This window comes from Paenarthrobacter sp. TRD_SC_7 (assembly GCF_056156245.1).
This window is the reverse complement of sequence record NZ_CM149587.1, coordinates 612,267-1,521,780: the sequence shown is the minus strand read 5'-3', so window position 1 is coordinate 1,521,780 and position 909,514 is coordinate 612,267. Positions and strand designations below refer to the sequence as shown.

General features: G+C 62.3%; 869 protein-coding genes, 2 tRNA genes, 6 rRNA genes, 14 pseudogenes and 4 riboswitches (2 of these 895 only partly in view). Of the genes and pseudogenes, 414 read left to right on the top strand and 477 right to left on the bottom strand.

Annotated elements, in window-relative coordinates:
- A protein-coding gene (locus tag AC0J5Z_RS07515; RefSeq protein WP_475038518.1) for an LCP family protein crosses the window boundary here: on the top strand, positions 1-631 show its 3' portion. Its footprint begins 362 nt before the window's first position; the window shows 631 of its 993 coding nt (coding positions 363-993); its start codon lies beyond the left edge, outside the window; its stop codon occupies positions 629-631.
- A 143-nt stretch (positions 632-774) separates the two neighbouring features.
- On the top strand, positions 775-1,473 hold the full coding sequence (locus AC0J5Z_RS07510) for a DUF6270 domain-containing protein (protein WP_475038517.1): 699 nt from the start codon (positions 775-777) through the stop codon (positions 1,471-1,473).
- A 74-nt stretch (positions 1,474-1,547) separates the two neighbouring features.
- Here AC0J5Z_RS07510 and AC0J5Z_RS07505 read toward each other — a convergent pair whose 3' ends face one another.
- The 3 genes from AC0J5Z_RS07505 to AC0J5Z_RS07495 all read right to left on the bottom strand — a co-directional run bounded on the left by AC0J5Z_RS07505 (position 1,548) and on the right by AC0J5Z_RS07495 (position 4,771).
- Entirely contained in the window at positions 1,548-2,330 is a 783-nt protein-coding gene (locus tag AC0J5Z_RS07505; RefSeq protein ID WP_475038516.1) for an alpha/beta fold hydrolase, read from the bottom strand.
- Between the two features lie 91 nt (positions 2,331-2,421).
- On the bottom strand, positions 2,422-3,342 hold the full coding sequence (locus AC0J5Z_RS07500) for an alpha/beta hydrolase (RefSeq protein WP_475038515.1): 921 nt from the start codon (positions 3,340-3,342) through the stop codon (positions 2,422-2,424).
- Between the two features lie 181 nt (positions 3,343-3,523).
- The gene (locus tag AC0J5Z_RS07495) at positions 3,524-4,771 is read right to left on the bottom strand and encodes an FG-GAP repeat domain-containing protein (protein ID WP_475038514.1); all 1,248 of its coding nucleotides are present in this window, start codon (positions 4,769-4,771) and stop codon (positions 3,524-3,526) included.
- A 429-nt stretch (positions 4,772-5,200) separates the two neighbouring features.
- Between AC0J5Z_RS07495 and AC0J5Z_RS07490 the strand changes: the two genes are divergently transcribed.
- On the top strand, positions 5,201-5,380 hold the full coding sequence (locus AC0J5Z_RS07490; RefSeq protein WP_475038513.1) for a hypothetical protein: 180 nt from the start codon (positions 5,201-5,203) through the stop codon (positions 5,378-5,380).
- A 43-nt stretch (positions 5,381-5,423) separates the two neighbouring features.
- Here AC0J5Z_RS07490 and AC0J5Z_RS07485 read toward each other — a convergent pair whose 3' ends face one another.
- Positions 5,424-6,806, bottom strand: coding sequence for a TrkH family potassium uptake protein (locus tag AC0J5Z_RS07485; RefSeq protein ID WP_475038512.1), 1,383 nt, complete (start codon positions 6,804-6,806; stop codon positions 5,424-5,426).
- 420 nt (positions 6,807-7,226) lie between these two features.
- On the opposite strand from AC0J5Z_RS07485, the gene AC0J5Z_RS07480 reads away from it, so the two are divergent.
- The 6 genes from AC0J5Z_RS07480 to AC0J5Z_RS07455 are packed head-to-tail and all read left to right on the top strand — an operon-like array spanning position 7,227 to position 15,059.
- A complete protein-coding gene (locus AC0J5Z_RS07480; RefSeq protein WP_475038511.1) occupies positions 7,227-7,325 on the top strand; it encodes a potassium-transporting ATPase subunit F in 99 nt (32 codons plus the stop codon).
- A gap of 6 nt (positions 7,326-7,331) precedes the next feature.
- Entirely contained in the window at positions 7,332-8,999 is a 1,668-nt protein-coding gene (kdpA, locus tag AC0J5Z_RS07475) for a potassium-transporting ATPase subunit KdpA (protein WP_475038510.1), read from the top strand.
- Positions 8,996-11,128, top strand: coding sequence for a potassium-transporting ATPase subunit KdpB (gene kdpB, locus AC0J5Z_RS07470; RefSeq protein ID WP_475038509.1), 2,133 nt, complete (start codon positions 8,996-8,998; stop codon positions 11,126-11,128). The genes kdpA and kdpB overlap by 4 nt, the downstream gene beginning before the upstream one ends.
- Positions 11,129-11,137: 9 nt before the next feature.
- Positions 11,138-11,752 carry a potassium-transporting ATPase subunit C gene (locus tag AC0J5Z_RS07465; protein WP_475038508.1) on the top strand — a complete coding sequence of 205 codons (615 nt, stop codon included), beginning with the start codon at positions 11,138-11,140 and terminating at the stop codon, positions 11,750-11,752.
- Between the two features lie 29 nt (positions 11,753-11,781).
- Positions 11,782-14,382, top strand: a complete 2,601-nt coding sequence (locus tag AC0J5Z_RS07460; RefSeq protein ID WP_475038507.1) for a DUF4118 domain-containing protein — start codon at positions 11,782-11,784, stop codon at positions 14,380-14,382.
- Positions 14,382-15,059, top strand: a complete 678-nt coding sequence (locus tag AC0J5Z_RS07455; protein ID WP_475038506.1) for a response regulator — start codon at positions 14,382-14,384, stop codon at positions 15,057-15,059. The genes AC0J5Z_RS07460 and AC0J5Z_RS07455 overlap by 1 nt, the downstream gene beginning before the upstream one ends.
- A 68-nt stretch (positions 15,060-15,127) precedes the next feature.
- Here AC0J5Z_RS07455 and AC0J5Z_RS07450 read toward each other — a convergent pair whose 3' ends face one another.
- Together AC0J5Z_RS07450 and AC0J5Z_RS07445 are read right to left on the bottom strand one after the other, a co-directional pair.
- Positions 15,128-15,745 carry a hypothetical protein gene (locus tag AC0J5Z_RS07450; protein ID WP_475038505.1) on the bottom strand — a complete coding sequence of 206 codons (618 nt, stop codon included), beginning with the start codon at positions 15,743-15,745 and terminating at the stop codon, positions 15,128-15,130.
- 242 nt (positions 15,746-15,987) lie between these two features.
- On the bottom strand, positions 15,988-16,416 hold the full coding sequence (locus AC0J5Z_RS07445) for a hypothetical protein (RefSeq protein WP_475038504.1): 429 nt from the start codon (positions 16,414-16,416) through the stop codon (positions 15,988-15,990).
- 58 nt (positions 16,417-16,474) lie between these two features.
- Here AC0J5Z_RS07445 and AC0J5Z_RS07440 point away from each other — a divergent pair, with 58 nt between their 5' ends.
- On the top strand, positions 16,475-16,858 hold the full coding sequence (locus AC0J5Z_RS07440; protein WP_475038503.1) for a hypothetical protein: 384 nt from the start codon (positions 16,475-16,477) through the stop codon (positions 16,856-16,858).
- On the opposite strand, the gene AC0J5Z_RS07435 is transcribed toward AC0J5Z_RS07440, so the two are convergent.
- A complete protein-coding gene (locus tag AC0J5Z_RS07435) occupies positions 16,815-17,174 on the bottom strand; it encodes an iron chaperone (RefSeq protein WP_475038502.1) in 360 nt (119 codons plus the stop codon). The genes AC0J5Z_RS07440 and AC0J5Z_RS07435 overlap by 44 nt on opposite strands.
- A 380-nt stretch (positions 17,175-17,554) precedes the next feature.
- On the opposite strand from AC0J5Z_RS07435, the gene AC0J5Z_RS07430 reads away from it, so the two are divergent.
- The 6 genes from AC0J5Z_RS07430 (at position 17,555) to AC0J5Z_RS07405 (ending at position 21,170) form a co-directional block, all read left to right on the top strand.
- Positions 17,555-17,935, top strand: a complete 381-nt coding sequence (locus AC0J5Z_RS07430; RefSeq protein ID WP_475038501.1) for a cupredoxin domain-containing protein — start codon at positions 17,555-17,557, stop codon at positions 17,933-17,935.
- Positions 17,932-18,417 (top strand): hypothetical protein, encoded by a 486-nt coding sequence (locus AC0J5Z_RS07425; RefSeq protein WP_475038500.1) that lies wholly within the window; start codon positions 17,932-17,934, stop codon positions 18,415-18,417. Before AC0J5Z_RS07430 ends, AC0J5Z_RS07425 begins: the two co-directional genes overlap by 4 nt.
- 119 nt (positions 18,418-18,536) lie before the next feature.
- Positions 18,537-19,310: a hypothetical protein gene (locus AC0J5Z_RS07420; protein ID WP_475038499.1), complete on the top strand. Its 774-nt coding sequence runs from the start codon at positions 18,537-18,539 to the stop codon at positions 19,308-19,310.
- 133 nt (positions 19,311-19,443) lie between these two features.
- On the top strand, positions 19,444-20,013 hold the full coding sequence (locus AC0J5Z_RS07415; RefSeq protein ID WP_475038498.1) for a sortase domain-containing protein: 570 nt from the start codon (positions 19,444-19,446) through the stop codon (positions 20,011-20,013).
- Positions 20,014-20,056: 43 nt separating this feature from the next.
- Complete coding sequence (locus AC0J5Z_RS07410; RefSeq protein ID WP_475038497.1) at positions 20,057-20,683, top strand: hypothetical protein; 627 nt, start codon at positions 20,057-20,059, stop codon at positions 20,681-20,683.
- Between the two features lie 43 nt (positions 20,684-20,726).
- Positions 20,727-21,170 carry a cupredoxin domain-containing protein gene (locus AC0J5Z_RS07405; protein ID WP_475038496.1) on the top strand — a complete coding sequence of 148 codons (444 nt, stop codon included), beginning with the start codon at positions 20,727-20,729 and terminating at the stop codon, positions 21,168-21,170.
- A 166-nt stretch (positions 21,171-21,336) separates the two neighbouring features.
- Here AC0J5Z_RS07405 and AC0J5Z_RS07400 read toward each other — a convergent pair whose 3' ends face one another.
- Positions 21,337-21,804 carry a DUF4383 domain-containing protein gene (locus tag AC0J5Z_RS07400; protein WP_475038495.1) on the bottom strand — a complete coding sequence of 156 codons (468 nt, stop codon included), beginning with the start codon at positions 21,802-21,804 and terminating at the stop codon, positions 21,337-21,339.
- A 435-nt stretch (positions 21,805-22,239) separates the two neighbouring features.
- Here AC0J5Z_RS07400 and AC0J5Z_RS07395 point away from each other — a divergent pair, with 435 nt between their 5' ends.
- The 3 genes from AC0J5Z_RS07395 (at position 22,240) to AC0J5Z_RS07385 (ending at position 24,057) form a co-directional block, all read left to right on the top strand.
- A complete protein-coding gene (locus AC0J5Z_RS07395) occupies positions 22,240-22,821 on the top strand; it encodes a DUF1349 domain-containing protein (RefSeq protein WP_475038494.1) in 582 nt (193 codons plus the stop codon).
- A 127-nt stretch (positions 22,822-22,948) separates the two neighbouring features.
- Positions 22,949-23,461 (top strand): hypothetical protein, encoded by a 513-nt coding sequence (locus tag AC0J5Z_RS07390; RefSeq protein ID WP_475038493.1) that lies wholly within the window; start codon positions 22,949-22,951, stop codon positions 23,459-23,461.
- 188 nt (positions 23,462-23,649) lie between these two features.
- Positions 23,650-24,057, top strand: coding sequence for a MarR family winged helix-turn-helix transcriptional regulator (locus tag AC0J5Z_RS07385; protein ID WP_475038492.1), 408 nt, complete (start codon positions 23,650-23,652; stop codon positions 24,055-24,057).
- Positions 24,058-24,444: 387 nt separating this feature from the next.
- Here the strand turns inward: AC0J5Z_RS07385 and AC0J5Z_RS07380 are convergent, their stop codons facing one another.
- The gene (locus tag AC0J5Z_RS07380; RefSeq protein ID WP_475038491.1) at positions 24,445-25,908 is read right to left on the bottom strand and encodes a protein adenylyltransferase SelO; all 1,464 of its coding nucleotides are present in this window, start codon (positions 25,906-25,908) and stop codon (positions 24,445-24,447) included.
- A gap of 195 nt (positions 25,909-26,103) precedes the next feature.
- Here AC0J5Z_RS07380 and AC0J5Z_RS07375 point away from each other — a divergent pair, with 195 nt between their 5' ends.
- Positions 26,104-27,213 (top strand): hypothetical protein, encoded by a 1,110-nt coding sequence (locus tag AC0J5Z_RS07375; RefSeq protein WP_475038490.1) that lies wholly within the window; start codon positions 26,104-26,106, stop codon positions 27,211-27,213.
- Positions 27,214-28,204: 991 nt separating this feature from the next.
- A complete protein-coding gene (locus AC0J5Z_RS07370; RefSeq protein ID WP_475039858.1) occupies positions 28,205-28,432 on the top strand; it encodes a hypothetical protein in 228 nt (75 codons plus the stop codon).
- A gap of 80 nt (positions 28,433-28,512) precedes the next feature.
- Here AC0J5Z_RS07370 and AC0J5Z_RS07365 read toward each other — a convergent pair.
- The 4 genes and pseudogenes from AC0J5Z_RS07365 to AC0J5Z_RS07350 form a co-directional block, all read right to left on the bottom strand.
- Positions 28,513-29,034: pseudogene (locus tag AC0J5Z_RS07365) on the bottom strand (RNA polymerase sigma factor); the annotation flags it as partial.
- A 377-nt stretch (positions 29,035-29,411) separates the two neighbouring features.
- On the bottom strand, positions 29,412-30,341 hold the full coding sequence (locus AC0J5Z_RS07360; RefSeq protein WP_475038489.1) for a class C sortase: 930 nt from the start codon (positions 30,339-30,341) through the stop codon (positions 29,412-29,414).
- 112 nt (positions 30,342-30,453) lie between these two features.
- On the bottom strand, positions 30,454-31,935 hold the full coding sequence (locus AC0J5Z_RS07355; RefSeq protein ID WP_475038488.1) for a SpaH/EbpB family LPXTG-anchored major pilin: 1,482 nt from the start codon (positions 31,933-31,935) through the stop codon (positions 30,454-30,456).
- Between the two features lie 88 nt (positions 31,936-32,023).
- On the bottom strand, positions 32,024-34,606 hold the full coding sequence (locus AC0J5Z_RS07350) for a DUF7507 domain-containing protein (protein WP_475038487.1): 2,583 nt from the start codon (positions 34,604-34,606) through the stop codon (positions 32,024-32,026).
- A gap of 326 nt (positions 34,607-34,932) precedes the next feature.
- On the opposite strand from AC0J5Z_RS07350, the gene AC0J5Z_RS07345 reads away from it, so the two are divergent.
- The 4 genes from AC0J5Z_RS07345 to AC0J5Z_RS07330 all read left to right on the top strand — a co-directional run bounded on the left by AC0J5Z_RS07345 (position 34,933) and on the right by AC0J5Z_RS07330 (position 36,842).
- Positions 34,933-35,691 (top strand): hypothetical protein, encoded by a 759-nt coding sequence (locus AC0J5Z_RS07345; protein WP_475038486.1) that lies wholly within the window; start codon positions 34,933-34,935, stop codon positions 35,689-35,691.
- Positions 35,692-35,785: 94 nt separating this feature from the next.
- Positions 35,786-36,097, top strand: a complete 312-nt coding sequence (locus tag AC0J5Z_RS07340; RefSeq protein ID WP_475038485.1) for a hypothetical protein — start codon at positions 35,786-35,788, stop codon at positions 36,095-36,097.
- A gap of 104 nt (positions 36,098-36,201) precedes the next feature.
- The gene (locus tag AC0J5Z_RS07335) at positions 36,202-36,528 is read left to right on the top strand and encodes a hypothetical protein (RefSeq protein ID WP_475038484.1); all 327 of its coding nucleotides are present in this window, start codon (positions 36,202-36,204) and stop codon (positions 36,526-36,528) included.
- Between the two features lie 131 nt (positions 36,529-36,659).
- Positions 36,660-36,842: a hypothetical protein gene (locus AC0J5Z_RS07330; protein ID WP_475038483.1), complete on the top strand. Its 183-nt coding sequence runs from the start codon at positions 36,660-36,662 to the stop codon at positions 36,840-36,842.
- A 35-nt stretch (positions 36,843-36,877) separates the two neighbouring features.
- Here AC0J5Z_RS07330 and AC0J5Z_RS07325 read toward each other — a convergent pair whose 3' ends face one another.
- From AC0J5Z_RS07325 to AC0J5Z_RS07315, 3 genes are all read right to left on the bottom strand, one after another.
- The gene (locus AC0J5Z_RS07325) at positions 36,878-37,255 is read right to left on the bottom strand and encodes a hypothetical protein (RefSeq protein ID WP_475038482.1); all 378 of its coding nucleotides are present in this window, start codon (positions 37,253-37,255) and stop codon (positions 36,878-36,880) included.
- Positions 37,256-37,362: 107 nt separating this feature from the next.
- A complete protein-coding gene (locus AC0J5Z_RS07320) occupies positions 37,363-37,548 on the bottom strand; it encodes a hypothetical protein (protein WP_475038481.1) in 186 nt (61 codons plus the stop codon).
- Positions 37,549-37,559: 11 nt separating this feature from the next.
- Complete coding sequence (locus AC0J5Z_RS07315; protein WP_475038480.1) at positions 37,560-37,976, bottom strand: TM2 domain-containing protein; 417 nt, start codon at positions 37,974-37,976, stop codon at positions 37,560-37,562.
- A 217-nt stretch (positions 37,977-38,193) separates the two neighbouring features.
- Between AC0J5Z_RS07315 and AC0J5Z_RS07310 the strand changes: the two genes are divergently transcribed.
- Complete coding sequence (locus AC0J5Z_RS07310) at positions 38,194-39,702, top strand: GmrSD restriction endonuclease domain-containing protein (RefSeq protein ID WP_475038479.1); 1,509 nt, start codon at positions 38,194-38,196, stop codon at positions 39,700-39,702.
- Positions 39,703-39,986: 284 nt separating this feature from the next.
- On the opposite strand, the gene AC0J5Z_RS07305 is transcribed toward AC0J5Z_RS07310, so the two are convergent.
- The 8 genes from AC0J5Z_RS07305 to AC0J5Z_RS07270 are packed head-to-tail and all read right to left on the bottom strand — an operon-like array spanning position 39,987 to position 47,840.
- Complete coding sequence (locus tag AC0J5Z_RS07305; protein WP_475038478.1) at positions 39,987-41,441, bottom strand: phosphodiester glycosidase family protein; 1,455 nt, start codon at positions 41,439-41,441, stop codon at positions 39,987-39,989.
- Between the two features lie 41 nt (positions 41,442-41,482).
- The gene (locus tag AC0J5Z_RS07300) at positions 41,483-41,971 is read right to left on the bottom strand and encodes an NUDIX hydrolase (protein ID WP_475038477.1); all 489 of its coding nucleotides are present in this window, start codon (positions 41,969-41,971) and stop codon (positions 41,483-41,485) included.
- A complete protein-coding gene (locus AC0J5Z_RS07295) occupies positions 41,964-42,899 on the bottom strand; it encodes a hypothetical protein (protein ID WP_475038476.1) in 936 nt (311 codons plus the stop codon). Before AC0J5Z_RS07295 ends, AC0J5Z_RS07300 begins: the two co-directional genes overlap by 8 nt.
- Before the next feature lie 47 nt (positions 42,900-42,946).
- Positions 42,947-43,852, bottom strand: a complete 906-nt coding sequence (locus tag AC0J5Z_RS07290) for a class I SAM-dependent methyltransferase (RefSeq protein ID WP_475038475.1) — start codon at positions 43,850-43,852, stop codon at positions 42,947-42,949.
- Positions 43,833-44,396, bottom strand: coding sequence for a dCTP deaminase (locus AC0J5Z_RS07285; protein ID WP_475038474.1), 564 nt, complete (start codon positions 44,394-44,396; stop codon positions 43,833-43,835). Before AC0J5Z_RS07285 ends, AC0J5Z_RS07290 begins: the two co-directional genes overlap by 20 nt.
- Positions 44,393-44,923, bottom strand: a complete 531-nt coding sequence (locus AC0J5Z_RS07280; protein ID WP_475038473.1) for a dCTP deaminase — start codon at positions 44,921-44,923, stop codon at positions 44,393-44,395. The genes AC0J5Z_RS07285 and AC0J5Z_RS07280 overlap by 4 nt, the downstream gene beginning before the upstream one ends.
- The gene (locus AC0J5Z_RS07275) at positions 44,920-46,176 is read right to left on the bottom strand and encodes a hypothetical protein (RefSeq protein WP_475038472.1); all 1,257 of its coding nucleotides are present in this window, start codon (positions 46,174-46,176) and stop codon (positions 44,920-44,922) included. Before AC0J5Z_RS07275 ends, AC0J5Z_RS07280 begins: the two co-directional genes overlap by 4 nt.
- Positions 46,173-47,840 (bottom strand): 4-alpha-glucanotransferase, encoded by a 1,668-nt coding sequence (locus tag AC0J5Z_RS07270; RefSeq protein WP_475038471.1) that lies wholly within the window; start codon positions 47,838-47,840, stop codon positions 46,173-46,175. Before AC0J5Z_RS07270 ends, AC0J5Z_RS07275 begins: the two co-directional genes overlap by 4 nt.
- Positions 47,841-48,121: 281 nt before the next feature.
- Here AC0J5Z_RS07270 and AC0J5Z_RS07265 point away from each other — a divergent pair.
- Positions 48,122-48,223: pseudogene (locus tag AC0J5Z_RS07265) on the top strand (OpcA/G6PD domain-containing protein); the annotation flags it as partial.
- On the opposite strand, the gene AC0J5Z_RS07260 reads toward AC0J5Z_RS07265, so the two are convergent.
- The gene (locus tag AC0J5Z_RS07260) at positions 48,220-49,017 is read right to left on the bottom strand and encodes an aspartate dehydrogenase domain-containing protein (protein ID WP_475038470.1); all 798 of its coding nucleotides are present in this window, start codon (positions 49,015-49,017) and stop codon (positions 48,220-48,222) included. The pseudogene AC0J5Z_RS07265 and the gene AC0J5Z_RS07260 sit on opposite strands and share 4 nt — an antisense overlap.
- A gap of 46 nt (positions 49,018-49,063) precedes the next feature.
- Positions 49,064-49,621: a MarR family winged helix-turn-helix transcriptional regulator gene (locus tag AC0J5Z_RS07255; protein WP_475038469.1), complete on the bottom strand. Its 558-nt coding sequence runs from the start codon at positions 49,619-49,621 to the stop codon at positions 49,064-49,066.
- Positions 49,622-49,817: 196 nt separating this feature from the next.
- Between AC0J5Z_RS07255 and AC0J5Z_RS07250 the strand changes: the two genes are divergently transcribed.
- A complete protein-coding gene (locus AC0J5Z_RS07250) occupies positions 49,818-50,336 on the top strand; it encodes a cupin domain-containing protein (RefSeq protein ID WP_475038468.1) in 519 nt (172 codons plus the stop codon).
- Positions 50,337-50,461: 125 nt separating this feature from the next.
- On the opposite strand, the gene AC0J5Z_RS07245 is transcribed toward AC0J5Z_RS07250, so the two are convergent.
- The 18 genes from AC0J5Z_RS07245 to AC0J5Z_RS07160 all read right to left on the bottom strand — a co-directional run bounded on the left by AC0J5Z_RS07245 (position 50,462) and on the right by AC0J5Z_RS07160 (position 69,295).
- Positions 50,462-51,568, bottom strand: coding sequence for a Rieske 2Fe-2S domain-containing protein (locus tag AC0J5Z_RS07245; protein WP_475038467.1), 1,107 nt, complete (start codon positions 51,566-51,568; stop codon positions 50,462-50,464).
- Positions 51,569-51,571: 3 nt separating this feature from the next.
- Complete coding sequence (locus AC0J5Z_RS07240) at positions 51,572-51,790, bottom strand: recombinase-like helix-turn-helix domain-containing protein (RefSeq protein WP_475038466.1); 219 nt, start codon at positions 51,788-51,790, stop codon at positions 51,572-51,574.
- A complete protein-coding gene (locus tag AC0J5Z_RS07235; RefSeq protein ID WP_475038465.1) occupies positions 51,783-52,409 on the bottom strand; it encodes an alpha/beta fold hydrolase in 627 nt (208 codons plus the stop codon). Before AC0J5Z_RS07235 ends, AC0J5Z_RS07240 begins: the two co-directional genes overlap by 8 nt.
- 16 nt (positions 52,410-52,425) lie before the next feature.
- Entirely contained in the window at positions 52,426-54,096 is a 1,671-nt protein-coding gene (locus AC0J5Z_RS07230; protein ID WP_475038464.1) for a thiamine pyrophosphate-binding protein, read from the bottom strand.
- A 33-nt stretch (positions 54,097-54,129) separates the two neighbouring features.
- Positions 54,130-54,918, bottom strand: coding sequence for an SDR family oxidoreductase (locus AC0J5Z_RS07225; RefSeq protein ID WP_475038463.1), 789 nt, complete (start codon positions 54,916-54,918; stop codon positions 54,130-54,132).
- Between the two features lie 85 nt (positions 54,919-55,003).
- Positions 55,004-55,747 carry a 3-oxoacyl-ACP reductase family protein gene (locus AC0J5Z_RS07220; RefSeq protein ID WP_475038462.1) on the bottom strand — a complete coding sequence of 248 codons (744 nt, stop codon included), beginning with the start codon at positions 55,745-55,747 and terminating at the stop codon, positions 55,004-55,006.
- Positions 55,744-56,568 carry an alpha/beta fold hydrolase gene (locus AC0J5Z_RS07215; RefSeq protein ID WP_475038461.1) on the bottom strand — a complete coding sequence of 275 codons (825 nt, stop codon included), beginning with the start codon at positions 56,566-56,568 and terminating at the stop codon, positions 55,744-55,746. The genes AC0J5Z_RS07220 and AC0J5Z_RS07215 overlap by 4 nt, the downstream gene beginning before the upstream one ends.
- The gene (locus AC0J5Z_RS07210) at positions 56,561-57,553 is read right to left on the bottom strand and encodes a VOC family protein (RefSeq protein ID WP_475038460.1); all 993 of its coding nucleotides are present in this window, start codon (positions 57,551-57,553) and stop codon (positions 56,561-56,563) included. Before AC0J5Z_RS07210 ends, AC0J5Z_RS07215 begins: the two co-directional genes overlap by 8 nt.
- 32 nt (positions 57,554-57,585) lie before the next feature.
- On the bottom strand, positions 57,586-58,587 hold the full coding sequence (locus AC0J5Z_RS07205) for a PDR/VanB family oxidoreductase (RefSeq protein ID WP_475038459.1): 1,002 nt from the start codon (positions 58,585-58,587) through the stop codon (positions 57,586-57,588).
- A gap of 6 nt (positions 58,588-58,593) precedes the next feature.
- A complete protein-coding gene (locus AC0J5Z_RS07200) occupies positions 58,594-58,938 on the bottom strand; it encodes a RidA family protein (RefSeq protein ID WP_475038458.1) in 345 nt (114 codons plus the stop codon).
- Between the two features lie 42 nt (positions 58,939-58,980).
- Complete coding sequence (locus AC0J5Z_RS07195) at positions 58,981-60,468, bottom strand: aldehyde dehydrogenase (protein ID WP_475038457.1); 1,488 nt, start codon at positions 60,466-60,468, stop codon at positions 58,981-58,983.
- A gap of 148 nt (positions 60,469-60,616) precedes the next feature.
- Positions 60,617-61,777: an XdhC family protein gene (locus AC0J5Z_RS07190; protein ID WP_475038456.1), complete on the bottom strand. Its 1,161-nt coding sequence runs from the start codon at positions 61,775-61,777 to the stop codon at positions 60,617-60,619.
- Complete coding sequence (locus AC0J5Z_RS07185; RefSeq protein WP_475038455.1) at positions 61,764-64,103, bottom strand: xanthine dehydrogenase family protein molybdopterin-binding subunit; 2,340 nt, start codon at positions 64,101-64,103, stop codon at positions 61,764-61,766. Before AC0J5Z_RS07185 ends, AC0J5Z_RS07190 begins: the two co-directional genes overlap by 14 nt.
- Entirely contained in the window at positions 64,100-64,633 is a 534-nt protein-coding gene (locus AC0J5Z_RS07180) for a (2Fe-2S)-binding protein (RefSeq protein ID WP_475038454.1), read from the bottom strand. The genes AC0J5Z_RS07185 and AC0J5Z_RS07180 overlap by 4 nt, the downstream gene beginning before the upstream one ends.
- 6 nt (positions 64,634-64,639) lie before the next feature.
- Complete coding sequence (locus AC0J5Z_RS07175) at positions 64,640-65,509, bottom strand: FAD binding domain-containing protein (RefSeq protein ID WP_475038453.1); 870 nt, start codon at positions 65,507-65,509, stop codon at positions 64,640-64,642.
- Between the two features lie 130 nt (positions 65,510-65,639).
- Positions 65,640-66,494 carry a TauD/TfdA dioxygenase family protein gene (locus tag AC0J5Z_RS07170; RefSeq protein ID WP_475038452.1) on the bottom strand — a complete coding sequence of 285 codons (855 nt, stop codon included), beginning with the start codon at positions 66,492-66,494 and terminating at the stop codon, positions 65,640-65,642.
- Between the two features lie 47 nt (positions 66,495-66,541).
- A complete protein-coding gene (locus AC0J5Z_RS07165; protein ID WP_475038451.1) occupies positions 66,542-67,897 on the bottom strand; it encodes an MFS transporter in 1,356 nt (451 codons plus the stop codon).
- A 222-nt stretch (positions 67,898-68,119) separates the two neighbouring features.
- Positions 68,120-69,295: a TetR/AcrR family transcriptional regulator gene (locus AC0J5Z_RS07160; RefSeq protein ID WP_475038450.1), complete on the bottom strand. Its 1,176-nt coding sequence runs from the start codon at positions 69,293-69,295 to the stop codon at positions 68,120-68,122.
- A gap of 376 nt (positions 69,296-69,671) precedes the next feature.
- Here AC0J5Z_RS07160 and AC0J5Z_RS07155 point away from each other — a divergent pair, with 376 nt between their 5' ends.
- From AC0J5Z_RS07155 to AC0J5Z_RS07120, 8 genes are all read left to right on the top strand, one after another.
- Positions 69,672-70,775: an ABC transporter substrate-binding protein gene (locus AC0J5Z_RS07155; RefSeq protein ID WP_475038449.1), complete on the top strand. Its 1,104-nt coding sequence runs from the start codon at positions 69,672-69,674 to the stop codon at positions 70,773-70,775.
- Positions 70,772-72,526, top strand: coding sequence for an ABC transporter permease (locus tag AC0J5Z_RS07150; RefSeq protein ID WP_475038448.1), 1,755 nt, complete (start codon positions 70,772-70,774; stop codon positions 72,524-72,526). Before AC0J5Z_RS07155 ends, AC0J5Z_RS07150 begins: the two co-directional genes overlap by 4 nt.
- Positions 72,519-73,622: an ABC transporter ATP-binding protein gene (locus tag AC0J5Z_RS07145; protein ID WP_475038447.1), complete on the top strand. Its 1,104-nt coding sequence runs from the start codon at positions 72,519-72,521 to the stop codon at positions 73,620-73,622. The genes AC0J5Z_RS07150 and AC0J5Z_RS07145 overlap by 8 nt, the downstream gene beginning before the upstream one ends.
- Positions 73,619-74,713 (top strand): threonine aldolase family protein, encoded by a 1,095-nt coding sequence (locus AC0J5Z_RS07140; RefSeq protein WP_475038446.1) that lies wholly within the window; start codon positions 73,619-73,621, stop codon positions 74,711-74,713. Before AC0J5Z_RS07145 ends, AC0J5Z_RS07140 begins: the two co-directional genes overlap by 4 nt.
- A gap of 1 nt (position 74,714) precedes the next feature.
- On the top strand, positions 74,715-75,995 hold the full coding sequence (locus AC0J5Z_RS07135) for an amidohydrolase family protein (protein ID WP_475038445.1): 1,281 nt from the start codon (positions 74,715-74,717) through the stop codon (positions 75,993-75,995).
- Positions 75,996-76,040: 45 nt separating this feature from the next.
- Positions 76,041-78,392 (top strand): transketolase-like TK C-terminal-containing protein, encoded by a 2,352-nt coding sequence (locus tag AC0J5Z_RS07130; protein WP_475038444.1) that lies wholly within the window; start codon positions 76,041-76,043, stop codon positions 78,390-78,392.
- Positions 78,389-80,056 carry an RNA polymerase sigma factor gene (locus AC0J5Z_RS07125; protein WP_475038443.1) on the top strand — a complete coding sequence of 556 codons (1,668 nt, stop codon included), beginning with the start codon at positions 78,389-78,391 and terminating at the stop codon, positions 80,054-80,056. The genes AC0J5Z_RS07130 and AC0J5Z_RS07125 overlap by 4 nt, the downstream gene beginning before the upstream one ends.
- A 439-nt stretch (positions 80,057-80,495) precedes the next feature.
- Positions 80,496-82,046 (top strand): hypothetical protein, encoded by a 1,551-nt coding sequence (locus AC0J5Z_RS07120; protein WP_475038442.1) that lies wholly within the window; start codon positions 80,496-80,498, stop codon positions 82,044-82,046.
- A 22-nt stretch (positions 82,047-82,068) separates the two neighbouring features.
- Here the strand turns inward: AC0J5Z_RS07120 and AC0J5Z_RS07115 are convergent, their stop codons facing one another.
- From AC0J5Z_RS07115 to paaA, 6 genes are read right to left on the bottom strand one after another with little or no spacing between them, the layout of a single operon-like run.
- The gene (locus AC0J5Z_RS07115) at positions 82,069-82,848 is read right to left on the bottom strand and encodes an enoyl-CoA hydratase/isomerase family protein (RefSeq protein WP_475038441.1); all 780 of its coding nucleotides are present in this window, start codon (positions 82,846-82,848) and stop codon (positions 82,069-82,071) included.
- 10 nt (positions 82,849-82,858) lie between these two features.
- Positions 82,859-84,064 (bottom strand): 1,2-phenylacetyl-CoA epoxidase subunit PaaE, encoded by a 1,206-nt coding sequence (paaE, locus tag AC0J5Z_RS07110; RefSeq protein WP_475038440.1) that lies wholly within the window; start codon positions 84,062-84,064, stop codon positions 82,859-82,861.
- An 8-nt stretch (positions 84,065-84,072) separates the two neighbouring features.
- Positions 84,073-84,612: a 1,2-phenylacetyl-CoA epoxidase subunit PaaD gene (gene paaD / locus AC0J5Z_RS07105; RefSeq protein ID WP_475038439.1), complete on the bottom strand. Its 540-nt coding sequence runs from the start codon at positions 84,610-84,612 to the stop codon at positions 84,073-84,075.
- 5 nt (positions 84,613-84,617) lie between these two features.
- Positions 84,618-85,535: a 1,2-phenylacetyl-CoA epoxidase subunit PaaC gene (paaC, locus tag AC0J5Z_RS07100; protein WP_475038438.1), complete on the bottom strand. Its 918-nt coding sequence runs from the start codon at positions 85,533-85,535 to the stop codon at positions 84,618-84,620.
- Complete coding sequence (gene paaB, locus AC0J5Z_RS07095; RefSeq protein ID WP_475038437.1) at positions 85,532-85,960, bottom strand: 1,2-phenylacetyl-CoA epoxidase subunit PaaB; 429 nt, start codon at positions 85,958-85,960, stop codon at positions 85,532-85,534. The genes paaC and paaB overlap by 4 nt, the downstream gene beginning before the upstream one ends.
- Entirely contained in the window at positions 85,960-86,955 is a 996-nt protein-coding gene (gene paaA / locus AC0J5Z_RS07090) for a 1,2-phenylacetyl-CoA epoxidase subunit PaaA (RefSeq protein ID WP_475038436.1), read from the bottom strand. The genes paaB and paaA overlap by 1 nt, the downstream gene beginning before the upstream one ends.
- Positions 86,956-87,069: 114 nt before the next feature.
- Here paaA and AC0J5Z_RS07085 point away from each other — a divergent pair, with 114 nt between their 5' ends.
- The 3 genes from AC0J5Z_RS07085 (at position 87,070) to AC0J5Z_RS07075 (ending at position 93,241) form a co-directional block, all read left to right on the top strand.
- On the top strand, positions 87,070-88,749 hold the full coding sequence (locus AC0J5Z_RS07085; protein WP_475038435.1) for an alkaline phosphatase D family protein: 1,680 nt from the start codon (positions 87,070-87,072) through the stop codon (positions 88,747-88,749).
- 80 nt (positions 88,750-88,829) lie between these two features.
- Positions 88,830-92,336 (top strand): hybrid sensor histidine kinase/response regulator, encoded by a 3,507-nt coding sequence (locus AC0J5Z_RS07080; RefSeq protein ID WP_475038434.1) that lies wholly within the window; start codon positions 88,830-88,832, stop codon positions 92,334-92,336.
- Positions 92,333-93,241 carry a GGDEF domain-containing response regulator gene (locus tag AC0J5Z_RS07075; protein WP_475038433.1) on the top strand — a complete coding sequence of 303 codons (909 nt, stop codon included), beginning with the start codon at positions 92,333-92,335 and terminating at the stop codon, positions 93,239-93,241. Before AC0J5Z_RS07080 ends, AC0J5Z_RS07075 begins: the two co-directional genes overlap by 4 nt.
- Before the next feature lie 133 nt (positions 93,242-93,374).
- On the opposite strand, the gene AC0J5Z_RS07070 is transcribed toward AC0J5Z_RS07075, so the two are convergent.
- The 6 genes from AC0J5Z_RS07070 to AC0J5Z_RS07045 form a co-directional block, all read right to left on the bottom strand.
- Positions 93,375-94,523: a glycoside hydrolase family protein gene (locus AC0J5Z_RS07070; protein ID WP_475038432.1), complete on the bottom strand. Its 1,149-nt coding sequence runs from the start codon at positions 94,521-94,523 to the stop codon at positions 93,375-93,377.
- Between the two features lie 189 nt (positions 94,524-94,712).
- Positions 94,713-95,525 carry a PIG-L deacetylase family protein gene (locus AC0J5Z_RS07065; protein WP_475038431.1) on the bottom strand — a complete coding sequence of 271 codons (813 nt, stop codon included), beginning with the start codon at positions 95,523-95,525 and terminating at the stop codon, positions 94,713-94,715.
- A complete protein-coding gene (locus tag AC0J5Z_RS07060) occupies positions 95,526-96,671 on the bottom strand; it encodes a glycosyltransferase family 4 protein (RefSeq protein ID WP_475038430.1) in 1,146 nt (381 codons plus the stop codon).
- A 2-nt stretch (positions 96,672-96,673) separates the two neighbouring features.
- Entirely contained in the window at positions 96,674-99,718 is a 3,045-nt protein-coding gene (locus AC0J5Z_RS07055) for an oligosaccharide flippase family protein (protein WP_475038429.1), read from the bottom strand.
- 34 nt (positions 99,719-99,752) lie between these two features.
- The gene (locus AC0J5Z_RS07050) at positions 99,753-101,210 is read right to left on the bottom strand and encodes a glycosyltransferase family 4 protein (RefSeq protein WP_475038428.1); all 1,458 of its coding nucleotides are present in this window, start codon (positions 101,208-101,210) and stop codon (positions 99,753-99,755) included.
- A complete protein-coding gene (locus tag AC0J5Z_RS07045) occupies positions 101,207-101,929 on the bottom strand; it encodes a glycosyltransferase (RefSeq protein WP_475038427.1) in 723 nt (240 codons plus the stop codon). The genes AC0J5Z_RS07050 and AC0J5Z_RS07045 overlap by 4 nt, the downstream gene beginning before the upstream one ends.
- Positions 101,930-102,195: 266 nt before the next feature.
- Here AC0J5Z_RS07045 and AC0J5Z_RS07040 point away from each other — a divergent pair, with 266 nt between their 5' ends.
- The gene (locus tag AC0J5Z_RS07040) at positions 102,196-104,415 is read left to right on the top strand and encodes a S9 family peptidase (RefSeq protein WP_475038426.1); all 2,220 of its coding nucleotides are present in this window, start codon (positions 102,196-102,198) and stop codon (positions 104,413-104,415) included.
- Between the two features lie 5 nt (positions 104,416-104,420).
- Here the strand turns inward: AC0J5Z_RS07040 and AC0J5Z_RS07035 are convergent, their stop codons facing one another.
- Together AC0J5Z_RS07035 and AC0J5Z_RS07030 are read right to left on the bottom strand one after the other, a co-directional pair.
- Entirely contained in the window at positions 104,421-105,224 is an 804-nt protein-coding gene (locus AC0J5Z_RS07035; RefSeq protein WP_475038425.1) for a class I SAM-dependent methyltransferase, read from the bottom strand.
- Positions 105,225-105,243: 19 nt separating this feature from the next.
- On the bottom strand, positions 105,244-105,627 hold the full coding sequence (locus AC0J5Z_RS07030) for a DUF7793 family protein (RefSeq protein ID WP_475038424.1): 384 nt from the start codon (positions 105,625-105,627) through the stop codon (positions 105,244-105,246).
- Positions 105,628-105,847: 220 nt separating this feature from the next.
- Between AC0J5Z_RS07030 and AC0J5Z_RS07025 the strand changes: the two genes are divergently transcribed.
- Positions 105,848-107,491 carry an ATP-binding protein gene (locus AC0J5Z_RS07025; RefSeq protein WP_475038423.1) on the top strand — a complete coding sequence of 548 codons (1,644 nt, stop codon included), beginning with the start codon at positions 105,848-105,850 and terminating at the stop codon, positions 107,489-107,491.
- Positions 107,492-107,648: 157 nt separating this feature from the next.
- Here AC0J5Z_RS07025 and AC0J5Z_RS07020 read toward each other — a convergent pair whose 3' ends face one another.
- Positions 107,649-107,819 (bottom strand): hypothetical protein, encoded by a 171-nt coding sequence (locus AC0J5Z_RS07020; protein WP_475038422.1) that lies wholly within the window; start codon positions 107,817-107,819, stop codon positions 107,649-107,651.
- A 107-nt stretch (positions 107,820-107,926) separates the two neighbouring features.
- Here AC0J5Z_RS07020 and AC0J5Z_RS07015 point away from each other — a divergent pair, with 107 nt between their 5' ends.
- Both AC0J5Z_RS07015 and AC0J5Z_RS07010 read left to right on the top strand, forming a co-directional pair.
- Positions 107,927-108,979, top strand: a complete 1,053-nt coding sequence (locus AC0J5Z_RS07015) for a hypothetical protein (protein ID WP_475038421.1) — start codon at positions 107,927-107,929, stop codon at positions 108,977-108,979.
- Positions 108,980-108,981: 2 nt separating this feature from the next.
- Positions 108,982-110,535, top strand: a complete 1,554-nt coding sequence (locus tag AC0J5Z_RS07010) for a putative bifunctional diguanylate cyclase/phosphodiesterase (RefSeq protein ID WP_475038420.1) — start codon at positions 108,982-108,984, stop codon at positions 110,533-110,535.
- On the opposite strand, the gene AC0J5Z_RS07005 is transcribed toward AC0J5Z_RS07010, so the two are convergent.
- Positions 110,528-111,106, bottom strand: a complete 579-nt coding sequence (locus AC0J5Z_RS07005) for a GNAT family N-acetyltransferase (RefSeq protein WP_475038419.1) — start codon at positions 111,104-111,106, stop codon at positions 110,528-110,530. The genes AC0J5Z_RS07010 and AC0J5Z_RS07005 overlap by 8 nt on opposite strands.
- Positions 111,107-111,214: 108 nt before the next feature.
- On the opposite strand from AC0J5Z_RS07005, the gene AC0J5Z_RS07000 reads away from it, so the two are divergent.
- The 4 genes and pseudogenes from AC0J5Z_RS07000 to AC0J5Z_RS06985 all read left to right on the top strand — a co-directional run bounded on the left by AC0J5Z_RS07000 (position 111,215) and on the right by AC0J5Z_RS06985 (position 115,170).
- A complete protein-coding gene (locus AC0J5Z_RS07000) occupies positions 111,215-111,685 on the top strand; it encodes a hotdog fold thioesterase (RefSeq protein ID WP_475038418.1) in 471 nt (156 codons plus the stop codon).
- Positions 111,686-111,692: 7 nt separating this feature from the next.
- The gene (paaK, locus tag AC0J5Z_RS06995) at positions 111,693-113,039 is read left to right on the top strand and encodes a phenylacetate--CoA ligase PaaK (protein ID WP_475038417.1); all 1,347 of its coding nucleotides are present in this window, start codon (positions 111,693-111,695) and stop codon (positions 113,037-113,039) included.
- Between the two features lie 36 nt (positions 113,040-113,075).
- Entirely contained in the window at positions 113,076-113,678 is a 603-nt protein-coding gene (locus tag AC0J5Z_RS06990) for a TetR/AcrR family transcriptional regulator (RefSeq protein ID WP_475038416.1), read from the top strand.
- Positions 113,679-113,941: 263 nt separating this feature from the next.
- Positions 113,942-115,170 (top strand): annotated as a pseudogene (locus AC0J5Z_RS06985) (IS110 family RNA-guided transposase).
- 222 nt (positions 115,171-115,392) lie between these two features.
- On the opposite strand, the gene paaZ reads toward AC0J5Z_RS06985, so the two are convergent.
- The 4 genes from paaZ to AC0J5Z_RS06965 form a co-directional block, all read right to left on the bottom strand.
- Positions 115,393-117,492, bottom strand: coding sequence for a phenylacetic acid degradation bifunctional protein PaaZ (gene paaZ / locus AC0J5Z_RS06980; protein WP_475038415.1), 2,100 nt, complete (start codon positions 117,490-117,492; stop codon positions 115,393-115,395).
- 216 nt (positions 117,493-117,708) lie between these two features.
- Entirely contained in the window at positions 117,709-119,901 is a 2,193-nt protein-coding gene (locus AC0J5Z_RS06975; protein ID WP_475038414.1) for an S-layer homology domain-containing protein, read from the bottom strand.
- A gap of 125 nt (positions 119,902-120,026) precedes the next feature.
- Entirely contained in the window at positions 120,027-121,010 is a 984-nt protein-coding gene (locus tag AC0J5Z_RS06970) for a glycosyltransferase family 2 protein (RefSeq protein WP_475038413.1), read from the bottom strand.
- Between the two features lie 26 nt (positions 121,011-121,036).
- Positions 121,037-121,771, bottom strand: coding sequence for a tyrosine-protein phosphatase (locus AC0J5Z_RS06965; RefSeq protein WP_475038412.1), 735 nt, complete (start codon positions 121,769-121,771; stop codon positions 121,037-121,039).
- A 143-nt stretch (positions 121,772-121,914) separates the two neighbouring features.
- On the opposite strand from AC0J5Z_RS06965, the gene AC0J5Z_RS06960 reads away from it, so the two are divergent.
- The 6 genes from AC0J5Z_RS06960 to AC0J5Z_RS06935 all read left to right on the top strand — a co-directional run bounded on the left by AC0J5Z_RS06960 (position 121,915) and on the right by AC0J5Z_RS06935 (position 128,064).
- On the top strand, positions 121,915-122,937 hold the full coding sequence (locus AC0J5Z_RS06960) for a LacI family DNA-binding transcriptional regulator (RefSeq protein ID WP_475038411.1): 1,023 nt from the start codon (positions 121,915-121,917) through the stop codon (positions 122,935-122,937).
- Between the two features lie 100 nt (positions 122,938-123,037).
- On the top strand, positions 123,038-124,273 hold the full coding sequence (locus AC0J5Z_RS06955) for a sugar ABC transporter substrate-binding protein (RefSeq protein WP_475038410.1): 1,236 nt from the start codon (positions 123,038-123,040) through the stop codon (positions 124,271-124,273).
- A gap of 10 nt (positions 124,274-124,283) precedes the next feature.
- Positions 124,284-125,273, top strand: a complete 990-nt coding sequence (locus AC0J5Z_RS06950) for a carbohydrate ABC transporter permease (RefSeq protein ID WP_475038409.1) — start codon at positions 124,284-124,286, stop codon at positions 125,271-125,273.
- Positions 125,274-125,280: 7 nt separating this feature from the next.
- Positions 125,281-126,138, top strand: a complete 858-nt coding sequence (locus AC0J5Z_RS06945) for a carbohydrate ABC transporter permease (protein WP_475038408.1) — start codon at positions 125,281-125,283, stop codon at positions 126,136-126,138.
- A 28-nt stretch (positions 126,139-126,166) separates the two neighbouring features.
- Complete coding sequence (locus AC0J5Z_RS06940) at positions 126,167-126,940, top strand: ThuA domain-containing protein (RefSeq protein WP_475038407.1); 774 nt, start codon at positions 126,167-126,169, stop codon at positions 126,938-126,940.
- Positions 126,937-128,064, top strand: a complete 1,128-nt coding sequence (locus AC0J5Z_RS06935) for a Gfo/Idh/MocA family protein (RefSeq protein WP_475038406.1) — start codon at positions 126,937-126,939, stop codon at positions 128,062-128,064. Before AC0J5Z_RS06940 ends, AC0J5Z_RS06935 begins: the two co-directional genes overlap by 4 nt.
- An 89-nt stretch (positions 128,065-128,153) precedes the next feature.
- Here the strand turns inward: AC0J5Z_RS06935 and AC0J5Z_RS06930 are convergent, their stop codons facing one another.
- The 13 genes from AC0J5Z_RS06930 to AC0J5Z_RS06870 all read right to left on the bottom strand — a co-directional run bounded on the left by AC0J5Z_RS06930 (position 128,154) and on the right by AC0J5Z_RS06870 (position 141,729).
- A complete protein-coding gene (locus AC0J5Z_RS06930) occupies positions 128,154-129,059 on the bottom strand; it encodes an SGNH/GDSL hydrolase family protein (RefSeq protein ID WP_475038405.1) in 906 nt (301 codons plus the stop codon).
- Positions 129,060-129,208: 149 nt separating this feature from the next.
- Positions 129,209-129,664 (bottom strand): DUF3592 domain-containing protein, encoded by a 456-nt coding sequence (locus tag AC0J5Z_RS06925; RefSeq protein WP_475038404.1) that lies wholly within the window; start codon positions 129,662-129,664, stop codon positions 129,209-129,211.
- A gap of 11 nt (positions 129,665-129,675) precedes the next feature.
- Positions 129,676-130,272 carry a GNAT family N-acetyltransferase gene (locus AC0J5Z_RS06920; RefSeq protein WP_475038403.1) on the bottom strand — a complete coding sequence of 199 codons (597 nt, stop codon included), beginning with the start codon at positions 130,270-130,272 and terminating at the stop codon, positions 129,676-129,678.
- Between the two features lie 26 nt (positions 130,273-130,298).
- Positions 130,299-131,162, bottom strand: coding sequence for a 3-hydroxyacyl-CoA dehydrogenase family protein (locus tag AC0J5Z_RS06915; RefSeq protein ID WP_475038402.1), 864 nt, complete (start codon positions 131,160-131,162; stop codon positions 130,299-130,301).
- Positions 131,159-131,977: an enoyl-CoA hydratase/isomerase family protein gene (locus AC0J5Z_RS06910; protein ID WP_475038401.1), complete on the bottom strand. Its 819-nt coding sequence runs from the start codon at positions 131,975-131,977 to the stop codon at positions 131,159-131,161. The genes AC0J5Z_RS06915 and AC0J5Z_RS06910 overlap by 4 nt, the downstream gene beginning before the upstream one ends.
- Positions 131,977-133,203, bottom strand: coding sequence for a thiolase family protein (locus AC0J5Z_RS06905; protein WP_475038400.1), 1,227 nt, complete (start codon positions 133,201-133,203; stop codon positions 131,977-131,979). The genes AC0J5Z_RS06910 and AC0J5Z_RS06905 overlap by 1 nt, the downstream gene beginning before the upstream one ends.
- A 142-nt stretch (positions 133,204-133,345) precedes the next feature.
- Complete coding sequence (locus AC0J5Z_RS06900; RefSeq protein ID WP_475038399.1) at positions 133,346-134,002, bottom strand: pentapeptide repeat-containing protein; 657 nt, start codon at positions 134,000-134,002, stop codon at positions 133,346-133,348.
- The gene (locus tag AC0J5Z_RS06895) at positions 134,002-134,460 is read right to left on the bottom strand and encodes an SRPBCC family protein (protein ID WP_475038398.1); all 459 of its coding nucleotides are present in this window, start codon (positions 134,458-134,460) and stop codon (positions 134,002-134,004) included. The genes AC0J5Z_RS06900 and AC0J5Z_RS06895 overlap by 1 nt, the downstream gene beginning before the upstream one ends.
- Positions 134,461-135,067: 607 nt before the next feature.
- On the bottom strand, positions 135,068-136,531 hold the full coding sequence (locus AC0J5Z_RS06890; protein WP_475038397.1) for an amino acid permease: 1,464 nt from the start codon (positions 136,529-136,531) through the stop codon (positions 135,068-135,070).
- A gap of 215 nt (positions 136,532-136,746) precedes the next feature.
- Positions 136,747-137,082, bottom strand: a complete 336-nt coding sequence (locus AC0J5Z_RS06885; protein WP_475038396.1) for a Rieske (2Fe-2S) protein — start codon at positions 137,080-137,082, stop codon at positions 136,747-136,749.
- Positions 137,079-139,559, bottom strand: a complete 2,481-nt coding sequence (gene nirB / locus AC0J5Z_RS06880) for a nitrite reductase large subunit NirB (RefSeq protein ID WP_475038395.1) — start codon at positions 139,557-139,559, stop codon at positions 137,079-137,081. The genes AC0J5Z_RS06885 and nirB overlap by 4 nt, the downstream gene beginning before the upstream one ends.
- Complete coding sequence (locus tag AC0J5Z_RS06875) at positions 139,559-139,906, bottom strand: molybdopterin oxidoreductase (RefSeq protein ID WP_475038394.1); 348 nt, start codon at positions 139,904-139,906, stop codon at positions 139,559-139,561. The genes nirB and AC0J5Z_RS06875 overlap by 1 nt, the downstream gene beginning before the upstream one ends.
- Positions 139,907-140,046: 140 nt before the next feature.
- Positions 140,047-141,729 (bottom strand): ABC-F family ATP-binding cassette domain-containing protein, encoded by a 1,683-nt coding sequence (locus tag AC0J5Z_RS06870; protein ID WP_475038393.1) that lies wholly within the window; start codon positions 141,727-141,729, stop codon positions 140,047-140,049.
- Positions 141,730-141,931: 202 nt separating this feature from the next.
- On the opposite strand from AC0J5Z_RS06870, the gene AC0J5Z_RS06865 reads away from it, so the two are divergent.
- Together AC0J5Z_RS06865 and AC0J5Z_RS06860 are read left to right on the top strand one after the other, a co-directional pair.
- Positions 141,932-142,444, top strand: a complete 513-nt coding sequence (locus AC0J5Z_RS06865; RefSeq protein ID WP_475038392.1) for a histidine kinase — start codon at positions 141,932-141,934, stop codon at positions 142,442-142,444.
- Positions 142,444-143,307, top strand: coding sequence for a DUF4097 family beta strand repeat-containing protein (locus tag AC0J5Z_RS06860; RefSeq protein ID WP_475038391.1), 864 nt, complete (start codon positions 142,444-142,446; stop codon positions 143,305-143,307). The genes AC0J5Z_RS06865 and AC0J5Z_RS06860 overlap by 1 nt, the downstream gene beginning before the upstream one ends.
- A 6-nt stretch (positions 143,308-143,313) precedes the next feature.
- On the opposite strand, the gene AC0J5Z_RS06855 is transcribed toward AC0J5Z_RS06860, so the two are convergent.
- The 3 genes from AC0J5Z_RS06855 to AC0J5Z_RS06845 are packed head-to-tail and all read right to left on the bottom strand — an operon-like array spanning position 143,314 to position 145,855.
- Entirely contained in the window at positions 143,314-144,177 is an 864-nt protein-coding gene (locus AC0J5Z_RS06855) for a metal ABC transporter permease (protein WP_475038389.1), read from the bottom strand.
- 2 nt (positions 144,178-144,179) lie between these two features.
- Positions 144,180-144,914 (bottom strand): metal ABC transporter ATP-binding protein, encoded by a 735-nt coding sequence (locus AC0J5Z_RS06850; RefSeq protein ID WP_475038388.1) that lies wholly within the window; start codon positions 144,912-144,914, stop codon positions 144,180-144,182.
- Positions 144,911-145,855: a metal ABC transporter substrate-binding protein gene (locus AC0J5Z_RS06845; RefSeq protein ID WP_475038386.1), complete on the bottom strand. Its 945-nt coding sequence runs from the start codon at positions 145,853-145,855 to the stop codon at positions 144,911-144,913. Before AC0J5Z_RS06845 ends, AC0J5Z_RS06850 begins: the two co-directional genes overlap by 4 nt.
- Positions 145,856-145,906: 51 nt before the next feature.
- On the opposite strand from AC0J5Z_RS06845, the gene AC0J5Z_RS06840 reads away from it, so the two are divergent.
- From AC0J5Z_RS06840 to AC0J5Z_RS06820, 5 genes are all read left to right on the top strand, one after another.
- Positions 145,907-146,635 (top strand): lysostaphin resistance A-like protein, encoded by a 729-nt coding sequence (locus tag AC0J5Z_RS06840; protein WP_475038385.1) that lies wholly within the window; start codon positions 145,907-145,909, stop codon positions 146,633-146,635.
- Between the two features lie 124 nt (positions 146,636-146,759).
- On the top strand, positions 146,760-147,197 hold the full coding sequence (locus AC0J5Z_RS06835; RefSeq protein WP_475038382.1) for a VOC family protein: 438 nt from the start codon (positions 146,760-146,762) through the stop codon (positions 147,195-147,197).
- A gap of 21 nt (positions 147,198-147,218) precedes the next feature.
- Positions 147,219-148,169, top strand: a complete 951-nt coding sequence (locus AC0J5Z_RS06830; protein WP_475038381.1) for a 1,4-dihydroxy-2-naphthoyl-CoA synthase — start codon at positions 147,219-147,221, stop codon at positions 148,167-148,169.
- Between the two features lie 7 nt (positions 148,170-148,176).
- Entirely contained in the window at positions 148,177-149,316 is a 1,140-nt protein-coding gene (locus tag AC0J5Z_RS06825) for an AMP-binding protein (RefSeq protein ID WP_475038379.1), read from the top strand.
- Positions 149,317-149,377: 61 nt separating this feature from the next.
- Positions 149,378-150,259 carry a 1,4-dihydroxy-2-naphthoate polyprenyltransferase gene (locus AC0J5Z_RS06820; RefSeq protein WP_475038378.1) on the top strand — a complete coding sequence of 294 codons (882 nt, stop codon included), beginning with the start codon at positions 149,378-149,380 and terminating at the stop codon, positions 150,257-150,259.
- A gap of 74 nt (positions 150,260-150,333) precedes the next feature.
- Here AC0J5Z_RS06820 and AC0J5Z_RS06815 read toward each other — a convergent pair whose 3' ends face one another.
- A complete protein-coding gene (locus tag AC0J5Z_RS06815) occupies positions 150,334-150,645 on the bottom strand; it encodes a DUF4229 domain-containing protein (RefSeq protein WP_475038377.1) in 312 nt (103 codons plus the stop codon).
- A gap of 87 nt (positions 150,646-150,732) precedes the next feature.
- On the opposite strand from AC0J5Z_RS06815, the gene AC0J5Z_RS06810 reads away from it, so the two are divergent.
- Together AC0J5Z_RS06810 and AC0J5Z_RS06805 are read left to right on the top strand one after the other, a co-directional pair.
- A complete protein-coding gene (locus tag AC0J5Z_RS06810; RefSeq protein WP_475038376.1) occupies positions 150,733-151,173 on the top strand; it encodes a PLD nuclease N-terminal domain-containing protein in 441 nt (146 codons plus the stop codon).
- A gap of 6 nt (positions 151,174-151,179) precedes the next feature.
- Complete coding sequence (locus AC0J5Z_RS06805; RefSeq protein ID WP_475038375.1) at positions 151,180-151,785, top strand: hypothetical protein; 606 nt, start codon at positions 151,180-151,182, stop codon at positions 151,783-151,785.
- Here the strand turns inward: AC0J5Z_RS06805 and AC0J5Z_RS06800 are convergent.
- From AC0J5Z_RS06800 to AC0J5Z_RS06775, 6 genes and pseudogenes are all read right to left on the bottom strand, one after another.
- Positions 151,785-152,201, bottom strand: a pseudogene (locus AC0J5Z_RS06800) (Hsp70 family protein); the annotation flags it as partial. The gene AC0J5Z_RS06805 and the pseudogene AC0J5Z_RS06800 sit on opposite strands and share 1 nt — an antisense overlap.
- A 175-nt stretch (positions 152,202-152,376) precedes the next feature.
- The gene (gene ccsB / locus AC0J5Z_RS06795; protein ID WP_475038373.1) at positions 152,377-153,444 is read right to left on the bottom strand and encodes a c-type cytochrome biogenesis protein CcsB; all 1,068 of its coding nucleotides are present in this window, start codon (positions 153,442-153,444) and stop codon (positions 152,377-152,379) included.
- Positions 153,444-155,147 carry a cytochrome c biogenesis protein ResB gene (gene resB, locus AC0J5Z_RS06790; RefSeq protein ID WP_475038371.1) on the bottom strand — a complete coding sequence of 568 codons (1,704 nt, stop codon included), beginning with the start codon at positions 155,145-155,147 and terminating at the stop codon, positions 153,444-153,446. Before resB ends, ccsB begins: the two co-directional genes overlap by 1 nt.
- The gene (locus AC0J5Z_RS06785) at positions 155,147-155,902 is read right to left on the bottom strand and encodes a cytochrome c biogenesis CcdA family protein (RefSeq protein WP_475038369.1); all 756 of its coding nucleotides are present in this window, start codon (positions 155,900-155,902) and stop codon (positions 155,147-155,149) included. The genes resB and AC0J5Z_RS06785 overlap by 1 nt, the downstream gene beginning before the upstream one ends.
- 5 nt (positions 155,903-155,907) lie before the next feature.
- A complete protein-coding gene (locus tag AC0J5Z_RS06780; protein ID WP_475038367.1) occupies positions 155,908-156,513 on the bottom strand; it encodes a TlpA family protein disulfide reductase in 606 nt (201 codons plus the stop codon).
- Between the two features lie 4 nt (positions 156,514-156,517).
- Entirely contained in the window at positions 156,518-157,183 is a 666-nt protein-coding gene (locus AC0J5Z_RS06775) for a histidine phosphatase family protein (protein ID WP_475038366.1), read from the bottom strand.
- A 207-nt stretch (positions 157,184-157,390) separates the two neighbouring features.
- Here AC0J5Z_RS06775 and AC0J5Z_RS06770 point away from each other — a divergent pair, with 207 nt between their 5' ends.
- The 3 genes from AC0J5Z_RS06770 (at position 157,391) to AC0J5Z_RS06760 (ending at position 159,863) form a co-directional block, all read left to right on the top strand.
- Positions 157,391-157,942, top strand: a complete 552-nt coding sequence (locus AC0J5Z_RS06770; protein ID WP_144650915.1) for a YceI family protein — start codon at positions 157,391-157,393, stop codon at positions 157,940-157,942.
- 165 nt (positions 157,943-158,107) lie between these two features.
- Complete coding sequence (locus AC0J5Z_RS06765) at positions 158,108-158,806, top strand: hypothetical protein (protein WP_475038363.1); 699 nt, start codon at positions 158,108-158,110, stop codon at positions 158,804-158,806.
- A gap of 262 nt (positions 158,807-159,068) precedes the next feature.
- Complete coding sequence (locus AC0J5Z_RS06760) at positions 159,069-159,863, top strand: hypothetical protein (protein WP_475038361.1); 795 nt, start codon at positions 159,069-159,071, stop codon at positions 159,861-159,863.
- Between the two features lie 48 nt (positions 159,864-159,911).
- On the opposite strand, the gene AC0J5Z_RS06755 is transcribed toward AC0J5Z_RS06760, so the two are convergent.
- Both AC0J5Z_RS06755 and AC0J5Z_RS06750 read right to left on the bottom strand, forming a co-directional pair.
- The gene (locus AC0J5Z_RS06755; RefSeq protein WP_011775918.1) at positions 159,912-160,619 is read right to left on the bottom strand and encodes a redox-sensing transcriptional repressor Rex; all 708 of its coding nucleotides are present in this window, start codon (positions 160,617-160,619) and stop codon (positions 159,912-159,914) included.
- 72 nt (positions 160,620-160,691) lie between these two features.
- On the bottom strand, positions 160,692-160,946 hold the full coding sequence (locus AC0J5Z_RS06750; protein WP_475038358.1) for a glutaredoxin family protein: 255 nt from the start codon (positions 160,944-160,946) through the stop codon (positions 160,692-160,694).
- A 104-nt stretch (positions 160,947-161,050) separates the two neighbouring features.
- Here AC0J5Z_RS06750 and AC0J5Z_RS06745 point away from each other — a divergent pair, with 104 nt between their 5' ends.
- From AC0J5Z_RS06745 to AC0J5Z_RS06735, 3 genes and pseudogenes are all read left to right on the top strand, one after another.
- On the top strand, positions 161,051-161,899 hold the full coding sequence (locus AC0J5Z_RS06745) for an HAD family hydrolase (protein WP_475038357.1): 849 nt from the start codon (positions 161,051-161,053) through the stop codon (positions 161,897-161,899).
- Between the two features lie 218 nt (positions 161,900-162,117).
- Positions 162,118-163,346 (top strand): annotated as a pseudogene (locus AC0J5Z_RS06740) (IS110 family RNA-guided transposase).
- Between the two features lie 224 nt (positions 163,347-163,570).
- Positions 163,571-164,533, top strand: coding sequence for a DUF559 domain-containing protein (locus tag AC0J5Z_RS06735; protein WP_475039611.1), 963 nt, complete (start codon positions 163,571-163,573; stop codon positions 164,531-164,533).
- A gap of 134 nt (positions 164,534-164,667) precedes the next feature.
- Here AC0J5Z_RS06735 and AC0J5Z_RS06730 read toward each other — a convergent pair whose 3' ends face one another.
- The 4 genes from AC0J5Z_RS06730 to AC0J5Z_RS06715 form a co-directional block, all read right to left on the bottom strand.
- The gene (locus tag AC0J5Z_RS06730; protein WP_003792170.1) at positions 164,668-164,766 is read right to left on the bottom strand and encodes a 30S ribosomal protein bS22; all 99 of its coding nucleotides are present in this window, start codon (positions 164,764-164,766) and stop codon (positions 164,668-164,670) included.
- Between the two features lie 164 nt (positions 164,767-164,930).
- Positions 164,931-165,143 (bottom strand): helix-turn-helix domain-containing protein, encoded by a 213-nt coding sequence (locus AC0J5Z_RS06725; RefSeq protein WP_017199160.1) that lies wholly within the window; start codon positions 165,141-165,143, stop codon positions 164,931-164,933.
- A gap of 162 nt (positions 165,144-165,305) precedes the next feature.
- Positions 165,306-166,454, bottom strand: a complete 1,149-nt coding sequence (locus AC0J5Z_RS06720; protein WP_475038355.1) for a 3-deoxy-7-phosphoheptulonate synthase — start codon at positions 166,452-166,454, stop codon at positions 165,306-165,308.
- Between the two features lie 220 nt (positions 166,455-166,674).
- Positions 166,675-167,694 carry an acetylxylan esterase gene (locus AC0J5Z_RS06715; RefSeq protein ID WP_475038353.1) on the bottom strand — a complete coding sequence of 340 codons (1,020 nt, stop codon included), beginning with the start codon at positions 167,692-167,694 and terminating at the stop codon, positions 166,675-166,677.
- 267 nt (positions 167,695-167,961) lie between these two features.
- Between AC0J5Z_RS06715 and AC0J5Z_RS06710 the strand changes: the two genes are divergently transcribed.
- Positions 167,962-170,076, top strand: a complete 2,115-nt coding sequence (locus tag AC0J5Z_RS06710; RefSeq protein ID WP_475038351.1) for a DUF6807 family protein — start codon at positions 167,962-167,964, stop codon at positions 170,074-170,076.
- Positions 170,077-170,165: 89 nt separating this feature from the next.
- Here the strand turns inward: AC0J5Z_RS06710 and AC0J5Z_RS06705 are convergent, their stop codons facing one another.
- The 5 genes from AC0J5Z_RS06705 to AC0J5Z_RS06685 are packed head-to-tail and all read right to left on the bottom strand — an operon-like array spanning position 170,166 to position 175,346.
- Entirely contained in the window at positions 170,166-171,455 is a 1,290-nt protein-coding gene (locus AC0J5Z_RS06705) for an MFS transporter (RefSeq protein ID WP_475038349.1), read from the bottom strand.
- A gap of 37 nt (positions 171,456-171,492) precedes the next feature.
- Positions 171,493-172,134 carry a Poxvirus protein I5 gene (locus AC0J5Z_RS06700; RefSeq protein ID WP_475039609.1) on the bottom strand — a complete coding sequence of 214 codons (642 nt, stop codon included), beginning with the start codon at positions 172,132-172,134 and terminating at the stop codon, positions 171,493-171,495.
- Positions 172,135-172,155: 21 nt separating this feature from the next.
- Positions 172,156-173,079 carry a carbohydrate ABC transporter permease gene (locus AC0J5Z_RS06695; RefSeq protein WP_475038347.1) on the bottom strand — a complete coding sequence of 308 codons (924 nt, stop codon included), beginning with the start codon at positions 173,077-173,079 and terminating at the stop codon, positions 172,156-172,158.
- Complete coding sequence (locus tag AC0J5Z_RS06690) at positions 173,076-174,029, bottom strand: carbohydrate ABC transporter permease (RefSeq protein WP_475038345.1); 954 nt, start codon at positions 174,027-174,029, stop codon at positions 173,076-173,078. Before AC0J5Z_RS06690 ends, AC0J5Z_RS06695 begins: the two co-directional genes overlap by 4 nt.
- A 30-nt stretch (positions 174,030-174,059) precedes the next feature.
- On the bottom strand, positions 174,060-175,346 hold the full coding sequence (locus tag AC0J5Z_RS06685; RefSeq protein WP_475038343.1) for an ABC transporter substrate-binding protein: 1,287 nt from the start codon (positions 175,344-175,346) through the stop codon (positions 174,060-174,062).
- Positions 175,347-175,553: 207 nt separating this feature from the next.
- Between AC0J5Z_RS06685 and AC0J5Z_RS06680 the strand changes: the two genes are divergently transcribed.
- Positions 175,554-177,572: a beta-galactosidase gene (locus AC0J5Z_RS06680; protein WP_475038341.1), complete on the top strand. Its 2,019-nt coding sequence runs from the start codon at positions 175,554-175,556 to the stop codon at positions 177,570-177,572.
- Positions 177,573-177,728: 156 nt separating this feature from the next.
- On the opposite strand, the gene AC0J5Z_RS06675 is transcribed toward AC0J5Z_RS06680, so the two are convergent.
- The 3 genes from AC0J5Z_RS06675 to AC0J5Z_RS06665 all read right to left on the bottom strand — a co-directional run bounded on the left by AC0J5Z_RS06675 (position 177,729) and on the right by AC0J5Z_RS06665 (position 181,081).
- A complete protein-coding gene (locus AC0J5Z_RS06675) occupies positions 177,729-179,099 on the bottom strand; it encodes an ABC transporter substrate-binding protein (RefSeq protein ID WP_475038339.1) in 1,371 nt (456 codons plus the stop codon).
- Between the two features lie 112 nt (positions 179,100-179,211).
- The gene (locus tag AC0J5Z_RS06670; protein ID WP_475038337.1) at positions 179,212-180,144 is read right to left on the bottom strand and encodes a carbohydrate ABC transporter permease; all 933 of its coding nucleotides are present in this window, start codon (positions 180,142-180,144) and stop codon (positions 179,212-179,214) included.
- Positions 180,137-181,081, bottom strand: coding sequence for a carbohydrate ABC transporter permease (locus AC0J5Z_RS06665; protein ID WP_091470463.1), 945 nt, complete (start codon positions 181,079-181,081; stop codon positions 180,137-180,139). The genes AC0J5Z_RS06670 and AC0J5Z_RS06665 overlap by 8 nt, the downstream gene beginning before the upstream one ends.
- 374 nt (positions 181,082-181,455) lie before the next feature.
- Between AC0J5Z_RS06665 and AC0J5Z_RS06660 the strand changes: the two genes are divergently transcribed.
- The 3 genes from AC0J5Z_RS06660 to AC0J5Z_RS06650 are packed head-to-tail and all read left to right on the top strand — an operon-like array spanning position 181,456 to position 185,869.
- Positions 181,456-182,700 carry a dienelactone hydrolase family protein gene (locus AC0J5Z_RS06660; protein ID WP_475038333.1) on the top strand — a complete coding sequence of 415 codons (1,245 nt, stop codon included), beginning with the start codon at positions 181,456-181,458 and terminating at the stop codon, positions 182,698-182,700.
- Complete coding sequence (locus tag AC0J5Z_RS06655; RefSeq protein WP_475038330.1) at positions 182,697-184,763, top strand: DUF6807 family protein; 2,067 nt, start codon at positions 182,697-182,699, stop codon at positions 184,761-184,763. Before AC0J5Z_RS06660 ends, AC0J5Z_RS06655 begins: the two co-directional genes overlap by 4 nt.
- On the top strand, positions 184,760-185,869 hold the full coding sequence (locus AC0J5Z_RS06650; protein WP_475038329.1) for a M24 family metallopeptidase: 1,110 nt from the start codon (positions 184,760-184,762) through the stop codon (positions 185,867-185,869). The genes AC0J5Z_RS06655 and AC0J5Z_RS06650 overlap by 4 nt, the downstream gene beginning before the upstream one ends.
- 136 nt (positions 185,870-186,005) lie before the next feature.
- Here the strand turns inward: AC0J5Z_RS06650 and AC0J5Z_RS06645 are convergent, their stop codons facing one another.
- The 5 genes from AC0J5Z_RS06645 to AC0J5Z_RS06625 are packed head-to-tail and all read right to left on the bottom strand — an operon-like array spanning position 186,006 to position 191,964.
- The gene (locus tag AC0J5Z_RS06645; RefSeq protein ID WP_475038327.1) at positions 186,006-187,457 is read right to left on the bottom strand and encodes an aldehyde dehydrogenase (NADP(+)); all 1,452 of its coding nucleotides are present in this window, start codon (positions 187,455-187,457) and stop codon (positions 186,006-186,008) included.
- Positions 187,438-188,622: a mandelate racemase/muconate lactonizing enzyme family protein gene (locus AC0J5Z_RS06640; protein WP_475038325.1), complete on the bottom strand. Its 1,185-nt coding sequence runs from the start codon at positions 188,620-188,622 to the stop codon at positions 187,438-187,440. The genes AC0J5Z_RS06645 and AC0J5Z_RS06640 overlap by 20 nt, the downstream gene beginning before the upstream one ends.
- A complete protein-coding gene (locus tag AC0J5Z_RS06635; RefSeq protein ID WP_475038323.1) occupies positions 188,622-189,527 on the bottom strand; it encodes a 5-dehydro-4-deoxyglucarate dehydratase in 906 nt (301 codons plus the stop codon). Before AC0J5Z_RS06635 ends, AC0J5Z_RS06640 begins: the two co-directional genes overlap by 1 nt.
- The gene (locus AC0J5Z_RS06630; RefSeq protein WP_475038322.1) at positions 189,524-190,522 is read right to left on the bottom strand and encodes an NAD-dependent epimerase/dehydratase family protein; all 999 of its coding nucleotides are present in this window, start codon (positions 190,520-190,522) and stop codon (positions 189,524-189,526) included. The genes AC0J5Z_RS06635 and AC0J5Z_RS06630 overlap by 4 nt, the downstream gene beginning before the upstream one ends.
- Before the next feature lie 29 nt (positions 190,523-190,551).
- Complete coding sequence (locus tag AC0J5Z_RS06625) at positions 190,552-191,964, bottom strand: Gfo/Idh/MocA family protein (RefSeq protein WP_475038320.1); 1,413 nt, start codon at positions 191,962-191,964, stop codon at positions 190,552-190,554.
- Between the two features lie 180 nt (positions 191,965-192,144).
- On the opposite strand from AC0J5Z_RS06625, the gene AC0J5Z_RS06620 reads away from it, so the two are divergent.
- Positions 192,145-193,176 (top strand): LacI family DNA-binding transcriptional regulator, encoded by a 1,032-nt coding sequence (locus tag AC0J5Z_RS06620; protein WP_475038319.1) that lies wholly within the window; start codon positions 192,145-192,147, stop codon positions 193,174-193,176.
- 41 nt (positions 193,177-193,217) lie between these two features.
- Here AC0J5Z_RS06620 and AC0J5Z_RS06615 read toward each other — a convergent pair whose 3' ends face one another.
- A complete protein-coding gene (locus AC0J5Z_RS06615; RefSeq protein WP_475038318.1) occupies positions 193,218-193,916 on the bottom strand; it encodes a FadR/GntR family transcriptional regulator in 699 nt (232 codons plus the stop codon).
- 76 nt (positions 193,917-193,992) lie between these two features.
- Here AC0J5Z_RS06615 and AC0J5Z_RS06610 point away from each other — a divergent pair, with 76 nt between their 5' ends.
- Entirely contained in the window at positions 193,993-195,339 is a 1,347-nt protein-coding gene (locus tag AC0J5Z_RS06610) for an alpha-hydroxy acid oxidase (RefSeq protein ID WP_475038317.1), read from the top strand.
- Positions 195,340-195,419: 80 nt separating this feature from the next.
- On the opposite strand, the gene gdhA is transcribed toward AC0J5Z_RS06610, so the two are convergent.
- The 3 genes from gdhA to AC0J5Z_RS06595 all read right to left on the bottom strand — a co-directional run bounded on the left by gdhA (position 195,420) and on the right by AC0J5Z_RS06595 (position 198,798).
- On the bottom strand, positions 195,420-196,757 hold the full coding sequence (gdhA, locus tag AC0J5Z_RS06605; RefSeq protein ID WP_475038316.1) for an NADP-specific glutamate dehydrogenase: 1,338 nt from the start codon (positions 196,755-196,757) through the stop codon (positions 195,420-195,422).
- Between the two features lie 207 nt (positions 196,758-196,964).
- Positions 196,965-197,504, bottom strand: coding sequence for an ArsR/SmtB family transcription factor (locus tag AC0J5Z_RS06600; protein WP_475038315.1), 540 nt, complete (start codon positions 197,502-197,504; stop codon positions 196,965-196,967).
- Positions 197,505-197,571: 67 nt separating this feature from the next.
- Positions 197,572-198,798, bottom strand: a complete 1,227-nt coding sequence (locus tag AC0J5Z_RS06595; protein WP_475038312.1) for an acetoin utilization protein AcuC — start codon at positions 198,796-198,798, stop codon at positions 197,572-197,574.
- Between the two features lie 102 nt (positions 198,799-198,900).
- Between AC0J5Z_RS06595 and AC0J5Z_RS06590 the strand changes: the two genes are divergently transcribed.
- Positions 198,901-200,334 (top strand): TrkH family potassium uptake protein, encoded by a 1,434-nt coding sequence (locus AC0J5Z_RS06590; protein ID WP_475038310.1) that lies wholly within the window; start codon positions 198,901-198,903, stop codon positions 200,332-200,334.
- A 40-nt stretch (positions 200,335-200,374) separates the two neighbouring features.
- Positions 200,375-201,013 carry a potassium channel family protein gene (locus tag AC0J5Z_RS06585; RefSeq protein WP_011775951.1) on the top strand — a complete coding sequence of 213 codons (639 nt, stop codon included), beginning with the start codon at positions 200,375-200,377 and terminating at the stop codon, positions 201,011-201,013.
- Positions 201,014-201,044: 31 nt separating this feature from the next.
- Here AC0J5Z_RS06585 and proC read toward each other — a convergent pair whose 3' ends face one another.
- The 7 genes from proC to AC0J5Z_RS06550 all read right to left on the bottom strand — a co-directional run bounded on the left by proC (position 201,045) and on the right by AC0J5Z_RS06550 (position 209,901).
- Positions 201,045-201,875, bottom strand: coding sequence for a pyrroline-5-carboxylate reductase (proC, locus tag AC0J5Z_RS06580; RefSeq protein WP_475038308.1), 831 nt, complete (start codon positions 201,873-201,875; stop codon positions 201,045-201,047).
- Between the two features lie 273 nt (positions 201,876-202,148).
- Positions 202,149-202,982, bottom strand: a complete 834-nt coding sequence (locus tag AC0J5Z_RS06575; protein WP_402935199.1) for a sugar phosphate isomerase/epimerase family protein — start codon at positions 202,980-202,982, stop codon at positions 202,149-202,151.
- A gap of 1 nt (position 202,983) precedes the next feature.
- On the bottom strand, positions 202,984-204,105 hold the full coding sequence (locus tag AC0J5Z_RS06570) for a Ppx/GppA phosphatase family protein (RefSeq protein WP_475038307.1): 1,122 nt from the start codon (positions 204,103-204,105) through the stop codon (positions 202,984-202,986).
- Between the two features lie 89 nt (positions 204,106-204,194).
- Positions 204,195-204,629, bottom strand: a complete 435-nt coding sequence (locus AC0J5Z_RS06565; RefSeq protein ID WP_475038306.1) for an SseB family protein — start codon at positions 204,627-204,629, stop codon at positions 204,195-204,197.
- Positions 204,630-204,695: 66 nt separating this feature from the next.
- Positions 204,696-207,419 carry a type I DNA topoisomerase gene (topA, locus tag AC0J5Z_RS06560; protein ID WP_475038305.1) on the bottom strand — a complete coding sequence of 908 codons (2,724 nt, stop codon included), beginning with the start codon at positions 207,417-207,419 and terminating at the stop codon, positions 204,696-204,698.
- 125 nt (positions 207,420-207,544) lie between these two features.
- Complete coding sequence (locus AC0J5Z_RS06555; RefSeq protein ID WP_475038304.1) at positions 207,545-208,255, bottom strand: ArsR/SmtB family transcription factor; 711 nt, start codon at positions 208,253-208,255, stop codon at positions 207,545-207,547.
- Positions 208,252-209,901, bottom strand: coding sequence for a DUF7059 domain-containing protein (locus tag AC0J5Z_RS06550; protein WP_475038303.1), 1,650 nt, complete (start codon positions 209,899-209,901; stop codon positions 208,252-208,254). The genes AC0J5Z_RS06555 and AC0J5Z_RS06550 overlap by 4 nt, the downstream gene beginning before the upstream one ends.
- 128 nt (positions 209,902-210,029) lie before the next feature.
- Between AC0J5Z_RS06550 and AC0J5Z_RS06545 the strand changes: the two genes are divergently transcribed.
- Both AC0J5Z_RS06545 and AC0J5Z_RS06540 read left to right on the top strand, forming a co-directional pair.
- A complete protein-coding gene (locus AC0J5Z_RS06545; protein WP_475038302.1) occupies positions 210,030-210,473 on the top strand; it encodes a hypothetical protein in 444 nt (147 codons plus the stop codon).
- A gap of 63 nt (positions 210,474-210,536) precedes the next feature.
- Positions 210,537-211,067 (top strand): hypothetical protein, encoded by a 531-nt coding sequence (locus tag AC0J5Z_RS06540; RefSeq protein ID WP_475038301.1) that lies wholly within the window; start codon positions 210,537-210,539, stop codon positions 211,065-211,067.
- An 8-nt stretch (positions 211,068-211,075) separates the two neighbouring features.
- On the opposite strand, the gene trhO is transcribed toward AC0J5Z_RS06540, so the two are convergent.
- On the bottom strand, positions 211,076-211,972 hold the full coding sequence (trhO, locus tag AC0J5Z_RS06535; RefSeq protein ID WP_475038299.1) for an oxygen-dependent tRNA uridine(34) hydroxylase TrhO: 897 nt from the start codon (positions 211,970-211,972) through the stop codon (positions 211,076-211,078).
- A gap of 149 nt (positions 211,973-212,121) precedes the next feature.
- On the opposite strand from trhO, the gene AC0J5Z_RS06530 reads away from it, so the two are divergent.
- Both AC0J5Z_RS06530 and AC0J5Z_RS06525 read left to right on the top strand, forming a co-directional pair.
- Positions 212,122-212,814: a GNAT family N-acetyltransferase gene (locus AC0J5Z_RS06530; RefSeq protein WP_475038298.1), complete on the top strand. Its 693-nt coding sequence runs from the start codon at positions 212,122-212,124 to the stop codon at positions 212,812-212,814.
- An 83-nt stretch (positions 212,815-212,897) separates the two neighbouring features.
- Positions 212,898-215,240, top strand: a complete 2,343-nt coding sequence (locus AC0J5Z_RS06525) for a DEAD/DEAH box helicase (protein ID WP_475038297.1) — start codon at positions 212,898-212,900, stop codon at positions 215,238-215,240.
- Between the two features lie 51 nt (positions 215,241-215,291).
- On the opposite strand, the gene AC0J5Z_RS06520 is transcribed toward AC0J5Z_RS06525, so the two are convergent.
- The 7 genes from AC0J5Z_RS06520 to ssd all read right to left on the bottom strand — a co-directional run bounded on the left by AC0J5Z_RS06520 (position 215,292) and on the right by ssd (position 220,521).
- Positions 215,292-215,576 (bottom strand): Rv3654c family TadE-like protein, encoded by a 285-nt coding sequence (locus AC0J5Z_RS06520; RefSeq protein WP_475039607.1) that lies wholly within the window; start codon positions 215,574-215,576, stop codon positions 215,292-215,294.
- A 74-nt stretch (positions 215,577-215,650) separates the two neighbouring features.
- On the bottom strand, positions 215,651-216,037 hold the full coding sequence (locus AC0J5Z_RS06515) for a TadE family type IV pilus minor pilin (protein WP_475038296.1): 387 nt from the start codon (positions 216,035-216,037) through the stop codon (positions 215,651-215,653).
- Entirely contained in the window at positions 216,034-216,444 is a 411-nt protein-coding gene (locus AC0J5Z_RS06510; protein WP_475038294.1) for a DUF4244 domain-containing protein, read from the bottom strand. Before AC0J5Z_RS06510 ends, AC0J5Z_RS06515 begins: the two co-directional genes overlap by 4 nt.
- 237 nt (positions 216,445-216,681) lie before the next feature.
- Positions 216,682-217,287, bottom strand: coding sequence for a type II secretion system F family protein (locus AC0J5Z_RS06505; RefSeq protein ID WP_475038293.1), 606 nt, complete (start codon positions 217,285-217,287; stop codon positions 216,682-216,684).
- The gene (locus tag AC0J5Z_RS06500) at positions 217,287-218,084 is read right to left on the bottom strand and encodes a type II secretion system F family protein (RefSeq protein ID WP_475038292.1); all 798 of its coding nucleotides are present in this window, start codon (positions 218,082-218,084) and stop codon (positions 217,287-217,289) included. The genes AC0J5Z_RS06505 and AC0J5Z_RS06500 overlap by 1 nt, the downstream gene beginning before the upstream one ends.
- Positions 218,081-219,406, bottom strand: a complete 1,326-nt coding sequence (locus AC0J5Z_RS06495; protein WP_475038291.1) for a TadA family conjugal transfer-associated ATPase — start codon at positions 219,404-219,406, stop codon at positions 218,081-218,083. The genes AC0J5Z_RS06500 and AC0J5Z_RS06495 overlap by 4 nt, the downstream gene beginning before the upstream one ends.
- On the bottom strand, positions 219,403-220,521 hold the full coding sequence (gene ssd / locus AC0J5Z_RS06490; protein ID WP_475038289.1) for a septum site-determining protein Ssd: 1,119 nt from the start codon (positions 220,519-220,521) through the stop codon (positions 219,403-219,405). The genes AC0J5Z_RS06495 and ssd overlap by 4 nt, the downstream gene beginning before the upstream one ends.
- Positions 220,522-220,695: 174 nt before the next feature.
- On the opposite strand from ssd, the gene AC0J5Z_RS06485 reads away from it, so the two are divergent.
- Both AC0J5Z_RS06485 and AC0J5Z_RS06480 read left to right on the top strand, forming a co-directional pair.
- A complete protein-coding gene (locus AC0J5Z_RS06485; protein WP_475039605.1) occupies positions 220,696-222,387 on the top strand; it encodes a bifunctional 3'-5' exonuclease/DNA polymerase in 1,692 nt (563 codons plus the stop codon).
- A gap of 188 nt (positions 222,388-222,575) precedes the next feature.
- Positions 222,576-222,776 carry a YegP family protein gene (locus AC0J5Z_RS06480; protein WP_475038288.1) on the top strand — a complete coding sequence of 67 codons (201 nt, stop codon included), beginning with the start codon at positions 222,576-222,578 and terminating at the stop codon, positions 222,774-222,776.
- A 38-nt stretch (positions 222,777-222,814) separates the two neighbouring features.
- Here AC0J5Z_RS06480 and AC0J5Z_RS06475 read toward each other — a convergent pair whose 3' ends face one another.
- Genes AC0J5Z_RS06475 through AC0J5Z_RS06465 form a run of 3 tightly spaced genes read right to left on the bottom strand, consistent with a single transcriptional unit; the run spans position 222,815 to position 225,761 of the window.
- Entirely contained in the window at positions 222,815-223,492 is a 678-nt protein-coding gene (locus tag AC0J5Z_RS06475) for an NUDIX hydrolase (RefSeq protein WP_475038287.1), read from the bottom strand.
- Positions 223,489-224,283 carry an endonuclease III gene (gene nth, locus AC0J5Z_RS06470; protein ID WP_475038284.1) on the bottom strand — a complete coding sequence of 265 codons (795 nt, stop codon included), beginning with the start codon at positions 224,281-224,283 and terminating at the stop codon, positions 223,489-223,491. Before nth ends, AC0J5Z_RS06475 begins: the two co-directional genes overlap by 4 nt.
- Before the next feature lie 11 nt (positions 224,284-224,294).
- Positions 224,295-225,761, bottom strand: a complete 1,467-nt coding sequence (locus tag AC0J5Z_RS06465; RefSeq protein WP_475038282.1) for a hypothetical protein — start codon at positions 225,759-225,761, stop codon at positions 224,295-224,297.
- Positions 225,762-226,233: 472 nt separating this feature from the next.
- Between AC0J5Z_RS06465 and acs the strand changes: the two genes are divergently transcribed.
- From acs to AC0J5Z_RS06445, 4 genes are all read left to right on the top strand, one after another.
- A complete protein-coding gene (gene acs, locus AC0J5Z_RS06460) occupies positions 226,234-228,279 on the top strand; it encodes an acetate--CoA ligase (RefSeq protein WP_475039603.1) in 2,046 nt (681 codons plus the stop codon).
- A 177-nt stretch (positions 228,280-228,456) separates the two neighbouring features.
- Positions 228,457-229,254, top strand: coding sequence for a DeoR/GlpR family DNA-binding transcription regulator (locus tag AC0J5Z_RS06455; RefSeq protein WP_475038279.1), 798 nt, complete (start codon positions 228,457-228,459; stop codon positions 229,252-229,254).
- 142 nt (positions 229,255-229,396) lie between these two features.
- Positions 229,397-230,146 carry an ABC transporter ATP-binding protein gene (locus AC0J5Z_RS06450; protein ID WP_475038277.1) on the top strand — a complete coding sequence of 250 codons (750 nt, stop codon included), beginning with the start codon at positions 229,397-229,399 and terminating at the stop codon, positions 230,144-230,146.
- Positions 230,147-230,153: 7 nt separating this feature from the next.
- Complete coding sequence (locus tag AC0J5Z_RS06445) at positions 230,154-231,509, top strand: FtsX-like permease family protein (protein ID WP_475039598.1); 1,356 nt, start codon at positions 230,154-230,156, stop codon at positions 231,507-231,509.
- Positions 231,510-231,589: 80 nt separating this feature from the next.
- Here the strand turns inward: AC0J5Z_RS06445 and AC0J5Z_RS06440 are convergent, their stop codons facing one another.
- The gene (locus AC0J5Z_RS06440) at positions 231,590-232,609 is read right to left on the bottom strand and encodes a LacI family DNA-binding transcriptional regulator (protein ID WP_475038275.1); all 1,020 of its coding nucleotides are present in this window, start codon (positions 232,607-232,609) and stop codon (positions 231,590-231,592) included.
- Between the two features lie 14 nt (positions 232,610-232,623).
- On the bottom strand, positions 232,624-233,823 hold the full coding sequence (locus AC0J5Z_RS06435; RefSeq protein WP_475038273.1) for a Gfo/Idh/MocA family protein: 1,200 nt from the start codon (positions 233,821-233,823) through the stop codon (positions 232,624-232,626).
- A gap of 214 nt (positions 233,824-234,037) precedes the next feature.
- Between AC0J5Z_RS06435 and AC0J5Z_RS06430 the strand changes: the two genes are divergently transcribed.
- The 4 genes from AC0J5Z_RS06430 (at position 234,038) to AC0J5Z_RS06415 (ending at position 239,627) form a co-directional block, all read left to right on the top strand.
- A complete protein-coding gene (locus AC0J5Z_RS06430; RefSeq protein ID WP_475038271.1) occupies positions 234,038-234,997 on the top strand; it encodes a carbohydrate ABC transporter permease in 960 nt (319 codons plus the stop codon).
- Between the two features lie 9 nt (positions 234,998-235,006).
- Positions 235,007-235,933: a carbohydrate ABC transporter permease gene (locus AC0J5Z_RS06425; RefSeq protein ID WP_475038270.1), complete on the top strand. Its 927-nt coding sequence runs from the start codon at positions 235,007-235,009 to the stop codon at positions 235,931-235,933.
- Between the two features lie 65 nt (positions 235,934-235,998).
- Positions 235,999-237,363: an ABC transporter substrate-binding protein gene (locus AC0J5Z_RS06420; RefSeq protein WP_475038269.1), complete on the top strand. Its 1,365-nt coding sequence runs from the start codon at positions 235,999-236,001 to the stop codon at positions 237,361-237,363.
- 104 nt (positions 237,364-237,467) lie between these two features.
- Positions 237,468-239,627: an alpha-galactosidase gene (locus tag AC0J5Z_RS06415; protein WP_475038267.1), complete on the top strand. Its 2,160-nt coding sequence runs from the start codon at positions 237,468-237,470 to the stop codon at positions 239,625-239,627.
- Between the two features lie 131 nt (positions 239,628-239,758).
- Here AC0J5Z_RS06415 and AC0J5Z_RS06410 read toward each other — a convergent pair whose 3' ends face one another.
- Positions 239,759-240,436 carry a Crp/Fnr family transcriptional regulator gene (locus tag AC0J5Z_RS06410; RefSeq protein WP_011775987.1) on the bottom strand — a complete coding sequence of 226 codons (678 nt, stop codon included), beginning with the start codon at positions 240,434-240,436 and terminating at the stop codon, positions 239,759-239,761.
- A 235-nt stretch (positions 240,437-240,671) separates the two neighbouring features.
- Between AC0J5Z_RS06410 and AC0J5Z_RS06405 the strand changes: the two genes are divergently transcribed.
- Entirely contained in the window at positions 240,672-241,856 is a 1,185-nt protein-coding gene (locus tag AC0J5Z_RS06405) for a MarP family serine protease (RefSeq protein WP_475038266.1), read from the top strand.
- Positions 241,857-241,947: 91 nt separating this feature from the next.
- Entirely contained in the window at positions 241,948-242,412 is a 465-nt protein-coding gene (aroQ, locus tag AC0J5Z_RS06400) for a type II 3-dehydroquinate dehydratase (RefSeq protein WP_475038263.1), read from the top strand.
- Positions 242,413-242,500: 88 nt separating this feature from the next.
- On the opposite strand, the gene AC0J5Z_RS06395 is transcribed toward aroQ, so the two are convergent.
- Genes AC0J5Z_RS06395 through AC0J5Z_RS06385 form a run of 3 tightly spaced genes read right to left on the bottom strand, consistent with a single transcriptional unit; the run spans position 242,501 to position 244,124 of the window.
- Positions 242,501-243,412, bottom strand: coding sequence for an NUDIX hydrolase (locus AC0J5Z_RS06395; RefSeq protein WP_475038261.1), 912 nt, complete (start codon positions 243,410-243,412; stop codon positions 242,501-242,503).
- A gap of 17 nt (positions 243,413-243,429) precedes the next feature.
- The gene (locus AC0J5Z_RS06390) at positions 243,430-243,966 is read right to left on the bottom strand and encodes a RidA family protein (RefSeq protein WP_091470391.1); all 537 of its coding nucleotides are present in this window, start codon (positions 243,964-243,966) and stop codon (positions 243,430-243,432) included.
- A gap of 2 nt (positions 243,967-243,968) precedes the next feature.
- Positions 243,969-244,124, bottom strand: coding sequence for a DUF4177 domain-containing protein (locus tag AC0J5Z_RS06385; protein ID WP_011775990.1), 156 nt, complete (start codon positions 244,122-244,124; stop codon positions 243,969-243,971).
- Between AC0J5Z_RS06385 and AC0J5Z_RS06380 the strand changes: the two genes are divergently transcribed.
- The 6 genes from AC0J5Z_RS06380 to AC0J5Z_RS06355 all read left to right on the top strand — a co-directional run bounded on the left by AC0J5Z_RS06380 (position 244,123) and on the right by AC0J5Z_RS06355 (position 252,395).
- Positions 244,123-246,459, top strand: coding sequence for a transglycosylase domain-containing protein (locus AC0J5Z_RS06380; RefSeq protein ID WP_475038258.1), 2,337 nt, complete (start codon positions 244,123-244,125; stop codon positions 246,457-246,459). The two genes, AC0J5Z_RS06385 and AC0J5Z_RS06380, sit on opposite strands and share 2 nt — an antisense overlap.
- A gap of 2 nt (positions 246,460-246,461) precedes the next feature.
- On the top strand, positions 246,462-247,409 hold the full coding sequence (locus tag AC0J5Z_RS06375) for a metallophosphoesterase (RefSeq protein WP_475038256.1): 948 nt from the start codon (positions 246,462-246,464) through the stop codon (positions 247,407-247,409).
- Positions 247,410-247,561: 152 nt separating this feature from the next.
- Positions 247,562-249,361: an ABC transporter ATP-binding protein gene (locus AC0J5Z_RS06370; protein WP_475038253.1), complete on the top strand. Its 1,800-nt coding sequence runs from the start codon at positions 247,562-247,564 to the stop codon at positions 249,359-249,361.
- Positions 249,358-251,190, top strand: a complete 1,833-nt coding sequence (locus AC0J5Z_RS06365) for an ABC transporter ATP-binding protein (protein ID WP_475038250.1) — start codon at positions 249,358-249,360, stop codon at positions 251,188-251,190. The genes AC0J5Z_RS06370 and AC0J5Z_RS06365 overlap by 4 nt, the downstream gene beginning before the upstream one ends.
- 98 nt (positions 251,191-251,288) lie before the next feature.
- Positions 251,289-251,365: transfer RNA gene (locus AC0J5Z_RS06360), tRNA-Pro, on the top strand.
- Positions 251,366-251,627: 262 nt separating this feature from the next.
- Positions 251,628-252,395, top strand: coding sequence for a hypothetical protein (locus AC0J5Z_RS06355; RefSeq protein ID WP_475038246.1), 768 nt, complete (start codon positions 251,628-251,630; stop codon positions 252,393-252,395).
- On the opposite strand, the pseudogene AC0J5Z_RS06350 reads toward AC0J5Z_RS06355, so the two are convergent.
- Positions 252,312-253,121 (bottom strand): annotated as a pseudogene (locus AC0J5Z_RS06350) (recombinase family protein); the annotation flags it as partial. The gene AC0J5Z_RS06355 and the pseudogene AC0J5Z_RS06350 sit on opposite strands and share 84 nt — an antisense overlap.
- 2 nt (positions 253,122-253,123) lie before the next feature.
- Positions 253,124-253,771, bottom strand: coding sequence for an ImmA/IrrE family metallo-endopeptidase (locus AC0J5Z_RS06345; protein ID WP_475038244.1), 648 nt, complete (start codon positions 253,769-253,771; stop codon positions 253,124-253,126).
- Between the two features lie 311 nt (positions 253,772-254,082).
- On the opposite strand from AC0J5Z_RS06345, the gene AC0J5Z_RS06340 reads away from it, so the two are divergent.
- The gene (locus tag AC0J5Z_RS06340; protein WP_475038528.1) at positions 254,083-255,372 is read left to right on the top strand and encodes an ISL3 family transposase; all 1,290 of its coding nucleotides are present in this window, start codon (positions 254,083-254,085) and stop codon (positions 255,370-255,372) included.
- Positions 255,373-255,393: 21 nt separating this feature from the next.
- Here AC0J5Z_RS06340 and AC0J5Z_RS06335 read toward each other — a convergent pair whose 3' ends face one another.
- The 6 genes from AC0J5Z_RS06335 to AC0J5Z_RS06310 form a co-directional block, all read right to left on the bottom strand.
- Positions 255,394-255,639, bottom strand: a complete 246-nt coding sequence (locus AC0J5Z_RS06335) for a helix-turn-helix domain-containing protein (protein WP_475038241.1) — start codon at positions 255,637-255,639, stop codon at positions 255,394-255,396.
- A 202-nt stretch (positions 255,640-255,841) separates the two neighbouring features.
- Entirely contained in the window at positions 255,842-257,392 is a 1,551-nt protein-coding gene (locus AC0J5Z_RS06330; RefSeq protein ID WP_475038238.1) for a type IV secretory system conjugative DNA transfer family protein, read from the bottom strand.
- A gap of 151 nt (positions 257,393-257,543) precedes the next feature.
- Positions 257,544-258,071 (bottom strand): hypothetical protein, encoded by a 528-nt coding sequence (locus AC0J5Z_RS06325; RefSeq protein WP_475038235.1) that lies wholly within the window; start codon positions 258,069-258,071, stop codon positions 257,544-257,546.
- 62 nt (positions 258,072-258,133) lie between these two features.
- The gene (locus AC0J5Z_RS06320) at positions 258,134-258,337 is read right to left on the bottom strand and encodes a hypothetical protein (protein WP_475038232.1); all 204 of its coding nucleotides are present in this window, start codon (positions 258,335-258,337) and stop codon (positions 258,134-258,136) included.
- A gap of 27 nt (positions 258,338-258,364) precedes the next feature.
- Positions 258,365-258,562, bottom strand: coding sequence for a hypothetical protein (locus AC0J5Z_RS06315; RefSeq protein WP_475038231.1), 198 nt, complete (start codon positions 258,560-258,562; stop codon positions 258,365-258,367).
- 11 nt (positions 258,563-258,573) lie between these two features.
- On the bottom strand, positions 258,574-258,882 hold the full coding sequence (locus tag AC0J5Z_RS06310) for a hypothetical protein (protein WP_475038230.1): 309 nt from the start codon (positions 258,880-258,882) through the stop codon (positions 258,574-258,576).
- Between the two features lie 160 nt (positions 258,883-259,042).
- Between AC0J5Z_RS06310 and AC0J5Z_RS06305 the strand changes: the two genes are divergently transcribed.
- From AC0J5Z_RS06305 to AC0J5Z_RS06275, 7 genes are all read left to right on the top strand, one after another.
- Positions 259,043-259,825, top strand: a complete 783-nt coding sequence (locus AC0J5Z_RS06305; RefSeq protein WP_475038229.1) for a hypothetical protein — start codon at positions 259,043-259,045, stop codon at positions 259,823-259,825.
- Positions 259,826-260,061: 236 nt separating this feature from the next.
- Positions 260,062-261,630: a type I restriction-modification system subunit M gene (locus AC0J5Z_RS06300; protein ID WP_475038226.1), complete on the top strand. Its 1,569-nt coding sequence runs from the start codon at positions 260,062-260,064 to the stop codon at positions 261,628-261,630.
- The gene (locus AC0J5Z_RS06295) at positions 261,627-262,859 is read left to right on the top strand and encodes a restriction endonuclease subunit S (RefSeq protein ID WP_475038223.1); all 1,233 of its coding nucleotides are present in this window, start codon (positions 261,627-261,629) and stop codon (positions 262,857-262,859) included. The genes AC0J5Z_RS06300 and AC0J5Z_RS06295 overlap by 4 nt, the downstream gene beginning before the upstream one ends.
- Positions 262,856-265,900 (top strand): type I restriction endonuclease subunit R, encoded by a 3,045-nt coding sequence (locus tag AC0J5Z_RS06290; RefSeq protein ID WP_475038222.1) that lies wholly within the window; start codon positions 262,856-262,858, stop codon positions 265,898-265,900. Before AC0J5Z_RS06295 ends, AC0J5Z_RS06290 begins: the two co-directional genes overlap by 4 nt.
- Complete coding sequence (locus AC0J5Z_RS06285; RefSeq protein ID WP_475038221.1) at positions 265,900-267,348, top strand: RNA-binding domain-containing protein; 1,449 nt, start codon at positions 265,900-265,902, stop codon at positions 267,346-267,348. The genes AC0J5Z_RS06290 and AC0J5Z_RS06285 overlap by 1 nt, the downstream gene beginning before the upstream one ends.
- A 167-nt stretch (positions 267,349-267,515) precedes the next feature.
- Positions 267,516-268,235, top strand: coding sequence for a nucleotidyltransferase-like protein (locus AC0J5Z_RS06280; RefSeq protein WP_475038218.1), 720 nt, complete (start codon positions 267,516-267,518; stop codon positions 268,233-268,235).
- Complete coding sequence (locus tag AC0J5Z_RS06275) at positions 268,232-268,846, top strand: Cap15 family cyclic dinucleotide receptor domain-containing protein (RefSeq protein ID WP_475038217.1); 615 nt, start codon at positions 268,232-268,234, stop codon at positions 268,844-268,846. The genes AC0J5Z_RS06280 and AC0J5Z_RS06275 overlap by 4 nt, the downstream gene beginning before the upstream one ends.
- On the opposite strand, the gene AC0J5Z_RS06270 is transcribed toward AC0J5Z_RS06275, so the two are convergent.
- Both AC0J5Z_RS06270 and AC0J5Z_RS06265 read right to left on the bottom strand, forming a co-directional pair.
- Positions 268,835-269,218 (bottom strand): helix-turn-helix domain-containing protein, encoded by a 384-nt coding sequence (locus AC0J5Z_RS06270; protein ID WP_475038215.1) that lies wholly within the window; start codon positions 269,216-269,218, stop codon positions 268,835-268,837. The genes AC0J5Z_RS06275 and AC0J5Z_RS06270 overlap by 12 nt on opposite strands.
- A gap of 301 nt (positions 269,219-269,519) precedes the next feature.
- Entirely contained in the window at positions 269,520-269,744 is a 225-nt protein-coding gene (locus AC0J5Z_RS06265) for a hypothetical protein (RefSeq protein ID WP_475038213.1), read from the bottom strand.
- 128 nt (positions 269,745-269,872) lie between these two features.
- Here AC0J5Z_RS06265 and AC0J5Z_RS06260 point away from each other — a divergent pair, with 128 nt between their 5' ends.
- On the top strand, positions 269,873-271,138 hold the full coding sequence (locus tag AC0J5Z_RS06260) for a helix-turn-helix domain-containing protein (RefSeq protein ID WP_475038210.1): 1,266 nt from the start codon (positions 269,873-269,875) through the stop codon (positions 271,136-271,138).
- Between the two features lie 73 nt (positions 271,139-271,211).
- Here AC0J5Z_RS06260 and AC0J5Z_RS06255 read toward each other — a convergent pair whose 3' ends face one another.
- Both AC0J5Z_RS06255 and purD read right to left on the bottom strand, forming a co-directional pair.
- Entirely contained in the window at positions 271,212-272,150 is a 939-nt protein-coding gene (locus AC0J5Z_RS06255) for a phosphoribosylaminoimidazolesuccinocarboxamide synthase (RefSeq protein WP_475038208.1), read from the bottom strand.
- A gap of 2 nt (positions 272,151-272,152) precedes the next feature.
- Positions 272,153-273,463: a phosphoribosylamine--glycine ligase gene (gene purD, locus AC0J5Z_RS06250; protein WP_475039596.1), complete on the bottom strand. Its 1,311-nt coding sequence runs from the start codon at positions 273,461-273,463 to the stop codon at positions 272,153-272,155.
- A gap of 117 nt (positions 273,464-273,580) precedes the next feature.
- Between purD and AC0J5Z_RS06245 the strand changes: the two genes are divergently transcribed.
- Together AC0J5Z_RS06245 and AC0J5Z_RS06240 are read left to right on the top strand one after the other, a co-directional pair.
- Positions 273,581-274,597 (top strand): asparaginase, encoded by a 1,017-nt coding sequence (locus tag AC0J5Z_RS06245; RefSeq protein WP_475038205.1) that lies wholly within the window; start codon positions 273,581-273,583, stop codon positions 274,595-274,597.
- 21 nt (positions 274,598-274,618) lie between these two features.
- The gene (locus AC0J5Z_RS06240; protein ID WP_475038203.1) at positions 274,619-275,029 is read left to right on the top strand and encodes a sterol carrier family protein; all 411 of its coding nucleotides are present in this window, start codon (positions 274,619-274,621) and stop codon (positions 275,027-275,029) included.
- Between the two features lie 71 nt (positions 275,030-275,100).
- Here AC0J5Z_RS06240 and AC0J5Z_RS06235 read toward each other — a convergent pair whose 3' ends face one another.
- From AC0J5Z_RS06235 to AC0J5Z_RS06220, 4 genes are all read right to left on the bottom strand, one after another.
- On the bottom strand, positions 275,101-276,588 hold the full coding sequence (locus tag AC0J5Z_RS06235; protein ID WP_475038200.1) for a cation:dicarboxylate symporter family transporter: 1,488 nt from the start codon (positions 276,586-276,588) through the stop codon (positions 275,101-275,103).
- Positions 276,589-276,854: 266 nt separating this feature from the next.
- Positions 276,855-277,622 (bottom strand): SDR family oxidoreductase, encoded by a 768-nt coding sequence (locus AC0J5Z_RS06230; protein ID WP_475038198.1) that lies wholly within the window; start codon positions 277,620-277,622, stop codon positions 276,855-276,857.
- A 31-nt stretch (positions 277,623-277,653) separates the two neighbouring features.
- On the bottom strand, positions 277,654-278,400 hold the full coding sequence (locus AC0J5Z_RS06225) for an aspartate/glutamate racemase family protein (RefSeq protein ID WP_475038197.1): 747 nt from the start codon (positions 278,398-278,400) through the stop codon (positions 277,654-277,656).
- Between the two features lie 78 nt (positions 278,401-278,478).
- Positions 278,479-280,044: an NCS1 family nucleobase:cation symporter-1 gene (locus AC0J5Z_RS06220; RefSeq protein ID WP_475038196.1), complete on the bottom strand. Its 1,566-nt coding sequence runs from the start codon at positions 280,042-280,044 to the stop codon at positions 278,479-278,481.
- Between the two features lie 290 nt (positions 280,045-280,334).
- On the opposite strand from AC0J5Z_RS06220, the gene aceE reads away from it, so the two are divergent.
- On the top strand, positions 280,335-283,097 hold the full coding sequence (gene aceE, locus AC0J5Z_RS06215) for a pyruvate dehydrogenase (acetyl-transferring), homodimeric type (RefSeq protein ID WP_475038194.1): 2,763 nt from the start codon (positions 280,335-280,337) through the stop codon (positions 283,095-283,097).
- 87 nt (positions 283,098-283,184) lie between these two features.
- On the opposite strand, the gene AC0J5Z_RS06210 is transcribed toward aceE, so the two are convergent.
- Positions 283,185-283,376 carry a YegP family protein gene (locus AC0J5Z_RS06210; RefSeq protein ID WP_475038193.1) on the bottom strand — a complete coding sequence of 64 codons (192 nt, stop codon included), beginning with the start codon at positions 283,374-283,376 and terminating at the stop codon, positions 283,185-283,187.
- Between the two features lie 162 nt (positions 283,377-283,538).
- Here AC0J5Z_RS06210 and nboR point away from each other — a divergent pair, with 162 nt between their 5' ends.
- Both nboR and AC0J5Z_RS06200 read left to right on the top strand, forming a co-directional pair.
- A complete protein-coding gene (gene nboR / locus AC0J5Z_RS06205; RefSeq protein WP_475038192.1) occupies positions 283,539-284,177 on the top strand; it encodes a nicotine blue oxidoreductase in 639 nt (212 codons plus the stop codon).
- Positions 284,178-284,204: 27 nt separating this feature from the next.
- On the top strand, positions 284,205-284,672 hold the full coding sequence (locus AC0J5Z_RS06200) for a GNAT family N-acetyltransferase (protein ID WP_475038189.1): 468 nt from the start codon (positions 284,205-284,207) through the stop codon (positions 284,670-284,672).
- A 65-nt stretch (positions 284,673-284,737) separates the two neighbouring features.
- On the opposite strand, the gene AC0J5Z_RS06195 is transcribed toward AC0J5Z_RS06200, so the two are convergent.
- From AC0J5Z_RS06195 to AC0J5Z_RS06175, 5 genes are all read right to left on the bottom strand, one after another.
- Positions 284,738-287,563 carry a molybdopterin-dependent oxidoreductase gene (locus AC0J5Z_RS06195; RefSeq protein ID WP_475038187.1) on the bottom strand — a complete coding sequence of 942 codons (2,826 nt, stop codon included), beginning with the start codon at positions 287,561-287,563 and terminating at the stop codon, positions 284,738-284,740.
- Complete coding sequence (locus AC0J5Z_RS06190; protein ID WP_475038185.1) at positions 287,553-288,491, bottom strand: FAD binding domain-containing protein; 939 nt, start codon at positions 288,489-288,491, stop codon at positions 287,553-287,555. The genes AC0J5Z_RS06195 and AC0J5Z_RS06190 overlap by 11 nt, the downstream gene beginning before the upstream one ends.
- Positions 288,482-289,729, bottom strand: coding sequence for an XdhC family protein (locus AC0J5Z_RS06185; protein WP_475038184.1), 1,248 nt, complete (start codon positions 289,727-289,729; stop codon positions 288,482-288,484). The genes AC0J5Z_RS06190 and AC0J5Z_RS06185 overlap by 10 nt, the downstream gene beginning before the upstream one ends.
- A gap of 361 nt (positions 289,730-290,090) precedes the next feature.
- Positions 290,091-291,665: an NCS2 family permease gene (locus AC0J5Z_RS06180; RefSeq protein ID WP_475038183.1), complete on the bottom strand. Its 1,575-nt coding sequence runs from the start codon at positions 291,663-291,665 to the stop codon at positions 290,091-290,093.
- A gap of 6 nt (positions 291,666-291,671) precedes the next feature.
- Entirely contained in the window at positions 291,672-292,166 is a 495-nt protein-coding gene (locus tag AC0J5Z_RS06175) for a nucleoside deaminase (protein WP_017200639.1), read from the bottom strand.
- A gap of 413 nt (positions 292,167-292,579) precedes the next feature.
- Between AC0J5Z_RS06175 and AC0J5Z_RS06170 the strand changes: the two genes are divergently transcribed.
- Together AC0J5Z_RS06170 and AC0J5Z_RS06165 are read left to right on the top strand one after the other, a co-directional pair.
- A complete protein-coding gene (locus tag AC0J5Z_RS06170; RefSeq protein ID WP_475038182.1) occupies positions 292,580-293,935 on the top strand; it encodes an 8-oxoguanine deaminase in 1,356 nt (451 codons plus the stop codon).
- A gap of 150 nt (positions 293,936-294,085) precedes the next feature.
- Positions 294,086-295,021, top strand: coding sequence for a type IV toxin-antitoxin system AbiEi family antitoxin domain-containing protein (locus AC0J5Z_RS06165; RefSeq protein WP_475038181.1), 936 nt, complete (start codon positions 294,086-294,088; stop codon positions 295,019-295,021).
- A gap of 187 nt (positions 295,022-295,208) precedes the next feature.
- Here the strand turns inward: AC0J5Z_RS06165 and AC0J5Z_RS06160 are convergent, their stop codons facing one another.
- Positions 295,209-295,385: a hypothetical protein gene (locus tag AC0J5Z_RS06160; RefSeq protein ID WP_014922716.1), complete on the bottom strand. Its 177-nt coding sequence runs from the start codon at positions 295,383-295,385 to the stop codon at positions 295,209-295,211.
- Positions 295,386-295,755: 370 nt separating this feature from the next.
- Between AC0J5Z_RS06160 and pucL the strand changes: the two genes are divergently transcribed.
- The 3 genes from pucL to AC0J5Z_RS06145 all read left to right on the top strand — a co-directional run bounded on the left by pucL (position 295,756) and on the right by AC0J5Z_RS06145 (position 298,972).
- Complete coding sequence (pucL, locus tag AC0J5Z_RS06155; RefSeq protein ID WP_187697099.1) at positions 295,756-296,670, top strand: factor-independent urate hydroxylase; 915 nt, start codon at positions 295,756-295,758, stop codon at positions 296,668-296,670.
- A gap of 165 nt (positions 296,671-296,835) precedes the next feature.
- Positions 296,836-298,344 carry a nucleobase:cation symporter-2 family protein gene (locus AC0J5Z_RS06150; protein ID WP_475038179.1) on the top strand — a complete coding sequence of 503 codons (1,509 nt, stop codon included), beginning with the start codon at positions 296,836-296,838 and terminating at the stop codon, positions 298,342-298,344.
- Positions 298,345-298,489: 145 nt separating this feature from the next.
- Positions 298,490-298,972: a DUF2867 domain-containing protein gene (locus AC0J5Z_RS06145; RefSeq protein ID WP_475038177.1), complete on the top strand. Its 483-nt coding sequence runs from the start codon at positions 298,490-298,492 to the stop codon at positions 298,970-298,972.
- Positions 298,973-299,024: 52 nt separating this feature from the next.
- On the opposite strand, the gene AC0J5Z_RS06140 is transcribed toward AC0J5Z_RS06145, so the two are convergent.
- Positions 299,025-299,780: an IclR family transcriptional regulator gene (locus AC0J5Z_RS06140; protein WP_011776026.1), complete on the bottom strand. Its 756-nt coding sequence runs from the start codon at positions 299,778-299,780 to the stop codon at positions 299,025-299,027.
- A gap of 221 nt (positions 299,781-300,001) precedes the next feature.
- On the opposite strand from AC0J5Z_RS06140, the gene AC0J5Z_RS06135 reads away from it, so the two are divergent.
- Genes AC0J5Z_RS06135 through AC0J5Z_RS06120 form a run of 4 tightly spaced genes read left to right on the top strand, consistent with a single transcriptional unit; the run spans position 300,002 to position 305,110 of the window.
- Positions 300,002-301,402 carry an NAD-dependent malic enzyme gene (locus AC0J5Z_RS06135; protein WP_475038174.1) on the top strand — a complete coding sequence of 467 codons (1,401 nt, stop codon included), beginning with the start codon at positions 300,002-300,004 and terminating at the stop codon, positions 301,400-301,402.
- An 18-nt stretch (positions 301,403-301,420) separates the two neighbouring features.
- Positions 301,421-303,019, top strand: coding sequence for a malate synthase A (gene aceB / locus AC0J5Z_RS06130; RefSeq protein WP_475038172.1), 1,599 nt, complete (start codon positions 301,421-301,423; stop codon positions 303,017-303,019).
- 1 nt (position 303,020) lies between these two features.
- Positions 303,021-304,283, top strand: coding sequence for a DUF6986 family protein (locus AC0J5Z_RS06125; protein ID WP_475039593.1), 1,263 nt, complete (start codon positions 303,021-303,023; stop codon positions 304,281-304,283).
- A 14-nt stretch (positions 304,284-304,297) separates the two neighbouring features.
- Complete coding sequence (locus tag AC0J5Z_RS06120) at positions 304,298-305,110, top strand: bifunctional allantoicase/(S)-ureidoglycine aminohydrolase (RefSeq protein WP_475038170.1); 813 nt, start codon at positions 304,298-304,300, stop codon at positions 305,108-305,110.
- An 83-nt stretch (positions 305,111-305,193) separates the two neighbouring features.
- Here AC0J5Z_RS06120 and AC0J5Z_RS06115 read toward each other — a convergent pair whose 3' ends face one another.
- Entirely contained in the window at positions 305,194-305,490 is a 297-nt protein-coding gene (locus AC0J5Z_RS06115; protein WP_475038169.1) for a hypothetical protein, read from the bottom strand.
- 84 nt (positions 305,491-305,574) lie between these two features.
- Positions 305,575-305,895 carry an MmcQ/YjbR family DNA-binding protein gene (locus tag AC0J5Z_RS06110; protein ID WP_475038167.1) on the bottom strand — a complete coding sequence of 107 codons (321 nt, stop codon included), beginning with the start codon at positions 305,893-305,895 and terminating at the stop codon, positions 305,575-305,577.
- Positions 305,896-305,986: 91 nt separating this feature from the next.
- Here AC0J5Z_RS06110 and AC0J5Z_RS06105 point away from each other — a divergent pair, with 91 nt between their 5' ends.
- The 6 genes from AC0J5Z_RS06105 to AC0J5Z_RS06080 all read left to right on the top strand — a co-directional run bounded on the left by AC0J5Z_RS06105 (position 305,987) and on the right by AC0J5Z_RS06080 (position 312,126).
- The gene (locus tag AC0J5Z_RS06105) at positions 305,987-306,574 is read left to right on the top strand and encodes a DinB family protein (RefSeq protein WP_475038166.1); all 588 of its coding nucleotides are present in this window, start codon (positions 305,987-305,989) and stop codon (positions 306,572-306,574) included.
- A 410-nt stretch (positions 306,575-306,984) separates the two neighbouring features.
- On the top strand, positions 306,985-308,139 hold the full coding sequence (locus tag AC0J5Z_RS06100) for an MFS transporter (protein WP_475038165.1): 1,155 nt from the start codon (positions 306,985-306,987) through the stop codon (positions 308,137-308,139).
- Positions 308,046-308,423: an MFS transporter gene (locus tag AC0J5Z_RS06095; RefSeq protein ID WP_475039591.1), complete on the top strand. Its 378-nt coding sequence runs from the start codon at positions 308,046-308,048 to the stop codon at positions 308,421-308,423. The genes AC0J5Z_RS06100 and AC0J5Z_RS06095 overlap by 94 nt, the downstream gene beginning before the upstream one ends.
- Positions 308,413-309,120 (top strand): aspartate/glutamate racemase family protein, encoded by a 708-nt coding sequence (locus tag AC0J5Z_RS06090; RefSeq protein WP_475038164.1) that lies wholly within the window; start codon positions 308,413-308,415, stop codon positions 309,118-309,120. The genes AC0J5Z_RS06095 and AC0J5Z_RS06090 overlap by 11 nt, the downstream gene beginning before the upstream one ends.
- A 208-nt stretch (positions 309,121-309,328) precedes the next feature.
- On the top strand, positions 309,329-309,829 hold the full coding sequence (locus AC0J5Z_RS06085) for a sensor histidine kinase (protein ID WP_475038163.1): 501 nt from the start codon (positions 309,329-309,331) through the stop codon (positions 309,827-309,829).
- Between the two features lie 107 nt (positions 309,830-309,936).
- Positions 309,937-312,126, top strand: coding sequence for a transglycosylase domain-containing protein (locus AC0J5Z_RS06080; protein ID WP_475038162.1), 2,190 nt, complete (start codon positions 309,937-309,939; stop codon positions 312,124-312,126).
- 149 nt (positions 312,127-312,275) lie between these two features.
- Here the strand turns inward: AC0J5Z_RS06080 and AC0J5Z_RS06075 are convergent, their stop codons facing one another.
- Positions 312,276-313,007, bottom strand: a complete 732-nt coding sequence (locus AC0J5Z_RS06075) for a glutamine amidotransferase (protein ID WP_475038161.1) — start codon at positions 313,005-313,007, stop codon at positions 312,276-312,278.
- Positions 313,008-313,172: 165 nt separating this feature from the next.
- Between AC0J5Z_RS06075 and AC0J5Z_RS06070 the strand changes: the two genes are divergently transcribed.
- Together AC0J5Z_RS06070 and AC0J5Z_RS06065 are read left to right on the top strand one after the other, a co-directional pair.
- Positions 313,173-314,399 carry an MFS transporter gene (locus AC0J5Z_RS06070; protein ID WP_475039589.1) on the top strand — a complete coding sequence of 409 codons (1,227 nt, stop codon included), beginning with the start codon at positions 313,173-313,175 and terminating at the stop codon, positions 314,397-314,399.
- Positions 314,400-314,573: 174 nt separating this feature from the next.
- Positions 314,574-315,899, top strand: coding sequence for an ammonium transporter (locus AC0J5Z_RS06065; RefSeq protein ID WP_475038160.1), 1,326 nt, complete (start codon positions 314,574-314,576; stop codon positions 315,897-315,899).
- 140 nt (positions 315,900-316,039) lie between these two features.
- Here AC0J5Z_RS06065 and AC0J5Z_RS06060 read toward each other — a convergent pair whose 3' ends face one another.
- Both AC0J5Z_RS06060 and AC0J5Z_RS06055 read right to left on the bottom strand, forming a co-directional pair.
- A complete protein-coding gene (locus AC0J5Z_RS06060; RefSeq protein WP_475038159.1) occupies positions 316,040-316,636 on the bottom strand; it encodes a DnaJ family domain-containing protein in 597 nt (198 codons plus the stop codon).
- Positions 316,637-316,878: 242 nt separating this feature from the next.
- Entirely contained in the window at positions 316,879-319,155 is a 2,277-nt protein-coding gene (locus AC0J5Z_RS06055) for a SulP family inorganic anion transporter (RefSeq protein WP_475038158.1), read from the bottom strand.
- Between the two features lie 200 nt (positions 319,156-319,355).
- On the opposite strand from AC0J5Z_RS06055, the gene AC0J5Z_RS06050 reads away from it, so the two are divergent.
- From AC0J5Z_RS06050 to AC0J5Z_RS06040, 3 genes are read left to right on the top strand one after another with little or no spacing between them, the layout of a single operon-like run.
- Positions 319,356-320,459: an acyl-CoA dehydrogenase family protein gene (locus AC0J5Z_RS06050; RefSeq protein ID WP_475038157.1), complete on the top strand. Its 1,104-nt coding sequence runs from the start codon at positions 319,356-319,358 to the stop codon at positions 320,457-320,459.
- Complete coding sequence (locus tag AC0J5Z_RS06045; protein WP_475038155.1) at positions 320,453-321,817, top strand: PIG-L family deacetylase; 1,365 nt, start codon at positions 320,453-320,455, stop codon at positions 321,815-321,817. The genes AC0J5Z_RS06050 and AC0J5Z_RS06045 overlap by 7 nt, the downstream gene beginning before the upstream one ends.
- 2 nt (positions 321,818-321,819) lie before the next feature.
- Positions 321,820-322,578, top strand: coding sequence for a glycosyltransferase family 2 protein (locus tag AC0J5Z_RS06040; protein WP_475038154.1), 759 nt, complete (start codon positions 321,820-321,822; stop codon positions 322,576-322,578).
- On the opposite strand, the gene AC0J5Z_RS06035 is transcribed toward AC0J5Z_RS06040, so the two are convergent.
- The 3 genes from AC0J5Z_RS06035 to AC0J5Z_RS06025 form a co-directional block, all read right to left on the bottom strand.
- Positions 322,575-323,153 (bottom strand): adenylate kinase, encoded by a 579-nt coding sequence (locus AC0J5Z_RS06035; RefSeq protein WP_475038153.1) that lies wholly within the window; start codon positions 323,151-323,153, stop codon positions 322,575-322,577. The two genes, AC0J5Z_RS06040 and AC0J5Z_RS06035, sit on opposite strands and share 4 nt — an antisense overlap.
- A gap of 91 nt (positions 323,154-323,244) precedes the next feature.
- Positions 323,245-323,742 (bottom strand): SRPBCC family protein, encoded by a 498-nt coding sequence (locus AC0J5Z_RS06030; protein ID WP_475038152.1) that lies wholly within the window; start codon positions 323,740-323,742, stop codon positions 323,245-323,247.
- Positions 323,739-324,101: an ArsR/SmtB family transcription factor gene (locus tag AC0J5Z_RS06025; RefSeq protein WP_475038151.1), complete on the bottom strand. Its 363-nt coding sequence runs from the start codon at positions 324,099-324,101 to the stop codon at positions 323,739-323,741. Before AC0J5Z_RS06025 ends, AC0J5Z_RS06030 begins: the two co-directional genes overlap by 4 nt.
- A 216-nt stretch (positions 324,102-324,317) precedes the next feature.
- Here AC0J5Z_RS06025 and AC0J5Z_RS06020 point away from each other — a divergent pair, with 216 nt between their 5' ends.
- Positions 324,318-325,037 carry an SRPBCC family protein gene (locus AC0J5Z_RS06020; protein ID WP_475038150.1) on the top strand — a complete coding sequence of 240 codons (720 nt, stop codon included), beginning with the start codon at positions 324,318-324,320 and terminating at the stop codon, positions 325,035-325,037.
- 98 nt (positions 325,038-325,135) lie between these two features.
- Here AC0J5Z_RS06020 and AC0J5Z_RS06015 read toward each other — a convergent pair whose 3' ends face one another.
- Positions 325,136-327,163 carry a rhamnogalacturonan lyase gene (locus tag AC0J5Z_RS06015; RefSeq protein ID WP_475038149.1) on the bottom strand — a complete coding sequence of 676 codons (2,028 nt, stop codon included), beginning with the start codon at positions 327,161-327,163 and terminating at the stop codon, positions 325,136-325,138.
- Between the two features lie 454 nt (positions 327,164-327,617).
- Between AC0J5Z_RS06015 and AC0J5Z_RS06010 the strand changes: the two genes are divergently transcribed.
- The 3 genes from AC0J5Z_RS06010 (at position 327,618) to AC0J5Z_RS06000 (ending at position 329,292) form a co-directional block, all read left to right on the top strand.
- Positions 327,618-327,788: a hypothetical protein gene (locus AC0J5Z_RS06010; RefSeq protein WP_475038148.1), complete on the top strand. Its 171-nt coding sequence runs from the start codon at positions 327,618-327,620 to the stop codon at positions 327,786-327,788.
- Between the two features lie 219 nt (positions 327,789-328,007).
- Positions 328,008-329,114 carry a glycosyltransferase family 2 protein gene (locus tag AC0J5Z_RS06005; RefSeq protein WP_475038146.1) on the top strand — a complete coding sequence of 369 codons (1,107 nt, stop codon included), beginning with the start codon at positions 328,008-328,010 and terminating at the stop codon, positions 329,112-329,114.
- A 7-nt stretch (positions 329,115-329,121) separates the two neighbouring features.
- Entirely contained in the window at positions 329,122-329,292 is a 171-nt protein-coding gene (locus AC0J5Z_RS06000; RefSeq protein WP_475038145.1) for a hypothetical protein, read from the top strand.
- 81 nt (positions 329,293-329,373) lie between these two features.
- Here the strand turns inward: AC0J5Z_RS06000 and AC0J5Z_RS05995 are convergent, their stop codons facing one another.
- Positions 329,374-330,744 carry a hypothetical protein gene (locus AC0J5Z_RS05995; protein ID WP_475038144.1) on the bottom strand — a complete coding sequence of 457 codons (1,371 nt, stop codon included), beginning with the start codon at positions 330,742-330,744 and terminating at the stop codon, positions 329,374-329,376.
- Positions 330,745-330,983: 239 nt separating this feature from the next.
- Here AC0J5Z_RS05995 and AC0J5Z_RS05990 point away from each other — a divergent pair, with 239 nt between their 5' ends.
- Entirely contained in the window at positions 330,984-331,472 is a 489-nt protein-coding gene (locus tag AC0J5Z_RS05990) for an NUDIX hydrolase (RefSeq protein WP_475039586.1), read from the top strand.
- 120 nt (positions 331,473-331,592) lie between these two features.
- Here AC0J5Z_RS05990 and AC0J5Z_RS05985 read toward each other — a convergent pair whose 3' ends face one another.
- Together AC0J5Z_RS05985 and AC0J5Z_RS05980 are read right to left on the bottom strand one after the other, a co-directional pair.
- Positions 331,593-331,784, bottom strand: coding sequence for a helix-turn-helix transcriptional regulator (locus tag AC0J5Z_RS05985; RefSeq protein ID WP_475038142.1), 192 nt, complete (start codon positions 331,782-331,784; stop codon positions 331,593-331,595).
- Positions 331,781-332,218 (bottom strand): hypothetical protein, encoded by a 438-nt coding sequence (locus AC0J5Z_RS05980; protein WP_475038141.1) that lies wholly within the window; start codon positions 332,216-332,218, stop codon positions 331,781-331,783. The genes AC0J5Z_RS05985 and AC0J5Z_RS05980 overlap by 4 nt, the downstream gene beginning before the upstream one ends.
- 76 nt (positions 332,219-332,294) lie before the next feature.
- Here AC0J5Z_RS05980 and AC0J5Z_RS05975 point away from each other — a divergent pair, with 76 nt between their 5' ends.
- The gene (locus AC0J5Z_RS05975; RefSeq protein ID WP_475038140.1) at positions 332,295-332,867 is read left to right on the top strand and encodes an MOSC domain-containing protein; all 573 of its coding nucleotides are present in this window, start codon (positions 332,295-332,297) and stop codon (positions 332,865-332,867) included.
- 94 nt (positions 332,868-332,961) lie between these two features.
- Positions 332,962-333,651: a hypothetical protein gene (locus tag AC0J5Z_RS05970; RefSeq protein ID WP_475038138.1), complete on the top strand. Its 690-nt coding sequence runs from the start codon at positions 332,962-332,964 to the stop codon at positions 333,649-333,651.
- Between the two features lie 107 nt (positions 333,652-333,758).
- Here the strand turns inward: AC0J5Z_RS05970 and AC0J5Z_RS05965 are convergent, their stop codons facing one another.
- On the bottom strand, positions 333,759-335,729 hold the full coding sequence (locus tag AC0J5Z_RS05965; RefSeq protein ID WP_475038137.1) for an ABC transporter ATP-binding protein: 1,971 nt from the start codon (positions 335,727-335,729) through the stop codon (positions 333,759-333,761).
- Positions 335,726-337,459: an ABC transporter ATP-binding protein gene (locus tag AC0J5Z_RS05960; RefSeq protein ID WP_475038136.1), complete on the bottom strand. Its 1,734-nt coding sequence runs from the start codon at positions 337,457-337,459 to the stop codon at positions 335,726-335,728. Before AC0J5Z_RS05960 ends, AC0J5Z_RS05965 begins: the two co-directional genes overlap by 4 nt.
- 161 nt (positions 337,460-337,620) lie before the next feature.
- Here AC0J5Z_RS05960 and AC0J5Z_RS05955 point away from each other — a divergent pair, with 161 nt between their 5' ends.
- Entirely contained in the window at positions 337,621-338,619 is a 999-nt protein-coding gene (locus AC0J5Z_RS05955) for an aldo/keto reductase (RefSeq protein WP_475038135.1), read from the top strand.
- Positions 338,620-338,625: 6 nt separating this feature from the next.
- Here the strand turns inward: AC0J5Z_RS05955 and AC0J5Z_RS05950 are convergent, their stop codons facing one another.
- From AC0J5Z_RS05950 to AC0J5Z_RS05940, 3 genes are all read right to left on the bottom strand, one after another.
- On the bottom strand, positions 338,626-339,534 hold the full coding sequence (locus tag AC0J5Z_RS05950; RefSeq protein ID WP_475038134.1) for a helix-turn-helix transcriptional regulator: 909 nt from the start codon (positions 339,532-339,534) through the stop codon (positions 338,626-338,628).
- A gap of 94 nt (positions 339,535-339,628) precedes the next feature.
- Complete coding sequence (locus AC0J5Z_RS05945) at positions 339,629-340,333, bottom strand: AAA family ATPase (protein ID WP_475038133.1); 705 nt, start codon at positions 340,331-340,333, stop codon at positions 339,629-339,631.
- Positions 340,334-340,343: 10 nt separating this feature from the next.
- Positions 340,344-341,021, bottom strand: a complete 678-nt coding sequence (locus AC0J5Z_RS05940; RefSeq protein ID WP_475038132.1) for an FMN-dependent NADH-azoreductase — start codon at positions 341,019-341,021, stop codon at positions 340,344-340,346.
- A 166-nt stretch (positions 341,022-341,187) separates the two neighbouring features.
- On the opposite strand from AC0J5Z_RS05940, the gene AC0J5Z_RS05935 reads away from it, so the two are divergent.
- The 3 genes from AC0J5Z_RS05935 to AC0J5Z_RS05925 all read left to right on the top strand — a co-directional run bounded on the left by AC0J5Z_RS05935 (position 341,188) and on the right by AC0J5Z_RS05925 (position 342,974).
- Entirely contained in the window at positions 341,188-341,841 is a 654-nt protein-coding gene (locus tag AC0J5Z_RS05935; protein ID WP_475038131.1) for an HAD family hydrolase, read from the top strand.
- 85 nt (positions 341,842-341,926) lie between these two features.
- A complete protein-coding gene (locus AC0J5Z_RS05930; protein ID WP_475038130.1) occupies positions 341,927-342,334 on the top strand; it encodes a winged helix-turn-helix transcriptional regulator in 408 nt (135 codons plus the stop codon).
- A 16-nt stretch (positions 342,335-342,350) separates the two neighbouring features.
- Positions 342,351-342,974 (top strand): thioesterase II family protein, encoded by a 624-nt coding sequence (locus AC0J5Z_RS05925; RefSeq protein ID WP_475038129.1) that lies wholly within the window; start codon positions 342,351-342,353, stop codon positions 342,972-342,974.
- Positions 342,975-343,078: 104 nt separating this feature from the next.
- Here the strand turns inward: AC0J5Z_RS05925 and AC0J5Z_RS05920 are convergent, their stop codons facing one another.
- The 4 genes from AC0J5Z_RS05920 to AC0J5Z_RS05905 form a co-directional block, all read right to left on the bottom strand.
- A complete protein-coding gene (locus AC0J5Z_RS05920; protein WP_475038127.1) occupies positions 343,079-343,705 on the bottom strand; it encodes a flavodoxin family protein in 627 nt (208 codons plus the stop codon).
- A 64-nt stretch (positions 343,706-343,769) separates the two neighbouring features.
- Positions 343,770-344,015, bottom strand: a complete 246-nt coding sequence (locus tag AC0J5Z_RS05915; RefSeq protein WP_475038124.1) for an acyl carrier protein — start codon at positions 344,013-344,015, stop codon at positions 343,770-343,772.
- A gap of 87 nt (positions 344,016-344,102) precedes the next feature.
- Positions 344,103-345,077, bottom strand: coding sequence for a beta-ketoacyl-ACP synthase III (locus AC0J5Z_RS05910; RefSeq protein WP_475038122.1), 975 nt, complete (start codon positions 345,075-345,077; stop codon positions 344,103-344,105).
- A complete protein-coding gene (locus tag AC0J5Z_RS05905) occupies positions 345,074-346,084 on the bottom strand; it encodes an AvrD family protein (protein ID WP_475038121.1) in 1,011 nt (336 codons plus the stop codon). Before AC0J5Z_RS05905 ends, AC0J5Z_RS05910 begins: the two co-directional genes overlap by 4 nt.
- A gap of 179 nt (positions 346,085-346,263) precedes the next feature.
- On the opposite strand from AC0J5Z_RS05905, the gene AC0J5Z_RS05900 reads away from it, so the two are divergent.
- On the top strand, positions 346,264-347,100 hold the full coding sequence (locus tag AC0J5Z_RS05900; protein ID WP_475039584.1) for an alpha/beta fold hydrolase: 837 nt from the start codon (positions 346,264-346,266) through the stop codon (positions 347,098-347,100).
- A gap of 67 nt (positions 347,101-347,167) precedes the next feature.
- Here the strand turns inward: AC0J5Z_RS05900 and AC0J5Z_RS05895 are convergent, their stop codons facing one another.
- From AC0J5Z_RS05895 to AC0J5Z_RS05870, 6 genes are all read right to left on the bottom strand, one after another.
- Positions 347,168-348,691 (bottom strand): CYTH and CHAD domain-containing protein, encoded by a 1,524-nt coding sequence (locus tag AC0J5Z_RS05895; RefSeq protein ID WP_475038120.1) that lies wholly within the window; start codon positions 348,689-348,691, stop codon positions 347,168-347,170.
- A 154-nt stretch (positions 348,692-348,845) separates the two neighbouring features.
- A complete protein-coding gene (locus AC0J5Z_RS05890) occupies positions 348,846-349,460 on the bottom strand; it encodes an SRPBCC family protein (protein ID WP_475038118.1) in 615 nt (204 codons plus the stop codon).
- Positions 349,461-349,574: 114 nt separating this feature from the next.
- A complete protein-coding gene (locus AC0J5Z_RS05885) occupies positions 349,575-350,030 on the bottom strand; it encodes a hypothetical protein (RefSeq protein WP_475038117.1) in 456 nt (151 codons plus the stop codon).
- 408 nt (positions 350,031-350,438) lie between these two features.
- On the bottom strand, positions 350,439-350,702 hold the full coding sequence (locus tag AC0J5Z_RS05880; protein ID WP_475038116.1) for a hypothetical protein: 264 nt from the start codon (positions 350,700-350,702) through the stop codon (positions 350,439-350,441).
- Positions 350,699-350,857, bottom strand: a complete 159-nt coding sequence (locus tag AC0J5Z_RS05875; RefSeq protein ID WP_167532113.1) for a hypothetical protein — start codon at positions 350,855-350,857, stop codon at positions 350,699-350,701. The genes AC0J5Z_RS05880 and AC0J5Z_RS05875 overlap by 4 nt, the downstream gene beginning before the upstream one ends.
- A 231-nt stretch (positions 350,858-351,088) precedes the next feature.
- Positions 351,089-351,853, bottom strand: coding sequence for an IclR family transcriptional regulator (locus AC0J5Z_RS05870; protein WP_475038115.1), 765 nt, complete (start codon positions 351,851-351,853; stop codon positions 351,089-351,091).
- A gap of 112 nt (positions 351,854-351,965) precedes the next feature.
- Between AC0J5Z_RS05870 and AC0J5Z_RS05865 the strand changes: the two genes are divergently transcribed.
- The 4 genes from AC0J5Z_RS05865 to AC0J5Z_RS05850 all read left to right on the top strand — a co-directional run bounded on the left by AC0J5Z_RS05865 (position 351,966) and on the right by AC0J5Z_RS05850 (position 356,091).
- On the top strand, positions 351,966-353,348 hold the full coding sequence (locus AC0J5Z_RS05865) for an SLC13 family permease (RefSeq protein WP_475038114.1): 1,383 nt from the start codon (positions 351,966-351,968) through the stop codon (positions 353,346-353,348).
- Between the two features lie 27 nt (positions 353,349-353,375).
- Complete coding sequence (locus tag AC0J5Z_RS05860; protein ID WP_475038113.1) at positions 353,376-354,593, top strand: CaiB/BaiF CoA transferase family protein; 1,218 nt, start codon at positions 353,376-353,378, stop codon at positions 354,591-354,593.
- Complete coding sequence (locus AC0J5Z_RS05855) at positions 354,590-355,408, top strand: enoyl-CoA hydratase/isomerase family protein (RefSeq protein ID WP_475038111.1); 819 nt, start codon at positions 354,590-354,592, stop codon at positions 355,406-355,408. Before AC0J5Z_RS05860 ends, AC0J5Z_RS05855 begins: the two co-directional genes overlap by 4 nt.
- A 101-nt stretch (positions 355,409-355,509) precedes the next feature.
- Entirely contained in the window at positions 355,510-356,091 is a 582-nt protein-coding gene (locus AC0J5Z_RS05850) for a dTMP kinase (protein ID WP_475038110.1), read from the top strand.
- A gap of 99 nt (positions 356,092-356,190) precedes the next feature.
- Here the strand turns inward: AC0J5Z_RS05850 and AC0J5Z_RS05845 are convergent, their stop codons facing one another.
- Complete coding sequence (locus tag AC0J5Z_RS05845; RefSeq protein ID WP_475038108.1) at positions 356,191-356,952, bottom strand: NUDIX hydrolase; 762 nt, start codon at positions 356,950-356,952, stop codon at positions 356,191-356,193.
- Positions 356,953-357,030: 78 nt separating this feature from the next.
- Here AC0J5Z_RS05845 and AC0J5Z_RS05840 point away from each other — a divergent pair, with 78 nt between their 5' ends.
- The 3 genes from AC0J5Z_RS05840 to AC0J5Z_RS05830 all read left to right on the top strand — a co-directional run bounded on the left by AC0J5Z_RS05840 (position 357,031) and on the right by AC0J5Z_RS05830 (position 360,176).
- Positions 357,031-358,050 carry an SPFH domain-containing protein gene (locus AC0J5Z_RS05840; protein ID WP_475039582.1) on the top strand — a complete coding sequence of 340 codons (1,020 nt, stop codon included), beginning with the start codon at positions 357,031-357,033 and terminating at the stop codon, positions 358,048-358,050.
- Positions 358,051-358,059: 9 nt separating this feature from the next.
- A complete protein-coding gene (locus AC0J5Z_RS05835) occupies positions 358,060-358,962 on the top strand; it encodes a diacylglycerol kinase catalytic domain-containing protein (RefSeq protein ID WP_475038107.1) in 903 nt (300 codons plus the stop codon).
- Between the two features lie 125 nt (positions 358,963-359,087).
- Entirely contained in the window at positions 359,088-360,176 is a 1,089-nt protein-coding gene (locus AC0J5Z_RS05830; RefSeq protein WP_475038106.1) for a type I restriction endonuclease, read from the top strand.
- Between the two features lie 641 nt (positions 360,177-360,817).
- On the opposite strand, the gene AC0J5Z_RS05825 is transcribed toward AC0J5Z_RS05830, so the two are convergent.
- Both AC0J5Z_RS05825 and AC0J5Z_RS05820 read right to left on the bottom strand, forming a co-directional pair.
- A complete protein-coding gene (locus AC0J5Z_RS05825; protein WP_475038105.1) occupies positions 360,818-361,273 on the bottom strand; it encodes an AAA family ATPase in 456 nt (151 codons plus the stop codon).
- Positions 361,274-361,320: 47 nt separating this feature from the next.
- Positions 361,321-361,833, bottom strand: coding sequence for an N-acetyltransferase family protein (locus AC0J5Z_RS05820; RefSeq protein WP_475038103.1), 513 nt, complete (start codon positions 361,831-361,833; stop codon positions 361,321-361,323).
- 207 nt (positions 361,834-362,040) lie between these two features.
- Here AC0J5Z_RS05820 and ggt point away from each other — a divergent pair, with 207 nt between their 5' ends.
- Positions 362,041-363,876, top strand: a complete 1,836-nt coding sequence (gene ggt / locus AC0J5Z_RS05815; RefSeq protein ID WP_475038101.1) for a gamma-glutamyltransferase — start codon at positions 362,041-362,043, stop codon at positions 363,874-363,876.
- A gap of 45 nt (positions 363,877-363,921) precedes the next feature.
- Here the strand turns inward: ggt and AC0J5Z_RS05810 are convergent, their stop codons facing one another.
- From AC0J5Z_RS05810 to mpaB, 13 genes are all read right to left on the bottom strand, one after another.
- The gene (locus AC0J5Z_RS05810; protein WP_475038099.1) at positions 363,922-364,110 is read right to left on the bottom strand and encodes a hypothetical protein; all 189 of its coding nucleotides are present in this window, start codon (positions 364,108-364,110) and stop codon (positions 363,922-363,924) included.
- Positions 364,111-364,140: 30 nt separating this feature from the next.
- Entirely contained in the window at positions 364,141-364,845 is a 705-nt protein-coding gene (locus AC0J5Z_RS05805; protein WP_475038097.1) for a hypothetical protein, read from the bottom strand.
- On the bottom strand, positions 364,846-365,613 hold the full coding sequence (locus AC0J5Z_RS05800; protein WP_475038095.1) for a hypothetical protein: 768 nt from the start codon (positions 365,611-365,613) through the stop codon (positions 364,846-364,848).
- Positions 365,610-366,320 (bottom strand): ABC transporter ATP-binding protein, encoded by a 711-nt coding sequence (locus AC0J5Z_RS05795; RefSeq protein ID WP_475038093.1) that lies wholly within the window; start codon positions 366,318-366,320, stop codon positions 365,610-365,612. The genes AC0J5Z_RS05800 and AC0J5Z_RS05795 overlap by 4 nt, the downstream gene beginning before the upstream one ends.
- Positions 366,317-368,035 carry a daptide biosynthesis intramembrane metalloprotease gene (gene mpaP / locus AC0J5Z_RS05790; RefSeq protein WP_475038091.1) on the bottom strand — a complete coding sequence of 573 codons (1,719 nt, stop codon included), beginning with the start codon at positions 368,033-368,035 and terminating at the stop codon, positions 366,317-366,319. The genes AC0J5Z_RS05795 and mpaP overlap by 4 nt, the downstream gene beginning before the upstream one ends.
- Positions 368,032-369,270: a YcaO-like family protein gene (locus AC0J5Z_RS05785; RefSeq protein ID WP_475038089.1), complete on the bottom strand. Its 1,239-nt coding sequence runs from the start codon at positions 369,268-369,270 to the stop codon at positions 368,032-368,034. Before AC0J5Z_RS05785 ends, mpaP begins: the two co-directional genes overlap by 4 nt.
- On the bottom strand, positions 369,258-370,076 hold the full coding sequence (mpaM, locus tag AC0J5Z_RS05780; RefSeq protein WP_475038087.1) for a daptide-type RiPP biosynthesis methyltransferase: 819 nt from the start codon (positions 370,074-370,076) through the stop codon (positions 369,258-369,260). The genes AC0J5Z_RS05785 and mpaM overlap by 13 nt, the downstream gene beginning before the upstream one ends.
- Before the next feature lie 85 nt (positions 370,077-370,161).
- On the bottom strand, positions 370,162-370,299 hold the full coding sequence (locus AC0J5Z_RS05775; protein ID WP_166660325.1) for a daptide-type RiPP: 138 nt from the start codon (positions 370,297-370,299) through the stop codon (positions 370,162-370,164).
- Between the two features lie 44 nt (positions 370,300-370,343).
- Positions 370,344-370,469, bottom strand: a complete 126-nt coding sequence (locus tag AC0J5Z_RS05770) for a daptide-type RiPP (RefSeq protein WP_256870618.1) — start codon at positions 370,467-370,469, stop codon at positions 370,344-370,346.
- Between the two features lie 49 nt (positions 370,470-370,518).
- Positions 370,519-370,662 (bottom strand): daptide-type RiPP, encoded by a 144-nt coding sequence (locus tag AC0J5Z_RS05765; RefSeq protein ID WP_475038085.1) that lies wholly within the window; start codon positions 370,660-370,662, stop codon positions 370,519-370,521.
- Positions 370,663-370,666: 4 nt separating this feature from the next.
- On the bottom strand, positions 370,667-371,881 hold the full coding sequence (mpaC, locus tag AC0J5Z_RS05760; protein ID WP_475038083.1) for a daptide-type RiPP biosynthesis dehydogenase: 1,215 nt from the start codon (positions 371,879-371,881) through the stop codon (positions 370,667-370,669).
- Entirely contained in the window at positions 371,878-373,167 is a 1,290-nt protein-coding gene (gene mpaD / locus AC0J5Z_RS05755; protein ID WP_475038081.1) for a daptide-type RiPP biosynthesis aminotransferase, read from the bottom strand. The genes mpaC and mpaD overlap by 4 nt, the downstream gene beginning before the upstream one ends.
- Positions 373,167-374,189 carry a daptide biosynthesis RiPP recognition protein gene (gene mpaB, locus AC0J5Z_RS05750; RefSeq protein WP_475038079.1) on the bottom strand — a complete coding sequence of 341 codons (1,023 nt, stop codon included), beginning with the start codon at positions 374,187-374,189 and terminating at the stop codon, positions 373,167-373,169. Before mpaB ends, mpaD begins: the two co-directional genes overlap by 1 nt.
- 283 nt (positions 374,190-374,472) lie before the next feature.
- Between mpaB and AC0J5Z_RS05745 the strand changes: the two genes are divergently transcribed.
- Complete coding sequence (locus AC0J5Z_RS05745) at positions 374,473-375,060, top strand: hypothetical protein (protein ID WP_475038077.1); 588 nt, start codon at positions 374,473-374,475, stop codon at positions 375,058-375,060.
- Positions 375,061-375,317: 257 nt separating this feature from the next.
- Here AC0J5Z_RS05745 and AC0J5Z_RS05740 read toward each other — a convergent pair whose 3' ends face one another.
- From AC0J5Z_RS05740 to AC0J5Z_RS05725, 4 genes are all read right to left on the bottom strand, one after another.
- Positions 375,318-375,581: a hypothetical protein gene (locus AC0J5Z_RS05740; protein ID WP_475038075.1), complete on the bottom strand. Its 264-nt coding sequence runs from the start codon at positions 375,579-375,581 to the stop codon at positions 375,318-375,320.
- Between the two features lie 80 nt (positions 375,582-375,661).
- A complete protein-coding gene (locus tag AC0J5Z_RS05735) occupies positions 375,662-376,216 on the bottom strand; it encodes a DUF4145 domain-containing protein (protein WP_475038073.1) in 555 nt (184 codons plus the stop codon).
- 692 nt (positions 376,217-376,908) lie between these two features.
- A complete protein-coding gene (locus AC0J5Z_RS05730) occupies positions 376,909-378,120 on the bottom strand; it encodes a hypothetical protein (protein ID WP_475038069.1) in 1,212 nt (403 codons plus the stop codon).
- A 31-nt stretch (positions 378,121-378,151) separates the two neighbouring features.
- Positions 378,152-381,970, bottom strand: coding sequence for a putative toxin (locus AC0J5Z_RS05725; protein WP_475038065.1), 3,819 nt, complete (start codon positions 381,968-381,970; stop codon positions 378,152-378,154).
- A gap of 363 nt (positions 381,971-382,333) precedes the next feature.
- Here AC0J5Z_RS05725 and AC0J5Z_RS05720 point away from each other — a divergent pair, with 363 nt between their 5' ends.
- The 3 genes from AC0J5Z_RS05720 (at position 382,334) to AC0J5Z_RS05710 (ending at position 385,810) form a co-directional block, all read left to right on the top strand.
- Positions 382,334-382,903, top strand: coding sequence for a hypothetical protein (locus AC0J5Z_RS05720; protein ID WP_475036742.1), 570 nt, complete (start codon positions 382,334-382,336; stop codon positions 382,901-382,903).
- Positions 382,900-384,828 carry a trypsin-like serine protease gene (locus AC0J5Z_RS05715; RefSeq protein ID WP_475036741.1) on the top strand — a complete coding sequence of 643 codons (1,929 nt, stop codon included), beginning with the start codon at positions 382,900-382,902 and terminating at the stop codon, positions 384,826-384,828. The genes AC0J5Z_RS05720 and AC0J5Z_RS05715 overlap by 4 nt, the downstream gene beginning before the upstream one ends.
- Positions 384,829-384,910: 82 nt before the next feature.
- Positions 384,911-385,810: a hypothetical protein gene (locus tag AC0J5Z_RS05710; RefSeq protein WP_475038062.1), complete on the top strand. Its 900-nt coding sequence runs from the start codon at positions 384,911-384,913 to the stop codon at positions 385,808-385,810.
- On the opposite strand, the gene AC0J5Z_RS05705 is transcribed toward AC0J5Z_RS05710, so the two are convergent.
- Positions 385,775-386,215, bottom strand: a complete 441-nt coding sequence (locus AC0J5Z_RS05705) for an IS3 family transposase (RefSeq protein WP_475038060.1) — start codon at positions 386,213-386,215, stop codon at positions 385,775-385,777. The two genes, AC0J5Z_RS05710 and AC0J5Z_RS05705, sit on opposite strands and share 36 nt — an antisense overlap.
- Complete coding sequence (locus AC0J5Z_RS05700; RefSeq protein WP_475039577.1) at positions 386,178-386,519, bottom strand: transposase; 342 nt, start codon at positions 386,517-386,519, stop codon at positions 386,178-386,180. Before AC0J5Z_RS05700 ends, AC0J5Z_RS05705 begins: the two co-directional genes overlap by 38 nt.
- 170 nt (positions 386,520-386,689) lie before the next feature.
- Between AC0J5Z_RS05700 and AC0J5Z_RS05695 the strand changes: the two are divergent.
- Positions 386,690-386,848: pseudogene (locus AC0J5Z_RS05695) on the top strand (IS30 family transposase); the annotation flags it as partial.
- Between the two features lie 29 nt (positions 386,849-386,877).
- Here AC0J5Z_RS05695 and AC0J5Z_RS05690 read toward each other — a convergent pair.
- Complete coding sequence (locus AC0J5Z_RS05690; protein WP_475038056.1) at positions 386,878-387,294, bottom strand: hypothetical protein; 417 nt, start codon at positions 387,292-387,294, stop codon at positions 386,878-386,880.
- A 95-nt stretch (positions 387,295-387,389) separates the two neighbouring features.
- The gene (locus AC0J5Z_RS05685) at positions 387,390-387,803 is read right to left on the bottom strand and encodes a hypothetical protein (protein WP_475038054.1); all 414 of its coding nucleotides are present in this window, start codon (positions 387,801-387,803) and stop codon (positions 387,390-387,392) included.
- A gap of 251 nt (positions 387,804-388,054) precedes the next feature.
- Here AC0J5Z_RS05685 and AC0J5Z_RS05680 point away from each other — a divergent pair, with 251 nt between their 5' ends.
- Positions 388,055-388,387 (top strand): hypothetical protein, encoded by a 333-nt coding sequence (locus AC0J5Z_RS05680; protein ID WP_475038050.1) that lies wholly within the window; start codon positions 388,055-388,057, stop codon positions 388,385-388,387.
- Here the strand turns inward: AC0J5Z_RS05680 and AC0J5Z_RS05675 are convergent, their stop codons facing one another.
- The 10 genes from AC0J5Z_RS05675 to AC0J5Z_RS05630 form a co-directional block, all read right to left on the bottom strand.
- Positions 388,388-389,587 carry a Gfo/Idh/MocA family protein gene (locus AC0J5Z_RS05675; protein ID WP_475038046.1) on the bottom strand — a complete coding sequence of 400 codons (1,200 nt, stop codon included), beginning with the start codon at positions 389,585-389,587 and terminating at the stop codon, positions 388,388-388,390.
- A 4-nt stretch (positions 389,588-389,591) separates the two neighbouring features.
- A complete protein-coding gene (locus tag AC0J5Z_RS05670) occupies positions 389,592-390,341 on the bottom strand; it encodes a ThuA domain-containing protein (protein WP_475038042.1) in 750 nt (249 codons plus the stop codon).
- A complete protein-coding gene (locus AC0J5Z_RS05665; RefSeq protein WP_475038039.1) occupies positions 390,341-391,444 on the bottom strand; it encodes a Gfo/Idh/MocA family protein in 1,104 nt (367 codons plus the stop codon). Before AC0J5Z_RS05665 ends, AC0J5Z_RS05670 begins: the two co-directional genes overlap by 1 nt.
- A gap of 47 nt (positions 391,445-391,491) precedes the next feature.
- Complete coding sequence (locus AC0J5Z_RS05660) at positions 391,492-392,391, bottom strand: carbohydrate ABC transporter permease (protein ID WP_475038035.1); 900 nt, start codon at positions 392,389-392,391, stop codon at positions 391,492-391,494.
- Positions 392,388-393,341, bottom strand: coding sequence for a carbohydrate ABC transporter permease (locus AC0J5Z_RS05655; RefSeq protein ID WP_475038032.1), 954 nt, complete (start codon positions 393,339-393,341; stop codon positions 392,388-392,390). The genes AC0J5Z_RS05660 and AC0J5Z_RS05655 overlap by 4 nt, the downstream gene beginning before the upstream one ends.
- A gap of 2 nt (positions 393,342-393,343) precedes the next feature.
- Positions 393,344-394,651 (bottom strand): ABC transporter substrate-binding protein, encoded by a 1,308-nt coding sequence (locus AC0J5Z_RS05650; protein WP_475038029.1) that lies wholly within the window; start codon positions 394,649-394,651, stop codon positions 393,344-393,346.
- Positions 394,652-394,851: 200 nt separating this feature from the next.
- The gene (locus AC0J5Z_RS05645; protein WP_475038026.1) at positions 394,852-395,847 is read right to left on the bottom strand and encodes a LacI family DNA-binding transcriptional regulator; all 996 of its coding nucleotides are present in this window, start codon (positions 395,845-395,847) and stop codon (positions 394,852-394,854) included.
- 296 nt (positions 395,848-396,143) lie between these two features.
- Complete coding sequence (locus AC0J5Z_RS05640) at positions 396,144-397,106, bottom strand: hypothetical protein (protein ID WP_475038025.1); 963 nt, start codon at positions 397,104-397,106, stop codon at positions 396,144-396,146.
- Between the two features lie 118 nt (positions 397,107-397,224).
- Positions 397,225-399,795, bottom strand: coding sequence for a S8 family peptidase (locus tag AC0J5Z_RS05635; protein ID WP_475038024.1), 2,571 nt, complete (start codon positions 399,793-399,795; stop codon positions 397,225-397,227).
- 4 nt (positions 399,796-399,799) lie between these two features.
- The gene (locus AC0J5Z_RS05630; protein ID WP_475038023.1) at positions 399,800-400,798 is read right to left on the bottom strand and encodes an AAA family ATPase; all 999 of its coding nucleotides are present in this window, start codon (positions 400,796-400,798) and stop codon (positions 399,800-399,802) included.
- Positions 400,799-401,080: 282 nt separating this feature from the next.
- On the opposite strand from AC0J5Z_RS05630, the gene AC0J5Z_RS05625 reads away from it, so the two are divergent.
- The 8 genes and pseudogenes from AC0J5Z_RS05625 to AC0J5Z_RS05590 all read left to right on the top strand — a co-directional run bounded on the left by AC0J5Z_RS05625 (position 401,081) and on the right by AC0J5Z_RS05590 (position 410,013).
- Complete coding sequence (locus AC0J5Z_RS05625; RefSeq protein ID WP_475038022.1) at positions 401,081-401,884, top strand: hydroxypyruvate isomerase family protein; 804 nt, start codon at positions 401,081-401,083, stop codon at positions 401,882-401,884.
- A gap of 134 nt (positions 401,885-402,018) precedes the next feature.
- Positions 402,019-402,924 (top strand): annotated as a pseudogene (locus tag AC0J5Z_RS05620) (2-hydroxy-3-oxopropionate reductase); the annotation flags it as partial.
- 131 nt (positions 402,925-403,055) lie between these two features.
- Entirely contained in the window at positions 403,056-404,831 is a 1,776-nt protein-coding gene (gcl, locus tag AC0J5Z_RS05615; RefSeq protein ID WP_475038021.1) for a glyoxylate carboligase, read from the top strand.
- 28 nt (positions 404,832-404,859) lie between these two features.
- A complete protein-coding gene (locus tag AC0J5Z_RS05610; RefSeq protein ID WP_475038019.1) occupies positions 404,860-406,029 on the top strand; it encodes a glycerate kinase in 1,170 nt (389 codons plus the stop codon).
- A complete protein-coding gene (gene allB / locus AC0J5Z_RS05605; protein WP_011776129.1) occupies positions 406,022-407,371 on the top strand; it encodes an allantoinase AllB in 1,350 nt (449 codons plus the stop codon). Before AC0J5Z_RS05610 ends, allB begins: the two co-directional genes overlap by 8 nt.
- A 10-nt stretch (positions 407,372-407,381) precedes the next feature.
- The gene (locus AC0J5Z_RS05600) at positions 407,382-408,170 is read left to right on the top strand and encodes a winged helix-turn-helix domain-containing protein (protein WP_475038018.1); all 789 of its coding nucleotides are present in this window, start codon (positions 407,382-407,384) and stop codon (positions 408,168-408,170) included.
- Positions 408,171-408,250: 80 nt separating this feature from the next.
- Positions 408,251-408,718 (top strand): thioredoxin-dependent thiol peroxidase, encoded by a 468-nt coding sequence (gene bcp / locus AC0J5Z_RS05595; protein ID WP_475038017.1) that lies wholly within the window; start codon positions 408,251-408,253, stop codon positions 408,716-408,718.
- Positions 408,719-409,203: 485 nt separating this feature from the next.
- On the top strand, positions 409,204-410,013 hold the full coding sequence (locus AC0J5Z_RS05590; RefSeq protein ID WP_475038016.1) for a class I SAM-dependent methyltransferase: 810 nt from the start codon (positions 409,204-409,206) through the stop codon (positions 410,011-410,013).
- A gap of 146 nt (positions 410,014-410,159) precedes the next feature.
- Here the strand turns inward: AC0J5Z_RS05590 and AC0J5Z_RS05585 are convergent, their stop codons facing one another.
- Together AC0J5Z_RS05585 and AC0J5Z_RS05580 are read right to left on the bottom strand one after the other, a co-directional pair.
- A complete protein-coding gene (locus tag AC0J5Z_RS05585; RefSeq protein ID WP_475038015.1) occupies positions 410,160-411,074 on the bottom strand; it encodes a serine hydrolase in 915 nt (304 codons plus the stop codon).
- Entirely contained in the window at positions 411,071-411,955 is an 885-nt protein-coding gene (locus AC0J5Z_RS05580; protein WP_475039574.1) for a LysR family transcriptional regulator, read from the bottom strand. Before AC0J5Z_RS05580 ends, AC0J5Z_RS05585 begins: the two co-directional genes overlap by 4 nt.
- Before the next feature lie 80 nt (positions 411,956-412,035).
- Here AC0J5Z_RS05580 and bla point away from each other — a divergent pair, with 80 nt between their 5' ends.
- From bla to AC0J5Z_RS05555, 5 genes are all read left to right on the top strand, one after another.
- Positions 412,036-412,983 (top strand): class A beta-lactamase, encoded by a 948-nt coding sequence (gene bla / locus AC0J5Z_RS05575; protein WP_475038014.1) that lies wholly within the window; start codon positions 412,036-412,038, stop codon positions 412,981-412,983.
- A 129-nt stretch (positions 412,984-413,112) separates the two neighbouring features.
- Positions 413,113-414,231, top strand: a complete 1,119-nt coding sequence (locus tag AC0J5Z_RS05570) for a PP2C family protein-serine/threonine phosphatase (RefSeq protein WP_475038013.1) — start codon at positions 413,113-413,115, stop codon at positions 414,229-414,231.
- Between the two features lie 19 nt (positions 414,232-414,250).
- On the top strand, positions 414,251-416,212 hold the full coding sequence (locus tag AC0J5Z_RS05565) for a glycosyltransferase family 2 protein (protein WP_475038011.1): 1,962 nt from the start codon (positions 414,251-414,253) through the stop codon (positions 416,210-416,212).
- Positions 416,202-416,534, top strand: coding sequence for an STAS domain-containing protein (locus AC0J5Z_RS05560; RefSeq protein WP_475039571.1), 333 nt, complete (start codon positions 416,202-416,204; stop codon positions 416,532-416,534). Before AC0J5Z_RS05565 ends, AC0J5Z_RS05560 begins: the two co-directional genes overlap by 11 nt.
- Positions 416,527-416,946, top strand: a complete 420-nt coding sequence (locus AC0J5Z_RS05555; RefSeq protein ID WP_475038009.1) for an ATP-binding protein — start codon at positions 416,527-416,529, stop codon at positions 416,944-416,946. The genes AC0J5Z_RS05560 and AC0J5Z_RS05555 overlap by 8 nt, the downstream gene beginning before the upstream one ends.
- Before the next feature lie 116 nt (positions 416,947-417,062).
- Here AC0J5Z_RS05555 and AC0J5Z_RS05550 read toward each other — a convergent pair.
- Positions 417,063-418,282, bottom strand: a protein-coding gene (locus AC0J5Z_RS05550; RefSeq protein ID WP_475038008.1) for an IS3 family transposase whose coding sequence is annotated in 2 segments (ribosomal slippage) — positions 417,063-418,015 and positions 418,015-418,282 — 1,221 coding nt in all. Because the reading frame shifts where the segments join, the coding sequence is not laid out codon by codon here.
- 145 nt (positions 418,283-418,427) lie between these two features.
- On the opposite strand from AC0J5Z_RS05550, the gene AC0J5Z_RS05545 reads away from it, so the two are divergent.
- The gene (locus AC0J5Z_RS05545; RefSeq protein ID WP_475038006.1) at positions 418,428-418,976 is read left to right on the top strand and encodes a hypothetical protein; all 549 of its coding nucleotides are present in this window, start codon (positions 418,428-418,430) and stop codon (positions 418,974-418,976) included.
- Positions 418,977-419,099: 123 nt separating this feature from the next.
- Here the strand turns inward: AC0J5Z_RS05545 and AC0J5Z_RS05540 are convergent, their stop codons facing one another.
- Positions 419,100-420,194 carry a pyridoxal-phosphate-dependent aminotransferase family protein gene (locus tag AC0J5Z_RS05540; RefSeq protein ID WP_475038005.1) on the bottom strand — a complete coding sequence of 365 codons (1,095 nt, stop codon included), beginning with the start codon at positions 420,192-420,194 and terminating at the stop codon, positions 419,100-419,102.
- Between the two features lie 26 nt (positions 420,195-420,220).
- Positions 420,221-421,462, bottom strand: coding sequence for an MFS transporter (locus tag AC0J5Z_RS05535; RefSeq protein ID WP_475038002.1), 1,242 nt, complete (start codon positions 421,460-421,462; stop codon positions 420,221-420,223).
- Positions 421,463-421,526: 64 nt separating this feature from the next.
- On the opposite strand from AC0J5Z_RS05535, the gene AC0J5Z_RS05530 reads away from it, so the two are divergent.
- The 7 genes from AC0J5Z_RS05530 (at position 421,527) to purM (ending at position 427,251) form a co-directional block, all read left to right on the top strand.
- The gene (locus tag AC0J5Z_RS05530; RefSeq protein WP_475037997.1) at positions 421,527-421,988 is read left to right on the top strand and encodes a winged helix-turn-helix transcriptional regulator; all 462 of its coding nucleotides are present in this window, start codon (positions 421,527-421,529) and stop codon (positions 421,986-421,988) included.
- A 93-nt stretch (positions 421,989-422,081) separates the two neighbouring features.
- On the top strand, positions 422,082-422,912 hold the full coding sequence (locus tag AC0J5Z_RS05525) for a phosphatase PAP2 family protein (protein ID WP_475037996.1): 831 nt from the start codon (positions 422,082-422,084) through the stop codon (positions 422,910-422,912).
- Between the two features lie 155 nt (positions 422,913-423,067).
- Positions 423,068-423,577 (top strand): 2-oxo-4-hydroxy-4-carboxy-5-ureidoimidazoline decarboxylase, encoded by a 510-nt coding sequence (gene uraD, locus AC0J5Z_RS05520; RefSeq protein ID WP_475037994.1) that lies wholly within the window; start codon positions 423,068-423,070, stop codon positions 423,575-423,577.
- On the top strand, positions 423,574-423,915 hold the full coding sequence (gene uraH / locus AC0J5Z_RS05515; RefSeq protein ID WP_017199951.1) for a hydroxyisourate hydrolase: 342 nt from the start codon (positions 423,574-423,576) through the stop codon (positions 423,913-423,915). Before uraD ends, uraH begins: the two co-directional genes overlap by 4 nt.
- Before the next feature lie 91 nt (positions 423,916-424,006).
- Positions 424,007-424,339, top strand: a complete 333-nt coding sequence (locus tag AC0J5Z_RS05510) for a hypothetical protein (RefSeq protein WP_475037993.1) — start codon at positions 424,007-424,009, stop codon at positions 424,337-424,339.
- A 135-nt stretch (positions 424,340-424,474) separates the two neighbouring features.
- Positions 424,475-426,106: an amidophosphoribosyltransferase gene (gene purF, locus AC0J5Z_RS05505; protein ID WP_475037992.1), complete on the top strand. Its 1,632-nt coding sequence runs from the start codon at positions 424,475-424,477 to the stop codon at positions 426,104-426,106.
- The gene (gene purM, locus AC0J5Z_RS05500) at positions 426,103-427,251 is read left to right on the top strand and encodes a phosphoribosylformylglycinamidine cyclo-ligase (RefSeq protein ID WP_475037991.1); all 1,149 of its coding nucleotides are present in this window, start codon (positions 426,103-426,105) and stop codon (positions 427,249-427,251) included. The genes purF and purM overlap by 4 nt, the downstream gene beginning before the upstream one ends.
- A 68-nt stretch (positions 427,252-427,319) precedes the next feature.
- Here the strand turns inward: purM and AC0J5Z_RS05495 are convergent, their stop codons facing one another.
- The 3 genes from AC0J5Z_RS05495 to AC0J5Z_RS05485 all read right to left on the bottom strand — a co-directional run bounded on the left by AC0J5Z_RS05495 (position 427,320) and on the right by AC0J5Z_RS05485 (position 429,279).
- Positions 427,320-428,090, bottom strand: a complete 771-nt coding sequence (locus AC0J5Z_RS05495) for a VOC family protein (protein ID WP_475037990.1) — start codon at positions 428,088-428,090, stop codon at positions 427,320-427,322.
- Positions 428,087-428,869, bottom strand: a complete 783-nt coding sequence (locus tag AC0J5Z_RS05490; RefSeq protein WP_475037988.1) for a VOC family protein — start codon at positions 428,867-428,869, stop codon at positions 428,087-428,089. Before AC0J5Z_RS05490 ends, AC0J5Z_RS05495 begins: the two co-directional genes overlap by 4 nt.
- Positions 428,870-429,054: 185 nt before the next feature.
- Positions 429,055-429,279, bottom strand: a complete 225-nt coding sequence (locus AC0J5Z_RS05485; RefSeq protein WP_011776148.1) for a DUF3073 domain-containing protein — start codon at positions 429,277-429,279, stop codon at positions 429,055-429,057.
- A gap of 243 nt (positions 429,280-429,522) precedes the next feature.
- On the opposite strand from AC0J5Z_RS05485, the gene AC0J5Z_RS05480 reads away from it, so the two are divergent.
- Entirely contained in the window at positions 429,523-430,392 is an 870-nt protein-coding gene (locus AC0J5Z_RS05480; RefSeq protein WP_475037986.1) for a septum formation family protein, read from the top strand.
- A 9-nt stretch (positions 430,393-430,401) separates the two neighbouring features.
- Here the strand turns inward: AC0J5Z_RS05480 and clpB are convergent, their stop codons facing one another.
- Complete coding sequence (gene clpB, locus AC0J5Z_RS05475; protein ID WP_475037985.1) at positions 430,402-433,059, bottom strand: ATP-dependent chaperone ClpB; 2,658 nt, start codon at positions 433,057-433,059, stop codon at positions 430,402-430,404.
- Positions 433,060-433,275: 216 nt separating this feature from the next.
- Between clpB and AC0J5Z_RS05470 the strand changes: the two genes are divergently transcribed.
- Positions 433,276-433,611: a YciI family protein gene (locus AC0J5Z_RS05470; RefSeq protein WP_475037984.1), complete on the top strand. Its 336-nt coding sequence runs from the start codon at positions 433,276-433,278 to the stop codon at positions 433,609-433,611.
- Between the two features lie 27 nt (positions 433,612-433,638).
- Here AC0J5Z_RS05470 and AC0J5Z_RS05465 read toward each other — a convergent pair whose 3' ends face one another.
- The 4 genes from AC0J5Z_RS05465 to AC0J5Z_RS05450 are packed head-to-tail and all read right to left on the bottom strand — an operon-like array spanning position 433,639 to position 436,748.
- Complete coding sequence (locus AC0J5Z_RS05465; RefSeq protein ID WP_475037983.1) at positions 433,639-434,712, bottom strand: sulfate/molybdate ABC transporter ATP-binding protein; 1,074 nt, start codon at positions 434,710-434,712, stop codon at positions 433,639-433,641.
- On the bottom strand, positions 434,709-435,521 hold the full coding sequence (locus tag AC0J5Z_RS05460; RefSeq protein WP_475037982.1) for an ABC transporter permease: 813 nt from the start codon (positions 435,519-435,521) through the stop codon (positions 434,709-434,711). Before AC0J5Z_RS05460 ends, AC0J5Z_RS05465 begins: the two co-directional genes overlap by 4 nt.
- A gap of 16 nt (positions 435,522-435,537) precedes the next feature.
- Positions 435,538-436,341 carry a molybdate ABC transporter substrate-binding protein gene (modA, locus tag AC0J5Z_RS05455; protein ID WP_475037981.1) on the bottom strand — a complete coding sequence of 268 codons (804 nt, stop codon included), beginning with the start codon at positions 436,339-436,341 and terminating at the stop codon, positions 435,538-435,540.
- On the bottom strand, positions 436,338-436,748 hold the full coding sequence (locus tag AC0J5Z_RS05450; RefSeq protein ID WP_475037980.1) for a TOBE domain-containing protein: 411 nt from the start codon (positions 436,746-436,748) through the stop codon (positions 436,338-436,340). The genes modA and AC0J5Z_RS05450 overlap by 4 nt, the downstream gene beginning before the upstream one ends.
- 210 nt (positions 436,749-436,958) lie before the next feature.
- Here AC0J5Z_RS05450 and AC0J5Z_RS05445 point away from each other — a divergent pair, with 210 nt between their 5' ends.
- From AC0J5Z_RS05445 to AC0J5Z_RS05435, 3 genes are all read left to right on the top strand, one after another.
- Positions 436,959-438,293 carry an FAD-binding oxidoreductase gene (locus AC0J5Z_RS05445; protein WP_475037978.1) on the top strand — a complete coding sequence of 445 codons (1,335 nt, stop codon included), beginning with the start codon at positions 436,959-436,961 and terminating at the stop codon, positions 438,291-438,293.
- Between the two features lie 131 nt (positions 438,294-438,424).
- Positions 438,425-439,294 carry a DUF4031 domain-containing protein gene (locus AC0J5Z_RS05440; RefSeq protein ID WP_475037977.1) on the top strand — a complete coding sequence of 290 codons (870 nt, stop codon included), beginning with the start codon at positions 438,425-438,427 and terminating at the stop codon, positions 439,292-439,294.
- A complete protein-coding gene (locus AC0J5Z_RS05435) occupies positions 439,291-440,094 on the top strand; it encodes a 2-phosphosulfolactate phosphatase (RefSeq protein ID WP_475037975.1) in 804 nt (267 codons plus the stop codon). Before AC0J5Z_RS05440 ends, AC0J5Z_RS05435 begins: the two co-directional genes overlap by 4 nt.
- A 45-nt stretch (positions 440,095-440,139) precedes the next feature.
- Here the strand turns inward: AC0J5Z_RS05435 and AC0J5Z_RS05430 are convergent, their stop codons facing one another.
- The 3 genes from AC0J5Z_RS05430 to AC0J5Z_RS05420 form a co-directional block, all read right to left on the bottom strand.
- Complete coding sequence (locus tag AC0J5Z_RS05430) at positions 440,140-440,541, bottom strand: YccF domain-containing protein (protein ID WP_475037973.1); 402 nt, start codon at positions 440,539-440,541, stop codon at positions 440,140-440,142.
- Between the two features lie 88 nt (positions 440,542-440,629).
- Positions 440,630-441,079, bottom strand: a complete 450-nt coding sequence (locus AC0J5Z_RS05425; RefSeq protein ID WP_475037972.1) for an SRPBCC family protein — start codon at positions 441,077-441,079, stop codon at positions 440,630-440,632.
- A 125-nt stretch (positions 441,080-441,204) separates the two neighbouring features.
- Positions 441,205-441,801, bottom strand: coding sequence for a phosphoribosylanthranilate isomerase (locus AC0J5Z_RS05420; RefSeq protein ID WP_475037971.1), 597 nt, complete (start codon positions 441,799-441,801; stop codon positions 441,205-441,207).
- A gap of 97 nt (positions 441,802-441,898) precedes the next feature.
- Here AC0J5Z_RS05420 and AC0J5Z_RS05415 point away from each other — a divergent pair, with 97 nt between their 5' ends.
- The 5 genes from AC0J5Z_RS05415 to AC0J5Z_RS05395 all read left to right on the top strand — a co-directional run bounded on the left by AC0J5Z_RS05415 (position 441,899) and on the right by AC0J5Z_RS05395 (position 445,254).
- Positions 441,899-442,528, top strand: a complete 630-nt coding sequence (locus tag AC0J5Z_RS05415) for a HutD/Ves family protein (RefSeq protein ID WP_475037970.1) — start codon at positions 441,899-441,901, stop codon at positions 442,526-442,528.
- A 57-nt stretch (positions 442,529-442,585) separates the two neighbouring features.
- Positions 442,586-442,651: riboswitch (guanidine-III (ykkC-III) riboswitch) on the top strand.
- A gap of 9 nt (positions 442,652-442,660) precedes the next feature.
- On the top strand, positions 442,661-442,975 hold the full coding sequence (locus AC0J5Z_RS05410; RefSeq protein WP_011776163.1) for a DMT family transporter: 315 nt from the start codon (positions 442,661-442,663) through the stop codon (positions 442,973-442,975).
- A gap of 2 nt (positions 442,976-442,977) precedes the next feature.
- Positions 442,978-443,346 (top strand): DMT family transporter, encoded by a 369-nt coding sequence (locus AC0J5Z_RS05405; RefSeq protein WP_475037969.1) that lies wholly within the window; start codon positions 442,978-442,980, stop codon positions 443,344-443,346.
- Between the two features lie 240 nt (positions 443,347-443,586).
- The gene (locus tag AC0J5Z_RS05400) at positions 443,587-444,594 is read left to right on the top strand and encodes an aldo/keto reductase (RefSeq protein ID WP_475037967.1); all 1,008 of its coding nucleotides are present in this window, start codon (positions 443,587-443,589) and stop codon (positions 444,592-444,594) included.
- Positions 444,595-444,603: 9 nt separating this feature from the next.
- Positions 444,604-445,254, top strand: coding sequence for an MBL fold metallo-hydrolase (locus AC0J5Z_RS05395; protein WP_475037965.1), 651 nt, complete (start codon positions 444,604-444,606; stop codon positions 445,252-445,254).
- A gap of 141 nt (positions 445,255-445,395) precedes the next feature.
- Here AC0J5Z_RS05395 and AC0J5Z_RS05390 read toward each other — a convergent pair whose 3' ends face one another.
- Both AC0J5Z_RS05390 and AC0J5Z_RS05385 read right to left on the bottom strand, forming a co-directional pair.
- The gene (locus AC0J5Z_RS05390; protein WP_475037964.1) at positions 445,396-447,117 is read right to left on the bottom strand and encodes a DEAD/DEAH box helicase; all 1,722 of its coding nucleotides are present in this window, start codon (positions 447,115-447,117) and stop codon (positions 445,396-445,398) included.
- 498 nt (positions 447,118-447,615) lie between these two features.
- Positions 447,616-449,049 (bottom strand): MFS transporter, encoded by a 1,434-nt coding sequence (locus AC0J5Z_RS05385; RefSeq protein ID WP_475037963.1) that lies wholly within the window; start codon positions 449,047-449,049, stop codon positions 447,616-447,618.
- Between AC0J5Z_RS05385 and soxR the strand changes: the two genes are divergently transcribed.
- Both soxR and AC0J5Z_RS05375 read left to right on the top strand, forming a co-directional pair.
- A complete protein-coding gene (soxR, locus tag AC0J5Z_RS05380; RefSeq protein ID WP_475037962.1) occupies positions 449,048-449,572 on the top strand; it encodes a redox-sensitive transcriptional activator SoxR in 525 nt (174 codons plus the stop codon). The genes AC0J5Z_RS05385 and soxR overlap by 2 nt on opposite strands.
- Before the next feature lie 45 nt (positions 449,573-449,617).
- Positions 449,618-450,331 carry an SAM-dependent methyltransferase gene (locus AC0J5Z_RS05375; protein WP_475037961.1) on the top strand — a complete coding sequence of 238 codons (714 nt, stop codon included), beginning with the start codon at positions 449,618-449,620 and terminating at the stop codon, positions 450,329-450,331.
- Positions 450,332-450,345: 14 nt separating this feature from the next.
- Here the strand turns inward: AC0J5Z_RS05375 and AC0J5Z_RS05370 are convergent, their stop codons facing one another.
- Entirely contained in the window at positions 450,346-451,383 is a 1,038-nt protein-coding gene (locus AC0J5Z_RS05370; protein WP_475037959.1) for an Lrp/AsnC family transcriptional regulator, read from the bottom strand.
- Between the two features lie 141 nt (positions 451,384-451,524).
- On the opposite strand from AC0J5Z_RS05370, the gene AC0J5Z_RS05365 reads away from it, so the two are divergent.
- Both AC0J5Z_RS05365 and AC0J5Z_RS05360 read left to right on the top strand, forming a co-directional pair.
- Positions 451,525-452,742, top strand: coding sequence for a M20 metallopeptidase family protein (locus AC0J5Z_RS05365; RefSeq protein WP_475037958.1), 1,218 nt, complete (start codon positions 451,525-451,527; stop codon positions 452,740-452,742).
- Positions 452,743-452,772: 30 nt separating this feature from the next.
- On the top strand, positions 452,773-454,065 hold the full coding sequence (locus tag AC0J5Z_RS05360; protein WP_475037957.1) for an MFS transporter: 1,293 nt from the start codon (positions 452,773-452,775) through the stop codon (positions 454,063-454,065).
- A 76-nt stretch (positions 454,066-454,141) separates the two neighbouring features.
- Here AC0J5Z_RS05360 and AC0J5Z_RS05355 read toward each other — a convergent pair whose 3' ends face one another.
- The 10 genes and pseudogenes from AC0J5Z_RS05355 to AC0J5Z_RS05310 form a co-directional block, all read right to left on the bottom strand.
- Positions 454,142-455,419, bottom strand: a complete 1,278-nt coding sequence (locus AC0J5Z_RS05355; protein WP_475037956.1) for a CynX/NimT family MFS transporter — start codon at positions 455,417-455,419, stop codon at positions 454,142-454,144.
- A gap of 249 nt (positions 455,420-455,668) precedes the next feature.
- On the bottom strand, positions 455,669-455,845 hold the full coding sequence (locus AC0J5Z_RS05350; RefSeq protein ID WP_475039566.1) for a hypothetical protein: 177 nt from the start codon (positions 455,843-455,845) through the stop codon (positions 455,669-455,671).
- Between the two features lie 278 nt (positions 455,846-456,123).
- Positions 456,124-457,410: an MFS transporter gene (locus tag AC0J5Z_RS05345; protein ID WP_475037955.1), complete on the bottom strand. Its 1,287-nt coding sequence runs from the start codon at positions 457,408-457,410 to the stop codon at positions 456,124-456,126.
- A 106-nt stretch (positions 457,411-457,516) separates the two neighbouring features.
- Positions 457,517-458,926 carry an MBL fold metallo-hydrolase gene (locus tag AC0J5Z_RS05340; protein WP_475037954.1) on the bottom strand — a complete coding sequence of 470 codons (1,410 nt, stop codon included), beginning with the start codon at positions 458,924-458,926 and terminating at the stop codon, positions 457,517-457,519.
- A 150-nt stretch (positions 458,927-459,076) separates the two neighbouring features.
- Positions 459,077-459,427 (bottom strand): rhodanese-like domain-containing protein, encoded by a 351-nt coding sequence (locus tag AC0J5Z_RS05335; protein ID WP_475037950.1) that lies wholly within the window; start codon positions 459,425-459,427, stop codon positions 459,077-459,079.
- A 4-nt stretch (positions 459,428-459,431) separates the two neighbouring features.
- Positions 459,432-459,794: pseudogene (locus AC0J5Z_RS05330) on the bottom strand (thioredoxin family protein).
- A gap of 67 nt (positions 459,795-459,861) precedes the next feature.
- Positions 459,862-460,158 (bottom strand): rhodanese-like domain-containing protein, encoded by a 297-nt coding sequence (locus tag AC0J5Z_RS05325; RefSeq protein WP_475037947.1) that lies wholly within the window; start codon positions 460,156-460,158, stop codon positions 459,862-459,864.
- 30 nt (positions 460,159-460,188) lie between these two features.
- Positions 460,189-460,530 (bottom strand): rhodanese-like domain-containing protein, encoded by a 342-nt coding sequence (locus tag AC0J5Z_RS05320; protein ID WP_475039562.1) that lies wholly within the window; start codon positions 460,528-460,530, stop codon positions 460,189-460,191.
- 25 nt (positions 460,531-460,555) lie between these two features.
- Entirely contained in the window at positions 460,556-461,452 is an 897-nt protein-coding gene (locus AC0J5Z_RS05315) for a sulfite exporter TauE/SafE family protein (RefSeq protein ID WP_475037943.1), read from the bottom strand.
- A complete protein-coding gene (locus tag AC0J5Z_RS05310) occupies positions 461,452-462,072 on the bottom strand; it encodes a rhodanese-like domain-containing protein (protein ID WP_475037941.1) in 621 nt (206 codons plus the stop codon). Before AC0J5Z_RS05310 ends, AC0J5Z_RS05315 begins: the two co-directional genes overlap by 1 nt.
- Positions 462,073-462,194: 122 nt before the next feature.
- Between AC0J5Z_RS05310 and AC0J5Z_RS05305 the strand changes: the two genes are divergently transcribed.
- Positions 462,195-462,452, top strand: coding sequence for a metal-sensitive transcriptional regulator (locus tag AC0J5Z_RS05305; RefSeq protein ID WP_475037939.1), 258 nt, complete (start codon positions 462,195-462,197; stop codon positions 462,450-462,452).
- A 125-nt stretch (positions 462,453-462,577) separates the two neighbouring features.
- Here the strand turns inward: AC0J5Z_RS05305 and AC0J5Z_RS05300 are convergent, their stop codons facing one another.
- The 3 genes from AC0J5Z_RS05300 to AC0J5Z_RS05290 all read right to left on the bottom strand — a co-directional run bounded on the left by AC0J5Z_RS05300 (position 462,578) and on the right by AC0J5Z_RS05290 (position 463,559).
- Entirely contained in the window at positions 462,578-463,141 is a 564-nt protein-coding gene (locus tag AC0J5Z_RS05300) for a hypothetical protein (protein WP_475037938.1), read from the bottom strand.
- On the bottom strand, positions 463,138-463,266 hold the full coding sequence (locus AC0J5Z_RS05295; protein ID WP_475037937.1) for a hypothetical protein: 129 nt from the start codon (positions 463,264-463,266) through the stop codon (positions 463,138-463,140). Before AC0J5Z_RS05295 ends, AC0J5Z_RS05300 begins: the two co-directional genes overlap by 4 nt.
- Positions 463,267-463,337: 71 nt before the next feature.
- Positions 463,338-463,559 carry a hypothetical protein gene (locus AC0J5Z_RS05290; protein WP_475037936.1) on the bottom strand — a complete coding sequence of 74 codons (222 nt, stop codon included), beginning with the start codon at positions 463,557-463,559 and terminating at the stop codon, positions 463,338-463,340.
- 618 nt (positions 463,560-464,177) lie between these two features.
- Between AC0J5Z_RS05290 and trmB the strand changes: the two genes are divergently transcribed.
- From trmB to AC0J5Z_RS05275, 3 genes are read left to right on the top strand one after another with little or no spacing between them, the layout of a single operon-like run.
- Entirely contained in the window at positions 464,178-465,083 is a 906-nt protein-coding gene (gene trmB, locus AC0J5Z_RS05285) for a tRNA (guanosine(46)-N7)-methyltransferase TrmB (protein ID WP_475037934.1), read from the top strand.
- Positions 465,084-465,104: 21 nt separating this feature from the next.
- Entirely contained in the window at positions 465,105-465,494 is a 390-nt protein-coding gene (locus AC0J5Z_RS05280; protein WP_475037932.1) for a hypothetical protein, read from the top strand.
- Positions 465,494-465,988, top strand: a complete 495-nt coding sequence (locus AC0J5Z_RS05275; protein ID WP_475037929.1) for a type II toxin-antitoxin system RatA family toxin — start codon at positions 465,494-465,496, stop codon at positions 465,986-465,988. The genes AC0J5Z_RS05280 and AC0J5Z_RS05275 overlap by 1 nt, the downstream gene beginning before the upstream one ends.
- 3 nt (positions 465,989-465,991) lie before the next feature.
- Here AC0J5Z_RS05275 and AC0J5Z_RS05270 read toward each other — a convergent pair whose 3' ends face one another.
- On the bottom strand, positions 465,992-466,666 hold the full coding sequence (locus tag AC0J5Z_RS05270; protein WP_475037927.1) for an anti-sigma factor family protein: 675 nt from the start codon (positions 466,664-466,666) through the stop codon (positions 465,992-465,994).
- Complete coding sequence (locus AC0J5Z_RS05265) at positions 466,663-467,160, bottom strand: sigma-70 family RNA polymerase sigma factor (protein ID WP_178995943.1); 498 nt, start codon at positions 467,158-467,160, stop codon at positions 466,663-466,665. The genes AC0J5Z_RS05270 and AC0J5Z_RS05265 overlap by 4 nt, the downstream gene beginning before the upstream one ends.
- 145 nt (positions 467,161-467,305) lie before the next feature.
- Between AC0J5Z_RS05265 and AC0J5Z_RS05260 the strand changes: the two genes are divergently transcribed.
- Positions 467,306-467,845, top strand: coding sequence for a COG4315 family predicted lipoprotein (locus tag AC0J5Z_RS05260; RefSeq protein ID WP_475037925.1), 540 nt, complete (start codon positions 467,306-467,308; stop codon positions 467,843-467,845).
- A gap of 92 nt (positions 467,846-467,937) precedes the next feature.
- Here the strand turns inward: AC0J5Z_RS05260 and AC0J5Z_RS05255 are convergent, their stop codons facing one another.
- A complete protein-coding gene (locus AC0J5Z_RS05255) occupies positions 467,938-468,885 on the bottom strand; it encodes a type IV toxin-antitoxin system AbiEi family antitoxin domain-containing protein (RefSeq protein WP_475037923.1) in 948 nt (315 codons plus the stop codon).
- A 164-nt stretch (positions 468,886-469,049) separates the two neighbouring features.
- On the opposite strand from AC0J5Z_RS05255, the gene AC0J5Z_RS05250 reads away from it, so the two are divergent.
- The 4 genes from AC0J5Z_RS05250 to AC0J5Z_RS05235 all read left to right on the top strand — a co-directional run bounded on the left by AC0J5Z_RS05250 (position 469,050) and on the right by AC0J5Z_RS05235 (position 472,182).
- Positions 469,050-469,334: a hypothetical protein gene (locus AC0J5Z_RS05250; RefSeq protein WP_475037921.1), complete on the top strand. Its 285-nt coding sequence runs from the start codon at positions 469,050-469,052 to the stop codon at positions 469,332-469,334.
- Between the two features lie 163 nt (positions 469,335-469,497).
- Positions 469,498-470,106, top strand: a complete 609-nt coding sequence (locus AC0J5Z_RS05245) for a hypothetical protein (protein ID WP_475037920.1) — start codon at positions 469,498-469,500, stop codon at positions 470,104-470,106.
- Between the two features lie 615 nt (positions 470,107-470,721).
- Positions 470,722-471,135 carry a hypothetical protein gene (locus AC0J5Z_RS05240; RefSeq protein WP_475037918.1) on the top strand — a complete coding sequence of 138 codons (414 nt, stop codon included), beginning with the start codon at positions 470,722-470,724 and terminating at the stop codon, positions 471,133-471,135.
- Between the two features lie 261 nt (positions 471,136-471,396).
- Positions 471,397-472,182, top strand: coding sequence for a hypothetical protein (locus AC0J5Z_RS05235; protein WP_475037917.1), 786 nt, complete (start codon positions 471,397-471,399; stop codon positions 472,180-472,182).
- On the opposite strand, the gene AC0J5Z_RS05230 is transcribed toward AC0J5Z_RS05235, so the two are convergent.
- Positions 472,179-472,622 carry a hypothetical protein gene (locus AC0J5Z_RS05230; RefSeq protein ID WP_475037916.1) on the bottom strand — a complete coding sequence of 148 codons (444 nt, stop codon included), beginning with the start codon at positions 472,620-472,622 and terminating at the stop codon, positions 472,179-472,181. The two genes, AC0J5Z_RS05235 and AC0J5Z_RS05230, sit on opposite strands and share 4 nt — an antisense overlap.
- 126 nt (positions 472,623-472,748) lie before the next feature.
- Between AC0J5Z_RS05230 and AC0J5Z_RS05225 the strand changes: the two genes are divergently transcribed.
- From AC0J5Z_RS05225 to AC0J5Z_RS05215, 3 genes are all read left to right on the top strand, one after another.
- The gene (locus tag AC0J5Z_RS05225; protein ID WP_475037914.1) at positions 472,749-473,204 is read left to right on the top strand and encodes a helix-turn-helix domain-containing protein; all 456 of its coding nucleotides are present in this window, start codon (positions 472,749-472,751) and stop codon (positions 473,202-473,204) included.
- 361 nt (positions 473,205-473,565) lie between these two features.
- Entirely contained in the window at positions 473,566-474,306 is a 741-nt protein-coding gene (locus tag AC0J5Z_RS05220; RefSeq protein WP_475037913.1) for a hypothetical protein, read from the top strand.
- A gap of 70 nt (positions 474,307-474,376) precedes the next feature.
- On the top strand, positions 474,377-475,162 hold the full coding sequence (locus AC0J5Z_RS05215) for an HNH endonuclease (protein WP_475037912.1): 786 nt from the start codon (positions 474,377-474,379) through the stop codon (positions 475,160-475,162).
- 122 nt (positions 475,163-475,284) lie between these two features.
- Here AC0J5Z_RS05215 and AC0J5Z_RS05210 read toward each other — a convergent pair whose 3' ends face one another.
- Positions 475,285-475,872 carry a hypothetical protein gene (locus tag AC0J5Z_RS05210; RefSeq protein ID WP_475037911.1) on the bottom strand — a complete coding sequence of 196 codons (588 nt, stop codon included), beginning with the start codon at positions 475,870-475,872 and terminating at the stop codon, positions 475,285-475,287.
- 16 nt (positions 475,873-475,888) lie between these two features.
- Complete coding sequence (locus AC0J5Z_RS05205) at positions 475,889-476,407, bottom strand: hypothetical protein (RefSeq protein ID WP_475037910.1); 519 nt, start codon at positions 476,405-476,407, stop codon at positions 475,889-475,891.
- A gap of 357 nt (positions 476,408-476,764) precedes the next feature.
- Between AC0J5Z_RS05205 and AC0J5Z_RS05200 the strand changes: the two genes are divergently transcribed.
- Complete coding sequence (locus AC0J5Z_RS05200; RefSeq protein ID WP_475037909.1) at positions 476,765-477,457, top strand: recombinase family protein; 693 nt, start codon at positions 476,765-476,767, stop codon at positions 477,455-477,457.
- Between the two features lie 225 nt (positions 477,458-477,682).
- Here the strand turns inward: AC0J5Z_RS05200 and AC0J5Z_RS05195 are convergent, their stop codons facing one another.
- Positions 477,683-477,925 (bottom strand): hypothetical protein, encoded by a 243-nt coding sequence (locus AC0J5Z_RS05195; protein ID WP_475037908.1) that lies wholly within the window; start codon positions 477,923-477,925, stop codon positions 477,683-477,685.
- A 247-nt stretch (positions 477,926-478,172) separates the two neighbouring features.
- Here AC0J5Z_RS05195 and AC0J5Z_RS05190 point away from each other — a divergent pair, with 247 nt between their 5' ends.
- On the top strand, positions 478,173-478,454 hold the full coding sequence (locus AC0J5Z_RS05190) for a helix-turn-helix domain-containing protein (RefSeq protein ID WP_475037905.1): 282 nt from the start codon (positions 478,173-478,175) through the stop codon (positions 478,452-478,454).
- Here the strand turns inward: AC0J5Z_RS05190 and AC0J5Z_RS05185 are convergent.
- The gene (locus tag AC0J5Z_RS05185; protein ID WP_475037904.1) at positions 478,451-480,181 is read right to left on the bottom strand and encodes a recombinase family protein; all 1,731 of its coding nucleotides are present in this window, start codon (positions 480,179-480,181) and stop codon (positions 478,451-478,453) included. The two genes, AC0J5Z_RS05190 and AC0J5Z_RS05185, sit on opposite strands and share 4 nt — an antisense overlap.
- A 31-nt stretch (positions 480,182-480,212) precedes the next feature.
- Here AC0J5Z_RS05185 and AC0J5Z_RS05180 point away from each other — a divergent pair, with 31 nt between their 5' ends.
- Complete coding sequence (locus AC0J5Z_RS05180; RefSeq protein ID WP_475037903.1) at positions 480,213-480,590, top strand: DUF5655 domain-containing protein; 378 nt, start codon at positions 480,213-480,215, stop codon at positions 480,588-480,590.
- A 132-nt stretch (positions 480,591-480,722) separates the two neighbouring features.
- Here AC0J5Z_RS05180 and AC0J5Z_RS05175 read toward each other — a convergent pair whose 3' ends face one another.
- From AC0J5Z_RS05175 to AC0J5Z_RS05160, 4 genes are all read right to left on the bottom strand, one after another.
- Complete coding sequence (locus AC0J5Z_RS05175; RefSeq protein WP_475037901.1) at positions 480,723-481,700, bottom strand: ABC transporter ATP-binding protein; 978 nt, start codon at positions 481,698-481,700, stop codon at positions 480,723-480,725.
- 1 nt (position 481,701) lies between these two features.
- Entirely contained in the window at positions 481,702-482,394 is a 693-nt protein-coding gene (locus tag AC0J5Z_RS05170) for an ABC transporter permease (protein ID WP_475037900.1), read from the bottom strand.
- 154 nt (positions 482,395-482,548) lie between these two features.
- Positions 482,549-483,343 carry an ABC transporter permease gene (locus tag AC0J5Z_RS05165; protein WP_475037899.1) on the bottom strand — a complete coding sequence of 265 codons (795 nt, stop codon included), beginning with the start codon at positions 483,341-483,343 and terminating at the stop codon, positions 482,549-482,551.
- Positions 483,344-483,448: 105 nt separating this feature from the next.
- A complete protein-coding gene (locus AC0J5Z_RS05160) occupies positions 483,449-484,297 on the bottom strand; it encodes a DMP19 family protein (protein WP_475037897.1) in 849 nt (282 codons plus the stop codon).
- A gap of 165 nt (positions 484,298-484,462) precedes the next feature.
- Between AC0J5Z_RS05160 and AC0J5Z_RS05155 the strand changes: the two genes are divergently transcribed.
- The gene (locus tag AC0J5Z_RS05155; RefSeq protein WP_475037896.1) at positions 484,463-487,906 is read left to right on the top strand and encodes a DEAD/DEAH box helicase; all 3,444 of its coding nucleotides are present in this window, start codon (positions 484,463-484,465) and stop codon (positions 487,904-487,906) included.
- Here AC0J5Z_RS05155 and AC0J5Z_RS05150 read toward each other — a convergent pair.
- Both AC0J5Z_RS05150 and AC0J5Z_RS05145 read right to left on the bottom strand, forming a co-directional pair.
- Positions 487,907-489,084, bottom strand: a pseudogene (locus AC0J5Z_RS05150) (MFS transporter). It abuts the gene before it with no gap.
- On the bottom strand, positions 489,081-489,746 hold the full coding sequence (locus AC0J5Z_RS05145; protein ID WP_475037894.1) for a GntR family transcriptional regulator: 666 nt from the start codon (positions 489,744-489,746) through the stop codon (positions 489,081-489,083). Before AC0J5Z_RS05145 ends, AC0J5Z_RS05150 begins: the two are co-directional and overlap by 4 nt.
- Positions 489,747-490,059: 313 nt before the next feature.
- Between AC0J5Z_RS05145 and AC0J5Z_RS05140 the strand changes: the two genes are divergently transcribed.
- Complete coding sequence (locus tag AC0J5Z_RS05140; protein ID WP_475037892.1) at positions 490,060-491,094, top strand: Fic family protein; 1,035 nt, start codon at positions 490,060-490,062, stop codon at positions 491,092-491,094.
- Between the two features lie 5 nt (positions 491,095-491,099).
- Here the strand turns inward: AC0J5Z_RS05140 and AC0J5Z_RS05135 are convergent.
- The 4 genes and pseudogenes from AC0J5Z_RS05135 to AC0J5Z_RS05120 all read right to left on the bottom strand — a co-directional run bounded on the left by AC0J5Z_RS05135 (position 491,100) and on the right by AC0J5Z_RS05120 (position 495,345).
- Positions 491,100-491,899 (bottom strand): annotated as a pseudogene (locus AC0J5Z_RS05135) (GNAT family N-acetyltransferase).
- Between the two features lie 229 nt (positions 491,900-492,128).
- The gene (locus tag AC0J5Z_RS05130; RefSeq protein ID WP_475037891.1) at positions 492,129-492,467 is read right to left on the bottom strand and encodes a hypothetical protein; all 339 of its coding nucleotides are present in this window, start codon (positions 492,465-492,467) and stop codon (positions 492,129-492,131) included.
- Positions 492,468-492,568: 101 nt separating this feature from the next.
- The gene (locus AC0J5Z_RS05125) at positions 492,569-494,287 is read right to left on the bottom strand and encodes an amidase (protein WP_475037890.1); all 1,719 of its coding nucleotides are present in this window, start codon (positions 494,285-494,287) and stop codon (positions 492,569-492,571) included.
- Positions 494,287-495,345, bottom strand: a complete 1,059-nt coding sequence (locus AC0J5Z_RS05120) for an agmatine deiminase family protein (protein WP_475037889.1) — start codon at positions 495,343-495,345, stop codon at positions 494,287-494,289. Before AC0J5Z_RS05120 ends, AC0J5Z_RS05125 begins: the two co-directional genes overlap by 1 nt.
- An 82-nt stretch (positions 495,346-495,427) precedes the next feature.
- Between AC0J5Z_RS05120 and AC0J5Z_RS05115 the strand changes: the two genes are divergently transcribed.
- The 3 genes from AC0J5Z_RS05115 (at position 495,428) to AC0J5Z_RS05105 (ending at position 497,280) form a co-directional block, all read left to right on the top strand.
- Complete coding sequence (locus AC0J5Z_RS05115) at positions 495,428-496,057, top strand: TetR/AcrR family transcriptional regulator (RefSeq protein WP_475037887.1); 630 nt, start codon at positions 495,428-495,430, stop codon at positions 496,055-496,057.
- A 69-nt stretch (positions 496,058-496,126) separates the two neighbouring features.
- Positions 496,127-496,777: a CG0192-related protein gene (locus tag AC0J5Z_RS05110; RefSeq protein WP_475037886.1), complete on the top strand. Its 651-nt coding sequence runs from the start codon at positions 496,127-496,129 to the stop codon at positions 496,775-496,777.
- Positions 496,778-496,857: 80 nt separating this feature from the next.
- A complete protein-coding gene (locus AC0J5Z_RS05105; protein ID WP_475037885.1) occupies positions 496,858-497,280 on the top strand; it encodes a hypothetical protein in 423 nt (140 codons plus the stop codon).
- A gap of 43 nt (positions 497,281-497,323) precedes the next feature.
- Here the strand turns inward: AC0J5Z_RS05105 and AC0J5Z_RS05100 are convergent, their stop codons facing one another.
- Positions 497,324-497,626 carry a DUF3040 domain-containing protein gene (locus AC0J5Z_RS05100; RefSeq protein ID WP_475037884.1) on the bottom strand — a complete coding sequence of 101 codons (303 nt, stop codon included), beginning with the start codon at positions 497,624-497,626 and terminating at the stop codon, positions 497,324-497,326.
- A 264-nt stretch (positions 497,627-497,890) separates the two neighbouring features.
- Between AC0J5Z_RS05100 and AC0J5Z_RS05095 the strand changes: the two genes are divergently transcribed.
- Positions 497,891-498,367, top strand: coding sequence for a hypothetical protein (locus AC0J5Z_RS05095; protein WP_475037882.1), 477 nt, complete (start codon positions 497,891-497,893; stop codon positions 498,365-498,367).
- A gap of 8 nt (positions 498,368-498,375) precedes the next feature.
- Here the strand turns inward: AC0J5Z_RS05095 and AC0J5Z_RS05090 are convergent, their stop codons facing one another.
- The 7 genes from AC0J5Z_RS05090 to AC0J5Z_RS05060 form a co-directional block, all read right to left on the bottom strand.
- Positions 498,376-498,804 (bottom strand): heat shock protein transcriptional repressor HspR, encoded by a 429-nt coding sequence (locus AC0J5Z_RS05090; protein WP_475037881.1) that lies wholly within the window; start codon positions 498,802-498,804, stop codon positions 498,376-498,378.
- Positions 498,805-498,814: 10 nt separating this feature from the next.
- A complete protein-coding gene (locus tag AC0J5Z_RS05085; RefSeq protein ID WP_475037879.1) occupies positions 498,815-499,795 on the bottom strand; it encodes a DnaJ C-terminal domain-containing protein in 981 nt (326 codons plus the stop codon).
- Between the two features lie 88 nt (positions 499,796-499,883).
- On the bottom strand, positions 499,884-500,543 hold the full coding sequence (locus AC0J5Z_RS05080; protein ID WP_144649263.1) for a nucleotide exchange factor GrpE: 660 nt from the start codon (positions 500,541-500,543) through the stop codon (positions 499,884-499,886).
- Between the two features lie 2 nt (positions 500,544-500,545).
- Positions 500,546-502,408 carry a molecular chaperone DnaK gene (gene dnaK / locus AC0J5Z_RS05075; protein WP_475037877.1) on the bottom strand — a complete coding sequence of 621 codons (1,863 nt, stop codon included), beginning with the start codon at positions 502,406-502,408 and terminating at the stop codon, positions 500,546-500,548.
- A gap of 529 nt (positions 502,409-502,937) precedes the next feature.
- The gene (locus tag AC0J5Z_RS05070; protein ID WP_475039558.1) at positions 502,938-503,858 is read right to left on the bottom strand and encodes a DUF817 domain-containing protein; all 921 of its coding nucleotides are present in this window, start codon (positions 503,856-503,858) and stop codon (positions 502,938-502,940) included.
- Entirely contained in the window at positions 503,851-504,642 is a 792-nt protein-coding gene (locus tag AC0J5Z_RS05065; RefSeq protein ID WP_475037876.1) for an oxygenase MpaB family protein, read from the bottom strand. Before AC0J5Z_RS05065 ends, AC0J5Z_RS05070 begins: the two co-directional genes overlap by 8 nt.
- A gap of 17 nt (positions 504,643-504,659) precedes the next feature.
- A complete protein-coding gene (locus AC0J5Z_RS05060) occupies positions 504,660-505,391 on the bottom strand; it encodes a TetR/AcrR family transcriptional regulator (RefSeq protein ID WP_475037874.1) in 732 nt (243 codons plus the stop codon).
- A gap of 144 nt (positions 505,392-505,535) precedes the next feature.
- Between AC0J5Z_RS05060 and AC0J5Z_RS05055 the strand changes: the two genes are divergently transcribed.
- Positions 505,536-506,468 (top strand): NAD-dependent epimerase/dehydratase family protein, encoded by a 933-nt coding sequence (locus AC0J5Z_RS05055; protein WP_475037873.1) that lies wholly within the window; start codon positions 505,536-505,538, stop codon positions 506,466-506,468.
- Between the two features lie 19 nt (positions 506,469-506,487).
- On the opposite strand, the gene AC0J5Z_RS05050 is transcribed toward AC0J5Z_RS05055, so the two are convergent.
- The 4 genes from AC0J5Z_RS05050 to AC0J5Z_RS05035 all read right to left on the bottom strand — a co-directional run bounded on the left by AC0J5Z_RS05050 (position 506,488) and on the right by AC0J5Z_RS05035 (position 509,160).
- Entirely contained in the window at positions 506,488-506,667 is a 180-nt protein-coding gene (locus AC0J5Z_RS05050) for a hypothetical protein (protein ID WP_475037872.1), read from the bottom strand.
- Positions 506,668-506,674: 7 nt separating this feature from the next.
- Positions 506,675-507,508: an alpha/beta fold hydrolase gene (locus AC0J5Z_RS05045; protein WP_475037871.1), complete on the bottom strand. Its 834-nt coding sequence runs from the start codon at positions 507,506-507,508 to the stop codon at positions 506,675-506,677.
- A gap of 261 nt (positions 507,509-507,769) precedes the next feature.
- Positions 507,770-508,822 carry a PDDEXK nuclease domain-containing protein gene (locus tag AC0J5Z_RS05040; RefSeq protein ID WP_475037870.1) on the bottom strand — a complete coding sequence of 351 codons (1,053 nt, stop codon included), beginning with the start codon at positions 508,820-508,822 and terminating at the stop codon, positions 507,770-507,772.
- A gap of 47 nt (positions 508,823-508,869) precedes the next feature.
- Positions 508,870-509,160: a substrate-binding domain-containing protein gene (locus tag AC0J5Z_RS05035; protein ID WP_475037869.1), complete on the bottom strand. Its 291-nt coding sequence runs from the start codon at positions 509,158-509,160 to the stop codon at positions 508,870-508,872.
- Between the two features lie 282 nt (positions 509,161-509,442).
- Between AC0J5Z_RS05035 and AC0J5Z_RS05030 the strand changes: the two genes are divergently transcribed.
- Positions 509,443-509,571, top strand: coding sequence for a hypothetical protein (locus AC0J5Z_RS05030; RefSeq protein ID WP_475037867.1), 129 nt, complete (start codon positions 509,443-509,445; stop codon positions 509,569-509,571).
- Between the two features lie 79 nt (positions 509,572-509,650).
- Positions 509,651-512,080, top strand: coding sequence for an HAD-IC family P-type ATPase (locus tag AC0J5Z_RS05025; protein ID WP_475037865.1), 2,430 nt, complete (start codon positions 509,651-509,653; stop codon positions 512,078-512,080).
- On the opposite strand, the gene AC0J5Z_RS05020 is transcribed toward AC0J5Z_RS05025, so the two are convergent.
- Entirely contained in the window at positions 512,062-512,472 is a 411-nt protein-coding gene (locus AC0J5Z_RS05020; protein WP_475037863.1) for a hypothetical protein, read from the bottom strand. The two genes, AC0J5Z_RS05025 and AC0J5Z_RS05020, sit on opposite strands and share 19 nt — an antisense overlap.
- Positions 512,473-512,593: 121 nt before the next feature.
- Here AC0J5Z_RS05020 and AC0J5Z_RS05015 point away from each other — a divergent pair, with 121 nt between their 5' ends.
- The 3 genes from AC0J5Z_RS05015 to AC0J5Z_RS05005 all read left to right on the top strand — a co-directional run bounded on the left by AC0J5Z_RS05015 (position 512,594) and on the right by AC0J5Z_RS05005 (position 516,222).
- A complete protein-coding gene (locus AC0J5Z_RS05015) occupies positions 512,594-514,150 on the top strand; it encodes an NUDIX hydrolase (protein WP_475037861.1) in 1,557 nt (518 codons plus the stop codon).
- A gap of 106 nt (positions 514,151-514,256) precedes the next feature.
- Positions 514,257-514,937, top strand: coding sequence for a hypothetical protein (locus tag AC0J5Z_RS05010; RefSeq protein ID WP_475037860.1), 681 nt, complete (start codon positions 514,257-514,259; stop codon positions 514,935-514,937).
- A 49-nt stretch (positions 514,938-514,986) separates the two neighbouring features.
- Positions 514,987-516,222, top strand: a complete 1,236-nt coding sequence (locus AC0J5Z_RS05005) for a pyridoxal phosphate-dependent aminotransferase (protein ID WP_475037859.1) — start codon at positions 514,987-514,989, stop codon at positions 516,220-516,222.
- A 71-nt stretch (positions 516,223-516,293) separates the two neighbouring features.
- Here the strand turns inward: AC0J5Z_RS05005 and AC0J5Z_RS05000 are convergent, their stop codons facing one another.
- Entirely contained in the window at positions 516,294-517,331 is a 1,038-nt protein-coding gene (locus AC0J5Z_RS05000; protein WP_475037858.1) for a zinc-binding dehydrogenase, read from the bottom strand.
- A gap of 93 nt (positions 517,332-517,424) precedes the next feature.
- Between AC0J5Z_RS05000 and AC0J5Z_RS04995 the strand changes: the two genes are divergently transcribed.
- A complete protein-coding gene (locus AC0J5Z_RS04995; RefSeq protein ID WP_475037856.1) occupies positions 517,425-517,883 on the top strand; it encodes a carboxymuconolactone decarboxylase family protein in 459 nt (152 codons plus the stop codon).
- Between the two features lie 17 nt (positions 517,884-517,900).
- Entirely contained in the window at positions 517,901-518,800 is a 900-nt protein-coding gene (locus AC0J5Z_RS04990; protein ID WP_475037854.1) for a sigma-70 family RNA polymerase sigma factor, read from the top strand.
- A 13-nt stretch (positions 518,801-518,813) separates the two neighbouring features.
- Here the strand turns inward: AC0J5Z_RS04990 and AC0J5Z_RS04985 are convergent, their stop codons facing one another.
- The gene (locus AC0J5Z_RS04985) at positions 518,814-519,251 is read right to left on the bottom strand and encodes a hypothetical protein (protein WP_475037852.1); all 438 of its coding nucleotides are present in this window, start codon (positions 519,249-519,251) and stop codon (positions 518,814-518,816) included.
- Positions 519,252-519,271: 20 nt separating this feature from the next.
- Complete coding sequence (locus tag AC0J5Z_RS04980; RefSeq protein ID WP_475037850.1) at positions 519,272-521,248, bottom strand: primary-amine oxidase; 1,977 nt, start codon at positions 521,246-521,248, stop codon at positions 519,272-519,274.
- A 122-nt stretch (positions 521,249-521,370) separates the two neighbouring features.
- Here AC0J5Z_RS04980 and AC0J5Z_RS04975 point away from each other — a divergent pair, with 122 nt between their 5' ends.
- The gene (locus AC0J5Z_RS04975; protein WP_475037848.1) at positions 521,371-521,961 is read left to right on the top strand and encodes a TetR/AcrR family transcriptional regulator; all 591 of its coding nucleotides are present in this window, start codon (positions 521,371-521,373) and stop codon (positions 521,959-521,961) included.
- On the opposite strand, the gene AC0J5Z_RS04970 is transcribed toward AC0J5Z_RS04975, so the two are convergent.
- A complete protein-coding gene (locus AC0J5Z_RS04970; RefSeq protein ID WP_475037846.1) occupies positions 521,958-522,110 on the bottom strand; it encodes a hypothetical protein in 153 nt (50 codons plus the stop codon). The genes AC0J5Z_RS04975 and AC0J5Z_RS04970 overlap by 4 nt on opposite strands.
- 140 nt (positions 522,111-522,250) lie before the next feature.
- Here AC0J5Z_RS04970 and AC0J5Z_RS04965 point away from each other — a divergent pair, with 140 nt between their 5' ends.
- Positions 522,251-522,934, top strand: a complete 684-nt coding sequence (locus AC0J5Z_RS04965) for a helix-turn-helix domain-containing protein (protein ID WP_475037844.1) — start codon at positions 522,251-522,253, stop codon at positions 522,932-522,934.
- Positions 522,924-523,655 (top strand): hypothetical protein, encoded by a 732-nt coding sequence (locus tag AC0J5Z_RS04960; RefSeq protein ID WP_475037842.1) that lies wholly within the window; start codon positions 522,924-522,926, stop codon positions 523,653-523,655. Before AC0J5Z_RS04965 ends, AC0J5Z_RS04960 begins: the two co-directional genes overlap by 11 nt.
- On the opposite strand, the gene AC0J5Z_RS04955 is transcribed toward AC0J5Z_RS04960, so the two are convergent.
- Together AC0J5Z_RS04955 and AC0J5Z_RS04950 are read right to left on the bottom strand one after the other, a co-directional pair.
- Positions 523,652-523,975, bottom strand: coding sequence for a LysE family translocator (locus AC0J5Z_RS04955; RefSeq protein ID WP_475037840.1), 324 nt, complete (start codon positions 523,973-523,975; stop codon positions 523,652-523,654). The two genes, AC0J5Z_RS04960 and AC0J5Z_RS04955, sit on opposite strands and share 4 nt — an antisense overlap.
- A 91-nt stretch (positions 523,976-524,066) precedes the next feature.
- Positions 524,067-524,405, bottom strand: a pseudogene (locus tag AC0J5Z_RS04950) (LysE family transporter); the annotation flags it as partial.
- Between the two features lie 50 nt (positions 524,406-524,455).
- Between AC0J5Z_RS04950 and AC0J5Z_RS04945 the strand changes: the two are divergent.
- Complete coding sequence (locus AC0J5Z_RS04945; RefSeq protein WP_475039553.1) at positions 524,456-525,868, top strand: aldehyde dehydrogenase family protein; 1,413 nt, start codon at positions 524,456-524,458, stop codon at positions 525,866-525,868.
- 53 nt (positions 525,869-525,921) lie between these two features.
- Here AC0J5Z_RS04945 and AC0J5Z_RS04940 read toward each other — a convergent pair whose 3' ends face one another.
- On the bottom strand, positions 525,922-526,449 hold the full coding sequence (locus AC0J5Z_RS04940; protein WP_475037838.1) for a hypothetical protein: 528 nt from the start codon (positions 526,447-526,449) through the stop codon (positions 525,922-525,924).
- Between the two features lie 109 nt (positions 526,450-526,558).
- Here AC0J5Z_RS04940 and AC0J5Z_RS04935 point away from each other — a divergent pair, with 109 nt between their 5' ends.
- A complete protein-coding gene (locus AC0J5Z_RS04935) occupies positions 526,559-527,416 on the top strand; it encodes a prephenate dehydratase (protein WP_043806369.1) in 858 nt (285 codons plus the stop codon).
- On the opposite strand, the gene AC0J5Z_RS04930 is transcribed toward AC0J5Z_RS04935, so the two are convergent.
- From AC0J5Z_RS04930 to AC0J5Z_RS04905, 6 genes are all read right to left on the bottom strand, one after another.
- On the bottom strand, positions 527,417-527,839 hold the full coding sequence (locus tag AC0J5Z_RS04930; protein ID WP_475037837.1) for an arsenate-mycothiol transferase ArsC: 423 nt from the start codon (positions 527,837-527,839) through the stop codon (positions 527,417-527,419). It lies immediately after the preceding gene.
- Positions 527,839-528,495, bottom strand: coding sequence for an arsenate reductase ArsC (locus AC0J5Z_RS04925; protein ID WP_475037835.1), 657 nt, complete (start codon positions 528,493-528,495; stop codon positions 527,839-527,841). Before AC0J5Z_RS04925 ends, AC0J5Z_RS04930 begins: the two co-directional genes overlap by 1 nt.
- A 38-nt stretch (positions 528,496-528,533) precedes the next feature.
- A complete protein-coding gene (locus tag AC0J5Z_RS04920; RefSeq protein WP_475037833.1) occupies positions 528,534-529,910 on the bottom strand; it encodes an NAD(P)-binding domain-containing protein in 1,377 nt (458 codons plus the stop codon).
- Between the two features lie 29 nt (positions 529,911-529,939).
- Complete coding sequence (trxB, locus tag AC0J5Z_RS04915; protein WP_475037831.1) at positions 529,940-530,917, bottom strand: thioredoxin-disulfide reductase; 978 nt, start codon at positions 530,915-530,917, stop codon at positions 529,940-529,942.
- Between the two features lie 24 nt (positions 530,918-530,941).
- Complete coding sequence (locus AC0J5Z_RS04910) at positions 530,942-531,364, bottom strand: arsenate reductase ArsC (protein ID WP_475037829.1); 423 nt, start codon at positions 531,362-531,364, stop codon at positions 530,942-530,944.
- Positions 531,365-531,500: 136 nt separating this feature from the next.
- Positions 531,501-532,175, bottom strand: coding sequence for an arsenate reductase/protein-tyrosine-phosphatase family protein (locus tag AC0J5Z_RS04905; RefSeq protein ID WP_475037827.1), 675 nt, complete (start codon positions 532,173-532,175; stop codon positions 531,501-531,503).
- 45 nt (positions 532,176-532,220) lie between these two features.
- On the opposite strand from AC0J5Z_RS04905, the gene AC0J5Z_RS04900 reads away from it, so the two are divergent.
- Complete coding sequence (locus AC0J5Z_RS04900; protein ID WP_475037825.1) at positions 532,221-532,958, top strand: aquaporin; 738 nt, start codon at positions 532,221-532,223, stop codon at positions 532,956-532,958.
- Positions 532,959-532,988: 30 nt separating this feature from the next.
- Positions 532,989-533,801 (top strand): hypothetical protein, encoded by an 813-nt coding sequence (locus AC0J5Z_RS04895; protein ID WP_475037823.1) that lies wholly within the window; start codon positions 532,989-532,991, stop codon positions 533,799-533,801.
- Positions 533,802-533,803: 2 nt separating this feature from the next.
- Here AC0J5Z_RS04895 and AC0J5Z_RS04890 read toward each other — a convergent pair whose 3' ends face one another.
- The gene (locus tag AC0J5Z_RS04890; protein WP_475037821.1) at positions 533,804-534,382 is read right to left on the bottom strand and encodes a pyridoxamine 5'-phosphate oxidase family protein; all 579 of its coding nucleotides are present in this window, start codon (positions 534,380-534,382) and stop codon (positions 533,804-533,806) included.
- A gap of 131 nt (positions 534,383-534,513) precedes the next feature.
- Here AC0J5Z_RS04890 and AC0J5Z_RS04885 point away from each other — a divergent pair, with 131 nt between their 5' ends.
- Genes AC0J5Z_RS04885 through AC0J5Z_RS04865 form a run of 5 tightly spaced genes read left to right on the top strand, consistent with a single transcriptional unit; the run spans position 534,514 to position 537,416 of the window.
- Complete coding sequence (locus AC0J5Z_RS04885) at positions 534,514-535,119, top strand: RNA polymerase sigma factor (protein WP_475037820.1); 606 nt, start codon at positions 534,514-534,516, stop codon at positions 535,117-535,119.
- Positions 535,116-535,775: a hypothetical protein gene (locus tag AC0J5Z_RS04880; protein ID WP_475037819.1), complete on the top strand. Its 660-nt coding sequence runs from the start codon at positions 535,116-535,118 to the stop codon at positions 535,773-535,775. The genes AC0J5Z_RS04885 and AC0J5Z_RS04880 overlap by 4 nt, the downstream gene beginning before the upstream one ends.
- Before the next feature lie 28 nt (positions 535,776-535,803).
- Entirely contained in the window at positions 535,804-536,505 is a 702-nt protein-coding gene (locus AC0J5Z_RS04875) for a hypothetical protein (protein WP_475037818.1), read from the top strand.
- Between the two features lie 54 nt (positions 536,506-536,559).
- Complete coding sequence (locus tag AC0J5Z_RS04870; RefSeq protein WP_475037816.1) at positions 536,560-536,910, top strand: ArsR/SmtB family transcription factor; 351 nt, start codon at positions 536,560-536,562, stop codon at positions 536,908-536,910.
- On the top strand, positions 536,907-537,416 hold the full coding sequence (locus AC0J5Z_RS04865; protein ID WP_475037815.1) for an N-acetyltransferase family protein: 510 nt from the start codon (positions 536,907-536,909) through the stop codon (positions 537,414-537,416). The genes AC0J5Z_RS04870 and AC0J5Z_RS04865 overlap by 4 nt, the downstream gene beginning before the upstream one ends.
- 3 nt (positions 537,417-537,419) lie before the next feature.
- Here AC0J5Z_RS04865 and AC0J5Z_RS04860 read toward each other — a convergent pair whose 3' ends face one another.
- Positions 537,420-539,594 carry an MMPL family transporter gene (locus AC0J5Z_RS04860; protein WP_475037813.1) on the bottom strand — a complete coding sequence of 725 codons (2,175 nt, stop codon included), beginning with the start codon at positions 539,592-539,594 and terminating at the stop codon, positions 537,420-537,422.
- Positions 539,595-539,759: 165 nt separating this feature from the next.
- Between AC0J5Z_RS04860 and AC0J5Z_RS04855 the strand changes: the two genes are divergently transcribed.
- From AC0J5Z_RS04855 to AC0J5Z_RS04835, 5 genes are all read left to right on the top strand, one after another.
- Positions 539,760-540,287, top strand: a complete 528-nt coding sequence (locus AC0J5Z_RS04855; protein ID WP_475037811.1) for a MarR family winged helix-turn-helix transcriptional regulator — start codon at positions 539,760-539,762, stop codon at positions 540,285-540,287.
- Positions 540,288-540,356: 69 nt separating this feature from the next.
- On the top strand, positions 540,357-541,202 hold the full coding sequence (locus AC0J5Z_RS04850; protein WP_475037809.1) for a methyltransferase domain-containing protein: 846 nt from the start codon (positions 540,357-540,359) through the stop codon (positions 541,200-541,202).
- Positions 541,203-541,272: 70 nt separating this feature from the next.
- A complete protein-coding gene (locus AC0J5Z_RS04845; protein ID WP_475037807.1) occupies positions 541,273-541,647 on the top strand; it encodes a YciI family protein in 375 nt (124 codons plus the stop codon).
- Positions 541,648-542,865 (top strand): RNA polymerase sigma factor, encoded by a 1,218-nt coding sequence (locus tag AC0J5Z_RS04840; RefSeq protein ID WP_475039548.1) that lies wholly within the window; start codon positions 541,648-541,650, stop codon positions 542,863-542,865.
- A gap of 18 nt (positions 542,866-542,883) precedes the next feature.
- Positions 542,884-543,867, top strand: a complete 984-nt coding sequence (locus tag AC0J5Z_RS04835) for an aldo/keto reductase (protein ID WP_475037805.1) — start codon at positions 542,884-542,886, stop codon at positions 543,865-543,867.
- A 29-nt stretch (positions 543,868-543,896) separates the two neighbouring features.
- Here the strand turns inward: AC0J5Z_RS04835 and AC0J5Z_RS04830 are convergent, their stop codons facing one another.
- Positions 543,897-544,970: a DNA polymerase IV gene (locus AC0J5Z_RS04830; protein ID WP_475037803.1), complete on the bottom strand. Its 1,074-nt coding sequence runs from the start codon at positions 544,968-544,970 to the stop codon at positions 543,897-543,899.
- Positions 544,971-545,140: 170 nt separating this feature from the next.
- Here AC0J5Z_RS04830 and AC0J5Z_RS04825 point away from each other — a divergent pair, with 170 nt between their 5' ends.
- Complete coding sequence (locus tag AC0J5Z_RS04825; RefSeq protein WP_475037801.1) at positions 545,141-545,764, top strand: LysE family transporter; 624 nt, start codon at positions 545,141-545,143, stop codon at positions 545,762-545,764.
- Between the two features lie 29 nt (positions 545,765-545,793).
- On the top strand, positions 545,794-546,147 hold the full coding sequence (locus AC0J5Z_RS04820; protein WP_475037799.1) for a hypothetical protein: 354 nt from the start codon (positions 545,794-545,796) through the stop codon (positions 546,145-546,147).
- Here AC0J5Z_RS04820 and AC0J5Z_RS04815 read toward each other — a convergent pair.
- Positions 546,144-547,187, bottom strand: coding sequence for a LacI family DNA-binding transcriptional regulator (locus AC0J5Z_RS04815; RefSeq protein WP_475037798.1), 1,044 nt, complete (start codon positions 547,185-547,187; stop codon positions 546,144-546,146). The genes AC0J5Z_RS04820 and AC0J5Z_RS04815 overlap by 4 nt on opposite strands.
- Positions 547,188-547,376: 189 nt before the next feature.
- Here AC0J5Z_RS04815 and uriH point away from each other — a divergent pair, with 189 nt between their 5' ends.
- The 3 genes from uriH to AC0J5Z_RS04800 are packed head-to-tail and all read left to right on the top strand — an operon-like array spanning position 547,377 to position 550,821.
- Complete coding sequence (gene uriH / locus AC0J5Z_RS04810; RefSeq protein ID WP_475039544.1) at positions 547,377-548,423, top strand: uridine-preferring nucleoside hydrolase UriH; 1,047 nt, start codon at positions 547,377-547,379, stop codon at positions 548,421-548,423.
- Complete coding sequence (gene uriT, locus AC0J5Z_RS04805) at positions 548,423-549,868, top strand: uridine transporter UriT (RefSeq protein ID WP_475037797.1); 1,446 nt, start codon at positions 548,423-548,425, stop codon at positions 549,866-549,868. The genes uriH and uriT overlap by 1 nt, the downstream gene beginning before the upstream one ends.
- Entirely contained in the window at positions 549,865-550,821 is a 957-nt protein-coding gene (locus tag AC0J5Z_RS04800) for a ribokinase (protein ID WP_475037796.1), read from the top strand. Before uriT ends, AC0J5Z_RS04800 begins: the two co-directional genes overlap by 4 nt.
- Positions 550,822-550,901: 80 nt before the next feature.
- Here AC0J5Z_RS04800 and AC0J5Z_RS04795 read toward each other — a convergent pair whose 3' ends face one another.
- Positions 550,902-551,219, bottom strand: coding sequence for a hypothetical protein (locus AC0J5Z_RS04795; protein ID WP_475037794.1), 318 nt, complete (start codon positions 551,217-551,219; stop codon positions 550,902-550,904).
- 99 nt (positions 551,220-551,318) lie between these two features.
- Here AC0J5Z_RS04795 and AC0J5Z_RS04790 point away from each other — a divergent pair, with 99 nt between their 5' ends.
- On the top strand, positions 551,319-551,939 hold the full coding sequence (locus AC0J5Z_RS04790) for a TetR/AcrR family transcriptional regulator (protein ID WP_475037793.1): 621 nt from the start codon (positions 551,319-551,321) through the stop codon (positions 551,937-551,939).
- Between the two features lie 3 nt (positions 551,940-551,942).
- Here AC0J5Z_RS04790 and AC0J5Z_RS04785 read toward each other — a convergent pair whose 3' ends face one another.
- Positions 551,943-553,439 (bottom strand): M60 family metallopeptidase, encoded by a 1,497-nt coding sequence (locus AC0J5Z_RS04785; RefSeq protein WP_475037791.1) that lies wholly within the window; start codon positions 553,437-553,439, stop codon positions 551,943-551,945.
- A 241-nt stretch (positions 553,440-553,680) separates the two neighbouring features.
- Between AC0J5Z_RS04785 and AC0J5Z_RS04780 the strand changes: the two genes are divergently transcribed.
- Together AC0J5Z_RS04780 and pabB are read left to right on the top strand one after the other, a co-directional pair.
- Complete coding sequence (locus tag AC0J5Z_RS04780; RefSeq protein ID WP_475037790.1) at positions 553,681-554,241, top strand: low molecular weight protein-tyrosine-phosphatase; 561 nt, start codon at positions 553,681-553,683, stop codon at positions 554,239-554,241.
- The gene (pabB, locus tag AC0J5Z_RS04775; protein WP_475037788.1) at positions 554,238-556,277 is read left to right on the top strand and encodes an aminodeoxychorismate synthase component I; all 2,040 of its coding nucleotides are present in this window, start codon (positions 554,238-554,240) and stop codon (positions 556,275-556,277) included. Before AC0J5Z_RS04780 ends, pabB begins: the two co-directional genes overlap by 4 nt.
- A 4-nt stretch (positions 556,278-556,281) precedes the next feature.
- On the opposite strand, the gene cls is transcribed toward pabB, so the two are convergent.
- Positions 556,282-557,754 (bottom strand): cardiolipin synthase, encoded by a 1,473-nt coding sequence (cls, locus tag AC0J5Z_RS04770; RefSeq protein WP_475037786.1) that lies wholly within the window; start codon positions 557,752-557,754, stop codon positions 556,282-556,284.
- An 86-nt stretch (positions 557,755-557,840) separates the two neighbouring features.
- On the opposite strand from cls, the gene AC0J5Z_RS04765 reads away from it, so the two are divergent.
- The gene (locus AC0J5Z_RS04765; RefSeq protein ID WP_475037785.1) at positions 557,841-558,782 is read left to right on the top strand and encodes an aminodeoxychorismate lyase; all 942 of its coding nucleotides are present in this window, start codon (positions 557,841-557,843) and stop codon (positions 558,780-558,782) included.
- A 254-nt stretch (positions 558,783-559,036) separates the two neighbouring features.
- Positions 559,037-560,491, top strand: coding sequence for an amino acid permease (locus AC0J5Z_RS04760; protein WP_475037783.1), 1,455 nt, complete (start codon positions 559,037-559,039; stop codon positions 560,489-560,491).
- Between the two features lie 222 nt (positions 560,492-560,713).
- Here AC0J5Z_RS04760 and AC0J5Z_RS04755 read toward each other — a convergent pair whose 3' ends face one another.
- The 4 genes from AC0J5Z_RS04755 to AC0J5Z_RS04740 form a co-directional block, all read right to left on the bottom strand.
- Positions 560,714-561,196, bottom strand: a complete 483-nt coding sequence (locus AC0J5Z_RS04755) for a carboxymuconolactone decarboxylase family protein (protein ID WP_475037782.1) — start codon at positions 561,194-561,196, stop codon at positions 560,714-560,716.
- A 138-nt stretch (positions 561,197-561,334) separates the two neighbouring features.
- Positions 561,335-562,399 (bottom strand): PLP-dependent cysteine synthase family protein, encoded by a 1,065-nt coding sequence (locus AC0J5Z_RS04750; protein WP_475037780.1) that lies wholly within the window; start codon positions 562,397-562,399, stop codon positions 561,335-561,337.
- Positions 562,393-563,958, bottom strand: coding sequence for an aromatic amino acid ammonia-lyase (locus tag AC0J5Z_RS04745; protein ID WP_475037778.1), 1,566 nt, complete (start codon positions 563,956-563,958; stop codon positions 562,393-562,395). The genes AC0J5Z_RS04750 and AC0J5Z_RS04745 overlap by 7 nt, the downstream gene beginning before the upstream one ends.
- A complete protein-coding gene (locus AC0J5Z_RS04740; protein ID WP_475039542.1) occupies positions 563,958-565,286 on the bottom strand; it encodes an NtaA/DmoA family FMN-dependent monooxygenase in 1,329 nt (442 codons plus the stop codon). Before AC0J5Z_RS04740 ends, AC0J5Z_RS04745 begins: the two co-directional genes overlap by 1 nt.
- Positions 565,287-565,439: 153 nt before the next feature.
- Between AC0J5Z_RS04740 and AC0J5Z_RS04735 the strand changes: the two genes are divergently transcribed.
- From AC0J5Z_RS04735 to AC0J5Z_RS04715, 5 genes are all read left to right on the top strand, one after another.
- Positions 565,440-567,140, top strand: a complete 1,701-nt coding sequence (locus AC0J5Z_RS04735; RefSeq protein WP_475037776.1) for a SulP family inorganic anion transporter — start codon at positions 565,440-565,442, stop codon at positions 567,138-567,140.
- An 87-nt stretch (positions 567,141-567,227) separates the two neighbouring features.
- Positions 567,228-567,339: riboswitch (SAM riboswitch) on the top strand.
- 13 nt (positions 567,340-567,352) lie between these two features.
- Entirely contained in the window at positions 567,353-567,619 is a 267-nt protein-coding gene (locus tag AC0J5Z_RS04730) for a DUF1737 domain-containing protein (protein WP_475037775.1), read from the top strand.
- A complete protein-coding gene (locus tag AC0J5Z_RS04725; RefSeq protein WP_159708158.1) occupies positions 567,616-568,026 on the top strand; it encodes a rhodanese-like domain-containing protein in 411 nt (136 codons plus the stop codon). The genes AC0J5Z_RS04730 and AC0J5Z_RS04725 overlap by 4 nt, the downstream gene beginning before the upstream one ends.
- Entirely contained in the window at positions 568,027-569,235 is a 1,209-nt protein-coding gene (locus AC0J5Z_RS04720) for an O-succinylhomoserine sulfhydrylase (RefSeq protein ID WP_475037773.1), read from the top strand. It abuts the gene before it with no gap.
- A 10-nt stretch (positions 569,236-569,245) separates the two neighbouring features.
- The gene (locus AC0J5Z_RS04715) at positions 569,246-569,857 is read left to right on the top strand and encodes a hypothetical protein (protein WP_475037771.1); all 612 of its coding nucleotides are present in this window, start codon (positions 569,246-569,248) and stop codon (positions 569,855-569,857) included.
- Here AC0J5Z_RS04715 and AC0J5Z_RS04710 read toward each other — a convergent pair.
- Together AC0J5Z_RS04710 and AC0J5Z_RS04705 are read right to left on the bottom strand one after the other, a co-directional pair.
- On the bottom strand, positions 569,844-571,040 hold the full coding sequence (locus AC0J5Z_RS04710) for a glutamate--cysteine ligase 2 (protein WP_475037768.1): 1,197 nt from the start codon (positions 571,038-571,040) through the stop codon (positions 569,844-569,846). The genes AC0J5Z_RS04715 and AC0J5Z_RS04710 overlap by 14 nt on opposite strands.
- Before the next feature lie 77 nt (positions 571,041-571,117).
- Positions 571,118-572,641, bottom strand: coding sequence for a UDP-N-acetylglucosamine 1-carboxyvinyltransferase (locus tag AC0J5Z_RS04705; RefSeq protein WP_475037767.1), 1,524 nt, complete (start codon positions 572,639-572,641; stop codon positions 571,118-571,120).
- 213 nt (positions 572,642-572,854) lie between these two features.
- On the opposite strand from AC0J5Z_RS04705, the gene AC0J5Z_RS04700 reads away from it, so the two are divergent.
- Both AC0J5Z_RS04700 and AC0J5Z_RS04695 read left to right on the top strand, forming a co-directional pair.
- A complete protein-coding gene (locus AC0J5Z_RS04700) occupies positions 572,855-573,808 on the top strand; it encodes a WXG100 family type VII secretion target (protein WP_475037766.1) in 954 nt (317 codons plus the stop codon).
- 125 nt (positions 573,809-573,933) lie between these two features.
- Positions 573,934-574,284, top strand: a complete 351-nt coding sequence (locus AC0J5Z_RS04695; protein WP_475037764.1) for a hypothetical protein — start codon at positions 573,934-573,936, stop codon at positions 574,282-574,284.
- Between the two features lie 16 nt (positions 574,285-574,300).
- On the opposite strand, the gene AC0J5Z_RS04690 is transcribed toward AC0J5Z_RS04695, so the two are convergent.
- Entirely contained in the window at positions 574,301-575,035 is a 735-nt protein-coding gene (locus AC0J5Z_RS04690; protein WP_475037763.1) for a siderophore-interacting protein, read from the bottom strand.
- Positions 575,036-575,136: 101 nt separating this feature from the next.
- Between AC0J5Z_RS04690 and AC0J5Z_RS04685 the strand changes: the two genes are divergently transcribed.
- On the top strand, positions 575,137-577,257 hold the full coding sequence (locus AC0J5Z_RS04685; RefSeq protein ID WP_475037762.1) for a penicillin acylase family protein: 2,121 nt from the start codon (positions 575,137-575,139) through the stop codon (positions 577,255-577,257).
- Between the two features lie 60 nt (positions 577,258-577,317).
- Positions 577,318-577,917 carry a GNAT family N-acetyltransferase gene (locus tag AC0J5Z_RS04680; RefSeq protein ID WP_475037761.1) on the top strand — a complete coding sequence of 200 codons (600 nt, stop codon included), beginning with the start codon at positions 577,318-577,320 and terminating at the stop codon, positions 577,915-577,917.
- Here AC0J5Z_RS04680 and AC0J5Z_RS04675 read toward each other — a convergent pair.
- Genes AC0J5Z_RS04675 through AC0J5Z_RS04665 form a run of 3 tightly spaced genes read right to left on the bottom strand, consistent with a single transcriptional unit; the run spans position 577,914 to position 580,917 of the window.
- A complete protein-coding gene (locus AC0J5Z_RS04675; RefSeq protein ID WP_475037760.1) occupies positions 577,914-578,708 on the bottom strand; it encodes an energy-coupling factor transporter transmembrane component T family protein in 795 nt (264 codons plus the stop codon). The two genes, AC0J5Z_RS04680 and AC0J5Z_RS04675, sit on opposite strands and share 4 nt — an antisense overlap.
- Entirely contained in the window at positions 578,705-580,297 is a 1,593-nt protein-coding gene (locus AC0J5Z_RS04670) for an ABC transporter ATP-binding protein (protein WP_475037759.1), read from the bottom strand. The genes AC0J5Z_RS04675 and AC0J5Z_RS04670 overlap by 4 nt, the downstream gene beginning before the upstream one ends.
- Positions 580,297-580,917 (bottom strand): ECF transporter S component, encoded by a 621-nt coding sequence (locus AC0J5Z_RS04665; RefSeq protein WP_475037758.1) that lies wholly within the window; start codon positions 580,915-580,917, stop codon positions 580,297-580,299. Before AC0J5Z_RS04665 ends, AC0J5Z_RS04670 begins: the two co-directional genes overlap by 1 nt.
- Positions 580,918-580,994: 77 nt before the next feature.
- Positions 580,995-581,131: riboswitch (TPP riboswitch) on the bottom strand.
- A 291-nt stretch (positions 581,132-581,422) separates the two neighbouring features.
- Here AC0J5Z_RS04665 and AC0J5Z_RS04660 point away from each other — a divergent pair.
- Together AC0J5Z_RS04660 and AC0J5Z_RS04655 are read left to right on the top strand one after the other, a co-directional pair.
- Positions 581,423-582,112: an NUDIX hydrolase gene (locus tag AC0J5Z_RS04660; protein WP_475037756.1), complete on the top strand. Its 690-nt coding sequence runs from the start codon at positions 581,423-581,425 to the stop codon at positions 582,110-582,112.
- Positions 582,113-582,148: 36 nt separating this feature from the next.
- A complete protein-coding gene (locus tag AC0J5Z_RS04655; RefSeq protein WP_475037754.1) occupies positions 582,149-582,409 on the top strand; it encodes a DUF4235 domain-containing protein in 261 nt (86 codons plus the stop codon).
- A 70-nt stretch (positions 582,410-582,479) separates the two neighbouring features.
- On the opposite strand, the gene mnhG is transcribed toward AC0J5Z_RS04655, so the two are convergent.
- Genes mnhG through AC0J5Z_RS04625 form a run of 6 tightly spaced genes read right to left on the bottom strand, consistent with a single transcriptional unit; the run spans position 582,480 to position 588,794 of the window.
- Entirely contained in the window at positions 582,480-582,872 is a 393-nt protein-coding gene (gene mnhG, locus AC0J5Z_RS04650) for a monovalent cation/H(+) antiporter subunit G (protein ID WP_475037752.1), read from the bottom strand.
- Complete coding sequence (locus AC0J5Z_RS04645) at positions 582,862-583,140, bottom strand: MrpF/PhaF family protein (RefSeq protein WP_475037750.1); 279 nt, start codon at positions 583,138-583,140, stop codon at positions 582,862-582,864. Before AC0J5Z_RS04645 ends, mnhG begins: the two co-directional genes overlap by 11 nt.
- Entirely contained in the window at positions 583,137-583,703 is a 567-nt protein-coding gene (locus AC0J5Z_RS04640; RefSeq protein ID WP_475037748.1) for a Na+/H+ antiporter subunit E, read from the bottom strand. Before AC0J5Z_RS04640 ends, AC0J5Z_RS04645 begins: the two co-directional genes overlap by 4 nt.
- Positions 583,700-585,283 (bottom strand): Na+/H+ antiporter subunit D, encoded by a 1,584-nt coding sequence (locus AC0J5Z_RS04635; protein WP_475037747.1) that lies wholly within the window; start codon positions 585,281-585,283, stop codon positions 583,700-583,702. The genes AC0J5Z_RS04640 and AC0J5Z_RS04635 overlap by 4 nt, the downstream gene beginning before the upstream one ends.
- Complete coding sequence (locus tag AC0J5Z_RS04630; RefSeq protein WP_475037745.1) at positions 585,280-585,780, bottom strand: Na(+)/H(+) antiporter subunit C; 501 nt, start codon at positions 585,778-585,780, stop codon at positions 585,280-585,282. Before AC0J5Z_RS04630 ends, AC0J5Z_RS04635 begins: the two co-directional genes overlap by 4 nt.
- A complete protein-coding gene (locus AC0J5Z_RS04625; protein WP_475037743.1) occupies positions 585,777-588,794 on the bottom strand; it encodes a Na+/H+ antiporter subunit A in 3,018 nt (1,005 codons plus the stop codon). The genes AC0J5Z_RS04630 and AC0J5Z_RS04625 overlap by 4 nt, the downstream gene beginning before the upstream one ends.
- 202 nt (positions 588,795-588,996) lie before the next feature.
- On the opposite strand from AC0J5Z_RS04625, the gene AC0J5Z_RS04620 reads away from it, so the two are divergent.
- From AC0J5Z_RS04620 to AC0J5Z_RS04610, 3 genes are all read left to right on the top strand, one after another.
- Positions 588,997-590,400 carry an MFS transporter gene (locus AC0J5Z_RS04620; RefSeq protein ID WP_475037741.1) on the top strand — a complete coding sequence of 468 codons (1,404 nt, stop codon included), beginning with the start codon at positions 588,997-588,999 and terminating at the stop codon, positions 590,398-590,400.
- Between the two features lie 65 nt (positions 590,401-590,465).
- Complete coding sequence (locus tag AC0J5Z_RS04615) at positions 590,466-590,948, top strand: cation:proton antiporter regulatory subunit (RefSeq protein WP_475037739.1); 483 nt, start codon at positions 590,466-590,468, stop codon at positions 590,946-590,948.
- A gap of 5 nt (positions 590,949-590,953) precedes the next feature.
- Positions 590,954-592,153, top strand: a complete 1,200-nt coding sequence (locus AC0J5Z_RS04610) for a cation:proton antiporter (protein ID WP_475037737.1) — start codon at positions 590,954-590,956, stop codon at positions 592,151-592,153.
- A gap of 71 nt (positions 592,154-592,224) precedes the next feature.
- Here AC0J5Z_RS04610 and AC0J5Z_RS04605 read toward each other — a convergent pair whose 3' ends face one another.
- Complete coding sequence (locus AC0J5Z_RS04605; RefSeq protein WP_475037736.1) at positions 592,225-592,488, bottom strand: DUF559 domain-containing protein; 264 nt, start codon at positions 592,486-592,488, stop codon at positions 592,225-592,227.
- 34 nt (positions 592,489-592,522) lie between these two features.
- Positions 592,523-593,098 (bottom strand): dCTP deaminase, encoded by a 576-nt coding sequence (gene dcd, locus AC0J5Z_RS04600; RefSeq protein ID WP_475037734.1) that lies wholly within the window; start codon positions 593,096-593,098, stop codon positions 592,523-592,525.
- Between the two features lie 134 nt (positions 593,099-593,232).
- Here dcd and AC0J5Z_RS04595 point away from each other — a divergent pair, with 134 nt between their 5' ends.
- The gene (locus AC0J5Z_RS04595; RefSeq protein WP_475037733.1) at positions 593,233-595,200 is read left to right on the top strand and encodes a CAP domain-containing protein; all 1,968 of its coding nucleotides are present in this window, start codon (positions 593,233-593,235) and stop codon (positions 595,198-595,200) included.
- A gap of 54 nt (positions 595,201-595,254) precedes the next feature.
- Here the strand turns inward: AC0J5Z_RS04595 and AC0J5Z_RS04590 are convergent, their stop codons facing one another.
- On the bottom strand, positions 595,255-595,698 hold the full coding sequence (locus AC0J5Z_RS04590) for an SRPBCC family protein (protein WP_475037732.1): 444 nt from the start codon (positions 595,696-595,698) through the stop codon (positions 595,255-595,257).
- Positions 595,699-596,026: 328 nt separating this feature from the next.
- Between AC0J5Z_RS04590 and AC0J5Z_RS04585 the strand changes: the two genes are divergently transcribed.
- The 5 genes from AC0J5Z_RS04585 (at position 596,027) to AC0J5Z_RS04565 (ending at position 599,625) form a co-directional block, all read left to right on the top strand.
- Positions 596,027-597,436 carry a M15 family metallopeptidase gene (locus AC0J5Z_RS04585; protein WP_475037731.1) on the top strand — a complete coding sequence of 470 codons (1,410 nt, stop codon included), beginning with the start codon at positions 596,027-596,029 and terminating at the stop codon, positions 597,434-597,436.
- Between the two features lie 79 nt (positions 597,437-597,515).
- Positions 597,516-597,589: transfer RNA gene (locus tag AC0J5Z_RS04580), tRNA-Gly, on the top strand.
- Positions 597,590-597,743: 154 nt separating this feature from the next.
- A complete protein-coding gene (locus AC0J5Z_RS04575) occupies positions 597,744-598,205 on the top strand; it encodes a nuclear transport factor 2 family protein (protein ID WP_475037729.1) in 462 nt (153 codons plus the stop codon).
- Positions 598,206-598,336: 131 nt separating this feature from the next.
- Positions 598,337-598,471, top strand: a complete 135-nt coding sequence (locus AC0J5Z_RS04570) for a hypothetical protein (protein WP_011776304.1) — start codon at positions 598,337-598,339, stop codon at positions 598,469-598,471.
- Entirely contained in the window at positions 598,468-599,625 is a 1,158-nt protein-coding gene (locus tag AC0J5Z_RS04565; RefSeq protein WP_475037727.1) for a N(5)-(carboxyethyl)ornithine synthase, read from the top strand. The genes AC0J5Z_RS04570 and AC0J5Z_RS04565 overlap by 4 nt, the downstream gene beginning before the upstream one ends.
- Before the next feature lie 50 nt (positions 599,626-599,675).
- Here the strand turns inward: AC0J5Z_RS04565 and AC0J5Z_RS04560 are convergent, their stop codons facing one another.
- Positions 599,676-601,061: an MFS transporter gene (locus AC0J5Z_RS04560; protein WP_475037726.1), complete on the bottom strand. Its 1,386-nt coding sequence runs from the start codon at positions 601,059-601,061 to the stop codon at positions 599,676-599,678.
- 177 nt (positions 601,062-601,238) lie between these two features.
- Between AC0J5Z_RS04560 and AC0J5Z_RS04555 the strand changes: the two genes are divergently transcribed.
- Together AC0J5Z_RS04555 and AC0J5Z_RS04550 are read left to right on the top strand one after the other, a co-directional pair.
- Positions 601,239-602,093 carry a LysR substrate-binding domain-containing protein gene (locus AC0J5Z_RS04555; RefSeq protein ID WP_475037725.1) on the top strand — a complete coding sequence of 285 codons (855 nt, stop codon included), beginning with the start codon at positions 601,239-601,241 and terminating at the stop codon, positions 602,091-602,093.
- Positions 602,094-602,213: 120 nt separating this feature from the next.
- The gene (locus AC0J5Z_RS04550; protein ID WP_475037724.1) at positions 602,214-602,753 is read left to right on the top strand and encodes an NUDIX domain-containing protein; all 540 of its coding nucleotides are present in this window, start codon (positions 602,214-602,216) and stop codon (positions 602,751-602,753) included.
- A 3-nt stretch (positions 602,754-602,756) separates the two neighbouring features.
- On the opposite strand, the gene AC0J5Z_RS04545 is transcribed toward AC0J5Z_RS04550, so the two are convergent.
- The 7 genes from AC0J5Z_RS04545 to asnB all read right to left on the bottom strand — a co-directional run bounded on the left by AC0J5Z_RS04545 (position 602,757) and on the right by asnB (position 610,155).
- On the bottom strand, positions 602,757-603,857 hold the full coding sequence (locus AC0J5Z_RS04545; protein WP_475037721.1) for a hypothetical protein: 1,101 nt from the start codon (positions 603,855-603,857) through the stop codon (positions 602,757-602,759).
- A complete protein-coding gene (locus AC0J5Z_RS04540; RefSeq protein ID WP_475037718.1) occupies positions 603,857-604,396 on the bottom strand; it encodes a hypothetical protein in 540 nt (179 codons plus the stop codon). The genes AC0J5Z_RS04545 and AC0J5Z_RS04540 overlap by 1 nt, the downstream gene beginning before the upstream one ends.
- A 200-nt stretch (positions 604,397-604,596) precedes the next feature.
- Positions 604,597-605,856, bottom strand: coding sequence for an MFS transporter (locus tag AC0J5Z_RS04535; protein ID WP_475037716.1), 1,260 nt, complete (start codon positions 605,854-605,856; stop codon positions 604,597-604,599).
- A 32-nt stretch (positions 605,857-605,888) separates the two neighbouring features.
- Positions 605,889-606,728: a diiron oxygenase gene (locus tag AC0J5Z_RS04530; RefSeq protein ID WP_475037715.1), complete on the bottom strand. Its 840-nt coding sequence runs from the start codon at positions 606,726-606,728 to the stop codon at positions 605,889-605,891.
- 196 nt (positions 606,729-606,924) lie between these two features.
- Complete coding sequence (locus tag AC0J5Z_RS04525; protein WP_475037714.1) at positions 606,925-607,200, bottom strand: PqqD family protein; 276 nt, start codon at positions 607,198-607,200, stop codon at positions 606,925-606,927.
- A gap of 10 nt (positions 607,201-607,210) precedes the next feature.
- Positions 607,211-608,023, bottom strand: a complete 813-nt coding sequence (locus AC0J5Z_RS04520) for a hypothetical protein (protein WP_475037713.1) — start codon at positions 608,021-608,023, stop codon at positions 607,211-607,213.
- The gene (gene asnB, locus AC0J5Z_RS04515; protein WP_475037711.1) at positions 608,020-610,155 is read right to left on the bottom strand and encodes an asparagine synthase (glutamine-hydrolyzing); all 2,136 of its coding nucleotides are present in this window, start codon (positions 610,153-610,155) and stop codon (positions 608,020-608,022) included. Before asnB ends, AC0J5Z_RS04520 begins: the two co-directional genes overlap by 4 nt.
- 312 nt (positions 610,156-610,467) lie before the next feature.
- On the opposite strand from asnB, the gene AC0J5Z_RS04510 reads away from it, so the two are divergent.
- Positions 610,468-611,034, top strand: a complete 567-nt coding sequence (locus AC0J5Z_RS04510; RefSeq protein ID WP_475037710.1) for a GNAT family N-acetyltransferase — start codon at positions 610,468-610,470, stop codon at positions 611,032-611,034.
- 293 nt (positions 611,035-611,327) lie between these two features.
- On the top strand, positions 611,328-612,101 hold the full coding sequence (locus AC0J5Z_RS04505) for a sugar phosphate isomerase/epimerase family protein (RefSeq protein WP_475037709.1): 774 nt from the start codon (positions 611,328-611,330) through the stop codon (positions 612,099-612,101).
- Between the two features lie 114 nt (positions 612,102-612,215).
- Here the strand turns inward: AC0J5Z_RS04505 and AC0J5Z_RS04500 are convergent, their stop codons facing one another.
- Entirely contained in the window at positions 612,216-613,253 is a 1,038-nt protein-coding gene (locus tag AC0J5Z_RS04500; protein WP_475037708.1) for a LacI family DNA-binding transcriptional regulator, read from the bottom strand.
- A 197-nt stretch (positions 613,254-613,450) separates the two neighbouring features.
- Here AC0J5Z_RS04500 and AC0J5Z_RS04495 point away from each other — a divergent pair, with 197 nt between their 5' ends.
- The 4 genes from AC0J5Z_RS04495 (at position 613,451) to AC0J5Z_RS04480 (ending at position 617,264) form a co-directional block, all read left to right on the top strand.
- Complete coding sequence (locus AC0J5Z_RS04495) at positions 613,451-614,620, top strand: Gfo/Idh/MocA family protein (RefSeq protein WP_475039539.1); 1,170 nt, start codon at positions 613,451-613,453, stop codon at positions 614,618-614,620.
- Positions 614,620-615,834 carry a dihydrodipicolinate synthase family protein gene (locus AC0J5Z_RS04490; RefSeq protein ID WP_475037707.1) on the top strand — a complete coding sequence of 405 codons (1,215 nt, stop codon included), beginning with the start codon at positions 614,620-614,622 and terminating at the stop codon, positions 615,832-615,834. Before AC0J5Z_RS04495 ends, AC0J5Z_RS04490 begins: the two co-directional genes overlap by 1 nt.
- Positions 615,831-616,673: a sugar phosphate isomerase/epimerase family protein gene (locus AC0J5Z_RS04485; protein ID WP_475037706.1), complete on the top strand. Its 843-nt coding sequence runs from the start codon at positions 615,831-615,833 to the stop codon at positions 616,671-616,673. Before AC0J5Z_RS04490 ends, AC0J5Z_RS04485 begins: the two co-directional genes overlap by 4 nt.
- Before the next feature lie 417 nt (positions 616,674-617,090).
- Positions 617,091-617,264: a hypothetical protein gene (locus AC0J5Z_RS04480; protein WP_475037705.1), complete on the top strand. Its 174-nt coding sequence runs from the start codon at positions 617,091-617,093 to the stop codon at positions 617,262-617,264.
- 61 nt (positions 617,265-617,325) lie between these two features.
- Here AC0J5Z_RS04480 and AC0J5Z_RS04475 read toward each other — a convergent pair whose 3' ends face one another.
- The 4 genes from AC0J5Z_RS04475 to AC0J5Z_RS04460 form a co-directional block, all read right to left on the bottom strand.
- Positions 617,326-617,535 carry a hypothetical protein gene (locus tag AC0J5Z_RS04475; protein ID WP_475037703.1) on the bottom strand — a complete coding sequence of 70 codons (210 nt, stop codon included), beginning with the start codon at positions 617,533-617,535 and terminating at the stop codon, positions 617,326-617,328.
- A 20-nt stretch (positions 617,536-617,555) separates the two neighbouring features.
- Positions 617,556-618,635, bottom strand: coding sequence for a YihY/virulence factor BrkB family protein (locus AC0J5Z_RS04470; protein WP_475037700.1), 1,080 nt, complete (start codon positions 618,633-618,635; stop codon positions 617,556-617,558).
- 91 nt (positions 618,636-618,726) lie between these two features.
- Entirely contained in the window at positions 618,727-619,488 is a 762-nt protein-coding gene (locus tag AC0J5Z_RS04465) for an ABC transporter permease (protein ID WP_475039537.1), read from the bottom strand.
- Positions 619,488-620,444 (bottom strand): ATP-binding cassette domain-containing protein, encoded by a 957-nt coding sequence (locus tag AC0J5Z_RS04460; RefSeq protein WP_475037699.1) that lies wholly within the window; start codon positions 620,442-620,444, stop codon positions 619,488-619,490. The genes AC0J5Z_RS04465 and AC0J5Z_RS04460 overlap by 1 nt, the downstream gene beginning before the upstream one ends.
- A gap of 97 nt (positions 620,445-620,541) precedes the next feature.
- Between AC0J5Z_RS04460 and AC0J5Z_RS04455 the strand changes: the two genes are divergently transcribed.
- Positions 620,542-621,318, top strand: a complete 777-nt coding sequence (locus tag AC0J5Z_RS04455) for a TetR/AcrR family transcriptional regulator (protein ID WP_475037697.1) — start codon at positions 620,542-620,544, stop codon at positions 621,316-621,318.
- Between the two features lie 21 nt (positions 621,319-621,339).
- On the opposite strand, the gene AC0J5Z_RS04450 is transcribed toward AC0J5Z_RS04455, so the two are convergent.
- Entirely contained in the window at positions 621,340-622,545 is a 1,206-nt protein-coding gene (locus tag AC0J5Z_RS04450; RefSeq protein WP_475037695.1) for an ROK family transcriptional regulator, read from the bottom strand.
- 144 nt (positions 622,546-622,689) lie between these two features.
- Between AC0J5Z_RS04450 and xylA the strand changes: the two genes are divergently transcribed.
- The 3 genes from xylA to AC0J5Z_RS04435 all read left to right on the top strand — a co-directional run bounded on the left by xylA (position 622,690) and on the right by AC0J5Z_RS04435 (position 626,463).
- A complete protein-coding gene (gene xylA, locus AC0J5Z_RS04445; protein WP_475037693.1) occupies positions 622,690-623,877 on the top strand; it encodes a xylose isomerase in 1,188 nt (395 codons plus the stop codon).
- 102 nt (positions 623,878-623,979) lie between these two features.
- The gene (locus AC0J5Z_RS04440) at positions 623,980-625,410 is read left to right on the top strand and encodes a xylulokinase (protein WP_475037692.1); all 1,431 of its coding nucleotides are present in this window, start codon (positions 623,980-623,982) and stop codon (positions 625,408-625,410) included.
- Positions 625,411-625,479: 69 nt separating this feature from the next.
- Entirely contained in the window at positions 625,480-626,463 is a 984-nt protein-coding gene (locus AC0J5Z_RS04435) for a LacI family DNA-binding transcriptional regulator (protein WP_475039535.1), read from the top strand.
- A 66-nt stretch (positions 626,464-626,529) separates the two neighbouring features.
- Here AC0J5Z_RS04435 and AC0J5Z_RS04430 read toward each other — a convergent pair whose 3' ends face one another.
- The gene (locus AC0J5Z_RS04430) at positions 626,530-626,661 is read right to left on the bottom strand and encodes a hypothetical protein (RefSeq protein ID WP_475035766.1); all 132 of its coding nucleotides are present in this window, start codon (positions 626,659-626,661) and stop codon (positions 626,530-626,532) included.
- An 81-nt stretch (positions 626,662-626,742) separates the two neighbouring features.
- Between AC0J5Z_RS04430 and AC0J5Z_RS04425 the strand changes: the two genes are divergently transcribed.
- From AC0J5Z_RS04425 to AC0J5Z_RS04405, 5 genes are all read left to right on the top strand, one after another.
- The gene (locus AC0J5Z_RS04425) at positions 626,743-627,981 is read left to right on the top strand and encodes an IS110 family RNA-guided transposase (protein WP_475035764.1); all 1,239 of its coding nucleotides are present in this window, start codon (positions 626,743-626,745) and stop codon (positions 627,979-627,981) included.
- Positions 627,982-628,213: 232 nt separating this feature from the next.
- Positions 628,214-629,950, top strand: coding sequence for a ribulokinase (gene araB, locus AC0J5Z_RS04420; RefSeq protein ID WP_475037691.1), 1,737 nt, complete (start codon positions 628,214-628,216; stop codon positions 629,948-629,950).
- Positions 629,947-630,654 (top strand): L-ribulose-5-phosphate 4-epimerase, encoded by a 708-nt coding sequence (locus tag AC0J5Z_RS04415; RefSeq protein ID WP_475037690.1) that lies wholly within the window; start codon positions 629,947-629,949, stop codon positions 630,652-630,654. The genes araB and AC0J5Z_RS04415 overlap by 4 nt, the downstream gene beginning before the upstream one ends.
- Positions 630,655-630,729: 75 nt before the next feature.
- Positions 630,730-632,265: an L-arabinose isomerase gene (gene araA / locus AC0J5Z_RS04410; RefSeq protein ID WP_475037688.1), complete on the top strand. Its 1,536-nt coding sequence runs from the start codon at positions 630,730-630,732 to the stop codon at positions 632,263-632,265.
- Complete coding sequence (locus tag AC0J5Z_RS04405; RefSeq protein ID WP_475037687.1) at positions 632,262-633,158, top strand: aldose 1-epimerase family protein; 897 nt, start codon at positions 632,262-632,264, stop codon at positions 633,156-633,158. The genes araA and AC0J5Z_RS04405 overlap by 4 nt, the downstream gene beginning before the upstream one ends.
- 82 nt (positions 633,159-633,240) lie before the next feature.
- On the opposite strand, the gene AC0J5Z_RS04400 is transcribed toward AC0J5Z_RS04405, so the two are convergent.
- Entirely contained in the window at positions 633,241-634,479 is a 1,239-nt protein-coding gene (locus AC0J5Z_RS04400; RefSeq protein ID WP_475035764.1) for an IS110 family RNA-guided transposase, read from the bottom strand.
- Positions 634,480-634,560: 81 nt separating this feature from the next.
- Between AC0J5Z_RS04400 and AC0J5Z_RS04395 the strand changes: the two genes are divergently transcribed.
- Positions 634,561-634,692 (top strand): hypothetical protein, encoded by a 132-nt coding sequence (locus AC0J5Z_RS04395; protein ID WP_475035766.1) that lies wholly within the window; start codon positions 634,561-634,563, stop codon positions 634,690-634,692.
- Positions 634,693-634,777: 85 nt separating this feature from the next.
- Here the strand turns inward: AC0J5Z_RS04395 and AC0J5Z_RS04390 are convergent, their stop codons facing one another.
- Positions 634,778-635,794 carry a LacI family DNA-binding transcriptional regulator gene (locus tag AC0J5Z_RS04390; RefSeq protein WP_475037686.1) on the bottom strand — a complete coding sequence of 339 codons (1,017 nt, stop codon included), beginning with the start codon at positions 635,792-635,794 and terminating at the stop codon, positions 634,778-634,780.
- A gap of 126 nt (positions 635,795-635,920) precedes the next feature.
- Between AC0J5Z_RS04390 and AC0J5Z_RS04385 the strand changes: the two genes are divergently transcribed.
- From AC0J5Z_RS04385 to AC0J5Z_RS04360, 6 genes are all read left to right on the top strand, one after another.
- On the top strand, positions 635,921-636,328 hold the full coding sequence (locus AC0J5Z_RS04385; RefSeq protein WP_475037684.1) for an L-rhamnose mutarotase: 408 nt from the start codon (positions 635,921-635,923) through the stop codon (positions 636,326-636,328).
- Positions 636,325-637,491 carry an L-rhamnose isomerase gene (rhaI, locus tag AC0J5Z_RS04380; protein WP_475037683.1) on the top strand — a complete coding sequence of 389 codons (1,167 nt, stop codon included), beginning with the start codon at positions 636,325-636,327 and terminating at the stop codon, positions 637,489-637,491. The genes AC0J5Z_RS04385 and rhaI overlap by 4 nt, the downstream gene beginning before the upstream one ends.
- Positions 637,492-637,495: 4 nt before the next feature.
- A complete protein-coding gene (locus AC0J5Z_RS04375) occupies positions 637,496-639,526 on the top strand; it encodes a bifunctional aldolase/short-chain dehydrogenase (RefSeq protein WP_475037681.1) in 2,031 nt (676 codons plus the stop codon).
- An 8-nt stretch (positions 639,527-639,534) separates the two neighbouring features.
- Positions 639,535-641,037, top strand: a complete 1,503-nt coding sequence (locus AC0J5Z_RS04370) for a rhamnulokinase (protein WP_475037680.1) — start codon at positions 639,535-639,537, stop codon at positions 641,035-641,037.
- A 26-nt stretch (positions 641,038-641,063) separates the two neighbouring features.
- Positions 641,064-641,495: an aspartate 1-decarboxylase gene (gene panD / locus AC0J5Z_RS04365; RefSeq protein WP_178995752.1), complete on the top strand. Its 432-nt coding sequence runs from the start codon at positions 641,064-641,066 to the stop codon at positions 641,493-641,495.
- A 160-nt stretch (positions 641,496-641,655) separates the two neighbouring features.
- Positions 641,656-642,582, top strand: coding sequence for an AEC family transporter (locus AC0J5Z_RS04360; RefSeq protein WP_475037678.1), 927 nt, complete (start codon positions 641,656-641,658; stop codon positions 642,580-642,582).
- 78 nt (positions 642,583-642,660) lie between these two features.
- Here the strand turns inward: AC0J5Z_RS04360 and AC0J5Z_RS04355 are convergent, their stop codons facing one another.
- The 3 genes from AC0J5Z_RS04355 to AC0J5Z_RS04345 form a co-directional block, all read right to left on the bottom strand.
- Positions 642,661-645,297, bottom strand: a complete 2,637-nt coding sequence (locus tag AC0J5Z_RS04355; protein WP_475037677.1) for a trehalase-like domain-containing protein — start codon at positions 645,295-645,297, stop codon at positions 642,661-642,663.
- Between the two features lie 154 nt (positions 645,298-645,451).
- Entirely contained in the window at positions 645,452-646,813 is a 1,362-nt protein-coding gene (locus AC0J5Z_RS04350; protein WP_475037676.1) for an aminotransferase class III-fold pyridoxal phosphate-dependent enzyme, read from the bottom strand.
- 26 nt (positions 646,814-646,839) lie between these two features.
- Positions 646,840-648,327, bottom strand: coding sequence for a CoA-acylating methylmalonate-semialdehyde dehydrogenase (locus AC0J5Z_RS04345; protein WP_475037675.1), 1,488 nt, complete (start codon positions 648,325-648,327; stop codon positions 646,840-646,842).
- A gap of 118 nt (positions 648,328-648,445) precedes the next feature.
- Between AC0J5Z_RS04345 and AC0J5Z_RS04340 the strand changes: the two genes are divergently transcribed.
- From AC0J5Z_RS04340 to AC0J5Z_RS04315, 6 genes are all read left to right on the top strand, one after another.
- Positions 648,446-650,098 (top strand): PucR family transcriptional regulator, encoded by a 1,653-nt coding sequence (locus AC0J5Z_RS04340; RefSeq protein WP_475037674.1) that lies wholly within the window; start codon positions 648,446-648,448, stop codon positions 650,096-650,098.
- Between the two features lie 29 nt (positions 650,099-650,127).
- A complete protein-coding gene (locus tag AC0J5Z_RS04335; RefSeq protein ID WP_091469746.1) occupies positions 650,128-651,045 on the top strand; it encodes a LysR family transcriptional regulator in 918 nt (305 codons plus the stop codon).
- Positions 651,046-651,240: 195 nt separating this feature from the next.
- The gene (locus AC0J5Z_RS04330; RefSeq protein WP_475037672.1) at positions 651,241-651,390 is read left to right on the top strand and encodes a hypothetical protein; all 150 of its coding nucleotides are present in this window, start codon (positions 651,241-651,243) and stop codon (positions 651,388-651,390) included.
- Positions 651,387-652,748: an MFS transporter gene (locus AC0J5Z_RS04325; protein WP_475037671.1), complete on the top strand. Its 1,362-nt coding sequence runs from the start codon at positions 651,387-651,389 to the stop codon at positions 652,746-652,748. The genes AC0J5Z_RS04330 and AC0J5Z_RS04325 overlap by 4 nt, the downstream gene beginning before the upstream one ends.
- 45 nt (positions 652,749-652,793) lie before the next feature.
- A complete protein-coding gene (locus tag AC0J5Z_RS04320) occupies positions 652,794-654,026 on the top strand; it encodes a M20 family metallo-hydrolase (RefSeq protein WP_475037670.1) in 1,233 nt (410 codons plus the stop codon).
- Complete coding sequence (locus AC0J5Z_RS04315) at positions 654,023-655,459, top strand: amidase (protein WP_475037669.1); 1,437 nt, start codon at positions 654,023-654,025, stop codon at positions 655,457-655,459. The genes AC0J5Z_RS04320 and AC0J5Z_RS04315 overlap by 4 nt, the downstream gene beginning before the upstream one ends.
- A 12-nt stretch (positions 655,460-655,471) precedes the next feature.
- Here the strand turns inward: AC0J5Z_RS04315 and AC0J5Z_RS04310 are convergent, their stop codons facing one another.
- Complete coding sequence (locus AC0J5Z_RS04310; protein ID WP_475037668.1) at positions 655,472-656,461, bottom strand: LLM class flavin-dependent oxidoreductase; 990 nt, start codon at positions 656,459-656,461, stop codon at positions 655,472-655,474.
- Between the two features lie 291 nt (positions 656,462-656,752).
- Between AC0J5Z_RS04310 and AC0J5Z_RS04305 the strand changes: the two genes are divergently transcribed.
- Complete coding sequence (locus AC0J5Z_RS04305; RefSeq protein ID WP_475037667.1) at positions 656,753-657,745, top strand: ABC transporter substrate-binding protein; 993 nt, start codon at positions 656,753-656,755, stop codon at positions 657,743-657,745.
- Positions 657,746-657,828: 83 nt separating this feature from the next.
- On the opposite strand, the gene AC0J5Z_RS04300 is transcribed toward AC0J5Z_RS04305, so the two are convergent.
- The gene (locus tag AC0J5Z_RS04300) at positions 657,829-657,960 is read right to left on the bottom strand and encodes a hypothetical protein (protein ID WP_475035766.1); all 132 of its coding nucleotides are present in this window, start codon (positions 657,958-657,960) and stop codon (positions 657,829-657,831) included.
- 81 nt (positions 657,961-658,041) lie between these two features.
- Between AC0J5Z_RS04300 and AC0J5Z_RS04295 the strand changes: the two genes are divergently transcribed.
- On the top strand, positions 658,042-659,280 hold the full coding sequence (locus AC0J5Z_RS04295; RefSeq protein ID WP_475035764.1) for an IS110 family RNA-guided transposase: 1,239 nt from the start codon (positions 658,042-658,044) through the stop codon (positions 659,278-659,280).
- 84 nt (positions 659,281-659,364) lie between these two features.
- Here AC0J5Z_RS04295 and AC0J5Z_RS04290 read toward each other — a convergent pair whose 3' ends face one another.
- Positions 659,365-660,294, bottom strand: a complete 930-nt coding sequence (locus tag AC0J5Z_RS04290) for a threonine/serine dehydratase (protein ID WP_475037666.1) — start codon at positions 660,292-660,294, stop codon at positions 659,365-659,367.
- A gap of 192 nt (positions 660,295-660,486) precedes the next feature.
- Here AC0J5Z_RS04290 and AC0J5Z_RS04285 point away from each other — a divergent pair, with 192 nt between their 5' ends.
- Positions 660,487-660,672, top strand: coding sequence for a hypothetical protein (locus AC0J5Z_RS04285; protein WP_475037664.1), 186 nt, complete (start codon positions 660,487-660,489; stop codon positions 660,670-660,672).
- A gap of 68 nt (positions 660,673-660,740) precedes the next feature.
- Here the strand turns inward: AC0J5Z_RS04285 and AC0J5Z_RS04280 are convergent, their stop codons facing one another.
- Together AC0J5Z_RS04280 and AC0J5Z_RS04275 are read right to left on the bottom strand one after the other, a co-directional pair.
- The gene (locus AC0J5Z_RS04280; protein ID WP_475037662.1) at positions 660,741-662,258 is read right to left on the bottom strand and encodes an MFS transporter; all 1,518 of its coding nucleotides are present in this window, start codon (positions 662,256-662,258) and stop codon (positions 660,741-660,743) included.
- A gap of 29 nt (positions 662,259-662,287) precedes the next feature.
- Entirely contained in the window at positions 662,288-663,007 is a 720-nt protein-coding gene (locus AC0J5Z_RS04275) for an LppX_LprAFG lipoprotein (RefSeq protein ID WP_475037660.1), read from the bottom strand.
- 157 nt (positions 663,008-663,164) lie between these two features.
- On the opposite strand from AC0J5Z_RS04275, the gene AC0J5Z_RS04270 reads away from it, so the two are divergent.
- The 3 genes from AC0J5Z_RS04270 (at position 663,165) to AC0J5Z_RS04260 (ending at position 666,105) form a co-directional block, all read left to right on the top strand.
- Positions 663,165-663,608, top strand: a complete 444-nt coding sequence (locus tag AC0J5Z_RS04270; protein WP_475037659.1) for a GNAT family N-acetyltransferase — start codon at positions 663,165-663,167, stop codon at positions 663,606-663,608.
- A 75-nt stretch (positions 663,609-663,683) separates the two neighbouring features.
- Positions 663,684-664,889: an FG-GAP repeat domain-containing protein gene (locus tag AC0J5Z_RS04265; RefSeq protein WP_475037658.1), complete on the top strand. Its 1,206-nt coding sequence runs from the start codon at positions 663,684-663,686 to the stop codon at positions 664,887-664,889.
- A 19-nt stretch (positions 664,890-664,908) separates the two neighbouring features.
- Complete coding sequence (locus AC0J5Z_RS04260) at positions 664,909-666,105, top strand: FG-GAP-like repeat-containing protein (RefSeq protein WP_475037657.1); 1,197 nt, start codon at positions 664,909-664,911, stop codon at positions 666,103-666,105.
- A gap of 14 nt (positions 666,106-666,119) precedes the next feature.
- On the opposite strand, the gene AC0J5Z_RS04255 is transcribed toward AC0J5Z_RS04260, so the two are convergent.
- Genes AC0J5Z_RS04255 through AC0J5Z_RS04220 form a run of 8 tightly spaced genes read right to left on the bottom strand, consistent with a single transcriptional unit; the run spans position 666,120 to position 673,523 of the window.
- Positions 666,120-666,281, bottom strand: coding sequence for a hypothetical protein (locus tag AC0J5Z_RS04255; protein WP_475037655.1), 162 nt, complete (start codon positions 666,279-666,281; stop codon positions 666,120-666,122).
- Positions 666,281-667,633, bottom strand: coding sequence for an NtaA/DmoA family FMN-dependent monooxygenase (locus AC0J5Z_RS04250; protein ID WP_475037654.1), 1,353 nt, complete (start codon positions 667,631-667,633; stop codon positions 666,281-666,283). The genes AC0J5Z_RS04255 and AC0J5Z_RS04250 overlap by 1 nt, the downstream gene beginning before the upstream one ends.
- A 10-nt stretch (positions 667,634-667,643) precedes the next feature.
- Positions 667,644-668,711 carry an LLM class flavin-dependent oxidoreductase gene (locus AC0J5Z_RS04245; protein WP_475037653.1) on the bottom strand — a complete coding sequence of 356 codons (1,068 nt, stop codon included), beginning with the start codon at positions 668,709-668,711 and terminating at the stop codon, positions 667,644-667,646.
- A complete protein-coding gene (locus tag AC0J5Z_RS04240) occupies positions 668,708-669,541 on the bottom strand; it encodes a DUF1684 domain-containing protein (protein WP_475037651.1) in 834 nt (277 codons plus the stop codon). Before AC0J5Z_RS04240 ends, AC0J5Z_RS04245 begins: the two co-directional genes overlap by 4 nt.
- On the bottom strand, positions 669,525-670,688 hold the full coding sequence (locus AC0J5Z_RS04235; protein WP_475037650.1) for an LLM class flavin-dependent oxidoreductase: 1,164 nt from the start codon (positions 670,686-670,688) through the stop codon (positions 669,525-669,527). Before AC0J5Z_RS04235 ends, AC0J5Z_RS04240 begins: the two co-directional genes overlap by 17 nt.
- Complete coding sequence (locus tag AC0J5Z_RS04230; protein ID WP_475037648.1) at positions 670,685-671,665, bottom strand: ABC transporter substrate-binding protein; 981 nt, start codon at positions 671,663-671,665, stop codon at positions 670,685-670,687. Before AC0J5Z_RS04230 ends, AC0J5Z_RS04235 begins: the two co-directional genes overlap by 4 nt.
- 8 nt (positions 671,666-671,673) lie before the next feature.
- Positions 671,674-672,561 carry an amino acid ABC transporter ATP-binding protein gene (locus AC0J5Z_RS04225; RefSeq protein ID WP_475037646.1) on the bottom strand — a complete coding sequence of 296 codons (888 nt, stop codon included), beginning with the start codon at positions 672,559-672,561 and terminating at the stop codon, positions 671,674-671,676.
- Entirely contained in the window at positions 672,558-673,523 is a 966-nt protein-coding gene (locus AC0J5Z_RS04220) for an amino acid ABC transporter permease (RefSeq protein ID WP_475037643.1), read from the bottom strand. Before AC0J5Z_RS04220 ends, AC0J5Z_RS04225 begins: the two co-directional genes overlap by 4 nt.
- Positions 673,524-673,811: 288 nt before the next feature.
- Between AC0J5Z_RS04220 and AC0J5Z_RS04215 the strand changes: the two genes are divergently transcribed.
- The 4 genes from AC0J5Z_RS04215 to AC0J5Z_RS04200 all read left to right on the top strand — a co-directional run bounded on the left by AC0J5Z_RS04215 (position 673,812) and on the right by AC0J5Z_RS04200 (position 679,221).
- Entirely contained in the window at positions 673,812-675,767 is a 1,956-nt protein-coding gene (locus tag AC0J5Z_RS04215) for an FAD/NAD(P)-binding protein (RefSeq protein ID WP_475037641.1), read from the top strand.
- Between the two features lie 57 nt (positions 675,768-675,824).
- Entirely contained in the window at positions 675,825-676,343 is a 519-nt protein-coding gene (locus tag AC0J5Z_RS04210) for a GNAT family N-acetyltransferase (protein ID WP_475037637.1), read from the top strand.
- Positions 676,344-676,346: 3 nt separating this feature from the next.
- Positions 676,347-678,077: a helicase HerA-like domain-containing protein gene (locus AC0J5Z_RS04205; protein WP_475037635.1), complete on the top strand. Its 1,731-nt coding sequence runs from the start codon at positions 676,347-676,349 to the stop codon at positions 678,075-678,077.
- A 115-nt stretch (positions 678,078-678,192) separates the two neighbouring features.
- Positions 678,193-679,221, top strand: coding sequence for a hypothetical protein (locus AC0J5Z_RS04200; RefSeq protein WP_475037633.1), 1,029 nt, complete (start codon positions 678,193-678,195; stop codon positions 679,219-679,221).
- Here AC0J5Z_RS04200 and AC0J5Z_RS04195 read toward each other — a convergent pair.
- The 5 genes from AC0J5Z_RS04195 to AC0J5Z_RS04175 form a co-directional block, all read right to left on the bottom strand.
- Positions 679,207-679,890, bottom strand: coding sequence for an endonuclease domain-containing protein (locus AC0J5Z_RS04195; protein WP_475037631.1), 684 nt, complete (start codon positions 679,888-679,890; stop codon positions 679,207-679,209). The two genes, AC0J5Z_RS04200 and AC0J5Z_RS04195, sit on opposite strands and share 15 nt — an antisense overlap.
- A 197-nt stretch (positions 679,891-680,087) precedes the next feature.
- Positions 680,088-682,058, bottom strand: coding sequence for an NHL domain-containing thioredoxin family protein (locus tag AC0J5Z_RS04190; protein ID WP_475037629.1), 1,971 nt, complete (start codon positions 682,056-682,058; stop codon positions 680,088-680,090).
- On the bottom strand, positions 682,058-684,313 hold the full coding sequence (locus AC0J5Z_RS04185; RefSeq protein WP_475037627.1) for a bifunctional copper resistance protein CopD/cytochrome c oxidase assembly protein: 2,256 nt from the start codon (positions 684,311-684,313) through the stop codon (positions 682,058-682,060). Before AC0J5Z_RS04185 ends, AC0J5Z_RS04190 begins: the two co-directional genes overlap by 1 nt.
- A gap of 134 nt (positions 684,314-684,447) precedes the next feature.
- A complete protein-coding gene (locus AC0J5Z_RS04180; RefSeq protein WP_011776355.1) occupies positions 684,448-684,735 on the bottom strand; it encodes an HU family DNA-binding protein in 288 nt (95 codons plus the stop codon).
- A 229-nt stretch (positions 684,736-684,964) separates the two neighbouring features.
- Positions 684,965-685,528, bottom strand: coding sequence for a GNAT family N-acetyltransferase (locus AC0J5Z_RS04175; RefSeq protein WP_475037625.1), 564 nt, complete (start codon positions 685,526-685,528; stop codon positions 684,965-684,967).
- Between the two features lie 204 nt (positions 685,529-685,732).
- Between AC0J5Z_RS04175 and AC0J5Z_RS04170 the strand changes: the two genes are divergently transcribed.
- Positions 685,733-686,704 (top strand): patatin-like phospholipase family protein, encoded by a 972-nt coding sequence (locus tag AC0J5Z_RS04170; RefSeq protein ID WP_475037623.1) that lies wholly within the window; start codon positions 685,733-685,735, stop codon positions 686,702-686,704.
- A gap of 123 nt (positions 686,705-686,827) precedes the next feature.
- On the opposite strand, the gene rrf (AC0J5Z_RS04165) is transcribed toward AC0J5Z_RS04170, so the two are convergent.
- From rrf (AC0J5Z_RS04165) to AC0J5Z_RS04150, 4 genes are all read right to left on the bottom strand, one after another.
- Positions 686,828-686,944: ribosomal RNA gene (gene rrf, locus AC0J5Z_RS04165) — 5S ribosomal RNA — on the bottom strand.
- Positions 686,945-687,085: 141 nt separating this feature from the next.
- A 23S ribosomal RNA gene (locus AC0J5Z_RS04160) occupies positions 687,086-690,241 on the bottom strand.
- Between the two features lie 560 nt (positions 690,242-690,801).
- Positions 690,802-692,324 (bottom strand): 16S ribosomal RNA (locus tag AC0J5Z_RS04155).
- Together the 16S, 23S and 5S rRNA genes form the textbook arrangement of a ribosomal RNA operon.
- Before the next feature lie 426 nt (positions 692,325-692,750).
- On the bottom strand, positions 692,751-693,632 hold the full coding sequence (locus tag AC0J5Z_RS04150; RefSeq protein WP_475037621.1) for an alpha/beta fold hydrolase: 882 nt from the start codon (positions 693,630-693,632) through the stop codon (positions 692,751-692,753).
- 121 nt (positions 693,633-693,753) lie between these two features.
- On the opposite strand from AC0J5Z_RS04150, the gene AC0J5Z_RS04145 reads away from it, so the two are divergent.
- A complete protein-coding gene (locus AC0J5Z_RS04145; protein WP_475037619.1) occupies positions 693,754-695,655 on the top strand; it encodes an AfsR/SARP family transcriptional regulator in 1,902 nt (633 codons plus the stop codon).
- Positions 695,656-695,743: 88 nt separating this feature from the next.
- Here the strand turns inward: AC0J5Z_RS04145 and rrf (AC0J5Z_RS04140) are convergent.
- The 8 genes from rrf (AC0J5Z_RS04140) to AC0J5Z_RS04105 form a co-directional block, all read right to left on the bottom strand.
- Positions 695,744-695,860: ribosomal RNA gene (gene rrf, locus AC0J5Z_RS04140) — 5S ribosomal RNA — on the bottom strand.
- 142 nt (positions 695,861-696,002) lie between these two features.
- Positions 696,003-699,158: ribosomal RNA gene (locus tag AC0J5Z_RS04135) — 23S ribosomal RNA — on the bottom strand.
- 560 nt (positions 699,159-699,718) lie between these two features.
- Positions 699,719-701,241 (bottom strand): 16S ribosomal RNA (locus AC0J5Z_RS04130).
- An 863-nt stretch (positions 701,242-702,104) separates the two neighbouring features.
- Complete coding sequence (gene rpsN / locus AC0J5Z_RS04125) at positions 702,105-702,410, bottom strand: 30S ribosomal protein S14 (protein ID WP_011776360.1); 306 nt, start codon at positions 702,408-702,410, stop codon at positions 702,105-702,107.
- A gap of 4 nt (positions 702,411-702,414) precedes the next feature.
- Positions 702,415-702,582, bottom strand: coding sequence for a 50S ribosomal protein L33 (gene rpmG / locus AC0J5Z_RS04120; RefSeq protein WP_003798558.1), 168 nt, complete (start codon positions 702,580-702,582; stop codon positions 702,415-702,417).
- On the bottom strand, positions 702,582-702,818 hold the full coding sequence (gene rpmB / locus AC0J5Z_RS04115) for a 50S ribosomal protein L28 (RefSeq protein WP_011776361.1): 237 nt from the start codon (positions 702,816-702,818) through the stop codon (positions 702,582-702,584). Before rpmB ends, rpmG begins: the two co-directional genes overlap by 1 nt.
- A gap of 391 nt (positions 702,819-703,209) precedes the next feature.
- Entirely contained in the window at positions 703,210-703,974 is a 765-nt protein-coding gene (locus tag AC0J5Z_RS04110; RefSeq protein WP_475037616.1) for an SGNH/GDSL hydrolase family protein, read from the bottom strand.
- A gap of 43 nt (positions 703,975-704,017) precedes the next feature.
- Positions 704,018-704,497 carry a MarR family winged helix-turn-helix transcriptional regulator gene (locus tag AC0J5Z_RS04105; RefSeq protein WP_091463442.1) on the bottom strand — a complete coding sequence of 160 codons (480 nt, stop codon included), beginning with the start codon at positions 704,495-704,497 and terminating at the stop codon, positions 704,018-704,020.
- Positions 704,498-704,565: 68 nt separating this feature from the next.
- Between AC0J5Z_RS04105 and AC0J5Z_RS04100 the strand changes: the two genes are divergently transcribed.
- Positions 704,566-704,853: a YciI family protein gene (locus AC0J5Z_RS04100; protein ID WP_475037613.1), complete on the top strand. Its 288-nt coding sequence runs from the start codon at positions 704,566-704,568 to the stop codon at positions 704,851-704,853.
- Here AC0J5Z_RS04100 and AC0J5Z_RS04095 read toward each other — a convergent pair.
- The 7 genes from AC0J5Z_RS04095 to AC0J5Z_RS04065 all read right to left on the bottom strand — a co-directional run bounded on the left by AC0J5Z_RS04095 (position 704,829) and on the right by AC0J5Z_RS04065 (position 711,803).
- Positions 704,829-705,650 (bottom strand): SGNH/GDSL hydrolase family protein, encoded by an 822-nt coding sequence (locus tag AC0J5Z_RS04095; protein ID WP_475037611.1) that lies wholly within the window; start codon positions 705,648-705,650, stop codon positions 704,829-704,831. The two genes, AC0J5Z_RS04100 and AC0J5Z_RS04095, sit on opposite strands and share 25 nt — an antisense overlap.
- Complete coding sequence (locus tag AC0J5Z_RS04090) at positions 705,647-706,483, bottom strand: SGNH/GDSL hydrolase family protein (protein WP_475037609.1); 837 nt, start codon at positions 706,481-706,483, stop codon at positions 705,647-705,649. Before AC0J5Z_RS04090 ends, AC0J5Z_RS04095 begins: the two co-directional genes overlap by 4 nt.
- 156 nt (positions 706,484-706,639) lie before the next feature.
- On the bottom strand, positions 706,640-707,695 hold the full coding sequence (locus tag AC0J5Z_RS04085; RefSeq protein WP_475037607.1) for a siderophore-interacting protein: 1,056 nt from the start codon (positions 707,693-707,695) through the stop codon (positions 706,640-706,642).
- Positions 707,692-708,516, bottom strand: a complete 825-nt coding sequence (locus tag AC0J5Z_RS04080; protein ID WP_475037605.1) for an ABC transporter ATP-binding protein — start codon at positions 708,514-708,516, stop codon at positions 707,692-707,694. The genes AC0J5Z_RS04085 and AC0J5Z_RS04080 overlap by 4 nt, the downstream gene beginning before the upstream one ends.
- A 1-nt stretch (position 708,517) precedes the next feature.
- Entirely contained in the window at positions 708,518-709,498 is a 981-nt protein-coding gene (locus AC0J5Z_RS04075) for a FecCD family ABC transporter permease (protein ID WP_475039532.1), read from the bottom strand.
- Positions 709,499-709,611: 113 nt separating this feature from the next.
- Positions 709,612-710,727, bottom strand: a complete 1,116-nt coding sequence (locus AC0J5Z_RS04070) for a FecCD family ABC transporter permease (protein WP_475037603.1) — start codon at positions 710,725-710,727, stop codon at positions 709,612-709,614.
- Between the two features lie 5 nt (positions 710,728-710,732).
- The gene (locus AC0J5Z_RS04065; RefSeq protein WP_475037601.1) at positions 710,733-711,803 is read right to left on the bottom strand and encodes an iron-siderophore ABC transporter substrate-binding protein; all 1,071 of its coding nucleotides are present in this window, start codon (positions 711,801-711,803) and stop codon (positions 710,733-710,735) included.
- A 460-nt stretch (positions 711,804-712,263) separates the two neighbouring features.
- Here AC0J5Z_RS04065 and AC0J5Z_RS04060 point away from each other — a divergent pair, with 460 nt between their 5' ends.
- Positions 712,264-712,758 carry an FBP domain-containing protein gene (locus tag AC0J5Z_RS04060; RefSeq protein WP_475037599.1) on the top strand — a complete coding sequence of 165 codons (495 nt, stop codon included), beginning with the start codon at positions 712,264-712,266 and terminating at the stop codon, positions 712,756-712,758.
- Between the two features lie 100 nt (positions 712,759-712,858).
- Here AC0J5Z_RS04060 and AC0J5Z_RS04055 read toward each other — a convergent pair whose 3' ends face one another.
- From AC0J5Z_RS04055 to AC0J5Z_RS04045, 3 genes and pseudogenes are all read right to left on the bottom strand, one after another.
- On the bottom strand, positions 712,859-716,326 hold the full coding sequence (locus tag AC0J5Z_RS04055; RefSeq protein ID WP_475037597.1) for an ATP-binding protein: 3,468 nt from the start codon (positions 716,324-716,326) through the stop codon (positions 712,859-712,861).
- A 188-nt stretch (positions 716,327-716,514) separates the two neighbouring features.
- Positions 716,515-717,387: pseudogene (locus AC0J5Z_RS04050) on the bottom strand (DUF4194 domain-containing protein); the annotation flags it as partial.
- A complete protein-coding gene (locus tag AC0J5Z_RS04045; protein WP_475037596.1) occupies positions 717,380-718,837 on the bottom strand; it encodes a DUF3375 family protein in 1,458 nt (485 codons plus the stop codon). The gene AC0J5Z_RS04045 and the pseudogene AC0J5Z_RS04050, both read right to left, overlap by 8 nt.
- Positions 718,838-719,128: 291 nt before the next feature.
- Between AC0J5Z_RS04045 and AC0J5Z_RS04040 the strand changes: the two genes are divergently transcribed.
- A complete protein-coding gene (locus AC0J5Z_RS04040; RefSeq protein WP_475037595.1) occupies positions 719,129-719,431 on the top strand; it encodes a hypothetical protein in 303 nt (100 codons plus the stop codon).
- A 61-nt stretch (positions 719,432-719,492) separates the two neighbouring features.
- Positions 719,493-721,457 carry an acyl-CoA dehydrogenase family protein gene (locus AC0J5Z_RS04035; protein WP_475037594.1) on the top strand — a complete coding sequence of 655 codons (1,965 nt, stop codon included), beginning with the start codon at positions 719,493-719,495 and terminating at the stop codon, positions 721,455-721,457.
- 3 nt (positions 721,458-721,460) lie between these two features.
- On the opposite strand, the gene AC0J5Z_RS04030 is transcribed toward AC0J5Z_RS04035, so the two are convergent.
- Positions 721,461-721,865 carry a YchJ family protein gene (locus AC0J5Z_RS04030; RefSeq protein ID WP_475037593.1) on the bottom strand — a complete coding sequence of 135 codons (405 nt, stop codon included), beginning with the start codon at positions 721,863-721,865 and terminating at the stop codon, positions 721,461-721,463.
- 187 nt (positions 721,866-722,052) lie between these two features.
- Here AC0J5Z_RS04030 and AC0J5Z_RS04025 point away from each other — a divergent pair, with 187 nt between their 5' ends.
- Positions 722,053-722,502: a hypothetical protein gene (locus AC0J5Z_RS04025; RefSeq protein WP_475037592.1), complete on the top strand. Its 450-nt coding sequence runs from the start codon at positions 722,053-722,055 to the stop codon at positions 722,500-722,502.
- A 38-nt stretch (positions 722,503-722,540) separates the two neighbouring features.
- Positions 722,541-722,930: a hypothetical protein gene (locus tag AC0J5Z_RS04020; protein ID WP_475037591.1), complete on the top strand. Its 390-nt coding sequence runs from the start codon at positions 722,541-722,543 to the stop codon at positions 722,928-722,930.
- Between the two features lie 25 nt (positions 722,931-722,955).
- On the opposite strand, the gene AC0J5Z_RS04015 is transcribed toward AC0J5Z_RS04020, so the two are convergent.
- Positions 722,956-723,447, bottom strand: coding sequence for a flavin reductase family protein (locus AC0J5Z_RS04015; RefSeq protein WP_475037590.1), 492 nt, complete (start codon positions 723,445-723,447; stop codon positions 722,956-722,958).
- 280 nt (positions 723,448-723,727) lie between these two features.
- On the opposite strand from AC0J5Z_RS04015, the gene AC0J5Z_RS04010 reads away from it, so the two are divergent.
- The 5 genes from AC0J5Z_RS04010 to AC0J5Z_RS03990 all read left to right on the top strand — a co-directional run bounded on the left by AC0J5Z_RS04010 (position 723,728) and on the right by AC0J5Z_RS03990 (position 728,310).
- Positions 723,728-724,762, top strand: coding sequence for an aldo/keto reductase (locus AC0J5Z_RS04010; protein WP_475039530.1), 1,035 nt, complete (start codon positions 723,728-723,730; stop codon positions 724,760-724,762).
- Positions 724,763-724,925: 163 nt separating this feature from the next.
- The gene (locus tag AC0J5Z_RS04005; RefSeq protein ID WP_475037588.1) at positions 724,926-726,029 is read left to right on the top strand and encodes a sulfite oxidase; all 1,104 of its coding nucleotides are present in this window, start codon (positions 724,926-724,928) and stop codon (positions 726,027-726,029) included.
- A 156-nt stretch (positions 726,030-726,185) separates the two neighbouring features.
- The gene (locus AC0J5Z_RS04000; RefSeq protein ID WP_018779945.1) at positions 726,186-726,563 is read left to right on the top strand and encodes an RNA-binding S4 domain-containing protein; all 378 of its coding nucleotides are present in this window, start codon (positions 726,186-726,188) and stop codon (positions 726,561-726,563) included.
- Between the two features lie 362 nt (positions 726,564-726,925).
- The gene (locus AC0J5Z_RS03995) at positions 726,926-727,357 is read left to right on the top strand and encodes a DUF6318 family protein (protein WP_475037586.1); all 432 of its coding nucleotides are present in this window, start codon (positions 726,926-726,928) and stop codon (positions 727,355-727,357) included.
- Positions 727,358-727,359: 2 nt separating this feature from the next.
- The gene (locus AC0J5Z_RS03990; RefSeq protein WP_475037584.1) at positions 727,360-728,310 is read left to right on the top strand and encodes a PKD domain-containing protein; all 951 of its coding nucleotides are present in this window, start codon (positions 727,360-727,362) and stop codon (positions 728,308-728,310) included.
- A gap of 21 nt (positions 728,311-728,331) precedes the next feature.
- On the opposite strand, the gene AC0J5Z_RS03985 is transcribed toward AC0J5Z_RS03990, so the two are convergent.
- From AC0J5Z_RS03985 to AC0J5Z_RS03975, 3 genes are all read right to left on the bottom strand, one after another.
- A complete protein-coding gene (locus AC0J5Z_RS03985) occupies positions 728,332-728,793 on the bottom strand; it encodes a DUF3817 domain-containing protein (RefSeq protein ID WP_475037583.1) in 462 nt (153 codons plus the stop codon).
- 81 nt (positions 728,794-728,874) lie between these two features.
- Positions 728,875-729,483, bottom strand: a complete 609-nt coding sequence (locus tag AC0J5Z_RS03980) for a hypothetical protein (RefSeq protein ID WP_475037582.1) — start codon at positions 729,481-729,483, stop codon at positions 728,875-728,877.
- A gap of 78 nt (positions 729,484-729,561) precedes the next feature.
- Complete coding sequence (locus AC0J5Z_RS03975; RefSeq protein WP_475037581.1) at positions 729,562-730,068, bottom strand: hypothetical protein; 507 nt, start codon at positions 730,066-730,068, stop codon at positions 729,562-729,564.
- Between the two features lie 104 nt (positions 730,069-730,172).
- Here AC0J5Z_RS03975 and AC0J5Z_RS03970 point away from each other — a divergent pair, with 104 nt between their 5' ends.
- The 5 genes from AC0J5Z_RS03970 to AC0J5Z_RS03950 all read left to right on the top strand — a co-directional run bounded on the left by AC0J5Z_RS03970 (position 730,173) and on the right by AC0J5Z_RS03950 (position 735,869).
- Positions 730,173-730,892: a FadR/GntR family transcriptional regulator gene (locus AC0J5Z_RS03970; RefSeq protein WP_475037580.1), complete on the top strand. Its 720-nt coding sequence runs from the start codon at positions 730,173-730,175 to the stop codon at positions 730,890-730,892.
- Positions 730,889-731,917, top strand: coding sequence for an asparaginase (locus tag AC0J5Z_RS03965; RefSeq protein ID WP_475037579.1), 1,029 nt, complete (start codon positions 730,889-730,891; stop codon positions 731,915-731,917). Before AC0J5Z_RS03970 ends, AC0J5Z_RS03965 begins: the two co-directional genes overlap by 4 nt.
- A 13-nt stretch (positions 731,918-731,930) precedes the next feature.
- On the top strand, positions 731,931-733,346 hold the full coding sequence (gene aspA, locus AC0J5Z_RS03960) for an aspartate ammonia-lyase (RefSeq protein WP_091463509.1): 1,416 nt from the start codon (positions 731,931-731,933) through the stop codon (positions 733,344-733,346).
- Positions 733,347-733,483: 137 nt separating this feature from the next.
- The gene (locus AC0J5Z_RS03955; protein ID WP_091463511.1) at positions 733,484-734,992 is read left to right on the top strand and encodes an amino acid permease; all 1,509 of its coding nucleotides are present in this window, start codon (positions 733,484-733,486) and stop codon (positions 734,990-734,992) included.
- A 205-nt stretch (positions 734,993-735,197) separates the two neighbouring features.
- A complete protein-coding gene (locus AC0J5Z_RS03950; RefSeq protein ID WP_475037578.1) occupies positions 735,198-735,869 on the top strand; it encodes a FadR/GntR family transcriptional regulator in 672 nt (223 codons plus the stop codon).
- Here the strand turns inward: AC0J5Z_RS03950 and AC0J5Z_RS03945 are convergent.
- The 5 genes from AC0J5Z_RS03945 to AC0J5Z_RS03925 are packed head-to-tail and all read right to left on the bottom strand — an operon-like array spanning position 735,866 to position 740,563.
- Complete coding sequence (locus AC0J5Z_RS03945; RefSeq protein WP_475037576.1) at positions 735,866-736,735, bottom strand: amidohydrolase family protein; 870 nt, start codon at positions 736,733-736,735, stop codon at positions 735,866-735,868. The genes AC0J5Z_RS03950 and AC0J5Z_RS03945 overlap by 4 nt on opposite strands.
- Positions 736,728-737,666 carry an aldo/keto reductase gene (locus tag AC0J5Z_RS03940; RefSeq protein WP_475037575.1) on the bottom strand — a complete coding sequence of 313 codons (939 nt, stop codon included), beginning with the start codon at positions 737,664-737,666 and terminating at the stop codon, positions 736,728-736,730. The genes AC0J5Z_RS03945 and AC0J5Z_RS03940 overlap by 8 nt, the downstream gene beginning before the upstream one ends.
- The gene (locus AC0J5Z_RS03935; RefSeq protein WP_475037573.1) at positions 737,663-737,977 is read right to left on the bottom strand and encodes an L-rhamnose mutarotase; all 315 of its coding nucleotides are present in this window, start codon (positions 737,975-737,977) and stop codon (positions 737,663-737,665) included. Before AC0J5Z_RS03935 ends, AC0J5Z_RS03940 begins: the two co-directional genes overlap by 4 nt.
- Positions 737,970-739,262, bottom strand: a complete 1,293-nt coding sequence (locus tag AC0J5Z_RS03930) for an alpha-L-fucosidase (RefSeq protein WP_475037572.1) — start codon at positions 739,260-739,262, stop codon at positions 737,970-737,972. Before AC0J5Z_RS03930 ends, AC0J5Z_RS03935 begins: the two co-directional genes overlap by 8 nt.
- Positions 739,259-740,563 (bottom strand): L-fuconate dehydratase, encoded by a 1,305-nt coding sequence (locus tag AC0J5Z_RS03925; protein WP_475037571.1) that lies wholly within the window; start codon positions 740,561-740,563, stop codon positions 739,259-739,261. The genes AC0J5Z_RS03930 and AC0J5Z_RS03925 overlap by 4 nt, the downstream gene beginning before the upstream one ends.
- Positions 740,564-740,703: 140 nt before the next feature.
- On the opposite strand from AC0J5Z_RS03925, the gene AC0J5Z_RS03920 reads away from it, so the two are divergent.
- The 4 genes from AC0J5Z_RS03920 (at position 740,704) to AC0J5Z_RS03905 (ending at position 745,149) form a co-directional block, all read left to right on the top strand.
- Positions 740,704-741,618, top strand: a complete 915-nt coding sequence (locus AC0J5Z_RS03920) for a fumarylacetoacetate hydrolase family protein (RefSeq protein ID WP_475037570.1) — start codon at positions 740,704-740,706, stop codon at positions 741,616-741,618.
- Positions 741,619-741,622: 4 nt separating this feature from the next.
- The gene (locus AC0J5Z_RS03915) at positions 741,623-742,384 is read left to right on the top strand and encodes an SDR family NAD(P)-dependent oxidoreductase (protein ID WP_475037568.1); all 762 of its coding nucleotides are present in this window, start codon (positions 741,623-741,625) and stop codon (positions 742,382-742,384) included.
- Positions 742,385-742,490: 106 nt separating this feature from the next.
- Positions 742,491-743,786: an ATP-binding protein gene (locus AC0J5Z_RS03910; protein ID WP_475037566.1), complete on the top strand. Its 1,296-nt coding sequence runs from the start codon at positions 742,491-742,493 to the stop codon at positions 743,784-743,786.
- A gap of 118 nt (positions 743,787-743,904) precedes the next feature.
- Positions 743,905-745,149, top strand: coding sequence for a low temperature requirement protein A (locus AC0J5Z_RS03905; protein WP_475037565.1), 1,245 nt, complete (start codon positions 743,905-743,907; stop codon positions 745,147-745,149).
- A gap of 85 nt (positions 745,150-745,234) precedes the next feature.
- Here the strand turns inward: AC0J5Z_RS03905 and AC0J5Z_RS03900 are convergent, their stop codons facing one another.
- Both AC0J5Z_RS03900 and AC0J5Z_RS03895 read right to left on the bottom strand, forming a co-directional pair.
- On the bottom strand, positions 745,235-745,771 hold the full coding sequence (locus AC0J5Z_RS03900; protein ID WP_475037563.1) for an HD domain-containing protein: 537 nt from the start codon (positions 745,769-745,771) through the stop codon (positions 745,235-745,237).
- 84 nt (positions 745,772-745,855) lie between these two features.
- Positions 745,856-746,647, bottom strand: a complete 792-nt coding sequence (locus AC0J5Z_RS03895) for an SDR family NAD(P)-dependent oxidoreductase (protein WP_475037562.1) — start codon at positions 746,645-746,647, stop codon at positions 745,856-745,858.
- A 102-nt stretch (positions 746,648-746,749) separates the two neighbouring features.
- Between AC0J5Z_RS03895 and AC0J5Z_RS03890 the strand changes: the two genes are divergently transcribed.
- The gene (locus AC0J5Z_RS03890; protein WP_475037561.1) at positions 746,750-747,361 is read left to right on the top strand and encodes a TetR/AcrR family transcriptional regulator; all 612 of its coding nucleotides are present in this window, start codon (positions 746,750-746,752) and stop codon (positions 747,359-747,361) included.
- A gap of 27 nt (positions 747,362-747,388) precedes the next feature.
- Here AC0J5Z_RS03890 and gluQRS read toward each other — a convergent pair whose 3' ends face one another.
- Entirely contained in the window at positions 747,389-748,276 is an 888-nt protein-coding gene (gene gluQRS / locus AC0J5Z_RS03885; RefSeq protein WP_475037560.1) for a tRNA glutamyl-Q(34) synthetase GluQRS, read from the bottom strand.
- 347 nt (positions 748,277-748,623) lie between these two features.
- Between gluQRS and AC0J5Z_RS03880 the strand changes: the two genes are divergently transcribed.
- Positions 748,624-749,082, top strand: a complete 459-nt coding sequence (locus tag AC0J5Z_RS03880) for an Lrp/AsnC family transcriptional regulator (RefSeq protein ID WP_475039528.1) — start codon at positions 748,624-748,626, stop codon at positions 749,080-749,082.
- Between the two features lie 6 nt (positions 749,083-749,088).
- Here the strand turns inward: AC0J5Z_RS03880 and AC0J5Z_RS03875 are convergent, their stop codons facing one another.
- Positions 749,089-749,544 carry an Lrp/AsnC family transcriptional regulator gene (locus AC0J5Z_RS03875; protein WP_475037559.1) on the bottom strand — a complete coding sequence of 152 codons (456 nt, stop codon included), beginning with the start codon at positions 749,542-749,544 and terminating at the stop codon, positions 749,089-749,091.
- A gap of 101 nt (positions 749,545-749,645) precedes the next feature.
- On the opposite strand from AC0J5Z_RS03875, the gene AC0J5Z_RS03870 reads away from it, so the two are divergent.
- Positions 749,646-750,287: a LysE family translocator gene (locus tag AC0J5Z_RS03870; protein ID WP_475037558.1), complete on the top strand. Its 642-nt coding sequence runs from the start codon at positions 749,646-749,648 to the stop codon at positions 750,285-750,287.
- Between the two features lie 11 nt (positions 750,288-750,298).
- On the opposite strand, the gene AC0J5Z_RS03865 is transcribed toward AC0J5Z_RS03870, so the two are convergent.
- The 3 genes from AC0J5Z_RS03865 to AC0J5Z_RS03855 form a co-directional block, all read right to left on the bottom strand.
- On the bottom strand, positions 750,299-750,766 hold the full coding sequence (locus tag AC0J5Z_RS03865) for an SRPBCC family protein (protein ID WP_475037557.1): 468 nt from the start codon (positions 750,764-750,766) through the stop codon (positions 750,299-750,301).
- The gene (locus AC0J5Z_RS03860) at positions 750,763-751,104 is read right to left on the bottom strand and encodes an ArsR/SmtB family transcription factor (RefSeq protein ID WP_475039526.1); all 342 of its coding nucleotides are present in this window, start codon (positions 751,102-751,104) and stop codon (positions 750,763-750,765) included. The genes AC0J5Z_RS03865 and AC0J5Z_RS03860 overlap by 4 nt, the downstream gene beginning before the upstream one ends.
- A 140-nt stretch (positions 751,105-751,244) precedes the next feature.
- Entirely contained in the window at positions 751,245-752,216 is a 972-nt protein-coding gene (locus AC0J5Z_RS03855; protein WP_475037556.1) for a hypothetical protein, read from the bottom strand.
- A 155-nt stretch (positions 752,217-752,371) separates the two neighbouring features.
- Between AC0J5Z_RS03855 and AC0J5Z_RS03850 the strand changes: the two genes are divergently transcribed.
- Entirely contained in the window at positions 752,372-752,851 is a 480-nt protein-coding gene (locus AC0J5Z_RS03850) for a DUF4383 domain-containing protein (protein WP_475037555.1), read from the top strand.
- A gap of 148 nt (positions 752,852-752,999) precedes the next feature.
- Here AC0J5Z_RS03850 and AC0J5Z_RS03845 read toward each other — a convergent pair whose 3' ends face one another.
- Both AC0J5Z_RS03845 and AC0J5Z_RS03840 read right to left on the bottom strand, forming a co-directional pair.
- Positions 753,000-753,416, bottom strand: a complete 417-nt coding sequence (locus tag AC0J5Z_RS03845) for a LuxR C-terminal-related transcriptional regulator (protein WP_475037554.1) — start codon at positions 753,414-753,416, stop codon at positions 753,000-753,002.
- 392 nt (positions 753,417-753,808) lie between these two features.
- On the bottom strand, positions 753,809-754,480 hold the full coding sequence (locus AC0J5Z_RS03840; protein WP_475037553.1) for a GntR family transcriptional regulator: 672 nt from the start codon (positions 754,478-754,480) through the stop codon (positions 753,809-753,811).
- 149 nt (positions 754,481-754,629) lie between these two features.
- Between AC0J5Z_RS03840 and glyA the strand changes: the two genes are divergently transcribed.
- The 7 genes and pseudogenes from glyA (at position 754,630) to purU (ending at position 763,571) form a co-directional block, all read left to right on the top strand.
- The gene (glyA, locus tag AC0J5Z_RS03835) at positions 754,630-756,003 is read left to right on the top strand and encodes a serine hydroxymethyltransferase (protein ID WP_475037552.1); all 1,374 of its coding nucleotides are present in this window, start codon (positions 754,630-754,632) and stop codon (positions 756,001-756,003) included.
- A complete protein-coding gene (locus tag AC0J5Z_RS03830) occupies positions 756,000-757,220 on the top strand; it encodes a sarcosine oxidase subunit beta family protein (protein WP_475037551.1) in 1,221 nt (406 codons plus the stop codon). Before glyA ends, AC0J5Z_RS03830 begins: the two co-directional genes overlap by 4 nt.
- A gap of 21 nt (positions 757,221-757,241) precedes the next feature.
- Positions 757,242-757,678, top strand: a pseudogene (locus AC0J5Z_RS03825) (sarcosine oxidase subunit delta).
- Between the two features lie 2 nt (positions 757,679-757,680).
- Positions 757,681-760,626: a sarcosine oxidase subunit alpha family protein gene (locus tag AC0J5Z_RS03820; protein WP_475037550.1), complete on the top strand. Its 2,946-nt coding sequence runs from the start codon at positions 757,681-757,683 to the stop codon at positions 760,624-760,626.
- The gene (locus AC0J5Z_RS03815) at positions 760,619-761,278 is read left to right on the top strand and encodes a sarcosine oxidase subunit gamma (protein WP_475037549.1); all 660 of its coding nucleotides are present in this window, start codon (positions 760,619-760,621) and stop codon (positions 761,276-761,278) included. Before AC0J5Z_RS03820 ends, AC0J5Z_RS03815 begins: the two co-directional genes overlap by 8 nt.
- Positions 761,278-762,669, top strand: a complete 1,392-nt coding sequence (locus AC0J5Z_RS03810; protein WP_475037548.1) for an L-serine ammonia-lyase — start codon at positions 761,278-761,280, stop codon at positions 762,667-762,669. The genes AC0J5Z_RS03815 and AC0J5Z_RS03810 overlap by 1 nt, the downstream gene beginning before the upstream one ends.
- 2 nt (positions 762,670-762,671) lie before the next feature.
- Positions 762,672-763,571: a formyltetrahydrofolate deformylase gene (purU, locus tag AC0J5Z_RS03805; RefSeq protein ID WP_475037547.1), complete on the top strand. Its 900-nt coding sequence runs from the start codon at positions 762,672-762,674 to the stop codon at positions 763,569-763,571.
- A gap of 79 nt (positions 763,572-763,650) precedes the next feature.
- On the opposite strand, the gene AC0J5Z_RS03800 is transcribed toward purU, so the two are convergent.
- The 3 genes from AC0J5Z_RS03800 to AC0J5Z_RS03790 all read right to left on the bottom strand — a co-directional run bounded on the left by AC0J5Z_RS03800 (position 763,651) and on the right by AC0J5Z_RS03790 (position 766,355).
- Positions 763,651-764,154, bottom strand: a complete 504-nt coding sequence (locus AC0J5Z_RS03800) for a DUF456 domain-containing protein (protein WP_475037546.1) — start codon at positions 764,152-764,154, stop codon at positions 763,651-763,653.
- Between the two features lie 122 nt (positions 764,155-764,276).
- Positions 764,277-765,467 (bottom strand): NAD(P)-dependent malic enzyme, encoded by a 1,191-nt coding sequence (locus AC0J5Z_RS03795; RefSeq protein WP_475037544.1) that lies wholly within the window; start codon positions 765,465-765,467, stop codon positions 764,277-764,279.
- 276 nt (positions 765,468-765,743) lie between these two features.
- Positions 765,744-766,355, bottom strand: a complete 612-nt coding sequence (locus AC0J5Z_RS03790) for a TetR/AcrR family transcriptional regulator (RefSeq protein ID WP_475037542.1) — start codon at positions 766,353-766,355, stop codon at positions 765,744-765,746.
- A gap of 205 nt (positions 766,356-766,560) precedes the next feature.
- On the opposite strand from AC0J5Z_RS03790, the gene AC0J5Z_RS03785 reads away from it, so the two are divergent.
- Both AC0J5Z_RS03785 and AC0J5Z_RS03780 read left to right on the top strand, forming a co-directional pair.
- On the top strand, positions 766,561-767,688 hold the full coding sequence (locus AC0J5Z_RS03785; RefSeq protein WP_475037541.1) for an FG-GAP repeat domain-containing protein: 1,128 nt from the start codon (positions 766,561-766,563) through the stop codon (positions 767,686-767,688).
- Positions 767,689-767,739: 51 nt separating this feature from the next.
- Positions 767,740-768,885, top strand: coding sequence for an FG-GAP-like repeat-containing protein (locus AC0J5Z_RS03780; RefSeq protein WP_475037539.1), 1,146 nt, complete (start codon positions 767,740-767,742; stop codon positions 768,883-768,885).
- 2 nt (positions 768,886-768,887) lie between these two features.
- Here AC0J5Z_RS03780 and AC0J5Z_RS03775 read toward each other — a convergent pair whose 3' ends face one another.
- Complete coding sequence (locus AC0J5Z_RS03775) at positions 768,888-770,192, bottom strand: MFS transporter (protein WP_475037536.1); 1,305 nt, start codon at positions 770,190-770,192, stop codon at positions 768,888-768,890.
- Positions 770,193-770,350: 158 nt separating this feature from the next.
- Here AC0J5Z_RS03775 and rraA point away from each other — a divergent pair, with 158 nt between their 5' ends.
- Together rraA and AC0J5Z_RS03765 are read left to right on the top strand one after the other, a co-directional pair.
- Positions 770,351-770,824: a ribonuclease E activity regulator RraA gene (gene rraA / locus AC0J5Z_RS03770; RefSeq protein WP_475037534.1), complete on the top strand. Its 474-nt coding sequence runs from the start codon at positions 770,351-770,353 to the stop codon at positions 770,822-770,824.
- 133 nt (positions 770,825-770,957) lie between these two features.
- A complete protein-coding gene (locus tag AC0J5Z_RS03765; RefSeq protein ID WP_475037532.1) occupies positions 770,958-772,610 on the top strand; it encodes an MDR family MFS transporter in 1,653 nt (550 codons plus the stop codon).
- Between the two features lie 83 nt (positions 772,611-772,693).
- Here AC0J5Z_RS03765 and AC0J5Z_RS03760 read toward each other — a convergent pair whose 3' ends face one another.
- The 7 genes from AC0J5Z_RS03760 to AC0J5Z_RS03730 form a co-directional block, all read right to left on the bottom strand.
- Positions 772,694-774,142 (bottom strand): aromatic amino acid lyase, encoded by a 1,449-nt coding sequence (locus AC0J5Z_RS03760; protein WP_475037529.1) that lies wholly within the window; start codon positions 774,140-774,142, stop codon positions 772,694-772,696.
- 494 nt (positions 774,143-774,636) lie between these two features.
- Positions 774,637-776,373, bottom strand: coding sequence for a urocanate hydratase (locus tag AC0J5Z_RS03755; protein ID WP_475037527.1), 1,737 nt, complete (start codon positions 776,371-776,373; stop codon positions 774,637-774,639).
- A 45-nt stretch (positions 776,374-776,418) separates the two neighbouring features.
- Positions 776,419-777,333, bottom strand: coding sequence for an ABC transporter substrate-binding protein (locus tag AC0J5Z_RS03750; RefSeq protein WP_475037524.1), 915 nt, complete (start codon positions 777,331-777,333; stop codon positions 776,419-776,421).
- 98 nt (positions 777,334-777,431) lie between these two features.
- The gene (locus AC0J5Z_RS03745) at positions 777,432-778,184 is read right to left on the bottom strand and encodes an ABC transporter permease (RefSeq protein ID WP_475037523.1); all 753 of its coding nucleotides are present in this window, start codon (positions 778,182-778,184) and stop codon (positions 777,432-777,434) included.
- Entirely contained in the window at positions 778,145-778,795 is a 651-nt protein-coding gene (locus tag AC0J5Z_RS03740) for an ABC transporter permease (RefSeq protein WP_014923069.1), read from the bottom strand. The genes AC0J5Z_RS03745 and AC0J5Z_RS03740 overlap by 40 nt, the downstream gene beginning before the upstream one ends.
- Complete coding sequence (locus tag AC0J5Z_RS03735; protein WP_475037520.1) at positions 778,795-779,898, bottom strand: ABC transporter ATP-binding protein; 1,104 nt, start codon at positions 779,896-779,898, stop codon at positions 778,795-778,797. Before AC0J5Z_RS03735 ends, AC0J5Z_RS03740 begins: the two co-directional genes overlap by 1 nt.
- On the bottom strand, positions 779,898-780,626 hold the full coding sequence (locus AC0J5Z_RS03730; protein WP_475037518.1) for an IclR family transcriptional regulator: 729 nt from the start codon (positions 780,624-780,626) through the stop codon (positions 779,898-779,900). The genes AC0J5Z_RS03735 and AC0J5Z_RS03730 overlap by 1 nt, the downstream gene beginning before the upstream one ends.
- Positions 780,627-780,809: 183 nt before the next feature.
- Here AC0J5Z_RS03730 and AC0J5Z_RS03725 point away from each other — a divergent pair, with 183 nt between their 5' ends.
- The 3 genes from AC0J5Z_RS03725 (at position 780,810) to AC0J5Z_RS03715 (ending at position 785,179) form a co-directional block, all read left to right on the top strand.
- On the top strand, positions 780,810-782,009 hold the full coding sequence (locus AC0J5Z_RS03725; protein WP_475037517.1) for an allantoate amidohydrolase: 1,200 nt from the start codon (positions 780,810-780,812) through the stop codon (positions 782,007-782,009).
- Positions 782,006-783,376, top strand: coding sequence for a formimidoylglutamate deiminase (locus tag AC0J5Z_RS03720; RefSeq protein ID WP_475037516.1), 1,371 nt, complete (start codon positions 782,006-782,008; stop codon positions 783,374-783,376). The genes AC0J5Z_RS03725 and AC0J5Z_RS03720 overlap by 4 nt, the downstream gene beginning before the upstream one ends.
- Positions 783,377-783,709: 333 nt before the next feature.
- Positions 783,710-785,179, top strand: a complete 1,470-nt coding sequence (locus AC0J5Z_RS03715; RefSeq protein WP_475037515.1) for a sugar porter family MFS transporter — start codon at positions 783,710-783,712, stop codon at positions 785,177-785,179.
- A gap of 49 nt (positions 785,180-785,228) precedes the next feature.
- On the opposite strand, the gene AC0J5Z_RS03710 is transcribed toward AC0J5Z_RS03715, so the two are convergent.
- The 4 genes from AC0J5Z_RS03710 to AC0J5Z_RS03695 all read right to left on the bottom strand — a co-directional run bounded on the left by AC0J5Z_RS03710 (position 785,229) and on the right by AC0J5Z_RS03695 (position 788,964).
- Entirely contained in the window at positions 785,229-786,467 is a 1,239-nt protein-coding gene (locus AC0J5Z_RS03710; RefSeq protein ID WP_475037514.1) for an MFS transporter, read from the bottom strand.
- A 46-nt stretch (positions 786,468-786,513) separates the two neighbouring features.
- Complete coding sequence (locus AC0J5Z_RS03705; RefSeq protein ID WP_475037513.1) at positions 786,514-786,954, bottom strand: MarR family winged helix-turn-helix transcriptional regulator; 441 nt, start codon at positions 786,952-786,954, stop codon at positions 786,514-786,516.
- A 34-nt stretch (positions 786,955-786,988) separates the two neighbouring features.
- Entirely contained in the window at positions 786,989-788,416 is a 1,428-nt protein-coding gene (locus AC0J5Z_RS03700) for an HNH endonuclease (RefSeq protein WP_475037512.1), read from the bottom strand.
- Positions 788,417-788,493: 77 nt separating this feature from the next.
- The gene (locus tag AC0J5Z_RS03695) at positions 788,494-788,964 is read right to left on the bottom strand and encodes an N-acetyltransferase family protein (RefSeq protein WP_475039524.1); all 471 of its coding nucleotides are present in this window, start codon (positions 788,962-788,964) and stop codon (positions 788,494-788,496) included.
- 148 nt (positions 788,965-789,112) lie between these two features.
- On the opposite strand from AC0J5Z_RS03695, the gene AC0J5Z_RS03690 reads away from it, so the two are divergent.
- The 5 genes from AC0J5Z_RS03690 to AC0J5Z_RS03670 all read left to right on the top strand — a co-directional run bounded on the left by AC0J5Z_RS03690 (position 789,113) and on the right by AC0J5Z_RS03670 (position 792,987).
- A complete protein-coding gene (locus AC0J5Z_RS03690) occupies positions 789,113-789,442 on the top strand; it encodes a PadR family transcriptional regulator (protein ID WP_475037511.1) in 330 nt (109 codons plus the stop codon).
- A 1-nt stretch (position 789,443) separates the two neighbouring features.
- Complete coding sequence (locus AC0J5Z_RS03685; protein ID WP_475037509.1) at positions 789,444-789,809, top strand: DUF1048 domain-containing protein; 366 nt, start codon at positions 789,444-789,446, stop codon at positions 789,807-789,809.
- On the top strand, positions 789,806-790,603 hold the full coding sequence (locus AC0J5Z_RS03680) for an ABC transporter ATP-binding protein (RefSeq protein ID WP_475037508.1): 798 nt from the start codon (positions 789,806-789,808) through the stop codon (positions 790,601-790,603). The genes AC0J5Z_RS03685 and AC0J5Z_RS03680 overlap by 4 nt, the downstream gene beginning before the upstream one ends.
- Complete coding sequence (locus AC0J5Z_RS03675) at positions 790,600-791,361, top strand: ABC transporter permease (RefSeq protein ID WP_475037507.1); 762 nt, start codon at positions 790,600-790,602, stop codon at positions 791,359-791,361. The genes AC0J5Z_RS03680 and AC0J5Z_RS03675 overlap by 4 nt, the downstream gene beginning before the upstream one ends.
- A gap of 165 nt (positions 791,362-791,526) precedes the next feature.
- Positions 791,527-792,987: an amino acid permease gene (locus AC0J5Z_RS03670; RefSeq protein ID WP_475037506.1), complete on the top strand. Its 1,461-nt coding sequence runs from the start codon at positions 791,527-791,529 to the stop codon at positions 792,985-792,987.
- A 132-nt stretch (positions 792,988-793,119) separates the two neighbouring features.
- Here AC0J5Z_RS03670 and AC0J5Z_RS03665 read toward each other — a convergent pair whose 3' ends face one another.
- The 3 genes from AC0J5Z_RS03665 to AC0J5Z_RS03655 form a co-directional block, all read right to left on the bottom strand.
- Entirely contained in the window at positions 793,120-794,268 is a 1,149-nt protein-coding gene (locus AC0J5Z_RS03665) for a mannitol-1-phosphate 5-dehydrogenase (protein WP_475037505.1), read from the bottom strand.
- Complete coding sequence (locus tag AC0J5Z_RS03660; protein WP_475037504.1) at positions 794,268-796,328, bottom strand: PTS mannitol transporter subunit IICBA; 2,061 nt, start codon at positions 796,326-796,328, stop codon at positions 794,268-794,270. The genes AC0J5Z_RS03665 and AC0J5Z_RS03660 overlap by 1 nt, the downstream gene beginning before the upstream one ends.
- Before the next feature lie 66 nt (positions 796,329-796,394).
- Positions 796,395-797,114, bottom strand: coding sequence for a TetR/AcrR family transcriptional regulator (locus AC0J5Z_RS03655; RefSeq protein ID WP_475037503.1), 720 nt, complete (start codon positions 797,112-797,114; stop codon positions 796,395-796,397).
- 129 nt (positions 797,115-797,243) lie between these two features.
- On the opposite strand from AC0J5Z_RS03655, the gene ptsP reads away from it, so the two are divergent.
- Positions 797,244-798,944 (top strand): phosphoenolpyruvate--protein phosphotransferase, encoded by a 1,701-nt coding sequence (ptsP, locus tag AC0J5Z_RS03650; RefSeq protein WP_475037502.1) that lies wholly within the window; start codon positions 797,244-797,246, stop codon positions 798,942-798,944.
- 31 nt (positions 798,945-798,975) lie between these two features.
- Positions 798,976-799,254, top strand: a complete 279-nt coding sequence (locus tag AC0J5Z_RS03645; protein WP_062072658.1) for an HPr family phosphocarrier protein — start codon at positions 798,976-798,978, stop codon at positions 799,252-799,254.
- Between the two features lie 24 nt (positions 799,255-799,278).
- On the opposite strand, the gene AC0J5Z_RS03640 is transcribed toward AC0J5Z_RS03645, so the two are convergent.
- Positions 799,279-800,190 (bottom strand): MurR/RpiR family transcriptional regulator, encoded by a 912-nt coding sequence (locus AC0J5Z_RS03640; RefSeq protein WP_475037501.1) that lies wholly within the window; start codon positions 800,188-800,190, stop codon positions 799,279-799,281.
- A 179-nt stretch (positions 800,191-800,369) separates the two neighbouring features.
- Between AC0J5Z_RS03640 and AC0J5Z_RS03635 the strand changes: the two genes are divergently transcribed.
- The 7 genes from AC0J5Z_RS03635 to AC0J5Z_RS03605 all read left to right on the top strand — a co-directional run bounded on the left by AC0J5Z_RS03635 (position 800,370) and on the right by AC0J5Z_RS03605 (position 806,240).
- The gene (locus AC0J5Z_RS03635) at positions 800,370-801,350 is read left to right on the top strand and encodes an N-acetylmuramic acid 6-phosphate etherase (protein ID WP_475037500.1); all 981 of its coding nucleotides are present in this window, start codon (positions 800,370-800,372) and stop codon (positions 801,348-801,350) included.
- Positions 801,343-802,665, top strand: a complete 1,323-nt coding sequence (locus AC0J5Z_RS03630) for an MFS transporter (RefSeq protein WP_475037499.1) — start codon at positions 801,343-801,345, stop codon at positions 802,663-802,665. The genes AC0J5Z_RS03635 and AC0J5Z_RS03630 overlap by 8 nt, the downstream gene beginning before the upstream one ends.
- Positions 802,666-802,715: 50 nt before the next feature.
- Entirely contained in the window at positions 802,716-803,897 is a 1,182-nt protein-coding gene (locus AC0J5Z_RS03625) for an anhydro-N-acetylmuramic acid kinase (protein WP_475037498.1), read from the top strand.
- A gap of 45 nt (positions 803,898-803,942) precedes the next feature.
- Positions 803,943-804,362 carry a helix-turn-helix domain-containing protein gene (locus tag AC0J5Z_RS03620; RefSeq protein WP_475037497.1) on the top strand — a complete coding sequence of 140 codons (420 nt, stop codon included), beginning with the start codon at positions 803,943-803,945 and terminating at the stop codon, positions 804,360-804,362.
- Between the two features lie 18 nt (positions 804,363-804,380).
- Positions 804,381-805,046: a maleylpyruvate isomerase family mycothiol-dependent enzyme gene (locus tag AC0J5Z_RS03615; protein WP_475037495.1), complete on the top strand. Its 666-nt coding sequence runs from the start codon at positions 804,381-804,383 to the stop codon at positions 805,044-805,046.
- A 14-nt stretch (positions 805,047-805,060) separates the two neighbouring features.
- Positions 805,061-805,852, top strand: coding sequence for an alpha/beta fold hydrolase (locus tag AC0J5Z_RS03610; RefSeq protein WP_475037493.1), 792 nt, complete (start codon positions 805,061-805,063; stop codon positions 805,850-805,852).
- A 112-nt stretch (positions 805,853-805,964) separates the two neighbouring features.
- Positions 805,965-806,240, top strand: a complete 276-nt coding sequence (locus AC0J5Z_RS03605; RefSeq protein ID WP_475037492.1) for a DUF6480 family protein — start codon at positions 805,965-805,967, stop codon at positions 806,238-806,240.
- A 21-nt stretch (positions 806,241-806,261) separates the two neighbouring features.
- On the opposite strand, the gene AC0J5Z_RS03600 is transcribed toward AC0J5Z_RS03605, so the two are convergent.
- The gene (locus tag AC0J5Z_RS03600; protein WP_475037491.1) at positions 806,262-807,326 is read right to left on the bottom strand and encodes an ATP-dependent DNA ligase; all 1,065 of its coding nucleotides are present in this window, start codon (positions 807,324-807,326) and stop codon (positions 806,262-806,264) included.
- A gap of 274 nt (positions 807,327-807,600) precedes the next feature.
- Positions 807,601-807,747, top strand: a riboswitch (cyclic di-AMP (ydaO/yuaA leader).
- 2 nt (positions 807,748-807,749) lie between these two features.
- On the opposite strand from AC0J5Z_RS03600, the gene AC0J5Z_RS03595 reads away from it, so the two are divergent.
- Positions 807,750-809,114: a hypothetical protein gene (locus AC0J5Z_RS03595; protein ID WP_475037490.1), complete on the top strand. Its 1,365-nt coding sequence runs from the start codon at positions 807,750-807,752 to the stop codon at positions 809,112-809,114.
- 190 nt (positions 809,115-809,304) lie between these two features.
- Here the strand turns inward: AC0J5Z_RS03595 and AC0J5Z_RS03590 are convergent, their stop codons facing one another.
- Positions 809,305-810,519: a PucR family transcriptional regulator gene (locus AC0J5Z_RS03590; RefSeq protein ID WP_475037488.1), complete on the bottom strand. Its 1,215-nt coding sequence runs from the start codon at positions 810,517-810,519 to the stop codon at positions 809,305-809,307.
- 208 nt (positions 810,520-810,727) lie between these two features.
- Between AC0J5Z_RS03590 and ald the strand changes: the two genes are divergently transcribed.
- On the top strand, positions 810,728-811,846 hold the full coding sequence (gene ald / locus AC0J5Z_RS03585; protein WP_475037487.1) for an alanine dehydrogenase: 1,119 nt from the start codon (positions 810,728-810,730) through the stop codon (positions 811,844-811,846).
- A 121-nt stretch (positions 811,847-811,967) separates the two neighbouring features.
- Here ald and AC0J5Z_RS03580 read toward each other — a convergent pair whose 3' ends face one another.
- The 11 genes from AC0J5Z_RS03580 to AC0J5Z_RS03530 form a co-directional block, all read right to left on the bottom strand.
- Positions 811,968-812,795, bottom strand: coding sequence for a hypothetical protein (locus AC0J5Z_RS03580; protein WP_475037486.1), 828 nt, complete (start codon positions 812,793-812,795; stop codon positions 811,968-811,970).
- Positions 812,792-813,343 carry an RNA polymerase sigma factor gene (locus tag AC0J5Z_RS03575; protein WP_475037484.1) on the bottom strand — a complete coding sequence of 184 codons (552 nt, stop codon included), beginning with the start codon at positions 813,341-813,343 and terminating at the stop codon, positions 812,792-812,794. Before AC0J5Z_RS03575 ends, AC0J5Z_RS03580 begins: the two co-directional genes overlap by 4 nt.
- 89 nt (positions 813,344-813,432) lie before the next feature.
- Positions 813,433-814,134, bottom strand: coding sequence for a hypothetical protein (locus AC0J5Z_RS03570; protein WP_475037482.1), 702 nt, complete (start codon positions 814,132-814,134; stop codon positions 813,433-813,435).
- A gap of 275 nt (positions 814,135-814,409) precedes the next feature.
- Entirely contained in the window at positions 814,410-815,459 is a 1,050-nt protein-coding gene (locus AC0J5Z_RS03565) for a Gfo/Idh/MocA family protein (RefSeq protein WP_475037481.1), read from the bottom strand.
- Positions 815,460-815,473: 14 nt separating this feature from the next.
- Positions 815,474-815,731, bottom strand: coding sequence for a type II toxin-antitoxin system RelE family toxin (locus AC0J5Z_RS03560; protein ID WP_475037480.1), 258 nt, complete (start codon positions 815,729-815,731; stop codon positions 815,474-815,476).
- Complete coding sequence (locus tag AC0J5Z_RS03555; protein ID WP_475037479.1) at positions 815,728-815,997, bottom strand: type II toxin-antitoxin system Phd/YefM family antitoxin; 270 nt, start codon at positions 815,995-815,997, stop codon at positions 815,728-815,730. Before AC0J5Z_RS03555 ends, AC0J5Z_RS03560 begins: the two co-directional genes overlap by 4 nt.
- Positions 815,998-816,197: 200 nt before the next feature.
- Positions 816,198-817,925 (bottom strand): ABC transporter family substrate-binding protein, encoded by a 1,728-nt coding sequence (locus AC0J5Z_RS03550; RefSeq protein WP_475037477.1) that lies wholly within the window; start codon positions 817,923-817,925, stop codon positions 816,198-816,200.
- A 76-nt stretch (positions 817,926-818,001) separates the two neighbouring features.
- Complete coding sequence (locus AC0J5Z_RS03545; protein WP_475037476.1) at positions 818,002-820,155, bottom strand: dipeptide ABC transporter ATP-binding protein; 2,154 nt, start codon at positions 820,153-820,155, stop codon at positions 818,002-818,004.
- Entirely contained in the window at positions 820,152-821,114 is a 963-nt protein-coding gene (locus AC0J5Z_RS03540; RefSeq protein ID WP_475037474.1) for an ABC transporter permease, read from the bottom strand. Before AC0J5Z_RS03540 ends, AC0J5Z_RS03545 begins: the two co-directional genes overlap by 4 nt.
- Positions 821,114-822,097: an ABC transporter permease gene (locus tag AC0J5Z_RS03535; RefSeq protein ID WP_475037473.1), complete on the bottom strand. Its 984-nt coding sequence runs from the start codon at positions 822,095-822,097 to the stop codon at positions 821,114-821,116. The genes AC0J5Z_RS03540 and AC0J5Z_RS03535 overlap by 1 nt, the downstream gene beginning before the upstream one ends.
- A 343-nt stretch (positions 822,098-822,440) precedes the next feature.
- Positions 822,441-823,046: a TetR/AcrR family transcriptional regulator gene (locus tag AC0J5Z_RS03530; RefSeq protein WP_475037472.1), complete on the bottom strand. Its 606-nt coding sequence runs from the start codon at positions 823,044-823,046 to the stop codon at positions 822,441-822,443.
- A 125-nt stretch (positions 823,047-823,171) separates the two neighbouring features.
- Between AC0J5Z_RS03530 and AC0J5Z_RS03525 the strand changes: the two genes are divergently transcribed.
- Positions 823,172-823,735: an NAD(P)H-dependent oxidoreductase gene (locus tag AC0J5Z_RS03525; RefSeq protein WP_475037471.1), complete on the top strand. Its 564-nt coding sequence runs from the start codon at positions 823,172-823,174 to the stop codon at positions 823,733-823,735.
- A gap of 129 nt (positions 823,736-823,864) precedes the next feature.
- Here the strand turns inward: AC0J5Z_RS03525 and AC0J5Z_RS03520 are convergent, their stop codons facing one another.
- Positions 823,865-824,296 (bottom strand): hypothetical protein, encoded by a 432-nt coding sequence (locus AC0J5Z_RS03520; RefSeq protein ID WP_475037469.1) that lies wholly within the window; start codon positions 824,294-824,296, stop codon positions 823,865-823,867.
- A gap of 16 nt (positions 824,297-824,312) precedes the next feature.
- On the opposite strand from AC0J5Z_RS03520, the gene AC0J5Z_RS03515 reads away from it, so the two are divergent.
- Positions 824,313-824,726, top strand: coding sequence for a GerMN domain-containing protein (locus AC0J5Z_RS03515; RefSeq protein ID WP_475037468.1), 414 nt, complete (start codon positions 824,313-824,315; stop codon positions 824,724-824,726).
- 110 nt (positions 824,727-824,836) lie between these two features.
- Entirely contained in the window at positions 824,837-825,310 is a 474-nt protein-coding gene (locus tag AC0J5Z_RS03510; protein WP_475037467.1) for a DUF1990 family protein, read from the top strand.
- Between the two features lie 26 nt (positions 825,311-825,336).
- Here the strand turns inward: AC0J5Z_RS03510 and AC0J5Z_RS03505 are convergent, their stop codons facing one another.
- From AC0J5Z_RS03505 to AC0J5Z_RS03495, 3 genes are all read right to left on the bottom strand, one after another.
- The gene (locus tag AC0J5Z_RS03505) at positions 825,337-825,876 is read right to left on the bottom strand and encodes a hypothetical protein (protein WP_475037466.1); all 540 of its coding nucleotides are present in this window, start codon (positions 825,874-825,876) and stop codon (positions 825,337-825,339) included.
- Positions 825,857-826,909: a hypothetical protein gene (locus AC0J5Z_RS03500; protein WP_475037464.1), complete on the bottom strand. Its 1,053-nt coding sequence runs from the start codon at positions 826,907-826,909 to the stop codon at positions 825,857-825,859. Before AC0J5Z_RS03500 ends, AC0J5Z_RS03505 begins: the two co-directional genes overlap by 20 nt.
- A 101-nt stretch (positions 826,910-827,010) precedes the next feature.
- Complete coding sequence (locus tag AC0J5Z_RS03495; protein WP_475037463.1) at positions 827,011-827,859, bottom strand: isocitrate lyase/PEP mutase family protein; 849 nt, start codon at positions 827,857-827,859, stop codon at positions 827,011-827,013.
- A gap of 110 nt (positions 827,860-827,969) precedes the next feature.
- Here AC0J5Z_RS03495 and AC0J5Z_RS03490 point away from each other — a divergent pair, with 110 nt between their 5' ends.
- The 3 genes from AC0J5Z_RS03490 (at position 827,970) to AC0J5Z_RS03480 (ending at position 830,187) form a co-directional block, all read left to right on the top strand.
- Positions 827,970-829,277, top strand: a complete 1,308-nt coding sequence (locus AC0J5Z_RS03490; protein WP_475037462.1) for an aminotransferase-like domain-containing protein — start codon at positions 827,970-827,972, stop codon at positions 829,275-829,277.
- Positions 829,274-829,702: a universal stress protein gene (locus AC0J5Z_RS03485; RefSeq protein ID WP_475037461.1), complete on the top strand. Its 429-nt coding sequence runs from the start codon at positions 829,274-829,276 to the stop codon at positions 829,700-829,702. The genes AC0J5Z_RS03490 and AC0J5Z_RS03485 overlap by 4 nt, the downstream gene beginning before the upstream one ends.
- A 173-nt stretch (positions 829,703-829,875) precedes the next feature.
- Positions 829,876-830,187, top strand: coding sequence for a hypothetical protein (locus AC0J5Z_RS03480; RefSeq protein ID WP_475039522.1), 312 nt, complete (start codon positions 829,876-829,878; stop codon positions 830,185-830,187).
- A 4-nt stretch (positions 830,188-830,191) separates the two neighbouring features.
- Here AC0J5Z_RS03480 and AC0J5Z_RS03475 read toward each other — a convergent pair whose 3' ends face one another.
- From AC0J5Z_RS03475 to AC0J5Z_RS03455, 5 genes are all read right to left on the bottom strand, one after another.
- Positions 830,192-830,791 (bottom strand): phosphatase PAP2 family protein, encoded by a 600-nt coding sequence (locus AC0J5Z_RS03475; RefSeq protein ID WP_475039520.1) that lies wholly within the window; start codon positions 830,789-830,791, stop codon positions 830,192-830,194.
- Positions 830,792-830,867: 76 nt separating this feature from the next.
- Positions 830,868-832,451 (bottom strand): dihydrolipoamide acetyltransferase family protein, encoded by a 1,584-nt coding sequence (locus tag AC0J5Z_RS03470; protein ID WP_475037460.1) that lies wholly within the window; start codon positions 832,449-832,451, stop codon positions 830,868-830,870.
- A 71-nt stretch (positions 832,452-832,522) separates the two neighbouring features.
- Positions 832,523-833,503, bottom strand: coding sequence for an alpha-ketoacid dehydrogenase subunit beta (locus AC0J5Z_RS03465; RefSeq protein WP_062072602.1), 981 nt, complete (start codon positions 833,501-833,503; stop codon positions 832,523-832,525).
- Positions 833,503-834,696, bottom strand: coding sequence for a pyruvate dehydrogenase (acetyl-transferring) E1 component subunit alpha (pdhA, locus tag AC0J5Z_RS03460; RefSeq protein ID WP_475037459.1), 1,194 nt, complete (start codon positions 834,694-834,696; stop codon positions 833,503-833,505). Before pdhA ends, AC0J5Z_RS03465 begins: the two co-directional genes overlap by 1 nt.
- 152 nt (positions 834,697-834,848) lie before the next feature.
- Complete coding sequence (locus AC0J5Z_RS03455; protein ID WP_475037458.1) at positions 834,849-835,967, bottom strand: histidinol-phosphate transaminase; 1,119 nt, start codon at positions 835,965-835,967, stop codon at positions 834,849-834,851.
- Positions 835,968-836,039: 72 nt separating this feature from the next.
- Here AC0J5Z_RS03455 and AC0J5Z_RS03450 point away from each other — a divergent pair, with 72 nt between their 5' ends.
- Positions 836,040-836,468, top strand: a complete 429-nt coding sequence (locus tag AC0J5Z_RS03450; RefSeq protein WP_475037457.1) for a phage holin family protein — start codon at positions 836,040-836,042, stop codon at positions 836,466-836,468.
- A 34-nt stretch (positions 836,469-836,502) separates the two neighbouring features.
- Here AC0J5Z_RS03450 and AC0J5Z_RS03445 read toward each other — a convergent pair whose 3' ends face one another.
- Positions 836,503-837,843 (bottom strand): hypothetical protein, encoded by a 1,341-nt coding sequence (locus AC0J5Z_RS03445; protein WP_475037456.1) that lies wholly within the window; start codon positions 837,841-837,843, stop codon positions 836,503-836,505.
- A gap of 479 nt (positions 837,844-838,322) precedes the next feature.
- Here AC0J5Z_RS03445 and purB point away from each other — a divergent pair, with 479 nt between their 5' ends.
- From purB to AC0J5Z_RS03420, 5 genes are all read left to right on the top strand, one after another.
- Entirely contained in the window at positions 838,323-839,729 is a 1,407-nt protein-coding gene (gene purB, locus AC0J5Z_RS03440; protein ID WP_475037455.1) for an adenylosuccinate lyase, read from the top strand.
- Positions 839,730-839,877: 148 nt separating this feature from the next.
- The gene (locus AC0J5Z_RS03435; RefSeq protein ID WP_475037454.1) at positions 839,878-840,540 is read left to right on the top strand and encodes a histidine phosphatase family protein; all 663 of its coding nucleotides are present in this window, start codon (positions 839,878-839,880) and stop codon (positions 840,538-840,540) included.
- A 232-nt stretch (positions 840,541-840,772) separates the two neighbouring features.
- On the top strand, positions 840,773-841,276 hold the full coding sequence (locus AC0J5Z_RS03430) for a GNAT family N-acetyltransferase (protein ID WP_475037453.1): 504 nt from the start codon (positions 840,773-840,775) through the stop codon (positions 841,274-841,276).
- 53 nt (positions 841,277-841,329) lie between these two features.
- Positions 841,330-841,764 carry an acyl-CoA thioesterase gene (locus tag AC0J5Z_RS03425; protein WP_475037452.1) on the top strand — a complete coding sequence of 145 codons (435 nt, stop codon included), beginning with the start codon at positions 841,330-841,332 and terminating at the stop codon, positions 841,762-841,764.
- 125 nt (positions 841,765-841,889) lie between these two features.
- Positions 841,890-842,267 (top strand): nuclear transport factor 2 family protein, encoded by a 378-nt coding sequence (locus AC0J5Z_RS03420; protein ID WP_475037451.1) that lies wholly within the window; start codon positions 841,890-841,892, stop codon positions 842,265-842,267.
- 5 nt (positions 842,268-842,272) lie between these two features.
- Here AC0J5Z_RS03420 and AC0J5Z_RS03415 read toward each other — a convergent pair whose 3' ends face one another.
- The 6 genes from AC0J5Z_RS03415 to AC0J5Z_RS03390 form a co-directional block, all read right to left on the bottom strand.
- Positions 842,273-843,076: an HpcH/HpaI aldolase family protein gene (locus AC0J5Z_RS03415; protein WP_475037450.1), complete on the bottom strand. Its 804-nt coding sequence runs from the start codon at positions 843,074-843,076 to the stop codon at positions 842,273-842,275.
- A complete protein-coding gene (gene hpaH, locus AC0J5Z_RS03410) occupies positions 843,061-843,846 on the bottom strand; it encodes a 2-oxo-hept-4-ene-1,7-dioate hydratase (protein ID WP_475037449.1) in 786 nt (261 codons plus the stop codon). Before hpaH ends, AC0J5Z_RS03415 begins: the two co-directional genes overlap by 16 nt.
- 4 nt (positions 843,847-843,850) lie before the next feature.
- On the bottom strand, positions 843,851-844,948 hold the full coding sequence (gene hpaD, locus AC0J5Z_RS03405; RefSeq protein ID WP_475037447.1) for a 3,4-dihydroxyphenylacetate 2,3-dioxygenase: 1,098 nt from the start codon (positions 844,946-844,948) through the stop codon (positions 843,851-843,853).
- Positions 844,949-845,051: 103 nt separating this feature from the next.
- Complete coding sequence (hpaE, locus tag AC0J5Z_RS03400; RefSeq protein ID WP_475037445.1) at positions 845,052-846,563, bottom strand: 5-carboxymethyl-2-hydroxymuconate semialdehyde dehydrogenase; 1,512 nt, start codon at positions 846,561-846,563, stop codon at positions 845,052-845,054.
- Between the two features lie 54 nt (positions 846,564-846,617).
- Positions 846,618-847,304: a GntR family transcriptional regulator gene (locus tag AC0J5Z_RS03395; RefSeq protein ID WP_475037444.1), complete on the bottom strand. Its 687-nt coding sequence runs from the start codon at positions 847,302-847,304 to the stop codon at positions 846,618-846,620.
- Positions 847,297-848,754: a fumarylacetoacetate hydrolase family protein gene (locus AC0J5Z_RS03390; protein WP_475039518.1), complete on the bottom strand. Its 1,458-nt coding sequence runs from the start codon at positions 848,752-848,754 to the stop codon at positions 847,297-847,299. Before AC0J5Z_RS03390 ends, AC0J5Z_RS03395 begins: the two co-directional genes overlap by 8 nt.
- 178 nt (positions 848,755-848,932) lie before the next feature.
- On the opposite strand from AC0J5Z_RS03390, the gene AC0J5Z_RS03385 reads away from it, so the two are divergent.
- Positions 848,933-849,115, top strand: coding sequence for a YdeI/OmpD-associated family protein (locus AC0J5Z_RS03385; RefSeq protein ID WP_475039515.1), 183 nt, complete (start codon positions 848,933-848,935; stop codon positions 849,113-849,115).
- A gap of 42 nt (positions 849,116-849,157) precedes the next feature.
- A complete protein-coding gene (locus AC0J5Z_RS03380; RefSeq protein WP_475037443.1) occupies positions 849,158-849,862 on the top strand; it encodes an alpha/beta fold hydrolase in 705 nt (234 codons plus the stop codon).
- A 16-nt stretch (positions 849,863-849,878) separates the two neighbouring features.
- Here the strand turns inward: AC0J5Z_RS03380 and AC0J5Z_RS03375 are convergent, their stop codons facing one another.
- Positions 849,879-850,343: a hypothetical protein gene (locus tag AC0J5Z_RS03375; RefSeq protein WP_475037442.1), complete on the bottom strand. Its 465-nt coding sequence runs from the start codon at positions 850,341-850,343 to the stop codon at positions 849,879-849,881.
- 184 nt (positions 850,344-850,527) lie between these two features.
- On the opposite strand from AC0J5Z_RS03375, the gene AC0J5Z_RS03370 reads away from it, so the two are divergent.
- The 4 genes from AC0J5Z_RS03370 to AC0J5Z_RS03355 all read left to right on the top strand — a co-directional run bounded on the left by AC0J5Z_RS03370 (position 850,528) and on the right by AC0J5Z_RS03355 (position 852,580).
- Positions 850,528-850,725: a CsbD family protein gene (locus AC0J5Z_RS03370; RefSeq protein ID WP_475037441.1), complete on the top strand. Its 198-nt coding sequence runs from the start codon at positions 850,528-850,530 to the stop codon at positions 850,723-850,725.
- 305 nt (positions 850,726-851,030) lie between these two features.
- The gene (locus tag AC0J5Z_RS03365) at positions 851,031-851,300 is read left to right on the top strand and encodes a GlsB/YeaQ/YmgE family stress response membrane protein (RefSeq protein ID WP_475037439.1); all 270 of its coding nucleotides are present in this window, start codon (positions 851,031-851,033) and stop codon (positions 851,298-851,300) included.
- On the top strand, positions 851,293-851,553 hold the full coding sequence (locus AC0J5Z_RS03360) for a hypothetical protein (RefSeq protein WP_475037438.1): 261 nt from the start codon (positions 851,293-851,295) through the stop codon (positions 851,551-851,553). Before AC0J5Z_RS03365 ends, AC0J5Z_RS03360 begins: the two co-directional genes overlap by 8 nt.
- 163 nt (positions 851,554-851,716) lie before the next feature.
- Positions 851,717-852,580, top strand: coding sequence for an AraC family transcriptional regulator (locus AC0J5Z_RS03355; RefSeq protein ID WP_475037437.1), 864 nt, complete (start codon positions 851,717-851,719; stop codon positions 852,578-852,580).
- Here AC0J5Z_RS03355 and AC0J5Z_RS03350 read toward each other — a convergent pair.
- From AC0J5Z_RS03350 to AC0J5Z_RS03330, 5 genes are all read right to left on the bottom strand, one after another.
- Entirely contained in the window at positions 852,572-853,132 is a 561-nt protein-coding gene (locus AC0J5Z_RS03350) for a cysteine hydrolase family protein (RefSeq protein ID WP_475037434.1), read from the bottom strand. The two genes, AC0J5Z_RS03355 and AC0J5Z_RS03350, sit on opposite strands and share 9 nt — an antisense overlap.
- Positions 853,133-853,150: 18 nt before the next feature.
- Entirely contained in the window at positions 853,151-854,086 is a 936-nt protein-coding gene (locus tag AC0J5Z_RS03345) for an SDR family oxidoreductase (protein ID WP_475037433.1), read from the bottom strand.
- Positions 854,087-854,165: 79 nt separating this feature from the next.
- Positions 854,166-855,014, bottom strand: coding sequence for a DUF1206 domain-containing protein (locus AC0J5Z_RS03340; protein ID WP_475037432.1), 849 nt, complete (start codon positions 855,012-855,014; stop codon positions 854,166-854,168).
- Between the two features lie 75 nt (positions 855,015-855,089).
- Entirely contained in the window at positions 855,090-855,293 is a 204-nt protein-coding gene (locus AC0J5Z_RS03335) for a hypothetical protein (protein ID WP_475037430.1), read from the bottom strand.
- A 123-nt stretch (positions 855,294-855,416) separates the two neighbouring features.
- Positions 855,417-857,315, bottom strand: a complete 1,899-nt coding sequence (locus AC0J5Z_RS03330) for a DUF2264 domain-containing protein (protein ID WP_475037429.1) — start codon at positions 857,313-857,315, stop codon at positions 855,417-855,419.
- A gap of 180 nt (positions 857,316-857,495) precedes the next feature.
- On the opposite strand from AC0J5Z_RS03330, the gene AC0J5Z_RS03325 reads away from it, so the two are divergent.
- The 5 genes from AC0J5Z_RS03325 to AC0J5Z_RS03305 all read left to right on the top strand — a co-directional run bounded on the left by AC0J5Z_RS03325 (position 857,496) and on the right by AC0J5Z_RS03305 (position 863,038).
- A complete protein-coding gene (locus AC0J5Z_RS03325) occupies positions 857,496-858,599 on the top strand; it encodes a LacI family DNA-binding transcriptional regulator (protein ID WP_475037427.1) in 1,104 nt (367 codons plus the stop codon).
- Positions 858,600-858,794: 195 nt separating this feature from the next.
- Positions 858,795-860,108, top strand: coding sequence for an ABC transporter substrate-binding protein (locus tag AC0J5Z_RS03320; protein WP_475037425.1), 1,314 nt, complete (start codon positions 858,795-858,797; stop codon positions 860,106-860,108).
- A gap of 58 nt (positions 860,109-860,166) precedes the next feature.
- Positions 860,167-861,126, top strand: coding sequence for a carbohydrate ABC transporter permease (locus AC0J5Z_RS03315; protein WP_475037424.1), 960 nt, complete (start codon positions 860,167-860,169; stop codon positions 861,124-861,126).
- A complete protein-coding gene (locus tag AC0J5Z_RS03310; protein ID WP_475037423.1) occupies positions 861,123-862,037 on the top strand; it encodes a carbohydrate ABC transporter permease in 915 nt (304 codons plus the stop codon). Before AC0J5Z_RS03315 ends, AC0J5Z_RS03310 begins: the two co-directional genes overlap by 4 nt.
- Positions 862,034-863,038: a hydroxyacid dehydrogenase gene (locus tag AC0J5Z_RS03305; protein ID WP_475037422.1), complete on the top strand. Its 1,005-nt coding sequence runs from the start codon at positions 862,034-862,036 to the stop codon at positions 863,036-863,038. Before AC0J5Z_RS03310 ends, AC0J5Z_RS03305 begins: the two co-directional genes overlap by 4 nt.
- Positions 863,039-863,117: 79 nt before the next feature.
- Here AC0J5Z_RS03305 and AC0J5Z_RS03300 read toward each other — a convergent pair whose 3' ends face one another.
- The 3 genes from AC0J5Z_RS03300 to AC0J5Z_RS03290 are packed head-to-tail and all read right to left on the bottom strand — an operon-like array spanning position 863,118 to position 864,389.
- The gene (locus tag AC0J5Z_RS03300) at positions 863,118-863,615 is read right to left on the bottom strand and encodes a hypothetical protein (RefSeq protein ID WP_475037420.1); all 498 of its coding nucleotides are present in this window, start codon (positions 863,613-863,615) and stop codon (positions 863,118-863,120) included.
- Positions 863,616-863,662: 47 nt separating this feature from the next.
- Positions 863,663-863,887 carry a helix-turn-helix domain-containing protein gene (locus AC0J5Z_RS03295; protein WP_475037419.1) on the bottom strand — a complete coding sequence of 75 codons (225 nt, stop codon included), beginning with the start codon at positions 863,885-863,887 and terminating at the stop codon, positions 863,663-863,665.
- A complete protein-coding gene (locus AC0J5Z_RS03290; RefSeq protein ID WP_475037418.1) occupies positions 863,838-864,389 on the bottom strand; it encodes a DJ-1/PfpI family protein in 552 nt (183 codons plus the stop codon). The genes AC0J5Z_RS03295 and AC0J5Z_RS03290 overlap by 50 nt, the downstream gene beginning before the upstream one ends.
- A 158-nt stretch (positions 864,390-864,547) precedes the next feature.
- Between AC0J5Z_RS03290 and AC0J5Z_RS03285 the strand changes: the two genes are divergently transcribed.
- A complete protein-coding gene (locus tag AC0J5Z_RS03285) occupies positions 864,548-865,069 on the top strand; it encodes an isochorismatase family protein (RefSeq protein WP_475037417.1) in 522 nt (173 codons plus the stop codon).
- A 44-nt stretch (positions 865,070-865,113) separates the two neighbouring features.
- Here the strand turns inward: AC0J5Z_RS03285 and AC0J5Z_RS03280 are convergent, their stop codons facing one another.
- Entirely contained in the window at positions 865,114-866,529 is a 1,416-nt protein-coding gene (locus AC0J5Z_RS03280; RefSeq protein WP_475037416.1) for an MFS transporter, read from the bottom strand.
- A 78-nt stretch (positions 866,530-866,607) separates the two neighbouring features.
- Here AC0J5Z_RS03280 and AC0J5Z_RS03275 point away from each other — a divergent pair, with 78 nt between their 5' ends.
- Positions 866,608-867,837: a GAF domain-containing sensor histidine kinase gene (locus AC0J5Z_RS03275; RefSeq protein WP_475037415.1), complete on the top strand. Its 1,230-nt coding sequence runs from the start codon at positions 866,608-866,610 to the stop codon at positions 867,835-867,837.
- A gap of 87 nt (positions 867,838-867,924) precedes the next feature.
- Positions 867,925-869,409 (top strand): polysaccharide deacetylase family protein, encoded by a 1,485-nt coding sequence (locus AC0J5Z_RS03270; RefSeq protein WP_475037414.1) that lies wholly within the window; start codon positions 867,925-867,927, stop codon positions 869,407-869,409.
- A 64-nt stretch (positions 869,410-869,473) separates the two neighbouring features.
- Here AC0J5Z_RS03270 and AC0J5Z_RS03265 read toward each other — a convergent pair whose 3' ends face one another.
- Both AC0J5Z_RS03265 and AC0J5Z_RS03260 read right to left on the bottom strand, forming a co-directional pair.
- Positions 869,474-870,832, bottom strand: coding sequence for a serine/threonine-protein kinase (locus AC0J5Z_RS03265; RefSeq protein ID WP_475037413.1), 1,359 nt, complete (start codon positions 870,830-870,832; stop codon positions 869,474-869,476).
- A 232-nt stretch (positions 870,833-871,064) separates the two neighbouring features.
- Positions 871,065-871,706: a TetR/AcrR family transcriptional regulator gene (locus AC0J5Z_RS03260; protein WP_475037412.1), complete on the bottom strand. Its 642-nt coding sequence runs from the start codon at positions 871,704-871,706 to the stop codon at positions 871,065-871,067.
- Between the two features lie 112 nt (positions 871,707-871,818).
- Between AC0J5Z_RS03260 and AC0J5Z_RS03255 the strand changes: the two genes are divergently transcribed.
- The 4 genes from AC0J5Z_RS03255 (at position 871,819) to AC0J5Z_RS03240 (ending at position 876,854) form a co-directional block, all read left to right on the top strand.
- Positions 871,819-873,279: a purine-cytosine permease family protein gene (locus AC0J5Z_RS03255; protein ID WP_475037411.1), complete on the top strand. Its 1,461-nt coding sequence runs from the start codon at positions 871,819-871,821 to the stop codon at positions 873,277-873,279.
- On the top strand, positions 873,276-874,505 hold the full coding sequence (locus tag AC0J5Z_RS03250) for a serine hydrolase domain-containing protein (RefSeq protein ID WP_475037410.1): 1,230 nt from the start codon (positions 873,276-873,278) through the stop codon (positions 874,503-874,505). Before AC0J5Z_RS03255 ends, AC0J5Z_RS03250 begins: the two co-directional genes overlap by 4 nt.
- Entirely contained in the window at positions 874,502-876,151 is a 1,650-nt protein-coding gene (locus tag AC0J5Z_RS03245; RefSeq protein WP_475037409.1) for an amidohydrolase, read from the top strand. The genes AC0J5Z_RS03250 and AC0J5Z_RS03245 overlap by 4 nt, the downstream gene beginning before the upstream one ends.
- Positions 876,152-876,260: 109 nt before the next feature.
- Positions 876,261-876,854: a histidine phosphatase family protein gene (locus AC0J5Z_RS03240; RefSeq protein WP_475037408.1), complete on the top strand. Its 594-nt coding sequence runs from the start codon at positions 876,261-876,263 to the stop codon at positions 876,852-876,854.
- Positions 876,855-876,856: 2 nt separating this feature from the next.
- Here the strand turns inward: AC0J5Z_RS03240 and AC0J5Z_RS03235 are convergent, their stop codons facing one another.
- The 3 genes from AC0J5Z_RS03235 to AC0J5Z_RS03225 all read right to left on the bottom strand — a co-directional run bounded on the left by AC0J5Z_RS03235 (position 876,857) and on the right by AC0J5Z_RS03225 (position 878,607).
- Entirely contained in the window at positions 876,857-877,381 is a 525-nt protein-coding gene (locus AC0J5Z_RS03235; protein ID WP_475037407.1) for a hypothetical protein, read from the bottom strand.
- On the bottom strand, positions 877,378-877,941 hold the full coding sequence (locus AC0J5Z_RS03230; protein ID WP_475037405.1) for a hypothetical protein: 564 nt from the start codon (positions 877,939-877,941) through the stop codon (positions 877,378-877,380). The genes AC0J5Z_RS03235 and AC0J5Z_RS03230 overlap by 4 nt, the downstream gene beginning before the upstream one ends.
- Positions 877,942-878,034: 93 nt before the next feature.
- Positions 878,035-878,607: a TetR/AcrR family transcriptional regulator gene (locus tag AC0J5Z_RS03225; RefSeq protein ID WP_475037404.1), complete on the bottom strand. Its 573-nt coding sequence runs from the start codon at positions 878,605-878,607 to the stop codon at positions 878,035-878,037.
- A gap of 102 nt (positions 878,608-878,709) precedes the next feature.
- On the opposite strand from AC0J5Z_RS03225, the gene AC0J5Z_RS03220 reads away from it, so the two are divergent.
- Positions 878,710-879,930: an MFS transporter gene (locus AC0J5Z_RS03220; protein WP_475037403.1), complete on the top strand. Its 1,221-nt coding sequence runs from the start codon at positions 878,710-878,712 to the stop codon at positions 879,928-879,930.
- 37 nt (positions 879,931-879,967) lie between these two features.
- Here the strand turns inward: AC0J5Z_RS03220 and AC0J5Z_RS03215 are convergent, their stop codons facing one another.
- Together AC0J5Z_RS03215 and AC0J5Z_RS03210 are read right to left on the bottom strand one after the other, a co-directional pair.
- Complete coding sequence (locus AC0J5Z_RS03215; protein WP_475037402.1) at positions 879,968-880,252, bottom strand: hypothetical protein; 285 nt, start codon at positions 880,250-880,252, stop codon at positions 879,968-879,970.
- A 17-nt stretch (positions 880,253-880,269) separates the two neighbouring features.
- On the bottom strand, positions 880,270-880,914 hold the full coding sequence (locus tag AC0J5Z_RS03210) for a TetR family transcriptional regulator (RefSeq protein WP_475037401.1): 645 nt from the start codon (positions 880,912-880,914) through the stop codon (positions 880,270-880,272).
- Positions 880,915-881,019: 105 nt separating this feature from the next.
- Here AC0J5Z_RS03210 and AC0J5Z_RS03205 point away from each other — a divergent pair, with 105 nt between their 5' ends.
- The 3 genes from AC0J5Z_RS03205 (at position 881,020) to AC0J5Z_RS03195 (ending at position 884,357) form a co-directional block, all read left to right on the top strand.
- Positions 881,020-882,555 (top strand): APC family permease, encoded by a 1,536-nt coding sequence (locus AC0J5Z_RS03205; RefSeq protein WP_475037400.1) that lies wholly within the window; start codon positions 881,020-881,022, stop codon positions 882,553-882,555.
- Positions 882,556-883,455 carry a carbon-nitrogen hydrolase family protein gene (locus tag AC0J5Z_RS03200; protein ID WP_475037399.1) on the top strand — a complete coding sequence of 300 codons (900 nt, stop codon included), beginning with the start codon at positions 882,556-882,558 and terminating at the stop codon, positions 883,453-883,455.
- Positions 883,456-883,559: 104 nt separating this feature from the next.
- Positions 883,560-884,357 carry a ZIP family metal transporter gene (locus tag AC0J5Z_RS03195; protein ID WP_475037398.1) on the top strand — a complete coding sequence of 266 codons (798 nt, stop codon included), beginning with the start codon at positions 883,560-883,562 and terminating at the stop codon, positions 884,355-884,357.
- Positions 884,358-884,455: 98 nt separating this feature from the next.
- On the opposite strand, the gene AC0J5Z_RS03190 is transcribed toward AC0J5Z_RS03195, so the two are convergent.
- Together AC0J5Z_RS03190 and AC0J5Z_RS03185 are read right to left on the bottom strand one after the other, a co-directional pair.
- The gene (locus AC0J5Z_RS03190; RefSeq protein ID WP_475037397.1) at positions 884,456-884,686 is read right to left on the bottom strand and encodes a DUF6458 family protein; all 231 of its coding nucleotides are present in this window, start codon (positions 884,684-884,686) and stop codon (positions 884,456-884,458) included.
- A gap of 110 nt (positions 884,687-884,796) precedes the next feature.
- Entirely contained in the window at positions 884,797-885,693 is an 897-nt protein-coding gene (locus AC0J5Z_RS03185) for an SDR family oxidoreductase (protein WP_475037396.1), read from the bottom strand.
- 117 nt (positions 885,694-885,810) lie between these two features.
- On the opposite strand from AC0J5Z_RS03185, the gene AC0J5Z_RS03180 reads away from it, so the two are divergent.
- Together AC0J5Z_RS03180 and AC0J5Z_RS03175 are read left to right on the top strand one after the other, a co-directional pair.
- The gene (locus tag AC0J5Z_RS03180; RefSeq protein WP_475037395.1) at positions 885,811-886,401 is read left to right on the top strand and encodes a helix-turn-helix domain-containing protein; all 591 of its coding nucleotides are present in this window, start codon (positions 885,811-885,813) and stop codon (positions 886,399-886,401) included.
- A 50-nt stretch (positions 886,402-886,451) separates the two neighbouring features.
- Positions 886,452-887,324 carry an EamA family transporter gene (locus AC0J5Z_RS03175; protein ID WP_475039513.1) on the top strand — a complete coding sequence of 291 codons (873 nt, stop codon included), beginning with the start codon at positions 886,452-886,454 and terminating at the stop codon, positions 887,322-887,324.
- A 68-nt stretch (positions 887,325-887,392) separates the two neighbouring features.
- On the opposite strand, the gene AC0J5Z_RS03170 is transcribed toward AC0J5Z_RS03175, so the two are convergent.
- Entirely contained in the window at positions 887,393-888,445 is a 1,053-nt protein-coding gene (locus AC0J5Z_RS03170; protein WP_475037394.1) for an NAD(P)-dependent alcohol dehydrogenase, read from the bottom strand.
- A gap of 119 nt (positions 888,446-888,564) precedes the next feature.
- On the opposite strand from AC0J5Z_RS03170, the gene AC0J5Z_RS03165 reads away from it, so the two are divergent.
- Both AC0J5Z_RS03165 and AC0J5Z_RS03160 read left to right on the top strand, forming a co-directional pair.
- A complete protein-coding gene (locus AC0J5Z_RS03165) occupies positions 888,565-889,230 on the top strand; it encodes a TetR/AcrR family transcriptional regulator (protein ID WP_475037393.1) in 666 nt (221 codons plus the stop codon).
- Positions 889,231-889,240: 10 nt separating this feature from the next.
- Positions 889,241-891,100 carry a glycoside hydrolase family 15 protein gene (locus tag AC0J5Z_RS03160; protein ID WP_475037391.1) on the top strand — a complete coding sequence of 620 codons (1,860 nt, stop codon included), beginning with the start codon at positions 889,241-889,243 and terminating at the stop codon, positions 891,098-891,100.
- Here the strand turns inward: AC0J5Z_RS03160 and AC0J5Z_RS03155 are convergent.
- Positions 891,069-891,269, bottom strand: coding sequence for a hypothetical protein (locus AC0J5Z_RS03155; protein WP_475037389.1), 201 nt, complete (start codon positions 891,267-891,269; stop codon positions 891,069-891,071). The two genes, AC0J5Z_RS03160 and AC0J5Z_RS03155, sit on opposite strands and share 32 nt — an antisense overlap.
- Before the next feature lie 113 nt (positions 891,270-891,382).
- Positions 891,383-892,219 carry a DUF2382 domain-containing protein gene (locus AC0J5Z_RS03150; RefSeq protein ID WP_475037388.1) on the bottom strand — a complete coding sequence of 279 codons (837 nt, stop codon included), beginning with the start codon at positions 892,217-892,219 and terminating at the stop codon, positions 891,383-891,385.
- A gap of 341 nt (positions 892,220-892,560) precedes the next feature.
- On the opposite strand from AC0J5Z_RS03150, the gene AC0J5Z_RS03145 reads away from it, so the two are divergent.
- Genes AC0J5Z_RS03145 through AC0J5Z_RS03120 form a run of 6 tightly spaced genes read left to right on the top strand, consistent with a single transcriptional unit; the run spans position 892,561 to position 898,354 of the window.
- On the top strand, positions 892,561-893,913 hold the full coding sequence (locus tag AC0J5Z_RS03145) for an MFS transporter (protein ID WP_475037387.1): 1,353 nt from the start codon (positions 892,561-892,563) through the stop codon (positions 893,911-893,913).
- Positions 893,913-894,905 (top strand): C-terminal binding protein, encoded by a 993-nt coding sequence (locus AC0J5Z_RS03140; protein ID WP_475037385.1) that lies wholly within the window; start codon positions 893,913-893,915, stop codon positions 894,903-894,905. The genes AC0J5Z_RS03145 and AC0J5Z_RS03140 overlap by 1 nt, the downstream gene beginning before the upstream one ends.
- Positions 894,902-895,966, top strand: a complete 1,065-nt coding sequence (locus AC0J5Z_RS03135; protein ID WP_475037383.1) for a zinc-dependent alcohol dehydrogenase — start codon at positions 894,902-894,904, stop codon at positions 895,964-895,966. Before AC0J5Z_RS03140 ends, AC0J5Z_RS03135 begins: the two co-directional genes overlap by 4 nt.
- Entirely contained in the window at positions 895,963-896,739 is a 777-nt protein-coding gene (locus tag AC0J5Z_RS03130; protein ID WP_475037379.1) for an SDR family oxidoreductase, read from the top strand. Before AC0J5Z_RS03135 ends, AC0J5Z_RS03130 begins: the two co-directional genes overlap by 4 nt.
- A complete protein-coding gene (locus tag AC0J5Z_RS03125; protein ID WP_475037377.1) occupies positions 896,736-897,401 on the top strand; it encodes a bifunctional 4-hydroxy-2-oxoglutarate aldolase/2-dehydro-3-deoxy-phosphogluconate aldolase in 666 nt (221 codons plus the stop codon). The genes AC0J5Z_RS03130 and AC0J5Z_RS03125 overlap by 4 nt, the downstream gene beginning before the upstream one ends.
- Positions 897,398-898,354 (top strand): sugar kinase, encoded by a 957-nt coding sequence (locus AC0J5Z_RS03120; RefSeq protein WP_475037375.1) that lies wholly within the window; start codon positions 897,398-897,400, stop codon positions 898,352-898,354. The genes AC0J5Z_RS03125 and AC0J5Z_RS03120 overlap by 4 nt, the downstream gene beginning before the upstream one ends.
- 4 nt (positions 898,355-898,358) lie before the next feature.
- Here the strand turns inward: AC0J5Z_RS03120 and AC0J5Z_RS03115 are convergent, their stop codons facing one another.
- Both AC0J5Z_RS03115 and AC0J5Z_RS03110 read right to left on the bottom strand, forming a co-directional pair.
- On the bottom strand, positions 898,359-899,129 hold the full coding sequence (locus AC0J5Z_RS03115) for an IclR family transcriptional regulator (RefSeq protein ID WP_475037373.1): 771 nt from the start codon (positions 899,127-899,129) through the stop codon (positions 898,359-898,361).
- A gap of 144 nt (positions 899,130-899,273) precedes the next feature.
- The gene (locus AC0J5Z_RS03110) at positions 899,274-900,656 is read right to left on the bottom strand and encodes an MFS transporter (protein WP_475039511.1); all 1,383 of its coding nucleotides are present in this window, start codon (positions 900,654-900,656) and stop codon (positions 899,274-899,276) included.
- Between the two features lie 151 nt (positions 900,657-900,807).
- Between AC0J5Z_RS03110 and AC0J5Z_RS03105 the strand changes: the two genes are divergently transcribed.
- Positions 900,808-901,692 carry a helix-turn-helix transcriptional regulator gene (locus tag AC0J5Z_RS03105; RefSeq protein WP_475037372.1) on the top strand — a complete coding sequence of 295 codons (885 nt, stop codon included), beginning with the start codon at positions 900,808-900,810 and terminating at the stop codon, positions 901,690-901,692.
- 116 nt (positions 901,693-901,808) lie between these two features.
- Positions 901,809-902,432 carry a hypothetical protein gene (locus AC0J5Z_RS03100; protein ID WP_475037371.1) on the top strand — a complete coding sequence of 208 codons (624 nt, stop codon included), beginning with the start codon at positions 901,809-901,811 and terminating at the stop codon, positions 902,430-902,432.
- Positions 902,433-902,496: 64 nt separating this feature from the next.
- On the opposite strand, the gene AC0J5Z_RS03095 is transcribed toward AC0J5Z_RS03100, so the two are convergent.
- On the bottom strand, positions 902,497-902,955 hold the full coding sequence (locus AC0J5Z_RS03095; RefSeq protein WP_475037369.1) for a VOC family protein: 459 nt from the start codon (positions 902,953-902,955) through the stop codon (positions 902,497-902,499).
- Positions 902,956-903,394: 439 nt separating this feature from the next.
- On the opposite strand from AC0J5Z_RS03095, the gene AC0J5Z_RS03090 reads away from it, so the two are divergent.
- Complete coding sequence (locus tag AC0J5Z_RS03090; protein WP_475039509.1) at positions 903,395-905,068, top strand: HNH endonuclease signature motif containing protein; 1,674 nt, start codon at positions 903,395-903,397, stop codon at positions 905,066-905,068.
- 92 nt (positions 905,069-905,160) lie between these two features.
- Here AC0J5Z_RS03090 and AC0J5Z_RS03085 read toward each other — a convergent pair whose 3' ends face one another.
- Together AC0J5Z_RS03085 and AC0J5Z_RS03080 are read right to left on the bottom strand one after the other, a co-directional pair.
- Positions 905,161-906,348 carry a 4-hydroxybenzoate 3-monooxygenase gene (locus tag AC0J5Z_RS03085; RefSeq protein ID WP_475037368.1) on the bottom strand — a complete coding sequence of 396 codons (1,188 nt, stop codon included), beginning with the start codon at positions 906,346-906,348 and terminating at the stop codon, positions 905,161-905,163.
- A 116-nt stretch (positions 906,349-906,464) separates the two neighbouring features.
- Positions 906,465-907,205 (bottom strand): IclR family transcriptional regulator, encoded by a 741-nt coding sequence (locus tag AC0J5Z_RS03080; protein ID WP_475037366.1) that lies wholly within the window; start codon positions 907,203-907,205, stop codon positions 906,465-906,467.
- Between the two features lie 162 nt (positions 907,206-907,367).
- Here AC0J5Z_RS03080 and AC0J5Z_RS03075 point away from each other — a divergent pair, with 162 nt between their 5' ends.
- Positions 907,368-908,681: an MFS transporter gene (locus AC0J5Z_RS03075; RefSeq protein WP_475037364.1), complete on the top strand. Its 1,314-nt coding sequence runs from the start codon at positions 907,368-907,370 to the stop codon at positions 908,679-908,681.
- A gap of 19 nt (positions 908,682-908,700) precedes the next feature.
- On the opposite strand, the gene AC0J5Z_RS03070 is transcribed toward AC0J5Z_RS03075, so the two are convergent.
- Both AC0J5Z_RS03070 and AC0J5Z_RS03065 read right to left on the bottom strand, forming a co-directional pair.
- The gene (locus AC0J5Z_RS03070; RefSeq protein WP_475037362.1) at positions 908,701-909,114 is read right to left on the bottom strand and encodes an Hpt domain-containing protein; all 414 of its coding nucleotides are present in this window, start codon (positions 909,112-909,114) and stop codon (positions 908,701-908,703) included.
- Positions 909,107-909,514 carry the 3' portion of a signal peptidase I gene (locus tag AC0J5Z_RS03065; RefSeq protein WP_475037360.1) on the bottom strand. 258 nt of this gene lie beyond the right edge of the window, so the window shows 408 of its 666 coding nt (coding positions 259-666); the start codon falls outside the window, past its right edge; it ends in the stop codon at positions 909,107-909,109. Before AC0J5Z_RS03065 ends, AC0J5Z_RS03070 begins: the two co-directional genes overlap by 8 nt.

The following is a 909,514-nucleotide window of genomic DNA, read 5'->3' as shown; positions in this document are numbered from 1 at the left end:
CTCGGCCCTAGCCCTTGGCGGCGTTCCCCTGATGGTTCAAACGGTTGAGTCACTGTTCCAGCAAAGGATCGACCACGTCGCTATGGTTGATTTCGAAGGTTTCAAGGGCCTCACAGACGCGCTCGGCGGCGTGGAAGTGGATGTTAAGGTTCCGTTCGCGCCTGCAAAGGGTCCAATGAAGGGCCACTACTACGAAGCAGGCAAGCAGACTCTCAACGGTGACGAAGCGCTTGCTTTTGTCCGCGAGCGTATGTCCTTTAGCGATGGCGACTATCAGCGAGTGCGTAACCAACAGGCCTACATGAAGGCCATCATCAGCAAAACGATTGCCCGTGAAACCCTAACGAACCCTGTGACCGTCAATAGTATGGTTACCGCCGTCTCACCTTTCGTAAGCGTTGATAAGAGCTTTGACGCCGCAGCCATTGGCAGCCTCGCTCTAGGTATGAGGGATCTCCGAGCGAATGACACCGTAATGTTTACCTTGCCCACTCTTGGCACGGGGACCTCTTTGGACGGTCAATCGATTGTTGTTGCCGACGACACGGCTATCTCCGAGATTGCTGCAGCCCTTTCAAAAGACCAGTTGGGGGCTTACGTCACGGCTCATGCGCTCGAAAAGGGCAACTAGCGATCCTGGAACCCTCGTCTGACCTGGCAACTCAACTAGTCCTTACTCGACAAGGTCTTCGTCTTTCGTAATTTATATAGACGAGAGCGGGATCTCCTCGCAGGCAGAGCCCCAGCATCCCGGAGCTCGTGTAGGCTGACTCAGTGCCATCAGTCTTCATTTACGGGAGCTGCGTATCCCGGGATCCGTTTGAGAAACCAAGTGACTTCGAGCTCCAAGGTTACTTCGCTCGATCGTCCCTCGGCAGTGCCTTTAGTGAGCCTCTCGGCCCTGGCACTCCCCTTCCGGATATTGGCTCACTTAAGAGCCAGTTTCAAAGGCGAATGCTTCAGACCGACATCAACAAGTCCCTTGCTGGACTGCTCACGTCTACCCCATACGACGTCTTAGTGGTCGACTTCATTGACGAGCGAATGAGTACTATCGAGCTCGGGGGAACGACGATAACAGCGTCGGAGGAGCTCAAGGCGACGGGATACACAGTCGATCCGGCCGACGTACATGAACCTTGGAGCGACATAGGGTTTGAGAGGCGTCTTCAGGGCCTCCGAACGCTCGTTGAGACCGTTGATCCGTCCAAGATCGTCGTCAACCGCGTGTACTGGGCAACTGTGGACACAGACGGCGTGGCATTCCCTCGATCACGTTGGTTCGACCGGAACAACAGACTGCTCTACGACCTTTACAAAGAGATGGAAAAGACACCCGGGGTTAAGTTCATCGATTACCCCGGCGGTGCCCCTATGGCCGCCACCGATCACAAATGGGGCCGGCAGCCGTACCATTACACTCAGGCGGTCAACGAACACTTTCTTGCAGAGCTGGAACGACTGACCCGCTAATCGGACAAGCTAGCCCCACTCGAGGGTGCGGCTCCTTGGAAGCGCATCGAAGAGAACAGACGCGCCTACGTCGTTCAAAAGCTGCCGAGAAAGGCCACCACGTCCCCCGCCACCCGTTCCGGGCACTCCCACAGCACCAGGTGACCGGTCTCGTCGTAGATCATCAGGCGTGCGCCGGGGATGCGGCTCACGAGAGTTTCCTGGTGTTGCCGCGGCACCAGATGATCGTGGGCTCCCCAGAGGATGAGCGTGGGTGCGGAAATGTTGCCTGCTTCCGTCGGCGGGACGGCTTGGTAGTAGCCGCGCAGGGATTCCTTCCAGATGGACGCAGGCATTGTCAGACCGTCCCGTACCCGATCCTCTATGTAGGCCGCAGGCACTGTGTGCAGCAAGCGATACCAGGACAAAGAATCCCTAACCCACTCCTCTGAAATTGGATCGGTCAGGGCATCCACCTCATCCGCAAACGGCGGTCGCGTATGCAGGCTCAGTGGAGTTCCCACCAAGACCAGCGAGGCCAGCAGATCAGGACGCATGACGGCCAGTTGCTGAGCCACGTATCCCCCGCTGGAGGAACCAAGCACGTGGGCGCGTGCTAGGCCCAGAGCCTCAAGTACCGCGACAACATCCTCTGCTACTTCGGACAGCAAGTACCCGCCGCGGGGTTTATCGGCGCCGCCGTGGCCTCGAAGGTCCGGTGCCACGATAGTGAGATCGGGAAGCGAGGCAATCAGCCGCCCAAAACTCCCCCAGGATTCACTCCAGGCATGCAGCAGAAGCAGCGGCGCGCCGCCGTCGTCGGCTATCACCGGAAGGCGACCCTGCACGTAACAGGAGACACTGATCCCAGTGCTCAAGGAGAGTTTCCTGACCCCGGACTCCATGGGGCCAGAGTACGCTCAGCAGCCCGCCGGTACGAGCTTGCCTGTGCTACGCCGCAACCTCGTGCTACTGACCTACCAGCGCCTGTGCGGTCCCCCACTCCCTAACCCCATCCGCGATCTCCCCCGCGTGCGTGTGATGGAGATAGTGCTCGCCGAAGAGTGGCACCACGGTCCCATTCGTGACGCTCGCGGCCTGGCGGTGGTGCAGCTCGAGCCACTCCGGGGTGTTCTTGTTTTCCGCGACCACGAAAAGCAGCAGCGGCAGATCCTTCGGGAAGCTGGCGCCCAGCGCACGTTCGAAGTTGGTTCTGATGTGGCCCATCTCGTTGAGGTAGGTGGGTGAGAGGGAGTTCCGGTTGGTGAGCATCTGCATCTGCTCACGGGCGTGGTCGGTGTAGTTGGATGTCTCATTGGCGTAGGAGGCAGCGGTCATCAGCCGGAGCAGACCGAGACTCTTCGCCGCGGACATCAGGCCTGTGGGGAACTGGAGGTCCGTCCCCGGCTGACCGGGGACGCTTGTGTCGATGCCGACGAACGCCGTCACCTCCTCCGGGTAGCGGGCGGCGTACTCGATCCCGTAGAGGCCGGCAATGGAGTGACCCATCAACGTGTAGCGGTCAATGTCCAGCGCATCGAGGGCCTCATGGACCTCTTGCACGATGTTCTCCGTGGTCCGCTCCTTGTTCGTGCCGTCGCTCAGGCCGTAACCGAAGGGCTCCACCACAATCACCCGGTGGTCCTCGGCGAGGGCCTTGACCAGCGGCCCGAAGTCCAGGACGGGCGACGACGTGCCAAATCCGGGCAAAAGCACCACGTTCTCCTGCCCGGCACCCGTGACCAGGACGTTCATCTCGGCACCGTCTACCGACACCTTCTGCCCGTAAGATTCGATCCGGTGGCTCTCCCCCTCGCTGGCCACTGCATTCACCACTGTGGTGGTCGCCAAGCCGACCGCCAGCACCGCACCAACCGCGGTGACCCCCACGAGCAACTTCCTAACAGACCTCTTCAACCGTGCCTCTCCCAGGGCACACCATGCGCCCCTTGGCATCAAGCCTCGTCTGCCGCGGCGCCGTGCGCGTCACCCCCAGGTGTTCATTTGGGTACTACTTTCTAAGTAATTTTGAGGTGTGTGGAAATCGTCCTCACGATGAAACGTCCGGGAATCAGATCAGGTCTTTGAAAATGTCCCAGCCCGTGCCGATTTCGCCAACCTCGTAGAGGCCGGTGTCGTAGGGGTAGGCACCGCTGTACAGCCGTAGGTCGCCTTCTTGATCTATTGCGACGACGTCATTCCTCGGTCCGCGCCCGGCATTGGCGGGGTTGTAAGTGACATAGTCCCGGTCGAACACGCCGGCGCCGCTGATCTCGGTCATGGCACCCCATCCAGAACCCACTAAAGCGGGGGATCTCCAGTCGCCCCGCCCGTCTGCCGGGTACTGGTGGAGGACACCGCTGTTGTCGCGGGCGAAGATGTCCACTGCTCCGTCACCGTTGGTGTCCCCGGGGGCGCTGATTTTGTTGAAGATCTGCCAACCTGCGCCCACCTGCGAGGGTTCCAGCCAACCGCCTTGGCCGTCGCCGGCGTACAGGTGCAGGTTTCCATGGCGGTCGCGGGCGAGGACGTCGTTGTTCCCGTCCCCGTTGAAGTCCCCGGGACCCACGATGGAATCGAAGATGTTCCAGCCTGAGCCGACTTGCGAGGGCGCCAGCCAGCCGCCGTCTCCGTCGCCGGGGTAAAGGTGCAGGTTTCCATAGCGGTCACGGCCGATGGCGTCGTTGAACCCGTCACCGTCGAAGTCCCCCGGAGAGAACACAACATCGAAGGTGTCCCAGCCCGTTCCGACTACTCTCGGCTCGTCCCAGGAGCTGCTGTAATAGCGCCCCTCGAAGGACATGTCCCAGAATCTCCAAGTGGACTCATACGTCCGGGGGTACAGGACAAGGTCACCGTCGTCGGTGCGGCCCAAGAGCTCAGGGTTTCCGCGCCCTGTCCAGCCCATGGCACGGTTGGACGCGGCGATAGGCAGTGTTTCAGCGCTGTGATACACCGTTCCTTCCCTACAAGAGGATTGAGCAGTGAAGGAGATGCGGTTACCGCGATCCGCTGGAATGAGTTTCAGGAATTCGCCTTGCCTGTCGGCAGGCAGGGGCACACCGTTACTGAGCCACTCCATGGTGAACCCATGCGGGGCCTCCTCCGTCACGGGGCAGGAACGGGTGAAGAATCGGCCTATTGTCAGCTCGGATCCCACGTTGGGCATTCCATGCATCAACGGCACAAACTCGCTTGTAGATGCTGTGGACCCGCCGCCCTCTTCAGCCGTGGCCGGTGCTACGCCTGCCAGTGTGGAGCCCGCCACCAACACGGCAAGAGCCGCTGATTTCAGCGCAAATGCACGAAAAGTTCCCATGATCCCCCCAGAACTGCCCAGATACCCCAATTTGAGCTGAGCCTAACACTCGGCACGCGGACTGCGAGCGCGAGGTGCTGCTCTTGGATGATCCTGGCGTAGGAGTAGGGGCTGATTTCCGCGGGGCGATGAGTACACGCAACAGCGAGGGTTTATTAGGGCGAGGGGCCGGACAATTGTATTTGGGTACCTTGTCCGGCCCCGGCCCGCGGATCGTACAACCACCAAATATTGGGGGTTTATTGGAGGTCGTTCCTGAGCCGCTGTGTTCAGTAAAGACCGGTCTCACGCTCCGTGCACGAGTACTCGGTACTCGTCTTTTAGCCTGATCCGAGAGCCCGCTACTTGCTGTGGGGGCTCATTTCCTTGAGTTGTCGCAGCATGGATGTCGGAACCCTCTGTCGGCGCGGGTATGGATAGACTTCGCTCATGCAGGCTCTGGTTCTGATGGGCTTTGTCCTGGCTGCGGCCGTGATGTGGGTGGGAGTCATCATGACGATGCTCATTGGGCTGCACCGGGCAGAACGCCATGGTGGCCGAGAAGCCCGTGAACCCGCGCAGGAGAAGGACCCGGAGCAAAGCGAGGCACCCCCGAGGGCGCGCCTCTAATTGTGGTGCGACCTTCAGCGCTTCGTTTTTCCTCCTGAAAGTGTCATCCGATGATGGGCCGCTCTTCGGGCAGTTGGAACAACCTGGGCCGGGAGGCCAGCGCGATGGCTGAAGCCACCGTGATGGTGCCGATACGCCCGGTGAACATCAGGGCCATCAATACCCACTCGGCAGTGGGAGGCAGGTTATAGGTGATTCCTGTGCTCAGGCCGACTGTTCCGAAGGCAGAGATGGTTTCGAAGAGCACTTTTTCCAGGCTGTAGTCCGTGGACATGAGGAGCAGCAGTGTCCCCAGGATGACCGCTCCGACGCCCAGCAGGGCAACGGTGAGAGCTTGCCGTTGGGTAGAGGCACTAATGGAGCGGTGTGCAATAGTGACTTGCTCGCGGCCGCGGATCTCGTTCCAGATCGCGAAACCCAAAACCAAGAAGGTGGTGATCTTGATACCGCCGGCCGTTCCTGCGCTCCCGCCGCCGATGAACATGAGGACGTTGGTGATCATCAGTGTTTCCGGGGTGGCCACCCCGTAGTCGATGCTGTTGAAACCTGCCGTTCGCGGAAACACGCCGCCCGCCAACGAGCCCAATATCTTCCCGTCAAAGCTCAGCGGCCCAAGGGTCTCTGCACGATTCCATTCAAAGGCAGCAAACAGAACTACTCCCACTGTCAGCAGAAGCAATGAACCAAAAATGGTCAAGCGGAGGTGAATGGTCCAGTTCTTAAACTTGGGACGGTCCCTAAACAATTGGATGATTACCGGGAAACCGAGTCCTCCGGCAATGATGGCGGCGCAGATGGGGACGATGATCCAAGGGTCTTCCGCGAAGCCGATGAGATTATCGCTGTACAGGGCAAAGCCTGCGTTGTTGAACGCGGAGACGGCGTGGAATGTGCCGTGCCAGAGGGCTGTGCCGGGGTTGTCGTCGTAGGCGATCCAGAAGCGTGCGGTCAGGATGAGCGCCGTGATGGCCTCAAAGACAGCCATAATCTTCAGAACCCGGAACAGTACAGATTTAACGTCACCGAAGTTCAGCGTGTGGGTTTCGGATTGGGCCACTAGCTGGCCCCGCAGGCCGATGGTCTTGCGGACGAACAGGGCCAGCAGGGTTGCCAGGGACATGATCCCGAAGCCTCCCACTTGGATGAGAACCATGATCACCGCATGCCCGAACGGGGTCCAAAAAGTGGCAGTGTCCACGGTGATGAGACCGGTGACGCAGACAGCCGAGACAGCAGTAAAGAACGCCGTGGTGACGATCTCTTCGCCGCCGCCGGTCCGGGATATTGGCAGCATCAATATTCCCGCACCAACGATGATCACGGCCAGGAACGCCAGTGGCACCAAGCGGACCGGATGTAGCAGCGCTGTCTTCGCGCGTTCCCCTTCGTGACCAAGGGCCTTCAGCACCGAACTGCGACCGATCATGGGGCGTTCAGACGTGGGCAGTCTTTCCGGCGCCCGCGTCATCCGGGATGCACCCAAGAATGTTTGTTCACAAGATCCCCTTTCGGGCGCAGCTCATCAGCGTTACACCCCGAGCCGAAATTAGCACCGACGACCAACCACCGGTGGGGAAGCCGAGATTTCTTGACGAATCCTTAACGCCGGGCCGTTAAGAGCGCGTTAAGATTTGCTGCGTTCGCATTAAGGAACCGTAAGGAACGCCTTTCCGCCGCTTTTACAGGAGTTGACTGACATCAGCCCCGAAAAGGGGCACTGATGAAAGGACGTTCCAGTGGCCGACGTGGCTGTTGTGGTGATTCTTGTGGTGAGCATGGGAATCGTACTGTGGGTGACCCACCTTTTTGGCAAGATGGTGGACGGCGACGGCCCGGTGAGCGGGCAATGAACGTGGATGCCATCATGTGGGCGGGCTTGTTCGTTCTTGGCATGGCCGTTGCAGGATACCTGCTGGCCGTGCTGCTCAACCCGGAAAAGTGGTGACGGCGGGTGGTTTTCAGTACCGCATCCTTCGTCACCCAGGTAGCCCTACTGGTACTTGTGCTGGCACTGCTGCACAAGCCTTTGGGTTTGTATATGGCGCGGGTCTTTTCAAGTACCAAACACGCCAAACCGGAAAAGGTCATCTACCGTGTGGCCGGGGTGGACTCCGGGACTGAACAGAGCTGGTCTGTATATCTGCGCAGCGTTCTGCTCTTCTCGCTGATATCCATCTTGGTGATCTTCGCTCTTCAGCGCCTGCAGGCCGTGTTGCCCGGCAGCAACTCCCTTCCCGGCGTGGACCCATGGGTTGCGATGAACACGGCCATTTCCTTTGTCACCAACACCAACTGGCAAACATATGCACCTGAGGCCACGGTGGGCATCTTTGTCCAGATGTGCCTGCTGGCCGTGCAGAATTTCCTGTCCGCCGCCGTCGGAATCGTGGTGGTAGTAGCCCTGATTCGCGGCATTGTGCGGACCGCTACAGACCGGCTGGGCAACTTCTGGGTGGACCTTACGCGCGCCTCGTTCCGCATCCTGTTGCCCATCGCCACCGTGGCGGCTATCGCCTTGGTGATTGGCGGCGTCGTGCAGAACTTCTGGTCCACAGAGGTCGCCAACACAGCCACCGGTGCCAGCCAGCTGATTCCCGGCGGTCCTGTCGCCTCCCAGGAAGCGATCAAGGTCCTGGGTACCAATGGTGGCGGTTACTTCAACGCCAACTCTGCCCACCCCTTTGAAAACCCGAGCGTCTTCACCAGCTTGTTCCAAGTGTTCCTCATCCTCCTGATCCCGTCCGCCCTGCCCTACATGTACGGGCGGATGGTGGGTGACCAACGCCAGGGCTACACTGTGGCCGGTGTCATGGGAGCGCTGTGGCTGGCGTCCACCGTGTTGATGGCTTGGGCGGTCTCTTCCGGACAGGGAACCGCAACGGCAGCAGCCGGTGGTTTGGGAGAAGGTTTCGAGCAAAGGCTAGGGCCGGCAGCGAGCTCCATCTTCGCTGCCTCCACTACGCTCACGTCCACCGGCGCCGTCAACGTCGCCCACGATTCCCTGCCTCCTTTGGCCGGCGGCATCGCGATGCTGAACATGATGCTTGGCGAAGTAGCTCCGGGCGGAACAGGATCCGGACTTTACGGGATGCTGCTCCTTGCCATCATTGCCGTGTTCATTGCAGGGCTGATGGTGGGCCGGACCCCGGAATTCCTGGGTAAGAAGATCGGACCACGCGAAATGAAGCTCGCGGCCCTCTACATCCTGGTCACCCCAACCTTGGTGCTGGTGCTTGCTGGAATCTCGTCACTCCTCCCCGATGTGATGGCTAACGCTCCGGCGTCAGGGCCGCATCAATTCAGCGAACTGCTCTACGCGTTCACCTCCGGCGCCAACAACAACGGTTCAGCTTTCGGTGGCATCACCAGTTCCGGCCCCTACCTGTCCACGCTGCTGGGGTTGGCCATGCTTTTGGGTCGGTTCCTGCCCATCGCCTTGGTCCTTGCACTGGCCGGCTCGCTGGCGCGGCAAAGAAAAATTCCGGCCTCGTCCGGAACAGTTCCAACCCACGGCCTGTTGTTCGGCTCTTTGCTGCTGGGCGTGACAGTAATCCTGACCGCCTTGAGCTACTTCCCCGCCTTGGCCCTGGGCCCCCTCGCAGAAGGACTTATCAAATGACCAGCTCCAGCACGGCTTCGGCCGCGGAGACCCAATCGCCCGTCTACACCAGTGGCACTCCTGCCCCGGGTGAGCCCGGCCACCACAGCAAGGCGCCGGCAAAGCTCAACGCATCCACGCTCCGGGCCGCCCTTCCCGTGGCCTTCAAGAAATTGGCTCCGCGGCAAATGATCCACTCCCCCGTGATGTTCGTGGTGCTGGTGGGTGCAGCGGCGTGCACGGTGATCTGCTTCCTGAAGCCTGACGTTTTCGGCATCGCCGTGACGGCATGGCTTTGGTTGACGGTGCTGTTCGGCACCCTTTCGGAGGCTATCGCCGAAGGACGCGGCAAGGCCCAAGCAGACAGCCTCCGTGCAAGCCGCAAAGGCGTGATGGCCCGGCTTCGCCTTGAAGATGGAACCACAAAGGAAGTTGCCGGCACGGACCTGTTGCTCAACGACGTAGTCATCTGCGAGGCCGGGGATGTCATCCCCTCTGACGGCGAAATCATTGAGGGATTGGCCAGTGTGGACGAATCCACCATCACCGGCGAATCGGCGCCCGTGATCAGGGAGTCCGGAGGCGACCGGTCTTCCGTCACCGGCGGCACCAAGGTCCTCTCTGACAGGATCGTGGTGCGTATTACTGCTGAGCCTGGAGCAACCTTCATCGACAGGATGATCAAGCTGGTTGAGGGCGCCGTCCGGCAAAAGACCCCCAACGAGATCGCCCTGCATGTTCTCCTCGTCTCCCTGAGCATCGTGTTCCTGGTGGTCACCATGGCCTTGGCACCCTTCGCCTCCCTGGCGGATGCGACGCCATCTCCTATCGTGCTGGTGGCGCTGCTGGTTTGCCTGATTCCCACCACCATCGGTGCTTTGGTTCCGGCCATCGGCATAGCGGGCATGGATCGATTGGTGCAGCACAACGTCCTGGCCACCTCGGGACGGGCGGTGGAAACAGCCGGCGACATCACTACTCTGCTGTTGGATAAGACCGGCACCATCACCTACGGCAACCGCCGGGCCGTCAACTTCTTCCCGGCCAATAACGTAGAGCTGAACGAACTCATCAGCGCCGCAAGGCTCTCCAGCCTGGCGGACGAAACGCCGGAGGGTCGCTCCATTGTGGAGCTTGCCGACACCAAAGGCATCAACGGCCCCGATCTGGCCGGGCTTCGCAACGGCTACGCAGATATTGCGATTGTGGAGTTCACGGCCAGCACTCGCATGAGCGGCCTGGACCTGGACGGGCGCCTCATCCGCAAAGGTGCGGCGTCCGCCGTCGGAAATTTCGTCACCGACGCCGGCGGCCGCCTTCCAGCCGAAGTCCAGCGGCGCGTGCAGGAGATTTCTGCTCAAGGCGGCACGCCGTTGCTGGTCGCCGAGAAAACGCACGACGGCGGCGCGCGGGTTTTGGGGACCGTGCACCTGGCAGATGTGGTCAAGCCCGGTATGAAAGCGCGTTTCGCCGAGCTGCGCAAGATGGGTATCCGCACGGTGATGATCACCGGTGACAACCCGGTGACCGCTAAAGCGATCGCGGCCGAGGCCGGCGTCGACGACTTCGTTGCGGAGGCCACGCCCGAGGACAAACTGGACGTTATCCGCCGTGAACAGGGTGAAGGGCGTTTGGTGGCCATGACCGGTGACGGCACCAATGATGCCCCCGCGTTGGCAGCGGCCGACGTCGGAGTCGCCATGAATTCCGGTACACCGGCCGCCAAAGAAGCGGCGAACATGGTGGACCTCGACTCCGACCCCACCAAGCTGATCAACATTGTGGGTATTGGCAAGCAGTTGCTGATCACCCGCGGCGCCCTCACCACTTTCTCCGTTGCCAACGATGTAGCCAAGTACTTCGCGATCGTCCCGGCCCTTTTCACCGCAGCGTTCCCAGGCCTTGGGCTGCTGAACATCATGGGGTTGGCCAGTCCGGCGTCGGCCATTCTGTCTGCGGTAATCTTCAACGCCCTCATCATCATCGCCCTGGTGCCTTTGGCGCTGCGCGGCGTGAAATACCGGGCGGTTTCCGCCAACCAAGCCCTGGGCCGGAATCTGCTGCTCTACGGCCTGGGCGGGCTGATTGCGCCGTTCCTTGGCATCAAACTCATAGACCTGGTCATATCCCTCATCCCAGGCATCGGCTAGGAGCCACATATGAACACCATTTCCGGATACCTACGCCAAGCAGGCACCGCCATCCGGTTCCTGCTGCTGGCAACTATCGTCCTGGGATTGCTCTACCCCCTTGCAGTCTTCGGCGCCGGGCAGCTGGCTGCGCCTTTCCAAGCCAACGGTTCCATAATGAAGGATCCCGCCGGTCAACCAGCAGCGTCCGCGCTCATCGCACAGGCTGCCGCCGATGACTCGGGAACGCAGGACCCCCAATGGTTTCATGTCCGGCCATCCGCGGTGGGGTGGGACCCTGCGTCATCCTCCGCGAGCAACCTGGGACCCAACGACGCCAAACTTCTGGAGGCTGTGACCACCAACCGTGCAGCTGTTGCGGCTGCCGAGGGCATCAGCCCTCAGGAGGTTCCAGCGGACGCCGTGACGGCCAGCGGATCGGGGCTGGATCCGCACATTTCGGTGGACTACGCCACCATCCAAGTGCCGCGCGTTGCCCGGGCCCATGGGCTGGAAACACAAGACGTTCAGGAGTTGGTGGACAAGCAAACCAATAGTGGTCTCGAGGCGTTCTTGAGCCAGCCTTCAGTCAACGTGACATTGCTGAACCTGGACATTGCCCGCCTCGCTGCAAGCCGAGACTAGCCGCCTTTTCGGAGTGGAAGAATGAGGACATGGCGCGGGCGACACTGAGGATCTTTCTAGGGGCTGCACCGGGCGTCGGCAAAACCTACGCCATGCTCGAAGAAGCACACAGATTGCTGGGCCGGGGCGAGGACGTGGTGGTGGCGTTCGCCATGCACCACGGCCGCGCCGATACGCAAGCCCTCACTCACGGGCTGGAATTGCTGCCGCCACGGGTCATCGAGTACCGAGGAAGCACCTTCGAGGAAATGGACTTGGATGCGGTCCTTGCCCGGCGCCCGCACACAGCGATCGTGGACGAATACGCCCACACCAATATTCCCGGCAGCCGCAACCATAAACGCTGGCAGGACATAGAGGAGCTGCTGGAGGCAGGCATCAATGTCCTGTCCACGGTGAATGTGCAGCATCTGGCTTCCTTGGGCGACGTGGTCAATGCGATCACCGATGTGAAGCAAGCCGAAACAGTCCCCGACGAGGTTGTGCGCCGCGCCGATCAGATCCACCTGGTGGATATCTCACCGGAACTGCTGCGGCAGCGCCTGGGTGACGGCAAGATTTACGCTGCAGACAAGATCGATGCAGCACTGTCGAACTACTTCCGCGTAGGAAATCTGACCGCACTTCGCGAACTGGCGTTGCTCTGGCTCGCCGATCGCGTGGATGAAGGACTGGCGCGGTACCGGGCTGAGAACCAAATCGAAGAAAGCTGGCCTGCGCGGGAGCGCATCGTCATTGGTCTCACTGGCGGCGCCGAGGGCGAAGTGCTCATCAGGCGGGCAGCACGAATTCTCAAGAGGGTAAACGGCGGCGACCTTCTGGCCGTGCACGTCCGCGCTGCCGATGGTGTGGCAGCAGAATCACCGCAAGATCTGGAAGCTCAGAGAACCTTGATCAAGGACCTCGGCGGAAGTTACCACACGGTTTCCGGTGAAGACCCCGCCAAGGCGCTGCTCGACTTTGCGCGCAGCGTGAATGCTACCCAGATAGTGGTGGGCGTTTCCCGCCACAAGCTCCCAGCCAGCTTCCTGACAGGTGGGGTTGGAAGCCGGGTGGTCCGGGGCTCAGGCGATATTGATGTCCACATGGTTTCCCATCCCTTGGGAGGCCGTGGCGTGGAACGCACCAGGAAGCGCGACCTTGGGCGTCTGCGGATAGCCGTGGGATTTGCCATGGCCGTTGTGGTGCCGGTGCTGCTGCAGCTGTTGCTGGCAGCAGCGCCATCACACAACATCGCTACGGCAGTCCTCATCCAGCTCACCGGTTCCGTGGCAGTCGCCTTGGTCGGTGGCCTCTGGCCTGCACTCCTGGGCGCCCTGTTGAGCAGCCTCTTGGTGAACTACTTCTCCATTCCGCCGCTGGGGACGCTGACTATCAACGATCCCCAAAACTTGCTGGCCCTCCTTGTATTCGCGGGAGTCTCCTCCGCTGTGGCCGTGGTGGTGGACCTCTCGGCGCGGCGCTCAAAGGAAGCCGCGAGGGCGCGATCTGAAGCAGCCACGCTCGGGGATCTCACCCGCGGAGCGTCTACCGCGGAAGACCCCGTCCAAGGTCTCTTGGAACAGGCGTTGGACGTTTTCCAGGTCCACACAGCTGCTTTATACGTTTCCACCGCGGAGAGGACCGATTCTTCCTCAGGCGGCGCAGCTTGGCAGCTGGTGGCATCGGCAGGCAAGCCGCAGACTGACCCCGACGATACTGAAAACACTGAGCAAGTTGACCGCAATACCCGGCTTGTCCTCACCGGCAGGGTCCTGCCAGCCAGCGACCGCCGACTCCTGGGCGCCTTCGGAGCACACCTTTCTGCGCTGCTTGAACGCCGCCAACTGGCAGCCACCCGCCGTGAAGTCATCCGCCTGGCCGAGAGCAACACCATGCGGACATCCATCCTGCGAGCCGTCTCCCATGATCTGCGCACTCCGTTGGCCGGCATCAAACTCGCAGTGGGAGGCCTTCGTCAACCAGGTGTTAAGTACACCCAACAGGAAGAAGAGGAACTACTGGCAACCATCGACGAGTGCTCCGATCGCCTGGACGGGCTGGTAGGCAATCTGCTGGACATGTCCCGCATCACCTCGGATTCCGTGAACGCCCTCATCAAACCCACCCGCTGGTATGACGTCATTCCCGCAGCCCTGCACGGCATCACACCTGGCAGGGTCAGGGTAGACCTGCCACCGAACATGCCCACAGTGGACGCTGACGCCGGCATGCTGGAGCGGGTCATTGCCAACATCGTTGAAAATGCGGTGAAGTACGCGCCGGAATCGGACGTGGTCATTGTGGGAGCCGCCGGCGGTCTCAGCACTACGCCTTTGGCTGGCAGGCCAGCCGGTGAACTCCGCATCATCGACCACGGCCAAGGTGTACCCGCGGCCAATGTGCTCAAGATGTTCCAACCCTTCCAAAGGCTCGACGACGTACCTGCAGCCACGGGCGTAGGTTTAGGACTCGCTGTGGCGCAGGGCTTTACCGAAGCCATGGGCGGGACGCTCACCGCAGAAGAAACACCCGGCGGCGGGCTGACCATGTTGATCAGGTTGCCCCTTTCCACAGGCCCCTCCTTTGACACACCACAACGCTTCACGACTCCTGAGATTCCCGTACTGCCCGCCCCGAAAGGCAATTAGTGAACACCATCCTTGTTGTGGACGATGACCCCCACATCGTCCGGGCGCTCGCCATCACTCTGAAGGGCCAGGGGTACACGGTGGTCACGGCAACGGACGGGCAATCGGCACTTCGCTCAGCCGCCCAACGGCCCATCGCGGTGATGATCCTGGACCTGGGCCTACCGGATATGGATGGCGCCGCCGTCATTTATGCCTTGCGGGAGTGGAGCTCCCTACCCATCCTGGTACTGTCCGCCAGACATGGGTCCAGCGACAAAGTGGAGGCCCTGGACGCCGGAGCGGACGACTACATCACCAAGCCCTTCGGACTGGATGAACTCCTGGCGCGGCTCCGGGCCTTGCTGCGTCGCCGGAACGACACCGGCGAAGAAGTCACCACCGTGAAAACCAACTCGTTCACCGTGGACTTGAACAAGAGACAAATCACCAAGTCAGGGCTGGACGTTCGAATGACCCCGACGGAGTGGAACATTCTGGACATCCTGCTCAGGAATCCGGACAAGCTCATTACCCAGCAGCAACTCCTCACGGAGGTCTGGGGACCCGCCTATGCTAAGGAAGCAAATTACCTCCGCGTTTATATGGCACAGCTCAGGCGCAAGCTTGAGAAGGAGCCGGGCAACCCCCGGCATCTGATCACCGAGCCGGGCATGGGCTACAGGTTTGTTCCGTAGGGTGCTGCCATCTTCGGCAGTGAGGTGGCGGCAGCAACGCCGTCGTACGCGTTAGTCCCGGGCTCGCGCTACGGCCAGAACTTTCGCGCGCCGGCTGCGGCAGCGCTGAAGTTGCTACCGTCAATCGCGATGGAACACTCCTCGATGCCGAGCCGCTTCCACTGCGCAAGCAGCCGGATTTCTCCGTCAGCCGGCAGTGGCCACAGCCATAATTTTCCCGACGACGAGAGCTCATCGTCACCGCCGCTGCCCCCGCCACCGCGGAATGACAGCGCCGGAGCGTCTGGCTGATTGTTGGGATCCATGAAGTTGCCCATGCCAAAGACAGTTGTCCTTGCCCGGGTGCCATCGCGGAGCTCAACGCCGAACAGCAACTGCAGGGCCGCGCTGCTCGGACCCCTCACCGGTCCATGTTGAAAAACTGACGAGTGAAGGGCGGACCATTCCTCGTCGTTCTCTTCATCCCGTTGAATTATCCAAGCCACTTCGAACAAACAACCGGTACTGAAAACCTCGGCACTCTTGACCACCAAAACGAGGTGGGGGCCGCGGTGAAGAAACCGGGCGACGTTCAGGACGGTGGGAAGTTCGTCCTGTGGCGGGCCGCCCCAAGGTGGCGGTACAAATTTCACGTTCCTGGGGCGTTCCCCCGGCTCAAGCTTCGGGAAGTCATCGAAGAAGTTCATGCCGTGTCCTCAGTTCGCTGGTGCGACCGACCAGCGGAACGGCGACAACAACTCGCACGGGATCCCCCAATCCGTCCTGATCCGCACAGTCTAGCCCGATCGACCTTGTCGCTCTTCTTCTCGCCGTTCGCCACGATCTACGGACGCTCGATCGCGCCCGCGTCCTCAAGCCACTCAGTAGGTTCACTGCCAAGACATCAGCTGCGTCGTTTGGAACCATCACCTTTGCTGGTGGCAAGCGGTCAGGATTTATCGCGGCGAGGGACCGGCTGGGGCGGGACGGCAGGGTCCGATACCGGCAGGCAGAATCTCAACGAATCGCCCCACGTTCCGTTATTGATGCAGTAGAGAGGCACCTCTTCACCGCCGACGTGGAGAGCGGGCGTCCGCATGCGTTTGGATGAAGAGAAGGTCAACTCAACTGTGCCGTCAGGCGAGGTGCAGCTGTAGGCGGCGTTCCATGGACTCAAGTCTTCGCACGGATTGAGTTCCCTCGATACACCATCCCCGTCCACGTACTCCCAGGTCCTGTCCGTCTTCTCTCCGATCTGAATGACAGAGTTTGGAACGGACCGGGCGTAATCGCGGGTGAAAGGCCTTTCGTCGCAGCTCGCTGCTGTCATTGTGAGCAATGCCAGCAGGGCAAATCCAATTTTGGTTCCACGACGCATTCCTATTTCCCCCGAAGCACGCTGAATTAATCCCCTCCCCCGGTTGCCACTGCCGCTTGTGCTCAGCGTACACGGCATCGTTGTGCCGTTCCGTCGTTTCCCCAGCTACCCGCAGGTCGGCTTGTTCACGTTCCCTGACGGGCACATCTCCTTCCAACTGCCTGCTGGCTGGACCGTGCAAACCGAGGAAGAACCCATCTTCGGCCAGGAGTACTACGCGGATGATGATCACTCGGTCATTGCCAAGATCTACAACGAGACGGGCGACAACGTTGCGCGCATCGCCAGCGGTGTTTCCGGTGGGGTCGTCTCCGGTCCCGAGAACCGCACCATCCTCGACTTACAGAAGATCACCGCTTTCGAGAGCCGGCAGGCCCGTGTTTGGGTGTGCCGGGTATCTAGCCCACATCAGATGACAGCTGCTGCAGCCGCCACGCGATGATCTCCTGGAGGAGCTCGGTGGGCAGTGGGGCATCATGGCGCAGCTGGACAAGGTGCTCGGTGGTTCCATATTCGCTCAGCTGTGCCGAGAAATGCGCGATGGCATCGGGAGCCGGATAGAACCCGAGGTGTTTCTTCGTTGCGGTGAAGAAGAACAATGGCTCAGTGCCGAGTTTGAAGGTGGGCATGCGCCAGCTGATCGACTCTTCAGCTTCGTCCGGCACGGCCGACCGGATCAATTGGTACACAGTCAGCAGACGTTGCCGTACGTCGCCGTCGTACTGTTCGATGTACTCGCTGATCGATCCCGCTGTCATGTGGACTCCCCTTATCGCCGCACAGCCGATCCTATTACAGCTGCACTTCATGGGCACCGAGCGCTGCACGAGGGGGCTCCGCGTGAAGGGTCGTGAGAAGCTGAAGCTGGCTAGAGATCGGCGGCCAGCGCAAGGACATGTACATGTACTCGCGCCTTCCTGCACGCTAGGAAATCACGCTACGCGGACCTCGCTGCTCTGCTGCGGTTTTGTTATACCAGTTCCTTGGAAACTGGAATACTCCTGGGCACCCAAAGACGGGTTTAGCTATTCTTCGGCAGTCTTTCGTGACGGGGGCTCCGAATAGTGTGTGCGGGGTAGTTCCTGATGACGTGTGTCGTTCGGCTGCGTGGAGGACATCCCTTACTGGAAGGTGTGTCATGAGAACCATAAATCGGGTCTTGGTTGTTGCTGCCGCAGTGGCTTTGGCAGGGATGACCGGGTGCAGTGCCCCCAGCGGTCCTTCGTCGTCTGCTGCAACTGCTTCGGCCGCCGCGTCGGCTTCGGCGGCGTGGGAGGCAAGCATTGCCATCAAGAACTTCGGGTTTGAAGTTCCGGCTTCTGTGCGGCCGGGAGCGATGATCGCGGTGACCAACACCGACAGCGCCCCTCACACTGTCACCGCCAAGGACAAAGGCGGCTTCGATGTCGACGTGCCAGCCGGCGCCACAGTAATTTTCAAGGCCCCGGATGAGCCGGGCGAGTACGGGATCACCTGTACGTTCCATCCGCAGATGGCCGGAACGCTGGTAGTGAAATGAGACGCCTGGCGTCATCAAGGAGGGGCGCCGTTCCCCTGATGGCACTGCGGGTCAGCGTCGCCGCGGCCCTGTTCGTGAGTGCCGTGATCCACATTCAGCTCGCACCCACTTACCAGCAGGCCGCCCCCGGTGGCATCGGACAAGGGACCCTCTTCCTGGTCCAGGCCGGAGCGGCTGCCCTGACGGCGGTGTTCGTGCTGCTGAAAGGATCACGCACGTCCTTCGCAGCCGCAGCAGTGGTGGGCCTCTCGTCCCTGGCCGCCGTGATCGTGTACCGGTACATCCAGGTCCCGCCCATCGGTCCGCTGCCCTCAATGTATGAACCGGTCTGGTACACGGCCAAGGTCATCACTGCAGTAGCGGAAGCTGTCGCGGGCGGATTGTCGCTCGTCGGTTACGGCGTGGTTCGGAAGTACCGCAAGCAACCACCAGGCCGCCGCGTTTCAGCGTCCGCGCCGAAGCGCGATAGCGCCGCTGGGTAAGGCATTGTGTTTCCGGTCACTTCTGGACCCATCCTTTCTGCGGTCGGCGCCGAATGCCTTGTGACCCCTATCCTTGGGGCGCCAACATCACACCGCGCGTGTATGAGGAGATCTTTCCAATGAACAAGACACTTCGCTATATGGCAGTACCTACTCTTGCTGTGGGCGCACTGGCCCTATTCGGTTCACCGGCGATGGCCGCGGACAATTCCTACCAGGCCACCCTCGGCCAACTTAACGGCAGCACCGGTGCCGCCACCATCTCCGTTGACGTGACGGGCAACCAAGCCCATGTTGTCCTGAACGTTTCGGGCATGCCGGCGACCTTCATGGACGCCCCGTACCCGCACGTTCAGCACATCCACGGCGGCGCCATGGGCGTATGCCCGGACCCGTCAGCTGACAAAGACGGCGATCAGGTCATCTCCACCACCGAAGGCGCACCGTCCTACGGCGGCATTGTCACCACCCTCTCCACCAGCGGTGACACCAGCCCGGCAGCAGGCTTGGATTTGAAGGTCGGCGGGCAGGGAGCTGCTTACACTGTTGACCGGACGTTCGAGCTGAACGCTGAAACCAAGGCGGCACTGGAAGCCGGTACCGCTGTTGTGGTCGTGCATGGTCTTGACCCCGCGACCCTCAGCGCTGCAGGCCAGGCGGCTAAGTCAGACCTCGCCCCCACCCTTCCGCTGGCAGCAACATCACCGGCTCTGTGTGGGACGTTGACGGCAGGTCAGATGAAAATGCCGGCAGGTGGCGCAGCGACCGGCATCACCCAGGAAACAGGGAATGACGCAGGGGCCATAGCCCTCGGCGGCGGACTGGCTCTGGCAGCACTGGCCAGCGGCGCGTACGTGGTACGGCGCCAGCGCACCGCCAAGTCAGCAGCCTAGGCCCGAGCTGACCGGATCATCACTGTGACAATCACGAAATCCACCTACCGCGGACGACTCCTTGCGTCCGCGGTAGGCGGGCTTCTGCTCCTGACCAGCTGCGCACCAGCAAACCCCGCCGGCCGCTTCGGCGATGAGCGACCCGCCAACCTCTGCAGCAGCACCTGCCCCCTCAACACCTCCGCCACCCCCACTCACGGCTGCGGCCGCGCCCGCAACGCCAGCAGAGCAGTTGCCGGCGGTGCTGCCCGCCTCCGCCCCCGTGACTCTGGCCGTCCCCTCGATCGGTGTCAGTACTGAACTTCTGCATCTGGGCCTGGAAGAGAACGGTTCGCTCAAGGTTCCCCAGGACACCGGCCAGGGCGCACCTGCGAGCTGGTACATCGGCTCCCCAACCCCGGGAGAACGCGGACCAGCCGTGATGCTCGGCCACGTGAACGCCCTCGGCGGACATACCGGTGTTTTCGCCGATCTACAAAAACTGAAGACCGGCGATCAAATCAGCGTTACCCGTTCCGATGGCAGCACAGCCGCGTTCGCCGTGTACCGCGGAGCCCTGTACCGCAAGAACAGCTTCCCCACCCTCGAGGTCTATGGCAACACCTCCGGCTCGGAGCTGCGCCTGATCACCTGCGACGGCTACAACCCCACCACCGGAGAGTTCGACGACAACTACGTCATCTACGCCAAACTCATCAGTTGACCACGCCACCGCCCCCTCGGGACGGCCAACGGACGGACACGACATGAACAACCGACACCAGCTCCTGGCAGCACTGGCCTTGGCTTCTCTGCTGCTCTCCGGTTGCGCCGCCAATGCCGCCACCGACCCAGAGGCAAGTCCTGGGGCAGGTGCGCCGCCGTCCTCCACCACAGGAACAGGGCACGCCAACGGACACAGCCAAATCACACCCACACAAGACACCCCGGCTGCCGATGGGCCCAGCGAGGCGTCCCTGATGGTCTGCGGAGACCAGCCCATGGACCGGCTAACTTCCATTCTGAAACTGGACTCCAAGCCCCACATCATCAACGACTGGGCCGACAACACCTTCACCTGCACCTACCACCTGGACGAAGGCTCCCTGAAGATCTCCGTCAAGGAAGCAAAAGACAAAGCAGCTGCGTTGGAGCACTTCAACGTCGAACAAGCCCTGGCCAAAGACGCCAAACCCATCGAGGGCCTGGCAAACCTCGGCTTCCCCGCCTACGAAACCGCCAACGGATCGGCCGTTTTCCAAAAAGACAGCTTCGTCCTGCACGTGGATGCCTCAAACCTGCCCGCCGCTCTCGGGCCCGAGAACATCACCAGGAACGCCCTGGCCTATCAGCTCTCCACCACCATCCTGGCCTGCTGGATCGAACACCCCTGACCCTGTAATACCTCCGCCAGCAGTTTCACTGAAAGGTTCACCCATGAAAAAGACCGCCAGAACCGGGAGCACACTCGCACTCGCTGCAGCAGTCACGCTGGTCCTGTCCGCCTGCGGGAACACTGGCACGTCCGCCTCCGAGGCGACAGCGGCCCCCACACTGACACAAGAATTCCCATCAGCTCCCCCTGCCGCACCAGAAGGATCCCCCTCACCCTCCAGTGCGAGCCCTTCGCCAACAGCCACGGCTGAAATCCTGATCAAAGGCTTCAAATACCAAGACACGGAGCCCGTCAGCCCCGGAACCACCATCACCGTCACCAACGAAGACATCGAAGCCCATAGCCTCACCACCGACACCGGCACCGCGTTCGACCTCACCATCAAACCGGGCACCGCCACCCTCACCGCCCCCACCACACCAGGGACCTATCAGTACCACTGCATCTTCCACGCCAACATGAAAGGCACCCTCACCGTGAAATAGGCCAGCACTGTTTCAGCGTCCTGAGGACAAGATTCGCATCCTGCTGATCGTCATGGAGCGGACATAAGCACCCTGCCGGGAGAATCCCCTTAACGGGACACCGCTACAGTGCAGATCTCTTCGACAGCCTTCCCGTCACGATCCGAGGAAAAGCCCTAAGGGTGATCTACCGTCCGGTAGTAGTTCCGGAGCGGGTTGTTGCTATTTGACGGCCCAGTATGACGCCCAGTGCGATCATGCCCACGCCAAGAACGAAATGCAACCAGTTGTCGGCGTTGTTGACAGGGACGAAATTGACCGCGGAATTCTGATCGATGACCAAGCCATAAAGCCACAGCACCAGATAGACAGCCCCGCCTCCGATGAGGTAGTTGCGGGCTTGCGCTGGAGTGCGGGCCATCAGGATGCCGGCGGCACCGAACAGCAAGTGCACAATGTTGTGGAGAATGGACACCTGAAAAATCCCCAGGAGAAGGGCCTCGGAGCCGTGGCCGGCGAATGCCAGCGACCCGTAGTTGGTGGTGATTCCAGGGATGAAGCCCAAGACTCCGACGAGTAAAAAGACGGCCCCGACAATTTGAGCTGCCCGTTGGATGATTGTGCGAGTACCGGTGGGATGATTAGTGGATGTCATGGCTTCTCCTCTGTCGGCAAAGGCGGCACTGGGGTCTTAGAGGGACCCTTGTCGTCCCGAAAGTATCAGAAGCCTCGCAATTAAATAAGGCTGCTGCCTATTAAAAGGCGGTGGAATAGTCCGCTCCCCCTGAACCCTCAGCATTCTTATAGCCATTCCCTCCCGCTCCCGCGAAAATATGACCTGACGGGGACGGGGCGGTTCTCCCCCGACAACGCACACCCTGGGTGGCAATTGTGGTGCGCACATTGGCCGCCACGGCACTTACCGCCACCAGCGACCTCGGCAGCACTTCCGCATGCCCGTCATCATTCCGTGCTTGGCACTGGCCTCCAGCGTCCCTTTTGTGTTTCAGCAGGGACCTCTCTCCGCGGTGCAGAAAGAACCGCTAGAGTCCTAAAGCAACCTTGCGATTCACCAACACCAAGGAGCCCAATGCCTACTGACATTCCCTGGAACCGCGGCGAGTGGACCAACCAGCCGGCCGCCGTCGTCGAGCAGGCAGGTGACCTTCTGGTGACTGCGGCCGAAAGCAGCGACGCTTGGCGCGTGACGTCCTACGGATTCATCCACGACACCGAGCACGCGCTGCTCGTGCCCTTCCCGCAGGACAGTGCCATGGAGGTTGAGTTCACCGCCGCGTTCTCCCAACAGTTCGACCAAGCGGGCATCTTCGTCCGCATCAGCGCCGAGCATTGGATCAAGGCCGGCGTGGAATTCGCCGACGGCGCCGCTCAAGTGGGTGCGGTGGTGACGGACGGCTTCTCGGACTGGTCCTTGGCGCCAGTTCCCTTATGGAACGGCGGGCGGGTCCGCATGCGGATCAGCCGCTCGGGCGACGCCCTGACCATCCGGGCCGCTGCGGGCGGCAACAAGCTCCAGCTGGTACGAGTTGTGCCGCTCGCACCTGATTTGATCGCCGTCGCCGGGCCGTTCGCCTGTGCACCAACACGCGCAGGGCTGACAGTCCCTTTTCACTCTTGGCGCGCTACGCCCGCGGATAGCCAACTTCACTGATGCCGTCAGAGCGGAACGAGCTTGCGGGTGCCACCGTTCATGAGATTATGGAGTTTCCTGCAGCCTGACATTGAACAGCGCTGCGACTCAGCTGGCTCCATAACAAGCCTATGGGGGGCACATCACGGTGGAAGATACTGCAAGTCTTTGGCGTACTGACCCTGCGACGTTCCGCGACGTGGTGGTCGACCGCCAAGCCCTGGAAGCTGCCTTGGCGGGCGAGTGTCCTCCGGTGGAGCGCGTCCGGTACCTGGCGCTGCTGGGCCGGGACACCGAAGCCCTGGACGAAGGCTTCAAGCTGCTACCCCATACAACTGACCGCCGGGAGCTGCTGCTCGTCCTTGCCCAGATCAATCAGCGCCAATACCGCTGGCACGACGCCGCCGTGCTCCATGAAAAAGCACTCCGAACGGTCCGGACACCGGAAGAAGAGGCCTACGTTCGCCACCACATTGGCCGGCGGCTTTTCGACGAAGCCCGTTTCCGCGCGGCTGCCGATGAATTTCAGTGGGCCGCGGACCTCTACCGCGTCGCCAGCCAACCTGAACTTGCCGAAGACAACCGCCAAGCCATGCGCCATGCCCTGCAGGTGCACGGCGCCGAGCGAGGCGCGGGACGTTCGGCGTTCGAGCTGTCCTGAATCCCCAGTCCATCGCCTGTGCCGCCAAAGGCGAGATTCGCCGTCGTGCCGCCAAAGGCGAGATTCTCCGTCGTGCCCCTACTGCGAGCCGCGTCGCTGGTCGGCTGTCAGCTTGACCGATGTGGAGCTGATGTAGCCTAGTAAGGAAGCTGACTATTTGAAAGCCCGGGGGTGCCTGATTGCCTGATATGGACCGATGGCCAACCAGCCGGCTGCTGTCCACGGCGGCGCGGCTCGTGGAACTGGCTTGGAATGACAAACTGCGCCCGCTGGGACTGACGTACCCGGCGGTACTTACCCTTGACGCTGTGGCAAAGGCAGGGCCCATCACGCCGGGAAAGCTAGCCGAGAGCGTCCGTGTGCAGGCCCAAACCATGGGCCCGCTCCTGTCCAGGCTCGAATCGCGAGGCTACATCCACCGTCAGCCCAATCGATTCGACCGGCGCAGCCAGCTGGTGTCAATTACAGATTTGGGCCTGACGCTGCTGGAGCAATCCCGCCGTCAGGAGAACACCGTGCTGTCAGCCATCAACCTGGACTCCGAGGGCCTGCGGGAAGAGCTCTTGGCAATAGTGCGCCACGCAAATTTCAACTAAGCGCAAGAATTACCGCGTAGACGAAAGTCCGTCTATCAAGGCAGTATGGAGTTATCCGCTGATGAAGTCCGGCGTCCCAGGGGATGATTCTCCCCACCAACACCGGGCTACAGAGACTTATGTTGATACCCGGACGAGCAGTAAGGGCATCATGAGTCAACTTGGAATCGGCGACAGCCTGCCGGTAGAGCTTCTGAGTTTCAAGGCAACAGAATGCCTCGTATCAACAAGCACTTCTGGTTCAGAAGACGTGTGCGTACTGGATGCAGGACACACGGGTCAGCACCTGGCCGCGGGCGCAGACATGGTGGTTCGGGCCGTCTGGAGCTAGCCCACCCAAATGAAGGCTAGCGACCCGCACCGCTGGGTCGCTAGCCTTCAGCAGCATTACGTGCCGCAGAAGGTCCGATAGGGGCCGAAGCTCTCCGGCGCCGGAACGGCGTATTCTTCCAAGCCCGGCCGTTCCCTGTACGGGTCAGAAACGGCGGTCAGTAACCGCTCCGCCGGGGCTGTGTCCCCCTCAGTTGCGGCAGCGAGCGCTTCCTCCACCAGATGGTTGCGTGGGATGTAAATGGGGTTGACCCGGTCCATGGCTTCGGCATCCGGCGTGATTGCCTGCCATCGTTCCAACCAGGCGTCGAACGCGGCGAGATCCAGGATCTGGCCGCGCGCGGGTTCAACCTCACCGCGAGCTGCCTTGCCGAGGCTTCGGAAAAACGAGGTGTAGTCCGCTCGCGCCTCCTGAACCAGCTCAAGGAGGTCATCCACCAAAGGTGAGGCAACGCCGTCGTCAATTTCCTCGGGCAGCCCAAGCTTGGCTTTCATGCCGCTAAACCAGGTAGCGCTGTACTCCTGGCGGAATCCATTGAGCGCCTCAACGGCAAGGGCCACCGCCTGATCCTCATCCTCGTGAATCAGAGGCGCGATTGATTCGGCGAAACGGGCAAGATTCCACTCCGCAACCAGCGGTTGGTTACGGTAGGCGTAGCGTCCCGTTTCATCAATCGAGCTGTAAACCGCGCCGGGATCGAAACCCTCCATGAAGGCGCACGGACCGTAGTCGATGGTCTCTCCGGACACTGTCATGTTGTCCGTGTTCATGACACCGTGCACGAATCCGACGAGCATCCACTGGGCCACGAGTTTCGCCTGGACTGATATGACGCGCTTTAGGAGTGCCAGGTAACGGTTGGCTTCCGCCGCCGATGACGGGTGGTGGCGTTCGATCGCATGATCAGCAAGCCGGCGAAGCAGTTCGATGTCGTTGGTGGCCCTGGCATATTGGAAACTGCCAACGCGCAGGTGACTGCTGGCCACCCGGGTCAGAACGGCCCCCGGCAGGAGACTCTCACGCTGAACGGGACGCCCTGTGCCAACGACCGCAAGTGATCTGGTGGTGGGAATGTTCAGGGCATGCATCGATTCGCTCACGACGTACTCCCGCAGCATGGGACCAACCGCTGCCTGGCCATCCCCGTTCCGGGCAAAGGGAGTGCGCCCCGAGCCCTTGAGGTGGACGTCGCGAAGCTTCCCGTCAGCACCGGCAATCTCACCCAGCAGGAGGGCACGCCCATCCCCCAAACGGGGTGAGTACCAGCCGAACTGGTGACCAGAGTATCCCTGAGCAACTGGAGTCGCTTCCTCCGGGATCACATTACCGATCAGCAGCTTTACGCCCTCCGGCTTCCGGAGAAAATCAGGATCAAAACCAAGCTCGACGGCGAGGGGCTGGTTGAGTAGCAGAAGCTGCGGATCAGGAGCTTCCTCCGCCCGCCAAGGAATAGCCAACTCCGGGAGGTCGCGTGCGAAATGCCCTTGAAACGCGACGGTGGAATGCGCAACTTCACTCATCTCTCAAGGATATAGATGCCGTCCCCGGCGCGAAATGATGGCCCGGCCCAGCTAACATGTGAACCACTGCCTTTTGGCGGGAGATCCATTGGGGGCGGTTTCCGCCAAAAAGTTAGGCAATACGTGGGTTCATTTGCGCAATCGCGCCGATTTTCAGCAACAAACCGTTGGGCCGTTGGGTGCGCAGCTGCCTCTTTGCTCGCTTTCATCGGCGCCACCGCCCTTTTATTCAGTAACGCCTACTTCCTCCCGTGGGTAGGACCGACCCACCTCATACTGTCGGGATTCGTCGGCCCACTCGCGGCGACCATTTCCGCCGTCGTACTCCTGCTGCGAGCCGGGCGGCTGCCTGCCGGCGTCGCCCTCTTCACAGCGGTAGGCGCGGTGCCCGCATGGGCTTTGGCTGTGATCGCCGCAGCGAGTTGGTCCGTGCGCTTTGACGAAGCTGATATGAATCAGGGCTTCAGCTGGTTCGGGTCCTCGACTTTGCTGTTCATGATTCTGGGGTGGATTGCCGGGACGGCGTGCTTGGCAGTTCCGTTAGGCTCCCTGCTGGCCAGCCGGCGTTCGCTTCCCATCCGCGTCACACAGGCCGTTCTCTTGGCCGCACCCATCGCTCTTGCTCTCGGGGCACTCATGCTGATGCCACCCATGGTTGGCACGTTCGGCGCCGTCGTGCTGCTCATCGTGGCCCTACGGCGGGAACTACCGGTGCCCTCGCCGACCGCGGATCAAACTACGCGAGCGGTCCCCCGACAGGTGGTTGCACCGAACCGCCGAGCTGTGGGCGGCGCGGCGCTGGCGTTGCTCATAGTGGGGCTGGCGTGCGCCGTCTTTGCAGTCACGGGCAGTAGCTGGGCACCCATGGTCACCGACTTCACTCACGCCATGAACCTCGGCCTGGCCTTCGGCGCCTTCGCCAGTATTCTTCTGCTGGGTATTGCAGGGCGGGTACTTGCCCCGCGTCTTGGGCCAACCACGCCCTGGGCTGTCCTTCTCGGATGTGCAGCCATGGCCACCCAAGGGTTAGCGCAGCTCCTTGGGGCGGGACACCCATCTCAGTGGACTGCCACCCTGATTGCAGCAACGCTCATGGGTTTCGCCATTGCACTGCCGTTGGGGCGGTTGGTGGTTGGCAGCCGTTTCGCCCGAATCGCCGTCGTCACCTTGACGGGGCTTGCAGCCACAACGGTTGGCCTCCCGTTGGTAACGATGTCCGCATTCCTTGCCCCGATTGGTTCGGCCGCACTGCTCATCTGGTCATGGAGGGCCGGCACCGCTGGGCGGCCGCGGCTCAGTTCCTGATTCATGGTTGGAGTCCCGGGACTACCCATGCACATCAGCTCCTCATCGGCGAATGCGCGCCGCGCAGGATCAGAACCTGTTGGAGAAGGTAGTTGAAGGGAGCCCATTTCCCGTGAATCGGTAGTCGAGGGTGGTTTGTGAAGTTCCGCCTTCTCGGGAGATCCCCAGCGTGAACTGGAGGTTATCTGGGTCCACCGCCGTGCTCGTGCATACGATGTGCCTTGCGACGGTGTTCCGGGAGGTGCAGCTCCATCCATCAGGTTGGATGAGTTTTCCCGGGATCAGGCTTGCGCCTTCCTGTACCGAGAAGATGACTTCAGCGGTCTCGGGAATTGTGTTGCCGTCAATGTGGAAGGTGATAGTGACTTGGTCATCGGCTGCGGATGCGCCTGGCCCTGCGCTGAAGCTCGCCGTTATCTGTGGTGAGGTCGTTTCGCTTGGGGACGGCGTAGGACTGGGGGTCGGAGGCCCACTCGGTGTAGGACTGGGGGTCGGAGGCCCACTCGGTGTAGGGCTTGGCGTCGGAGGCCCACTCGGCGTAGGGCTTGGCGTCGGGATGGCTGGGGGCGCCTGCGTGCTCGTGCCGGGTGGCAGCTCCGAAGGAGGCCGGGTTGGCGGGCGGGTTGCCGGGCCGGTTCCCGGTGAGCTGTGTTGTTGGGTGGGCAAAGGACGTAGACGGTTCGATGGGGCCGGAAAGTTGGCCGGGCTGCGTTGCACGCTTTTAAGGGCCGGGAGTGGATACGGGTTCGCGGGGGCCTCTTCTGTGGGCTGAGTGGAAGTAGTCCTCGTTGGTTGTTCCGACGCGGCCGGGACGGACTTCGGGTTTGTCCTTTGAGATTCAGTGGCTTGTGCGCCCTGGGTGGATGCTGGTAAGTCGCCCGCTCCCGGTCTTGCGGGGATGGTGGTCCCGGTTCCGGCCAAGGCTATGGTGGCACCCACAATGACAGCTGTCCCGGTGAGAGCCACTGCTCCGGTTTTCAGCATGACTGGCATGGATTTCGAGCCGATTCCTGCGATGGCGCCAACACCCGCTGCGGTGCCCGCGACCGCAGGAAGCCCGGAGGTGAATGCCACCCCCGCGATCAGCGGGAAGATGACTGCTCTCATGGAGGACTGCACGTCGTTCAAGTCCACGAGCAATGCCGTGCATTTGGAACATGATGCGAGATGGTCGTGGACCTTGTCGTGGGCTCGTCTGCTGAGTCCATTCCGGGAGTAAGCTCCGAGCTGATCTGCGTATCCCTGGCACTCCTTGCCCGTTGACTCCTTAATGTGGTGTTGCAAATATGCCTGGCGTAGGCCTTCCCTGGCACGGATGGCCAGCGACGACACCCCATTGGGGGTTATTCCCAGTATTTTCGAGGTCTCCGCCGGTTTCATTCCCTCAATGTCGACATACCAAAGGACTTCGCGCCAGCGCTCCGGGAGCGACTTGAACGCAGCGGCCACTGCGCTTGACTCAAACCCGGCCAGTACAGGGTCTTCAAAGTTTTCAGTCTGATCCAGGAACAGACTGTCTGACGCGGGAAGGCTGCGGGCCGCCAAGCGGTTTTGAGTCTGCGCGATGCGCCGCACAACCGTAAGCAGGTAGGCCCGAAAGAAAGTATCAGGGCCCTTGCCAAGCATGAGGGCCTGGTGGATGGATGCGAACGCTTCCGAGACGATGTCCTCGATATCGGCAGTGTTGTTTACTTGCCCTGCTGCGACATATCGTGCAATGTCGCGGTGGCGATCAAAGAGACCCGCAAAGGCGTTTTGGTCCCCCGAACGAACTCTCAGGATGAGCTCAGCATCGCTTAGAGTTTCCGTCGCAGTTGCCACTGAAGTTCCTATCTCCGGTCTTATCTCTTAGCCGGCGTCAGCGGTGCTATCAGCGGCTTTTCCAGGCACCGGAGCCCGTCTCCTGCTGCTGTCCAAGCAGTAGATGACATTGTCTCGGCGAGTAGATTCACTTGTGCGGAGCGGCATCGAGAACCTGTCCACAGCAATCGAATCCACGCCGTACTTCTTTAGTGGGGCGTAGGGGCTTTTTATGTCGCGGAATGGCCAGAGATTTGAAAAAAGTTGTGAATGCTGGCGCCATGGGTCCAAACCACTGGGCAAATTTGACCGGATCGCACACCACCCGGAAGTGTTGAAGTGCCTCCGGAGGCGTGCCTGATTCTGTCGTTCATTCGGCCTGTCGATGGTGCCATCGGTTAGGCATGCAGAGTTTCAGGCTGTTGATCCACATCGGCGGCCGGAGATGATTCCCGGGGGCGGGTGATGAAGATGGCAGCCGCTGCCGCCCCGATAAGGCCCAGGACCCACCAGGGGAAACCCGGGTCTGCCGCTTGGCTAGGCATTGTTTGCGGGCTCTCGGCACTGGGGGCCTCTATACGTTCGCCGCGGACGAGCAAGCGATGACTGTTGACGCCCGTGGGTGTACAGGTGATGAGAGTTACGTAGTCCTTGCCGGGCACCTTTCGGAGTGCGTCCGTTTGATCCGGCAGAACGGTTTGGATCGAGTCCACTTTGTAGTAGATGGTCTGGTCCAGGACACTGATGCTGAAGGTTTCTCCTTCAGCGACTTTATCCAGGTCGTCGAAAAGCGTGGCATTGACGAAGCCCGAGTGCGCGCTGAGGACGCTATGAGTTCCTTCTCCCCCAACTGGCAGTGCCGAGCCGAAGAGGTGACCAGCGCCCTTGGACAGTGAGTCTTCGTCCGTGCCATGGAATATTGGCAGGTCCGAATGGATGGAGGGGATACTGATGCGGCCCATCATTCCACCAGGACCTACATCGAGCAGATTTTGGTAGGCGTCTGATCCTGCGCCAATGGTGGTCTGTTTGCCCTCGTCATTGAGGGAGTAGGGGTCTCGGAGAGGGCCGGAAGGAAGTTCCTCGTTGAAATTCCTCGCCGCGTCAAGGATGGACTCCTTGGCGGAAGGGTTTAGATTCTCGACGGTATCGACGTAGCCACTTATTTCAGTGGCGTGGACGCGGTCCGAGAACCAGGCTGCCGCTGTTGGGTAGAGCAGAATCCCTACACCCATGATGGCGATCAGGACTATGAGGATGCGTTGTTTGTTCCATGGTCCGATGACTCGGCCGAGGTCGCGTCGGGAAGGGGTTTGGGTGTGAGTCATCTGGGTCCTGTGGCGGGGGTGTGTAGTGCTGAAACTTCAAAGTGGGGAAGATCGCCAAAACGATCTTCCCCACTTTGGCTACTTGGGAGTCACGGTTGCGGCTCCCAAGGTGTTAGCTGTTGGTGGTCTTGCGGTTCCTGACGAACAGCAGGCCTGCACCAACGACCAGGAGAGCCCCGGCTGCGTAGAGCAGACCGGTTCCGACGCCACCGGTGAGGGGCAGTTCGAAGCCACCGTTGGACGGGATGTTCTTCACGCTCAGGTCAATGCCGACGCTCGTGCTGGCAGAGTTGATCAGGAAGGAAATCGGCTCGGCGAGCAGCTCGTATCCGGTCGGGGCGGTGGTCTCCACCAGGTAGTAGGTGCGGTAGTCAGCCGAACCCGGTGCAACAGCTGCGCCATCGGCCCAGTCCGAGTAGCGCAGACCGGAGATGGTCAGGGTTCCATCGGCGGCGACGGTGAAGACGCTCTGGCCGTTCAGCACGACCGGGTTGGTGCCGGCCAGTGCGTCAGCTTCGTTGGTGTAGACCGAGAAGGAAGCCCCAGCAAGGGCAGTGCCGTTCTCGTTGACCTTCTGCAGCGTCATTTCGCCCCACTTGGTAACAACCGGAGGAGTCACGATCGGGCCGCCGGGCTGGCCCGGGGTGACGGAGAAACTGGGAAGGTTCGGGTAAACGGGTGCTTCGTTTTCGATTTCACCGATGGTGTTGACGGTGGTGTTTACAACAACCTGTACGCGGGTGTCATTGTTCGCTGCCAGTACTGCGAGGCCTGCGGGGGTGAAGACGACGGAGACCGTGTTCGTTGCTGCGTCGAAGACGACGTTGTAGTGGGTGCCTTCGGCGATAACGGTGCCATCAAGCAGAGTAGCTGTGGCGCCCACGTAGGTCAGCTTGGGATCGAGTACGTCTACGATCTTGTAACCATCGATGACGGCTTCGTTAGGGATGTCACCGGTGATGGTGAAGTCAATCTGGTCGCCCAGCTTCACGTCGGGGGCGTCCGTGACGGTCTTTTCCGCACCGGCAATCGAGTTCTTCGGGTAGACGTGGACGTCGTAGATCCAGTTGTCCTGGTTATCCGGATCGGTCAACGGAACCGATACCAGGAACGGAGCTGCAGGAGTAACACCGGCGGGGTAGTTGGTCTCGGTGACCAAGTACAGGCCGACGGGGAGATTGGCGAACGATGCGCTGCCGTCAGCTGCCGTGGTCTGTGCCTGCCCTGCACCCAAGGTGTAGCCGGCCCCTGTAATGGAGCCTTCAGGATCGGCGGGGGCGAAGACGCTGCTCAGGTTATGGGCTGCGTCCCAACCGGCGTTTGTAGACAGGTCAATGGTGTTGACCTGCTGAATGGTGAATTCGATGCCGCCCAACGGCGTCAGCCCGGAGGTGTCTACCGCAGTGCCGTTGTTCGGAAGGCCCGTGGGAGTGGTGGGGCGTTCGAACTTGTGGACTGTGATGGAACCGGTTTGGTCGCCATCAACCAAAGGCGCTGCCGAGGCCGGCGCGACGGAGAAGGACATGGCCAGCACCGCCCCGGCTATGGTTGCTGCGGCGGTTTTCCACAGCCGCAAGGAGCTTGGATTACTCACTTTGTATCTTCTTTCTATTGATGGTTTGGATGCTCGGGAGTGAACATTCTGCGTTCCGGGATGGCCGTCTTAGCGGCCCCCAGGAGGTCTAAGTGCGGGTGATGTTTCGGCGGCGGGTGTTGACAACTCCCAGGCCGAGGGCCATCAGGACGAGAATCGATCCGGCTGCGGTGAAGGGCCACCAGCCGATGCCGCCAGACTCTGGCATTTCCAAGGCCGGCACATCGCGCACGGTGATGAGGAAGATCCCATCACCGTCGCTGTCACTGCTGGTCACGACGTCCGTACCGCTGCCCTGCCCAACTGTCACGGCACCGCTGGCTGCAACCGTAAATTTCACAGGCTCGGCCAACAGGTTGAATCCCTCAGGTGCAGAGGTCTCTTCGAGCCAGTAGATACCTGGCAGAATTCCGTCGAGTTGGAACAGACCTGTTTCACCTGCAACTGCGAGCGCGCTCGGGCTTGCAAGAGCAGCTCCGGGGACGCCGTTGTTGTCGGTGTAAATCATCCAGGACGAACCAGCCATTCGGACCCAGGTAGCGCCCGAAGACTCACCAACTTTTTCGATAAGGACTTTGGCGGGCGTCTGGTGTGTGGTGGTGCAGTCAGGCCCGGGACCGGAGGAGCCGGATCCGGCACAAGTTTGGGGAGGTGTGCTGCCGCTGCCGGTCACTGTGTTGACCAAAGTGGCGTTCCAGGCACCGGTCTTGACCGTGACGCTGTAGCGCAATGTCGCTGTTTGACCGGCAGGAAGAGTGAAAGCGGCCGTAGTCAATGTTGTTGAGGGGGCAACCGGGTCCGTCACCGGAACCGGGGCGCCTGTACCTATGGTGAGAGTTGCTGAGCCGGGAACGTACGTTGCATTGTCCAGAACGTCAGCGAGATTGTCCGTGAGGACCACCCCGGTGATGATGCCGCTGAGGCTGGTCGCTGTCACTGAGTAGTTAATGGTCTGGCCGGGCGTTACCGATCCGTTCGCGGGAACTGCACCGTTGACCGTCGCCGTCTTCTTGATCTTCCACGCAGGGGGTGCCTTGATTTCTGCATCGTCCGTGGCGGTGACCGGTGGTCCTATGGGCGGGTTGCCGGTGACTTTGGCGGTGTTAGTCAGAACACCGGTGGTGACATCGTTCTGGGTCACAACGTAGGTGGCCGTGGCAGTTACCGATTGCCCGGCCAGCAACACACCGGGCAATCCCGGCCATGTGTAAGTCAAAGCCGACATGGTACCTGTGCCGGAGAACTGGGTTTCGCTGATCACGACACCGGTCAAGGTGACGTTGCCGGTGTTCTTGGCCACGAAGGTATAGGTGGCCGTTTGGCCCACCACTAGCGTGGTCCTGTCCACGGTTTTGACCAACGTGATGGCCGGAACACCTGCAGGGGCGATGGTGACGATATAGTCCTCCACCTCGCCTGAATTCGAGGGTCCAATGGGCACCTGAGTCTGGGTGGTGTTGTAACCAATCCGGAAACGTGCATAGGTGGTCCCGGCAGTCATCCCCGCGGGGACAGCAGTCCAGTTGAGCGTGGCCGACGTGGCGCCCGCCGCGAAAGTGGCGCAAGCCCGCTCCGCGGTATTGTTAAAGATCCCGTCCTTGTTGACGTCGATCCACCCACACGTGATTCCGGCTTTGCTGGCACCGCTGATGGTGACGGTTCTGGAGTAGCTGGTGACCCCCGCCGTCATAGGCGCCATGACGACGCCGTCGTCCATCTGGTCCAGCGCTGCAGTGGCGCTGGCGTTGGGAGACGCCGTGCCGTTGGCAACGTTGGCGTTATCCTCGGTGATGTTGGCGCCCAGCGTAACGTCGGAGGTAACCGCCCTCGCTGCGTTGGCTTGGTCATAGGACGCCGGGGCATCCCCGAAGTCCTGCGGAACCGTTGCGGCCATGAGGAAGTTGTCTTGGTTGTGCTCATTGGCATTCGTGACGACGTTGTCCGTGTAGCCGGGCAGCGAGTTGCCGGTCGGAACGTGAACGCTGCTGACATTGAAGGTCAGGGAGGTAACTACGCCGTTGACTCTCACCGAACCGCATGCAGCTGTTGCCTGGGCATTGAGCGGAACAGGATCGCCACCTTGGGCTGTGCTGCTGCACGAAACACCGGTGTTGTCATTCACTGCCGTGATGGAGTTACCACTGACAGCGAGGTTGCTTCCGGACAGCTTACTCATGGTCAACCCCGCGGTGGCGAGGTTCAAGACGACGTGGTACTGCGACTGCCGATCAATATCGCCGTCGTTGCCCACATCGAGGGACACGTACCCGCCCATCCCTGCCAGATTCAGTATCGGGTTCCTGACAGGTTGGCTAAAAGCAACAGTGACGGTGCCCAGCCCCGAACATGTCCCACTGGCCGGGCAGTTATTCACGGCGTCCGTCCAAAACTCGACGGCGGGCGAACTATTGGGGACGCTCTGGGAATAGTCAGAGGCGACGAACCCACGGCTGTCCAGCGTCGTCCTGCCCGCCAGATAGGTCAAACCGGACTGGTCATAGGTGGTGGTCAGGTTTGATCCCGGCATAGTCAGCACGGCGGCTCCGCCAGTAACGTTTGCCGGGGCAGTTGCCACTTCGTACGCCTGCGCCGGCACACCGAATGACAGCCCTCCCAGGACCACTATCAACGCAGCAACGATGGCTGTCGCTCTCCCACGGGGAAACTTCACTGGAGGGTCCTTCCAAGAACTCTTGCGCAACCGCTCCAACTACGGAGCGAAATATGTACAGGGCAGAGCACGCCCCCTACGCAAGGGCGAGGCTCCACTAATGAAGTAGCGAAGCAACGCCGAATGTGTCGCAGATTCTTAGAAGTTTTCGATAGTCATCTATCGCAGGACCGGTAAAGCCTTGGTTTGGCGGGGATTCGGGGGCTCACTGAACGTGTGCTGTGCACTCCCGGGGCCTCAGCAGGCAGACTTTTCTGCCCTGGCATCACCCGCCCCAATTCTTGAATGTCGCGACACATTTCCCCCGCCAGCTGTACTTACTTGACATGAGTGACCAAACAGAGATTCTTAGCGGCGACCTCGTTATTACATCTTTTGGACTCCAACGGCGCTGGCAGCAAAGCAGCCTGCAAGCGGGTTGGAAGCTGCCGGGTGATTGGCTGGTACCCGAAGTAGAGGAGATTACGAGAGCGAGAACCCGGGGCGATGGACTGCAAAATGTGGTTGAACGGCTGGGTGCATCGCGCGCATACCACGGCGTGGGCATCAGGGAGACAATGTTGGACCTCTGGGCCTTCTACATGGTTGCTGAGCTCCCCGCAAATGACTATTCCATGCTGGCGCTGGTCGAGGGATGGACGGCGGAGGTGGAGCGGCCCGAACCGCTTTCCTGCACTGACGTCCACACAGGCCTTTCCACGTTTGCCCATTTCGAACGGCTTATCTATGACATCGCCCTGAGTGGGAGCAGGGCACAACAAGCCCTGACCATTGCGACGCTTCATCTTGAATGGTCCGACTACGGCCGACGTCTTGGCTGGAATCTGCTTGCGGACATCGGAAACATTTGCAGCCAGGAACTGGCTTCCATCGACGGCGCCGCCGCGTACCACCGCGGAAGCATTCACATCCTCTTAGAGCGCAACAATCAAAGCTACGAAGCTCTCTTCCGCTGTCGCGAACGCCTCGATGGGCTCACCGGGCTTTCACATCGGGGCACGACAGTTAAGTTTGAGGCTGTTCCGACCACGCATGTGGGTTTTGCGAAAACAACGGCTGCACTCCGCACCCGACGAGCGGCCTGACGGTTTTTTGTAGTCATTGCGCCCACTACGTCTCGCGATCCAACCCCCAACAGCCCATCAGGAGAGAACTGCGATGGTTTCTTATCAAGCGAACATGGCAACGACAATCGGTCTGGCGAATCCGGAAGCGTGGAATCCACACGTCGTCATCATGGGAGTCGTCCTGCTGGTAGCCGGAGTGCTGGCCTCGATCGTCGTCTTTTTCATGCTTGTGCTCTCTCCCCTGACAGCCCTGGCCTTCAAGAAAAGACGCAAGCACTTTCGTGCGCGAGACGCCCGGATGCTGAAGGCAGATGCAGGATCCAGGGCGGTGGCTGCAAATATCCCATCGGTCGAGCGCCCGTCCTCATCGGTAGGACCCCGGCATCTCCTATCAACGGACGGCAAGGCACTGCGCTGGTGGTGATTGCTCTAGGAAGTAGAGAAATTGCCCAAAGATCGGTCGTAACAGCAGACCCGGAACGTATGCTGGAAAAGCACTTCACCGCGTGGTGCGCACGATTCAAAATCATGCCCAGTGAGTCCGGGTTCACGACCGAAACAGGCCACGAGGTCTATCCCGCCCATGGAATAACCGAGGCCGATGGGACTGTTTGGCTGTCTGCCTTGGCATCCTTTGATAGATCCGGGATCCGCGGGCAGGTGGAGAACAATTCCCGTTTCCGCGACATGCTCGCCAGCGTGGGCAAAATGCCTGACAGGGCCCCTGACGGGATAGCGCTGTTGATCGGCCGAACACCGTACCAAGTGATTTTCCAGAACACAAAGGACGCCGGCGGAGACCACATTATCAACGTCGCCTTCATCAATCGCGCACCTCTGCAAGCCGGCAGCTGAGCCAGGGCACCAGAGCGCTCCGGAGCTGCTCCGAATCACCGCTGTGGCCGCCACGCGATAACCGAACAATGCGCCTCAACCCCATCTCCTCAAGCACAACAAACAGTAAAATAGGAGCTAGAGGTAATGCGATGTCTGTGGCTTTGGTTGTTGTGTTGGTCCTACTGGGTTTGGCCTCCCTCGCTGCTGCGATAGGCGCAGTGGTCTTGGTGATCCGCGACGGCCGCGGCGAAATTCCGCTGGAACCGTCCGTCCGGCCGTGGGTTGCAGGAAACCTTCCAAGTCGCCCCTACTCCACGCTCCCCCGTATTTAGCGCGCACCCACTGCGGGGCCTGCCACCGGGCCGAGTCAGGGCTGAATATGACGCCTCAAGGCATCCAGGGTAGTCTCCGGCGAGGTGTTGAAGCAGAACGGGATTCCGGGTGACTCTGCGCTACACGTGTTGACAACCCGTTCGAAGAGTTCCGTGTACTCCGGAACCATCCTGATGCCACCACCGATCATCACCAGACCGAAACGGTCACGGGCAAAGGCTTCACGGATCTCCGCTTCGGCCTCGTCTGGAGAAGTGCCGATCAGGCAGGACACGGCATCAAAACCCGCGGCGATGGTTGCGCCGAAACCAGCCTCGATCCGTTCGGTCATGGTGGCTTCATCGAGTCCGGGAGGCAGCTTGCTGTAGTCGAGCGCACTGGCGTGGATACCGATCATCAGGATTCGAGTCATGCCGCTCACTGTGCCACGCAGCAGGTGGACTGCATAGACGGGGGCTGCATCCCAACGCAACGAAGAGGGCGGCCGAACTCGCCGGCCGCCCTCCAACCTCGACAAAGTTACTTCGTGGTCAGCACGTTCCAAAGGATCAGATCGTGAGCATGCCGGGCCTTGTCGTCACCGCGGAAATCGGCTTCCTTGATGCTGCCGCCGGTATCAATGCCAATGCTCGACGTCGACGCGAACCGGCCCATCATCGATTTGTTGGACAGCATGGAGACGGACCGGATGTTCTTGTAGGGCACGGCTTCCCGCGTCAGTCGCGAAGGGGAACGCCCTTGGCGTCCCTCCGGAAGTACTCAGCACCGGCAAGGATCATGATGCCCTCGACCAGGCCCCACAGGCCCACCAATCCGAACGTGAAGATGCCCAGCACCACCGTGAGAACCAGCTGGATGACACCAATAGTGGTGTAGCCCAGGTAGAAACGGTGGATGCCGAGGCCGCCCAGGAAGATTCCCAAAAGGCCTGCAGCGATCTTCGACTTCGGCTGCGGGTAGCCGTAAGCCATGTTGGGCTGCGGCGGCTGTGGAGGCTGCGGCTGCTGGGGCACCTGCGGCTGGGCGTAGTACTGAGGCTGCGGCGGCTGTGCGGAATAGTCCGGCTGCTGCGGCGCCGGAGGCTGGTGGCCTCCCGGTGTGTCCGGATTGTTGTCGGGGTGCGGCTGTGTCATGGTGATGCCTTTCGGAGAATGTTGATCCAGCCCAAGGTGCAGGGCGACGACAATCTTCGACGAGATCCCCAACATCCATGTGCCGATCATCAGTCTGACTGACGCAGCCCCGCCACGCCACCAACAACGCATGGTTCCTTATCTGTCAGTCCCCGGCGGGTAGCATCCGAATGAATGCGCTGCTCAGAGCGCACACAATCGAATATGGGGAACCCAGATGCCCAAGGCACTTTCGTGGTTGGCGATTCTTTCGCTGACCGCGTCGGCGGCTGTCTTCACGCCGCAAACCGCAATGGCCTCAGAAACGGCCAGCGTTTCAACTCTTTTCTCGTCATTGACTGTCACGTCAGAAACGAGCAGCGGCTACGACCGCGATCTCTTTCAGCACTGGACAGATGCTGACGGCGACGGCTGCGACACCCGCTCCGAGGTGCTCCAACAGGAGTCACTGATGCCGGTGGCGTTCAGCTCGGGCTGCACCGTAGGCACAGGGCAGTGGACATCCTGGTACGACGGCGGCACCTGGACAAACGCGTCCGACGTCGACATCGACCATTTGGTCCCCCTCGCCGAAGCCTGGGGTTCCGGCGCGAGCGCCTGGACGGCCGAACAGCGGCGCGACTATGCCAACGACCTCACCTTGGACGTGGCCCTCGAAGCTGTTACAGACAACGTGAACCAGTCCAAGAGTGACCGCGATCCAGCAGAGTGGATGCCGCCACTGGCCGGAACCGCCTGCGAATACATCACAGACTGGGTGCTGGTGAAATACCGCTGGCAGTTGACCGTTGACACGGCTGAATCCGCGGCAATTTCGTCCACACTGCAGGGTGGCTGCGGAACCACCATGGTCCCCGTCCCAACCATCGCTGTTGAATCCACACCCGTTGATCCGGGCCCGATCACTTTCACAGACGTCAACGGGTCAACGAAATTCAATGTGGAAATCTCCTGGCTCGCTTCGCAGGGCATCTCCACCGGCTGGGTGGAAGCCGACGGGAGCCGGACCTACCGGCCGCTGAATGCCGTGAACCGTGACGCCATGGCGGCTTTCCTGTATCGCCTCGCCGGCAAACCTGCCTTCACGCCCCCGGCGACGTCGCCCTTCACCGACATCACGCCGTCGAGCCAGTTCTACAAGGAAATCACCTGGCTCGCAGCAAGAGGCATCTCCACGGGTTGGACAGAGCAGGACGGCTCCAAGACCTATCGTCCACTCAGCCCGGTCAACCGTGACGCCATGGCTGCCTTCCTCTACCGGTTCGGGGGCAATCCCGCGTTCTCCGCACCGGGCACTTCGCCATTCGTGGATGTCCAGGTTGGAAGCCAGTTCTACCAACAAATCACTTGGCTGGCATCGCAGGGCATCTCCACCGGTTGGGACATCGGCTACGGCTGCCGCGCCTACAACCCGGTCCAGCCAGTGGCCCGTGACGCCATGGCCGCCTTCATGTACCGGTTCGTCAACGGCGGCACTGGAGGGATCAGCGGCAGCACATGCTCGCCGCCGCCCCCGCCGGTGGTAACGCCGCCGCCAACACCCAAGCCGCCGGTGACGCCGCAGCCGCCTGCCAACCCTGGCGACAGTAAGAACTGCACGAGTTTCAGTACGTGGCAGGCCGCCCAGGCTTGGTTCGACACCTACTACCCGTGGTACGGCGACGTCGCCCGACTGGACTCGGACGGCGACCGCATCGCCTGCGAAAGCCTGCCCGGCCACCCTTAGCGGAAACTACGACGGCGGGTCCTGGCTTTTGATGCCAGGCCCCGCCGTGCCACTACACAAAGGGGCAGTACTTCCCATCCATTGATGGCAATCCAGCTGTCCGTTCAGGGAATCATGCTGGATGCATGCCCCCTTTTGAGCTTGAACCAGACTCGTGGCGGAGTCTTTGGGATCTCAGCTCTTAGCACCTGGCGGAATCACTAGGTCGCTGCAGCATCTGGTCTCTATGCAGCCATCAGCGGACCACACGGTACTCGCCAGTTGGTGCATACCCCAGCATCCAACTACCAAGCACGCGACAAGCCGGATTCGGCCGACGTCGCTAGGCGCCATGCCCCGGGGACGTAGCGCTCAAAGGGCACTCCGACCACATCGTTACGGTCAGCGGGCGGTAGGGCAAGGCGTCCAAATTGTGAGATGTTGGCCGCTCCGCCGCTGTCCAGCAAAACAGCGTCGCAACACCCCGCTTCGAGGAGTGCGGACGTCATTTCCGCCGAGGTCACGCCCAGGATGTCATATCCAAACTCCATGGAGCGAGGCTCACAGCCCTCGGCAACGAGTACGCACACGTCTCCTTCAGGAGTAAGTCCGACGGCGGCCCTGCCGCGCGGCTCGTCCACAATCTTCTCAACTGTCAGGGCTACTGGCGGTACAGCCTCTTGGCCGAACTCCTCTGTGGGGCGGTACACCTCGTGCCCGTCGGCAACCTCACTCGCGACGTCGATGGGTTCAGAGTTGCGAAGCACAGTGGGCCCCACTTGTGTACCTGACAGGGCGCGGGAACCAGCCAGTTCGATGTCATAAATCACCCAGGCACTGTCTCCAACCTCCTCCAACAGGCGCTTGGCAGATGATATTGGAACGAGGAGGACGAGCCCGTTGGCAGGGCAAGGTGTGCTCTGGCGACCAATCTGGACCACTTGGCGGCCGTACAGTGTCAGCCCGACGAAACCCGGGGGCACTGGGACGACGGCGTCTGCACCCCGTGCCCGTGTGAGTATGCGAACCTCGCCTGCGGCAGCGAGGCAGTCAACTGAACGAATACACCGGCAGACAGCCCTTTCGCCGTGGATGACAACTCCCCCGGGGAGGGTGATGGTCAGGTCACACACATCCACCTGACTTATGATCATTTTGTCCTTGCCGGAGGCGTCCAGCACCCTCAGCAGCGCCGAGCGTGAAGCCGTGGGCGGGGAAGTAATCACGCCCTCAACCACCTCCAGTCCGATCGGGTCGCCGCTACTGGCAAATCCGTCGGCGAACTCTTCCTCCAGCCAGATGTAGTAGCCGCTGTTGAAGCACAGGCTGTAGCTGGCCCCGAACTCCGAAATCCGCCCCAGCCGACTACTAACAGGCACCGCGCAGGAGACCACCGGATCCCGCCTGTCTGGACTCCGAAAATCATGGCGCCCTGATGGTACAAGCGCCCAGCGACGCTGGGCGACCAGCGATGCGGTAGCGGCAGTAATATCGGGAATGTTGCTTGTTGGTACGCCGCCATCCTCCAGGAGATCGCCTCCGGCGGCGGCCGAGAGAAGCTGTTGTCGCAGACGGACCTGGGGAGCAATCCAGGTCGAATCGTCGATTTCAACCAGGGCAGTGTCCCGTGCGCTGGTCCACCCCAACACACTACGACGCTGAGGAGCTTGCCGGCCGAAGAAAGCAAGCTCCCCAGCAATCTCTGCGGTGACACCTCGCTGCTTGGGTGACCATGCCTGCACGTACGCCAAGTCGGTCACGTCTGCTGCAGAAATACGCCCCACCCAGGCAGAACCAACCGTCATTTCGCCAAGAGCCGATGCCGAAGTGCCGCGAAGCTTAGCGCCGTAAACGTGTGAGGCTCACTCTGCATCATTGCCATCAACGCGTCCTGTTCGATCCATTGCACTTCACGAGATCCGTCTCCAGTCGATTGCGGCAACCCGGAAGCCAGGACGTCCACAATCGCCAGAAGTGAGGGATACGGCCCCTGGAGCATCTGTACCAGCTGAATCGCTTCGCTGACCTGTACCTTGTCACCCAGCAGCTCGTGGTCGGTCTGGCTGACCTGCACCTCCACCTCGCTGAGGCCGGTTTCTTCCTCCACCTCACGCTCGGCACAAGCGGCCAAAGGCTCGAAGGCACGCCACTTACCGCCCGGCAACTCCCAACGTCCGCTGTTTACCGGATCTGATTCGGGCTTCCACCGTTGCTGCAGCAAGATGCGACTTGGGTTGTGACGGTCACGAACCAGCGCATAGACATTGGTGAGTACTAGCTGTTCAACCATTTTTTCTCCATTTCGTTCCGATGTACCTGTGCAGAAGTAGGTCTTTCAGGCGGACCTGTCCAGAGGGCAACCAGACCACGGCGTCAGGCCCATATCCACAAAGCAGTTCGCGACACAGGCCGCAGGGCGGCATGATCTCCACATCGCGGCTCTCCTCCGGACGAGGATGACGGACCGTCATAATGGCGACGGGATTGGCCCCACGGGCAATGGTTTGTGCCAGTGCACCATTCTCGGCGCAAGTCGATGCACGACCCACCTCAGCCTCGACGTGAACGCCGGTGGCCAACTCTCCGTCATCGCCCAGCATCGCGCACCCGAGTTGATGCCGCGATGGCCGGTAAACACCAGTGATTGCCGCGCTCGCCTCGCTGTAGAGAGTTCGTCCGAGCTCTTTCAGCACTACAGCCCTTGCCCGCGCCGGATAAGGAATAGCGGGCAAGTCTTTCAGCAGAGCCTCGGCGCTGGCCTCCAGATCTGCGAGCGATCCAGCGGTGTCCACATAGAAGTCGGCGGTAGGTTCCTGAGCTTTGAGCTCCACACCCGCCGAGTCCGGATTCTCCGTTAGATCATTACGGGCCTGCAAGCGGGCCAGCCTAAGTTCTTCCGGCGCCCGCACCAGCACTACGGTGAAGCCGGCGTAACGCAACTCATCCAAGTCCACAGGGCGGGCATCGCTTATAACAATCGCTCGCTCGCTCGAGAGTGCCTGTAACCAATCCGCTCGTTCAATCACCCGCCGCGTCAGTGCCTGTGGGTCGCGCTGACGGATGTGCCCGCCTAGGAAGGACAGCAGCTCACCATCTTGTCCGAGCTCATGATGAGGTACGCCGATCCAATCGAAAAGCGCGGCCTGTGCGGCATAGAGCGGTCGCGCCATAGTGAGCTGCAACCAGCGACCATCCGTTGCCTTCAAAGCGGCGGCCAAAGAGGTTTTCCCCGCTCCCGGCCGCCCTACCAGCGCAACTCTTACCGTCATGAAGCCCGGGCCACAAATACAACGTTCACCTTCGACAACCGGAAGAATCCCTGCTGGCCGATAATCTCCTCGACCCGCCGTTCTACGTCGTGGAACAGTGCTGTGAATTGCTCCTCGCTGACGGCATCACCGGCAACCTTCTCCAATCCCGCATACCGGTGACCCGAAGCATAGAACTCCATGAAGGGCCGTGCTTCGTCGAAGCGTAACCAGTCCTCATAGGGGTGCTCAGTAACGTGGGGGAACTCCTGCTCCAGAATGGCCCGGCCGTTATGCGGTGACAGTGTGCCGCGTCTGCCCTTCGGTGCACGCTCGATCACGTCTGCGGGAATGCCCACCGCGTGCATCGCCTCTTCATGCAGGCGGTACATTTCGGGCATTGAGTCCAAGCCCTCAACAGTCACTACAGTCAGTCCGTCCTCCGCGGTGGCCCTACGCAACTGACTCACCATCTGACTGGGGTTATCAATGTAGTGAAAAAGGAAATTGGCCATAACGCAGTCGAACTGCGTCTCAATCAGGGTGTCCAATTGCCGAGCATCGCCGTTGATGTAATCCACAGGAACCCAAGTGAAGTTCACGTTGTCTTTAGCGACGTTAAGGATCTCTGGAGATTGGTCTATCGCAGTGATGCTACCGGGATATCGCATTCGAGAGGCGACATCCCGTAGGACAAATCCGTTGCCGCATCCGACGTCGAGGACCGCCTCAGTACCGTCGAGATCAAGACAGGCCAAGGTATGGTCCACAAGGGTGCGGGGGTTGGTTCGGTAGCGATTGTGCGTCAACTGTTGGATTGCCAGTGGTTGGTCCGTACTGAAATGGCTACGAAGGTAGTCATCTCCCAGCACAGACATCCAATAGCGCGCGCGTTCCTCATGATCAACGGTTTGATGTGTCATCAATGGTGTTCTCCTTGGTTCCTGTTGTAGTGAAATCGCGGTAGGCCTGAGAGGCCATGGGCGCCTTGGCAAGGCTGTATTTGCCGTCGTAAAGTTCGATCCTTCCTCGCGGGACCCAGTAGGTGACTTGTGCAATCCGCATCTGTGGGTAAACGCGCAGAGGCAGAACCGAGTGCAGCTGGAAGGTGGTGGGGCCGTGCGATCCTATGTCGATAAGGTCCGCTGTCACGTGGACGAACAGGCCAAGACGGGCGATGCTCGATTTTGCCCGCACTATCGGCACGAAATGGTCGCTGCCGACGTGCTCGATGCTGCCACCCAGATAGATGCGATCTGGCTGCAGGACGACACCGTCAGGGCCGATAGTGATCTTCTCCACCGGGTTATCCCGTGCAACATCGAGCAGTCGGTCGCGATACACGAGTAACTGAGGGGCCAACCTCAAGTCGTAACTGTTGGGATTGACTTGGTTCGCCGCGAAGGGCGCAATGCGAATCGTCCCGTCGCGCACTTCCTGCTCTATCGCAGGTCCTGTCAGAATCATCGTTCGATGGCCTTCCTCATAGTGGTAGCCGAGGGCACGGTTGGCGGTGACAAGGTCCCCAAAAGACCCTCGTACAGGGACACTTCTCCGAGGGGAACCCAGAAGGAGACCTGCCCACACTCCATCCCTGGGTACACACGGAGAGGTTGAACGACGGTGATCTCGAGAGTCCACTGGTGTGACGCGCCTAGGTTGCCCAGGTCCGCAGACAGCTGCAGATACATCCCAAGTCGGCCAAGACTGGATCGACCGATCAGTGAAGGGACGTAACAAGAACTCCCGATGCGTTCGACGGTGTTGCCAATGTAGAGCTGCCGCGGCTGGAGAACCAGACCCTCTGTAGGTATGACGACTTCCATTGACGACGGCGGACGCAGGGAGTCGTGAACACCCGGCGGGTAGACGCGTAAAGTCGGTCCCAGGTGGTAGTTGTAGCTGTTCGGGTTGAGCATTGCAGATTCGAAGGGGGAGATAGTGATATTGCCCCCCTCTACTTGGGCGCGGATCTCGCTGGCGGTGAGAATCATGTGGTGAGCCTCCGTCGAACGCTCCGACCAACGGCGTACATGCCCATCACAGACAGCGCTGAGGCTCCGACCACGGTGGCCACGCGTGCCGTGTCCCCCCAACCGCTGGTAAGTACGAATGCGAACAGAGATGAGATCAGAGCTCGGAGCAAGATGGCGTCGGCAACATAGCGCGTCTCCCGGCCTTCGGCTTGGTCGGCCTCGGAAGCGGCTGCCATAAGCTGACCGTAGAGCGTGGCAGAACCTAGCCCGAGCAAAAGTGCTCCCGCGACGAAAGCGATGGAGCTGCCCCCCAGCAGCCATGCCAACGCACCGAGACTGAGTACCAGGAAGGTTCCGCCAGCCCGCATCCACTCGCTTATCCGGATTGCCCAGGCGCTATCAGAGGCCAGCACAGTTGCCAGAGCGGCGGCCGCCGCCAGCGCAGCCGACGTTGAAGCCAGCGTCACCGACGCGCCCCCCGCCTCCCGCACTAATAGAGGCAAAACGGTTCTTAGTGGATCGGCAAATGCGGCTAGTACGAGCAAAGTAGGCAGCGGCAGCGACCGGACACTCGTCAGCAAACCTCCTTGGTTCGGTTTCCAGGTGTCGTCTGCCGTGGCTCTCGAGGGGCTGGCCTCGGCGCACGGCGATTCCTGTGGCAATTGGGTCGTGCTGAGGGAGTACCGTCGTGTACCCCACCCGACGACTGCCGCCGCCGCCGCATTAGTTGCCATGTTCAGGCATGGCAGCAACCAGAGGAGTGAAGCGGTGTTGATGAAGACCGAGCCGACCAGGGGCCCGACAGCCGCCGCGAACTGGAACGCCGCGCTGTCGGCCATCAGACGCCGTGATCGTCCTGCTGGGTCGCCTCCCCACCGGGCCACAACTGTGACCCAAGATGGCCCGTTCAGGCCGCCCACAAACGTGGTGATGCCGGCGAGCGCCACAATGCCGACAGCATCATGAAAGCTGGGTTCGGGCGTTGCCTGCCCGACAATCCAAACTCCAAGGCCGGCCAATCCTAGCCCCTCGAGCAGGAGCAGCAAGAGTGTGCTGCGCCGCAGTCCGAGCCAGTTGACGACCAGCGGATTGAGCCGGGTGCCGAGCATGAGCGTGGCCAGGAACACGCCTTGATTCACTCCGAGGAGGAGAGCGGGTAGTGAGGGCGTGCTCAAGAGCCAGATTGCAATAAACGTGTTCGTGCTGGTGCAGACGTTCGATGCAGCCTGCGTGATCACCAGGGGCACAAAGCCGGGGTCGCGAATCTTCATCGTTCGAGGGTGAGCAGCTGACGGGACAACTTTCCCCCTAATTGCTCTTCAATGCTCAGGGCGGGATCGCCGTAAGTGAGCAACCAGTTTGGATATTGCTCGGCGCTGGTCCCGGGTACGTTCTCGGTGCAATCAAGACCGAGAAGGTCCGGATAGTAGATGCTGACGAGGTCTGGTCGTGAGGAAAACGCGAACTTGTAGATCGAGAGCAGTGCATCCTCTAAGCGACTGGCGGGTCCGACGCCAAACTCGGCGAGGTCGGTGAGCCGCTGCTGCTCCGCCTGTGCGAGGTCCATCCCCAGCCGACCCAAGTGATCCAGAAGGACTAAATCCTCGCCGGTGATGAGACGGGCAGTGGAACTCGTGTCGTGGAAGGCCGTAAGCAACATCGATTGTTCACGGCCTTCGGTGGTTAGGCCGGTCCGCAGCGACCCGTCACTGCCGCGGGTCCACCAAAGTACGTCGGTTCCGTATACGCCACTTTCATCAAGCACCTCACGTAAACCGTCCGGAACGTTGCCGAGGTCCTCTCCCACTACCAACTTTCCCCGGTCAACAAGCGTACGTACCGTTTTCATTTGGGCATCAAGATCAAAGTGGACGTAGGTCCCGGCCCCTTCCGGCAGGCGTGCCCATAATCGTTGCATTCCCAGCACATGGTCTATGCGGACGCCCCCGACCGGCATGGCCGTGTGGGTCACGGCAAACGTTTGAGCGCAAGGCCGGTGTTGATCACCATGCGGCACGGGAAAGGCGAGTCGCCAATTCTGACCATCAGGAACGTAGTCGTCCGGTGGAGTACCGATGCTCAATGTACGGGAATAGCACCCAGTGAAAACTTCTTGGTCAATCCCGTCTTGAGAGGAACCAACCTGAAGATCGGCAACAATTCCGATATCCATGCCGGCCGCGCGGAGCTCCTCGTGAGCAGCAGAGAGCTGACCCAGGGCAACGTGCTGTAACCAAACCAGGAATTCTACGTGTTGTTTTTCGTCAAGCGTGCCGAAGTAGTGCTTGGCGACCCCCCGTTCCTGTAGGTACTGCAGGAGTGTGGAGGCCAGCACGCCCTCCCACGAGCATGGGTCACTCTTGGATACCTGGGGTTCGTAATGCGCAAAGATAAGTCGCAATGCCTCGGCTTTCAGCTTCACCACAGACAAATCATTACGGCCGTTAGCGGAGCTGGCGTTTAGTTGAGCGCCGCGTCGGTACAGCTCCTCGCGGTCAGCTGGTGGAATTGAGCTCCAGCCCGACAAGGTGGTCACGTCCACGTGCAGCAGGCTGTACAGCAGGCGACTCACCGGGGAGTAGGGAGAGGGATCAAGTCCGCCATCAGGAAGTACGGACTCCCAGTTGGTGGGGCCGATGGCCACGAAGTCAGCGCCGTAGGTGACCACCTTCTGTCCCAGACGAAGTAGGGATCCGTAGTCGCCGATTCCCCACGTGGATTCGTCAACGAGGGGAGCCAACTGCAGGTGCACGCCCCATCGTCGACGTCGTGCCAGTGGCGGATCGTCAGCTTCGGGCCCGAAGTTAAACGGCGTGGTGTCACCATCGGCATCGTTGAGCATTTGACTTACCGTGCGCTGTACTGCTACGGGTACCTCGACTTGATCACCGTAGCGGTTCTCATACTCGCTCTGCACCGCGGATTCAGGAATCATCAGTGAGTCTCCGTACACTTCGCGGTCCAGGCATGATGCCGGCGGCGTGACGAACAGTAAGTGGCGGTGTGCGAAACCACATAGACGGGCAGGACTGCCGTTGCACCATCTCTCGCTTTAAGCCGGTATGGTCCCTCACGCCCATGTCGCTCCTATCCGTTGACGAAAGTCATGAACCCTTTCGAGGAAGGCTAGGAGAGCTTTACTGGATTAGTCAATGGAATTGACTAACTTTTGATATGACACTCTCATTTCGACAAAAGCATGTACACTTCGGCTCGTCCATTACCCGCCGAAGCCTCAAAGACTGCCTCGCAGAAGAACTCCGACGCCTCGACCCTGACGAAGTCTTCGGAGAAGTGATCGGCGCGGGTCGTGCCTAGATCATTCCACCGCGTGCGCCGATGATCAGCTCCAAGGAACGGAGCACGGCGAACGGTACAACGCCGCTGGTGCGCGGGTTTTCTGGCGATACTTTATTGCAGATTTCAAAGCGGTAATTCCCGCTGTTTCCGGAAGCCTCGATCAAGTGCGTCGTAAGCACAGCCGCGGGGTCGGCTCTTACAGACACGGCCACAGCGTCCCAGTCGTCTACCGCCAGGGCGACGGCGGCTGCCACGTTAAGCGACTTTGGGAACAATTGCGTGGCCTGGGCGGCGGGACCAGAAAAGATCTCGATGGGACCGGACGTACTCCGAATGCGGTCGGCCTCAACCTCGTCCATCCACGGCTGAATCAGGGAACCCGGGAGCTTGGTTGTAGTTATCCTGACGGCGTCGTAGCCCGTTGCGCGGGCACCCGACGCCAACAGGTCCAGGCCACCAATGGAGCCCGGGGTCAGGAAAAGCCTGCCAGGGCCTGCGGCCGACAATCGCTGTGAGAGGTCTGGGTCCGCAAGCGCCCCGAGTGATGTAGCGAGCAGATCTACGCCCGCAGAAAGCACAGCCTCGCCATGCTCCACCAAGACCTCCTGTCCGGCACATTCAACCAGGAGGTCACAGCGCTCCAGCGCTTGTTCCATCTCAAGCTGGGGTGCGGGCGCGTTGCCTATGGCGCTGCGGCAAATGATTCCCTCAAGGGTGGCCCCCTCGACTTTTCCAGCGGCAATGTCAGCAGCAACACGAGCCCCAATGGCTCCATGTCCGATGATTCCGATCCTGCGGGCTCCTGGCTTCATTCGATTCCTTGCTTGATGGAGTGGATGGACGAACCCGCGCCGTGATCTAGACGTTCAGCGTAAGTTCGTCCGCGGAGGAAACCTTCGGGTCATAGGCGACGATGGAGGCTTCAGTTTTTTTCAGTAGCAGCGCCAGTTGTTCGATCTCCTTGGCGGTCAGGCCGGCGAGCATGTTGCGCTGCGTTTCCAGATGCTTTGAAATGACCTCGTCAATGAGCTCTTTGCCATGGTCCGTCATCTGGGCGTAGACCACCCGACGATCCTCCTTCGACCGAACCCGTTCAATGAGGTTTTGTTCCTCCATACGGTCCAGCCGGAAGGTGATGCCGCCCGTGGTCAGCATGGACGAGCTGGCAAGTTCACCAGCAGTCTTCCGGTGCGGAGGGCCGGAACGACGCAAGTTCGCCAGAACATCAAAGGATGCCAACGTGAGCCCATACTCCTCATAGTTCACATCCTGCACAGCTCGCTGCCGTGCCACCAGGCTCTGCAAGCGGCCAAAGACGCCGATGGTCCTGGGATCAAGGTCCGGGCGTTCGCGGTGCCAGTCCTCAATAATGGCGTCCACGGCGTCCGTGTCAGTGTTCCGCGATTCGGTGGTCATGCGCACTCTCTCCTTCATTCGGTCTAAGCATCTTAACACTGAGCTTCCCAACGAAGGCAGCAATTATGAGCACTTTCCACCGGGGTCTTGCAGCGAGTCTCACTATATCTTAGTCTTGAGATAGTTAGAGCCGAGGAGATTGAATCGTCTCGGCTTTTGCGAACTCAGGCAATTACCAATCCGAGAGAGGTCCATCATGAGCGACGTTATCGAAAGCAAGTTACCGGAACTTGAGGAGCTGATTGATTCGGCCATCGCCTCCCGTGAGAGCCGGGTTGTTGACTTCAATACCCTGAAATTCCAGACCAAAATGGGTGAAAAATTCCGACGCGGACAGGTCCGCTACATTGGTTCCGGAGCTACCGGAGACCACTCGGACGACAACAACATCCTCCAGGCGGAGCACTTCACCTTTTCCAACATGGTGCTGCCCGCCGGATGCGTAGGTCCTGAGCACACGCACCCGGACGTCGAAGAGGTCTTCTTTGTACTCGAAGGACAGGTCGAGTTCAGCGTGCACGACGTAGAAGACGGCAACAAGAAAGCGAGCCGCGTGCTGGGCTACCGCGATCTGATCCGGGTTCCGGCCGGCGTTCCCCGGAGTTTGCGCACCGTCAGTGATGAAGACGCAATTATCTGCGTAATCATCGGCGCTAAGAAGCCGGAGATCCCGTTCTATCCGCCTACCTCGGAGATGTATGGCGTGACCCGCTAGATCTCCAAGAACCCGGGTACCGGCCGATGCGGCCGGTACCCGGGTTTTGTTGTGCTGAAGTGGTTGGGACACACGACAAAAAAGAGCCTGCAGCTCGAAGAGTTACGAGCTGCAGGCTCTTTGGGCTAAACGACTCCCTCTGAGAGAATCGCGGCCTGTTTCTGGGCATCGGCATCATGGACCCGACGGATCCTGGCTACTCCAAGATCGTGCTGATACAAGTGCTCGTCCTTATCCGCATCTGCCGCCAGCGCCTCCAACAGTTCCCGGTCCTGTTCCAGGACTACCCAGTGCTTTTCTTCAAGGGTTGTCTTGTACATGAACCGCCACACGTCCCGTTCCCAGTCTGAAACGGTCCGGGTACGCCAGTGAAAAACGGCGGAGGTATGGGCATCAATAGGAGTGGACATTCCTACGATGCCGAACGAACCTCCGGGACCTGCCGAATCGGCATACGGGATCTCCAGATCCACGTAGTCCATGGCCTCACGGCAGTACTCCACCCAGTCAAAATTCTTGCCACGCTGGTCCGTTTTCTCGAAGAAGAATCCACGATCGGTCTCGCGGATGCGGAAGCGGGCACTGGTATCACCGCCAAACATGGAATGCGAGTCACGGTGGAGGAACGCGCCGTGCATCGGGTCCAGGACGTTGTCCATGTAGAAACGCCACGGACTATTCCATTCAGCGTAGTTTGAGAACCAGGAAACCTCGGGGTTGTCCAGGCGATCGGGCAGCTTGAATGCCGTCACCACGGAGTCCTCGGTCAATGGCATGAAGGCAAAGATCATGTCAGCGCCTTCCTCGACAGCCAGCGACGCGGTCACGGTCTTACCCTCAAGTGCACAGCCGGGCATCCCTGGAACCGAAACCACGGTGCCGCTGCCGTCCACCTGAACGCCGTGGTACTTGCATGCCACCCGGTCCCCCAGGTGTTGGCCCACGGACAAAGGTGCGCTGCGGTGGGGACAGCGATCCTCCAACATCCGGATTTGACCCCTGGCGTCACGGAACAGCAGCCAATCCACGCCGAGCCGTCGGACTTTAACCATGTCGCCGGGACCCACGAATCGCGACGGGTAGATGGGATACCAGCGATCCCTCAGTCCCGTCGCAGCAAGTTCTGCGGCATCGAGTTGGCGCCGGGTGCCGACGACAGTTTTGATCTTGGCCCTGCCGGCCCTGGCTCCGGCGGCGGCGCTTGCCGTTGCAGTTGCAGTTGCAGTTGTCATGTCCTACTCTCCCAGTCGTCGCATTTCGGAACGGAATCGGGTTTCGTCCCAGGGTTGACCATCCGGGGCGTTCAGGCCCAAATTGTTCAGCCCCGAGATGATGGCTGGCAGCTCGTGGCTACCACTGGCGAAAATCTCGGACAGGGCTCCGGCGAGCTTCAGCTCATAAGGATTGGCCGGACCCACCCGGGACTGGTTGGCATCAAGATATTGCTCAGGCACTGTGTTCCTCCTGTGTTTCGGTGACGGTGTGCAGACCTTCAGCGATGTTCATGAATGACCTGCTCCACTCGTTGAATGAGTGGGATCGGCTCTGGTGTGCCGGAACGGCGGTGTTGTCGATGATGACAAAAACCCCGTTCCTGATTCCCCCGGCGATGCTTTGCGGTATGGAGATATCGGCGTCCAGGTCAGGGGCGGCGGCAATGACCAAGGACGGCGCCAGCACTCTCCGGAGCGTGGGCACGAACCCCTCAACCGACGTGTCCACCAGTGGGTCACCGAGGATGAGACTCTTGACCTGTTCCGGGTGCAGGGCAGCGAGCATTATGGCCCCGTACGCAGCCGCTCCACTGGCCAGAATGTGCGCAGGACCCGACGTGCACTCGTGAAGCGCGGTGGAGGCTGCGTCTACCCACTCCTCCATTTGGCCGGGCGGGCCGGTGACGTCGAAGCTAACGCCGATTCGGGGTTCCCAGGCACGGGCCCCCAAAGCGTCAAGCTGTTGGGCAAACCATTCGCCTGCTCCCTCGCCTCCGTGCAAGCACACGACCTCGTGCTGTGGCACCACTTCGCCGGGCTCATGGCCGGGGCGCGGATCTACTTCCGTACTTGATTTCATGTGCTCTCCTGCTCCTCTACTGACGTGGGGTTGGAATATGCACCGGCGGAACAAACGCACCCGGTACGGGATCCAAAGCGGTGACATCGATCTCGATCACCGCGGGCCCCCGCACCGCGAGTGCTTCCACCAAGGCCCCATCAAAGGAACCGGGGCCGCGCACCCGCCAGAACGGCAAGTTCAGTGACTGGGCGAGCAAAGCAAAGTCGGGTGTATGCAGGTTGACTCCTGCCTCCGCAAAGCCGTTGGCCTTCTGCATGTTGCGCAGAACTCCATAGCCACCGTCATTGAACACGAGCACCACGCACCAGACTCCTGAGCCGGCAAGGGAGGCGAGTTCACCGAGATGAACGGCCAGGCCGCCGTCGCCGGCAATAACTACCGTGGGAACGTCCGGGCGGGCGCAGGCCGCCCCAATCCCCATGGCCAAACCCTGGCCTATGCCGCCTCCCAGCGGAAAGATGTTTGTTTCGCGGGAGTACATCTCCAGCAGGCGGTTACCCCACTGGCTGGAGGGGATGGTCACATCACGTGCAACAACTGATTCCCGATCCAGGCGCTCCCTGAGGCTGTGGCAGATTTCCGCATAGCCACCGATGTACTCAGTCAATGTGGCCCGTACCTCGAGGCGTACCTCGTGCACCTGCTGCCCCCACGCTGGGTCCACGGAATGACTACCCAACTGGCTGACGATCGCCTCCAGAATTGCGCGGGAGTCGCCCACCAAGCCCACAGTGGCCGGATACACCCTGCCCACGGCTTCAGGATTCAGATCCAGCTGGATGTGAGTGGTGGGCAGTTTGAGCGAATAGTGCTGCGTCTCGTTGGACCGGAAGTGCGTGCCGACACTTAGCAACACATCAGACTCTTCGATCAGCCGGACGGCGGCAGGAGTGGTAGCAAAGTTCCCGATGACCAGATGGTCATCTTCCGGAACCACGCCCCGTCCCGAGTTGCTGGTCAGGAGTCCTGCGCCGAGACCGTGGAGCAGAGCCGCAAGTTCCTTATCCGCGCCGGCCGCTCCTCCGCCAGCCCAGATCAGCGGTCGCTTGGCACCTGCCAGGAGCCGGACCGCTTCGGCAACGGAATCGGCGTCGTAATCCGGTAAAGGCTTCACCTGCGCGTCGATCGGGCGCTGATCATCCGGGTGGGCCAGGTACTGCAAATCTGTAGGCCACTCGATACTGGCCGGTGTGTGAGGCGAGGAGAGCAGGTGTGCGATTGCCTCCTCCAGGTCCGCCTCCGCATCCTTGCCATTAAAAATGGTGCGTGCATAGCCGGAGATCGCGTGGAGCATCTGCAACTGTCGTGGGACCTCATGGATCACTCCACGGTTGCTGCCCATGAATTCACTGTCGATCTGGCCGGTAATGTGCAGCACGCGGCTTCCCGCGGTGAGCGCCTCCACCATGGAACCGGCGGCGTTGCCGGCTCCTGTACCGGTGCTGGTCAGGGCAATCCCGATTTTGCCCGAGGCACGGGCATAGGCGTCAGCCGCGTTGACTGCCGCGGCCTCATGGCGAACGGCCACAAAGTTCAGCTCCCTGTCCACTGCCTCGACCAGAGGAAGATTATGGATGCTGATGACCCCGAAAGCCGTATCGATGCCGTGGCGTCGCATTACACGGACCAGGACGTCACCGCCTGTTGGTCCCCTTGGGACCGTTGCTTCTTGTGTCACTGACATATCTGGATCTCTTTCGTGATGAAGTTCCGCTGACTAGACATAGCGCCCAACGCCACCGCCGACGTCGATGGTTGCTCCTGTGGTGTATCCGCTAAGGGGCGAGAGCAGGCTGACAATATGGAAGGCCACCTCCTCAGCCGTGCCGAAACGGCCCAGCTTGATGCCGCGGTTGCTGGCGATTTCCGCGCTCCAGGCCTCGTAGTCGAGTTCCGAGTCGGCTTCCTCGAAGCGTCGCCGCCACTGGCCGGTGTCCACCAGTCCGAGCAGGACCGAATTCACCCGTGTTCCCTCTGTTGCCAGGTCTTCGGCAAGGGAATGGGTGAGGTTCAACAGCGCGGCGCGGGCAGCTGAGGTGGCAGCCAGGCGCAACTCCGGCTGCCGGGAGAGGATCGCGTTGACGTTGACCACCGAGCCGTGTGGTGATGCGTTCAAGGCAGACCTGGCGGAACGTACCATGTTCAAAACCCCGAAGATCTTCAGGCTGAACTCATCACGCAGCTGCTGGTCCGTGGTGTCCTGGAGTGTGGCCATCAAGGAACGGCCGGCGTTGCAGACCAGGCCATCAACGGCGCCAAACCGATCCAATGTGCCGCCGATAAAGCTGTTGGTGGCATCTTGATCCGTGACATCGCACGAAGCGAGGTAAATCGAGTCCTTGTCCGCCCAGGAAGACTCGTCGAATGCGGCGGACAACCGGCCGGCGTCACGTGCACAGGCAGCAACCCGGGCACCTTCGCTCAGCAAATATCGGGCAGTGGCAAGGCCGACGCCGGAACTCGCCCCGGTGACAACCACCGTGCGGTCCTTCAATTGCAGGTCCATGTGTGGGACTCCTTGTTAGTGTTTTTCCGCTGCAGGGCGGTTCGGCCCAGCGATTCAGTGGCCAGCGATTCAGTGGTCCCCGGCCTCAGTGCCCCATGACAAAGCCGCCATCCACCACGATGGTCTGGCCAGTGATGAAACCTGCGGCATCGGACAGCAGGAACTGGACGGCGCCTGATACGTCCTTGGGTTGTTGGTCCCTTGGCAGCACCCGGTTCTCTTCATAGAGGCGGTAGCGGGAGGCCGGCACTGACTCGGTGGCTTCCACGCGGGTCAGGCCCGGAGCAACGGCATTGACGCGGACTCCGGCTGGTCCTGCGTCGCGGGCCATTGTCCGGGTCATCGCCAGGACCGCGCCTTTTGATCCGACATAGTGGACCAGCCGTGGAGAGCCGTAGAGCGCCGCGTCTGAGGCGATGTTGACGATGGACCCTGCCGGGCTTTGTGCCAGCTGGGGGTAAAGATGTTTGCTGACCAGCCACGTCCCGTAGGCGTTGACGGTCATCACCCTCTGGAAGAAGTCTTCGTCCAGTTCCCAAAAAGTGTCACCACCAACGCCGTCGGCCAGTGCCGCATTGTTGACCAGTGCATCCGCGCCGCCCAGCTGCTGGACCGCTGTGGCCAGGTCTGCAACCGAGGCTTTGTCGGCGATGTCGGTGACGATTGCCGTGGCGTCGAAGCCCTGTCCGCACAATGTTGCGACAGCTTGCTCGGCGAGGTCCGGGTTCTTCTCGGCAATGACTATTCGGTCTCCGCTACCTGCCAGCCGGTGGGCGATGTCGAAGCCAAGTCCACGCCCGGATCCGGTAACTACCACGAGGCGCGTCACCGAAGGTCCTCCCAGAAAGCGAGGATGGCGGCGGACATCTCCATCGGCTTTTCCTGCACTGCGGCGTGCCCTGCACCGGGAATGATGCCCAGCGTGGCGCCGGGAATGTTCTCTGCAAGGACCCTGGATTCCGCCACGCCAGTGATCACGTCGTCCTGGCCCACTAAGACCAGCGCCGGGATCCGGAGCCGAGGCAGCAGGTCCGTGGTGTCGCACTGCGCCATCATGGTGGCGGCCGACGCGAAGCCGGACAGGCGGACGGCGGCCATGTCCGCCCGTACAGCTTCAGCCACCCATGCCGGGGCGGACGGGGAGACCAGTCTTGCCGCCCGTCGGGCCGCAAGAATTTCGGGACCGACGGCGGCCAGTTCCGGAACGCGAGCCAGCATGCGTTGCGCGGCGGTCCGGGTAATTCCCGAACCGCGGGTGCTGTCCGCCAGCACAATGGAACGCACTGCCTCAGGTGCTTGAGCGGCTATCCGGGTGGCGATCACGCCTCCCCATGACGTGCCGATCAGGTGGGCTGGGCCAACATTCAATGTGGCCAGGATGTCCAGCACCAAAGCAGGATGATCCAAGCCTTCCGGTGGAGCTGATGATTCGCCGTAACCGGGTGCATCCCAGCAAAACGTCTGATACCCGTGTGCGCTCAGCAACTGAGCCAGGGCACCACAGGAAGACGCGGCGCCTCCGATGCCGTGCATGAGGAAGACAGGAGCGCCCTCCCCGCGAATAACGAGGGAGACCCCGTGGACAGTTTTCCGGCGTTCGGCAACACTCGACGCTGTTTCGGTGGCTGGCGGCAACGAGTTGCTACGCATGGGCTTTTTCTGCGGCAGGAGTTCCCGGCATGGAGAAGTAGTCCTCACGTCCAGGGACCACCAGCGACTTGTACCCGCTATCCGGGATGCCGGCCATGGCGCTTCGGACCGCTGTAGTGGGCGGACCTGCAGTTCCCCACTGGTCGGACAGTTCCGGCGTGCGCTCCCAGGTGCGGCACAACCAACTGTCCTCGTCCACTTGGGCTACTTCGGAGGTATATTCGCAAACCAAGCCAGAGGGGTCCGTGAAATACGAAAATGTGTTGTCACCCGGACCGTGACGGCCTGGCCCCCACTGGGGCGCGATGTTGTGGCGCTTAAGGTTGCCGATCCCGCGCATGAAGTGATCAATGCTCTGCATCTCGTAGGCCACATGATTGACCGAGGTCCAGGGAGCCTGGTTGAACGCGATGGCATGGTGCTCGCTGTTGCACCGCAGGAACGCCATCTGGTGCTCGGACCAATCTGAAATCCGCATCCCCAGTACCTGCGTATAAAAGGCCGTTGCGCGGTCAATATCCACAGTATTGAGCACCACGTGGGCGATCTTGCGTGGCAGGGCCCGCCGACCTGCGGGCTCCTGGCTGACAACCGCGTGGACGTCGGCGGAAAGTTCCACCAGCCTGCCTTCGGGGTCCACCAACTGGAGACCATAGCCGCCGGCAGCATCATCCAAAGGTCCGGGTTCACGGAAGAGCGGAATCCCCAGGACGGTGAGTCTGGTGGCTGCACGGTCAACGTCCTGCGGCGTGGCCAGGGCGAAAGAGACCCCGCCCAAGGCATTCTGCTCGCCCTTTTCCAACCTCAGGATGTGATGTTCGGAACCGGTTCCGCGGAGCCAGAACTTGTCCGTGTCCTCCTCCACAGTGGAAAGGCCCCAGACTTCATGGTAGAAATCCTTGGCTGGCCGGGTATCGGGCACTTTCAGGGACACAGAACGCAGGGACCGCAGATTGCAGACAGGCTCTGCTGAGAAATAGTTCATGGGAATCAACCTTCAGTCGAGTGATGTTCGTACTAGAGATCCAAAATCAGGTCCCGGGACCGGCAACGTGAGACGCAAACAAACATTGATTTGTTCTCGGCCCGCTCGGCCGGGGAAAGCAGGAAATCACGGTGCTCAACGTCCCCGTCGATGACTCCGGTTTCACAGGTCCCGCAGATGCCTTCTGCGCATGAGCTGGGAACGTTGATACCGGCGTCGTTCAGTGCCTCAAGGACCGAAACGTCGGGCCCAACGGCGATCCGCTGACCAGTGCTGTGGCAGATGACGTCGAAACCTGTCTGGTCGAGTTCCGGTCCGGGCACGATGTCCGGTGCTTTGAACCGCTCAATTCTCAATTGCGAGTCGTCCGCCATGGCGCCGGCTACAGCCTGCATCAATGATTCCGGGCCGCAGGCATACACCAGGGCTTCAGGCGGGAGCGAGCCGACCGCTTTGGAGAGATCCGCGAATTTGCCGTCGGCTTCGTCGGCAGCGTGGATACTTATCCGGTGCCGGGGCAGGCCTGAAACCTCCGATAGGAAGGCCATGGTTGAACGTGAGCGGCCGGTATACAGCAGGGACCAGTCAGCTCCGACTGATTCCAACCGCCGAACCATGGAAATAATCGGGGTGATGCCAATACCGCCAGCTACCAGTGCATAGCGTTCGGCATGGTCAAGCTGGAAGTTGTTGCGCGGACCCTCAACCTTGATGAGCGTTCCCACGGGGAGCTCGTCGTGGATCAGCCTGCTCCCACCGCGGGAATCAGGGGTTCGCAGCACGGCCACAGTCCAGCTGGTGGAGTCTTGCGGGTCCGAACACAAGGAGTATTCGCGAATGAGCCCATTGGGCAGGTGCAGGCTCAGGTGGGCGCCGGGAAGCCACCGCGGGAGCGCCGCCCCGGCAGGATCAACAAACATCATCCGTATGACGCCGTCGGCTTCCCAGGTTTTCTGCTGCACCCTGAGTGTCAATATTTTCGGTTCGGGGACATCAAGGGTCACCGCCGCACGGTTCTGAATTTCCACGCTCATTGGTCCTCATTTCCTCCGGTGCGCGATTGCTTCGATTTCCACCGTGGCGCCATAGGGCAGGGCAGCGACCTCCACAAACGAACGTGCCGGACGCGGCTCCTCGAACAGCTGCTCATAGTGACTGTTGGCTTCGTCCCGCAGCGTCACGTCCGTGACGAAATAGGTGGTCTTGATGACGTCAGCCAAGGACATGCCGACTGATTCCAGTCGTTCGGCGAGCCTCGCGGCTGCGGCAACCAGTGCTTCAGAGCGGCCGGGTACGGCAATACCACTTTCATCCACAGACAATGCGCCGGAGATAAAGCCGAATCCCCCGGCCACAAAGGCGGGGCTGTAGGGGTGAGCATTCATTGACGTACCTTTCGAAAGCAAGATGGTGACAGCCTGTCCGGCTTAGTTGCCGGCCCATGGGATGGATGCACCCGAGAGGTCGATGTAGATGCTCTTCTGGTGCATATAGGATCGGATGCCGTCCCGGCCCTTTTCGGTGCCCAGACCGCTTTCCTTAAGCCCGCTGAACGGGGTGGAGATACTGAATTGCTTGTAGGTGTTGACCCAGACGGTGCCGGCCGAAACAGCCCTCGCTGTGCGCCAGGCCAGGCGGTAGTCAGCGGTCCAGATTCCGCAGGCCAAACCAAAGACACTGTCGTTCGCCTGAAGGATGAGATCCGCTTCATCCTCAAACGGCAGGATCACGGCCACCGGCCCGAAGATTTCCTCCTGGCAAATGACGTCCGAGTTGCTCACACCGGCAATGATGGTGGGCTCGTAAAACGCGCCGGACTGAAGCCTGGGCTCCTTGGGCACGGCGCCACCGCAGAGGATCTGCGCACCAGCCAGCCTCGCGTCTTCAACCATCCTGGCCACGGCGTCCCGGTGGGCAAGGGCAACCAATGGCCCAACTTGAGTGCTTGCGTCCGTTCCCGGTCCGATTCGCAGGGCTTCGGCACCTTTGACCAGTCTTTCGACGACGGCGTCGTAGACCGATCGCTGAATGAAGACGCGCGAGCCGGCAATGCAGCTCTGACCACTCGATGAGAAGATGCCATAAAGCACGCCGGCCACAGCCTGGTCCAGGTCAGCATCAGCAAAAATTATGGTGGGAGATTTCCCGCCCAGTTCCAAGGTAATCGGCATGATTTTCTCCGCCGCAATATGGCCCAGTTGGCGTCCCGTGGAAGTGCCACCCGTGAAGGAAATCTTGCCAATGTCAGGGTGCCGGGCAATCGCATCGCCAATGACGCGGCCGGGGCCTGGAAGGACAGAAAGCAGGCCTGCCGGAAGTCCCGCCTGCTCACAAATTCGTGCCAACAGGAGCGAAACCCAGGGAGCCCAGACGGGTGGCTTCACCAGGACTGCGTTTCCTGCGGCGAGCGCCGGAGCCACTTTTTGGGCGTCGCTGGCAATCGGCGAATTCCATGGCGTGATGGCTCCTACCACGCCTATCGCCTCGTAAGTGGACATGCTGAGGTAGTTCCCGCGAGGGGACGTCAGCGCGTCCTCCATGGTTTCCAGAGCGGAAGCGGTGAAGCGGAAGGTGGCTGCCGCGCTCATGGCGAGCGCCTTGGTTTCAACGAGGGTCTTACCTGTATCCAGCGTCTGCAGTTCGGCAATGCGGTCAGCGTTGGCCTCAATCGCCGAGCTGATGCGGTGCAGCACAGTGGCACGTTCGTGAGGGAGTTTTTTCGCCCATCCGGACTCTTCCACGGCTTTCAGGCCAGCAGCTACCGCGGCGTCCACATCCGCCGTCGTTGCTCCATGGAGGGTGGCGAATACCTCTGAGTTAGCGGGATTCACGGATTCGATCAGTGCGCCGCTGCCTCGGGTCCACACGCCGCCCACATAAATTTCATCCCGCGTATCCAGGCTGTCCGTACTCATCATCGGCTTCCGTTCATCTCTCTGTCATTCCCACGGCGTCAATTCATGCGTGCCGCCCAAGGGCGGCGTGTACCAATCCTGTGAACTACGTCATACAAAAAGAATATCAGTAGTAAGATACTTTCTGTCAAGATATTTAGGTTCAAAGTTAATTTGGTTTTGGACCTGCATGCTCCAGCGCATCTCTGTGGATCGGCTCGCTGGTGTGCGCCAAGGGCAGGCCTGAGCTCTGGTTCTTGGCAGCGATGATCTCCGCCATGATGGAAACCGCGGTTTCAGCAGGAGTGGAAGCGGAAAGGCCCAAACCGATGGGCGAGCGGAGAGGTGCCACCGACCGATCGGTGTGGCCCAAGCCAATCAGCCGCTCCCGGCGGTCACTGGCAGTTCGGCGTGAACCCATCGCGCCGATGTACGCAAAACCGTGCCTTAGGGCTACATCAAGGACCGGAACATCGAACTTGGCATCATGGGTCAACACACAGATAGCGGCATCAGGGGCGAGCCTTCCCAGAGCGATCTCTTCCCGCAGGTAGCGCGCCGGTTGATCGACCACGATCTCATGGGCTGAGGGAATTCGCTCGGCTGTCGCGAACACAGATCGGGCATCGCAAACAGTGACGTGAAAGCCAAGGAAAGCCCCCAACTCGGCCAGCGAGGCGGAGAAATCGATGGCCCCGAAGATCAGCAGCCTGCGGGCAGGACGGTAGACATCGATCAGCAAGGACAGCGGCCTTTCGGTACCCGTATCCGCCAGGAGAGTGACCGACGTCGTGGTTCCGGAGGCTATTGCCTCCCGGACTGCAACCCCGGCGGCGCGGACGGCGTCGGGAGCAAGTGCGGTTCCTTCAAACAGCTCTTCGACGTCCGCAGTTTGCAGCACCACTTCGGATCGACCCGCCAGGCCAGATACGCTGTCGAAAATGGTGACCATGGCGCAGGGCAGATTTTCACTCAGCGCCCTCTGCAGTGAAGCAAACTGTGCGCAAGAGCCCGGAGCGTACTTTTGGATGAAAATCTCAACGCTGCCACCGCACGTCAGCCCGATGCCGAAACCGTCGTCGTCTGAAATGCCAAATCGGTGAAGCTCCGGGACCCCGCTGGCGAGGACCCCGGCTGCTGCTTCGATCACACTTGCCTCAATGCATCCACCCGAAACGGAACCGACCGGCGACCCGTCTTCGGTGACAAGCATGGACGTTCCGACTGCCCGTGGCGCGGAGCCCTCCGTGCGGACCACCGTGGCCAAGGCGACATGTTGATCGCCCAGCAACAATTTCTCCAGCGTCTCCATCACCTCACGCATTTCCATCAGCCCCGCCTTGGCGCAAACGCGCGGCGCGGATGCCGTTGTAGACGCGTTCAGGCGTCATGGGCAACGATGTGAGCTGCGCCCCCGTGGCGTCAGCGATGGCTTGGGCAATCGCTGGAGCAATGGGCAGCATGCCTCCCTCGCCCATCCCCTTGGTCCCAAAGGGTCCGGCCCCATGGCCCTGTTCCTGGGTAATGGAGGAAAAGCGCCGGGGAATGTCCTCAGCCAAAGGCACCCGATAGAGGAGCGCCTCACCATTAAGCAGCTCCCCGTCGTCGTAACGCAGTTCCTCGAAGAGCGCCTGGGCCAATCCGAAGACCGCTGCGCCCTCGTCCTGGCCGCGGCAACCCAACTTGTTCACCACCTTGCCGGCGTCTCCACTGACCACCAGCTGCAAAAGCTCCACCCGGCCGGTCTCCGGATCAACCTCCACTTCGGCAGCTGCCCAACCGATCTCCCAAAAAATGCAGGGTGCTTCCAGGGGTGCGCTGCTGGAGTTACGGACCTTGTAGTAGCCGTCCGCCGTGAACTCGAATCCCGTTCCACCGAATCTGTCCATAATCAGCGGCGGGAGCTCATAGGTGATGCCTTCAGCATCGACGATGTGCCAGTTGTCCAAACGGATCGACTGCCGGTCCAGCATCAGGTGTTCGGCCGCCGTGTCCAGCACGGAACACTTCACTCGCTCTGCAGCCTGCAGGACGGCATGACCCATGACTGCGATTCCCGAAGAGGCGTTGGTGCCTTGGTCGAAGGGGGTATTGTCGGTGTCAATAGCGGCATACTTCACCCGCTTCGGATCGCATCCAAGCGTCTCCGCCACGATCTGGCACAGCGCCGAATGACCGCCCTGCCCCATTTCCACCAGGGCGCAATTCAGGAACACATCGCCGTTGGTGGTCACCTTGACCCGGGCTTGGGCAGGTTTGTTGACGCCACCACCATCTTTGATGCCGATGGCAACTCCCATGCCACGGTTACTTGAGCGCGTACGGTCGCGATAACCGATGGCGTCCGCCACCAGGTTCAGGCCATGTTTAAGGTCCGAATCGATGGGCGTTTCTCCGGGAACGAACTCCTCCCCCAATTCCTTGGCGTTCTTTAGTCGAAGCGCAAGGGGATCGAATCCCAGCCGCTCGGCGATCAGGTCAACTTGGCGCTCACTGGCCCAGGTGGCCTGGGTTGCGCCGAAACCACGGTAGGCGCCGGCAGGGACGGAGTTGGTGATCACCGCTTGGCAGACGGAATCAATACGCTTCCAGCGGTAGGCCCCGGGCATCCGATACCCCGCTTTCTCCGCCACCAGCGGACTGGCATCCGCATAAGCCCCACCGTTAAGCAGCACCCGCGACTGGCGCGCCATGAACTCACCGTCTGCCTTGAGCCCCGATTTGACCGTGAGGATGGCGTCATGCTGGCTCAGTGTCAGGAAGACTTCTTCTGTGCTCATGCAGTAACGCACCGGCCGCCCAGCCGACAACTGTGAGAGCCGGATGGCGATCGCCTCCGTTTTGGGGCCGTTCTTGGCACCAAATCCGCCGCCCAGGAGCGGGACGTTGACCCGAATGTCGTTTTCAGGGAGCCCAAAAACCCTCGCCAGTTCCTTGCGCATTGGGAAAGGGCTTTGAGTACTAGTCCACACTTCGATTTCGTTCGCTGTCGCCTCGGCAACCGTGGCAAAGGGCTCCAGGTGCATGTGGTTCATGCGGGAGAAGGTAAAGGTGTCCTCGAAGATGTAGTCGCAATCCGCCCAGACGCTCTCCTCTCCCGTTTCGTAGCGGAATTCGTAGCTCACGTTGTGGGCAGTGTGTGCCGCTCCTGAGGCTCCATCTCCGTACTCGGGATAGGCGGCGAAGGGTTGGTCGGGAAAAATGGCGGGCGCGGAAGGCTCCATCGCTGCCCTCACATCAAAGACAGCCGGCAGTTGCCCGTACTCAACACGGATCAAATCCAGTGCTGCGAAAGCGGTGCGTTCGTCCACGGCGGCCACTGCAGCGACGACGTCGCCAACATAGCGGACCGACTCTGTGGCCACAATCGGCTGGTCTTTGACGTAGGTGCCGTAGGAATGAAGTCCAGTGATTTCCTCGCGGGTGACCACGGCAGTGACTCCTGGCAGGGAGCGGGCTGCCGAAGCATCGATGCTCAGAATCCGGGCATGCGCGTGCGGGCTTCGCAAGACCTTAGCGTGAAGCATCCCGGGCTTCTCAATGTCCACCGTGTAGACGGCACGGCCGGTTACCTTCGCGGTACTGTCCAAGCGTGGACGGTCGCGTCCCACGATCGGCGCATCGTCCGGAGTGCACGGATTCACGAACCCGGTCATTCGAAAACCTGATCCTGCTGCTTGGCCGAGGCCAGTTCTGCGGCACGCTCCACGGATTCCAAGATCATCTCGTAGCCCGTACACCGGCAGGTGTTCGAACTGATCCACTCCCGGATCTGGTCCCGGTCCGGTTGCGGATTCTGCCGCAGCAGCCCCGTGGTCAACATCAGCATGCCGGACGTGCAGAAGCCGCATTGGAAGCCGCCACATTCCCTGAATGCCTGCTGCTGGGCACTCAACGTGCCGTCCTGGGCCGCCAAGCCCTCAACGGTTTCAACACGCGCACCGTAAACGTCGAAGGCAAACGTGGAACACGCAGCTACAGGAAGGTCATCAACCAAAACAGTGCAGGCACCGCAGACACTGCGCTCACACGACGCACGGACCCCCTGTTTACCGCAGCTGTTGCGGAGCAGGTCCAAGACCGTGGCACTCGTAGGGACACAATGCCGTTCCGGGCTTCCGTTCAGCTCGAACTCAACCTTGTGGGTGAATGTTTCCTCGCCTGATTCCGGTGATTCAAGGCTCATGGCTGGCTATCCTTTCCTTTGGTTACCGGTTGCTTCGGCAAGAAGCCGGCGGCAGAGAACGCCCACCAAGTGTCGGCGGTAGTCGATGGACCCCGCGTAGTCGCCCGCCTCGTCCGGGAGCTGAGCCGCCAGAACCCCGCCCACGGAGACCGGGTCAAGCTCGGTGATGTCAGTTGCCTCGGCAGTATGTGACAGGAGAAAAGGCTGCCGGTATTCACTGCCACAGACAGCAGAAACGGTGAGGCCGGCCACCGGCTCCTTTCGTACAGCGAGGGACACGGTGCTCACCGGGCGCATTGACCGCTCGTAGCCGAACCACAACAGGGACGCAGTGTCGACGGCGACGGCGGTCAGAATACCTACATTGCCAAGGTTTCGATCCCAGAGTGATGAGACGGGCAAAGATGCAACGTCACCGCCTTGAAACAGCATCTGCCCGCCCAATGCCGCCAGAATGACAGGCATTTCGTATCTATAGCGACGGGAAAGGAGATTGCCTCCGAGGGTGCCGCGATAGCGGATTCGAACTGTGGCAATTGATCCCCAGGCTGCTGCCAGGGCAGGCACAGTGGACAGTATTTCCGGGCTTCTGCTGCCTTCAGCGTGGCTCACCAAGGAACCAATGCGCAGAACCCCGGCATCAATGGATATTTCCCGCAATTCCTTGATTCGTTGCACGGAAATCAGAACCTCCGGCTCCAATCCCTCGCGGAATTGCGCCACCAGGTCCGAACAACCCGCCGCAATCACAGCCCCTGGATGCTGCCGGGTAAGAGCCACAGCTTCCGCAAGCGAATCAGGACGATGCAATCTAAAGGGTGGAAGGGCGGACTGGCTCTGGGCTATAAGCCCCGCCCCTAATTTCTGGCCTCGCATTGGTCAGCCTTCTTTCGCTTCGCCCGGTAGGGGCTTTCTGCCGCGGCACCTTCGCCTGGCAAAACCTTGAGTTCCATATCGACCAGCCGGGCGGCCCGCAACAGGCCGCCCGGCACGGTTACGGCCCGCACTATGCCGGGCGGTCGCCCTTCAGGGTGACCCGATGCATCAGTCGGTAGTGCGGGTGGTAGTCCCCCACCGCATAATGTTGGGTGGATCGGTTGTCCCAGATCACCAGGGAGTTCGGTTCCCAACGGAAACGAACCTGGTATTCCGGAGTCCTGGCGAGGTCGGTGAGCATGTTTCTCAGCGAGTCCCCCAGCTGGGTGGAAATGCCCGTGAGCCGGGTGGTGAACAACGCGTTGACGTAGACAAGCTTTCGGCCGGTTTCCGGATGCTTACGCACAACAGGGTGCGTCATGGGTGGATACTTCCGCCGGGTCTCCTCGTAGCGCGCCTCGCCGTCGGGACCTTGGCGAACAACTCCGGTGAGTTCCTTTTCCCAGTCGTGCACTCCCTCAAGCCCGTCAATGACGCTTTTCACGTTCTCCGGCAGAGCGTCGTACGCGGCGGTCATACTCGCCCAGAGCGTATCCCCGCCGCACGGCGGAATTTCCTGTGCGTGGAGGCAGGTAGCGGAATTCGGCGTTGCCTGCCAGGTCAAGTCCGAGTGCCAGACGTCCGTCCCTGCAGCCCGGCCACGCGACTCCAACACCTCAATGTGCGGATATTCGGGGAGGGAGGGGAAGAACGCACTTACTTCCTGGGGGTCGCCGAAAACCTTGGCGAATTCGATCTGATCATCCGGCGTGATGTGCTGGTCGCGGAGAAACAGTACTTGGTGTTCCAGGAAAGCTTCCCGTAATTCCTCCCGGCATTCCGGGGTGATCTCTTCACGTAGATCCAGTCCGTGGATATACGCCCCGATGGTGGGTGTTGCTCGTTCCAGCGTGAATGTTTTGACATGTTGATCGTTGCCGCTCATGGTAGTTCCTTCCTTTGTTGGCGTTTGATACAGCGGAGTGCTTTGTGTCACTCCGAATACGTGGATGCGGGGACCTCATCAACCCCGGTCGCATCGCTGCGTCTCCCAGCCCGCGATGCCTTCTTTCGTATGACCCGTCCAAGCAAAACAGCGCAAGTGATGGACACCGTTCCGGCGACGAAGACGTATAGCGAAGTTGAGACAGACGCATTAGTCGCAGCAAACAGGGCACCGGCAATAAGGGGTGCAATGGCGCTGCCGAAGAGATTGCCGAGCGTTGTAGCCAAGGACAGTCCGCTATAACGCACCTTTGCGTCAAAAGCGGTGGAGAAGTATGCCGGCGACAGCGCCCAGGGGATATAGACGGCCACCGTTGCCGCGACGTAGCACACGGCAATAAGGCCGTAAGTTCCTCCATCAAGGGCAAAGTACAGGGGGAAGGCAACGATGACGATGAGCGCAAGGCCCCACAAGTACACCCGCTGCCCGCCGAATTTGTCTGAGAGCGCACCGGCGATCGGGGTAACCACGAAGCCAATCGCAGAGGTGACGATCACCAGGACCAACATCGCCGTCGAATCCAGATCTCCGGACTTCCCTGCGTAAACAAAGTTGTACACGGTGATCAGGTAGAAGAAGATTCCCGGTGCCAGGCTGGCGCCGGCTACAAGGAACACTTGCTTGGGGTGTGTCCGAAGCACCTCGACTACAGGCAGACGCACAACGCCGTGGTCAGCCTTGACTCGATCGAACTCCGGGCTCTCCGCGACCTTCACACGAATAACCAGGCCAGTGATAACCAGTACAGCGCTGAGAAGGAACGGGACCCGCCACCCCCAGGCCATGAAGGCGTCCTCCGACATCGATTCCAGGGGTATGTACAAGGTCATGGCCAGGATCAGCCCGACTGCAACGCCTGCCTGCGGCCAGCTACCGAAGTAGCCTCGCTTGCCTTCGGGGGAATGTTCGGTAGCCATGAGCACTGCACCGCCCCACTCTCCCCCGAGTGCGAATCCTTGGGTCAGCCGCAGTACGACCAGCAGAATCGGAGCGAACACGCCTATCGAGTCGTATGTGGGCAGTAGTCCAATGGCTACAGTGGCAATGCCCATGATCAGTATGGTGAGGACCATCATCGGCTTCCGGCCTGCCCTGTCACCGAAGTGGCCGAAGACGATGGCCCCAATGGGACGGGCGACAAAACCAGCCGCGAAAGTCGAGAACGCAAGCAGGGTCCCGGTTGTCGGGTCGAAGTCAGGGAAGAAGAGCTGGTTGAAAACGAGCACCGCCGCGGTGCTGTAGATAAAGAAGTCGTACCACTCGATAGTCGTGCCGATGAGGCTCGCGAAGGCGACCTTCCTCGGAGAACTCGCGCCCGATGGTTGTGCGACCACTGCACTCATATTGTGCCTCCAGGTAATTTTGCGAACAGTCGGCCCCGCTATGCGTGGACCCTGGTGATCAGGGATGCCTAAGGCACCTGTCTCAGAATGAGCTTTGAAGTGATGCAGATTACATCAGTGGTCATTATCTTATTCCTGAGATGCTTTGTGCGCAAGATCTCATTCCTGATGGAATGTGGCGGAAAACTCAGACGGTCGGTGGACTCGAGGACGTACGATCCCTCATTGGTTCGTGGGAACCATGAGGCCTGTGGCAATCTGTTCGAGAATCCCTTGAATGCCTCGGATGTCCCGGAGGGACGGAGTGCGGACAACGCTGCTGATCACATGCAATGCCGCTTTCACCCGGGTCCTGACCACTTCCTGATCGGCCCCGGGGTAAACGTCCTGGACCAGCGAGGCGACATCGGTGACGTAGTCGCTCTGGGCCTCCAATAGGTTCCGCAACTCCCGTTCGGGAAGGTGCGGACGTTCGGACACAGCCAGTTGCAGGAATTCCGGGCTTCCCAGCGAGAAGGCAATGTATGAGGAAAGGATGCGTTCCAGCGCCTCGGCTGCATCAGCGGCTTCAGAGAGAGCCCGCGACATATCCATCCACCGCACTTCCTTGGCGCGATGCAGTGCCGCGGCAAGCATTTCCGCTTTGCTGTCGAAATGGCGGTAAATACTGGGACCCGCTACTCCAACCTCGGCGCCGATGTCGTCAAGGCTGACGGCGTCAAACCCGTACGCCGCGAACTGTCGGATTGAGGCTGCCAGCAAGGCCTCACGGCGGGTGCGCGGCAAGTCAATGGTCGCACTACGGTGATTCGTTGCCGCTTCAATCGGTGGCATGGGCATGACCAGTACTGTGCGCGCGAGCGTGGTCAGCTGGAATTCTTCGTCCGCACGCGAGAGCCGGTTGGGGTCCAGCGACACACTGATCATCGCCGCAAACATGGCCCATGCCCGCAGGTCCGCCTCGGGAGTGGGCAGCGCAGAGCTGCCGGACTGCAGTTTGCTGCTGATGGCGAACTTGATACCGCTGGCAATATCGAAGCGGGTGGCAGGCGGGAGATGGCGGGATTCACGCTCCCAGAGCACGCCGTTCTCCCGGTGTACCAGAATTGCCCGACCCAGCGCTGTGATCAACTGTTCGAGGTCGCCGTCGGGGGCCCGGGTAATGCTATCCAAAAAGGGCTGGAGGCTGGCCACCACTGCCTCGCGAAGAAGCTCGCCCTTGCCCGGAAAATGTCGGTAGAGGGCGGAGGGCTGCACTGCCATCGCCTTGGCCACATCGGTCATGCTGACCTGCGGGTATCCCTTCTCCACGAAGAGGTCACCTGCCGCAGCAAGTATCAGGGCGCGCCGGTTCCGCGGCCTGGTGCCGCGCTCCGGGGCGTTGGAGGACTTATTCATGTTCATAAGATTAGTCGCATTCACTTATTGCGCAATAGCCCGCTACGTGCCAAAGTTTAAGAACAACCTGCGGATCACTGAACTTCACTTACGCAAAAGCCATCTGACGCGAGACAGCGATGCCTCCCCCTGGTAGACACGTGAAGGTTCCTCCGCAACACAAGCAGCGGCCAAGAGTACGTCGCAGCCGATGCCGATTCACTTACGGGACACCAAGGTGGCTCGTAGACCAAGAGAAACAACGCAAGAACGAGACACCCCGATGGACAGGTTTTCCCGGGCGCTAGCGGCGCCCCTTCCGCGAATTTCCATCCCACGCGATAACTCAAAGCACCGTCCCAACCCAAAGTTCAGTGCAGTGACAAAGGAGTCCCACATGAAACGACGTGCAATAGTCGCTGTTGCCGCACTTTGCGGCTTCGCAGCTCTGACAGGCTGCAGCGGGAGTGACGCCCCCAATGCCTACGCTGTCAAGACGGACATTCCGACGGCAGCAGCAATGGACCCTGCAATCCTGGACGCCGCCGGCAAGGAAGGCTCGCTTTTGGTTTACGGCGAGGCGAATGAGGCGACCATGAAACCGGTTCTGGCTGCGTTCCAAACCCAGCACCCCGATATCAAGACCAGCTATATCAGCCTCGGCGGAACCGAGAGCTTCCAGCGCTACCTCAACGAGAAAGCCACTGGCGGAAAGACCGCGGATGTCATCGTCAGCCTGCAAGGCGCGAACTTCCTCGATCTGGTCAAGCGCGGCGACATCCAGGACTTCACACCCCCTGCCGCCGCGCCACTGCCCGACTTCGCGAAACTCGCCCCCGGGGTCTTCGCAATGGAACTCAACCCGGTCATGGCACTGATCAACACCACCCTCCTGCCCGAATCCGAACAACCCGATTCCCTTGAAGCCCTCGCCAAGATGTCGAGTGACCCCAAACTCACAGGCAGGATCGTCACCTATGACGGCACTACGGAGTTCGGTTACACGGTTAATCACGCCTACATAGCCAAGGCGGGCGAGGCCGGCTGGAACGTCCTGGATCAACTCGGAAAGAACACCAAGGTGGAAGCCAGTGCCGGGCCCATGTACAACAAACTCCTGCAGGGCGAGTACACCATGTCCTACTTCCAGTCCGGCGCTACCCGGCCGCTCCTCACCGGCGCTACCGCGAAGGTGCTGAATTACAAGTTCTTCAAGGACGGATCGCCCTTCATGCCCCGCGGTGCCGGAGCAACAACCGGGGGTAAGTCACCCAACGCGGCCAAAGTGTTCCTCAACTTCCTTATCGACAAGGCGGGCCAGACGGCCGGTTGCGCAGGCGGGTTCGCACCCTACCTGGATGGGGTGGACTGCCCGGTAAACCTCGCGAAGGTTACGGAGCAATTGGGTGCAGAGAACATCAACATCGCCACATGGGATGAGGCCTTGGTGAACGATGCACCGGCCTTCAAGAACCGCTGGAAAGAAGCATTCGGGCGATGAGCAGCTCCACCCTAACAGACCCCAAGGCCCCGCCCCCGCCGCCGGGTGTTGGAAACATCAAGCGGGCATGGTTGCCGGAGAAAGTCATCCACTACGGTGTCTGGATCTTCGCAGTCCTGCTGATCCTCGGCCCGATCGTACCGATCGTCTGGTCATCACTCTGGTCCACCCCGCTATACGAGGGCGGCGGCAGCGGTACCCTGGACAACTTCCGTAAGCTGGCGACCGATCCACTTTGGTGGTCAGCGGTCGCCAACAGCCTGCAGTTCGCCGTCTTCGCCACCATCGGCTCAGTTCTGGTTGGAACCACAGTGGCCTTGTTGGTTGCCCGCACCGACCTTCCGCTGCGGCGGCTCTATTCAGCCCTGATCGTCCTGCCCTTGGTCCTGCCTGGACTGGTGCTCATCGTCGGGTGGCAGTCAATGTGGTCGAAAAACGGATATGCCACACATCTGCTGGAACAGTACACGCCGTTCACTGTCCCCTTTGACCTCTACAGTGTTGCGGGAATGGTGGTCATGGGTACGGTCCTTGGCTCGCCTGTGGTCTACCTCTTTGCCCGGGGGACGCTGTCCTCAGGCGATTCGACACTCGAGGAAGCGGCCCGTTGCGCGGGTGCCGGCCCCCTCCGCGCCTTGCTCTCGGTGACTCTGCCGTTGCTGCGCCCGGCATTACTCAACTCCGGGCTGCTGGTCTTCGCTTTGGCGCTGGAAACACTGGGCATTCCCCTCATCCTAGGTACTTCCAAAAACATCGACATGATGTCCACCTACCTGTACCGGCAGTGGACCGGAAGCGCCGACGGCGGTGGAGGAGTCCTGCCTGCAGGAGCCGTTATGTTGTTGCTCGCCGTCACTTTGCTGCTGTTGCTGCGCAACCGCCTGGCCGGCGACCTCGCCCGCTTCACCACAACCGGCGGCAAATCATCCAGACCGGCAAACGTCGTCAAATTAGGCCCCTTCGGCTGGCTGCTGTCCGCCGGCGTCGGAATTGTTCTGGGTTGTGCAACCCTGGTGCCGCTCAGCGGCGTGGTTCTCGCCTCGTTCACCGCTGTTCTGACCCCGGCGATCAACCCGTTCAGCCTGCTCACACTTGACCATTTCTCGGCGATCTTGACCAACCCGCTCTACACCGGAGCCATTGGCAACAGCTTGCTGATTGCCACCGTCGGCGCCGCCATCGCGACCGCCTGCATCGCCGTCATCGCCTTGGTTGCCCACCGTTCCAGCTTTCGGTTCCGCGGATCCTTGGAGCACATCGTGCTTTATCCCCGGGCCGTCCCAGGCCTGATCACCGGTATGGCCTTCTTCTGGACGTTTGCAATCCTGGACCAGTCCGGAACTTTCAGAGCCACACTTTGGGCGGTGGGAATCGCTTTCGGGGTCCGGGCACTCGCCATGGGTTACGCCGCGTTCTACCCGTCACTTGCCGCGCTGGGTGCGGACCTGGACCGCGCAGCGCGCTCGGCCGGGGCAGATTGGTGGACGGCGATGCGCACCATCATCCTCAGCCTCCTGAGGCCAGCCATGGGCATCTCATACGTCCTGCTGTTTGTAGCAATGCTCAATGAAGCCGACGCCGCAGTTTTCCTGGTGACCCCTGAAACCCAGGTTTTGGGGCTGGCCATGCTTCAGATCGCGGCAAATGGCCTCGGCGGCACCGTCGCGGCCCTCGGAGTCATCCAACTCGTCATCACCGCAGCTGTCCTGGGCGCAGGACGCATTCTGTTTGGAGTTCGCCCTAATGTCTGATCTGGTCATCACCAATCTCACCAAGAAGTTTGGCCGTCTGACGGTCCTGGACAACGTTTCGGTGACAGCCACCGACGGACAGATACTGACGTTGCTTGGGCCAAGCGGCTGCGGCAAATCCACAACGCTCTGGTCCATCGCAGGACTGCTCAAGCCGGACGGCGGCAGCATTATTGTGGGCGACCAGACCTTGTTCAACCACGATTCCTCCGCCTTCCTGCCGCCGGAACGCCGCGACTGCGGCGTGGTTTTCCAGTCGTATGCCGTGTGGCCGCACATGAAGGTCCGCGACAACGTGGGCTATCCGCTGCGACTGCGACGCTACAAGCCCGAGGCACTACGCAGACGCGTCGATGAAGTGCTCGAGCTGGTTGACCTCTCTGATCAGGCAGACCGCTATCCGCATCAGCTCTCCGGCGGTCAGCAACAACGAGTGGCGCTGGCGCGAGCCTTGGCATTCCCTCCGCGCTTGCTGCTCCTGGACGAGCCGTTTTCCAATCTTGATGCCAAGCTGCGGGAACGTACCCGCGATTGGTTGCTTCAGTTGCAACGCAAGATTGGCGTCACCACCGTTTTTGTGACCCACGATCAAGACGAAGCCCTGGCAATGAGCGACAGGATTGCGGTCATGTCTGCCGGAACCGTCCGCCAGATTGGTACGCCGGAGCAGATCTACAACGATCCTGCCGATCTCTTTGTTGCTGATTTTGTTGGCACCAGCAACTTGCTGGAGGGAACAGTGATTGGCCGCTCAAAGGGGATCCTGACGATCAAGATCGACGGGTTGGACCAAGCGATCCACGTACCGTCCTCGATTGACTCCGACGGCGTGGTGGTTGCCGTACGGCCGGAAGCGCTGGCGTTGTTGCCTGACGATGCGTCGTCTGATGCCTTTGAAATGACCGTCAATGGACCCGTCCTTGAGAGGTCGTATCACGGCCATCACTTCCGGTACAGGGTGGGCGTCGGCGAGCAGTCCTTGGTGGTCGAAACCCGTGAGCGCACGGATTCCTCCCATGTGCGCGTGGGCATTCCTCGCGACGGCTACAAGTTGTTCCAGCCACGCACAGGCTCGGCACCCAAGGCCGCACAGTGATTCCCGTCGGATCAAGCTACCCCATCAGAATCGACCTGTTCAGCGACACTATTACCCGGCCAACGAAAGCTATGCGCCAAGCCATGGCCAACGCCGAAGTTGGGGACGAACAAAAGGGTGAGGACCCCTCCACCAACGAACTGGTTGCCCTGACACGGGAGCTCCTGGGCAAGGAGGAAGCTGTCTTCCTGCCATCAGGGACGATGTGCAACCAGATCTCCTATGCGCTGCACTGCCGGCCCGGCGACGCGATTCTTGTTGACGAGACCGCGCATTCGCTGTGCCATGAGGAAACCGGGGCGCCCGCCCTGGCCGGTGCACTGTACAGGCCGATCAAAGCAGACCATGGCGTGTTCTCTGCTGCCCAGCTTGAAGCGGCGCTCCGCCCTGAGGGCAGGTCATTCGCCCGAAACGCGGTGCTCTCAATAGAGCAGCCATCCAACCTCGGAGGCGGCACGTGCTGGTCGCTGGAGGGGATCACGTCAGTGACGAATGTGGCGCGGGCTCACCAGATCAAAACCCACATGGATGGCGCGCGGCTGCTCAATGCGGTGGTGTCCACGGGCGTATCTGCCCACGATTTTTGTGCCCCGTTCGACTCAGTCTGGCTGGACCTCAGCAAAGGACTGGGCGCCCCCATAGGAGCAGTGCTGGCCGGCGACGCTGATTTCATCAGTGAGGCCTGGCGGCTCAAGCAACGGTGGGGCGGCTCCATGCGTCAATCAGGCATTGTGGCGGCAGCGGGCACATTTGCTCTCCGCAACAACGTGGACAGGCTCGCAGATGACCATGGGAATGCCCGGTTGCTGGCTGAATTGCTTGCCGTCCACCCGCACATTTCGATCGATCCCCTAACAGTTCAGACAAATATTGTCCTCTTCGACCTCGTCGACTTCCCAGTTACCGCGGCGTTCCTGGTGGATCGCCTGCTGCAGAAGAGCGGCATCCGGATGGGCGCTTTTGGCCCATCCACGATTCGTGCCGTCACCCATCTGGACGTTGGCACGGAAGACGTACGCCTCGCAGCTGACGCGCTCAGGGAATTGCTGGACGAAACCTACTCGATGCACGTAAGCACAAGGAGCAACTAACATGACCATCACCTTTGATGTGACGGACCGTCCCGTACCGTACAGCGTCAGCCGCGCAGCCCGGACAGCCGACGACGTCACCGTGCTGCTCAATGCACGGGTTGTTGATCCCGAGTCGGGCACGTCCGGTTCCCTCAGCGATGTGTGGCTACAGGCAGGGCAGATCTCCCGTATTGTTCCTGCCGGCAGTGAACCGGGCACGGGCAGCGTCCTGGACCTTAAGGGCAGGTTCGTGGCTCCCGGGCTGATGGATGCCCATGTTCATCTGGCCTTCGATGGTGGTGATGACCCGAAGGGAACCTATCAGGGCAGCAGCGATGACGAAATCGTTGCGCAGGTTGTGGCGAATGCGCGGATTGCGCTTCGTGCCGGAATAACCACAGTGCGGGACTGCGGGACACCCAGGCACCTGCTTGCTCCCATGAGGGCAGCCCTGGGCATGGTGTCCGATGTCCCCACCGTGATTCATTGCGGTGCGCCGATCTGCCGCGTGGGCGGCCACGGTCACGACATGGGCGGAGAGGTACGCACCCGTGAGGACATCGAGACCATCATCGCCGAACAGCACGCGGCCGGCGCCACCTGGATCAAGCTCATGGCGAGCGGCGGCGGATTTACTCCCGGAACCAGTCCAAGCGTCTTCGAATTCGACCCCATCCTGCTCCGTGAGGCGGTGGTCATCGCCGGCTCCTACGGCATGAGGACTGCAGCCCATGCCCACGCCAGTTCTTCGATGGAAGCGTGTATCGAGGCAGGCGTGCACTCCTTGGAACATGCCTCGATGCTGGGGCCGGACGAGCAGTGCGCTCCCGATCGCGAGCTATTGCGCAGGGCGGCCGATGCCGGGATCCACATTGTGCCCACCGTCATTTCAGCGGACATCGTTTCCCGGCAGCTGCGAGAGGGCCACCCAGTACTATCCAACCCCCAGGACCGCAACGTGGTGGCCCGGTTGGAATCGCGGTTTACCAACGTGACCGAGTTCCTCCGCTCCGGTGTGTCAATCGTGGCAGGAACGGACGCAGGCCCTGCCCACGTCACCTTTGATCTCCTTGCCCGCGAGTTGGAACGCTATGTCGACGCCGGACTGGCAGCACAGCATGCGCTGAAGTCTGCCACGTGTGAAGCCGCGGACATGCTCGGGGTGGAGACGCACGTGGGTCGCATCCGTCCCGGGCTGTGGGCCGACCTCATCGTCACGGCGGCGGACCCCATGCAGGACATCAGCACTCTCGCAACGCCGGTTGGAGTCCTCAAGCGCGGACTACTGATCGCCCAATAACTACTCGCACCCCCATGACCACCAACACCCCCTTTAAGGCATCCAATGAACCTGACCCCAGTCAGCGATGACCTGGCGGCGAAAACCGCCAAGACCTCCGACGATCCCCAACTGGACGCACTTGCTATGATCGAACGCCGAGTCCTCTGGCTTGCGACATCCATCATCCACCACGCAAACAAGGTCCGGCCCAACACATCCGGCATCAAGGTGGGCGGGCACCAGGCCTCGAGTGCCTCCATTGCCACGATCATGACATCCCTCTGGTTCGGGCAGCTTCGCGCAGAGGACCGCGTCTCGGTCAAGCCTCATGCCTCGCCGGTGCTCCACAGCATCAACTATCTGTTGGGCAGCTTGGATGAAAAGTACCTCACAACGCTGCGTGAGTTCGGCGGGCTGCAGAGCTACCCCAGCCGTTCCAAGGATCCGGATCCCGTTGACTACTCCACCGGATCTGTCGGCATCGGCGCCACCGCGCCCATTTGGGGTGCCATTTCGCGGCGATACATAGAGACCGTGAGCGGCACACCGAACCGCGGTCGCCAGTACTCGCTCGTCGGCGACGCCGAACTGGACGAGGGCGCCGTCTGGGAGGCCGTGCTGGACTCGAACGTTGCGGATCTTGGCGAGATCGTCTGGATCGTAGACCTGAACAGGCAGTCCCTTGACCGGGTGGTGCCAAACATTGCCGCGGGCAAGATTGAGCGCCTCTTCGAGGCCGCTGGTTGGCAGGTGATCACCGTGCGTTTCGGCCATCTTTTGGAAAGTCTCATGGCCATGCCTGGAGGCGATGCACTCCGGAAACGCATTGTTGACATGTCAAATCCCGAATACCAGCGGCTTCTGCGCTGCTCCGCCGAGGAGCTGCGCCGCAGGCTCCCGGGTGAGGGCGCCGAGGGTGCGGCAATCGCGGAACTTATTGCCGGCGTCGAGGACCAGATCCTGACCCGGGCCATCAGGAACCTGGGCGGGCACGACCTTGCCGCGTTGCGCGAGGCCTACGCGCAGATCGATGACACCCGCCCCACCGTCATCATCGCCTACACCGTCAAGGGCAACGGGCTGCCCACCGAAGGGCACCCGCAGAACCATTCCTCGCTGCTGACCATCGATCAGTACCGCCAACTCGCCCACAAGATGGGCGAGAACCCCGACGTGCCTTGGACGCGGTTCGAGCCCGCAAGCGCCGAAGGGCAACTGGTGGGAATTACGGCCGAAACCCTTCAGCGCTCCGCGCAGCCTACTGTCGCCCCGCCCCCAGTACCGGCAGATTTCGGCAGGACGCCCTCGGGCACGGCAACCACACAGGCGGCTCTGGGCCGTACCCTGCTGGACGTTACCCGTGCGGCGCCCGAAGTGGCCCGCCGATTGGTCACCGTTAGCCCCGACGTGAGTTCCAGCACCAACCTCGCGGGCTGGCTGAACAAGGTGGGCGTCTGGTCAGTGGAAGAGCGCCAGAACTGGTTCAGCGACGATACCGAGACGGTCATGCACTGGCGTGAAAAGCCCACAGGGCAGCACATCGAACTCGGCATAGCCGAGGTCAACCTTGTCAGCCTCCTGGGCGAGCTTGGCGCAACCTGGAGCCGTTGGGGCCAGCCGTTGTTCCCGATCAGCGTGCTCTATGACCCATTCGTAGAGCGGGCCTTGGAACCATGGTCCTACGGCATCTACGCCGGCGGCCAGTCGATCCTGGTAGGCACGCCGTCGGGCGTCACGCTCGCACCCGAAGGCGGCGCACACCAGTCCATCAAGACGCCGTCCATCGGCCTGGAACAGCCCGGCTGCACCAGTTACGAACCGGCCTTCGCCATCGACGTCGAGTGGACGCTGCTCGCCTCCATGTCCCAACTCGGACGACCGGACGGAAAATCGGCCTACCTGCGGCTCTCCACAAAACCGGTCGACCAACAACTGGCCGCCGTCCCGGAAGATCCCGCCGCCCGTGAGCGTCGCCGTCGCCAAGTAGTGGCCGGCGGCTACATGCTGCGCGCGGCCGCGACACCGACCGCCACGCTCGTCGCCATGGGCGCATTGGTCCCCGAAGCGCTGGCGGCCTCCGAGCGCCTCGCCGCGCAAGGCACTCCCGTGGACGTCGTATGCGTCACCAGCCCCGGCCTGCTCTACGACGCCCTGCAAGGCCGCAACGGACAAAACTCGGACGCACCGTCCTGGATCCTGGACCAGATCCTGCCCTCCGAGCGCGCCTTCCCCATGGTCACCGTGCTGGACGGTCACCCCCACACACTCGCGTTCCTCGCCAACGTGCACCAAGTCAGAAGCCGCAATCTCGGCGTCGACACCTTCGGCCAGGCGGGCGGCATGGACGACGTCTACCGCTACCACGGAATCGACACCGACAGCATCGTCCGCGCTGTCCTGGACCTGGTCCAATGACAGCCACGGCAACGGCGACAGAGACTGTAAGTGATGCTGATCTTGTCTTAAGGGTTCGGTCGGGGGATCAGGGGGCTTTTGCGAGTCTTTTTGACCGGCACCGGGATATGGCGCGGTATGTCGCGGCCGGGCAGGTGGATAACAGGGCCGATATTGAGGACATCGTTTCGGAGGCTTTTGTTTCGATTCACCGGGCCCTGATGGGTGGCAAGGGTCCTGATACTTTCTTTCGGGCGTATCTGCTGACGGCGGTGCGGCGGATCGCGCAGGCACAGAACCGGATGGCGGCCCGTAGCCTGCCGGTTTCGGACAGTTTTGTGCTGGATCAGGTGGAGGATCCTGAGGACCCGGCCGTTGTCGGGTTTGAGTCCAGCACGGTGGCGGCCGCGTTCAAATCCCTGCCTGAGCGTTGGCAGGAAGTGCTGTGGTACGTGGACATTGAGGGAATGAAACCGGCCGCGGCATCGGGAGTATTGGGGATCACCCCGAACGGGGTGTCGTCGTTGGCGATCCGGGCCCGTGAAGGCCTGCGGCAAGCGTATTTGCAGGGCCACATCAAAGACTCAACCTCCAAGGAATGCGAAGGGTATCCGGACCAGCTGGGGGCCTTCTCGCGGAATGGACTGAGCCGGCGGGCCCACGAAAAAGTCCAGACCCATCTGGAATCCTGCTCAAAATGCACTGCCCTGCTCCTGGACCTCAATGACGTGCAGTCCGCCATGAGGGCCATCATCTTCCCCCTGATCGCGGGAGTGGCCCTGACCTCGGCTGCCCCTGGAATCGCGGGTACCACGTCGGGTGTCGGCAGCGCGCCTGCTCCCAAGTCCATTGCCGCGATGGTGAAAGTCGGGGCAGCGGGTTTAGCCGGGGCAGCCGTTATTGTGGGCGCCAGCATAGCTTTGGCAGCAACCGGAACCAACAACCCCGGCACACCGCAGGCGGGTGAGGTACCGACGTCCACCTCCACCCACAACAACCAGAACACAAAGTCCCCACTCACCGGCACCCATCCGGCCCCGACCGCACCAACGAATCAGCCTTCGAGCGCCTCCGGCCCCGGGCGAGAAGAACCTCCCGCGGTTCGTAAAGAACTGCCCGCCCAGAACGGCGTCCAACGCAGCCCCGCGGGCTTTCCCGCGCTGCCACACCGTCAGGTCGCTTTGCCTGTCCCGCCCCCGGCCGCTCCGCCAAAGACCCCGGGAGTCCTGCCACCGGTACCCGGGACGGGCACCACATCGGACCCAGCACCCCCAACACAGAGCCCCACCCCGACGCAGGGCCCCACCCCGACGCCGAGCCCGACCATAGCGCCAGAGGTCACGGCCACCGTCACCACAAGGGCGGGCTCAGGCGCAGCCGATGTCCAGGCCACGATCACCTTCACCATTTCCGGCCAAACAGCCACCGAAGCCGCTGAAGTGATCTTCTCCGTATCCGAAGGGGCAAGCCTGATCCCGGGAACACTCATCCAACCTGAAGGTTGGTCCTGCTCAGCACATAACGATGGCCCAAAAGAAGTCCGCTGCACGAGCACAGCGGTAGACCCCGGGAACCTCCACTTCACGGTGGGTATCGCCCGAAAAGACCCAACGTCCCAGACCACCCTCAACTACCGATTCATGGGGACCGGGCTCCCAGCAACTGCCTTCTCCAACACATTCTGAGCCCTCGTCAGGTGCGTGGGCGGTTTCTGTTCCGCGAATGTGGGGGGCCGAGGCGAGCCAAGGTCTGACGTGCTCAGTGCATGAAGCCGCTGCCGTCCCAGTCGCGGTCGTATTTGCCGCAGCGTGTGCAGCGCCTGTACCGGCCGCTGCCATCTTCCGCGGATTCCACGTGCCAGTGGTGATGGAGGTTCAGTTTGCACATGATCATCTGGAGCACGGCACTCTCCGTTCGAAGCACGCTGTCCCGCTAGGGCGCGTTTCATGCGTGTGGCTAAGTTTAGGCCGCACATCTTGGTGACAGGTAGTGGAATCCGGTACTGCCGGCGCTTTCATCCAGGTCCGTGAGCTGTATTCTCTATCTGAGCCACGTCTTGTTGGCCTTTTCAGGTTTGGAACTACGCCCTGCAGGTGCTGAACCATGGATGTTCCTGGGGGAACAATGAATCGATCCCGATCCGTGCGGCTCCTTGCCCGTCTGATGCCAGTGGGATTGGGGGTCACAGCCGTCGGTGCGGCGATGCTGCTGTCAGCTTGCACCATGGTTCCCCTGCCGGGAGCCCCCACTGCAACCACGCCACCTGCAAGCACGGCTCCGGTAGCGCGAAATACAGAAACCACGACGGCGGCATGGGAAGTACCGCTCGATGCCATCGGCCAACCTGTGGTGGCTGATGGCGTTGCCTTGGTCTACGCGTCGACTCCCACAGGTGTCAATGCCCATGCGTTCTCTGTTGCTGATGGGAAACAGCTCTGGACGCAGCCTGTTCACCCGGGGCTCGACGCGCCTTCTGTTCCCCTTGTACCTGTTGTCACCAGGACCGCTGCAGGGAAGAGCGCCGCCATCTTCCTGCAGGCTACGGCTCCGCCGCCCAACAACAGCGGCTACGAGTGGTGGACTGCCCCGGTGGCCTTTGACCTGAACACCGGCAAGGAGCTCTACCGCGGGAGGGCAGAACTAGTTAGTACACGTCCCTTTGCCTGCGACGGGTTGCAGGACATGTGCTTTATCGCCTTCGATGAAACGTCCGGGACAGTGGAACACTGGGTGGACTTGGAATCCGGCGACAATCTGTCCGGACTTGAAGTAAACCCGCTTACCGGCAACTTCCGGCCGGTCGGGAAAGAACTGTACTCGGTGCTAGCGGGCGGAGTTGAAACCCTGGCCCACGTCTCATACGGCGAGGTCCTGTGGGAAGTGGAAATTGAAAGCATTTTCGGGAAGGGCGCCACCACAGCCATGGGCTGGCACTTCACTTACTCGGAAAAATTGGATCTCTACGTCGGTTCCGTCGGCATTAACCCCACAAATTTTGCACCCGAGGAATTTACGGAACAAACCTTTTCACTGAACCTTCGCGAAACCACCAAAACGGTGGGTTTCCGGGCATCCAGCGGTCGGGTTCTTTGGACTGCTGATGGTTCACAGCTCGAATGCGCAAAGGCCGTGGGCACGGCTTCTTCCAAGCTGGAGGGCGGGACCGCTTTTCCTGTTCGGTGTGAGTACGTAGACGGCTCCATTGAATTTCCCGCAGGGAAATACGGGGGCGGACACTCAAAGGTGGTGGGCTACGATCCCATCACCGGCGAAGCCGCTTGGGAAAGCAAACCGGTGGAAGTTCACAGTTGGGAAACCACGGGCCTTATACCTTCAGCGGGCCACGGTGACTTTGTGATTGCTGGCACCTACTATTCGTCAGCACTGTTGGACGCCCGCACAGGCAAACCCAGTGGGGCAAGCTTCGACGATGCTTTTGTTTGCACGAAGGCCACCACCTATACCTTGCCGCCGAATGGCCCCAACAAGGATCAACCCGGCGGAGACATCGGCGCCGGCTCACTCATCGCATTTCCATGCCTCAAGAGCGGGTCCCCGGCCCCGGCATACACGTATGGTGCCCTCACTGACGTGAGCACTCCGGACCAAGATATGGCCGTCCTCTCCTTGGAAGGAAAAGTGGCCGGGTACAAGCTCCTCAAAGAATTTGTCTGATCCGGGGCGCGGACTGAGGAAGCTACCCCTTGAAAACGGGCGCCCGCTTCTCCTGGAAGGCACGGAAGCCTTCGGCGTAGTCGTCGGTCTTGCACAGCCGCGCCTGCTCCGTGTTTTCCTCCGCCATTGACGCCCAGAGGCCCAGGCGCTGGTCGCGAATGTGGGCCACGAGTTCTTTCGAAGCGTTGAAGGCACCGGTTGCACCGGAAGCAACCCGTTGCACGATCTCCCGGGTCACGGGCAGGAGGGAATCCGCCGGCATCGCACGACTGAACATCCCCTGTTCCACGGCTTCCGCGCCGGAAATGAGGTCGGCCGTGTAGATCAGGTCCAGCGTGCGGTGCATGCCCAGGCGCTCCGTGAAGTACCAGTGCCCGCCTGAGTCCAACGTGGCACCGAGCTTGGCAAAGGGTGAGCCGAACTTGGCGTTGTCCGCCACGTACACAACGTCCGTGGCCAACAGCAGCCCCAGCCCGACCCCCAAGCAAGCTCCGTGAGCGGCGGCAAACGTGGGCGCCGGGAATGCAGCCATTTTCTTCAGCAATGGCTCAACAAGTCCGCCGAGGTACGCCTGGGCATCGTCGGTTTCCGGTGTCACCCCCGAGATGTCGCGGCCCGCACAGAAGGCGCGGCCTTCTCCGCGAAGCAGCAGCGCCCGCACTTCACCGCGTGAGGCAGCGGCAGCAGCGTCGTCGTACGCTTTGTCCAGTTCGGCAAGCGCGTCCTCGTTGAGCGAGTTCAGCTTGTCCGGGTAATTGAGGACGATTTCGGCAATACCGTTGGCAATGGAGAGCTCGATCATGGGGGACTCCTTAGACGTCGAAGTCGACGGTAACTTCTTCGCTGGTGGGGTGGGACTGGCAGGTGAGGACGTAGCCCTTGTCCAGCTCGTCCTGCTCAAGGGCGTAGTTCTCATCCATGGTCACCGTACCGGTGACCAGTTTGGCGCGGCAGGTGCCGCAGACACCACCGGCGCACGCGAAGGGAACGTCCGGTCGGACGCGCAGCGCTGCGTTGAGGATGGACTCGCGTGCGTGGGTGGGGCTGGCGACGTCGCCTGTCAGACCATCGAGCGTGAAGGTGATCTTGTAGGTGTCTTGCGACTCGTCCTCCACAACGGGACGGCCGGCGTTGCCCTCGGGACGGTCCGGTCGGCCAGTAGTGAACAGCTCAAAGCGCACGTGCTCAGGCTCCACGCCGCGGGCAGCAAGGGTGTCACGGCACAGCTGGACCAGCTCGAACGGGCCGCACAGGAACCACTCGTCCACGTCCTCGGCACGGATGGCGCTGCTGAGCAGCGCCTGCAGCTTCTCCGAATCAATACGTCCGGTCATCAGCGGCGCGATCCGCTGCTCGCGGGACAACACGTGGTGCAGCGCCAGGCGCGACGGGTACTTATCCTTCAAGTCCGCCAACTCTTCCAGGAACATGACGTCCATGGCTGCTTTGTTGGCGTACACCAGGTCAAAGGTGGTCTCCGGGTTGGCGGCCAGCAGCGTGCGGGCAATCGCGATGACCGGCGTGATGCCCGAACCGGCGGCGATCGCCACGAAACTGCCGGGCTCCCCCGCCAACTCTTCCGGATGGTTCATGGAGTTCATGACGTTGTGCTGGACCGACGAGCCGTCCTTGCCGTGCCGCGAAATGAACGCACCTTGCGGGCTCATCACATCCAGGACATCCCCGACCTTCAGTTCGGCATTGGCCCACGTGGAGAACACCCCGCCCAGGTCCTTCTTGATGGCCACGCGGATCTCGCTGCTGCCGTCCTCGTAACTGCGCGGCTCTGCGCATATCGAGTAGCTGCGGCGAACCTCGTGCGGCTCACCCTTCTCATCCGGAAGCGTGGTGCGCAGAGCAACGTACTGGCCGGGCAGGTAGTCGTACTGCCCCGCCAGCTCGGCCGGAACAGCAAAGGTGACCTCAATGGCATCGTCCGTGAGGCGCCGGACTTCCGAGACGGCCAGGTTATGGAAAGACGCACGACGGCGGCTGGCCGTCTGGGTTTCGGTGGTCATGGAATTCCTTAGAGGACTTTGAAGTAGTCGAACGGTTCCTTGCAGTCCTGGCAGACGAACAACGCCTTGCAGGATGTGGAACCAAAGCGGGTGAGCTCCTTGGTGTTCAGCGACGAACACTGCGGGCATTTCACGGAGAGGCTCAGGCGGACGGGCCCGGAGTGGCCACCTGCGGCAGCCATGCCGCTTGGTGGTGCGATCCCATATTCCTCCAGCTTGGCCTTGCCGGATTCGGTCATCCAGTCGGTGGTCCACGCCGGAGACAACACCAGGTTCACGTGCACGCTCGCGTAACCCTCCTTTTCGAAGGCTGTCCGCAAGTCGTCACCAATGGCGTCCATCGCCGGGCAGCCCGAATACGTGGGCGTGATGGTGACCTCGACGGCGGCACTTGAGGCGCCGCCGTCGTGCTGGTCTGTTGATTCCATGACCCGCACCCCGCGGAGGATCCCCAGGTCCTCGATGGTGAGGACCGGGATCTCCGGGTCACACACCGTAGACGCAATGTCCCAAGCCCGCTGCTCTTCTGTCCGTGCAAGTGTTGCCATGCTGGTCACCAGCTCGCGCCCGGGTGTTCGCGGGCCAAGACCTGCATTTCAGCAAGGATGTAGCCCAGGAACTCGGAATGCTTGCCACGGCGGCCGCCGCCCAGAGCCTGCGGGACGTCGGGAATTTCCAGCTCGGCTTCGGCCATGATCTCGCCGGTGAGGCGATCGAACCCGGAGCGGAGGCTGGAAGGCTGAACGGCGACGCCGGCCTCGGCCAGACGCATGGTGAGCTCGTCGTCTTCGAAAAGTTCGTCCACATACGGCCACATGAGCTTGAAGCCATGGATGACGCGTGCCCGGGACTCATCGGTGCCGCCGGCCAAGCGAAGCACCCACTGCGCGCTGTGGTCGCGGTGGTAATCGACTTCCTTCACGGCCTTCGCGGAGATGGCCGCGACGGTGGCGTCCGTGGACTCCATGAGCTTGGTGTAGAGCTCGTACTGGTAGAAGCTCACGATGAACTGCCGGGCGATAGTCACCGCGAAGTCACCGTTGGGCTGCTCAAACAAGTGCGCGGAACGGAACTCGTGCTCGCGACGGAAGTATGCAAGGTCATCCTCGGACTTACCCCAGGCTGCGCCAGCGTAGGTCAGGAAGGAGCGCGCGTGGCCCAACTGGTCCAAGGCTATGTTGCCCAGGGCGATATCTTCCTCGAGCTCAGGAGCACGGGAAATCCAGTGGCCCAGGCGCTGTGCGAGGATCAGGCCGTCGTCGCCGATGCGCAGGGCGAACTCTGCAACATCCTCGGTGGGCTTGACCTGGCCTCTCTGGATTTCGAGGGCGATGTCCTCCGGACGCAACGCGTTGCCGGGCGTGATGCGGGTGGCGCTGGCCGAACCGTCGCCGGAAGCGCCGGCTCCGTGGACCCCAACGGAGATGTCGCCGTGGCCTTCGATGGCGAAGTCGGAATCTTTAGTATTCACAGGTGCTTCACGCCTTCGCTCTTGGTGTAGTACGTGGCGTGGCGGTAATCCTTGCCCTGCGGAGACTCGAAGAAGGAACCCTTGGAATCCGGATCGCTGGAAGAAATCGCCTCGGCCGGGACAACCCAAATGGAGACGCCTTCGTTGCGGCGGGTATACAGGTCGCGGGCGTTCCGGAGGGCCATGGCCGCATCCGGTGCGTGCAAAGAACCGGCGTGCACGTGGGACAGGCCGCGGCTCGAGCGGACGAAGACCTCCCAAAGGGACCAGGGAGTTTCTTCCTTGGCGCCATGCGAGGTGACGTCCGGGCGTGAGGCGGGAGCCGTCGTGGTGCTTTCAGCGTTGGTTGCCGCAACCTTGGGGGCCTCGCGGTTGATTTCGCTGGCTGCGCTGGCCGGTGCTTCCGGGTTGCCGTGAGGAGCCATTATGCTGCGTTCTCTTTCTGTGCTTGCTTGCGGGCGTACGCCACTGCGGCTTCGCGAACCCAGGCACCGTTTTCGTGTGCCTCGCGGCGGCGCTCGATGCGCTGCGAGTTGCAGGGACCGCGGCCGGCCAGGACTTCCTTGAACTCATTCCAGTCCAGGGGCCCGTGCTCCCACTTCTTTGTTTCTTCGTTGAAACGGATGTCCTTGTCAGGCAGCGTCAGGCCGAGGACCCGGACCTGCTCCACCATCATTCCGACGAACCGGCTGCGCAGCTCGTCATTGCTGAAACGCTTGATGTTCCAGGCCATGGACTGCTTGGAGTTGGGTGAATCGTCATCCGGCGGGCCGAACATCATCAGCGACGGCGCATACCAGCGGTTCACTGCATCCTGGGCCATCTGCTTCTGCGCAGGCGTACCGTTGGAGAGCTCCAGCAGGATCTCGAAACCCTGGCGCTGGTGGAACGATTCTTCCTTGCAGATGCGCACCATTGCGCGACCGTAAGGACCGTACGAGGCACGGCACAGGGGCACCTGGTTGCAGATGGCGGCACCATCAACAAGCCAGCCGATGGCCCCCATGTCTGCCCAGGAAATCGTGGGGTAGTTGAAGATGGATGAGTACCGGGCCTTGCCGGCAATCAGGTCTTCCATCATCTGGTCCCGGGACTGGCCCAGGGTCTCGGCGGCCGAGTAGAGGTACAGGCCGTGGCCGGCCTCGTCCTGGACCTTGGCCATGAGGATGGACTTGCGCTTCAGGCTCGGTGCCCTGGTGATCCAGTTTGCTTCCGGCTGCATGCCGATGATTTCCGAGTGTGCGTGCTGCGAGATCTGGCGCAGCAAAGTCTTGCGGTAAGCCGCCGGCATCCAGTCGCGCGGTTCGATGCGCGAGTCCTCCGAAATGATGCGATCAAAATACGCCTGTCCGGCTGCCTCCCGCTCCTGCTCTTCCGGGGACAGCTCAGCGGGCACTGACTGCAGATTCTGCGATGCCATGGTTGCTCCTAATAAATTACCGACCGTTCGTTCAGAATATGCGGAGCGGGTGATTTCAGTCAAGGTCCACCTGCGGCTCACTCGCCATTCACGGTAGCCCGGAACAGTGGAACCATGACTGACCTCTCGCGCCGCTCACTCGTCAAGACCTCCCTTGCCACCCTCGCCCTCGCCGGCGTCGCCACCGGCACCGCCGCACCCGCATCCGCTTTCCAAGCAACCGCTCCGTCCGCCATCCCGCTGGTGCGCAAGCGGCTCACGCTACCCACAGGGATCGCCACCGGCGACGTCACCACGGACTCCGCTGTCCTCTGGTCCCGTGCCTCCGGCCCGGGCCGGCTGACCGCACACTTGCAGGCCGTGGATAGCGCGGGCGAAATCCTTCGCGGACGCTACGGTTTCAGCCGCACTCTACGCGGCCCCTTGGCCACCGAGGCCAGCGACTTCACCGCCAAGATCCATGCAAAAGGCCTTCCCGCTGGCACCCGTTTCGCACTGAAACTCAATTTCGAAGACGAGAACGGCCTCGGCGAAGCCGTCACGGGAACGTTCAGCACAGCGCCCGGCGTCGGTCACGGAAAGTACGACGACGGCACTGAAGCCGCGCGCGGAGGCGGCAGTCCGTCGTCGTACTCGCAGTCCTTCGTCTGGACGGGCGACACCGCCGGCCAAGGCTGGGGCATCAACGAGGAACTCGGCGGAATGCGCGGCTACAAGGCCATGCACGCCACGAAGCCTGACTTCTTCATCCACTCCGGGGACACCATCTACGCCGATGGCCCCATCGCCGCCTCCGTGACAGAAAAGGACGGCCAGGTGTGGCGGAACATCGTCACCGAGGAAGTCACCAAAGTGGCTGAAACCCTCAAGGAATACCGCGGCCGGCACCGTTACAACTCCCTGGACGCCAACATGCGCGCCATGTTCGCGGATGTCCCCGTGATCGCGCAGTGGGACGACCATGAGACCACCAACAACTGGTACCCCGGCGAAATCCTGGACGATCCCCGGTACACCGAGCGGAACGTCAACGTCCTCGCTGCGCGCGGCCGACAGGCGTGGCAGGAGAACATGCCGATCGCCGACGCCGCGGCGCTCTGGCGTCCAGGAACATACGACGCCGGCCAGTACCAGCCCGCGCGCATCTACCGGAAGATTTCGCGCGGCCCGCAACTGGATATCTTCTGCCTGGACATGCGGACGTTCAAGTCCCCCAACACCGATGGCAAAGAGCCCTATACCACCAGCATCCTGGGCCAGGAGCAAGTGGACTGGCTGATCAAGGAAGTCCGCAAATCCAAGGCAACGTGGAAGGTAATCGCCGCGGACCTGCCGCTGGGGATCATCGTGCCCGACGGCGCCGTGAACCAGGAAAGCCTCGCCAACCGGGACCCGGGAGCGCCGCTGGGCCGTGAACTGGAGATCGCGGGCGTGCTTTCGGCGTTCAAGAAGTTTGGTGTGAAGAACACGGTGTGGCTGACGGCAGACGTCCACTACTGCGCCGCCCACCACTACTCCCCCGAGCGCGCCTCTTTCACGGACTTCGACCCGTTTTGGGAGTTCGTGGCAGGGCCCATCAACGCAGGCTCATTTGGTCCGAGCGATATGGACAAGACCTTCGGGCCGGAAGTTCTTTTTGCCAAGGCTGGTCGCTTCCCGGGCGAGTCACCGCGCGACGGCGAGAACCAGTACTTCGGGCACGTGGACCTCGCACCGGACGGCTTGTTTACGGTGAGCCTCCGGAACGCGAACGGCGCGGTGCTGTACTCGAAAGCCCTCACTCCCCAGCGCTGACCCAACTAGGGGACAGCACATGCCCTATTGAGCGCGCTCATAAATGGACGTACTGTCCCCTGGTTGGGGGTTTTCGGCGTATGCTCTCCTCAGCGCAGAGGCAAGACGCGTTGTTCGCTTTTGGTGGGGCCACGTTCGAAGACAGGGGTTCAGTGGCAGGAGTGAAGCACGGGGATCTTCCGGTGCGCTCGTCGTCGCGGCAGGGATTGCCGTTATTCCTTTTGGCTGTTGGTGTTTGTGCGGTCCTGTTGGCCGTCGGGCTGGGAAGCGGCAGTGGCACACCCACCGCCCAACTCGCAGGTGACATGGCCATCCTTGCGGCCGCACTGACCGCGCTGACCACCCACACCCTCGCTGCCCTGAAGCGGCGTGACAACACGGCAGCCCGATGGTTCGTGGTGGCAGGCCTGGCGCTCTGGTCCTTCGCCCAAGCACTCTGGACATTCAACGGAGTTGCCCGGGACCATGCCTACCCCTTCCCCTCGGCCTCGGATATCGGGTTCGTTGGCTATGCGGTGCCGGTCGCCGTCGGCCTTGTCCTGCTTCCCAGAGGCGACGGGCCGCGGATGTCACTGTGGCGGACGGTTCTGGATGTTGGAACAGTGGCCAGTGCCGTGTTGTTCATCGTCTGGGGCACGGTCCTCGGACCATTGATCGCCGCAGGCAACGTTGACACCCTCGCGTACGTGACCACACTCGCCTACCCGTTCGTCGATGTAGTGATGGTCTCCTTGGTGATCGTCCTGACCATGCGGGCCGCCCGTGGCCGCAGGCTTCCTTGGCTGTGCTTGGGCTTGGGCTTCCTGGTGCTCGCGTTGACAGACCTCACGTTCGTCAGGTTGACCAGCGAGGGTGTCACCGGGGTAACAGGGTCTCCGCTGGCCATCGGTTGGGTGCTTGCCTTCCTGCTGGTGGGACTCAGCCCCTTGGCGCCGGAGACCAGCAGCGCCCGGAAGGACGGCCGCGCCTACGCAGCAATCCTGGAACTTTTGCCCTACGTCCCAGTGTTCAGCGCCGTCTTCTTTAACCGCAGCCGCGCCATCAACATCGACGACCCGATCTTGCTCGTCACGGGCCTCGTCGTGTTGGGGTTCGTCATTGTCCGGCAGGTGGTGATTGTCGTCGAAAATGTAACGCTCACCAGCGACCTTGAGTCCAAGGTGGCCGCCCGGACGGCTGAGCTTGAGGGGCTCGGGGCAATCGTCAACTCCTCCGGCGACGCCATCATTGGCGAAACAACCGACGGCGTGATCACCAGTTGGAACCCCGGCGCGGAGCGCATCTTCGGATACCCGGCCTCGGAAGCCATCGGCAAGAAGGGCGACTTCTTCGTCCCCCGGAACTTGCTGCAAAAGGAACGCGTTGCTCTGGAAACTACAGCGCAGAGCGGCGATGTGCAGAACTACGAGTCCCAACGGCAACGTGGAGACGGCGCCACCATTCCCGTGTCCGTCACCCTCTCCCCTGTCCGGAGCGAGTCGGGCATCCGGGGTGTGGCCACTATTTCGCGGGACATCACCGGACGCAAAGCCGCCGAAGCCGAACTCCTCGCGGCGCGTGAAGCTGCATGGGAAGCAAGCCGCCTCAAGTCTGAGTTCCTGGCCACCATGAGCCACGAGATCCGGACGCCCCTCAACGCCGTGATCGGCCTGACCTCGCTCATGATGGACACGCCCCTCAGCGAGGGGCAGAGGCAATACGCCCAAGGCGTGAAGGGCGCCGGCGAGGTTCTCCTGACGCTGATCAACGACATCCTGGACTTTTCCAAACTGGAAGCCGGGAAGGTTGACCTGGATGTGCGAGCGTTCGACCCCCGGGCCCTGGTGGACGAGGTGGCCGGATTGGTTGCGGAAACTGCTCAAGGTAAGAACCTGGAACTCATCTCCTACTGCCACCCCGACGTTCCGGAACGCCTGATGGGCGACGCCGGACGGATACGGCAAATCCTGCTGAACTTGTCGTCCAACGCGGTCAAGTTCACTCCCGCAGGGGAAGTCGAAATCCAGGTCTCGGTTCTTGCCAAGGAGACGGACAACGCTTCGCTTCGGTTTGAAGTCCGGGACACTGGAATCGGCATCAACGCCGAAGACCACCACCGGCTGTTCGAATCATTCGCGCAGGCAGACGCCTCCACTACCCGCCGCTACGGAGGAACGGGCCTCGGTTTGGCCATCTCGCGGCGCCTTACGGAGGTCATGGGAGGCGAGATCGGTTTGGACAGCGAGCCGGGAAATGGCAGCAAGTTCTGGTTCGTGCTGGAACTTCCCATTGGCCCGGCCGCCTCAGACACCGGGACTCTGCCCACCACGCTGGCCGGCCGCAGGGTGCTGGTGGTGGACGACAACGCCACCAATCGCCTGGTGTTGGAAACGCAACTGGCCAGCTGGGGCATGCTGCCCGTGGCCGTTGCCGATGCCGCATCCGCACTGCACGAGTACCGGGCCGCGGTCTCGTCCAGCCACCCGTACGATATCGCCGTAGTGGATATGTGCATGCCCGGATCCGATGGGCTCCAACTTGCCCGAAACATCAAGAATGAGATCAAGGGCTCCGGCGGTCCTGGGATCATCCTGTTGACCTCCACCATGCAAGTGGAAAGGAGCGATCTTGCCTCCGCAGGAATCCGTGAATATCTCACCAAACCCGTACGCAGCTCCGAACTATATAACCGCCTATTGCGTGTGCTGGCAACCAGGACGTCGGATGTTCCTTCGCTGCCGGTGCCATCAAACGTTCTTCCTCCGACGGAGCCAGTGAAGCAGCTCGGGAAGCTTTTGGTCGCGGAAGACAACGAAGTCAACCAACTGGTGGCGCGCGGTATGGCAAACCGCCTCGGTTATGAGGTAGACATCGTGGACGACGGCGAACAAGCCGTTTCCGCTGCACTGTCCGGGAGGTACGCGGCGGTGCTCATGGACTGCCATATGCCCGTCATGGACGGCTTCGACGCAACCCGGGCCATCCGTGCCCGTAACGGTCATTCCGCCCGGATTCCCATCATCGCCATGACGGCCGGCGCCTTGGACGAGGACCGCGAGCGCTGCTTCGATGCGGGCATGGACGACTACATCAGCAAGCCCGTGGACTTGGCCAAACTAGCTGAAGTCCTCTCGCGCTGGGTACCGCAAACGTCGACGGCGGATGGCGGGTCGAATGCCGCGGCCGCGGCGGACGTGTCGCTAAAGCAGGCGGAAGCACCGGCGTCGAGCGCTGTTCTTGACCGGGAGCGTCTGCAGATCCTGCGCGAACTCGGCCCCGCCGACGGCTTGGGTCTGCTGCCTGAAGCAGTCAGGGCTTTCCGGCAGGATTCCCGGGCAGCCTTGCAATCCTTGAGGTCAGCGCTGGAGGCCGGCCAATCCGCGGCCGTGGAGGAGACTGCGCACAAACTCGCTGGCGCGGCAGCCAATATTGGAGCGGAGGGCGCGGCCGGCGTTTGCAAAGACCTGGAACGACTCGGACGCGATGCCGGACCGGAACTGGGATCTTCCGGAGCACGGCTGCTAGGCCAATTGCAGACTGAACTTGCCCGCGTGGACGAGGCACTCGAACGCACACTTACTGAAGCACACTCACCGGGAGCACTGTGAAAATCCTCATCGCTGACGACGACCAAATCTCCCGGATGATCACCAAGGCCGCCGTCGAGCAGTCCGGACACGAGTGCATTGTGGCCGTTGACGGCGACTCGGCGTGGCAGCTCTATAAGGAGCACAACCCGGAAGCTGTCGTAACCGACCTGATGATGCCCGGCCTCAACGGGTTGGATCTGTGCCGCGCCATCCGGGCGGCCGAGGAAGACCGGTACACCTACGTGATCCTGGTGACCTCCCACGGTTCGCGGAAAGACGTGCTGGCCGGAATGGAAGCCGGAGCTGATGACTATGTCACCAAGCCGTTGGACCCCTTCAGCCTGCACATCCGGCTCCTGGCTGCCCAACGCATCACCTCGTTGCATGCGGACCTGGCCCGGTACCGTTCGGCGCTGGCTGAGCAGGCGCGGACGGACCCCCTCACAAAACTGCACAACCGCCTGAAGCTGGCCGAGGACCTTGGCACACTGAAGGCTGGGCACGACTACTGCCTGGCCATGGTAGATGTGGACAATTTCAAGAGCTACAACGACATCTACGGCCATCAAGCGGGCGACGCGGCGCTGGTAGCCATAGCCTCGACGCTGGCCGGCGAGGTCCGGAAGTCCGATGCCGTCTACAGGTTCGGCGGTGAAGAGTTCTTGCTGGTTCTCCGGGATCAGCCGGCATCCAGTGCGCGGATAGCCATGGAGCGCGTCCGTACAGCAGTTCATGCCCTGCGGATTGAGCACTCCGGCGACCCCGACGGCGTCCTGACCATCAGTGCGGGCATCTCGGCCTTTACCGACGGTCACCGCGCCGGGACAGAGCAGCTTCTGCGGGAAGCCGATCTGGCCCTTTACGCTGCCAAGGCCTCCGGCCGGAACCGGGTTTCCCTGGCGAATGCCCTCCGCTCAGAGTGACCTTGCCGCGGACTGCAGCTGCTGGATGACTTCTTTGAAGTCCTCCAAAGTCGCTCGGTCCCCGGTGACCAGGGCTTCGCCGGGTAGGAATTCCCAGCCTTTCATCACCCAGGTGGGTGGTCCTGGTCCATAGTCAGCATGTTCCTGTCTGTATGGTGTTGTTCTGATTGATGTTGCCGGTGCCGGGTGCGACGTAAATATTCCCGGCGGCACACGCCCTATTGTTGGTGGCGACCACGTTTGTGATCGGACCTTGGGCGCCGAAGTCGCCGATGTGGATGGCGTCGTAACTGCCGTCGGGGAACGCGTGACCGGCTTTCAGGTCGTGGATGTAGTTACCGGTCAGGGTCACCCCGTTGACCGCCCCGGTGCCGTTGTCGTAGTAGCCGGTGCGGATACCATACGGAGCCCCATAGAACTCGTTATCGGCGATTTTCAGGTTGTAGATGGAATGGTTACCGACGGCCAGTTGCATGCTGTTGCCCCGGTGTCCGCCTCGGACCTTGTTCCCGATGTAGTTAATGTCGTGGGTGGTTCCGTTGATGGTGTGGGCTACGAGGCCGTCGTCGCCGTCGGTTCCGACACGCTGGTCGATGGTGTTACTGATGACATCCCCGAAAGATGAGTCCAGGACATGGATGCCGTCGAGTTGGTCGTATTTCCCGCTCGTCGCGACGATGGTGGTGCTGTTCTTCACGCAGAACTTAGTGGTCGCGACGGCGACGATGGAGTAGGTGAAGGGGTTCCTTACGTGTACCCCATCCACGAGGTTGTTGGAGCCGCCCCGGATGTCAACGACGTACTCGTCCAGGCGCCCGTCCATGTTGACGCTCGCTGCGAGAGTGTTGCCCGAGTGGTCCGCTGTGAGGTTCGTAATCGTGGTGTTCGTCGCGTTGTTAGTGGTGACGATTGGGTAGCCACCTGACGGTCCCGTTGTGGACAGGAAGTTGGGGCCTGCTTTGAGAATCGTGCCCGGGCCTGCCCCCTGCAGTTTGACGTTGTTCGCCATTCGGAGTTTGCCGTTGATGATGTAGGTCCCGGCTACGAGTTTGACCACGCCGCCCCCGGCTGCCCCTGCCGTGTTGATGCGGTTCTGAATGGCGCTGGTGTCGTCCCCGGCGTCGTTGACGGTGGTGGTGACAGTGTAGGCCGTGGTTGCATTACTGCCCGACGCGCCGCTCTTCGTGCAAACTGCTACCGCACTGGTTGCTGTCGGCGTCGCCGTAGCGGGAGCAGCAGGGACCCCGGCCCATGCGAGTGACGCGGCTGCTGCAGCAACCACAAAAGCTGACCACCGCCGTCGTGGTTGCGCCCAAGTGCGGTGTATCGTCAGTCCCGAATCAACGTCAACAGTTCCCACTGCACCCCCCCAGTGCCAAGACGCTGCGTCCGCGCCGTTGGCTGGAGTCTACATTTAGACACAAATACCAGGAAAACCCCGCGCGCTGGCTTGTGGATAAGGTCCGTGAAGTCACTGTGCGGCGTCCTTGGCATGTCCGGGCACAAAGTAGATTTCCGGTTTCTGTGGAATCTCTCCGCCAGGGAACAGGGCGTCCGCCTGCGTCGCATACTGCCTGATCCGCCCGGGTTTGGCGTCCAGTCCAGTGTCCCAGGTCCACGGCACAAACCCCATTTTCGACATGTGCGGTTGATCCGGAGCCGCCGCAAGGTCATAGGGGAAATCTGAGTACATCACCACGTTGTCCGGGTGCCCCTTGCCCACCTCGCGGGTAATGAGATGGTCCACGTGCTTACCCACTCCTGCAGGGCAAAACAGCAGTTCGGCTTGGGTCTCTGCCATGAGTCCGGCCACGTCGCTACGGAGTTTGCGGATGAGTGCGTGGTCGCCCTTGGCGATCCTGCCCAACGCGATGTCAAAACGGTAGGTGGGATAGCGGTGGGTCAACTCCGGAAGGAGCTTGTCCCATGCGCTGCTCCCCAACATTGGTGGCTTGCGGCGGCGTCGAAAGAGCGCGTCCACTTCACCAAGATGGATGGATTGAACTCCCAGGTCCTGCAGCACAACGCGGTCCTCAGACTGCCTGGTCTCGAAGAGTTCCCCAGCGTCCGGCACGGTGCATTGACGCATAAAGGACCGTGCCGCCCGGGTGTGGGGTGCCGCCCCTGACTCTGTGAAAAGAGTAGCGACGATGATCTCGCGTCCCTGGGCTTGGGCTTCGATGAGAGCGCCGCAGGACAACACTGCGTCGTCGAGGTGGGGTGACAAGAACAGCCAAGGGGCATCTCCTGCCATGGAACGTTCAACTCTGGATTGCAGCGGCATTCAAGCTCTTTCAGCGTGGCGGTCTTTCGTCCGCCGGGTTTGAGGATTCTTTAGTTCCGTGAGTGCAGTGTTGTAAGCCTGTGCTTGCATGTCAGCGAGCGCATCCCAGTTGTAACCGGCGGCGAACGTCCGTCCTTGCTCGGCCACTTTCTCCAGATCGTCCTGCGGGTACCGGCGTACGATCTCGTCTCCCAGCGCCTGAACGTCGAAGGCGTCAACCATCCATCCTGTACCGGGCGGAATGATCTCCCTCAGGCAGGGGATATCGAAGGCAATAACCGGAGTACCCGCTGCCAGTGCGTCGATGGCCACCAAGCCGAACGTCTCGTGCCGGGAAGGCACCACCAGAAGCCGGGCATCGCTGAGCGCTTGGACCTTCTTGTCCCCGGACAACCACCCGAGCATCTGTACGCGCTCGGAAAAACCGGCGTCCCGGATGGCCGTGCGCAACCGCTCCTCATCCGGACCGGTACCGGCGATCAGTAGGTTCCCGTCTACCCTGTTACAGGCATGCGCCCAGGCTTCCAACAGGAGATCCAAGCCCTTGTGCCCATACTCCAGGCGCCCTATGAAGAGGACATCCTTCCCCAGGCGGGGTTCGCTATTCCAGACGGCCGGACCCACACCGTTGCCGATCACCTCCACATGAAGGTTCGGGTTCAGCTCCTTCAAGCGGTCGCCGATGCCCTGCGAAACCGAAATGAGCCTTCGGTGCTTTCGGACGCCCAGCCGCTCAATCCAATGCAATGGCAGTTTGTACTGCCGTGCCTTATCCCTGGCATGAAGCCACTGCACAACTCCGATGGTGGGGCGCTTGGTCCAGAGCGGTGCGGCCATGGTGGAAAACGGAGCGAAAAAATCCTCCACCACCAACTCAGCAGTTGACCGGCGCTTGCGAACCTCCATAGGCAGCCGGGCAACATACGCCACCAATCTGGTCAAACGGTTCCTGCCCGTTCCGAACCCGATGGGCACATAGTGCACGCCGTCCTCCACCCGTTCCTGCCAGCCCGGATACCGGGTGGTCAGCACGGTGACGTGAAAGCCTTTCGCGGCCAGGCGGCGGTTGATCTCGTGGGTTCTTACAGATCCCCCGCCTGCCCCGGGCATGCGCGGATCTTCAAAGCCCAAATGCAGAACTCTCATCACTATCTTTCCGTCCCGAAGTCTTTGGAAGGCACCCCTACGCTGGCTGCGGCCGCTGCATCAAGGGCGGCGGGATCCACGTACCAGATAGTGGTTTCACCGTTGGTAGGGCCAGGCGTTGTGACCAAGGGAGTTGCGTGTTCCTTTAGCCAAGCCAGCATGGTGGGGTTGGCGTAGCCGTAGCCCTGGCTGGTGGGCTTCGACTGGGTGAGGATGTAGCTAACGCCGTTCTGCTTCATCAACGGCGCCGAAGGCCAGATCCCAAACCGGGGGTCATGCATGTAAGCAAAATGCCCGGTGCTGTTGGTAACACTGATTCTGGCGTCGGCCGGAAGGTTTGCCTGTATCCAGTCATTTGCCCGGACGAAGCCGTTGTCCACAGTTAGGGCTGTCCGAAGACCAAGTACCACGGTCAACACCACGTAGCACACGCTGACGACGGCCAGGGTTTTACGGGTCTTGGGGTACCTCTCCCGGATTTCCACCACCATCAGGACCGAGCAAATAGCTCCGGCAACCATGACGCCGTAGCCGTACTGTTCCTCGAAAGTGCCAAACAAAGCGCTATACGCCCCTGCAGCTCCGAGGGCGAAGCCGGCCAATCCAATCAGGCGCCGGCCCGCATGGTGGCTGAAGCACAACAGCAAGCCCACCACAGGGCACAGCCCCAGCAAGATGTAGCTCGTACCGAAGTGCCCGCTCTGTTCAATGAGGCGGGAGAGAATGCTGGGTGATCCCTCAGAGGTGAACCCGGTGCTCTTCTCCACGCCGGACATGCGCACCAGCCCATTGGTCTTGGCCCACACCCAGCTGGGGAAGTGACCGTGCGCAGCAACCACAGTCAGGTAGATCACGTATGGCAGGAAACCAAAGGCTGTGACCATAAGGCCCTTCCGCCATGGGAACGTCTTCTTCCACACCATGGCCGCAACCACCGGGGCCACAGTGCAGATAAAGAAAAAGTCCTTGCAGAGAATGGAATACCCCAGCAAGAGCCCTGCTGTTGCAAGCTTGAGGAAGGAATGCAGCTTGCTCTTCGGCTCCTTGGTTGACACCAGGAGCAACAATCCGGCCAGCCCCGGCACCATGGCCGAGGTCTCAAGGAATGCATGGCTGTTGTTCCGCAGGATGAACGGTTCGAATGCCAGCAGCACAGCCGTGAGCCACGCCGCGGTAGGAGTAGCCAACCTGCGAACCAGCAGGAAGCCCAGCCCAACTGTCGCTGCGCCCATCAGGGCGTTGAGCCAACGCAGTTGTAGGGTCACCTCGATGATCTCACCGGTAATTCCAAAGATGTGGACGGCTCCGGCTTCCAACAGGAAATACCCGGGCGGGTGGAGGAAGAACGGGCCATCAGGCAATGTTGGGAATTCGCCCGCCGCTACGGACTCACCCAAGCGGACATAGAGCATCTCGTCCACCCACAGCTCGAAGCCTCGCTCGAGGCCGAGTGCTCGAACGCCGAACGCGGCAGCAACCACAGCGATGAATGCGGTCAGGTTGCTCGAAAGCGCCCGGGTTACCCATATCTTCAGCGGACTGGTGGAGCGGGCTTCAAGTTGTGACCGGCGGCCGATGGTTTTGCTACGCCTGCCAACCAGCCGACGTCGGGAGATCCTGAAGTCGTTCTTGTGCGGCAACAGGCCGCGCTGGTGGGCAAGAACGGTGACACCGCTGATGCCGGCGAGAAGCAACCAGAGCAAGGGCTGCAGGTGGGCGGCGACGGCAAGGACCACGATTAAGGCGAACGCCAGGATGGCGAACCTGCCCGTCCCCTTTCCCGGGTTGGCAGACGCCAGCACGGGACGCGCCAATAGTGTCAGGACCAGGCCGGCGGTCACGGCACCGATGGCAGATCCCACGGCCATTCCCGAGACGGCGTTCAGCTGCCAGCCGATCCACAGCCCGCCAATAACCAGAAGACTGGCACAAGCGAGGCCGATTTGGCAGCGGCGGTAAGCACGCATGGCAAGGAGGACGGTGGCAAGCACCATCAGGACGGCATAGCCGAGACCGGATGCCGCCAACCATGGCAGGAGTCCAAGGGAGCCGTGATACTTGTGCGGAACAATAACGCCGGACATCAGGGGCGGTGCGGTGGCGATGATGGCGAAGGCCACCACCACCAGCTGCCCGAAGGAGGCGAAGGAAGCGCCCAGCACCTCGCTGACCTTGACTCCAGGGGTGCGCAGCAAGGGAAATGCCACCAGCGCCGTTCCTGCAGCCACGTATACGGGCCCCTTTGCAATGGTGGCGAGCGCTTGGAAACCGGCCGCCGCAACCGAGCCATTGTCCAGAAAGCCGACCACCACGACGTCGATTCCCACCAAGACGGACACGACGCACAGCACGGACGCGATATCGCTGGTTTCGGCCCATCGCCACTTCTCAAGCAACACTCGGGGACGCCAGCGGAGATCCCGATAGAACGACCACGGCACCACCAGCGGCGCTAAGCACCCCGCAACAAAACCAAGGACCGCTCCCCCGGCACCCCACGCCATCACAATCACCAGCAGGCTGAAGATCAACCGCAGGACAACCTCGCCGATGGTTGACATGGCGTACCACGTGAAGCGGAGTTCGCCTTGAAGCCACCCTGCGGGCGCGTTCACAACAAAAATGACAAAAGCTGCCAGAGCCACCGCTGCGGCCAGGGTCGGGGTGGCGAGCGCGAGGGTCACGCTGCCGGTGATGGTGGCGGCAGCAAGCCCCGCCAGGCAGGACACGAAGACCGAGAAAGCCACGCCGTTCCGCCGCTCTTCAGACCCTTCCGGATGCACAGCAACCACCTGTGACAGAGGAAGCGGAACCAGCGCATTGGCCACGATGCCCACTACGCCAAGGATCATCGCGGCGGCGGCAAATTGTGTGTAGTCCGCTGTCCCCAGCAAGTTGGCCATGAGCAGCGTGCAGGCGTAGCTCACCACGCCTACCACTCCCGCCGACACAGCAAGGAAGCCACTGTTTTGGGCTATGTTGACGTCTTGGTCCGGCGTCCTTTCCCTGCTTCCAGCTCTGGGCCTCAAGCCCACAGCTGTGGTCATGGTCTGTTCGGCTACATCCACGGATCAGCTACCGTTACTGGCCATCGTTGGCATCGGCCGGCGCAAAGACGCTTCCGGGCCCGGCAAGCAAAGTGCTGCATCCTGCGGATCGGATCTCCGCAGTGGCTACGCCGATCTTCTTCATCGCCGCAAATGCCTCGAACTCGTCACGGCCTTTCATGATGATTGATACGTGGCCGTCAGCCAGGGCATACTCGTCCGTCGGCCTCAGGGCGGCTGTGAAATCGGGGCCCTCAGGAACTTCGAACTGCGCAGGAACTTCGAACTGCACCACGGTGGACAAGTCCGAGTGGCGGGCTCGGGGATCTCCACCGTCACGGCGCATCTTCGCTTCCTCCACGAGCACCCCGGTGAGCAGCGCAGTGCTGCGGTCCCAGGTAAAGCAGCGCGCCCATTCCCGGCACTCCCCGGCGACGATGATGGCTGCCTCCGGCTCGGTCATATCGGTGATCGCATCAACCATGGCAGATCCGAAGTCCGTTGGATTGTCCACCAGCCAGCCGGTACGGCCATCAACCACTGAGTCCCTGATTCCGGGAACTCGCAGCGCCAGGCACGGCACGCCCCAGGCTGCGGCTTCAATTACTGAGCAACCCCAGCCTTCTGAAGCCGAGGTGGAAGCGGTCATCCAGGCGCGGCTCAACAGCATGTCCCGGACCTCGTTGGGTTGGTATCCGTGGAAAGTGACGGCGTGGTCCAGGCCGAGGTCCATGGCCAGTTGCTGTAGCCGCGCCCGTTCGGGGCCGTCCCCGACGATGTCCATGCGAAGGTTGGGAAGCCTCCGTGCGGCCGCGGCGAACTGGCCCAGCAGCAGGTCCAACCGCTTGTGGGGCACCAAACGGCTCACGACGGCGAGGGTCGGCTCAGCGGCCCGCGCGGCAACCGCCGGCGGAATGTCGATGGTACCGTTCGGCACCACGTGGATGGGGCCCGTGAATCCAAGCTTTCGCAATTCCCTGCGGGTGGAAGGCGATACGGCCACGATGGCGCGCTGACCGTACACCGTCTTGGCGCCACTGCTTTCGAGGAAGCGGCCCACGGCGGCCATGGGCGGGGAGAAGCGGGTGCGGAACTGCTCTTGGTGGACGTGGTGGACCAGCTGGACGATCGGGATGTCCCCGCGCAGGAACAAAGGAGAGAAGAACGGGATTCCGTTTTGGCAATCCACCACGGCATCAAACTGGCCGTTGGTGCGCAGGAGCCTAAGCGCGGCCTGTCCATAGATGGAGAGTGCTCCACCACCGCGCAGTATGCGGATGCCGTCAATGGTCTCCTCGGCTGGCTGGCCGTCGTCCCGGCCTGTAAACCATGTGACACGAACGCCGCTGTTCACCCATCTGCGGGAGATTTCATGCATGTACTGCTCGGCGCCGCCGGCTTGCGAGTGCTTGACGTCGCGCCAGTTGAGCACCAGTACGTGCTTTCCAGCGAGTTGAACCGGCGAGTTCATGTCAGTTGAGCCGTCAGTCATGATGCTGCTTTCTGAAGTTGAATCACCGAAGCAAAGCTGGCCACTCCGTCCTGGAAGGGGCGGAATGTGGACTCGGCTCCATCAGTCCAGGCCACAGGCAGTTCCACAATGGTGGCGTCGTTGTCCTGAAGCCGAAGAAGCAGCTCCACATCGAAGGCGAAACCGGTGCTGCGGCACTGCACCATGGCAGCCGTAAGGGCATCCCGTTCGAAGAATTTGAACCCGCATTGAGTGTCCTGGATGCCCTTGACCTTTGATTTGGTCAGAGCCCGGAAGGCCGTTCCGCCCATCCTGCGCCCGATGTGCTGGGGCACAACGAAGGTGGAACCTGGGGCATGGCGCGAAGCGATGACCGCTGCTGCGCCTCCTGAAAGGTGCGACATCGCCTCCGTGAGCGTTTCCAGCGGCGTGGCGAGATCTGCGTCAAAGAAGCCCGTGTATCTGGACGTTCCGCTGAGGAGGCCACGCCGGACAGCTGCACCTTTCCCACGACGGGAACACCCCACGAGGGAGATCGGCACTGCATCCCCCTTTTCCCGGGAGATCCGGCGGACAACCGCAGCGGTTTCATCAACGCTGCCGTTGTCCACCACCACAATGCGCGAAGTCCAGGGCTGGTTTGCCAGGAAATCCACTGTCTGAGACAGGGTTTTGGGAATCCTTGCTGCCTCGTTGTAGGCCGGGATGATGACTTCGAGGTCTACGTGGGAACGGCGCAAAGAGTCTGGATGTCGCCGTGCTTGAAGACGACCCCTGATGCCGACATGAACACTGTGCGCGTGAAGCGGAACCATCTGAACCTCCAATATCCGGGAACGGTACGAAATCGTGCTCGCAATATATGGAGTGGGCCCACCACGCAAGTCATGACGCCAATCCGGACGTTGTGGTCCAAGTCATGGATCACTCTCGCTACTACGGCCCATCCCGGCGCTCTGAGCGAAATTGCTGGTTCGGTGTCAGAGCGCGTCTATAGAGTGGCCACATGAGCCACACTTCTTCCGCGCCTGCCGCTGCTAAGGAACCCACCCTCCAGCCTCCTGTCGCCAAGCAGGTTCCCACCCGCCGGGAACACCACGGCGACGTTTTCGTGGACAACTACGAGTGGCTCAGGGACAAGGAATCCTCAGAGGTTGTTGACCATCTCAAGGCTGAGAACACCTACCAGGAAGCAGTGACAGCGCACCAGGAACCGTTACGCGAAGCGATGTTCCAGGAGATCAAAGGCCGCACCCAGGAAACCGATCTATCCGTGCCCAGCCGCAAGGACGGCTGGTGGTACTACAGCCGCTCTGTAGAGGGCAAGGAGTACACCATCCAATGCCGCGTCCTGGCCCAGGACACCGGCGATCTTGTGGCCGACTGGACTCCCCCGTCGGTTGAGGCAGGCGTAGAGCTACCCGGCGAGCAGGTGCTCCTGGACGGCAATACTGAAGCCGAAGACCAGCCGTTCTTCAGCGTGGGTGGCGCCGCCGTGACCGTGGATGGCAACCTCTACGCGTACGCGGTGGACAACTCCGGAGACGAACGTTTTACCCTCCGGATCAAGGACCTGCGCACAGGAGAGCTCCTCCCGGACGTCATCGAGGACATCTTCTACGGGGTGGCTTTCTCCCCGGACGGCACCCGTCTCTTCTATACCGTGGTGGATGATTCGTGGCGGCCCTACCAGGTAAAGGCGCACCTTCTGGGCACGCCCGTGGCTGAGGATGAGGTTCTCTACCAGGAGGACGACGTCGCCATGTGGCTCGGCTTCGACCTCTCCTCCGACCGTCGCCATTTGGTGCTCAGCATCGGCTGCTCCGAGTTCAGTGAAACGCGGCTGCTTCGCTTCGACGACTACGACGCCGGCCTCAGCACCGTCATCTCCCGCGACCACCACGTCCTCTACGAGGCTGAGCCCTTCCTCCTGGAGGGCAAGGAGACCCTGCTCCTGACCCACAACAAGGACGCCATCAACTCCATGGTGAGCCTGGTGGACCCGGCTGAGCTCACCAAGCCGCCCGCCGAGCAGGACTGGCGGACCGTCGTCGAGCATTCCGAGGATGTGCGCGTCAACGGTGCGGGCGTGACGTCCACGCATCTGGTCTTGTCCGTCCGCAAGGACACCATCGAGCGCGTGCAGGTCCTGCCGCTGACGGGTCTGGGTACAGCGGCCCAAGGGGCGCCCGTAGAGCCTGCCTTCGATGAAGAGCTTTACACGGCAGGTGTTTCCGGCTCAGACTACGAATCCCCGGTGATCCGCATCGGCTATACCTCGTACTTCACCCCGTCGCGCGTCTACGACTTCGTCCTTCCCACTGCTTCCGCACCCGGTGGCGAGTTGCTGCTCCGCAAAGAAAGCCCGGTCCTGGGCGGCTATTCCGCAGCTGACTACGTCGCCACCCGTGAATGGGCAACGGCCGACGACGGCACTCGGATCCCGCTGTCAGTGCTGCGTCACGCTTCTGTTCAGCAGGACGGCACAGCCGCCGGGCTGGTGTACGGCTATGGCTCGTACGAAATGAGCATGGATCCGGTCTTCGGCGTGGCTCGGTTGTCCCTAATGGACCGCGGAATCGTCATGGTGATTGCCCACATCCGTGGCGGCGGTGAACTGGGACGCAAATGGTATGAAGATGGCAAGAAGCTCACCAAGAAGAACACTTTCACTGACTTCATTGCAGCCACGGACTGGCTGGCAGGATCCGGCTGGGTAGACCCCGCCCGCATCGCTGCGATGGGTGGATCCGCAGGTGGACTGCTCATGGGCGCCGTCGCCAACATGGCCCCCGAAAAGTACGCGGCCGTAGTGGCGCAGGTGCCCTTCGTGGATGCCTTGACCACCATCCTGGACCCTGAGCTTCCGCTGTCCGCCCTGGAATGGGAGGAATGGGGCAACCCCATCACAGACCCCGAGGCCTATTCGTACATGAAGTCCTACACTCCATACGAGAATGTGGGGGCCGCGGCCTACCCCAAGATCGCTGCAGTGACCTCCTTCAACGACACCCGTGTGCTGTACGTCGAGCCGGCCAAGTGGGTCCAGGCGCTGCGCTCCGCGTCCACGGGATCCGAGCCGATCGTCATGAAGATCGAAATGGACGGCGGCCATGGCGGCGGGTCGGGCCGGTACGTGCAGTGGCGCGAACGGGCATGGGACTACGCGTTTGTGGCAGACGCCCTCGGTGCCACGGAACTTCTGCCTGGCGCCGGCCTCAGGTAGGAGTTCTAGCGGGCCCGGAGCAACGCGTAGTAGCCCGGGATGAGGCCCGGGGCCGACGGATTGCTCAACGGACGTGTCTCGATGCTCGCTGAACCTTCCTCCACAAGGTTCCAGTCCGCCGTCGGGAAGGCCTTCGCCCGTTGCGCGGCACCGAAGCGGCCGGGCATCGGCAGTCCCCGGATTGCCCCCTCAAGCGGCGCCGGGATGGAGTCTCGAGTGGCACCAAGGTGACAGACGTAGTCCACCGGCGTGCCGGGGAAGTTGGTCTCGGCCAGAAAAACGCCGCCGCGGGTCCCGACGACGGGCAGAAGGTTTGCGGCCAAAGCGGTCCGGCCGCTGCGGTCCAGTACGTGCAGAACACCTCGTATGAATATGTTCGCGTCCCCTTCCCAGCCCTCCGCTTTGAGGGCTTCCGCCACGGTCTGCGCAGCGTCAGGTGCCGTCATGTCGCATACGGCGAATGACGCCGTCATGATCCCTGCTGCCTCCTGGCGGGCGCGGTCCACGGCGTTAGCGGAGTAGTCGAGCCCCAGCGCGTGCGGGAAATGCTGCGCCAGCAGCCGGGTGAAGCTGCCGTTTCCGCACCCCACGTCCACTATCGGGAGGGTGGGGTCCAGTTGCTTCAGCGTGGGGACATAGCCATTCAGTTCGTGGGCGCTTCCCGAATCCCACAGGACGTCACCCGTGGCACCGGTTGAACGGACGTTACCCCAATACTGCTCCCAGGCCGTGAGCGGGTCCTTGGGTGCTGCCAGGGATAGCCTGATGAGGCGAGGTATCAGCAGGTACTTCCTGAGCGCGGAAAACATTCTCCAAATATATGGGGCGTTAAGCCTCCACCAGCCAATCCAACGCTTCTGTTTCGGATGTGAAGAACTTGGTGGGGCAAGGCGGCTTCATAATGCCAAGGAAGAAGTTGGCAATGACCCTGTCCACCGGGGACGAACCCCAAAGGGCGATCCGGGAAGCCTGGCAAGGTTTGGCAAACACGGATCGGGCGCCCCTGGTGACGTCGTCCGTAGTGGCCATGTCAACAATCATGGGATGCCTGTCCGAGCCGCAAAGTTCATTGACCCTGTCCATGGCCCTTTGGGCATCCGGTTCCTTGATCCTGGCGCCACGCGGCCACGTCAGGCGCAAAATCCCAGGCTCTTCGAGTTCCAGCTTAAAGGTCACCTGTTGGTGGTCTTGCGGTGTTGCTGGGTGGTCCACAATTCTCCTCGCGCATTTTCAGGACAGCTGCAGGGGAAGCTGGCATGGATCCCGCGCACCCACTCCCTCAAGGCTGTCGAATCCCGGAGCCAAAGTAAAGGTGTGTCCTACGACTCAATAAAGCCATTTCCCGTAGGGCCGCCACTGGCCGCGATGCCGCTGATAGGGTGTTGCCAAATCGGGAATTACCGTGGACGAATGTGGTAACGGAGGGGGCTCAGTGGGCGAGACCATTGCCGGTGCACAACAGGCCTCCCGTTCGGCCGTCGTAGCGGACACAGACCATGACCGTCTGACGGCCACTACGGCCGCGCTTGACTCGGCCGGCTTCCAGGTTTTCCCGGTCACGGACACCGCCTCCATGGCGTTCCACCTCCAGCATCACCGCCCCTCAGTGGTGGTTGCGCAGAACTCCCTCGCCCACGGACTTGGCAGCCGCGGAGTCCCTGTGCTGCTTCTTCTAGCTGCGCAGGAGACTGTGGACCTGGAGGAAGTGGAGTCCTGGCGCGTAGCAGACTACGTCATTAGCCCGGTGCGTGCCGGGGAACTCGTCCACCGGGTTGAGACCCTGATCGGGCGTGCAAGGGAACGCGCACGTTCCCGCGGAGAAATCGAAGCACTGCGGGAAAGCCTCCGGAACGTCTCTGCGGCAATCCGGCAGACCAATGATCCGCAGCTGATCGCCGAGCACGTGGTTCGCGGATTTGGTGAGGCCTTGGGCGTGGACCACGTTTGGTTCGCCACTTTCCGCGATGAACGGGTCCCCAGTATCCGGGCGCAGTGGAACCGTCCCGGCCTGCCGCTGCTTCCAGCAAGACTGGGCGAGAGCGAAAACGCCATCACCGAGACGGCCAACAGGCTGTGGGCCGAAGCGGACGTCCTCGCTGTAGCGGACCATCGGGAAGACCCTGGCTCAAAGATCGCCAGGGCCCTGCGAGAGTGGTCAGGCGAACTCGAACCTGTATCCACAGTGCTGCTCCCCGTTGGAGAAGGCGCCTCCGCCATGGGCATCATCCTGTTGTCCACTGTGCAGGAGCGGCACGACTGGACCCGTCCCGAGATCGCCCTGATGCAGCACGTTGCCGGGAACGTAGCCCACGGGCTCATCCAAGGCCACCTCATCAGCGCCCAGCAGCGCGTTCTGCACCAGCTGAGGCAACTGGACAAGGCCAAGACCGACTTCCTCGCCACCGTGAACCATGAGCTGCGGACGCCTCTGACTTCCATCACCGCCTACCTGGATATGATCCAGGACGGTTCCGGTGGCCCGGTTCCCGAAGGCATCCGGAAAATGCTGGACGTTATTGCCCGGAACTCGGACCGCCTGCGCAGGCTCATCGAGGATATGCTCACGGTCTCCATGCAGGACGGCAGCAACCTGGACCTCAAACCGGTTGATATCGACAAGCTCCTCCAAGTGGTGGTGGCAACGCTCCGGCCGCTGGCAGAGTCCCGCCACGTTTCGGTGTCCTTTACGGAGGCAACCGAGGACATTGAGGTCACGGCAGACGAAGCAAAGCTGGAGCAAGTGTTCACGAACATCGTGGCCAACGCCATCAAATTCACTCCCGAGGGCGGGCGCGTTGGTATCACCAGCACAATGTCAGCCTCAGAGAATGGCGGACGCGCAGCCCTTGTGCGGATCGCAGACACCGGCCTGGGTATCCCCGAGCACGATCTACCCCACATTTTGACGCGCTTCTACCGCGCATCCAATGCCACCTCAGCGGCCGTTCCCGGCAGCGGACTGGGGCTGGCGATCGCCAACGACATCATCAGCCGTCACATGGGACGCATGGTCTTCGACTCCATTCTGGGGTCCGGGACCACGGTGTCCGTGGAGTTGCCGGCCGGAGGACCGTAGGCCCATTGGGCTGTGACAGCGGTGTCAATGCCAGGCTCCGGAGATGTGATCGGCCGTCACTAATGCTCGACACCTTGCGAAATAAAACTGATGCCCCGGGCAACAGCCCGGGGCATCAATTTAGCTCATGAGGCCTTGAGAGGCGCTCCCCCAATGTTTAGTTCGGCCACCAACCGATGCTGGTGGTGTTCGTCTTACCCGTGGTGGTGCTGTTCGGCCACCAGCCGATTGCCGTACTGTCCTGCGTAGGCTCGGCATTAGCCGGAGCAGCGAATCCCGTTACTGCCAGAACCGCCGCCATGAGCAGGGTTGCCGCAAATTTTCTCATCCGCTATGCCCTTTCGTACTGATGCGAATTTGTTGTCTGTGACTTGAATAAAGTCACGGGGCAAACTATACGAGCTTTTCTTCCGCAATGACATGGATAATGGGCACATGCAAAGTCCCCACCTGGCCTCCCACCTTGTTGCCGGACTCAATGCACGCGCAAAATGGAAGGTGCGGGACTTTGACGCGGCCTTCCGGCTGGCTGCAGAAGCTGCTGAACTCGCCCTGGACTCCGGCGACGACCTCGCCTGGTGGAACATGCGCTACCTGCAGGCGGAGTGCCTCCGCGATCAAGGAAGCATCGAAGAATACCTGGCACTGGCGTCCGCCCTCAATGATCACAGCCTGACCGCTACCTCCCCCGAGCTCGGTGCCAAGGCACGAACAATGGTGGCCATAGGGCTGCAAGGCCTTGGCCGGCTCGCCGAAGCCGCCGCCATGGCAGCCGACGCCGCAAGACTTGCCGCCACGGACCCCGATCTCCTCTACGTTCAGGTCCTGGCCCAGCGTGCCCTTATCGCGGCCTTGGCTGAGAGCCGGCTCCTGGATGATGCCTGGCGGGAATGCCTTGTTTTGGAGACCCTGATTACCGATGACGTTGATGAAGACACCGCGGGCAAAGGCTACTGGGTGATCGGAAACGTTGCTTTCCTCGCGGACCGCGTTACTGATGGGGGTCGGTATCACGATCTGGCCGCCGAAAGGCTTTCACCGTCAAAGGACGTTGATTTGTGGGCGCGCTTCAACCGCGCCTCAGCGGAAATGCGCCTCCAGGCAAAACTCGGCGATCCGGCCACTCTTCGCTGCATTGAGAGGGCAGAGCTCGCTACGGACATTGTGGGAGGATCCGAGCGGGACCATTTGGAGATGTCTTTGGTCCGCGCCCATTGGAATTGCCTCATCGGTGACATGCAGGAAGCACTGGCGATCCTTGAACCGCTTTGCGCACGTTCCTCCATTCTGGCCACGCAAACGTCCGCCGAAGCGCATTTTCTTTTCGCGCGGACCTTGCTGGCATCCGAGCGAACTGAAGAAGGCCTGGCCGCTTATGAAGAAGCAGCAAAGCTCTTCGAGCAAGCGGCCTTGCCGGAGCGCAGCGCAACCGTTCGCGAGTACCTGCGGCAAAGTGTCGGGCGCCGGGGCGGGTCGCACGGGGAGTGAGCATGTCCGACGCAGAAATGTACTCCGCGAACGATCCCCGTTTGGGCCTGCTCCTGGAAGGCATCGTCAGGTTGGCGGCCGGCGACCTGAACACCAGGATCGAAGTCTCCGAAGCTCGCGATGAGATTGACGCCGTGATCATGGGCACCAACCTCCTGGCCGAAGATCTACAGATCGTCTATGAAGAGCTGGAGCAAAGGGTGCAGGCCCGGACAAAACAGCTCAATCAAGCGCACCTTGCGATGCAGCGGATGGCCATGACCGATCCCTTGACCGGCCTGAACAACCGCTCCGCATTCGCCACCGCCTTGGGCGCAGCCCAAGCGAACGGTGGGCAAGGCAACAAGCGCCCGGCGATCCTCCTGCTGGATATGGACGGTTTCAAGGCCATCAACGATTCCCTCGGCCACACCATAGGTGACAAAGTCCTGGAAACAGTCGCCAACCGTATCAGCGGGGCGGTTCGCGAACAGGACATGGTTGCCCGCATGGGCGGCGACGAGTTCGCTGTGCTGCTTGCGGAGGTGACGCCTGCTGAGGCCAGCGCCATTGGCAGCCGAATCCTCGCTGCCGTGGCGGGCGTGATGGAGATTGAGGGACAACATCTCCATTGCGGGGTCAGCATGGGCCTCCGGATGGCCGAACCCGGCCAGCGGGCGGAAGAGCTCATGATGGAAGCGGACATTGCCATGTACGAGTCCAAGGCGGACGGGCGCGGCAAGCTCAAGGTGTTCGCACCTGACATGCTGCATGCCCGGCAAATGCGGAACCAACTGGTGGGCGAGCTCAAAGAGGCGATCGCCGGTTCCCAGCTTGTGCTCTATTACCAGCCCATCATCAGGCTGGACACCCGCGAAATTGAAGGTGTGGAAGCACTGGTCCGCTGGAACCACCCCACCCGTGGAATCATCATGCCGGACGAGTTCATCCCCATCGCCGAGGAAACGGGAATGATCTCCGATCTGGGCGGCTGGGTGCTCCGCACCGCCGTCGAGCAGTTGAAGCAATGGCGCAGCGACCCCCTGACGGCGGGCCACAACTTCAGCATGCGCATCAACGTTTCGGCGGCGGACCTGCAGCGGCTGGAGTTCATTGAAGACGTCCGCGAGGCCTTGGCTTCAGTCGACCTGGACCCGTCGCTCCTGGTCCTGGAGCTGACCGAGAGCGCCGTCATCCAAGGCAACGATCTGGACCGTTACACGCTCAACAGCCTGCGCCGCCTTGGCGTGGGATTGGAGATTGACGATTTCGGCACGGGCTACTCCTCCATCAGCTACCTGCGCCAGCTGCCCGTTGACACCGTCAAGGTGGACCGGACGCTGCTTTCCGCCTTGGGCAGCGACCCCTCCCAGCCCGCCCTCTTGGCTGCTGTCCTGCAACTGATCCGCGCCTGCGGATTGGCCGCTGTGTGGGAGGGCGTGGAAAGCGCCGAACAGGCCGAGTACCTGCTGAGCATCGGTTGCACCAGCGGTCAGGGTTACTACTTCAGCCGGCCGCTGCCGGAGGCGCAGCTGACCGAACAGCTTAAGCACCACAAGACGTGGCCCGTCAGCTAATGGTCCGCGTCCACGGATGGTGCCGCGTGCGCCACTCCGAGTCCAAAATGGCATAAATATTCTCGGTGGCCCACTGGCCTTTGTAGTGCCAGTTATCCACCAAGGTTGCTTCAAGCCGCATGCCCAGGCGCTTACAGATACCGGCCGATCCGGCATTCAAGGCATCCAACTTGGCGTCGACGCGGTGGAAGGACAACTGCTCGAAAGCAAGCTTCAGCACTGCCTCGGCGGCTTCAGTTGCGATGCCGTGGCCGCGCGCCTCGGGGTGGAGGATCCAGCCGAGCTCACCCTGCCCGGTGCCCTCCAGCCACTTCAGCACTACCTCGCCCATTAGACCGGGTTGATCCTGGCGCTCGATGGCCAGGCAAACCCAATCGCCTTCATGCTTGAACTCGAAGTTCGCGTACCGGCCGAGGACCTCCATTGACTTGGTTTTGGTCAGCTCGTTGCGCAGAAGGAACCGGGCAGTTTCGGGAAGCGACTGGTAACCGTGGAACCGTTCAAGGTCCTCAGCCTCGAATCGCCGCAGGATGAGTCGATCGGTGATGATGGGAAGCTCAATTTCGGGCATGCTTCCGAGGCTACTAGGCGCGGGCGAATAGTGGTCCAGTCTTGACACGTGGCGCGATCTGGGATTACCTAATGAACATTCGGTAAATAAAGCTGGAGGCAATGACGCATGGTTGAAACGACCCTCTCCGGTGCACAGCACCATATCCTGACGAACGACTACGCGTCCGAATGGATGGGCATCGAGGTCCTCAAGCTCGACGACGGCCATGCCACCATCCGCATGCACCTCCGCCAGGAAATGCTCAACGGATTTGGCATGGCCCACGGCGGAATGATCTTCGCCTTCGGTGACACCGCATTCGCACTGGCCTGCAACCCGGCCAACCCCACGCCCAAGCAAGCCGCCAACATCACGGTGGCGTCCGGCGTCGACATCAACTTCATCAAGCCGGCGTTCCAAGGCCAGGTCATCACCGCCGTCGCAAACCGCCGCGCGAGCACCGGCCGAAGCGGCCTGTACGACATCCAGATCTACGCGGCGGCCCCGTCCCCCGCAGACGACGCCACCTCCGGCATCGAGCCCGGCGAACTCATTGCTGAGTTCCGTGGCCGCAGCCGCACCATCTCCAAGAAGTAGGAACCCCATGACCCAGAACACCGTGGCCGCACCCGCCACCACCTCCAAGGCCAGTGCCCCCGTGCTGGACCGTGAAGAAACCATCTCCCGCGACGAACTGGAAGCCCTACAGCTCACCCGCCTCCAGCACACGGTGGCCTACGCCTACGATCGCGTGCCGCTGTACAAGCGCAAGTTCGACGAAGCCGGCGTGCACCCTACGGATCTTCGCGAGTTGAGCGACCTCGGCAAGTTCCCCTACACCACCAAGGAAGACCTCCGGCTGGAGTACCCGTTCGGCATGTTCGCCGTGCCGCAGGACCAGGTAGCGCGCATCCATGCCAGTTCCGGCACCACCGGCCGCCCCACCGTGGTGGGCTACACCAAGAACGACCTCGCCAACTGGGCAACCCTCGTGGCGCGCTCCTTCCGCGCCTCCGGCGTCCGCCCCGGCATGAAGGTCCACAATGCCTACGGATACGGCCTGTTCACCGGCGGCCTCGGCGCACACGCAGGCGCTGAAGCACTCGGCTGCACCGTCATCCCCATCTCCGGAGGCCAGACCGAACGCCAGATCCAGCTCATCCAGGACTTCAAGCCGGACGCCATCCTGGCCACGCCAACTTACCTGCTCACCATCGCCGATGCCATGCAACACCAAGGCATCGACCCCACATCCACCTCACTGAAGTACGCCGTTCTGGGTGCCGAACCGTGGACTGAAGAGATGCGCCACGAGCTCGAAACCACCATGAATATCAAGGCCTCGGACATCTACGGACTCTCCGAAGTCATGGGCCCAGGCGTTGCCGGGGAAGCTGTTGAAACGCAGGACGGCTGCCATATCTGGGAGGACCACTTCCGCCCCGAAATCATTGACCCCTTTGACCACTCCACGGTCCTGGCCGACGGTGAACCCGGCGAACTCGTTTTCACGTCGTTGACGAAGGAAGCGTTGCCGATCATCCGCTACCGCACCAAGGACCTCACCCGCCTGCTCCCCGGCACCGCACGACCTGCGCATCGCCGCATGGGCCGAATCACCGGCCGCAGCGACGACATGATCATCCTCCGCGGTGTGAACCTGTTCCCGTCACAGATCGAGGAAATCGCGCTTCGAATTCCCGAACTCAGCCCCCACTTCCAGCTCGAAATCACCCGCCCGGAGGGCAAGCGCATGGACTCGCTGACTGTGAAGATTGAGCGTCGGGAGAACGTCCCGTCCGAGGCGGGCACGACGGCGGCACACACCTTGCGTGAGCAGATCAAGATTCACGTCGGGTCCTCTTGCGTGGTTGACGTTGTAGAGCCCGGTTCCCTTGAGCGGTCCAACGGCAAGCTGCGCCGGATCTACGACATGCGCCCCAAGGGCTGAGCGCCTTCCCCGTTCAGATCGTGAGAAAATGCCAGCATGCCTACTGAGACCACCACCAAGCGCGGACGGCCCGGTTATGACCAGCAGTCGGTGCTCCGCATCGCCGTCGACGTCTTCAACCGCCACGGGTACGACGCAACGTCCATGGGCATCCTGGCTGAGAACCTCGGGATCTCAAAGTCAGCCATCTACCACCACGTGCCCTCCAAGGGCGATCTCCTGAAGCTCGCCCTGGACCACGCGTTGGGTGGCCTCGAGGCCATCCTGGAAGAACCGTCTGCGACTTCCGGGCCCGCCGATGCACGGCTTGAGTTCGTGCTGCGGCAAACCATTGCCGTACTGGTGGACCGGCTGCCCTTCGTGACCCTGCTGCTGCGCTTGCGCGGCAATACTGAGATCGAGCGTGACGCCTTGGAACGCCGTCGCGCCTTCGACCACAAAGTGGCCGAGCTGATTGCCGCTGCCCGGGAAGACGGCTCCCTTCGCCAAGACATTGATCCGCGCACTGTCACGCGCCTTTTGTTCGGCACCATCAACTCGATCGTGGAGTGGTACAAACCCGGTGGCTCGCTCTCCCCCGAGAAGCTCGCCGATGACGTCATCACCATGGCCTTCGAAGGACTCCACACGGCAGCCTGACACTTCTTTCGGTCGCTCGCTCACATCCCTCGGGCTTCCGGCCATCCCTCGTTACCTTTTTCGTAGCCTGTTTCCTGGTGCAGGATATGGGTGTGCTGGTCTGCTGATCCTGGCATGGTTGAGTCCCTCTGTTGATCGATGATCTTGAGAGTGTTGTCACCGGGGTTGGTAGGTGCCGGGAGACCGCTGATAGGGGCAGGACAGTGTGATCGTCGTGCGTAACGTGGGTGCCGGGTCCTGACACCGTGGCAGGCCAGCTGGAAATGAGTCCGCTGAGTTGGAGGTGCCGAAGGTGATCAAGGACCATGACGCTGCAGAGATTTTCGTTGGCTTGGATGTGGGCAAGGGCGTCCATCACGCTGTTGCCTTGGACCGGGCCGGGAAGAAGCTGCTGGACAAGCGTTTACCGAACGATGAAGCCGGTATCCGGGACATCCTCGCCGGGTTAGCGCAGAACGGGCGGGTCCTGTTGGTCGTTGACCAGCCCGCGACGATCGGGGCGTTGCCGGTGGCTGTGGCCCAGGACGCGGGTGTGTTGGTCGGGTACCTGCCTGGGCTGGCGATGCGCCGGATCGCGGACCTGCATCCTGGAGAGGCGAAGACCGATGCCCGGGACGCGTTCATCATTGCCGAGGCCGCCAGGACGATGCCCCATACACTGCGCTCGGTCCGGTTAGCCGATGAGCAGCTCGCTGAACTGAGCATGCTTTGCGGGTTCGATGATGACTTGGCCAAACAGGCAACGGCGACCTCGAACCGGATCCGTGGGCTGCTCACCCAGATCCACCCCGCCCTGGAAAGGGTGCTGGGACCTTACATGGACCACCCCGCAGTCCATGATCTGCTGCGGACTTGGCCCACCCCCGAAGCGCTCCGCCACGCCGGCCGGCGCAAGATTGGGAACCGGCTCACTAAACTCGCGCCACGGATGGGCGAACGCCTGGCCGATGAGATCATCGAGGCCCTGGGCCAGCAAACAGTCATTGTTGTCGGCACGAACGCCGCGACCATCGTGCTGCCCCAACTCGCCACCATGCTGGCCGGTCTCCATGAAAGCCGCACCATGGTCCTGACCCAGGTCGAAGCTCTCGTGGAGGCCCACCCTCTTCACCCGGTCCTGATGTCCCTGCCGGCCGTGGGCATCAGGACCGCCGCACGAATCCTCACCGAAGTCGCCGGGAAAGACTTCCCCACCGCCGGGCACTTGGCCTCCTACGCAGGACTGGCCCCCGTGACCTGGCGATCCGGATCCTCCATCCGCGGGGACCACTCCTCCAGAAAAGGCAACAAAGTCCTCAAACGAACCCTGTTCCTCTCAGCCTTCGCAGCCCTCAAAGACCCACTCTCACGGGCCTACTACGACCGCAAACGAGCCGAAGGCAAACGCCACAACCAAGCACTCATCGCCCTCGCACGACGACGCTGCGACACCCTCTACGCAATGCTCCGCGACGGCACCCTCTACAAACCCCCGACACCCACAACCCCTTGACGAAAAACATAGGGGCACTCTCACATCCCTCGGGCTTCCGGCCGACCGTCTAAGAGCCGGATCCGCCGTCGGACACCCCCTCCCGACCATTGATGCCCAGAACGCGAAACGCCTTCCCGCTTAATGTGGGAAGGCGTTTCGTCGTAGGTGAGAGAGGGTCCCGCCCAAACCCGAGGGATCTGCGAGAGGGTCCCGCCCAAACCCGAGGGATCTGCGAGAGGGCTATTTCTCCACGAGGGTGAGGACGTCGTAGGTGGCCACGATCTCGTCGTTCTGGTTGGTCAGGACGGCATCCCAGGCCACCTCGCCGTATTCGTCGGTCTCACGAGGGGTGATCTTCTTAGCCGTGAGCGTGACCCGGATGGAGTCACCAGCTGCGACAGGGGTGATGAAGCGCAGGTTCTCCAAGCCATAGTTGGCCAGCACGGGGCCCGGAGCTGGCTCAACAAAGAGCCCGGCAGCCCAGCTCAAAAGCAAGTAACCGTGGGCCACAATACCGGGGAAGAACGGGTTGGCCTCGGCGGCTTCCTGGTTGGTGTGTGCGTAGAACGTGTCGCCCGTCGAGTTCGCGAAGGCAGTGATGTCCTCAAGCTTGACCTCGCGGAGGTCCGAGCGAACAGCGTCGCCGATGCGGAGGGTAGAGAGGTGCTTCCGGAACGGGTGCTCCCCCTCGGTTTCTACGCTGAAGTTACGGTCGGCGCCGGTGTGCCAAAGACCCGTGACGGCGGTCAGCATGTTGGGGGAACCCTGAATGGCTGTGCGCTGCATGTGGTGCAGGACGGAGCGGATGCCGCCCAATTCCTCGCCACCACCTGCGCGGCCGGGACCGCCGTGCACCAGGTGCGGGACCGGGGAACCGTGGCCGGTGGACGAGCGCGCATCTTCACGGTTGAGCATGTGAACGCGGCCGTGGTGGGCAGCGATGCCGAGCACCAACTCCTGCGCAACAGATGGATCGTTGGTGCACACCGATGCCACCAAGGAGCCGGAGCCACGGGCTGCAAGGCGGATGGCGTCGGCAAGATCCGAGTACCCGATCACCGAGGACACCGGCCCGAAAGCTTCGAGGGAGTGAACTTCTTCGGCTTCAGCGTCTGCCCAGCTTAGGAGGACCGGGGACATGAAGGCACCGTCTTCCACTACGCCCACGCCGCCGCCAACGGAGGTGACCGACGGCGAATCGAGAGATCCGTACGCAAGCTCACCGCCGGCGTCGAGCAATGATTGAACCGCCGCACGGACGTCGTCGAGCTGTTCCAGGGACGCCAACGCGCCCATGGTGACGCCATCGGCGCGCGGGTCGCCAACCACGACGCGTTCGTTGATTCGCGCACCGACGGCAGCAGCGACGTCGGACGTCAGCTCCTGCGGGACGATAACTCGGCGGATCGCGGTGCACTTTTGGCCGGCCTTGACTGTCATCTCGGTGACCACCGCTTTGATGAAAGCGTCGAACTCCGGGGTGCCGGGGACGGCGTCGGGGCCGAGGATGGCTGCGTTGAGGGAGTCGGTCTCGGAGGTGAAGCGAATGCCGCCCTGGACCACGTTCTTGTGGCCCTTGAGCGAGTTGGCAGTGGACGCCGAGCCGGTGAAGGAAACGAGGTCGCGGTAGTCGAGCTCATCAAGGATGGTCCGGGCAGAACCGGAGATCAGCTGAAGGGAGCCTGCCGGGAGAATACCCGACTCGACGATTGCCTTAACCGCCGCGGCGGCAACGTAGCCCGTGGGCGTAGCGGGCTTCACGATGGTGGGGACGCCGGCGAGGAAAGCCGGCGCGAACTTTTCCAGCATGCCCCAGACCGGGAAGTTGAACGCGTTGATCTGGACTGCGACGCCGGGAATGCGGGTGTAGATGTGCTCGGCGACGAACGATCCGTCCTTGGACAACGTCTCCATGGGACCGTCCACCACAACCTGTGAGTTGGGCAGCTCGCGGCGGCCCTTGGAGCCGAACGTGAAGAGCACACCGATGCCGCCATCGATATCGATCATGTTGTCGATCTTGGTGGCACCGCTCTGCGAAGAGGATTCGTACAACTCTTCGCGGCGCCCGTTGAGGTACATGGCCAGCTCTTTGAGTTTGAGCGCACGTTGGTGGAACGTCAGCTTCCCAAGTTCAGTTTGCCCGGTGGTGCGGCCGTAATTCACGACGGCGGCGAGGTCCAGTCCGTCGGTGCTGACGTTGGCCAGGACTTCTCCGGTGCTGGCATCGCGGACCGGGACTTTCCTGGCGTCGGGTGCCGGCGTCCACCAGGCGTCCTGAACGTAGCTGGGGACGGTTGCAACGGCTGTGGTTTCCGGGGCGACTGCGGTAGTGGTCATCGTCGACGGGTCCTTCCAAGGCACGTGAAATCGGCACGGTCCCTGCTGACTGGAGCCAACATTACTGACCGGCCGTTCGGTAATATATACAGGGTACATGAATGCCCGGTGGAGTACAGCAGGAATTTTTGCTGCTTGGCTGGAACACAACGAAGGGCCGGCCTCCCTGGTGGGAGACCGACCCTTACTTGTACAGGTTTGAGACCGGCAACTCGGTTAGATGGCGCCGAACTTTGCGTCAAACCTGAACATGAATGCTGCCATCGCATCGCGGTTCACAGGCAGCAGCGGCTTGAAGGACTTGCCACCTGCTTCGGTCCAACCCGTGGAGATGCCTTGGGCAGCGAGCCAAGTGATCTCCTTGTAGAACTGGGCTCCGACGGGAACGTCAACGAACGGCGAAGTTGCCGGTGCAGTGAATCCGGGTTGCTCAGCCAAACGGTACATGAAGGCAGCCATCGCATCGCGGTTCACAGGCTGCAGAGGCCGGTAAGTCTTGGTCTTGTCAGCCTCTTCCCAGCCCGTGGAGATGCCCTTGTCTGCCAGCCAGGTGATCTCCTTGTAGAACTTGGCGTCCGTGGGGAGGTCAGCGAAGGGTGACACAGCGGGAGGCGTGAACTCAGGCTCACCCGACAACCTGTACATGAACGCAGCCATGGCGTCACGGTTCACCGGGGTCAGGGGCTGGAAAGACCTGGACCCGTTGGCTTCCCAACCAGTGGAAATTCCTTCGTTGGCCAACCAGAGGATTTCATTCTGGAACTGGGCGCCGAGGGGAACATCGTCAAAGCCCCGGGTACCCTGCGTTGCAGTCGCGTAGCTCAGCGTGCCAAGGTCCGTGTTCTGGCCTACGAAAGAGGAAACGGACCGGGCGTTGGCCTCTGCGAGGACGTTGCCGGAGAAGATCGGACCGGACTCACCCGCAGGTTCAGCCGACACGAAGTAGAGTCCCGTGGTCAGGCCGGTGACGTTGAAGGTGCCGTCTGCTGCGGTATAGGCGAAACGGGTGACAAGTGACTCGTCCTTGGTGTAAACGTTGACCCGCACCCCGTTCAGGGGAGTTCCGGCAGATCCCAGGACCTTCCCTGTAAGGGTTCCGCCCGAACGAACGGTTGCGTTGACGCTGGAAACAGTCTGTCCGGCAGCTACAGTCACAGGTGTCGCATTAGCCGCGCCCCCGGACTCCGGGAGGTTCTTATACAGCTGCGCCTCGTATTTGGATACGAATCCCTTGGTCCGGTTGAACTGAACCTTGTACGTGCCCGGCAGCAGGTTCTTCAGCGCATAGGTGGTCTGGGAGGTTTCCATGACCGTTGACGCTGCAACGGTGCCGTCCTGGGCAATGGCAGTGATGCTCATGCCCGGACCACTCATCGTGGGGCCCGGAGCGGGCGCACCAGCAACTGAACCGGAGATGGTTGCCGCCGCAACCGCGGAATCCTGAATGCCGGTGAGCTGTTGAGCTGCGGCGACGGTTATCGAAGGCGAGGCTCCTGCGCCGGCGGCCGCGCCATGCCACATGCTGGCCCACTGCCCGCCATAAGTCCTGAAATGAAGCTTGTAAGTTCCAGCCGGAAGCCCGCCGATGGCGTAGGTCCCATCCGCGTTGATGAAAGCTGAACCGGCAAATTCATTCTTGGTGAAGTCTGGTCCTGTTTGGACTGTGGCTTCGCCGTTGTAGGAGCTCCCCGCCGGAAGGACAATCTTTCCCGCAATGGTGGCGGCCGGCTTCAATGTTTGGTTGATTCCAGTCACACCGTAACCCTCCGTGACAGGAATCAGGGTTGCCTCGTCCCGGGAAGCGTTGGGGTAGTAGGTGGCCAACACCGGCGATGGCGTCACGAAATGGACAAACCAAACCTTGTAACCGCCAGTTGCAAGGGCACTCAGCAGGTAGGTTCCGTCAGCGTTCACAGAAGTGGAATTGGTGCCACGGGGACCCTCAGCCATGACGGTGACAGAAGTGGGATTTACTCCAGCAGGGACCGTCACCTTACCGGCAATCGTCCCTCCCATGGTCATGGACTGGTTAATGCCTTTGACCGCGGCGCCGGCGGCCACTGCGACAACGGTCGACTTCTCCCGGTCAGGGCTTCCATAGAACGTAGGAAGCAACTGCGTGGGGTGCCCTGTCTCCACAAATTGCAGCGTGTACTGGCCTGCTTCCAGGGCCGGAAAGACGAATTTTCCGTCAGCATCCGCCCACACATTTTCCAGGCTGGGCCCGTCAAGGGAGGTGACCATGATCCTGGTTGGGTCCAGCCCCGCAGGCACTGTAACCGTTCCTGAGATACTGCCCGTGGCTGCTGCAAACGCCGGGGATGCGATCCCGGCCGGCAGAGTACCCAGGATGAGTGCTGCTAATAGTGTGAGTGCGAGCCGAAAACGGCCGCGAGAATAACCCCTCATGGGTCCCCCATATTTCATGCGAACGAAGGGGCCGCAAATGGCGGCCCCTCGCGATCCTAATGGAGAAAGCCAATTATTCTAAACGCCTCATTTTTGTGAAGTGAGAGAACGCTTCACGGGGCCAGCTAACCCCGCCTGAGCAGCTTCCGCACCAAGAGCATGGGCTTCTTCATGAACTCCCCCACGCTTGTCCGCACAACCACGGTCTGGTTCAGCGCCTCCAGGCGTTCCAGGATGTGGTCGAGCTTGGCTGCGGACTCGTCCAGGCGTCGCTGCTGGGCAACGATGAGTTCCTCTTGCTCAGAAAGCACGCGCGTCAGGTAAAGCATGGTGCCGAGTCCACCCTGCGCTGCTTGGTCGCGGAGATAATCATCGCGGACCAAGGCGTCATACTGTGCATGCTCAGCAACCTTCGCGAAGACGCTGTTGCTGTGGTGCCCAGCGGATTCCGGCCGCTGCGACCAGAAGGCGAGAGGTTCGCCGTCGAGGAATCCAACACGCGAATGGCTCAGCACGCGGAGGTGGAATTCCCAGTCGCCCACCACCGGCAGGTTCTCGTTGTAGTAGCCCACATGATCGTGAAGATTGCGCCGGTACAGGAAAGAAATAGGGACGGCGCGGTTGATCTTGAGCATGTCTGCCAGCGTTATCTGCCGCATGTCGGCCCAGAAGATCTCACGGCTTATGGGCTCAATCTTGTCCTCCACAAGCTCCTCGATGACGATCTCCGTCCGCACCATCACACCGCTTTCGGCAGCGTGCGCGGGATCGTCAAGGTAAGCCACTGTGCGGGCCAGGAACTCGGGGGCCCAGAAGTCGTCGTCGTCATGAATCACCACGAACTCGCCGGAACCGGCCTTGAGGCCAGCATTCGATGCCCCCTCCATGCCAGCTGATTCAGCGTGGTGAAGCGTCGTAATGCGGGACCGCTCGGCTTCGGACCGCTGGGAGGTGAGGTGTTCGACGTCGGCCGGGTTTCCACCGTCGTTGACAATCACCAGTTCGAAGTCTTGGAACGTCTGGGCAAAGATGTCGTCCAAAGCCCGTGCCAGGAAGATGGGTCGGTTCTTGGTTCGGGTCACGATGGTGACGCGGGCGCCGGAAGTCATGCGGATCCATCCATGTCAGAGATTAGTCAACTCTGTATTTTAGCAGCGCTGGCGGCCCCGAGTTTGGCCCGGAGCGCAGTCAACTCCGCACTGGAAACACCGTTGGCTGCCAGGAACCTGGGCGCGTCCAGCGACGCAAGAAACGCCCGCAGACTCGCCCGCCGCTCGGTCAAGATGGCCTCAAGAGCACTATCGGACAGATAAGGGTCATGTGCGTGCGGCGCCCCGTGGGTGCGGTGGCGCTCATTGATTCCCCGCGCGGCGAGCTCGTATCCGTGCACGATCTGCTCATCACCAACTCCCGCCAATCGCTGCAGGATCAAAGCGATCACGCCGCTACGGTCCCTTCCCGCCGAGCAGTGAACCACCACCTTGCCGGGCGACGCCGCAATGGCTTTGAAGACCGCCGCGATCTTGTCGGCGAACAGCTCAAGATAATCACCGTACTGCGCGGGGTCCTTGAGGTAGGGGCCGAAAAGCTCGCTGAAGTTCCTATGGTCCGGATCTTCCGTTGGGCAATGTACGACGTCGATGCGCGCCTTCACGTCGTCCGGCACCTCGGGATCGGTGTCGCGTTGCCGTCGCTCGCGCGAGGCGCGGAGATCGATGACGGTGCGGACGCCGTCGTCGTACATCTGCTGCCAACCGGCTTCCGTGACCCATTCGTGGCGCCCCATCCGGTACACGTCCCCGGCGATCGGCCACGCGTTGACGGCGCCGTCCCAGTGGACGCCCTGGTGAGCTGAAGTCGTCCCATCCATAGGAGCCAGCTAAGCACAAAGTTTGGGATCGAGGTCTTGCGGAGGCTGAGTGACCCATGTCATACTCATTCTCGATGCGCATCGACGATACGTATCGACAAACCATCGGAACCGTTCAGCAGAGAGCACAAGGAGGTCAGGCCATGCCCACCAGCAAGGACGTCGCCCTGGCCGCCGGAGTGGCTCAAAGCACGGTCTCCTACGTATTGAGTGGCAAGCGGCCGATCTCCGAGAAGACCCGCAAAAAGGTTGAAGACGCTATTCAGCAGTTGACGTATCAACCCAATGCTGGCGCTCGTGCCCTTGCCAGCCGCAAGACCCGGGTCATCGGCCTGGTGATCCCCTTCATACCTGAACTGCACATGGCCTCGATCATGGAGTTCGTGTCGGTGATCGCCAACACCGCCAGACTCTACGATCACGACATTCTCCTGGTCACGGAGGACGAAGGCGCACCAGGGCTGAAACGCGTGGTGGGCCAACAGATCTGCGATGGCCTGATCCTCATGCAGGTTGAAGGGGATGACGAGCGCCTCCCCGTGGTTCGCAGCCTTAACGTACCTGTGGTGCTGATCGGGATCCCGCACGACCCCTCCGGCTTGGTCTGCATCGATGCGGACTTTGAAATGGCCGGGGAACAATGCGTCCAAGATCTGGCAGCGGCCGGACACCGTGTCATTTCTGTCATCGGTTGGCAACCGGAGGTGGTGGAGCGCCACGTAAATTACGTAGAACGCTTCATGTCCGGCACCGACAAGGCGGCCCAAGATGCCGCAGTCCGTGTACTGCATCTGCCGGGCGGCACCGACCGCGATGTCATCGCCACCTCTGTTGACAAGGCTCTGGCCGAAACCCCCGGCGTTCCGGCGTTCATTGCACCGGACGGGACTGTCCAGGACGTACTCCGTCGGGTGTTGAACAACCGCGGCCTGACTCCGGGGGTGGATGTCTCCGTCATTGGCAGCGCCTCCCCCACACTGGCTGAACTCCAGCCCATTCCACTTTCCACCATTGACCTCCGTCCGGCAGAAGTTTCCCGCCGGGCGGTGAAGATTATTTGCGACCTCCTCGAAGCCGAGAACCAAGGACCACACGAATCCCTGGAACTGGTACCTACGGTCATTACGCACCGTTCAAGCACGCTCCGCCCACCCCACGGCAGCTAAGTCCCCTCGTTAGAACACCTGCACTACATCCGTTTCCGAACTCATCGATACGCATCGTCGATACGCATCGATAAATCGACCCCCGAAGAAGGAACAGACAATGAAGTCAGCACAAACGACATCCCGTCCGCTCGCATTGGCCGTGGCCGCCCTGGTCGGCCTGCCGCTGGTCATCTCCGGCTGTGGCACCTCCACCGCCGCGTCGTCCTCCGAGTCCGTCACGGAACTCTCCGTGATGGACTACTACAACAACGAGCCGGACAAGTCGTTCATCGGCGATGCCCTGACCAAATGCGGCACCCAGCTGGGCGTTACAGTCAAGCGGGAAACTGTCCCCGGAAAATCACTCATCTCCAAGGTTCTCCAGCAGTCCTCCTCCAAGACGCTTCCGGATGTACTCATGTTGGACAACCCCGACCTCCAGCAAATCGCAGCCACAGGTGCGCTGGCTCCGCTGGCCGACTTCAAGGTCAGCACAGAGAACTTCGCCGAAGGCGTGCTGAGCGCAGGCACCTACAAGGACAAGGTTTACGGTCTGGCACCCACAGTGAACACCATCGCCCTGTTCTACAACAAGGACATCCTGGCCAAGGCCGGCGTAACTCCCCCTACTACGTGGGATGAGCTCAAGGCCGCCTCCGCCAAACTCACTGCAGGAGACCAGTACGGACTCGCTTTCAACGCCAACCCCACCTATGAAGGAACGTGGCAGTTCCTTCCCGTCATGTGGTCCAACGGCGGTGATGAAAAGAAGATCGACACCAAGGAAACCGAGCAGGCTCTGGAACTTTGGACTGATCTGGTCAAGAGCGGTTCTGTCTCATCCTCGGCCCTCAACTGGACCCAGGCTGATGTGAAGGACCAGTTCCTGGCTGGCAAGGCCGCCATGATGGTCAACGGCCCATGGCAGATTCCGGCTTTGGACAAGCAACCCACGCTTCAGTACGGCGTAGTGAAGATCCCGGTGCGTGAAGCCGGGCAGACGTCCGTGGCTCCGCTCGGCGGCGAGGTATGGACCGTCCCGCAGACCGGGAACAAAGCCCGGCAAGCCAAGGCAGCAGAGATGGTTTCCTGCTTGAATAGCGACGAGAACCAGCTCGCCATGGCTACCGCCCGCAACACCATTCCCTCCAAGACCACGCTCTCGGACAAGTTCGCCAGCGACAACCCCAAGCTCGCCACGTTCACCGAGCTGATCAAAACGGCCCGCGCACGCACCGGCCAGCTCGGAGAAGAATGGCCGGCACAGGCCACCAAGATCTACACAGCCATCCAGACCTCGCTGACAGGAAACGCGTCACCGGCCGACGCCCTCAAGCAAGCCCAGGGTCAGTAGGCAGCCTGCCATGTCTCTGACAACTGACGTTTCTCACTCGGCCGGGGCGGGCACTGGCAAGGTCCCGAAAAAGCACGAATCAAGTGCCGGCCAGCAAGCACCCAAGCGCCGTACCCGCCAACGCCGCGAGCGCATCTTCCAGTGGCTCTTCCTGGTTCCCGCAGTGGTCTACATGACATTGTTCTTCGGCTATCCGGTAGTCAAGAACGTGGTCATGAGCTTCCAGGAATACACCACGTCCACGTTCTTCACCGGAGAAGCCCCCTGGGTGGGGTTCACCAACTACGTGACTGTATTGTCGTCGTCGTTGTTCTCAACCTCGCTGCTGAACACCGTCCTGTTCACCATCGGCTCCATTATCGGCCAGTTCGTGATCGGGCTGGCGCTGGCGATCTTCTTCCAGCGCAAGTTCCCGCTCAACGGAATACTGCGGTCCCTGCTTCTGCTTCCGTGGCTCTTGCCGCTGATCGTTTCCAGTGCTGTGTGGCGCTGGATCCTGGATAAGGACAGCGGCGCGCTGAACCGTTTCCTGGGTGATCTCGGCATCATCGATACCGGCATCCCGTGGCTGACCAGCACGTCCTTGGCCCTCATTGCCGTGGTGGGTGTGAACATTTGGATCGGCATCCCCTTCAACCTGACCATCCTCTATGGCGGCCTGCAGGAAATTCCGGACGAGCTCTATGAGGCCGGATCACTCGACGGTGCCACGGGCTGGAAGGCTTTCCGGCACATCACGTGGCCCATGCTTCGGCCGGTGGTCAGCGTGGTCCTGGTGCTCGGCGTCGTCTACACGCTCAAGGTGCTGGACATCATCCTGGGCCTCACCAACGGCGGGCCCGCCAATTCCACCCAGACCATCGCGACGCAGTCCTATAACCTCTCCTTCCACGAATTCAAGTTCGGTGAAGGTGCGGCCCTGGGCAACGTGCTGGTGATCATCTCCCTGGTCTTCGCGGTTCTGTACTTGCGAGCCAGCCGACGCGCAGTGGATGAGTGAGGAAATCGTGACAACCGTACTGAGAGCACCCCAACTCCGGCGCATCGGGGGAAAAGCAACGGGACGCAAGAACTGGGGCTACACGGCACTGGCCATCTTCTTCCTGGCCGTCATGCTGTTCCCCGTGTACTGGATGGTCAACGCCTCCCTCCAGCCCAATGGGACCACCTTGGAAACCTCGTGGTTCCCCGTGAAGCCCGACTTCACGGGGTACGCCACAGCGATCAACGAGCAAGCAGGCAACCTGGGAACCAGCCTCATGATTTCGCTGGGCAGCGTTGTGCTGAGCCTCGCTATTGCAGCCCCGGCCGCCTATGCGTTGGCCTACTTCAAGGTCCGCGGCGCGGGAGTGGTCCTGTTCGCGATCCTCATCAGCCAGATGATTCCGGGGATCGTGGTGGCCAATGCCCTATACACCGCCTACAACGATCTCGGCCTGCTCAATTCCATCCCGGGCTTGATCCTGGCTGACTCGGCCCACGGAATCCCTTTCGCCATCCTGATCATCCGGGCTTTCATGAACGGCATGCCGGCCTCGGTGATCGAGGCCGCCCGGGTTGACGGGGCGGGACACCTCCGGGCGTTTTGGTCGATCGTGCTTCCGCTGAGCCGGAACTCGCTGATCACCGCGGGACTCTTCACGTTCCTGTTCGCGTGGAGCGACTTCCTGTTCGCGCTGACCCTGACCACCACCGAGGCCGTCCGCCCCGTCACCCTGGGCATCTTCCAATACATCGGCGCCTACGTGAACGACTGGAGTTCCGTCATGGCGACGGCGGTACTCGCCTCCATCCCGGCCATCGTCCTTTTGGTCGCGGCCCAAAAATACATCGCCGCCGGCACTACCGGCGGTGCGGTCAAGTAGACCGCTCCCACACCTTAAAGGAGAAATCATGACTGAGAGCAAGCCCATCCGCGTCACCGTATGGTCCGAGAATCGCCACGAGAAGCGCGACGAACTGGTAGCCCGCCTTTACCCCGACGGTATGCACGGCGCCGTCAAGGCGGGCATCGAGGAGAACCTGGGTGGCGCCGTCGAGGTCCGGACCGCAACCCTGGACGAACCGGAACACGGCCTCACCGAGGAAGTCCTCGCCAACACCGACGTGCTTACTTGGTGGGGGCACATGTCCCATGCAGATGTTGAGGACGAGATCGTGGAACGCGTCCACCGGCACGTCCTGGCCGGAATGGGCCTGATCGTGCTGCACTCCGGGCACTGGTCCAAGATCTTCACCAAGCTCATGGGAACCTCGTGCACGCTACGTTGGCGTTCCGAGCAGGACCGCGAACTTGTGTGGACCGTGGACCCCACGCACCCCATCGCCAAGGGCGTTCCCCACCCCATCGAGATCCCGCAGCAGGAAATGTACGGCGAGTTCTTCGACATCCCCACGCCCGAGGAACTGGTGTTCATCAGCTCGTTCAGCGGCGGCGAAGTCTTCCGTTCGGGCTGCACGTTCCGGCGCGGTCACGGCAAGATCTTCTTCTTCAGCCCCGGCGACCAGGATTACCCCGTCTACCACCACAAGGACGTCCGTCGCGTGATCGCCAACGCCGTGGAGTGGGCCGTTACCGACCGCCCCGAACGCGCTGTTCCGGAGCTGCTTCGCTACGAGACCAATGACTTCTTCAACGGCAAGAGCTACCAGGGAGCCAACGCGTGAGCACGCCCTTCGCTACCATTCCCGACGACGGAACTCCCCTCCGCGTCGTCGTAGTCGGTGCGGGAGGCATGGGACGCGCATGGCTTCGAACGGTCGAATCGTCGCCGTTGGTTGAGCTGGCGGGCATCGTTGATCTTGACCTTACGGCTGCCGCTGAGGCGGCGGCGTCCCTGGGCCGTCCCGATCTCCCGTTCGGTGCAGGGACAGCGGCGCTGGCGTCCGACGTCGGAGCACAGGCAGTCATCAACGTGACCGTCCCTGCCGCGCATCATCCGGTGACTACCGAAGCACTTGCCGCTGGCATGCCGGTCCTCGGCGAGAAACCAGTAGCGTCGACTGTGGCGCAGGGCCTCTCGCTCGCCGCAGCCGCGGAGCATCACGGCCAGCTGTTCATGGTTAGCCAGTCCCGACGCTACAACCGGCAGCTGTTTGATGCGAAGCGATTCACATCGTCCCTTGGCGCTGTTGGCATAGTGTCGGCGGAGTTCTTCAAGGCCCCTCACTTCGGCGGTTTCCGCGACGCCATGGATCACCCGCTCCTGCTGGATATGGCCATCCACCAGTTCGACATGGCCCGCTTCCTGCTCGACGCCGATCCCGTCTCCGTATTCTGCGAGGAGTACAACCCTTCGTGGAGTTGGTATCGCGGTGATGCAGGTTCCACGGCCATCTTCGAGATGACTGGCGGCGAGCGCTTTGTGTTCACCGGCAGCTGGTGCAGCCCGGGACAGGAGACCTCTTGGAATGCGTCATGGCGGATCAGCGGTGAGCACGGAACTGTCCTGTGGGACGGTGACAATGAACCTGTGTCCTCCGTTCCTGCAGATGCCGGCCGCTCTGAGGATCCAGGGCAGGAGATTGCCGGCTCCTTGCGGGACTTCGTGTCCGCTGTTCGCACGGGAAGCACGCCCATGGGACGCGTGCACCAGAACATCATGAGCCTGGCCATGGTTGAAGCGGCCATCCTCAGCGCTTCCACCGGCACACGCGTGCCCATGGATTCTCTGCTCGAGGACTCGTACCAACAAGCCATTCTGGCTGAGCGCGACCCCGCCGTCCTGGACGTGCTCAAGTCCTGGACCTCAGTCCGGAGCGCCTTGGCTCACGAAAGCGTGGCGTTGTGACGGGCACTTAGGCGCAACCTCGCCGAGGGGTTAGCTCTCGGGGTTATGACGTCCACTTACTCCCGAGAGCCCGCCCCTCGGCGAACCGGCTATCGCTTGGCTAGCTGGGCGGGCTTCACCGTGGAGAGCAACGCTGACGCGTAGGCCTTGTGTCCGGCGTCGTTCGGATGGAAGTTTGCATCCAGAAGCGGCTGCGTGAGATCCAGGACAATCCACGGATTATCCGAGTTCACAGCGTGGCCGAGGAACCGTTTGCTCACATCGACAAACACCGCGTTCGTCCCGCTGCTTTCGACCGCTGCTGCGATGGTTGCATTGAGGGCATCAATGGCTTGATTTACGAGTATTTGGTTCTGGACGGGAACAATTGTGACCCCATTGAGCACAAGGTCGCCTTGGGACGGATCAAACAGGCGCGGATAGCCCATAACTGCGATCACTGCATCCGGGGCGTTCACCTGGATGGCTTGGTATGTGGTGGCCAGGGCAGTTTGGAGAGCTCCAGACTGCAGGTTTTGAATGATTCCAGCAACCGTGGCCGCACAAAGCTGCGTATCCGGCGTAGAGCAGGCCTGCAGAGCGAGCAAACTGCCGGCATCCACGGCACCAGCTGTGACGCTGACCAGGTCAGCACCCGCCAAAGCCTGCTGACCCGCGAAGATCTGTTGGCCGATAGTTGGCGTCACGCCGTCATAGAAGGGCCCGGCCGGGAATAACACAGCTCCGTGACATGCCAAATTAGCCACCAGTGTGACTTTGGGTGAGGCGTCCACAAGGTCGACGTAACCACCGGGGCTTTGCCAGCAAGCAACAGGCGGCCTGCTCAAATCTCCGGCACCAGTCCCTGCAGTGTACGAATCACCGAGTGCCACATAGGTGACCGGTGGGGGCGGCGCGGCGATCGCCGGACTGGCTGTGAATCCTAACGTGAGTGCCAGGGCAGCGAGCCCTCCTGCAAAAGCCAAGTGCCGACGTCGTACGTGATGAGTTGCCATGATGTTTCCCCTTCATATTGCTCTTTGGGGCTCCGGTGGTCCGACAAAAGGGATCACTTCGCGGCTCGCCCACCCGTCGGCCGCGTACGGGGCAATGTGTTGGACAGATTACGCCCGGCAGGCAACGCGGTACAGACCTTGTGGCTACCCTATTTTTGGGCTTTCACTTTCCGGCGGTAATTGATATTGGCCACCAAAGGGATAGTGCCGGCAATGAGCAAAGCCACGCCGATCAACGGCAACAGCCCTACAGCCTTCTTGGACGATCCTTCCAAAGGAATTTCCAGCGTTCCGGGGATGTCATCAGGGTGGTAGGTGACATCGATTGAATCGCCGATCCCGTAGGCGCAAGGCTCGGCGCTGGTCCCCGGAGGAGTGCGGTAGGTGGCACCATCGATCACGACATCGGCTATTGGCTCGCACAGGCCTTTGGAGCTGATTTCCTGGTCCACTACTATGGCCTGTCCGGTGACGGTCCCTTCCCTCGGCGGTGCGTTATGGAAGAGGAGAAGCCAGACAGCTCCCACGGTGAGCATAATGATGGCCGTGCGAAGACTGAATCGAGGCTTGCGTGGCGGCGTCTGCCCCGGAGACAACGATCCCATTTGGAGGGACCCTACGCGCCGTACTTCGCCAGCCGGAACTCCAGGCCGTTCCGCACCGCGGGCCATTCGTGTTCAAGGATGGAGAACACCACGGTGTCGCGGAGGGCGCCATCGGCGCTGCGTGAGTGATTACGCAGCACGCCGTCCTGCTTGGCGCCGAGCCGGGCGATAGCCTCACGGGACTGCTGGTTCATCCAGTGCGTGCGGAATTCCACGGCCGGGCACCCCAGTTCTTCGAAGGCGTGCCGCAGTAGCAGCAGTTTGGAATCCGGGTTGGTGCCCGTGCGGTGTGCCGACGCCGCGTTCCACGTCGAGCCGATCTCCACGCGGGGAGTCTCGGCGTCGATGTTCATGTACGTCGTCATGCCGATGAGCTTGCCAGTGTCGTTGGACCTCGTTGCAAAAGGCACCATGGAACCCTTTGCCTGCAGGCCCAAGCGACGATCGATCTCCGCAGCCATACCCTCCGGCGTGGGAACAGAGGTATACCAGAGCTTCCACAGCTCGCCGTCGCGGGCTGCATCCACCAGGCTGTCGTGGTGGTCCTGGCTCAACGGTTCCAGCGTCACAAATTTTCCGGTCAGTGTGATGGGCTCAAAAGAAGTCACCCGGTTAGCCTAACCGCCCGCGGGCTTCAGCCGTTCCAGTCGAAGAAACCCTTGCCCGTCTTCCGGCCAAGCTCCCCGCGCGCCACTTTATCGCGGAGGATCTGCGGAGGAGCGAAGCGGTCGCCCAGCGTGGAGTGAAGGTATTCGGCGATGCCCAGCCGGACATCCAAGCCAACGATGTCGGTGGTCTTCAGCGGACCTGTGGGGTGCTTGTAGCCGAGGACCATGGCGGCGTCGATGTCTTCCGCCGACGCCACTCCTTCCTCCACCATGCGCATCGCCTCAAGGGCAATCGCGACGCCAAGCCTAGAGGACGCAAAGCCAGGGGCGTCATTGACGACGACGGCGGTCTTGCCGAGTGCCTCAGTCCAGTTTTTCGCCGCAACAGCGAGTTCGGGAGACGTCTCCTTGGCGAGCACCACCTCAATGAGCGTGGACGCCGGTACCGGGTTGAAGAAGTGCAGCCCCACGAAGTTGGCGGGACGACGGAGTTCGTTGGCGAGCCCCGTGACCGAGAGTGAGGACGTATTCGACGCCAGGAAGGCATCGGCTGACAGGTGCTCCTCCACAGCCTTCAGCGCCGTGACTTTGAGGTCATAGTCCTCTGGCACCGCCTCCACCACGAGGCCGCAGTGAATGAACGATTCGTAGTCCGTGGAGGTGCTGAAACGGGACATGGCTGCCTCGGGGGTTTCGCTCAGTGTGCCACGCGCGGCGGACTTGGCAACGGCCTCAGCCACCCGACCCTGCGCTCCTGCTGCTGCCTCGTGATCGCGTTCCACCACGATCACTGTGGCTCCCGTGGTGAGGAAGGCGTGCGCGATGCCGGCACCCATCCGGCCACCGCCAAGGACTCCGACGACGTGCGGGATGGCGGGAGCTGCTGTCATTTCTGGGTCCTGTCTTGCGTCGGAGCGGCAGTGGCGGATGCGGCGGTGTCTTGAGAGGCTTTGGCGGACTTCTTATCGAGGAAAGCCTGCATACGATCAAACTTGGCCTGGGACTCGAAAAGGATTCCCTGGGCAAGGGTGTCGATCAGCGGGTGTGCCTCAGCCGGGGCGTGGAACACCGACTTGGTGATGCGGACCGCCAAGGGGTCCTGTCGTCCGATCCTGTCCGCCAGCCTGTGCGCCGCATCCATCAGTTCGGGTGCTTCGTGGATCTCTGTGATGAGGCTGATTCGCAGGGCTTCCTCAGCACGCAGCACGGCACCGGCCAGGAGGATCTCCTTGGCTTTCGGCTCGCCCACCAACTCCTTGAGACGCCAACTGGCACCAGCTGCAGCAAGGATTCCCAGCCCAGTCTCCGGGTTGCCGATGCGGACGCTCGGAGTACCTATGCGGAAGTCAGCGGCGTACGCGAGCTCGGCTCCCCCGCCCAAGCAGTATCCGTCCAAGGCCGCGATAACTGGCATGGGCAACTTGGCAATGCGGACAAAGATGGTGGAGTTGATCCCCTGCAAGGCATCGTCCCGCCGGCGTTCACGCAATTGGCCAATGTCCGCACCGGAGGCAAACACGCCTTCGGTCCCGGCAATGATCAGTAGCTTCGGGTTCCGCTCCAGCTCAGCGCACACCAAGTGAAGCTCGTCCACCATCTTCTGGTCGATCGCGTTACGCACCTCGGGACGGTTCAGCAAAACCGTGAGGCGGTCTTCGCGTTCCTCGAGCAGGAGGGTGGTGAAGTCTTTCGGATCCAGTGCCATTAGACGCCTTCCAGCAGCATTGCGGTGCCCTGTCCGACGCCGATGCACATCGTCGCCAAACCGAGCTTCGGCCCTGTTGCGGAGGCTAGTTCCCGCTCCATGCGACCCAGCAGCGTGATCGCAATGCGCGAGCCACTGGAACCGAGCGGGTGCCCCAAACTGATGGCGCCGCCGTCGTTGTTCACGATGTCCGGGTTCAGTCCGAGGCGGCGCATGCTGGCGAGTGACTGCGTAGCGAAAGCCTCGTTGAGCTCTACTGCTCCCAGCTGGTCCACGCTGAGGCCTGTGCGGGCAAGGATCTTCTGCGTGGCAGGTACCGGGCCTATGCCCATGATTTCCGGCTCACAGCCGGCCGACGCGCCGTCGATGATCCGGGCGCGGGGCGTCAGACCGAACTTCTTGATGGCGGCCTCGGAAGCGACGATGATGGCAGAGGCACCGTCGTTGAGCGTAGATGAGTTGCCCGCGGTAACCACTGATCCGCCGGGTACTACCGGCCGCAAACCCGCCAGGACGTCCATGGTGGTGCCTTCGCGGGGTCCTTCGTCCGTGTCCACGACTGTCTCGGACTTGCGGGTCTTGACCGTAACGGGGACGATTTCCTCCTTGAAACGACCGCCGGCAATGGCAGCCAGCGCGAGCTCGTGGGAGCGGACAGCGAAGGCGTCGGCGTCCTCGCGGGAAATGTTATCTACGCGGCCAACCTCCTCGGCCGTTTCGGGCATGGAATAGGTCATCTTGCCGTCGCGGGAGAGCTCGCCCTTGGTGAAGAGCGGGTTGGCGAAGCGCCAGCCGATGGACGTATCGAAGATCTGGCCAGGCTTGGCGAATGCTGTGGTTGGCTTCTCCTGGACCCAAGGGGCTCGGCTCATGGACTCGACACCACCGGCAACCACAATGTCCGCAGCTCCGGACTTGATCATCTGACTGGCCATGATGATCGCGCTGAGACCCGAGGCACAGAGGCGGTTTACCGTGATGCCGGGGATGTGGAGGGGAAGTCCGGCCAGAATGGTGGCCATGCGTGCGACGTTCCGATTCTCCTCGCCGGCGCCGTTGGCGTTGCCGAGGATTACCTCATCAATGGAGTCAGGATCGACGCCGGCACGCGCCACCGCTTCCCGGACCACCAATGCTGCGAGATCGTCCGGGCGGACGGAGGACAGTGCCCCACCGTAGCGACCTACAGGCGTACGTGCGCCGCCAACAAGAAAAGCCTCGACCATGAGAACATCCTTCGCGAAGTGAAAGGGACCCGTCCGGAATAATATACCGACCGTTCGTTCTATAAAGATTACACGGCGCGGCGGGCCGGTCAACAGCTGATGCCCTCAGTTGAGGATCAAAGGAGACCGGCCCAAGGCCGCATCAGACCACCCGGATTCCCAGGTGCCCGGCCAACAGCGGCGCCATGAGGCTCAGCTGATAGTCATCGATCACCACTCCTGCGAGCCCCGCCAAGCCGTTGATTCCACGGAACTCCGAGGTCCGCAGATCCACGTCTTTTAGCTTGGCCCCGGTGACATCCAGCGTGCCAATGGTGCAGTTCTTCAATGCCAGCCGGGTTCCCGTGCAGTTTCCGAGGTCGAGCTCGTTGATGATGCAGTCGGAGATCTGGACATCCATGAGCTTGGAGCCGCGCAGGTTCACATAGTCCAGCTTTCCGCCGTCGATTCGGACCGAGCGCCAGTTCCCCTCGTAAAGTTCGGCCGACCCCCACCGCGGGTTGGTGATCTCAACGTCCTGCCAGGAACTGCGCGCAGCCGTGAACACCGGAGCGTAGGGCTCTGCGAGGATGCACTCCCGGAACGTTGCACCACGAAGCTGCGCCTCATTGAAGGAGACGCCATTCAACTCGCACTCGATAAAATCGGAGCCGCTCAGCTCCTCCCCGTCAGCGGAGATCTTGGTAAACCTGATGCCGTCGTAGCGTTCGCCGCGCTGGAAGTCCGGAGCGTCGTCGTCGCGCAGTTCATCCAACCGCACCGGCGAGATTTTGGGGGCCGCAACCTTCGCTGCCGCCATCAGAGCGATTCCGCTTTAGCGGCGATCTCGGCGAGGTCCTTGCTTAAGGCCTTCCGGGTCATACTCATCCCGATTTTTCCGAAGAGAGCCATGCCCACCTTGCTGATGAGCGAGGGATTGATCATCTCGGCGCCGAATGTCAGCGTCAGATCCGTGCCGCCGTCGCGCTCCATCAAGTTGAAGCGAGTGGTGTAGTCCGCGCCTCCCTGAAGCGCCTTGACGGTGGTGCTTCGCGGAGGGTCTGTCTCGGAAACCCACATCTCAACGGTTTCCTGCCTGCCCATCATGGTGCGGGTTTCCTTCCAGCGGGTGCCCTCCCCGTATGGGCCTTCGCTGAGCATCTGGACTGAGTCGATGCCGGAGAGCGTGCCGGCCGAGCCGGGAATGTCCGAGATGACGGTCCAAACCTTCTCCGGGCTTGCGTTGACGTGCTGCGTCAGGGTGGTGGTGTGTTCCATACATCGAGCCTAGACCCGACCCCCGACACTCCCAACTGACTCCTCGTTGCAAGGCCCACTCTGCGCGACTCACCCCTCGCCAAAGGCGCACAACAGGCCCCACAACCGAAAGGCCCACCTTGCAAGGCCCACTCTGCGCGACTCACCCCCCACATGGGCCGCACAACAGGCCCCACAACCGAAAGGCCCACCTTGCAAGGCCCACTCTGCGCGACTCACCCCCCCCACACATGAGCCGCACAACAGGCCCCACAACCGAAAGACCCACCTTGCAAGGCCCACTCTGCGCGACTCACCCCCCACATAGGCCGCACAACAGGCCCCACAACCGAAAGGCCCACCTTGCAAGGCCCACTCTGCGCGACTCACCCCCCACATAGGCCGCACAACAGGCCCCACAACCGAAAGGCCCACCTTGCAAGGCCCACTCTGCGCGACAAACCCCCACATAGGCCGCACAACAGGAAGGCCCACCTTGCAAGGCCCACTCTGCGCGACTCACCCCCCACATGAGCCGCACAACAGGCCCCACAACCGGAGGCCCCACAACGCGAACGGCGGGCGCCCCCAAAGGGAAGCGCCCGCCGTCGAGTGTGTACCCGGAGACTTAGCTGAACAGCTCGCTCTTGGGTTCGTTGTTCTTGACCTTCTGCCATCCGAGCCACAGCACAAGGGCGAAGAACGGGATGGTCGCGAGGGTCCACAGGCCCAGCAGGAAGACCTCGCCGGTTTCCTTGTCCGTCATGGAATCGAAGCCGATCAGCACCGTGATGGCCAGCAAGGCGATGAGACCCAACCAGCTGGTCCACGGCGAACCGGGCATCGGCAGGCTGGAGACGTTGCCGCGCTTCTTCCGCAGTGCGATCTGGCTCGCGAAGATCGAGCCCCACGTGAAGATCACGCCGATGGATGCCGTGTTCAGCGCGAGGTCGAACGCGTGCGAGCCACCCAGCCAGATGTTGAGCAGGATACCTACGAGGTAGACACCACCGATCGCCAGGATGGCCGCGTAGGGCACGTGGCGTGTGGACATCTTGGTGAGCCACTGCGGAGCGTGTCCGTTGTTGGCCATGGTGCGGAAGATGCGGCCGATCGAGTACAAGCCCGAGTTGCAGGAGGACAGCGCAGCGGTGATGACGATCATGTTCATGACGTCGCCCATCCAGCCGAGGCCCATCTGGCCGAACACGGTAACGAACGGCGAGGTGCCGGCCACGTACTGGTCGGAGGGCAGCAGCATGGCGAGCAGGGTCACCGAACCGACGTAGAAGACAACAATACGGACCACGACGGCGCGGATCGCCTTGGGAACTTCACGTTCCGGGTTCTCCATCTCACCAGCGGTAATACCGACGAGTTCAATGGCGTTGTAAGCGAAGATCACGGCGTTCAGGACCAGGATCATCACCAGGCCGCCCTTGGGGAACATGCCGCCGTCTTCATGGAAGAGGTTGGCCACAGACGCGTTGCCGTCGCCCACCTTGGCGTTGGTGACAACCATGAACGTGCCAACGGCCAGGAAGATCACGATGGCCGCGACCTTGAGGCAGGAAGCCCAGAATTCGAACTCGCCGAACGCCTTGACGCTGAACAGGTTCACGGCCACCAACAGCACCAGCGCTGCTATGGCGGACAGTTCAATGGGCACGTTCGGGAAGAAGAACTGGAAGTACAGACCGATCGCGATGAGTTCGGCGATACCTGTCATGGCCCAGTTGATGAAGTACATCCAGCCGGACAGGAAGGCGCCCTTCTTGCCGAACATCTCGCCGGCGTAGCTCACGAACGAGCCGGAGGTCTGGCGGTACATGATGAGTTCGCCGAGAGCGCGCATCAGCAGGTAAGCGATGACGCCGGCAATGGCGTAGGAGAAGATCAGGGCCGGGCCGGTGGAGGCCAGACGGCCACCGGCGCCCATGAACAGTCCGACGCCGATGGCGCCACCCATGGCGATCATGGTGACGTGACGGCGGCTCAGGGTCTTCTGGTATCCCTCAGCACTGAGGGTTGAGCCCGCTGCGGCGGATGTGGCTTTGGGGCTCTGGAGATCTGTGGGAGTACTTTGCGGCACAGCTGTTCCTTGTGGGTTGGGGTGTTGCTGTAGGTGTTACGCCAGTGCCGGAACACAGGCGTCTTTGGCACACATAATTCGAGCTTTTCCTCGTTGGAGGGCTCAGAGTGTGACAAAGAACGCAGAACGCCGAAGCTTCGCGCAACCCGTCTATCTTACGGGATTAACCACAATGCCCGTGACGCAGACAACAACTGGCTGTTGATAAGTGCAGTTCAGGACCGTGTCAGCACGATGTTCCCGGTCTCATCTGCGAAGACCTCGTACGACCGCAAGGGCTTCGCACCCGTGGTGGAACATCCGGTTGCCAGCTCGAAGGCATGCTGATGGAGGGGACAGATGACCACGCTATGGTCGATGGTTCCGTCTGCGATCGGGCCGCCTTTGTGCGGGCACGCACCCCCGACGGCGCGCAGCGTTCCGTCCCGTAGCCGGAACACCGCCACTTGCTCGCCGTCGACTCCGAAGGCCCGGCCTTCACCGAACGGAATTTGTTCAACGGATCCTAGGTCAGTTTTCGTTTCGACGGCGGGCACGGACTGCGCGCTCATCGGACCGGCACCTGCGGCAGCACGGTCAGCGGCAGGGAGGTCCGGAACTGGCCGGGCGTGAGAGGATCATCGCGCTCGCTCCAAGGATCCACGTAGCTGTCCACGGAGGCCTGCATGGCGGCGTCCAGGCGGCTGGCGATACCCTCCGAGTCGTCCAGAATGACGCTGCGAAGGTGCTCGATGCCTACCCGGGGCACAAAGGCGTACGTCCGTTCCAGCCAGTTGGCGTTCTCCCTGTAGTACTGCATGAACCGGCCCGCAAGGAGGGTGACTTCCTCAGGTGTATCCACAGTGACCAGCAGATCTCCCTTGCGGATGTGTGCGCCGGCCGCTCCCCCGATGTAGACCTCCCAGCGGCCTCCTTCAACGGCCACCACCCCGACGTCTTTGACCAGCGACTCGGCACAGTTACGTGGGCAACCAGAGACGGCGAGCTTCAGCTTGGCAGGCGCTTCGATTCCTTGGAAACGGGACTCCAGCCCAATGCCCAAGCCAGTGGAGTCACCTGTTCCAAACCGGCAATAGTCTTTCCCGACGCAGGTTTTGACGGTGCGGAAACTCTTGCCGTAGGCATATCCGGACGGCATGTCCAGGTCAGCCCAGACCTGCGGAAGCTCCTCTTTGGGCACTCCCAGCAGGTCAATCCGCTGCCCGCCCGTCAGCTTGATCATGGGTATGTTGTGTTTCTCTGCGACGTCGGCAATCCTCCGCAGCTGATGCACAGTCGTCACCCCGCCCTTCATCTGCGGCACCACGGAGAACGTGCCGTCGCGCTGGATGTTGGCATGCACACGGTCGTTGATAAAACGGGCGTCGCGTTCGTCAATGTATTGATCAGCCAGCATCATTTTCATGAGCGAAGCCAGACCCATCTTGGACTTGGCGTCCTCAAGGCTTCCCGGGGCGAGCGCGGCAAACACCTGGGAAACGGACCGCAGCCCGCGTGCCCGTATCTCAGCCATCAGGGCAGCCTTGTCCAAGGGGATGCCCGGAACGTAGTAGCTCGCCGCCGGATCTTCTTCCACTGCGCCGCCGGCAGCCCACTCCACCACTTGCGTGACCATCAGCTTGCACGAGCCGCAGCCCTTGCCGGCGCGTGTTGCATCCACGGCCGCGGAGACCGACGCGCAGCCACCACGCACTGCGGAAACAAGCGCCGCTTTGGAAACACCGTTGCAGTTGCAAACCTGGGCCCCGTCCGCCAGCTCCGCGACGCTCTCCTCTTCACCCGGGGAGCCGAGATCGAACATCAGCGAGAGCCGCTCCTCCGGGAGGGGCAAACCCTGATCAAAAGCCTGGGTCAGGTAAGCCACCTTGCGGCTATCGCCGAGCAGGGTGGCGCCAACCATTTTGTTGTCACGGATGACGATGGACTTGAATACACCCCGGCTGGGTTCCGAGAACACGATGTGCTCATCCGTGTCACGTTCCGGGCCGGATAACCCCATGGACGCGACATCGACGCCGGCCACTTTCAGTTTGGTGGCGGTCCTGGAACCCAGATACACCGAAGAACGGTCCACTCCTGTGACCTGATCGGCCAACACGGCGGCCTGCTCCCACAGCGGCGCCACCAGCCCGTACACCTCACCGCGGTGCTGCACGCATTCACCCACCGCATAGATGTCCTCTTCATCCATGACCCGCAGGTGGTCGTCCACCACAATGCCCCGCTCCACTGCCAACCCACTGACGACGGCGACATCCACGTTAGGCCTGATGCCTGCGGTGACCACCACCATGTCGCAGTCGAGGTCGGGTTGATCGCGCAGCCGAACCCCCGTGATTCGCTCCGTACCGAGGATCGCCGTGGTCCGGCTTCCCGTGTGCACTTCGATGCCCAGCGCCTCCACGCTTCGCCGCAGTATTGCACCGCCGTCGGGCCCTAATTGGGCGTTCATGAGATGGCCGCCGGAGTGGACAACTGCGACATCCAAGCCGTAGGCCTGGAGACCGCGGGCCGCTTCCAGCCCGAGCAAGCCGCCGCCAATCACCACTGCCCGGCGGTGGTGCTCGTGTTGGGCGAACTGAATCATTTTCCGCGTATCGTCCAGGGTCCTGAAAGTGAAGACACCGTGCCTGACTGCACCACTGGGTGCGTAGGCGCCATCCATAGGCGGCAGATGTGAGAGGCTGCCGGTCGCGATGACCAGGACGTCGTACGGTTCCACGCGGCCGTCGGCGGCGATGACGTGCTTGCTGAACTTGTCGATGCGGTCCACCCGGACACCGGAATGCAGGGTGATGTTGTTCTGCTGGTACCACGGCAGCGCGTTGAGGAAAATGTCCGCATCGCTTTCCTCACCGGACAGGACATGGCTGAGCATGATCCGGTTGTAGTTTCCGTAGGGCTCGTCGCCAAACATGGTGATGTCGAAGGCGTCTGCGCCGCCCCTGGCCAGAATTTCCTCCACAGCCCGGGCACCTGCCATACCGTTGCCGATCACCACCAGCCGTTTCTTCACCAACACCGTCATCAGTGCTCCACCATCCCGAGATCCACAACTACGGAACCCCTGACGCCGGCGGGTGCCACGATGAACAGCTCAATCATCGAGCCCCCTTCAATGTCCTCCACCACCCTCAGCGGAACGTGGACATCGCCCTTGGCCCCGATGGGGAAGTAGCGCATGGGGACGCCGTCGCGCATGAGGACCACGGTGATGAGTTCGGGACTCGAGTTACCGCCGCGGAAGTACAGCGTCTGGTTCACGACGCCGTCCGGGACGAAGTGGGCCAGCTCGCTGTGCAAGGGGACCGGCTTTTCCATGCCGATGCCTTCGAACGGGTAGATGCCTTGGAGGAAGAGGTTCTTGGAGATCACGGAAGTTCCTTTCGGCCAGCTTCCTTCCATGATGCTCCGCCCGTGTTTCAGGACACTCGACGCCGTGTTTCCGCCTGCAGGACAGGGAGTAACGATCGCTTTGCGGGCGGCTCACCGGGGTGGAATCCGACCGGTACCAGCTACAGCAACTCACCGTCCTGCATCCCGTACCGGACCCAATGTCCGCCCGTCCCGACCGGACCGCGGCGGTGTTCGCCGGTGACGTCGGCGCGGGCGCATCGATCAAACCACTCCCCCAGGGCGCGGTCGTGGCTCACGATCACCAGCGTTCCGGCAAACGATGCGAGCGCAGCCTCAAGTTGCTCCACCAGCACTGGCGCCAGGTGGTTGGTTGGCTCGTCCACAATCATGGTGTCGTAGCCGCCCAGAAGGAGCCGGGCCAAGGCTAACCGACGCTGTTGACCGGCGGACAGACCTCCAACCGGCACATGGAATTCAGTGGTCCGGAAGAGTCCAAGCCGCAGCAAGCCCTCAGCATGTTCGTCGATGTTCCCGCCCAGTCCCGCGGCGAACGCCGGCAGCAGGCGAAGCCCTGGCCGGGCAGGCACCTCCAACTCCTGCTGCAAGTAACCCACCTTGCCGTTGACTGCCACGGCCCCGGCGGCTGGCTCCAGCGTCCCGGCCAGGACGGACAGCAACGTGGACTTACCCGCACCGTTGGGCCCGGTGATGAGCACTTTCTGCCCGGCCTCTACCCTGATGTCGGTGGGCAGGAGCCTACCCGGAACGCTGACACCACGGGCTTCCAGCGCGGGCTCAGCCGCGGCCACGGCCACCGACCCCAGCGGCGCCGCCAGTTTCAGCGGTACGGGCGGCCGGTCCACCGGATTGTCCTCGAGCCTGCGGAGCCGCTCCTGGGCGTTGCGGACCTTGCTGGCCGCCGCGCGCTGCCAGGTTCCCGCTTTGAAGTCGAAACCCATTTTGTCGTTGTCGCGTTTGCGGCCGTAACCCATACCGTCTGCAACGGTGGCGGCTTGGAGTCGTTCTGCGGCCATGGCATCGAGCCATTGCTCGTACTCCTGGATCCACCGAGACCGTTCAGCGGCCTTCTCCCGCAGGTAACCTTCGTAACCGTTGCCGTAGCGATTCACGGACCGACGGTCAGCGTCCACCTCGATGATGGTGGTGGCAACCTTCCGCAGCAGGACACGGTCGTGCGAGACCACCACCACCGTCCCGCAATGGGCAGCCAGCCGCGATTCGAGCCAGGCTGTGCCGTGCGCGTCCAAATGGTTGGTGGGCTCGTCCAGGAGCAAGGCTTCGGCGGGATCGGCCAGCAAGCAGGCGAGCGCTACCCGTTCCTGCTCGCCGCCGGACAAGGATCCAAGCGTTCGACGGCGGTCCAGGCCTCCCAGCCCCAGCTTGTCCAGCGCTGCTTCCACCCGGGACTCGGCGGCGTAGCCCTCACGGAGTTGGTATTCGGTTTGCAGGCTTCCGTAGAGCTCGAGTTCTTCGGAGTCGGCGTCGGCAAGGCCGGATTCGAGCTCCAGGATGCGCGCCTCCAGTGAGCGCAGCGAAGCCAGGGAAGTGTCGATTGCGTCGCCCACGGTCAGAGACTCGGAGAAACCGTGAGTCTGCGCAAGGTAACCCACGCGGTATCCGGGGTTACCGGACAAACCCGCGGTGCCGTCGTCGGGCGTTTCAACGCCCGCCATGAGCCGCAGCAGGGTGGATTTGCCGGCGCCGTTCTCGCCAACGATGGCAACGTGTTCGCCGTGGTGGATGGCGAGGTCAACGGCGTGGAAAAGTTCTCGGTCCCCGTAGCCGTGGGAAACGCCGGAAAGGTGAAGGTGGTCAGTCAAGAGGAATCCTCGCAAGTCCGCAGTGGGTGGCAGATAGCCGTGTGGGTACTGGGGATGCAGCCGGGAAGAGGGGCTGCGCTCAAGACTTCATCGCTCCAGCCTGCCCGGCATCGGGAGTTCCGTCAAGCCAAGACACCAAGGATGACACCAATAAGATCCACAATCCATTGACCTGACACCACAATGGCGTCAAAATGGTGTCATGCAGCTAAACCAGTACGTCGCCACTCTCAAGCACCAGCTGGAAACCGCGGCCGAGTCTGGCGGCCCGGAAGCGCGGGCCCTCAGTGAGCGGCTCACCGCCGGCCTCGAGTCCGCAGTCAGGCTGGTACTCCTTGAAGCCCTCTCGGATGCCGCCAGCGAGATCACACTGGAGCTCGCTCCCGGCTCCGTGGAGGTCAGGCTCCGCGGCCGCGATCCCGAATTCGTGGTGAGCAACCCGCCCAGCGACAACGACTTCGAGGCAATGATCGAACAGTCAATACGGGGCACCATAGCGTCGGAAGACTTCGACGGCGGCAGTACTTCACGGACCACGCTCCGCCTTCCGGACCAGCTCAAGCAGCAGGTCGAAGCAGCAGCGAGCCATGACGGCCTGTCCGTGAACTCCTGGCTGGTCCGGGCCGTCGCCGATGCCCTCAACGGACGCTCCTCAAGCAAACGCGCTACGCGGGGCGAACCCGGCGAGCAGAACTTCACAGGATGGGCACGCTAATGGCAACCTTCCAGACACCGCAGCCGATCGCCGTCGTCGTTGATGTTTCCGTACGTGCCGACATCTGGACAGTTGCCCGTGAAGGCAAAGACACCGTGGTCAACGTCCGGCCCCGAAAGGAAAAGCGAAGCCTGGACGTCAGGATGGCTGAGCAAACCACAGTGGACTACTCGGACGGCCGCTTGCAGGTCAGGCTTCACCCCGGCTTCCGCCACAGCTGGTTCAGCGACGGCGGCGCGGTGGAGATCACCGTGGAAGTTCCCTTTGGCAGCAGCCTGGAGCTAAAGTCCGCAATGGGGGACCTCCGCTGTGACGGCGAATTCGGCGCTGCTGACCTAAGGACCGACTTGGGCCACATAAGCATCGATCACTGCGACGAGCTGCGGGCGCACACCGACATGGGCGATGTCACCGTGGAGCGCGCCTCAGGCCGGTCAAGGATCAAGACCGGCTCAGGCAAAATTCGCATCCGGGATATCGACGGCGTTGCCACTGTAAAGAACGGCAACGGCAGCACCTACATCTCGCACGCTTCCGGCGAGCTCACCGTCAGCGCAGCCAACGGCGACGTCTCCCTGGAGCGGGCCGGCCTGTCCACTACCGTCAAAACGTCCAGCGGTGACGTCACCGTCGGAGAAGTGGCCGCCGGTAGCCTCACTGTCCAGACCGCCGCGGGCTCGCTCGTCGTCGGTGTGCGAGAAGGCACCGCCGCTTGGCTTGACCTCAACACCAAGTACGGACGCGTGCGCAATGGCCTCGAAGCCACCAGCGGACCCGGCGAAGGCACGGACAAAGTGGAGATCCGCGCGCGTAACGCCTATGGCGACATCACCGTGAAGCGCTCGCCCGCCAGAGCACGGTAGCGCGCGCTACACCGTGGCGACGGCCCGCTTCCGGCGGGCCTTCGCCAGCCGCGTCCCGATGAGCCCCTGCCGGGGACTGAACAAATACACGACGGCGAACACCACGCCTTGGGTGAGCACCACCATGGCTCCCGACGCCGTATCCAAGTAGTAACTGAGGTAGATGCCGGCCACCGAACACACCACGGAGATGACCGGAGCAATGGCCAGCATCCGGGAAAAGCGGTCGGTCAGCAGGTACGCCGTGGCACCCGGAATGATCAGCATGGCCACCACCAGCACCACACCCACGGTCTGCAGCGCCACCACCGAGGTCAGCGCGAGCAGGCCCAGGAGCAGGGCGCCGAGCCTGCGCGGCGAAAGGCCGATGGCGTGGGCATGAGTTGGGTCGAAGGCGTAGAGCGTGAGGTCGCGGCGCTTGAGGATCAGGATGGCGAAGGCCACCACGCCCAGGACCACCACTTGGATGAGGTCAGGGATGCTGACGCCCAGCAGGTTTCCGAAGATGATGTGGTTCAGGTCGGTTTGGCTCGGAGTCACGGAGATCAGCACCAGGCCGAGTGCGAACAACGAAGTGAACACGATCCCGATCGCCGCATCTTCCTTCACCCGGCTCGTATTCCGGACCACCCCGATCAACGTCACCGCGATCAGCGCGAACACCAGAGCACCCAGCGCGAACGGCGCCCCCACGATGTAGGCGAGCACGACGCCGGGAAGCACCGCGTGCGAGACGGCGTCGCCCATGAGGGACCAGCCGATGAGGACCAGCCAGCAACTCAGGACGGCGCAGACCACCGCGGCAATGGCCGTGGTGGCAAGGGCTCGAACCATGAAGTCGTAGCTGAGGGGTTCCAGCAGGAATTCCACGGCTAGCCCCTGTTCATGACGTCAAGGCCGAAAGCCATGGCCAGGTTCTCCGGTTGGAGCACGGTGTCCGGGCTTCCATGCATCAGCACCTTGCGCATCAGCAGGACGGCTTCGTCGCACAGCTGCGGGAGCGCGTGGAGGTCATGGGTGGAGATGAGGATGGTGGCGCCGTCTTCGGCCAGCTCGCGGAGGAGCCTGGTGATGGTGGCCTCGGACCGCTTATCCACGCCCGCGAACGGCTCGTCCAGCAGCATCATGGTGGCACCCTGTGCGATACCCCGGGCTACGAATGCCCGCTTTTTCTGGCCGCCGGACAACTGTCCGATTTGCCGGTCGGCATACTCGCTGAGTTCCACACGTTCCAGTGCCTGCTCGACGGCGTCCCGGTCGGCTTTGTGGGGACGGCGCGTGAATCCGAGGTGTCCGTAACGGCCCATCATCACCACATCGCGCACCGACAAGGGGAATGCCCAGTCAACGTCCTCGCTTTGGGGGACGTAGCCGATGCCGGCGTCCTTGCGCATCTTCACTGGCGGCTGCCCGTTGATGAGCACCCGGCCGGAGTCCGGCTTTACCATGCCCATGATGACCTTGAGCAGCGTGGACTTGCCTGAGCCGTTCATGCCCACCAGGCCGCAAATTCGCGAGTGCCCCAAGGCCAGGGATGCAGAGTCCAACGCCAGGACTTCACCGTAGTGGACGGTGACGTTCTCAACAGCGATCGCCGGGGTGTTCATGACGTTCCTCCTGTGAGTGCCGTGGTGATGACTTTGGCATCGTGGCGAATGAGGTCGAGGTAGGTGGGAACGGGGCCGTCTGCCTCCGACAGGGAATCGACGTAGAGCACCCCTCCGAACTTCGCATCGGTGGCTCCAACAACCTGCTGCATGGGGGCGTCCGAGAGCGTGGATTCACAGAACACCGCCGGAACCTGGTTGGCCTTCACGAACTCGATTGCCCGGGTAATCTGCTGCGGCGTTGCTTGCTGCTCAGCGTTGACTGCCCAGATGTAGACCTCCTTGAGGCCGGCATCGCGGGCCAGGTAGGAGAACGCGCCTTCGCAGGTGACCAATGCCCTCTGCTTTTCCGAAAGCACGGACAACTTGGACACCATCTCGTCCTGCACGGTTTGGAGCTGGGCGCTGTAGGCCTTGGCGTTGGCTTCAAATTCCGAAGCATGGGAGGGTGCCAGCTTGGCGAAGGCTTCAGCCATGTTGTTGGCGTAGATCTGGACGTTTTTGGGTGACATCCACGCGTGGGGGTTCGGCTTACCTTCGTAGGAATCCTCCGCGATGGGCATGACGTCCACCCCATCACTCACCACTGCGTGCGGCACGTCAAGGTCCTCCACGAACTGGGCGAACCAGGCTTCGAGATTGAGTCCATTGTCCAGGATGAGGTCGGCTTGGGCGGCCTTCCGGATGTCACCAGGCGTGGGCTCATAGCCGTGGATCTCTGCTCCGGCTTTGGTGATGGATTCTACGCGGAGCTTGTCCCCGGCAACGTTCTTGGCGACGTCTGCCAGGACCGTAAAGGTAGTGAGAACCACGGGCTTGTCGTCATTTCCCGCGGAGGAGTTCCCACCGCAGGCGGAGACTCCCAGGGCTATTGCTATGACGGTCAGGACAGCAGCGAAACGGCGGACTTCTTTGGCGCGCCGAAACGAAAAGTTAGGCATACCGAAAAGTGTAGCCAAGCATGGGCCACCCGGCAAAGCTAGGCTAGTCATATGGGCGCTCTTTCCACCAGGCCACCTCTTTACAAGTTCTCTGCCCTGGACGCTATAGCCGTAGCCGCATACGTCGGCTTCACCGCGTACTTCTTAGTGTCCGGCGCGACGCTCAACCGGCTGATGCTTCAGCTGTTTACCGACCCGGCCACAGCCTCCTACGCCGTTAACGCCGTCTTTTATGCCGGCGTCGGAATATTTGCGGTTGCGTCTGCTTGGCGCGTGGCTGGCCGCGACCTCAAAATCCTGGGAACCCGGCCTTGGTTCACGCTGGGGATGGTTCCGCTCGCCATTGTGGTGATGCTTATTCTCACAGCCATTCTCGTGGCGGCATTCGGGACCGCCCAAAGCTCCGAGAACCAATTGGGCATCCAAGGCATGCTCCAACAGGTGCCGGCATGGCTGATGGTGCCGCTGCTGGTGTTCTTGGGGCCCTTTGTGGAGGAGTACATCTTTCGGCACCTCCTGATCGGGAAGTTGTCGCGGTATCTGAACCTCTGGGTCTGCTGTGTGATCTCCGTAGTGGTCTTCTCGTCCATCCATGTAGTGGGCCGCGAAGGTTTGGCCCTGCCTGCGCTGGCTCCGTACCTGGGTATGGCCGTCGTGCTGGTGGCCGTTTATGTATGGACGGGCAAGAACCTGATGTTCTCCTACTTTGTGCACGCCGCCAAGAACCTGATGGCCGTTGTCCTCATCTACGCAGTCCCGCCCGAGCTCCTCCCCAACTAGGTCGCATTTGTGCACGTTTTGAGCCCCCAAAACGCGCTTAAATGCGACTCAGTTGGGGAACCCGGACGGAAGGTGACCGCAACTCTCTACCCAGCCACCCGCCCTCGGGAATAGCTTGTAGAGCATGACACTGAACATCCAGGTAGTAGTGGACTGCAAGAATCCGCACCAACTCGCCGACTGGTGGGCAGAGACCCTCGAATGGACCGTTGAACCTCAGGACGAGGCGTTCATCCGGTCCATGATCGAGCAGGGCTACGCAACCGAGGACCAGACCATCACACACAACGGCAAGCTGGTCTGGGCAGAGGGCTGCGCGATCGTGCCCGCCGAAGACACAGACCCCAAGACCGGCCGGCGGATCCTGTTCCAAACGGATCCCAACCAAAAGTCCGTCAAGAACCGGGTGCACTGGGACGTCCGGCTGGACGGCCAGGACAAGGATGACGTGCGGAAACAGCTCGAAGCGCGAGGTGCCAAGCACCTGTGGACGGCTAACCAGGGACCCCACGAATGGCACACCATGGCCGACCCCGAGGGCAACGAGTTCTGCATCAGCTAAGGCCATTACTAGACTCGGACTGTGAACAACCAACTCCCCGCCAAGGTTTCCGATGTCTTTGACCCCTCACGCTGGCGCACAGTTTCCGGCTTTGACGACTTCAAGGACATGACCTACCACCGGCAGGTTGAGCGTTCAACGGACGGCACTGTCAAGGACCTTCCCACGGTCCGCATCGCCTTCAACCGCCCCGAAGTCCGCAACGCGTTCCGCCCGAGTACCGTGGACGAGCTCTACCGCGCCATGGACCACGCCCGCATGACGCCGGACGTCGCCACCGTCCTGCTCACGGGCAACGGGCCGTCGGAGAAGGACGGCGGGCACTCGTTCTGTTCCGGCGGCGACCAGCGGATTCGCGGCAGGGACGGGTACCGCTATGCCGAAGGAGATACCCAGGAGACGATCGACCCCGCACGTGCCGGCCGACTCCACATCCTGGAAGTCCAGCGGCTCATGCGCACTATGCCCAAGGTGGTCATCGCCGTCGTCAACGGTTGGGCGGCGGGCGGAGGCCACTCACTGCACGTGGTCAGCGACCTCACCATCGCCTCACGCGAGCACGGCAAGTTCAAGCAGACGGACGCCACTGTAGGGAGTTTCGACGCCGGATACGGCTCTGCGCTGCTGGCCCGCCAGATCGGCCAGAAAGCCGCGCGGGAAATCTTCTTCCTGGCCCGTGAATATTCCGCGGATGACATGGTCAGGATGGGCGCCGTTAACGAAGCCGTTGACCACTCGCGGCTGGAGGAAGTCGCCCTGGAGTACGCAGCCGACATCGCCCGCCAGTCACCCCAGGCCATCCGTATGCTCAAGTTCGCCTTCAACCTGGCCGACGACGGACTGGCCGGGCAGCAGGTCTTCGCCGGAGAAGCCACCCGCCTCGCGTACATGACCGATGAGGCCGTGGAGGGCAAGGAAGCATTCCTCCAAAAGCGCGACCCCGACTGGTCCAACTTCCCCTACTACTTCTAGGACCATCATGAACATCGATCCCGTACTGAAAGCCCTGATGGCTGCCTTCCATGGCGAGGGCCCCGCCGTCGAAATCGTCCTGGATGACAATGGCGAACCGCAGGCGGTTCCGGTCGATGCCGGCGTCGAAGAGGCAGCCGTGGTGGTCCGCACCTCCGGTTCCACGGGGACCCCCAAGGCCACCGTCTTGACCATCGACGCCCTCGCAGCTTCGTCTGTATCAACTGCGGTGGCCCTGCGAGGCGAAGGCCAGTGGCTGCTGGCACTCCCGCTTCAGTATGTGGCCGGCGTGCAGGTGCTGGTCCGCTCGCTCTATGCAGGTACCCGTCCATGGGTGATGGACCAGTCGAACGGCTTCACGCCCGAGGCCTTCACCGCCGCCGCCGAGGAACTTACGGACAAGATCCGCTTCACTTCCCTGGTGCCCACGCAACTCCAGCGGCTGCTGGACTCCCCTGCGCCGGAAACTCTCGCCGTGCTGCGCCGCTTCAACGCGATCCTGCTGGGCGGAGCCCCTGCATCGGCTGATCTCTTGGCGGCCGCGCACGCCGAAGGGCTCAAGGTTGTTACCACCTACGGTTCAGCCGAGACCTGCGGCGGGTGCGTCTACGACGGCGCGCCGCTGGACGGCGTCGAGGTCCGCATCGGTGAAGGCGATCTGGAAGGACGCATCCTGCTGGGTGGCGACACCGTGGCGGCCGGATACCTGGACGCCGCCCGCGCTTCCAAGGCCGCCTTCTTCGAGGAGGATGGCGTCCGCTGGTACGTCACCGGAGATTTGGGCGAGCTGTCCGAAAACGGCAAGCTCACTGTGCTGGGCCGCGCCGACGACGTCATCATCACTGGCGGCGTCAAAGCCTCCGCCGCGTACATCCAAAGCAAGCTGGAAGAGCTCGACGGCGTCACCGCGGCTTTCGTCGCCGGCGTCCCGTCGCGCGAATGGGGCCAGGCCGTTGCGGCGTACATTGCCGTGGCCGATCCCAGCCCCGAAGGCATCAAGGGTTTCACGGCCCGCCGCGAGGCCGCACTGGGCGTCCTGGCGCCCAAGACAGTCCTCGCGGATAAGGAATTGCTCATGCTGCCCAACGGAAAACCGGACCGTATGACCATGATTGACCGGCTTTCCAAGCTGCATCAGGGACAATAGACAAGTTCTTCCCTCCCGCCCCCTGACTATGATCAACCGCGAAATACACGAGGTACTACACGTGGCGACAGCTGCACAATGGATTCAAGGAGCCCGGCTCCGCACACTGCCCGCGGCCATCGCGCCGGTTCTGATCGGTTCGGCAGCGGCGTACGAGCTCCAAGCGTTCAGGTTGCCGAACGCGATCCTGGCTGCGCTTGTTGCGCTCCTGCTCCAAATCGGAGTCAACTACGCCAACGACTACTCCGATGGCATCCGCGGCACGGACGAGGATCGCGTGGGTCCGCTGCGCCTGGTGGGTTCCGGCGCAGCGAAGCCGGAGCAGGTGAAGTGGGCTGCGTTTGCCCTGTTCGGGGCGGCCATGCTGTGCGGCCTGATCCTGGTGGTCATCACCCAGGCGTGGTGGCTGATCCTGGTAGGTATTGGGTGCGTCCTGGCGGCCTGGGGCTACACGGGCGGCAAGAACCCGTACGGCTACATGGGCCTCGGCGACGTCTTTGTCTTCGTGTTCTTTGGCCTGGTGGCCACGCTTGGCACCACTTACACGCAGGCCGGCCAAGTGAGCCTGGCAGCTGTGATTGGCGCAATCGGAACAGGCCTCATCGCCTGCGCCTTGTTGATGGCCAACAACGTCCGGGACATTCCGACGGATACGGCTGCCGGGAAGCGGACACTGGCAGTGCGGCTGGGTGACCGGCATGCCCGCGAAAGCTACGTACTGATGCTGGCCGTCGCCATTTTGCTGGTGATCGTCCTGGCACCCACCAAGCCATGGATGCTGATCGTCCTGCTGCTGATTCCGGCCTGCCTGATGCCTGCCTGGCTCATGGTGAACGGCAAGAAGCGCAAGAGCCTCATCCCTGTACTCAAGCAGACCGGCATGATCAACCTCGGCTACAGCCTGCTGTTCTCGCTGGGGCTGATCCTGAGCCGCGGCTTCTGAGTTTTTCGTACGAGTTTTTGTACAGCTGACGCCCCCAAGAAGCTTTCCTGGGGGCGTCAGCTGTACAAGAAGTTCTAGGCAGTACCCGGGCGTTTGTCGTTGTTGACGGCGATATCCGGGTTCTTCTCCACCAGGCCGTCCTCTGCAGCGGCGTCTTCAACCTCGCCCGCGGTCCGGATGGGCTTGGCCCGCCCGGAGAATCTTTCCCGCATGGCTGCGGTGGCGGCGTCACGCTGTTTCTGGAAGAACAGGTAGCTGATGGCGAAAGCAATCAACCCCGCGAAGACCACGGCCAGGATCCAGCCGACCCCCAAAAAGGCGAACAGCACGAACAACGGCACGAACAGCGCCAGACGGATGAGGGAATACTTCAGGAAAGCCACCATCCAAGTTTAGCCGCCTGGATGGTTGCACTCTGATCACAGCCGGAACAGGGCGTCCAGTGATTGGCTTCCGGCGACTAGACTTGGTGCATGCTCCGGGTTGTAGGCGTCGTTATTGTTCTTGTCATCTTTGTCTATGCCCTGGTGGACGTCATCCGTACGGACGGCCACCAAACACGAGGCATCTCCAAGCCGGCCTGGATCGTGGTCATGATCGTCCTGCCGTTGCTGGGCGCCATCCTCTGGTTCATCTTCGGCCGGCCCTACGGGAAGCCTACGGCCAAGCCCGTTCGCCGCCACCCCACAGCCCCGGACGACGACCCCGAATTCCTCCGGAACCTGGAAACCCGCCGACGTAACCAGGCAGAGGACGATCGCCTGAAGAAGCTCAAGGCAGACCTTGAGGCCAAGGAGCGCGAACTCGGCGACAAGCCATCCGATGGCAGCGGCGATACCAAAAACAATGGCCTCAAACCCGGCGATGCCAAGCGCACGGAGCCGGATCCCCATGACACCGACGAGCTGAAGTAGGGAAACATGGCCCAGCAAGCTGATGGATCACGGCAGTCACCTTCCTCCACACCATCAGTCAGCGGGCCTGCATCACCCTCCGCACCACCGCCGCCACGCCCCGGCATTTCCCTGTTCACGCCGCCGCCTATTGCCGCGGTGGACAGGCCGCCAGGTCCCGCACGCCTCTCCCGGTCCTTGTGGCTGGCGAGTTTTGTGGCCGGAATCGGCGTCGTGGCGACAGGCTTCCTCGGCCGTGATTCCCACTTCGAACGCCTGAAGGGCGTCATCGGAAGCATGGTTCCCGACGGCGACGCCGACGCGGTGGACGGGGCCACCGCCGTCGTGTTCCTTGGAAGCCTCACCATGCTTGCCCTGGTGGTGGCCATGGAAGCGGTCCTGCTGACGGTCCTCTTCAAACGCCGCATCTGGGCTCGTTGGGCGCTGGCGCCGTTGGTCCTCTTGCATGCGGTTGTCACCGTGATTACCGCCGACTTCGTGGTGGCCCCCGGGGCAGACGGAGCCTTGGCCATAATTCTCTTGGCGGCCCAGTTCATCCTGGCCGCGGCTGGCCTGATCTTGTTGTTCTTGCCGTCCACCACCGCCTGGTTGCTCAGCGAACGGCGGGAATAGAGCGCCGCAAGGACCAGCGAGATGCGGTGCTGCCCCCATGCTGCGGGGTGCGTCATGATGATCGACGAGGGAGCGCTTCCCTCGCGCTCTTCGGCCTTATCCACCACCCACCGGGCCATGGTGGCATACACGTCCTCGGGGGCAAGCCAGGCCTCACCAACAGCCAGAGGCACTGAATCGCCGATGCGTCGTTTGAATTCCCGCACCATGCGCCGGGGGTCGTCCAGGCCCCGGCGTTCGGCGGCTTCGCCTACCAGTACCCGGTGGTCCTCGGCGTAGAACAACACCGAAGGCACAGCGCTGCCATGCAATCCCAGGGCGAGGATTTCAGGGGCTGGAATCGGGCCTTGCCCAGGTTTGACAAGGGCTGCGGCGGTAAAACTTGTTCCGACGTCAATGGCGAGAACATAGCTCATGGTTACCTCGAAAAGAACACGGCGCGTCGCTAGCGGGCTGCATCACAAGCGGGTTCTGAACAAGTTAGCACCTGCCCCGGACGGGTAAAAGGCTTACTTGCTACACCGAATTGTCATTGTCGAGGCATGAGCAGGGCATGCGGAATAACTCTCCTGCTCAGGGCCGGAAGTGGAACTAGAGTCCCGAATAGGAATGGAGGCCGTTGAAAACCGTGTTCACGAGGGTGAAGTTGATAATGACGCAGGCGTAGCCAACAATCGACAACCAAGCTGCACGGGTTCCGGTCCAACCCCGTGTGGCCCGGGCGTGCAGGTAGCCTGCATAGACCACCCAGATCACGAAGGTCCAGACTTCCTTGGGATCCCAGCCCCAGAACCGGCCCCACGCCTTTTCTGCCCAGATGGCGCCAAACATAAGGGTGAACGTCCAGCCGATGAAGGCGATGGCATTAATCCGGTAGGAGAGATTCTCCAGGCTAAGCGCGTTCGGAACGAGTCGCATGAAGCCCAGGTTGTCCGCGCGGCCCGCGGCAAGATTCTTCTGGCGGTAGGACTGCAGCAACTGCAGCACAGACATTGCGAACGTCAGGGTGAAGAGAGCTGAGGACAAAACTGCGATGGAAACGTGGATGATCAACCAGTAGCTTTGCAGGGCAGGAACCAGGTGCCCCACCGGGGTCCAGAAAGCAGCCGAAGCAGCCACCAGCATGATGATGGCCAGCCCGATCACGAACGTGCCCAGGAAGCGGAGATCCCTGCGGATGAGAACTACCAGGAAGACGGCTACGGCAACAAAGGCACCCGTGGTGAGGAACTCGTACATGTTTCCCCACGGCACGCGGCCTGCGCCGAAGGCACGGGTCACCACGCCGGCGCCGTGGATGAGCACACCCAAAACGGTCAGCGCGACGGCCACACGGGCAGGTGCCCGGCGTTCGCCCGCGTACTTCATGTCGCCGGCGGCGGTGCCGCCCTCAACGGTGAGGCCCGACGTCGGACGCTCTGCCCGGCCTGCCGGCCCAGCGGCGTCGGGACCTCCCAAGCCTGCTGCGACGCGGCCTGCAGAAACCGTGACCTTCTCGCCGGCGGTGCTGGCCGCGGCTTTCAGGTCCACGGCGCGGAGCATCTTGCTGCTCTTCGCCAGGTCCCAGGCAAAGGCGATGAACGCCACGGTGTACGTGCCGGCGGCCAACAGCATGAACAGCTCGCTGTACTGGCCCAGGGTTTCGTTGATGACGGGCATTACTGGTCCTTCGAGGTTGAGGAGGATCCTGCTGTTGTTGTAGCCGTGTCCGGCGCCTCGGGGATGTTCCATTCCCGGGCAAAGATTTCGCGGAGTGCTGCGGCTTCGCCGGCCAAGCGGTGGTCTTCACCGCGTGCCAGCAGGCCGTACTCCACCATGGTGCGGCCGTCCGCGTGGGTTCCGGCGCGAACCCAGACGCGGCGGCGGTTGATGTACAGCGACATGACCAGGCCGGCGACTGCGAGGAAACCGAAGATCAGCGCGTACAGCTGTCCGGGGTTGTGGTGGATGTCCACCCCGATGTACTTCTTGACGCCATCGAACGTGATGCTGCCCTTGCCTTCGGGCAGGTCGACTGTTGCACCCGGAGACAGGGTGATGCCGCCCGCTGCGAGGTCGCGGGAGTTGAGTGGCTTCAGGTCCTTGACGTCCAGTTCGAACACATTCTGGGGCACGCCCTTGTCCAGGCCGAGGTCTCCATAGAAGGAATTCAGGCTCAGCTGCGGATTAAAGAGTTCCGGGGAAGCGCTGTACGAAGTGCCGTCCTCGGTGACGAACGCTGTGGGAAGGAAGAAGCCAACAAAGCCGAGTTGTTCCGGCTTGGCGTCCGGGACCTTGATGACCACAGAGGAGTAGTAGTTATCGCCCTGGACCTTGGCCGTTACGGGACCTTGGAAAGCGATGTTGCCCTCGCCGTCGCGGACCGTGACCATGGGGGCGTAGCCGTTTCCGGTGAGGTAGAGGCTTGTTCCTCCGAGGGAAACGGGGTCGTTGACCTTGAGGGTTTCCTTCTTGCCTGGAGAATCCGGGGTTTCCTTGGTGGTGACTTCTGCGGTGTAGTCGATGGGCTGGCCTGCTTTGCCGGGCGATTCGCGGTCGAACCTGGCCTCGAACTTATCCAGCTGCATCGAGTACGGCTGGAGCGAACTGCTCTGGAAGTTGGTGCCCGGCGTAAATTGGTCGTAGCCCACCAGGGTGTTGACGAACGTCTCGCCCTCCACCAGGATCCGCTGGCCGCTGTACCCGTAAAGCCCGCCAATGGCCACGGACACCAGTACCCCGATCAGGGAAGTGTGGAACACCAGGTTGCCCACTTCCTTCAGGAAGCCGCGCTCGGCTCCCAAGGACGGCAGGGCGCCGTCGACGTCCCTGACCTCAACGCGGTAGCCGCGCTTCTTCAGCAGCCCGGCGGCATCGTTGATGGCTTTCGACGCCGGGATCCCGGCGTCGGCAGGCACAGCCAAGGTGCCGTACTCCGGCAGGCGCGAAAGGCGCTTGGGGGTGCGCGGCGGCTGCGACTTCATTGCCTTGTAGTGGGCGATGGCGCGCGGAGTGACGCAGCCGATCAAGGAGATGAACAACAGGATGTAAATGGCCGAGAACCAGGCCGACGAGTAGACGTCGTACAGCTGCAGGGCGTCGAGAAGCTCGCCGTAGGAAGGGTTGTCCTTGATGTACTGCGTGACCACTGACGGATTCGCGGGCCGCTGCGGGAACAGGGAACCCGGCACGGCGCCAACGGCGAGCAGGAGCAGCAGGAAGAGGGCCGTGCGCATGCTGGTTAGCTGGGTCCACGCCCACCGGAGCATGCCTTTGAAACCGAGCGCGGGCAGGGCTGCCTCGGACTTGGCCTGCTGGAGTTTTCCGTCCGCTGTGCTTTCAGCGGCTGGTGACTTCTTCTTGGCTTTCACGGACTCGCTCATCAGATTGGCAACTTCACGTCGTTTTGGAACCAGTACTGCAACTCGGTCACCCAGGTTCCCCACACACCGGTGGCCATCAGGATGCCGAGCAAGATCAGGATGCCGCCGCCAATCCGCTGGATGGCCAGCCGGTGCTTGCGGAAGAAGGACATGACACCCATGCCCCGGCGGACAGCCAGCGCAATCAGGAGGAACGGAATGCCAAGGCCAAGGCTGTAAACGAACGCCAGGAGGGCTCCCTTGGCCGCAGACGAACCGCCGGACAGGCTCAGCAACTGTACCGCGGAGTACGTCGGACCAATACAGGGCGCCCAGCCCAGTCCGAACGTGAGGCCCAGGAGCGGCGCGCCCCACAGACCTGCCGGGGGTTTGGCCTGGATCTTCGCGTCACGCTGCAGCCAACCGAAGCCGCCCATGAATACCACGCCCATGATGATCACCAGGATGCCCAACAGTTGTGTGATCCAGGCGTTTTGGGGGCCGGTCAACAACGTCCCCAGCTGTCCGAAGGCACCGCCAAGGAGAACGAAAATCACCGAGAAGCCCAGGACAAACAGTCCGATGCCGGCCAACATGCGGCCCCGCCGCTGCTTCTGGAGGTCGACGCCGGTCAGTCCCGTGACGTAGCCAAGGTAACCGGGGACGAGGGGCAGCACGCACGGCGAAAGGAACGAGACCAGCCCTGCCAGCAGTGCCACTGGCACAGCCAGCAGCAGTGATCCGTTGAGGATCGTCTCGGCGAAGGGACTGTTCATGGGTGCTACTCGGCCACTGCGGAGGTGATGAGGGCCTTCAGGGTGCTCTTTTCGATTTCGCCGAGCACGCGGGAGGCAACCTTGCCTTCTTTGTCCAGGACCAAGGTGGTGGGAACTGCACCAGGAGGCACAATGCCGGATACGGACAGCAGCACTGCCCCATCCTTGTCATTGAAGCTCGGGTAGGTGATGTTGAAGGTTTTGTCGAAGGCCTCGGCGGTGGCTTGTTCGTCGCGCAGGTTGACGCCGAAGAACTGCACCCCTTGGTCCTTGAAGTCCTGGTGCAGGGCTTCAAGCTGGGGGGCTTCGATGCGGCACGGAGCACAGGCGGCAAACCAGAAGTTGAGGACAGTGACTTTGCCCTGGAGGTCCTCCGGCTTTACGGTCTGTCCATTAAAGAGAGTGCCCTTGAGCGCCACGGGGGCTGAACGGTCTGCCTTGGCGAACTCCGTCACCGAACCATCGCCGGCCACATAGTTCTTGTTGTCGCCGGCCTTGGCTTGCTTGGCAAGGGAGTCTTCCTGGGCGCACGCGGACAGGCCCATGGTCAGTCCTGCGAAAAGGACACCACCGGCGGTCAGCACGCCGCGGCGCGAAAGATTGTTGTCCATGCTTCTATGCTCCCGGGGTGCTCGCCGCGCCGGGAAGCAGGACGGCAGCAGGCTCGGTGTACTCGACGCGCACGATCTTGCCGTCGTCGTCGAGGGTCAGGGATGTCAGGGATGTCAGGGTGCACTCGCGCTTGCGGGGATCGTGCGCCAGGCGCCGGCCCTCGGCAGTCAACCGGGTGGACCAAATGGGAAGTTGATGGCTGACCAGAATGGCTTCGGCGCCGTCGCCGCCCAGTTCAATGGCCTTCACACGCGCATCTTCAACCGCAGCCAGCACGCGGGCTGCCTGCTCCTTGTACGGCTCGCCCCAGGAAGGCCGCAGTGGATTCCTGAAGTAGAACCAGTGCTTGGGCTTGAGGAACTCGCTCTTGGTGGGGTGGAGTCCTTCGAAGTGGTTCTCTGCTTCGATGATGCGCGGTTCGGTGGTGATCTCCAGGTTCAGCGCCTCGGCCGTGGGCATGGCCGTTTCCTGGGCGCGGGTCAGCGGCGACGCTACCAAATGCACGATCTTGGCGCCTCGGCTGGCGCGGGCCGCAAAGTGGTCCGCCAGCATCCGGGCCATCTCCCGGCCACGTTCGGAGAGGTGGAATTCCGGCAGTCGGCCATAGAGGACGGCGTCCGGATTGTGGACCTCGCCATGGCGAAGCAGATGGACAGTTGCTTGGGGCATGTTTACCAGTTTCTCAAAGAAGCGGGGCGATCCGAAATCTTCTACCGCTAGTAGAACTCAAAGTTTTCCCGAAATGTTCCACGGAGTTGGAATAAAAGATGCATATGCATGTTTATACTGGATACGAAGCTCGGTTGACGCTTCAAGCAATGAGCTCGACCAGGCAAGCAAGAAGTACCTACCACTCGATATAGGAGCAACACCATGATGACCCTCCCCGCTTCCGTCACCACCGGCACCTGGACCCTCGACGCCTCCCACAGCGAGATCGGCTTCACCGTCCGCCACGCAGGCATCAGCAAGGTCCGCGGCCAATTCAAAGATGCTGCTGCCACCCTGGAAGTTGGCGAAACGCTGACCGATTCCAAGGTCACCGCCACCATCCAGACCGCCAGCTTCGACTCCGGCGACGTCAACCGCGACGGCCACGTCAAGGGCGAAGACTTCTTCGACGTGGAGAAGTTCCCGGAAATCACCTTCGTGTCCCGCCACGTCAAGGCCAACGGAAACAGCTTCGACCTCGTGGGCGATCTCACAATCAAGGGAGTGACCAAGGAAGTTGCCATCGAAACCGAATTCAACGGCGTTGCCGTGGACCCCTTCGGCAACACCCGCGCCGGCGTCTCCGGCGAAACCACCATCAGCCGCAAGGAATTCGGCCTCACCTGGAACGCCGTCCTCGAAGCCGGTGGCGTACTGGTCAGCGACAAGGTTGTCATCAACCTTGAGCTTGCCTTCATCGCACCGGCTGCCGCATAGTTCCCCTGCTCTCGGAGAACGGCGCCCCGCACAGTCCACGCTGTGGGGGCGCCGTTTCGCATTTAGCGAAGTCGCCCCGCAATTGTTCGGCGAACAGCCTGTATTAGCTGCGAGTTAGCGCCGTTTTTCCTATGCATCCTTCAACCCGCGGTCTAAAGTGATGCCATGAGTACCCCAGACGAAACACCACAGCCTCAGCAGCCCGGCTCCCAGCCTCCGCAGCCCGGCAATGTTCCTCCTGCGGGTCACCAGCCTCCGCAGGGCTACCAACCGCCCCCGGGTTACCAGCCGCCGTCGCAACCGGGCCAATACTCACAGCCCGGACCGCCTCAGCCAGGACCCGGCCAGCCCGCCTCCGGGCAGCCTGGTTTCCACTTCGAGATGCCCACTGACGGACCGCGTAGTTTCAACGACGTCATGCCACAGGGCGGCTTCTCGGGAATGTTCAAAACCCAAGGCCTGCCAACGGAGCTGAAGGTTTCCTACTTCATCTGGGTGATCTCCGGACTTCTGGGCTTGCTGTTTGGCCTCATTGCGTTCTTTGCCGTGATCGCCGCCTTCGCGTTTGCTCCGGGCTTCGCTGCCATCGCACTGATCCTTCTTTTGCTCACTTTGGCCGTCGCCGCCGCGCAAGTGATCCTTGCCATGAAGATGAAGGAAGGCAAAGAGTGGGCTCGCCTGGCTTTGACCATCTTGGCCGGCGTTTCCCTGCTGCTGGCAATCTTCGGAGCGGCAAGTGGTGGTGGTTCGGGAATGGGCCTGGGCGGCAACTGGTTCGGCTTCCTGGTGAGCGCAGTCGCCGTCGTGCTGATGTGGATGCCGAATTCGCAGCTCTGGTTCAAAGCCGTGAAGGGCCACGCATAGCGCTGAGTGAACTGCCGTCGTCGTGCGTTAACGGCGGGAACGCACGATGAAGGCCGCGGGCGGATCCTCCTGGATCCTCGCGGCCTTCATCATGAAGGCGTAAGCCGACATGATGATTTTTCCTGTGAGCCTGAAATACCTGCGTGTGATCATCTGCAGCGTCGGACCCGGGAGGTACGGTGGTAGCAGAACCACGCTGGGGGCAGGGTCATTTTGCTGATCCCGGCGGCCGCACCAGCAGTCGAACAAGCAAAGGAATGCCATGAGCAACCCGCCGTACCCGCCGTCAAACCCGGGCGACGCCAACCAGCCCGAGCAGCAGGGCTCCCAGCCCTCAGCTCCCCAGCCTTCTGCACCGCAGCCCCCGGCACCCCAGTACGGTCAGCCTGCCACGCCTCAGTACGGACAGCAGTCCCCTGCTGCTCCCCAATACGGACAGCCCGCAGCGCCCCAGTACGGGCAGCAGTCCCCTGCTGCTCCGCAGTATGGCCAGCAGGCCTCTCCGTATGGTCAGGTTCCCGGTGCTCCGCAGTACGGTCAGGACACCAACTGGCCGAGCCAGCAGCCCGGCCCCACCACCATTCCGCCGATGGTTAATTACGCGTTTTGGATGATTGTTGCAGCCGGAGTGCTCTCCGCCATCAGCTCGCTGCTCTTGGCCACAACAGGAGCCGATGCCTTCATCAATGTAATGAACCAGCAGGCCGCACAGCAGGGTACCGAGTTCCCTGCGGAATCAATTGAAGGCATGCGGGGCGCCATCGCAGTCGGCGCCGTTGTCGGTGCAATCGTGTCGTTGGGCCTCTACGCCTTGGTTGCTTTCCCCGTCCGGAAGGGCAAGAACTGGGCAAGGATCCTGGGCACGGTCTTCGCTGCCATCTCTGTCCTCGGCCTCACCGGCTTGTTTCAGTTCGGTGCCACCTACGGCATCATGCAGCTCATCGTGATCCTGCTCGGAGTTGCAGCGATCGTCATGCTGTACCTGCCGGCGTCGGCTCCGTACTTCCGTAAGGCGCAGCCTTTCGGAAACCCGTACCAGAACCCTTACGGCCGCTAAACACGCACGCTTCCAAGCACTAAAACGCGGGCGCGGACCCGGCGAAGGCTAAACAGCCTGGCCCGGTGTCTGCGCCCTTTGTGCATGGTAGGCCAGAATCTGGAGCTCGGTGGCCATGTCCACCTTGCGGAGGTTCACGTGCGGCGGGACCTGCAGCAGCACTGGGGCGAAACTCAGGATGCTCCGGATCCCCGCTGCGATCACGCGGTCGCACACAGCCTGGGCAACCGTTGCAGGTAGCGCCAGCACCACCATGTTAGTGTGGGTGCGCTCCAGGACACGCTCCAGCTCGGCGGAGTCACTGACCCGCAACCAGCCCACCTCGTTGCCGATCACCATGGGGTCAGCGTCGAAGATGGCAACCACGTCGAAACCCCGGGACTCGAAGCCGCCATACCGTGCGAGGGCTTTGCCGAGGTTACCGGCACCGACAATCGCGACCTTCCAGTCGTGGGTCAGGCCAAGGGCTGCCGCGATGTGACGGCTCAAGTACTGGACTTCATAGCCCACGCCGCGGGTCCCGTAGGAGCCCACATAGGAAAGGTCCTTTCGGAGCGTGGATGAGCTGACTCCCGAGGCCTCCGCCAGGGCTTCCGAGGAAACGCGTTCAACACCTTCGGCCAAGAGAGAGTTGAGCGCGCGCAAATAGAGAGTCATCCGGGCCACAGCCGCGGGCGGGATCTGCTTGGTGGCAGGTTCGTTGTCCCCGGTTGTTGCTTCCGGGGACGGTTCCAGCGCAGTCACGGTATTCTCCATTGCGTCGCTTTGTTGTTCCACTCTATGACCCCCGGCCGGACTCAACAAAAGCCATTACCAGCGGGTAACCCCTCAGCCCTCCAGGACTTTCTTCAGGGTGCGCGTGAGCCGTTCCTCGTCGATCTTCCAAAAATCCCGTTGAATGCCATCCACCAGCACCACGGGAATCTCCTCTGCGAAGCGCTCCTGCAGTCGGGGGTCGCCGTCGATCTTCTGTTCAGTCCACTGCACGCCAAGGCTTTTCGTGACACGCTCGACGGCGGCACGCGCCTCTGTGCAGAGGTGGCAGTCAGCTTTGGTGAGGAGAACGACGTCGGGAATAGCCATGTCTCAAAGGTAACCGCCCCAACCCTCTCTCACATCCCACGCAGTGCCGCGACACCGCCCGTGCGCCCTCAACGCGGGCCCCTTCGATTGACTAGACTCAAGGCATGCCCGAGGAGAAGAACGCCGCCGTGGTCGCAGATGCCTTGGTGCAGAAGCACAGTGTGCAGAAAGACATCGTGCGGAAGCACGCTGGCGAAGCCGCCTTCTTCGACGTCGACAATACGTTGATGAAGGGTGCAAGCCTCTTCCACGTGGCGCGGAAAATGTATGAACGCAAAGCGTTCACACTTTCCCAAGCCGCCGGATTCGCCTGGAAGCAGTTTAAGTTCGTCATGCGCGGCGAAAACATGGAAGACGTCCACTCTGTACGCGACTCCGCGCTGACCCTTGCTGCAGGCATCACCGTAGATGACATCAAGGCCTTGGGCGAAGAGGTCTATGACGAGATGATCGAGTCGCGGATCTGGCCGGGAACCAAGGCGCTGGCGGAACAGCACCTTCGGGTCGGCCGGAAGGTGTGGCTTGTAACGGCCACACCCATTGAGGTCGCCACTGTCATTTCCACCCGGCTCGGGCTGACCGGTGCCTTGGGCACTGTGGGAGAGGTGGACGAAGGCGTGTACACGGGGAAGCTCGTGGGCGACATCCTCCATGGGCCTGCAAAGGCAATCGCGGTCCAACTCGTGGCCGATCGCGAGGGACTGGATCTGGACCACTGCTGGGCCTACAGCGACTCCGCCAACGACATCCCGTTGCTCGCCATGGTGGGGCATCCCGTGGTCATCAACCCGGATGCGAAGCTTCGGCGGCACGCCCGTGAGAACAACTGGCCTGTTTACGATTTCCGCTCGGGACGCCGTGCGGCAACGCTGGGTCTCAAAGCCGCGACCGTCGGTGGAGCTGTGTATGGTTTGTGGCGCGGATTCTCAAAGTTCCGCGGCCCCCGGATCTAACCCTCGTTACCTTTTTCGTAGCCTGTTTCCTGGTGCAGGATATGGGTGTGCTGGTCTGCTGATCCTGGCATGGTTGAGTCCCTCTGTTGATCGATGATCTTGAGAGTGTTGTCACCGGGGTTGGTAGGTGCCGGGAGACCGCTGATAGGGGCAGGACAGTGTGATCGTCGTGCGTAACGTGGGTGCCGGGTCCTGACACCGTGGCAGGCCAGCTGGAAATGAGTCCGCTGAGTTGGAGGTGCCGAAGGTGATCAAGGACCATGACGCTGCAGAGATTTTCGTTGGCTTGGATGTGGGCAAGGGCGTCCATCACGCTGTTGCCTTGGACCGGGCCGGGAAGAAGCTGCTGGACAAGCGTTTACCGAACGATGAAGCCGGTATCCGGGACATCCTCGCCGGGTTAGCGCAGAACGGGCGGGTCCTGTTGGTCGTTGACCAGCCCGCGACGATCGGGGCGTTGCCGGTGGCTGTGGCCCAGGACGCGGGTGTGTTGGTCGGGTACCTGCCTGGGCTGGCGATGCGCCGGATCGCGGACCTGCATCCTGGAGAGGCGAAGACCGATGCCCGGGACGCGTTCATCATTGCCGAGGCCGCCAGGACGATGCCCCATACACTGCGCTCGGTCCGGTTAGCCGATGAGCAGCTCGCTGAACTGAGCATGCTTTGCGGGTTCGATGATGACTTGGCCAAACAGGCAACGGCGACCTCGAACCGGATCCGTGGGCTGCTCACCCAGATCCACCCCGCCCTGGAAAGGGTGCTGGGACCTTACATGGACCACCCCGCAGTCCATGATCTGCTGCGGACTTGGCCCACCCCCGAAGCGCTCCGCCACGCCGGCCGGCGCAAGATTGGGAACCGGCTCACTAAACTCGCGCCACGGATGGGCGAACGCCTGGCCGATGAGATCATCGAGGCCCTGGGCCAGCAAACAGTCATTGTTGTCGGCACGAACGCCGCGACCATCGTGCTGCCCCAACTCGCCACCATGCTGGCCGGTCTCCATGAAAGCCGCACCATGGTCCTGACCCAGGTCGAAGCTCTCGTGGAGGCCCACCCTCTTCACCCGGTCCTGATGTCCCTGCCGGCCGTGGGCATCAGGACCGCCGCACGAATCCTCACCGAAGTCGCCGGGAAAGACTTCCCCACCGCCGGGCACTTGGCCTCCTACGCAGGACTGGCCCCCGTGACCTGGCGATCCGGATCCTCCATCCGCGGGGACCACTCCTCCAGAAAAGGCAACAAAGTCCTCAAACGAACCCTGTTCCTCTCAGCCTTCGCAGCCCTCAAAGACCCACTCTCACGGGCCTACTACGACCGCAAACGAGCCGAAGGCAAACGCCACAACCAAGCACTCATCGCCCTCGCACGACGACGCTGCGACACCCTCTACGCAATGCTCCGCGACGGCACCCTCTACAAACCCCCGACACCCACAACCCCTTGACGAAAAACATAGGGGCACTCTCACATCCCTCGGGCTTCCGGCCATCGCTCTCTCACATCCCTCGGGCTTCCGGCCATCGCTCTCTCACATCCCTCGGGCTTCCGGCCATCGCTCTCTCACATCCCTCGGGCTTCCGGCCATCGCTCTCTCACATCCCTCGGGGGCCTCAACGAGCCTGTGGATAACTTCCGATGACCCAAGCGTTTCTGGGTGAGAATGCCGGTATGCAGAATGCCGCTCCCCTTCCTCCCCGCCTGACCGCTGCACCGTTCACTCTCGAGGAGGCCGAGGCTTCGGGCCTTAAACGGTCGCACCTATGGAATCGTGTCAAGATCGAGGGGGTTAGCCGAGGTGTTTATCGGCCTTCCGATTGGGATTTCGAGCTGTCGGCGGCTGCAAGATCGCTGTCAGCTGTAAGTCCGGGTGCCTGGATTTCCCATGTAACAGCTGCGAGGCTCCATGGTGCATGCCTTCCACCTTGGTTGTCGGATTCCAACGAATTGCACCTCAGCAAGCCGAGGCATCTCCCGTCAGTGCGGCGCAAAGGCGTGATCGGACACACGGTAGTAGCCTCCGACGACGAGATCGAGTATGTCCAAGGCATCTGGATGAGCACACGGTCGCGGACCTGGTTGGATCTCGCACGACGCCTGCCTGTACGCGACCTCGTCTGCATGGGTGACGAGCTCATCCGCAGACCCCGGCCGGCCTTCGAAGAACGCGACGCACCGTTCACCACGCTTGAGTTCCTTCGCAATTTGGTGGGCAGACACAAGAATCTGCAAGGCGTTGTTCGGGCTAGAGAAGCACTCGACCTCATGCGTGTTGGCGCCGATTCCGTGCCCGAGTCGCTGCTCCGCTTGGCGATGCTGGACGCCGGCATTCCCGAACCGGAGCTGCAGGTGCAACTCCGGCCGAACGATCCGTTCTCACCGTCCGCGGACTTGGGCTTCCGTGATCGGCGAGTAGCGCTACAGTACGACGGCGGTCATCACCTTGAGCAGGAACAGATATTTAGCGATCGGCGACGCGACAAGGCATTCGAAGCAGCAGGCTGGACAGTCCTCAAATTCGGAAAGGATGATCTGGCGGACAACTTTTCGTCAGCCACGCAGAAGATCAAGAGCGCCCTGCGATCAGCATGGCGGGATCCCGCGGTCAGGTCAGGCTTTTCACGAGGGACCTGAGAGAGCCTTGGGCTCAAACCCGAGGGACGTGAACGAGCGTTGGGCTCAACCCCGAGGGACGTGAGAGAGCGTTGGGATGCAAAAATGCCCGCCACCTCGAGAGGCGACGGGCATTCACGCTTGATGAAGTATCTCTACTTCTTATTGCGGCGCTGGTGGCGAGTTTTGCGAAGCAGCTTGCGGTGCTTCTTCTTGGCCATACGCTTGCGGCGCTTCTTAATAACTGAACCCACGAAAGTTCCTTACAAACTAGAAGTTCCTGTCTGTTGGAACAGATCCGCGGAAGCAGACAGTACAACTGACAGATTCTTACATTGACGTAAAACGTTCCTTAACAGAGTACCGCTTCAAAGGGGCACCCCATGACCACGGTCCGCGGGACGGACTCCGGCAAGCCTCAGGCGGTCTCGGATTGCCCGTCTACCACAGCACCTTTGAGGTACTGGGCAACAGCCTCTTCAGGAACCCGGAAGGAACGGCCGAACCTTACGGCGGGCATTTCCCCTGAGTGGACCAGGCGATACACGGTCATTTTGGAAACACGCAGGACGTCGGCCACTTCGGCCACCGTCATGAAACGCGCATTCGAGAAGTTAGTCTCCGCGGACATTTCCCTTATTCCTTTGCTCTCAGACAGTAGGACACCCCCAGTAGAACGGTGTGCCGATGCTGAGCCATCAAACAACCATGTGCTAGATACTCTAGAGGCTGATGGGGCCAATGTGAAAGAGCTTCCAGTAACTTGGGGACAACCTCCCGCCCGGCTTCCGGTTTACGCCGCAACCACCGCACGACGCTTCCGGGCCGACGCTGCCAGCTGTTCCAACACCGAGGCCGTGACATCCCACTCCATGCAAGCATCTGTGACGCTCTGGCCGTAAAGGAGCTCCTGTTCCCCCGCAAGCTGCTTGGCCACATCCAGGTTCTGCGCCCCTCCCGCCAGGAAGCTCTCCAGCATGATGCCGGCGATCGGCGAAGTCTCCCCCGCTTCGAGCTGGGCACCGATTTCCAAGGCAACCTCAGCCTGACGGTGATGGCTCTTGCCGCTGTTGGCATGGCTGGCGTCCACTATCAGGCGGGGGTTCAGTCCCTTGGCAGCGAGCTTCGAGGAAGCCGCCGCAACGTCCTCCTGGGAGTAGTTGGGTCCCTTGCGTCCGCCGCGCAGGATCACGTGCGTGTCGGGGTTGCCGGACGTTGCTACGAGAGCCGCGCGGCCGTCGTCGTCGATTCCCAGGAAGGCTTGCTCCGCGGCCGATGCGCCACACGCGTCGATGGCCACCTGGAGGTCGCCGTCGGTGCCGTTCTTGAAGCCGATGGGCATGGACAGGCCGGAGGCGAGCTGCCGGTGGATCTGGCTTTCGGTGGTGCGGGCGCCGATCGCGCCCCAGGAAACGAGGTCCGCCATGTACTGCGGGCTGATCGGCTCAAGGAACTCCGTGGCGGTGGGCAGGCCCAACGCGGTGACCTGCTTCAGGAACCCGCGGGCTGCGCGCAGTCCTGCAGCGATGTCGTGGCTGCCGTCCAGGTGGGGATCGTTGATGAGACCTTTCCAGCCAACGGTGGTGCGCGGCTTCTCGAAGTAGGTCCGCATCACGATCAGGAGGTCTTCCTTGTGCTTCTCCGCCTGGCTGACCAACCGGCGGGCGTATTCAAGGCCGGCCTTGGGATCGTGGATGGAGCACGGGCCAACGATCACCAGGAGGCGATCGTCCACTCCGTCCATGATGGCGCGGACCTGGTCACGGCCACGGTCGACGACGGCAGCTGAGCGGGCGTCCAGCGGCAACTTGGCGATGAGGTCCTGCGGAGCCGGAAGCGGCTCGAATCGGGCAACCCGCAGGTTGGAGGTGGCCGGCTGAGCGGCGGCTCCGGATTCAGCGGAGTCGAGCGATTCGGTGGGTTCTGCGGCGATGCTGGTCATTTCTGGGTCCTGTTCCGGGATGCGGAGCGGGCCCCTTTTCAGAACCCGCCGGATATGGCGAAGGGCAGAGAATAATCTCTGCCCTGTTGGCTCTGAAGGAAAGTTGGATGCGTGTCAGTTAGACGCGGGCCCCTCCAGAGCCAACGAAAAATACGCATACCAACGCTTAGTCATAGCCACACCATAACCGCGGTTCTTCACAGCAGGCAAATCGCGCCCATCAAGATGACAGCAGTTTGCGCAGGAACTGCAACTGCTTGATCCAGTGGTGCTCCTGCCCGCCTTCGTGGTTGTTGAAACGGTAGACCTCAATGTCCTTTTCAGGCGCACCGCCTTGTTCTCGTGAGCCGGTGCCGTAACTGTTGAAGCTCGCGAATACCGTTGACGGAGGGCAGATATCGTCCATCTGCGCAGCGGAGAACAGCGCCGGGACCGTGGCAGCACGGCCCAGGTGGACGCCGTCGAAGTAATTTAGGACGGCCAGCACGGGCTCATACTTTTCGCGGTGCCGGCCCAGGAATTGGGCGATCTCGGGGTACGGACCACGCGGGGTGATGTCGATCGCGCGTGGGAAGTCCTGCAAAAAAGGAACGTCGGGCAGCGCGGCGATAACGCCGTCGAGCCTTCCGGCCGTCAGCCCGGCAGCAGCAACCGTGATGCCGCCGCCCTGGCTCACGCCGGTTAGAACCACTTTGGAAGGGTCGACGGCGGGATGGCTCTGTGCCGCTTCTACCGCGCGGAAGGCGTCCACGTAGACGCGACGGAAGTAGTAGTTGTCCTGGTGATCAGCGCCTCGGGTCATGAGGCCGGCGTAATTGATTCCACCGGCCGACGGGTGCGGATCCGGAGTGTCACCGGAAACGCCGCCGTAGCCCTGCCCGCGCGTGTCCATGATGAAGTGCGCATAGCCGGCTTGCGCCCAACGGGTGTTCTGGTTTACCAGACCCCTGCCGCCGGAGTAGCCGATGTACTCCACCACCACGGGAAGCTGCTCCCCCGGCTCGAGCTGTGACGGTAGGTGCAGCCAGCCCTTGATGCGGTCTCCTCCGAAGCCGGAGTAGGTGACATCGAAGGTGTTGATCACGCTGAGGTAGTTATCCACGGGCTCAAACACAGCATCAAGCGGAAGCACACGCGCTTCGGCGATGGTGCGGTCCCAGAACTCGTCAAAGTCGGCTGGTGCCGCTGCGCTGGAGGTGTAGTCACGGAGCTGATCAAGGGGAAGGTCAAAGAGGGGCATGGTCCATTCCGGTTCAGGTGGGTCTGACTGGGCTGATTCAGGCTGAGCCGCGAGCGCCAAGGTCAACCCGAGGACATCCTACGCACGGCGAATCGAAAGTTGACTCATCTTGAATCGTTACATTTTCACGCCGACCGAGCTAAACTGAACAAAATCGACCGCGGGAAAGCGTTTGCTGAGGTGTAGCCTAAACCCGCCGGAACACTTTTGTGAAGACCCAGACGACGGCGTCACGCGCCATCGTTGCCGCGCCAGCCGAGGAGAGCCATGGACACCGCTTCTACCGAGTCCGCCAGTAGCCCAGCACCCTTCAACGCTGCGCCTGCACCCGGCACTGCGCCTGCAAGGATCGCCCTGGTTGGGGTCCACGGCTTCGGCACACACCACCTCCGCAACCTTGAACGACTCAGCAGCCAAGGCCTGGTGGACCTCGTAGCCGTGGCCGACCCGAATCCACCGGCACCCGGAGATTTGCCGGAAGCCACGGCAGTGCACGCGAACCTGGATGAGCTGCTCGCCGGCCAGCACCGTCCGGATGTCATCATCGTGGCGACCCCCATTCAGACCCATGCCCCGCTGGCCCTATCCGTGCTTGCCTCGGAGGCGGATCTGTATCTGGAGAAGCCCCCGGTTGCCTCAATGGGCGATTTCCTCCGTCTCCAGGAAGCGGCGGCGGAAGCTGGCCGCAGTGTCCAGATCGGTTTCCAAAGCCTCGGTTCCCATGCCTTGGCGGCGTTGGAGAAGCTGGCCGCCGGGGAAGCTGCGGAGGAACTGCCGGGTATCGGCAATCTGAAGGGGATTTCCGCAACGGGCCGTTGGGTCCGGGATCGCGCCTATTACAAGCGGTCCCGCTGGGCAGGCAAACGCAGTCTCGACGGCGTGGATGTGGTGGATGGCGTCGCCACCAACCCGTTGGCCCATGCCATCGCCACAGCGCTCCGCATCGCCGGTGCACGAGCAGCGGAAGACCTCGCGTCGGTGGAAACAGATCTGTACCGCGCGAACGACATCGAAGCGGACGACACCTCAGTGATCCGCCTGCGCACCATCAACGGATTGCCCATCACGTGCGCCCTCACGCTCTGCGCCACCGAATCCGTGGAGCCCTACGTCACTCTCCACGGCACTGAAGGTACGGCAGTCTTCCATTACACGGAGGACCGCGTGACGGTCCGCACCGAAGCAGGCGAAACCGCCCACACTTTCGGGCGGGATGATCTCACCGAGAACCTCCTTCAGCACCTGTCTGAGGGCACGCCACTGCTGAGTCCGCTGGATCACAGCGGCGCATTCATGCGTGTCCTGGAAGCCATCCGGACAGCAGAGGCACCTGCGCTGATTCCCGCGGAATGCGTGGAATGGGTGGGAACGGGCGAGCAAGCCCATGCCGTGATCCCCAACATTGAGGACATCCTGGAACGCGCCACCCGCGCCCACGCCACGTTCTCGGAGCTGGGCGTCCCGTGGGCACGGCCAACCACCGCGGGTTCCGAAGCCCTCTTCTTCTCCGACGCCGGCGCTGCCGCCGCCGAGACTGGCGCTGCCGCCGCAAACGCCGGCGCTGCCCGGGCCAACACTGCCCCCACCGCGGTCCTCCGCTCTGGAAGCAACCTCGAGCCGGATCTCTCCCCGCGACCCTACCTTCACCCGGTGTCCACGCAAGCCGGCGTCGTGGTCACGGACCATCTGCCCTCTGATCACGTGTGGCATCTCGGCGCAGGATTCGCGCTGCAGGATGTCAACGGCAGCAACTTCTGGGGCGGCCGCAGCTACCGCAGGACCGCGGGGAGGTACGTGGATTTGAAGGACCACGGCAGGATCGAGACAGCGAGTGTCGCCCGGGGAAAAGCCGTCACCACGCTTGACCTCAACTGGCTCGCATCCGACGGCAGCCTCCTCCTCAACGAGCGACGCTCCCTGAGCCGCACGCTCCTGGATGCACGCACGTGGCGACTCGAGATCCAGACCCGGCTTACCGCCGTCGTGGATTGTTCTCTGGGCAGTCCCGGCTCCCACGGTGCTGCCGGCAGCGGCTACGGCGGCTTTTTCTGGCGGCTGCCTGTCAATGCGGCGCCGCGCGTCTTCTCCTCCACAGCCGAGGGCGAGCCTTCCGTGCACGGTTCCGTGGCGCCGTGGCTCGCTTGGACAGGAGAGTTCGACGGCGGCCCTGCCACTTTGGTGTTTGGCGCGCCTTCCGAGTCGCCGGACCCATGGTTCGTGCGGTGCAGCGACTACCCCGCGGTCGGTTCTGCACTGGCCTGGGATGCCGCGGTGGAACTGGCGGCAGGGGATTCCCTCACCCGTACCAACACTGTGTGGATCAGCGACGGAACCTTGGATGCAGCCGAGATCGAGAGGCCGGTGGCAAGCGCCCGAACATAGGCTCGCGCACTTGTCCCCTTCCGCACCGTTGAACTGCGCGGAGGTCGAACAAGGGCCGGATTCGTCGGAAGGTTGCTACAGGTGTCGGCCTAGTCGTGGCGGGGCCAGGGGCGGCGACGGGCCGAATAGCGCCAGATCAGGAAGCCAATGACGGCCGCAGACACCATCCCCAACGCTCCCGTGACCACAAGCCCGGTCCGGACGCCGAAGTCCTCCGTGAGCCACCCGGCCAGCAAGCCACCCAAAGCGTGACCGCCCAGCAGAAGCGGGAAGTACAGTGCCAGAACCCGGCCACGCACGCTGGCCCCAGCCTCAAGCTGCACAGCGGTAGCTGCGCTCGTGAGGAATACCAGAGTCATGAAGCCCACAACAATGAGCATCACCACGAACCACTCTTGCGTGGGCATCAACGCAGCGAGCGCTTGCGTCAGGCCGAAGAGCCCGGCACTGGCTACGATCCCCTTCCGTCCAAAGCGCTTGATCCGCGTTGCCACCAACGCGCCTGCAAGAGCTCCCAAAGCGCTGACGGTGTTGAAGAGCCCAAAGCCTGCGGGACCGCTATGCCACACGCGGTCCGCGAACGCCGCCAGAACCACGGGACCGTTCATGCCGAAGGCACCCAGCAATCCCGCGAGCAGCATGGTCAGCAGCAGCGGCGGACGGGCGCGGACGAAGCGGAAGCCCGCAAGGATCTGGCCTTTACGGGCGGTGGGATCGGGCGCTTCAAGAGAATGGTGCAGCTCGCCTGGCCTGATGGACGCGATCATCACCAGGACTGATACACCAACCAAAGAGTTGGCAGCGAATGCCGCCGCCGGACCTGCTTGGGCAATGACCACGCCAGCCAGTGCCGGGCCGGCCATGGCTCCCAGCTGGCCGATTGCACTGTTCAGTCCGATGGCGGCTGGCAGCCCGGCGTCGCCCACCACTTCGTTGACGAACACCTGCCGCGCCGGACCATCGATGGCACTGGTGATGCCCAGGGCAATGCACGACGCATAGACCACGCGGACGTCGGTCCCTCCCATCGCGTTCCATACAGCGAGACCGGCGGCCAGCAACGCGGCGACGGACTGGCAGACGAGGAGGATGCGGCGTTTGGGGAAAAGGTCCACCAGCACGCCGCTGATGGGGCCCACCACCAGCATGGGCAGGAACTGGAGTGCAACGGCGAGGCCTACTGCGGCCGGACTGCCCGTTAGCTGCAGCACCAGCCAGTCCTGGGCGAGCCGCTGCATCCACACGCCGCCACTCCCTACAAGGGAGAGGGTGACGAAGATCCGGTAGTTGTGGTGCCTCAGCGGGTAATGCCAGCTTTCCGTGGAACGGGCACGCGATGTAGTGGATTGAGGGCGCAGTGGGAACGGGCGCGGCGACACGGAGTGTTCTGCTCGATTCAGCGGGTTGGGTCGGATCTCAACGAACGGAGCGGATCTTGATGGCAGCCGCGGCCAGGACCAAGGTCCCGGGAACGATGACGAACAGCGCCTGCAGCATCCAAACGAAAACAACCGCCATGAAGACTGCGGCAAGCAACAGAAGCGAACCAGTCCAGTCGCGCCCGGCATCATCCTTGGCCTGCGAGTAGGCAAGGGCCCATCGCTGCGGGCCGGGAACGTCGGTGGGTTGCTGGTCAGCGTCGCCTCTCCAGTTCACGCCACCGCTCCAGTTGGCCGCGATTCGCAGAAACAGCACTGCGCCTGCTGCCGCCAAAATCAACGTGGCGGGCAGGATTACCGCCCGACCGGGCAGTTGACCTACCAGAGCGAGCAAAAGGTTAAGGACAATCACGACGGCGGCTACCGCCGTCGTGATTCCAAGCTTCCAACTGCCGGGAAGCGCGCGGCGGAAATTCCCCCACAGGCTGCGGAGGGAGTCATCCCTCCCGCTGAGGTGCCTTTCCAGGTGCGCGACGCCGGCCGCATAGGCAGCCGGCGCCGTCACCAAGGGGACGGAGAGTAGGAGCACGATGACTCCCGCCAGGATGGTCTCGGCGAAAAGGGCAAAGCGGTTGACCGGAATTCCGGGGTTCGCCGAAGACTTGCCTGTGGCTTTCATGGTGCTCATTCTGTGTTGTCCTTAGCCCTTGAGGCCCTGCGTCGAAACGCCTTCGACGATGTAGCGCTGGAAGACCAGGAAGAAGACCAGCACGGGCAGGAGCGCCAGGACGGACATGGCGATCATTGCACCGTAGTCCGAGCTTTGGGTCTGGTCGACGAAGAGCCGCAACGCGAGGGGCAGCGGGTATTTTTCGGGAGTGTTGAGGTAGAGCAACGGGCCCAGGAAGTCGTTCCAGCTCCAGATGAAGGAGAAAATGGAAGTGGAAATCAGGGCCGGCTTCATCAGCGGGAGCATGATGGATCCGAAGATCCGCACGTGACCTGCGCCGTCGATACGGGCTGCTTCGTCGAGTTCGGCCGGGAGGCCGCGCATGAACTGGACCATGAGGAACACGAAGAACGCGTCCGCGGCGAGGAACTTGCCGATCAGCAATGGCACGTACGTGTCCACCAGGCCCAGCTGCTGGAACACAATGTACTGCGGGATGATCACCACATGGAACGGCAGGAGCAAGGTGGCGATCATCATGCCGAAGAACAGGCCGCGGCCCGGGAAGTTGATCCGGGCGAAAGCATAGGCCGAGATGGACGCCGAGAGGACGGTTCCCACCACGGCACCGACGGCCAGGATCAGGGAGTTAGTGAAGAACGTCAGCGTGGAGACGCCGCCGATTCCTTCCATGGCCGTGACGAAGTTGTCGAAGCTGAAGTTATCCGACCACAACGCATTGTTGGCGCCGCCGATCTCGGAGTTCGGCTTGAAGGACGCGGAGATCATCCAAACGGCCGGGTACAGGACCATCGCCACCAGTGCCAAAGCAACGACATGGAAGATGATGCTCTTGATCCGCTTGGCCGCGGTGGACTCGGACTTCGGATTGTACACCGGTGCCGCTGATGGTTTCGTGGGAGCGGGCTGGGTGGGGGTTGCCATGGTTGTCATTTCGAATCACCGCTGTAGTGGACCCAGGACTTGGAGGTCTTGAAGAAGATCAGCGTGATGATGCCCACCACTATGACCAGGAGCCAGGCCATTGCCGAGGCGTAGCCCATCCGGAAGTCGCTGAAACCACGCAAGTAAAGGTAGAGGGTGTAGAAGAGCGTGGAGCCGGCGGGGCCGCCTTCACCGTTGGAGATGATGTAGGCCGAGGCGAAGATCTGGAATGCGTGGATGGTTTCCATCAGCAGGTTGAAGAAGATCACAGGGGAAAGCATGGGCCAGGTGATGTTCAGGAACTTGCGGACCGGGCCGGCGCCGTCCATCGAGGCCGCCTCGTAGAGGTCCGCGGGGATCTGCTTGAGGCCGGCAAGGAAGATCACCATCGGAGCGCCGAACTGCCACACCGTCAGCAGGATCATCATGGACATTGTCATGGATGGGTTGCCCACCCAACCGCCAAGGTTGATCCCGAAGAAGGACAACCCTTGATCCACAGGACCGGCGTCGCCGAACATCGCCTTCCAGACGATCGCGATGGACACGGACGCGCCAATCAGGGACGGCGCGTAGAACGCGGACCGATAGAAACCCTGGCCTTTGCGCTTGCTGTTGAGCAGCATGGCAATCGCCAACGCGGCGGCGAGTTTCAAGGGAGTACCGAAGATGACGTAGTTCAGGGTTACGCCCACCGACTGCAGGAAACGCTCATCCTGGAAGAGGGTGGTGTAGTTGTCCAAGCCGATCCATTTGGGTGCTTCGAAGAGGTTGTAGTTGGTGAAGGAGAGGTACAGCGAGGAAATCATCGGGCCCACGGTCAGGGCGATGAATCCCAGCAGCCAGGGCAACAGGAAGGTGTAGCCGGCACGGGCGTCCGCTCCCCGCCGCCGCGACTTGCGCGGCTGCGGGGAAGCGGACGGCAATGAACGCCTGCTCAGGGTTGGGCTTTGAGTCACGAGATCAGTCCGTCAGTTATGAAGCCTGAATCAGGCGTTCTGCTTGATGAGGTCTTCGGCTTCCTTGAACCATGCATCCGCTGCGCCATCCAGGCTCAGCTTGCCATAGTTCAGTTCGGAACTGACGCGCTTGAAGGAGGCTTCAAGCGTGCCGAAACCGACGATGGGGGGCTCGGGGGCGTCCTTGAGGTACTTCTCGATGGACTTCTCGTAATCCACCACCAGCTTGTCAGTACCTTCGAAGGTGGTGCCGTCGCGCTGGGTCTTCGACGCCGGGACACCGCGGGAGGTCTTGAAGATCTGGCCAACCTCGGGATCGTTGACCATGAAGTCGATAAAGCGGGCAGCGGCATCCTTGTATTTGGTCTTGGCGCTGGCCACCATGAGCATGGAGGGCTTGAGGAACAGGCCCAGGTTGTCCGGATCATCAGACGGGACCGGCACCAGCTTGAGTTCCTTGGCGCCGCTGTCGCCCAGGTAGCCGGCCATGAAGTTGTCCCACGTGACTTCACTGGCAGTGACGTTGGAGCCCATGGCGGACTTGGGGGCAAGCTGGGTGACCCGCTCTTCAGGAACTAGTGCGGGGGTGCCGCGAAGCTCGGCAGTGGTGTTCCACCACTTCTTGAGGTCGTCCTTGGAGAAGCCCAGCTTGCCGTCGGCGGTGAAGGCCTGAATGTTGTTCTGGCGCAGCCAGATGTTGAACATCCACCACACACCGGTGTAATCGGTGCCGCCGTACAACGCTCCGTTGCCCTTCTGTCCTGCCTCGAGCATGAACGCGTTGAACTCTTTGTAGGTCCACTGTCCATCCGGCTCGGCAACGCCCAGGCTCTGGAGCTTGGCGGGATCGTAGTAGACCGCGAAAGCGTTGGTGCTGGTGGGGATGCCATAGGTCTTGCCGCGGATCTGACCCGAGGGGAGGAGCGACTTATCGAAGGCGTCCGTGTTGATTTTCACGGTGCTGAGATCAAGGAGCTGATTCCGCTGGCCGTAGTCGCGCAGGTAGGAAAGGTCCCACTGCATGACGTCCGGCAAGCCGCCGCCGGCAGCTTCCGTGGCGCGCTTCTGCCAATATCCGGCGAAGTCAGTGAAGTTGCCGTTCACCTTGATGTCCGGGTTTTTGGACTCGAACAGGGCAATCGCCTTGCGGGTACGCTCCGCCCGGTCATCGTTGCCCCACCAGGTGTAGTTGATGGTGACGGGGTTCTCCGCGGAGCCCGTCTGCCCCGCGGTTGAGGACTGGCCACAAGCGGAGAGGAACGCGGCAGATGCAGTGCCGAGAGCCACCGTGGTGAGGAATTTCCTTCTATCGATCATGAGAGCCTCCTTGCTCAGTTGGTGCAAGCTTCCGAGTTCTCTACAACGTGGCAGTGATCTCGCTTACACTCGTTCTGAATCGATACAATATCCCTAATCGGGATCCTGGGCAAGCGTTTTCCAAAGATCGCATTTTCACCGGTACGCTGCACTCATACCTTCAGTAGCATCAGTACCAGCACTGCCAACCTGACGAAGGAGTCCCCTTTGACCTCCCCCGAAATCCCCCGCAGTCCGTCCGTCTGGAGTAGCCTCGACGGCCTCGCTTACGGCGGCGACTACAACCCGGAGCAGTGGCCGGAAGACATCCGGCTCGAGGACATCGAGCTCATGAAAGAGGCCGGCGTCAACTTTCTCAGCGTCGGTATTTTCTCGTGGGGCCTCCTGGAGCCCACTGAAGGACACTACGATTTCGGCTGGTTGGACGATGTCATGGACAACCTTCACGGGGCCGGCATCAAAGTGGCCCTGGCAACAGCCACTGCTTCTCCCCCTGCTTGGCTGGCCCGCAGATACCCTGAGATTCTCCCCATCACCGCGGAAGGAATCAGGCTGGAGCGGGGCTCACGACGCCACTACACGCCGTCGTCGGCTGTGTACCGCAGGTACGCCACCGCCATGACCCGCGTGCTCGCCGAACGATACAAAAATCACCCGGCCCTGGCGCTCTGGCACGTGGACAACGAACTTGGCTGCCACGTTGGCGAGTTCCATGGCGAAGAAGATGCAGCCGCTTTCCGGGCGTGGCTGGAACGACGATACGGCTCCATCGAGGCCCTCAACGAGGCCTGGGGTACGGCGTTTTGGTCGCAGCACTACGCTTCCTTCGACGAAATCATCCCACCGGGGGCCGCGCCCACCACCCTCAATCCCGGGCAGCAGCTGGACTTCGCACGCTTCAACTCCTGGGCCTTCATCGACTACTACCGCGAGCTGCTGGCCGTCATCCGCGAGGTCACCCCCAACATCCCGGCAACCACCAACTTCATGGTCTCCAGCGCCACCAAAGCCCTGGACTACTTCGACTGGTCCAAAGACATGGACGTGATCGCCAACGACCACTACCTCGTGGCTGCGGACCCGGAGCGCGAAATCGAGCTCGCTTTCAGCGCCGACCTCACCCGCGGGGTGGCGGGCGGCGAGCCGTGGATCCTCATGGAACATTCGACGTCGGCGGTGAACTGGCAGCCGCACAACCAGCCCAAGATGCCCGGCGAAATGCTCCGCAACTCCCTCACGCATGTAGCCCGCGGCGCCGACGCCGTCATGTTCTTCCAGTGGCGGCAAAGCAAGGCCGGCTCGGAGAAGTTCCACTCGGCCATGGTGCCCCACGGCGGCCGTGACACGCAGGTGTGGCGGAACGTGGTGGATCTCGGCGACGCGTTGTCCAAACTGGAACCAGTCAAGGGCTCCCGCGTGGAATCCCGGGTTGCGATCGTGTTCGATTACGAAGCCTGGTGGGCCTCGGAGTTGGATTCGCACCCGAACAACTCGCTGAAGTACCTCGATGCCATGCGCGCCTTCCACCGCTCCTTGTACCTGCGCGGGATCACTGCGGACTTCGTGCACCCGTCGTCGGACCTGTCCGGATATGACCTCATTCTGGTGTGCACTTTGTACTCCGTGACGGACACTGCGGCAGCCGCGATTGCTGCCACAGCGGAGGCCGGTGCCACGGTGCTTATCAGCTACTTCAGTGGCATCGTGGACGAGCGGGACCACGTGCGGCTCGGCGGCTACCCGGGCGCCTTCCGCGAACTATTGGGGGTGCGGAGCGAGGAATTCCACCCGCTCTTCCCCGGCACGTCGGTCACGTTGAGCGACAGAACAACGGGATCCGTGTGGAGCGAGCACGTACACGCTTCCCAGGACACGGAGGTTCTGGCAACTTTCACCGACTACCCGCTCAACGGCGTCCCGGCCCTGACCCGGCGCACCGTCGGATCAGGTTCGGCCTGGTACCTCGCCACGCTTCCCGACGCCGATGGCATCGACTCACTCACCGCGCGACTGGTGGAGGAAGCAGGGGTGACGGCCGCGACCGAGGCGTCTTCCGGCGTCGAAGTCGTCCGGCGGCGCGCTGCTGACGGCCGCAGCTTCCTGTTCGCCATCAACCACAGCCGGGAAGACGTCACTGTAAAGGCCGACGGCGGCGAGCTGCTCAGCGGCGCCCGCTTCACTGGAGTAGTCCCCGCCGGAGCCGTGGCCGTCATCGCGGAAGACTGACCCAAGTAAGTAGCAGATGATGCCGTTCTGACGCGTCAGAACGGCATCATCTGCTACCCAGTTGGGTGGGTACGCGAAATGGTGGGAACACGAAAAACCGCGCCCCGAGCGGATCACGAATGATTCGCCCGGGACGCGGTTTCCGTTTCGAAGGGGCTAGCTGATGGCGGACTTCATTTCGTCCACGGCCTTCTTGCCTGCTTCTTCCGCCGTGAGCCTGTTGAACATGACCTCGGAGGTGTAGCGCTTGATGATTTCCTGGATGGCGCCTGCGCCCTTCGGCGGGGCTGCCGGAGCCTCCCCGAGTTCTTCCTTGATGGCGCCGATGAAGTCGACCACCTTCACGTCTGCCTTGGCCAGCTTGGGAGCAATTGCCTCGCGGACTTCAGAGTTCGGGTACACGCCGCGGTCAGCAAGGAGGATCTCGCCGGCCTTGACGTTGTTGGTGAGGAAGTCGATGAACTTCGCTGTCTCTTCAGGGTGCTTGGTACGTGAGGAGGCGGACCAGAACTGCGATGCCTTGTACCAGAGCCCGGCATCTTCGGCCTTACCCGTCTTGGACGGGAAGCGGAGGATCTGCAACTCGCCGCCGGCAGCCTTTTCAAGTGCCGGAAGCTGGTTGGACCACCAGAACGCCATGCCGTTCTTACCCGTGGCGAGGCCGCTCTGATCCAGCGGGGCTGCTTCAGCTTCAACGATTTCCGAGGCGGTAGGTACCGCCTTGTTTTCGCTCATCTGCTTCAGAAGTTCCCAGTAGCCCTTGATGTCCGAGGGTTCGAAGCCAAGCTTGCCGTCCTGGGTGTAGAGCGACTTGCCGTTCTGTCGCAGCCACACGCCAAGGGAGGCCTCATCCGTTCCGTAGGCAGCCGCGCCGTACGTTCCCTTCGGGGACTTGGCGGTGACCTCGGCCGCAATGCGTTCGAAGTCCTCCCAGGTCCATGTCTTGTCGTCAGGAAGCGGGACGCCCGCGGCTTGGAAGACTGCCGGGTTGGCGAGGATGGTGGCGGCATTGATGCCCGCGGCGATGCCGGTCAGTCCGTCCTCGCCCTTGCCGGCGTTCAACGCGGCCTCATCCAGCTTGGACGTATCGATGTCGTACTTTGAGAGGTCCAGCAGTGCGCCGCGGGTGGAGTATTCCGTGATGTACTTCTCGTCCATCTGAATGATGTCCGGGGCATCGTTGGCCGCAACCTGGGTGGCCAGCTTGTCCCAGTAGCCACTCCAGTCGCCGTACTCGGGCTTGATCTTGATGTTGGGATTCTCGGCCTCGAAGGCTGCTATTGCTTCCTGCGTCAGCTGGGCGCGCTTGTCCCCACCCCACCATGAAAAGCGGAGCTCCACCTTGCCATCGGCACTCTTCGCTTCGGGCCCTCCGCCGCTACCGCAGGCGGTGAGGGCGAGGACTGCTGCAGCTGTGGCCGCAACGAGGGCGGAGGCACGAAGCCTGCGCTTGGCCTTGGGCGCTGATGGTCGGGTTTTCGAGGCAGTTGCGGGGGCGGCTGCTTCACCCTTTGGATTTACCGGCACTGTTGTCTCCGATCTTCTTTGATCTTGATGCGAACTGAGAAAGCGTTTTCCCGTTGCGATTATGATACAAGTCACAATCTTGTATTACAAGATACTGACTTGTTCTAGTTGTTTATTTGATGCCTGTGGTGGCGATGCCCTTGATGAGGAACCGCTGGCCGAAGAGGAAGACCAGGAACACCGGGAGCAGGGACACGATGGACATCGCGAAGAGCGATCCCCAGCTGGTTGCCGACTGTGAGTCGACGAACGCCCGAAGAGCAACAGGCACTGTGAACATGTCCGGGTCCGTCAGGTAGATCAACGCACCGAAGAAGTCGTTCCAGGTCCAGATGAACGTGAAGATAGTGGTGGTGGCCAGGGCCGGAACCATCAGGGGCAGTATCACGCGGAGGAAGATCCTGGGGTGGCCGGCGCCGTCAATGCGGGCCGCCTCATCAAGGTCTTTCGGAATGCCGCGAATGAACTGGACCATCAGGAACACAAAGAAAGCGTCCGTAGCAAGAAGTTTGGGCACGATGAGCGGCCAGAACGTGTTAACCCAGCCGATCTGCGAGAACAGGATGTACTGGGGCACGATCACCACGTGGAACGGAAGCATAATGGTCAGCAGCATGATGCCGAAGAAGATCTTCTTGCCGCTGAACTGCAGGCGGGCGAAGGCATAGGCGGCCATGGAGCAGGAGATCAGGTTGCCAAGGATCGAGCCGAGGACCACGATGGCCGAGTTGACCATGTAGTGCCCGAACGGGTGCGTAAGGGCAGACCAACCATCGGTGTAGTTGCTCATCTCCAGGCTCTCCAGCCACAGGCCGGGTTCGCGGAAGATGAGGTCGTTGGGTCGCAGGGAGGAAACCACCATCCACAGCAGCGGGTAGATCATCACCCCGCCCACAATGATCAGGATGGCGTGCTTGACCAGGCCCTTGATACGGGCGCTGCGACTGAAGGCCAGGCTGCCTGGAGATTCGCGGCGTCGCGGGCTCTTGCCCGGCTTGGGTGCCGGAGAACCGGAGGCGGCGGGGAGGGTCTGGAGTTTAGTCATCGTAGAACACCCAATACTTTGAAGCGATGAAGTTGATGGCGGTGAAGACGCCGATGATGACCAGCAGGAACCAGGCCATCGCTGAGGCGTAGCCCATATCAAACTGGCCGAAGCCCTTTTGGTACAGGTACAGGGTGAAGAACATGGTGGAGTCGGACGGGCCGCCGTTGCCGCCGGAGACGATGAACGCCTGCGTGAACGACTGGAACGATCCGATGATCTGAAGCACCAGGTTGAAGAAGATGATGGGGCTCAGCATCGGGAGGGTGATCCGCCAGAACTGCTGCAGCGTGGTGGCGCCGTCAACCTTGGCGGCTTCGTAATACATCACGGGAATCTGGCGAAGGCCGGCCAGGAAGATGATCATGGGGCTGCCAAAGGTCCAGACGTGCAGCAGGATGATGGAACCAAGGGCGGTATTGGGGTCAGAGATCCACCCGGGTCCCTCAATGCCAATCATCGCCAGGACCTGGTTCACCAGGCCGGTGGTGCCGAAAATCTGCTTCCAGAGGATGGCAACTGCAACCGATCCGCCCAGCAGGGACGGCAAGTAGAAAATGGAGCGGTAGAACGGCAGTCCGCGCAGTCCCTTGTCCAGGACCAGGGCAATCAGCAGGGCCACACCTAACTGGAGCGGCACACCCACCAGCACGTACGTGAACGTGACGCGGAGCGAGTTGTGAAGGCGGGCATCGCCGAACATGCGGACGAAGTTATCCAGCCCCACCCATTCCGGTGGCTGCAGAAGGTTGTAGTCCGTGAAGGACAGGTACAACGACATCAGCATAGGTCCTACGGTGATGGCGACCAGGCCGATCAACCACGGAAGGAGGAAAATGTAGGCGGCTTTGTTGTCGCGGCCGTTCGCCTTCTTCTCTTCTTTGGACATGGGACCCTTGCGCCGGGTCATCGTGGAGAGTTCGCCTATAGCGCTCATTGCTTCCCCCTCGCCGGAGCGCGAACGCCTTGCGGCGTCCCCGTGCGTAGTACAGCGGCCATGTGGTCTCCTTTGGTCATCGTGGCCATCCACGGAATACAAGTGTGGTTGGTGCTTGCCGTCCAGGACGCCGCCATTGCTATGGCGCTACCCCTTTGAAGCGCCAGGCTCCAGGTCCCGGTGTTCAGCGGCTCCGTACCAAAGTAAACGTTTTCTTGACCCATGTACAGTCTTTTGCTAATTTTTGAGAAAGCGTTTTCTTACGAAGTCGCTTGAACTTGTTTTCCACGCTGAAGAAACCCTGCGTGCGCTACCGCACACCCTTCCGCATCGATAAGGCAGGACACTATTGTTTCCCACCAACTCCGCCTGCCATGACCGCCGTTGACATGGCAGCATCCCCCACCCGCCCCAGCGCAATGGCTGGCTATGAGGATTGGCCGGCCTACGTCGCCCGGAACCGGCCCACCGCTGACTCCAAGGCAGCCGCGCAGCTCGCTGACACACTCGGCGTACCCGCCGTAACACCGGACCTTGAGTACGCAGTGCAGTCCGAATCAGAGCACGACGGCGTCATCACCTCGCGTCTGCAGTGGCAGTTGGGTTTCGGGCCAAGGACGTCCGCGTGGTTCGTGCGGCCGGCCGGCGCCACGGGGCCGCTGCCCGGGTTGCTCGCCCTGCACTGCCACGGCGGGATCAAGGCCTACGGTGCTGAGCGACTTGTGTCCCTGCCCGACGGTTTGGACAGTCCCGACAGCGGCGCGAGCTCGGGCGAGAGGCCCCGCAGTGCCCCCGGTCCTGCATTGCTTGGGTTGCCGCCCCTCGATATCAGGGCAAAGCTCTATGGCGGCCGGGCACTTGCCACGTGGTTGGCTCAACAGGGCTTCGCCGTCCTTGCCCATGACACTTTCATGTGGGGCAGTCGCCGATTCGGGCTCGATCCCCTTCCTTGGCGGACCGCCAATGCCGTCAGCGGCCAGAACGCACTCTGGCGGGAGGCCGGCGTCGAACCTTCCGCAGCGGAACGGTTCAACGCAGCGGCTGCCGCCCACGAGGAAATGGTGGCGAAGGCCGCAATGCTGATCGGCACCAGTGTCGCCGGGACCGTTGCGCACGACGACCTCGCGGCATTGGGTGTCCTCGCATCGCTTCCGGGCGTGGACATGGACCGGCTTGGCTGCGTGGGCTTCTCGGGCGGTGGCGGGCGGGCGATGGTGCTCGGTGCGCTGAGCCCGCTGATCCGCAGTTACGTGGTGACGTGCATGATGACCACGTTCGGCTCGCTCCTGCCCTCCTACCTGGACGCACACTCTTGGTTACTGCACACTCCCGGGCTGGCCAAGCTCGGGGATTGGCCGGATCTGGCAGTCCGCTCCGGTGCCACGGTCCTGGTCCAATACGGGCTGGCTGATCAGCTTTTCCCGGAACAGGGAATGCGCGATGCCCATCACCACCTCCTGAAGAACATGCCGGCCCGCTACACGGGCAGCTTTTGGCAGGAACCCCACATTTTCACGCGGGCAATGCAGGACGAGGCCGCGTCCTTCCTCACCGCAACCCTGCAGCCCGGCCAAACCACCAGTACACCCACACCTGATTCCACTAGGACATACCAATGACACAACCCCTCACCGCCACCACAGCGGGGGGCAATGCCCGGCTCCCTCGCATCGCACTCGTGGGCGTGCACGGCTTCGGCGAACGGCACCTCGGTAACCTTGCCCGCCTGGGTGCTGACCGCGCCCTCGAGCTGGTTGCCGTGGCCGATCCGCAACCCCCGGAAGAGGGAACGCTCGGCCCCGACGTCGCGGTCTTCGCTTCCCTTGACGAGCTTTTGGCTGCGGGAACCGCCCCGGATGTCGTCATCGTCTCCACACCTATCCAGACGCACGCGCCGCTTGCCCTCGCTGCCCTCCAAGCCGGGGCCAACGTCTACCTGGAGAAGCCACCGGTGGCGTCCATGGCGCAATACGACGACGTGATGGCAGCGGCCGCGGGCGCGGGCAGGCTGGTGCAGGTGGGTTTCCAGAGCCTGGGTTCAGAGGCCCTGCCTGCCATCGAAGCCCTGGTGGAATCCGGCGAAATCGGCGAAGTCCGCGGCATCAGCGCCACGGGGCAGTGGCTGCGGAGCAAGGCGTACTTTAAGCGGTCCCGATGGGCCGGGAAACGCAGCATCAACGGGACCGATGTGGTGGACGGAGTGGCCACCAACGCTTTGGCCCACGCTGTGGCTACCGGACTCCGGCTGGCTGGCGCCCGGACAGTGGCGGACGTTGAATCCGTGGATACCGACCTTTACCGGGCAAACGACACCGAAAGTGACGACACCTCCGTGGTGAAGGTCCGGATGGCGGGTGGCACTGCGTTGACGGGCGGTACTGTCCTGACCTGCGCCTTGACGCTCTGCGCTCCCGTGCAGTCCGCGCCGTCGGTCACCATTTACGGGACGCTGGGGCAGCTCACGCTTTTCTATACGGAGGACCGCTTGGAGGTCACCTCTCCACGGGGTGTCCGGACCGAAACCTTCGGACGGACCAACCTGCTGGAGAACCTGCTGGCTGCCCGCAGCGAGCAGGATCTCCTCAGCCCGCTCTCCGGGGCCGGCGCCTACATATCGGTCCTGGAGGCCATCCGAACGGCCAATGCACCCCGGGACATACCTTCGGACTTCATCACTTGGGAAGGCACCGGCGACGACGCGCACGCCGTGGTGCATGGCATCGAGTCGCTAATCCGCCGGGCAGCCTTGGGGCAGGCCACGTTTGCTGAGCTCGGCGCGCCTTGGACCTTATCCGGCGGACCCACTTTGGATATTGACGGCACGCCCGTCGCAACTTTGCAGGACGGATCCCATATCCGGCCTACTTCGTCGCCGCGGCCCTACCTGCACCCCGTGCGGACGCTCGCCGGCACCGTGGTTACAGATCACATCCCTGAGGACCACGTATGGCATCTCGGAGCAGGCGTGGCCCTCCAAGATGTGGACGGAATCAACTTCTGGGGCGGCCGCACTTACACCCGCGAGGCCGGGGCATACGTCTGGCGGAAAGACCACGGAAGTATCGTGGTTGAAGCCGCGGACCACGCTGACGGAGAGCGGCGCGAACAGTTGAGCTGGCTCGGCCCCGACGGATCACCAGTACTCCGCGAACAGCGGGAGTGGCGGTGGGCCGCCGTCGGAAATTCAGCGTGGAAACTCACGTTGGACTTCACGCTGGAATCGGCCACGGGGAGTCCGGTGCTGCTGGGCAGTCCCGGCTCCAACGGGCGGCCGCAGGGCGGTTACGGCGGTTTCTTCTGGCGGCTGCCGAAGGTTGGCGACGCCACCATCTGGACTCCTGGTTCGAGGGGCGAGGACGCCGTACACGGCAGCGTTGCGCCGTGGCTGGCTTGGTCCGGAACGTTCGACGCCGGAACCGCCGGAGCCTCGCACGTCACCGGCGATCCCGGGCTGGGCCATCCGGCCACGCTCGTGTTTCTTGCAGCGCCCCAAGCGCCTGACCCTTGGTTCGTGCGGCACTCGGGCTATCCCGGCGTCGGACTGTCCTTGGCGTGGGATGCGCCCGTATCCGCGGAACCCGGGCATCCGATCCACCGAACGGTCACAGTGATCATCGCGGACGGCTTTTTGGCAACACAAGACATTGAACAGCTCATCACTACTTTGGGGGAACCGGCATGACCACGCCTACTCAATTCACGCCATCTCTGACTGCGGTCACTGCGCCCGGCAACGTCGCCGACCGCGCAGTAAAGCGGCGGCGGGTGTTAGACATTCTGGACGCTGCGGGTCGCGACTCGCTATTGCTCACAACCAACACGGCCCTTACCTGGTACCTGGACGGCAGCCGGGTCCATATCAGCCTGGCCGGCGACCCCATCGCAGCCCTCCTGGTAGACCGCTCCGGCGACCACTTGGTCACATTCAACAATGAGGCCGGACGGATCGCTGCAGAGGAATTGCCGGACGGCGTCAGCCTGGACACAGTTCCGTGGCACGGCCAATTGCATGCGGCCGCGGCGCACCTGGCCGTTGATGGCAACCCGCTGGCGGAAGCGGCCGTGACGGCCGAGCTTCGCGCAGCCCGGCAACAACTCCTGCCCGCGGAGACAGCCCGTTACGCCTCACTTTCCGCCGACGCAGCCGCAGCCATGACGGACGTCCTCATGAATGCGACCCCGGAAACCACGGAATTCCACCTCGTCTCCGAGTTGGCCGCGAGGATCGTGGGTGTGGCCGCCGAGCCGCTTGTCCTGCTCTGCAACGGTGCTTCACGCAGCGACTTCCGCCATCCACTCGCCACGCATGCGCCCATTGGACGCCGTGCCATGGCCGTGGTGTGCGCGCGGCGGAACGGCTTGGTTGCCAACGTCACGCGTTGGGTAGCGTTCGACGCCGGCGCTCCCCGCGAGCTCGACGCCGAGGCACGCATCGCCGCTGTTGAGGCCGACATCTTCCGAGCCACTGTCCCTGGTGCCCGCCTCAACGAAATCTTGGCCGAGATCAAGTTGGCCTATGCGCGGCACGGCTTCGGCGAGGACCAGTGGACGCTTCACCACCAAGGCGGACCCGCAGGCTACGCGGGCCGCGATCCCAGGGTCACCGCTGACGTCACGGATACGGTGGTGCTCAACCAGCCCTTCACGTGGAATCCGTCCGGGCCCGGCGTGAAGATCGAGGACACGGTGCTGCTCACGGAGTCCGGCCTGCGCGTCCTGACCACCGACCAACGTTGGCCGACCACCCAAGTGGACGGCCGCCGTCGACCGCTGACGCTGCGCCCCTAACACCTGCACCCAATGCGAAAGGGGCGGGGTCACCATCGCGGTGACCCCGCCCCTTTCGTGCGCCTACCCAATTAGGTCGCAGTTAAGCGCGTTTTGAGGGCTCAAAACGCGCTTAACTGCTACTTAGTTGGGTGAGTTAGCTGAGAGTCAGCACGCCGTCCACGCGCCGGGGGATGCCCAGCGGGTTGGCTTCGTGCAGGGCCGGGTGCAGGACAGTCTCCGGAGCATCCTGGTATGCCACCGGACGCTGGAAGCGGCGCACCGCAGTAGCGCCCACTGAGGTGAACAAGGACGTCGTGGCCGGGTATGGGCCACCATGCTGCTGCGCCCAGTTCACAGCAACACCTGTGGGCCAGCCGTCGAAGAGGACCCTGCCGGCGAGACCGCTGAGTTGCTCCACAAGCGCGGAAACGTCCTCGCCCGGCTGTGCGTGCACTGTGCCGGTGAGGCTGCCCGGGACCTTCGCGAGGGCCGCGGTCAGTTCCTCCTGGTTGGCGTACTCGATGAGCAAAGTGGTGGGGCCGAAGCACTCCTCCAACAGCTCCTCGGGCCGCTCCAGCACGTTGGCCGCACTCGTGGAGAAGACCACCGGTGCGGCGCCGTCCGCCAAGCTGTCCTGCTGCACCGTGCCACTGACGACGGCGACGCCCGGCTGCTCGGCAACGTTCCGCAGCCCGTCCGGGTATGCCTCCGCGATGCGCTCGGTGAGCATGGCGGCCGTCGGCTTGTCCTTGCTCGCCTCCGCCACTTGCGACGCGAAATCCGTGCCCGCCGGGATGAACACGAGCCCCGGCTTGGTGCAGAACTGGCCTGCACCCATGGTGAAGGAACCAGCCAGGCCCGCTGCGAGCTGGTGGCCGCGTTCCGCGAGCGCGTCCGCCGTGATGACCACCGGGTTCAGGCTGCCGAGCTCGCCATAGAACGGGATCGGCTCCGGACGGGAGGAAGCGAGATCGAATAATGCGCGTCCGCCAGGGATGGATCCCGTGAACCCGACGGCTTTGATGGCGGGATCCTGCACCAGGGCTGTGCCTGCCTCGCGGCCGCTGACCAAGGCGAAGATTCCTTCGGGCGCCCCTGCCTTGGCCAAGGCTTCGCTGACGATCTCGGCAGTCCGCTCAGACAAGCGGAGGTGTCCCGAGTGAGCTTTGACGATCACCGGGCAGCCCACCGCCAGCGCGGATGCGGTGTCGCCACCGGCCACGGAGAAAGCGAACGGGAAGTTCGACGCCGAGAACACGGCTACCGGACCGATCGGACGCAGGATGCGGCGCAAGTCGGGCTTGGGCGGGGTGGAGGCAGGGTCAGCGTGGTCAATGACCGCCTCAAGGTACGAGCCCTCAGTGATCACGTTGGCGAACAACCGGAGCTGCCCGCTGGTCCGTGCTACCTCGCCCGTGAGCCGGACAGTGCCCAGGCTCGTCTCGGAATCGGCAATAGCCACCAGTTCAGTGACATTGGCGTCCAGGGCGTCGGCGACGGCGGTCAGCCAGGCTGCACGCTCCGCGTCTGTCGCTGCTGCGGTCGCCTTTGCAGCTTCGGTGGCTGCGACCGTGATGGCTGTCAGGTCAAGAGTTGCTGTACTCAATGCGGTTTCCTTTAGTCTCGGGGGCAGCGCCCTCAAGGGCGACACTCTCAGGGGCGGCGGTCTCAATTGCGGGCAGCTGTGCCGGCTGTCCTGTGAATTCGAAGCCAAGCCCGGGACAGCCTGTGCTGCTGAGCCTGCTTCTTCCGGTGCTGTTGCTGATCCGGACAGGCGAGGGCCCGGCCAGAATGCCTAGCTGCCCGAAGGAGGCGTCTTCCACGTCCTCCACGCTGACGGCTTCGGCGAGGGTGAGAGCCAGCTGCCCGGACAGTTCCGGGAGCAGGTGCGGCGCCACCCTGATGCTGTTGGCCCGGGCCAACTCAACGATCCTGCGGAACGGGGTAATGCCGCCCACGCGGACGATGTTGGGCTGGATGATGTCCACCGCTTCAGCTTCGATGAAGTCACGGAAACGGTAAACGGTGTGGACGTTCTCCCCCAGGGCAATGGGCACCGGCGACTGCTTACGCAATCGCCGGTAGGCCCAAAGGTCATCAGCGCGGATGGGTTCTTCCAGCCACTCCAGTCCGTACTCCCCCAAAACCTCCAAGGCACGGAACGTGTGGGCCAGGTCCCATCGCTGGTTGGCGTCGATCATGAGCAGCCGGTCCGGGCCTATGACCTGCCGGACAGCGGCAACGCGCTCAACGTCTTCCCGGAGCTCGGGCTTGCCCACCTTGATCTTCACGGCATTATGCCCGGCGGCCACCCATCGCTGGGCCTGCTCGACGAGCTGATCCAGCGTGTAATGGAGATTCACGCCGGAGCCGTACACCTCCACGGATTCCTGGCGTTGGCCAAGAAGCCCTGTGACGGACGTGCCCGCCTGCCGTGCTTTCAGGTCCCAAAGGGCGAGGTCCACACCCGACATCGCGATAGTGGTGAGGCCTCCCCCACCTGCTTCGTGCAGCCGCTTCCAGAGCTGGTCCCAGACTATTTCCGGGTTGGCTTCCAGACCCACGACGAACGGAGCGATGTCGTAGTCCAGGAGGGCCTTGACTGCCTGGGGACCAATGGTCGGTGTCCATGAGAAACCGTGGCCCGTGCCGCCGTCGTCCGTGGTCAGTTCGGTAACAATCACATGGTTTTCGGGCGCGTCAACACCCCAGCTGCGCAGCAGCGGGACCGTGATCAGCCTGCTGGTGAGGCCCGTAATGCGGGCCGGCATCAGCTGCCGGCCAGCTCGTGGCCCTTGGCCAGGATGGACTTGAGTTCCAGTAGTTGTTCCTCGGAGGGGTCCACCAAGGGCGGACGAACCGGGCCAACGGGAAGCCCGGCCAAGCGCAGCCCTGCCTTGATGAGGGAAACACCGAAGCCCGGAGTCTGGTCACGGAGACGGACGAGCGGAGCGTAGAAACCTTCCAGCAAGGCGTGGCGGCGCTCCTCGTCTCCAGACACGTACGCGTCGTAATAGGCCTTGGCGATTTCCGGGGCCATGGCGAACGCGGCCGAGGAGTACAGGGGAATGCCGAGGCCGCGGTAAGCACCCTGGGTCAGTTCGGCCGTCAGCAGGCCATTGAACAGGGCAAAGTCAGTGCGGCCGCTGGCGTTGATCGCGGAAACAATTTCCTGGGCCAGGCCGACGTCGCCGATTCCGTCCTTGAAGCCAACCACCTTCGGGTTGGCCGTAAGTCGGGTAATGGCTTCTGCGGTGAACTTGGCCGTGCCGCGGTGGTACACGATGACCGGCAGGCTGCTCGCGGCGGCAATGGCCTCAACGTAGGCCACAACGCCGTCGGTGGGACCGGTGACCAGGTACGGCGGGAGCACCAGGAGGGCGTCCGCACCGGCTTCCTCGGCCACCTTGGCTGCAGCAATAGCGTGCCCCAAGGGCCCACCTGCGCCGGAGACTACAGGTACGGCTCCCGCAACGGCCTCGACGGCGGCAGTCACCACAGTACGGATCTCCTCAAGTGAGAGCGCATGGAATTCGCCCGTGCCGCACGCGGGGAACACACCGCCCGGGCCGAACGGAAGCCGGGAGGTGATGTGCTCCTTCAGCAACGCCACATCCACGGTGCCGTCTTCGGCGAAGGGAGTGACGGGGAAGAACAGTACGCCGTCGAAGTTCATGGTGTCTCCTTGGTTGCTCCCGCCGGAACCAAGCCGGCGGGGATCTCGTCATTGAGTGCTGCGTGTTCGTTTGCTGCTGTGTCTTCGCCCTCGAATGGCGGCGTAAGTTCGGTGCGCCAGGTTCTCTTCGGCTCCCAGCCCAGGAGTTCCCGGGCTTTGTCGATGGAGAACGCCGGGCTGGTACCCGTCAAGTTTTCAGTCAGTGGTCCGCTGCCAGGCAGGAATCGCGGGAACAGACCAGCCAAAGGTGCTGTGGCCAAAGCATCCTTCGCGCCAACGAAGAACACCTCGCCGTTAGGGATGGCATCCATCTTGTCCAGCAGCACGTCCAGGAAGTCAGCTACGTCCCGCGCGTCCACATAGTTGAACAACGCCGGGGCCGAAAGTGCCGGATCCTGCAGCCGCTCACGGACCGTGTGCCCTTGCTGTGTCAGCGCGCCTTCCCACTCCTCCGGGGAGATGACGTAGCACGGACGGAACGCTGCGTACCTGATCTTGTTACCCTGAGCGGCAGCGAACATCTGCACGGTCTGCTCGGCGATCAGCTTGGACAGCGCGTACGCATTCCACGGCTTGGGCGGCGTCTGCTCGTTCAGAGGGAACGATGGCGGCAGCCACCCCGCCGGTGAACCATAGCCCAGGGCGGTAGGGCTGCTTGCCGTCACGATCTTGGGGACACCGGCGTCGGTGGCCGCGCTGACCACTGCATAGGCGAGCCGGGTGTTCGTGCTGAAAATGACATCCTCCGGCGCGCTGAAAGGCACGGTAATAGCAGCGAGGTGGATGACGGCGTCGGGCGCTGTTTCGCGGATGAGCCGCTCCGCCTCCCCCGGCGCCAAAAGATCTGCGGTGAACTGCTCGGCCCCGACCGGCAACTGCTCCGCCGGAATGGCGTCGCGGTCAACGGAGATCACCTTATGGCCTGCCTCCGCGAGTCCAGCCACAACGCTGCGGCCGAGCCTGCCGGAACCACCGGTGACGAAAATCCTGCTCATGGTCTTTTCCTTGCTTGGGTAGTGAACGGTCAGGCTTGGCCGCGGCTGAGATCAGCGCCGAGCCCAAGTTCACTGATGCGGACGGGAAGGTCGGTGTCCAAGGACTTGTTTCCGGCGATACCCACTGACACGGAGCGGAGGCCGTCGATGTAGCCGGAGGGGCGGCCCAGCGGGTCAACGCCCGGGCCATTGAAGAGGTCCGAAAGGAGCAGGTTGTCGCCGCCGCCGTGACCACCTTCGCCGTTGATGATCGGAACCTCGTAGGCTGCTTCCCAGTGGCGTTGAACCACCAGGCGCTCGCCGTTCCGGCGCACTGCGTCGTCTTCCTTGATGGGCGTGGCGCTCGGGTCCACTACGGTCTTCTTGTCGGTGCTGGACTCGACGGCGGCGCGTTCCACCACTTCGAGTTCGGCCCGGCCCTCGGTGCCGTTGACGGTGACGCGGTAGCCTTCCCACGGGCTGTGGGCGTTCAGGGAGTAGCTCAGCGTGGGGCCGCCTTGGTAATCCACCACGAGGGCGAGGTTGTCCTCAATGGTGATGCCCTCGGTGAAAACGTCCTGGTCACGGATGTAGCCGTCAAACTTTTCATTGTCGTAATACAGTGCCTTCAGGCGCTCGTCCTCGCGCATGTCCAAGCGGAACGGATCGTGCCCCAGGCCATCAACGGTGCCGCGCTCCGGACGGTCTCCCAAGCCTCGCTCGGCAGCATTCTTTTCGCCGTAGAAGCGCAGGCCACCCGAGGCGAACACGCGCTCCGGAACATCGTTGATCCACCAGTTGACGAGGTCGAAGTGGTGGGAGGCTTTGTGGATGAGCAGGCCACCGGAGTTCTTCTTTTCACGGTGCCAGCGGCGGAAGTAGTCAGCGCCGTGCACGGTATCCAGCACCCAGCTGAAGTCGATGGAGGTGACCTTGCCGATCACGCCGTTCTGGATGACTTCCTTGAGAGCGGTGTTGCGCGGCGAGTAGCGATAGTTGAAGGTCACCACCACGTTTTTGCCTGTCTTCGCCACGGCCTCGGTGATGCGGCGGCAGCCCTCCATATCGATGGTCAGGGGCTTTTCAACCACGACGTCGGCGCCCGCCTCAAGCGCTTCAACGATGTAGTCCGCGTGGGTGTAGTCGGGCGTCGTAACGATGACCCGCTCGATGCCATTGGACTGGATGAAGCTGGTGAGCTCGCCGGGGGCAAAGGAAGCCACCGGCTCAGTTCCGCCGAGTTCCCTGATCAGGTCCTGGTAGAAGTCCACGCGACCCTGGTTGACGTCCGAGAGCGCAATAAGTTCTGCGACATCCGCGTGCTGCCCGTAGATGGCCCGGATATACATCTCCGAGCGGCCGCCGGTTCCAATCAGGGCTATACGGGTCCGCTTGTGGGCCTGAGTCCGGGTGGTCGTTTCGGCAGATTGGGTCTTGTTTTCGGCTGAGTCGACGTTGACCATGTAGGTGCCCCTTTCAGGAAGGCAGGAGGGAACCGCTTGACGGCCCGGCTTCGTATGGGAAGAATCGTGAGAAAGCGTTTTCTCAGAGCGTTATAAGCTTTGTATCAAGACTCTGGTGGTCACGTCAACCACTGCTCCAACGACGGAGCATGCGGGAGGCGAGCAATGGGAAGGGGCCACATGGCACGCAGGAACACCAACAGGCGCGTCGGCATCGCCGATGTCGCAGAGAAGGCGGGCGTCTCGCACGCCACCGTTTCACGCGTCATGAACGGCAATGCTGCCGTGGATCCCGGTATTGCCGCCCGGGTCCGAGCCGCCGCGGTTGAACTGAAATACCAACCCAATCCAGTGGGGCGCAGCCTGGCACTCGGCAAGACAGACACCATCGGAATCGTTGTGCCGGACCTGGCCAACCCCACCTTCCAGGCCATCCTTCGCGGACTCAGTATCGCGGCGGCCCAGGACGGGTACCGCGTCCTCATTGCCGACTCATCGGAAGTCACCAGCGAGGAAGCCATCCTTGCGGGCGAGGCCCGTCGCCGCTGTGATGGCGTGGTCCTCTGCGCCCCCCGCATGAGCGATGCCGAGCTGGAGGAGTTGGCCCCCACCCTGCATCCGCTGGTGCTGATCAACCGCACCACCATTGCCACCAATACTCCGAGCCTGAGCGTGGACTACGGGCAGGGCATCCAGGAACTGGCGCAGCATTTGGTGACTTTGGGCCACCGCCGCCTGGTGTTCCTCTCCGGCCCGGAGCACAGTGCATCAAATCGCCAACGCTTGGTGGGCTTGGACCAATTCCGCAAGGAGCACCCGGACATCGAGTTGCAGATGCTCCACGGCGGATCCAACTTCGACTCGGGCCATGAGTCCACCGAGGCCATCATCGCCAGCGGCGCCACCGGCATCCTGGCATTCAACGACCTCGTAGCCATGGGGCTGCTCAGCGGGCTGCACGAACGCGGAGTGCGCGTCCCGGAAGACATCTCAGTAACCGGATTCGACGACATTCCGTTCGCCAAATACACCACTCCCCCGCTGACCACCGCCGCCGTGCCCATCAACGAGCTCGGTAGCCTGGCTTGGCGCAGGATGCGGGAACAGATCCAACAGGCCGGCGAAGCCACCACCCAGGCGCAGGACGAGTTCTCGCCCCGGGTGGAACTCCGCAAGAGCACCGCGGCACCGGCCCTCAAACCCGCGAGTTGACACTTGATGCCAATGTTCGCGCCGAACAATGGCATCAAATGTCATGTGGGCGAAGGGTTTGAGCCCACACCGGCCTCCTTGTAGAAGCCTTGAATGTGCGCGGCAACAAGCTCAGCTGCTTTGCCGCCGTCGTTATGGTTCACAGCGGCGAGGATGGCACGGTGCTCGGCCCGAAGCCTGCTGGACGTCGCATTCCAATCGGGCAGATTTCCGGTGAGCTCGCCGGCATAGTTCTCGATGGCGCCCCGGAGCGACGCCATCATGGCGCTGACCACTGAGTTGCCTGCCGCTTGGGCCAGCGCCACGTGAAAACGCGCGTCAAGGGCAAGGAATGAATCAATGTCCGGGGCACCATCCATCTGATCCAGCAGCTCCGCGGCCTCCATCAGCGCCGGAGCACCCACCTTGGCGCGTTCAGCCGCCCACGACTCCAAAAGGACCCGAGTCTCCACGATGTCCGCCACGGGAAGATGGCGCGTGGCTACATGCAGCCGAAGCGTAGAGCCGAGGGCAGAACCGGGCTCGGCGATCACCACAGTTCCAGCATCCTTGCCCGAACCTACGCCAGCGCGGACCACACCCATGGCTTCGAGGATCCTGACGGCCTCGCGCACCGAGGTCCGGGAAACCTGGAGTTGCTCGGCCATGGCACGCTCGCCCGGGAGCCGACCACCCAGGGCGAGGTCTCCATCAGACAGCTGCTTCTCGATCCATTGCAGGACCAACTCATGGGTACGCATACCGGAATACTAGTTGATGTGGTCCAACCACATGGATTACAGTGTGGTTAGACCACAGAATTCAAGGGAGAACCGCATGACCGACACCCTCGACCCCAAGATCACCGCCGCGCCCGCCAATGCCGGCAGCGACCAAAACGTGGCACGTGCACCACAGCCGCAGACCGGCGTCGTGAAGGCATCTGCCGTGCAGCCACCTGCACTGAAGCGCCGCGTACCCAAGGTTTCCGACCTGGCGCCGCTGATGCAGTTCAAGAAGCCCGAGTTCAGCAAGACCGCCCGCCTGAAGCGCGCCAGCACCATCTGGGAACTGCGGGACATCGCCAAGCGCCGCACCCCGCAAGCACCCTTCGACTACACGGACGGTGCCGCCGAGGAAGAAATCACCCTCCGCCGCGCACGCCAGGCTTTTCAGGACATCGAATTCCGCCCGGGCATCCTGCGTGACGTTTCGAGGATCGATCTCCGCACGGACATCCTGGGCAAGGAATCACGCCTCCCGTTCGGCATCGCCCCCACGGGCTTCACACGCATGATGCAGTCCGAAGGCGAGTACGCCGGCTCGCAGGCCGCGGAGGCTGCTGGCATTCCCTACACCCTGTCCACCATGGGCACCGCGTCCATCGAGGACGTCGCCACCGCCGCGCCGAACGGCCGCAACTGGTTCCAGCTGTACCTGTGGACGGACCGCGACCGTTCCCTCGAACTCATCGAGCGCGCCGCCAAAGCCGGCAACGACACCCTCATGGTCACCGTTGACACCGCAGTTGCCGGCGCCCGGCTCCGCGATGTCCGCAACGGCATGACCATCCCGCCCGCACTGACCATCAAGACCGTCCTGGACGCCTCTTACCGCCCGGCCTGGTGGTTCAATTTCCTCACTCACGAGCCCCTGACGTTTGCCTCACTCTGGCGCTACACCGGCACCGTGGCTGACCTCATCAACTCCATGTTCGACCCCACCCTGACCTACGAGGACCTCGACTGGCTCCGCGAAACCTGGAAGGGCAAGCTCGTAGTCAAGGGCATCCAGACCGTGGAAGACGCCCGCAAGGTAGTGGACCACGGCGCCGACGGCATCATCCTGTCCAACCATGGCGGCCGCCAGCTGGACCGCGCCCCCATCCCGTTCCACCTGCTCCCGGAGGTAACCTCGGCACTGAAGGCAGATAACAGCAAGGCTGCGGTCATGCTCGACACCGGCATCATGAGCGGCGCGGACATTGTTGCTGCGTTGGCCCTGGGCGCCGACTTCGCGCTGATCGGCCGCGCCTACCTCTACGGACTCATGGCTGGCGGACGCGAAGGCGTGGACCGCACCATCCAGATCCTCGAGAAGGACATGACCCGGACCATGGCACTGCTGGGTGTCAGCAAGGTGGCGGACCTCAACCCGGACCACGTGCGGCTGCTCCAGCGCTAAAACCACCCATGCAGGTAGCAGTAGAGGCCGTTTTGAACGCTCAAAACGGCCCCTACTGCTACTTAGTTGGGTAAGGGGTACTAGATCAGGCCCTGCGCCAGCATCGCATCGGCCACTTTGACGAAGCCACCGATGTTGGCCCCCACCACGTAGTTTCCGGGCGCACCGTATTCGTCGGCAGTCGCGGCGCAGCGATCGTGGATGCCCACCATGATCTCGGTGAGGCGCTGTTCCGTGTGCTCGAAAGACCAGGAGTCGCGGCTGGCGTTCTGCTGCATTTCCAGCGCGGAGGTAGCAACACCACCCGCGTTGGCGGCCTTGCCCGGTCCGAACAGGATCCCGGCTTCTTGGAAGACTGACACGGCTGAACGGGTGGAAGGCATGTTGGCACCTTCAGCCACGGCCATCAGGCCGTTGCTGACCAGCTTGGCGGCAGCCTCGCCGTCGAGTTCGTTCTGCGTGGCGCAGGGCAAGGCCACGGTGCCGTTGACATCCCACACCGAACCGTCGGAAACGTGGTTCGCTCCCGGCCGCCGTTCGGCGTACTCCGTGAGCCGCCCGCGCTCCACTTCCTTGATCCGACTCAAAAGCGCGACGTCGATCCCCGCCTCGTCCACGATGTAACCGGCGGAGTCGGAACAGGCCACCACGGTGGCACCGAGGGCCTGGGCCTTGGCGATCGCATGGATGGCGACGTTGCCCGAACCGGAGACCACAACGCGCTGTCCGTCGAAGGACTGGCCCCGGGTCTTGAGCATCTCCTGGGCGAAGATCACCGTGCCGTAACCGGTGGCCTCCGGACGAACCAGGGAGCCGCCCCACGAAATGCCCTTGCCGGTGAGGACGCCGGATTCATAGCGGTTGGTGATGCGCTTGTACTGGCCGAAGAGGTAGCCGATTTCCCTGCCGCCCACGCCGATGTCACCGGCCGGGACGTCGGTGTACTCGCCGATGTGGCGGTACAGCTCAGTCATGAAGGACTGGCAAAAGCGCATGATTTCGGCGTCGGAACGCCCGCGGGGATCGAAGTCCGAGCCACCCTTGCCGCCGCCGATCGGCATGCCGGTGAGCGCGTTCTTGAAGATCTGTTCAAAGCCGAGGAACTTCACGATTCCCAAGTACACCGAGGGGTGGAAGCGGAGTCCGCCCTTGTACGGGCCAAGTGCGGAGTTGAACTCGACACGGAAGCCACGGTTTACGTGGACGCGGCCGGCATCGTCGGTCCAGGGGACGCGGAAGATGATTTGCCGCTCGGGCTCGCACAGACGTTCAAGAACAGCGCCCTCAAGGAATTCAGGATGACGATCATGAACAGGGCCAAGGCTTTCGAAGACCTCAGTGACGGCCTGGTGGAATTCCTTCTCCCCCGGGTTCCGCGCCAACACAGTGTCGCGGACTGCTTCGAGCCTTGAATCCATGCGTCTTCCTATCCTCAGTGCGCCGGCCAGCGGCGAGACGATCAGTCCCGCTCATGGTTGCACCGAGGGATATAGGATCTCCATCCGGAGGCAATGTGACCCGGGTCAAGGAGTTAACACAACCGTAGAAAATCGTTGAAAACTCAAGGAAACAAGAGACCAACAAAAACTCACAATGTGAGAAGGATCACGTTAAGTCGTGGCAAGCTATCGCTTACGGCCGAACTTGGGCAGGTTCGGCAGATTCGGAAGATTGGCCAAAAGGTCAGCGGCCTTAGTTGCTGCCCGGCCCACGGTGCGGCCGATCTGCTGCGGCACGGTGTCGTCCGACGCCAGGTCCACAGAGACAGGGGTTCCGCTCGCGTGGACCTTCACTGCCTGACCTATGGCATCCGTGCGGGTGGTGGGGACCTCCGGGGCGAAATCAACTGCGTCCGCGGCAGCGGGGGCTGCTTCAGAAGGTGCGACGACGGCGGGCGCCGGGGTGCCGACGTCGAACGTTTCCAACCAGCTGGCCACGCCGGCGAGCGGCTTGGGATTCAGCGCGTAGAAGCGCTTCTGGCCCTGGGCGCGCATGCTGACGAGGTCCGCCTCACGGAGCACTTTCAAATGCTTGGAGATGGTGGGCTGGCTCGCAGCCAGTTCCTCCACCAATTCGCCTACAGCTTTATCCCCAGAGCGGAGGGAGACCAGGATGTCGCGCCTGGTTGCCTCAGCTATGACGGCAAATACGTCGTCAGTCACCATGCCTCCCACCCTAGCGACATATACGCCGATTGGCATCCCTGTTTCGTGGCGCTACGGACCCGAACCGTCAGTCGAACCAGGGATCCAGGCCATAGAGGGGGAAGATCTCTTTGCGCGTGGCAATGACGGTCCGGTCAACCTCGTCCGCGGGATCGTAGCCCACCTCCCAGGAGCGCCACCAGACATCCACGTCGTCACTCATCGACTCGGGGGCCCACACGCCGTACGTTTCCTTCACGTACGTCCGCCACGCTTCAGGCACGGGCGTACTGAGCGGCACCGGACGTTGCGTCACCATCCCGATCAGGTGGCTCCAAGCACGTGGCACAACACCGGTGACGTCGTAACCGCCTCCCCCGGTGGCGATCCAGCGGTTGTCGCAGTAGCGGGCAGCGAGGCCGGCGACGGCGGAAGCCGCCTCACGCTGTCCATCAACGCTGAGGTTGAGGTGCGTCAGGGGGTCGTCCCGGTGGGAGTCGCAGCCGTGCTGGCTGACAATGACTTCGGGCTGGAACGCGCCGACAAGCTGCGGGACCACCGCATGGAAAGCCCGCAGCCAGGCCGCGTCTCCGGTAAACGCGGGAAGCGCGACGTTAACCACAGTCCCCGGGGCGTTTGGTCCGCCGGTTTCATTGGCAAAGCCGGTCCCAGGGAAGAGGGTGAGGCCCGATTCGTGCAGGCTGATGGTCATGACACGGGGGTCGTTCCAGAAAATACTCTGCGTACCGTCGCCATGGTGGGCGTCGACGTCAATGCTCATGACGCGTTGCACACCGCCGTCAAGCAGCCTTTGGATGGCCATCGCAACATCGTTATAGACACAAAAGCCGCTTGCCCGTTCGCGTGCGGCATGGTGCATCCCGCCGCTGAAGTTCACAGCCCGGACTGCTTGGCCGGACAAGATGGTCTCAGCCGCCAGCAGCGAACCGCCGGCCAGGCGTGCGCTGGCCTCGTGCATCCCGGCAAACGCGGGATCGTCCTCAGTTCCCAGGCCGCGGTCCTCCTCCGGAGCCGAGGGGTCCACGCTGACGCGGCGCACGGCCTCCACGTATTCGCGGCTGTGCACGGTAAAAAGTTCGACGTCGGTTGCCACGTTTGGCGCCTCGACGGCCACATGCTTGTGGTTAAACAGGCCAAGGGATTCGGCCAGCCGCGCTGTCAGTTCAAGCCGTTGCGGAGCCATGGGATGACCCGGGCCAAAGTTGTAGGCAGTCATGGCTGGGTCCCACACCACCGTCGTTGGCAGTGCGGACCGCGTAATGCTGGAAGCCGTTGTTCCAAGCCGTGAGTTCATCCAGAACAGGCTACCTGAGCCCTGAGGACCCCACTGCCCGGTTACGCCGCGGGAATAGTGGTTTACTACTCAGGAAAGCTTGTTCAACCGAGGAAGAGCGCCATGTCTCAAAGCCAGTCGCGGCCCACGAGCCCGACCAACTGGCAACCCAACCAGCAGGAGCGGGAAGGTCTCTGGATCTTCACGCGCGTGCGCGACTTCATCGACAACATTGCCAACACCTCACCGGCACGTTTGGCGTTGACCGTCTTTGCCGTGGTGATCCTGATTTTCACCGGTTTGTTGTCCCTGCCCGCCGCTTCCTCCGCGGGCACAGTCACACCCCTGCACCAGTCCATGTTCACGGCAGTCTCCGCCGTCTGCGTGACCGGACTGACAGTAGTTTCCACGGCCACACACTGGACCTTCTTTGGTCAGCTGGTTATTTTGGTGGGCATCTTCGTCGGAGGTCTCGGCACACTAACTCTTGCCTCGCTGTTGGCCCTCATGGTCAGCAAGCGGCTGGGGGTGCGCGGCAAGCTGATCGCCCAGGAAGCCATGAACAACGCAGGCAGGCTCGGCGAGGTCGGTACGCTGCTGCGCATCGTCATAGTCACGTCCGTGGTCATTGAAGCCGCTCTGGCCATAGCCCTGATTCCCAGATTCATGGTGCTGGGCGAAGACTTCTGGCAGTCCGTGTGGCACGGCGTCTTCTACTCCATTTCAGCGTTCAATAATGCAGGTTTCACGCCACACTCCGATGGCATCGTCCCCTACGAAACGGACCTCTGGATCCTCATTCCGCTCATGTTGGGCGTCTTCCTCGGAAGCTTGGGCTTTCCTGTGGTGATGGTGCTCCAGCAAAACGGGCTGAACTGGAAAAAGTGGAATCTCCACACCAAGCTCACAATCCAGGTCTCGTTCATCCTCCTCGCGGCAGGCACGGTCCTGTGGGCCTTGATGGAGTGGGACAACGTGCGGACCATCGGCCACATGGACATGGGCGACAAAGTGATCCATTCGTTGTTCGCCTCCGTGATGACCCGCTCGGGCGGTTTCAACCTTGTGGACCAAAACCACATGGAATCCACCACCATGCTCCTCACCGACGCCCTCATGTTCGCCGGTGGCGGCTCAGCGTCCACGGCGGGCGGCATCAAGGTGACAACCATCGCGGTCATGTTCCTGGCCATCATGGCCGAAGCCCGCGGCGACGCCGACGTGAAGGTCTACGGACGCACCATTCCGCAGGGCACTATGCGGGTGGCCATCTCGGTGATCGTCGCCGGAGCCACCCTGGTGTCGGTGGCGGCATTCCTCTTGCTCTCCATCAGCGGCGCCTCACTTGACCGTGTGCTCTTCGAATCCATCTCCGCCTTCGCCACCGTGGGGCTGAGCACCAACCTCAGTGCCGAGCTGCCGCCGTCGGGCGTTTACGTGTTAACCGCACTGATGTTCGCAGGCCGTGTTGGGACCGTAACCCTCGCGGCCGGGTTGGCCCTGCGCCAACGCAGCCAGCTGTACCACTACCCGGAAGAGAGGCCAATCATTGGCTAGTACCACGGGGGCGGCCAACCGCCCCGCCCACAACGCACCAGTGCTGGTGATTGGCCTTGGCCGGTTCGGTTCTGCGACCGCTGAGCAACTGGTCAAGCAGGGCCGTGAAGTCCTGGCGATCGAACGTGACCGCACCCTCGTCCAGAAGTGGGCGCCTGTGCTCACGCACGTCGTGGAAGCCGACGCCACCAACATCGATGCCCTGCGCCAGCTCGGTGCCCAGGAATTCAGCTCAGCGGTGGTGGGTGTTGGTACGTCCATCGAGTCCTCCGTGCTCATCACCGTGAACCTGGTGGACCTGGGCATCCAGCACCTCTGGGTCAAGGCCATCACGCCCTCGCACGGCAAGATCCTCACCCGGATCGGCGCCAACCACGTGATCTATCCCGAGGCCGATGCCGGCGTCCGCGCAGCCCACCTGGTATCCGGGCGAATGCTGGACTTCATCGAGTTCGACGACGACTACGCGATCGTCAAGATGTACCCGCCCAAGGAAACCGTGGGCTTCACTTTGGAGGAATCCAAGGTGCGTTCGAAGTATGGCGTGACGATCGTCGGCGTGAAAACCCCTGGTGAGGACTTCACGTACGCCCGGCCGGAAACCAAAGTGTCCGGCCACGACATGTTGATCGTGTCCGGACACGTGGACCTGCTGGAGCGCTTCGCAGCGCGGCCGTAGGGGCGCGGCCGTAGGGGCGCGGCCGTAGGGGCTAGCCGAGCTGTTTGGTGATCTCTGCTGCCCGGGCGGCTGCCGCGCGGGCGCCGTCGGCGATGATCTTGGGGATCCCGCCGTCGTCGAAGGCCGCGATGGCCCGCTCGGTGGTGCCGTTGGGGCTGGTGACGGCGATGCGGAGGGCAGAGGGGTTTGCTCCCGGTTCGGCCAACATGAAGCCAGCACCTGCCACGGTTTCGCGGGCAAGCATCACGGACAGCTCCTCGTCCAAACCGAGCTCCACGCCAGCCGCAGCCATGGCTTCGGCGAGGTAGAACGCGTAGGCCGGGCCGGAACCGCTGATAGCGGACAGCGCGTCCACCTGTTCTTCGGGAATCTGGACCACCGTGCCGGCGCCAGCCAGCGCCTTCTTCGCCTTCTCCAGCTGCTCAGGCGTGCAATGAGTACCCGGGGAGACAGATATGACGCCGCGGCCCAATCTTGCGGGCGTGTTGGGCATGGTGCGGATCACCGGCTGGCCTTCCGGTAGCGCCGCTTCGAGCTGGGCGATGGAGACCGCCGCTGCGACACTGACAACGATCGTGTCCTTCCCCAACGCGGGGCTGATCTCCCGGGCCAGGTCCAGGATGCCCACCGGCTTGACGCCCAGGATGACCATGCTGGAGCCTTTGGTGGCCAATTTGTTGTTGTCCGGTTCCTCCTCGCCTGCGATGGCCATGACCCCATGGCGCTGTGCGAGTTCGTCCGCCCGCTCGGCACGGCGGACGGTGGCGACGATGTCGGACGGGTCCGTCCCGGCGGCAAGCAGGCCTCCCAGGATTGCCTCGTTCATGGATCCACAGCCAAGGAATGCGATTCGGTTGCTCATGGCTCCATCATTGCAGTTGGCCTTGGACGGGGTCTAACGGATTCCAGATTCCCAGCTTGCTCCCAAGGTTATTGCAGGCAGCACTCATTCTTGGTCCGTAACTTAGTAGTTACCTCATTGAGGGTGCGAGTGATGAAGGCGGGCATGGGGATGTCCGCCAGCAGCACCGGTGGCCGGGCGGGTTTTCCCCCATTTCCCGATTCGGCCGCCGGTGCTTTCGCATTTAAGCGCTGTCATCAAGGACCGGCGCTGGTGTACAGCGCACGACGTCGGTTAGTTGTCTACGCTGCGCAGCAACGGGACGCTGAGGTGCTGACGGGCGAAACGCAGGGTTTCTGCCAGCATTTCTTCGCGCTCCCCCGCTACCTTCGCCTTGCGGGTTGAAATCTCCGCCACTACGACGCCGTCGAAACCCGTGGTTGCCAAATGCTGCAAGGCATCGGCACACTGCTGCGTTCCGGTGCCGGGCACCAGGTGCTCGTCTTTGCCGGAACCCGAGCCGTCGGTGAGATGCACGTGCCTGAGCTTGTTCCCCAATGCCTTGATGGCTTCGAGACTGTTGGCCCCGGCAGTGGCGGCGTGCGAGAAGTCCCAGGTGACGTCGTCGTAATCCTGGCCCAAGGGGTCCCAGTGCGGCAGGTAGGCCACCGCCTCGCGTCCACGAACGCGCCACGGGTACATGTTCTCCACGGCAATGCGCACCCGGTACCTCGCCGCGATTTCACGAACGCCCTCCACGAAGTTCTCCGCGTAATTGGACTGCCAGCGAAACGGCGGGTGGACCACTACGGTGTCGCAACCGACGTCCGCGGCCATTTGGCAGGATTTCTCGATCTTGTTCCACGCCGTGCCCCAGACCTGTTGTGTCAATAACAAGGTGGGGGCATGGATGGAGACGATCTCCTGGTGGTACCGGTGGCTCAACTGGATCAGGGCGTCGGGGTTCTGGCTCACCGCGTTGTTGGTGACCATCACCTCAACACCCTCGTAACCCAGGTCCTGCGCCACTGCGAAGGCGTCGTGGACGCTCAGAGGGTACACGGAGGCGCTGGACAGCGCCACGGGAATCTGGCGGTCATTCACTTCAGGTTCGACGTCGTTGCTCATCTCAGGAGGCCAGCCCCCCTGCCACGGGGGCTGGGATGGGTGATGGGGACGGTGTATTCACAGGGACGGGGAATTCTTTGAACCCCGGGTGGGGCTCTTCTTTGTCCGGGATCTTGCCGGCTTCCTTGGCTGCCTTTTTCTTGGATTTGTCCTTCTTGCGCTTGCCCACGTGCGGCGCCGGATCCAGGGCTTCCTCGAACACCAGCTGGTCAAGGCGGCGCAGGATCAGGCCTTCACGAAGGGCCCAGGGACAGATTTCCATCTTGGGGAATTCAAAGAGCTCAAGGGCCGCTTCAGCAACGAGGGCGCCCGCCAACAACTGTCGGGCGCGCGCATCGGAGACGCCGGGAAGATACAACCTGTCCTCGACTGTCATGGCAGAAATCCGCTGCGCCCACAGCCCCAGGTCTGCTGCGTGGAGCTCGCGCTTCACGTACGGTCCGGCAGCGCTGGGGGCTGCACCGGCGATGCGGGCCAAAGAGCGGAACGTCTTGGAGGTGCCGGCCACCAGGTTGGCGCGGCCCAACTCATGGAAGTCTCGGACCACCGGTTTCAGAGTGGACCGAATGTAGCGGCGCAGTTCCTTCACGCTCTTAGCAGTGGGCGGATCATCGTGGAGCCAGTCCCGGGTCAAACGGCTGGCGCCCAGGGGAACGGATGTGGCGTACTCGGGGAGTTCATCAGTTCCATACGCCATTTCAAAGGAGCCGCCCCCGATGTCCAGGTCAAGGATGGGACCTGCGCCCCATCCGTACCAACGCCGTACGGCGAAGAAGGTCATTGAGGCTTCTTCGCTGCCCGTGAGTTCCTGGAGGGTCACCGTGGTTTCGTGCTTGACCCGGGCCAGAACGTCCGGACCGTTGGTTGCTTCGCGAATGGCCGAGGTACAGAACGCCAGGAGGTCCTCCGCCTTGTGGCTGGCCGCGAACTCCCAGGCTTCCAGGACGAACTCGATGAGCTCGTGCTGGCCGGCGTCGTTGATGTTGCCATCGCCGTCGAGGTACTGCACCAGCGAAAGGGGGCGCTTGTGGGAAGCAAAAGCTACCGGACGCGCGCCGGGATGAGCGTCCACCAGCAGTAGATGGACGGTATTGGACCCGATGTCGAGAACGCCAAGACGCATTCTGCCATTATTCACCGATTCGAAGCCCGTGAAGCAACTTGGCGACGACGTTTCGCTGACCGGATGGTTACCGGCAGCTTGGTCGACCGCTATTCGGCGGACTCCCCTGCTTCGTCGGCACGCTTGAAGTCGCGGCGAATGTTCGCAATGCCCTCGGGGTCGATTTCGAAGCCGAATTCGCTTCCCGGGTTGATGACCATGCCGAGTTCGTCTCCGATGTTTCCCAGGATCGCTGAACCCATGGTGCCCAGGACGTGCGGGGCTGCTTCGAGGAATCGATCATCGACGCGGCTCGGGTGGCTAAAGACGGCCAGAACGGGCTGGCCGTCGGCGTTGGAGAGCACCAAGGGCTCCACCGAGGAGTCGGGTCCGTCCACGGCTTCCGAGCTGACGAGGTAGACCTCGTTATTGAGGAAAGCGAGGATGACGTCCACCGGGTTCGCGTCCGGCTGTTCGGCCGAAGCGAGCTTCGCCTCGAGGTCGTTCAAGGGTTCGTTGTCCGGAGAAACCGTCTGTTCAGTCATGGTTCTACTCGACCACGATGCCGGCCGGGACGCAATTCGCGAGTGCTGCCCCGGCCGTCATGGTGACTACTTTTTGGCTGTGGCCTTCTTGGCCGGTGCCTTGCGGGTGGTGGTCCGCTTGACCGGCCCTTTGGCCCGCTTTTCCGCCAAAAGCTCGACGGCGCGTTCCCGGGTCAGCTCCTCAAGGGAGGTTGTGCGCGGGACGGTGATGTTGGTGACGCCGTCGGTGATGTAGGGGCCGAAGCGGCCTTCCTTCACCACAATGTTCTTTTCGGAGACGGGGTCCGGACCAAACTCGGCCAGCGGCGGTACAGAGGCGCGGGCGCCACGCTGCTTGGGCTGCGAGTAGATCTCCAGGGCCTGTTCCAGGGTGATCGTGAAGATTTCCTCTTCCGAACCGATGGAGCGGGAGTCCGTGCCCTTCTTCAGGTACGGCCCGAAGCGGCCGTTTTGCACCGTGATGGGGTTGCCATCCGCATCCTCGCCGAGGACCCGGGGCAAGCTCATGAGCGCGAGGGCTTCATCCAAGGTGACCGAATCCACGGTCATGGACTTGAACAGCGAACCGGTACGCGGCTTGGCCTTCACAGGCTTCTTGGGAGGCTTGGGCTTGCCGTTCTTGTAGTACTCCACAGGCTGGTTGGCCAGCTGTTCCTCGGTCATCTCAGGGATGATCTCGGTGACGTAGGCACCGTAGCGGCCATTCTTGGCAACAATCGTGTGGCCGGTGTGCGGATCGGCTCCCAGGACCCGTTCCTCGGGGGCTGCGGTCTCCATGAGCTCTTTGGCCTTGGCGGCCGTGAGTTCGTCCGGAGCGAGTTCCTCGGGGACGTTTGCCCGTGCGGACTCAACCACTTCGCCGGTCTTCGCATCCAGGGTGGGGATGGAGCTTTCCAGGTATGGGCCGAATTTGCCCACCCGCAGCGTGATGCCGTCGGCGATGGGCACGGAATTGATCTCGCGGGCATCGATTTCGCCGAGGTTGTTCACGATGCTCAGCAGGCCGGGGTCTGCGTCTTCACCGTAGTAGAAGTGCTTGAGCCAGGCAGCACCCACGGCTTGGCCGTTGGCGATTTTGTCCAGGTCGCCTTCCATGTCTGCCGTGAACTCGTAGTCCACGTAATCCGTGAAGTGCTGTTCCAGCAAGCGGATGACGGAGAATGCGATCCAGCTGGGAACCAGGGCAGAACCTTGCTTACGAACGTAGCCACGGTCCTGGATGGTGGAGATGGTGGATGCGTAGGTAGAGGGGCGGCCAATGCCCCGCTTTTCCAACTCGGCGGTCAGTGACGCTTCCGTGTAACGCGGCGGCGGCGAGGTTTCGTGGCCAACAGCCACGATGTCCGAAGCCGTCAGGGAATCATCCTTGGCAACGTTGGGCAGACGGCGGGCTTCATCGGATTCCTCATCACCACGGCTCTCGTCCTTGCCCTCTTCATAGGCTGCGAGGAAGCCGGGGAAGGTAATGACCGTGCCGGAAGCGGAGAACTCGGCGTCGCGACCGTCAGCAGCCACGGCACCGAGGCGGATGGTGGCCGTGGAACCCTTGGCGTCGGCCATCTGGGAGGCGACCGTGCGCTTCCAGATGAGCTCGTAGAGGCGGAACTCATCACCGCTCAACTGCTTGGCAACCTGTGCGGGAGTGCGGAAGGAGTCTCCCGCGGGACGGATGGCCTCGTGAGCTTCCTGGGCGTTGGCAGCCTTGTTGGCGTAGACACGGGGGCTCTGGGGCACGTACTCGGGACCGTAAAGCTCGGACGCTTGGCGCCGGGCTGCCGTGAGCGCTTCGTCGCTCAGGGCGGACGAGTCGGTACGCATATAAGTGATGTAGCCGTTTTCATACAGGCGCTGGGCAACCTGCATGGTGCTCTTTGACGAGAAGCGGAGCTTACGGCCGGCTTCCTGCTGCAGCGTGGACGTGGTGAACGGCGCGGCGGGGCGGCGGGTATACGGCTTGGTGTCTACAGAGCGGACGCGGAAATCAGCGTTCTCCAGACCGGTAGCCAAGGACGTGGCGAGTTCCTCGTTGAGGTGCACCACGTTTGAGGAGGTGAGCTGCCCATTGTCGTTGAAGTCCCGGCCACTGGCTACCTTGGAACCGTCCACGGCGGCAAGCTTGGCCTTGAAAGAACCCGAATCTGAACCGAACTGGCCCGTGAGGTCCCAGTAGGATGCGGCCCGGAAGGCCATGCGTTCGCGTTCCCGGTCAACCACCATGCGGGTCACCACGGACTGGACGCGGCCAGCGGACAGTCCGCGGGCAACCTTGCGCCACAACACGGGGGAAATCTCGTAGCCATAGAGGCGGTCAAGAATACGACGTGTTTCCTGGGCATCCACCAAAGCGGTATCGACATCCCGGAGGTTGTCCATGGCGCGGTGGATGGCTTCCTTGGTGATTTCACCGAAGGTCATGCGGTAGACGGGAACCTTGGGCTTCAGGACCTCCAGGAGGTGCCACGCGATGGCTTCGCCTTCGCGGTCCCCATCAGTTGCGAGGTAGAGGGCGTCAGCGTCTTTCAGCTGGGCCTTGAGCTCGGCGACCTTTTTCTTCTTGTCCGGAGAAACAACGTAGTACGGCTTGAAGTCGTTTTCGATGTCGACAGCGAACTTGCCCAACGAGGTCTTCTTCAGCTCGGCAGGGAGGTCCGACGGCTGCGGGAGGTCCCGGATGTGGCCGATCGAAGCCTCGACGATGAAGCCCTCGCCAAGATACTTGGCGATGGTCTTGCTCTTGGCGGGAGACTCCACGATCACGAGTTTCTTGCCGGTTTTTGCCTTGCTGGGCACGGTGCTCCTACAGAAAAAATGTGTAATTGGGCTGGTGCCCATATTGGCCTAGTTCACCATAGTTTGCAGAATCCTGCGTTTTGGTGCGGAAACCAGGACGGACATTCGAAGACCCTGCGGGTCTGTTACTGACCGGGCGCTACCCGGTCATCCGGGATCATCGACCACAAGGTTGCCACACGTTCAGCACCTTCCGGTATCCGGGTCGGATCCTCGAGTTCATACTCCCGCAGGACCGCGCGGATTCTGTCCAAAAGTTCCCTGCGTTGCGGGTTGGTCAAGTACAGCAGGTTGCTGGAGAGGACCACCGCTGCCGGCTCTTCACCCGTTTCGCCCCGTTGACGGCGTTCCCCGCGGGCCTTGGCGAAGGCCGAAGCCCGGCGTCGGAAGGCATCCAACTCAAGGTCGACCACCGCAATCTCAGGGCTGGCGACGCTGCCTCCCGAGATAGTGAAGTCAGTACCAGCGGCTTTCCAGCGGCGTTCCCGGGCATCGCCTGCGTTTTCCGCTGGTGCCACGATCCCCCATTTCTGCAGGGCCCTGAGGTGGTAGCTCATCGCGCTGGGCGTCAGACCGGTCCTGGCAGCGAGTTCGGTGGCTGTGTGGCTGACCTGTGTGGCATAGAGCTCAGAGATAACCTCAATCCGGGCGGCGTGCGCCAATGCACGGATAGCCTTGGGATCAGTGATCTCAACCGTCTTCTCGGCACGCTTCCGCCGAGGAACGTCGCCTGACGCCTGGGATGTTTCGTTGTTCGCAGTCACTTCATCAGTGTAGTCAGGGTCACTTCCGGGAGGTCCGGTGGTTGCTGAGCGCGGCACCCCGCCCCGGATCATGGGCTGACCCGCGTCGGGTCCGGAAGCAGGAACCCGTCCAGGACCAGGTTGGTGACGTCGCGGAAAAGCCCTTCGCGGAAGGATTCTTCGTCGAAGTCCTCACCCCCGCCCAGGAGCGATACCAAAGCCGAGACGATCTGCCGGACCGACAATTGGCCGTCGCAGGCGGAGACGAACCCGGCCAGCTCAGTACTGAGCAGATTGGTCCGGCGAAGTCCGGCCCCCTGCCTCAGGAGGATCACCCCGGGATGAAGAGCTCCGGGACGCTGGTGCCGTTCTTCGGTGACGTCCTCGGCAACCACCAAGTGCGCCTCCGTGACCGAATATGCGGCCACCCAATCAGCCCGTTCCACGGCAGCACCCAGATGCGCCCCGATCGGCTGCTCTATTGGGTATGTGATTTCCTCGAAGCGGCTGATGATGACCTCGAGGGGTGCCTCCGGGCGGCGCAGCCAAATCATGCCGAAGCCAATACCTTGGACGTTCCTGGAAGCAAAGTCGTCCAGATAGGCGGCGTACGCTTCCTGGTATTGCTGGCCCTCGCGGTTCTGGGATGCGTCCTGGAGCCAAGTCTCCGCGTATTGCTCGGGGCCCACCTGCTCCCGTTGGATGAACCAGGCGTCCAAACCTGAGTCCTGGAGCCATGCCCTCGGCCGGTCCTTCCAGTCCGTACCAGAAGTAACCTCCCAATTGCCGAGCATTTGCGCTGTTCCGCCGGGCTCGAGGACCTCGGCCAGGGACTGTACGAGGGACGCCACGATTTCGTCGCCGGGAAGGCCGCCATCGCGGTACGTGAACTGGTCCGCCGACGATTCCTCGCCCGTTCGCGGAGTGATGACGAAGGGCGGGTTTGATACCACCAGGCCGAACTGCTCCCCTGCTACCGGTTCAAGGAGCGATCCAAGCCGCAGGCTCACACGACCCTCCAAGTTGCTGGGGTCCAGCTCCAGTTCAGCCGCGTTCAGCAAAAGGTTGAAGCGGGTGAATGCGAGTGCCCTCTCAGAGATGTCCGTGGCCGTGACGTGCTCGCAGTGATGGAGCAGGTGAAACGTCTGGATACCGCAGCCGGTACCCACGTCCAGCGCACGTTTGCTGTGCTTCCTGAACGTGGTTTGGACCAGCGTTGTGGAGGCACGTCCAATTCCCAGGACATGGTCATGTCTCAACACTCCCGGCTGCTGGTGGGCTGCGAGGTCGCTGGCGACCCAGAGCTCAGCACCGCCACTGCCATCAGTGTTGGTGTCCCAGCCGTAGGGGCGCAGGTCCACCTTGGCCTTGGCCATCCCGGATTCCACGGTGATCAGCCCCAGCTCCTCAAGGCCTTGAGAACGGATGCCGGGGAGGGCGAAATCGATGTCCGCTACGGACTGCGGAACAGCGAGCAGCCAGAGACGAACAATCACTGCCTGTGCCCGGAGGTTCGGGTCCTCGGAGTCCATAAGCCGTTCACTGGCCAGGAGCGCAGGAATCAGCTGGTCCCTGCTAAGTGCCTCCGAGGCGGATGCTCCCAGGAGTTCAGCCACGCCATCCACCGTGTAGGAGATGGCCCGAAGGTCTGCGGCGAGCGCCGAAAGCAGTTCGGGGCGGTCACTGCGGGGAGCATCGGCAGTACTGCCGGAGGTAAAGGAGGAAGCTGTGTCAGTCACCTTGCAAGTGTAGGGGCGACGCACTATGCCTATTGATCCTGGACCTGCGCTATGTGGACAATCGCGATGGGTGGACAGCCGCGCCAGTTGGACAAAGGCCCCTGCTGGAACCCGGTAGCGTTGGATTCATGCTCAACTTCTCCTCCACAAGGCGCCGTGCGGGCCTTGTTGCCATCACCGCCGCGGCACTGCTGGGAGTCTGCGGCTGCCAGGCACCGGTCAACATCGAAGATGCGGACGTTCCTGCCTGGAAGGAAAAGGTCCTCCCCGCGGCGAGCGGCGTGGTGTTGGAGGACTCCGGCAAGATCCTTAACCGGAACCCGTTGGTCAAGGAATCGCCCAGCGTCCCTGCCGGAAGCTACACGCTCACCATGGCGTGCGATGGGGGCGGCAAGGCGTACTTCGCGGTTTCTTCGGGCGGCAACAAGATCGCGGACGCGGCTGCAGCATGCAATGGCAGCCTCGATGTGGTGAAGATCAAAGTGCCCGGCCCCGGTCCTCTCACCATCTCAACGAGCAGCGTCGACGCTCCGCTGATCTTCGCCTACCACGTGGTTCCTGCAGCCGCCTAGTCCGGGCGCGTACTTGCCCTGATAGCTCTTTGGCCCGTGGCTGTACGGGCGTAAAGTCAGTGCATGGGCAGCAAGGCAGCTCGCTCGGTGATTCCACATCGGCTGGCGAGAGCCGCCGTCGTAATCCTTATTGTGCTGGGCGGCAGCCTGACGGCGTGCGAATACACCTATGACGAGGACGGAAGGCCGGACGCCAGCCCCACCTCAACATCAGGCAATGTGGTTCTTCCGCCTGATCCAGCCCTGGAGGAGACTGTCACTGGCGAGGCGCTCGAAGAGTGGGCGAAGTCGGCCTTGCCCGAGTCCCAGGGGCAGTCGTTCTACTCAAGCAGCGGCTACCTCAACCCCGGCGAGTCCAGGTCTGAGCAAACAGTGCAATTGCCGGGTGGGACGTATGCGGTGACGCTGGCCTGCCGTGGCACCCGCCGGGTGACTTTTTCGGTCAAAGTGGGCGAGGCCGAACTGGTGGACCTGACTCTGGGGTGCGCCAACGCGCGTGTGAGCGTGGTCCAGCTGGAAAAGGACGCCATCCTTTCCATCACGGTCGGAGCCAGGTCGGATGCCAACTTCGCCTATCGAGTGAGCCGGCTCTGACTCAGGTATCAGGCCGCTTCGCAGCCTCCAGGGCAACGGAGCGTGTCCGGGCTGGAGGCACATTCCTCGCAGTACAAGGTCAAAGTACGGCAACTAAGGTTTGAGCAGTTCTCGAATTTGTTGGTGGGAGCAGCACAGCGGACGCACTCACCGATGGTCTTGGCGTCCTCGCTGAACTCGACGTGCATGCGCTTGTCGAAGACGTAGAGGGAGCCTTCCCAGAGGCCTTTGTCCTTGAACGTCTCGCCATAGCGGACGATCCCGCCGTCCAACTGGTACACCTCTTTGAAGCCTCTGTTGACCATCAGGCTGGACAGCACTTCGCAGCGGATTCCGCCGGTGCAGTAGGTGACAACGGGCTTGTCCTTGAGGTCGTCGTATTTGCCCGAATCGAGTTCCTTGATGAAATCGTGGGTGGTGTCCACGTCAGGAACGATCGCATCCTTGAACTTGCCGATCTGCGCTTCGAACGCGTTCCGGCCATCGAAGAACACCACGTCTTCGCCACTGGACTTCTTGGCATCCACCAGCGCGTGAAGTTCTTCAGGTTGGAGGTGCTTCCCGCCGCCCACCACGCCGTTAGCGTCGACCTTCAGCTCACCTGGCGCACCGAACGACACGATCTCATCGCGAACCTTGACGCTGAGGCGCGGGAAATCTGCGGCGCTTCCTTCGGACCACTTGAAGTCGATGTCATGAAACCCCTTGTATTCACGAGTGGTCTTCACGTACTGCTTCATGTTGTTGAGCTCGCCGCCCACCGTGGCGTTGATGCCGTCCTTTGAGATGAGGATCCTGCCGGTGAGGCCCAGCTTTTCGCACAGGGCACGCTGCCACAGACGCACGGCGTCGGGGTCGGCGATCGGGGTAAAGCCATAGAAGAGCACAATTCGGTTCAAAGCCACTGTTAAAGGGTACTTGGTGCAGTAAAATCCGTTCGCGCTGGCGTTCTTTCCGGGTGGAGCGGCCGGCGGGAAGTCACAATTCCATAAGCAACCATCCCCGGGCTGACGTGGCCCTGTTGCTTCACGGGGTGCTGGCATACTCTCTCTACATGAGTCCAGACGCCTTGGTTGAAGACATTGCGCACCTCTTGGAAGTCTGGGTAGCCGGTTGGTCCGGCTGCCGCGGCTATGAATCACGCCAAGAGGGACGCTTCCCTGCCGCACTTCGCGCCGACAAAACCGGTGATTGGGAGTATTTCGCCCATGACCCTTCCGACGAAGAGTTCGCCGCCCTGGCGGACAAGACCGCAGAATCCCCAAACCGGATCCTTACGGTCCTCACCAACGACGTCCAGCGGTACAAATATCTCGCTGAACAGCGTGGACTCACCGTGACGTCCGCGTCCCAGACCATGATGATCGTGGACATGGAAACCCAGGATTCCGAAGATCCGTGGCTCCCTGACGACGACTTGGAGCTCGCTACCTCCGAATCGAACGGCGTCCATCACGCTGTGGTCCACTCCGGCGAACGGGTTGCTGCCAGCGGCCGGGTCTACGTAGTCAATGGCACAGCCGTCTTCGACAAGATTGTCACCGAACCTGATTTTCAGCGCCGTGGACTGGGCAGCTTCATAATGAAGGCCCTCGCGGCCCAAGCTTTCGCGCACGATGTGGAAAACGGTCTGCTCCTGGCATCGCTGGACGGCCAAAAGCTCTACTCCCATCTGGGATGGGACGTGGTGTGCCATGTCCTCATGATGTCCAGTGGTGCCGAAGGATCGGATCTGTCAGGAGCGTAGAAACTCCCGATTAACAGCCAAGCCCCGCGGCGGCGCTCCAGGGTGCTGCCGTCGGCGTGCCCGCACAGTGACAGAATGATTCGGTGGCTGCACCAAATTCACTGATCTCCTTGCTGGGCCGGACGCCGGACCCGGAGCAGTTGCGCCATGTCCACACCATCCCGGCCCGAAAAGCGGTCAACGAGCCCTGGCCCAGCTGGGTCCACCCGGATGTGGTGGCAGCGTACGGCACCCTCGGCATCCACGAACCATACCGGCACCAGATCCAGGCGGCAGACCTCGCCCATTCCGGGCAGCACGTTGTCATCGCCACCGGAACTGCCTCCGGAAAGTCGCTTGCCTACCAGCTGCCCGCGTTGGACGCGATACACCGTTCCGAGCTGCGTGTCCTGTCCGATCCCGGCAAGATCCACGACGACGGCGCAGTCACGCTCTATCTGTCCCCTACCAAGGCCCTGGCAGCAGACCAGCTCGCAGCGATCCGCTCGCTGAAATTGCCTACGGTCCGTGCAGAAACTTACGACGGCGACACTGACGTCTCGTCTCGGCGCTGGATCCGTGACCACGCCAATTTCATCCTGGCCAATCCGGACATGCTGCACTTCGGTATCCTTCCCAACCACACGTGGTGGGCCCGGTTCTTCCGACGGTTGCGCTACGTCATCGTGGATGAAGCACATAGTTACCGCGGTGTCTTCGGCTCGCACGTGGCCAACTTGATGCGGCGCCTCCGCCGGATTTGCGCTTACTACGGCGCGGGGACCTCCTTCCCTGAGCCGGTATTCATTGCCGCTTCCGCCACTGCTTCCGATCCCGGGGTTTCCTTTGGGCGGCTCATCGGCGCTCCCGTGCGGGAAGTTTCCGAAGACTGCTCCCCACACGGTTCCACCACGGTGGCGTTCTGGGAGCCCGCCCTGACGGACGTCAAAGGCGAGAACGGTGCCAAACAGCGGAGGACGGCCGTAGCTGAAACTGCGGACATCCTGGCCAACCTCGTTTCCTCGCGTGTAAGGACCATCGCGTTCATCAAGTCGCGTCGCGGCGCCGAGTCCATAGCATCCATCACCAAGAGACTGCTGGACGAGGTGGATCCAAGTCTCCCCGGGCGGGTGGCCGCTTACCGGTCCGGGTATTTGCCCGAGGAACGGCGGGCCTTGGAGCAGGCTCTAAGGTCCGGCCAGCTGCTGGGGGTCTCAAGCACGTCCGCTTTGGAACTTGGAATAGACATCTCGGGACTTGATGCCGTGCTGGTGGCCGGGTGGCCTGGCACACGGGCCTCGCTCTTTCAGCAGATCGGCCGCGCGGGGCGTGCAGGGCAGGATGCCATTGCCGCTTTTGTGGCCAGCGACGATCCCCTGGATACCTATCTGGTGAACCACCCGGAAGCCATCTTTGATGTTTCCGTGGAAGCCACTGTCTTCGATCCGGGCAACCCCTACGTCCTTGGCCCACACCTGTGCGCGGCGGCAGCCGAGTTGCCGATCGGGCCAGCGGAGCTCGACCTCTTCGGCCCCACAGCCGAGGGCCTTCTTGATCGTTTGGTCATCCAGGGTTACCTCCGAAAGCGACCTGCGGGGTGGTTCTGGACCCACCCGGAGAGTGCTGCCGGGATGGTGAACCTCCGTGCAGACGGGGGTGGGCCCGTCAGCATCGTGGATGCCGAGACGGGGTCCCTCCTCGGAACCATGGACTCACCACAAACCCACTATCAAGCCCACACGGGCGCCATCTACGTCCACCAGGGCGAGAGTTACCTGGTGGAAGACCTCAACGAAGCCGATCACTGCGTCATGGTGCGTCGGGTAAACCCGGACTTCTACACCACGGCACGGGATGTGACCCAGATCGAAGTCCTTGAAACCTCGCGCTCGGTCCAGTGGGGTGATATCACCGTGCACTTCGGCGACGTCAAAGTGACCACCCAAGTGGTCTCCTTCCAGCGCAAGGCATTGATCTCAAATGAGATCCTCGGTGAGGAACCCCTCGATCTGGGAGCCCGGGACCTGTTTACCAAGGCCGTCTGGTTTGTGGTGGACAACCGTTCCCTGCACGGAGCCGGACTGGTGGAAGCGGAATTCCCCGGGGCGCTGCATGCCGCTGAACATGCTGCCATTGGGCTCCTCCCCCTGGTGGCATCCAGTGACCGCTGGGACATCGGTGGCGTCTCCACCGCCCTTCATGCCGACACCGGGGTGCCAACGATCTTCGTTTACGACGGCCATCCCGGTGGTGCCGGATTCGCTGAGCGGGGCTTTGAGAAGGCCAAGATATGGCTGACAGCCACCCGGGAGGCAATCAAGGCCTGCGAGTGTGATGCCGGCTGTCCGTCCTGTGTTCAGTCCCCTAAATGCGGCAACAAGAACAACCCGTTGGACAAGGCAGCCGCCATCACACTCCTGGGCGTCTTACTGAAGGACGCCAGCTAGGCACCGTCTGGAACCCGGCCCGTCCTGCACTAAGCCGTCCGATTTGGCCGCTTACGGAGGAGGGCCCGCACGTGCTCGGCCAGTGGCAACGCCCCACTGGAAGGGCTGCGCCAGTTCGGTGCTTACCTCGACCACGTCCCCGCCGGCTACCGTGCAGGACGTGAGCTTCGCATCGTGCTTTCCGGCCACGCCTGATGCCACAGCACAGGGTTCCCCGGAGGTAAGGCCGCGGGCAGCATCTGCTGCGGCCAGCGCTGCGAGGTCAGCCGCCGACGCGGCCCGGGATGCCATCGACCCCGCCTGCGCCAGGAGGAGCAGCCCAAGAAGCAGCGCCATCACCACCGCTCCCAATGTCAGGGCGAGCACGGTTCCAGCACCGCGTTCATGCTGGGGATCCGCCCGGACCTTCTTCACGGGGTGCCCGATTCTGCCCGCGCCGACGCCGAGGCTGTCAGTGTCCACGGGATAAGCGGGCCCAAGGTTCCGCCTACTGGTGACGAAGCTGTCACGGTCAGCCATTCGCCGTCGTCGGTCAGCGACGAGCTGACGCCGTCACCGGCGAGCCGCTTGACGATCACTGCCACTGAACCGGAGGTCTCACCCCGGGCTGATGCCCGGGCGCCCGCCCTCGCCGCTTCCTCCAGCCGGAGTTGGGTGATACCTGCGGCGCCGCCTGCCAGCAGGAATGCCAGGAGCAGCACAACGGCCGGCAAGGCGACTGCGAACTCGGCAGTGACAGCGCCCCGTTCCGTCTCGTTCCGGGACGTTCTCCCGCGAGCAGGCGGCACCTGCGTCATGGCAAGGACAAGGCCGTACGGATAAGGGTGAGCAGGAAGCCGCGGACCTCCTCGCTCCGAAGGATGACTACAAGCAGGCCCGCGAGCCCAACAGCAGCGAGGGTAGCTATGGCGTATTCGGCAGTGGCCATGCCCGCCTCAGAGCCGATCAGCCTTGTCCTTGCCCAGAAGCCATCGTCAGCGAGTTGCCTGTCCTCGAAATCCTCAAGATCGTCGAATCCCAGTTCGAACTGCCCGAGTTCGTCCTCGAGATCGAATCGCTCGAGGTCATTATGTTCAAGCTCGTACTCGGAGAGCTCGTACTGCTGGGTTGTCGCCGGTTCTCCGGAAGGAACCCTCGGGTCTTCAACAGGAGCCGGACGATCCCGGGGCAGATCACAGAAAATGTCAGGAAGGGTAGTTTTCACAGGGGGTTCCTCTCAAGAAGTGCCAGCGGAACTGCCGACAGAATCGACTCTTCCGTGGCTTGGGGTTGCCCGGAAGAAGACGATTCCTGCAAGTGGATAACCCCTCCTCTCCGGCTGGATGTGGAGGAAAGGTTGTAGCCGCGGACAACACACGGACATAAGCACGAAGCTACCCGGCACTAGGCATACCGGGCGCTTCTGAAGCGCGTTCTCCGCGTTTCAGGAACTGCTCCCCGTTCAGCCAGAGGGAAGCATGGCGATCAGAACGGGGACGATGCCGAGGCAGATAAAGGCCGGCAAGGAGCAGAGGCCCAAAGGAACCACAAGCTTTACGCCGAGAGCAGCGGCTCGCTTCTCCGCGGCCCGAAACTGCTCGCGCCGTTCCCTCGCGGCCTGTGCATAGAGGATGGAGGCAGACGGCGCACCGGTCAGGGCTGCGAATGCCAGAGCATCCTTGAGGCGGACTACTTCGGGCGCATGCCTGACGGGCGTCCGCCAGGCAGACTCCCAGTCGGCGCCAATGGCCAGTGCGGCAACAACGGGTCGGAGTGATTGTCTGACCGGGGGTGAGGCACACTGTGCGATAAGTTCCAGGGCCCGCCCAATTCCAGCTCCGGCGTCGAGCATCGAGGCCACCAGCTCAAGCATCATTGCCGTATCGCGGAGCCCGTCCGCTAGTGGGTCAACGTGGGTTGATATTGACGACTCCTGCGGCGCTTCAGAATCCCTGCCCCGAGGACTCAACTGCCGCAACTGCGTCTTTATCCGCGTTGGTGAGGCGAAGCTGAGGAATGCGGCCAGCGCCAACACAGCGATCATCAACACCAACGGAGCTCCGGACATCAGTGGCCTTCAGCCGCAGACGCGACCAGCCGCGAGGACCAAACCCGGCCGGCCGCCGTCAGGAGGAGTCCAGCCGCAAAGGTGGCAACACCCATGAAGTTGTTCAGCAAGATCCCCAATGGATCCACGCCCAATGCCATCCCCAGGACCAGTCCGAAAACCGGGAGCCACGACAACAGCCGAACGGTAGCCTTGGGCCCTGCGAGCGCCGTCTGACGTGCGGCTTCGGAGTCTTCTTCGGCTTCCAATTGGGCTGCAAAACGGGTGAGGAGGTCGGCTAGCGGACAGCCGCTGGTTTCCGCGATGTCCAGGCATGCTGCCAGTTCCATCCACACGCGGCGTTCAGGACTTCCGCGTCGCGGATATGCCTTTGCTGCGGTGCCACGGATGGCTTCAGCTGGAGAATTTCCCAGGGTGGAAGCGGCCCGCGCTGCCGCCAGAACTTCCAGCGACTCGTGGGACAGCCCGGCGTTCCCCTTCTCCGCTGCTTGGGCCGTCCCACCGTCCGCGATCTGCCGTGAACCATGGACAATCCATAGCTCTTCCCACAGCCTGGACGTACTCCGCCCACCGCGCAGGAGTGCCGCGAGCTGTTGCACCAGCACTACCAGCGACAATGGCTCAGTCCGCCTGTGCCGCCGTGGACGCCCGGGCCACAGCGCCACGCGAGCCATGGTGGCCCCCATCCGGCCTTCCGGATCCCCAAGACTCGTCCGAATTCTTCGGCTGCCGGCCCGTTGGCCCCTGAGCTGCAACCATGCCGCAAGTGCCGCAATGAGGACGAACGCCCCGATCATTGGCGGTCCCCGAAACGTTGCATCCCCGGGCGAAGTGACCCGCTTGATGTCGGATTGGTCGCCAGCGAGGCCCTGTGTTGTGGCAGATCGTCTTGTGGTGGCAGATCGGTTTGTTGTGTCAAGTCGTCCATTTCAAGCGGCGCCAGGGAAAGCCGGACGGCAAGTTCGGACCACGCTGGCCCGTGTGTCATTCCTGACGAGCTCCAGCGGAGGGCTGGCACCACTTTCTGGCCCTCCCGGGTATCGGCCACTACACCGATGGATGCCACTTTCCGTCCCGACTGGGTTCTGTCCACGTGAATCACGACGTCCAAGGCACTGGAGACCTGCAACCGGACGGCTTCGGCGTTCAAACCTGCCAAGGCGCCGAGGGCCACCAATCGTGCCGGCACGGCCTCAGCTGTGTTGGCGTGGATGGTGCCACCGCCGCCAGTGTGGCCAGTGTTGAGTGCAGTCAACAATTCGCGGACTTCAGCGCCGCGGCATTCTCCTACTATCAGTCTGTCCGGCCGCATGCGCAGTGCTTGGCGGACCAGTTCTCCGAGGTCCAGCACCCCTCCACCCTCAAGGTTTCCGTGACGCGATTCCAGCGTCACCACATGCGGGTGGACAGGGTTGAGCTCGGCGGCGTCTTCTATGAGCACCAACCGCTCCGCCGGATGACTCAGCCCGAGCATGGTGGAAAGCAGGGTTGTCTTCCCTGAGCCCGTGGCACCGCTGATGAGGAAACTTAGTTTGTGCGCCATGATGGCGCGGAGAACCGACTCGACGTGCTCCGAAAACATGCCACGTTCCCTCAACTCCGCGAGAGTAAAAACCTCTTCCCGGCGGATGCGGATGGACAACAGTGTCCCTGCTGTTGATATCGGCGCGAGGACTGCATGCACCCGATAGCCGCCATTGAGCCGAACGTCCACGCAGGGGGAACCGTCGTCCAACCGCCTGCCCCCGGCTGAAACCAAGCGGACGGCCAGCGACCTGATCTGTTGTTCCGTGTCGAAGCGAACTGATGAACGTTCCAGGCCGTTCCCTCGGTCCATCCAGACTGAGTCAGGGCCGTTGACGAAGATGTCCGTGACAGCAGGATCCTGGGCGAGTTGCTGAAGGGGTCCCAGCCCGTTCAGTTCCGCGTTGATGGACTCCGCGGCTTCCATCGCTCCGGCAGTACCCAGTAACCTGCCACTTGCCTGCACAGCTGCTGCAACCGTAGACGGTGTTACGGGCCCGTTCCCTGCGAGCACTGATTCCCTGACAGTTTCAAGAAGAACGGAGTCCAGCCTGCGGCCCTGCCGGCGGCGGGTATCCTCGGCGAAACGGCTCATTGGATGGCGCCGTTCAACTCCAGTACAGAACCGGCGAAACGGCTGACCGGCTTTCGGCGTCCGAGTTCCAGCAATCGTCCACATTCGGTGCCGGCTGCTACGCCACGCATCTCGGGGAGGACGCCCAGCAGCGGCAACCCCAGTGACTCGGCGATCAGTGGAGCGTCCACGGACGTTGCGCCTGTACCGCGGACCAGGAGTCCGGCGTCGATGGGTGGAAGCTCGTTGAGGACGCGCGCGGCCGCCACTGCGGATTTGAGGTGGGCCTTGGTCAACAGTAAGATCTTGTCGCAGTCCCACGCGAGCGTCCCGAGTCCTTCCCCACTGCGTCCGAGGTCCACCAGAATGAGTTCGAAGCTCCGGCGTGCGGCGTCAACCACGGCAGCTACAGCGCCGGCCGTGGGGACTTGGACCGGTTCCCGGGTTCCCGGCCATGACAGGTAGGCGAAGCCCCCGGCCACCGGCAGTGAGTCCCGGAACTGGGAGGGATCAATGCTACCGCGGGTTTCGGCGAAGTCCGGCCACCGCAGGCCGGGAATCTCGTCGGCCGTTACCGCCAGTTCAAGGCCTCCACCCCAGCGATCGCCATCGATGAGCACAGTGTTGACGCCATGCCCGGCCGCAGCTTGGGCAAGCCAGATTGCGGTGGTGGTAGCTCCCGCCCCGCCGCTGCCACCAATGATTCCCATGACCGTGCCTCCGGGGTCGGGAGAACCGGACATGCTGAGGTGTTCAGCCAGCCATGCGGCTGCCTCGGGAAGGACGGCGACCCGCTCAGCTCCCAGCGCAGCGGCTAAGCGCCATAGCCCGTCACCTTCAGAGGCTTTGCCGAGCAAAACTGTGGGAGCCCTTCGCCTCGGCGGCAACTCACGGATATCGCTGCCCACCAAAACGACGTCGGCGTTGTCCCACCCGTGGACGGCTTCCGTCACGTCCACAGCCGTTCTCAGACTTCCACCTGCGGCTGCGACTATCCGTTTGGCCTCTTCCTGAAGGTAGGGGTCGCCGGAAACAAGCAGGATTCCGACGGCTTCGCGCGGCACCCAGGATGCGTCCGGGTCCCCTTGCGCTGTTTGCTTGCTGGTTTGCCTGTGCCGACGATCTCGCTTGCTCATGGCATCCACACTCGTTGAATCGACCGAGCCAAATAAGGCTCGAATGCCCGTATGTGCACAACATGGCGCGCCCGTGGCTGTGGAGGAGCAGTCGCTCCACGCCAGAGCCATGCTAGAGCAACGGACCAGAGCAACGCACCACAGCACACCTCCGCGCAGGGCAGAATGGACACCATGTATTTGCTGCTTGCCGCCCACCAGGAAGGCGCAGCCATACAAAGGATCTCCCCCGCGGGGAAAGCTACCGCTGACGCGCGCGTCGTCACCCGTGGCGAGTTGCCCGGCGTCGTGCGTGAATTCGAAACCCAGCGTCCCCGCTGGGTGTGGCATCGCGCCCAGGACTGGTATCCGGAACTGCTGACCCATGGCATAGAGCTGGAGCGTTGCCATGATCTCGCGCTATGCGGGGCCATCTTGGCCCACTCGGAATTCACGGCCCAGACGGACTACGCCAAGCATGCGGTCAAGCTGACCCAGGACGACGACTCGACACCGCCGCGGGCCCTTCAGCCCCCTCCACCGCCCGCGGATCAAGGCGCGCTCTTTGAGGACCTTTCGCCGTCCAGCCCCAAAGCCGGGTTGGCTGAACTCAAGAAGGAGTTTGCAGCCCAGCAGCTCGCGGTCTCCCAGGTCTCCACTGAACACCAGCAAAGGCAACGACTTCAGCTGCTCCTCGCCGCCGAATCAGCCTGTGCCATCATCGCCGTCGAGATGCAGCACGCCGGCGTCCCTTGGCGCGAAGAGCTGCATCAGCAGATCCTCGCCGACGTCTTGGGTCCCCGGCCGCCGCTCGGGCACCGTCCGTCGGCGCTTGAGGCTCTCTGCGCCGAGCTCAGGAGCATCCTCAACTCCCCCAGCCTGAATCCTGACTCCCCGCAGGAACTCATGCGCGCCTTGCACCGGAACGGAATCGAGGTGAAAAGCACCCGGCAATGGGAGCTTCAGGAATCGAAACACCCTGCCATCCCGCCGCTGCTCGCCTACAAGAAGCTCTCCCGCCTGCACACCGCCAACGGTTGGTCCTGGCTGGACGCGTGGGTGCGTGACGGGCGGTTCCACCCTGAGTATGTGGTGGGCGGAGTCGTGTCAGGTCGCTGGGCTTCCCGGGGCGGCGGCGCACTGCAAATCCCGCGCAACATCCGGGCAGCGGTCCACGCGGATCCAGGTCACAAACTCATCGTCGCCGATGCATCACAACTGGAGCCGAGGGTCCTCGTGGCACTGGCCCAGGACACGAAAATGGCCGAGGCAGCCCGTGACAAGGACCTCTACGCCGGCATCGCAGCCCAAGGCTTTGGTGGTGACCGTGCAAAGGCGAAAATTGCGCTCTTGGGAGCCATCTACGGCGCAACTACGGGCGAGTCGGGAAGACTCATGCCCCAGCTCACACGCACCTACCCGCGTGCCGTCGGGTTCGTGGAGCAGGCTGCTCGTGAGGGCGAAGCAGGCCGGACAGTCACCACGCGGCTGGGCCGGAGCAGCCCACCACCGTCGGCTGGTTGGTTGCGGAGCCAACAATCCACCACTGCCGAGGAACAGCGCCGCGCTGACAACCTGGCCCGGTCCAGGGGCCGTTTCACCCGCAACTTCGTAGTCCAAGGCTCAGCTGCTGAATGGGCGGCGTGCTGGCTGGCGGAATTACGACGGCGGTTGAGGACTTCGCGCGCCGAAGGCTCACCTATCGGGGAACTCGTCTTCTTCCTGCACGACGAAGTGATGGTTCACGCACCCGACCACGCGGTAGACGCTTGTATCCGGGCCATCGAAGAAGCGGCAACAGCGGCGAAGGAACTCATGTTCGGGCGGATCCCTGTGGAATTTCCGGTGAGTGTCGCTGTCGTCGATTCTTACGACAAGGCGAAGTAGCCGGACCATAGCCGGAAGCCGCGGGACTATCCAGTCATATCTCGCCAGATGAGCCGGAATGACCCGACAATGACGGGTACCGCGAAGTAACTTTAGATCGTCCCCGGTTCTGGATACTTTCACTATGTGGATGGTTTTGCCGGTCCACATCTACGTGCAAGGAAGCATCTTAAGGGGGAAGCATTTCGATGGCTGGCAGGTTTGAGATTCTCAATGACAACGACGAAGGATACCGGTTCCGGCTGACAGCGGCCGACGGAACGATAGTGGCCGAATCACCCACGTTCACGCACCTCGAGGGCGTGGTTGCCGGGATCAACGCCGTGCGGGAAAACGCCGCAACCGGACTGATCGTGGACCGTTCTACAGCTGCCCGCAAGGCTGCATAGTCCACCTCCGGCAAGACCTGTTAACGGTCGTTGTCGCCTCAAAGATCGATGTCGCGCAGCTTGTCCTTGTCCCAGGGAACGGTCCAGCCCAGTTCGTCGAAGAGGCCGCTGAGGACCATCCCAGTGAAGCCCCACACCAACACCCCATTTACCGTGAATCCAGGGCTGGTGTACGTGCGGCCGAACCGCGAGATGGTGGCCGTGACGCGGTTGACGGGATCCAGGAGGTCACGCACCGGCACCCTGAAGACCTGCGCAGATTCGGCGTAGTCCACTACGCGAACGGGCGACGGCGCATCCCACCACGCCAGCACTGGCGTCACCCTGAAGTTACTCCGGATAAGGCCAAGTTCAGGGATGACTCCGAGAACCCGGACACCACTTGCGTCCAGGCCCGTCTCTTCCACAGCTTCGCGAAGCGCTGCGCCCACCACCGACTCATCCTCCGGATCCACACTGCCGCCCGGGAACGCCACTTGGCCCGGATGGTCGTCAAGGGTGTGCGCCCGTTCAAGCAACAGGACATCGAGGTCGGCCGGCGCGATAGGCCGTCCCGATTCGGCAGGAATGTTGTCCAGCACGCCGAAAAGCATCAGGACTGCCGCAGCCCGGTTGGTTTCGGGCGTGACGGGAAGCTTCTCCCAGAGGGCCGAGTGCTGTTGCTGGCCGTCTTCAAAGCGGGTGACCAGTGCGGACAGTTCCTCAAGCGCGGTCACCCGGGCCTCCTTTGCGATTCCATGCGGATCTCCGCAGCCCTGTGTGTCTCGGCCAGAAGCTTCTCCAGCAGAGCTTCGTTTCCCGGAGCGAGCTCGTACTTCAACAGTTTGGCTGCCTTGACGGGGTCCGTTTCGCCCTCGCCGTAGCTCGGGCAGAGACTCGCCACAGGGCAGGCGCCACAGGCCGGCTTCCTGGAATGGCAAACCCTCCGTCCGTGGAAGACAACACGGTGCGAGAGCATGGTCCAGTCCCGGGGTTCAAACAGTTCGGCGACATCGAACTCGATTTTCACCGGATCATCTGAGGCCGTCCACCCAAACCTGCGGGCAAGCCGACCGAAGTGTGTGTCCACCGTTATCCCGGGAACACCGAAGGCATTACCTAAAACCACGTTTGCAGTCTTGCGTCCAACGCCAGGGAGCGTCACCAGATCTTCAAGCCGTCCCGGCACGACGCCGTCGTACTCATCCACAAGCCGAGTGCTGAGCGCCAGCACGTTCCGCGCTTTCGCCCTGAAGAAGCCCGTCGGCTGAAGTATTGTCTCCAGCTCAAGGGAATCCGCCTCAGCCATTGCGCGGGCGTCCGGGTAGCGGGCAAACAGGATCTTGGTGACCTGGTTGACCAGCACATCAGTGGTTTGGGCCGAAAGGACCGTGGCCACCACCAGCTCAAAGGGGTTTCTGAAATCCAGCTCCGCATGCGCGTAGGGATACTTGTCAGCGAGAACCCTGTTGATCTTGCGTGCCCGGCGTTTGAGCGCGAGCAGCGAACCAGCTTCAGCGATGGCCACGGAGTCCCTGCTTAGCCGCGTTCGATGTTGCTGAGCTCCCGAAGAACCCCAACCTTGCCGTCGGTGTCCTGGACCAGGAATTCGTGGCCGCGGTCCTCGAGCGCCAGGACCCATCCACCGGGTTCGATGGTGAAGGCGGCTGCGCCGGTGTGTTCGTCGTAGGCAGTCCTTGGCTGGGCAACGGCGAACCAGAAGGCCTCATACTGCGGGGAATCGGAGTCGTCCGGACGGTTGGCCGGGTCCACGGTAGCGCCAATCGAATCGCTGACCCTGCGCGTATCACCGGAGACGATGGGCGTTGCCATGGTGGCAGCCCACGACTGCTGGGCCGGGGCGGCCGGTTGCGCAGCATGCTGAGTGGTGGCGGGCTGCGCGGAATGCTGGGTGGTGGCGGGCCCGGAAGTTGAACCCGGCACCGACACCGCCGGGTCCTTTGCCTCCGACTCTTTGGCGGATTCCGCCTTCTCAGGCTCAGACGTGGCGGGAGAAGCGCCTGCCCCGGACGGAGCGGGAGCGGATGCAGCACCGGTGGTCGCAGGGCCAGCGGTTGCAGAGCCAATACCGTCCGCAGGCTTGGCGTCAGCGGAATGCACGACGGCGGAGGCTTCTGTTGCCGGCGACGGCGTGGTTCCGTAGCTGGCCGGAGGAGCGAAGGGACTGGAGCCTGTAGCGGCACCCGCACCGGGAGCCCCCGCGCCTGGAACGCCAGTGGGGGCTGCTGTACCAGAAGCCTGGGACACCGGAGTCTGGTAACCGGGCGTCGATCCCTGGAATCCGGGGGTTGAACCGGCTGGGGCGGACGGCTTCGGCGGCTTGGGAGCTTTCGGCGGTTTGGGAGCAGCCGGCTTGCGAGTGGGCACGGCTGCCTCGCGGGCAACAACGTGCGCCGGTGTTTCAGTGCGGCCCTTGAAATCAGCGGAAAGCCAAGGAAGATGCGGGGCCAGGACCGTCGCTGCCAGCAGGCCTACAGAACCGATCAAACCCAGCAGAACGCTGCCATTGAACGAGTTGGCAATGGTCAGGAAGAACAAGGGGAAGGCGAAAGAGGCCGTGACGGACGCAAACTGGTCAACGGACAGCGAACCAATGCGGACGATTGTTCCCGGCTGCAGCCTGCGGGCAACGAAGAGTGCCACCACGATCAACGGCAGGATGATGCCCAGCAGCAGGAAGAACAGGTTTCCGAGGTTCCAGAGGTTGTAGCGCGCCCCGAACATCGGCAGAAGCGACGCTATGAACATCAGCAGCGTGGAGCCGAAGACAGTAAGGTCCCGGACGGTGAAAGGCCCGACGACGGCGTCATACTTTTCCGCGTCGTTCTTAACAGCCTTAGCAGCAGCGTCGTTCTTAGTAGGAACTCCGGACGTACCCGGCGCAGGATTTCCAACAGCGTTGCCACCTGCAGGGGTGGCCGTTCCAGCCGTGGTGTCCGGTCCCGTCGGCTGTGAGTCGTGCGGGCCTGGGCTCAGCTGGTTCATCTATTTCTCCTTCGTACGGCGGCGCCTTGGACGGTCCGGCCCGGTGGTTTCCGCACATTCTGCGGAAAACCGGACACGCTTGAAGATGCGTCCCAAGACTTCTTCAGCCTATGCCACCCCACTGACAGGGTTCTAGCTGAAACGGGCATACAGCTTCGCCCACAGCAAACTCCAAGGTTCCTTACAGAAAGTGGCCTACAGTTACCGCGCCGGCAGCGGCGGCGGGTAAGGGCCGCCGTCGTCGTCATGTAAACGGTTCCCCACCGCCCAGGCAGCCATTCGTCGCTAAATCCGCGCCGCTCACTGCCGCATTTGTGACGACGCACACGTAGGACTCCTCGAGGCGATAGTGTTGATGCCGGACAGCACTTTGCGGACCCATGAGGGACGCGTTCGACGCCGACGACGGCCCGGGCGGGGACCTCTCGGACAGGTTCCGCGCAGCAAAGATCGATGAATGATGAGGTTCACCATGTCCCAGGACACCACCGGATCCACGGCCACCGCTGCAGCTTCAACGGCTCACAACGGTCCGGCCCCACACGTCGAGGCGCTAGAAAATCTCCTCCACGAGAACCGCAGGTTTGCTCCGTCAGCTGAGTTCGCCGCAAACGCGATAACAAGCGCTGACGCGTACAAAGAAGCGGAGGCGGACCGTCCCGCGTTCTGGGCCAAGCAGGCCCGCGAGCTGTTGAGCTGGGACAAGGACTTTACCGAGGCATTGGACTGGTCCAACCCGCCGTTCGCCAAATGGTTCGTCGGCGGCGAAGTCAACGCGGCGTACAACGCGTTGGACCGGCACGTGGAGAACGGGCTGGGCGACCGCGTAGCCATCTACTTTGAAGGCGAACCCGGGGACACCCGCACATATACATACGCGGAGCTGACCGCAGAGGTCAAGAAGGCTGCCAACGCTTTCGAGTCCCTCGGTGTTGCCAAGGGTGACCGCGTGGCCGTATACCTGCCCATGATCCCTGAGGCCGTCATCACGCTCCTTGCCTGCGCGCGGATCGGTGCCGTGCACTCGGTGGTGTTCGGCGGCTTCTCCGCCGATGCCCTGCGCTCCCGCATTGAGGACGCCGAAGCCAAGCTCGTAGTGACCGCTGACGGCACCTACCGCCGCGGCAAGCCCAGCGCCCTGAAGCCGGCAGTGGACGAAGCCCTGTCCAAAGAGGGCCACACCGTCCAGAACGTAGTTGTGGTCAAGCGCAACGGCGAGGACGTCAACTGGGTGGAGGGCCGCGACCTCTGGTGGAGCGAGACGGTAGATAAAGCGGCAACCGAGCACACCGCCGTCGGGCATGACTCCGAACACCCGCTGTTCATCCTCTACACCTCCGGCACCACCGGCAAGCCCAAGGGCATCCTGCACACCACTGGCGGCTACCTCACGCAGGCCGCGTACACGCACAAGGCCGTGTTCGATCTCCACCCGGAAACGGATGTGTACTGGTGCACCGCCGACGTCGGATGGGTCACCGGCCACTCGTACGTCACCTACGCTCCGCTCATCAACGGCGCCACGCAGGTCATGTACGAAGGCACCCCCGATTCCCCGCACCAGGGCCGCTGGTGGGAAATCGTGGAGAAGTACAAAGTCTCCATTCTCTACACCGCGCCGACTGCGATCCGGACCTTCATGAAGTGGGGCCGGGACATCCCGGACAAGTACGACCTCTCCTCCATCCGCGTCCTGGGATCCGTGGGCGAATCCATCAACCCCGAAGCGTGGATGTGGTACCGCGACGTCATCGGCGCCAACGCCGGCAAGAACGGCGAGAAGAAGGAACACCCCGCCCCGATCGTGGATACCTGGTGGCAAACCGAAACCGGCGCGCAGATGATCGCCCCGCTGCCCGGCGTGACCGCCACCAAGCCCGGTTCCGCGCAGGTACCGCTGCCCGGCATCGCCGTGGACGTGGTGGACGAAGCCGGCCAACCGGTAGCCAACGGCGAAGGCGGCTACCTGGTGGTCCGCGAACCATGGCCGTCCATGCTCCGCGGCATCTGGGGTGACCCCGAGCGGTTCAAGGACACCTACTGGTCCCGCTTCGAGGCCATGTACTTCGCAGGCGACGGCGCCAAGAAGGACGAAGACGGCGACGTCTGGCTCCTGGGCCGCGTGGACGACGTCATGAACGTCTCCGGCCACCGCCTTTCCACCACCGAGATCGAATCCGCGCTGGTCTCGCACCCGTCCGTCGCCGAAGCGGCCGTGGTGGGTGCCGCTGACGAGACCACCGGCCAAGCCGTCGTCGCGTTCGTCATCCTCCGCGGTGACGCCGTGAACAACGGCGACGAAACCGTCCTGGAACTGCGCAACCACGTGGGCAAGGAAATCGGCCCGATCGCCAAACCCAAGCAGCTCCTCATCGTCCCGGAACTACCCAAGACGCGCTCCGGCAAGATCGTCCGGCGCCTCCTCAAGGACATCGCAGAAGGCCGCGACACCGGCGACGCCACCACACTGGCTGACCCCGGCATCATGCAGCAAATCGCGGAGTCCCTCCGCAAGTAGATAGTTCACGACGGCGCCGCTCCCCTCCCGAGGCGAGCGGCGCCGTCGTGCGTTAAGGACTTGCGCGACGCAGGGGTGACGCCGCCGCGCTTGGCCTGCCGCGCTCAGGAAGCCCGCCGTCCTAGACTGGAGCCAGATTCCGCCCCATGTTTGACGAGGTTCCCCAGAAAGGCCCTGATGCTTCAGGCAGCACGCCACTCCGCCATCATCGACGCCGTCCAGCGCGAACGCGTCGTGCGGGTCTCGGACCTCGCACAGTTACTGGGGGTCTCCCCCATGACCGTGCGCCGCGACATCGAGGCTCTTGAGGAAGCCGGCCGCGTGGAGCGCATTCACGGCGGAGCCAAGCTTCCCGGCGATGCGAGCACCCACGAGCCGGGCTTCGAGCTCAAGTCCACACAGCTGACCGCGGAGAAGCACGCCATTGCGGTGGAAGCCGCGTCCCTCGTCCAGGAAGGCATGGCGATCGGCCTTGGCGCCGGCACCACCACGTGGGCGCTGGCGAAGGAACTCGTCAACGGGCCCCGCATCACCGTCGTCACCAACTCTGTGCGCATCGCAGATCTCTTCCACCACGGCTCCTCGTCCGGCCCGGCGCGTTTCGGGTCCACCGTGATCCTGATCGGAGGCGAACGAACCCCGTCGGACGCACTGGTAGGACCGATTGCTACGTCCTCGCTGAAGCAGCTCCACTTGGACGTCCTGTTCCTGGGAGTCCACGGCATGGACGCCCACGCCGGTTTCACAACCCCAAACCTGCTCGAAGCCGAAACCAACCGCGCCTTCATGACGTCCGCGCGAAGCACCGTTGTCCTGGCAGACCACAGCAAGTGGGGCGTGGTGGGCATTGCCTCGATCGCCCAGCTGGAAGAAGCGGACGAGCTCATCACGGATTCGCTCCTGGGCGAGGATGCCCGCCGCGTGCTGGCCGAGAACGTTGCAAAACTCCGGATCGCCGAGGCCGGACCCAAGTAGGTCGCAGTTGAGCGCGTTCTGAGCACTCAAAACGCGCACAACTGCGACTTAGTTGGGTCTCATACCTTGGGTGGAGGCCGGCCCGCAGAGTTCAACCGCGGGACTGACGCCGCAGGATAGGGCCTGCAGGGATGCTGGATATATGAACGCCATCCTCCACGCCCAGCAGCTCACTAAGCACTACCCCGGCAGCATCGCTTTGGACCACGTCGACTTCACAGCAAACGCCGGCGAGTCCATTGCAATCATCGGACCCTCCGGTTCCGGTAAGACCACCCTTCTGCACTGCCTCGCCGGGATTTTGAGGCCCGACGCCGGCTCCATTACCTTGAATACTCCCTCCTCGCCGTTGCGGCTGGACACTTTGGGAGATGCTGCGCTGTCCCGCCTGCGGCGCGAGGAGTTCGGCTTCGTCTTCCAGCAAGGCATGCTCCTACCGGAACTGACTGCAGTGGAGAACGTGGCCTTGGCGCTCATGTTGAACGGCACCGACAGGGCTACTTCCGAGTCCCGGGCCGCCGAGTGGCTGGGCGCCCTGGGACTGGCAGGCATGGAACAACGCCGCCTGGGTGAGTTGTCCGGTGGACAGGTACAGCGCGTGGCTATCGCCCGCGCCCAGGTCACCGGCGCCCGTGTGGTCTTCGCCGACGAACCAACGGGCGCTTTGGATTCCGCCACCTCCAACGAAGTTTTGGATGTACTGCTTCGCAGCGTCGCAGCCAATGGTCGGACGCTACTGGTGGTCACCCACGATCCCAACGTGGCGGCCCGCTGCCAACGCGTAGTGGAGCTGCGCGATGGCCGGATCGTGGCAGATAGCGGGAGCCCTGTTTCCGCTGCCAGCCAGGCAGCCCCCGCCACCACCAACTTCAAAGGTGCGTTCAATGTCTAGCCTCAGCATGGCCCTGCGTCTCACGCCGTATCTCGCGCGAAGCAGCGGCAGCAGCCTCCGCGAGACCGGTCTTCGCGACGCCGGGCTGCCCATCCTTGCTTTCGGGACGGTCACCGCGCTGCTGCTCACCGTTGCTGGCGGCTCACAGGTTTTCTGGTCCTGGTCCGACGATATCGCCGGCACCTACCAAGCCTTGGCCGTCGTCGCGATGGTCCTGCTCATCATCCCGCTGTTGACGCTCGGCGCCTCGGCCGCGCGACTGGCCGCCCGCCGTCGTGATGACCGCTTGGCCTCCTTGCGCCTGCTGGGCGCCAACAGCGCAACAGTCGTCTGGATGACCGTCATTGAATCGACCGTTCTGGCGGCTGTCGGTGCGGTGGCGGGCGCGGGACTGTACGCCTGCATGGCACCGTTCCTGGGACTGATCCAGTTCCGAGGCCAAGCAATTGGAAGCCACGCGTGGCTGTCAGTTCCGTCCATCCTCGGCTGCGTTCTCGCGGTTTGTGTCCTCGCCGCGGCGAGCGCTGCGCTGGGGCTTCGGAAAGTTGTGGTGACACCGTTAGGCGTCCGGACCCGGCAAACGGCCGACGGCGCGCACTGGGTGCGCGGACTCATCGCGGCAGTGGTTGTGGTTGTTGGAGTGGTGGCGATGGGGATGCTCAGCAGCTTCGGTGCGTTCATTGTGATTATCGCCGTGATGGGCAGTTGCTTCGGGCTGGCGCTGTTGGCGTTGAATCTCATGGGGCCGTGGATCCTGCGCTTGCGGGCGTCCTCGCAACTCAGGCGCGCCAAACGGCCCGAGCAACTGCTGGCTGCTCGGACCGTGCTGGAGAGCCCGAAAGAATCGTGGCGGCAAGTTGGGGGCGTCGCCATGACTAGTTTTGTAGGGGTATTCGTGGGTGTCGGCATGGCAGTGGCCGACACCATGGGCACTGGTGGCGACGCCGAAGCTACGCTGCTGGTCCGGGACATCAACACCGGAGTCATGATCACCCTGCTGGGCTCGTTCCTGATGGTTGCCTGCTCTGCTGGCGTGAACCAGGCTGCAGCCGTGCTGGACCGGGCTTCGACTCTGGTGGCACTCGACCGCGTAGGGATGCCGCAGAAGCTCATGGTGGCGGCGCGAGTCAAAGCTGTGATGTCGCCGCTTTTCCTGGTTGCTGGCATCTCCGCTGCTGCAGCTGCTGTCCTGGTACTGCCGCTGACGGGCGCTGTGCTGCTGACACAGCCCGTGGTGTTCCTGACCATTGGCGGCGTGTTCGCGGCCGGGTTCCTACTGGTCCGGCTGGCTGTCGCTGCAGGCACGGCGCAGATCGGCCAAGTGCTGGCCCGCCCTGAGCGCTACGCGAGCATGGACTCGTAACCCGACTGGGCCCCTCGCGAGGTGGCAGTTGATGCCAATGTTTCCGGCAAACATTGGCATTAAGTGCCAACTCGGCGGGGCTATTTGCAGCCGCAGGACTGTCTGATGATCAGCTCGGTGGGCAGGATCTGGTGTTGCGGTTCATCGCCGCGGCCCTTGCCTACCAGTGCCTGCACGGCGGCTTCGGCCATCGCTTTGACCGGCTGAGCAACAGTAGTCAGCGCGGGCCAGCAGTATTCGGCGTCCAGCGAGCCATCGAAGGACACGAGGGCAAGGTCCTCGGGCACACGAACACCTGCCTCATGCAGCGCCCGGAGGATGCCGATGGCTTGCATGTCATTGCTCGCGAAGATCGCGGTGGGGCGATTGGCCATGGCGAGGAAGCGTTTGCCTACCTCGTAGCCGCCCGGACGGCTAAAGGGACCGTGCAGCATAGGCCCGTCCGGCAGCCCGGCGTCGCGCAAGGTTGCCAGCCAGCCCACCTCGCGCCCATCCAGTTGGTTGCCGGTATTGGTTCCGATTGCCAGGCCAATATTCGTGTGCCCGTGACCAATGAGATGTTCCACGGCGGCACGCGCTCCGGCTTGGAGATCAACACCCACGCTGCTAAGTCCCGGCGGCGACCCTGCATTGTTCAGGAGCACGGACGGAATCTCCGAAGCCTCCAGTTCCGTGACATCGGGATCGAACACACAGCTGGCCAAAAATACACCGTCCACCTGGCGGGCGGCCAACGTGCGGATGTTCTTGCGTTCGCGCGTCAGGCTTCCGTCCGAGTTGGTGAGCACCATGCCGAAGCCCAGTTCCGCTGCGGCGTCTTCCACAGCGTGGGCCAGCTGCGTGAAAAACGGGTTGGTGTTGTCCGGAACCACCACACCAATGGTTTCGCTGGATCCCAGCTTCAGGGCCCGGGCGGCGGCGTTGGGCCGGTAACCGAGAACGCGGATGGCGTCGCGAACCTTGGCTTCCGTCGCCGGGGCAACGTTCTTGGGCCCGCCGTTCACCACATAACTCACGACGGCGGTACTCACCCCGGCGTACCGGGCCACGTCTTTGCGTGTAGCCGGGCCGCGCGAGGTTTGTACCGCCGAAGTTGTCATGAGGTAAATGCTAGCTACTCCACGGGAGCATCACCGAAGTCGCGGATGGGAAGGCGCTCCCCGCCACGAAGCGCAGACTCGTGGGCTACGATTCCCGGCAACGTGAACCGGGCCGCCACCCAGGCGTTTACCGGAGGAAGGCTGCGGTTATTCACGGCCGTGACGAAGTCGTCCACCAGGAACTGGTGGCTTCCTTCGTGCCCGTTGGGAGCTCCCAGGAACTCTTGGGGAAGCCTGGACTGGTCATGTACGGGAGCCAGCCCCGAGATGAAGGCATCCCGCAGCTCCGGCGCTACGTCCGCGAGGGAGGGATCGTCGGCGGACATGGTTGGTTTTGTCTCCACCTGTTCCGACACGTCGTGCACAGAAGACTTGTCCTGCCACACCGTGGTGGTTGCGAGTTGTTCGAAGCTGGCCTCGGTTCCAAAGAAGCGAAAACGTGATTCCCGGATGTGTGATGGGTACCCGACCCGGCGCATCTCATTGGTGCGCATCGCTCCGCCGTCGTTCATTTCAAACAGCGCCGTGGCGTTCGAGAAGTCGTTGGCGAACATGCTGACGTCCTTGTCGAAGACGCCATCGCCACGCTGGTCCTTCACGCCGATGCAGCTGACGCTGACCGCATGTCCGGGGACGGCTCCGAGGACGCCGCCGATTGCGTGAGTGGGGTAGAGCATGGGCGGGTAGCTGGCGGTTTCCTTCCACCGCTCTCCGCCGCTGTACTGGTATGCCTCATAGAAACCGAGATCCATGTCGTGGACGTAGTCGCCTTCGGTGTAGAAAATCCGGCCAAACTTGCCGGCCGCATGTTGCTGCCGGGCGAAGACGGTGGCTGGGTTGTAGTAGCTGGTCTCGCCCATAGCGTAGACCAACCCGGTCTCACGCACGGCCTCGATGATCCGTTCGATTTCCCCTTCGGAGATGGCCATGGGTACGGCTGAATAGACGTGCTTTCCGGCCCGCAGGGCACGCTCGACGAGTGGCCCGTGCGTCCACCGCTGCGTGAAGATGGCGACAGCATCGACGTCGGACTCCAACAGCTCCTCAAAGCTGCCCATCACGCCATCCAGTCCCCAGCGTTCCTGCGCAGCAGCAGCCCGTTCGGGAAGCTCGTCGATCGCATAGACCGCGCTCACGCCGGGGTGGAGCTTGAACAAGTGGGCGAATTGGCTGCCGAACTGCCCGGCACCCACAACACCGATCGAAAACGTCATTGTTTACCTTCCCTGGGGCTGCCGAAGCGGCCTCCGACTATGTCCTCACGTGATTTCCCGTTGAGTCTTGCATTGGGATCTACTCGAGTCAACAGAAGCAACAAAATTGAACATTTCACACCAAAAGATTGCGGATACTCTTGCGCTACCCGAATCTACTCGTGTAGATTTCCATCCAGTTGTTACTCACATCACAGTAAGGAAAGGGTCGACGATGACCACGCTAACCAAGCAACCGGATCCGGGGCTCTCCGCCAGGGCGCCGCGGAAGTCACGGAAGCGGGGAAAACCATCCGACGGGTTCCGTGGCATCGGAGACCTGAAGGTCGCACTCTTCTTCATCGCTCCGGCGATGGTCGGATTGATCCTCTTCTACCTCGTCCCGACCATCCGAGGCATTTACCTCAGCTTCACCGAGTACAGCATCCTGGGCGACCCGGAATGGATTGGTGCACGGAACTACGAACGCATAGCCAAGGATCCGCTGTTCTGGAACGCCTTGGGCGTCACGTCGGAATACGTGGTGATCAACATTGTCCTTCAGACGGCGTTGGCCCTGGGCCTTGCAATCCTGATGCACCGTGTCGCAAAATCAACCCTCATCCGCGGCGCGCTCCTGATGCCCTATCTGATGGCAAACGTCATCGCGGCTCTGCTGTGGTTCTGGATGCTTGACTACCAGATCGGCGTCATCAACCAGATCATCGAATGGACCGGACTGCCCCGGGTGGCCTTCTTCGGTAGCGAGCAATGGGCCATCCCCACCCAGGCACTCATCAATACATGGCGGCACATGGGCTACACAGCGCTCCTGATCTTCGCCGGACTCCAGGCCATCCCGAACAGCGTCTACGAGGCCGCCAGCATCGACGGTTCCAAGGCCGTAAGCACTTTCTGGCGGATCACCCTACCGTTGCTGCGACCGGTACTGGTCCTGGTCCTCGTAGTGACCGTAATCGGTTCCTTCCAGGTCTTCGACACCGTTGCCGTTACCACGGCCGGCGGACCCGTCAACGCGACCCGTGTGCTGCAGTTCTACATCTACCAGCGCGCCTTCAACGAACAGGATTTCGGCTATGGATCCGCCCTGGCTGTCATCCTCTTCCTCATTCTCGCCATCGTCGCTTTCATCCAGATGAAATTCCTCCGCGGCAACCAGTCGGACCTGGACTAAGGACACGCCATGACCACTCTTGCATCGCCCAAGAACGGCGGCCGCCGTCGCCCGCTCAGCCGGCCCTTCAACTGGCGCCGCACCATCGCCCTGACCCTCCTCGTCCTGGCCATCGCCGTGAGCATCCTGCCCTTCTACTGGGTGCTGCGCACAGCTCTGTCCTCCAACGGCTCCCTCGCCGCGAACTCCGCCAACCTGCTGCCGGCCGACTTCAACCTTGGCGCATTCAAGCGTGTCTTCGGCCTCCAGAGTGCGTCCGAAGCCATCGCAGAAGGCGGCTCGGGCGCTTCGATCAACTTCTGGCAGTACCTTTGGAACTCGCTGCTCTTCTCCGGCATCACTACAGCCTGCGCGGTGTTCTTCAGCTCAATGGCCGCCTATGCTTTCTCCCGGCTGCGGTGGAAAGGCCGCGACGCGGTCTTCTCCCTGTTCCTTGCCACCATGCTGGTCCCGCCGATCTTCACCGCTCTGCCCAACTTCCTGCTCATCAAGAACCTGGGCCTGCTGAATTCCATGCTCGGACTCGTGCTGCCTTACCTGTTCATGACCCCGTTCGCGATCTTCTTCATGCGCCAGTTCTTCCTGAACATGTCCAGGGAAGTTGAAGAAGCTGCAATGCTCGACGGCGCCAAGCACTGGCGGATCTTCTTCCAGATCATCATGCCCAACGCCGCTGCCCCGATCGCGACCTTGGCCCTGCTGACGTTCATGGGCCAGTGGAACGAATACTTCTGGCCCCTGCTCGTCGGCACCTCCGAGGAATCCCGGGTGCTCACAGTGGGACTGGGAGTCTTCAAATCCCAGTCCCCGCAAGGGGCACCGGACTGGTCCGGGCTCATGGCCGCAACGCTCGTGTCCGCCACGCCCGTGCTGATCCTCTTCGCCATCTTCGGCAAACGAATAGTCAACTCCATCGGCTTCAACGGCACAAAATAGCTTTCTCCCCCGCGGAAACCGGCATGTGCCGGCACGCACCCCATCCCGTCCTGAAAGGACCAACCATGATGAACAAGAAGGCGTTAGGCACCGTCGCCGTCGCAGCAGCTGCTGTCCTCGCACTGTCGGCCTGCTCGGGCGGAAGCTCCGGAGGGAGTTCCGGAGGAGACGCTGCCAAGGGCGAGATCAGTTACTGGCTCTGGGACGCCAATCAGCTCCCTGCCTACCAGCAGTGCGCCACTGACTTCACCAAGGCCAACCCGGACATCACCGTCAAGATCACCCAGACCGGTTGGGACGACTACTGGTCCAAGCTCACCAACGGCATGGCCTCCGGCACCGCACCGGACGTCTTTACGGACCACCTGTCCAAGTACCCCGACTTCCTCAAGACCAAGCAGCTGGTGGCCCTTGACGACAGCATCACGGAGGACAAGGTAGACCTTTCCCAGTACAACGAAGGCCTCGCAGACCTCTGGGTGGGCCAGGACGGCAAGCGCTACGGCCTGCCCAAGGACTGGGACACCGTCGCACTGTTCTACAACCAGAAGATGGCCACCGACGCCGGCATCACCCCTGAACAGATGGGCTCCCTGACCTGGAACCCGCAGGACGGCGGAACGTACGAGAAGGCAATCGCCCGACTCACCGTGGACAAGAACGGCAAACGCGGCGACGAGGCAGGCTTCGACAAGAACAATGTTGCCGTCTACGGATTGGGCCTGCCGGGCTCCGACGCCGAGAACGCCGGCCAGACACAGTGGAGCTACCTGTCCGCCACCACCGGCTGGACCACCACAGACAAGAACCCCTGGGGCACCCATTTCAACTACGACGACAAAAAACTCCAGGACACCATCGACTGGTGGGCCTCGCTCGCCGTGAAGGGCTACATGCCCAAACTTGAAACCACCGTTGGCGCCAACGCTGCCGACAGCTTCGGCGCAGGCAAGGCCGCCATCAACAGCAATGGTTCCTGGATGATCGGCCAATACACCGGCTACAAGGGCATCAACGTCGGCATCGCCCCCACACCTCAGGGCCCCGAAGGCAAGCGCGCCTCCATGTTCAATGGCCTGGCCGATTCCGTTTGGGCCGGCACCAAGAAGAAGGACGCCGCCATCAAGTGGGTCGAATACCTCGGCTCCGCCGCCTGCCAAGATGTCGTGGCTTCCAAGGCCGTCGTGTTCCCGGCCATCACCACCTCCTCCGAGAAGGCCGCAGACGCCTTCAAGGCCAAGAACGTAGACGTCAGCGCCTTCACCCAGCATGTGAAGGACAAGACCACTTTCATGCTCCCGATCACGGACAACGCCGCCAAGGTTTCGGGAATCATGAAGCCGGCCATGGACGCGGTAATCGCTGGCAAGTCCCCGGCCAGTTCCCTGACGGCCGCCAACGAACAGGTCAATGCCCTCTTCGCGAAGTAAACCAAGCCGTTGCGGGGCCCGCTCTGCGCGCTAATTCCTTCGCGAAGCACGCAGAGCGGGCCCCACAACACCCCACACGACTCGATTTGAAAGTGACTCCATACATGCACCCGCTCCATCTCCGTTCCGCAGGTACCAGCTTGGTGATCAGCACCCACCGTGGAGAGGCTGAGATAACGCACTGGGGAGCCGATCTGGGTGACACCTTGCCGGACCTGTCCATCCTCAACGAGCCCATCCCGCCGTCGTCCATCGATGCGAACGTCCCCGCAGGGCTCGTCCCCCAGGCTTCGTCGTCATGGCAGGGGCGGCCGGGTTTTCGCGGCCACCGCTTCACAGATGGCGTACCCGGCTTTGACTTCTCGGTACGCCTTCGCGTGGTGAGCGCGACGGCGGACGCCAACTCCGCGGTAATCGTCCAAGCGGATCCCGACGCCGGCATCACGGTGACCAGCAACCTCACCTTGCACCCGGGCGGGCTTCTCGAACTGCGGCACACGGCAACGAACGACGGCACGTCGCCTTTCCAGGTGGATGAGTTGGCGACAATGCTCCCGGTGGCACCTGACGCCGTCGAACTTCTGGACCTGACCGGCCGCTGGTGCCGTGAGCGGCACCCACAACGGCGCACCATCCAACAGGGAACCTGGGTCCGCACAGGCCGGCACGGACGGACTGGACATGACTCCTCGCTCCTGCTTGCGGCCGGAACAGCCGGCTTCGGAAACCGGCACGGCAAGGTGTGGGCTACACACTTGGCATGGAGCGGGAACCACGAGCAGTTTGCGGACAACGTTGCCGATGGCCGCACCATGATGGGCGGTTCGGAACTGCTGGGGCCGGCCGAAGTAGTCCTGCAGCCCGGCGAAAGCTACACGACTCCCGCAATGTTTGCGGCTTACTCAGACCGGGGACTGGACGGGATCTCCGAGGCCTTCTACGCGTGGTTCCGTTCACGGCCGCACCATGTGAGCAAGCGGCGCCCAGTCGTCCTCAACACCTGGGAAGCGGTGTACTTCGACCACAAACTGGACACCTTGATCGAGCTGGCCGAGTCAGCTGCGGACCTCGGGGTTGAGCGTTTCGTGCTCGACGACGGTTGGTTCCGCGGGCGCCGCGACGACCACGCCGGGTTGGGCGACTGGTATGTGGACGAGACCGTTTGGCCTGGCGGACTGACGCCGTTGATTGACGCCGTGACCAGCCGCGGTATGGAGTTTGGTCTGTGGGTTGAACCGGAAATGGTCAACCTGGACTCCGACGTCGCCAGAGCTCATCCGGAATGGGTTGTGGGCCCCTCAGCAGTTTCCTATAAGGACGGCGGCCGTCTGCCCCTTGGGTGGCGGCAGCAGCACGTGATCGACCTCGTGAACCCCGACGCATGGCAGTACATCTACGATCGCATTGACGCGCTGCTGCGTGAGAACGACATCAGCTACCTCAAGTGGGACCAGAACCGCGACTTGCTGGAGCACGGACACGCGGGCCGGGCTTCGGTGCACGAGCAAACCCTGGCCGCATACCGGCTGTTCGATGCGCTCCATGCAGCCCACCCAGGGGTTGAGATCGAAAGCTGCTCCTCCGGTGGCGCCCGCGTGGACCTTGGGATCCTGGAATGGACCGACCGGATCTGGGCTTCAGACTGCAACGACGCCTTGGAACGGCAAACCATCCAACGATGGACCGGAATGGTGGTCCCGCCGGAACTGGTGGGCGGGCACATCGGCCCCACCACGTCGCACACCACCGGGCGGACGCATGACCTCTCATTCCGCGCTATCACGGCGTTGTTTGGACACTTCGGCATGGAGTGGGACGTCCGCACTGTGCAGGGTGCGGAGCGCGAGGAGCTCAAGCGCTTCATCGGGCTCTACAAGGAACACCGAGGCCTCATCCACAGTGGAGGGATGGTTCGCGCCGATGTGCCGGACGAGTCGCTGATGGTGCACGGCGTGGTGGCTGACGCTCCAACGTCCGGTGCCACGGCCGCTCTTTTCGCCGTGGTGAAGACCCGGACAGGCTTTAGCGAACTGCCCGGACGGGTGACCATTCCGGGGTTGGATCCGTCCCGGACGTACCGGGTGGAGGCGATCTTCCCTGCAGCGGGGGACGCCGACTACGGGCACACGTTCACTGAGGCAAAGCCGGCGCCGTGGGTGGCGTCCGGGGCTGAAGCGACGGGACGGTTCCTGGGCGAGGTGGGCCTTCCGATGCCGGTCCTGAACCCGGAGCACGCCATCCTGCTGCGGTTCACTGCCCTCTGACGCTCGGTCACATCCCTCGGTTTTCAGGGGAACCCTCGCTCACATCCCTCGTGCTTCAAACAAACGCTCGCTCACGGTTAACACAAAGAAGCCGCCCTGGTTCACAACCAGGGCGGCTTTTTCGTTGCTGTTTAGCGTGAGCGCTGGCGGAGGCGCTGCATGTCCAGGATCACCACGGCGCGGGCTTCCAGACGGAGCCAGCCGCGCTGAACGAACTCGGCGAGTGCCTTGTTCACGGTTTCGCGGGAAGCGCCCACCAGCTGGGCAAGTTCTTCCTGGGTGAGCTCGTGGGCAACCAGGACGCCGTCGGTGGCGGGGCGGCCAAAGCGGTCTGCCAGGTCCAGGAGGGCCTTGGCTACGCGGCCCGGGACGTCCGAGAAGACGAGGTCGGAAAGGGAGTCATTGGTGCGGCGAAGGCGGCGGGCCAAAGCCTGCAGCAGCTGTGCGGACACCTCGGGGCGCGTGCGGAGCAAGGCGTTGAGGCTCTCGTTCTTGAGACCGGCCAGGCGGGTTTCCGAGACGGCGGTGGCCGTTGCTGTACGCGGGCTGGGGTCGAACAACGCCATTTCGCCGAAGAGCTCACCCGGGCCGAGGATGGCCAGGAGCGACTCGCGGCCATCGGGGGACGTGCGGCCGAGCTTTACCTTGCCGGAAACGATGAAGTAGAGCTGGTCACCCTGGTCGCCTTCGCGGAACACCGAAGCTCCACGTGAAAGGTCCACCTCGGTGAGCTCGTCCGTCAGCAAGCGGAATGCGTCGTCGTCAAGGGTGGCGAAGAGGGGTGCGCGGCGCAATACCTCGATGTCCATGAAATCTCCTGAATATAAGTTTCGGTCGTGGCGCTCAGGCCATTGTTTCAGAATTTTTAAGCTTCTGTGACGTACTTGGCACGTGAAACGCTGAAATGGCGCGGGTTTCGGGGCATCCAGCCCCTCCTGACGCCCCTTAACGGGGGTAGAAGCGGCCCATACCGTGACCGGACTAACGGTTGGTTGTCAGGGTGGCCACCTAGAATTGGCGCTAACCCGGCTATGAGGAGCATTGGTGTTTGGCTTGACGATATTGGATTTGGCATTGATCTTGATGCTGCTGTCCTACCTGATCTATGGTCTGCGGAACGGCTTCATGGTCACGCTGGGTGGAATCGCGGGGTTCGTCGTCGGCGCCATTGCGGCCTTCATGGCAGTTCCACTCGTCAGCGGCTGGGTGACCGACAGCGGTTGGAGGCTGACCGCCACGGTGGGTGCCGCCGTCGTGCTTATCGCTTTGGGGCACGGGCTCGGCACCATGATCGGGCGTAAAGTCCGCCACGCTGTGCGGATCAAGCCGTTGCATGCTGTGGACCGATTGATCGGTGGCGTGGTGAGCGTTGTCGTGGCGGCGCTGGTGATGTCCATGCTCGCGTTCAGCATCAGTTCTCTCGGCGTGCCGTTCGTTTCGCAGCAATTGGCCGAGTCCCGTGTCATTCGTTACATCGACAATGTGACTCCTACGCCCGTCAAGAGCACCATGGCACAGCTGCGGTCCACGGTGATCGGCGACGGAATTCCCAAGCTCATTGAGGGCGTTGGCCCCGTCACACCGGTGCCCGTTCCCAACGAGTCAACCGACACTCCAGCCCTCAACCAGGCCGCCGATTCTGTCCTCAAGATCGCCGGCACCGCATTCGAATGCGGGCAGAACCAGACCGGTTCCGGATTCGTGGTCTCGCCCGGGCGCGTCGTCACCAATGCGCATGTTGTGGCGGGCGTGTCGCAGCCGGTTGTGGAAGTTCCCGACGGCGGTGCGTTGCCGGGTCGGGTGGTGTACTTCGACTCCCAGCGGGACATCGCCGTCCTGGCCGTGGATGGTCTTCAATCCGACCCGCTGCCATTGAGTGCCGATTTGGCGGCGGGCAGTCCCGCCGCTTTTGCGGGGTACCCGCACGGCGGTCCGTTCCAATCCAAGCCGGCTACGGTACAAGGCATTTCAACCATTCTGGTTCCCGATATTTACGGCAACAATCCTTCGCCGGAGCTGGTCTACAGGCTGGCGGGCGACGTCCAGCCGGGTAACTCAGGTGGTCCCCTGCTGACTATGCAGGGGCAGGTGGCCGGGCTGATCTTCGCCAAGACCACCACAGATGCCGCCCTCGGCTTCGCCCTCACCATGCAGGACCTGGAACCGGTGGCCGCGCAGGCTCCCGGCCTCAGCGACCCCGTCTCGGCAGGTCAGTGCACCCGTAAGTAGCGTTCCCGCATCGTGGGTGTTTTCGGATGCCCAGCGCTCACTGAGCGGGCACAGTTCCCGCACACTCCCGCACCGCTATAGATTGGGAGCCATGACTGAAGCCACTCCCGCCGCCGAAGCCGGTCGCGGCACCATCCTTGTGATCAACGGCCCCAACCTGAACCTCCTGGGCACCCGAGAGCCGGAGAAGTACGGAACGTCCACGCTGGCGGATGTGGAGCGACTGGCGATGACTGCGGCCGCGGCCCATGGCTTCACAGTTGATTGCGTGCAGTCGAACCATGAGGGTGACCTCCTGGACGCCATCCACGCTGCGCGAGGTAGCGCCGTCGGGATCGTGATCAACGCCGGGGCCTTCACGCATACTTCCGTGGCCCTTCGTGACGCCTTGGCCGCAGTGCAGCTACCCGCCGTCGAAGTTCACATCACCAACGTGCACCAACGTGAGGAGTTCCGCCACCACTCGTACCTCTCGGGTGTGTGCAACGCGATCATCGTTGGCGCAGGTGTGCTCGGCTACAAGCTGGCCATCGAGTACCTGGCAGACGCGGTCTAACAAAGAGGGATGTGAGCGAGCGTTCCACCCAAGCGCGAGGGATGTGAGCGAGCGTTGCACTCAAGCGCGAGGGATGTGAGAGATCGTCTTAGCGCTCCCGCTGGGGCTCCCCTGCCACGGTGCGGGCGGCTTCAACCTCGAGCATCAGGATTCCGCCCTCGTCCACCAGTTTCGCCTGGTACACATGAGCCTTCCGTTTGTAGCTCAGGTAAGCGATGCAGCCGTTGGCGTTGGCCATCTTTTCGAGCATGATTTCCGAGCCCGGTACCAGGAGCTGACCAAGCTTGAGGCCAACGGTATTTTCCTGGCCAACTTCGTCACCGAGTGCTGAGGTATCCCGCAGGGCGATGGCTTCGGCGGCGGTGACCCAGCGGCCCCACACCCCTTTACTACCAAGGATGGTGGGTTGCTGGTTCACGGGGACGGTGGCAGCGAAGTATCGGGTGTTGAAACGCGCATGCGCGAAGTCCGGGCTGAGCCAGTTCACCAGTGGCTTCAGGAGGTCCGTGCGGAGGGAGAGCCCGCGCTTGGAGAGCATCTCTGTGAAGGACTTCTCCTGGGCGGCCACAGCCTCCCGGGCGCGCATCCAGTCGACGGTGGAGTTCGCCTCGACCGTAGAGGAAGCATCAGGGCCTGCGAGCAGGACGCCTGTTTCTTCGAAGAGTTCGCGGATGGCGCCCACAACGTGACGGCGGGCGAGCCCGACGTCGTCCGTTCCCATCTGCTCAGCCCAATGCTGAGGTGAGGGGCCCAACCAACCCACGGGGTCGTCGTCGGACGGATCCAGGGATCCGCCCGGGAACGCGACAACGCCCAACGGCGAGGCTCCCGGCCTGTACCCAAGCCAGGTTTCCAAGCCGGTGGGCGAGTCGCGCAACAGCACGACGGAGGAGGCGTAGCGGGCGGCCCTTGGGGTCCGTTCGCCAAGCTCAAGCCAGTTTCGTGCTGCCCCTTCGAGTTCCGGGGGCAGTACGAACAGACGGCGGGCAAGCTGCGGCAATTGGGTGAACCGGTTCCTTAGCTGAATTCAGCAATGAGCTCGACTTCTACAGGAGAGTCGAGCGGCAGGACAGAAACGCCGACGGCGGAGCGTGCGTGCTTGCCTGCGTCACCAAATACCTGGCCGAGGAGTTCGGACGCACCGTTGATCACGCCGGGCTGGCCGGTGAAGGTGGGCTCTGAGGACACGAAGCCCACCACCTTGACTATGCGGGTGACGCGGTCCAGATCGCCGATGACGCTCTTGACTGCAGCGAGGGCGTTGATGGCGCAGAGGGCTGCGTAGCGCTTGGCGTCCTCCGGATCTACGGTGGGTTCATCGGACGCGCCCAACTCGCCGAGGGAAACCTTGCCCGTAGCTTCGAGTTTGCCGTTAATAAAGGGCAGCTGTCCTGACGTGTAAACGTAGTTGCCGGAGACGATTGCCGGCACGTAGTCGGCTACGGGTGCGGCGACCTCCGGAAGAGTGAGTCCGAGCTCGGCCAGACGCTGCTCAACAGCAGATGTGGGGGCGCCGGATTCCGCGGCAGACGTGGTTTCTGCGGGGGTTGTCATGATTACTGCTTCTCCCTCTTCAGGTATGCAACAAGGCCTTTGCCATCGGGGCCACCGACGACCTGGACGAGCTCCCAGCCGTCCTCGCCCCACTGGTCCAGGATCTGCTTCGTAGCGTGAATAATGAGCGGAATCGTGGCGTACTCCCATTTGGTCATGACAGAAAGCCTAGCCCTTGCCGGTAAAGTGGAAAACATGGTGACTCGCAAGAACCCACTATTCGACACTGCCACCACCCTCGGAAAGATTCTAGGCTTCCTTGGTGTGAGCGCGATTTGTGGCGTCCTGGTGGCGGGCCTTTTGGTCCCCGCAGCCGCCGTTTCCGGCAGTGCCGCAAGTGGTTCAATCCAGTTCTTTGACACTCTTCCGGCCGAACTGCAGGTGGATCCGCCCGCCCAGAACACCACGATTCTGGCCAAGGACGGTTCGCCGATCGCATCGATCTACGCAGAGAACCGGACCAAGGTTCCGCTGGATCAAATGAGCCCGTTCATCAAGGACGCTGTCATCGCTATCGAGGACAGCCGTTTTTATGAGCACGGCGGCATTGACACCACCGGCATCATGCGAGCCATCGTCAGCACCGCCCGCGGCAACAAGCAGGGCGCGTCCACCATCACGCAGCAGTACGTGAACAACGTCATCAACGAATCCCTCGTCGCGGCTGACCGGGAAGAGGACGTCAAGCTCAACGGTGGCGGCAAGGGCGTCGGCGACAAGCTCCGTGAAATGAAGCTCGCCATCGCGCTGGAGAAGAAGTTCTCCAAGGAGCAGATCCTTGAGGGCTACCTCAACATCGTGTTCTTCAACCGTGACGCCTACGGCATCGAAGCTGCGTCCAAGTTCTTCTTCAGTGTCTCTGCCAAAGACCTGACGCTTCCTCAAGCCGCCCTTTTGGCCGGCTTGGTCAACAGCCCGTCGGCCTTCGATCCCATCGCTAATCCGGAAAACGCCCAGAAGCGCCGCGACCTTGTGCTGAATTCCATGGTCAACCAGGGCAAGATCACGCAGGCCCAGTACCAAGAGGCTATCGCTACCCCTGTCACCACCAAGGTCACCCCGGCCCGCCAGGGTTGCGCTTATGCCACCATGGCGCCGTACTTCTGTGACTATGTGTTGCACTTGCTGCTGAACAACCCGGCCTACGGTGACACCCCGGATGATCGCGAAAAGCGGGTCATGCGTGGCGGCCTCACCATCCAGACCACTCTCGATCCGACTGCACAGACCGTCGCGCAGCAGCAGGTGGACGCAACGGCTGGCGCCAACCCGGACAAGTGGGGCGCATCGATCGTCTCCGTCCAGCCGGGCACCGGCCAGATCGTGAGCATGGCCCAGAACACTGTTTGGCTGCCTCAAGAGGGCAAGTTCGATCAGACGCAGAACTTCAACGTGGACGTTTTGGACGCCAACGGCAATGACCTCAACGGCATTGGTGGATTCCAGCCTGGTTCCACAATGAAGCCCTTCACCTTCGCCCAGTGGCTGAACGAGGGCAAGTCGATGAACCAAAACGTCAACGCTTCCCGCCGGACCTATCAGCAGAATTTCCCTTGGCGGAACACGTGCCCCACCCCGGTCAACGGTTTCTACGACAAGAGCGTGCCTGGCAGTTTCGACCTCCAGAACTCTGACGAAGGCTACTACCGGAACATGACCGTTCTCTACGGCCTCCAGAACTCCATCAACACTGCGACTTTTGCTTCCGCAGCCCAGGTGGATCTCTGTGGAATTCAGGGAATAGTCGACGCCACAGGCATTCACGGCGGTCTCCCTGCCCGGGACGACACCGGCAAGGTCACCGATCCAAACCCCAAGGTCACAATGACCACGTTGTCCAACCTGATCGGCGCTACGCAGACCGCACCGCTGACCATGGCTGCTTCGTTTGCCAGCTTCGCGGCTGACGGTAAATACTGCGAACCGATCGCTATCACTTCGGTGAAGGATCAGTCCGGAGCCGAGCTTCCCGCGCAATCTTCCAGCTGCCGTGACGCTGTAAAGCCTGAAGTAGCCCGCGGCGTTGCGTACGCCATGGGTAAGGTGCTCGACGAGGGTTCAGGTTCCTTGATCCGCCCGGCTCTTAACTCCAAGAACTTCCCGGTGGCTGCCAAGACCGGTACCAACGACTCCAACGGTTCCACCTGGGTTGTCGGCTACACTAGCGGCTTGGCGACTGCGTCTTGGTTCGGTGACCCCTTGGGTGACCAGCTTCGTCCGGGCCGCAACCTCACGGTCAACGGCAAGTTCTACCCCGCAATCGACGGCTACATGATCGCAGGCCCGCAGTTCACCAACTACATGCTGGCGGTTGCACCCGCTTACGGAACCAACCCGTTCCAGCAGCCGCCGTCGAACTTGCTCGGTGCAGCGACGCCTCAGCCGCGGAACAACGCCCCGTCCAACAACACGCCGTCCACCGCGCCCAACCCGCCGTCCAACGGGAACGGGAACAACGGCAACGGTAACAACGGCAACGGCAATAAGGACTAAGCATGTCCTTCAGCGATTCACTGGCAAACCGCGTCCGCACTGTCGGGCGCGGTTTCGCCGTCACTGCTGCCGTCGGTGCCGCAGCAGGCGCAGCAGCCGCCGCCTACGGTTGGTGGGAGAAGGACCAGTTTGAGGTCCGCCACGAAACCCTGCCCATCCTCCCGGCCGGTTCAGCCCCACTCCGTGTCCTGCACCTGAGCGACATCCATTTCGTGCCGGGCCAGGACAAAAAAGCACAATGGCTGCAGTCGCTGGCGGACCTCAAGCCTGACCTAGTGGTCAACACGGGCGACAACCTCAGTCACGCCAAGGCCGTCGATCCCCTGATCAACGCCCTGCGGCCCCTGCTGGAGTTCCCGGGCGTTTTCGTTCCGGGCTCCAACGATTACTACGCCCCGCGTATCAAAAACCCTGTGGGCTACTTCCGTGGTCCTTCCCGGATGCGCACCGATCCCATTGCCTTGGACTGGCCGAAGCTCCGCTCGGCCTTCGGCATGGGAGGCTGGATCGACCTCACCAATCGTGCCCAGTCAGTGGTGCTGAACGGGCTGCGCTTCGACTTCTCCGGAGTCGATGACCCCCACCTGAACCGCGAACGATATGCCGGCTGGCCCCGCGGAACGGTCAACCAGGATGCCCGTCCGCACCTGAAGGTGGCCGTCATTCACGCTCCTTACCAGCGAGTGCTTGACCACTTCACGGAGGCCGCGGCGGACCTGATCCTGGCCGGCCACACACACGGCGGCCAGATCTGCATCCCCGGTTACGGTGCGCTCGTCGCCAACTGCGACCTCCCCAATTGGCGTGCCAAAGGCCTCCACGATTGGGAAAGCGATAGCTTTACGGCGCCGGTGAACGTCTCCGGCGGCATTGGCACGTCCCGCTTCGCACCTGTCCGCATCGCGTGCCGCCCGGAAGCAGTGCTGCTGACGCTCACGTCCCGCAGCTAAAGTCCGAGGGATCATTACGATCCCCAATAACTGGGTCAAACATTTCACCTTCATTGCGTGGTCCTGTGAAACGAATCATGCCATGGCATAGGGTAGTTGCTACGGGAAACTACCTCCGCACCATCTGAAGATCCAGCTGTTGAGAAGCGGGCATGTCCAAGCAAACGTCATTCTTCACCTCCGTCGGCCGCCTGTACCCTCACGTGCGGCCCATCCTCCCCCGACTATTCATGGGCCTGATCTGCGCCCTGTTGGCCAGCATCGTTGCGCTGACCATCCCGCAAGTCCTGCGGGTTCTTGTCAACAACTCCCTCCAGCCCGGCGGTTCCACGGACGCCGTCTGGATTGCCGCCGTCGTAATTCTTGCTCTGGGTATTGCTGAAGCGGGGCTGGTGGCTTTGCGCCGGCAGTTCGTCATCAACCCCGCAACCACTGTCGAGACCCGGATGCGGGTGACTCTTTACGGCCACCTGCAGCAGCTCACTGTTGCTTTCCACGACCGTTGGGGTTCCGGCCAGCTGCTCTCACGCGCCATGACGGACCTGAGTTTCCTGCGTCGCTGGATGGCTTTCGGCGCGATCATGCTGGTGGTCACCACGCTGACTGTGATCATCGGCGTCGGAGTGATGTTCTCCATGAGCTGGCAGCTGGCACTCATCTTCCTTGCAGCGGCCGTTCCGATCATGATCAATTCGTTCCGCTTCCGCCGCCGCTTCAGTTTGGTCACCCGCCTTAGCCAGGACCAAGCCGGCGACCTCGCCACCACCGTGGAGGAATCCGTCCACGGCATCCGGGTCCTGAAAGCTTTCGGGCGGAGCCGCGAAGCGCTGGAGAACTTCAACGGCCAGGCAGAAGAACTGCGTCAGACCGAGATCGCCAAGGCTAAGCAGCAGGCCGGCTTCACACTGGTGGTTACGCTGCTTCCGGAGTTGGCGCTGGGCTTCGGGTTGGTGGTGGGCATCATGCTCGCCGCGAGTGGAGAGCTCAGCATTGGTGCTTTGGTGGCGTTCTTCGCAACAGCTGCCGTGGTGGCCACGCCGGTGGAATTCTCCGGCATGCTGCTGGCCATGGCTCTGACCGCCAAGACCGCCTTGGACCGTCACTTCGAGGTGATGGACACGGAAAACACCATCACCTCGCCGGATCGGGCTGCGGTTCCGGAAACCGTGAAGGGCGCATTGCGCTTTGAGCACGCAGGTTTCGGATTCGACGACGGCGGCACCCTCCTGCACGACGTCACCCTGGATGTCCGCCCAGGCGAGACCATGGCCCTTGTGGGCATCACGGGTAGCGGCAAGAGCGCCCTCCTCCAACTGGTCCCCCGCCTCTATGACGTCACCGAGGGCGCCGTGACGATTGACGGCGTGGACGTCCGCGACTACGACATCGACGAGCTGCGAAAGATCGTTGCCGTGGCGTTCGAGGACACCACGCTGTTCTCCAGTTCGGTCCGGGACAACGTCCTCCTGGGCGCTCCGGAGCCGAGCGCTGCCGCCTTGGACGAGGCCTTGGACGTGGCACAGGCGCAGTTCGCCTACTCATTGCCGGACGGCCTGGACACACTGATCGGCGAGGAAGGGCTGAGCCTGTCCGGAGGCCAGCGGCAACGTATCGCCCTGGCCCGCGCGATCGCCGCGAAGCCCAAGGTTCTGGTCCTTGACGATCCCCTGTCTGCCCTGGATGTGAATACCGAGGAACGTGTGGAGGCCAGGTTGCGAGAGGTCCTGCGCGAGACCACCACCTTAATCGTCGCGCACCGCCCCTCCACTGTGGCCTTGGCGGACCGGGTGGCGTTGCTCGAAAACGGGACCATCACCGCCGTCGGGACCCATACGGAACTGTTGGCCGAGAACGATCACTACCGCTACGTCATCGCCAGCCTGGACGCCGGCCCGAAGGACCTGGACACCGAACTGGACGAGCTCGAAGAAGCAGAGGAGGTCCGCCGGTGAGTGCCGCAACGTTTGGAACCGCCAACGAGGACAACACACTCCTCACCAAAGCAGACAGCAAAGCCGTACGACGCCGGTCGCTCACCTTGCTTGCCTCGCTCATCCGCCCTGTACGCTTGCGTTTCTGGCTGACGATCGTGATGGTGGTGGTCTCGCAGCTCACCCGCGTCGCCGGACCTGCACTGATCGCCTTTGGCATCGATAACGCCCTTCCTGCACTGCAGTCGGGCGACAACGGGCCGTTGGTGCTGGCTGGTTCTCTCTACTTGGCGGCTGCGATCGCCACGGCTGGAATGACTGCGCTGTACGTGACCTCGACTGCCCGACTCAGCCAGGCCATGCTGCTGGATCTGCGGCTGCGGGTCTTCCGGCACACCCAGCGGTTGAGCCTTGAGTTCCACGAGAAGTACACCTCTGGTCGCATCATTGCCCGGCAGACCTCGGACCTTGAGGCGCTGCGTGAACTGTTGGATTCCGGGGTGAGTTCCCTGGCGTCGGGCATGCTGTTCATGGTGTTCACCGCTGTGACTGTTTTTGCTTTGGATTGGCAAAGCGGACTGATTGTCCTCGCGGCCGGCGTGCCCATGTTCTTCCTTGCCCGTTGGTACCAGAAGCACTCGCAGATCGCGTTCCGTGAGTCGCGTGTGGTGTCTGCCCGGCTGATCGTCCACTTCGTGGAAACGATGACCGGTATCCGTGCCGTGAAGGCGTTCCGCAAGGAGCGCGAAAACGCATCCCGGTACGGCGAGCTGGCCGAGGACTACCGCAAGAACACTGTCCGCTCCATCAACTTGAACGGCATCTTCCAGCCGGGCTTGGTGCTGATCGGCAATGTTTGTGTGGCTGTGGTCCTGCTGTTTGGCGGCTTCCGGGTTCTGAGTGGCGACCTGGCTGTTGGTGTCCTGCTGGCACTGATCCTATCTACCAAGCGTTTCTTCCAGCCCGTGGACCAAATGGCTATGTTCTACAACTCCTTCCAGAGTGCACAGGCTGCCTTGGAAAAGGTGTCCGGGCTCCTCGAAGAAGTGCCAACGGTCCGACCGCCCAAGAACCCGGTAAGCCTAAAGAGCTCACGGGGCGAGATTGACTTCAAGGACGTTGAGTTTGGCTACAGCGACGGCAAGGTTGTAGTCCCAAAGCTTGACCTTCACATTCCGGCTGGCCAGACGGTTGCCCTGGTGGGCCAGACGGGTGCGGGAAAGTCGACGTTGGCCAAGCTCGTGGCACGCTTCTACGACGTAACGTCAGGCGCCATCACCCTGGATGGCGTCGATCTTCGTGACCTGCCCACCACAGACCTTCGTCGGGCTGTGGTGATGGTGACGCAGGAGGCGTTCCTGTTCAGCGGCTCCGTGGCGGACAACATAGCGCTGGGCCGGCCTGAAGCGTCCCGTCAAGAGATCGAAGCTGCTGCTGTTGCTGTGGGTGCCCACGAGTTCATCTCCAGCTTGCCCGAAGGATACGACACCGACGTCAACAAGCGGGGTGGGCGCGTGTCCTCCGGTCAGCGCCAACTGATCGGTTTCGCCCGCGCTTTCCTGGCCGCACCTGCCGTGCTGATACTGGATGAGGCGACGTCCTCCCTGGACATCCCTTCTGAGCGCATGGTCCAACAGGGGCTAGCCCATCTCTTGGAGGGAGTGGCTGGTGGCAGGGGGGCCCGCACGGCCATCATCATCGCCCACCGCCTCTCAACGGTGGAGACGGCTGACAGGGTTCTGGTGGTCCACGACGGCCGCATTGTGGAGGACGGGACACCGGCCGAGTTGATCAGCGGTGGCGGACGGTTTGCCCAGCTTCATGGGGCCTGGCGCGACTCATTGGTGTAGCTTCTCTTGGCCGGCCGCTGTGAGGAGCGACACCACCCCCTCGATTTCGCATCACGCATCGATTCAGCTATCCTTGAACAGTTGCTTTCGCAGCGGATCGGGATGTAGCGCAGCTTGGTAGCGCGCTTCGTTCGGGACGAAGAGGTCGCAGGTTCAAATCCTGTCATCCCGACCAGAGTCGCTTTATTCGAACCATGGTTTGAATAGATCGACTTTAGTTTGAACAACAGAGATGGCGTCGAGAAATCGGCGCCATTTTTGGTATCCCGGAATTGCCGGGCAAGTCCGCCTGAATCGCCCAAAAACGGCCCTGTTAGGGACGATTCGGACGATCCTGGAACAGATACCGCCTGTGGCGTTTTGGACGCCCGGAAGGCCGTCCGGGCGGCAAAGATGTCGTCAAAGGGTTCGTTGAGATCCGCGCCAACCGCGCCGTCTTGATAGACAAAGAATCGCATGAAAAAGGATTCGTTGAGGAGCCTCCGAACCTTGTCCGTCCCCTTCTCGTAGTACGCCTTCGGGTCCGGAATCTGATCAAGGGCCTTGGTCAGCAGCTGGCCACCTACGGCAATCTCTTCACCGATGTTGGCGAGACTATCTTCAATACGAGAACGCTGTACACGCAGCTCGTGCATCTTCTCGCGAACCTTCGACGCAGGCAGGATGCCGTCAGCGGCAACGTCGACGAGGCGACTCTCCTTGGCTTCGACTTCCTTCAGTTGATTGGTGTACCTCGCATACATCTCCTTGATGTCCTTCTGCTCACCCAGGAGGGCATCTTCCAGTCGCCTGCGCACATCTTGTTTGAAGTCCTCGTCGAGAACGAGCTGGCTGTAAGAGTCCGCCACGCTGTCCTCGACCAGATAAGCCGGCAGATACGGAAGGCCGCACTTGCCCTCCTGTCGAGCTCGGCAAAAGAAGTATTCGTGAATGGTGCCGCCTCTCCCCTTCGCCTCCGTGTAGATAACGCGGCTCTGTCGGCCGAGCTTGAAGCACTTGCCGCAGTAGAGCATGCCCTTGAGGAAGTGGTTGTGGATACGGTCACGCGAGCCCGCACCACTCCGGGAGCTCAAAATCTCTTGCACTTGATCGAACAGGTCTTGGCCAATGATTGGCTCATGCCGTCCGGGATAGGCATCGCCCTTGTAGACGACGTACCCGACGCAATAGGGGTCCTTCAGCATCTGATGCAGCTTGCTGGCTGAGACGGGCCCTTCGGGGAATCGTGCGGTCTGGCGATTAGTTAAGCCGAGATCCGCCATCGTCGCTTCCAGCTGCTCGATCGAATATCGCCCCGTGGCATACAGCTCGAAGGCCCTGAGGACGAGCGGTGCCCTGACCTCGTCGAGCCCAACGCTGTTGATCATGCGCCCGTCGATGTCCTTGCGGATGTTGAGATACCCGAGCCGAGCCTTGCCCAACGTGCCGCCGTTGACGGCTTTGTTTCGCATCTTGATGCGAATGTCCTCACCGCTCAGTTGGTTCTGCACTTGGTTCATGATGTCGGTGACAGCTTCCATTGCTTCGGCGTAGGTACCCTCACCAAAGTCTTCCCGAGCAGATAGCAAGCGTACGCCGAGCTTATCGAGATGACGCCGCGTGATAGCCGCATCGATGAAATTACAGAAGGCGCGCGATCGCGCGTAGACGATCACGTAATCGACGTCGCGGTTTTTTTGCAGGAACCCGAGAAGGGCTTGAAACACCGGTCGCTTCTCGATGGTCTGAGCTGATACGCCCGGCTCGACGAATTCCTCGATGATGTCCGCGTTGACAGCTTCGGCCTTCTGTTCGCAGATGTCACGCTGCGTGGCGATGGAATTGCCATCCTTATCGATATCAATGGCAGTCTGTGTTTGCTTCTTACTTGAGACGCGCAGATACAGAACTGCCTTACGCGGTCTCAGTGCTTCGACTTCTTCAATCGTCATCGTCAAACTCCTTGTATTTGGGTGCGGCGCTTCATGCGGTACTGCCATGAACGGGAGAACGGTGTGCTTTGCGGCGTGCAGCGTGGAGCAGGTCCGACGATGCCCGTCTGAAGCAGGCGTACGGTCATCGCAGCTTCGGAAACCTGGAAGTAGGCTGCGAGATCAGCCGTACGCTGCATACCGCCGTAGTATGCGCGCTTCAATAGCTTCTTGGGAACCAGCAGGCAGCCAGCAAAGTAATCTGCAGCTTGCTCGGCCTGTTCGGCTGGGGTGGCGTCACGACTGCCGATGTAGAGAGCGTCGGCGCGGTTGTGGTCGATGATGTGCTTGTACTCGTGGGCCAAAGTGAAGCGCTGGCGACAGTAGGGTTCATGCTTGTTGAGCTGAATGATCCAGCTATTGCCATTCCAGAAGCTGGCGCCCGAGACCGGGGCGTCCACGAGTTCGATCTCGATCTTAGGCAGATCGGCAATGAATTCAACTGGCACTGGGCCATTTTCGATCTGATGGAGTTCCAGCAGTCGGGTGGCTTGGTGTTCGGCAACTCGCTTGGCCTCCGCGTGCGAGCGGACTTCCCTGTTAGGAATAAGGCCTCGGAGAGTAGCCAGGACGCTCCGTTCGATATATGTAGAAATATGTTCGTTGGTCATGGCTGTCTCCTTTCTGAGAAGTCGTTTGGTTATTCGTCCTCGCCTTGGGCTGGACCTGTATTTATATCGATGCCATGCCGGGCGGCGACATCACGGAAATGGTCTTCAATTTCACGGACTGCGCTGTCGGGCATATCTTTGAACTTCGTCCGGAGATAGGGACTTAGCGTTGGTAGGTCGGAGCCGCGCAGCAGACTGGCTCTCCGTGGTTCGTGGTGAAACGGATTCCGTGTCTTGAAAGCTGAAGGGCTCGTAGCCCTGCTGTGATGGATGTTCTCTACGCATTCATCAAGAGTCAGGAGCTACGAGCCTTGATCGAGCCTACTTCCCCGCGCCCCGATGCTGCCACCGCCATTTTCAACCTGCCCGACTACCGTGTCACAGACACTGAGATCCTCACTTTCGGGCAGCGACGGGTCAGCGTCGAAGCTACTGCCGAGGCTGGCTGCCCCGCCTGTGGCGTGATCAGCACCCGCGTGCATTCCCGCCGGCCACAACGTCTGCGCGACATCCCTGTCGCCGGTCCGGTCGAAGTGATCTGGGCCAAGCGGAGATTCTTCTGCGATGAGTACCTGTGCCCGCGGCGGACATTCGCCGAGGAAACTGCCCAGGTCCCGCGCCGCGCCCGGTCCACCCGCCGGCTCCGCGACGCTCTCGTGGCCGCCGTGATCGGATCCGGAAGGGCCGCCGCGGAAGCAGCCTCTTCATTCGGTGTCTCCTGGTGGCTGGTCCAGCGGGCGCTGGACTCCGCGGCCCTGACCCTGCCGGACGTTGACGCCCTGGCACCGCGGATGCTCGGCATCGACGAACACCGCTACCGGTCCGTGCGGTTCTTCCGCGACCCAGCCACCAAGGCCTGGAAACGCTACGAACCCTGGATGACCACCATCGTCGATCTGGACACCGGACAGGTCCTCGGGATCGTTGACGGCCGCGACAGCGAAGGCGTCGGAGACTGGCTGTTCGCCCGGCCGCTCCAGTGGCGCCTGGGCGTTCAGGTCGTCGCGATCGACCCATCAGCGGCGTTCCGAAAGGCCCTGAGAATGTGGCTGCCACGCACCGCGGTCTCGGTCGACGCGTTCCACCTGGTCAAGCTCGGCAACGACATGCTCACCGAAGTCCGGCAACGGCTCACCCAACAGGTGCATGGCCGGCGGGGACGCTCCATCGACCCGGTCTGGGCCAACCGGCGCCTGCTCCTGCGGGCCGGGGACTCACTCTCTGACCGTGGACGGGACAGGCTCAGCACCGTGTTCGCCACCGACGATGCCACCGGAAAATTGCAGGCAGCCTGGCTGGTCAAAGAGCAGCTCCGGACGCTACTCGCCACCGGATCCCTCGCCGACGCAGCCGCCGCGAAAGACCGACTGCAAGGTCTGGTAGAACAAGCTGCCCAGCCGGAAAGCAACCGGCTCTGGCGCACGATCTGCCGGTGGTGGAAAGAGATCGAAGTCCTCATTGTCACCGGTGCGACAACGGCGAAAGTGGAAGCCAACAACACCGCGATCAAGCACATCAAACGGACGGGCCGGGGATTCACCAACGCACGCAACTACAAAACGCGTATCCTGTTGCGCAGTGCCGCCAGAACAGCGGCATGAACATTCACCACGGCAGAACATTCACCACGAACCGTGAAGAGCCAGCAGACTCGACTCAGCCAGGATGTCGGTGAGCGGAAGCTGGAGAACGTCGGCGATGGCACGCAGGTTATCCATGCGAGGGTTGGCGATCTGCCCCAGCTCCAGCCGCGTGATGGTGCCTTTGGCTACGCCTGCCTGACGGGCAACCTCACTGGCTGAAAGGCCAAGCTTCTGACGCTGAGTTCTGATGGTTTCAGCCAAGCCTTGTATAACTTTTTCCTGCATTTCTTCTATCTCCAATTTCTGTTTGTATTATGAATCTTCCGTTCAATTCATTCAACGATTTAAGCGAATTCCACAACAGAAATTCCGTCAAGAAAGGAAGGACTTCCTAACCGTTCCAAGGGTTCAATAGAGATGTCCGGCAAGGACAGCGGAGGCGCTCTTACGAGTGCGGCTCACGCTGCCCCTGCCTATTTTCTCGAACCTACCGTCCGCGAGCCGGGCGAGTTTTAGTCGCCTCCGGATCGCTACCAAACAACTGCGCGATCGCTTCACGGCGAGCAGCAGCTTCGCGCTCGATCTCCGCCATAGCGGATTCTGCCTGCGAGGCGAGATCGGCACTGCCCTTGATGCCATCAATGTGTGCCATCAGGGCCTTTCTGATCTCGTCAGTGATCGTGCTGTTCCGCAACTGGGCAATCAGCGTCAGTTGTGTGTGGACGTCCGGTTCGAGCCGGATGGCAAGAGTTTTGATTCCTGCCGGGTTCTGGCGATCGCCGCCCAGGCGAAGGTACTCCTGAACCTCATCGAGGTAGACCATGACCGGATGGCGATCGTTCGTCGGAAGGTTGGCGCGTTCTTGTATGGCCTGCCACAGTTCAGCAACGACCATGGCTCCCAGTAGCTGGGCGGCTTCGGGCCCCAGCATTCCCTTCTGAAGCGGTACGAGCAGAATCTTCCGTTCAGTCAGCACCTGACGGACGTTGAAGCGTGGCGTCGGCTGTGCGAGGACATGGCGTAGGTGCGGTTCTAACAGCGGGCGCAGCTTGTTCATGAGCGGCGCGGTGACTTGGCCACTTGCCTCCGGCGACAGCTGCTCATACCAGTGCCAAAACGGGCCAGCCGAGAACGGATCACCCCCAGCGATGTGCTGAATGGCTGACTGCCGGAACTTCTTGTTATTGAGCAAAATTGGCAGCATGGCTAGGCTCGCGTCCTTGCGCTGAGCCAGTGCCAGGAGCGAGTGCCGCAGGATGTCAGAGCTGCGCGGACCGAACTGATCACCGTAGAGCGCATGAAAGGTACCGAAGAGTTGATCGGCGACAAGCGCGGGGCTGCGGCCATGGCCATCAAGCGGGTTGATGCCGACCGGCTCGCTGTCGAGTGGATCGAGCACGACAACGTCGTCTTGACGCTCTGCGGGCACGTGCTTGAGGACGTCGCGAATTAAGTCCTTCGGTTCGATCACAACGCAGCTACGCCCCGCCGCCATGTCATTGATGATCAGGGACAGGAGCACGGAGCTCTTGCCCACGCCGGTCGGCCCCATGGCCCAGACATGATGGCAGCTATCGGCTGGCGACAAACCTAGCTGGACATCCTTTGCACCGGGTGCTGTCGCCGAGGCGACGATGCGATCCGTGGATGACGCCGCGAAGGAAGGTCGAACCTGTCTCGGATGAGCGGGTGGCTGGCCAGGATAGACCACGGACCCCTCACCGATTGGCCAAGCGCTGAGCATCCCGACCTCGATGGCAGAAAGGCGCTGTCCGAATGCGAAGCGCGGCCACTCAGAACTCGGGTGGTTGAGCTTCCGGATATGGTCTAAATCCACCTCGAAGCGGAGCCCTGGAGCCACCATCGAGCGAAAAGCGCTAACTACGCCACCAATAAGAGTTCGGCGGCGGTCCTCCTCTTTGGCGCTCACGCCGATGCGGACATAGCTCGCAAAGCCATGCTCACCTTGCTTGTTTTCAACGCCACGGGAAACACCACGACGCTGCTCCGGCTGGATGCCACGGCCCGCACGGCCCAAATGATCGACGCAACACCCACGCAGACGATCAGGAACGGAAGAATCGACTGCAGCACCTGCGTTGCACAGTAAAGGGCAATCACGGCCAACAGCACGGACATGCACGCTCCGATTGCTCGGTCAAACCATGACCGAGGGGTCGGATCAACGCTCACCGCTGCCGCTCCATTTCAAGGTAAATGCCAGTGTTCAGACCATGCCGTACACAGTCCAGCGCAAACTGCAGCTGGTCCCCCACGTACTGCTTGGTCACGGCGTAGAACACAACCTGGCCGACCGCATCCGCTTCAAAGAGATGCCATTCCAGATCATCGCGACTAAACCCGGCGCGCTCGAAGCGTCGCATCAGCCAGCGGGCAAGCGTGAACTCATCCGGCGACGAGAAACTGAGTCCCTGCTCAACATGGGCGACGTCATGGACGTAGCGGTACGCCATGTTGACGTCCGGTGATCCAAACACGACGCTACTGCTGTTCTCATTGGAAACGGGCAGCGGACGGCCTTCCCGATGAGAAACGGCGAACGCCTCACACAGCTCCTTATACTTCTCGGGAGCGTCGCCGGCTGGCTCCCAGCCAAAGAATAGACGCCGTTCCATCTGATGAGCCTGATCAAGGACGTAGTCACTAAGGCGCATCTGCGCATCGACGAGTTCTGTCGGAGTAAAGGTTTCGGGCATGACAAATAACCCCTTCCTGGAGGCATGTTTGAAATGGGTGAGGTTAGGACGAGCCACCCGCTCTAACGGCGGCGCATATCCTTGAGCGCTTGGTGATACAGCGCTGCGAGTCGCTGGGTGGCATCGTGGGCTTCCCTCGTGATGTCGGCAACGCGATCGCGCGAGGATGGGGACTGGTCGCGCCAGAAGTCAGCTGCTACGAGATAGGCGACGCCAATCCAAGCGGCGCAGGTGACCAGGATGGCAATCCAAAAGATCGCAGTCATGGCCGCTGTGGTTCCTTGGGCCAGGTTTCAAGTGCGGTCAGTGCCATTGCCGAGATCTGCTGTGCTATCAGGCGAAGATGCCGGGCTGTGGCTGGCTGCGCTATCGAGTTCATTCACCAGTGCTGCCGCCCGCCCGATGAACAGACGGACAGCCGCCTCATGCTGCAGAACCTGGGGCTCCGCGCGACGAGTTGGCGTCAGCAGGTTTGCAAATTCATGCTTCACGGTCCGCCTCCCTACCGCTGGAACCGGCGCACTTCCCACGCCGCATACTCAAGGAAGGAATCGGCAATGTAGTTAAGCCGCTCGGCCGCCCGCGGGTCGCCGTTCGCCTGGAACTCGGCCTCGCGGCTGAGCATGCTAGTCAGATGCATGCCAGTAGCGGCGACAAAGCCGGCAGCCTGGACACGCGCCGCTGTGACAAGCCCGTTGGCGACCTCGGCATTCTGACGGCGCTGCACCGACTTGCCCTCCGAACGGGAGAATCCTTCGGGGGCGTTGAAGGGCGTGATCTTGCCACCTGGGCGAGGAATAAGTTCAGACATCGGTATATACCTTCCTGCTCAAAAAACTCGGTTCGCCCTCTTGAGCGAAAGCCGTACATCCAGCATGGCGGGGCATAGTGGCGGCGTCACTGACACTAAACTGACACCCTATTGGGGCTGTCCACAAACAGCCGGCAAAGACGACTGCCGGAAATGACTGATGCCAGATGACCCGATACGAGAGGAGCTCCACAAGGAGCTTTGGACGTTTCGGCGCGGCTTCGGTCCGCTCGCACGGCAACGAGTGTCGGGACTCGATCAGCTGACAGACTTCGTCGGGCACGGGAGCGAGGAGCAGGCGTTCGATGTACTGCTGCACCTTGCAGCCGTCCACGACGACGGCGAAGACGGCACGATCCGCGCGTTCTTCGAGACGAGTGGACTGAATACCGTAGGAGATAACCTTGACCAGCGACTTAAGGAATGTGCCCGCAAGCACTTCGTGAATGAGCGGACAATTCTTCGTCGCAGTGATAGGGGCGCCATTCAGCTCAGCGAAATCATTCGCGACGGCTATTTATATGACCGTCCGCTCGGTAATGTGTATGCAGCCCAAGTCGAGAACAAGAGCGAAAGCCTATTTTTGGTTAGCTTCAGCATCGATGTACCGGAAGGCATAGCGTATCGCCGGCCCAAGGTTTTTATCGACGGCGCGGAGCAGGATTTTCCTTTCGTGCTCCACGACTCACACTTATCCAACATGGTGCGAGCATTAGAGTCGTTTAGCGTACCTCTCGATCTTTCCAAACCGGACGACGATGAGCCGGTCGCTACGATTGAGATTCATTGGATCATGCCCGTTTGGGTGAGTTGGATGCTCGGTGCTCACTTCACCAACCCTGGCCTATTTGCAACCATAAGCGTTGAGCGTAAAAGTGCGGCACGGATCGAAGTCCATCGCGTGGAGTTTAAAACCAAAAACACAGAGTCGGCGACGGAGTGATACGAAAGCGTATGGCGGCCGCAGCCTCAGTAAATGATTTACGAAAACGGCAATTCAGGTTAAAATCAGGACAGATGTCGTAGCCCTGTGAGAGCAAAGCTCTCGGGTATCGACGCTCCCACCTGAACAGCACACCGTGCACTGCTGCACGGATCTGTCAGTGCTCGCTGCTAAGTTGAGTACGCAGCCTCAGGGGATCACGTAAGCGCGCACGCGCAAGGAGTATAAACACAACCATGGCCGGAGTCACCAAGGAAGCGCAGCGCGCGGAGCTACACAAGACGATATGGCGTATCGCCAACGACCTGCGCGGGAGCGTTGACGGCTGGGACTTCAAGAGTTACGTACTCGGCATGCTCTTCTACCGCTTCATCTCTGAGAACCTCACGGCGTACCTCAACAAGCTCGAGCGTGCCGCAGGTGATTCGGACTTTGATTATGCCAATCTGCCTGACTCCGAAGCTGAGTTCGGACGCCTGGACACCGTTGCAGAAAAAGGCTTCTATATCCTTCCATCCGAACTGTTTGCCAACGTGCGTAAGCATGCACCGAAGGATGAAAATCTCAACGAGGCGCTCCAGAAAGTGTTCAAAAATATTGAACGCTCGGCAATCGGCACGGACTCCGAGGACGACCTAAAGGGTCTGTTTGACGATCTGGACGTGAACTCAGCCAAGCTTGGCAACACCGTCGCGAAGCGCAATGAGAAGTTGGTGAAATTACTCGACTCTATCGGCAGCCTCAACCTCGGAAACTTTTCTGACCACACAATCGACGCGTTCGGTGACGCCTATGAGTTTCTCATGCAGATGTACGCGTCGGCTGCTGGCAAGTCCGGTGGTGAGTACTACACCCCTCAAGAGGTCTCCGAGCTACTCGCTCGCATTACGGTGGTCGGCAAAACATCAGTCAACAAGGTCTACGATCCTGCGTGCGGTTCCGGCTCACTCCTGCTGAAGTTTGCAAAAGTTCTCGGCAAGGATAATGTCCGCCAGGGCTTCTACGGCCAAGAGATTAACCTGACCACGTACAACCTCGCGCGAATCAACATGTTCCTTCACGACGTGAATTACGAGCAGTTCAACCTTGCCCTCGGCGACACACTGACAGATCCAGCACATTGGGATGACGAGCCTTTTGAAGCGATCGTTTCCAATCCGCCTTATTCAATTAAGTGGGATGGCGATGCTAATCCACTACTCATCAATGACCCCCGATTCGCTCCTGCAGGCGTGCTTGCCCCCAAGTCAAAGGCAGACTTGGCATTTACAATGCACATCTTGTCCTGGCTGGCCGTGAACGGTACGGCGGCAATCGTCGAATTCCCGGGCGTGCTATATCGTGCCGGCGCTGAGCAGAAGATTCGAAAGTACCTTGTCGACAACAACTACGTCGATGCTGTCATTCAGTTGCCGCCTGACCTATTCTTCGGTACTCCGATCGGTACTTGCATCATTGTACTCAAGAAGTCGAAAAAGGATAATTCCATCCTTTTCATCGATGCAGCTGGCCAGTTTCTTCGTGTCGGTAATAAAAACAAACTTACGGATGACAATCAAAAGCAGGTCATTGATGCTTTTGCAGCCCGTCAGGACATTGAGCACTTTGCACGCATGGTCTCAAACGAAGAGATTGCTAGGCAGGGATACGACCTCGGCGTCTCCTCACACGTCGAACAGAAAGATCTTCGGGAAGCCGTCGATATAAAACAGTTGAATGCCGACATCGCCCGGATTGTGGCCTCGCAGCAAAAACTGCGCGCTGAGATTGATGAAATCGTTGCTGATCTGGAAGGTGCTTCGTGAGCAGCACCAGCCGTCTAATTGAGCAGCTTTGCCCTGAAGGGGTGCCATTTCTGCCGCTGGGCAGCGTTGGTGAGTGGTTCGGTGGCGGAACGCCGTCCAAGGCGCGTCTCGAATACTGGGAGAACGGGACCATTCCATGGCTGTCGCCAAAGGATATGGGAGCGCCCATAATCGACTCAACCCAGGACTACATCACCGAGGCTGCAGTGGAGGGATCTTCAACTAAACTCGTCCCGGCGGACTCGGTAGCCATCGTGGTTCGCTCGAGCATACTAGATCGCGTTCTACCCACCGCACTCATCCCCGTTCCGATAGCACTTAACCAAGACATGAAGGCGATCGTTCCTGGTAAGGAATTATTGCCAAAATACCTCGCTCATGTCCTACGCTCCCGCGGCCAGGAGATACTTCGATTTGCGCGAAAAAGAGGTGGTTCGGTTGCCTCGATCGACAGTACTAAGCTGTTCTCCTTCCCCATTCCGGTACCTCCTATCGTCGTGCAGCAGGAAATCATCAGGGTTTTGGACAAGTTTGCTCATTTGGAAGCGGAGCTGGAATCGGAGCTTACTGCGCGTCGGCGCCAGTATGACCTATATCGAGATTCTTTGATCACTTTCGACAAGCCAGAAGTTCCTCATCTTCCGCTTGGAAAGCTTGCAAGGATCTTGCGGGGCGCGTCGCCGCGCCCAATTCAGGCGTTCCAGACCGACGATGAGAATGGTGTCCCTTGGATAAAGATCGGCGATGTGAACGCACAGGGAAAGTACATCACTGCGACTGCTGAACGTATTACCCAAAAGGGGTCGGAGAAGTCTCGACGTGTTTATCCAGGTGATTTCGTTCTATCCAATTCAATGAGTTTCGGGCGCCCGTACCTATCAAAGATTGAAGGGTGTATTCATGACGGATGGTTGGCCATCAGTCACTTCAACGAGTCATTCATTCCCGACTTCCTCTATCATCTACTTCGCTCGTCCACGGTCCAGGCAGAGTTCGCCCGGCGAGCGGGATCTGGCACGGTACAGAATCTGAATGCCGACATCGTGAAAGCTGTCGTCGTCCCGGTGCCCAGCATGGAGGAACAAAAAGAAGTCGCTTTACTTCTCGATAAGTTTGATCTGCTTGTGAATGATCCGTCAGTCGGTCTGCCGGCTGAGCTGAATGCTCGTCGAAAGCAGCACGAACACTACCGCGACCGCCTATTGACCTTTGAGGAGGCGGCCGTATGAGCGAAGCAACAGCACGGACTTACGATCCAATCGCTATCAGCAGCGAGAGCACTGTCGTCGCTGAGTACATACCAGATGCCAACAGCGAAGCGTCATACCAATCAGAGGCGGATCTGGAGCGCGAGTTCATCAAGCTCCTAGAGTCGCAGGCTTACGACCACCTAAGCATCACGAGCGAGCCTCAGCTCATCACAAACCTCCGAGCTCAGATAGAGGCGCTGAACAGCATTAGATTCAGTGACAGCGAATGGGATCGATTTTTCACGGAACGCATTGTCGGCGCGAACGATGGGATCGCCGAAAAAACCTTGCGCATCCACGAAGACCACATCCAGCTCCTGCGGCGCGACGACGGCTCAATAAAGAACGTCATGCTCATTGATAAAGCAAACATTCACAACAACCGGCTGCAGGTCATCAACCAGTACGAGATTGGCCACGGAGAAGGTGGCGCCTCACACGCCACACGATACGACGTAACGGTCCTTGTCAACGGACTTCCGATGGTACATATAGAACTGAAGCGCCGCGGGGTTGATATCCGCGAGGCCTTCAACCAGATTGACCGCTACCAGCGCGACAGTTTCTGGGCGGGATCAGGCCTTTTTGAGTACGTACAGCTGTTCGTAATTAGCAACGGAACTCTTACGAAGTATTACTCCAACACCACACGCCGACAGCACCTAGCGGATGCTGCTGGCTTGAAGAAGGCGCGAAAGACCTCAAACTCATTCGAGTTCACATCTTGGTGGGCTGACGCACAGAACAAGCCAATCCAGGACCTGGCAGCATTTGCAAAAACCTTTTTCGCGAAGCACGCCCTCCTGAACATCCTGACCAAGTACTGCGTCCTAACTTCCGACGGAATGCTGCTCGTCATGCGGCCGTACCAAATCGTGGCTACGGAGAGGATCCTGCAAAAGATCGACATCTCGACCAATTACAAGCAGCTTGGAACTGTCGCCGCGGGCGGCTATGTGTGGCACACCACGGGCTCGGGCAAGACACTTACGAGCTTCAAGACAGCTCAGCTCGCATCTAAACTTCCGAGTGTCAATAAGGTGCTCTTCGTCGTGGACCGCAAGGACCTGGACTATCAGACGATGCGCGAGTACGACCGGTTCGAGAAGGGGGCTGCTAATTCGAACACATCGACGTCAGTACTCAAAGAGCAGCTCGAGAACCCGCAGGCACGGATCATCATCACAACGATCCAGAAACTTGCCACATTCATCAAGGCAAACGCTGGCCACGAGATCTACTCAGGTCACATTGTGATCATCTTCGATGAATGCCACAGGTCGCAGTTCGGTGACATGCATACCGCGATTACGAAGGCGTTCAAACGATACAACCTCTTCGGCTTCACTGGCACCCCAATTTTCGCCGCAAATTCTGGCGGCGGAGGCAACCCGCAGCTGAAGACTACCGAGCAGGCGTTTGGCGACAAGTTGCACACCTACACGATTGTCGACGCGATCACCGATAAGAACGTTCTGCCGTTCCGTATTGACTACGTCAACACGATCAAGCTCCCGGAGGACCTCACGGACAAACAGGTGTCCGCCATCGACACGGAGCAGGCCCTTCTTGCACCGGAACGGTTACGCCAAGTCACCGCCTACATACTGGAGCACTTCGACCAGAAGACTAAACGCGCTCAGCACTACTCGCTCGCCGGCAAGCGCATTCATGGTTTCAATTCGCTATTTGCGACCGCCTCGATTGAGGCCGCCAAGCGCTACTACAATCAGTTCTTCATACAGCAACGCGACCTTCCGCCGGCTCGCCAGCTAAAGGTTGGTCTGATCTATTCCTACGCAGCGAATGAAGCTGTAGAGGATGGCGTCCTGGAGGAGGAGGGTTTCGAAACTGCTGCACTCGATGCATCGTCGCGTGACTTCCTGGAAGACGCGATCCAGGATTACAACGACATGTTCGGCACTAGCTTTGATACGTCCGCTGACAAGTTCCAGAACTACTACAAGGACCTTTCGCTGCGTCTCAAGCAGCGCGAGATCGATATTGTCATTGTCGTCAACATGTTCCTCACCGGTTTCGACGCCACGACGCTGAACACGTTGTTCGTCGATAAGAATCTGCGGGCGCATGGTCTCATCCAGGCCTATTCGCGAACAAACCGAATCCTCAACTCAGTGAAGACCTATGGCAACATCGTCACCTTCCGCGATCTTGAGGAGGAGACCAACGACGCTATTGCGCTCTTTGGTAACAAGAACGCGCAGGGCATCGTGGTCCTCAAGCCATACGGCGAGTACTACGACGAGTACGCCAACAAAGTCACCGAGCTGGTGAATAACTTCCCACTAGGTGCACCTATCGTTGGTGAGGCGGCACAGAAGGCGTTCATTGCCCTCTTCGGCGCGGTCCTCCGGCTCCAAAACATCCTGACATCTTTTGATGATTTCGGCGGTCAGGAGATCCTGACGGAACGACAGGCTCAGGACTACCGCAGCGTCTACCTCGACCTTTACGCAGAGTTCCGCCGTGGCAAAGACTCGGACAAGGAGTCGATAAATGACGACGTTGTGTTCGAGATCGAGCTCATCAAGCAGGTTGAAATCAACGTTGATTACATCCTCATGCTCGTGCAAAAGTACCGCAACGAGCGCGGTGACGGCGACGACAAGGAAATCCGCGCTGAGATCTCACGCGCCGTCGATGCCAGCCCGAGCCTGCGCAACAAAAAGGACCTTATTGAAGCCTTCGTCGACTCTGTGTCAGCCACCGGCGAAATCGACGAAGAGTGGCGCGCTTTCATCGCCAGCCGCAAAGAGGCGGAACTCGACGCGATCATCGAGTCCGAAAGCCTGCGACCGGACGAGACCCGCGTGTTTGTTGAGACAGCATTCCGCGACGGCAGTATCCAGACAACAGGAACAGCGATCACAAAGGTACTCCCTCCAGCCTCTCGATTCTCAGCCAAGGGCGGCCATAGTGAGAAGAAGCAGCGCGTGCTTGAAAAGCTTGGCGTCTTCTTCGAGCGGTTCTTTGGCCTCAGCTCAGGCGGTGACAAGTAATGACAGAGATTGATATCTCCCGTGCTCCTCGCGGCGTCCTCACGGCTCAGAAGCTCATTGCTGCCGTAGCCGAACAGGGTGACCTTGCCGAGCGCCACTACCTCGAACTAAAGAGCACGCTAAACCTTGCCACAAAGAAGGACAAGGAGAAGATCGCAAAATTTATCCTGGGGGCTGCCAACCGTCTACCCGACATCGCAGCCACCGCCTTCGAGGGTTATGGCGTCATGATTATTGGCGTCGCCGAGGGATCGGTTGTGGGCATTCCACCCGTGGAGATGATGGAAATTTCTCGGGTGATTCAGCAGTACGTCGGCGCCGCCGGACCACGCTGGGACATCCTTTGGGCTCCCATCGAAAATAGCCCTAACCAGGTGCTGGTCATACTCGTAGACCCACCGAAGCAAGGTCAGGGTCCGTTTCCCTGCCGGGCGAATGGAGAATCTCTGACTGACGGCCGCGTCTATGTGCGTGCCGATGGTGAGACACGTGAAGCCAAGGCCGACGAACTCGACTTGTTGTTTCAACGCGGCTTTGCCGGTGCTCATGCGGCCGTGGATTTCTCAGTTGAAGTGATTGGCGAGGTTGCTCCGGCATCTATAGATGTCGCAAATACGCTCGATGAGTACATAAGTTCAGAGCGGCAGCGCCTCGAATCCGCCTTGCCCAAAAAAGAACCAAAGCAGCCCGCGGTGTCCACAATGGGGTCCAGCATTATGGACCTTTCCAGCTTCCAGTCGGCGCTCAATGCTGCCGCATCGTTTTCAAGGGCGATGACGGAGCCCGAAGAACGAACAGAACGGGACTATCTCGATTCCATCGATCGCTGGGAAGCACGCTTTCGATCTGCTTGGGATAAGGCACTCAAGAAGATGGTTGGCTGCCAGTTTCAACCAGCCATCGTGAAGATCACGAATCGTACGACCACCTTCTTCCACGATGTTGAACTGAAGTTGCATCTTGCAGGTGATATCTCGGCCGTCGAGTACGAGTCGCGCACATATGCCAAAAACTTCAAGGACTTCGGGCTTCCCCTTCCGCCACGTGAATGGGGCCCTAGGCAGCGAGCACTTGGTTTCAACACCGCCCATCTCACGGCAGCCAACCTCTACACTCCCCCGGCGAGGCCATACATCCCGCCCTCGATCAATTACAAAAACGGCGGCTCAGTAAGCCTGGAAATTACGGTCGGCGAACTGCGACCGCGAGGCAGCTTTGAGTCTGAGAATGACGAGCTAGTCCTCCTGGTGGGCGATCAGGCACTAACAACGATCAAAGGGTCCTGGGAGCTTACGGCACGGGATCACAACGATGTCTACAGCGGAGAGATCACGGTCAAGGTCGACCCGACTCACGACCTCACCGAAGCGGCAAGACAGATACTCGACCTCACCGACAGTGAGGGTGAGGCCACGCATCCACATCAAACGGGGAATCCAAAAGAATGAGTTTAGAGACGAAGTTAGCCGGCTGGACAGGCCCATCCAGCGATTCGGAGCAGGAGAAGCAGGACCGCACCGAGCGTATGATTCGTGCGGCAATACAGGAGCATCCCGGATTTAGCGACTGCACACTAAAGGTCTATGCAAAGGGATCTTACGCCAATAACACCAACGTGAAGGCCGATAGTGATGTCGACATCGTCGTTCAATGCAATGACGTCACCTATTGGGAAGAGGCAAGTCCTGGCGCTCATCCGACAACATACACTCCCTACGCCGGCCAATGGACTCCCAGTAAGCTGCGCGCCGAACTGGTCGCCGCCCTTCAGGCCAAGTTTCCTAGCCATGTCGACACTTCTGGGTCCACCGCAATACGGATAGATTCCAACACAGCGCGTGTTGAAGCCGACGTGGTTCCGGCATTCAGCTATGAGTACCACTTCGCCAACGGAACGCACCGCAAAGGCTCCCGTGTCTATAAGAAGGATGGTTCGTACCTCACCAACTACCCGGAACAGCAGTTGACTAACGGCCGGGCAAAGAACAACGCAACAGGAGCGCGATACAAGAAGGCTGTCCGCATCATGAAGCGTGTCGAAAACGCCATGGTCGAAAGCAACTACCACCGAGAAGTGCCTTCATTCTTCATGGAGTGCCTCGTCTACAACTGCCCGAACGACGTCCTGACACGGTCAACGTGGACCGAGATCATCCGAGGAGTCATAGTTCACGTCTGGGGCGAGCTCGATGGTGCTGAACCAACTGAATCGTCCAAACGCTGGCTGGAACCCAACGAATGCAAATACCTGTTCCACTCGTCTCAGCCATGGACTCGCGCAGACGGACGCGATTTCGTGAAGGCTGCGTGGAACTACCTGGGGTACACCTCATGAAAAACAGCAGCTTAGGTATCCGGATCGGGGCCTCTGTCCTCCTGGCAGTCCTTGCGATCGCCTCGTGGATTACTAGCGGTGTTCTAAATCTGGAACCAGCAAAGTACTTATCGGGAGCTGTGTTTGTCGCCACGGCGCTCTTTACATCGTGGGATCTGTGGCTTTGGAGACTTCCTTGGCTACAACTGATCCCTGGCGTACCTCTAAGCGTCAGAGGCACGTGGAAGGGCACCCTAGAGTCGTCATGGATCGATGCAAGCGGACAACAAATCGCTCCGAAGGACGCCTATCTCGTTGTACGCCAGACATTTGGCCAGGTACATGTCACACTCCTGACCAATGAGTCCAAGTCAGAGTCCTCACTGGCAGGAGTAACCAAGACAGACGGACTATCGGTGCTTCATTACCTCTTCTTCAACAAACCGAAGATGAAGCACGAAACGATCAGTCGCATGCACCACGGGTCAACGACACTGGAGATTTCCGGCAAGCCAGCTCGACGCCTGACTGGACGGTACTGGACTGATAGGGACACCAGAGGTGAGCTTGACTTCAACCAACGCAACAAGAAGATTGCCGATGACTACGACGAGGCGGTCTCACTTTTCTGATACATGCGCCGAGAGGAACATGCGAGCAGTGTCATAGCTGCACCCGACTTCCTTGGCGATGTCGCGAATGATCATCCCCTGTTTGCGGAGACGAAGAATCTGTTTCGCCTTGGCTGGCGTCAGGCCGCGAGGTCTGGAGGCGCCACCATGCTCGGCAAGCAAGCGCAAGAAGGTTGACTTGGCGATGCCGTGTTCACGCGCCAGTGCCGTGCTCATTTCGCCAGCTTGATAGCGAGCGACAAGTTGGGCCAGCTCGTCCGGAGTGAAGCGGTCGGACAGCCGGTTTCGCTGAATCTTGCGGACTGCTCGCTGCGGACGTGGTTGAATCTGACCAGCATCCATCCGTTTCAGCGCGGCCGCGACGGTCGTCATCTGCTCGATTCTGGGGCCGCTTTGGTTCGAGTAACATCCTAGGACCTCGACCAAACACGAGAATGGCGTCGAGAAATCGGCGCCATTTTTGTTTGCCCTGATCTACTCAGGCTCCCCACACGATGACACACATACCCGGGCACGCCACGCATCCCCTCCCGCGCCACGCACATCCGGGTGGCGCTGCCCCACTTCCGGTTCCTCAGCGAATTTGGGTGTCGCCAAGTGCAGCCGCAAAAGGGCAAAAAGAAACCCCGGAGCTTCTCTCGTCACGCTCCGGGGTTTCTTTACTGCAGTTGCTTTACATAGGATCGGGCCAGTTGCCGATGGACATCGTGGTGACCGTCGTTTCGGTCTTGTCCTTCGCGGGTGTCGTGGTGGTGGACCGCATGGGGTCCGGCCAGTTGCCAATGGCGCTTACTGTGCTGGAATCTGCTGCGGGAGCAGCAGAGACTACCCCGGGAGCCGCAACCGCGAGCGTCAGTGCGCCCGCCACGGCCACTGAAGCGATGATTTTCTTGAACATGATGTTGTACCCCAATGCGAGTCGGATTCGTTACGGAAATTGCACGGTCCCTGTTGACATACATTGTAAAATGTTTTCCACAGAGACTGTCAAGGTTTTGGTCAAAAAGACACCTGTAGGAGGGACCCGTGGGAAACGGATTCGGCGAGAAGCTACGTGCCGAACGGCTCGAACGTGGGTTAACGCAGGCAGAGCTCGGCAAAAACCTGTATTCACCGAGCTACATTTCGTTGCTTGAGACCGGACGGCGTGAGCCTACGGCCGAAGTCATTGAAGAGCTGGCCCGCCGGCTGGAGCTGGCACCCAAAGCACTCGAAGCGTGGAGCCAGCCGGTTTCCGTGAGCGACGCTGAATACGTCCTCGCCGGGCTGTATGCCCGGCAGGCCTGGGATCTTCGCGACTACCAACTCGCTGCAAGCCACGCCGCCACCGCCGCGCAGATTGCCCTCGAGGCCAAGAACAACAGCGCCTGGTGGAACATGACGTACATGCAGGCCGAGTGCGTGATGAAGCAAGGCCAGTTGAAGGAATGCCAGCAAATCGTTGAGCACCTCTTGGAACACCCCATGGCCACGGAATCCGCGGGCCTCGGAGTGCGCGCCTGGCAGATGCTTGCCGCGGTGTGTCACGGACAAGGACAGCTGGCCACCGCCGTCGAGCACGCCAAGCAAGCCGTAAAGCTCAGCGAGCAGCTGCCCAAGGGATCCACGCTCATCATCGGTGCGCACCGCGCGCTGATCGGAGCCCTTGCCGAGAGCGGCAAGCTGGACGAAGCCTGGCAGTACTGCCTTGCGATGATCGAGCACATGGACGAACACTCCATGTCGCAGCTGGCCGGCGAAGTCGCGTGGGTGGTTGGCAACGTCGCCTTCATGCGCCACGACTACGTAGAGGGCATTAAGCATCACGAGCGTGCAGCCAAGCTCCTCTCCCCCGCCAACGACATCGAACTGTGGGCCCGGTTCAACAAGGCGTCCGCAGCCGTTCGACTGTCCTCAGGGATTGTGGAACCGGAGACGTTGTCCGCCATTGAGCGTGCGGAACTGGCGCTGTCGATCGTTGGCGGCAACAAGACAGACCAGTTGGAGGTCGCTTTCATCCGCGCCCGCTGGCTGTACCTGACGGGGGACATCCCCGCAGCTGTGGAGAAGCTCCGCGAAATCTACGCCGACCGCAAGGTGTTGGCCCGGCACACTGCCGGCGAAGTTTCGCTGTTGCTGGGCAAGTCCTTGAAAGCAGCTGGCGAACCCACTGAGGCGCTCCAATTCCTGGAAGAGGCGCAGCACGACTTCAGTGCGGCGGGAGCTTCGGACCGGGTTCAGCAGGCCATGGATGCAGTCCTGGAGATCCGCCTAGCCGAGCGCCGGGCCGCGAAGGAACACTCGGAAGCCTGATTAACCAAGTAAGTCGCAGTTAAGCGCGTTTTGAGGGGTCAAAACGCGCTTAACTGCGACTCAGTTGGGTGCCTTAGGCGAAGGTGCGGCCCGTGAGCTTCTCGTAAGCCTCCACGTAGCGGGCGCGGGTGCGTTCCACCACCTCGGCGGGCAGGGCCGGCGGCGGGACGTCCGAGGACTTGTCCCAGCCGGACTCGGCGGAGGTCAGCCAGTCGCGGACGTACTGCTTGTCATACGAAGGCTGCGACTGACCGGGCGCATACGTGGACGCGTCCCAGAAGCGCGAGGAGTCCGGGGTCAGGACCTCGTCCCCCAGCGTGATGACACCGGTGGCCGCGTCAATGCCGAACTCCACCTTGGTGTCGGCCAGGATGATCCCGCGTTCACGGGAAATCTCCTCGGCGCGGGTATAGATCTTCAACGTGAGCTCACTGAGGCGGGCAGCGATGTCATCGCCCACCATGGCCACAACATCGTCGTAGGTGATGTTGACGTCGTGCTCGCCCACCTCTGCCTTGGCAGACGGCGTGAACAGAGCCTGGTCCAAGCGCGAACCGTCAACAAGGCCCTCGGGCAGGGGAATGTCGCAGACCGTCCCGGATTCCTTGTACTCCACCAGACCGGACCCAGTCAGGTAGCCGCGTGCAATGCACTCCACCGGGAACATGTCCAGCTTCTTGCAGATCATGGCGCGGCCCTCGACGGCAGCGGGAACTCCACCCTCAACCGTGGAAGCCAGCACGTGGTGCTCAACATCCAACTGATCGAACCACCACAGGCTCAACTGCGTGAGGACACGACCCTTGTCCGGGATTTCGCTGCTCAGGACGTGATCGTAGGCGCTGATGCGGTCGCTGGCGACAACCAGCACGCATTCCTGCCCGACCTTCTCCGTGATGGCTTCATCGGCCGGCACGTAAAGGTCGCGGACCTTGCCGGAGTAGACGTGCGTCCAACCCGGGAGTTCCAGCGTTTCGGTTTCGAAGCCGCCGGAGGGGATGCCTTCAGTCATGTTCAGGCCTGCACTTTCGGGATGGTTCCGGTGGCTGTGTACGGCACGCGGATTTCGCCTCGGGCGGCTTTGCCTCCGATGTCCGTACGGAACTGCGAGCCTTCAAGCTGAACCAGCTCAACGCCGTCGTACGCTTTTTCGCGGGCCTCCACCAGATCGGAACCGAGCGCCACTACCGCGAGGACGCGTCCGCCTGCGGAGACTACCTTGCCTGCGTCGTCCAGCTTGGTGCCGGCGTGGACCACGTGGACACCGTCCAGCTCGTCCACCTTCTTCAGGCCGCGGATACGGTCGCCCGTGCGGGGTGCGTCCGGGTAGTTCTCGGCAGCAACGACGACGGCGACTGCCGTGTCCTTGGACCAGCGCAGCTCTTCTGCGGTGTCCAGTTCGCCCTTGGCAGCTGCCAGCAGCAGCGCGCCGAGCGGTGTCTTGAGGCGAGCGAGGACGGCCTGCGTCTCGGGGTCGCCGAAGCGGACGTTGAACTCGATGACGCGCGTGCCGCGGGATGTCAGGGCGAGACCGCAGTACAGCACACCGACAAACGGGGTGCCGCGGCGGGCCATCTCGTCCACAGTGGGCTGGGCCACGCGGTCGATGACTTCCTGGACCAGGCCCTCAGGAGCCCATTCAAGCGGGGTGTACGCGCCCATGCCGCCGGTGTTGGGGCCTTCGTCGTTATCGAAGATGCGCTTGAAGTCCTGCGCCGGGGACAACGGGACGGTGTTACGGCCGTCGCAGAGGACGAACAGGGAAACCTCGGGGCCGTCAAGGAATTCCTCGATGACCACTGTTCCACCGGCGTCGAAGCACGCCTGGGCGTGTGCCAGGGCTTCAGCTCGGTCCTTGGTGACTACCACACCCTTACCTGCGGCCAGGCCGTCGTCCTTGACGACGTGCGGGGCGCCGAAAGTGTCCAGGGCGTCGGCAGCTTCCTCGGCGTTGGTGGCAACGCGGGCCATGGCCGTGGGAACGTTGGCTTCGGCCATGATCTGCTTGGCGAATGCCTTGGAAGCCTCCAGTTGGGCTGCTTCCTTGCTGGGACCGAACACCGGGATACCGGCCTCGCGGACGGCGTCGGACACACCGGCAGCCAAAGGCGCCTCGGGTCCGACGACAACCAGGTCCACGCCCAGCTTGGTGGCGAGGGCGGACACGGCTTCCGGGTTGTTCCCGTCAATCGCATGGGTGGGAACGAGTTTGCTGATGCCTGCGTTGCCCGGGGCCGCGTGGACCTCGGAAACGTTGGGATCTTCAAGCAGAGAGCGGACAATGGCGTGTTCGCGGCCGCCTGGGCCAATGACGAGTACCTTCACAGTCTTCAAGGGTACTTTGTGAAGGGCGCGCGGCCTAAGCTGTGTCACTCACCGGACCGGGCCACCCTAAGCGCGCGGGCGCGCGGATGACCCGGGAACGCGCCCTAGACTTACTTCATGCCCATGAGTTCGCATGAAACGTTCAACGTTGAGTCCGCGGTGGAACTGGCAGTGATCGAACGAAGTGGCTTTATTGAGTCCCGGCACATCGGCGCGGCCGTGGTTCTTGCCGGTGACGGCTCGGTAGTCACCCGTCTTGGTGACATCGACGCTCCCATCCTCGCCCGCTCCACCCTCAAGCCCTTCCAGGCCTTGGCTTCCATGCAGTCCGGAGTGCCGCTCCGTGGTGCCCAGGTAGCCGTGGCCTGCGGAAGCCACACCGGATCCCTGGATCACATGGACGTGGTGGAAGGGATGCTCAAAGCAGCGGGCGTGAAGGAGGAAAACCTCCAATGCCCCACCGCGTGGCCCCAGGACGAAACGGCCCGCAACTGGCTGGTCCGCTCCGAACGCGGGCAATCCAAGCTGGCCTTCAACTGCTCCGGGAAGCACGCCGCCTTCCTGTGGGCGTGCACTGAGAATGGCTGGGACCTGCGCAGCTACCTCGAACCCAATCACCCGCTCCAGCAGCGCGTACGGTCCGTCATCGAGGAATACAGCGGCGAAACGATCTCCCACTTGGGCATCGACGGCTGCGGAGCTCCCGTCGCCGCCATCTCCCTGACCGGTCTGGCACGCGCGTACTCCCGTCTGGCCAAGTCCCCCGGCGATTCCTCCTCAAATGCGCGTGCCGCCACCATCGCCACGTCCATGCTCGACTACCCCTGGGCTGTCCAAGGCAAGGGCGAATCCAACACGATTGTCATGGAAGAACTGGACGTCCTGGCCAAGATCGGCGCCGAGGGCGTCCTGGTTCTGGCGACTCCCACCGGCGCCACGGTGGCCGTGAAGATGCTGGACGGGAACCTGCGCGCCACGTCTTTGGTGGGCCTGACACTCCTGGCCGTGAGTGGCGCCGTCGACATCCCGGCAGTCTCCAGCGTCCTGGAACGAGTGGTTGAGCCCGTGCTCGGCGGCGGTCGCGCTGTGGGCAAGATCCGCCTGGGCCATGCCGTCTCGGCCCTGCTCGACTAGTAATTCTTAGGGGAGAAAGCTATGGCTGTTGCACGACGCCGCGTCGATGTTTCCGAGGGCCGCGCTGCGCTGGCAGCCTGGCAGGCCGCCGTCGAGCCTTCCAGCGCCGAAACCGCAGGTGACCCTGGCGCCGCTGCCGGGACCCCGCCGTCGCGCTCTTTAATTGCGACGGCGGTCCGCTACTCTCTGGAGGAAGTCACCGCCCGCGCGCCCGGCAATTCGGTGGAGGTGCGGGTACCGCCGTTCGGCGTCACGCAGTGCGTTGAAGGGCCTCGCCATACGCGCGGCACTCCCCCGAACGTGATCGAGTGCGACGCCGCCACCTGGCTGTCGCTGGTGACCGGCCGGATGTCATGGGCAGACGCAGTTTCGAACCATAAGCTGACTGCTTCCGGTTTGCGCGCGGACCTCTCGGAACTGCTGCCCCTTTAAACGGGTTCTTGTACAACTGATGCCCTCAAGACCACGTCTTAAGGGCATCAGTTGTACTAAAAACTCCTGAGTTAGTCCGGGCAGACCGGGGTGGATGGTTGGCCGGGCTTGCTCATCTCGAATTGCGGGATGTCGTCCGCAGCTGGGCCACCGCGGAACTTGGGTGAGGGTTCCTGACCTTCGCTGATGCGCTGGAGTTCCTGCTCCTCGAAGATCTCTTCCTTGCCGAGCATGACGGCGGAGTCGTGGTTGGTGATTTCACCGTTGAAGGCGCGGACCATGACGCTGCGGTCGAACTGGCCTTCCCACTTGGCCACCACAAACGTTGCCACGCAGTTACCGAGCAGGTTCACCACGACGCGCATGGAGTCCATGAGGCGGTCGGCTCCGAGGAGGAGCGCGACGCCGGCTACCGGGAAAATGCCCAGTGCCGCGGCCGTGGCGGAAAGTGCCAGGAAGGATGAACCCGGCACGCCCGCCATGCCCTTGGAGGTCAGGAGCAGGACGCCGAGGGCTGCCAGCTGCTGGCCTAGGTCCAGGTTGTGGCCGAAGGCCTGCGCCAGGAACAGCAGGGAGATGGACAGGTAGATCGCGGCGCCGTCCAGGTTGAAGGAGTAGCCGGTGGGAACAACCAGGCCGGTGGTGGCACGGGAGCAGCCTGCGTTGGTTAGCTTGGTCATGATGCGCGGCATGACGGCTTCCGTGGAGGCCGTGCCGAGTGCCAGCAGGAATTCTTCGCGGGTGTACTTGAGGAATGACCACAGCGGAACCCGGGCGAAGCCCCAGGCCACCAGGAACAGCAAGGCGATGAAGACAATCGCTGCGCCGTAGCAGGCGGCTATAAGGAGGGCGTAAGTACTGAGCGTGCCGAGTCCGTACTGGCCGATGATGAACGCCATGGCGCCGAATGCGCCGATGGGAGCCACTTTCATGATCCAGGACATGATCTTGAAGATCAGCTCCAGGACCGTTTCCATGAGGCTAATGACCGGGAGGCACCGTTCGCGGCCAATGACCACGATGGCTGCGCCGAAGAATACTGAGAAGAACAGCACCTGAAGAAGGCTGTTGTTGGCAAAAGCACCGATCACGCTGACGGGAATGACATCCAGGATGAACGCTGCAGCGTCCTTGGGCGGCGCGTTTCCGGTCTTGGCGTTGAGTGCGTCCTGGGAGAGCGTAGCGGGGTCGATATTAAGGCCAGCACCAGGCTGCACGATATTTCCGACGATGAGCCCGAAAACGAGGGCGAAGAGAGTGGCGCCGGTGAAGTACAGGAGCGCTTTGACCCCGACCCTTCCGACCGCCTTGACGTCGCCCACTGCCGAGATGCCTGTGACGATCACGAGGAAAATCAGCGGGGCGATGATCATTTTGATGAGTTGAATGAATCCATCACCCAGTGGCCGGAGGGCGGACCCAATGGTCGGCCAAAAATGACCGATGAGCACACCTGCGACGACGGCGATCAGGATCTGAAAAAAGAGCGACTGGTACAGCCGCTTTTTCTTCTGCGGGGCCGAACTCGCCTTCAGCGCCGCGGGGTCTGGGATCTTCATTGATCTGAACCAATCAGTTGGGAACAGCCCCACATTTTGAGGGGGTTTTTCAAATGTAAGCCTGCTCACATCATTCCGCAAGGGGAAATTCGATTTCCATATTGTGGAAAGTCATATTTGGTTTGAAGCTGGGTCGCCGCGCCTTCACCACCACCTTTGACGCAGCAATGCCCGTGACACGCCCCTCTATGGGCGTGTCACGGGCATCGGAAATTCAAAGTGGGTGGTGGCGGCACGCGCCGCCTATGCCGACGTGCGCGCGAAGGCTAGCCGCGGCCCACGAATGGCATGCCTGCGGCGGTGACCACCAAGGATCCAACACTGGCGGACGCCGGCATGTTGGCCATCATCAGCACGGCACGGGCGGCGTCATCCACGGGGAACATGGGCTCCACCTTGCGGCTGCCGTCTGCCTGCAGTGCCCCGGAGCCAACGCCGATCGTGTCCATGATTTCGGTGCGGGTATTACCGATATCGATCTGCCCGCACGTGATCCCGAACTCCCGGCCGTCGAGCTCGATGCTCTTGGTAAGGCCCGTCATCGCATGTTTGGTCACCGTATAGGCCACGGACCTGGGCCTGGGCGAATGCGCCGAAATGGAGCCATTGTTGATGATGCGCCCACCCTGCGGCGTTTGGGCTTTCATGGTCCGCACAGCTTCGGCAGCACACAGCATGGAGCCTGTGACATTGACCCGGAGGGTCGCTTCCCACTCATCCACGCTGATCTCACCCACGTCGCCGGCCGGGCCGAAGATGCCGGCGTTGTTGAACAGCACATCAATCCGACCCCAGTGTTGGCGGACCTCCGCGAAAAGGCGTGCGACGTCGTCGGGCGCTGTTATATCGCACGGAACGGCAAGGGCGTTGGGATGGTCGCCCGCGGTTTCGAGCAGCTGCGCCTCGCGGCGCCCGGCCAACGCCACCCGGTACCCATCAGCCAGCAAGAGCTTGGCAACGGCCCGCCCAATACCCGAGCCGGCCCCGGTCACGACGGCGACCCTCGAGTTTGCGGGCGGGCTGGAGTCAGTCATGTGGTTGCCTTTCGAGTGGTGCGTACGAGCGTCAGCGTGCGGCTTCTGCCGGCTGGGCTGCGGTTATCGGCCAGCCTATGACTGTCTTCGGGCGCGGCGTCGCGTAGGTTCGCACCTTGGACGTCGACAGTCCGAGCCGGACCAGTGACTCGGCGATGGTGACAGCTGCGGCCACACCATCCACTACGGGAACGCCCGTGCGCTGGCGAATCTGCTCGTCCAGGCCTGCCATGCCGCCGCAGCCAAGGACGATGACCTCGGCCTTGTCATGCTGGACCGCTTGTTCCGCCTGGCTCACGATGGCTTCAACAGCACGCTCCGGGAATTCCTCGAGTTCCAGCACGGCCATGCCGCTGGCCCTGACAGATGCGCAACGTGCTTCCAGACCGGCGAGCTTGAGCCGGTCCTCGATGAGCGGAACCGCGCGGTCCAGGGTGGTGACCACGGAGTACTTGTGGCCCAGGAACATTGCAGTGCTGGCTGCTGCCTCGGTGATATCAACCACCGGGACGTCGAGGAGCTCCTGAAGTCCTTCGCGGCCGTGCTCGCCATAGCCGGCCTGGATGACGGCGTCGAACGGCTCGGGGTAGTTGACCACCGCGTCCATGACGGCGATCGCTGCGAGGTAACTTTCAAAGTTCCCTTCACAGGAGTCCGCGCCGAAACGGGGCGTGATTCCGATGATCTCGGTGCCCGGTGCAGCTGCTGCACGCGCCTGGGCGGCGATGGAATCCGTCATGGACTGGGTGGTGTTCACGTTTGCGACAAGGATGCGCATGGGTTTCCTCTCAACGGCTGCGCCCGCCCTCTGCCCGATGAACCGGGGAGGACGGGCAAGCCCTGATCCTGGGTGATGTCAGTGGGTGCTGGCGACGGCGATCGGCTCGCCGGAGACGTCTTCGTGAACCTGCTTCTTGTCAGCCACGGCGAAGTACGTCAGGGCTGCGACGCCGGCACCGATGAACCAGGCGAAGGGGGCCGCCGCGGCCAGTCCCGGGATGAAGGCGATGGCGATGGCGAGGCCTGCTGCCGGGAGCATCGCGATGATGGCCTTCGGGTTGACGCCGCGCTTGTAGAAGTAGGCACCCTTGGGATCTTCCGTGTAGAGCTCGGGGACGTTGACTTTGCCGCGACGGACCAGCCAGTAATCGGCCATGACCACCCCGAACAGCGGGCCGAGCAAGGCACCAAGCCCACCCAGGAAGTACACGATGACAATGGGGTTGTTGTAGAGGTTCCACGGCAGGATGATCAAGCCGATGGTGCCACTGACCCAAGCCGCCTTGCGGAAGTTCAGGTGCCGCGGGAAGAGGTTTGTGAGGGCGTAAACCGGAGCCACGAAGTTGGCCATCAGGTTCACGGCGATGGTCAGGATCAGCAGGGCCAGGCACGCAAGGACCAACAGAAGCGTATTGGGGATGCTCTCCACAATGTCCGAGGGGCTCTCGATGACGGTGCCGTTGATCTTATACTGACCGCCGGCCATGACCACGACGATGGCGCCGAAGACGAGCATGTTGATGGGGATGCCCCAGAAGTTGCCCTTGACGATGGACTTCTTGGAGGCGGAGGAACGGGTGAAGTCACAGAAGTTCAAGACGAACGTTCCGTAGATCGAAACCCACAGCGCACCGCCCGCAAAGATAGTGAGCCACATTTCGGTACCCTCAAGGCCCTTGATACCGCTCCACTGGATGGCCCCACCGGCTTCGATGAAGACCCACACAGCGATCGCAGCCATGGTGACCAGGATGATGGGGCCGGCGAAGGCCTCGTACTTGCGGATCATTTCCATGCCGAAGCTGACGATGACCAACTGCACGATCCAGAGCGCCACGAACGAAAGCCAGCCCAAGGTTGAGAGGCCAAGGATGGAGTTGCTGTCCAGATCCTTCAGGCCAGGAGCCATTGCGACGAGCATGACGCGGAGAACCACAGAAGCCAAGTACGTCTGGATACCGAACCAGGCCACGGCAACAGCACCGCGGACAAGGCTGGCGATTTGCGCTCCCCTGATGCCGAAGCTAATACGGCTCATGACCGGGAAGGGGACGCCGGTCTTCTCACCCATGAACCCGGAGAAGTTCAAGAGGGCGAACAGGAGGATGGCACCGATGCCAAGGGCTACCAGGATCTGCCATCCACCCAATCCCAAGGAGAACAGGCCGATGGCAAAGGCATAGTTACCCAAGCTGTGGACGTCATTGGCCCAGAGGGTAAAGATGCTGTAGCTGGTCCACTTGCGGCCCTTGGCCTTAGTGGGCGCAAGGTCGATGTTGTAAAGGCTTGGACTGATGGTACGGCCTGCGGCTTCGGAAGCAATTGCGCAGAGGTCAGTGTTTCCCACGACCGGATGGTTGGGGCCACCTGCGTTTGCGTCTCCCGGAGTCTCAGTGACGCCGACTGATGAAGTCGTCTGCATCGTGGATCTCCACTTCGTACAGATTCCACAGTGTGGAATCTAGTTATTGAATAGTGAAAGCACTCTATGACTCAGATCACGTAACGTCAAGGGTTCCCCATGTAGGCAGGGTCACATTCGGTTGCTTGCCTGACAGTTTCCCAGTTGACTGTTTTGGTTACGCAATCCGTGTTGACGCTGCCCATCAGCAGACGTAATCTCGAATTGCAGAATTTTATTCTCACAATACGAAATTCCTTGAGCGCCCCAACAGAGCAAGCGCCCAGACATTCAATGAAGAGAGGTTGGACGTGGCTGCAGGAGAAGAGACCTCAGACATCCTCAGCGGGTTGACTGCCCAGCTGCCTGATCGTGATCCGGAAGAGACCGCGGAGTGGATTGAGTCCCTTGATGCGTTGATCGCGGAGCAGGGTACCGAGCGTGCCCAGTACATTATGCGTTCGTTGTTGCAGCGTGCTGGTGCCCGGTCGGTGGGTGTGCCGATGGTGACGACCACTGATTATGTGAACACGATCCCGGTGGACCAGGAAGCGGAGTTCCCGGGGAACGAGGAGTTCGAGCGCCGGTACCGGGCGTACATGCGCTGGAACGCCGCGGTCATGGTGCACCGTGCGCAGCGCTCGGATATTGGTGTCGGCGGGCACATCTCCACGTATGCCGGTGCGGCGACGTTGTACGAGGTGGGTTTCAACCACTTCTTCCGCGGCAAGGACCACCCCTCGGGCGGGGACCAGGTGTTCTTCCAGGGCCACGCCTCGCCGGGCATGTACGCGAGGGCGTTCATGGAAGGCCGTCTGACCGAAGAGGACCTGGACGGGTTCCGTCAGGAAAAGTCCAAGGCCGGCCATGCCCTGTCCTCCTACCCGCACCCGAGGTTGATGCCTGATTTCTGGGAGTTCCCGACCGTGTCGATGGGGATCGGCCCGATGAACGCGATCTACCAGGCCCAGTCCAACCGGTACCTGCACAACCGCGGCATCAAGGACACCTCCGACCAGCAGGTCTGGGCGTTCCTGGGCGACGGGGAAATGGACGAGCCCGAATCCCGTGGCCTGCTCCAGCTCGCCGCGAACGAGAACCTGGACAACCTGAACTTCGTGATCAACTGCAACCTCCAGCGCCTGGACGGACCGGTCCGCGGCAACGGCAAGATCATGCAGGAACTCGAAGCGTTCTTCCGCGGCGCGGGCTGGAACGTGATCAAGGTCGTCTGGGGCCGCGAATGGGACTCCCTTCTGGAAGCGGACCAGGACGGGGCGTTGGTGAAGATCATGAACGAAACCCCCGATGGTGACTACCAAACCTACAAGGCCGAGTCCGGCGGGTTCGTCCGCGAACACTTCTTCGGCAAGTCCCCGCAGACCAAGGACATGGTCGCGGACCTGGACGACGAGCAGATCTGGGGCCTCAAACGCGGCGGCCACGACTACCGCAAGGTCTACGCCGCGTACAAGGCAGCAACCGAGTTCAAGGGCAAACCCACCGTGATCCTGGCCAAAACGGTCAAGGGCTACGGCCTGGGTCCGCACTTCGAGGGCCGCAACGCGACCCACCAGATGAAGAAACTGACCATGGAAGACCTCAAAGCCTTCCGTGACCACCTGCGCATCCCCATCACCGATGACCAGCTCGACGCGGACCTCTACCGGCCCCCGTACTACCACCCCGGCATGGACGCCCCCGAAATCCGCTACCTCATGGAACGCCGCGCCGAACTCGGCGGGTTCGTGCCCGAACGCCGCCGCAAACACACCGACGTGACCCTGCCCGAGGCCAAATCCTACGAAGTGGCCAAGCGCGGGTCCGGGAAACAACAAGCCGCGACCACCATGGCCTTCGTGAGGCTCCTCAAAGACCTCATGCGGGACAAAAACTTCGGTGCCCGCTTCGTGCCCGTGGTCCCGGACGAATCCCGGACCTTCGGGATGGACGCGTTCTTCCCGACCGCGAAAATCTACAACCCCAAGGGCCAGAACTACCTCTCCGTGGACCGCGACCTCGTCCTGGCCTACAAAGAATCACCCGCCGGACAACTGATCCACCCCGGCATCAACGAAGCCGGCGCCGTCGCAGCGTTCACCGCCGCCGGAACCGCGTACGCCACCCACGGCGAACCCCTGGTCCCGATCTACGTGTTCTACTCCATGTTCGGCTTCCAACGCACCGGGGATTCCTTCTGGGCCGCCGCGGACCAAATGACCCGCGGATTCATCATCGGCGCCACCGCAGGACGAACCACCCTCACCGGCGAAGGACTCCAACACGCCGACGGGCACTCCCCCATCCTGGCCTCCACCAACCCCGCCGTCCGCACCTACGACCCCGCCTACGGCTACGAAATCGGCCACATCATCCGCCACGGCCTCGAACAAATGTACGGACCCGACAACGACGGCACCGGTGATGACCGGAACGTCATGTACTACCTCACCGTCTACAACGAACCCATCACCCAACCCGCCGAACCCGAAAACCTCGACATCGACGGACTCCTCAAAGGCATCTACCACCTCGCCCCCGCCCCCGCAGGGAACGAGAACCGGCCCACCGCGAACATCCTCGCCTCCGGCGTGTCCGTGCCCTGGGCCCTCGAAGCCCAAAGAATCCTCAACGAGGACTGGAACGTCGCCGCCGAAGTATGGTCCGTGACCTCCTGGAACGAACTCAGACGCGACGGACTCGCCGCCGAAGAACACGCCTTCCTCAACCCCGGCCAACCCGCCCGCACCCCGTTCATCACCGAACAACTCAACGGCACCACAGCACCGGTCATCGCCGTGTCCGACTACATGAAAGCCGTCCCCGACCAAATCCGCCAATTCATCCCCAACGACTTCGCCTCCCTCGGAGCAGACGGCTTCGGCTTCTCCGACACCCGCCAAGCCGCACGCCGCTACTTCAAAAACGACACCCACTCCATCGTCGCCAAAACCCTCCAGTTGCTGGCGGCGAGGGGCGAAGTGGAGGAGGGCGCGCCGTCGTACGCCATTGACCGCTACAAGCTGCTCGACGTAAACGCCGGCACCACCGGCGGAGCAGGCGGCGACGCTTAAGGAACCCGCGTAAAACACAAGTTGGCGGCAGTGTTCGAGAAGAACACTGCCGCCAACTGTCGTTCTGCTGGTTTCGTTGAACCCGGCCTAGGTGCCCAGGTTCCTCCTATCGACTACGAAGCCTGTTGCTGCGTTTTCGCGGACCGCGTTGATACCGGCCACAACGGCTTTAAGATTCGGAAATTGCGGCGACACTGCCACAACTGTGCCGTCCTCGGCCGTGAGCCGGAATCGGAATGTGTTGGATCCTGCCCTAAGGATTTCAAAACTGCCAGCCATTTTCCCCTGTTCTTTCACGCGTCGTTGCGTATCCGAGCTGACTTCATAACTCCCTCATCGACCATATCGGCCATTTCAGACCACCAAAAGGCCTACTGATCGGTAATTTACAACCGATATTGGTAGATCTCTTGGGAAAGAACCTAAGGAGCTAGAGACCGCATGGGGCCCCGCGCGTATCGTGAGGATATGACTGACACCGGCACAGCCCCCACCACGGGCGTGCTCCTCGCTGCAGGCGCCGGAACGCGCCTAGGCCGCGGCCCCAAAGCGCTGCTCCCCTTTCGAGGCAGGACCTTGGTGGAAGTACTGGCCGACACGCTGTTCGACGGCGGCTGCCGCGAGGTTGTGGTGGTGCTCGGCGCCGAGGCCGACAATGTCCGGCGAAGCACCGATTTGGGCACACACGTGGTGGTCGAGAACGAGAACTGGGCCAAGGGGATGGCCGGTTCCTTCCGCGCCGGCATAGAGGCGGCCACTGCCGGCAACAGCATCATGGTGGCCTTGGTGGATCAGCCCGGATTAACCCCGACGGCGGTGAGCAGGCTGCTGGGCAGCCATCGTCCCGGCCGGGTCACCGCTGCCGCCTACCCTGATGAGTCCGGCCGCCTGAAGCGCAGGCACCCGGTGATTTTCGACGTCGGACTCCGTGCCGAAGCGGCCGCGGCCGCTCATGGCGACACGGGCGCGCGATCATTCCTCAAAGCGCATCCCGGGCTGGTGGATCTGGTGGACTGCAGCGACCTCTGCTCCGGCGAGGACCTGGACACGAAGGACCAGCTGCACCTACTGGAGATCTGAGATTTGCCTGCGAGGTAAATTAAGGACATGATCCGCATCGAAACTGATGATCCCGCACGCCCTGATGTCCACCAGCTCCTCAGCGAGCACCTGGCCGACATGTTCGCCACCTCCCCGGCAGAAAGCGTTCATGCACTGGACCACTCGGCGTTGTCGCACGAATCGATCACGTTCTGGACAGCCCGGGAGGGTGGCGTACTGCTGGGATGCGGAGCGCTGAAGATGCTGTCCGCCGGGCATGCCGAGATCAAATCCATGCGCACCACCGCCGGTTCACGCGGGCGGGGTGTGGCCACCCTGATGCTGGAACACATCGTGGCCGAAGCGCAGGCCCGTGGCTTCCAACGCCTGAGCCTGGAGACCGGCACGGAGGAGTACTTCGCTCCCGCACGCCGGTTGTATGCCCGGCACGGATTCACGGAATGCCCGCCGTTCGGGGATTACACCCTGGACCCGAACAGTGTGTTCATGGAGCTCGCCGTCTCACCCAAGTAGGTGTTTCACCCAATTAGGTCGCAGCTGAGCGCGTTTTGACGGCTCAAAACGCGCTCAGCTGCGACTCAGTTGGGGATGAGAGTGCGGTCGCGGAGGGCCAGGTAGATCTTGTCCCGTGCGATGGGCAGCTCGCCAAAGCGGATCCCGGTGGCATTGCGGATCGCGTTGGCCAAGGCGGGAGCCACCGGGTTGAACGGGCTCTCACTCATGGACTTGGCACCGAGTGGGCCGGTGGAGTCGTTGGTGGTGGCAAAGTAGACCTCGCTCCGGGGCACGTCCGCGAACGACGGGATGTGGTACTGCCGCAGGATGTCCGTGGTGACCCGTCCGGCGTCGTCCACTTTCACTTCCTCGTACAGAACCGCACCGAGGGCCTGCGCGATGCCGCCCTCAATCTGCCCACGGCACTGCCGCGGGTTCACCACTACGCCAGCGTCCGCAGCCTGCACGCTTTGCAGGATCCGCAGCTCACCTGTTCCAGTATTAACAGCAACGCGGAAGCCATGGACGTTGAACGCCACGGAACGCGGCGTCCCTCCCCAGTTGCCGTCCGTGGCGAGCCGAACGCCTTGGAGCTGGGCAGCGTCGACAATTTCTTTCAGGGGAACGGTACGGTCGCCGCACTGAACAGCTCCGTCCACCAAACGGCAATCCGCCAAGGCAGCTCCAGTCAGCGACGCGGCAACAGTCTGGATCCGGGTGGCCAGTTCCAAGGCCGCCCCGAGCGTCGCCTTGCCGGCCACCACCGTTCCGGCTGAACCGAACGCTCCGGTGTCGTGCTCCACAAGGTCGGTATCCGATTGGCGCACGGCCACCTTGGACGCTGATGTCGCCAGCGCGGTGGCAGCCAACTGCGCATGGACAGTTGTGGTGCCGTTCCCGAATTCCGCAGTACCGACGTCGACGGCGAACCTTCCGTCCGATTCCAGGCTCACCCGGGTATGGGCGAAGTGGCCGCGGGGCGGGACGGTGTCGATCATGGAAAGAGCGGAGCCCTCGCCGACCACCCAATCCGGTCCGAGGTCATCCAGCCCAGCGGCCCGGTAGCGCTCCTTTCCACGGTCCAAAGCGTCCCGGACCAACGCCACGCACTGATCCAGGCCGTAGCTGCCGTAGTGGACGTCTTCTTCAGGTTCAGGAGTGGTGGACAGCATGTGATCTCCGGGCCGGACCATGTTCTTGAGCCGGAACTCGAGCGGATCCATGCCGATACCGACAGCCAACTCGTCAATGGCCGACTCGATCGCGAAGATCATCTGGCTCAGCCCATACCCCCGGAAAGCACCCGCGGGGACGGTGTTCGTGTACACCGCGTGCGCATCCACTTTCTTGTTCACGCACTTGTAGACGGCCAATGACTCTCCGCACCCATGGAACATCACACCGGGAGCGTGGTTTCCGTAGGCACCGGTGTTGGTGAGGACGTTCAGTTGGAGCGCAGTGAGGGCACCGTCGCGGCTGGCGCCCGCCTTGAGGTGAATGGTGAAGGGGTGCCGGGTGGTGGTGGCCGTGAACTGCTCGGTACGGGTGAATTCCAGCTGCACGGGCCTCCGCAGTGCAAGGGCTGCGAGGGCCACCAAGTCTTCAGTGAGGACTTCCTGCTTGCCACCGAATCCGCCGCCAACCCGGCCGGCCACTACCCGGATAGTCTCAGGGGGCAGGTTGAACACCCGGCTCAGCGTCCGCTTCACCAGGAAAGGTACCTGCGTGGACGATCGGATCGTCAAGCGACCATCCTCATCCAGCCAGGCAATGGACGCATGGGTCTCCATAGCCACGTGCTGGACCCGCTGCGTTTTATAGGTGTGTTCGTGGATGAAGTCCGCGGCTGCGAATCCGTCGGCCACGCTGCCCAGTTCGGCATGAACCTCGGCCACCACATTCTGGAGCGGGCGGGAAATGCGCGAGAAGACGCCGTCTTTTTCCCCATGGATTGCCGGGGCGCCGGGAAGGATGGCCTCCTGGGGCGTGAACACTGGCTCAAGGAGTTCGTACTGCACCGCCAACGCACGGGCTCCGGCCTCCGCTGCACTCACGGATTCGGCCACGACGGCGGCAACCCGCTGTCCGATAAAGCGCACCACGTTGTCCAGCACTCGGGTGTCGTCCGGGTCATCGTTGAAATTCTCGTGTTGGGCCGTGGAGAACAGCAGTTGCGGAGCATCTTCATGGGTAAAGACCGCTACGACGCCGGGAACGGCCAAGGCCGGGGCTTTGTCGATGGCTACTATCCGGGCGTGCGGATACGGTGAACGCAGGAGCTTCATGTGCAGCAGGCCCGGGAGTTGCTCGGCCGGGACATCAAGGGTGTAGCGGGCGGTTCCCGTAACCACGGCCTGGCCGGCGGGTGCGGGGACGTTGTCCCCGAGCTGACCGGGAGTAGCCTCCACGGCGGCCGGTGGTTGTACCCCGGAAACTGAGTGCGCCCCGGAAACGTCCGCTCCGGCGTCGTGCTTGTGATGGCCACCGAGACCGCAAACCGCGTCCGCAATGGAGCGGTAGCCGGTGCAGCGGCACAGGTTTCCCTTGAGGTTGCGGGGCAGGTTGGCGCGTTGCTCGTCGTCGAACGATGCGGCGGTCATCATCATGCCCGCCGTGCAGAAGCCGCATTGGAAGCCCTGGGCCTCGAGGAACTGTTCCTGCACAGGGTGCAGCCCATCAGCGGAGGCGAGGCCCTCGATGGTGGTGACCGCTTTGCCCTCGGCGCGGATTGCAGGGTAGATGCAGCTGTGGACGGGGGTGCCATCCACGTGCACGGTGCAGGCACCGCAGTCGCCACCGTCGCAGCCCTTCTTGACGCCGAAGTTGCCCTCTTCGCGGAGGAATGTGCGGAGGCATTGTCCGGGGCGGGGTGTGGCCTCCGAGGCAGCACCATTGATCTCAATTGCCATTCCGGGCCTCCTTCTGCTGGGTGCTTGGTACGGCTGGCTGGGTGGACGGTTGGGGCGAGGTGGCGTGCGGCGGCCAGAAATCCCCGGAAACGGTCATCGATTCGCCCAGCAGCTCTGCCCGGATTTCCTCGGCCAGCTTGAAGGTCATGTCACGACGCCATGCAGGTAACCCGTGGATGTCGTCGTGGTACAACGGCCAGGGAATGGAACTCCCGACGGCGTCAGCCAGCGTCCCGGCGTCGGGAACCTGCCCGGCGGGGAACCTCAGTTGTACCGGCCTTTTGGTGGACGCGGTCACGGTTATGACCAGGCCGCCGTCGGGGTCGAGCCGCCCGATCAGCAGCACGCCGGAGCGGCCCAGGTTGCTGAGCGACAAGCGCCGGAAGGCAACCCTTGCGGAGAGCGCGCTTGCGGGCACATGGATGCTGCGAAGCAACTCCCCCGGCGCCAGGACTGTCTGCATATCCCCCGTGACGACGTCGGCCACCGGAACATTGCGGCTGGTGCCGTCCGGACTGAGGATGGAGGCCACGGCGTCGAGTCCTGCGCAGAGTGATGTCATGGGCCCCGCCGGCAGGCCGGTGCAAATGTTGCCGCCCACCGTGGACATGTTCCAGATCTTGAACGAGGCCACGAATGAGTCACAGCACGGGCGTATCAGGGCCAGTCCGGGCCATTCACGGTTGGCTATTTCCGCTGACCGCGGCAGGGCGTAGAGCTCGGCGACGGTGCAAGTGGCCGCAAGTTCGAGGCCATGGTCCGTGACAGTGATGGCGGGCCAATCCGCTTGGCCGAGGTCAAGGAGGCGCTTCAGGACCGTGCTGCCGTAGGAGAAGAGGACAGTGCCTCCGGCGAGCCAGGCATCGCCGTCGCGCCATTGTGCCGGGTCCGTGGTGGGGACCACGGCCTCGATGGTGTTCATGTCCATTGGTCCTCCTGAGTGAGGTGTTGGTCTGCTGCGTGAGTCGGGGCTGAGTGAATCGGGCCGGTGCTGTCCTTGAGCGAAGGGAACCCGGGTGCTTTGGAAGTCTTTTGGCCAGTTCCACGCTCAGCGATGATTTCGGCCGTGATGGAAACTGCTACTTCGGCAGGAGTCACGGCGCCAAGGTTCAGTCCGATAGGCGAATGCAGCCGTTCCAGGGACTCCGGCGGAGTGCCTGCCTCAAGCAAGGCATCGATCCGTTGGCGGTGGCTGCGACGGGAACCCATCGCGCCGACGTACACCAGGTTCAACCGGAGGGCGCTCTCGAGCAAAGGGATGTCGAATTTGGGGTCGTGGGTCAGGACGCACACCACGGTGCGGGAGTCGATGCGTCCTGCGGCCGCCTCGGCTTCAAGATAGCGGTGCGGCCAGTCGGTGACCACTTGGTCTGCTCCTGCGAAGCGGCTTTGCGTCGCGAAGGCAGGCCGGGCGTCGCACAGGGTGACGTTGTATCCGAGGAGTTGCCCGGCAGGTAGCAACGCGGCGCCGAAGTCGTTGGCACCGAAGATCAGCATCCGTGCTGCAGGCAAACGGCTTTCCACGAACAGGGTGATGGGTTCGGGCTGGGTGTCCTCCCGCGGGGGTGCAGCCAATCTCTCAGTGGTAACCCAGCCGTCGATGCACCCCTCGGGCGGTGCCAAGCGGACCAAGCCGGCGCGACCACCTTGGAGCAGCGGCTCCACTTGGGCAGCAGCGGCGAAAAGTGTGGAGGGGTGGTCGCCCAGCAATTTGGCCAGTTCCTCGGATTCCATGGCACGGAACCGCACGGGATCGTTGACCACCATGACACCGCCCTGACCATCGAGCCGGCGGATCAGTGCCGCAGGGCGCTGAGTCTCAGCAAAAACAGACAGTTCAGGCGATCCAGCCCTGAGCGGCTGGATGTGGACTTCCAGTTCCCCTCCACAGGTGAGCCCGACGGCGAACGCGTCCTCGGCACTGTAGCCAAAAGACTCAAGGCGAGGGCCGCCGTCGCGCATTGCTTCCATGGCCGCCTCAACGACGGCACCTTCCACGCAACCACCGGACAAGCTGCCCAGGATTTCGCCGTTTTCGGAGACCATCATGGAGGTCCCCATGGGCCGCGGCACGGAGCCGCCAGTCCCTACGATCGTGGCCACAGCACACAGTTGGCCAGAGACCGCAGGCCGCCAGCTGCCCAGTGAAGGCATCAGATCCAGCATGGCAACACATCCTTATTCCAGGTGTCCCGGCCAGATGGCCCGGCCGGAGCAGTGCGCGATCTTGCCTCATATTCTCATTTCCAGAGGATGTTGAGGGCTAGTCGCGGTTAATCAGTAAGAGTTCAGTCAGTAAGAGTTCATAGGAACGGGGGCAAGGGCTTCATCTCCCTGCCCCCGTTCCCTGACGGAGCGTCGGTACCCGTCCCTGAATCACCAGGGCCGCCGCCCGCCGTCGTGCCTGTTCCGGTGGTGATGTTCCGGAAGGACGACGACGGCGGACGCCTATTCGTGCGGTGGGTTCCGACGGACCGTCGATCGGAGTGCCGGAATTGGGCCCGCCGGCGCGGGGTGGGGCTCCGGGCTAGACACCCATCAATGCGTTGATGGGTCCCCGGGCGAAGTAGATGATGAAGCCGGCCGTGACCACCCACATGAGCGGATGGACCTTCTTAGCCTTCCCCGACGCCGCGCTGATGATGGCGAAGGAGATAAAGCCGACGCCGATGCCGTTGGCGATGGAGTACGTCAGCGGCATGGTCACTATGGTGAGGAATGCAGGGAGGGCGATGGAGAACTTGGTGAACTTGATCTCGCGGATCTGCGCCATCATCATCGCTCCCACAACCACCAGTGCTGCAGCAGCCACTTCCAGCGGCACTACAGAGGTGAGCGGCGTGAAGAACATCGAGCCCAGGAACAGCACGCCGGTGACAACCGAGGCCAGACCGGTGCGTGCGCCTTCCCCGATGCCGGCTGCTGAGTCGATGTACACGGTGTTGGACGAACCGGAGGTCGCGCCACCCACTACTGCGCCCATGCCTTCAACGATGAAGGCCGACTTCAGCTTGGGGAACGTGCCGTCCTTGTGTGCCACGCCTGCGCTCTTGGCCAGGCCGGTCATGGTGCCCATGGCGTCGAAGAAGTTGGTGAACACCAGGGTGAAGACCAACATCGTCGCGGCCAAGCCACCGATTCTGGCAAATGAGCCGAAGAGATCGAATTGGCCCACCAGGCTCAGGTCCGGGACCGAAACGAGCTGGCTCGACAGGATGGGCACGTTGAGGTGCCAGCCGCCCGGGTTGTCAGCGGTGCCCGGACCGATGTGGAACACAGCCTCGGCAACTGCGGCGAGGACAGTGGTGGCGACGATGCCGATCAGCAGTCCGCCCTGGATCTTGCGTGCCACGAGGATGCCCATGGTCAGAAGTCCAATAATGAAGACAAGGGTGGGGATGGAAGTGATAGAGCCGTTGTCGCCGAGCTGGACCGGCGGGCCGCCCGTAGTTGCGCGAACGAATCCGGAATCCACGAAGCCGATGAAGGCGATGAACAGGCCGATGCCAACGGTGATGGCGGCCTTGAGTTCCTTGGGGACTGCCCTGAAGATCGCCGTCCGGGCACCTGTGGCACCGAAGATGACAATCAGGATGCCGTTGATGACCACCAGGCCCATGGCTTCTGGCCACGTGACTTCCTGGATGACTGCGACGGCAAGGAACGAGTTGATGCCCAGGCCCGCTGCGAGGCCGAAGGGGAGGTTGGCGACCAGACCAAAAACAATGGTCATGACGCCGGCGGTAAGGCCCGTAACTGCACCTACCTGGGCTGCTGAGAGCCAGCCGCCGGCGACGTCGGTGGGGGCGTTTTCTGCCGAGAAGCCACCCAGGATGAGCGGGTTGAGGATGACGATGTACGCCATGGTGAAGAAGGTGACCAGGCCGCCGCGGAATTCGCGGGCCAGCGTGGAGCCACGCTTGGAGATCTGGAAGAACTTATCCAGGAAGGAGTTCGACACCGGAGGCTTGCCGCTTCCGGTTGCCGTGTGCTTTGCCGCTGTGGGCTCCGCGCTGTTGTCTCCATTGGGGAGGAGCGCGGCCTGCTTTTCAGCTGCTGTCTGCTTTTCAGCGGAATTGTCCAGGATTGTCATGTCAGCCACCGGGCCCTAGTAATCAATCCTGGAATCAAGCGTGTTCCATGTGTTGAACGGCTGGAGGGCCGCCGGAGCCTGGGGGTCGCCCAGTTCCAGCTTGGCTACCGGCATCAGCGCGTCCCGGTTGTCGTTCTCGAAGTACTCGTAGAAGACAGCGTCGTCGAAGCCGACGGATGCGGCGTCGTGACGGTCTGCGGCAAAAAACACGCGGTCAACGCGTGCCCAGAGTGCAGAGGCCAGGCACATGGGGCACGGCTCGCAGCTGGTGTAGAGGGTTGCTCCGCTGAGGTCAAAGGTTCCCAGTTCGCGGCAAGCGTTACGGATGGCTGTGACTTCTGCGTGTGCGGTGGGATCGTTCGTCGCGGTGACGCGGTTGACGCCTTCGAAGGCTCGTCCGTCCGCGGTCACAATGACGGCGCCGAAGGGGCCCCCACTGTTAAGGACATTGGCTGTTGCCAGCTCAATGGATGTGGCCAGGAATTGCTCGGCCGTGACGGTTGTACTCATGTTGCGACTTCCTTAGTGCTGAGGAAGCCAGGTGACCTGTTTGGGGGCGCTACAGAGAGGAGCTCCAGTTAGCTTGGTTACCAGGCTTCAGCATGTGCGATGAAGGTTAAGTTGCGCCTGGTAGATAGCTTCCCGAGGTCCGGGTGCCCGCCTTTGGCAGTTAGAGCGTAGCACCAGGTTTGTGAGCCGCGCCATAGTTTTTTGAAAACTTAATTTCGTGATGCGAAATTACCTGTTCCGCGCTTCTGGTCCCCGAATGTGACCCGGACGTGCCCGCGGGCGTTGACTGCCGCCGTCGAGCATTTTACGCTTTGGGGACCGGGCCGCGCTCTAGCGGGCCCGGCAACCTGGATCAGCAGACAGGGCCTAACTGAGCTGGAACGCGTACACGCCGACCAGACAAGGAACCCGCTATGTCGCAATCCCCTTCCCGGCTTTGGATCAAGAATCCGCTGGGAATCTTCACCGCAAACGACCTCGACGCCGGCGGCGGCCTGGTGGTTTCTGACGGAAAAATCGTAGAGCTCGTGCCCACGGGCGGGCAGCCTTTGTTGCCCGCTGCCGTTTTTGACGCTTCCGCACATGTGGTTCTTCCCGGGCTCATCAACACGCATCACCACTTCTACCAGACCCTCACCCGCGCATGGGGCCCGGTAGCCAACGCGCCCTTGTTCCCCTGGTTGCAGAACTTGTACCCGGTATGGGCCCGACTGACCCCGCGGAGCCTGGAACTCGCAGTTCAGGTTGCGCTGGCCGAGTTGCTGCTTTCCGGCTGCACCACCGCAGCCGACCACCACTACCTCTTCCCCGACGGCATGGAAGACGCCATCGACATCGAGGTAGCTGCCGTGCGCGCCATGGGAATGCGGGCCACGCTGACCCGCGGGTCCATGACCTTGGGAGAGGACGACGGCGGGCTGCCGCCCAGGACCACAGTCCAGTCGCCTGAGGCGATCCTTGCGGACAGCGAGCGGCTGATTCGTGAGTACCACGAGGCCGGCGATGGGGCTTCCGTGCAGATTGCGCTTGCCCCCTGTTCGCCGTTCTCGGTAACCAAGGAGATCATGGCCGAGAGCGCAGCCATGGCCGAACGCTTCGATGTCCGGCTGCACACCCACCTTGCAGAGACCATCGATGAGGAAGACTTCTGCCGTTCCATGTTTGGACTGCGGACCGTGGATTACTTGGAGTCTGTGGGCTGGTTGGGCAACCGGACCTGGCTGGGCCACGGCATCCACTTCAACGACGAGGAGATCGCCAGGCTGGGAGCCGCGGGCACCGCCGTCGCGCATTGCCCCACCTCCAACATGCGCCTCGCATCCGGGACCGCGCGGGTCCTTGAACTTGAGGCAGCGGGCGTTCCCGTAGGACTGGGGGTTGATGGGTCGGCGTCGAACGATGCATCCAACATGATCCTCGAAGCACGACAAGCCCTGTATTTGCAGCGTCTCCGGTACGGAGCCTCAGTACCCGTCGAGCGGGCCCTGGGGTGGGCAACGCGTGGGTCCGCTGCGGTGTTGGGCCGTTCCGACATTGGGCAGCTGGCTCCGGGTCTTCAAGCGGACTTGGCCCTGTTCAAGCCCGATGAACTGCGGTTCTCCGGCAGCCACGACCCCGTCGCCGCGTTGTTGCTCTGCGGAGCCGACCGTGCGGACCGTGTCATGGTAGGCGGCTCGTGGCGGGTAGTGGATGGCGCGATTCCCGGGCTGGATGTGGCTGGGCTGATCGCTGAGCACTCGGCGGCAGCGCGGAAGTTGGTGGCCGGGTAGTTCTGTTTGCCCGGCTGGGCCCGTTTCGGGGGTTCCCTGCGCAACATGCCGTTCGCACGGCACTGTCCGCAGCGGGCCCCCGAAGCAGGCTTGTCCACATAGTCCTACGCACCCCTGCCCTTGCCCGCCGGCTCATTGAAGTCTTGACTCATGACACAGAACAACAGCAACGAGCTTCCCGCGGGGATGGATTTGTGGCGGACCGATGAGCTCCACGAAGCAGGCTTCAACCATCGGAGGATTGCCGCGCTGGTTCGCTCCGGCGCCTTAGTACGACTACGTCGCGGTTGCTATATCCGAGGCAGTACTTGGACAGCCCAAAAGCCTTGGGTTCGCAGCCTGCAATTGATTGCTGCACACGCACACGGGACACTTTCGACGTCGTCTGGCGGCTTGGTCTACAGCCACACCTCAGCGGCGCGTCTCCATGGCTTATTCCTGTGGGATGTTGGAGACAAAGTCCACATCACAACGGAAACAACAGCGTCCACCACTTCCCACGGCAAGGATGTCGTGCCGCACACCCGCCCGCTGGCGATGATGGGGGCTGTTTTCGTCAAAGGAATGCCTTGCACCACGTTGGAACAGACTGTTGTGGACTGCTGCCTCATGCTCAACTACAAACAAGCACTGGTGCTAATGGATCACGCCCTCCGAAAAGGTGCCGATGCCTCGAAACTGCGAGAGATGTGCGCATCGTTGGCCGGACGTAACGGAGTTCTCACTCTTCGCCGGGCTTTGGAGAATGCCGATGCCCGATCCGAGTCACCCGGCGAAACCCTGACCCGCGAACTGCTGCAACGGTTGAGGATACAGCTGCCCGAACTACAGCTGAAGGTGGCGTCAGCGGAAGGTCACCATCGGCTGGACTTTGCATGGAGGGAAAAGAAGGTTGCCCTGGAGTTCGACGGAAAGGTGAAGTACTTCGACTACGCACCCACCGCCGAGGTGATCTACCAGGAACGGCAGCGAGAAAAGGCCCTCACCGAGCTCGGCTGGAAGTTCATCCGGATCAAATGGCAGCAGTTGTTTCGGGAGCAGGAGTTCAAAACAACAGTGCTGAGGGTATTGCGGGGAGCAAGCTAGAGCCCGTCTCGGGGATTAGCTGCGCATTCGATGGTGCGCACGGCACGCTGCGCAGGGAACCCCCGAATCGGGCTGCGGCAACGGACGGGAGGGCCGGGCAATGGAAAGGCGGGCGACACCTCCCCAGGTGCCGCCCGCCTCTTTGGCTCTGTTGCGCAGAGTCCGTGCCCCGCAGATGCAGGAGATCTCAGGGGCGCTGCCGGCCGAATACCGGGAGCGCGCGCAGCCAACGGGAGAACCCGCCGGCTTTGCGGTCACAGTCGGCCGGAATGTAGAAGTCCGGATCTGTCGCACCGAAGGGCAGGTACAGCTCCTGACCCGGCGCCGGGAATTCCACGACGTTGTTCGTATCCTTCGAGTCCATCTGTTCCTCCTCTTTCTCATGCCTACAGTTTCCGCTCTTCGGAAAACTTTTATTGTTATGTGGAAAGTGTAGGCAGCCGGGAAACAACGCGTCAAGACCCCCACCAACGCAAAGTGAGTTGCCCCGGTCACATTTGGATGATTCATAACGATCCTTCGGAACCCGTATACACAAGACGAATTAGTGCGCTACTCTCGAATCAGTTCGTGGCGTAGGTCACGTAACCTGAGAGCAGCAGGCAGGGTCGTAATGAGCTGGCATCAATGGATGTCGGCTCTTTTTTGTTGGGTCGGCTCCACCAGAAACGCAGTGGAAACACGCGCTTAATTTCATTGATGGAACGTAGGTTCCACCTCACAGAAGTTGGGATATGACCATGAGCAACAACATCGTCCTCGGCGAAAACCAGTACGGCAAAGCAGAAGTCCGCGTCGTCAAGGTCACTCGGGATACGGACCGCCACCACATCGAAGACCTGAACGTCACCTCGCAGCTGCGCGGCGATTTCCAAGCCGCACACCTCGAAGGCGACAATGGCCACGTCGTCGCCACCGACACCCAGAAGAACACGGTCTACGCTTTCGCACGTGAAGGCATCGGCTCCCCCGAGTCCTTCCTGCTGCGCCTTGCAGATCACTTCACCGGCGGGTTCGACTGGGTCACCGGCGGCCGCTGGGAAGCCGAGGCCTACAGCTGGGACCGCATCCAGGCCCACGGCGAGGGACACGACCACAGCTTCGTCCGCAACGGACAAGAGGTGCGTACCGCCGTCGTCGTCCGTGATGGCGCAACCACGCACGTCATCAGCGGCCTCAAGGACCTGACCGTCCTGAAGACCACGCAGTCCGGTTTTGTCGGCTATCCGCGCGACAAGTACACCACCCTGCCGGAAACCACCGACCGCATCCTGGCCACCGATGTATCCGCCCGTTGGCGCTACAACACCAACCTGGACTTCGCCGGCACCGACTTCAACAAGAGCTACGAGGACATCAAGGCCCTCCTGCTTGAAGGCTTCACCGAGAACTACTCCCACGCCCTGCAGCAGACGCTGTTCGACATGGGCAAGAAGGTCCTGGAAGCACACAGCGAAGTGGACGAGATCAAGTTCTCCATGCCCAACAAGCACCACTTCCTGGTTGACCTGAGCCCGTTCGGCCTGGACAACCCCAACGAGGTCTTCTTCGCCGCGGACCGCCCGTATGGCCTCATCGAAGCAACCGTCCAGCGCGAGAACATCGAAGCTGCGCCGGTTGCATGGAGCGGCATCGCCGGCTTCTGCTAAGCCCGCACTAAAAACTCACCGATCAAGGGTTTGTGTGCAGGTCCCCCCAACGGCGCCCCGTAAAGGCCGGGCCTGCACACAGACCCAACCCCAAAACCCCAAGCTTTGTTAGCCAGACACAGTTAGCCAGACGAAGACGTCTGCCATGAACCCAGAAAGTCTGCCATGAACATCAAGAAGAAGTCCCGCCCCGCGAATACCACCTCTTCGCGGAAACATCAGCCGGAACGTCCCGAGGACCAGCGCCTTTCCATCGGAAGCACCTTCGCCTACGGCTTCCAGCACGTTCTCACTATGTACGGCGGAATCATTGCGCCCCCGCTGATCATCGGTGCGGCCGCCGGCATGTCCTCACAGGACATCGGCCTCCTCATCGCCGCCTGTTTGTTCGTTGGCGGCCTGGCCACCATCCTCCAGACTGTGGGCATCCCGTGGTTCGGTTCACAGCTGCCATTGGTGCAGGGCGTGTCCTTCGCCGGCGTTTCCACCATGGTGGCGATCGTCCAAGGTGGCGGCGGGATCCAGGCGGTGTTCGGCTCGGTCATTGTGGCCTCGCTGATTGGCCTGGCGATCACTCCCCTGTTCTCCAAGATCATCAAGTTCTTCCCGCCGGTGGTCACCGGAACCGTGATCACCACCATCGGCCTGACGCTGATGCCGGTTGCAGCAAACTGGGCCATGGGCGGCAACGCCAAGGCGGACAACTACGGCAGCATGGCCAACATCGGCCTCGCAGCAGCAACCATGGGCGTGGTCCTTCTCCTGAGCAAGGTTGGCAACGCCGCCATCTCGCGGCTCTCGATCCTGCTGGCCATGGTCATTGGCACCATCATCGCGTTCGTGGCCGGCATGGCTGACTTCTCCAAGGTGGGCCAGGGCGACATTGTCGCTTTCCCCACGCCCTTCGCTTTCGGCGCTCCGACCTTTGAAATCGCCGCCATCATCTCCATGCTCATCGTCATCCTGGTGACCCTGACCGAGACTTCGGCGGACATCATCGCAGTGGGCGAGATCGTGGACACCAAGGTTGACTCCCGCCGCATCGGCGACGGCCTCCGCGCAGACATGCTCTCCAGTGCCATCTCCCCGTTGTTCAACTCCTTCACGCAGAGCGCCTTCGCCCAGAACGTTGGCCTCGTTGCCATCACGGGCATCAAGAGTCGCTTCGTGGTCAGCGCCGGCGGCCTCATCCTGGTTATCCTGGGCCTCCTGCCAATCCTGGGCCGTGTTGTCGCAGCGGTTCCGACGCCCGTCCTGGGCGGCGCCGGCGTCGTGCTGTTCGGTACGGTGGCAGCCAGCGGTATCCGTACACTCGCCAAGGTTGAGTACAAGAACAACATGAACCTGATCATCGTGGCGGCATCGATCGGCTTCGGCATGATCCCCATCGCCGCGCCTTCCTTCTACGACGCGTTCCCGTCCTGGTTCTCCACGATCTTCCACTCCGGCATCAGCTCGGCAGCCGTCATGGCCATCCTGCTGAACATCCTCTTCAACCACTTCAAGGCCGGCAACTCGGACAACCAGTCGGTGTTCGTCGCGGGCACTGACCGCATTGTCAGCGAAGAGGACATCAAGTGCCTCAGCGAGGGCGACCGGTTCGAGAACGGCAAGCTCATCGACGCCGACGGCAAGGAAGTCCCGCTCAAGACGTCCAGCGCGTCAGAGCACTAGCTCCTGATCCGCCGAGATGCCACTTGACGCCCATGTTTGCGGAAAACATGGGCGTCAAGTGTCATCTCGCGTTGAACGTACGACGGCGGCACGCACCATCGGCGCGAACATCACCGCCGGGTGCCACTCGCCGTAGGATCGGGCCATGACCGAACAGCCCAAGATCCAACAAGCCCCCTGCTTCCGTTCACTGGCCTTTCGCGAGATCCCGAAGCCCGACTACGCGGACGTTTGCCTGGCCACACTGCCAGACGGCGCGGGTACGGATCCGGCCGAGTGGGCGGATCGACTGTTCTCCTTGGAGTCCATGCCGCGTTGGGTTGCCGCCGCAATGGGTTTGCGTCAGGCGCTTGTGCCCTTGATCGGCGTTCCGAAGGCACCGCGGGACACGTTCAAGGTGACGGACCAGGCGGGCGAAGAAGCCCTGATCTTCGTCAGGGACAAGCACCTGAATTTCGCGGCCGCCGTCGGGGTTGATCCGGTGGGCCGACTGATCAGGGTGACTACCGCCGTCGAGCTTAAAGGGTGGCGCGGGAAGCTCTACTTCGGTGTGGTGCGGCCGATCCACCCGATCGTTGTGAACGCGATGCTGAGGAAAGCCACCCGCTCAAAATCCGCGCCGAGCTGACAGATAATGCCCATGTTTTTGGAAAATATGGGCATTATCTGCTAACTCGGCGCTAGTTCTGGTTGAGCTCCGCGGAGATGGCCATGGCTGCCTCACGCAACATGGGCACGGCACGGTCGGCGAAGCTCTGGTCCACGCGGGTGATGGGCCCGGAGACGGAGATCGCCGTGGGAGTAGGTGCGTTGGGCACGGCCATGGCGAAGCAGCGCACACCGAGCTCCTGCTCTTCCTCGTCAATGGAGTAGCCACGTTCGCGGATGAGTTTCAGGTCCGCGAGCAGGGAGTCGATGTCGCCGATGCTCTTGGCCGTGGGAGTGGGCATGCCTGTGCGGGCCACGATGCCGCGGACAACCTCGTCATCCAGCTGGGCGAGGATGGCTTTGCCCACCCCGGTATCGTGCGTGTGGGCGCGGCGGCCGACTTCCGTGAACATGCGCATGGAGTGCATGGACGGGACCTGGGCAACGTAGATGACCATGTCCGAATCAAGGACAGCCATGTTGGAGGTCTCGCCGAGTCGTTCCACCAGGGTCTTCAGCTGGGGCCGGGCCACGGCACCAAGCTGCTTGCTGGCACCTTCGCCGAGCCGGATGAGCCGAGGGCCCAACGCGTAGCGGCGGTTGGGCAGCTGCCGGATGTAGCCGAGGGACACCAGCGTGCGGAGCAGGCGGTGGATGGTGGGCAGGGGGAGGTCAGTGGACGACGAAAGTTCACTCAGGGTGACGTCGCCGCCCGCATCCGTAATCAGTTCCAGCAGTTCAAAGACGCGCTCAACGGACTGCACGCCTCCGGAGGCTTTTTCAGCCATTCCCTTGTCTCCAATGACTCAGATTCCGACAACTCTTATCCGCATCGTGAAAAGAATTGCTTAGAACACCCAACATACAGCACAGCGCCCACCTGCGCGATGACACCGAACATGACCAAGCAAGGGGTTGTGTTTCCACTTTGTAGATAATAATATCCATAATACGAAAACACTCAGTTTGGAACGGCGGCCCGGGAACGGGCCTAACAGGAGGAATTTCAATGGCGAATCCGAGCCCCGGAAACTCGATCACCCTGCGCGTCGCCGCACCGTCGAGCTTCACCGCTACCAGCGAACTGGCCGCAGCCGTCGGCGCAGCCGGCGCAGCAATCACCGCGCTGGACGTCACGGAATCCCACCACGAGACGCTTGTTGTTGACGTCACCTGCAACACCACCGATGACGACCACGCAGCCCGCGTGAAGGACGCCCTGAACGCCCTCGACGGCGTCACCGTCCAGCATGTCTCGGACCGCACCTTCCTCATGCACCTTGGCGGCAAGCTCGAAGTCGTCCCTAAGGTAGCCCTGCGCAACCGCGACGATCTCTCGCGTGCCTACACTCCCGGCGTCGCCCGTGTTTGCATGGCGATCGCAGAAGACCCGGCCGCAGCCCGCAACCTGACGGTCAAGCGCAACACCATCGCCGTCCTCACCGACGGATCGGCCGTCCTGGGCCTTGGCAACATCGGCCCCGCCGCGGCCCTTCCGGTCATGGAAGGCAAGGCTGCACTGTTCAAGCAGTTCGCCAACGTTGACGCCTGGCCGGTCTGCCTGGACACCCAGGACACCGAAGAAATCATCATGATCGCCAAGGCCATGGCCCCGGTTTACGGCGGCATCAACCTCGAGGACATCGCCGCACCGCGCTGCTTCGAAATCGAGAACCGCCTCCGCGAAGAGCTGGACATCCCGGTCTTCCACGATGACCAGCACGGCACCGCGATCGTTACGCTCGCGGCTTTGGTCAACGCCCTCCGCGTTGTGGACAAGAAGCTCTCCGAGGTCAAGATCGTGGTATCGGGCGTCGGGGCTGCCGGTTCCGCCATCATCCAACTCCTCAAGGCCCAGGGCGCGCAGCACATCATCGCCGCCGGCCGTTCCGGAGCCATCCACTCGGGCGAGGAATACGGCGACGAGCACCGCAGCTGGATCGCAGCGAATACCAACGAGGAAGGCTTCTCCGGAACCTTGCACGACGCCCTCAAGGGAGCGGACGTCTTTATTGGTGTCAGCGCCCCGCACGTGATCGGCGAGGAGCAGGTTGCTTCGATGGCCGAGGACGCGATCGTGTTCGCCATGGCCAACCCGACGCCGGAAATCGACCCCGTTGTCGCGTCCAAGCACGCAGCCGTGGTTGCCACCGGTCGCAGCGATTTCCCGAACCAGATCAACAACGTGCTGGCCTTCCCGGGCTTCTTCCGGGGCCTGCTGGACGCCGGTGCCTCGGACATTACGCCGAACATGCTGGTGGCCGCCGCCGAGGCAATTGCCAACCGGGTAGCTGACGATGAGCTGAACGCGAGTTACATTATCCCCAGCGTCTTCGATCCCCATGTTGCCGCCGATGTAGCGACCGCCGTGGCCAACGCGGCGCACGCCAACGCCGCCAGCGCACTCTAGAAAAAGGAATCCGCTCACATGGCTATCACAGTCACCGATCCCCGGCCGATCGATCGCGCCGAGGAAATCCTCACCCCCAAGGCACTGGCCTTCGTCGAGGAACTGCACAAGCGCTTCGCCGGCACCCGCGAAGAGTTGTTGGAGGCCCGCAAGGTCAAGCGCCAGAAGGTTGCGGACACCAGCCGCCTGGACTTCCTCCCGGAGACCCAGGAAATTCGCGACGGCGACTGGAAGGTCGCCGAGGCACCGGCAGCTTTGCAGGACCGCCGCGTTGAGATGACCGGCCCGGCAACTCCGGCCAAGATGGCCATCAACGCCCTGAACTCCGGCGCCAAGGTATGGCTCGCGGACCTCGAAGACGCCAGCACGCCCACATGGCCCAACGTCATCGACGCTATCCTCAACCTCCGTGACGCCGCCCAGGGGACCCTGAGCTACACCTCGCCCGAGGGCAAGGAATACCGCCTCCGCACCGACGCTCCGTTGGCCGTTGTGGTGGCCCGTCCCCGCGGCTGGCACATGGAGGAACGGCACCTGCTGATCGACGGCGAACCCGCCGTGGGTGCGCTGGTGGACTTCGGCCTGCACTTCTTCCACATCGCCAAGCAGCTTCTCCTCAACGGTCAGGGTCCGTACTACTACCTGCCCAAGATGGAGAGCCACCTGGAAGCACGCCTCTGGAACGAAGTCTTCGTGTTCGCCCAGGACTTCCTCGGCATCCCGCAGGGCAGCGTCCGCGCCACCGTGCTCATCGAGACCATCCCGGCCGCGTTCGAGATGGATGAGATCCTCTACGAACTGCGCGACCACGCCTCGGGCCTGAACGCCGGCCGCTGGGACTATCTCTTCAGCATCATCAAGTACTTCCGTGATGCCGGCGAGGAGTTCGTCCTCCCGGACCGCGCCACAGTTGCCATGACCGCTCCGTTCATGCGCGCCTACACCGAACTCCTGGTCAAGACCTGCCACAAACGCGGCGCCTTCGCCATGGGCGGCATGGCCGCCGTCATTCCCAACCGCAAGCAGCCGGACGTCACCGCCGCCGCCTTCGACAAGGTCCGCGCCGACAAGACACGCGAGGCAAACGATGGCTTCGACGGCTCCTGGGTGGCACACCCGGACCTCGTCTCCACCTGCCGCGAAGTGTTCGACTCCGTGCTCGGAGACCGCCCCAACCAGCTCGATAAGCAGCGCCCCGAGGTAAGCGTCACCGCTGAGCAGCTCATCGACGTCGCCTCCGCGGGCGGAACCGTCACGGAAGCCGGCCTGCGCCTGAACCTGTACGTCGCCGTCGCCTACACGGGCGTGTGGATCTCCGGCAGCGGTGCCGTTGCCATCCACAACCTCATGGAAGATGCAGCGACGGCGGAGATCTCCCGTTCGCAGGTCTGGCAGCAGATCCGCAACAAGTCCGTCCTAGCGGACACCGGCAACACCGTGACCCGCGAACTGGTCACCCGAATCCTGGGCGAAGAGACTGAGCGCCTGCGCATCGAATTCGGCGACGAGAACTTCAAGAAGTACTACGAGCCGGCGTCCAAGCTGATCGAGGACATCTGTTTGTCCGATGACTACACAGACTTCCTCACCACGCCCGCGTATGAGCTGGTGGGCTGAGATGGGCTCATTCTCTTCATCTGATCTGGCCCACATCGAGTCGCAGCTTGCCGCGACGGACCAGTTGCTGGACCGCAACTACCCGGGTGACGACGGCTCACGCCAGCCCATCCACACCGTCTACATCCCGGCTGACCGCTTCACGCCTTCCCTTGCGGCAGAGTGGGGCGCCCAGGCACTCGCGACGGCGGAAGCTCACGGCGGCCTCGAAAAGCTCGGCCAGCTTTTGGGCCAGGAGCCTCAATTGGCTGCTGCTGTTGCCGAACGGGTTGCTGCAAAGCTCTCTGCTGAGCCGATCGAAGACCTCCGCCTGGACTTCGAAGACGGCTACGGCGACCGCGGCGATGAGGCGGAAGACGCCGACGCCGTTGCTGCCGCCAACACCGTTGCCGCTGCAGTTTCGGCCGGAACAGCTCCGCCGTTCATCGGCATCCGTTTCAAGTGCTTCGAAGCGCCCACACGCGCCCGTGGGCTGAAGACCCTGGACCTGTTCGTGTCCACGTTGTCTGAGGCCGGCGACCTCCCTTCCGGCCTGATCCTCACCCTGCCCAAGGTCACCACGGTGGCCCAGGTGCAGGCGATGGACTTCGCAGTGTCCCGCCTTGAAGAAGTCCACGGACTCCCTGCCGGCAGGCTCCGCTTTGAGGTGCAGGTGGAAACGCCGCAGCTCATCATCGGTGCTGACGGAACCTCGCCCGTGGCACAGCTCCCCCACGTCGTTCCGGGCCGCATCAGTGCCCTGCACTACGGGACCTACGACTACAGCGCTTCGCTCGGCATCTCGGCTGAATACCAGTCCATGGAGCACCCCGTGGCCGACTTCGCCAAGGAAGTCATGCAGCTCGCTGTTGCCGGCACCGGTATCCGACTCTCGGACGGATCCACCAACATCATCCCCGTGGGCGATGGCGTGGAAGATGCTTGGAAACTGCACGGCCGGTTGGTCCGCCGCTCCCTGGAAAACGGCTACTACCAAGGGTGGGACCTGCACGCAGCCCAGCTGCCCAGCCGCTTCTCGGCGTCGTACGCGTTCTACCGCGAGGGCCTGCCCGCCGCGGCGCTCCGCCTCCGCAACTACGTGGAACGCACTGAAGGCGGCGTCATGGATGAGCCCGCCACCGCCCGTGCCCTGGCAGGCTTCGTCCTCCGCGGCGTCCAGTGCGGCGCAGTGGGGACCGACGAGGTCAAGGCGCTTGCCGGCGTCGAACTTTCACAGCTGACCGCACTGGCGCACCCGCGGCTCGCGCAACCGACTTCCCACTGATAGGAGCATTTCGCATGGGCAAGTACTACTACCCTCAGGGCGGCCTGCCGCCGCAGACCCAACTCACCACGGAACGGGCGATCGTCACCGAGGCCTACACGGTGATCCCCAAGGGCGTCATGACGGACATCGTCACCAGCAACCTGCCGGGGTTCTCCAACACACGCTCGTGGATCATCGCGCGGCCAATTTCCGGCTTCGCCACCACGTTCTCCCAACTGATCGTGGAGATCGCACCGGGCGGCGGGGCACCCAAAGCCGAGTTCGAGGCCGGGGTTGAAGGCGTCATCTTTGTCACCAAGGGCCAGGTCAACCTCACTCTCGACGGCGAAGTGCACCAACTTGAAGAGGGAGGCTATGCCTACCTTGCTGCCGGCGCGGAGTGGGGCCTGGAGAATGTCTCCGACGACATCGTCTCCTTCCACTGGATCCGCAAAGCCTACGAGCGCCTTGAGGGCTTCGAAGCCAAGTCGTTCGTCACCAATGAGAAGGACGTGGAGCCCACCTCCATGCCGGACACGGACGACGTCTGGAAGACCACGCGCTTCACTGACTCCAGCGATCTGGCCCACGACATGCAGGTCAACATCGTCACTTTCCAGCCCGGCGGTGTGATCCCCTTCCCGGAGACCCACGTCATGGAGCACGGCCTGTACGTCCTGGAGGGCAAGGCCATGTACCTGCTCAACAACGACTGGGTTGAGGTTGAAGCCGGCGACTTCATGTGGCTGCGCGCGTTCTGCCCGCAGGCTTGCTATGCGGGTGGTCCGGGCGAGTTCCGTTACCTGCTGTACAAGGACATGAACCGCCAGGTTAAGCTCACGTAATTTGCTTGGCTTGCGCCGAGATCGCCGGAAAGCTGCCAGTTCGCTGAGAGCCTTCCGGCGGTTTCGGCGCGGGTCCGGCGAACTCAGCGGCGCCGGCCGATGCTGAGCCCGGCCCAGAACGCGAGGACCAGCAGGCCAAGGACGGTCACGATCAGCCCCATTTGCGTGCCTTGGCTGACCATGGCCACACCGTTCCCGAGGAAGATCGTGTCACTCAACGGCGCGTAGGCAAACCACCCGAAGTCCGTGCTTTGGTTGTTCCACGCCACGATCAGCCCCACGATCACAGCGAGCAGCCCCAGCAAAGGCACGACGACGGCAGAGACACTGCGGGCAGGCCGCGGTGTGTTGTGTTCCCCAAGTGTGTTGTGTTCCCCCATGCGACCGAGTCTAACTGCACGAGTGCACCCAACTGAGTCGCAGTTAAGCGCGTTTTGAGCTCCCTAAACGCGCTTAACTGCGACTCAGTTGGGTTTCGGTTTGCCCGGGCCGCCGGCGATTCTGTAGGACTCCTGCAGTAACTCGTCGAGCTCTTCCACGTCGATGTTCTCCAGCCGGATCAACATCAGCTTCGGGGACTGCTCGTGATGTGGGGTCCAGAAGTAGGTGTCGGGCTCCATGGCTGCGAGCGCTTCGCGTTCGTCGGTTTTCACTGTCCCGACGCCTTCTTCCCACATGCGTGCCATCAGGGACTTGGCGAACCACGCGGGCTGCCCCCAACTCGGCCGCTCAGTCACTCCGGGCATACCCAGGCAGATGCGCCGGACGTCGTCTTCTGTGGCCATGGGTTCACTGTGGCACTCGTTGTTGTTCGGCGACAAGAGATCCGGCAGCACCGACCCGATCCTGTCGGACCCCTTCTGTAGAGTGCTGACCATGGATGACAAAGCGACGTTGCTCGGTTATTTGCGGCTCCGCAGGGCGGACTTGCTCGGGAAATTGGACGGCCTCAATGAATACGATGCCCGGAGACCCATGACCCCCACGGGGACCAACTTGCTGGGTCTCGTGAAACACGTGGCCAGTGTGGAGTTGGGGTATTTTGGGGAGACCTTCGGCCGGCCCAGTGACAGGGCGCTGCCGTGGTTTGACCATGACGCCGAACCGGATTCTGACATGTGGGTGCCGGTCGGCGAGAGCCGTGAGCAAATCCTGGAACTTCACCACTTCTCCGCCAAGCACAGCGACGAGACCGTCGAGTCCCTCCCCTTGGATGCGCAAGGCGTTGTTCCGTGGTGGTCTGAAGAGAAGAAGCACGTCACTCTCCACCAGATTCTGGTCCACATGTGCGTGGAAACGTCCAGGCATGCGGGGCACGCGGACATTATCCGCGAACTCATCGACGGCTCCGCTGGCCAGCGGCCCGGCGATCCGAACATCCCTGGACGGAGCACGGAAGAATGGGCAGCCCACCGTGCCCGCATTGAGCAGGCAGCCATGGAGGTAGGCCACAGCAACCCGTAAACCTTTACAGCCCACGCATATGTTGGGCGTGACGTTCAACTCCCCGATTGAGCTCACGATGCGCGATGGCATACTACGCTGAGATCAGGGGCGCGGACGTTCAACCTGTTCTTGGTGAGCCGTCCTGGTCGTTTCACCGCGGCTCCCGACCTCTTTTGATGCAAAACAGGCCCTAAATCAACCTATTTACGCTGCATTGTCATGCATTGCCGCCCAAAACGGCTCACGACTGCCCGCGCAGCAACCCCGCATTGAGCCTCCAGTCACATTCTGTTTACACACCAACCATGGCCTTTTGGTATCCCAAAGTGTAATCTCCATCACATTCCCTCATGTGATATTTGCGTTCCACATGACGGAACATTCGCGTGGCAATGAATGAACCTTCAGAGCTCAGATAGGAGCGCACTGTGGAAAAAGACCTTGCCCAGGAGGCTGCAACACCGCGGACCGGATCCCTGGCCAAACAAATCGAAGGCGCGTATCAGCGGATTGGAGTAACCGGCGCGCATCGCCAGATCGTCTTCATGATTCTGCTGGGCGTCTTCTTCGACGCCCTCGAACAAAATGCCGTAGGCATAACCGGCCCCATCCTCCGCCAGTCGTGGGGATTGGGTGCCACCGAAATCGGCTTGCTGAACACAATGACGTTTACGGCAACCGCACTCGGACGGCTGGCGACGGGCCTCATCGTCGACAAATATGGCCGGCGGCACATGCTGGTCATCAACCTCATCATCTTTGCCGGCGGCTCACTGCTCTGCGCAATAGCCCCCAACTACCCCATCCTCGCCGCTGGTCGCTTCATTGTGGGCTTCGGACTGGGCGGCGAAATTGCCGTTGCCGTGATCATGATGGCCGAGTTCTTCGCCGCCAAGCACCGGGGCACCGCAGTAGGACTCATCAACGTGACCGCTGCCGGTCTGGGCAATATGTTGGCTCCGGCCTTCGGCATCCTCGTCTTTACGCTTTTCGACGGACCCGACAAGTGGCGCTGGGTGTTCGGGCTCCTCTTCATCCCTGCCCTGCTGGTGATGTTCTTTAGGCGGTACGTCCCGGAAACGCCGCGCTTCCTGGCTTCCCAAGGCAAGATCGATGAGGCCAACCTCGTCATAACCCGGCTTGCGCGCAACAAGCTTTCCGGCCCCATCAACGATCCCGAAACGTACATCACGGCAGTGCCCGATCCCGTGGTGGCCAAGGCTTCCGGGCATTGGAAGGATGCCCTCCGCGGGAAGCTGCTCAAGCGTACGGTGCTGCTGTGCATTGCCGTTTGCATGTCCTACGCAGCCCAGATTTCCATGCTGACGCTGATGCCAACCATCTTGGTGTCCCGCGGGTACGCCGTGAACACGAGCCTCTGGTTCACGCTGATCATGCAGTCAGGCTCCTTGCTGGGCGCCTGCACAGCCGCCTACTTGGCCAGCCGCTTGCCCAGGAAGAAAGTGCTGACAGCGGCCGCTATTCTTGGCTGCCTGTCCGGGCTGTCCATGGCCTTCCTTGCCACCGACATTGTGTTGGTAGTGGTCTTCGGGGTTCTGTTCAATTTCTCCGTCATCTCCTGAACACCACCATCTGGCTGTTCGCACCGGAGCTCTACCCAACGCGCACCCGTGGGTTCGGGACGTCCATCATCCTTGCCGCAGGCTCGCTTTCAGGTGGCCTGTTCCCGCTCATCTCGGGAGCAGTATTCGATTCCGCCGGGTTGCCGGGCATGTTCACCACCTTGGCCGTGCTGTTCGTTATCCTGGCGATCGTGGTTCAGTTCCCACCGGAAACCTTCAACAAGCCGCTGGAAGAAGACGCTGAACCAAGTGGAGACGAGGAGGCTGCGATCTATGGACACTAGAGTTCCCGAGCCCGACACAGTCCTTCTGGTCAATCCGAACACCAACAGCAACACCACTGCCATGATGGTGGACCTGGCCACGGATACTCTGGAGCCTCACGGACTCCACGTAGTAGGGATAACCGTGGCCACGGGACCAGCCATGATTGTTGATCCGATCTCCTTGACTGAATCTGGGGCACACGTCCGCGACGCGGTGCGCGGCTACCTTTCAGGGCCCGACGGGGGCAGGGTTGCCGCCGTAATCATTGCCGCGATCGGTGATCCAGGGCGGGCACAGCTGGATGACGCAGTGGACATTCCAGTGGTAGGTATCGGACAAGGCTCCCTATACGCCGCGGCCCATAGCCAGGACGGCGCACTCCGCCGCTTTGGCATGGCAACCAGCACACCGTTGCTGGTGGAGGCCCTTGCCAAACTGGTGGCAGAGCATGGGTTCCAGGAACAGTTCACGGGCGTGCGCTTGACACGGTCGGCACCGTTGGACCTGGCGGCAGACCCTGAAAGGCAGTTCCAGGAGTTGGCGCAGGCCGTCTCTCTGGCCTCGGAATCAGACGACGCCGACGCTGTGATCATTGCCGGCGGCCCACTCAGCGCCACCGCGCGGCGGCTGGCCGAGACGACCGCCGTCGACATCATTCAACCGGTCCCAAGCGCCTGCCGGTTGCTGCTCACAGCCCTGTCCCAAACGAAGTAGCCCAATTAAGCAGGGCCCGACGACGGCACGAAAGTGCCGCCGTCGGGCCCTGTTGGGCGTCCACGCACGAGATGTCCACTCCCCGCAAGCCTCCCCCGCAAACTTGATGCGAACTTGAGCCAATCGAAAAGCTTCCTTGATATAGCAGCGCCACGCTGGAAGCAGACGAAGCACCAATACCCAAGGGTTTCGGCAACGAATTTCCAGTATGAAACACGACGATGTGGGGGAAGCAATGGACCAGGCATCAGCACTAACCGAGGTGGTCGCCGTCAAGGGCATCATCCAGGACCAGCACCCCGTGGATTTCTACGCGCTGGGCGTCGCAGGATGCATCGACCGGCTGGCCGCACCGCTCCGACGCGCGGGCGTCACGGTGCACTGGCACACTCCCCATCACGGCATCGAGATCTCCTCCTCGGCAGCCGCCCTCCTCTATCATGTGGCGCAAGAGACCTTCAGCAACACCCTCAACTATGCAAACGCCAGCGAGCTCACCGTCCGGCTGAACGCTGTCTATCACGGCATCCAAATCACCATCACGGACGATGGCAGCGGCTTCGAGATCCACGCCGCGCCAAGCGGCCGGCGGCACGGTTTCGGATTGCTGCTGATGTCCATAGCAGTGCACGACGCCGGAGGGACAGTGGACATCGACTCTACGGTTGGGCGGGGCACCAGTGTGAGGGTTACGCTGCCGCTGGATTGAGTCCGATTTGGGACCATATTTGGGCGTCCAACCCATAGCCCCACAGCGTTGGCGGACGTATTCTGTAGCTACTTTTCAGCCTGGCATCCCTAGGGAGTGGCACGAAAATGGCGCGAAACAAGGGTCCAAAGATAGGTCTGGGCAAGGTCCTCTTGAGGGTCTTCGGGTTCTTCTTCGTGAGCATCCTCTGCGGGGTGCTGATCACAGGATTTCTGGCCCCCGTAGTTGCCTTCACCAGCACCACCGTGGGTGGGTCCGTAGGGTTTTATCAAAGCCTGCCGAGCGAGCTCGACGTCGATTCCCCTTCGCTTTCCAGCACGGTGGTCTCTGCGGATGGCCAACTCATAGCCACCTTCTTCGCAGAGAACCGGGTGAAGGTCCCTTTGGAGGAGATGTCCCCGTTCATCCGCGATGCGATCATCGCGATCGAGGATAGTCGCTTCTACGAGCATGCGGGTGTGGATGCCCAAGGCATTATGCGGGCGCTGAGTTCCAACCTGACCCAAGGCACCCGGCAAGGCGCCTCCACGCTGACCCAGCAGTACGTGACCAACGTGCTCAACGAGTCGCGCCTGTCCGAGGGGCGGCCAGAGGATGTGGTGCTGAGCGGCCAGAAGACCGTGGGCGACAAGTTGCGCGAAATCAAGCTTGCCCTGGAACTGGAGAAGCGCTTCAGCAAGGACCAAATCCTTGAGGGGTACCTGAACATCGTGTTCTTCAACCGGAACGCTTACGGGATCGAGGCCGCGTCCCGTTACTTCTTCAGCACCTCAGCCATGGATCTGACCCTGCCCCAAGCAGCCCTCCTGGCCGGTTTGGTCAATGGCCCGAGCATTTATGACCCCATTGCCGATCCTCCGGCTGCCCTCAACCGCCGAAACCTGGTGCTGGACCGGATGCTGGAACAGGGCAAAATCACTGCGGTGGATCACGGCGTGGCGGTTGCCACCCCCATCGAGCTGGACATCACGCCTTCCCTGCAAGGCTGTGCGGGCACATCGTTTGCCACCTACTTCTGTGACTACGTCTCCCACCTCATTCTGAACAACGAGGCCTACGGTTCAACCGTGGAGGAACGTGAGCGACTCCTCTATCGCGGCGGCCTGACCGTCACCACCACGTTGGACAGTCGGCTCCAGAACGTCGCCCAGCAACAAGTGGACGCTTCCGCCGGCCCCAACCCGGACAAGTGGGGCGCAGCGATGACCACTGTTCAGCCTGGCACCGGGAAGATCCTGGCGATGGCCCAAAACACGGTGTTCGTGCCCCAGGAAGGAAAGTACGATACGCAGCTCAATTTCAACGTGGACGCCAAAGACGAGAATGGTTACGACCTCAATGGTGCGGGCGGTTTCCAGCCAGGTTCCACCATGAAACCCTTCATTTATGCCGAATGGCTCAACGAGGGCAAGCACCCCACCGCCGTGGTTGACGCCTCCCGCAGGGTGTACCCGGTAGGTTTCGCGTGGCGTTCGAGCTGTGGCAAGGTTCTGGGCGGTTACAGCACTGCCCAGAAAGCCCAGAACCTCGGCGCTGATGACGATCTGCAAAACAACGAAGACGGCTATTACCGCCCTATGCCCATCAACTACGGCCTCTACAACTCCATCAACACCGCCACTTTCGCCACCGCAGCCCAACTGGACTTCTGCGGAATCCAGAAAATGGTGGACGCCGTGGGCCTGCACAGCGGCCTGGACAACGCCCCGGTCAACATGCACCAGATCGGCAACCTCCTCGGCTCCATCGGCGTAGCCCCGCTGGTCCTGGCGAGCGCCTACGCCACGTTCGCCAACGACGGCACCTACTGCAAACCCATCGCCATTACCGGAATCAGCGATTCCCAGGGCAGGGAGTACGAAGCCCAAACACCGGAATGCCGGGAAGCCGTGAAACCGGCCGTGGCGCGCGGCGTGAATGCCGTCCTCCAGGATGTGATGAAGGTGGGTTCCGGCGTGTGGATCGAACCTAAGGTCCACACCAAGGTCCCCGTTGCCGCCAAGACCGGCACGTCCAACAACAATGGAGCCACATGGGTGGCCGGTTACACCACGACGCTCGCAACGGCGTCGTTCTTCGGAGATACGACGGCGGGACAACAGCGTGCGGGGCAGAACGTCACCATCAACGGCAAGTTCTACAAGTCCTTGGACGGATACATGATCGCCGGTCCGCAGTGGGCCAACTACATGATGGAAGCCGTGGCACTGTACCCGAGCGGGCCGTTTGTGGCACCGGCTCCGCCTCCATCCCCGGCACCCACCGTGCCGGCGACTCCGACGCTAACGCGGCGGTGACCTTTGCGTTGCGGGGCCCGATCTGCGCGGCATTCCCCCGCGAAGGCGCGCACAGCAGGCCCCACAACGAACTGACCACGCGTTGCGGGGCCTAGTCTGCGCGGCATTCCCCCGCGAAGGCGCGCACAGCAGGCCCCACAACGATCGAGCTAGCGGGCGTACCGCTCCTTGAAGTTCCGGAGCACCCGCATGGGTTCGGTCACGGATGACTGGCGGGCCGTCTCGATGAGTTCGTCCGCTGTGTGGGGCGGGAAGTAGCCGGCATCCTTGTAGATGTTGATGCGCGTGATCAGACCGTCAGCGTCCAGTTCGGGGTGGAACTGTGTGGCATAGAGGTTGCTCTTGATCCTAAACATGTGCACCGGACAGGCCGCGGAACTGGCCAACAGCACCGCGTGTTCCGGCAGTTTGCTGCACGCTTCCTTGTGACCGACGAACGCCTCAAAGCTGTGCGGTACGCCTTGAAGCATGGGGTCGCGCTTCCCCTCGGCGGTCAGCGTGATCTCCGTGGCCCCTACGGCTTCACCAAAGCGGCGATCGATAACGGCGCCCTGATGCACCCCCAGGGTCCCGACGCCGTAGCAGGCCCCCAGGAATGGGAAGTCCTCGGCCACGATCCGGTCCAGGAGCGATGAGAGTTCCATCTCAACCCGGACCTGGTCTGCGTTCTTCTCCTCCACAGGGTCGCTGGACGTGTAAGGGCTGCCGCCAACAATCACTCCGGAATAGTCGGCCAATTCAAGGGGCGGCAAAGGAGCGGATTCCAGCCGAATACGAACCAACTCATCCGGTTTCAGGCCGCAGTAACGGAGGTAGGCCTGGTACTCGTCATCAGCTGCGGCGTCTTCGGCGCGGGTGGCCAGCAGGAGGAAGGGCTTCACAGGCCCAGTCTGCGCGAGGAATGGCCGGCGTACAAAGTGTGTTGCAAACCGGAGGGGGTTTCTGACAGAGACTCCCTCGCATCATCGTGGCTGCATAACGTTGTAGGGACCCCTATGAAATAACCATGATTCATTCCAGAGGAGCAATCTTTGAAGCAGGACCCTGTGGTCGTCGGAAAGCCCTCCCCCAAGGCGTCACGTACCGAAACGCAGCAACCGAAGAAGATCCCATGGGGCGGTCTTCTGGTCCTTGCGGCAGCAGGGTTCACAGCGGTGACCACCGAACTCCTGCCCTCGGGCCTGCTCCCCCAAATCAGCCGGGACCTCGGAGTGGACGAGTCGGCTGTCGGTTCGCTGACTGCGGTCTACGCGGCAATCATCGTCTTCACGGCCCTTCCGCTCTCCCGGTTCCTGGCTGGACGGGTTCCCCGCAAGACGCTACTCATCGCCACTGTGCTGGCGTTTGCCCTCAGCAACGTTCTGCTTGCTCTTAGCCCCGGGTTGGGTTGGGCGATCGGGGCACGGCTCCTTGGCGGCATCGCGCACGGCATGTTGTGGTCCAGCATGGCGCCCTATGTGGCCCGCATCGTTCCCGCGTACTCGGTGGGTAAAGCGATGGCTGTGGTCTTTAGCGGCAACAGCATCGCACTGGCCGTGGGAGCTCCCATTGGGACGCTGATGGGTTCACTCATGACGTGGCGGGCGTCGTTCATGGTCCTTGCCGGCGTGGGCGCGCTCCTGGCAGTTCTGGCGTTCTGGCTTCTCCCGGGAGCCCATGACCAAGCCAGCCAGAAGACTCCATCCCTCCGTGCAGCAATGAAACTTCCGGGAGTTATTGCTGTAGCCGTCGCTTGGCCGCTCTTGCTGTTGGCCCACTTTACGCTCTTCACGTACGTGGCCCCGTTCCTCCTCGCTTCCGGCCTACCGGAGTCCGCCACGAGCATCTCCCTGTCCGTGGTTGGAATCGCCAGCTTGGTGGGCATCTGGATTGCCGGCATGACCGCTGACTCCCGCCCACGCACCTCGGTGATTGCCGCCGTCGGACTCTTGACCCTTGCGTTTGCCCTGCTGCCCGCACTTGGCGGCACTTGGGTGGGTGCTTTCGGGTTGATGACGCTGTGGGGCATCGCGTTCGGCGCGGTGGGCATTTACAACCAGGCCGCGATTCTCCGTGCCGGTGGCGAGCACAAGGACGCTGCCAACGGCCTCACCGTAGTGACCATCCAACTGGGTATCGCTGTAGGGGCCGTCTACGGCGCTCTTGCCCTCACTACAGTGGGTGCCCAACTGGTGCCTCTGGCCGCCGCCCTGCCCACAGCGATCGCCTTGGTGATCATCATCGCCAGCCGACGCGGAGGCTATCCAGCCGGACCGAAAGAGAAGCGCCGGTAACATCCCCGAAACATGGCAGTGACGTGATCTTCACGAACGAGGGATTTCTGTAACTTAGCTGCAACTTAGCTCTTCTGAGTCGGAAACATAGCTCACCGAATATTGATCGGGGGGTTGGCGCGGGCCGGGAACAACGGCCCCGTTTCGGACAGGCTCAATGAGAAGGGAACGCAGGTGGAGATCTCTGCGCAACACGTCTGGATGATGTTGTCGGCGGCAATGGTGCTGTTCATGACCCCCGGCCTCGGCCTGTTTTACGGTGGCATGACCCGCGCGAAGGCCGCGCTCAACATGATCATGATGAGCTTCATCTCGGCGGGCATCGTTGGCGTGGTGTGGGTCCTGTGGGGCTACTCGATGACCACCGGCGACGGCTTCCTCGGCCTGTTCGGCAACCCCTTCGCGCACTTCGGCCTCCAGGATTTGATGGGGTCACCCGATCTCATCAAGGCCGGCTTCGCAGCCACTTTCGCCATCATCACCGTTGCCCTCATCAGCGGTGCGATCGCCGACCGCGCCAAGTTCGGCGCTTGGGCACTGTTCGTGCCGATCTGGATCACCGTGGTCTACTGCCCGCTGGCTTACATGATCTGGGGCGGTGGCCTGATGAGCGCAGGCGGTGCGCTCACGGAAATCTTCGGCCAGGTCATCGACTTCGCCGGTGGCGCCGTGGTTGAGGTCAGTTCCGGAACCGCCGCTTTCGTCCTCGCATTGATCGTGGGAAAGCGTCACGGATTCGCCAAGGACCCCAACCACCGCCCTCACAACGTCCCGTTCATCATGCTGGGCGCGGCCATTCTTTGGTTCGGCTGGTTCGGCTTCAACGGCGGCGCAGCAACCACGGCCGATCAGGCTGGCCTCATTTGGGTCAACACCTTGGTCACACCGGCAGCGGCAATGCTCAGCTGGCTCGTTGTCGAGAAGATCCGTCACGGACACCCGACGTCGCTGGGTGCGGCGTCCGGCGTCGTGGCTGGCCTGGTTGCCATCACTCCTTCCTGCGCCAACATCACCCCGCTCGCCGCACTCGGCCTGGGCTTGGTAGCCGGCGCCGCCTGCGCATGGTTCGTTGACCTGAAGTACAGGTTCGGTTTCGACGACTCCCTGGACGTGGTCGGCGTGCACTTCGGTGCCGGCGTCATCGGCACACTGTCCTTGGGCTTCATCGCCTTTCCCACGGAAGGTACGGCCGGCGGCCTCCTTTACGGTGGTGGCCTGCAGCAGCTCATTGCCCAGACGGTTGCCGTGCTGATCACGATTGCCCTGTCCGGTCTGGGCACTTTGGTAATCGGCCGGGCCATTCACAAGAGCATCGGATTCCGGGTTCCCCTGGAGCATGAAGTCACCGGTATCGACCTTACCCAGCACGCCGAATCCGCCTACGAATTCGGCCTCACCGCCCACGGCCACTTCCGCCAGCAGCAGGCGCACCTGTCGGCCCTGATCAAAGGCAAGCCGGCTGCGGCAGCTCCGGAAGCCAAGGAAGACAGCTTCGCCTAAAGGCCCCCACGCAGAACAGCAGCCGACGGCGGAACGCGGGTTTCGCCGTCGGCTGCTGTTTTGTGCCGTCCCCGCCCAACTGAGTCGCTTTTGTGCGCGTTTTGAGCGCGGAAAACGCGCACAAATGCGACTCAGTTGGGTCAGCCGGAGCCGTTCCAGATCCGTTGCCACCAGGTCCGCTTGCCGGCTGGTTCAGGCTTCGGCTCTGGAGGAGCAACCGCGGCCCTGCGCTCCCGCCATCGCTCGAGCTCGGCGTCCACATCACGGAGCTTGGTGATCACGGGAGGGCCGCCTTGCAGCTGCCGCCGGGCTTCGATCACGCGCTTGTTGAAGTCCTCGAGGATGTCCCGGACCTGTTTGTCCGTGTACTGCTGGTCCAACTTGGGATCGAGTTCGGAATCCTCGATCCGCAGCAAGATGGCGGGCGGACCGATCCCGCTCAACCGTTCGCGCTGGATGAGACCCTTGACCCACCAGTCGGGGTCGTAGTGCTCCCCCAAGCCGGGGATCGGCTTGCCGGCGTACTTCAGGTTGTCGAACTTGCCTTGGTTCATGGCGTCACGGATGAGGTACTCAACCCGGGCAGCGTCGTCTACCTTGCGCCGTTTCTCGCGTTCTTCGGCATCCGCGGCCTCGAGCTCTGCGTCTTCCACAGCATTTCCGCCCCAGGACCGCACCGCCCGCAGTTCCGCGCCCCGCTCGAGCTTCCGCCTGAAGGCGTTGTTCTCGGCGCTCACGTTCCCGCCACCTCCTCACACGGCAGCCCTCGCCTGCCGGAAATCGTGGTTCTGAATCCAGTATTCCGCACGTTGCTGTGGTTAATCCCCGTACCCCGGCGCTCGTTGATTGAAACCGGACGAACCCCTGTGCCGCTGCCACCCACTTTGAAATTGAGACAGCCCCGACACGCCGTCATTAGGGGTGTGTCGGGGCTGATCGCAACTCAAAGTGGGTGGTGGAGGCCCGCCTCCTGAGCGAGCTAGCGAACCGCCATGCTCGGATCCAGTTGTTCGATGCCCTCAGGACTCACCAGGACAACCCGGGCCGTGCAGATGTCGTAGAACAATCCCGTTGCCTGCAACTGCCCGGAAGCCAGGGCCGGGCCGGTGACAGGGTGTTCTTCCAATTTTCGGAGTTGAAGGGCCACGTTCACCATGCTCAACTGGTCGAGGCGGCTATACCCTTCAGCCGAAGCAGCCTCCGCTACAGGGTGGCCGGCAAGCAGGGCAGAGTAGCTCGGCCGCGCATGCTCCAGCCACGCGTCGAAGCCGTCGCCCATGTCAGGCGAAGCACCCTCAGCATCGGCAATGACCGCCTTCATCGCACCACAATTGGAGTGGCCGCAGACCACTATCGAGTCCACGGACAACCCCTTGACGGCGAAGGACAGTGCTGAGTCGATCGAAGCATCGCGGCCGTCATTGCACACCACGTTGCCGATGTTCCGGAGAGTGAGGAGGTCGCCCGGTCCACTGCTGGTGATGAGGTTGGGGTTCACTCGGGAGTCCACGCAGGCAACAAAGAGCGTGTCCGGGTTCTGTCCTTCCGTGAGGTCCTGCACCAGCGGACGGACCTTGTCCGCGTGCCGCCGGTGATACTTGTCGATGCCCAAGAGGATTGAGCGCAGCGGCAGCCGCCCGCCGTCGTCGTCGTCCGATGTTGAACCGTCACCGGACGGCAACCAGGACGTACGGGGTGGCAGCGGGAATTCGCGTGGATCCTGGCGCTGCGGGGTGTTGTCCTCGGCGTCGCTGAAAGCCGTGGTGCCGTGTTCTTCGAGGATCACCGACGCACTGGTGTTGCGCTGCTGCTTCTGCCAGGCGACCAATGCCTCACGGAAGGCGTGGTCGAGGTAGTCGGCGTTGAGTTCCACCACCACGTCCTGGCCTTCCGGCACGGAATGCAGGACGCGGTTGAGCCGGGGCAGCGCGAAAAAGCTGCACGAGCCGGCGATGGTGACGCGCCACGGCAGCCCTGAACCGGAGGGAGCATGTGCGTGGATCTGTGCGCGGAGTACCCGCCAGAGCACGCAGAGGGCGGCAAGCGCGAGGCCGATGATAACGCCTTCGAGCAGGTTGAGGGCCACAACGCAGACCAGCGTGACGCTGTAGACGAGGAGGTCGCCGGTTCGGAGGCTGGTGCGGATATCGGCAATTTTGATGAGCTTTGCACCAATGACCAGCAGCAGACCCGCGAGCACGGACAAAGGAATCAATTGGATGAGGCCGGCGAAGAGTGCAGAAAATACCAGGACCCACACACCGTGCAGGATGGCCGATGTGCGGCTCTTGGCCCCCGCTTCAACGTTGGTGGCGCTCCGGACAATCACGCCCGTCACCGGGAGTCCGCCGAGCATACCGGAAACGACGTTCGCCGAGCCCTGACCGACGAGTTCGCGGTTCAGGTTGGTGCGCGAGCCGCCATGCATTTTATCCACAGCGACGGCTGACAAAAGCGACTCGATGCTCGCGATCAGCGCCACGGTAATGACAGCCATGGCCGCGGCCCGCCAGTTTCCCTCGGGCAGGCTGGGAAGCGCGATGGCATCGAAGATGGACCCGCTGAAGCTGATGCGCTCCACGCTTGGTGCGACCGCCACGGAAACGGCTGTCACGGCGACGACGGCGGCAAGCGGTCCGGGGATTTTCCGCAGCGCTGCGGGGAGGAACTTCCACGTCAGCAGAATTGCGACGACGGCCAGACCCAGCAGCGCAGAGTGGAGCTCAACATTGGTGATGGCTGCTGGAAGCCCGGTGAGGTTTTCGATAGCTGAGCCCGCGGCCTGACCGCCGAGCAGTACGTGGAGCTGCTGCAGGATGATGGTGATGCCGATGCCTGCGAGCATCGCCTTGACCACCACCGGCGACACCGCCAGCGCCGCCCGGCCAATGCGGCTGACACCCATGAGCAGCTGCACGACGCCGGCAGCAGCGGTGATGGCGCACGTCACCTGCCAGCCAAACTCGTCCACCAGACCGGCCACGACGACGGTCAGTCCGGCGGCAGGGCCGCTCACCTGTAGTGGGGAGCCCCCGAGGCTGCCTGCGACGATGCCGCCGACGGCTGCGGCAATGAGGCCGGCCATGACGGGGGCACCTGAGGCTGCCGCGATGCCGAGGGAAAGGGGAAGGGCAACCAGGAAGACGACGAGCGACGCGGGAAGGTCTGCCCCGAGGTTGCTCAGGAACCCGGGCTTGGTTCGCGGCGGGCTGTGCGAGTCGGCGGGCACGGTGGCGGCTTCGTTTGATTGCGGCATTGGTTCTCCTAGCTCGGGACTGCTGACCCTTCCAAGCTACGGAATCTGTCACTGTTAATGACAACAGGATGTGACAAGCATGACAAAAGCTGTGAAGATGCGCTTCATGTTGAGACCAATGGGAACTTTCGCAGGGGGTGGGAGCGTTGGGGGTTCCGCAATGGCAAGACCCTAAGGCTCCTTAGAATAGGGTGGATCTCATGAGCGACTCCCTAGCCCAGCCCATCCGCATCAGTTCCGAGCCCGCGCAGCTGCAAGCTTTGGAACCCGTGCTCGACAAAGTGCGGGCCGCTGTGGGGGATGTGCCGGCGTTGCTGGTCATCGCGGAGGATATTGGACGGACAGCACCAAAACCGGGCGAGGGAAACACCGCCAAGCTCTGGGAGCTCCTGGCCTCCGTAACAGCTGTGGACGTTGCCGCGGGTCGAGTGCTCGAACCGCACCTCGATGCCCTGGCGATCCTCGCCCAAGCCGGAGCCGGAGCGGACGCCGGTGCCCAAGCCGACGCAGAAGACGAACGCCAAGGGGCCTGGGGAGTCTTCGCAGCGGAAGGCCCCGGAATGAAGCTTGAAGCCAAGAGCAACGCTGACGGCAACTACGTACTCAATGGATCAAAGCCGTGGTGTTCCCTGGCCGCGCAGCTGGACCATTCCGTGATCACCGCTCACGCTGAAGAGAACAGCAGGCGGGCCTTCGCCGTCAATCTGAAGGACCCCGGGGTCTCCTGCGAAACGCCTCAGTGGACCAGCCGCGGCCTGCAGGAAATCCCAAGCGGGACAGTCCACTTTGACCAGGTCGCCGCCCAGCCTTTGGGCCTCGAGGACTGGTATTTCAGGCGTCCCGGCTTCGCATGGGGTGGCATGGGCGTGGCCGCGTGCTGGCTGGGCGGCGCCGTTGCGGTGGCTCGCGATTTTGCGGCCGCCCTCAACAAAGCCGCGGAAAACGGCCGCGAACCCGATCAAATTGCGCTGGCTTCCCTAGGCGAAATTGATCGGATCATCACATCCGCCACCGGCTACCTTGCCCAGACGGCAGAACGCATCGACTCCGGCGAGTTGGAGGGCGCAGATCCTGACAGCCCGAGCACCTGGAGCGAAGCCCTCCGCATCCGCGGAACTGTTGCCGCCGCCGTCGAGCGTGTTCAAACGCTGGTGTCGCAAAACCTTGGCCCCGGGCCGCTAGCCTTCAACGAAGCATATGGAAAGCGCATGGCGGATCTGTCGCTGTACATCCGGCAGCACCACGCCATGAGGGACGATGCCCAACTGGGCGCGCTGGCTCTGAAAGGGGACCGCGAGTGGTAGCTTTCTCGCACACGGACACCGGGACGTCGGAGTCGGAATGGGCGACCAGCGGAGTCGCCGCCTTGCCGGAATTGCCGCTGGATCAGACCGAACTTGCGGCCACAGCCTTCGTGGTGCTCGCCGCGCATCCGGACGACGAGTCTCTTGGCGCCGGCGGCTTCCTCGCCAAACTTCATGGTGCCGGAGCAGCAGTGCAGATTTTGCTCTGCACGGCAGGCGAAGCGTCGCACCCAGACTCACAAACCACGACGCCGGAACAGCTTGCCGCTGTCAGGCTCACGGAGTTCGACACGGCAGTGTCCGGGCTGGCTCCCCGTGCCACCTGGCGGTTTCTGGAACTTCCCGATGGGCAACTTGCTGGCCACACGGAGGTCATCGCCCAAGCCGTCAGGGAAGCCGTCGCGTCCTTCGACCACGCCGCGGATAACGTAGTACTCGTGGCCCCATACCGCACTGATGGGCATACGGACCATGACACCCTGGGCACGGTCGCCGCGGAAGTCGCGACGCAGGGCGGCCACGGACTTCTCGAATACCCCATCTGGTACTGGTTGTGGGCTGGGCCGGAAGACTCCACTTGGGAATCGTGGGTGCGGGTGCCCCTGAGCAGTGAAGAACAGCGGGCCAAGGCAGAGGCCATGGGCGCCCATGCTTCGCAAACGGAGCCGCTCTCCGATCAGCCCGGCGATGAGACGCTCCTTTCGGACACGTTCCTGGAGCACTTCACACGGCCGTGGGAAACCTTTGCCTGGCATCCCGCCAAAGCCGGCACTAACACTGCAGCCGACGCTGAGCGGATCTTCGACGAGGTTCACTCCAGGGACGATGACCCTTGGAGCTACACCACCAGCTGGTACGAACGACGCAAAAGGGCATTGACCTTGGCCGCACTTCCGGAGGAATCCTATGAATCCGGTTTGGAGATAGGTTGCTCCATCGGCATCCTCAGTGAAGAGCTCGCCAGGCGTTGCACCCACTTTCTGGCAGTGGACGCCAGCAGCGCTGCATTGTCCCAAGCAGCAAAGCGGCTGCTGCCCCACCTTTCAGCCGAAACCCAACACCTCACAATGCCCTCTGAGTGGCCCGAGGGTACCTTCGATCTGGTGGTGTTGTCCGAGACGGGCTATTACCTTTCTCCGGAAGAGCTCGGCGAACTGCTGAACCGTATTGAAGCATCCACCCGCCCCGGCGGCACGTTGCTCCTGTGCCATTGGCGCCACCCCATCTCGGGTTGGCAACTGGATGCGGAAGCGGTCCATGCGATGGCCCGCAACCAACCCGGCTGGTCAACGCACGGACTCTACCGCGAGAAGGATTTCATGCTGGAGGTCCTGCTCGCTTCGGACGGAACGCCGTAACCATGGCCGGGCCGCTGGATATCAAGAGCATGGCAGTGGTGATGCCCGCCCACAACGAGGAGCAACACATCGGCAAAGCCCTGCTCGCGCTGAAGACCGCAGCTGATGAGTTGGAACGGCAACACCGCGCCATGGAAGCCAAGATCGTTGTGGTGTTGGATAACTGCAGTGACCGTTCGGCTGAGATCACCGCCGCGCATGTCTCCAACGACCCTCGCTTCCGCGTGGTCAACGTCAAGCTCCGGAGCACGGGGGCGAGCCGGGATTTCGGTTTCCGCACGGCATTGGAATGCCTGCCCGCGAACGGGCCGGAGGGTATCTGGTTGGCCAGCACAGACGCCGACTCTACGGTTCCGCAGCATTGGCTGACACGGCAAGTGGAACTGGCCAACGCGGGAGCGGACGCCATCCTTGGATCCGTGGAACCCGATCCGGCGGACATGGATCCCGCCATCCATCGCCGGTGGCTGGAGCTCCACCCATTCCGGGAGCACCATGAGCACATTTACGGGGCCAACTTGGGCATCCGTGCCTCGGCCTATCTCAGTGCGGGCGGTTTCCCACGGCTGCGCGCCCACGAGGACCGCGTCCTTGTGGAACGCCTCCGCCGGCACGGTTTCGCAGTCACAGCTACGGACACCATCCGCGTTTTGACCTCCGGCCGAACACACGCCCGCGCACCGGAAGGATTCGCCGCTTATTTACGCTCCCTTGCAGCGGAGCTTCCAACGGCTGCCACGGGACAGACCGCCAGCGGCTAACCCGCCAGCGCCGCTTCCAAAGCGGCGATCGCGGCCTTCGTGATCGTTTCGCGCTCGCCTGATCCATCAACAGTGAGCAGAATCCCACGGTGTGAGTAGGCGGTCAGCACAGGTTGCGTTTCGTTCCGATACAGCTCAAGCCGCCTCTGGATCACAGGTTCGGAGTCGTCGGCGCGCCCCTGTTCCTGCGCCCGTCGGAGCATTCGGGCAACCAACTCATCGTCCGATGCTGTCAGCTCAAGAACTACTTCCAGGGTCTGCTGACGGTCAGCGAGCATTTCGTCCAGCGCACCGATCTGTATGACCGTCCGCGGGTAGCCGTCCAGCAGGAAACCCCCGCTGGTGTCTTCTTCCTCGAGTCGCCGCCGGAGCATCGCGGTGGTGACATGGTCCGGCACGAATTCGCCCTGATCCATGTATCCGCGGGCTTCTACACCCAACTCGGTCTTGTCCCGGACGTGTTCGCGGAAAAGATCCCCTGTGGAGATGGCAGGGATACCGAAACGCCGTGCGATGTGCTCTGCCTGCGTGCCCTTGCCGGAACCAGGAGGGCCCATGATGATCAATCGCGCCATGTCACTGGTCCGTTTCGAGAGGCGTCCGGGACTTAAACCATACGCCGACGACGGCGGGAGGCGCCCGCCGTCGTCGCTCGTGGTTGAGCATTCAGGCGTTGGCCGGCTCCGCAAGAAGTGAGTCGATCTGGCCAATTGCCTCTCGCAGCCCCTCTTCCATGCCCATTTCAGACATCTTTTGGAGCTGTTCCTCCGATTCGAAGCTCGTGGAAATGGTCATTCGGGTGCGGTCGCCAATCGACTCAAGCTTGACGGTGGCGTGAGTGACTCCGTACTCATCCACGGGGGCACCCTGTTCGTCGGCAAATCCGTCGTCGAATTCGAGGTGGTCCGGGGCGTTGATGGTGGTGAACTGCCACCAGCCGCGGGCCTTCGTCCCGTCGGGGCCGGTCATGTAGTACGCAGCCTTCCCTCCGGCGGTGAACTCGTGGGTCTCAAACGTTGCCGGCCAAGTGGGCGGTCCCCACCAGCGTTCGAGCTGCCGGGGGTCCTCCCAGATTCTCCAGACGCGCTTCACATCGGCATCGAACTCGGCGACAACGGTGAGGCTCAGTGCCTCAACATCCTTGTCCACACTGACAACAGTCATGGCAGATCCCTTTCATCATCTTCGGCGAGTATGTCCGCAATCCGGTCGGCGCGTTGCCGCCAGATCATTTCAAGTTGATCCAGCAGATGGCGGGCTTTCTGTAATCCTTCATGGTTCCCCCGCACGATCTGCTCCCTCCCACGCTTCTCCTTGGTTACCAGGGAGGCCCGTTCCAGGACCGCAACATGCTTTTGCACGGCCGCGAAACTCATGGTGTAGAGCGCAGCCAGCCCGGAGACCGAGTACTCCCCCGCCGTCACCCGGGCCACGATGTCCCTGCGCGTGGCATCGGCCAAAGCTTGGAACAAGCGGTCGGTTTCGGTGTCGGAGAGACTTGTGCGGAGCTGATCTACAACCATTTGGTTGTACGATATCGCCGGTCCGGACGGTTGTCAACGGGTTTCGACGCGGCAACTGGCTGACGACACGGACATCCATCAGGGACGCCCGGGACCTGGGTGCGGGGTTGGACTTCCGCGGCGCCCCCAAGACCTCCGAGGCCTGTTATTACCCTCCAAAAAGCTCAATAATGTAAGCATGCTGATCAATACCGAGTCGAGCAGGAGGAGGACATCGTGACCACGAAAGTGAATAAGACAATCATGGTCAACGTTCCGGTCAGTACGGCCTACAGGCAGTGGACCAAATTCGAGGAGTTTCCGCACTTCATGGGCGGAGTAGAACGCGTAACGCGGCTCAGCGAAGACCGGCTGGAATGGGTAGCCGAAATCGCGGGCGTCCATCGCCGCTGGGAAGCCAAAATCGTTCAGCAGGACCTGGACCGGGCGGTGGCTTGGGCCGCCGTTGAAGGTGCCAAGAACGCCGGCTGGGTTGATTTCAAGGAAGCCGGCCCCAGCCAGACGTCCCTGCATCTGTCCCTGGAATACGAACCGCACGGCGTCCTCGAGTTCCTGGGTGACAAGTTGCACATTGTTGAAAGGCAGGCTGAGTCGGACTTGAAGAAGTTCAAGGAGTACATCGAGAAGCAGGCACCCGAGACTGGCACTGCGACCACGGAGCCAATCACCACGGCCGGCACCACCGCCACGGGCACAGGAGCAGCTACCGGAACAGCTGCGGCCACCGGGGCTTCCGGCCCTGCTACCTCGGATTCGCCACCGATCGTCGATCCTGCCACCCACGTCTTTGACCAAACCAACGGGCTGGTAGACCTGGAAGGCGATTCCGACGAAACCGCCGACAGCGACACCCGCAGTGCCGCAGAGCGGAAGGCGGATGAGGGCGGCGGCGAAGGCTTCATCCCGCCGCTGGGTGGGCTGCCGGGACAGCGGTAAGCCACAAAAATCGAATGCCGCCCGGGTCAACGCGACCCGGGCGGCATTCTCTTGTTGAGCACTCTCTTGTTGCAGGGACTTCCCTTACAGGGAGCCGGTTACTTCCCTGTGTAGACGACGGCGGGAATCGCCGGCGCCTGCATGCCCTCACCGATGAAGAAGCTCGGGTGCGGCGGCTGGTTGTAGGCGACGTTTTCGCGTGCCACAGCTGTGCGGTACACCGTGTCATGCATGAGGGTCCGGAGGCGAACCTCGGTGGAAGCGGTGGTGGTGTAGATCCGCAACTCGGTGCTGTCTGTGGACGGCCAGGCGATCTCTTCGCGCCAGTCACCCAGGATGTCTGCCTGGATTGACGGGTTGCCCTTGGTGGTGTTGTTGCTGCGTGCACCCTCAGCCGTCAGCAGCCGATCGCTGGACTCGGTTTCCCAGTTCCATTTGGAGATGGTGGGAACGCCGCGGGACAAGGTTGCGTCATAGTCGTGATCCACGATTTCGCGGAGCAGGTCACCGTCCCACCATGCCAGGAAGTTCGCGGCGGGGATCTTCTCGGCGATCAACTCGCCCTTGGCCGATACCAACCGGCCGACGGGTGAATCCCATGCAGCCGTACCTCCGACGGCCCATCCTTCAGCCCCGGCGTAGCGGGGATCGATGTCGCCTGCTGCACCCCGCCCGGTGTCCCTGGCGGCGGGGATGCTCCAGAGGACGTCGCCGGTGGCTGCGTCGCGGAAGGTTGCTCCGCGGTTGCCGCTCTGGCTCATGCTCTCGTGGACGGCGAACGTCTCCAGCCCGGGCCTCGACGGATCAAGGTCGCTGGTGTGGATGGCATCGCCATGGCCAAGTTTGGTGTTGTAGAGCGGCTTCCCGTCGTCGTCGATGGTCATGGAACCGAAGACGAATTCGTCCTTGCCGTCCTGGTCCACGTCAGCAACGGAGAGGTTGTGGTTGCCTTGGCCCTTGTATTCATCGCCCGCCAGGTTCGAATCGAAGGTCCAGCGCTTCACGAGCTTTCCGTTCACCAGGTCGTAGGTGACCAGGACGGTGCGCGTGTAGTAGCCACGGCTGAACATCATGGACGGATGCTCTCCGTCGAGGTACGCAACTCCGGCCAGGAAGCGGTCCACGCGGTTTCCGTAGTTGTCGCCCCAACCACTGACGGCGCCGCGCTCGGGTTCGTAAGCCACGGTGTCCATGATGGTGCCGGTCTCACCCTCGAAGACGGTGAGGAATTCAGGGCCGGACAGGACGTAACCCGCGGTGTTGCGGAAGTCGGCGTCGGCGTTTCCGATCACCGCACCCGCCGCGTCGCGAGTGCCGTCGGCCGTCTTGAGGGAAACCTCAGCCTTGCCGTCTCCGTCAAAGTCGTAGGCCAACACCTGGGTGTAGTGCGCGCCGGCGCGGATGTTGCGGCCCAGGTCGATGCGCCACAGCTTGGTGCCATCCAGCTTGTAGGCGTCCACATAGACGTTCCCCGTGTAGCCGGATTGGGAGTTGTCTTTGGCGTTGGACGGCGCCCACGTCTGGATGACCTCGTACTCACCGTCGCCGTCCAGGTCCGCGACTGTAGCGTCGTTGGCGGAGTAGGTGTACGGCCTTCCGTCAGGGCTAACTCCGTCTGCCGGCTTGTCCAGCTTGATGGCAAGGTAATTCTGCGGCAGCGGCGTCACGGCTTCGGTCAACTTGTCCTGGCCTTCGCCGTCGCCGACGGCTTTGATGACGTAGCTGGACTGCGCCGTTCCATCCGGGTCCACGAACATTGTGGCGTTTCGAATGGGTTCCGGGGTGATGTTGACGCCGTCGCGCAGAACCTGGAAGCCGATGCTGTCCTTGTCCAGGCCGAGCATACGCCAGCTCACCGTGACACCCCGGTCAGTCAGGACCGCCACCGGCGCGCGGTCCAGGTTTTCCACCCGGCGTTTGAGGGTGGATGGATCCTTCGCGGCAGGCACGACGCCGGGGAGGCCGGCTTGTGCCGCCTGCGGGACTGGGGCGGGGGCTGCTTGAGCGAACGGGACGCCCGTCAGCGCAATAGCGGCAGCGGCGAGCGAAGCAGACGCCGCCATGGGGACGGCCTTCCAAGCGCGGCCACGGGTACTGCGGTAGGAACATTTCGAGGGGTAAGCCAAAGAACATCTCCTTTGATGCCGGGCGGCAGTAGGTCTGCCACCGCAAATTTTGGAACGTTTCACCCGCGCCAAAGAGAACCACCCCCGGATTGTGTGGGCGTGAAGGGCTGGCGCAAGAAAACGCTTTCCGCCAACAAGGTTTACCAGCGCCTCAACCACTCGGTCAAGGGTTTGGCGGGAACCGACTGTGAGATTTCGGCAACGAATGTTCGGATGTGGTTGTTATTTGTCCTATCGCCGACGCAGAGAAGGTCAGGAACGGATGCGGCTGGTAATGAGCAACGTGTAATCGGTCACACTTGGCCGGATTCGCTTGTCAACTGCAGTGGGCAGCATGAACCATGAATGAGGGAATTCGTTCCCGTACAAGCTGAATCAGCAATCCTCACCGACGAGGATGCGGCCCCTGCGAAGAAGCTTGGGGCTGTCAACGGCCTGAGTGAAAGTACTGACAATGACGACACATACTGACTCCATCACGCTGAAAATCTGGGACAAGTCGGCCATCGACCACACCATCGATGCCGCCATTGAATCCCTCTCACACCGTGCCGCTGCAGAAAACTGCGGAATCGCAGTGACCCTCAGCGGACCGAAAACCTTCACGGTCAGCCTGAGCCGCTAAGTAGCTCAAAACAAACACAAGAGGACGACGCCGGGACCTCCCGGCGTCGTCCTCTTGCGTTTAATTCGTCCAAGTAGTCCCCGACCTCGAAACGTGACGCCGTCCGGACAGTCCTGAGCAAATCTTGAGACGTCCTTGACGGTTTCCCTCCCCTGATCTTGCGTTCGCGTTGGAACTCTAAGTGAGTCAACACTTCAACGCTCGAACGGAGGGATCACAATGCTCACGGAGATAACGGCTGCCAGGCCGCGGCGATCCCACCGCGCGGCAGGCGGGGTGGTCACCGTCCTGGTTCCGGCACACAACGAGTCCGCCGGCATCACCGAGACGCTCTTCTCCCTGAACAACCAAACGCGTCGCCCGGACCGCGTCATTGTGGTGGCGGACAACTGCACGGACGATACTGAAGCGCTTGCCCTGGCCCAAGGCGCCGAAGTTATCCGCACGGTGGGCAATAAGGACAAGAAGGCCGGGGCGCTGAACTTCGCCCTCAGCGAGCTCCTGCCTGATGCGGACCCCGAAGACCTGATCCTTGTGCAGGATGCCGACTCCCAGCTCTCCCTCGACTTCATCGAGAACGCCACCAACAACCTGCTCACCGACGAACTGCTCGGTGCTGTTGGCGGAGTGTTCAGCGGTGGTCCTGGAGGCGGCTTCGTGGGACATCTGCAGCGCAACGAATACGCCCGCTACGCACGGGATGTGAAGCGCCTTCACGGCAAGTGTTTGGTTGTCACCGGCACCGCGGCTCTTTTCCGCGTCAAGACATTGCGGGACGTCGTGGCCGCCCGGTTGAAGGGCACGATCCCTCCCGGCAACGGCAAGGGCGGCGTCTACGACACCTCGGTCCTGACCGAAGACAACGAACTCTCCTTTGCCCTGTTGACCCTGGGCTACCGCATCGCCTCTCCGTCCAACTGCACGCTGGTCACAGAGGTCATGCCCACGTGGCGTGAATTGTGGTCCCAGCGGCTCCGGTGGAAGCGCGGGGCGGTGGAGAACTGCGTGCAATACGGATGGACCAAAGTGACCAGGCCTTACTGGGGCCGCCAGTTCCTTTCCATGCTTGGCGTCCTGGTGACCATGGCCTATTTCGGTTCCCTCCTCTTCGCGCTCACTACCGGAATGGGCCTGCACCTCCAGCCCTTCTGGGCAGCCGTCACCTGCATCTTCGTCCTGGAGCGCATCGTTACCCTGCGGTTCCGGGGCTGGAGGCGCATGCTGCTGGCCGCCACCATGTATGAAACCGTCATTGACATCTTCCTCCAGGCTGTCCACGCAAAGGCCTACCTGGATTCAGCCCTCAACAGAAAGAAAGTTTGGTAATCGACTCATGTACAACAACCCAGTAGCCCCCCTCACAGGAGCCACAGCTGCCGGAATGGGCTCCGGAACGCTCGCATTGACCGGGGCCGGCGACCTGTTCTGGTTCGCACTGGCAGCTTTCGCCATGCTGGCCCTCGGCCTCGCCATCAAGAGGATCGTGCCGGTCCGGGCACAGTAGAACCAGCAAGCCCAACCTGCCCGCAGTTGTGTCGCTTCCCCCCCAGCGCGACACAACTGCGGGTTTGTTTGTTTCCCGCCCCTAGGCGACCGGAGCCGTGGCGGCCGACGTTTTGGCAACCGTGGTGTAGCCGGCTTTGGTACCGGTGACCTTCACGCTCATGGTGTCCGCCTGATCAGCGCTCACGAGCGTATAAGTCTTAGCGGTTGCGCCGGTGATCGCAACACCGGACCGGTACCACTGGTACGTCAGAGTGGTCCCGGAGGTCCAGGTGCCCGTGTTGGCTGTGAGCGTGGAGCCCACAGTCAACGTCCCGCTAATGGTCGGAGTGGGTGCCACCAACGTACCCGCGACCACCGTGGCAGTCGGAGCCGATTCCTTGGTGGCGGTTGCATAACCAGCCTTTGTTCCTGTGACACGAACTGTCAGTTTGGCGCCCTGATCCGCTGCCGCGAGCACCCTCGTAGCACCGGTGGCCCCGGCGATCGCCGTTCCGTTCCTGTACCACTGATAGCTCAGGGCCGTTCCAGTAGTCCACGTTCCCGGAGCTGCTGTGAGCGTAGAACCGACGGTCGCCGTTCCGGAAATTGTTGGTGTCGGCGCCGTCAGTGGAATGCCCGGGACAAAGGAGAAGTCCCGGATCGTAACCGTTTCAGGAGCGACGTGTGCTGCGTCCCCGCCGCCCCCGCCGGTCACCCAGAGGTTGAAGTGAATCTGTTCCTTTGCCGGAAGAGGCACCGTGGAACCCTGGAGGACTGTCTTCTTCAACAAAGTTCCGCTGTAACCCTCCCCTGCGAACGTCTCAAACGTCAGTTTGCCCGGTTCCCAGACCATCCGGTGGGTAAGGATTTGGGCGTTGGTGACGTCAAACGTGACGGTGTTGTTCCCCTGCCCCGGCGGCAAGGTGGCATCGAACCAGTATCCATGTCCTTGGGTCACCGGCCAGTTCTCACCGTAGGCGGCACCCCCACCCCAGGCCGACGCTTCACACAGGTCAATTTCCGTATAACCAGGCACCGCATTGGGGTCATAGGTGAACAGGCAGCCCCACACCACTTCTTTCTGGAGGGCGCTGACATCCTTTTCCACCGTGGTGCTGTACGTTCCATAGCCGAAACCTTCACGCGTGGATTGGAATTCCGCGCCCTTCGGAGCCGAGCCTGTGGGGTTGCTGATGGAGAGCTTGACGTACCCATTGGCGTCCGGGTTACTAACGTTATTGGCGTCCCAACTCGCGTTGTACATGGGTGCCCCGCCCCAAAAGCGCTTCTGCCAGTTGAACCCTTTCCACGCAAAGCTGCCCACAGGGCCAGGATCCTCTGCCATGGGTGTGGTGTCCGCAGCATGCGATGGGCCTATTCCTGTGAACATCGATAATCCAACCGCAATGACGACGGCCAACCCCATTGCTTTTCTTCCCCCACGTGGAAGGAGCCCCTCTGACAGTGCCATAGCTGTTTCCTCCTGCTGATGCGCCCAGAACCGCCAACGACTGATGCCGTTGACCGCTGCAACGTTCCACCCATCGGGGAACGTGCTGTCCTCGATTATCGAGTAGCCAGGGTCCTGCCGGAAGCGAAATGGGCAAGCAACATCGTCCACACAACATCAATTGGATAACGGCACCAACTCCACGAGTAGCCTTGACGTGTTCAAGAACTTGCGTGCAGCGCCTTAACCCAGGAGGGCACATCACAATCCGCAGCGCAGGCATCCTCCTCCACCGGCGGAATACGGCCGGACAATTGGAGCTATGGATAGCCCACATGGGCGGGCCCTTTTGGGCACGCAAAGATGAACACGCCTGGTCAATTCCCAAGGGAGAATTCCCCGAGGACGAAGACGCACTGGCTGCCGCACAGCGGGAATTCACCGAAGAAATTGGCACTCCACCGCCGGCGGCCAACTACGAATTGTTGGGCATTTTTCGGCAGCCCTCCGGCAAACTCATCACCGCGTTCGCAGCCGAAGCCAGCGACTTTCAACCTCAGCAGATTGTCAGCAACACGTTCCCCATGGAATGGCCCAAGGGCTCGGGCACCATTAAGGACTTCCCGGAGATCGACGACGCCCGATGGTTTGAGGAACCCTTAGCCAGGACCAAGCTCGTCAAAGGGCAACTCCCCATCGTGGACGCCCTGGTCCGGCACCTTGGTGGGAACACTTCACAGAACGGATGAGCCGTTCTTCCGGGCGATGAATTGCCGGATCCATTCCACCGTCCCGGGGTGGTCCTGGTGCAGGCGGTGCCCCGCATCGAATGGCCGTACGCGGGGCGCTGCGGCGTGGGACACAAGGCGTCACTCCGCCGTGAAGATGTCCTCTATGGTGCAGTTGAAGGTGCGCGCAATGAGGAACGCCAAGGGCAGGGACGGATCAAATTTCTCCCGCTCGATGGAGATCACTGTCTGCCGGGAAACTCCGAGCGCAGCTGCCAAGTCAGCCTGGGTCCAGTTGCGTCCGGCCCGGCGCTCGGCGAGATTGTTCTTCACTTAAGTGCCCGGTGACGGATTACGAGGTAACGCACTCCTGCATCCACCGCGCTCAACCCAACCAGGCCAAGAAGGATCGGAAGGGCATCCACGGCGAAACGACCGATGGCCAGCACCACAGCGGCCGCGATGGTGGCGACGAGGACGTCGAGGAAAGCCCCGGCGCCGGCTTGTCGCATCCACTGCAACTCCACACTTTGCTCGCCATGGGCGTCGCGGGAAACGGTGTGATGGGAAACAAAGACCTTAGCTCCGAGCGACATGGCCGGGTAGGCGGCGCAAAGGGCTCCAATCCCTGCAGCGAGCCAGAAGTCGTCCGGGTTCGATGCTCCAACCAGCACAGAGATCGCGATAGTCAGGATGGTTCCGAGGATGAACGCTAAGACGTAGTGCTGGAAGGGCACTCGCCTTGATGTAAAGGAAGCTTTACTCATACCAAAAGTAAAGCACCCTTTACATGGCTAGGCAATGGCCGATGCGAACCATTCAGGCTGGGGCTAGCGTTGAGGGATGACCACCGAGTACAGGTACGACGTCGAGGTGCTGCACCTTTTGGTGTCACCGGCCCATGCCTACTTTGTCCGTGCCCGGGAAGGCGCCGCGGACGTCCTTACAACCGACGCCGAGCGGGCAGAGCTGGTGGCGGGCAAAGGGATTGTTGGCGACAGGTTTTTTGGCAAGGCCGCACACATGGACGCCGCGGTGACGTTGTTCGCGGTGGAAGCGCTCGAATCGATCGCCGCCGAACTTGGGGCTCGACCTTTTGATCCCCTGTTGACCCGGCGGAATGTGGTTCTGCGAGGAGTCGAGTTGGCCCCGCTGCTTGGCCATGAGTTCACGCTTGAGTCTGGTGGAGACCTGGTGCGGCTCAAGGCCGGCAGGCCCGCCCACCCCTGCGCCTGGATGGATGAAATGCTCGCTCCAGGCGCCCACAAGGCGATGCGCGGGCGTGGTGGCGTCAGGTGCCAAGTGATCGCGGGTGGCTTGCTGCACCGAGGCTCCGCTGTACTGGTCAGTCCCGTGCCGCTCGACCCAAACAAAGCCGGAGAGGCGAACGCGCTACGGCCATCGCGGTTGCCTTAAACATCTTCATCACGCGCCATCGAAAGATGCGCGCGCGTAAGACAGGAGCCTGTCATTCGATGGTTTCGCCGCATAGGGTGATCAGGTGGATACCGTGAGCAGCAAAGTACAAGCCGTCGCAGGATCCGCCTTTGCTGCGGTGTTCCGGGCCATCAAGGTAGTGCGTCCGCATAGGCCGATCCACCCAAAGGGCATCCGGCTGGTCGGAACCTTGGAAAGGGACGCCGGTACGCGCCAGCCGTCCGGCATCCCGTGGCTGGACAGCGCCGGGAGCAACGTGGTGGATGCACGGCTCTCGCGGTCAATAGGGCTCCCGGACGCCTTCCCGGACATCATCGGGCTGGCCGTGCGTTTCACCGAGCAGGACAGGTTGTCGGACATGCTCCTCGCGACCACGGGACCAACAGGAATTGGCCGGTTCATCCTTCGGCTTCGACGGGATGCCGCGGCCGCGGTTTTCTCAAGCATGATGCCTTACGAGTCTGACTCCGGCCCCGTTTTGATAGCGGCACGGACCATTGGAGGGCCGGTGAAGCTGCCGGTGGAACCGAGCGCTTTCCGGTCACTTCTTGGCAATGATTCCTGGACGTTGGAACTCCATCACGCCAGCCCACTGGGTCCATGGACCAAATTCGGAACGTTGACCCTCAGCGTCGCCGACCATGCAGAAGATACCGCCGAGCGATTTGATCCGGTGCTGAACCCGCTTCCCACAGCCGGCACATACGGTTGGACTAAGCGCCTGCGCGAGCCCTCCTACGCGCTGGCACGCCGACGGGATTAGGGGCGTCGCTTCGTGACCTGCTTTGAAGCCGCGACTGTCCGAATTCAACCCACTTAGGTCGGACAAACGCCATCAACAATCGAAAGAAGGTCAGGAAGCCACGCGCCTCAGGGCTCAAGAGCAGCCGGCGCCGCGAACTGCGCCTCGTAGAGCCGGGAGTATGCCCCGCCAACAGCCAGAAGTTCCGAATGGGTCCCCTGCTCCACGATCTGCCCGGCCTCCATCACCAGGATGAGGTGGGCGTCGCGGATGGTGGAGAGACGGTGCGCGATCACGAAGCTTGTCCGGTCCGAGCGCAGTGCGTTCATGGCCTTCTGCACCAGCACTTCGGTGCGGGTATCCACGGAGCTCGTGGCTTCATCCAGGATCAACACTGATGGCCGGGACAGGAAAGCCCTGGCAATGGTGAGCAGCTGCTTCTCCCCTGCGGACACATTGCCGCCTTCGTCATCGAGCAATGTGTCGTAGCCTTCCGGCAGCGACTTCACGAACCGGTCCACATACGTCGCCTGCGCCGCCCCCTGTATCTCGGCCTCGGAAGCAGTTGGCCGTCCATAGGCAATGTTGTCGCGGATCGTCCCACCGAACAGCCAAGTATCTTGAAGGACCATTCCCATCCGCGAGCGCAGCTCCTGCCGCGAGAGGGAGGCGACATCCACGCCGTCGAGCGTTATCCGCCCGGCATCCAATTCGTAGAACCGCATCATGAGGTTCACCAAGGTGGTTTTTCCCGCACCGGTTGGCCCCACAATCGCGATGCTCTGCCCCGGCTCGGCAACCAAACTGAGGTCCGTGATCAGTGGCTTGTCCGGCGAGTACCGGAAGGACACGTTCTCGAACACGAGCCGCCCGCGGCCGGCACCAGCACCGGAAGGGGCAGGCTCGGCTGATTCTTCCTCCTCATCCAGCAAATCAAACACCCGCTCAGCGGACGCTACGCCGGATTGCAGCATGTTGGCCATGGATCCGAGCTGCGCCAGCGGCATGGTGAACTGCCGCGAGTACTGGATGAACGCCTGGACGTCGCCCAGCTGCATGGAACCGGAGGCCACCTGCAGGCCACCCACCACGGCTATTCCCACATACACGAGGTTCCCGATGAAGGTCATGGCCGGCATGATCAACCCGCTGACGAACTGTGCCCCGAAGCTGGCCCGGTACAGCTCCCCGTTCTTCGCATGGAACTTTTCCTGCACCTCGTTCTGCCGGCCAAAGACCTTCACCAGCGCATGGCCGGTGTAGGTCTCCTCGATCTGGCCATTGAGCTCGCCGGTGTCCTTCCACTGCGCCACAAACAGCTTCTGGGAACGCTTGGCGATCAGCAGCGTGGTCCCCAGTGTCAACGGAATCGTCACCAAAGCAATCAGTGCCAGCAGTGGCGAAAGCAGGAACATCATCACCAGCACACCCAGCACGGTCAGCAAGGATGAGACCACCTGGCTGATGGACTGCTGGAGACTTTGCGAGATGTTGTCCACATCGTTGGTCACACGGCTCAGCAGCTCACCGCGCTGAATGGAGTCGAAATAGCGCAGGGGAAGCCGGTGGATTTTCGCTTCAATCCTCTCGCGGAGGCGGTAGACGGTCCGCTGCACGACGCCGTTGAGCACGTACGCCTGCATCCAACCGAACGCTGAGGCCAGGACATACAGGGCCAGCGCCAATAGCAGCACCGAGGACAGCGCACCAAAGTCGATTCCGACGCCGGGTGTCAGGGTCATGGCGCCAAGCATGTCGGCCTTGCTGTCCTCGCCTGAGGCGCGCAGGCCCGCGATCACGTCGGATTTGGAAGCACCGGCAGGCAGCTGTTTAGAGACCACGCCGGCGAAGATCAGGTTGGTGCCTTCGCCCAGCAACCTGGGTCCGATCACGGACAAAGCAACACTGACCACGGCAAATACCAGCACCAAAATTAGCCAGAACCGCTCCGGCCGCAGCGTTCCCAACAAACGCCGGGCCGAGGCACTGAAATTTGAGGCCTTCTCGGCCGGGATGTTCATGCCAGCGAATGGCCCACCGCGGCCAGGTCCCATCGGTGGCCGCTGCGGCCCGCGCGGGCCAGCTGATACAGCGCTCATGCCGCTTCCTCCGCCGCGAGCTGGGAGGACACGATTTCCCGGTACGTTTCGGACGTCTCCAGCAGTTCATCGTGCGTTCCGCGCCCAACGATCCTGCCGTCGTCGAGCACTAAGATCTGGTCCGCGTCGGCAATGCTGGAGACCCGCTGGGCAACGATGACCAGCGTGGCCCCGTTGGTGTGCCGTTTCAGGGCCTGCCGGAGCCGGGCGTCGGTGGCGGTGTCCAAGGAAGAGAAGGAATCGTCGAAGATGTAGAGCTCCGGCTGCTTCACCAGTGCCCGGGCGATCGCGAGCCGTTGCCTCTGCCCGCCCGAAACGTTGGTCCCGCCCTGCGAGATCGCTGCGTCCAGGCCGCCTTCCATCTCCTCGACAAAATCCCGCGCCTGGGCCACTGCGAGCGCCTGCCACAGCTCATCCTCAGTGGCATCGGGCTTGCCGTATTGAAGGTTGCTGCGGACCGTCCCGGAGAAGAGATACGGCCGCTGCGGCACCAGCCCGATGTGCCCCCACAGCAGATCCGGATGCAGTTCGCGGACATCCACGGCGTCCATCCGCACAGATCCTGCCGTGGCGTCGAACAGCCGCGGCATGAGGTTCACAAGCGTCGTTTTGCCAGCGCCGGTGCTGCCGATGATAGCGGTGGTCTCCCCCGCACGCGCGGTGAAGGAAAGCCCGCTCAGTACCGGCTGTTCGGCACCCGGGTAGGCGAATCCGACGTCGCGCATTTCCAGTTCGCCGCGGCGGATGCCTCCGGTAACAGGATTCGACGGCGGCTGGACACTTGAGTCGGTCTCCAGCACCTCGCCGATGCGGTCGGCTGAAACGGAGGCGCGCGGGATCATCACCGCCATGAACGTCGCCATCATGACGGACATGAGGATCTGCATCAGGTAGCTCAGGAAAGCGATCAGGGTGCCCACCTGCATGGAGCCGTCCTCGATCCGGAACGACCCGAACCAGATGACCGCCACACTGGAAACGTTCATCACCAACATGACCACAGGGAACATGAGCGCCATCAAGCGGCCGGCCCACAGCGCAACGTCAGTGACGTCGTCGTTCGCTTTGCCGAACCGGGTGGCTTCCATGTCCTCCCGCACGAACGCCCGCACCACCCTGATGCCGGTGAGCTGCTCGCGGAGGACCCTGTTCACGGCGTCGATCCGGACCTGCATCTTGCGGAACAACGGCACCATGCGCGTCACGATCAGCCCGACCGCCACCAACAGAACCGGTACGCATACCGCGATCAGCCAGGACAACTGCGCGTCCTGGCGTACGGCCATGATCACGCCGCCAATGCTCAGCATGGGAGCCGCGACCATCAGCGTGCAGGACATGAGGACGAGCTGCTGGACCTGCTGGACGTCGTTGGTGGACCGCGTGATCAGCGACGGCGCCCCGAACCTGGTGACCTCCTGCTCAGAGAACTCCCCTACCCTGCTGAAAATCGCGTCGCGGAGGTCGCGGCCCATCCCCATGGCAGCCTTTGCCCCGAAGTACACGGCCACCACAGCACACGCGATCTGCAACAGGGTGATCAGCAGCATGAGGCCGCCCATACGCAGGATGTAGTCGGTATCCCCGGTGGCAACGCCGTTGTCGATGATGTCGGCATTGAGCGTCGGCAGGTACGGGGAGGCGATGGACTGCGCCAACTGGAAGACGACGACGGCGATCAGCAGCCGCTGATGCGGCCGCAGGAAGCGAACAAGTACCTTCCACAGCATGCGGTCTCCGAGCCAGAGCGATGTGAACCGAAGGCCAGTTTACGTCTGGTTGCTGCGGGCAACTAGAGGGAGCTGAGGGGTAATGCCAGGGACTCCCTCCCCCTGCCGCGGCCCCATAACGTCGAAGTAGCAATCAGCCCGAACAGCACAGGAGACCAACCATGGAAAAGCGCACACTCGGCACCGGCGGCCTGGAAGTTTCCGCCATTGGCATGGGATGTATGAGCATGACAGGCGGCTACAGTGAACGGCCGAACCGCGAGGAAATGATCTCGTTGATCCGCACAGGCGTGGAGCGCGGCGTGACGTTTTTCGACACCGCCGAGATTTACGGACCCTACGCCAATGAGGAACTCGTCGGCGAAGCATTGGCTCCGTTCAAGGACCAGGTGGTCATCGCCACCAAGTTCGGCTGGGACATCGACCCCGCCGCGCGGATAGCCAGCGGCAAGGTCACCAGCCGCCCCGAGGTCATCAAAGAGGTAGTGGAAGGATCACTGCAGCGGCTGGGAGTGGACGCCCTGGATCTCTACTACCAGCACCGGGTTGATCCGGACGTCCCCATCGAGGACGTGGCGGGTGCCGTCAAGGAACTCGTAGACGCTGGAAAAGTGAAGCACTTCGGCATGTCCGAGGCTGCGGCAGGCACCATCCGCCGGGCCCATGCAGTTCTTCCTGTGGCTGCCGTCCAGAGCGAGTACTCGTTGTGGTGGCGCCGTCCGGAGGAAGAAGTCCTGGACGTTTGCGAAGAACTTGGCATCGGCTTCGTTCCCTTCAGCCCACTGGGCAAAGGGTTCCTGACCGGCACCATCAACGCTTCCACCAACTTCGAATCCGGGAACGACATTCGCAGCACCATCCCCCGGTTCGCCCCAGAGGCTATACAAAACAACCAGGCCGTGGTGGACCTGCTCGCCGGAATCGCCGAACGAAAAGGCGCGACGCCGGGCCAGGTCGCCTTGGCATGGTTGCTGGCGCAGAAGCCGTGGATCGTGCCGATTCCAGGCACACGGAAACTGCACCGCCTCGAAGAAAACCTGGCCGCGGCCGACGTCGAACTCTCGCCTGCAGAGCTTGACGAAATCGAGGCGGCCGCGGCGAAAATTACAGTGGAGGGTGGCCGGTACAACGAAGCCGGTGAGCGGATGACGAACCTCTGACCCGCACTAGACAACAGCCTTCCGGCTTAGCCCCAAAAGGGCCGCCTGAGTTCCGGTTCCGCTTTTGGGCAGGTAAGTAAACAGGCGGAGAGCGGGAAACTGCGGGACACCCAGGACCATGGGTGCGAAGCTTAGCCGTCCAAGGTTTGAGTGGTCGTAGACAACGTCCACATGGTACGAGTCGCTCACCACCTGGCGCTGCCACAGCTCGTTGAAGGCCTTCGAGACCTCACAGAGGCTCCGGGCCATGGTGTCGAAACGGGGATCGTCAGGGAACTTGGCGGACTGCGCCCGAAATTGGGCAACCATGGACCGGGCCATCATCTCTTTGTGGACATGGGGCCGGGCAAGCTCCGGATCGGTGAAGAAGCGGTGGAGGCAGCTTTCGCCCACCCGGGTATCAAAGGTGTCAGCGGCGGCCGTGTTCATGGCCACCACCGTCCAGAACGGGTCTGCGATGTAGCTGGGATTTGCCATGGCATCCACCAGTTGCTGCAGAAGCGCCAGCTGGGTGTTGTCGACGTCGAAACGCTGTCCACCGTCCCCGGTCCCAGGAAAGCCATCATTGCCAGCGGTCTGTCTGTTGCCGGCGGCAGGACTGAGCCGGCGACCGGACGCAAGCCTGCGGACATAGGTCCTGTCTTCAGGGCTGAGCTGCAGGGCGTTGGCTATCGCGTCCAGGATCTCCCCGGAGGCACCGATTGCCCGCCCCTGCTCCAGCCACGTGTACCAGGAGACCCCGACGTTGGCCAGGACGGCGACCTCTTCGCGCCTGAGTCCGGGAGTCCGGCGTCGTGGGCTGACCGGTAACCCGACGTCCTCCGGACGGGTCTGTTCGCGGCGGGTACGGAAGAACTCGCCCAGGCGCGCATGGTTGGACCGCGCTTGGTGGGAATCAGAATGATGGGTGGGCATGGGTTCTCCACTAATGACGAGCGTCCGGCCGACCGCTCTGTAGCGGCCGGCCGGACGGACGGGTGAGCAGATCCGAAACCTGGGTCAGGCGGATTTACTGCAGGACGCGCTCCCGTTCGGAACGCACATCCAGTTGCGCATACTCCTCGGACGCCAACCGTACGGCGTCCTCCGGGCTCATGCGTGACTCCAAGTTGAGCAGGCAAGCGATCTGTTCAAGGCGCTCCTCCACGGAACCGGACACCACGTGGAACGGGATCCCCAGCTCATCCATGGTTTGCTGCAGGATGGCGTCCGACATGTTCCGGAACTGATCGTTCACCGGGCGGTGCCCGTCGGCGGAGAGCGGGAGCTCATTCTTCAGATGCACGAACACATCGAAGGAGTTCTGCACGTGCCTCTTGAAGCTGTTGCCAAGGCTCGTCATCACCTCTTCGAAGAAGGCGAGTTCCGGGGTCTTCTCCACGGTTTCGCCCGCAGAAAGATGCGCCGAGGCACTGGGATTCAGGCCAAGGGAAACCCGCACGGACCCATAGATCCATTCCTGCAGGGATGACCCGTCAGAAATGAAGCCTTCCGAGAGCTTGTCCTCGTAGACAGCCCGCTCAACGTGGCGGGTCACGATCATCTGGATAAGCTCCGCTGCCGTGCATTCCTCAAGGGTCTTGCCCGGCGCGGCCTCAGGCAGGATTTCACGCATGGTCCTGGCCCTGGTCCGGGGCAACCCCGTGTAGTGGGACAAGGCCATGGACGTGAACGTCTTGCCCGAGGAGTAGGTACCTGAAATGCCGATGCGCACTGCGTCCGCCTTAGTCGTTGACGAGCTGGAGGGTTCCCGCGGCGCTGAGCTTGCCGGCGAACTCGATGGCGGCGTCGCTGAGGTCAGCCTCGGCAACCTGGCGCGTGCCATCCACATCTCCGTTGAGCACCGTGGGAGCGAAGCGGACGTGCGTGGCGTCCTCGATGCCCACGAAGTTCAGCCAGTCGGCAAAGAAGGTGCTGCTGAAGTCGGAGCCGAACGCGGCCGGCACGCCGGGTGCGTAAACGCCGCTGGTGTGGATCGCCAGGGCCTGCTTGCCCTCCAGCAGGCCGCGGTAGCCCTGCTCGGGGTCGAAACCAAAGCTCCAGCCGGGCTGGGTGATGATGTCGATCCACTGCTTCAGGACGTACGGAACGCCGGAGTTCCACATGGGAATGTTGAAGACGTAGGCGTCGGCAGCTGCGAACTGGTCGAAGACCGCACGTGCAGACTCCCAGGCAGCAACCTGTTCGGGCGTCTGGTCCTGGCCGGTGAAAACAGCCATCTTCGCAGCGGCGGCGACGCGGCCGAAAACGGGCAGCGCGCCGTCGTCGAACAGGTTCAGCGTCTCCACTTCGAAACTCTCCGCACCGGCAGTCTGGACGGAATCGATGAAGTGCCGGGCCAACCGCAGTGAGTCGCTGTTGGCGTAGCGCGGAGAGGCGTTGATGTGGAGGATGGTAGGCATTGGCTTCCTTTCGAGGCTTTGCTTCGGGGACGCTTTGTGCCCCGTCATCGATCCTCACTGACAGCACAGCGCCGCGTAAGAACGCACTTTTTTGTGCCTAGGGCACCTCAAAGTGCCCTGCCCCCAGGGGCTTCCGATCGGCGTAGCAGTCCCTAGGATTCTTCCTGTGGAAGAATCCGGAAGCACTCCCAGCCAAGCTGCTTACACAGACATCGACGGCACCGTCACCGCCTACAACACCATCTTCGACTTCCTTCGCTTCGACGCCACCGAACATGCCCGTGGTGAAGAGGCCGAGGAGTTCCTTGCCGCTTTGCGGACGGCAGCGCTCCACGGAGTCCCACGGTCTGTGACAAACGCCCGCTACTTCCGCTGGTGGCACGGCCGAAGCGTCGCAGAGGTGGCGGAACTCGGCGAACGCTGGGCGGACCTGCAGGCTGAGCAGCCCTCCGACTGGCCGTTCCTGGAGCCTGTGACGTCGCTGCTGGACGCCCACCAGGAGGCCGGGCGGCAGCTGGTGGCGGTGACGGCATCGTTCGAGCCGGCCTTGGTACGGGTTCGACGGCGATGGCCCCGCCTTGAGCTGTTATGCACCCGCCCCGTGGTGGCCGATGGCAAGTACACGGGTGGGATCGAGGAAGCACTGGTGGGTGCTGCCAAAGCTCAGGCCGTCCTGGCCCACGCGTTAGGGAACAACGTGGATCTGGCGGGCAGTTTCGCTTACGGGGACCATCATTCGGACCTGCAATTCATGGCGCTGGCGGGGGAATCCCTGGTGGTTGACGCCAAGCTGAGGGTCTCCGCCACGCCGGTGAGTTAAGGTTTACGACACCGTTCCCCCAGCTGTCATGGCCCCCAAGTAAACTGTGCCCACCAGTCCACTTGATGAGGAAAGTATTGGGGATATGACTCTCACGGCTGAACAGAAACGCCAGAAAGCCCAGAAGCACTACAACGCTTCATTGGACCTATGCCCGGCCCGGCAATTGCTGGAGGCCATCAGCAGCAAGTGGGTCACGTTGGTGATGCTAGCCCTTGAGGACGGGCAGCAGCGCCACAGTGACCTCCGCAAGCTCATACCCGGGGCCAGCCAGAAGATGCTGACATCCACCCTGCGCTCCTTGGAACGCGACGGTTTGGTCCTGCGGCATGTCACGGTGTCAGTCCCCATTCGGACCGACTACGAACTTACGCCCCGTGGCCGCTCACTCTTGCGCATCATTTTCGAAATGAAGGAGTGGGCCGAGGAACACATGGATGATGTGGCTGCTTCCCGCATGGAGCACGACCGCCACCGGCTAGCGTTCAACTGACGGCCAGGACCCCGGCGTGCACCTGTTTTGCCTGCACCATGCCGGAGGAACCACGGCCAGTTTCGCAGGTTGGCGGTTCGACGGCGTAGCGGTCACCAAACTTGGTTACCGCGGCAGGGACTTCACATCCCTGGGTGCGGCTGCTGATGCCCTCGCACAACGCGTGACAACGTCCACGTACGCCCAGCTCGCCCTTTATGGCCACAGCATGGGAGCTGTCCTCGCTTTCGAGATCGCCCTCCGGCTCCAGCACACCGGCCGTGTGGCACATCTTTTCCTTGCCGCCGCGCGCCCGCCCTCGGGAATGAACGACGCCGGTGCTGCCGCAGTTACCGCTGCGGGCGCGCTGTCCCCGCGTGCCCGGGAGGTCCTTCTTGAGGACCTCGATCTTCTGGCGGGATATCCGGGAAGACCACCCAGGACACAGTTGGAAGTTCCAGTCACCGTCCTCTTTAGCGCCGACGATCCCGTAGTTCCTGTTGCCGATGCCCTGCGATGGTCAGCGTGGTGCGCGACCGAACCGCGGTTGATGAAGCTGGGCAGCGGGGGTCACCTGTTCCATGTGGGAAACCCGGCCGTGCGTTTGCTCGTGGAACAGACACTTTCCCCGGAGCCTAGTAGGGACGCACACACGGTTTAGCGCCACGAATAAGGCCTGGCGACACCCGAATATGGGTGTCACCAGGCTTTTATCCGTGGCGCTAGGCTTTATCCGTGTCCGGCCTCTCCTTCGCGCGGGGTCGTTTAAGCTCCCGCGCTGATGAGTTCCCGGTCCGTGCTCTGGTTCTCCAGGGCCGCCTTCCCGGCAGCGAAGACCGCCGTGATTTCCGCGACGCGCCGGCCCAGATGGGCGGCCGTAGCAATATCCGCGGGGTGGACGCCCTCGATGCCGACGTCGGAGAACGTTTGCGCGGCAGCACCATTGAAGTATCCGAAGCGGTTGAGGTCGTTTTCGGTGCCCTTGGTGCTCTTCCAGCCGGGGAGCAGTCCGAGGTTGATCCAGTTCATGCCGTGCTGGGCGCCGAAGGTTGCGAAGTAATCCAGGGTGGAGTTTTTGTCCCCTGCCTTGCACGCAGCGTTGGTGAAGCCCGCACCCAGTTTGTTGTGCCACTTCTGCACAGCCCAACGGCCTGCGGTCTTTTCTGCAAAGGCGTGGAATGCAGAGGGCGCGGTACCCATATACGTGGGTGCGCCGAAGATGATGGCGTCGGCCTCATCGATGAATTTCCAGGACTCTTCGGTCAGTTCATCCACGCGCAGGAGGGCTGCCTGGGCGCCCGTCGAGGCGGCAGCGGAGACCACTGCGTCCGCAAGGACCTTGGTGTGACCGGAACCTGAATAGTAAACAACTGCAATCGCCGGAGTGGCCATGGGTGTCCTCACTGTCTATCTGGGTCTATGGGATGGGAATAGGTAATTCGTTAGTGGGCTCTGGCTAGACGGCGGGCTGCAAGGCCAGCTTTTCGGTCACCAGTACAGCCGCGACGCGGGCAGTTCCTGCATCGGCGAGTTCGAATTCGTCCACGCGCACGCCGAACTTGCTGCTGAGGATGACGGCCGCTTCAACAAGCGACAGTGAATCGATGTCCAGGTCAGCGAAGGTGTCGTCCGGGCCCATGTGGCTGAGCTCGTCCATGGTGGATCGGATGGCCTCGACTACGTCCAAAGCTGTAATTTCCATTGGTTTCCCCCCTCTGTAATGTGGCCCGGGATGGCCGGGCCACGATGATCCTGCAAGGCACCGTGCCCGCAGGAATCGGTAGTGGCCCTAATGCGGGTCCACAACCGAGATCGAAGGCCAGGTCATGGCGACGGCACCCCAAGTGGTTCCCCCGCCGAAGGCCGTCAGGACCACTTTGTCCCCGGGAGACCTGTGGCCCTTGGTACCGGCGTCGGTCATGGCCAGTGGGATCGAGGCGGCGGACGTATTGCCTACCCTGTCCAGATGGACCTCGGCTTTGGAGCCGGGTATTCCGGTCACCGAGGCCACCGTGTTCAGGATCCGCAGGTTGGCTTGGTGGGCGATCAGGGAGTCGACGTCGTCGGCCGTCCAGCCAACGCTCGCCAGCACGGTTTCCACGGAGTCTGACATTGCTGCCACCGCTTGCGTGAACACTTCCTTGCCCTGCATTTCGAAGAAGGCACCCGCGTTGCGTGGTACGTGAATGAGCGTTTCCCCGTTTCCGTCCGAATGGAGCGTTGAGGCGAGGATGGCGCCGGGCTCGTCAGCCGTCCCGACGGAGAGGTACGCCGCTCCAGCTCCGTCCCCGAAGATCACGGATGTAGTCCGGTCCGTCGGATCCAGCAAGCGGGTGAACGTGTCCGCGCCGATCACCAGCGCCGAGCTCACGGAGCCTGAAGTGATGGCCCAGCTGGCCGTAGCCAGCGCGTAGACGAATCCTGAACAAACCGCGGAAATGTCGAAGGCGGCAATTCCATGGAGTCCAAGGTTCGCCGCAACCTTTGGTGCAGTGGCCGGGCAGACTTTATCCGGCGTCGAGGTCGCGACAATCAGCAGCCCAACACTAGCGACGCCGGCACTTGCCAAGGCTCGCCGCGCGGCTGTGGTGGCCAGGACGCTGGTGCTTTCGGTCTCGTCCGAGTGGCGGCGTTCAGCGATGCCGGTCCGGCGGCGGATCCACTCGTCCGAGGTGTCCATGACGGTGGACAGGTGCTCATTGGTAACCACGCGTTCGGGAAGCGCGCCGCCCAAGCCGCGGATCACGGCGGATCTCGCGCTCATTGAACAGCCCCAGCGGGCAGTTGGTGAGCGACGCTGCAAACTACTTCGCCGCCGTCGAACCTTCCCACCACGTCGGCACAGCGCCAGAACCCGCCGTCCTTCCCGATCAGCCGGCTCTTCCGGAGGCGCACCTCCAAGCCAGTTCCCGGCCCGCCCCCAATCTTCGGGCCGGGACCGGTAAAGGTGATCCGGGCTTTGCGCATCCAGAGAGTGTTGCTGTCGGAACGGTCCATGGCGTCCAAGCGGTAGAGCAGGACCTGCCCCAGTTGCAGGGTGGCCACGAAGTACTCGACGGCGGACAGCGCCTGGGGGTAGGCAGCTTCCAGTCCGCGGCGGTCACCGAGCAGGCGGCCCAACGTGGGTTGCTGACGAAATGAGAGCTGCGCGTGCGCTGTATCAAAACCCGGTTCAAGGACCACGTCCAGCAAGGAAACCTGCCGTTCTGCCCACAGCCCGCCATAGAGGCGGGTGGCGGATTCGCCCACCAATGCTTCTTCTGAGGGTGACTGGACGGACGCGAGCCCGAGTTCAGCCGGGGCGTGGGCTACTTCGAGGACCGCGGTCATGGAGGCCACCGAGCACCTCAGGACGGACCCGTTGGCGAGGTCCTGCAGCGTAGCCTTGCAGCCAAGATCACCCAACGTGCCTTCCACAGGTTCACTGCCGCCGGAAATGGTGAGGGACGTCAGGTAGGCAGCAGGCAATATCTCCGGCGAATACCTGCTGGCCAGCAGGGCTTCTGCCATTCTGGCTGCAAGGACAAGGACGTCCGTGGTGCCAAGATGCGGGGTCTGCTTCACGTTGCCTTTGATGGACCAAACTCCCTCAACACCCAAGCCGGCGCGGGCAGTCAGCGTGGACTCAGCGACGGTGTGGGAAACGCGAAGGTTCCGCAGCCGCGGGTTGGTGGCCTTGTAACCGTGGCTGAAGAAACGGCGGCGTCCGTCTCCCAGGAGGTCGTCGATGGAGGCGTAACTCTCGGTGGCGGAGTGTAGGGCAAGGGGCATGAGGGTTCCTTGGATCGTCATCGGCGGTGATCCAAGACTCCACTGCGGCAGCGCCGGCAACCAGTGTCCGTGGATGGTGGTGGTGGGAACACCACCCTGCGCTGAAGACCCTGCCCGCGTCAGCCCCGGACAGTAGGCTGGAAACGTTCGTGTTGATCCGCATCGAAGGGACCTGGGCTTTGGCTTACATCACTGTCGGAAACGAAAACAGCACTGAGATCGAGCTTTTCTACGAGGACCACGGGACCGGCCAGGCAGTTGTCCTCATCCACGGCTACCCGCTGGACGGTTCATCCTGGGAGAAGCAGACCGCCGCACTGCTCGACGCCGGTTACCGCGTCATCACCTACGACCGACGCGGGTTCGGCAAGTCCAGCCAACCGACTGAAGGCTATGACTACGACACCTTCGCCGCGGACCTGAAGGCGGTGATGGACACCCTGGACCTCAACGACGCCGTCTTGGTGGGCTTCTCCATGGGCACCGGCGAGGTTGCGCGCTACATCAGCACGTACGGTTCGGCCCGCGTTGCCAAGGCTGCGTTCCTCGGCTCGCTGGAGCCGTTCCTCCTGAAAACCGACGACAACCCGGATGGCGTTCCGCAGGATGTTTTTGATGGCCTTACCGAGTCCGTCAAAGCCGACCGCTACGCCTTCTTCACCGACTTCTTCAAGAACTTCTATAACAGTGACACCTTCCTCGGCACCGCACGCCTCAGCCAGGAATCCGTGGACGCCAGCTGGAACCTTGCCAGCAAATCCGGCGCTTTCGCATCGGTCGCCGCCCAGCCCGCATGGCTGACGGACTTCCGCGCCGATATTCCCAAGATCGATGTACCGGCCCTGATTGTCCACGGAACCGCGGATAACATCCTGCCCATCGACGCCACCGGCCGACGCTTCAAGGACGCGCTGCCCAGCGCCGAGTATCAGGAAATCGAGGGCGCACCGCACGGCATGCTCTGGACACACGGCGCGGAAATCAACGAAGCATTGCTGGCGTTCCTCAAGAAGTAGCCTTGGAGTTTGTGTACAGCCCTTGACCTCTCGAACGTGCTTGGGGGCGTTAGCTGTACACAAACTCCTACTTCTTGAGCCGCAGCTTGCGCGCCTTTGTGCCGTTTTGCAGGTACTCCTGCTCGGTGGCTTCGCCGGAGTTGCGTTCCATCGCGTGCAAAACACCGTACGTGAACGCATCGTTTCCGACGTCCGTGGCCGAGCCCAGCTTCAGCAGTTCCGCGCGCGCCATCACACTGTCCTGATGGTCGCCCAGGATCGACTGGACTTCGTGGGCCGCATCCCCCACTTTCGCCGCGCGCTTCCCATGGATGCTCTCCACGGCCGCGGCGGCGAACCGCAGCTTTTTCGCGGACTTTCGGACCTCGTGAAACGCCGTGTCGCGTTGAGGCCCGACGGCGGCACCCATCGCGGCGTCGTGGCGTTTGCCTAGCCGCTTGGCTGCTTTGTTGACGAGCTTCGCAGTGGTCTTCCTGGCCTGTGAATTCCCCTTCGGCGACACCGGCGGCGCGTCAATGAAGGCCTCCAGTTGGTCCATGAGCCGGAAGTAGCGGGGGCTGTTCAGCCGGTTCTTGATGGCCGACATTGCAGCATCCGCCCTGACTGCCATTCGCTGGTCGAGTTGGTCATGCAGCGGCCCAAGGACCAGTTTTCCCGGCAGTTCATCAAGATGGTTCCTGAGGCGTTCATGCAGGACCTCCACGTCGCGGTACCGCCCCAAGGTTTTGGCCAGCGACTTCAGCTCGGTCTCCAGGTCCCGCACAGGGGCCGTTGTGAAGAGCTTGCGGTACGTGTGCAACACCGAACGGATACGCCGTATCAGCGAACGCATCTGATGGACTGAGTCATCCCGGCCCAACCTGACGTGGGCGTCCTGAAGCAGCAGGTCTGCAATCTGGGTGTCCAAATAGTTGAGCACAGGAACCACTGCTGATCCCTTGTCGATGGAGATTTTCCGGTCAGTTCCCTTTTGCGCCGGCCAGGAATCACCCAATGCGGTGGCCAGCTTGGACGTTCGTTCGCTGAGCGTCGCTCCGGAGTCCGAGAGTTGCCGAGTGAGAGTGTCCAGAAGGGCATCGTCGGCTCCATCGGACGCAGCAAGCTCTACTTCCCATTCCCTCCACTCAAGCTCCCGGGGCCCACCGACCACCACGTCCGCGCGGACGTGGTCATCCACGAAGTCGGCCACGCGTTCGCCACCGCTGCCGTAAAGGGCGTAGCTGGTGCGTTCTGTCCTGAGGGTGGCGACTGCCGCCACGGCATGGCCGCGGGTGTACGCGAGCACACGGTCCATAAGTTCCACGGGGACAGTATCCTCAGAGCCCAGCGGTGCCTGGATTTCGGTTCGCTTGCCGGGGCTGAGCGGCAGTTTGAGGTGCCAGCCGGCGTCCGGTCCACCGGTGCGTCGGCGCAACGTGATTCCGCGGGCGGCGAGGGCCAAGTGCCGCGTATCAAAGTAGATGGCTTCCAGGCTCTGACTGGCGGGTTGGCCTACTTTTTCGATTTCGTCGATCAGGTGGAGCGCGGGTAGCGGAGTGGACGCGTCGGCATCGAATTTTCGCTCAGCCTCCACATTGCTGGACGTCGCCATGGCTGTCAGAACTCCCTCTGCAGTTTGTCTCGTTATGCCGCGAGGGCCGGCCCGTTGTGGTGGCCGGCCCTCGTTGGAGCTATCTATTGGTGCTGTATCCAGTTTGAGCCAGTCCGAAGCCTGGCGCTAGAGGCAAGGCGCCTGAGACCAGGTGCTAGAGGCCCGGAGCGCGCGGCTGAGGCGGCTCGGCAGGTCGTTCATTGGCCGCGGGCGCTGAGACATCGGCCCCGGGAGCCGCGAGGTCAGGATCGACGGGCGGGAACTCAGCCGTGGCTGCTCCGCCGCTTCCGAACGTCTCACCGGTGTCATCAACATCGCCGCCGGATACGGTGCCGCGCCAGGCGCCGGTTTCATGTCTCTGTGCCTCGATGAACTTCTTGAATTTGTCCAAATCGGCGCCCACCCGCAGGCTGTCCACGCCGAGCGCGGAGCCCGTCTTTTCCGCCAGGCCTTCCGGCTCCCACACGATCTCAACATTGACCCTTGTCCTGCTTGGATTCAGGGCTTCGAAGCTCACGGTGCCCCCATTGCGGGGACCATCGACGCTGGCCCAGCTGACAAGCGAGTCCGGGACTTGCTCGATGATTTGGGCGTTGTACTCGCGCTTCACTCCGCCAACGTTGGTTGAGAAGTGAAGTCCCGTTTCATCGATCTGCTGTACCGACTCCACACCGTTCATGAATTCGGGGAAGGTCTCGAACTGCGTCCACTGGTTGTAGGCAACAGATACAGGTACATCTACTTCAATTGACTTATTAACCGTAGCCATAGGTTTTGCTCCTTCGATCGTGTCTCGGGTGCTCATGCGGTACTGCGGGCGGCGCGCCAGCCAGCTGGCTGCTTAACCAGTGGCGCGCCAGTCAAAGCGCGCCAGCCAAAGCTCTTAGCCGGCGTCGAAACTTTCTTCGTCATCGTCGTTGGGGGACTCTTCCTGAGGAAGGTCGTTCCCGCTGCCGTCCGGCAAGTTATCGTCGCTGCCTTCCGGCTGCGTGGACTGCTCGGCGTGTGACTGCTCGTCGATTCCGCCGAATCGGCCGGCGCCAGGCTCCCCGGCGCTGTCTGAATCCTCCGGATCCAAGTGACTGAGGTTCGGTGCGCCGGTGGCGTAAGTTTCGCCGTCGGGGCTGTCCTGGCTCAGGCCGGCCTCGGTGAGGTCCTCTTCAACGCGGGGCTGTGCTTGCCCTCCGCCTGATTCCTGCTCGGCGGTAGGAGTGCCGTAGCCTCCCACTTCCTCTTCCGGTGTGGCCTCGTGCTTGTCCATGTGACCTGTCCTTTCCTCAGCGGTGAACGTGTTTATGGAACTCTTCGAACCTATAAGTGCAGCTGGCAGTATGTCCATGCTCTAACGAAAATAGACAGCAGACTTAGCAATTTGCGCTTGAAAGCGTTACTGTTCGGCTCCCCCGTCAAAGCCTCATCACGACGGTTGCGGAATTTCGCAGCCGCCTTGGGGATCCATGCCCATGTAATTCAATGGACCCGCGACCACATTCAAGGCGATCGTGGCAATCTGTGAACACTGCGCGGGCGGAGTCGTGAAGTAACCCCGCTGACCCGCCGCCACGGCTCCGATAATGAGCCACACGAGCACGAACAGCCCGATTATTGAACCTATCCGCATCACTACCCCAATCGCTGAACTGACAACCCCCAGCTATTAGTAAGCATACTGACAAAGGCGCTGAGGACCAAAAGAAACGCGGCCGCGGACCGGGATCACTCCCCTCCGCGGCCGCGTCCGCCCTGATCAATCCGTAGGGTTGGTTTCGGTTGTCAGACCACGATTGTCCGCAGTCCGTTCGTCCTTCTCTTCTGCCGGCCCGGATGGGTTGGCTGATTCGCTGGGACCAGCGTCGACGGCGTCTTCCGGACTTTCCGACGACGAATCACCCACAGGCACTTGGTTGCTCGATTCCGGCGTCCCGGGATCCCTGGGAATGGGATGTCCGGGGGTTGTTGTTCCATCGCGAACCTGCGCAAAACCGGCAACTTCGCTTGGATCAGTCGTCATGCGCGTGACCGGCCACGACCCACTACCCAGCCAATAAGGGCCAGCACCAGCAGGATGATTCCCACCCACAGCAGGAAGCTGAGGGCTTGGTTGAATCCGCCGACGAGGAGCAAGATGATCGCGATAACACCCGCAATTATCAAAAGTGTATTCATTGAGCTACGCATCCCTTCAATAACGGTTGTCTATTCAGGAAGGCGTCCGCTGGTACTCCATTTCTGAAGCGCCACCCATGCCAACGGGCACCGATCGGAGAATTACTTCTCCATATCGCTTACGTACCCCCACGGAATTAGGTTCAAACCGAACCGCGGCCCGTGAGGGGCACGTACATAGCATCATGATAGGCGCGCACTCCGCTGGGGCGAAGTATTTGGACAGGAAACTTAGTACCCCTTTGTTGAGAACGCTCCGAGAGTCCGGCTGATCTCCAAAGCTGTCCCCGCAGCGGCCTCGCCATACTCCTGATACTTCGCTGGCACAATTCTGCTTGAAGGCCCGGAAATCGAGATGGAGCCCGCAGCAGCGCCACCGGAACCCAACAGGGGTACGCCGATCGACGTGATTCCCGTACTGAGACCTTGCTCATTGATGGAATACCCACGGGCCCTGGTGTCCGCGATCATCACTCGAAGCTGGGCGGGATCTACAACAGTCTGCGGCGTCAGGGCTTCAAGCGGGCCGGCCAGATACTCATCCACGAATGCGTCATCGGCTGCCGAAAGGTAAGCCATTCCCGTGGAGGAGGCGTGCATGGGGAGCCTCGACCCCAGAGGCAGGAACGCCCGGAGGACATGAGGGGTGTCCAGGCGTTCGATGATCAGCATGTAACCGCGGTCCGGCACAGCCAGGTGCACGGTCTCGGTGGTGTCCAACTGCAGCGCGTTCAATGGCCCCATGGCGGCATCACGGATGAGCGAACCGCTGCTTCCGCGACTGGCAACGGCAAAGGCATGGTTGGTCAGGACCCACCTCCCGGCCTGAGCCTCGGACTGCGCCACCCACCCCAACTCACCCAGCGTCCGGAGCATGCGCAGGACTGTCGCCTTGGGTACATCCACCTCCCTGCTCAACTCAGAAAGGCCCGCTGGCTGATTATCGGAGACTGCCTCCAGCACCCGAATCGCTGTGACCACGCTCTGCGTACTCATCCACTCTCCCGCTTGACCGACATCACTCTGTGCCCTACATTACAGGCGACTTCCAAAAATGAACCAAGGGTTCATCCAGTGAACCGATGTAGTTTGATTGGAGAACGGGCCTATGGAATTACAGATACTCGCCCTGGCCATCTTTGTGGGCGTCTTCGTCCTGGCAACCCTGCGCAAAGTGCACATCGGAGTGCTCATGTTCGCAGCCGCAGCCGGCGTCGGCGTGTGGATGGCCGGAATGACCATCGACAAGGTGGTTGCGGGGTTTCCCGTCGGAATCCTTGTCCTGCTGGTTGGAGTGACCTACTTCTTCGCGATCGCCCAGGCCAACGGAACCATCGATCGCATCATCGAAATGGCCATCACCAAAGTGGGTGACCGCGCCTTCTTCCTACCCTTGGCCTTCCTCACGCTCACTATCGGCATCTCAGCCATGGGCTCGCCGTTGGCCGGACTGGTCATGGCACCCATCGGAATGCCATTGGCCAAGCGCTACGGTATCGACCGCATGCTCATGGGAATTGCGATCGGCTCAGGTCTTAGCGCCGGCGGATTCGCACCCACCAGCCTGTTTGGCATCGTCACTTACGGCACAGCCAGGGCCGCCGGTATTGACCTCGATCCCCTAATCCTCTTCAGCGTTGCGCTGGGCACCAACCTCCTGCTGTTGGCCGCCGCCTACATCCTGTTTGGCGGGTTCAAGTTACTCCACACGCGCACCGCCGACGGTTTTGGCAGCAACGTGCCACGCTTCAGCGCAAACCGTCCGACGCCGTCGCACCCCTTTGAGCGCGAAGGCAACATCGCGCGGGGCAAGCAAGCGGCCGAACAGTCCGTCCAGGTCCTGGACGAACCGCACGCCGCGCCCCCGCAGCCTGCACGCTTGAACCGCAACCAAATCATCACGGTGCTTTGCATGGCCGGACTGGTTGTCACCGTCATTCTCATGTCGATCCTGGGCGCCAGCCCGGACATCGGCGTCCTGTGCTTCGCGTTCGCCTCCGTCCTCACACTGTGCGACCCACAATCCGGGAAATCGGCCGTGGCTAAGATCGACTGGTCCACCGTCCTGCTGGTAGGCGGGATCATCACGTTCGTGGGCGTGCTTCAGACCATGGGAGCGGTGGCCCTGCTCGGCGAAGCAGCCGGCGCCGTCGGGACTCCCTTGCTGGCCGCGCTGGTGATTTGCGCGATCGGCGGCCTTGTCTCCGCGTTCGCCTCCACCACAGGGATGCTCGCGGCGCTGGTGCCGCTGGCCCTTCCGCTGGTGGCGTCCGGGGACATTGCAGGGTGGGCGGTTATCGCCGCACTGGGCGTGTGTTCGTCGATTGTTGATGTCTCGCCGTTCAGCACCGTTGGCGCCACCTTCGTGGCCACCGTCGACGCCTACGAACGCCCGCGAATCACCAAACACCTCACGCGCTGGGGACTGTCCATGGTGGTGGTAGGGCCTCTCGTCCTGGTGGGCGCCTTGGTGCTTCCGTCCAGTTTCTAGTCTTTTCAACGCACGAAAGGTGCCCCCATGCTCAAACCACTCCGCGGAATCACCGTCATCGACCTCAGCCGAGCCCTCGCCGGCCCCTACTGCACCGCCCTCCTGGCAGACATGGGCGCCAGGATCATCAAGGTGGAAAGCGTCAACGGGGGTGATACCGCCCGCCAGTGGCCCCCGTTCCAGGACGGTCACAGCCTCTATTTTGACTCCGTTAACCGCAACAAAGTGTCCGTGTGCCTTGACTTCTATTCAGCCGAGGGACGGGACATCCTCTCCGGCCTGATCGCTGACGCGGACGTCCTGGTGGAGAACTTCAAACCCGGCACCCTGGACATGATGGGGTTCACTGCAGCACGACTGCGGGAGCTCAACCCGGGGCTCCTGGTAGGGTCCGTCACCGGCTTCGGCAACACCGGCCCCCTCAAGGACGACGCCGGACTGGACCAGGTGATCCAGGGAATGTCCGGGCTGATGTCCGTCACGGGTCCCGGGCCAGGTTCGGCCTATCGTGTGGGTGTGCCAATCGTGGACATCACTTCCGGAATGATTTGTGCGTTCGGAATCGTTTCGTCGCTCTTGGGAGGCCGTAACGGCGAGCGCCCCGGCCGGGTTTCTACTTCCCTCCTGGAGACCGCACTGAACTTATCAGCCTTTCAAGGACAAAAGGCACTCAGCCTCGGAGAAGCACCCACGCCGCAGGGCAACAACCACCCCGTCATTGCGCCGTACGGCATGTTCGCCACGGCCACGGAGTCCCTCAACATCGCGGTGGGAAGCGACAAACAATGGCGGGCATTCTGCGGCTTACTCGGCATTCCCTCTGCCGTGGAGGACCCCCGGTTCATCACGGGCGCGGACCGTTCGGCAAACAGGGATCAGCTGACAGGACTCATCGAATCTGCGCTTAATGCGAAGCCCGCAGCCGAGTGGGTTCCGCTGATCAGCCGGGCAGGAATCCCCTGCGGCCCTATCTTCGACTACACGCAGGCACTCGCCTCGGAGCAGGTTGCCGTCTTGGGACTCGTGCAGCGCCGCCAGCGCCTGGATGGGTCCGAGCTCCCACTGCTCCGCGGCCCGCTCAGCTTGGACGGCGAAGCCAGCGAAATCCTCTCGCCCCCTCCGCTGTTGGGCGAGCACACTGCCGAAGTACTGATGGAGCGGGGAATGACGCACGACGACGTCACCCGGCTTGAGCGCGAGGGTCGCATTGTGTGCGGGCCGGCAAAGATTGGAGCACAGCGATGAGCACCGTTTCCGAAGTAGCGCGCCCCCGGGCAGGCCGTATCTCCGTCGGGATTACCGACGGCGTGGCCACCGTGGAGATCTCCAACCTTGCGCAGCGAAACGCACTGACCAAGGCCATGTGCCTGGAGATCCAGGAACTGATGCCGCGACTGGACGCCGATCGGGATGTTGCGGTGGTTGTGCTGCGCGGCGCTGGAGATACGTTCTGCGCCGGGGCATCCATCAGCGAGCTGGGCTCGGTGCTGTTGGACCCCCAGCCGGACGGTTCGTCGGTGGATCATCTCAGCAGGGCTGATTCAGCCATCGCCTCCCTGTCAAAGCCCACCGTTGCCTTGGTGGATGGAGCCTGCATGGGCGGCGGCTGGCAGATCGCATCGGCCTGCGACTTCATCATCGCCAACGAGCGTTCAGTCATAGGGCTGACACCGGCCAAGGTCGGCATCATCTATCCACGGCCCGGCATCGAACGCCTTGTCCGACTGGTGGGACATGCCAACGCGAAGTACATCCTCCTCACCGGACGAACGTTCAGCGCAACGGAAGCCAGAGCGCTCGGATTAGTGGCCGACATCGTTCCTTCCGAGTCCTTTGAGGAGAAGTGTGCAGCGCTTGTCAGTTCCTTGGTGAGCCGCTCGCGGTTCTCCATGCACTCGATGAAGCGGCTGGTGGACATGACGGATATCGAGCCTTCATCCGATATTGACTTGGAGTGGGCGGGCGCGTGGTCGGCGATGCCGGCCAGCCCGGACATGGGGATCGGGATCAGCGCTTTCCTCAACCGCGAGCAGCCTCAGTTCACGTGGCGGCCCGCGTAGTGAGTAGCTCCTAAGGCGTGATCTGCACCTCATCCGGCACAACTGAGGCCCTCCCCGCGTTGTACATAAAACGAGCTGTACAGAAGACGAAGGGAGGGCTCATGCTCATTGTTCTGACGGGAATTGACGGGTCAGGAAAAACGACGGCGGCCCGCGCCTTGGTCGATTCGGCTCGCGCTGAAGGACGAAGCGCCTTGCTGCTCAGTAATCACGCTGCACGCCGGAGGATGTCGCTCTTATCGGCGCGTTATGGCTGGAACGTGGCGCCGCGGGTCGCTGACTTCATCGAAACCGGTGTTCGCCTGTTCAACGTGCTGGTCAACCATGCGCGTGCCCAGCAGTTCGACGGCTTGGTGGTCATGGACCGCCACCTGCACTGCCAACTGGCGCTGCGTCAGGCCAGCGGATTGCAACGGGGCCTCTTGCTCCCGTGGCTGTTGGAGAAGCTCCCTGTTGCTGACTTGCATGTGCACTTCGACACGGATCCCACTATTGCCCACGAACGGGTCATGGCGCGGGGGACGGACCAGGAAACGGTTGCCGACCTGCGGGCATTCCGGGCGGCGTATCGCGCACTGCCGGAGTATGAGGACTTTGTTGTCGTAGACGCCAACGGGGAACCTGGCGACGTCCTGGCCCAGCTGAATCGCGTGATCATGGCCAAGGAACCGGCCGGCATCTAGCCCAGCCAACTCGCAGTAGTGGCTATTCTGAGCGCTGAAAGCAGCCGCTACTGCAGCCGCGGAAGCAATCCTTACCCACGTTGGCAAAAGGCGCGCCCCTTAGTCCCGTGGGCGCATCAGCGGCGGGTTCAGCACCGCGCGGGTGGGCTGGCCCGGTGTCGGACGCGCCTCGGGGGCGAGCCTGAACAGCGCAGCCGGCCGTCCGGCGTCGCCCGTTGTCATTCGGCCGGTGTCCTCCAGAAAACCTGGCGTCCCCGTGGCTTTTCTGTGGAAGTTCCGCGGGTCCAGACGCGTTCCCCACACAGCCTCATACACGGTGCGGAGTTGCGCGATGGTGAATTCCTCGCCGCAGAAGGCCGCACCCAGCGGCGAATATTCGAGCTTCGACTTTGCCCGTTCCAAGGCGTCATCGAGGATCCGTGCATGGTCGAAGGCCAGTTCAAGTTTCCCGTCGAGGACATCGCGAACTGGGTACCAGGCGGCCTGCTCCGCATCACTGCCGGCCGACAACACCGGGAAGTCCGGCGCCAGCAGCAGGTGGGCGACGGTAAGGACGTCGCCGCGGGGGTCTCGCCCCTTCGGGCCGTAACTCCCCAACTGTTCTAAATGCCCCGGAAGATGTTCGACGCCGGTCTCCTCCGCGAGCTCCCGGCCAGCCGCCTCCAGCAGGTCCTCGCCCGCCAAGACGAAGCCGCCCGGCAGCGCTGGCTTGCCGCGGAAAGGCTCGATGAGGCGCGTGATGAGGAGTACGTTCAGCTGGCCGTCGCGCACGGTGAGGGGGACGACGTCGACAGTCACCGGGAAGCGTTCGGGCGCAGGATGAGATTCAGGCATGAAGCAATCGTAGGTAATTATCGTCATGTTGACAATAAAGAGAGTAGCGCGCTAGTCTCTGGTTATCGTCAAGTTGACGAAAATTGAATGAAAGAGGCGAATATCATGGCCACCATCAAGCGATACCCCTGGATCAGCCACTTCCTCGGAAGCCCCACCGGTTACGTCGTACACCTGCAGAAGGGTGCGGTTAGGCGCCAAGGAGTGGGCCAAGCCTTCTGGTTCCGGCCTGCAAACTCCGTGCTGAGCGAGGTGCCGGTGGACGACCAGGAACTGCCCACGCTGTTCCACGCCATCACCCGCGACCACCAGGACGTGAGCGTCCAGGCCAACGTGACCTACCGCTTCATAGATCCCGTCGCGGTTTCCACGCGACTCGACTTCGGACTGCAGGCCGCGGGCAAGGCTCCGGCAACCGGACGCGAGCAAGTCTCCACGATCATCGGCCAGCTGTGCCAGAGCCACGCGATTGACCAAATCGCCACCACCACACTCGCCGAGGCGCTCGAACGCGGAGTCAGCCAGCTCCGGCTCGTCCTCACCGAAGCACTCCGGGCAGATGCCAGATTGCAGTCCACCGGCATCGAAATTCTCGGCGTGCAGGTCCTGGCCGTGCGGCCCGAATCCGATGTTGAACGCGCACTGCAGACACCGGTACGTGAACAGCTCCAAGCCGAAGCCGACCGGGCAGTGTACGAAAGGCGGGCAGTCGCCGTCGAACGTGAACGCACTATCTCCGAAAACGAGATGGCGAGCCAGATCGAACTCGCGGTTCGCCGCGAAAACCTGGTGGCGCAGGAAGGTGCCAACGCCCGACGCGCTGCGGAAGAGAAAGCAGCTGCCGGACTGATTGAGGCTCAAGGATCTGCTGAACGCAAGGGTATTGGTGCCGCCGCCGAAGCCAACCAAATCCGTTTGGTCGGCGAAGCAGCCGCAGCCCGCGAAGCCGCCACCATGGAGGTCTACCGCGGCATGGAACAGGAGACCCTCCTGGCCCTGGCGCTCAAGGACGCAGTCGGCAGCCTGCCGAACATCGGGAACCTCACCATCACTCCGGACCTGCTCAGCGGAGCACTTGCCGGGCTGTTCAAGGAACCCGCCGCCACCGCTGAAATCACCAAGTAAGGACCCGTCATGGCAACTCCGCGCATCGTCATCGTCCACCGGCGGACCGAACTGCAGGAACTCCTGGACCGGCACGCTACCCGCGGCCAGGCCGAGTTCTTCCTCCGCACCCGCGGTCGCAGCATTCAGGACGTGCAGGAGCGGCATGATCGGCTTACTTCCGCCCTCGCGACCATCAGGGCGGCAGTACCGTCCGACTGGCGGCAGGCGGAAGTGGAACGCGCGGACCTGAGCCGCTTCCTGCTCACGGCCGAGGACATCATCGCCGTGGTGGGGCAGGACGGCTTGGTGGCGAACGCTGCCAAGTACCTGAACGGCCAGCCCGTGATCGGCATCGATCCCGAGCCCGGCGCGAACCCCGGCGTCCTGGTCCGGCACACACCGGTGGCCGCCGCAGCCCTCCTGGCCACGGGCGACGTTGGGCGGCTGCGCCGCCAGGACCTCACCACTGTGACGGCAACGCTCGACGACGGCCAGCAGCTTTCGGCGCTCAATGAAGTCTTCGTCGGGCACGCTTCGCACCAATCGGCGAGGTACTCCATCGCGGCGCCCAGCTTCACTCAAGCCGGTGGGCTGACGGAACGGCAATCCTCGTCGGGCCTTATCGTTTCCACCGGTACCGGGGCCACTGGTTGGTGCGCCTCGATCGCCTTGGAACGAGGTGGCCGTGCCCTTCCGGCACCGACCGATCCGCGGCTTGCCTGGTTTGTGCGGGAAGCCTGGCCCTCCCCCGTCACGGGTGCCTCGTTGACGGAAGGTGTCCTGGAAGCCGGGGAGGTGCTGCGGATCACCGTGGCCTCCGATCAGCTGGTGGTGTTCGGCGATGGCATGGAAGATGACAGGCTGACGGCGTCATGGGGGCAAGAGATCACGGTGCAGTTGGGGCAACGGCCGCTGAGGTTGGTTGTTTGATTCGTATCTGTACGCCCACCACTTGGTGAGTACCGACAAGGAAGCACCGTGTTTGTGTCGTCTCAATAGTCGAAAGCTCGGCTAAGGTAGGCACACCTGTCGATATTGAGACCAATGGGGGTCACATGGAATTTGCAGAACGACTGTCGGCACTAGCGGCAAAAGTGCGTCAGCAGCGAGGTGTTATTGAGACGGAGGAAGCGACGAAGAACGCTTTCGTCATGCCTTTCATCTCCTCAATTCTGGGCTACGACGTTTTCAATCCGCTTGAGGTAGTTCCCGAGTTCACGGCAGATGTGGGTGTGAAGAAGGGTGAGAAGATTGATTACGCCATCGTCAAGGATGGCGAAGTGCAGATTCTCATTGAGTGCAAAAAATCGATTGAGCCCGTAAAAATCGAACACGCCTCTCAGCTGTTCCGCTACTTTGCGGTAACCAACGCCAGGATCGCAATTCTCACTAACGGTGAGACCTATCAGTTTTTCACCGACCTCGACGCCCCAAACAGGATGGACGCCAAGCCGTTCCTGGTGCTGGACCTGAACGACGTTGATGAGACCCTGTTGCCCGAGCTCCAGAAGCTTTCCAAAGACGTTTTCGACCTAGATTCCATCATCAGCGCAGCAGGCGAACTGAAATATATCGGTGAACTCAAACGGACCCTCGCTGCACAGTTCCGGGAGCCCGAAGATGAATGGGTCAAGTTCCTAACATCTCGTGTCTACACGGGCGCGTACACGCAGCGCGTCCGCGAGCAGTTCACGGCACTGGTCGCTAAGGCGACGAAGCAATTCCTGAATGATCAGGTCAACGAACGGCTTAAGAAAGCCCTCGGCGCCCAGGCATACGCGCCCAGTGACGATATAGCTGCCGCCGCAGTTTCCAGCAAGCCTGTCGCCGAGGCCGATCTGGCAGAGGCGGATGCTTTGGAGACAACTCTTGAGGAAATTGAGGGCTACCAAATCGTGCGCGCTATCGTTTGCAGCGAAGTAAAACCCAACCGAGTTGTTCAACGTGACGCAAAGTCATACTTCGCAGTGCTACTTGATGACAACAACCGGAAGCCGATCGCCCGCCTCCATTTCAACCGAACCCAGAAGTACATCGGCCTGTTCGACGCCAATAAAGAAGAGACACGCGTTCCGATAACTTCACTGGAAGAGATTTATGAGCATACAGAGGCTCTCAGGGCGAGCGTGAAGAGCTACCTCTAGCTGACGGGTGGGAGGTGACTGATCGCCTCCGATCCAATTCACCCTCAATTATTCCATTCGGCGCAGTATTCTACTGCTTACACCTCTGCCATATCCAAAGCCAGTACGAAGTGCTCACCATCCTTGCGCTCACCAGGACGGTTGGTGCAACAGCGGGACTGGCAGTGCGCATCTGGTCCCGGGCTCGACGCCGCCTGGACACTTGGTGCGCGCCGCCGACCCGCTCTTGATCCAAGTCGCGCAACGGTGCCGTCGTTCGCGGTGCTGGACGAAGGCTTGGCGGGTGGCGCGCTGTCGAGCTATTACCGCGGCGGACTACTGGCCGGAGCCATTGGCTCCATCGTCGCAGCAGTCGTCGCCCTGGGTGGTCGGCGTCATGGGGGCAAGAGATCACGGTGCAGTTGGGGCAGCTGCCGTTGAGGTTGGTTGTTTGAGATTCAACCTGCCCTCCCAGCTGTACGCCCACCACTTGGATTGATTTTGAACAAGGGCCGACACGCCCTGTTCATGGCGTGTCCCGGAGGCCACAGCGCTCGAAGTTGGTGGTGGCGGCCCGCCCACAAAGCGAGCTGGGCCGGCCTGTGGCACCGTCCATTTTCGATGTCGCTCCTGCTCCGGATATAGGAATCGTTAATCTCGAGTCAGGTCACCTTGGACGTTGCAATGAGACGCTCAACGTCATCCGCCAGTTCTGAGACCGGTCGACGACTATCGAGTTCGATGGTGGCCCCGTTCCGAAGCAGCGGTTCAACCTCGAGGGCGTATTGGCGTATCGCCGACTGGTCCGCTTCTGAATTGCCGTAGGGATTATTCGTACGAACCGATACCCGCTCGATCAGGACTTCGATGGGTGCGCTCAGGAGCACAACAGCAGCGAAACGGTCATAGAAACGTCCTTGATTTTCGACGGTTCCCGAGACAACCAGGGTCGCATCCGACGCCAAAAGGGCCGACATCCGCGGTTCATCCCATGTGCCGTCCGGAAGCACCCAGCCGTCGAGGTCAGTGTCGATCGTGCGGTAGCCTCGCCGGGACAACTCGTGCAGCACCGTTGTCTTTCCCGACCCTGACATTCCGGTGATAAGGATTCGAGACATGAGAGCCAGCGTATACCGTGCGCCCGAACGCCCTTTTTGGATACGCCCTAGCGGGCGTACGTCGCATGCATGCTGCGGACCATGCGAACGTCCCTCACGTCGTCTTCGATTTTCACTGTCCCGTCGGCTACAAATCCATTCTTCCGGTAGAACGCTTGGGCGCGCGGATTAGGGTCGGCGACCCAGAGCGTAGCAGGCGCAGTAGGGTCGATGACTGCATTGAGTAGGGCCTCACCCACCCCTGAACCGTGGAAGGCGGCATAGGCGTAAAGGACATACAACTGCCAGGTCTCTTCAGCGGAGTCCGGAATGGGACCTGACATGGCGATACCGATCAAGGTGTCTTCATGGAAAGCGACGGCGACCCTGTTCTGTTCATACCGAGAATCAGTGAGCGCTGCGGTCCAGAATTTCTCGCGCCATTCCAGGAGCCCTGGATCGTCTAATACCTCGTCGCTTATCAACCCCCGGTAGGTTTCGCGCCAAGTATCAACGTGAACCCTCGCCATGTTTGGAGCGTCTGCAGGCTCGGCACGACGCACCTCAAAGTTGATCGTCATTGCTCAAAGGTACAGGCGCAGAAGCTGGTAGTCGGGCAAATCCGGCATCGAGGAGTCAACACCTTAAGCACGCCGGCAAGGCAATTCTTTACCGTGCCTTACTCCCACTGTCCTTTACATTTCAACCGTTGTTCCTCGCCTAGCCCCGCGATAGGGTGACCGGACCGTCCACCCACATCATCGTCTGGAACAACTCTGGGAGACACCATGACACATGTGAGACGTCAACTGGCTGCGGCCACGGCAGCCTTGGCACTAACCGCGACGAGCGGCGCGATGACCAGTCCGGCTTTCGCCGATCCCCGCGAAACCGAGAAGAACGCCACAGCCACCGGTTATGGCGGTGCCGTGAGCACGGTGGATCCCGAAGCTTCCGCAGCCGCCATCGAGGTTCTGAAGAAGGGTGGAAATGCTGCCGACGCCGCCGTCGCCGCAGCTGCAACCCTGGGCGTTACCGAGCCCTACAGCGCAGGCATTGGGGGCGGCGGTTACTTCGTGTTCTATGACGCAAAGACCAAGCAAGTGGGCACCATTGATGGTCGAGAAACCGCTCCGGCGGGCATGCCGACCGATGCCTTCATAGATCCTGCTACCGGCAAACCCTACAGATTCACCCCGGAACTCGTCACCAGCGGCGTCTCCGTCGGCGTCCCCGGCACACCTGCAACATGGGAGCGGGCCCTGGAACGTTGGGGGACGTTGGATTTGGGTGAGGCACTGAAGCCGGCCATCAAGGTGGCCAACCGCGGTTTCGTTGTGGACGAGACCTTCCGGCAGCAAACCCTGGACAACGAGGTCCGATTCGACACCTTCACGTCCACGCAGGATCTGTTCCTTCCCGGCGGTGACGCTCCCGCCGTCGGAAGTGTCTTCAAGAACCACGACCTCGCGGCGACGTATCGCCTGATGGCCGAGGAGGGCATCGACGCCTTCTACGGCGGTCCGCTCGCGGAGGAAATCGTCAGGACGGTAAAGGCTCCGCCGAAGTCGGGCGATACTGACCTCCCCGTTCCCGTCGGGTTCATGACCACGCAGGACCTGGCCGACTACAAGGTGCTGAACCAGGACCCCACCAAGGTGGAGTACCGCGGCTACGAGGTCTATGGCATGGCTCCTTCCAGCAGCGGCGGCACCACTGTAGGTGAGTCGCTGAACATCCTGGAGAACTACGACCTCAAGGGAATGGAACCCGTCAAGGCCCTGCACCATTACCTTGAAGCGAGCTCCCTGGCATTCGCGGATCGTGGCGCCTATGTTGGCGATCCGGCCTTCGTGAATGTCCCCACCGCGAAACTGCTGGACGACGTCTTCGCTAAGGAACGCTCCTGCAATATCAATCCGACGGCGGCCGCTACCAAGCCTGTCGCCCCGGGGAACGTGGAAGATTACGACGGCGCCTGCCCGCCTGGCGTTGCACCGCTCGCCAACGATTCGGATACCGAGAATATCTCCACCACGAACCTGACCGTCGCCGACAAGTGGGGCAACGTCGTGGAGTACACGCTCACGATCGAGCAGACTGGTGGTTCGGGAATCGTTGTGCCGGGCCGTGGCTTCCTGCTGAACAACGAGCTGACCGACTTCAGCACCGTCTACAGTGAGACTGATCCGAACCGGATCCAGCCGGGTAAGCGTCCCCGGTCGTCGATGTCGCCGACCATCGTTTTGAAGGATGGCGATCCATTCCTGGCTCTCGGCTCCCCCGGCGGTTCAACCATCATTACTACCGTGCTGCAAACCATTCTGAACCGCATTGACCTCGGAATGGACGTCTCGGAAGCCCTCGCGGCTCCGCGGACGTCACCCCGGAATGGCCTCACAGTCACCTCTGAGCCGGCCTTCATTGAGGCTTACGGTCCCGCTTTGGAGTCCTTGGGGCATGATCTGGTTCCGGCTGGCGATGCCTTTACATCAGCGGCCGAAATCGGCGCGGCCACAGCCATCGAGTTCAACCCGGATGGATCGCTGACAGCTGCTGCCGAACCTGACCGCCGGGGTGGTGGATCAGCGATGGTGGTCAAACCAGCAAAACCGGGCAAGTAACTACGGACTCGCTTGCCGCGGACCAACCATTCCGTGGCAAGCGAGTTACTGTTCGTTTTGGCCTGCCCTGCGTCCCTGAAGATATCGCCAGAACATAACGACTGCGGCGACCACCATGATGACTCCCGAAACGGTTGACCACACTGATTCACCGCGGTTCGAGATGAAGATGGAGACAGCGTAGGCAGCGAGCGTGAGCGCCAGGAGGAGCCAGACCAGGGGTTTGGAATTCACTATTTGTTCCTTAATTTGATGATTGGACTGTCAGGCCAGGTCTCGCCTGAGAAACACCCAACTGGCTGCCGCTAATACCACTACAAGCCAGCAAAGGGCACCGGCGAAAGACGCTGATGCGGGTATGTTGACAGCCACGTTCTCCGCCCAGTTGGCGGCGAGGGTTGGAAAGAGGAGCAGTCCTGTCTCCCCCAGATATGGGGACAGGAGTTCCGGGAGCGCCAAGCTGAGAGGCACAACGAAGAGGCTCACCAAGTGGTTGCGGATAAGGGATCCCAGGGCGAAGCCCCACAACGAGCCCATACCAGCGGTCACCGCGAAGCCCAGGACGGTAGGAAGGTTGAGGCGTCCTGCACCGTCCACAAATGTTCCGGACAGGCCGAAGGCAATCCCCATCGAGGCACCGCTAAGGAGGGCTGCCAAGGTGGTTGTTGTTGCCCGGCTGGTAAAAGCAGGTCCTCGCTGAAACAGCAAAACCCGTCTGCTGAAGCTGCCAGTGCGGTAGTCCGTAGTGAAGCAGAATGAACCCACGACGGCAGCCCCCGTGAGCATAAGGGAGAGCCCGGTTTTATATAACACCCGGTCCAGACCCGGTGTTGGTGCTTGGGATTCAAGACTGGCGGCGACAATGATCAGTCCTAAGAGCCCCACCATCAACAAAGCGCCTATGGCCGAGCTTTTCCAAAGCCATGGCCGTTTCAGGTCAGAGCGGAAAGCGGGCATCACAGTGAGCACCTAAAACTCCCTTCCCTTGACCGTCCACACAGCAGCGACACCTGACGCAAGCAGCCACCCGCAAGACACAAGGAATGCTGGCGCGGGCTCGAACAACCCTTCAAACGGCAGTGAAGCGACTCCGGCCAAGGCGCCTGATGGAAGCCACCGGGCTACCTCGGAGGTGTTGGTCAACAACGGCAACTCAAGGGCGAGTGGGATCAGCAAGGTGAGTATCGTCGTCGCGTAGTACTGCCGGATGATCCAGCCGAGCGAACAACCCCAGATGGATCCCAGCGCCGATGCCATCACCACGCCGGGAACCTCCTGACACGACTCCGCAGACAAAAGCGCTCCACGAACTTCCGGCGGCAGCGAGAACGCTACGCTTCCACCCCACACCGCTATTCCTGTGATGGCAGTGGCGAGGCCGATAACCAGGGCGGCCAGGTACTTGGCCGCCATCACTTGCCGCAGCCCTGACATCACGATGCTTCGTCGAAGTGTCCCGTAGTAGGACTCCCGGGTCACAAGATAGCTCCCGGCAAACGTAGCAACGGGCGCAATGCTTGCGGCCAGGGACCAGAACGCCTGGACATTTTGGGCGGCCGAAAGCTCCCCCGAGTTGTCCGGCCATCCGAGGAAGTTGGCAACGAACCAAGGCACCAGGGCACTGAACGCCAGGATGCCCACCACGGAATACCCGCTGAAATACCTCAGTAGCTCCGATCGAAGTCCAGTGGTCAGCCAAGCCACAGGGTCCTTGGTGGCCACAACATCCCTGGTCATCGGGCACGCTCCAGAATCTTGAAGTAAGCGGACTCCAGGCTCCCGCCACCTAGAGCTTTTGCCTCCTTCAGGGTTCCCCGGAACAGCGTCCTTTGCTTGAGGATCACCACTTCGTCGGCCACCTGTTCCAGTTCCATGAGCTGATGGCTTGAGACCAATGCGCTGCCCCCGGAAGCAGCGAAGTCCCTGAGGAATTTCCGCAACCACTGGATGCCCTCCGGGTCCAAACCGTTGGCAGGCTCGTCCAGCACCAGGAGTTGGGGTCTGCCAATCAGCGCGGACGCGATCCCGAGCCGCTGCCGCATCCCCAGGGAGTAGTCGCGAACCTTCTTTCTGGCCTCTGCTGCGAGGCCAACCTGCTCAAGAATCTGATCCACGTTCTCGCGATGAGCACCGGCAGCAAGCTGGCAGATCTGAAGGTGACGGAGTCCTGTCAGCCCGGGTTCTATGTCCATTCCGTCCAAATTCACTCCTACTTTGGTGGCGGGCCTTCGCAAGGATCGGTAGTCGCTTCCAAAGACTGTTGCCCGCCCGGAGGTGGGTTCCACCAGACCAGTCAAGCCTGCGAGCGCTGTGCTCTTGCCTGCGCCGTTGGGTCCGATGAGGCCCACTACCCGGCCGGCCTGCACATCGAAGGTCAACTCTTGGACCGCAAACCGCCCGCCCCTCTTCTTACTGAACTTCTCGAAGCTGGCAGTGATTGTCATGAGTGCCCTTTCGTGGAATCTTCACTCGTGGAGTCGTTGGTGGCACTCCCGGTTTGGCCGGGCCACAGCATCGAATGGGTCAGGGAATCCCACAGCCACTCCCCTAGGTTCATGTGGCCCTGGCTGGACACTTCGGCCCGCCCGGATCCGGGCAGACGTTCCGTGGCTGCAAGCTTGGAGTCCTCAGTGAGGTGGCCTGAGTAGGCAAACACGGGAAGGCTGTTGCCTTCCAAAGCGATGGGAACGATCGTGTCCAGCGGCGCCCAGGATCTCGACGGCGGTTGGTCACCGATCGTGGCACTACCCAACTTTTCGTGGAAGATCATTCCCTGCGACTGAAGTACAACTTCATCTCCCGGCCGCAACGTCCTGCCAGCGGCTTCGGGAGGCATCACGATCTGCAGCGCACCCTCCGAATACGTGTAACCGGCCACCGTCACCGGTTTCACCGGGATGAAAGCCGTCAGGACTGTGATTGCCAGTGTTCCCAGGAGCCCTGCGAGCACTCGCCGCCACAGCGGACTTCCGTTCGCGGCAGCATTACTGAAGAACCGGACGATAGCTGTTCCCGCCATCATCAGCAGCAGGCAAAGGACTGCCGCGACAACAATGTGCCCTGCAATCCCCAATTGGAGGAAGACAGGGACAAGCCTCTGGTACCCAATCACCATGAACCCAATACCGGAGATGAAACTCGCGAGCCCGAACCAGGCCAGCCAGCCGTAGTTTCGGTAATTGGGCAGCGAACCCAGAAGGTGGGAACTCACAAAATCACCCGTGACGTTCAAGGATTTCTGCCGCAAGTGCGGAACGTCCACCGCTGACATCAACGCGACGTAGCCGTCCAGCTTGATGAACGGGAACAGGTTCAGAACTGCCACGGCGTAGCAAATGACCCCGTAAAGGAGAACTGCATCCTGCAGCCATGACGCCGGGAGGAACCCGTGGACAGATAACGCAATGCTACCGAGGCCGAGGTGAACCAGCGGACCTGCGAGCGCCACAAATACCCGCTGCTTCCGTGAACCCAACCTCCATCCATCGGTTACATCACAGAAGAAGGCCGGTGACAGGTAGAACAGCATGATCCCGATGCGTCTGGGCGTGCCGCCGCAACACGTGAGGGCAAGTCCATGCCCGAATTCATGGAGCAGTGTGGAAGCGAACATGGCCGCCGCTACAAACAGGTAGGCCTGCATTGGAAGTGGCGTTGATAAGACTCGGCCGATACTGGGTCCAGCAATGAAGACACCTGCCACGCCGCCGAGCAGGAGCAGCACGGCAGCCGCCACCGCCTTCGGTCCGGACACGGTCGTCATCAGCGGGCGGATGAACTCCAGCAGGGGTGCTGGGTTGAACAGGGTGAACTGAACGGTCAAGGGAGGCCTGAACTGGATCCTTCGGCTCCCGCCCGACTGGGTACCGGCGTCGAAAATTCCTGTCTTGGCCAGCTGCCGGACAATTCCCACGACGTCGGCGGCAGTCCAGGGGATCCCAAGGTACTGGGCCACCTGCACAGGGTTCCGGACCCCATCCAGCGCGTTCAGGACAGCGGCCACATCGGCGGAAACGCGCGCTTTGGGGACACTGGCCATAGCAACGATCCAAGGCGCACCAGCTTGCAGAGGAGCATCGATGGATGCCGAGGATGCCAGCTTTACGGGCCATTCCACTCCGGGCGCGGCTTGAGAAGAGTTCCTCCTAAAAGCCCTCATATCAACGGATGGGGTGTCGTGGACGAACCACCCGGTATCCGGGCCAGCCCCTTGGTTTCGTCCATGGTCAAGGGAATGGCGCCTGGGCAAACCGCTTTGCCTGTAACCCATCCAAGCTTCTGGATGGGTGGAGGCAGCCTATGGGTGAGGCTGACCCAATACGATTTGATGCCCCGGCTGTCCAGCCATTCCACCAATGCGTCTGCTTCGGCGGCAGCTTTTGCCGCTGGAAATTCTGAAGCCATGAAGGACCGAGCCCACTCGGACAGTTCGGCAATGGACTCCGGGCGAGTCCAATAATCGGCCCGTGATTCGTCATCAGTAACCTCTAGAGCCGGCATGATGGAAGGCGTCCGGGCAAGGAAGAGCTCGCGAATTTGCAGGCTCTCCTGAAGCGCTCCCCTCAGTGCCGTCACGGGATCCGCGGCCGCTTTGATACCCACGGCCCCAAACTGCCGCTGGTGGGCACCGCCGTCGTCAGATTTACCGATGATGATGCAAACGGCTGTGTGCAGCGGCCCCTCGTCGGACGGGATGAAGGCCAGGGTGGGCGAGATGCCGCGGGCATGGGCAGCGTAGAGGAGCCCCAAGAGGCGCTGGGTTTCCTGGGTCCCGCGCAATGGATCCGGAATCCCGCCATCATGGAATAGGTGCAGCGCCGTGCGCGTCCGCCAGGCAGCAAGAAATGCGTCACGCTCAATCACTTCGGCAACACCGGAAGCCTTGGCGAAAGCCTCGGAGGGTCCCGATGCCGCACCGTTTGGCGAGGGATCGAAGAACGCATCCCACGGGTAGAGAAGGCCACCACCGTAATCCACCATGGGAGCCGGTACGCCGGATTCTTTCCCGGTCAGCAGGTCTGTTGCCGCGTACCAGGGCAGCTCATAGGCGAGCGCCGAGGCCAGTCCCAAGCCTGGCGTCACGTAGTCAATCCGTTGACTGGCTGTGTCTGCGCCTTGGAGGTGTGCCATTAACAGGCAACCGGAGTCAGCTGCCGTCGGGACCAGCGCAAAACGTTCAACAGCTTCACCGGCCCCTCTCGTTATGGAGGCCCGTCTGTTGACGTCAAAGGCACCCACAGCACACGCGTACCCGGTTCCGCCCGTGCCGGCATTGGCCAGTAGCCCCACCGTTCGCCAGAGACCTACCTCATTCGGCAGGTATACGGAGGCCTCGGATACCAGCCCCAAGGCAGGGTCAAGGGTGCGTGCAGCATCGAGGGTCATTTGGTGCATACCCACAACTCGATGTCGTCCAAACCTGGAGTGCGGGTGGCAATCCGAACGGGCCGACGTTCCTGGATAGTGAGGCCTTCAGCAAGGATTTCTTCCTCGATCAGACTGTTGCTGACAAAGGCGATCCGGCTGGAGTAGGCGGAGGATCTGTACGTGCCGCCTTCGTTGAATCCCACCTGGATCATGGTCACGTGCCGTGCACCATTGGCAATGTCCCGGCTTTCGACCGTGATCAGGAAGGAATCGTCCCCCAGCGGCGAAACTGTTGAGCCGCCGTCGTGATGTTCCGACCCCGACGCACCGTCGGCATTCACTACCGTCAGCAGGAATCGGCCGGCCGGCGCCAAAGATTCGCGCACTCTGCGGAACAGCTCCCGCCGTCCGCGCGGGTCAAGGAGGGTAATGGAACTCGCGCCGAGCACCACGCAACCAAATTCGCCTCCTACGTCGAAGCTGGACATGTCCGCCTCCACCAACTCAACCGGCACACTGCGGGGGTTGAACGTGCGGTCTTCTGTCTTGCCCTGCAGCATCGCCAACATTTCCACCGAAGAATCGACGGCGGTCAGCGGACGCCCGAGGGCAAGGAGTGCGCGGGTGATCCGGCCGGAACCGGCGGCCAACTCCAGGATTGGTCCAGCAGTCTTGCGCGCCGCGGCGAGGATCTCGGGGAGTTCGGTGAGGTCTTTGGCAGTGATTTGGTCGTACAGACGGGATCCTGAGGCACTGTACATATCCTCCGGCGGGTCCAAGTGGCCCAAGATGCGAAGGATGGCATCAGCGGTCTTGTCAGGTGCGTTGTTCATCAGCGTGTGCTCTCCGGGAGTTTGATGGAGGTCCGGCGTACACGCGGGCGGTGACGGATTACCGTGCACCACCCGCGTGCAACGGTTATGTGGCGGCGATTCCGACGACGATGCCGGCGATGATGATGACGTCACCAACGCGGATGTACCACGGCGTATCATCCGGGGTGTCGAGGTTCTCCAGCTCTTCGATGGACAGCTGAAGGTTCGAGTTTGCGATCATGGACTCCTCCTTTCCTGAGTTGTGGGTGAGGGCTCGGCCTAGCCTTAGGTGATGCTGACGGCGATGATGCCGATGGCAACGCCCTGGGTAACACCGATGAACCAGTTGTTAAAGTCCGGCGTATCCAATGACTCGATCTCCTGGATGGAGATGTTGAGCTGGTTCTGCATGCGTTCACCTCCCTTCCTCTGCGAATTCCTTGATGGACGGGGCGGTGGATCAGGTGATCGCGACGGCGATCCCAACCAACGCCAATCCCGCGGAGATTCCCTTGATGCGTTCGTCCCAGTCGTCAGGGACGTCCATGGCTTCCAGTTCCTGGACGGTAAGGTCCAAAGCCTTGAATGCTGTGCTGCTGTTCATGTGCTCACCCCCTTTCCCTTACCGCTGCTCGTTCGCCCGGTGGGCTTGGCAAGATGTGATGCCCAACTGCTGCCGCGTTGAGGACATGCTGAATCTGGAAAGCGTCGATTCCCCGGAGCATGGGAAGTGCCCCACCCCAGTTCCGGATGGCTGCGTCAGCGGTTTGCACCACCGTTTCCCCGCTGATGTGCTTGAGCCCGGTAATGCCCCAGATCCACATCAGTTCCTTGATGCCCTGCCCTGGGTTCGGATCCACAGAGGGTTCAGCAGCGGCCACCATGGACCAGAGCTGTTGAAGGCGTCCGTGGTCACCCCAAGCGCTGGCGCCGTTTCCAATTTCTTCCCAGACGGGACTGATCACCGAAGCCGTTGCGGTCATCTTGCGTGCGCCCGTGACGTACGCGAGCTCGTTGGCGAGGTACCAGTGCTTCGCTCCATAGGGGGCGCGGCCTATCAGCGACCATCCGGTATGGGTCTCCATGCTGAGGTGCCCCGCGGCCAAGCGCAGCTCGGGCGAATCCTCGCGCGTCAGCCTCTGCCCCAACCGAACTATCCGTTGGATGAGTACGTAGCCGTCGTCGTCGAAGATGCTTTCCCTGCTGCCAATCATGGTTCCCGCCACCCTGAGGAACGCTTCGAGCAGACCTTCGAACACCAGATGCCTGGGCAGGGTGGAGAGGTGTCCGGCGTCGAGCACTGCCACGTCACCTGCCAGATGCCGCGAGGCAACCAGACGGCGTCCGACGGCGGTGTCCAGGCAAGCTACAGCGCTGACTTCAGCGCCGGTCCCCACGGTGGACGGCATCAGAATGGTTTTGGGACGCTCGTTGGGGTTTGTGAGGGGAGGCAGGACGAGCAGGCCGGAACGCTTGGCGTGGCGTTCGGCAAATATGGTCAGGCTGGGGTCTGCGGTGAAGAGTGCGGCGAGCTTCACGGCATCCAAAACTGAGCCTCCGCCGAGTCCCGCTACGGTCTGAAGTCCGTTCTCGCGGATGAAGCGGCCCACCTCCCGCAGGGTTCCCACCGTGACCGGACCCGCGTTCAGCTCAAGGACCGGCACTCCCTTGAGGTCGCCCGCCACCATTGCATCCCGGTGCTCTTCCAGCTCTTTGTCCACCACTAACCCCGTTCTGCCGCGGGTGAGTTCGCCGACGAACTTGGGGGCCAGTCCGGCGTCGAGGATGACGCAACCGGTCCTCCAGAGGCGATCAGCGATCATTCGAAGACTCCGTCACCCTGGGCTTCAGCAATGCCTGCCTCTATTGCCGCGTGGAGTTCTGCGAAGTTCTCCTCGCTGTAAATGAGTGCTGGCAGAAGTTGGATCCGGCCCGGCCCTGGCTGGACGATGGCGCCCGCTTGGTGAATGCTCCTCACCACTGCCAAGACACCTTCGGAAGAGAGCGGCATACCGTTCCTGCTGTGGAGTTTGACTGCCCTGATGCATCCACGACCCGATGAGTTGCCGACTCCGGGGATGTCTTGAAGCCTTTCGATGAGGTTGCCGAGTCCATCGGCCACCTGCTTGCTCAGCGTGTTGTGATCAAGCCTCGTCATTTCGGCGATGGTGCCAAGGATTGCGGCGCATGTTGCCGGGGTGCCGGCCTGGGTCTCTCCGTGGACAAATACAGACTCGCTTGTGTCGAAGAGCTGGGTCACTCGCTGGGCTATCAGAAGGGCGGCGCATGCGCTGGTTCCGTTGGTCAGCCCTTTGGAAGTCACGATGACATCCGGGGCTTGCGGCCACTCGTTGGAAGCGAACCAGCCGCCCACGCGGCCGAAACCCGTGGCAACCTCGTCCGCGACCAGGAGGAATCCGTGGTCTTGGCGGTGTTGTTGCAGGGAGGCGATGAAATCATCCGGCACTGCTTCTGCGCCCGAACCCAAAACCGGTTCCACGATCACCGCCGCGATCCTGTGGCCTTCCCGATGCATCAGCTGAGCCAACTCCTGGCCTTGATCCTGGAACGCTATGTGGCGAATATTGCGTCGGTCCACGCCATACACGGCTTGTCCGAGTTCATCTCCGCTGAGCGATTGACTCCCATAGGTGAGCCCGTGGTAGCTGCCTTTCAGCCCGACCACGAGTTTCCGTTCGGGTTGACCGTTCAGCGCAAAGAACTGGCGTGCCAACTTCATGACGGCGTCGTTCGCGGCTCCACCCGATGTGGAGAAGAGGACACGCTGGAAGTTGTGTGCAGGCAGTGCGAGAAGGGCTCGCGAGGCCTCGACGGCCTTACTGTGAGCCGTCCGGAAGAGTGGAAGGTAGGAAGCCGTGCGAAGTTCTCCCGTGATCGCCGCTTCTATGTGTGGGTTTCCGTAGCCCAGGTTGGTGTTCCAGAGGCCGCTCTTTGCACAGATCCGCTGCTGGCCGTCTTCAAACGTCACGTGCACGCCACTGGCACTCACTGCCGTGTGGCTTCTGTCCGCGAAGTCGTGCTGAGTAGTGAGGGGAACCCAGAGCGGGCGCTGCGTTCCGGGAGCTGAACGTACCTGAACGGTGGTCATCAGCGCTCCCCAATGACGTCGATGCCCAGCTGCTCGAAATGTGTGAGAACGGTTTGCACGGCCTCCCCGGCTACCGCTGGGGAAACCTTGATAGCGGCCGCCACCGCCTTGGCAGCTCTGGCGACGTCCCCCAAGTTGGAGAGTGCTTCCACAATGGCGGCGGCATCAGGTCCGATATTGAAGTGCCTGCCCGTTGATGTGTCCAGAAGCGTGTGCTGGCTTCCCTTTGTGAGGATGAACGGAGCACCTGCGGATGGCGGACCATCGTTCAAAGCGGAACCGTACAGGCTGACTCCGAAGCCGACCAAGCGTGTGCCGGTGCGATCTTCATGTGGAATAAATTTCCATGCGTCCAGCGCAGCCAGGTAGCGGGGAATCCACGGTGCGGCGGCAAGTAGGTTGTGAATTTCCCGTGATGGGGACACCGAGGCGACAGCAGACTCCGGACGGAGGGCAATGGACTTCGTGCGTAGGTCTGCCAGGGTGTCACCCACCTTGCCGATCCTGGTTCCGTAAGGTCCGCTCAGAACGGTTCCATCCCACGCGATGTGGAGCCTTGCCAGCGGACGATTCTCCTTGTTTTGTCCAATCAGCAATGCACGCTCAGCCAACACGGCATTGACTTCGGTGAGTTGCGGGACGAAGTGCCCCGAAGTCCAGGCCTCCCGGGCATCGTCAAAGAACGCCTGCCAGTCCTCGTCGGTAGTGATCCGGACAACGGTCACACCCACAAGGTTCACAAAAGGAATGGCTACGTAGTCCTGGATCTCCAAGCTCAGGGATCCGTCAACCAGGAGTTCCTCCCCGGCGGCGTCGAACGATCCTGAAACCGTCACGGTGCCTTCGACATCCTTATCCCCGTTGAGGACCAGAATGGTGGAGCCTTCGCTCGCGAGCGTTTTCGCGTAATCGGTGTGTTCGCGGTTCTCGACGAAGATCACATGGCCCGGGATTCGGCCCGGTATGCCGGTGATCCACTGATCCACAGCGGCGGCAGTGCTCTGTTCCTGGCTCAGCTTCAAGTCCCAACCCCATTAGTCGTCTGTGTTCCCCAAGAGCGGCCGGCAGGTTGTCCGGGGCTCGTTCTGAAAAGGACACTATGGGCGGCTTGGTGGGCCACAGGGTGGAACGGGGGAAATAGGTGGTGAATGGGCCGAAAGTAGGGGTGATTTGGGTGTACCTAGGTGGTGGCTAGGGGTTGTCTAGGTGGTGACTTCGCTCGATCAGAAATAGAACGCCCAACCGGATTGGCGAGGACGCCGGATGAATAGCCATTTGCCGCCCAACCGGCCACTACCATGCCATATGGAATCGTTTACCTGGGCGAAAGCCTCCACAAATCAACCGGATACAAACAAAGTGGCCGTTTTGCTTCCCGGTGCCGGATATCCAGTGGAAGGCCCGGTCCTTTTCTGGGTAGGCGAAATGTTGGGTGCGCTTGGATGGCATGTTCAAGCTGTCCGGTGGACTCCTGACGATTCGCCGGGTGCTGCGCCTCACGAATTTGCGGCCAATGCTGCCGAGAGAGCTTTTGCTGCCTCACCCGACGCCGATCAACGTTTGATTGTCGCCAAATCGTTCAGCACTTTGTGTATCCCGTGGACCGAAGAAGCCCGTATGCCAGGAATTTGGCTGACACCCCTGCTCACAGATGAGCGGGTCAGAAGCGCTATCGGCGCATCGTCGAAAGATGACCTGTTTATCGGCGGTTCGCAGGACAAGCTCTGGGACGGCGGACGCAAATCTGAAACTGCCGGAACGTTCATGGAGGTGCCAGGAGCCGACCATTCATTGCAGATCCCAAGTGATTGGCGGGCATCTCAACAAGCCCAAGCCGAAGTGTTCGAGCGGGTTGAGGCATTTGTCTTGGGGCTGGGTACCGTCCCTCTCTAGAGCCATCCATCTGCAATTGGGCTCTGCTACAGAAAGCCGTGCCGGCAGGAGGAACCGTTCTCTTTTGGGTCTGAACCGTACCGTTAGTGGTACGTTTATGTCCTTCTGCTCTCGGCTCGAAGACTTCTTCAGGAACGCTGCCCTGCTACCCGGGTGGGGATGGGCGCTTGGCACAAATGAGCAGCCCAAGTCTCTGGAAATCACGCTGGACCAAGGCTGGGCGTGCTCGGCGCCGATAAAGGTTTCCGCCCCTGGTGCTAGTCCAGGGAAGGTCCTTGGAGTTCGGCGAGGAAGCCCTGCTGCTCACTCCATTTCGGTGTACCAGGGTCGCAGGATCGTTTGTGGTAGAAATGAGCATCTGTCGCGGCTGGGAGACCGTTGTATGGGCCAAGGACCACGCTGCCAAGGGAAGTATCCTTGATCGGTTCATCGCATCCGTGGCAGATGATCCAGAGGTCCTTGCCAATCATTCCTTCGAAAAGCGTCGGCTTTCCGGCGTTCTCCTGAATCTGAACCTTCATTTGCCACGTCTCCTTGGTTGGGCTGGTCCTACGCTAACGCGTAGCCCCGCCAACGTGGAAGCCGGATTATAGGGGAGCTGCTACTCCGCAAGTAATCCCTGGTCCCGCAGGAGCTGCGCAGGCATTTCATATTCGTGTCGAATGAGGTGCCGTACGAACTTGCTGAGGCCTGTTGCCTCCGCTTGGGTCACGTCATCGTAATCTTCTGGGTGGGCACCCTCGTTTCCCAGTTGATTGAGATGGTCGGCCCACTCCCAGAGCGAGCGATGAAGATCGCCGTCATTCTTCATGTGCTTGAGCGCAGATTTTAGGTGCCTTTCGTCCTGGGCTTTCTCTCTGCCTTTGTCTTTGACGAACAGATGGAGGGCGGAGCGGAACATGACTGCGGCGGCTCGGTTTGCCCCCACGGCGAGGGCCCGCATACCTTCGTCGTATGCGGAGGCTACGCCCTGGTTAACTTGCGAATCCAGAATGCCCGCTCCTGGCACCGGCCACCACATAAGTCCTTGTCCGTCGTTTGCATATACGACAGCTGTACCCTCTTTGCAGCCCTGACAGTGCAGGGCTGAAACGCTTCGGTTAGGGAAGCGCAGGTTGTCGTCGCCACCGTAAGAAAGCGCTGACACTCCGCTCACATTGAAACTGGAAATCCTTCCACACCATGGGCAAGGGCCGGTAGGGTCGCTGGGAGTCGGAAGGGAGTCTGGGTTCGCTTTATCGTCAGCCATTCTCCAATGTTCGCAGACCCCACCGACACGGACGGGTCTAGCGGCGCGGTTATGGGGCCGAGTGCAACTTTGTTGTCCGAGGCGGCAGGTGCCGGTACAGGGTAGTGCGCTTTAGGCCGGTCTTTTCCGTGATTTCGCGGATGCTTTCCAACTAAAAATGGACCCTTGCGCCGGGCAGCAGACCCGAACGGTGGGGGCGGGCAGGGAATGCATAAGGATGCTCTCATGCTGTCCGACGACTAGGTGATACTGGTGCCGCACTGGCGCCCCGAGCCCTGTCGTTACTGCGCCCGACGTGCTCTGCAAGATCGATCCCTCGGTGCGCGCCCAGTCTCGCGTGAGCAGTCTCCGTGGCCGTCGGAGGCACGGCTGCAACCATCGGCTCGTCCCCCATCGCCGCCACGAGTTGATCCGTAAACCGAACGCTAACGGTGTTGGCATAGATCATCCGCCGGTAATACAGGCTTTGCCTTCGGGGTCGGGGCGTCAGCGTCGGTTGACGTGGCGTGCTCACGGCTTGGCTGTGACTGCCCCACTCAAGCGCTGCTGCACGGTCTCCGACTAACAGGGAACCGGAACGTCCGGCAGTTGGGCTGGAACTAGTCAGACCACACATGCCGTTCGACTCGCGACTCCTGAAGGCGTTGTGGAATGTTTGATGCCACAGCCAAAGGTTGGACCACGCCTTCGCGGTAGACAGGGGAGAATTCAGCGGGAATCCACGGCTGGGTCGAATTTGGAAGTAAGGCGATGAGTGCATCCCGATTGGAGGGTTTCTCAGCCCACGAGTGAAATAGACCGCCTGGATACTCCTCTAGATGGCCGGCGAGGTACGGGCGCACGACGTTTGCATAGAGGGGGCCGAACCACATCCACCACTGCGGATGGGGCTTGAGGCCTACCCAGCCGTCCGCCAACCCGAGAGAACGATATTCCTCTGCACCCGGCGACCGCACAAGCTGTTTGCGTTCAAGCGTATAGTCCCTGAGAACTTCAGCAGTTGCGTGAAATGCATGGCACTGTTGTGCAAAGCGGATGAAGAAATCCCTCGCACGCGCGCGGAACGATTCGTCGAGCAGAGCTTCGGCCGCGACCGTCATCCGCATGGTCCGAACGTCGGTCACGCTGGTCGATTTCCGCGAACTGAGTGAAACCCAAGTTACTGGGTACTTTGTCTTGAAGCTGACTGCCGATGCGGGCTCCTGCCAAGCTTGGAAAAACGCAGCCTCCCCGTCGCGGGCCAAGTCCCATTGTGGGGGATGCTGCGTCCCAAACTTCCCAGGCACTGCTTGTGGCATTAACTCGCGGACTAGAGACAAATATCGCTGCGGCAGATCATCAGGCAGCTCGTCCGCTAGGCAGTACCAGGCAAACTCCACGGCAGCAACACGAGGATGGACCTTGAATGCCGAAGTAGAACTCTTAGGGGATCTCGGCCGAGGCCATACTTCAGCGGTTTGTTCGTCAAAGACTATTCCACCCACGTTACTGGCGAGCTTTCTTGCAAACCGGACAGCGTGGGTTATCTCCGCTGAGGCTGTGCCTTCGACGAAAATTTGGAACATGCAGCGAGCCTTGGCCCCCACAGCAGAAACTTCGTCTGGGACGTCTTCAGAAGTAATCTCAAACGGTCCGTCGACCGTGAAACTCTCGGCCTGCTTGGCCCCACGGAGTACCCGGACAGAACGCAGTGGCTCCGTGCCGTCGTTCTGGGAAGTATCAAGTTGCAACGTCTTGATCTCTTCCAACAGGGACAGCACGGGATCCATAGTTTGCGCTTCGGGGCTGTAAACCGTCACATCGTAGGACAAACTCGTCTCCGTTTCACAAGTTGCTTTGGCACTACATCGTTGGACCGATCGTACCGTTCAGGGAGTACGGTATCTCTTCCCGGAGGATATCCCCGTTGTCGATCAGCTCTTGCAACTCAGCGGACAGCTTTGTGTCCCCTCGGATATACAGGATCAGCTTCCCAGCTGGCTTGCCGTCAACTGCGGTTTCGGCATATTTTCTGAAGTCCTTGAGCTGTGTGGTATTTCGAAGATATTTGACATTCTTGACCTCGATGACGTTCCCGCCTTGCATTCCGTCAGGTATACGGGGCTTGGTCATGCCTGGGATTTTGACCTTGGTTTTCGGTACCTGGTCCAAACCGAGTGCATGTTCTGCCCATTTCCCGATAAGTGAGGACTTCTGGGGCGGTTTGGCATAGGCGGGATTGATGTTGGGCATCGAGCAGGAGTTGTTGGCTGCCCGTTGCATCAACGGTTGTCCCGAGCTGGAAGTGGCGCTCTTGTACATCCCCGTGGTCACCATTAGCGATGATGAGGCCAGGGGGGCACTGACTCGCCCAGCACCTGGGAGAGCGCAGGAACCGAAATCAGCTGCTCGCTTCTCGACGACCTTGATGGCGTCTTGGTGCCGTGTGAAGAAAGCCGCAGCTTTGGGGAGGATCCGTCCGACGAGGGCGATGGCTTCGGCGGCTTTGAAGAGTTTGCCGATGGGTAGGACGCCGATGAGTGCCATGCCGCAGGCGCCGATGTCGCCTTTGGTGAAGCAGTTGATGATGTCGGTGACGCCGAAGAAGTCCAGGAGGAGCTGGCCGCCTTCTTTGATGATGAAGTCAGTGATATCACCTTCGGCGAGGGTTTCGTGTGCTTTGCGTAGTTCCTCTGCAGCCTCGGGGCCGCCGGCGGCTTCGGCGGCGGCGAGTTCGTCAGCGGTGACGTCGCCGGTGGTGTTCGCGGCCGCTTTTGCCATGTTGGCGGCGGCATCTTCCTCGCGTTGGAGGTTGGTGGCGATCGTGACGGCTTCGGTGGCTGCAGCTGCTGCGGCTTCGGCGTCCTTGCCCGCGTTGATGGCTGATTGCTGCGCGCTGGCGGCGGCTTGGCTTGCTGTGGCGGCTGCGGCGGCTGCGTTGCTCGCTGAGGTGGCCGCGTCTGCGGCATGGGCTTGTGCGGTTTTGGCGTCGGCACGGGCCTGTTCTGCTGCCTGTCGGGCGGTTGCGAGTGATTGCTCGGCTTGCGCTGCTGAGTCTTTTGCCAGGTTGGCTTGGGTCACTGCTGTGGCAGCTGAGTTCGCGGCGTTGTTTTTGTACGTGGCTGCTTGGGCCGCGTAGTTGTTGGCATCGGCGCTGGCTTGCCGGGCGACGGCTGCGACCCGGGCGGCTTCGTACGCGTCCGCTTGGGCTTTCGCGGCGAAACCAGCTGCCTTTGAGATGCTGGCGTCGATAGCGGCGACGTGAGATTTGGTTTCCAAGTCGCGGGCGGTGGCTTCTTTCAAGCGGGACTTGATGAAATACCGCATGGCCGAGACGGGCCCTTCGAGGGCTACTTCGGCTGCGACGCGAGCTTCGGGGCCACCTGTGTCCAGTATGTAGGTGGCGGCGATGCGGTCATCGAGGTCTTTCTGGGCTTGGTATTGCTCTTCAAGGAAGATCCTGACCGCGTTAGGGTCCGGGCTATCGAGGGCTTTGGCGGCTGCTGCACGGACGTGTTGGCCTCCGGTGTCCAACAGGTAGGTGGCTCGGACGCGCATTTCGCCGGCTTCGAGCTGGTACCGGGTGGTCGTGACGAATTCAGCAACGGCTTCCTCGCCACTGTCCAAGGCCTCCTGGGCGGCGATGGTGATCGCCAAGGGGGCTTTGTAGGCGTAGGTCATGGCTTCGTCGAACTGGTCTTGTTCGAGTGCGACCTGGTGGCCGGTTTTGATGTAGGCGACGATTTCGGCGTTGTCGCCGGTCAGGGCTGCTTCGGCTCCTGCTTTGACCCAGGGGCCGCCGATCTTTGCCAGACCGAGAAGTGCTTTTCGGGCTGCCGGCATGAGGGAAGCGGTATTCGCGCCGGGGGCGGTGAGCTGGGTCAGGAGCTGTTGGGTGGTTGCTGCGTCGGTTTTGGCTTGGTCTTTGGATGTTTTCTCTGCGGTGAGGCGGAGTTCTTCGACCTGTTTCGCTGCGGCGGCTTGGGCGATACCGTATTCGCGCTCAGTGGCCAGCCGTTCGGAATCAACGGCACGGGCCTGCGCTGCTGTGGTTTTGGCAAGTGTTACGGCTGCTGTGGCCGCGTTTGCCGCGCTGATGGCATTATTCGCTGCGGTGGTGGCCCGCTGAGCATTGACGTCGGCTTGCCCGGCTGCTGCTGCTGCCTGATCGGCCGCTGCCGCTGCATTGTTGGCATTGATGATGGCGGCGGCTGCTGCTGCGCTTGCATCGTTGGCTGCAGCGGTGGCTTGCGCGGCGAGGGAAGCGACCTTCCGTACGGCAGCATCGGCGCGGTTAGCCGCATTCTTGGCCCTGTCAGCGGCCGCCCGGGCTTTGGCCGCTTCCTCGGCGGACACGCCGGCTTCGCCAGCTGCTGCTGCGGCAAGGTTAGCGGCGTCGATCGCGTTTTGCTGCGCGCCGCCGGCAGCGTTCGCCGCGTTCAGGGATTCTTGGATCGCGACCCGGGATGCGTCGGCGGCGTCCTTGGCGAACTGCGCGTTCTTTGCCGCGTCGCGTGCTACTTCTGCGGCTGTGCGGGCAGCTGAGGCCATGCCGGCGTTGCTGGCCGCGGAGGACGCAGCGACAAGGGCGTTGGATGCGGCGATGTTCGCACGCGAGGTTGCCGCCGCGGCGTTGGAAGCTGCGTTGGCGGCGGCGAGCATCGCTTGGCGTGCTTCCTGGGCCGCGTTGACGGCGATATCTGCCGCGTTGGCGGCCTGTTCAGCGAGGCTGGCTGCGCGTTTGGCTGCCGACGTTGCTTTCTCTGCGTTGCGTTGTCCTTGGGCAGCTTCGGCTTTGGCCTTCTCCAGCGCTTGTTTTGCTGCCAACGAGGCCGCGACGGCCTGCTTGGAGGACTCCTGGGCCTTGAGCTTTTCGGAGCGGGCGATGTCACTGGCTGCTTTGGCCTGATCTACCAGTTGTTGGATGGAAGCTGTTTCGATATCCCTGGCGGCAGCGACGAATTGGCCGTATCGGAGGAAGTCCTCGATGACCTGGGGGGAACCGGTATCGAGGGCAGCTTGGGCGGCGAGTTTGACGCTTTTCGAGCCTGAATCAATCAGTCGGTACGTCGCGATCCGGTTATCAAGTTCCTGGGCCTTAACCTTGCCGGTGAGCAGAAAGTCCTGGATGTTCTGCTCGGTGCCGTGGTCGAGCATCTTGGAGGCGGAAGACCGGACATGCGGGGTCCCGGAGTCGAGCAGGAACGTGACCTGGGTGCGGTTGTCGCCGACCCAGGCTGCGCGCCAGCCTTGGGTGACGAAAGTGTTCATGGCGGCGTCGCCCTCGTTGAGAGCCTTGGCTGCACCGGCTCGGACGTGCTCCCCGCCGATCATGGAGAGCTTAACCACCGTCAGGCGAAGGTCCTGACGCAGGGCGACGTCTTGGGGTGCGTAGGTTTCGCCGCTGGCCACCTCGCGGAATTTCTTCATGGCCTCCGGACCGCCAAGCAACGCGGCTTCAGCGGCTTCACGTACTGTCGGGCCACCCGTTTTCCACAAGCGCAGCACTCCGGCATCATCGGTGGCCCTGGCAACAGCTGCAGGCACCGCCAGGGGCGGATCATCGGCGCGTGCAATCACCGCGGTGGAGAGTAGACCCGCAACCAGCGCCACGGTCAAGGCGGCGGCAACGAAAGCGAACATGTACGCGCGGCGCAGGCCACGCACGACGACAGAAGTCATGAAATCCCCCAAGAAGCGCGAGCGTTTCAGGCCAGAAGGCCAAAAAAGAACAACCCGGAGCCTCCCCGGAGTAGAGGAAGGTTCAACAATTGGGCTGTCGGCACGAACGCTACCCAGAGGACGCCGCGTTCGTCCATAGCTTTGATTAACTTTATGAATGTGACGCGGGCGCGGCATTGTGACAATTGAAAGTTCTCTCTCATCTGTTACGATCCGTTCGAAATGTGATGTCAAGCACTACGTACCTAACCCGCGAAACCTTTTCTTGAGGCCCTATCCCGTGGTGGGTTCACGCCTGGCGAAGCATTTCATCTCACCGCATCCGGTTGGAGCTGAAGAGCTCCAACGCAAATAAGGGGACAAATGGGTCGGAAACGTGCCGCGACAATGATCGCGGCTTTCGTGGGGGTTGCTGGTCTTACTGCAGCGTTTGCCCCTCCAGTCATGGCGGCGTGGCCGCAGAATGTACCAACAGTCACGACGCCCACGGAGGCATCTTTCACCGTGGAGAACTTCATCCACCCCGGCGCAGACGTTATCGGCCCGGACCGGAAGATCACCCTGAAGGACGGCAACGGAAACCTTCAATGGGTTCCCTGCGTAGCTGGTGACGAAACGCAGATCGAAATTGACCATTGGGTGGACTCTCCCATCGGAGAGGTGACGCAGGTCGACTGCTTCAAAATCAACGGCACACCGGCCTGGCTCAAAATGGAAATTGTGGGATCATTCGGCATTGACGCCGGAACCGGCGACACCATCGTGACCACAGAACTCGACAATAAAAAAGAAGCCCGAAGCATCGAAGCAACCTGCCGATCCACGGTGCGCGGGCAGACAGATAAATCCACCGTCGTGGAACTGAAAGTCAACTACACCGGCACCACGCAGGAAACCAACTGCGAGGCCCCTGTAAAGGTCGTCACCCCATGAAAAACGCTCACATCGTAAAAAGGGCATCATCCGTTGCCACAGCAGCCGCCCTCGCGCTGTCACTCGGACTCATGGTCCAAGCACCGGCCCAGGCCATCAGCAACAGCCCGGCCACCCCCGCGAACACGAACAACTTCGTCGTCAAGATCGACACGGGCGTGAATACCTGCACCGGCTCCCTTGTAGCGGCTCAATGGGTCGCTACCGCAGCCAGTTGCTTCCAAGCCGACCCGGCCACCTATGCCTCTCTGCCTTCGGGTGTGCCCGTGAACAAGATCAAGGTTGTCCTCGGCGCTGACACACCCCTGCGCGATGCCAATGGGCTTGGCGTGATCCATGTCGAACGCCACCCCGACCGGGACTTCGCTATGGTCAAGCTCGCCAAACCCGTCGCCGGCGTCAGCCCGGTCAAGCTTGCCAGCACCGCGCTGACGGCCAACCAGCAGCTGAGCTTCACCGGTTACGGACGTACGCATGACACCTGGATCGCGAGTAAGAAGTTCACTGGGACGTTCACCGCCGGGACGCTGACGAACACGACGACCCAGATCAGCGGCGCCCCGGGGGTTTCCTTGTGCGCAGGAGACAGCGGTGCGCCCGGTCTCCGCACCGTCGGCGGAGTCACCGAACTGGTAGCGATCAACAGCCGCAGTTGGCAGAACGGCTGCCTGTACGCACAAACGTCCAACACCGGCCCCGGTATTGGCAGCCGCGTTGACAACATCACCGGCTGGATCAACTCCCTGATCTCCCTGAACGTGGCCAACGGCTCTATCGCCCAGATCCGGGCAACCGGCGCGAACGGCAACTGTCTGTCCGTCAACAACGGGAAGACACAGACCGTAAAGTGCACTACCAGCACCACCCGGAAGTGGGAGTTCAAAGACGCCGGTGCCGCTAATACATTCACGATCAAGAACGTCTCGGCCGGCACCTGCCTGACCGGCGACACCGACGCAAGTGCCTCGCCGCAAATCGCCGTGAGCACCTGCACCAACCCTGTCAGCGCCCACCAGAAATGGGAGCTTGCGGCGCAAACCGCCGACGGCACCGTCATCATCAAGAACGTCGGCAACCAAGCGGTCGCACAGTTCGAAGGAACAGCGGACACGGCAAACGCCAAGCAAGTACCCGGCGCCACGGAACGGGTCAAGTGGAGCCTCGGAAGCGGTGACTACTTCGACCTCAGCGCCTCCGACGTCGTCGCTGTCAACCCCGACGGCGTCGCCTACAACCTCTACCAGTACGAAGCGACCAGCACCCCCGGTCTGCTTAACGGTGTTCAGATGGGCACTGGCTGGTCCGGTCTGCAGTCAGGTTTCGTCACGGACTGGAACGCTGACGGATTCCAGGACCTCGTCGTCCACTGGAGCGACGGGAAGCTGCGCCTCTACAAGGGCACCACCAGCCCCTTCGGCGCATACGAAGTCATCGGCGAAGGATGGAATGGCTGGCAATTGAGCATCGGGCGCTGGAAGACCGGTGATAGCTACCCGAGTATCATCGCCACCAGCACCGACGGGATCATGCGTCACTACCAGAACCCCAGCGGAGCCAAGATCGGTGTTTACACCCAGATCGGTCAGGGCTGGTCAGGCCTGGAAATCGTCCAAATGGACTTCGACAATGACAAGTCAACCGACATCGTCGCGAAGAACAGTGCCGGCGAGCTCAAGCTCTACCGCGGCAACGGCACGGGGGGCTTCATCAACGCAACACCCCCGGTCATCGGCGTTGGTTGGAACGTCATCACCGCCATATCCCCGACCTCCGGCTTCGCTGGCCCCGAAACCACCGGCATGCTCGCCCGCACCAGCGGCGGCGAACTAAAGTACTACCCCATCGAAGCCGGCTCCTGGGGAAACCCGAAGGTTGTTGGCTCAGGCTGGTCCCCACTGAAAATCTTCCGCTCCACCATGCCCTAGTCTGCTAACCACCCAGAGTGTTTGAAGGGCCGTCCCTGCCCGGGCGGCCCTTCAACCTTTATCAAATGAAACGAGACCAACCATGGGCCTTTTCTCCCGGAAAACCAGCACCGATCCGCACCTGCCGGAACTGACAACCAAACAAGCCAACAAACTCCGCGAACTCTGCGTCTCGGCCCTCCATAAGCAGGGAACCACCGTCACCGACGCCGGAGACCACCTCGACGCCGGAAACGGACAACGCTTCGGGCTGTTCGCCGTCGTCCGCAAAGCCGAAGCACTGCCGGAAAAGGACTGGCCCGCAATGGTCGAACAACATTTCGCAGCTGGCCTGGACACCGCTCACGCGTCCCAGGTCAGTGTCGCAGAACTACATGAACGTGTGTACCCGAAGTTCATCGCCCCGGAAACCATGGACTGGATGGAAAGCCAACACGGACCAACCATCTACTCCTACGTCCGCCCCACCGCCAGACTTCCACTGCTCATCGCGCTCGATTCCCCGGAATCCGTCTCCTACGTCACAGCAGAGCAGGCCGAGTCCGCGGGCGGAGCTGACCTCCTCTGGGAAAAGGCCTTCAGCAACCTCATCGCCGGCGGCCCAGGCCAACCAGAAGAATTTACCGACGAAGGCGGCTCCTTCCTCGTCTTCGAAACCGAATCCGTATACCAAGCGTCCTGGATCGCGTGCATGGACAAATTCGTGGAACTGCTCGGCTACAAACCAGGCCCCCTCGGCGCACTGGTTACTATCCCCGCGACCAACATCCTCTGCCTGCACCTGATCAGCGAAGCCACCAGCATCGACGACTTCAAAGCGATGCTCATGTTCGCAGGCGCCGTTCAATCCCAGCACCCATCCCCGCTGGCCCCGCTCCTCTACTGGTGGAACGGTGAGACCGTAGAACCAATCTCCGGAAGAGACGGCGACGACGTAAACCTCTACCTACCCGACGAACTCCTCAACGTACTGCAACGCTAAGGACCCCAATTCTTTTGCAGCCGTCTGATCGACCTCGCCGCGGAAGGAGTTGTACCTACGCCGGCGACGGACCGGGCTTTTCAATCCGAGCCCGCGCATGAGCTTCAGCACGGTCTTCTTCGACAGTGTCCATCCCTGTCGAAGGAGCATGGCCAGGACGCGTCGATGCCCGTAAGCGCTTCGCGCCTGCGCGAAGACCTGACGAATGGCTTCTTTGAGTTCCGGGTGCCGATCCGGCCGGGTGAGCCGGTTGCGGTGGTCGTAGAACGTGGAGCGGGGAATCTTTGCCAGGTGCAGCAACAGCGGCAACCGGTGATAGGCCTTGAGGTCATTGATCGCTTGAACTTTCAGCGTCGTTCCTGTGCCCTCAAGGCCCGCAATTTCCCAGATATGCCACCTCCGCACGCAACCGCTCGTTCTCCCTTCGGAGTTGCTCGACCTCGCTCTCGGGAACTGGATTCTCGCGATTGACCGGTGGCTGGCCTCGTTTCTTCGGGCGTAAGCCGTCTTCACCGTCACGCCGGTAAATTCTCGTCCAGTTCGTGACGGTGCCGGGAGAGGGAAGGTCGCACTCCTTGGCAAGGACGCGTCCGGACACGCCCTGAAGATGAAGTCGCACGATCAAGAGCTTGGTTTCTATGTCGTACTGCCTACGGTCTCTTGTCGTCAGCGCACTCGATCCTCGTATCTGCCATCGTTGATACAACATTTGGACAGGGTTAGGTGCTAAATCAAGAGTCAATGCGACGGACTTCGCAGTCAGCCCTTGCTCGAACAACTCGATAGCCGACACGGCATCGGATTGACTCAACATGCTGCTCAAGTACATCTGACTACTCCTAGAAGAAGGATCCTAAATTGGGTGTCCAACTTTCGGGGACCGGTCCACTGCTGCGCCAGTACTTCCCCAAAGGCACGGACCTGAGCATCCACAGCGCCGCAGACCTCGACTGGGTCGCCCAGGTCAACGACCGACCATGCAAAAGACTAGAGTTCAGAAAACCGATCGAATTGATCGAAGGACTCCTGTTGCAATAACCGCCTGAATCCGCCGTGCCCACAACGCTTCACGGTTTTCGCTCCTCTTCATTGGAATCAGGACCTTTTGATTCACCGTCCGCTTCGTGCGGAATGACGACAACTTGAACATCATCTTCATAAAGGACTTTGCCGGGATCGGTTGAATAAAAAGCACGGCACGGGACCTCATGCCGGCGCAGAAGATCGATATAGAAATCTATTTTGTTTAACAAGTGTGTGGCCCTGATTTTGAACCACGCCTGTGCGCCCGGGGCTGCGTAGATCGACGGCTCAGGCGTTACGTAAGCGGCGTCGTAAAAGTCGTTGGCGCTGCGCCAACGACCCCAATCTTCAGAGCTGAGGCTGCCCTCCTTCGCCAATCGGTTCGCCAGGGCGAAGATCCCAAGGTAACGCCCTTTGGCATCAGGTGTACTCGACTGGTAGCGCACAAACCCATGATCCATACCGAGTAGCCAACCATCAGCGCTATTGGATCACTGGGATTGACGACGAGGCGTCCGTTTTAACCTTTCCTGCTGCCGGCCGGGTCGGTACTCGACTAGCCGCCAGCCAGCCGCCCCTCCGAACGTCGTCGCAGGGACATCAAAGCGAGCGCGTACAACAGGCCGCGGGCCACACCGAATAACCATGGGAAAGGCAGGTCGAAGCCCAACCAGAACACCGCCTCCACAGGCAGGAGGGCCAGCCCAAGAACCAGCCCGGACTTGCGCCCCCTCCACGCCAGCCAAGCCGCCCACGACGCGGTCAGGACTACGGCGAGGAACACCATGAGCAAAGCCACAAAGGCCCATTTTTCCAGGCCGTCCCAGGGACCCGCGTACATCGGGAACAGGTCCATGAACATGGGCAGGTACCCATTCTGGAGGAGGTAGATGCTGACTGGAATCGCCGGGATCCCGAACGCCGCAGCGTAAATCCATGTCAGCACGGCCGCTACACGCGACTTATGCACAGCCTTCCTCGTTTCGTCCAGTCCCAGCGGTTTCGACCTCTAGTCGAGCCGGCTAAAACCAGTGTGGAGCAGGGCGTTCCTCGGTGGAAGTGGCCAGCGGTTTCGATCCTAGGAACACTCATAGCTCTAAAGGATCCCTGCAGATCAAGTTCCGGGGGCAGGAAATCCTTTACGTCCACTGATTGATGTCGGAGTATGGAGTTTCATGCCGCCCAAACTGGCTCGGAGTCGAGGAAAGGGAAAGTGCTCGCATGAAAGAAAGCCGGTCCAGCCGAGCCACCGAGGATATCGCTTTCGCACAACTAGCCGGCTCATTCGTTGCCTATGCACTTATGCTGTTGGCGTTCCTTGTCCTCCTCATATTCCGACCCAGTGCCTACGACCCCAGTAGCTACTGGGCCATAGCACTCATGGCGTTCCTCTTAGTTACCGCACTCGTCATCGTCATAGTACGAGGCGTGCGAGGCCTGAAGCGCCTCAACGCATCGGTAAAGGAGGACCGCCGACGTATCGCCGCTGATCTGCCACTAGAGCGGGAAGACCTCCAGCCACCAGAAACACCGTCCGGCCGCCGGGCGGAATAATTAAGCCAATACTCGATCCCCCGGAGTCTGTGCACGTCCATCGAAAGTCGGAACCTCAGTCACCGTGCTCCTGTTTCTGGCCGACTCTTCCACCGCCGCCAGCACCCGCTGGATCTGGAGTCCGTCGTCGAACGACGGCGACGGCTGGCTTCCGTCGCGGACGGCAAGGAGGAAGTCGCGCACCTGGTGTGTGAAGGTGTGTTCCCAACCGATGATGTGCCCCTGCGGCCACCATGCTGCAGCGTACGGATGCTCCGGCTCATTGACCAGGATCCGCCGAAATCCTTGTTCCCGCACGGGCAGCGTAGCGTCCAGAAAACCGAGCTCATTCAGGTTCTCCAGGTCGAACGTCAGCGAGCCCAGTGAGCCGTAGATTTCGATCTTGAGGGAGTTCTTCTGTCCGGTAGCAACCCGGGACGCCTCCACCGAGGCGCTGATGTTCCCCGTCATTCCAAGGGTGGCCCACGCGGCGTCGTCGACCGTCACTTTCTCCAAACCTTCGGGGCCGGGACGTTCGGCAACAAAGGTCCGCATCGTTCCGGTCACCTCGGTGACGGTTTGGCCCGTCAGATGCTGGACCTGGTCGATGGCGTGGGAGGCGATATCCCCCAGGGCTCCGGAGCCGGCGGTTTCCTTGCGGAGCCGCCAACTCATGGGGGTTTCGACGTCGGAAAGCCAGTCCTGCAGGTAGGCGGCACGGACGTGCCGCACAGTTCCGAGACGCCCTTCGGCAATCAACTCGCGGGCCAACGCCAGCGCAGGGACGCGGCGGTAGTTGAAGCCGATCATCGACTGCAAGCCCCGGGCCCGAGCCGATGCAGCCGCGTCCGCCATCAACTCAGCCTCATCCAATGTGTTCGCGAGTGGCTTCTCGACCAACACATGCTTGCCCGCTTCCAAAGCCGCGATGGCGATCTCAGCTTGCATCCAGCCCGGTGCGCAGATGTCCACAATGTCGATGTCGTCCCGCAAAATCACGGAACGCCAATCAGTGGCGGACGCGGCCCAGCCATATTTGGCGGCGGCCTCGGCCACCGCCAAGGAGTCCCGGCCAACGAGCACTTTCTGCTCGAAGGCCGGTACATCGAAGAAGCTGGCCACATTCCGCCACGCATTCGAGTGAGCCTTGCCCATGAAGGCGTAGCCAATGGCGGCCACGCCCAACGGACGGCCAGCGGGAAGATGGGAGGTGGTGGTCATCGTCCTACGCTTCCTCGAACCAGCCCCGGGCAGGGTTGGAGACCTCGGGTGCTTCCCGGAAAACGCCGGGCTGGGCAACCCAACCGACGCCGTTGGCGATGACCTTCTGGATCTGCGGCTGGTGGTACACCGGGTATTCCTGGTCGCCGGGGCTGAAGTAGAAGATCCGGCCCTTGCCGCGGGAGAACGTCACACCGGAGCGGAACACTTCGCCACCTTCAAACGAGCTGATGAAGATCAGGTCATCGGGCTCGGGGATGTCGAACAGTTCGCCGTACATTTCCTGCTTGGGAATGACGATGGGGCTTTCAATTCCGGCTGCGATCGGGTGCGAAGGCTTGACCGTCCACACAAGCTCGCGTTCGCCCTCGTTGCGCCACTTCAGCGAGCAGGTAGTCCCCAACAATCGGGTAAAGATCTTGGCGAAGTGCCCGGAGTGGAGCACCACCAAGCCCATGCCGCCAAGCACGTGGCGCTGCACGCGCTCCACCACCTCGTCGGTCACTTCCCCATGCGCAATGTGCCCCCACCACAGCAGCACGTTGGTCTGCGCGAGAACTTCTTCCGAGAGCCCGTGCTCCGGATCGGCCAAGGTGGCTGTGGAGATTCCGGCGTCCGGGTAGTAGGCCCGGAGCCCGGCGGCGATCGCTCCGTGGATCCCTTCCGGGTACATCTCGCCCATAGTTGCCGGCTCGTTGCGGGCCTCGTGGACGGCTTCGTTCCAGACGACAATCTTTAATTTCGAATCAGACATCAGAGCACCACTTCACGTTGTTCAAGGGCGGATTTGTAGCAGGCATCGAGTACCAGGGCACGGCTGAGGGCAAGGGACCCGTCATAACTTCCCCACACAGTCTCGCCACCGCGCACGGCGGCAATGAAATCGTCGACGACGGCCTGGTGGGCTCGCCCGGGTTCGGCCACCACCTCGAAGTCGGCGTTCTCGCCGTCCTTCTCAGTGAAGACGTGCACGTCCGCTACCGGGTTCTCGGAGGCGCCGACCGAGCGCAAGTCCGCTCCGCCGTCGGTCCCGTAAACGGTGAAGTCCATCAGGTCCCGCTCGTCGCGGTACGTGGCCCATCCCGCTTCCAGGATCAAAGTACCGCCGCCTTCCAGCCGGATGAACGCCGATGCGAAGTCTTCCACTTCAAACTTATGACTCGAGTTCGAAGCTGTGTAGCGGGCGTTGCCGCCGAGGCCGCGCGGGCCGAGTTCGGAATGAGTCGATGCCGAGACTGCCAGAACCTTCGGCTCCCCCAACAGATGAAGGGAGTAGTCCAGCACGTGGACGCCAATATCAGCCAGTGGACCACCACCGGCGAGTTCCGGGTTGGTGAACCAGCTGCCCAGCATCGGAATCCCCTGACGACGGAGCCATGAAGCCTTGGCGTAGTACGGGCGACCCAGCGTGCCGGCGTCGATCACTTCCTTGAGCGCCTGGATGTCGCCGCGGCGGCGGTGGTTGAACGCGACGTCCAGGACTCGGCCAGCCTTGCGGGCGGCGTCCACCATCTGTTGACCTTCGACGGCGTTGCGCGCCAACGGCTTTTCGCTCAGCACATGCAGTCCGCGCTTGAGCGAAGCAATGGCGATCGGCGCGTGCAGGAACGTGGGCACGGCGACGCTGACGGCGTCGAGACCTTCCAGCTCGATCATGTCTTCCCAGCGGGCGAAGGCGTGAGGAATGCTGTACTCCTCCTTCAGCTGGGCAAGAAGGTCAGCTTCCATACCGGCGACGGCGACAATTTCGACGCCGGGAATGGTGCTGTACGCCTTGAGGTGCTGCTGGCCGGCCCAACCGATGCCTACAACTCCCACCTTGAGGGTTGCGGACGGGGCCTGCTGCTGAATGCTCACGTTGTTCCTGTTCTTTCTGGGGTTTCTAGGTTCGGGATGAAAAGGCGCTAGCCCTTGACCGCACCGGCGGTCATGCCGGAAACGATGCGCTTCTGGCACAGGAGCACGAGGATGACGAGCGGGATGGTGATGATCACCGAGGCGGCGCTGATGGTGCCGAGTGGTTGATCGAATTCGCTGGTGCCGCTGAAGAAGGCAATCGCGACCGGGACGGGACGGGATTCCGGCGAGGTGGTCAGCGTGACGGCAAGGAGGAATTCGTTCCAGACCGAGATGAACACCAGGATCGCTGTCGTCGCCAGGCCGGGAACAGCCAGCGGCAGGATCACCTTGCGGAAGGCGACAAACGGTGTGGCGCCGTCCATGTACGCGGACTCCTCAAGTTCACGCGGGATCTCCTTGAAGAAGGACGTCAGCGTGTAGATCGCCAGCGGCAACGCGAACGTCAGCTTCGGGATGATGAGGCCGAGCAGGGTGTCGTATAGCCCGATCTCGCGCCAGATGGAGAACATCGGGGCCGCGATGGCGATGGCCGGGAACGTGGTGACCGAGAGGATCAGCGTCAGGATCATCGCCTTGCGGCGCATCTTCAACCTGGCCAGCGCATACGCGGCGAAGGACGCGAAGACCAACGCCACTGTTGTAGTCACGACGGCGATAATCACCGAATTGCGCAAGGCCAGGAGGAACTCGGGGTTCTGGAAGACCACCAGATAGTTCTCGAGCGTCGGCTGGCTCGGGAAGAGCTCGCCTTGGGACAGGCTCGCTCCCTTCTTAAGGGAGGTGTTCACCAACCAGTAGAACGGGATGAGCGAGAAGCCCATCACGGCAATGACGAACACCCACACCATGGGATGCAGTTTCGATTCCCCACGCAAGCGACGCTTCGGCAACTTGGGGCGCTTGGCGAGTTCCGCCGTCGGGCGTTCTGCAATCAGCGTGCTCATTGTTCCTCCTTCGCGACGTCGCGGATGTTGCCGCCAGCGAAGCGGACGTAGATAACCGAGACCACCATGACGGTGAGGAAGGTCAGAATGGACAGCGCCGAACCCTCGCCCACCAGCCGGTTTTCGCGCAGCTGGGTGTAGGCGAGCATGGACATGGATTCGGTGCCGTTGGCGCCGCGGGTGAGGACGAACGGCAGGTCGAAGACGCGGAGGGCGTCCATGGTGCGGAAGATCGCGGCGAGGACGATAGCCGGGCGCAGGAGCGGCAGGGTGATGTTGACGAAGGTCTGCCACTTGCTGGCGCCGTCGAGTTCCGCGGCCTCGTACGTTTCGGCGGAGATGACCTGCAGGCCGGCCAGGATGATGAGCGCCGCGAAGGGCGTGGTCTTCCAGACGTCAGCCATGACGATCACGGCCATCGCGTAGCCATGCTCACCTAGCCAGACGACGTCGCCGCCCGGCAGCCCCAGTGTGGAGAGGACGTTGGTGACCAGGCCCATGTTGGGCTGGAACATCGTTTGCCAAGTGATCGCGCTGACCACGGTGATGATCGCGTACGGCAACAGCACCACGGTGCGAAGGACCGCTCGGCCCTTGAACGCGAGGTTGAGTAGGAGCGCCATGGCGGTGCCGAGGATGAGTTCCAGGCTCACGGAGAGACCCGCGAAGAGGAAGGTTTGGCCGAACGCCGCCCACCACTCTTGGCTTGCGAGGGCGTTGATGTAGTTTTCCAGCCCGACAAAGCGGGACAGCCCGGCAGTGCGGACGCTGTACTGGTTCAGTGAGAGCCAGATTGCGTAGCCGATGGGGACCGCCGCAACCAGCGCCATGATGACCAGCGACGGCGCGGTCATGCGGAAGGCGAGCTTGCGCTCGGCGCGGTCGCGGCCGCTTGTGTTTGCCGGCGCGCCCCTTGGGCCGCGGCCCGGTAGGAGCGTCTTGATGGCCATGATCAGAAGCTCGCCTTGGCGGTGGTGATTTCCTCGGCCATCTTCTGCACGGCTTCCTCGGTGGAGGCGGTGCCGGAGAGGACGGCGTAGACGTTCTTGTAGATCGCCTGCGAGATCTGCGGGTAGACCGGGGAGATTGGGCGCGGCTTGGCACCCTTCACGGAGGCGAGGAGCTCGGTTGCGAACGGCATCTTCTGCAGTACCGCGGCGTCAGAGTAAGCAGCTTCGTTTACCGGGGCCTGTGAGTAGTCCATGGCCACGTGCTTCTGCCAGTCCGGGGTGGTGGCGAAGTCGATAAACGCGACAGCCCCGGCCTGGTTGGTGGAGTGGGCCGAGATCGCGAGGTTCCAGCCGCCGAGCACGCCGGAGGCCTTGCCGCCCTCCCAGGCCGGCAGCGGCGCGACCGCGAAGCTGGACGCCAGCGGTGTCGCGTTGAGCAGCCGGTACACGTGCGGCCAGTTGCGCTGGTATCCGAAGTCGCCGGACTCGTAGGCGAGTCGGGCGGGGTCCTCGTTGTAGGTGAGGACAGCGCGGTCGGCTGAGCCGTTCTTGAGTCCGTTGCTCATGAAGTTGAGGACGTCGCGGGTTTCCTTGGAGTCGATTGTGACGTCGCCCTGCTCGTTGAGAACTTCGCCGCCGGCGCTGTAGAGCATTTCGAGGAAGTTCACCGTGAGGCCCTCGTACTGCTTGCCCTGGTAGACGTACCCATTGCCGGGAGCTTTGGCGGCTTCTGCGTAGAGCTGCTGCCAGGACCCGGGCTTGGCTACCTTGTCCTTCTGGTAGTAGATCAACCCGGCATTGGTGAAGAACGGCGAGCCCCAGTACTTGTCCTGGTACTTGGTGGTTTCCACAGTGGAGGGAATGAGCCGGTCCTTGTTGGCCTCCACCAGCTTGGTCTGGTCCAGCAGCCAGCCTTGAGAGGCGAACTCGGAGGTCCAGATGACGTCCGTGATGAAGAGGTCGCACTCGGTGGACTTGCCCTCGAGCCGCTGCACGATCTGCGTGCGGGCTTCGTCCGTGGTGGCGCCGATCTCCGTGTACTTGGCCGTGACCTTCCCGTTCGCCTTGGTGAACGCTTCCGCCGTGCCCTTGTAGATACCGCTCGCGTCTTTCACGCCGCAGATGTTCACGGCACCGCTGGCATTAGCGCCCGACGCCGGATCGGCAGCTGCCGCTTGCTCGGCACCTTGGGGTGCGGCTCCCCCGCCGCACGCGCTGAGGAGGAAGGCTGCGGCTATTGCAGTGGCGGCTAGGGCTTTTGGTGTTGTGGCTTTGTTCTGGAGCGGAGAGGCAGGTCGGTTCAAGTCCACGAGTGGCTCCTTTGGTGGCTGTGGGTGGGTGGCGTTCAGTGCGCGTTTTGGCTGTCCCGCGTGCTGAGGGTGGCTTCTTTGCCGGTGACGCTCTTGATCAATGGAATCGATTCCAAATGTGTTCAAAAGGATCGGCCTCGCGGCCGTGGAATCGATTCCAAAGTAGTGTGACAGGGACCACTGAGGGCTGTCAACACTCTTTATTTCGTGGAGTCTCGGATGACGAGTTCGTGCGGGAGGAAGGTTCTTCCCCTGCGATGCGAGCCCTCGACTGTCATCCGCTCCAGTAGTTCAGCGAAGGCTACGCGTCCCATTTCGTAGGCCGGCTGCCGGACCGTGGTCAGCTCCGGGACGCACATTTCTGCTTGGGCTGAGTCATCGAAGCCTGCCACGGCGATGTCTTGTGGAACTCTGAGTCCGGCATCCGTAAGTTCCCGAACGCACCCGGCGGCGACGACGTCGGTTCCGCAGAAGACCGCATCCGGAAGGGCTTGTGTTTCTAGGAGCTTCTTCGTGAGGCTACGGCCAGCGTGGAAGCCGAAGTTACCTTCGCCCAAGAGGATCTGGTCCGGCTCCAGACCCGACTCAGTGAGCGCCTGGCGGAAGCCTTCTTCACGCAGCCGACCCGAGCGGGCTCCTCTGTGGGCGAGCATGGTCAGCTTCTTGGCGCCGGTGTTGATCAAGTGCTTGGTGATGTCGTAGGCGGCTTGGCTGTCGTCAATGGACACCCCGAACGCGGCCTCGGCGTCGACGATTTCACAGACCTGGATCACGCTCAGTTGCTCGGCGACTGTGTTGACTTCGTCGTCCGGCATCGTCGGCGAAAAGAGAACCAACCCGTCGACGGAGCCGTTGCGTAGCATGTCCACCAATTGTTGCTCGCGATCCAAGTCTCCATCGGTGGCCGCGATGAGGCTGACGTAGCCCGAATCTGCGGCAGCGTCGCCGACGCCACGGAACACTTCACTGATCACAAGCGAGTCCAGGTTCTTTGCCAGGGCGAGGACCCGCATCGTGCGGTCTCTTCTGAGGTCCCTCGCCGAAGCAAGAGGACGATAACTAAGCTCCCGGATGGCGGCGTTGACCTTTCCCTTGGCCGCATCACTGACAGCCGGGCTTCCATTCAAGACGCGGGAAACCGTCCCCACGGACACGCCCGCCGTCCTGGCGACGTCCTGAACTGTCGGCCGAGCCATTCATTTGTCCTTCCGCGAGCAGTGACGATGGTCCTTGCCGCCACAGCACCGCCGTGCCCACTATAGCGATCTTGTGCATGTCAGAAGTCGTCCACAGGCAAGCATCGGGTCACAAGTTCCGTTGCCGGGCAACTCTGGATGCCCAGCCCCAAGATGGCCACTTCCCGAATGCCCTCTCGTCCTGGCTCGGAGCGTGGCTAGGCAGTCAGTTGTGGCAGGCTCCGAAGTTCCTCGCTCCCCACACCCCACGCCGTTTGCCGTCGTCCCCTAAGCACTCACCACAAGCCCCAATCAAACTAGCGACACAGGTTTCGGTAGCACTCACCGCAAATGCTGATGTCATCCGTCACCTTGAAGTCACCACAGTGAGAACATTGATCAAGCTCGTCAGCCTCGTAAACTACGGAGCAAGCAAAGCACGCATGATGGATGTCGGGCCGACGAGCGAGAGCCACTCCCGAAACCAGAGCTTCTGACGCGCACTCCAGGCAGTCACGGACAGGAAAGTCGTCACCGTCCTTCATGGATCTATACCGACTAACCGATAAGATCATGGCCGCATATTGCTCCGCACACTCATTAGCAGGCGCAGAAAAGTAGCAGAATAGGCACTTTGGCGGCTCCGGCTCATCGTCAGTAAGTACCAACGCGAACTGGAAGCATGAAGGGCACTCTAGGACCACCGGCTTGGTGCTCAGAACACCCCGCAATTCCCGCATGCGCTTTTCGGCAAGATCCTGTAGATCTCCATACGCGGCATTGATTAGTTCCTGCGTAGCTTCAATGGCAGGCAATGCGGCTGGTAGGAGGTGAGGCTTGAGGTGCTCCTCAAGGAATGTAGCAACAAAGCTGAGTCCGGATGCAATTACGACTCGCGCTGAGGCCGCGGAAGATGGTGCAAAATGAATGACTCTATTTCGAAGGTCAAAGACCTTCTCCGCCGGCGCAGAATCAAAATCGATACCGACAAGGTTCTTCAGTCGATGAATAGCCTGCTTTGCTGAAACACTCTGAAACTGACCCAGGTTGAATTTGGTCGCACTCGCACTAGCTGGGTCATCGAAAACTTGAGACCAATGCTCACGAACCAAGCGCGCCTTGAACAAAATCTCAATGCCGGAAGCCATGAAAACCGCCGCATACTTATTATCACGCTCAAGGGAACTCTGCCCGGAACGCAACTCCTCAACGGCACTTCGAACAAAGTCGAGTGCATTATCAAGGAGATCTTGTTCAAGCTGCGCACTGTTAGCAATCATTCGCTAATGATAACAGCAGACGCATACTTAATACGAGAATTAAGTGATCCAGCCGAAATTGCAAAGTGATCAGCCTATCGATAACGAACTGATAGACAAACTTCGAGTCTCACAATGACTAAATTTCCACAGAAATCGCGGCTGTTATTGCACTTGATACGGGCGTCCAGAGGTCTACCTCAACTGAGGGAGATTCAATTCCTACAATAAGTGAATAATGCACACCGGCCGAGCTTTGGTCTTGACTCGGGCGGTCCTTCCACCACCCCGCAACCGGGTAGATAGCGACTGCTTCCTTGCTAGCAAGCTCCACAGCCGGCCCGGTCCAGACATCGGTGTGAAGGGAACCAGACGATTGCTGCTGATTCGTCCCAAATAGCCATCGTTTTTCTGAATCGCTACTCAAGCTCAGACGCTTCTCCCCGTCAGCGCGCGCCCGCGTGTTAATGCGCTTTCGGAAGTCGTCAATTGTCTCTTGGGGGCGACGGACGGCAAAGCGCAATCCGTGGGAAGGGTAGATGTAGCGCCCCGTCCAGCCACGGCTCGATGGGTTTGGTTCAATGAAGTACGAAAGAGTGACACGCATACGCACGTCAACTTCGCCTAGAGCCTCGAGTTCGGCCTTTGGCCAAGGAAGAGCATGTAAGTTCATTTCACGGACTTTTCCTGCGCTCGAATTCCCTTCGCGCTCGAACGGGCGAATCTGCGATTCGGCAATGAGAGTCAGAGCGTCAGCTGCGCTATACAAAGCCCGAGACATTTGCGGAACACCCATTCCGTACCTACGCAGACGGCTGACTCTCTCGGTTCGGTTCGGTGCACTCAATATTTGATCCCACATTGCAGGAGTCCACTCAGCTGAGTGGACAATCAGTGCGCGTACTGTTTCCATCCGCAATGAAGGATAATCCGCCATTATCTGAGCTGCCATGGAAGCAACCTGAGCCGTGGCCGCCGACGTATCACGGGTTGTTGTAAAGACACCCTGCGTTTGGCGCTGAAGTCGAGTTGTAAGTAACGCCAAATTCTCCGGCGTCTGCGCTGTACTCGAACCTGGCAGTACAGCCACGTTCCCTCCTTCAGCCACGACTTCCGGCTTGAAGGGCCACTTTTTGCGGTCAAACGAAACTGAGGTGCGGCTAACAGCAGCCAGTTGGCCCTTCTGGACTAGCGGCCGATACCCGGCGAAGACCGAAGGAGCTCCGGACATGTCATCTTTATCGGTGAACGCACCTACGGTTAGCGCGTTCCAGGATTGCCCAGGGTCCTCAACCGGTTCGACGTCACTTCGGGCCAAGTGATCGTCGTCTGACCCCACGTCACGTATATTGCCAGCAGATATGACAAACAGGCGTCGGCGCCCAACCTGATCACGATCGAGATACGTGAAACGCGGGTCTGAATCATCTATTGAGCGACCGTATGCCAGAGCGTCCACGGTCGCTGACCAGGACGTTGGCTTGCCATCCTCCGCCTGCGCCGAGAGTACTTCCGAGGACATGTTACCTACGTGTCTTGGGGCGGTAACAGCCAGCATAAAGACACGAAGGCGACTTGGAGCTTCGATTTCCGGTCGATCCACAGAACGAGCCGTGACCGCTCCGTACAGGTCTCGATCGTTGGACCCCTCGTCTGGAAGGAACTTCACAGATTCCAAACGATGCTTCAACCTCACGGCGTGTGCACTGACAATAGCGCCATGAAGATCGCTGTATAGAGCGAGTCCCGCCATCTCAGTCGCGTGCCCATGCGAGGGCCTGGCAGGCCACAGCGGGTTGGCAACGTGTATATCGGCCGCGTTGAGTGAATCTTGCAAGAGCGGGTGACTTTCTTGGACACCCGTGTCCAAAATACATACGGCGGGCGCATCGGGTTCCGCGGTCTGCAATCTCCCGCGTAGCTCGTCTACCCACTCGCTTTGCTCAAACGCGGACAACTCCACAAGTAAGCTCGCGACATCATGCGGGCGTCTCAGCTCAGCGATATCGTCCAAGGCTTCAAAGACACCCGTGAGATCAGCAACTGTCGCTTGAACGAGCAGAACAGTGCGGTCGCCGAAGCCAAGGTAGTGTTCGCTAGTTCTGAGGGAATTTTGTTCTGCAAACGCAGTGATTCGAGCAAGCTCGGCCCCGTCGCGATGTCTAAGCCAGACTTCCCACCAATGGCGAGTAGCATCACCAGTCGGAAACAAATGCTGCGCGTCGGTCCAGAGTTCCCTGATAGTGGCCCTCCGGATGCTGGCTATTGCATCGATCAACGCTGCATGTTTTGCCTTCTCTTGATCTGAAGACTCGACATATTTGTCCAAGCGCTTCAGAAAATACGCCTTCTTACCGTCTGGTACGAATACAGTGGCGACTTGAATGTTGCCCGCTGGCGTGTCCTGTTCAGACACCGCCACAAGTTCCGGTTGCTCTCCGCGCGCCTGTGGATCGAAGCTTTTCAACGCCAGTTCGAGACCAGGGAACGATTCAAACGTGATGTACGTCCCGGTCGTCTGCGCAGCATCAGTCCCTGCATCCGGATTATCGATTGCTTCAATAAACTCTTGCCTAAGCCTCCTGCCGTGCACCATGCGGTCTCCAGAGAACGCCTCCGGTTCAGACCCACCACCCGACGAACTCAGTGTGAATGGTTCACTCGTAGGCGGGATTGGAATGAAGAGATGCTTCTTGTCTCGAACGGCCATGCTTCTAGGTGATCTTCTCCGTCTGTGCGCGTGGCCGCATACGATCTGTCAAAGCCATAACAAGATCCCCAGTGACTATCAGCTTTCGACCGTCCAAGATCGACCTCTTTGCCGCATTTTCCGCTGCCAATGATACATCCGCATGGCTAAGGCCTGCCGATGCTTCAAAAATTTTGTTCCAACCTAAATTACTGACACGAAATCCTGCCAGACGGTTAGAAATTACCGCCTGTATCAACGCATGATCCGGAAGGGGCAATGACATGACCATATCGAAACGTCGGTAGAGTGCGCGATCGAGAAGTTGCGGATGGTTCGTCGCCGCGATCACAATGCTTTCCGAAGTATCCTCTTCCAAAAACTGGAGGAATGAATTCAGAACGCGCCGAATTTCGCCCACGTCGTTTGCGGCAGCTCGATCACCCGCCAATGCATCTATCTCATCGAAGAGATATATTCCACGTGTCTCCACAAGCGCATCAAAGATCAGTCGTAATTTTGCCGCTGTTTCGCCCATGAACTTTGTAATAATGGCGTCCAGTCGGATGGCGAATAGGGGAAGACCCAGCTCGCCTGCTATCACTCTTGCGGTTGATGTCTTGCCCGTCCCTGGGGGCCCAACAAGCAACACTCGCCTTGACGGTGCTAAGCCGTGCCGAGACAGCACCTCTCGCTGGCGTTGCTCAAGGAGGATCTGGCGCAATCGATCCGAGACTTCGGGTGTAAGCGATAAGTCGGCCAGTCTAGCCTCCGGGTACGAGACTGAAAGCAGGGAGGCCAACTCCCCCCGTGGCTGCGCAACGGGAACAATAGACGCAATCCGCGACGAAGTGACTGTGCTCCGACGAAGGCTGTCGATAAGGTCGCGCAACTCTTGTGCAAACCTATCCTGACCCGACCGGGCTGCTTTCGCTGCTACCTGCATGGCGACGGAATAGAAATGGGGATCATCGCCGTCGGCGTGACTTTTAACCAAGGCCTTGAGCTGATCGTTTGTAGCCACAGGCTGTCCTCCCATCGTCTCTCCCTACACCCAGCGACTTACAACGGCGGGACTCTGCCCCAAGTCTAACTCGGCCCGGCGACGGCGGATGAAGGCACTCCCTAACTCCTAGAGCTCGGTATCTCGCTCCCCCACACACCCCCTTGACTCCCACCCCCACCTTCCCTAAACTTTTCATAAAGCAGAATCTAAATTCCACAAAGCGGAAACGAGCCGAGAACCAGCCGGCCAAGCCAAGCAACCCGGAAGATAGATCCAAGCCCCTCCTCGGAAGGACCTACGATGACGTACACAGTGAACTGCTCCATCCTCCTGACGGAGCTGCCCTTGCTCGAGCGCCCCGCCGCCGCGAAGGCAGCCGGTTTTGACGCCGTCGAGTTCTGGTGGCCCTTCGCAACCTCCGTCCCCACCGACGCACAAGTAACCGAATTCGAGAACGCCATCAAGGACGCCGGCGTTCAGCTCACGGGCCTGAACTTCAACGCTGGCAACATGCCCGGCGGCGACCGCGGCCTGGTTTCCTGGAAGGGACGTTGCTCCGAGTTCAAGGACAACATCGACGTCGTAGCCGGCATCGGTGAGCGCCTGGGCTGCAAGGCCTTCAACGCCCTCTACGGCAGCCGCCAGGACGAGTTCACCCCTGAAGAGCAGGACGAGCTCGCCGCAAAAAACCTCGCTGCTGCAGCGGAAGGCGTCGCCCGCATCGGCGGCACCGTCCTCCTCGAACCGGTCAGCGGCGCACCCAAGTACCCGCTGCTCACCGCCGAAGACGCACTCAAGGTCATCGCCCGCGTCAAGGCAGAATCCGGCGCACAGAACATCAAGCTCCTCGCCGACTTCTACCACCTGGCAGTCAACGGCGACGACGTCGAATCCGTCATCGAGAACCACGCCAAGGACTTCGGTCACATCCAGATCGCCGACAACCCCGGCCGCGGTGCTCCCGGAACCGGCACGCTCCCCCTCGGCGAATGGATCGCCCGTAGCCGCGAACTCGGCTACGACGGCTACATCGGCCTCGAGTACAAGGAACCGCAGGAATCGGCCTTCAGCTGGGCCATCCGCCAGCGCGCCAACGCCAACTAAGCACCGTGCGCCCAACTAAGTAGCAGCAGAGCGCGTTTAGAACCCTCAAAACGCGCACTAATGCGACCTAGTTGGGTTAGCACACCCGGGTTAGCGCACTCGAGTTAAAAGACACACACAGACTTCAGACACACACAGACTTCCCCAGAAAGAGAACCACAATGAGCAACGTTGCAGTCATAGGACTCGGAATCATGGGCCTCCCCATGGCCATCAACCTCGTCAAGGCCGGCCACACGGTCACCGGTTTCAACCGCAGCCAGGACAAGATCGACAAGCTCGTCTCCGAGGGCGGCCAGGGTGCCACCAGCATCGCGGACGCAGTCAAGGACGTCGACGTCGTCATCACCATGGTCCCGGACTCCCCCGATGTTGAGGGTGTAGTCAGCGGCAAGGACGGCGTCTTCGCCAGCGCGAAGAAGGGCACCATCTGGATCGACGCATCCAGCATCCGCCCGGACGTCGCCAAGCGCCTCTCGGACGACGCCACCCAGGCAGGCATCCGCCCGCTCGACGCTCCTGTATCCGGCGGCGAACAGGGCGCCATCGACGCCGTCCTGTCCATCATGGTCGGTGGCTCCGCGGAGGACTTCGAGGCAGCACAGGATGTCCTCAACGCTGTGGGCAAGACCATCGTCCACGTCGGCCCGTCCGGCTCCGGCCAGACCGTCAAGGCAGCCAACCAGCTGATCGTGGCCGTCAACATCCAGGTTCTCGGCGAGGCCATCGCCTTCCTTGAGGCCTACGGCGTAGACACCGACGCAGCACTGAAGGTCCTCGGCGGCGGCTTGGCCGGCTCCAAGGTCCTCGACCAGAAGGGTCAGAAGATGCTCGACCGCAACTTCGACCCCGGCTTCCGCCTGGCCCTCCACCACAAGGACCTCGGCATCGTCACCTCCGCAGCCCGCGAAGCTAACGTCGCTGTCCCGCTCGGCGCAGTCGTCGCCCAGCTCGTCGCCGCAACCGTCAACCAGGGCGATGGCGGCCTCGACCACTCGGGCCTCTTCAAGCAGGTCCTCCAGCTCAGCGGCCGGAAGTAAGCACCCCGGCAAAAGCCGGACAGAAACGAAAAGCAGGGAACCCGCCGTCGTACTTAAACGACGGCGGCTCCCTCACCACACCCAAAAACACCACAGACTTCGCCCGCAAGGGCAAAAACAAGGAGTACACCATGGCAAAGATGCGTACCGTCGATGCGGCCGTAGCCATCCTGGAAAAGGAAGGCGCCACCGAAGCTTTCGGTCTGCCCGGCGCAGCGATCAACCCCTTCTACTCAGCAATGCGTGCCCACGGCGGCATCCGCCACACGCTGGCCCGCCACGTTGAAGGCGCCAGCCACATGGCTGACGGCTACAGCCGGGCAGCGGATGGCAACATCGGCATCTGCATCGGCACGTCGGGCCCCGCAGGCACGGACATGATCACTGGCTTGTACGCAGCCCAGGCCGATTCCATCCCCATGCTCTGCATCACCGGCCAGGCACCCGTGGCCAAGCTGCACAAGGAAGACTTCCAGGCTGTGGACATCGAGTCCATCGCCAAGCCGTTGACCAAGTTCGCCATGACCATCCTGGAACCGGGCCAGGTTCCCGGCGCGTTCCAGAAGGCTTTCCAGCTGATGCGCTCGGGTCGCCCGGGCCCGGTTCTGCTGGACCTGCCCATCGACGTTCAGATGGCCGAGATCGAGTTCGACATCGACGCCTACGAGCCACTGCCGGTGGAGAAGCCCAAGGCTTCCCGCAAGCAGCTCGAAAAGGCACTGGACCTGCTGACCGCAGCCAAGCACCCGCTGATCGTTGCCGGTGGCGGCATCATCAACGCCGGCGCATCGGCCCAGCTGGTTGAACTGGCCGAGATCCTGAACGTTCCTGTTATCCCCACCCTGATGGGCTGGGGCGCCATCCCGGACGACCACCAACTCATGGCCGGCATGGTTGGCCTGCAGACCTCGCACCGCTACGGCAACGAGACGTTCCTGCAGAGCGACTTCGTGATCGGCATCGGCAACCGCTGGGCCAACCGCCACACCGGCGGTCTGGACACCTACACGGCCGGCCGTAAGTTCGTGCACATCGACATCGAGCCGACGCAGATCGGTCGCGTTTTCTCGCCGGACTTGGGCATTGCGTCCGACGCCGGTGCGGCGCTGGATGGTCTGTTGGAGCTGGCTCGCGAACGTAAAGCCGCAAACGAACTGCCGGACTACTCGGGTTGGGTTGCCGAGTGCCAGGAGCGCAAGGGCTCCCTGCACCGCAAGACCAACTTCGACAACGTGCCCATCAAGCCGCAGCGCGTGTACCAGGAGATGAACAAGGCCTTCGGCCGCGACACCACCTACGTGTCCACCATTGGTCTGTCGCAGATCGCCGGCGCACAGATGCTGCACGTATTCGGTGCCCGCAAGTGGATCAACGCAGGCCAGGCCGGCCCGCTGGGTTGGACCGCTCCCGCTGCTCTGGGCGTTGTTCGTGGAACCCCGGATGCCACCGTTGTTGCCCTGTCCGGTGACTACGACTTCCAGTTCATGATCGAGGAACTGGCCGTAGGCGCGCAGTTCAACCTGCCGTACATCCATGTTGTGGTGAACAACAGCTACCTGGGCCTGATCCGTCAGAGCCAGCGCGGCTTCAACATGGAACAGAACGTTTCCCTGGCCTTCGAGAACATCAACAGCCCGGAGACCAACGGCTACGGCGTGGACCACATCAAGGTTGCCGAGGGCTTGGGCGTCAAGGCCATCCGCGTTGAGGACCCGAATGACCTGCCTGCCGCTTTCGACAAGGCCAAGGCACTGATGGGCGAGTTCAAGGTTCCCGTGGTTGTTGAAGTGATCCTGGAAAAGATCACCAACATCTCCATGGGCGTTGAGATCAACGGCGTGAACGAGTTCGAAGAGTTGGCAGAAACCGCGGCGGACGCTCCGACCGCCATCCTGACCAAAGCGTAAGTAACAGTAGAAGAAGGGAGGCACCGGAATGCGTGTTGTCATCGCCCCGGACAAATTCAAGGGCTCGCTGTCCGCGCCCGACGTCGCCAAGCACCTGGCAACAGGCCTGCTGGCGGGGTTTGGTTCCAGAGGATTTGAGGCAACACGCATTCCGGTGGCCGACGGCGGCGAAGGAACCATCGACGCCGCCATCGGCTCCGGCTTCACCCGCCGGACCACCACCGTCACCGGGCCGCTCGGCGAGCCCGTGAAGGCTGACTTCGCGGTGCGGGACCAGGAAGCAGTCATCGAAATGGCGGCAGCTTCCGGTCTCGCCCTCCTGCCGGCCGGCCCCACGTCTGAAACGGCTCGCAAAGCCACCAGCATCGGAACGGGTGAACTCATCCGCGCCGCGCTGGACCTCGGCTGCCGCAAGATCATCCTGGGTGTGGGCGGCAGCGCCAACACCGATGCCGGCGCAGGAGTCCTGCAGGGCCTCGGCGCCGTTTTCCTGGACGAGAACGGCAACGAGCTTCCCGGCGGCGGTGCCGCTCTCGCGGAAATAGACAGCATCGACTTCTCCAACTTCGACGTCCGCGTTGAGGCCACGGAGTTCGTGTTGGCGTCCGACGTCGACAATCCCCTTTTGGGGGTCAGCGGAGCCCCAGCCATCTTCGGCCCGCAGAAGGGCGCGACGCCGGACGACGTCACCGAACTGGACGCGGCGCTGAGCCACTTCGTCGATGTCCTCGCAGCAGCAACCGGGCAGCATGCCAAGTACGCAGCCAAGGCAGAAGGTGCTGGAGCAGCAGGCGGCGTTGGCTACATTGCCATCGCGGCACTGAAGGCAGAGCGGCGGCCGGGCATCGACGTCGTGCTTGAATTCACTGAACTCGAGCGCAGGCTCAAGGGAGCTGACCTGGTGATCACCGGAGAAGGCAGCCTGGATGAACAAAGCCTGCTCGGCAAGACCCCCATGGGCGTCTCGCGGGCGGCACAAAGGAACGGGGTTCCCGTGATCGCAGTGTGCGGTCGGAGTACCCTGAGCCGGGAACAACTCACGGATGCCGGCTTCCACACGGTCCACGCACTGACCGATCTGGAAAAAGATGTCCAAAAATGTATCGCTGAAGCAGGTCCGTTGCTTGAACAATTAGGTATGCACATAGGCGTGTACCTGGCGGAACGGACCGAAAACAAGGAGTACCTCAATGTCTGAAGCAATCGGCGCCTATGACCTCGTTATCCGGGGCCAGCGCATCCTGACCACCGCCGGCCTCGCAGCCCGCGAAGTTGGCATCCGCGACGGCATCATCGTCGCCATCGAACCCCTGGGCAACGGCCTGACGGGCAACGAGGTCATCGAACTCGCAGACGACGAGACCCTCATCCCCGGCCTGGTGGACACCCACGTCCACGTCAACGAGCCCGGCCGCACCGAGTGGGAAGGCTTCGCCTCCGCCACCCGTGCCGCAGCTGCCGGTGGCGTGACCACCATCATCGACATGCCGCTGAACAGCATCCCGCCCACCACCACCGTGGACGGCCTGGAGCAGAAGCGCGTGGTCGCAAAGGACCAGGCGTTCGTGGACGTCGGATTCTGGGGCGGTGCCATCCCGGGCAACAAGAGCGACCTCCGCCCGCTGCACGACGAAGGCGTCTTCGGTTTCAAGTGCTTCCTCCTCCATTCCGGCGTGGACGAGTTCCCGCACCTGGACGCGGACGAGATGGAAGAGGACATGAAGGAACTCAAGTCCTTCGACTCCCTCATGATCGTCCACGCCGAGGACTCCCACGCAATCGACCGCGCCCCGCACCCCGGCGGCGACCACTACGAAACCTTCCTGGCCTCCCGCCCCCGCGGCGCCGAGAACAAGGCAATCGCCGAGGTCATCGAACGCGCCCGCTGGACCGGCGCCCGCGCCCACATCCTGCACCTCTCCTCCTCTGACGCACTGCCGATGATTGCTTCGGCAAAGCGCGACGGCGTCAACCTCACCGTTGAGACGTGCCCGCACTACCTGACGCTCATGGCCGAAGAAATCCCCGACGGCGCCACGGCCTACAAGTGCTGCCCGCCCATCCGCGAGGCCTCCAACCGCGAGCTCCTCTGGAAGGGCCTGCAGGACGGCACCATCGACTGCATCGTTTCGGACCACTCCCCCTCCACGCTGGATTTGAAGGACCTGGAGAACGGCGACTTCGCTGTGGCCTGGGGCGGCGTTTCCTCGCTGCAGCTGGGCCTGTCCCTGATCTGGACCGAGGCCCGTCACCGCGGCATCCCGCTGGAGCAGGTCGTGTCCTGGATGGCCGAGAAGCCCGCCGCCTTGGCCCGCCTGCACAACAAGGGCCAGCTCGCCCTGGGCTACGACGCCGACTTCTCCATCTTCGCCCCGGACGAAGCCTTCGTTGTGGACGTCACCAAGCTCAAGCACAAGAACCCGATCACGCCGTACGACGGCCGTCCGCTGGCCGGCGTCGTCCGCAAGACCTACCTGCGCGGCACCCCGATCGACGGCCAGAACCCCGGCGGCAAGCTGCTCCGCCGCGGCAACGTTTAGGTCCACCGTCATGGCAGTCAATGCCTACGGGCCACCGCCGTCGCGAGGACCCGCAGCACGCGGCCTCACAGCCCGCGGGTCCTCCGCGGGGCGGCGGAGTGGCCTGAATGATCGGTCTGGCCTGACGGCACACGGTCTGGCGCTCTGGGTCAACCCGGCCGAGGGCGACGAGATCGATCCCGCAGTCTGGGAACGGGCCGCACGGCTTGTGCTGGCCCGCGCCATGAAACTTGCCCCGGAGGCGGAAGTCCGCATCTGGCCCGCCACCGGGGCAGAGCACTCCGGCGTCGGCGACACTTCCTGGGGCGGCACTCCGCAGGAAGCCGCCGACGCCGGTACCAACGGTTCGCTGTCACTTGCCGATGCCCTCGCGGAGGCCCGCTCGGTGACTCGTTCGAAAGCCGCTTCCGACGGCGGCGACCGCACCGAAGCGGGCGACAGCACCGCCGTCGAGCCCGTAACGTTGGCGAGCCGCCGCAGCCAACTTGCGGTGGACCTCGCCGCTGAAGTAGTGCTGCTGGACGGCGAGCCTGTTTCCTTTACTGGCATGGAATACAAGCTGCTGCGCTACCTCGTGGTCAACTGCTCACGGGCCATCAGTCGTGAAGAATTGCAACGTTTCCTGGAGTCATTTGACCTCCCCGGCGCGGCATTTCGCTCGATCGACGTTTATGTTGGAAGGGTGCGGCGGAAGCTAGGCTCCGCCCGACACACCGTCGCCACCGTCCGTGGTGGCGGCTACCAGTTCGTGCCAGGCCCCTATGCCACAGTGCGCGGACCTGCGGAATACAGCATCTAAGTTCGCTGTTCAGTCCAATAGACAATCCGTTTTTGTATGACCAAACGCCGGTGCACACCGGTTGAACGTAAAGGATCGCCATGACCCAGAAACTCCTCGTCGGAACGCAAGCACCTGATTTCGCGCTTCTCGACGCCGACGGCACCAAGGTCTCGCTGTCCGATTACCGCGGACGCAATGTCATTGTGTACTTCTACCCGAAGGCGGCCACCCCCGGCTGCACCACCGAGGCTTGCGACTTCCGCGACAACCTCGCCAGCCTGCAGGGCAAGGGCTATGACGTCATCGGGATCTCCCCGGACGGCCCGGAGGACCTCGCGAAGTTCACCGGCGAATTCGCCCTGACCTTCCCCCTGCTCTCCGACGAAGACCACACCGTGGCCCTCGCCTACGGCGCTTGGGGCGAGAAGCTGGTTGATGGCGAAATCGTCGAAGGCCTGGTCCGCTCCACCGTTGTCCTCGACGGCGACGGCACCGTGAAGCTCACCCAGTACCAGGTTTCCGCACAGGGCCACGTCCAGGCGCTCAAGGAAGAGCTGGGCGTCTAAGGCTCTTTCACCGACCGGCGGCGGGCTGGTGGGAAACCTTCTCTCACCGGCCGGCCGCTTGAGCCGGACGCACCCACTCTGAATTGCCGCGTTTAGGTGCCTCGTTGGTGCTCGGGGTACACCGCGGTCAGGCGCACACCGAACAGCTCCGCCGCTTCCGAGCCTGTTCGTGGATGACTTGCCCATCGATGTCTTCGCTACGGACCGCATTACCCAAGTAAGGGACGCGGCGACGGGAGAGGTCCTATACTTACGCGGTTGAATCACTGGATCGTATTCAGGCATGTCCCGACCCTTACCCTGGGTTCGTGCGGGCGGGTCTCACGGGAGTCCAGTAGCCCTGGAACGGCGGGGTCTCTGAAGAACGTTAGATGCGGCCGGTGGGGGACTGGCTTACGGGCGCTACTGGCTGGGCGCCCGCTTGGTTAGTTAGTGCTGACGAGCATTGTCAGGTTGAGTAGTTTTCGTTGCGCGATGCAAGGGGCGTGTTCGTCGAGGCACCGGGTATCGTTCAAAGCGTGACGAGTCTAAATGACCCAGACATGCAAGCCCCGCCGCTCGGGACCGGCCGCGGGAATAGTAGGCCTTGGGCCCATCTCGCACCGGACTACGAAAAGGCTCGCGCTCGAGAGGACTCGCTGGACCGCCTGGTGGAGTGGCCCGCTCAGCGGAAGATTCTAGGAGACGTTGCAGGGCAGTCAGTGCTCGACCTAGGCTGCGGCAACGGCGGAAAGCTCATTGAACTGGTTCAGGACGGAGCCGTTGCCTCGATTGGCATCGATATCAGTGGGAACTTCGTCATGGACAGGCCGCAGGGCCTTGAGCTCATCAATGGAGACTTGTCCGACTTGGGCGCGATTCCCGAACTATCGGACCGGAAGTTCGACCGAATCCTCTTCCTCCAGTCCTTCGGATACACCCCTGACCCCGTCCGTACACTCATAGAAGCCAAGTCGTTGCTGACCGATGACGGCTACATCCTGTTGACGAGAACCCAGCCGATTCGATACGCCATTGAGCGAGCGGAAGAAAACGACACGTCGTTGGGTGAGGAGTACTTCTCCGGCACCACGTTCTCTTATCGCAGCGGATGGAATGAACAGATTGCATTAACAAAGCGGGCATACACGGTTTCTGACTTGCTCAATGTTTTCAGTGCTGCCGGTCTATGGATAGAAGCCGCCGTCGAGCCGCAACTATCCGCGGACGCAGGTCGTCGCTATCCTCACAAGCTGGCGTGGATGAACAAGTACCTCGGAATTATCATTTTCAAGCTTCGTCCGCTATCACGTTGAGTGCCCGGTAAAGGATCCCTTACCGGGCGGGTGGGAACCGCCAATGCTCTTGGATAGCTATGCGGACGGCGCCGACTGCACTGGGTGCTCGTGACGAGGCCACCCGGGATTGCGGGCGCGAAGCGCCACCCACGCGGCGACCCCTACTATACGAGTGCATCGTGGAGAATGCGCGCAGCGTGGCCCATCGCCTGTTCGGCCGAAGGCTGGATGAGGGCCGGCACTCGGCTGCGGGTGAGGGCAACGATGATCAGGGTGTCCCCGCTTTTGTGTTCGACGATGCCCGCTTCGTGACGGAGGTGGACGAAGGAACCTGTTTTCGAATACCAGGCCGATGTATCTGCTGAGAAGTCTGGCGCCAAGCGGTGTCGGAAAACGTTCCCGGCGAGCATGTCTCGCAGGGGTGCTGCCACCGTCTCGTCAATGCTCCCGTCCCAGATCTTCTGCAGAAGGTCGGCCAGGCCGCGCGCGGTGCCGGCGTTAGCGCGTTCAATGTCCAGTTGCGGCAATGGTGAAGGGTGGCCGTGTTTGTCGGCAGTGACGACGAGAGAGTGGACCGTGGCAGCGTCGCTGGATACAGTTTGCGTCGCGAGCGAGGCGTAGAGTTCGCCGATTGGATGACGCAAGATGATGCCGCTCGTCCCGAGAGCATGGAGCCATTCCGTGACGGCGCCCGGGGGGACCAGACGGAAAATTGCATCTGCTGCCGTGTTGTCGCTGATCTCAATCGCAAGCCGGATGAGGTCACCTACCGCGATCGTGGCCGGGTAGGTAAATCGGGCGATCCCGGGACCACCTTGGGATCGGCTCGCGCCATCGATGCGCACCGGCGCGCTGAGGTCGAGATCACCGTGGTGCGCTGCATGGAGTGCGGCTGCCGCCAGTGGCAGCTTAGCGACAGAGGCCAGCGGAAAGGGCCGATCAGGGTCTAGCGCGATCTCGTTTCCGGTGCCGAGGTGACGCACGAGGAGAGACCCGGAGAGTCCTGCCGCCTCGAGAACGTGCGCTGCTCGACGTATAGCGCTCGTCCCCGCAGCACTGTCGTATGCAGAGTCGGTCATGGTTTCTCCTGACTGACCTCACCAAGCGCCGCAGCGATGTCACGCCGAAGAACCGTATCGAACAGCTTCCTACCGTCTGGGGTGCGGGACTCAAGCCGGTAAGCACGTGCGACAGCCAATTCGCGCACCGCAAACCATTGCAAACGCCACGCGTCAGCCTGCCCGCGGGTGCAAAGGACCCAGTCCTCACCTGCCAACGCTCCGGAGAGCGCGCCGACGACACTTGTGGACTCGTAAACCTGATGCGCCGCCAGCCCGGATTCTGCAGCCGCCTCTCTTACAGCGGACAGAACCGGGGCGGAGGCATCTTCTGCCAAAACGGCGATACGCGAAGCCGCGCGTGGCCCGAGGGCACGGGTGGGGCGCAGAACCGCAAGCGTAGGTGGCTTGAACCGTTCGGTTGCTTGGGCGAGGCCCAGCGGGACCCTCCAGTCCGCTCGTGCGGTCTCGACCGGCAGGATGGCGGCATCGGCTTCCCCTAGGCGGAACCGCATAGAACGCCTCTCCCTGTCGTTTTCCTCGATCTCAAGGTCGGTTCCTGCCCCGAGCGCTCGTAAGCGGAGCGCTGCCCACAGCGCAGGATCAAGGTCTTTTGGTACAAGAAGGCGGACTGTGCCGCGATGATGGGATGCTGCAGCGTCGAGGAGCGAACGTTCAGCACTCAGAAGCGCCTGTGCATGTCCAAGTAGTGCCGCGCCGAGGGCCGTGAGTCTCACCTGGCGTGTGCTCCGCTCGAGCAGCGCTCCCCCGAGTTTGGACTCCAGAGCGGCGACTCGTCGGCTCACTACGGACTGTGTGGTCCTCTCATCATGGGCGGCTGCCGAGAAACTTTGACGGTGCGCAACCGCTACGAAGGCGCGTACACCCCGGAGGACATCCATACCCAATTATGCATTCAATGCATCAAACTGGTCATTTGTGGCTTTGAGTGCATTGCTGATGTCCCACCAGAATGGGCGGCATGAATCCTCATAACTCATCGCAACGGCAAGACCGGCCCGTAGCCCCGAGCCGTCGCGGGATACTCGTGTTCGGCGCAGCCGGAGTATTGGCAACCTCACTGGCCGCCCCCGCAAGCGTGGCTTCTGCACAGGAGAACCCACCCCTAACGGGGAGCACCCGTCGGCGTCTCGACCGGGCAATCACGGACCTCGAATCGGTACATGGCGTCACCATCGGGGTTGCCGCTGGCCGCCTGGGCCAAGGCTCTTACGCATACCGAGGCAGGGAAACATTCCCGATGTGCTCTCTTTTCAAGACACTAGCTGTTGCCCTGCTGCTTCGCGACCACGCCTACGACGATGATTTCTGGAAGCGTCGTATTGTGTTCCGGGCCGACCAGATTGTGGAGAACTCTAAGATTTGCGCTGCCGACGAGGACCGCGACATGAGCGTGGAAGAGCTCGCGGACGCCGCGCTCCGTTTCAGCGACAATACCGCTGGTAATCTCCTGCTCGAGCTCATCGGAGGTCCAAGGCAGATAGGCACATACGCGCAAACTCTGGGAGCGCACTCCACCCGACTGGACCGCTGGGAGCCCGAACTCAACGAAGCCCTTCCCGGGGACCTCCGCGACACCAGCACACCCACGGACATCCATAAACTCTACGAGGCCCTCCTGCTCCGCGACGCGCTGAGCGCACTGGGACAGGCCCGCCTTCGTGGTTGGATGCTCCGCAACACCACTACAAGCAAGCGGTTCGGGGCGGTTGTGCCACCGGGAGCTGAACTCGCTGACAAAACCGGTGCCGGCGACTACGGAGTCGTCAATGATGCCGGCGTCGTATGGCATGGCGCCCGTCCACCGCTCACGCTCGCCGTCATGACCAGGACGAATAATTCGGACGCAGCTTACAACGACGCCGTCGTTGCGCGCGTGGGCCAACTCGTTTTCGAGGAACTCCTATAACGACGTGCGCCGAAAGCTCCCGCTTATAACTGCACATTTTCTGTAACGCCCGCTCACTGTTGTGAGCGGGCGTTACATATGTCTTGACTAAACGTGACAAAACCCCCGGCCTCAGTAGTTAATGGAGCCATGGTCTCCCCAACAACCGTGCGCCACGCTGTAGTCGTCGAAGATGACGCCGACATTCGCGGACTCCTCGTTCTTGTCCTCGAGCAGCTCGACTTCGTGGTGACCGAGGCACCTGACGGTCTCTCCGGCGTCGAGGCTGTCCGCAACACCAACGCAGAACTCGTGACGCTGGACGTAAACCTCCCGGACATCGATGGCATGGAAGTCTGCCGCCGCCTCCGTGAATTCTCGGACGCCTACATCCTGATGCTGACGGCCCGTGCCGACGAGATCGACAGGCTCAACGGCTTAGACATCGGCGCGGATGATTACATCAACAAGCCCTTCAGCCCCAAGGAACTCCAAGCACGCATCCGCGCCTTGTTCCGCCGTGCCCGCACACCTGCCGCACCCGCCGAGGACACGCGCCAGAGCGACGAACTCGCCCGGGCAGCAGTGGTGCAGCAAAGCCTCCTCCCCCGGGAGACGGTCCGCCTGGACGGTTACGACGTCGCTGGCGCCTTCCGCCCGTCCCGCAGCGTGGGTGGGGACTTCTACGACTGGTACCAGACCCGTGACGGCATGCACTTTACGTTCGCGGACGCAATGGGCAAGGGCATGGGTGCCGCACTCATCGCAGCAACAGTCCGCGCGGTGATGCGTTCAGTAGCGGACACTCCGGCCATCGATGCTGCGTTCGGTTCAGCCAGCGCTACCATTACCTCCGACCTGGACCAGTCGGGTTCCTTTGTCACCATGTTCCACGGGCGGCTGGACAGCGCGTCCGGCAAGCTCAGCTATATCGACGCCGGCCATGGCCTTGCGCTGCACGTTCCCGCCGAGGGGGCGGCACAGAGACTCGTTTCGGCGGGCCCGCCCGTCGGCATCCTGGACGAGCAGCAGTGGCCCGCTGCCGAGCTTCTCCTGGAACCCGGCGATTCCCTGGTGATCGTCAGCGACGGCGTGCTGGATGCCCACAATTCCTTGGAAGACTTCCAGTGGAACGTGGAGAAGGTGGTGCGCAGCGGGGCTACCTCGGACGATGTGTGTGCCGCCTTGCTCGAGTTGGCACCGGCGGCGACCGCTGAAGACGATGTGACCGCCGTCGTCGTACGCCGAAAACCAGACGCAGGACTGTAAACCGCAAGAGGGGGGATTTGTGACGCGTTTCTGGACTCGGCTGATCGTCGTGCTGACGGTCATTTTGGGCGTGAACTACGTCGCATGGCGCTGGCTGGCGTCGCTGAATTGGGAAGCATGGTGGATCGCCGTTCCATTGGTGATTGCCGAAACGTACAGCCTCATTGACGTGATGCTGTTCGGACTGACCGTGTGGAACCTCAAGATTCGCAAGCCACCGCCCCCGGCCCCGGACACCGCCACGGTGGACGTCTTCATCACCACCTACAACGAACCCTTGGATCTGGTGATGACCACTGCCCTCGCGGCCAAGGACATCCGCTGGCCGCACAGCACCTGGATCCTCGACGACGGCGATCGCCCCGAGATGCGCGAACTCGCCGAGTCGAACGGGATCGGCTACGTCACGCGTGGTGCGGACTGGACACCGGACATGCCGCGGCATGCCAAGGCGGGCAACCTGAACAACGCGCTCATGGTCACCTCGGGCGAGTACCTGTTGATTCTCGACGCCGACCAGATCCCCGAGCCTGACATCCTGGACAAGACGCTGGGCTACTTCAACGATAACCGCGTGGCGCTGGTCCAGACCCCGCAGTACTTCATCAATGTCCCTGAGGACGATCCCCTGGGCAGCCAGGCGCCCCTGTTTTACGGGCCCATTCAGCAGGGCAAGGACGGCTGGAACGCGGCGTTCTTCTGCGGCTCCAACGCCATCCTGCGCCGGGAAGCCCTCATGCAGCTGGGCCTGGTGGGCTACGTCAAAGCCACCGAGAAAAGTGTCCGGCGCGCCCTCGCCGCCTCGCGTACCGCCATCAAGAAAGCCAGGCACTCAGCCGAAGCCGAGAACCCATTGGTGGAGCAAATGCTCACCGAGGTGGAAGCCGCCACCGCTGCCGCCCAGCAGGAGCTCGAAGCCGGAGCGTCCCTGAGCGAGATCACTTACCGTGTGCGCCAAAACGTGGACGACGCCGTGCGCACCCTCGTGGCCGCCGATTTCTCGGCACTCCAGTCCGACCTCGAAGAGATCGCCGCCATGGAACTCGCCCACGTCGGCGAGGGTGGCGTCACAACAGTGGCGAGTGACGCCGTCGACCGCATGTCCGGACGCGACTGGTCCCCGTTGGGCGCGCTCGAGTCGGTTCACGCGGTCCTGGATGCCATCTCCGTGGAACGCACGGACGAAGCCCAGCCGATCATGCCGCTGGCCACCATCTCGGTCACCGAAGACATGGCGACGGCAATGCGGATCCACTCGCTGGGCTGGAAGAGCGTGTACCACCACGAAATCCTCGCCAACGGACTGGCGCCCGAAGACCTCAAGACCATGCTGACCCAACGCCTCCGCTGGGCCCAGGGCACCATGCAAGTCCTCCTACGCGAGAACCCGCTGCTCCAACGCCGCCTTTCGTGGGGCCAACGGCTCATGTACTTCTCCACCATGTGGAGCTACCTGAGCGGCTTCGCGGCCGTGGTGTACTTCGCCGCGCCAATCATCTACCTGACGCTCGGCATCCTCCCCGTGAGCAGCCTCAGTTTCGACTTCTTCATACGCTTCATCCCGTTCATGGTGGTCAACCAATTACTGTTCGTGGTCGCCGGGCACGGGATCCCCACGTGGCGAGGTCAGCAGTACAGCCTTGCGCTGTTCCCCACGTGGATCAAGGCCTGCACGACGGCGGCACGCAATGTTTGGTTCGGACGTCCCCTCGGTTTTGCAGTCACCCCCAAGGCCCGGCAGAGTGGCGGCCCCAGCTGGAGCCTGATCCGACCGCAGATCATTGTGGCCGTTTTGCTGGCCGTGGCGCTGGTCGTTGGCCTCATTCGGCTTCTTGCCGGAATGTCCGAGCCCCTGGGCACACTGGTGAACGTAGCGTGGGTTGCGTTCGACCTGGTGGTCCTGAGCGTGCTGGTCAAGGCAGTTTTGTACAAGGGCTTCGTCCCTGAAGTTTCCGAGGAGAGGAATGCAGATGCAGTTTAGCTACGAGGTCAACGACTCCTACGCGGAGGTGAGGAGCGTGGGCCGGCTGAACATGGTGGCCGCGCCCAAGCTGCGCGAAGTAGTGGCAGAGGTTGTGGCCGGTGGCTCCAGCCGCGTGGTGGTGAACCTGGCAGAGACAGACTTCATGGATTCCTCCGGACTGGGTGCCCTCATCGGCTGCCTGAAGGCGGCACGGCAGGCAGGCGGCGACCTCCGCATTGCCGGCGTTCAGCCGCAGGTCAAAATGGTCTTGGAACTGACCAACATGGACCGGGTGCTCACGGCTTACCCCACGGCCGAAGCTGCGTTCGGCGATGACTGACGTGATCGCCCGCCGGGGCTTCCATGGACCGTCCAACGAAGAAGCTATCGAAGCCATACACAATGAGCTGGACGCCCTGTGGGACGATGCCTCCTTCGTGCCGGACATGGATCGGATGACCTTCGCTACGGCCGTTATCGAGGCTGCAGCGAACATCGTGCAGCACGCGCTTCCGGTGGCGGAAAAGCCAGTGGAGATCGACGTCGACATCAGCGTCCGGCCCACCCGCCTGGTGGCGCGGGTCAGTGCGTTCAACGCCCGCGAGCCGTTTGCAAACGATATGCAGGCCAACATGCCGGATGAGGATGCGGAGTCCGGCCGGGGGTTGGCGCTCATCGAGGCTTTGGTGACAACGGTGACTTTCGAGCGCCAGGACGGCACCAACACGTGGATCCTGACCCGCGACACCTAACCCTCTCTCACATCCCAAGCCCTTCCAACCAAACCCTCTCTCACATCCCAAGCCCTTCAGGCGCGACGGGTTGTTCGCGCTCGTCAAGTTTTTGAGACAGGCTTCGTTGTTGTTGGTTAGGCGGCCAGTGGTTCCTGGGCGCGGGTTTGGTTGGTGGCGTGGGCTTGGGCGGGCGGGACACCGCCGGCTCGTTTGTTGGGTCGGCGGCGGTTGTACCAGCCTTCGATGTATGCCATCACTCCGGTCCGGGCAGCGATCCGGGAGGTGAAGCGTTGGTGGTGGTAGAACTCGGTTTTCAGGTGTGAGAAGAAGTTCTCGGCGACCGCGTTGTCCCAGCACACCCCGACTTTGCCCATGGATTGGGTTACCCCGTTCGTGCCGCACCAGTTCTGGAATTCGTCGGAGGTGTAGTGGGTGCCCCGGTCGGAGTGGAAAATAACTGTAGTTCCGTCGAAGCGGCCGTGGTTCCGGGCCATCTGCAGTGCGGCCGTGCACAGGCTCGCGCGCATGTGGGCGGCCATGGCCCAGCCGATGACCATGCCGGAAAACAGGTCAATGACGGTGGCCAGGTAGAGCCAGCCCTCACCGGTGCGCAGGTAGGTGATGTCACCGACCAGCCTGGTCCCGGGCACTGATGAGGTGAAGTCCCGTTTGCCCTCTGCGTCGAGCATGTGATTTTCGATGTGGCCGGTCTTGGCTTGCGGGTCCTGGACTGTGGTCGTTTTCCAGGCTTGGGTGCGCACCGCCCGCAACCCGTTCGCCCGCATGATCGCCCCAACGGTCGGGACCGAAACCTTCACGCCCTTCTCATTGAGCATCAAGGTCAGCTGGTCCCGCCCGGCACGCCCTTCCTCAACCGTGTACAAGCTGGTCACAGCGGTGACCAGCTCTTCATGCCGGACCGCCCGCGGTGACCTCACCGCCGGCCTGCGCCAGCGGTAATACGAGGCCCGGGAAATCTTCAACGCCCGGCATAGCCACACCACCGAATGGTTGGCCTTCTCTGCTTCGATGAACTCGTAGAAGTCCTCTACTTTTGCTTCGCGGCAAAGAAGGCGCTGACTTTTCCCAGGAACTCGACCTCGGCCTTCAACCTCTCGTTCTCAGCCAAAGCCTTCCGGTGTTCCTCCCACGCGACCGGCCCACGATCTTGAACCGGGACCGGGACAGGCCCGTCCGACGAACGCGCACGGGCCCGCGCGAGCCAGTTCCCCAGCGTGCTTTCCTTCACCCCGATCTCCTCAGCGACTTGCTTCACCGAACGATCAGTGGACAAAACCAGCCGCACAGCTTCCTCACGGAACGCGGCATCGTATTTTCTTCTGGGCGTGGTCATCCGAAACCAATCTCCCATCAAGCTGTCTCAGAAAACCATACGGCCGCAGTTCTGTCCCTCGCCGCGCGACAACTCCGCGTGACAGCAACCGGTGAGATCCGTCGTCGAGCGCTAAAACGAAACCGGGGACGAAATGAATTGCCGCATGCTTCGAACAGCAGCACGTGCTCTCGCGCTAGGCGTTGCCTTCGTCATGGGACCTGTTGGGGTTGCCGGATGCAGCGCCCCCGGCGAAACCAAACGGGAACCCAGCAAGGCACCTCCCATTACGTCCGAACCTGCTCCTGTGGCTGAAAGCATCGCCAAGTACGAGGCTCTGATCAAGGAACTCGTTGCCGCTTTGGAAACGAAGATGCCGGATATCACTTGGTCCATGGACGGACCGGCAAGCATGAGCGTCACCGGAGACGGCAGATGCATGCTTTCCCCGCAGAGCATGAAAAGCAGCGCGGACATCGTGAAGCCATCCAGGAACTTTGAGGACGTTTTCACTACGGCCGATCCGGTCTTGGCAAAGCACGGGTTCCCTGCCGTCGACGGCACCGATCCCGTTCCCGGCGGGTGGGTTGTAACGCGCAGCACAGATGCTGTGGGTGCCACGGTGAGCATCCGATCAAAGTTCCCGGCCTACCTCGAACTCACTGTCCCAGTGCAGTCGGATACCTGCGACCCTAAGGAGATCCCCGCGAGCTGACTCAAGCCCGAGGGATGCGAGCGAGCGTCGCCCTCAAGCCCGAGGGATGTGAGCGAGCGTCACCCGCAAGCCCGAGGGATGTGAGCGAGCGTCACCCGCAAGCCCGAGGGATGTGAGCGAGCGTCACGCGTTCGCGATCGCTTCTTTCAGGGCACCCAGCACCAAGGTCACTGAGGCACTGTTCGCGTTCGGGCCCATCATGCCGATGCGCCACACCGTGTCAGAGAATTCCCCTACGCCCGAGCCGATTTCCATACTGAAGTTCTCCAGAAGGTAAGCGCGGACGGCAGCCGAGTCGACGCCGTCGGGCACTTTCACGGTGGTGAGGCTGGGCAACCGGGCGCCTTCTGCGGCGAACAGTTCCAGCCCCATGTCCTCCAGCCCGTCCTGCAAAGCCGCGCCGGCAGCGCGGTGCCGGGCCTGCACGACGTCGAGTCCTTCGGCAAGAATGCGGTCGAGGGCAGCTTCGAGGCCGGCGATCATAGTGACTGGTGCGGTGTGGTGATATGTCCGGGCGCCGCTGGCAGCACCCACGTACCCGCCGAGCAGTCCGATATCCAGGTACCAGGAGCGTGGGTCCTTGACGCGGCGCTCGAACGCGCGGTCGGACACCGTGAACGGCGAGAGGCCCGGAGGAACGCCCAGGCACTTCTGCGTCCCGGCGTATCCGACGTCAATGCCCCAGTCGTCTGCCAACAACTCCAGTCCACCGATGGACGTGACGGCGTCGGTGATCAGCAGCGCGTCGCCCTTGCCGGCGCCGAGGGCAGCGATGTTGGAGAGCACACCGACGGACGTCTCAGCATGGACGGCGGCGATGACTTTCGGGTTGGGATGTGCCGAGAGCACGCGGTCGGCATCCACGGGCTGGCCCCATTCGTGATCCACACGCACCACAGTGGCCCCGCAGCGGCGGGCGACCTCACACATGCGCGCCCCAAAGAGTCCGTTGACGGCGATCACTGCCACGTCGCCGTCGGACACGGTGTTCACGAAAGCCGCTTCCATGCCGCCGGAACCTGTGGCGCTCAACGGGAGCGTGCGCGCATTCGACGTGCCCCAAACGGTGCGGAGTCCCTCACAGGTGTGGTCGAGGCGTTCGATGAACACAGGATCGAGGTGGCCGAGCACGGGATAGGCCAGAGCGGCCATGGCTTCGGGGTAGCAATTGCTCGGGCCGGGACCGAACAGGAACCTGGACGTCAGAATGTCTGGCATGTGCGAACTCCTTCAGCTGGTTGAGGTCATTCTGCCCCAGCGGGGTGGAGGGAGCGAACCAAATGCACCCCGGATCCCTGCCGCAGGAACCGATCCACGCCCCAAACGGCAAGCGCCAGCAGTGCAAATACCGCCCCGAGAATGCTGGCACCGGTCCAGCCCCAGGCATCGAACACCGGTGCCACAGCGGCCGCGCCCAGCGCACTGCCCACGGAGTAGAACACCATGTAGCTGCCGATGATGCTGCTGGCGGACGCTTCTGCACCGGCCACGATCATTGCCTGGCTGCTGACGTGGACAGCCTGCACTGCGGCGTCGAGCACAATGATGCCGGCAATGAACCAGAGCAGCGACCAGCTCCCGAAGGACAACGCCACCCACGAACCCAGGAGCGCCGCGAGGCTCACCCCGGTGGCGCGTTGCCCCCACCCCCGGTCCGCCGCCGCGCCTGCCCTGGACGCTGCCAGAATGCCTACGAGCCCAGCCAGCCCGAAGAGCCCGATCACACCAGGCGGAAGATTCCAGGCGGGACCGCTGAGCAGCAATGACATGCCGCTCCACAGCACTCCGAAGGACGCGAACAGCAGCATAGTGATGAGGGCCCGGGTACGGAACACGGGATTACGCCTTGTCAGGACGACGATTGACGAAACAGCCTTCCAGTAGCGCACGTCGCCCCTCGCGGCCTGCTCCCGGGGCATGGCGCCGAGAAGTGACAGCGACAGGACCACAGCAGCTGCTGCGGCCAAAACATACACCGACCTCCAGCCCCACAGGTCGGTCATACCGCCTGCCACTGTCCGCGCAAGGATGAGGCCACTCACGACGCCGGCAGTAACAGTTCCGATGCTTCCGCCCCTTTGGTCCGGGGTACTGGACGCGGCGGCATACGCGACGATGGTTTGCACCACGGAGGAGGCCAGTCCCAGGACCGCGAAAGCAACCAATAACGTAGCTTGCGACGAAGCAAGTGCCACTCCACTCGCGCCGATGGCGGTAGCCGCCACCTGAACAGCGATGAGTGTGCGCCGGTCCGCAATGTCCCCCAGCGGCACCAGGACAACCAGCCCCAGGAGATATCCGGCTTGGGAAGAGGCCACCACCCAGCCGATGCCCGCCACCGGGATTCCCAGGTCTGAGCCCATGCGTTCAAGGAGGGGCTGTCCGTAGTAAATGTTCGCCACCATAAACCCGGCCACCACAGCGAGCAACAGCACGAGGCTACGGCTAAGTCCTTGCCGGGATTTCGTCAGTTGGTCACTGCTCATGGTGCCGGCCTCCGTCAACTTGGTTTCAATATGCAACCATTTGAAGATATGCCAGAATGGTTTCATGTTGCAACCAAGTGATGCCGAATGGACGGATCCCGAATGCCCTGTAGCCCGGGCAGTCGATCTGGTGGGCGACAAATGGACCCTGCTGATCATTCGGGACTCATTGGACGGCAAGCGCCGCTTCTCGGAATTCGAGAGATCCCTTGGCGTGGCGAAGAACATCCTTTCGGACCGCCTGCGCCTCCTGGTAGACAGGGGCGTCCTGACCCGGATTCCCAATGACCGCGGCACGCGGAGCGAGTACGAGCTAACCAACGCCGGGAGGGACCTCTTCACACTGATCCTCAGCCTTCGGCAATGGGGCGAACGAAACGCCTTCGGCGCCGGCGAAGCGCACTCCACCCTGATGGAGCCCGGGACGGGCAAACCCGTCCCGCGTCTGCGCCCCCTCGGCGACGACGGCAGCGAGCTCCGGCCCGAGGACACGCTCCTCAAAAAGGTGAGCCACCCGGAAGCGTGACCCGTCGAACCACCCGGAACCACCCGGAACCATCTAGGCCAAACTGCTAAGGTTACTCACCAATACTGAGGCCGCCACGGATAGGGGACGAGAGTGACGACTGAAGGAAAAGAGGCGCCCGAGCAAGGCGTCAGCGGCGAGGTAAGCCAGGACCGGTTCGTCGCCGGGCAGGACCTGACGCGCTGGAAATCCCCCGCCGGCCGAGCACTGGCCGGAGGCGCCGAAAGAGTTACCTCCCTGCTCGGCCCTTATGCAGCACTGATCATCACCCTTGTTGCGGGACTTGCCGTAGCCCTGTCCTTGGCCTTGGTATTCGGTGAGGTCTACGAGTCCGTGACCGAAGCTGACGGCGTGGCCGGATTGGACGATCCGGTATTGGCAGCAGCCAAGTCGGTGCGCTCCCCCGCTTTGGACATGGCCGCCACCGCTTACACGAATATTGGCGGCACGGTGGGAATGCCCCTCATCGCCGTCGGCATCATGATCGGGCTCGCCACGAAAAGACGGTCATGGACTCCCGTCATCCTGATGCTCGCAGCCGGACTGGGATCCCTGATCATCACCCTCCTCGGCAAGCCGATCTTCGGCCGCACCCGCCCGGACATAGCAGACGCGATTCCGCCCTACGAACACTCGGCATCATTCCCCAGCGGCCACTCGCTCAACTCGATCGTGATCGCCGGCATCGTGGCCTACCTGATCATCCTCAGGCTCAAGACCACCAAGGCGAGGGTCATCACAGTGCTCGTGGCGGCAGCGTTCGCTTTCACCATGGGCCTGAGCCGGGTCTACCTGGGTCACCACTGGCTGACGGATGTCCTGGCCGCCTGGGCCATCGGAATCGCTTGGCTGGCGTTGGTTATCACAGCCCACCGGCTGTACCTCACGGTGCGAACAAGACGTCAGGGAGCGGTAGTCTCTTGACACCAGCCCGCCCACTCGGCTTAACTGAATTACGTATGCTGAAATAACAGTTCCATGATGCGGAAGCTTGAAGCACGGGCTTCCTCCTGCACCAGCAGGAGTTCCGCATAGCCCACACCATGGATGCCAGCATTTTGCATGAGGATGACACAAGCATGGAGCTTGCAGTATTCAACAGTGTTGACCGGGACGAGGCCATCAGGACCCTGACCCCCTGCCTGGATATCAGCCGCTGGGTCGAGGCAATCGTGGACGCGCGGCCCTACGCCAGCGTCGACGAACTGCTGGGGCAAGCCCAGCGCGCCGCCGAGCCCTTCACCGCGGCCGAGGTGGAGTCAGCCATGGCCCACCACCCCCGCATTGGCGAACGCCCCAAGGCGCAGACCACCGAGGCCGCGATGTCGCGCTCGGAGCAGGCCGGCGTGGACCCGGGCGACAACGAAACCACCGCCGCCCTCGCCGAGGGTAACCGGGACTACGAGGAGAAGTTCGGCCGGGTCTTCCTGATCCGTGCGGCTGGCCGCAGCGCGCAGGAAATGCTCGGCGCCCTCCAGGAACGCCTCACCCACACCCCCGAAGAAGAAGACACTATCGTGGCCGGCCAGCTACGCGAGATCGCACTGTTGCGCATCTCCGGACTGATCAGCGAAGGAGTCAACGCATGAGCGTTTCACAAGTAACCACACACATCCTGGACACCGGTTCCGGCCGCCCGGCGGCGGGTGTCGCCGTCGTACTTTACGTCCGCGAAGGCGACGACTGGACCTTGGTGGCGAAGGGCGAAACCGACGCCGACGGCCGCATCAAGACGCTCGGTCCGGAGCGGATCCCCGGCGGCGCCTACCGCTTGAACTTTGCCACCGGCGCCTACTACGAGGGCCTCGGCACGGAGACGTTCTTCCCGGAAGTCGACCTAAACTTCACAGTTTCCGACGCTGGCGAGCACTACCACGTGCCCCTTCTGCTGAGCCCGTTCGCGTTCTCGACGTACCGCGGCAGCTAACCCACGCCGCCGAGTTGCCAGTTAATGCCAATGTTCGCCAAGAACATTGGCATTAACTGTCACATCGGCGCGGAACGGTAGGCTTTAACGCATGGCTTCAGAGGACACCACCCCCAATTCCGCCCGTCGCGAGATCACAGTTCGCCGGGCACCCAAGTTCGTTCCCTTCATGATTTTGGGGGCCGTGGTTGGTGCGATCGTGGCCGCAATCATTGCCTACGGCCGCCAGGCAGACCCCGCCTTCGACGCCGGGACGGTGTTCGGATTCTTCCTGATCGTCTGCGCGGGCGGCGGCGTCATTCTATTCTCGATCCTCGCCCTGATCCTCGACCGCGTCAGCGTGAAGCGCTCCGAGCGGGCCGTCGTGGAGCCCGTTCCGGATTCGGTTCCGGATGAAGGTCCAGAGAACGACGACGTCCGCTAAGTCAGGCGCCCGGCCCGCCTCTTTGGAGGGGAGCCAATGTGAGACACACCGCATTTTCGCGGGAACCCGCCCGTTCCAGGGGTCACATAGGCTGCGGGGGAACGTACCACGGCCACAACATGAGACAATCGACCAGTGGCACGTGGCGACGGAAAACTTTCTCATGATCTTCTCCCCGGCGAAAAAGGCCCCCAGGACGCTTGTGGCGTCTTCGGGGTTTGGGCTCCCGGTGAAGAAGTAGCAAAACTCACCTATTACGGGCTGTATGCGCTGCAGCACCGCGGACAAGAATCGGCTGGTATAGCTACCAGTGACGGCAAGCGCATCAATGTCTATAAGGACATGGGCCTTGTGTCCCAGGTCTTCGATGAGACAACCCTGAACACCCTTACCGGGCACCTGGCCGTAGGCCACTGCCGGTACTCCACCACCGGTGCAAGCCACTGGGCCAACGCGCAGCCAACCTTGGGTGCTACGGCAACCGGGACGGTTGCCTTGGCCCACAACGGCAACCTGACCAATACCGCTGAGCTCCGGGAAATGATCCTCGAGCGCAACGATGGCCAGCTGACCGGTGAAATGAAGCAGGGCAACACCTCCGACACCGCGCTGGTGACCGCTCTCCTTGAGGGCGAAGAGGGCAAGACCCTGGAGCAGACCGCGCTGGAGCTGCTGCCCAAGATCAAGGGTGGCTTCTGCTTCGTCTTCATGGACGAAGGAACCCTCTACGCAGCCCGCGATACCTACGGCATTCGCCCGCTGTGTCTGGGCCGCTTGGAACGCGGCTGGGTTGTCGCTTCCGAGCAGGCTGGCCTGGCCACCGTCGGTGCGAGCTTCATCCGCGAGATCGAGCCCGGCGAGTTCATCGCCATCGACGAGGACGGCGTCCGTTCGCAGCGCTTCGCCGAGGCAACCCCCGCCGGCTGTGTCTTCGAGTACGTTTACCTCGCCCGCCCTGACGCTGCCATTGCCGGCCGCTCCGTGTACGAGGCCCGTGTTGAGATGGGCCGCCAGCTGGCCCGCGAAAACACCCATGAGGCAGACCTCGTGATTCCCGTCCCCGAGTCCGGTACCCCCGCGGCTGTTGGCTACGCTGAACAGTCCGGCATCCCGTTCGCACACGGCTTCGTCAAGAACGCCTACGTGGGCCGTACGTTCATCCAGCCGTCGCAGACACTGCGCCAGCTCGGTATCCGGCTCAAGCTCAACGCCTTGGAATCCGTGATCCGTGGCAAGCGCATTGTTGTGGTGGATGACTCGATCGTCCGTGGCAACACGCAGCGCGCCATCGTTCGGATGCTCCGGGAAGCCGGCGCCGCAGCGGTGCACGTCAAGATCTCCTCTCCCCCGGTCCAGTGGCCCTGCTTCTACGGCATCGACTTCGCGTCCCGCGCAGAGCTCATCGCCAACGGCGCCACCATCGAAGAAATCTCCCAGGCAATCGGCGCTGACTCGCTGGCCTACATCTCCGAGGACGGCATGATCGGCGCTACCCAGCAGCCGCGCGAACGCCTCTGCACGGCCTGTTTCACCGGCAAGTACCCCATCGAGCTGCCGCACGCGGACAAATTGGGCAAGAACCTGCTGGAGCGCACCGACCTTGGCGGCTTGCCTTCTGCCGAAGACACCTCCTCCGTGGACGACTCAGAGGACCCTGCCGAGAAGCCAGGCGCCACGGGTTGCGATCCCGGACCTGACGCCGAATTCGAAAACCTGCTTACCGACGCTGATCGTTTGACCGACGCCGACAAGAAAGAGTCTGTATGAGCTCCGCAACCCCCGCCGCTGAGAACAACTCCGGCATCACCTACGCCTCCGCGGGTGTCGACGTCGAAGCGGGCGACCGCGCAGTCGAACTCATGAAGGGCGCTATCAAGGCGACGCACAACTCTTCGGTGATTGGCGGCGTCGGCGGTTTCGCTGGCCTGTACGACGTCTCCCAGCTGCTGAGCTACAAGAAGCCGCTGCTGGCCACGTCCACCGACGGTGTGGGCACCAAGGTGGCCATCGCTCAGGCCATGGACATCCACGACACCATTGGTTTCGACTTGGTGGGCATGGTGGTGGACGACATCGTAGTGGTGGGTGCTGAGCCGCTCTACATGACCGACTACATCGCTTGCGGCAAGGTTGTCCCGGAGCGCATCGCCGACATCGTTCGCGGTATCGCAGCTGCTTGCTCCGTTGCCGGCACAGCCCTGGTCGGCGGCGAAACCGCTGAGCACCCGGGTCTCCTGGGTGAGCACGAGTACGACGTCGCAGGTGCCGCAACCGGCATCGTCGAAGCCGATGCCCTGCTCGGCCCGGATCGCGTCCGCGCCGGCGATGTTGTCATCGGCATGGCGTCCTCCGGCCTGCACTCCAACGGCTACTCCCTGGTCCGCCGCGTCATCAACCACGCCGGCTGGGCACTGGACCGCCAGGTTTCCGAACTCGGCCGCACGCTGGGTGAAGAGCTTCTGGAACCCACCCGCGTCTACGCTGCCGACTGCCTCGACCTCGCCCGCACCTTCCCGGTTACGGCAGGCGCAGCAGTTCATGGCTTCAGCCACGTCACCGGTGGTGGCCTGGCCGCCAACCTGGCACGCGTCCTCCCGCAGGGCCTCGTGGCCACGGTGGACCGCAACACCTGGGAACTCCCGGCCATCTTCAAGCTGGTCTCCGAGCTCGGCAACGTTCCGCTGGCCGACCTGGAGCGCACGCTGAACCTCGGCGTGGGCATGGTTGCCATTGTTTCCGCCGAAGCAGCCGACGCCGCAGTGGCTCGCCTCAACGACCGCGGCCTGCCGTCCTGGGTCATGGGAACCGTTGCTGCTGACAGCGACTCGATCGACAAGACCGGCCCCGACTACGTCCAGGGTGCCAAGGGCGTCGACGGCGGCGCTGTCCGTTTGGTGAACGCCTACGCCTAAGCGCGTTATCGCTTCATAAAAGGAGCGGCCGGGCAGTCCTAGACTGTCCGGCCGCTCTTTTGCTTTTCCTAGACCTGGATCAGGCTCAGGACCCCACCCTGTGGATCCTGAATGGTGGCGAGGGACCCTGTATCGGGTTTATCCTCCGGTTCCACGAGAAGCTCTCCTCCGGCGGCGGCTGCTGCTTCTACGGCTTTTCGCAGATCCGCTACGCCGAAGTAAATCTGCCAACCGGCGTCGTCGCCCTCATCGGCAGGAACGATGCCGGCCACCTCGTCGCCCTTGACCATCAGCGTGCTGTAACTGCCGCCGTCGTCCTGGGGGTATTCGGTGACCTCGTGACCGAAAAGCTGCTGGAAAAACGCGACGGCGGCTTGCGGCTCGGGTGTCAGCAGTTCGGCCCAAGCCAAAGCACCGGGCTCGTTGAACAAGTGACTCCCCACGTGAGTTCCGGCTTGCCAAATACCCGTGGTACCACCGCCCGGAGGCTCTATGAACGCCAGGACCCCCGTGTCCGCAACAGCTTCCGGCCCGAACTGAAGTTTCCCTCCCGCATGGACTGCATTCTCCGCGATTTCCTCGGTGTCAGTGGCCGAAATGTAGACGTTCCACTGGCCGTGCGTTCCGGCGGCCTCCTGCATGGGGTTCTGAGGGGCGATGACAGCCACCAGCTGATCCTTGACGAAAGCCTGCGCATAGCTGCGGCCGTCCGGTGTGGGCAGGTCCTTGAAGGTCCAGCCGAAGACCTGTCCGTAGAACACTTTTGCCGCCGCGACATCTCTGGTTTGCAGGTCGGCCCAACACGGCTCACCGCTGGCGTAGTGCTTGCGTGACGTCATGCTGCCAAGCCCGTCATGATGCTGAACGCCGCTCCGGCGGGATCCATGAGGACCGCCATTCGCCCAACCCCCGGCACATCGAAAGCCGGCGCGATGATGTGGCTGCCCAACTCGACAGCCTGCTCCACCGTGGCATCGATGTCCACAACGTTGAAGTACGTCATCCAGAACGGTGACAGTCCTTCAATGGGCAACTTGAGCGCACCCGCGATTCGTCTTCCATCCACCAGCAGGCTCGTGTACTCCTGCAGGTCACCGGCCGGCGTCGTCTCGCTGGTGCATCCCGTCACAGCCTCGTAGAACGCTACGGCCTTGTGGACGTCGTCCGTCTGCAGCTCATTCCAAATCATGGTTCCTGGCTCGTTGACCAGGCCCGAACCGGGGTGGTTGCCAGCCTCCCAGAAGCCAATCTGAGCACCGGTGGGATCTGTGGCGAAGAACATGCGTCCGCTGCCATTGGGGACCGAGTCAGGAGGGACGATCAGCGTTCCGCCAGCTGCCTCCACGCGCTGGGCGGCTTCATCGGCGGAGTCCACGGCGATGTAGTTAGCCCAGTAGGAAGGCATCCCCTCCGGCGCATCCGGCAGCTGCTGCATCATCCCGGCGACGTACCGGCCTTGGAGTTTGGCCATGTAATAGGTCATGCCATTTCCGGCGTCCATGGCATCCAGCTCCCATCCGAAGAGGTCGCTGTAGAACCTTTTTGAAACGTCAATATCGGTGGAGGACAGGTCCACCCAACACGGTGTCCCCTGCTTGTAACTCTCGACCTCCGGCATGGATTTCCCTTTCGATGCGCTCGATCTCCAGCCTACGCAAAAAAGGGCCCCCAGGGTACGCCAATGAATGGCGTGGCCTGAAGGCCCTTTTTCAAAAGATATACGGCATCCGGAAATGCGCGATGACCTTGATGTACGACGGCGGTCCGCAGCTCAGTGCCAAGGGCACCTGTTGGTTGCGACAGCTATCCGATCCGACGGGTGTCTACCTCGTCGTCGTCATCTTCCGCGTACTTGTCCTCATAAGCCGAATAGTCCGGCTCCGGGGGATCGTCGGGGAAGTGGCTCTTTACACGACTGGACGGACCCGTGAGCTCCCGCTCAAGTGCCGAATAGTCAGTGTTCGGGGAATAGTACTTAATGTCCCGAGCCTGCTTGGTAGCTTTTGCCTTTTGACGGCCGCGCCCCATGGCGTGACCCCCTTTTGTACTTGGACCGGAGGTGGTCACCTTGGCTATCGGTGAGGCCCCGGAATGTTTGGTCAATTTGTCGTATGTCTAGATTACATGCTTTCGGGGGTGCCTGCGCGCCACCACGGCCCGGCGTCCGGGCCAACTAGAGTCGAAACCACGCCGTTGCACCTCCAAGAGACGGGAAAATTGGGTAGAGTCTGCCTCAATGCGGCTCCACAGCAGGAAGGCACACCCCGGAAAATGAGCCAGGACAACACTTCACCGCGTGATGGTTCACCACGCGAACAAGGCGAGGATGGAGTGCCTCCCGCGCCCCAAACGCCGCCATCGCCGGGCCAGCAACCGCCGGCGGCTCCTGAGGGACCGCCGTCAGGTCTGCAAGCAGATCCCGCACCCGAGCTCGACCCGGATTTCGTCCCCAGCCCGGCGGACCAGCCCGATCCCGCCTTGCCACCCACGGATGCAGCGCCACCGAAAGACGCCGCTGCACCCGTTGACCCCGGGCAGCAACCGCAAGCCGGGCAGCAGCCATACCCGGGTCAGCAATGGCGGCCGGAACCGCACGGGGATACGGCTACTTACGGGCAGCCGGAGCCTCATGGGGATCCGGTCAAGCGGCAGCGATTGGTTATCGGCGGAATCGTCGTTGGCGTCCTCATACTCATTGGAGTTGTGATTTGGGTCCTGCTCAACTTGCTCGGTACACGCCCGGAAGCAGCCGTCTCCACGCCTAGTGCAGCTCCCACCGCCGGTCCCCTCCCCCGTGACGCAGAGGCCAAGGACTTCCAAGTAGGCGACTGCTTTGCCGACTTTGATCCCAACGCCTTAAAAGCCAGGGCGGTAGCATGCGACACTGAGCACTCGGCCCAACTGGGCGCCGTCCATACGTACGGTGCCGACGAGTCCTTCCCGGGAACCAATGCTTTGAGGGACAAAGGGCGCGAGGTTTGTAAGGACGTGAAGCTCAACGCGGCGTCCGACAACTACGTGCTGCTCCAGCAGAACGTATACCCGAGCACCACTAGTTGGGATCGGGGCGACCGCCGCGTTGATTGCTTCATCGTGGTGGATTCCGGCAACACCATCAAGGAAGATCTCCTCGAGAAGTAGGCTGAAGACCTACTTCCGGCGAACCGTGAGCCCCGAACTTACTGGCAAGCCGCCGTCGGGACCTGCCAGGGCCTCCAGCCCCTCAATGGTGAGCTCGCCAACGTCAGCCGAAGTGTCCACCAACACGGTGTCACCGTCCGTGATCTCGCCGGCCAGGATCTCCTTGGCCAGGCGGTCGCCGATCTCACGCTGGACGAGCCGGCGAAGTGGTCGTGCGCCATAGGCGGGATCGAAGCCGGACATGGCCAACCACGCACGTGCCCCATCAGTGACCTCGAGGCTTAGGCGGCGGTCCCGGAGTCGGTTGCTCAGCTCGGCCACGTGCAGCTCCACGATTCGGGAAAGTTCCTCTACGGACAGCGGATCGAAGAGCACGATCTCATCCAGGCGGTTCAAGAACTCGGGCTTGAACCATGCCTGAACCACGGCCATAACAGCCTCCCGCTTGGCCCTGGCATCAAGTGACTGGTCCACCAGGAACTGGCTTCCGGAGTTGGAGGTCAGTACCAGGATGGTGTTGCGGAAGTCCACGGTACGGCCCTGACCGTCCGTGAGGCGACCGTCGTCGAGAACCTGCAGGAGGATGTCGAAGACCTCGGGGTGGGCCTTCTCCACCTCGTCCAGCAGCACCACCGAGTAGGGCCTGCGACGGACAGCCTCTGTCAGTTGGCCACCTTCCTCGTAGCCCACGTATCCCGGAGGGGCACCCACCAGGCGGGCGACCGAATGTTTCTCGCTGTACTCGGACATATCGATCCGGATCATGGCGCGTTCGTCGTCAAAGAGGAAGTCTGCCAAGGCCTTGGCCAGCTCCGTTTTGCCGACGCCCGTAGGACCAAGGAACAGGAACGAACCCGTGGGGCGGTTGGGGTCGCTGATACCGGCACGGGCACGGCGCACGGCGTCGGACACTGCTTGGACAGCTTTGGTTTGACCGATGAGGCGCTTGCCGAGCTCCTCTTCCATGTGCAGCAGCTTCTGCGACTCGCCTTGGAGCATGCGGCCGGCCGGGATCCCTGTCCACGCCGAGATGACTTCAGCGATGTCGTCCGCGGTCACGTCTTCCGCGACCATGAGCTCGGGCTTTGAATCGCTCCGGGCTGATTCTTCCTCGGCAGCGGCACTGAGTTCACGTTCGAGAGCCGGCAGTTCGCCGTAGAGGATCCGCGACGCCGACTCAAGGTCACCCTCGCGCTGGGACTTGTCCGCGGCGGAGCGTAGCTCGTCGATCTTCGCTTTGAGATCGCCCACCCGGTTGAGTCCGGCTTTCTCGGCTTCCCAGCGCGCGTTCAGGGCGCTGAGCTCTTCGTTCTTATCGGCCTTGTCCGCACGGAGCGCAGCCAGCCGTTCCACCGAAGCAGGATCAGTTTCACCTTGGAGGGCCAGCTCCTCCATGGTCAAACGGTCCACGGCGCGGCGGAGCTGGTCGATTTCTTCCGGCGCGGAATCGATCTCCATGCGGAGCCGGGACGCGGCCTCGTCCACGAGGTCGATTGCCTTGTCCGGAAGCTGGCGACCCGAGATGTACCGGTTGGACAGCGTTGCGGCGGCGACCAAAGCGGAGTCGGCGATGGCCACCTTGTGGTGTGCCTCGTAACGTTCCTTGAGGCCGCGGAGGATACCGATGGTGTCCTCGACGCTGGGCTCCCCAACGTAGACCTGCTGGAAACGGCGTTCCAAGGCCGGGTCCTTTTCAATGTTCTCGCGGTACTCGTCCAGGGTGGTGGCACCAATCAGGCGCAGCTCACCGCGAGCCAACATGGGCTTGAGCATGTTGCCTGCATCCATGGCGCTTTCACCCGTGGCGCCGGCACCCACCACCGTGTGGATTTCGTCGATGAACGTGACGATTTGGCCGTTGGAGTTCTTGATCTCTTCAAGGACTGCCTTGAGGCGTTCCTCAAACTCGCCGCGGTACTTCGCGCCGGCCACCATGGACGCCAGGTCCAGTGCGATGAGCGTTTTGCCGCGCAGGCTCTCCGGGACATCCCCGGCCACCATGCGCTGGGCGAGGCCTTCGACGACGGCGGTCTTGCCAACGCCCGGCTCACCGATCAGCACGGGGTTGTTCTTGGTGCGGCGGCTCAGGACCTGGACGACGCGTCGGATCTCGCTGTCGCGACCGATGACGGGATCCAGCTTGCCCGAGCGGGCCACCGCCGTGAGATCGGTGCCGAACTTCTCCAAGGCCTGGAAGGTGTTCTCCGGATCCGGGGAGTTGACGTTCCTGTCACCCCGGACACCCGGCAGGGCGGCGAGCAGTGCCTCGTGGGAGGCCCCGGCGTCGCGCATCAACTTTCCCACCGCGTCACTTCCGGCCGAGAGTCCCAGCAGCAAGTGCTCTGTGGAGACGAAGGAATCGCCGAGCTTGTCGGCCTCATTCTGGGCGGCCTGGATGGCCTGCATGGACTGGCGGGACAACTGCGCCTGCTGGACGGAGCTGCCCGAGGAGGACGGCAGCGCCTTGATGGCGGAGCTGGCCTGCACGCTGACGGCATCAGGGTCCGCGCCGGTGGCACGCAACAATGCAACGGCAACGCCCTCGCGCTGGTCCATGAGGGCTTTCAACAGGTGGGCAGGCTCAAGCTGCGGGTTGCCGGCAGTCGAGGCGTTCATGGCGGCCGCAGAAAGGGCCTCCTGGCTTTTGGTGGTGAATTTGACGTCCAAAGAGTGCTCCCTTTCTGGAGTGATACCTATGATTACAAAGTTGAGTCTACTACGCTCAACTTTGTTTTTGGGCTCACTGGGTTCCATGTTTGCCCACAGCGAAACCACTGTCCAGACAAAACCATGGCTATGTGAATAACGGGGGTCTACTATCGGGCTGTGACCGGGCGGGGCCTCCTTCCGGCGTGCTCGCGAGAACTTCGAAAAGGACCTGACATGACCAAATATGTGGTGCTCTACACAGCTCCGCAGTCCGCGGAATCTGCCATGCAGGACGCCTCTCCCGAGTCGGCGGCAGAGGGAATGAAAGTCTGGATGGACTGGGCCGCCAAGGCTGGCGACGGCATCGTTGACCTCGGGACGCCCCTTGGCGGCGGCAAAGAGGTGGGTAGCTCGGGTGTTTCCGACGCCACCACCGGCGTGGCTGGCTACACCATCCTCCAAGCCGACAGCATGGACGGCGCACTCGCTCTCCTCGAAGGGCATCCGCACTTGATGATGCCGGGTGCTTCCATCCAGGTTTACGAGGCACTGGACATGCCGGGAATGTAGCGATGCACCGGGAGTAGCGCCTAGTATTCAGGCCGGGTAGACCGACACCAGCGCGGACTTGACCACAAACCTGACTTCCATGCCCGGCACCAGGCCAAGATCGGCCGAGGCCGAGGGCGTAATGTCGGCAGACAGGACCTGCGCCGATGGACCCGCGCTGGCACGCACCCGGATCTGGTCGCCATGCGGCTCAAGGTCCGTGATGGTCACCAGGAAGGAATTGCGGGGGCTTCCGTGCACGTCGCCCAGGAAGACGGAAACGCTCGACGGCGGGAAGGCGGCCACGCCTGCCTGGCCGGGCACTGGTGACCAGTCCGGATCATGCCGGCCCGCGAAAACCCGGCCATCCGGCGTCGTAATTCCCTCGGACCCAATGGTACCGGCGACGAGGTTGAGGCCGGCGAGGCCAGCAGCAAAGTGGCTTCGTGGTCTTTCAAGGACCTGACGAGTGGGTCCTTCTTCCGTGATGCGTCCCTTCTCCACCACGATGACGCGGTCGGCGAGCATATAGGCGTCCAGGATGTCGTGCGTGACGATGATGGCATTGCGGTCCCGCAGGACTCGTTTGAGGACGCGGCGGAGCAATGGCGCAGCGTGGATGTCCAGCGCGGCCATGGGCTCGTCAAGAAGCAACAACTCGGGCTGAGCAGCCAGGGCGCGTGCCACGGCGACGCGTTGGGCCTGCCCTCCGGACAACTGGGCGGGCTTCCGCTCGGCCAGGGGAAGGGCATCAACTTCGGCCAGCCAGTGCCGGGCACTTTCCCGCGCGGCTGCCTTCGAAGCACCCGCACTACGCGGCCCGAATGCCACGTTGTCCAAGGCATTCAGATGCGGAAACAGGAGAGCTTCCTGGGCCAGAAGCGCAGTCCCCCGCAGGTGCGGCGGGATCCAAAAGTGGGTGCCGCCGTCGAGGTTGAAGAGTTCTTTATCATCGATTCGTGCCGAGCCCGCATCCGGTCGCAGCAGACCAGCAATCACGGCCAGCAGAGTGGACTTGCCGGCGCCGTTGGGACCGAGGATGGCCACAGTTTCACCTTCAGCGAGGCTTATGGACATGTCGAAGTTCCTGGCGCGGACGCTAGCCTGCAGCTCGAAGGTCATGGCTGGACTTCCACAGGGGTGCTGCTTCGCCGGCGGCCATAGCTGAGCCCAACCACCGCAACTGCCACCGCCACCAGCACCAAGGAAAGCGCGACGGCGGCGTCCGCATCAGCTTCCCGCTGCAAGTAAATTTCGAGCGGCAAGGTGCGGGTGATGCCTTCCAAACTGCCGGCGAAGGTCAAGGTGGCGCCGAACTCGCCAAGGCTTCGCGCAAACGACAACACAGCACCGGACGCAAGCCCGGGGAGCACCAGCGGGAGCGTGACGCGACGAAGCACGGTGGTGGGCCGTGCGCCAAGGGTCGCCGCGACTACCTCATATCTGCTTCCGGCTGTTCGAAGGGCGCCTTCCAAACTGACCACCAGGAACGGCAGGGCCACGAAAGCCTGGGCCAAAACCACCGCCGAGGTGGAGAACGCGATCTGGATCCCGGCCAGTTCAAGGGACTTTCCGAGGAGCCCCTGCCGCCCGAACGTGTACAGGAGAGCAAGTCCGCCGACGACGGGTGGCAGCACCAGTGGCAGCAGGACGAAGGAGCGGAGAAGCCTTTGTCCGGGGAACTCGCCGCGGGCAAGCACCAGCGCCAACGGAACTCCCAAGACGACGCAAAGGACGGTACTGGCGGCTGACGTCCTTAGGCTCAGGCCTAAGGCGGCAAGGGACGACTCCGAGGTGATAAGTGGAATGAACTGTGGCCAGTTCACCCGCAACAGCATCGCCGCCAAGGGAAGCACCATCAGGAGTCCACCCACAGCCGCGATGACATAAATCCACCGCGGAATGCCGTGGTAGTCGCTCCGCTTCATCATGATCCAGTAGCCTCCGCTACGGCGTTCCGAAGCCGGCGTCCCTGAGCACCTTCTTACCTGCTTCACTGGTGACGTTTGCAATGAACGCAGCTGCGAGTTCCTTGTTCTTGCTGGTACCAACCGCGGCAATGGGGTAGGTGTTGACGGCGTTGTCCGATTCCGGGAAGGGTATGCCCCTGACCTTGTCGCCGGCCCCCTTGACGTCCGTTACGTAGACCAGGCCTGCGTCGGCTTCGCCCGAGGTCACTTTGCCCAGGACATCGGTCACCGACGATTCCTCGCTGACCGGGCTCAACGTGGTTCCTGTCGCCTTTTCAACGGTCTTCGTTGCAGCGCCGCAGGGAACCTGGCTGGCACAGGTCACCACTTTGACGCCGGGCTTGGCGAGGTCCGCGAAGGAAGAGATCGACGCCGGATTGCCGGGCGGAACGGCGATCTCAAGGACATTGGTGGCGAAGTTGGTTGCTGTTCCGTCCACGAGATCCGCTTCGGCGAGCTTGGCCATGTTCTTGGTATCTGCTGAAGCGAAGACGTCCGCTGGGGCACCCTGGGTGATCTGCGTGACCAGGTCAGAAGACCCTGCGAAGCTGAGAGTTACTTTGGTGCCCGGGTGCTGGACTTCGAAGTCTTTGGCCAGCTGCGTGAAGGTCGATTTCAGGGATGCCGCCGCGAAAACGGTGATCTCCCCGGACATCGTGGGCTGCACGTTGGCAGAGCCTGTGACCGCAGGCGCGGGGTTGCCGGGGGCGCAGGCCGCCAGGCTCGCCGCTATGGCACCTGCAACCAACACTGCGGCGAGAGGCTTACGTGTGATCCTCATATGACGCTCTTTCCCTGCGGTGTTTCGATGATGACGGTGGTGGCCTTCACCACGGCTGTGGCTACCGAACCGAGTTCCAGCCCGAGCTCCCGGACGGCTTCGCTGCTCATCAGCGACACAACGCGAAACGGACCACACTGAAGCTCTACCTGGGCCATGACCTTGTCCGCCGTGATGCCAGTGACCAGTCCGATGAAACGGTTCCGGGCCGAACTTCCGGAACGGGAGGGGTCGTCCGGGAGATGGGATTGGTCGCGGGCAAGCGTGGCGAGTTCCAGTCCGTCCACTGCGAGGCGCCCAGCTGCGTCCTTCCGGGCAGTCAGCGTTCCATTTTCGGTCCATCGCCTCACGGTGTCGTCGCTGACACCCAGGAAGCGCGCGGCCTCGGAAATTCGTATGTGCGGCATAACTGCATCATAGTGCCGTATTTGCGGATCAGAGCAGCCCAATCCATCGCAAACGAAATATGACTGCTGGGCTTGGCGCGTAGGTGTGAAGGTGCCTCGGCCGCGAAGGTGCGCCGCCGACGTCGTACTTCTTTGCTTTACCCATGGTCCGATGGGAGGCGCGGACGTACCCTGTTCTAGGGGAGAGTTTCCGATGCGAAGGAACGTCCCATGGAATGGATTCGTCCGGACAGCCCGGACTATGACGAAGCCCGAAAACTCTTCAATGCGATGATCGACCGCAAGCCGGCCGTCATCGCCAAATGCTCGGATCCCGGCGAGGTAGCGGAAGCGTTGAGCTATGCGCACAACCACAATTTGGACGTTGCGGTGCGCTCGGGCGGACACTCAGTGGCGGGCATGTCCACCAATGACGACGGTCTGGTGGTTGACGTCCGTCCCATGAAGTCGATCAGCGTCGACCGTGAGATGAAGACTGCCACGGCGGGCGCCGGATTGACCTGGGGCGAGTTCGACCGCGCAACGCAGCAGTACGGGCTGGCCGTTACGGGCGGACGTGCTTCCACCACGGGAGTCTCGGGCTTCACGCTGGGCGGGGGCTCGGGGTGGCTTGAGCGCTCGTACGGATTCGCGTGCGACAACCTGCTCTCCGTTGACCTGGTTACGGCGTCCGGCGAACGGGTTACCGCCAGCCCGGGCGAGAACCCCGAGCTGTTCTGGGCCCTCCACGGAGGTGGCGGGAACTTCGGCGTGGTTACCTCCTTGACGTTCAAGCTGCATGACCTCGGACCCACTGTCATGGCCGGTCTCATGCTGTTTCCCGGGGAGGACGCCACGGATTTGTCGCGCGCCTTCCGCGGGCTTGCTTTGGAGGTGCCCGACGCCGTGGGGACAGCCCTGGTGTACCTCACCGCTCCGCCGGAAGAGTTCGTCCCGGCAGAGATGGTGGGCAAGCTCGCCGTCGGGATGGCCTACATCTACGCCGGCGATGTTGAGGCCGGCGAGGAGCACGCCAAGCCGTTCAAGGAGCTCGGCCCCTCAGTGGACCTGGTCTCACCCATGGAATATGCGGACTTCCAATGCATGATCGACGACCCGCCTGACCATTTCAACTACTGGAGCGCCGACTACCATAACGAGCTCACTGACGACGCACTGGATCTTCTGGTGGACTCCGCGCAACGCCTTCCGGGACCACACTCGCAGCAGCTGGTGGCGCGTTGGGGCGGAGCAGTTTCCGGGCCTGCCGCCGCGAACACGCCGTTGCAGCATCGGGGGGCATCGTGGGTCAGCCACCCGTTCGGCCTCTCCGAAACCCGGGAGGGCGGGCAGGAGGCAAAAGCCTGGGTCAAGCAATTCCGGCAGGACATCGCTCCGCACACCACAGGCGGCGTGTGGCTGAACTTCATTGGTGACGAAGGACAGGACCGGATCATGGCGGCTTACGGCGAACAGAACTACCGGCGGCTGTCCTTGGTGAAGCACGAATTCGATCCCGACAACGTGTTCCGCGGCAACCAGAACATCCTGCCGGCCGAGCACTGAGGTTCCTTACACTCCTTCCCAGTTGCCGTGATCAGCGCGGGCAGTGACGCCCGAGTTTCCGGGACGGCAGCACGGCGGTAGACGTCCCGATGGCCGGCAACTGGGAAGGATCGCTTGGGTACACTGTGCCCATGGCCATCTATGTCGATCCCCCTCTGTGGCCAGCGCATGGAACCGTTTTTTCACACCTCGTTTCGGACACGTCGCTGGAGGAGCTGCACGAGTTCGCAGCCTCTGCCGGAGTTCCGGAGCGGGCCTTCGACGGAGACCACTACGACGTCCCCGAACGTCGATACGATGATCTCGTCACGGCGGGTGCCATCCCTGTGGAGGCCCGCATCCTGGTCCGTAAGCTCATCGCCAGCGGACTGCGCATTCCGGCTCGTGAACGGAGCAAGGCCTTGACAGTACCTTTGATGGAACGTTGGAACAGCACCTTTCCTGGCCACGAGGAGCTGGGCCTTGAGCTGCTGGAACGCTGGGGTGAGGAGGGCAGGAAGTACCACAGCCGGACACACCTGCTGGCAGTCTTTGAAGCCTTGGACGTGCTGATTGAACCGGAACAGCCTGCGCTTACAGTCACCCTGGCGGCGTGGTTTCACGACGCCGTCTACGAAGGATTGGCCGGGCAGGACGAAGAGGAGTCTGCACGCTTGGCCGAGGACCGCCTCACGGCCGCCGGTTTAGCCCCCCACGAAGTGGCCGAGGTAGCGCGCCTGGTTCGGCTCACCTCCACGCACAGTCCAAAGACGGGCGACTATGCCGGTGCGCTTCTCTGCGACGCCGACCTCTCAGTACTCGGCGGCGACCAGCAGTCCTACTCACGCTATCTGGCCGCCGTCCGCGAAGACTACGCCCACGTCAGCGACGACGACTTCGCGAAGGGGCGCGCCGCCGTCGTGCGTCGTCTCCTGAGGCTGGACCCGCTGTTCCACAGCGAACGCGCCAAGGCCCTCTGGCTCGACGCTGCCCGCCGGAACCTGGCCGGCGAACTCGCGTGAGCGGTTTCCCCAACGAACCTGGGGCGCCGCAACGGCAACTGCCGTATTCGGTGCGCTTCGAATGGGGGCTCGACGGCGCCCGTGCAGTTGCGCCTGGAGCCGACCTTGCGGTGGTGGTTGACGTCCTGTCCTTCACCACGTGCGTAAGTGTTGCGGTGGACCGTAGGGCGATGGTCTTTCCATATCCGCTGAGGGATGTCTCGGCGAGTGAATTCGCAGCCCACCATAGTGCGGCGCTGGCTGGGCCCCGGGATTCGGAAGGGCTGAGCTTGTCCCCTGCGAGTCTTCGTGGCGCGCCGGTGTTGGACCGGGTGGTGTTGCCCTCCCCCAACGGGTCGACGATCAGCCACGAGCTGGCGGCTTCGGCACATCAGGTGGTTGCCGTGTCCCTTCGCAACGCTGCTGCGACGGCTGACTGGGTGCACTCTGCACTCCCTGCTGATTCCGTGATTGCCGTCATAGCAGCGGGAGAGAAGTGGACTCATGGGGCTTTGCGGCCGGCATTGGAGGACGAGTTAGGGGCCGGAGCCTTCATCGCCGGACTGGCGGCAGCAGGGCGTCGCAACTTTTCTCCCGAGGCAGAAAATGCTGCTGCAGCCTTCGATGCCGCCGAACCCCGCCTTGCAGCCACCCTGCGGGGCTGTTCAAGTGGTCGGGAACTGATCGAGACCGGTTTCGCTGAAGATGTCAGCATCGCCGCAGAGCTGGACGGGAGTTCAGTGGTGGCTCTGCTCCGGGACGGCGCCTTTCAGGGCGTTCCTTCTCCCCGATTAGACGATTCGCTGCAGGCTAGACGGTAGGAAGTGTCTGCCACGCAGCGAGTCGTCTAAATGGACGGCGCCTTCCTAGCGGTAGTTGCTGACGAACGGCTGGTTGGTGGGCACAATCTGTTTGCCGAGTGGCATGAGCGACACCGGGATCAGTTTGAGGTTGGCGATGGCCAGCGGGATACCGATGATGGTGATGGCCATGGCAACTGCCGTGACCACGTGTCCGATGGCAATCCAGATGCCCGCAACCAAGAGCCAGATGACGTTACCGAGGAGCGCGAACACCCCAGCCCCTCCCGGCTTCTCAACCACCATTTGGCCGAAGGGCCACAGGCAGTAAGCACCGATCCGGAACGAAGCGATGCCCCAGGGGATGGTCACGATGAGCACGCAGCAAATGATGCCCGCCGCGAAGTAACCCAAGGCCAGCCAGAAACCACCGAAGACAAGCCAGATGATGTTAAGGAGCGTTTTCATAGTCTTCATTCTCCCCTGCGGCCCTGATAAATAGCCTAGGGGTCTGCCCTGAATCTTCCCTGACTTGCAGCAGCGCTACGCCACCGGGCTATGCCAGAAGCCCGTCCAGCTTGTCGAACGAGGTGCCCCAACCGTCGCGTGTCATCTCAACCCACTCTTCGGACGCAAATGGCCCCTGCGTGAGATTCATCCGGGTACGGCCGTTGAGGTCCTCGAACTCGAGGTGCATTTCCTCGTACTCATGGTCAGCGTCAGGAGCAGCTTTGGCCTGCGCGACCAAAAGAGCCGGGCTGTCCAGCTCAGTGATAGTGGCTTCGATGGGGGCCGACTGCTCGCCATTCTCGTCCGACCACACCATGACTACCTGCCAGATGCCACCAACCCGGGGTTCAACGATGATCTGGTCGCGGGGGGCCTCCACTTCTACAGGCCCGAACCACTGGGTGAGCTTGTCCGGCTCCATCCAGGCTTCAAAAACCTTCTCGCGGGGAGCATCGAATTCGCGGCTCATGGTCAGGGTGTACTGTTCCGTGCTCATTGCTTAACTCCTGGTTTCCGTGTTTCGACGTGTTTCCGTGGGGGCGCGTTAAGTGAGTGGCGCATTTCCGTGATTCGTGTCGCCGTGAGCGAGTCTATGGTGTCCCACTGACACAGTAAGCGCTTCTAGGCTTTGGCGGCTTCGACGAAGGCGCGGATCTTGGCCAGGTCCTTCACCCCGCGGGAAGCCTCGACGCCGGAGGAAACGTCCACCCCCCACGCGCCAGCTGCAGCTGCAGCGAATGCCACGTTGCCGGGCTCGAGTCCCCCTGCAAGGAGCCACTCCCGACCCTCGAGACCCTTGGTCCGGACGGACGCGTAGTCCCAGGACTCCCCGGACCCCGGCACGGCGGCGTCGATCAGGAAAATCTCTTCGCCCAGGTCCGCGAACTCGTCCTGGGAGGCACCCATGGTGACGGCCCGGATGAGCCGCATCCCGGCGTCGTGCACTGTTTTGACGTCATCGGCAGTCCGGTGGCCGTGCAATTGCACCCATTCGAGTCCGGCCGCACGAGCAGTAGCCACGGCGTCAACGGCAGCTTCATGCCGGAAAACACCCACCGAGTGAACACCCTCCGGCACCAGCGGCAGCAAAATGCGCACCTGATCCGGGCTGACTTCGCGGGGGCTGGTGGTGAGCACGAAACCGACGGCGTCTGCACCGGCGTCGGCCGCTTCGCGCACAGATTCAGGCGTGCTCAAGCCGCACACTTTGACGAACATGCCGTGCCTCCAGCTTTTAGTCGCAACGTTTTCCACATATGACGGTAGCAAGCCACAATGCCAACGCAGAAGCTGCGTCCACCACTAGGCTGGTCGAATGGAGATTATCCGCTTTGCCGACATCCATCCCGAACCTTGGCGCAACGGGGGCGGGGTGACACGCGAACTCGCCAGCCATCCGAAAGCCGCCTCCGCACAGGACGGTGCCTGGGACTGGCGAGTCAGCATCGCGGACGTCTCCAAGGCCGGCGAATTTTCCATGTTCCCGGGTATGGAGCGCGTCATCACCATCATCGATGGGGAACTGCTGCTCCTCACCGTGGACGGCTCCGAACATCCGCTGGAGAAGTACCGCCCGTTCCGTTTCTCGGGCGAGGCCGCGTCGTCGGCAGCACTCCCTACGGGCGACATACGGGATTTGAACGTCATCGCACGTGCCAGCGCTTTCAAGGGCTACACCTCCATAGTGGAGATCTCCAAGAAGCGCGCACACCCGGTCTTCGAGGGCCAGTTGGCCGTCCTGCTTGAGGGTAAGGCGACCGTTGCGCCCGGCGCCGCTGTGGAAGAAGAGTCCGACGGCGACAACCCCGCACCCAGCCTCGGCGAACCGGTTGAGTTGTCCCGATACGATGCCGTGGTCGGCTCGGATACCCGCAGCCCGGAGATCTCAGGCCGTGGCTTTGTCGCTGTGGTCTCGATCGATCACGTTGAGCCGTCGCACGCCTGAGTTGGTGACTTTAGCCACCAGAGGTGGCCACCCCGCGCGGGAGTTGCTAGCCTGAAATGAAGGTTCCCCTCTGGAACCTCCGGACGACGGTTCAGTACCCGGCACGCGACAAGACTGGCCAAAGGAAATGTCATGTCGTGGTTAATTCTCATTCTCTCCGGAGCACTCGAGGCCGTGTGGGCCGCAGCGCTCCACCGTTCCAAGGGCTTCCGCAAACCCGTCCCGACCGTTGTGTTCCTGGTGTCCGTCATCGCCAGCATGGGCGGGCTCGCCATCGCTATGCAATCCATCCCCACGGGCACGGCCTACGCGGTGTGGGTTGGCGTCGGCGTCGTACTGACAGCTACGTACGCCATGGTCACCAAGGTTGAACGTGCGACGACGGCCCGGCTGCTTTTGCTTGCTGGCATCGGCGCCTGTGTAGTCGGCCTGAAGGTGGTGGCGTAGCCATGACTGAGAATACTAAGAACACCGGAATCTTCTGGATCATCCTCCTGGCTTCAGCGCTGCTCGAAGCCGTATGGGCCACCGCGTTGGGCCTGTCCAACGGGTTTACTCAGTTGATGCCCACCCTGGTTTTCACCGTCACTGCTGTCCTGAGCATGCTCGGACTGGGCATCGCGGTGAAGCGAATCCCCCTCGGCACCGCCTATGCGGTGTGGGTGGGTATCGGTGCTGCACTGACCGTTGGCTGGGCCATGATCACCGGCGTGGAATCCGCGAGCCCGCTGAAGCTGCTGTTCATCGCGGGCATCGTGGGCTGTGCTGCCGGCTTGAAAGCCCTGCCCGCTGACAAGCCTGCAGCCAAGCCCGAGTAGCTATCATTCGCTCTCGGCGGGCTCTCTCGTGCCGCGGACGCTCCGTTTCGATGGGGCGCTGCGCATTAGACGTCTCCTACCATCGAATGCGCAGCGAGCCATCGAATCGGGCTCGGGGTGCCCCGGGATAATCACCACGCACCGGGCACCCTTCGCCCAATTCGGGCTCCCGCAGGAATACCCTCGCGAACTAGCGAGTTCACGCCTTCAAGAGCACTCAAACGCGCATTGGAGAAGTTCATGACTGCAGTTCAGCTCGGCGACGGCCTCAAGGTCAGCCCCCTCGGCTTCGGCGGAATGGCCCTCACGCCGGTCTATGGCGGAATCGACCCGGAGGAAGGCCTGCAAACGCTCAGGCATGCGGTGGAAGCTGGCATCACGTTCATCGACACCGCGGATGTGTACGGAGCGGGCAGCAATGAGGAACTCGTGGGCAGGATCTTAAAGGAGCGTCGCGGCGAAATCCAGGTAGCCACAAAGTTTGGAATTGAGGGCAACCCCGCGGACGGGTACACGGGAGTCCGCGGGGATGCGCCCTACATCAGGCAAGCCGCGGAAGCGAGCCTCCGCCGCTTGGGCACTGACGTTATTGACCTCTACTACCTGCACCGCCGGGACCTCCGCGTTCCGATAGTGGAAACCGTGGAGGCCATGGCGGAGCTGGTCCGAGAGGGCAAGGTCCGGCACCTCGGACTGTCTGAAGTGACAGCCGAGGAGCTCAGGCAGGCCAACGCTGTCCATCCCATAGCCGCGGTCCAGAGTGAATGGTCAATCTGGAGCAGGGATGTTGAGCTCAACGTTGTTCCTGCAGCCAAGGAACTTGGCGTCGGGTTCGTGCCTTATTCGCCGCTTGGCCGCGGGTTCCTTACGGGAACCGTCAGCGCGAGCGACCTTGGGGAAAATGACTTCCGGCATAAGATCCCCCGTTTTGGTGACGAGGCACTTGATGCGAACCAGGCCGTAGTGACCGCGGTCCGCGAGGTAGCCAGCGGGCTGGATGCAACTCCGGCCCAGGTAGCCCTGGCTTGGCTGTTTACCCAAGGTCAGCGCCTCGGGATTTCCGTGGTCCCCATCCCCGGCACGCGCAAAACGCACCGGATCGACGAGAACCTGGGGGCACTGTCCCTGCAACTGGGAACAGCACAACTTGAGAAGCTCGACCAAGCTGCGGCCGCCGTCGTGGGTTCACGCTCCGCAGACCCCAACTGGGTGTCGCAGGGCCGCGAAGCCAACACGGCAACTGCATAGACTGACACGATGGATTCGCTTATTCATTCACTGCGTGACGTCACTATCCGCAGCATTTCGGTCAGCGAGATGAACAACAACGTGTACCTGTTGACCTCAAAGTCCACGGGTGCGCAGTTGTTGATCGACGCCGCCGACGACCTTCCGGCCATTCAGCAGCTGCTCCAGGACAGTGCCGCAGATACTTCCGCAACGCCGAAGCTCGTCCGAATCGCCACCACCCACCAGCATTGGGACCATGTCCGGGCGCTGGCGGAACTGGTGGAAGTCACCGGGACAACCACCTCGGCTGGAGCGGACGACGCCGATGCGTTGCCGGTTCCGGTGGATGTCCGGCTTGGTCACGGCGACGTCGAGCAGTTCGATGGCTTCGAGCTCACGGCGGTCCACTTGCGTGGACACACCCCGGGCTCGATCGCTTTCGTGTACCAGGATCCGAACGGACCTGCCCACATTTTCAGTGGAGACTCGTTGTTTCCGGGCGGCGTCGGCAACACACAGAATGATCCTGCACGCTTCACTTCTCTGTTGAACGACGTGTCGGAGCGACTGTTCGACGCTTATCCGGACGAGACCCTGGTGCACCCGGGCCATGGATTGCCCACGACCCTCGGCGCCGAGCGGCCACACCTTGAGGAGTGGCGCGCCCGAGGGTGGTGATTTGCGGGGCCTGCTCTGCACGCCAAACCTAGGGAATAGGGCGCAGAGCGGGCCTCACAACGTTACGCCCACGTGTTGCGGGGCCTGCTCTGCACGCCAAACCTAGGGAATAGGGCGCAGAGCGGGCCTCACAACGGGAGACTAGCGGCCGCGACGCTCGTTCGACGCGGGTGCCGATGCACGACGGGGACCGCTGCGTGCCGGACGCCCTGCGCCGGAACCACCGCGACTGGAGTTGCCGGAGGCACCCGAACCGTAGGATCCGCCGGACGTAGCGCCCGTCGCGGAAGACCAAACGGCCTTGTTTCCGCCGGTACGGGTACTCGTGGTGGATGCCGTGCGCGGAGCCGAAGCTGAGCGCTGGCCGGTAGCCGGACGGCCACTGCGACCGTTCTGGCCCTGCGAGCCCGGAACGTCGTTGCGGTGAGTAGAACCTGCCTTGCCGCGACCGCGAGGGCTGCGGGCGACGTCGTCGTTCATTGCTGCGCGACGCTCAGCGCGGTTGACGTCCGTGCGAACCGGCTCAGCCGCGACCTTTCCGCGTCCATTGCGACCGCCACGACCACCAGCGGTGGGCGCAGCCTGCGTGGAACGGCGTGCGCGCTTGCGCTGGGCGTTGGCGCCGGTGGACGTGCCGCCACCCTGCTGGGTTTTCGCTGCGAGGAGAGCCGCACGGGTGCGGGGATCAACCTTGTCCGCGATGTCGCCCACGAGCTTTGAAACCAAGGGCGAGCTGGCCGTCACGCGTTCGAACGAAACGTCAACGCCGGCAGCCTTCATGAGCTTCTTGACGTCGCTTTGCTGTTCGGGGAGCGTCAGCGTGACCACAGTGCCGTCGGAACCTGCGCGGGCCGTACGGCCTGAGCGGTGCAGGTACGCCTTGTGCTCTGTGGGCGGATCCACGTGGATGACGAGTTCGACGTCGTCGACGTGAACGCCGCGGGCTGCGACGTCGGTGGCCACCAGGACGCGTACGTCACCGTTGGAGAACTCGGCGAGGTTACGGTCGCGGGCGTTCTGCGACAGGTTGCCGTGAAGGTCAACGGCGGGGATGCCTGCGTCAGTGAGGGTCTTGGCAAGCTTGCGGGCGTGGTGCTTGGTCCGCATGAAGAGGACGCGGCGGCCGGCACCGGAGGCAAGTTCAACGATGAGCTGCTTCTTGACGGTCTGGTCGTTGACCACAAGGACGTGGTGTTCCATGGTGGTGACAGCGGCCTGGGGATCGTCCACGGAGTGCGTCAGCGGGTTGGACAGGTAACGGTTGACCAGCTTGTCAACACCGTTGTCCAGCGTCGCGGAGAAGAGCAGGCGCTGACCCTGGGTGGGGGTCATGTCCATGAGCTTCTTGACTACCGGGAGGAAGCCGAGGTCAGCCATGTGGTCGGCCTCGTCCAGCACGGTGACCTCAACGGCTTCGAGGGTCAGGATGCGCTGGCGGATCAGGTCTTCGAGGCGGCCGGGGCAGGCGATGACGATGTCGACACCGGCGCGCAGCGCCTTTTCCTGGCGTGCCTGGGAGATGCCGCCGTAGATGACCGTGGTATTCAGGCCCATGGCCTTGGCCAGCGGCTCGATGGTTGCGTTGATCTGGGTTGCCAGTTCACGGGTCGGTGCAAGGACGAGGCCCATGGGGCGGCCCGGCTTGCGGAAGTGCTTGGCTTCGCGCTCGGCCAAGCGGGCCACGAGCGGGATAGCGAAAGCGATGGTCTTGCCGGAGCCGGTGCGGCCACGGCCCAGGACGTCGCGGCCTGCGAGCGTATCCGGAAGGGTTTTCACCTGGATGGGGAATGCCTCTTCGATGCCATCTGTGGCGAGGGATTCAGCAATGGGCTTGGGCGTGCCAAGGGCAGCAAAAGTAGTCATAAACTTCATGTCTTTCGGGCGGTGTCCAGTTGCGGACATCGGCCCCCGACGCCGGTTGGGCCAGGGGTTCGCCGAGGAAAAGTCAGGTGGTCTACCAGTTCGCTGCAACAGCGGTGGCCGGGACCAAATGGAACGCGTTCATCGACGCAGGATGTGCCTCTCACATGAAAAATGCCCCGTCGCGCAGCCTTTCAGGCCACCTGCTTCAGGGCGTCACCGCACATCAAGTGTTCCTAGCTTAGCAGTGTTTCTACGACGGCTCCGCATCGGGGCAGTTCCGGCCCCCGTTGCGAGGCCCGCTTTGCGTGCTTCCGGGCTCACATAGCGCGCAGAGCAGGCCCCACAACTCACCCACCCGGCGTTGCGAGGCCCGCTTTGCGTGCTTCCGGGCTCACATAGCGCGCAGAGCAGGCCCCACAACTCACCCACCCGGCGTTGCGAGGCCCGCTTTGCGTGCTTCCGGGCTCACATAGCGCGCAGAGCAGGCCCCACAACGAGTCAGGCGTGGCGCGAGAGCTCGGGTTGCGCGTCTGGGGCACCCGTCTGGGCACCCGCTTGGGCACCCGTCTCACCCATACCCGTCCCAACCGAGCGGGCGGCGACCCTCGGCGCGATAACGACCCCGACGACGGCGATCACCGCCGTTAGCGCGAAGACCCCCGCGAACGAGTTCGTCGTCGTAAATGCCGCGAACACGAGTCCCGTGGCAGCGAGTGAAAGCGCGCCGCCGAGGGAATCGGAGATGGACATGGCCGCGCTGTTGAAGCCCTGGTTTTCCTCAGTGGACAGCGCCAACGTCATCACGGACAGCCGCGGGTACATTAGCCCCATACCTCCACCGGCAAGGATCCAACCGGTGATGGCCACGGCCGCAGGCAGGGCGAACGCCGCAGTCACCAGCGTCGAAATCACGGCTACCAGCACCAGTGCGGCTCCGATCTTCACGGCGAGATCGTCAGCCAACCGAGCACCAAGGCGCCCCTGAATCGCCGACGCCCCGGCCCACGCCAAGGCGGCACCGGTCAGGGTCAGCCCGGCGAACGTCGGCGTGAACGCGTAGCGCTCAGTCAGCAGGTAAGGCAGGTACACCTCGGCCCCAAAGAACGCGGCCGACGCCAGCCCACGAACCAGGATCACGCTAGGCAAACCGCGCCGGGCAGTAAGGGTCCCGCGCGGAACCAGCGGCCTCACCGCGATAAGAGCAATAACAAGTGCGACGACGGCAATCACCCCGCCCACGCCCGGCACCTCTGCGGACAGGTTCAGTCCCAGGACGGCAACGGCCGCCAGAGCCGCCCACCCCATCCGACCGAAAGCCCAAGGGACGGGCGCGGCAGCGGGTTCGGAATCCATCCCACGCACGGCCGGCACCACCATCAACAAGGCTGGAACAACCAAGCCCACAACACCAAGGAACACCCAATGCCAACTGCTCAGCTGGGCCACCACGCCCGCAGCGAACGGCCCCACCAAGGAAGGAACCACCCAGGACGCGGCGAAGGCGGCAAAGATCTTGGGATGCAGTACGGGCGGGTAGACGCGGGCCACCAACACATAGAGGGCAACGGTCATCGCGCCGCCACCGAGACCTTGGACCAACCGTCCCAGCACCAGCATTTCCATGGTTCCGGCCGTACCGGCGATCAGCAAGCCAGCCACGAACAATGCCACGGAGGAGTACAGCGGCGCCGCCGGACCCCGACGGTCGGACCAGTTGCCGGCGGCCACCATACCCATCACGCCCGTCGCCAATGGGCCGGCGAAGGCCAGCGCGTAGAGGCTGGCTCCGTCCAGGTCGCGGCTCACGAGCGGCATGATGGTTGTCACCGCGAGGGATTCGAACGCGCTCAGGAACACGAGTGCGCAAGCGCCAACGGTGGCAAGCAGGTATGGACGGCGCAGTATCCCGGCCGTTGAGGTGTCAGAGGTCATGGACGCCAGCCTAGAACCTCAACTAATGTTGAGGTCAATCCACCACCCCCGCCACCGAAAGCAACCCATGCCGCCAGTCGAAACGCACCGGCCACTCACCATCGGTGAGCTGTCCGAACGAAGTGGAGTATCGGCGTCGGCCCTTCATTTCTATGAGCGCAACGGGCTCATAGAAGCGGAGCGCACGGCCGGCAACCAGCGGCGTTACCGGCGGGACACATTGCGGCGGGTCGCGTTCATCAAGACTTCCCAGCGTGTGGGATTGCCACTCAAGGACATCCGCGAGGCGCTGGACTCATTACCTGACGGCCGGACGCCCACCAAGCGCGACTGGTCCAGGTTGTCGTTGCGATGGCGCAAGGAGCTGGACGAGCGGATCGCAGCTTTGCAGCATCTGCGCAACGACCTCGATGGGTGCATCGGCTGTGGCTGCTTGAGCCTGAAATCCTGCACGTTGCAGAACCCGTCTGATGAACTCGGGGCATCCGGTGCCGGCGCCCAGCGCTGGACGTTGCCGAAATAGCAACAGGCATTGCCTTTCAACGCAGCGTCGCGGCACGCTTGAGTTATGACTGAACACATGCACGACGCCGGTACTCACCACCCCGGTCAGCACACCCACGAAGGGGCTCAGCAGAGCGGCCTGAACCTCCACGAGGACGCCGACAATGCCGTGGACATGTGGGACGGAATGTACCGCGAGCGTCCCAAGGTGTGGAGCGGAAACCCGAATCCGCAACTGGTCGCAGAGGCCAGGGACCTAAAGCCCGGCAAGGCGCTCGACTTGGGCTGCGGTGAAGGCGCGGACGCCATCTGGCTCGCCGCACAAGGCTGGAACGTCACGGCAATGGACGTGTCCGCCGTCGCGCTTGAACGGGCAGCCGCGCACGCGGCGGACAGCGGTGTTGCCGAGCGGATCACGTGGCATCAACAGGACCTCACCGAGTGGGAGCCTGAGCCGGTCTTCGATCTGGTCTCGGCCCAGTTCCTGCACTCTCCGCTCTTGCCGTGGCGGGATTCCGTGGCATCAGCAGCGGCGGCCGTGGCACCCGGTGGCACGTTGCTGGTGGTGGGGCATCATCCGCACGGACTCCCGTCGTGGAGCCACCATCACGAGTCCGGCATGTTCTTCACACCAGAGCAGCTGGCCGGCGCTTTGCGGCTGGATCGCGAGCCGTGGTTCGTGAACGTCCTGACAGACCGGGCACGTAGTGTCACGGGACCCGACGGCGAGTCCGGCACTACCTTGGACACGGTCTTGAGGGCCACCAAGCACCGCTAAATGCCGAGGCATGCCTAGACACCGGCTGGCAGCAATTCTCCGTAGGATGGCACCACGTGTCCTGTGGCGGTGGAGTCCGGATTGAGCATCCATCCCACGCGTTTGGCCGTGTTCAGCATGACCACGCTCTCCACGAGTTGGATGCCCGGAATCCGCTGCTGGATGGTGAGCTCCATTTCCATGACGTCGGCCAGCGAGCGCAACCACATGATCATGGTGAAGTTGGTGCGGCCTGTGGTGGACGCGGAGAAGCGGATGTTCCTGATGGCCCGCAACTCCATGCCGGCGGCTTCGTGCTCGCCCGCAGGAACGTTCGCGAACCATTGGACCGTGATGGGGAAGCCGGAGAATTGTTGGGCGATTTCGCAGCGGAAGGACAACATCCGGCTGCTCAGGACCCTGCCCAGTTGCCGCTGGACTGTGGCGGGGTTTCGGCCCAAGGCGCGGGCGATTTCTGCTGCTGTGGCCCGGCCGTCGCGTGCGAGGAACGGGATGAGCGCCAGATGACTCTCCGGGAGCGGGACCACGATTGCGTCCGGCACTGACGGGTTTGCCGATTCGGGTCCGGCGAGCGCCCGGAGCGCCTGCTGTTGGGCCTTGCTGAGGACGTTGAGCCGCCATGCGTAGCCACTGGTGTGGATCCGTGTGCAGAGGGCCGTGTGGTATTTGGTGATACCGCGAATTTCCTTGAGCCTCGGCAACACCTGCGTGCTGAACTGTTCCAGGTCCTGGGTAATCACAGTCAGTGTGAGGTCGCGGTTGCTGGCAGCCTCTTCCACGGTGATGACCTCGGGAAGCTGAGCGACGGCAGAGGTGACGTCCGGCCTGAGGTGCATTTCGCAGTCGATATCCACCATGGCCAAACACATGTCCTTCGGATCACCCATGAGATGGGCAGTGGTCCAGGCTGCACCGGCCGCACGGAGGCGCTCCCATCGCGCCGCCAGCGTGGTGGCGTGGACGCCCAGGACCTCTCCGGCGTCTGACCAGCTGATCCGGGGTGAGATCTGTAGCGCGTTGATCAGGCGAAGGTCTTCCTCACTGAGGTCCATGAGCCCATTCTTCCAGAAATACTCATGATTCCTGCCAAAATGAGGGTCCAAATGCATATTTACAGTTGTTTGACTCCATGTGAATCACGTCACCCCAGAATGGCATAAGGAACACGCCACCGAGACAGACCAGGAGAACAGATGACCATCGCCGCCGACGCCAAGGAACTGCAAGAGGACATCGTCCGCCTCCGCCACGACCTCCACCGCGAACCGGAGATCGGCCTGCAGCTCCCCCGCACGCAGGAGAAGGTACTCCAGGCGTTGGATGGGCTGCCTTACGAGATCACCCTTGGCAAGGAAACGACGTCGGTCACCGCGGTTCTGCGCGGCGGTGCGGCTCACGCATCAGCTGAGAAGCCCGTGGTGTTGCTGCGTGCCGACATGGATGGACTTCCCGTGCAGGAGACCACGGGTGTGGACTACACCTCCCGTGTGGATGGCGCCATGCACGCTTGTGGCCACGACCTCCACACCTCGATGCTGGCCGGTGCCGCCACGCTCCTGGCCGAGCGCCGGGATCAGTTGGCCGGCGACGTCATCCTGATGTTCCAGCCCGGCGAAGAAGGCTTCGATGGTGCAAGCTACATGATTAAGGAAGGTGTCCTGGATGCGGCTGGTCGTCGCGCGGACACCGCCTACGGAATGCACGTGTTCTCCTCACTTGAACCCCACGGCCAGTTCGTCACCAAGCCGGGCGTTATGCTCAGTTCCTCGGCAGGGCTCTTCGTCACCGTGCTTGGCGCCGGTGGCCACGGATCAGCTCCGCATTTGGCCAAGGACCCTGTCAGCGCTGCCGCAGAGATGGTCACCGCCTTGCAGGTCATGATCACGCGCCAGTTCAACATGTTCGATCCCGTTGTCCTGACTGTCGGAGTGCTGCAGGCCGGGACCAAACGCAACGTCATCCCCGAGACCGCCCGCATCGAAGCCACCATCAGGACCTTCTCCGAGGAGTCCCGTCGGAAGATGATGGAAGCAGTACCCAGGCTGCTTCGAGGCATCGCCGCAGCCCATGGACTGGAAGTGGATGTGCAGTACCAAGAGGAATACCCCCTCACCATCAATGATGAGAACGAGACCACCACTGCGGAGAAGGTCATCGCCGGAATGTTCGGCGAGTCCCGGCATACCCGGATGGCCACTCCCCTGAGCGGTTCCGAGGACTTCTCCCGGGTCCTGGCCGAAGTCCCCGGCACCTTCGTGGGACTCAGCGCAGTTGCCCCCGGCGCCGACCACACGACGTCGCCGTTCAACCACTCGCCGTACGCAATGTTCGACGACGGCGTCCTCACCGACGGTGCCGCGCTGTATGCCGAACTTGCCGTTTCCCGTATCGCCGCCCTCGCCGGCAACTAACTCCCGGCCCGCCTGAACTTGGAGAAGCACATGACCACCACCGTAGGAACGTCCCCCGACGTCAAGGCCCACAAGTCCCACATGCGCACTCTGGTCGGCACCGGCATCGGCAACGCCGTTGAATGGTACGACTGGGCGATTTACGCAACGTTCTCGCCGTTCATCGCAAGTGCCTTGTTTAGCCAAGCCGACCCCACCTCAGCCGTACTGTCCACCTTGGCGATCTTCGCCGTCGGGTTCGTTGCCCGTCCGTTCGGCGGGTTCGTGTTTGGCTGGATCGGTGACCGGATCGGGCGCAAGACATCCATGACCGTGGCCGTGGCACTGGGCGCAGTGGGCAGCCTCCTCATCGGGATCGCGCCGACGTTCGCTGCCGTTGGCGCCTTCGCTTCGGTGATGCTGCTGGTGGCCCGACTCATCCAGGGCCTTGCCCACGGTGGCGAGTTGCCGTCGTCGCAAACGTACCTGTCAGAGATGGCACCCAAGGAACACCGCGGCTTCTGGGCCACCCTCATCTACACGTCCGGCACTGCCGGCATCTTGGCCGGTACGCTGCTGGGCGCCATCCTCACCGCAACCCTCAGCAAGGAAGATATGAGCGCCTGGGGTTGGCGCATTCCGTTCCTCATCGGTGGCGCACTGGGTGTCTACGCACTGTTCATGCGGGCAAAGATGAAGGAAACCGAAGCTTTCGAGGCCGAGACACCCAACGAGAAGCGCCTGCCCATTTGGCCCCAGATCGTGAAGTACCGCAAACAGGCGCTGCAGGTTATCGGCCTCACCGTTGGCCTGACCGTTGTCTACTACATCTGGGGTGTTGTGGCTCCGAGCTACGCAGCAACGTCGTTGAAGATGGACCGCGGTGAGGCGCTCTGGGCAGGTGTGGTCGCCAACGTGGTGTTCATCGCAGCCCTGCCGTTCTGGGGCAAGCTGTCCGATCGCATCGGCCGTAAGCCTGTGATCATCGTTTCAGCTGCGGGCGCCGCCCTCCTCCACTTCCCCATGACGTGGCTGCTCAAGGACTCGCCGTGGCAGCTGGCTGTGTCCATGTCAGTGATGCTGTTCTTCATCGCAGGCAGCGCCGCGATCGTCCCGGCCGTCTACGCCGAGCTGTTCCCAACGCACATCCGCACCATCGGCGTGGGCGTTCCGTACTCCATCTGCGTCGCTGCGTTCGGCGGCACGGCTCCGTACCTGCAGACGTGGCTCGGCAGTATCGGGCAGGCCCAGTTGTTCAACGTATACGCAGTGATCCTGCTGCTGGTGGGCATCGCGTTCGCCTTCTCCATCCCGGAGACGAAGGGCAAGGACCTGACTGTCTAAGTTCTCCGGCTTTCGTTGCGAGGCCCGCTCTGCGCTCTTCCCTGGGTTTTTGGGATGCAGAGTGGGCCTCACAACGTTAAACGAAGCGGTCGCGGCCTGCCCGGTATCCGAAGAATGCCGCCAAGGAACCGACCACCAGGAACAGGATTCCGGCCGCTGCGAAACCGCCCGTAGTTTGATGGAGTTGGCCCACCAGCAGCGTGCCCACCGAACCCACTCCGTAGCCGACACCCTGCATCATTCCGGACAGGTGCGCGGCTGTATGGGCGTCGCGGGTCCGGACCATGATCATGGTGAGAGCCACCGCCGTGAGTGACCCCTGGCCCAGCCCGTTCAGCCCGGTCCACACCCAGATGAGCTCCGTGGGACCGAATATGGTGAGCGCGAATCCGCCGCCCGTCATCAGGGCCACCACCATGTTGATGATCCGCTGGTCCTTGAAACGCGTAGCCAACGCCGGGGCAAACAGGGACCCGAGCATCTGCAGCACGATGGACACCGACACGATCAGCCCGGCCGTTCCGCCGTCGATCCCCCGGTCACGCAGGATGGGCGCCATCCACGCGAACACACTGAACGACATCATCGCCTGCAACACCATGAACATGGTCACCTGCCACGCCACGGCTGACCGCCACACGTTCACGCCGCCGTGAACTGCTTGGTGTTTTACCGACGGCTGGCGGATTGCCAACGGCAGGAAGAGCAAAAGCACGACGGCGGCAGGCACCGCCCAGAACCACAGCGCCGAAGTCCAGTGGCCGGTTGCCGCAAAAACCGGATACGTGAAGCCCGCTCCGAGTGCCGCCGACGCGCAGATCGCCGTGGTGTAGAGGCCGCCCATCAGGCCCAGGCGCTGCGGGAAGTCCCGCTTGACGACTCCCGGGAGAAGGACGTTGCATAGGGCAATAGCCGCACCGCAGGCAGCGGTCCCAGCGAGAAGTGCGGGAAGATGGCCTGCGCCGGGGATGCCTACAGGCCGCAGGAGCAATCCCGCTGTGAGGACCGCCATGGCTCCGAGGAGAACCCGTTCTGCACCAAACCGGCGGGCGAGGACTGGAGCAAGGGGTGCGAAGACGCCCAGCAAGGTAACCGGCACGGTGGTGAGGACCACCAGCGCCCAGCCCGGCAGACCGGCGTCGGAAGTTATTTCCGGCAGGACCGCGGAGAAGCTTGAAAAGACCGTCCGCAGGTTCAGTCCGATCAGCACCAGGCAGATGCCCAAGTAGATGAGGCCCCGTTTGCCCCGGAGCTGCGTGGGTTCCGCGGCTGGTTCTTCGTCTATCTCTGCGTCCACCGCTATGTCAGGGAGGACGGTTTTCTCCCGGTAGCCGGGCGTCTTGGAGGAGGTCACCCGTCCTATTCTGTCAGCCGGCGGGCGCGGATTGCCTGATGAGGCGATTGCGACCAGCGCGACTTATCCATTTAGGAACTGAGGGCGTCAGCCTTCACGATTCTGAACTGCTTACTGCGGACATTGTTCACCCGGTGCTGACAATTCGGGGCGTCAGTGTTGGTTCAGGCAGGGAGTCCAGCAGGTATTGGGCGTCTGCTTAGTCGGTCAGGTCCGGATCCAGCCATTCTGCGAAATCTTTCGGGATGATCACCCGTGAGCGTCGTGAACGTGCCCAAGCGCGTCCTGGGTGGTTGTGGCCAGGACGGGCCGGGTCAGCAGCCGCCGTTCGGAATCGTCTTCGGGCAGCTCCGGACCTGGCCAGAACTCAAACAGGCCACCGAAACCCAGCAGGGACTCTTTCTCGGAGAACCGATAGCTCGGGATCTTCTTGCCATCCTCGGTCTTCTGCCATTCAAAATAACCGTTGGCGGGATTATCCGGTAGTTCAGATGATCACCAAGTATTTGCCCAGTTCAAAGCCATGAAGACGCGTCGTCAATGATCCAGCGGGCGAACGTAGATCCGGCTCGGGCCTGTCCTTCCAAAGTCACTACAGAAAACGTCCCCGATATTCACTGAGAGTCGACAACGTCAGCAGTCGGGAGTGGGTGCCGTCCCGTCAGTTTTGCATTGGGCTCAGCCGTGCGGGTTGCCACGTCGTGCTAGACCAGTTTCATCCGTGCGGGATGGTCGCTGCCGCGCATTCGAACGGCAACCACCAGGCCGGAGGCTGCTGTGAGTGCAGCGACGGTCGCGATGGCTGCGGGGATCCCATAAAGATCTGCGAGAAGACCTGACAGGAGTGCCCCTACGGCGAAGCCGCCGTCACGCCAGAGCCGGTAGACCCCGACGGAGCGTGCACGCCAGGTGGGATGGGCAACGTCCCCTATGGCGGCCAGGAGAGCGGGGTAGACCATGGCCGTTCCGAGTCCGAGGAGGACAGCGGCGATGAGCCAGGCCCCGAAGCTGTGGGAGGCGGCGACTATGGCGAGTCCCGCGGCTTGGACGATCATGCCAGCCACAATGAACCATTTGCGGCCCCACCGGTCTGAGGCGGCACCGGTGAAGGGCTGCCCGGCGCCCCAGACCGCGGGGTAAACGGCGGCCAGGATCCCTACCTGGTTCATGTTTAGCCCGGAGGTGACGAAGAGGACCGGAAAGAGGCCCCAAGCGAGGCCGTCGTTGAGGTTGTTCACCAGTCCTGCCTGGCTTGCTGCGGAGAGTGAGCGGTCTTTGAAGCTGGTGAGGGTGAAAACCTGTCCCGTGGTGAGGCAGGCGTCGGCACTCCTGTGTGCACTGACGTGCTGGGAGGCTTCCGTCTTGGCATGGTGATGGGTTTCGCGAATGGTCAGGACTGATAGGCCTAACCCGAGGGCGATGTAGGCCGCGCCGAGGAGGAACGGGCCGGGCCGGAGTCCATAAGCGGAGGCAATGTACCCGGTCGCGAGGGCAGTGACGGCGACTCCGAGGTAGCCCGCTGCTTCGTTCAGGCCCATGGCGAGGCCGCGCTGTTTCGGGCCGGTCAGGTCCATTTTCATGATGACGGCGGTGGACCAAGTCAGGCCTTGGCTGATGCCGAGGAACACGTTTGCGGCAACGATCCATTCCCATGACGGGCCATAGATGAGCATGAGCGGGACGGGGATCGCTACCAGCCATCCTGTGATGAGGACGGGTTTGCGGCCGTACCGGTCAGAGAGTGTGCCCGCGAAGTAGTTCATCGCGGCCTTGGACAGACCGAACGCGAGGATGTAGGTCAGGGCGCTTGTGTAAAGGTCCAGGTGGAAGGTCTGCGAAGCGAGAAGGGGAAGCACGGTGCGCTCTTGGCCCAGCGTTCCGCCCACCAGGGCGTTCACTGCCACCAGCAGCATGAACTGTGCCAGGTTCTGTCGCAGGCCCAGTGCGGCGCGGGTGGAGTGCATCGCACTTTCCGCCTTTGTTCTGGCCATTCCTTACTCGCTTTCGTGCCGGGAACATAAAGGTGCCCGGACGCGTGGGGGAACGCGTCCGGGCGGGCCCGGGCAGGAGGGGGGTCCTGCCCGGGCCGTCTTATGGCTACTTTGCTGAGACGGCGTTCTGTCGCGTTTGCTGTGCGGCCCAGGCAGCGTAGCTGCCGTCGAGTTCGACGACGTCGTATCCGGCCCGGCGCAGGGCGCTGGCTGCGACGGAGTTCCGGACGCCTGACTGGCAGTAGGTCACGATGGTTCCGTCCGTGGGGAGCTTGTCCAGGTGCCACATGATCCGGCCGCCGCTGAGCTGGTACGAGCCGGGGATGTTCCCGGCGGTGTGTTCGCTGCGGTTGCGGACGTCCACGACCATGGCGGCGTCAAAGCCCTGCAGCTCGTCTGGCTGGACCAGCTTCGGGGTGGTCAGGGGGAGCCCCTCGATGCTGGTGACGTAGCCGGCGACGTTGTCGATGCCGACCCGGACCAGGTGGTCCCACATATCCATGGCCTCTTCCTGTTCTGCTGCGAGCAGTACCAGAGGGTTCTTGTCGGTCTCGGGGTTTACTACCCATGCACCGTAGCTGGCCACGGACTTCCCGGCCGGTACGTTCAGGGATCGGGCTACCGTGCCTTCGTGGACTTCGCTGTTGGGGCGGGTGTCGATGAACGTGACTTTGTCCGCCGCCAGGTCCTTCGCGACGTCTGCGGTGTCCAGTTCCTCAAGCGGTGCGCGTTCTCCCATGACGGCGGGGCCTTCACGGTTTTCGCGCTTCATCCGTCCGAAGTAGGCGTGCGCGTCGGGCTGGCCGTCGAGGAGCTCATCGATGAAGCCCTGCTCGTCGTTGGCTGCGAGGTAGGGGCCCCACCAGGAGTAGAGCCGCTCGTAACCCACGGCGGAGGAGGGGATGGCACCGAGGGCTTTGCCGCAGGCACTTCCGGCGCCGTGTGCGGGGTGGACCTGGACGTAGTCCGGCAGGGTCAGGAATTTGTCCCGCAGGCTGGCGAAGAGCTGCTTTGCGCCTTCGAAGCGGGTGTCGATCCCGCCGGCTGCCTCGTCCAGCAGGTCGGGACGTCCCAGGTCGCCGGAGAAGACGAAGTCACCGGAGAGCAGGTAGCCGGGCTGGTCGCTGAACGCACCGTCGGTAACCAGAAAGGAAAGGTGCTCGGGTGTGTGGCCCGGAGTGTGCACGGCCTGGATGCTGATGTTGCCGATGGTGATCTTGTCGCCGTCGTAGAGGCGTTCGCCGTCAAATCCGTACTGCCAGTCAGGTCCGCCTTCGCCGGAGACGTAGATCTTCGCGCCGGTGGCGGCGGCGAGTTCGCGGGTGCCGGAAAGGTAGTCGGCGTGGATGTGGGTTTCGGTGACGGCGATGATCTTCATGCCGTTCTTCTCAGCGAGTTCCTGGTAGACGGCGATGTCGCGGCGGCCGTCGACCACAACGGCGGTGCCGTTGGCCTGGCAGCCGATCAGGTAGCTGGCCTGGGCGAGGTCTTCATCGTAAATGCGCTCGATAAGCATCTGGTGATCTCCTTTGGTTGAAAGGGGTTTGGGGTGTGTTCTGAACCCAGTATAGATACCCCCTGGGGTATCCTGCAACCAGGTTATGGCCTAGGCCGTCTTTCTGTGGAACAGCTTGTGCAGGAGCCTGTGCAGGCATGCTGGGGGTGGCTAGGTTGATGCCGTGACGGGTTTTCCGGAAATGGGTTGATAGGTGACAGGGTGGCCTGCCCGGTACCACTCGGTGATCCCGCCGGCCACGTTGACGGTCTGGTATCCGCGGTCGGTCAGGATCCTTGCGGCCTGGATGCTGCGCTTTCCTGACCCGCACAGCACATGGATCGTGTTGGTGGGCAGGTCGGCGAGCCGGGAGGGCACTTCATTCAGGGGGATGTTCAGGCTCCCGGGTACGTGTGCGGTGGCATGCTCTTCCCGGCTCCGCACGTCCACCAGGGTGGCGCGGGGCCACATCGTGGAGAGTTCGCCTCCCGTTACCGTGCGGTCCGCATGGCCCTCTGACATCGCATCAGGCGTTCTGGGGTCCGGCCTGGGCGCGGAGTTCATTCATGTCGACGTTTTTAACGGCCTGGATGACTTCTTCGAGGCCGGTGGCGTTGAGGGCTCCGGGCTGGGAAAAGACCAGGGTTTTGTCCTTGAAGGCCATCAGGGTGGGGATGGAAGTGATGTTCGCTGCTGCGGCGAGGGCCTGTCCGGCTTCGGTATCCACTTTGGCGAAGGTGATGTCCGGGTGCCGTTCTGCCGCGGCGCCGTAGGTGGGGGCGAACTGGCGTCACGGGCCGCACCATGCTGCCCAGAAGTCAACGAAGACGATCTCGTTGCTCTCCAGGGTCTGGGCGAAGCTCTTTTCGGTGATGTCGATGGTTACCATCGTCTTTCGTGTCCTTTTGGGCGTTGTAGGTGGAAGGCGCTTTGGGGGTGGCGGGGACCGGAGGGGGTCAGGTGGTGGGGAGGCCGGCGCGGGTCCAGGCGGTCATGCCGCCGGCCATGGTGTCGGCGGTGAAGCCGGCTCCGTTGAGGGCGTCGGCCACGCGGGCTGAACGGTTGCCGCTGCGGCAGACCGCAATGACGGGCACCGCCGGGTCCAGTTCTGACAGGCGTGCCTGCAGTTGGCCCATGGGGATGTGCAGGGCGCCGGGGATCATGCCTTCGGCGACTTCGAAGTCTTCGCGGACATCGAGGATGCGGGCGCTGGTGCGTCGCTGGTCGGTTTCGGTGATGGTGATTTCAGCCATGGGGTTCTCCTTCGAAATAGTGGGCTGTTGTTAACGGATGGGTTCGCCGGCTGCGCGCCAGGCGCTCATGCCGCCGCGCAGGGAGTAGGTCTGGTACCCCTGGGAGGCAAGGAGCCGGGCGGCCGAGGCTGAGCGGACTCCGGATGCGCAGATGGCGATCACGGGTTTGTCCTTATTGATTCCGGCGGGGCTGGTTTGCAGTCGGTCCAGGGGGATGTGCTTGGCCTGTGGAGCCCGTCCTGAGCGCCATTCTTGGGCGGAGCGGACATCGATCAGGACGGCGCCTGAGGACAGGAGGTCCTTGGCCTCAGCAACCGAGAGCGTTGTGTAGGGCTTGCTGAAGGCTTTTTTCAGGGAACTGATGAGGCCTATGGTGTTCTCCTTGGTGGTGATGAGTTCAGGCGGGTGAGGGGATTTTGCTGCGGCGGCCGGTGCGGCTGCGCAGGGGGCAGGAGCTGATGAAGAACCAGCAGATGCCCGCAGTGGCTGCGGCGAGGGCTGCGACTCCGGCGGCGATGAACCATTGCAGGTCGGCCGGGGCTTGCTGGATGAGGACGAAGGTTCCCATGGCCAGGACGAACCAGCCGAAGGCTTTGCGCAAGGCGGCTTCCGGGATGCGGCCGGCGAGCTTGGAGCCGATGAGCGAGCCAATGATGGCGGCAGCGGTCACGCCGAGGGTGAGGCCCCAGTCGAGCTGGACGGTGGTGAGGTATCCGGCGAGCCCGGCGAAGGACTTCATGGCGATGACCACCAGGGAGGTGCCCACGGCCACGGACATCGGCAGGCCGCCGAGCAGCGCCAGTGCCGGGACCACGAGGAATCCGCCGCCTGCGCCGACCATGCCGGTGATGAGCCCGACGACAGTGCCGTCCAGCAGGACCCGCCCAATGGGCAGGTCGTGCTTGACCGGCGCGCCGTCGTCGTTCTTCTTTTTCCGGCCGCGGAGCATGGCCACGGAGGTGGCCACCATCATGATGGCGAAGGCGATGAGCAGGATCTGGCCGGGGATATGCCCGCCCAGGAGGCCGCCGACGAATGCGCCGGCCATGCCGGCCGCGCCGAAGATCAGGCCGGTTCGCCACATCACCCTGCCCCCGCGGGCGTGGCTGATCACGCTCACGGCGGAGGTGACCCCGACGACGAACAGGGAGGCTGCGATCGCTTCCTTGGCTTCGAATCCGGCCACATAGACCAGGATCGGGACTGTCAGGATGGATCCGCCGCCGCCCAGGACGCCGAGCGAGAGTCCGATCACCACCGACAGGGCAAGAACCAGGAGCAGGGTGACTGTCATTAGGCTGCGGCTTCCGTGCTCTTGTTGATGACGGCGGGCAGGGCGAGGATGGCGCTTTCGCGGGTGGGTTCCTGGACGGCCTTGTTCCACGGCATGGCCGAGATGGCCTTGCCCATGGCGCAGGTGTTGGTGGCTGCGGAGAAGGTCAGGCCCGTGCCGATGACCCCGGCGATGGTCCGAATTTTCGGGGAGATGAACTTGCCGCCGGCCAGGCCCAGGACCACGAGGGAACCCGCCACAAGGCGGACCTGCCGCTCAAGGTCCCAGCGGCCCTTGCCCTTGACCACGTCACCGCCCGCAGCGGCGAAACCGGGTGCGCCGCCGGTCAGGACGTAGGCGGTGTCGATGCCGGCCTTGGCAAGACGCTGGCGGGCCTGCTCGGCTCGCACGCCGGACTGGCAGACCAGGACCACGCGGGAGCTCAGGCGGGAGGCGAGTTCGTCGGTGTGCTCGGACAAAAGTGGCAGGGGCACGTTGTAGGAGCCACGGACATGCATGGATTCGAACTCAGCGGCGGAACGCACGTCGATCACCACGAGGTCCTGGTGCTCTTTGAACCAGGACTGGAGGGTTTCAGGGGCGAGTGCAGTAACGGTCGGTGCCGCGGAAGCGGAAGTCATGGTTAGCCTCTCGGAAGGGGTCGGGTGGATACCCCACCGAGTATTGCAGATACCCCCGGGGGTAGTCAAAACACCCTAGGGGGTATAAGATTGAGGGAAGTTATCAATAGTTGGAGAAACCCGTGGAACTCAATCCCTCAGAACTGATCCCTGTCATCAACCGGCTCAAGCGAGCCCAAGGCCAGCTTTCGGCAGTCACCCGCATGCTTGAAGAAGGCCGGGACTGCAAGGACGTCGTCACCCAGCTCGCAGCTGTATCGAAGGCGCTGGACCGGGCAGGGTTCGCCATCATCGCAACGGGCCTTGAGCAGTGCATTGTCCAAAAAGACGCAACGATGGACAAGAAGGACCTGGAAAAGCTCTTCCTCTCCCTCGCCTGAGGACTGCGGTTGGGCGGTTCCCAGCAGCAAAAATGATGCCCACGCGGTCCCCGAGAAACACGCCGCTACGGCTGCTGGAAAGCAAGGACCGTTCCTAAGCATCTAATTGTCCTTCCCTTACGGGTTCACCGTTGGTACCCTTCCCGTTGCTGGTGCTGCTCGTTCAGGGTCGTTGACTGGGCTTTCGTTGCGCCGACCCACGGCGCCGCTGAACTTGGTTGTTGCGGGAATGATGCCTTCATGAGGCGTTGCATTTTCTCCAGGCGCGGGTCGATTTCGGGTTCGGATTCGGCCTGTGGTGGTGCTACCAGTTTTGATGCGTCGGCCATGAGCTGGTCGATGCGTGCCGTGTTGTCTTGGGCTGCTTGGAGGGCTGCGGAGTGCTTGAACGGTTCCGCCAACGCATTGTCTGCTTGCTCGATGCGGGTGAGCGCTTGCTGACGTCGTGTCTCGACGTCGGCGGCGAGCCGTGGCAGGGAGGACACCCTGTTTTCGAGTTGCCTGATCGTGCCCAAGTCGGCTGCCAGTAAGCCCTTACGGGATATTTGGGTAGTCGCTCGGGGCACGCCCTCGATGCGGACTTCGACGGTGGCATGGTCCAGTTCGCGGCCAGGGACCAGCTTGGCGCGCAGCTCGTGACCGCCGAGGGTGGCGATGGTGCCGAGCTCGTCATATCCGTAGAGGTTCATGAGCCGGTGTCCCTGCCTGCCTGCCCATGCCCGGAGACCTTCGGCAGCGTCGTCCTGTTGTCGAGGGTTTGGCCGCCCATGGTGGCTTTGATGGCGTCCGCGGTGGTGTCCACCGTCCGTGCCACCGCGGCGTGGATTAGAGGCAGGTCTTGGGCTGCTAGGTCAGCTGAAGCTTATTCTCCGCGTTTGGTGTGGTTCACCGCGACCAAGTTGCGGTTGCACGCCCTGTCCAGGCTGCTGAGGCGGGCAAGTTCCTGGTCCGCGACGGCTTTTCGAGGACCAGCGGGTTGTCGCTGATGATGGCTTTGGCTTGAGCGAAGTTCAGGGTGCTGTCCCCGATGTCTTCGATTTCCCTGACGTCGAGGCGGCCGCGCATGATCTGGTTGATGAACCGGGATTTCCGTTCCGTTCCTGCCATATGAAGGAATCGAAGGATTCCTTGGTCACGACTTGGGAGATACGGACCTCAGGGTTCTGGTTGCCTTGGCGCAGGGTGCGGCCGTGGCGTTGTTCGACGTCGGCCGGCCGCCATGGGGCCTCCATGTCCACCAGGTGCACGGCTCATTTCTGAATGTTCGTGCCGACACCCATTTTCGATGTGGACCCGACCAGCACCGCGATCTGCCCGGAACGGCGGCTGCAAACAGCCGCCCCTTCCCGTTATCGTTTTGGCTTTATGGATGAACCGGACCATGTGTTCGGGTACGCCCGGCGCCGGAGCTGGTCTTTGAGTTTGCCGTAGACGTTCCACCTGTCTGAGGGTGTGCCGTAGTCGCAAAAGACCAGCTATAGGCAGCGGGAACGGGCCCGGTTCCCCGGTGGAGTGGTCGATGTAGACGCGGTCTTTGTAGTGGTTCCGTGCTGAACAGTGCGGGGTCCACGAGTCGCATGTCCAGAGCAGCATTGCGGCCGTCGCATGAGACTTTGAGCATGTTGTCTTCCTCGGAAGTCACGAGACGTTGCTGAATCGCGTAACGTCCCCTGCCAAGCCCGCCTCTGCAGAGCCTCCCGCCGGAACCAAAGTATTCTGGAAAGGATGAGTGAAACCCCAGATTCCCCGCGACCAGTCACGCCCGGCAGCCAGGCCTCCTTCGGAACCTACGGTGGCCGACCGGTCAGTTTTGTGCGCCGCGGCACCCGACTGCAGGGACGCAGGCAGGCGGCGTGGGAAGAGCACGCAGAGCGCTGGGCCATTCAGGTGCCGCGCCATGTTGCCAACACTTCCGTGCACCCGGATTACACATTCGACGCCGAGGCTGTGTTTGGGCGCAAGGCACCCCTGATCGTGGAGATCGGTTCGGGCTTGGGCGATGCCGTGGTTCATGCCGCGGAACAGAACCCGGACAAAGACTTCCTTGCGGTTGAGGTCTACACCCCGGGGTTGGCCAACACCATCATCAAGATCAACAGCCGTGGGCTGACCAACGTGCGGGTGGTGGAAGCCAACGCCCCAGAGGTTCTCGAGTCGATGCTCCCGGAGGGGTCGGTCAGCGAGCTTTGGGTGTTCTTCCCGGATCCCTGGCACAAGGCACGGCACCACAAGCGACGCCTTATTCAACCTGCCTTCGCTTCAGTAGCTGCCAAGGCTCTCGCAACGGGTGGTTACTGGCGCATCGCCACAGACTGGTCCAACTATGCCGTGCACGTCCGCGAAGTGCTGGCCGGGTCCACAGAGTTCGAGAACATGCACGAAGGGGAGCGCAGCGGCGAGGAGAGCCCGCTGACGCAGGTCTGGCAGTCCGGCGTCGAGTCTGTTGTGGGTGGTGCGCCCGTCCGCGAAGGCCGCGCGCCGGTCAGCACCGAGCACACCGGTCCGAACGAGGGCGTTGATGAAGAAGGCGGCTGGGCTCCCCGGTTCGATGGCAGAATCCGGACAAGCTTTGAAAACAAAGCCCACGAGGCCGGGCGCATGATCTTTGACCTCACGTACCGCAAGCTTTAGCCAACGGACTATGGGGGAACCATGAGCTATCAGCCGCCGATCGACTACCACCAGCAGCCACGTTCCGGCACACAGGGCCTGGGCGCCGGCATCACGAGCATCGTTGCCGCTGTCCTCTCCCCGATCGCGGCCGTAGTGAGCATTCCCTTGGGCATTGCGGCTATCGCCTCGTCGATAAGCCGCTACAACCAGGGCAACGACGCTTGGTGGTTTGGTGCACTGATCTTGGCGGGAGTCGCGGTCCTGCTGGCTATCGTGGCTGTGGTCAGTGGGTTGATCGCCGTATTCCGCGCCGGGCGCATGAACGCGGGACGTATCACAGGGATCATCGGGCTGGCGATCATGGCGGTCAACGTCTTTGGTGTTGCCTTCATGGTGTTCCTGGTACTCGGCGCAGGGCAGGGATCCTAATGCCGCAGGTACGCGCCGAGCGGCTGATCCGGCTGGATCCCGAGACCGCTTTCGCCCTCTCACAGACCACGGGTGAGTTCAGGCTTAAATGGGATCCGTTCATCTCCGCTCAAGCCTTTTTGGATGGGGCCAAGGTTGCTGGCAAGGGCGTCAGGACGCGGACTGTCTCCCGCATGGGCCTGAAGATGGTCAGTGAGTACGTCTCTTACGCTCCTCCACGAAATGTGGGTATGACCATGGTGTCCGGGCCTTGGTTCTTTGAGAATTTCGGCGGCGGCTGGCGGTTCACCCCGGACGACGGCGGCACCCGGGCAGTCTGGAAGTACACCTTTTCCTGCCGCCCGGCGTTGCTGAAGCCATTGGCCGAGAGGATCGGAAGCTGGCTTCTGGGCCGGGAGATTGAGCGTCGCATCGAAGCGTTCGCCCGGGCTTGCGAAGACCGGGCCCTGGTTGCGGAACTACGCGCCCAGGGCACAGGGGTCACGGACCGCTAAGGTTTACGGCACCGAAATCGAGGCTACCGTTTTCTCTGCTTCATCACGGAGCTCAACACCGGCGATGCCAGCCAACTGCACCGGAGTGGCACCCGTGATCTTGATCCGGCCGCTCTGAGTAGCCGTCCAACCACAGGTGCGTTCTTCGGCACCGTCACGACCCTTCACCCACAGATAGAGGGTGCCTTCCAGCGGCATGGACCGGCCCTCCACAGCGAGTTCAGTGCCCCAGTTCTTTTTCACCATGCCCACAGTCAACTGCAATCCGGTTTCCGACTGGACCGAATAGCTTGCATCCGGTTTCGGGGGCTGGTTCAGCAAGGGCCCGGCGAGGAAACCAACCGCAAGGCAAGCAGCGGCAACCGCGCCCACCAAAGCCGCCCACCGCCGTCGTGATTTCCGCCTGCGGACCGACAGGTCCACCAGAACCTTCTCGGGAATCGTTGCAGGAATCGGTTCCAAGGGTGCGAGCGCATGCGCGCCGCCAGCGACAGTAAGTGCGACAGCGTCAGCCCGTGGAACCGCGTCGAGCAACGCGGGCAGGCTTTCGAGTTCCTCCAACTCGTGGCGGCATTCAAGGCATTTGGCGAGGTGATCCTCAAAGGTGCGTGCTTCGTCGGGCTCGAGCCCACCCAGCAGGTAAGCGCCCAGCAATTGGTGGACGGAGTTGCCGTTCATCGTTCCACCCCCATTTCATCAAGGATCGTTCGGAGGGCTTTCACAGCGTAGAAAGCCCGGGATTTCACGGTTCCCGCCGGGATGTTCAGCTGCAGTGCTGCCTCGCTAACGGTGAACCTTTGATAGTGGAGGGCCACCAAAACCTGGCGGTGTTCGTGACTGAGCCGGAGCAACGCTTCCTCCATGAGGACCCGGTTCAGGAGTTCGTCAACGCGTTCCGTTGCAGGATGGTCCGGCAGGTCCTGCTCGCCGGCTTCGGCGGGGCGGCGCTGCGCCTTCCTATAGTTGTCGATGATGACGTTGCGGGCCGTCCGGAAGAGGTAGCTGCGCAAGCTCCCCGTGATCTGCGGGGCATGCTGCCACACCTTGAGGATGGTCTCCTGAACAACATCGTCGGCTTGGTGGGCGTCGGACGTGCAGCTGAGAACGAAGCGCTTCAGAGCCGTGCCATGGTCGCGGTAGATCGCAGCCACCACGTCTTCATCCAACGGCATAGCCACCTCCCTCTATCAGCTGGCCCTTCGCCTATACGACGACGCACGCACCGAAAAGGTTCAGCCCCATGAACCATTCTTCCCCCGCCGGCGTCGTAGGGGTTAGCGCCGGTCTATCCCGGCCGGCTCGTCAAAGGAGCTAGAAATGAAGAAACGACTCAGTTTTGGATTCGGTGCGTTCATCCTAACCGCCGCCTTGGCCGGGTGTGGCGGGAGTCCTGGAACCACCGCTACCTCCGCACCACCTCCCGCGGCTACTTCCTCTGCAGCAGCTACCTCCGCGTCCCCGACTGTGGATTCCGGCACTGCGGCCGGCCCCGATATGAAGGTGTCGTCCTCCAGCGCAGGTCAGATCGTGACGGACAGCAAGGGCATGAGCCTCTACTTCTTCACCAAGGACGTCAAGGACTCGGGAACCAGCGCCTGCACGGAAGCCTGCCTGGACGCGTGGCCTATTTTCACTACGACGTCGGACACCCCCACCGTTGAAGGAGTCACCGGGACTGTGGGAACCATTGCGTCGCCGGACGGGAAGAAGCACGTGACCCTCAATGGGATGCCGCTGTACTACTACGCCAAGGACAAAGCTCCCGGCGACGTCACGGGCCAAGGGGTGGGCGGGGTCTGGTACTTGGTGAGCCCATCCGGGGAGATGATCAAAGGCGCTTCGGGTTCGGGCTACTGACGCGTGGCACCGAGATCGCGGGAAGCCTGCCATGTCGCCGAAAGGTTCCTCGCGAACAGGCAGGGTTCCCACGAACTCGCAGTCCGGACTGATCACCTGAGCGCCCGAAGGATGCGTTCCTTGAAGGCGCGCTCTTGAAAAAGGTCCTTCCACTCGATTCGGATAAACCGCCAGCCCTCCTCTGCCAGTGCCTTTTCCCTCCGTCGTTCTTGAAAGATGACCTCGTCCGTCGGTTTGAAGTCGAAGTATTTGGTTCGACCGTCGAACTCCAGAGCCAGTTTTTCCTCTTCCCAAGCGAAATCCATGCGATGGCGACCCAATCGGGACTGCACCTCGAATTGTGGCTGCGGGGGCTTGATGCGCAGCTTCTGCATCAACTCACGCGTCAGCGTCTCGCCGGCAGACTCGGACCGCGGGTCTGCGTTGTCCAAAGCCTTCCGCAGGGTGCGGATTCCCCGTTTTCCGTTGGCGACCGCTACCAAATCGGCAATTGCGCTGACGTCGGCGCCGACACGCAAACCATGGTCCACAATCACTAGTGCTTTGGGATAGCTAAGCATCCTGGCACTGTCAAAGATGGTGCGTTCGAGTGTGGTCGCCCGCAAACCCTGAACCTGCACTACATCGTCCTCGGTGAAGCTTGCTGTGTGTCCCCGAACATCCTTGCCCCAGCGGTCGGAGGATGGCCTGGCTTGGTGCAGGACATGCACCTTGTCATCAACACCCCACACGAAGAGACCATGGAGTCGTGCCGCCGACAAATGGCTATAGACGAACCCACCTGTTGACGTGGTCAGTGTCCCATGCGCGTGTGCCACGATCCGCTCTCTGGCCTGCCTCCTCGGACCCAGAGCGTTCCACTTGCTGGCCCTGATGTAGCAGCCATACCTCAAGCGATGCAGTTCGCCGACGTCCACTAAGGCCTTGATTTTTCTACTGTTGAGCCCGAAACGGAGTAACTCATCGGTTCTCCACATGTACCCGCGCACAGGTAGCGGGCGGACTGTCATGACGGCATTTTCAGTTGATGTTGGCTCCATCGATTCAGCATTGCGACAACACATCGAGCCGCTGAAGGGGGCTGCCCCGCTATGTGGAAATCCGAGCGCCGAGGACGCGGGAACGTTGCGAAGACGCCGAAAGTTTGCGCACGAGGGAGCACGCTTCCAGCGAAGTCAGGAGCAGGCCCGGCTACGATCGGGATATGGGCGAGACTTCTAACTTCAAGGCTGCGGCCAGGACGTGGCAAACCATGGTGGACAGCAACCAGGCGTTGCTTCTTCGCAAGTCCGGACACGACGTCCATTGGTGGGCCGAAGCGGGCCGCGCCAAGGGCCTGAAGAACGACGCCGAGCTCCGCGACTGGATGCGCGACGAACACGGCATCACGGGCTATGCGCAATACGCAGTCTCGTGGGAGATGTTCGGCTACCCCGAGAGGGGTAAGTGCCTGCGCACCACTAGCGCCGAAGGCGGTCTCAACATATGAGATATTTTCGGAGGGTGTTAGGAAACGGGAACCCTAACAGCCTCTTATCTATAGAAGATGATTCCAGCAGATAGCTTGCGTACAGGAAATCCTTGCCAAGGGCTCCCTGTACTCAAGCTCCTCTGTATTCACCGATAGTGGATCACCATGTTTTGCTATACCCATGACGGATTTTCTCGCCCTGGTCGCAATCATCGTTTCCCTGGTTGTGGGCGGAGGGGCTATCTGGGTCGCCATCCACCTGGACAGGAAGCGCAACCCAAGGCGAGAGTTCACATATTCAGTGGAGCCAGCACCCTTGGTTAATTCAAGGGCAAAGGGTCTGGATAAGCTGAGCGTCGCCTATGACGGTCGCACCGTAGCCCAGCCTTATCTCGTCACAGTCGCGATAAGTTCCACTGGACGTGCCGACATACCGTCGGCAAATTTTGACGGAGCCAAGCCGGTCCGAATCGACCTCCAAGTCCCCATCCTTGCGGAAATCGCCCAGAGCGCGAATGTAGACACCGTCGATGCCCGACTAGAAATGGCGGGGGAATCGGTCGTCGAACTGGCGCCGACGCTTCTTCCAAAGGGCTACGTCCTGCGGGCCTCATACGTCTGCGAAGGTCGGCCTCATCCGACGTTCAAGATACACCTCCACGACATCACACTCCGCATGGACTCCCGGGACAGAAAGGATTCCTACATGCTTCCCGCGAGTTCCCTGGCCTTTCTGGTGGCCGCTGCGCTGGGCACAGCTTCATTCATCATTGCCATCTGGACGCGCTAAATTCTCAGGAGGTTCTGCGAAGATCGCGTCAAGGTGTGTACTGTGCCTGAACAACTACGGAAAGCCTGAGTTTATTCAGGCACAGTGCAGTACGTATCAGATTCAGGCATAGTGCAGCACGTCTCAGCATGTGAGATTTTCATAGCGCATTAGACAGCACGCAGGTTTTCCAACCCTAAGACAAGTAGAGGTTGCTTCCATCAGAAGGAAGTTACGGGGGACCTACGGGGGGCGGCACGAGTTGCCCACTAGCTACCGCATAGCAGGAAACACGAAGTGTTTTTCTGCTTACCTGCAACAGATCGATGAATGTTGCTACCTATAACTCATTGAGAGCGAAAACAGGGCAGGCCAAGTGCCTGCCTCTGTTGTTTCCCCAGTAGTCAACCAACTTCACCCTATCTAGAGAGCGAGCGAGCCTATGCCCTGCCTTCAAGGGGAACAGCACCCCAGTCACAAACTCACGACAGAGGAGGTGCTCACCATCCGAGCCAGCTACCTGCCGGGCGTGATCACGCTGGCCGATCTGGCTAAGTGCTACCACGTCAGCAAACAGACAATCAGTGTCATCCTTCAGGGCAAGACCTGGGGATGGCTCCAAGAAGGGACATCAAAGTGAACGGCACAGTTACCAATCTCTTTAAGCACCGCTGGCTTTCTGCGGTACGCGCTGCTCCCAGCCTTTCTGAAGCTGACCGCAAAGTTGCCCAGTGGCTGGCGGACAATCTGGAGGGCAATAGCACCACCGTCTTTCGTACGTGGTGGGAGATGCGTTCGGCACTCAACCTCAACAATCATGACGCCGGCGTTTACATCGGAATGCTCACTCGCGCTGGCCTCGTGGGCCACCGCATCCGCACCGGGCCGAACGCAGGCTTCCCGCTCGAGCTGCCTCTCCCCAAGGCGAAGTCCCCTCGCTCGGTAGCCAGCCACGAGGCCCGGTCAGATATTGATGCGAGGAACACCCGCCGCGCCGCTGCCCGCCGTGCCGCCGACCTAAGGGCGGATGCTAGGTGGCTGGCCAAGTAGGAGGCACCACCTGCGAACGGGCGTTAGCCCATCTGAAATCCATTGAGCCCTTCGCCTTCGGCGGGGCTCTTTCTGCTCGTGGCCTAGCAACCACATCTTGAGGCTGACAGTCCTGTCGGCCCATCACTCCCGACACCTTGCGGTGTCGCTTGCATTGGGAGCAATCATTTCCACTTCAGTAGATCAGCAATTCCAGGGCGGCAAGGCACTTGCAGCTTGCACCCTTCACATATCGGCCAAGCGGGAGCAGGTAGCCCTCTAATGGGACAGATCGACAACCTAACCCAAGGCGCCCTCCGCGACATTCTGCGCCGCCTAAAGGCGGTTGAGTTCGCCACCAACCAGAACAGCATGGCCATCGGTCGTGGTGGCCTCTCAGTCTACGGCGGCGGCGGGATCACGATCGAGAATGGCGGCTTGGTCGTAACGGGGTCTGCCACCGTCTCAGGCTTGCTTGAGGCCAGCGGCACGATCAACATGTCAGGGTCATTCACAGCCTCGGGTGACGTGAACTTGAACGGGCCGACAGACGTTGCCGGGGACTTCTCTGTAACCGGGCCAACAAGTCTGAACGGCGTTACCACCATCGCGGGAGATACCACTGTGACAGGCGACTTTACCGTGACTGGTCCTACGGACCTGAACGGCATCACGACCATTGCCGGTGACACTACGGTGACTGGCGAATTTACCGTTACCGGCCCCACCGATTTGAACGGGCTAACAAAAATTGCTGGCGACCTTGACGTTACCGGAACGCTGGATATCAATGGCCCGGCGACGTTGAACAACGATCTGACCGTGGCCGGAGGGAAGACGATCAAGCTCGGCGGCCTGACTCTGGAGAACACCGGGAACAACGGCGGCGCTGTGAACTTCCCCAACGCGTCCGTAACCTCCAGCACAACCCTCGGCATGCTGGTAGCCAGCTCCGTAAGGATCGAACTTGCAAGCCCTTCGCTAAAGCTGAGCGGACTGCCCCAAGCTTCAGGAGTAGCCGCCAATCTCTACATCGACAGCAACGGCATTGTAAGGAAGGTCGTCTAACGGAAGTTGTTGTACTTAGTGCACAGCTCCCGGCCAGCGTAGGCGGCCACCGCGTATGCGTTGTCCCCTGCCACGCTGTCCGTGCCCGCCAGTGCGGCAATATCCTCGACCGTCTTGCCTGACTCGTATAGCCCGCAGGCTACCTCGGCGCCTTGGAGTAGATCATCGTCGGATGGAATTACACCGTCGCGCCAGGCATTGAGGGCTTTCTTGACGCCGGCCAGATAGCGGCCGCGAGCGCTCTCGTCGTAGAACTCTGGCGGCAGGCTCGCGGTAGCTGTTGCCACCGCACTCCCTGAAGGCACTGAGATCAGTGGCTTACTGTCTGACGCTGCCGCTGAAACGGTGGCCGACGGTGCAGGCGCCGCCTCGGTAGTTGGCGCTGAGCAGGCCGTCAGTCCAAGCAGGCCGATAAAGACAAGTCCCCCAATTTTGCGCATGCGCCGATCATATCGGGCAGCGTTTCAGATTAATACTCCAAGACCCCCTGAGGGTCTTTACGCCAAGGAGGCGCCATATGGCTACTGCTTCAAGGCTTCCCCCGAGCGAACGCGCGGTAACCCACCATGAACACCTATGAGCCCTTCGCCTTCGGCAGGGCTCTTTCTGCGAGCGGCCTAACAACCAAGGCCAAGATCACCGGCCACAGTCTGGCGGTGTATGCCGACGGCAGGACGGGATACTGCTACCCAACTCAGGAGCAATTAGCAGCCGCTAGTTCGCAGAGCGTGCCGACCGTTACGCGTGCGCTCGCAGAGTTGGCTGCGGCTGGCTTTATCACTGTGGCCAAGAATGAGCGCAAGCGTTGGAACCGAAACAATCAGTATTGGCTGCGCGTCCCCTTCGGGGCGCGTGCGCTTGCTGAGGCAGGCGAAGAGACAACGCCCGAGCCACCGCAATCCACGTCTGTTGATTTACGGCCGCAGTCTTCCGAGACTCAACCGGTATCGGTCAAGGAGCCGCCTGTTCCGGCGCTCACTCTAAACGCTTTCCCAACCGAACCCGCGTGGCGCCGTAGCTAGCAATTACCCCAACGTGTGATGGGTATTCTGTCGCTCAACGGTTCGAATACCCATCACACGTTGGGGTAATACCCATCAGAGGTTTGCCCTAACAACTCAATACCCAACAGATAGAAAGGCCGTGGGCGAAGCCCGTAAGGCCTTTCTCTTCTAGCTGGCGATTGATAGCTAGCGCTGAAGCCTTTGAGCTGGCGCTCACGGCTTCCACTTTTCTTGCTCATCCCCCTGCACTGGCTCCGCTGGCTACGGCCTTCGGCCTTCACCAGTCGCCAGTGGACAGCTTGCGGCTTTCATCCTCCGCACTCCTCCATTGCTGATCGCATTCCACCGTCACCGGTTACCACCTACAGAAAGACACACAATGACTTCCTCTGCTCTTACCGCCGCCAAGGCCGCTGCCACCGCTACCGCTGCTGACCTTGAAGCCATTGGCCACCGGCTTGAAGTAGCCACCGCCGCCCATGCCGAAACCTCCGCCGAACTCTCCGCCATCCTGGCAGCCGACGCGGCCGGCGAAGCCGAGGCCGTGGCGCATGACGTAGCTGTATTGCGGTCTGAGCTTGACCTCCGCGCTTCACGCGTCGCGGCCCTCAGGGCCAACCACGCGAAGGCCATCACTGCCAACACTCAGGCAGGTTTCCGCCTGCGCGCGGAAACCCTAAAGGCCAGCAAGTCCATCCTGTCCACAACCTCCGTAGATGCCCTTGTAAAGGCCGCAAGCGATGAGGTAGCGGGAATCCTCCGCACGCTCGCCGAGAAGCTCTCTGCTGGCAACGAGGCCAATTCTGCTGCCATCGGTGAAGCGCTACAGCTTAACCGCGAGGGCTTCGCTAGCGAAGGATTGCAGGTATCTGGCGCCACCCAGAATCCGAGCGTTTCAATCAACGGCTCACAGCTTGTGGACTACATCAATGTCCCGCTTCGCCTGCAGGCAGTCGGCGAGCGGGCAGCGTTTGAGGTCAAGGAAGAACTGCTCGAGCCAGCCCGCGCGGCACGCCGCGCCAAAGAAGCTGTGGACGCTGAGCGCGACGCCTCCTACAAGTCAGAACTTCGCGCGGCCATGGAGCGAAACGCAACCCGCGTGGACCTCTCCGCACTCTAAATACCCAGCCTTAGCGGAGCCCCTACGGGGGCTCCGTGCTCCACCCTCCTGCTAGCCAAGGGACTGCCCCATGAATCAACAGCCCGACTGGAACGCCACCACCTGCACCGCCGACGGATGCGACAGGGTGAGGACAGGCGTCTATCACACCCTCTGCCGCCTGCACTATGAGAAGTCGCGACAGCAACGAATTGCCGAGCTTGCCCCCTTGGGATTCGGCAAGACGTGCACTCTGCAAGATTGCAAGCGTCCGCATCACGCCACCGGGCTTTGCCGGTTGCACTACAACCGCCAGGTCACGACAGGCTCAACGGAGTTGAAGGCCAAGGCGCCCAAGGTAAAGCCGCTGTGCTCCGTCGATGGCTGCGTGCAGCAAGCCAAGTCCCTTGGCTACTGCGGGAGCCATTACACCAACCACCGCAGGCACGGCATTGCCGTCCTTCCGAACGCACGTGGCCCACGCAATGAGTCAAAGCTGGAGAAGTTCGCCCGGCACCTTAGCGCAGATGATCAGCAGGGCTGCTGGCTCTACTCCGGCATCATCAACGAGGACGGCTATGGCAAGTTCAATCTCGGCCAAGGGGCCGGCGAGGTCAAGGCGCACCGCTGGCTCTACCAGGAACTAACGGGCAAGAAGCTTCCACGCACAATCCAGCTAGACCACACGTGCGAAGTCCCCCACTGCGTGCGCCCTTCGCACCTGCTGGAGGTAAGCCAGGCTCAGCACAACGCACACACTGCGGCCCGCAAGAAGGCGCCGGCCGGCATGTTCTACAAAGCTGATGAGTCGCCCCGCTCGCTGCTTGAGGTCGGCTATGCAATCACGCACAGCTTGCCGATGATCTGGAACAGCTAGCGGACAGCAGAACCATGGAGGGCTTCGGCCCCTCCATGGTTCTAGCAACATCTGCTCACGTCTGTTTCACGAGCTTGAAAACTCGTGAGCTACCTCAGGCGTTATGACGCCCGGGCGAGGGCTCAGACACTAGCCGGGGGCTCCCCCCACCCCTCCCGTTCAGCCTCTTCCCGCGTGTAAGAGATCCAGTGACCAGCTCCGTTCTTGTCTCTCCGCAGCCCGGCGCCATAGATCCTTTCGCTGCCGATCCGCCGGCAGACTTCAATCATGCTTTTCAAGGGGACGAAGAATAGGCGATCACTGCACTCGTTCTCGGAAGCGGCGAATACGCCATCGAACAACTCTGACTCCTCGTCAGCGTTGATAGCCCACACGTAGCTATGGATGAGCTGATTGCAGTACCTTCGAAGCCCTAGCTGTGCCTTGACCCCGGCATCCAGGTCATACAGGTCCCATATCTCATGGCGGTTCCACCCATCGACGCGTTCCCCTGTTGCCGGGTGCTCGGTGACAGTGATGGGCATAGCAGCAGTTGACCGCGATACCTTGCCAGCCTCAAGAAGGCGCCGTATGGCGTAAGCGCTGGTCATAATGTCCCGCTCCACAAGGAAGCTGCTGCGTTCGGTCCACCTTCGCTGGGCGCCCTTCTGCTCCAAGCGGTCAGCAACCCTCAGGAGCTCACCCTTCCAGGGGATCGAGTCTGAAATCATCGGCGCTGCGAGCCGGTCATACCTGTGCGTCTGCTGGTGCGGCTGGCGACGGCTCGTCCTTCGGGGACGTCTTGGGAGCAGGGGCGGGGGCATATCGTCCCCGCTCCGCCCACTTGGCCGCAACTACAGTTACTGATGGCAGTTCGCGGCCATGCTCGTCCTTGTCTTCCCGCGCCCACAGGCGCGTGTTCATGCCCTGGAGATACTTCGCGAAGTCGTCACCGCCGCGCGTTGTGAGTAACAAGACGCTTGCCTTTGCCGTCTCAAACGGCTCAAGGATTTTCTGCTGCTCGTTCTCTGGCAGGAGCGTCCGACTGTTATACATGCTCGCAACCCTGTGCGTAGTCTGAACGAGTTCAAGTGCAGCAGCTTTTCTATCGGCACGTTCCTGCGCCTGGCGCTCTAGGTTCTTCGTGATCAAGAGAGTGACCCAAGGCACCAGTACTGTCGATACGACACCTACAGCCAGCGCTATGGCACTGGAGATAATGACGGTTCCAATGCCCGACCCCTGCGCTTCAGCAGCAGTGGCCACGGACAAGATGCTAAGCGCCAAGTTTCCCCATTTCGTCCAGAGCCATGCTCGGCTCAGTGAATCCACGCCGAGCCTATACAGGGCGGGGCTACCCAGCAAATGCCGGGGCATTAGTACGCCAGGCTGACAGGATGAAGATATGGACTTTGAAGGCTCAGATGAATCGAACGCGAGGGCGTCTGCCAGTTTGCGATCTGTTATCGAGCAGATTGATGCAGGCCTCTTGGAGGCTAGCCCCATTCAACGGCACTTCCTTGCAGGAGCTCTCGCTGCGGTAGAGGCCCTCAATGCCAGACCAAACTAAACCTGACACCGCTCAGTTGTGCACAAAGGGGTCGCTTTGTGCACAGTTACCTCATGACCACCAAGAAAGCAGCCGCCCGCAAGGCTCCGCTAGCGCTCGCCTACGTCCGCGTATCCACGCATGAGCAGGCCACGGAAGGCGCAAGCCTGGAGGCCCAGCGGGCGACGCTGCTGGAAGAGGCAAGCCGACGCGGATGGGATGTGGAAGTAGTTGATGGGGACGCCGGCCTGTCCGCCAAGAACCTGAAGCGCCCAGCCCTGCGAGAGGCGCTGGAGCGTCTCGACCGGGGCGAGGCCGATCACCTCATGTCCATCCGCATTGATCGCGTTAGCCGCTCAGTGAGCGACTTCGCAGGGCTCATGGACCGCGCGACCAAGCGCGACTGGGGACTGGTCATGCTCTCGCCCAACGTCGACACTTCAGACCCCGCCGGCCGCTTCACGGCTAACATCCTGGCCTCTGCCGCTCAGTATGAGCGGGAGCTGATTGGGCAACGGACGCGCGAGGGCATGGCGCAGAAGCGGGCAGAGGGCGTGCATGTTGGGCGCCGGCGCGAGCTGACAGAGGAAACAGTGCAATTGATCGTCAGCCTGAAGACGGAGAATCTCAGCCTCCGAGCTATCGCCGCAGAGCTTGAAGCTCGCGGCATCAAGCCTGCTCGCGGCGGAATTAGCTGGCAGGCCTCCAGCGTCAAGGCTGTACTAGCCTCCAACACCGCCCGAGGCGTGTACGCCGGCGGTAATTAGCTAAGCGCCCCTGAGCCGTTCTGGCGGCCTCAAAAGCAGAAAAGCCCGAGCCGATAAGGCTGGGGCTTTTTGTGGTTTAGGGGGTTAATCAGAGGCCGCCTGCCGGCGCCCTATCTGGTCGCGCCTCAATTCAGCGGCAATGGCGGCGCATTGTTCTGGTGAAAGCCGGGGCCAGGTGGCAACTACGGCGCTTGCGTGCTCGCGAATCTCATCTTCGGTCATGATCTACGCCACTTCCAGAATCGGCTGCACTTGGTGCGCAGCGGTTGGCGCCATCGTATTCCGCTGCCAAACTTCGATGATCCTCATGACGTCCTTGGCGGATCCCTCAAAGCTGGCGCGAACGCCTTGGGGTCCGTACTCAATGACGACCACGCCAGTATTAGCGCCGTCCTGCACTTCGTCCGAAACGGCATGAATGCTACTCAATGAAATGTACGTTCCGCCGAAATCTACGAGATCGATCATGACCCAGCCTCTCTGGTTCTAGTGGTGGGCGCCGGCGGAGCAACCTTCGCTGCCCCGCCAAGGGGCGCCCTAACCTAACAACAAACGGTCCAGCTTGCGCTTTCTCGTATACCGCATTCTTTTCTTCCTATTCACTTGTCTATTCAGTTGTGGCTGGCAAGGCCTTCCGGCCTTCCCTTGCTCCAGTATGCACGCTTGCGCGTGCATGGTCAAGCGTGATTCACGTGCAAGCGCTTAGCATTGTGAAATGGGAAATCAAAGGATCATCGAACTGCTTGCAGCTACAGGCATGAAGCGCAATGACCTTGCCGCCGTGCTGGGCGTGGATTCGTCAACCCTACGCAGATGGTCCTACGGCGAAACAAAGCCACCCGCTAAGAAGCTTGAGGCACTGGAGCGCCTCGCCAATGGCGGGAAGGTGGAGGCCGCTACAGCGAGAGTCCAGCCAGAAACGGACGCGCTCGCAGGTTTTTCGACGGGAGCACTTATCGAGGAGCTGGCGCGCCGTCACAGGGGCGGGATTCTCTAGCTGGAACGATGCTCCGGGCCGGCCAGTCGGATTGCTTCCGTCCCGGCGCGCCACTCTTCCATGGTCACATCGACGCTGGAGCCATCCGTCCATTCGAGAGTTATGCCAGTCCAGGGGCTCCGCTGCTTTGTGGCGGCTTCACGCATCCAAGCAATCTCCTCGGCGTCAAGCAGTTTCGGCCGCGATCCTCGCGGACGAAGCAGCACGCCGACACTCTCAGGCTCGTAAGCCCGTTTGCCCCTATTGCTGTGACTGAAGAGAACCACGTTGCTCCGCGCTCGAATGAAGTCCCTGCGGCCAGCCAAATCAAGGGCTAACCAATCGAGCATCTCTGGGGAGTCCCAATCCAATTCGGTATTGTCCGCGCCCAACTCCGGAACTTGGAGCTCACGCTCCAATGCCTCAGCCTCAACCCACAGCGCAGCCTCTTCGGCCCGTAACTTGACGTTGGCACGCTGCACAAGCTCCCGGTTTTGGATGGGATCGTCTGCCAAGAGGTCTGCCAGCGAGTCCATGCGCCGCTCTATATCTGCCTGACGTGCATCAAGCCTGACGCGCCGATCCTCTATCGTCGTCGCATCGACTGGGGTCGCGCGCTGTGCGGCGAACCAAACGCGCGCCATTCGCTCCAGCACGAGGGCATCTGCAAAAGCCACGTCACGAGCAACGTGCGTCGCTCCTGGGCGCCGTTCGCGGCACGAATAGTAGGGGACTACTTCACCGTTGGCCTTCTTGCGTGTATTCACGTAGACAGGGGCGCCGCATTGGCATTGTGCGATCCCAGAGAGCAGCCACCGGCCTTTGGTGTCGTGGCGCCGCCGGCGCTGCGGTGCTTCAAAAACTGCACAGACTGCCCGCCACATCTCCACCGATTCAATCGCAGGCATTTTGCTGACCAGGAGTTCGCCCGACTCGTCTCGCAGGAGTTCCCCATGAAGATCGACGAGGCCCGCATTCCTTGGCCTCTTGAGCATCTGGCGAAGCTTTGTCGTGTCCCACCGACCTCCGCGCGATGTCGTCACGCCTTCGGCGTTCATCCGGCTAACGAACGAGCCTAGGCTCCCGCCCTTCAGAATGTGCGCGTATGCATCACGAACTAGCTGGGCCTCCGTGGGATGCAACTCCCAGCGGCCGGCGCTGGTCTTGCGGCCATTGCCGAGCTTGGACTTTCCGCTAGCGGAGCTGTCACTGCCGGGAGTGGCATCCTCGCCTGCGGCGGCGTCTACGGGAACCTGTCGCCAGCCGAATGGGCGAGTGCCGCCTGCCCACTCGCCGCGCTCAGCAAGCTGCACCGTCTTCGCCCTAGCGCGCTCAGACCTGCGGGCCGACTCCACGTTGCCTATCAGGCCGGCAAGCCCTCCTTTGAGGAGGTCATCGACGTTCCGAAAGTCATACCGCCCACCATTGACAGATTCCAACAGCACGCCCGCATGCTTGAATCGATCGATGACTGTTGAAAGCTCGCCTAGGTCGCGCGTTAGGCGGTCCACGTTGAATACTAAGACGGCACCATCTTCGCCCAACTCCGGCAAACGCTTGAGCATGGCCTCGTACTCCGGGCGTCTGCCCGCTTTCCATGCGCTGATCGAGTTATCGGCGAACACATGGGCCACCTCAAGGCCAAGCCGCTTTGCGTGCGCCTGGCAGGCTGCGGCCTGCCGAGCCACGCCGTCGCCCTCTGTCCTGTCGTCAGAAATTCGGGTGTAGATAAACGCCGTAGCTCCCATGAAGCAAGGCTACTTCACTCATGCATTATCCATGTTCGGCTACCCCGAGTTCATGCTCCGGGACGCCGACGAACTCATCGACGGCCAGTACGCCAACCACCCCCAGCTGCGCCCCATAGCCGACGCATTGCTGGCTTGGTCCGCCGAAACCGAGGGTGTCGAGATCCAGATGCGCAAGGGCTATGTTTCGCTTCACAGCCCTCGGCGGAAGTTCGCCCAGGTAACGCGGACCAACAACACCACCGTTGACATCGCCCTGCGCTTGGACGCTCTAACCGAGGGCAGGCTCGAAGCGGTGAAAGTACGTGAGGGAGACTTCTTCGACCGCAGGGTGCGGCTGAAGTCAATCGACGACGTCGACGACGAGCTACTCGGGTACCTTGCGAAGGCGTTGGATCAGAACAGCTAGACTGCAAGCCCAGCACGCTGAGTTCATGGGAAACCTGCCACATCGCCGAAAGGTTCGGGGCGAGCACGCAGTGTTCCGGCGAACTCACGCAAGTCCGGCGAAGCGCCCGCTCCCAGCCCAGCAACTACACAATCAGCGCCTCGCACTCCCGTAGAGCTGCCGCACCAGGTGCTCGATGTCGGGCTCGTGCAAGGACAGGTCGGCAACCTCGGCTGTGCTGGATATCGCGGCAAGCACGGTGGCCGCTGAGAGCCTGCGCGGATCGAAGGAAACGCTGTGCCTGATTCCATCGGCCTCAATGCCCTCGTGCACTGCGCCGTCAGGCAGCGTAAATAGAGCAGCGGAGTGAACGGGGGCGGTGAGGTCAACCACCATGGTGCGCACGGCTCCGGCCACCTCAGCCAAACCGCTGAGCGGACCGTCGTAGGCGATTGCGCCGTCGTCGACTACCAGGACGCGCTGGCATAAACGCTGGATGTCGCTCATGTCGTGCGTGGTCAGCAGCAGCGTGGTGCCGTTCTCTCGACGCTCAGCGTCCAGGAACTGGCGCAGTTTCTCCTTGCTGATCATGTCCAAGCCAATCGTCGGCTCGTCCAGGATCACGAGCTCCGGCCGATGCAGCAGGGCAGCCGCAACCTCGCCCCGCATCCGCTGGCCGAGGGAGAGCTGCCGAACTGGCGTGGTGAGGAACTCCCCCAGATCCATCTGATCAGCCAGCTCGCGGAACCTGGGCCTCCAATCCGCCTCGGACATGCGATGCATGGCACCGAGGATCGGGTAAGAGTCCTGCAGCGGGAGGTCCCACCAAAGTTGCGAGCGCTGCCCGAACACGACGCCGATCTTCCGGGCCAACGCTTTACGCTGCGGCACCGGGTTGAACCCGCAGACGCTCACGCGTCCCGAGCTTGGCACCAGGACACCCGTCAGCATCTTGATGGTGGTGGACTTGCCCGCCCCGTTGGCTCCGATGTAGCCGACGGCCTCCCCCGGTTCCACAGTGAAGTCGATCCCACGAACCGCGTGAACCGTCTTCTTGCGTCGCCGGAACCGGCCGACCGATTCCATGACTTGGAACTCCCGGCTCAGATTTTCCACTTCGATGATGGACATGTCAGCCTCCTGCGCCGGTGTACTTTTTGATGGCCGCCCGCCAGAGGAGCAGCATGAGTCCGCTAAGGACGACGGCGGCTGGCAGTCCCAGCCAACCGGTCCAGGCCGGGATACCGGCTGGGCCGTCGAGGTCGAGGATGACCAGGCTGGGAGCGTAGGCCACCAATGTTGCGGGGATGACGAACGTGAAGAAGATTTGGATCGGGAAGAACAGCGCCGCTCCGGGCATGGAGGCCACGTACCGGCCGCCGTAGGTGAAGGCATTGGCGAATTGCCTGCCGTCGAGGATCCAGAACTGCATTGCTCCAGCGCCGAGGAACAGTGCACAGAAGATGGCGGTCCCGGCGATCGGCGTGATGAGGGCCAGCATGACCTTGGCAGGATCCCAGTCGATATCCGTGAGTAGGAGCGCTGCAGCAAGCGCAGCCAGGGCGAAGATCAGCCGCCCGACGCGTCTCAGTTGGAAATCGGAGGTGGCCAATTGGAGCAGCACAGGCAAAGGCCGGACCAGCAGCACCTCCAACTTGCCGGACCTGATGGTCTCGGACATGGAGTCGGTCTCTCCCAAAAGCAGGTCACCCAGCGCGAAGGCCACCGAGGCGAGTCCGAACACCAAGAGCGTTTGCCCAAGGGTCATGCCGCCGAACGTGGAGACATTGTGGACGATTGCGTAGAGCTCCACAAACTCGGTCAATCCCAATAGGACTTGTCCGGCGACGTCGGAAAGGAAACTGCCCCGATAGGCGAGCTGAGAGCGTAGCCGCGCCGAGACAAGGAGTTTGAGGAGGACCAGGTTAGTGACCGGGGCGTGAGGGTCCCGGGTTTCTCGCTGGGAGGTCGCGCGCGGACTAGCCACCTTGCACCACCAGCCTCCGCGAACCGAAGCGGACCATCACCTGCACGACCACCAGCAGCACGGCCAGCCAGAGGAGTTGGAGACCCACCATGGCAAGGCTTTCGGCGCCAACGGTCCTTCCCGCGAGAATGTCCACCGGGGTTTGCAGCATTGACGGGAAGGGTGTTGCCCGGGCGAGATCGAGCAGCCAGTCAGGAAACCAGGTCACGGGCACCAAGAACCCGGACAGCAGGTTCATCAGGACCATGTACAGCATCCAGAAACCGCGGATTTCGAGCACCCAGAAGGACAGGAGGTTGATGGCGAAGAAGCCCAGGAAGTTCAAGGACACAGCGGCCAGAATGGACACGAATCCCAACAGGTACGGCCCGGGAGTTCCCGGCATCGCCAACCCGGTCACCAGGGCACCAACGATGAGCGGCGGAAGCCCGCGCGGCAGGACGTCGAAGGCCGCACGTCCCAGGTCTTGAGCCCAGTAGGACGCGGTCAGGTTGACGGACCGGGAGAGGTCGACGGCGATGTCCCCCGACTTCACGCGACCGGCCAGCTCAGTGTTGCCGAAGAGCCCCAAGGGTGCCAGGAGCGCCTGGCCCAGCCACACATAAGTGGCCGCCTCCATTGCCGAGTATCCCCCGATGGCGCCACCCGCCGTCGTAATTGCGCTCAGCAGCAGCGATGCCCGGATGAGCCCGAAGACGGAGTTGGTAAAAGCGCCGGCGACGGCGGCAGTGCGGTACGTGGAATGGCGGCGGAATGATGACTTGGCCAGTTCCCAATACGCACGCACCGGACGAGTCTACTCACGGGCTTCGACCAAACGCCGGAAACGCGTCGAGATCGCCCGAACGCTACGGCGATTCCGCAGCGTTCCGGCGATCTCGGCGGCGAAAGCTTAGGCGTCGGCGAATTCCTCGGATTCTTCGAACTCTACGGCCGCGATGATTTCCTTGGTCTCCGGGTGGATCATGAAGGCCTCGTCGTCGTCTTCCACCATGATGTAGTCGCCGTGGTCGGTGGAGAAGTGCCAGGCGAGGGTTTTCACGCCGTCGTGCTCGTAGTTGGGATCTCCCATGGTGATCTTCTCCAGGGCGTAGCCGGCCACATCGCACAATTCGCGGATGATGACCTCGAACTCGGGAGCGTTGGCGAGGGCTTCTTCGTCGGCCTCGGCCTGGCGCTCGGCGAGGTCCGGGATCTGGGCGACGCGCTCGGCGATGTGCGCTTCGATTTCTTCATCGGAAAGGACAAGCAGTTCGGACTGGCCGCGGAGGTACGCAGCGTTGAGCTCGATGATGTCCTCTTCCTCCAGCAGCGCCTCAAATTCGCCGTCAAGCTCGTCCAAGGTACCAACAGCCGCAGGCGGCGTTTCGGACTCGTCCAGGTCGCCGTCGAGGTAGGCCTCGGCTTCGTCTTCGGTCAGTGCGTCGAACGCGGCGGCGGTGCGGTTGAAGAGGTCCAGGTGCCGGGTGGCGCCCATGCCTTCGAGGCCGGCGCGGACGTAGGCGTCAACTTCTTCACGCTCCGGTGCGGTGAAGACGTACTGGGCGAAGCCGCCGGCCAAGGCTTGCGTCAAGTAGAAATCCACAAAGAAGCTGTTGAGCGCAGCTGTGGCAATTTCGTCGCTGTTGAGGAGCTCCGCGTACATCTCGTTCACGACGTTGACGTTGGAATCCACTACATCCGCGTTGCCGGCTTCGAAGCTGGTCTTGTTCAGGACGACGGGGTACTCGTTGGTAGTCATGGGAAATCCTCACTGCTGAAAGCTGATGGTGCTCCGGACACTTTCAACGTACGCGTGGGAGCGGCGTGGCAATCGAGGTTGAGGTTAACGGAGGGCGAAGTTTGGGAGCCGTTTTCTGCTGACTAAGATTGAACAGATAACCTCCTGCCGAAAGTAGCCCTACGCATGCCGTCCCACACAGACGAAAACTGGGAACTGGCCATTCAGACTCCTGCCATAACGGACCGCTCGCTCGCGGCCGGACTGGCCTATGCCATGGGCAGCCGCGTGAACGGGATCTCTTTCGACGCGGCTACGGGCCTCTTGATGGGCAAGGTCCGCGGCACCGGTCCGCAGCCATATTCGACGTCGGCAAAACTGGTCCGTAAGCCCAGCGGCTGGAGCTGCACGGTGGGTATCTGCAGCTGCCCGGTCCGCAAGGACTGCAAGCATGTGGCCGCGCTGCTCTTCACTGCCGAAGACCACCCCACCATCCGTGCCCAGCTCCTTTCACAGGCGCCCGGCATCCAAACCTCGCGAGTGGGCTCGGGCCAGCAGGGCGGCTCGGCACGACCCGCGTGGGAACAAGCACTCAACAGGCTCATCGCGAAGCCAGGCACGGCTCCTAGCGCTGCGGGTATCCCCCTCGCTCTCCAGTTCGAGGTGGAGGAGCCGGCTGCCCACTTCTCCTACACAGGCCGCCGCGACCCCATGCGCAGCGTCCGCCAGCTCAAAGCCCGTCCCGTCATGATGGGCGCCAAGGGCAAGTGGATCCGCGGCGACGTCTCCTGGAACAACCTCAGCTACGTCAGTTTCCGGCGCGAATTCAGCGAGGTCCATGTCGAGTGGCTTCAGACTTTCCTCGCCGCGCACGGTTCCAGCAACGGGCGCCAGCAACCGTCCGGTGCCATGTGGTTGAGCCTTAACGACTTCGCGGCCAAGAACCTCTGGACCCTCCTCGCCGACGCCGCTAAAGCCGGCATCCCGCTCATCCATTCGGCTGGTAGCGAGCCTGTCCGCGTTGAGTCGCAAGCCGCCGTCGTTGGCCTCAGTTTGGCGCGCCTGGAAGCCAGCAAGCAGGAAGGGCCCGACGGCGGCCTGCAGCTTGCGCCGTCAGTCACCGTGGGCGGGGAGCCGGTTGATGCCGGGACTGTGGGCTTCCTGGGCAAGCCGGCCAACGGAATCTTCTTCACGCATTCCGGCGAAACCCTGCCCGGGGTGCCGCAACAGAAGAACCTCATCACGCTTGCCCCGATTGATGGTGGCATCAGCGATGAGTTGCTGGAATTCGTCATGGATGGCGACACACTTCAGATCCCGGCCGAGGATGAGAGCCGGTTCCTGACCTCGTTCTACCCGAAGCTGCGGCAGTCAACGCCCGTGCAGGCTGCGGATGAATCAGTCGAGCTGCCCACGCTGGCTGTCCCCACACTGTCCCTGCTGGCCAATTACGGCAACGACCACAAGGTCCGGCTGCACTGGGAGTGGCACTATAAGTCCGGCACATTGGTCACGGCCCAGCCACTCTGGCGGCACCCTGATGACCGTGGCTACAGGGATGATCCCGAGGAAGCCCGCATTTTGGAGTCGCTTGGGCGGCCGTGGGACGTGGTGCCTGCGCTGGCCGAATCGGCAACGGGCGGCTGGGGTGCGCCCCGCATTGCTGCCTCCGCCGAGCTCAGCGGCCTTGACACTCTGGCCTTCACCGAAGAGGTGCTGCCCGCGCTCAAGGATCTGCCCGATGTCGTGGTTGAAACCTCCGGTGACATCGCGGATTACCGCGAGGCAGCTGAAGCGCCTGTGGTGTCACTTTCCACGAAGGAGACGGCCAGCGGCGACTGGTTCGACCTCGGCATCGTGATCACGCTCGAAGGCGAACCGGTCTCCTTCGCAGCTGTGTTCTCTGCCCTCGCTGCCGGCATGAGCCGCATGCTGCTGCCCAGCGGCGCCTACTTCTCGCTGGATCTCCCCGAACTTCACCAGCTCCGCGCGCTGATCGACGAAGCCCGCTCCTTGCAGGACAACCCGGACAACAAGGACGGCACCCTGCAGATCAGCCGCTTCCAGGCCGGGCTCTGGGACGAGCTGGCGCAACTGGGAATCGTTGATGAACAGGCCGCCGCTTGGCGCGAGGCCGTTGGAGGACTGCTCGACGACGGTGTGACCGGGCTGCCACTGCCGGCAGGCCTTAACGCTGAGTTGCGTCCGTATCAGCTCGAAGGTTTCAACTGGCTCAGCTTCCTGTACAAGCACAGCCTCGGCGGCGTACTGGCGGACGACATGGGCCTGGGTAAGACTGTGCAGGCAATTGCGCTGATTTGCGCGGCGAAGGACCTGGCGGCCTCGACCGCTGCTGCCGCTCAGGGTGATGCCTCAGAGGTGGCACCGCGGGCTCCTTTCCTGGTTGTTGCACCCACGAGTGTGGTGAGCAACTGGGCGGCTGAAGCGCAGCGGTTTGCTCCGGGGCTCGTGGTGCGGACCGTCGGTGAAACCTTTGCCAAGAGCGGGCTGGCACCGGCCGAAGCGTTGGCGGGCGCCGACGTCGTCATTACCTCTTACGCACTCTTCCGCATTGATTACGATGCCTACGCTTCCTTCCAGTGGGCCGGACTGATGCTGGATGAGGCGCAGTTCGTCAAGAACCACCAGTCCAAGGCGTACCAGTGCGCGCGCAAACTGCCGGCCCGTTTCAAGCTGGCCATCACGGGCACGCCGCTGGAGAACAACCTTATGGAGTTCTGGGCCCTGACATCCATTGTGGCGCCGGGACTGTTCCCGAGCCCCAAACGGTTCGCGGAGAACTACCAAAAGCCTGTTGAAAAGAACGGTGACTCGGCGCAGCTGGGCAAGCTCCGGCGTCGTGTGCGTCCGCTCATGATGCGCCGCACCAAAGAACAGGTCATCAAGGACCTGCCGCCCAAGCAGGAGCAGATCCTGGAAGTAGTGCTGAACCCGCGCCACCAGAAGGTTTACCAGACGCACCTCCAGCGCGAACGGCAGAAGATCCTGGGACTGATCGACGACGTCAACAAGAACCGCTTCACGATCTTCCAGTCGCTGACGTTACTGCGACAGCTCAGTTTGGATGCCTCGTTGGTGGATTCGTCGCTGTCCGGCGTTCGGTCATCCAAGCTGGACGTGCTATTCGAGCAACTCGAGGACCTCATTTCCGAGGGACACCGGGCACTGATTTTCAGCCAGTTCACGGGGTTCCTGGGCAAGGTGCGGGAGCGTTTGGATGCTGAGGGCGTGGAGTATTGCTACCTCGATGGCAGCACCCGCAACCGCGGCGATGTAGTCAGCGAGTTCAAGAACGGCGCCGCTCCGGTGTTCCTGATCTCGCTGAAGGCCGGTGGCTTCGGTCTCAACCTGACCGAGGCAGATTACGTGTTCCTGCTGGATCCCTGGTGGAACCCGGCGTCTGAAGCCCAGGCCGTGGACCGTACGCACCGTATTGGACAGGCCCGGAACGTGATGGTCTACCGGTTGGTCGCGAAGGACACCATCGAAGAAAAGGTCATGGCGTTAAAGGCCAAGAAGTCACAGCTGTTCGCGGATGTGATGGAAGGCGATGCCTTGGCCGGTGGCTCGTTGACGGCGGATGACCTGGCGGCGCTGTTCGCTGAGTAGTCAATCGTCCAACCGCACCCCACGCAACAACAGCATCGTGCCGCCCACGGCAACCGCGGACGCCATGAACACCCCTGCCGCGCCCAGTCCTACGGCCACAACACCGATTGCGCTGGGCAGGATCACCTGGCCCACCCTGTTACCGGCCAAACGCAAGGCCAGCGCACGCCCGCGTTGACCTTCCGGCGCCTGGGCTGAAAGCCACGACATGGTCAGAGGTTGGCCGATTCCGAGGCCAAGGCCCAGGAAAGCCATGACGATGAACAACAGCCCCACCGGCATCGGGATGGCCGCGAGGGCCAGGGCTACCGTGGACATGGCCAGGCTGAGAACCAGCAGCTTCATCCGGCCCAACTTGCGGGACAGGCTGCCCAGACCCAGCCGGGACACCATGGAGAAGACGGCACGGACGGTCAGCATGAGACCCACGGTCGCCGCGGTCAAGCCACGTTCGGCGCCGAGTGCGGGCAGGTACACCACCGTCAGATCCACCACCGCCAGGACAGTGGCGCTGGTGGCCAAGGCCCGGACGACGCCGGGAGTCCTGAGGAGTGCGGCCGCGCTGCCTGTGCTGCCTCCCGCGGCCTTGGAGAGCGCCTTCCTTGACTCACTTTGGCGGAGATAACAAAGGTTGCCAGGAACAGAACAAGGGTCATCGCCGTCGCGAGCAGGAAGATGGCCTGCGTGTTCGGGCGAACCGAAGCACCGCCCACCACGGAAATGGCCAGCGGCCCAAGTGCCTGCCCCAGGGATGCGGCGAAGGTCAGATACCCGAAAGCAGAGTCCAACCTCGACGACGCCGCATTGTTCGCCACCACCGCTTGCTGCCCCACCACACAAGCCAGCTGGCCCGCGCCAAGAAGCGCCGTCCCGGCCACGAGCGCGGGAACCGATGTACCCCAGAAGAGCAGGAATGCAGAACAACCCAGTACGACGGCGGCCCCAATGGCCATGAGCCGACGCTCACCCAGGCGATCCACCAGTCCACCGATCGGCAGGGCAAGCAGTAAGGGAAACACGGCGTAGCTCGCGGCGAGAAGGCCCAGCGCAAACCCCGGAACATCCAGCTCCAGCGCGCGGTATGTGGTGGCGGGCCGGACCAGAAAAGTGACAGCCTGGATGAGGGCCGAGTGGATCAGGAGTGCGGTGGACGAGCGCCGTCCGAGGTCACCGATCATTCGACAACGAGGCCGGTGTTTGAGATGACTCGCAAAGTCTCATCACGCGCGCCGTTGACGTGATCGAAAGCCACCTTGGCTGCCTTCTCCGCATCCTTGGAAGCGATGGCCTCGACCAAGAGCCGGTGATTGGCGAGTGCTTCCTCACGGCGTTCGGGGGCATTGTTGGTGAAGTACCGATAGCGTTCAACCTGGCTGGCGATCTGCTGATGAAAACGGTGGGCCCACGAGTTTCCAGCGATCCTGGCGATCGCGGCGTGCAGGGCAACGCCGTACTTCATGGCTTCGTCAGCGAACTCCACCATCGCAGCGTTGCGGGCTACGATCCCTTGAAGTTCTTCAAGGTCTGCCGGGGATGCGTTGGCGCACGCTTCCCGAGCCATCAGGGACTCCAAGGCAGCCCGGACGTCATAGAGCTCTGAAATCACCTTCTCGTCCAGCGCCGGCACCATCACTCCGCCGGTGGGTTGCTGCTCGAGCAAGCTCTCTGAAATCAAGCGGCGGATCGCTTCCCTTAGCGGTGTGCGGCTGACCTGCAGCGCTGTGGCCATGGCTGGCTCGTAGATGCGCTCGCCCGGTTTGAGGTCAAGGCTGAGGATCTGGCGCTTCAGCTCGCCGTAAACAAGGTGCGCCCCTGTATTGCGTGGTTGTGGATCTGCCATGCCGTGGCCCCCTTGCGATGGAGTGTACTTGTATACATTTATACATCAGCTCAAGCGGCGAGATTTGGCGGCGGAGTACGAAATGAACACTTACATGTTCTTTACTGTTATTTAACAGCTAAAATAACACTAAGGGACACGGAACTAGGCTTTGGGGGCCCTCTTGCCAGCTTGGCCAGCGCACGGAAGCCAGGTCATGCCCTGGAAATCCTCGGGTCGTCCCCCACGGGAGGACCGCCTGTTCACCGAAGTCGAGGTTTCTCTTCCGCCTAAAATTGCTGGGCTTTGGTTCGAACCTGGGCGGGAAACTGTCGTGGCACTCGAAGAGGCCGCTGTTGCTGTCGCGTCGTTGGACGTGTGGGCCGGTTCGCGCATGGCTGCCATCAGCGCCTTTCTGCTGCGAAGTGAAGCGGTCTCCTCTTCAAAGATCGAGCACGTGGACGCCAATCGCAATGATTACGCCCGCGCCATGATCGGGCTGAAGGCCACTGATCAAGCGAGGTCGATGGTCGCAGCAGCGGAAGCCGTGCAGAGCATGATCAGCGATGCAGAGGATACTGGCGAGGTCCGTTTGGAGGCGCTCCTCAAGGCACATAAGGCCCTGATGAAAGGCGATCCAATGGATGGGCGCAACGCTGGTTCATTCCGGGATGTACAGAACTGGATCGGCGGAAGTGAGTACTCACCTCGAGGAGCAATCCACGTGCCCCCTCCTCCGGCGCTGGTGCCCGACCTCATGGACGACCTGATGGCGTTCTGTGCCCGGAAGGACCTCCCGATCATGGCGCAGGCAGCTATTGCCCACGCCCACTTCGAATCCATCCACCCTTTTACCGACGGTAATGGCCGTATAGGACGAGCTCTGATCGGTTCAATTTCGCGCCGTCGAAGACTGACCAAAAACACGGTCACGCCCATAGCCTCTGCGATGGTGGCGGACGTGGAAACCTACTTCTCCTTGCTCAACAATTACCGCAACGGTGACGTGGACCCGTTCGTCCTTTATCTGGCAAAGTCTGCAATGCGTGCCTCCAAAGCCGCCAATGAATCGGTCACGGCTCTCGATGAGCTCCCGGCTTTGTGGACCGACATACTACGCCCCAGGAAAAACTCAGCGGAAGCGAAGCTCATCCCTTGGTTGCTGGAACAGCCTGTTTTCGAAGCGCACCGGGCAGCATACGTCGCTGGCGTCGAGGAAACGTCCATTTACAAAACCCTGAACCGGATGACTGAAGCCGGCGTATTGACGCAGATCACGCAATCGCAGCGGAACCGCGCTTGGGCAGCTATGGAGGTCTTGGATGAGGTGGACCGTCTCAACCGCCGTTTGGCCGGACAAGACATCTAAGCTTCTCAGCTCCGAACCCAGCGGTACGGGGTCGTCGTCGAAACCTTGACCAAACCCGAGCGCTCCAGAATTGGGCGCGAGAATTCGGTCGAGTCGCTATGGATGAGGGTCTTGCCCAGGTCGAGTGCGGCTTGGGCGCGTCGGGACGTCAACGCCCGGTAAATCCCGCGGCCACGCCATTCCTCGCGCGTCGCTCCTCCCCAAATGCCGGCGAAGCTTGTGCCGGGGACTGGCTCCAGCCGCCCGGCACTGACAATGCGGCCTTCCGCCTCGGCCACCCACAGCTGCATGCCGTCGCCAAGGGAAAGCCGACGCATAAGGGCGTCAGCCATCTCACTTGAGACCGGCTCACCGAAGACCTCGTCCTGCATCATGCTCATCGCCCGCACGTCTAATTCGTCCGTCACCCGCCGCAGCGTCACGCCGTCGGGAAGCGGAACAGTTGTGCTCAAAGCCTTCGCTTCGCCGATCATGATCGATTCGGGATCGTCCTGGATGAAGCCATTTTCCAGCAAAGCCTCGTGCAAACCCGGGGCGTGGTCATGCCCACGGGCTTTCCATCAACGCGGTTGATACCGGGTTCAGCGATGTAGTACTCGATTGTCTCGGCAACCAGCCTGCGAATGCCGTCCCTGTCAGCATCACCAAGGTCCTGGTAAGTGACGAAGCCGCGTCCCTCCATGAAGGTCACCAAACGCAGGGGTCCGTGCCGGGCGACTTTCAGGGCGCTCGGCGTCTCAGCGTCAGCGCGGAGGTTCTCGTCGTACGCAGCGAGAAGGCGTGCTCGATCTTCGGTTTGGCTCATTCCGCGAGCCTACTGCAGATGGCAAAAGCAACCCTCTCTCACACCGCGCCCTTCCCCGCAACCCTCTCTCACTTTCCTCAGAAGAGTGAGAGAACGTTGGGGATCAAGGGACGGGAAGTGATAGAGGGATCCGGTTCAAAGGCTGGGAAGTGATAGAGCGTTTGAGGACACAAAAGGGACCGGTTCATGTGAACCGGTCCCTTTCTTGGTGTTCAGCGAGCGGGCGTCATTAGCCGCGGCAGAGTTCGCCGTACTTCGTGCCGGCTTCCTGGTAGGCGGCGGAGAGCTCGCCCAGCTTCGACTCGTCCGGGGTTTCCTTCGCCTGCTCATCCAGGAACTCCAGGATGGCGGTGACAACCGGCTTCATCTCGGTGGACGCCACCGGCTCGATGGGCCGGATCGCGTTGGCCACACGGTTTGTGGCGGTCTTGCTCGCGTTCTGGGGAATGCCGGCGGCGGCGACACCCACGCGGTCACACGTTTCAGCGGTGGTCAGCTGCGGTGCTGAACAAGCAGAGGCCGAGGCAAGCAGCCCGGCAGCGATCAGGACAGTGGTGAGTTTCTTCATGGTTCCCTCAGTGGTCGACGTCCCTTTGATTGTAATCAGAGCAGGCGCAAGGCCACGCATTAGGTCCGGCTTGCCCGCCGCCGAATCCGCCATCGAATGCGCTAGAGCGCCGGCGTCCGGGGTGGAACCGTGCGACGCGAACCCGTTGCCTCGAAGGCTGCGGCCAGCGTCAGCAACGCCGTGTCGTCATAGGCGCGGCCCGCGAAGGTGAGGCCCACGGGCATGCCGATATCTGCCATGGTCCCCATCGGTACGGTGACGGTGGGGATGCCCAGGTGCCTCGGGACGAGGTTGCCGTTGGCCACCCACACTCCGTTGCGCCAGCCAAGGTCTGCGGAGGCAGGATTGACGTCCATGTCCGCGGGTCCCACGTCGGCCGCCGCCGGGAACAGGACAGCGTCCAATCCGAGCCCGTCCATCCACTCTTCAAGGTCCACGCGCCGTGTCTCCTCGAGCCCGCGCACGCCGCTTTCCAGCTCGGGGATCTCTGTCAATTGTGAGTAGCCGTTCTCGCGGACACGTCCCGGGTACTCTGCAATGTCGTCGTCGAACCCGGCATAGCGGTCCGGCAGGGCGCCGTCAGGGTGCGGGAAGATCCTGGAACCATCCACGTCCGCCAGGTTGCTGAGCGCGGGATCACCGTTGGCCCGCAGGAAGTCGTCCCACGCCCAGGAGGAAAGGTCCACAATTTCGCGCTTCAGGTACTCCGGGGTGACAAGGCCGCGGGTGGCTATGGTGGGTGCGCCGGGGCGGTCGCCTTCATAGTTGGAGACCACCGGGAAGTCCACCAGCACAACCTCGGCACCGGCAGCTTCAAGGTCACGCTTCGCGGCCGCCCAGAGTTCAATCACGGAAGCCCGCGTTTCGATGCGGTGCCCAGTCGGCCCGCCGATCCCCGGCTTGGCGCTGGTTCCGGCCTCCGGGTCCGCGTTGATGTACATGCGCGGCACTCCGAAGCGCTTGCCCCGCAAAGCCAACCTTCCGCCGTCGAACTCTTCCGAGGACAGCGCCACGTAAGACTCCGGCCGCACCTCAGAGGACTTCGGGATCTGAACCCAAGGTTGCGCGCGCCAGAAATCACCGCGGGTCTCCGCGTCGTCGGCAACAATCGCGTCGAGCAGCTCCAGCATGTCAGCCATGGTGCGGGTGTGCGGCACCACGACGTCCATGGTGGGAACCAGCGGCCAGTTGCCGCGCACCGAGATGACGCCTCGCGAGGGCGTGTACGCGCACAAAGCATTGTTCGACGCCGGTGCGCGGCCACTGGACCAGGTCTCCTCGCCGAGGCCGAAGGCTGCGAAACTGGCCGCCGTCGCGGTGCCGGAACCGTTGGAGGAACCGGAACCGAACGCTGCCGTCAGGAAGTCTGCGTTGTAGGGGCTTTCGGCGCGTCCGTACACGCCTCGCTGCATGCCACCGTTGGCCATCGGCGGCATGTTGGTCAGACCGATCAGCACCGCCCCGGCATCGCGGAGTCTCTCGATGGTGAACGCATCGCGCTGCGCCACAAGATGCTCGAAAGCCGGCGAACCAGCCGCGGCTGTGAGGCCCTTGGCCAGATAGCTGTCCTTGGCTGTATAGGGGATGCCGTCCAGAGGGCCCCTTACTGCGCCTTGGGCCCGGCGTTCGTCCGAGGCCCGGGCATCCGCCAAGGCCTCGGGGTTCATGACCACCATCGCGTTGAGCCTGATGCCGCTGCGATCGTAGGCCTCGATGCGGTCAAGGTATGCCTGGGTGAGCTGCTCGCTGGTCACCTCCCCAGCCTCCAAAGCCGTGCGCAATTGCGCGATGGAAGCCTCTACGACGTCGAAACGAGCCATTACGCTGCACCTCCGGCGAACTGTGCTCCGCTGAGACGTGGCTGCTGCTGTGTGATGCAGTGGATGCCGCCGCCGCGGGCCAGGATGGGCCGGGCGTCCACGGTGACTACACGGCGACCAGGGTAGGCCTCGGCCAGGATTTCTGCCGCGAGCGCGTCCGCACGTTCTTCGCCGTAACCACAGGCGATGACGCCGCCGTTGACCACCAGGTGGTTGACGTAGCTCCAATCCACAAAGCCGTCTTCGTCGCGCAGCGTTTCCGGTGCGGGCAGCGGCACAATCTCGAACGGCTTCCCTGCCACATCCGTCTGGGTTTCCAGGAATGCCTGGAGCGCGCGGCTGACTTCGTAGTCCGGGTGCTCCGGGTTGGTCTGGGAGTGCAGCAGGATACGGCCGGGAATTGGGAGGGTGGCCACCATGTCGATATGACCGCGCGTGCCCATGTCCTCATAGTCGCGGGTCAGGCCACGGGGAACCCAAATGACCTTTGTGGCGCCGATGGTGCGGGCGAGTTCAGCCTCAACTGCTGCCTTGTCGGCGTAGGGGTTCCGGCTTGGATCCAACTGGACCGTTTCGGTAACCAGCACGGTGCCTTCACCGTCCACATGGATCGCGCCGCCCTCGTTGACCAGCAGTGAGCTGACCAGTTCGGCGCCCGACTGTTCCGCGACAAAGCGGGCCATTCCGGCGCTCTTCTGCCATTCGGACCACGCGGGCGCACCCCAGCCGTTGAAGATCCAGTCCACTGCGCCAAGCACCCCGGGGCGTTCGTCGTCCAGCACAAAGGTGGGTCCGACGTCGCGCATCCAAAACTCATCCAGAGGCGCCTCGAGCTGTTCGATGCCGCTGCCCAGCATGCGGGAGGCGCGCTCGCGTTCGCTGGGGTCCACCACCATGGTGACCGGCTCGAATTCGGCCACTGCATGGGCGACGGCGGTCCAGGCCGCGTAAGCCTCTTCGGCGGAGGCAGCGTCGTCGCCAAGCGTCAGGCCGGTGCGGGGAAACGCCATCCAGGTGCGCTCATGGGGTGCGGTTTCCGCCGGCATTCTCCAAGCCATGGTGACTCCTTCGTCTTCAATGAAATCTTCTTGTTGATCGCACGATCAACAATGGTGAAAAGGTAATCTAGACTGGTCTTTGATGTCAAGCACTCAACAGAAGCGCGCGGTCCGGAAGTCGCCGGCAGAGCGCGCTGCAGAAATCACCGAAGCCGCTCGCGAGATCGCTCTCGAGTCGGGTCTCACGGCTCTCACGCTGCGCAATGTTGCCGCCCGGGTAGGGGTCGCTTCGGGTCTGGTGGCGCATTATCAGCCCACCATGGACGCGCTCGTTTCAAGCACGTTCGCTACCATCGTGGCCGCGGAAACGCAGGAAGTCGCAGGCTTGTTGAGCCAGTGCCCCGGCCCCTCGGAACGGCTGGGCCTGCTGGTGAAAACCCTCTTGGACAACAGCCGGCTCGACGTTACGGCCATCTGGGTGGAAGCCTGGACGTTGGGACGCCGCAACGAAACCTTGGCCGCCTCAGTCCGCGAGCAAATGGATGCCTGGCAGAAGGTCTTCCAAGGCGTAGTGGAGGACGGCAACGCGACCGGAGCGTTCAACGTTTCCGATGCGGCCGCCGTCGCATGGCAGATCCTCGGCATGGTGGACGGCCTTAACGCGCAGGCGTTGGTCCGCTGGGACGGCGTCAACGATCGCGGTAGCCACCTCACCCGCGCAGTCGAAGGAATGGTGGGCGCCGCGCGCGGATCCCTCGAAACCAGCGCGTAAGCAGGAGCAAGGCCCGCTGCAGGGTGCTGGCCTGCGGGACACGCTGCACCCTGCCCTAGGCTGGGGAGCATGGCGATCATTCACAAGGCAACCCTGTCCCCGTCCAAGCTCGAACTCATCGCTGGCTACCTGCCCACGCAGCCCTGGTTCATCCAGGATGGTGACCCGGAACTCATCGGCGCCTACCGCTTTGACGATCCCGCCGGCCAGGTGGGCCTCGAGACACATCTTGTCACCGCCGGCGAGCGCATCTACCAGGTTCCCCTCAGCTACCGTGGCTACGAACTGGCCGGCGCTGAGGAGTGGCTCATCGGCACCATGGACCATTCCGTCCTCGGCAAGCGCTGGGTGTACGACGCCTGCGCCGATCCCGTTTACGTCAAGGCCCTCGCCACTGCCATCCTCACCGGCCAGAAAGAGGCCGAGCTGATCGTGGACGGCGAGCCGGAGCCCCGGCCCAGCACGGTCACGGTGAAGGGCAGTGGAAAGCTCGACGCCGGCGTCCCCGCCTTGAGTGCCTCGGCGCCGGTATCGGGTACCGGCGTGACCATCATTGATGCGGGCGAGCTGCGGTTGAAGGTCACCCGGGTTCTGGATGTGGCAGCCGATGTTTCGGCCAACACTGCCGCAGCACAAGAGCTTCACGGCGAGCTCACCCTCAATGGTCTGTGGGCAGGGCTGGAGGATTCGGTGGAGCTGGCGTCTGTGGTTCGGGACTGAGAGCACGCCGGGGTACCTGTTGGTAGCAGGGGCTCCGGCGTAGGCTGGCAGGGAGGCTGTCTACAACGTGAGGGTTCACCATGTACAAAGCGCAAACCATCATCCCCGCTGCTCAAGACCTTGCCCGGGAGTGGGTGGGACATGCGGCAGAGGGCTCGTCCTCACAGACGGATGCGGTGGTGAGGTGGGCTTTGGCCCGAATCAATCACGCCGATGTCCCCTCCGTGGTGCATGGCATCATGCTCACGCTGACCGGCAACAAGAAGGCTGCCAAGGAGGCTAAACGCACGGCCGCCAGAGCAGTTAAGAAGGCCACGCAGGCACTCAGCCGGAAGACCACCCAGCGCAGCTCCAGCCGTGCCGTATGGTTTACCGCGCTCGCTGCCGCCCTGATGGGGGCGGGCGCAGTGTTTGCTTGGCGCATGATGGTGCCCCCGGGTGAACCTGAGCCAGTCAAACAGCCCGAGACTCCGGTCCAACCGCCGGTGCCCCCGGTTCCCTAGCCAACACCTTCCCTAGCCAACACCGCCAAGGCGGACGGCCCCGCTAAGGGGCCGGGTCGTCGGCGTTCCGTCGCACCCGTCTCCGTAGCGAGGTACCGGCAAAAAGCCAGTAAGCCCCGGCGCTGGCCAACAGGAAACCCGCCACGCCCAGAACCACCAACTGGGTAATAATCCCGGCGATAACCATCACGAAGCCGGCCAGAACGGCCAGAGTGCCAAGAACCGTGCGCGCCAGAGCACCCCGTGGGCGACCTGACTTCAGCTCAAAGGCGAGGTCGGGATCCGTTGAAGCGAGATCCCGCTCAAGCTCTTCCAAGCTCCTGCGTTCTTCATCCGACAACGACATCGGAATTCCTCACCACACGAGCAGGGCCGCCAACCTCGCGTCGATGCTCAGAACATCAGCACGAGCGCTGCTTGCCGTGCTATGCCTACATTATCTGCCCCTTCCGGCGTTCTAGCCACAGGCAAGAATGACGGAGAACAGTTGGCGAGGAAGCAGACGGAATCGCCGCTTACCAAGGGTCCTAAGCATGCTTACGATGGAAGGGCAGGGTTTTATCGCACCACGAGCACGGACTACCCAACGCCGATTGGAAAGTTGAATCCCATGGCAAAACGAATGGCCAAGAAGGCAGACCAGCCCACGTCGCAACTCGCGGCGGGTGCACCCAGGCGGCGTGGACCGGGCCGGGCCATCTGGCTTATTGCCATGGGCCTTGTAGCTGGGGTGGCAGGCGGAGCCTTTGCCTTCCGCATGCTGGTGCCACCGGGAGAGCCTGAACCCGTCCGGAACCGTCATCACGAGCCAAAGGGAGCCTCACGGCTGGGAGCGTCGCCGTCCGACGCTTCACAACCTCATGTGGCACAGCCAGCGGAAATCCTGGTCCCTGAAGAACCAGTGGAAATCTCCACGAGGATGCGTCCGGGCGAATGGACTGAGGAGTCCTTGCTGGAACACGTCGAGGATTACAAGCAGCAGATCCGGGAAATGGGCGCGAAAGAAGCGCAGATCGTGGTCAGTATGGAGCGGACCGAAGAGGGCGCCGCCCGGGTGCAGGTCAGCTGGGACAGGACCCTGCCGTAGAGCCTGAGCTAAAGGTTCTCGCCTTGGCGCGGTCTCCACACCACAACAGCTTGAGACCGTGCCCGGGGCCGCTGCCCGCGGGCCAGGCTAACGACGTCACCAGCCGCTCCGGCCGCGAAGATACGTGCGTCCACGGGTGAGCGGCGGCGAGACAACTCTTCTGTCAGCTCAGCTACCCGATACTGCAGTGCAGCAACCTGGTTTTCAAGGTCGAGGATACGTTTGATGCCCTCAAGAGAGACGCCGGACTGCGAGAGGCGCTGGACCTCCCGCAGTTTGTTGACGTCGTTCTGTGAATAGCGGCGGGACTTGCCGGGGGCGCGGCTAGGCGAGACGATGCCCAGACGGTCGTATTGGCGCAACGTCTGCGGATGCATATCAGCAAGCTCCGCAGCGACGGAGATGACAAAGATCGGCTGGTTGACGTCGATGCCCATGACCGTCTCCTTACAACCGGGCCTTCGCGGCCAGGTCGTGACGCGGGTTGGCGTCCGTGGTGGCGGCAGCGAACGCCTTCACGGCTTCCTCCGCTTCCTTGTTCAAGTTCTGGGGAACCGCGACGTCGATAGTCACCAGCAGGTCGCCGGTCGCCTTGGACGTCTTCACGCCTCGGCCCTTGACCCGGAGCGTACGGCCCGATGGTGTCCCGGCAGGGACACGCACCTTGACGGTATCGCCGTCGAGCGTTGGCACCTCAATAGTGGCGCCGAGCGCCGCCTCAGCGAAGGTGACAGGCACGTGGATGCGGATGTTGTCGCTGTCGCGGTGGAAGAACTCGTGCGGCTTTACACTCACCGTGATGATGAGGTCGCCATTGCCCGCCGGACCAACGTTGCCCTTGCCGCGCTGACGGACTTTCTGCCCGTCCTTGATGCCGGCGGGAATCTTGACGTCGATCACGTTGCCGTTGCTCTCACGCAGGCTCACCGTGGTGCCTTTGATGGAGCCGGCAAATGAGATAGATGTGGTGGCCGTCCGGTCCGCACCCTTCTGTGGGGCCCTCTGGAAACCTGTCTGGCCAGCGCCGCCGAAGCCACCCCCAAACAGGTCAGCGAACTCTGGAGGGATGCCGCCGCCTGCAGGTTGACGAGCACCCGGCCCGCCGCCGAACAAGCCGCCGAACAGATCCTCGAACCCGCCGTTGGCCCCGGCACCACCGCGCCCAGCACCGGCACCCGGAGCAAAGCGGGCACCACCCATGGCGCGAATGGCGTCGTACTGCTGCCGGTCCTCAGGATTGGACAACACCGAGTAAGCCTCGGAAATGTCCTTGAACTTCTTCTCCGCAGCAGCATCGCCCGAGTTCGTATCAGGGTGATGCTCCCGGGCTAGCTTGCGGTAAGCCTTCTTAATATCCGCGTCGGACGCGTCCTTGGCGATACCAAGGATCGCGTAAAAATCCTTTTCAACCCAGTCCTGGCTGGCCAAGAGCGTTTCCTTTCGTTTGGGAACGAGATGGCAGTTCGCGCCGATGTTTCAGTCAATCATTGGTGCGAACTGCCATCTCGATGAGTTACTAGGCCGGGACAGCCACGATGACCTGGGCCGCACGCAGGACCCGCTCACCTGAGCGGTATCCGGAGCGCAGCACCTGGCTGACCGTGTCAACCTCGATGTCTTCGCCGGGCTGCTGGATGAGTGCTTCGTGGATGGTGGGGTCGAATTCGACGCCCGTGTCCGCGATGCGTTCCAGTCCGTACGTCTTCAGCGCGTTCTCCAGCTTGGTGGCGATGGCGGCGAAGGGGCCGTCTTCGAGGTCACCGTGCTGGCGGGCGGCGTCGACGTCGTCCAGCACCGGGAGCAGGGAGTTGAGGACGCCGATGACGGCCATCTCTCCTGCTACGGCGCGGTCGCGTTCGACGCGCTTGCGGTAGTTGACGTACTCAGCCTGAAGGCGAAGGAGGTCGTTGCGGAGCTCCGCTGCCTGGGCTTCAGCCGCGGCACCGGATGCTACCGATTCCTCGGCCGGCACCTCAACCCCGTTGAGGATTTCCTCAGCTTGGGAGAGGGCGTCGCCGTCCGTGGGAGCGGCGTTGCCTTCGGTGGGAGCTGCAGCTTCGCCTTCGGGGTGACGGGCTGCCCCGGTCTCCGGGTCAACCTTGCGGTTGTCCCGGATGACCGGCTTGCGCGGCTCGTTGCCTTCTGAGTGCTCTGCTTCGTTGCCGTGGTGAGGCATGGCTACTTCTTCGCTTCGTCTTCGTCGATGATTTCGGCGTCCACGATGTCCTCGTCAGCAGCCTTGTCACCGGCGGGAGCGCCTTCTGCACCGGCACCCGGAGCGTCAGCTGCGGCGGCCTGCGAGTAGATGGCTTCGCCGAGCTTGGTCTGGGAAGCCTGGAGCTTCTCGAACGCAGTCTTTACGGCGGCGTCATCGGTGCCTTCCAGCGCGGACTTGAGGGCGTCGACGTCGGCCTTGACCTCGGTCTTGACTTCCTCGGGCAGCTTGTCGTCGTTGTCGGCGATGAGCTTGTCCACGGAGTAGGCGAGCTGCTCTGCGGAGTTACGGGTGTCCGTCGCTTCGCGGCGGGCCTTGTCCTCAGCGGCGTGTTCTTCGGCTTCACGGACCATGCGGTCGATGTCGTCCTTGGAGAGCGCCGTGCCACCGGTGATGGTCATGGACTGTTCCTTGCCGGTGCCCTTGTCCTTTGCGGACACGTGGACGATGCCGTTGGCGTCGATGTCGAAGGTGACCTCGACCTGCGGAACACCGCGCGGTGCCGGAGCGATGCCGGTCAGTTCGAACGTGCCCAGCGGCTTGTTGTCGCGGGTGAATTCACGCTCGCCCTGGAAGACCTGGATGGCCACGGACGGCTGGTTGTCGTCAGCGGTGGTGAAGGTCTCGGAACGCTTGGTGGGGATAGCGGTGTTGCGCTCGATGAGGTGCGTCATGACGCCACCCTTGGTTTCGATGCCGAGGGACAGCGGGGTGACGTCGATGAGGAGGACGTCCTTGCGCTCGCCCTTCAGGACACCGGCCTGGAGTGCTGCACCAACGGCCACAACTTCGTCCGGGTTGACGCCCTTGTTGGGCTCCTTGCCGCCAGCGAGTTCCTTGACGAGCTCGGAGACAGCGGGCATACGGGTGGAGCCACCGACGAGCACGATGTGGTCGATGTCGGAAACCTTGATGCCGGCTTCTGCGATGACGTCCTGGAACGGCTTCTTGGTGCGGTCCAGCAGGTCCTTGGTGAGGTCCTGGAACTTGGCACGGGTCAGCTGCTCGTCCAGGTGGACCGGGCCGTCGGGGGTGACGGACAGGTACTGGAGGGAGATGTTGGTGCTGGTGGAGGAGGACAGTTCCTTCTTGGCCTGCTCTGCAGCTTCACGGAGACGCTGGAGGGCGATCTTGTCCTTGGAGAGGTCGATGCCCTTGACCTTGAGCTGGCTCAGGAGCCATTCGACGACGCGGTTGTCCCAGTCGTCGCCACCGAGGCGGTTGTCACCGGCGGTTGCGCGGACCTGGATGGTGGAGAAGTTGTCTTCGTCCTTGCCAACCTCGAGGAGGGAGACGTCGAAGGTACCGCCACCGAGGTCGAAGACCAGGATGAGTTCGTCTTCCTTGCCCTTGTCCAGGCCGTATGCCAGTGCAGCCGCCGTGGGCTCGTTGACAATGCGGAGGACGTTGAGGCCCGCGATTTCGCCGGCTTCCTTGGTGGACTGGCGCTCGGCGTCGTTGAAGTAGGCCGGAACGGTGATCACTGCGTCGGTGACCTTTTCGCCCAAGTAGCTCTCGGCGTCGTTCTTGAGCTTCATGAGGATACGCGCGGAGATTTCCTGCGGCGTGTACTTCTTGTCATCGACGGCGACGCTCCAGTCGGTGCCCATGTGGCGCTTGACGGAAGCGATGGTGCGGTCGATGTTATTGACGGCCTGGCGCTTGGCGATTTCGCCCACCAGGACTTCGCCGGACTTGGAGAACGCAACGACGGACGGCGTAGTGCGGCCGCCTTCTGCGTTGGCGATAACGGTGGGCTCGCCACCTTCGAGAACAGAGACCACGGAGTTTGTGGTTCCGAGGTCGATACCTACTGCACGTGACATATCTTGTTTCCTTTCAATGGCCGATGTTGGAGATTGCACTCGACAGCGGTCCGCTGGGCGGTTTTACTGCCGGGAGCCCACTCAACAATCGGCTAGTTGAGCGTTCTGCACTCAACTGTACTCAGGCTCAGATTTAAGTCAATCCAAACTTGAGTGAAGTACGCTCAACTTTGCCATTTGCCGGCTGAAACATGCCGGAATCACGCGGCTCAGGGACTGGTTTCGCCCACGGTGAACTGGCAGACTGACGCGATGGAGTTCACTGGATACCTGCCGCCGGACGAGTTCTGGGCGATGAATGACCGGATGGATCAGGAGGTCCGGGACAGTGCGCACCTGTTCCCGCTGTTCTCCATTGAGGACTGGGACGTCCCCCACATGCTGGGATCCTGGCAACTGGACGGCAGCGAGGGTGGAGTGGTGCATGGCGGCGCTTTTTCGCCGACGGGGCCGCTGGTGGAAGTGATCACCACAACCCAGGATCCGGTCGCTACGCGGCGAAGCCCAATGACGCGCAAAGGGATTGGCGTCACTCAGACCGGGCAGCGACTCCCATATCCGGGTGGCCCGGGCGAATTTGAGTGGCGTCAGGGGTTTGGGTGGCCTCCAGCGGCTCCGGCTTGTACACCCAGGCCACCAGCACCACCGAGATGATCATCAGCAGGAACCACGCCAAAAGCTTGTCGATGGAGACCGCCTGCCAGCCCTCCAGCTGATTCGGGTACAGCCAAGCACGCGACCACGTACCGATGTTCTCGGCGAACCAGATGAACAGCGCCACCAGCAGGAACGACACCAGGATTGGCATGCGGAAGCGACGCCGGAACACCCTGAAGTGCATGACGCACCGTCCGTAGACAATTACGACGGCGGCGAGCAGCACCCAGCGCGCGTCGAAGATGTAGTGGTGTGCGAAGAAGTTGACGTAGATCGCGCCAGCAACGACGGCCGTGATCCAGCGCCGGGGGTATCGATCGAAGCGGAGGTCGAACAGCCGGAAAACGCGGACCATATAGGAACCCACAGCGGCGTACATGAAGCCGCTGAACAACGGCACGGCCCCGATCCGCAGGACGCCTTCCGCCTCATAGGCCCAGGAACCGACGTCCGTCTTGAACAACTCCATCGCCGTCCCCACCACATGGAACAGCAGGATCACCCGCAGCTCGCGGAGCGTCTCCAGCTTGAAGCTGATCATCAGCACTTGAATAACGACGGCCGCGATGGTCAGGAAGTCGTTCCGGGCGAGGCCGGCGTTATCCGGATACCAAAGACGGGCCGCGATGATCACTGCGAGCAACGCAGCCCCGAACACACAAGCCCATGCCTGCTTCAGCCCAAAGACTACGAACTCCGTGAGCCGCCCGCGCATGCGGCCGACGCGGGGGCGGTCTAAATATCGGTGGGCGGCGTCATCAATGGACTGCTCAACCGAGGTGAAGTTACGCATTATGGTGCGTCTCACTTGGCTTGAGTTGGCCCAAGTAATAATCCCTCGGCCAGTGGCGGATCCGCTGCGGCAGTCGCGGGTAGACGCGTCCCACCAAGCGCATGGTGCGCTCGAAGCGCCGTGCATGGCCGGGACCCCAGTTGAATCCAAAACCCTCACGAACGCGCTCAGGCAACAAGCCCGCCGTGAGGAAGCGCGCCAGCGGCATGGCCAAGCGCATCATGGCCGGTCCCGCGGCCGGGTAGAGCAGGTCCCGGGCGATTTTGCGGGCCTTGTCGTCGGGCTGCAACGCTGCCACATGCGCGTCCCAATACGTGGCAAAGGCGGCACGATCAGCGGGCCACTTGTCCGGCGGAAGCTGCAGGGCCGTACCGATCCGCGCATAGTCGGCGTACATGCGGTCGGCGGTTTCGTCGTCGAGCGGTCCGTGAACCTGCTGGTAGACGGTGACTGCCGTGTCGTAAAGGGTGGCGACAACCCAAAGCTGGGAATCAGCGTCGAAGGCGTTGTAACCGGCTGAAGCCTCGTCGGCGTTCCGGCGAACCGGCGCGTGGGCACGATTGACGGCGCGGCGCACCGCAGCGACCTGTTCTTCGGTGCCGTAAACCACGGCGTAAACATAGGTCAGCGTGGCCCGGAGCCTGTCCTGCGGCCGGTGGGCAAAGTCGCTGTGGTCCGCGACTCCGTGGCCAACCCGGGGGTCGGCAATCTGAAGGAGGATCGCGCGGCCCGCACCGGCGAGAAGGACGCCCTCCGCACCAATGTCTGCAAGTCCTCGAGCCATCTGAATACTGTAGCGCCCTAGCCTTGGAGCCCCATGACACCCTGAAGGACGCTCAGCTGATGCTCGAACAGCTCCTCCCGGGCTTTGAAAGTCTCTGGGCCATACTGCCCAAACACCTCAAAACTGACCGCTCCGAATATGGACGTCCACACCAGTACGCCCCGCGCCACTGAGGTCTCCGGCACAGCGAGATTCAGTTCGGTTCGGATGCTCGCCAGGTCCTTTGCCAAGACGGGCGGAATCACGACGCCGGGAGTCGCCTCGGCGTCCAGGGCACCTGCGCGGTAGGCGGCATCGAAGATGCTCACCAGACGGTAGATGACCCGGGTTCCTGGGACGGTTGTGCGCTCGCCCGGGGCCTGATACCCGGGCACGGGGCTGCCGAAGAGCAGCGCGTAGCTTGCGGGTTCGCGGATGGCCCACGCCCGGACTGCCTTTGCGAGCGCTTTGAACCGTGAGGCGAAGTCATTCTCCGGCAGGGCGTCCACTGCTGCGTCGACTTCGTCGCCCAGCTCGTTGTAGCCGTCGATCAGCAGGAGCGTGAGGAGTTCGTCGCGATTTTCCACATACCGGTAGACCGCCGAGGAAACCACACCCAAGTCCCTTGCCACGGCGCGCAGGGAAAGGGCTGCCGCGCCATGGACAGCCAAGTGCTCGCGGCCCAGTCGAACGATGTCCGCGATGGTCTGCGTACGGGCTCGCTCACGGGGAGTCGGGGGCTTGGCCTTCGGCGATTCAGCGGTCGTCATACCCCCAAGCCTGCCATAAGAGAGAGCGCTGTCAACAAATGAGAGCAGTGCTCTTGACTTTCAACGAACACCAAGTCATCCTGAAATAAGAGAGCAGTGCTCTCGTATTCACATAAGACCTCCAGACCCAGAGGAAGGCCCACCATGTACGTCGTCACAGGAGCAGGACCGGTTGGTTACACGATCGCCGAACAGCTCGCGGAGCAAGGGCACGAGGTTCGCATCCTCACTCGCTCCGGCAGCGGCCCGGAGCATCCCTTGGTGGAGCGGAGGAGGGTGGACGCCTCCGATCCCGCACAGGTCACCCACGCACTCACCGGAGCTACCGCAGTTTTCCACTGCATCCACGGCTCCGCATATCGGGCATCAGCGTGGGCCGCCGAACTCCCCCGGGCCGAGCATGTGGTGATGGATGCAGCGGCAGCCGCGGGCGCCGTCGTCGTATTTCCGGAAAGCCTGTACTCGTACAGCGAGCCGGAAGGGGTTATGACGGAATCGAGTCCGCGCGAGGCGTCAGGCGGCAAGCGTGGGGTCCGGACGCAGTTGTTGAAGGCGCGACAAGCGCACGCGGCAGACACCGTGAGCGTTGTGGCCGGCGACTTCTTTGGGCCGCGCGTCAAGATGGCGCATGCAGGCGAGCGCATGGTGGCTCCGCTGTTGGCAGGCAAGCGGCTGCAGGTCATCGGGAGTACACACCAGCCGCACTCCTTTACTTACGTCCCGGATCTGGCCGCGGCCATGATTGCTGCGGCGCGGATGCCCGAACTACGGAACAGTGTGCTGCACGCCCCCACCGGCCCGGCCGTGACGCAAGCGGAAATAGCCGCAATCCATGCGGAGGCTGCCGGCGTTGCTTCACCGAAGGTGAGCGCCGTGCCCGGTTGGGTACTGCGGGTAGCCGGCATCTTCTCGACTGACATGCGCGAGCTGGCTGAGATGCTGTACCAGTTCGAGCGCCCCTTTGTGATGGACTCCTCCGAAAGCCAGCGGCTGCTGGGGCTTGAACCCACTCCCCTGCCGGAAGCAGCAGCGGCCACGGTTGCGTGGTGGCGGGGCGCTGCCCGGCAACCTCAGTGAGCGCGCCGGGTAGCGGCAATCAGAGGCCGTCGTTGTAGTTCCAGTGCTCCTGCCAGCGCCAATCGATCGGTTCGCTGAGACGCTGATCGCGGATATCGGTGGATAGGCGCATGGTGCCAAGGTGGTCTCTGTTGTCCAAAGCGGCATGAACAATATGTGCTGAGTGGACTACGACGTCGCCAACCTCGTAGTCGGTCACCAGCCATCTATTGGTCCTGCCACCCTGTTGGCGGTGGCGCGTCCAGGAATGTAGTCACCACATCCAAGACCAGGCTTGTCCTCGCCAGTCCGAAGAAGTGCGTCGTACCGGGGAACACAGCAAGTTGGGAGGCTGGCACGCCCTCGAAATCGCCGTTCACGTCTCCCCCGCACAACTGCAGGAACCGAACTGCGTGCTCAAGCTTCACCATGTCGCAGTCGCCCACAGTGATCAAGGTCGGTGCCTCGATGCCGCGGATCTCGTCGTCCGTCCACCCCTGTGAGCCGGCATCGTAGCCGCCGAGCTTGGTCAAGAGTCCTTGCAGATGCTCGCGGTCCGGGTGCGGAGAGACCTCCAGATACCGCTGTTCCATAGGAGTACCGGCGATCATGTCAACGGTCAATTCTGTTACAGCCTCCGCGTTTCCTCCCCGATCGCCGTCGGGGTTGAAGGAGACCGAAGAGACGATGAGCTTACGGATGAGTTCGGGGTGCTTTACCGCAAGGTGCAGTGCCACGGCCCCGCCGACGCTGAAGCCGAAGACATCAACCTCGCCGACGTTCAGATCTTCCAGAAGGCCAAGGACGTCCGAGGCCAAATCAGCGGTGTTCAGTGGACGGTCAATGTCGTTGGTTCTGCCGTGACCCTGGAAGTCCGTGGCGATAATCCTCCGTTCGTCCGAGAGACCTGGTATGAGTGCACCGAACTGCTGCTCGATGTCGAACAGCCCGCCGTGCAAGAGCAGCAACGGCGTGCCACCGGAACCGTGCAGTTCGTAGTACATCTGAAGTCCGTTGACGGATGCATAACCGGTTTCGGGTGCTGGCCTCTGCTGCTCCATACGGTTGTCCTCCGCGATCCTGTGTTCGCTCTTCGTTGCGCGTCATCCTAGCCCGGCGGCGGAGCTCGCGGGAGGGTCGCGTGGTGGGCTCAATGGGGCTAATCTGGCGCCCATGGCCAAGGCAACTTCGCCCCTGCGTGCATGGAACCGACCCTCGCCGAGACCTACGGCGAGCAATACCTCAACTACCGGCGCAACGTCCCGGGATGGTGGCCGCGGATCACGCCGTGGCGGGAGTGACCGAAACTGTTGCCGTACCGCCTAAGTGGGCTCGGCCTGTCCCTCGTCAGGCTCTGCCCATTCGAGGGCAGCGACAAGGTGGCTTTCGTTGGGCAGGGCTTGCTGTTCGGAGGCGGGGAGCTTGTCGTACGTATAGGCGGCGACTGCCATGGGTGAGGTTGACCGCCCGAGGCTGTACCTGACGCTGCGGTCGTTCTTGGTGCCGCAGATCAGGATGCCAATCGTTTCATTGTGATGTTCACGGCGAAGCATGTCATCGACAAGGGCGACGTAGAAGTTCAGTTTGCCGGCATACTCGGGCTGGAACTTTCCCGTCTTTAGCTCGATAACCACATACCGGTTCTGGTCCATATGGAAGAACAGCATGTCGATGTAGTAGTCGTCACCATCCACATCGAAGTGGACCTGCCGGCCAACGAACGAGAATCCCGGCCCGAGTTCCCTCAGGGTTTCGGCGATTCGGTTGGTCAGGGCCAGTTCCAGGTCCCGTTCGGCAACTTCCCCCGACAAGCCAAGAAATTCGAAATTGTAGGGGTCCTTGGCGACCTGCTGAGCCAGCTCGGAATCCTGTCCAACAAGCCGTTGGACAAAGTTGGACGGCGCCGCGCCGGTCCTTTCCAGGGTCTGGTTCATGATCATGTTCAGCAATACGTTGCGGGACCATCCGTACTCAACTGCGGCGCCAGCGTACCAATCTCTATGCTCTCGAGTGTTTGCCTTGTCCAAAAGAACGGTCACATGACCCCACGGCAATTGTGCAACGGCTTGTTGCACAATTGGGTCCGGCCATGCGGAGGCAAAGGCCCGCATGTAGAAGAGGTTCCGTCGAGAGAGGCCCTTCATCTCCGGGAACTCTGCACGGAGGTCCTCGGCCAGGCGTCCCATGACCCCGCTCCCCCATTGCTCCACCTGCTGGCGCTCCAGCACTGTCTTACCGATCGACCAATACAACTCGATCAACTGTGTGTTGACGGTTCTAAGGGCGGTCTGACGCGCGTGGCGCACCCGTTCCTTGAGCGCGTCCAAGAGATCTTTGTAATCTGCGGGTAAGGCCAGGGCACGCGCATCAGTCATGCACACAAACCTATTGACTGCCACTGACATCTCACAGAGCAAACCCCCTACTCCTCGTCCTCCCCTATCACCGTGGACTCCCGGATGATCAGCTGGGGCGCCAGGCTCACGCGGCGGAGTGCGGGCGACGCGGCGGAGCCAGTTTTCCCGGCAAGCCGTTCCATGCACATGGCGACGGCGGCATGGCCTACGTCCCGCTTCGGCGGCGTGATGGAGGTCAGGGGTACAGGAGTAAGATCCGCCACCTCGTCGTCGTAGGCGGCGATGGCCAGGTCCTCCGGGACGTCGACGCCGGACTCCTCGGCGAGGTTGATCAGGGTGATGCCTTGCGCCGGCAATTTTTGAGGAACTTCGCGAACTCCTTTCGGTTATTGCCGGCGCCCACCACTGAACGAACGTATTCCAAGATGGACGCATCAGTTTCGAGATGGACCTGGCGCGGGTCTACGCCGCGAGCTACGTCCCGGCCGAAACACTCGAAGTCGCCCGCATGGACGGCACCGGGCCGGCTACATCACCATCGCGCTTTTCCAGTTTGTAGGTGTTTGGAACAACTTCATGCTCCCGTTGGTTAGGCTCCAGGACCAGCAACTCCTGCCAGTCAGCTGCTCACACCACACTTGGCAGGTTCGCTGGGCCTGGAACTGGAGCGCATGGCCGTGAGCACCATCGAGGAAGCCCACCGTCTTTCCCGCGGCGAATCACTCCTCCACAGGCTTCACGCGCAGGACCTCGCCTTCACGGCATAAAACCGACGACGGCGACATAACGCGCCGCTGCTGGCATACTCAATCCCATCGCTCCACCGGCTCAACAACGGGGGCATGAGTGCCAAACGAGAAGGATCTATCCGGGACAGCCGTCAGGCTCGTAGGGTCTTCGGCGCAGGGATTGAGCACTGCCGAGGTTGCTGAGAGGGTGGCCGCGGGGCAAACAAACGCCTTTGTGCAGGACACCAGCCGCAGCGTGTGGAGCATCGTCCGCGCCAATGTGCTCACCCTGTTCAACGGCATCATCCTGGCCTGCTTCATTGTTCTGTTCGCTATCGGCCGCTGGCAGGACGCGTTGTTTGGCTTCAGTGCCGTCGCCAACGCGGTGATCGGCAGCGTCCAGGAGTACCGGGCAAAGCGGGCGTTGGACCGTCTGGCGCTCCTGAACGCCCCGCACGCCCGGGTGATGCGCGAAGGTTCAGAAGCAGAAATCGCCTTGGATGACGTGGTGCTGGACGACACCCTTGTCCTGAGGGCCGGCGATCAGGTGCCCGCTGACGGGGTGGTGACCGGCTCCCGCGGACTCCAAGTGGATGAATCCATGCTGACCGGCGAATCCGATGCCGTTGAAAAGGAAGATGGCGACCGCGTGTTGTCCGGCTCCGTGGTGGTTGCCGGCGAAGGCTCAGCGGTGGTGGATCGGGTGGGGGCCGATTCCTTTGCCAACTCACTCGCTGCGGAAGCCAAACGATTCTCGCTGGTGGCGTCAGAACTCCGCTCCTCGATTGACCGCGTCCTCAAATGGGTGACCTGGTTCGTGGGTCCCGTGGCGTTGTTGGTTCTCAATGCCCAGATGCTTGCCCAGGGCGGTTGGGCCGAAGCCTCGGCGAGTGGAGCGTGGCGGGACGCAGCGACGGCGACCATCGCCGCCGTCGTCGCCATGGTCCCCCTGGGGCTGGTGCTGATGACCAGCATTACCTTCGCCGTAGGAGCGGTGAAGCTCGCCCGGCAACAGGTCCTGGTGCAGGAGCTACCTGCCGTGGAGGGGCTGGCCCGTGTGGACATCATCTGCCTCGACAAGACCGGCACCCTCACCCAAGGCGACATCGTATTCGACGCCGCGCATCCGCTGACCGCCCGTCCCGGTTGGGAGTCCGTTCTTTCCTGGTACGGCGTGCAGAAAGATGCCAACGCAACGGCCCGCAGCCTCGCCGGACACTTCAATGAGACGCCCGGCCTCCCTCTTGATCGCGTGCCCTTCTCGTCCGCCCGCAAGTGGAGCGCGGTGATTTTCGACGACGGGATGTGGATTCTCGGCGGGCCTGAAATGGTGTTCCCCGCTCGCGACTCCGGCGATCCGTTGCTCCAGCAACTCGCCACCCAAGCCGTCGAGCTGGCAGCCACCGGCCGGCGCACGCTGGTCCTTGCCCACGGCACACCCACTGACGACGAGACTGTTCCGGGAGATGCTGTCCCCGTGGTGCTCCTGACGTTCCGCGAGAACATCCGTCCTGACGCCGCGGAGACGCTCACCTACTTCGCAGCACAGGACGTGGATGTCCGGATCATTTCCGGTGATAACCCACAAACGGTCGCCGCAATCGCTCGGGAAGTTGGCCTGGATGCACCCCACGGCTTCGATGCCCGCGAGTTGCCGAATGAAGACCACGAACTCTTGGAAGTCATCAACAACAACGTGGTCTTCGGCCGTGTGACTCCTGACCAGAAGAAGCGGATCGTCGTGGCACTAAAGGCTGCCGGCCGCACAGTCGCCATGACCGGCGACGGCGTTAACGATGCCTTGGCCATCAAGGAAGCCGACATCGGCGTGGCAATGAATTCGGGCGCGGCCGCTACGAAAGCAGTTGCCCGCCTGGTGCTCCTGGACGGCAAGTTCTCCCACCTGCCCAGCGTGGTTGCCGAAGGCCGCCAGGTCATTGCCAACATCGAGCGCGTCTCCATGCTGTTCCTCACGAAGACCGCCTACGCCACCTTCCTTGCCATCGCGTTCGGCATCCTCCTGCTGCCTTTCCCGTTCCTTCCACGGCAACTCTCGGTTACCGATGGCCTGACTATCGGCATTCCCGCGTTCTTCCTGGCCCTGCTTCCCAACGCCCAGCGCTACATCCCGGGTTTCCTGCGGCGGTCGCTCACGTTCGCCGTGCCAGCAGGCGTATCCGTGACGTTGGGGCTTGCCTCCTACGCCCGTCTTGCCGCGAACCTGCAGATTCCGGAAGCCGAGATCCGGACCGGGTCCACCCTCATCCTGACGATCATTGGCATCTGGATCCTCGTGGTGCTCTCACGCCCGGTCACCCGTTTCAAGGGCTTGGTCATCGGGGCGATGATGATTGGGCTCGTACTGGTGTACTCCGTGCCGATCGCCCGCGACTTCCTACAGTTCACCGATCCGACGCTCCCCACGGCGCTGCTGGTCTTGGTAACGTCCGTGGCGTGCATCGCGCTGATCGAGATCGTCCGCTTCGTGCACCGCCGGGTGGCGTACCGGGACGCCCAGGAGGCGCTGCATCACCGGGTTTCAAAATAGCGGCGCCCACGTCCCACCCACAGCGGCACCACCACGGCAACCGTGGCGATGGACTGGGAAATCACAGCCGACCAATCACCGTCAGCGGCAATGATGAGGTCCAGCACGGCAAAGGCCAAACCGAGCAGCATCACCGCTGTAGCACCACGACGGGCAGCTTCACTCCCCCGAGCTACCCCGGAGGCCAGTCCGATCACCAACAAGCCGAACAGGATCATGCCTGCACCGAGCAAAGTGATGGGCAGGGCAATGCCGCCGGACTGGGCCTCCGGGGTGTAGCGCAGGAAAATCGTCAGGATCCCAAGAATGATCTGGGCGATGCCACCGATGTACATCAGCACCACCGAGAACGTCACCACTCCGGGCCGTTTAAGGCTCTCCCCCGTCGTCATGAACTGAGCATAGACGAGCCAGCCCACCCGGCAAGTACAGCGGTGGGCGGCATGGAGATGAATAGGATGGTTCATTGGCAGCAATGCCGCCCACAATGAACCGATACCCCTGGGGGACGTCTTGGACAAGCTGCTGGAAATGCCGTTGTCGGACTGGTTCTCGTTCATTCCAGGCATCATTGCCGTCTGGGCGTTGGGCGCCGCATGGCGCGCGAAACCGGAACGCCTGATGAAGAGGGCCAGAATCCGCACCATGCAGAGCCTCGGAATCACTCCTCGCGACAGCAAGCTCAGGGTGAAAAGCATCGCTGAAAATGGGCCTGCCTCCGCTGCCGACGAATTGAACTGGCTTGCCACGGTTTACCGCGGCAATCCTGTTTCAGCTGCAATGACCTGCGGAATCGGGAATCCGATGCCGCTGACTTTCTCCGCATCCACAGTGGCGTTGGCTGGACTCTCCAAGGCCTACTCCCTGTACGCAGCGGAACTGCGGAAGGGTTCATTCCTGGGCACCGCCTCGGCTCCCCTCATTACCAATGAAGCACAGACCGCCATTGACACGTCCGCGGCGCTGGCATCTGCTGCGTCCGGTGGAGGCGCGGAAGTCTCCTGCCGGTGCTGGGCTGTGCACCTGAAGCTTCCCGATGAACGGACGTTTGACCTTTGGCAACTTCCCGATTTCGAATCGGGCACACTCGCCTACGACCTTTTCGTCAGCTACAGGCGCCACAGGTTGGCGCCTGACTTCCACGAGCTGGATGCCCGAGTAAGCCCCGTGGCCATCGAAGCCGAGGACCTGGAAACGGAACTGCTGCCAACCACTGCCGCCGAATCCGGAATCCTTCGGGACAAGTTCCAGAACCTGCGTACCTTTGACAGCGTCCTCCCACGGCTCATCGATTGGCGCGCCGAGCGGGACAACGGGAACGGTCGCATGAGGTTGCACCTCGCCATGGCAGAAACCACCTATGCGGCAGTTCTGACCGATCACTATCCGGCGACCTTCAGAAAACCCGGGGAGGCCGCTGGCATGCAGTCCCGGGTCGCAGCCGGAGAGAATGCGAAACTTCTCACGCTGTCTACCGTGATCATCACCGCAGACAACAAGATGCTCTTTGCAGGGCGGTCAAAACACGCTGGATCCCACGCCGAGCTCTTTGGCCCGGCAGTGAACGGCAATCTTGAACTCCGGCCCAGGGATGGCATCCTCGCTGACAGCGATCACCGGGGCATACCCGACCCCAGGCGCGCGTTGGCCCGCGAAGCCCGGGAGGAGTTGGGGCTGCACTTGGATCCTGAACACATCCGTGCCCTGGGCCTGGCCAAATTCACGGTGGACAAGGAACGCGGAACCCATGTGCTGTTGTCTACCAGCAACGTGGCCCAAACAGCCAACGAGGTCGCCGAAGGCGTCCGCTTTGCCGATCCATTGGAGGGTCGTTGGGAAGTAGGCAGTGAAATGCTGGCGGTTCCCCTTCCCCTTCCGAACAGTGACATCGACGGGCTTCTGTCGTGGTTTCTTCACAGCCCCATACTGACGCCGCATGCGGCACTTGCAGGCATAGCAACTGTCGCAAGCCACATCAGGGTCACCGCAGAGCAACTGAACCGGTTGGCGTCCTCCGGTCCAACCGGTGGTGGTCCGGATCCGTCCGAGAGAATTCCGCTCCAGAGGTAGTTGTACCCCCGCCGGCCCTGCGTTCAATCGATTGGAGTTACCTCTGAATCCCAGTGACTACGGTGAACAGCGGGAGTAGCCTAGTTCCAGTTGAATTAGTGGATCTATGTCCGGCTGGGGTTCTGCCGTGGGCCATGTGCGTTCGTCGCTGTCCGACCTCCTGGGGGTACTTTCCGACGCCGTCGCCCCTCAGCATGTCAGGTTCGACGACGGGTCCCCCACCGCCGTCGTTCCCCCACCTGACGCTCCGGTCACCGTTCGGGCGGTCACGCTCAACCGCGTCGGCAGGTCCCGGCGCGAAGGGCCGGTCCTGGACCTTGAGTTGCGGGTGGCCGTGGAGTGCCACGGTCCGGAACAGCTGGACAACATGGAGCAATTGCTGCTGGCCGTGGAACTCCACAGCCAGTACTCCGTTGTGTCCAGCGGCGAATTCCGGCCCGAGGAATACTCGGGGGCCATCCAGCAAGGGCTGGGGTTCCTGGTTCGCATCCCGGTATCCCTCCGCTTCGAGGAACCTTCAGATCTTCCCGCCCAACCTGTCACGGGCAAATCGGGTGCTGGCCGAAGGATCCGGGGACGACTGGTGGATGTACACAACAAGGGCATCCCCGACGCCTATATCCACGCCCATTCATCGGCTACGGCTGCGGTCAGTGACGCCACCGGGCACTTTGAGGTCCTGGCGTCCCCTGACGAGCTTCAACACTTCGCTGTTGCGGTGGACGGCACTGAGCGGGAAGTTTCGGCCAGCACCAAGAGACTTCCTGTCATTATTCGCTGGGTCTGATATCTGAAACCATTTACTCGGGCGGGCCGGTGCCATGAAAAGATCAACCATGCGTCCGATGCAGCACTCCAGCAAACTTCAGAATGTCCGCTACGAACTCCGTGGGCCCATCCTCCAAGCAGCCAAGGCCATGGAGGCCGAAGGCCATCGCATCCTCAAGATGAACCTTGGGGACACAGCACCGTTTGGGCTGGAGGCACCGGAGTCCGTGGTGGTGGACATGATCCATCACCTTCGCGGCGCGCAGGGTTACAGCGATTCCAAAGGCATTTTCTCTGCCCGCACCGCCATCTCGCAGTACTACCAGACCCGTGGACTGATGACCATCGGCGTCGAGGACGTCTTTATCGGCAACGGCGTCAGCGAGCTCATCTCCATGACCCTGCAGGCGTTTATGGAGAACGGCGATGAGATCCTTATCCCCGCACCGGACTACCCGCTGTGGACCGCAGCCGTGACGCTCACCGGCGGACACCCCGTGCACTACTTGTGCGATGAGGAGGAAAACTGGTGGCCGGACATGTCCGACCTCGAAGCAAAGATCACCTCCCGCACCAAAGGCATCGTGATCATCAACCCGAACAACCCCACCGGAGCCGTCTATCCCCGCCACATCCTGGAGCAGTTCGCTGCGCTCGCCAGGAAGCATGACCTCGTTCTGTTCTCCGATGAGATCTACGAGAAGATCCGCTACGTCGACGCCCCACACATCCATACCGCCGCCGTGGCCGAAGACGTGTGTGTCCTGACGTTCAGCGGCCTCTCCAAGGCTTATCGCATGCCCGGTTACCGGGCAGGTTGGGTTGCCGTCACCGGACCTAGGACCGCAACCATCGCCTACCGGGAATCCTTGGAACTGCTCGCCTCACTGCGGTTGTGCGCCAATGTTCCTGCACAGCACGCCATCCAAACCTGCCTGGGTGGATATCAGAGCATCGAAGCGCTCATCCGGCCCGGCGGCCGGCTGCGCGAGCAGCGAGACCTGGCGTGGAAGTTGTTGACGGCGATCCCGGGCGTTAGCTGTGTCCCTGCTGCGGGTGCCATGTACCTCTTCCCTCGTCTGGATCCCGGGATCTACCCGATCGAGAGCGACGAGAAGTTCGTCCTCCAGCTCCTGCAGGAACAGAAGATCCTGGTCTCGCACGGCACTGCCTTTAACTGGCCCACTCCGGACCACTTCCGCTTTGTGATTCTTCCGGCAGTGGAGGACATCGAGGAAGCAGTGCGCCGGATCGATCACTTCCTGGCCGCTTACCGGAACCGCCCTGCGGACGCACCCAACTAAGTCGCAGTTGTGCGCGTTTTGAGCGTCCAAAACGCGCACAACTGCGACCTGGTTGGGCACGCGGGAAGCTCTTAAAGGGCAGGGTCCACCATGGTCATGCCGGCGGGGTTGGCCTTGTCGAAGCCGGGCAGCAGTGCCGCAGCGTCTTCCAAGCCAATGGTGCGTTCAATCAGCAGCTGCGGCTGGAGCGCGCCCTGTTCGATGAGGGCCATCATGCCCGGATAGTCCACAGCGGCCATGCCGTGACTGCCCAAGAGGTCGAGTTCCCAGCCGATCACACGCGCCATGGGCACTTGCGGGTTGCCGTCGATGGACGGCAGCAAACCGATCTGGACATGCCGGCCGCGCCTGCGAAGGCTATGGATCGCGTCGGCGCAGGTCTGTTCACTTCCGACGGCGTCTACCGCCACATGGCTGCCTCCGCCGGAGAGGACGTTGACTGCAGCAGGGATGTCCGCGCCGTCAGCGAGCACAGTATGTTCGGCCCCCAAGCGCGCAGCCACGGCCAGTGCCTCAGGGTTCCGGTCCACGGCAATGACCCTTGCGCCCATGGCCTTTGCGATCATCACGGCGCTCAGCCCCACGCCGCCCGCGCCAACCACGGTCACCCATTCGTCGGCCTTCACCTGCGCACGGGCCGCCAACGCACGGTATGCCGTGGCGAAGCGGCAGCCGAGGCTTGCCGCCGTCGTATATTCAACACTCTCAGGGATGGCAACCAGGTTACTGTCAGCAGCGTGCAAGGCCACGAACTCGGCAAACGATCCCCAGTGGGTGAAACCGGGCTGCTGCTGGTCCGGGCAGACCTGCGCGTCCCCGGCAAGGCACCATTCGCAGGTGCCGCACCCGCAGACGAAAGGGACGGTGACGCGATCGCCGACATACCAGCGCTGGACGCCTTCCCCGACGGCGTCGATGACACCGGCGAGCTCATGTCCCGGCACATGGGGCATGGCGATGTCATCGTGCCCTGCCCAGGCGTGCCAGTCGCTGCGGCACATGCCTGTTGCAAGCACTTTCACCACCACGCCTCCAACGGGAGCCTGGGGCTTGGCTACTTCCCTGACGTCGGGCTGGGTTCGGACCTCATCAAAAACTATTGCGCGCACGGGCTGACTCTAACAATTGGCGGGCACTGTCACACTTTCAGTGCAGTATCCGACATCCCTGATGTAAGGCACCATCGCTGAAGGGAAGACAGAATGACACGCATCAACATTGGCCGCAGCAACAAGCTCGGCTACGCCGCCGTCATCGGACTCGAAGGCTATGCCCGCAAGTCGGTTGACCCCGATCTGTATGAACTCATCAAACTCCGCGCCTCCATTCTCAACGGCTGCGGATTCTGCGTGGACATGCACGCTACGGACGGCCGCAAGCGTGGGATTCCGGCCCGCAAGCTGCATGCCGTGGCGGCGTGGCAGCATTCGAAAGTGTTCTTCGATGCACGCGAACAGGCTGTTCTAGCCTTGACGGACGCGGTAACCCAGCTGGGCCCGGACACTGTTACGGACGAAATATGGAACGCAGCCGCAACGCATTTCGACGAGAGCCAAATGGGCGGCCTGATCCTGGCCATCTCCACGATCAACGTCTGGAACCGGATTGCCGTCAGCACTCAGATGGAGCCGCCTTTGGATGAGAAGAATCCGCTGGTCTGAACGGTAGCGTGGATGGCATGACTCTTGCGGTGTCGGCTACGGTGGCGTGGCAGAGCGAACGGAATCGTCTCCTGGGGATCGCGTACCGGATGTTGGGCGACTTCGGCCACGCGGAGGACGTGGTTTCTGAGGTGGCGATCGATGCTGTGCAGCGGGAGCGCAAAGCCGATGCGGACCACGTGGACTCCTGGCCCGCGTGGCTGACAACGGTGTGTGTTCGGCGCTCAGTTGACCGTGTACGCCAACTCGCCGCAGTGCGAGAGGAGTACACCGGCCCTTGGCTGCCCGAACCAGTGGATGCGTCCAAGCTTCCGGAAGAAACAGTGGCTAACCGCGAGCTCCTGTCCCTGACCTTGCTGCACTTGGCCGAGCAGCTAGCTCCTGAGGCCAGGGCCGCGCTCGTGTTGCATCGCGCTTTCGCGATGTCCGCCCCGGAAATCGCGGACATTCTGGAGAAGACCCCTGCGGCCGTGCGCCAGATGATTTCACGCGCCGAACGTCGCTTGGAGATCGATCCGGAGGCACCTGCTCCCCGGGCCAAGGATCGCGCGGCCCTGGAGAAGCTGGTCCGCGCCATCGAAGAGGGTGAGATTGACACGGTTGTAGCCATGCTCGATCGGGACGCCGTTCTATGGGCCGACGGCGGCGGCAAGGTCAAGAGCGCCATGAACCCGTTGTTCGGGGCGGCAAGGATCGCGCGCTTCTTCACGGGCATCCTGGGCAAAGCGGTGGTTTTCGACCCCGTGCAGCCGGTACGTGCATGGGTCACCGAGGTCAATGGCGCAGCGGCCTTGGTGCTCCGGCATCACGGCCGCTCGGACATCCTCGTGATCAATACAGGTCCGGACGGGAGCATCCGGGAGCTGCGCCAGCTGTCCAACCCGGACAAGCTGACCCGGATAACACTCGACGGCTAGCCGGCAAAGAGGGTCAGGACCGCACAGCTGCACGACGGCGGAGGCGCGCCACCAGCGTCGCGGCGAGCAACGCCGTCGTGATTTCCAGTCCGATCACCAGCAAAAGTCCGGCGGCGCCGGAGGTATCAACAGCGTTCGACGCCGGCCTGCCGCCGTGGGCGTGTCCGGCACCGCCGGCTCCCAGCAGCAGGACGGCGTGGAGGCCCACCATGGCAAGAGCCGAGATGGTCACTTGATGGAGAGCCTCGACGCGGCTGTGACGCCAGATGTGAACTGTGCAAGGGACGCATACGGCCGCCAAGACAATCATGAGAATGCCGAGCCAAAACTGGTGGTGCCCTGAGGCTGCGAGCCAGAGGTGCACCAGGCACGAGACTGCCGTGAGGGCCGCACAGATCCGGGGGTGCAGGACAGGCCTGGATGCCCGGACCCGTCCTGCCACGGTTGTCATATCGGTGTCCCGGCGCTGCGTTAGTGGCAGTGCCCGGCGGGCTCGCCGTGTTCGCTGTCAGCGGCGGCCTCGCTGTGGCAGCTCGAACCCGAAACGTTGGCTGGCACATCCAGGACCGGGCTTCGGTCGAAGAATCCTTCAGGACGGAGCCTAAAGCCGACGGTGTCCACGGGCATGATCGGCCAGTCCTCCACACGCGGGAAGTGCGTGAGGCCGAAGGTGTGCCAGAGGACGATGTCCTGGCCGTCGATGTCACGATCCTGTGCAACATACGCGGGGAGGCCCGCTCCTCCGGAGTGCTGGTTCACGAAGTCGCCCGTGGGGTAGCGCTCCTCGTCGGCGTACCGGGTGACCCACACGTCCTTGGTGGCGAACGCTGCGCGCTTCGCAATCGACGATCCGGGGTCGGCCAGCAGCGTGGGCTGGTTCTGGACATGGAGCTTGTAGCCAACGGGCTCGCCCAGCCGGTTACGGGACTCGGGATTGGAGATGACCCAAGTCCGGCCTGCCCGCGCGTCTGCGTCGCGGACGCCCTCGGACTCGCGGCTAAGCAGCGTGCGCTTTCGGGAGAATGCGTTGCCGCGCTCGTTGCCTTGGCCCATGGCTTGGCGGACCACGTCTTCTTCCTCCACGCGGTTGGTGAAGCCGTCAATGGCCATGTCCAGTCGTGCGCTGAAGAGGTGCTGGTGGAACGGGGCACCGAGGCCGGGAGCCAACTGCGAGATGTTGTCCGATCCGCCTTCCGGGAAGGCGCTGGTGAACACGATGCCGGTGGCTTTGGCTTCGAATTCGATGGTGCCGTCCAGATAGAGGTACCAGTAGAAGCCGTAGTCGTAGTTGCCGATGGTGGTGAAGAAGGAGATCACCAGGCGGCGGTTGCGGCGGGTGTAGTTGATGCCGGTCCAGAGGTCGGAGTGCTTGGACAGGATGCCCCAGTCTTCCTCGTGGATGCAGATCCCGTTGCGGATTTCGCGGGGGTTGCAGAAAGCGTCGCTGATGATCGGGCTGAGGTAGGTGATCTCACCCAGGCAATCGCAGCCCAGTTCCAGGGAGTTGGCGTACTGGCCTACCAGGTATTCGCCGGTATCGAAGTAGTTTTGCCAGGAACGGATGGGCGAGGGATCGCCGTAGGGCACCACCATCTCGGCGATGGAGGCACGGTTGATGATGGGGCGTTTCTTGTCGCCGTCCTGGAAAGCGAGGTTGTGGAGGACCACTCCTTCCCGGACATCGAAGCCAACGTCCACGCTCCACTTTTCCCATTCCACGTGGTTGCTGCCGGTGACGGTGAAGCTCGGACCTTCCGGCTGGGTGATGCTGATGGGCTTCTGGGTTTCGCGGAGGGGTCCGGTCAGCTCGGGATCAGTGTAGTTTCCGTGCTCCGCGGGGATGGGCATGGCTCCAAGGTCGATCACCTGGGTGACTTCCTTGTTCACCACGTCAACGTACGCCACGAGCCCATCCACAGGGTGCGCCCAAGCACTGTCTTCCGGGAAATCCTGCACGAAGGCCAGTCCGCGGAGGATGCGGCGCCCGCGTTCCTCTTCGTACTCAAAAACCCCAGCGGACAGCGGAGCAACGCGGACCTTTTCCACGTCCAGGCCCCGGGCTGCGAGCGCGGCGAGCCACCGCTCGTCCGTCGCGAGGAGCGTCTCGACAACATCGAATTCCTCCTCCAGCACGGGGAGTTCGCCTGAGACCTTGGTGTCCAGCTCTATGGCTGTCAGGATCTCGCCGCGGGTCGCGGAGACGAGGACGTCGGTAGGCGCGCCGCCCGAAATGTCGTGGATGAAGACGCGGAAGCGGCGCTCCTGCTCGGTGGCGTCGCGGGAAGGGTCCACCAACCCTAAGTAGGCAATCCGTTTCCCGGCCCCAAGATGGCCGGCGGCCTGCAGGATCGCCTGCACCTGGGAAATTTCGGCGCCCGTTGCCAGGCCGTACTGCGTTTCCTCAAGGGCGACGGCTTCAGTTGCTGTCTCAGTTGCTGTGGGCGTCATGGCTGCCTCTTGTCCGGGACCTACGATGGGTCAAAATTTATTTTCTATAGGTGTAGAGAATAACCAAAACGTAAGATGGGTCACAAGACCTGTCCGCCATTTGTTTTCCGGGAGCCCCTTCAGTGCCAAAGATTGTGGACCACGATCAACGACGCCTCGAACTGGTGGACGCAACCTGGCGCATCATCGCGAGGCTGGGCATGGAAGGCGCCACCATGCGGGAAATTGCCGAGGAAGCAGGCTTCGCCAACGGTGCACTCAAGCCCTACTTCCCCACCAAGGACCTGCTGCTGACATCGGCGTTCGGTCACGTCTTCAACCGAACCAACCAGCGCATTGCCTCGATGACCGAGGGGCTGTCAGGCGTGGCGGCCCTCCGTGCGTTCTGCGCCGAAGTCCTGCCGCTCGATGAAGAACGCGTCAACGAAGCCCGCATCGTGATTCCCTTCTGGCAGAAGGCACTCAACGACGCCGAGATGGCCGCCCTCCACAGCGAGTCCATGAGCCAGTGGCACACCACCATTACGGCCCATTGCGCAGCAGCCCGGGCGGGCGGTGAGATCGCCGCCCCCATCGGGGACGCCGCCGTCGCTGATCACCTGCTCAACATGATGCTGGGCGCGCAGATCGTGGCCGCACTGTCCCCCGATGAGCACTTCTCGCTGGACCTCGGGGGGCAGTTGGATAACTATCTGGCGTTGCTGGCTGCCTAACTGGTGGCGCCCGACGCCACTACTCCCACACCCAGCCCGGCGATCACACCGCTGCTGACACGCTCGACGACGGTGCTCACCCGTGTCAGGGGTGGCCGCCATGCCAACGCAACCGCGACGACGCCAGTAACCTCCGGGTGGATGGCCACCGCGCCACGGTCGTTCCTCTAGAAGTTTCTTGGCTCACCCTCTGATTACATATTGGTAGCGGAAACGCTAGGAATCTGCAATCTCCACCTTGGAGCATGAAACGATTACATATTCATAGCGATACCGATAGGATTATGAAATGGCTTTGAGCATCCCGGAGCTGGCCAAGCGCCTCAACGTCAACGAGAGCCGAGCACGGCAGCTCGTCCAATCCGGACGTATACGCGGCCAACGAGTCGGTGGACGCTGGATCGTTGAGGAAGCCGACGCTGCCCATTACCGGCCTGGAAAGCCTGCCGGCCGGCCGCTGTCCGAACGCAGCGCCTGGCAACTCATGTCTTGCTTCTGGGACGACAGCGCACGGCACTCTCTCCTTGATTACCTCGAACCCTCCCCGGTCGAGAAACATCGCCTGAAAGAGCGCATCAGCCGGCTGCAGGGCTCCCCCGACTTGCCAGAACTTCTCGCGTGGCTGGCCAATCGCGCCGAAAGGTTCGAGTTCTCTTCCAGTCCGTCCGACATTGCCGAACTTCGGGAGGACAAACGAATCCACCTCTCCGGAGTCTCTCACCCGCGCTCTGGGCTGTTGGCGAATTCAGAGGTTGAAGCCTACGTGCGACGCGATGAGCTCAGAGACGTCGTCAAGGACTGGTTCCTGGTTGAGCCATTCCCCGGCAAGAGGCCGAATGTAATCCTCCGCGCCGCCGAGCAAGTCCCCGACGAACTTCCCCCACTAGTGGTGGCGGCAGACTTGGCTGAACGGCCCGGTGTCCGTGAACAACAAGCCGCACGCGAAATCCTCAGGAGCGTCCATGCCCATTGAACTTCCCGCAATGCTCACCGAACAGCAGGAAGCGTGGCAGGCTGTCTTCGAAATCCATAGTGCGATGCCGCAGGGTTGGGTCTTGGTCGGTGGCCAAGCGGTCTTCCTGCACGCTGTCGAACGTGGTGGCCCGTACGTGCGACCTACCAAGGACGCTGATATGGCGTTGGACATCCGGGCATACCCCACGATGCTTCACGATTTCACTGAACTCCTCATGAAGCTCGGCTTCGAATCCGCTGGAGAATCCCCGGAGGGCTACCAGCATCGATGGGAGCGCGGGCAGGCTTTAGTGGACGTCCTCATTCCGCGCCATCTCGGTGAACGCGCCGAGAAGCGCCGGGGAGTTACCGGCGGGACAACAATCGCTGCCCCCGCCAGCCAGCAAGCTCTCGACCGCTCCGAGACCGTCGAAGTTCAAGCAGGATCAGCGTCCGGTAGCGTCAACCGGCCCACGATCCTCGGCAGCCTCATCGGGAAAGCAGGGGCGCTGACCATCATCAACGACCCACGACGGCAGCGACACATCGATGACTTCCTTATCTTGGCCTCTGTTGTCCGGGCCTCCGACCTTCGTAACGTCACTTACAAGCCCGCTGAACGGGACCACCTGGCGAACATGCTTGGTCGCCTTGCCAATGAACCGGAGCTCATGGAGCAGGTGCCGGAAGGTGCCGAGGGCGTGGAACGTCTGCGAATCTCGCTGAAACCGGCTGCCTAACTGGTGGCGCCCGACGCCACTACTCCCACACCCAGCCCGGCGATCACACCGCTGCTGACACGCTCGACGACGGTGCTCACCTTGGGGCGCTTGAGCCACCGCATCGCTTTGAACGCCACTACGGCGATCATCGAGAGGTAAGCGAAGGCAATGACGGCAACGACGACGCCCAGGATGAGCGAGGTGCCCATGGTGTCGCCGCCGTGCGGAATGAACTGCGGCACCACCGCAAGGTAGAACAGGCCAACCTTGGGGTTGAGGAGCGTGGACAGGGCTCCTGCCCCCCAGAGCCGAGAGTCGGCTGTACGGGAGAGGTGCATTGGAGCCTTCTCCTTCGGCACCTGCTTTGGCTGCCTTGCGGGACTTGATGAACGAAGAAACCCCCAAGTACAGCAAGTACAGGCCACCCGCGATCTTGACCCATCGGAAGAGTTCCGCCGACTGCTCGAGGACGGCGGCGAGGCCCATGCCCACCAGTCCAGCCCAGGCAATTGCGCCAATCGCAGACCCTGCGGCCGCAGCAATTCCAGCACTGGGACGGTTCAATGCGATGCGCAGGACCAGGAAAGTGTCCGGACCGGGCGTTACTGACAGGACAAGGCAGAGGCCAGCGAAGGCTGCGAGGGAAGCAAGAGTCACAAGCTCGATTATCAGGCACAGGGGCTCACGCGGAAAGCGTTCGCTTCCCGTCAAGGGCTGTTCGTTCAACGACAAGGCCCCATCGCGTGACGCCGACCACACTGGAAACATCGCCGCGCGCCTCACTGGCCGCCAAGACTTACTACCCGAGCGGAGTACCAATGGAGACTTACGACGCCCTGCTGGCCTCGATCACCCCGTCCCCCGGCCAAAACAGTCGCACCATCCTTGACCCCGCCACGGGCGAGGCTGTTGGCGACGCCCCGGTTCACACCGTCGAGGACCTCGAAGCCGCCATCGCAGTTGCCTCTGCTGCGCAACCTGCCTGGGCTGCCTTGGGCCACGACGCCAGGTCCGCTGCGCTCATGAAGGCCGCCGACGCCGTCGAACGCTCCGCCGAAGAACTCGCCCAACTGCTCTCCCGCGAGCAAGGCAAGCCGCTGAACGGGCCGAACGCGCGCTTCGAAGTCGGCGCCTGCGCCGCCTGGCTTCGTGCCACTGCCGCTACGCCACTGGATCCCGAAACCGTAGTGGACGACGGCGAAACCCGCGCCGAACTGCACTACCGGCCCATCGGCGTCGTCGGCGCCATCGGCCCGTGGAACTGGCCGATGATGATCACGGTGTGGCAGATCGCCCCAGCCCTGCGCATGGGCAACGCCGTGGTGGTCAAGCCCTCCGAGTACACGCCGCTGTCCGTGCTGGCGCTGGCTGCGATCATCAACCAGGAACTGCCCGAAGGATTGCTGTCCGTGGTCTCCGGTGGCCGCGACGTCGGCGAAGCGCTGGCCTCGCACGACGCCATTGGCAAGGTCATGTTCACTGGCTCCACCGCCACGGGCAAGGCGATCATTCGCTCGTCGGCCGATACCGTCAAGCGGCTCACACTGGAACTCGGCGGTAACGACGCCGGCATTGTCCTGCCCGACTCCGACCCCAAGGCGATCGCCGAGGGCCTGTTCTGGGGAGCGTTCATCAACACCGGGCAGACCTGTGCCGCCCTGAAGCGCCTCTACGTGCACGAGTCCCAGTACGAGGCTGTCTGTGCTGAACTTGTTGCTGTAGCCGCTGCGATGCCGATGGGTAACGGGCTGGATGAGAACAACGTCTTGGGCCCACTGCAGAACCGGCAGCAGTACGACATCGTGGCCCGGCTGGTTGAGGCCGCTCGCGATTCCGGAGCGAGGGTACTGCTCGGCGGCAACCCCGACGCCGACCAACCGGGCAACTTCTATCCGACCACGCTCGTGGCGGACATCGACAACGACAACCCGCTGGTGGCCGAGGAACAGTTCGGCCCCGCGTTGCCGATCATCAAGTACAGCACCGTTGACGAGGCAGTCGCCAAGGCGAACGCGCTCGACGTCGGACTGGGCGCCTCAGTCTGGTCCTCTGACGTGGGTGCCGCACGGGAAGTCGCCTCACGGATCCAAGCCGGCACCGTGTGGATCAACAAGCACGGCGCCGTGGACCCCCGCATCCCGTTCGGCGGCGCTAAGCAGTCCGGTTACGGCCTCGAGTTCGGCGCAGAGGGTCTCAAAGCCCTGGGCGTCCCCCAGGTCATCAACGGCTGACCTCCCAGGGTGTGCTTACCCAACTAGGTCGCAGTAGTGCGCGTTTTGGACCCTCAGAACGTGCTCTGCTGCGACTCAGTTGGGTTTCCCAGGCGTACGGCTAGTGCTGTCGCCAGAATGATCACGCCCGTTGCGGCTACGGCGATGGCGTCCAGGGAATGCTCGATCCGGGCGAAAATGGCTGCGCCAATGGCAAGAACTCCCGCCGCGGCCATGAGGGGTCGTCGGGTGCTGGCACCCCATGCCATGAGTGCGATTCCGAAAAATGGGCTGTACTGGAAGCCCAAAGCGATGTCTGCGAAGAAGAACACGACGGCGACGAAGCAGAGCAGCCCGGCTGCGCTGGTCCTGTGCTCCAGATGCCGGCAGTACAGGTAGACGATGAGCACTGAGAACAGGCTTAACCCGTGTGTCGCGACCTGCCATGGACCGGGCGCCAGCACGCACTCGCCCACTGCGCCAGAAAGCAGGAACGCCCACAGAAGGGTGAACACTCCGAAGACTGTAACTGCGAATCTTGCAACCCGCTGCTCGTTGACATTGTTTGCCTTGTTCCCTTGGAACGCTGCCGCAGTCGCCATCGGCTGCCCCCATCCTTGCCCTGAACCTAGAGAAGGCGGCTCCCTTTTGTCCAGTCACAGGGTGGACGCGTTTGGTTTGCCGGGTGTTCCGCGTGTAACCATGAGCACCATGGCCCAAAAGATTGCGTACCAAGGTGAGCCGGGAGCCAATTCGGATCTCGCGTGCAAGGAAATGTTCCCCGAACTCGAAAGCGTTCCGTGCGCGAGCTTTGAGGACGCGTTTGAACTGGTGTCCACTGGTGAAGTCGATTTGGCCATGATCCCGATTGAGAACTCCATCGCCGGGCGCGTTGCCGACATCCACGTCCTCCTCCCCCAGTCCAAGCTCCAGATCGTCGGCGAGTACTTCCTGCCCATCCGCTTCGACCTCCTGGGGATCCCGGGCAGCACGATTGAGGGCGCCACGGAGGTCCACAGTCACATCCACGCCCTGGGACAGTGCCGGAGGATCATCAGGGAAGCCGGCCTCAAGCCTGTCATCGCCGGTGACACCGCGGGCTCAGCACGCGAAGTCAGGGATTGGAACGATCCCCGCAAGCTGTCCCTCGCTCCCCCGCTTGCCGCGGGACTCTACGGTCTCGAAGTACTGGCTTCCGGCGTGGAAGACGACCCCACCAACACCACACGCTTTGTGGTTCTGGCACGGGAACGTGAGCTCCCGACCAAGGAAGAACTGCCCGGCCCCGCGATCACCAGCTTCGTGTTCCGAGTCCGCAACGTTCCCTCGGCTTTGTACAAGGCGCTGGGCGGCTTCGCGACCAACGGCCTCAACATGACCCGGTTGGAAAGCTACATGGTGGGCGACGAGTTCGCTGCCACCATGTTCCTCTCCGACGTCGAGGGCCACCCCGAGGATGCCCGACTCCGCCGTGCGCTGGAAGAACTGGAGTTCTTCACCACCGAGGTCCGGGTCCTCGGTGTCTACGCCGCGGACGGTTATCGCGAGCGCAACACCGTCAGCGCCTAGTTACAGGCCGCTGCCGCCGAGCTCGCCGTACAACTTCCGGACCCGTGAATTGATGTCATCCCGGACCAGGCGCATGCGTTCCATGCCTTGGATGCCACGCTCAGAGGGTTCGTCGGTCTCCCATACTTCAAACAGCTTGCCGGGAGGCGGATCGAGCTTGGCCTCCCTGCCCAAGACAATGACGGCGTCCACGAGGCTCAGGACTTCGTTGGTGACAGGCTTGGGGTACTCGCCTGTGACGTTGATGCCCAGCTCGGTGAGGGAGTCCACGGCCTGAGCGTTCAGGGAGTCGCCTGGTTTGGTGCCTGCCGAATAGACAGTGACTTTGTCCCCGGCGAGCTCACGCATCAGGCCGGCGGCGAGTTGGGATTTGCCCCCATTCTTGCTGCAGACAAAGAGGACTGCAGGGTGTTGCTGGGTCATTAGAGCGCTGCTTCTTTCGTGAGGGTCGACACCAAGGACTTGATGCGTTCATGGATCTCGTCGCGGATTTCCCGGACAGTCTCGAGGGACTGGCCCGCTGGGTCGGTGAGTTCCCAGTCTTCGTAGCGCTTGCCAGGGTAGATCGGGCAGGAGTCCCCACACCCCATGGTGATGACCACGTCCGAGGCCCGCACAACATCGTCCGTGAGGGGCTTGGGGTAGTTCCTGCCCAGATCAAGGCCCATTTCACTCATGACGGCGACCACCCTGGGGTCCATTTCCGAGGCCGGCATGGAGCCAGCCGAGCGGACCCGGATCTTTCCTTTGGCCTCGACGTTGAGCAGGGCCGCAGCCATTTGGGATCGGCCAGCGTTCTGCACGCAAACGAACAACACCTCCGGGACCTCGGAAACTACGGAGTTCTTGGACTTGGCCAAGGCTGCCAGCCTGTCGTTGGCGAAGTGTTCGGTGGTGGCGGGCAGGTAGGCGCTGATCTTCGACGTCCGGGCCAAGGCGGTGTAGGACTCGAAGACGTAGCGTTCCACGGTTTCAGGGGCGAAGATCCCACTGAAGCGGTCGGCGAGTCGGTTACTTATCCGGTGCAGGACTTCGGTATTGTCCTGCAGCCCCAGTGTTGTTTCCTGATGCTCGGTCATGGCAGTACTCCCTTGTGTGTCCGGCTGGTAGAGGTGGGTCAGTTCTCGCCTGAGCGGCCGTGAGCCAGCCCGGTCGGGATGCCGACGAGCACCGGCTCCGGAGTAGAGCAGCAACCGCTGGACTGCTCGTCGGCCAACGATGGAACCCCAGCACGAACGTCGCAGCTGGTACCGGCGTCGGATGAACAAACGCCAGTTTCCGGTAGCTCCAAGTGCACGGTGTCAGCCGCCGTCTGATCCCCGGCCAGTGCCGCGGCCACAGAGCGGACCTGCTCATAGCCGGTAGCCAAGAGAAACGTCGGAGCACGGCCGTAGGACTTCATGCCCACGATGTAGAAGTCCTTCTCCGGGTGGGCGAGAACCCTGGCGCCGTGAGGTGGGACAGTGCCGCAGGAGTGGTACTCGGGATCGATGAGCGGACCCAGTTCCGTGGGCGCTTCAACAGCAGGGTCCAGGTCAAGGCGCAGTTCCCGAAGAATGTCCAGGTCCGGGCGGAAGCCCGTACAAGGCACGACGACGTCCGTCACCACGGTGCGGCCGTCGCCGGATGTCACGGTCACGCCGCGCTCCGAATCTGTGAGCGAGCTGATGCCAAAGCTAGTGTGCAATTCGACCGTGCCGGACTCCACCAAACGGCGAAGTCGGGAGCCGAGCTGTCCGCGTGCGGGCAGGCCGTCGGCATCGCCACCCCCGTAGACCTTCTCGGCTGAGGCACCGCGTACGGCCCATAGGATCCGCGTCTCGGGCTCATCCTTGGCCAGGTCCGCGAGGTTAATCAGTGTGTTGGCTGCGGAGTGCCCCGCTCCGACGACCAGGACGCGTCGGCCGGCGAACGAGCCCCGCTCCCGCCCGGAAACATCAGGCAAGGGCGAAGAAATCCGGCCTGATGCACGGTCTTCACCGATGGCAGGCAACCCTGAAGTACCAAGGGGGTTGCGTGTTGACCATGTGCCGGAGGCGTCGATGACAGCTGACATTGTGTAATCGCGCACCACCCCGGAAGCGTGCTCAACACGGACCATGAACGGGGTGGTCTCGCGATCACGCACATGGGTTTTGTCCATGCCTATCCGGGTGACCGCGAGGACCCGGGCTCCCGTCTGGAGCCGGGAAGCGATAGCCGGGGTCGCAGCCAACGGGGCAAGATAGTTGTCGATGAGGTCTCCGCCGTATGGCAGTGCGGTTAGCCGAGGCGATTCCCAGCCCGTCGGTTCGAGCAACCGGACGGCCGCGGCGTCGAGGTTGAAACGCCATGGCGAGAACAACCGGATGTGGCGCCACTGCTCAATGGCGGCACCCGCTGTTGGCCCGGCCTCAAAGATCATCGGCTCCAGACCGCGCTCGAGCAAGTGGGCCGCTGCAGCCAAGCCGATGGGACCGGCGCCGATCACGGCGACTGGAAGGTTCTCAACCATGGGTACCTCATACCTCCGTTGGGTAAAGCTCAGAAATGGGTGGGCTCTTCGACCAGCGCCGTGGCAATGCTGTCGATGTCGTCCAGAGCGGCGAGATAGCGCTCGGCGTCCAGGGCGGCAGCGCAGCCTGTGCCGGCCGCTGTGATGGCTTGGCGATAGCGATGATCCACGGCGTCACCGCACGCGAAAACGCCGGAGAGGTTGGTCAATGTGGTGGGTGACTCCACCTTGATGTAGCCCTCGGCGTCGAGATCCACCTGCCCTTCCACCAGTTCCGTCCGCGGCAAATGACCAATGGCAACGAAGATACCCGTGGCGGCTTGCTCACGGGTTTCACCGGTACGCGTGTCCTTGAGCGTCACACCGGTGACCTTTGTGTCTCCATGAATGGCCGTAATAGCCGAGTTCCAAGCGAACGTGATTTTGGGATTGTCCTTGGCACGCTGGGCCATGATCCGGGATGCCCGCAGCTCACCCTTCCGGACCACTATTGTGACGGACTTCCCGAAGCGCGTCAGGAACGTGGCTTCCTCCATCGCCGAGTCACCGCCCCCGACAACGATGATGTCTTGCTCGCGGAAGAAGAAGCCATCGCACGTGGCACACCAGGACACTCCGTGGCCGCTGAACTTCTTTTCTTCCGGCAGGCCAAGCTCTTTGTAGGCAGAGCCTGTGGCAAGGATGACAGCAGGTGCCGCGTGAGTCTCACCGGCTCCGGTGACTACGCGCTTAAGGTGACCCTTGAGATCAACTTCGGTGACGTCGTCGAACACTATTCGCGCGCCGAACTTTTCGGCCTGCTCCTGGAGACCGTCCATGAGCTCGGGTCCCTGAATGCCGCCCGGGAAGCCAGGGAAGTTTTCCACTTCCGTGGTGTTCATGAGGGCGCCGCCAGCGGTGACGGAACCGGCCAGAACAAGGGGGTTCAAACCAGCGCGGGCCGCATAGATGGCCGCCGTGTAGCCAGCAGGTCCGGACCCGATGATGATCAGTTGTTCGTTGCTCACGGGAGTCGCTCCTGGTAGTCGGGGTTACTTGACGGCGGGGTTCAGCGAGGCGATCAGTCCCTCGATGCGGGTCTTGATCTCGTCGCGGATGGGACGCACGGCATCGACACCCTGTCCGGCGGGATCTTCAAGAACCCAGTCCTCGTAGCGCTTGCCGGGGAAGTACGGGCATTCGTCACCGCAGCCCATGGTGATGACCACGTCGGATTCCTTGACCGCCTCGGTCGTGAGGACCTTGGGGATTTCCGCCGACATGTCGATGCCAATTTCTGACATCGCTTCGACAGCGGCCGGGTTGACCTTGTCCGCAGGCTGCGAGCCTGCTGACCGGACCTCAATGGCACCTTGGGAAAGAGTGGTGAGGAACGCGGCGGCCATCTGCGAGCGCCCTGCGTTGTGAACGCAGACGAAGAGAACGGACGGCTTCTTGGCGGTTTCGGTGCTCACGGGGTTCTCCTGTGTGGGTTGAGTTGGTCTGGCTAGGGTTCGTTCCGCACCAATGCCGCGAATGATATTGATATCCATCGATGCATTGAGTATCGGCTTACAGATTGATGATTGTCAATATTTGAATCACGTTGGGCTATGCCGCACGCAGTCGGGGGGCCAGGTCATGGACGCGACGCGAGATGTTTGCGAACGCATCCTCGAACGCCTCCTCGGTGTCGAGCCGCACCGGGTCGGGAATGGACCAGTGAATGCCATGCAACCCCGGAAGTTCCTCATGGGCGTTATCACAGACGGTTATCACCAAATCTTCGTCATGCGCCACTTGATCCAACTGCCGGGGCTTGGAGCCCCCAAGGTCCAAGCCATGGCGGATCGCAACGTCCACGGCGCCTGGCGCCACACGTTCCGCGGGATGGGTTCCCGCCGACACCGATGGAATGTCACTGGCCGTTCGCCACAGCGCGGTTGCCAGTTGCGAACGGGCGCTATTGCGGGTGCACACGAATAAGACCCGACGCGCTCCATGCTGGCGGCCGGGAGTGAGGCCCTCCAGGGCGCCAGGCGCCAGGCGAACATAGCTGCGCCGCTTGTCAGCTTCCGAACGACGCCGGACCGCCAGCCCTGCGTCCTCCATGGATCGCAGATGATGAGACAACAGATTCGCCGGCATGCCCAACTCTGACTGCAACTCCGTAGGTGACAAATCCCCCAAGGTCAGCAGGTCAACGATGCGCAGCCGCGCAGGATCAGAAAGGGCCGCGTATTTGGCAGCCCTCTCCAGGAGGCTCGAATCTTGCTCAATTTTCATTGATTCAATTTTGACTGAACTACTTTCATCGGTCAAGCTGTTTGCATGACTTCACACCCGCCTCTCCTGTGGCGCCGCGCGCTCGCCGAAGCCTTGGGCACCTGCCTGCTCGTTGCCATCGTTGTCGGCTCCGGCATCGCAGCGCAGCAACTCTCCCCAAATGACGTTGGCCTGCAGTTGCTGCAGAACAGCACCGCAACTGTTCTCGGGTTGACGGTCCTGATACTGATCCTCGGACCAGTCAGCGGCGCACATTTCAACCCGGTGGTCTCTCTGGTTGACTGGATCCTGGGCAGGCGGACCGGCGGCGGGCTGTCGCTGACGGAACTTGGCACGTATATTGTGGCGCAGACCGCGGGTGCAATCGGCGGCAGTGTGCTCGCGAATGCAATGTTCGAGGCCGCCACCTCAATCTCCGGCAAGGACCGTGCGACCCCGGGCCACCTGTTGGGTGAAGTTGTGGCAACAGCCGGACTTGTTCTGCTGATATTCTCGCTCGCTGCCACCAAGCGCGGTGCCTTGGCAGCCCCTGCCGTTGGTGCCTACATCGGCGCGGCGTACTGGTTCACGTCCTCAACGTCCTTCGCAAACCCGGCTGTGACGGTAGGCCGCATCTTCAGCGACACGTTCGCCGGCATCGCCCCCAGCTCAACTCCGGGCTTTGTCCTGGCGCAGCTGATAGGTGCGGCCGTTGGACTCGGCCTTCTGCTGCTACTTTTCCCCACGGGGTCACGGGCCGCCGACGATGTCGTCGTGCCCCACGCCGTGGAAAAGCGGGGGTGACCTAGTCTGGTACCCGGGGGTATCGGCGAAGTGAAGAAGAAGTTGAACCAGTGGTCCGCGCAAATCTTCTACGGCGGGTTGATCGCGGTCATCCTGACAGTCTTTGTGTGGATGGCCCACAGCGTATTGCTTGCGGCATCGCTGTTCTTTGTTCTGGCAGCCGTCTACGCGTTCTTCCTTTTCCGCGTAGTGTCGCGCTCGACTCGCGCGTCCACGGTCATGCACTTCGCTATGGCGCTTATCCTTTACTCCTTATTTGCGGTAGAGGATGGTTTAGGCGTCCCGGCAGCTGCGTCATGGTCCTTGGGGATCTTCGCAGGAGCAGTCGCCGGTGGATACACGTGGTCAGGGAAGCGCCCCGGCTCCGAAGTTAATCAGAAGCGTGAACGCAACGGCGAGGCTTTCACAGGAGGCTGGCACATTGCGTTGATCAACGCTGCCTGCGCTATCGTCCTGGTGGGAATTGGCATCGCCCACCTCACCCTTCAAACGCCGACGGCGCCAGTCGGCGCCGTCTTAGCGGGCGCGTTGGTTGCGGGCTGGGCTTTGTTCCGCTTCCCACCATCGATCCAGACCAGGAACATGCTCCTTCTGGTCATACCCGTCGAGTTCTTTCTGCTCATTTTCGTGGGTGGCAATACCGGGCAACAGGCCCTTCCGTTTGTGTGGGCCTACGGCGCCCTCGCCGGCATCTTGCTCGGCGGGCGGTACTGGAGTGGCCCCAGATTTGGCGAACCCAGGCCACCGTTCAACGTACAAGCCAAGCGTCGGCGAAAACGCAAAAAAGTACGGCGGTCGCAGGACAAGCAGAAGCAGAAGCAGGTGCCCGCGGGGCGCCGTTGACCTCAGGTCAGGTACGTGCTTTGTTCCACAGGGTCAAAGTCGTAGGCGGCGAGGCCATCGATGCTGGTGCGGTTCTTGGTGATCCGGTAGTCGGCACTGCCGTCAGCGCCCTTGCGTTCGAAGTACGGACCCAACAAATCGCGGTGGCCCTCGAAGCTCATCAAAGGAACACCCCACCCGCAAGAATCCGAAACACGGTGGACGTCAACAACAACAACGGCCCTCGCCCCCGGTTTGGCGTCGAAGCGTTGTGCGAGTGATTTGAATTCAGCGTCGTAGCGGGTAACGACGCGCCCAGTCCCGTGGAGTCGGACGATATTTGGGCGACCTTCAAAGGCGCAGAACATGATGGTGATCCGACCGTTCTCCCTCAAGTGGGCTATCGTCTCGCTCCCACTGCCGGTGACGTCGAGCCACGCAAACGTGTGCTCATCAAGGACCCTGAAGGTGCCGGGAAGCCCTCGGGGAGATACGTTGACATGGCCATCGCTGGAGAGTGGGGCCGTCGCAACGAAAAAGACCACCTGCCGTGCGATAAATTTGCTCAACCGATCGTCGATCGTTCCATACACCTTGCCCATGGGGAACACGCTTCCATGGACACGAGCGTGGTTCAAAACCCGTCTCAGAAGCTGGTAGCGGCGAGCATATGAGCTTTGCCCCGGGTGCGGCAATGTGGGAACTATTCTGCGGGCACCGGACACTACTAGGTATGAACCATTTGGGGGAACATGATGCGGAGCTATGGAAGAGGTGCGTTGAAGGTGATGCCGACGCGCTCGGATTGCTGTTTGACCGGCACTCAGATGCGGTTTTCCGATATTGCCTGAGTCGCACGGGATCCTGGCACGATGCTGAAGAGCTCGTCTCCGTCACGTTTCTGGAAGCATGGCGGCAGCGTAAGAACTTGATCTTGCAGCGGGATTCGTTGCTGCCATGGTTGCTGGGCGTTGCTACCAACGCTGCACGAAACAACGCCCGTTCCGCTCGCAGATACGAGCAGTTCCTGGGTCGACTTCCACACACGCCCCTCGTTCCGGACCACTCCACAGCCGCCGATGAGCGAATGGACACCGAACGGCAAGTCCGGGAGCTGCTCGCTGGAACAGCAAGCCTCACCGATGGTGAGCGGGATGTGTTGCTGTTGTGCGTGATGAACGGCTACAGCTACGAAGAAACCGCCGCGTCGCTGGGCGTCCGCGTGGGCACAGTCCGCTCCAGGGTGAATCGGGCCAAGAAGAAACTTCGTTCAGCTGCCCCGCATCTTCTCGCCGGCGCCACGGAAACCCCCACAACTCTGGAATCGAGGTTGTCATGAACCTTTCAGACGTCCGCTATCCCGCTGACACCAAACAAGCTGTCCGTAACCTGCTCATCCGCGAGGCCCGCAAAGAGCCCAAACGCGTGCCGTGGTGGCGTAAACCCGCGGCGCTGACCTTCGCTGGGCTGGCCCTCGCGGGCAGCACGGCGGCAGGTGTCTACGTCGCACTGGCACCAGTGGACGACAAACGGGACATCCGCTGCTACTACCGGGCAGACCTCACCGCCACCTACCCAATTGCGGGGTCTCCGGGTGACGTCTGGCCTCCGTACATCACCACCGGGATTATGCAACGTGGGTTCGATGCAAAGACCAACCCCACGCCGGAGGATCCCAACGCGGGGATGATGCAGGTCACGGACCCCATTGCCAGCTGCGCCGCCCTCTGGGACACAAACGCCATGAACCCTGACGGCATCACTGAGGACCTGATTCCCAAGGAGTTCGTCAGGCCGATCGAGGTTCAGGCACCCCAAACATGGTCCGGGGATCTGGATGCCGAAGGCAACCCGATGATCCCCTCGGGAACGCTCGTTACTTCAGGGCATTATGTCCCCGAGCTCACCGAATGTGTCGTTGAGAACTCCGTTGCCGTCATCCCCGGGCCAGCCGAAGTATGCGCCAAACTCGGCATCCCCGCCCTCGAAAAATAGCTGAAACCTAAAGGAAAAGGGTATTGATATGAAGAAATCCACTGCAACGCTGACGCTGGCTGCCCTTGTTGCTGCTGGCGGGATTTACCTGTCTTCGGCAACTCTGAGCGGTGCCTTTGCCTCATCGGAAAGCCCAGTTGAAAGCAGTACCGCGTCCGCGGACGCGCCGACCAACCGACCCACTTTTGTTGCCATACCTCGATCGACAACACGTAACTCATCCCAGACGGCACTAGCTCCGGTCGTTGTGGAAGATAAGAGGGACATTCGCTGCTATTACAGGGCGGACCTGACCTCCGAGTACCAGATTCCAGGATCGTCAGAGTCGCCCAGGCCGCCTTACATAGGAACCGGTATTGAGGAGGTCGGGTTCGATGCGAAGACCAATCCCGCCCCCGCTGATCCCAGCTCCGGGCTCCTGCAGGTCAGCGACCCCATCAACATATGCAGCCGCGTATGGGACGGCGGCATGATCTTGGAAGGAATCAACGACGATCTGGTGCCTGAAGGCTTTATCTCCCCGCCCCCGGGCGTCCCGGCCGAACACACCTCCGTCCCTGGATCAGGGAAAGACCAGAACGGGAAACCACTTTACGAAGACCCCAATATCAGGACCTTCGGCAACTTCATTCCCTTCCTCACCGAGTGCGTCGTCGACGGCAAAGTAGCCGTCATCCCAGGCCCAGCCGACGTCTGCAGCACTCTGGGCATCCCCCTACTGGCCGGGTAATCCACCCGGCGGAACATACATTGATGAATGTCAATGTTCGGGCATAATGAATACATGACCGCACTGCCCACACTCGACCCCGCCACGGAGCAAGACTGCTGCGCCCCGACAGGCCAGTCTGCCTTGGGCGCTGAGGCGGCAAAGCAGAAGGCACTGGTCTTCAAGGCCCTCGCTGACCCCAACCGGCTACGCCTCCTCTCCATCGTCAAAGCTGAGTCCTCGGGTGAATCATGCGTCTGCGACCTCACGGAGCCATTGGGCCTTGGCCAGCCCACGGTCTCGCACCACTTGAAGATTCTGGTAGACGCAGGCCTGCTGCACAGGGAGAAGCGCGGAACGTGGGCCTACTACTCACTGGTTCCTGGCGCATTGGATGACGTAGCCGGCATCCTGGCCAAGCTGTGACGGTGATGCTCCGGGCGATGGGACCTGGAGATTGGCCTGCCGTCAGGGAGATCTTTCAGGAAGGCATCGACACCGGATTCGCCACGTTCGAAACAACGGCCCCTGAATGGGAAGCCTTTAACAACTCCAGACTTCCGGACCATCGCGTGGTAGCGGTCAACAGCCAGGACGACATCCTGGGCTGGACAGCGGTCTCCCCGGTTTCCTCGCGCCCGGCATACGCCGGCGTGGTTGAGCATTCCATCTACGTGGCCGGAGCAGCACGAGGACAAGGCATCGGCGCCCGTCTCCTGAAAGCACTGGCTGCCTCTACCGAGGCGAAGGGCATTTGGACCATCCAGTCCAGCATCTTCCCTGAAAACGAGGCCAGCATTCGCTTGCACCAGGCCCAGGGTTTTGCCATCGTCGGGCGGCGGGACCGTATTGCTCGTTTGAGCACCGGACCCGCCGCCGGACGATGGCAAGATACCCTGCTGCTGGAGCGCCGCTCGCCTGTCATTGACTGACGGTTACCGACCCACCGGCGCCTCTTCCTCCTCGCGAGGCCCAACCGGGGCCCCCGAAGACTCACGCGCCGGCTTGCCCGGCCACCAGATCTTGCTCCCGATGTCGTATGCCAGCGCGGGAACCAGCAGGGAGCGCACCAGCACGGTATCCAGCAGCACACCGAACGCCACGATGAACGCCAACTGCACCAGGAACATAATGGGAATGACACCAAGGGCTGCAAACGTAGCGGCGAGCACCACACCGGCGGAGGTGATCACACCGCCTGTAACAGCCAGCCCCCGCAGGATGCCCGGCCGCGTCTCATGCTTCAACGACTCCTCGCGGACACGGCTCATCAGGAAGATGTTGTAGTCCACGCCGAGTGCCACCAGGAACACGAATCCGAACAGTGGCACTGTGGCGTCAGCCCCAGAGAATCCGAAGACTCCATTGAAGACCCACGCAGAGACACCCATCGCGGCGCCATAGGACAGGACCACCGACAGCACCAGCAGCACCGGGGCAACCACCGAGCGCAGCAGCAGCATCAGGATGAACAGGATGACCGCCAGCACGATGGGGATGATGACCACCAAGTCGCGCTGCGCGGTGGTATTGGTGTCCAGCGCAGTCGCCGTCACTCCACCCACCAAAGCTACTGAATCAGCGTCGCGTACAGCTACCCGCAGCGACTTCACTGCTTCCTCGGCTTCGATCGAATCGGCCGCTGAGTTCAGTGTCGCGTTGATCAGGACCCTGCCGTCGCGGACAGCCGGTTCAGCAGGAGCGCCCGGAGCGCCGGTGATTGGCACATTCCCTTCAGCCAGCAGGTAGGCGTCACCTACGCCGTCGGCGGCTTTGACCTTGTCCAGGACCTGCTGCGCGGCATCTTGGGATGCGACCACGACGGCGGGGCTGCCGCTGCCGGCGTCGAAGTGGCGCGCCAGCGCGTCCTGGCCGTCAACGGCGTCGGACTGGGACAGGATGACGTCCGTTTGCGGGACACCGTTGGCCTTCAATTGCAGAATTCCGGTGGATGCGACCAACAGCAGCAGCACGGAAGCGACCCACACGACACGCGGCCGGCGCGAAACCAAGCGACCCGTGGCGCGCCAGAGACCCTTCTGCCCCTCAAGACCGGTGACAATTTGAGGTTCGCGTTCGTCGTCGGGCAGTAGCTTGGGGCGGAAGGGCCAGAAGGCGGCCCGGCCAAGCAAAGCCATCAGCGCGGGTAGTAGCGTAAGCGCGGCGAACAGCGAGCAGAGGATGCCGGCCGCCGCCACAGGACCGAGCGCCTTGTTGGAGTTCAGGTCGGAGAAGAGCAGGCAGAGCAGGGCGATGATCACCGTGGCGCCCGAGGCCAGGATCGGTTCGAACGATGCCTTCCACGCCGTGATGACGGCCCGCGTGCGGTTGGTGGTGTGGGTCAACGCCTCACGGAAACGCGCCACATACAGCAGCGCATAGTCAGTGGCCGCGCCAATCACCAAGATGGACAGGATGCCTTGGCTCTGGCCGTTCAGCTGGATCCAGCCGAACTTGGCCATACCGAACACCAGCAAAATAGCGGCGCAAAGAGCGAACACAGAGGTGAACAGCACCGCCAACGGCAGCACCACCGAGCGGTAAACCAGCAGCAGGATCACGAACACGGCGCCCAAGGCAACCAGCAGCAGGATGCCGTCGATCCCGCCGAACGCGTTGACCAAGTCGGCGGTCAGGCCAGCGGGACCAGTGACGAAGGCCTTCATTCCTTCCGGCGCGCCAGGCTGGACCACGTCGCGAAGCTCCTGGACCTTCTTGCGCAGCTCGTCGGATGAGGCCATCGGGACGATGAACTGGACGGCCTTGCCGTCTTCCGATGGGATTGGGCCGACGACGGCGCTCCCCAGCTTGAGCGCCTCAACGTCGGATTTCAGCCGGGCTGCTTCGCCGAGCTGGGCCGGGGTGAAAGCAGCGTCATTTTCCACGACGACCACGGCGGGAACCTCTTCGGAGTCCCGGAACTTGGCCTGCCAGTCGCCCGCCTCCGTGGCTTCGGCACCGGCGGGGAGGAACGAAGCCTGGTCATTGGACGAGACCTCCTCCAATCGACCAAACGTAGGGCCGCCGATGCCGGCGATACCCAGCCAAGTGATGACCAGCACCACGGGTATCAGCCAGCGCAGCCAGAACGGTACCTTCTGCGAGTTCATGAGTCCTTCTTCAGTGGGATGCTTCGGGATCTTTATTCCACCATAGATTATCTCTATCATGGAACTATTCCAAGGCCGGATCGATACAGATGCCGGATTCCCGGGCCGCTGGGAGTAATATCCGGAAGGCAGTAAATAAGAGACAACGCTGGCAGGAGGGCGGAGATGTCAGACCCATCAGTCCCGCGCCCTGAGGCGGGTCAGCACGGACCAAGCCGCCCCGGGAACGCCGCTCCCCAAGAACTGGTGCGCCTCCTCCAGGACTTCACCCTCGAAGCCAACCACTACGTGGACGCCGCTGGCGGCCGGAACCACATGCACCGGACGGACCTCAACGCCCTCGCTGTCATCATGCGCCACTCCGCAGCGGGCAAAGTGGTCACGCCAGGCGTGCTGCGAACCGAGCTGAGGCTCAGCTCCCCCGCCACCACGGCGTTGGTCGACCGCCTGCACGCTTCCGGGCACGTGGTGCGTGAACGTCTTGGCACCGACCGCAGGCAAGTCCAGTTGCAGATGACACCCAAGGCGTACCGGGACGGAAGCGCCATGTTCATGCCACTCGCAATCCGCATGGGCCAGGCAATGGCCGACTACAGCGCTGAGCAGCTGGAACTTGTCACCCGGTTCATGACTGACATGGTGGAAGCCACCTTGGCCGCCCGCGAGGAAGCCACCCAACCCGAACCCATCTGAGTCGCATTTGTGCGCGTTTTGACCGCCCAAAACGCGCACAAATGCGACCCAGTTGGGTAGCGTTTCCCTATGAACGCGCAGCAGCCTGAAGATGTCTATACCCACGGGCACCACGAGTCGGTTGTCCGGGCCCACGCCTCACGGACGGTCGAGAATTCGGCCGCGTTTGTGATTCCCCATCTCACCCCCGGAACGTCAGTGCTCGACGTCGGGTGCGGACCCGGCAGCATCACTTGCGATTTCGCTGGGCTGGTTGCGCCCGGGCAAGTGGTCGGCTTGGACCGGTCCGCCGACATCGTCGCGCAAGCCACAGAACTGGCAACCGAGCGCGGCGTGGACAACGTGACCTTCCAGACGGGCAATATTTATGATCTCGACTTTGAGGACGAGTCCTTCGACCTCGTCCACGCCCATCAGGTCCTCCAGCACCTGACTGACCCCGTCGCCGCCCTCCGCGAGATGCGCCGGGTGGCCAAGCCTGGTGCCATTGTTGCCGTCCGCGACGCCGATTTCCACGGCATGAGCTGGTACCCGGAAGTCCCCGAGTTGGACGACTGGATGGAGCTTTACCAAAGGATCGCCCGGCGCAACGGAGCAGAACCCGACGCCGGCCGTCGCCTGGTTTCCTGGGCCCAGCAGGCAGGTTTCACCCAGGTGGCTCCAACCAGCAGCAATTGGCTCTACGCCACGGCCCAGCAGCGCGCTTGGCAATCCCGCGTCTGGAGCGAGCGCGTTCTTCATTCGGCCTTTGCTGAACAGGCACTTGAATACGGTTTCGCCAACGAGGCCGACCTCGCCCGGATCGCCGCAGGCTGGCATCGTTGGGGAGCAACCGATGACGGCTTTTTCCTCATTCCCAACGGCGAGGTGATCGCTCGGGGCCTGAACTTTCAAAAAGTTTGCCGAACCATGTAGAAATGCCCACCGCAGTTCCGACCCATGAGTGAAAGCACCCACACAGGGCGCTCCTCACAAGGAGTTTGAGATGAAATACATGATCATGATGTTCGGATCGGCCGAGAGCATGATGGAAACTGCGGACCCAGCCTGGATCCAGGAAATGATCGGTTTCATGATCCAGATCGACAAGGACCTCACCGAATCCGGCGAGATGGTGTTCAACGCGGGCCTGGCCGATGGCAGCACCGCGAAGCTCGTGAAGCAGACACCCGACGGCGTCATCACCACGGACGGCCCCTACGCCGAATCCAAGGAGTCGCTGGTGGGCTACTGGGTGGTTGATGTGGCCAGCGAGGAACGTGCCGTGGAGATCTGTTCAAGCATCGTGAAGTACGCGCAGGTGGTGGAGCTACGCGAAGTTCAGCAAGCTCCACCGCAGGAAGCTCCACCGGAGGTCTGACTGGGTTCCCCGCAGGGCACACCAATCGAGGACCTGCTGCGCACGTTGGCGCCGCAGGTCCTCGGCGTGCTGGCACGTACGCACGGACAGTTCGATGCGTGTGAGGATGCCGTCCAGGAAGCACTCCTTGAGGCCGCCCTTCAGTGGCCCTCCGGGCTGCCGGACAATCCCAGGGCGTGGTTGACGGCGGTTGCGTCCCGGCGCTTGGTGGACCTTTACCGGAGTGAAAGCGCGCGTCGCTCCCGGGAGGAACGTGCCGCGGCCATGGATTTTCAGTACAGCTCCGTCTCGGAAACCGACGACACCCTCACTTTGATGTTCCTCTGCTGCCATCCCGCCTTATCGGCACCCTCGCAACTGGCCTTGACGCTTCGGGCAGTTGGAGGACTCACGACGGCGGAAATCGCCTCTGCTTTCCTGGTCCCCGAAGCGACCATGGGACAGCGCATCAGCCGTGCGAAACAGGGGATCCGGAAGGCGGGAGCAACGTTCAGCATGCCGCCTGCTTCCGAGCGCAAGGGAAGGCTCGGCGTCGTACTTCATGTCCTGTACCTGATCTTCAACGAAGGCTACGCAGCAAGCTCGGGTCCGTCGCTGCAGCGTGAGGATCTGACGACGGAGGCGATCCGGCTTGCCCGCATGGTGGTGAGCGCCGCGCCGGCTGAGCTTGAGGCGACCGGGCTGCTGGCGCTGATGCTGCTAACAGATTCCCGTCGTTCCGCCCGGGCGCTGCCGGACGGGATGCCGGTCCCGCTGGCTGAGCAGGACCGAAGGTTGTGGAACCGAAGACAGATTAGGGAGGGCATCGCGCTATTGTCGTCCGTCCTCGGACGTGGGGCCGCTGGGCCGTATCAACTTCAAGCAGCCATCGCTGCCGTTCACGCGGAGGCCGCCTCCAACGAAGACACCGACTGGCCGCAGATTCTCGCCCTGTACACCGTCCTTGAAGCCATCGCTCCCAGTCCCGTGGTCACGCTGAACCGCGCGGTTGCCGTTGCCATGGTGCACGGACCTGCCGCCGGACTTGAGTCGCTGGCCGGGCTGGATCCAGTGCTGGGGCGGTCGCACCGTTTGGACGCCGTGCGGGGGCACCTGCTGGAGATGGCGGGCTCGTACGCGGAGGCCCGCGCCGCGTACCTGGCCGCTGCGAAGAAGACGGGCAGCCTGCAGGAGCGGCGGTACTTGATGGGGAAAGTTGCCAAGCTGACTGAGCAATGACCCCATATAGTCGAACTCATGGAACAGCGCATACTTGGCAAGACCGGCCGATCCGTATCCACCGTTGGCTTGGGCACATGGCAACTCGGAGCCGATTGGGGTGACGTCACCGAAGACGACGCCTTTGCCGTGCTGGACGCATCGGTAGAAGGAGGCGTCAATTTCTTCGACACCGCCGACGTCTACGGCGACGGGCGGAGTGAGCAGTTCATAGGACGCTTCCTCCGCGCACATCCGGACCTCGACATCACGGTGGCCACCAAGATGGGGCGCCGCGTGGATCAGGTTCCGGAGAACTACACCCTGGACAACTTCCGCGCCTGGACCGACCGCTCACGCCGCAACCTGCAGCAGGACACCCTGGACCTCGTCCAGCTTCACTGCCCTCCCACCGCTGTCTACAACAACTCCGAGGTCTACGACGCACTGGATACCTTGGTCAGCGAAGGGGCCATCCGCAACTACGGCGTCAGCGTCGAACGGACCGACGAAGCCCTCGAGGCCATCAAGCGCGGGAACACTGCATCCGTACAGATCATCCTCAATGCTTTCCGCCTCAAGCCCCTCGATGAGGTTCTGCCCGCTGCGAAGGAAGCCGGTGTGGGAATCATCGCCCGCGTGCCGCTGGCGTCAGGGTTGCTGTCCGGAAAGTACACGAAGGACACGGAATTCCCCGAGGACGACCACCGGAACTACAACCGCGACGGATCGTCATTCGACGTCGGCGAGACGTTCTCAGGCGTCGACTTCGCAACCGGCGTCAAGGCCGCCCAGGAGTTCAGCGGACTAGTACCCGACGGCGTAAGTACCGTCCAAGCGGCCCTCGCCTGGGTCATCGCCCAGGACGGTGTCACATCGGTCATTCCGGGAGCACGGTCCGCGTCGCAGGCACGTTCCAACGCAGAAGCCGGGGAGCTGCAGTCCGTAGGGGCTGGATTGACTGAGGGCGTTCGGGACATCTACGACCGTTACTTCCGCGAAGCGATCCACCCCCGCTGGTAGACGCCGGGCCGCCGTCGAGCGTTATGCCGTTACCAGCCGCCGCGAGTCGGCGTGTGTCCTTTTCGGGCATCGTCCGGCATGGACATCTCTGCACGCAACCCGAGGAGCCGGATCGGACGGTCCGGTTCGATCTTTGCTGTGAGATCCAAAGCTTGCGCGAGGACTTCCTCGCGGTCGAATGACTCAGGGATCTTCCTTGCGTAAGTCTTGGTGAAGAACGGCACGTACCGGACTTTGAGCGTCAGTCCGATCACCGGACGCCCTTCGGCGGCAACGTCCTCCAGGACGCGTGCCGTCAACTCCTTGATGGCGTCGCTGACTTGGGAGGGCTCGGTCAGATCCTGCTGGTAGGTGGTCTCACGGCCATGCGCTCGGGCCACCCACGGGGTGTCATCCACCTCGCTGGAACCTTCGCCGCGTCCCAATTGCGCATACCAAGGCCCCATCTTGGGACCAAACTCCGGGACCAGTTCCTGGGGGTCGGTCGCGGCGAGCTCTGCCACCGTGGTGATGTCGTGCTTCGCCAGACGCTGCGACACTTTTGGTCCAACGCCCCACAGGTCCTTCGTTGGCCGGTGGCCCATGACTTCCAGCCAGTTCTCTTTGGTCAGCCGGAAGATGCCGGCTGGTTTGCCGAAATCCGTGGCGTTCTTTGCGCGGACCAACGTGTCGCCGATGCCCACGCTGCAGTGCAGTTGCGTCTCTTCGAGGACGGCGGCCTGTATCTGTTTGGCGTAGGCTGCCGGGTCCTCGGTCTCGACACCAACAAAGGCTTCGTCCCAGCCCAGTACCTGAACAGTGGCGCCGGGCTGTTCCCTGAGGGTGGCCATCACAACGTCCGACGCTGCGAGGTAGGCCTCTTGATCGACGGGCAGGATGACGGCATCCGGCACTTTCCGCGCTGCGATGCGCAAGGGCATTCCGGAGCCAACGCCGAAAGCCCGTGCTTCGTAGGATGCCGTGGACACCACAGCCCGCTCCGTGGGGTCTCCCCGACCACCCACGATGATCGGTTTACCTGCGAGCTCAGGCCGACGGAGTACCTCGACAGCCGCAATGAACTGGTCAAGGTCAACGTGCAGTACCCACGGGATTCCGCTCACGGCATTAGTTTGCCCTAAACCGTGGCCTTGGCTGTACCTTCACCACCTTCTTTGAATGCCGACGCGGACGAAATCAACCCATTCCGGCTGCGTTCCCGGTCTCCCTCCGCCAAAGCAGGTGGTGAAGGTACGCGTCCTGGGCACCCGCCTCACCGGCATAAGCTGAGGTGGTGCAGTTTTCACTTTGGCTGGCCCTGGTTGGCGCCGGCACCCTGATCAGTTTCACACCCGGCGCCGGTGCCATCTTCACCATGAGCAACTCGCTCAATTCCGGCTTCCGACGCTCCATCTGGGGAATCCTCGGTCAGCAGGTGGCCTTGGTCATCCATATCGTGATCGTCGCTCTGGGCGTCGGCGTGCTCGTGTCCAACTCTCCGGTGATCTTCAATGTCATCCGGTACGCCGGCGCCGCGTACCTGGTATACCTCGGTATCCGGCAGTTCCTGCACAGGCCGGACTTGGACAAGGAAGAGGTTGCGAACCAGAAGAACGAGTCCGCCCTGTCCATGTTCCAACGTGGCATTTGGGTGAACCTGCTGAATCCGAAAGCCATCGTCTTCTTCCTGGCCTTCATGCCGCAGTTCATCAGGCCGGACCAACCGCTGCTTCAGCAGTACGCAGTGTTAACAGCCACGGTCCTGGTCATCGACATCGTGGTGATGTGGTTCTTCTTCGCCTTGGCCGCACGGTCATTCCAGCGATTCACCCACGACCAGCAGGGCCAGAAGGTCCTCAACCGCGTTTTCGGCTGCCTGTTCGTCTTGGTCGGCATCCTGCTGGCGGTCATCCACTAGCCGCGGCGTGCCCTGCTACCGTCGAGGTCATGGATGCTGACTGGATCGAGCACCGACGTGCTGACGACGGCGAACACGTGGGTTGGATGAAGCCGGTAAGCGACGGATTCGTCGCTATCGACATGCTGGGACGCCCGCGCACTGACGTTGTGGATTGGTTTACCGCCGAGGAAACACTCGATGATCTCGGCCTCCGCTACCTCGCCGAACCCCACGAATTACTCCTCGACGACGGTGCTTGGCTGCGTGTTCGGATCGCCGAAGTGACACCTGATGTCGTCCGCGTGAAGAAGGAAGACTGGGGCGATATGACGGCACCCCAGATCTATTTCACGGTGTCGAACCCCATTTCGGAAGAGCAACTCCGCCCGCTGGCCCGCTAAACCGGCGCCGTAGATCCCCGCACCACCAGCGAGCTTTCAAGCGTCACATGCGCTTCCTCCAATGCCACGCCTTCCATGAGCCCGCGTAGCTGCTCCCCCGCCTTCCGCCCCAGCGGGGTGGCGGGCAGGTGCACGCTGGTAAGGCCGGGGTTGCTCGTGGCCGAGTAGGGCAGGTCGTCGAAGCCCGCAACGGCCAACTCCTCAGGGATCCGGACACCCTCAACACGGGCTTCCTGCAGCACGCCATAGGCATGCGTATCGGTACCGCACACGACGGCGGTCACCCCCTCGCGCTGCCACACCGGCCAGGCATCGGCGAAAGCGGCAGCGGCAGCACCGACGTCGATCGATGTGCTGATGACGTGCCCGTCCGCCACCGAAAGCCCACATGCGGAGGCCTCTTCCAGGAAAGCCTCCCGGCGCAGCTGGAAAGTGGTTGTACCCGTCACACCGTCCACGTAGGCGGCCCGCGTGTGGCCGGAAGCAGCTAAATGCCGAGCCAGCTCGCGTGCACCTTGGGCAACGTCGAGATTCACAGAGGGTGCGTAGGACTCAAGGCCCGGCGCGTCCAACAGCACCAGAGGCCCCGCTGCGGACAGGTCCTCCAGGAATTCTGCACTCGGAGCACCCACCAACAAGCCAGCAGGCCGGAGCGCCAGCAACTTGCGTACGTCGTCAGCCTGGGGTGATTCTCCGGCGTCAGTCACGGAGAGCAGCAGCTGGTACTCCGATCCCAGCGATTCCCGCACGCCGGCGATGACATTGGCGAAGAAGGGGTTGGACACATCCGGCGTCACCAAAATGACAATGGAGCTGACCCCGCGGGCCAGGGAACTGCCGATGCTGTCCACCACATAGCCCAGCTCGGAAATCGCCGAACGGACTCGGGAGATGTTGTCCTCCGAGACACGCCCTTGCGTCTTACCGTTGGCCACCAAGGAAACTGTCGCCGTCGACACGCCCGCGCGCGCTGCCACCATCGCAGCCGTCACGCGTGGCGAGCGGGGCGCGCGGCCATGGCGCCGATCGAGGGATTCCATGCATCGATCGTAGCGTTCATAACCCGCTCTCACCTGCGAGAAGGCATCAAGCGCTTAACGCCTCGAACGTTAAGCGTTTGACGTAGCCCACAAAGCAGTGCCAGAATTCCCCTGAATGCTTAGCGCCCTGCCCCGGGCAAGTTCCAGGCAGGCCCCAATGACGTGGAGAGAAACGTGGATCCCAACACCATGACACCGGCACGCAAGAAGATCATTCTTGACTGCGACCCTGGCCATGACGACGCAGTGGCATTGCTGCTGGCACACGGCAACCCGGACATCGAACTGCTCGCGGTCACGACGGTGGTGGGCAACCAGACCCTCGAGAAGGTCACCCGCAACGCCCTCTCAGTAGCTACGATCGCGGGCATCACAGGCGTTCCGTTCGCCGCAGGTTGCGACCGTCCCCTGGTCCGCACTATCGAAACAGCCCCCAGTATCCACGGCGACTCCGGCATGGACGGCCCGGAGCAGCCCGAGTCCGCCATCGAGTTGGACCCGCGCCACGCCGTCGACCTCATCATTGAAACGGTCATGGCGCATGAGCCGGGCACCGTCACCTTGGTCCCCACCGCAGGGCTCACCAACATCGCCATGGCCGCCCGCAAGGAACCCCGCATCGTGGACCGCGTCAAGGAAGTTGTCCTCATGGGCGGCGGCTACCACGTAGGCAACTGGAGCGCCGTGGCGGAGTTCAACATCATCATCGACCCCGAAGCCGCGCACATCGTCTTCAACGAAAAGTGGCCGGTCGTCATGGTCGGCCTCGACCTCACGCACCAGGCGCTGGCCACGGATGAGGTCGTGGACCGGATCGCAACCATAGGCACAAAGCCCGCCAAGTTCGTCCTGGAACTGATGGACTTCTTCAAGAAGACCTACAAGGACGCGCAGGGCTTTGACTTCCCGCCGGTCCACGATCCGTGCGCCGTGGCTTACGTCATCGACCCCACGGTTATGACCACCCGCAAGGTTCCCGTGGACATCGAACTCCAAGGCAAGCTCACCCTCGGCATGACAGTGGCCGACTTCCGCGCACCTGCTCCAGAGGACTGCCATACGTCCGTTGCCGTTGACCTGGACCACAAGAAGTTCTGGGATCTTGTTACCGACGCGATCGTCAGGATTGGCGAACCAACCCACGACGACGGCGCTCACGCCACCGCTGGCGCCGACGTCACCGAATCCGAAGTCAGCGCCACAGCAGGGGCCATCCTGGCAGGAGAGGCCAAGTAATGTCCTCGCTCTCATCAAAAACGAAGTCCACCCGCGGCAACGTCACTGCCCTCATGGTTGCGTTGCTGGCAGCTTGCGTGGCCTTCCAGCTCAACGCGTCCATGCTCAGCCCGGCCCTGGTCACCATGGGCAACGAACTCCAGACTGACCAGGCGACCATCGGCCTGTCACAGACGTGGTTCTTCACGGCCGCCGCGTTGTTCTCCCTCTTCCTCCCGCGCCTCAGCGACATCGTGGGCCGCAAGAAGATCCTCGTCGGCATGATGCTCCTGATGGCTGTCGGTTCCGTCATCGCCGCACTTGCCCCTGATGTCACGTGGCTCTTCGTGGGTCGCATCATCCAGGGCGTCAGTGGCCCCACGGTTCCGCTTTGCTTGATCATGCTCCGCTCCGCGGTCAGCAACCCGCGCAAGTACGGCACGCTCATGGGCCTCATTACCGCAGTCAACGGCGGCGTGGCCGGGGTGGACTCGTTCGTGGGCGGCTACTTCGCTGAAAACTTCGGCTTCCGCAGCATTTTCTGGCTAATGGTGGCCCTCGCGCTCGTGGCTACCGTGTTGATCGCCGTCCTGGCAGGCGAGAGCAAGCCCGCCGCTGGCACCACCATGGACTGGCTGGGCGTCTTCTTCATCGTGATCGCCGTGGGCGCACTCCTAACAGCCTTGAACGAGGGCGCGAAGCTCGCCGCAGCCTTCGATGCCGGAACATTGACACTCGCGATCGTGCTTACGGTGATTGCCGCCGTCGCGTTCTTTGCGTTCTGGACTGTTGAGAAGCGCGCCAAGCAACCCATGGTGGAAACCGTCCACCTGCGTCAGCGCTCCACATGGGCACCGCTGCTGACCACCACCCTCACCATGACCGGCATCTTCGCGGTCATCAACGGCATCGTCCCGGCGTACGTACAGGCCGCAGATCCGGGCTTCGCCGTGGGACCCACCGAGATGTCGCTCATCATCCTGACCCCGTATGCGCTGCTTGGCTGGCTCTTCGGACCGATCAGCGGGCGATTGGCTCCCGTCCTCGGTTACACCAAGGTCCTGCGCATCGGCCTGATCGGCAGCCTCGTGGCACTGGCCATCATCGCGTTCTTCGGCCTCAACAACCTCCCCATGATGATCGTGGGTACCGCCTTGCTGGGCATCATGTACGCCGGTACCGTCAACATCATGCTGAACGGACTCGGCGTGGTCCTCTCGCCGCAGGGGAACCCCGGATTCCTCCCGGGCATGAACGCCGGCGCTTTCAACCTCGGTGCCGGTCTCAGCTTCCTTGTCCTGCCTGCGGTCCTCGTCGCCACAGCCTCCCTGAATGACGCCAAGGCCTCCTACCTGACCGTCGTCGTGGTGGGGCTCGTCATCACGTTCGCTGCTTTCGCGGCATCGCTCCTGATTCCAAAGCCTGTCGACGCAGAAGTGACCGACAATGAAAAGGTGGCAGCATGACCAGCGCACCCAAGGCGGGAATCGTCGTCGTCGGCTCCCTCAACGCGGACCTGACTATCTACTGCGACCGCCTCCCGCAACCCGGCGAGACGGTCCATGGCAACGGTTTCGCGGTGAATCCCGGCGGTAAGAGCGCCAACCAGGCTGTGGCGGCCAGCAAGCTCGGCGGTCAAGTCAGCCTGATCGGTGCCGTGGGTGACGACCCCAACGGCACCATGCTCCTGGACTCGACGGGCAGCGCAGGAGTGGACGTTTCCCGCGTCCGACGCTCCGACGTCGCCACCGGCGTCGCAGTCATTTCCGTGGACGCCAGCGGTGAGAACAGCATCATCATCTCGGCCGGTGCCAACGGTACGCTGAGGCCGTCGGACGTTACGTCCGACACCTTCGAGGATGCGGCTGTGGTGTGCCTCTGCCTGGAGGTGGGGACCGATACCGTAATCGCCGCGGCCCAAGCAGGGCACGACGCCGGAGCAACAGTTCTACTGAACCTCTCGCCTTACGCCGAGGTTCCGGAGCGTTTGGCCGGGTTAAGCGATGTGCTGCTGGTGAACGCGCACGAAGCCTCGTTGTTCCTGGGTGCAGAAGCCGACGTACCTGACGCCGAGGCTAGTGTGGAGGCGTGGGAGCCGGTCCGGAGCCAGTTCGTCGGCCGGGGTTTGCAGCGGGTTCTGGTGACCCTCGGCGCACACGGTTCCGTGGTCCTGGATTCGCTGGCCCGCGGTACCGAGGATCAGATCACCCGTATTGCCCCTACGCGCGTGAACGCCGTGGACACCACAGGCGCCGGCGACGCCTTCACTGGTGCAGTTGCCGCGCGCCTGGCTGCCGGCGAATCCCTCGCGGATGCCGCAGCATTCGCCTCGGTGGCCGCTGCCCTGGCCGCTACGAAGAAGGGCACGCAGGCCGCGTACCCGACCATCGCCGACGTCGAGCAGCTTCGGGACGCTTAGTCCCGGCGTTGCACCCAACTGGGTCGCAATTGAGCGCGTTTTGAACCCCCAAAACGCGCTCAATTGCGACCTACTTTGGGTTAAGCGGCTTTGCGTGTTGCGCGTTCGGCCGCGCGCTCCACTGCCTTGCGGCTCAGGGCGCCGTGGCCGGCCATGAGCCGGGGGACCACTACATACACCGCGGCCGGAACCACCAGAGCGGTCAACAGGAGTGCCCTCAGGACGGGGTGCCACGGCTCCATGATCGGGCCGAGGAGCAGCATGCCAATGGACACGAGCGGGAAGATGGCGAGCCAGGTAATGAGGGCCCGGATGTGAACGGACGGCATTTTCGGATGAGCCGGGGCTACGGGTGACGCGGACTCAGCGGTGACTTTGGAGGCGGTTTGTGCGGTCATGGCATTCTCCAACTAAACGGTTGCTTTTGGCTTGGAATTACCATAACCAAGGCTGCAGATAATTACAACCACTTAGTTGGAAACTGGTAATATGACCATATGGCATGGGACACGGAGCGAACCAAAGGACTGCTGCTTCAGGCGGCCACGTCCGAGTTCTGCACGCGTGGGCTTGCGGGCGCCCGGATTGACCGGATTGCGGCAGAGGCGGGCGTCAACAAGGAGCGGATCTATCAGTACTTCGGCAATAAGAATGCGCTTTTCGACGCCGTAATCGTCGCCGCACTGAGCTCCCTTATGGATGAAGTACCCATCGAGGGCAACGGACCGGAGGCCATGGCAGACTACGCCGGCCGACTCTTCGACCACCACCAGAAAGATGCAACGGCACCACGTCTCCTGTTCTGGGAAGGGCTGGAACGTGGCACGGAGGTCGTCGGACTGCCGAAGAGGATGGCCAACTGCGCTTCGAAGGTCAACAGCACCATCGCAGCACTCCCCGGCATCTCCAGGGAAGACGCGGGCGATCTCCTCATTACCATCGTTAGCCTGTGCGACGCCGCCCCCGTCCTGCCTGCGCTCGACGGACTGATGGCGGGCGACGAGCCGGGCCGGGCCGAAAGGCGACGCGCCGCCGTCGTACGTACCGTCTATCTGGCGGCCGCAGCGCTGGCCGCCGAAGCGCAAGAACTTGGCAACGCCCCGGCGACCACCGCTTAGGTTCTACTGAACGCCGGCCTCGTCGAACTGCGAGCGCGCTGCGAGCGATTTCTGCGCCCGGATCTGCTTTGCCAGCATGAGCTGCGCTTCATCGCGGATGAGCGTAGGATCGCTCGACGGCGGCACGAGCCCTGCCGCTGCGATCTGGCCCCTCGCGTCATCGTCCACGGCAAAACCCCACTTGAGGAAGAAGTCGCTCAAGTCGGCTTTGGCCGCCTTGCTGGCCCACACAACAAAGTTACGCAGCCGGTAGACCTCATCCCAGTAATCACCCTTGGGAGGACGTTCCTCGCGGATGATCTTGTGCAACGTCGGCCAGAAGTTCTTGAAGCCCAGGCGGAGCTGTTCGAACATCACCAGGCGTTCCATGCCGTCGAATGTAGTCCCGTACACCACCCCTTCACTGCCGATCATCGGCACCGCAGACTCCCACGGCGTCAGGCCGGTGGTCCCATCCGGCACGTGCAGCCGAGGCTGCTGGCCATACTTCTTGGCGAAGCTCGCGTTCACGGCCAGTGAGTAGACGTTCACTGTCACTTCAGTAAGGGAGGTGGGCTTGTAGGTGACCTGCTGATGCTGGTGGCCGAGTTCGTGATAGATGCCCCAACCCCGCATGCGCAGCCCCTCCACCGTCAGGAGCCGATCCTGGATGGGCGGCGGATAAGACGTGTGGCTGTGGGTGGCGTAGGCGCCGACGTTGGCGATCGCAGAGGGGTACCCCACCAGATGGTACGGGTGGGCTTGGCGTGCATGAAGCGGACTGGAACCGTCGTAACCGCTGGTCACGTCCTCGATGGAGATCAGGTCCTCGAAGGTGAACATCAGCTCGGAGTGATTCTCGGAGCGATACCGCAGGGCGGACGCGCGCTCCACGGTGACAGTGGCATGCGCACTCACCAGCTCCACGAAGGGGGTTGGCCGCTCATCGAGTTGCCGCTGGAATTCGAGTTCGCTGGTGCGGCCGTACACGAAGTACGGCATGGGCTGCGCCACGGCGTCGAGGGTTGCACTAACATAGCCGCTGGTCCCGACCACTTTGTAGTAGATCACGCCGCCGCCGCCGTCGGTGATGACGTTCTTACCCCTCTTGAGCGGATAGTCGCGAGACTTCTTGAACTCAGGGCGGGCATCGGCGTCCGGGGCACCAATCACCAGCACCGCATTCGGTGCCGTCATCGCCTTCACGGTCACGGTCATTGCCGTACCGGCGGGAAGGTAAAAGCCAGTAGATTGGAGGTTCGTGTTGCACAGGGAGATTTGGAGCCTGTCCTCCTCCGAGCCGTGGGAATCCGGCATCGCGGTGACGATTTTGCTGCGTGACTGGCTGGTTCGGGTATCGGCTGCAGCGGGCCCGGCGGCCCACGGCACCATCAGGCCTCCAGCGACTACCGCCATGGCACCCAAAGCGCCGCGCCTGCTGATGGTGCTACCCCGCAAGGACAGGGGTCCTGAATTTTCGGCTTTACGTGAATCGGGGACGTGGCTATGGCTTTCACTCATGGATCATCCTTTTGTCCGGGCCGACCACTGTGACCAGCCTCACGGGGTTAAATGCAAGCGCTTACTATCCATTAAGGCAATACTTTCGGTCATTTAAATGGTTTTATGTCTACCAAAGAATAAAAATAGAAAGCGTTTACTGTCCGGCGCCAGCACTATGTGACAGATTCGACACGGAAAATGACTTTCGTGTGGAGTGGCCCTCTAGCCAAGACGGGGCGAAATGAATCATGCTTGCTGCATGTACTCAACGACGAGCCCATACCGCATCATCACGGTCTGCACTGGAAACATCTGCCGCTCACCTATGGCAGCGCTCATGCTTACCGAAGCCTTCGAAGCGGAAGGGCTCGGCAAGCTTGTAGTGGTCGACTCCGCGGGGACTACAGGGTACGAGGTGGGGCACCCCATCGACCCCCGCGCCGCCCGCGTCCTGACCGCCCAGCACTTGGCTTCCGAGGACCATGTTGCCCGGGAGTGGCGGCGGGAATGGTACGCCGAACGGGACCTGATCCTTGCCCTGGACGTTGACCATTTCGGCTGGCTCCAGGAAGGCGCCCCGGATCACGCTTCCCTCGAAAAAGTACGGATGCTGCGCAGCTTTGATCCACATATGGCAGGCCGCAGCTCCCTCGACCTGGGCATCGAGGACCCTTGGTATGGCGGCCACACGGACTTCGACAACACCTGGACGCTCATCAAAGCCGCCATTCCCGGGATTGTGCAGTACATCGAGGCAGCGATCGCCGCCCAGGATGACGCCAAAACCCACGAGCACCAGCAGGTAACCTCTATGACATGACCCCTGCACCTGTGATCATCGCTGTTGACGGCAGGTCCGGCGCAGGAAAGACCACCCTGGCCGTTGAACTGGCGGCCCGGTTGCGGCAGCACCACAAGGTTTCGCTGTTCCATCTGGAGGACATCTACCCTGGCTGGAACGGCCTCATGCCCGGCATTGAGCGATATGTCGGCACGGTCCTGAAGCCGCTGAGCTCCGGCCAGGCGGCGGAATGGACCAGTTGGGATTGGGAAAAGCATTACGACGGCGGCTTGAACGTCACGCTGCCCGCCGAAATCATCATTGTGGAAGGCGTAGGAGCGGCGGCGGACGCAGCCCGGCCCATGCTGGACGCCGTGGTGTGGGTGGAATCCCCCGGTGACGATCGCCGCCGTCGGGCCCTGACTCGTGACGGCAGCACCTACGAACCGTACTGGGACAGCTGGGCAGCCCAAGAGGATGAATGGCTTTCAAACGATGAGGTGATCAGCGCCGCCGACGTCCGGGTGCAGAACCCTGCGGACGGCAGCGCGCCGGACGATGTCCTGCAGGCCCTCATGTACCTGCCTCCGGTTGCTGCCATCTTGTCGCCTGAACTCAGCGCCCGGCGAGGACTGCAACTGCGATCCGAGCGCCTGGAGGCGACGCCCGATGCTGCGCGTCTGTTCGAGACACTGTACGGCCGGTCCGCGAACGCGGTGTGGCTGGATTCTTCCAACGCCTCCGCCGTCGTAGGCCGTTCCCAAGCGGCCGCGCGCAGCCGCTTCAGCATCTTGGCGGACGACGGCGGCACGTTCGGACAGTCTGTGCTGCACCGGTCCGGGACTACCCAAGTGACGGCCGGGACCGCTTCCGTGAGCACCTCCGGGCCGTTCTTCCGCTGGCTCGATTCCGTCTGGGGCCGCCGGGCCGTCCGAGCACCGCGCGGTTACGACGGCCAGTTCACGCTCGGCTGGCTCGGGTACCTGGGCTACGAACTCAAGCGCGAAACCGGCGGTAACGACGTCCACTCCGATACCCCGGACGCGGCCCTTCTCTTCGCCGGGCGGGCAGTGGTGCTGGATCATCGTGAGCGCACTGTGTGGCTGCTCGCCTTGGATGCGCCCGACGCCGAGGAATGGCTGCGCGAGGCCCGCAGCGCCGTCGAGACTGCTGCCGCCCCTGCTGCCGCCGTCGAGGTCCAATACGCCGCTGAGCCTGCTGGCCTGGAGTTCGTCAGCCGGGACTCTGCGACGGACTACAAGCGCAAGATCGCGGACTCCCAACACGAGATCAGCGAAGGCAACTCCTACGAAATCTGCCTGACCACCATGCTGGAAGCTCCTGCCGGCGACTTGGATCCCTGGGCGAGCTACCTAAGCCTTCGACGCCGGAACCCGGCACCCTTCGCCAGTTACCTTCGGTTCGGCGAACTGGTAGTCGCGAGTACGTCACCCGAACGATTCCTCCGCATACTGTCCGATGGCGCCATGCGCGCTGAGCCGATCAAGGGCACACGGGGGCGATCATCTGACACGTCCGAAGATGCTGCTTTGCGGCACGACCTCGAGACGTCGCTGAAGGACCGCGCGGAGAACATCATGATCGTGGACCTGTTGCGCAACGACCTCAGCCACTTCGCCATCCCGGGTTCCGTGACGGTCAGCCGCCTGTGCGCGATCGAAAGCTACGCCACCGTCCACCAAATGGTCAGCACTATTGACGCGCACCTCCGTCCGGGTGCTCCCAGGGCCGAAGCTCTGGCCGCAGCCTTCCCGGCCGGGTCCATGACAGGTGCGCCGAAGATCAGCACCATGGATATCCTCGATCAGCTCGAATCAGGGCCTCGGGGCATCTACTCCGGCGCAATCGGCTACTTCTCGTTGAACGCGGCCACCGACCTCGCCGTGGTGATCCGCACCCTGGTGGTAAACCCTGATGCCGCAGGCGGACGAACCCTGTCCCTCGGCGTGGGCGGGGCCATCACCGCGGACTCGGTGGCAGACGACGAGTACGAGGAAATCCGGACCAAGGCATTCGGGGTGCTGTCCACGCTCGGCGCTGACTTCCCCGGCTGAGTTATTACTGGAGCGTCGCCGTCAATCTCGCCACGTTATCCACATACTTGGCCAGCGGAGGTCTATCCATCCAGTCGTCCAACATAAGCTCACGGGACACCTCGCGATACGTGGACTCCACGGCTCGCATGAGGTTCACGGTTTCGGCGCCGAGGAGCATCACCGAGACCTCCATGTTCAGGGAGAAGGAGCGCATGTCCATGTTGCTGGAACCGAGAACGGCCACTTCGTCGTCGATAGTGAAGTGCTTGGCGTGGAGGACGTACGGCGCCCGATACAGGTAGATACGCACTCCGGCGCCCAGCAAGGCTTCATAGTAGGAGCGCTGGGCGTGGTGAACCAGGAATTGGTCGCCCTTCTCGGACACGAAGAGCTCCACATCAACGCCCCGCTGCGCGGCGGTGGTGATGGCGTAGAGCAAGGAGTCATCGGGGACGAAGTACGGGCTGCAGATGGAAATTCTGTGCTGCGCCGAGTAGATCAGGGTGTTGAACAGGCGAAGGTTGTTTTCGGTGGCGAACCCTGGACCGCTGGGCACCACTTGGGCGGTGACGCTGCCTGGAGCCGGTTGGGTAGGCAGGCGTAGCTGGTCCTCAAGGGATTCGTCGGTTTCGCTGAGCCAGTCCGTGGCGAACACGACGTTGAGGGTGGCCACAATCGGGCCCTCAAGCCGGGACATGAGCTCAACCCATTTGCGGCCAACCTTGTGGTGCTTGGGATTGTTGTAGGAGGGCTCGATCAGGTTCTGAGAGCCGGTGAAGGCAATCTCGCCGTCGATCACCATGATCTTGCGATGGTTCCTAAGATCCGGGCGCCGCCATTGACCATGGATGGGCAGCAGCGGAAGCATCCGCTTCCATTGGATCTTGCCTGCTTTGAGCCGGCGGATCAGGCGACGGTACCCCTTGACGCGCAGCGTTCCGATGTGGTCGAACAGCAGCCTGACGGTGACGCCCCGCTCGGCCGCGTTCTCGAGCTCAGTAAGCAATTCGTCAGTCACGGAGTCGCTGCTCATGATGTAGAACTCGGCGTTGATGTAGCTCTTGGCACCCTTGACGGCTTCTGCCATCGCTTTGATGGATTCCTGGTACCCGGGAATCAGTTCCACCTTGTTGCCGTCAACCATGGGCAGCGATCCGAGGCGATGGTTCAACTCACCAGCCGACTTCACCCACTCCGGACCGGAGTAGACGCTCACTGGATCAGCAAGGTCGGAGGTTACGGCACGAACACGGCGGTTTACTTCTTCCTGCTGCTCACGCCTGCGCTTGGACAGCTTGAAATTGCCGAAAAGGAGGAACAGGACGAACCCTACGGATGGGATGAGGAACACAGCCAAAAGCCAGGCCATGGCGGTGGTGGGCCGCCGGTTGCCCGGAATGATGCCCAGCAACACGATGCGCATGGTGACTTCCGCAATGGCCCACGCGCCCAGTAACCAGGTCCATTCCTGGCCAAGCGGAAAAGGAAAGAGCACCCGACAACCCCCACGGTCCATGAACAACAGTGACCACAGCCTATCCGGCAAAGTCGTCCGCAACGGCCTCGCACTAAGCTTGGACCATGACTTCACCTGCTCCCACGGTCCTCGTTTTCCTGGACCCCGCCTTCGAAAACGGGCGTATCGCCGACTCCAGCCAGCCCCAGCTCATGGCCACGGACCTTGGCGCCACCCGCGGCGACGGCGTCTTCGAATCACTGCTTGCCGTTCAAGGACGGGCCCGCAAGGTACAGGCTCATCTGAACCGGCTGAGCAGTTCCGCCGCAGCCTTGGACCTGGTGCTCCCGGAACAGGATGCCTGGCGCAAGGCGATCGATACCGCTATCAATGAGTTCCGCGACGTCCACCCGGCGCCCACGCCGGAGGAGGACGAAGTTGTTGTCAAACTGATCGTGACCCGCGGTGTGGAAGGCGCAGCCAGCCCCACATGTTGGGTACAGGCTTCGCCCTCGCCCGCGGGCAGCCGCCGGCAGCGCGAGACGGGCATCGACGTCGTGCTTTTGGACCGTGGCTTCGACACCGAAGCGGGCGAGCGCGCGCCGTGGCTGCTGCTGGGCGCCAAGACGCTGTCTTATGCGGTGAACATGGCGGCGCTGCGCTACGCGCATAAGCAGGGCGCAGATGACGCCATCTTCACTTCCACGGACGGCCGCGTCCTTGAGGGCCCGACGTCCACGGTGTTGCTGGCTCACTTGGAGACAGTCGACGACGGCGAAGGTTCCGTGAGGACTGTGCGTCGCCTCATCACGCCGCAACATGACAGCGGAATTCTGCCGGGCACATCCCAAGGCGCACTGTTCGCAGCCGCGAAAGCTGCGGGCTGGGAGCTCGGTTACGGCCCGCTTGTACCGCAGGACCTGTTCGATGCCGACGCCGTGTGGCTTATCTCAAGCATCCGTCTAATAGCTCCCGTGAACCACATCAACGGCAAGGAAATCGGCACACCGGCTGTTCGGAAGCAGCTCACCGCCGAATTGAATGAGCTGTTCGCGGGCATCGAGTAAATCACCGGGCTTCCACAGCATGTGCCTACGAAGCCCCGCTAGGAACATAGCAGGTCGCAAGTAGAGTAATTGCTCGCATGACTCAATGATTAGGAACTCTTGGTCTCGACCATGAGCGTTTAGCGTGTTCAATCGCGTTTCTTATCCTCCTTGAAATGGTCATTCGTCATGTGATGAATCTTGTTCTCGTGTTAGTTGGATCACGTCCAACTGGTACTACTTCAGACTTTGCTGGCTAACTTCCCGGAGGGAACATGGGACTCAGCTCCCCCACAAAAGCCGAAGCATCGGCAACCGAGGCACAGTCCCCGACTGGCGCCTCACAGACAGGACTTCGCCGGTCCATGGAGGCCCGGCACTTGGTGATGATCGCCATGGGCGGCGTTATCGGCTCTGGCCTGTTCGTTAGTTCCGGATACACCATCTCCACCGCTGGCCCCTTGGGTGCGGTGATTGCCTTCCTCATTGGCGCCGTGGTGGTCTACTTGGTCATGGCATGCCTCGGGGAGCTCGCTGTTGCGTTCCCCGTCTCGGGCGCCTTTCACATTTATGCCGCGCGGACCATCGGGCCGGCCACTGGCTTCGCCACCGCTTGGCTGTACTGGCTCTGCTGGGCAGTAGCTTTAGGGTCGGAATTCACTGCCGCGGGCTTACTCATGCAGCGCTGGTTCCCGGGCGTTGACGTCTGGATCTGGTGCTTCGTCTTCGCCACCGTTTTGTTCACCCTGAACGCAATTTCATCGCGCGTCTTTGGTGAATCGGAGTTCTGGTTCGCGCTCATCAAGGTCGCCGCCGTCGTCGGCCTGATCATCCTGGGCGGCGCCGCATTGGCTGGATTCCACCCCCTCGCCGCTGGCGGGTACCCCTCCTTTGGGGAGAACTTCGCCACGCCGGACGGGTTGTTCCCCAACGGATTCACCGGCGTATTTGTCACCTGCCTGGCGGTCTTCTATGCTTTCTCGGGCTCCGAGCTGATCGGCGTTGCCGCTGGAGAAACGGCGAACCCCGGCGCGAACATCCCCAAAGCAATGCGGACCACCGTCATCCGGCTCATGATCTTCTTCGTCGGTGCGATCGTCGTCATCGCAGCGACCATTCCGTACGAACAGGTCAGCGTGGACGAGAGCCCGTTCGTCACAGTGTTCTCCATGCTCGGCATCCCTTATGCTGCGGACATCATGAACTTTGTGATCATCACGGCGCTGCTCTCCGCCGGCAACTGCGGGCTCTTCTCCTGTGCCCGCATGCTCTTCTCACTGGCCGACGAGGGCCACGCACCCAAGGCCTTCCGTAAGTTGACCAAGCGCGGCATCCCGATGGTGGCCCTCTGCGTAAGCATGCTGGGTGGCCTGGCCTCGCTGATCAGCAGTGTTGTTGCCCCGGCCACCGTCTACTTGGTGCTCGTCTCCGTGGCCGGTTTCGCGACCGTTGGTGTGTGGATGTCCATCGTCGCTTCACACTTCATTTACCGCCGGACCTTCATCAAGAACGGTGGTGACCTGAGCACGCTGCCATACAAGGCTCCCTTGTTCCCGTTGGTTCCGATCCTCGCGTTCGCGCTCTGCTTGGTGTCGCTGATCGGCATCGCGTTCGATCCCAACCAGGTAGCGGCACTCTTGTTCGGCGTTCCGTTCGTGGGCGCCTGCTACGCCGTCTTCTACTTCAAATACGGACGACGCCGTTCGCTCAAGAAGGCAGTGGACGCTTAGCTCCTTGCAGCTTCCCGACCTTGTTTGGATGCAGATCAGCCCTTGGCCAACCTGTTGCGGTTGGCCAAGGGCTGATCTGGTGTGAAAAAGGGTCAGGACCCCACGGGCTTCGGGCCCCCACCACCCACATTGAATCCAGAAGCGCCTCGACACGCCTGCCAAGGGGTGTGTCGCCCGCTTGTAAGGGCCAAAGTAGGTGGTGGCCGCGCGCGGCTTTGTGGACTACTTCTTAGCCGGCCGCACAGGGTGCTCGCTCAAGATAGACAGCCGGTTGAAGGCGTTGATCCCAATGGCAGCCATGCAGAGGACGCTGATCTGCTCGTCGCTGTAGTGCTGCCGTGCCTGTTCGAAAAGTTCAGGGCTTGGCCGCGAGGTACTCATACGGGTGATCTGCTCAGCGACCTCCATCGCCACCACCTCAGCGGGCTCAAATAGCTGAACTTCCCTGTAGACAGCAACCAAGGACAACCGTTGTTCCGATTCCCCATATTTCAGGGCACGGCGATGGTGAAGGTCCAGGCAAAAGGCACAGCCGTTGATCTGAGAGCACAAGTAGTTGATGAGTTCAAGGGTGCGGCGCGGGATGCCAAGCCGGTCAGCTTCATCTACGAGCTGCTGTGAATAGTGGCTCAGTGTTGCGTAAAGATCCGGCTGCTGCTTGTCCAGATAGCCGGCCAGACGTGGTTTTGTTTCCTGTTCAGGCATGGTTGGAGCCTAACGCAAGGGGGTTCCTGTCCCCGCTTCAGCTCCTGAGCGCACGAGGGAAGTGAGAGAGCGCCCGCCCCAAACCCGAGGGAAGTGAGAGAGCGCCCGCCCCAAACCCGAGGGAAGTGAGAGAGCATCCTACTCCCGGGCGGCGGGGGTATCGGCGGCGAGGCGGATGCCGTGCTCTGCCAGCCACACCGGGTTGAAGGCTTTACTCAGATAGTTCGTGCCGGCGTCGGGGGCTATGGCCACCACCACCGAACCGTGGGGTGCAGCACGAGCCACCCGGACGGCGGCTGCCACTGCGAGCCCGGACGACGGCCCCAGTGCGAGCCCTTCCTCATCCAGGAGCCGATGGACCGTGGTGTAGACCTCGTCATTGGGAATCCGCAGGAAGCGGTCCACGATGGAGCGGTCGAACGCCTTGGGCCACTCTGCCTCGGGCCAGGAGTTGCCTACGCCGTCCACCAAGATCTCGCCGGGATGGCCGCCGCTGTAGGCGGAGCCATAAGGGTCGGCGCCAACAACTTCTACGTGCCCGCCCGGCCGCGAGGCAGCCACGCGTTCCTTCAAGAACCGGCCGTTCCCGCTAATGGTCCCGCCGGTGCCGATGCCCGCTACGAAGTGCGTCACCAAGCCGCCGGTCTGTTCCCAGATCTCCGGTCCAGTAGTTTCATAGTGCGCGGCGGGATTGGCAGGGTTGTCGAACTGCATGGGCCGCCACGCGCCGGGCGTCTCGGCGGTAATCCGCTCGGCCACAGCACGGGCATTCTCCGGCGACTCCGACGGCGCGTTCCAGTCGGTGAGGATCACGCGGGCGCCATAGTTGTGCAGCGCGGCGAGCTTCTCCTCGGAGATCGTGTCTCCCGTGACCACCACCACTGGGTGTCCGGTCAGGTGTCCAATGAGGGCCAGCCCAATCCCGGTATTGCCCGACGTACTCTCCACAATCGTGGCGCCCGGTCTCAGCTCCCCGGACCTTTCCGCCGCCCGAACCATACTCAGCGCGGTGCGGTCCTTGATGGAGCCGCCAGGGTTCTCGGACTCGAGTTTGACGTGGATGGTGCTGCGCAGGCCGTGGCTCAGGGCCTCCAACTTCACGAGCGGGGTGTTTCCAACTTTGTCCAAAACTGAGGCATCCAGCCCGTCCGGAACCGGGGCCGTAGCGTGCACACCATGCTTGCGGATCGCCGTACTCACCACGTCTTCTCCCCTGCCTCCGAAAATTCCCTGGCCACGGCATCCCGCAACTCCATCCGCGCCCGCTCCACCAAGTCGGGTGCCGACGGCCGGTCTGCAAGTACATCGGAGAGTCGACCCACGACGGCGCCGGTCCCCTTACCTAGCGGCTGCGCGGCTCCCGCTTCGTACAGCAGGTACGACGCCGTCAGCGCCTCGATAACCAAGAGCTTCTCCGCCGCTTCCAAGGACTTTTCAAGTTGCTGCAATGCGAGCGGGGCCAGGGTGGAATGGTCCTCGACGTCGGCCGAAAGTGTCGGGGCCCCGAGGGTAGCCGGTGCTGCCAGGAACTTGAGCTCGGCCAACAGTCCGGCGGCCGAGTACCAGAGCAGCCCGGGAAGTTCCTCCTGAGCCAAACCCTCCCCGGAGGACGCGGCCTGCAGATGCCGCGCCCGGATTGCCCGTTGCGGCGGATACAACTTGGCGATGCGCCGCTCGCTGGAAATCCCCACATGCGCCAACGCCAGCCGCAGGCCCTCGAAGGCGAGAGCCAGTTGCATCGGTTGGAAGTTCCCGCCGGACACCATGCGCCCGGATTCGACATCGACCAAGGGATTATCACCCCGGCCGTTCAGCTCCACTTCCAAGGCCAAGGCAAACTGCGCAACAAGCGAACGGAAAGCCCCGTGCGTCTGGGGCGCGGCCCGGAAGGAAAGGGCATCCTGCACCGACACCTCGGGACGAACATCTTCCAACCACCCACCGCTCAGAAGGCGGCGAACTGCAGCAGCCGACTCCCGCTGTCCGTCTACTGCCTTGGCCGCCTGGATTGCCGGCGAATACGGACTGAGGTTCCCGCCGCCGTCGTACCTTGCGATCGTCTCCAGCGAGAGGGAAAGCGCGACGTCGGCCAGTTCGGCCAGGTGCTGCAGCCGCAGCAAGGCAAGGGTCCCGGCGCCCACCGAGTACGCATTGGCGCTCACCAGAGCGAGGGCTTCTCCCGACGCGAGAACAAGGGGCTGGAGTCCGGCGTCGGCGAGCGCTTTGGCGCCTGGCACCAGGGTGCCGTCCGCGTCGAACGCTTCACCCTCCCCGATGGCCACGGCGGCGACGGCGGCAAGTTGGGTCAGGTCCGACGAGCCCACTGAGCCTTCGCGCGGGATGGCGGGATAGACTCCACGGTTGAGCATCTCGGCATAGAAACGGGCGGTCTCGGGGCGCACGCCGGAACCGCCACGACTGAAACCGATAAGCCGGGTGAGGATCACAGCTCGGGAAGCAGCGCGGTCCAGATACGAGCCCACACCACTGTTGTGATACCTGACCACCTGTACCTGATACGCCAGGAGCGACTTCTCCTCCACAGCTGTGTCCCGGCCCGATCCGAGCAAAGTGTTGAGCCCGTACACACGCTGCCCGGAGGCCGCCGTTCGTTCCACTATTTCCCGCGACTGCCCCATCAAAGACAACGCATCTGGGTTGAGTTTCACGTGAAACGAAGGATCTCCAGCGACCAACGCAACGTCCTCGGCGCGCAGCGGAGCCGCTCCAATCAGAAAGGTCAGCGGCTCACCGGACACCATCAGAAGTCCAAGAGGTTCTGCCGGAAACCACCGTTGCCGTAAGTCTTTCGCATCAGGCCACGGCGCCGCAGTTCAGGGGTGAGCCTATCCAGCACACCGTGCACAGTCACCGGGTCTACGAAGCCGGAGAAGAGAAAGCCGTCACCTCCGACGGCCGAACCCGTCTCTTCTAGATAGTCAGCGATTTCGCCCGCCGTGCCGATGATCGAGTCCCCGGCCCCGCCACTGCGTGCCTGCAGGATCTCGCGCAGCGTGGAGCCAGGAGAAGCCGCCTTGGCGAAGTGCTCAAGCGTGCCTTGGTTGCTGTTGGTGGTCAGCTCGGGCAGCGGAGCGTCAAGGTCGAACTGCTTGAAGTCGATCACGGAAAGGTAGGAGATGGAGTTGAGCTGGCTGTCGATGTCGCGCTGGGTGAGTTCCCGACGTTGCGCCCGCAGTTCCTCTGCCTCGGCAGTAGAACCCACAACGGTGGGCTTGAGGACGAAAAGCACCTTGACGTCGTCGGGGTTTCGGCCGGCTGTGGCAGCCTCGGCCCGGATCGAATCCCGGTAGGCCTTCATGCCGTCAACCCCGCGGGCCAAGGCAATGGCAACATCAGCATGCCCGCCCGCGAAAGCCTTGCCCCGCGGAGAAGCGCCGGCTTGGACCAGCACCGGTTCCTCAGGCAATGGTGCCGTGTTCAGCGGACCCCGGACCTTGAAGAAGTCGCCTTCGTGGTGGATTGGATGCACTTTGGTGTGGTCCGCGAACACCCCTGCGTCAACGTCCTCAAGCACAGCACCAGGTTCCCAACTGCGCCACAGCCGCCTGACGACGTCAACGAATTCCTCCGCTTTCTCGTACCGAAGGTCGTGTTCGATCTGCTGTTCCAGCCCGTAATTCTGCGCCGCGAGGTCGCTGCCGGACGTGACCACGTTCCAGCCAAGTTGGCCCTCGGAGAAGTGCTGCAAGGTGGCGAGAAGGCGTGCCGCGGTAAACGGCGGATAGAAGGAAGCACTGACCGTCGGGACAATCCCGAGGTGCTCTGTGGCGGAGAGAAGGTACGGGACCAGCGCCAGCGGATCATGCTTCGGAGCGAAAGACGCGTGCGCCAGGGAGACCTCAGCCGTGCCGCCGTAAGTGTCCGGGACGGTGAGGGAATCCTCGATGATGAACAGGTCCAATCCGGATTGCTCAAAGGCCCGGACAGCATCCTGGTACAGGGCGGGTTTCTTCCAGTCGTAACCCAGGCTGTAGCCGGGAGTCCCCCAGCCCTGGACTCCGAAACCGTGGCCCACAAACCATCCAAAGTGCAGCATGGGCTTGAGTGTAGAACTGCTCTGTCCGTTCACCACGACCTGATTTCATGCGAAGTTACAGGGGGTCGTACTGCGTCAATTATGCTCCCGGGGCGTCATATTTGGGCCGGACTCATGACGGTTCCGATTTCCACATACGGCGGTGGCCTTGTTCCGCAAACTCCATGGGTCGGGAATGATCGCTGTATGAGTTCACCCACCCGTTCTTCCGCCAAGAACCAGTTGTCGGGCGTCTGGGCGCTCAAAGGATACAAGCGCGAATGGCTCCGGCACGATGTCGTGGCGGGTGCTGCGCTGTTCGCCCTGCTGGTGCCTGCCGGCATGGCCTATGCGCAGGCGGCTGGCCTTCCTCCTGTCACCGGGCTCTACGCAACGGTGGTCCCGTTGCTGGTGTACGCCGTCGTGGGGCCTTCCCGAATCCTGGTCCTGGGACCCGACTCAGCCCTTGCCCCCATGATCGCTGCCGCTATTGTGCCGCTGGCAGCGGGCAGCAGCGAAAAGTCTGTGGCATTGGCCGGGTTGCTGGCGATTCTCATCGGCGCACTCATGCTGGCGGGTTCCGCCCTGAAACTGGGAGCCATCACCGGCCTACTGTCCAAGCCCATCCGGCTCGGGTACCTGAACGGAATTGCGTTGCTGGTGGCCCTGTCGCAACTGCCGGCGTTCCTGGGGATAGAGGCCGACGGCGACATCTGGCAAAAGCTCGCGAAGGTCACCACCGGGGTGCTCACCGGGGGCGTTAATCTCCCTGCGCTGCTGCTGGGCATAGGTTCGCTGGCCCTCATCTGGATCCCGCGACTTTTGAAATGGAAAGTGCCCGGCGTCCTGCTGGCGGTGGTCGGTTCATGCGTTGCAACGGCCGTTTGGAGCCTTAGCGACGACGTGAAGGTCACCGGAGTCCTGCCGCAGGGCCTCCCGATGCCCGCGCTCGGCGGTATTGGCTGGGCGGACGCCCTCGCTCTGCTTCCCGCAGCTGCTGGCATCGCCCTCATGGCCTTCGCGGACACGGGCGTGTTGTCCCAAACACTGGCGGCCAAAGAAGGAAAGAAGGTTTCCGGGAACAGGGAAATGGCAGCGCTTGGGGCGGCCAACGCTGCCACCGGCCTACTGGGGGGATTCCCGATCTCCGGCAGCACCTCAAGGACCCCGGTAGCCGTGGATGCCGGCGCAAAATCCCAGATGACCGGCGTGGTGGGTTCAGTGCTGGTGCTGGCCTTCATGCTGCTGGCTCCCGGTGTGACCGAGTACCTGCCGTCCGCCACCTTGGCCGCCGTCGTGATCGCCGCGGCGATTGCCCTCGCGGATCCGGCTGGGGTCCGGCGTCTTCTGGGACTGAGCCGTAGCGAGTCCGTGGTGATGCTCGCAGCTTTCCTGGGCGTCCTCACGGTGGGTGTCCTCCAGGGAATCGTGGTGGCCATCATCCTGGCTCTTCTGGACTTCGTTCGCCGGGCGTGGGACCCCTACCGCACCGAACTCGGCTCGCAGGATGGGCGGCCCGGCTACCACGATCTCGCCCGCCACCCTGAAGGCGAACGAATCCCGGGACTTCTGATCCTCCGCTTCGATGCGCCATTATTCTTCGGCAATGGGCAGGTTCTGGCCAGCTTCGTTCGGGAACAATTTGACGAGGCCCCGGACGAGGCCGAAGACCCCGTTACCCACGTCATCCTCGCGGCCGAGCCGATCACCGGGATCGACACCACGGCCTTGGACGACCTCGTCACGCTGGATGAATGGCTGGCCCGTCACGGCGTCGATCTGGTGTTCGCCGAGCTCAAAGGGCCGGTTAAGGACAAGCTGATCCGCCTCGGAACGGCAGCCCGATTTACGCCCGACCACTTCTTCCCCACCGTCGGCGCCGCAGTTCGCGCGCTGAGGAACCACTAGCTGAAGCAGCCGCCGATTACGCAACATGACGACGACGAAACCACCTGCAAGTGCAGCCCGACGCCCGTGGATGTTACGTTTTTCTTGAGTAATGAGTACCAGCGCAAAGCCCTGACTTGCTGGTCGGCAACCCTCTCTCCGGCGGGGTGCCTCAGGTGACTACTCGGCGTATCGACAATTCGAACTGCAAGCGTGACTGAGGAGCACCAGCAATGTCTGAACCCACTGAAGAAAAACTCTCCTACCGGCTGATTACAGGCCCGGACAACCGTGATTTCTGCGAGCGCATCCACAATTCACTCGCCGAGGGCTATGTGCTCCATGGCAGCCCGGCAGCCACCTTCAACGGCACGGACGTCATCGTTGCCCAAGCAATCGTGCTACCCGCTGCGATCGCCAACGCTGATGCCGCCGTCGCCAATGCAGTTGACCAGCTGGAGAACTACGACGACGAAGAAGCATTCGAGGGCCACGCATGAGCTATGCAGGTGACCTGACCCCGCAGGACGCGTGGGCCAAGCTTGAAGAGGGCGCCATCCTGGTGGATGTCCGTACCGAGGGCGAATGGGCCCACATCGGCATCCCCGATACCAAAGCTACCGAGAACGATCCCCTGTTCATCCAGTGGAACCTCGCCGGCGGCATCCCCAACTCCCGCTTCATCGAGGACCTGCAGCAACAGGCACCCGAGGACGACGCCGTGGAGCTCGTCTTTATCTGCCGTTCCGGCCAACGCTCCATCTCGGCCGCCATTGCGGCAACGCAGGCTGGATTCACTGCCTACAACGTCCTGGAAGGTTTCGAAGGCGAACCGGACCGCTACGGCGAGCGCACCGTAAATGGCTGGAAAAACCGTGGCCTTCCGACGAACCTGGGGACCGAGTAAGTGACTTTCAATCCCGACGCCGCTGGCTGGAGCCCGGACACCCAGGCCGTCCGCGGAGGCCTTGCCCGTACCAATTTCCAGGAAACGTCCGAGCCCGTTTTCCTGAACTCCGGCTTCGTTTACGAATCCGCTGCTGCAGCTGAACGCGCCTTCACCGGTGAGGATGAACGCTTCGTCTACTCCCGCTACGGCAACCCCTCCGTGGCAACGTTCCAGGAGCGGCTCCGCCTGCTTGAAGGAACCGAGGCATGCTTTGCGACGGCGTCCGGCATGTCCGCGGTGTTCACCGCATTGGGTGCCCTGCTGGCTGCCGGTGACCGCGTGGTTGCTGCCCGCTCGCTGTTCGGCTCATGCTTCGTGATCCTCAATGAGATCCTGCCGCGCTGGGGCGTCGAGACGGTCTTCGTGGACGGACCTGACCTGGAACAGTGGCGTGAAGCCCTGTCGGAACCCACCACTGCGGTGTTCTTCGAGTCTCCGTCCAACCCGATGCAGGAGATCGTCGATATCGCTGCCGTCAGCGAACTGGCGCACGCCGCCGGGGCAACTGTCGTCGTCGACAATGTCTTTGCCACTCCCCTGTTGCAACGCTGCGGTGAGTTGGGTGCGGACGTGATCGTGTACTCCGGCACCAAGCACATCGATGGTCAGGGACGCGTCCTTGGCGGTGCAATCCTGGGCACCAAGGAATTCATCGACGGTCCCGTCAAGCAGCTCATGCGGCACACCGGCCCTTCGCTGTCCGCGTTCAACGCTTGGGTGCTGACCAAGGGTTTGGAGACCATCGGGCTGCGCGTGAACCACAGCTCCGCGTCTGCCTTGAAGATCGCAGAGTGGCTTGAGCGGCAGCCCGCCATCAGCTGGGTCAAGTACCCGCTGCTGAAGTCCCACCCGCAGTACGAGCTCGCCGCGAAGCAGATGAAGGCCGGCGGTACCGTGCTGACGTTCGAGCTGCTCCCCTCTGCGGGACGTTCTGCTAAAGAGTCCGCGTTCGCGCTGCTCGATGGGCTGCGCGTCGTCGACATCTCCAACAACCTGGGCGACTCCAAGTCCCTCATCACTCACCCCGCAACCACCACCCACCGGGCCATGGGTCCTGAGGGTCGGGCGGCGATCGGGCTCAGCGACGGTGTAGTCCGTTTGTCTGTGGGTCTTGAAGACGTGGACGACCTCATCCTGGATCTGGAGAAGGCGCTCAAACAGGTCTAACCTTGCTGCCATGAGCGGGAACCACCCCTATCGCCGTGCCGGAGCGGTCATCGTTGCCGGCACGGTGGTGTGGTTCGTCGGCATCTCACCGGTTTCGCGGGTTTACATCACCCCCGACGACGCCGAGCGCCTCCGCATGCTGGTGGCCGGCCAGCGCGGCTGGGTCACAGGCCAGCACATTGCCGCCGCAGGGACCGTCGCAGTGCCCGTGGGCTTCGCTGCGTTCGCCCGTGCTGTTCCGGACTTGGGCACTTCGCGCCGGAAGGCGAAGAAATTGGCCTACGCCGCTGCGGCGGCGCTGCTTGCCGGCGCCCCGCTGTTCGTCTCCAGCCTCGCCCGGCGGGCTTCCGATATTGAGGGTTTCGCCTACCGCCGCGGATCCAGCGCGCCGTTCCTGGCGTATTCCGGGCTGCACGTTGTGGCGTTGGCTGCGCTCGGCGGGAGCCTGCTTACCTTGCCCACCAAGCGGTGGATCGGTGTGACTGCCGCGGCCAGCGCGCCCATTTACGGAGCCATCCTGGTGACCAGGAAGGACATCCCACCGCTCTTTTTCTACCTGGTTGAGGGCCTCGCTGGCGCTTACCTGATTGCGTGGGAGGAGCCGGACCCTACGGCCTCCTGACCCGGGTCAGCATAGGCGCAGGCTCCTTATGCGCGTCGCCAGCAGCGCCGCGCACCGTCACTTTCGCAGCATGCCCGACGACGGCGGCCAAGGCTTCGTTGGTGGGCGGACTTCCCGGCTGGGTTTGCCCGTCGCGCTGTCGTTTGTTGTAACGCACTGCGGCTTCCCGTTGCTCGTGGGCGCCATTGCCCCGATCCAGTAAGTCCGAGATCCCTGCTTTAACGAGCTCCAACTCGCCTTGGTCGTCCAAGACCGGGCTGACATAATCAACAAGCGCCCACACAACGTCCGCCGCTGGCTGCGGAAGAAAATCACCAAAGTCCAGGAGATCTCCGCGGAGCCCTGAATTGCTGGCCTGCCAGCTCGCCATCCGCAGGAGTGCCGTGGGCACTGCGGTGGGTTCAACGCCGTCGAGCATTTCCAGGGAAGCCGTCTCCACCAAAGCCCGAACCAACACTGCAATAAGGGCCGCGTCCTCGGCGCGCAGGCAAACATCGGCCACACGGACCTCCACGGTGGGGTGGTTCCTGGAGATGCGGGCGTCGAAGTAGATCATGCCCTCATCCAGGATCACGCCGGTTTCAAGGAGTCGCTTCACCATGCGTCGGTAAGCCGTGAGCGAGCCGAAAACGGCCGAAGGCCCGGATGTCGGCCAGCGGTTCCACGCCTGAGTGCGGTAGCTGTCGAAACCCGTGGGAAGCCCGCGCCAGTAGGGCGAGTTGGCGGTGAGTGCCGTGAGCACAGCGAGTTTGTCGCGGATATGGTCCAGCACCACCACACCTTCCTCGGGTGACTCCACCGACGTGTGCACATGGAAGCCGCACGTCAACTGCTCCGTGGCGATGATGCCGAAGCGATCCAGCATCACCGCGTAGCGGGGGTCCGGAGTGGTGTGGGTGTTCGAGGCCAGTGGAGAGGTGGCGATCGCAGCAACCCGTGCACCGTGCAGCCGGGCGGCTTCGTTGGCCATGGCACGGCCGCGCCGAATCTGCTGCAGGAGCTCGCCGTAGCTGTGGCACGGGCGGGTCTGGGTTTCGATCTGCTCCAGCTTGAGTTCATGGCTGAGGCTGCTGGCGGTTGTGGTCTCATCGAGTCCTGCCAGCAGCGCGTCCGCGAGGGCCAAGGGCTCGCCCGTCACAGGATCGACGATGAGCAGCTCTTCCTCAACCCCGAAAGTCCGCATGCTCCATTCTGCGTCACGGGGGCGGGTGACGACAGGGCTGAGGCTCTGTCCGCGACGTTCCGCACCCGCAGCAGGACCTAGTCCTGGAAGTACTCGATCTTCGCGCCGATGGTGTTCAAACGCTCGGCGAGGTCCTCATAACCGCGCTCGATCACGTAGATATTGCGAAGTTCGGAGGTTCCCCGGGCAGCCAACATTGCCAAAAGCAGGCAGGCTGCGGGGCGCAGGGCCGGTGGGCAGCCGATCTCCGCGGCACGCCACTTGGTGGGGCCGTTGATGTAGATCCGGTGGGGATCCAAAAGCTGCACCTGGGCGCCCAGCTTGTTGAGCTCCGTCAAGTAGATGGCGCGGTTCTCGTAGACCCAGTCGTGGATCATGGTCTGGCCTTCGGCATTGCCCGCAATCACTGCAAAGAACGGCAGATTGTCAATGTTCAGGCCCGGGAACGGCATCGGGTGGATCTTGTCCTGCGGTGCACGGAGCTCGGATGGCTTGGTGGTTACGTCCACCAGCCGGGTACGGCCGTTGCGTGCCATGTACTCGCCGGACACCTCAAGGTTCTGGCCCATCTGCTCCAAGGTGGCGAGTTCAATTTCCATGAACTCGATAGGGACGCGGCGAATAGTGACCTCGGAGTTGGTCACGATGCCCGCGGTAATGAGGCTCATTGCCTCGATGGGATCCTCGGACGGGAAGTACTCAATATCCACGTCGATGGCGGAGCGTCCGGTGATCTTCAACGTGGTTGTTCCTACACCCTCAATGTCCACGCCCAGGCCCTGCAGGTAGAAGCAGAGGTCCTGGACCATGTAGTTGGGGCTGGCATTGCGGATGATGGTGCTGCCTGCACGATGAGCTGCGGCCATGATGGCGTTCTCAGTGACGGTGTCGCCGCGTTCGGTCAGAACGAAGGAGCGGTGGAGTTCATCGGCGGGAGGTGCATTCACGGAGTAGAAGCCGGACTTCGCCTCGACATCAAGTCCGAACTGGCGAAGAGCCTGCATGTGCGGTTCCACCGTGCGCGTTCCGAGGTCGCAGCCACCTGCGTAGGGCAGCAGGTATTCATTGGTTTCATCCAGGAGCGGACCAAGCAGCATGATGACGCTGCGGGTACGCCGGGCGGCGTCCACATCCATGGACTCCAGATCCAGGACCTCGGGGCGGCGGAGACGGAGGTCGCTTCCGTTGAGCCACGTGCATTCCACTCCGATGGACGTCAAGACCTCGACGATCCTGTTGACTTCCTCGATCCGCGCCAGGCGACGCAGGGTGGTGGTTCCGCGGTTGATCAAGCTCGCACACAAGAGGGCGACGCCGGCATTCTTACTGCTGTTGACGTCCACTTCGCCGGAGAGAGTCCGGCCACCCTCCACACGGAGGTGGGTCATCTGCGGCTTGCCCACTTTGACAATGGAGCGCCCGAAAATGGCTTCGAGGCGTTCGATCATCCGGAGGCTGAGATTCTGTTTGCCTTGTTCCATCCGGGCGATTGCGCTCTGGCTGGTTCCAAGCTCAGTAGCCAGCTGCCCCTGCGTCCAGCCTTTTTCGCCACGGGCGTCGCGGAGCAGGAGGCCTACATTTTCGGCGGTAGGTTGCGTCATACCCAAAAAATATCACAAATGAGCTAGAAGGGAAGAGCAAAATGCGTATTCAGCGGCAAACATCACACGATACCCGTCCTGTGCGATATAAAGCGTGACGCTGGCGGCTCACCACGGGCGAACGCTTTCCCTCAGCTTCTTCAAGGGCAGAACTCCCCATTGTGCCTCATGGACGGATAGCGAACGATGTTACGGGAAAGCTCAGGGGGAAATATGCCTTTCTACGGCGCCGATGTCGATCAGCTCAAAGCACTCTCGAAAGCCCTTGCCAGCGGGGCATCATTGCTGACTACCCGCGCCAGGGAGCTTGACTCCTTGATCGCCCAGGGCGGCTCTTGGCAGGGCCAGGATGCCAAGCGCTTCGCTTCCGATTGGCAGGGCCACCTGCGGCCGCTGCTTGAAAGGACCTCGCGGGGGATAGAAGAAGCGTCCAAGTCCGTGCTCACCAATGCCGACGAGCAGTCCAGCGCATCCACTGAGGGTGCCGGCGGCAGCTCTGCCAGCTCCGGCAACCCGGGTATCGCCTCAACAAAGGCTGCGACCGCCACGGACCCTGCCCAGCCCACACCCCAGGAGATCCTGGACCAGTACCAAGTCAGCGACGCTGAGACCACTAACTGGCCCGGCGACTGGGATCCACTGCGATTCGTGGTGGACCAGAAGGTAGTTACAGAGAAGGAAGCGGAACTGCTGAATGGCCTCGGTCCTTTTGAGCTGAACGCCTTCAAGGGCATTCACGACGACGCCTTCAGTGCTGCCGATGAGCGCTTCCCCAGCCAAGATCGCAACGACGACCAGAACGACGCTTTCCGCCACGCGTACTGGAACGCCCTCATGGTGAAGGAGTTCGGCGCGGACTGGGCAGAGGATTACGCCACCGCCCACGAGCAGCTCCCCGGAAACCCGGCTCCCCGCGAGGCCATGGATCTGTACAACAATGAAGTTGGACGCAACGTGGCCGTCGCCAATCCGGACGCCAGCGCTGAGGAGCTTGCAGATTTGATCGAGGACGCCGTCAATAATGGAGACACCGTGGTGGTGGGACCGGACCTGTTGCCGCACCCGTCCAACCAGATCCCCGCTGACCAGACGGGCGACGCCGGCAATGCCGAGCCCGCCCCTGGCGAGGACCCGGAGTTCAACGACGAGTCCAGGACTACGTCGTGAGTCTTCCTTGCATCAAAAATCTACGACGCCGCCCTAAGACTGCAGCGCGGCGCGTCACTATTGCCGGTCTGCTCACTTTTGTTCTGTCCTGCGCCTTGGCCGCCTGTTCCCTCGGAGGATCCGTCATGCCCGAAACGAACGATCACCTCAACAATCAGGTCTTGGAGTCGGCCACGAACGGCACGGTACTCAAGCTGGCCGACGCCACGGACTTCGACTGGGACCAGGCAGGTTTTGTCACGTCGGGAACCCCGGCCAAGGACATAGAGGAAGCCTTTGGCGAGCCTCTTACCAAAGAAAGCCGCTACACCGCTTCTCCAGCGCTCTTCGTCTTCCTGAAAGACGGCAAGGTGACTAAAGCGGTCCGCATTGTCCCTGACGCCTTCTCCGGGGCTGATGCCAGGAAGAAGTTCGGCCGCGACGTGGTGCTCACTCCGCCGGAGGGGCAGAAGGGCTTCCTCAACTGGCGCGAGTAACCCGCCCGCCAAGAGGCTAGACCCGCCAGTACCCCAGCGCATCAATCCGATGCTTGTCCACACCCAGTACTTTTTTCAGGTGCTTCACGATTACCCGGGTACTTGATGCTTCGCACGCGATCCAGAAGAAGTCCTCGCCCACGGAGACAGTGTCCGCCGTGAGCGCACCGCAGACTTCCTCCACCAAAGCGGCACCGTCGCCTTTGCGCGGAATCCAGGTGACGACGTCGAACTCGGACGTCCGCACCTCAAGCGAGGGGTCGGCGTCGTGCTGGTATTCAAGCCAGGCGGTCACGGGAGCCGCCCCCGCAGCAGTAAGCTGCCGCTCGTCCAGCAAAGAATTGATGGCCGGGATGGACGCGGGATCGCCCACCACCCAGATCCGGCGCGGAGCGGGCTGCGGGAATGTGAAGGAACTGCCTTGAACGGTGGCATCGATGGTGTCACCGGGCCGCGCAGAGCGGGCCCAATCCGCGGCAACGCCGCTGTGCATCGCGAAGTCCATGCTGAAAGTTCCCCCTGAAGGATCTGCATCAACCAAGGTGTACGCGCGCTGGTGGGCCTTGCCGGAATCGTTGAACCAGAGCCGGATCCACATGGTGGGGTGGAGGCCGCTGCGCTCCAGGAGTCCGCCGTCGCGAACGTGGACGCGGAGGAAGTCCGGGGTGATCTCCTCCTGCCCTGTGACCTCCAGGGTGAAGTCCTTGGCGCCCATCACTTTGAGGACGACGCCTTCCCAATTGCGCTTCAAGCAACACTCCTTCACGAACGGCCACGATTTGTGAACCGGGCCAAAGCCATTTATCTTGAGCTTAAGTAAGCCTAACCTAAGCTCGAAAGCGGCCTGAGAATATGACGCCTGCCCCGACGCACAATTCCGCCCCGGCAGGCGGCCCCGGAAGCTACCGTGATTCATGGGGAATCCCGCACTTATGGGCCGACTCCGCCGACGAACTCGCCTTCCTCCAAGGCATGAACGCGGCCACAGACCGCTCATGGCAGATCGAGCTGGAACGGTGGCGTTCCGAAGGGCGCACGGCCGAAGTGTTGGGTCCCGATGTGGTGGTCTGGGACCGATTCGCCCGGCAAGCCCGGCTGGACGATACAGCGCGCCGCTGCTTCGAAAACCTCGACGTCGACACCCGGCGCTGGTGCGAACAGTACGTGGCCGGCGTCAACCATGCACTGGCGGACGGATTCCGCGGTGGCCCCGAGTTCGATGAATCCGGCAGCAACCCGGAGCCGTGGAATCCTTGGACCCCGCTCGGCGTCTTCCTTGTGCACCACATCCTCTTCTCCACGTTCCCCAACAAGCTTTTCCGGGCACACGTCGCGCGGACGCTCGGCGACGACGCCGTGAGCTTGTTCAGCATCGAAGCGCCCGTCTGGTCCGGTAGCAATGCCTGGGCCGCCCACGGTTCGACGACGGCCAGTGGCCTGCCGCTTATTGCCGGTGACCCCCACCGCCTCATGGAACTGCCCGGTGTCTACCAGCAAGTGCGGCTCGCCTGCCCCGAATTTGACGCGATCGGCTTCGCCTTTCCGGGCGTCCCGGGCCTCCCGCACTTCGCCCATACCGGCCAGACCGCGTGGGCCATCACCAACGCGATGGCCGACTACCAGGATCTCTTCGAGGAGGAACTGCGCCGGGTCACCGATTTCGCCGGCGAACGCATCGAGGCGCGGGGAACGGAAGGCTGGGAACCTGTCGTCGTCAGCACCGAAACCATCCGCGTCCGCGGTGGCGAGGTGGTCTCCGTTGAGATCATTGAGACTGCGCGCGGTCCGGTTATCTCTGAAACGCCCGACGGCGGCGCCCTAAGTCTGCGCTTTCCGGCCAGGGTTGAGGGGCGGCTTGGTTTCGAGGCCCTCCTACCGCTGCTGCGGAGCCGGACCGTCTCCCACGTAGAAGCCGCGTTCGATGCTTGGGTGGAGCCCGTCAACAGCGTAGTGGCCGCGGACGATTCCGGGGCCGTGCGGCATTTCATTGCCGGGCTTGTCCCGCAGCGGAATCCGGCCAACCGGCGCTTGCCCGCTCCGGCTTTCTCCGCCCGCCATGAGTGGGAGGGACAGTACGTAGTCCTGCCTCGCACCGAGGTCCAGCGGTTTGCCGTGAGCGCGAATGACCGCGCGGCGGGAGGCGGCGATGCCGTGGCCATGGAGTTCGCGCCGGCGCACCGTGCCCTGCGCATCCGGGAATTGCTGGAGCACTTTTCAAGTCCCTTGTCCGTGGACGACATGCAGGCCATCCACACTGACACTTTGTTGGGTCCGTGGCCGATGTTCCGGTCAATGCTCTCCGGCCTGGACGTCCGGGATCTCTCCAGGGAGGCGAAGGATTTGCGGGTCCTCTTGTTGAACTGGGATGGCCTGATGGAGGCCAGCAGCCAGCACGCTGCCGTATTCGCCGCCTGGCGTGGTGCGCTGGTCCAGCGCCTGGCACGGCATTCGGCGCTTGAGGCCTTGAATGAGCCCACAGGCTACTCGCCGTTATTCGGGCCGTGGCTGTCGGTGGCGTCGCGCATCGGTTTTGCCCTTGAGACTCTGCTGGTTCGTGGCTCCGAGCTTGGCATCAGCGTTGGAGTGGAAGCTGCCGCAGCGCTTGAGGACGTTGCGTTGGAAGAGTCCATGCTCAACGGCGCTGCCTGGGGTGACCGGCACCAACTCCTTGCCGTTCATGTCCTCCCCGGCGCCCTCGCGTCAGCCGCACCTACTGCCGACCTCAGCGGGGATACCGGATGCGTCCTCTGCACCGAAAGCCTTCCTGGCGTTGATGACCGAAGCTTCCGTGGGCCCGTAGCACGTTATGTCTGGGACTTGGCCGATCGGCGTAACAGCCGCTGGATCGTGCCATTCGGTGCCTCCGGCGTGCCCGGTCACCAGCACTTCGCCGACCAACTCCCGCTCTGGACAGCCGGGGAACTCGCCCCGGTCGTCACTGACTGGTCACTTCTGACCAACGACACGCCCTGACTCATTCCCGTTCCCGCATCAGTCCCGACATCAGCCTCGACCCGCAGCCCGAAGGAAGCCATGACCACCATCACCCAGGACTTCTCCGTCCGCACCACCGTCTACTCCGAAGACCTCGAAGGATGGGGTGCGCTACGCATTGTTCCGTTGGTTCCCAGCGAGGACATCGACCTCATCTTCGAATGGGTTACCCAGCCCCGTGCGAAGTTTTGGGGAATGACCGAGAACTCCCGCGAAGAAGTCCTGGGGATCTACGAGTTCCTTGACTCCTTGGACACCCACCACGCGTTTTTGGCCACCCTTGACGGGGAGCCGTTGGCCCTCTTCCAGACGTACGAGCCGCTGCACGACCCCGTCGGCGAGGCTTACCCCGCCCGCGAGGAGGACATTGGCATGCATCTGTTGCTGGCCCCGGCCACGCGGCCCATTCCGCACTTCACACCGCGGCTGGGCACGTCCCTGATCAAGTACATGTTCACCCTGCCGGGCAAGGACCGGATCGTGGTTGAGCCGGACTCCCGCAACGCCAAGGCCCTACGCCGTCTGGAAGCCACGTGCTTCGAGCTGGGACCCATCATTCAGCTGGCGGAGAAGGAGGCCCAGCTAGGGTTCCTGACGAGGGCGGGCTTTGATGAGATCCAGGAGCAACAGACCCGCTAGCGCCAGACGAAACTCCAAGTTCCCGCACCCACGGCCGCCAGCACCGCACCGGCCGCGATGACCAATCCGCCAAGGACCACCCCCACGTCCAGCAGTGAGTACGTGGATTCGCGTGCCCACGTCCGTTGCCCGCCGCCGAAGCCGCGCGCTTCCATGGTCACTGCCAGCCGGGATGCCCTCCGAACCGCCTGAACCAACAAACCGAAACTCTGGCCGAGCGTGGCCTTCAACCGCTGGAAGGGGCTGCCTTGGGAACCAACACCGCGTGCACGGCGGGCCATACCAATGGTCTGCCACTCCTCCGCCATGAGCCCTACAAGCCTCATCGCAGCCAGGGATCCGAGGACAAAGCGGTGCGGCAGCTTGGCCTTCTGCGCCAGCGCATCGGCCAGATCCGTGGGATCCGTGCATGTCATCAGCAGGATCGCCGGCAACGCGATCGCCAAACCGCGCAGCATGAAACCCAGCCCCAGCTCAAGGGAACCTTCACTGACGGACCAGAGTCCGACGTCGAGCAGTACAGCGCCGCTGTCCGCCGCCACTATTGCGGTGCTCCAGCCGCCGATCGCTGCCGCAATGATCAGGGGCCAGGCCCGCTGCCACAAAAGCCTGATGGTGAGGCCGGCAAGCGGGAAGAGAACCAGTTCCGCAAGCAGCGCCGTCGACGCAGACACCCAGTCGATGGACAAGGCCAGCACCACGGAAATCAGGAAGACCGCCATGAACTTCGCCAAAGGGTTGGCGCGAGTCAGCAGGGCGTGGTTGCCGCGGATGTTCAGTGCATCCCTCACGCTGCACCCGCTTCCTGATACGTTGCTCTGCCTTCGGTTATCGGGCCGAGCCGTAGTTCGGTTCCGCCGAGTACAGCGCTGAATTCCTGATCGTGGGTCACAGAGACCACCGCGGTTCCGGCGTCCAGCAACTCGGAAAGGAACGACGCCAGCTCGGCCCAGGTATTCGCGTCCTGGCCGAAGGTGGGCTCGTCGAGCACAAGGACTTTGGGGTGCGCGGCCAGCACCGTGGCCACCGAGAGCCGGCGCTTTTCCCCGCCGGACAGCGTATAAGGATTGGCGTCGACGAGATGTGTGAGCCGCAACCGTTCCAGCAACTCGTCCACGCGCTCCTCGCCGTGGCCCAGATGCTTCGGACCAAACATCAACTCATCCAGGACCTTGCCCGTGACGAACTGATGTTCCGGCTCCTGGAACACCGTCCCGATGCGGGAAATCAGCTGATCAGCTTTCCACTTGAACGGATCAATGCCCGCACCCTCGGAAAGTTCGACGGCGGCACTCACTTTGCCGTCCACAGGCGCCAAAAGGCCTGCCAACGTGAGCGCGAACGTGGACTTTCCGGCACCATTGGGACCCGTAATGGTCAGGGCTTGGCCTGCCCTGACCTGCGCACTGATGTCCGTTTGCACCGGAACGGGCGGGATGGTCTTGAAGCCTTTGCGCCGTGGCTTTAAGCGGGAAACAGCAAGGTCCTGGGCTGCGAGGAGAAGCTGCGCGGCGTCTGGTTCTTTATGGCGGGAGCGGGTTGCCGGAACGTACCCCGGCACCCAGACGCCAGCCGAGATCAGCAGGGTGCGGGCCTCGGAAAGGACCTGGTCGGGAGGGCCGTCCAAGAGTACGCCACCGGCAGCATTCCCGGTCCCTGCGGCCGTGCTGGATCCTGCGGCCGACCCTGGCTGCAGGACCACAATCCTGTCCACCAGGTCTTTCCACACGGACACCCGGTGTTCCACAACAACCAGCGTGGCGCCGGTCTTGTCCAGGCATCGCCCAACAGCATCACGGACCTCCAGCACGCCCGCCGGATCCAGGTTGGCCGTCGGCTCGTCCAGCAGGATCAGGCCTGGGCGCATCGCCAAAATGCCCGCAAGCGCAAGTCGTTGCTTTTGACCGCCGGAGAGTGCCGCCGTCGGGTGATCCAGTGGCAAACCGCCGCCAACAGCGGAACGCAACCCGACGTCGTCGAGCGCTTCATGGACGCGAGACCAAATCTCGTCTCGCGGCACAGCCAGGTTCTCCGCCCCGAACGCAACATCGTCACCTACCCGGGAGAGGACCACCTGGGTTTCCGGATCCTGCTGCATCAGTCCGGCGCGTCCCCGCTGCTCGCGGGGCGCAACGCCGTCGATAAGCAGTGAACCGGACTCGTCCGAGTCGTCTTCCTCATCGCCCAGCACACCGGCGAGGGCATGCAGGAGCGTGGACTTGCCCGCCCCCGAAGGACCCAGCAACAGCACCCGCTCCCCCGGTTCGATCCGAAGGTCCAGGCCTCGGATGGCAGGCTGGGAGCGGCCGGCATGCCGCCATCCCCAACCCTCGGCGGAGATGGCGGCCGGCCTCACCGTGCCGCTTTGCTTGGCGGACATCAGCTGAAGACTGGCTCCGAAGCGGCCTTGCGGGACGCGAATGAGCTCAGCACGCCCGTCTTGGCCAGGCCGCGTGTGGCAATCCAGGACAGGGCGCCCGCAATGATCGCACCGGAAATTGTGGTGAAGGCGATGTACGCCAACTTGTCCACGGCTTCGTAGGCGATGTTCCAGCCCCAAGGCAGGAAGGAGTCGTTCAGGCCGCAGAAGAGACCTGCGCCCGCGCCGGCGAGGAGGGCGGTGGGCAGGTTGAACTTCTTGTATCGGAACGCAGCGAAGATGAGTTCCGCGCCCAGGCCCTGCAGGACGCCGGAGATGAGAACGGTGGTGCCGTACTGCGAACCCATGATGAGCTCACCGGTTGCGGCGACGGTCTCGCAGAACAAGGCCGCACCGGGCTTACGGATAATGAGCATGCCCAGAACCGCGGGGATCATCCAGCCGCCGGCAATAAGGCCGGTGAGCGGCGGGTACGTCGCGTTCATGGGGATGGATACCAGTGCGGCGCCCTGGGACCATGCCCAGAAGATCACGCCGCCTGCGATGGCGATCAAAGCCGCCACAACGATGTCTACAACACGCCAGTTATAACTGGTCTTCTTCACGTTTACCGTGGTCATTTTCTGCCTCCTGAGGTTACAGGAGGGGAAAGTGCTCCCCGGATCCCGGTTTCGGCTTGCGCCGCCCGCATCCGGACACTCTGAGAAGCTCGACTCCCTTGCGCCGGTACTAACCGGATCAGGTTCGAGGGTCTGCGGCTGTCCGCACTCTCAGCGCCCTCGCGTCTCTTGCATCTCTGCAAGGTCCGACGGCGGCGCTCCCCTGTCGTTATCAAATCTGCCCTGATGGGCTGGTTCAGTTTACACCTGAGTCTGTGGCGGGTGTTGGCCTGTTGCCGGCATGCGGTCACAATCGGCCATGTCACCAGTCCGGGACGCGCGTTGCGGGGCCCGCTCTGCGCGCTCATCCCCGGTTTTGGCACGCACACCAGGCCCCACAACACGAGAGGGTCCGTTGCGGGGCCCGCTCCGCGCCCTCATCCCCCGTTTCGGCACGCACACCAGGCCCCACAACGGACCTGAGAGAATAGACCAGCAGAATCCACCGCGGCGAAGAGGCTCCTATATGACTGACCTTCCCCAGCAAGACCTCCCCCTTTCCTCCGAGGTGCCCCAACCACGCCTTGCCGCAAGCGTCATCCTGCTCCGTGACGCCTCGGGCGGACTCGAAGCCTTTGTCCAGCACAGGGTAGACACCATGGACTTCGCCGCTGGAATGGTGGTCTTTCCCGGTGGTCGGGTGGATGCGGCGGACGCGTCCGGCTGGGACTACCCGGCAGAGCTGCTTCAACGCCACGCGGAGGACTGGAATCAGAGCTCCATCGGCATGGACCCGGGCGAAGCAGCGAAGAACGCCGGGACGGTACTCACTGCAGCCATCCGCGAGGTTCAGGAAGAGGCCGGGCTCAGCATTGATGCCTCCCACCTCCGTCCGTGGGCCAACTGGATCACCCCGACGGACATGCCCAAGCGCTTCGACACCTACTTTTACGTTGCCAAGCCGTCCCCCGAGGCTGAACCCCGGCACCAGACCACGGAGGCCTGGCAATCGCTGTGGATGCCGGTGGAGGGAGTTCTGGCAGCAGAAGCCGCCGGCACCCTGAAACTGATGCCGCCCACGTATTACCTGCTCAAGGAAATCGCAGGGTTCGGTACCGTGGACGCTGTCTGGTCGGCCCAACACCCTGTCGTCCCGGTGCTTGCACCGGTTGGTTCCATGGCGGCGTTCCTCAAGGAGCGGGAAAGCCGCCGGTAACAGTGTGGGCTGGACCTTTCCAGTTAGGCTTGGGGCATGAACCTCTTCTTCAAGCTGATAGGTGCCGGAGTAAGCCTCGGGGCAGGATTTGTAGGCACCAAAATCGTCAATAAAGGGTGGGAAAAGGCCACCGGCAACAAGCCGCCCTTGGGCAATGACGACATGGAAACCAGCCTGCGTTCGGCACTGACCTTCGCGCTGATCTCAGCGTTTGTCAGCACGCTCATTCAGGTCCTGGCGAGCCGGGGCACCCAGCGTGCCATCGCGCGCTTCGCCAAGACCCACGACATCGTCTAGGCGCCCGCCAAACAACACAACGCCGGGGTCGCCCACAGGGTGACCCCGGCGTTCGTTGCAGCATCTATTGCTAGCGGTCGCTCCCGGGCTCTTGCCCCGCGGCCGCCCGCTGAACAACCGCCTCGAGTTCATCCTTGGTGAGCTTTTCGCGGTGCCCGTGCTTGGTGCGGTAGGCGGAGCGCCCCACCATGTGGGCAGAGACGGGTGCAGTGAGAAGCTGGAAAATCCACGCCACCAGCAGAACGGGCCACACCCACCATGTCCGCATCTGCAAGCCAATCGCGGCAAGCATAAGGAACAACCCCAGGACCTGCGGTTTGGTGGCTGCGTGCATGCGGCTCATGAGGTCCGGAAATCTCAACAAGCCAATGGCCGCGCCGAGCGACATCAGCGCGCCCACCACCAGGAACACTGCAGTGACAGTGTCGATCACGGCATCCACGCCTGTGGCATCAGGACTCATTGCTCTGTTCCCTCCGTTCGGCCACGAACCGGGCAACGGTCACCGAGCCAATAAACCCGATCACCGCCAGAGCCACCAACAACACCAGGTTGTTTAGGTGCTTGTTCATTGCCATGTCGATTGCCAGGGCGGCACCCAGGATTGCCAACAAGACGTCCGATGCCAGAACCCTGTCCAACAAGGACGGGCCAATCGCGATGCGGACAATTGCCCCTGCCGCGGCCAGGCTAAGGATCACAGCTGTGGCCACGAGAACGAACTCCTTCATAGCGTTGCCCCTTCCATTCCCGGGCGCTGTTCGGCATTGAGGGCTGCGACTTCTTCGCGCGTGCCCATGATGCGGATCAATCGCGCCTCGATGACTTGGGTTTCCTCGCGAATCTTGTCGATGTCCGCTTCTTCGTAGATATTGAGCGCGTGCAGGTACAGCGTGGACGTTGAGCGGTCCACTTCCACCACCAACGAGCCCGGGATCAGCGAGATGACGTGGCCGGTGGCCGTCACCATCAAGTCTGAATGGCTCCGCAAGGGAACGGCGACGACGGCGCTGCGGACCTGGGGTCCCTTGACCACTGCCAGGTACAGCACCAGGAAGCTCGCTGCCACCACTTTGGCGAGGAACATCAGGGCGAAGGGAATAGCGCGCAGAATGTTGAACCTGCCGCTGAGTTCCACCGGCGGAAGGTAAAAGAACTTGGCTACCAGTACGGCAATCAGGGCGCCGAACAGCAAGTTGCCCGGGCTGAAGTCCCGCCACAACGCACCCCAGACGATCACCAACCAGATGAGCAACGGCAGTTCTGTGCGGAACGAAATAGCTTTGCGGCTCATCTGGCATCACCCGTCTGCACTTCATCTGTTTGTGCAACCGGCGGCACTTGGACGGAGTCGCCCAGGACCGAATGGATATAGGCCGAACGGTCCAACATGATTCCTGCGGAGCCGTCGGCAACCTTGAACAAAGGACCTGCGAAGACGGTCAGTGCCACGCCGAACGCCACCAGACCCGCCGTCGACCCCACCATGGTCCGCGGCAGTACCCCCACGTTTCCAGAGGCTAGAAGCGCGGGGTCCGGGTACTCAGCGTCCTCGGGCTTACGCCAGAACGCCCTGTTCCAAACGCGGGCGATTGCCAGCAAGGTGAGCAGGCTGGTGACCACGCCTCCAACCACCAGCACAATAACCAGCGGCGTTCCCAGCTCTACACCGGCCTGCAACAACCCCAGCTTTCCAAGGAAGCCGGAGAACGGTGGAATGCCTGCCAGGTTCATCGCTGGAACAAAGAACAGCAATGCCAGCAGCGGTGAGAGCTTCGCCAGGCCGCCCAAGCGATCAATGGACGAGCTGCCACCGCGGCGCTCTATAAGACCAGTGACCAAGAACAAGCTGGTCTGCACCGTGATGTGGTGGGCAACGTAGAAGACCGCGGCGCCCAGCCCGGCCACGGAGCTCATCGCGAGGCCAAACACCATGTAGCCGATGTGGCTCACCAAAGTGAAGGACAGGAGACGTTTGATGTCGCTCTGGGCTAAGGCACCCAGAATTCCGACAATCATGGTCAGTAGCGCCACCACCATCAGTGGGACGTTCAGGGTGTCCCCTGGGAATAAGAGCGTTTCCGTGCGGACCATCGCGTAGACGCCCACTTTGGTTAGCAACCCGGCGAATACGGCAGTCACTGGAGCGGGAGCAGTTGGATAAGAGTCGGGAAGCCAGAAGGACAAGGGGAAGACGGCTGCCTTGATCCCGAACGCCACCAACAGCATCACGTGCAGGAGGTTCTGCGTGCCTTGATCCAGTTCGGCCAGCTTGATTGCCAGATCCGCCATGGTGATGGTTCCCGTGGCTCCGTAGATCATGGCGATGGCGATGAGGAACAGTACGGACGACACCACGGAAACCACAACGTAGGTCACACCCGCACGGATACGCGGCCCCGTTCCGCCCAGGGTCATGAGGACGTAACTAGCCGTCAGCAGGATCTCGAAGCCGACGTAGAGGTTGAAGAGGTCACCGGTGAGGAACGCATTGGACACGCCCGCCACCAGAATCAGATACGTGGGGTGGAAGATCGAAACGGGTGCTTCCTGGTCGCCATCGGCCATGCCCTGCCCCGTGGCGTAGATCAGCACCGCGAGGCTCACCACGGTGGAAACCACCAGCATGAGCGATGAGAACTGGTCCACTACCAGGACAACGCCCCACGGCGGCAGCCAGCCGCCCAGCGTGACCGATGTAGTGCCGCCATCCCATACAGAGATCAGGAGCAGGCATTCGAGCAACAACGTTGCACTGAGGATGCCAATGCTTACCACCCGCTGGGCGCTGTGGTACCGGATCAGAAGGAACGCCAGGGCAGCACCCAGAATTGGTAGGAGGACAGCTAGCGGCGACAGGTTCGCGAGATTCACGCGCTGCCTCCTTCCTGGGTTGTTGCCGTGTTGGGGGTCTCTGTGGCGTCCGGTTTGTCGCGATCTGCAGGCTTGGCCGGGGTGATGGCGAACTCGGAGGTTTCCAGCGGGACAATAGCGTCGTCCTCGGCATCGAAGCTCGGAGTCTTGGCCACCCGCACGTCTTCCAGGTCATCCTGAATCTCGTCCTGACGAGCCAGGACCCACGTGCGGTAAATGATGCCCAGCATGAAGGCAGTCACAGCAAACGAAATGACGATCGACGTCAGGATCAGCGCCTGGGGCAGGGGATCGTTGTACGTCTCCGGGTTCGTTTCCTTGTCAAACAGCGGTGCAAGGCCGGCGTACCCTCCCGTGCTCAGGATCAGGATGTTGGTGGCATTGGCCAACAGCATCAAACCCAAGAGCACGCGGGTCAGGCTGCGTTCCAGGATCAAGTAGATGCCGCAGGCGTACAGCACGCCCATGACTATAAGCAGGGTCAGGTTGATGCTCATGCGTTACCTTTCCCGAGCGCAGCGGATTCAGCGGCTTCGTGGGCAAGCTCAGGATGCTCAGCAGCGTCCTCCTCTGCCAGTGGCGCGCCTTTACCTTCGAAATGCTCGTCGATTTCGGCGCCGAGGCTGCGGAGGACATCGAGCGCCAGACCCACCACCACGATGTAAACGCCGATGTCGAAGATCGTGGACGTTACGAATTTGACGTCGCCGAAGACGGGCAGCCAGAACTCGATGATCGCGCTCTGGAATACCTGTCCGCCGAGGAAGAGCGGAACTAAACCGGAGGCTGCCGCCGTCGCAAGTCCTGTCCCCAAAAGCGTGCCGGCGCTTATGGTCGCTGCCTCGCTCAACTCAAACCGACCGCCTGCCAGGTAGCGGATGGTCAAAGCAAGGCCTGCGGTGAGGCCTCCCGCGAAACCGCCGCCAGGCAGGTTGTGTCCAGCGAGGAGGAGGTAGATGGAGAAGACGATCATCGAGTGGAAGATCAGCCTGGTCACCACTTCGAAGATGATCGAGCGTCGTTCCGGTGCCAGCGTACGTCCGGCCACCAGCCACGCGTCCCGGGTGACGTCGGTGAACTTCTTGGCGACAGCCAGCGTGGCCCCGTCGCGTGAATCGCGGTCGACCCCGGTGCGGCGCCCAACGCTGCCTTCCGGCACGGTCTCGGCTGTCTTGATTCGGTCGCCACGGCTGCGGACAAAGATCAGGCTGGCAACACCGGTGGCAGCAATCGCCAACACGGAAATCTCGCCGAACGTATCCCAAGCGCGTATATCCACCAGGGTCACATTGACCACGTTCAATCCCCCGCCGCCTTCATAGGCCAAGCGCGGGAAATCGAGGGAGATGGGAGTGGCCACACGGGCTCCCATGGCGTAGATGGCCACGAAGATCATGGTGATACCAAAGGCTGCGCCAATGATCACGCGGATCACCCGGAGCCTGCCGCCGGTCCTGTCCCTCAGTTCGGCGGGCAGGCTGCGCATGGCCAGCACGAAGGCCACCAGCACGATGGTTTCCACGAGCATCTGGGTCAGGGCCAGATCCGGAGCCCCTTGCAAGGCAAACATCAGCGCGATGCCGTAGCCCGTGACGGACACCATGAGCACGGCAAGGAAACGCTTATTGGCGCGAACGGCGGCCAGCGCACCCACAACGATGCCAGCCCCAGCCACCATCTGCAGCGGGGAATTCGGGTCGATGAAGTAGATGCCGTCCGGCAGGGGCTTGTTCGCCACAATCAAAGCCGTCAGCGGCACCGCGAAAGCAACCGTGAGGATCACCGCGAGGTAGAAGTACAGCGAACCACGCTGCGTGCGGCCGGTGACCCAGACTGCAACGTCGTCCAAAGCGCCGATGGTGTGCTGGTAGGCGCGGTCGCCGTCCACCCAGTCCGGGACCAGGCCCTGGGCTCGGGAGACGAGGTTGCGTCCATAAAACATCGCGGCACCAGCTGCGAAAGTTATCGCTGTCAGCCCCAAGGCAGGGGTGAGGCCGTGCCACAAAGCCAGGTGTCCGGCGTCGACGGCGTCCGGGCTGTCAGCGAACAGCGCCGCGTAGGGCTGGATCCATGTGTCCACGGGTGCTGGCCACAATCCGTAAAGGATAGTGAGCAAGCTGAGGATGGCGGGTGCTGCCAGGAACGCGGGTTTGATCGGTTTGAACGGGGTAGCTTCCACGCCGGGCTTGACGGCAAAGGCGCCCCACATGAATCGGGCGCTGTACGCGAAAGTGAGGATGGAGCCGATCACCAAGCCCACCAGAATCCAGATGCCCCAAACTGGCGCATCGTCGCCGGTACCGTAGTGGACGAAAGCCTCGAAGACCGACTCTTTGGCAACGAAGCCCGCCAACGGCGGCAGACCGGCCATGGAGGCCGCGGCAATACCGGCCACCACGCCGAGCGCCCGCGAAGACCGGAAGACACCGGATAGTTTGCGGATATCGCGTGTCCCGGATTGGTGGTCGATGATGCCCACCACCAAGAACAGCGCCGCTTTGAACAGGCCGTGGGCCAACAGCAGCCCGAGCCCCGCCAGGGCAGCATCCGGCCGCCCCAAACCCACCACCATGGTGAGGAAGCCCAGTTGGCTCACCGTGCCGTAGGCAAGGATCAGTTTGATATCAGTCTGGCGAAGGGCCCGGTACCCACCAACGAGCATGGTGGCCAAGCCCAGCCCCAGAACCACGGGGAGCCAAAACTCCGACTCGGAAAAGCCCGGCGCCAAGCGCGCCACGATGTAGATGCCGGCTTTGACCATCGCGGCAGCGTGAAGATACGCGCTCACGGGGGTGGGGGCGGCCATTGCGCCCGGCAGCCAGAAGTGGAATGGAACCAGCGCTGATTTGGTCACGGCACCTGCCAAGACCAGTACGACGGCGGCAGTCACCGCTCCCTGCATGGGACCGGTCATGAGCGCACCGGCTTGGTCCAGGATCGCCGAAATCCGGTACGTCCCGGCAGCCTGGCCCAGGATGATGAGGCCCACGAGCATCGCGAGGCCACCCGCAGTGGTGACCATGAGCGCCTGCAGAGCCGAGCGGCGTGCCGCCAAACGGGTGCGGGCATAGCCGATGAGCAGGTAGGAGAGGATGGTGGTGAGTTCCCAGAAGATGAACAACATCAGGAGGTCATCGGAGGTCACCAAACCGAACATCGCCCCGGCGAAGGCGAGAAGTTGGGCACCGAATCCGCCGAGGTCCGCGTCCTTGTTCTTGAAGTACCTGGCGCAATAAACCAGCACCAAGGATCCAACGCCGAGGATCAGGAGCGACATGACCCATGCCAAAGGATCCATGCGGAAGGCGAGTTCGAGCTTGAGACTGGGGATCCACGGCAGGATCTCTTCCATGCCTCCGCCGGAATATACGGGTCCATACTGGAAGATCAGCCAAATGAAGGCGCCTGCGGGGACCGCTGCAAGGGCGTAGAACGCGTTCCTGCCAAGCTTGCCGAAGATCAAGGGCGCCACAGTTGCCGCTACAAAGGTGATGGCGAGAACTGTGATCACTATTATCTCCGCAAAGTCAGGAACGAATTGTCAAAAGTTGGAGCAGGCGGTCATACGTTGGGTTCAGTGGGTCCAGTTTATCAAGGGGTCCGGACAGTTTTCGGCCAGCGGACCCGGCTGCGCGCAAGGCTTAAAGCCATGTTCTCCACAACGCGGTCTGTCATGTGCCCGCCGTTATCCACGCCCCTATAGCATTCAAGCTATGAACGCGGCCGCAGTCCCCGAAGCCTCCCATCCGACGTCCGAGCTTGCCTCGGGACCTGTCGCCTCAAAAAAGGGTCAAATCCTTGCTTGGGCATCCTGGGATTGGGGCTCGGCTGCCTTCCAAGCGGTCATGACCACCTTTGTCTTCACCGTTTACCTCACGTCCAACGCCTTCGGCGGAGAGGACGCGGCCTCGGCCGCTCTCGGTGCTGCGCTGGCTATAGCCGGTCTCGCCATTGCGTTGCTTGCCCCCGTCACCGGTCAGCGCTCAGACGCCGGCGGACGCCGCAAGTTGTGGCTCGGCGTCAACACCGCCGCCACGGCTGTCCTTACAGCGCTGTGCTTCTTCGTTTTCCCGCAGCCCGAGTTCCTGCTCCTCGGCGTCTGCCTGATCGCGCTCGGCAACATATTCTTCGAGTTTGCCGGCGTGAACTACAACGCCATGCTTGCCCAAATCTCCACCCCGCGGAACATTGGCAGGGTCAGTGGATTTGGCTGGGCCATGGGGTATCTCGGAGGAATCGTGGCACTCCTCATTGTCCTGCAGTTGTTTGTCCAGCCCTCCTTTGAATGGTTCGGCGCGTCCACACAGGACTCCCTCAACATTCGGCTCGTTGCCATCTTCTCTGCGCTCTGGTTCTTGATCTTTGCCCTTCCCGTGCTGTTCGCTGTGCCGGAGGTTTCCTTGAAGAGGGACACCGCCGCCATGGGATTTGTGGCCTCTTACAAGTTGCTGTTCCGCCGCATCGGCGCCATCTACCGGACCAGCCCCCACACCATCTACTTCCTGCTGTCCAGCGCTATTTTCCGCGACGGCCTCGCGGCCGTATTTACGTTCGGCGGGGTCATCGCTGCCGGCACATTTGGCTTCGAGCTCAAGGACGTCATCTTCTTCGCCATATTCGGCAACGTAGTCGCGGCCGTCGGTGCCATCATCGGAGGCTTCCTGGATGACAGGATCGGACCCAAGGCCGTCATCGTCCTCTCCTTGATCGGCCTTCTCGTCGCAGGCACAGCCATCTTGGTTCTCGGCAACGGCGATTACGTCTTCTTCGGAAATGAATGGCCCGGGACTACGACGTTCTGGGTCTTCGGCCTGCTGCTCTGCTTGTTCGTGGGTCCGGCCCAATCATCCTCCCGGGCATACCTGGCAAGGCTCGCCCCTGCTGGAGAATCGGGCGAGCTGTTCGGGCTCTACGCCACAACCGGGCGGGCCGTCAGCTTCCTCGCCCCCACACTCTTCACCCTATGCATCACCATCGCCGCGCCGCTTGTTGCAGAAGGTGACGCCCAGCGTTGGGGCATCCTCGGAATCATGGTGGTGCTGCTGGCAGGCCTGTTGGTGATCCTGCCAGTGAAACCACCGGCCAAGGTGGAAATAGCCGTGGTCCCTGAGCGTTAACTACATAGGACTGGCTGAGCATGAACGCCGTACCAGGACCCGTACAACAGAGTTAGGGTGGAGCTATGAACGTGGATGAGACTGAACTCCCGGGCCTCGGGATCCGCAAGGATTTCGTCACGGCATCGGGCCGTCGCATCGGTGTCGTGGAACTTCGTGAGGGCGAGACCGAGCTTTTCGTGTCCACCTGGGATGATCCTGACACGTGCCAGGCGTCCATTCCATTGACGGCCGATGAAGCCTCGACTCTCGGGAACCTCCTGGGCGGCCAGCACATTGCCATGCGTTTGGCAGAAGATCATCGAGAGATACCAGGCATCGTCACCCGCCAGTTCTCCATCACACCTGATTCACCCTTCGTCAACCAGCCAATGGGCAAGGCACAGATCCGCACCCGCAGCGGTGTCTCCATCGTGGCGATCATGCGTGAAGGCGAGGTCGTCCCTTCGCCGGCACCCGACGTCGTACTACACACCGGCGATTTACTCGTAGCGGTCGGCACGCAGGAAGGTCTTGACTCGGCAGCCGACATCCTCCGCAACGGCTGACCGGAATGGATCCGCTCGCCCTAGCCCTCGTTGAACTGGGGGCCGTCGTCTTCTGCCTCGGTCTCCTTGCTCGATTAGCGGGCCGGATAGGCATGTCCCCCATCCCCCTTTATTTGGTGGGTGGCTTAGCCTTCGGAGCGGGCGGCTTCGTCAGGCTGGACGGCATGAATGAGTTCGCCCACCTCTCCGGCGAAATCGGCGTCATACTTCTGCTGCTTATGCTCGGCTTGGAATATACGGCGTCCGAGCTTGTCACCGGACTTCGAAGGTCCTGGCAGGCCGGTGTCATGGACTTCGTCCTCAACTTCCTTCCGGGCGCGGGGTTGGCCGTCCTTCTGGGTTGGGGACTCGTCGGCGCCATCGTCATGGGTGGCGTTACTTATATCTCGTCGTCAGGCATCGCGGCCAAGGTGATCACAGACCTCGGGCGTATCGGTAACCGCGAGACGCCCGTGGTGCTGTCCATCTTGGTATTCGAAGATCTTGCAATGGCAATCTACCTTCCCATCCTCACCGCCATCCTTGCCGGCGTCGGGTTCCTGGGCGGATTGCAAACCGTGGGAATTGCCCTTGCAGTTGTCACGGTGGTGCTGGTCATCGCCCTCAAGCATGGCCACCGGGTCTCGCAAGCAGTGCATAGCGAGAACTCGGAGGTCTTCCTGCTGAACGTGCTCGGCCTCGCCCTTCTCGTGGCCGGCATCGCTTCTGCCCTCCAGGTGTCCGCCGCGGTGGGTGCCTTCATGTTGGGCATCGCCATCTCCGGCGCTACGGCCCACAATGCCACCCGGATTCTTGAGCCGTTGCGGGATCTCTTCGCCGCCATCTTCTTTGTGGCCTTCGGGCTTAACACGGATCCCACCTCCATACCGCCCGTCCTTGGCTGGGCTCTTGTGTTGGCAGTCATCACTGCCGCCACCAAGATGATCACGGGATTCTGGGCTGCAAAGCGCGCGGGCATCGCTGTTCCAGGCCGCTTCCGGGCAGGAGCCGCGTTGATCGCCCGTGGTGAATTCTCCATCGTCATCGCGGGCCTGGCTGTTACTTCGGGCGCCGTACCCGGCGAACTTGCCGCACTCGCCACGGCCTATGTACTCATCATGGCCATCCTCGGTCCGCTGGCTGCCCGTTTCGTGGAGCCGGTGGTCAAGGCCATCCGCAAGACGCCCGGAGCCCCGCCGCGTACGTCTGAGCGCACCCCGGCCTAGCGTGCGCCACGCCGTCCACGTCCGCCGAGGGGCGACATCTCAACCGAAAGAGACAACCAAAGTCCCGAGAGCTAACCCCTCGACACCCATCCTCCACGACCTAACGCGTCCCGGATGCGGCGAACAACCCCCTCGTAGCCTCGTTCCCGAACTTGCTCGGCCGTAATGACGATTGAGATCCAGCCGTTCGCTGCGAGCAAGGCCTCTCGACGGATGTCGGATTCCTTTTGCGCGGCAGTGAGGTGATGGCCGCCGTCGTAGTTCACCGCAACCTTGAAATCCGGGAACGCGAGATCCGGCCACACCAGCTCACGGCCCGCCGGGTCGCGCACCACATAACTCAGCACAGGTGCGAAGCACCAAGAGAGGCTAGATGGACGTCTTGTGGAAGTTCTGGTGGCTGCGGCTCGCGGTGGGTCCGCGCTGGCCTTGGTACCGGTTGCCGTATTCGCCGGAACCGTAGGGATGCTCGGCCGAGGAGGTCAGGCGGAAGAAGCACAACTGGCCGATCTTCATGCCTGGCCACAGCTTGATGGGCAAGGTTGCCACGTTGGAGAGTTCCAGCGTCACGTGACCCGAGAAGCCGGGGTCGATGAAGCCGGCCGTGGAGTGTGTCAGCAGCCCGAGGCGTCCCAAGGACGACTTCCCCTCAAGACGCGCAGCAATATCGTCTGCGAGGCTGACAGTTTCATACGTGGAGCCGAGGACGAATTCCCCGGGGTGCAGGATGAAGGGCTCGTCGCCTTCCACTTCCACCAGCCGGGTCAGTTCGGGCTGTTCCTCAGCGGGGTCGATGTGGGCGTATTTATGGTTGTCGAAGAGCCGGAAAAACCGGTCAATCCGCACGTCCACGGAAGACGGCTGGACCATCGCGGGGTCGTACGGTTCAAGAACAATCCGTTGGGAGTCTATTTCGGCACGAATATCGCGGTCAGAGATCAGCACAGCATCAAAAATACCCCATGCATCAAATACCGCATGCATTGTTCAGGCCGCCCCGTGGGACTATAGTTCCCGGACATGTAGAACCGCGCCCGTACTTGGGGGCAACGAGCATTCGCGGGGTAATTGTGAGAAAAATGGCTGCGCCTGCCGCTATCGTGCTGGCTGGCGCATTGGCTCTCGGGGTGGCCGCCTCCAGCCAGATTCTCCCGTCGACGCAGGTCGCCCTTGGTCCCGCTGCTACGCCTTCGGCCGGCTTTCCTTCAGGTTTGACGGCACCGGAAGCAACCACGACGGCGGAGCCCGCACCTTCAGCTCCCCTCCCGGTGGCAGGCAACGCGTCCGACCCCACCACGGTGCCCTCTGCCCCCGAGACGCCGGAGCCGACACCAGGCGACGGTTCGGGAACCGGTTCCCACAGCGGCCCAGTCGCAGTGGATCCGGTGTTCGAAACTCCACCTCCGGTGCCTAACATCGGGCCCTCCTGGGGTCCGGACAACCCCTCGGGCCCCGGCGCCTCCGAGCCACCTGCAACGAAGCCCACTCCACAAGAGACCGTTGGTACTGTTCCGACCGAACCGACACCGACCGCCCCGGCCGCCGGGCCCAGCCCGTCTGCGGAAACAGCGTCTCCTACGGAAACAGCGTCCCCAACAACAACGCCGGCACCGACAAAAACGGCGACACCAACAGCCACCCCCTCCCCGACGCCCACCGAAACAGCCTTACCCGCTCCGACGGCAACATCCGAACCGACAGCAACCCCGGCGCCCTCCCCCACAGCCCCCTTCCCGGGAAAGAGCCCACGCGGCAATGCGGATCCCGAAAACGGTGCCTTGGCCCTCCTTCCTGATAGCAACACGGCTGCGATCCGGACGGTGTTCAACGCGATCAACAGCTACCGCGCGTCGCTTGGCCTGGCACCGGTGAAGTACCACGCAACGGTGGCCAGCCTGGCCCAGGACTGGTCCAACAACATCGCCACGCGTGAAGTGATCCAGCACCGGGCCAACTTCTGGACAGATCCGCGAGCGCTCAATCCGAACAACGGTGCCGGAGAAGTCATCGCTGTCCGCTGGGACCGCGACGCGGCCCAGCTTGTGGAGTGGTGGAAGGGTTCTCCCGGTCACGACGCCCTTCTGCGTGATCCCCGTTTCAACGTCATGGGCATCGGCATCACGTACACGGATGGCAATTGGCAGACAACCCCGAACCGCTACACGCTTTGGGGCGTGGTCAACTTCTTCGGCTACACGTCGTTACCGGCAGGAACCACCACGAGTCCGGGCGGCACGGTCCCGCCACCAACGGACCCTGTGGGTGTCTGCGAACCGGGCAGCAAACACCAACCGCCCACCGTCAACTTGAGCGCGGCATCGATCAGCCGCGCAGCCGATCTCGTGTCAATCGCCGGCGACGGCTCGGTGGTTGCTTACCCATCATGGGGTGGCGGCAGGTACGGCGGCGGCAAGAGGATCGGCGTCGGGTTCACCGGGCTCAAGGACCTCTTCATCACGGACTGGGACCGCGACGGCGTGTTTGATCTGATCTCTCAAAGACTCGACGGCGCCCTCTTGGTGTACCCCGGTCTCCAGGCAGGCGGATTCAAGAATCCCGTTGCGCTTGGCCAGGGCTGGGGGACGCTGAACATCGCGGTGGGCACCTGGTGCGCCAACAACCGTCTTCCCCAGATAGTTGCCATGGACTCTCGCGGCAACCTGTACCTCTATAAGAACGCGGGCCTGGCCTACATTCGTGCCCAGGCGGCGATCGGTACGGGCTTCCCTGCGGTCAGGCTCAGCATGGTGGATTACAACGCCGATGGTTTCCAGGACCTGCTCAGCACCGAGGCCAACGGCACCCTCAGGCTGTATCGCGGCAGCGGGCTGGGCACGCCGAAACAGGAATCCCGTCCGGTAGTGGGTGCGGAATGGACGGATTACACGGGGTTGAGGGCGCTGCACGGGGTGACCGGGCCCGGCTCGACAGGTGTCGCCGGACTGGACCGCAATGGTGTTGTCGAGTATTGGGATCTCACCACCGGACGGCTTACTACGCCGGTGACTATCGGTATCGGGTGGGGCGGACTGAAGTTCGCCCAATAGAAAGCAGGCCCGGAAACCGGCCCGCCAACCCGACGTCGTACGCCAACCGCGCGGCTAAGCGGCCGAGCGGGACTCGATCGCAATTTTGAGCTGCTCCAGCTGTGCCACTTCGCCCTCCAGGGCTTTCTGGATTATGCCGTTCATGAGCTTTCGCAGGCCCTTGGGATGGTACTCAAGGGCGAACCGGAGCCGGGTGGTGTTCCCTTCGGTACTGAGGTAGTAACCTCCGGTGGGCCGCGCGGGTCCTGCCACGACGGCGTAGCGGACTTCGGCGCCTGGGCGGGCTTCGGTGATCTTGAAGTCGGCGGCGATTGGGCGGCCGCCGGGTCCGGAAACCGTCTGCTGGTACAGGGCGCCCTTATGGCCGCGAAGGCCGGAGCGAAGCGAAATGCTGCGCACTCCCGAACGCCAGAGCGAGTTATTCGTCCCGTCCATGAGGAATCCGTAAACGGTCATGGCGTCCCTGCAGATCACCACTTCATTGGCTGCGAATGCCACGGAAACCTCTTTCGGCTTACGGTCGAATGTCGTAGCCCGGTTCCCCATACGCTGCAGCTAACACCTTCAGAATAGTCAGGGGCGGGCCCCTGCGACACACGCCTGCCGAGCCTTGACCGAATGGTTACCTGCCAATTTATGCGGGCACCTGCTGACAGGCGCCCGCGCGCCGGGTAGAGTGCCTGCGGTTGGCTACAACTAAAGTGGGGGCGTTATGCGAGGTCAGAACCATCCGGTTTCCGTGCGGAACTTACGACGACGGCTGGCGGCCCGCGCTGCGATCCTCACTCTGTCGGTGGCTGGCGGCGTGATAGCTGGGGCGCCTGCCATGGCGACACCAACGACAGTCACTGCGGCCGCCGGCACGAACGCACCGGCCGCGGTCGCCCAAACAGCAGTACCGACCACCGCAAATCCGCTGCCGAGCGTCGATCCTGTGGGCAATCCCGCAAACCTGTCCGTTCTGGTCAACAAGTCCCGGCCCTTGAATCCCGTGAGCTACGCGCCGGGCGACCTCGTCAATGCCCGCGGTTCCGGCCAGTATTTGCGGGCCGAGGCTGCGGCATGGCTCAATGGCTTGTTCCAAGGCGCGGCCGATGCCGGCACGGGCGGGCTGGCCGTGGTCAGCGGTTACCGTTCCTACGCGCAGCAACAGCAGGTCTATTCCTATTACGTCAGCATCTACGGCCAAGCCCAGGCTGACTTGATCTCCGCACGTCCAGGGCACAGCGAGCACCAGACTGGGTTGGCCGTGGACGTCGGGAATGCCAACGGTTCCTGTGGCCTCAGCACCTGTTTTGGGGACACGGCCGCCGGCATTTGGGTGGCTGCGAATGCCCACAAATACGGCTTCATTGTCCGCTACCCCAACGGCTATACGAACATCACGGGCTACAGCTACGAGCCTTGGCACCTGCGTTACGTCGGTGTAGACCTCGCAACCGACATGAAACGCCGCGGTTTCCCCACCATGGAGCAGTATTTCGCCGGCAACCCCACTGCGTATGCGAGCATCACCTCCGGCGCGGACCTGGTGGCGGCGGACTCCTCCGGTCGTCTCCTCCGCTATCCCGCACACGGCGGTGGCGGCTATGGCATTCCCACAGTGATCGGCTCCAACTGGCGCGGTTTGAAGCAGGCCTTCGTAGTGGACTGGGACGCCGATGGCGTCTACGACATCCTGGCGCAATGGGACAGCGGCACCTTGGGACTGTTCAAGGGTTGGCCCGGCGGTGCTTTCTCCACCCAGATCGTGGTGGGAACGGGTGACTGGGACAAGATGACCATCACCGTTGGCAAATGGTCTGCGGCTCAAGGATATCCGGGCATCATTGGCTATTTCCCGGATGGCGGGCTCCGGTACTACCCCAATACCTCAGGCAGGGCATTGACTTACCGGGTGGACATTGGAAGTGGCTGGGCGGGCATGGGCCTGACCATGGCCGACTGGAATGCCGACGGCGCCAACGACATCCTGGCGACCACAACCTCCGGGCACTTACTCAGCTACCCCGGCAACGGAGGGGGTGGCTTCGCGGGCCTGCCCACCACAGTGGGTTCCGGTTGGGGAACCATGAAGGCACTTGTCCCGAGCTTCGGCTTATCCGGTCCGGGCACGCGCAGCATCACTGCCCAAACCGTGGATGGCTACCTCGTCGATTACCGCCTGGGGACCGGCGTCTGGGGCGCTCAACGCCAAGTGGGCAACGGCTGGAACGGCATGAAGCTGTTCAAGTAGGCATCCGGTGCGCCGGTCATGAGGAGTCCTGCAACTGCGCTAAGCTAGGACTCGCTCGGGGGAGTCTTTCCCGGGCAGTGCGGGCGTAGCTCAATGGTAGAGCGCTAGCTTCCCAAGCTCGATACGCGGGTTCGATTCCCGTCGCCCGCTCCAAGAAAACCCCGGATCCAACGATCCGGGGTTTCTTTGTCTCCGTTGCCTGAACGCCCGACGACGGCACTCACCAAAGAGGGCCGCTTACCCGTCGACCGGGAGGCCTCGCGAGCCTAAACTCTTACGTACATCCACCTATCCAGGAGGTCCTCCAATGACTCTCACCGACGATGGTGAGGCGGGTCCACTCGCCGTCATCAACCGCCTGCTGGAAGCCACGAACAAGCACGATCTTGAAGCCCTGGCTGAGTGTTTCGCGCCGGGCTACGTCAACGAAACGCCAGCCCACCCCACCCGGGGATTCACGGGACGGGACACTATCCGCAGCAACTGGGAGCAACTTTTCACCGGCGTACCGGACATCGCAGCCCGCATGCTGTCCCACAGTGTGAATGGGAGCAGCGTGTGGGCCGAGCTGCATTTGAAGGGCGCCCGCCGTGACGGCACGCCGCACGAGATGACCGGCGTCATTATCTTCGGCGTGGACGAGGGCATCATCAGCAGCGCCCGCTTCTATTTGGAGCCCGTGGAGCAGGTTGTGACAGTGGACGACACCGCGGATCGCGTAACACACCGCGTAACGCATGGCCGTCCGGCCGCTCAGGCGGCCCAATAGGCAGGGCCCGCCGGGGCCCATTGACCCAAGGGCCCCCGGGGCCAGCTGCGTGACTCCTGCCACAACGCCGTCCGGGGAGGTGTATCGTCAGGAGTCAGGAGCCATTTCGGCTCCGCTCTAAGGGAGCCATCATGGGCGACAAATCACCGCGCCAAACTGCATCGAAGAAATCCAGCAAATCCATCAAGGAAAAACGCGCGGATAAGCGGGCTTCCGAGTCCTCCGCCACCGAGGCGGCAAAGCCTTCTACCGGCAACAAGAAGTGACCGCGCCAACCGGCCAGCTGAGCATAGGCGTCTTGGCTTCCTCGCTGAAGCCCAATGAGCGCCGCCTGCCGATCCACCCGCAGCATCTGGAGCGCATTGCTCCGGAAGTCCGGCAACAGCTCCGCTTTGAACATGGCTACGGCGAGCGGTTCGGTGTCCCGGACAGCAAGCTTGAATCACTGGTGGGCGGGCTTGGTACACGCCAGGAGTTGATCGCCAATAACGATGTCATCCTCCTGCCCAAGCCGCAGGCCCGGGACTTGGCGGAGCTCCGTGACGGCCAAACACTGTGGGGCTGGCCGCACTGCGTGCAGGACCGGGCAATCACCCAGTTGGCGATTGACAAGAAGCTCACGCTCATCGCCTTCGAGGCCATGAACCACTGGGCCGGCGACGGTGGCTTCGGACTCCACGTCTTCCACAAGAACAACGAGCTAGCCGGGTACTGCTCCGTGCTGCATGCCCTGGCATTGACTGGTTCCACTGGGGACTACGGCCGCCGGCTCAGCGCTGTGGTGATCGGATTCGGGGCCACGGCCCGCGGTGCCGTCACTGCGCTGAATGCCCATGGCGTCCACGACGTCCAGGTCCTGACCAACCGGGGCGTCGCCGCCGTCGGCTCGCCGATCCATTCGGTACGGATCGTGCAGTTCGACCATGACAGCAAAGCACCGTTCCTTAGCGAAGTCATCACGGACAAGGGGCGCAAGCCCCTGGCGCCGTTCCTGGCCGCGGCGGACATCGTAGTCAATTGCACCCTGCAGGATCCGAACGCCCCGCTGACGTACTTGCGGACAGAGGACCTGACGGAGTTCCAACCGGACAGCTTGATCGTGGATGTTTCCTGCGACGAAGGCATGGGATTCAGCTGGGCCCGGACCACGACGTTCGACGAGCCCATGTTCCGAGTGGGCGGGCACGTTAACTACTACGCCGTGGACCACAGCCCGTCATACCTCTGGAACTCTGCCAGCTGGGAAATCAGCGAGGCGTTGCTGCCATTCCTGGAGACCGTAGTGGCCGGGCCGGGTGGGTGGGACGCCAACGAGACCATCTCCCGCGCCATCGAGATCCGTGAAGGCGTTATCCGCAATCCGGACGTCCTTGAGTTCCAGGGCCGCTCAGCGGAGTACCCACACCTACCTGCGGCCTAGCGCCACGCGGAATGAAGCGCCCCCCGGTACACCGAGGGCGCTTCAACCGTTTAAGCCCTCTGCGGCTCCTGAACAATCCGCAGCACCCGCCGCCGGTCACGCAGGTCCACCTTGATGTGCAGGGATGACTTCCGGGCCAGTACGACGGCGACTACCGCAGCCGCGATGGCCGGTACGCCGCCGGACACCAGGACGGCCAAGTGCGGACCAAGGTGCTCGGCGAGCCAGCCCATCATGGGACCGCCGATTGCCTGCCCACCGATCAGCACCACGAGGTACAGGCTCATGACGCGGCCGCGGATACTCATGTTGGAGCTGGTCTGAACCATCTGGTTGGCCGCGGTGAGGAACATGAGGCACCAGAATCCGGCGAGGACCATGGTGACGCTGAACCACACCATCGACGGCATCAGCGAGGACGCACAGAGCATGAGCCCATACAACCCCGCCGATGTCACCACCGAGCGCAACCGCAACTGGCGACGCCGCGTGGACGCTACCGCTCCCATCAGCGCACCGAGCGCAACCATGGCGTTGAGCAGGCCGTAGCCTCCGGCGCCGGCGTCGTACACGTTGTCCGCGAAGGCGGCCAGCAGCACCGGCAGGCTCATGGCGAAAACTGCCACGAAACCGGCCATCAACCATGGCCAGTAAATAGTGGGCTTGCGGAGCGCGTAGTTGAGTCCTTCGCGGAGCATTCCCTTCTTGCGAGGGGTCGGCCGGCTAATGTGCAACTGGTCCTTGCGGAGGATCAGCAGCATGGCAACCGTGGAGCAGCATGCCACCGCGTTGGCGGCGAAAGCCCATCCTGCGCCCACAGCCGTCAGCAGCACACCGGCCAGGGCGGGCCCGATCAGGCCGCCGAGCTGGAACGTAGTGGAGTTCACGCTGATGGCGTTGCGCAGGTACTTGGGCCCGACGAGCTCGTTGACGAACACCTGCCGGGCAGGCTGGTCCAAGACGGTCACGAAGCCCAAAACCAAGGCGATGACGTACACATGCCAAACTTCAACCCGCCCGCTCAAGGAGAGCACCGCCAGCGCGGCTGCCAGTACCGCTGCCGCCGATTGGCAGATGATAAGGATCTTGCGCTTGGCGAAGCGGTCGGCAATCATTCCGCCCCACGGGCCAAGGAAGAGCGAGGGCATGAACTGCAACGCCACAGTAATTCCGACGGCGGTGACGGAACCGGACAGCTGGAGCACCATCCAGTCCTGGGCGATGCGCTGCATCCAGATCGCGATCACGGCAATGAAGTGGCCGATCGCGAAGATCCTGAAGTTGGGGACCTTCAGGGAAATGAAGGTATGACGCCAGGGCAGCTTTTCACTCACGACGGCGAGTGGCTGGGTGACGGTGTCCGCGGGCGGAGGTGCGGAGAGGGAATCGATGACGGGCTGGCTGACGTTTGCCGCTGAAGGCGGTGGGGGTGCCAAAGGTAGTCCTCGGATGCAGAGTTTCGGTGGGATGCGTTTAACGCTATGGTTGCCAGCAGCAATTATGGAAGCGTATTGCGCCTATAACTAGCATTGCGGAATGCAATGACCTGCTTGCAGCACCGAGGAAAGGGCGCAGTACTCCGGCCCAGCGCTGACCTGCGCTTTAGGAGTTCCGTGTTCGAACCCGTCCAGCTCCGTTCCTTTTTGGCCGTCGCTGAAACGCTGAGTTTCACCAAGGCGGCAGATCGCCTGGGGCTCGCACAGCCCACTGTCAGCCAGCATGTCCGCAAGCTCGAGGCCGCCGCCAAGCGGGTGCTCGTTGCCCGTGATACCCGCGACGTGAGGCTCACCGACAACGGCGATGCCATGGCCGGCTTTGCCCGCAACATCCTCGCTGCCCACGACTCCGCCGCCCGCTACTTTTCCGGATCAGCCATGCGGGGGCGCCTTCGCTTTGGTACAGCAGACGACCTCGCCATTACCGGCCTCCCCCGCATCCTTCGCGAATTCCGACAGCTATATCCGCAGATCAACCTTGAGCTCACCGTCAGCCAAAGCGACCAGCTCTACAAGCGCCTGAACGCCGGGCAGTTGGACCTGGTGTTCGTAAAGTGGGTGGCCGGCGCGAAGGAAGGCACGGTGGTCCGGCACGACAACTTCGCATGGGTAGGCGTCGAACAGACCGTGCTGGAACCAGGGGCGCCGGTCCCGCTCATTGCCTATCCGGCACCCAGCCTCAGCCGGAAATTGGCGATCGATGCCTTGGAAGCCGAGGGGCGGACCTGGCGGATCACCTGTAGCACCAAGCAAATCAGTGGCGTGTTGGCGGCCGTGCGTGCGGGCATCGGAGTTGCCGTCATGCCGGCATCCTTGGTGCCCGAGGACTTGAAAGTGATCACCCAACGCTTTGGGCTGCCGCCGGTAGGGGACGTCGATTTCACGCTCATCCGGAACCCGCTGGCCAACGCTGAGGTCATCGATGCCCTCACGCAGGCCATTATGGGCAGGACGCTGAGCAAGTCGAACTGATGTTCAACCGTGTTCGACGGTTGCGCGCCGCCGGACTGGATCGTCCCTGAGCCGCGGGCGACAGTAGAGTGTTCAAAAGTATCTGTTGGACGAAGTTAGACAGAATGGCGAATCCGGGACATGTTTCTGTTCAGCAAACTGGCCGGCCCAGGAACCGACGACGTAGGTTGTCGTCTCCACGCGGCAACGCTCCAAGACATATCCCGCGCCCACATCAAAGAAGACAATGTCCTGACTTGGTTTCAAACGGTCTGGAGACAAAATCCACGCCCCTTGGCCGCCGAGGTCTGGGTATTTTCTCCGGATTTTGAGCATGTTCTCATGGTGGAGCATCGCTGGCGCGGGCTGGTTCCCCCTGGCGGGCAGGTAGACCCGGGAGAGACCCTTCGTGAGGCTGCTGCCCGGGAGCTCGCTGAAGAAACCGGACTGCGTCCCACATTGGCGGATCGTCCTGCTTTTGCTGCAGCGCGCTCCTTCAGAGCAGACTGGCTCAGTACGTTGAACGTCTCCTATTGGGCGACGGCGCGTCCGGATGCCGCTCTTGAGCCAGAGGCCAATCAGCCCGCCCGGTGGGTACGGCTCGAGCAGCTTGCGCGCACATTTCCATCCTCAAGACGAGGCTGTCATGAGGCGTTTCGGCGCGGAGCGTGCGGCCGCTGAGAATCAGCGAGCGAAGACCAACTTTGGGCTAGCGGCAAAGGAACGGACCAGAATCCGCTCAATCGACTGAAGGCATTCCCCCCGCGAAGCCTCTATTTCCCCGAAGTGCTCGTCAAACAGGCCTTGCTCATATCCACCCGCCAGGTTGTCAGACACTATGTGCAGATAGTCGAAAGTAATGCCGGAATCTTTCGCGGCGGCAGCCATCCGTCCGATCTCAGGATCCACCAATCCTGCCTGCTCCGAGAAGATACTGAGCCATTCGACAGTTTCGTCCAACGTGCTTGGTTCAGTTGCGTGGACCTGGTCTGTGAGAACTGTGATCCTGGCATCAGGCGCGTCCAGGGCGACCAGGCGGCTATCCCAGGATATTTGCGCACCTTCCACAATTGACACTGATCCAGTGGCAATTGTTCGGTTCGGTATTACATGGGAATGCAAGGCTCCGAGTTTACCCACGTAAACAACCCAATCAGTAACGCCTCTTTCAGCCAAGACCCGGACAAGTTGCCCACCGATATCTCCCCAATAGCTCAACTCGAACCCGATGAGCAGGATACTGAAGCCGTCGAGGTCGTATGTCCGGTATCCCACGCCCGTTTCTACATCCCACGAAACCTCGCCGCCGGCGAACAGGTGCTCGACGTATCCGATGACCACAGCGTTGAAGCTCCCCAGATCTTCCCGGACGAGAGAAGCCACAAAATCCAGGCCCTGTTTCGCTGTCAGCAACGGCTGCGAGAACAGCAACTCGGTTTCGTAAAATTGTGCGGCCGTCTTGAGTAGCTCTATGTAGTGATGCGTGTAGTCGAGTCCCGGCGGAATGATGCACGTCAACTGCCCATCCACATCGTGAGTAAACCGGGGACGACGCCAATTGAATCTCTTATGCGCCTTTTTCCCCACCGAGGGAAAATCGAGGATGCTCGAAGAATGGACAATTTTTATGTTACTGGCTGCCTCCAGCACACCCCGTGGGGGAACCTTTGGCAGGACGTATTTGGAGAGCAAGGGACCCATGGTATGAGTCCACTCCACATCCCGGTTGATGCCTTCGACCACTGCAACTTTCTTGTTGCTAAGACCGGTTTCCGACGTTGTCATCACAAGCTCTCAATCTTTTGGAGTTCCGATTTGATGATGCGTAGTGCCGCGTCGAGGTTTGACTGCGCATCACCCGATTCAAGAGTCCGCAGAACGGATCTTTTCGATATTTCATGACTCAACGCCTTTGAAACCCGCCCTTGATACGAGATGAACCCCTCACTGCCACCGGTGGCTGATCGGGACTCGAAGGCCCCCGACTCAGTAGGCTTCATGGCTCCGTGGAGTCTTGAAGCTGCAACTTCTGCCGATGTGTCCAAAAGGATGACAACGTCCGGAGCCGGGAGGTCGGCGAAGTAGCCTGCCGCCAACGATGCCACGCGTGCGTTGACCGAGAAGCGGGCTGCATGCTTGTAGAACCAGCCGTCGACGACGACCGTGGCTCCCTCTTCGAGTTGTGGCCGTACTTTTGCTTCAAAAAAGAGCCTGTACCAAGAGCAGATCATATGAAGCCAGTACTCCTCCGAGTACAGCCAGACTTCTTCGGTGCGAGGATAGCCCCAGGTCAGGGCGTGCATTTTTGCCAGACGATCACCCATTGCAGAACCATCCGAGACTTCCCAGTGGTCTTTCCAGAGGTGTGAAAGTCGAAGCCCAGGCAACCGGAGGGGGTTGCTGGCCAAGGCTCTGACAAGATGAGATTTCCCGGAACCGTCGATTCCTTCTACAGCGATGAATTTTCCGGAATACGCCTGACCAGGTGAAGTCACAGTGCACCCTTGATTCTCAAGAGGATTCATCATTTGGCTGCCTCCAAGGGAGAGCTTGCTGCTGGCTCTTGGGGAAAGTTGCGAAGCTTTGCAACGGGGCTGCACATGAGGACGACAATGGATGCGATGCTCACAATAGCCGCCGCGAAGAGCGTCTCACGGGATCCGAAGGCCGCTCCAAAAGCACCAGCGATGACGCTGCCGACAGGCACGGCGCCCCAGGAGATGAATCGGACACTCCCCATCACCCGGGACAGCAATTCCGGCGGTGTCACCATTTGACGATAGGTACGCGTGGTTGTGCTCGTTATTACGGTGCCGGCGGCAAAGAGAATCGACCCGATGGCGAAGGACGCGAAGCCCGCGTATCCCTGGCCCATCGGGATCAGGAATCCTCCGATGACGAGGAGGAGTGAGGCCAGCAGACATGCTTTTGCTGAGCCAATCCGTTGAGGCAATGAGGCGGACAAGGATGCTCCAATGAGGGCTCCTATCCCTTCCATAGCGAGAAGGACGCCGACCAGGTAGGAAGGTGCGTTGAGCTCCCGGACCAGGTAGATGGTAAAAAGGGCCAGCTGGGCACCACCTACAAAGTTGATGATGGTGGCGTTCCAGAGAGTCGATCGCATCACGGAGTCCGACAATGTGAATCGAAGACCTTCCTTGATCTCCAGGCGGATTGAAGATTTCGCCGGATGCGACTTTTGCTCGGCTGCAGGCATCCGTCGGAGGAGGATGGCTGACAGCAGGTAGCTCACCGCATCAGCAAGGACAGTGAGGATGGGGCCAAGCAGCTGAACCAGGATTCCTCCGAGGGACGGGCCGCCAAGCTGGGCGACAGCGTGGGTCCCGCTCATGAGACTGTTCTTTTCCTGCAACTGCTCTTTCGGAACAACCTTCGGTATGAAAGTAGCGCTGGCAACGAAGAAGATGACGTCAGCGAATGAGATGACCAATGCCACCACAATGAGTTGGGCCAAACTCAGCAAGTTCAGCCACCAGAAAAGCGGGATGGACAAAACCGCCAGGAACCGGACTACGTCCATCCACACCTGGGCATCGCGCAACGGGAGCCGCTGGACGATGGCTCCAGCCGGCAGGCCAATCACCAGCCAGGCAACATGGGCAGCCGCTGCCAGGAGCCCGGTCTGCAATTCATCGGCATGCAGTATGTGAACCGCCGTGAGAGGTAGCGCAACGGCCGTTATAGCGGTGCCAACGGTCGAAGTACTGTATGCCGTCCAGTAGGTCCAAAACCGACGGTTTGATGCGGGGGCACTTTCAGACACAATTACCTAACTTTCCGATGTCATGCTGTGTACTACACCAATCCGAGGGTTCCGAGACGATCAGTGGTCGCCGGCGACCCACAGAGGCCAATGCGCTCCATGATCTTGAGAACGGGCCGGGCCATCTTCTTCTTGTCGGCGGCTGTCTTTTCAGCGTTGAAAGTTTCCGCCAGAATTGTCGACGCCGTTCCGGCGGGGATGCCGTAGCGAGCAAACTCAGCCTCCAAGGAGGCCACGTCAGGGTGGAGGAAGCAATCAATGAGATCGGGAACCAGCGGTCCGAGGATCTGTTGCTCCTCCCCGGAAAGAGAGTGCCAGTAGATCGGAAAGTAGGCCGAGAAAAAGGCATGGTGCCTGGCTTCGTCGGCAGCGTGGTCGTGGATTGACTCTTTGATTGGAGCGGCAAATTCTTCGTACCGGGGCAGTGCTGTAAGCGTTCCTGTTATTAACAGTTCCGAGATACTTACGAACATTGTCATAAGCTGATGCCTCATGCCGGCCGGAACGGACTCTGCGATGAGGGCAATGCGCTGCAGGAAGTGCGGCCTTTCGGTGAAATCCGCAGAAATTCCCTTCTCGATCTCAAGGCGACGAAGCAGGGCGTAGGTGAAATTGGCGTGGTATGCCTCATCGACGTACATACGGAAGGCGTCTTGACGCATTTCGGGCGGGAGATCCAGGCCATCCCGTGAGCGGGCGATGTCCATGATGACCGGATTTACTGCGTCGGTTTCCAACGCAAGGGTGAACTTCAGGTAGCGCTCCAGATGGGCAAGACGGATTCGCTGCCGGAACCGTTCCCCCTCCCGGTGAAAGTAGTCGTGGCTCAGAACCGGCACAAGGTCGTCAGGGAAGAGCAGTGCTCCTCCCAAGGATGACCCCTCGATCCGGTCCGGACTGCTCCGGACCGACGATTTGCTGTCCCAGTTCTTAAATGCACTGACATACCTGACGCTGTCGCCTTGCCTGCTTTGCCCCGCCGTTCCGTGCGCTGCCTTAAGCCCGCCCATGGGGCAGGACGGAGGCGGAACTGCGCAACCCACGAATAATCCGGCGGCCCCACACATGCTAAGTTCCCCCCACGTCGTGAAGCATTTGTGTGTCCCGCATCGTCTGGACGAACTCCTCGACGTCCGGTTCGACGACTGCCGGGTCTGCGCTGTATTCGGCAGCGATCGCACCGGCTACCTCCTGGACAGTTGCCGGCACTTCGAATCCCAGCCACATCGAGGATGCAACCGGGTCCAAGTCGACGAAGGTGCCCGCGAGACCCAGGGTCATCTTTTGGCTGCTACGATCCAAGCGCGAGCGGACTCGCAGATTCCACGTGTATTTCTGTGACATGTTGTGCATTTCAGACCATGACCTTGGCGGAGATCCTGCGGCATACCTTAACCACTTGCCGGACCCACTCCCCCGGCTGTTCCGCGTCGTAGTTCCGCATTGTCTCGATCTGCCAGTACTCCTGAAAGGGAAGGACGTCGCTTTCTGCCAGCTGAACCCTTCTGGCGCGCCATTTGGGGCTTCGCCCAACGAGGCCGTTGGAGATCGCCACAGCATCAACGGCGTGGCCAAAGGCGAGCTTGGCGGAGAGGACCGAGCTTATGATGTCAGAGCTTTCCAGTTGCCCGACTGCATCTTCAAGGTAAATGTCAGACAAAAGCAGGGCTTGTTCCGTGAGCATTTCATGCCAAGTGGATTCCCGGAGCTGCCGTTGTGTCTCTGCTACTCCATCGTGCCCAAAGATCGCCCGGCCATGGCCCAATTTTTCGAGGAAATCCAACTCAAAGTAGCTGAGTCCCTCCAGAGCGCTGGACGATCGCTGGTGGTTGTCCCGCCCGACTAGACCAAGCACTTGATCTACCTGCTCAATGGTCCAGACTTCCACGTCCGCCCTCCTTCCAGGGAGTTCGATGGTTGCCACTGGAATGCCACCGGCCGCGAAACGGGTGTCGTGAAATTCTTCAAGGACGTAGTCGGGCTCGAGCACATCCACCACGAGGTAGAGATCCACGTCGCTGTCGGCGTTGCCCCACCCCTGAATCACCGACCCGGCAGCGAAACCAAAGCGAACGCTGTCACGATCGAGCTTGCAGGTCTTGAGAACTCTTTCCAGCGACTCATCGCTCAACAGCAGGTCCAGTTCGTTCGTCAATGGACTGCTCATTTGCTGACCTCCTGTATGAAACCTGCGTGAAGGAGCGTCAGTGCTGCATCGGCGACGCTCGCGGTATCGATTTTCAACTCCGTACAGATGGATTCGAGGTCGTTCACACCATTAATGGCGTCCAGAAGCTGGAAGATAGCTTCTTGCCTGTTCTCTACGACGAAGTTGATTTCGCCGCCTTGGATCAGGAGGACGCTACCGTCCTCCTCTACGTCGGCCATGATTGAATCGGGCTCCCGTTTAAGGACCATGGTGGAGATGGCAGACGAAGAACCGGAGAAAGCGAGCGGAATTGCCTCGGTGAATTCTGTGGCGCCTCCCCGAAGGCTGATGTGGGAAGTGGCTTCGTTGGACCCATAGGAGATCGAGTCAGGCTTGAGGTTATCCAGGAGGCCCAGGTTCACAAGCCGGAGAATCTTGTCTATCCGGTGCTTGGAGGGCGCTTCCAAGGATGCCTTCACCAGGGTTCGTACGGCATCGGCATCGATGTACTCCTTGCTCCGCTCGCTGTGGAACGCGCGCTCAACGAGTTCGAAGTCATTGGATGCAAGCATCTTGGCGAACATGATGTTCACGGACTCGAAACCTTGTCCATGGTAAAAGGGCACTTTCTCCCGGTACGCATAGTGGTCGGGGAGATGACGGGCTGCGGCTTCACGCAAGATTGATTTGTCGTGCAGAAAATCTGCCTGCTGATTTTTAGGGACGGCTTTGATCAGCGCTACGAGTGCGGGATCGAGGTACGGGACCCTGGCTTCGGTCCCGAAAGCGGCAGCTGTCCGGTCTTCATGCCAAAGGTTGTACTGCCTGACGTCACCGGTCTTCCACACCAAGTAGGCCTCATAGAGTTCGGAGGGCGACTTCTTTGCGCGGGGGCGAACAGGCGAGATTCCTCCCATCGCCCAGTCGCTGCTTCCTGCTGAGTCCATGCTTGAGACGACGTTAAGGAAGTCCTCCCACGATCCACCGTCGGCGAGCATCTTGGAGTAGCCCCCGTAATACTCATCTGCTGCAGCGCCCAGCAACATTCCTTTAAGTTCCGGGTAGAGCTCCCTGGCCAGTTTGTGCATGGAGTACTTGAAGTACTGCTCCGGGCTGGTCTGCGGAGACTCGACTGTCCGGACCAAGTTGACCCACTCGCCAACACTGGGAACTTTCAGCGGATCCACCACCGCTTGGTGGTGGGGCAGCCCAAGGTAATGGGCAGATTCCCATGCATGACGGGCGTCTGCGGATGCAAGTGTTCCCTCGGTCAAAATTGAGAACGTGGGCATGTCCGCTTTGCCCGCGAGGGCTGCGACCAGAACGGAGTCGACCCCTCCGCTAAGGAAGATTCCAAGTCCCACATCGGCCGTGGAGCAGGAACGAACCGAATCGGTGAGAATTTCATCAAACAGGCGAACGAAGTCTTCACGTTTGGTCAAGCCCTCGAAGCCGAAATCCCGTTTCCTGACGGCCCGGTCTGTCCAACCTTCCCGTGCCAGCTCAAAACTGCGAATGGTTCCCGCCGGGACAAGCTCAATTCCCTTGAACCACGAAGTTTGGCCCGAGGCTGTAAGGCGTGGCGTGGCTGATAGCGCCGGGTTGGACAGTGCTTCCGACCAATCGATCTCCCCTTGGACATCGGGGTGTGTCAGCAGAGTCTTGATCTCGGATCCAAAGACCAAGCCCTTCCCACCCGTGGTGTGAAAGAGTGGCTTAATCCCGAACTCATCGCGTCCCAACAGGATTTTTCCCTTGCGAAGGTCCACGACGACGCATGCAATCATCCCTTGAACGCGGTCAAGAAATCCTTCGCCATCACGTTCGTACAGGTGGAGAAGAACCTCGCAGTCAGACCGGGTCCGCAGTTTGATTCCCGGTATCTGCTGCTCCAGTTCCCGGTGATTGTAAACCTCACCATTGGCAATAACCTGGACCATTCCGTCTTCCGAAACAAATGGTTGCCGGCCATTCTCCGGAGCTGTGAGCGCAAGCCGGGTGAAGACCAGCGTGGTATTGGCCCTGTGCTCTACAACAGTCTCGTCCGGGCCCCGGTGCTCAAGCTGCTTGGCCATCGCCTGGGCAACCTGTTCTCTCTGTCCAGAGGCCATCGCTCCGAAGCGGTCAACGAATCCGCCAAGTCCACACATGCGTCATTCCTTCACTTTGGTTCAGATGCAGGTTGCCACCGCCAACGTTGTTGGCGGTGGCAACTACTGCGTGATTCTTAGGTGAGTGCCTTCAGGACCTTTGCGGTTCCGACCTTCTCTACCGTGGGCTTCTTGTATGCCTTCATTCCGTTTCCCCCCTCTCCGGATTCTGGGTGTAAGTGCTTACACCCAGAAAAGATAGCTTAAATATTTTCGCTTTAGTAATCGGCTGGTTGGGCGTGTCGGAATCAAGTTTTCTGAAACTTCACAGGTCTTGTCATGTCCATGTGTTGCTTGTAGTAAGCTCACCAAATGATTCGCACAGAGCTGCTCCCGCCATCCTCGACGTTTCGAGCCTCTTGGTTGGACAGCTATGACGAGTGGGGGACACTTGATCAAGACGGCTCGTCCGCGTTCCTGGCTGAGCGCTACAATCTGGACCTCCGCGAGGACAATGACTTCACCAGCTGGGTGAAGCTACTGATCGATTTGGCCCGGGGCGACTTCCGCCCTCCCGCAGGATTCGCTCATCAGACATCCATCTGGCTTGTCGACGGCGAAACATATCTGGGTTCCGTCAGCCTCAGGCATTCCCTGACAAATGGCTATCTGGCTGAAGTCGGGGGACACATCGGGTATGGCATCAGGCCTAGCGCCAGGGGGCGGGGACTCGCCAAGCTTGCCCTCAATGGCGCTCTTCGGGAAGGCCGCGCACTCGGGATGGAACGAGTCCTGCTGACATGCAGGGATTCAAATCTTCCGTCTGCCCGGACAATCGAGTCGTGCGGCGGCATGCTTGAGAGCATTCGCCCCTCGGAGAGTTTCGCGCCGGAGTTTGGCATCACCGAGCCTGTTCGTCGGTACTGGATCGAGCTGTAGGGCGGTTCCCGGAAAGATGAGGGCATAAATAAAGCGTCCACCGCTTCGTTGTTTATTGCCAAGTTATTGACAAGGTTGTCAGGAAACGTCTAAGTGCGCTCCTCACGTATTGTCATTTGACCCAGACCCCTAGGCAGCACGGGGCCTCGCACTGACGACCCCTGCGCCTACGCCGCCCAACCAGCCACTCGAGCCCGGCCGCATGGCCTCATGTGTCCGGCTATCGGGTATCTACTCTGTTCAACAGGCGATACGCCCTTACTGGGTAAGCGCATTCCCGATATCCTGTGATCATGATCGACCTCACCACGCTGGCTGACCTCACGCCTGGCCTTTGTTCCGTTACTCTCCGCTCCCATGGGATTGACGATGTGGTCCGGATTTCCTCGGACGCAGGCTTGGCCGGGATCGAGTGGGGCACGGATGTGCACGTCAGCGATTCCGAATCGGCCGCGCATGCCCAGGAAGCTACGGAGAAAGCCGGGCTCACTGTTCTGTCGCTTGGCTCATACTACCGATGCGGGGCGTTCGGAGACTTTGCCCGCGACCTGGACCTCGCTACCGCACTCGGCGCCCCCAGGGTTCGGGTGTGGGCCGGTGAACTCGGTTCGGATGATGCCAACGACGGGCACTGGGACGCGGTGGTCAAAGACACCCTGCGCATTGCCGATTTGGCGGCCGAACGCGGCGTCGCCATCGCTTTTGAGTACCACGGCAACACCCTCACCGACTCCCCCGCCACCACCCTCGACTTACTGAACAGGGTGAATCACGCCAACGTCGGCACCTACTGGCAGCCCGCCGTCGGGCTAACAGACAAGCAGGCACTTGAGTCCCTCCACGCAGTCTTGCCGCACCTGGTGGGCGTCCATTGTTTCTCGTGGGGACCCAAAGCACAGCGCTTTCCGCTACGGAACCGGAAGCTGCTTTGGCAGACGGTCACCGATGTCCTGCGGGGCAACGGCAAGGACATGGACATCATGCTGGAATTCGTCGAGGACGACCTGCCGCACAACGTGCTCAACGACGCCGCGTTCCTGCACACCATCACCTTGGGCGAGGACTAACCCCCGCTAAGCAGTCCAGCCCATCCGGCAGGGCCAGGCTGCGCAGGGGGTTGCTTATGGGAACGCCCGACGGCGGGAATCACCGTGAGCGCCCGGGGCACCTGCCTTGGCAGGTCATCCGTGCGATTCGGCCGGAATCTCCGTGCTGCGGCGAAGCTTGACCGCGCCACTCACGGGTGGGGCGTCAGGGTCTCCGGCGGCGAGGCGCCCAATGTCCTCCAGCGGCAAATGCACCGTGGACAAGGCCGGGCGGAAGTCGCGCAGGGTTTCGATGTCGTCAAAGCCGGCGATGGTGGCATCGCGGGGAATCCAGACCCCTTCCGGCCGTAGCGCAGCGGTGACCCCAATCGCCATGACGTCATTGACCGCGAAGATGCAAAGCCGATCCTTAAAAGCTTTGATGCGTTCCGCGAGGGCCAAACCGGCGTCGTAGCCTCCGGCACGATTGAAGCCGGTGCGAATGACCTCTGCGGCGGGCCTTCCAGCGTCGGTAAGCCCTCGCTGAAAACCGCGGACCCGGTCATCCGAGGTGTACAACCCCTCGGGACCCGCCACGATCAGGAAAGCGCCTTCGTGTGAGGCGGCCAATTCAGCAGCAAGGGCGGCAGCGAGTTCCTCGTTGGGAACTTTCACCACGTGGTAACCCTCGGAAGTGGAGGCGCCAACCACGGGGTGGCCGACCACGCCTACGTGTCCGCCGTTGCGGCAGTAGCGGTCCAGCTCGGCGGCGAGTTCGGTGTTGCCTTGTTTGTCCTCGGCACGCACGGAACGGGAACCGGCAATAACTATGGAATCTGCACGGCGGGCGGCGAAAGCCGCTACAGCCTCCTTTTCATCCAAAGGAGCTCCGGACGTGCTGGCCAACAGGACCATGCGGTTCTGTTGACGGGCCGCGTCCTGAACGCCGCGGGCGATGGCGGAGAAGTAGGGGTCGGCGATGTCGTGGACAATCAGTCCGATCAATCCGGAGCTCGACTTCGCGAGCGCTTGCGCCTGCGCATTGGGGACATATCCGAGCTTTTCGGCAGCCTCACGGACGCGCTCGGCAATCTCTTCTGCCGGCTTACGGGACGAGCCGTTCAGTACCCGGGATGCCGTGGCCAGGGAGACCCCGGCCAAACGGGCAACTTCACTCAGTGTGCTGGCGGCCACGGGGCTCTCCTTTTCTGCAACGCGTCCGGACTGGCGCTAAGGAAATTATGGCAGCCATCCACCACTTTTCGGAAAGCGCTTGCCAACCCTGCGCGCCATAGTGCATGATCGATGGCAACGGGAATGCGCTTTCCCACATGAAAACAGCAAGCACCGGCATCCGCACAGCGACCGGCACACAAGGCACTGGAGAAAACATGGGCTACGAAACAAAGACGATCCGCATCGCCATGAACGGCATCACCGGCCGCATGGGCTACCGCCAGCACTTGCTGCGGTCCATCCTGCCCATCCGCGACGCCGGCGGCTTCACCCTGGAAGACGGCACCAAGGTTCAGGTCGAGCCGATCCTCGTTGGCCGCAACGAAGCCAAGATCCGCGAGCTCGCCGAACTCCACAAGGTTTCCGAATGGACCACGGATCTGGATGCCGTCATCGCCGATCCCACCGTGGACATCATCTTTGATGCGTCCATGACCAGCCTCCGTGCCGCCACCCTGAAGAAGGCCATGCGCGCCGGCAAGCACATCTTCACCGAGAAGCCCACGGCAGAGACCCTTGAGGAAGCCATTGAACTGGCACGTATCGGCAAGGAAGCCGGCGTCACCGCTGGCGTTGTGCACGACAAGCTGTACCTGCCCGGCCTGGTGAAGCTCCGCCGCCTGGTTGACGAAGGCTTCTTCGGCCGCATCCTCTCAATCCGTGGCGAATTTGGTTACTGGGTCTTCGAAGGTGACGTTCAGGCTGCACAGCGTCCGTCCTGGAACTACCGCAAGGAAGACGGCGGCGGAATGACCACGGACATGTTCTGCCACTGGAATTACGTCCTTGAAGGCATCATCGGCAAGGTCAAGAGCGTCAACGCCAAAACCGCCACGCATATCCCCGCACGCTGGGACGAAGCTGGCAAGGAATACAAGGCCACCGCAGACGACGCCTCCTACGGCATCTTCGAACTCGAAACCCCGGGCGGTGACGACGTCATCGGCCAGATCAACTCCTCCTGGGCCGTTCGCGTTTACCGCGACGAACTGGTTGAGTTCCAGATCGACGGCACGCACGGTTCCGCCGTCGCCGGCTTGAACAAGTGCGTTGCGCAGCAGCGCGCCCACACCCCAAAGCCCGTCTGGAACCCGGACCTGCCCGTCACGGAGTCCTTCCGCAGCCAGTGGCAGGAAGTCCCCGCCAACGCTGAGCTGGACAACGGCTTCAAGCTGCAGTGGGAAGAATTCCTCCGCGACGTCGTCGCCGGCCGCGAGCACCGCTTCGGCCTGCTTTCCGCAGCACGTGGCGTCCAGCTGGCCGAGCTCGGCCTGCAGTCCTCCGCTGAGCGCCGCACCATCGACATCCCGGAGATCACCCTCTAATGACGTCACTGATTCTTCCCACCAACGACGGCGGCACCCGCGAGTACCGCCTTCAGGCAGCCACATCGTGGGCCAAGCCGACCGCTCCCTTGACGGCCCGCCGCGCCTATGCCGCAGCCCATGTCATCCCCGAGGTCGCTGCAGACAACACTCCCGGCGCACCGGCGCAGCTCGACTGGGACGCCACGCTGGCCTACCGGCACGAGTTGTGGTCCTACGGCCTGGGTGTCGCTGACGCCATGGACACCGCGCAGCGCGGCATGGGCCTGGACTGGGCAGCCACCCAGCAGCTCATCAAGCGCACCGGCGCAGAAGCCGCATCCGTTGTCGCGGCAGGCAACGCCGCCATCACCGGCAAGTCCGTCCGCGACCTCGTGTCCTGCGGCGCAGGCACCGATCAACTTGATATCACTGCACTTCCTGAGGGCGCAGCCGGAATTCAGGCCGTCATCGACGCTTACCGCGAGCAGATCGCCGTCGTCAGCGAGGCCGGCCCCAAGGTCATCCTCATGGCATCCCGCGCCCTGGCCAAGGTTGCCAACGGCGCCGACGACTACCTGCACGTCTACTCGACGCTCCTGCAGGAAGTCGATCAGCCCGTCATCCTGCACTGGCTCGGCACCATGTTCGACCCCGCACTGGCCGGATACTGGGGTTCCGACGACGTCTCCGTGGCCACCGAAACGTTCCTCAGCCTGATCCGTGAGCACGCGGACAAGGTTGACGGCGTGAAGGTTTCTCTGCTGGACGCCTCGCACGAGGTAGCCCTGCGCGCCGCACTTCCGGAAGAAGTTCGCCTCTACACCGGCGACGACTTCAACTACCCGCAGCTGATCGACGGCGACCAGACGCGCCATTCGGACGCCTTGCTGGGCATCTTCGCAGCGATCTACCCTGCTGCTTCGGTGGCCTTGCAGAAGTACGACGCCGGTCAAGGCGCAGAAGGGCGCGCGATCCTGGATTCCACCCGTGAGCTCGGAAAGCACATCTTCAGCGCACCCACGTTCTACTACAAGACCGGTATCGCCTTCATGTCCTGGCTCAACGGCAAGCAGCCCGGTTTCCAGATGGTCGGCGGCCTGCACTCGGGCCGATCGGTCCTGCATCTGGCCAAGACCTTCGAATTGGCCGACCAGGCCGGCTTGCTGAAGGATCCGTCGTTGGCCGCTTTCCGGATGTCTGACTTCCTGCGGATCAACGGGGTGGGTGCATGAGCGCGGACTTCTCCCGCCTGTCCCTCAACAGCGCCACCACCAAGAAGTGGACCCTGGCCGAGGTCGTTGATGGTTGCGCCCGCGCTGGCATCCCCGCGATCGGACCGTGGCGTGACCGGGTGGCCGAGGCTGGCTTGGAGAAGGCAGCCAAGCTCATCAAAGATGCCGGACTCCGGGTTTCGTCCCTGTGCCGCGGTGGCTTCCTCACGGCGGCCGACGCCGAGGGACAGGCCGCTGCACTGGCCGACAACTTCGAGGCCGTCCGCGAAGCAGTCACGCTGGACACCCAGGAGCTGTTCTTGGTGGTTGGCGGGCTTGCTCCCGGCGAGAAGGACGTCGTGGCTGCCCGTCAGCGCGTCGCCGACCGGCTGGAGGAACTAGTCCCGTTCGCTTCCGAGAACGGTGTACGGCTGGTGCTGGAACCCCTGCACCCGATGTACGCCGCTGACCGCGCACTGATCTCTACTCTTGGCCAAGCACTGGATCTCGCCGCGCCGTACAACGCGAAGGCTGTTGGCGTCGCCGTCGACACCTTCCACGTCTGGTGGGATCCGGAACTGAAGGCGCAGATCGAACGGGCCGGCCGCGAGAACCGCATAGCCTCCTACCAGGTGTGCGACTTCAACCTGCCGATCGCTGCGGACGCTCTGCTGTCCCGCGGCATGATGGGCGACGGCGTCATCGACTTCGCGACCATCGGCACCTGGGTCAGGGACGCCGGCTACACGGGCGACATCGAAGTTGAAATCTTCAACCAGGAAATCTGGGACGCCGATGGCGACGCCGTCCTGGAAACCATGAAACAGCGCTACGCGGAGCTCGTCCTCCCGTACGCGTAACCACGTGATCCTCCCGCGGAATGCCCTAAGCTCCGCGGGAGGATCGCTCCAATAGCCAGCGGGCTCCTGCCAAGGTCACGGCAGGGGCCCGCTTTTTGTGCGTGTGACGCCCATTTTCGTTCGGGCCGCGGCTACACGCCCACGACACCTGGATCCCGGCGTCGCCTGCCCGGTTGCGCGGCCCACAGGAATTAGCGCGGCCTCAGCAGCCCGGCAACCAGAAGAAAAGGCTCGACGACGACGCTCGGGTGAGTGCCGCAGTCGAGCCACATTTTGTGTCCGCCATGAGTCGCGGAATAGGCAGGTGAGATAAGTGGTACACAGCTGAAACATTGCGTCGACGAGAGGAAACAATGGCCACCTACGCTGGTTCTACTTGGACAAAGACGTCCACGAAACCACTGAAAGGACACCACCATGATGCTCTTGAAGACCCTGAACTTTTTCCTTGACGCCAGCGGCAACCACAGTGGCCAGGCCGGAGAATCCAGCTCCGAGCACTCCCCCGCCTTCGTTACCGAGCGCCTGACATCCAGTGCCTGGGAGGGCTGGTGGGATGACGCCGATCAAGGCTTCCCCGCTGAAGCCTGAGTCTTCAAGCCGCCACGAGTGCGGCCGGACTGTAAGTGAATCCCATGAGGAATTGCCCGGATTAGGAGGCTCGCGCAGCGAGCTGGACGCGGGACTTCGGCAGGCCGATCAAGGTGACCGATCCGCCGTCGTGCCCTTCCAGTTCCAGACTGATATTCCGTGAGCCTTCCACAGGTGCCACTGAACTGACCTGAAAAACCTCACCGCTGATCCGGACGCTGTCGCCATTCCTGATGGCTTTGAGCTTCTTTTGTTGCGTTTCAGTGCCCATGGCGAGGGTCTCCACTTCGGCTACTTGTTCTTTTTCGGCTCGTCACCGTGGTTTTCACGGATTTCTTCGCCGTCCCGAATGACTTGGTCTTCCTTTTCCTGCATCTTGTCGCTCTTTTTGGTGTCGCGCGGCGGCAATTGGATGCTCTCTTCGGCTTCAATGCCGCCCTGCAGCTGGCGTCCGCGCTCCATCTCGGCGTCGAATTCCGCACCGAACAGCAAAGACATGTTGAGGATCCAGAGCCACAGCAACATGATGATCACACCCGCCAAAGCGCCATACGTCTTGTTGTAGTTGCTGAAGTTGGCAACATAGAAGCCGAAGCCCAGCGATGCCAGGGCGAAAATCACCAGAGCGATCAGGGAGCCCATGCTCATCCAACGGAACTTGGGCTGCTTGACGTTGGGAGTGAAGTAATAAAGCACCGCAATGATGGCGACGACTACAAGAATGAGGACCGGCCACTTTGCGATGTTCCAGACTGTCAGGGCCGTCTCCGACAATCCGATGGCGCCACCGATGGCCTCAGCCACCGGCCCGCTAAGGACCAGCATGGCGGCCGATAGTGCAGCACCCACGACGGCAACGATAGTCACGGCGAGCATCGTGCCACGCAGCTTGACGAAGCCACGGCCCTCATCCACTTCGTAGACCCGATTCATGGCCCGGCTGAAGGCTGTGGTGTACCCGGAAGCGGACCAAAGCGCCACGAGAATACCGATGATCAGCGTAAAGCCGGCGGCGTTGGACTGAGTCAGCTCCTCGATGGGCTGGCGCATGGCATCTACGCCCGGTCCCGGCGCGAACTGCTGGACGATATCCAGCAGCGCGGACGTGGTTTTTCCTGCGTCACCGAAGATCCCAATCAGGGAAACCAAGGCCAAGAGCGCAGGGAAGAGTGCCAGCACGGCGTAATACGTCAGGCCAGCCGCGGCGTCCGGACATTGATCCTTGGTGAACTCCCGCAGCGTCCGCTTGGCGATATATAACCAAGTGGGCTTGGCGAGGTCGCTGGGACTGTCCGGCTTACGCGAATCTTCCGGGGAAGGAGCGGTCTGCGCCTTGGCTGTACTGGTGTGGGCTGAGTCTTGTGTAGTCATGGGGCACTCGTCCGTGGGGGTAGTTTTCGCGAACAACTGACCCATCAATAGTAAGCATGCTGATGATTAATGCGGAAGCACCCACGCCGACTTATCGCCTACGCCTCCGGAAGATTATCGCGGCACCTACCCAACCAGCGAACCCCAGACCGACGCACCACGCCACCGCGAGCCACCCCGAAGCTCCGGCATTGCCGCCCAGCAGGAAAGCCCGCAGCGCCTCAGTGACTGGCGTGAACGGCTGATGCTGGGCGAAACCCTGCAACCACGACGGCATCGTTTCCGGTTTCACGAAAGCGCTGCTGACGTAGGGAAGGAAGATCGTGATGCTCGTGAGGCCGCTGGCGGCTTCGGGACTGAGGAGCAGCCCTGCCAAGGTGGACAACCAGGTGAAGGCAAGGATGAAGGCCAAGAGCAGCGCCACCGCCGCCAGGGCACCTCCGAAAGTTGCCTGTGGCCGAAACCCCAGAACGAGGGCACAAGCCACCAGTACCGCACTCGTGGCCAGATTCCGTAGGCTGCTGGCAATTACATGGCCCGCCAGTACAGTGGAGCCCGCAATGGGCAGGGTCCTGAAGCGGTCCACTACGCCGGATTTGATGTCCTGGGCAACGCTCACAGCAGTTTGGGACGAACCGAAAGCCGCACACATGAGCAGCAGTCCCGGCATCACGTAATTCACGTAACCTCCACCGGATTGGATGGCCCCACCGAACACCCAGACGAAGGCGAACAGGATTCCCACTGGAACCATCAGCGAAATCACTATGGAATCAACAGTCCTCATGGTCCGGAAAAGTTCGCGCCTGACCATGGTTACGGTGTTGGCAACATACAGGCCTACCGCAGTCATCACTTCGCCTCCTGCTTGGCCGTCAACGCCAGGAAGACGTCATCCAGCGAGGGTTTGATGATGGAAATACTGCTGGCCGTGCAGCCCGCAGCGCTGAGGGTGGCGACCATCGACGTGATGACTGCAGCACTGTCAGCCGTTCCCATGCGGATGGTGAGCAACTCGGCATCGTGAGTGAAAGTACCGTTCGCAGTTTCAGCTCGGATCAGCGCCAGCGCCCTTCCGAAGTCCCCCGGGTCTTGGAACCCGAATTCCACGTGGCCGGCGGGAACCAACTTCTTCAACTCCTCGGCCGTTCCCTGCGCCATGATTCGCCCGTCATTCAACACCGCGATGGAATCTGCCAGCTGATCAGCTTCCTCCAGATACTGGGTGGTCAGGAACACCGTGACGCCTTGGTGCGACAACCCGCGCACCGCATTCCACACCGCCAGCCTGCTTCGTGGGTCCAACCCCGTAGTGGGCTCGTCGAGGAAGAGAACCCTGGGGCGTCGCACCAGGCTCATGGCGAGATCCAAGCGGCGGACCATACCGCCGGAGTAGGTAGATACCTTTCGACCCGCCGCCTCTTGAAGGTCGAAGTCCCGCAGCAACTCATCCGCCCGGGCGTTGGCCTTCGCGCCGGGCAGGAGGTGCAATCGGCCCATCATCCTCAGGTTTTCCCTCCCGGTCAGGAACTCATCCACCGCCGATGCCTGGCTGGTGACGCTGAGGAGGTTCCGGACAGCGGCGGCCTGGCGTTCGACGTCGAAACCTCCGACCGCGACAGTCCCGCCGTCTGCGCGCAGAAGCGTCGTGAGGATGCCAACCAGCGTGGACTTGCCTGCACCGTTTGGACCGAGCAGGGCGAAAACGCTGCCCGCAGGGACGCTCACGTCGACGCCGGCCAGCGCGGGTTTGCCTCCGTAGCTCTTGTGGAGATCTGACACGTCTATGGCTGATTCAGCATTCATCATTCATCCGATCACATGTTTACGCCGTAAACTGTTTATAGCATAAGCAGTTCTTTGTGTATACCCGAAACAGTTAGGCTGGCTGTGAAGGAAGGAAGCCATGCCGCAAAAAGAACCGACCCCCGTGGAAATGCCTCCGGGCATCGCCATCGCATGGGGACTGGAGCGCCCCTCAACCCGGGGCGCAAAAGCCGAACTCAGCGCTGCACGAATTGTGGAAGTGGCCATTCGCCTCGCTGACAAGGAAGGGCTGGCCGCGGTTTCCATGGCGAGGGTGGCCAAGGATCTGGGTTTCACTTCCATGTCGTTGTACCGACACCTGCGGTCCAAGGAAGAGCTCTTGGTCCTCATGGTGGACGAGGCTTTTGGCGAGCCGGATTTTGCCGATACTCCAGGCTCTGCAGGTCCCGGCAGCGAGCCCGACTGGCGAACCGCCACGCGAAGCTGGGCCAAAGCCATAGAGAAGCGTTATCGGCAGCATCCCTGGATACTGGACTACCCAGTCAGCGGCCCACCAGCCTCACCCCATGAGCTTCTCTGGCTCGAGCAACTTCTGAGGGCCCTCGCCCCCACACCACTCACGGCATCGGAGAAACTCAATTCCGCCCTAATGCTGGCAAATCTGGTTCGTTCGAGCACCCGAATGGAACTTGATGTGGCTGACAACGATTCCCCTGCCGCTTTCGAAGCCTACGTGGGCTTGCTCTTCCAACTCCTTGACTCCGAAAAACACCGCGAGGTTCTGGGCCTGTTCAGTGATCCCGAACTGGCCGTCATGGAACAAGCAGGCGACGAGCTCGGGTTCGCCTTGGAGCGTTACCTGGACGGCATGGAAACGCTGATGGCGCGCCGGGATTCCAGCGCGCGCCAGGACTAAGCCCCGGCTTCTGCGAGCGGGCTAGGCGAGCTTGCTCGCCAGCAGGAACTCGAACGGCGATTCGATCACGGACCGGATGACCTGGCCCGCAGCGCCGAGGAGCGTTCCTGAGTGCTCAAGAGCGGAAACTGTCAGGTTGCCCGGATCCAGCAGTCCCGGTGCGTAGCGCTCCAAACTGGTGAGCAGCGCCGGCCTGAGCCATTCCGCCAGCACAGCGAAGTGCCCGCCGAGCACTACGGCTTCAATATCCATCAACCGCGCAGAAGAGGCTAGCGCGACGCCCAGGTACCTCCCGGCGTCGTGAACTGCCTGCGTGGCCTGCGGTTCCTGAGCGCCCAAGGCCGCTAGCAGCAGTTCCGTGCGCCCGGCCAGCGAGCCCTCGGGGATGCCGGCCGCCTCGAAAATGGCTTCCTGGCCGGCAAAGGTCTCCAAGCACCCCACCCCACCGCAGGAACAAGCTGGCCCGTCCGGGTGAACCACGATGTGTCCAAGTTCGCCCGCCGATCCGCCAGGCCCGGTGTAAAGCTCCGAGCCGATAATGACGCCCCCACCAACGCCCACTTCGCCTGAAACATAGAGGAAGTCAGTCTGGCCTCCGCCATACCAGAGCTCCCCGAGTGCGGCACTGTTGGCCTCGTTGGATAACCTGACGCCAAGCGGTGCGTCATCAAGCAGAGACCGCGGGTTCAGCTCCTCGTGCTCCCAGTGCAGGTTGGGAGCGGACAACACAAGGTTGCGCTGCCCATCCACCAGGCCGGGCACCGCCAGGCCGCCACCGAGGATTGAGATGTCCGCTGCAGCAGCGGCGGCTACAGCTTCTGCAACCAGGCCACCCAAGCGCTCCATGACCTTTTCGGGCGCCATCCCCCGGTTTCTCGATTCAACGGTGGAGTGGAAGCGGAGATTTCCGCCCAGGTCCACGAGGCCAACGGCCAGGTAGTCCACGTTGATCTCCATGCCCACTACGCCACGGCGGGCACTGAGTTCCAAGCCCTGGCCAGGCCGTCCCCGCTCTCCGTCGCGGTAAAGGCCCACTTCGGAGACCAGCCCGGACTCAACGAGGTCGGCCACCAGGCTGGAAACCGCAGCCTTGGTAAGTCCGGTTCCGGCGGCCAACTGCGCGCGACTTGGCTTGGCATCACCGGTCCGGGCGATGGAGTCCATCACCAATGAAAGATTTCGACGGCGGACGTCGCCTACGCGTCCGGGCGCGGTTTGCTCATTCACTGGCGTGGGACCTCCCTGCGGATTCGAAGAATTTTTCCGACTTCCATTGACCATGATCCATCATCCCCCATATAGTTCAGATTGAAAACTAATTGGAGTGCATCTCTTCCAGTTCTTCCCCCAGTGCTTTGCAAAGGAGCAAAAATGACCCCGCAGCCCACCGCGCAGGACCGCTTCACCTTTGGCCTTTGGACCGTCGGCTGGACCGGCGCCGATCCCTTCGGCGTAGCTACTCGTCCGGCATTGGACCCGGTTGAGGCAGTCCACAAGCTCAGCGAGCTCGGCGCTTACGGCATCACGTTCCACGACAATGACTTGGTTCCGTTCGATGCCACGGCGTCCGAGCGTGACCTCATACTGAAGAACTTCAAAGCAGCCTTGGCCGAGACCGGCCTGAAGACTCCGATGGTCACCACCAATCTGTTCAGCCACCCGGTGTTTAAGGACGGCGGATTCACCTCGAACGACCGCTCCATCCGCCGCTTCGCCCTCAGCAAGATCCTCCGGAACATCGACCTCGCTGCTGAACTGGGTGCCGAGACCTTCGTGATGTGGGGCGGCCGCGAAGGCAGCGAATACGACGGCTCCAAGGACCTCTCCGCAGCGCTGGACCGCATGAAGGAAGGCGTAGACACGGCGGCCGGATACATCAAGGAGAAGGGCTACGGCCTTCGGATTGCCTTGGAACCCAAGCCAAACGAACCCCGGGGTGACATCTTCCTGCCCACCGTCGGCCATGGCCTGGCGTTCATCGCGCAGCTGGAACACGGCGACATCGTGGGCCTCAACCCGGAAACGGGCCACGAGCAGATGGCCGGACTGAACTTCACCCACGGCATCGCCCAGGCCCTGTGGGCGGGCAAGCTCTTCCACATCGACCTCAACGGCCAGCGTGGGATCAAATACGATCAGGACCTCGTCTTCGGCCACGGCGACCTCACCAGCGCTTTCTTCACGGTGGACCTGCTGGAGAACGGCTTCCCCAACGGTGGTCCGAAGTACGACGGTCCGCGCCACTTCGACTACAAGCCGTCACGCACCGATGGGTACGACGGCGTGTGGGAATCAGCTAAGTCCAACATGTCCATGTACCTCCTGCTGAAGGAACGCGCCCTTGCTTTCCGCGCCGATCCCGATGTCCAGGAGGCCTTGGCCACTTCGGGCGTGTTCGAGCTGGGCGAACCCACCCTGAACGCCGGAGAGACCACTGCGGACCTGCTGGCTGACGCCAGCGCCTTCGAAACGTTCGACGCCGATCAGGCCGCCGAACGCTCATTCGCCTTCGTCCGCCTCAACCAGTTGGCCATCGAGCACCTGCTCGGCGCCCGCTAGGTCACTCCCACACATCACATTCCCGCCGCCGGGCTCCCCAGGTTTCTCCTTTGCAGGCTTTTCCTTGCAGGCCCGGCGGCGGTCCCCCTAAGGAACAAACGCATGCCTCTCGTAGCCGGGATAGACAGCTCTACCCAGTCCTGCAAAGTGGTCATCCGGGATTCAGTCACCGGCGCCCTGGTGCGTCAGGGCCGGGCCTCCCACCCTGAGGGCACGGAAGTCCATCCGGATTATTGGTGGTCGGCCTTGCAGGAAGCAGTTGCACAAGCGGGCGGCTTGGAAGGCGTCGAGGCCGTGTCCGTCGGCGGCCAGCAGCACGGCATGGTGTGCCTGGACGAGTCAGGAAACATTGTCCGTCCGGCCCTGTTGTGGAACGACACCCGTTCGGCCCCGGACGCAGAAGAGCTGATCCTTGAGGCCGGCGATGGCGATGCCACGGCAGGAGCCGCCTACTGGGCGTCCCGCACGGGAACCGTACCGGTGGCATCGCTGACGGCAACCAAGCTCCGTTGGTTGGCACGGAACGAACCCGTCAACGCTCATCAAACGGCGGCAGTGTGCCTTCCCCACGATTGGCTGTCCTGGCGCCTGGCCGGACACGGACCCGGAAGCGGGCCTGCCTCCCTGGAACTCCTCCGCACAGACCGCTCGGATGCTTCCGGTACGGGCTACTTCTCCCCGAGCAGTGGCGGATACTTGCCGGAGGTCCTCAAGAGCACCCTCGGCCACGTCCCCGCGCTGCCCGTCGTCGTCGGGCCCCTGGAAGCTGCGGGAAAGACACCTGCCGGCGCACTGATTGGGCCGGGTGCAGGTGACAACGCGGCAGCTGGACTGGGCGTGAGTGCCACCGTCGGGGACGTCGTAATTTCGATCGGAACGTCGGGCACGGTCTTCGCGGTTTCAGATGTGCCAGCGTTGGATGCAAGCGGGCTCGTGGCAGGCTTCGCGGACGCCACCGGCAACTACCTGCCGCTCGCATGCACGCTCAATGCGACCCGGATCTTCGACGCCACGGCTGCATTACTTGGCGTGACCCTGACGGAACTCGGTGAATTGGCCCTGTCCGCTCCGGAGGGCGCTGAAGGGCTGACCCTCGTCCCGTACTTCGAGGGCGAACGGACCCCCAATCTCCCGGATGCCACGGGATCCCTCCATGGCATCACGGTTTCCAACTACACTCCTGCCAACATGGCCCGCGCCGCGGTTGAGGGCGTGCTGTGTTCTCTGGCCGACGGGCTGGCTGCCCTGCTGGCACAGGGTGTCTCCGCCCAGCGCATCATCCTGGTGGGCGGAGGTGCGCAATCGGACGCGGTCCAGCAAATCGCGGTCGCAGCCTTTGGGTTGCCCGTGTTCATACCGGAGCCCGGAGAGTACGTTGCGGACGGCGCGGCCCGGCAAGCTGCAGGCGTACTGACGGGCAAGTTGCCGGATTGGCCACTTGAAGGAATTGAGGTTGTTCACCGGAATGCCGCAGGCGTTCCGGAATTCCTGACCAGGTACCGCCACTATGCCGCCAAGGTGGCCAAGAGCTAATCAACGTCGCGGGTGCTCTATCGTGACAGGGTGAGCACTGAACAATCTGCACCGCCCCGGCCTCCCGTCATGGAGGACGTTGCCCGAGTGGCAGGTGTCTCCCACCAGACCGTCTCCCGGGTGTTGAACAACCACCCCAACGTGAGCTCCAAGACCCGCGAGCGCGTCGAGCAGGCCATCACCGAATTGGGGTATCGCCGGAACACCGCCGCCCGCAGCCTGGTCACCCGGCGATCCCAGACCATTGGGGTGCTCGGCAGCGAAATGGCGCAGTACGGGCCGTCCCACACGCTCCTCGGAGTCCAGCAGGCGGCAAGGGACGCGGGCTATTTCGTCAGTGTCGCCGGCCTGCGGGAAGTAACGCCGGACACCATCAAGGACGCCATGGCGCACTTTATGGACCAAGGCGTCGACGGCATCGTAGTAACGGTGCCCCACCCGGGCACTTTTGATGTCCTCAAAGACATCACCGTCCAAGTACCCCTGGTTGCTGTTGGGTCCATCGGCGATGAGCACCTCACGGGCGCCACTGTGGACCAGCGGCAGGGGGCGCGCCTCGCCGTCGAGCATCTCCTGGAACTCGGGCACCAGCGGATCGGGCACCTTTCCGGCCCGGCTGATTGGATTGACGCTGCTGCCCGCATCGAAGGGTGGCGGGACGCCCTGGCCGAGGCCGGGATTGAGCCGGCAACTCTTATCGAGGGCGACTGGAGCGCCGAATGCGGGTACCGCGAAGGCCTAAAGATCGCCGCCGAACGATCCGTGACGGCCCTCTTCGTCGCCAATGATCAAATGGCCCTCGGCGTCCTTCGCGCGTTCAACGAGCTTGGTGTTCAAGTGCCCGCGGACATCAGTGTGGTGGGCTTCGACGACCAACCGGAGTCGGCGTACTTCATACCCCCGTTGACCACCGTGGCCCAGGACTTCGAGGAGCTCGGCCAACGCTGCATCGGTTTGCTGCTGGACCGGCTGGAGAACGGAACCACCGGTACGCCTGCCACGGTGACGCCCCGGTTGGTTGTTCGCTCCACCACGGCTCCCGTCTCCAAGTAGCGGTCAGGCGGCGCTGCCGCACCGTGGTGTTAGAAAGTGTGTGCGGGGTGTAACACGGGTCTGTTGTTACCGGGCGGGGCGGTGGATCATGGGATTGTCTGCTGTGGTTGAGGTCGCTGTGACCTTGGTGCCTTTGTGCCCGTCAAGTAGCGTGACCCGGAGGACTCCACGGGCACCGTGGATTGTTGCTTTGAGCACGAGTGTTAGATTCCTGAATAGTTTCCCTGTCCTCCCCGTGGCAGACACCTAACTAAGGAGCTACAGGGGTAGGAGGGTGCAATGGATATCGTGCACGAGCGGGCCGCGGGGTTGGATATTTCCAAGCGGGACGCGAAGGTCTGTGTCCGGGTTCCGGGGACGCGGGCGGGGACTTACATCTCACGGGTTACGACCTGGGGTGCAACCACACAATCGATCTTGGAACTGCGGGACTTCCTGGAGCGTGAACGGGTTTCTGCCGTGGTGATGGAAGCGACCAGCGATTACTGGAAGCCCTTCTTCTATCTGTTTGAAGAGACGTTGCCGGTGATGCTGGTCAATGCCAAGGCTGCACGGAATATCCCCGGGCGCAAAACCGATGTTTCGGACGCGGCGTGGTTGGCGCAGTTGGCCGCTTACGGGTTGCTCAAGGGTTCCTTTGTTCCACCCGAGCCAATCCGTGAACTCCGGGACCTGACCCGCGCCCGTGCTATCGCCGGCAGGGACAGGACCCGAGAGATCCAGCGGCTGGAGAAATTTCTGGAGAGCTCGGGAATCAAGCTTTCCTCGGAGGTCTCGGACCTGATGGGGGTCTCGTCCAGAGAGATGCTTGAGGCCTTGATCAGCGGAGAACGTGATCCTCAGGTATTGGCAGGAATGGCTCGAGGAACCTTGCGCTCCAAAGTCCCTGCCCTTGTTGATGCCCTTACCGGCAGGTTCAAGCCTCACCACGCATTCATGGCAAGGCTGCATCTGGACCAGATCGATGCCCAGACCCGAACCATTGAGGCGCTCACCGGGCGGATCGAGGAGGCTATGGAACCCTTTCGTGAAGCCAGGCAGGCCCTGGCCACCATCCCCGGAGTATCCCTCAAAGTTGCCGAAGTGATCATCGCCGAAACCGGTGCAGACATGCGCGTCTTCGAAACGCCGGCCCGGCTCGCGTCCTGGGCCGGCGTCTGTCCCAGCGCCAATGAATCCGCCGGGAGGATCAAGTCCAGCCACATCATGCCCGGCAACAAATACCTCAAAGCCGCTCTCGGCACCTCAGCCCTATCAGCGACACGAACGCAAGGCACGTACCTCGCAGCCAGATACCACCGCATAGCAGCCCGCCGCGGACCCATGAGAGCGGTCGTAGCGATCGAGCATTCCATCCTGACAGCGGCATGGCACATGCTCGCCAACGGCGAGTGCTACACCGACCCGGGCGCAGACCACTTCACCCGCATCAACCCATCCCGCGCGAAAAACAACGCCATCAAACAACTCAACAACCTCGGCTACAACGTCACCATCAGCCCAACCACCGCAGCCTGAGTCACCACTACTTTCGTATTAGGTCGCAGCAGAGCTCGTTCTGACCGCTCAAAACGAGCTCTGCTGCGACCTACTTGGGCGCGCCACCGCCTAACCCCCGTCCTGAGCACCTGTTCAACGCGGCCCGCTCTTGACATCAAAGTTGTGAGCGCTAACAATTGCATCAGACCTTCTTCAGTTTTCCACCCCGACCCCCGGCAATGAGGCCTTGGCCAGCCGGATGGAGACCCCCATGAATACCTCTGAAAACCTCCCCCTCGACGAGCAGTTCGTCATCGGTGTGGACTATGGCACTTTGTCCGGCCGCGCCGTCGTGGTTCGTGTATCTGACGGCGCGGAGCTCGGAAACGGCGTCTTCGAATACCCGCATGCCGTCGTGACGGAAAACCTGCCCGGTAGCAGCCAGCGGTTGCCGGCCGACTGGGCGCTTCAAGTACCCAACGACTACCGCGACGTCCTGCGCAATGCCGTGCCAGCCGCCGTCGCCGATGCCGGAATCAACCCGGGCAATGTGGTGGGTATCGCCACCGACTTCACCGCCTGCACCATGGTTCCGACAACGGCAGACGGCACGCCGCTGAACGAACTGGAACGCTTCGCGGACCGGCCGCACGCCTTCGTCAAGCTGTGGCGTCACCACGCCGCGCAGCCGCAGGCTGATCGCATCAACCAGCTTGCAGAGGAACGTGGCGAATCCTGGCTGCCCCGCTACGGTGGCCTGATCTCCTCCGAGTGGGAGTTCGCCAAGGGATTGCAGCTCCTTGAGGAGGATCCGGAAGTCTACGGCGCCATGGACCACTGGGTTGAGGCAGCCGACTGGATTGTCTGGCAGCTTTGCGGAAGCTACGTCCGCAATGCCTGCACCGCCGGCTACAAGGGCATCTTCCAGGACGGAAAGTACCCGTCCCAGGACTTCCTGGCGGCTCTCAATCCTGATTTCAAGGACTTTGTCAGCAGCAAGCTGGAACACACTATTGGCCGCTTGGGCGACGCCGCCGGTTACCTCACTGAAGAAGCCGCGGCATGGACCGGGCTTCCTGCGGGAATCGCAGTGGCAGTAGGCAACGTGGACGCACACGTCAGCGCGCCGGCCGCAAACGCTGTTGAACCCGGACAACTCGTCGCGATCATGGGAACCTCCACGTGCCACGTGATGAACGGCGACGTCCTCCGTGAAGTCCCCGGCATGTGCGGAGTAGTCGACGGCGGCATCGTGGATGGGCTGTGGGGCTATGAAGCAGGCCAGTCCGGTGTGGGCGACATCTTCGGCTGGTTCACCAAGAACGGAGTACCGCCCGAATACCACCAAGCCGCCAAAGACAAAGGTCTGGGCATCCACGAATACCTCACGGAACTCGCGGAGCAGCAGGCCATCGGCGAGCACGGGCTGATTGCTTTGGACTGGCACTCAGGCAACCGCTCAGTGCTGGTTGACCACGAACTTTCCGGCGTGGTGGTGGGCCAGACCCTGGCCACCAAGCCCGAAGACACGTACCGGGCGCTGCTGGAAGCCACAGCTTTCGGAACCCGCACCATCGTGGACGCTTTCCGCGACTCCGGCGTCCCGGTCAAGGAGTTCATCGTGGCCGGCGGGCTCCTGAAGAACAAGTTCCTGATGCAGGTGTACGCCGACATTACCGGCCTGCAGCTCTCCACCATCGGATCGGAGCAGGGTCCTGCGCTGGGATCGGCAATCCACGCAGCCGTGGCCGCAGGGAAATACAAGGACATCCGTGAAGCCGCCGCCTCCATGGCTGCTGCTCCCGGCGCCGTCTACACGCCCAGCCCGGAAAACGTGGCCGCCTACGAGGTCCTCTTCCAGGAATACCGCGCCCTGCACGACTACTTCGGCCGAGGTACCAACAACGTCATGCACCGCCTCAAGGCCATCCAACGCGCCGCGATCCAAGGCTCGGCAGCCCACGGTTCAGCGAACCAGGCCAGCACCTTGGAAGGAGCCTCCGCATGAGCGCCCTGCTGGAAACCATCGCAAGGGTCCGCAAGGAAGTCTGCGAGCTGCACGCCGAGCTGACCCGTTACGAACTGGTGGTTTGGACCGCGGGCAACGTTTCGGGTCGGATCCCGGGCCATGACCTCATGGTCATCAAGCCATCGGGAGTCTCCTATGACAACCTCACGCCCGAGCTTATGGTGGTCACCGACCTCTACGGCACTCCGGTTCGAGGCATCAACACCGGAAGCGCCGGGACTGTGGACTGGGGCAACCCGGACCTCTCTCCGTCATCGGATACCGCCGCGCATGCCTACGTCTACCGGCACATGCCGGAGGTGGGTGGCGTGGTGCACACCCACTCCACCTACGCTACGGCCTGGGCTGCACGTGGCGAGGAAATCCCGTGCGTACTGACCATGATGGGCGACGAATTCGGCGGACCCATTCCAGTGGGACCGTTCGCGCTGATCGGCGACGACTCCATTGGGCAGGGCATCGTTGAGACACTCAAGAACTCCAACTCCCCCGCGGTGCTTATGCAAAACCACGGCCCCTTCACCATCGGCAAGTCCGCCCGCGAGGCGGTCAAGGCCGCCGTCATGTGCGAGGAAGTGGCCAGGACAGTCCATATTTCCCGTCAACTGGGCGAGCCGCTGCCCATCGATCAAGCCAAGATCGAGTCCCTCTACGACCGATACCAGAACGTTTACGGCCGCTAAAGCGCAACGGCTCAAAAAGCCGCCGCTTTCAGCGCCGTAGACACAACTCGGAACACCATACTTCAGGAGCACAATATGCCCAGCGCCAACAGCACTTCCGCCAACAACACGTCCCTCGAACAGTTCGAGGTCTGGTTCCTCACCGGCAGCCAGCACCTGTATGGCGAAGACGTCCTCAAGCAGGTGGCAGCGCAGTCGCAGGAGATCGCCAACGCCCTGAATGCCAGCAGCGATGTCCCCGTTAAGCTCGTGTGGAAGCCGGTCCTCACCGATTCCGGCGCCATCCGCCGCACCGCACTGGAAGCGAACTCGAACGATTCCGTGATCGGTGTGACCGCTTGGATGCACACGTTCAGCCCCGCCAAGATGTGGATCCAGGGCCTGGACGCCCTGCGTAAGCCCCTGCTTCACCTGCACACCCAGGCCAACCGGGATCTTCCGTGGGCTGATATCGACTTCGACTTCATGAACCTCAACCAGGCAGCCCACGGAGACCGCGAGTTCGGGTACATCCAGTCGCGCCTCGGCGTGCCGCGGAAGACCGTCGTCGGGCATGTCAGCAACCCTGAGGTTGCCCGCCAAGTGGGCGCCTGGCAGCGTGCCTCGGCCGGCTGGGCGGCCGTCCGCGCGCTGAAGCTGACCCGTTTCGGCGATAACATGCGCAATGTTGCCGTCACCGAAGGCGACAAGACCGAAGCCGAGCTGCGCTTCGGCGTCTCGGTGAACACCTGGTCGGTCAACGAACTCGCCGACGCAGTACACGGTGCTGCAGAGTCCGACGTCGACGCCTTGGTTGCCGAGTACGAGCGACTTTATGAGGTGGTTGACGAGCTGAAAGCAGGCGGCGACCGCCACGAGTCGCTGCGCTACAGCGCCCGCATCGAGCTGGGGCTCCGCAGCTTCCTGGAAGCCAACGGTTCTGCAGCGTTCACCACTTCTTTCGAGGACCTGGGCGCGCTGCGCCAGCTTCCCGGCATGGCCGTCCAGCGCCTCATGGCCGATGGCTACGGCTTCGGCGCCGAGGGCGACTGGAAGACCGCCATCCTGGTCCGCGCGGCCAAGGTTATGGGTGGCGACCTGCCCGGCGGCGCCTCGCTGATGGAGGACTACACCTACCACCTTGAGCCTGGCTCGGAGAAGATCCTGGGCGCGCACATGCTGGAAGTCTGCCCGTCCCTGACCGCCAAGAAGCCGCGCGTCGAGATCCACCCCTTGGGCATCGGCGGCAAGGAAGATCCCGTCCGCATGGTGTTCGACACGGACGCGGGCCCCGGCATCGTGGTGGCGCTGTCCGATATGCGCGATCGGTTCCGCCTGGTCGCGAACGTGGTGGACGTCGTCGATCTCGACCAGCCGCTGCCCAACCTGCCGGTTGCCCGCGCACTTTGGGAGCCCAAGCCCAACTTCGCCACCTCGGCAGCAGCGTGGCTCACCGCCGGCGCCGCGCACCACACGGTATTGTCCACGCAGGTGGGCCTGGACGTGTTCGAGGACTTCGCCGAAATTGCCAAGACCGAACTTCTCACCATCGATGAGGACACCACCATCAAACAGTTCAAGAAGGAACTCAACTGGAACGCCGCCTACTACAAGCTGGCCGGCGGCCTGTGAGCTCTGAATTCACGCTGAGCGCCGGCGGATACACGGCAATCGTCTCCGCCCGCGCGGCCGCGCTGCGCCTCCTGCAACACGAGGGCCGCGACCTCGTGGTCCCGTTTCCTGAGGGCGGTCCGATTCCGGATTACCGCGGCATCATCGCCGCGCCGTGGCCTAATCGGATCGCTGACGGCAAGTACAGCTTCGACGGCGTCGAGCACCAGCTTCCGGTCAACGAACCTGAGCGGGTAACAGCGCTGCACGGCCTCGCCTTCCCGCTCGATTGGGTCCTGAAAGAGTCCGACGCCGGGTCGCTCACCTTGACGTGTACGGTGGGGCCGACTGCGGGCTACCCGTTCGTTCTGGAGCTTTCGGCCAGGTTCGCATTGGACGACACCGGCCTTCACACGTCGGTCACAGCACGGAACGCTGCCGACGTCGCCGCTCCCTATGGCGTGTGCCCGCACCCGTACCTGGTGGCTGGCTCGTCACCCCTGAATGAGTGGGTCCTTGAGTTTGCTGCGGATTCCTTCCTGGAAGTCACCCCGGACAGGCTGCTGCCAGTTGGGGTTGTGGGCGTGGCGGGTCACGCTTTCGACTTCCGTACTGCCCGGCCCATCGGCAGCACCGAGATCGACCACGCCTTCACAGGCATATCGTTTGACGGCGGTCTGGCGCGGCTTTCCGTACGGGACCCGGCGGGCACCGGCGTCGGAATGTCCTGGGACGAAAGCTGCCCCTGGCTGCAGGTCCACACGGCGGACAAGCCGGCACCGGTTCCGAGCCGGATCGGCCTCGCCGTGGAACCCATGACCTGCCCGCCCGACGCCTTCAACAGCGGCACGGACCTGATCCGACTGGAACCCGGCTCCGAGCACACGGCGTCGTGGAGCATCTACGCGCTGTAGTTGCCCAACTGGGTCGCAGTAGTGCGCGTTTTGGACGTTCAAAACGCGCACTACTGCGACCTAATACGAAAGTAGTGGTGACTCAGGCTGCGGTGGTTGGGCTGATGGTGACGTTGTAGCCGAGGTTGTTGAGTTGTTTGATGGCGTTGTTTTTCGCGCGGGATGGGTTGATGCGGGTGAAGTGGTCTGCGCCCGGGTCGGTGTAGCACTCGCCGTTGGCGAGCATGTGCCATGCCGCTGTCAGGATGGAATGCTCGATCGCTACGACCGCTCTCATGGGTCCGCGGCGGGCTGCTATGCGGTGGTATCTGGCTGCGAGGTACGTGCCTTGCGTTCGTGTCGCTGATAGGGCTGAGGTGCCGAGAGCGGCTTTGAGGTATTTGTTGCCGGGCATGATGTGGCTGGACTTGATCCTCCCGGCGGATTCATTGGCGCTGGGACAGACGCCGGCCCAGGACGCGAGCCGGGCCGGCGTTTCGAAGACGCGCATGTCTGCACCGGTTTCGGCGATGATCACTTCGGCAACTTTGAGGGATACTCCGGGGATGGTGGCCAGGGCCTGCCTGGCTTCACGAAAGGGTTCCATAGCCTCCTCGATCCGCCCGGTGAGCGCCTCAATGGTTCGGGTCTGGGCATCGATCTGGTCCAGATGCAGCCTTGCCATGAATGCGTGGTGAGGCTTGAACCTGCCGGTAAGGGCATCAACAAGGGCAGGGACTTTGGAGCGCAAGGTTCCTCGAGCCATTCCTGCCAATACCTGAGGATCACGTTCTCCGCTGATCAAGGCCTCAAGCATCTCTCTGGACGAGACCCCCATCAGGTCCGAGACCTCCGAGGAAAGCTTGATTCCCGAGCTCTCCAGAAATTTCTCCAGCCGCTGGATCTCTCGGGTCCTGTCCCTGCCGGCGATAGCACGGGCGCGGGTCAGGTCCCGGAGTTCACGGATTGGCTCGGGTGGAACAAAGGAACCCTTGAGCAACCCGTAAGCGGCCAACTGCGCCAACCACGCCGCGTCCGAAACATCGGTTTTGCGCCCGGGGATATTCCGTGCAGCCTTGGCATTGACCAGCATCACCGGCAACGTCTCTTCAAACAGATAGAAGAAGGGCTTCCAGTAATCGCTGGTCGCTTCCATCACCACGGCAGAAACCCGTTCACGCTCCAGGAAGTCCCGCAGTTCCAAGATCGATTGTGTGGTTGCACCCCAGGTCGTAACCCGTGAGATGTAAGTCCCCGCCCGCGTCCCCGGAACCCGGACACAGACCTTCGCGTCCCGCTTGGAAATATCCAACCCCGCGGCCCGCTCGTGCACGATATCCATTGCACCCTCCTACCCCTGTAGCTCCTTAGTTAGGTGTCTGCCACGGGGAGGACAGGGAAACTATTCAGGAATCTAACACTCGTGCTCAAAGCAACAATCCACGGTGCCCGTGGAGTCCTCCGGGTCACGCTACTTGACGGGCACAAAGGCACCAAGGTCACAGCGACCTCAACCACAGCAGACAATCCCATGATCCACCGCCCCGCCCGGTAACAACAGACCCGTGTTACACCCCGCACACACTTTCTAACACCACGGTGCGGCAGCGCCGCCTGACCGCTACTTGGGTGCCCTGACGTTAGCTACCTGCGCCGGCCGTGCTTTGGCGGACCACCAGTTCGGGCGTGAACACCACTGCCCGGTGTTTGGTTCCGCCGCTGTCCTGTTCCTCGGCGAGCAGTTCGATTGCCGTGCGGCCCAATGCTTCGGTCGGCTGGCGGATGGAGGACAGGGGGACCACTGCGGAGATTGCGAAGTCGATGTCGTCATAGCCAATGAGGGCGATGTCCTCCGGGATACGAATGGTCCGAAGCATGGTCAGAGACTGCATGACGCCGAGGGCCAAAAGGTCGTTGGAGCAGAATACGGCCTCAGGCCGCTTCTCCGGCGAGCGTTCCACCAGCTTGTTGCCTACCTGCCGGCCGGTTAGGACTGTCTGCCCTTCGGAGTCGAGCACCTCTATGCTGGCACCGGACACTTCTCCGACAGCACGCTGCGCGCCCTTAAGTCGGCTGGCAACCTGACGGATGGACGGCGTGCCAACAAAGGCCAGACGACGACGCCCCGTGTCCAGTAGGTGCCGGGCGGCCAGATATCCGCCTTCGTCGTCGTCCACGGACACTGAGCTGCAGCGTTCGGTGTCCGCGAGTTCGTCCACCAGGACGGTGGGGACTCCCCGTTCGCGGAGCGTGTCGATCCTTTCTCCGACGTCGCCAACCGGCGAAATCAGCAGGCCTTGGACACGCTGCTCTTGGAAAAGGTCCATGTAGTGGGCTTCGCGTGAGGCATCCTGGCCGCTATCCCCCACCAGGACGACACTGCCCAAAGCCGTCGCCGCATCTTCCGCCGCACGAGCCACGGACGAGAAGAAGGGGTTTCCAACGTCGAGCACGATCAAGCCGATGGTCCGGCTCTGCCCGGCGCGTAGCTGGCGGGCGGCGTCGTTGCGGACGAAGCCAAGTTCAGCGATGGATTTCAGGACGCGTTCCTTGGTCCTCTGCGAAACCCTGTCCGGATAATTCAGCACATTGGAAACAGTTCCCACTGCTACTTGGGCGTGGGAGGCAACGTCTTTGATGCTCGTTGTCTGGGACATGCTTTCCGATCTCCGCTGGCTTACGTCAATGTGTTGGAAACGCCTTGACACCCTCCCGTTTACGAGGGTAATTTGAATCGTAACAAATGAAACGATTCAAAGACGAGTGACCCTGGAGATCCGCACATGAGGGTTTGTTTCCGCTCTTCAGTCCAGCCGGAGCTGATGGCCGAGTACAAGCAGCGCCACGCCGCCGTATGGCCGGAAATGCTGTCCGCACTGAAGAACGCCGGCTGGAACAACTACTCACTGTTCCTCGCTCGGGACGGCCAATTGATCGGCTATCTGGAGTGCGAGGACTACGAGGCAGCCCAAGCCCGCATGGCCGTGACAGAGGTTAACGCCCGCTGGCAGGCCGAGATGGCCACCCTTTTCGCCGACACCGACGTCCCTCCAGACCAGGGCTTTGAGGTCGTCGAGGAAGTTTTCAACCTCGAAGACCAGCTTGCCGCTGCTGGCTTCGTCACAGATGACACCAGCACCACACACATAGACAAAGACCAAGCCAACGAATACCAAAAGGAACAAGCATGAACACCACAGAACCGGCCCTGGGCCGTCTAGGGGAACTGGCCATTGAAGTGCCGTCCTGGGCCTACGGCAACTCCGGGACCCGGTTCAAGGTCTTCGGCACCCCGGGTACTCCGCGCACCGTCCAGGAAAAGATTGCCGACGCCGCCAAGGTCCACGAGCTCACCGGCCTGGCCCCCACCGTGGCCCTGCACATTCCGTGGGACAAGGTGGATGACTACGCAGCCCTCCGCGAATACGCCGCCGGGCTGGGCGTGGGACTGGGCACTATCAACTCCAACACCTTCCAGGATGACGAATACAAGTTCGGGTCCCTGACCTCGTCCAACGAGTCCGTGCGCCGCCGCGCGATCGACCACCATCTCGAATGCATCGAGATCATGCACGCCACCGGTTCCAAGGACCTGAAAATCTGGCTCGCCGACGGCACCAACTACCCGGGCCAGGACGACATCCGCGGACGCCAGGACCGCCTCGCGGAGAGCCTCCAAGAGATCTACGCGGGCCTCGGAGACGAGCAGCGCCTGGTCTTGGAGTACAAGTTCTTCGAGCCCGCTTTCTACCACACCGATGTTCCGGACTGGGGTACCTCGTATGCGCAGACCCTTGCCCTGGGTGAGAAGGCGTTCGTGTGTCTGGATACCGGTCACCATGCTCCGGGCACCAACATCGAGTTCATCGTGATGCAGCTCCTGCGCCTGGGAAAGCTGGGCTCCTTCGACTTCAACTCCCGCTTCTATGCGGACGATGACCTCATTGTTGGCGCGGCCGATCCCTTCCAGTTGTTCCGGATCATGCACGAGGTCATCCGGGGTGGCGGCTTCGGTAAGGACTCAGGCGTTGCCTTGATGCTGGACCAGTGCCACAACCTGGAAGAGAAGATCCCGGGCCAGATCCGCTCGGTCCTTAACGTCCAGGAAATGACGGCCCGTGCGTTGCTCGTTGACACCGCCGCACTCTCCGAGGCCCAGCGTGCCGGCGATGTCCTGGCCGCCAACGGCATCTTCAACGATGCCTTCTACACCGATGTCCGCCCGGTCCTGGCCGAGTGGCGTGAATCCCGCGGCCTGCCCGCCGACCCGATGGCCGCTTACAAGGCCAGCGGATACCAGAAGAAGATCAACGAGGACCGCGCAGGCGGCCAGCAAGCCGGATGGGGCGCATAAAGCTATGAGCACTGTTGAAGAACTGATCTCCCGTTCCAACCGCCTTGGCGCGGACAAACGGAACACCAACTTCGCCGGCGGCAACACCTCCGCGAAGGGCACCGAGAAGGACCCTGTCACGGGCCAGGACGTCGAACTCCTGTGGATCAAGGGCTCCGGCGGGGACCTCGGCACGCTGAAGGCGGAGAACCTTGCTGTGCTCCGGCTGGACCGGCTGCAGGCCCTGAAGTCCGTTTACCCCGGCGTCGAGCGTGAAGACGAAATGGTGGCCGCGTTCGATTACTGCCTGCACGGCAAGGGCGGCGCGGCTCCCTCGATCGATACCGCCATGCACGGCCTGGTGGACGCTGCACATGTTGACCACCTGCACCCGGACTCGGGCATCGCCATCGCCACCGCGGTGGACGGCGAAGCGCTGACCTCCAAGGTGTTCGGCGACAAGGTTGTCTGGGTTCCTTGGCGTCGCCCCGGTTTCCAGCTGGGCTTGGACATCGCCGCGATCAAGGAAGCAAACCCGCAGGCCATCGGCACCATCCTGGGCGGCCACGGCATCACCGCCTGGGGCGCCACCAGCGAAGAGGCCGAGGCCAACTCGCTCTGGATCATCGATCAAGCCGAAAACTACATCACGGAAAACGGCAAGTCCGAACCTTTCGGCGCCAAGCTCCCCGGCTACTCTGCGCTCCCCGTTGCCGAGCGCGAAGCCAAGGCAGCCGCCCTCGCACCCGTGATCCGCGGCCTGGCCTCCACGGATAAACCGCAGCTGGGGCACTTTAGTGATGACGCCGTCGTGCTTGAATTCCTTGCCGCGGAAGAGCACCCGCGGCTCGGCGCGCTGGGTACCTCCTGCCCGGACCACTTTCTGCGCACCAAGGTCAAGCCGCTGGTCCTGGACCTGCCCGCGGACGCCACGATCGAGGATTCCGTCACCCGGTTGAAGGAACTCCACGCCGCCTACCGTGAGGGCTACCAGGCGTACTACGACCGGCACGCTGACGAAAACAGCCCGGCCATGCGCGGCGCGGACCCGGCGATCGTGTTGGTCCCGGGCGTGGGCATGTTCTCCTTCGGCAAGGACAAGCAGACCGCCCGCGTCGCCGGCGAGTTCTACATCAACGCCATCAACGTGATGCGGGGCGCCGAGGCCATCTCCACCTACGCCCCGATCGAGGAATCCGAGAAGTTCCGCATCGAGTATTGGGCGCTGGAAGAAGCCAAGCTCGCCCGCATGCCTAAGCCCAAGTCCCATGCCACCCGCATCGCACTGGTGACCGGGGCGGCGTCGGGCATCGGCAAGGCGATCGCCACCCGTTTGGCGTCCGACGGCGCGTGCGTAGTGATTGCCGACCTGAACCTTGAGAATGCCCAGGCAGTCGCCGCGGAACTGGGCGGACCCGACGTCGCCATCGGCGTCCAGGCTGACGTGACAGACGAAGCCCAGATCGCAGCAGCGATCCAGGAGGCCGTGCTCGCGTTCGGTGGCTTGGACCTGGTGGTGAACAACGCCGGCCTGTCCATCTCCAAGCCGCTGCTGGAAACCACCGAGAAGGACTGGGACCTGCAGCACAACGTCATGGCCAAGGGTTCATTCCTGGTGTCCAAGGCCGCGGCCAAGGTGATGATCGATCAGGGCCTGGGCGGAGACATCATCTACATCTCCTCCAAGAACTCCGTGTTCGCCGGCCCCAACAACATTGCCTACTCCGCCACCAAGGCCGACCAAGCCCACCAGGTCCGCCTCCTCGCCGCCGAACTGGGCGAATACGGTGTCCGCGTCAACGGCATCAACCCCGACGGCGTGGTCCGCGGCTCCGGCATCTTCGCCGGCGGCTGGGGCGCCAAGCGCGCGGCCGTGTACGGCGTGGACGAGCAGGAACTGGGCAAATACTACGCCCAGCGCACGCTCCTCAAGCGCGAAGTCCTGCCCGAACATGTCGCCAACGCCGCGTCCGTGCTTACCAGCAACGAACTGTCCCACACCACCGGCCTCCACATCCCCGTGGACGCCGGCGTAGCGGCAGCCTTCCTGCGCTAGGACCGACAGTGACCGACGGAACCACCGCGAACACCGTCCCGGCCCACGCCGGGGCGGTGTCCTCAAACAGCGTGTTCGCCGCCATAGATATTGGGGCTTCATCCGGCCGCGTCATGCTCGGCCGCGTCTCCCCCTCCACAGGCGTTTTCCTTGAGACGATCCACCGCTTCCCCAACGGCGCAGTGGAACTCGACGGCGGCCTCCGCTGGGACTTCGACGCCCTGTTCGCGGAGGTGCTCAAGGGCCTTGCGGCCGCCGCTGACGTGGCGCATGTGAACGGCGAGCGCATCGTGAGCATCGGCATCGACACCTGGGCTGTCGACTACGGCCTGGTGAACAAGGCCGGCGAACTCACCGCGCAACCCTACAGCTACCGGGATGAGCGCAGCCGAGCCACCGTGGAGCGGGTCCATGCAGCGATTCCTCCGGAGAAACTGTACGCCACAACCGGCTTGCAGTACCTGCAGTTCAACACCCTGTATCAACTGGCTGCGGAGCCGACACTGGACGGCGTCCACCCCCTCCTCATCCCGGACCTGATCGCGTTCCTCCTCACGGGAAAACGGCGGACGGAGGCCACCAATGCCTCAACAACAGGGCTTTTCGATGCAGTGGCGGGCGAATGGGCCACGGAGTTCCTGGACGCCCTCGGCCTACCCCGGAACATCTTCCCGCCGCTCATCCAGCCCGGCCAATCCCTCGGAACACTCCTGCCGTCCATCCTTGAACAGACGGGCCTGCCCGCAGCCACCACGGTGGTTGCTGTGGGTTCGCACGACACTGCGTCAGCCGTCGCCGCCGTACCCGCGCAGGAACAGAATTTCGCCTATATCTCCTCCGGCACGTGGTCCTTGGTAGGCGTGGAACTTCCGCACCCCGTTCTCACGGAGGCGAGCCGCAATACCAACTTCACCAACGAACGCGGCGTGGACGGAACCATCCGGTACCTGCGCAACGTCGGCGGCCTCTGGCTTTTGAGTGAATGCCAGCGCTCCTGGGCCGCGCAGGGGTTCAGCCAATCGCTACCGGCCTTGCTCGACTCGGCAGCGGTACTCCCTGCTGGCGGCCCGCAGATCAATGTCGATGACCCCGCTTTTACAGCCCCGGACAACATGCCGGACCGTATCCGTGCGGCAGTGCGCAACACAGGTGCCGTGCTCCCGGACCGGCCTGCCGCCGTCGTGCGTTGCATCATGGATAGCCTCGCCGCAGGTTACGCGCGCACGCTTGCCGACGCCGAAAGGCTTACCGATCGCAGGACGGGAGTGGTGCACATCGTGGGCGGCGGTTCGCAGAACCGGCTACTGTGCCAGCTCACTGCTGACGCAACCGGCAAGCCCGTGATCGCGGGACCTGTTGAAGCGACGGCCCAGGGCAATGTCCTGGTCCAGGCACGGGCAGCCGGAGTGGTGACCGGTGGGCTGGCCGAGCTGCGTGCGCTGGTGGTGGCGGGGACCAGTCTGGAACGCTACGAGCCAGCTGAACGTCTGGTACGTCACAGCGCCGGATGAGGGTGCCGCGCTAAACTGATCGCATTATGATCCGCACAATGTTCAAGTCCAAGATCCACCGCGCAACGGTGACCCACGCCGACCTCCACTACGTCGGTTCGGTCACTGTCGACCTGGACCTCCTGGACGCGGCCGACATCCTTCCTGGCGAGCTCGTCTCCATTGTGGATGTGACCAATGGCGCCCGGCTGGAGACGTACACTATCGCCGGTGAACGCGGTTCCGGCGTGATCGGGATCAACGGCGCGGCAGCCCACATGGTCCACGTTGGTGACACCGTCATCCTCATCACCTACGCGGAGATGACCACGGAAGAGGCCCGGACATACGAGCCCCGGGTTGTCCACGTGGGCAAGGACAACAAGATCCTGCAGCTCGGCAACGACCCCGCCGAGGGCCACACGCCCGGGCTTATGCGTCCGCCGCATGCGCTCAGTAACGCAGCGCACCTCAGCTAACGCCCCACAACAACGCTCGACGTCGGCACTCAGGTGAATGCCGACGTCGAGCGCGTTACGGGTCCGTATGACGGAACTCTCCTGAGAAAACGCTTACTCAGATCTCATTTGTGGCTAAGCTGTCATTCGTGACCCAACGAATCTCTGCACTCGCAACGCCATGATCGGCGTCCTGTCCGGGTTCTTCGTGGTGTGGGCCATCATCCTGGTGGGCATGTTTGTTGGACGGCGCAACATCCTGGGCGAGAACGCCCGGTCCGTATTGAGTTCGCTGACTTTCTTCGTGGCGAGTCCGGCGCTCCTGTTCGAGACGTTGAGCAAGGCAAAGCTGCACGACGTCTTTGCCGCTCCCCTCCTCGTTACAGCGGTGGGCGCTGTCGTAACAGGCCTGCTCTTCTTCCTGATCGCGAAATTCTGGTTGAAGCGCAGTTTGCCGGAGTCGCTCATGTCATCCATGAGCGCGTCCTTGGCCAACTCAGCCAACCTCGGCATCCCGATCGCTGTGTTTGTGTTGGGCGATGCCAGCTATGTGGCCCCCCTGTTGATCTTCCAGCTGGCGTTCTTCACGCCGATGTACCTGATGGCCCTCGACGCCAGCACCAGCACGCACCGAACTACCTTTCTCCGCTTCCTGCTGATGATCGTGAAGAACCCCATGATCGTGGGCTCGGCACTGGGCCTGCTGGTTGCGGGCACCGGTTTCCAGGTCCCGAGGCTGATTTTGGAGCCCATCCACCTCATTGGCGGCGCCGCGATTCCGGCCATGCTGATGTCCTTCGGCATGAGCCTGAACGGATCCAAGCCGCTGCAAAAAGCCGCAGGGCGCAGGCTCGATACCTTGCTGGCCAGCGGGTTCAAGCTGATTGTCCACCCTCTGATCGCCTACCTGTTCGCGCGCTTCGCACTGGGCATGGACGGGCACGCGCTGTTCGCTGTGGTGGTGACGTCTGCGCTTCCCACGGCCCAGAATGTCTTCGTGGCGGCGAACCGTTACCAAGCGGGTGTCACCGTGGCCAAGGACACTGTCCTGATCACCACCATCGTGGCGGTGCCGGCAATGATCGCCGTGGCTCTGCTCCTCGCGTAGCCCCACCGCTTCCCCAACTGAGTCGCAGTTGTGCGCGTTTTCAGCGCTCAAAACGCGCTCTGCTGCGACCTAGTTGGGTTACTCCACGTCTGCGCTGGCCAGGTAGTGGTCCAGGAGCTGGGCGCAGCGGATGAAGCCCAGATGCGAGTACGCCTGCGGATGGTTGCCCAGATGCGTTTCCGTGCCGGGATCGTACTCCTCCGGCAGCAGGCCTGTGGGACCAAACAACGCCACCAACTGGTTGAACAACTCCAGCGCGTCGTCCAGCCTTCCAACGGCAAGGTAGGCCTCGATCAGCCAGGTGGTGCAAATGTGGAAGCCGCCCTCCAAACCCGGCAGTCCGTCGTCGTACCTGTAACGGAAAACGGTGGGCCCGACGCGCAACTCGCGCTCAACGGCAGTGACGGTGTCCAGGAAGCGCTGATCCCGCACGTCGAGGAGACCGGAGAGTCCGATGTGGAGGACGGCGGCGTCGAGGTCCGGGCTGTCGTATGCCACGGTGTAGGAAGCGGCGGACGAATCCCAGCCCTCGTGAAGGACTTCTTCGCGGATTGTGTGTGCGGTGGGTGCCCAGTCGGAATGAGCTTCACGCCCGTGCAGAGCGGCGGTGCGCGAGGCCCGGTCCAGCGTTACCCAACACATGACCTTGGTGTAAACGTGGTGCCGCGGCGGCTTGCGAGCTTCCCAGATCCCATGGTCAGGCTCGTGCCAACGGGCAAGCACCGCGTGCGCCATTTGCTCCATGAGGAACCAGTGTTCATCGGGCAAGAACCCACGGCGCTCGGCCAGATCGTGGATCAGTTCGGCGATAGGTCCGAACACATCCAACTGCACCTGATGGTCCGCCGCGTTGCCAATGCGCACCGGACGTGAGCCCGCATAACCGGGCAGGCTCTCCACGATTGCTTCCGTGGACAGCGGAGAGCCGGTCACGGAGTACAGGGGGTGCAGCCATTCCGGGCCGGGAGCGTTCTCAAGGATCCGACTCAACCAGCGCAGGAAGCCGTCGGCTTCCTCCATGGACCCCAACGACACCAATGCATTCACCGTCATGGACCCGTCGCGCAGCCAGCAGTACCTGTAGTCCCAGTTCCGGGTTCCGCCGATGCCCTCAGGAAGCGATGTGGTGGGCGCGGCCAGCACAGCGCCTGTGGGCTCATGGACAAGCGACTTCAGCACCAGCGCAGAGCGCCTGACCAAGGACGTTTTGATGGTGGGCAGCTGCAGCGTTTTGACCCAGTCGCGCGCTACCTGCCCGACGGCGGCACGCCGGTATGGTTCACCCGCCGGGTCTGCGGGTGGCGGCTCAGTGTCGCCGCAGCGCAGATTCAGGACCACCTGACCGTAGTGGAGGGGAATTTCGGCGGTTGCGGTGGCGTACTTACCGTCACTGGTGATGGTGAAGGGGACGCCTGGCGCGGAAAGGATGATCGGATCCGACGTTCCTATGATGTGGACTTCGTCGCCACGGATCTCCATGTTGAAGGGGGCATTGGCGTAATCGGGCCTGGGCGCAAACACCACCCGGGCTGTGCCCGTGCCGGAGAGGACTCGGACCAGGCTGGTAATACCTTCCGGTGCTGGCTCCAGGTAGTCGGTCACTGTGACATCAGCCCACCGGGTCTCCACAATCATGGTGTTGTCCACGTACCGCTGCGCCAAAACCTGCGAAGGCTTTACGGGCTCGACGCTGAAGTGGCCCGCAGGGTCGCCGCCGAGGATGTGGGCGAACAAAGAGCCCGAATCCGGCAATGGGTGGCTCATCCAGCAGACCTTCGCATCCGGTGTGAGCAATGCCGTGGAGCTCCCATTGCCGATCATCGAATGCCGTTCCAGGCCCACCGCGTCCTCGCCGAACAGCCACGCCCGCCGCAATTCGAACAACAGAGCCAGCACGCGGGCAAAGGCTTCCGGATCCGGAATGGTGTGCGCCGCCGCCGTATCCCCTGGCCCGACGTGCAATCCAAGGTCCGGTCCCCGCAGCGTGGCGATCGCCTTTTCGTCGCTCTCGGCGTCGCCCGCGTACAGCGCAGCGCTCGCGCCGAGCCGTGCGCGGAGTTGCTCAAGCGCCTGGCCCTTGGCCGGTTCTTCGACGGTGAGGTCAAGCACGGATCCATCGATGATGAAGTACAGCCCACATTCGATGGCGATCTGCTGCGCGCGGAAAATCACGCGTTCCACTACCTCCGGCGTCGCCGGCCGTGTTTGCACAGCCACGCCCACAGGCTTGCGGACGATGCTGATGCCTTTCTCAAAACCAACAGCTTCGGTGAGGGCGGTGGCAGCCTGTTGAAGCAATTGTTCCGTGGCGAGCGAGAGCGTATAGGCATATCCCATGTCGAACTCCACGCCATGGGAACCCACCAAGTGCACCTCAGCCGGAAGGCGTGACACCGCTGCGAGGTCCCGCAACGACCTGCCGGAGATGATGGCCGTGTGCGTGTTGGGTAAGGCGGCGAGCGCACGGAGTGCCACCGCCGCGCTGTCCAGCGGCAAGGTTTCCGTTGACACGCCCTCAGCGGAGCAAAGCGTTCCACCGTAGTTGCACGCCACCAGCAGGCCCGGGACGCGGGCAAGGGCCCTGAGCTCCGACAACAATTGGGGAGTGATGCCGTTCTGCGCGTCGGATTGGAGAACTGTCCGAAGGAGGCCAAGCGGGAGCGATTTCATCAGCAGCGCCGAGTCGGCCACTGCTTGGTTCAAGTGCGTAGGCATGGCGAATCCTTCCGAAGCGGATAGCTACAGTCTCCGCCCGGACGGTTTCGCTTGCCTACCTAGTAGATTGCAATTAAGTAAAGCTTTTCCTTGGATTTATGCGCGCGAGGTCCCGCACTCGCTACCGGCGCGGGGCGGGACCCGGCAATAGACGCTAAGCCGCGAACGTGTCCGCGATATCCAGGACGTCGTCCAGGATAGCCAAGCCCGTCCGGGTATCCTCGACGCTGATATTGCAGGGCGGAACCACATGGATGCGGTTGAAGTTCGCGAAGGGAATGAGCCCACGTGACTTGCAGGCCGCCACGAGTTGGTTCATCTCGGGGCTGGAAGAACCGTACGGAGCCAGCGGTTCACGCGTGGCACGGTCCTTGACCAACTCGACAGCCCAGAAAACACCCCTGCCCCGCACCTCGCCCACAGAGGGGTGACGTTCCACGAATCCGGCGAGCGCCGGGCCTATCACCTCGGCGCCGAGGCTTGCTGCGTGCTGCACAACGCCTTCACGCTCCATGGCGTTGATGGTGGCGACGGCGGCCGCGGTAGCCAATGGGTGGCCGGAGTAGGTCAGCCCGCCGGGGTAAGCGCGGGTACCAAAGGTGGCTGCGATTTCCGGACTGATAGCCACGCCGCCGAGCGGTACGTAGCCGGAGTTCACGCCCTTTGCGAAGGTCAGCAGGTCCGGAACAACGTCAAAATGCTCGACGGCGAACCACTTGCCGGTGCGTCCGAAGCCAGCCATGACCTCATCGGCGATGAGGACGATGCCATGCTTGGTGCACAACTCCCGCACCCCCTGCATGTACCCGGGCGGGGGAACGTATATTCCCGCCGTTCCAGGGATGCTCTCCAGCATGACCGCAGCGATGCTGGATGGACCTTCGAACTCGATGAGCTGTTCCAGGTGTTCCAATGCCCGCTGGGCTTCCTCCGTTTCGGTAGTGGAGTGGAAGGCTGTGCGGTAGAGGTACGGCGGGAAGAAGTGGATTGTGCCTGTCGATCCGTTGTCGCTGGCCCACCTCCGGGGGTCGCCGGTGATGTTCACGGCCAAGTGCGTTCCGCCATGGTAGGAGCGGTAGGCGGAAAGGACCTTGTGGCGGCCCGTATGCAGCCTGGCCATCCGGACGGCATGTTCATTGGCATCCGCCCCGCCGTTGGTGAAGAAGATCCGGTCCAGCTCCCCAGGGGTACGCTCGGCGATCAACCGTGCGGCCTCCGATCGGGCGTCGTTGACATAGCTGGGGGCAATCGTGCACAGCTTCGCTGCCTGTGCAGCGATCGCTGCGACTACGGCCGGGTGCTGGTGTCCGATGTTGGTGTTGACCAGCTGGGAAGAAAAGTCGAGGTACTTGTTGCCCTCACCGTCCCAGATGTGTGAGCCCTCGGCAGCGCTGACGACCATGGGATCCAAGGTGTCCTGCGCTGACCAGGAGTGGAAGACGTGCTTGCGGTCCAGTTCGTAGGCACGCTGGGCTGCCTCGCTGTCCATCTGTTCGGATTCAAGGATGGCGGTCATGATGGTTTTCCTGACGTCGTCGGAACTTAGGAGTTCTGCGGGAAGCCGAGGTTGATCCCGCCGTGGCTGGGATCCAGCCAGCGGGTGGTGACGGCCTTGCCTCGGGTGAAAAAGCCGACACCCTCAGAGCCGTGGGCATGGGTATCGCCGAACAGGGAGTTCTTCCAGCCCCCGAACGAGTAGTAGGCCATGGGCACGGGAACCGGGACGTTGATGCCCACCATCCCCACCTCAACCTCGTTCTCGAAGCGGCGGGCCGCACCGCCGTCGTTCGTGAAAATCGCAGTGCCGTTGCCGTACGGGTTGGCGTTGATGGTGGCGAGGGCCTCGTCATAGCTGTCCACCCGGACCACCGACAGCACCGGGCCGAAGATTTCGTCCTGGTAGATGGACATGTCCGTGGTGACGTGGTCGAACAGGGTGGGGCCCACGAAGAAACCGTCGCCTTCGGCGTCGGGAACGATGCCGCGACCGTCGACGACGAGCGTGGCACCTGCCGCTTCACCGGCGTCGACGTATCCCGAAACCTTGTCCCTGTGCTGGGACGTCACCAAGGGACCCATGTCGCAACCCCGCAGTCCGTCGCCGGTGCGCAGGCTTCGGGCACGATCAGCGATCTTGTCCACCAGCGCATCGGCGATCTCGCCCACAGCCAGGAGCGCCGAGACAGCCATGCAGCGTTCCCCCGCGGAACCGAAGCCGGCGTTGATGGCGGCGTCGGCGGCGAGGTCAAGGTCGGCGTCTGGCAGCACGATCATGTGGTTCTTCGCACCGCCCAGGGCTTGGACCCGCTTGCCGTGGGCGGTGGCCGTCTCGTAGACATACTTGGCGATCGGGGTTGAGCCCACGAAGGAGACGGCCTTGACGTCGGGGTGCGTCAGCAGGGTATCAACCGCCACCTTGTCCCCGTGAAGGACGTTGAAGACCCCATCGGGCAGCCCGGCTTCCTTCCAGAGTTCGGCGATCCAATTGACGGCTGTGGGATCCTTCTCGCTCGGCTTGATGATCACTGTGTTTCCGGCGGCGATCGCGATCGGGAAGAACCACATGGGCACCATCGCGGGGAAGTTGAACGGGCTGATGATTGCCACAGGGCCCAGTGCCTGCCGTATGGAGTGGATGTCCACCTTGGTAGAGGCGTTCTCCGTGTAGCTGCCCTTGAGAAGGTGCGGAATACCGCAAGCGAACTCCACTACTTCCTGTCCGCGGGTTACCTCGCCCAAGGCATCGTCCAGAACCTTGCCGTGCTCTGACGTGATAATCGCCGCGAGCTCGTCCTTGCGGGAGTTGAGGAGCTCACGGAAAGCGAAAAGAACCTGGGTACGGCGTGCCAGAGAGGTATCGCGCCATGCCGGGAAAGCTGCCTTCGCGGCGGCGACGGCGGCATTACCCTCATCGACGCCGGCCAAAGCAACCTGCCCGGTCACCTTCCCCGTGGCGGGGTTGGTGACGGACGCCGTTCGGTCTCCGGCCGGGACGTAGCGGCCGTTGATCCAGTGCTCGATGGTGTTCAAGAGTTCTCCTTGGTGCAGGGTGCCGTGATTCGAAGGTTGGAATCAGTCTGTCCGCCGTCGAATCCGCGCAGAAGAGCCCACGTGTAAAGGAATTCTCAGCGAGCCTTACACTGTGTAAATGCTGCCCACCGTTAACGCCATCCTCGATCTTCCTGTGTTGCGAGCCGCCGCCCCCAAGGTGCTTGGCGGGGGGACGGGTTTGGACACGCCCGTTCGTTGGGTGCACGTCAGCGAAATTCTCGACGTCGGCAACCTGCTGTCCGGCGGAGAACTGGTTCTGACAACGGGCCTTGAGCTTGAGAAATCCCCGGAAGAATCGGCGTCGTTCATCCGCTCATTGGAGGCAGCCGGAGCCGCAGGATTGATTGTGGAACTGGTCGGGCAACGGCAACGCAGCCGAACGGCCTTGGAGAAAGCCGCCAGTACCGCATCCATGCCGGTGGTTGTTGTGGAACATCGGGTGCGATTTGTCCAAGTCACGGAGATCGTCCACAGGATGATCGTGGCCGAACAACTGGAGCGAGTGGAACGTGCCCGGGACGTCCACGAAGCATTCACCATGCTGAGCCTGGAAAGTGCCGACACCCAACGCGTCGTGGAGCAAGCAGCCACCATGATCGGCGGCCCCGTAGTGCTGGAAGACCTCTCGCACCTGGTTCTCGCCTATGCCGGCCAGCAGGTGTCCACCACCGATCTTCTGGACGATTGGGAGCGACGATCCAGGACCACACCCTTCCCGGCGCAGACGGCACGGTCCGGTCCGGAGCAATGGCTGCAGGCCGCCGTAGGGGTACGGCAGCAAGTCTGGGGCAGGCTAGTAGTGCCGATGCCTCCCGCGGCTGTCGATGCCGATGAGGACATGGCAATTATGGTTCTGGAGCGGGCCGCCCAGACCCTGGCGATCAACCGGCTGGCTGACCGCGATCAACGCGAGCTCAGCCATCACGCCCAAGCCGGACTCCTGAGCGCTCTTCGCCAGCCCCGCGGACTCAGCGAAGCGGAGGCGCTGGCACGCGCAGGCTCCCTGGGTTTGAAACGCTCCTCTTACTACGTGCCGATCGTTTTCAGAACCTCTCTCCAAGCGTGGAGTTCCCCTGTCCTTCCCACCGACCCCTTCGCCGGGCAGCAGGACGAACGCGAACTTCTGGAGCGGCTGGCCAAGGCATTGAAGTCCAGCGCCGGCACAGCCTTGGCAGCCAGCATCCAGTCCGGCTCGGTGGGGATGGTCCTCGCCCTGCCGGCTCGGCAGCAAGAGGAGCCAACGCTGCAGATCCTGGCCGCGGCCGCCGCAGGGCCAAGGGTTGAAACGAGTTCCGCGATGCCTCCCGCGTGGATCGTCGGAGTTGGCCACATGAAGTCCACCCTCCTGGAAGCCGCTGCGGGCATCGACGAAGCGGCGCATGTAGCCGAGAGCGCCGCCACGCTTCGGGAGGCGGACAAGCCCTTCTATCGTGCTACGGACGTGCGCCTTCGGGGGCTGCTGGCCCTCTTGCGCAAAGATCCCCGCGTGCAGCAGTTCGTGGAGTCTGAGCTGTCCGCCGTCCTCCAAGCGGAGGCCGAAGGCAAAGGCGAATATCTGGAACTGCTGGGGCTTTACCTCGGATCCGGTGGCAACAAAGCCGCCATGGCACGCAGCGGCTACCTGAGCCGCCCCACGCTTTATGCGCGGCTCGCCAAGCTGGAGGAACTGCTGGCCGTAAATCTGGACGACGCCGAATCGCGAACCTCTCTGCATGTGGCGCTCCTGGCACACCTCATCCGCGGACAGTAACCGGGCGCTACAGGTGCGACCATGGACGGATGGCCAAACCCTTCACCCTCACGCAGCTGCGGTACTTCGCCGTGGTGGCGGAACTCGAGAACATGACGGCAGCGGCCCAGCGACTGATGGTGACGCAGTCTGCGCTATCCGCGGCGATGGCACAACTGGAAACGAGCTTGGCCACGCAGCTGTTCGTTCGCCACAAGTCGCGGGGCCTTCGACTGACACAGAGCGGCCGGCAATTCGCCAAGGACATCAAGTCCTTCCTTGAGCAGGCAGATTCGCTGTATGAGTCCGCGCGAGGCCTGTCCACCACGCTGGTTGGCGAGCTGAAAGTTGGCGTCTTCGCCCCGCTGGCGCCTTTCCGCCTTCCTGCCATCCTGCAGACGTTCGAAAGCCGGCATCCCGGCGTCGAGGTTTCCATTCTGGAGGCGGATCTGGCTACGTTGCAGGACGCACTGATGGATGGCCGTTGCGATGTCGCCCTCACCTACGGCCTGGGCCTTGGCAAGGGTTTCGCGTACAAGGTGGTGGAGCGGGTTCCGCCACACATCCTGGTCCACGAGGGGCATCCGGCGGCGGGCCGCCCGGAACGTGAAATCTCGCTGATGGAGCTCGACGGCGAGCCTTCTGTAGTGCTGGACCTTCCGCATAGCCGGGAGTACTACGAGCAGCTCTATGCCATGGCCGGAGTAGTCCAGAATGTCCGGCACCGATTCGCAGGTTATGAGACCGTACGCTCATTCGTTGCCAAGGGCCACGGCTATGCCATCCTCAATCAGCGGCTGCACAGTGACGTCACCTACTCAGGTGGAAAGGTAGTCCCGCTGGCATTGACGGATGCTTTCCCGCCGATCGAGGTGATGTTGGTCCGGCCGGAAGGAGTCCAGGCCACCCAACGGGTGTTGGCCTTCGAAGAGACCTGCCTGAAGTTGTACGGCGCCGTCCGGGACTAGGTCCCCACAGTGGGGTTATCGAATAAGTCGATGGCAGAATCAAAAACAATCAATTGGACAGATGTGATCCGCGTCACCGAAGGTTGAACCAGTCCAGCATCTGCACCACCGGGTAAATACCCCAAAGTGCCCGCCGTTGCAGTAAACGTCACCTCAGCTGGACCTCCGTTTGCCATCTTGATCAGAGGAGATTCGATGGTTCAGAACAGCGTAGAAAGTGTCCGCGTGGTTTCGGCCCACGGACCCATCCGCAACAACGAAGCAATATTTGCCGAAATCATTTCCCACAGCCGAAACACCGAATCGGCAGCAGGAAATCTGAGCACCCTAGCGTGGCAGTCATGACCCTCAATAAGCTCGCCGAGCAAGAATCGGCCCAGGATCCGGCACCGTCGACGCCCACCACCACCGGCAATGTCCAGCCCCACCACAAGTCCACAGTCATGCAGAAGCGTGTCCTGGCTGGCGGTAGCGTTGGCCAGTTCATCGAGTTCTACGACTTCACCCTCTACGGCCTCACGGCAGTGGTATTCTCTCAACTCTTCTTCCCGGGCAGCAACCCGCTGACGGCAATGCTGGCCACGTTCGCCACGTTCGGCGTAGCTTTCGTGGTCCGGCCCCTCGGCGGCCTGTTCTTCGGCGCACTGGGTGATCGGATCGGTCGGCGCCGGGTCCTCACCATCACGCTCATCGCGATCGGCGGAGCCACGGCCCTCATGGGGCTGCTCCCCACGTACGCCCAAATCGGGGCTTGGGCCCCGGCCCTCCTGGTACTCTGCCGGCTGATCCAAGGATTCTCCGCGGGTGGCGAATCCGTTGGTGCGCCGTCCTTCGTTTTTGAACATGCGCCCGTCAGCAAACGGGGTTTCTGGCTCAACATCACCATCGCAGCAACGGCGCTGCCATCGGTGGTGGCGGGCACCATGATCCTGATCCTCAGCCAATCCATGCCTAACTCGGCCTTCATGGAATGGGGATGGCGTTTACCGTTCCTGCTGGCCCTCCCCCTTGCCTTGTTCGGAGTGTGGATCCGCAGCCGCACCGAAGAAAGCGATGTCTTCAAGAAGGCACAGTCCGGGCAGACCAAGGAATTCAGCCCCATCCGCGAGGCCTTCCGCGAAAACAAGCTCCGGATGCTGCAAGTCATCTTCGTGATGGGCCTGACAGCCATGGGCTTCTACTTCCTGTCCGCGTACTTTGTCTCCTACGTTCAAACCACAGGAAAACTGAGCCGTGAGCAGTCGCTCATGGTCAACGCCGCGGCACTGGCACTCTATGCCGTACTCCTACCGATCGGCGGGCGACTCGGGGATCGTTTCGGTCGCAAGCCAATGTTGATCGCCGGTTCCACTGCCCTGGCTTTGCTGTCCATCCCGAGCTTCATGCTCGTAACCAGCGGCAGCTTGCCCTTGGCGCTGCTCGGCCAATCAATCTTCGTGGTGGCACTCTGCATCTACGGTGGCGGCTGCTACACCTTCTTCGTCGAGATCTTCACAACCAAGACCCGCTTCACCTCCGCAGCGGTCAGTTACAACGGCGCGTACGCGATCTTCGGCGGCACCGCCCCGCTGATCGGCACCGCACTGGTTGGAGCTACCGGGGTACCGCATGCGCCGGGCCTGTACATGGCGGCAGCTGCCGCCGTCGTACTTCTCTTGATCCTCTTCACCAAGGTGCCGGAGACCCGCGGCCGCATGGGCTAGCACCCACCGAGCCCACCACTTTTCAGAGCACTGTAAGGATTTTCCATGACCTCTTCAGCTTTTCTCCAGGACTTCCACCACGTGGCCACCATCGGCGCCACAGCCAATAACGGCGTCGACCGCCAAGCCGCGACGCCGGATGATGCAAAGACCCGCGCGTGGTTTGGACAGTGGGTTCACGACGCCGGATGGCAGCTTCAGGTGGATGGCATCGGCAATATGTTCGGGCTGCTTGAGTGGACGCCCGGGGCGCCCTTCATCCTGATCGGTTCCCATCTGGACAGCCAGCCGTTGGGTGGCCGATTCGACGGCGCCTACGGTGTGATTGCCGCCCTGCACGCGGCCAAGGCCATTGACCTCGAAGTCAGGGCGGCCGGCACTGCGCCCCGCTTCAACTTGGCCGTCGTCAACTGGTTCAACGAGGAAGGCGGCAGGTTCGCACCTTCCGTCATGGGAAGTTCCGTTTTCACGGGGCTGTTTGACCGTGAACAGATGTTGTCCGTCAAAGATCTTCAGGGGGTCTCAGTCCGTGAGGCGTTGAAAGGCATTGGTTACCTCGGCACGGACGCTGGACCGAAGGCCGCGGGCTACGCAGAAATCCATATAGAGCAGGGCCGCATCCTGGAACGGGAAGGAATCAGCATCGGATTGGTGGACAGCAGCTGGTACACGCAAAAGCTGGACATTGAAGTGCTGGGCGAACAGTCACACACCGGTGCAACCGCCATGGCAGACCGGCATGATGCCCTGGTGGCGGCGTCGAAAATCATCCTGATGGTCCACGAGGTTACCAAGGACTTCGACGAGGAGGCGCTGGTCTCTTCGGTGGGCCAGCTGACGTTGGAGCCCAACTCGCCAATCGTCGTCGCACGTCGCGTGCACCTGGTCGCGGACTTGAGGTCCGGCGACCCGGAGATCGTCAATGCAGCCCGCGCCAGGTTGCTGGCCGACATTGACGCGCTGGCCGCTGAACACGACATCAAGGTCAACGTCAAAGACTTCGATATCCGCCCCATCCGACGTTTCCCGGAAGCCGGGCTGGAACTATCAGCCAAGATCGCGGCCAACCTTGGGCTGTCTTCCCGCCGCATCCAGACCATGGCCGGGCACGATTCCGTGGCCATGAACACGGCCGTTCCGTCGGTGATGTTGTTTATCCCGAGCGTGGACGGCGTATCCCACTGCGAGCGCGAATTCACCAGCGACGAGGACATGGTGACGGGCGTGCAGATGCTGACGGGTGTTGCCCGGGAACTGGTGCAGGGAGAGCTGGCATGACCGCGTTGCACTACCTCGACGCCAGTACGGCCCTGGGTCTGTTCCGGAGCCGTGAGCTATCCCCGGTTGAACTCCTGGAAGCGCTGATCGACCGCATCGGGGAGGTAAACGGCGGCGTCAATGCGCTGACAGAGACACTCTTTGAGGAAGCCCTGCCAGCGGCACGAAAGGCAGCCACCCAGTATGCCCGCGGACGCGATATCACTCCCCTGCTGGGGTTGCCGGTGGCTGCAAAGGAAAAGCACGGGCTTAAGGGCCGCACGCTGTCCCAGGGTTTGATGGCGCGGAAGGACACCATTGCCGTGGCCGACCATCCTGTGATTGACAGGATCCGAAGGGCCGGCGGAATCATCCACGCCCGAACCACCACGCCGGAATTGAGCTGCGCCACTGTCACACACAGCCCGCTCTGGGGTGTCACCCGAAACCCGTGGAACCAGCAGTTCTCCCCCGGTGGGTCCTCGGGAGGTTCAGGTGCGGCGTTGGCTGCAGGGTTCGCGCCCTTGGCCACGGCGTCCGACATCGCTGGATCAACCCGGTTGCCGGCGTCGTTCACTGGAACAGTCGGCTACAAGGCGCCCTACGGAAGGATTCCAGGGTTAGCCCCATTGTCAGCGGACCACTACCGTGGCGATGGACCCATGGCACGTACCGTGGCAGACACGGCATTGCTGGCGAACATCATGTCCGGGCGGCACCCCGGTGATCACACCACAGTGGCCGACGCTGCGTCCATAACTCCGGATCCGGCATCGGTGGCCGGCTTGCGGATCGCGCTTTGCCTACGTTTGGGCAATTACCCTGTAGCTCCCGACGTCGAGGCCAACACCCGTAGAGTGGCGGAAGCACTGACGGCGGCTGGGGCCGTGGTGGAGGAGATCGTCCTCCCCTGGACCGTCGAGGAGATCAGCAGAACCATGTTTACGCACTTCGGATATCTGCTGGGTCCGGCCATGGAGGGCGAAACGGCCGGTAGCGAGCCACAGCTTGCCGCCTACACCAGGCGCTTCATGGCTGACGCCCGCGCGGCAGCCGAGGCCAACCGATATGTGGACGGGCTGCGGGCCGAAACCCTCCTGCAAGGGCAGCTCGCCGAGGCCATGACCGGATTTGATGCTTTGTTGTGCCCGGCATCGGCTGTGCCGGCTTTGGATGCGGACGCCGACTACCTGGACGGAATCGACGCCAATGGTCAACACCTCAGCCATTACTGGCAAGCGCATATGACAGCGCCGTTCAACATTGCCAATCGATGCCCGGTCCTGGCCGTTCCCAGCGGCATGGCAGACTGCGGTATTCCCACAGGGGTGCAGATTGTGGGTCATCCCTTCGACGACGCGACCGTATTCCACATCGGTGCGGCCGTGGAATCGGTGCTTCCGTGGGCTGATCGCCACCCCATGGCACACGAATTCGCTGGGCACTTCGGGTAGCGGAGAGCCACCCTACGCGCTTACAAGCCCCGCAACCTCGGCAACGAGCTCCACGGACCGCAAGCGCTCTTCGGTGCCGATGCTCTGGTGGGCCACGATCAGTTCGTCGGCGTCAGCGAACGCCGTGAACTCGTCGAGGTAATCGCGCACCACATCTTTGGTACCGACGGCGGAGAACTTCATCATCTGGGCGATGTGCTGGCCCTGCGGGGAATCCAGGACCATGTCTGCTTCATCGTCCGTGAACTCGCGGCCGCCACCAAAGAACAGGGAGACGCGGGCGCGCTTCACGGCGAGGTGGATGGCTTGCGCCTGAGCATTGGAGTCAGCGGCCGTAACGTTCACGCCAGCGATCACGTGCGGCTCCGACAACTGATCCGAGGGCTTGAATTCGCGGCGGTAGATGGCCACAGCATCCTGCAGCGCCGCGGGGGCAAAGTGTGAAGCGAAAGCGTAAGGAAGACCCAACTGGGCGGCCAACTGTGCGCCGAACAGCGAGGATCCCAAGATGTACAGCGGCACGTTGGTACCCTTGCCCGGCGTCGCTTCAACACCCTGGATGCGGGTGGGACCGGTGAGGTAGCCCTGCAGTTCAAGGACATCCTGCGGGAACCTGTCCGAGGACGTGTGGTCGCGGCGCAGCGCACGCATGGTGTTCTGGTCACTACCGGGGGCCCGTCCGAGGCCGAGGTCGATCCGCCCCGGATGCAGGGTCTCCAAGGTGCCGAACTGCTCCGCGATGGTCAGTGGCGAGTGATTGGGCAGCATGACACCACCGGCGCCGAGGCGGATGGTGTTGGTGTGCGCGGCTATGTGGGCGATCAGGACGCTGGTAGCCGAGGAGGCGATGGCGGACATGTTGTGGTGCTCGGCGTACCAAACACGTCGGTACCCCAGCTCTTCGGCCTTCTGCGCCATTGCCACGCTGCCCGCGAGGCTTTCCGCCGCCGTCTGGCCCTTCCCGATGGTTGCCAGGTCGAGGATGGAAAGAGGAACAGTCACAGGAAAGGCCTTTCGGTACGTTTTTTGTGCCCGCACGGTTGATTGCCGGGCACTCTAGCGACAACGACGACGACACCCGGCTTATTTCTGTGAGTTGCGTCGCGCGCTTCTTTCACAAGGTTTCGGGACAGTTTTGTGACCCCGTTCGACGCCCGATTAACCGCCGTGAACCCCTGTATCCCAGCGTTTCAGACCGCTTTGACCGTCTACCAGGGACTGCCGGATAGTTGCAGCCACAAGTACGCATCAGCCCACCCTGTCGCGATGATCAGGGGAACCCAAGGAGAAACAATGGCACGTTTTGCTCGCAAGACCGGCGCCACCGCGGCGCTGGCCGCTACGGCGTTACTGGGGCTGGCGGCCTGCTCCGATCCCGGGGCAACGGCCGCAACGGGGGCGTCAGCGCCGGCGTCGAACGCTTCTTCCAGCTCGTCCACCAAAGAGTTCAACCTGACGCCCCAGCAGGACCGCATCAAGGTGACGGTGGACTCCGCCGCGGCCGCGCTTGTGCCGGACGCCTCCAAGGCGGACGGCAAGTTGACCGTGGTGACCACCGGTGGCACTCCCCCGTTGAGCACGTTCGCCACGGACAACAAGACCCTCATTGGCAGCGAAGTGGATATTGCTTACGCGGTGGGCGAGAGCCTGGGCCTGCAGGTGGAGGTGCTGCCGGTAGCGTGGGCAGACTGGCCCCTGGGCGTCGAATCGGGCAAGTACGAGGCCGTCCTCTCCAACGTCACTGTCACCGAGGCACGCAAGGAGAAGTTCGACTTCGCCACGTACCGCAACGACCTCCTGGGCTTCTACGCAAAGACAGACTCGGACATCTCCACCATCAAGGAAGCCAAGGACGTGGCCGGGAAGCGCATCATCGTCGGCTCGGGCACCAACCAGGAAGCGATCCTGGTGCGCTGGGACGGGGAGAACAAGAAGAACGGCTTGAAGCCCGTTGAATTCCAGTATTACGACGACGACTCCGCCTCCCAGCTCGCCCTCCAGTCCGGCCGTGCTGACCTGACGTTCGGGCCCAACGCGTCCGCCGCGTACAAGGCCGCGAAAGATGGAAAGACCAAGGAAGTGGGCACGCTCGAAGGCGGCTGGCCCCTGAAGGCTGAAATTGCCTTCACCACCCAGAAGGGCAACGGCCTTGCGGTCGCCGCCCAAGCTGCGCTCAACACGCTCATCAAGGACGGCAACTACGCCAAGATCCTGGACCGCTGGGGTCTTTCATCCGAAGCCATTCCCGCGTCCGAATTGAACCCGGCAGGCCTGCCCAAGAAGTAGCTCGCTCACCCAAGTAGCGGTCAGGCGGCGCTGCCGCACCGTGGTGTTAGAAAGTGTGTGCGGGGTGTAACACGGGTCTGTTGTTACCGGGCGGGGCGGTGGATCATGGGATTGTCTGCTGTGGTTGAGGTCGCTGTGACCTTGGTGCCTTTGTGCCCGTCAAGTAGCGTGACCCGGAGGACTCCACGGGCACCGTGGATTGTTGCTTTGAGCACGAGTGTTAGATTCCTGAATAGTTTCCCTGTCCTCCCCGTGGCAGACACCTAACTAAGGAGCTACAGGGGTAGGAGGGTGCAATGGATATCGTGCACGAGCGGGCCGCGGGGTTGGATATTTCCAAGCGGGACGCGAAGGTCTGTGTCCGGGTTCCGGGGACGCGGGCGGGGACTTACATCTCACGGGTTACGACCTGGGGTGCAACCACACAATCGATCTTGGAACTGCGGGACTTCCTGGAGCGTGAACGGGTTTCTGCCGTGGTGATGGAAGCGACCAGCGATTACTGGAAGCCCTTCTTCTATCTGTTTGAAGAGACGTTGCCGGTGATGCTGGTCAATGCCAAGGCTGCACGGAATATCCCCGGGCGCAAAACCGATGTTTCGGACGCGGCGTGGTTGGCGCAGTTGGCCGCTTACGGGTTGCTCAAGGGTTCCTTTGTTCCACCCGAGCCAATCCGTGAACTCCGGGACCTGACCCGCGCCCGTGCTATCGCCGGCAGGGACAGGACCCGAGAGATCCAGCGGCTGGAGAAATTTCTGGAGAGCTCGGGAATCAAGCTTTCCTCGGAGGTCTCGGACCTGATGGGGGTCTCGTCCAGAGAGATGCTTGAGGCCTTGATCAGCGGAGAACGTGATCCTCAGGTATTGGCAGGAATGGCTCGAGGAACCTTGCGCTCCAAAGTCCCTGCCCTTGTTGATGCCCTTACCGGCAGGTTCAAGCCTCACCACGCATTCATGGCAAGGCTGCATCTGGACCAGATCGATGCCCAGACCCGAACCATTGAGGCGCTCACCGGGCGGATCGAGGAGGCTATGGAACCCTTTCGTGAAGCCAGGCAGGCCCTGGCCACCATCCCCGGAGTATCCCTCAAAGTTGCCGAAGTGATCATCGCCGAAACCGGTGCAGACATGCGCGTCTTCGAAACGCCGGCCCGGCTCGCGTCCTGGGCCGGCGTCTGTCCCAGCGCCAATGAATCCGCCGGGAGGATCAAGTCCAGCCACATCATGCCCGGCAACAAATACCTCAAAGCCGCTCTCGGCACCTCAGCCCTATCAGCGACACGAACGCAAGGCACGTACCTCGCAGCCAGATACCACCGCATAGCAGCCCGCCGCGGACCCATGAGAGCGGTCGTAGCGATCGAGCATTCCATCCTGACAGCGGCATGGCACATGCTCGCCAACGGCGAGTGCTACACCGACCCGGGCGCAGACCACTTCACCCGCATCAACCCATCCCGCGCGAAAAACAACGCCATCAAACAACTCAACAACCTCGGCTACAACGTCACCATCAGCCCAACCACCGCAGCCTGAGTCACCACTACTTTCGTATTAGGTCGCAGCTGAGCGCGTTATGAGCCCTCAAAACGCGCCCTGCTGCGACCTACTTGGGTGCGCCTAGAAGTGGGCGGGGTCCGTGTTGGCTCCGCACAGAATGACCGCCACCGTTTCGCCGTCGTGCGGCTTGTACGCTCCTGAGAGCAGCGCTGCATAGGCTGCCGCAGCGCCGTGCTCCACCACGATGCGATGCTTCTCCCACAAGCTGCGTCGTGCCCGGACAATGTCCTCGTCCGAAACCAGCACGCTTTGGACACCGGTGCGTCGGGCAACTCCGAAGCCGATCTCTCCGATCCGCCGGGCCCCGAGGGAGTCGGCTGCGATCCCGGAGACCGCAACGTCCACGGGCTCACCCTGGGCCAGCGCCGTATGCAGGGTGGGGACAGTCTCGGGTTCGACGCCCACCACGTGCGCCCTGCCTTCGGCGGCTGCGGCAATTCCACCCATCAACCCACCGCCGCCAACAGCAACGAGGATCGTGTCGACGTCGGGCAGTTCATCCAGGAGCTCAAGCCCAACGCCACCTGCGCCGGCCACGATCTCGGGCTGGTCGTAAGCGTGGCAGTAGACGGCACCTTTCTCCTCAGCGAAGCGGATCGCTGCGGCATACGCCTCTGCGTATTCGGCGCCGCCCTGGACTACCTTCGCGCCACTGGCATAGAGCTTATGGACCTTGTTTGCCGGAGCCGACTCAGGAACGAACACCGTAGCCGGGACTCCCAGTTTGGCTGCGGCGTAAGCGTTGGCAAGGCCAGCATTGCCACCGGAAGCCACCACGATGCCCACGTTCGGATCCAGTTCCCCGCTTTCCTTCGCCGTGAGCAGGCGGTTGAAGGCGCCGCGGGCCTTGAACGAGCCCGTGTGCTGCATGTACTCGCATTTGAACCACAGGTGATAAGGCTCTTGGTTGCCGCTCTCGGCCAGCGGCGTATGGCGAACCCAACCGGCTGTTCGTGAGTACGCTGCTTCTACTTCTTCGCGTGTGACCATCGTGGCTGCACCTTTCGTCCGTTTCATCCTATGGTTTGGAGATCCAGGAAATCCCGTTCCGGATCAGGAAACGGACGAGGGCTTGGCGAACGAAATTCACGAAGTCTTGCTGGTGGTGCAAGGACGAGAACGAAGAGATCACCGAATTCGAAGTTGCCCGCACAGGTATCGGTATGAACAGAACGGGATCCCATGAGCGATTTGCCGAAGTACCGTCATGGAGGCAGAGACAAGGAGAACTACGGCCCTGACCTGAACCTCCGTCGTAAACGTCGCCGGCTCGCCTTCGCCATCACCATTGGAGCCACAACGTTTCTCGCGCTGCTGTTGTGGTTCGCATGGGCGCTCCTTAGCGCCTTGACCGGACACCAGGTCTAGCCGCTGGTCCTTCCGGTGGAGGGTCGCTGGAGTTCGCGGGTCCGCTGTCGCCGGTCGAATTCACGGAGCTACTGAGGGTTTCCCGCAGCGTCTGGCTCCTCGGCGTACTCGTCGCGTGCGCTGATCAGCAGACCCAGCACGGCGCCCACCACACACACGATCGCGGTGATCGAGAAGATCTCGCCGTACTGAAGGGCGTACGCGTCGCGGACCCGGCCGGCCTCGGCTGACAATCGTTCCGCGAGGGTGTCGCCGCCCGTACTGGCGGGCAGGCTGGCCAGATGCTGGTTGAACCGGTAGAGGCCCCATGCGCTCAGCGCCGCGATGCCGAGCAGCATGCCGATCATGCGGGCGACCACGACCGCTGCCGATGCGATCCCGTGTTGGGCGGCGGGAACCACCCTAAGCGTCGCTGATGTCAGCGGGCCGATCACCAGGCCGAGACCGAGGCCGGCGATGGCCAGGTCGGTGTCCAGTGTGGGCAGGGTGAACAGTCCGAGATCGTGTCGTGCCGTCAGCACATCGACGGGCCATTTCGAGATCAACAGATAGCCCACGGCGGCGAGGAGCAGGCCGGCGAACGTGACGATCCGGTCGCCGATCCGGGTGGCCAGCCATCCGCCGAGTAGCGCCCCAACCGGCAATGCGATGAGGAAGCGCAGCAGCAGGAGGGCGGCCTGGTTCTGGTCTTGGCCCAGGACGCCCTGACCGAAAAGCTCGACGTTGACGAGGGTCACCATGAGAGCTGCCCCGGCGGCGAACGACGCGCCAAGTGCCGCTAGGAACGGTCTGAGGTGCATTCCTGTCGTTTCCAGCAAGGGGGTGCGGGCAAACCTTTCCCAGAGGAAGAACGCGACGCTCGCCACGGCCGCGGCGATCAGCATTGGCATTCCCCAGATGGGCAGCACCAGTTTGCCGTCGGGCTTGGGGTTGTAAAGCCCGATAACTGTCAGGCTCAGGGCGATGGCCAGCAGGAGACCGCCGAGCACGTCGACCTTCTGGGGATCATCGGTTCTTTGCCGGCCGGGCAGGGTGAAGTGGATCATCACCATCGCGATCACCGCAAGCGGCACGTTGACCCAGAAAACGGCCTGCCAATGCTGGAACAGACCGACCAAGGCAATGCCGTACACCGGGCCGAGCACGCTGCCAAGTTCCTGTGCGGCACCGACACTGCCGAGCACAGCTGCGCGGTTGCGCGCAGCCCACAGCTCGGCGGCCAAGGCCATCGTCACCGGCAGCAGCGCGCCACTGGCGGCGCCCTGGAGAGTGCGGCCGAGGACCAACACGGGGAGCTCGGTTGACAGTGCCGTGACCACGGATCCGAGCGCGAAGCCGGCCAAACTGACTTGGATGAGCATCTTCCGCCCAAACCGGTCCGAGGCCCGACCCAGTAGCGGCATTGCCGCGATATAGCCGAGCAGATAGCCGGTGATGATCGGGGTGACCCGTTGGAGCTGATTCACTCCGATGCCGACGTCGCGCATGATGTCGGTCATGATCGTGACGACGACGTAGGTGTCGAGCGCGCCCAGCGCTACTGCGAGACTGGCCGCGCTGATCGCGATGCGGCGGTTGGTCGACACCCGCCTGGTGGCAGGGGTCGGGGCCTGGATCACATCGCCGGTTTGTCGACGGTGACCGGTTCGCCCCACTTGGACAGGGCCATTGTGACGCTGTTACCAGGGCTGGGCTCCAACCGGGCCTGCATCAGCTCGCGGTTGCCGCCCTCAGAGATCCAGACGGTGCCAGGCACGGGGCCCGTCGCCGCGATTTGCGGGGAGATTTTGTTGACTGCGTCCGCGGTGACGTTGCCCTTGATGCGTACAGTGGCCTCGCCCTCGACGGTCTCCTGGCCGTCGATCTTGGCATCGGAGAAGTTGGCGAGCACGTTGGCCAGCCCCACGTCGGGGTCCAGGATCGTGGCGGGGTCGTAGATGTTGGATGCCGGCCCGAAGTTAGTCAGTCTGGCTCCCGGCGTGATGGCGGCCCAGAGGGCGCCGTCGGAGACTACAAACCCGACCCCTTTGAGCTGCTGGCCAAGGTGTGTCATGTCGAGTGTGCCCTTGGCGGCGACTGCGGGAGTCCGTGTGAGATCGCCCTGGATCGCCTCGACCGGCAGTCCGGCGATCTGGCCCTCAACGGAGAGTACGAGATGCGCGCTGGTCTGCCCTTTGGTGGTTTCACTCGACTCTTGCAACAGGGCAACGGGGTCGGGCGAGGCCTCCGGCGATGGGGAGGGGGATGGGGCGGTGCACCCTGCAACGAGGGCGACCACGGCGATGAGGGGCGCGAAGATCGCCACAAAGCGGCTCTGCTTGGATGCACTGTACATGGCCGAATCGTACACCTCTGCGTCACGCTGCTGAAGGCTTAATTAGCACTTTGCCTGTGAAGATTTGATCCCTGCGGGTCCTGGCCCGCTGACACAACCGTCAGGGCCTGTTTCCTTGCGTGGCCGGCCCCGGACCCAGCCGCATAGGCTTGATCTCATGTCCGTTGACTTCGTCCTCCGCCCCTCCGTAGCCTCCGACGCTGCCTGGATTGCCGAACTGCGCGCCGTGGTGATGCGGCCGGACCTCGAACGGTTGCAGCGTTTCGACCCTGTTCGTGTTCGTGAACGCTTCCTGAACGGCTTCCAGCCCGAGCACACGTACATCATCCATTCGGACGGCGTCGATGCCGGAGTGATCGCCATCAGGCCCGAGCCGGATAGCCGATGGATTGAACACTTCTATGTGGCTCCGGCACATCAGGGCAAAGGATTGGGAAGTGCTGTGCTTCGCCACGTGATGTCGGCTTCCGTGGACGAGCGCCCGTTCCGTCTGGACGTGTTGCAAGGGAGTCCTGCCCGTCGCCTCTACGAACGTCACGGCTTCGTGCTTGAGGCCGAGGACCCGATCGACGTCTTCATGGTGGCCCCCGCCAACCCCTGACCACACGGACCGAAGTGCGGTAACCTCAGCACACACCACGCGGCAACGACGCGAAACTTTCCGGGGGGGGAAAAAATGGGGATCTTTCGATCGCGCTCGTTGAGTCGCTCTGTCACGACCGTACTTGCAATGGGACTCTTGGGTTCCGGGCTGCTCGGGGTTACCCCAGCCACTGCAGCATCCCAGCCGACACCGTATATCGACGGCGTACCCTACGTCGGTTCCGAGATGAGACGACAGTACAACTACGACTATTGGGGCTGCCGGAACCCCGACGGTTCCGGGGACGGGATCACCTTGGAATGGTTGCGCGACGGCGAACCACTGCCCGCCGAGCGTCAGGGTGAAACTTTGCGGGTCCTCCCTGAGGATCAGGGCAGCCGTATCTCCTTGAGGGTTTACCCGCTCACGCCCGGCGAACCCGGCTGTCCTACCGGCACCCAGCTGAGCGCCCAAACCAAACCGATCAAGGCCTCAAGCAGGGCCATGGGCTGGACGGGCCGGGGTAACTTCGAACCCCTTGCCCGCACCCACGATGGCCGGCTCATCCTCTACCCTCGCACCTACACCTACTACAAAGGCATGTGCGAGGGCCCGTGCCCGGTCTATTTCGGCTCATGGGATGAACCCCGGCAGGTCGGGGCGGGTTGGAACATGTTCAACATCGTCTTCTCCCCCGGAGACTTTGATGGCGATGGGTTCAACGATCTCCTGGCGAGGAACGCGTCCGGCCAGTTGTTCCTGTACCCCGGTGACGGCGACGGCGGTTGGCTTCCAACCCGGCAAGTCGGCGCCGGCTGGAACGTCTTCAACTCAATCGTCGGCCCCGGGGATTTCAACGGCGACGGAACCAACGACGTCCTCGCCAGGAATGCTGCGGGCGATCTGTTCCTCTATCCCGGAAACGGCAGCGGTGGCTGGCTGGCTCCATCAAAGGTGGGATGGGGCTGGCAGGTCATGAACAAGATCATCCCTGGCGGCGACATGAACGGTGACGGCACCGTGGAGGTCTTCGGCCGGGACCACAGCGGTGGCCTTCAGCTATATTCAGCCGACGGTCAAGGCGGCTGGGGCGCCCAGGCATACATGGGTGGTGGATGGAATGACTTCAAGGATGTCGCAGGTTTGGGTAGCTACGCCCATCAGAAATACAACAACCTTGTTGCCGTCAACGCCAACGGCGACCTCGTGTTGTATTCAACTGGCGCCATGACCACCGGCCTCTACGGGCCCCAAGGTCCTGTGGGCAGCGGTTGGAACGTGTTCAGGGAACTGCTCTAACCGTCATCAGGAGGAATTTGTGGAAACCGCACTTACTTTCACAGGGAGATTCAGGGTTCCGTCTATCCTTCTGGCCGCCGTCCTGGCCTTCACCGGGAGTGTGACAGCTGCTCACGCGGCGGACACCCCGGACCAGGAGGCACAGATCGATGGTGTCCCCTATGTTGGTGCCCAGCTGAGGCTTCGGTTCTCCGCTGAGTTCCTCGAGTGCAAAAACCCGGACGGAACCACCCCTGATGGTGTCGCCTTGGAGTGGCAGCGGGACGGCATCCCCCTGCCTGAGGAGCGCCAGGGGGAAACTCTCAAGGTTGTTCCGGAGGACCGGGACCGTACCATCACCCTCAAGGTGACCCCATCGACACCCGAGGAACCGGGCTGCCCGGACGAGCCCCAGCTGACCAGCCTCACAGCCCCCATCAAGGACTCGCCCCGCGCCATGGGGTGGACCGGGCGAGGCAACTTTGAAGTCATCGGGCGAACGTATGACGGCAGGCTCGTCCTGTACCCACGAACTTATGAATACCTAAAGAACATGTGCGGCGAACTCCCCTGTCCGTGGTACCACAACACCTGGGATCAACCGTTCCAAGTCGGTGTGGGCTGGAATATCTTCGATATCGTCTTTTCACCGGGGGACTTCGACGGTGACGGGAACAACGATCTCCTGGGTCGGGATGCCGCTGGCGACCTGTTCCTCTACCCAGGCGACGGCCGCGGAGGCTGGCTTCCGCAGAGGCAAGTGGGTAATGGTTGGAACGTCTTCGACTCCATCGTCGGACCCGGTGATTTCAATGGCGATGGCAGCAACGACGTCCTTGCCAGGAACAGCGCCGGGGACCTCTTCCTCTACCCGGGAGACGGCCGGGGCGGCTGGCTCCCACCGTCCAAAGTTGGTTGGGGATGGCACGTCATGGACAAGATCATCACAGTCGGCGACATGAACTCTGACGGCGCAGTGGACATTCTCGCCCGGGATTTCGCCGGGAACCTGTATCAGTATCCCGCCAACGGGAGCGGTGGCTGGCGCGCCCGGATAAGCAAAGGCGGAAACTGGGGTGTTTTCCCTGAGATGGCGGGATTGGGCAGTGTGCGCCACGACAAAAACAACGACTTGGTTGTTGTGAATCAAGCAGGTGGCCTGTTCCCTTCGGACGTGGCCTTTGGCGGCATGTACCCCATAGGTACGGGCTGGAACATTTTCAAGGCCCTGCTCTAATTCCTCTGGACGGACTAAAGCGGTTGCCCCCACACCGTTAGCTGGAGGCTGACGGTGTGGCGGGAAGCGTCGACGACGGCGGCACTCGAGCCGCCGCCGTCGGGCGCTGTTCCATGCCGGCCCGGCTGGAAGCCGAGCCGACGAAGCCAGTTCTTCAGCACGCGTTCTACCCTCATCAGAGCTGCACGGAGGCTTCGGCCCGCGCTGGCGTCTCCAGCCCCAGGTTTTCGCGCAACGTAACGCCCCGGTACTCCGTGGGGTAAACACCGCGTTCCTGGAGCTCTGGCACCAGGTTGTTCACTATGTCGTCGAGGCCAGTGGGGATGAGCCACGGGGAAATGTTGAACCCGTCCACGGCGCCAACCCGGGCGAACTCCGCGAGGTGATCGGCCACGGCGGTGTAGGAGCCGGTGAACGTGGCATCGATGCGTGCCGTCTTCGAGGTGACGAACTGGCGGATGGAGTAGCCCTTGTCCTTGGCTTCGGCCCTCCACTGATCAGCCAGCTGACGGGCCTTGGCCCCGTGGAAGCCGCTGCCCCGGGTTTCCGAAGTCTCCTCGACCACAGGATCGATCTCCGGGAGGGGACCATCCGGATCGTAGGAAGAAAGCTCTCGGCCCCAGAACTGTTCCAAATAGGCAATGGCCTGCTGCGGACCGATCTGCAGGCTGCGGACCCACGCCTTCTTCTCCTGCGCTTCCTGGTCAGTGGCGGCAAGGATGAACTCGCTGGCAGGCATGATCTGCACGGCGTTGGCATCGCGACCGGCTGCGACTGAGCGTGCCACGATGTCGCGGCGGAACTCCACCGCGTCATCGAACTTGGGGTGGGCGGAGAAGATCACGTCTGCCTGGCGGGCTGCGAAGTCGCGTCCGTCCGGGGAGTCGCCGGCTTGGAAGAGCACGGGGCGGTACTGGGCACTGCGAGGTAGGCGCGGGGTGACGTCCACGGTGTAGTGCTGGCCCTCGTGGAGCACCCGGCGTGCCGGACCGGTGGGAGTTTCCCACGAGTCCCAGATGCGCTTGGTAGTTTCCACGAAAGCTTCGGCGTGCCTGTAACGGTCAGCATGGTCCAGGTAGCCACCGCGGCGGAAGTTCGCACCGGTCCAGGCGTTGTCCGTGGTGACGATGTTCCACGCAGCCCGGCCGCCGGAGATCAGGTCCAGGGAGGACAAGCGGTGTGCGAGGTCCGCGGGGTCGTTATACGTGGTGTTCTGCGTGGCCACCAGGCCGATGTTCTTGGTGACTGCGGCCAGTGCGGCAAGCATGGTCTGGGCGTCGGGCCGACCCACAACATCAAGCGCATGGGGACGCCCCAGGTGCTCGCGGAGGCGCAGTCCTTCGCCCAGGAAGAAGGCTGCGAACTTGCCGCGCTCGGCGGTCTGGACAATCCGCCGGAACGACTCAAAGTCTGTTTGCGAACCCGACTCTGCAGCCTTCCAGATGGTGCCGGAGTTGACCCCCTGGAAGAAGATCCCGAACTGGATCTGGCCGCTCGGTTGGAAAATAGCACGGTTGTGCTGTGTCATGGTGATCCCCCTACTTTCCGGCGGCAGCAGTAGCCGCGGCAGTGGTCGAATAGCGGCTTTCCGGGCGCTTCAGCCCGAGGACATCGCGGAATGTGCCGTCTTGGATGGGCGGCCGCAAAGCACCGCGACGGCGCAGCTCCGGGAGGACGAGTCGTGAAAGCTCATCCAGCTCCACGTCCAGGACAGCTGGGTGGAGTCGCACGCCATCGGCTTGCTGGAGAAGCGAATCGAGGAGCTCGGTGAGTTCTGCTGCGGAACCGACGAACCGCGCAAGTCTCGTTTCCTCTGCGACTCCGGAGCGCGAGGCAGCAGCCTGCCCACGCGAGTCCAGGGCGACGTCGAGCTCTGCAACAATCGCTACCGAAGAACCAAGCCGGGCACGCACGTCGCGGATCTCGGCGGCAAGCAACTCCGGAGTCGGAGCGGAAACCAGTACGGCATCCACGGCATCGGCAGACACCAAGCCGTCACCCACCAGCGACGCCGGGGCAAGCACCGGAAGCTGTCCTTGCAGTGGCCTTGGAATGATGGACGGGCCCTTCACGGAATAGCCCGGACCAGGAAAATCAGAGGGAGTTTCGAAGTCCGCATAGTGCAGCTTGTCGACGTCGATATAACGCCCGGTAGCGACGTCACGGATCACGGCGTCATCCTCCCAGGAGTCCCACAGCCGGCGGCCGACCTCTATGGACGCCGCAGCTTCCTGTGCCAGCGCGTCGCCCTGAACAAAGGAACGTCCGACGGCGGCAGCGGCCTCGGGCGACTCCGCTGCTGTCGCGATCCACCCGGCACGCCCGCCGGACACGTAGTCCAAGCTCGCAAGCTGCGTGGAGATGTGGAACGGCTCCGTATAGACGGTGTCCACCTCAGGGACCACTGCGATGGTCCGTGTTACAGGACCGGCAAACGCGGCACGCTGCAGGGCGCTGGCGCGACCGGCTTTCGGCGCGTCCTTGAAGGTTGCCACGTGGAAACCTGCGGACTCGGCGGCGAGGACAGCGCGGGCAAGGTTTTCATACCCTGCGCCGTCGAGTTCGATGGCCAGGAATCCGGCCTTACTTTCTTTGGAGGAAGTCACTGCTGGTCCTGACGTTCGTAGGGAATCTTTTCGCCGGCTTCGATGGCCACGGGAAGCCGGTTTTCGACGGGCGGCAACGGGCAGGTGGCGAGGTCGGTGTAGGCGCACGGCAGGTTCACGGCCCGGTTGAAGTCGAGCTTCACGGAGCCATCGGCTGCGGGGACCACGGACAGCGAGCGGTTGGCTGCGTAGGTGGTCTTGCCGGAGGTTTGGTCCGTGAACAGCACGGACAACGACCCCGGGGCGTGCCCATTGAAGGCGGTTAGCGCCAGTTCCTCACCAGCCAGCTTGAAGCGAATCTCGCCCGGAGCTTCGTACACGTGCTGGATACCCTCGACGGCGGCACCCACCGTGGTGGGGCGCGGAGCCTCGAACGGTACAAACGTACCCGCCACGGCAAACGCCGCGTTGGGTGTGTAGGCGGGCGTGCCCTGGTACTCCTGCAGGAGCTGATTCTGCGGGCTTCGCGGCCGCACGATGTACTCACCGCCGCGCTTGGCCACCTCGATCACCGTATCGCCGGACACCAGGTTGATCCCGCCGCGTTCCTCGATCGGACCGAACTCAAGGGCTGTGCTCGAGTCGGCGTTCAGTTCCACCCCGTCCTGCTGCAGGCTTTCGCCCGGTTCCAGGACAACGCGCACGACGTCGTCTTCCGCGCTCCAGATACCCGGCGCACCTTCCAGCCGGGTTGCGTCGCTGCTGAGCCAGTGCAGGTGGGTCACAGCGAGGAAACCGTGCGGGTGGGCGCGGTGGCGCTCATGGGCGTCGTGCCATTCCTGCCATTCCTCATCAAAGGATTCGAGTGCTGTTTCAGTGTGCGTAGACATATGTATCGCTCCTGTTGAAGGCGTGGTCTGCGGTGACGGTTGCTGCGGCGTCCGGTTCGGTGGCTCCGGCGAACTCCGGTCGGCCAGCGAAGGGATCCCCGGCTTCCCACAGCGTGGTGGGTGCCGCGGTGCGGACGGCCGGAATGACCTCGTGCGCGAAGCGCTCCAAGATCTCCAGTTGCTGTTCGAAGGGCAGCGTCGTGGGCAGTGAGATCGACTGAAGATCATGGTTGTACAGCGAGTGGTAGCTCAGGATCTTGTCGATCACTTGCTCCGGGCTGCCCACAAGTGCCGGCCCTTCGGCTACGGCGTGCTGGATGTCCCGGAACGGTGAGTTGTTGCCGGGGACGTTACGACTGGCAGTAAGGCCTTCGTACACCGGACCATACTGGCGAATGGCTTCCTTCGTGGTATCCGCGATGAACACTCCGCCCGCTCCACTGCCCGAGCCCAAGTACTGGTGCCGGGGATCGTGACCGTGACGCTCGTACTCTTCGCGGTAGTGGTCAATCAGGACTTTGTAGTTCTCCCGGGGCTGGATGGCGTTGGCCGTGAACAGCGGATCTCCCCACTTGGCGGCGAGCGCAGCAGACGTCAGGGTTGTAGCCGAGCCGTGCCAAATCCGGGGCGACCCCGCGAAGGGGCGGGGCGTCGTCGTGGTTGGTTCGGTGAGCGCCGGCCGGAAGCGACCGGACCACGTGACGCTTTCCTTGCGCCACAGCGTGCGGAGCAGCACGTACTTTTCGGCCAGGAGGTCCCATTGGTCATCCAATAACAGGCCAAACAGTGGGTACTGCAGGATCTCGTTGCCCTTGCCGATCACCAGTTCAAGGCGGCCACGGCTGAGCTGGTCGATGGTGGCGTAGTCCTCGGCCACGCGCACTGGATCCAGTACAGAAAGCACGGTGACGCCGGTCTGCAGGCGGATGCGGCTGGTGACGGCGGCTATGGCGGCGAGGATCGTCGTCGGGGATGACGAGACGAACTCGCCGGCGTGGCGTTCACCCACGGAGAAGCTGTCGAAGCCTAGTTCCTCGGCCCGGCGGGCGGTCTCCACCACTTGGTTCAGCCGGTCAGCGGTGGAGACAATCTCCCCCGTCACCGGGTTCTTCAGGTGGGGAATGATGTCCAAGACTTGGAACTTCATTTGCCGGTACCAAAGGTCGCTTCGGTGACCGTCTTGGACTCCGGGATGGCTTCCTCGGACAGGCCCCAGCGTTCCAGGACCTTGCCGTAGGAGCCGTCCTTGATGGTGGAGTTCACGGCATCGGTGATGGCCGGCGCCAGTCCGTTGTCCTTCAATGTGGTGGCAGCCACCAAGGTCTCGGCGGGCCAGCCGGCGTTGACCTTGCCTACTACTTTGAGGTCGTCGCGGGTGTTCTCGCGGTACGTCACGGATGGGTACGGAGCCAGGTTGAGATCGGTACGGCCGGAAGAGAGCGCCAGGATGGTGTCGGCGTCCGAGGAGTAGTACTGGAGTGTCGCCGGCGCTTTGCCCTTGGCCTCGAGTTCCTTGTTCCACGCCAGCAGGATCTTCTCCTGGTTGGTACCGGAGCCTACGGAGATCTTTAGGCCGGAAATATCATCCGATCCCTTGATGTCGTAACTGGAGCTCTTCTTCGCCTCGAAGCCCATGTAGGCGGCGCGGTAGGTGGAGAAGTCGAACAACTTCACGCGGGCCGCGTTGATGCCCACGTTGGAGAACACAGCTTCGAAGTCGCCGGACTGGGTCTTGAGCGGCCAGTTCTCCCACGACGTCACTTGCAGGTCGAGTTCCAAGCCGAGCTTGTCGGCCACGAGCTGGGCGATGTCCACCTCCACACCAATCGGAGTTTTGTCGTCCGTGGCGTGGAAGGACAGCGGAATGGAGCCCGCGGTGGTGGCCACGGTCAGCTTGCCGTCCTTGGCGATGGCGGCAGGGACAACGCCCGCTGCAGTGGCGTCCTTCTCGGCGCGGATCCGGTTCTGGTCCACGGACGTGTTGTAGACGATGCCATTCTTGGCAGCTTCCGATTCCGGCTTGGCTGCCGACGCTCCAGGATCGGAGCAACCTGCAAGCGCAGGAAGTACGACGGCGGGAAGTACGGCGAGCGCCAGGAGCCTGGACTTTGTAGTGCGAAGCATGGGGAGTCCTAGATGTTGAAAGCTGGTTCGATGACTTTGGAGAAAAAGCTGCGGGTGCGTTCCTCACGGGGGTTGGCGAAGATGTCCTGCGGAGTGCCGGACTCGACGATCTGGCCCTGGTCCATGAACACCACGGTGTCCGCGACGTCCCGGGCGAAGCCCATCTCGTGCGTAACCACAATCAGCGTGGTGCCGGACTTGGCGAGCTCACGGATGACGTCCAGGACCTCGTTGACGAGTTCCGGGTCCAGCGCCGAGGTGGGCTCGTCGAAGAGCAGGATCTTGGGATCGAGTGCCAGCGCGCGAGCAATCGCAACGCGCTGCTGCTGGCCCCCGGAAAGCTGGCGCGGGTGGGCATAGGCGCGATCCTTGAGGCCTACCCTGTCCAAAAGTTCGAGGCCGCGCTTCCGGGCTTCCGCTTTGGGGCGTTTCTGAGCCACGATCGGCGCCTCGATGACGTTTTCGAGTGCGGTGAGGTGTGGGAACAGGTTGAAGCTCTGGAACACCATGCCAATGTGGGTGCGCTGCTTGAGGATGTCTTTCTCACGGAGCTCATGGAGTTTGTTGCCCCGGACCTCGTAGCCCACCAGTTCACCGTCGATGGTGATGTAACCGCCGTCGACCTTTTCCAGGTGGTTGATGGTGCGCAGCAGGGTGGACTTGCCGGAGCCGGACGGACCAACGATCACGGCGACGCCGCCCGGAGGAACAGACAGGGAGACACCCTTGAGGACCTCGGTTACGCCGAAGGACTTCCGGACGTTGGTGATGTCTACTTGGCCACGGGTGGCGGCTGGCGCCGTGCCGGCCGAATCGCGAGCCTGAGCTTCAGCCTGAGTTTCGTCGGACGGCCGGGCCGCCGTCGTGGATTCTTTGCGTGCGGCGATGATGCTCATCGGGCGTCCTTCGTGGGAGAGGCAGCAACGTGGGTGGTGAAGAACTTCCGGGCCCTCTGCAGAGGCGTGAGCGGCAGGGTCCGCAGGGCGCCCTTGGAGAAGTGGCGTTCGATGTAGTACTGGAAAACGCTCAACACCGAGGTGATCACCACATACCAGAGCGTGGCGACGAGCAGCAGCGGAAGCACTTGCTGGGTCCGGTTGTAGATGACCTGAACCGTGTAGAAGAGTTCGGAGTAGGCCAGGACGTAGACAATCGAGGTGCCCTTCACCAGGCCGATGATCTCGTTGAACGCATTGGGCAGGATGGCGCGCATGGCCTGCGGCAGCACGATCCTTGTGGAGCGCTTCCACGCCGGGATGCCCAAGGCGGAGGCCGCCTCCAGTTGGCCTTGGTCCACGGAGAGAATGCCGCCGCGGATGATTTCGGCGGAGTAGGCCGCCTGGTTCAGCGTGAGTCCCAGCACGGCAGCCGCGAACTGGCTGATGAGCGTAGTGGTCTGGGCCTCGAAGAAGCGGAGGTCGGTGAACGGGATGCCCAGGCTGATCTTCTCGTAGAGGTAGCCCAAGTTGTGCCAAAGCAGGAGTTGGACCAGCAGCGGCGTGGAGCGGAAGATCCAGGAGAACGTCCAGGACACCGAGACCAACAACGGCGAGGCGGACAGGCGCATCAGGGCAAGGACGAAACCGAGGACGAAACCAAGGACGCCGGAGATCGCTGTGAGCTTGAGGGTCTCGATGAGTCCGTTGACTACCGACTGGGCGGTGAACCATTCGGCCACCACGCCCCACTCCCAGCGGGGGTTGGTGACCAGCGACCAAGCAATTGCGGCAACGCCGGCAGCTACCAGTACGGTGCCCACCCATCGCCAGGGATGCCGGGCCGGAACCAGCTTGTACTCGGAGTAGTCCGGGGTGGGCGGTGCAGTGTCCGCCGTGGCAGGCGGTGCGATTGCACTCATGCGCCACCTCATTTCAGATCGATTGTTGTCTATCGGATGGCTGCCAATCTAGGGGTGCGTGAAACCCCGCAGCAAGGCGGGAATTTGCACTTCTTCACTGGACTTCGCGGGGCTTCTTGGGGGTTCGCAGGGCGTCACAATCTCCGTCATCAGGCGTCCCATGAGACGTGCTTTTGCTTCTTTTGACGTGGCGTGACGCGTGGTGAACGGCGGTTACCGCCGCCTCGACCGGTATGCCCTCGCATCCCTAGATTGGGCTGCACCAACCACTGTTCTTCAGGAGATCCCATGCCGTCACGAGTTCCCGCCATCGCCTTCATTGGCGGCGGCCCGCGCACGGCCGGCGTCCTGGAACGGCTGGCCGCAAACCGTCCCGCGTTGTTCGAGGGTCCCCTGCACGTCCACGTCATAGAGCCGAACGAGCCCGGCTCCGGGAGGATCTGGCGCTTTGACCAGGACCCCGGCCTGCTGCTGAACTCCACGGCCGCGGACGTCACCATGTTCACGGATTCTTCTGTCGCCTGCGACGGCCCTTCGGTGGAAGGACCTGGGCTCGCCACCTGGGCGGTTGGCGTGCTGGATGGCAGCATCCGTGACGTTCCCGCATTGGAGCCGCACCTGCTCGCCCAACTCCGCGCACTGACGCCCGCATCCTTTCCCACCCGACAGCTGCAGAGCAAGTACCTGGAGTGGTTCTTCCGCCGGGCCGCCTCCTCACTTGGCCCCGAGGCCACGGTGACGGTCCATCGCGACACGGCAACCGGCGTCGTGCGCTCTTCGGGTGGCCGCGCTGCTTCGGACGGCCAACCCGACGACGGTGCGCACCGCGTGCGCCTGGCTTCCGGGGCCGAGGTGGTTGCCGACGTCGTGGTTTACGCGCTGGGCCACACCGATTCCTTGCCCGACGCCGAATCCGTCCGCCTCAGTGAGTTCGCTGCCCGGCACGGTGGGTTCCATGCGCCGCCGTCGTACACCACGGATGTGGACTACTCGAGGATCGAAGCCGGGCAGGACGTGATCGTCTCCGGCATGGGGCTGGCGTTCGTGGACCTTCTGGTGCTGTTGTTCGAGGGTCGCGGCGGCCGCTTTGAAGAAACGCCCGACGGCGAACTGGACTACATACCGTCAGGCGCCGAACCACGGGTCTGGGCAGGGTCACGACGCGGCGTTCCTTACCACTCCAAGATCTCCTCCGTTCTACAGGGGGAGCCGATCGCGCGTCCGCGGTACTTCACGGCAGAGGCCATTGATGCCCTGCTCGCAGAGCATCCGGAACTCGATTTCCGTGCTCACCTGTGGCCGCTGATCGCCAAGGATGCCGGATACGCCTACTACCGCGAGCTCTTCACCGGCTACCCGTCGCGGGTTCTGGGAACATGGACCAGCTTCGAGTCGATGTTCGACGCTGCAGACTGGTACAGCGCTGCCCGGGAGGAACTGGTGGCATTCTCCGTGCCTGATCCCGCGCTGCGCCTGGACCTTGAGAAGCTCGACCATCCCCTGAGCGGCTGCGCGTTCTCCGACCATGGATCCGTTCAGCGCTCCGTAGCCTCCTACATCCAAAATGACCTGAACCTCCGGACCAGCCCCGACCATTCCGAGACCCTCGCCCTGTTCACCGCTCTGTTGTTCGTGTACATGGACCTCGGGCGCTTGGTCCCCCAAGAGCGGCTCAACGCACGCTCCCAGCAGACCATCCACGGTTGGTGGCACGGCTTTTTCAGTTTTGTGGACTCGGGGCCGCCCGCCCACCGCCTCCGCGAAATGCTCGCACTGCACAGGGCCGGGCTGCTGAAGTTCCTGGGCCCTGGCATGTGGGTCCGCGCCGACGACTCCGTTGGCCGGTTCGTCGCGGGCTCCTTCCAGTCACCCGTGGTGGTGGACGCGTCCGCGTACATTGAGGCGCGGTTGCCTTCCGCGTCCGTGGAACGTTCCGCGAACCCTGCTTTGGCAGACCTGCACGACGCCGGATGGGGCACCGAGCAGAGGCTCCTCACCTCCGAGGGTGCCCACTCAACCGGGAAACTCCTGGTCTCCGGGAATCACGAGGTCCTGTCCCCTGTTGGTACTCCGCAGAGGGGGTTGTTCGCGGTGGGCCCGTGGACGTCCGGTTGGGGCGCGGGAGCGTTCGCCCGGCCCAATACCAACGCAGCACCCTTCCGGGAGAACGACGCCCTGGCGCGAAGGATCCTGTCTACGGTTGCCGCCACGCACCCAACTGAGTCGCAGTTAAGCGCGTTCTGACCGCCCAAAACGCGCTCAATTGCTACTTACTTGGGTTCCACCTACGAAAGGCCTGACATGACCACAACGCCAACCCTCCCGACGTCGGGCCTTACCGTCCTCAGCCTGCCCATGCGAGATCCGCGTGTTCGCCCGCTCCTGGACGAGCTCGCCGTCGAATACGAAACCCGCTACGGCAACCTGTTCGGCACCGGCGGCGCTGCGGAGGAACTGAACAGGTACCCGGCCGAAGAATTCGAAGCCCCGCACGGCGCGTTGATCATTATCCAAGAGAACGGTAAATCCGTAGCTGGCGGCGCGTTCCGTCGCTATGACGGGCACACGGCCGAGCTCAAACGAATCTGGACGCATTCGGCGCATCGCCGCCGCGGTTTGGCGCGGCTGGTACTGGCCGAACTGGAAAATGAGGCTCGACGGCGGGGCTACCGGAAGCTGTACCTGACCACCGGTCCGCGCCAGCCTGAGGCGAAGAACCTCTACCTCGCCACAGGCTACAAAGCACTGTTCGACCTCGCCGCAGACCCCGAGGACATCAAGCATTTGGCCTTCAGCAAGGATCTTGCCGTGCACAGCTAAGCTATGCGCATGGCCAACAAACCCACCGCAACAACTGCCGAAAAACTCGCCACCATCCAGCAGGGCTACACCCTTGAAGGTGCCACCATCGAGCTGGGTGCCGCGATCGTTGACGGCGAAATCCACAAAGAGGCCCAAGTCCGCCTACCCCTTGCCATGATGAACCGGCATGGACTGGTGGCCGGTGCCACAGGGACCGGCAAGACGGTCACGCTGCACATGATTGCCGAACAGTTGTCGACGGCGGGTGTTCCGGTTTTCCTCGCGGACATCAAAGGTGATCTGTCCGGGTTGGCCACGCCGGCCACCGGCAGCGAGAAGCTGACCGCACGCACAGAGGCACTGGGTCAGGAATGGCAAGCCAAGAACTTCCCCGTGGAATTCCTGAGCCTTGGTGGTGACGGCCACGGGATCCCCGTCCGCGCCACAGTTACCTCGTTCGGCCCCATCCTGCTGTCCCGCATCATGGATCTCAATGACACCCAAGAATCCAGTCTCCAGTTGATCTTCCACTTCGCGGACAAGAACAACCTGGAGCTGATCGACCTCAAGGACCTCCGCGCCGTCATCCAGTTCCTCACCTCGGACGAAGGCAAGGCCGAACTCGCAAACCTTGGCGGGCTGTCCAAGGCCACAGCCGGGGTGATCCTGCGTGAGCTGGTCACGCTGGAGGCACAGGGCATGGAGAAGTTCTTCGGCGAGCCCGAGTTCGACACCGCTGAACTCCTCCGCACCGCACCGGACGGCCGCGGCGTCATCAGCTGCTTGGAGCTGCCCACGCTGCAGACCAAGCCGCTGCTGTTCTCTACGTTCCTCATGTGGCTCCTTGCCGACCTGTTCGAGGACCTGCCCGAAGCCGGTGACCTGGACAAGCCCAAGCTCGTCTTCTTCCTTGACGAGGCGCACCTGCTGTTCAACGGCGCGTCCAAGGCCTTCCTGGAAGCCATCACCACCACCGTCCGGCTCATTCGTTCCAAGGGTGTGGGCATCTTCTTCGTCACCCAGACACCCAAGGATGTTCCCGCTGACGTCCTGGGCCAACTGGCCAACCGCGTCCAGCACGCCCTGCGCGCCTTCACCCCGGAAGATGCCAAGGCTTTGAAGGCCACGGTGTCCACATTCCCCGTGAGCGACTACGACCTCGAAGAGACGCTCACGTCCGCCGGCATCGGCGAGGCCGTCATCACCGTTATGAACGAGAAGGGCGCCCCCACCCCCGTTGCCTTGACCCGGCTCCGCGCCCCCGAGTCCGTCATGGGCCCCAGCGCTGACGAGCTCATTCGCAGTACAGTTGCGGCGTCCTCCCTGCTGGTTAAGTACGGCACCGCGGTGGACAATCTTTCGGCGTACGAGAAGCTCAATGGCCAAGCAGCCGTTCCTACCGGAGATGCAGCGCCCGGGTTGCCACCGGTGCCGGCGTCTTCCTCTTCGTCTTCCGGTAATTCGCAGGCCGACATCGACGCCGAAGCACGCCGTATCGAGGAAGAGATCCTTGGCCGTCCCAGCACCCGGTCCTCTTCGCCTGAGTCTTTCCCAGTACCGCCCACGCCGGTGCCGGCTCCGCAGCGGGCTCCCCAATCGTCCCCTCAGGACGGCATGTTCGGTGACATCGCCGGCGCCCTCGGTGGAGCGCTGGGTGGTGGGCTCAAGAGCATGGTCCGATCCATGGGAACGCAGCTTGGCCGCGACCTCATGCGTGGGGTCTTCGGCACGTCTTCCCGGCGTCGCCGCTAGTCCTGTTTGGCCGCCGGAATCACGACGCCGAGTGGCAGCAGCGCCTGCTGCCACCCGGCGTCGAGCCTTCTCCAATCGGTGGATATAAGTCGTTCCGAGGCCTTCGTGCACGGCGATGGCGGCCGCGGCAGGTAACGTAAAGGGCGTGCAGTTGAGTCAAGCGTTCGTCAAGACCGCAGCCGGATGGCTGCTCGGTCTGATGCTTGCTGCCGCCGGAGCCATCGTATGCATCAACCTGGTGAGCTCCTCGGTGGCCAGTCCGCAACAGCCTGTCAAAGAGTATCTGGAAGCCCTGCAGAAGGGTGAAGGCGAGGAAGCTTTAGGCCTGTTGCGCGCGAAAGTGCCCAGTGCCAACCCCGCCATGCTGGACGGCACAGCCTTGCAAACGGCCGCCTCCAAGATGTCCGATATCAAGGTAGGAAACCCCGAACCCCGGGGCAGCAACCGGATGGCCGTACCGGTCGACTACACCCTTGACGGCAGCCGGCTCCACACGGAATTCCTGATGGAGCGGACCGGGACGCAGTGGCTGTTCTTCGCTAAATGGGCCTTTGTTCCCACCACGCTTCCCACCATAGAAGTCACCGTGGTCAACGCCAGCGAGGCCACACTCAACGGCGTACCCGTGAATATGCCCAACGGCCGCAACAACTTTGCGGTGTTCTTCCCTGGCAAGTACGAGGCAAGCCTGAACGGCACCTACTTCGAAGCTCCGACGACATCGGCCCTTGTTTCAACACGCGACGGCGGCACGGCACCCCTGAACCTGCAGACGCGGTCCACCGCTGCTATGAACGAGGCCGTCGCGGGCAAGGTCCGGGAATTCCTGGACACGTGCGCCGCCCAGGCAACCGAGCAACAGCGCCTGCAGCCGGATTGCCCGTTCTATCACGCAAGCAACGCCCGCGTGGTGGATGGAACCATCAAGTGGGAAATCACCGAGTACCCCAAGATCACCATTGAACCGTTCAGCGGTAAATGGGTGGTGGCTCCGCTCAACGGCAAGGCCACACTCACCGCCCGGGAAATCAACCTCTTCACCGGGTTCGTCAACGACCTTAGCGTGGAGCACGACTTCAGCTTCACCACCCAGTTGGACGTTGGCGGCGACACTGTGACGGTTACCCCACTACTGACGTTCTAGTTTTTTCAGCGGGGCGCTCGTGTCACGGCGCGCAGCTTTTAGCCTTAGTACTGCCAGAACCTCCCGCACCATCGCTTCAGGTTTATGGACTACATCCGCGTAGTAATAGCGAAGCACCGTGTAGCCCTTCACGGCGGAGACATTCCCCCGCCGGTGGTCCTTCTTGACCTGCGTCCACTCGGAATGGTGGCGACCATCGAGCTCCACCAGCAGCCAGCCCTCCAGGAGTAGATCCATATAACCCACGCCGTCGAGGTAGAACTGCGTTTGTACACTAATTCCCGCCTGCCGGAAATGCGTCCTTGCCAACGTCTCTAACAGCGATTCCGCTCCGCGATCCACCCATGCAAGCACAGCCCTGGCTTTGCCATTCCATTTGCCCTCAAGGTGCCGCAGCAGGAACTCCACAGTCATGTCGCCCCTGCCCGCAGCGCACTCCACCATCACCAAGGCCTCGGTCCACGACCGGCATCGCAAAGCATGGATCAGCACATCGGCCAAGGAAGCTACGGGTCGATTCGGGTGGGCTGGCAACAGGAGCCCGCCGTGGTGGATACCCTCCCCCTCGCCCCTTCTTGTCTGGTAAACATGCAGGGGACCACCTCCGTCCACCACCCAGAGGTTATAGAAGCTTGCAGCGGTAATGCATGTGAGCAACTGGCGATTCATGATTAGTTCGACGTGACAGGGATTAGCGCCGGCCAAGGCATACACACCTCGCTCGGGCTGGAGCACTCCCCTGCGGACGCTACGCCTCAGCGCAGCATCGCTGACACCGACCCGGGGCGGGCTATGTGGACAAACTTAGACGGAAAGACCCGGGCCAACCCCTGAGGAGTCAGACCCGGCCATTTCAGTGTTAAGGCTCAGTCCATGCCGCGCAGGTCCAGCACCAACTCCGACTCACCATCGGCCTGCAGGACTACCGGGATACCCCAATCCTGCTGGTAGAGGTGGCAGGCTGCGTGGTCCGGGATCTCGCCGTCCTCGGTCTCGGGACCATCGCATGCGGCCGCGCGGGCTGTGATGTGGAGGATGCCCTCAGGAATATCGGCAGACAACTCAAGGGTACGCAGCAAACCCACGGACGTCCCACCACCGGAGACCAGCAGTTCCGGCGGCGTGGAGGAAACCTTCAGCTGTGTGGGATCGCCCCAACGGTCGTCCAGCTTCTGGCCGGTCGGAGCCTTGAAACGAACTGCGAGTTCCAGGGTCCCGGGGGTCACCGGGCTCTTGGGACGGTGCGTCTGCGATGCTCCCTCATCCACTTGCTGGGCTTCCTTGGGAATGGGAACGAGAACCAGTTGGTGCTTGTTCGACTCCACCACAATAAGCAGCGGATCGCGGCCTTCTACCTGGACCACGACGACGTCGCTCGGCTCAGCGAGGCCCCTCGCCAGGGTGGATACGGACTTGGTGGCGGGGTCGTATCGGCGAACGGCGCCGTTATAGGTGTCCGCAATGGCCACAGAGTTGTCCGGCAGCACCGTAACGCCCAAGGGGTGCTGCAGGCGCGCTTCAGCGGCCTCGCCATCACGGAACCCGAAATCGAACAGGCCCTTGCCCACAGCGGTTTCCACGGTCACCCCGGAATCGCTGATGACCAGGCGACGCAAGGACGACGTTTCCGAGTCGGCCACCCAGATGTTGTCTTCGCCGTCGATTGCCAGGCCGGACGACTGGGCGAACCAAGCTTCCTCGGCCTTGCCGTCCAGCAGGCCCTCAAGCCCGGAACCGGCAAGAATGGAGACCTCGTTGGCCAGAGGGTCGAAGGCGAAGATCTGGTGGGTACCTGCCATGGCGATGACAACGCGCTGCAGCTTTTCGCTCCACACCACGTCCCACGGCGAGGACAGGGATACCTCGGTGCCGAGACCCAGCGCCCCAACGTCGATGGCGTCGGCGGCGAAGTCAGCCGGACCATCGTGGTGTTCAGACCAAGTGCCGGCGCCGGTGTCTGTCACCCGGGCGGGACCGGCGTCGAGCAGCCGCTGAACACCATTGCCGGCGAGCGTCTGCACGTAGCCGGAACTCAGCGTGACGCCACGAAGGCGGTGGTTCACGGTGTCAGCCACAACGGCGTCGTAGCCCAGCTTCCAGGCGAGCTCCGACGGCAGCAACGTCACGCCCTGAGGTTCGTTGAACTGTGCGATCTCCGACTGCCCGTCCAGGTAGCCCTTGCTGCCGGAGCCGATGACGCGCTCCACGGTTTCAAGGTCCGGACGGAGTTCCACCAAGCGGTGATGGCCGGAGTCCACAACCAGGTAGTTGCCGTTGGGAAGCTGGGTCGCCTTTCCGGGGAAGCGCAAAGTGCCCGACGTCGGCACGGGGGCCACGTACGGCCCGTTACCGCGGTGGAGGGTCCCCTTGGCTTCGTGCTCGGCCACGAGTTCCTCCACGAGGACAGCGAGGCCGTCGGCGTGGCCCTCGCCGGAGAGGTGGGCCACGATGTAGCCTTCGGGGTCAACGACTACCAGTGTGGGCCATGCGCGGGCGGTGTAGGCCTTCCACGTCGCGAGCTCGGGATCGTCCAGGACCGGGTGGTGAATTTCGTAGCGTTCAACGGCAGATGCCAGTGCCACGGGATCCGCTTCGTGTTCGAACTTGGGCGAATGCACGCCGACCGTCACCAGCACGTCCGAGTACTTTTCCTCAAGGGGGCGCAGCTCGTCCAGCACGTGCAGGCAGTTGATGCAGCAGAAGGTCCAGAAATCGAGCAGCACGATCTTGCCGCGCAAGGACTCGAGGTCCAGGGATTTCCCGCCCGTGTTGAGCCAGCCGCGGCCCTCCAGTTCGGAGGCCCGGACCCGGTGTTGGGTACGTACGGTTTCGCTCATCAGCGTCCTTCCAGCTTGGTGTTCGGTTCAGTCTGCCCGGCAGAGTCTGTGGTGGGGCGGTCGGCCTTGGTGTTTTCTGCCTGCGCCGCCGTGGATGCCCGGGGCGTCCGGGGTGCTTGGGTGGTGCGGTTTGCCACCTTGGCGTCGCGCTCAGCGAGCCGGGCAAACATATCGTTGTAAGCACTGAGATCGGCGTCGTTATTCCTGTCGGCTGCCCGGTCAACCCGTCGGGTCTCCCGTTCGTCCGAGCGTGACCACATCACGGCCACGCCGATTGCCACTAGCAAAGTGGGAACTTCGCCGATACCCCACGCGACGGCACCGCCCAGTTGTTGGTCCCCGATGGCCGACGCGCCCCAGGCCCTGCCCAGGTTGCCGAAGTAGTCAGCAGCCAGCAGCCCCGTGCCGCCCATGATGGCCACGCCGAAGAATGCGTGGAAGCCCATGGTGGCCAGCAATAGAAGCAGGCGCATCGGATAAGGGGCGCGACGCGGAAGAGGATCGCTACCGATCATGCTCAGCACAAAGATGTAGCCGGTCAGCAGGAAGTGCACGTTCATGAGCTCATGGCCCACATGCTCGCGCATTGCCAGGCTGAAGACGTCCGAGTAGTAGAACAGCACGATGGAGCCCGCGAAGTTGGCAGCGGCGAACAACGGATGCGTCACGATCTGCGAGAACTTGGAATGCACAAACAGCAGAAGCCACTCGCGCAAGCCCCGGGAGCCGTGGGCGCCTTCGCCCCTGGCCGGCAGTGCACGCAATGCAAGGGTTACCGGGGCGCCAAGGACAAGGAAGATCGGGGCCACCATGGTGAGGGCCATGTGGTCCACCATGTGCGCAGAGAACAGCACCCGGCCGTACACGGCGGGCGGGCCGGAGGTGATGTACGTGAGCACCACCAAACCGATCAACCAGTTTGCTGTCCGGAACCAGGACCACTTATCTCCACGCTTGCGGACCTTGATGATGCCCAGGATGTAGGTGACCGCGCCGAACAGTGCGATTCCCACCCACAACCAATCCAGGCGCCATTCCGTGAGCCAGCGCTCCGGCGTCAACTCTGGTGGAAGCTCGTATCCGGAGAGGATGAACGACGGCGAGGCATCGGGCGCATAGGTGGTGGGTTGCGGCGGAGCCGAGCGTCCCAGCGCAACGGCAAGTCCCGACGTCGCGCCCATCACCAGAAGCTCAACCAAAACAAGCTGCCACAGCACACGGCGGGCCGACATAGAGCCGTTCTTGCCCAGCTGCGGTATGACCCACTGGCGGTGCATGAAGCCGATGCCGCCCAGCACCAGGGTGGCCAGCGACTTGGCGATAATGAGCTGGCCATATGCCGAGCCAAAAAGGTCGGCAGGGTTGGTGACGCGGATGGCAGCGTTGATGACACCCGAGGCGAACACCAGGACAAAGGCAAAGCCTGCCAGCGACGAGAAACGACGCAGGGTCTGCTCTGTGATGTCCGGCGTCCCCTTGTTCTTGGAACCCGTAAGAATCCCGGAGAGGACCGCGAGCATGATGATGCCGCCCACCCACGTGGAAACACCCACCAGGTGGAGGCCCAGGGAATTGATGGCCCCTTCGTGGTCGCTGGAGCTGGAGGAGTGGCCAATCAAGGCTGTAGGAACCAGGCCGATCAGGGCCAGCAGCAACGTGAATGCCAGACCGGTCAACGACCGGACGCCGAACAGGGCAGTTGTGACGACGGCGGCAATGATGGTGACCGCGAGCCAGGCCTTGCCGGTCTCGATGTCCGTCATGAAGTACACCAGCGACCGGGTGAACTCGGCGTCCCCGGAGAGTCCCTGCCCCGCTACGTCTGCGTACGTCAGGACCAAGACCGCGACGGCGGACAATGTCCATGCGGCGCCGGCCGCCGCCGCAACGGCCAATGCACGGGCGAAGGCCGGATGTTCAGGGGCGTCAGCGTCCTTCTCACGGGACCGTGATCCGCCGAGGTTCTTGGGCAGGATGCCGACGGCAAAGATCAGGCCGCCAACCACCGTAGCCACGGACACGTTGTGGATGGCCTTCGCGAAGGGAAGGCCCCAGCGGACCATTGCTCCGGGGTCCGAAACCTGCCGGGCAGCTGAGGCGCCGGAGAAGATGAGGGCCGCTGCAAGAGCCAGGAACAGCACCGCCAGACCGGCCAGTTGCCATGGAAGGGAAATCCCCGCGACCGTATTGCCTCCCCGCGCTCCCGGCTTGGGAATAGGCGAAGGGGCAGTAGCGGAGCTTCTTGCTGATGGCACCTATCCATTGTCCGCTACCTGCCGCCGGGCTGCGAATCGGCAGGGATGCTATGTGCATTAACTAACAGCCGTAACAGCAGAAGGGGCGGCAACCAAAAGGTTGCCGCCCCTTCAAGGCGTTCGCCGAAGAGTAATTACTTCTTCTTGGCTACAGCAGCCTTCAGCTTGGAGCCAGCGGTCAGCTTGACGCTGTGGCCGGCTGCGATCTGGATGGTTTCGCCGGTCTGCGGGTTGCGGCCGGTGCGAGCTGCACGGTCGGTGCGCTCAACTGCGAGCCAGCCCGGGATGGTGATCTTTTCGCCGGCGGCGACAGAAGTCTCGAAAACTTCGAACAGTGCATCGAGCACGGAGTTGACTGCTGCCTGGCTGGTGCCAGCCTTGCCTGCTACCTCTGCAACGAGTTCACTACGGTTCTTAGCCATTTACGTCCTCCTGGACTCATACGTTTTTGAGCTTTCAAGCGGAATGCGAGCAAGCCACTGTTCGAAAACTTACCAGCTTGGGCTGACATGGCCAGCAAATTCCGCGTGTTTCCGCGCCTTTTTGACCAATATCACCGGATTTTCGGGGTTTTTAGGGGTGCTTTACGCCCTTGGCGTACCCTACGGCGTTGGCAGCGGGCACAGCTGGCACTCCGTTTGTCCTTCCCGGTTAGAACAGAATGCGTTGGAACAGAACATGATCCTGCCATTCCCCGGCGATCCGAAGGTAGGACGGCGCCATCCCTATCCGTTCGAAACCACACCGTTTCAAGACGGCTTGGGAGGCTGTGTTGTGGGCCAGCGTCGCGGCCTGGATGCGGTGCAGGCCGAGCTCCTTCGTGGCCATATTCACGACGGCGGCCACCGCACCAGACGCTACGCCCTTGCCTGTCCACGCCTCATCCACCCAGTAGCCGAGGTTGGCATTCAGGAAGGGCCCGCGGACAATCCCGGAGAGCGTGAACATCCCGATGATGCGCTTCGCAGTCGTCAACACCCAGGGCACCTCATTGCCCTGTTCGTAAAAGTTCAGCTTCGCTTGGATCACCGCCTCTTGGCCCTTTGTGGTGAAAAACTCATCGGCCCGGGCCGGTTCCCACGGCGCCAAGTGCTCACGGTTCCGCCTATAGGCATCTACCAGGGCGGCCGCATCTGAGTGCTCCAGAGGGCGCAGAAAAAGCTGACCAGCTTCTTCACCAGCTGAGTGGTGGTCCAGGCTTCGCATGAGAATCATCCCCAGACTCTACCTGCCGCCTCCTTTGCGATTGCGCACAAGCGGGCTGAGTGATAGCTTTCCCGTGATCGTGATTTTCTGGCAGGAGGTGAGTCCCATGAACGCAGTATCCACAGTGGGTGCTCCCCTGCAGTCCACGATCTCGCGACTGAGCTAGTCGCCTCCGGGAGCGCCCGATCAGGCAAATCGCGAAAGGCGACTCCCATGAACACAACATCTTCATCTCCTCTGCAGCAGCCTCAACTGACAGTTGATGCCTCTTACCGGGTGCCTGACGGCGATCGGGCGCTAATCCTCGGTGGCGGCGGATCCACAGGTAACGCGTGGCTGATCGGCGTCGCCGCTGGCCTGTTCGACGCCGGGCTGGACGTGACCGCTGCAGACCTCACCGTTGGCACGTCGGCTGGTTCGACGGCGGCGGCCCAGTTTGCTGGGGCACATCCCACCGCACTCTTTAACGACATCCTTGCCGCTGCCCCGCAGAACGCGGTTTTTGCTTCAGACCGGGCCACACCTGCCAGGTCAGGCGGAGGGCAAAACAACGGAGCCCGACCGGTGACAGACCACATGGAACGTACGGGAAAAATCCTGGAAGCCTCTGCGGATATGGCTGACATGCGCCGCAGAATGGGCGCAGCGGCAATCGACATGGCCGCAGCAATGGACGGCTCCAGTGCCCGCTGGCGGGCAACCGTTGCGGCCCGGCTACCCCATCAGAAGTGGCCTGAACGACTGGTGCTCCTCACGGCGGTTGATGCCAAAACCGGCGAACCGGTGGTGTTCGACCATCAAAGTGGAGTGGAGTTGGTTGACGCTGTGGCCGCCAGCTGCGCCAGTCGTTTCGCTTACGCCATAGGCAGCAAGCACTATATAGACGGCGGCTACCGATCCAACGCCGAGAATGCCGACTTAGCTGCCGGCTACAGGCGAGTGCTGGTGCTGTCACCATTTGGGGGCAGGACACGGACGCCGTTGGAGTGGAACATGCACCTTGCTGCACAGGTGGGCGAACTGCGCAGTAGCGGCAGCCGGGTTGAGACAATCTTCCCGGACACCGAGGCGGAGCACCTGTTCGGCATCAATGCCATGGACCTGACCTTACGGCCGGCCGCCGCCCGGTCCGGTTTCGATCAGGGCAGGTCCTTGGCCGGTTCCCTCAGCGAGTTCTGGCGCTGAACCTACCCGAATCGGGTCGCGACTGACGGCTTCTTTCAGCCGTCAGTCGCGGCTGCTCCTGTTAAATGGGTGGTTAAATGCGGGGAGCCCCGACCAGGTGGTCGGGGCTTCCCGTGAATGGTTGTCCGGCGGTGTCCTACTCTCCCACACCCTCCCGGGTGCAGTACCATCGGCGCTGTGGGTCTTAGCTTCCGGGTTCGGAATGGGACCGGGCGTTTCCCCCACGCTATGACCGCCGTAACTCTGTTACCCGTCCAGCAGGGTTCGGGCCCTGGTGGTGGGAAATCTGGTGGTTACAACTGTGGTGTTGTTATGTAGTTGTTTGGTTCCTGGAACGGTTGTTGTTCGGGAACCACATAGTGGACGCGTGCAGTGTGTTGTGTGGTGTAAGTTGTTGGCCTATTAGTACCGGTCAGCTTCACGAGTCGTTAGTCCTCGCTTCCACATCCGGCCTATCAACCCAGTGGTCTGGCTGGGGGCCTCTCACACATGATGTGTATGGAAATCTCATCTTGAAGCGAGCTTCCCGCTTAGATGCTTTCAGCGGTTATCCCATCCGAACGTAGCTAATCAGCGATGCACTTGGCAGTACAACTGACACACCAGAGGTTCGTCCGTCCCGGTCCTCTCGTACTAAGGACAGCCCTTCTCAAATTTCCTGCGCGCGCAGCGGATAGGGACCGAACTGTCTCACGACGTTCTAAACCCAGCTCGCGTACCGCTTTAATGGGCGAACAGCCCAACCCTTGGGACCTACTCCAGCCCCAGGATGCGACGAGCCGACATCGAGGTGCCAAACCATGCCGTCGATATGGACTCTTGGGCAAGATCAGCCTGTTATCCCCGAGGTACCTTTTATCCGTTGAGCGACGGCCATTCCACAATGTACCGCCGGATCACTAGTCCCGACTTTCGTCCCTGCTTGAGATGTCTCTCTCACAGTCAAGCTCCCTTGTGCACTTACACTCGACACCTGATTGCCAACCAGGCTGAGGGAACCTTTGGGCGCCTCCGTTACTTTTTAGGAGGCAACCGCCCCAGTTAAACTACCCATCAGGCACTGTCCCTGACCCGGATCACGGGCCGAAGTTAGATGTCCAAAGTGACCAGAGTGGTATTTCAACGATGACTCCACCCGAACTGGCGTCCGGGTTTCAACGTCTCCCACCTATCCTACACAAGCCACTCCGAACACCAATACCAAACTATAGTAAAGGTCTCGGGGTCTTTCCGTCCTGCTGCGCGTAACGAGCATCTTTACTCGTACTGCAATTTCGCCGAGTTTATGGTTGAGACAGCGGGGAAGTCGTTACTCCATTCGTGCAGGTCGGAACTTACCCGACAAGGAATTTCGCTACCTTAGGATGGTTATAGTTACCACCGCCGTTTACTGGGGCTTAAATTCTCAGCTTCGCCCGCAAGGGGCTAACCGGTCCTCTTAACCTTCCAGCACCGGGCAGGAGTCAGTCCGTATACATCGTCTTGCGACTTCGCACGGACCTGTGTTTTTAGTAAACAGTCGCTTCCCCCTGGTCTCTGCGGCCCACACCCGCTCACGGAGAGCAAGTCTCCATCACGGGGCAGGCCCCCCTTCTCCCGAAGTTACGGGGGCATTTTGCCGAGTTCCTTAACCATAATTCTCTCGATCGCCTTGGTATTCTCTACCTGATCACCTGTGTCGGTTTGGGGTACGGGCGGCTAAAACCTCGCGTCGATGCTTTTCTTGGCAGCATAGGATCACCGGATCCCCCCATACGGGGGTCCCATCAGATCTCAGGACCGTGATTGAACACACAGGAACGGATTTGCCTATCCCTGACCCTACATCCTTAGACCGGGGCAACCATCGCCCGGCCCGGCTACCTTCCTGCGTCACACCTGTTAATACGCTTACCTCCCGGGATCAGGTCCCGCGCTCGGCCAAAACCCACACACCACAAGGGTGGGCGGGCAGGCTCCGGGCGGTTAGTATCCCCCGCTTGGCATGGGCGGTTTTTCGCCGGTACGGGAATATCAACCCGTTGTCCATCGACTACGCCTGTCGGCCTCGCCTTAGGTCCCGACTTACCCAGGGCAGATTAGCTTGACCCTGGAACCCTTGATCATTCGGCGGACGGGTTTCTCACCCGTCTTTCGCTACTCATGCCTGCATTCTCACTCGTGTAGGCTCCACCGCTGGTTTCCACCGCGACTTCACTGCCCACACGACGCTCCCCTACCACTCCACACCCCTGAACCACGAAGGCTAGGGCATTATGTGAAATCCACAACTTCGGCGGTGTACTTGAGCCCCGCTACATTGTCGGCGCGGAATCACTTGACCAGTGAGCTATTACGCACTCTTTCAAGGATGGCTGCTTCTAAGCCAACCTCCTGGTTGTCTTCGCAACTCCACATCCTTTCCCACTTAGCACACGCTTAGGGGCCTTAGTTGGTGGTCTGGGCTGTTTCCCTCTCGACTATGAAGCTTATCCCCCACAGTCTCACTGCTGCGCTCTGACTTACCGGCATTCGGAGTTTGGCTGACGTCAGTAACCTTGTAGGGCCCATCGGCCATCCAGTAGCTCTACCTCCGGCAAGAAACACGCAACGCTGCACCTAAATGCATTTCGGGGAGAACCAGCTATCACGGAGTTTGATTGGCCTTTCACCCCTACCCACAGCTCATCCCCTCCATTTTCAACTGAAGTGGGTTCGGTCCTCCACGACGTCTTACCGTCGCTTCAACCTGGCCATGGGTAGATCACTCCGCTTCGGGTCTAGATCACGCCACTACACTCGCCCTATTCAGACTCGCTTTCGCTACGGCTACCCCACACGGGTTAACCTCGCGACGTAACACTAACTCGCAGGCTCATTCTTCAAAAGGCACGCCGTCACAACTACTATGCGATCACTCGCGGTTGCTCCGACGGATTGTAAGCACACGGTTTCAGGTACTGTTTCACTCCCCTCCCGGGGTACTTTTCACCTTTCCCTCACGGTACTGGTCCGCTATCGGTCATTAGGAAGTATTTAGGCTTATCAGGTGGTCCTGACAGATTCGCACGGGATTTCTCGGGCCCCGTGCTACTTGGGATACTCCCCAGGCCGTGCACAACATTACGGTTACGGGGCTCACACCCTCTCTGGCCGGCCTTTCAAGACCGTTCACCTATGCCTGCACCTCACCTCACTGGTCCGGCAGAACCAGAACGGAAAGTCCCACAACCCCGCCCATGCAACGCCCGCCGGCTATCACACATGGAAACGGTTTAGCCTGATCCGCGTTCGCTCGCCACTACTAACGGAATCACTATTGTTTTCTCTTCCTGCGGGTACTGAGATGTTTCACTTCCCCGCGTTCCCCCCACGCACCCTATGTGTTCAGATGCGGGTCACACAATCACTTTTGACAGCGTTGTGCGGGGTTTCCCCATTCGGACATCCTGGGATCAACGCTCGGTTATCAACTCCCCCAGGCTTATCGCAGATTCCTACGTCCTTCTTCGGCTCCTAATGCCAAGGCATCCACCGTGTGCCCTTAAAAACTTGACCACACAAAGATCAAAAACTTACTCGAGAGAACCATGCGCCACACAGGCCCAAGGTTCATTCATAAGAAATTGCTGTAAGAACACACACACCAACCACCCCACCCAAAAGGTAAAGACGATCAGCCACCGTGTGTGTTCTAGATGCTCGCGTCCACTATGTAGTTCTCAAACAACAACCCCGTCAACCAGACCACCACCACCCCGCAAAAGCGGACAGATGGCAAGTACCGGAAGCAGGAACAAAAGAAACACCAGAAGTGCCCCCCTGCATTGCTGCAAAAAGGTCCTGTTGCCTCAGGACCCAACAGTGCGCCAAACACAACCCCCACAACCGCACGCCCCGGCAGCTTTCCTGACAACACCACACCCCCAAAAAGGGACACAGATGCTGCCGTACTGACACCAGGACACAACCGGTAAAGGCCATGCCAAACAAGTTTGATTCGTTGATATTCCACCCATGAGCACCCACCGCAGAACAGACGCCTGCGCAATGGGCAACACTGACAACCCGTCATTCACCCATGCAGGCAAACAACACAGCTGTTAGCAGCTCCTTAGAAAGGAGGTGATCCAGCCGCACCTTCCGGTACGGCTACCTTGTTACGACTTAGTCCCAATCGCCGGTCCCACCTTCGACGGCTCCCCCCACAAGGGTTAGGCCACCGGCTTCGGGTGTTACCAACTTTCGTGACTTGACGGGCGGTGTGTACAAGGCCCGGGAACGTATTCACCGCAGCGTTGCTGATCTGCGATTACTAGCGACTCCGACTTCATGGGGTCGAGTTGCAGACCCCAATCCGAACTGAGACCGGCTTTTTGGGATTAGCTCCACCTCACAGTATCGCAACCCTTTGTACCGGCCATTGTAGCATGCGTGAAGCCCAAGACATAAGGGGCATGATGATTTGACGTCGTCCCCACCTTCCTCCGAGTTGACCCCGGCAGTCTCCTATGAGTCCCCGCCATCACGCGCTGGCAACATAGAACGAGGGTTGCGCTCGTTGCGGGACTTAACCCAACATCTCACGACACGAGCTGACGACAACCATGCACCACCTGTAAACCGACCGCAAGCGGGGCACCTGTTTCCAGGTCTTTCCGGTTCATGTCAAGCCTTGGTAAGGTTCTTCGCGTTGCATCGAATTAATCCGCATGCTCCGCCGCTTGTGCGGGCCCCCGTCAATTCCTTTGAGTTTTAGCCTTGCGGCCGTACTCCCCAGGCGGGGCACTTAATGCGTTAGCTACGGCGCGGAAAACGTGGAATGTCCCCCACACCTAGTGCCCAACGTTTACGGCATGGACTACCAGGGTATCTAATCCTGTTCGCTCCCCATGCTTTCGCTCCTCAGCGTCAGTTACAGCCCAGAGACCTGCCTTCGCCATCGGTGTTCCTCCTGATATCTGCGCATTTCACCGCTACACCAGGAATTCCAGTCTCCCCTACTGCACTCTAGTCTGCCCGTACCCACTGCAGAACCGGAGTTGAGCCCCGGTCTTTCACAGCAGACGCGACAAACCGCCTACGAGCTCTTTACGCCCAATAATTCCGGATAACGCTTGCGCCCTACGTATTACCGCGGCTGCTGGCACGTAGTTAGCCGGCGCTTCTTCTGCAGGTACCGTCACCTTGCGGCTTCTTCCCTACTGAAAGAGGTTTACAACCCGAAGGCCGTCATCCCTCACGCGGCGTCGCTGCATCAGGCTTTCGCCCATTGTGCAATATTCCCCACTGCTGCCTCCCGTAGGAGTCTGGGCCGTGTCTCAGTCCCAGTGTGGCCGGTCACCCTCTCAGGCCGGCTACCCGTCGTCGCCTTGGTAGGCCATTACCCCACCAACAAGCTGATAGGCCGCGAGTCCATCCAAAACCACAAAAGCTTTCCACCACCATGACATGCGCCAGATGGTCGTATCCGGTATTAGACCCAGTTTCCCAGGCTTATCCCAGAGTCAAGGGCAGGTTACTCACGTGTTACTCACCCGTTCGCCACTAATCCCCCAGCAAGCTGGGATCATCGTTCGACTTGCATGTGTTAAGCACGCCGCCAGCGTTCATCCTGAGCCAGGATCAAACTCTCCGTTGAAGTAAAACAAAACCAAACAGACACAACCACACCCACCGGAAATAACGGCAAACACGGCTGCACAAAATTCGAAACCAGCTGAAAACCAGACCACCACACACGGGGGTGCGCAGGGTCCAGCCATAATTTCAACCAATTGAAAAACAATCGGTATCAACAAACTTGGCACACTATTGAGTTCTCAAACAACAGACCCCCCAAAACATCACCCACAGCACACCACAAAGCAGCGCACCCAACAGGGCCATTGGAAAAGAAGAGTTATTTTTTGGCCGCCTACCGAACCGTACACACCTTCCGGCTTTCCGTTTCGCACCCGGCGACTCAGAAAACAATACACGCCCCACACCCCCAACGCAACTCCACCCCCAACCCCACCCCACACACCCCCAAAACCCACACCAAACCGCCGTCGAACACTGCTCTCTAGCGGTCCATCAGCGCGCGCATCGCCGCGATGACCGCTACGGGATCCTCCTCAGCCATGAAGTGGCCAGTGTTCACCGTCATATGTTCTAGATCCGGCGCCCACGCACCCCATAGTGCGCCGGCGTCGTAGCCCAACACTGCTCCCCAATCCTGCTGCATCACAGTGACTGGCATGGCCAGCTTGCGTCCGGCGTTCCTGTCGGCGCGATCATGCACGACGTCGATTCCGGCAGAGGCCCGGTAGTCCGCAACAATCGAAGGCACGGCCTCGCGCGATGCCTTGAGGTACTCCTCCCGGTACTTTGGCGGAATCGCGTCAGGATGCGCAGTCCACCCATCAAGGAATGAGGCAAAGAAGGAACCAGCTGTGGCTTCGATCATGGGCTCCGGGATCCCGGCCGGCTGGGCCATGAGGTACAGGTGCCACGCCACTTTGGCATCCGCACCCCGGAGGATGTCCCACATATCCAACGTCGGGAGCACGTCCAAGGCCAGAAGGTGAGTGACCGTATCGGGATAGTCCAAGCCGGTACGTACAGCAACTAAGGCACCGCGGTCATGGCCGGCAAGTGCGAAGCGATGATGCCCAAGCGCCCGGGCAGCTGAAACGATATCCGCGGCCATCGTCCTCTTGGAGTACGTGCCCTCGCTCGCCTCTGCCGGTTTGCCGCTCCCCCCGTACCCTCGAAGGTCCGGGCAGATAACCGTGTGGTCCGTCGCCAAATCCGCAGCGACATGCCTCCACATGAGGTGCGTCTGCGGGAAGCCATGCAAAAGTACGACGGCGGGCCCGCTGCCTGCCACCGCAACGTTCAGTTCGACGTCGGGTGCTACAGGTACACGGTGATAGGTGGCCTCGGGCAGCAGTGTCAAAGTCAATGGGGTCTCCATTCGTTGTTGGTAGAACCACTCTCCAGCCAGCGAATCAGCAGCCAATCAGCTGAGCCACGGCGGGCAACAGTCGCCGTGTGATGTCTTACCTCCTCACTACGCTTGACCCGTGACTAGTGTGCAGATCCAAGTTCTCGGTCCCATCCAGGTGAGCGTTGATGGAGACGTGCGGGAACTCTCCAAACGCAGGCACAGGGAAATCCTTGGGATACTCGTGTCACTGCGGGGCCGCGCCATCTCGACGGCGTCACTCATGGAAGAACTGTGGAACGGTACCCCGCCCACCGGAGCTGTCGGAGCCATCCGTACCTTTGTTGGTGAACTTCGCCGCATCCTTGAACCCGATCGGCTACCCCGCACCCCGCCCTCGGTCCTCGTCACGATTGGTGGCGGGTACGCTCTGCGGCTCGATGTGGACGCCGTCGACGCCTGGCGCTTCGATTCGTCAGTGAACAGCGCAGTTGGAGCCACTCCCGACGAAACTGAATCGCGGTTGTCCACAGCCCTCCGGGAATGGCAGGGCAACGCCTTTCAAGAATTCGCCGAGCGGCCATGGGCGCTCCCTGAGGTAAGGCGATTGACTGAACTGTGGCAGACCGCCGTCGAACGCTGCGCCTCATTGCATTTGGACCGCGGCCGTCCAGCCGACGCGGTGACCATGCTGGAAGCACAGGTGGAGGAGAATCCTTGGCGTGAAGACGGATGGCGCTTGCTCGCGCTGGCACTTTACCGAAGTCGCCGCCAAGGCGACGCACTGGCGGTCCTTCGGCGGGCACGCAATCAGCTTGCCAACGAACTCGGTCTGGACCCCAGCCCCGCACTCGTGGACCTGGAGAGCAGAATTCTCCGTAGGGATTCGCAGCTGTCCCGCCCAGAACCCCTCGGTTTGGCAATGACCGCCACCGCTTACTCCAGGAGCGGCACGAGGGCTCAGCTGGAAGTCTCGAATGCGGTGTTGGGCAGCTTGGCCGTCGCCGGCGATCTTCAGACAGCCCGCATCCAACGCCTTGCGGCTATCCAAGCCGCTGCAGACCTGAACGATCCCGACCTCGCCGCCCGCATCATTGGAGGCTACGACGTACCTGGGATATGGACGCGCACGGACGACCCCGCTGCGGCGGCCGTCGTGATTGCCGCTGCCGAGGATGCGCTTGCCGCCAACCCGGGCCTCAGCGACCGAAGCCGCGCCCGCCTCCTGGCCACGATAGCCATGGAATCCAGAGGCACAGGCGGTCGCCGTTCGGAGGCCGGCGAAGCGGAGGCGATAGCCAGGCGATTGGGAGACGCGCAGCTGCTCTGCTTCGCCCTCAGCGCCAGGTTTATGCAAACGTTCGCTGCGGCCGGTCTGGCAGCCCATCGCGCCGACATTGGACAACAGCTGATAGCAACAGCGTTCGACGCCGATTCGCCCACCTTTGAGATCAACGGGCGGCTGATCCGTATGCAGGCCCTGTGTGCTCTGGACGACATCAGCTCGGCCAGCACCGAAGCCGATGCAGTGGAGGAACTGGCCCTACGGCACGAGAGACCGTTGGCAACCGTGTTCACCCACTGGTTCCGGTGGACTTTCCTCGGCGGCCGCCTGCCGCCTCCCTTGCCGACGGAAATGCCTGGCTTCGCCGACGGAATCGCGGCTTTGGCCACCCTTGGCCGGGAGTTGCGCGATGCTACTGAATTGGGCAGTGGGGAACTCAGCGACGGCAATTTTGGCCCGTACGAACGCTGGGTTCGGCCCCTCTTGCTGATGAGGACAGGTGCTCGTGGCGAGGCAACTGAAGGTCTTCGGCGCCTTCCGGATCCCCCAAAGGATCTGTTGCTCGAGGCGACCTGGTGCATTGTCGCCCAGGCGGCCTGCGAACTGGGCGAGCCGTCTGTGATCCGCAGGGCATTGGGTGCCCTGGAACCGGCCAGAGGGGAACGGGCTGCCGGAAGCGGCGTGGTGGACCTCGGCCACGTTGATCACTACCTTGGGATGCTCAAGGCGGCTGCTGCGTCGGGTGTTGGGTGTTGAATGGGTGGGGCCTGCGTGGTGGTTTCGTTTTGGTTGTTAAATGCGGGGAGCCCCGACCATGGGTGGTCGGGGCTTCCCGTGAATGGTTGTCCGGCGGTGTCCTACTCTCCCACACCCTCCCGGGTGCAGTACCATCGGCGCTGTGGGTCTTAGCTTCCGGGTTCGGAATGGGACCGGGCGTTTCCCCCACGCTATGACCGCCGTAACTCTGTTACCCGTCCAGCAGGGTTCGGGGCCCTGGTGGTGGGAAATCTGGTGGTTACAACTGTGGTGTTGTTATGTAGTTGTTTGGTTCCTGGAACGGTTGTTGTTCGGGAACCACATAGTGGACGCGTGCAGTGTGTTGTGTGGTGTAAGTTGTTGGCCTATTAGTACCGGTCAGCTTCACGAGTCGTTAGTCCTCGCTTCCACATCCGGCCTATCAACCCAGTGGTCTGGCTGGGGGCCTCTCACACATGATGTGTATGGAAATCTCATCTTGAAGCGAGCTTCCCGCTTAGATGCTTTCAGCGGTTATCCCATCCGAACGTAGCTAATCAGCGATGCACTTGGCAGTACAACTGACACACCAGAGGTTCGTCCGTCCCGGTCCTCTCGTACTAAGGACAGCCCTTCTCAAATTTCCTGCGCGCGCAGCGGATAGGGACCGAACTGTCTCACGACGTTCTAAACCCAGCTCGCGTACCGCTTTAATGGGCGAACAGCCCAACCCTTGGGACCTACTCCAGCCCCAGGATGCGACGAGCCGACATCGAGGTGCCAAACCATGCCGTCGATATGGACTCTTGGGCAAGATCAGCCTGTTATCCCCGAGGTACCTTTTATCCGTTGAGCGACGGCCATTCCACAATGTACCGCCGGATCACTAGTCCCGACTTTCGTCCCTGCTTGAGATGTCTCTCTCACAGTCAAGCTCCCTTGTGCACTTACACTCGACACCTGATTGCCAACCAGGCTGAGGGAACCTTTGGGCGCCTCCGTTACTTTTTAGGAGGCAACCGCCCCAGTTAAACTACCCATCAGGCACTGTCCCTGACCCGGATCACGGGCCGAAGTTAGATGTCCAAAGTGACCAGAGTGGTATTTCAACGATGACTCCACCCGAACTGGCGTCCGGGTTTCAACGTCTCCCACCTATCCTACACAAGCCACTCCGAACACCAATACCAAACTATAGTAAAGGTCTCGGGGTCTTTCCGTCCTGCTGCGCGTAACGAGCATCTTTACTCGTACTGCAATTTCGCCGAGTTTATGGTTGAGACAGCGGGGAAGTCGTTACTCCATTCGTGCAGGTCGGAACTTACCCGACAAGGAATTTCGCTACCTTAGGATGGTTATAGTTACCACCGCCGTTTACTGGGGCTTAAATTCTCAGCTTCGCCCGCAAGGGGCTAACCGGTCCTCTTAACCTTCCAGCACCGGGCAGGAGTCAGTCCGTATACATCGTCTTGCGACTTCGCACGGACCTGTGTTTTTAGTAAACAGTCGCTTCCCCCTGGTCTCTGCGGCCCACACCCGCTCACGGAGAGCAAGTCTCCATCACGGGGCAGGCCCCCCTTCTCCCGAAGTTACGGGGGCATTTTGCCGAGTTCCTTAACCATAATTCTCTCGATCGCCTTGGTATTCTCTACCTGATCACCTGTGTCGGTTTGGGGTACGGGCGGCTAAAACCTCGCGTCGATGCTTTTCTTGGCAGCATAGGATCACCGGATCCCCCCATACGGGGGTCCCATCAGATCTCAGGACCGTGATTGAACACACAGGAACGGATTTGCCTATCCCTGACCCTACATCCTTAGACCGGGGCAACCATCGCCCGGCCCGGCTACCTTCCTGCGTCACACCTGTTAATACGCTTACCTCCCGGGATCAGGTCCCGCGCTCGGCCAAAACCCACACACCACAAGGGTGGGCGGGCAGGCTCCGGGCGGTTAGTATCCCCCGCTTGGCATGGGCGGTTTTTCGCCGGTACGGGAATATCAACCCGTTGTCCATCGACTACGCCTGTCGGCCTCGCCTTAGGTCCCGACTTACCCAGGGCAGATTAGCTTGACCCTGGAACCCTTGATCATTCGGCGGACGGGTTTCTCACCCGTCTTTCGCTACTCATGCCTGCATTCTCACTCGTGTAGGCTCCACCGCTGGTTTCCACCGCGACTTCACTGCCCACACGACGCTCCCCTACCACTCCACACCCCTGAACCACGAAGGCTAGGGCATTATGTGAAATCCACAACTTCGGCGGTGTACTTGAGCCCCGCTACATTGTCGGCGCGGAATCACTTGACCAGTGAGCTATTACGCACTCTTTCAAGGATGGCTGCTTCTAAGCCAACCTCCTGGTTGTCTTCGCAACTCCACATCCTTTCCCACTTAGCACACGCTTAGGGGCCTTAGTTGGTGGTCTGGGCTGTTTCCCTCTCGACTATGAAGCTTATCCCCCACAGTCTCACTGCTGCGCTCTGACTTACCGGCATTCGGAGTTTGGCTGACGTCAGTAACCTTGTAGGGCCCATCGGCCATCCAGTAGCTCTACCTCCGGCAAGAAACACGCAACGCTGCACCTAAATGCATTTCGGGGAGAACCAGCTATCACGGAGTTTGATTGGCCTTTCACCCCTACCCACAGCTCATCCCCTCCATTTTCAACTGAAGTGGGTTCGGTCCTCCACGACGTCTTACCGTCGCTTCAACCTGGCCATGGGTAGATCACTCCGCTTCGGGTCTAGATCACGCCACTACACTCGCCCTATTCAGACTCGCTTTCGCTACGGCTACCCCACACGGGTTAACCTCGCGACGTAACACTAACTCGCAGGCTCATTCTTCAAAAGGCACGCCGTCACAACTACTATGCGATCACTCGCGGTTGCTCCGACGGATTGTAAGCACACGGTTTCAGGTACTGTTTCACTCCCCTCCCGGGGTACTTTTCACCTTTCCCTCACGGTACTGGTCCGCTATCGGTCATTAGGAAGTATTTAGGCTTATCAGGTGGTCCTGACAGATTCGCACGGGATTTCTCGGGCCCCGTGCTACTTGGGATACTCCCCAGGCCGTGCACAACATTACGGTTACGGGGCTCACACCCTCTCTGGCCGGCCTTTCAAGACCGTTCACCTATGCCTGCACCTCACCTCACTGGTCCGGCAGAACCAGAACGGAAAGTCCCACAACCCCGCCCATGCAACGCCCGCCGGCTATCACACATGGAAACGGTTTAGCCTGATCCGCGTTCGCTCGCCACTACTAACGGAATCACTATTGTTTTCTCTTCCTGCGGGTACTGAGATGTTTCACTTCCCCGCGTTCCCCCCACGCACCCTATGTGTTCAGATGCGGGTCACACAATCACTTTTGACAGCGTTGTGCGGGGTTTCCCCATTCGGACATCCTGGGATCAACGCTCGGTTATCAACTCCCCCAGGCTTATCGCAGATTCCTACGTCCTTCTTCGGCTCCTAATGCCAAGGCATCCACCGTGTGCCCTTAAAAACTTGACCACACAAAGATCAAAAACTTACTCGAGAGAACCATGCGCCACACAGGCCCAAGGTTCATTCATAAGAAATTGCTGTAAGAACACACACACCAACCACCCCACCCAAAAGGTAAAGACGATCAGCCACCGTGTGTGTTCTAGATGCTCGCGTCCACTATGTAGTTCTCAAACAACAACCCCGTCAACCAGACCACCACCACCCCGCAAAAGCGGACAGATGGCAAGTACCGGAAGCAGGAACAAAAGAAACACCAGAAGTGCCCCCCTGCATTGCTGCAAAAAGGTCCTGTTGCCTCAGGACCCAACAGTGCGCCAAACACAACCCCCACAACCGCACGCCCCGGCAGCTTTCCTGACAACACCACACCCCCAAAAAGGGACACAGATGCTGCCGTACTGACACCAGGACACAACCGGTAAAGGCCATGCCAAACAAGTTTGATTCGTTGATATTCCACCCATGAGCACCCACCGCAGAACAGACGCCTGCGCAATGGGCAACACTGACAACCCGTCATTCACCCATGCAGGCAAACAACACAGCTGTTAGCAGCTCCTTAGAAAGGAGGTGATCCAGCCGCACCTTCCGGTACGGCTACCTTGTTACGACTTAGTCCCAATCGCCGGTCCCACCTTCGACGGCTCCCCCCACAAGGGTTAGGCCACCGGCTTCGGGTGTTACCAACTTTCGTGACTTGACGGGCGGTGTGTACAAGGCCCGGGAACGTATTCACCGCAGCGTTGCTGATCTGCGATTACTAGCGACTCCGACTTCATGGGGTCGAGTTGCAGACCCCAATCCGAACTGAGACCGGCTTTTTGGGATTAGCTCCACCTCACAGTATCGCAACCCTTTGTACCGGCCATTGTAGCATGCGTGAAGCCCAAGACATAAGGGGCATGATGATTTGACGTCGTCCCCACCTTCCTCCGAGTTGACCCCGGCAGTCTCCTATGAGTCCCCGCCATCACGCGCTGGCAACATAGAACGAGGGTTGCGCTCGTTGCGGGACTTAACCCAACATCTCACGACACGAGCTGACGACAACCATGCACCACCTGTAAACCGACCGCAAGCGGGGCACCTGTTTCCAGGTCTTTCCGGTTCATGTCAAGCCTTGGTAAGGTTCTTCGCGTTGCATCGAATTAATCCGCATGCTCCGCCGCTTGTGCGGGCCCCCGTCAATTCCTTTGAGTTTTAGCCTTGCGGCCGTACTCCCCAGGCGGGGCACTTAATGCGTTAGCTACGGCGCGGAAAACGTGGAATGTCCCCCACACCTAGTGCCCAACGTTTACGGCATGGACTACCAGGGTATCTAATCCTGTTCGCTCCCCATGCTTTCGCTCCTCAGCGTCAGTTACAGCCCAGAGACCTGCCTTCGCCATCGGTGTTCCTCCTGATATCTGCGCATTTCACCGCTACACCAGGAATTCCAGTCTCCCCTACTGCACTCTAGTCTGCCCGTACCCACTGCAGAACCGGAGTTGAGCCCCGGTCTTTCACAGCAGACGCGACAAACCGCCTACGAGCTCTTTACGCCCAATAATTCCGGATAACGCTTGCGCCCTACGTATTACCGCGGCTGCTGGCACGTAGTTAGCCGGCGCTTCTTCTGCAGGTACCGTCACCTTGCGGCTTCTTCCCTACTGAAAGAGGTTTACAACCCGAAGGCCGTCATCCCTCACGCGGCGTCGCTGCATCAGGCTTTCGCCCATTGTGCAATATTCCCCACTGCTGCCTCCCGTAGGAGTCTGGGCCGTGTCTCAGTCCCAGTGTGGCCGGTCACCCTCTCAGGCCGGCTACCCGTCGTCGCCTTGGTAGGCCATTACCCCACCAACAAGCTGATAGGCCGCGAGTCCATCCAAAACCACAAAAGCTTTCCACCACCATGACATGCGCCAGATGGTCGTATCCGGTATTAGACCCAGTTTCCCAGGCTTATCCCAGAGTCAAGGGCAGGTTACTCACGTGTTACTCACCCGTTCGCCACTAATCCCCCAGCAAGCTGGGATCATCGTTCGACTTGCATGTGTTAAGCACGCCGCCAGCGTTCATCCTGAGCCAGGATCAAACTCTCCGTTGAAGTAAAACAAAACCAAACAGACACAACCACACCCACCGGAAATAACGGCAAACGCGGCTGCACAAAATTCGAAACCAGCTGAAAACCAGACCACCACACACGGGGGTGCGCAGGGTCCAGCCATAATTTCAACCAATTGAAAAACAATCGGTATCAACAAACTTGGCACACTATTGAGTTCTCAAACAACAGACACTACCGGCACCACCAAAACCCCCAACAGGGTCCCAGGATCGCTCCGGAGCAACTTTTCAAACTTACCCGATCAACCGGATCTTCGCAAATCGGCGTTTCCGCGATTTTTGATCCAAGTCCCGGCCCCACCCGGCACAAGGCACACTCAAAAGCGTGCCATTTTCCAGGCTGTCATCAAGGGGGTCGGCCCCCGCGGTTCTCAGCTCCAGGCTGTCTCACTCGCGGCGACTCAGAAGACATTACACGCCCATAAGCCCTGGCACAAATCCACCACAACACCACCCAAAACCCCGCAAACACGGGCCAAGAACCCCCATCGAGACGCCAAGCCAGCCAAAATCCGCTAAAAGCAACCCGAGTGAAGCCCGTCACAAGACCCAACCACCCCGCCAACCCAAAGGCCCGCGCCCGCGCCGACCACCGCCGTCGAACGTTCTAGATGAGAGAGCGATGCCCCCAAACCCGAGGGACCTGAGAGAGCGATGCCCCCAAACCCGAGGGATCTGCGAGAGCGTCGGAAGGAGCGGTGGTCATCCGGCAGCGCGCGTCTAAGGGAGGAACGACCGAGCGCGCAGAGGATGACCACCGCTTCCCCCACTGACACGCACGCTTAAACGCAGAAAAGGCCGGCAACCATTACGGTTGCCGGCCCTTTCAGAGCTTCGTGATTACCAGGAAGACTTGGTGATGCCCGGGAGCTCACCGCGGTGAGCCATGTCGCGGAAGCGAACACGGGAGATACCGAACTTCTGGAGCGTGCCGCGGGGACGGCCGTCGATCTGGTCGCGGTTACGCAGACGGATCGGGGAGGCGTTGCGGGGCAGCTTCTGCAGGCCGAGGCGTGCAGCTTCGCGTGCTTCGTCAGTCGCGTTGGGGTCAACCAGGGTCTTCTTCAGTTCGAGACGCTTGGCAGCGTAACGCTCAACAATGACCTTGCGCTGCTCGTTGCGAGCAATCTTTGACTTCTTTGCCATGTGTTTAGCGCTCCTCTCGGAATTCGACGTGCTGGCGGATCTTGGGGTCGTACTTCTTCAGGACCAGACGGTCCGGATCGTTACGACGGTTCTTGCGGGTTACGTAGGTGTAACCCGTGCCCGCGGTGGACTTCAGCTTGATGATCGGACGTACGTCCTTGTCCTTTGCCATTAGAGCTTTACTCCTCGTGCCAGGATGTCGGCGACGACTGAGTCGATGCCGCGTACGTCGATTGTCTTGATGCCACGTGCTGACAGGGTCAGCGTGACGTTACGGCGCAGGGACGGAACCCAGTAGCGCTTCTTCTGAATGTTCGGATCGAACCGGCGCTTGTTGCGACGGTGCGAGTGCGAAATGCTGTGTCCAAAGCCCGGCTCGGCTCCGGTCACTTGGCAGTGTGCTGCCATGACTCTCCTCCAAAGATTGAATGTAACGGCGTGCAGATGTTCCTGCGTTGCCGTGCGACAGGCAGCGTCCGCATCCGGGTCCAGACCATTTCGGTAGTTTCCGCAGCAAGTGCGGCGAAGAAGGTTGGCCTCAGGACCGCACAGTGATGAACACTGGAACAGATCCTGGGATACCGGGCGAATACAGGAATGCACGCAACTTGAGCCCCTAACTACCGGCCACCGGGATGTCGGTAAACCGACACTCACCACTAACCGGAGCAATTGCACACGATCCGCACTACCTAGCGCCTAACTATTCTACGGGTCAGGCCAAATTAAGACCAATCCGGCATCATAAGCCCTCGGAGCCCGCGAGCAATACAGCCGGGTCGAGTGTGGCGGATGGTATCTAGAGCGGCCTGATCAGTTCGGGGTATTTCGGGCTCAATCCGTCGCCGGAAGACACTCCCCGCACACGGCGGGCAACCCATGGCGCCGCGGATTCCCGGAACCAGCGCGCGTTGGCTTTCAGGACATCAACGCGGTTCATCAGACGGACCGGGGCCAGTTCGGGAATCTCGATGACGTGCTCGTGTTCGAGGACATCCAAGACGCGCTTTGCCATGTTGACGTGGCCGGCGGTGGACATGTGCATCCGGTCCTCACCCCAGAGGCGCCAGTCGTCGTACTCATCGAACCGCCAGTAGTCCACCAGTAAGGCACCGCGGTTTTCAGCGATTTCGCGGACCAGTTCGTTGTAGATCGCAGTGCGGCCGCGCATGGCACTGAAGACCTTCGAGCCCTTCGCGTCAAAGCCCGTGAAGAGGACCACGGTGGCGCCGGTCGCGCTTAACTTGGCGATGCCGGCGTCGTACTCCTCCAACAGCGAGTCGATATCGATCTTGGGTCGAAGGATGTCATTGGCCCCCGCGTAAAGCGTCACCAGGGTGGGCTCCAAGGCGACCGCGGCATCCACCTGCTCGGCCATGATTTGACGGAGCTTCCGGCCGCGGATGGCAAGATTCGCATAGCCAAAGTCCGCGTTGCTGTGCGCAAGTTGCCCGGCCACGATGTCAGCCCAACCGCGAACGCCGTTGGGGCGGGCGGGATCGTCGTCTCCGACACCCTCGGTGAAAGAGTCCCCCAGGGCAACGTAACGGGCAGCAAAATCCATGCCGTTAGTCTGCCACTTCAAGGCTCAAGGCAACAAAGCAGCACTAGGAATCCCGCAGGATCCAGTGGTTGTTGTCCAAGCGGGCAACAATTTTCTCGCCGATGCGCGCAAGGTCTGAGACGTCTTCGGGACTGAGCGAATCGAGCATCAGCGTGCGCACTGATTCCACATGTCCCGGGGCGAGGGACACGATGGTGGACATGCCGGCATCGGTCAGGTGGGCCACGGTAACACGGGCGTCGCCTGGGTGCGCTTGCCGTTCCACCCAACCGCGTTTCTGCAGCTTGGTGACCACGTGGGAAAGACGCGACAAGGAGGCACTTGTGCGCGCGGCGAGCTCGCTCATGGGAAGGTATCGGCCCTCGGTTTCGGAGAGCATCGCAAGGACGTTGTAGTCGAACAGGGACAATTTTCCGGCCGACTGAAGTTGCGTGTCCAACGCCGAGGGGAGCAAGGTGTTGATGCTTAGGAGGGCCAGCCAAGCACGGCGTTCGTCGGCGTTCAGCCAGCGGGGTTGAGTCATGCCTCCATCTTATGAGAATTCGCTACTCACTTAGGTCCTGACCCCGGCCCAGGCGATAGGCTGACGGCATGTTTGTCGTCTCATTGACCTACAAAGTTCCCGACGAAATAGTCGACTTCCACCGCCCGGGACATATGGCCTGGCTTAAGGACGCGTTCGACGCCGGGACCTTCCTTGCGTCGGGCCGTCGCGTCCCAGCCACCGGTGGTGTTCTGCTCTCCAAAGTGGACAGGGCAACGCTGGAAGCTTCCCTGGCCGAGGACCCGTTCTACAGCAATGGGGTGGCCGAGTTCGAAATCATCGAATTCACGGCTACCAGCGTGGCCGAGGGTTACGAAAACCTGCTCGATAACTGAGTTCCCGCGCGGGCGGTACCCAACCGTTCGGGCAGCACCACCGGCATAAGTTCCGGCCACCGCGCCCCCAGACGGTCACCGCTTGAGACGCCGCGGAACCGACGCGAAAGCCAAGGCCCGACGTCGCGCCTCAGCCAGGCGACGTCGTCGGCGACGTTTTCGGCGAGGGTCCGCGGACGGGGAGCGGCGAGCGTTGGTGAGGTCAGCGAGTGGGGGGCCCCGAGGACTTCGAGGACTTTCTTGGCCATGTAGCTGTGGCCCGGGGTGGACATGTGCAGGCGATCCGGGGCCCACATTCGCGGGTCCTGAAACTTCTCAAAGCACCAGTAGTCCACCAAGAGCGCTCCGTACTTTGCGGCGATACGCCGAATGTGGCGGTTGTAGATGGCGGTGCGCAATTTGAGCGGTTCGAGCAGGGGCGACAAGGGAACGTTGTATCCCGTGAACAGCAGGACCGTGGCTCCGCTGGCCTTGATCCTTTTGACGGCAGCCTCGTAATCCCGGATCAGTTGTGCCATGTTGAGCCTTGCCATCAGGAGGTCGTTCCCACCGGCGTAGAAGCTGACCAGCGTAGGATTCATGGCCAGTGCGGGCTCGATTTGCTCGTTGATGATCCGCTGGAGACGCCGGCCACGAATGGCAAGATTGGCGTATCGCACGGTTTCGTCGTGTCTTGCCAGTTCTTCGGCCACCCGGTCCGCCCAGCCCCGGCAGTTGTTGGGGAGCCTGAGGTCGTTGTCGCCGACACCCTCAGTGAAGGAATCGCCGAGGGCGACAAACCGGATCTGATCTTTCACTGTGCCGACTCCCGGTCTTTCATGAACTTTTTCAAGCCGCCCTTGCGCGGAACCTTCACGGGCCGGGGCCAGCGTGGGCTGATGGAATCCCCCAGGGTGACTCCACGTAGTTTTCTCCCGAACAGCGGGACCACCCAGTCGTTGACCCAGCGGCGCTGCCGGCGCTCCCATTCGCGCATGGACATTCGGGTGGGCGGGTCCCATTCCTTCGGGGAGATCTTGTGCGGGACGTTGAGGTGATCCAGCACTTGGGCGGCGAGGTATTTGTGTCCTGCCTTTGACATGTGGAGTCGGTCCGGAGCCCACATCCGCGAGTCCTTGTACGCGTCGAAGCACCAATAGTCCACCAGGACTGCACCGTATTTGACCGCAACGTCGCGGACTCTTTGGTTGTACAGGGTGTTGCGCTTCTTGAAAGGCTCCAGTACGGCCGAGACCTTCACGTCGAACCCGGTGAACAGCACCACAGTGGCCCCGGATTCGCTCAGGCGCGCGACGAGCAACTCGTAGTCATCGAGGAGCGCGTCCATATCGGTACCGAAATCGAGGATGTCGTTGCCGCCCGCATAGAGCGTGATGAGCGTCGGTTCCATTGCCAGTGCGGGCTCGAGCTGTTCGTCGATGATGTGACGGAGCCTTTTACTGCGGACCGCCAGGTTGGCGTACTCCCAGCCCGGCTGCGCCTTGGCCAACTTCTCGGCAACCCGGTCGGCCCATCCGCGGACCCCATTGGGCAGGACCTTACTCGGGTCCCCCACGCCTTCGGTGAAGGAATCCCCGATGGCGACATACCGCCGTCGAACCGTACTCCCGTCCCCGAATTCCTCCCGCACCCCACCGAAACTACCCGCCCCCGGTTAAGCCCGAACCAACCCAAAGTGAACAAGCCAACGGGAAGTGAGAGAGCGACCGCCCCAAACCCGAGGGAAGTGAGAGAGCGCCGGAAGGTGACCCGCGCAAGCCGCAGCGGCGGACGAAACGGAGGAGGCTTAGCCCTCCGCCTTGCCGCGTCGCCAGTAACCCATGAATGCAACCTGCTTGCGGTCAATTCCAACGTCCCGCACCAAGTACCGCCGCATTTCCTTGATCACGAACGCTTCACCGGCGATCCATGCGTAGAACGGCAGGGCACCTGCGGGAAGAGTGGGGTTTTTGGTGGCTTCGATGGCTGCGGTGTCCATGCGCTGCGGGGTTTCCCAGAGGATGTCCTGGTCCACGTTGACGTCTTCGGGCTCGGGTCCTGCGGCGGTCCCGGCGCCCTTGATCCCTACCCAGCCCGGCACGGGAACGGCCTTGGCGACCGCTTCCTTGAGGAGTTCGCCGTGGGGACGTGAGCGTCCGATGGCTGCGCCACGTGCGAGCCAGGTGATCTCGATATCGGCCGCAGTGGAGATGTCTTGGAAGTCGCCGGCTTCGGGTACCTCGAGGAAGGCGTGGCCGGTCATGTCGGCGGGCAGGCTTTCGAGAATGGCGCTGATGGCGGGAACGGCGGTTTCGTCGCCGGCCAGGAGCACGCGCTGGGCCAGGCCCGGGCGCCACTCGATGCCACCGTAGGCGCCGGCGGTGGTGCACTGTGCTGCTCGGTTGTTGGGGCCGATGATGGTGATCGCGTCGCCAGGTTTCGCAGAAACAGCCCAGTTGGCGGCGGGTCCTCCGTGGCCTTCGTCGTCGAAGTGCATGACGAAGTCGATGTCGATTTCCGGGTACACGGCGTCAAGGCGCTCGGACCGGACGGTGTAGGTGCGCATGTCGCCGCGGATGGACGGATCCATGGCCAGCCATTCCTGGTACCAGCCGGCTTCTTCCATCTTGAAGGGAGGCAGCGGAATGACGTTGCCGGAGGCGTCGAAGGACGGGATCATCAACTTCACCCGGAGGTCCAGAGTGTCCCCTGCAACTCCGAAGCCGCGCAGTGAGTAGCCGCCGAAGGTGATGCGGCGGAAGTTGGTGCTGAGCTCCTGCACGGCCGTCACGGTGACGTCGAAGGCGAGGGTCATGGGCTCCACGGCGGCACTTGCTTTTGCCTGTGTCGGTTGTGCACTCATGAGGCGATCTCCAGTTCGTTGGTTGAAGCGGGGCGTGCGTGGTGGCGTCCGATGGGGACGATCAGCGGTGTGCCTGAGATGGGGTCCAAAACCACACGGGATTCCAGGCCGAAAACGTTGAAGACCAGTTCTTCTGTCACGACGACGGGCGCTGCCCCTTCGGCCACGATGCACCCGCCCTTCATGGCGATGACATGGTCGGCGTAGCGTGCGGCGAGATTGAGGTCGTGGAGCACGATCGCAACCGTGGTGCCTCGGCTGCGGTTGAGGTCTGTGATCAGGTCCAGGACTTCCACTTGGTGTGCGAGGTCCAGGTACGTGGTGGGCTCATCCAGCAGCAGGACTTCGGTTTCCTGCGCGAGGGCCATGGCGATCCAAACCCGCTGGCGTTGCCCGCCGGACAGTTCGTCGATGCTCCGCTCAGCGAGTTCAAGCGTGGCGGTGGCGTCGAGCGCGCGCTGCACCGCGGCGTCGTCGGCTGCGCTCCAGCTGCGGAAGAAGCCTTGGTGCGGATAGCGGCCGCGGCCCACGAGGTCGCGCACGGTAATGCCGTCCGGCGCGGTGGGATGCTGTGGCAGGAGGCCGAGCGTCCGGGCGAGTTCACGGGCGGGACGGGTGTGGATGTCCTTGCCGTCCAGCGTCACGGCGCCGTGGGCTGGCTTGAGCAGCCGCGACAGACCGCGCAAGAGGGTGGACTTGCCGCAGGCGTTGGCGCCCACAATCATGGTCACTTTGCCTTCGGGAATCTCGGTGGTCAGTCCCTCCACCACCTTGCGCTGCTCGTACTGAAGCGTGAGGTCCTTGGCATTAAGGATGGCCATGTCAGGCCTCCTTTCGGTTCGACGTGACCAGCAGCCACAGCAGGAAGGGGGCACCGAGGGCGCCGGTGATGACGCCGACCGGAAGGACGGTTCCGTCGAGGACGACGGGGGCGATGTTCGAGGCGAAGAAGTCTGCGAGCAGCACGATCATGGCGCCTGTGAGGGCCGACGCCGGGAGGCTGGGTTTGCGGACGATGCGGCGGGCGATCGGCCCGGCGAGGAAAGCGACGAAGGCTACCGGACCAGCCGCTGCAGTTGCGACGGCGGCAAGTCCGACGGCGGTCAGCACCAGTGCCAGCCGGGCGGCGTTGACCCTGATCCCGAGGCCGGCAGCGGCGTCGTCGCCGAGTTCGAGGATGCGCAAGGGGCCGGCAAGGGCAATGACGGCAGGGACCAGGATCAGCAGGGACACTGCGAGGACGCCTGCCCGATCCCAAGTGGCGGAGTTGAGGGAGCCGTTGAGCCAGATGAGTGCGTCGGCGGCGGTGCGGATGTCCGCGCGGGTCATGAGGAAGTTGACCACTGCGTGTAGTGCAGCGGCGATACCCACGCCCGCCAGGATGAGCCGGTTGCCTGCAGCGTTGCCCCGGCTGCCTCCGCCCGCGCCGGAACCGCCACGGGAGATTGCGTAGATGATGGCCGCGACGCCCAGCGCTCCGCCGAGGGCTGCACCGGAAACCACTGCTCCGGAAGCACCGAAGATCACGATGGCCGTCACGGCCGCCGCGCTGGCGCCGTAACTGATACCAATGATGTCCGGGCTGGCCAGCGGGTTGCGCAGCATGGTCTGGAACAGTGCGCCGGCCAAGCCGAAAGCGATACCGATCATGGTTCCAACTACGGCACGGGGCAGTTTGTGCTCCATCACGATGAAGCTGGCTCCGGGGATTTTCTCGCCGCCCGTCAGGTGGTTGATGACGATGGTCAAGAAGTCCGGGATGGTCACCGTGTAGCTGCCCAGGAGCACGTACACCGCGAACATAACCACGAGGGCGAAGCCCAGGAAGAAAGTGGGGCGCCGAAGTGACAGATGATGCCCATGTTTGTGGGAATTATTGGTGTTAAGTGCCAACTCGGGGGCGGATTTGAGGACCGTCACAGTCCTGCCCCCTTTCCGCGGCGGATGAGCCAAACGAAGACGGGAGCGCCAATGATGGCGGTCATGATGCCTGCGGGGACTTCACCGGGGAGAAGGATCACGCGGCCGATGATGTCGGCCGTGATCAGCAGGATGGGGGCCGCAACGGCGGAGAACGGCAGGATCCAGCGGTAGTCCGGCCCGGTCAGCGAGCGGACAGCGTGGGGAATGACCAAGCCGAGGAAGGCGATCGGTCCGGCCACGGCAGTGGCGGATCCACAGAGCAGCACGATTCCCAGCCCAGTGATGCTGCGGGCCAGCGTGACGTTTTGGCCGAGCCCGCGGGCGATGTCGTCGCCAAGGGCCAGGCTGTTCAGGATGCGACCGCCGGCCAGGGCAATCACGGCCCCGACTGCGAGGAACGGCAGCGCGGGAAGGAGGACGGACCAGTCACGTCCGCCAATGCTGCCTACCTGCCAAAAACGGAAACGGTCGAACGTGTCCTGGCTTGAAACCAGGATGACGTTCATCAGCGAGAACAGGCCGGCGCTCAGGGCCGCACCCGCAAGGGCTAGTTTGACGGGTGTCGCACCGTCGCGGCCCAGGGAAGCAACGGCATAAACCACGACGGCGGCCGCCGCGGCTCCCATGAAGGCGAACCAGATGTAGCCGGACAGCGAGCCGATGCCGAAAACGTAGATTCCGACGACGACCGCCAGAGCTGCTCCGGCGTTGAGCCCCAGGATGCCTGGGTCGGCCAGAGGGTTGCGGGCTACGCCTTGCATGGCTGCACCAGCCAGGCCAAGTGCGGCTCCGGCAAGCAGGCCCAGCACAGTGCGGGGAATCCGGGCGATCACCACAGCGTGGTTACCGTCGGCCGGATTGAAGTTGGTGAGGGCTTCCCACACGCTGTTGATGGGAAGTCCTCGCGCGCCGATCGCCAAGGATGCGGCGCAGACTGCTGTGAGTACGACGACGGCCACCAGCAGCCAAGCGGTGCGCTTGCCTGCGGTGCCGCGGGAGCCGGTTCCCCCTCCGGTTCCCGCAGTTTCAGGGGTGATGCCTCCCGGGCCAGCCGACACCAAAGTGCCGTTGCCCCGCCCCTGGACTGCCGCCGTCGTACTCAGTTTCATTGCAGTTACTTGCCCGCTGCGTCTGCTGCTTTACCCAGCTGCGGCAGGAAGGTGTCCAGCGCCCACGGCAGGCTCAGCGGCGAAGAAGCGGAGATGGCCAGCGTCAGGGTGTTGTCCGAATCGGCAACCAACGCGCCCTTCTTGACGGCCGGGATTTGGCCGAGCAACGGGTCAGCCTTGATGGCTTCGGCAGTGGTGGCGTCCGGAACCCACGTCACGAAGATGTCGGACTCGAGCTCGTTGGCCTTCTCGGCGGACCACGGGATGAAGAAGTCCGTGGACGTCTTGGTGTTCTCGGTGACTACCGGAGCCAGCTTCATGCCGATTTCGGAGAGGAAGCGGGGACGGTTGTCGATTGCGGTGTAGACGTTGGCGCCGTCACCCTTGGCGGGTTCGAGGTTGCCGTAGATGAAGGTCTTGTCCTTGATCTGCGGGAACTTGGAAACCTTGTCCTTGACGGTGGTTTCGGTGTCCTCGATCAGCTTCTTGGCTTCGGCTTCCTTGCCCAGTGCCTTGCCGATCAGGGTGGTGCTCTCCTGCCAAGGGGTGCCATAAGCGAGCTCAGGCTGCGCCACAACGGGGGCGATTTCGCTGAGCTTCTTGTAGTCAGCCTCTTCCAGGCCGGAGTACGCGGCCAGGATGACATCCGGGCTGAGCTTGGCGATCTCGGTGAAGTTGATGCCGTCAGCCTCGGAGAACTGGACCGGAGCCTTGTCGGTGCCAAAGCCGGCGCCGAGCTTCTCCAGTGCTGCATCCTTCCAAGGGGTAGAGCCCTTGTCGTTGTTGCCCCACTCGTTCTTGGGAACGCCAACCGGGACAACACCCAGCGCGATCGCGATGTCGTCGTTGACCCACGAGACGGTAACTACGCGCTTGGGCTGTTCCTTGATGGTGGTCTCACCAAAGACGTTCTTGATGGTCACCGGGAACGTTGCGGAGACTGCCTGCTCAGTTGCCGGAGCGGAAGTTGCGGGGCCAGTGGAGCAGCCGGTGAGGGTAAGAGCGACGGCGGCCAAAGCGGCCGTCGCGGTTCCTGCTGTTTTCAGCAGGGCGCGGCGTGGGAGAAGGGAAGCCACGGGACTCCTTAAGTAAGTGATGCGAACCTAAGTAAGGCTAGCCTAGCCTGCCGATAATTAAGAAACGTTTGCGTCACCTAATCCAACGCATGACCCAAATGAGATGCAGATCACACGCTCTCTCACATCCCGCGCCCTTCAAACAAACGCTCGCTCAGTGGACATCCGCCCGGAAGTTTTGAAAGTATTAGCGGCAGCGGACTACCGCTTCCAAGGATCACGACAAGGGGATGAGCATGCGCACTGTTTCAGTTGCTGCAGCCATGGTTGGCGAGGTGGCCATTTTGGCCTGCTTGGCACTCCCCCACACGTCGGCATCTCTTTAGGCTTTCAAGGCACCCGCTTCCATGGGGTCTCATTGCCCTGCCCACTAGCTGTTCCGTGATGACCGACGCTCCCCACCATCCCCCGCGCCCATCTTCAGTGCGCGGACGTCGACCATTCCGAAAGAAGCTTTGCCATGCAGAAAATCACTGCCCAACAGATCCGTTCGTCCTTCATCAACGCCAGTCGCTCCGAGGCAGCCAAGGCCAACCTCCCCCGCGACTTCGAAACCCTTGACTGGGACAACCTCGAGTTCCTGGGTTGGCGGGACGAAAAGATGCCCCAGCGCGGGTACCTCGTGGTTCCCCACCGGGGCAAGCTCACCGGGATCATGCTCCGCGCTCCCGAAGGTGGCTCCGGGAAGAGGCGCGTAGTCCTCTGCGAACTCTGCCGCGACGTGTTTTCGAAGGACGACGTTTACCTGTGGGTCGCCAAGAAAGCCGGACAATCCGGGAAGGACGGGAACACCGTGGGGACACTGATCTGCGCCGAGTTCGGCTGTAGCGCCAACGTGCGCAAGGAACCGCCCGCCAACGAGATTAACCCGGACCCGGCCGCCGTCGTAGTTCGACAAATCGCTGGGCTGGAGTCCAGGACCGAACAGTTCCTGGACCGCGTCCGCGCGAAGTAGCTCCAGAAACAAGCCCAAGTAGGTAGCAGCAGGTGCCGTTTAGAACCTTCAAAAGGGCATCATCTGCTACTTACTTGGGCCCGCCGGATAAGAGGTGACGTCAGCGCAGGACGATGTCCACGGGGTTGGCTTCGGACCGCCATGCACCGGGCTCGCCCGGTCCGGCGATAACCGGAGCCGTGAGCACGCCCGATCGATTGGTGCGCTTGTCCCGGAGGATCTCCGTGACGGAGCCGAGGTGCCTCGACAGATCAATCACGTTTTCCGGAGCCGCAAGGAGCAACTGGAACCCGAACTCGTGAAGGGCCTTGATACCGGCGCCCGCGAACTCCTCGGACGCCAGCACGAACGCCTCGTCCATCATCACAGTGCCATACGTCGTGAACCCCTGCTCGGCGATGCCCAGCTGGTAGCTCAGAGCCGCGGCCATGATGAACGCCGTGAAACGCTGGCGCTCACCACCGGACATGGAACCGGTGTCGGCGTGCATAAAGACTTCGGTTTTCTTCTTGCCGGACTTGGCAGCGCCACCGGCCTTCACTACCTCGCGGTGCTCCTTGCACTGAATGAACAGGTGTCCACGGACGTCCAGGACCTCAGCCCGCCAACGGCGATCCTCCGGAGTCTGCGATCCCAACCGCTTCACCAAGGTTTCCAACGACTTGTAGCGCGCAGTGAGCTCGGCGTCGTCGTCCATTTCGCTCGCCGAACCAGCGGCAGCGCCGCGCGACGGCCGTGTGTGCTTCGCCTTCAGGGCGTTTTGGATCGCATCCTTGAATTGCTTGGCCGTGGCCGGAAGTGTCTGCTTGATGTCCAGTTCCAGGAAGCTGCCCTCGTGGAAGTTCACCTCGGACAGGATGCCGTTGAGGGGCAGGATGCGGCTGGTGATGCTCCGGCGCTCCTCATCCAGCAAATGCAGGAGCGTGCTGAAGGACTCGTGGGTGCGTTGGTTGAAGAACAGCCGGAATTCGGCCTCTTGAGCTGGCAGGCCGTCGCTCACGATCGCGTGGTACCGGGATTCGAAGTCCCCGGCGGCGCCGATCGATGTGCCGTGATCGGCACTTATGGCACTTCCCCAGTCGCGCACGAATGCCTCGAACATGCGGGTCAGCCGCTCGGCCGTCGCTTGGCCGCGGGATTCCGCTGCATGCAACTCGTCGAGCAGCTTGTTGCGGACGCTGTTGGCGAGGTTGTCGAGCTCGTACAGCTCGGAGACTTCAGCGACGCCGGCGAAGTATGGTTCCAGCGCAGTGACGGTGGAACCCGACGGCGGTGCTTGCTCCAGCTTCAACCTCGCCGCATCGAGCAGGCCGTCCGCCGTGGTCATCTTGTGGTCCAGCGCCTTGTATTCGCTCTGCAGGACGGCGGCCGTACCTGTGGAGGACTGGTGCTTTTCCCGCACGGTTTCGATGTTGGCACGCAACGGCTCAAGGTCCGCCTGCGCGGCCAAAGCGTCCGTCAAGCGCTGTTCGATCCTGGCAAGTTCATCTGCGGCAACGGCTGCGGAGACCTGCTCCCACGGCCGCTCATCTTCAGCGACCCGGCGCAGCGCTTCGAGCTGACGGGCCATGCCTTGGTGCGAATCCTCGCGGCTCTGGGCAAGTTCCGCGGCCTTCAGGAGCTCGTTTTCCAGCTCGCCCACGCGTGCCGCAACGAGTTCGAGCTTTGAGGCGTTGTCGAATCCGAGGACGTAATCCTGGCGGCTCGTGAAACGGTCGTCCTTCTCCACGGTGTGCCGGTTGCGCTTGACCACGCCCCCCAAGCTCAGGCCCTTGTCCATCGATGCAAGCTCGTCCGGATCCTCGACGCACGGGTACGCGAAGTCCAAGGCGATCCGCTCGCGGATCCACTCTCCGGCGTCGGCATTGGCGCCCGAAGTAAGGATGCTCAACTTAGTCAAGAGGTCGCCGTCGGACACGTCCTCCACAGCAAGCGCGCCTCCGGCGAGCGGCTTGGACACATCGACGGCGCGGAGTGCGCCCCGGACGGTGTTGTCATTCAAGTAGCGGGTAACTGCCGGGAAGTGCTCGCCCGGAACCAGCAACGTGGTGGCGAGGTTGCGCAGCGCACGTTCGGCGGCCGGACGCCACTGATCCTGGCCCTCTGCCAGATCGATCAGCTCACCGCCAAAAGGCATCCGCTCTTCCGGGACGCCGGTCGCGGCCGCGATTGCAGCGCGGTTTTCAATGCTCGACGGCGGCAGCAGGGACTTTCGCGAACGGAGCGAAAGCAACTCCTGCTGGGCCGCGGCAAGCTCGCGTTTCTTTGTCGCGTGGCCGTCGAACGCCTCGAAACGAAGCTCCTTGAGCGCCTCGGAATCGTCCTTCAACTCCGCCGAGCGGGCTGCTGCCTGCTCATGCGCTTGGTCCCACCCCTCGGCGGACCACTCAAGGTTCAGTCCGGCGTCGGCCAACGCTTTCTTGGCCGAATCCTCAACTTGCTGACGCAACTTAAGGCCAACCCTTGCGTTCTCCAACGACTGCTCAATCGCCGAAATCGCGTTGCCGCCGCGGTTGTTGTAATCCAGCTCAAGGTCACGGAGCTCCTTGGCCAAGGCGTCCCGCACAGTTCGCTCGGCCGCCAGTTCCTGGGCCTTGGACTGAGCCAACTCCTTGAAACGCGCCAGCGTCTTGGCGTGCACTGTGACGGCAAGCTGCTGCTTGTAAGCCTCAAACTCCTCGCCGGTCAACTCCCGGAGACGGTTCGCGTCCAGCAGCGCTTGCGCGTACTCCTTGTTCAACCCCGGAACCGGAGCCAACTGGTCTCGCTGCTGCCGGACGTCCTCCAACCGCTGCCGAATCGACATCAGGTTGCTGAACTCCTCCACCACATCATCAGCGGCAGCCAGCGTGGCCGGAGCATCGAGCACCTGGTCACGGAAGAACGTATTCACGCTGCCGCCCAAACCCTTACCGGCCTGGATTACGCGAAGCAGCGGGAGCGCCTGGTCCGAGTTGATGCCCAGGAGCCTGCGGAACCTTTCGGCGAACGCCTTGTGCACGTCGAAGACCTGGCCGTCGGGGAAGATCGACTCCAGCGCGCCCTTGGTAAACCGCTTCTGCGCGATACCCTCAATGGCTTCAAGGTCCAACGGTTTGCTGTCGATCACGTAAAAGCGCCCGACACTCGACTCCGTGCCGTTCTTCGGCAGATCAAACAGCGCCGAAACCGTCACCTTCGTGCCGGCCGCGTTATCAAACGTCAGCGCGACGGCGGACCACGTGGCGCCCGGGCGCTGGAAGGCACTCGCCGAGCTGTCCCCCACCGCCTTATCACCCACCTTGCCGCGCATGTAAGTGAACGTGGTCCTCTTGTCCTCCACAGCACCGCCGGAACGCTGGGCAGCGGCCTCGTTCGAGCGCGGGCGGGCATCAAACACGCGGAGCATCGCGTCAAAGAGAGTCGACTTGCCGACGCCCGAGTTACCAGTGAGAAGGGTGCCCTTGCGGTCCACGTGCATGGTGTGCGCCCCATGGAAAGTGCCCCAGTTGACCACTTGGACCAAGGCGAGCCGCATCTGGCCGGGGTTGGTGAGCTCGCCGAGCGGGAGCATGCTTGCGATCGTCACTTGCCTGCCTCCTCTGTTGCCGGGTCGCCTATCGCGGCGGTACCGGACACATGCTCTGCATGCTCGCTCGTACCTCGCTTAGACGCATGCTGCCGCATGTCCCCGGAATCGCCGCTCGTGCCGTTCCGGACTGCATCGGAGTCATCGATTTTCTCAGAAGGATGCTCGACGGCGGCGCTCACCTCAGGGGACCCATCGTCTTCAGCGTCGTCGTCCACGTCGTCACCGGTGGGAGTGGTTTGGTTGGAATCAGGGTCTAGGTCCAGGAGGGGCTCTGTTCCGGATTCGTCGGCTGCTACTGCTATCAGTGCCTCGATTTGGGCCGGGATGTCGCCGATGTTTTCGAATGGAAGAGCCAGGGGGAGGGCGTTGCTAATGGTGTAGCTGTCGTCCAGCGGGGTGGGGAGGATAAGTTGGCGAGCCAGGAGTTTGGTGATGGTTCGGGTGACCACGTCGGAGTCGCGCAGCGCATCTTGTTGGCCGGCGGGCGTGTAGTTGGCAACGAGGTCCGAGATCTCTTCGCGGGTGATCGTCGGGTCCGTCTGGGCCGTGACGTGGCGGTCCAGCAGGAGGCGCAGACGCAGCAGGACGATGGTCTCCACTCGGCTAAGGGCACGCTGCTGACGCAGGATGCTGGAGCGGGAGCCGGCGCCGATGACTTCAGGATCGACAGGTCGCAGAACTGCGATTTTGCGGTCGTGATCGAGTTGGAGGGTGAGGAACAGTTCGGAGAGCCGGCTGCGGAGGATCAGCTGGTTGTCCAGCAGGGTGGTCCATAGTTTCTCGTCGCGGCCGCCGTCGATGTATGGGCCCTTCAGCAACTTCACCAGCGCATGGCGCACTTTCATGGGGAGCACACCGGTGTCTCCAGGGAAGAGCGCCGCGCCGTCCACGAACGTGTCCCTCGGAGTGACCCGGAACGGGTCCGAGTGGCTGATTTCCGGTGCGGGCTCAGCAGACTGATCAGCGGCAGCCTCAACCGCCTCGACGCTGACGTCAGTCCCCTCGTCGGTGACCTCGTCCGCTTCGGTGACGTCCGTCGTCGTGATTTCCTCAGTCATCAGAATCCTTATTCAGCGAGACGACAGGCAGGTAAGCCGTGCGGATGCTGCCGTCGATTTGTTCGAAGTCGATGTGTTCCCACGCGGCCCTGTCGAAGGCCGCGCCCGTCTGCAGCGCCATGGACAGCAGCGTGCGCACGGTGTTGATGTGCCGTTCTTCGGCGGGCAGGTTTTCCCATGCGTCGCCCAATGTGGCTGCGCCGGCCATGGCTGCCCGAACGACAGCCGGCTTGGCCTTGCCGGTGCGCGCTGAACGCACCCGGTCCGAGTCGCTGAATGCGATGGGATCGGCCAGGCGTGGGGGTGTGGCAAATTCGTCGGGATCGAAGAGCTTAACCATGGCCAGCGACTCGAACCCGGCGTTGTACAGAACCGGCCCGCGCACCAGGCCGGAGCGGTCGCGTTCGTACGGCATCGATCGGATGGCTTGCTCGGCCTCGGCCAGCACCTTGCGCAGGCTGACGGACTGCCGGACATCGTCACTCTGGATGTACGTATTCAGGCTTTCGGAGAGCTTGCCGTAAATCCGCTGGATTTGGCTGTGCTGATAACGCAACTCGGCCACCAGGTTCTTCAGCGTTTCGCGGTCCTCATGCGAAAGGTCGTCCGCAAATTGCCGGCTCAGCACCTCACCGATCGCTGAACGGAACCGCAATTGCTGTTGCGGATCCTCCAGGAAGGCAGTGAACGATCGGAACGTACGTCCTTCGGGGCTTTGCCGCAGGCGCTTGTCGGCCTCCAAAACCTGAGCCATCGTGGCGCCCTTGCTCAGGGACTCCTCGATGATCTGGTTGCGGAGCTCGCCCACCAGTTCCTCGATGCGGTCACGCATTTTCTTGTAATCGGCAGGCAGGCTTGCCGCGAGGTCCAGGATGTTGCCTGCTGCTTCAACGGCTTCCTCATCATCCAAAAGGCCGTCGAACTCGCCCGAGCTGATGTCCTCCACCAGTTGCTGGCGCTCCTGGATTTCCTCCTCAAGGGCTTCCAACCGCGCGCTCTGATCTGGATTAGTCTCGTTGGCGAGCTTCTCCACATCACCCAGCAGCGTGCCGAGGCGCGAGCCATTCAGCGTGGAGCGCTCGCTTGCGAGGCTGTCCAGGAACGCAAGCACTCGGGCCGCGGGTTCGGTGACTTCGTAAACGATCTGACCTGATTGGTTGCGCCGCGTGAGGAACTGCTTCCGGGTCCATTCGTCGCCGAAAAGCTTGCCGTTCTGCTGGCCGCCCAACGCCGGGTCCTGCCGGCGGAGCTGCTCAAGGAAGGCGTCGACGTCGGCATGGAACTCTTCGAGCGGAAGCTGCGGCCGGGTGCGCGTGAAGGATGCTTGCAGCACCGCGATCACCCAAGGCGCCGACCGCGTCAGAGCCCACGCAGGGCCTTTGGTCAGCTGTTCGAGGTCGCGGAGCCTCGCGCTGATGGCGTCGGCGGGGGACATGGCTGAACGGGACAACTACTCTCCTTCAGCTGCTGCGAAACCTGGCTGGCAGCGAAAACTGCCCCGTACAAGGTTAACGCAGAGCGTCGCCGAACTGTCGGGCGGGCCTGAAGTGCCGTCGTCGGGCCCTTTCGAAGCACGCCGTCGCAACCATTTCGTAACCTACGGTCCGTTATGGTTTCGATCCCATATCAACGCGAGTACTGCGCGATTCTGCACTGGCAGGAAAGCATCCCCACCCCTATCGTCAGATCATCGACGCAGCCATGCTGCGCCGACCCACGCACCGTCGCTCCGGGGGGAACCATGGATTTCGATTTCACTGCGCTGGAAACAGGCACATACGTAGTTATTGGAACGCTGATGTTCGCCGCAATTTTGGTGGCTTTCATCGCAGCAGCAGCAATAGCAACAATCATTCTTATTGGAACCATGGGCATTGCTTGGTACGCCATTAAGGCGGTGCTGGGCGGCTTGGTTCATGGCATTAACTTTGCGTGGGACCGTCTGGTTCACCACGCTGGTCAAGTGGAAATTCCGGCCGAATTCCAGCCCCAGATTTCCCCTAGCACGGGTAGCTACTCGCGGGTAGCATTGAGGGACAGCTGAAGGGTTCCCACCCGAGGCGGACCCTGGCTCCATCCGGTACACCGGCTAGAGGAGTTACCCCATGACGTCCGCCACTGACAGCAGCCTCACTGCCGCAAGCGTCAATGCCACCGCAGAAGAAGCCCGCGCCGTCGCCGAAGCCGCCCGCGAAACTGAATGGAACCGGCCCAGCTTCGCCAAGGGCTTGTACTTGGGCAGCTTCGACCTCAGCCTCATCCACCCATGGCCACAAGCCAAACCCGAGGATGTGGAGCGGGGCGAAGAGTTCATGACCCGCTTGCTGGCGTTCGCCAAAACCATGTCCGGCCGCGTCATAGAGCGCGACGCCAAGATCCCGGACGAGTACCTCAGAGGGCTGGCAGACCTTGGCGCCTTCGGCATGAAAATCCCGCGCGAGTACGGCGGCCTTGGCCTGTCCTTGGTCTATTACGGCCGTGCGCTTGCCCTGCTGGGGTCGGTCCACCCGAGCCTCGGCGCCCTGATTTCCGCCCACCAATCCATCGGGGTCCCCGAGCCCGTGAAGGAATTTGGCTCGCCGGAGCAGAAGCAGGAATACCTGCCGCGCTGCGCCGCCGGCGCCATCACCGCTTTCCTCCTGACAGAGCCCGACGTCGGCAGCGACCCCGCGCGCATGGGCGCCACTGCCGTATTGTCCGACGACGGCGACTCTTACCTTTTGGACGGCGTGAAGCTTTGGACCACCAACGGTGTCATCGCTGAACTCGTAGTGGTTATGGCCCGGGTTCCCTCACATACCGATGCTGACGGGACCGAGCATAAGGGTGGCATCTCCGCGTTCGTTGTGGAGATGGACTCACCCGGCATCACCGTGGAGAACCGCAACACGTTCATGGGCCTCCGCGGAATTGAGAATGGCGTAACCCGCTTCCACCAGGTCCGGGTGCCCGCCGCCAACAGGCTCGGCCGGGAGGGTCAAGGACTCAAAATTGCGCTCACCACCCTGAACACTGGACGGCTCTCCATCCCTGGCCTGTGCGTTGCCTCCGGAAAGTGGAGCCTGAAGATCTCCCGTGAATGGTCCAACGCGAGGACCCAGTGGGGTCGGCCGGTGGGCAAACACGAGGCCGTGGGCAAGAAGATCGCATTCATCGCCGCCACCACTTTTGCGTTGGAGGCCGTGTTTGAACTGTCCGCCGAGATGGCCGACGCCGGGCTGAAGGACATCCGGATCGAGGCCGCCCTGGCCAAGCTGTGGTCCACGGAACTGAGCTGCCGAATCGCGGACGAACTGGTGCAGATCCGCGGCGGCCGGGGCTTCGAAACCGCCGACTCCCTGGAAGCCCGAGGCGAGCGTGCAGTGCCGGCCGAGCAACTGCTCCGCGACCTCCGCATCAACCGGATTTTCGAGGGCTCCAGCGAGATCATGAAACTGCTCATCGCCCGCGAGGCCGTGGACGCCCACCTGGCAGCTGCAGGCGACCTCGCCTCCGCGGATGCGAGCCTTCAGGACAAGGCGAGGGCCGCCGTCGGGGCCTCCGGTTTTTACGCTCGCTGGCTCCCGAAACTGGTGGCCGGCGCCGGCATGGATCCTCGGTCCTATGCGGAGTTCGGACGCCTGGGCAAGCAGCTGCGGTTTGTTGAAAGGTCGTCGCGGCGGCTCGCCCGGCAGACCTTCTACGGCATGGGCAGGTGGCAGGCAAAGCTGGAGCACAAACAGGCGTTCCTGGGCAGGATCGTGGACATCGGCGCTGAGCTCTTCGCCATGGCCGCGTGCTGTTCGCGGGCCGAAATGCTTCTCCGGACCCACCCCGAACAGGGCGCAGCGGCGTTCGAGCTGGCCGAGGCGTTTTGCGAGCAGGCCCGTGTGCGGGTGGACGAATATTTCGATCAACTGTGGAGGAATACTGACGACGGCGATCACGACCTTTCGCGCAAGGTCCTCGCCGGCGATTACGTCTGGTTGGAAGCCGGGGTCCTGGACCAGTCCGAAGGTACGGGCCCCTGGATCGGCGATGCCTCGCCGGGCGCGTCAACCAAGGAGAACCTGCACCGCAACTACCGGTAACCGCTAGCGAACGTCCCCGTCCACGTAGTACCAGCGCTTGCCCTCCCGGACGAAGCGGCTGTATTCGCGCTGGACGCCGCGTTCGCCGTCGAGCCTGTAATGCGCGGCGAATTCCACTGTGCCGGTCGTGTCCAAGGGACCGCCCTTCGAGGTGGAAACGATGTCCAGCCTGCGCCACTCCATGTCTGAAGCGAGGTCCATGGACGCTGGCCGAGTGGAAGCGTGCCAGGTGTGCAGGAGGTAGTCCGGATCCAGGACGACGAAGGCCGAATACCGGGAACGCATGAGTTGCTCGGCGGTTGGCGCGTCGGCGTCGCCTCGGTGGAAGCGTCCGCAGCAATCGTCGTACTGCTCCCCGGAGAGGCATGGGCAAGCGCCGTTGCGGAGTCGGGCTAAGTCAGGGGTCACAAGGTCCCAATCCAAGGCTAAAAATGAGAGCTGGGCAACATATTTTCCCACGCCATATAACAGCTTTGAAACAACCCCGCCAGAGTGTGGGGCGGGGCGTGATTCCGTCGGTGCTGGACCTTAGGCTATATAAGCAAGCTGGGTGGGCAATGGGCGCATCACAAAACGACGGCCAGGGGAGGCTAACGTGGAGGATCCGACAACACTCGCCATCAACCTGACGTATTTGGGCACACTGGGACTCGCAGTCCTGATGTTCCTGGGTCTCGGGTTGATCGTCATCATCACTCTGGTGGTCGCCGGAGTTGGGCGACTGCTATCGATCATCCTCTTGGCAATGGTTGGGATTTTCCCCAAGAAGGCCAACACTCCCATTGTTCACCTGCCCCAGCACCCCTCGCGCGTGCCTGACCCCGTGGCTGCGGACGCCGATGATTCCGCACCTTCCGCGGCTCCGGCGCCTGCTTTGGTTCCCGCCGCTGTTTCCGCGCCGGCGCCGACCGCTGTTTCCGCGCCTGGGGCTGCCGCGCCCGCCGAGCCGGCGCCCGGCCCGAGCGCAACCTCCTTGCAGGCGCCCGACGGCGACTCTTGGGTGCGTCTTCTGTGCTTAAGGAAGGCGCGTGGAAGGCCAAAGTAGACCCCCGCAATCTGCCGAAACCGGCGGAGGTCAAGTCAGTGGTCGAACATCAGACCGCGCACCATCCAATCGTTGTTGCAGCCGCCAAGGAACCACCTGTGCTCGCAAAGGATTGGGCGGACGCTGTGGCAAAAGCAGATGAACGGGCGGCCGCCCGCGCCAGAGCGCAACAGCCGCCCGCCGTTAAGGTGACGGTCCGCGACCTTGACGAGCCCACGCCGTCGTCCAACGGCAAAACTCCGGCCCCCAATCGCCCGGACTTCCCACCCAAGAAGCCGGAGAGCGGGCCCACGAACCCCGGCGAGGCCAGCAGCTCTACCTCGGGCAATGGAGCGAAGAAGAAGCCAGGCTCGAACACTTCCAAGAATGGAAAGTCTCCGAGCCCGATTCGAAAAGGTTCGCTCAGCGGCGCCAGCCGCAACTCCTAGGTGATACCTACGCTTCTGGCGAGGCCTACGCGGCCAACTGCCGGAACGCCGCGCCGTGGTAGATCAGGGGTTTGGACTCGGGGTTGATGATGGTCGCCTTGACCTCAAGCACAACGATCGCGTGATCACCGGCCGGCGTCTCGGAGACAATTTGGCATTCGAAGCCCAACACCGCGCCGTCGATCAACACTGCGCCCGAGTCGCTCACGCTGGTCTCCAGCCCGGCGAAACGGTCGCGCGTCTTGGAGGCCAGCTGGAGCGCTGCCGCCTGCTGCCCCTCGGCGAGCACCGATACACCCAGGCGCTGGGCTTGGCGAAGCTTCGGCCAGGTTGTGGAGGAGTTCTGGACGGCGAACATCACCAACGGCGGTTCCAGTGAAACGCCAACGGTAAAGGACGATGCCACCAATGCTTCAGGCGTAAAATCCACCATCGCGCTGAACGCGGCAACTCCGGATGGGAACTGCGCAAAAGCCGCCTTGATGGCTGCCGTTTCTTCCACTGTGGTCTGAGTCATTCTGCTGTCCCCTATCGTGCGTTGCCTGAGTTCCTTTCCCATAATTCACCTGGTCCCGGGAACGGCAATATTTGTTGATTCGAAAGACATTTGTGTTGCCGCGTGTCAAGAAATGTCGCGAAGTAAGGCCGCTTCCATTACCTCGCAAGACGAAAAACGAAGAACTTCTACCATTTGCGTTTATGCCTCCGGCGGCCGTGTGTAGCCTCGATTGAACATCCAGTCCATGGCCGTAGACGCCGGCTTGGACACCAGCACTGTCCCACCACAGGAAGCCGACATGAGCCTCAACGAGCTACGAACGCTTGGACGCACTGGCGCCCTGATCAGCCCCCTCACTCTGGGCACCTTGAACTTCGGCACCGGTGCCGCACCCACGGGTCCAGCGGAGAGCATCCGGATCATCAAGGCCGCCCTCGACGCCGGCATCACCAGCGTTGACACAGCTGACATCTACTCTCAGGGCGAGGCCGAGACTGTGGTTGGCCAGGCCATCCACAGCCGCCGCGACGACGTTTTCCTCGCCACCAAGTTCCATGGCCAGATGGGCTCCAACCCTGCGCACGCGGGAAACTCGCGCCGTTGGATTGTTCGGGCTGTGGAGGACAGCTTGCGGCGGCTGAACACGGACAGGATCGACCTTTACCAAGCGCACCGCCCGGACTACAACACTGACCTGTTGGAAACCATCACGGCCCTCAACGACCTCATTCGGCAGGGCAAGATCCTGTACTACGGCACGTCCGTGTTCAGCCCCGCCCAGCTTGTGGAGGCACAGTGGATCGCGAACACGAACCACCTGACCCCGCCTGTGGTGGACCAGGTTCCGTATTCGCTGCTGGTGCGCGCGAATGAACGGGACGTTTTCCCCATCACCCAGCAGTACGGCGTCGGCGTTTTGAGTTACGGACCGCTCGACGGCGGGTGGCTCGCGGGCGGTTATCGCGTTGGCGGGGGCCAGCCTGAAAGTTCGCGATCGGCTGCGGTTCCGGGCCGCTTCGACGTCAACGCGCCCTTTAACCAGGGCAAGTTGCACGCGGCAGATGCCCTGGCGCAGCTTGCGGCCCGCCACGGGCTGACCCTTATCCAGCTTGCCGTGGGCTTCGCCCTGAACCACCCGGCAGTGACCAGCGTGGTTATCGGGCCGCGAACCGAGGACCACCTCACTGACTATTTGAAGGCCGCAGATGTGGTGCTGAGCGAGGCGGTCCTCGACGAAATCGATGACATTGTTGCACCGGCGGTGAACTTCCTTGAGCGCGACGCCGGCACCGTTGCACCCCATCTTGAGTACCCGGAACTACGACGCCGGTAGTCCCCTTCCGTTGTGAGGCCTGCTTTGCGCGCTCTGTGCTCACGTTGGCGCGCAAAGCAGGCCTCACAACGAACTATTGACGCGGGTCCGGCCGCGGCGTGATCCTTGACCTAAGTGCTGCGGCACTCCGCAGCGTTAGCTTCCAGTAGAACGCCGCCGTCCCATGTCCAAGCACCATGTCAAACAAAGAGCAGCGAAGACCGCCGCCCCCGGGCAGCCGACCACAGGTCCCCTGACCCACGAGGAGCTGCAACTTTCCGGGCGAAACCACTCGATGCCACTCGAAGCCCTGCACGACGACATCACGCCGGCCGGCCTTCACTACCTGCTGATCCACTTTGATATCCCGCACGTTTCCGCGGAGACATGGCGATTACGGCTGGGTGGCGCCGTAAATCAGAGCCTTGAGTTGAGTCTTGAGGACATCAAAGCCCGGCCAGCCGTCACTATGCCCGTCACTCTTGAATGCGCAGGCAACGGTCGGTCGCTTCTCCAGCCCCGTCCCGTCAGCCAACCGTGGGTTCTCGGCGCTGTGGGCACGGCGGAGTGGACCGGAACCCCGTTGGCACCCTTGCTGGAGGAAGCCGGTTTGGCGAGTGACGCCGTCGAGCTTGTTTTTACCGGCGCGGACAACGGCATCCAAGGGGGCGTCGAAGAGCCTTATGCGCGCAGCCTCTCGATTGCAGAGGCGACGCACCCGGAAGTCATGCTCGTCTACGCCATGAACGGCAACCCGTTGCCTATCCAGCACGGGTTCCCCTTGCGGCTGCTGGTGCCGGGTTGGTACGGCATGGCGAGTGTGAAGTGGTTGACGTCGATCGAGGCCGTGAAGTCTCGGTTCATGGGTTTCCAGCAGGCCGTCGCCTACCACTATCTTCAAGGTGCTGACGGGCCAGGCATACCCGTGAGCCATATTCGCGTCCGCTCCCTCATGATTCCGCCGGGAATCCCGGACTTCTACACTCGACGACGCGTGGTGGATGCCGGTCCGGTGATGCTGCACGGGCGCGCGTGGTCGGGGCACGGCGAGGTGGAGCGAGTGGAGGTGGGGATCGACGGCGAGTGGATGCCGGCGCACCTCGAACCGGCGCTGGGCGACTTTGCCTGGCGCTCATGGTCCATGGTGTGGGTCGCGAGCCCGGGCGAGCACGTGCTGCGGTGTCGGGCGATGGATACGTCGGGTGCGCTGCAGCCCACAGACCAGGTGTGGAACTACCAAGGCATCGGGAATAACATGGCACAGGTGGTTGAGGTGACGGTTCGATAGTCTCTCGGGCGCGGCATTCGCCTCGGCTCGCCGAGACCGCTGCAACCCTGCATGATCGCCGGAGCTTTCCGGCGGTTTCGGTGGCTTCCCCGAGGTTTCGGTGGCTCTCCCGCGATCTCGCAAGCCCAAGGCCTCCCGGTTAGACTCGTTTCAATCATGAGTATCCCGTCATCCTCCCCAGCGAACGTCCGCGTCGACGCTTGGTTGTGGGCGATCCGTGCCTACAAGACCCGCTCGGCCGCCACCGCCGCCTGCCGTGCCGGGCACATCCGGATCAACGGAAACCCGGTCAAGGCGTCGCAAAGCGTGATCATCGGCGACACCATACGGGTCCGCGAATCCGGCTGGGAACGAATACTCGAAGTCCGGCGACTCATCGCGAAGCGTGTAGGGGCCGAAGCCGCCTCCCATTGCTTCACCGACCACACTCCCCCGCGCCCCGTCGCCCCCAAACTCGGCCTCCCCCAGCGCGACCGCGGCGCCGGCCGCCCCACCAAGAAGGACCGCCGGGATATGGAGAAGCTGCGGGGGTAGGTGGATTTACGACGGGCCGCAACTAACACTTATCCACAGGCCGCCTTTTCTGACATGAATGGTTCTTCTTCCTCGGCCTAGACTGACCGGCACACCGCCAAACAGCTGCTGGGGAGCCTGTCATGCCACGCCTTTCGTTTGCTTCTTTTTCTTCCGTTCACGCCCGAACGGCCGTTTTGGCTCTGACCGCTGCGCTGCTTCTGAGTGGTTGTCAGGGCGGCTCCACACCCAGCGGCCCACCTTCGGAGACGAGTTCGACGACGGCGTCGCCCACCTCAAGCGTTTTGGTTCCCTCTGCTTCGGCTACTCCGGTTGCCTCCGCTGTGTACAAGCCCGCTGATGCAACGGGGAAGGCGCAGAACGTGCCCGTTCCTGTGATGCCCGAGCTGGCGAAGGAGAACTCGAAGGCAGGGCTGGAAGCGTTTATTGGGTATTGGTATGCGACTTACTCGTATGCCACTGAGACAGGTGACCTTGGGCCATGGAGCCTTGCGACAGATACAACGACGGTCTCTGGTACCGCATACAAGAAGGCCATCGAGCTCAACTACATCAAAGGGCGCTGGGTGGTCGGCGGACGAATCACCACTCCAGTCATCGAAGTACTCTGGAAAGACGGACTGGACCCACAGTCCGCCAAGGTGCAGGTCCTCCAAGAGCAAATACAGTACTTTGATGCTGATGGGAGCTCCGGGCAGGAAACGACTCCCGCCTTTAACACTGCCGAAGCCGTCAAGGTCACCTACCGGAGCGGCCTGTGGAAGGTCATCGACAACGGATTGATCGTGGGTTAGCGGTGCGAGCGCGTCGACTTAGCCTCATCGTTTTCCTCGCCCTATCAGCGCTCGCTCCTCTCGGCACGGCCCCGTCAATTGCGGACGACGAGCCCCGGGTTAGCGTGGGAAAGCGCGATACCGGGATTGCTATTGGCGCCCGTTTCACCATAGATCCGGTTACGGGTGTGCTTACGTCGAGGCTGGAAGGTCCTTCAGGTCCGGCCGCAGTTGATCCCAATCAGTACATGGCCGACACCCACTGCCGTGCCGACGGACCCGACACCAAAGACCCGGGCTGCGACGCCCTCGAATGCCCTGCCACCACACCGGCAGGCGAACAAGGCACCCCCGTGATCTGGAAGGAGGCACCAAAGGCGATCACCAACCCCGGTTGGACAGACTGGATCCCGGTCAGCGGACCCACCTGCCTTTACGATCCCGAACCGGAGAACGTCCTCGCTAACATCGCCGCGCGGATCCTGAACGACTTCCGCCAACTCCCCGTGAACCCGGGAAACCTCGAAGCCCAGCCATTCCCCCACACCCTCAAAGGCGGACCAACCAACTTCTACGCCACCGCCGGCGAACAAGCCTTCGACGTCACCATCCTCGGACAAGCCGTCCACCTGACAGCCACACCCGCCAACTACACCTACACCTTCGGAGACGGCACAACCCTCGGCCCCACATCCGCCGCCGGTTACTCCATCCCCGAACCCGAATGGCTCAGCAACGAGACGCGCACCAGCCACATCTACACAGACACCGGCAACTACCAAGCAAGCCTCACAACAAGCTTCACCGGCACCTACTCCGTCAACAACGGACCACCCCTACCCATCAACGGAACCCTGGACATCACCTCGCCCGCCAAAACCATCCAAGTCTGGAAAACAGAAAAAGCACTCGTCGCCGACACCTGCCAGGAAAACCCCAACTCCTGGGGCTGCCCCGGTGCCGAGAGTAGATAATCCGCGAGGTCGAAGTGGGGGTTAGGAGAACCAGGTGCCTGGAGGGCCCATGAACAGCAGGAAGCTAAACACTGCGCCCACCGCAACCAGGGTGACAACTACGGCAAGAATCGGATTCCGCAGGACCCAAGCCTGGGCTTTCTCGAAGCCCCCTTGAGGCTTCTCTCCCCCGGCAGCCAAGCGCCAGTCACCGGCGAGGAGGCCGCGACGGTCCAGCGACTTCTCCATGGGGATAGTGGCATAGGGGATTACTGCTGTAGCGATAGCAAGCAGGCCCGTTCGGGTAGACCACTTCTGGTTGATCCACGTGAACGCGGCCGTCGCGGCGTAGCAAAGGAACACGAACCCGTGGATGCCTCCGGCGATGCTCACACCAACGTCTGTGGTGCGCGTGACGTACTTAAGGAACAGCCCGATCAACAACAGCGTCCACGTCACGGCCTCGGCAAAAGCAACGGTACGGAACAAGGTGCGGGGCTGCATGGAAGTCCTCAGGTAGAAAACGGGAGTCACACCTATTTTACCGGCTGTAGAACTTCCACGGCGTCGCCATTGCAGAACACGTCATCCCGGAGAAGGGAGTGCCTCCCGGTTCCGAATCCGCGAGTCGCCGAACTCAATGGCCACGGGAGCAATCTCCACGGCTGGCTCATGCCTGGTGCGGGCCTTGCCGATTGCAATGTGAGGCACCCACCGCGGCGACCTGTAGCCCAAAGCCGGCGAACTCAGTATGAAGTCGTCGATGTTGTCGAGGCCAAGCTCGTCGAAAAGAACGTGAAGCCCCTGAACCAATAGGGCCTGGTAGTCGTGAACCTCCTGAGGCACGTCCACTTCGAGTCCCATGAGGCGCCCACCGCCCAGTGGGATAAGTTTGTCCGACTTCCCCAAAAAGCCTTGCAAGACCGGCAGCTCCGTCAACCAACTGGCGGTCTCAGGAAGCACCTTCTCTGGCGGCGACAACCCTTTGGTCCATGCAACGATGTCCCTGCCGAGGTCGTCCAAAATGCCGACATGCAGAAGGGTCATGTGGAGTCCCTGCGGTTTGCGGAGGGAATCGACGAACCGGTTCAATCCTTCGTAGTCCGATGTCCCTGCCCCGACGCGGAGGACCGGCACCTCCACCGTGATCCGAGGTCCATGCGATGTGTTTCCAGCGGGGACGAGGGCCGTCATGGATGACATTATGCGCCGGAATCCAGGCGAACGGCAGGCTGACGACGGAAGCCGAGTACCGGCGTCGTACATGGCCCCCTACTTCCTGGTGCGGGCCTGCACCAGGTTCGCAAACGGAAGCCTCCCGAAAGCGGCAACGAAATCTGCGTGGTAGGCAGCCTCGGCTGCATTTACGTCGGAAGCGGGGAGCTCTTTCCAAGCGATAATCAAATCCAAAGCGTCGCGCAGCTGCCAGATGAGCCGGGCGTCCCAAACGACGGTTGGCCGGCCGCGGCCGTAGTCCATGAATTCCTGGATCTGCTTACGGAGTCCTCGGTTGCCTTGGCTACCAGCCCCGGCCTTGCCGATGTACACCACGGAAGCATCCGGAATCCATTCGGGCTCCAAAGCTTCGCGCTTGAGCGAGGGGTCCTTCTTCTTGAACGTGCCGGCAGTGCTCTTGGTGAGGAATGCGGGCTCGAAATCCGCGGGGTGGAGGATCGCGAAGATGCCGGGTCCTTGGGGAATCCTCATGGGATCGAGTTCATCGAGCGGTCGGAATCCGGTGAATCCGTCTTCGGTGAGGGACTTTTTGGTGAAGAGCATGGTCCATTGTGCGGGATCGTGCAGGGCTAGGCCGTAACACGCCAAAACCTGAAGCAAACCTTTCAGCGTTGACACGCACTTGTGACCCGTGCCATATTCAAAATGTGAACCTGTCAGACAGCCGGACAGCCGGACAGCAAGGACCCCAGAGTGGGCATACGCCCATCTCACGCATCTCCGCAGCCGAGGCGGTCTTTGCGGCACTCCGGCGCGCCATCGAGGGTGGCCAGTTCGATATCGGCACCAAGCTGAGCTCCGAGGCAACGCTGGCAGGCCAGTACGGCGTGAGCCGCTCAGTGATCCGGGAAGCGCTGAGGTCCTGCAACACCTTGGGACTCACGGTGACCAAGACCGGCAAGGGCACATTCATCGTGGCCAACAAGGTTGCTAACGACCTTACCTTGGGTCAGTACAGTGCGCGCGATCTTAACGAGGCCCGCCCGCACATCGAGATCCCGGCGGCTGGCCTCGCTGCCCAAAGAAGGACAGAGGAAGAGCTGGAGCACCTCAAGGACATCGTCCAGGAAATGCTCACCGAGAACGATCCCGAAGCCTGGGTGAACCTGGACGCCAGCTTCCACTCGGCCGTGGCCCGCGCCAGCGGAAACCGGGTGTTCGCCAGCGTCGTCTCCGATATCCGTGAAGCCCTGGCCCACCAGTCCGAAACCCTGAACCTCGTCGCAGACCGGCAACACCGCTCGGACGAGGAACACGTCGCCGTGCTCAACGCAATCGAAGCCGGCGACCCGGAAGCCGCAAGCAAAGCAATGGCCGCTCACCTGCAGGCCGTTAGCGTGGCACTGGACACGATCCTCAACAAATGACACACCCAAAGGACACCATGCCCGCCCCCGAAGCACCGGCCCACCAGGCAACGGCGCAGCACATCAAAACGCCCCACCACGTCCCGCTCGTAGAGGTAACCCGCGACGGCCTGGTCGAAAGCATCCATTACGGCTCGCTGATCGCCCTCCACAAAAATGGCAGCACGGCCGTAGAAGCGGGCGAGCCGGACGCCCCCATGTACCCGCGCTCAAGCCTGAAGCCGCTGCAGGCTGTTGCGCTGCTCAAAGCCGGGCTGGATATCCCCCAAGATCTCCTCGCACTGACCTCTGCCAGCCACTCCGGCGCGCAGATGCACCGCGACGGCGCCGCCGAGATCCTGAAGCTGCATGGCCTCACCGAAGCGGCCCTGGGTAACAGCACGGACCTCCCTTACGGCGTCGCTGAACGTGAAGAGTGGCTCCGCCAAGGCAACGGCCCCACCCAAATTGCTCAGAACTGCTCCGGCAAGCACGCTTCCATGACCGCAGTTTGCGTCATCAACGGCTGGCCTGTGGAGGGGTACTTGCATCCTGAGCACCCGCTGCAGGTCCTGGTCCGCGACACCATCACGGAACTGACCGGTGAGGAAGCTGCAGCAGTCAGCACCGACGGCTGCGGCACCCCGCTGTTCGCCCACTCGCTTCACGGTATGGCGCGCGCTTATGGCCGCATCGCCGCTGCCGAAGAAAGCACCGACGAGGGCAAGGTTGCCCACGCCATGCGCCGCTACCCGCAGATGGTGGCCGGCGAAGGCCGCGACGTCACCGCGCTCATGCGGGCGGTCCCGGGACTCCTCGCGAAGGACGGCTTTGAGGGACTCCAGCTTGTCGGCCTCCCGAACGGCACCGGCGTGGCGGTGAAGATTTCCGACGGCGGTGATCGCGCCCGCATGCCCGTCACCGTTGAGGTTCTCCGCCGGTTGGGTGTCGACGGCGGCAGCTTGGACACGCTTCAGAGCCCACCCGTGCTGGGCGGCGGCCTTCCGGTCGGAGAGCTCCGCGCAGCCCAAATTTTCAGCAACTAAACCAAGGACAGCTATGACCACCGTCGATCAGGCGATCCCCCTCCGTTCCGAACACGACCTTTTGGGCGACCGCGATGTACCCGCGGATGCCTACTGGGGCGTCCACACCCTCCGCGCCATGGAGAACTTCCCCATCACCGGGCAGCCGCTCTCCACCAACAAGCACCTCGTCAGGGGTCTGGCCGCTGTGAAGCAGGCTGCGGCCCGCACCAACCACGAGCTTGGCCTGCTGGATGCCGAAAAGGCGGATGCCATTGTGCAGGCTTGCCAGGACATCATGGACGGCATGCTCCACGAGCAGTTCATGGTGGACGTGATCCAGGGCGGCGCCGGCACCAGTTCCAACATGAACGCCAACGAGGTCATTGCCAACCGTGCGCTGGAGATCCTGGGCCACCCCAAGGGCGACTACTCCAAGCTGCACCCGAATGACCACGTGAACCTGAGCCAGTCCACCAACGACGTCTACCCGACGGCGGTGAACCTCGCCACGATCTTCTCCGTGAAGGAACTACTGGAAGCCCTCGAAGAACTCGAGCTGGCCTTTGCTGAGAAGGGCCGGGAGTTCCGGACCGTGGTGAAGATGGGACGCACGCAGCTGCAGGACGCCGTTCCCATGACCCTCGGCCAGGAGTTTGGCGGTTACGCCGTGACCATCGGCGAGGACCGGGCCCGCCTGGATGAGTCCCACATGCTGATCCACGAAATCAATCTTGGTGCCACGGCTATTGGCACCGGCTTGAACGCCCCCGCCGGCTACGCCGAAGCTGCCTGCCGCCACCTGGCCGAAATCACCGGACTTCCCCTCCTCACTGCCGCTGACCTCATCGAGGCAACGCAGGATGTGGGCGCGTTTGTTCACCTGTCCGGGGTGCTGAAGCGCGTGGCAGTGAAACTCTCCAAGATTTGTAACGACCTCCGCCTGCTGTCCTCCGGACCGCGTGCGGGTTTGGGCGAGATCAACCTTCCGGCCGTGCAGTCCGGTTCGTCGATCATGCCCGGCAAGATCAATCCGGTGATCCCGGAAGTGGTCAGCCAGGTGGCTTACGAAGTCATCGGCAACGATGTCACCGTCACCATGGCCGCGGAGGCCGGCCAGCTTCAGCTGAACGCCTTCGAACCGATCATTGTGCACAGCCTACACAAGAGCATCTCCCACCTGGAAGCAGCGTGCCGCACCCTTACGGCGCGCTGCGTCCGGGGCATCACTGCAAACACCGAACGGCTACGGCTTACCGTGGAGCAGTCGATCGGTCTCGTCACGGCATTGAACCCCCATATCGGTTACGCCTCCGCCACCGCCATCGCCCAGGAAGCGCTGGCAACGGGCAAGGGCGTAGCGGAACTCGTGTTGGAGCACGGTCTCCTGACCGCCGCCCAGCTTGAGGAACTGCTTAGCCCCGAACGTCTGGCAAATCTCAGCAAATAGGCCGAAACTGGCCTGAAAACGCGCCACCCAGTCGTCCCGCCCATGAGGCACACCCACACGAGGCTTTGTCCTGCGTGCCCGGATCCCCGACCGGACGCGCCCAGGACACCCCCAACAGGACACCCCTAAGGATTCCAATGACCAATCCCATCACGGACCACACGGTCCCGGCCCAAGCGCACGCCAGCGAGAAAGCCCTCCACAAGGAGGACTCCGGCTACCACAAGGACCTCAAGCCCCGCCAGATCCAGATGATCGCGATCGGCGGCGCAATCGGCACCGGACTGTTCCTGGGCGCCGGCGGCCGACTCAACGCAGCCGGCCCCTCCCTCGTAATCGCCTACGCAATCTGTGGCTTCTTCGCTTTCCTGATCCTCCGCGCACTCGGCGAACTGGTTCTGCACCGCCCGTCGTCAGGATCCTTCGTTTCCTACGCCCGTGAGTTCTACGGCGAAAAGGCAGCCTTCGTTTCGGGCTGGTTCTACTGGATCAACTGGGCCACCACCACCATCGTGGACATCACCGCAGCGGCGCTCTACATGGAGTTCTTCGGCAAATACGTCGCCTGGATAGGTGCCGTTCCGCAGTGGGCGTGGGCGCTCATTGCGCTGGTTGTAGTGCTCTGCCTCAACCTGGTCTCCGTGAAGGTCTTCGGTGAAATGGAGTTCTGGTTCGCGCTGATCAAGGTGGCAGCACTGGTGGCCTTCCTCCTGGTGGGCACCTACTTCGTCATCTTCGGCACCCCGGTGGAGGGCCAGGAAGTCGGCTTCAGCCTCATCGCAGACAACGGCGGGGTCTTCCCCAACGGCGTCCTTCCAATGATCATCCTCATGCAGGGCGTGCTCTTCGCTTACGCATCGATTGAACTCATCGGCACGGCAGCCGGCGAAACTGCCAACCCGGAGAAGATCATGCCCAAGGCCATCAACTCCGTGGTCATCCGCATCGCCCTCTTCTACGTTGGCTCCGTGATTCTGCTGGCTCTCCTGTTGCCGTACACCTCATACGAGAAGGGCGTGAGCCCGTTCGTGACGTTCTTCGGTTCCATCGGTGTGGAGGGCGTGGACGTCATCATGAACCTTGTGGTGCTCACCGCAGCACTGTCTTCACTGAACGCCGGACTCTACTCCACAGGCCGCATCCTCCGCTCCATGTCGGTGGCCGGCTCTGCCCCGAAGTTCGCCCAGCGCATGAACAAGGCAGGCGTCCCTTACGGTGGCATCGCCATCACCGCCGGCGTTTCCCTCCTGGGTGTTCCGCTGAACTACCTTGTTCCGGCAGACGCTTTCGAGATCGTCCTGAACGTCGCTTCCGTGGGCATCATCGTCACCTGGGCCACCATCGTCCTGTGCCAGATGCAGCTCAAACGCTGGGCCGACAAGGGGTGGCTGAAGCGGCCGTCCTTCCGGATGTTTGGCGCCCCCTACACAGGTTGGTTGTCCTTGATCTTCTTGGCGGCCGTGCTGATCATGGTGTTCATCGAGTCCCCGTTGACCATGCTGGTCACCGCGATTGCCTGCGGACTCATGGTCTGGGGCTGGTTCCTGTGCCGCAAGCAAATTCATGAGCTTGCTGCCACCCGCGACGGCTACACCGGCAGCGCGCCCGTGATTGCCAACCGCCCGCTGCCCGGCGGCGACAAGTAAGCAACAAGTAACAACCGCTAACTCACGACGGCGGCACCCGGGTTCCGTAACAATCGGAACCCGGGTGCCGCCGTCGTCGGTTAACGCCCCCAACTGAGTCGCAGCTGAGCGCGTTTAGAGGGCTCAAAACGCGCTCAACTGCGACTCAGTTGGGTCAGGACGCGCCGAAAACAGACATCCGATCATTCGTGGCTACTATTGGTCCATGGCTGTCACAGACGAGGCGATCGGCAAGATCAAAGACATGCTGATCCGCGGCGAACTTAAGGCCGGCGATCGACTTCCGCCGGAGAAGGAACTGAGCGAACGGCTCGGTCTTTCAAGGAGTTCGTTGCGTGAGGCCGTGAAAGCCCTCGAGCTGATCCGCGTGCTGGACGTCCGCCGCGGCGATGGCACCTACGTGACCAGCCTCGATGCCAAGCTGCTCAACGAAGCCGTGGCCTTTGTGGTGGACCTGCATCAGGACCGATCCATCTTGGAACTCTTTGAGGTCCGACGAATCCTGGAGCCCGCAACTGCACACTTGGCAACGAGCAAGATCACGCCGGACGAGCTCTTGGCCCTTCGCGCCACCATGGACGGCATCGACGAGAACACAGACGTCGAGGAGCTCGTGGCCCATGATTTGGAATTCCACAGCATCATTACCGGAGCCGCCGGAAACGACTACCTCGGCAGCCTACTGGAAGCCCTGTCCAGCAGCACCGTGCGGGCGCGCATCTGGCGGGGCCTGACGCAGGAAAAGGCCGTGGCCCACACCCTGGCTGAACACCGCGCCATCGCTGACGCACTTGAACGAGGCGACGCCGAACTGGTGCGGGCCCTCGTCACCGTGCATATCAGCGGCGTGGAGAACTGGCTGCGACAGGCGCTCTAACCCTCGGCTATAGGGGTAACCGTCAAGCCGTACGTCCGGATGACCGTCTCCTCAAGCACCAGATCCTGCTCGGCCGGACTCAGCGTGGACACCAGTTCCAGCAGGACATCCAGAGTCCGGCCATAGGGTGCACCCAACGTACTCACCGGCCAGTCGCAGCCGATCATTAAACGCTCGGGCCCGAAAGCCTCCAGCGCTGATTCGAACAGCGGCCGCAGCGCATCCGCGGTGTACTCCACACCCGGCAAATGAAGTCCGGAGAGCTTCGCTACGGTGTTGGGCTCGCGCCCGAGAGCCTGGAAGTCGGCACGCCAAGAGTCCATAAGCTCAGGATCAGCCAGTGGCGGCTTACCCAAGTGATCCAGCACAACGGTCAATTCCGGCATCTCGCGGGCCAGTCGAACCGCAGGACCCAGATGCCGCGGGAACGCATCCGGGATGTCCAAGGTGAGCCCGCGCCGCGCCACCAACGCAAGTGACTCCCGAACCGCGGAAAGGTCCAAGAAGTCATCTCGAGGATCGTCGTGCACAAGATGCCGTACGCCCTTGAAAGCGGGGTGGGCTGTGAATCGGTGCAACTGCTCGGCAGCTTCAGAAGGCGCATCCAACCTGATCCAGCCCACCACTCCGAGCACCCAAGGATTCCGCGCGGCAACGGCCAACATGCTCTCGGTATCAGCAACGGTGTCGTCGGCCTGCACGAGAACAGCTCCCCTGACCCCGGCGGCATCCAACGTCTCGCGCGCCTCGTCCTCGCCGAAGCTGCGGAAGAGCGCACCGTGCTGCGGTCCGAGCCACGAATAGTGGCGCACACCGCCGGTGACGAAGGTGTCCAGGGTCCACAGGTGCAGGTGCGAATCAATCACGCCCGGCTGCCTCCAACGCCTTCCACAGCTCTTCCGGCACAGGCGACTCCATGCGGACCGCGTTCGTGGCCACCTGTTCAGGAGAAGTCGCCCCGGCTGTCACGTTCACCACGGCAGGATGCCGCAACGGGAACTGGAGTGCCGCCGTCGGAAGTTCCACGCCGAAGTCTCGGCAGACGGCCGCGAGCGCACGCGCCCGCTCCACCACGTCCGGCGGTGCTTGACCGTAGTTGTAATGGGCGTCTTCCGGGACCTCGGGCCGCGCCAGGAGCCCCGAGTTGTAGGCGCCCACACTTACGACGCCGGTGCGGCGCTCCACACAGCGGTCAAGCAGCGGGACGCTGGGCTGCTCAAGCAGGGTGTAACGGCCGGCGAGCATTACGAGGTCCAAGTCGGCGGCTTCGACACATTCCAATGCAGCCTCGGCCGAATTGATGCCCACACCAATCGCTCGGACAACTCCCTCGGAGCGCAGCTTCTCCAGGGCAGGAAGACCCTGGGAGATTCCGGCGGGGAGATCGTGGACGTCGGGATCGTGGAGGTAGGCGATGTCCAGCTGGTCCAAGCCCAGCCGCTCCAGGGAGTCCTCGATGCTGCGACGGATGCCCTTCTCGGAGAAGTCCCACACACGCCGTGTAGTGGCTGGGACGTCAAAGCCTTCAGGGTCCTGGCCACCCCCGGCGTTGGGTTCCAGTAGCCGTCCCACCTTGCTGGAGATGACGAATTCGTTCCGGGGCTTATCACGGAGGACGGCGCCCAACCTCTGCTCGGACAGGCCCAGGCCGTAATGGGGCGCGGTGTCGAAGTAACGGATGCCGGCATCCCAGGCAGCCAGGACAGTTGCGAGCGCCTCCCCGTCGGGGATTGCCCGGTAGAGATTTCCGATGCCCGCTCCGCCGAAGCCGAGCTTGCCGAGACCAAGTGAGTTCATGGCAGCTCCCATACCTTCTGGATACCCGCATCCTCCCCTGAGTAATCGTCCTGGACCTCCAAAAGTTCAGCCATCCTGGCCTGCCACGGCACGTTGGCCGGATGGTCGGCGAGCGCATGCCGCATGGCTTGGTAGTCGTCGACGTCCACTACGTGGAAGAGATCGAGTCCACTGCGCCAGATCCGCCAGTTCCGTACGCCTGCGCCCTTGAGCGTTGCCACCAGCTCAGGGGGAATGTGGGCGTGCGCGTCGGCGTACTCCTCCTCGGCACCTGGTTTCAGCCTTGTGTGCAGGGCGATGCTCTCAACCATTCACGGCCTCGGGCTTCAGGAACAGTTCCAGCACCGGGACGGCAACGTCCGGTCGTTGGACAGGCAGCTTGATGGTCAGGGTTCCGGGCGGTTGGCCTCCGGGGATGGTGTTGAAAGCCTGCTGGTCCGGATCGACTTCCTTGAGGAACACCTCGGACGCATCGTTAAGCAGCTGGGCGTACTCTACTTTCCCTGCCAGCCCGGGCAAGTGGATGTACTCGAAGGGCCAGGCGAACAGGTGGACATACAGGCGATCACCGCACTGGGTGTAGCGGGCATCCGGTGGCGCGGGCAACTGTGCCGGACCTGCTCCGTAGACGGAGCGGAAGTGCAGTTTCATCCACTGCCCGATGCCCTCCAGTGAGGCCAGGGCGCGCGGATCGATGCTGCCACGGCCGGTGGGACCGACGTTCAGCAGCAGGTTGCCGCCATTGGATACCCCGTCCACCAGCATGCGGATGAGCAGATCCACCGATTTGTAGTTGAGGTTGTCCCTGTCGTACCCCCAACTCCCGTTGAGGGTCTGGCAGGCCTCCCAGGTGACCGGTTCGCCGTCGAGCATCATGGGCTCGGTGGGCTGGTATTGCTCAGGTGTGGCCACGTCGCCCGGGATGCCCAGGCGGTCGTTGACCACTATCCCGGGCTGGAGCTCCCGCACCATGGCGAGCAACGCTTCGGAATCCCAGTCGTCGCGGCCTTTGCCGCCCCAGAATTCCGTGATGTTGGTTCCTGCGTAGGAGAAGTCGAAGAACAGGTAGTCGATGGTGCCGTAGTTGCTCAGGAGTTCACGCACCTGACCATGAAGGTACTCGCGGTAGCGGGCCATGTCGCGTCCGGCGTTCAAGCTTTCGACGTCGCTCGCGTTGCGTTGCGGGTGTACCCCGTCGATGGTGAAGTCGGGGTGGTGCCAGTCGATGAGCGAGTGGTAGAAGCCGACCTTCAGCCCCTCGGCCCGGAGTGCTTCCACGTATGGCGTGATCAGGTCCCGGCCGGCAGGCGTGTTGGTGGATTTGTAGTCCGTCAGGGCTGAATCCCACAGGCAGAAGCCGTCATGATGCTTGGTAGTGAGAACCACATACTTCATACCGGCGTCCCGGGCGGCGCGGGCCCATTCCCGGGGATCGTAGAGATCGGGGTCGAAGCGTTGGAAGTACTTGGAGTACTCCTCCACAGTGGTTTCCTCAATGTTCATCACCCACTCGTGCCGGGCGGGCAGGGCGTAGATGCCCCAGTGCACGAACATCCCAAAGCGTGCCTCTTCGAACCAAGGTGCGTGCTGGATCAACGCGATTCCTTCCATGCCGGGCCGTTCGGAAAGCTGTACGCGGCCAGTGTTTCACGGAGCATTTCGTTTCCTGCGCCCGGCGCAGCAGGCGGCCAGTACGCGCCGTCGTGGACGTCGACGGGAGTGATGAAGTGTTCATGGAGGTGGTCCACAAACTCGATGGTCCTGTCCTCCTTGGTCCCGGACACGGCTATGAAGTCGAACATGGACAGGTGCTGCACGGCCTCGCACAGGCCAACACCACCGGCATGCGGACAAACCCTCACGCCGAACTTGGCAGCGAGCAGGAGGATGGCGATGTTCTCATTCACTCCCGCTACCCGGGCGGCATCGATCTGCAGGACCTGGAGTGCGCCGGCCTGGAGCATCTGTTTGAACACCACCCGGTTCTGGACGTGCTCGCCGGTGGCTACAGGGATCGGTGCCACTCCCCGGGCGATTGCCGCATGACCCAGGATGTCGTCCGGACTGGTGGGCTCTTCGATCCAGGCGATGCCATACGGAGCGAGGTGGGCCATCCAGTCGATGGCTTGCTGGACGTCCCAGCGCTGATTGGCATCCACTGCGATCTTGATGTCGGGGCCAACGGCAGAGCGCGCAGTGCGCACGCGGCGGATGTCGTCTTCCAAGGAGGCGCCCACCTTCAACTTGATCTGGGCAAATCCGTCAGCCACGGCTTCCTTGGCCAGACGGGTCAGTTTCTCGTCGCTGTAACCCAGCCAGCCCGGCGTCGTGGTGTACGCGGGGTAACCCTCGGCGCGAAGTGCCGCTTTGCGCGCTTCCCTGCCGGGTTCAGCGGCACGAAGGATGTTCAGCGCTTCGTCCGGAGTGAGCGCGTCGGTGAGGTAGCGGAAGTCCACCAGTGCCACGAGCTCTTCCGGGGTCATGTCCGCGAGCAATTCCCACAAGGGCAATCCAGCGCGCTTGGCCTTGAGGTCCCAGAGCGCATTGACCACGGCGCCGATGGCCATGTGCATGACGCCCTTCTCCGGCCCGAGCCAGCGGAGCTGGGAGTCGTGGGCCAGCAGCTTCCAAGTGGCGCCCATGTCTGCGAGCAGGTCCTCAACCCTGCGTCCGACGATATGCCCGCGGAGGGCCTCAATCGCCGCCGTTTCCACCTCGTTTCCCCGCCCGATGGTAAACACGAAGCCGTGGCCCTCATGCCCGTCACCGGCATCCGTGCGGATGATCAGGTACGCGGCAGAATAGTCCGGATCCGGATTCATAGCGTCGGAACCGTCCAGTTCCAAGGATGTGGGGAAACGGATATCGAACGTATCCATTGCAGTGATGATGCTCATGCGTCTCCTGAGGTGCGTCACGATTCTTCACCGAGCCTAAACATCCGATGTCTGCCTTGTCAATGGGTCACATTTCCGTATTATGGGTGACAACACCACACTAGAGCTCGGATGTTAGTCCCGAACGCACGGAGGAAGCCATGACATTGAAATTCGCCAGGCTGGGTACGGCCGGAAACGAACAACCGGCCGTCATCGCCGAGGACGCCCATGGCGCTGAGAAGTACTTCAGCCTTACGGCCCTGACCAACGACATCGACGGCGGCTTCCTCGCCTCGGACGGCATCGAACGCACCCGCGAAGCCCTGAACAAGGGGGAACTCGCCGAAATCTCGCCGGAAGGCCTGCGCATCGGCGCTCCCGTTGCCCGCCCCGGAGCTGTGGTGGCCATCGGACTGAACTACACCGCGCACGCCGCTGAATCCGGCGCGACGCCTCCCGAGGTTCCCGTGGTATTCCTGAAGCCGACCAACACCGTCGCCGGCCCTTTCGACGCTGCCCCCATCCCGCCGGCGTCGGAAAAGTACGACTGGGAAGTGGAACTGGCAATCGTGATAGGCAAGGAAGCGTCATACCTTTCCTCCGTTTCTGAAGCCGAAGGGTGCATCGCCGGTTATGCCGTGGCCAACGACCTCTCCGAGCGTGAGTATCAGATTCCCGGCGCTGCAGGACAGTGGACCAAGGGCAAGTCCCTCCCCGGCTCCACGCCGCTGGGCCCATGGCTGGTTCCTGCCTCGGATATCGACGCCGGCAACCTTCGCCTGCGGACCTTGGTCAACGGCGAATCGCGCCAGGACTCCAGTACCTCGGACATGATCTTCGACCCCGCCACGATCGTCCACCACCTCAGCCAGTACATGGTCCTCGAGCCGGGCGACGTGATCATCACGGGCACCCCCGAGGGCGTGGCTTTGTCCGGCCGTTTCCCCTTCATCCAGCCGGGTGACGTGGTGGAACTGGAAATCCAAGGCCTCGGACGCCAGCGGCAGGAGTACTTCCGGGCACAAGCTGGCGCCCGGTCCGGTGCAACCACGCCCGCCCACATCAACGCCTAAGGCCATGGCACCCTCGGTGGGCAACGAATTCGAAGGCCTTACAGCACTCGTGACCGGCGGCGCCTCCGGCATCGGGGCGGCTATCGCGGACCGCCTCGCGGCCGGCGGGGCGCAGGTGGCGGTCCTGGACCTCGCGCCCGAGGCCAGCCCGCACTTCGGCGTGAAATGCAACGTGGCCGATGACGCCTCGGTGCGTGCCGCCGTCGATGATGTGGCCACAAAGTTCGGCGGCCTGGACATCGTGATCAACAACGCCGGCATTGGCGCGCAGGGTGACATTGCCGCGAACGACGACGAGGAATGGCTGCGCGTCCTGAACGTCAATGTGGTGGGAATCGCCCGCGTCAGCCGGGCAGCACTGCCGTACCTCCGCGCGTCTGCGGCGGCCGCGATCGTGAACACCTGCTCCATAGCCGCGACGGCGGGGCTCCCGCAGCGCGCGTTGTATTCGGCGTCCAAGGGTGCGGTGCTGTCCCTGACCCTCGCCATGGCGGCAGACCACGTGCGAGAGGGCATCCGCGTGAACTGCGTGAACCCTGGAACGGTAGATACTCCATGGGTTGGTCGGTTGCTCGATTCAGCCGCCGACCCTGCCGGCGAGCGCTCCGCCCTCAACGCCCGGCAGCCGCACGGCCGGATGGTTGACCCCGTGGAGGTGGCAGGCGCCGTCGCGTACCTGGCGAGCCCCCTGTCCGGGTCGACGACGGGAACTTCCCTGGCGGTCGACGGCGGCATGCAGGGTCTGCGGCTTCGTCCGGTCGAGTAGGGTTTCGTAACGCAACGGACCCGCAACCTCCTGCAGCCTCGGTTCGCCTATGCTCAACTCCAAGGAATCAACGGCGACTCACTTCGCAGACTCAGGAGACACAGCCATGAGCAACTGGCGCATCAGGGACTTCCACTCGTCCGATTTGGACGGCATCCTGCACCTCTGGGAGTCACTCAAAGCCGACGGCGTGGAGCCCGTGTACGCGTTGTCCGAGGTACTGGCGTCGTGCGAAAAGGACCACGCGGTGGTCGCAGTGCAGGGCGACCAAGTGGTGGGCGCCGCCGTCGGACGCGCCGCGCACGACCAAGGATGGATTGTCTTCCTGGCCACACTGACGGAGTTCCGCGGCCGCGGCATCGGCACGTCGCTGTTATCCGCCGTCGAGAACCGCATGGCCCCTCACGGCCTCAACAAACTCTCCGCGCTCATGCCCGAGACCGAAACGCGTGTCGAAGCGTTCCTGGGGCGCGGGTTCGTGGTGAAGAAGAACCTGCGCTACTTCGAGCGGACCATCCCCGTGCAGCGGCAGGAGCTTGGCGCACTGGGGCTCCTCGGCGGCCGGATTCTGGCCCGTGATTTGTGGGAGAACGTAGCGGGTATGCGCCGTGAGAAGGAACTGCTGGAACGGCGGCTGGTTCTCCCGTTGGCTGAGGCCGACCTCGCCGACGAATACGGCGTAGTGCCGCCCCGCGCTGTGGTGTTGTTCGGCCCTCCGGGCACCGGCAAGACCACCTTCGCCAAAGCCATCGCATCACGGCTGGAATGGCCATTCGTGGAGGTCTTCCCATCCCGCTTGGCCGCTGATCCCAAGGGCTTGGCCGGTGCACTTCGCGAGACGTTCCTGGAAATCGCCGAGCTGGAGCACGCTGTGGTGTTCATCGACGAGGTAGAGGAAATCGCGTCGCAACGTGCCGGCGACCCGCCGTCGCCGCTGCAGGGCGTCACCAACGAACTCCTCAAGATCATCCCGGCCTTCCGCGAACAGCCCGGCCGCCTACTGGTGTGCGCCACCAACTTCATCCGCGCCCTGGACACCGCATTCCTGCGCCATGGCCGGTTCGACTACGTCATCCCGATCGGCCTACCTGACGTCCACGCCCGCGAGGCCATGTGGCAACGGTTCATTCCCGCCGCCGTCGTGGACTCCGTGGACATTGCCCAGCTGGTGGAGCGGACTGAGGGATTCTCCCCCGCGGACATTGAGTTCGCTGCCCGCAGCGCCTCCCAGCGCGCTCTTGAAAAGGCCGTGTACGACGACGGCTCCGGTCTTGCGTCCAACGGCCGTAAGGGGCCGGTTACCCAGGACTACCTCGACTCCATCGCCGACACCCGCACCACCGTCAGCGCCGAGGTACACCAGGACTTCCTGGAAGACATCGACGTACTGGGCCGGGTGTAGGGGCTGCTTGCTCCCCGGGTTCGCCGGAAGCCGGCGGGGTCGCTGGAACCCGGCGGGGTCGCTGGAACATTCCAGGGGATCTCGGCGTGGGGGCACGGGCAGCGGTAATCTTTGAGCCATGTCCTCGAATCCCCTTCGCCATGCGCTCTCCCGCATGGGCGGCCGCGATCCGCATGAAAAACACCGCGCAGCAACTCCGCTGGAGCTCTTCTTCGACCTGACCTTCGTTATTGCCTTCGGTGTTGCCGGCAGCCAGTTCGCCCATGCAGTGGCGGAAGCGCATTTCTGGCCGGGACTCCTCGCTTTTTCCTTCGCCATGTTCGCGGTGATCTGGGCCTGGATCAACTTCACGTGGTTCGCCAGCGCCTACGACACCGATGATTGGGTGTTCCGGGTAGTCACGATGGTCCAAATGGTGGGCGTCCTCATCCTGGCCATGGGCATCGAGCCTGTGTTCCACTCGATCATCGAGGGCAAGCACGTGGACAACGTCACCATGGTGCTGGGGTACATCGTCATGCGTGTGGCCCTCATCTTCCAATGGCTGCGTGCAGCCCGCCAAGATCCCGAACGCCGGGAAACATGTTTGCGCTATGCGAAGTACGTGGCGATCGTCCAGGTGGGCTGGGTTGCGGTCCTCTTGATCGATGCGAGCGTCCTCACCACTTTCCTGATGGCAACCCCGCTGTTTGTCCTGGAGATGGCGGCTCCATATTTCGCGGAACGCAAGATCCGCACTCCGTGGCATGCGCACCACATCGCTGAAAGGTATGGACTCCTCGCGATCATCGCCCTGGGTGAGTGCTTGATTGGCGCCATCGAAACCCTGCGAGCGATTGTGGCGACCCACAACTGGTCCGTGGACGCGGCCTTGGTTGGACTGAGTGGCACCGGGCTGGCCTTCGCCATGTGGTGGATCTACTTCATCCTCCCCTCAGGCCCGGCACTCCACGTCCAGAGGCGCCGCTCCTGGGTGTTCGGCTACGGGCACATGCCGGTCTTTGCAGCCATTGCCGCCACAGGTGCGGGACTGCACGTTGCCGCGTACTTCATCGACCACGAAGCCCACATCCCTGCGGCCGCCGCAGTGGCCTCCATCGCCATCCCGATCATCCTGTTCAAGGTCTCGCTCAGCACGCTGTACGGCATCATGCTCGGCCTTGACCGCGAACACTTCTGGAGCTCCGCGCTGGTGGTCCTCGGCTTGGCTGCAAGCATTGCCATGGCCGCGGCGGGAGCGTCCGTGCCGATCTGCATGCTGGAGATGATGCTTGTCCTTGGCCTATCCATCGCGTACGACGAACGACGCGGACACAAGGGCCGGGCAGCGGCACTTCGGCGATTGGAAACCGCCGCGGGATAAGGCGTTCTCCTGCGTTGCGGGGCCTACTCTGCGCCGTAATTCCTCTTTACGGCACGCACAGTAGGCCTCACAACAGCAGGGAGGCCTACTCCGGAACGATCTCGTCCAGGTCCGCAAGCAAGTACGGATTGATCCGCTCCAGGATCATCCGGACTTCTTCGCGGGGAACGGCCGTGTAAAGCACCGGGCGGGCATCGGCGTAGCGGGTTACCGGCGGCTTATCCGGCCACTTTTCAGCAAGCGCTTTGACCCGCTCGGGCAGCGAGTTGTGGGCGTTGTCCGCGATCTTCACCAACGTTGCGTCGTGGTCTTCGGCCACGTAACGGATGCCGGCGTCGTAATCATCCGGGTCGTCGTGGAAGCGACGGGTGACGCGTTCGATGATGTCAACCGCCCGCTCCGACACCCCCATTTCCAGCAACGCTTGACGGGTGATGGGCGTGTCTTCGGCAATGTCGTGAAGGTAGCCCGCGATCTGGATGTCCTCATCGAAGTCGGCGAGCGCATCCCCCACGGCCAGAACGTGCTCCCGGTAAGGCCGTTTGAGCTTGTCCTTCTGCCGGTTGTGGGCCACCTCGGCCAGGACCTGGGCTGTCTCTACGGTGAAGCGTGGTTCGGTCATGCTGGCCTCCGGCTTTAAAGAGGGACCGTCGGGGCCGGTCCTCACCTTCAGGCTATCCGTTGTTCCGGGCCCGGAAGCACCGTCCTACCAGTCCTGTACAGCGCGTGCAGCGATAGCGACGGTGACGGCCCTTGGCAAACGCTGGGCGAATCCGGCCGCGACGCGGTTGGCCCAACCCGAGACGACGCTGCCGGGAGTTCCCTTGCGATCGAGAGCCTTGAGCGCAGTCCCCACAACCTGCGCAGAGGTCTGCATCTTGCCCACTGCTGCGGATTCACCGCCAAGGACGTCGAAGAACTCGGTGCGCGTGGCTCCGGGGCAAAGGGCCAGCACGTTGAGCCCGGAGTTTTTGGTTTCGTGGGCCACGGCTTCGGTGAAGCTCAGGACGAAGGCCTTGGTGGCACCGTAAACAGCCATACCGGGAATCGGCTGGAAGGCCGCCGTACTGGCAACGTTCACCAGGGCGCCCTTGCCGGAGGCGAGCAGTTCCGGCAGGAAAGCCCGGGTAATGTCCACGAGGGCGGCAACGTTCAAGGAAATCTCAGACGCAATGGTGTCCGGGTCTTCCCCGACCAAAGGACCATGGGTGCCGAAACCTGCGTTGTTGATCAAGGTGTCCACGGTGATTCCTCGGCCGGCCAATTCGGCGAAGAGCTCGCGTCCCACTCCTGCACGGCACAGGTCCATGGGGAGGACGGTCACGGTGACACCGTGCCGGGAACGCAGGTCTTGAGCCAATTCCTCCAGACGGTCTGCACGCCTGGCCACAAGGACAAGGTCGGCGCCTCGGGCAGCAAATTTTCGGGCGAACTCAGCGCCGAGGCCGGAGCTCGCACCCGTAATGAGTGCAGTGGTACCTGCGTAGGTCATGGTCATGGTGGAATCCCATCGGTTGAGGCGGAGACTAATGTAGTCGCTGTCTACATGGTAGGCAGTGTCTACTTTGTTGTCAATGACTACATTGGCTAGACTTGAGGCATGACTGACCAGCCCTATCACCATGGCAAACTCCGGGAAGCCCTCCTTGAACGCGCCATGGAAACCATTGAAGAAGCTGGCATGGACGGACTCTCCCTACGGCAACTGGCCCGTGATGTGAATGTCAGCCACGGCGCCCCGGCCAAGCACTTCCGCGACAAGCAGGCCCTGATCGACGCCTTGGCACTGGCCGGCTTTGAGTCGATGAACCGCCTCATCCGGAACGCCGCCCAGTCCGGTGACGACCTCCGGGGCCGTTTCGTCAGTGTTGGGAAGGCATACGTCGACTTTGCTGTTGCGCACCCCGCCCTGCTGACGGTGATGTACTCCACCAAGCACCACCCCGATTCCAGCGATGAGCTGCGAAGCACCGGTGTGCAAGGAATACACGTTGCCCAAGCCATGATCGCCGAGGCGCAGGAGGCCGGCGTCCTGGCCGTCGGCGACCCCGAAACATTGGCCATGGTGTGCTTCGTGAGCCTCCATGGGACGGCCCTTCTCGCGGCAGGCGGGCAGTTGGACGGGAATTCAGTGGAGGACGTGGTCACCGCCACCACCGACACCCTCTGGGCAGGAATGGCCGCCGGCGTCCCGGCAGCGAAGCTCAACTAAGCTGCGCTTGCCCTACGCGGTGGCATTTCAAGCCCGGGGAGTTTTCCACTCCCAGGGCGTCTTCGGCAGGTTCTGAGCATCGAAGTGCGGCAGGGCGTCCTGCAGGGTCCCAGCCGGCAGACCGAGCGACCCAAGGATCAAGTCACGCACCCGCTCAGCAGGTAGTCCGACGGCGGCGAGGTCGCCCAGCGTGACCGCACCGTCGCGCTTCGCCAGCCTCACGCCGTCGTGGTTTACCACCAGCGGAACATGGGCATATTCCGGGACCTGCAGCCCCAACAGCGTCGCCAAATACGCCTGCCGCGGGGTGGACGGGAGGAGGTCGTCTCCGCGCACTACTTGGTCAATTCCCTGGTCAGCATCGTCCACCACCACCGCCAGGTTGTAGGCGGTGACGCCGTCATTTCGGCGCAGCACAAAGTCGTCCACAACACCCACATACTTGCCGTGCAACTGGTCCTCAACAGCCCACTCCGAAACCTCTGCCCGCAAGCGTACGGAGGCGGGACGCGTCCCACGCCGGATCTCGCGTTCGGCGTGGGAAAGCCGCCTACACGTCCCCGGATAAGCCCCCTGCGGCGCGTGCGGCGCGGACGGCGCCTCCTGGATTTCCCGTCTCGTGCAGAAGCACTCGTAGGTCAGGCCGTCGGCCGTCAGGCGCCCAATTGCTTCGTCGTACAGTGTCGCGCGCTCAGTCTGGCGTACGACGGCGGCGTCCCAACTGACGCCGACGGCCTGCAGATCGCGGAGCTGCTCCGCTTCAGCGCCGGAGCGGGCGCGGTCCAGGTCCTCGACGCGCAGCAGGAAATCGCGACCGCTGGACTTCGCAAACAACCAGGCGAGAATTGCGGTGCGAAGGTTGCCGACGTGCAGTTCGCCGGATGGGCTTGGGGCGAAGCGGCCAGCGGAAGTCATGATCCAAGCCTATGCGCCGGGCTGCTGCCGCCAGGCACCACAAGAGCCCCTCAGCTACCGCAACGATCCGGTAGCTCAGGGGCTCTTGCTGTGGCCCGGATGAACGGGCGGGTGCGGAATGACAATGCTGTGAACAAGAGTCAATCAGCGGCTGCTTCCTTGCGGGAAACCTTTGCAGGGCTCCGGGTGGTGTTCCGGGTTCCTGGTGCCTGCGGGTTTTGGCGGTAGCCTCTTCCTGCTTCGTTGTCATCATTTCAGCAGGAGACATACAGTTGGTGCAACGGACGTCACAATGATTGGTCGATCTGATCAGTCTCACGTGAAAACATAGACAGGAAGTGGTCACTTTGCAGGAGCTCGATGCCACCGACCGCAGGATCCTCGCCGCCTTGGATGAAGATCCGCGCGTGCCCATCATGGTGCTGGCCCAGAAACTGCACCTCGCCCGGGGGACAGTCCAGTCGCGCCTGGAGCGGATGACGGCGTCGGGCGCCCTCCGCCCCAACAGCAGTCGCGTCCTGCCCTCGGCTCTGGGACGTGGCGTGGCTGCCGCCGTCAGTGCCGAACTCGATCAAAGCCATTTGAACGAGGCCATCGCCGCCCTCCGGGAGATCCCCGAAGTCCTCGAATGCCACGCTCCTGCCGGTGATACCGACCTCATCATCAGGGTGGTGGCCAAAAGCCCGGACGATCTTTACCGCGTATCCGAGGAAATTCGCCTGTGCCCTGGGATAGTCCGAACGTCCACCAGCATGTTCCTCCGGGAAGTAATTCCGTACCGGACAACTGGACTGCTGTCGGAGTAGGGCACCTTAGACCGGCGGTCCGATGTTTGTTTTCAGGTTCTTCATCACCAACGTTGATGTGAGGCGCTCCACCGCGGGAAGTGCCGCGAGCTCGTCGTCGTAGAAGCGCTGATAGGCCGGTAGGTCGGCGGCAATGACCTTCAGCAAGTAGTCCGGGGAGCCGAAGAGCCGCTGGGCTTCCACGATGTTGGGGCTGGCAGTCACACGCTCCTCAAACTCGGCCATGATGGTGCGTTCCACCTGCTTGAGGGTGACAAACACAATCGCTTCGAAGCCCAGCCCCACCGCAGCAGGATCGATATCGGCACGGTAGCCGCGGATCACCCCCGTTGACTCCAAATCGCGGAGCCGACGATGGCATGGAGCTACGGTCAACCCCACCTGCGAAGCAAGAGCAGTGGCAGTCATTCGGCCATCCTCTTTGAGGTGGCGCAAAATACTTCTGTCAATTCCGTCGATCACGCAATTATCTTACCCAAATCGGCTGATTCAGGGCTAAATCAGGGAACACTTATGGGCCAATTTTCCCTAGAGTTTTCCTACCAACTAACTCTGGAGAGATCGTGAATCCGCAGCTGTTCCTCGCCTTCATCCTGGTGGCCGTCAGCTTGGCGTGCACCCCCGGCGTGGACTGGGCATACTCGATTTCCGCCGGACTCCGCCAACGCAGTTTTGTCCCGGCGGTGGCCGGTCTTTGCAGCGGCTACGTGGTCCATACGTTGTTAATGGTTGCGGGACTCGCGGCCCTTTTGGCAGGAGTACCCGGGCTACTGGGCTGGCTGACTATTGCCGGAGCAGCCTACTTACTGTGGCTCGGCATCGGCACCATCCGCTCGTGGCGAGGCGCGACCTTCAGTGCGGAAGCCGGCGTCGTGCATTCCGGGAACCAGCTCCGCACCTTCTTTCAGGGCATGGGCACCAGCGGCATCAATCCCAAGGGCCTGCTGTTCTTCGTGGCGCTGGTTCCGCAGTTTGTCAGTCCCGAGGCAGCACTGCCCGTTCCGGTCCAGTCAGGCTTGTTGGGCCTGACCTTCGTGATCCTCGCCGGTATGGTCTACACGGCTGTCGCGTTGACCTCCCGGAAGCTTCTTGCTTCCCGGCCCGGCGCCGCCCGGGTGGTAACGCTGGTCAGCGGGATCATCATGATCGGGCTGGGGACGGCGCTGTTGTTGGAGCAACTCCTTCCGCTTCTACCGCATATATAACTGGCACGCAGTTAGGCAGCAAGCAGCTCGTCCAGGCGTTCATATCCTTCGATCACGCCGTAGTTCATCCCTGTGGCCAGAGCCATGTCCCGCGCTTCAACCGACGGATAGACCTCGTGCGCCGACATCCGGGTTTTGCCACCGATTTCCTCGAAGGTGGTGGTGCTGACGCCTACCTGGTTGGGGGCACCTTCAAACTCAAACGTCATGATGATCAGCGAGTCGGATTCGACGGTGTGGAAGACGCCGCGGAAGCCATACATCCCACTATCGTCACCGCTCTCGTAGCGCCAACTGCCGCCAGTGGTTGCGTTATACTCGGTAACTTTCGTCACCGAATTACGCGGGCCCAGCCACTTTGCCAGGAGGTCCGGATCAACGTGGGCCTTGAAAACTGCACTGACCGGGGCATCGAATTCGCGGACTGTGTCGACGAACGGGACGCCATCGTCGGCGGTGATTGTTGTTGGGTTGCTCATTTCAGTTCCTCTTTCTTCTTTGCTGGTGTGTTTTCTTGTTCTTGATGGGAGACGCCGGCGCCCAGCAGCTCGTCCAGCTGCCGGAACCGGGACTCGGCGATCAGCCGATACTGATCGATCCAGGCCGTCAATCGCTCCAAGGCTGCCGCATCCAAATGGACAGGCCGACGTTGGGCGTCACGGGAACGGGTTACCAACCCCGCATGTTCCAGGACTTGAATGTGCTTGGACACCGCCTGCTTAGTGATGGCGAATGGTTCCGCGAGTTCGTTGACAGTGGCGTCCCCCCGGGAGAGCCGGGCGACCATTGCCCGCCTCACCGGATCCGCCAGGGCCATGAAGGCCCTGTCCAAGGTGTCGGGACCCAAAGCATCTCCTTCCACTGGCGCAACCAACCTCCCATAATCAACCAAACTATTGATCAACTGTTTGGTTGATCACAACCGTACGCCTCCGCACAGGAGTGCACAAGGGTGCTTTATTCGCCGCCCAGCTGCCTGAAGTCGTTCTCCCAAAGACGGCGCATCTCAGCGTCCTTACGGATGACTTCCATCGTCTCCAGCTCGGCGGGCGGGGCCGGCCGTTTGGAACGCGGAGTAAGGGTGCGGCGCCCTTGGTCCAGCGCGAGCAACGCCCTATCCGTCAAGGCATCATTCTTCAATGCCAGGTTGGTTTTTCGACGCCGCAGGACTTCCTTCAACGCAACCTGGGCGGACTCGAAATCGCCCCTTGCCCGCTGGGACCGCGCCCGGATCAGCAACAGCGCAGCGGAAAGGTCGTCCGTGTTCAGCAAACCCTCGGTCCAGAGCACGACGTCGCGGTGGCGCTCCAACGAATAGGCCGCTGTGCAGCGCGCCAACGCAGAAGGCAACGACGGCGGCAGACTCACCACTGCTTCCAACGCCGACTCGGTCATCCCCATTTCCCGGAGGCAGTGGGACAACGCCAGGAACACGGATTCCTCGCTGAACAGGACCGGAACCTCGATACGTTCGGCCACCTCAACCTTGGTGACCACCTGCCCAAGGTACGTAGCCGAGAACTGGCTGGCGTCGTCGTCGATCCTTGTTGTTAGGCCGCGCTGCAGCAGTTCGGACGCCCGTAAGTAGCCTCCATGCTTGTAAGCCAGCAAACCCGCCATGACGTGGCACAAGCCCGCCCACCCCGGATACATCCGGCCGAAGGCAAGGAGGCGATCCGGCTCCGTTGAGGAAAAAACGGCCTCGTGCATCGCCTTCGCTGTCTTGGAGGACAACATCTTCAGACGCGGAACATTACCCACAACGGACAGTCTCGCGTGGTCACGGCCGCTCAGGACACCGGAAAGCACGTCATTCACGCCGTCGGCCAGGCCACGGACCGGGGTGCGGACGTAGCCTTCGCGGAAAGGCGTGAGATCGCGGGTGTCGTGGAAGATCGTGTGCACACGTCCGTTCGGAGCTTGGCTCATGAATCCATGCTAACCGCCGCTGAACTGGGCACATCCCCTGCTATCGGAGGCATTTCAGGAGTATTATGGCGGCGTCGGCAAGGTTTTGCGACACCCTTGCCGCAAGTCGGCTCTCCATGAGAAGAGCCGGTTAATCGCGTGAAAAGGGAGGACTGATGACCACCGCTTCGCACCCCGCCGAACACCACCACATGATGGGGTTGACGCTTCGCAACACCGCCATGGGCGTTGGCATTGTATTTCTGCTGGTAGGCATCCTGGGCTTCATCCCGGGAATCACCACCAATTACGGCGCCATGACCTTCGCGGGACATGAATCCGGCGCCATGCTGCTTGGAGTCTTCCAAGTGTCCATACTCCACAACATCGTTCACCTGCTGTTTGGCGTGGCCGGCTTGGCCATGGCAAGGAACGCACGCATGGCCCGCCTGTTCCTCCTGGGCGGCGGCGCCGTGTACATCGTTCTTTGGATCTACGGCCTGGTCATCAACCAGGAAACAGCCGCCAACTTCGTCCCGTTCAATACGGCTGACAACTGGCTGCACCTGATCCTCGGCGTTGCCATGATCGGCCTGGGCGCCTGGCTGGGCAGGGATGCCATGGACGAAACAACCACAGCGCGACGGAAGATGTAGGCCCTTCCGCACACCTTGTGAACTAACGACGGCGACCGCCTCCTTTGAGGGGGCGGCCGCCGTTTTGCTTCCCGCCGAGATGCCACTTAATGACAATGTTCGCGCTCGTAATTGTCATCTAATGCCATCTCGGCGGAGGTTTGGGGGGCTATCCGAGAAGCTTGTGCTCATAAGCGAACGACACGAGCTGCAGACGAGTCCCAACCCCAAGCTTGGTGAGGACACTGCGCAGATGCGTCTTGACCGTAGCTTCGGACACGAAAAGGCTGCCGGCCATTGCACTGTTGCTCAAACCCTTGGCCGCCAAAAGAAAGACGTCCCGCTCCCGCGCAGACAATGGATCCAAGACAGATAGATCCGGACCTGCAACGGGCACCGCCCGGGCCGCGTGCTGAAACAGGTCATGCGCTGATCCGGGCGCGATGACCGAGTACCCGGAATATACAGTCCTGATTGCCGCCAACAGGAACTCCGGCTCTGCACTTTTGAGCAGATATCCGCTTGCTCCTGCCTGAACTGCTTCCACTACAGCTTGGTCGCGATTGAACGTGGTCGCATCAACCACGCATGTCTCGCAGATACGGCAATGTTCTCCAAAGCGTCCAGGACGGGCTTAGGCTTCTTCGCGCAAACACCCCGACGCACTCTCACGTTCCTAGCCCTTGGCCCCATCGCTCTGCCACTTGGGCAAGGGAGGCTCGACGTCGGCACTCAACGTGGCATCGACGTCTGGTTTTGCTTCGTGGCGGTCAGTACGTCCGTTCGCCCGTGCCCCGCGAGCTGGAACGGACGGGCCCCGCGGATCCGATGTGAGAGGGACCGGGCCAAACCCGAGGGATGTGAGAGAGCGACGGAGGGGGTCGGGCTATCCGGCAGCGCGCGTCTAAGCGAGGTACGAGCGAGCGCACCGAGGATGGCGCCACCGCCGGAAGATGGCAGAGGCAGGGAGCGGGAAGCCTAGAGGACCTTGCGGATGGTCTCTTCGAAGCTGACTACGTGGTGCAGGGCGAGCTCGGCAGCGCGGTCTTCGTCGCCGTCGGCTATGGCAGTGAGGAGGTCGGCGTGCTCGGAGATGTGGCCGGACACGGAGGGCATCTTCTCAAGCATGTGGCACCAGATGCGGGTGGCGAGGTTGTCGTACCGAATCAGGACGTCTTCGAGGTGGGCATTGGCGGAGGCCTTGTAGATGAGCCGGTGGACCTGGATGTCATATCGCATGAGTTCCTGGGACGAGGTGTCCTGGCCTTCAAGATCACGGATTGCAGCAGCGACGGCGCGCAGCTCCGAACGCATGGCGGGACTGGCCATACGGGCAGCCTTCTTGGAGGCCAGGGGTTCCAGCAACTCACGGATCTCTGAGACTTCGGCGAGCTGGGTAATGTCCACACCGGTGGCGAACGTGCCGCGCCTCGGATACGAGACCACCAGGTGATCGCTTTCGAGTCGCTTGATGGCTTCCCGGACAGGAGTGCGCCCGATCCCCAGCTCGGCGGCGATTTGGCCGTCGTTGATGGGGTCGCCGGGTTTCACGTCCAGCATGATGAGCCTGTCGCGCAGCAGCAGGTAGGCGTTCTCCGCCAGGGACGTACCCTGCGGAGCTGATTCCAGTGCTTCCAATGCAGCGCTCATTGCTCTCTCCCGTCGTCGTGCTTCAGTCTGCTGGATGAGTTACCGCAGACCTGTTGACGACCATGTGATCTTCAACATACTATGGCAATAGTTCTAATATATCAGTTGCCTAACAGTCGGCCACTAGACAAGCTTTGAAGGAGAACACCATGGTTGAACCGCTGATCCGCCCGCTCGCCCAGGCGGACCCGGAGGTCGATCAGGCGATCGCCCAGGAACTCATCCGCCAGCAGTCGACGCTGGAAATGATCGCCTCCGAGAACTTCGCCCCAACGGCCGTCATGGAAGCCCAGGGATCGGTGCTGACCAATAAGTACGCCGAGGGCTACCCGGGCAAGCGCTACTACGGCGGCTGCGAACACGTTGATGTGATCGAGCAGCTGGCCATTGACCGCTTGAAGTCCCTGTTCGGCGCAGAGTTCGCCAACGTTCAGCCCCACTCCGGAGCCCAGGCAAACGCCTCGGCCATGCATGCGCTGATCACCCCGGGCGACACCATCATGGGCCTGAACCTCGCCCACGGCGGACACCTGACCCACGGTATGCGCATCAACTTCTCGGGCAAGCTGTACAAAGTTGTCCCCTACGGCGTCCGCGAGGACACCCACACCGTGGACATGGCTGAAGTTGAACGCCTCGCCCTCGAGAGCAAGCCGCAGCTGATCGTCGCCGGCTGGTCCGCTTACTCCCGCCAGCTGGACTTCGCCGAATTCCGCCGCATCGCGGACCTGGTGGGCGCCTACCTCATGGTGGACATGGCCCACTTCGCGGGTCTCGTCGCCGCAGGTCTCCACCCCAGCCCGGTGCCTCACGCCCACATCGTCACCAGCACAACACACAAGACCCTCGGCGGTCCCCGCGGTGGCGTGATCCTGACCAACGACGCCGACATCGCCAAGAAGGTGAACTCCGCCGTCTTCCCCGGCCAGCAAGGTGGTCCGCTGGAGCACGTCATCGCCGCCAAGGCCGTTGCCTTCAAGATGGCCGCCGAGCCGGAATTCCAGGAACGCCAGGTCCGCGTTCTCGAGGGTTCAAAGATCCTTGCGCAGCGACTTCTCCAAGAAGACGTAGCTGCAGCCGGCATCTCGGTTGTCAGCGGCGGAACAGACGTCCACTTGGTCCTGGCCGACCTCCGTCATTCAGTCCTCAACGGCCAGCAGGCCGAAGACACGCTGCACCGCATCGGCATCACGGTCAACCGCAACGCCGTCCCCTTCGACCCCCGCCCTCCGATGGTCTCATCCGGCCTGCGTATCGGCACCCCCGCGCTCGCCGCCCGCGGTTTTGGCGCCGAGGACTTCACCGAGGTCTCGGACATCATCGCGACGGCGTTGATCGCCGCAGCGAACAGCGGCACCGACGCAAGCGGCACCGAAGGTGACGTCACTCTGGACGATGCCACCGCCGTCGAACTCCGCAGCCGTGTGACCGCGCTGGCGGAGAAGTTCCCGCTCTACCAGCACCTTTCCAACAACGGCAATGGCGCCGCAACCGAAGCAGAACTGATTGGAGCAGCCCAGTGAGTGCAGACCACCTCCCCGAACACCCGGACTTCCTCTGGCGCAACCCGGAACCGAAGAAAAGCTACGACGCCGTGATTGTGGGCGGCGGCGGGCACGGCCTGGCCACCGCGTACTTCCTGGCGAAGAACCACGGCATGACCAACATCGCCATCCTGGAAAAGGGCTGGCTGGCCGGTGGAAACATGGCCCGCAACACCACCATCATCCGCTCCAACTACCTATGGGACGAGAGCGCTGCCATTTATGAGCACGCCCTCAAGCTCTGGGAGATCCTCCCGGAAGAGCTGGAGTACGACTTCCTGTTCAGCCAGCGTGGTGTCATGAACCTGGCCCACACCTTGGGTGACGTCCGCGAAAGCGTTCGCCGCGTGGGCGCCAACCGTCTCAATGGCGTGGACGCTGAGTGGTTGGACCCGCAGCAGGTCAAGGAACTCTGCCCCATCCTGAACATCAGCGACAACATTCGCTACCCGGTCATGGGCGCCACGTACCAGCCGCGTGCAGGCATCGCCAAGCACGACCACGTTGCGTGGGCCTTCGCCCGCAAGTGCGATGAACTCGGTGTGGACATCATCCAAAACTGTGAAGTCACCGGCTTCATCAAGGACGGCAACCGCGTCACCGGCGTCAAGACCACCCGCGGCAATATCAACACCGAAAAGGTGGGCCTCTGCGCCGCTGGCCACAGCTCGGTACTGGCAGAAATGGCCGGCTTCCGGCTGCCGATCCAGTCGCACCCGCTCCAGGCGCTGGTGTCCGAACTGCACGAGCCTGTCCACCCCACTGTGGTGATGTCCAACCACGTCCACGTGTATGTCTCCCAGGCCCACAAGGGCGAACTGGTGATGGGGGCCGGCGTCGACTCCTACAACGGCTACGGCCAGCGCGGTTCGTTCCACGTCATCGAGGAGCAGATGGCAGCAGCCGTGGAGCTCTTCCCGATCTTCGCACGGGCCCACGTGCTCCGGACTTGGGGCGGCATTGTGGACACAACCTTGGATGCCTCGCCGATCGTCGGCCTTTCCCCGGTGGAGAACATGTTCGTCAACTGTGGTTGGGGCACCGGCGGGTTCAAGGGCACCCCTGCAGCGGGCCTGACCTTCGCGCACACCATTGCCACGGGCGCACCGCACAAGCTGAACAAGCCCTTCGCACTGGAACGGTTCGAGACCGGCGCCCTGATCGACGAACACGGCGCCGCAGCCGTGGCCCACTAGCCAGCACAGGACAGGAAAGACATGCTCCTCATTTCATGCCCCAACTGCGGGCCACGCGACGAAACCGAATTCCACTACGGCGGCCAGGCACACATCGCCTACCCGGAGAACCCCAACGACCTCACCGACCGCGAATGGGCTGAGTACCTGTTCTACCGCGAGAACACCAAGGGCACCTTCGCCGAGCGCTGGGTCCACAGCACCGGCTGTCGCCAGTGGTTCAACATGCTCCGCGACACCGTGAGCTACGAGATCCACTCCATCTACGCGATGGGCCAGCCCCGCCCGGATCTCGCAAAGAGCAAGGCAACAGGAACAGGCGAAAGCCCGAAGAGCGAACCGGCCCAGCCAGGCGAGTTCGCCCAAGCCGGAACTTCGGCCAGGCCGGCGAGCCAGGCCTCGCACCAGGCGCCGCAACAACAGGCGCCACAACACCCACCTCCTCGGAAGGAGTCTAGAAGTGACCAGCAAGAACGCACGCCTCGCCACCGGCGGACGCATCGATCGCAGCATCTCTTGGCGCTTCACCGTGGACGGTCAGGAATTCACTGGTCACCCGGGTGACACCATCGCTTCGGCGCTGCTGGCCAACGGCCACATCAACGCCGGCAACTCCCTCTATGAGGACCGCCCCCGCGGCATCATGGCAGCCGGCGTGGAAGAGTCCAACGCCTTGGTCAAGATCGCTCCCCGCTTCCGCGGACACGTAGCCGAATCCATGCTTCCCGCCACCGCAGTGTCGTTGGTGGACGGCATGAACATTGAGCTCCTGTCCGGCCTGGGCAAACTGGATCCCAACGAGGACAAGGCCGAGTACGACAAGAAGTACGTCCACACGGACGTCCTGGTGGTCGGCGGCGGTCTTGCCGGTTTGGCAGCGGCCCGCGAAGCTGTGCGCACCGGTGCCCGCGTCATCCTGATCGACGACCAGCCCGAACTCGGCGGTTCACTGCTCTCCGGCTCAACGGCCGAAGGCCTGCAGGAAACCATCGAAGGCAAGCCAGCCCTGGAATGGGTTGCCGACGTGGAAGCCGAGCTGGTTTCCGCCGCCGAATGCACGGTGCTGAACCGCACCACGGCGTTCGGCTCCTATGACTCGAACTACTTCATCGCAGCCCAGAACCGCACGGATCACCTGACCGTTCCGGCCGCTTCGGGTGTCTCGCGCCAGCGTATCTGGCACATCCGCGCGCAGCAGGTTGTCCTGGCACCGGGTGCCCACGAGCGTCCGTTGGTGTTCGAGAACAACGACCGTCCGGGCATCATGCTCGCCTCGGCCGCCCGCACCTACCTGAACCGTTACGCCGTGGCAGCGGGTTCGCGAGTGGTCATCAGCACCACCAACGACTCCGCTTACGCTCTTGCCGCGGACCTGAAGGCAGCAGGCGTGGCGGTTGCCGCCGTCGTCGATGCCCGTCCGCAGATCAGCGCGAAGGCCGCCGCCGCCGTAGAGTCCGGTATCCGGGTCCTAATCGGAAGTGCCGTGGCTGACACTTCCGCAGACGAGAACGGCCGCCTGAACGGCGTCACCATCCGCAGTATTAACGACGACGGCGAACTCACCTCGGGCGTCGAACAGCTGGCTGCCGACCTGCTCGCTGTTTCCGGCGGCTGGAGCCCGGTGGTCCACCTCCACAGCCAACGCCAAGGCAAGCTCCGTTGGGACGACGAGCTCGCCGCTTTCATTCCCACCGCTCCTGTAAGGGACCAGCACGTTGTGGGCGCAGGCCGTGGCAGCTACGAACTCCAAGACTGCCTGACAGAGGGCATCTCGGCCGGAGCGGCAGCGTCAATCGCGGCTGGTTTTGAGTCCGCAACCACCCCGATAGAACTACAGGCACCCGTGGCCAGCGCACCGAGCCGCCAGCTCTGGCTGGTTCCGGGCCAGAGCGGTGAGCCCGGCGAATGGCACCACCACTTCGTTGACTTCCAGCGCGACCAGTCAGTGGCCGACGTCCTCCGCTCCACCGGAGCCGGCATGCGGTCCGTGGAACACGTCAAGCGGTACACCTCCATCAGCACGGCCAACGATCAAGGCAAGACGTCCGGCGTCAACGCTATCGGCGTCATCGCCGCAGCGCTGAAGTTTGGCGGCGCCGAGTCGATTCCCGGCGTCGGCGAGATTGGCACCACGGCCTATCGTGCACCGTTCACGCCCGTGGCCTTCGCAGCCTTGGCCGGCCGCCAGCGCGGCGAGTTGTTCGACCCCGCCCGCGTGACCTCCATCCACCCGTGGCACGTTGCCCACGGCGCACTGTTCGAAGATGTTGGACAGTGGAAGCGCCCCTGGTACTACCCGCAGGGCAGCGAAGACATGGACACGGCAGTCCTCCGTGAATGCGCAGCGGTCCGCGATTCCGTGGGCTTCATGGACGCTACCACGCTGGGCAAGATCGAGATCCGTGGCAAGGATGCCGGCGAATTCCTGAACCGCGTCTACACCAACGCATTCAAGAAGCTCGCCCCGGGATCCGCCCGCTACGGTGTCATGTGCACCCTGGACGGCATGATCTTCGACGACGGCGTGACCCTTCGCCTGGACGATGACCGCTACTTCATGACCACCACCACCGGCGGCGCTGCCAAGGTGCTGGACTGGCTCGAAGAGTGGCACCAGACGGAGTGGCCGGAACTCGATGTGGTCTGCACGTCCGTGACGGAACAGTGGAGCACCATCGCCGTCGTCGGCCCGAAGTCCCGCGCCGTGATCGCCAAGGTCGCTCCCCAGCTCGCCGTGGATGGCGGGCTGGATGCCGAAGCCTTTCCGTTCATGACCTTCCGCGAGACCACGTTGGCATCCGGAGTGCAGGCTCGCGTCTGCCGCATCTCCTTCTCCGGCGAACTGGCCTACGAAATCAACATCCCGTCCTGGTACGGACTCAACACCTGGGAAGCCGTTGCCGCCGCGGGTGCCGAGTTCAACATCACCCCGTACGGCACCGAAACCATGCACGTGCTCCGCGCCGAAAAGGGCTACCCGATTGTTGGGCAGGACACCGACGGTACGGTCACCCCGCAGGACGCCGGAATGGACTGGATCGTCTCCAAGGCCAAGGACTTCATCGGCAAGCGCTCCTACCTCCGTGAGGACGCCAGCCGCGAGGACCGCAAGCACTTGGTCAGCGTCCTTCCCGTGGACCACTCGCTGCGCTTGCCGGAAGGCACGCAGCTGGTGGAAAAGGGCATCCCGGTCAACCCGGCCTACGGACCCGTCCCCATGGAGGGCTTCGTGACCTCCAGCTACCACAGCGCCGCACTGGGCCGTTCCTTCGCCCTGGCACTCATTCAAAATGGCCGCAACCGCATCGGCGAGACCCTCGTGGCCTCGCTGGGAGACCAATTGGTGGACGTGGTTGTTGGCGAAACCGTACTTTTCGATGCTGAAGGGACCCGCAAAGATGGCTGAAACAGCAACACCAGCAGAAACCGCACACGTCGACCGCGTCCGGGGCGCCCGCCGCAGCCCGGCCGAGCACCTCGCTGACGCCTTCACCTCCGGCTCCGTGCCGGGGACGGTGACGCTCACCGAAATCCCTTACCAAACCATGGTGGGCGTCCGGGTTAACCCAGCGTCCGACGCCGGTGCCCGGGTTGCGTCCGTGACCGGCGGTTTGCCTGCCGCTTGCGGTGAGGTAACGGGCGGCGTGGCTTCAGGCCAGGAGTCCGTGAACACGCTGTGGCTTGGCCCCACCGAGTTCCTGGTGGTTGCACCGGAGGAAGCCCATGATTCATTGGGCGGATCCTTGGTCAGCGATCTGACCTCGGCCCTGGGCGGCGACGCAGGCCAGGTGGTGGACCTGTCCGCCAACCGCACCACGTTCGAGCTCTCCGGCAGCCACGCCCGAGCGGTGCTCGAAAAGACGTGCTCCTTGGACCTCCACCCCCGGGTGTTCAAGGCCGGTACGGCTGTCTCCACCGAACTGGCCCACATCCCCGTGATGCTCTGGAAGGCCTCAGACGAGTCCTACCGGATCTTTCCCCGGGCCTCGTTTGCCGACTTCCTGGGACGCTGGCTCCTCGACGCCATGCGGGAGTACGCCTCCCCTGAGGTCCCCTAATGGCACTGAGTGTGCTTGACCTGTTTTCTGTTGGCATCGGGCCGTCGTCCTCACACACGGTCGGCCCGATGCGCGCGGCAAAGCAGTTCACGGACGGTCTCGAATCGTCCGGCCAGCTTTCGGCCACGGTGCGCGTCCAGGCTGAGCTCTTCGGCTCCCTGGGCGCCACCGGCCGGGGCCACGGCTCAGACAAGGCCGTGGTGCTGGGGCTGCAAGGCCACTCCCCCGAAACCGTGGACACCGCCACGGCTGACGATCAGGTAGCTGCCGCGGCACTCGACGCCGAGCTGCGCTTGGGCGGCGACCACCGGGTGGACTTCAACTGGGATGAGGACGTGGTCCTCCACCGCCGCAAGTCGCTTCCGGCCCACCCCAACGGCATGACGTTCCGGGCGCTTGACCACACGGGAAGCGTGCTCCGCGAGCGCAGTTACTATTCCATCGGCGGTGGCTTCGTGGTGGACGGGGACGCCTCCGGCACCGACAAGGTGGTGGCGGACGACACCGTCCTTCCCTACCCTTTCACCACCGCCGACGAGCTGCTGGCCATCTGTGTCCGTGAAGGCAAGTCCATCTCGGACATCATGCTGGCCAACGAACTCGTGTGGCGCCCAGAGGAAGAGCTGCGCGAGCGGCTGCTGGCAATCTGGGCTGTCATGCAGGAATGCGTGGACAACGGCTGCTCTGCCGAGGGAATCCTGCCGGGAGGCCTGAAGGTCAGGCGACGGGCGCCGTCGTTGTATAAGACGCTGGCCGCCACAGACGCCGAACTCAACGGAAAAGGCTCACCGGACCCACTCCTCGCCATGGAATGGGTGAACCTGTTCGCCTTGGCTGTGAACGAGGAGAACGCCGCGGGCGGCAGGATCGTCACCGCGCCAACTAACGGTGCCGCCGGAATTGTCCCGGCAGTGCTGCACTATTACACAAAGTTTGTTCCGGGAGCCAACGACGACGGTGTCGTGCGCTTCCTGCTGACGGCGGCCGCCGTCGGAATCCTGTTCAAAATCAATGCTTCCATCTCAGGTGCCGAGGTGGGCTGCCAAGGTGAGGTGGGTTCTGCCTGCTCCATGGCCGCCGCCGGTCTCTGCGAAGTCCTCTGCGGAACGCCCGAACAAGTGGAAAATGCCGCCGAAGTGGGCATCGAGCACAACCTGGGCCTCACCTGCGATCCCGTGGGCGGACTGGTGCAAATCCCTTGCATCGAGCGCAACGCGATCGCCAGCGTCAAGGCCATCAACGCCGCCCGCCTTGCCCTGCACGGCGATGGCAGCCACAAAGTGTCCCTGGACAAAGCCATCAAGACCATGCGCGAAACAGGCGCAGACATGAAATCCAAATACAAGGAGACCTCCCGTGGAGGCCTCGCCGTCAACGTAGTGGAGTGCTAGCCATGACTGCCATCCAAACTGAAACAACCGTCGATTCCTCGCCTGAAACCACGGTGGAGCACGTGCTCACCCTCGACTGTCCCGAAGGTCCCGGAATCGTGCACGCCGTCTCCGGCTTCCTGTTGGAACACGGCTGCGACATCATCGACAACAAGCAGTTCGGGGATCGCGCCGAGGGCCACTTCTTCATGCGGGTGCACTTCGCGTCCGACGGCGACATTTCCACTGTTGATGCGCTGCGGGCCGCCTTCGCTCCGGTAGGCGAGAAGTACGGCATGACCTGGCAATTGGAGCAACAGGGTTACAAGCGCCGCGTGCTGATCATGGTCTCCAAGTTCGGGCACTGCCTGAATGACCTCTTGTTCCGCGCACGGATCGGAGAGCTCCCCATCGATGTGGTGGGCGTCGTTTCCAACCACACGGACCACCAGGGTTTGGCAGAGTGGCACGGGATTCCGTTCTTCCACGTGCCTGTCACGGCTGCCACTAAGCCTGCTGCCGAGGGGCGCTTGCTGGAGATCATCGACGAGCTGGATGTGGAACTCATTGTCCTGGCCCGGTACATGCAGGTCCTCAGCGACGACCTGGCACGCAAGCTGGATGGCCGCGCCATTAACATCCACCACTCGTTCCTGCCTAGCTTCAAGGGTGCCAAGCCCTACCACCAGGCCTATGCGCGTGGCGTGAAAACTGTGGGTGCCACTGCCCACTACGTGAACGGCGAGCTGGACGAAGGTCCCATCATCGCCCAGCAGGTAGTGGAAGTGGACCACACGTTCGGGCCGGACGATCTCGTAGCCGCCGGCCGGGACACCGAATGCAAGGCCCTCAGCAACGCCGTTCGCTGGCACTGCGAGGGGCGGATCATCCTGAATGGGAACAGGACGATCGTGTTGAAGTAGGCCCGAGATGGCAGCTCACCCCCATGTTCAACCGCAACATGGGGGTGAGCTGCCATTTCGACGCAAGGTTTGAAGGGGCTTAGCCGTTCACCGCGTCGATCCACACGCCGATGATCCACGTACTGGCCGCAGCACAGGCGAGTCCGAACTCCACCAGGATGCCGATGCCGGTCGCTTTCAGCGCAGCGCCGCTCGAACGCACAGCCGTGCGGAAGTCACGGGTCCGCTGTACTTCACTGAGAAGAAGCCCGACCGCGAACCCCACGAAAAGCCCCACCACGGGAATGACGAACATTCCCACAACACCCAGGACCACACCGATCAGCACCGACCTGTTGGGAATGCCGTGTTGTTTCAGCTTCCGCCCGGTGAGCACGGCGCTCGCCGCCATCCCAGCCACCACGAACACCATTCCAATGGCGAAGATGACCCAGCCGAGGGGACCCGCACCTCCCCAGATGGCCCAGGCCAGCAGGCTCGCGCCAATGAGGATGCTCCCGGGGAGCACGGGAATGATGGTTCCGGCGACACCTACCGCAATGGCCAGGCCGCACAGGATGGTCACGATAAGTTCGGCATTCATGGCCCCAAGTCTATGGGCCGCTTGGTCGGACGGCGGCGCAGCCAGGCCGGCTTAACCACAAACGACGGCGACGCTCCCCAGCACGGGAGGCGTCGCCGTCGTCGGTCTTGCGTTGGTAACCGCTACTCGGTCACTGCAGCCGCAACAGCCGCGGTGACGGCCGGTGCCACTCGGGCGTCCAGCGGGCTCGGCACGATGTAATCCGCGGAAAGGTCTTCCGCGGCCAGTTCAGCGATGGCATTGGCCGCGGCGATCTTCATGGCAGGCGTGATGCGGCGGGCCTTGGCGTCGAGTGCGCCGCGGAAGATGCCGGGGAAGGCCAGCACGTTGTTGATTTGGTTCGGGAAGTCGCTGCGGCCCGTAGCAACGACTGCTGCGTACTTCCGGGCAACCTCGGGAAGAACTTCCGGGTCCGGGTTGGAGAGGGCGAACACGATCGACTGGTCGTTCATGAGCTTCAGGTGCTCTTCGTCCAGCTTGGAAGAGGAGACCCCTACAAAAACGTCTGCGCCCGTCAGACCTTCACCCGGACCACCGGTGATGCCGCGCGGGTTGGTCCGCTGGGCCATGCGGGCCTTGACGCTGCCGGGGTCAGCCACGAGGTCGGCACGGTCAGCGTTGACCACGCCCTTGGAGTCGAGCAGGATGACGTCCTCGATGCCAACAGCAAGAAGAATCTCGGCAATGGCGATACCTGCGGCGCCTGCGCCGGAGACAACTACTTTGAGGCCGGAAAGTTCGCGCTGGGTCACCTTGGCAGCGTTGGTCAGGGCGGCAAGAACCACGACGGCGGTGCCGTGCTGGTCATCGTGCATGACCGGGCAGTCCAAGGCTTCGATGAGACGCTCTTCGAGTTCGAAGCAACGCGGAGCCGAGATGTCCTCAAGGTTCACGGCGCCGAAGCTCGGGCGGAGACGGACCAGAGTCTCGATGATCTCGTCCACGTCGGTGGTGTTGAGCACCAGTGGGATGGAGTCGAGGTCGCCGAAGGACTTGAACAGGGCAGACTTTCCCTCCATGACCGGCAATGAGGCGCTGGGGCCAATGTTGCCGAGACCCAGAACGGCTGTGCCATCGCTGACCACAACAACCAGGCGTTCAGCCCAGGTGTGCGTGCGGGCAAGTTCGGGGTTGGCATGGATCGCGCGGCTGACCTGCGCGACGCCCGGAGTGTATGCGATGGAAAGGTCGCGCTTGTTATTGAGCGGAACGGTGCTGGAAATGGTCAGCTTGCCGCCTTCGTGGGCGGCGAAGATCTCTTCTTCGCTCAGTACCAGGGCGTCGTTATCAGTTGCAATTGTCTCAATGGACACGTCTTTGTCTCCTCAGGCTAGCCGTGAACCCACGGCACGATTCGGGCAGGAACAGAACTGCTGGTGCGGACCAAGGGTGACTGGTCCGGCATTGCTTCTGCAGATAGGGGGCTGCTAGCCGCTTCGGTGTTTCCAGCCTAGGGAAGCCCTGAGGGTACAAGATTCAATACCAAGAGAGATGATTCGAGAGTAAAACGTTCAACCAGCGCAGATTGTGACCCACGTCATGCGAAAAAACGTGTTCTGACAACACTCCGGTCTAGACCAGCAGGACTTTCACTCCTCGCCAGTGAGCAGCGTGCACGCTTTCTTAAGATCCTTCTCGGCCTCAAACAGCGAGAGCCGGCGGCAGCGGACCGCCTGCACCAACCCACTCACCAAGTGCAACAGGATCCGGGCCCTGGCGGTGTCCCTGCCGGCGTCCTGGCTCAGTGAGCCAACCACTTCCTCGGACAGGGCATCAATTTCGCGCAACAGCTGCGCCGTGTCATCGTCCTTGCCGGCGGGCCGGATGAGGCAGTGTTCCACGGCCGGCTGCATGACCCGCAAGTGGAAGATCTCCATCATCAAACCCGCGAGGGCGTGCCCTTTGCCTTCACGCAGTCGGACGCCATCGCGGAGTTCCCGCAGTTGCTGCCGATAGACCGCCAGCATGAGGTGTGCCGTGGAGGGAAAGTAGCGATAGAGCGTCCCAAGTGGAATATCAGCGCGGGCAGCAACGTCAGACAAGCTCAAGGTATCGAACTGCCGCTGGGCAAATCCTTCGGCCGTCTTCAGGATGCGGGCATAGCGCAGCTGCTGCCGAGGAGTAGTTGGCGCGGCAGCCATGCGGGGAAGCCCCGTGGTCAGGTCAAGGGAGTAGGGTTCCAGTGAGTTTGATGCGGGCATTTCCGGCGATCTCTTGGCAGGCTGACAAGGAAACGGCCGGCTGGGTCAAGGACCGCGGCTGGCCGATCGCATCAATGATACGGGAGCAAAATGACCGTTTCCTGAGAGCTCCCTTTGCACCATGAGCCCATGCCGCTCCCGGCTATCGACCCTGCAGGCACATACACTTCATGCAGGTTTGGATGGCGTACCGGGAGGAACACACATGGGGACATTACGACGTCGGATTGCAGCGACGCTACTGACCGCCACTATGGCGGCCCTGGCACTTAGCCCCCTACCGGCGTCGGCCGCGCCCAGCAACGGGCCCGACCCCGTACTCAATGGTGAAGCGTTCGTCGGCAAGAAACTGACTGCGGAAATCGGCCCCTACACGTTCTATGGTTGCGGAGGCGGCAAAGGCCCGGACTTCACGGTCTACTGGACCCGGGATGGCTTCCTCGTGGCAGGCGAAACAACGCGGAGCTACGTCCTTGAGGCGGATGACACCGGCGCCCGGATGGCCGCGCACGTAACTGCAAGCAAAACGGCCTGCGGTGGAGAATCCCTGCACAGCAACGAAACCAAGCCTGTAGGTGCCGTTAACCGGGCGGCAGGTTTCACAGGACGCAGCTTCGAACTCTTGACCCGCGCCAATGACGGCGCGCTGCTGCTCTATGGTCGCACCGGCGCCGCGTGGGATCCTGCCCGAACCGTGGGCTACGGCTTCAACATCTTCAACGTCGCGTTCTCCCCCGGTGACTTCGATGGTGACCGCAAAAGCGACATGATTGTCCGTGACTCCGTTGGCGGGCTGTACCTCTTCGGCGGTGACGGCGCAGGCGGTTGGAAACCGGCCAAAGCGATCGGCAACGGGTGGAACGTGTTCGATTCCATCATCGGCCCGGGCGACTTCAACGGTGACGGCCACAACGATGTCCTCGCAAGAGAACCCGGCGGCGCCCTGTATCTCTACCCAGGCAATGGTGCCGGAGGCTGGTTGGCGCGAACCGCCGTCGGGACCGGATGGAACGCCATGGACGCTTTGGTAACACCGGGCGACTTCAATGGCGACGGCAATGTGGATGTACTCGCGCGTGACCGCAACGGCTACCTGTTCTTTTATGGGGGCAACGGTGCAGGCGGCTGGACACGGTCCTGGATGATTGGCGTCGGATGGAACGCACTCAAGTTCGTAGGCGGTGCCGGCGACTTTAACGGCGACGGCTTCCCAGATGTTTACGGGGTAGACCCGCAGGGTCGCTTGCTTGCCTACTACAGCGACGGCAGGACCGGATGGAAGGGTTTCAATGCTGTCGGCGCTGGCTTCGGGTGGTTCACAGCAATCTTCTAGGGAGATCCCAGACGCGGTACCATTAGCCACATAAAGTCTGGGGAGGACACTATGTTAGCTACATCACGCCCTACGTCTGGCGTGCGCCGGGCAATGGCCGGATTAGGGGCTGCTATTTTTGCAGCGGTTGTCCTGGCCCCCGCTCCCGCAATGGCCACCATGGACCCGGAACCTCCCGTGATAAGCGGTGCTCCTTATGTTGGTTCCACACTCACGGTTACCTGGGACTACATGGCCTACAAGGGCTGCGCCCAAGCCTCGGGTCCGGATACCCGCATCTACTGGACGCGCGATGGTGAAGTGGCGACGGACCACCCCACCTGGCCCGACTATGTCCTCACCGAAGAAGACCGCGGCAAGACCATAGCCGCACACCTGGTGGCAAACCATCCCTGCGAAGGCTTGGAAGTCGCCAGCGAGGAAACCGCACCGATTTCTGCGTCCAACCGCCCGAATGGATTTACCGGCCGCGGCGCGTTCGAGCTTCTGGCCCGCCGATCCGACGGCGCCCTGATGATGTACCCGCGGGTATCCAACAGCTGGGAACCGGCTCGGACCGTGGGCGCCGGCTGGAACATCTTCCCCACAGTGCTCTCCCCCGGCGACTTTGACGGCGACGGCAGCAATGACGTCCTGGGCAGGGACTCGGCCGGCGGCCTTTACCTGTACAGCGGCGATGGTTCGGGCGGCTGGAACGGTCCCCGGAAAGTTGGCACCGGTTGGAACATCTTCACGTCGCTGGTGGCCCCCGGGGACTTCAACAGCGACGGCACCAACGACATCCTGGCCCGCGATGCCAATGGAATTCTTTACCTCTACCCCGGGGACGGGGAGGGCGGATGGCTGCCCAGGTCCGTGGCCGGCCAAGGCTGGAACGCCCTGAACGCGATCATCACCCCCGGCGACTTCGACGGCGACACAAACGTTGACGTCCTGGCTCGCGATGCTTCCGGCTACCTGAGGCTCTACAGCGGAAACGGCATAGGTGGCTGGAACGGCATGACCGTTGTTGGTCAAGGCTGGAACGGCATGAGCAAGATCGGCAGCGCAGGCGACATCAACGCCGACGGCAGCCTCGACGTCTTTGCCGTGGACGGCTCGGGCCAATTGCGCGCCTACTACGGCAACGGCAATGCCGGCTGGGCTGGGGCTGAAGTGGTGGGCTGGGGCTGGGGCGGGTTCACGGTCCTGTTCTAGGCCTAAGCCACGCTCTTGATCTTCACCACGAACACTGCTCCCAAGAGGCCGATCACTGCGGCGGCTACATACAGCGAGACGTAGCCGCCCCAGTACTGGACGAATGGGAGCGCGATCACCGGGGCCAAGACTTGCGGCAGTGAGTTGGCGATATTGATGACACCCAAATCCCGTCCGCGATCCATGGCTGTAGGCAGGACTTGGGTGATGAGTGCGAAGTCCACCGCGAGGTAGGCTCCGAACCCGATTCCCAGCACCAGCGCACCGGTCAGCCCTCCGATCCATGTCGGCGCAAAGGCCAAGATCAGCGACGCGACGGCAATGATGACGGACGAGGCGATAACCAACGGCTTTCGCTTGCCCATTCGGTCACTCAACCGCCCACCTAGCACGCTGGTGATAATCACGGTTACGGCGTATAGCCCGGTGAGGATGAGGACACCGAACTCGGGCTCAATACCCTCGGTTTCCTTCAAATGCACGGCATCGCTGAGGAAGAACAGCAAATAAAGCGTGACCATATGATTACCCGTGCTGACCAACAGCCTGGTCAGCCATGCCCACGCGAAATCCGGGTGGCGTTTTGGCGAAATCCAGAAGCCCTTGAGGAACTCTGCCAGGTTGAAGGGCGGACGTTCGGTTGGTGGAAGCTGCTGATCGTCATTCTTGAAGAGGTAAAGCACGACGCCGGCGAGCAACGCTGCAGCGCACAGCCAGTAACCGGCGGCAAAGTTTCCAACAACGACCGCCGCGATCACCGCGCCGATCAGAATGCCCACTGTCTGCCCCATTGCGGCCAGTCCGCCCACAGTTCCGCGCTGTGGAACCGGGACGCGGTCCGGAACGGCCGCGGTGATAGCGGCATACATGGCGTTGGCTCCGGCCTGCACCAGACACCAAAGCACGGTCATGGCCGCGACGTTGGGAGCGCCGGCCAAAGCAACGAGCGCGACAGCTGCCAGGATGGCGCCCATCACAACCCAGGGAACACGGCGACCAAACCGGGAGGTAGTGCGGTCGCTGAACGCCCCGAAGAGCGGGTTTGCCACCATGGAAACGGCCGCACCACAGCCAGTGACCAAAGCCAGGATCGCTTCCTTCTGGCCTTCATCGAAGTGGGCCGCCTGCTGTCCGAGAAGAACTTGGAGGGGGCCAAAGAACGCTGCGTTGATGCCCAGGTTGACCAGAACAACGCCGGTGACCCAGATCGGCCGAACTCGGGTAACAGGCTCGGACAGTGCCGTGGTGGTTCCGCCACGGACTACTGCTGGATCCGGCACCGGGCCCGGTAGATCGGACAAGCTCATAGCAGGTTCCCCCTCATATCAATGTTTGGATTCAGCCTAGCGCGGTGGAGCGACACTGAACCGCCGTCGCACTTTTTATCCACATAGGCCGAAACATCTCCCGCGGCAACCGTGACGCGCGCGTTAGTGTGGCCTCAAACCGATAGAGGAGCAGCACTATGAGCGAGCAAGTAAATACCGCCGATCTCTACGACGAACGCGGCGAGGAACTGGAATCCATAGCCGTCCAGTTTCAGAATTTGGGTGGCCACACACACTTCAGTGGGCCTGTCCGCACTATTCGATGCTTCGAGGACAACGCCCTGGTGAAGACCGTCCTGAGCACTCCCGGGGACGGAGCCGTTCTGGTCATCGATGGCCAGGGGTCGCTGAGGACAGCGCTCATGGGTGACATGATCGCGGAAAGTGCCGTAGCAAACGGCTGGGCGGGCGTAATTATCAACGGAGCCATCCGCGACCGCGAGGCCATCGCCCGCCTGCCCTTGGGCGTCAAAGCTCTGGGCAGCAACCCAAAAAAGAGCGCTAAGACAGGAGTGGGCGAGGTGGACGTTCAGCTGGTGATCGATCGCGTGCGGGTCCAGCCCGGCGTGATGATCTTCTGCGACCCGGACGGCATCCTCGTGGAGCGCTGATTCTCTCAGCAGGTGCCGATCTAGAAGCAAAGTGGAAGAAATATTCTCCCGACAGGAATCAACCGGGCAGTAGGATAGTTACTGAAAGCAACTATCCTGCTTAATCCACTTTTCTGCCACCTCTGGAGAAGATATGTCCAAAACCGCGCCCGTACGGGCAGCCGGAGAGGTCCTGACCCATCGTCAGACGCTCACCGTCATGGTGGGACTCATGCTCGGCATGTTCCTGTCCTCGCTGGACCAGACCATCGTGTCCACGTCCATTTACACCATCGCCAACGACCTTGACGGCTTATCCCTCCAGGCGTGGGCCACGACGGCGTACCTCATTACGTCAACTGTGAGCACCCCGCTCTACGGCAAGCTCAGCGACATTTTCGGCCGCCGACCGTTGTACCTGGTGGCCATCGTGATCTTCCTGGCTGGTTCCCTCTATGCGGGATCAGTCCACTCCATGACTGAGTTGGCCATAGCCCGCGGTATCCAGGGCCTTGGCGCCGGTGGCCTGCTGGCGTTGGCGCTCACCATCATTGGCGACATCGTGGCGCTGAAGGACAGGGCAAAGTACCAGGGCTACTTCATGTCCGTTTTCGGCATTTCTTCGGTTCTCGGCCCGGTGATTGGCGGTGCTTTTGCGGGCTCATCCAACATTCTGGGCTTCGACGGCTGGCGCTGGGTCTTCTTCATTAATCTGCCCATCGGGCTCGCTGCCCTTGTTGTTGTCTTTATGTACCTTCACCTGCCGGCGCGGCACGTGAAGCAAAAGATCGACTACTGGGGTGCGGCGGCCATCACCTTGGCAATTGTGCCGTTGCTGCTGGTTGCAGAGCAGGGCCGCGTTTGGGGTTGGGCCTCCGGCGCATCCTGGCTCTGCTACGGCATCGGCGTCATCGGCATCGTCGCGTTCCTCCTCGCTGAGAAGCGTGCCGGCGATTACGCACTGATTCCGTTGCGCCTCTTCAAGAACATGACGTTCGGGCTGTCATCGCTGCTGAACTTCATCATCGGCATCGGCATGTTTGGTGCTATTGCCATGCTGCCCATGTACCTGCAATTGGTGAAGGGCCTCACGCCCACAGAGGCCGGCCTGATGATGATCACCTTTACTGTGGGCATCCTCTTTGGGTCCATTTCGGCAGGTCGAACCATCTCCTCATCAGGCGTGTACCGGATCTTCCCCATCATGGGCACGGCTGTGCTGGCTGCTGCAGCCACGGTCATGGGGTTGGTTCTCGGCGTCGATACCGGGCTGTGGGTTCCTGGCCTGATCGCTGTCTTCTTCGGCGTGGGACTGGGGTTCTGCATGCAGCCGCTCACCCTTGCCATGCAGGTCTCGGTCCCGCCCAAGGATATGGGCGTGGGTACCTCGACAGCGGCGTTCTTCCGCTCGATGGGTGGAGCGGTGGGCACAGCGGTGTTCATCTCCATGCTCTTCAGCACGGCGGCCGACAAGATTGCCGACGGCATGAAGTCTGCCGCTTCCAACCCGGATTACCAAGCGGTCATGAAGGACCCGGCTGTGGCCTCCGACCCCGCCAACGCCAAACTCTTCGACTTCTTCAAAAACGGCGCCAACAATGAGTCGCTGAACGACACCAGCTGGCTCCACACGGCAAACAGCACCCTGACGCGACCGATCACCGAAGGCTTTGCCCAAGCAATCGACATCGTCATGCTCACGGCTGCCGGGCTCATGCTCCTTGCCTTCCTTATCAGCTTCGCCTTGCCCAACAAGAAGCTGACGGACCCCAAGGTCGCAGCCAAGGAATCCGTTCCGGCGCACTAAGTTCACGGGTACCAAGAACGGCAGGCAGTCCTCGGACCGCCTGCCGTTCTTGTTTTAAGCCGTTCGCTTTCGGCCGATGGATTCTAGTAGGAAGCCCCGATAAGCTCGGTGGCCTGCTCCAGATCACCCCTAAGGTCACGGTCCCCCACATCGGACGGCAGCGTGAAACCTGCCTGCATCATGGCGCGCAGCCGGGGGCTGGCGAACTCATCAGCTCGCCGCCCCTGCAGACGCAGGGCCCGTGAAGCACAAACAAGCTCGACGGCGACAACAGCGGCGAGTGCGTCCGCCGTCGATTCCAACTGGGCGGTGGCCACGCTCGCAAAGCTGGCATCCTCCTCAGCCCCGAGTGACAGCACCACGGTCTGCAGACTTACCGGCTGGGCATTGGCACGGATCCGACCGACGGCAGCCGCAGCCACATATTCGAGCATCATCACCCCGGACTGGCCGGATCCGTCCTCAGCCAGGAAGGGGTGGAGGCCCGTGTAGTTCGGGTCGCAAAGGAGGTCAATCCTGCGCAGGTGAGTGGCGCACGCCGCGCCGATGGCAAGCTGCAGGGTATCCACGCGGCGGGCAAGGTTGGTCATCTGAAAAAGACCATGGTGGGCGACATCGTTCGTGTCGTCGGACGGCGAGCCGTGAACGAGCGGATTCTCATTACCTGCTGTGACGAGACGGCTCAACAAGGCATCCAATGCTTCAAGCTCTTCGGCTTGGGAACCAAAGATCTGGGGCAATGTCCGCAAACAGTAAGGATCCTGGATTCGGGCGGCCTCGCCGATGCCGTGAACCATGCCATGGAACATGTTTGCAGCCGATGCCACTGCTGAAGTGTCCGCTACTGCCGCTACTGCCGGGCTCAGCGCCTCGGAGTTGCCCGACATCGCAACGAAAGACAGGGCCGCCACTGACGCTGCATTGTCCAAAAGCCTTGACAGTTTTTGGTGACCCAAGACCGCTTGACCGATAGTCAGTGCACTGGAGCTGATGAACGGAAGGGCGTCGGCAGTAGCCCAACCATCCAGTCGGAACGGAACCTTTCCTCTGTCCATGGGCGCACGTTCTCCCAGCATCGTCAGGGCCGTGCCGGCAAGCGCCTGCAGGTCGGCCGTCCCGATGCCACCGAACTCGCGGACTTCCGGGACGACGTCGGTGTTGATGAGTTCCACCAACGCTTCGGCAATCGTGGGGTTGATTCCAGATCCCCCGGAAGCCAGTTGGCTGAGCCTGACAACCAACATCGCACGAACGGTCCTGCGATCAAGTGGCCTTCCCGCATCGACTGCGTGGCTGCGGAGAAGCTTCAGACCGTGCGTGTCTCCGCCATCGCCTTCCGTCAGGGAAACTGTGCGGTTCGCCCCGACCCCGGTCGACCGGCCATAGACTGGACGCCGCAACGCCGTAGCTTCCGCCGACTTCCGCGAATTGTCCATACGGGTAACCGCTTCCGGAGCCAAGGTGACGTCTTCGCCGTCGGCTACCGCTACGACGTCGGCCATGCCCAGCGACAAGCCATCGATCACTATCATGAACCGATCCTTTCTAGTCAGTTTCCGGCGCCGTGCAATAGAAGCAATCCTCCGGACAACAGACCTGGGTTTGTTCGATGCGTGCGCCATCCCTAAAGGAGGGTTTATCCCGGTCCGTTGCATGAGCCTGAGTATCTGGTTCGTTCAGTGGCAATGATTGTGCTCTCATCGTCCACCTGGGGTCAATTGAAACCCGTCCTCAATGTGAAAGAGCTTCCGAATCCCGGTCTTGGAAAGGACCCAGAGAATTGTTCCGTCGGCGGTTCGATCAGCCACAGTCCCCCGAAACGGATTGTGGCCGCGCTTTGTCATTGTCACCTGCGCTCCGATAGTGACTGACGCCCACACTGCCGGGCTCTGCCTGTCCATGGTGTGTTTCCTGGCTTTCAAATGGATGTGCTGAACGTGTACATACGGCTGTTGCCCTGGTTGCCCCAGGACGGCTGTGCAAAGGTGCCTTGCACAAGCCGTCCTGGGACTTATTCGATACGCTGCTAACGCGTGCTTGCGGTCTCGTTCATGGGGATGCGGACGCCGCGTTCGTTGGCGACCTCGACGGCGCGGTCGTAGCCGGCGTCGACGTGGCGGATGACGCCCATGCCGGGGTCGTTGGTCAACAGCCGTTCGAGCTTTTCCGCGGCCAGGTCGGTGCCGTCAGCCACGGAAACCTGCCCGGCGTGCAGGGACCGGCCAATCCCGACCCCGCCGCCGTGATGGATCGAAACCCAGGTAGCACCCGAAGAGGTATTGATCAGCGCGTTCAGCAACGGCCAGTCAGCAATCGCGTCGGACCCGTCAGCCATGGCCTCGGTCTCCCGGTACGGAGACGCGACCGAACCGGAGTCCAGGTGATCACGACCGATCACGATCGGGGCCTTGACCTTGCCCTCCTTGACCAACTGGTTGAACAACAACCCGGCCTTGGCCCGCTCACCGTACCCGAGCCAGCAAATACGTGCCGGCAAGCCCTCGAACTCCACCCGCTCCGCCGCAGCATCCAACCACTTATGCAGGTGCTTGTTCTCCGGGAACAACTCCTTGATCGCCGCATCGGTCACGGCGATGTCTTCCGGATCCCCCGACAACGCGACCCAGCGGAACGGGCCAAGACCCTCGCAAAACAACGGACGAATATACGCCGGAACGAAACCGGGGAACTCAAACGCCCGCTCGTACCCGCCCGTGCGGGCCTCATCACGGATGGAGTTACCGTAATCAAACACCTCAGCCCCGGCGTCCTGGAACTCCACCATCGCCTGGACCTGACGTGCCATCGAGGCCTGGGCCTTCTTCGTGAAGCCTTCCGGATCCGCCCCGGCCTCAACATGCCACTCGGCCACGGTGATGCCCTCCGGCAAGTAACTCAGGGGGTCGTGCGCGGACGTCTGGTCCGTGACCACATCAAAGGTCACCTCGCCGGCCTTATGCCGGCGGAGGAGTTCGGGGAAGACCTCAGCGGCGTTGCCCACATACCCCACGGACCAGCCGCGGCGCTCATCCTTCGCGGCCTGGACCTTCCTGATCGCAGCATCCAGATCCGTCTCGACCTCATCCAGGTACCGCTTCCCGGCCCTACGGCGCAGGCGGGTCTCGTCGACGTCCACAATCAGGCACGCACCATCGTTCAGCGTGACGGCCAGCGGCTGCGCGCCGCCCATGCCACCACAACCACCAGTCAGGGTCAGCGTGCCAGCCAGCGGGCCCTCCGTAGAACCCGCCGGAGCCGGGGCGGGGTGACGGCCCTCCGCAGCGAGCTTGTTCCCCACCGCGGCGAAGGTTTCGTACGTGCCCTGCAAGATGCCCTGGGTGCCGATGTAAATCCACGACCCGGCCGTCATCTGCCCATACATCATCAAACCCTCAGCCTCAAGCCGGCGGAACTCGGGCCACGTCGCCCAATCCCCCACCAGGTTCGAGTTCGCCAACAACACCCGGGGAGCCCACTCATGGGTGCGGAACACACCCACCGGCTTGCCCGACTGCACCAGGAGGGTTTCGTCCTTCTCCATCGTTTCCAGCGTCCGGGTGATCGCATCAAACGCAGCCCACGACCGGACCGCACGACCCGTACCGCCGTACACCACCAAATCATCCGGACGCTCAGCAACCTCCGGATCCAGATTATTCATCAACATGCGCAACGGCGCCTCGGTCTGCCACGACTTGGCAGTAAGCTCAGTACCCCGCGCGGCCTTAACCGGACGGGCACCAGAAGTGAAATCGGCAGTCATTCTTTACTCCTCTAAAAGCAACCGGCTGAAGGGAACCAGCAGGGACTAACCCAGGTTCTTGGTCTTGAGCCATTCCTTGGCGATTTCGCCGATATCTTCGAACTTGGCCACGCGGCCGTTCATCTTGATCAGGTCCTCCGTTGTGAGCGCAGCTGAGACCTTATCCAGCGTTTCCTTGACGGTGTCCGTGGACTTCTTCTCGTTGATGACCGGCACGATGTTCTCGGAAAGGAAGAGGTTCTTGTTGTCCTCCAGCGCCACAAGGTTGTTCTCAGCCAACGCGGGGTCGGTGCTGAAGAGGTCGGCTACCTGTACCTGGCCGGAAAGGAGGGCGTTCAGCGTGAGCGGCCCACCGGCGTCGAGCGCTGAGAATTCCTTGAACTCAAGGTTGTAGACGGACTTCAGGCCGGCAACGCCGTTGAGGCGGGTCTTCCACTCCGGCGGACCACCCAAGACGAGTTCCTTGGCAACCGGCTGGAGGTCTTCGATGGTCTTCAAGTTGTACTGATCGGCGATTTCCTTCTTGACGGTGAGGACGTCCTTGTCCTCCGCTTCGGAAGCAGTCAGAACGGTCAGGCCTGCCGGGATCTTGGTGGTCAACTCCTTGGCAACGTCCTCGGACGAGACGGCCTTGGTGGCGGAGTCGAGGTACTGCAGGAGTGCGCCACCGTATTCCGGCATGAGGTCGATGGAACCGTCCTTAAGGGCAGGAATGGTGACCTCGCGGCTGCCGATGCTCGGTTTCTCCGTGACCTCAACGCCCTTGGCCTTCAAGGCTTCGGCGTAGATCTTGGCGATCAGCTGGCTCTCGGGAAAGTCCGCGGAACCTACGATGATGCTGTCGCCCGAACCCCCTGCTGCGGCTGTGTTGGATGAGCTCATGGGGTCCCCGCCGCCACAGGCGCTCAGGGTGATGGCAGCGACGGCTGCCAGGGTGAATCCAGTGAGGTACTTCTTCATGTCAACTCTCCTGAAATGGGTGCTGCACGGCATGCAGCGGCCAGGTTGGGGTGGGTGGAGGTGAATCTTGTGCGCCGAACCACCGGCGCCGGTGTTGGTTAGACCGTGACGGGGGTCTTCACGGGTTCGGCCACAGCGGCCGACTTGATGGTGCGCCGGGTCAATCCGGGTGAGACAACGCGGCGGGTGATGAAAGCGAGAAGCTGGTCGAAGAACAATGCCAGCAGGGCGACCAGTACGGCGCCGGCGACCATTTGTCCGTAATCGTTCTGGGCCTTGCCGTCGATCAGGAGGCGGCCCAGACCGCCAAGCGAAATGTATGCGGCGATGGTCGCGGTCGAGATGATTTGCAAAAGTGCGCTGCGGACACCGGACAAAACCAGCGGAAGAGAGCAGGGCAGCTGGACGTCCGTGAGGATCTTCATGGTGCGGAAACCCATGCCTTTTGCGGCGTCGACGGCGGCGGCATCCACCGCGCGAACACCGGCATAGGTGTTGGTCAGGATAGGCGGAACTGCCAGCAGTACCAGCACGATAAGGCTGGGCAGGACGTAACCCATCCGGGACGGGAATGCCGGTGAGATCAGCAGGACCAGCAGGATCAGCAAGCCCACGCTGGGAAGGGCCCGGAGGGCGTTGGCCAGGCCGGCGATCATGAACACGCCTTTGCCTGTCACACCGATGTAAATACCCAGCGGCACGGCGATGATGGCGGCAATAACCAATGCAATGAGGGAGTACAGGAGATGCTCGCCGATCAGCGTTGGGATGCCGTCTGCGCCGTTCCAGTGTGCGGGGTCGAACAAGTAATTCACGATGCCACCACCTTGGGGGTCCACGGTGTCAGCCACCGGTTGATGAGGATGATGAGTCCGTCCAGGATCATGGCCAGGACCACGCAAAGCACAATGCCGGCGATGATCGGAGTGTAGAAACGGAGCTGGAAGCCCTGCGTGAAGAGTGAGCCAAGCTGCGGGATACCCAGCAGGGCGGCGACGGATACGAGGCTCACGTTGGAGACGGCGGCGACGCGCAAGCCTGCGCAAATCACCGGGACACCCACGGGAAGTTCAACTTTCAGAAGGCTCTGGTAGCCGCGATAACCCATGGCCTTGGCGGCTTGGACGGTATCCTCCGGAACGGAATCGAGGGCATCTGCCACCACACGGACCAGCAGGGCCACGGTGTAGATGGTCAGTGCGGCCACAATGTTGAGCGGGTCCAGGATCTTGGTACCCAGGACCAGTGGAAGGAGCACGAAGAGCGCCAGGGAGGGGACGGTGTAGAGCAGCCCGGCCACACCCACCAAGAGCGGGTAGATCCGCCGGCTGCGGTGCGCCCACCAGCCAAGGGGCAGTGCGATGAGCAGCCCCAGGATCAGTGGGGTGACGGCCAGCAGAACGTGCCAGCCTAGCAGGAACACAATGTTGTCGAACTGGCGGCCCAGCCACTCGAAGTTCATCAGATCGTCTCCAGGTGTGGTTCGGCCTCGATGGCCTTGACCACGTCCGTTGCAGACACGGTCCCAATCAATTCGCCATGCTCGTTGACAACCACGCCGCGGCGGCTTGGCGAGGAGAGGGCAGCATCGAGCAGTTGGCGCATGGTTCCTGATGCCGCTGCCGGGATCCCACTGAGATTCAGGTTCTCCTGCTTCACCTCACCATTGAGAAGCTGTGTCTGCGCCCAACCGAGAGGCTTCCGGCCGCCGTCGACCACCAACACCCAAGCACCCAGCGCCTTGGCGCGAGCCTCATCCGCGGAAGCACCCAGGTGAACCACGGCTTCTTCGCCGATAGCCACAGCGCCAGCGGTTTTCGTAAAGCCGAGGGAGCGGTAACCGCGGTCACGGCCCACGAAGTCGGCCACGAACTCGTCTGCGGGCGCTGTGAGTAGCTCTGAAGGGGACGCCATCTGTGCAAGCTTGCCGCCCACGCGCATCACGGCAACCTGGTCCCCGAGCTTGAGGGCCTCGTCGATGTCGTGGGTGACCATGATGATGGTTTTGCCGATTTCGCGCTGCAGACGCAGGAACTCCTCCTGAAGCTGCGCGCGTACTACAGGGTCCACGGCACTGAAAGGCTCATCCATCAGCATGAACGCCGGGTCAGATGCGAGCGCGCGGGCAACACCCACACGCTGCTGCTGGCCACCGGAAAGCTGCCAGGGATAACGTTTGGCGAAGCTCGCGGGCAGTCCAACGCGCTCCATCAGTTCGAGCGCCTTGGACCGAGCCTTCTGCCGGCTTTCCCCGAGCAGCAGCGGCATGGTGGAGACGTTGTCCACGATGGTCTTGTGCGGGAAGAGCCCTGCGTGCTGGATGACGTATCCGATCCTGCGGCGGAGCAACGCTGCGTCCATGCCGGAGGTGGGCTGATCATCCAGGTAGATGGTGCCGCTGGTGGGTTCGATGAGGCGGTTGATCATCCTCAGGGAGGTGGTCTTGCCGCAGCCGGAAGGACCAACGAGGATGGTCAGCTTTCCGGTGGGGGCTTCCAGGTTGAGGCCGTCGACTGCCACCGTCCCGTCAGGGTAGGCCTTGGTGACATTTTCAAATTTGATCATTACTTTTCCATGCTTTCCTGGGGCACTTCATGGTTTCCGTCGGGTTCCACGAGGATGCTGTCGGCTACCTTCACCAGTTCCTCGCCGAATGTGTGGGCCTTCGCCTCGTCCAAGCGGTAGCTGGGCACCACGATGCTGAGGGCTGCCACTGTTCGGCCGCCGATCACAATGGGTGCGGCGACGGCCGTTATGTCGTCTTCAACGCCGCTCCGGACAATGGCGTAACCGCCGCCGTTTTGTCCGCCTGTCAGCACCCTGCCAGCGGCGGATCCTTCCAGCGGGATGCTCCTGCCGACCCAACTGGTGTGCCGGACAGAGCGGGTACCTTCGACGATGGCTATGTAGATTCCGGTTTCCCCAGGACCGGGAATACTCAAGTAGCAGGACTCGCCTGTATCAGCCACAAGCCGCTTCATGTGCGGCGTGCAAAGCGACACCAAGGATTCCTGGCCCAAAGCCAGTGCTCCCAGCTGAATGACACTGGCGCCCGGGCGGAAGTTGCCCCCGGGATCCCGCGTCACGAAACCGCTGCCTTCGAGGGTGCGAAGGAGGCGGAGCGCGGTACTGGCGGACAGCTCCACCACGCGTGCTGCGTCACTGAGGCTGATGGAGCCGTCAGTACAGACCGCACTGAGGAGGGCCAGCGCCCTCTCGACTGTTCGGGTGGAAGAATCCGCTGCCACTGCCTGACCTGCTTTCAAGTGGTCTACATCACCATGTCTTGCCACTTAGTAAAAATCAATTTTCACCAAATGGCAATAGGTTCTTGGAAGATTGCGAAAGATTCCACCCATGAGACGGGACCCTCTGGCGGGGCGGGTATGTTTCCGCCAGGTAAATAGTCACGCGAACCCTTGTCATCTGGTGGCATCTGGTTTTTACTTGGTGGCAGTCTTCAAACGGAGGAAAACGTGGAAACCGTCAATCAGCTCCTAGCCTCAATTCAGAACGTGGGCCGCGATGCGGTGCGCGGAGGCTACTCAAGGGCCGTCTACACAACACCCGAACTCGACCTCAGGCAGTGGTTCATCGAGCAAGCCCAACAACGCGGCCTCGACGTCGAAACGGACCGCAACGGGATCATCTGGGCCTGGTGGGGCAAGCCCCGGAACGGCGCCCTGGTCACCGGCAGCCACCTCGATTCAGTCCCGGGCGGAGGCGCGTTCGACGGACCCCTCGGCGTCGCTTCCGCACTAGCCGCCATCGATATCCTCAAGGCCCGGGGAGTGCAGCCTCCGCGTTCGCTCGCCGTGACTGTATTCCCTGAGGAGGAAGGGTCCCGCTTTGGCGTCGCCTGCCTGGGTTCGCGGCTCCTCACCGGTGCCATCGACGTCGACAAGGCCCTTAACCTGCGCGACATCAACGGCGACTCCTTCGCGGACGTCGCCAGCGCCAACGGCCTGGATCCCAACCACATAGGCCCGGATGCGGAAGCCCTGGCGCGAATAGGCGACTTCGTGGAACTGCACGTCGAACAAGGCAAGGGACTGGGACAGGAGGGTCCTGCGATCGCCGTAGGGAGTTCAATCCTGGGTCACGGCCGCTGGAAAATCAGCGTCAGCGGCCAAGGCAACCATGCTGGCACCACCCTCATGGCAGACCGCGCCGATCCGATGGTCGCGGCCGCGCAGATCGTCCTCGCCGTTCGAGACACAGCCGCCAAGCAGCCGGACGCCCGGGCGACAGTGGGGCGCTTGACGCCCGTTCCCGGCGGAACCAACGTCATCGCATCACGCGTGGATCTATGGCTGGACGCCCGTCATCCCGACGACGCTGTCACCGCTCACCTCATCGAAGCGATCTACCGTGCAGCTCAGGATGTCGCAGCAGCGGAGGGCTGCACCGCGACCCTCACGGAAGAGTCCTACAGCGACACCGTGCATTTTGATGCCGGCCTGAGCCGTCGCATCACCGATCTCCTGCCCGGCGCTCCCGTGCTGGCGACCGGAGCCGGTCATGATGCCGGCGTGCTGGCCGGCTACGTCCCCTCCGCAATGCTCTTTGTCCGCAATCCCAGCGGTATCTCGCACTCACCCGAGGAGTACGTAGCCGACGAGGACGCCTCTGCGGGTGCCGTTGCATTGGCCGATGTTCTGGAGGGACTCCTATGAGCACCTTCTGGTGCGAGACCGCGGTTATCGCGGGCGACGGCGGCTCCGACGACGGCGGCCCGGCAGTACCGGAGGTAGCTACGGGCGTGCGCGTGGAGACCATCGATGGCCGCATCTCAGCCGTGGAAAGCGGCGCGCAGCCCAACCCCGGCGACACGAAACTGATGGGCGTTGTCTTCCCCGCGGCGGCCAACGCACACTCGCACGCCTTCCACAGGATCCTCCGCGGAAGAACGCACGACGGGCGCGGAGATTTTTGGGTGTGGCGAGAGCAGATGTACCGGAGCGCGTCGGAGCTGACCCCTGAGAAGTACGAGAAGCTCGCCGCTGCAGTATTCGCTGAGATGGTGGTGACAGGTTTCAGCAGCGTGGCCGAGTTCCACTACGTCCACCACCAAGCCGATGGCGCGCCGTACACAGAGCCGCATGCCATGGAGTTGGCCCTTGCCAGGGCGGCAATGTCCGCAGGGATCCGCCTCACGCTTCTGGACACCTTGTATTTGTCTGGCGGAATTGGCACGCCCCTCAGTCCCGAGCAGGCAAGGTTTGGAGATTCGGACGTGGATGCGTGGCTGGGCCGGCTAGCCTCGCTCCGGGCTGCGATTGCACAGGAGTTTCCACCCGAGAGGGTGGGCGTCGGAGCTGCCCTGCACTCCGTTCGCGCCGTGCCGGAAGAAGCCTTGAAGATCGTGGCAAAGCAGCTACCCCGGGACATTCCCCTCCACATCCATCTGAGCGAACAACCTGCTGAGAACCAAGCATGCATGGAGGCATACGGCACCACCCCAACCGGTCTCTTGGAACGCCACGGCCTCCTGTCTTCCAGGCTCTCAGCTGTCCATTCCACGCACCTGACCCAGGGGGACATTGCCTTGCTGGGAGGAGCAGCCACCACCGTGGTGATGTGCCCCAGCACGGAAGCCGACCTCGCAGACGGGATCGGCCCCGCCCGGGAACTTTGCGACGCCGGAGCCACCATTGCGCTGGGCACTGACCAGCACGCGGTGATCGATCCCTGGATTGAAATGCGCACCTTGGAACACGGGGAACGTCTGGGCACGGGCCAACGAGGGAGGTTCTCGCCGGAGGAACTGCTGCGGACCGCTACGGAAGGGGCGACCCGCTCCATGGCCACCCCCGTCGCCGCCTCGTCCCTGCAGGTCGGCGGAATCTGCGACCTCATGGTCCTCGATCCCACCTCGACCCGGACTGCCGGATCCCGGCCCCTGCAACTGGCTTTCAGCGCGACTGCGAGCGATGTCACGCAGGTGGTCATTGCAGGAGAACTGATCGCCTCCAACGGCGTCCATGGACGCCTCGGTGCGCCGGGCATCCTTTTGACGCAAGCACTGAACGAGTTCTCCTAGCGGCGTACCGGTTGCATACAAAGCTGACGACGGCGGCCCTCACGTTGCCTACATAAGACGCCGCCCGTCGTCGTGCTTTGTGTTCAATAAATAGAGTCAAGAACGCATTCAGGGCGGCATAGGTGGCATTTCAAATGCTTCCAGTCAACTCCCAGCTAGTAAGCAGGCGGTAATGCGTTAATTACCTGAATGCATGTCACGTCCGTCACTTGACTGGAACTTGTCGGATATGACGTGCCACACTGTGTAGCGCGAGTGCACCGGCGTCCCCGTCGGAACAGCCGACGACGTCCCGCACATCGCTTCCCACACCCCATTCCCCAAGGGAGACCCATGTCCAGTTCCAGTACCGAAGGCGCGCCCCCAGTTTCACGGAAGGTCATCGGCCTGGCCGTCGCCGGCGCGGTGGGTGGCTTCCTCTTCGGCTTCGATTCCTCCGTGGTCAACGGTGCCGTGGATGCCATGGCGGACGAGTTCGTCATGAGCGAGGCACTGACAGGCTTCGCCGTCGCCGTTGCCCTGTTGGGTTGTGCCGCCGGCGCCTACTTCGCCGGCAAGATTGCGGACAGGTACGGCCGCATCCCCGCCATGAAGATCGGTGCGCTGCTCTTCCTGGTGAGCGCAGTGGGAACCGGGCTTGCGTTCGGCGTTTGGGACCTCATTTTCTGGCGGCTGGTTGGCGGCCTTGGTATTGGGCTTGCCTCGGTTATTGCCCCGGCTTACATCTCCGAGATCTCGCCCAGGCACGTTCGTGGCCGCCTCGCGTCGCTCCAGCAGCTCGCCATCACCACCGGCATCTTCGCGGCGCTGCTCTCCGATGCGGTGCTCGCCAATTCGGCCGGCGGCGCAGGTGGCACGTTGTGGCTAGGCATTGAGGCCTGGCGCTGGATGTTCATCGCCTGTGCCATACCCGCTGCCGTGTATGGCTGGATCGCTTTCCGTCTGCCGGAGTCCCCACACTTCCTCGTGCTCAACGGCAAGGAAGACCAAGCCCGCACCATCTTCAACAAGCTGATCCCCGGCGACGACATCGAACGCCACATCCGTGAGATCCAGGAATCCATCCAACAGGAAAAGCTCTCCACCAAGAAGGGATCGCTGCGTGGCAACCGATTCGGCCTACTGCCCGTGGTGTGGATCGGCATCATCCTGTCCGTGCTGCAGCAGTTCGTAGGCATCAACGTGATCTTCTACTACTCCACCACACTGTGGAAGGCAGTCGGATTCCAGGAAAAGGACTCCCTGACCATCTCCGTCGCCACCTCGGTGACCAACATCCTGGTGACCCTCGTGGCCATCGCCCTTGTAGACCGCATTGGCCGCCGACCCATCCTGCTCACCGGTTCCATCGGCATGGCAGCATCCCTCGGCGTGATGGCACTGGCCTTCTCCTCCGCCACCGGCACGGGTTCCGAGATTTCCCTGCCCGGCGCATGGGGTCCTGTGGCGCTCGTTGCCGCCAACGTCTTCGTCATCAGCTTTGGTGCCTCGTGGGGTCCGCTCGTGTGGGTACTGCTGGGCGAGATCTTCCCGTCCCGCATCCGTGCCCGAGCCCTTGGCTTGGCCGCCGCCGCGCAGTGGATCGCAAACTTTGCCATCACGCTCAGCTTCCCCATCATGGCGGCAGGCTCGCTGCCGCTGACGTACGCCATGTACGCAGCGTTCGCTGCGGCGTCGTTCTTCTTTGTGATGTTCAAGGTTCCCGAGACGAACGGCATGTCCCTTGAGCAGGCGGAAACCCTGTTTGTTCCGAAGGGCGCACCGGTAGCACCGCTGCCGGTGACTTCAAGCGAAGCCAAGTAGTGCACGAAGAAGCCCGGCGGATTCCGCCGGGCTTTTTCGTGGTTACGGGCTACACCAGGTGTGGTTCGTGGGATTTCAGATAGGCACGTCCTCCGAATGCGACGAGGATGGCAATCACCATGGCAACGGCACCAGCAAAGAACGGCAGCTGCGGGCCAAAGTGCTCACCAAGCTGTGCAGCAGCAAACGGCGCCAGCGCACCGCCCATCCAGCGCACGAAGTTATAGCCGGCGGATGCGACGGGACGCGGCGAATCAGAGACACCCATGGCCAGTTCCGTGTAGACAGTGTTGTTGATGCCCAGAAGGGCACCAGCCACAATGACAAGCACGACGACGGCAGTCACCGAGTGCCCGGCGGCCAGTCCCAGCCCGATCAGGTCGAGCATCAGCGCCGCTAATGTTCCGATCAAGACCTTGACGGCGCCGAAGCGCTTCTGCAGCACGGGAGCCACGAACACAGAGAATACGGCGACAGCTACGCCCCAGCCGAAGAACACTCCCCCAATTCCGTAGGCGTCCATGCCCAGGATGAACGGGGTGAAAGCCAGGATGGTGAAGAAGCCGTAGTTGTAGAAGAGAGCACTGGCTGCAGTAGTGCGAAGCCCCTTGTGCCCGAGCGCCAGCAACGGGTCCCTGAGGCGGGACTTCTCCGCGGGAGCGGGTGTTTTGGGTAATAATGCCAGCAGTGCGATGAAGGCCGCGGCCATAAGGAGTGCGGTGCCGAAGAACGGAGCTCGCCACTGCCAGCCGCCCAGGAGTGCGCCCAGCAGCGGGCCGAGCGAGATGCCGAGGCCGAGGGCTGCTTCATAGAGGATGATGGCCGTACCGGTTCCACCACTGGCCACGCCGACGATCACTGCCAAAGCGGTTGCAACGAAGAGTGCGTTACCGAGGCCCCACCCTGCCCGGAACCCCACGAGTTGCTCAACACTGCCGGAGAGACCGGACAACGACGCGAACACCACAATGATCGCCAGACCGATCAACAGCGTCTTCTTCCCACCGATCCTTGAGGATACGAATCCACTGATCAGCATGGCGATCGCGGTCACCAGGAAGTAGCTCGTGAACAGCAAAGAGACTTCGCTGGTGGAAGCCTCCAGGTTCTTGGCGATTGCCGGGAGAATCGGATCCACGAGCCCGATGCCCATGAACGCAAAAACGGCCGCGAGCGCAGTGGCCCACACCGCCTTCGGCTGTTTGAGGAAGGAAGCTTTCTCAGCTTCCAAGACGGTTGCAGTGGTTGTTTCGGCGCTTGCTGAAGCGTCAGCCAACTGGCGTGACATTCAATTGCTCCCTGTCGGTGCTGGTTTTGTTAGTCGGTTCTGGTTTTTAGTTCTGGAACGAACTGTTGAGCTTGGCGATCACGGGCAAGGCTGCGGCGAGATGTTCAATCTCGTCGTTGCTGAGGTCCTGAAGCAACTCGGCTACCATCGCGTTGCGTCGCTGATTGGCAGAGTCGACGGCGGCCGTGCCGGCTTCGGTGATGACCACCTGGACGGCTCGTGAATCGTCGGGATCCTGCTGGCGGGTGACCAAGCCGGCACGCTCGAGTTTGATGATCTGCTCGGTAGCGCTGGGGACTTTGATCCCCAGGTTCTTGGCGATGTCCCCCACGCGGAGGCCGCCGTCGGAAATCATGGACAACAGGCTGAGCTGCGCAGCGGTAAGGTCACCTTCAGGATCAAGACGACGGAACATGTAGACGCCGAGTCGTAGCGACTCGCGAAATTCCTGGGCGAGATCAAGTAGCCGAGGATCAAAGGAGCTCATATTTAGGTAGCCTAATAGTTAGGATGCCTAATGGTCAAGCTCTGACGGGTGAAGGCGATCTGCGCACATGCCCTGGGAGGGGTGGCGCGCCCGATCGGTAGCTATGCCCGGTTGGGGTGCTGACTTCCAGCGTGTGGACATCTTCGGGCAGCCGCCTTGCCGTCCAGCCAGGGTTTTCCTTGGTGTGGTTGCATGCTTCGCAGAGCCCTGCGCTGTTATTCACGGTTGTGGCGCCACCTGAATGCCACGGAACGATGTGATCGATATGCCTGATCGGCGCGTCACAGTAGGGCGTGCGGCAGGTGTCGTCCCGGGCTTCGATAAACCGCCTCAATCTCGGCGGGAAGAGTCGCGCCTTGGAGTCCATAGTGATGAGTTCCCCCATGGACGGCGCTGTATAGAGTCGGCGAAGCCACACGTCGAACTCCGCTTCCTGCTTTGCCGCCGGACTACCGCCCGTCGCGGACGATTGGCCGGCCTCAGAGTTCTGCCGGGTCGCACGGGGCACTCCCAACGCAGCCCCTCCAGCGCTAACAAGGGCCCTTGCCCACGCCGCCGGGACTATCCCGTAGCCCTTGAGCCGCGCTGGTTCACTATCGCCCTGCAATAGCGTGCGGTCCGTCATGATGACCTCGAGGTCGACACCGCTGATCCCGCCACGCCTGCCGGTGATGCGTTCGACGAGGGTATCTGCCATGACTTGTCCGCAGGTCCGGGAGTCCCCACCGGAACGTGCAGAGCCTGCCTTGCGGGTAAGCGCGGCATAGACGGCAACCCCATGGGCTGCAGGAAGCAGTGCAGTCAGGTAAGTCATAGTGTCCGGCGCCGGGCGCAGGGTCACCGTTCGCTCCGTGGCGGCATGACTGGCGCGCTGGGCAACGGAACGGGGATCGCGCCGGTAGGCGGCGGCTTTCGCGGCGGCGATGATTGCTTTGTCACCGGCGCCCTCGAATGTGCCCGTATCAGGTGCGAGTTCCTCGTCCACGGCGCACCGATCTTCCAAGGAAAGGCAGGCCGTCTCTCTTACGAGCAAGTTTGCGCGCCATTCATTGAGCAGGCCCGACTCCAACGCGGCCATGGTTCGCGGCATCTCCGTGACCAGCGCCTTCGCGAGTCCGAGGAGTCCCGAGCCGCGGTTCGGCGATTCACGCCTGGCCAAGGCAAGCTGAGCAGCGACACCCCGTCCCTGCTCTGACAAAGGAACACCAGCGGCTGCCTCCTCGTGCCGTTGTGCAAGGTCCAACGCCACCGCAGCACGGGCCTGCAGGCTGGTAATTGCAGATTTCAGCTCTTCCAGTCCCCGGATTTGGTCGATCAGCTCGCCGCCGTCGACTCCCAGGCGGACGGCACTCAGAAGTGCGATGAGTTCAGAGACACGGGGTGCGGAGTCACTGGGCTGCGGCTCTACAACGGGGGCAACTGCGGCCGAATCAATCGCTTGCTGCTCCCGAATCTTCTCCATGGCCCAACTCTTCCAGCGACCCAGGGGCACAGTAAGGCTGGAATCTCCCTATGTGGAAAACAGGAAAAACCCCTGTCCTACAGCGTCAGCTTCATGCCCTCGTGGCTCGCGACAAAGCCCAGCCCCTCATAGAATCGATGAGCGGAAACGCGGGACTTATCCGTGGTGAGCTGCACGAGCGAGCAGCCCCGCTCCCGGGCCTGGTCAATCGCCCACTGCATCATGAGCGCACCGACACCCTGCCCCCGCAACACCTCAGAAACCCTAACCGCCTCGATCTGCGCTCGCCAGGACCCCTTGCGCGAGAGGCCCGGGATGTAGCTGAGCTGGAAGGTAGCCACAACATCGCCGTCGAGTTCACCCACCACCAGAAGGTGCGCGGGGTCGGCGTCGATCGCGTCAAAAGCCCGCTCGTACGGCCCTAAATCGTCGGCACTTTCGCGGGTAGCGCCCAGCTGATCGTCGGCCAATAACGCGAGGATTCTCGGCAGGTCGCCCTTGCGGGCTCGCCGAAGGATAAAGGTCCGGGAGTCGACGGCGGCAGTCATCAAAGCGGGCACGGTACCGGATTGAGTAGTCACCACCCCAGCATGCCACGTGGTCGAAATAGCTCAGAACTCAGTATTGCTAAGTACCGGTACTTAGTTCTACTATGTAGTGGTAGCTAGTAATACTGAGTAGCGAGGGAGGTGTCCGATGGGTAAGCAAATGACGGAGATGCTCAAAGGCACATTGGAGGGCCTTGTTCTGGCCCTCCTGACCGGGAAGGCAGCGTACGGGTACGAAATCACCACGCTGCTCCGGGAGCAAGGATTTACCGAGATCGCTGAAGGCACCGTGTACGCGCTGCTGGTCAGGATCGAGCAAAAGGGGCTGGTGGACGTTGAAAAGCGTCCGTCCGAAAAGGGGCCACCCCGCAAGGTGTACACGCTTAACGCGCAGGGCGAAAAAGAACTGGACGAATTCTGGAACACATGGAGCTTCTTGTCCGAACGGATTGAAGAGCTTCGCAAGGAAGGAAATTAACATGGCAGCAAAATGGATCGAACTGGTCACGGGATCGCTTGAACAGAAGAAGCAGTACAAGCAAGCCAAGGCGCGGATGGGCGCCCTGCCCGAGCCGTACCTCACCGTGGCCACCGCTTTCAACCGGTACCTGATGTACTACGGCGGCGTCACTGAGGGCGACACCATGGTGCAAATGTTCACGGACCTGGCTGATCTGTGGGAACGAGCCGCAGTGGACGGCACCCCTGTGAGCGACATCGTGGGCGAAGATCCCATCGAATTCGCCGAGAGCTTCGCCCAGGCCTACGGCGGAAAGCGCTGGATCGACAAGGAACGCGAGCGCCTCACCAAAGCAATCGATAAAGCAAAGGACGTGGAATCATGACCGCAACAGCAATCCGGGTGCAGGGCATCGAGAAGTCGTACAAGGATCTCCATGTGCTCCGGGGAGTGGACTTTGAGGTAGCGTCCGGCAGTATCTTTGCCCTGCTGGGGTCCAACGGAGCGGGCAAGACCACTATGGTGAAGATCCTGTCCACGCTGCTGAAAGCGGACGCCGGCTCGGCCGCCGTCGAAGGCTTTGACGTCGCCACCGAGTCGCTCCAAGTGAGGCAGTCCATCAGCCTCACCGGGCAGTTCGCGGCCGTGGATGAGGTCCTCTCCGGCAAGGAAAACCTGATCCTGGTGGCGAAGCTGCGTCATTTGAAGAATCCGGGCGGCATTGCGGATGAGCTGCTGGCGCAATTCAGCCTCACCGAGGCAGGCTCCCGCAAGGTGGCGACTTACTCAGGCGGCATGCGTCGCCGCCTGGACATCGCCATGAGCCTGATCGGCAACCCGAAGGTGATCTTCCTGGACGAGCCGACCACAGGCCTCGACCCCGAAGCACGCCTGGAGGTGTGGCAGATCGTCAAGAATCTCGCCCACCACGGAACCACGGTCCTGCTCACCACGCAGTACCTGGACGAAGCCGAGCAGCTCGCGGACCGGATTGCCATTCTGCACGCCGGACGCATCATCGCCAATGGCACCCTCGCCGAGCTCAAGCAGCTGTTGCCGCCGGCCAAGATCGAATATGTCGAAAAGCAACCGAGCCTGGAGGACATCTTCCTGACCCTGGTTGGCACTGGTAGCAACCAGTCACCCAGTAACAACGAGTCAGTAAAGGACAGGTCATGAGTACCCATTTCTTCGCAGACACCTCCGTCCTGCTGGGCCGCTCCATGCGGCACATCTTCCGGAGCGTTGACACCATCATCACCACCGCGATCACCCCGATCGCCCTAATGCTGCTGTTCGTCTACGTGTTCGGCGGGGCCATCAGGACCGACACCGAGAACTACGTAAACTACCTGCTCCCGGGCATTATGTTGATCGCCATCGCCTCCGGCATCGCTTACACGGCAGTCCGGCTGTTCACAGACATGCAGAGCGGCATCTTCGAGCGGTTCCAGTCGATGCCGATCGCACGCTCTTCGGTTCTCTGGGCGCACGTGCTGACGTCGCTGGTGGCCAACGGACTCTCGCTGGTGATCATCGTGCTGGTTGCGCTCCTGATGGGATTCCGCACCTCGGCGAGCGTGCTGGATTGGCTCGCCGTTACAGGAATCCTGGCACTGTTCACCTTGGCGCTCACGTGGATCGCGATCATCGCGGGCCTCTCCGCGAAGTCCGTGGACGGCGCCGGCGGGTTCTCGTACCCACTGATCTTCCTGCCGTTCATCAGCTCGGCCTTCGTCCCGACGGAGACCATGCCGGGCCCGGTCCGGTGGTTCGCCGAAAACCAGCCAGTGACGTCCATCGTGAACACTGTCCAGGATCTGTTCGCGCAGCGTCCGGTGGGCGGCGGTATTTGGGTTGCCTTGGCTTGGTGCTTGGGGATCCTCATCGTCTCCTACGCCTTTGCCACAGCTGCCTACAAGCGCCAGATCGCCTAGTGATTCGTCAAGCCAAAACAACGGCCTAAGCTCCCTTTTCTCCACAAGGGAGCTTTCGCCATGCAGACCGATTCGCCATTGGTCAGACATTAGCTATAGCTTTATCGAACAGATTTGTAACGGCCGTCACCATTGTGGCGGATCCTTCGAAGGGTTCTTGAACTAATGTCCGACCAGACAACACAGGGGAAGCTCCGCGCCTCCAGCATTGACAGCGAGCCCCACCTGTCGCGCTCGCTCAGCAACCGCCACATCCAGCTCCTGGCCATCGGCGGCGCAATCGGAACCGGCCTCTTCATGGGTTCCGGCAAAACCATCTCCGTCGCCGGCCCCTCCGTGATCTTCGTGTACATGATCATCGGCTTCATGCTGTTCTTCGTCATGCGGGCCATGGGCCAGCTGTTGCTGTCCAACCTGAACTACAAGTCCTTCAGCGACTTCGCGGGCGACCTCCTTGGCCCCTGGGCAGGCTTCTTCACCGGGTGGACCTACTGGTTCTGCTGGGTAGTCACCGGCGTGGCAGACGTCATTGCAATTGCGGGCTACGCCAACGAACTCTGGCCGGGAATCCAGCTCTGGATCCCGGGCATCGCCACCATTATCATCCTGCTTCTCCTCAACCTGCCCACCGTGAAGGCCTTCGGTGAGACCGAATTCTGGTTCGCCCTCATCAAGATCGTGGCCATTGTGGCGCTGATCGTGGTGGGCCTGGTGATGATCTTCACCGGCTTCCAGTCCAACGCAGGCACCGCGAGCTTCACCAACCTCTGGAGCCACGACGGCTTCTTCCCCAAGGAATTCATGGGCTTCGTGGCCGGCTTCCAGATCGCCGTCTTCGCGTTCGTGGGCATCGAACTGGTGGGCACCGCCGCCGCTGAAACGAAGAACCCGGAACACAACCTCCCCCGCGCCATCAATGCCATTCCCCTGCGCGTCATGCTCTTCTACGTAGGCGCCCTCATCATCCTCATGTCCGTCACCCCGTGGACCGAGTTCAAGGCGGGCCAGAGCCCTTTCATTGCCATGTTCTCGCTAGCGGGCCTTGGCATGGCAGCTACCGTAGTGAACCTCGTGGTGCTCACCTCGGCCATGTCGTCGGCAAACTCGGGGATCTACTCCACGTCCCGCATGGTGTACGGCCTGGCCCACGACGGCGACGCACCCAAGCTCTTCGGCCGCCTCTCCAGCCGCAAAGTACCCCAGAACGCACTGTTCCTCTCCTGCGTCCTGCTGCTGGCCGGCGTCGCCCTTCTCTACGCGGGCAAGGACGTTGGCGTGGCGTTCGACATGGTGACCACCGTGTCCGCCGTCTGCTTCATGTTCGTCTGGTCGATCATCCTGGCCAGCTACCTCGTGTACCGCAAACGCCGCCCCGAGCAGCACGCGGCCTCGCCGTTCAAGATGCCCGGCGGCATCCCCATGGTGTGGGTGGTGTTCGCGTTCTTCGCGTTCCTCGTGTGGGCCCTGACCACGCAGCCGGATACGCTCACCGCGCTGCTGGTGACGCCCATCTGGTTCGCCATCCTCGGCGTTGCCTACGCTGTGGTCCGCAAGTCGCCCCTGCATCAGGCCCGCGTGGCCGAATGGAAAGCAATGTCCGAGGCTGAAACCGCGGCAGCGCGCTAAGTAGCCGGGCGCTCTAAGAGCGTATATGGGGCTGTGCCCGCTTCGCGGTGCCCACGCCGCAGCCCCATATACGCTCTCTCGCTTGGCGATCAGGCTCACTGGCCCTTCGCCGTCGGCCAAGTTAAGAGAGGGTTACGCTTCGGCCTGACGATCCTCCACAAGCTTCTGGACAGCCGGGAACAGCGGGTGAGTCGGCGTCAGTTCCGTGATGCGCTCGACGGCGGCAGCCGGGTCCAACTCGGACAGCATGTTGGCGAGCTCCACGGCTTCGTCGTCGTTGCCGTCGTCGAAACGGAGGGCCGCGGACATCGCCTCGAGCAGTGCCACCGGCGCCACGCCACGCTCGGCCAACTCCGCGGCAGGACCGATGAACCGCTCGTGTCGGCTGAGCTTCCGCAAGGGCGCCCGGCCCACGCGATTCACAGTGTCCGGCAGGTGCGGGTTGGTGAAGCGGGACAGGATCTTCTGCACATAGGCCTCCTGCTCGGCCTCAACGAACCCGTGCTTGGCCACCAGCAGTTCCTTGGTTTCTTCCAGCACCGCCCGGACCTTCGCGGCAACAGACGGATCCGCCATGGCATCGGAGATCTTCTCCAGCCCGGCTTGGTAACCGAAATACGCCGCCGACGCGTGGCCCGTATTCACGGTGAACAGCTTACGCTCGATGTACGGGCCCAGCTCATCCACAAACGTGGCTCCGGGGATGTTCGGCGCGTTGCCACCGAACGGCGTACGGTCGATGACCCACTCATAGAACGTCTCCACCGTGACGTCCAGGCCCTGGCCCGGCGCCTGGTTAGGGACGATGCGGTCCACTGCGGTGTTGGCAAAAACCGCGACGGCGTCCAGGTCACCGGCGGAGTCGTCCCAAGCCGCCCGGATCTCCGTATGCAGGAGATCCGTGGCATTGATGGCGTTCTCGCAGGCCATGACCTGAAGGGGTGGCATGTCCGCGGGCCGGGCGGCCAGCCCGCGCGCGATCACCGGTGCCACGAACTTCAGGATGTGCGGCCCCACAGCAGTGGTGACCACATCCGCCGTCGAGATTTCCTCCACAACGGCGGCTTCTTGCGAAGCGGAATTGAAGGCACGGAAGCCGCTAACAGTCTTGACCGCCGGGTTTTCGCCCACCTCGTGAACGTCGTAGCTGGTAGCCTCGGCGAGCTGGCTGATTAGCGCATCCGCAACATCAGCGAAAACCACCTCATAGCCGGCCTCGTGAAGCAGCAGCCCCACAAAGCCACGCCCGATGTTGCCTGCCCCAAAATGAACTGCCTTCACTATGCGTTGACCTTCCCGAACAGCTCCAAAACTTCATCAACCGTAGTTGCTTCCTCCAACTGGGCCACCTGCGCCTTGCTGGTGAAGATCTTCGCGATCGAGGACAGGATGTGGAGGTGCTCATTGTTGAGGCCAGCCACGCCGACCACGAACTTCACTTGCTTGCCGCCCCAGTCGATGCCCTCCGGGTAACGGATGATGGACACTGCCGAGTGGTTGATGTGTTCCTTGGCATCGTTGGTGCCGTGCGGGATGGCCAGGAAGCTGCCCATGTACGTGGACACGGATTCTTCGCGCTCGTGCATGGCGTGGACGTAGCTGACATCAACGGCACCGCGGTCCAGCAGGAGCTTGCCGGCCTCGTCAATCGCTGCGTCACGGTCGGTTGCAGTGCCGTTCAGGACCACGCTTTCGCGGAGCAGGACACCTTTACCTTCGGCGGCTTGACCGTCGACGGCGGCAGCCGGCTCGGCGACATGCGCACCGTGGGAGGCAGCTACTGTGGTGGCGGCGGCGGGCTGCGCTCCGGCGGTGGATTCCGCCGTCGTTCCTGAGTCGGAAGCCGCGCCTTCAGTGTTGCTGCTGCGGACCAGCTCAACAATGTCGTCGTACTTGGGGCTGTTCATGAAGTTGTCCACCGAGTAGTGAACCGCGCTGGACGTGCGTGGCTGTGCACGCTCAGTAAGGTCCTGGTGGGTAACCACAACGTCATAGCTGTCGCTGAGGTTTGCGATGGCTGAATTGGTGACCTTGACCTCCGGGAAGCCTGCGGCCTTGATCTTGTTGCGCAGGACCGAGGCACCCATGGCACTGGAACCCATGCCGGCGTCGCAAGCGAACACGATGTTCTGGACCGGTCGGGTGAGGACGGTGCCGCTCTGGGCGCCGGCGTTGTTACCGGTAAGTGCCGAGGAGACGGAGCTCTTCTTGCCCTTCATGGCTTCCATACGGGACGTAGCTGCGGAGAGGTCGTCCTCCCCCTTGTTCTTGGAGGTGCGCAGGATGACTGCGGCAATGAGGAAGGACACGGCCGTGGCAAGGATGACGGCAAGAATCACTCCAACGTAGCTGTCACGTGACGTCTGGGCCAGCACCGCGATGATGGAACCCGGCGCGGCAGGAGCAACCAGGCCGGAATTGGTGATGGCCAGGGTCGCGATACCTGCCATGCCGCCGCCGATGGCAGCGAGGATCAGGATGGGCTTCATCAGGACGTACGGGAAGTAGATCTCGTGGATGCCACCGAGGAAATGGATGATCGCTGCACCGGGAGCCGAGGCCTTGGCTGCACCGCGGCCAAAGAACATGTACGCCAGCAGGATGCCGAAGCCCGGGCCGGGGTTCGCTTCAAGCAGGAACAGGATGGACTTGCCCTGTTCCAGCGACTGCTGGATGCCAAGCGGAGTGAGCACGCCGTGATTGATGGCGTTGTTGAGGAAGAGTACCTTGGCGGGCTCGATGAAAATGCTGGTTAGTGGCAGTAGCCCATTGTTGACCAGGAACCCCACAACGGCACCGGCGCCGTCAGTGAAGCGCTGGACTACCCAGGAAAGGCCGTAGAAGCCGCCCAAAGCCAACAGCGCACCCCAGATACCGGCGGAGAAGTTGTTGACCAGCATCTCGAAACCGGGGCGAATCTTGCCGTCCCACAGGGCGTCGATCTTTTTCATGGTCCAGGCGCCCAGCGGGCCCATGATCATGGCACCGATGAACATCGGCGCATCCGTACCTGCGATGACTCCCATGGTTGCGATGGCACCCACCACACCGCCGCGGACGTCGTAAACCATCCGGCCGCCCGTGTAGGCGATCAGGATCGGAAGCAAGTATGTGACCATTGGGCCAACGATGCCCACGTTGGGATCACCCTCGGCGTTCGTGCCGAAACCGCCCAGTTCAGCAACGGGAAACCAGCCCTTCTCGATGAACAGGGCCGTGATGAGGCCCCAGGCGATGAAGGCGCCAATGTTGGGCATGATCATGCCGGACAGGAATGTTCCGAACTTCTGGACACCAACGCGCACGCTGGTGCGGGGCTTCGCAACTGTCTCTGTTGCCATGTGAATTCCTAACGTGTGTCCCGCGGCGGCGCGGGGTCAGTCGATATAGATCGAGAGATAGCAGCCTTAGGAGCTGCTGGAAATGCGGTGAAGCCATTCAAGGAAGAGCTTCAGTTCAGAGCTGGAAAGTTGGTCCGAATGCGAGGCCTGCAGTGCCGCATTCAGGGCGATTGCCGCAACAACTACTGACGACTTACCGGAGTCGTCTGCGGCGCCACGGGCGGTTTCCGTGGAGACGGCAAAAATCATGGAATCCCGCGTCATCGTTGAGAGCTCGAGGTTCCGTTCTTCCACCGGTTCAGCGATCAACATGAGCGTGACGCCCACGTTGGCCGCCAGGATGCTGCGTGCCGCTTCGCGGGGCGGCACGTTGATCTGACCGGAGATAGCGGCCTTGTTCAGCATCTCTTCCAGAAGCACTTCAGCATCTGCCACGATTGCTGGGCGGCTTTCCGGCCTGATGTTGCCGAACATCACCAGATACAGATGGGGTTGGGTCAGGCCGAACTGGACGTGGTTGTCCCACATCCGCCGGACGTCTTCCAAGGGCTCCCCGGACGGTGCAAAGTCCCGCTCCCCCGCAACATACTCTTCAAATCCGGCTGATACGACGGCATCGAACAGGCCTTCTTTGTCACCAAAGTGGTGGTAGAGCGTTGGCGCCGTGACCCCGGCAAGCTTGGTGATCTGGCGCGTCGAGACTGCTGACCCCTCCGAATTCGCCAGCAATTCGGCAGCTGCGCGAAGCAACCGAATTTTAGGCGGAAGCTGGTCATCGAAACTCATAACCGCTACCCTAGCACCTATAGCGTTGCTATATGAAGTGGCTCACAAAGGAATTTTGTAGGCTAGTTTTCGAGGCTCCCGGTGCCGTCGCCGGAGGGCCTGAACCAACAAGCAGGAACAGAGGATTCAGTGCAGAATTTCCAAGGAGTAGGGGTAAGCCCTGGCCGCATCATTGGTTCCGTCCGCCAGATGCCCAAGCCGGTGAGTGAGCCGCCGTCGGGAGACCGATTGGCTGCGGACGTGAGCCCGGAAGACGCCGTCGCGGGCTTGAAGGCGGCGGCGCAAGCCGTCCATGACGAACTCAAGGGACGTGCGGACAGCGCTTCCGGCGACGGCAAGGCCGTTCTCGAAGCCACAGCCCTCATGGCCAAAGACACCATGCTCCTGAAGTCCGCGAGCAAGCTCATCAACGCCGGGTCCTCTGCAGAAAGGGCCATCTGGGAAGCCGGTGCGTCCGTCTCCGAAATGCTGCACAACCTGGGCGGCTACATGGCCGAGCGTGCCACCGACGTCCTGGATGTCCGCGCCCGCATCGTGGCCGAACTTCGCGGCGTTCCCGCTCCCGGCATTCCTGCCTCCGACACGCCCTTCATCCTGGTGGCCGAGGACCTCGCTCCCGCCGACACCGCAACACTGAATCCCGCGGTGGTGCAGGCGCTGGTGACCTCAGGCGGCGGCCCGCAGTCCCACACGGCCATCATTGCGCGTTCGCTCGGCCTGCCCGCCGTGGTTGCAGCCCATGATGTTGACGACATCGCGGATGGAACCGAGGTGTACGTGGACGGCGCGGCTGGCTTCGTTGCCGTTGCGCCCACCGACGAGCACCGTGCGGCCGCTACGGCCTGGGCCGAAACGTCCGCCACCCTCGCCGAATTCGACGGAAACGGCACGACGGCGGACGGCCACTTGGTGCCGCTCCTCGCCAACGTCGGTGGAGCCAAGGACGCCGTGGCAGCTGCCGCTTTGGGCGCCCAGGGAGTGGGCCTGTTCCGCACGGAGTTCTGCTTCCTGGAGCGGGACACCGAACCCTCCGTGGACGAGCAAGCCGCAGCCTACAAAGCCGTCTTCGACGCGTTCCCGGGCAAGAAAGTGGTCCTCCGCACCCTTGACGCCGGCGCCGACAAGCCGCTCCCCTTCCTCACGGATGCCACGGAACCGAACCCTGCACTGGGTGTTCGCGGCTACCGCACCGACTTCACCACTCCGGGCGTCCTGGAGCGCCAACTCGAGGCCATCGCCCGTGCCGCTTCCGATTCCGAGGCAGACGTTTGGGTCATGGCTCCCATGATCTCCACGGCTGCCGAAGCAGGACGCTTCGCCTCGCTGTGCGCTGCTGCGGGAATCCAAACGCCGGGCGTGATGGTGGAAGTTCCCTCTGCTGCATTGACCGCCGCCACCGTGCTACGGGAAGTCGGGTTCGCCTCCCTTGGCACCAACGACCTCACCCAGTACGCCATGGCCGCGGACCGCCAACTCGGACCCCTCGCTGAACTGAACACCCCCTGGCAGCCTGCCGTACTCCGGCTGGTGCAGCTCACGGTGGAAGGCGCTCAGCAGGAAGGATCCGGGCGTGAAGGCGACAACAAGCCTGTGGGCGTCTGTGGTGAGGCAGCCGCCGACCCGGCCCTCGCCGTCGTACTGACCGGTTTGGGCGTCACCACACTGTCCATGACCGCGCGCTCGTTGGCCGCCGTCGGGACCGTACTGAAAACCGTGACGCTGGAGCAGGCGCAGGAACTGGCCCGCTTGGCCCTGTCCGCACCAAGCGCCACCGAAGCCCGCGACTGGGTCCGGGCCAAGCTCCCCGTGCTCGAAGAACTCGGCCTGTAACTTTCACTTCCCCGATCCTCAGGAGAAACCCATGCCCGAACGCACAGCCACCATCGCGAGCCGCTCCGGCTTGCACGCCCGTCCGGCCGCCTTGTTCGCGGAAGCCGCAGGCGAGCAGCCCGTGGAGGTCACCATTGCCATGCACGGCGAACCTGCCGATGACGCGCTCGACGCCGCCAGCATCCTTTCGCTCATGACTCTCGGTGCCGCGAAGGGTGACGTCGTTGTGCTTCGGGCAGAGGGGGACGGCGCCGACGCTGCGCTGGACGCACTGGTGAAGCTGCTGGAGACAGACCTGGACGCGGAGTAGCTACCGTCTCCTCCCTCCGCCGCCTTAACCTTGCTTCCGCGACCCTTGTGGCAAACGTCGGGACTGGATGGCGGAGTGCGTCTTGCGCAGTGCATCGATGGATTCGTCATAGGACCGCTGCGCCACTCCCACAAACAGGCAGTCGATGACCATCATCTGCGCGATCCTGCTGCCCAGCGCGCCGGGGCGGAAAGGGGTTTCGCGTGCCGCAGTGCTGAGCAGGATGTCTGCTTCCCGCCCCAATGGCGAATCTGCGTGATTGGTGATGACGATGGCCCGGGCGCCAGTGGCCTTGGCGATCCGGAGGAACTCAACCGTATCCATGGTGGTGCCGGAATGAGAGACAGCCACCACCACGCACGTGGGATCGAGCAAGGAAGCGGACGTCCACGCGGCATGGGCCTCAGACCAATTGAAGGCCACTTTGCCGATCCTGTGAAGTTTCTGTTGCAGGTCCTGCCCCACCAGGGCCCCCGCGCCGACGCCGAAGACCTCTGTCCTGCGTGCCCCGGAAATCGCCGAGACAGCTTCTTCCAGCCTGTCGACGTCCAGGAGCTCGGCGGTATCGGCGATCGACATGCTCTCGTTGAACGCAATTTTGGACACCACGTCCTGCAAGGAGTCCGACTTATCGATGTCCTCGTAGACGTCGGCGGGTACGTTGTTGACCACACTCTCGCGCGTTGCTTCCCGGGCCAAGTCCAGGCGGAATTCGGAGTACCCGGCGTAGCCCACCTTCTTGTAGAACCGCACTACGGAGGTGGTGGACGTCCCGCCTTGTTCCGCAAGGTCTCCGATGGACATCGTGGCAACCTTCGAAGGTTCCGCGAGGACCACTTCACCGATAGCCCGCTCGGACGGGCGCAACGCCGGAAGGATGGCCCTGATCCTGACAAGGACCGTTCGGGACGATTCCTCGTTGATGAGCCCTTCCACACGACCTCCTCCTGCCGCCCGCTCACTGCGAACCGCCTTGGAACACCGTACCCGGTGACGGAACCCGCAACCCCGTGTATGAATAATACCCAGTTGTTTGATGTCATGTAAATCATTGACATACATGTGATGGGCGCCCTACCGTCGTAGTCAGAAACCAAACGACAGTTAGGACAACCATGGGCACGGAACCGGGCCATAAGGGGAACTCGGCATGGCTGGAGATCAGCACCGAGGCGCGCAACGAACGGACCCTGGACCTGGACCAGCGCACCACCTTGGACATCCTCACTGCGCTTAACGATGAAGACCGGATGGCGCCTGAAGCAGTCCGCGGGATCCTGCCGACAATGGCCGGGCTCGTGGATGCCGCTGCCGAATCTGTGCGGAACGGCGGGCGGGTCCACTACTTTGGCGCGGGAACCTCGGGCCGGTTGGGCGTGCTCGACGCCGCCGAGCTGAAGCCTACGTTCAATCTCCCGGACAACGTTGTTATCGCCCACCACGCCGGCGGCGCCGATGCACTGGTTCGCGCCGTGGAGAACGTGGAGGATTCCTGGGAAGCCGGCATTGAGGCGGCGTCCGACGTCCGGAGCGGGGACATTGTTGTGGGCATCGCAGCGTCCGGAAGGACCCCCTATGTGGGTGGTGCGTTGACGGCTGGCCGCGAGCGCGGCGCCATCACGGCCCTCATGGCTTGTGCTTCGGAGCCCCAGCTCGGGCCCCTTGCTGATTTTGTGCTGGCCGCTGACACAGGCCCGGAAGCCCTTGCCGGTTCCACACGGCTCAAAGCCGGGACAGCCCAGAAGCTCATGCTCAATGGGTTCTCCACGGCACTCATGATCAAGCTCGGCCGGACCTGGTCCAACCTGATGGTGTCCATGGTGGCAAGCAATGAAAAGCTCCGTTCCCGGACGGTGAGGATTCTCATGGAGGCTACCGGAGACACTGAGGAGCGTTGCCGCGAAGCCCTCGAAGCAGCCAACGGTGAACTGAAGGTTGCGCTGACGGCAATGCTCTCCGGAGCGAATCCGGCGCAAGCCCGCGAGGCTCTGGGCGCTGCGTCCGGCAACGTCCGCAGCGCCACCGATGCCCTCAGCCAGCGACCCCTTGAAACCTCCAACCACCCCCCTAAATCACCAGAGGACCCTCATGAGTAATTCCACGCTCGTACAGCAGCCACCCGCCAAGCAGGCCCGGCGCGCCCTGGTGGCCGGTTCGGTGGGCAACTTTATCGAATGGTACGAATTCGGCATCTATGGCTCGTTCGCCACCATCATTTCCGCCAACTTCTTCACCACGGCGGGCGCTTCGGACTTCGAGGCCCTCATCAAGACCTACGCGTCGTTCGCCATTGCGTTCTTCTTCCGTCCTGTGGGCGCCTGGATCTTCGGGCGGATCGGTGACAGGATCGGCCGCCGCCCCACTCTGATCATCGTGTTACTGCTCATGACCGGAGCCACCACCCTCATCGGCGCCCTCCCCAACTACGCCACTTTGGGCATCATGGCCCCCATCCTGCTGACCTTGGTCCGCATCCTCCAAGGGCTCTCGGCTGGTGGCGAATTCGGCGGCGCAGTGTCCCTCATGACCGAGTTCGCTCCTTCGGGCAAGCGCGGCGCCTATGGGGCGTGGCAGTCGTTCACCGTGGCACTTGGCCTGCTGGTCGGAGCCGGCGTCGCTGCGGCCCTGTCCTCCGTCATGAGTCCCCAAGCGCTGTCGGAGTGGGGCTGGCGCCTGCCCTTCCTGCTCGCCCTCCCCCTCGGCCTCGTGGCGTTGTACCTGCGGCTGAAACTCGAAGAGAGCCCCAACTTCCAGCGCACCGCAGCGGCCGGACGCAACCCAGGCTCCGAGGTCGTGGTTGTCCACCCCAGCAAGGCTGAAACCGCGAAGGCGATCCTTCTGGGGATCGGCCGCCTCATGGGTTGGTCGGCAGCAGGTTATACATTCCTAGTGGTCCTGCCGTCCTACTTGCAGACCAGCCTCAACGCCACATTCCAGGCGGCGCTGATCGCGACAGTACTGGCCAACGCTGGTTTTGCCGCGTCCATCATTCCCAGCGGCATTCTCAGTGATCGCTGGGGACGTCGGCCGGTGATGCTCGCCGGCGCCATCCTGATTACGGTGTTCGCCCTGCCGCTCCTGAAGGTTTTGCAGGACCCGGCCAGTTCGCCATGGCTCATGGGCGCAGGTGTCTTCCTTGCCGGGGCAATCGTCGGCATGCTGGCCGGCCCGGGTCCGGCAATGCTGTCCGAAATGTTCCCCACAACGGTCCGCTACACCGGCTTGGGACTGGCGTATTCGCTGTCCAACGCAGTGTTCTCCGGGTCCGCCGGGCTCATCATCACCGGCCTCATAGCTTCTACCGGTAACAGGGACATCCCGGCGTACTACGTCATGGCCACCTGCGTGATCAGCGCCTTCGCGCTGGCCACCTTGCGCGGTTCCGCCCACAAGAAGGCGCTGCGCGACTAAGCGTCGTCCGGCCGCCACCACATCCAGAACGAGATAGAGGGAGCACTGCCATGCGTATCATCGGCATGATGTCCGGAACGTCCTACGATGCGATCGACGCCGTCGCGGTCGATGTCAGCAGGGACGGCGATGCCTTGGTGCTGACCCTCCTGGGGGCTGTCAGCGAGTCCTACCCGGACGGGTTGCGGGCGGAAATTGCGGCCCAACTGCCGCCCGCCAGCGGCTCCATGGAACAGGTCTGCCAGCTCGATACCCGCATTGGCCAGGCCTTCGCCGGGCTCGCTGTCAGGGCCAATGACGAGCTCTGCGATGGACGGGCGGAGCTGATCGCGTCCCATGGCCAAACCATGTTCCACTGGGTGGAATCCGGCCAGGTCAAAGGGACACTCCAGCTTGGCGAACCTGCGTGGATCGCTGAAGCGACAGGCGTCACCGTGGTGTCCAACTTCCGGACACGTGATGTAGCGGCAGGGGGTCAGGGCGCCCCGTTGGTTAGTCTCTTCGACACCCTGTGGCTGCGCGGGCTGCCAGGCACACCCGTGGCGTTGAACCTCGGTGGGATCGCCAACATCACGGTGGCTTCCGGGGCACCGGTTGCTTTCGACACCGGTCCTGCGAATGCGCTGATCGACGCCGCGGTCGCCTCCATGACCGCCGGCCGCCAGCACTACGACCACGACGGCGAACTCGGCGCACGCGGCAACGTCAGCTCCGATTTGCTCACCGGGCTGCTCGCCGAACCGTACTATGGGCTCCCTGCCCCGAAGTCGACCGGCAAGGAACTGTTCCACCTGCCGTATGTGGAAAAAGCCATGGAAGCCACCGGCACCAGCGACCTGCCCATCGAAGACGTCATGGCAACACTGGTGGCCCTCACAGCCCGCACTGTAGCGGACGCCGTGCGGGCGGTGGGAGGAACATCCGTTATCGCCTCCGGGGGCGGAACACAGAATCCCACGCTGATGCGGGCATTGGACGAGGAACTTGGCCTGCATGGACCTGACGGCGTCAAACTGCTGACATCGGACCAGTTGAACCTGCCGTCCTCCGCCAAAGAGGCCGCTGCATTTGCGGTGCTTGGCTATCTGACGGTCCACAACTTCCCGGGAACGGTGGCCAGTTGCACAGGTGCGCGCCATGCCGGCATCCTCGGCTCAATCACGCCTGGATCCCAAGGTTTCCACTCGCCCGCTTCCACCCTTCCTGCCCCTGTCACCCTCCGGGTTCAGTAGCAGCCACCCATCCCCGCCGCACAGCCCTCACGCTAGGCTTCTGCCATGGCATTGATAGCTCCCCGCGCCACGGCCGGCCTCCCCGCCGACGAAGCCCGGAATCTCGCGCGCTCCCTCCAGGACAGCAACGACATCACGGTGTTCGTGGACGGCACTGTCCACCGCCTGCCCGATCAGGCGAGGGACGCCGTCGTCGATCTCCTCGCGAGACTGAGCCGGGGCGAAACGGTGACGGTCAGCAGCGTGGAGGAAATGCTCACGACATCGCAAGCCGCCGAGCTTGCGGGCATCTCTCACACGTATCTGCGCAACATGACCGATCGCGGCGAAATCCCGGTGGAATACCGCGGTACACATCGTCGGATCCGACAGGCGGCCATCATGGCGTGGCTTGAAACGCAGAAGAAGAAGCAGCAGGCAGAAGCGGCTGCAGGTGATGACGTCACCACCGAGTCCCACGGCTAGCCACCCTAAATCGCCAGCATGCTGTTCAATAGCGGTATGGCTTCAAGTTCCCCTTCAACCGTTTGGCCCGTGGTGCACCAAGAGCGTCGTGCGCTGATCCAAGACCTGGAACCGCTTGAGCCAGCCCACTGGCAGACGCCGTCCCTGTGTTCCGGCTGGGACGTCCACGATGTCCTGGCCCACGTCATTGACAGCGCGAAGACCACCCGCCTGAACTTCATACGCCGGATGATTGCCGCCCGGATGGACTTCGACCGCGACAACGCCGTGGGCGTAGAGCTCCAGAAGGCCGTGGATCCGAAGAACACGATCGCCGGGCTGCGCGCCGTGCTCTCGCGGACATCCGGTCCGCCGGCGAGCTTGTCGACTCGTTTGGTTGAAGCGTTCGTCCACGGCGAGGACATCCGGCGCCCGCTGGGGATCCGCCGCGACTATCCCGCTGAGCACGTGGCCACCGCCCTTAGCTACCAGGTGAAGACCACCACCAAAATGGGTGGTGGCAAGGAAATCGCGGAGGGCTGGCGATTGGTGGCATCTGACACGTCCTTCGACCATGGCAATGGTCCGGCAGTCGAAGGTCCCGCCATAGCCCTGCTGCTCGCAGTGTCCGGTCGGCCCGTGAGGGACGACGAGTTGGGTGGCCCGGGCGCGCCGATTTTCCTGCAACAGTCGGGAAACCAGTGAAAACGGGAGAAAAGATGACCGCGCTACTCTCTGCCGACGTCGAGGTCTTTGGCCTGACCGGCCGAATCCTTTGGACCGAGGGCACGCCTGCGCCGGAGCCGGACGCCGGGCCCGGGTCCGAGCCCGCATATATCTTGATCCACGGCATCGGGGTATCGCATCGATATCTGGCGCGGCTGCATGCTGTTCTCGCGGCGAGCGCGCCTACGTACTCACTGGACCTTCCAGGTTTCGCCGGGACTCCCAAGCCCGGGCGCCAGCTTTCAGTGGAGGACTACGGCGCCTTCATCGCCCAGACCCTTAAGTCCCGCGGCATCGACTCCTACGTGTTGGTTGGCCACTCCATGGGCGTGCAATTTGCGATCGAAGCGGCCTTGTACGCCCCCGAGCAGGTCCGGCAGTTGGTACTGATGGGTCCCGTGGTGGATTCACGGCACAAGAATGTGTGGCGGCAGTCGCTGGCCCTGACCATCGACGGAGTACTTCGCGAGAGCCCCACGTCCAACCTGATCGTCATGTCCGACTATGTCCGTTGCGGCCCCAGGTGGTACCTCACCGAGCTGCCGGTCATGATGGAATACCCCACGGAGAAACGGTTGGCCGGTATCCAGGTGCCGGTGCTGATTCTGCGCGGGAGCCGGGACCACGTGGCCGGACCCGAGTGGTCGCTCCGGCTTTCGCGGGCGGTGGCCCAAGGGCGCCTGGTGGAGATTCCGGGCGTCGGGCATGTGGCGCAGCACATGCGTCCCAAGGCTGTAGCGGATGCCATCCGGAGCTTCGTCACCTCAACCACGCTTCACAGCTGAGCGTTAAGTACGACGCCGTCCCATGGGTTGGGTGCCCCTTGTTGGGTCAGCGCGCCGCGGCTAGGCTGGCCGGGCAGGCACAATAGTAAGCCTGCTTACGAAAGGGTTGATCGTGACAGACAAAGACTCAAATGAAGAAATTCAAGGCTTCGGCGCAACCGGCGCCACTGGGCCCTACGGCGCCCCGACGACCCATGGGACTGACAAGGCCGACGTCAACGCCGATCCCGAATTGCGCCAGGACGAGGACGATGATCCGGCCGCATCCGCCAACCCCGATCCACTCGACGGCAACATCACAGGGCTGGAGCCAGGCGGCGGAGTACCCCCGGGAGAAACCCCGCCCGCCGAGGACAGCATGAGCATGGACCAAGGGCACGAGGAGTAACTACTGACCGGGGCAGCCTAGCTAGGGAAGCCTCAGGATTTCCCCGAGGTCATACTCGACCGGTTCCTCCAACTGCGAGTACGTGCAGCTCTCGGGCGTCCTGTCCGGCCGCCACCTCCGGAACTGCGTGGTGTGCCGGAACCTGTCGCCTTCCATGTAGTCGTAGGCCACCTCGATAACGAGTTCGGGGCGCAGGGGCACAAAGGAGAAATCCTTGCCCCCGCTCCACCGGCTTTGGGCGCCGGGCATGCGTGAACCGCCGGCAGCGTCGTCCTGGTTGGCCCACTCGCCCCACGGGTGCTCGCTGAGTTCGATCTGATATGGCTCCAGCTCTGCGACCAGAGCCTCCCGGCGGGCCATGGGGAACGATGCCACCACTCCCACATGATGCAGCCGGCCAGTGTCGTCATGAAGGCCGAGCAACATCGACCCCACAACTTTGGCGGTCTTGTGCCAGCGGAATCCGGCCACCACGCAATCCGCCGTGCGCTCGTGTTTGGTCTTGAACATCAGGCGTTTGTTGGGTTGATAGGTCCCGTTCAGCGGCTTGGACAGCACGCCGTCCAGTCCCGCGCCTTCCAACTGCACGAACCACTCCTGCGCCCGTTCGAGATCCGTCACCGCGGGGGTCACATACACGGGAGGCTCTGCCTTGGCGAGTGCCCGTTCCAGAAGCGCGCGGCGCTCTGAGAACGGCCTGTCCATGAGGTTTTCGTCGCCCAAGGCAAGAATGTCGAACGCGATCATGGAAGCCGGGGTCTTCTCGGCAAGCATCCTGACCCGGCTGTCGGCGGGATGGATCCGCTGCTGCAGAACCTCGAACTCCAGCCTGCTGCCCTCGATCAGGACGATTTCGCCGTCGATCACGCATTTGTCCGGGAGGTTCTTCCGTAGGGCATCCACCACTTCCGGGAAGTATCGGGTCATTGGCTTCTCGTTGCGGCTGCCCAGGATGATCTCATCGCCGTCCTTGAAGACGATCGTCCTGAAGCCGTCCCATTTGGGCTCGTAGTGCCCAACATCGGGGATGGCCGGAACGGATTTGGCGAGCATGGGCGAGACGGGTGGCATCACAGGCAGGTCCATAGACAATGTCTACCTGCCGGTGCACCGCGAAGCTAGTGTCAGGCCATGGATATCTTCCTCGTGTTGGCCCCACCAGGCCGTGCAGATCCAGAAGATCCAGTACGAGCTACCGGCTCCCGCGCCGGCCCCGAAGCCTAAGTCATAGAACCCCATCGCTTGGGCAGGCCTACCGCCCGTTACATTAATGTGACTTTACTTTCCGGCTCATGTACCGTCGTAGGGCGACCCGTATCTCCGCTGGGCCGCTTCCGGATTGACGCCGAGCTCTGCCGCAATCCGGGATCCGCCAGACCCGCGGCAGAGGCGGGGGACCCACAGTTCCCGGGCTTGGTATCCAAGTCCTCGGGGTGAAGCCGCTTAGGCGGCCGGACGGCCTCGTCCGAACCCGACAGCTAACCTCGAAGGCGTTGAGAGGCAACCACCATGTCCCCAACCATGGATCAGCCGCGCCGCGCCCACAATGAAGGCGAGCGCACCAAGCCAACCGGACGCCGTCGGGCCCAACCCAGCGGATTCCCCACCAACGCACCGGCGGACTCCGCCGCTGCGCCCCAAAATCCAATTAGCACAGGCACGACGCCGGAACCCGCCACTGCGGCCCTGCCCACCATCGCGGCGCCCGCGACGCGTGCGGCGGTTCGTGCGGCCGAGCGGGAGAGGGCAGCCCGGGCTGTGATCGCGCCCGAGGAATCCCTTGCCGAGGCGTCCGCGACTGAGCATTCCGCAACTGCAATGATCCCCACGGCTGCGATCTCCAATACGCAGGCGGCAGCTCCGAAGTCGACCACGCCTGGACCCCCTAGCGCGGCGATCCCCGTTGTGCAGCCGGCTGGCATGGAGCCGGGTTCGCAGGAGTTCGGCACCCAGGAATCCGCAACCGCAGCTATTCAAGTGGTGCAGCCTGCAACGCCGGAACCCGCCACGGCGGCCATTCCCGTGGTGTCTGCCCGCGAAGAATCCGCGAGCACACCCGAACCGGCCGAGTCACCGCGGGGCAAGTCCCCCGCGCAGGTTGCTGCCGCGGCAACGGCGTCGGCAGCACTGGCAAGCCGCAAGGATGTTCGGAAGCAGGCTGCCGCACCCACAGCTGGCAGGTCCAGCTTCGGACCGACGTCCTCCTTTGGCCGCGAACCTCACTCCGCCCTTCGAAAAGCAGCGTCGGTCAAGCACATGAGCCAGCGCATGGCCGTGGTTGCAGGGGCGCTTGGCCTTGTGCTGACGGCCGGGACGCTGGGGCAGGCCCTGGAGTTGCCCTTCTTCGGCCGGGAGACTCCAGCGCAGGAGGCCAGCGGGAGCGATGATCGCACCTCGACTTCGGCGTCTCCCGCGCCCAAGGCTTCGTACTCCACGGCTTCGTCGCCATCAGCCTCGTCAATGGCCACGGCGTCCTCGGAAGCCGGGCAACCGGCAACGGTAGCGGAGGCGCCCGCGGCAGGGTCGCCGTCGTCGACTGCGACCCCGCAGGTCTCACTCGCGGACCCGGTATGGGTTCCGTCAGCCGCACCCTCTTCCGTCCCGGCCGTTCCTGGCGTGACCAGCCCGATCCCCACCCAGCCGGCTCCTGCGCCGAGCGAGGTGCCGTCGGACACCATCACAACGCCGCCTGCGCCGACCCCGACCCCTACGCCGACCCCGACGGTCACGCCGACGCCGACTCCCACACCAACGGAGACTGCAACGCAGACCTCCAAGCCGCGGCCGGGCAAGCCGAATGCCGCCACCACGCCGCAGCCCACGGAATCGGGGCTTCAAAGCATCCTGGATGCAGCCCAGCAGGTCCTCAAGTGAGCACGCGCCTGCCCCGTACCTCCAGCCATGTGGGGTGGCATGGCCGGCACTGCAGCAGCAGCCGGACTGCCACGTTCCGTCGCCGGATGGGACGCTGGAGCTGCCAGCGCTTGAGGCGCTCGTAAAGCATCACAACAAAGGAGGCAGGCACCCGGGTGCCTGCCTCCTTTGTGGCGTCTAGTTTCTGGCGTCAGATCCGCGGCCGCCCGGCCCAACGCCGCGCCTTCAGGGCGGCATGTAACTCGAGCCGGATCGCGCCACTCAACGGATCAGCACCGATGTGTTGGCGGATCCGGCCGAGTCGGTTGTAGATGCTGCTCCTGTGGAGGTGAAGTTTGGCGGCGACGTCCTGAACCGAGCCATCATTGTCATAGAGCAATTCCAGGACGGGCAGAAGCTCGCCGTTCTTGTCCTGGTCCTCCAGCGTCAGAAAATGCACCGATCCCGTGTCATCCCAGCCACCCGGCGCCAGCAGGCGATCAAAGAGCTGGTAGACACCAACACTCCGGCTGTCCACGAGCTCACCTAGCGGGAGGTCCACTGCGGCCGCTTGCGCAGCAACCTTCGATTGACGATAAGCCCCCGATAGCTGCCGGATGACTTGGAAGGGTTCACTGATGCCCAGGATCACCCTGTCCACCTTGCGGCCAGCGCGCTTCGCAAGCTCCAGTTGATAGTGCACCAACACCTGGGCATGGTCCGCCCGGCCCCCCGACTCGCGGAACAGGACCACCGAATGTGTTTCTGTTCCGGCGCTGAACAATGCGGCATTGACGCCGATAGTGGACTGCAACGCCGCCGAACGATGCGTCAGGGTTGCGGCAATGGGATCGACGTCGGACCTCGCGCCGTCCGGGTCGAGGATGGTCACCAGCTGCCATGGACCGCGCCCTTGGATTTCCTTCCACCCCGCCACAGCTGCCACAGCGTTTGATTCGCCGCTGCAGGCTGACAGGAACTCCTGCTCGCGCCGTCGCCGGAACTCTGATTCGGCCGTGTTGGAATCAAGGAGCAAGCCCGCCAACAGGTCCAGCTCGTCACGCACGCCGGGCAACTCGGTGAGTATCGCCGTCGCGCTTTGCTCTTCAAGGTCCAGTTGCACCCACAAGTAGCCCACGCGGAAACCCCGCACCAGGAGTGGCACGCAGACGCGGCCCAACATGCCTAGTTCGTCGTTGGCGGGAACGACGACGGGACGCACAGCGGTTGCGATGCCGTGGGAGAGCTGCCACGCACTGACATCGGTAGGGACGCGCTTGCTGAGGAGGAAGTTCACCCTGACGCGGTCGGCGTGTGACTGGTTGGAGCTGTAGGCGAGGAGGACGCCGTCGAGGTCTTCAAGGGACAGGCCGCGGCCAAGCTTCAGTGCGACGCGTTCAACGATCTGTTCCACGTCCTGCTGCATCTGAAAAGCGTACCAACAGCAGGCGACACCTGACGTTCCAGCGCTCGACAAATGTCGAGCCGCCTTGCTGAAGATCGTTGTATTCACAGGGATTCCCTGTGCTGGCGACTCTGCGTCCATGTCGCCTGCCTCACAGCCGGATTTATTCTGGAATCACAGCCCGCAACAAATTTTCGGCCGACGAGGCCGCTAACGATGGAGCCCACAGATGATCATCGGCGTCCCCAAAGAAATCAAGAACAACGAATTCCGCGTAGCCATCACGGCCGCCGGTGTCCACGAGTTCCGCACCCACGGACACACCGTTCTGGTTGAGCGCGGCGCAGGGCTCGGCTCGGGCATCACCGACGAGGAATACTCGATCGCCGGAGCCGAAATCGTCAACGAAGCTGACGACGTCTGGGCCCGCGCGGACATGGTCATGAAGGTCAAGGAACCCATCGCCGCGGAGTACCACCGCTTCCGCAAGGGCCTCATCCTCTTCACTTACCTGCACCTCGCCGCAGAGCCCGAGCTCACCGCCGAGCTCATCAACTCCGGCGTCACCGCCATCGCTTACGAAACCGTGCAGGAAGGCCGCACCCTCCCGCTGCTCGCCCCGATGTCCGAGGTTGCAGGCCGCCTGTCCGTGGTGGTCGGCGCTTCTTCCCTCATGGCTCCGGCCGGTGGCAAGGGTGTCCTCCTGGGCGGCGTACCGGGCGTGCGCCCGGCGAAGGTTGTTGTCCTCGGCGCAGGCGTTGCGGGAACCAACGCCGCCGCCATGGCGCTGGGCCTCGGTGCTGATGTCACCATCATGGACATCAACATCAACCGGCTGCGCGAACTGGATGCCCTCTACCAGGGCCGCCTGAAGACCGTTGCTTCCAACGCCTACGAGATCGAGAAGTCAGTTATCGACGCAGATCTGGTGATCGGCTCCGTCCTGATTCCGGGCGCCAAGGCTCCCAAGCTGGTCACCAACGAACTGGTTGCCCGCATGAAGCCAGGCTCGGTCTTGGTGGATATCGCTGTTGACCAGGGCGGCTGCTTCGAGGACACGCACCCCACCACCCACCAGGAACCGACGTACAAGGTCCACAACTCGATCTTCTACTGCGTTGCCAACATGCCTGGCGCTGTTCCGAACACCTCCACGTACGCACTGACCAACGTCACCCTGCGCTACGCCGTGGCACTGGCCAACCTGGGCGTCAAGGCCGCCTTCGACCGCGACCCCGCCCTGGCCGCCGGCCTCAACATCGCCGCAGGCCACGTGGCACACCACTCCGTGTCCGAGGCGCACAACCTGCCCTTGGTCACCGACTGGCACAGCCTGGTTTCCGCGTAGCGGACAGACACAAACAAGCACGAGGGCGGGTTTAGCCCGCGCCGAGTTGGCACTTAATCCCAATGTTGGCGCCAAACACTGGGATTAAGTGCCAACTCGCGGGGAGGTTTGGGTCTGGCGACTAGGGCTTTCCGGGGAGCGACGGTTCCAGGTGCGTTGGAACCGGGACTGGAAGACCGGACGGGCCAAGCTTTGAGGGATCGATCGTGGCAGGGTCAATGTCCGGCGGCGTTACGGGCAACACCGGAGGCGTGGGGATGACGCCGTTTCCGGGATCGGCACGGGACGGGACCCGGGGCGCGTGCGGCGATGCTCCACCGGGCTGCGGCTGAGGATCGGGAACGATCGGAGTGCCCGGCGTGGCAGGCGTCGGCTGGAGCTCCGCTGGAACAGGAGCCTGCTGTGGCCCTTCTTGGACCGGCAACGGTTCCGGGGTTGAACCGGCGGGGCCCTTGGGCTGGGGAGCGCTGCCGGAGCCCGGGGTGAACTGCGAAACTACGGAACCGATCGCTGCGCCAAGGTGCTGGAATGCACCCGGCAGGCCGCCCTCTGATGCCACCGCAGCCGTAGCTCCACCAGCCAAGGACACAACAACAGCGAGGCCTGCCACAGCCGTCCGACGATTCTTCCGACGCCGGGCAGCAAGTTCGTCCCCAGGCGCGGATTCCGGGGCAACCGTGGCGAGTACCGCCGTCGGCGCGCCGGATGATGCAGAGGGGCCGGCCGTCGTCGTGATCTGCTGGGTGCCTGTGATCTGCCGGGTAACAGCAGCCGGGCTGCTGACCATGAGCGCGCGGACTGCATCGGACGGCAACGGGGCGGTGCTGGCCAGCGATCGGAGTTCAAGCAGTTCGGTGCGGAGGTGCGCGTCATTCAGCCCGGCGTCGGCCAGCAAGTGGTCGACTGCCTGCTGGTCGCTGCGTCCGCGAGGCGCAAATTGTTCGCTCATGATGTGCCGTTCCTTAGTAGTGCACGCTTCTTCAGTGCACTCAATGCCCTGCGCTGCAATTGTTTGACGGCTCCCTGGGACTTGCCCATGATCGCCGCGGTATCCTCCACCGAGAGGTCAGCAACAACCCGGAGTGCCAGGACTTCCCGATAATCGTCGGGGAGGTCGTCGAGGATTTCAGTGACACCCAGGCCAGCGGCCCTGCCGAAAGCCTGGTCTTCGGCCGATGGTGCCCGACGCCCGTCCAAATCCGCTTCATACGGCGTCGAGTCCGGCGTTCGTTCCCGTTTGCGGTAGTGATCCACCATCCGGGCGTGCGCGATGGAGAACAGCAGGGTCTTTGCGCCCTGGAGTCCGCCGTGGAGCGTTTCCAGCTTTGGATACAGGGCAAGGAACACGTCCTGCGTCACGGCCTCCGGGTCGTCCACGCCCCGGGCCCGGAGGTAGCCAAACACCGGTCCGGCGAAGTTATTGTAGGCAGCCGTGAACAGCAGCGCGGGGTCGTCCTGATCCGCCTGCACATATTCATCAGCCAAAGGGTCAAGCACCCGTGGATGCCTCCGTCCCACACACTACGTAGCGGGGCTCCTTGTCCTAAGCCAAGGAGCCCCGCCCTTAAACCGTAACCGCTGCTTGCTTAGCGGACAGAATCGAGGGGAGCTCCGGGAACAGCCGGAACCTCGGTGGGAACCTGCGTCGGCAGCTCAGGCGCCGCAGGGACAGCAGGCACTGCCGGGACGGCGGGCGTCGCCGGAACGGCAGGCACTGCGGGTACAGCCGGAACCGCAGGCGTTGCCGGGAGCTCCGACGTGACGGCGGCGTCGGCGTCGACCTCTGCCTTGGCCGAACCGTCGGCCTTCAGGTCCGCGGCGTTACCAGCCTCGATGACGGCCTCGCAGTGCGCCTCCACCTTGGCTTCGCCACCTGCGGCAATGGCCAGGGACTCGAAGCCCGGGACCTTCGTGTCAGACTTCAGGCCGCCGTTGAGGAAGGCGGTGCAGAGACCGAAGGCCTCCGGGGAGGTAGCGGCTTCCGCTGCTGCCTTGGCTTCGGACACGGCGTCAGTGGCCTTGGCCTGGCCAGCCTGGGCGGCCTCAGTTGCTGTTGACTGCGCGGTCTCGACGGCGTCAGTCGCCTTGGTCTTGGCGGCGTCGGCTGCTTGGGCAGCCTTCTCAGCAACCGGGGCCGGCGCGCCAACGAGGTCGTGAGCGGTCTGTTGGATTCCGGTGGGAAGTGCGCCATTGAAGGCAGCGACACCGGTTCCACCGGCAGCTACGGCTCCGGCAGCCAGGACGCCCGCGGCGACTTTGCTGGTGGCAAGGACAGTGAACAAGGACATGAAACCCTCCGACAAACGATATTGGGATTGCCCCGGTCGCGGTTGGGTCGCGACCGGATGATCAGCGTGCGGACGTGGCCCGCACTCCCCTTACATCGTTCGCGCCAGCGGTGAGGTTACGCGTTCCCCAAAATTTTTTTGGTGGGGGTCCGTCCGGCTATCGGTTGAGGACACGCAGGTTCGTCCGAGCCGCGGAAAATTGCTTCTGCCGCCCCGATTTGAACGTCCTCAGCCCGTTCTAGGGTCACCAACGGATTTGGGTGTCGCTCGCGGACCTATCCGGCCAGGGCCCTAGCATGTTCGATCAGCTTCAGCACGGCAACCGAGTCGGCCGGATCAACAGGTGCCGGAAGCGTTGAGGCGGTGCCGCCGTCGTCGAGTTTTTCAGCGAGGATCCGGTAGAACTCCGGGTAGGCACCGCGCTCGGTGGGGATGGTGGTGCGCTGGCCGTCCACTTCCAGCGTGCCATGGTTCTCGGCAGGCTCGACGCCGTACTCGGGGTTCGAAGGCAGCCCGCCAGCCAAGACATACGGCTCCTGCGGGTCGGTGCCAAACTTCACGAAGGCGCCGTCGGTACCGAGGATGCGGAAGCGCGGGCCGTGCAGGTGGCTGTTGAGGTTGATGGTGACATGGCTGATCACGCCCGACTCGTGCTGGAGGGCCAGGAAGACGTCATCATCGGCGCTTTCCTGGGGACGGCGCGCTGCGATCTCTGCGAAGGTAACCGTGGCTGGTCCGAAGAACCGTAGCGTGAGGTCCAGGACGTGGGTGCCGAGGTCGAACAGGACACCGCCGCCGTCTTTCGCTGTGGCGCTGGCTTTCCAGGCCTTGGAGATCTCCGGCGCCCAGCGCTCCATGCCCACCTCAAACCTGGTTACGGTACCCAGCGTCCCGGCGTCGAGCAGTTTTTTCACGGTGAGCGAGTCACCGTCCCAGCGCCGGTTTTGGTACACGGTGAGGACGCGGCCCAGCTTGGCCGCTAGTTGGATGAGTTCATCGCCCTCGGCGCTGCGGACCGTGAACGGTTTATCAACGACGACGTCGAGCCCGGCTTCCAGCGCCGCTTTCGCGAGCGGGTAGTGGGTTGCAGGCGGCGTGCCGAGGACGATGAGGTCCAGCTGGCCAGCCAGGGCCAGGATGTCCTGCGGGGTATTGACGACCGTGGCCTGTGGATATCGCTCATTGGCCTTCGACTGGCGCGCCTCATCCGAAGTTGCGATGACGGCGAGCTCGTAGGCAGGGTTGCTGGCGATGAAGGGCGCGTGGAAGACGCTGCCCGAGAGGCCAAAACCTGCGACGGCGGTACGGATCGGCGTGGAAGTCATGACCCTAGGCTAGATCAGTAGACCTCCCGGCGGTGGGCGGCGCGGAAGATGATGACGACGAGTTGGTCGTCGTGGATCTCATACAAGACCCGGTAGTCCGATATGCGGATCCGCCACGCGTTCGACTCCGCGGAGAGTTTCTTCACGCCATCCGGGCGGGGGTTTATTTCAAGCTCTGCGATGGCCAGCAGCAACTTCCGGCGGACTTGCGCGTCCAACTTCCGAATCTGTTTTGCGGCCGCGCTGCTGAACTCCACGCGGTATCGGTTCACCGCGTGATGCCGTTCTCCTCCAGAAGATCACTCAGGCTAACGCGGGCGCCGTCGTCTTCTGCTTTTGCAGCCCTAAGCGCATTGAGGTCCGCCTCATCTTCGAGGCGCTCAAGGCGTTCAAGGTCCTCCGCGCTGATGAGCACCGCGGCAACCTTGCCGCGTCGCGTGATGCTGATCCGTTCATGGCCATACGCCGCGCGGTTGATGGTGTCGGAGAGGTGGACTCGGAGGTCAGCGACACTCACGACGTAGTCTGCGGTTCCCATGAACCCATTTTAGCCTCAAATGTACTTTATGTACATCTCGTACATCCAGTAGGTGCCCGGCAAGTGCGGGAAGTGAGAGAGCGATCCGCCCAAGCACGAGGGAAGTGAGAGAGCGTTGGGACGGCGAAGGCCGGGAACCTCCCCGAACCCAATACAGGTTCAGGGAAGTTCCCGGCCTTCAGGAAACTAGAGCTGGAGGGCTACTTCTTGGCGCCCTTTTCCCAGCCGAGGGTGGTCCAGTCCGGAACGTTGGAGAGGCTCTTGAACAGGGACGGGCCGTAGTTGGCCAAGCCCGTGCGCACGAACTGGATCTCCGGGCCGTTCATGACAACCCCCATGGAGTAGTACTTCTCCATGTGCTTCTTCTCCACCTCCATGGCCGCCTTGTTGCGCTCGGCGTCATCGGCGATCGAGGAAAGACGCTTGATTTCCGCATCGAGTTCAGCGTCACCGAGGCCGTTTTCGTTGGTGGTGGAGTCGTAGTACTGCTTCACTACGTCGGTGGCGTCCGGGCCAACCGTGTATCCGGAGATAGTCACGTCGAACTCGCGGGAGCCAACAACCTTGCCGAAGTCGGCGTCACCACGCTGGTCGATGGAAACATCCATGCCGGCTGCCTGCAGTTGCTTCTGCAGGGTCTGCGAGGTTGCAGCCGTGGTGGGGTCGTCACCGAAGTTGGTGATCTTGAAGGAAACAGGAACACCATCCTTCGCCATGACGCCCTTGTCGTTCGGAGCATAACCGGCGTCCGTCAGGACCTTCTTGGCAGCCTCGGCGCCGGCGTCCTTCACAGGATAGTTGTCCTGGTAGTACTCGGAGAACGGCATGAGCATCATTGAACCCGAGCTCTCCTCGGACCAGTTCAGGCCGTTGAAGCGGACGTCACGGATCGCCTTGCGGTCAACAGCGGTGAAGATCGCTTCACGTACGGCGACGTCGGTAAGGGCCGGGCGCTTGGCGTTCAAGTTGAGGCCACCGGCGAACAGGCGCTGACCACGACGGACCTCTGAGTTGGTGCTGCCTTCCAGCTGCTTGTAGCGGCCCAGGGTACGGCCGTTAGCGGCGTCGATCTCACCATTCTTGAATGCAGCGATAGTTGCACTCGGCTCCATCTGACGCCAGATGACCTTCTCCAGGACCGGCTTCTGGCCCCACCACTTCTCGTTAGGGACCATGGTGACCGTCTTGGCAGTGGTGTCGAAGTTCTCCACCTTGAAGGGGCCGGCCATCCACTCCGGGTGCATGTTCCCGGCGAAGCCCTTGTTGAAGGTTTCGGCGTTGTTGTTGGCCGGGTGGATCAGGCCGAAGAAGAGAGAGTCCAGCGGGAAGACAGGCTGGGTGGTGGTGACAATGACTTCCTTGTCATTGGCGCCGGCTTTGACGGAATCAACAAAGGCGTAGTTGCCGGCCGACACGATGTCGATGGACTTATCTTCACCCTTCAGCATGTTCCAGGTGTTTTCGAACGTCTTGACGTCGATCGGCGTCCCATCGTTCCAGGTCGCCTTTTCGTTGACCTTGATGGTGATGGTCTGCTTGCCATCCTTGACTTCGCTCTTGACCTCTTCGCAGAAGTCTTTGTTGGGCTCAGCCTTGCCGTTGAAGTCCAGCTTCCAGCAACCACCGATACCGCCGCTGGTGATGGCCGCCGGGTTGACCGGTGTCAGCACAGCGGAAGTGTCCGCACTATTGCCCACATTGGAGAAGCCATTGAAGTCCGGCCCGAGGCTGCCCACAGCCAGTGTGACAGTGCCACCAGGCTCCAGGTCTTTCGCTTCCTTGGCGTTGACGCTAATCAGCTTGCTGATGTCGCCGCCGCTTTCTTCTGCCTTCTGGGAGGCCGGACCCGACGGCGTTCCCCCGCCGCAAGCGGTCAGCATGAGCGTTGCTACGAGCGCTACGCCGCCGATCGTCGTGTATTTCTTCATGGTTTGCCCTTCATGTTTACGACTGGAAATCTTTGCGAGTTGAATAACAGGGTTTCAATCGATGCGTCATATGTCGTCAGGCATGCACCACCAGCATGTCAGCATCTATCTCTCCATCCGGGAAGAAGCAGGCAAAGTCCTGAGCTCCCTCGGAAGCCAGTGGCGGCTCCAGAGTAAGGCACTTCTCCTGCTTTGCGGCAGGTAGCGCGGCAAACACGGGACAACGGGTAGCAAAATTGCAGCCCTTGGGCGCATCCAACGGGCTGGGCAGGTCTCCCTGCAGGATGATGCGTTCGCGGGTGCGTTCCAGGTTGGGGTCCGGCACCGGGATCGCGGACAGCAAGGCCCTCGTGTAGGGGTGGCGCGGATTGTCGAAGACGTCGTCCACATCCCCGGTCTCCACGATCTTGCCCAGGTACATCACGGCCACGCGGTCTGAAATGTGGCGGACCACCGAGAGGTCGTGGGCCACCATAAGGTAACTCAGGCCCAGTTCGGCGCGGAGCTTGTCCAGCAGGTTGATGACCCCGGCCTGAACGGACACGTCCAGCGCAGATACCGGTTCGTCCAGCACCACAAGCTTGGGATTGACCGCGAGCGCCCGGGCAATGCCAATGCGCTGACGCTGACCGCCGGAGAACTGGTTGGGGAAGCGGTTCACGTGATCCGGTTGCAGGCCCACCAGCTTCATGAGTTCCATGATGCGTTTCTTGATGGCAGCCTTGGGCATCCCCAGGTTTTCCAGCGGTTCAGCCAGGACCTCGTACACGGTGAAACGCGGATCCAAGGCACCTGTGGGGTCCTGGAACACCATCTGCATTTCCTTGCGCATGGCCATCTTGGTCTTGTGGTCGGTGGCTACCTTGTTACTGACGCCGCCAATCACCACCTCGCCCATCTGATCCGGGTGGAACTCCATGATTTCCAGGAGTGTGGTGGTCTTGCCGCAGCCGGACTCCCCCACAATCGAAACGCATTCGCCCTCGCGGATATCGAAGCTCAAGCCATCCACGGCCTTCACCGTGCCGATCCGCCGCTTGATCAGCGCACCCTTGAGCAACGGGAAGTGCTTTTTCACGTCCTTGAGTTCCAGGACCTTGTCGCGCTCGACGCGAGCGACGCCGTCGAACTTTGAAACGGGCTTGGGCGGCGCGTGGAAAATCTTGTGCGCGTCTGCGTTACCGGACAGTTCATCAGCTTTGATGCAGGCTGCCTTGTGTCCCAGCGTCTGGCCCTCAACACCGGGGACGGTAATAAGCTCCGGCTCGCCGTGCAGGCAAGCGTCGCTGACCAGTGGGCAGCGGGCTGCGAACGAACATCCGGTCACGGGCAAGGCGAGGTTGGGCGGCGTTCCCTCGATGGGAACCAGCGACTGCCTGCCCGAGGTATCAACGCGCGGTACTGCGCCGAGCAGTCCCAGCGTGTACGGCATCCGCGGGTTGTAGTAGATGTCTCCCACGGTGCCGGTTTCCACGGGCTTGCCGGCATACATCACCATGATGTCGTCGGCCATGCCCGCTACGACGCCGAGGTCGTGCGTGATCATAACGACGGCGGCACCGGTCTCCTCCTGCGCGGTGTGCAGGACTTCCAGCACCTGCGCCTGGATGGTGACGTCCAACGCCGTCGTAGGTTCATCGGCGATCAGCACCCGGGGATCGTTAGCGATCGCAATGGCGATCATCACGCGCTGGCGCATGCCGCCGGAAAATTCGTGCGGGAAGGCCTTCAGCCGATCCTTGGGGCTCGGAATGCCCACCATCCGCAAAAGGTCGACGGCGCGGGCTTCTTTGGCCTGCTTGCTCATGGTGGGATTGTGGACCGTGAGCGCCTCAATGATCTGGTTGCCCACCGTGTAGACGGGGGTCAGCGAGGACAGCGGGTCCTGGAAGACCATGGCGATGTCATTACCGCGGTGCTTGCACATGGCTTTGTCGCTGAGGCCCAGGAGCTCCTTGCCCTTGAAGCGCACTGAGCCGGTGATGTCAGCCGTTTCCGGAAGGAGTCCCATGATGGCCATGGACGTGACGGACTTGCCGGAACCGGACTCGCCCACGATCCCCAGCGTCTTGCCCGGCATGAGATCGAAGTCCACCCCGCGGACCGCGTGGACCACACCGTTCTCGGAGTTGAAGCGGACGTTGAGGTCGCGGACGCTGAGGACGGCGTCGCCGGGAGCATAAAGTCCTGCATCGCGAAGGCGCTCGGCGGGAGTGATGTTGGTGCTCATTTGTTGATCTTCTTTGCGGTCTTGGTCTTCGCCCGGCCAATTGAACTGGAGCTGGGGTCGAAGGCGTCACGGAGTCCGTCGTTCATCATGGCCAGCGAACCGGTCAGCAGGAACATGACAGTCAGCGGTACCCAGAACATCCACGGGAAGGAGGACACTTGACCCGTCGCCTGGCCGATCAGGACACCAAGGCTGACGTCAGGGAGCTTGATGCCAATGCCGATGAAGGAGAACGCGACTTCGGCGAGGATCGCACCGGTGATGCCACGGGTGAAGTCGAGGACAAGCAGCGAGCCGATGTTCGGGACGAGGTGGCGCCACACGATGCGGCGGGACGGGACACCCATGTACTTGGCGGCTTTGACGTAATCACGCTGCATCAGGGACATGGACAGCGAGCGCACCAGGCGGGCGGTGCCCATCCAGCTGAAGAACAGCAGGACGACGATCAGAAGGAGCCAGCTAGGCAGGTCCTTGAGACCGCCGCTTCCGCTGGTAGCAACGGCGACCACCAGGATGGCGGGCATCATGATGAGCGCTTCAAGGATGAACAGCATGGTGGCGTCCACCTTGCCCCCAAAGAACGCCATGGTGCAGCCGTATACCGCCGAAATCAGGACGGAAACGCCGCCCACGATCAGGCCGATGAGAATGGAGGTCCGGGTGCCGTCCACAATGAGCGCCATGAGGTCGATGCCGGCCTGCGTGGTCCCCAGCAAGTGGTCCGGCGACGGTGGCATGCCAATGTTCAACGGATCAAGGGTGTCCTTGTCCCACGAAGTCAGGAACCCGCCAAAGATCGAGAAGAGGAACAACGCAAGGAAGATGAACAAGCCAGCGACGGCGGTCCGGTTTCGCATGAAGCGACGGAAGATGATGCGGGACTTGCCAATGACGACGTCCTGGTCAGCTACCCGGGCCTCGTCGATTTCCGCAATGGGATCAATGATGTTGGTCATTACTGGACCCTCACTCGTGGATCGACCAGCGTGGTGGCGAAGTCGGCAAGGATGGCGCCGATCGCGAAGATCACCGAGCCATAAGCCAGCGTGGCAGTGGCGACGTTGACGTCTTGGAGGCTGATGGCTTGGATGCTCCAGAGGCCGATGCCTGGCCAGGCGAAGATGGCCTCAGCGAAGAAGCCGCCCGTGAAGATGGCCGGGATGGTGAAGGCGATGCTCTGCGCCACCGGGATGAAGGAGACGCGCAGGGCATGCTTCCTGATGGCCTGGTTGCGGGTCAGCCCCTTGGCCCGGGCAGTGCGGACGAAGTCAGCGTTGACGTTGTCCAGGAGGTACTGCCGCTGGGCGATCTGGTAACCGGCCCAACCAAAGATGGTCATCGCAAAGGTGGGCACGGCATAGTGGGCCACAAGGTCAACGAAAGCCGGCCAGCCTGGCTCAATTCCCGGCGTCGAAATTCCCGTGACGAAGAAGATGCGCTCGCCTACGGCCTCGTTGATGCTGATGGCACCGAGCTGCACCAGGAAGTACGCGATGGGTGCGGGGAGGATGTGCACCAGGTAGCTGTAGGACGTGATGACGCGGTCTTGGAATTTGTACTGGCGGGCTGCGGAATAGACACCGAGTGCGACGCCGATGACCAGGGTCAGGATGATCGAGGCGATGAACAGCCGGGTGGAGACCATCACGCGGTCCGCGAATTCGGCGTTGACGAACGCCCCGTTCGGGCTGCGGCCCCAGTCCCAGCGGGTCACAATTCCACCGAGCCACTGAATGTACCGTTCCCATGGGTTCAAATCCGGGTCCAGTCCGAGTCCCCGGAAGGACGCCGCTACCTGTTCAGGGGTTGGCCGCGGGATCTTTTCCTGCTCCAGGACTGCGGGCTTGAGCGATGAGACCGCCAGGAAGTAACCCGCACTCGTGGTCAGGAAGATCATGATCAGGTAGATGCCCGACCGCTTCATCAGATATTTCAGCATGTCGGGCGGCTGCCCCGAATCGTGGCAAAACTCAATGCTCGTCCTTCCGCGGTTCCCGGCTGTGGCCGGCGTCAGCTACGAATTGGCGCAGCGGGTTGTTGGGTCCCCCGCACCCCTTCAGTGATCACCAGCCCTGTATGGCATGCGTCACATTCAAAAGGAAACTACCACAATAACTGCTTCACGTTTTGCTTCGGGGCACCCGGTTTCGCGCCTGCAGCCAGATTGTTATGTGCCGACCAGGTCATGTTTACGACGTCGGCAGCACCATTCCGCTTACCGCGGCGGGGATGGGGGCGCTAACAGGAGCGAATCGACCTGCCAGCGCCGGATGCGGTGCGATCTAATCGGCGCCCATGAGCCGCGTGACCAGTTCGCGCCAGGAGTCCGCAAGCCGCATGGGTGAAATGCCGCGGACGCGGACGTCGTCGACTATTCGCTCAGGGTCCAGCGCGTAGGTCAGGGACATCGCCATCACCCAAGGATCCGCGATTCCCGCCTCCCGCAGCAGGACCTCCATATGTCGGTGCGAAAGCTTGGTTGCGGGGACATCGAACCTGTTGCGGGTAGCAGCGCCGGCCGCTTTCAAGAGTTCGCCGTTTTCAAGGACAAAGTAGATCCGGCCCTCTCCGAATGCCACCAAGCGATCCTTTGGTGCGGCGCCCGGGCCCAGTGGCGGCGGTCCGAACATGAAACCGTGCTGGAATTCGGACTCCGAGTCGCTCAACAGGGTCATCATGAGCCCGGCGCGGCTACCAAAGCGGCGGAAAACTGTCCCCTTGCCCACCTTGGCCCTGCACGCGAGTGCGTCCATGGTTAGAGCTTCGGCGCCAAGCTCGGCCACTAAATCCCGGGCAGCGCTGAGTAAGCGCTCGCGATTTCGCGCGGCATCACTGCGTTCGGACGGAGCACCGAATGGCACGTCCGGCCGGATGGGGATCGAGCTCACAAAAATATTCTAGACCCCGGGAATAGAAAGCGGACCACAGTCCGTTTAGTATCGATGAAGGCTCCCAAGCCCCAGACATCGCAGGTCGGGTCCGCAAGGCACCCGGCCAGACACAAGGAGACACCATGTCCAAGAGCACTGTTCTTACCCTCGTCGGCAGCCTGCGCGCCGATTCCCACAACAAGAAGCTCGCCGAAGCCATCCAGCTGAACGCACCCGAGAACGTTGATGTGCAGATCCACGGCTCACTGGGCACCATCCCCTTCTACAACGAAGACATCGACGTCGAAGGCCAGGTTCCCGCCGAAGCCGCCGCCCTCCGCGCGGCAGCAGCCGACGCCGACACCATCCTGCTCGTCACCCCTGAGCACAACGGCACCATGCCGGCCTCCCTGAAGAACGCCATCGACTGGCTGTCCCGCCCCTTCGGTGCCGGCGCCCTCTCCGGCAAGCCGACCGCCGTCGTCGGTACCGCTTTTGGCCAGTTCGGCGGCGTGTGGGCCCAGGACGAGGCACGCAAGGCCGTCGGCATCGCCGGCGCCAAGGTCCTCGATGACGTCAAGCTGGCCGTCCCGGGTTCCATGATCCGCTTCGCTGAACTGCACCCGAAGGACGACGCCGAGGTTGTAGAGCAGATCAAGGGCATCTTCGAGCCCCTGACCGCCGTTCAGGAAGAAGCAGCAGCCTAGTCTCTCCCTTCTGATGCCCCCGTTCCGCTTCCCGCGGGGCGGGGGCATTCGCGTTTCTGCGGGCTTGGGCGTGACCAACTCTTGTCCGAACCGTCACCCTAGCGGCATGTTGTGTTCCGCCATCCCGTCCTAACGTTGGAGATATAGGTGACGGACAGGAGCGCGGGCTGTCATGCATGCCGGACGGGGACCAAAGAGTACGACGGCGATCGCGGCCGCCTGCCTTTTGGTGGGCCTGTGGGTGGTTGGCTGCACTACGGCCCCTGCTGATTCTGGGGCTGCCGGACCTTTGCCTACGGTTTCCGTGACTTCACCGGATTCTTCACCCAGTGCTGCACCCGCGGCTTCGACCTCGGCTGCGCGGCCTTCTGTTGTTCCTGCTCCGGGTACACCGTCCGTCGCCGTCCCCGCCGCGCCGCTCCCGCCAGCCGCACCAACTCCCGCACCGTCAGCTGTGCCCCCGAGCACCCCCGATTCGTCGGTGGCCTCGCCGACGCAGCCGGCGCCCGTCGTCGAGCCCTCACCCCAACCGGGCACCAGCGCGCCTGAACCAACAGCCACCGCAACGGTTATACCTGTGGATTCGAACGGCTCCGGACCTGCGGTCTACTACGTGGCAATCGACGACGGCGGCGCCCGCGGCGTGCGGTTCGGCTGCAACGACAGCTTGGTACCCGTCAGGGGCGTTGCCACACCCGGCGATCCGTTGTCCGTGGCCCTTGGGCGACTGCTGGAGGCGGGAATGCCGGTGGACAGTGATGCGGCCCTCTACGACGCACTGGCTAATTCGTCACTGCGCTACCTCTCCGGCTACATGAGCGGTGCAACCGTGGTGGTTAATCTCAGTGGATCCCTGCGGCCCGGGGGCGTGTGCGACGTCCCACGCATCCAGGCGCAGCTGACGCAGACCATCGTGTCGGCAAGTGGTGCCTCGAGGGCCGAGATCTACGTGAACGGCAGGACATTGACCGAGGCCCTGAGCGTGCGCTGAGCGTAGCCTTGCAGTTCCATCGCTGGACCGTTGTCCGTGGTTGCCCAGCTGTTCCGTGGTTTCCAACAACGGAATAGCGGAGCAGCGACGTGCTGCAGGAGGATAGGCCTATGACGAGTCCGGATCTTCACGCGTGGCCAGCGTTGCATGGCACTTACCGCCGCTCGGAGGTATCGGCCACGGTGGGACATGGTGATGCGCGCTGGGAACGCGCCACCCATCAGGTGCTCCGCTGGGGCGTGAAGACGGCCAGCGGGTTCTCCGTCGACACCCCCGAGCCTGTGGCGGCAGGCGATCGAGTTTTAGTCACCGCGCATTTTCTCGGCGCCCGCGTCCTTGAACCGGTTGAAGTTGTCGCAGTGGTTCAGGAACGGGACAGAGTTGGCTTCGCGTACCGCACCCTGCCAGGGCACCCTGTTTCCGGCGAGGAAGCCTTCATTGTGCACCGCGTTGGGGACGAGGTACTCCTCACCATCCGTTCGTTGACGGGTCCGGCACCGCAGCAGCCCTGGAGAGCGCTCTACCCGCTCCTTCTGCTCCTGCAGCGCGTGGTGCGCCGGAGGTACCTCCGGGCGCTGCGCTAAGACCGCCCTGCCCTTTGCAGGAGTGGCTACGCCGTTGCGATCGCCAGTACCCTCCGGAGTGCCCACGCCACACGCAAGAGGGCCAGCAAGGAGGCGAAAGTCAGCACGAAGACCAGCGCTTCAGGGATCCACAGGCCCCTGTCGGCGTCTCCTTCCAGGACCACCGTGACCAGGGCGGCAACCACCAGTAAACCCAAACCCGGGATGGCAAAAAGGAACACCTCGCCGATTTGGCGCCGATGGGTAGCGGACAGTTTCTCCAAGGGAAGTTCCTGCTGCCCCGGCGCAGCTTTCTTCCCCAGTACGTTGATCAGCATGGACACACTGGTAAGAGTCAGCCCTGCCGTAGCCCCAGCCAGAGTCGCAAGTGTCTGGAACAGGGTTCGCCGCGCACCGGGATCCACGCTCTCCAGCATCAGCGGTTGACGCGCAAGCAGCGCGATTCCCAGCCAGGACAGGACAGCAATCGCAGCCCACCCGAAGTCAGCGCTGGGATGCAAGAGAAACCAACGCCACGGAGTCCTGCGGCGCCCGGTTCGCTCGACGTCAACCTCGTACAAGCTCATGATCTGCACCGCCTTGGTTCTCCTCGGCTAATTGACCGCCCCTTTCGGCGCTCTCCACGGCTGCCGCCCGAGCTCCCCGCACAGTGGCCATCCCACCCGCAACGATGTCCGGCACCAAGGCCGAATCAGCCGAGCCCTTGATGTCCGGCAGGGTCCTCGCAAAAAAAGCCTCGTTGTCCTTTGCCCGTTTATTGAGGATGGTGATGGCCTCAGCGGTGGACTTTTGAGGATCGTTGAAGATGTCCGGGTCCACCTCGATGTGCGAGATAAACCGCTCCTTCAGGAGGTCCACTACCTCACGGTCCCCTGTCAGGGAGTCCTTGCCCTCAGCCACCACGTAATCGAAATGCTCCACGGATCCGGCCCTCCGGAAGAGGTCGATCAGCTGTTGGATGCGGTCACGAATCCGCTGTTTGTCCTCGGCCTTCCCGGACCTGCCGACGCTCAGGGAAATCCGGAACGTACCCTCATTCATGAGGCGCGAGGCGCTGTCCAGGACGTCAGCCCATTCGCCCTCCATGAGCTTCCCGGACAGACGTTCGGCGGGAAGGGCGAACTCGAAACGGCTCACCTCCAGCCGGGTGAGGATTTCCTCGATATCCTCGCGGACAACCGGCACCAGGCTTGGCTCAAGTCCCAGCATTCCCTCGAGGTACTCGCCCATCCTGGACGCCCGGGGGCCGTTGCCGCTGGTCAGTACCGCGATGACATTCCTCTTCAGAAAGGCAAAGTAGGTGGTTTCCAACAGATGGTCACCAGGAGCCAACGGCAGGGGCTTGCGCCGCCCGAGGGCATCGCCGACACTCGGCAGGTTGGTGTCCCGCACCCGGTCCAAGAGCAGCACGGGATGCGGTGACGACGCCACGGCCTGCGCGAGCAACACAGTGCCGTCCACACTGGTGAAGTGCCTGTCCGTCCCGGCATCCTGGGCCTTCTTCAGAACCTCAGCCACACGGCGTGCGGGAAATGGCCTGCTGAGCCCGTCACCGTTCAGCTGTTCGATCCGCCAGAACTGTATGCTGCGCCGTGCCATGGATGCTCCCCTCGTCTTCCGTGACCCACGCTATCGGCAAGGCCTGACATTAAAGCCGAGTGCCGCCGTCGTGCGTTTCAGCTCGCTGGCGGGTACCGCGTTCAAAGGCTGTACTTGGGCCCCGGCGCGAACAGCGAGTCCATCTCGTCGTGGCTGCGCGTGCCGGCCAGCCCCGCCCAGTTGCCGTCGCCGAGGATTTCCTTCGCCACCCGGGCCACCTTGGCGTACGCGGCCTTGGCTGCGTTGCCGCCGATGCTGACGCGACGGACCCCTGCGTCGTGCAGTTCAAGGGGCGACGGCGCTCCGACGCCGGCCAATGCGTTGAGCGGTGCCGGAATCCGACTGGATAGCTCATGCAGGACATGCAAATCCACGACGCCGGGCACGAAGATTCCGTCCGCACCCGCAGTGAGGTAAGCCTCGGCACGCCGCAACGTCTCGTCATAGGCGGTGTCCGGGAACTGTCCCGACAGGTAGGTATCGGTACGTGCGTTGATGAACAGCGGTATTCCACGATCGTCAGCCGCTGCGCGGATCAAGGCGATCCGGCGCGACTGTTCGGCAATGTCCGTGAGCGGCTCAGTAGCGGAGTCCTCAATGTTGATCCCCACGGCTCCCTCGTCCAGGACAGCGTGGACAGTGGCACGAAGTTCGTCGTCGGTGCGCCCGTAGCCCGTCTCGATGTCCGCCGAGACCGGCAACCGGGTCGCCCCCGCAACGCGTCCGAGGGCAGCCATTGCCAGGCCCCATGGCACGTGGTCGCCGTCCCGGAACCCCAGGCTCCAGGAGACCGCCGAGCTCGAAGTGGCAATCGCCGTCGCACCCGCCTCCTCCACAACGCGAGCGGAGGCCGCGTCCCACACGTTCACGAGCACCAGGGGCGTCGGCCCGGCGTCGTGAAGTTTATGGAAGTGCTCGGCCTTGGTCACGGATCCCCGGTGCGCTGTCATAGCTACATTCCAGCCCTTCCCGAACCCGGCGTAAAGCTCGGCCTGCCAAAATGAGGTAATTCGAAAACAACTGTTGCCTCATTAGCAACATCGGGGAGTATCCTGTCACTGTGACCCACGAAACATTGGATGCCGGCGCAACGCTGCCCGCTGAAGCCATCGACGCCATTGAGCGGGCCGCCACGGCCGCCCACCCGCACGAGGAACTGTTCTCCGCGCGGGCCGCCAACATCAAACAGTCCGCTGTCCGGGATGTCTTCGACATCTCGATGCAGCCAGGGCTTGTCTCCCTCGCTGGCGGGAACCCGTACCTGCAGTCGCTACCTCTGGAAAAGCTTGGCCAAACCGCGGCCCGCATCATCGCCGAAGAGGGCATGACCGCCCTCCAATATGGCGGCGGCCAAGGCACGGAGGAACTCCGCCAGCAGATCTGCACCATAATGGCAGCCGAAGGAATCACCGACGCCCTCCCGGGAAACGTGGTCATCACCGCGGGGTCCCAGTCGGCGCAGGACGTCGCAACCAAGGTCTTCTGCAATCCCGGTGACGTCGTCCTGGTGGAAAACCCGACTTATGTGGGCGCCCTAAACACGTTTGAGGCTTACCAAGTCCAGGTGGAACCCATCGAAATGGACGACGACGGTCTGGTACCAGAACTGCTTGAGGCCAGAATCGCAGAGCTCCAGTCCGAGGGCAAGAACATCAAGTTCCTCTACACGATCCCTAACTTCAACAACCCCTCCGGAATCACGCTAGCCGCGGAACGCAGGCAGCGAATCGTCGATATATGCCGTGATGCGAATATCATTGTCCTCGAGGACAACCCCTACGGACTACTGCGGTTCGATGGCCGCCCGATCGCCCCGATGCGAGCCGCCAACCCGGATGACGTCATCTACCTGGGCTCGTTCTCGAAAATCTTCGCCCCCGGACTCCGCATCGGCTGGGCCCTGGTTCCCGCACACTTGCAGCGTCGTTTCTACCTCGCCTCCGAGGCAGTGACCCTCTGCCCGCCTCCGCTGAACCAAATGCTCGTTTCGGCATACCTTCGTGAGTACGACTGGGAAGGGCAGATCGAAACCTACCGGACGCTCTACGCGGAACGCTGCGGGGCCCTGTTGTCCGCACTCGACGAGTACATGCCGGCAGGCCTCACCTGGACACGCCCGGACGGCGGCTTCTTCGTTTGGGTCACGCTGCCTCATGGCGTGGACACCTACCCCCTGCTCGGGAAAGCGATCGACGCAGGGGTCGTCTTCATTCCCGGCGCAGCTTTCTCCCCGGCCGACGGACCTTCCAACAAGCTCCGTCTCGCTTTTAGCGCTGTACCGCCCGATACGATAGCCGAAGGTGTCCGCCGCTTGGCCCCTGTCCTGGCTGATGCCATTGAAGCCACCAATGAAGGAGCACCACAATGACCGGAGTTGTGATCGTCGGAGTAGACGGCAGCGAGACCGCGATGAGGGCAGCACAAGCCGCCCAGCAGTTGGCGATCGGCCTCGGGGCCAGCCTTCGGGTGGTCAGCGCCTTCGACAGCAACCGGACAGAGGTGGTTGAGATCGGCACCGACAAGTGGATCGTCTCCGACGCCGCCGAAGCTGAAGCTGTGGCCCGCGCCGTAGCCGAGCGCCTGACAGATGACCGCCTCGAGGTCACATACTCAGCAGCCCGCGGCAAACCGGGGGAAGCATTGGTCAAGGAAGCTGAGGTCCAGGACGCCCGCCTGATCGTGGTTGGCAACCGTCGCATGCAGGGCCTGGGCCGGGTGCTTGGAAGCGTAGCCAACACCGTTGCCCACACCGCGCCCTGCGACGTCTATATCGCCAAGACCGACCAGCCGTAAGGCGAGCTGAATCACGCCGCCGGGTGGGGAGCCTCACCCGGCGTTTGGCGTCTTTTGGGCCAGGTGCCGGAAGTCATCGTTATAAAATCGAGATGCCCCCAATGGCGCGTGCCACCTCAATATATCGACTTCAGGGGAACATCTTCTTGCTTACTTTGCAGCCGCGCCAGCGCGTGGGCCATGACATACTGCTTGCCCGCCATGGCAACCACATCAGCACCATGCGCTATGACCGAACCAACGATCGCATCATCGCGATGCTCGACGACGGATCCTGGGACAGCGCCCCCAACGTGATTACCCCCGGCCTTGATATGCCGGAGACCCTCAGTAGCGTTTTCCGCAAGGATTGGCGATTCCTTTCCGTGGCATGCGTTGCCATGGTCACCGTGGCCGCCATCGCGATGGGCATCAGTGTTGAGATGGCCAACCACATGTCGACGACGGAACTTCAGGCGCTGCTGGTCAGTTACCCGGCGTTCTAGCCGGCTACGCGAGCATCCACTCTCGCAGCAGCCACCACAGGCCGGCAATCACAATGCCACCAAACAACGAGCCAGCAATAACCTGGCCCAGCGTATGGGCACGCAGGACCAGACGGGACCAGCCAACTGCAGGTACGAGCAGCAGCAAAGGGAGCCACGCCGGCCCGAACATCATGACGGCAATGACGGCGGCCGCAGCAAGGGCCGAAGCATGCCCGCTCATTTTCCAGAACGCGCTGACTATGGCCAGTACCCCGATGCCTCCTATGAGCGCGATGATCATCACCGTGACACTCACCGGACCGCTAAGCAACTGCAGCACGAGCAGGCCAACCACCACTGACGCCAACGCCATCAGTAGCAACGCGGGCCGCTGGCGTCGGTCGCTGACATGGTGATCCGTGACCCTGCCCAGCTTCACCATCACCAGCACATACGCCAGCGGCAAGACGCAGACGAAAATCGCCGCGAGCAGCCCGAACCACATGGTCCCCGGAAACCCGGGCTCAATGGCCGGGCTGATCAGCAGGAGGACCGTAACAACTAACGGCGGCTGAAAAACTTCCGTCAGCGCGCGTGCAACCGTGCGCCACGGCCCTGTCACCAACTGTGGGCGTACGTGGCCGGGTTCCTCGCTTATTGTCTCGACGCCACGGCCAGCGCCGGGGCCGGCTTTCTGGTCAGTCAAGCAGCAGTGCCGGTTCTTCAAGAATGGATGCAACATCCGCCATGAAGCGCGCGGACAGATCCCCGTCCACCACGCGGTGATCGAAGGAACCGCCGAGTGTGGTGATCCAGCGAGGGATGACTTCGCCGTCCAGGACCCACGGCTTTTGCTTGATGGTTCCGAACGCAATAATGGCTACTTCGCCGGGGTTGATAATGGGCGTTCCAGTATCAATACCGAGTGCGCCGATGTTAGTGATGGTCAGGCTTCCACCCTGCATCTCAGCCGGCTGCGTCTTGCCTGCCCGGGCCTTGGTGGCCAACTCGTTGAGGGCTAGGGCCAATTCCTTGAGGGAAAGATCTTGGGCGTCCTTGATGTTGGGGACCATGAGGCCGCGCGGGGTTGCGGCTGCAATCCCGAGGTTCATGTAGTGCTTCACCTGGATCTCCGCGCCACCCTTTCCGTCGGCATTATCTACCCAGGTGGCGTTGACGCTGGGGTTGCGGGCGGCGGCCCAGATCACTGCCTTGGCAAGGATGAGCAGCGGCGAAACCTTGATGCCTTCGAAGTCGCGGGAGGCCTTCAGCCGCTTGACGAACTCCATGGTGCGGCTGGCATCCACGTCCACGAAAATGCTGACGTGGGGAGCCGAAAAAGCTGAATCCACCATGGCCTTGGCGGTCGCCTTGCGTACACCCTTGACCGGCGTCCGCTCCACACGCTGATCCTGCGGCTTCTTCGACGCACCCCAGAAACTGTCCGCTTGGTCATGTTCGGCATCCCGCTGGGCCTGGTAGCTCACCAGATCTTCACGGGTCACTTCACCCCGCTGGCCGGTAGCTACGACGTCCGCGAGATCGATGCCGAGGTCCCGGGCGAATTTGCGCACGGGAGGCTTTGCCAGAACCTTGTTCACCAGGCCGCTGATGGTTCCGCTGATAGCTGCACCCCGAGAGGCCGCAGCCTGCGGCGCTGAAGTTTCGGGCGCGGCGGGTTGCGCCTGGGTGACAGGCGCCTGGGTGACAGGCGCTTGGGTGACACGTGCGACGGCGGCGGGGGGCGCCGTCGTGCGGTGTGAAACCGGGGATTCGGCCGCTTTGGCTTTCACTACCGCCTGGTGGTCCTGGACGGTGCCTTCGGCATTTTCGGCGACTGTCGCTGCTTCAACCGATGCCCCAGCCGGGCGTTTGCGTGCGCGACGCTTGACGGCGTCGGCCTTGGGTCCCGAACCGACCAGCGGACCGCCGGCCGGACGGTTGTCGTCGCCGTCGTCGGCGGGCAGCTTGCCATAGAGGGGCATCTCGACGGCGGGCGCCTCAGTTGCAGCTGGCGTCACAGGCGCTGCATCACCCTCCTGGCCTTCCGAAACAGCGATGATTGCCGTGCCGACCTCAACCGTGATGCCTTCCTCAACCAGCAGCTCCGTGACAGTGCCCGCGAAAGGCGAAGGGAGCTCAACGAGCGACTTGGCGGTCTCGATCTCGCACAAGACATCGTTGATGGCAACAACGTCGCCCGGCTTGACCTTCCAAGCCACTACCTCGGCCTCGGTCAGGCCTTCGCCAACGTCCGGCAGGTTGAATTTCTTTACAGTCACAGTGGTCCTCGATTTCCGGTCACCCGGCAGCGAGGCCGGGCTGGATCAGGGCGGTTTAGTAGGACGGCGGTTTAGTAAGACAAGGAGCGGTCGAGCGCCTCGAGGATCTTGTCGATGTCCGGCAAGTAGTCCTCTTCCACCTTGGCAACGGGGTACGGCATATGGAACCCGCCAACACGGATGACGGGTGCCTCCAGATGCAGGAATGCCCGCTCGCTGATGCGCGCAGCGATCTCGCCGCCGATGCCACCAAAGGTGGGGGCCTCGTGGGCTACGATCAGGCGGCCCGTCTTCTTGACCGATGCTTCCACGGTGTCAAAGTCGAGAGGCGAGATGGAGCGGAGGTCGATAACTTCAATGCTCCGCCCGTCCTCAGTTGCAGCATTTGCGGCCGCCAGCGCAACCGGCACTAGCGGGCCATAGGCCACAATCGTTGCATCCGTGCCTTCACGGACAACGTGCGCCTTGAAGGGGTCCTCAGAAAGGCCGGCATTCTCGACGTCCACCTCACCCTTGAGCCAGTAACGGCGCTTGGGTTCGAAGAAGATGACGGGGTCCTGGCACTCAATGGCCTTCTGGATCATCCAATAGGCGTCATGGGCGTTGGAAGGCGAAATGATGCGCAGGCCCGCGGTGTGGGCGAACAGCGCTTCAGGGGACTCGGAGTGGTGCTCGATGGAGCCGATGCCGCCGCCGTATGGAATGCGGATAACCACTGGAACGGTCAACTTGCCGAGGCTGCGGGAGTGGATCTTGGCCAACTGGGTGGTGATCTGGTTGAAGGCGGGGTAGACAAAGCCGTCGAACTGGATCTCGCACACCGGCGAGTATCCGCGAAGCGCCAGGCCAATAGCGGTTCCGACGATGCCGGACTCGGCCAAGGGGGTGTCAACGACCCGTTCGTCGCCGAACTCCTTGATGAGCCCATCGGTGACACGGTACACACCGCCCAGATGTCCGATGTCCTCGCCCATCAGCAGGGACTTGGGGTTGTTCGTCAGCGATGCCCGGAGACCCTCATTGATGGCCTTCGCAATGGTCATTGTTGCCATCAGTTAGCTGCCTCCTGGTCGCTTTCGAAGCCGGCCGAGTATTCCTCAAACCAAGCCAATTCCTCCGCAATCAGCGGGTGTTGTTCGGCGTAGACATTGGCGAAGGCTTCGCGGATATCCGGGACCTCAAGGCCATGTGTTGTGCTGCGGACGTATTTCGCGAGCTCATCGCCGTCGGCCTTGACCTGATCGAAGAACGCTTCATCTGCGAGCCCTTCGGTGCGCAGGTACTTCTCCAAGCGGTCCAGCGGATCCTTCTCGCGCCAGGCAGCTTCTTCGGCAGATTCCCGGTACTTGGTGGGGTCATCGGCAGTGGTGTGCGCGCCGACTCGATAGGTATAGGCCTCGATGAGCACGGGGCCCCGGCCCTCGCGGGCATGCTCGAGTGCCCACTCCGTGACGGCATGGACGGCGATGACGTCGTTGCCGTCCACACGGATTCCCGGGAAACCGTAGCCTTTGGCACGGTTGGCCAGCGGAACCTTGGTCTGGACTTCCGTGGGTACGGAAATAGCCCAATGGTTGTTCTGGCAGAAGAACACAACGGGGGCGTTGTAAGAAGCAGCGAACACCATGGATTCGTGGACATCGCCTTCGGAGCTGGCGCCATCACCAAAGTAAGCGATGACCGCGGCCTTCGGATCTGTGGAGTCAGTGGCCGCTGCGAGCTTCTGGTCCCTTTGGATACCCATGGCATAACCAACAGCGTGGAGCGTCTGGGCTGCGAGCACCAACGTGTACAGGTGGAAGTTATTCTCCCGCGGATCCCAGCCACCATTGGATACACCACGGAACTGCTTGAGCAACTCGGCAAGGTCCACGTTGCGGACCAACGCCACACCGTGTTCGCGGTAAGTGGGGAAGATGTAGTCCTGGGACTGGCTTGCGTGGCCCGAACCTATCTGCGCGGCTTCCTGACCGGTCAGCGGCACCCACAAGGCAAGCTCGCCTTGGCGCTGCAGTGCAGTCGCTTCCTGGTCAAAGCGGCGGATTCTTGCCATGTCAGTGTAGAAAACACGGAGCTTCTCCGGATCAATCCGCTTGGCGTAGTCCGAGAAGACAGGATCGGATCCCAGTTTCCCGTCGGGTCCGAGCAACTGCACCATTTCCACTGGTTCGCCTGGCGCGGCTGCTGCCGCGGTGGTTGCCGCGAGAGTTTCTTCCGTCCCGGGGGGCAGTTGTGTCGAGCCCATTCCGTCTCCTTGCTTGCCGTGGCGAGGCGCCGGGCAATGTTCTGTCGCTGGGATATATGCCCGTTCCGGAATGCATTCCGGAACGGGCATATATTTTGGCTTTCGTCCCTTACTTTATCGGCAGTAAGTATCGATGGCGCATTTGTTAACCGCTAGGAACCTTGCGGAGCCTTTGTATAACCTGCACAGAGATCCAAGAACCGGGTGTTGGCTTCCACCTCGCCGATGCTGACCCGAACACCCTCATTTCCAAAGGCGCGCACAGACAGGGCCTGCTCGGCCGCCAAGGCAGCAAACTCCGCGCTGTGCTCGCCAAAATTCAACCAAACAAAGTTGCCTTGAGCCTCGGGGACGAACCAGCCCAGCTCCCACAGGCCGGCCGTCACGCGATCCCGTTCATCCACCAGGCTTTGTACCCTTTCCACAACCTGATCGAAATTCTCGATGGAGGTAACCGCGGCGCGTTCCGCAATTTGGGAAACGGCAAAGGGAGTGGCCGTCACCCGAAGGTGCTGAGTAAGCAAGGGACCGGAGACGCTGTAGCCAACGCGCAGGCCGGCCAGGCCGTGCGCCTTGGAGAAAGTCCTCAGCACCACCACATTGGGGTATTTGCGGTAGAGCTTGATGCCGTCAACAGCGTCAGCGTCCCGCACAAATTCCTGGTAGGCCTCATCGATGACCACCACCACGTTGGACGGCACTGCCTGGATGAAGCGTTCTGTTTCCTCGGCCGTGAGGATCGGTCCGGTGGGGTTGTTGGGCGTGCACAGGAGGATCACCTTGGTGCGTACTGTGACTGCAGCAGCCATGGTCTCGAGGTCGTGGCGCCCGTCCGACAGCAGGGGGATCTGCACACTGGCTGCGCCAGCGAGTCCGACGCAGATGGGGTAAGCCTCGAAGGAACGCCAGGCGTAGATCACCTCGTCCTGCTTACCGTCATCGTTCTGCCCGGCGAACGTGGCCAGGATCTGGTTCAGCGCCCCCAAGCTGCCGGCACCGGTGACTACATCGTCAGCGGGAACATCCAGGAAGCCAGCCAAGGCGTTGCGCAGCTTTGTGGCCAGCGGGTCCGGGTAGCGGTTGATGTCGGTCTGGTCCGCAATTGCCTGCAACACTGCAGGAATCGGAGGCAGAGGGTTTTCGTTGGACGACAATTTGTAGCTGGTGAGGCCCTCAATCGCAGCGGGGGGTTTACCAGCCGCATATTTGGGGAGCCTGTCCACGACCGGACGAGGGAGTACGCCCTCCGGTGCGTTGTCAGTAGTAGTCATGGCTCCAAGCCTACTTGTCCATCCACGGCTACCGCTGAGCTCTTTAACAGTTGCGTGTGAAAGCATGGGCCCATGGGTTCATTCATCATTCGTGTGCTGATCAACGGGCTTGCCCTGTGGGTTGCAACGTGGCTCCTGCAAGGCATGGATATCACCACAAGCGCCACCGAGTCTGCCGCCGCCAACGCAGGACTCACCCAAGGTGCAGACGCCGCCGGCATTATTCTGGCGTATCTGTTCATCGGACTGATCTTCGGAGTGGTGAACGCTTTCGTCCGGCCTTTAGTCAGACTGTTATCTCTCCCAGTGACCATCCTGACGCTTGGCCTGTTCACGATCGTGATCAACGCAGCGATGCTGTATCTGACGGCGTGGCTAAGCACGTTCACTCCAGTGCACCTCACCATCGACTCCTTCTTCTGGACAGCGATCCTGGCTTCGATCATCATCAGCATCATCTCCATGGTGGCCGGCCTGATTCCGGGCGCCCGGAAGCGCTAGCTGGCTCGCCGGAGAATACCCTCCGCGTTGAGAGCTACCTTGTTGCAGTTCCAACCTTCGTATCCTGGACAGTGGGCGGCGAAGCCGGACGTACCGCCGATGGTTGTACCCGGACTGGCGCTCTTTCCAGCTTGAACCGCGTCACTTTGGCAACCCCGCCAACCCCTACAACACCCGCGAACGCGGCAGTCGATGCTGCGAGTGACTCGTCACGGCTTGCCTCAACGAGCTCTGCTCCTGCAGCGTAGTTTTCCTGATCGTGTCCAGGGCCGATCCCGGGATCTTCCCCTTCGGGAGTCTTGACTTCATTGGTCAGTGTGACCGTCACCCTGTCCTTTGTATCGGCGTTGATTCGGCCCTCTGCCCCTGGAACCCAGTCTTGGACGTGTTCCAAATGGAGTGAACTGATGCCAGGCTCAGCGGTGATGCCGCCGACGGGTGCCCCGGCCGTCAGCACATACTTGAGATCGAATTCGCTGAGAAACGCCTTGTCCCGACTGAGGTTCATGGCGTGGACACCTCCCTGACTGTGTCCCACTGCCACCACTTGATCGCCCGCCTCAGCCCCGGCTTCACGGAGTGCCGCGCCAACAGCCGGTACAACTTCTTCGGAGTCGTAGCCCAGTGCTTCGCCTATTCCTTGGATATCGAAAGGATTGCTAGGGGGTGAAACAGGCTGGGTTCCAGGGATCAGCACCATCCATGAAGGAGAGCCGTTGTTGTCAAAGCGAATGACTTCGATCTCACCGTTGTTGCGGGCGTGGAGCCTCTCGAGACGACGGAGGCTTTCCGCCATGGACGGATCCACGTCCCCCACCGATTCGTCCACTCTTTCGACACTCACGGGTCTTGGCCGCAGGTCCGGACGGAGCGGCGATTCAAGGACGCCGTGAGCGACGCCCCGTGAACTCGTCCAAAATGGGAGAATTGCACTCACCAGGTAGTTGCTCATATCCCGGGTGGGCGGCCAGGCCAGCCTCATCTCGTCAAAGGTCGGGAGTCGCGGGAGAGCGTTCTTGGCCTCCGCTTCCACGTAGTCCCTATGGCTGGCCCGCACACTTCCACTGATCTCCACCAACTCCTGGCGAACTTTTCCCACTTCCTTCCGGCTCTCGGCCACAGCGTTGAGGGCGTTACAGCCGGTGTCATAGGAATCGTAGAGAAAGGGTTCCAGGCAGTCTTGAACCTGACGGGCCTCTTCTTCAATGCCGAGGAGCTGTTGAACCAGTTCATCCAGCGTGCGCGCACCCCTTAGGAGTTCCTCAAGCTGGAAGGACATTCCTCCCACCCCTCCCCTGATTTCGAGGATTCCGTCGGCACTTGGAGGAGAGGGCTGTGGCGCTGCGCCGGCTCCGACTGGGGCTGCATCTGTCATTTACGGACCCCCTTCACCTGAGACGGAAACGTTTTGCGAATGACGAAGCACTGTGGCCACTGCGGCTTCAAGAGACTCACGTGCTCGCATCAGTGCTGAAGCGTGCAGGGCAATGGTTGTCCGGTAGGCGCGTCCCGCGGGAGAAAGCCAATCGTCCACCTGCGCTCTCCGCAGGGATGTAAGAACCGTGTCCGCTTGGTCTACGCAAGTTTGCATTCGCCATGCAAGCCTCTGGACTTCGTGGCTTCGGGAAGCGCACTCCATGGGATCAAAAGTGGGTGGGTTGGCTGCAGGCATCAAGCCGACGCTCATGTGGGAATACTCCAGTGGTCGTTCTGTTGATCGATAGACACGACGCTACGGACCGGCAAAAGCAGACGGAAGCGCCGCCGTCGGCTATGTGGATAACCGGATCAGCCGTCCACATAGGCCTGGCATCGACTCCCGACCCCTGCGTGGAGCATGAAAGAATAGGCCTCATGGCTGAATCCCTCCGCGTTTCCCTCGCTTCCGAACCCCTCGCCCTCGGCGCTCTTGACGGCCGCTACCGCGCCGCCGTCGCGCCCCTCGTCGACTACTTGTCCGAGGCCGCACTTAACCGCGATCGCGTTCACGTTGAAGTTGAGTGGCTCATCCACCTGACCAGCCAGTCCGTACTGCCCGGCGCTGGGCCGCTGACCGACGAGCAGATCGCACAGCTGCGCGCCATCGTTACTGATTTCGATGCCGCATCCGTCAACGAACTCGCCGAGATCGAAGCCGTCACGGTCCACGACGTCAAGGCTGTTGAGTACTACATCGGCCGTCGCCTGCCGGCCATTGGCATCGAGAACCTCACCGCCATGGTGCACTTCGGGTGCACGTCCGAGGACATCAACAACCTCTCCTACGCTGTTGGTATCAAGGGTGCCGTGGAGGATGTGTGGCTGCCTAACGCCACCGCCCTCGTGAAGCAGATCGAGGCCATGGCGGAAGCAAACCGCTCGGTGCCCATGCTGTCCCGCACGCACGGCCAGCCGGCTACGCCCACGACACTGGGCAAGGAACTTGCTGTCATTGCGCACCGTTTGAACCGCCAGCTGGCGCGCATTGCCAAGACCGAGTACCTCGGCAAGATCAACGGGGCCACCGGCACCTACGCAGCGCACGTCGCTTCCGTCCCGAGTGCTGACTGGGAAGCCGTCGCCAAGACGTTCGTGGAAGGCCTGGGTCTCACCTGGAACCCGCTCACCACGCAGATCGAGAGCCACGACTGGCAGGCCGAGCTTTACGCCGATATCGCACGCTTCAACCGCATCCTGCACAACGTCTGCACGGACATCTGGAGCTACATCTCCATCGGCTACTTCCGCCAGATTCCGGTTGCCGGGGCAACGGGTTCCTCCACCATGCCGCACAAGGTCAACCCGATCCGCTTTGAGAACGCCGAAGCCAACCTGGAAATCTCCAACGGCCTCCTGGATACCCTGGGTGCCACACTGGTTACCTCCCGCTGGCAGCGCGACCTGACGGACTCGTCCTCGCAGCGCAATATCGGTGTCGCCTTCGGCCACTCACTGCTCGCGATCTCCAACGTGGCCAAGGGTTTGAAGGCCCTCGATGTCGCAGAGGAAGTCCTTGCCGGCGACCTCAACACCAACTGGGAAGTCCTGGGCGAAGCCATCCAGATGGTCATGCGCGCCGAAGCCATCGCTGGCGTCGAAGGCATGGAAAACCCGTACGAACGCCTTAAGGACCTCACCCGCGGCCAGCGCGTGGACGGTGCCCGCATGCAGGAATTTGTTCAGGGTCTTGGCCTTTCCGCGGACGCCGAAGCTCGCCTGCTCGCCCTGACCCCGGGCAAGTACACGGGCATCGCCGAGAAACTGGTGGACCACCTGCAGTAAGGACCACCTGCAGTAGTACAAAACACTCGACGACGGCGGACGGGGGCTGGGTGCCTCGGTCCGCCGTCGGCGTTTAAGCTGGTGAACAGAATCGCGTCCCCTCACCCGAGAATCCCGGAACAGCTACGACGTAAGGAGCGGAGCGCTCATGAAGCTCCTGTTAATCAGGCACGGACAGACACCCGGCAACGTCGCAGGCCAATTGGATACAGCGTTCCCGGGACCGGGGCTGACCGAGCTCGGCGAACAGCAGGCGGCGGCCTTGCCGGAGGCCTTGGCTGACGAAACCATCGAAGCCCTGTACACCTCCACGTTGCTGCGCACCCAGCGGACCGCCGCGCCCCTGGCGAAGGCCACAGGATTGGAGCCGAAAATACTGGATGGCGTCCATGAGATCGAGGCCGGTGCGCTGGAGAAGAAAACCGACCACGAATCCCACCTCCGCTACATGAGCACGGTCTTCGCTTGGACAGACGGCGACTTGGATGCGCGCATGCCGGGAGCGTTCAGTGGGCACCACTTCTTCGCCAGGTTTGATGCTTCGGTGGAAAAGGTTGCCGCAGCGGGGTACTCGACGGCGGCGATCGTCAGCCACGGTGCCGCGATCCGTTGCTGGGCCGGGCGCAGGGCAACGGACATCGACACCGTGTTCGCCGAAACACATCAACTCCCGAACACCGGGATCGTGGCACTGGAAGGCGACCCCGAAAGCGGATGGCGGGTGCTTCATTGGGACCAGATTCCTGTTGGAGGGATGGCGCTGGCAGACCAAACCGCGGAGGACCCCACCGGCGAGGCGCTTCAGCCGTGATCCAGCTTGGCCCATTCAGCCGGGTGCGATTTTGGGGTGTTGCAGGGCTCCGGGACGTTGCGGGGCCTGCTTTGCGCGCCAAACCTACTCGGGAGGGCGCAGAGCAGGCCCCACAACGCGGGAACGGCCAGCATTTCTCCCGACGCTTACGCGCAGGAAACACCGCGGTAACCACCGCTCCGTAGGCTTAAGACGCATAAACACCTCCCCGAATTGGCGAATTGAGGCACAGATGCAGACCAACCCGCGACTCAACATCCGGCAGGTCACATGGGCGAACCCCGTGGGCGCAGACCTCCGCGCCGCACAGCAGGCAGAGCTCGATACCCGGTTCGGAACCACGGACCATGAGCCCGGACCCCCGCCGACGGAAGCGGACACAGCCGTCTTTGTGGTGGCCTACGAGAAATGTTCGGGCCAGCCCCTGGGATGCGGCGGTTTGAGGATGCTGGATGAGAAGACCGCCGAGATCAAGCGGCTTTATGTGGTCCCCTACGCCCGGGGTTCGGGCGTCGCGAGCTCCATCCTCGCAGCGCTCGAAGCGCAGGCTCATTCCCACGGGTTCAGTGTGATCGCAGCTGAGGCCGGCTCTGCCCAGTCGGACGGTCGAAGCTTTTACGAGAGCGCAGGCTTCGCCGCCGTGCCGAACTTCGGTCCGTACGTCGGCGCCAGTGAATCGTATTGCTATTCAAAACGGATCGATTCACACAGTGCCTCGCACACGGCCATGGCCTAGGGCATTAGCCGCAACATCGAGCGAACGTTACGTCAGTTCGATAATCTCGGATTATGGAAAAAGCAGACATCACCTTTCGCACCCGTAAATGGGTGCGGCCTGAGGACCTTAACGCCAACGGCACACTCTTTGGTGGCAGCCTGCTGAAGTGGATCGATGAAGAGGCCGCGATCTACGCCATCCTCCAATTGGGCAACGGCCGTGCCGTCACCAAGTACATTTCCGAGATCAACTTCGTAAGCTCCGCTGTTCAGGGTGACCTGGTGGAGATGGGCCTGACAGCAAAACGCTTCGGGCGCACGTCCCTGACAATGCGGGCAGAGGTCCGCAATATGATCACCCGGGAGGCGATCCTGACTATCGAGGAAATCGTCTTCGTGAACCTCGGCGCCGATGGCCGCCCCCAGCCGCACGGCTACACGGAGATCACTTACGACCGCGACAGAATCCCTACGCACCACCTCACGGCGACCTTGGACGAGGACTGAACCTGCCGCCGTCGTGCGTTCCTGTGGGTGGCGGCGCCTGACCAGCCCACCAACCAGGCGAAAACGTTGGGCAAACCCTGCGCATCACCGTTGAACCCCAGAGCCACGGAAGGTAAAACGGATAAATGACCAACGACGTGAACTCTTGGATGGATCAATACGTACGCGCGTGGACCTCGAGTGAGCCCGACGATATCCGTGCCCTGTTTACCGAAGATGCCGTCTATTCCGATCGGCCGAACACTGAAAAACGATGGAACGGCCACGAAGAGATCGTCAAAGCGTGGGCCGACGCCGGGGACAAACCCGAGGACTGGACCTTCGAGTGGACGCTGCTGGGCGAGGATGGTGACACCGCGTTCGTCCAAGGCCTGACCACATACCTGAACGGCGAGCCCACCTACGATAACCTCTGGGTGATCCGTTTCGCCGAGGACGGCCGCGCCCGCGAATTCACGGAGTGGTACATGGCCCGCAAGAACTCGTCGGACCAACCCAACTAACTGGCTCAGTAGCTTTCGCGCTCAGCCGTTTCAGACACGGGAATGAAGGTCGACGCGAAGCCCTCTGAAGCGCGGGCCAGCACAGCGACATCGGCGCCGACCAGCACGAAGGAGGCACCGGCGTCGAGATAGGCACGGGCAGTTGCCTCGTTGAAAGCGTTCACGCCAGCGGGCTTACCGGCCGCATTGGCTGCGGCGAGGCAATGCTCGACGACGGCCCTCACCAAGGGATTTTCCTGCTGCCCCAACAGGCCCATGGAGGCGGCAAGGTCCGAGGGGCCGAGGAAGATGCCGTCAACACCGTCGACGGCCAGGATCTCCTCAACGGCTGATGCCGCGGCCTCGGATTCAATCTGCACGGTGAGGCTGATCGAGTCCGAGGCGACAGCCAGATAGTCCGGGACGCGGTTCCAGCGCGAGGCCCGGGCAAGTGCCGAGCCAACACCGCGGACGCCAAGCGGCGGATAACGAACTGCGGCAACGGCGGTGGCTGCCTCGAAGGCTGAGTTCACCATGGGGATCAGCAGGTTCTGCACTCCGAGGTCCAGGTACTGCTTGATAACCACGGTGTCGTTCACGGGAGGCCGGACCATGACTTGGAGGGGGTAGCCGCTCACGGCGTGAAGCTGCGCCACGATGGATTCCAGGCCGTTGGGGCTGTGCTCTGCGTCAATCAGCAGCCAGTCCAAACCCGAGCCGGCACAGATCTCTGCCACCAGCGGACTACCGGAACAAACCCACATACCGGCCAGCGGACGCGCCGCGTCACCAAGGGCCGAATAGAAGGTGGGGCTCAGCTGAAGTGACATGTCACGACTCCCAACGGTCCGTAGTCCGCGTGTACGGTATCACCTTTGTACACCCATAAGGGGCGTGTAAACGAGCCCGCGAGGATGATATCTCCAGCTTTCATTGAGTCCCCGTGTGCAGCGATCTTGTTGGCCAGCCAATGCACTCCGTTGGCCGGATGATCGAGCACTCCGGCGGCCACTCCGGTCTCCTCCACGGTCTGGTTTTTGTACAGAATGGCGGACACCCAGCGGAGGTCGACGGCGTCGGGACGCACCGGGCGGCCGCCCACCACCATGGCACCCATCGCGGCGTTATCCGAGATGGTGTCCACGATGGTCCGGCCCTCCATCTCGATCCTGGAGTCCAGGATTTCGAGGGCCGGAACCACGTAGTCCGTGGCGTTGAGGACGTCGAAAATCGTGCAGCCAGGCCCTTTGAGGCCGGATTTCAGCACAAAGGCCAGCTCCACTTCAACGCGTGGGTGCGTGTACTTGTCCCACTCCACGGAACATCCGGTTTCGAGGACCATATCATCGAAAATGGCACCATAGTCCGGCTCAGTGATCCCGGTTGCAGCTTGCATGGCCTTGGACGTGAGGCCGATCTTGCGCCCCACCAACGTGCGCCCCGCTTCCTCATTCCGCCGCATCCACAACTGCTGCACGGCGTAGGAATCCTCCACCGTCATGTCAGGGTAGCGGGCAGTGAGGCGCGGGACCGGCGTACGGGAACGGCCGGCCTCAAGCAGTTCGTCCGCAATCGCTTCGATCGTCTTCTCGTCCAACATGGCTTTAGACCTGCGCTCCCAGTTTGAAGCCCTCGGCAGCCTCGCCGGAGGAACCCTCGGGGCGGGTGTAGGAGAATCCGTCGGCGCCGACGGTGACGGCCATTTCGGACTTTTCTTCCCGTTCGATGACCGGCTGGGGGTTGCCGTCCAGGTCCAGTACCAGGGAGGCTTCGGTGTACCAGGACGGGACCACCGGGTTGCCCCACCAGTCGCGGCGCTGGTTGTCATGGACGTCCCAGGTGACGGTGGGGTTGTCCGGGTCACCGGTGTAGTAGTCCTGCGTGTAGATCTCCACACGGTGGCCGTCCGGGTCCAGGATGTAGAGGTAGAACGCGTTGGACACACCGTGGCGTCCGGGGCCTCGTTCTATGCGGTCGGAGATGCGCAGGGCGCCCATCTTGTCGCAGATCTGGATGATGTTGTGCTTCTCGTGCGTGGAGAACGCGATGTGATGCAGGCGCGGTCCGTTGCCGCCGGTCAGCGCGGTGTCGTGCACAGTCTGCTTGCGGTGCATCCACGCGGCGTACGTTACGCCGTCGGAATCCTTGATGTCCTCGGAGACGCGGAAGCCCAGGTCCTCCAAGTACTTGCGGCCGCGCGGGACGTCGGGGGTGACCTGGTTGAAGTGGTCCAGGCGGACGAGTTCACCGGCCGAGTAGAGGTCGTAGCGCTGGGTGAGGCGCTCGACGTGCTCAACGTCGTAGAAGAATTCGTACGGGAAGCCCAACGGATCCTCCACACGGACGGAGTCACCAACGCCCTTCGTGAAGCCTTCCTTGCGGCGCTCAACCCGGCAGCCCAGCTCGCGATAGTACGCCTCGGCAGCGTCCACCTCGGCCGGCGACTTTACGCGGTACGCGAAGGCGGCAGCAGCAGCAACGGGGCCCTTGCGGAGGACCAGGTTGTGGTGGATGAACTCCTCGAAGGAGCGCAGGTAGATGGTGTTCTCGTCTTCCTCGGTGACGTGCAGGCCCAGCAGGTCCACGTAGAACGCGCGGGACTTGGCGAGATCCGTGACCACGAGTTCGAGGTAGGCGCAGCGCACGATGTCCGGAGCCGGGACTGATGGTGTGGGGATGGGGCCGGTGAAGGGGTTGCTCATAATGATCTCTCTTCGTTGAAAGGGTGGTGTGGGAACCCAACTAAGTAGCAGTAGATGCCGTTTTGAAGGCTCAAAACGCGCGCTATTGCGACCTAGTTGGGTACTAGGCGCCGAACTTGGGCGTGTGGACGGAGCCGAGCGTGATGTGCACGGCCTGCTGGTCGGTGTAGAAGTCGATGGAGCGGTAGCCGCCCTCGTGGCCCAGGCCGGAAGCTTTGACGCCGCCGAACGGGGTACGCAGGTCGCGGACGTTGTGGCTGTTGAGCCACACCATGCCGGCTTCCACGTTCTGGGAGAAGTTGTGGGCCCGGGTCAGGTTCTGGGTCCAGATGTAGGCCGCCAGGCCGTACTTGGTGTTGTTGGCCAAGGCGAGGGCTTCGTCGTCGTTCTCGAACGGCGTGATGGCCACCACAGGACCGAAGATTTCCTCCTGGAAGATCCGCGCGTCAGGCGCGACGTCGGCAAACACCGTGGGTGCGATGTAGTTGCCTTCGGGCAGGTGGTCGGGTCGGCCGCCGCCAGCCAGGAGCCGGCCTTCGGACTTGCCGATCTCCACGTACGACGCCACCTTCCGGTAGTGCTCCGGGTGGACGAGCGCGCCTACCTGGGTCTTGGGATCGTGGGGATCGCCCACCACGATGTTCTTGGCACGGGCGGCGTACTTCTCGCAGAACTCGTCGTAGATGGCCCGCTCAACCAGGATGCGGGAACCTGCGGTGCAGCGTTCGCCGTTGAGGGAGAACACACCGAACAGAGCCGAATCAATCGCGGCATCAAGATCGGCATCGGCGAACACGACGCACGGGGACTTGCCGCCGAGCTCCATGGACAGGCCCTTGAGGTTGGCGGCGGCGTTGCGGAAGATCGTCTGGCCCGTGGTGGTCTCACCCGTGAAGGAAATCAGCGGCACGTCGGGGTGCTTCACCAGTGCATCGCCGGCCTCTTCGCCCAGGCCGTTGACCAGGTTGAAGACGCCATCGGGCAGGCCTGCATCCTTGAAGATTTGAGCCCAGAGAGACGCGGACAAAGGCGTGAACTCGGCCGGTTTCAGCACCACGGTGTTACCAGTGGCCAAAGCCGGGGCGAGCTTCCAGGACTCCAGCATGAACGGGGTGTTCCACGGTGTGATCAGGCCAGCGACGCCGATAGGCTTGCGGTTCACGTAGTTGATCTGCGAACCCGGGACCTTCATGGCGTCGTCGAACTGGGCAACAATCAAGTCGGCGAAGAAGCGGAAGTTCTCGGCTGCGCGGAGGGCCTGCCCCTTGGCTTGGGTGATTGGCAGGCCGGTATCGAAGGTTTCGAGCTCGGCGAGGCGGGCTTCCTGCGCCTCTACTGCATCGGCGATCTTGTTCAAGACCCGGGCACGCTCACGCGGCTTCATCTTCGGCCACGGACCATTGACGAATGCTTCGCGGGCGGCGGTGACGGCAAGGTCGATGTCTTCCTTCTGGCCCGCAGCAGCCGTGGCATAGTTACCGTTGGATACCGGGTCCAGGACGTCGAAGGTCTTCCCGGACAGGGAGTCAACGAACTCGCCGTTGATGAAGTGCTGAATGTGGGAGGGGAGATTTTCGGGGATGTAATGCTTGGCGGTCTCTACTGAGGTCGTCATCGTTGAAGTCCTAACTAGTGATCAGTGGTTGGGCTGGGACCCCGGTTTGGGGCCCTACTGCTTTGCTTGGGCGAGGTAGGCATCCAGGGTGGCGGCGCGGTGTTGGCGGGCTGCTTTTTCGATGGTGTCGGCGTCTGCAGCGCCCTCGATGAGCTGCAGCAGGGCCTCATGTTCGCGCACGGATTCCTGGGCGCGGCCCGGAACGAACCGGAACGTCGACGAGCGAAGCGAAGCCAACCGGTTCCAGCCCCGGTGGACGAGGTCAAGAATGTGCGGATTGGGGCAGTGTTCAAACAGGACGCTGTGGAAGTCCTGGTTAAGCGCGGTGAAGCGGACGGGATCGAAATGCTCCAAGCACTCACGCATCTCCTCGTTAACCGCCCGCGCCCTGGCAATGGACACGGAATCGATGAGCGGAGCGGACAGCGCTGTGGCAGCACCCTCCACAATGCTCAAGGTCTGCATCGTGTAGAGGTACTCGGTGGGGTCGATCCCGGACACGGTGGCGCCCACGTTCCGTTCGAACTTCACCAGCCCTTCAGCTTCCAGTCGGCGGATGGCTTCCCGGACCGGGACCACGCTGAAGCCGAGGTCCTCGGCGATCTTCGCGAGCACCAGCCGGTAACCAGGTGTGTAAGTGCCTTCCACGATGCGCGCCTTCACAGCGGCATACGCCTGCTGGGATTTGCTTTGGGCGGCGGCGTTTTCGACGGCGGTACTTCCGACGGCGGTTTCAGTCACCTTGGACTCCTTGCCGGCTCTGCCACTCCGCAAACTTGGCCTGCCATTCCTTGTTCATGGGGTACAGCCCATCAACGCTGTTTCCTTCCCGGACCATCTGGAAGATGAAGGTCTCTTCCTTTTCCTGCTGGATGCAGTCGGCCACTAGTTCCTCGGCGATGGTCGGCGGGATGACCAAGATGCCGTCTGAGTCGGCAACGATGATGTCCCCGGGCTGAACGGTCGCTCCACCGCATGCGATGGTGATGTCCGTGTCCCACGGAATGTGCCGGCGTCCCAGCACTGCCGGGTGCGGATTTGCGAAATAGGTGGGCATTTCCAGGTCAGCCACTGCCGAGTAGTCGCGGACGCCGCCGTCGGTGATGATGGCAGCAGCCCCGCGGACCTGTGCACGCAGTGCCAGAATGTCCCCCACGGTGCCGGTGCCCTTCTCGCCGCGGGCTTCCATGACCAGGATTTCGCCGTCATTCACGGAATCGATGGCCCGTTTCTGGGCGTTGAACCCACCGCCGTGGGACTTGAAGAGGTCCTCGCGGTTGGGCACGTAGCGCAGGGTCCGGGCCAGGCCCACCACTTTGCGGTCCGGCCGGGTTGCCTGCAGGCCGTCGATGCTCACGTTGTTCAAACCGCGCTTGCGCAGCTGTGAGGAGAGCGTGGCGGTGGCGACGCACTCGAGCTTCGCCTTCAGTTCGGGCGTCAGCACGCTCGCGGCAGGAGCCAGTCCGGCAGCTTCCCGCGATCCGTACGCCTCCTCCCGCTGGGTGTCATCAGTCTTGGGCCGGGCACCAAAGTCCGCGAACGGCGTCGTGCCTTCCGTTACTTTGGTGGCCAAACGGCCGCTGCTGAAGCCACCGCCGGTGACCTCAATTTCGACGACGTCGCCCGGCTTGGCAACGGAGGCGCCAGCGGGTGTGCCGGTGAGGATGACGTCGCCTTCTTCGAGCGTGAGCAACTGGGACAGGTCCGCGACGAGCTGCGCGAACGGGAAGAGCAAGTCCTCGGTGGTGTCGTCCTGGACGAGGTCACCGTTATGCCAGGTGCGAATCCGCAATTGAGCAGGATCGACGGCGTCGGCAGGAATCAGTGCGGGACCAACGGGAGTGAAACCGTCGCCACCCTTGGACCGGACGTTGGAGCCCTTGTCTGCGTAGCGGAGGTCGTACACGCCGAGGTCGTTGGACGCTGTGACCCACTCGACGTGACTCCACGCATCTTCCAACTCAACGCGACGGGCGGATTTGCCAATCACCAACGCGATCTCGCCCTCGTAGCCGAGCAGTTCACAACCGGCCGGCCGCTCAACCGTGCCGGGAGCATCCGTGGAGCCGAGTGCCAGTGACGAGGACGGCTTCAGGAAGTACGACGGCTGTTCGGGGGTGCGCCCGCGCTGTGCGGCGCGGCTGGGGTAGTTGATGTGGACGGCAATGATTTTGCGCGTCCGGGCCAGCATGTCCTGGCTGACTTCCTGGGTCCGGAACTCCAATGTCACGGCGCCTCCTCCTGATCGAACATTTATCAAGTACGAAATCGTATACGATAATTATGGACCGGGGACGTGATCTGCGTCAACCCCCTCTTTCACCCAACTAGGTAGCAGCAGAGCGCGTTTTGAACGTCCAAAACGCGCTCTGCTGCTACCTACTTGGGGGATCCTGGCGAAGGAAGAACTCCGCGCCGCCAGGGAAGCCTTTGAACACCTCGGCAAGACTGAGCGTTATCTCATCATCCTGCAGATGGTAAAAGCCCGTACCCCTCAGCCGCGCGCCAAGATCCTGGCGAAGGCAGTGGAGAAACTGGCGGAGGGAAGCTAGCGACTCTTACAAACTGTCAGTGGGCTCCCGTAGGGTACCGGCATGGACATCATCCTTGTACCCGGTTTCTGGTTGGACGCGTCGTCGTGGGAGGAGGTGACGCCGCCGCTGGAAGCAGCCGGCCACACGGTTCATCCGCTGACTCTGCCCGGGCTGGAGTCGGTGGACGCAGCACGCAAAAGCATCGGCCTTCGCACCCACATCGACGCCGTGGTAGCGAAGCTCGACTCCATGGACGGCAAGTTCATCCTGGTGGGCCACTCCGGCGGCGGCGCCATCATCCATGGCGTGGCAGATGCCCGCCCGGACCGAGTGGCCCGAGCCATTTACGTTGACAGCGGGCCGCTCGGTGAGGGCGGGGTCATCAATGATGAACTGCCCGACGACGGCGACGACATCCCGCTGCCGCCGTGGGAACTATTCGAGGACGAAGACCTCGTCGACCTGACAGACGACCTCAAGGAAGCCTTCCGCGCACGCGCCATCCCGGAGCCCAAGGGTGTTGCCTTCGACAAGCAGCACCTGAGTGACGTCCGGCGTTACGACGTTCCAGCCACGATTATCGCCTGCCAGTTCCCGTCATCGCTCCTCAAGGAGTGGATGGATGCCGGACACCCGTTCACGGCGGAACTCGCCAGGATCCGGGACGTCGACTACATCGACCTGCCCACGGGGCACTGGCCACAGTTCACCAAGCCCAAGGAACTGGGCCAAGCGATCCTGACGGCATTAAACCGCAGCAACTAGCTCAACTCGCGGAAAACTAGTGGCGGGGCGGCGTGTTGGTCGCCGGTCCTTCCGGCGCAGCGCCGCCCTCGTCGGTCCAGTCACTTCCCGTGGTGTCGTCCAAGGCAGGATCCGACACCACATCAGACTTAACTGTGGGCACGGTAGTCACGGTTGGCCTGGTGACGGTGGGCTGGCTGGCGGTGGGCTTGCTGCCGGAAGTGGAGTCAGCATGCTGACCCGCCTTAGGGGTAGTGATGCCAGGGAACATCGCTTCGGCCTTTTCCATCAGCTTCTTGCCGGCCTCATACAGATTGTCCAAAATGTCCGGCACCGACTCCTGGACGGCTTCCGTGGCCTGATGGACGTTCTCCTGGACCTCAGGGTTCTTCCAAAGTTTCTCAGTGCCTCCGCGGACGCGCCGATACACCTCCGGCCAGGACTTCGATCCCCATGCGTAGCCGACCGCCACGCCAACGGCGAACAATGCTTTGCCTTTCACAGCAATCACTCCTTCCGAGGTGTTATTCCTCGACACTATCCCCGCCAAGCACGCCCTGTCACCTGCCCATTGATTGCGGGCCGGTTAATAATGATTTGCCGAAATAAAACATTCGACTAAACTGTTATGCCAACCAGCGGATAACCGCAGGAAGTAACCGCATGAAAGCCCGAGGAGTGAAACCATGGGACTGGGTGACAAGATTAGTAATGCCGCCGAAGAAGCAGGCGGCAAGGTCAAGGAAAAGACCGGCGAAACCACCGGCGACAGGAACCTGCAGGCCGAGGGCATCGGCGAGCAATCCAAGGCAAACCTCAAGCAGTCTGGCGAGAAAGTCAAGGACGCCGCAAAAGGAGTTACAGACTCCCCCAAGGGCCACTAGGCCGCGAATCCGCAGCATTCCGGGCCCGCAAGCAAGGGCTGGCTAATAGTCAGGTTACTTGCTACTTGTCCCGGGAGCCGCTAGCGTTGCTGGTGTAGTACCGAGTCCGACCCAATCGGCAGGAGTGCTTTATTGGCTGCATTTCATAAATTCATCGGGGTTGCATAAATAGTTCCAATCCCCCACATTCCATAGGGCCTCCAGGGGCCCCATTACGGTGCCTACACCTTGGAACAGGCACCCGGTGAACATACTCGCTTCATCACGTTCATGGAATTTCCATCAACAAGAAAGTAGGAGCAAAAATGGGTTTCTTTGGTTTTCTTCTGCTCGGTCTTTTGGCCGGCGCTATCGCAAAGCTTATTCTTCCCGGCCGCCAGGGTGGCGGCTGGCTGATCACCCTCCTGTTGGGCGTCGTCGGCGCACTCCTGGGTGGCTGGATCGGCGGGCTGATCTTCAACACGGGTCTGCAGGAATTCTTCTCCCTGACAACGTGGCTCCTGGCTATCGGCGGCTCCATCATCGTGCTGCTGATCTACGGCCTGGTCACCAACCGCAGGACCCACCATGGCTAACAACCAGAACCGCGACGCCAACGGCGAGGAACTCGAAGGCCAGTACTCCGACGGCGACTACGGAGACACAGGTGTGTCCCCGGAAACCCTGAAGGAAGACGCTGGAGGCGACTACACCGAAGGTGACTACGCCGAGAAGACAGTGCCCTCGGCGGACGCGGAGCTCGACGAAAAGAACACGGAAGACACCCCCAAGGATCGTCCGTTCTCATCCGAACCGGATGAAGAAGCGTCAGGCTCCAGTCGCCCGTAACATCTGAATACAGCCAAGAACCCGGAGGACTGCAGCTGCAGCCTCCGGGTTCTTGCATGTCCGGGGCCTGATACTTTCGGGCATGGATTGTTGGGGCATCGACGCAGCGGTCCACGTAGCGTCGATGAAGAGAATGGAAAAAGGGTGCGGAAAGGGGACCAAGGTGCAGGGATGGAACCGGGCCATTGAGCTCATCGAGCAAGACCTGACCGCGGACATCGAGGTAGGTGTCTTGGCGCGTGCCGCTTTGACGTCTGAGTATCACTTCCGGCGGATGTTTTCCTCCTTGGCCGGCCTTCCAGTCTCTGAGTACATCCGCAGGCGGCGCCTGACAGCAGCCACGGCGGAAGTCTTGGAGGGCGGGACTGTGCTGGACGTTGCCTTTCGCTACGGATATGGATCGGCGGAGGCATTCACCCGCGCGTTCAAGGCCATGCACGGCCTCACGCCCTCCGAAGCGCGACTGCCAGGCGCCCTTCTCCATTCCCAACCCCAACTGAGGTTCCACCTCCGAGTCGAAGGAAATACCGACATGAAGCACCGCATAGAAGACAAACCTGCTTTCCGCCTTCTTGGCCTGAAAGCGCGCGTCCCGTTGGTCCACGAGGGACCCAACCACGCCATCATCGAGTTCCAGCGGGGACTGGACCCCGCTGTCACCAAGCACTTGCTGGAGCTTGCGGACATGGATCCGGCCGGCCCCCTGTCAGTCACTGACAACATAGAAGAGCAGCGTGCCGAGGGAAGCGAACTGGACTACTGGCACGCAGTGGCGTCTACCAAACCGGTTCCTGACGGTTTCGACTCCCTTGAGGTCCCGGCAAGCCTATGGGTGGTCTTTGAGGCAGAGGGAAAGTTCCCGGAAGTCCTGCAAGGCATGTGGGCAGACGCCGCCACTGAGTGGTTTCCCGCCAACCCCTACAGGTGGGCGCCGGGACCGGAAATGCTCAGCGTCCAGGTGGAACCCGGCGGCACGCATGGCCGCGGGCAACTGTGGATTCCCATTGAAAGGGAAGAACTACGCTGAAGCTGATCCGAGAAGCTGACGAATTTCCAGCAAGGGCAACACATTCTGCCGGTATTCACGGGTAAGGACCCGTAGTACGGACTCGGCGGCCTCAGCATCCTCCGTTCCAATGGCATCCGCTGCATAGATCACCTTGATGTTGTGCGCGAAAGCGTCAGCGGCCGTCTGGGCGATGCAGTTATGGGCTGAAATGCCGGCAAGAATGATGGTGTCGACGCCCCAGTTCCTCAGGCGCATGGCCAGGTCTGTTCCAAAAAAAGCGCTGTCCCGGGTCTTGATCAATCGGGGAAGATCGGCAGTGAGCAGTCCGGGAACGAACTCGGCCTGCTCACTGCCCCTGAAGATGAAGCCCTGATCATCGTCAAGCATGTTCAAGCTCCACGTGGATTTGTCCCGTTCGTGCACGGTTCCCACCAGCAGTACTTTGGCCCCGGCCTCCAGCGCTGCGCTGGTCAGCGAGTTGCAGGAAGCAACAATCTCTTCCTGGCGCCCCTCCAAAGCAGGGTCCTCGAAGTAGGCGTTCTGCATATCGATCACCAGCACAGCGATCATTCTTGTCCCCTCTCTGAATCAGAGTCCCTTGCCACCCGTGACGGGAAGGACTGCGCCTGAAATGTAGGACCCTTCGTCGGATGCCAACAGCACGTACGCCGGCGCCAGCTCGGCAGGCTGACCGGCCCGGCCCAGCGGCGTGTCCTGCCCGAAAGTGGGGAGCTTGTCCGGCCATTCCGTGGCGGGAATCAGGGGTGTCCAGATGGGGCCCGGCGCCACGGCGTTGACGCGGATTCCCTTTGGTCCGAGTTCCTCGGCCATGGCCTTGGTAAAGGCCACTTGGGCTGCCTTGGTCATGGCGTAGTCGATCAATTGGGCGGACGGATTGAAGGCCTGGATGGATGCCGTGACAATGATCGAGGCACCCGGGCGGAGATGCGGAATGGCTGCCTGTGCCGTCCAGATGAGGGAGTACAGGTTGGTCTTGAAGACGCGGTCGAACTCCTCGGTGGGGATGGTCTCCAAGCCTTCGCGGTTCTTCTGATATGCGGCGTTCAACACCACCACGTTGAGCCCGCCAAGCTCCTGCACAGTGCGTTCCACAATCTCAGCCGCGAAGCCTTCATCCCGCGCATCGCCGGGCAACAGCAGGACCTGCGCTCCGCACTCACGGATCCATTCCGCCGTCGACTGTGCGTCTTCTTCTTCCTCCGGCAGGTAACTGATGGCCACGTTGGCGCCCTCTCGCGCGTAGGCAATGGCTACCGCAGCGCCGATGCCGGAGTCGCCGCCGGTGATGAGGGCTGTCTTGCCCTGTAGGCGTCCGTGCCCAACATAGCTCTTCTCGCCGTGGTCCGGTTGCGGATCCAGTGGTTTGGTGAGGCCCGGCTGCTCCTGCTCCTGCTGGGGGAATTCGCCCGAGTGGTATCCACTGCGAGGGTCCGATGGCGCGGAGGTGAGGCGGTTCCCGTCGGTTAGCGGCTTGTCAGGCTGGTTCGGATCACCTTGAGTCATGGTTCTGCCCCTTTTCAGATTGCACTACACGGTACTTTTGCCCTGTACCCCGCCTCCCAGCTCCCAAACGCCGCCGGAACTAGGTCCTGAGCGTCCTCGCCTTGACCATAAGGAACAACCCGTAAGCGATGAGCCCAAGTGCCACGGCAGCCAACAAGTACGGACCATATGGCTGCTCCCTCAGGGCTTTCAAACTCCCGTCAAGCCCTGTTGATTGCTCGGGCTGGGCGCGCACGGCGGCAATGACCACCAACAGTCCCACAAGGAACAGGGCGATCCCCTTGGCGATGTATCCCACCACGCCAACCCAGAGTTGGAACTTATGCACTGCCCGGTTGGATGACAGCGAAAGGTCCTTCGTGAACTTCCGACGGAAGCCCCTCACCGCAAACACGATGCCGGTGATCGCGATGGCGGCACCGACGGCGATCAGGAGGAATACCCCGAAAGGCGCCTTCATGAGAGTGACGGTGAAGTCGCTTGTGGACTCCCGGCTGTTCTGGCCCTGTCCTACAACGAAAGACATGATGGTGGCAGCGAGGGCGGCGAACACCAAGGCCTGGCCCAACGCCGAGAGCCTCTTGGTCAGTTTGTTGTCCGAGGCATTCCGATAGCCAAGGATGGCGTTTCCCAATTGCCATAACGCCAGCGCCGCGCAGGCCGCGAAGCAGGCCCAAAGCAGGAACGGCCCGGCCGGTTTATTGGCCAATTCGGTCACAGCGCCGCTGACATCGGCCTCACCCCCGCGGCCCACCGCGAGTTGGACTGCGATGACGCCTATGAGCGCGTGCAGCAGCCCGCTCACGGCATAGCCGGCCCGGGCAACAGCCGCGAAGGTTCGCGAATTCGCGGCTTCCTCGGCCACATCAGCGGCCTTTTTCATCTCGTCCTTGATGGCAAGCCTCCTTAGTTTCGCGCTGGACTCCATCGTCCCTTAAACGACGTCGGGCAGGGTACCTTCCCGACGAGAAAGGATGCCTGCCCGACTCAAAGCTGGAAGGTCCTAGAACCCGACCACCGACTGCGGCCAAATGCTCCGGAGTCCCGCGCCGAGGGGGTTGAACTGCTCGCGGACGGTCACCACTGCACGGGTTTGGCCGAGGACCTCCCCTGCCTGGCGGCCAGTCTCCGCAGCGCCGGCGTGGGCATCGGACTTCACATGGGTAGCGCCGGTGTTCATGGACTTGGCGGAGATCTGCTCGGTCATTTCGGTCGTCCTTCCTGGAAGTTCCCATCAGCTCCGTTGGCTGATGTTTCAACCATCGGGCGGGGTCCTCAAGAAGGACGCCGGGTCATCTCAAGATTTCCTCAAGATTCCGACCGGGGCGCGTCAGAACGCGAATAGCACCTCCAAGGCCTGCCCTGAACCCAGGGTGAGGCGCGCACTCACCCGATGGTCGTCGTCGAGCAGGTCAAAAGAAGGCCCGACGGCGGGCGGAACCCATGCGGGAGGCTCCCCGCCGAGGTACACCAGCGAAGCGAAGCATCCGCGTTCCCCGGAAAGCCGGCCTTCGAGATAGCTGCAGGCGGCATGCTCACCGAGGGGCGAAACGCCTTCCGCCCGGTAGGTACCGTTGTGTGAATATCCATGCAGCGGCCAGATGGCTGTGACAAGCCCGCCGGCGCTGAGTACGCCGTTGCTTTCCTGTACCGGGAGGGCATCGGCAAGCGCGTACCCGCCGTCGCGGACGGTCGGTCCGGATCCTGCCTGCGCCAGCACAACATGCACCCGGAGTTCGTACCCACCTGCCGCGGCGGTTGCCGTTGCCACGCGCCAGGGTGAATCAGCGGGGTCATCGCTGTCATTCCACACGGGGGCGTGCCAGCTGGCCGCTTGCTCGTGCCGTGTGCTGAGGCGGTGGATCCTCGCACGCCGACTGGGAGTTCCGGCGTCGTTGAGAATGGCGAAGTGGTTATCTACCGGATGCTTGGTGAACAGCGGTGCCGTACGGCTCGAATACGCGAGGCGGCGGTAGAGGGGATCATCGGGGCCGGGTGCGTAGTATTTGTCGCTGCCGTGGTTAAGCAGCCGTGCGACGCCGTCCGCGTGGGTTGAGTGCAGCAGGTAGCCGGGCGACTCGGCGTGCTTGAGGCCATCGCTGATTTCCACCGGTGACTGCTCCTCCACAGCAGTCCACACAGGATGGTCTGCGGGCAAGAGGAGCCCGACGAACGCTTTGGACGTCCAGTACGGAGATGCGGGGCCGGAGTATTCCTGCGTCATCGGCTCAAAAGCGCCGAGCCACCCAAGGGACGGCAGGCCGCCGTCGTAAGCGCCGGCGTCGAGGAAGTACTTGGCGGCACCGCTGGCGATCCGGCGGGTCTGGCCGGGATTGAGGAGCGTTGCAGCAATCGCTTCACCCAGGAACAGGGGCGCGACCGAGGCGTAGCGGTAGATCAGCGAACGGCCCTGGAAAACAGGGGCGCCGTTCGCCCCGAAGAACCTGACGTGGTCCTCAAGGAACGCCGTGAGTCGGGTCCTGTATACCTCCAACCGGTCATCCGCTTCAGGGTGCCTGCCCGAGGCGAACTCCGCCCACAGGATGGGGTACAGGTGCATGGCCCAGCCGCAGTAATAGTCGAAGAAATCGCCGGTGCCGTGGTTGTCCCCGTCCCTGTACCAACCTCCACCTACATACCAGTCTTCGAGCCGCTGGAGACCGTGCTCAATGTGGGCCTCGTTGTGCTCGAACCCGGCGCCGGCCAGGAATTCGGCGATCATCACTTGGAACAGCACCCAGTTGTTGTCCACGCAGGTGCTTTTCGAGGAACCCTGCAGCCAACTGGCAACCTGCTCCTGCTGCTCGGTGGACAGCGTGTCCCACAGCCATGGCTTGGTGAGCTGGAGCCCCAGGACAATGGACGCAGCTTCCACCATCGGCTGCGATCGGTCGGTGATTGGCAGCCACGCTTCCGGACTGTCAGTCCGCGTTCCGGCCAGGAGCCCCTCCCGGTAATAATCCACATGGCCGTAGGGATCGCTGCCGTTCTCACCCGCCACACGGAACGCCGCCATCAGGAAAGTCCGGGCAAAGCCCTCCATGCCATCGGACAAAATCCCCGACGACGACGGGCGGCCACTCAGCCGGATGGTCGCCTTGAGTGCGGAAAAGAAGGGGCGCACCGCCAGGAGCTGCTGATCCGCAAAGGCAACCCAGTGTTCCCGCGTCCACCCGGTGATGGGGCTGAGCTCAAAATCCGGGGCGGGCATGGTGAAACGGGTTGCCATGGGTCTCCTGCTGGGCACGTAGTAGTAGCCCCACAACCGTAGGCTGCGGGCCCACAAATTGGGGCCAGGTGAACAAAACTGAACGCCGACAACCCTCCAGTCACACTCACCATTTCCAGTGGCCCGGATAGTTCATAATGAACAAACTGCACACAAGTGAACTTGATAGGCGGAATCTGCATGTTGTCCGAGGATCGTCAACAGCTCATCTTGAGGGAACTGGCCCTCCACGGTTCCCTCAATGCCGGCGAATTCGCCGCGAAACTGGGGACGTCGGGGATGACAGTGCGGCGGGATCTGGCGGTACTTGCAGAGCAGGGGCTGCTGGAACGGGTCCACGGCGGCGCCATCGCCGGCGGAGGGAAACCCACGTCCAGGCCCGCCACCCAGCCGTCAACATCGTGGCGTCCGGGCGGGAGGCGGCCATTGGCGACGATCGGCATGATCGTACCGTCGGCGTCGTACTACTTCCCGGGCGTAATCCGCGGCGCGGAAGCTGCAGCGCAGGAAGTCGGCGTCCGGTTGGTGCTGGGAGTTTCCAACTACTCGGGGGAAGAAGAGCGGCGGCAGCTGCGTCGACTATACGAACATGGCGTGGACGGCATTCTGGTCACGCCCAGTGAGCAATCGCTGGCCGGCACTGAAACGCTGGACCTGCTCGCCGAGGCGGACGTTCCAGTGGTGGTAGTGGAGCGGTCCATCGACGACGCGTTGGACCACGGCCGGCTCGAATCCGTCAGGAGCGACCATGTGCGCGGCTCGGAGATTGCGGTGAACCATCTGCTGGGGCTTGGGCACCGGAAGATCGCGATTTGCCTTCGCGAGAACAGTCCTACCGCGTCGCAACTCATCGACGGCTACCATCTGGCCATGCAGCGGGCCGGACATGCCCGCGACGATTCGACGGTCCGCGCCATGTCCCGGGCCCAAAACGATCCGCGGGCTCACCGTGAGTTGATGGACGGGATCTTGAACTGGTGTGCTGATTCGCAGGTGACTGCCGCGGTAGTCCATACCGATGAGGATGCGCTCCAGTTTGTGAGCGCATGCCTGGAGCGGCAGATTCGCGTGCCTGAGGACTTTGCGATTGTTTCCTACGACGACGAAATCGCCGCCCTCGGGGCCGTTCCGCTCACCGCTGTGGCACCGCCAAAATACGACGTCGGCCACCAGGCTTTGTTGATGTGCCTGAACCGGATCGGCGGCAAGCGCGGAAGCGCGTCTGCGCTACAGCGCGTGAACCTGTCGCCGGCGCTGGTAGTGCGGGATTCGACGCAGGTTTAGCCCCCGCCGAGGTGGCACTTAATCCCAATGTTTGGCCTCATCATTGGGATTAAATGCCATCTCGGCGCACCCGTGGATGTTTACTTCTGTTCATTTCATTGATGATGTTCATTTTTGTGGATTTCATGGTGCGTAGTCAAAGGTGCCCCCAGAGCACACCACGACTTCGCATCGTGAACTTCAAAGGAGAACAGAATGAAGCGTCGCCAGCTTCTGCTTGGAGCAGTGAGCCTCATGGCCAGTGCTGCCCTCATCACCGGCTGTGGCAGCACCCCGGCTGCCACACCGACCCCCACCCCCACCGAAGACCCCACCGGCACCATCACCTTCTGGTCGTCAATGGCCGGGATGGACAAGGTTGCGGCAGCGTTCAACGCGAGCCAGAGCAAGATCAAGGTCAACTTCGAGACCATCCCCAACGGCGGGGCCGGCGGCTACGCCAAGCTCTCCACGGCCATCACGGCCGGCAACGGCCCCGACGTCGCCACCATCGAATACCCGCAGCTGCCGCAGTTCGTCAGCAACGGCCAACTCCAGCCGTTGGACGGGTACATCAACAAAACCGAAACAGTGGACAAGCTCACGGATGAGACCAAGGCTTTAGTGCAGTTCGGTGACCAGACCTACGCCCTTCCCTACGATGCCGCCCCGTTGATCATGTGGTACCGCAAAGACATGCTGGATAAGGCCGGCGTCTCCACTCCCAAGACCTGGCAGGAATTTGAAGAGGCCGGCAAGAAGCTCAAGGCCGTAGCGCCGGAGGCACACCTCGCCAGCTTCAACCCGAACGAAGCCGCCCTGACTGCCGCACTTTCCTGGCAGGCCGGCGCCAAGTGGTTCGGCACCGAAGGCGACAGCTGGAAAGTGGGCGTCAACGATGAACCGACGCAGAAGGTTGCCACTTTCTGGCAGAAGCTGATCGACCAGAAGATCGTCAAGGTCCAGCAGTCCTTCAGCGACGAGTGGGCCGCAGATCTGGCGAGCGGCGCCGTCGTGGGTGTCCTTGGTGCCAACTGGAGCGCAACCGGCATCCAGAAACGTACGGAAGCAAGCGGCCAGAAGGGTCAGTGGATCGCTGCAGAGGTGCCCAACTGGGGCTCACCCGCGGACGCGTTCTACGGCGGTTCCAGCTTCAACATCACCAAGAGCAGCAAGAACCCCGCCGCCGCTGCCAAGTTCATCGAATTCCTCGCAACCAATGAGGACGCCATCACTGCCCGTGGAAACACCGGCTCCGCCTACCTCGCCTTCCCGGGCCTGACCCCGGTTGCGCAGAAGGCGTTCGATGCCAGCTACTTCGGCAACGACATCTACTCCGTCTTCGACAAGGCCTACGCCTCGATCACGCCGGGCTGGCAGTGGGGTCCCAACTGGGACATCACCAACACCGCCCTTAAGGACGCCTACGGCGAGCTGACCAGCGGCGGCAAGGTCCTGAAAGCAGTTGACACCGCCCAGAGTGCCACGGTGGCCGGACTCAAGCAGAACGGTCTCTCCGTCAAGGAGTAGGCCCGCACGGCAGGACGGTCCATATCCACGGGCCGCCCTGCCAGCGAGGAGACTAATCATGGTTACCCAAGTACCCACCAAGCCGTCCAGCACCCTCAAACCCAAAACCCGTGCCCAACGCAAACCCCGCGCGATGTCCGGAACCGGGGGCCGCACCGCTGCACTGTTCCTGACCCCCTTCTTCACGATTTTCGCTCTCGCAATGGTTGCCCCCGTCATTTACGCGATTGTGCTGAGCTTCTTCGCACAGCAAAAGTCCGGGCTGGGCTTTGGCGAGGCAAAGACCGCGTTCGTGGGCTTGGAAAACTACCTGCAGGTCCTGCAGTCCGAAAGTTTCGTGGGCGGCATCGGACGCCTCGCCTTGTACTGCCTGCTCTACATCCCCTGCATGGTGGGCGGCGCCCTGGCCTTCGCACTCCTGCTCGATGCTGCCGTAGCCCGTGCACGGAAGCTCTTCCAGCTCCTGGTCTTCCTCCCCCACGCAGTTCCCGGGGTCATTGCCGCACTGATCTGGGCGTACCTCTACACCCCTGGCGTCAGCCCGATTGTCTCGGCCCTCGAAACGGGCGGAATGTCGCTGAACTTCCTGGACAACCAGCTGATCCTGCCGTCCATTGTGAACATCGCTGTGTGGGAGTGGACGGGCTACAACGTGATTGTGCTCTTCACCGCGCTGCAAGCCGTTCCCCGGGAAATTCTTGAAGCCGCACGCGTGGACGGTGCCGGCGAAATGCGGGCGGCCATCAGCATCAAGCTGCCCCTGATCCTCCCGGCATTGAGCGTGATCATGCTCTTCACCGTGATCGGCACGCTCCAACTGTTCACGGAACCATCCATCATCTCCAAGGCCACAGCATCAGTCACCAGCACCTGGGTGCCCAATATGTGGGCCTACGACGCCGCGTTCAACCGGCACAACCTCAACCAGGCCGCAGCTGCTTCCATCATCATCGCGCTCATGGCTGCCGTGCTGTCCTGGGCCGTTACCCGCTTCAGCTCAAGGATGAACAAAGCATGAGCACCCCAACGTTGTCCCCACCCTGGACCTCAACTTCAACCCTGCCGCCCAAGCGCCGCAGGCCGGTTGCCCGTGCCGGCGGTTTCGGAAGCAGCTTCACGGTGAACGCCCTGCTGATCCTGGGCTGCGCCTACATGGTCCTTCCCGTGGTGTGGCTGTTCTTCGCCTCCACCAAGAACACCGCGGACCTCTATGGAACAGCTGCCTACGCTTTCGGTGAGCCGGCGTTCCTGGAAAACATGATGGCGGTCCTGAACCAGGACGGCGGGTTGTTCCTCCGATGGATGGCCAACTCCATGTTCTATGCAGCATTTGGTGCGATCCTGGGCGGCCTGATCTCCGTCATGGCCGGCTACGCGTTCGACAAGTTCCAGTTCCGTGGGAAGGATTCGTTCTTCGGCATAGTCCTGGTGGGCGTCCTGATTCCCAACACGGCCACGGTCCTGCCCATGTATCTGCTGGCCTCCGTCTTCGGCATCACCAACACCATCTGGGCCATCCTCATCCCTGTGCTGTGCAACCCGTTCGGCGTGTACCTGGCCAGGGTTTACTCAGCGGCGTACGTCCCGGCCGAAACCCTTGAGGCCGCCCGCGTTGATGGCGCGGGACCTATCCGGTCCTTCTTCTCCCTGGGCCTTCCCATGATGATGCCCGGTTACATCACCATCGCCCTGTTCCAGTTTGTGGGCGTGTGGAACAACTTCATGCTCCCCTTGGTGATGCTCCAGGACCAACAGCTTCTCCCCGTCAGCGTCGGCATTTCCATCTGGCAGGGATATTCCATCCCCCAGCCCGAGTTCACGCCGATGGTCATCACAGGCTCATTGCTTTCGATTGTCCCGCTGCTGCTGGCGTTCATCATGCTGCAGCGGTTCTGGAAGTCCGGACTAACCGCAGGGAGTGTTAAGTGAGCTTGAACGTTGCCTTGGCCATGCCGTCCCACACCGCGCGGGCTGTGTTTCCACCGCGGAGCCTGGACCCGTTGGAGCCCGCACTAACCCTGCTGAGCCGGGAGCCGATCCAAGACTTCACATCACCGCGTTCGCTGCAGCTGCTCGCAGAAGCGGACATCCTCATTACCGGGTGGGGCTGTCCGATGATCGACGACGATGTCCTCGACGCCGCACCGCGCCTGCGCTACGTCCTGCACGCCGCGGGCAGCGTGAAACACCACATCGGCGATGCCTGCTGGGAGCGCGGCATCCAGGTCAGCTCCGCCGCAGACGCCAACGCCATCCCGGTGGCTGAGTACACAGTGGCCATGATCATCCTGGCCAATAAACGCGTCCTTCAGATCGCCCGGGCCCTGCACACCACGCGGACGGACGTCCTTGCGGAGCAGCTTTTTCCGGACATGGGTAACTACCGGAAGCGCGTCGGCATCATTGGTGCGTCAAAGATCGGCCGGCATGTCATTCGGCTGCTTGCTCCGTATGAACTGGACGTCATGGTGGCCGACCCTTACTTGTCCCCCGCTGAAGCGGCCGGCCTCGGCGTCGGGCTTGTCAGCTTGGACGAACTCGTGGCGGGCTGTGACGTCGTCAGCCTCCACGCGCCGTCGTTACCCTCCACGAAGAACCTCATCGACGCCGGACAGATCGAGCGGATGCGGCCCGGCGCCACCTTCATCAACACTTCCCGAGGCGAGCTGGTGGACCAGGACGCGCTGCTTGCCCGGGTGGAACAAGGTGATCTCTACGCCATCCTGGACGTCACCACGCCATGGGTGCTGCCCGCCGAATCCCGCTTGTACACGCACCCCAACGTGCTGCTCACACCCCACGTGGCGGGGTCGTTAGGCAACGAACTCGAGCGCATGGCTGCGAGCGCCGTGGGCGAGGCTCTGCGGCTGTCCCGCGGGGAGGAGTTGCGGTTCGGCGTGAAGGAAGAGGACCTGGCCCACACGGCTTAGGCGCCCTGGCAGGGCTCTTGAGGCAGAAGCACGACGGCGACCGCCCGCCGTCGTGCGTTTGCTGCTGTTTGCTTCCGGCTTAGCGCGCGTCCTTCTTGGCTTGTCGTTGGGCGCCTTGCGACCGGCTGGAGGCTTCCCGCTTCACTCCGCCGGTGGTTTTCCGGTGGGACCGTGCCCGACCCGCTCCGGTATTGGACTTGGTTCCCGAGGCGGAGGTTTCCGGCCCGGTCGACTTTCCAGCGCTGGCGCGTTCCAGGCGCTCATCCTTGAGTTCTTCGGCGGCCTCATGGGCCACCCTGGCGAGCTCGGTGCTCACGATGGAGAGCGCTTCCTCGAACACCAGGGCCCGGGCCCGCGCCTTGTCCGACTTGTTGGCTGCGGCTCCGCGACCCCCAGCCTCCAGCACTTCGTCTGCGGCCTTGCGCCGATAATTCGTGGTGTATTTGTTGCGGGCCCGCCGTACCCGTTTATGGAGTTCGAGTAGGCCTTCCTCGTCGAGGAGCTCAAGCCTGGCTGGCTCCAATTCGCGAATCAAATCAAGTTGATCTTGCTTCAACACCCACAGATATTGGTCCATTCGCCGATAATTCCACACCTCCTGTCCGAGGTATAGAGCGTTCGATTTTATTCGAGCAGTTCCGGGGCGGCAGGGGCGGTAAAGCGACCCCTATAGTCCGTGGGCGACGTGGAAAAAGCGCTGGCAAAGTTCTGCCTGAGGGTCACGGCGCTGCCGAAACCGCAATCAGCTGCTACCTGGTCAATGGACAAGTCGGTGGTCTCCAACAGTCGGCGGGCAGCATCAAGCCGGCGGGTGCGGAAGGGGATGCTCGATGTACTGGGCCTGCCCACCTTCACGGTGTGGAGCAATGACCAGGCTTCGTGCCACTTGGTTGGCTGCCTCCGCCCCCAACCGGCCCCTCACAACATGCAGGCACGCGTCGAGTCCCGAGGCTGTACCGGCAGAGGTCAACACGTCCCCATGATCGATGTACAACACTGTTTGGTCGAGGGAGACGTCCGGGTGCCGGACGGCAAGCGAATCAAAGGCTTGCCAGTGCGTCACGGCAGAACGGCCGTTCAGCAGACCGGCGTCGGCAACCGGGATAGCTCCCAGGCAGAGACCCACGATGGTTGCACCCCTGCCGTGGGCTTGCCGGAGGACCTTGCTGAGGGCTTCGCTGGGCTCGCGTCCGTCGTCGAACCAGGAGGGCACCACCACGACGTCGGCCCGTTCCGCCGTCGAGGGTCCTTGGACTTGACCCAGCAAGTAGCCCTCGGCCGTTTGGACGTGGCCCGCCCGGTCAGAGAACAGAACGGTAGTCCACTCAGCCAATCCCTGGCGAGCGACCAAAGATGGAAGAGTCCCCCAACATCCCCTAATGGAGAACACCATGAGCACAGCCCGCCGCGCCCTTGTCCTTGTCGATGTCCAGCAGCAGTACTTCAGCGGGCCACTGGAAATTCAGTACCCGCAACACCCAAGAGTCACTTCAGATGATTGTGAAGGCTATGGACGCTGCAACCGCCGCCGGCATCCCCATCGCGGTAATCCAGCACAGCGAAGGAGAAGGCGCACCCGTCTTCGCCCCGGGAACAGCGGAATATGACCTGCACCCCGAGGTGGAAGCCCGCAGGACCGGTTCATGGTTAGAGGTGGTCAAGCACTACGGTTCGGTCTACGCCGGCACCGACGTTGCCGCTTGGCTGCGTCAGCACGACGTCGACACCGTCACCTTGGTGGGCTACATGACCAACAACTGCATTCTGGCCTCGGCCGTTGAGGCAGAATTTCTCGGCTTTGCCACCGAAGTACTCTCAGATGCTACTGGCGCCATCAATCTCAGCAACGGCGCAGGAACCGCTGATGCGAAGACCGTGCACACCACCCTGATGGCGCTGTTGAACTCCAACTGGGCTGCTGTTGCGCCCACCGAAGCCTGGGCTAAAGCCGTCGAGTCCGGGCAGGCTCTGGAAAAGAGCGATCTGGGCAGCTCTGCCATGGCGGGGGCCGCACTGCACGCAGCGTCGTGATCAGGTCTGGATTGTCGTCGCCCCCTCAATGTGAGGACGACCCCTCAATGTGAGGACGGCGAGTCCGCATTCTGGCTTTCCTGTTCTTCCACCGCTGTCTGCGCATAGGTGGCAGACACGCGGCGGTAGACCGGAGTCAGGAAGGCGATCAACGCCACGGCGATCATGATGATGCCGGCCACAAGGAACACCAGGGCGATGCCGCGGGAGATCCCCTCACCCAGCAATGGCTCAAGTTGGGCTCCGCCTTCAGAGGAGCGGGCGTAGGGAATGATCCAGAATTGGGCGATCGGCGCGATGAGGAACGCGGTGATTGGCGCTGCCGCAGACTCGAACGCCATGGCGAAACCGAACACCCTGCCCTGCCGAGGTAGTGGCACTACCTTTTGGATGACTGTTTGTTCAGCGGCCTCCACCACGGGAACCAGAGCCATATAGAGCCAGATGCCCACGATGTAGAGCCAAGCCCACTCACGCAGTGTGAACACCGCGCCGAGGAGCCCCATCAAGGCCACCGCGATCAGCATGGTCCGCAAGGGGTTGGACCCGAGTCCGAACTTCCCGATCAGCGCACCGCCCACAATGAACCCTGTGGCACCCACCGCGAAGACAGTTCCCCAGATTTCCACCGAGAACATTTCCAGGCCGTAAGGGTCCATCAACGCCATGTAGACGCCGCCAATGAAGTTGTTGAACGTCGAGAAGAGGATCAGCGCGAACAGACCTGAAATTGCCATCACCGCAGCCCATGATCCACGCAGGTCGAACCCGCCCTGCGCATCGGAGGCAGCTGCGCGCACTTCCTCCGGCAAACGCAGTGTGAGCAGGTGTACGAACGCCAGCGCAGTGAGCACCAAGGCGACCACGACCGTCCAGCCCATGCCCAGCAACCCCACCGACAACCCTGACAGCACCGAGGTGACGATGAACATGAGTCCCTGCACCATGCCCACGAGTCCGTTGGCGTTGGCCCGTCGGTCAGGTTCGATCAGGATGGTGACCGTGGTGGAAAGGGCTATGTTGCGCATGTTCTCCACCACCGCGCCGATCAGGATGATCATGGTGAAGATCCAGAACCACGGCTGCGTCAGGTCGAGTAATGCCGTCACCGGTGTCAGGAGAAACATGATGCCGGAAAGGACGAACATCACCAGGGTGAAGACTGCGGCGAAGCGCATCACCGACAGCTTCCGGTAGCGGTCCACGAAGGTTCCGAAACTGATGCTGGAGAGGGCGATCAGCAGCATGTACGCACCGCCGATCACCCCCGTGGCAATGACGTTGCGCGTCTCCAAGTACACCCAGAACGTCAGGGCGAACCAAAGATAGCTTGTGGTGATGTTCGCGAGGGCGGTGTTCACCAGAATCCCCGTGAAGGTCCGGGATCTTTGCGCGGGAGTTCGTTGAGATAGATCGATATTGTCAGTAGACACGGCCGGGGCCGGTTCCTGCTCGGTCATGCGTCCCAGTAAACCACCCCCGCCAGCGTCCCGGTAGTATCGGCAAGGAATCCGAAAGACGCTTGGGGGAGTAATAGCATGACGGAAGTTCAGGGGCAGCTGTCCTTCACTGATGACATCAGCCGGGACTTGGCATTACAGGAATATGGCCTGGACCCTGCAGTGGATTCCACTCTTCTTCCCAATGCGGCCGTGATGAGCGCGCTCCAAAACCTCGTGCGGCTGGCGACAGAGCTGTGTGGCGCTCCTTTTGGCGTGGTCAACATCATCAGTGCGGAGTACCAGCACCAAATCGGCGCATGGGGTGTGGACCCTGGCGTCTGCTCGCGCGAGGATTCCATGTGCGCCAAGGTTTTCCTCTCCCGCGAGAGGACCGTAGTGGCCGACGCCTCCAAGGATCCGCGCTTTGCGGACAGTCCCTTTGTCACCGGCGAAATCGGTCACGTCCGCTTCTATGCGTCCGTCCCGTTACAAACGGAGTCCGGATTCGTGCCCGGAACCCTGTGCGTTTTCTCCGACAAGACCAAAGAGCTGCGTCCCGAACAAATCAGCATGCTGGAGGTCTTGGCAAAGCAGGTTGTTGAGCTCCTGGAACTCCAGCATCGAACAGTTCAACTCGACCGCACTTATGCCGAGCTCAAGGACAGCAACGCAAAGCTGGCTGGATTTGCCGGCCGTGTCAGCCACGATCTACGGATTCCCCTGACCACCATCCTTGGCTATGTGGAGCTGGTGGAAGACGATCCCGATGTCGAGCCTGCCAGCACTGCGGCCAAATACTTGGACCGCATCGGCGCCAGCGGCCGGCGGATGCTCGGCATGCTGGAGGACGTCCTGAGCTACTCCCGGGTGGGAGGTGCAATCCAGCCGACCCAAGTTTCCCTGCGCGAGGTCACCGAAGAAGTGGCCCGTGACCTGGGAATCGAGAATGACGGTGTGGTTGAAGTCCAGGACCTCAGGCTTCACGCCGACCGCGGACAGCTCCGCACGCTGTTGCAGAACCTGCTCTCCAACTCCATGAACTACCGGAGTCCCGATCGCGAACTCCGCGTCCGGATCAGTGGAGCGTCCAACTATCAGGGCGCCACTATCTTCGTCGCGGACAACGGCAAGGGCATCAAACCCGAGGATCGCGACAAAGTCCTGGAACCCTTGGTGCGTTTGCGACGGCAAGGCGATGGTCCGGGCTCCGGACTTGGGCTGGCCACCTGCAGCAGCATCGCCAAAGCACATGGGGGCGAGCTCACCCTGGCTGAAACCCCCGGCGGCGGAACCACCGTCACGGTCAGCTTTCCAGCCGGTCTGTAGCCGCTCCGGGGTGTCTCCCGTTTCCCTGGCCTTGCGCCTGTCATCATTCGAGGCATGACAACCTCGTACTTCCGGTAGAGGAAAACGATGAAGTGGCCGGCTCCTGTCCGCTCACCGTTCACGATCCCGCTCGTAGTCATCGTGCTCTTCATGGCCGCCTGCGTTCCCATGCCGACGCGGCCAGGGTCCCTCGACCCACCGGCCATCGCGGTCATCGGAACCGCGCCGTCAAAGGTCGCCGCGGGGACTCCCAACATCGTGGACATGACAACGCGCACGGCAGGCGGCCCACCCACGGTTGCGACGTGGCAATACATCAGCGGCGCCGAGACCTTCAACAGCAAGCTCGATGCCCGGTTGCTGAGCATTTTCGATTCCCGGGCCGGCGGGCGCCATGAACCCGCAGCGTTGCCGGCCACCCCCGCTGCGCTCCTGGCCGAGGGCGTTTCGGTCACCCATGAAATTGTCTTGGCCACCGGGAGCGTTGTTGGATCCAGGTTCGTGCAAACAACAATGAACGGGGGCGTCCGGACCGGACGCATCGACGAGATCACCTACGAGGACCTCAGCACAGGTGTTGTCACTGGCAGTGCCACGTTGATCAACCCGGCCAGGACAGGCACTTTACGGACAATACTCGGGGAAGCCAGCGGTCCTGCGTTCCCGGCCCAAACTCCGGCCCCATCCCCGGCCCCGACAACCTGTTCCGTTTCCGATGCAGAGTTGCTCGCCGCCGTCGCATTTACGTCCGCCGGGGATCTCAGCATCACCATCCACCGGGACCCCGGGACAGGCGCCGACCTGCCGGGCTCTGTCACCGTGAACTTGAACGCGCAGGCCACCACCGGGGTCATCTCCCCCGCAGGCCAAAAACTGCGTACCGCAGTCATCGCCGGAGCCCCGTTCAACGCCCCTCAGCCGGTCCCCGGCTTGGCGCACATCAATTGCGACCTCGTGGCCTGCGCTGCACTTACCTACGACGACGGGCCCAACGCCCAAACCACCCGCCTTCTGGCCATACTCGAAAAGCACAAAGTGCTTGCCACCTTCTTCCAACAGGGCGGATACGTCAGAGCCAATCCAGGGGTGGCAAAATCGGTGGCGGCGGCGAGGCACACCATCGCAAACCACACCATGAGCCACCCGTACCTGACCAAGCTGCCGCCTGCGGGCGTCGCGACTGAGATCAAAGGAGCCCAGGCCGCCATTGAGAAAGCGACAGGAGTGGTGCCGGCGTACATGCGGCCACCCTACGGGGCAAGCAACAAGACGGTTGCCGCCTCCGTGGAGCTCCCGCAGATCATCTGGGATGTGGACTCCCTGGACTGGCAGTCAAAGAACAAGGCGGTTTTCCTCCCCCGGATCATGAGTCTGGTCAAGCCAGGATCGGTCATCCTCCTGCATGACGTCCACGCTTCCACCGTTGACGGCCAGGACGAGCTCATCACCCTGCTCAAAGGCAAGGGCTTCTATTTGGTGACCCTCCCGCAACTTTTCGCTGGGATCGACCTGAAGCCGGGCGCCTCCTACAAGTGCCGCGGCTCCGCACCGGGGTGCAATCCGGGACGTTGAACTTACGGAACAAAACGCACGACGGCGGCAGGTCGCCGTCGTGAATCAGTTCACGCTGCCCGGGCTACTTGCCCTCGCCGTTTCCCTTGGCCTTTTCAGGCTTTTTCTCGCTCTTGCCATCACTCTTCTTGTTGGCGATGTCCTGGCCCGGCACCACAGCGGGCGCTGGTTCCGGCGCCTGAATGACAGGATCCGACTCCGTCTGCGTGGTCTCCGGAAGATTGACCACCTCCGCTGGCACAGCCTCGGCAGGTGCGGGCACAACGGGGGCTGGGATGACCTGCTGTGCCGGGCCAGCCGGCGTGGTCGGCTGTGGCTCCGCCTGGGAAACGCCGGTGTCCACGGGCTGCGAGGGATCCGCGGTGTTGCTCGTCGGGGTAAGCCCTTGGGTGAGGACGAGCAAAGCGAGCGGTATGGTTATCGCGGCCGCGGCCACACCCCGAACGGTCTTGGGTCGTCGCTTACTGAAGTCCCGGAGACTGGAAACGGTGGTTTCCCTCTTGGTTGCCGCGCGTAGCGGCGGCCGGGATGGCACAGGAGGCAAGAGCGCAGTCCTTCGCCCCGCCTGAATTCCTTCTTCGGCGAGCGCGTGTTCGACGTGCTGTGCCGTTGGGCGATTTTCGGGATCCATGTCCGTCATGGCCTCGAGGAGCTCTCGCAGCGGACCGGGCAATTCCAAGGGGACCTGCGGCGCCCGGTGGAGTCGGGCTGACGCCGTTTCGATAGGCGTCCCCGGGTACTCAGCCCGACCGGTGAGGCACTCGAGGAGTACCAGGCCCAGCGAGTAGATGTCGCTTGCGGGAGTCAATGACAGACCCTGCGCCTGCTCCGGGCTCAGGTATTGCGCGGTGCCAACGGTGAAACCTGTTGCGGTGAGGCGGTTGTCGTTCATCACCAGCGCGACGCCAAAGTCGGCCAACTTCACGGTTTGCGCCAATCCGTCGCCGTCGGAGACCAGGATGTTGGCAGGCTTGATATCACGGTGGATGACACCGTGTTCATGGACTTGGGACAGCGCTCCAGCAATCCGGATGCCTATGCGGGCAGTTTCCGGAACGGTGAGTGGTCCGTCCGACAACACGGCTCGCAGGTCGCGGCCCTCAGCGAGTTCCATCACCAGGAAGGCACGTTCTTCGTCGTTCCGAGTATCGACGCCCGCGTCGAAGGCGGCCACGAGTCCGGGATGGTCAAACCCGGCCAGAAGCCTCATTTCGTTCTCTTGTCGGCCGCGGAAGGAGTCATCAGCCGAGCCCGGAAGGAAAATCTTGATGGCCACGTCGCGGCCGAGCAGCAGGTCCGTTGCCCGGTAGACAGTGGACATGGCGCCCCTGCCCAGGACAGGCCCCAGCTGGTAACGACCGGCCAGTGTGTCGTCGATGGAATCGGGGACGCGGGAGCCCACGGCCTCTTCATTGTTGCCCACGAATGGTCACGCCCTTCAGGCCCACTGGATGCACCGGACCAAACCCCACCGTCCGACGTACCAAGCAATGCCGTCAATCAAAACTTTCACGATGGCCGGGCGGCCGACTGCTTCAGCCCCTGGCGGCCCAGGCAAACAGCCTAAACAGCATCATCCGGTTACACCAGATAAGTCATCAGGATACTGATTAACCAGTGGGGAGGGCAATGTGGCGCTGCTGCGACTCCCGGAATCAGGCGTCGTAAAGTTGGTCCACAGCCCCGCGAAGCTCGCCCGCGGATACGCCCAGCGACCATTCAGCCACGTCCGTGACGAACCGCGTGAACGCCTCGTAATCAAAGGACCCGGCGTTGTTGACGTAGGAGCCCACGCCGTCAATGGCCACCCAAATCCGGATGCAGGCTGCGAACGGATCATCCACGGCGAAGTCACCGGAGGTAACACCATCCTCAATGAGGGCGGTCAGCCGCGTCCTATCCAGATACTCCTGCGCCAGCAACGCCTCGGACAACGCCGGAATGAAACGGGATAGATGGCGGGCATTGAGCCACAGCCTCGTGAGCTCGATTGCGCCATTCCCTTCGATGCGCGAGATGAGGTGGGCCATTCGCTCGAGGGGAGTCCCGCCGTCGGGAAACAACTCTTCCCGCTCCTCCGAAACGGCGAGGACGAAGGCCGCGATCACCAGGTCCTCAGCGGCCGGGTAGTAGTGGCTGATCAGTCCGGGCCGTACCCCGAGTCGGTCAGCTACGGCGCGGAGGGTGATCCGCTCCAGCCCCTCATTCAGCGCAATTGAAGCAGCTTCGGCCAGAATCTCGGCCCGGCGCTCATCAGGTAACTTTCGGACGCGTTGGGATGCGGGGCTTGACACCATGCCCACCAGTCTATTGGATTAGTGACCAATAGCACGTTGGTCATGCGACCAATAGTGTCCCTGGGCCGGTCTCCCAACGTTGCGAGCCGGTCCTTGCCCGAGAGGAACAGCGTTGTCCCAGCCCCATACGACCGATGCGGTCAGCTACCCCGAACCCCTTGCCCACCCCGAAAAACGCGGCATTGAACTCATTGAAACGTCCGAGCGCCACGGCCGTGCCCGGGACCTCTTCCCGGTCTGGGCGGCGCCCAACGTCAGCGTCCTGAACTTCACGGTGGGCGCGTCTTTGATCCTGCTGGGCATGGAGCTTTGGCAGGCCTTCCTGGTGATCATCGCTGGCAGCCTCCCGTGGATCCTCACCGGCATCGTTGCCACCAGCGGCCCGGCTGCAGGCACCTCGGGCTCCGTCATCACCCGGGCCATCTACGGAATCCGCGGGAACAGGGTGGTTGTCGCCTTCTTCGGCTGGTTCATCTCGGCCGTCTTCCTGGCGCTCAACTGGCTCGCGTCCTCGTTCATGGGCGCCGAACTTCTGGCCCAGCTTGGCTTCACGGATCCCGTCCTCGCACCCGTGCTCGTCACCATCGTGGTTGCCGCCATCACCGTACTCGTGGCGGTGTTCGGCCACAGCCTGATCCTGCGCAGCTACCCCGTGGTGGCCTCCGTGTTGCTTGCAATCTTCCTGCTGGTTACGGCGTTCGTCCTGCCCCACGTGCAGTGGGGCTACTCTGCACCCGCGCCCTTGGAGGGTGCGCCACTGTGGTCTGCGATGACCATCGGCTTCGCCATCCTCGCCTCCAGTCCCCTGTCCTACTCGAACAGCCCGGACCTGGCCCGCTACCTCCCGAAGTCCACCAAGCGTTCGCACATCATTGCGGCCACAGCGTTGGGCGGCGCCCTCCCTTCCATGTTCTTCACATCAGTGGGCGCCCTGCTCGCAACCGGAATTGACGCCGCAGCAATGGATCTTGGCATCGAATCGGCGCTCCTCGCCCTGCTGCCTGCCTGGCTCGGACCCATCTTCGTGGTGGGCGTCATCATCAACACCATCTCGCTCAACGGCATGACCACCTACACGGCCAGCATGGCGTTCCAGTCCATCGGAGTTCCGATCCGCCGCATTCCCTCTGCGGTGGTCGTTGGAGCGATCGGCACTGCGCTGACCATCTACTTGGTGATGTCCACCAGCCTGCTGGACGCCGTCAACCTGATGCTGCAGCTGCTGGTCCTCATTTCGGGGCCCACCATGACCATCTTCGCCGCGGACGTCATTCTTCGGCGCAACCGCTACAGCGGACAGGACCTCTTCGACGAGAAGCCCGGCAGCCCCTTCTGGTACTCGGGTGGATGGCACGTCCCCGGACTTCTCGCAATCGTCCTTGGTGCAGCCGTGGCATCCCTTTTCCTCACCAACGCCGTGTGGACCGGCCCCATCGCAGCGGCCATGGGATACCTGGATCTCTCGGTCCCGGTATCCATGGTGGTTACCGCCGGGGTGTACATCGTATTGACCCGCCTGGCCGGGAAACGCCGCCCTACCCCAATCCCCGCCTCCGAAGGAGCCCACGCATGACCACCACCGGACCCCACCCCGCCCGCTACACCGGCGCTGCCGGGCAACCAACACTCGACAACTGGCAGGTGGGACCACACAACCGCTGGACGTTCGCGCACCTTGGCGAACTACTTCCGACGGCGGCAATCACCCGCCGCTTCCCGGCCACCCCGGTTGGGGCTACTGAACGGTTGGACGCCCTTAAGCTGCCGGAGCTTACGCAGCGCCTCGAGGAGACATACACCGACGCTTTCCTGGTCCTGCACCGCAACGAGGTGATCGCGGAGTACTACCGCACAGGCTTCGCCCCGGATGATCGTCATCTGGTCATGAGCATTTCCAAATCAATGTGCGGCTTGGTGGTCGGAGCCCTGGTGGATTCAGGGGACATTGATCCATCGGCCCGAGTGGTTGACTACGTGCCCGAACTCGTCGGATCAGCCTACGCCGGACCCACCATCCAGCACGTGCTCGATATGGCCATCCACCTCAATTACAGCGAGGACTACATGGATCCGGCCTCCGAGGTGCAGACCCACGACCGTTCCTCCGGCTGGCGCACCCGCAAGGACGGCGATCCTGAGGACACGTACGCGTTCCTCACCACCCTTACGGGCAACGGCACAGTGGGCCATTTCCAGTACTCTTCCGCGAATACGGACGTCCTGGCATGGGTGATCGAGCGCGTGACCGGCCTCCGCTACTCAGAGGCTCTGTCCAAATACTTGTGGTCCAAGCTCCACGCAGACCGGGACGCCACCATCACCGTCGATCCCGCCGGCTTCGGCTTCGCGAACGGCGGGGTCTCCTGCACCGCCCGCGACCTCGCGCGGGTGGGACAGTTGATGCTCGACGGCGGCAAAGGTCCAGGCGGGAGGGTGGTGTCCGCAGCGTGGATCGAAAGCATCCTGGCTGGTGGGGACCCTGACGCTATGGCCGATTCCTCCTTCACGGCCCTTCACCCCCGCGGTTCCTACACCCGGCAGTGGTGGTGCACGGGAAACGATCGCCGCAACGTCACTGGCATTGGCATCCATGGCCAATACCTCTGGCTCGATCCTGCCACCGATACCGTGATCGTGAAGATGTCCACTTGGCCGGAGCCGGAAAGCGAGCACCTCCACGAACTTCATGGCCAACTGCTCCTCGATGTCAGCCAAGCACTGGACTGTGACACCCCTGACCGCAACATCCCTAACGACGCAAACCACATAGGAACAGAAAGCAAGGAAAACGCAGCGTGACCACTCAGCTCTATACCAACGCCCGCATCTTCACCTCCGATACCCGCCGCTGGGCGGAGGCCCTGCTCGTCCAAGGCGGACGCATTCTCTACGTGGGGGACGCCGAAACTGCGGCCCGTCTAAGCCCGGACGCAGAGCGTATTGACCTTGAGGGCCGCTTGGTAGTGCCCGGTTTCGTTGATGGCCACGCCCACGTGGTTGGCACCGGCGAGGCCTTGGGACAGGTCAGCCTGTGGGGCGCCAAGTCCGTGGACGAGATCCAGCAACGCATCAAGGCACGGGCCACCGAGCGCCCGGACGCTGACCGGATCCTGGCCACCGGGTGGCTGCACGGAGCCATTCCCGGCGGCGTCCCGGACGCTGCGATGCTCGACGCCGTGGTCCAGGACAAGCCCGTCTATGCCTTCGCGTACGACTTCCACTCAGTGTGGGTGAACTCAGCGGCGCTGGCTGAACTCGGCATAGACGACCAGACCCGGAACCCCCACGGCGGCACCATTAAACGCGACGCCGACGGCCATCCCACGGGCTACATCGACGAGAATGCGTTCTACGACATGGTGCTCCCCTTCCTGGATTCCCAAGTCAGCGAAAATGAGCACTCGGCCAGCATCGCAGCAGTCCAACAGGCCTACCGCGAAACCGGCGTCACCACCGCATGCGACATGGGCTTCAACGAGACCGACCTTGAGGCCTTCAAGCGCGCCGACAAGAATGGGACGCTGACCAGCCGGCTCATCGCCTATTGGCGGGTAAACAACACCGGATCTATTGAGGAAAACGTCGCCCAGGTCCAGCGGGCGGCCGCGCTCGCCGTCGAGCATGAATCACCTTTCCTGCGCGTGGTGGGCATCAAGATCATCATCGACGGCACCATCGACGGCTGCACGGCCACCCTCGGAATGCCGTACGCCGACGGGTCGAACGCCGAACCGATCTGGAGCCTTGCCGAGCTTGCGCCGGTGGTGGCGGCGGCGGATGCCGCCGGACTCAAGGTGGCGATGCACGCCATCGGGGATGAATCCGTGCGGATTGCGATCGGCGCCGTGGAACACGCTATAGCGGTAAACGGCCCCCGCGAACGCCGCCACCGGATTGAGCACCTCGAGTTGGTGGACAGGGCCGACGTCGGCCGCCTCGCGGCGTTGGGGATCACCGCGAGCATGCAGCCGGTCCACGCCGATCCCGCCATCAGCGGGAACTGGGCCGCCAAGCTGGGTGACGAGCGTGTGGAGCGTGGCTTCCCGTGGCCATGGATTACGGATGCGGGAGCACGGCTGGCTTTTGGCACGGACTCCCCCACGTCCCCGCACGCTCCGTTGCCCAATATGTACGTGGCCACAACTCGTGCCTCTGCCCTGGATGCGTCCGCCGGAACCAACGTCCCGGATTTCGCCCTGCCCCTCGCCGAGTCGATTGAACATGCAACGCGCGACTCAGCGTGGACGTGCGGCGCGGAGCACGAAATTGGTCGGCTTGCTGCTGGCCTGTACGCAGACTTCGTGGTCTTGGACACGGACGTGCTCGCTGCAGAGAGCCCTGCCGTGCTGTTGGAAGCAAAGGTTCTTCAGACCGTGGTGGGCGGGCGAACCGTGTACGAAATGGACCAGGCTGTGTACGAAACAGACCAGGCCGGGCGGCACTAACCGCAGTAAAGCGCCCGACGGCGACCTGCCGCCGTCGGGCGCTTCTTTACGTGACATAAGGGTCATACGTGACGCAGGGAACTGCGGTCCGGCACGCCCGCAAGGCACAATGGAAGGCATGACCCTCACAACTTTCGCCCTCGTCCGCCATGGCCAGACCGATTGGAACGCGGAGCGCCGGTTGCAGGGGTCCACCGATATTCCGCTGAACGACGTCGGCCGCGGCCAGGCGCGCGACGCCGTCGCCTTCCTGTCGGACCAACGATGGGACGCGGTGGTGTCTTCGCCGCTGGGCCGAGCGGCTGAGACTGCGGAAATCATTGCGGAGGGGCTGGGCCTCAAGGTTGCTCGACTGGCTCCGGAGCTCACCGAGCGTAGCTTTGGTCCGGCCGAAGGACTTCAGGCTGGCCCCGAGCTGGAGGCCCTGCGCATCCCGGGAGGTTTCCGCGGTGGCGAAACTGACGAGGCCGCCGCTGACCGTGGCATTGCTGCCTTGGAAGAGCTGGCTGAAGAGTTTGCCGGCAAGCGGGTCCTGGTGGTGGCGCACGGAACCCTGATCCGGCTGACCCTGAGCCGCGCGATCGGACGCACCTTGGACAGCGTGCAGAACGCGGTGCTCAACCTGGCCCATCACCACGTGAGTGATGGTTGGCAGCTGGAGTACTTCAACGGCGAGCGAGTCACGGCCGACGTCGAGGCCTGATTTCAGCGCCTGTTCAAAGTCGCGGCCAGCAAACGGTCAAAGCTGGCAACGCCGCTCCTTGGCGGGACTGCCGTGATGGCCGCACACCATTTCTCGGGCGCATCTTCCTCAAGAGTCAGGGCCTGTTTCACCTGCAGTCGTAATCCAGGCACCCCGTGGACCATGAGCGGAAAATGCTCACCGCTGGTGATTAGATGCCGGAGTTGCTTCACCGATAGCCGATCGTTGGAGTTACCTGTCACCTCAACAATGGTGTCGTTCACCCTCTTGGTGAGTGCCCGCATGAAGCTTCGCCGACCGGCGACCGCCGGGATGGTGAGAATAGTTGCGAAGAGCGCAGTGAACAGCGCCGTGGCGCCGAAGCCTCCCAGTCCCGGCATGATCACCATCAAGGCCAGACCCGGAATGAAGCCAAGAGCGCTGAAAATAATGAACTTGACGAAGGGGTTGTCGCCTGACTTCCTCTCCCACCACACCACTGTCACAGCATCGGTGTGGAATCGCTGACGCGCCGGCTTTTCCATCACGAGGGTCCCTTCACTTCGATGAGCGCTTCGGCAAGGATGACTGCCTCGCGTGCTTCCCTAAGATCGCTGCGCAAGCCAGGATCGGGAGTTGCTGCGACGGCACCGCCCGGGCCGGCGAGTTCATGAAGGACCCTGTTCAGGTTCTGGCGGTCCCGGGACAAGGAACGGGACTCATTCAGCTTGACCCTGCTGCCTTCAAGCTCCACAAGTGAACTGTCGATTGCATCGCTTTGCGCTTGCAGGAGAGACAACTTTTCCCTGATTCGCTGGATCTGCGCACGATGCATCGACGCCATTTTCACGGCGGTATCGTGGAGCTCTGCCAGGGCAGCGCATGTCCCCGGCTCGCCCGGCCGGCGTTCCAATTCCTCACTGACCCGGGCCCGGCGCCTCTCCCATTTGCGCAACTCCCCTTGGTATTTCTCCAGGAGTAAAGCGACCGCCTTGAGTGCTTTGTCCACCGATCGCTTGCGGGTGTTCAGATTAGCCGTGGCCGCACCCAGCCTCGCAAGAAACGTGGCGTAATTGTCGGCAGGCGAAGTGGAGTTCTGTGTGCCCATGACTCAACCGCACGCTCCCCGAACGCCCATGTGACGAGGATAGAGGCTTCGTAACAGTTGTCATAGGCCCAGGGACTCATCTTTGACGGGTGGCTACCCAGAGCGCGGTGCAGCCTCCAGCACCATCGATGCCAACTCTTTGGCGAGGCCAACGGCATTTGGTTGTGCATCGAGGCTTGAGTTGGCGACAGCCCCGTCATACAGGCGGCAAAGACGGGCCGAAACATCGGCCGGATGGACATAGCCGGCTTCGCTGCAAAGTGCCAACATGGCCCCGGCCAACCAGTCACGGAACGTCCGGAGCGCAGTTGACTCAACACTGCCCGCGCGGGCTTCCGCGTTTGCGTTGGCAAACGGGCACCCTCTGTAGCCCGGCTCAGTGACGGCTTCGCCCAAGGCATCGAAGACGGCCAGCAGCTTCTCGATAGGGCTTTCCACGCCCTCCTGGAACCTAGCGATTCGCTCCCGGCGCCGCTGGTCGCGGCCGGCCAGATAGGCGGCTATGAGATCGTCCTTGCCTGAGAAGTTGTAGAACAGGGAGCCCTTGGCAACCCCCGCTTCTTCGATGACCCTGTCGATCCCCACCGTGTGGACGCCTTCGGAGTAAAACAACTTGTCTGCGGCCTGGAGGAGACGCTGACGCGCGGGAACCTTGGCAATGGACATGCCTGGAGCATATCAGACAGGTCTGTCTAAATTTTCTTGACAACAGTTGTACTGATCTGTCTAACTGAAGTTATTAGACCAGTCTGTCCAAGGAGCCAAGCCATGTCCCTTTCCGTGCCCTCGAAGTCGACGTACATTGGGTTGGCGGTGGTGTTCGCGGCGTTCTTTTTCGCGGCCGGAGCGCCCACGCCCCTCCTCTCCCTTCGGCAGCAGGAATGGGGTTTTTCGACCGCCGCACTGAGCATCGCGTTCTCCATCTACGCCATCGGACTATTGATAGCGCTCCTCATCGGAGGGTCGCTATCCGATCACATCGGGCGCCGCCCAGTCATGCTCATTGCCCTCTACGGCGAACTGCTTTCCATGATGGTCTTTATCTTTGCTCCCAGCATCCCCTGGGTCGTCGTTGCCCGAGCTATCCAGGGACTGGCCACCGGGTTGGCTACCAGCGCTTTCAACGCCGCCATCGCCGAACACGCGCCCGCCCATCGCAGAAAACTTGCCGGAGGACTCTCAGGAGCGTCCGTGGCTGGCGGCCTCGGCCTGGGCGCCTTGGCGACCGGGGCTGCTGTTCAATTCACGCCGGATGCCAATACCTTGATTTTCGCAATCCTCGCGATAGCCATGGTCCTGGCAATCTTGTATGTGAACGTCACGGCAGAAACAGTCACCAAAAGGCCGGGGGCACTTCGGTCACTGACTCCCCGGCTGGGACTCCCCGGATCAATCCGCCGCGAATTTGGCGCTGGCCTCCCCGTGCACATCGCTGGTTGGATGTTTCCGGCACTGTTCCTCGGACTCTCACCGGCGTTGCTCCGACTCCAGTTCGGCCTGCACGATGGCCTGGTGGCAGGCTTCACCGCTTTTCTCGGTCCATTCACTGCGGCAGTCGCAGGATTTTTCTTCGCCAGGCATCCTGCCCGGCGCAGCACTCTCATCGGGGTCTCCCTGATCCTCGCCGGGACCACTGTGGTCCTTGTTGGGATCAGCGCACCGTGGCTGCCCGCCGTCTGGATAGGCGCAGTACTGGGAGGCGTCGGTTTTGGCGGATCGTTTGGCGGACAACTCCGCCTGATTACCCCAATGATTGATCCGCAACAACGCGCAGGGGTTTTTGCCAGCGTCTACACCGCCGCCTACCTGGCGTTCAGCATCCCAGTCATCGTTGCCGGTCTAATGGTTCCGGCGTGGGGACTCGTACCCACCTTGCAGGCATACGCAATAGCACTCTTGGCCTTCGCAGCTGTGGGCGTTGCAGTTCAGGCCATACGTCTTCGACGGGAATTCACAGCCGAGCAGCAGATGGCAAAAATAGCTGCCTGAGCCCGCTTGGTCCCCACTACTGCAATCGCACCCGCAATTACCGAGCCTCGAGCCGCGCCTTTAGCTGCTCCGCGTAATCCGTGTAGGCGGCCGCAATCTCTTCCAGGTCAACCGTCTGAGGGAAGTCGATCACCGGCTGGTGTTCCGCCAAGTACGTGGTTGTTTCCTCAACAATGAGCTCCTCGTCGAAGCCATCCAAGCCGACTTCGGCCAGGAATTCCGGGTTGGTGTGGACCAGGGATTCCCCGGCTTGCCCTTCGGATGCCCAGCGCACGAGGTATTCGTTCCGGTTCACAAGTTCAATGTCGAATGACTTCTCCATGGCAGCAGCCTACGCCGTTACGTAGCGGGCGCCGACTCGCTCCGGGCGCTGATCAACTCCAGCAACGTCTCCGTCTTGACGCCGAGAAGCGTGGCCGCGAGGCTGCCCATCAGGTCCAGCACATACTCGCTGCCGGCACTCCCGGCCAGCACATCCATCACCAAGCCATCTTCCTGGGCAACCAAAGTCCGGGCGATCTTGGCCGGGTCAAGCAGGGGTGAGAATTCGCCCGAGCGGGTTCCGGCGTCGATGATGTCACGGTAGACGCGCTCCTGCGCCCCGGTGAGCTCTTCCTGGATCCGGCGCTGCTCGGGGTCTCGCAGCATGTGGGGCCAGTATTCGTAGAGGATCCGGGATACGTCATCGTCAAGTCCCGCAATAGTGCCTGCGCTGATGACGGCGGCAAGCCTGGCCGTTGGGGTCGCGTCGGCATCCACGGCCTCCGAGATCTTCTCAAGGAACCTTGTGGACGAAGCGCGCACAGCCTCAGCGATGATCTCGGCGTGGCTGCCGAAGTAGTAGAGCACGGCGTTGGCGGCCATACCCGCCTCCGCCGCAATGGCACGCAGGGTGGCCCCTTCAGAACCATCGCGGACAGCTACTGCTTGGGCCGCCGCGATGATCTCTTGGCGACGGATTTCCCTCTTGTCCACCTTGGACACTGCCGCTCCCGCCTTTTGGTTCCTGTTGACATTGAGCTTAGTCGGGTATTGAATGGCATTCAAATTTGAATGTGATTCAAATTACTGATTCGACGAGGAGTCTCCATGCCCCAACCACCTGCCCGGCCCCTGCTCATCCACGAGCCGTCATCCAAAGGCCTTAAGACCGGCTCCATCGGCATCGGCCCTACTGTGGCGCTCGGCCTCGCTGCCGTCGCCCCCGCCTACAGCCTGGCCGTGACACTCGGCTTCGTGGTCCTGGCAGTAGGAGCGAGCACCCCCGCTGCCTTCTTGCTGGGCTTCCTGCCGATCCTGTTTACCGCCCTCGCGTTCAGGGACCTCAACAAGGAAATGCCGGACTGCGGTGGCGTTTTCGTCTGGATCACCCGCGTTTTCGGCCCGACAGCCGGCTGGTTCCTTGGCGGCTGGGTGCCACAGGTGGCCACCTTCATTGCCAGCGCAGCACTGGCCCAAGTGGCCACCACTTATCTGCTCAACTTCCTGGGCTTGGCGTGGATCGCAGCCGAGCCTATCGCCGTAGCCGCGATAGCGTGCGGGCTGATCATTCTCAGTGCATGGATCGCGGCCAGGGGCATCGAACTCTCCGCCTGGGTCCAATACGCGCTGATCGCCCTGCAGTTGCTGGCACTGGGCGGATTCTGTGTCGCTGCTTTCGCGGCCATGGCCACCGGTACCGCAACAGACGGAGCTGAAAAGCCGGGCTTGGAATGGTTCAACCCCTTCGCATCCGGGGACGTGTCCGGGCTCGTGTCCGGCGTCATTCTGTGCCTCTTTATCTACTGGGGCTGGGATGCACTGATAGCCGTGAACGAGGAGACCACCGACCGCAAAGGAATTCCCGGCAAGGCAGTTGTCATCACCACTGTCATCCTGCTGTTCTTCTACGTGGTGACGGCTACGGCCGCCGTCGGATTTGCCGGAACCGCAGGCATCACCGATCCGGAAACTGTCTCGGATGTCCTCTCGGTCCTCGGCCCGCAGGCGACAGGAAATGTGTTTGGCAAAGTCATTATCCTGGCGGTAGGCCTCTCAGCACTGGCAGCACTGATGACCGTGGCCGTCAGCACCCCGCGGACCTGGCTGAGCATGGGCACCTACAGCGCCCTCCATCGTGCGACTACGACGATGCACCCCAAACGCGGCACACCCACCACCTCCATCGCCTGGTGGGCAGTCATCACCACGACCATAACCTTGGTGCTGACGGCGATCAGCGCCGACTTCATCGGGCTGGCCATCCTCTCGGTAGGCTTGATGATCGCTGCATACTACGCGGCCACAGCCCTGGCCTCGGTGGTGTATTTCGCCCCACTGATGCGCACGTCTGCATCCGCCCTGATTCTGAAGGGCATCCTTCCCGGGCTCGGCGCACTATTGATGATCTGCGCGTTCGCCTACAGCGCCGTGGATATGTTGTCTCCTGAATACGCGGGGATGTCCTGGCTTGGCATCGGCGCGGTGTTTTGGATCGGCGTCGGCGCATTGGCCCTGGGATTACTAGTCACCGCCATCCTCCGTCCCAAGCTGCGCCGCTTCTTCTCCGGCGAAGCCATCCCCCGCGGAAATGTCACCGCCCGCCACGAACTTCCATCCATTCTCAGCAACGAAACCGAGGCATAAATGCGCATTCTGTCCATCGCAGCAATTCAGACCAACGCCGTCCCCCACGACCTCGAGGCCACATGGGCGCGGTTCGAGGCCCAAGCCGAATCAGCCAAGAAACTCGGCCCCGACGTGGACGTCATTGTGGTTCCGGAACTCCTGCTTTCCGCTCCTGGTGAGTTCCTGATTCCCGACCCGGACGGCGAAACCCGCTCCGCTGCGCCCATCCCCAGCCCGCTCACTGACCGCATCTCAGCACTGGCCCGCAGGCTCAATGTGTGGCTTGTGCCAGGCTCTCTGCTGGAAACGGACAATGGGAACACTTACAACACCGCCATCGCCGTCTCTCCGCAGGGCGAAATTGTGGCCCGATACCGGAAGCTCTTCCCGTGGCGCCCTTTCGAAACCACCACACCGGGCGATTCCTTCGTCACTTTCGACATCCCCGGCTGCGGTCGAATCGGCCTTGCCATCTGCTTCGACGGCAGCTTCCCCGAAGTAGCCCGCCAGCTCGCATGGCTCGGCGCAGAAGTCATCATCCAGCCCACGCTCACCACCACCCGGGACAGGGCCATGGAAATCGTCATGTCCCAGGCCAACGCCTTCGCCAATCAGGTGTACGTAGTGAACGTCAACGGAGCATCCCCGTCCGGAGTGGGTGAGAGCGTCGTCGTCGACCCCGAGGGCACCATCATGCAGCAGGCCCGGGGCGGCGAAGAGATCCTGTTCGCCGTCCTGGACCTGGACCGCGTTACCCAGCTTCGCAGCTATGGAACGCAGGGGATCAACCGCCCTTGGGCACAGCTCCGCGACCAGGAAGGCATGCTGGGCTTCCCGATGTTCGGCGGCGCGCACTTCCAGTCGCCCGCCTGGAGTGAAGATGCGCTCGGTGCTCGGCGGGCCAGCGGGACGGCCTAGGTGTACTGCCCAACGTGACAAAGCGTTCGACGGCGAGCCGCCGCCGTCGAACGCTTTTCCCTAACACTAGAGAAGATCAGGATACTTACTTCTATACTGGCGTTGTGATGGCATCACTGTGGTTCGGATTGATTGCCTCCAGCGCCTTGGTCATAGGTGCACTCATCGGCGTGCGTTTCGAGCTGCCGAAGCGGCTTCTGGCCATTCTGCTGTCCTTCGCGGCCGGCTCGCTCATCACTGCTTTGGCGTTCGAACTGTTCGAGGACGCCTATGAACAGGGCGGAATCGTGCGCGCGGCCGTGGGATTGCTCGCGGGAGCCATAGTTTTCACGGCCCTGAGCGCATTGCTGGATCGCTGGGCGCAACCCGGGAGCACATCGAAATCCAAACCGGCAGACGAAGTGCAGGGCAGCCCAAAGCTGGACACCGACGCCGCCGCTTCGGACAAAGCAGCCACGTCGGCTTCCACCCGCGGCGCCGCAGGCATGGCGTTGCTGGCCGCAGTGACTTTGGACGGCGTGCCGGAAAACGTCGCCTTGGGCATCTCCTTGGAGGAAGGGTCCGGCGGCTTGGCACTACTGGCGGCAATCTTCGTTTCCAACCTTCCCGAAGCCCTGGTGGGCGCGTCGTCCATGCGGAGCCAAGGCCGCAAGGGCGGATCGATCATGCTGCTTTGGAGCGTCTGCGCGGTGCTGCTGGTTGCCGCTGTGATTCTCGGCGCCGGGCCCCTGTCCTCAGCCAATCCGGAAACCATCTCCCTGCCCCTCGCCTTCGCAGCGGGCGCCGTGATCGCATCGCTGGCGGACACCTTGATGCCCGAGGCCTACGAACACGGCGGTCCGGCAGTCGCACTGAGCACGGCAGCCGGCTTTGTTCTCTCATTCACACTTTCGCTCGCCTGAGCGGCTGGGAGCCGAACGCAAGAAAGCGCACGACGGCGGAGGGTCGCCGTCGTGCGCTTTCTTCTGTAAGTTGCGGGGGCTTCTGTAAATTGCGGGGGCTATACCTCGGGGCGCCGCTCGACCACCGTGTGAGGGTCGCCGCGACGCTCCACCACGCTACGGCGCGTCCTGTTGGACATGGCGATTGAAATGATCAGGCCGATAACGCCGACCACCATCAGGATGTAGCCCACCAGGACCTGGTCCAGGAAGGGGATGAGTCCGGGGGCGAGCGCGAAAGCCAGGATAGCTCCGATAGCGATCAGGGCGATGGAAGAACCGATTCTCATAGCGTGCTCCTCATGTCTGTTCGGCGGATGGGCAGGGACTCCGGCCGAATCTGTATCATCAGCATACTTATGACCTGCGACTCCCACCAGACATTGACGCGCCGCTTAAATCAGTGGCCGTAGCGTTCAGCCACTCTGGCGATGGCGTCCTCGGGGGTCGGTGCGGGACCGAACACCTCCTCTTGGCGGGTAATGTCCGCGACGTACTTTCCGGTCTCGAACCAGGCCACCATGCTTGCCATATCGCTCACCAAAGGAAGGACCTTCGAGGTCACCTTGCCGAGTGCGGCGATCGCTCCAGACGGTACCGACACGACCTTGATCGGCTTGCCGGCCCGCCGCCCCGCCACTTCCGCCGCTTCATGAATGCTCAAAGGCCGGGTCCAACCAATGTCGATGCGCTCTCCGTCGATAATGTCGGCGTCAACCGCCTCCGCAAGGTAAGCGGCGACATCGCTGGCAAGGACGAACGTGAGCCGGGCGTCCTTTGAACCGAGCCATACGAAGCGACCCCTGGCGAAGGGATCACCGCCCATACCCACCGCCTGGTCAAAGAAGGCGCCCGGGCGGAGGGCCACAAAGGGAACCCCAAGCTCCTCGAACTTGTCCTCGGCCAGCTTCTTGTTCCAGAAATGGGGAATCTGTGGAGTTTGGTCGCTGGCGACAATGCTGATCAGGACGAATCGAGGCACCCCGGCATGTTTGGCTGCGACGGCGAGGTTGCTGTTGCCAAAGGTGTCTATGGCCTTGGCGTTCTTGTCATTCCGCGTATATCCGGCCGCAGTGGATATAGCCGCGGAAACGCCGGTCATGGCAGCAATCAACGAGGCGGCGTCCAACATATCTCCACGGGCGATCTCAACGCCTTTAGCCTCAAGCTTTGCGGCGTTGGACTTGGCCCTCACCAAAGCGCGGACCCTCTTGCCGCGCTTGAGGAGCTCGTCCACTACCTGGCCACCCAGGAATCCCGTGGCACCAATAACAAGGACAGGCAGGTCTTCGGGCACTTTCTCTCCTCAAGGGTATGTTCCTAGGGTCAGTGGTAGCACGCGACGGGAGCCGCGTACCAGGGCATGTTTCGCCCTCACGACAAAAGTGCACTAAGAGTGCAGTATGATGCACTTATGGATGAAAGCACCACCACCCTGTCCTTGGCCATAGGCTCCCGGGTGAAGCAAGAGCGCCAAACCCGCGGCTGGACGCTCGACCAGTTGGCCGAGTCCGCCGGCGTGAGCCGCCGGATGATCATCAACGTCGAGCAGGGAGCCGCGAACCCCAGCGTCGGGACACTACTGCGCATTAGTGACGCCTTGGGCGTTGGGCTACCCGCGTTGGTTGAGTCCCCGCGTCCGAAGCCGATCAACGTTACCCGCAGCGGCGACGGCGCAACCCTATGGACCAGCGAGCAGGGCGGGCGCGGAGTCTTGGTGGCCGGCACCGAATCTCCGGATGTCGTGGAACTGTGGGATTGGACCTTGGGCCCGGGAGACCAGCACGGCAGTGAAGCCCACGCCTCCGGAACCAAGGAACTCCTGCAGGTTCTCCACGGAACGCTGACCGTCGACGTCGACGGTCAGGTGACCACCCTTGAGGTGGGCGATTCCATGACCTTCCCGGGCGACGTTGCCCACTCCTATGCCAACCCCGGCACGGAACCTGCCCGGTTCTCCCTGGCAGTTTTTGAACCCGGCGTAGGTTCGGGGCACAGCTCGTGAGCTCCTCCAAGGGCCGCCCCATTCCGCCGTGGGGACTCGCAGTCGCGGCCATGCTCTCGGTACAACTGAGCTCTGCGTTGTCCGTGGACCTCATCGCTGAAGTCGGACCCGCCGGAACGGCGTGGCTGCGACTCAGTCTTGGGGCGATCATCTTCCTGGCCATTGCCCGCCCGCCGATTCGCTCGGTCCGCCGGCCCGACATCCTGCCCCTCCTGGGCCTCGGCGTCGCCACAGGCCTCATGACCATCATGTTCCTCGCCGCGATTGAGCGCATACCACTGGGCACTACGGTGGCCATCGAGTTCCTTGGACCGCTGACCGTTGCGGCCGTCCGCAGCCATAATCGGCGGGCGCTGGCATGGCCGGCGTTGGCGCTGGCCGGAGTCGTCCTGCTGACGGAGCCCTGGCATGGTCAGGTTGACGTGCTGGGAGTCATGTTCGCAGCCATTGCGGCGGCCGGCTGGGGGGCCTACATCCTGCTGACGCAAGTAGTCGGTGATCGCTTCACGGGGCTCGGCGCCCTCTCGCTAACAGTTCCAGTCGCCGCCGTGACGGCCGCCGTCGTTGGAATTCCGCAGGCTGTCGGGCACCTCAACTGGGGCATTCTGGCAGGCGCCTTGGGCGTAGCCATCCTGATGCCGGTACTCCCTTTCATCCTGGAAATGAAGGCCTTGCGACGGATGACGTCCACTGCTTTCGGCACGCTAATGTCCTTGGAGCCGGCCTTTGGCGTGCTCCTTGGGCTGCTGGTGCTCCATCAACAACCGTCCATCATCCAGTTCCTTGGCATCACGTTGGTGGTAGTTGCGGGCGCCGCGGCACAGCGTGGCGGGGACAGGCACCCACCGCCGCTGGCCGAGCCCACCACCACGGGACCCCGGCCGGTATCGACGCCCGCGAACCGCCCCGGCAAGGGGGCCTGACGCACGACGGCGACCTGCCGCCGTCGTGCGTTTCCCGGGTTTGGTGCGGCGCGCGTCGGTGACGCCACTTAGATGGTGATGACCACCTTCCCGCGGGCCTTGCCGGCATCGAAGTAGCGCATGGCCTCGGGGACCTGTGCCAGCGGATACGCGTGGTCGATAACCGGAGTGATGGTTCCTGACTCCAGCAGGCCGGCAAGGTACTGCAGATCCGCAGCGCTCTGGGTGCCCACGATCATGGTGAGCCGCTGCCGGATAAAGGGGGACAAGGCTACTGCGCGGAATTGTCGATCCAGGCTGCCCGTCCATGAGCCGCCCTCCTCACCGCCGGTGATCACGGCCGTACCGGCAGGGGTAAGTGACCGACGAAGACGGGAAACGGAAGGGTTGCCGGCGATGTCAATGATGACGTCGTAGCGCTCAGTGCCGTCAGCGAAGTCCTGGGCGGTGTAGTCGATCACGTGGCCGGCACCGAGAGCGCGAACCAGGTCCATCTTGGCGGTGCTGGCCACACCAGTGACCTCAGCGCCGGCCGCCGCGGCCAACTGCACCGCATAGCTTCCCACGCCACCCGAGGCGCCGGTGATCAGGACCTTAAGACCCTTTGTCGCCCGGCCATGGCTGGGATCGATCCCGCCTGCACGCACGGCGATCAGCGCCGTGCACGCGGACACCGGCACTGCCGCGGCCTGCTCGAAGCTGATAATCGCGGGCTTATGGGCGAGCTGGTTTTCACGGGCTGCAGAGTACTCGGCGAAAGTCCCCTTTCCGCTACCGAAGACCTGATCTCCGACAGCGAAGCGGGTCACTTTTGCGCCCACCGCTTGCACAGTGCCGGCGAGGTCCAGCCCGGGCACGGGGTTCTTCGGGGCCCGGAAGCCGTAAACCAGGCGCAGCGCATACGGAAGGCCGGTGGTGACGTGCCAAGTGCCGCGATCGAGTCCGGCAGCCTGCACCCTTACCAACACTTCATTCTCTGCTATGACCGGGCGCGGGACGCGCGCCTCGTGAAGGACATCGGCGGAACCGTAGCCCTCCTGCACAATGGCCCGCATGGTTGGACCCGGCATGGCTTGATCCTTGTGATGACGCGATTCCTTGGCTTGCTGACCAGTGGTCATGGCCGGACCTTTCAGGATTTGAGGGTTGTCTGGAGTTTTTCGTACGCTGTACCAACGAGGCTACCGTACACTGTACTAAACCGCTAGAGCCCAGTTTTTGAAATGAGGAAGAAGAACCCGTGACCACCGCAGAATCCCAGCGCCTCCCCCTCAGCCGGGAACGAGTGCTTAAGTGCGCCGTTGGGCTCGCGGACGAGTCCGGGATTTCGGCCCTCACCATCCGCACACTTGCCCAAAGCATGGGAACCAAGCCCATGTCGCTGTACTACTACGTGGCCAACAAGGACGAGATCCTGGACGGCATCGTGGACATGGTCTTCAGCGAAATCGAGTTGCCGGCCTCCGAGGGCGACTGGCGCGTAGAGATGCAGCGACGCGCACGCGGGGTTCGAGCAGCACTCAAACGACACCCTTGGGCAGTCGGGCTCCTGGAGAGTCGATCCGCACCCGGGCCGGCGACGCTGCGACACCACGAGGCCACCCTTGCCACGTTGAGGACGGCGGGCTTCTCCGTGCAACTGACCGCCCACGCCTACGCCCTCCTGGACAGCTACATCTACGGTTTCGCCGTCCAAGAGGCCGCACTGCCGTTCGAGGGCCGCGACACCGCAGCCGAGATCACCAACCCCATCATGGAGCGCTTCTCCACAGGTGAGTATCCGCGCATGGTGGAGATCGCCGTCGAACATGTCCTCAAACCCGGCTACGACTTTGGCGACGAATTCGAGTTCGGCCTGGACCTCATCCTTGACGGCCTCAGCCGTTTGGCTGCCGACGCGGACTAGGATCTGATCCATGGCCAGGATTGAGGACTATGCGATCATCGGGGACCTGAACACGGCTGCCCTGGTGGGGCGCAGTGGTTCCATCGACTGGATGTGCCTGCCGCGCTTCGATTCGCCTGCCTGCTTCGCGTCGCTGCTGCACACCCCCGACGCCGGCCGCTGGCTCCTGGCGCCGGCCGGCACTCCTGACGGAGGCGACTGCACGCGACGCCGGTACCGCGAAGACACCCTCATCCTGGAAACCGAATGGGACGTTGACGGTGGCTCTGTCCGAGTCACCGACTTCATGCCGGTCCGCGACGACGCAGTAGATCTGGTCCGCATCGTGGAAGGCATCTCCGGTGAGGTGGCCATGGAGATGGAACTGGTACTGCGTTTCGACTACGGTCGCGTGGTTCCCTGGGTCCGGCACGGCAACCACGGCATCAGCGCTGTAGCGGGCCCCGACTCCGCGTATCTCACCACTCCTGCTCCACTCGAAGGGCGGGATAAGCGCACGGTCAGCGAATTCACCGTCCGCGCCGGCGAGCGCGTCCCTTTCGTGCTGCGGTGGGCGCCAAGCCACGAACGTGAGCCGCGACGGATTGACCCCTTCCGGGCGGTTTCCGCAACGGAGAAGTTCTGGTTGGACTGGATCGGGCGCAGCGAAATGGCGGGGAAGTACAAGGAGCCCGTTGAACGCTCCCTGATCACCCTGAAGGCCCTGACATATGCACCAACCGGTGGCATCGTGGCCGCCGCAACCACGTCCCTGCCCGAGCAGATCGGCGGCCCGCGCAACTGGGATTACCGGTACTGCTGGCTGCGTGACGCCACGCTTACCCTGCAGTCGCTACTCGCCGCAGGCTACACGGAGGAGGCCGCCGCGTGGCGTGATTGGCTGCTGCGTGCTATCGCAGGCGACCCGTCAGAACTTCAGATTGTGTACGGGCTCGACGGCGCCAGGAGACTGCCGGAGGCGGACATCCCTTGGCTCTCCGGTTATGAAGGATCACTGCCCGTCCGCACTGGAAACGCCGCGGCCCCCCAGCTCCAACTGGACGTGTGGGGCGAGGTATTGGATGGACTTTCGCTAACCCGGGCAGCTTCCTCGGATGGCACGGTAGACAATTCATGGGACATCCAGGTCGCACTGATGGAGTATTTGGAGGGAGCCTGGAACCAGCCCGACAACGGACTGTGGGAAATGCGCGGACCGAGGCAGCACTTCACGCATTCCAAAGTCATGGCCTGGGTGGCTGCAGACCGTATGGTCAAAGCCGTCCGAACCTCCGGATTACCCGGTCCGGCCGACAGATGGGCGGCCCTCCGCAGCGAGATCCACACGGATGTCATGACCAAGGGATTCAATGAGGAACTCAACACCTTCGTCCAGTCCTACGGCAGCAAGGAACTGGACGCGAGCCTGCTCCTGATCCCCCGCGTCGGCTTCCTCCCGCACCGGCATCCCCGCGTCGCAGGGACCGTGGACGCCATCCAAAAAGGGCTTACCGACGACGGCCTGGTCCTGCGTTACCGGACCCAGTCCGGCCACGACGGCCTGCCCGGTGACGAAGGGGTGTTCCTGGCATGTTCGTTCTGGCTGGTGGATGCGCTGCTGGGCATAGGGCGCTCAGGAGAGGCCACGGATCTCTTTGAGCGGCTGCTAACCCTGCGCAACGATGTGGGCTTGTTGAGCGAGGAGTGGGATCCCCGGACCCAGCGCCACCTTGGCAACACTCCCCAGGCGTTCAGCCACTTCCCGCTGATTCACAGTGCCCTGCAGCTACACCAGGGCGAAGCCCATAGCAGTGACACCCCGCTCCACAAACCCAAGCATCCGGGGCAGCCCAGCGGCTCTACCTTTCGGAATGATCCTCGCCTTCGGTAGCAGACGTTTCGCCCTTGTGGCTCGCTTCCTCCAAATGAAGGTCCAGCTTGCGCTCGGCCTCACGCCTACGCTGACCGACGGTCCGCATCTGCTGCGTTGTGGGGTCTCCCCGGTCTTCTGACGCTGCACCCATGGGCGCGGCGGGCTGCACGTTCTCTTGTTCGCCCATACACACATCGTCCCATCGCCAGCGCTTTCGCGATAGCAAGAGTCGCGTTGCGGGGCCCGTTCTGCGCCTCCTCTCGGGTTCTTAGGGCGCAGAGCGGGCCTCACAACAAGGGTTTAGCGCCGGGTTTCGCCAGTACCCGTTCCCTCGCTTTCGATTCGTTCCTTTCGGACTTCTTCATCAACCTGGACCTCGTCAGTAACGGTGTCCTTTTCAAGGCGCACGCGCTCCACGGGTACGGTTTCCTTCTCCACCACTGGCCGCTCCTCGTGGAGCGTGACCTCGTGTTCGCTCTCCGTCAGATCCGGCCCGGACATCGCATTGCCTGCGTTCGCGTCCGTAATGGGCTCACGCTCCAGGCGGACTTCCTCGCGCTGAACGGGGACGGTGGTGGTGACATTCTCGGTGGTGATGTACTTGCGCAGACGGGCACGGCCGGCGGCCTGCTTCTCCGTGCCTACATTCAGGCGCTCTTCCGAACGGGTCATGGCGCCGTCGTCACGGCTCCTGTCGGCGTCCCGGCTCCTGTCAGCATCACGGTTTGTGTCGGCATCACGGGTGTAGCCGGCGTCCGTGCCGACTCCGTCCCGGGTGCCCAAAGTGCCCGTGGTGGTGCCGACGTAGTCGGCGTCCCGGCCCTCGAGCCCGTAGTGGTTGTAAAGGCGACTCTCCTCGCCCGGATCCAGGTGTCCGTCCTCGGCGACCCGGGGCGCGTCCTTAATGTGATCCTTGCTGAAGGGGACCACTACGTCGTCACCTTCCACGGTTGCGTCCCGGAGCGGAATGAACGATTCCGAACTACCGAAAAGACCGGTCTTGACGGTAACCCATGTGGGTTCCCCGGTGTCATCGTCGGTGTAGAACGTGCCGATAGAGCCCACCTTGTCACCTTCAGTGGTGCGGACGTTTCCGTTGAGCCCCATCAAACGGTCAATGTTTTCCCTCGCGAGCATGATGTCTCCTTGGAATGCGGTTCTCTTACTGTGGCTTGCCAAGCGGGCTGCATCACCAGGCATGGTTTCCGGACGCCGGAACGGGGAAAAATTCAACCCGCCGACTTTTAAGGAACAGCAATACCATAAGCATGCTTACTGTTTGCTTGGCAAGCCCCCTGCGGCGCGTCGCTCCGCATCGATTTCGGCCAATTTCAAGAAAACGCTTTCTCACCCGATGGACATGGGCTACATTTGTCTTCAGTGGTTTTCGGGATGCTCTCCCTATAATCGGGATCAAGGAAATCGCATCCAAATATTCACGGCTACTCGCTCTAGCCAGCACTCACTTGGAGACAAGATTGACTGAGAACAGCGTTGTTCAGAATGCCGGCCGGCCAGGTACCGGCGCCCCATCCGAGGTGAAGAACGTCCGCCGCGCCGCATGGGCAGGACTGATCGGAACTGCCTTGGAGCAGTACGACTTCGTGATCTACGGAACCGCCACCGCGCTCATCTTCAACAAGATCTTCTTCCCCGCCGTCGATCCAGCGATCGGCTTCCTCGCAGCGTTCGGAGCCTACGCGGTTGGCTTCGGCGCCAGGCCTTTGGGTGGGCTCTTCTTCTCCAAGTACGGCGACAAGTTGGGCCGCAAATGGGTGCTCGTCGCCACCCTGTTCCTTATGGGCATAGCCACCTTTGTCATTGGCCTCCTTCCCACCTACGAGCAAGTGGGGCTCTGGGCTCCGGCGCTCCTGGTGGTCTGCCGCTTCTTCCAGGGCTTCGGCGCCGGAGCTGAGCAGGCAGGCGGTGTCATCCTGATTGCCGAGACCGCACCCAAGGGAACGCGCGGCAAGTACGCCTCCTTGGTGTTCGTGGGGGCCGCGGCCGGAACCGCGCTCGGCGCAGTCGCCTGGATCCTGGTCCAGCTGATGCCCAGCGAAGCCCTGGAATCCTACGGATGGCGGCTGGTCTTCTTCTCCTCCATCTTTGTAACAATCGCTGCCTACGTGATCCGGCGCAAGCTCAAGGAATCCCCTGTCTTCCAAGAGCTCAAAGAAGAGGGCGCCATCAGCAAGCAAGACACTCCGGTGGCGGACGTGGTCAAGAACGGCCGCAAAAATCTTTTCCGCGTGTTCTTCATGAACGTCGGCGCCAACGCCCACTCATATCTTTTCCAAGTATTCCTGGGCACCTACCTCATCACCCAGCTCCGGATCGATCCCACGTTCATTCCCAAGGTGTTGCTGGCTGGTGCGTTGTTCGGCTGCATTTCCGCATACGTCTTCGGCAACCTCTCGGATAAGTTCGGCCGCCGCCCCATGTATCTGCTGGTCACCACTTTCCTGTTCATCTTTCCCATTCCGGCATTCCTGCTGCTCAACACCGGCAACCTGTTCCTCATCTCCTTGGTGATCGTCCTGGGCTTCATCTTCGCCGCACAAGGTGCCGTGGGAGTCCAGTCCGCATACTTCCCCGAGCTCTTCGGGACGCGCTACCGCTTCGCCGGTGTGGCCTTGGGCCGCGAGTTCTCCTCCGTGTTCGGCGGCGGCATTGCTCCGCTGATCTGTTCGGCACTAGTTGCGGCCTTCAGCGGATCCTGGATCCCGGTTGCCATCTACATGATGGCCATCATGGGCATCAGCCTGTTCACCACCATCAAATCCCCGGAGACGGTCGACCGCGACCTTCTCCTTGAAGAGGACGCCAAGTAATGCCTGGACCTACCACAAGAATCGTCATCACCGATTGCGATCACGAGACGATCGACATCGAACGGACTGTCGCCCGAGCCGCCGGCGTCGAACTGGTGTTGGCCCAGTGCCACACCGAAGACGAGGTGATCGCTGCCGCCACTGGGGCAGATGCGATCGTTGTGCAGTACGCGCCTATCACCGCCCGGGTTTTGGACGCGTTACCGGGATTGAAAGCGATTGGCCGTTACGGCGTCGGCGTTGACACGCTCGACGTCGAAGCCGCCACCGCGCGCGGCGTCGCCGTCTGCAACGTCCCCGACTACGGCACCGAAGACGTCAGCGACCATGCGATTGCCTTAGCGGTCAGCCTGGCCCGTGGGATCACGCAGCTGGATCGGGGCCTACGCCGCGGGGACTATTCGCTGGGCCCGGTGCAACCGTTGCACCGGATCAGCGGGCGGGTGTTCGGGGTGGTGGGTCTGGGTTTGATCGGTGCAGCTACCGGGCGGAAGGCCAAAGGACTGGGCTATCAGGTCATTGGTTCGGATCCGCTGCTGACCCCCGGGTCTGTGACCGAGGACGGGGTCACCGTGGTCAGCTTCGAGGATCTTATTGCCCGTGCAGACGTCATTTCCCTGCACGTGCCGCTCAACCAGTACACACATCACCTGATCAACCGGGACGTGCTTGCCAAGGTGAAACCTGGGGCTGTGTTGGTCAATACGTGCCGTGGTGGAGTGGTGGATACGGATGCGGTGGCGACGGCCCTCAAGGACAGGCGCTTGCACGCTGCCGGCCTGGACGTCTTCGAAGTGGAGCCCCTGCCCCGGACCAGCCCGTTGCTGGAACTGGACAATGCGGTCCTCACACCGCATGCGGCCTGGTACAGCGAGGAGTCTTATGCGGAGCTCAAGCGGCGGGCGGTGGAGAACGTGGTGGAAGTCTGTGCCGGCCGCACACCGCGCAACATCCTTAACGGTGAAGTGCTGTTGGGCAGCGTGGCCTCATGAGCGTCGAAACTGTACTCAAGACGATGGGCGCGGCCGTCTGGACGGGCCCTCACACCATCGAGTACCGCGAGGTCCCGCTCCCCGAGGTGCCGGAGGGCTGGGCTCTTGTACGCTCTGAGCTCACCGGGATATGTGGTACGGACTTCTCCATCCTCCGCGGCAGCCACCCCCGCGCCGAAGCACCCGTAGTGATGGGCCATGAAATCACCGGCATCGTGGAAACCGCAGCCCCGGGCGGACCGGCAGCAGGCACCCGCGTCATCGTGGAACCGCTGATTCACTGCGGCGAATGCCACCCGTGCAGGCAGGGGAACACGCATGTGTGTCGCAGCCTCAAGCTTTACGGGATCGACGTCGCAGGATCCTTGGCGCAATACGTTGCCCTGCCGTCGGACACCTTGATTCCCATCAATTCTGCCGTTCCGCTTCAGGAAGCGGCGTTGGCCGAGCCACTGGCTGTCGCCGTGCATGCTGTTTCCCGCTCGAGGCTGCGTGGCGGCGAGCGGGTGGTGGTCTTCGGTGCCGGCCCTATCGGCATCCTCACCGCTCTTGTTGCACGTCATGAAGGTGCCGGGAGTGTGCTGATTTCCGAGCCCTCCGAGGAACGCCGCAAGGTGGCCGAGGACCTGGGCTTCGACACCGTTGCTTCCGGCAGCGATCCGATCGAGGCTGTCCTGGAGGCAACTGGCGGTGACGGCGCGGACATCGTGTTTGATTCCGCCGCCCACCCCTCCGTCGCGGCAGTCCTGCCGAAGGCTGTCCGCGTCCTGGGCACCATTGTCCTGGTCGGTGTGTACAAGAAACCCGTGGAGGTGGATTTGCAGGCCCTCACTTTCGCCGAAAACACGGTGGTGGGCGTTCGCGTCTACACGCGGGCCGACGTCGACCGCGCCGTCAGGCTGATCGAGAGCGGCCACCTTGGGCTGGGACGCATCCCGGTGGAGGTCTTCCCGCTCGAAGAAACCCCGGCGGCGTTCAGCAAGGCCATGACCGCTGGAGCGGTCCTCAAAGTATTCGTGGGCCCGGCTACAGCAGCGGGCCTTGGCAAGGAAGAAGCATGACTGACATTGCACCGGCGCTGCGTGCGCCCTTTGACCTGACAGGCTCGACGGCGGCCATCACCGGAGCTTCCAGGGGTATCGGCCTGGGCATTGCCCTGGGCTTGATCCGGGCGGGCGCGAACGTGGTTGCGCTGCAACGGGGACCGCTCGCCCCGGAACTGGCCAGTGCCGCCGCAGAGGCAGGCGTTACTGCCGAGGCCGTGGCAATCGACGTGTCGAGCCAGGATTCGGTGGCGCAGGCGATCGAAACCACGTTGGCAAAGCAGAGGATCGATATCCTGGTGAACAACGCCGGCACGCAGATCCGCCATGACTCCGTAGAGTTCCCGCTGGAGGACTTTGACGCAGTCATGAACATCAACACCCGGGCAGTCTTCCAGCTCTGCCAGGGCTTCGGTAAAGCCATGGTTGGCCGCGGGCAGGGCAAAATCATCAACTTGGCATCCCTCCTGACCTTCCAAGGCGGATTGCGGGTTCCGGCATACGCAGCTTCCAAGGGGGCGGTGGCCCAACTAACCAAGGCCCTGTGCAATGAGTGGGCCCCGCAAGGCGTCAACGTGAACGCCGTCGCCCCGGGCTACATCGCCACGGACATGAACCAGGCATTACTGGCCGACTCCGTGCGGAATGAGCAGATATCCAAGCGGATTCCCGCCGCCCGCTGGGGTTCCGGCGACGACTTGGCCGGTGCCGTGGTGTTCCTGGCCTCCCCCGCCGCGGACTACGTCCACGGAGTGGTTCTCCCGGTCGACGGCGGGTGGCTGGCCCGATGAGCGACCTTCAAAGACCAGCCCCTTCCGCGATCCTGAAGACCAACCCCGTGGTGGCGGTAATGCGGGCGCAACACGCCCGCGAGTACGCCCCGGTGATTGAGGCGCTGGTACGCGGCGGCGTCCGATCCATTGAGCTGACCCTCAGCACGCAAGGAGTCTTCGAGGAATTGCCGCTGCTCAAGGAGCAATTCGGAACCGATGCCGAAATCGGCGTCGGCACCATCACCACCGCGGGTCAAGCGACGCAAGCCCTCGATGGCGGGGCGGACTATCTGGTCACACCGGCGATGATTACCGCTGTGGTGAGCGCCGCCGTCGAGCGTGGCATCCCGGTGTTCCCGGGCGGCCTGACGCCCACCGAACTGCTGGCGGGCTGGGAAGCCGGCGCCACAGCGGTAAAGCTTTTTCCGGCCTCGGCCGTGGGTGCCGGGTACATCGGCCAGCTCAGGGGGCCGTTCCCGGACATGCGGATTGTTCCGTCCGGTGGCATCGGGATCGACGACGCTCCGGCGTGGATCGCAGCCGGTGCCCTGGCCGTTAGCCTCGGCGGGCCGCTGCTGCGTGATGCTTTCTCCGGGGGAAGCCTGACCGAACTGACCGCGCGGGCAGAAAAGCTCAGCAGACTTGTGGCTGATGCCGTGGACGCGAAGGGGTCCAAGTGAGCTCTGCATATACGGACGTGGTGACCATGGGCGAAACCATGGCGCTGATGAAAGCCGAGACGCCCGGACCATTGGCGCACGCTTCTTCGCTCGGATTGGGAATGGGTGGGGCTGAAACCAACTTCGCCATCGCCTTGCAGCGTCTGGGTACCAGTGTGACGTGGCTCGGACGCGTCGGGCAGGACAGCCTCGGCGACCTCGTGCTCCGCGAAGTGGCCGCCGAAGGCATCATCACGCTGGGGATCCGCGACGCCGGCGCACCCACCGGTCTGATGATCAAGGAACGCCGCACCCTGGAGCACCTCAAGGTCTGGTACTACCGCTCGGCCAGCGCTGGTTCACGCTTAGCTCCGGAAGACGTCCCCGTAGACGCCATCCGGAACGCGAAGCTCCTGCACCTGACGGGAATCACTCCCGCCCTTTCCGAATCGGCCTTCGAAGCCGCGTTGCATGCAGTGTCCGTGGCACGGGAAGCCGGGGTGACGGTCTCGTTCGACCTTAATTACCGCGCTGCACTGTGGACAGAGGACGAGGCCGGGCCTGTCTTCCGCAAGTTCATAGGACTGGCGGACATTGTTTTTGCCAGTGACGACGAAGCCGCCATCGCAGTAGGTGCAGGGGCGGACTCCCTCGAGTTCGCACACAAGATCACCGCTCTGGGTCCGAAGCAAGTGGTCATCAAGAACGGCCCGTTGGGTTGCGTGGGTGTCATCGATGGCGGGGAGTATCGCCAGGAGGCTGTGCGCATCAATGCTGTGGATACCGTCGGTGCAGGTGACGCCTTCGTGGCCGGATACATCTCCGACCTCCTCGCCGGAGCCTCCGTAGAAGACCGGCTGCGCACCGCAGTCCGAACAGGTGCATTTGCCTGCCTGGTGCCCGGCGACTGGGAAGGCATGCCGCGGCGCAACGAGTTGGGCCTGCTGGATGCTTCGGAGCCCGTGGCCCGTTAGTGGGCTAGATCCAGGCCCTTTCAAATCCCGGCGGAAGGCAACTGGTGAGTTCCGGCTGGAACTTCTGAAGCAGGGCGACGAGGGATTGGATGCGCTCGGGAGTCATGTGGACACTGGGGGCCGAGACTGACACGGCGGCAGCCATGGCTCCGCTCAAATCAGGTATCCCGATGGCCAGGCACGTGATCCCGAGCTCGTTCTCCTGGTCGTCCATCGCATAGCCGTTTTGCTTGGCCTGATGCAGTGCGGCCAGGAAGTCCTCGGCCGTCCTGATAGAGAGCGGCGTTGGCGTAATGGTGTGGTTGAAGGCGTTTATCGCCTCGGCGTCGTCCTTCTCTGCCAGCAGCACTTTGCCCAGCGCCGTAGTCTGAGCCCTCCGGCGGACGCCCGGATAGGAGGTCATCTCGAAACCACGGTGGCCACGGGCCTTGGCCAGATAGACCACTTCATCCCCAGAGAGTATTCCCAAGTGGGTCGCATCCAGGGTGATGCGGGCGATTTCAGACAGGATCTGCTGCACGGCCCCTGGCAGGTCGATGCTGGCTTGGGCTTGGGTGCCCAACTCCAACAACTTCACGCCCAGATGGTAGCTTCGGTCCTCGGACTGGCTCAGGTACTTGGCCCCCACCAGGGAAGTCAACATTCTGTGGGTGGCCGATCGGCTGAGTCCTGCGGCTTTGGTGATGTCCTCAAGCCGATGGTTGCCGGCCGCTACGTGGTCAATCAGGCTGAGTCCGCGTTCAAGCGTCCGGGCTCCGGCGGTAGTCGCTTCCATGCCGCCGATTCTCCCACGAAACAGATACACCTCCCTATATATGGGAAGCCTTGGTGGGCGGCTGCTAGCGCGACGGCGCCCATCACGGGGGAAACGCACGACGGCGAGCTGCCGCCGTCGTGCGTTTGTAGCCTTTCCGCGGCGTTAGGCCGCACCCGGCTTCTTGAGGAACACCGCCACGGCCACGGCAGCCGCGAGGCACAGTGCCGCGTTCACCCCGATAGCCATCGTGACACCGCCCAGCACCGCCGGCCTGTCACTCGCGCCGACGGCAAGCAGCTGAGCGGTGAATACCGCGCTCATCACCGGGATGCCCATAGTGATGCCGATCTGCTGGCTCATGGTGGCCAGTCCCGTGGCCATTCCCTGGTCGGCATCGGGGACTCCGGAGGTCGCGGTGACCATGAAGCCCACAATGACCACGAGGTTCGCGACGCCCCCAATGAACGTCGCCACCAGCAACAGCCATATGGACGCTGGGTCTGTGCCGAGCCGGACCAGAGTCACCGTAGCGATCGCCTGCGCCACGAACCCATACACAATGGCGTTCTTGCTGCCGATCCTCGCGATTACTTTGGGTCCCAGCATGCCGCCGAGGACCGTGCCCAGGCCCAGGATGGCGAAGGAAAGACCGGCGCCGAGGGGCGTGTAACCGAGGACCTGCTGCAGGTACAGGGTCAGCAGGAACACCAGCGAGGTCTCGGTAGCGAACGCCAAAACCCCGGCGACGTTGCCCCAGGCCACGTTTGAACGCTTGAGGATGCCGAGGGGCACCAGCGGGTGCGGCGCGCGGCTTTCCACCCTGGCAAAGACGGCAAAGAGGACGACGGCGGCCGCAAGCGCACCGAGCGTCAGGGGGTGGGTCCAAGAGTGTTCGGCGGCGTGGGTGAGACCGAAGACCAACGCGAGCAGGCCCGCGGTGACGGTGATGGCGCCGGGAACGTCGAGCCGGAGCTTGGACGTTGCTTTACTTTCAGCGAGGACAACGGGGGCGACGAGGAGAACGGCTACCGCAACGGGGACATTGATGAAGAACGCCCACCGCCAGCTCAGGAGGTCGGTCAGCAAGCCACCGAGGATTGCCCCCGTGGTGAACCCTGCAGCCATTAGGGAACCGTTGAGCCCGAGTGCTTTGGCCCTGAGAGGCCCTTCCGGAAACGAAACCAGCAACAGCGACAGGGCCGCCGGCACCACCATGGCCGTGGCGATGCCTTGGCCCACCCTTGCCAGCAGCAGCACGGCCGGTTCGGTGGCCAGGCCACCCGCCATTGACGCTGCACCGAGCAGCGCCATGCCTATCAGGAACATCTTCCGGCGCCCGGCCAGGTCCGCCACGCGCCCGAACAGAAGCGTAAGGCCGGCGGCGCACAGCGCGAACGCCGTTGCGACCCATTGGAGGTTCTCCAGCGAGAAGCCTACATCTGAGCCGATGGCAGGCAGAGCGACGTTGAGGATGGAGAAATCGACGGCCAACGTGAAACTGGCTGTTAAGAGGACGATGAGTGCCAGCCGCTGCCTGCCGGTCATGCCTTTTGCTGACTCGACCTGGGGATGACTGACTTTATTGGTTGTTGGCATGCGTTCAGCGTGGCCGCTTTCACGAGCAGTAGCCACACCCCACTGTGGGTACCACTGGCAGTGACAGGACAACCCCAGCCATTAGCTGAACAATGGGTGCATGGGTACATACAGTGAACTTGGGGAGTTCCTTCGCGTGCGTCGGGCAGCCTTGCAGCCCGAGGACGTCGGCGTTCTGAATTACGGCATCCGCCGCGTCCCTGGCCTGCGGCGGGAGGAACTGGCCATGCTGGCCGGGGTCAGCACCACGTATTACACCAGGCTGGAGCAGGGCCTCAGCACGAATGCTTCAGAAGCCGTCATCGGCGCGATCGCCCGTGCCCTGAACCTGGGCGAGGACGAACGGGCGCACCTCTTCAACCTGGCCCGGCCCGGAAAGGCGAAGCGGCGCTTGCCGGTGAAGCCGGACAAAGTGCGGCCCGGGACACTGCGGTTGATCCAGTCCATGTCCGGTACTCCGGCGGTGGTGTTGGGGCGTCGGAGTGAAGTGCTGGCGTGGAATGCCCTGGGGCACCGGCTGGTTGCCGGCCACTTGGACTTCGCAGCGCCGGAGGTCCCTCCCACCCGTCCCAACATGACCCGGCTGTTGTTCCTCGACGATCACACGCGGGAGCTGTACGCGCGCTGGCCGGAGGAGGCCAGCCGGGCCGTCGCGTCGTTGCGCCTCGTGGCAGGAAAATCCGCCGATGACCAGGAACTGGCGTCCTTGGTCGGTGAGCTGACATTGAAGAGCCAGGAATTTGCGAAGCTCTGGGCCAAGCACCCGGTGGAGAACTGCATGTCCGGCGTCAAGTACGTGCAACACCCGGAAGTGGGTTATCTGGAGTTGAACTTCGAGGTACTCACGCCGCCGGACGAGTCCGGCCACCGGGTCCTCCTCTACGCCGCAGACCCGGGAACTCCAGCAGCGGCGGCCCTGCAGCTTCTCCAGGGTTCAGGCGACATAGAGGCAGCCCCACGAGGATTGGCAGAAATCGAGTCCTGAGGCCGGGACATACCCATCAGCTTGGGGGCGGGAATTTAGTAAGTATCCTTGCTTTCTTGCCGAGGGTGGGTTTTGCTTGATTAACCAAAGTTCAGGCACCCAGGCTAGGAGCTGACATGGTAGTTGGAAATGGCGAGGGATCAAGCACTCCCAAAGGCCGCAGGAACGACGTCGTCAGAGCGGAAAAGGAACGCTTTGGCGGCATCAAATGGGGCTCGGCCTTCTTTGGCTGGCTCACGGCCATCGGGATGACCGTACTGCTCAGCGCCCTAGCTACCGCGATCGGAGTAGGCGTAGGCGCGGCGAATTCTTCCACCGCAGAGCAAGCGGCGGACCAGGCCCAGCAGAACGCAGAAAGTCTGGGCATAGTTAGCGGCATCGTGCTGGCAATCGTCTTATTCTTGGCGTATTACTGCGGAGGATACGTCGCCGGACGCATGGCCCGTTTTGATGGAGCGAAGCAAGGGCTCGCCGTGTGGCTATGGGGCATCATCATCGCCATCATTGCGGCGATCCTCGCGGCGGTGGCAGGGAGCCAGTTCAACATTCTCGGCAATCTCAACGGCCCACCACAGATCCCCGTTGACGGAAGCCTGATGACCGCCAGCGGCATCATTGGCCTCGTCATTGCCCTGATCGTCCCCCTCATCGGCGCCATCGTCGGTGGCAAGGCCGGAATGCGCTTCCACCGAAAGGTCGACCAAGCGGGCATCGACCACCAAAGCGGCTTCGCCGGTTAGGCCTCACACAAAGACAATGCCCGCTAAACGCGACAAGCGGGACGAGACTGAAGGCCGCCTTTGGTCAAGGGCGTTTGAAACCGGGCTTGGAGCTTCGTTCTTCAGTGGACTCGAGCTCCTGGAACAGTGTGATCTGAAGTCCGGCGGGGGCTTCGAGCCGGGAGTTCAGCGACTTCCATGGGGTTTCCCTGGGTTCTGCAATCAGGGTGCCCCCGGCTTCGACCAATTCCCTGGTGGTCGCGGCGGAATCCTCCACTTCGAAGGCAATCCGGATCTTGGCGCTGGGCTGGCCATCGGCCTCAACCTGGTCGATGAGCCGGACTTGGGCGGGGTTGGAAATCTCCAGGGTGGCTCGGCCGGCGTCCAGGATGGTGACGCGGGCGTCCCCATCCCCTTCGTAAGCAGCCTGCTCCGGCAGGCCCAAGGCGTCACGGAAAAACGCCAACGCGGCGTCGTAGTCCTCAGCCTCCACGACGAGCCGCAACTGCCGGACCGGTGATTTGGGGCTTGGTTCATTAGTCATGTTTGTACGGTAGATCCTGCAGCCCGGATTCGCTCAACAAATTGAGCATCGGACCGGGTTTTCCACATAGCACCGATGAGGGCTGATGGCTGTCGAGTCATCGTGACAGGGTTGATTTATGGAAGGCATCGGGCAGATCTTGGCACGGCGGGCAGGCTCGCCCGGTGCCGGTGAGGTGCCCCGGCGCGTCCCTCCCATGTCATTGGATACGCCTTCCCGCCTTGCGGCGCTAAAGAGCACGACGGCGGCAGGCACCGTCGCGGATGACTCCCGGAGCACTGGGCTACTTCTTGGATTTGAGTCGGTGTCCAAGTCTGGGGAATCGGCGCCTGTTGGGCTGCCCGAGTCTGTGTCTACACCACAGGCATCCGCACCCGAACAGGTGCCCGGGTCTGCGTCTACACCACAGGCATCCACACCCCAACAGGCGCCCGAGTCGATGCCCGCGGCATGGTCCCCGCCCGGCGAATCCGCACCCGAACAGGCGCCCGCGGCATGGTCCAAGCCAAGGGAAACCGCACCAGATTCGTTGCTGGCGGTGTCCCTTTCGTCTGGTGCGCCTGCACTGGAAGTAGCGCTCCTTGAGGGTGTCGCTGCAGCGGACGCGTTGCGATCAATAGCGGTCGATGAGGCGCGGCTGTTCGGGTTTGTTGAGGCCGCTGCTTTTGCCGGCAGGATCGAGGAGATCTCCAGGTCGTTGGAGTTCTTGCAGGTTGTCGCGGCGCAGGCGGTGGACCGGACCCGGAAGGAAGCACAGCAAGCCCAACCGAGGTCGACGGTGGCAGCGCCGGAGTGGCGGACGGGTTGGACTGAGCCAGCCACGGGTACGACGGTTAAGGGAGCGGCCAGCGTCCTGGATGACGGGTACCGGAACGCGGCGGAGTTCCTCCGGGCACGGTTGCGGATCGGCATCGGTGAAGCCCGGCGACGGCTCGCCCTCGCGGCCGAGGTGCTGCCCCAGGCGGGAATGACCGGGCAGGAGATCCCGGCCCGGCGCGAATTACTGGCCAAGGCGGTCGGATCCGCGCTGGTGCCTGCCCGCTCGGCGACGATCATCAGCACCGCCCTGGACAATGTCCGGCAACTCACCGATGAGGACACCATCACGGACATGGAACGGGCACTGACCACCACCGCGATGGAAACAGACCCCGACTTCGTCACCAAAATGGCCAAACGCTGGACCGACAGAATCGACCAGGACGGCCCCGAACCGTCCGAAGAAGTTCTCCGCCAACTCCAAGGCGCGTTCCTCCGGCGCCGACGCCGTCACGGACTCCACCACCTCGAAATCTTCGCCACCGCCGAACAATACGAAACCCTGGCCACCGTCATGAACGCCGCCACCAACCCCAGACTCCGCGACAGCCACGACGAGCCCGACACCGCACACGGAAGCGCGCACAGTTCGGATACGCACGGACCAACAACACAGGCATCAGCGGTGCAGGGAGCCACAGTTTGTGGCTCTACCCCCACCGGCCCTGCCATTGAGGACACCCCCACCGGACCGGTCCTGGACCGCCGCAGCCGGGCACAGAAACTCCTCGACGGCTTGGTCGGTGCCTGCAGCGTCGCGATGAGCACCGGGAAACTGCCCTCCAACGGCGGTCTCCGACCCCAACTCACCGTCACCATCGACCACCGCGACCTCTTCAACCAACTCAACGACCACCAACGGCTCAGCACCGGGACAGCGACGTTCACCGGCCCCATCCACCCGAACACCATCCGCAAAATCGCCTGCGACGCCGACATCATCCCCGTCCTGCTCGGCAGCGAATCCCGCGTCCTGGACATCGGCCGCACCACCCGGATCTTCCCACCCCACATCCGCAAAGCCATCACCGCCCGCGACCAAGGCTGCGCCTTCCCCGACTGCACCATGCCCGCACCCTGGTGCGAAACCCACCACACCACCTACTGGTCCCACGGCGGCACCACATCAACCAACAACGGCACCCTGCTCTGCAGCCACCACCACCACCTCATCCACAAAGAAAACTGGCGCATCGACATGACAACCGGCGTCCCCTGGTTCATCCCCCCACCCCACATCGACCCCAACCAAACACCCCGACGCAACCACCACCACACACCCCACAGAACATAAACGTGGAACGGGTGCGGGCCGAGGGCGGGACTGCCTGAATAACGGTGTGTGTCGGTGGGCAGGTACGCGAGAGATGTTGCCTTCGGCCAGAGCTACCGCGAAGCCGGCCAGCCTGTGTATGACTCCGCCAGATACGCCTTGGCGTGCTCGGATGTGACAACGGAATGCAGTTCACCAAGTTGGCGGGCGCGGTGGAAGTCGTCGGCACCTGGCACGGTATGGAGCATGGACGTCATCCAGTACGAGAAGTGCTGGGCCTTCCACACGCGGTCCAGGGCGCGATCGCTGTAGGAGTCCAGGAGCGCCGTCGAGCCTTTGGAGTAGAAGGAATCCAGGCCTTCGAACAGCACCTTGACGTCGTGGATAGCCAGGTTGAGGCCCTTGGCGCCGGTGGGTGGGACCGTGTGCGCGGCGTCGCCGGCGAGGAAGAGGTTGCCGTGGCGCATGGGGGTGTGGACGAAGCTGCGGAACGGCAAGACCATCTTTTCCAGGACGGGTCCTTCCTTGAGCTCAAACCCGTTGCCGTTGACGCGCTTGCGGAACTCCGTCCAGATGCGTTCGTCGTCCCAATCGGCCACGTTTTCCTTGGGGTCGCACTGGAAGTACATGCGTTGAACTGTTTCGGTGCGCTGGCTGATCAGGGCGAAGCCGCTCTCGGAGTTAGCGTAGATAAGTTCGTCAGCGCTGCGCGGAGCCTCGGCGAGGATTCCGAACCATGCGAACGGGTACTCGTGGAAATACCATTTACGGTTGGCCTCGGGGATCTGGAAGCGGCAGTGGCTGCGCGACCCGTCGGCACCCACCAGGAAGTCGGCCTGGATTTCGAACTCCTGGCCGTCGGCGTCGGTGAACCAGACTTTCGGTTTGCCTTCCAAGTCGTGCACGGTGGTCTCCGTGACGCTGTAGCGAACGTCGCCGCCGTCGGCTTCCCGCTTCGCGGCGAGGTCCATGAAGACATCGGTCTGCGGGTACAGCCACACGGATTCGCCCACGAGTTCTTTGAAGTTGATCCGGTGGCTCTCGCCATTGAAACGCAGTTCGATGCCGTCGTGCCGGTCGCCTTCGCGCAGAACCCGGTCCGAGACGCCGGAATCAACCAGCAGGTTCACGGTGCCATGCTCAAGGATTCCGGCGCGGACCGTCTCCTGGATTTCCTTGCGGCTGCGGATCTCCACCACTACGGACTCGATCCCCTGCTTTGCCAGCAAGTGGGAGAGCATGAGGCCGGCGGGGCCCGCGCCCATGATGGCGACCTGGGTGGTGATGGGTGTACGTGCCATGGTTTTCCTCGCTTCGTTGCGGATCCCGGTTTGCTCGAAAGCGGGATGAATCTCGAATCAGTGTGACCCGATGCGAGTGATTGGCGTTACAGCAATTCCGATGAACGGAAGCTGGCCTAGTCCGCCAGTTGGCGCCCGATCCCCCGTGCTGCTGTTTGGAGCGCGGGCACCAGAGCCTGCAGCCGCATCTCCGCAAGTGGTACCACCACTCCGAGCGCCGCCACGGTTCGACGCTTGCCGTTCATTACCGGCACCGCAATACCCCATGTGTCCGGATCCACCACGCCAGCGAGTTGCGCGTACCCCTGTTGGGCCGCTTCGGCCAGGAAATGACGCACGACGTCGGCAGTCACCTTTCCGGACGAATCAACGAACTGCTCGAGGTACTCCGCCTGCAGCTCACGCGGCTGGTGTGACATCAGGGCCAGCCCTGCAGACGAAATGTGGACGGGCATGCGCCCGGCTATCTGCGCCCTATTGGCCACCGATCCCCGTCGGGAAAGCCGCTCGACAAAGAGCGCTTCCCACCCGTCGAGCACGGCCAGGTTCACGTTCTGGTTGAGGACCTGCTGGATGTCCTCCATGAAGGGCATGGCCGCCTGCCGGAGAGCCAGCGTGGGCGAATTTCGATTGACGAGCTCCCACAAACGCAATCCCAAGCGAACAGTCCCTCCGGCCCCAAGATCCAGCAGTCCATGCTCGCAAAGTTGCCGGACCAGCCGATGGGCTGATGACAACGGGAGGCCGGCACGGTCGGCCAGTTCGCTCAGCTGCAGTGACGTCACCCCTTCAGGAAAGGCCTCGATCACCCGCACCACGCGGTCCACCACAGAATCTCCGGATGCCGAGTTGGCCACGGTGCGCTCCCTTGCTTTCTGGCCACTTAGTGCCGCAGCGCCGAAGGCGCCTTCCATTCAATGGTAGAACGTGCGCCAGGCAACAGCATGCGGTGATACAACTCTCATAGCCGACCGACCGTTCTGTGGCCGGAACCCCTACAAAGAAGTACTGAGGACGCTATGCCAACGATGTCATCTGCCCGCCGCTCCCAATGGCCTGTTTGGCTCTGTTGGCTGGCCATGGTCCTGGACGGGTTCGACCTCGTGGTCCTTGGCACGGTCATTCCGACACTCATCAAGACCGGCGAGCTTGGCTTCGACGCCGTCGGAGCCACTTTCGCGGCCACTATTTCGTTGGTGGGCGTGGGCCTTGGCGCGCTCTTTATTGCGCCGCTCTCGGACCAGTTCGGACGCCGGAAACTGCTGATCGCCTGCGTGGCGGGCTTCTCGCTGTTCACCCTTGGAGTCGCCTTCGCCCCGAACGTCGCCGTCTTCTCCCTGCTTCGTATGCTGGCCGGGCTCGGATTGGGCGCCTGCCTCCCTGCCGCTTTGGCGTACATCAACGACTACGCCCCAGCCGGATCCGCTGGCAAATCCACCACCCGGACCATGACCGGCTATCACGTTGGCGCTGTAGCAACGGCACTACTGGCCATTTTCATCGTTCCGAACTGGCGACTCATGTTCATCATCGGCGGCGTCGCCGGGCTGGTGCTCCTGCCCTTCCTATGGGTCAAGCTGCCGGAAGTGCTCCCTGAAGCAGTTCCTGCCAAGACTGCCCCGGCCACGGCTGGGGAACGAAAGCCGAACGAGTCCAAGACGGACGAACCCACCAAGGTGACAACCGTCGTCGAGCATTCAACCGGCACCAAGCCAAAGACCGGCTTCCGCGACCTCCTTCAGAAGCCGTACCCCATGGTTGCCGTGGGCATTGGCATCGCCTCGTTCATGGGGCTGCTGCTGGTCTACGGCCTGAACACGTGGCTGCCGCAATTGATGGCCGCTGCCGGCTACCCCGTGAGCACAGGCCTGACGCTACTACTGGTCCTGAATCTCGGTGCCGTCGCCGGACTGTTCATTGCCGGAGTCCTGGCCGACAAGCATGGGACCAAGAAGATTGTGCTGATGTGGTTCGGATTGTCGGCAGTGTTCCTGGCTGTTCTGAGCGTCAAGATCCAGAACGAGTTCCTGCTCAACGCTGCCGTATTCGTCACTGGCGTCTTCGTTTTCAGCTCGCAAGTTCTGGTCTATGCCTGGGTCAGCCAGCTGTTCCCGCCCCGGCTCCGCGGAACCGCGCTGGGCTTTGCGGCAGGGGTGGGCAGGCTGGGCGCGATCGTTGGGCCAGCGGTCACGGGGACCTTGGTGGCGGCGAACATCGCCTACCCTGCCGGCTTCTACGTCTTCGCTGCCGCCGGCCTGCTGGCCGTCGCCGCACTGTTCCTGGTGCCGCACGAGGTCAAGACCCCCGACACCAGCGTGCCGGTTGAGCGCTAAACCCTAACTGCGCTAAACCCTAACAAGGAGTCCTGGGCCCGGAGCAAAGCGATTCCCTTGCCTTCCCCATCAGCTGTAGTCCGGCGGCGAAGCAGCGGTCCGTAGAGTCTTGAAGTGCCGGGAATGCCTGGACTGCAGAGTCGAAGTGGTCTTCCCGGATCATCGCCTCGATGGTCCGGCACCGGTCCTCTGTCTCCAAGGCGCCAACCATGGCCGAGGAAATCTTGAGGCTCAGGATTGCGTCCATGCTTGCGTTGACGTCGTGCTCGCACAGGCCGCTCGAGATACTGAGGATGCGGCCGGGCAGCATGGACAGGTAGGTGGCGAGAAAACGGAGCGCTGGTGTTGGGTCTCCCAACTCCTCAGCCAGCGCCTTCAGCCTGCATGGTTCCAAAGCGGTAGCCTCCGGAGTGGGGCCCGGGTCCTCACTCACCGCTTGCTGCCTGGCGAGCTGGGACGCCTTGCAGCGCGACATTGTCGGGGTCTTTGGTCCAGATGGAGGCGAGCATCCCGATGACCAAAATGGACGGTGCGCCGTACATGAGGATGTTCATGACGATGGGCTCGCGGAGGGCGCGGATGGTGTTGCCCACGTAGGGGATGGTGGCGACCTGCTTGTCCACGGTGGCGCCTTGGAGGGTGGCGATCCAAGGGTCGATGCCGTTGTTGGCGTCTCCCTTGGTTTGCACTGCTACGCCACCGTCGGCGGTGGTGGTGAGCTCGATGATGCGGTGTGTTTCCACCCGCTGGTCCTCCACGGGAATGTGGTAGGTGATGACGTCCCCTACCTTGATATCGGTGATGGGCGTGGGAACGGTCACGACGACGTCGCC

Coding starts and splice junctions, on each gene's coding strand:
- AC0J5Z_RS07495 (WP_475038514.1), bottom strand. CDS start 4,771: ATGGGAACTTTTCGTGCATTTGCGCTGAAATCAGCGGCTCTTGCCGTG.
- AC0J5Z_RS07490 (WP_475038513.1), top strand. CDS start 5,201: ATGCAGGCTCTGGTTCTGATGGGCTTTGTCCTGGCTGCGGCCGTGATG.
- AC0J5Z_RS07485 (WP_475038512.1), bottom strand. CDS start 6,806: ATGATCGGTCGCAGTTCGGTGCTGAAGGCCCTTGGTCACGAAGGGGAA.
- AC0J5Z_RS07480 (WP_475038511.1), top strand. CDS start 7,227: ATGAACGTGGATGCCATCATGTGGGCGGGCTTGTTCGTTCTTGGCATG.
- kdpB (WP_475038509.1), top strand. CDS start 8,996: ATGACCAGCTCCAGCACGGCTTCGGCCGCGGAGACCCAATCGCCCGTC.
- AC0J5Z_RS07465 (WP_475038508.1), top strand. CDS start 11,138: ATGAACACCATTTCCGGATACCTACGCCAAGCAGGCACCGCCATCCGG.
- AC0J5Z_RS07460 (WP_475038507.1), top strand. CDS start 11,782: ATGGCGCGGGCGACACTGAGGATCTTTCTAGGGGCTGCACCGGGCGTC.
- AC0J5Z_RS07450 (WP_475038505.1), bottom strand. CDS start 15,745: ATGAACTTCTTCGATGACTTCCCGAAGCTTGAGCCGGGGGAACGCCCC.
- AC0J5Z_RS07445 (WP_475038504.1), bottom strand. CDS start 16,416: ATGCGTCGTGGAACCAAAATTGGATTTGCCCTGCTGGCATTGCTCACA.
- AC0J5Z_RS07435 (WP_475038502.1), bottom strand. CDS start 17,174: ATGACAGCGGGATCGATCAGCGAGTACATCGAACAGTACGACGGCGAC.
- AC0J5Z_RS07430 (WP_475038501.1), top strand. CDS start 17,555: ATGAGAACCATAAATCGGGTCTTGGTTGTTGCTGCCGCAGTGGCTTTG.
- AC0J5Z_RS07425 (WP_475038500.1), top strand. CDS start 17,932: ATGAGACGCCTGGCGTCATCAAGGAGGGGCGCCGTTCCCCTGATGGCA.
- AC0J5Z_RS07420 (WP_475038499.1), top strand. CDS start 18,537: ATGAACAAGACACTTCGCTATATGGCAGTACCTACTCTTGCTGTGGGC.
- AC0J5Z_RS07415 (WP_475038498.1), top strand. CDS start 19,444: ATGAGCGACCCGCCAACCTCTGCAGCAGCACCTGCCCCCTCAACACCT.
- AC0J5Z_RS07410 (WP_475038497.1), top strand. CDS start 20,057: ATGAACAACCGACACCAGCTCCTGGCAGCACTGGCCTTGGCTTCTCTG.
- AC0J5Z_RS07405 (WP_475038496.1), top strand. CDS start 20,727: ATGAAAAAGACCGCCAGAACCGGGAGCACACTCGCACTCGCTGCAGCA.
- AC0J5Z_RS07400 (WP_475038495.1), bottom strand. CDS start 21,804: ATGACATCCACTAATCATCCCACCGGTACTCGCACAATCATCCAACGG.
- AC0J5Z_RS07395 (WP_475038494.1), top strand. CDS start 22,240: ATGCCTACTGACATTCCCTGGAACCGCGGCGAGTGGACCAACCAGCCG.
- AC0J5Z_RS07385 (WP_475038492.1), top strand. CDS start 23,650: ATGGACCGATGGCCAACCAGCCGGCTGCTGTCCACGGCGGCGCGGCTC.
- AC0J5Z_RS07380 (WP_475038491.1), bottom strand. CDS start 25,908: ATGAGTGAAGTTGCGCATTCCACCGTCGCGTTTCAAGGGCATTTCGCA.
- AC0J5Z_RS07370 (WP_475039858.1), top strand. CDS start 28,205: ATGGATTTCGAGCCGATTCCTGCGATGGCGCCAACACCCGCTGCGGTG.
- AC0J5Z_RS07360 (WP_475038489.1), bottom strand. CDS start 30,341: ATGACTCACACCCAAACCCCTTCCCGACGCGACCTCGGCCGAGTCATC.
- AC0J5Z_RS07345 (WP_475038486.1), top strand. CDS start 34,933: ATGAGTGACCAAACAGAGATTCTTAGCGGCGACCTCGTTATTACATCT.
- AC0J5Z_RS07340 (WP_475038485.1), top strand. CDS start 35,786: ATGGCAACGACAATCGGTCTGGCGAATCCGGAAGCGTGGAATCCACAC.
- AC0J5Z_RS07335 (WP_475038484.1), top strand. CDS start 36,202: ATGCCCAGTGAGTCCGGGTTCACGACCGAAACAGGCCACGAGGTCTAT.
- AC0J5Z_RS07330 (WP_475038483.1), top strand. CDS start 36,660: ATGTCTGTGGCTTTGGTTGTTGTGTTGGTCCTACTGGGTTTGGCCTCC.
- AC0J5Z_RS07325 (WP_475038482.1), bottom strand. CDS start 37,255: ATGACTCGAATCCTGATGATCGGTATCCACGCCAGTGCGCTCGACTAC.
- AC0J5Z_RS07315 (WP_475038480.1), bottom strand. CDS start 37,976: ATGACACAGCCGCACCCCGACAACAATCCGGACACACCGGGAGGCCAC.
- AC0J5Z_RS07310 (WP_475038479.1), top strand. CDS start 38,194: ATGCCCAAGGCACTTTCGTGGTTGGCGATTCTTTCGCTGACCGCGTCG.
- AC0J5Z_RS07300 (WP_475038477.1), bottom strand. CDS start 41,971: ATGGTTGAACAGCTAGTACTCACCAATGTCTATGCGCTGGTTCGTGAC.
- AC0J5Z_RS07290 (WP_475038475.1), bottom strand. CDS start 43,852: ATGACACATCAAACCGTTGATCATGAGGAACGCGCGCGCTATTGGATG.
- AC0J5Z_RS07285 (WP_475038474.1), bottom strand. CDS start 44,396: ATGATTCTGACAGGACCTGCGATAGAGCAGGAAGTGCGCGACGGGACG.
- AC0J5Z_RS07280 (WP_475038473.1), bottom strand. CDS start 44,923: ATGATTCTCACCGCCAGCGAGATCCGCGCCCAAGTAGAGGGGGGCAAT.
- AC0J5Z_RS07275 (WP_475038472.1), bottom strand. CDS start 46,176: ATGAAGATTCGCGACCCCGGCTTTGTGCCCCTGGTGATCACGCAGGCT.
- AC0J5Z_RS07270 (WP_475038471.1), bottom strand. CDS start 47,840: ATGATTCCTGAATCCGCGGTGCAGAGCGAGTATGAGAACCGCTACGGT.
- AC0J5Z_RS07260 (WP_475038470.1), bottom strand. CDS start 49,017: ATGAAGCCAGGAGCCCGCAGGATCGGAATCATCGGACATGGAGCCATT.
- AC0J5Z_RS07255 (WP_475038469.1), bottom strand. CDS start 49,621: ATGACCACCGAATCGCGGAACACTGACACGGACGCCGTGGACGCCATT.
- AC0J5Z_RS07250 (WP_475038468.1), top strand. CDS start 49,818: ATGAGCGACGTTATCGAAAGCAAGTTACCGGAACTTGAGGAGCTGATT.
- AC0J5Z_RS07245 (WP_475038467.1), bottom strand. CDS start 51,568: ATGACAACTGCAACTGCAACTGCAACGGCAAGCGCCGCCGCCGGAGCC.
- AC0J5Z_RS07235 (WP_475038465.1), bottom strand. CDS start 52,409: ATGAAATCAAGTACGGAAGTAGATCCGCGCCCCGGCCATGAGCCCGGC.
- AC0J5Z_RS07230 (WP_475038464.1), bottom strand. CDS start 54,096: ATGTCAGTGACACAAGAAGCAACGGTCCCAAGGGGACCAACAGGCGGT.
- AC0J5Z_RS07225 (WP_475038463.1), bottom strand. CDS start 54,918: ATGGACCTGCAATTGAAGGACCGCACGGTGGTTGTCACCGGGGCGAGT.
- AC0J5Z_RS07215 (WP_475038461.1), bottom strand. CDS start 56,568: ATGCGTAGCAACTCGTTGCCGCCAGCCACCGAAACAGCGTCGAGTGTT.
- AC0J5Z_RS07210 (WP_475038460.1), bottom strand. CDS start 57,553: ATGAACTATTTCTCAGCAGAGCCTGTCTGCAATCTGCGGTCCCTGCGT.
- AC0J5Z_RS07205 (WP_475038459.1), bottom strand. CDS start 58,587: ATGAGCGTGGAAATTCAGAACCGTGCGGCGGTGACCCTTGATGTCCCC.
- AC0J5Z_RS07200 (WP_475038458.1), bottom strand. CDS start 58,938: ATGAATGCTCACCCCTACAGCCCCGCCTTTGTGGCCGGGGGATTCGGC.
- AC0J5Z_RS07195 (WP_475038457.1), bottom strand. CDS start 60,468: ATGAGTACGGACAGCCTGGATACGCGGGATGAAATTTATGTGGGCGGC.
- AC0J5Z_RS07190 (WP_475038456.1), bottom strand. CDS start 61,777: ATGGAAATGCGTGAGGTGATGGAGACGCTGGAGAAATTGTTGCTGGGC.
- AC0J5Z_RS07185 (WP_475038455.1), bottom strand. CDS start 64,103: ATGACCGGGTTCGTGAATCCGTGCACTCCGGACGATGCGCCGATCGTG.
- AC0J5Z_RS07180 (WP_475038454.1), bottom strand. CDS start 64,633: ATGAGCCTTGAATCACCGGAATCAGGCGAGGAAACATTCACCCACAAG.
- AC0J5Z_RS07175 (WP_475038453.1), bottom strand. CDS start 65,509: ATGCGAGGCCAGAAATTAGGGGCGGGGCTTATAGCCCAGAGCCAGTCC.
- AC0J5Z_RS07170 (WP_475038452.1), bottom strand. CDS start 66,494: ATGAGCGGCAACGATCAACATGTCAAAACATTCACGCTGGAACGAGCA.
- AC0J5Z_RS07165 (WP_475038451.1), bottom strand. CDS start 67,897: ATGAGTGCAGTGGTCGCACAACCATCGGGCGCGAGTTCTCCGAGGAAG.
- AC0J5Z_RS07160 (WP_475038450.1), bottom strand. CDS start 69,295: ATGAATAAGTCCTCCAACGCCCCGGAGCGCGGCACCAGGCCGCGGAAC.
- AC0J5Z_RS07155 (WP_475038449.1), top strand. CDS start 69,672: ATGAAACGACGTGCAATAGTCGCTGTTGCCGCACTTTGCGGCTTCGCA.
- AC0J5Z_RS07150 (WP_475038448.1), top strand. CDS start 70,772: ATGAGCAGCTCCACCCTAACAGACCCCAAGGCCCCGCCCCCGCCGCCG.
- AC0J5Z_RS07145 (WP_475038447.1), top strand. CDS start 72,519: ATGTCTGATCTGGTCATCACCAATCTCACCAAGAAGTTTGGCCGTCTG.
- AC0J5Z_RS07135 (WP_475038445.1), top strand. CDS start 74,715: ATGACCATCACCTTTGATGTGACGGACCGTCCCGTACCGTACAGCGTC.
- AC0J5Z_RS07130 (WP_475038444.1), top strand. CDS start 76,041: ATGAACCTGACCCCAGTCAGCGATGACCTGGCGGCGAAAACCGCCAAG.
- AC0J5Z_RS07125 (WP_475038443.1), top strand. CDS start 78,389: ATGACAGCCACGGCAACGGCGACAGAGACTGTAAGTGATGCTGATCTT.
- AC0J5Z_RS07120 (WP_475038442.1), top strand. CDS start 80,496: ATGAATCGATCCCGATCCGTGCGGCTCCTTGCCCGTCTGATGCCAGTG.
- AC0J5Z_RS07115 (WP_475038441.1), bottom strand. CDS start 82,848: ATGATCGAGCTCTCCATTGCCAACGGTATTGCCGAAATCGTCCTCAAT.
- paaE (WP_475038440.1), bottom strand. CDS start 84,064: ATGACCACCGAAACCCAGACGGCCAGCCGCCGTCGTGCGTCTTTCCAT.
- paaD (WP_475038439.1), bottom strand. CDS start 84,612: ATGGCAACACTTGCACGGACAGAAGAGCAGCGGGCTTGGGACATTGCG.
- paaB (WP_475038437.1), bottom strand. CDS start 85,960: ATGGCTCCTCACGGCAACCCGGAAGCACCGGCCAGCGCAGCCAGCGAA.
- paaA (WP_475038436.1), bottom strand. CDS start 86,955: ATGGCATCGCAGAATCTGCAGTCAGTGCCCGCTGAGCTGTCCCCGGAA.
- AC0J5Z_RS07085 (WP_475038435.1), top strand. CDS start 87,070: ATGACTGACCTCTCGCGCCGCTCACTCGTCAAGACCTCCCTTGCCACC.
- AC0J5Z_RS07080 (WP_475038434.1), top strand. CDS start 88,830: ATGCTCTCCTCAGCGCAGAGGCAAGACGCGTTGTTCGCTTTTGGTGGG.
- AC0J5Z_RS07065 (WP_475038431.1), bottom strand. CDS start 95,525: ATGCCGCTGCAATCCAGAGTTGAACGTTCCATGGCAGGAGATGCCCCT.
- AC0J5Z_RS07060 (WP_475038430.1), bottom strand. CDS start 96,671: ATGAGAGTTCTGCATTTGGGCTTTGAAGATCCGCGCATGCCCGGGGCA.
- AC0J5Z_RS07055 (WP_475038429.1), bottom strand. CDS start 99,718: ATGACCACAGCTGTGGGCTTGAGGCCCAGAGCTGGAAGCAGGGAAAGG.
- AC0J5Z_RS07050 (WP_475038428.1), bottom strand. CDS start 101,210: ATGACTGACGGCTCAACTGACATGAACTCGCCGGTTCAACTCGCTGGA.
- AC0J5Z_RS07040 (WP_475038426.1), top strand. CDS start 102,196: ATGAGCCACACTTCTTCCGCGCCTGCCGCTGCTAAGGAACCCACCCTC.
- AC0J5Z_RS07035 (WP_475038425.1), bottom strand. CDS start 105,224: ATGTTTTCCGCGCTCAGGAAGTACCTGCTGATACCTCGCCTCATCAGG.
- AC0J5Z_RS07020 (WP_475038422.1), bottom strand. CDS start 107,819: ATGAGAAAATTTGCGGCAACCCTGCTCATGGCGGCGGTTCTGGCAGTA.
- AC0J5Z_RS07015 (WP_475038421.1), top strand. CDS start 107,927: ATGCAAAGTCCCCACCTGGCCTCCCACCTTGTTGCCGGACTCAATGCA.
- AC0J5Z_RS07010 (WP_475038420.1), top strand. CDS start 108,982: ATGTCCGACGCAGAAATGTACTCCGCGAACGATCCCCGTTTGGGCCTG.
- AC0J5Z_RS07005 (WP_475038419.1), bottom strand. CDS start 111,106: ATGCCCGAAATTGAGCTTCCCATCATCACCGATCGACTCATCCTGCGG.
- AC0J5Z_RS07000 (WP_475038418.1), top strand. CDS start 111,215: ATGGTTGAAACGACCCTCTCCGGTGCACAGCACCATATCCTGACGAAC.
- paaK (WP_475038417.1), top strand. CDS start 111,693: ATGACCCAGAACACCGTGGCCGCACCCGCCACCACCTCCAAGGCCAGT.
- AC0J5Z_RS06990 (WP_475038416.1), top strand. CDS start 113,076: ATGCCTACTGAGACCACCACCAAGCGCGGACGGCCCGGTTATGACCAG.
- paaZ (WP_475038415.1), bottom strand. CDS start 117,492: ATGACCACTACCGCAGTCGCCCCGGAAACCACAGCCGTTGCAACCGTC.
- AC0J5Z_RS06975 (WP_475038414.1), bottom strand. CDS start 119,901: ATGAGGGGTTATTCTCGCGGCCGTTTTCGGCTCGCACTCACACTATTA.
- AC0J5Z_RS06970 (WP_475038413.1), bottom strand. CDS start 121,010: ATGACTTCCGGCGCCCGCGTCACCATCGTGACCCGAACCAAGAACCGA.
- AC0J5Z_RS06965 (WP_475038412.1), bottom strand. CDS start 121,771: ATGGATGGGACGACTTCAGCTCACCAGGGCGTCCACTGGGACGGCGCC.
- AC0J5Z_RS06960 (WP_475038411.1), top strand. CDS start 121,915: ATGCCCACCAGCAAGGACGTCGCCCTGGCCGCCGGAGTGGCTCAAAGC.
- AC0J5Z_RS06955 (WP_475038410.1), top strand. CDS start 123,038: ATGAAGTCAGCACAAACGACATCCCGTCCGCTCGCATTGGCCGTGGCC.
- AC0J5Z_RS06950 (WP_475038409.1), top strand. CDS start 124,284: ATGTCTCTGACAACTGACGTTTCTCACTCGGCCGGGGCGGGCACTGGC.
- AC0J5Z_RS06940 (WP_475038407.1), top strand. CDS start 126,167: ATGACTGAGAGCAAGCCCATCCGCGTCACCGTATGGTCCGAGAATCGC.
- AC0J5Z_RS06930 (WP_475038405.1), bottom strand. CDS start 129,059: ATGGCAACTCATCACGTACGACGTCGGCACTTGGCTTTTGCAGGAGGG.
- AC0J5Z_RS06925 (WP_475038404.1), bottom strand. CDS start 129,664: ATGGGATCGTTGTCTCCGGGGCAGACGCCGCCACGCAAGCCTCGATTC.
- AC0J5Z_RS06915 (WP_475038402.1), bottom strand. CDS start 131,162: ATGACAGCAGCTCCCGCCATCCCGCACGTCGTCGGAGTCCTTGGCGGT.
- AC0J5Z_RS06910 (WP_475038401.1), bottom strand. CDS start 131,977: ATGGCACTGGATCCGAAAGACTTCACCACCCTCCTGCTCGAGGAACGC.
- AC0J5Z_RS06905 (WP_475038400.1), bottom strand. CDS start 133,203: ATGGTCGAGGCTTTTCTTGTTGGCGGCGCACGTACGCCTGTAGGTCGC.
- AC0J5Z_RS06900 (WP_475038399.1), bottom strand. CDS start 134,002: ATGGCGGCAGCGAAGGTTGCGGCCCCCAAAATCTCGCCGGTGCGGTTG.
- AC0J5Z_RS06895 (WP_475038398.1), bottom strand. CDS start 134,460: ATGGAACACACCACCACCCTGACGCAGCACGTCAACGCAAGCCCGGAG.
- AC0J5Z_RS06885 (WP_475038396.1), bottom strand. CDS start 137,082: ATGAGCGCGCAGTCCGTGCCCGCCGTCGAAACGAAAACTGACCTAGGA.
- nirB (WP_475038395.1), bottom strand. CDS start 139,559: ATGACGGTGTTGGTGAAGAAACGGCTGGTGGTGATCGGCAACGGTATG.
- AC0J5Z_RS06865 (WP_475038392.1), top strand. CDS start 141,932: ATGCAGCTAAACCAGTACGTCGCCACTCTCAAGCACCAGCTGGAAACC.
- AC0J5Z_RS06860 (WP_475038391.1), top strand. CDS start 142,444: ATGGCAACCTTCCAGACACCGCAGCCGATCGCCGTCGTCGTTGATGTT.
- AC0J5Z_RS06850 (WP_475038388.1), bottom strand. CDS start 144,914: ATGAACACCCCGGCGATCGCTGTTGAGAACGTCACCGTCCACTACGGT.
- AC0J5Z_RS06845 (WP_475038386.1), bottom strand. CDS start 145,855: ATGCCTAACTTTTCGTTTCGGCGCGCCAAAGAAGTCCGCCGTTTCGCT.
- AC0J5Z_RS06840 (WP_475038385.1), top strand. CDS start 145,907: ATGGGCGCTCTTTCCACCAGGCCACCTCTTTACAAGTTCTCTGCCCTG.
- AC0J5Z_RS06835 (WP_475038382.1), top strand. CDS start 146,760: ATGACACTGAACATCCAGGTAGTAGTGGACTGCAAGAATCCGCACCAA.
- AC0J5Z_RS06825 (WP_475038379.1), top strand. CDS start 148,177: ATGAACATCGATCCCGTACTGAAAGCCCTGATGGCTGCCTTCCATGGC.
- AC0J5Z_RS06815 (WP_475038377.1), bottom strand. CDS start 150,645: ATGGTGGCTTTCCTGAAGTATTCCCTCATCCGTCTGGCGCTGTTCGTG.
- AC0J5Z_RS06810 (WP_475038376.1), top strand. CDS start 150,733: ATGCTCCGGGTTGTAGGCGTCGTTATTGTTCTTGTCATCTTTGTCTAT.
- AC0J5Z_RS06805 (WP_475038375.1), top strand. CDS start 151,180: ATGGCCCAGCAAGCTGATGGATCACGGCAGTCACCTTCCTCCACACCA.
- ccsB (WP_475038373.1), bottom strand. CDS start 153,444: ATGCCCGTCATCAACGAAACCCTGGGCCAGTACAGCGAGCTGTTCATG.
- resB (WP_475038371.1), bottom strand. CDS start 155,147: ATGAGCGAGTCCGTGAAAGCCAAGAAGAAGTCACCAGCCGCTGAAAGC.
- AC0J5Z_RS06785 (WP_475038369.1), bottom strand. CDS start 155,902: ATGAACAGTCCCTTCGCCGAGACGATCCTCAACGGATCACTGCTGCTG.
- AC0J5Z_RS06780 (WP_475038367.1), bottom strand. CDS start 156,513: ATGGACAACAATCTTTCGCGCCGCGGCGTGCTGACCGCCGGTGGTGTC.
- AC0J5Z_RS06775 (WP_475038366.1), bottom strand. CDS start 157,183: ATGCCCCAAGCAACTGTCCATCTGCTTCGCCATGGCGAGGTCCACAAT.
- AC0J5Z_RS06770 (WP_144650915.1), top strand. CDS start 157,391: ATGACCCTCCCCGCTTCCGTCACCACCGGCACCTGGACCCTCGACGCC.
- AC0J5Z_RS06765 (WP_475038363.1), top strand. CDS start 158,108: ATGAGTACCCCAGACGAAACACCACAGCCTCAGCAGCCCGGCTCCCAG.
- AC0J5Z_RS06760 (WP_475038361.1), top strand. CDS start 159,069: ATGAGCAACCCGCCGTACCCGCCGTCAAACCCGGGCGACGCCAACCAG.
- AC0J5Z_RS06755 (WP_011775918.1), bottom strand. CDS start 160,619: ATGGAGAATACCGTGACTGCGCTGGAACCGTCCCCGGAAGCAACAACC.
- AC0J5Z_RS06750 (WP_475038358.1), bottom strand. CDS start 160,946: ATGGCTATTCCCGACGTCGTTCTCCTCACCAAAGCTGACTGCCACCTC.
- AC0J5Z_RS06745 (WP_475038357.1), top strand. CDS start 161,051: ATGCCCGAGGAGAAGAACGCCGCCGTGGTCGCAGATGCCTTGGTGCAG.
- AC0J5Z_RS06735 (WP_475039611.1), top strand. CDS start 163,571: ATGCAGAATGCCGCTCCCCTTCCTCCCCGCCTGACCGCTGCACCGTTC.
- AC0J5Z_RS06725 (WP_017199160.1), bottom strand. CDS start 165,143: ATGTCCGCGGAGACTAACTTCTCGAATGCGCGTTTCATGACGGTGGCC.
- AC0J5Z_RS06720 (WP_475038355.1), bottom strand. CDS start 166,454: ATGACCAGCATCGCCGCAGAACCCACCGAATCGCTCGACTCCGCTGAA.
- AC0J5Z_RS06715 (WP_475038353.1), bottom strand. CDS start 167,694: ATGCCCCTCTTTGACCTTCCCCTTGATCAGCTCCGTGACTACACCTCC.
- AC0J5Z_RS06710 (WP_475038351.1), top strand. CDS start 167,962: ATGGACACCGCTTCTACCGAGTCCGCCAGTAGCCCAGCACCCTTCAAC.
- AC0J5Z_RS06700 (WP_475039609.1), bottom strand. CDS start 172,134: ATGAAAGCCACAGGCAAGTCTTCGGCGAACCCCGGAATTCCGGTCAAC.
- AC0J5Z_RS06695 (WP_475038347.1), bottom strand. CDS start 173,079: ATGACAACCATGGCAACCCCCACCCAGCCCGCTCCCACGAAACCATCA.
- AC0J5Z_RS06685 (WP_475038343.1), bottom strand. CDS start 175,346: ATGATCGATAGAAGGAAATTCCTCACCACGGTGGCTCTCGGCACTGCA.
- AC0J5Z_RS06670 (WP_475038337.1), bottom strand. CDS start 180,144: ATGACTAAACTCCAGACCCTCCCCGCCGCCTCCGGTTCTCCGGCACCC.
- AC0J5Z_RS06665 (WP_091470463.1), bottom strand. CDS start 181,081: ATGAGCGCTATAGGCGAACTCTCCACGATGACCCGGCGCAAGGGTCCC.
- AC0J5Z_RS06660 (WP_475038333.1), top strand. CDS start 181,456: ATGACCGCCGTTGACATGGCAGCATCCCCCACCCGCCCCAGCGCAATG.
- AC0J5Z_RS06655 (WP_475038330.1), top strand. CDS start 182,697: ATGACACAACCCCTCACCGCCACCACAGCGGGGGGCAATGCCCGGCTC.
- AC0J5Z_RS06650 (WP_475038329.1), top strand. CDS start 184,760: ATGACCACGCCTACTCAATTCACGCCATCTCTGACTGCGGTCACTGCG.
- AC0J5Z_RS06640 (WP_475038325.1), bottom strand. CDS start 188,622: ATGCCGGCCCGCATTACGGGCCTCACCAGCAGGCTGATCACGGTCCCG.
- AC0J5Z_RS06635 (WP_475038323.1), bottom strand. CDS start 189,527: ATGAACTTCGACGGCGTACTGTTCTTCCCCGTCACTCCCTTCGCCGAA.
- AC0J5Z_RS06630 (WP_475038322.1), bottom strand. CDS start 190,522: ATGAGCAGGATTTTCGTCACCGGTGGTTCCGGCAGGCTCGGCCGCAGC.
- AC0J5Z_RS06625 (WP_475038320.1), bottom strand. CDS start 191,964: ATGGTCAACGTCGACTCAGCCGAAAACAAGACCCAATCTGCCGAAACG.
- AC0J5Z_RS06620 (WP_475038319.1), top strand. CDS start 192,145: ATGGCACGCAGGAACACCAACAGGCGCGTCGGCATCGCCGATGTCGCA.
- AC0J5Z_RS06615 (WP_475038318.1), bottom strand. CDS start 193,916: ATGCGTACCCATGAGTTGGTCCTGCAATGGATCGAGAAGCAGCTGTCT.
- AC0J5Z_RS06610 (WP_475038317.1), top strand. CDS start 193,993: ATGACCGACACCCTCGACCCCAAGATCACCGCCGCGCCCGCCAATGCC.
- gdhA (WP_475038316.1), bottom strand. CDS start 196,757: ATGGATTCAAGGCTCGAAGCAGTCCGCGACACTGTGTTGGCGCGGAAC.
- AC0J5Z_RS06600 (WP_475038315.1), bottom strand. CDS start 197,504: ATGGTGACTGACGACGTATTTGCCGTCATAGCTGAGGCAACCAGGCGC.
- AC0J5Z_RS06595 (WP_475038312.1), bottom strand. CDS start 198,798: ATGAACTCACGGCTTGGAACAACGGCTTCCAGCATTACGCGGTCCGCA.
- AC0J5Z_RS06590 (WP_475038310.1), top strand. CDS start 198,901: ATGTCTCAAAGCCAGTCGCGGCCCACGAGCCCGACCAACTGGCAACCC.
- proC (WP_475038308.1), bottom strand. CDS start 201,875: ATGAGCAACCGAATCGCATTCCTTGGCTGTGGATCCATGAACGAGGCA.
- AC0J5Z_RS06575 (WP_402935199.1), bottom strand. CDS start 202,982: ATGAGCAACGACGTCGAACCTGAAGTGAATGACCGCCAGATTCCCGTG.
- AC0J5Z_RS06570 (WP_475038307.1), bottom strand. CDS start 204,105: ATGCGTCTTGGCGTTCTCGACATCGGGTCCAATACCGTCCATCTACTG.
- AC0J5Z_RS06565 (WP_475038306.1), bottom strand. CDS start 204,629: ATGACTGAACAGACGGTTTCTCCGGACAACGAACCCTTGAACGACCTC.
- AC0J5Z_RS06555 (WP_475038304.1), bottom strand. CDS start 208,255: ATGATCCGGGGCGGGGTGCCGCGCTCAGCAACCACCGGACCTCCCGGA.
- AC0J5Z_RS06545 (WP_475038302.1), top strand. CDS start 210,030: ATGCTCAACTTCTCCTCCACAAGGCGCCGTGCGGGCCTTGTTGCCATC.
- AC0J5Z_RS06540 (WP_475038301.1), top strand. CDS start 210,537: ATGGGCAGCAAGGCAGCTCGCTCGGTGATTCCACATCGGCTGGCGAGA.
- AC0J5Z_RS06530 (WP_475038298.1), top strand. CDS start 212,122: ATGAGTCCAGACGCCTTGGTTGAAGACATTGCGCACCTCTTGGAAGTC.
- AC0J5Z_RS06520 (WP_475039607.1), bottom strand. CDS start 215,576: ATGGCGCTGCTTCTTGGGCTGCTCCTCCTGGCGCAGGCGGGGTCGATG.
- AC0J5Z_RS06515 (WP_475038296.1), bottom strand. CDS start 216,037: ATGACGCAGGTGCCGCCTGCTCGCGGGAGAACGTCCCGGAACGAGACG.
- AC0J5Z_RS06505 (WP_475038293.1), bottom strand. CDS start 217,287: ATGTCCGGAGCTCCGTTGGTGTTGATGATCGCTGTGTTGGCGCTGGCC.
- AC0J5Z_RS06500 (WP_475038292.1), bottom strand. CDS start 218,084: ATGATCGGGGCGTTCGTCCTCATTGCGGCACTTGCGGCATGGTTGCAG.
- AC0J5Z_RS06495 (WP_475038291.1), bottom strand. CDS start 219,406: ATGAGCCGTTTCGCCGAGGATACCCGCCGCCGGCAGGGCCGCAGGCTG.
- ssd (WP_475038289.1), bottom strand. CDS start 220,521: ATGAGCAAGCGAGATCGTCGGCACAGGCAAACCAGCAAGCAAACAGCG.
- AC0J5Z_RS06485 (WP_475039605.1), top strand. CDS start 220,696: ATGTATTTGCTGCTTGCCGCCCACCAGGAAGGCGCAGCCATACAAAGG.
- AC0J5Z_RS06480 (WP_475038288.1), top strand. CDS start 222,576: ATGGCTGGCAGGTTTGAGATTCTCAATGACAACGACGAAGGATACCGG.
- AC0J5Z_RS06465 (WP_475038282.1), bottom strand. CDS start 225,761: ATGAACCAGCTGAGCCCAGGCCCGCACGACTCACAGCCGACGGGACCG.
- acs (WP_475039603.1), top strand. CDS start 226,234: ATGTCCCAGGACACCACCGGATCCACGGCCACCGCTGCAGCTTCAACG.
- AC0J5Z_RS06455 (WP_475038279.1), top strand. CDS start 228,457: ATGCTTCAGGCAGCACGCCACTCCGCCATCATCGACGCCGTCCAGCGC.
- AC0J5Z_RS06450 (WP_475038277.1), top strand. CDS start 229,397: ATGAACGCCATCCTCCACGCCCAGCAGCTCACTAAGCACTACCCCGGC.
- AC0J5Z_RS06445 (WP_475039598.1), top strand. CDS start 230,154: ATGGCCCTGCGTCTCACGCCGTATCTCGCGCGAAGCAGCGGCAGCAGC.
- AC0J5Z_RS06440 (WP_475038275.1), bottom strand. CDS start 232,609: ATGACAACTTCGGCGGTACAAACCTCGCGCGGCCCGGCTACACGCAAA.
- AC0J5Z_RS06435 (WP_475038273.1), bottom strand. CDS start 233,823: ATGACGTTTTCGATCGGTGTTGTGGGTGCCGGGCAGTTCGGCAGCCAA.
- AC0J5Z_RS06430 (WP_475038271.1), top strand. CDS start 234,038: ATGACCACGCTAACCAAGCAACCGGATCCGGGGCTCTCCGCCAGGGCG.
- AC0J5Z_RS06425 (WP_475038270.1), top strand. CDS start 235,007: ATGACCACTCTTGCATCGCCCAAGAACGGCGGCCGCCGTCGCCCGCTC.
- AC0J5Z_RS06420 (WP_475038269.1), top strand. CDS start 235,999: ATGATGAACAAGAAGGCGTTAGGCACCGTCGCCGTCGCAGCAGCTGCT.
- AC0J5Z_RS06415 (WP_475038267.1), top strand. CDS start 237,468: ATGCACCCGCTCCATCTCCGTTCCGCAGGTACCAGCTTGGTGATCAGC.
- AC0J5Z_RS06410 (WP_011775987.1), bottom strand. CDS start 240,436: ATGGACATCGAGGTATTGCGCCGCGCACCCCTCTTCGCCACCCTTGAC.
- aroQ (WP_475038263.1), top strand. CDS start 241,948: ATGACTGAAGCCACTCCCGCCGCCGAAGCCGGTCGCGGCACCATCCTT.
- AC0J5Z_RS06390 (WP_091470391.1), bottom strand. CDS start 243,966: ATGACAACCCCCGCAGAAACCACGTCTGCCGCGGAATCCGGCGCCCCC.
- AC0J5Z_RS06380 (WP_475038258.1), top strand. CDS start 244,123: ATGACAGAAAGCCTAGCCCTTGCCGGTAAAGTGGAAAACATGGTGACT.
- AC0J5Z_RS06385 (WP_011775990.1), bottom strand. CDS start 244,124: ATGACCAAATGGGAGTACGCCACGATTCCGCTCATTATTCACGCTACG.
- AC0J5Z_RS06375 (WP_475038256.1), top strand. CDS start 246,462: ATGTCCTTCAGCGATTCACTGGCAAACCGCGTCCGCACTGTCGGGCGC.
- AC0J5Z_RS06370 (WP_475038253.1), top strand. CDS start 247,562: ATGTCCAAGCAAACGTCATTCTTCACCTCCGTCGGCCGCCTGTACCCT.
- AC0J5Z_RS06345 (WP_475038244.1), bottom strand. CDS start 253,771: ATGACCAACGAACATATTTCTACATATATCGAACGGAGCGTCCTGGCT.
- AC0J5Z_RS06335 (WP_475038241.1), bottom strand. CDS start 255,639: ATGCAGGAAAAAGTTATACAAGGCTTGGCTGAAACCATCAGAACTCAG.
- AC0J5Z_RS06325 (WP_475038235.1), bottom strand. CDS start 258,071: ATGCCCGAAACCTTTACTCCGACAGAACTCGTCGATGCGCAGATGCGC.
- AC0J5Z_RS06320 (WP_475038232.1), bottom strand. CDS start 258,337: ATGACTGCGATCTTTTGGATTGCCATCCTGGTCACCTGCGCCGCTTGG.
- AC0J5Z_RS06310 (WP_475038230.1), bottom strand. CDS start 258,882: ATGTCTGAACTTATTCCTCGCCCAGGTGGCAAGATCACGCCCTTCAAC.
- AC0J5Z_RS06305 (WP_475038229.1), top strand. CDS start 259,043: ATGCCAGATGACCCGATACGAGAGGAGCTCCACAAGGAGCTTTGGACG.
- AC0J5Z_RS06300 (WP_475038226.1), top strand. CDS start 260,062: ATGGCCGGAGTCACCAAGGAAGCGCAGCGCGCGGAGCTACACAAGACG.
- AC0J5Z_RS06290 (WP_475038222.1), top strand. CDS start 262,856: ATGAGCGAAGCAACAGCACGGACTTACGATCCAATCGCTATCAGCAGC.
- AC0J5Z_RS06285 (WP_475038221.1), top strand. CDS start 265,900: ATGACAGAGATTGATATCTCCCGTGCTCCTCGCGGCGTCCTCACGGCT.
- AC0J5Z_RS06275 (WP_475038217.1), top strand. CDS start 268,232: ATGAAAAACAGCAGCTTAGGTATCCGGATCGGGGCCTCTGTCCTCCTG.
- AC0J5Z_RS06270 (WP_475038215.1), bottom strand. CDS start 269,218: ATGACGACCGTCGCGGCCGCGCTGAAACGGATGGATGCTGGTCAGATT.
- AC0J5Z_RS06265 (WP_475038213.1), bottom strand. CDS start 269,744: ATGTTCAAGAAAATCATCGCTTCAGTGGCCGTGGCGGGCGCACTGACG.
- AC0J5Z_RS06255 (WP_475038208.1), bottom strand. CDS start 272,150: ATGACTGAAGGCATCCCCTCCGGCGGCTTCGAAACCGAAACGCTGGAA.
- AC0J5Z_RS06245 (WP_475038205.1), top strand. CDS start 273,581: ATGCCCATGAGTTCGCATGAAACGTTCAACGTTGAGTCCGCGGTGGAA.
- AC0J5Z_RS06240 (WP_475038203.1), top strand. CDS start 274,619: ATGGCTGTTGCACGACGCCGCGTCGATGTTTCCGAGGGCCGCGCTGCG.
- AC0J5Z_RS06235 (WP_475038200.1), bottom strand. CDS start 276,588: ATGAAGATCCCAGACCCCGCGGCGCTGAAGGCGAGTTCGGCCCCGCAG.
- AC0J5Z_RS06230 (WP_475038198.1), bottom strand. CDS start 277,622: ATGACTGACTCCAGCCCGCCCGCAAACTCGAGGGTCGCCGTCGTGACC.
- AC0J5Z_RS06225 (WP_475038197.1), bottom strand. CDS start 278,400: ATGCGCATCCTTGTCGCAAACGTGAACACCACCCAGTCCATGACGGAT.
- AC0J5Z_RS06220 (WP_475038196.1), bottom strand. CDS start 280,044: ATGCAGACGACTTCATCAGTCGGCGTCACTGAGACTCCGGGAGACGCA.
- AC0J5Z_RS06210 (WP_475038193.1), bottom strand. CDS start 283,376: ATGGCTGGCAGTTTTGAAATCCTTAGGGCAGGATCCAACACATTCCGA.
- nboR (WP_475038192.1), top strand. CDS start 283,539: ATGGGGCCCCGCGCGTATCGTGAGGATATGACTGACACCGGCACAGCC.
- AC0J5Z_RS06200 (WP_475038189.1), top strand. CDS start 284,205: ATGATCCGCATCGAAACTGATGATCCCGCACGCCCTGATGTCCACCAG.
- AC0J5Z_RS06195 (WP_475038187.1), bottom strand. CDS start 287,563: ATGGCAATTGAGATCAATGGTGCTGCCTCGGAGGCCACACCCCGCCCC.
- AC0J5Z_RS06190 (WP_475038185.1), bottom strand. CDS start 288,491: ATGGACATGAACACCATCGAGGCCGTGGTCCCCACCACGGACCCGGCA.
- AC0J5Z_RS06185 (WP_475038184.1), bottom strand. CDS start 289,729: ATGCTGGATCTGATGCCTTCACTGGGCAGCTGGCGGCCTGCGGTCTCT.
- AC0J5Z_RS06175 (WP_017200639.1), bottom strand. CDS start 292,166: ATGAGTACAACCGTCACGGCCGAGCAATTCCTGGCCACATCCATTGAG.
- AC0J5Z_RS06170 (WP_475038182.1), top strand. CDS start 292,580: ATGTCGCAATCCCCTTCCCGGCTTTGGATCAAGAATCCGCTGGGAATC.
- AC0J5Z_RS06165 (WP_475038181.1), top strand. CDS start 294,086: ATGACACAGAACAACAGCAACGAGCTTCCCGCGGGGATGGATTTGTGG.
- AC0J5Z_RS06160 (WP_014922716.1), bottom strand. CDS start 295,385: ATGGACTCGAAGGATACGAACAACGTCGTGGAATTCCCGGCGCCGGGT.
- pucL (WP_187697099.1), top strand. CDS start 295,756: ATGACCATGAGCAACAACATCGTCCTCGGCGAAAACCAGTACGGCAAA.
- AC0J5Z_RS06150 (WP_475038179.1), top strand. CDS start 296,836: ATGAACATCAAGAAGAAGTCCCGCCCCGCGAATACCACCTCTTCGCGG.
- AC0J5Z_RS06145 (WP_475038177.1), top strand. CDS start 298,490: ATGACCGAACAGCCCAAGATCCAACAAGCCCCCTGCTTCCGTTCACTG.
- AC0J5Z_RS06140 (WP_011776026.1), bottom strand. CDS start 299,780: ATGGCTGAAAAAGCCTCCGGAGGCGTGCAGTCCGTTGAGCGCGTCTTT.
- AC0J5Z_RS06135 (WP_475038174.1), top strand. CDS start 300,002: ATGGCGAATCCGAGCCCCGGAAACTCGATCACCCTGCGCGTCGCCGCA.
- aceB (WP_475038172.1), top strand. CDS start 301,421: ATGGCTATCACAGTCACCGATCCCCGGCCGATCGATCGCGCCGAGGAA.
- AC0J5Z_RS06125 (WP_475039593.1), top strand. CDS start 303,021: ATGGGCTCATTCTCTTCATCTGATCTGGCCCACATCGAGTCGCAGCTT.
- AC0J5Z_RS06120 (WP_475038170.1), top strand. CDS start 304,298: ATGGGCAAGTACTACTACCCTCAGGGCGGCCTGCCGCCGCAGACCCAA.
- AC0J5Z_RS06115 (WP_475038169.1), bottom strand. CDS start 305,490: ATGGGGGAACACAACACACTTGGGGAACACAACACACCGCGGCCTGCC.
- AC0J5Z_RS06110 (WP_475038167.1), bottom strand. CDS start 305,895: ATGGCCACAGAAGACGACGTCCGGCGCATCTGCCTGGGTATGCCCGGA.
- AC0J5Z_RS06105 (WP_475038166.1), top strand. CDS start 305,987: ATGGATGACAAAGCGACGTTGCTCGGTTATTTGCGGCTCCGCAGGGCG.
- AC0J5Z_RS06090 (WP_475038164.1), top strand. CDS start 308,413: ATGGACACTAGAGTTCCCGAGCCCGACACAGTCCTTCTGGTCAATCCG.
- AC0J5Z_RS06085 (WP_475038163.1), top strand. CDS start 309,329: ATGAAACACGACGATGTGGGGGAAGCAATGGACCAGGCATCAGCACTA.
- AC0J5Z_RS06080 (WP_475038162.1), top strand. CDS start 309,937: ATGGCGCGAAACAAGGGTCCAAAGATAGGTCTGGGCAAGGTCCTCTTG.
- AC0J5Z_RS06055 (WP_475038158.1), bottom strand. CDS start 319,155: ATGCCGCAATCAAACGAAGCCGCCACCGTGCCCGCCGACTCGCACAGC.
- AC0J5Z_RS06050 (WP_475038157.1), top strand. CDS start 319,356: ATGAGCGACTCCCTAGCCCAGCCCATCCGCATCAGTTCCGAGCCCGCG.
- AC0J5Z_RS06040 (WP_475038154.1), top strand. CDS start 321,820: ATGGCCGGGCCGCTGGATATCAAGAGCATGGCAGTGGTGATGCCCGCC.
- AC0J5Z_RS06035 (WP_475038153.1), bottom strand. CDS start 323,153: ATGGCGCGATTGATCATCATGGGCCCTCCTGGTTCCGGCAAGGGCACG.
- AC0J5Z_RS06030 (WP_475038152.1), bottom strand. CDS start 323,742: ATGACTGTTGTCAGTGTGGACAAGGATGTTGAGGCACTGAGCCTCACC.
- AC0J5Z_RS06025 (WP_475038151.1), bottom strand. CDS start 324,101: ATGGTTGTAGATCAGCTCCGCACAAGTCTCTCCGACACCGAAACCGAC.
- AC0J5Z_RS06010 (WP_475038148.1), top strand. CDS start 327,618: ATGACGACACATACTGACTCCATCACGCTGAAAATCTGGGACAAGTCG.
- AC0J5Z_RS06005 (WP_475038146.1), top strand. CDS start 328,008: ATGCTCACGGAGATAACGGCTGCCAGGCCGCGGCGATCCCACCGCGCG.
- AC0J5Z_RS06000 (WP_475038145.1), top strand. CDS start 329,122: ATGTACAACAACCCAGTAGCCCCCCTCACAGGAGCCACAGCTGCCGGA.
- AC0J5Z_RS05995 (WP_475038144.1), bottom strand. CDS start 330,744: ATGGCACTGTCAGAGGGGCTCCTTCCACGTGGGGGAAGAAAAGCAATG.
- AC0J5Z_RS05980 (WP_475038141.1), bottom strand. CDS start 332,218: ATGAGTAAAGCTTCCTTTACATCAAGGCGAGTGCCCTTCCAGCACTAC.
- AC0J5Z_RS05975 (WP_475038140.1), top strand. CDS start 332,295: ATGACCACCGAGTACAGGTACGACGTCGAGGTGCTGCACCTTTTGGTG.
- AC0J5Z_RS05965 (WP_475038137.1), bottom strand. CDS start 335,729: ATGAGCGCTGTATCAGCTGGCCCGCGCGGGCCGCAGCGGCCACCGATG.
- AC0J5Z_RS05960 (WP_475038136.1), bottom strand. CDS start 337,459: ATGCTGTGGAAGGTACTTGTTCGCTTCCTGCGGCCGCATCAGCGGCTG.
- AC0J5Z_RS05955 (WP_475038135.1), top strand. CDS start 337,621: ATGGAAAAGCGCACACTCGGCACCGGCGGCCTGGAAGTTTCCGCCATT.
- AC0J5Z_RS05950 (WP_475038134.1), bottom strand. CDS start 339,534: ATGCCCACCCATCATTCTGATTCCCACCAAGCGCGGTCCAACCATGCG.
- AC0J5Z_RS05940 (WP_475038132.1), bottom strand. CDS start 341,021: ATGCCTACCATCCTCCACATCAACGCCTCTCCGCGCTACGCCAACAGC.
- AC0J5Z_RS05930 (WP_475038130.1), top strand. CDS start 341,927: ATGACTCTCACGGCTGAACAGAAACGCCAGAAAGCCCAGAAGCACTAC.
- AC0J5Z_RS05920 (WP_475038127.1), bottom strand. CDS start 343,705: ATGGCCACTCCGGCGATTGCAGTTGTTTACTATTCAGGTTCCGGTCAC.
- AC0J5Z_RS05915 (WP_475038124.1), bottom strand. CDS start 344,015: ATGGAAATTACAGCTTTGGACGTAGTCGAGGCCATCCGATCCACCATG.
- AC0J5Z_RS05910 (WP_475038122.1), bottom strand. CDS start 345,077: ATGAGCGCGAGATCCGCCGTGATCCGCGGCTTGGGCGGCGCGCTTCCC.
- AC0J5Z_RS05905 (WP_475038121.1), bottom strand. CDS start 346,084: ATGCCCCTTGCCCTACACTCCGCCACCGAGAGTTACGCCTCCATCGAC.
- AC0J5Z_RS05895 (WP_475038120.1), bottom strand. CDS start 348,691: ATGGCGACGTCCAGCAATGTGGAGGCTGAGCGAAAATTCGATGCCGAC.
- AC0J5Z_RS05890 (WP_475038118.1), bottom strand. CDS start 349,460: ATGGCTACGGTTAATAAGTCAATTGAAGTAGATGTACCTGTATCTGTT.
- AC0J5Z_RS05885 (WP_475038117.1), bottom strand. CDS start 350,030: ATGGACATACTGCCAGCTGCACTTATAGGTTCGAAGAGTTCCATAAAC.
- AC0J5Z_RS05880 (WP_475038116.1), bottom strand. CDS start 350,702: ATGACGACTGATCCAAGCGAAGTTGCCGGTTTTGCGCAGGTTCGCGAT.
- AC0J5Z_RS05875 (WP_167532113.1), bottom strand. CDS start 350,857: ATGAATACACTTTTGATAATTGCGGGTGTTATCGCGATCATCTTGCTC.
- AC0J5Z_RS05870 (WP_475038115.1), bottom strand. CDS start 351,853: ATGAGTACGCAGAGCGTGGTCACAGCGATTCGGGTGCTGGAGGCAGTC.
- AC0J5Z_RS05865 (WP_475038114.1), top strand. CDS start 351,966: ATGGAATTACAGATACTCGCCCTGGCCATCTTTGTGGGCGTCTTCGTC.
- AC0J5Z_RS05860 (WP_475038113.1), top strand. CDS start 353,376: ATGCTCAAACCACTCCGCGGAATCACCGTCATCGACCTCAGCCGAGCC.
- AC0J5Z_RS05855 (WP_475038111.1), top strand. CDS start 354,590: ATGAGCACCGTTTCCGAAGTAGCGCGCCCCCGGGCAGGCCGTATCTCC.
- AC0J5Z_RS05850 (WP_475038110.1), top strand. CDS start 355,510: ATGCTCATTGTTCTGACGGGAATTGACGGGTCAGGAAAAACGACGGCG.
- AC0J5Z_RS05845 (WP_475038108.1), bottom strand. CDS start 356,952: ATGACGATAATTACCTACGATTGCTTCATGCCTGAATCTCATCCTGCG.
- AC0J5Z_RS05840 (WP_475039582.1), top strand. CDS start 357,031: ATGGCCACCATCAAGCGATACCCCTGGATCAGCCACTTCCTCGGAAGC.
- AC0J5Z_RS05835 (WP_475038107.1), top strand. CDS start 358,060: ATGGCAACTCCGCGCATCGTCATCGTCCACCGGCGGACCGAACTGCAG.
- AC0J5Z_RS05830 (WP_475038106.1), top strand. CDS start 359,088: ATGGAATTTGCAGAACGACTGTCGGCACTAGCGGCAAAAGTGCGTCAG.
- AC0J5Z_RS05825 (WP_475038105.1), bottom strand. CDS start 361,273: ATGTCTCGAATCCTTATCACCGGAATGTCAGGGTCGGGAAAGACAACG.
- AC0J5Z_RS05820 (WP_475038103.1), bottom strand. CDS start 361,833: ATGACGATCAACTTTGAGGTGCGTCGTGCCGAGCCTGCAGACGCTCCA.
- ggt (WP_475038101.1), top strand. CDS start 362,041: ATGACACATGTGAGACGTCAACTGGCTGCGGCCACGGCAGCCTTGGCA.
- AC0J5Z_RS05800 (WP_475038095.1), bottom strand. CDS start 365,613: ATGACCAGGGATGTTGTGGCCACCAAGGACCCTGTGGCTTGGCTGACC.
- AC0J5Z_RS05795 (WP_475038093.1), bottom strand. CDS start 366,320: ATGACAATCACTGCCAGCTTCGAGAAGTTCAGTAAGAAGAGGGGCGGG.
- mpaP (WP_475038091.1), bottom strand. CDS start 368,035: ATGAGGGCTTTTAGGAGGAACTCTTCTCAAGCCGCGCCCGGAGTGGAA.
- AC0J5Z_RS05785 (WP_475038089.1), bottom strand. CDS start 369,270: ATGCACCAAATGACCCTCGATGCTGCACGCACCCTTGACCCTGCCTTG.
- mpaM (WP_475038087.1), bottom strand. CDS start 370,076: ATGAACAACGCACCTGACAAGACCGCTGATGCCATCCTTCGCATCTTG.
- AC0J5Z_RS05775 (WP_166660325.1), bottom strand. CDS start 370,299: ATGATCGCAAACTCGAACCTTCAGCTGTCCATCGAAGAGCTGGAGAAC.
- AC0J5Z_RS05770 (WP_256870618.1), bottom strand. CDS start 370,469: ATGCAGAACCAGCTCAACATCTCCATCCAGGAGATCGAGTCATTGGAT.
- AC0J5Z_RS05765 (WP_475038085.1), bottom strand. CDS start 370,662: ATGAACAGCAGCACAGCATTCAAGGCTTTGGACCTTACCGTCCAGGAA.
- mpaC (WP_475038083.1), bottom strand. CDS start 371,881: ATGATCGCTGATCGCCTCTGGAGGACCGGTTGCGTCATCCTCGACGCC.
- mpaD (WP_475038081.1), bottom strand. CDS start 373,167: ATGACCACCGTTCAGGTACGTTCAGCTCCCGGAACGCAGCGCCCGCTC.
- AC0J5Z_RS05745 (WP_475038077.1), top strand. CDS start 374,473: ATGGAATCGTTTACCTGGGCGAAAGCCTCCACAAATCAACCGGATACA.
- AC0J5Z_RS05740 (WP_475038075.1), bottom strand. CDS start 375,581: ATGAAGGTTCAGATTCAGGAGAACGCCGGAAAGCCGACGCTTTTCGAA.
- AC0J5Z_RS05725 (WP_475038065.1), bottom strand. CDS start 381,970: ATGACTTCTGTCGTCGTGCGTGGCCTGCGCCGCGCGTACATGTTCGCT.
- AC0J5Z_RS05720 (WP_475036742.1), top strand. CDS start 382,334: ATGGGTCGGAAACGTGCCGCGACAATGATCGCGGCTTTCGTGGGGGTT.
- AC0J5Z_RS05715 (WP_475036741.1), top strand. CDS start 382,900: ATGAAAAACGCTCACATCGTAAAAAGGGCATCATCCGTTGCCACAGCA.
- AC0J5Z_RS05710 (WP_475038062.1), top strand. CDS start 384,911: ATGGGCCTTTTCTCCCGGAAAACCAGCACCGATCCGCACCTGCCGGAA.
- AC0J5Z_RS05700 (WP_475039577.1), bottom strand. CDS start 386,519: ATGTTGTATCAACGATGGCAGATACGAGGATCGAGTGCGCTGACGACA.
- AC0J5Z_RS05690 (WP_475038056.1), bottom strand. CDS start 387,294: ATGGATCATGGGTTTGTGCGCTACCAGTCGAGTACACCTGATGCCAAA.
- AC0J5Z_RS05680 (WP_475038050.1), top strand. CDS start 388,055: ATGAAAGAAAGCCGGTCCAGCCGAGCCACCGAGGATATCGCTTTCGCA.
- AC0J5Z_RS05675 (WP_475038046.1), bottom strand. CDS start 389,587: ATGACCACCACCTCCCATCTTCCCGCTGGCCGTCCGTTGGGCGTGGCC.
- AC0J5Z_RS05670 (WP_475038042.1), bottom strand. CDS start 390,341: ATGTCTGATTCGAAATTAAAGATTGTCGTCTGGAACGAAGCCGTCCAC.
- AC0J5Z_RS05660 (WP_475038035.1), bottom strand. CDS start 392,391: ATGAGCACGCTGATTGCAGAACGCCCGACGGCGGAACTCGCCAAGCGC.
- AC0J5Z_RS05655 (WP_475038032.1), bottom strand. CDS start 393,341: ATGGCCATCAAGACGCTCCTACCGGGCCGCGGCCCAAGGGGCGCGCCG.
- AC0J5Z_RS05645 (WP_475038026.1), bottom strand. CDS start 395,847: ATGGCTCGGCCGACAGTTCAGGACGTCGCCAGGACGGCGGGCGTGTCC.
- AC0J5Z_RS05640 (WP_475038025.1), bottom strand. CDS start 397,106: ATGATTGCTAACAGTGCGCAGCTTGAACAAGATCTCCTTGATAATGCA.
- AC0J5Z_RS05635 (WP_475038024.1), bottom strand. CDS start 399,795: ATGGCCGTTCGAGACAAGAAGCATCTCTTCATTCCAATCCCGCCTACG.
- AC0J5Z_RS05625 (WP_475038022.1), top strand. CDS start 401,081: ATGACGTACACAGTGAACTGCTCCATCCTCCTGACGGAGCTGCCCTTG.
- gcl (WP_475038021.1), top strand. CDS start 403,056: ATGGCAAAGATGCGTACCGTCGATGCGGCCGTAGCCATCCTGGAAAAG.
- AC0J5Z_RS05610 (WP_475038019.1), top strand. CDS start 404,860: ATGCGTGTTGTCATCGCCCCGGACAAATTCAAGGGCTCGCTGTCCGCG.
- allB (WP_011776129.1), top strand. CDS start 406,022: ATGTCTGAAGCAATCGGCGCCTATGACCTCGTTATCCGGGGCCAGCGC.
- AC0J5Z_RS05600 (WP_475038018.1), top strand. CDS start 407,382: ATGGCAGTCAATGCCTACGGGCCACCGCCGTCGCGAGGACCCGCAGCA.
- bcp (WP_475038017.1), top strand. CDS start 408,251: ATGACCCAGAAACTCCTCGTCGGAACGCAAGCACCTGATTTCGCGCTT.
- AC0J5Z_RS05585 (WP_475038015.1), bottom strand. CDS start 411,074: ATGACCGACTCTGCATACGACAGTGCTGCGGGGACGAGCGCTATACGT.
- AC0J5Z_RS05580 (WP_475039574.1), bottom strand. CDS start 411,955: ATGGATGTCCTCCGGGGTGTACGCGCCTTCGTAGCGGTTGCGCACCGT.
- bla (WP_475038014.1), top strand. CDS start 412,036: ATGAATCCTCATAACTCATCGCAACGGCAAGACCGGCCCGTAGCCCCG.
- AC0J5Z_RS05570 (WP_475038013.1), top strand. CDS start 413,113: ATGGTCTCCCCAACAACCGTGCGCCACGCTGTAGTCGTCGAAGATGAC.
- AC0J5Z_RS05560 (WP_475039571.1), top strand. CDS start 416,202: ATGCAGTTTAGCTACGAGGTCAACGACTCCTACGCGGAGGTGAGGAGC.
- AC0J5Z_RS05555 (WP_475038009.1), top strand. CDS start 416,527: ATGACTGACGTGATCGCCCGCCGGGGCTTCCATGGACCGTCCAACGAA.
- AC0J5Z_RS05545 (WP_475038006.1), top strand. CDS start 418,428: ATGCTTCGAACAGCAGCACGTGCTCTCGCGCTAGGCGTTGCCTTCGTC.
- AC0J5Z_RS05540 (WP_475038005.1), bottom strand. CDS start 420,194: ATGCCAGACATTCTGACGTCCAGGTTCCTGTTCGGTCCCGGCCCGAGC.
- AC0J5Z_RS05535 (WP_475038002.1), bottom strand. CDS start 421,462: ATGAGCAGTGACCAACTGACGAAATCCCGGCAAGGACTTAGCCGTAGC.
- AC0J5Z_RS05530 (WP_475037997.1), top strand. CDS start 421,527: ATGTTGCAACCAAGTGATGCCGAATGGACGGATCCCGAATGCCCTGTA.
- uraD (WP_475037994.1), top strand. CDS start 423,068: ATGGAGCTTGCAGTATTCAACAGTGTTGACCGGGACGAGGCCATCAGG.
- uraH (WP_017199951.1), top strand. CDS start 423,574: ATGAGCGTTTCACAAGTAACCACACACATCCTGGACACCGGTTCCGGC.
- AC0J5Z_RS05510 (WP_475037993.1), top strand. CDS start 424,007: ATGGCTTCAGAGGACACCACCCCCAATTCCGCCCGTCGCGAGATCACA.
- purM (WP_475037991.1), top strand. CDS start 426,103: ATGAGCTCCGCAACCCCCGCCGCTGAGAACAACTCCGGCATCACCTAC.
- AC0J5Z_RS05495 (WP_475037990.1), bottom strand. CDS start 428,090: ATGACGTCACGCAAGCACTACGCCAGCGGTGAGCCGTGTTGGGCCGAC.
- AC0J5Z_RS05490 (WP_475037988.1), bottom strand. CDS start 428,869: ATGCCGGAGGTCGAGAGTTACAAGCAGGGGACACCGTGTTGGGTGGAC.
- AC0J5Z_RS05485 (WP_011776148.1), bottom strand. CDS start 429,279: ATGGGGCGCGGCCGTCAAAAGGCAAAAGCTACCAAGCAGGCTCGGGAC.
- AC0J5Z_RS05480 (WP_475037986.1), top strand. CDS start 429,523: ATGAGCCAGGACAACACTTCACCGCGTGATGGTTCACCACGCGAACAA.
- AC0J5Z_RS05470 (WP_475037984.1), top strand. CDS start 433,276: ATGACCAAATATGTGGTGCTCTACACAGCTCCGCAGTCCGCGGAATCT.
- AC0J5Z_RS05465 (WP_475037983.1), bottom strand. CDS start 434,712: ATGACCTTCGAGCTGCAGGCTAGCGTCCGCGCCAGGAACTTCGACATG.
- AC0J5Z_RS05460 (WP_475037982.1), bottom strand. CDS start 435,521: ATGATGAAGCGGAGCGACTACCACGGCATTCCGCGGTGGATTTATGTC.
- modA (WP_475037981.1), bottom strand. CDS start 436,341: ATGAGGATCACACGTAAGCCTCTCGCCGCAGTGTTGGTTGCAGGTGCC.
- AC0J5Z_RS05450 (WP_475037980.1), bottom strand. CDS start 436,748: ATGCCGCACATACGAATTTCCGAGGCCGCGCGCTTCCTGGGTGTCAGC.
- AC0J5Z_RS05445 (WP_475037978.1), top strand. CDS start 436,959: ATGGAATGGATTCGTCCGGACAGCCCGGACTATGACGAAGCCCGAAAA.
- AC0J5Z_RS05440 (WP_475037977.1), top strand. CDS start 438,425: ATGGCCATCTATGTCGATCCCCCTCTGTGGCCAGCGCATGGAACCGTT.
- AC0J5Z_RS05430 (WP_475037973.1), bottom strand. CDS start 440,541: ATGAAAACGCTCCTTAACATCATCTGGCTTGTCTTCGGTGGTTTCTGG.
- AC0J5Z_RS05425 (WP_475037972.1), bottom strand. CDS start 441,079: ATGAGCACGGAACAGTACACCCTGACCATGAGCCGCGAATTCGATGCT.
- AC0J5Z_RS05420 (WP_475037971.1), bottom strand. CDS start 441,801: ATGTTCGTCAAAGTGTGCGGCTTGAGCACGCCTGAATCTGTGCGCGAA.
- AC0J5Z_RS05415 (WP_475037970.1), top strand. CDS start 441,899: ATGGAGATTATCCGCTTTGCCGACATCCATCCCGAACCTTGGCGCAAC.
- AC0J5Z_RS05410 (WP_011776163.1), top strand. CDS start 442,661: ATGTCGTGGTTAATTCTCATTCTCTCCGGAGCACTCGAGGCCGTGTGG.
- AC0J5Z_RS05405 (WP_475037969.1), top strand. CDS start 442,978: ATGACTGAGAATACTAAGAACACCGGAATCTTCTGGATCATCCTCCTG.
- AC0J5Z_RS05400 (WP_475037967.1), top strand. CDS start 443,587: ATGACTGCAGTTCAGCTCGGCGACGGCCTCAAGGTCAGCCCCCTCGGC.
- AC0J5Z_RS05395 (WP_475037965.1), top strand. CDS start 444,604: ATGGATTCGCTTATTCATTCACTGCGTGACGTCACTATCCGCAGCATT.
- AC0J5Z_RS05390 (WP_475037964.1), bottom strand. CDS start 447,117: ATGACTACTTTTGCTGCCCTTGGCACGCCCAAGCCCATTGCTGAATCC.
- soxR (WP_475037962.1), top strand. CDS start 449,048: ATGGACGCCAGCCTAGAACCTCAACTAATGTTGAGGTCAATCCACCAC.
- AC0J5Z_RS05385 (WP_475037963.1), bottom strand. CDS start 449,049: ATGACCTCTGACACCTCAACGGCCGGGATACTGCGCCGTCCATACCTG.
- AC0J5Z_RS05375 (WP_475037961.1), top strand. CDS start 449,618: ATGACTGAACACATGCACGACGCCGGTACTCACCACCCCGGTCAGCAC.
- AC0J5Z_RS05370 (WP_475037959.1), bottom strand. CDS start 451,383: ATGGACCTCAGTGAGGAAGACCTTCGCCTGATCAACGCGCTACAGATC.
- AC0J5Z_RS05365 (WP_475037958.1), top strand. CDS start 451,525: ATGACCATCGCCGCCGACGCCAAGGAACTGCAAGAGGACATCGTCCGC.
- AC0J5Z_RS05360 (WP_475037957.1), top strand. CDS start 452,773: ATGACCACCACCGTAGGAACGTCCCCCGACGTCAAGGCCCACAAGTCC.
- AC0J5Z_RS05345 (WP_475037955.1), bottom strand. CDS start 457,410: ATGGCCAGAACAAAGGCGGAAAGTGCGATGCACTCCACCCGCGCCGCA.
- AC0J5Z_RS05340 (WP_475037954.1), bottom strand. CDS start 458,926: ATGCTTATCGAGCGCATTTACGATGAAGACCTCGCCCAGGCCAGCTAC.
- AC0J5Z_RS05335 (WP_475037950.1), bottom strand. CDS start 459,427: ATGTCAGAGGGCCATGCGGACCGCACGGTAACGGGAGGCGAACTCTCC.
- AC0J5Z_RS05325 (WP_475037947.1), bottom strand. CDS start 460,158: ATGGCTGAAATCACCATCACCGAAACCGACCAGCGACGCACCAGCGCC.
- AC0J5Z_RS05315 (WP_475037943.1), bottom strand. CDS start 461,452: ATGACAGTCACCCTGCTCCTGGTTCTTGCCCTGTCGGTGGTGATCGGA.
- AC0J5Z_RS05310 (WP_475037941.1), bottom strand. CDS start 462,072: ATGACTTCCGCTTCCGCGGCACCGACCGTTACTGCACTCGCCCCTGAA.
- AC0J5Z_RS05300 (WP_475037938.1), bottom strand. CDS start 463,141: ATGAACCTCTACGGATATGACGAGCTCGGCACCATCGCCACCCTCGGC.
- AC0J5Z_RS05290 (WP_475037936.1), bottom strand. CDS start 463,559: ATGGCAGGAACGGAACGGAAATCCCGGTTCATCAACCAGATCATGCGC.
- trmB (WP_475037934.1), top strand. CDS start 464,178: ATGAGTGAAACCCCAGATTCCCCGCGACCAGTCACGCCCGGCAGCCAG.
- AC0J5Z_RS05280 (WP_475037932.1), top strand. CDS start 465,105: ATGAGCTATCAGCCGCCGATCGACTACCACCAGCAGCCACGTTCCGGC.
- AC0J5Z_RS05275 (WP_475037929.1), top strand. CDS start 465,494: ATGCCGCAGGTACGCGCCGAGCGGCTGATCCGGCTGGATCCCGAGACC.
- AC0J5Z_RS05270 (WP_475037927.1), bottom strand. CDS start 466,666: ATGAACGGCAACTCCGTCCACCAATTGCTGGGCGCTTACCTGCTGGGT.
- AC0J5Z_RS05265 (WP_178995943.1), bottom strand. CDS start 467,160: ATGCCGTTGGATGAAGACGTGGTGGCTGCGATCTACCGCGACCATGGC.
- AC0J5Z_RS05260 (WP_475037925.1), top strand. CDS start 467,306: ATGAAGAAACGACTCAGTTTTGGATTCGGTGCGTTCATCCTAACCGCC.
- AC0J5Z_RS05255 (WP_475037923.1), bottom strand. CDS start 468,885: ATGGAGCCAACATCAACTGAAAATGCCGTCATGACAGTCCGCCCGCTA.
- AC0J5Z_RS05250 (WP_475037921.1), top strand. CDS start 469,050: ATGGGCGAGACTTCTAACTTCAAGGCTGCGGCCAGGACGTGGCAAACC.
- AC0J5Z_RS05245 (WP_475037920.1), top strand. CDS start 469,498: ATGACGGATTTTCTCGCCCTGGTCGCAATCATCGTTTCCCTGGTTGTG.
- AC0J5Z_RS05235 (WP_475037917.1), top strand. CDS start 471,397: ATGGGACAGATCGACAACCTAACCCAAGGCGCCCTCCGCGACATTCTG.
- AC0J5Z_RS05230 (WP_475037916.1), bottom strand. CDS start 472,622: ATGCGCAAAATTGGGGGACTTGTCTTTATCGGCCTGCTTGGACTGACG.
- AC0J5Z_RS05225 (WP_475037914.1), top strand. CDS start 472,749: ATGAACACCTATGAGCCCTTCGCCTTCGGCAGGGCTCTTTCTGCGAGC.
- AC0J5Z_RS05220 (WP_475037913.1), top strand. CDS start 473,566: ATGACTTCCTCTGCTCTTACCGCCGCCAAGGCCGCTGCCACCGCTACC.
- AC0J5Z_RS05215 (WP_475037912.1), top strand. CDS start 474,377: ATGAATCAACAGCCCGACTGGAACGCCACCACCTGCACCGCCGACGGA.
- AC0J5Z_RS05210 (WP_475037911.1), bottom strand. CDS start 475,872: ATGATTTCAGACTCGATCCCCTGGAAGGGTGAGCTCCTGAGGGTTGCT.
- AC0J5Z_RS05200 (WP_475037909.1), top strand. CDS start 476,765: ATGACCACCAAGAAAGCAGCCGCCCGCAAGGCTCCGCTAGCGCTCGCC.
- AC0J5Z_RS05195 (WP_475037908.1), bottom strand. CDS start 477,925: ATGATCGATCTCGTAGATTTCGGCGGAACGTACATTTCATTGAGTAGC.
- AC0J5Z_RS05190 (WP_475037905.1), top strand. CDS start 478,173: ATGGGAAATCAAAGGATCATCGAACTGCTTGCAGCTACAGGCATGAAG.
- AC0J5Z_RS05185 (WP_475037904.1), bottom strand. CDS start 480,181: ATGGGAGCTACGGCGTTTATCTACACCCGAATTTCTGACGACAGGACA.
- AC0J5Z_RS05180 (WP_475037903.1), top strand. CDS start 480,213: ATGTTCGGCTACCCCGAGTTCATGCTCCGGGACGCCGACGAACTCATC.
- AC0J5Z_RS05175 (WP_475037901.1), bottom strand. CDS start 481,700: ATGTCCATCATCGAAGTGGAAAATCTGAGCCGGGAGTTCCAAGTCATG.
- AC0J5Z_RS05160 (WP_475037897.1), bottom strand. CDS start 484,297: ATGACTACCAACGAGTACCCCGTCGTCCTGAACAAGACCAGCTTCGAA.
- AC0J5Z_RS05155 (WP_475037896.1), top strand. CDS start 484,463: ATGCCGTCCCACACAGACGAAAACTGGGAACTGGCCATTCAGACTCCT.
- AC0J5Z_RS05145 (WP_475037894.1), bottom strand. CDS start 489,746: ATGGCAGATCCACAACCACGCAATACAGGGGCGCACCTTGTTTACGGC.
- AC0J5Z_RS05130 (WP_475037891.1), bottom strand. CDS start 492,467: ATGAAGAAACTCACCACTGTCCTGATCGCTGCCGGGCTGCTTGCCTCG.
- AC0J5Z_RS05125 (WP_475037890.1), bottom strand. CDS start 494,287: ATGGCTCGTTTCGACGTCGTAGAGGCTTCCATCGCGCAATTGCGCACG.
- AC0J5Z_RS05120 (WP_475037889.1), bottom strand. CDS start 495,345: ATGGCTTGGAGAATGCCGGCGGAAACCGCACCCCATGAGCGCACCTGG.
- AC0J5Z_RS05115 (WP_475037887.1), top strand. CDS start 495,428: ATGTCAAGCACTCAACAGAAGCGCGCGGTCCGGAAGTCGCCGGCAGAG.
- AC0J5Z_RS05110 (WP_475037886.1), top strand. CDS start 496,127: ATGGCGATCATTCACAAGGCAACCCTGTCCCCGTCCAAGCTCGAACTC.
- AC0J5Z_RS05105 (WP_475037885.1), top strand. CDS start 496,858: ATGTACAAAGCGCAAACCATCATCCCCGCTGCTCAAGACCTTGCCCGG.
- AC0J5Z_RS05100 (WP_475037884.1), bottom strand. CDS start 497,626: ATGTCGTTGTCGGATGAAGAACGCAGGAGCTTGGAAGAGCTTGAGCGG.
- AC0J5Z_RS05095 (WP_475037882.1), top strand. CDS start 497,891: ATGGCAAAACGAATGGCCAAGAAGGCAGACCAGCCCACGTCGCAACTC.
- AC0J5Z_RS05090 (WP_475037881.1), bottom strand. CDS start 498,804: ATGGGCATCGACGTCAACCAGCCGATCTTTGTCATCTCCGTCGCTGCG.
- AC0J5Z_RS05080 (WP_144649263.1), bottom strand. CDS start 500,543: ATGCCTCACCACGGCAACGAAGCAGAGCACTCAGAAGGCAACGAGCCG.
- dnaK (WP_475037877.1), bottom strand. CDS start 502,408: ATGTCACGTGCAGTAGGTATCGACCTCGGAACCACAAACTCCGTGGTC.
- AC0J5Z_RS05070 (WP_475039558.1), bottom strand. CDS start 503,858: ATGCGTAACTTCACCTCGGTTGAGCAGTCCATTGATGACGCCGCCCAC.
- AC0J5Z_RS05065 (WP_475037876.1), bottom strand. CDS start 504,642: ATGGCTCGAGGACTTGCAGACATTGGTGCGGAGGGCGTCCTTCTCGCC.
- AC0J5Z_RS05060 (WP_475037874.1), bottom strand. CDS start 505,391: ATGACGACCGCTGAATCGCCGAAGGCCAAGCCCCCGACTCCCCGTGAG.
- AC0J5Z_RS05055 (WP_475037873.1), top strand. CDS start 505,536: ATGTACGTCGTCACAGGAGCAGGACCGGTTGGTTACACGATCGCCGAA.
- AC0J5Z_RS05045 (WP_475037871.1), bottom strand. CDS start 507,508: ATGGAGCAGCAGAGGCCAGCACCCGAAACCGGTTATGCATCCGTCAAC.
- AC0J5Z_RS05040 (WP_475037870.1), bottom strand. CDS start 508,822: ATGACTGATGCGCGTGCCCTGGCCTTACCCGCAGATTACAAAGATCTC.
- AC0J5Z_RS05020 (WP_475037863.1), bottom strand. CDS start 512,472: ATGACGACGGGGGAGAGCCTTAAACGGCCCGGAGTGGTGACGTTCTCG.
- AC0J5Z_RS05010 (WP_475037860.1), top strand. CDS start 514,257: ATGTCCGGCTGGGGTTCTGCCGTGGGCCATGTGCGTTCGTCGCTGTCC.
- AC0J5Z_RS05005 (WP_475037859.1), top strand. CDS start 514,987: ATGCGTCCGATGCAGCACTCCAGCAAACTTCAGAATGTCCGCTACGAA.
- AC0J5Z_RS04995 (WP_475037856.1), top strand. CDS start 517,425: ATGACACGCATCAACATTGGCCGCAGCAACAAGCTCGGCTACGCCGCC.
- AC0J5Z_RS04990 (WP_475037854.1), top strand. CDS start 517,901: ATGACTCTTGCGGTGTCGGCTACGGTGGCGTGGCAGAGCGAACGGAAT.
- AC0J5Z_RS04985 (WP_475037852.1), bottom strand. CDS start 519,251: ATGACAACCGTGGCAGGACGGGTCCGGGCATCCAGGCCTGTCCTGCAC.
- AC0J5Z_RS04980 (WP_475037850.1), bottom strand. CDS start 521,248: ATGACGCCCACAGCAACTGAGACAGCAACTGAAGCCGTCGCCCTTGAG.
- AC0J5Z_RS04965 (WP_475037844.1), top strand. CDS start 522,251: ATGGCTTTGAGCATCCCGGAGCTGGCCAAGCGCCTCAACGTCAACGAG.
- AC0J5Z_RS04960 (WP_475037842.1), top strand. CDS start 522,924: ATGCCCATTGAACTTCCCGCAATGCTCACCGAACAGCAGGAAGCGTGG.
- AC0J5Z_RS04955 (WP_475037840.1), bottom strand. CDS start 523,975: ATGCACCTCTCCCGTACAGCCGACTCTCGGCTCTGGGGGGCAGGAGCC.
- AC0J5Z_RS04945 (WP_475039553.1), top strand. CDS start 524,456: ATGGAGACTTACGACGCCCTGCTGGCCTCGATCACCCCGTCCCCCGGC.
- AC0J5Z_RS04940 (WP_475037838.1), bottom strand. CDS start 526,449: ATGGCGACTGCGGCAGCGTTCCAAGGGAACAAGGCAAACAATGTCAAC.
- AC0J5Z_RS04935 (WP_043806369.1), top strand. CDS start 526,559: ATGGCCCAAAAGATTGCGTACCAAGGTGAGCCGGGAGCCAATTCGGAT.
- AC0J5Z_RS04930 (WP_475037837.1), bottom strand. CDS start 527,839: ATGACCCAGCAACACCCTGCAGTCCTCTTTGTCTGCAGCAAGAATGGG.
- AC0J5Z_RS04925 (WP_475037835.1), bottom strand. CDS start 528,495: ATGACCGAGCATCAGGAAACAACACTGGGGCTGCAGGACAATACCGAA.
- AC0J5Z_RS04920 (WP_475037833.1), bottom strand. CDS start 529,910: ATGGTTGAGAACCTTCCAGTCGCCGTGATCGGCGCCGGTCCCATCGGC.
- AC0J5Z_RS04905 (WP_475037827.1), bottom strand. CDS start 532,175: ATGAAAATTGAGCAAGATTCGAGCCTCCTGGAGAGGGCTGCCAAATAC.
- AC0J5Z_RS04900 (WP_475037825.1), top strand. CDS start 532,221: ATGACTTCACACCCGCCTCTCCTGTGGCGCCGCGCGCTCGCCGAAGCC.
- AC0J5Z_RS04890 (WP_475037821.1), bottom strand. CDS start 534,382: ATGGGCAAGGTGTATGGAACGATCGACGATCGGTTGAGCAAATTTATC.
- AC0J5Z_RS04885 (WP_475037820.1), top strand. CDS start 534,514: ATGAACCATTTGGGGGAACATGATGCGGAGCTATGGAAGAGGTGCGTT.
- AC0J5Z_RS04880 (WP_475037819.1), top strand. CDS start 535,116: ATGAACCTTTCAGACGTCCGCTATCCCGCTGACACCAAACAAGCTGTC.
- AC0J5Z_RS04875 (WP_475037818.1), top strand. CDS start 535,804: ATGAAGAAATCCACTGCAACGCTGACGCTGGCTGCCCTTGTTGCTGCT.
- AC0J5Z_RS04870 (WP_475037816.1), top strand. CDS start 536,560: ATGACCGCACTGCCCACACTCGACCCCGCCACGGAGCAAGACTGCTGC.
- AC0J5Z_RS04860 (WP_475037813.1), bottom strand. CDS start 539,594: ATGAACTCGCAGAAGGTACCGTTCTGGCTGCGCTGGCTGATACCCGTG.
- AC0J5Z_RS04855 (WP_475037811.1), top strand. CDS start 539,760: ATGTCAGACCCATCAGTCCCGCGCCCTGAGGCGGGTCAGCACGGACCA.
- AC0J5Z_RS04850 (WP_475037809.1), top strand. CDS start 540,357: ATGAACGCGCAGCAGCCTGAAGATGTCTATACCCACGGGCACCACGAG.
- AC0J5Z_RS04845 (WP_475037807.1), top strand. CDS start 541,273: ATGAAATACATGATCATGATGTTCGGATCGGCCGAGAGCATGATGGAA.
- AC0J5Z_RS04835 (WP_475037805.1), top strand. CDS start 542,884: ATGGAACAGCGCATACTTGGCAAGACCGGCCGATCCGTATCCACCGTT.
- AC0J5Z_RS04820 (WP_475037799.1), top strand. CDS start 545,794: ATGGATGCTGACTGGATCGAGCACCGACGTGCTGACGACGGCGAACAC.
- AC0J5Z_RS04815 (WP_475037798.1), bottom strand. CDS start 547,187: ATGGAATCCCTCGATCGGCGCCATGGCCGCGCGCCCCGCTCGCCACGC.
- uriH (WP_475039544.1), top strand. CDS start 547,377: ATGACACCGGCACGCAAGAAGATCATTCTTGACTGCGACCCTGGCCAT.
- uriT (WP_475037797.1), top strand. CDS start 548,423: ATGTCCTCGCTCTCATCAAAAACGAAGTCCACCCGCGGCAACGTCACT.
- AC0J5Z_RS04800 (WP_475037796.1), top strand. CDS start 549,865: ATGACCAGCGCACCCAAGGCGGGAATCGTCGTCGTCGGCTCCCTCAAC.
- AC0J5Z_RS04795 (WP_475037794.1), bottom strand. CDS start 551,219: ATGACCGCACAAACCGCCTCCAAAGTCACCGCTGAGTCCGCGTCACCC.
- AC0J5Z_RS04790 (WP_475037793.1), top strand. CDS start 551,319: ATGGCATGGGACACGGAGCGAACCAAAGGACTGCTGCTTCAGGCGGCC.
- AC0J5Z_RS04785 (WP_475037791.1), bottom strand. CDS start 553,439: ATGAGTGAAAGCCATAGCCACGTCCCCGATTCACGTAAAGCCGAAAAT.
- AC0J5Z_RS04780 (WP_475037790.1), top strand. CDS start 553,681: ATGTACTCAACGACGAGCCCATACCGCATCATCACGGTCTGCACTGGA.
- pabB (WP_475037788.1), top strand. CDS start 554,238: ATGACCCCTGCACCTGTGATCATCGCTGTTGACGGCAGGTCCGGCGCA.
- AC0J5Z_RS04765 (WP_475037785.1), top strand. CDS start 557,841: ATGACTTCACCTGCTCCCACGGTCCTCGTTTTCCTGGACCCCGCCTTC.
- AC0J5Z_RS04760 (WP_475037783.1), top strand. CDS start 559,037: ATGGGACTCAGCTCCCCCACAAAAGCCGAAGCATCGGCAACCGAGGCA.
- AC0J5Z_RS04755 (WP_475037782.1), bottom strand. CDS start 561,196: ATGCCTGAACAGGAAACAAAACCACGTCTGGCCGGCTATCTGGACAAG.
- AC0J5Z_RS04745 (WP_475037778.1), bottom strand. CDS start 563,958: ATGGTGTCCGGTGAGCCGCTGACCTTTCTGATTGGAGCGGCTCCGCTG.
- AC0J5Z_RS04735 (WP_475037776.1), top strand. CDS start 565,440: ATGAGTTCACCCACCCGTTCTTCCGCCAAGAACCAGTTGTCGGGCGTC.
- AC0J5Z_RS04730 (WP_475037775.1), top strand. CDS start 567,353: ATGTCTGAACCCACTGAAGAAAAACTCTCCTACCGGCTGATTACAGGC.
- AC0J5Z_RS04725 (WP_159708158.1), top strand. CDS start 567,616: ATGAGCTATGCAGGTGACCTGACCCCGCAGGACGCGTGGGCCAAGCTT.
- AC0J5Z_RS04715 (WP_475037771.1), top strand. CDS start 569,246: ATGAGCGGGAACCACCCCTATCGCCGTGCCGGAGCGGTCATCGTTGCC.
- AC0J5Z_RS04710 (WP_475037768.1), bottom strand. CDS start 571,040: ATGCGGACTTTCGGGGTTGAGGAAGAGCTGCTCATCGTCGATCCTGTG.
- AC0J5Z_RS04705 (WP_475037767.1), bottom strand. CDS start 572,641: ATGACGCAACCTACCGCCGAAAATGTAGGCCTCCTGCTCCGCGACGCC.
- AC0J5Z_RS04700 (WP_475037766.1), top strand. CDS start 572,855: ATGCCTTTCTACGGCGCCGATGTCGATCAGCTCAAAGCACTCTCGAAA.
- AC0J5Z_RS04695 (WP_475037764.1), top strand. CDS start 573,934: ATGCCCGAAACGAACGATCACCTCAACAATCAGGTCTTGGAGTCGGCC.
- AC0J5Z_RS04685 (WP_475037762.1), top strand. CDS start 575,137: ATGACGCCTGCCCCGACGCACAATTCCGCCCCGGCAGGCGGCCCCGGA.
- AC0J5Z_RS04680 (WP_475037761.1), top strand. CDS start 577,318: ATGACCACCATCACCCAGGACTTCTCCGTCCGCACCACCGTCTACTCC.
- AC0J5Z_RS04670 (WP_475037759.1), bottom strand. CDS start 580,297: ATGTCCGCCAAGCAAAGCGGCACGGTGAGGCCGGCCGCCATCTCCGCC.
- AC0J5Z_RS04665 (WP_475037758.1), bottom strand. CDS start 580,917: ATGACCACGGTAAACGTGAAGAAGACCAGTTATAACTGGCGTGTTGTA.
- AC0J5Z_RS04660 (WP_475037756.1), top strand. CDS start 581,423: ATGACTGACCTTCCCCAGCAAGACCTCCCCCTTTCCTCCGAGGTGCCC.
- AC0J5Z_RS04655 (WP_475037754.1), top strand. CDS start 582,149: ATGAACCTCTTCTTCAAGCTGATAGGTGCCGGAGTAAGCCTCGGGGCA.
- mnhG (WP_475037752.1), bottom strand. CDS start 582,872: ATGAGTCCTGATGCCACAGGCGTGGATGCCGTGATCGACACTGTCACT.
- AC0J5Z_RS04645 (WP_475037750.1), bottom strand. CDS start 583,140: ATGAAGGAGTTCGTTCTCGTGGCCACAGCTGTGATCCTTAGCCTGGCC.
- AC0J5Z_RS04640 (WP_475037748.1), bottom strand. CDS start 583,703: ATGAGCCGCAAAGCTATTTCGTTCCGCACAGAACTGCCGTTGCTCATC.
- AC0J5Z_RS04630 (WP_475037745.1), bottom strand. CDS start 585,780: ATGAGCATCAACCTGACCCTGCTTATAGTCATGGGCGTGCTGTACGCC.
- AC0J5Z_RS04620 (WP_475037741.1), top strand. CDS start 588,997: ATGAACGCGGCCGCAGTCCCCGAAGCCTCCCATCCGACGTCCGAGCTT.
- AC0J5Z_RS04615 (WP_475037739.1), top strand. CDS start 590,466: ATGAACGTGGATGAGACTGAACTCCCGGGCCTCGGGATCCGCAAGGAT.
- AC0J5Z_RS04610 (WP_475037737.1), top strand. CDS start 590,954: ATGGATCCGCTCGCCCTAGCCCTCGTTGAACTGGGGGCCGTCGTCTTC.
- AC0J5Z_RS04595 (WP_475037733.1), top strand. CDS start 593,233: ATGGCTGCGCCTGCCGCTATCGTGCTGGCTGGCGCATTGGCTCTCGGG.
- AC0J5Z_RS04585 (WP_475037731.1), top strand. CDS start 596,027: ATGGCGACACCAACGACAGTCACTGCGGCCGCCGGCACGAACGCACCG.
- AC0J5Z_RS04575 (WP_475037729.1), top strand. CDS start 597,744: ATGACTCTCACCGACGATGGTGAGGCGGGTCCACTCGCCGTCATCAAC.
- AC0J5Z_RS04570 (WP_011776304.1), top strand. CDS start 598,337: ATGGGCGACAAATCACCGCGCCAAACTGCATCGAAGAAATCCAGCAAA.
- AC0J5Z_RS04550 (WP_475037724.1), top strand. CDS start 602,214: ATGTTTCTGTTCAGCAAACTGGCCGGCCCAGGAACCGACGACGTAGGT.
- AC0J5Z_RS04545 (WP_475037721.1), bottom strand. CDS start 603,857: ATGACAACGTCGGAAACCGGTCTTAGCAACAAGAAAGTTGCAGTGGTC.
- AC0J5Z_RS04540 (WP_475037718.1), bottom strand. CDS start 604,396: ATGGGTGATCGTCTGGCAAAAATGCACGCCCTGACCTGGGGCTATCCT.
- AC0J5Z_RS04525 (WP_475037714.1), bottom strand. CDS start 607,200: ATGTCACAGAAATACACGTGGAATCTGCGAGTCCGCTCGCGCTTGGAT.
- AC0J5Z_RS04520 (WP_475037713.1), bottom strand. CDS start 608,023: ATGAGCAGTCCATTGACGAACGAACTGGACCTGCTGTTGAGCGATGAG.
- asnB (WP_475037711.1), bottom strand. CDS start 610,155: ATGTGTGGACTTGGCGGATTCGTTGACCGCTTCGGAGCGATGGCCTCT.
- AC0J5Z_RS04510 (WP_475037710.1), top strand. CDS start 610,468: ATGATTCGCACAGAGCTGCTCCCGCCATCCTCGACGTTTCGAGCCTCT.
- AC0J5Z_RS04505 (WP_475037709.1), top strand. CDS start 611,328: ATGATCGACCTCACCACGCTGGCTGACCTCACGCCTGGCCTTTGTTCC.
- AC0J5Z_RS04495 (WP_475039539.1), top strand. CDS start 613,451: ATGGGCTACGAAACAAAGACGATCCGCATCGCCATGAACGGCATCACC.
- AC0J5Z_RS04490 (WP_475037707.1), top strand. CDS start 614,620: ATGACGTCACTGATTCTTCCCACCAACGACGGCGGCACCCGCGAGTAC.
- AC0J5Z_RS04485 (WP_475037706.1), top strand. CDS start 615,831: ATGAGCGCGGACTTCTCCCGCCTGTCCCTCAACAGCGCCACCACCAAG.
- AC0J5Z_RS04480 (WP_475037705.1), top strand. CDS start 617,091: ATGATGCTCTTGAAGACCCTGAACTTTTTCCTTGACGCCAGCGGCAAC.
- AC0J5Z_RS04475 (WP_475037703.1), bottom strand. CDS start 617,535: ATGGGCACTGAAACGCAACAAAAGAAGCTCAAAGCCATCAGGAATGGC.
- AC0J5Z_RS04470 (WP_475037700.1), bottom strand. CDS start 618,635: ATGACTACACAAGACTCAGCCCACACCAGTACAGCCAAGGCGCAGACC.
- AC0J5Z_RS04465 (WP_475039537.1), bottom strand. CDS start 619,488: ATGACTGCGGTAGGCCTGTATGTTGCCAACACCGTAACCATGGTCAGG.
- AC0J5Z_RS04460 (WP_475037699.1), bottom strand. CDS start 620,444: ATGATGAATGCTGAATCAGCCATAGACGTGTCAGATCTCCACAAGAGC.
- AC0J5Z_RS04455 (WP_475037697.1), top strand. CDS start 620,542: ATGCCGCAAAAAGAACCGACCCCCGTGGAAATGCCTCCGGGCATCGCC.
- xylA (WP_475037693.1), top strand. CDS start 622,690: ATGACCCCGCAGCCCACCGCGCAGGACCGCTTCACCTTTGGCCTTTGG.
- AC0J5Z_RS04440 (WP_475037692.1), top strand. CDS start 623,980: ATGCCTCTCGTAGCCGGGATAGACAGCTCTACCCAGTCCTGCAAAGTG.
- AC0J5Z_RS04435 (WP_475039535.1), top strand. CDS start 625,480: ATGGAGGACGTTGCCCGAGTGGCAGGTGTCTCCCACCAGACCGTCTCC.
- AC0J5Z_RS04425 (WP_475035764.1), top strand. CDS start 626,743: ATGGATATCGTGCACGAGCGGGCCGCGGGGTTGGATATTTCCAAGCGG.
- araB (WP_475037691.1), top strand. CDS start 628,214: ATGAATACCTCTGAAAACCTCCCCCTCGACGAGCAGTTCGTCATCGGT.
- AC0J5Z_RS04415 (WP_475037690.1), top strand. CDS start 629,947: ATGAGCGCCCTGCTGGAAACCATCGCAAGGGTCCGCAAGGAAGTCTGC.
- araA (WP_475037688.1), top strand. CDS start 630,730: ATGCCCAGCGCCAACAGCACTTCCGCCAACAACACGTCCCTCGAACAG.
- AC0J5Z_RS04400 (WP_475035764.1), bottom strand. CDS start 634,479: ATGGATATCGTGCACGAGCGGGCCGCGGGGTTGGATATTTCCAAGCGG.
- AC0J5Z_RS04390 (WP_475037686.1), bottom strand. CDS start 635,794: ATGTCCCAGACAACGAGCATCAAAGACGTTGCCTCCCACGCCCAAGTA.
- AC0J5Z_RS04385 (WP_475037684.1), top strand. CDS start 635,921: ATGAGGGTTTGTTTCCGCTCTTCAGTCCAGCCGGAGCTGATGGCCGAG.
- rhaI (WP_475037683.1), top strand. CDS start 636,325: ATGAACACCACAGAACCGGCCCTGGGCCGTCTAGGGGAACTGGCCATT.
- AC0J5Z_RS04375 (WP_475037681.1), top strand. CDS start 637,496: ATGAGCACTGTTGAAGAACTGATCTCCCGTTCCAACCGCCTTGGCGCG.
- panD (WP_178995752.1), top strand. CDS start 641,064: ATGATCCGCACAATGTTCAAGTCCAAGATCCACCGCGCAACGGTGACC.
- AC0J5Z_RS04360 (WP_475037678.1), top strand. CDS start 641,656: ATGATCGGCGTCCTGTCCGGGTTCTTCGTGGTGTGGGCCATCATCCTG.
- AC0J5Z_RS04355 (WP_475037677.1), bottom strand. CDS start 645,297: ATGCCTACGCACTTGAACCAAGCAGTGGCCGACTCGGCGCTGCTGATG.
- AC0J5Z_RS04350 (WP_475037676.1), bottom strand. CDS start 646,813: ATGACCGCCATCCTTGAATCCGAACAGATGGACAGCGAGGCAGCCCAG.
- AC0J5Z_RS04340 (WP_475037674.1), top strand. CDS start 648,446: ATGCTGCCCACCGTTAACGCCATCCTCGATCTTCCTGTGTTGCGAGCC.
- AC0J5Z_RS04335 (WP_091469746.1), top strand. CDS start 650,128: ATGGCCAAACCCTTCACCCTCACGCAGCTGCGGTACTTCGCCGTGGTG.
- AC0J5Z_RS04330 (WP_475037672.1), top strand. CDS start 651,241: ATGGTTCAGAACAGCGTAGAAAGTGTCCGCGTGGTTTCGGCCCACGGA.
- AC0J5Z_RS04325 (WP_475037671.1), top strand. CDS start 651,387: ATGACCCTCAATAAGCTCGCCGAGCAAGAATCGGCCCAGGATCCGGCA.
- AC0J5Z_RS04320 (WP_475037670.1), top strand. CDS start 652,794: ATGACCTCTTCAGCTTTTCTCCAGGACTTCCACCACGTGGCCACCATC.
- AC0J5Z_RS04315 (WP_475037669.1), top strand. CDS start 654,023: ATGACCGCGTTGCACTACCTCGACGCCAGTACGGCCCTGGGTCTGTTC.
- AC0J5Z_RS04305 (WP_475037667.1), top strand. CDS start 656,753: ATGGCACGTTTTGCTCGCAAGACCGGCGCCACCGCGGCGCTGGCCGCT.
- AC0J5Z_RS04295 (WP_475035764.1), top strand. CDS start 658,042: ATGGATATCGTGCACGAGCGGGCCGCGGGGTTGGATATTTCCAAGCGG.
- AC0J5Z_RS04290 (WP_475037666.1), bottom strand. CDS start 660,294: ATGGTCACACGCGAAGAAGTAGAAGCAGCGTACTCACGAACAGCCGGT.
- AC0J5Z_RS04285 (WP_475037664.1), top strand. CDS start 660,487: ATGAGCGATTTGCCGAAGTACCGTCATGGAGGCAGAGACAAGGAGAAC.
- AC0J5Z_RS04275 (WP_475037660.1), bottom strand. CDS start 663,007: ATGTACAGTGCATCCAAGCAGAGCCGCTTTGTGGCGATCTTCGCGCCC.
- AC0J5Z_RS04270 (WP_475037659.1), top strand. CDS start 663,165: ATGTCCGTTGACTTCGTCCTCCGCCCCTCCGTAGCCTCCGACGCTGCC.
- AC0J5Z_RS04265 (WP_475037658.1), top strand. CDS start 663,684: ATGGGGATCTTTCGATCGCGCTCGTTGAGTCGCTCTGTCACGACCGTA.
- AC0J5Z_RS04255 (WP_475037655.1), bottom strand. CDS start 666,281: ATGAGGGTAGAACGCGTGCTGAAGAACTGGCTTCGTCGGCTCGGCTTC.
- AC0J5Z_RS04250 (WP_475037654.1), bottom strand. CDS start 667,633: ATGACACAGCACAACCGTGCTATTTTCCAACCGAGCGGCCAGATCCAG.
- AC0J5Z_RS04240 (WP_475037651.1), bottom strand. CDS start 669,541: ATGTCTACGCACACTGAAACAGCACTCGAATCCTTTGATGAGGAATGG.
- AC0J5Z_RS04235 (WP_475037650.1), bottom strand. CDS start 670,688: ATGAAGTTCCAAGTCTTGGACATCATTCCCCACCTGAAGAACCCGGTG.
- AC0J5Z_RS04230 (WP_475037648.1), bottom strand. CDS start 671,665: ATGCTTCGCACTACAAAGTCCAGGCTCCTGGCGCTCGCCGTACTTCCC.
- AC0J5Z_RS04225 (WP_475037646.1), bottom strand. CDS start 672,561: ATGAGCATCATCGCCGCACGCAAAGAATCCACGACGGCGGCCCGGCCG.
- AC0J5Z_RS04220 (WP_475037643.1), bottom strand. CDS start 673,523: ATGAGTGCAATCGCACCGCCTGCCACGGCGGACACTGCACCGCCCACC.
- AC0J5Z_RS04215 (WP_475037641.1), top strand. CDS start 673,812: ATGCCGTCACGAGTTCCCGCCATCGCCTTCATTGGCGGCGGCCCGCGC.
- AC0J5Z_RS04210 (WP_475037637.1), top strand. CDS start 675,825: ATGACCACAACGCCAACCCTCCCGACGTCGGGCCTTACCGTCCTCAGC.
- AC0J5Z_RS04205 (WP_475037635.1), top strand. CDS start 676,347: ATGCGCATGGCCAACAAACCCACCGCAACAACTGCCGAAAAACTCGCC.
- AC0J5Z_RS04200 (WP_475037633.1), top strand. CDS start 678,193: ATGGCGGCCGCGGCAGGTAACGTAAAGGGCGTGCAGTTGAGTCAAGCG.
- AC0J5Z_RS04195 (WP_475037631.1), bottom strand. CDS start 679,890: ATGAATCGCCAGTTGCTCACATGCATTACCGCTGCAAGCTTCTATAAC.
- AC0J5Z_RS04190 (WP_475037629.1), bottom strand. CDS start 682,058: ATGAGCGAAACCGTACGTACCCAACACCGGGTCCGGGCCTCCGAACTG.
- AC0J5Z_RS04180 (WP_011776355.1), bottom strand. CDS start 684,735: ATGGCTAAGAACCGTAGTGAACTCGTTGCAGAGGTAGCAGGCAAGGCT.
- AC0J5Z_RS04175 (WP_475037625.1), bottom strand. CDS start 685,528: ATGATTCTCATGCGAAGCCTGGACCACCACTCAGCTGGTGAAGAAGCT.
- AC0J5Z_RS04170 (WP_475037623.1), top strand. CDS start 685,733: ATGAACACAACATCTTCATCTCCTCTGCAGCAGCCTCAACTGACAGTT.
- rpsN (WP_011776360.1), bottom strand. CDS start 702,410: ATGGCAAAGAAGTCAAAGATTGCTCGCAACGAGCAGCGCAAGGTCATT.
- rpmG (WP_003798558.1), bottom strand. CDS start 702,582: ATGGCAAAGGACAAGGACGTACGTCCGATCATCAAGCTGAAGTCCACC.
- rpmB (WP_011776361.1), bottom strand. CDS start 702,818: ATGGCAGCACACTGCCAAGTGACCGGAGCCGAGCCGGGCTTTGGACAC.
- AC0J5Z_RS04110 (WP_475037616.1), bottom strand. CDS start 703,974: ATGGATTTTGCTGCCCGTTACGTTGCCCTGGGGGACTCTTTCACCGAG.
- AC0J5Z_RS04105 (WP_091463442.1), bottom strand. CDS start 704,497: ATGACTCAACCCCGCTGGCTGAACGCCGACGAACGCCGTGCTTGGCTG.
- AC0J5Z_RS04100 (WP_475037613.1), top strand. CDS start 704,566: ATGTTTGTCGTCTCATTGACCTACAAAGTTCCCGACGAAATAGTCGAC.
- AC0J5Z_RS04085 (WP_475037607.1), bottom strand. CDS start 707,695: ATGAGTGCACAACCGACACAGGCAAAAGCAAGTGCCGCCGTGGAGCCC.
- AC0J5Z_RS04080 (WP_475037605.1), bottom strand. CDS start 708,516: ATGGCCATCCTTAATGCCAAGGACCTCACGCTTCAGTACGAGCAGCGC.
- AC0J5Z_RS04075 (WP_475039532.1), bottom strand. CDS start 709,498: ATGTTCGCGGTGTACGTGCTCCTGGGCAGCTACACGGTGACCATCCCG.
- AC0J5Z_RS04070 (WP_475037603.1), bottom strand. CDS start 710,727: ATGAAACTGAGTACGACGGCGGCAGTCCAGGGGCGGGGCAACGGCACT.
- AC0J5Z_RS04060 (WP_475037599.1), top strand. CDS start 712,264: ATGCAGAAAATCACTGCCCAACAGATCCGTTCGTCCTTCATCAACGCC.
- AC0J5Z_RS04040 (WP_475037595.1), top strand. CDS start 719,129: ATGGATTTCGATTTCACTGCGCTGGAAACAGGCACATACGTAGTTATT.
- AC0J5Z_RS04035 (WP_475037594.1), top strand. CDS start 719,493: ATGACGTCCGCCACTGACAGCAGCCTCACTGCCGCAAGCGTCAATGCC.
- AC0J5Z_RS04015 (WP_475037590.1), bottom strand. CDS start 723,447: ATGACTCAGACCACAGTGGAAGAAACGGCAGCCATCAAGGCGGCTTTT.
- AC0J5Z_RS04010 (WP_475039530.1), top strand. CDS start 723,728: ATGAGCCTCAACGAGCTACGAACGCTTGGACGCACTGGCGCCCTGATC.
- AC0J5Z_RS04005 (WP_475037588.1), top strand. CDS start 724,926: ATGTCCAAGCACCATGTCAAACAAAGAGCAGCGAAGACCGCCGCCCCC.
- AC0J5Z_RS04000 (WP_018779945.1), top strand. CDS start 726,186: ATGAGTATCCCGTCATCCTCCCCAGCGAACGTCCGCGTCGACGCTTGG.
- AC0J5Z_RS03985 (WP_475037583.1), bottom strand. CDS start 728,793: ATGCAGCCCCGCACCTTGTTCCGTACCGTTGCTTTTGCCGAGGCCGTG.
- AC0J5Z_RS03980 (WP_475037582.1), bottom strand. CDS start 729,483: ATGACGGCCCTCGTCCCCGCTGGAAACACATCGCATGGACCTCGGATC.
- AC0J5Z_RS03975 (WP_475037581.1), bottom strand. CDS start 730,068: ATGCTCTTCACCAAAAAGTCCCTCACCGAAGACGGATTCACCGGATTC.
- AC0J5Z_RS03965 (WP_475037579.1), top strand. CDS start 730,889: ATGACACACCCAAAGGACACCATGCCCGCCCCCGAAGCACCGGCCCAC.
- aspA (WP_091463509.1), top strand. CDS start 731,931: ATGACCACCGTCGATCAGGCGATCCCCCTCCGTTCCGAACACGACCTT.
- AC0J5Z_RS03955 (WP_091463511.1), top strand. CDS start 733,484: ATGACCAATCCCATCACGGACCACACGGTCCCGGCCCAAGCGCACGCC.
- AC0J5Z_RS03950 (WP_475037578.1), top strand. CDS start 735,198: ATGGCTGTCACAGACGAGGCGATCGGCAAGATCAAAGACATGCTGATC.
- AC0J5Z_RS03940 (WP_475037575.1), bottom strand. CDS start 737,666: ATGAACTCACTTGGTCTCGGCAAGCTCGGCTTCGGCGGAGCGGGCATC.
- AC0J5Z_RS03935 (WP_475037573.1), bottom strand. CDS start 737,977: ATGGTTGAGAGCATCGCCCTGCACACAAGGCTGAAACCAGGTGCCGAG.
- AC0J5Z_RS03925 (WP_475037571.1), bottom strand. CDS start 740,563: ATGAGCATCATCACTGCAATGGATACGTTCGATATCCGTTTCCCCACA.
- AC0J5Z_RS03920 (WP_475037570.1), top strand. CDS start 740,704: ATGACATTGAAATTCGCCAGGCTGGGTACGGCCGGAAACGAACAACCG.
- AC0J5Z_RS03915 (WP_475037568.1), top strand. CDS start 741,623: ATGGCACCCTCGGTGGGCAACGAATTCGAAGGCCTTACAGCACTCGTG.
- AC0J5Z_RS03910 (WP_475037566.1), top strand. CDS start 742,491: ATGAGCAACTGGCGCATCAGGGACTTCCACTCGTCCGATTTGGACGGC.
- AC0J5Z_RS03905 (WP_475037565.1), top strand. CDS start 743,905: ATGTCCTCGAATCCCCTTCGCCATGCGCTCTCCCGCATGGGCGGCCGC.
- AC0J5Z_RS03900 (WP_475037563.1), bottom strand. CDS start 745,771: ATGACCGAACCACGCTTCACCGTAGAGACAGCCCAGGTCCTGGCCGAG.
- AC0J5Z_RS03895 (WP_475037562.1), bottom strand. CDS start 746,647: ATGACCATGACCTACGCAGGTACCACTGCACTCATTACGGGTGCGAGC.
- AC0J5Z_RS03890 (WP_475037561.1), top strand. CDS start 746,750: ATGACTGACCAGCCCTATCACCATGGCAAACTCCGGGAAGCCCTCCTT.
- gluQRS (WP_475037560.1), bottom strand. CDS start 748,276: ATGACTTCCGCTGGCCGCTTCGCCCCAAGCCCATCCGGCGAACTGCAC.
- AC0J5Z_RS03865 (WP_475037557.1), bottom strand. CDS start 750,766: ATGAGCAACCCAACAACAATCACCGCCGACGATGGCGTCCCGTTCGTC.
- AC0J5Z_RS03860 (WP_475039526.1), bottom strand. CDS start 751,104: ATGGCCCTGGCGGATCCGGTGAGGCGGGCAATGGTCGCCCGGCTCTCC.
- AC0J5Z_RS03855 (WP_475037556.1), bottom strand. CDS start 752,216: ATGAGCCAAGCTCCGAACGGACGTGTGCACACGATCTTCCACGACACC.
- AC0J5Z_RS03850 (WP_475037555.1), top strand. CDS start 752,372: ATGACCACCGCTTCGCACCCCGCCGAACACCACCACATGATGGGGTTG.
- AC0J5Z_RS03840 (WP_475037553.1), bottom strand. CDS start 754,480: ATGAGCGCTGCATTGGAAGCACTGGAATCAGCTCCGCAGGGTACGTCC.
- glyA (WP_475037552.1), top strand. CDS start 754,630: ATGGTTGAACCGCTGATCCGCCCGCTCGCCCAGGCGGACCCGGAGGTC.
- AC0J5Z_RS03815 (WP_475037549.1), top strand. CDS start 760,619: ATGGCTGAAACAGCAACACCAGCAGAAACCGCACACGTCGACCGCGTC.
- AC0J5Z_RS03810 (WP_475037548.1), top strand. CDS start 761,278: ATGGCACTGAGTGTGCTTGACCTGTTTTCTGTTGGCATCGGGCCGTCG.
- purU (WP_475037547.1), top strand. CDS start 762,672: ATGACTGCCATCCAAACTGAAACAACCGTCGATTCCTCGCCTGAAACC.
- AC0J5Z_RS03800 (WP_475037546.1), bottom strand. CDS start 764,154: ATGAATGCCGAACTTATCGTGACCATCCTGTGCGGCCTGGCCATTGCG.
- AC0J5Z_RS03790 (WP_475037542.1), bottom strand. CDS start 766,355: ATGCCCGCATCAAACTCACTGGAACCCTACTCCCTTGACCTGACCACG.
- AC0J5Z_RS03785 (WP_475037541.1), top strand. CDS start 766,561: ATGGGGACATTACGACGTCGGATTGCAGCGACGCTACTGACCGCCACT.
- AC0J5Z_RS03780 (WP_475037539.1), top strand. CDS start 767,740: ATGTTAGCTACATCACGCCCTACGTCTGGCGTGCGCCGGGCAATGGCC.
- AC0J5Z_RS03775 (WP_475037536.1), bottom strand. CDS start 770,192: ATGAGCTTGTCCGATCTACCGGGCCCGGTGCCGGATCCAGCAGTAGTC.
- rraA (WP_475037534.1), top strand. CDS start 770,351: ATGAGCGAGCAAGTAAATACCGCCGATCTCTACGACGAACGCGGCGAG.
- AC0J5Z_RS03765 (WP_475037532.1), top strand. CDS start 770,958: ATGTCCAAAACCGCGCCCGTACGGGCAGCCGGAGAGGTCCTGACCCAT.
- AC0J5Z_RS03760 (WP_475037529.1), bottom strand. CDS start 774,142: ATGATAGTGATCGATGGCTTGTCGCTGGGCATGGCCGACGTCGTAGCG.
- AC0J5Z_RS03755 (WP_475037527.1), bottom strand. CDS start 776,373: ATGACTGCCGATTTCACTTCTGGTGCCCGTCCGGTTAAGGCCGCGCGG.
- AC0J5Z_RS03750 (WP_475037524.1), bottom strand. CDS start 777,333: ATGAAGAAGTACCTCACTGGATTCACCCTGGCAGCCGTCGCTGCCATC.
- AC0J5Z_RS03740 (WP_014923069.1), bottom strand. CDS start 778,795: ATGAACTTCGAGTGGCTGGGCCGCCAGTTCGACAACATTGTGTTCCTG.
- AC0J5Z_RS03735 (WP_475037520.1), bottom strand. CDS start 779,898: ATGATCAAATTTGAAAATGTCACCAAGGCCTACCCTGACGGGACGGTG.
- AC0J5Z_RS03720 (WP_475037516.1), top strand. CDS start 782,006: ATGAGCACCTTCTGGTGCGAGACCGCGGTTATCGCGGGCGACGGCGGC.
- AC0J5Z_RS03715 (WP_475037515.1), top strand. CDS start 783,710: ATGTCCAGTTCCAGTACCGAAGGCGCGCCCCCAGTTTCACGGAAGGTC.
- AC0J5Z_RS03710 (WP_475037514.1), bottom strand. CDS start 786,467: ATGTCACGCCAGTTGGCTGACGCTTCAGCAAGCGCCGAAACAACCACT.
- AC0J5Z_RS03705 (WP_475037513.1), bottom strand. CDS start 786,954: ATGAGCTCCTTTGATCCTCGGCTACTTGATCTCGCCCAGGAATTTCGC.
- AC0J5Z_RS03700 (WP_475037512.1), bottom strand. CDS start 788,416: ATGGAGAAGATTCGGGAGCAGCAAGCGATTGATTCGGCCGCAGTTGCC.
- AC0J5Z_RS03695 (WP_475039524.1), bottom strand. CDS start 788,964: ATGACTGCCGCCGTCGACTCCCGGACCTTTATCCTTCGGCGAGCCCGC.
- AC0J5Z_RS03690 (WP_475037511.1), top strand. CDS start 789,113: ATGGGTAAGCAAATGACGGAGATGCTCAAAGGCACATTGGAGGGCCTT.
- AC0J5Z_RS03685 (WP_475037509.1), top strand. CDS start 789,444: ATGGCAGCAAAATGGATCGAACTGGTCACGGGATCGCTTGAACAGAAG.
- AC0J5Z_RS03680 (WP_475037508.1), top strand. CDS start 789,806: ATGACCGCAACAGCAATCCGGGTGCAGGGCATCGAGAAGTCGTACAAG.
- AC0J5Z_RS03675 (WP_475037507.1), top strand. CDS start 790,600: ATGAGTACCCATTTCTTCGCAGACACCTCCGTCCTGCTGGGCCGCTCC.
- AC0J5Z_RS03670 (WP_475037506.1), top strand. CDS start 791,527: ATGTCCGACCAGACAACACAGGGGAAGCTCCGCGCCTCCAGCATTGAC.
- AC0J5Z_RS03660 (WP_475037504.1), bottom strand. CDS start 796,328: ATGGCAACAGAGACAGTTGCGAAGCCCCGCACCAGCGTGCGCGTTGGT.
- AC0J5Z_RS03655 (WP_475037503.1), bottom strand. CDS start 797,114: ATGAGTTTCGATGACCAGCTTCCGCCTAAAATTCGGTTGCTTCGCGCA.
- AC0J5Z_RS03645 (WP_062072658.1), top strand. CDS start 798,976: ATGCCCGAACGCACAGCCACCATCGCGAGCCGCTCCGGCTTGCACGCC.
- AC0J5Z_RS03635 (WP_475037500.1), top strand. CDS start 800,370: ATGGGCACGGAACCGGGCCATAAGGGGAACTCGGCATGGCTGGAGATC.
- AC0J5Z_RS03630 (WP_475037499.1), top strand. CDS start 801,343: ATGAGTAATTCCACGCTCGTACAGCAGCCACCCGCCAAGCAGGCCCGG.
- AC0J5Z_RS03625 (WP_475037498.1), top strand. CDS start 802,716: ATGCGTATCATCGGCATGATGTCCGGAACGTCCTACGATGCGATCGAC.
- AC0J5Z_RS03620 (WP_475037497.1), top strand. CDS start 803,943: ATGGCATTGATAGCTCCCCGCGCCACGGCCGGCCTCCCCGCCGACGAA.
- AC0J5Z_RS03615 (WP_475037495.1), top strand. CDS start 804,381: ATGCTGTTCAATAGCGGTATGGCTTCAAGTTCCCCTTCAACCGTTTGG.
- AC0J5Z_RS03610 (WP_475037493.1), top strand. CDS start 805,061: ATGACCGCGCTACTCTCTGCCGACGTCGAGGTCTTTGGCCTGACCGGC.
- AC0J5Z_RS03600 (WP_475037491.1), bottom strand. CDS start 807,326: ATGGACCTGCCTGTGATGCCACCCGTCTCGCCCATGCTCGCCAAATCC.
- AC0J5Z_RS03595 (WP_475037490.1), top strand. CDS start 807,750: ATGTCCCCAACCATGGATCAGCCGCGCCGCGCCCACAATGAAGGCGAG.
- AC0J5Z_RS03590 (WP_475037488.1), bottom strand. CDS start 810,519: ATGCAGCAGGACGTGGAACAGATCGTTGAACGCGTCGCACTGAAGCTT.
- ald (WP_475037487.1), top strand. CDS start 810,728: ATGATCATCGGCGTCCCCAAAGAAATCAAGAACAACGAATTCCGCGTA.
- AC0J5Z_RS03580 (WP_475037486.1), bottom strand. CDS start 812,795: ATGAGCGAACAATTTGCGCCTCGCGGACGCAGCGACCAGCAGGCAGTC.
- AC0J5Z_RS03570 (WP_475037482.1), bottom strand. CDS start 814,134: ATGTCCTTGTTCACTGTCCTTGCCACCAGCAAAGTCGCCGCGGGCGTC.
- AC0J5Z_RS03565 (WP_475037481.1), bottom strand. CDS start 815,459: ATGACTTCCACGCCGATCCGTACCGCCGTCGCAGGTTTTGGCCTCTCG.
- AC0J5Z_RS03555 (WP_475037479.1), bottom strand. CDS start 815,997: ATGGGAACCGCAGACTACGTCGTGAGTGTCGCTGACCTCCGAGTCCAC.
- AC0J5Z_RS03550 (WP_475037477.1), bottom strand. CDS start 817,925: ATGAAGAAATACACGACGATCGGCGGCGTAGCGCTCGTAGCAACGCTC.
- AC0J5Z_RS03545 (WP_475037476.1), bottom strand. CDS start 820,155: ATGAGCACCAACATCACTCCCGCCGAGCGCCTTCGCGATGCAGGACTT.
- AC0J5Z_RS03540 (WP_475037474.1), bottom strand. CDS start 821,114: ATGACCAACATCATTGATCCCATTGCGGAAATCGACGAGGCCCGGGTA.
- AC0J5Z_RS03535 (WP_475037473.1), bottom strand. CDS start 822,097: ATGCTGAAATATCTGATGAAGCGGTCGGGCATCTACCTGATCATGATC.
- AC0J5Z_RS03525 (WP_475037471.1), top strand. CDS start 823,172: ATGTCCAAGAGCACTGTTCTTACCCTCGTCGGCAGCCTGCGCGCCGAT.
- AC0J5Z_RS03510 (WP_475037467.1), top strand. CDS start 824,837: ATGACGAGTCCGGATCTTCACGCGTGGCCAGCGTTGCATGGCACTTAC.
- AC0J5Z_RS03505 (WP_475037466.1), bottom strand. CDS start 825,876: ATGAGCTTGTACGAGGTTGACGTCGAGCGAACCGGGCGCCGCAGGACT.
- AC0J5Z_RS03500 (WP_475037464.1), bottom strand. CDS start 826,909: ATGGCACGGCGCAGCATACAGTTCTGGCGGATCGAACAGCTGAACGGT.
- AC0J5Z_RS03495 (WP_475037463.1), bottom strand. CDS start 827,859: ATGACAGCGCACCGGGGATCCGTGACCAAGGCCGAGCACTTCCATAAA.
- AC0J5Z_RS03485 (WP_475037461.1), top strand. CDS start 829,274: ATGACCGGAGTTGTGATCGTCGGAGTAGACGGCAGCGAGACCGCGATG.
- AC0J5Z_RS03465 (WP_062072602.1), bottom strand. CDS start 833,503: ATGGCAACAATGACCATTGCGAAGGCCATCAATGAGGGTCTCCGGGCA.
- pdhA (WP_475037459.1), bottom strand. CDS start 834,696: ATGGGCTCGACACAACTGCCCCCCGGGACGGAAGAAACTCTCGCGGCA.
- AC0J5Z_RS03455 (WP_475037458.1), bottom strand. CDS start 835,967: ATGACTACTACTGACAACGCACCGGAGGGCGTACTCCCTCGTCCGGTC.
- AC0J5Z_RS03450 (WP_475037457.1), top strand. CDS start 836,040: ATGGGTTCATTCATCATTCGTGTGCTGATCAACGGGCTTGCCCTGTGG.
- AC0J5Z_RS03445 (WP_475037456.1), bottom strand. CDS start 837,843: ATGACAGATGCAGCCCCAGTCGGAGCCGGCGCAGCGCCACAGCCCTCT.
- purB (WP_475037455.1), top strand. CDS start 838,323: ATGGCTGAATCCCTCCGCGTTTCCCTCGCTTCCGAACCCCTCGCCCTC.
- AC0J5Z_RS03435 (WP_475037454.1), top strand. CDS start 839,878: ATGAAGCTCCTGTTAATCAGGCACGGACAGACACCCGGCAACGTCGCA.
- AC0J5Z_RS03430 (WP_475037453.1), top strand. CDS start 840,773: ATGCAGACCAACCCGCGACTCAACATCCGGCAGGTCACATGGGCGAAC.
- AC0J5Z_RS03425 (WP_475037452.1), top strand. CDS start 841,330: ATGGAAAAAGCAGACATCACCTTTCGCACCCGTAAATGGGTGCGGCCT.
- AC0J5Z_RS03420 (WP_475037451.1), top strand. CDS start 841,890: ATGACCAACGACGTGAACTCTTGGATGGATCAATACGTACGCGCGTGG.
- AC0J5Z_RS03415 (WP_475037450.1), bottom strand. CDS start 843,076: ATGTCACTTCAGCTGAGCCCCACCTTCTATTCGGCCCTTGGTGACGCG.
- hpaH (WP_475037449.1), bottom strand. CDS start 843,846: ATGTTGGACGAGAAGACGATCGAAGCGATTGCGGACGAACTGCTTGAG.
- hpaD (WP_475037447.1), bottom strand. CDS start 844,948: ATGAGCAACCCCTTCACCGGCCCCATCCCCACACCATCAGTCCCGGCT.
- hpaE (WP_475037445.1), bottom strand. CDS start 846,563: ATGACGACCTCAGTAGAGACCGCCAAGCATTACATCCCCGAAAATCTC.
- AC0J5Z_RS03390 (WP_475039518.1), bottom strand. CDS start 848,754: ATGCTGGCCCGGACGCGCAAAATCATTGCCGTCCACATCAACTACCCC.
- AC0J5Z_RS03380 (WP_475037443.1), top strand. CDS start 849,158: ATGGACATCATCCTTGTACCCGGTTTCTGGTTGGACGCGTCGTCGTGG.
- AC0J5Z_RS03370 (WP_475037441.1), top strand. CDS start 850,528: ATGGGACTGGGTGACAAGATTAGTAATGCCGCCGAAGAAGCAGGCGGC.
- AC0J5Z_RS03365 (WP_475037439.1), top strand. CDS start 851,031: ATGGGTTTCTTTGGTTTTCTTCTGCTCGGTCTTTTGGCCGGCGCTATC.
- AC0J5Z_RS03360 (WP_475037438.1), top strand. CDS start 851,293: ATGGCTAACAACCAGAACCGCGACGCCAACGGCGAGGAACTCGAAGGC.
- AC0J5Z_RS03350 (WP_475037434.1), bottom strand. CDS start 853,132: ATGATCGCTGTGCTGGTGATCGATATGCAGAACGCCTACTTCGAGGAC.
- AC0J5Z_RS03345 (WP_475037433.1), bottom strand. CDS start 854,086: ATGACTCAAGGTGATCCGAACCAGCCTGACAAGCCGCTAACCGACGGG.
- AC0J5Z_RS03340 (WP_475037432.1), bottom strand. CDS start 855,014: ATGGAGTCCAGCGCGAAACTAAGGAGGCTTGCCATCAAGGACGAGATG.
- AC0J5Z_RS03335 (WP_475037430.1), bottom strand. CDS start 855,293: ATGACCGAGCAGATCTCCGCCAAGTCCATGAACACCGGCGCTACCCAT.
- AC0J5Z_RS03330 (WP_475037429.1), bottom strand. CDS start 857,315: ATGGCAACCCGTTTCACCATGCCCGCCCCGGATTTTGAGCTCAGCCCC.
- AC0J5Z_RS03325 (WP_475037427.1), top strand. CDS start 857,496: ATGTTGTCCGAGGATCGTCAACAGCTCATCTTGAGGGAACTGGCCCTC.
- AC0J5Z_RS03320 (WP_475037425.1), top strand. CDS start 858,795: ATGAAGCGTCGCCAGCTTCTGCTTGGAGCAGTGAGCCTCATGGCCAGT.
- AC0J5Z_RS03315 (WP_475037424.1), top strand. CDS start 860,167: ATGGTTACCCAAGTACCCACCAAGCCGTCCAGCACCCTCAAACCCAAA.
- AC0J5Z_RS03310 (WP_475037423.1), top strand. CDS start 861,123: ATGAGCACCCCAACGTTGTCCCCACCCTGGACCTCAACTTCAACCCTG.
- AC0J5Z_RS03300 (WP_475037420.1), bottom strand. CDS start 863,615: ATGGACCAATATCTGTGGGTGTTGAAGCAAGATCAACTTGATTTGATT.
- AC0J5Z_RS03285 (WP_475037417.1), top strand. CDS start 864,548: ATGGACGCTGCAACCGCCGCCGGCATCCCCATCGCGGTAATCCAGCAC.
- AC0J5Z_RS03280 (WP_475037416.1), bottom strand. CDS start 866,529: ATGACCGAGCAGGAACCGGCCCCGGCCGTGTCTACTGACAATATCGAT.
- AC0J5Z_RS03275 (WP_475037415.1), top strand. CDS start 866,608: ATGACGGAAGTTCAGGGGCAGCTGTCCTTCACTGATGACATCAGCCGG.
- AC0J5Z_RS03270 (WP_475037414.1), top strand. CDS start 867,925: ATGAAGTGGCCGGCTCCTGTCCGCTCACCGTTCACGATCCCGCTCGTA.
- AC0J5Z_RS03260 (WP_475037412.1), bottom strand. CDS start 871,706: ATGGTGTCAAGCCCCGCATCCCAACGCGTCCGAAAGTTACCTGATGAG.
- AC0J5Z_RS03250 (WP_475037410.1), top strand. CDS start 873,276: ATGACCACCACCGGACCCCACCCCGCCCGCTACACCGGCGCTGCCGGG.
- AC0J5Z_RS03240 (WP_475037408.1), top strand. CDS start 876,261: ATGGAAGGCATGACCCTCACAACTTTCGCCCTCGTCCGCCATGGCCAG.
- AC0J5Z_RS03230 (WP_475037405.1), bottom strand. CDS start 877,941: ATGGGCACACAGAACTCCACTTCGCCTGCCGACAATTACGCCACGTTT.
- AC0J5Z_RS03225 (WP_475037404.1), bottom strand. CDS start 878,607: ATGTCCATTGCCAAGGTTCCCGCGCGTCAGCGTCTCCTCCAGGCCGCA.
- AC0J5Z_RS03220 (WP_475037403.1), top strand. CDS start 878,710: ATGTCCCTTTCCGTGCCCTCGAAGTCGACGTACATTGGGTTGGCGGTG.
- AC0J5Z_RS03215 (WP_475037402.1), bottom strand. CDS start 880,252: ATGGAGAAGTCATTCGACATTGAACTTGTGAACCGGAACGAATACCTC.
- AC0J5Z_RS03205 (WP_475037400.1), top strand. CDS start 881,020: ATGCCCCAACCACCTGCCCGGCCCCTGCTCATCCACGAGCCGTCATCC.
- AC0J5Z_RS03200 (WP_475037399.1), top strand. CDS start 882,556: ATGCGCATTCTGTCCATCGCAGCAATTCAGACCAACGCCGTCCCCCAC.
- AC0J5Z_RS03190 (WP_475037397.1), bottom strand. CDS start 884,686: ATGAGAATCGGTTCTTCCATCGCCCTGATCGCTATCGGAGCTATCCTG.
- AC0J5Z_RS03180 (WP_475037395.1), top strand. CDS start 885,811: ATGGATGAAAGCACCACCACCCTGTCCTTGGCCATAGGCTCCCGGGTG.
- AC0J5Z_RS03175 (WP_475039513.1), top strand. CDS start 886,452: ATGCTCTCGGTACAACTGAGCTCTGCGTTGTCCGTGGACCTCATCGCT.
- AC0J5Z_RS03170 (WP_475037394.1), bottom strand. CDS start 888,445: ATGACCACTGGTCAGCAAGCCAAGGAATCGCGTCATCACAAGGATCAA.
- AC0J5Z_RS03160 (WP_475037391.1), top strand. CDS start 889,241: ATGGCCAGGATTGAGGACTATGCGATCATCGGGGACCTGAACACGGCT.
- AC0J5Z_RS03155 (WP_475037389.1), bottom strand. CDS start 891,269: ATGGGCGAACAAGAGAACGTGCAGCCCGCCGCGCCCATGGGTGCAGCG.
- AC0J5Z_RS03150 (WP_475037388.1), bottom strand. CDS start 892,219: ATGCTCGCGAGGGAAAACATTGACCGTTTGATGGGGCTCAACGGAAAC.
- AC0J5Z_RS03140 (WP_475037385.1), top strand. CDS start 893,913: ATGCCTGGACCTACCACAAGAATCGTCATCACCGATTGCGATCACGAG.
- AC0J5Z_RS03135 (WP_475037383.1), top strand. CDS start 894,902: ATGAGCGTCGAAACTGTACTCAAGACGATGGGCGCGGCCGTCTGGACG.
- AC0J5Z_RS03130 (WP_475037379.1), top strand. CDS start 895,963: ATGACTGACATTGCACCGGCGCTGCGTGCGCCCTTTGACCTGACAGGC.
- AC0J5Z_RS03125 (WP_475037377.1), top strand. CDS start 896,736: ATGAGCGACCTTCAAAGACCAGCCCCTTCCGCGATCCTGAAGACCAAC.
- AC0J5Z_RS03115 (WP_475037373.1), bottom strand. CDS start 899,129: ATGGAAGCGACTACCGCCGGAGCCCGGACGCTTGAACGCGGACTCAGC.
- AC0J5Z_RS03110 (WP_475039511.1), bottom strand. CDS start 900,656: ATGACCGGCAGGCAGCGGCTGGCACTCATCGTCCTCTTAACAGCCAGT.
- AC0J5Z_RS03105 (WP_475037372.1), top strand. CDS start 900,808: ATGGGTACATACAGTGAACTTGGGGAGTTCCTTCGCGTGCGTCGGGCA.
- AC0J5Z_RS03100 (WP_475037371.1), top strand. CDS start 901,809: ATGGTAGTTGGAAATGGCGAGGGATCAAGCACTCCCAAAGGCCGCAGG.
- AC0J5Z_RS03095 (WP_475037369.1), bottom strand. CDS start 902,955: ATGACTAATGAACCAAGCCCCAAATCACCGGTCCGGCAGTTGCGGCTC.
- AC0J5Z_RS03090 (WP_475039509.1), top strand. CDS start 903,395: ATGCCCGCGGCATGGTCCCCGCCCGGCGAATCCGCACCCGAACAGGCG.
- AC0J5Z_RS03085 (WP_475037368.1), bottom strand. CDS start 906,348: ATGGCACGTACACCCATCACCACCCAGGTCGCCATCATGGGCGCGGGC.
- AC0J5Z_RS03075 (WP_475037364.1), top strand. CDS start 907,368: ATGCCAACGATGTCATCTGCCCGCCGCTCCCAATGGCCTGTTTGGCTC.